795 protein-coding genes, 4 tRNA genes, 4 rRNA genes, 18 pseudogenes, 4 riboswitches and 1 other annotated feature (2 of these 826 only partly in view) are annotated in these 922,746 nt (G+C 63.3%); of the genes and pseudogenes, 420 read left to right on the top strand and 401 right to left on the bottom strand.

The annotated features are described in order from the left end of the window. Positions 1–230, bottom strand: partial view of a DUF4148 domain-containing protein gene (locus RI103_RS24920; RefSeq protein ID WP_310818298.1) — the 5' portion only. It extends 79 nt beyond the left edge of the window; 230 of the gene's 309 nt are visible here — the first part of the coding sequence; it begins with the start codon at positions 228–230; the stop codon falls past the left edge of the window. Between the two features lie 378 nt (positions 231–608). On the opposite strand from RI103_RS24920, the gene RI103_RS24925 reads away from it, so the two are divergent. Beyond that, the gene (locus RI103_RS24925; RefSeq protein WP_028194665.1) at positions 609–1,034 is read left to right on the top strand and encodes an OsmC family protein; all 426 of its coding nucleotides are present in this window, start codon (positions 609–611) and stop codon (positions 1,032–1,034) included. Between the two features lie 181 nt (positions 1,035–1,215). Here the strand turns inward: RI103_RS24925 and RI103_RS24930 are convergent, their stop codons facing one another. The 4 genes from RI103_RS24930 to RI103_RS24945 all read right to left on the bottom strand — a co-directional run bounded on the left by RI103_RS24930 (position 1,216) and on the right by RI103_RS24945 (position 4,726). Next, on the bottom strand, positions 1,216–2,331 hold the full coding sequence (locus RI103_RS24930; protein WP_310818299.1) for a patatin-like phospholipase family protein: 1,116 nt from the start codon (positions 2,329–2,331) through the stop codon (positions 1,216–1,218). A 399-nt stretch (positions 2,332–2,730) separates the two neighbouring features. Continuing rightward, positions 2,731–3,252, bottom strand: coding sequence for a site-specific integrase (locus RI103_RS24935; protein WP_310818300.1), 522 nt, complete (start codon positions 3,250–3,252; stop codon positions 2,731–2,733). Between the two features lie 225 nt (positions 3,253–3,477). Then, positions 3,478–3,918, bottom strand: a complete 441-nt coding sequence (locus tag RI103_RS24940) for a DNA-binding protein (protein ID WP_310818561.1) — start codon at positions 3,916–3,918, stop codon at positions 3,478–3,480. Positions 3,919–4,237: 319 nt separating this feature from the next. Beyond that, a complete protein-coding gene (locus RI103_RS24945) occupies positions 4,238–4,726 on the bottom strand; it encodes a hypothetical protein (RefSeq protein ID WP_310818301.1) in 489 nt (162 codons plus the stop codon). A gap of 590 nt (positions 4,727–5,316) precedes the next feature. On the opposite strand from RI103_RS24945, the gene RI103_RS24950 reads away from it, so the two are divergent. Together RI103_RS24950 and RI103_RS24955 are read left to right on the top strand one after the other, a co-directional pair. Next, complete coding sequence (locus RI103_RS24950; RefSeq protein WP_310818302.1) at positions 5,317–6,003, top strand: DUF3313 domain-containing protein; 687 nt, start codon at positions 5,317–5,319, stop codon at positions 6,001–6,003. Between the two features lie 436 nt (positions 6,004–6,439). Next, positions 6,440–6,661 (top strand): annotated as a pseudogene (locus RI103_RS24955) (transposase); the annotation flags it as partial. Positions 6,662–6,699: 38 nt separating this feature from the next. Here the strand turns inward: RI103_RS24955 and RI103_RS24960 are convergent. From RI103_RS24960 to RI103_RS24975, 4 genes are read right to left on the bottom strand one after another with little or no spacing between them, the layout of a single operon-like run. Then, positions 6,700–6,912 (bottom strand): hypothetical protein, encoded by a 213-nt coding sequence (locus tag RI103_RS24960; protein WP_310818303.1) that lies wholly within the window; start codon positions 6,910–6,912, stop codon positions 6,700–6,702. 27 nt (positions 6,913–6,939) lie between these two features. Further along, entirely contained in the window at positions 6,940–7,278 is a 339-nt protein-coding gene (locus RI103_RS24965) for a hypothetical protein (RefSeq protein ID WP_310818304.1), read from the bottom strand. Positions 7,279–7,282: 4 nt separating this feature from the next. Then, a complete protein-coding gene (locus tag RI103_RS24970) occupies positions 7,283–7,690 on the bottom strand; it encodes a DUF3564 domain-containing protein (RefSeq protein WP_310818305.1) in 408 nt (135 codons plus the stop codon). 60 nt (positions 7,691–7,750) lie between these two features. After that, complete coding sequence (locus tag RI103_RS24975) at positions 7,751–8,047, bottom strand: cytochrome C (RefSeq protein ID WP_310818562.1); 297 nt, start codon at positions 8,045–8,047, stop codon at positions 7,751–7,753. A gap of 272 nt (positions 8,048–8,319) precedes the next feature. Between RI103_RS24975 and RI103_RS24980 the strand changes: the two genes are divergently transcribed. Further along, positions 8,320–8,595: a DUF1488 domain-containing protein gene (locus RI103_RS24980; protein WP_310818306.1), complete on the top strand. Its 276-nt coding sequence runs from the start codon at positions 8,320–8,322 to the stop codon at positions 8,593–8,595. 80 nt (positions 8,596–8,675) lie between these two features. Next, positions 8,676–9,662, top strand: coding sequence for a zinc-dependent alcohol dehydrogenase family protein (locus RI103_RS24985; RefSeq protein ID WP_310818307.1), 987 nt, complete (start codon positions 8,676–8,678; stop codon positions 9,660–9,662). A gap of 81 nt (positions 9,663–9,743) precedes the next feature. Here the strand turns inward: RI103_RS24985 and RI103_RS24990 are convergent, their stop codons facing one another. From RI103_RS24990 to RI103_RS25020, 7 genes are all read right to left on the bottom strand, one after another. Then, positions 9,744–10,532: a helix-turn-helix domain-containing protein gene (locus RI103_RS24990; RefSeq protein WP_409077028.1), complete on the bottom strand. Its 789-nt coding sequence runs from the start codon at positions 10,530–10,532 to the stop codon at positions 9,744–9,746. Next, positions 10,525–10,956, bottom strand: coding sequence for a response regulator transcription factor (locus RI103_RS24995; RefSeq protein WP_310818564.1), 432 nt, complete (start codon positions 10,954–10,956; stop codon positions 10,525–10,527). Before RI103_RS24995 ends, RI103_RS24990 begins: the two co-directional genes overlap by 8 nt. Before the next feature lie 140 nt (positions 10,957–11,096). After that, positions 11,097–11,747 (bottom strand): response regulator transcription factor, encoded by a 651-nt coding sequence (locus RI103_RS25000; RefSeq protein ID WP_310818308.1) that lies wholly within the window; start codon positions 11,745–11,747, stop codon positions 11,097–11,099. Continuing rightward, positions 11,744–13,081, bottom strand: coding sequence for a PAS domain-containing sensor histidine kinase (locus RI103_RS25005; RefSeq protein WP_310818309.1), 1,338 nt, complete (start codon positions 13,079–13,081; stop codon positions 11,744–11,746). Before RI103_RS25005 ends, RI103_RS25000 begins: the two co-directional genes overlap by 4 nt. Positions 13,082–13,306: 225 nt before the next feature. Further along, positions 13,307–14,146, bottom strand: coding sequence for a universal stress protein (locus RI103_RS25010; protein WP_310818310.1), 840 nt, complete (start codon positions 14,144–14,146; stop codon positions 13,307–13,309). Beyond that, a complete protein-coding gene (locus tag RI103_RS25015; protein WP_310818311.1) occupies positions 14,143–14,655 on the bottom strand; it encodes a universal stress protein in 513 nt (170 codons plus the stop codon). The genes RI103_RS25010 and RI103_RS25015 overlap by 4 nt, the downstream gene beginning before the upstream one ends. 48 nt (positions 14,656–14,703) lie before the next feature. Beyond that, the gene (locus RI103_RS25020) at positions 14,704–15,540 is read right to left on the bottom strand and encodes a universal stress protein (protein ID WP_310818312.1); all 837 of its coding nucleotides are present in this window, start codon (positions 15,538–15,540) and stop codon (positions 14,704–14,706) included. A 220-nt stretch (positions 15,541–15,760) separates the two neighbouring features. Between RI103_RS25020 and RI103_RS25025 the strand changes: the two genes are divergently transcribed. After that, positions 15,761–16,276, top strand: a complete 516-nt coding sequence (locus RI103_RS25025) for a flavodoxin (protein WP_310818313.1) — start codon at positions 15,761–15,763, stop codon at positions 16,274–16,276. Here the strand turns inward: RI103_RS25025 and RI103_RS25030 are convergent. From RI103_RS25030 to RI103_RS25050, 5 genes and pseudogenes are all read right to left on the bottom strand, one after another. Next, positions 16,249–17,195: pseudogene (locus RI103_RS25030) on the bottom strand (NRAMP family divalent metal transporter). The gene RI103_RS25025 and the pseudogene RI103_RS25030 sit on opposite strands and share 28 nt — an antisense overlap. A 70-nt stretch (positions 17,196–17,265) precedes the next feature. Continuing rightward, positions 17,266–18,897 carry an oleate hydratase gene (locus tag RI103_RS25035; protein ID WP_310818314.1) on the bottom strand — a complete coding sequence of 544 codons (1,632 nt, stop codon included), beginning with the start codon at positions 18,895–18,897 and terminating at the stop codon, positions 17,266–17,268. Positions 18,898–19,108: 211 nt separating this feature from the next. After that, on the bottom strand, positions 19,109–19,714 hold the full coding sequence (locus RI103_RS25040) for an acetate uptake transporter (protein WP_310818315.1): 606 nt from the start codon (positions 19,712–19,714) through the stop codon (positions 19,109–19,111). Between the two features lie 117 nt (positions 19,715–19,831). Then, the gene (gene acs, locus RI103_RS25045) at positions 19,832–21,808 is read right to left on the bottom strand and encodes an acetate--CoA ligase (protein WP_310818316.1); all 1,977 of its coding nucleotides are present in this window, start codon (positions 21,806–21,808) and stop codon (positions 19,832–19,834) included. Positions 21,809–22,113: 305 nt separating this feature from the next. Beyond that, on the bottom strand, positions 22,114–23,235 hold the full coding sequence (locus RI103_RS25050; protein WP_310818317.1) for a PAS domain-containing sensor histidine kinase: 1,122 nt from the start codon (positions 23,233–23,235) through the stop codon (positions 22,114–22,116). 510 nt (positions 23,236–23,745) lie between these two features. On the opposite strand from RI103_RS25050, the gene RI103_RS25055 reads away from it, so the two are divergent. From RI103_RS25055 to RI103_RS25070, 4 genes and pseudogenes are all read left to right on the top strand, one after another. After that, the gene (locus tag RI103_RS25055) at positions 23,746–24,174 is read left to right on the top strand and encodes an Hsp20/alpha crystallin family protein (RefSeq protein ID WP_310818318.1); all 429 of its coding nucleotides are present in this window, start codon (positions 23,746–23,748) and stop codon (positions 24,172–24,174) included. 75 nt (positions 24,175–24,249) lie between these two features. Further along, a pseudogene (locus RI103_RS25060) lies at positions 24,250–24,558 on the top strand (BON domain-containing protein); the annotation flags it as partial. Next, on the top strand, positions 24,558–24,824 hold the full coding sequence (locus RI103_RS25065) for a UDP-glucose 4-epimerase (RefSeq protein ID WP_310818319.1): 267 nt from the start codon (positions 24,558–24,560) through the stop codon (positions 24,822–24,824). The pseudogene RI103_RS25060 and the gene RI103_RS25065, both read left to right, overlap by 1 nt. Before the next feature lie 174 nt (positions 24,825–24,998). Then, on the top strand, positions 24,999–25,691 hold the full coding sequence (locus RI103_RS25070; protein ID WP_310818320.1) for a CBS domain-containing protein: 693 nt from the start codon (positions 24,999–25,001) through the stop codon (positions 25,689–25,691). Between the two features lie 356 nt (positions 25,692–26,047). Here RI103_RS25070 and RI103_RS25075 read toward each other — a convergent pair whose 3' ends face one another. Further along, on the bottom strand, positions 26,048–27,700 hold the full coding sequence (locus RI103_RS25075; protein ID WP_310818321.1) for an MASE4 domain-containing protein: 1,653 nt from the start codon (positions 27,698–27,700) through the stop codon (positions 26,048–26,050). Between the two features lie 509 nt (positions 27,701–28,209). Beyond that, positions 28,210–28,311 (bottom strand): annotated as a pseudogene (locus RI103_RS25080) (GTP-binding protein); the annotation flags it as partial. A gap of 461 nt (positions 28,312–28,772) precedes the next feature. Here RI103_RS25080 and RI103_RS25085 point away from each other — a divergent pair. The 11 genes from RI103_RS25085 (at position 28,773) to RI103_RS25135 (ending at position 39,070) form a co-directional block, all read left to right on the top strand. Next, positions 28,773–29,222 carry a Fur family transcriptional regulator gene (locus tag RI103_RS25085; protein ID WP_310818323.1) on the top strand — a complete coding sequence of 150 codons (450 nt, stop codon included), beginning with the start codon at positions 28,773–28,775 and terminating at the stop codon, positions 29,220–29,222. A 259-nt stretch (positions 29,223–29,481) separates the two neighbouring features. Further along, complete coding sequence (locus RI103_RS25090; protein WP_310818324.1) at positions 29,482–31,833, top strand: TonB-dependent receptor; 2,352 nt, start codon at positions 29,482–29,484, stop codon at positions 31,831–31,833. A gap of 46 nt (positions 31,834–31,879) precedes the next feature. Next, on the top strand, positions 31,880–32,605 hold the full coding sequence (locus RI103_RS25095; RefSeq protein WP_310818325.1) for a MotA/TolQ/ExbB proton channel family protein: 726 nt from the start codon (positions 31,880–31,882) through the stop codon (positions 32,603–32,605). Then, positions 32,602–33,000, top strand: coding sequence for a biopolymer transporter ExbD (locus tag RI103_RS25100; protein WP_310818326.1), 399 nt, complete (start codon positions 32,602–32,604; stop codon positions 32,998–33,000). Before RI103_RS25095 ends, RI103_RS25100 begins: the two co-directional genes overlap by 4 nt. After that, positions 32,993–33,742, top strand: coding sequence for an energy transducer TonB (locus RI103_RS25105; protein WP_310818327.1), 750 nt, complete (start codon positions 32,993–32,995; stop codon positions 33,740–33,742). Before RI103_RS25100 ends, RI103_RS25105 begins: the two co-directional genes overlap by 8 nt. Positions 33,743–34,281: 539 nt before the next feature. Continuing rightward, on the top strand, positions 34,282–34,554 hold the full coding sequence (locus RI103_RS25110) for a hypothetical protein (RefSeq protein WP_310818328.1): 273 nt from the start codon (positions 34,282–34,284) through the stop codon (positions 34,552–34,554). A 786-nt stretch (positions 34,555–35,340) separates the two neighbouring features. Continuing rightward, positions 35,341–36,024 carry a DUF2968 domain-containing protein gene (locus RI103_RS25115; RefSeq protein WP_310818329.1) on the top strand — a complete coding sequence of 228 codons (684 nt, stop codon included), beginning with the start codon at positions 35,341–35,343 and terminating at the stop codon, positions 36,022–36,024. A gap of 571 nt (positions 36,025–36,595) precedes the next feature. Then, positions 36,596–36,865, top strand: coding sequence for a hypothetical protein (locus tag RI103_RS25120; RefSeq protein ID WP_310818330.1), 270 nt, complete (start codon positions 36,596–36,598; stop codon positions 36,863–36,865). 357 nt (positions 36,866–37,222) lie between these two features. Continuing rightward, entirely contained in the window at positions 37,223–38,134 is a 912-nt protein-coding gene (locus tag RI103_RS25125; protein WP_310818331.1) for a cache domain-containing protein, read from the top strand. A gap of 264 nt (positions 38,135–38,398) precedes the next feature. Beyond that, positions 38,399–38,608 carry a hypothetical protein gene (locus RI103_RS25130; RefSeq protein WP_310818565.1) on the top strand — a complete coding sequence of 70 codons (210 nt, stop codon included), beginning with the start codon at positions 38,399–38,401 and terminating at the stop codon, positions 38,606–38,608. Positions 38,609–38,692: 84 nt separating this feature from the next. Next, on the top strand, positions 38,693–39,070 hold the full coding sequence (locus tag RI103_RS25135) for a hypothetical protein (RefSeq protein ID WP_310818332.1): 378 nt from the start codon (positions 38,693–38,695) through the stop codon (positions 39,068–39,070). Between the two features lie 179 nt (positions 39,071–39,249). On the opposite strand, the gene RI103_RS25140 is transcribed toward RI103_RS25135, so the two are convergent. Beyond that, positions 39,250–39,672: a hypothetical protein gene (locus tag RI103_RS25140; protein ID WP_310818333.1), complete on the bottom strand. Its 423-nt coding sequence runs from the start codon at positions 39,670–39,672 to the stop codon at positions 39,250–39,252. Positions 39,673–39,995: 323 nt separating this feature from the next. Between RI103_RS25140 and fliG the strand changes: the two are divergent. From fliG to RI103_RS25160, 4 genes and pseudogenes are all read left to right on the top strand, one after another. Further along, positions 39,996–40,298, top strand: a pseudogene (fliG, locus tag RI103_RS25145) (flagellar motor switch protein FliG); the annotation flags it as partial. A gap of 122 nt (positions 40,299–40,420) precedes the next feature. Further along, positions 40,421–41,059: a TetR/AcrR family transcriptional regulator gene (locus RI103_RS25150; RefSeq protein WP_310818334.1), complete on the top strand. Its 639-nt coding sequence runs from the start codon at positions 40,421–40,423 to the stop codon at positions 41,057–41,059. Between the two features lie 32 nt (positions 41,060–41,091). Next, on the top strand, positions 41,092–42,639 hold the full coding sequence (locus RI103_RS25155) for an MFS transporter (protein WP_310818335.1): 1,548 nt from the start codon (positions 41,092–41,094) through the stop codon (positions 42,637–42,639). A gap of 487 nt (positions 42,640–43,126) precedes the next feature. After that, complete coding sequence (locus RI103_RS25160) at positions 43,127–43,399, top strand: YodC family protein (RefSeq protein ID WP_310818336.1); 273 nt, start codon at positions 43,127–43,129, stop codon at positions 43,397–43,399. 70 nt (positions 43,400–43,469) lie between these two features. On the opposite strand, the gene RI103_RS25165 is transcribed toward RI103_RS25160, so the two are convergent. Next, a complete protein-coding gene (locus tag RI103_RS25165) occupies positions 43,470–43,781 on the bottom strand; it encodes a superinfection immunity protein (protein ID WP_310818337.1) in 312 nt (103 codons plus the stop codon). 225 nt (positions 43,782–44,006) lie between these two features. On the opposite strand from RI103_RS25165, the gene RI103_RS25170 reads away from it, so the two are divergent. The 3 genes from RI103_RS25170 (at position 44,007) to RI103_RS25180 (ending at position 47,938) form a co-directional block, all read left to right on the top strand. Beyond that, positions 44,007–45,467 carry a M20 family metallopeptidase gene (locus RI103_RS25170; protein WP_310818338.1) on the top strand — a complete coding sequence of 487 codons (1,461 nt, stop codon included), beginning with the start codon at positions 44,007–44,009 and terminating at the stop codon, positions 45,465–45,467. 56 nt (positions 45,468–45,523) lie between these two features. Then, a complete protein-coding gene (locus RI103_RS25175) occupies positions 45,524–46,627 on the top strand; it encodes a malate/lactate/ureidoglycolate dehydrogenase (protein ID WP_310818339.1) in 1,104 nt (367 codons plus the stop codon). 423 nt (positions 46,628–47,050) lie between these two features. Next, positions 47,051–47,938 (top strand): crotonase/enoyl-CoA hydratase family protein, encoded by an 888-nt coding sequence (locus tag RI103_RS25180; RefSeq protein WP_310818340.1) that lies wholly within the window; start codon positions 47,051–47,053, stop codon positions 47,936–47,938. Positions 47,939–47,985: 47 nt separating this feature from the next. On the opposite strand, the gene pdeR is transcribed toward RI103_RS25180, so the two are convergent. Both pdeR and RI103_RS25190 read right to left on the bottom strand, forming a co-directional pair. Beyond that, positions 47,986–49,989, bottom strand: a complete 2,004-nt coding sequence (gene pdeR / locus RI103_RS25185; protein ID WP_310818341.1) for a cyclic di-GMP phosphodiesterase — start codon at positions 49,987–49,989, stop codon at positions 47,986–47,988. A 218-nt stretch (positions 49,990–50,207) separates the two neighbouring features. Continuing rightward, positions 50,208–54,719 (bottom strand): DEAD/DEAH box helicase, encoded by a 4,512-nt coding sequence (locus RI103_RS25190; RefSeq protein ID WP_310818342.1) that lies wholly within the window; start codon positions 54,717–54,719, stop codon positions 50,208–50,210. Positions 54,720–55,024: 305 nt separating this feature from the next. Between RI103_RS25190 and RI103_RS25195 the strand changes: the two genes are divergently transcribed. Beyond that, a complete protein-coding gene (locus tag RI103_RS25195) occupies positions 55,025–56,065 on the top strand; it encodes an aldo/keto reductase (protein WP_310818343.1) in 1,041 nt (346 codons plus the stop codon). An 80-nt stretch (positions 56,066–56,145) separates the two neighbouring features. On the opposite strand, the gene RI103_RS25200 is transcribed toward RI103_RS25195, so the two are convergent. Then, positions 56,146–56,517, bottom strand: a complete 372-nt coding sequence (locus RI103_RS25200) for a carboxymuconolactone decarboxylase family protein (RefSeq protein WP_310818344.1) — start codon at positions 56,515–56,517, stop codon at positions 56,146–56,148. A gap of 116 nt (positions 56,518–56,633) precedes the next feature. Between RI103_RS25200 and RI103_RS25205 the strand changes: the two genes are divergently transcribed. Beyond that, positions 56,634–57,584: an AraC family transcriptional regulator gene (locus RI103_RS25205; protein ID WP_310818345.1), complete on the top strand. Its 951-nt coding sequence runs from the start codon at positions 56,634–56,636 to the stop codon at positions 57,582–57,584. Here RI103_RS25205 and RI103_RS25210 read toward each other — a convergent pair. The 4 genes from RI103_RS25210 to RI103_RS25225 form a co-directional block, all read right to left on the bottom strand. Continuing rightward, positions 57,581–58,153, bottom strand: coding sequence for an FUSC family protein (locus RI103_RS25210; RefSeq protein ID WP_310818346.1), 573 nt, complete (start codon positions 58,151–58,153; stop codon positions 57,581–57,583). The genes RI103_RS25205 and RI103_RS25210 overlap by 4 nt on opposite strands. A gap of 117 nt (positions 58,154–58,270) precedes the next feature. Beyond that, a complete protein-coding gene (locus RI103_RS25215) occupies positions 58,271–59,590 on the bottom strand; it encodes a cation:proton antiporter (RefSeq protein ID WP_310818347.1) in 1,320 nt (439 codons plus the stop codon). Positions 59,591–59,680: 90 nt separating this feature from the next. Continuing rightward, the gene (locus RI103_RS25220) at positions 59,681–60,067 is read right to left on the bottom strand and encodes a DUF3175 domain-containing protein (RefSeq protein WP_310818348.1); all 387 of its coding nucleotides are present in this window, start codon (positions 60,065–60,067) and stop codon (positions 59,681–59,683) included. A gap of 164 nt (positions 60,068–60,231) precedes the next feature. Next, positions 60,232–60,759 carry a PRC-barrel domain-containing protein gene (locus tag RI103_RS25225; protein ID WP_310818349.1) on the bottom strand — a complete coding sequence of 176 codons (528 nt, stop codon included), beginning with the start codon at positions 60,757–60,759 and terminating at the stop codon, positions 60,232–60,234. Between the two features lie 309 nt (positions 60,760–61,068). Between RI103_RS25225 and RI103_RS25230 the strand changes: the two genes are divergently transcribed. Further along, positions 61,069–61,362: a hypothetical protein gene (locus RI103_RS25230; RefSeq protein ID WP_310818350.1), complete on the top strand. Its 294-nt coding sequence runs from the start codon at positions 61,069–61,071 to the stop codon at positions 61,360–61,362. A 60-nt stretch (positions 61,363–61,422) separates the two neighbouring features. On the opposite strand, the gene RI103_RS25235 is transcribed toward RI103_RS25230, so the two are convergent. After that, a complete protein-coding gene (locus RI103_RS25235) occupies positions 61,423–62,724 on the bottom strand; it encodes a DNA topoisomerase IB (RefSeq protein ID WP_310818566.1) in 1,302 nt (433 codons plus the stop codon). A gap of 208 nt (positions 62,725–62,932) precedes the next feature. Here RI103_RS25235 and RI103_RS25240 point away from each other — a divergent pair, with 208 nt between their 5' ends. From RI103_RS25240 to RI103_RS25260, 5 genes are all read left to right on the top strand, one after another. Beyond that, positions 62,933–63,274, top strand: a complete 342-nt coding sequence (locus tag RI103_RS25240; protein ID WP_310818351.1) for a chemotaxis protein — start codon at positions 62,933–62,935, stop codon at positions 63,272–63,274. Positions 63,275–63,424: 150 nt separating this feature from the next. Continuing rightward, positions 63,425–63,976 (top strand): type 1 glutamine amidotransferase domain-containing protein, encoded by a 552-nt coding sequence (locus RI103_RS25245; RefSeq protein ID WP_310818352.1) that lies wholly within the window; start codon positions 63,425–63,427, stop codon positions 63,974–63,976. 94 nt (positions 63,977–64,070) lie between these two features. Further along, positions 64,071–64,634: a DUF4142 domain-containing protein gene (locus tag RI103_RS25250; RefSeq protein WP_310818353.1), complete on the top strand. Its 564-nt coding sequence runs from the start codon at positions 64,071–64,073 to the stop codon at positions 64,632–64,634. Then, a complete protein-coding gene (locus RI103_RS25255) occupies positions 64,631–64,975 on the top strand; it encodes a DUF1488 domain-containing protein (RefSeq protein ID WP_310818354.1) in 345 nt (114 codons plus the stop codon). Before RI103_RS25250 ends, RI103_RS25255 begins: the two co-directional genes overlap by 4 nt. Before the next feature lie 94 nt (positions 64,976–65,069). After that, positions 65,070–65,651, top strand: coding sequence for a hypothetical protein (locus RI103_RS25260; protein WP_310818355.1), 582 nt, complete (start codon positions 65,070–65,072; stop codon positions 65,649–65,651). A gap of 130 nt (positions 65,652–65,781) precedes the next feature. On the opposite strand, the gene RI103_RS25265 is transcribed toward RI103_RS25260, so the two are convergent. After that, positions 65,782–66,021: a hypothetical protein gene (locus tag RI103_RS25265; RefSeq protein ID WP_310818356.1), complete on the bottom strand. Its 240-nt coding sequence runs from the start codon at positions 66,019–66,021 to the stop codon at positions 65,782–65,784. A gap of 369 nt (positions 66,022–66,390) precedes the next feature. Here RI103_RS25265 and RI103_RS25270 point away from each other — a divergent pair, with 369 nt between their 5' ends. After that, positions 66,391–66,843, top strand: coding sequence for a PA2169 family four-helix-bundle protein (locus tag RI103_RS25270; protein WP_310818357.1), 453 nt, complete (start codon positions 66,391–66,393; stop codon positions 66,841–66,843). A gap of 214 nt (positions 66,844–67,057) precedes the next feature. Here RI103_RS25270 and RI103_RS25275 read toward each other — a convergent pair whose 3' ends face one another. Then, positions 67,058–67,399 carry a BON domain-containing protein gene (locus tag RI103_RS25275; RefSeq protein WP_310818358.1) on the bottom strand — a complete coding sequence of 114 codons (342 nt, stop codon included), beginning with the start codon at positions 67,397–67,399 and terminating at the stop codon, positions 67,058–67,060. Positions 67,400–67,940: 541 nt separating this feature from the next. Between RI103_RS25275 and RI103_RS25280 the strand changes: the two genes are divergently transcribed. From RI103_RS25280 to RI103_RS25320, 9 genes are all read left to right on the top strand, one after another. Next, a complete protein-coding gene (locus tag RI103_RS25280; protein WP_310818359.1) occupies positions 67,941–69,419 on the top strand; it encodes an RNA polymerase factor sigma-54 in 1,479 nt (492 codons plus the stop codon). Between the two features lie 138 nt (positions 69,420–69,557). Then, entirely contained in the window at positions 69,558–70,736 is a 1,179-nt protein-coding gene (locus RI103_RS25285; protein WP_310818360.1) for an aminotransferase class I/II-fold pyridoxal phosphate-dependent enzyme, read from the top strand. Between the two features lie 187 nt (positions 70,737–70,923). Then, positions 70,924–72,705 (top strand): S10 family serine carboxypeptidase-like protein, encoded by a 1,782-nt coding sequence (locus RI103_RS25290; protein WP_310818361.1) that lies wholly within the window; start codon positions 70,924–70,926, stop codon positions 72,703–72,705. Positions 72,706–72,925: 220 nt separating this feature from the next. Next, the gene (locus RI103_RS25295; RefSeq protein WP_011492097.1) at positions 72,926–73,669 is read left to right on the top strand and encodes a (Fe-S)-binding protein; all 744 of its coding nucleotides are present in this window, start codon (positions 72,926–72,928) and stop codon (positions 73,667–73,669) included. After that, positions 73,666–75,060, top strand: coding sequence for a lactate utilization protein B (locus tag RI103_RS25300; RefSeq protein ID WP_310818362.1), 1,395 nt, complete (start codon positions 73,666–73,668; stop codon positions 75,058–75,060). Before RI103_RS25295 ends, RI103_RS25300 begins: the two co-directional genes overlap by 4 nt. Continuing rightward, a complete protein-coding gene (locus RI103_RS25305; protein ID WP_310818363.1) occupies positions 75,047–75,634 on the top strand; it encodes an LUD domain-containing protein in 588 nt (195 codons plus the stop codon). The genes RI103_RS25300 and RI103_RS25305 overlap by 14 nt, the downstream gene beginning before the upstream one ends. Positions 75,635–75,706: 72 nt before the next feature. Further along, on the top strand, positions 75,707–77,536 hold the full coding sequence (locus tag RI103_RS25310; protein WP_310818364.1) for a VRR-NUC domain-containing protein: 1,830 nt from the start codon (positions 75,707–75,709) through the stop codon (positions 77,534–77,536). Further along, the gene (locus tag RI103_RS25315) at positions 77,533–79,797 is read left to right on the top strand and encodes an ATP-dependent DNA helicase (protein ID WP_310818365.1); all 2,265 of its coding nucleotides are present in this window, start codon (positions 77,533–77,535) and stop codon (positions 79,795–79,797) included. Before RI103_RS25310 ends, RI103_RS25315 begins: the two co-directional genes overlap by 4 nt. 121 nt (positions 79,798–79,918) lie before the next feature. Further along, positions 79,919–80,770 (top strand): alpha/beta hydrolase, encoded by an 852-nt coding sequence (locus RI103_RS25320; protein ID WP_310818366.1) that lies wholly within the window; start codon positions 79,919–79,921, stop codon positions 80,768–80,770. Here the strand turns inward: RI103_RS25320 and RI103_RS25325 are convergent. The 4 genes from RI103_RS25325 to RI103_RS25340 all read right to left on the bottom strand — a co-directional run bounded on the left by RI103_RS25325 (position 80,709) and on the right by RI103_RS25340 (position 87,520). After that, entirely contained in the window at positions 80,709–83,363 is a 2,655-nt protein-coding gene (locus RI103_RS25325) for a mechanosensitive ion channel domain-containing protein (RefSeq protein ID WP_310818367.1), read from the bottom strand. The two genes, RI103_RS25320 and RI103_RS25325, sit on opposite strands and share 62 nt — an antisense overlap. Positions 83,364–83,635: 272 nt before the next feature. Next, a complete protein-coding gene (locus RI103_RS25330) occupies positions 83,636–83,983 on the bottom strand; it encodes an NIPSNAP family protein (RefSeq protein WP_310818368.1) in 348 nt (115 codons plus the stop codon). A 140-nt stretch (positions 83,984–84,123) separates the two neighbouring features. After that, positions 84,124–85,824 carry an MFS transporter gene (locus RI103_RS25335; protein ID WP_310818369.1) on the bottom strand — a complete coding sequence of 567 codons (1,701 nt, stop codon included), beginning with the start codon at positions 85,822–85,824 and terminating at the stop codon, positions 84,124–84,126. Positions 85,825–86,083: 259 nt separating this feature from the next. Beyond that, the gene (locus RI103_RS25340) at positions 86,084–87,520 is read right to left on the bottom strand and encodes a sigma-54 dependent transcriptional regulator (RefSeq protein ID WP_310818370.1); all 1,437 of its coding nucleotides are present in this window, start codon (positions 87,518–87,520) and stop codon (positions 86,084–86,086) included. A gap of 1,344 nt (positions 87,521–88,864) precedes the next feature. Here RI103_RS25340 and RI103_RS25345 point away from each other — a divergent pair. From RI103_RS25345 to RI103_RS25355, 3 genes are all read left to right on the top strand, one after another. Next, positions 88,865–89,164, top strand: coding sequence for a hypothetical protein (locus tag RI103_RS25345; RefSeq protein WP_310818371.1), 300 nt, complete (start codon positions 88,865–88,867; stop codon positions 89,162–89,164). A 55-nt stretch (positions 89,165–89,219) separates the two neighbouring features. After that, entirely contained in the window at positions 89,220–90,422 is a 1,203-nt protein-coding gene (locus tag RI103_RS25350; protein WP_310818372.1) for an AAA family ATPase, read from the top strand. Between the two features lie 432 nt (positions 90,423–90,854). Continuing rightward, a complete protein-coding gene (locus tag RI103_RS25355) occupies positions 90,855–92,297 on the top strand; it encodes a nicotinate phosphoribosyltransferase (protein WP_310818373.1) in 1,443 nt (480 codons plus the stop codon). On the opposite strand, the gene RI103_RS25360 is transcribed toward RI103_RS25355, so the two are convergent. The 3 genes from RI103_RS25360 to RI103_RS25370 form a co-directional block, all read right to left on the bottom strand. Then, positions 92,294–94,141 (bottom strand): ATP-binding cassette domain-containing protein, encoded by a 1,848-nt coding sequence (locus RI103_RS25360; protein ID WP_310818374.1) that lies wholly within the window; start codon positions 94,139–94,141, stop codon positions 92,294–92,296. The two genes, RI103_RS25355 and RI103_RS25360, sit on opposite strands and share 4 nt — an antisense overlap. After that, entirely contained in the window at positions 94,138–95,025 is an 888-nt protein-coding gene (locus RI103_RS25365; protein WP_310818375.1) for an extracellular solute-binding protein, read from the bottom strand. The genes RI103_RS25360 and RI103_RS25365 overlap by 4 nt, the downstream gene beginning before the upstream one ends. Before the next feature lie 79 nt (positions 95,026–95,104). Further along, on the bottom strand, positions 95,105–95,392 hold the full coding sequence (locus RI103_RS25370; RefSeq protein WP_310818376.1) for a hypothetical protein: 288 nt from the start codon (positions 95,390–95,392) through the stop codon (positions 95,105–95,107). A gap of 163 nt (positions 95,393–95,555) precedes the next feature. On the opposite strand from RI103_RS25370, the gene RI103_RS25375 reads away from it, so the two are divergent. The 3 genes from RI103_RS25375 to RI103_RS25385 all read left to right on the top strand — a co-directional run bounded on the left by RI103_RS25375 (position 95,556) and on the right by RI103_RS25385 (position 97,228). Continuing rightward, a complete protein-coding gene (locus RI103_RS25375; RefSeq protein WP_310818377.1) occupies positions 95,556–96,050 on the top strand; it encodes a molybdopterin-dependent oxidoreductase in 495 nt (164 codons plus the stop codon). Between the two features lie 178 nt (positions 96,051–96,228). Continuing rightward, positions 96,229–96,765: a nitrogen fixation protein NifQ gene (locus RI103_RS25380; protein ID WP_310818567.1), complete on the top strand. Its 537-nt coding sequence runs from the start codon at positions 96,229–96,231 to the stop codon at positions 96,763–96,765. A 61-nt stretch (positions 96,766–96,826) separates the two neighbouring features. Then, positions 96,827–97,228 carry a LysR family transcriptional regulator gene (locus RI103_RS25385; protein WP_310818378.1) on the top strand — a complete coding sequence of 134 codons (402 nt, stop codon included), beginning with the start codon at positions 96,827–96,829 and terminating at the stop codon, positions 97,226–97,228. 25 nt (positions 97,229–97,253) lie between these two features. On the opposite strand, the gene RI103_RS25390 is transcribed toward RI103_RS25385, so the two are convergent. The 3 genes from RI103_RS25390 to RI103_RS25400 all read right to left on the bottom strand — a co-directional run bounded on the left by RI103_RS25390 (position 97,254) and on the right by RI103_RS25400 (position 100,419). Then, positions 97,254–98,606, bottom strand: a complete 1,353-nt coding sequence (locus tag RI103_RS25390; RefSeq protein WP_310818379.1) for a DUF2325 domain-containing protein — start codon at positions 98,604–98,606, stop codon at positions 97,254–97,256. A 148-nt stretch (positions 98,607–98,754) separates the two neighbouring features. Next, positions 98,755–99,306: a hypothetical protein gene (locus RI103_RS25395; RefSeq protein WP_310818380.1), complete on the bottom strand. Its 552-nt coding sequence runs from the start codon at positions 99,304–99,306 to the stop codon at positions 98,755–98,757. A 237-nt stretch (positions 99,307–99,543) separates the two neighbouring features. Beyond that, positions 99,544–100,419, bottom strand: a complete 876-nt coding sequence (locus RI103_RS25400; protein WP_310818381.1) for a LysR family transcriptional regulator — start codon at positions 100,417–100,419, stop codon at positions 99,544–99,546. A gap of 113 nt (positions 100,420–100,532) precedes the next feature. On the opposite strand from RI103_RS25400, the gene RI103_RS25405 reads away from it, so the two are divergent. From RI103_RS25405 to RI103_RS25415, 3 genes are all read left to right on the top strand, one after another. Beyond that, positions 100,533–102,095 (top strand): MFS transporter, encoded by a 1,563-nt coding sequence (locus tag RI103_RS25405; protein WP_310818382.1) that lies wholly within the window; start codon positions 100,533–100,535, stop codon positions 102,093–102,095. Between the two features lie 124 nt (positions 102,096–102,219). Next, positions 102,220–102,699 carry a nuclear transport factor 2 family protein gene (locus tag RI103_RS25410; protein WP_310818383.1) on the top strand — a complete coding sequence of 160 codons (480 nt, stop codon included), beginning with the start codon at positions 102,220–102,222 and terminating at the stop codon, positions 102,697–102,699. Positions 102,700–102,793: 94 nt separating this feature from the next. After that, complete coding sequence (locus RI103_RS25415; protein WP_310818384.1) at positions 102,794–103,672, top strand: 2OG-Fe(II) oxygenase; 879 nt, start codon at positions 102,794–102,796, stop codon at positions 103,670–103,672. 172 nt (positions 103,673–103,844) lie between these two features. On the opposite strand, the gene RI103_RS25420 is transcribed toward RI103_RS25415, so the two are convergent. The 3 genes from RI103_RS25420 to RI103_RS25430 form a co-directional block, all read right to left on the bottom strand. After that, positions 103,845–104,279 carry a GNAT family N-acetyltransferase gene (locus RI103_RS25420; RefSeq protein WP_310818385.1) on the bottom strand — a complete coding sequence of 145 codons (435 nt, stop codon included), beginning with the start codon at positions 104,277–104,279 and terminating at the stop codon, positions 103,845–103,847. A 37-nt stretch (positions 104,280–104,316) separates the two neighbouring features. After that, entirely contained in the window at positions 104,317–105,756 is a 1,440-nt protein-coding gene (locus tag RI103_RS25425; RefSeq protein ID WP_310818386.1) for an MFS transporter, read from the bottom strand. Positions 105,757–106,191: 435 nt separating this feature from the next. Then, positions 106,192–107,073: an oxaloacetate decarboxylase gene (locus RI103_RS25430; RefSeq protein ID WP_310818387.1), complete on the bottom strand. Its 882-nt coding sequence runs from the start codon at positions 107,071–107,073 to the stop codon at positions 106,192–106,194. A gap of 203 nt (positions 107,074–107,276) precedes the next feature. On the opposite strand from RI103_RS25430, the gene prpR reads away from it, so the two are divergent. The 4 genes from prpR to RI103_RS25450 all read left to right on the top strand — a co-directional run bounded on the left by prpR (position 107,277) and on the right by RI103_RS25450 (position 113,368). Continuing rightward, complete coding sequence (gene prpR / locus RI103_RS25435; protein ID WP_310818388.1) at positions 107,277–109,274, top strand: propionate catabolism operon regulatory protein PrpR; 1,998 nt, start codon at positions 107,277–107,279, stop codon at positions 109,272–109,274. 126 nt (positions 109,275–109,400) lie between these two features. Further along, positions 109,401–109,964, top strand: coding sequence for an alkyl hydroperoxide reductase subunit C (gene ahpC / locus RI103_RS25440; protein ID WP_310818389.1), 564 nt, complete (start codon positions 109,401–109,403; stop codon positions 109,962–109,964). 152 nt (positions 109,965–110,116) lie between these two features. Further along, entirely contained in the window at positions 110,117–111,709 is a 1,593-nt protein-coding gene (gene ahpF, locus RI103_RS25445) for an alkyl hydroperoxide reductase subunit F (protein WP_310818390.1), read from the top strand. A gap of 504 nt (positions 111,710–112,213) precedes the next feature. Continuing rightward, positions 112,214–113,368, top strand: a complete 1,155-nt coding sequence (locus RI103_RS25450) for an alkane 1-monooxygenase (protein ID WP_310818391.1) — start codon at positions 112,214–112,216, stop codon at positions 113,366–113,368. Between the two features lie 89 nt (positions 113,369–113,457). Here RI103_RS25450 and RI103_RS25455 read toward each other — a convergent pair whose 3' ends face one another. Further along, positions 113,458–113,871 (bottom strand): DoxX family protein, encoded by a 414-nt coding sequence (locus RI103_RS25455; protein ID WP_310818392.1) that lies wholly within the window; start codon positions 113,869–113,871, stop codon positions 113,458–113,460. Positions 113,872–113,948: 77 nt separating this feature from the next. Further along, the gene (locus tag RI103_RS25460) at positions 113,949–114,674 is read right to left on the bottom strand and encodes a pirin family protein (protein WP_310818393.1); all 726 of its coding nucleotides are present in this window, start codon (positions 114,672–114,674) and stop codon (positions 113,949–113,951) included. A gap of 131 nt (positions 114,675–114,805) precedes the next feature. Between RI103_RS25460 and RI103_RS25465 the strand changes: the two genes are divergently transcribed. After that, the gene (locus tag RI103_RS25465; RefSeq protein WP_310818394.1) at positions 114,806–115,693 is read left to right on the top strand and encodes a LysR family transcriptional regulator; all 888 of its coding nucleotides are present in this window, start codon (positions 114,806–114,808) and stop codon (positions 115,691–115,693) included. Here RI103_RS25465 and RI103_RS25470 read toward each other — a convergent pair. Further along, on the bottom strand, positions 115,690–116,706 hold the full coding sequence (locus RI103_RS25470) for a 1-aminocyclopropane-1-carboxylate deaminase (RefSeq protein WP_310818395.1): 1,017 nt from the start codon (positions 116,704–116,706) through the stop codon (positions 115,690–115,692). The genes RI103_RS25465 and RI103_RS25470 overlap by 4 nt on opposite strands. A gap of 163 nt (positions 116,707–116,869) precedes the next feature. Here RI103_RS25470 and RI103_RS25475 point away from each other — a divergent pair, with 163 nt between their 5' ends. Further along, entirely contained in the window at positions 116,870–117,400 is a 531-nt protein-coding gene (locus RI103_RS25475; protein ID WP_310818396.1) for an Lrp/AsnC ligand binding domain-containing protein, read from the top strand. A gap of 213 nt (positions 117,401–117,613) precedes the next feature. Beyond that, on the top strand, positions 117,614–118,072 hold the full coding sequence (msrB, locus tag RI103_RS25480) for a peptide-methionine (R)-S-oxide reductase MsrB (protein ID WP_310818568.1): 459 nt from the start codon (positions 117,614–117,616) through the stop codon (positions 118,070–118,072). 49 nt (positions 118,073–118,121) lie between these two features. On the opposite strand, the gene ppk2 is transcribed toward msrB, so the two are convergent. Then, entirely contained in the window at positions 118,122–118,937 is an 816-nt protein-coding gene (ppk2, locus tag RI103_RS25485) for a polyphosphate kinase 2 (RefSeq protein ID WP_310818397.1), read from the bottom strand. A 427-nt stretch (positions 118,938–119,364) separates the two neighbouring features. Here ppk2 and RI103_RS25490 point away from each other — a divergent pair, with 427 nt between their 5' ends. Beyond that, positions 119,365–119,694 (top strand): hypothetical protein, encoded by a 330-nt coding sequence (locus RI103_RS25490; protein WP_310818398.1) that lies wholly within the window; start codon positions 119,365–119,367, stop codon positions 119,692–119,694. Between the two features lie 53 nt (positions 119,695–119,747). After that, positions 119,748–120,335 (top strand): YSC84-related protein, encoded by a 588-nt coding sequence (locus RI103_RS25495; protein ID WP_310818399.1) that lies wholly within the window; start codon positions 119,748–119,750, stop codon positions 120,333–120,335. 234 nt (positions 120,336–120,569) lie between these two features. Here the strand turns inward: RI103_RS25495 and RI103_RS25500 are convergent, their stop codons facing one another. After that, positions 120,570–121,571, bottom strand: a complete 1,002-nt coding sequence (locus tag RI103_RS25500; protein WP_310818400.1) for an AraC family transcriptional regulator — start codon at positions 121,569–121,571, stop codon at positions 120,570–120,572. A gap of 210 nt (positions 121,572–121,781) precedes the next feature. On the opposite strand from RI103_RS25500, the gene RI103_RS25505 reads away from it, so the two are divergent. From RI103_RS25505 to RI103_RS25600, 20 genes are all read left to right on the top strand, one after another. Then, the gene (locus RI103_RS25505; protein ID WP_310818401.1) at positions 121,782–122,837 is read left to right on the top strand and encodes a 3-keto-5-aminohexanoate cleavage protein; all 1,056 of its coding nucleotides are present in this window, start codon (positions 121,782–121,784) and stop codon (positions 122,835–122,837) included. Positions 122,838–122,993: 156 nt separating this feature from the next. Further along, positions 122,994–124,316: an MFS transporter gene (locus RI103_RS25510; RefSeq protein ID WP_310818402.1), complete on the top strand. Its 1,323-nt coding sequence runs from the start codon at positions 122,994–122,996 to the stop codon at positions 124,314–124,316. Positions 124,317–124,361: 45 nt separating this feature from the next. Beyond that, the gene (locus RI103_RS25515) at positions 124,362–125,342 is read left to right on the top strand and encodes a quinone oxidoreductase (RefSeq protein WP_310818403.1); all 981 of its coding nucleotides are present in this window, start codon (positions 124,362–124,364) and stop codon (positions 125,340–125,342) included. A gap of 10 nt (positions 125,343–125,352) precedes the next feature. After that, complete coding sequence (locus RI103_RS25520) at positions 125,353–126,201, top strand: TauD/TfdA family dioxygenase (RefSeq protein ID WP_310818404.1); 849 nt, start codon at positions 125,353–125,355, stop codon at positions 126,199–126,201. Positions 126,202–126,270: 69 nt separating this feature from the next. Then, the gene (locus tag RI103_RS25525; protein WP_310818405.1) at positions 126,271–127,899 is read left to right on the top strand and encodes a 3-(methylthio)propionyl-CoA ligase; all 1,629 of its coding nucleotides are present in this window, start codon (positions 126,271–126,273) and stop codon (positions 127,897–127,899) included. 86 nt (positions 127,900–127,985) lie between these two features. After that, positions 127,986–129,131 carry a porin gene (locus tag RI103_RS25530; protein ID WP_310818569.1) on the top strand — a complete coding sequence of 382 codons (1,146 nt, stop codon included), beginning with the start codon at positions 127,986–127,988 and terminating at the stop codon, positions 129,129–129,131. Positions 129,132–129,161: 30 nt separating this feature from the next. After that, positions 129,162–129,536 carry a BON domain-containing protein gene (locus RI103_RS25535; RefSeq protein ID WP_310818406.1) on the top strand — a complete coding sequence of 125 codons (375 nt, stop codon included), beginning with the start codon at positions 129,162–129,164 and terminating at the stop codon, positions 129,534–129,536. Between the two features lie 436 nt (positions 129,537–129,972). Then, positions 129,973–130,653 carry a hypothetical protein gene (locus tag RI103_RS25540; protein WP_310818407.1) on the top strand — a complete coding sequence of 227 codons (681 nt, stop codon included), beginning with the start codon at positions 129,973–129,975 and terminating at the stop codon, positions 130,651–130,653. Between the two features lie 542 nt (positions 130,654–131,195). Continuing rightward, positions 131,196–132,650: an ATP-binding protein gene (locus RI103_RS25545; RefSeq protein ID WP_310818408.1), complete on the top strand. Its 1,455-nt coding sequence runs from the start codon at positions 131,196–131,198 to the stop codon at positions 132,648–132,650. Then, the gene (locus tag RI103_RS25550) at positions 132,647–133,270 is read left to right on the top strand and encodes a response regulator (RefSeq protein WP_310818409.1); all 624 of its coding nucleotides are present in this window, start codon (positions 132,647–132,649) and stop codon (positions 133,268–133,270) included. Before RI103_RS25545 ends, RI103_RS25550 begins: the two co-directional genes overlap by 4 nt. A 163-nt stretch (positions 133,271–133,433) precedes the next feature. Continuing rightward, on the top strand, positions 133,434–133,820 hold the full coding sequence (locus RI103_RS25555; protein ID WP_310818410.1) for a response regulator: 387 nt from the start codon (positions 133,434–133,436) through the stop codon (positions 133,818–133,820). Between the two features lie 209 nt (positions 133,821–134,029). Next, entirely contained in the window at positions 134,030–134,434 is a 405-nt protein-coding gene (locus RI103_RS25560; RefSeq protein WP_310818411.1) for a hypothetical protein, read from the top strand. Between the two features lie 130 nt (positions 134,435–134,564). Beyond that, entirely contained in the window at positions 134,565–135,773 is a 1,209-nt protein-coding gene (locus tag RI103_RS25565; protein WP_310818412.1) for an efflux RND transporter periplasmic adaptor subunit, read from the top strand. 13 nt (positions 135,774–135,786) lie between these two features. Next, entirely contained in the window at positions 135,787–139,005 is a 3,219-nt protein-coding gene (locus RI103_RS25570; RefSeq protein WP_310818413.1) for a multidrug efflux RND transporter permease subunit, read from the top strand. A gap of 1 nt (position 139,006) precedes the next feature. After that, positions 139,007–140,524 carry an efflux transporter outer membrane subunit gene (locus RI103_RS25575; protein WP_310818414.1) on the top strand — a complete coding sequence of 506 codons (1,518 nt, stop codon included), beginning with the start codon at positions 139,007–139,009 and terminating at the stop codon, positions 140,522–140,524. Further along, the gene (locus RI103_RS25580) at positions 140,521–141,804 is read left to right on the top strand and encodes a paraquat-inducible protein A (RefSeq protein WP_310818415.1); all 1,284 of its coding nucleotides are present in this window, start codon (positions 140,521–140,523) and stop codon (positions 141,802–141,804) included. The genes RI103_RS25575 and RI103_RS25580 overlap by 4 nt, the downstream gene beginning before the upstream one ends. Beyond that, positions 141,788–143,407 carry an MlaD family protein gene (locus RI103_RS25585; protein ID WP_310818416.1) on the top strand — a complete coding sequence of 540 codons (1,620 nt, stop codon included), beginning with the start codon at positions 141,788–141,790 and terminating at the stop codon, positions 143,405–143,407. The genes RI103_RS25580 and RI103_RS25585 overlap by 17 nt, the downstream gene beginning before the upstream one ends. After that, positions 143,404–143,991 carry a PqiC family protein gene (locus RI103_RS25590; protein WP_310818417.1) on the top strand — a complete coding sequence of 196 codons (588 nt, stop codon included), beginning with the start codon at positions 143,404–143,406 and terminating at the stop codon, positions 143,989–143,991. Before RI103_RS25585 ends, RI103_RS25590 begins: the two co-directional genes overlap by 4 nt. A 75-nt stretch (positions 143,992–144,066) precedes the next feature. Further along, positions 144,067–144,324, top strand: coding sequence for an RNA-binding protein (locus RI103_RS25595; protein ID WP_310818418.1), 258 nt, complete (start codon positions 144,067–144,069; stop codon positions 144,322–144,324). A gap of 150 nt (positions 144,325–144,474) precedes the next feature. Then, positions 144,475–145,362: a hypothetical protein gene (locus tag RI103_RS25600; RefSeq protein ID WP_310818419.1), complete on the top strand. Its 888-nt coding sequence runs from the start codon at positions 144,475–144,477 to the stop codon at positions 145,360–145,362. 52 nt (positions 145,363–145,414) lie between these two features. On the opposite strand, the gene ydiK is transcribed toward RI103_RS25600, so the two are convergent. The 3 genes from ydiK to RI103_RS25615 form a co-directional block, all read right to left on the bottom strand. After that, positions 145,415–146,488, bottom strand: a complete 1,074-nt coding sequence (ydiK, locus tag RI103_RS25605; protein WP_310818420.1) for an AI-2E family transporter YdiK — start codon at positions 146,486–146,488, stop codon at positions 145,415–145,417. 282 nt (positions 146,489–146,770) lie between these two features. Continuing rightward, on the bottom strand, positions 146,771–147,355 hold the full coding sequence (locus RI103_RS25610; protein ID WP_310818421.1) for a hypothetical protein: 585 nt from the start codon (positions 147,353–147,355) through the stop codon (positions 146,771–146,773). Positions 147,356–147,454: 99 nt separating this feature from the next. After that, positions 147,455–147,928, bottom strand: coding sequence for a glycine zipper family protein (locus tag RI103_RS25615; protein WP_310818422.1), 474 nt, complete (start codon positions 147,926–147,928; stop codon positions 147,455–147,457). A gap of 414 nt (positions 147,929–148,342) precedes the next feature. Between RI103_RS25615 and RI103_RS25620 the strand changes: the two genes are divergently transcribed. The 6 genes from RI103_RS25620 (at position 148,343) to RI103_RS25645 (ending at position 156,780) form a co-directional block, all read left to right on the top strand. Beyond that, positions 148,343–149,656 carry a DUF3300 domain-containing protein gene (locus RI103_RS25620; RefSeq protein WP_310818423.1) on the top strand — a complete coding sequence of 438 codons (1,314 nt, stop codon included), beginning with the start codon at positions 148,343–148,345 and terminating at the stop codon, positions 149,654–149,656. A gap of 11 nt (positions 149,657–149,667) precedes the next feature. Beyond that, positions 149,668–150,627: a DUF2950 domain-containing protein gene (locus tag RI103_RS25625; RefSeq protein WP_310818424.1), complete on the top strand. Its 960-nt coding sequence runs from the start codon at positions 149,668–149,670 to the stop codon at positions 150,625–150,627. A 273-nt stretch (positions 150,628–150,900) separates the two neighbouring features. After that, positions 150,901–152,637, top strand: a complete 1,737-nt coding sequence (locus RI103_RS25630; RefSeq protein WP_310818570.1) for a SulP family inorganic anion transporter — start codon at positions 150,901–150,903, stop codon at positions 152,635–152,637. A gap of 34 nt (positions 152,638–152,671) precedes the next feature. Beyond that, the gene (locus RI103_RS25635) at positions 152,672–153,070 is read left to right on the top strand and encodes an RT0821/Lpp0805 family surface protein (protein WP_310818425.1); all 399 of its coding nucleotides are present in this window, start codon (positions 152,672–152,674) and stop codon (positions 153,068–153,070) included. Positions 153,071–153,319: 249 nt separating this feature from the next. Then, positions 153,320–155,065, top strand: coding sequence for an aspartate-alanine antiporter (aspT, locus tag RI103_RS25640; protein WP_310818426.1), 1,746 nt, complete (start codon positions 153,320–153,322; stop codon positions 155,063–155,065). Between the two features lie 59 nt (positions 155,066–155,124). After that, positions 155,125–156,780 (top strand): bifunctional aspartate transaminase/aspartate 4-decarboxylase, encoded by a 1,656-nt coding sequence (locus tag RI103_RS25645; RefSeq protein WP_310818427.1) that lies wholly within the window; start codon positions 155,125–155,127, stop codon positions 156,778–156,780. A 126-nt stretch (positions 156,781–156,906) separates the two neighbouring features. Here RI103_RS25645 and RI103_RS25650 read toward each other — a convergent pair whose 3' ends face one another. Continuing rightward, positions 156,907–157,122 carry a DUF2964 family protein gene (locus RI103_RS25650; RefSeq protein WP_310818428.1) on the bottom strand — a complete coding sequence of 72 codons (216 nt, stop codon included), beginning with the start codon at positions 157,120–157,122 and terminating at the stop codon, positions 156,907–156,909. A gap of 373 nt (positions 157,123–157,495) precedes the next feature. Between RI103_RS25650 and RI103_RS25655 the strand changes: the two genes are divergently transcribed. The 4 genes from RI103_RS25655 to fabI are packed head-to-tail and all read left to right on the top strand — an operon-like array spanning position 157,496 to position 162,825. Then, the gene (locus RI103_RS25655; protein WP_310818571.1) at positions 157,496–159,835 is read left to right on the top strand and encodes a DUF3141 domain-containing protein; all 2,340 of its coding nucleotides are present in this window, start codon (positions 157,496–157,498) and stop codon (positions 159,833–159,835) included. A gap of 51 nt (positions 159,836–159,886) precedes the next feature. After that, positions 159,887–160,825: a phosphate acetyltransferase gene (locus RI103_RS25660; RefSeq protein ID WP_310818429.1), complete on the top strand. Its 939-nt coding sequence runs from the start codon at positions 159,887–159,889 to the stop codon at positions 160,823–160,825. Positions 160,826–160,829: 4 nt separating this feature from the next. Next, positions 160,830–162,014, top strand: coding sequence for an acetate/propionate family kinase (locus RI103_RS25665; protein WP_310818430.1), 1,185 nt, complete (start codon positions 160,830–160,832; stop codon positions 162,012–162,014). Positions 162,015–162,042: 28 nt separating this feature from the next. After that, positions 162,043–162,825, top strand: a complete 783-nt coding sequence (fabI, locus tag RI103_RS25670; protein ID WP_310818431.1) for an enoyl-ACP reductase FabI — start codon at positions 162,043–162,045, stop codon at positions 162,823–162,825. A 121-nt stretch (positions 162,826–162,946) separates the two neighbouring features. Here the strand turns inward: fabI and RI103_RS25675 are convergent, their stop codons facing one another. Continuing rightward, the gene (locus RI103_RS25675; protein ID WP_310818432.1) at positions 162,947–163,450 is read right to left on the bottom strand and encodes a hypothetical protein; all 504 of its coding nucleotides are present in this window, start codon (positions 163,448–163,450) and stop codon (positions 162,947–162,949) included. Positions 163,451–163,536: 86 nt separating this feature from the next. Here RI103_RS25675 and RI103_RS25680 point away from each other — a divergent pair, with 86 nt between their 5' ends. From RI103_RS25680 to RI103_RS25705, 6 genes are all read left to right on the top strand, one after another. Next, on the top strand, positions 163,537–163,791 hold the full coding sequence (locus RI103_RS25680; RefSeq protein WP_310818433.1) for a hypothetical protein: 255 nt from the start codon (positions 163,537–163,539) through the stop codon (positions 163,789–163,791). Positions 163,792–163,934: 143 nt separating this feature from the next. Further along, entirely contained in the window at positions 163,935–165,527 is a 1,593-nt protein-coding gene (locus RI103_RS25685) for a TrkA C-terminal domain-containing protein (RefSeq protein WP_310818434.1), read from the top strand. Between the two features lie 46 nt (positions 165,528–165,573). Beyond that, positions 165,574–166,569, top strand: coding sequence for a 2-hydroxyacid dehydrogenase (locus tag RI103_RS25690; protein WP_310818435.1), 996 nt, complete (start codon positions 165,574–165,576; stop codon positions 166,567–166,569). A 364-nt stretch (positions 166,570–166,933) separates the two neighbouring features. Continuing rightward, positions 166,934–169,708: a decarboxylase gene (locus RI103_RS25695; protein ID WP_310818436.1), complete on the top strand. Its 2,775-nt coding sequence runs from the start codon at positions 166,934–166,936 to the stop codon at positions 169,706–169,708. 39 nt (positions 169,709–169,747) lie between these two features. Continuing rightward, on the top strand, positions 169,748–171,442 hold the full coding sequence (aspT, locus tag RI103_RS25700) for an aspartate-alanine antiporter (protein WP_310818437.1): 1,695 nt from the start codon (positions 169,748–169,750) through the stop codon (positions 171,440–171,442). A 149-nt stretch (positions 171,443–171,591) separates the two neighbouring features. Beyond that, complete coding sequence (locus RI103_RS25705; protein WP_310818438.1) at positions 171,592–174,087, top strand: mechanosensitive ion channel family protein; 2,496 nt, start codon at positions 171,592–171,594, stop codon at positions 174,085–174,087. A gap of 63 nt (positions 174,088–174,150) precedes the next feature. Here the strand turns inward: RI103_RS25705 and RI103_RS25710 are convergent, their stop codons facing one another. From RI103_RS25710 to RI103_RS25725, 3 genes are all read right to left on the bottom strand, one after another. Continuing rightward, positions 174,151–174,957, bottom strand: coding sequence for a MipA/OmpV family protein (locus tag RI103_RS25710; protein ID WP_310818439.1), 807 nt, complete (start codon positions 174,955–174,957; stop codon positions 174,151–174,153). 529 nt (positions 174,958–175,486) lie between these two features. Further along, entirely contained in the window at positions 175,487–175,759 is a 273-nt protein-coding gene (locus RI103_RS25715) for a hypothetical protein (protein WP_310818440.1), read from the bottom strand. Between the two features lie 223 nt (positions 175,760–175,982). After that, entirely contained in the window at positions 175,983–176,966 is a 984-nt protein-coding gene (locus RI103_RS25725; RefSeq protein ID WP_310818572.1) for a hypothetical protein, read from the bottom strand. 711 nt (positions 176,967–177,677) lie between these two features. On the opposite strand from RI103_RS25725, the gene RI103_RS25730 reads away from it, so the two are divergent. The 5 genes and pseudogenes from RI103_RS25730 to katE all read left to right on the top strand — a co-directional run bounded on the left by RI103_RS25730 (position 177,678) and on the right by katE (position 183,383). Beyond that, positions 177,678–178,991 (top strand): DUF2254 domain-containing protein, encoded by a 1,314-nt coding sequence (locus tag RI103_RS25730; protein ID WP_310818441.1) that lies wholly within the window; start codon positions 177,678–177,680, stop codon positions 178,989–178,991. Between the two features lie 18 nt (positions 178,992–179,009). Continuing rightward, positions 179,010–179,687 (top strand): carbonic anhydrase, encoded by a 678-nt coding sequence (locus RI103_RS25735; RefSeq protein ID WP_310818442.1) that lies wholly within the window; start codon positions 179,010–179,012, stop codon positions 179,685–179,687. 12 nt (positions 179,688–179,699) lie between these two features. After that, positions 179,700–179,891 (top strand): annotated as a pseudogene (locus tag RI103_RS25740) (peptide-methionine (S)-S-oxide reductase); the annotation flags it as partial. A gap of 269 nt (positions 179,892–180,160) precedes the next feature. Continuing rightward, complete coding sequence (locus tag RI103_RS25745; RefSeq protein ID WP_310818443.1) at positions 180,161–181,057, top strand: MipA/OmpV family protein; 897 nt, start codon at positions 180,161–180,163, stop codon at positions 181,055–181,057. 145 nt (positions 181,058–181,202) lie between these two features. Then, a complete protein-coding gene (katE, locus tag RI103_RS25750; protein WP_310818444.1) occupies positions 181,203–183,383 on the top strand; it encodes a catalase HPII in 2,181 nt (726 codons plus the stop codon). 68 nt (positions 183,384–183,451) lie between these two features. Here katE and treF read toward each other — a convergent pair whose 3' ends face one another. Then, entirely contained in the window at positions 183,452–185,266 is a 1,815-nt protein-coding gene (gene treF / locus RI103_RS25755) for an alpha,alpha-trehalase TreF (protein WP_310818445.1), read from the bottom strand. A 260-nt stretch (positions 185,267–185,526) separates the two neighbouring features. On the opposite strand from treF, the gene RI103_RS25760 reads away from it, so the two are divergent. The 5 genes from RI103_RS25760 to RI103_RS25780 all read left to right on the top strand — a co-directional run bounded on the left by RI103_RS25760 (position 185,527) and on the right by RI103_RS25780 (position 192,662). After that, positions 185,527–189,102 (top strand): response regulator, encoded by a 3,576-nt coding sequence (locus RI103_RS25760; protein ID WP_310818446.1) that lies wholly within the window; start codon positions 185,527–185,529, stop codon positions 189,100–189,102. 18 nt (positions 189,103–189,120) lie between these two features. Further along, complete coding sequence (locus RI103_RS25765; protein WP_310818447.1) at positions 189,121–189,966, top strand: CheR family methyltransferase; 846 nt, start codon at positions 189,121–189,123, stop codon at positions 189,964–189,966. Between the two features lie 10 nt (positions 189,967–189,976). Next, complete coding sequence (locus RI103_RS25770; RefSeq protein ID WP_310818448.1) at positions 189,977–190,603, top strand: chemotaxis protein CheB; 627 nt, start codon at positions 189,977–189,979, stop codon at positions 190,601–190,603. A 9-nt stretch (positions 190,604–190,612) separates the two neighbouring features. Beyond that, complete coding sequence (locus RI103_RS25775) at positions 190,613–191,740, top strand: hybrid sensor histidine kinase/response regulator (protein ID WP_310818449.1); 1,128 nt, start codon at positions 190,613–190,615, stop codon at positions 191,738–191,740. A 103-nt stretch (positions 191,741–191,843) separates the two neighbouring features. Next, entirely contained in the window at positions 191,844–192,662 is an 819-nt protein-coding gene (locus RI103_RS25780; protein ID WP_310818450.1) for a helix-turn-helix transcriptional regulator, read from the top strand. A gap of 139 nt (positions 192,663–192,801) precedes the next feature. On the opposite strand, the gene RI103_RS25785 is transcribed toward RI103_RS25780, so the two are convergent. Beyond that, the gene (locus RI103_RS25785; protein ID WP_310818451.1) at positions 192,802–193,743 is read right to left on the bottom strand and encodes a LysR family transcriptional regulator; all 942 of its coding nucleotides are present in this window, start codon (positions 193,741–193,743) and stop codon (positions 192,802–192,804) included. A 262-nt stretch (positions 193,744–194,005) separates the two neighbouring features. Here RI103_RS25785 and RI103_RS25790 point away from each other — a divergent pair, with 262 nt between their 5' ends. The 3 genes from RI103_RS25790 to RI103_RS25800 all read left to right on the top strand — a co-directional run bounded on the left by RI103_RS25790 (position 194,006) and on the right by RI103_RS25800 (position 197,095). Continuing rightward, on the top strand, positions 194,006–195,205 hold the full coding sequence (locus RI103_RS25790; protein ID WP_310818452.1) for an amino acid aminotransferase: 1,200 nt from the start codon (positions 194,006–194,008) through the stop codon (positions 195,203–195,205). Positions 195,206–195,315: 110 nt separating this feature from the next. Further along, positions 195,316–196,107 carry a class II aldolase/adducin family protein gene (locus RI103_RS25795; protein WP_310818453.1) on the top strand — a complete coding sequence of 264 codons (792 nt, stop codon included), beginning with the start codon at positions 195,316–195,318 and terminating at the stop codon, positions 196,105–196,107. A 4-nt stretch (positions 196,108–196,111) separates the two neighbouring features. After that, positions 196,112–197,095 (top strand): 2-dehydropantoate 2-reductase, encoded by a 984-nt coding sequence (locus RI103_RS25800; RefSeq protein WP_310818454.1) that lies wholly within the window; start codon positions 196,112–196,114, stop codon positions 197,093–197,095. A 57-nt stretch (positions 197,096–197,152) separates the two neighbouring features. Here the strand turns inward: RI103_RS25800 and RI103_RS25805 are convergent, their stop codons facing one another. From RI103_RS25805 to RI103_RS25815, 3 genes are all read right to left on the bottom strand, one after another. Next, complete coding sequence (locus RI103_RS25805; RefSeq protein ID WP_310818455.1) at positions 197,153–197,344, bottom strand: hypothetical protein; 192 nt, start codon at positions 197,342–197,344, stop codon at positions 197,153–197,155. Positions 197,345–197,362: 18 nt separating this feature from the next. Next, complete coding sequence (locus RI103_RS25810) at positions 197,363–199,135, bottom strand: FAD-dependent oxidoreductase (protein ID WP_310818456.1); 1,773 nt, start codon at positions 199,133–199,135, stop codon at positions 197,363–197,365. Positions 199,136–199,348: 213 nt separating this feature from the next. After that, positions 199,349–200,284, bottom strand: coding sequence for a LysR family transcriptional regulator (locus RI103_RS25815; RefSeq protein ID WP_310818457.1), 936 nt, complete (start codon positions 200,282–200,284; stop codon positions 199,349–199,351). Positions 200,285–200,752: 468 nt separating this feature from the next. Between RI103_RS25815 and RI103_RS25820 the strand changes: the two are divergent. The 4 genes and pseudogenes from RI103_RS25820 (at position 200,753) to RI103_RS25835 (ending at position 208,040) form a co-directional block, all read left to right on the top strand. Continuing rightward, positions 200,753–201,915 (top strand): annotated as a pseudogene (locus RI103_RS25820) (porin). Positions 201,916–202,096: 181 nt separating this feature from the next. After that, positions 202,097–203,350, top strand: a complete 1,254-nt coding sequence (locus tag RI103_RS25825) for an efflux RND transporter periplasmic adaptor subunit (protein WP_310818458.1) — start codon at positions 202,097–202,099, stop codon at positions 203,348–203,350. Positions 203,351–203,362: 12 nt separating this feature from the next. Beyond that, positions 203,363–206,593, top strand: a complete 3,231-nt coding sequence (locus RI103_RS25830; RefSeq protein ID WP_310818459.1) for a multidrug efflux RND transporter permease subunit — start codon at positions 203,363–203,365, stop codon at positions 206,591–206,593. 1 nt (position 206,594) lies between these two features. Beyond that, the gene (locus RI103_RS25835; protein ID WP_310818460.1) at positions 206,595–208,040 is read left to right on the top strand and encodes an efflux transporter outer membrane subunit; all 1,446 of its coding nucleotides are present in this window, start codon (positions 206,595–206,597) and stop codon (positions 208,038–208,040) included. Positions 208,041–208,157: 117 nt separating this feature from the next. Here RI103_RS25835 and RI103_RS25840 read toward each other — a convergent pair whose 3' ends face one another. Then, a complete protein-coding gene (locus tag RI103_RS25840; RefSeq protein WP_310818461.1) occupies positions 208,158–210,110 on the bottom strand; it encodes an AI-2E family transporter in 1,953 nt (650 codons plus the stop codon). A gap of 131 nt (positions 210,111–210,241) precedes the next feature. Then, positions 210,242–211,522, bottom strand: a complete 1,281-nt coding sequence (locus tag RI103_RS25845; RefSeq protein WP_310818462.1) for a DUF445 domain-containing protein — start codon at positions 211,520–211,522, stop codon at positions 210,242–210,244. A 216-nt stretch (positions 211,523–211,738) separates the two neighbouring features. Between RI103_RS25845 and RI103_RS25850 the strand changes: the two genes are divergently transcribed. The 3 genes from RI103_RS25850 to RI103_RS25860 are packed head-to-tail and all read left to right on the top strand — an operon-like array spanning position 211,739 to position 216,370. After that, positions 211,739–212,881, top strand: coding sequence for a metallophosphoesterase (locus RI103_RS25850; RefSeq protein ID WP_310818463.1), 1,143 nt, complete (start codon positions 211,739–211,741; stop codon positions 212,879–212,881). Then, complete coding sequence (locus tag RI103_RS25855) at positions 212,878–215,502, top strand: AAA family ATPase (RefSeq protein WP_310818464.1); 2,625 nt, start codon at positions 212,878–212,880, stop codon at positions 215,500–215,502. The genes RI103_RS25850 and RI103_RS25855 overlap by 4 nt, the downstream gene beginning before the upstream one ends. Positions 215,503–215,545: 43 nt before the next feature. Continuing rightward, positions 215,546–216,370: an alpha/beta hydrolase gene (locus RI103_RS25860; RefSeq protein ID WP_310818465.1), complete on the top strand. Its 825-nt coding sequence runs from the start codon at positions 215,546–215,548 to the stop codon at positions 216,368–216,370. Positions 216,371–216,409: 39 nt separating this feature from the next. Here RI103_RS25860 and cobJ read toward each other — a convergent pair whose 3' ends face one another. Genes cobJ through RI103_RS25880 form a run of 4 tightly spaced genes read right to left on the bottom strand, consistent with a single transcriptional unit; the run spans position 216,410 to position 221,047 of the window. Further along, on the bottom strand, positions 216,410–218,113 hold the full coding sequence (gene cobJ, locus RI103_RS25865; protein WP_310818573.1) for a precorrin-3B C(17)-methyltransferase: 1,704 nt from the start codon (positions 218,111–218,113) through the stop codon (positions 216,410–216,412). Beyond that, positions 218,110–218,841 (bottom strand): precorrin-2 C(20)-methyltransferase, encoded by a 732-nt coding sequence (locus RI103_RS25870; protein WP_310818466.1) that lies wholly within the window; start codon positions 218,839–218,841, stop codon positions 218,110–218,112. The genes cobJ and RI103_RS25870 overlap by 4 nt, the downstream gene beginning before the upstream one ends. Then, the gene (locus RI103_RS25875) at positions 218,842–219,468 is read right to left on the bottom strand and encodes a precorrin-8X methylmutase (RefSeq protein WP_310818467.1); all 627 of its coding nucleotides are present in this window, start codon (positions 219,466–219,468) and stop codon (positions 218,842–218,844) included. Continuing rightward, a complete protein-coding gene (locus RI103_RS25880; protein ID WP_409077034.1) occupies positions 219,461–221,047 on the bottom strand; it encodes an oxidoreductase in 1,587 nt (528 codons plus the stop codon). Before RI103_RS25880 ends, RI103_RS25875 begins: the two co-directional genes overlap by 8 nt. A 52-nt stretch (positions 221,048–221,099) precedes the next feature. Next, positions 221,100–221,279: riboswitch (cobalamin riboswitch) on the bottom strand. Between the two features lie 84 nt (positions 221,280–221,363). Between RI103_RS25880 and cbiE the strand changes: the two genes are divergently transcribed. From cbiE to cobM, 4 genes are read left to right on the top strand one after another with little or no spacing between them, the layout of a single operon-like run. Then, positions 221,364–222,716, top strand: a complete 1,353-nt coding sequence (gene cbiE / locus RI103_RS25885) for a precorrin-6y C5,15-methyltransferase (decarboxylating) subunit CbiE (RefSeq protein WP_310818468.1) — start codon at positions 221,364–221,366, stop codon at positions 222,714–222,716. Next, a complete protein-coding gene (locus RI103_RS25890; RefSeq protein ID WP_310818469.1) occupies positions 222,716–223,813 on the top strand; it encodes a cobalt-precorrin-5B (C(1))-methyltransferase in 1,098 nt (365 codons plus the stop codon). The genes cbiE and RI103_RS25890 overlap by 1 nt, the downstream gene beginning before the upstream one ends. After that, entirely contained in the window at positions 223,810–224,532 is a 723-nt protein-coding gene (locus RI103_RS25895) for a cobalt-precorrin-6A reductase (protein WP_310818470.1), read from the top strand. Before RI103_RS25890 ends, RI103_RS25895 begins: the two co-directional genes overlap by 4 nt. 57 nt (positions 224,533–224,589) lie before the next feature. Further along, complete coding sequence (gene cobM, locus RI103_RS25900) at positions 224,590–225,315, top strand: precorrin-4 C(11)-methyltransferase (protein ID WP_310818471.1); 726 nt, start codon at positions 224,590–224,592, stop codon at positions 225,313–225,315. A gap of 49 nt (positions 225,316–225,364) precedes the next feature. Here the strand turns inward: cobM and RI103_RS25905 are convergent, their stop codons facing one another. Continuing rightward, complete coding sequence (locus RI103_RS25905) at positions 225,365–226,858, bottom strand: MDR family MFS transporter (RefSeq protein WP_310818472.1); 1,494 nt, start codon at positions 226,856–226,858, stop codon at positions 225,365–225,367. A gap of 213 nt (positions 226,859–227,071) precedes the next feature. Between RI103_RS25905 and RI103_RS25910 the strand changes: the two genes are divergently transcribed. The 5 genes from RI103_RS25910 to RI103_RS25930 all read left to right on the top strand — a co-directional run bounded on the left by RI103_RS25910 (position 227,072) and on the right by RI103_RS25930 (position 231,096). Next, a complete protein-coding gene (locus RI103_RS25910; RefSeq protein ID WP_011492023.1) occupies positions 227,072–227,332 on the top strand; it encodes a DUF1488 domain-containing protein in 261 nt (86 codons plus the stop codon). Positions 227,333–227,632: 300 nt separating this feature from the next. Beyond that, positions 227,633–228,784: a porin gene (locus RI103_RS25915; protein ID WP_310818473.1), complete on the top strand. Its 1,152-nt coding sequence runs from the start codon at positions 227,633–227,635 to the stop codon at positions 228,782–228,784. 163 nt (positions 228,785–228,947) lie between these two features. After that, complete coding sequence (locus RI103_RS25920) at positions 228,948–229,256, top strand: DUF4148 domain-containing protein (RefSeq protein WP_310818474.1); 309 nt, start codon at positions 228,948–228,950, stop codon at positions 229,254–229,256. Positions 229,257–229,609: 353 nt separating this feature from the next. Next, positions 229,610–230,245, top strand: a complete 636-nt coding sequence (locus RI103_RS25925; protein ID WP_310818475.1) for a carbonic anhydrase — start codon at positions 229,610–229,612, stop codon at positions 230,243–230,245. Between the two features lie 131 nt (positions 230,246–230,376). Further along, a complete protein-coding gene (locus RI103_RS25930) occupies positions 230,377–231,096 on the top strand; it encodes a carbonic anhydrase (protein ID WP_310818476.1) in 720 nt (239 codons plus the stop codon). Between the two features lie 15 nt (positions 231,097–231,111). Here RI103_RS25930 and RI103_RS25935 read toward each other — a convergent pair whose 3' ends face one another. Together RI103_RS25935 and treA are read right to left on the bottom strand one after the other, a co-directional pair. Further along, complete coding sequence (locus tag RI103_RS25935) at positions 231,112–231,699, bottom strand: alpha-ketoglutarate-dependent dioxygenase AlkB (RefSeq protein WP_310818477.1); 588 nt, start codon at positions 231,697–231,699, stop codon at positions 231,112–231,114. A 126-nt stretch (positions 231,700–231,825) separates the two neighbouring features. Then, positions 231,826–233,499, bottom strand: coding sequence for an alpha,alpha-trehalase TreA (treA, locus tag RI103_RS25940; RefSeq protein WP_310818478.1), 1,674 nt, complete (start codon positions 233,497–233,499; stop codon positions 231,826–231,828). A gap of 171 nt (positions 233,500–233,670) precedes the next feature. Between treA and RI103_RS25945 the strand changes: the two are divergent. Both RI103_RS25945 and RI103_RS25950 read left to right on the top strand, forming a co-directional pair. After that, positions 233,671–233,879: pseudogene (locus RI103_RS25945) on the top strand (EamA/RhaT family transporter); the annotation flags it as partial. A gap of 314 nt (positions 233,880–234,193) precedes the next feature. After that, a complete protein-coding gene (locus RI103_RS25950) occupies positions 234,194–235,165 on the top strand; it encodes a hypothetical protein (RefSeq protein WP_310818479.1) in 972 nt (323 codons plus the stop codon). A 42-nt stretch (positions 235,166–235,207) separates the two neighbouring features. Here the strand turns inward: RI103_RS25950 and surE are convergent, their stop codons facing one another. Next, on the bottom strand, positions 235,208–235,987 hold the full coding sequence (surE, locus tag RI103_RS25955) for a 5'/3'-nucleotidase SurE (protein ID WP_310818480.1): 780 nt from the start codon (positions 235,985–235,987) through the stop codon (positions 235,208–235,210). A 256-nt stretch (positions 235,988–236,243) separates the two neighbouring features. Here surE and RI103_RS25960 point away from each other — a divergent pair, with 256 nt between their 5' ends. After that, complete coding sequence (locus tag RI103_RS25960; RefSeq protein WP_310818481.1) at positions 236,244–237,413, top strand: epoxide hydrolase; 1,170 nt, start codon at positions 236,244–236,246, stop codon at positions 237,411–237,413. Positions 237,414–237,925: 512 nt separating this feature from the next. Continuing rightward, a complete protein-coding gene (locus RI103_RS25965; RefSeq protein ID WP_310818482.1) occupies positions 237,926–238,900 on the top strand; it encodes a hypothetical protein in 975 nt (324 codons plus the stop codon). 61 nt (positions 238,901–238,961) lie between these two features. Here the strand turns inward: RI103_RS25965 and RI103_RS25970 are convergent, their stop codons facing one another. Both RI103_RS25970 and RI103_RS25975 read right to left on the bottom strand, forming a co-directional pair. Further along, on the bottom strand, positions 238,962–240,047 hold the full coding sequence (locus RI103_RS25970) for a TIGR03118 family protein (RefSeq protein ID WP_310818483.1): 1,086 nt from the start codon (positions 240,045–240,047) through the stop codon (positions 238,962–238,964). 120 nt (positions 240,048–240,167) lie between these two features. After that, positions 240,168–241,571, bottom strand: a complete 1,404-nt coding sequence (locus tag RI103_RS25975) for a PLP-dependent aminotransferase family protein (RefSeq protein WP_310818484.1) — start codon at positions 241,569–241,571, stop codon at positions 240,168–240,170. 393 nt (positions 241,572–241,964) lie between these two features. Here RI103_RS25975 and RI103_RS25980 point away from each other — a divergent pair, with 393 nt between their 5' ends. The 3 genes from RI103_RS25980 to RI103_RS25990 all read left to right on the top strand — a co-directional run bounded on the left by RI103_RS25980 (position 241,965) and on the right by RI103_RS25990 (position 245,279). Continuing rightward, the gene (locus tag RI103_RS25980) at positions 241,965–243,194 is read left to right on the top strand and encodes an FAD-dependent oxidoreductase (protein ID WP_310818575.1); all 1,230 of its coding nucleotides are present in this window, start codon (positions 241,965–241,967) and stop codon (positions 243,192–243,194) included. Positions 243,195–243,331: 137 nt separating this feature from the next. Continuing rightward, positions 243,332–244,483 carry a branched-chain amino acid ABC transporter substrate-binding protein gene (locus RI103_RS25985; RefSeq protein WP_310818485.1) on the top strand — a complete coding sequence of 384 codons (1,152 nt, stop codon included), beginning with the start codon at positions 243,332–243,334 and terminating at the stop codon, positions 244,481–244,483. Positions 244,484–244,664: 181 nt separating this feature from the next. Then, positions 244,665–245,279, top strand: a complete 615-nt coding sequence (locus tag RI103_RS25990) for an HAD family phosphatase (RefSeq protein WP_310818486.1) — start codon at positions 244,665–244,667, stop codon at positions 245,277–245,279. 21 nt (positions 245,280–245,300) lie between these two features. On the opposite strand, the gene RI103_RS25995 is transcribed toward RI103_RS25990, so the two are convergent. Beyond that, the gene (locus RI103_RS25995; protein ID WP_310818487.1) at positions 245,301–246,209 is read right to left on the bottom strand and encodes a LysR substrate-binding domain-containing protein; all 909 of its coding nucleotides are present in this window, start codon (positions 246,207–246,209) and stop codon (positions 245,301–245,303) included. Between the two features lie 160 nt (positions 246,210–246,369). Between RI103_RS25995 and RI103_RS26000 the strand changes: the two genes are divergently transcribed. The 8 genes from RI103_RS26000 to RI103_RS26035 all read left to right on the top strand — a co-directional run bounded on the left by RI103_RS26000 (position 246,370) and on the right by RI103_RS26035 (position 253,598). Continuing rightward, the gene (locus RI103_RS26000; protein WP_310818488.1) at positions 246,370–246,705 is read left to right on the top strand and encodes a metalloregulator ArsR/SmtB family transcription factor; all 336 of its coding nucleotides are present in this window, start codon (positions 246,370–246,372) and stop codon (positions 246,703–246,705) included. Beyond that, positions 246,702–247,151: an SRPBCC domain-containing protein gene (locus RI103_RS26005; RefSeq protein ID WP_310818489.1), complete on the top strand. Its 450-nt coding sequence runs from the start codon at positions 246,702–246,704 to the stop codon at positions 247,149–247,151. The genes RI103_RS26000 and RI103_RS26005 overlap by 4 nt, the downstream gene beginning before the upstream one ends. 39 nt (positions 247,152–247,190) lie before the next feature. Continuing rightward, positions 247,191–247,829: a glutathione S-transferase family protein gene (locus RI103_RS26010; RefSeq protein WP_310818490.1), complete on the top strand. Its 639-nt coding sequence runs from the start codon at positions 247,191–247,193 to the stop codon at positions 247,827–247,829. A 10-nt stretch (positions 247,830–247,839) separates the two neighbouring features. Next, a complete protein-coding gene (locus RI103_RS26015; protein WP_310818491.1) occupies positions 247,840–248,079 on the top strand; it encodes a hypothetical protein in 240 nt (79 codons plus the stop codon). A 98-nt stretch (positions 248,080–248,177) separates the two neighbouring features. Further along, positions 248,178–249,191 carry an aldo/keto reductase gene (locus RI103_RS26020; protein ID WP_310818492.1) on the top strand — a complete coding sequence of 338 codons (1,014 nt, stop codon included), beginning with the start codon at positions 248,178–248,180 and terminating at the stop codon, positions 249,189–249,191. A 603-nt stretch (positions 249,192–249,794) separates the two neighbouring features. After that, on the top strand, positions 249,795–251,978 hold the full coding sequence (locus RI103_RS26025) for a M1 family metallopeptidase (protein WP_310818493.1): 2,184 nt from the start codon (positions 249,795–249,797) through the stop codon (positions 251,976–251,978). Between the two features lie 298 nt (positions 251,979–252,276). After that, the gene (locus tag RI103_RS26030; protein ID WP_310818494.1) at positions 252,277–253,221 is read left to right on the top strand and encodes a metallophosphoesterase; all 945 of its coding nucleotides are present in this window, start codon (positions 252,277–252,279) and stop codon (positions 253,219–253,221) included. A 32-nt stretch (positions 253,222–253,253) separates the two neighbouring features. Continuing rightward, complete coding sequence (locus RI103_RS26035) at positions 253,254–253,598, top strand: cupredoxin domain-containing protein (protein WP_310818495.1); 345 nt, start codon at positions 253,254–253,256, stop codon at positions 253,596–253,598. A gap of 53 nt (positions 253,599–253,651) precedes the next feature. Here the strand turns inward: RI103_RS26035 and RI103_RS26040 are convergent, their stop codons facing one another. Next, positions 253,652–254,641, bottom strand: coding sequence for a zinc-dependent alcohol dehydrogenase family protein (locus tag RI103_RS26040; RefSeq protein ID WP_310818496.1), 990 nt, complete (start codon positions 254,639–254,641; stop codon positions 253,652–253,654). 642 nt (positions 254,642–255,283) lie between these two features. Between RI103_RS26040 and RI103_RS26045 the strand changes: the two genes are divergently transcribed. Further along, complete coding sequence (locus RI103_RS26045; protein ID WP_310818497.1) at positions 255,284–255,958, top strand: hypothetical protein; 675 nt, start codon at positions 255,284–255,286, stop codon at positions 255,956–255,958. A gap of 40 nt (positions 255,959–255,998) precedes the next feature. After that, complete coding sequence (locus tag RI103_RS26050) at positions 255,999–257,063, top strand: GGDEF domain-containing protein (RefSeq protein WP_310818498.1); 1,065 nt, start codon at positions 255,999–256,001, stop codon at positions 257,061–257,063. Here RI103_RS26050 and RI103_RS26055 read toward each other — a convergent pair. Further along, the gene (locus RI103_RS26055; protein WP_310818576.1) at positions 257,051–257,287 is read right to left on the bottom strand and encodes a DUF1289 domain-containing protein; all 237 of its coding nucleotides are present in this window, start codon (positions 257,285–257,287) and stop codon (positions 257,051–257,053) included. The genes RI103_RS26050 and RI103_RS26055 overlap by 13 nt on opposite strands. Positions 257,288–257,516: 229 nt before the next feature. On the opposite strand from RI103_RS26055, the gene RI103_RS26060 reads away from it, so the two are divergent. Continuing rightward, positions 257,517–258,371, top strand: coding sequence for a phytochelatin synthase family protein (locus RI103_RS26060; RefSeq protein WP_310818499.1), 855 nt, complete (start codon positions 257,517–257,519; stop codon positions 258,369–258,371). A 107-nt stretch (positions 258,372–258,478) separates the two neighbouring features. On the opposite strand, the gene RI103_RS26065 is transcribed toward RI103_RS26060, so the two are convergent. From RI103_RS26065 to RI103_RS26080, 4 genes are all read right to left on the bottom strand, one after another. Continuing rightward, complete coding sequence (locus RI103_RS26065; RefSeq protein WP_310818500.1) at positions 258,479–259,141, bottom strand: glutathione S-transferase family protein; 663 nt, start codon at positions 259,139–259,141, stop codon at positions 258,479–258,481. A gap of 110 nt (positions 259,142–259,251) precedes the next feature. After that, on the bottom strand, positions 259,252–259,641 hold the full coding sequence (locus tag RI103_RS26070) for a VOC family protein (RefSeq protein WP_310818501.1): 390 nt from the start codon (positions 259,639–259,641) through the stop codon (positions 259,252–259,254). A 188-nt stretch (positions 259,642–259,829) separates the two neighbouring features. Next, positions 259,830–261,302 carry a sodium:solute symporter gene (locus RI103_RS26075; RefSeq protein ID WP_310818502.1) on the bottom strand — a complete coding sequence of 491 codons (1,473 nt, stop codon included), beginning with the start codon at positions 261,300–261,302 and terminating at the stop codon, positions 259,830–259,832. Then, positions 261,299–261,514, bottom strand: a complete 216-nt coding sequence (locus RI103_RS26080) for a DUF3311 domain-containing protein (RefSeq protein WP_132377278.1) — start codon at positions 261,512–261,514, stop codon at positions 261,299–261,301. The genes RI103_RS26075 and RI103_RS26080 overlap by 4 nt, the downstream gene beginning before the upstream one ends. 362 nt (positions 261,515–261,876) lie before the next feature. Here RI103_RS26080 and RI103_RS26085 point away from each other — a divergent pair, with 362 nt between their 5' ends. Further along, positions 261,877–262,554, top strand: a complete 678-nt coding sequence (locus tag RI103_RS26085) for a MarC family protein (protein ID WP_310818577.1) — start codon at positions 261,877–261,879, stop codon at positions 262,552–262,554. A 22-nt stretch (positions 262,555–262,576) separates the two neighbouring features. Next, positions 262,577–263,410: a class II glutamine amidotransferase gene (locus RI103_RS26090; protein ID WP_310818503.1), complete on the top strand. Its 834-nt coding sequence runs from the start codon at positions 262,577–262,579 to the stop codon at positions 263,408–263,410. Positions 263,411–263,419: 9 nt separating this feature from the next. Here the strand turns inward: RI103_RS26090 and RI103_RS26095 are convergent, their stop codons facing one another. Beyond that, positions 263,420–265,168, bottom strand: coding sequence for a cobaltochelatase CobT-related protein (locus tag RI103_RS26095; RefSeq protein ID WP_310818578.1), 1,749 nt, complete (start codon positions 265,166–265,168; stop codon positions 263,420–263,422). Between the two features lie 5 nt (positions 265,169–265,173). After that, complete coding sequence (locus RI103_RS26100; RefSeq protein WP_310818504.1) at positions 265,174–266,403, bottom strand: AAA family ATPase; 1,230 nt, start codon at positions 266,401–266,403, stop codon at positions 265,174–265,176. A gap of 297 nt (positions 266,404–266,700) precedes the next feature. Here RI103_RS26100 and RI103_RS26105 point away from each other — a divergent pair, with 297 nt between their 5' ends. After that, positions 266,701–267,807: a porin gene (locus RI103_RS26105; protein ID WP_310818505.1), complete on the top strand. Its 1,107-nt coding sequence runs from the start codon at positions 266,701–266,703 to the stop codon at positions 267,805–267,807. 110 nt (positions 267,808–267,917) lie between these two features. Here the strand turns inward: RI103_RS26105 and RI103_RS26110 are convergent, their stop codons facing one another. Together RI103_RS26110 and RI103_RS26115 are read right to left on the bottom strand one after the other, a co-directional pair. Further along, entirely contained in the window at positions 267,918–270,278 is a 2,361-nt protein-coding gene (locus RI103_RS26110; RefSeq protein WP_310818506.1) for an FdhF/YdeP family oxidoreductase, read from the bottom strand. A 148-nt stretch (positions 270,279–270,426) separates the two neighbouring features. Next, positions 270,427–270,630 (bottom strand): hypothetical protein, encoded by a 204-nt coding sequence (locus RI103_RS26115; RefSeq protein ID WP_310818507.1) that lies wholly within the window; start codon positions 270,628–270,630, stop codon positions 270,427–270,429. A 187-nt stretch (positions 270,631–270,817) separates the two neighbouring features. Between RI103_RS26115 and RI103_RS26120 the strand changes: the two genes are divergently transcribed. Then, a complete protein-coding gene (locus RI103_RS26120; RefSeq protein ID WP_310818508.1) occupies positions 270,818–271,063 on the top strand; it encodes a DUF6723 family protein in 246 nt (81 codons plus the stop codon). Positions 271,064–271,110: 47 nt separating this feature from the next. Here RI103_RS26120 and RI103_RS26125 read toward each other — a convergent pair whose 3' ends face one another. Beyond that, the gene (locus RI103_RS26125) at positions 271,111–271,347 is read right to left on the bottom strand and encodes a hypothetical protein (protein ID WP_310818509.1); all 237 of its coding nucleotides are present in this window, start codon (positions 271,345–271,347) and stop codon (positions 271,111–271,113) included. Between the two features lie 156 nt (positions 271,348–271,503). On the opposite strand from RI103_RS26125, the gene RI103_RS26130 reads away from it, so the two are divergent. The 4 genes from RI103_RS26130 to RI103_RS26145 all read left to right on the top strand — a co-directional run bounded on the left by RI103_RS26130 (position 271,504) and on the right by RI103_RS26145 (position 276,374). Further along, complete coding sequence (locus tag RI103_RS26130; RefSeq protein ID WP_310818510.1) at positions 271,504–271,764, top strand: hypothetical protein; 261 nt, start codon at positions 271,504–271,506, stop codon at positions 271,762–271,764. Positions 271,765–272,029: 265 nt separating this feature from the next. After that, positions 272,030–272,575: a cupin domain-containing protein gene (locus tag RI103_RS26135; protein WP_310818511.1), complete on the top strand. Its 546-nt coding sequence runs from the start codon at positions 272,030–272,032 to the stop codon at positions 272,573–272,575. A 260-nt stretch (positions 272,576–272,835) separates the two neighbouring features. After that, positions 272,836–274,920, top strand: a complete 2,085-nt coding sequence (tkt, locus tag RI103_RS26140; RefSeq protein ID WP_310818512.1) for a transketolase — start codon at positions 272,836–272,838, stop codon at positions 274,918–274,920. A gap of 90 nt (positions 274,921–275,010) precedes the next feature. After that, a protein-coding gene (locus RI103_RS26145) for an IS3 family transposase (RefSeq protein ID WP_310812641.1) occupies positions 275,011–276,374 on the top strand; the annotation gives its coding sequence in 2 pieces (ribosomal slippage) (positions 275,011–275,473 and positions 275,473–276,374; 1,365 coding nt in all). Positions 276,375–276,564: 190 nt separating this feature from the next. Here the strand turns inward: RI103_RS26145 and zapE are convergent. The 4 genes from zapE to RI103_RS26165 form a co-directional block, all read right to left on the bottom strand. Beyond that, on the bottom strand, positions 276,565–277,668 hold the full coding sequence (gene zapE / locus RI103_RS26150) for a cell division protein ZapE (RefSeq protein WP_310818513.1): 1,104 nt from the start codon (positions 277,666–277,668) through the stop codon (positions 276,565–276,567). 131 nt (positions 277,669–277,799) lie between these two features. Beyond that, the gene (locus RI103_RS26155; protein WP_310818514.1) at positions 277,800–280,109 is read right to left on the bottom strand and encodes a PAS domain S-box protein; all 2,310 of its coding nucleotides are present in this window, start codon (positions 280,107–280,109) and stop codon (positions 277,800–277,802) included. Positions 280,110–280,134: 25 nt separating this feature from the next. Next, entirely contained in the window at positions 280,135–280,938 is an 804-nt protein-coding gene (locus tag RI103_RS26160; protein ID WP_310815317.1) for an alpha/beta hydrolase, read from the bottom strand. A gap of 137 nt (positions 280,939–281,075) precedes the next feature. Further along, complete coding sequence (locus RI103_RS26165; RefSeq protein ID WP_310815319.1) at positions 281,076–281,978, bottom strand: YihY/virulence factor BrkB family protein; 903 nt, start codon at positions 281,976–281,978, stop codon at positions 281,076–281,078. Positions 281,979–282,272: 294 nt separating this feature from the next. On the opposite strand from RI103_RS26165, the gene RI103_RS26170 reads away from it, so the two are divergent. From RI103_RS26170 to RI103_RS26185, 4 genes are all read left to right on the top strand, one after another. Beyond that, the gene (locus RI103_RS26170) at positions 282,273–283,409 is read left to right on the top strand and encodes a ligase-associated DNA damage response exonuclease (RefSeq protein ID WP_310818579.1); all 1,137 of its coding nucleotides are present in this window, start codon (positions 282,273–282,275) and stop codon (positions 283,407–283,409) included. Then, positions 283,406–285,082: an ATP-dependent DNA ligase gene (locus RI103_RS26175; RefSeq protein WP_310815320.1), complete on the top strand. Its 1,677-nt coding sequence runs from the start codon at positions 283,406–283,408 to the stop codon at positions 285,080–285,082. Before RI103_RS26170 ends, RI103_RS26175 begins: the two co-directional genes overlap by 4 nt. Before the next feature lie 233 nt (positions 285,083–285,315). Then, the gene (locus RI103_RS26180; protein ID WP_409077035.1) at positions 285,316–285,774 is read left to right on the top strand and encodes a response regulator; all 459 of its coding nucleotides are present in this window, start codon (positions 285,316–285,318) and stop codon (positions 285,772–285,774) included. Between the two features lie 82 nt (positions 285,775–285,856). After that, positions 285,857–286,024, top strand: coding sequence for a hypothetical protein (locus tag RI103_RS26185; RefSeq protein WP_310815322.1), 168 nt, complete (start codon positions 285,857–285,859; stop codon positions 286,022–286,024). Between the two features lie 7 nt (positions 286,025–286,031). Here RI103_RS26185 and RI103_RS26190 read toward each other — a convergent pair whose 3' ends face one another. After that, a complete protein-coding gene (locus tag RI103_RS26190) occupies positions 286,032–286,436 on the bottom strand; it encodes a PRC-barrel domain-containing protein (RefSeq protein ID WP_310815323.1) in 405 nt (134 codons plus the stop codon). 268 nt (positions 286,437–286,704) lie between these two features. Here RI103_RS26190 and glgX point away from each other — a divergent pair, with 268 nt between their 5' ends. The 3 genes from glgX to RI103_RS26205 all read left to right on the top strand — a co-directional run bounded on the left by glgX (position 286,705) and on the right by RI103_RS26205 (position 291,460). Beyond that, positions 286,705–288,921 (top strand): glycogen debranching protein GlgX, encoded by a 2,217-nt coding sequence (gene glgX, locus RI103_RS26195; protein ID WP_310815324.1) that lies wholly within the window; start codon positions 286,705–286,707, stop codon positions 288,919–288,921. 146 nt (positions 288,922–289,067) lie between these two features. After that, positions 289,068–289,247: a DUF2934 domain-containing protein gene (locus RI103_RS26200; protein WP_310815326.1), complete on the top strand. Its 180-nt coding sequence runs from the start codon at positions 289,068–289,070 to the stop codon at positions 289,245–289,247. Between the two features lie 173 nt (positions 289,248–289,420). Continuing rightward, positions 289,421–291,460 (top strand): AI-2E family transporter, encoded by a 2,040-nt coding sequence (locus tag RI103_RS26205; RefSeq protein ID WP_310815327.1) that lies wholly within the window; start codon positions 289,421–289,423, stop codon positions 291,458–291,460. 176 nt (positions 291,461–291,636) lie between these two features. Here the strand turns inward: RI103_RS26205 and RI103_RS26210 are convergent, their stop codons facing one another. Further along, complete coding sequence (locus RI103_RS26210; protein ID WP_310815328.1) at positions 291,637–291,819, bottom strand: hypothetical protein; 183 nt, start codon at positions 291,817–291,819, stop codon at positions 291,637–291,639. A 30-nt stretch (positions 291,820–291,849) separates the two neighbouring features. Next, positions 291,850–293,415, bottom strand: coding sequence for an FAD-dependent oxidoreductase (locus RI103_RS26215; RefSeq protein WP_310815329.1), 1,566 nt, complete (start codon positions 293,413–293,415; stop codon positions 291,850–291,852). A gap of 279 nt (positions 293,416–293,694) precedes the next feature. Between RI103_RS26215 and RI103_RS26220 the strand changes: the two genes are divergently transcribed. The 3 genes from RI103_RS26220 to RI103_RS26230 all read left to right on the top strand — a co-directional run bounded on the left by RI103_RS26220 (position 293,695) and on the right by RI103_RS26230 (position 297,467). Then, complete coding sequence (locus RI103_RS26220; RefSeq protein WP_310815331.1) at positions 293,695–295,863, top strand: ATP-binding protein; 2,169 nt, start codon at positions 293,695–293,697, stop codon at positions 295,861–295,863. Positions 295,864–296,008: 145 nt separating this feature from the next. Further along, positions 296,009–296,308: a hypothetical protein gene (locus tag RI103_RS26225; protein WP_310815332.1), complete on the top strand. Its 300-nt coding sequence runs from the start codon at positions 296,009–296,011 to the stop codon at positions 296,306–296,308. A gap of 136 nt (positions 296,309–296,444) precedes the next feature. Next, the gene (locus RI103_RS26230; protein ID WP_310815333.1) at positions 296,445–297,467 is read left to right on the top strand and encodes an alpha/beta hydrolase; all 1,023 of its coding nucleotides are present in this window, start codon (positions 296,445–296,447) and stop codon (positions 297,465–297,467) included. Positions 297,468–297,482: 15 nt separating this feature from the next. Here the strand turns inward: RI103_RS26230 and RI103_RS26235 are convergent, their stop codons facing one another. Continuing rightward, positions 297,483–297,902 (bottom strand): secondary thiamine-phosphate synthase enzyme YjbQ, encoded by a 420-nt coding sequence (locus RI103_RS26235; RefSeq protein WP_310815334.1) that lies wholly within the window; start codon positions 297,900–297,902, stop codon positions 297,483–297,485. A 57-nt stretch (positions 297,903–297,959) separates the two neighbouring features. Continuing rightward, positions 297,960–298,280: a thioredoxin family protein gene (locus RI103_RS26240; protein ID WP_310815336.1), complete on the bottom strand. Its 321-nt coding sequence runs from the start codon at positions 298,278–298,280 to the stop codon at positions 297,960–297,962. A 101-nt stretch (positions 298,281–298,381) separates the two neighbouring features. Between RI103_RS26240 and RI103_RS26245 the strand changes: the two genes are divergently transcribed. From RI103_RS26245 to RI103_RS26265, 5 genes are all read left to right on the top strand, one after another. Beyond that, entirely contained in the window at positions 298,382–298,822 is a 441-nt protein-coding gene (locus RI103_RS26245) for a DUF2628 domain-containing protein (protein ID WP_310815337.1), read from the top strand. Positions 298,823–298,859: 37 nt separating this feature from the next. After that, positions 298,860–299,369, top strand: coding sequence for a hypothetical protein (locus RI103_RS26250; protein ID WP_310815339.1), 510 nt, complete (start codon positions 298,860–298,862; stop codon positions 299,367–299,369). A 173-nt stretch (positions 299,370–299,542) separates the two neighbouring features. After that, complete coding sequence (locus RI103_RS26255) at positions 299,543–300,871, top strand: sugar efflux transporter (protein WP_310815340.1); 1,329 nt, start codon at positions 299,543–299,545, stop codon at positions 300,869–300,871. Positions 300,872–301,235: 364 nt separating this feature from the next. Next, positions 301,236–302,273, top strand: coding sequence for a phosphogluconate dehydrogenase (NAD(+)-dependent, decarboxylating) (gnd, locus tag RI103_RS26260; RefSeq protein ID WP_409076990.1), 1,038 nt, complete (start codon positions 301,236–301,238; stop codon positions 302,271–302,273). Positions 302,274–302,289: 16 nt separating this feature from the next. Further along, positions 302,290–302,982 (top strand): HAD family hydrolase, encoded by a 693-nt coding sequence (locus tag RI103_RS26265; RefSeq protein WP_310815343.1) that lies wholly within the window; start codon positions 302,290–302,292, stop codon positions 302,980–302,982. Positions 302,983–303,064: 82 nt separating this feature from the next. Here the strand turns inward: RI103_RS26265 and RI103_RS26270 are convergent, their stop codons facing one another. Beyond that, positions 303,065–303,601 carry an ankyrin repeat domain-containing protein gene (locus RI103_RS26270; RefSeq protein ID WP_310815345.1) on the bottom strand — a complete coding sequence of 179 codons (537 nt, stop codon included), beginning with the start codon at positions 303,599–303,601 and terminating at the stop codon, positions 303,065–303,067. Positions 303,602–303,725: 124 nt separating this feature from the next. Then, positions 303,726–303,851: a hypothetical protein gene (locus RI103_RS26275; RefSeq protein ID WP_310815347.1), complete on the bottom strand. Its 126-nt coding sequence runs from the start codon at positions 303,849–303,851 to the stop codon at positions 303,726–303,728. Positions 303,852–304,261: 410 nt separating this feature from the next. On the opposite strand from RI103_RS26275, the gene RI103_RS26280 reads away from it, so the two are divergent. Both RI103_RS26280 and RI103_RS26285 read left to right on the top strand, forming a co-directional pair. Beyond that, positions 304,262–306,655, top strand: a complete 2,394-nt coding sequence (locus tag RI103_RS26280) for a phosphoketolase family protein (RefSeq protein WP_310815349.1) — start codon at positions 304,262–304,264, stop codon at positions 306,653–306,655. Between the two features lie 13 nt (positions 306,656–306,668). Next, complete coding sequence (locus RI103_RS26285) at positions 306,669–307,835, top strand: acetate/propionate family kinase (protein WP_310818581.1); 1,167 nt, start codon at positions 306,669–306,671, stop codon at positions 307,833–307,835. Positions 307,836–307,838: 3 nt separating this feature from the next. Here RI103_RS26285 and RI103_RS26290 read toward each other — a convergent pair whose 3' ends face one another. From RI103_RS26290 to RI103_RS26300, 3 genes are all read right to left on the bottom strand, one after another. Then, entirely contained in the window at positions 307,839–308,099 is a 261-nt protein-coding gene (locus RI103_RS26290; RefSeq protein WP_310815350.1) for a BON domain-containing protein, read from the bottom strand. Positions 308,100–308,220: 121 nt separating this feature from the next. Continuing rightward, positions 308,221–309,432, bottom strand: coding sequence for a D-amino acid dehydrogenase (locus RI103_RS26295; RefSeq protein WP_310815351.1), 1,212 nt, complete (start codon positions 309,430–309,432; stop codon positions 308,221–308,223). A gap of 185 nt (positions 309,433–309,617) precedes the next feature. Continuing rightward, positions 309,618–309,711: riboswitch (glycine riboswitch) on the bottom strand. 192 nt (positions 309,712–309,903) lie between these two features. Continuing rightward, entirely contained in the window at positions 309,904–311,136 is a 1,233-nt protein-coding gene (locus RI103_RS26300) for an MFS transporter (RefSeq protein ID WP_310815352.1), read from the bottom strand. A gap of 278 nt (positions 311,137–311,414) precedes the next feature. Between RI103_RS26300 and RI103_RS26305 the strand changes: the two genes are divergently transcribed. Next, positions 311,415–311,810 carry a PaaI family thioesterase gene (locus RI103_RS26305; RefSeq protein WP_310815354.1) on the top strand — a complete coding sequence of 132 codons (396 nt, stop codon included), beginning with the start codon at positions 311,415–311,417 and terminating at the stop codon, positions 311,808–311,810. 26 nt (positions 311,811–311,836) lie between these two features. On the opposite strand, the gene RI103_RS26310 is transcribed toward RI103_RS26305, so the two are convergent. The 3 genes from RI103_RS26310 to RI103_RS26320 all read right to left on the bottom strand — a co-directional run bounded on the left by RI103_RS26310 (position 311,837) and on the right by RI103_RS26320 (position 313,211). After that, entirely contained in the window at positions 311,837–312,364 is a 528-nt protein-coding gene (locus RI103_RS26310; RefSeq protein ID WP_310815356.1) for a GNAT family N-acetyltransferase, read from the bottom strand. A 6-nt stretch (positions 312,365–312,370) separates the two neighbouring features. Beyond that, positions 312,371–312,943: an XRE family transcriptional regulator gene (locus RI103_RS26315; RefSeq protein WP_310815358.1), complete on the bottom strand. Its 573-nt coding sequence runs from the start codon at positions 312,941–312,943 to the stop codon at positions 312,371–312,373. Between the two features lie 82 nt (positions 312,944–313,025). Next, a complete protein-coding gene (locus RI103_RS26320) occupies positions 313,026–313,211 on the bottom strand; it encodes a hypothetical protein (protein ID WP_310815359.1) in 186 nt (61 codons plus the stop codon). Positions 313,212–313,326: 115 nt separating this feature from the next. Here RI103_RS26320 and RI103_RS26325 point away from each other — a divergent pair, with 115 nt between their 5' ends. Further along, positions 313,327–314,031 (top strand): YceH family protein, encoded by a 705-nt coding sequence (locus RI103_RS26325; protein WP_310815361.1) that lies wholly within the window; start codon positions 313,327–313,329, stop codon positions 314,029–314,031. 55 nt (positions 314,032–314,086) lie between these two features. On the opposite strand, the gene RI103_RS26330 is transcribed toward RI103_RS26325, so the two are convergent. The 9 genes from RI103_RS26330 to RI103_RS26370 form a co-directional block, all read right to left on the bottom strand. Next, on the bottom strand, positions 314,087–314,917 hold the full coding sequence (locus RI103_RS26330; protein ID WP_310815362.1) for a MipA/OmpV family protein: 831 nt from the start codon (positions 314,915–314,917) through the stop codon (positions 314,087–314,089). Beyond that, entirely contained in the window at positions 314,914–315,747 is an 834-nt protein-coding gene (locus RI103_RS26335) for an alpha/beta fold hydrolase (protein WP_310818582.1), read from the bottom strand. Before RI103_RS26335 ends, RI103_RS26330 begins: the two co-directional genes overlap by 4 nt. 52 nt (positions 315,748–315,799) lie before the next feature. Next, complete coding sequence (locus tag RI103_RS26340) at positions 315,800–316,573, bottom strand: DUF4118 domain-containing protein (protein WP_310815363.1); 774 nt, start codon at positions 316,571–316,573, stop codon at positions 315,800–315,802. Positions 316,574–317,115: 542 nt separating this feature from the next. After that, complete coding sequence (locus RI103_RS26345) at positions 317,116–317,634, bottom strand: SLATT domain-containing protein (protein ID WP_310815364.1); 519 nt, start codon at positions 317,632–317,634, stop codon at positions 317,116–317,118. Positions 317,635–317,738: 104 nt separating this feature from the next. Continuing rightward, the gene (locus RI103_RS26350; protein ID WP_310815365.1) at positions 317,739–319,013 is read right to left on the bottom strand and encodes an acyl-CoA dehydrogenase family protein; all 1,275 of its coding nucleotides are present in this window, start codon (positions 319,011–319,013) and stop codon (positions 317,739–317,741) included. Between the two features lie 141 nt (positions 319,014–319,154). After that, positions 319,155–320,060, bottom strand: coding sequence for an ABC transporter permease (locus RI103_RS26355; protein ID WP_310815366.1), 906 nt, complete (start codon positions 320,058–320,060; stop codon positions 319,155–319,157). 2 nt (positions 320,061–320,062) lie between these two features. Next, entirely contained in the window at positions 320,063–320,977 is a 915-nt protein-coding gene (locus RI103_RS26360) for an ABC transporter permease (RefSeq protein ID WP_310815367.1), read from the bottom strand. A 108-nt stretch (positions 320,978–321,085) separates the two neighbouring features. Continuing rightward, entirely contained in the window at positions 321,086–322,381 is a 1,296-nt protein-coding gene (locus tag RI103_RS26365; RefSeq protein ID WP_310815368.1) for an extracellular solute-binding protein, read from the bottom strand. A 98-nt stretch (positions 322,382–322,479) separates the two neighbouring features. Further along, positions 322,480–323,538 (bottom strand): ABC transporter ATP-binding protein, encoded by a 1,059-nt coding sequence (locus RI103_RS26370; protein ID WP_310815369.1) that lies wholly within the window; start codon positions 323,536–323,538, stop codon positions 322,480–322,482. 346 nt (positions 323,539–323,884) lie between these two features. On the opposite strand from RI103_RS26370, the gene RI103_RS26375 reads away from it, so the two are divergent. Genes RI103_RS26375 through RI103_RS26385 form a run of 3 tightly spaced genes read left to right on the top strand, consistent with a single transcriptional unit; the run spans position 323,885 to position 326,181 of the window. Beyond that, positions 323,885–324,850 (top strand): polysaccharide deacetylase family protein, encoded by a 966-nt coding sequence (locus tag RI103_RS26375; RefSeq protein WP_310815370.1) that lies wholly within the window; start codon positions 323,885–323,887, stop codon positions 324,848–324,850. Beyond that, positions 324,847–325,581, top strand: a complete 735-nt coding sequence (locus RI103_RS26380; protein WP_310815371.1) for a GntR family transcriptional regulator — start codon at positions 324,847–324,849, stop codon at positions 325,579–325,581. Before RI103_RS26375 ends, RI103_RS26380 begins: the two co-directional genes overlap by 4 nt. A gap of 9 nt (positions 325,582–325,590) precedes the next feature. After that, positions 325,591–326,181: a flavin reductase family protein gene (locus RI103_RS26385; protein WP_310815373.1), complete on the top strand. Its 591-nt coding sequence runs from the start codon at positions 325,591–325,593 to the stop codon at positions 326,179–326,181. A gap of 21 nt (positions 326,182–326,202) precedes the next feature. On the opposite strand, the gene RI103_RS26390 is transcribed toward RI103_RS26385, so the two are convergent. Continuing rightward, positions 326,203–327,789, bottom strand: a complete 1,587-nt coding sequence (locus tag RI103_RS26390; RefSeq protein WP_310815374.1) for a gamma-glutamyltransferase family protein — start codon at positions 327,787–327,789, stop codon at positions 326,203–326,205. Positions 327,790–328,223: 434 nt separating this feature from the next. On the opposite strand from RI103_RS26390, the gene atzF reads away from it, so the two are divergent. The 9 genes from atzF to RI103_RS26435 are packed head-to-tail and all read left to right on the top strand — an operon-like array spanning position 328,224 to position 337,475. Further along, positions 328,224–330,068 (top strand): allophanate hydrolase, encoded by a 1,845-nt coding sequence (gene atzF, locus RI103_RS26395; RefSeq protein ID WP_310818583.1) that lies wholly within the window; start codon positions 328,224–328,226, stop codon positions 330,066–330,068. Positions 330,069–330,092: 24 nt separating this feature from the next. Then, positions 330,093–331,190: a BMP family ABC transporter substrate-binding protein gene (locus RI103_RS26400; protein ID WP_310815376.1), complete on the top strand. Its 1,098-nt coding sequence runs from the start codon at positions 330,093–330,095 to the stop codon at positions 331,188–331,190. Between the two features lie 34 nt (positions 331,191–331,224). Next, positions 331,225–332,340 carry an ABC transporter permease gene (locus RI103_RS26405; RefSeq protein ID WP_310815377.1) on the top strand — a complete coding sequence of 372 codons (1,116 nt, stop codon included), beginning with the start codon at positions 331,225–331,227 and terminating at the stop codon, positions 332,338–332,340. Beyond that, positions 332,333–333,259, top strand: a complete 927-nt coding sequence (locus tag RI103_RS26410) for an ABC transporter permease (RefSeq protein ID WP_310815378.1) — start codon at positions 332,333–332,335, stop codon at positions 333,257–333,259. Before RI103_RS26405 ends, RI103_RS26410 begins: the two co-directional genes overlap by 8 nt. Positions 333,260–333,318: 59 nt before the next feature. After that, positions 333,319–334,011 carry an isochorismatase family cysteine hydrolase gene (locus RI103_RS26415; RefSeq protein ID WP_310815379.1) on the top strand — a complete coding sequence of 231 codons (693 nt, stop codon included), beginning with the start codon at positions 333,319–333,321 and terminating at the stop codon, positions 334,009–334,011. 2 nt (positions 334,012–334,013) lie between these two features. After that, positions 334,014–335,624, top strand: a complete 1,611-nt coding sequence (locus RI103_RS26420) for an ABC transporter ATP-binding protein (RefSeq protein WP_310815380.1) — start codon at positions 334,014–334,016, stop codon at positions 335,622–335,624. Further along, a complete protein-coding gene (locus RI103_RS26425; protein WP_310815382.1) occupies positions 335,621–336,316 on the top strand; it encodes an isochorismatase family cysteine hydrolase in 696 nt (231 codons plus the stop codon). The genes RI103_RS26420 and RI103_RS26425 overlap by 4 nt, the downstream gene beginning before the upstream one ends. Further along, on the top strand, positions 336,307–336,693 hold the full coding sequence (hpxZ, locus tag RI103_RS26430) for an oxalurate catabolism protein HpxZ (protein WP_310815383.1): 387 nt from the start codon (positions 336,307–336,309) through the stop codon (positions 336,691–336,693). The genes RI103_RS26425 and hpxZ overlap by 10 nt, the downstream gene beginning before the upstream one ends. Before the next feature lie 35 nt (positions 336,694–336,728). Beyond that, a complete protein-coding gene (locus RI103_RS26435; RefSeq protein ID WP_310815384.1) occupies positions 336,729–337,475 on the top strand; it encodes a GntR family transcriptional regulator in 747 nt (248 codons plus the stop codon). Positions 337,476–337,494: 19 nt separating this feature from the next. Here the strand turns inward: RI103_RS26435 and RI103_RS26440 are convergent, their stop codons facing one another. Continuing rightward, entirely contained in the window at positions 337,495–338,538 is a 1,044-nt protein-coding gene (locus RI103_RS26440) for a rod shape-determining protein (protein ID WP_310815385.1), read from the bottom strand. A gap of 355 nt (positions 338,539–338,893) precedes the next feature. Between RI103_RS26440 and RI103_RS26445 the strand changes: the two genes are divergently transcribed. The 3 genes from RI103_RS26445 to RI103_RS26455 all read left to right on the top strand — a co-directional run bounded on the left by RI103_RS26445 (position 338,894) and on the right by RI103_RS26455 (position 342,321). Then, a complete protein-coding gene (locus RI103_RS26445) occupies positions 338,894–340,099 on the top strand; it encodes a GNAT family N-acetyltransferase (protein ID WP_310815386.1) in 1,206 nt (401 codons plus the stop codon). Between the two features lie 84 nt (positions 340,100–340,183). After that, a complete protein-coding gene (locus RI103_RS26450) occupies positions 340,184–340,861 on the top strand; it encodes a heavy metal response regulator transcription factor (RefSeq protein WP_310815387.1) in 678 nt (225 codons plus the stop codon). After that, positions 340,861–342,321 (top strand): heavy metal sensor histidine kinase, encoded by a 1,461-nt coding sequence (locus RI103_RS26455; RefSeq protein WP_310815388.1) that lies wholly within the window; start codon positions 340,861–340,863, stop codon positions 342,319–342,321. The genes RI103_RS26450 and RI103_RS26455 overlap by 1 nt, the downstream gene beginning before the upstream one ends. A gap of 13 nt (positions 342,322–342,334) precedes the next feature. Here the strand turns inward: RI103_RS26455 and RI103_RS26460 are convergent, their stop codons facing one another. The 3 genes from RI103_RS26460 to RI103_RS26470 are packed head-to-tail and all read right to left on the bottom strand — an operon-like array spanning position 342,335 to position 348,359. Continuing rightward, positions 342,335–343,792, bottom strand: coding sequence for an efflux transporter outer membrane subunit (locus RI103_RS26460; protein ID WP_310815390.1), 1,458 nt, complete (start codon positions 343,790–343,792; stop codon positions 342,335–342,337). Between the two features lie 27 nt (positions 343,793–343,819). Continuing rightward, positions 343,820–345,097 carry an efflux RND transporter periplasmic adaptor subunit gene (locus tag RI103_RS26465; protein ID WP_310815392.1) on the bottom strand — a complete coding sequence of 426 codons (1,278 nt, stop codon included), beginning with the start codon at positions 345,095–345,097 and terminating at the stop codon, positions 343,820–343,822. 19 nt (positions 345,098–345,116) lie between these two features. Continuing rightward, positions 345,117–348,359 (bottom strand): efflux RND transporter permease subunit, encoded by a 3,243-nt coding sequence (locus RI103_RS26470; RefSeq protein ID WP_310815393.1) that lies wholly within the window; start codon positions 348,357–348,359, stop codon positions 345,117–345,119. Between the two features lie 310 nt (positions 348,360–348,669). Here RI103_RS26470 and RI103_RS26475 point away from each other — a divergent pair, with 310 nt between their 5' ends. Then, positions 348,670–348,957 (top strand): DUF4148 domain-containing protein, encoded by a 288-nt coding sequence (locus RI103_RS26475; protein WP_310815395.1) that lies wholly within the window; start codon positions 348,670–348,672, stop codon positions 348,955–348,957. A 42-nt stretch (positions 348,958–348,999) separates the two neighbouring features. Here the strand turns inward: RI103_RS26475 and RI103_RS26480 are convergent, their stop codons facing one another. The 4 genes from RI103_RS26480 to RI103_RS26495 all read right to left on the bottom strand — a co-directional run bounded on the left by RI103_RS26480 (position 349,000) and on the right by RI103_RS26495 (position 353,125). Next, positions 349,000–349,170 (bottom strand): hypothetical protein, encoded by a 171-nt coding sequence (locus RI103_RS26480; protein WP_310815396.1) that lies wholly within the window; start codon positions 349,168–349,170, stop codon positions 349,000–349,002. A gap of 130 nt (positions 349,171–349,300) precedes the next feature. Then, positions 349,301–350,446, bottom strand: coding sequence for a substrate-binding domain-containing protein (locus tag RI103_RS26485; protein ID WP_310815397.1), 1,146 nt, complete (start codon positions 350,444–350,446; stop codon positions 349,301–349,303). A 64-nt stretch (positions 350,447–350,510) separates the two neighbouring features. Next, entirely contained in the window at positions 350,511–351,512 is a 1,002-nt protein-coding gene (locus tag RI103_RS26490) for an ABC transporter permease (protein ID WP_310815398.1), read from the bottom strand. 5 nt (positions 351,513–351,517) lie between these two features. Further along, positions 351,518–353,125: a sugar ABC transporter ATP-binding protein gene (locus RI103_RS26495; protein WP_310815399.1), complete on the bottom strand. Its 1,608-nt coding sequence runs from the start codon at positions 353,123–353,125 to the stop codon at positions 351,518–351,520. Between the two features lie 251 nt (positions 353,126–353,376). Between RI103_RS26495 and deoC the strand changes: the two genes are divergently transcribed. The 7 genes from deoC to RI103_RS26530 all read left to right on the top strand — a co-directional run bounded on the left by deoC (position 353,377) and on the right by RI103_RS26530 (position 362,843). Beyond that, positions 353,377–354,387 (top strand): deoxyribose-phosphate aldolase, encoded by a 1,011-nt coding sequence (deoC, locus tag RI103_RS26500; RefSeq protein WP_310815400.1) that lies wholly within the window; start codon positions 353,377–353,379, stop codon positions 354,385–354,387. Positions 354,388–354,403: 16 nt separating this feature from the next. Beyond that, positions 354,404–356,794: an aldehyde dehydrogenase family protein gene (locus RI103_RS26505; protein ID WP_310815401.1), complete on the top strand. Its 2,391-nt coding sequence runs from the start codon at positions 354,404–354,406 to the stop codon at positions 356,792–356,794. A gap of 176 nt (positions 356,795–356,970) precedes the next feature. Then, entirely contained in the window at positions 356,971–357,933 is a 963-nt protein-coding gene (gene rbsK / locus RI103_RS26510) for a ribokinase (RefSeq protein ID WP_310815402.1), read from the top strand. Positions 357,934–357,967: 34 nt separating this feature from the next. Beyond that, positions 357,968–359,029, top strand: a complete 1,062-nt coding sequence (locus tag RI103_RS26515) for an ABC transporter permease (protein ID WP_310815404.1) — start codon at positions 357,968–357,970, stop codon at positions 359,027–359,029. Between the two features lie 96 nt (positions 359,030–359,125). Beyond that, the gene (locus RI103_RS26520; protein WP_310815405.1) at positions 359,126–360,130 is read left to right on the top strand and encodes an autoinducer 2 ABC transporter substrate-binding protein; all 1,005 of its coding nucleotides are present in this window, start codon (positions 359,126–359,128) and stop codon (positions 360,128–360,130) included. A 79-nt stretch (positions 360,131–360,209) separates the two neighbouring features. Beyond that, on the top strand, positions 360,210–361,769 hold the full coding sequence (locus tag RI103_RS26525) for a sugar ABC transporter ATP-binding protein (protein WP_310815406.1): 1,560 nt from the start codon (positions 360,210–360,212) through the stop codon (positions 361,767–361,769). A 15-nt stretch (positions 361,770–361,784) separates the two neighbouring features. Further along, positions 361,785–362,843 (top strand): ABC transporter permease, encoded by a 1,059-nt coding sequence (locus RI103_RS26530; RefSeq protein ID WP_310815407.1) that lies wholly within the window; start codon positions 361,785–361,787, stop codon positions 362,841–362,843. Between the two features lie 58 nt (positions 362,844–362,901). Here the strand turns inward: RI103_RS26530 and RI103_RS26535 are convergent, their stop codons facing one another. Together RI103_RS26535 and gcvA are read right to left on the bottom strand one after the other, a co-directional pair. Further along, positions 362,902–363,627, bottom strand: coding sequence for a DeoR/GlpR family DNA-binding transcription regulator (locus tag RI103_RS26535; protein ID WP_310815409.1), 726 nt, complete (start codon positions 363,625–363,627; stop codon positions 362,902–362,904). 332 nt (positions 363,628–363,959) lie between these two features. Then, positions 363,960–364,844, bottom strand: a complete 885-nt coding sequence (gene gcvA / locus RI103_RS26540; RefSeq protein WP_310815411.1) for a transcriptional regulator GcvA — start codon at positions 364,842–364,844, stop codon at positions 363,960–363,962. Between the two features lie 314 nt (positions 364,845–365,158). Between gcvA and RI103_RS26545 the strand changes: the two genes are divergently transcribed. Beyond that, complete coding sequence (locus tag RI103_RS26545) at positions 365,159–366,217, top strand: aminotransferase class I/II-fold pyridoxal phosphate-dependent enzyme (protein ID WP_310815412.1); 1,059 nt, start codon at positions 365,159–365,161, stop codon at positions 366,215–366,217. A gap of 15 nt (positions 366,218–366,232) precedes the next feature. Next, complete coding sequence (locus RI103_RS26550) at positions 366,233–366,655, top strand: tautomerase family protein (protein WP_310815413.1); 423 nt, start codon at positions 366,233–366,235, stop codon at positions 366,653–366,655. A 6-nt stretch (positions 366,656–366,661) separates the two neighbouring features. Here the strand turns inward: RI103_RS26550 and RI103_RS26555 are convergent, their stop codons facing one another. The 4 genes from RI103_RS26555 to RI103_RS26570 form a co-directional block, all read right to left on the bottom strand. Continuing rightward, positions 366,662–367,837 carry an FUSC family protein gene (locus tag RI103_RS26555; protein ID WP_310818584.1) on the bottom strand — a complete coding sequence of 392 codons (1,176 nt, stop codon included), beginning with the start codon at positions 367,835–367,837 and terminating at the stop codon, positions 366,662–366,664. A gap of 139 nt (positions 367,838–367,976) precedes the next feature. Beyond that, positions 367,977–368,738 carry a hypothetical protein gene (locus RI103_RS26560; protein WP_310815415.1) on the bottom strand — a complete coding sequence of 254 codons (762 nt, stop codon included), beginning with the start codon at positions 368,736–368,738 and terminating at the stop codon, positions 367,977–367,979. A gap of 138 nt (positions 368,739–368,876) precedes the next feature. After that, on the bottom strand, positions 368,877–369,308 hold the full coding sequence (locus RI103_RS26565) for a TerB family tellurite resistance protein (protein WP_310815416.1): 432 nt from the start codon (positions 369,306–369,308) through the stop codon (positions 368,877–368,879). 100 nt (positions 369,309–369,408) lie between these two features. Further along, positions 369,409–371,058, bottom strand: coding sequence for a class I adenylate-forming enzyme family protein (locus tag RI103_RS26570; RefSeq protein ID WP_310815417.1), 1,650 nt, complete (start codon positions 371,056–371,058; stop codon positions 369,409–369,411). Between the two features lie 593 nt (positions 371,059–371,651). On the opposite strand from RI103_RS26570, the gene RI103_RS26575 reads away from it, so the two are divergent. After that, positions 371,652–371,933 (top strand): hypothetical protein, encoded by a 282-nt coding sequence (locus tag RI103_RS26575; protein WP_310815418.1) that lies wholly within the window; start codon positions 371,652–371,654, stop codon positions 371,931–371,933. 96 nt (positions 371,934–372,029) lie between these two features. Here RI103_RS26575 and RI103_RS26580 read toward each other — a convergent pair whose 3' ends face one another. The 5 genes from RI103_RS26580 to RI103_RS26600 all read right to left on the bottom strand — a co-directional run bounded on the left by RI103_RS26580 (position 372,030) and on the right by RI103_RS26600 (position 376,878). Then, positions 372,030–372,236 carry a hypothetical protein gene (locus RI103_RS26580; RefSeq protein WP_310815419.1) on the bottom strand — a complete coding sequence of 69 codons (207 nt, stop codon included), beginning with the start codon at positions 372,234–372,236 and terminating at the stop codon, positions 372,030–372,032. A gap of 190 nt (positions 372,237–372,426) precedes the next feature. Further along, positions 372,427–373,842 carry an ISNCY family transposase gene (locus RI103_RS26585; RefSeq protein ID WP_310818585.1) on the bottom strand — a complete coding sequence of 472 codons (1,416 nt, stop codon included), beginning with the start codon at positions 373,840–373,842 and terminating at the stop codon, positions 372,427–372,429. A gap of 210 nt (positions 373,843–374,052) precedes the next feature. Further along, entirely contained in the window at positions 374,053–374,418 is a 366-nt protein-coding gene (locus RI103_RS26590) for a response regulator (protein ID WP_310815420.1), read from the bottom strand. 43 nt (positions 374,419–374,461) lie between these two features. Beyond that, positions 374,462–375,103, bottom strand: a complete 642-nt coding sequence (locus RI103_RS26595; protein ID WP_310815421.1) for a response regulator — start codon at positions 375,101–375,103, stop codon at positions 374,462–374,464. Between the two features lie 227 nt (positions 375,104–375,330). Further along, on the bottom strand, positions 375,331–376,878 hold the full coding sequence (locus RI103_RS26600) for an ATP-binding protein (protein ID WP_310815423.1): 1,548 nt from the start codon (positions 376,876–376,878) through the stop codon (positions 375,331–375,333). Positions 376,879–377,217: 339 nt separating this feature from the next. Here RI103_RS26600 and RI103_RS26605 point away from each other — a divergent pair, with 339 nt between their 5' ends. Both RI103_RS26605 and RI103_RS26610 read left to right on the top strand, forming a co-directional pair. Then, the gene (locus RI103_RS26605; RefSeq protein WP_310815425.1) at positions 377,218–379,878 is read left to right on the top strand and encodes a LuxR C-terminal-related transcriptional regulator; all 2,661 of its coding nucleotides are present in this window, start codon (positions 377,218–377,220) and stop codon (positions 379,876–379,878) included. Between the two features lie 325 nt (positions 379,879–380,203). Next, the gene (locus tag RI103_RS26610; RefSeq protein ID WP_310815428.1) at positions 380,204–381,559 is read left to right on the top strand and encodes an alpha/beta fold hydrolase; all 1,356 of its coding nucleotides are present in this window, start codon (positions 380,204–380,206) and stop codon (positions 381,557–381,559) included. A 122-nt stretch (positions 381,560–381,681) separates the two neighbouring features. Here the strand turns inward: RI103_RS26610 and RI103_RS26615 are convergent, their stop codons facing one another. Both RI103_RS26615 and RI103_RS26620 read right to left on the bottom strand, forming a co-directional pair. Then, positions 381,682–383,730 (bottom strand): pyridoxamine 5'-phosphate oxidase family protein, encoded by a 2,049-nt coding sequence (locus RI103_RS26615; RefSeq protein WP_310815430.1) that lies wholly within the window; start codon positions 383,728–383,730, stop codon positions 381,682–381,684. 33 nt (positions 383,731–383,763) lie between these two features. Next, positions 383,764–384,405 carry a glutathione S-transferase gene (locus RI103_RS26620; protein ID WP_310815431.1) on the bottom strand — a complete coding sequence of 214 codons (642 nt, stop codon included), beginning with the start codon at positions 384,403–384,405 and terminating at the stop codon, positions 383,764–383,766. Positions 384,406–384,515: 110 nt separating this feature from the next. Here RI103_RS26620 and RI103_RS26625 point away from each other — a divergent pair, with 110 nt between their 5' ends. After that, a complete protein-coding gene (locus RI103_RS26625) occupies positions 384,516–385,442 on the top strand; it encodes a LysR family transcriptional regulator (protein ID WP_310815432.1) in 927 nt (308 codons plus the stop codon). Between the two features lie 288 nt (positions 385,443–385,730). Then, positions 385,731–386,903 (top strand): class C beta-lactamase, encoded by a 1,173-nt coding sequence (gene ampC / locus RI103_RS26630; RefSeq protein WP_310815434.1) that lies wholly within the window; start codon positions 385,731–385,733, stop codon positions 386,901–386,903. Between the two features lie 172 nt (positions 386,904–387,075). Here ampC and RI103_RS26635 read toward each other — a convergent pair whose 3' ends face one another. From RI103_RS26635 to RI103_RS26650, 4 genes are read right to left on the bottom strand one after another with little or no spacing between them, the layout of a single operon-like run. Then, complete coding sequence (locus RI103_RS26635) at positions 387,076–387,732, bottom strand: sarcosine oxidase subunit gamma (protein WP_310815435.1); 657 nt, start codon at positions 387,730–387,732, stop codon at positions 387,076–387,078. Further along, positions 387,722–390,724 carry a sarcosine oxidase subunit alpha family protein gene (locus RI103_RS26640; RefSeq protein WP_310815437.1) on the bottom strand — a complete coding sequence of 1,001 codons (3,003 nt, stop codon included), beginning with the start codon at positions 390,722–390,724 and terminating at the stop codon, positions 387,722–387,724. The genes RI103_RS26635 and RI103_RS26640 overlap by 11 nt, the downstream gene beginning before the upstream one ends. Next, entirely contained in the window at positions 390,721–391,059 is a 339-nt protein-coding gene (locus RI103_RS26645; protein ID WP_310815438.1) for a sarcosine oxidase subunit delta, read from the bottom strand. Before RI103_RS26645 ends, RI103_RS26640 begins: the two co-directional genes overlap by 4 nt. A 28-nt stretch (positions 391,060–391,087) precedes the next feature. Further along, complete coding sequence (locus RI103_RS26650) at positions 391,088–392,332, bottom strand: sarcosine oxidase subunit beta family protein (RefSeq protein WP_310815439.1); 1,245 nt, start codon at positions 392,330–392,332, stop codon at positions 391,088–391,090. Positions 392,333–392,794: 462 nt separating this feature from the next. Here RI103_RS26650 and RI103_RS26655 point away from each other — a divergent pair, with 462 nt between their 5' ends. Further along, on the top strand, positions 392,795–393,877 hold the full coding sequence (locus tag RI103_RS26655; protein WP_310815440.1) for a GlxA family transcriptional regulator: 1,083 nt from the start codon (positions 392,795–392,797) through the stop codon (positions 393,875–393,877). Between the two features lie 129 nt (positions 393,878–394,006). Here the strand turns inward: RI103_RS26655 and RI103_RS26660 are convergent, their stop codons facing one another. The 6 genes from RI103_RS26660 to RI103_RS26685 form a co-directional block, all read right to left on the bottom strand. Then, complete coding sequence (locus RI103_RS26660) at positions 394,007–394,438, bottom strand: hypothetical protein (protein WP_310815441.1); 432 nt, start codon at positions 394,436–394,438, stop codon at positions 394,007–394,009. Between the two features lie 363 nt (positions 394,439–394,801). Further along, a complete protein-coding gene (locus RI103_RS26665) occupies positions 394,802–395,317 on the bottom strand; it encodes a hypothetical protein (protein ID WP_310815443.1) in 516 nt (171 codons plus the stop codon). Beyond that, on the bottom strand, positions 395,314–397,779 hold the full coding sequence (locus RI103_RS26670; RefSeq protein WP_310815444.1) for a DUF6531 domain-containing protein: 2,466 nt from the start codon (positions 397,777–397,779) through the stop codon (positions 395,314–395,316). The genes RI103_RS26665 and RI103_RS26670 overlap by 4 nt, the downstream gene beginning before the upstream one ends. 371 nt (positions 397,780–398,150) lie before the next feature. After that, on the bottom strand, positions 398,151–399,281 hold the full coding sequence (locus tag RI103_RS26675; protein ID WP_310815446.1) for a VIT1/CCC1 transporter family protein: 1,131 nt from the start codon (positions 399,279–399,281) through the stop codon (positions 398,151–398,153). Positions 399,282–399,411: 130 nt separating this feature from the next. Then, the gene (locus RI103_RS26680; protein WP_310815447.1) at positions 399,412–400,707 is read right to left on the bottom strand and encodes an MFS transporter; all 1,296 of its coding nucleotides are present in this window, start codon (positions 400,705–400,707) and stop codon (positions 399,412–399,414) included. A gap of 93 nt (positions 400,708–400,800) precedes the next feature. Continuing rightward, the gene (locus tag RI103_RS26685) at positions 400,801–401,913 is read right to left on the bottom strand and encodes a tartrate dehydrogenase (protein WP_310815448.1); all 1,113 of its coding nucleotides are present in this window, start codon (positions 401,911–401,913) and stop codon (positions 400,801–400,803) included. A gap of 113 nt (positions 401,914–402,026) precedes the next feature. On the opposite strand from RI103_RS26685, the gene RI103_RS26690 reads away from it, so the two are divergent. Further along, the gene (locus RI103_RS26690; RefSeq protein ID WP_310815450.1) at positions 402,027–402,938 is read left to right on the top strand and encodes a LysR family transcriptional regulator; all 912 of its coding nucleotides are present in this window, start codon (positions 402,027–402,029) and stop codon (positions 402,936–402,938) included. Between the two features lie 112 nt (positions 402,939–403,050). Here the strand turns inward: RI103_RS26690 and RI103_RS26695 are convergent, their stop codons facing one another. From RI103_RS26695 to RI103_RS26705, 3 genes are all read right to left on the bottom strand, one after another. Beyond that, complete coding sequence (locus RI103_RS26695) at positions 403,051–403,365, bottom strand: hypothetical protein (RefSeq protein WP_310815452.1); 315 nt, start codon at positions 403,363–403,365, stop codon at positions 403,051–403,053. A 161-nt stretch (positions 403,366–403,526) separates the two neighbouring features. Then, positions 403,527–405,224, bottom strand: a complete 1,698-nt coding sequence (locus RI103_RS26700; protein ID WP_310815453.1) for a long-chain fatty acid--CoA ligase — start codon at positions 405,222–405,224, stop codon at positions 403,527–403,529. Between the two features lie 95 nt (positions 405,225–405,319). Further along, entirely contained in the window at positions 405,320–406,093 is a 774-nt protein-coding gene (locus RI103_RS26705; RefSeq protein ID WP_310815454.1) for an SDR family oxidoreductase, read from the bottom strand. A 268-nt stretch (positions 406,094–406,361) separates the two neighbouring features. Here RI103_RS26705 and RI103_RS26710 point away from each other — a divergent pair, with 268 nt between their 5' ends. Both RI103_RS26710 and RI103_RS26715 read left to right on the top strand, forming a co-directional pair. After that, positions 406,362–408,167, top strand: coding sequence for an acyl-CoA dehydrogenase (locus tag RI103_RS26710; RefSeq protein ID WP_310815455.1), 1,806 nt, complete (start codon positions 406,362–406,364; stop codon positions 408,165–408,167). Between the two features lie 283 nt (positions 408,168–408,450). Beyond that, complete coding sequence (locus RI103_RS26715) at positions 408,451–408,810, top strand: BON domain-containing protein (RefSeq protein ID WP_310818586.1); 360 nt, start codon at positions 408,451–408,453, stop codon at positions 408,808–408,810. 126 nt (positions 408,811–408,936) lie between these two features. Here the strand turns inward: RI103_RS26715 and RI103_RS26720 are convergent, their stop codons facing one another. Next, positions 408,937–409,506, bottom strand: coding sequence for an XRE family transcriptional regulator (locus tag RI103_RS26720; RefSeq protein WP_310815456.1), 570 nt, complete (start codon positions 409,504–409,506; stop codon positions 408,937–408,939). Between the two features lie 242 nt (positions 409,507–409,748). On the opposite strand from RI103_RS26720, the gene RI103_RS26725 reads away from it, so the two are divergent. The 3 genes from RI103_RS26725 to RI103_RS26735 all read left to right on the top strand — a co-directional run bounded on the left by RI103_RS26725 (position 409,749) and on the right by RI103_RS26735 (position 413,139). Then, a complete protein-coding gene (locus RI103_RS26725; RefSeq protein WP_310815457.1) occupies positions 409,749–411,140 on the top strand; it encodes an LLM class flavin-dependent oxidoreductase in 1,392 nt (463 codons plus the stop codon). 185 nt (positions 411,141–411,325) lie between these two features. After that, the gene (locus RI103_RS26730) at positions 411,326–411,868 is read left to right on the top strand and encodes a flavin reductase (protein WP_310815458.1); all 543 of its coding nucleotides are present in this window, start codon (positions 411,326–411,328) and stop codon (positions 411,866–411,868) included. A gap of 26 nt (positions 411,869–411,894) precedes the next feature. Further along, on the top strand, positions 411,895–413,139 hold the full coding sequence (locus RI103_RS26735; protein WP_310815460.1) for an MFS transporter: 1,245 nt from the start codon (positions 411,895–411,897) through the stop codon (positions 413,137–413,139). Positions 413,140–413,158: 19 nt separating this feature from the next. Here RI103_RS26735 and RI103_RS26740 read toward each other — a convergent pair whose 3' ends face one another. From RI103_RS26740 to RI103_RS26770, 7 genes are all read right to left on the bottom strand, one after another. Beyond that, positions 413,159–413,374 (bottom strand): hypothetical protein, encoded by a 216-nt coding sequence (locus tag RI103_RS26740; protein WP_310815462.1) that lies wholly within the window; start codon positions 413,372–413,374, stop codon positions 413,159–413,161. 31 nt (positions 413,375–413,405) lie between these two features. Then, positions 413,406–414,554 carry a DUF1501 domain-containing protein gene (locus tag RI103_RS26745; protein ID WP_310815463.1) on the bottom strand — a complete coding sequence of 383 codons (1,149 nt, stop codon included), beginning with the start codon at positions 414,552–414,554 and terminating at the stop codon, positions 413,406–413,408. A 5-nt stretch (positions 414,555–414,559) separates the two neighbouring features. Continuing rightward, positions 414,560–416,128, bottom strand: coding sequence for a DUF1800 domain-containing protein (locus RI103_RS26750; protein ID WP_310815464.1), 1,569 nt, complete (start codon positions 416,126–416,128; stop codon positions 414,560–414,562). A gap of 73 nt (positions 416,129–416,201) precedes the next feature. Beyond that, positions 416,202–416,720: a periplasmic heavy metal sensor gene (locus RI103_RS26755; protein ID WP_310815466.1), complete on the bottom strand. Its 519-nt coding sequence runs from the start codon at positions 416,718–416,720 to the stop codon at positions 416,202–416,204. Continuing rightward, positions 416,717–417,136, bottom strand: a complete 420-nt coding sequence (locus tag RI103_RS26760) for a hypothetical protein (protein WP_310815467.1) — start codon at positions 417,134–417,136, stop codon at positions 416,717–416,719. Before RI103_RS26760 ends, RI103_RS26755 begins: the two co-directional genes overlap by 4 nt. Continuing rightward, positions 417,133–417,750, bottom strand: coding sequence for an RNA polymerase sigma factor (locus tag RI103_RS26765; RefSeq protein ID WP_409076991.1), 618 nt, complete (start codon positions 417,748–417,750; stop codon positions 417,133–417,135). Before RI103_RS26765 ends, RI103_RS26760 begins: the two co-directional genes overlap by 4 nt. Positions 417,751–417,882: 132 nt before the next feature. Beyond that, a complete protein-coding gene (locus RI103_RS26770) occupies positions 417,883–418,065 on the bottom strand; it encodes a hypothetical protein (protein WP_310818638.1) in 183 nt (60 codons plus the stop codon). Between the two features lie 339 nt (positions 418,066–418,404). Between RI103_RS26770 and RI103_RS26775 the strand changes: the two genes are divergently transcribed. Beyond that, positions 418,405–419,097 carry an HAD family phosphatase gene (locus RI103_RS26775; protein WP_310815470.1) on the top strand — a complete coding sequence of 231 codons (693 nt, stop codon included), beginning with the start codon at positions 418,405–418,407 and terminating at the stop codon, positions 419,095–419,097. Between the two features lie 21 nt (positions 419,098–419,118). Here RI103_RS26775 and RI103_RS26780 read toward each other — a convergent pair whose 3' ends face one another. Then, complete coding sequence (locus RI103_RS26780) at positions 419,119–419,511, bottom strand: carboxymuconolactone decarboxylase family protein (RefSeq protein ID WP_310815471.1); 393 nt, start codon at positions 419,509–419,511, stop codon at positions 419,119–419,121. A gap of 308 nt (positions 419,512–419,819) precedes the next feature. On the opposite strand from RI103_RS26780, the gene RI103_RS26785 reads away from it, so the two are divergent. After that, a complete protein-coding gene (locus tag RI103_RS26785) occupies positions 419,820–420,068 on the top strand; it encodes a hypothetical protein (protein WP_310815473.1) in 249 nt (82 codons plus the stop codon). Between the two features lie 132 nt (positions 420,069–420,200). On the opposite strand, the gene cysS is transcribed toward RI103_RS26785, so the two are convergent. The 6 genes from cysS to RI103_RS26815 form a co-directional block, all read right to left on the bottom strand. Further along, positions 420,201–421,589, bottom strand: coding sequence for a cysteine--tRNA ligase (cysS, locus tag RI103_RS26790; protein ID WP_310815474.1), 1,389 nt, complete (start codon positions 421,587–421,589; stop codon positions 420,201–420,203). Positions 421,590–421,903: 314 nt separating this feature from the next. Continuing rightward, positions 421,904–422,236, bottom strand: coding sequence for a cytochrome o ubiquinol oxidase subunit IV (gene cyoD, locus RI103_RS26795; protein ID WP_012426887.1), 333 nt, complete (start codon positions 422,234–422,236; stop codon positions 421,904–421,906). Further along, positions 422,237–422,842, bottom strand: a complete 606-nt coding sequence (cyoC, locus tag RI103_RS26800) for a cytochrome o ubiquinol oxidase subunit III (RefSeq protein WP_310815476.1) — start codon at positions 422,840–422,842, stop codon at positions 422,237–422,239. After that, positions 422,842–424,830 carry a cytochrome o ubiquinol oxidase subunit I gene (cyoB, locus tag RI103_RS26805; protein ID WP_310815477.1) on the bottom strand — a complete coding sequence of 663 codons (1,989 nt, stop codon included), beginning with the start codon at positions 424,828–424,830 and terminating at the stop codon, positions 422,842–422,844. Before cyoB ends, cyoC begins: the two co-directional genes overlap by 1 nt. Before the next feature lie 3 nt (positions 424,831–424,833). Further along, positions 424,834–425,733, bottom strand: coding sequence for a ubiquinol oxidase subunit II (gene cyoA / locus RI103_RS26810; RefSeq protein ID WP_310815479.1), 900 nt, complete (start codon positions 425,731–425,733; stop codon positions 424,834–424,836). 369 nt (positions 425,734–426,102) lie between these two features. After that, on the bottom strand, positions 426,103–427,659 hold the full coding sequence (locus RI103_RS26815; protein WP_310815480.1) for an NADH-quinone oxidoreductase subunit M: 1,557 nt from the start codon (positions 427,657–427,659) through the stop codon (positions 426,103–426,105). A gap of 690 nt (positions 427,660–428,349) precedes the next feature. Between RI103_RS26815 and RI103_RS26820 the strand changes: the two genes are divergently transcribed. From RI103_RS26820 to RI103_RS26830, 3 genes are all read left to right on the top strand, one after another. Further along, on the top strand, positions 428,350–429,084 hold the full coding sequence (locus RI103_RS26820) for an ABC transporter ATP-binding protein (protein ID WP_310815482.1): 735 nt from the start codon (positions 428,350–428,352) through the stop codon (positions 429,082–429,084). Beyond that, a complete protein-coding gene (locus tag RI103_RS26825; protein ID WP_409076992.1) occupies positions 429,071–431,644 on the top strand; it encodes an FtsX-like permease family protein in 2,574 nt (857 codons plus the stop codon). Before RI103_RS26820 ends, RI103_RS26825 begins: the two co-directional genes overlap by 14 nt. A gap of 323 nt (positions 431,645–431,967) precedes the next feature. Next, on the top strand, positions 431,968–433,089 hold the full coding sequence (locus RI103_RS26830) for a carotenoid 1,2-hydratase (RefSeq protein ID WP_310818588.1): 1,122 nt from the start codon (positions 431,968–431,970) through the stop codon (positions 433,087–433,089). A gap of 92 nt (positions 433,090–433,181) precedes the next feature. After that, positions 433,182–436,139, bottom strand: a sequence feature (most likely nonfunctional fraction of RNA operon). A 337-nt stretch (positions 436,140–436,476) separates the two neighbouring features. Here RI103_RS26830 and RI103_RS26835 read toward each other — a convergent pair. The 3 genes from RI103_RS26835 to RI103_RS26845 form a co-directional block, all read right to left on the bottom strand. Further along, positions 436,477–436,552 (bottom strand) — tRNA-Ala (locus RI103_RS26835). A 54-nt stretch (positions 436,553–436,606) separates the two neighbouring features. Next, positions 436,607–436,683, bottom strand: a tRNA-Ile gene (locus RI103_RS26840). A gap of 65 nt (positions 436,684–436,748) precedes the next feature. Next, positions 436,749–438,281, bottom strand: a 16S ribosomal RNA gene (locus tag RI103_RS26845). 311 nt (positions 438,282–438,592) lie between these two features. On the opposite strand from RI103_RS26845, the gene RI103_RS26850 reads away from it, so the two are divergent. Beyond that, positions 438,593–439,537: a flagellar brake protein gene (locus RI103_RS26850; RefSeq protein ID WP_310815483.1), complete on the top strand. Its 945-nt coding sequence runs from the start codon at positions 438,593–438,595 to the stop codon at positions 439,535–439,537. A 35-nt stretch (positions 439,538–439,572) separates the two neighbouring features. On the opposite strand, the gene RI103_RS26855 is transcribed toward RI103_RS26850, so the two are convergent. From RI103_RS26855 to cobW, 4 genes are all read right to left on the bottom strand, one after another. Further along, positions 439,573–440,163: a VWA domain-containing protein gene (locus RI103_RS26855; RefSeq protein ID WP_310815484.1), complete on the bottom strand. Its 591-nt coding sequence runs from the start codon at positions 440,161–440,163 to the stop codon at positions 439,573–439,575. Between the two features lie 86 nt (positions 440,164–440,249). Then, entirely contained in the window at positions 440,250–441,326 is a 1,077-nt protein-coding gene (locus RI103_RS26860; RefSeq protein WP_310815485.1) for an ATP-binding protein, read from the bottom strand. Then, positions 441,323–445,129: a cobaltochelatase subunit CobN gene (cobN, locus tag RI103_RS26865; protein WP_310815486.1), complete on the bottom strand. Its 3,807-nt coding sequence runs from the start codon at positions 445,127–445,129 to the stop codon at positions 441,323–441,325. Before cobN ends, RI103_RS26860 begins: the two co-directional genes overlap by 4 nt. Before the next feature lie 6 nt (positions 445,130–445,135). Then, complete coding sequence (gene cobW, locus RI103_RS26870; RefSeq protein ID WP_310815487.1) at positions 445,136–446,227, bottom strand: cobalamin biosynthesis protein CobW; 1,092 nt, start codon at positions 446,225–446,227, stop codon at positions 445,136–445,138. 188 nt (positions 446,228–446,415) lie between these two features. Further along, positions 446,416–446,697: riboswitch (cobalamin riboswitch) on the bottom strand. A gap of 67 nt (positions 446,698–446,764) precedes the next feature. After that, positions 446,765–447,017, top strand: a riboswitch (cobalamin riboswitch). A 237-nt stretch (positions 447,018–447,254) separates the two neighbouring features. On the opposite strand from cobW, the gene cobA reads away from it, so the two are divergent. Genes cobA through bluB form a run of 5 tightly spaced genes read left to right on the top strand, consistent with a single transcriptional unit; the run spans position 447,255 to position 451,027 of the window. Continuing rightward, positions 447,255–448,028, top strand: a complete 774-nt coding sequence (gene cobA, locus RI103_RS26875) for a uroporphyrinogen-III C-methyltransferase (protein WP_310818589.1) — start codon at positions 447,255–447,257, stop codon at positions 448,026–448,028. Further along, positions 448,025–448,483, top strand: coding sequence for a cobalamin biosynthesis protein (locus RI103_RS26880; protein WP_310815488.1), 459 nt, complete (start codon positions 448,025–448,027; stop codon positions 448,481–448,483). The genes cobA and RI103_RS26880 overlap by 4 nt, the downstream gene beginning before the upstream one ends. After that, positions 448,480–449,082 carry a cob(I)yrinic acid a,c-diamide adenosyltransferase gene (gene cobO, locus RI103_RS26885; protein ID WP_132377049.1) on the top strand — a complete coding sequence of 201 codons (603 nt, stop codon included), beginning with the start codon at positions 448,480–448,482 and terminating at the stop codon, positions 449,080–449,082. Before RI103_RS26880 ends, cobO begins: the two co-directional genes overlap by 4 nt. Positions 449,083–449,085: 3 nt before the next feature. Then, the gene (locus RI103_RS26890; RefSeq protein WP_310815489.1) at positions 449,086–450,384 is read left to right on the top strand and encodes a cobyrinate a,c-diamide synthase; all 1,299 of its coding nucleotides are present in this window, start codon (positions 449,086–449,088) and stop codon (positions 450,382–450,384) included. Then, positions 450,368–451,027 carry a 5,6-dimethylbenzimidazole synthase gene (gene bluB / locus RI103_RS26895; protein ID WP_310815490.1) on the top strand — a complete coding sequence of 220 codons (660 nt, stop codon included), beginning with the start codon at positions 450,368–450,370 and terminating at the stop codon, positions 451,025–451,027. The genes RI103_RS26890 and bluB overlap by 17 nt, the downstream gene beginning before the upstream one ends. A 475-nt stretch (positions 451,028–451,502) precedes the next feature. Here bluB and RI103_RS26900 read toward each other — a convergent pair whose 3' ends face one another. The 5 genes from RI103_RS26900 to RI103_RS26920 form a co-directional block, all read right to left on the bottom strand. Beyond that, positions 451,503–452,186, bottom strand: coding sequence for a septal ring lytic transglycosylase RlpA family protein (locus tag RI103_RS26900; RefSeq protein WP_310815491.1), 684 nt, complete (start codon positions 452,184–452,186; stop codon positions 451,503–451,505). 94 nt (positions 452,187–452,280) lie between these two features. Beyond that, positions 452,281–453,093, bottom strand: a complete 813-nt coding sequence (locus RI103_RS26905) for a peptidoglycan DD-metalloendopeptidase family protein (RefSeq protein WP_310815492.1) — start codon at positions 453,091–453,093, stop codon at positions 452,281–452,283. 100 nt (positions 453,094–453,193) lie between these two features. Continuing rightward, complete coding sequence (locus tag RI103_RS26910) at positions 453,194–453,442, bottom strand: hypothetical protein (protein ID WP_310815493.1); 249 nt, start codon at positions 453,440–453,442, stop codon at positions 453,194–453,196. Positions 453,443–453,695: 253 nt separating this feature from the next. Beyond that, on the bottom strand, positions 453,696–457,163 hold the full coding sequence (locus RI103_RS26915; protein WP_310815494.1) for a DEAD/DEAH box helicase: 3,468 nt from the start codon (positions 457,161–457,163) through the stop codon (positions 453,696–453,698). Positions 457,164–457,287: 124 nt separating this feature from the next. Then, positions 457,288–458,070 carry a DeoR/GlpR family DNA-binding transcription regulator gene (locus tag RI103_RS26920; protein WP_310815495.1) on the bottom strand — a complete coding sequence of 261 codons (783 nt, stop codon included), beginning with the start codon at positions 458,068–458,070 and terminating at the stop codon, positions 457,288–457,290. Positions 458,071–458,347: 277 nt separating this feature from the next. Here RI103_RS26920 and RI103_RS26925 point away from each other — a divergent pair, with 277 nt between their 5' ends. Beyond that, entirely contained in the window at positions 458,348–460,843 is a 2,496-nt protein-coding gene (locus RI103_RS26925) for an FAD-dependent oxidoreductase (protein ID WP_310815496.1), read from the top strand. A gap of 7 nt (positions 460,844–460,850) precedes the next feature. On the opposite strand, the gene RI103_RS26930 is transcribed toward RI103_RS26925, so the two are convergent. From RI103_RS26930 to RI103_RS26940, 3 genes are all read right to left on the bottom strand, one after another. Then, positions 460,851–461,390 (bottom strand): cytochrome b, encoded by a 540-nt coding sequence (locus tag RI103_RS26930; RefSeq protein ID WP_310815497.1) that lies wholly within the window; start codon positions 461,388–461,390, stop codon positions 460,851–460,853. Continuing rightward, a complete protein-coding gene (locus tag RI103_RS26935) occupies positions 461,387–462,478 on the bottom strand; it encodes a catalase family peroxidase (protein ID WP_310815498.1) in 1,092 nt (363 codons plus the stop codon). The genes RI103_RS26930 and RI103_RS26935 overlap by 4 nt, the downstream gene beginning before the upstream one ends. A gap of 113 nt (positions 462,479–462,591) precedes the next feature. Next, on the bottom strand, positions 462,592–462,861 hold the full coding sequence (locus tag RI103_RS26940; protein WP_310815499.1) for a DUF4148 domain-containing protein: 270 nt from the start codon (positions 462,859–462,861) through the stop codon (positions 462,592–462,594). A 279-nt stretch (positions 462,862–463,140) separates the two neighbouring features. Between RI103_RS26940 and RI103_RS26945 the strand changes: the two genes are divergently transcribed. From RI103_RS26945 to RI103_RS26955, 3 genes are all read left to right on the top strand, one after another. Continuing rightward, entirely contained in the window at positions 463,141–463,863 is a 723-nt protein-coding gene (locus tag RI103_RS26945) for a transcriptional regulator (RefSeq protein ID WP_310815501.1), read from the top strand. Positions 463,864–464,012: 149 nt separating this feature from the next. Further along, positions 464,013–464,531, top strand: a complete 519-nt coding sequence (locus RI103_RS26950) for a sigma-70 family RNA polymerase sigma factor (RefSeq protein ID WP_168790759.1) — start codon at positions 464,013–464,015, stop codon at positions 464,529–464,531. After that, entirely contained in the window at positions 464,528–465,355 is an 828-nt protein-coding gene (locus RI103_RS26955) for an anti-sigma factor (protein WP_310815503.1), read from the top strand. The genes RI103_RS26950 and RI103_RS26955 overlap by 4 nt, the downstream gene beginning before the upstream one ends. Before the next feature lie 89 nt (positions 465,356–465,444). On the opposite strand, the gene RI103_RS26960 is transcribed toward RI103_RS26955, so the two are convergent. Then, positions 465,445–466,371, bottom strand: coding sequence for an AraC family transcriptional regulator (locus RI103_RS26960; protein WP_310815504.1), 927 nt, complete (start codon positions 466,369–466,371; stop codon positions 465,445–465,447). A 205-nt stretch (positions 466,372–466,576) separates the two neighbouring features. Here RI103_RS26960 and RI103_RS26965 point away from each other — a divergent pair, with 205 nt between their 5' ends. Further along, positions 466,577–467,494 carry an NAD(P)H-binding protein gene (locus tag RI103_RS26965; protein WP_310815505.1) on the top strand — a complete coding sequence of 306 codons (918 nt, stop codon included), beginning with the start codon at positions 466,577–466,579 and terminating at the stop codon, positions 467,492–467,494. A 14-nt stretch (positions 467,495–467,508) separates the two neighbouring features. Next, positions 467,509–467,712 (top strand): hypothetical protein, encoded by a 204-nt coding sequence (locus RI103_RS26970; protein WP_310815506.1) that lies wholly within the window; start codon positions 467,509–467,511, stop codon positions 467,710–467,712. A 133-nt stretch (positions 467,713–467,845) separates the two neighbouring features. Here the strand turns inward: RI103_RS26970 and ribA are convergent, their stop codons facing one another. Beyond that, positions 467,846–468,496 (bottom strand): GTP cyclohydrolase II, encoded by a 651-nt coding sequence (ribA, locus tag RI103_RS26975; RefSeq protein WP_116121574.1) that lies wholly within the window; start codon positions 468,494–468,496, stop codon positions 467,846–467,848. A 272-nt stretch (positions 468,497–468,768) separates the two neighbouring features. On the opposite strand from ribA, the gene RI103_RS26980 reads away from it, so the two are divergent. Further along, positions 468,769–469,212, top strand: a complete 444-nt coding sequence (locus tag RI103_RS26980; RefSeq protein ID WP_012426849.1) for a CBS domain-containing protein — start codon at positions 468,769–468,771, stop codon at positions 469,210–469,212. Between the two features lie 374 nt (positions 469,213–469,586). Here RI103_RS26980 and RI103_RS26985 read toward each other — a convergent pair whose 3' ends face one another. Then, a complete protein-coding gene (locus RI103_RS26985; RefSeq protein WP_310815508.1) occupies positions 469,587–469,931 on the bottom strand; it encodes a DUF4148 domain-containing protein in 345 nt (114 codons plus the stop codon). Between the two features lie 281 nt (positions 469,932–470,212). After that, positions 470,213–470,851, bottom strand: a complete 639-nt coding sequence (locus RI103_RS26990) for a DNA-3-methyladenine glycosylase (protein WP_310815510.1) — start codon at positions 470,849–470,851, stop codon at positions 470,213–470,215. A 414-nt stretch (positions 470,852–471,265) separates the two neighbouring features. On the opposite strand from RI103_RS26990, the gene RI103_RS26995 reads away from it, so the two are divergent. Next, positions 471,266–471,622, top strand: coding sequence for a BON domain-containing protein (locus tag RI103_RS26995; RefSeq protein WP_310815511.1), 357 nt, complete (start codon positions 471,266–471,268; stop codon positions 471,620–471,622). A 483-nt stretch (positions 471,623–472,105) separates the two neighbouring features. Next, positions 472,106–473,188, top strand: coding sequence for an ionic transporter y4hA (locus RI103_RS27000; RefSeq protein ID WP_310815512.1), 1,083 nt, complete (start codon positions 472,106–472,108; stop codon positions 473,186–473,188). A 66-nt stretch (positions 473,189–473,254) separates the two neighbouring features. Here RI103_RS27000 and RI103_RS27005 read toward each other — a convergent pair whose 3' ends face one another. Further along, positions 473,255–474,148 (bottom strand): LysR substrate-binding domain-containing protein, encoded by an 894-nt coding sequence (locus tag RI103_RS27005; RefSeq protein WP_310815513.1) that lies wholly within the window; start codon positions 474,146–474,148, stop codon positions 473,255–473,257. 545 nt (positions 474,149–474,693) lie between these two features. Between RI103_RS27005 and RI103_RS27010 the strand changes: the two genes are divergently transcribed. The 7 genes from RI103_RS27010 (at position 474,694) to RI103_RS27040 (ending at position 481,106) form a co-directional block, all read left to right on the top strand. After that, the gene (locus tag RI103_RS27010; RefSeq protein WP_310815514.1) at positions 474,694–475,788 is read left to right on the top strand and encodes an extracellular solute-binding protein; all 1,095 of its coding nucleotides are present in this window, start codon (positions 474,694–474,696) and stop codon (positions 475,786–475,788) included. After that, entirely contained in the window at positions 475,785–476,735 is a 951-nt protein-coding gene (locus RI103_RS27015; RefSeq protein ID WP_310815516.1) for an ABC transporter permease, read from the top strand. The genes RI103_RS27010 and RI103_RS27015 overlap by 4 nt, the downstream gene beginning before the upstream one ends. Continuing rightward, positions 476,732–477,619: an ABC transporter permease gene (locus tag RI103_RS27020; protein WP_310815518.1), complete on the top strand. Its 888-nt coding sequence runs from the start codon at positions 476,732–476,734 to the stop codon at positions 477,617–477,619. The genes RI103_RS27015 and RI103_RS27020 overlap by 4 nt, the downstream gene beginning before the upstream one ends. Before the next feature lie 38 nt (positions 477,620–477,657). Continuing rightward, a complete protein-coding gene (locus RI103_RS27025) occupies positions 477,658–478,731 on the top strand; it encodes an ABC transporter ATP-binding protein (RefSeq protein WP_310815519.1) in 1,074 nt (357 codons plus the stop codon). A gap of 77 nt (positions 478,732–478,808) precedes the next feature. Next, on the top strand, positions 478,809–479,633 hold the full coding sequence (locus RI103_RS27030) for a transporter substrate-binding domain-containing protein (protein ID WP_310815521.1): 825 nt from the start codon (positions 478,809–478,811) through the stop codon (positions 479,631–479,633). Positions 479,634–479,700: 67 nt separating this feature from the next. Further along, a complete protein-coding gene (locus RI103_RS27035; RefSeq protein WP_310815523.1) occupies positions 479,701–480,447 on the top strand; it encodes an amino acid ABC transporter permease in 747 nt (248 codons plus the stop codon). 2 nt (positions 480,448–480,449) lie between these two features. Next, positions 480,450–481,106 (top strand): amino acid ABC transporter permease, encoded by a 657-nt coding sequence (locus tag RI103_RS27040; RefSeq protein WP_310815525.1) that lies wholly within the window; start codon positions 480,450–480,452, stop codon positions 481,104–481,106. Between the two features lie 80 nt (positions 481,107–481,186). Here RI103_RS27040 and RI103_RS27045 read toward each other — a convergent pair whose 3' ends face one another. From RI103_RS27045 to RI103_RS27055, 3 genes are read right to left on the bottom strand one after another with little or no spacing between them, the layout of a single operon-like run. Then, positions 481,187–482,467 (bottom strand): cytochrome c, encoded by a 1,281-nt coding sequence (locus RI103_RS27045; protein ID WP_310815527.1) that lies wholly within the window; start codon positions 482,465–482,467, stop codon positions 481,187–481,189. A gap of 12 nt (positions 482,468–482,479) precedes the next feature. Continuing rightward, a complete protein-coding gene (locus RI103_RS27050) occupies positions 482,480–484,732 on the bottom strand; it encodes a xanthine dehydrogenase family protein molybdopterin-binding subunit (RefSeq protein ID WP_310815528.1) in 2,253 nt (750 codons plus the stop codon). A 1-nt stretch (position 484,733) separates the two neighbouring features. Continuing rightward, complete coding sequence (locus RI103_RS27055; RefSeq protein WP_007177017.1) at positions 484,734–485,189, bottom strand: (2Fe-2S)-binding protein; 456 nt, start codon at positions 485,187–485,189, stop codon at positions 484,734–484,736. A 410-nt stretch (positions 485,190–485,599) separates the two neighbouring features. Here RI103_RS27055 and RI103_RS27060 point away from each other — a divergent pair, with 410 nt between their 5' ends. Together RI103_RS27060 and RI103_RS27065 are read left to right on the top strand one after the other, a co-directional pair. Beyond that, positions 485,600–485,998 carry a hypothetical protein gene (locus RI103_RS27060; RefSeq protein ID WP_310815530.1) on the top strand — a complete coding sequence of 133 codons (399 nt, stop codon included), beginning with the start codon at positions 485,600–485,602 and terminating at the stop codon, positions 485,996–485,998. A 327-nt stretch (positions 485,999–486,325) separates the two neighbouring features. After that, positions 486,326–486,433 (top strand): annotated as a pseudogene (locus RI103_RS27065) (alpha/beta hydrolase); the annotation flags it as partial. A 10-nt stretch (positions 486,434–486,443) separates the two neighbouring features. Here RI103_RS27065 and RI103_RS27070 read toward each other — a convergent pair. Then, entirely contained in the window at positions 486,444–487,397 is a 954-nt protein-coding gene (locus RI103_RS27070; protein WP_310815531.1) for a M23 family metallopeptidase, read from the bottom strand. Positions 487,398–488,321: 924 nt separating this feature from the next. Then, on the bottom strand, positions 488,322–489,077 hold the full coding sequence (locus tag RI103_RS27075; RefSeq protein WP_310815533.1) for a DeoR/GlpR family DNA-binding transcription regulator: 756 nt from the start codon (positions 489,075–489,077) through the stop codon (positions 488,322–488,324). Between the two features lie 123 nt (positions 489,078–489,200). Between RI103_RS27075 and RI103_RS27080 the strand changes: the two genes are divergently transcribed. Both RI103_RS27080 and RI103_RS27085 read left to right on the top strand, forming a co-directional pair. Beyond that, positions 489,201–489,788: an NUDIX domain-containing protein gene (locus tag RI103_RS27080; RefSeq protein ID WP_310815535.1), complete on the top strand. Its 588-nt coding sequence runs from the start codon at positions 489,201–489,203 to the stop codon at positions 489,786–489,788. 253 nt (positions 489,789–490,041) lie between these two features. Further along, on the top strand, positions 490,042–490,341 hold the full coding sequence (locus RI103_RS27085; protein ID WP_310815537.1) for a hypothetical protein: 300 nt from the start codon (positions 490,042–490,044) through the stop codon (positions 490,339–490,341). 148 nt (positions 490,342–490,489) lie between these two features. Here the strand turns inward: RI103_RS27085 and RI103_RS27090 are convergent, their stop codons facing one another. Further along, positions 490,490–491,491 (bottom strand): aldo/keto reductase, encoded by a 1,002-nt coding sequence (locus RI103_RS27090; protein ID WP_310815538.1) that lies wholly within the window; start codon positions 491,489–491,491, stop codon positions 490,490–490,492. Positions 491,492–491,642: 151 nt separating this feature from the next. After that, positions 491,643–492,803, bottom strand: coding sequence for a porin (locus RI103_RS27095; protein ID WP_310815540.1), 1,161 nt, complete (start codon positions 492,801–492,803; stop codon positions 491,643–491,645). Positions 492,804–493,328: 525 nt separating this feature from the next. Here RI103_RS27095 and RI103_RS27100 point away from each other — a divergent pair. Together RI103_RS27100 and RI103_RS27105 are read left to right on the top strand one after the other, a co-directional pair. Next, a complete protein-coding gene (locus RI103_RS27100) occupies positions 493,329–494,438 on the top strand; it encodes an OpgC domain-containing protein (protein WP_310815541.1) in 1,110 nt (369 codons plus the stop codon). 168 nt (positions 494,439–494,606) lie between these two features. Beyond that, the gene (locus tag RI103_RS27105; RefSeq protein WP_310815542.1) at positions 494,607–495,497 is read left to right on the top strand and encodes an alpha/beta hydrolase-fold protein; all 891 of its coding nucleotides are present in this window, start codon (positions 494,607–494,609) and stop codon (positions 495,495–495,497) included. 46 nt (positions 495,498–495,543) lie between these two features. Here the strand turns inward: RI103_RS27105 and RI103_RS27110 are convergent, their stop codons facing one another. The 3 genes from RI103_RS27110 to RI103_RS27120 all read right to left on the bottom strand — a co-directional run bounded on the left by RI103_RS27110 (position 495,544) and on the right by RI103_RS27120 (position 499,066). Next, entirely contained in the window at positions 495,544–496,626 is a 1,083-nt protein-coding gene (locus tag RI103_RS27110) for an AI-2E family transporter (RefSeq protein WP_310815543.1), read from the bottom strand. Positions 496,627–496,644: 18 nt separating this feature from the next. After that, on the bottom strand, positions 496,645–497,451 hold the full coding sequence (locus tag RI103_RS27115; RefSeq protein ID WP_310815545.1) for an IS5 family transposase: 807 nt from the start codon (positions 497,449–497,451) through the stop codon (positions 496,645–496,647). 463 nt (positions 497,452–497,914) lie between these two features. After that, the gene (locus RI103_RS27120) at positions 497,915–499,066 is read right to left on the bottom strand and encodes an IS110 family transposase (RefSeq protein ID WP_310815546.1); all 1,152 of its coding nucleotides are present in this window, start codon (positions 499,064–499,066) and stop codon (positions 497,915–497,917) included. A 450-nt stretch (positions 499,067–499,516) separates the two neighbouring features. On the opposite strand from RI103_RS27120, the gene RI103_RS27125 reads away from it, so the two are divergent. Both RI103_RS27125 and RI103_RS27130 read left to right on the top strand, forming a co-directional pair. Continuing rightward, complete coding sequence (locus tag RI103_RS27125; RefSeq protein ID WP_310815547.1) at positions 499,517–499,798, top strand: DUF3331 domain-containing protein; 282 nt, start codon at positions 499,517–499,519, stop codon at positions 499,796–499,798. 273 nt (positions 499,799–500,071) lie between these two features. Beyond that, positions 500,072–502,648 (top strand): adenosylcobalamin-dependent ribonucleoside-diphosphate reductase, encoded by a 2,577-nt coding sequence (locus RI103_RS27130; RefSeq protein ID WP_310815548.1) that lies wholly within the window; start codon positions 500,072–500,074, stop codon positions 502,646–502,648. 52 nt (positions 502,649–502,700) lie between these two features. Here RI103_RS27130 and RI103_RS27135 read toward each other — a convergent pair whose 3' ends face one another. The 4 genes from RI103_RS27135 to RI103_RS27150 all read right to left on the bottom strand — a co-directional run bounded on the left by RI103_RS27135 (position 502,701) and on the right by RI103_RS27150 (position 508,512). Further along, positions 502,701–503,651: a DmsC/YnfH family molybdoenzyme membrane anchor subunit gene (locus RI103_RS27135; protein ID WP_310815549.1), complete on the bottom strand. Its 951-nt coding sequence runs from the start codon at positions 503,649–503,651 to the stop codon at positions 502,701–502,703. Between the two features lie 20 nt (positions 503,652–503,671). Next, a complete protein-coding gene (locus tag RI103_RS27140; RefSeq protein WP_310815550.1) occupies positions 503,672–504,427 on the bottom strand; it encodes a 4Fe-4S dicluster domain-containing protein in 756 nt (251 codons plus the stop codon). Between the two features lie 27 nt (positions 504,428–504,454). Beyond that, the gene (locus tag RI103_RS27145) at positions 504,455–507,376 is read right to left on the bottom strand and encodes a molybdopterin-dependent oxidoreductase (protein WP_310815551.1); all 2,922 of its coding nucleotides are present in this window, start codon (positions 507,374–507,376) and stop codon (positions 504,455–504,457) included. Positions 507,377–507,579: 203 nt separating this feature from the next. Continuing rightward, positions 507,580–508,512, bottom strand: coding sequence for a 2-hydroxyacid dehydrogenase (locus RI103_RS27150; protein ID WP_310815552.1), 933 nt, complete (start codon positions 508,510–508,512; stop codon positions 507,580–507,582). 256 nt (positions 508,513–508,768) lie between these two features. Between RI103_RS27150 and RI103_RS27155 the strand changes: the two genes are divergently transcribed. Further along, on the top strand, positions 508,769–510,256 hold the full coding sequence (locus tag RI103_RS27155; RefSeq protein ID WP_310815553.1) for a sensor domain-containing diguanylate cyclase: 1,488 nt from the start codon (positions 508,769–508,771) through the stop codon (positions 510,254–510,256). Between the two features lie 115 nt (positions 510,257–510,371). Here RI103_RS27155 and RI103_RS27160 read toward each other — a convergent pair whose 3' ends face one another. Further along, complete coding sequence (locus RI103_RS27160; RefSeq protein WP_310815555.1) at positions 510,372–510,674, bottom strand: antibiotic biosynthesis monooxygenase; 303 nt, start codon at positions 510,672–510,674, stop codon at positions 510,372–510,374. A gap of 121 nt (positions 510,675–510,795) precedes the next feature. Here RI103_RS27160 and RI103_RS27165 point away from each other — a divergent pair. After that, positions 510,796–510,894: pseudogene (locus RI103_RS27165) on the top strand (VOC family protein); the annotation flags it as partial. A 23-nt stretch (positions 510,895–510,917) separates the two neighbouring features. On the opposite strand, the gene RI103_RS27170 reads toward RI103_RS27165, so the two are convergent. Together RI103_RS27170 and RI103_RS27175 are read right to left on the bottom strand one after the other, a co-directional pair. Next, positions 510,918–512,318 carry a heavy metal sensor histidine kinase gene (locus RI103_RS27170; protein ID WP_310815557.1) on the bottom strand — a complete coding sequence of 467 codons (1,401 nt, stop codon included), beginning with the start codon at positions 512,316–512,318 and terminating at the stop codon, positions 510,918–510,920. After that, a complete protein-coding gene (locus tag RI103_RS27175; protein ID WP_310815559.1) occupies positions 512,315–512,986 on the bottom strand; it encodes a heavy metal response regulator transcription factor in 672 nt (223 codons plus the stop codon). Before RI103_RS27175 ends, RI103_RS27170 begins: the two co-directional genes overlap by 4 nt. 190 nt (positions 512,987–513,176) lie before the next feature. On the opposite strand from RI103_RS27175, the gene RI103_RS27180 reads away from it, so the two are divergent. The 3 genes from RI103_RS27180 to RI103_RS27190 all read left to right on the top strand — a co-directional run bounded on the left by RI103_RS27180 (position 513,177) and on the right by RI103_RS27190 (position 515,304). Then, entirely contained in the window at positions 513,177–513,806 is a 630-nt protein-coding gene (locus RI103_RS27180) for a hypothetical protein (RefSeq protein ID WP_310815561.1), read from the top strand. Positions 513,807–513,898: 92 nt separating this feature from the next. Further along, complete coding sequence (locus tag RI103_RS27185) at positions 513,899–514,531, top strand: cytochrome b/b6 domain-containing protein (protein ID WP_310815562.1); 633 nt, start codon at positions 513,899–513,901, stop codon at positions 514,529–514,531. Beyond that, positions 514,528–515,304, top strand: a complete 777-nt coding sequence (locus RI103_RS27190; RefSeq protein ID WP_310815564.1) for a molybdopterin-dependent oxidoreductase — start codon at positions 514,528–514,530, stop codon at positions 515,302–515,304. The genes RI103_RS27185 and RI103_RS27190 overlap by 4 nt, the downstream gene beginning before the upstream one ends. A gap of 18 nt (positions 515,305–515,322) precedes the next feature. On the opposite strand, the gene RI103_RS27195 is transcribed toward RI103_RS27190, so the two are convergent. Continuing rightward, a complete protein-coding gene (locus RI103_RS27195) occupies positions 515,323–516,291 on the bottom strand; it encodes an AraC family transcriptional regulator (RefSeq protein WP_310815565.1) in 969 nt (322 codons plus the stop codon). A gap of 324 nt (positions 516,292–516,615) precedes the next feature. Between RI103_RS27195 and RI103_RS27200 the strand changes: the two genes are divergently transcribed. Then, positions 516,616–517,668 (top strand): NAD(P)-dependent alcohol dehydrogenase, encoded by a 1,053-nt coding sequence (locus tag RI103_RS27200; RefSeq protein WP_310815566.1) that lies wholly within the window; start codon positions 516,616–516,618, stop codon positions 517,666–517,668. A 198-nt stretch (positions 517,669–517,866) separates the two neighbouring features. Here RI103_RS27200 and RI103_RS27205 read toward each other — a convergent pair. Continuing rightward, positions 517,867–519,002 (bottom strand): IS3 family transposase gene (locus tag RI103_RS27205; protein WP_310812323.1). Its coding sequence is split into 2 segments (ribosomal slippage): positions 517,867–518,744 and positions 518,744–519,002, totalling 1,137 coding nucleotides; the frame shifts between segments, so codons are not numbered across the junction. A gap of 658 nt (positions 519,003–519,660) precedes the next feature. On the opposite strand from RI103_RS27205, the gene RI103_RS27210 reads away from it, so the two are divergent. After that, positions 519,661–520,617, top strand: a complete 957-nt coding sequence (locus RI103_RS27210; protein ID WP_310815568.1) for a LysR family transcriptional regulator — start codon at positions 519,661–519,663, stop codon at positions 520,615–520,617. 159 nt (positions 520,618–520,776) lie between these two features. Here RI103_RS27210 and zwf read toward each other — a convergent pair whose 3' ends face one another. The 6 genes from zwf to RI103_RS27240 form a co-directional block, all read right to left on the bottom strand. After that, entirely contained in the window at positions 520,777–522,264 is a 1,488-nt protein-coding gene (gene zwf, locus RI103_RS27215; RefSeq protein WP_310815569.1) for a glucose-6-phosphate dehydrogenase, read from the bottom strand. 303 nt (positions 522,265–522,567) lie between these two features. Beyond that, entirely contained in the window at positions 522,568–523,503 is a 936-nt protein-coding gene (gene lhpI / locus RI103_RS27220; RefSeq protein WP_310815570.1) for a bifunctional Delta(1)-pyrroline-2-carboxylate/Delta(1)-piperideine-2-carboxylate reductase, read from the bottom strand. Positions 523,504–523,548: 45 nt separating this feature from the next. Next, positions 523,549–524,655, bottom strand: coding sequence for a potassium channel family protein (locus tag RI103_RS27225; protein WP_310815571.1), 1,107 nt, complete (start codon positions 524,653–524,655; stop codon positions 523,549–523,551). A 103-nt stretch (positions 524,656–524,758) separates the two neighbouring features. Further along, on the bottom strand, positions 524,759–525,010 hold the full coding sequence (locus RI103_RS27230) for a hypothetical protein (protein WP_310815572.1): 252 nt from the start codon (positions 525,008–525,010) through the stop codon (positions 524,759–524,761). Between the two features lie 90 nt (positions 525,011–525,100). Further along, a complete protein-coding gene (locus tag RI103_RS27235) occupies positions 525,101–525,733 on the bottom strand; it encodes a C39 family peptidase (protein WP_310815573.1) in 633 nt (210 codons plus the stop codon). 36 nt (positions 525,734–525,769) lie between these two features. Beyond that, a complete protein-coding gene (locus RI103_RS27240) occupies positions 525,770–527,110 on the bottom strand; it encodes an FAD-binding oxidoreductase (protein ID WP_310815574.1) in 1,341 nt (446 codons plus the stop codon). A gap of 264 nt (positions 527,111–527,374) precedes the next feature. Here RI103_RS27240 and RI103_RS27245 point away from each other — a divergent pair, with 264 nt between their 5' ends. The 3 genes from RI103_RS27245 (at position 527,375) to RI103_RS27255 (ending at position 530,119) form a co-directional block, all read left to right on the top strand. Continuing rightward, positions 527,375–527,629, top strand: a complete 255-nt coding sequence (locus tag RI103_RS27245) for a helix-turn-helix transcriptional regulator (RefSeq protein WP_310815576.1) — start codon at positions 527,375–527,377, stop codon at positions 527,627–527,629. A 2-nt stretch (positions 527,630–527,631) separates the two neighbouring features. Next, the gene (locus RI103_RS27250) at positions 527,632–528,972 is read left to right on the top strand and encodes a type II toxin-antitoxin system HipA family toxin (RefSeq protein WP_310815578.1); all 1,341 of its coding nucleotides are present in this window, start codon (positions 527,632–527,634) and stop codon (positions 528,970–528,972) included. 292 nt (positions 528,973–529,264) lie between these two features. Further along, positions 529,265–530,119 (top strand): helix-turn-helix domain-containing protein, encoded by an 855-nt coding sequence (locus RI103_RS27255; RefSeq protein ID WP_310815579.1) that lies wholly within the window; start codon positions 529,265–529,267, stop codon positions 530,117–530,119. Positions 530,120–530,201: 82 nt separating this feature from the next. Here RI103_RS27255 and RI103_RS27260 read toward each other — a convergent pair whose 3' ends face one another. After that, entirely contained in the window at positions 530,202–532,043 is a 1,842-nt protein-coding gene (locus tag RI103_RS27260) for an ATP-binding protein (RefSeq protein ID WP_310815580.1), read from the bottom strand. Further along, the gene (locus tag RI103_RS27265) at positions 532,013–532,555 is read right to left on the bottom strand and encodes a molybdopterin-dependent oxidoreductase (protein ID WP_409076993.1); all 543 of its coding nucleotides are present in this window, start codon (positions 532,553–532,555) and stop codon (positions 532,013–532,015) included. Before RI103_RS27265 ends, RI103_RS27260 begins: the two co-directional genes overlap by 31 nt. 288 nt (positions 532,556–532,843) lie before the next feature. On the opposite strand from RI103_RS27265, the gene RI103_RS27270 reads away from it, so the two are divergent. Then, positions 532,844–533,791: a phosphoribosyltransferase gene (locus RI103_RS27270; protein WP_310815582.1), complete on the top strand. Its 948-nt coding sequence runs from the start codon at positions 532,844–532,846 to the stop codon at positions 533,789–533,791. Positions 533,792–533,802: 11 nt separating this feature from the next. Here the strand turns inward: RI103_RS27270 and RI103_RS27275 are convergent, their stop codons facing one another. Further along, positions 533,803–535,497, bottom strand: coding sequence for an ATP-binding domain-containing protein (locus tag RI103_RS27275; protein WP_310815583.1), 1,695 nt, complete (start codon positions 535,495–535,497; stop codon positions 533,803–533,805). A gap of 253 nt (positions 535,498–535,750) precedes the next feature. Between RI103_RS27275 and RI103_RS27280 the strand changes: the two genes are divergently transcribed. Both RI103_RS27280 and RI103_RS27285 read left to right on the top strand, forming a co-directional pair. Next, positions 535,751–536,377, top strand: a complete 627-nt coding sequence (locus RI103_RS27280; protein ID WP_310815584.1) for a glutathione S-transferase family protein — start codon at positions 535,751–535,753, stop codon at positions 536,375–536,377. Between the two features lie 69 nt (positions 536,378–536,446). Then, complete coding sequence (locus RI103_RS27285; RefSeq protein WP_310815585.1) at positions 536,447–537,022, top strand: Fur family transcriptional regulator; 576 nt, start codon at positions 536,447–536,449, stop codon at positions 537,020–537,022. Between the two features lie 138 nt (positions 537,023–537,160). Here RI103_RS27285 and RI103_RS27290 read toward each other — a convergent pair whose 3' ends face one another. Continuing rightward, complete coding sequence (locus tag RI103_RS27290) at positions 537,161–537,673, bottom strand: response regulator (protein ID WP_310815586.1); 513 nt, start codon at positions 537,671–537,673, stop codon at positions 537,161–537,163. Between the two features lie 483 nt (positions 537,674–538,156). Here RI103_RS27290 and RI103_RS27295 point away from each other — a divergent pair, with 483 nt between their 5' ends. Next, entirely contained in the window at positions 538,157–538,876 is a 720-nt protein-coding gene (locus RI103_RS27295) for a ribonuclease activity regulator RraA (RefSeq protein ID WP_310815587.1), read from the top strand. Positions 538,877–538,948: 72 nt separating this feature from the next. Here RI103_RS27295 and RI103_RS27300 read toward each other — a convergent pair whose 3' ends face one another. Next, positions 538,949–539,740 carry a TetR/AcrR family transcriptional regulator gene (locus RI103_RS27300; protein ID WP_310815588.1) on the bottom strand — a complete coding sequence of 264 codons (792 nt, stop codon included), beginning with the start codon at positions 539,738–539,740 and terminating at the stop codon, positions 538,949–538,951. A 74-nt stretch (positions 539,741–539,814) separates the two neighbouring features. Between RI103_RS27300 and RI103_RS27305 the strand changes: the two genes are divergently transcribed. From RI103_RS27305 to RI103_RS27315, 3 genes are all read left to right on the top strand, one after another. Continuing rightward, the gene (locus RI103_RS27305) at positions 539,815–541,350 is read left to right on the top strand and encodes an MDR family MFS transporter (protein WP_310815590.1); all 1,536 of its coding nucleotides are present in this window, start codon (positions 539,815–539,817) and stop codon (positions 541,348–541,350) included. Positions 541,351–541,723: 373 nt separating this feature from the next. Then, the gene (locus tag RI103_RS27310) at positions 541,724–542,962 is read left to right on the top strand and encodes a hypothetical protein (RefSeq protein ID WP_310815591.1); all 1,239 of its coding nucleotides are present in this window, start codon (positions 541,724–541,726) and stop codon (positions 542,960–542,962) included. A gap of 193 nt (positions 542,963–543,155) precedes the next feature. After that, complete coding sequence (locus RI103_RS27315) at positions 543,156–544,235, top strand: TAXI family TRAP transporter solute-binding subunit (protein WP_310815592.1); 1,080 nt, start codon at positions 543,156–543,158, stop codon at positions 544,233–544,235. A 51-nt stretch (positions 544,236–544,286) separates the two neighbouring features. Here RI103_RS27315 and RI103_RS27320 read toward each other — a convergent pair whose 3' ends face one another. From RI103_RS27320 to tssF, 4 genes and pseudogenes are all read right to left on the bottom strand, one after another. Further along, a complete protein-coding gene (locus tag RI103_RS27320; protein ID WP_310815593.1) occupies positions 544,287–544,814 on the bottom strand; it encodes a hypothetical protein in 528 nt (175 codons plus the stop codon). Between the two features lie 284 nt (positions 544,815–545,098). Continuing rightward, a complete protein-coding gene (tssJ, locus tag RI103_RS27325) occupies positions 545,099–545,710 on the bottom strand; it encodes a type VI secretion system lipoprotein TssJ (protein ID WP_310815594.1) in 612 nt (203 codons plus the stop codon). 42 nt (positions 545,711–545,752) lie between these two features. Further along, positions 545,753–546,808, bottom strand: coding sequence for a type VI secretion system baseplate subunit TssG (gene tssG / locus RI103_RS27330; RefSeq protein ID WP_409076994.1), 1,056 nt, complete (start codon positions 546,806–546,808; stop codon positions 545,753–545,755). Further along, positions 546,805–547,860: pseudogene (gene tssF / locus RI103_RS27335) on the bottom strand (type VI secretion system baseplate subunit TssF); the annotation flags it as partial. The gene tssG and the pseudogene tssF, both read right to left, overlap by 4 nt. On the opposite strand from tssF, the pseudogene tssD reads away from it, so the two are divergent. From tssD to RI103_RS27375, 8 genes and pseudogenes are all read left to right on the top strand, one after another. Further along, a pseudogene (tssD, locus tag RI103_RS27340) lies at positions 547,853–548,128 on the top strand (type VI secretion system tube protein TssD); the annotation flags it as partial. The pseudogenes tssF and tssD overlap by 8 nt on opposite strands. A gap of 132 nt (positions 548,129–548,260) precedes the next feature. Continuing rightward, a complete protein-coding gene (tssH, locus tag RI103_RS27345; protein WP_310815595.1) occupies positions 548,261–550,948 on the top strand; it encodes a type VI secretion system ATPase TssH in 2,688 nt (895 codons plus the stop codon). Then, positions 550,945–551,379, top strand: a complete 435-nt coding sequence (gene tssE, locus RI103_RS27350; protein WP_310815597.1) for a type VI secretion system baseplate subunit TssE — start codon at positions 550,945–550,947, stop codon at positions 551,377–551,379. Before tssH ends, tssE begins: the two co-directional genes overlap by 4 nt. 129 nt (positions 551,380–551,508) lie before the next feature. Next, positions 551,509–552,396 carry a DMT family transporter gene (locus RI103_RS27355; protein ID WP_310815598.1) on the top strand — a complete coding sequence of 296 codons (888 nt, stop codon included), beginning with the start codon at positions 551,509–551,511 and terminating at the stop codon, positions 552,394–552,396. 120 nt (positions 552,397–552,516) lie between these two features. Beyond that, positions 552,517–553,413: a sap1 transcriptional regulator SapR gene (gene sapR / locus RI103_RS27360; RefSeq protein WP_310815600.1), complete on the top strand. Its 897-nt coding sequence runs from the start codon at positions 552,517–552,519 to the stop codon at positions 553,411–553,413. Between the two features lie 22 nt (positions 553,414–553,435). Beyond that, entirely contained in the window at positions 553,436–553,999 is a 564-nt protein-coding gene (ddpX, locus tag RI103_RS27365) for a D-alanyl-D-alanine dipeptidase (protein WP_310815602.1), read from the top strand. A 56-nt stretch (positions 554,000–554,055) separates the two neighbouring features. Continuing rightward, the gene (locus tag RI103_RS27370) at positions 554,056–554,334 is read left to right on the top strand and encodes a hypothetical protein (protein ID WP_310815603.1); all 279 of its coding nucleotides are present in this window, start codon (positions 554,056–554,058) and stop codon (positions 554,332–554,334) included. A gap of 190 nt (positions 554,335–554,524) precedes the next feature. Then, the gene (locus tag RI103_RS27375) at positions 554,525–555,109 is read left to right on the top strand and encodes a GNAT family N-acetyltransferase (RefSeq protein ID WP_310815605.1); all 585 of its coding nucleotides are present in this window, start codon (positions 554,525–554,527) and stop codon (positions 555,107–555,109) included. Positions 555,110–555,203: 94 nt separating this feature from the next. On the opposite strand, the gene RI103_RS27380 is transcribed toward RI103_RS27375, so the two are convergent. Beyond that, a complete protein-coding gene (locus RI103_RS27380; RefSeq protein ID WP_310815607.1) occupies positions 555,204–555,758 on the bottom strand; it encodes a putative glycolipid-binding domain-containing protein in 555 nt (184 codons plus the stop codon). Positions 555,759–556,023: 265 nt separating this feature from the next. On the opposite strand from RI103_RS27380, the gene RI103_RS27385 reads away from it, so the two are divergent. The 3 genes from RI103_RS27385 (at position 556,024) to RI103_RS27395 (ending at position 558,065) form a co-directional block, all read left to right on the top strand. Next, positions 556,024–556,974: an urea transporter gene (locus RI103_RS27385; RefSeq protein WP_310815608.1), complete on the top strand. Its 951-nt coding sequence runs from the start codon at positions 556,024–556,026 to the stop codon at positions 556,972–556,974. Between the two features lie 76 nt (positions 556,975–557,050). Beyond that, complete coding sequence (locus RI103_RS27390) at positions 557,051–557,827, top strand: class II aldolase/adducin family protein (protein ID WP_310815610.1); 777 nt, start codon at positions 557,051–557,053, stop codon at positions 557,825–557,827. Between the two features lie 52 nt (positions 557,828–557,879). Next, on the top strand, positions 557,880–558,065 hold the full coding sequence (locus RI103_RS27395; protein ID WP_168790837.1) for a 4-oxalocrotonate tautomerase: 186 nt from the start codon (positions 557,880–557,882) through the stop codon (positions 558,063–558,065). A 367-nt stretch (positions 558,066–558,432) separates the two neighbouring features. On the opposite strand, the gene RI103_RS27400 is transcribed toward RI103_RS27395, so the two are convergent. From RI103_RS27400 to garD, 7 genes are all read right to left on the bottom strand, one after another. Further along, a complete protein-coding gene (locus RI103_RS27400) occupies positions 558,433–559,632 on the bottom strand; it encodes a porin (RefSeq protein WP_310815611.1) in 1,200 nt (399 codons plus the stop codon). A gap of 73 nt (positions 559,633–559,705) precedes the next feature. After that, positions 559,706–561,058 carry a TRAP transporter large permease gene (locus tag RI103_RS27405; protein WP_310815612.1) on the bottom strand — a complete coding sequence of 451 codons (1,353 nt, stop codon included), beginning with the start codon at positions 561,056–561,058 and terminating at the stop codon, positions 559,706–559,708. A gap of 7 nt (positions 561,059–561,065) precedes the next feature. Further along, positions 561,066–561,545, bottom strand: coding sequence for a TRAP transporter small permease (locus tag RI103_RS27410; RefSeq protein WP_310815613.1), 480 nt, complete (start codon positions 561,543–561,545; stop codon positions 561,066–561,068). 144 nt (positions 561,546–561,689) lie between these two features. Next, positions 561,690–562,682, bottom strand: coding sequence for a TRAP transporter substrate-binding protein (locus tag RI103_RS27415; protein ID WP_310815615.1), 993 nt, complete (start codon positions 562,680–562,682; stop codon positions 561,690–561,692). 629 nt (positions 562,683–563,311) lie between these two features. Further along, positions 563,312–564,241 (bottom strand): SMP-30/gluconolactonase/LRE family protein, encoded by a 930-nt coding sequence (locus RI103_RS27420; protein WP_310815616.1) that lies wholly within the window; start codon positions 564,239–564,241, stop codon positions 563,312–563,314. Further along, the gene (locus RI103_RS27425; RefSeq protein ID WP_310815617.1) at positions 564,238–565,080 is read right to left on the bottom strand and encodes an NAD(P)-dependent oxidoreductase; all 843 of its coding nucleotides are present in this window, start codon (positions 565,078–565,080) and stop codon (positions 564,238–564,240) included. Before RI103_RS27425 ends, RI103_RS27420 begins: the two co-directional genes overlap by 4 nt. Positions 565,081–565,145: 65 nt before the next feature. Next, a complete protein-coding gene (gene garD / locus RI103_RS27430) occupies positions 565,146–566,735 on the bottom strand; it encodes a galactarate dehydratase (RefSeq protein WP_310815618.1) in 1,590 nt (529 codons plus the stop codon). Positions 566,736–566,971: 236 nt separating this feature from the next. On the opposite strand from garD, the gene kdgD reads away from it, so the two are divergent. The 3 genes from kdgD (at position 566,972) to RI103_RS27445 (ending at position 570,390) form a co-directional block, all read left to right on the top strand. After that, positions 566,972–567,889, top strand: coding sequence for a 5-dehydro-4-deoxyglucarate dehydratase (kdgD, locus tag RI103_RS27435; RefSeq protein WP_310815619.1), 918 nt, complete (start codon positions 566,972–566,974; stop codon positions 567,887–567,889). Between the two features lie 204 nt (positions 567,890–568,093). Further along, complete coding sequence (locus tag RI103_RS27440) at positions 568,094–569,446, top strand: MFS transporter (RefSeq protein ID WP_310815621.1); 1,353 nt, start codon at positions 568,094–568,096, stop codon at positions 569,444–569,446. Positions 569,447–569,646: 200 nt separating this feature from the next. Next, positions 569,647–570,390 (top strand): FadR/GntR family transcriptional regulator, encoded by a 744-nt coding sequence (locus RI103_RS27445; protein ID WP_310815622.1) that lies wholly within the window; start codon positions 569,647–569,649, stop codon positions 570,388–570,390. A gap of 80 nt (positions 570,391–570,470) precedes the next feature. Here the strand turns inward: RI103_RS27445 and RI103_RS27450 are convergent, their stop codons facing one another. Further along, complete coding sequence (locus tag RI103_RS27450) at positions 570,471–572,054, bottom strand: aldehyde dehydrogenase (NADP(+)) (protein ID WP_310815623.1); 1,584 nt, start codon at positions 572,052–572,054, stop codon at positions 570,471–570,473. 221 nt (positions 572,055–572,275) lie between these two features. Here RI103_RS27450 and garL point away from each other — a divergent pair, with 221 nt between their 5' ends. The 3 genes from garL to RI103_RS27465 all read left to right on the top strand — a co-directional run bounded on the left by garL (position 572,276) and on the right by RI103_RS27465 (position 576,264). Beyond that, a complete protein-coding gene (garL, locus tag RI103_RS27455; RefSeq protein WP_310815625.1) occupies positions 572,276–573,076 on the top strand; it encodes a 2-dehydro-3-deoxyglucarate aldolase in 801 nt (266 codons plus the stop codon). Between the two features lie 31 nt (positions 573,077–573,107). After that, complete coding sequence (locus tag RI103_RS27460; RefSeq protein ID WP_310815626.1) at positions 573,108–574,001, top strand: 2-hydroxy-3-oxopropionate reductase; 894 nt, start codon at positions 573,108–573,110, stop codon at positions 573,999–574,001. 238 nt (positions 574,002–574,239) lie between these two features. Then, on the top strand, positions 574,240–576,264 hold the full coding sequence (locus RI103_RS27465) for a glycoside hydrolase family 28 protein (RefSeq protein ID WP_310815628.1): 2,025 nt from the start codon (positions 574,240–574,242) through the stop codon (positions 576,262–576,264). A gap of 166 nt (positions 576,265–576,430) precedes the next feature. On the opposite strand, the gene RI103_RS27470 is transcribed toward RI103_RS27465, so the two are convergent. Then, positions 576,431–577,723 carry an MFS transporter gene (locus tag RI103_RS27470; protein ID WP_310815630.1) on the bottom strand — a complete coding sequence of 431 codons (1,293 nt, stop codon included), beginning with the start codon at positions 577,721–577,723 and terminating at the stop codon, positions 576,431–576,433. Positions 577,724–577,752: 29 nt separating this feature from the next. Next, positions 577,753–578,589 carry an NAD(P)-dependent oxidoreductase gene (locus RI103_RS27475; RefSeq protein WP_310815632.1) on the bottom strand — a complete coding sequence of 279 codons (837 nt, stop codon included), beginning with the start codon at positions 578,587–578,589 and terminating at the stop codon, positions 577,753–577,755. A 396-nt stretch (positions 578,590–578,985) separates the two neighbouring features. On the opposite strand from RI103_RS27475, the gene RI103_RS27480 reads away from it, so the two are divergent. Further along, positions 578,986–579,528, top strand: coding sequence for a DUF2867 domain-containing protein (locus RI103_RS27480; protein WP_310815634.1), 543 nt, complete (start codon positions 578,986–578,988; stop codon positions 579,526–579,528). A 126-nt stretch (positions 579,529–579,654) separates the two neighbouring features. Here RI103_RS27480 and RI103_RS27485 read toward each other — a convergent pair whose 3' ends face one another. Together RI103_RS27485 and RI103_RS27490 are read right to left on the bottom strand one after the other, a co-directional pair. Continuing rightward, positions 579,655–580,476: an alpha/beta hydrolase gene (locus RI103_RS27485; RefSeq protein ID WP_310815635.1), complete on the bottom strand. Its 822-nt coding sequence runs from the start codon at positions 580,474–580,476 to the stop codon at positions 579,655–579,657. 307 nt (positions 580,477–580,783) lie between these two features. Continuing rightward, on the bottom strand, positions 580,784–581,083 hold the full coding sequence (locus RI103_RS27490) for a hypothetical protein (protein ID WP_310815636.1): 300 nt from the start codon (positions 581,081–581,083) through the stop codon (positions 580,784–580,786). Positions 581,084–581,178: 95 nt separating this feature from the next. Here RI103_RS27490 and RI103_RS27495 point away from each other — a divergent pair, with 95 nt between their 5' ends. From RI103_RS27495 to RI103_RS27510, 4 genes are all read left to right on the top strand, one after another. After that, the gene (locus tag RI103_RS27495; RefSeq protein WP_310815637.1) at positions 581,179–582,591 is read left to right on the top strand and encodes a cytochrome ubiquinol oxidase subunit I; all 1,413 of its coding nucleotides are present in this window, start codon (positions 581,179–581,181) and stop codon (positions 582,589–582,591) included. Positions 582,592–582,632: 41 nt separating this feature from the next. Continuing rightward, positions 582,633–583,637: a cytochrome d ubiquinol oxidase subunit II gene (cydB, locus tag RI103_RS27500; protein ID WP_310815639.1), complete on the top strand. Its 1,005-nt coding sequence runs from the start codon at positions 582,633–582,635 to the stop codon at positions 583,635–583,637. Then, entirely contained in the window at positions 583,612–583,803 is a 192-nt protein-coding gene (locus tag RI103_RS27505; RefSeq protein WP_310815640.1) for a hypothetical protein, read from the top strand. The genes cydB and RI103_RS27505 overlap by 26 nt, the downstream gene beginning before the upstream one ends. Before the next feature lie 330 nt (positions 583,804–584,133). Continuing rightward, positions 584,134–584,904: a response regulator transcription factor gene (locus RI103_RS27510; RefSeq protein WP_310815641.1), complete on the top strand. Its 771-nt coding sequence runs from the start codon at positions 584,134–584,136 to the stop codon at positions 584,902–584,904. 43 nt (positions 584,905–584,947) lie between these two features. Here RI103_RS27510 and RI103_RS27515 read toward each other — a convergent pair whose 3' ends face one another. Beyond that, positions 584,948–586,888, bottom strand: a complete 1,941-nt coding sequence (locus RI103_RS27515) for a hybrid sensor histidine kinase/response regulator (protein WP_310815643.1) — start codon at positions 586,886–586,888, stop codon at positions 584,948–584,950. A 368-nt stretch (positions 586,889–587,256) separates the two neighbouring features. Here RI103_RS27515 and RI103_RS27520 point away from each other — a divergent pair, with 368 nt between their 5' ends. The 3 genes from RI103_RS27520 (at position 587,257) to RI103_RS27530 (ending at position 592,710) form a co-directional block, all read left to right on the top strand. Continuing rightward, positions 587,257–588,048: a hypothetical protein gene (locus tag RI103_RS27520; RefSeq protein WP_310815644.1), complete on the top strand. Its 792-nt coding sequence runs from the start codon at positions 587,257–587,259 to the stop codon at positions 588,046–588,048. Between the two features lie 204 nt (positions 588,049–588,252). Then, positions 588,253–591,753: an alpha/beta fold hydrolase gene (locus tag RI103_RS27525; protein ID WP_310815645.1), complete on the top strand. Its 3,501-nt coding sequence runs from the start codon at positions 588,253–588,255 to the stop codon at positions 591,751–591,753. 174 nt (positions 591,754–591,927) lie between these two features. Then, complete coding sequence (locus tag RI103_RS27530) at positions 591,928–592,710, top strand: substrate-binding domain-containing protein (RefSeq protein ID WP_310815647.1); 783 nt, start codon at positions 591,928–591,930, stop codon at positions 592,708–592,710. 52 nt (positions 592,711–592,762) lie between these two features. On the opposite strand, the gene RI103_RS27535 is transcribed toward RI103_RS27530, so the two are convergent. After that, complete coding sequence (locus tag RI103_RS27535; protein WP_310815648.1) at positions 592,763–594,175, bottom strand: FAD-binding oxidoreductase; 1,413 nt, start codon at positions 594,173–594,175, stop codon at positions 592,763–592,765. Next, positions 594,172–595,161 carry a 2-oxoglutarate and iron-dependent oxygenase domain-containing protein gene (locus RI103_RS27540; RefSeq protein ID WP_310815650.1) on the bottom strand — a complete coding sequence of 330 codons (990 nt, stop codon included), beginning with the start codon at positions 595,159–595,161 and terminating at the stop codon, positions 594,172–594,174. The genes RI103_RS27535 and RI103_RS27540 overlap by 4 nt, the downstream gene beginning before the upstream one ends. Positions 595,162–595,447: 286 nt before the next feature. Between RI103_RS27540 and RI103_RS27545 the strand changes: the two genes are divergently transcribed. From RI103_RS27545 to hutC (RI103_RS27565), 5 genes are all read left to right on the top strand, one after another. Beyond that, entirely contained in the window at positions 595,448–596,275 is an 828-nt protein-coding gene (locus RI103_RS27545) for a transporter substrate-binding domain-containing protein (RefSeq protein ID WP_310815651.1), read from the top strand. 89 nt (positions 596,276–596,364) lie between these two features. Beyond that, the gene (locus tag RI103_RS27550) at positions 596,365–597,015 is read left to right on the top strand and encodes an amino acid ABC transporter permease (RefSeq protein WP_106280544.1); all 651 of its coding nucleotides are present in this window, start codon (positions 596,365–596,367) and stop codon (positions 597,013–597,015) included. A 27-nt stretch (positions 597,016–597,042) separates the two neighbouring features. Then, positions 597,043–597,705 carry an amino acid ABC transporter permease gene (locus RI103_RS27555; RefSeq protein ID WP_310815653.1) on the top strand — a complete coding sequence of 221 codons (663 nt, stop codon included), beginning with the start codon at positions 597,043–597,045 and terminating at the stop codon, positions 597,703–597,705. Between the two features lie 19 nt (positions 597,706–597,724). Beyond that, positions 597,725–598,594, top strand: a complete 870-nt coding sequence (locus tag RI103_RS27560) for an amino acid ABC transporter ATP-binding protein (RefSeq protein ID WP_310815654.1) — start codon at positions 597,725–597,727, stop codon at positions 598,592–598,594. Between the two features lie 52 nt (positions 598,595–598,646). Next, positions 598,647–599,450, top strand: coding sequence for a histidine utilization repressor (gene hutC / locus RI103_RS27565; protein ID WP_310815655.1), 804 nt, complete (start codon positions 598,647–598,649; stop codon positions 599,448–599,450). A gap of 24 nt (positions 599,451–599,474) precedes the next feature. Here hutC (RI103_RS27565) and hutC (RI103_RS27570) read toward each other — a convergent pair whose 3' ends face one another. From hutC (RI103_RS27570) to RI103_RS27610, 9 genes are all read right to left on the bottom strand, one after another. After that, on the bottom strand, positions 599,475–600,236 hold the full coding sequence (gene hutC / locus RI103_RS27570) for a histidine utilization repressor (RefSeq protein WP_409076995.1): 762 nt from the start codon (positions 600,234–600,236) through the stop codon (positions 599,475–599,477). Between the two features lie 91 nt (positions 600,237–600,327). Continuing rightward, the gene (gene hutH, locus RI103_RS27575; protein WP_310815657.1) at positions 600,328–601,977 is read right to left on the bottom strand and encodes a histidine ammonia-lyase; all 1,650 of its coding nucleotides are present in this window, start codon (positions 601,975–601,977) and stop codon (positions 600,328–600,330) included. 38 nt (positions 601,978–602,015) lie between these two features. Next, entirely contained in the window at positions 602,016–602,807 is a 792-nt protein-coding gene (locus tag RI103_RS27580; RefSeq protein ID WP_012426714.1) for an ABC transporter ATP-binding protein, read from the bottom strand. Between the two features lie 35 nt (positions 602,808–602,842). After that, complete coding sequence (locus RI103_RS27585) at positions 602,843–603,598, bottom strand: ABC transporter permease subunit (RefSeq protein ID WP_310815660.1); 756 nt, start codon at positions 603,596–603,598, stop codon at positions 602,843–602,845. Positions 603,599–603,612: 14 nt separating this feature from the next. Beyond that, positions 603,613–604,335 (bottom strand): ABC transporter permease, encoded by a 723-nt coding sequence (locus RI103_RS27590; RefSeq protein ID WP_132382791.1) that lies wholly within the window; start codon positions 604,333–604,335, stop codon positions 603,613–603,615. 95 nt (positions 604,336–604,430) lie between these two features. Then, positions 604,431–605,291 (bottom strand): transporter substrate-binding domain-containing protein, encoded by an 861-nt coding sequence (locus RI103_RS27595; RefSeq protein ID WP_310815661.1) that lies wholly within the window; start codon positions 605,289–605,291, stop codon positions 604,431–604,433. 290 nt (positions 605,292–605,581) lie between these two features. Then, entirely contained in the window at positions 605,582–606,262 is a 681-nt protein-coding gene (locus RI103_RS27600) for an isoprenylcysteine carboxylmethyltransferase family protein (RefSeq protein WP_310815662.1), read from the bottom strand. 12 nt (positions 606,263–606,274) lie between these two features. Beyond that, entirely contained in the window at positions 606,275–607,111 is an 837-nt protein-coding gene (locus RI103_RS27605) for an arylamine N-acetyltransferase (protein WP_310815663.1), read from the bottom strand. Between the two features lie 183 nt (positions 607,112–607,294). Then, positions 607,295–607,969 carry a hypothetical protein gene (locus RI103_RS27610; RefSeq protein WP_310815664.1) on the bottom strand — a complete coding sequence of 225 codons (675 nt, stop codon included), beginning with the start codon at positions 607,967–607,969 and terminating at the stop codon, positions 607,295–607,297. Between the two features lie 335 nt (positions 607,970–608,304). Between RI103_RS27610 and RI103_RS27615 the strand changes: the two genes are divergently transcribed. The 6 genes from RI103_RS27615 to RI103_RS27640 all read left to right on the top strand — a co-directional run bounded on the left by RI103_RS27615 (position 608,305) and on the right by RI103_RS27640 (position 616,211). Further along, on the top strand, positions 608,305–609,828 hold the full coding sequence (locus RI103_RS27615; RefSeq protein WP_310815665.1) for a carbohydrate porin: 1,524 nt from the start codon (positions 608,305–608,307) through the stop codon (positions 609,826–609,828). A 100-nt stretch (positions 609,829–609,928) separates the two neighbouring features. Then, positions 609,929–611,080, top strand: coding sequence for a hypothetical protein (locus RI103_RS27620; RefSeq protein ID WP_310815666.1), 1,152 nt, complete (start codon positions 609,929–609,931; stop codon positions 611,078–611,080). A gap of 37 nt (positions 611,081–611,117) precedes the next feature. Further along, positions 611,118–612,425, top strand: coding sequence for an iron uptake transporter deferrochelatase/peroxidase subunit (gene efeB / locus RI103_RS27625; protein WP_310815667.1), 1,308 nt, complete (start codon positions 611,118–611,120; stop codon positions 612,423–612,425). Positions 612,426–612,485: 60 nt separating this feature from the next. Beyond that, the gene (locus RI103_RS27630) at positions 612,486–613,520 is read left to right on the top strand and encodes an iron ABC transporter substrate-binding protein (protein ID WP_310815668.1); all 1,035 of its coding nucleotides are present in this window, start codon (positions 612,486–612,488) and stop codon (positions 613,518–613,520) included. After that, complete coding sequence (locus RI103_RS27635; protein ID WP_310815669.1) at positions 613,520–615,124, top strand: iron ABC transporter permease; 1,605 nt, start codon at positions 613,520–613,522, stop codon at positions 615,122–615,124. The genes RI103_RS27630 and RI103_RS27635 overlap by 1 nt, the downstream gene beginning before the upstream one ends. 28 nt (positions 615,125–615,152) lie before the next feature. Continuing rightward, positions 615,153–616,211, top strand: coding sequence for an ABC transporter ATP-binding protein (locus tag RI103_RS27640; RefSeq protein WP_310815670.1), 1,059 nt, complete (start codon positions 615,153–615,155; stop codon positions 616,209–616,211). On the opposite strand, the gene RI103_RS27645 is transcribed toward RI103_RS27640, so the two are convergent. Beyond that, on the bottom strand, positions 616,196–617,074 hold the full coding sequence (locus RI103_RS27645; RefSeq protein ID WP_310815671.1) for a LysR substrate-binding domain-containing protein: 879 nt from the start codon (positions 617,072–617,074) through the stop codon (positions 616,196–616,198). The genes RI103_RS27640 and RI103_RS27645 overlap by 16 nt on opposite strands. Before the next feature lie 111 nt (positions 617,075–617,185). Here RI103_RS27645 and RI103_RS27650 point away from each other — a divergent pair, with 111 nt between their 5' ends. Continuing rightward, complete coding sequence (locus tag RI103_RS27650; protein ID WP_310815672.1) at positions 617,186–618,106, top strand: DMT family transporter; 921 nt, start codon at positions 617,186–617,188, stop codon at positions 618,104–618,106. A 64-nt stretch (positions 618,107–618,170) separates the two neighbouring features. On the opposite strand, the gene RI103_RS27655 is transcribed toward RI103_RS27650, so the two are convergent. The 3 genes from RI103_RS27655 to RI103_RS27665 form a co-directional block, all read right to left on the bottom strand. Then, positions 618,171–618,422, bottom strand: a complete 252-nt coding sequence (locus RI103_RS27655; RefSeq protein WP_310818592.1) for a Txe/YoeB family addiction module toxin — start codon at positions 618,420–618,422, stop codon at positions 618,171–618,173. 10 nt (positions 618,423–618,432) lie between these two features. Further along, positions 618,433–618,726 (bottom strand): type II toxin-antitoxin system prevent-host-death family antitoxin, encoded by a 294-nt coding sequence (locus RI103_RS27660; RefSeq protein WP_310815673.1) that lies wholly within the window; start codon positions 618,724–618,726, stop codon positions 618,433–618,435. 265 nt (positions 618,727–618,991) lie between these two features. After that, positions 618,992–620,290, bottom strand: a complete 1,299-nt coding sequence (locus tag RI103_RS27665) for an MFS transporter (protein ID WP_310818593.1) — start codon at positions 620,288–620,290, stop codon at positions 618,992–618,994. A gap of 183 nt (positions 620,291–620,473) precedes the next feature. Here RI103_RS27665 and RI103_RS27670 point away from each other — a divergent pair, with 183 nt between their 5' ends. The 8 genes from RI103_RS27670 to mdcH are packed head-to-tail and all read left to right on the top strand — an operon-like array spanning position 620,474 to position 627,624. After that, positions 620,474–621,247 (top strand): GntR family transcriptional regulator, encoded by a 774-nt coding sequence (locus RI103_RS27670; RefSeq protein WP_310815674.1) that lies wholly within the window; start codon positions 620,474–620,476, stop codon positions 621,245–621,247. An 8-nt stretch (positions 621,248–621,255) separates the two neighbouring features. Beyond that, positions 621,256–622,917, top strand: coding sequence for a malonate decarboxylase subunit alpha (gene mdcA / locus RI103_RS27675; RefSeq protein ID WP_310815675.1), 1,662 nt, complete (start codon positions 621,256–621,258; stop codon positions 622,915–622,917). Between the two features lie 2 nt (positions 622,918–622,919). Further along, on the top strand, positions 622,920–623,990 hold the full coding sequence (locus tag RI103_RS27680) for a triphosphoribosyl-dephospho-CoA synthase (RefSeq protein WP_310815676.1): 1,071 nt from the start codon (positions 622,920–622,922) through the stop codon (positions 623,988–623,990). After that, positions 623,978–624,292, top strand: a complete 315-nt coding sequence (locus tag RI103_RS27685; protein ID WP_310815677.1) for a malonate decarboxylase subunit delta — start codon at positions 623,978–623,980, stop codon at positions 624,290–624,292. The genes RI103_RS27680 and RI103_RS27685 overlap by 13 nt, the downstream gene beginning before the upstream one ends. Next, positions 624,289–625,173 (top strand): biotin-independent malonate decarboxylase subunit beta, encoded by an 885-nt coding sequence (locus RI103_RS27690; RefSeq protein WP_310815678.1) that lies wholly within the window; start codon positions 624,289–624,291, stop codon positions 625,171–625,173. The genes RI103_RS27685 and RI103_RS27690 overlap by 4 nt, the downstream gene beginning before the upstream one ends. After that, on the top strand, positions 625,170–625,988 hold the full coding sequence (gene mdcE, locus RI103_RS27695) for a biotin-independent malonate decarboxylase subunit gamma (RefSeq protein ID WP_310815679.1): 819 nt from the start codon (positions 625,170–625,172) through the stop codon (positions 625,986–625,988). Before RI103_RS27690 ends, mdcE begins: the two co-directional genes overlap by 4 nt. Beyond that, complete coding sequence (locus tag RI103_RS27700; protein WP_310815680.1) at positions 625,988–626,692, top strand: malonate decarboxylase holo-ACP synthase; 705 nt, start codon at positions 625,988–625,990, stop codon at positions 626,690–626,692. The genes mdcE and RI103_RS27700 overlap by 1 nt, the downstream gene beginning before the upstream one ends. Continuing rightward, positions 626,692–627,624, top strand: a complete 933-nt coding sequence (gene mdcH, locus RI103_RS27705; RefSeq protein WP_310815681.1) for a malonate decarboxylase subunit epsilon — start codon at positions 626,692–626,694, stop codon at positions 627,622–627,624. The genes RI103_RS27700 and mdcH overlap by 1 nt, the downstream gene beginning before the upstream one ends. A 49-nt stretch (positions 627,625–627,673) precedes the next feature. Here mdcH and yjfF read toward each other — a convergent pair whose 3' ends face one another. The 5 genes from yjfF to RI103_RS27730 all read right to left on the bottom strand — a co-directional run bounded on the left by yjfF (position 627,674) and on the right by RI103_RS27730 (position 633,571). Next, positions 627,674–628,771, bottom strand: a complete 1,098-nt coding sequence (gene yjfF / locus RI103_RS27710; protein ID WP_310815683.1) for a galactofuranose ABC transporter, permease protein YjfF — start codon at positions 628,769–628,771, stop codon at positions 627,674–627,676. After that, the gene (locus RI103_RS27715; RefSeq protein ID WP_310815684.1) at positions 628,768–629,799 is read right to left on the bottom strand and encodes an ABC transporter permease; all 1,032 of its coding nucleotides are present in this window, start codon (positions 629,797–629,799) and stop codon (positions 628,768–628,770) included. Before RI103_RS27715 ends, yjfF begins: the two co-directional genes overlap by 4 nt. Next, entirely contained in the window at positions 629,796–631,436 is a 1,641-nt protein-coding gene (locus tag RI103_RS27720) for a sugar ABC transporter ATP-binding protein (RefSeq protein ID WP_310815685.1), read from the bottom strand. Before RI103_RS27720 ends, RI103_RS27715 begins: the two co-directional genes overlap by 4 nt. A 217-nt stretch (positions 631,437–631,653) precedes the next feature. Then, complete coding sequence (locus tag RI103_RS27725) at positions 631,654–632,640, bottom strand: ABC transporter substrate-binding protein (protein WP_310815687.1); 987 nt, start codon at positions 632,638–632,640, stop codon at positions 631,654–631,656. Between the two features lie 319 nt (positions 632,641–632,959). Next, the gene (locus RI103_RS27730; protein ID WP_310815688.1) at positions 632,960–633,571 is read right to left on the bottom strand and encodes an alpha-ketoglutarate-dependent dioxygenase AlkB; all 612 of its coding nucleotides are present in this window, start codon (positions 633,569–633,571) and stop codon (positions 632,960–632,962) included. 154 nt (positions 633,572–633,725) lie between these two features. Here RI103_RS27730 and RI103_RS27735 point away from each other — a divergent pair, with 154 nt between their 5' ends. Further along, the gene (locus RI103_RS27735) at positions 633,726–634,310 is read left to right on the top strand and encodes a malonic semialdehyde reductase (RefSeq protein WP_310815689.1); all 585 of its coding nucleotides are present in this window, start codon (positions 633,726–633,728) and stop codon (positions 634,308–634,310) included. A gap of 31 nt (positions 634,311–634,341) precedes the next feature. Here RI103_RS27735 and RI103_RS27740 read toward each other — a convergent pair whose 3' ends face one another. Then, a complete protein-coding gene (locus RI103_RS27740; RefSeq protein WP_310815690.1) occupies positions 634,342–634,671 on the bottom strand; it encodes a hypothetical protein in 330 nt (109 codons plus the stop codon). Between the two features lie 389 nt (positions 634,672–635,060). Here RI103_RS27740 and RI103_RS27745 point away from each other — a divergent pair, with 389 nt between their 5' ends. Next, complete coding sequence (locus RI103_RS27745; protein ID WP_310815691.1) at positions 635,061–636,224, top strand: metallophosphoesterase; 1,164 nt, start codon at positions 635,061–635,063, stop codon at positions 636,222–636,224. A gap of 19 nt (positions 636,225–636,243) precedes the next feature. On the opposite strand, the gene RI103_RS27750 is transcribed toward RI103_RS27745, so the two are convergent. Next, positions 636,244–636,768 (bottom strand): hypothetical protein, encoded by a 525-nt coding sequence (locus RI103_RS27750; protein ID WP_310815692.1) that lies wholly within the window; start codon positions 636,766–636,768, stop codon positions 636,244–636,246. Positions 636,769–637,442: 674 nt separating this feature from the next. On the opposite strand from RI103_RS27750, the gene RI103_RS27755 reads away from it, so the two are divergent. Together RI103_RS27755 and RI103_RS27760 are read left to right on the top strand one after the other, a co-directional pair. Further along, complete coding sequence (locus RI103_RS27755; protein ID WP_310815693.1) at positions 637,443–638,150, top strand: MgtC/SapB family protein; 708 nt, start codon at positions 637,443–637,445, stop codon at positions 638,148–638,150. 161 nt (positions 638,151–638,311) lie between these two features. After that, positions 638,312–638,566 (top strand): GlsB/YeaQ/YmgE family stress response membrane protein, encoded by a 255-nt coding sequence (locus RI103_RS27760; protein ID WP_134965407.1) that lies wholly within the window; start codon positions 638,312–638,314, stop codon positions 638,564–638,566. Between the two features lie 71 nt (positions 638,567–638,637). On the opposite strand, the gene RI103_RS27765 is transcribed toward RI103_RS27760, so the two are convergent. The 3 genes from RI103_RS27765 to RI103_RS27775 all read right to left on the bottom strand — a co-directional run bounded on the left by RI103_RS27765 (position 638,638) and on the right by RI103_RS27775 (position 642,896). Beyond that, entirely contained in the window at positions 638,638–640,152 is a 1,515-nt protein-coding gene (locus RI103_RS27765) for an acetyl-CoA hydrolase/transferase family protein (RefSeq protein WP_310815694.1), read from the bottom strand. A gap of 192 nt (positions 640,153–640,344) precedes the next feature. Beyond that, positions 640,345–640,560 (bottom strand): hypothetical protein, encoded by a 216-nt coding sequence (locus tag RI103_RS27770; RefSeq protein WP_310815695.1) that lies wholly within the window; start codon positions 640,558–640,560, stop codon positions 640,345–640,347. 170 nt (positions 640,561–640,730) lie between these two features. After that, positions 640,731–642,896 carry an FUSC family protein gene (locus RI103_RS27775; RefSeq protein ID WP_310815696.1) on the bottom strand — a complete coding sequence of 722 codons (2,166 nt, stop codon included), beginning with the start codon at positions 642,894–642,896 and terminating at the stop codon, positions 640,731–640,733. A gap of 205 nt (positions 642,897–643,101) precedes the next feature. Between RI103_RS27775 and RI103_RS27780 the strand changes: the two genes are divergently transcribed. Further along, positions 643,102–644,097: a LysR family transcriptional regulator gene (locus tag RI103_RS27780; protein WP_310815697.1), complete on the top strand. Its 996-nt coding sequence runs from the start codon at positions 643,102–643,104 to the stop codon at positions 644,095–644,097. Between the two features lie 206 nt (positions 644,098–644,303). Here the strand turns inward: RI103_RS27780 and rrf are convergent. From rrf to phnS, 13 genes are all read right to left on the bottom strand, one after another. Then, positions 644,304–644,417: ribosomal RNA gene (gene rrf / locus RI103_RS27785) — 5S ribosomal RNA — on the bottom strand. 241 nt (positions 644,418–644,658) lie between these two features. After that, a 23S ribosomal RNA gene (locus tag RI103_RS27790) occupies positions 644,659–647,537 on the bottom strand. 337 nt (positions 647,538–647,874) lie between these two features. Further along, positions 647,875–647,950: transfer RNA gene (locus RI103_RS27795), tRNA-Ala, on the bottom strand. A gap of 54 nt (positions 647,951–648,004) precedes the next feature. Continuing rightward, positions 648,005–648,081, bottom strand: a tRNA-Ile gene (locus tag RI103_RS27800). A 65-nt stretch (positions 648,082–648,146) separates the two neighbouring features. Continuing rightward, positions 648,147–649,677: ribosomal RNA gene (locus tag RI103_RS27805) — 16S ribosomal RNA — on the bottom strand. Together the 16S, 23S and 5S rRNA genes with 2 tRNA genes alongside form the textbook arrangement of a ribosomal RNA operon. Before the next feature lie 577 nt (positions 649,678–650,254). Further along, a complete protein-coding gene (locus RI103_RS27810) occupies positions 650,255–650,815 on the bottom strand; it encodes a phosphonate degradation HD-domain oxygenase (protein WP_310815698.1) in 561 nt (186 codons plus the stop codon). 4 nt (positions 650,816–650,819) lie between these two features. Beyond that, entirely contained in the window at positions 650,820–652,271 is a 1,452-nt protein-coding gene (gene phnY, locus RI103_RS27815) for a phosphonoacetaldehyde dehydrogenase (RefSeq protein WP_310815699.1), read from the bottom strand. Continuing rightward, the gene (gene phnA, locus RI103_RS27820) at positions 652,268–653,539 is read right to left on the bottom strand and encodes a phosphonoacetate hydrolase (protein WP_310815701.1); all 1,272 of its coding nucleotides are present in this window, start codon (positions 653,537–653,539) and stop codon (positions 652,268–652,270) included. Before phnA ends, phnY begins: the two co-directional genes overlap by 4 nt. 56 nt (positions 653,540–653,595) lie before the next feature. After that, complete coding sequence (locus RI103_RS27825; protein ID WP_310815702.1) at positions 653,596–654,330, bottom strand: phosphonate utilization associated transcriptional regulator; 735 nt, start codon at positions 654,328–654,330, stop codon at positions 653,596–653,598. Positions 654,331–654,407: 77 nt separating this feature from the next. Next, positions 654,408–655,271, bottom strand: a complete 864-nt coding sequence (gene phnV / locus RI103_RS27830) for a 2-aminoethylphosphonate ABC transport system, membrane component PhnV (protein ID WP_310815703.1) — start codon at positions 655,269–655,271, stop codon at positions 654,408–654,410. Beyond that, positions 655,261–656,205: a 2-aminoethylphosphonate ABC transporter permease subunit gene (locus RI103_RS27835; RefSeq protein ID WP_310815704.1), complete on the bottom strand. Its 945-nt coding sequence runs from the start codon at positions 656,203–656,205 to the stop codon at positions 655,261–655,263. The genes phnV and RI103_RS27835 overlap by 11 nt, the downstream gene beginning before the upstream one ends. Further along, on the bottom strand, positions 656,183–657,283 hold the full coding sequence (gene phnT, locus RI103_RS27840) for a 2-aminoethylphosphonate ABC transport system ATP-binding subunit PhnT (protein WP_310815705.1): 1,101 nt from the start codon (positions 657,281–657,283) through the stop codon (positions 656,183–656,185). Before phnT ends, RI103_RS27835 begins: the two co-directional genes overlap by 23 nt. A gap of 123 nt (positions 657,284–657,406) precedes the next feature. Next, entirely contained in the window at positions 657,407–658,495 is a 1,089-nt protein-coding gene (phnS, locus tag RI103_RS27845; protein ID WP_310815707.1) for a 2-aminoethylphosphonate ABC transporter substrate-binding protein, read from the bottom strand. Positions 658,496–658,858: 363 nt separating this feature from the next. On the opposite strand from phnS, the gene RI103_RS27850 reads away from it, so the two are divergent. Further along, positions 658,859–659,986: a 2-aminoethylphosphonate--pyruvate transaminase gene (locus RI103_RS27850; protein WP_409076996.1), complete on the top strand. Its 1,128-nt coding sequence runs from the start codon at positions 658,859–658,861 to the stop codon at positions 659,984–659,986. 20 nt (positions 659,987–660,006) lie between these two features. Here the strand turns inward: RI103_RS27850 and RI103_RS27855 are convergent, their stop codons facing one another. Further along, positions 660,007–660,762, bottom strand: a complete 756-nt coding sequence (locus RI103_RS27855) for a DeoR/GlpR family DNA-binding transcription regulator (protein ID WP_310815708.1) — start codon at positions 660,760–660,762, stop codon at positions 660,007–660,009. A 184-nt stretch (positions 660,763–660,946) separates the two neighbouring features. Between RI103_RS27855 and RI103_RS27860 the strand changes: the two genes are divergently transcribed. Both RI103_RS27860 and RI103_RS27865 read left to right on the top strand, forming a co-directional pair. Next, positions 660,947–662,506: an AarF/UbiB family protein gene (locus RI103_RS27860; RefSeq protein ID WP_310815709.1), complete on the top strand. Its 1,560-nt coding sequence runs from the start codon at positions 660,947–660,949 to the stop codon at positions 662,504–662,506. A 118-nt stretch (positions 662,507–662,624) separates the two neighbouring features. After that, positions 662,625–663,497, top strand: a complete 873-nt coding sequence (locus tag RI103_RS27865) for a DMT family transporter (protein ID WP_310815710.1) — start codon at positions 662,625–662,627, stop codon at positions 663,495–663,497. A 73-nt stretch (positions 663,498–663,570) separates the two neighbouring features. Here the strand turns inward: RI103_RS27865 and RI103_RS27870 are convergent, their stop codons facing one another. Further along, a complete protein-coding gene (locus tag RI103_RS27870) occupies positions 663,571–664,641 on the bottom strand; it encodes a L,D-transpeptidase (protein WP_310815711.1) in 1,071 nt (356 codons plus the stop codon). A 245-nt stretch (positions 664,642–664,886) separates the two neighbouring features. On the opposite strand from RI103_RS27870, the gene nadE reads away from it, so the two are divergent. After that, a complete protein-coding gene (gene nadE, locus RI103_RS27875; RefSeq protein WP_310815712.1) occupies positions 664,887–665,747 on the top strand; it encodes an ammonia-dependent NAD(+) synthetase in 861 nt (286 codons plus the stop codon). A 117-nt stretch (positions 665,748–665,864) separates the two neighbouring features. Here the strand turns inward: nadE and RI103_RS27880 are convergent, their stop codons facing one another. From RI103_RS27880 to RI103_RS27905, 6 genes are all read right to left on the bottom strand, one after another. Next, a complete protein-coding gene (locus RI103_RS27880; RefSeq protein ID WP_310815713.1) occupies positions 665,865–666,131 on the bottom strand; it encodes an RNA-binding protein in 267 nt (88 codons plus the stop codon). A 5-nt stretch (positions 666,132–666,136) separates the two neighbouring features. Continuing rightward, positions 666,137–666,295, bottom strand: a complete 159-nt coding sequence (locus RI103_RS27885; protein WP_310815714.1) for a hypothetical protein — start codon at positions 666,293–666,295, stop codon at positions 666,137–666,139. A 281-nt stretch (positions 666,296–666,576) separates the two neighbouring features. Continuing rightward, positions 666,577–666,927, bottom strand: coding sequence for a hypothetical protein (locus RI103_RS27890; protein ID WP_310815715.1), 351 nt, complete (start codon positions 666,925–666,927; stop codon positions 666,577–666,579). Positions 666,928–667,034: 107 nt separating this feature from the next. Then, complete coding sequence (locus tag RI103_RS27895; protein WP_310815716.1) at positions 667,035–667,688, bottom strand: hypothetical protein; 654 nt, start codon at positions 667,686–667,688, stop codon at positions 667,035–667,037. A 276-nt stretch (positions 667,689–667,964) separates the two neighbouring features. Next, a complete protein-coding gene (locus RI103_RS27900) occupies positions 667,965–669,632 on the bottom strand; it encodes a S10 family serine carboxypeptidase-like protein (RefSeq protein WP_310815717.1) in 1,668 nt (555 codons plus the stop codon). Between the two features lie 73 nt (positions 669,633–669,705). Continuing rightward, a complete protein-coding gene (locus RI103_RS27905) occupies positions 669,706–671,265 on the bottom strand; it encodes a S53 family peptidase (RefSeq protein ID WP_310815718.1) in 1,560 nt (519 codons plus the stop codon). A gap of 303 nt (positions 671,266–671,568) precedes the next feature. Between RI103_RS27905 and RI103_RS27910 the strand changes: the two genes are divergently transcribed. After that, the gene (locus tag RI103_RS27910) at positions 671,569–672,078 is read left to right on the top strand and encodes a DUF1993 domain-containing protein (RefSeq protein WP_310815719.1); all 510 of its coding nucleotides are present in this window, start codon (positions 671,569–671,571) and stop codon (positions 672,076–672,078) included. 108 nt (positions 672,079–672,186) lie between these two features. Here the strand turns inward: RI103_RS27910 and RI103_RS27915 are convergent, their stop codons facing one another. After that, positions 672,187–672,507 (bottom strand): YnfA family protein, encoded by a 321-nt coding sequence (locus RI103_RS27915; RefSeq protein WP_310815721.1) that lies wholly within the window; start codon positions 672,505–672,507, stop codon positions 672,187–672,189. A 130-nt stretch (positions 672,508–672,637) separates the two neighbouring features. Here RI103_RS27915 and RI103_RS27920 point away from each other — a divergent pair, with 130 nt between their 5' ends. After that, entirely contained in the window at positions 672,638–672,811 is a 174-nt protein-coding gene (locus RI103_RS27920) for a DUF1289 domain-containing protein (protein WP_310818595.1), read from the top strand. Positions 672,812–672,868: 57 nt separating this feature from the next. Here the strand turns inward: RI103_RS27920 and RI103_RS27925 are convergent, their stop codons facing one another. Next, positions 672,869–673,522 carry a LysE family translocator gene (locus RI103_RS27925; protein ID WP_310815723.1) on the bottom strand — a complete coding sequence of 218 codons (654 nt, stop codon included), beginning with the start codon at positions 673,520–673,522 and terminating at the stop codon, positions 672,869–672,871. 156 nt (positions 673,523–673,678) lie between these two features. Here RI103_RS27925 and RI103_RS27930 point away from each other — a divergent pair, with 156 nt between their 5' ends. From RI103_RS27930 to RI103_RS27945, 4 genes are all read left to right on the top strand, one after another. Continuing rightward, the gene (locus tag RI103_RS27930) at positions 673,679–674,146 is read left to right on the top strand and encodes an Lrp/AsnC family transcriptional regulator (RefSeq protein WP_310815724.1); all 468 of its coding nucleotides are present in this window, start codon (positions 673,679–673,681) and stop codon (positions 674,144–674,146) included. Positions 674,147–674,211: 65 nt separating this feature from the next. Next, the gene (locus RI103_RS27935) at positions 674,212–674,445 is read left to right on the top strand and encodes a hypothetical protein (protein ID WP_310815725.1); all 234 of its coding nucleotides are present in this window, start codon (positions 674,212–674,214) and stop codon (positions 674,443–674,445) included. A gap of 878 nt (positions 674,446–675,323) precedes the next feature. Then, positions 675,324–675,482 (top strand): hypothetical protein, encoded by a 159-nt coding sequence (locus tag RI103_RS27940; RefSeq protein WP_310815726.1) that lies wholly within the window; start codon positions 675,324–675,326, stop codon positions 675,480–675,482. A 120-nt stretch (positions 675,483–675,602) separates the two neighbouring features. After that, positions 675,603–677,261: a divalent metal cation transporter gene (locus RI103_RS27945; protein WP_310815727.1), complete on the top strand. Its 1,659-nt coding sequence runs from the start codon at positions 675,603–675,605 to the stop codon at positions 677,259–677,261. A gap of 60 nt (positions 677,262–677,321) precedes the next feature. Here RI103_RS27945 and RI103_RS27950 read toward each other — a convergent pair whose 3' ends face one another. Then, the gene (locus RI103_RS27950; RefSeq protein ID WP_310815728.1) at positions 677,322–677,798 is read right to left on the bottom strand and encodes an OsmC family protein; all 477 of its coding nucleotides are present in this window, start codon (positions 677,796–677,798) and stop codon (positions 677,322–677,324) included. 91 nt (positions 677,799–677,889) lie between these two features. Further along, positions 677,890–678,222 (bottom strand): hypothetical protein, encoded by a 333-nt coding sequence (locus tag RI103_RS27955; protein WP_310815729.1) that lies wholly within the window; start codon positions 678,220–678,222, stop codon positions 677,890–677,892. Between the two features lie 222 nt (positions 678,223–678,444). On the opposite strand from RI103_RS27955, the gene RI103_RS27960 reads away from it, so the two are divergent. From RI103_RS27960 to RI103_RS27980, 5 genes are all read left to right on the top strand, one after another. Then, on the top strand, positions 678,445–680,451 hold the full coding sequence (locus tag RI103_RS27960) for a VTT domain-containing protein (protein ID WP_310815731.1): 2,007 nt from the start codon (positions 678,445–678,447) through the stop codon (positions 680,449–680,451). 194 nt (positions 680,452–680,645) lie between these two features. Then, positions 680,646–680,789, top strand: coding sequence for a hypothetical protein (locus RI103_RS27965; RefSeq protein ID WP_310815732.1), 144 nt, complete (start codon positions 680,646–680,648; stop codon positions 680,787–680,789). 162 nt (positions 680,790–680,951) lie between these two features. Beyond that, positions 680,952–681,095: a hypothetical protein gene (locus RI103_RS27970; RefSeq protein ID WP_310815733.1), complete on the top strand. Its 144-nt coding sequence runs from the start codon at positions 680,952–680,954 to the stop codon at positions 681,093–681,095. Positions 681,096–681,415: 320 nt separating this feature from the next. Further along, positions 681,416–682,099, top strand: coding sequence for a response regulator transcription factor (locus tag RI103_RS27975; RefSeq protein WP_310815735.1), 684 nt, complete (start codon positions 681,416–681,418; stop codon positions 682,097–682,099). Beyond that, positions 682,096–683,082 carry an alpha/beta hydrolase gene (locus RI103_RS27980; RefSeq protein ID WP_310815736.1) on the top strand — a complete coding sequence of 329 codons (987 nt, stop codon included), beginning with the start codon at positions 682,096–682,098 and terminating at the stop codon, positions 683,080–683,082. Before RI103_RS27975 ends, RI103_RS27980 begins: the two co-directional genes overlap by 4 nt. Before the next feature lie 19 nt (positions 683,083–683,101). On the opposite strand, the gene RI103_RS27985 is transcribed toward RI103_RS27980, so the two are convergent. Together RI103_RS27985 and RI103_RS27990 are read right to left on the bottom strand one after the other, a co-directional pair. Further along, positions 683,102–683,383 carry a hypothetical protein gene (locus RI103_RS27985; RefSeq protein WP_310815738.1) on the bottom strand — a complete coding sequence of 94 codons (282 nt, stop codon included), beginning with the start codon at positions 683,381–683,383 and terminating at the stop codon, positions 683,102–683,104. A 62-nt stretch (positions 683,384–683,445) separates the two neighbouring features. Continuing rightward, positions 683,446–683,724, bottom strand: coding sequence for a hypothetical protein (locus RI103_RS27990; protein ID WP_310815739.1), 279 nt, complete (start codon positions 683,722–683,724; stop codon positions 683,446–683,448). A gap of 250 nt (positions 683,725–683,974) precedes the next feature. Here RI103_RS27990 and RI103_RS27995 point away from each other — a divergent pair, with 250 nt between their 5' ends. From RI103_RS27995 to RI103_RS28005, 3 genes are all read left to right on the top strand, one after another. Continuing rightward, the gene (locus tag RI103_RS27995; protein ID WP_310815741.1) at positions 683,975–684,160 is read left to right on the top strand and encodes a DUF3563 family protein; all 186 of its coding nucleotides are present in this window, start codon (positions 683,975–683,977) and stop codon (positions 684,158–684,160) included. A gap of 521 nt (positions 684,161–684,681) precedes the next feature. Further along, complete coding sequence (locus RI103_RS28000; protein ID WP_310815743.1) at positions 684,682–685,908, top strand: hypothetical protein; 1,227 nt, start codon at positions 684,682–684,684, stop codon at positions 685,906–685,908. A gap of 17 nt (positions 685,909–685,925) precedes the next feature. Further along, positions 685,926–688,472, top strand: coding sequence for a response regulator (locus RI103_RS28005; RefSeq protein WP_310815745.1), 2,547 nt, complete (start codon positions 685,926–685,928; stop codon positions 688,470–688,472). A gap of 34 nt (positions 688,473–688,506) precedes the next feature. Here the strand turns inward: RI103_RS28005 and RI103_RS28010 are convergent, their stop codons facing one another. Next, positions 688,507–689,673, bottom strand: coding sequence for a hybrid sensor histidine kinase/response regulator (locus RI103_RS28010; RefSeq protein WP_310815747.1), 1,167 nt, complete (start codon positions 689,671–689,673; stop codon positions 688,507–688,509). Between the two features lie 308 nt (positions 689,674–689,981). On the opposite strand from RI103_RS28010, the gene RI103_RS28015 reads away from it, so the two are divergent. Next, the gene (locus tag RI103_RS28015; protein WP_310815748.1) at positions 689,982–691,817 is read left to right on the top strand and encodes an ABC transporter ATP-binding protein; all 1,836 of its coding nucleotides are present in this window, start codon (positions 689,982–689,984) and stop codon (positions 691,815–691,817) included. 34 nt (positions 691,818–691,851) lie between these two features. Here RI103_RS28015 and RI103_RS28020 read toward each other — a convergent pair whose 3' ends face one another. Further along, positions 691,852–692,079 (bottom strand): hypothetical protein, encoded by a 228-nt coding sequence (locus RI103_RS28020; RefSeq protein WP_310815749.1) that lies wholly within the window; start codon positions 692,077–692,079, stop codon positions 691,852–691,854. 424 nt (positions 692,080–692,503) lie between these two features. Here RI103_RS28020 and RI103_RS28025 point away from each other — a divergent pair, with 424 nt between their 5' ends. Genes RI103_RS28025 through RI103_RS28040 form a run of 4 tightly spaced genes read left to right on the top strand, consistent with a single transcriptional unit; the run spans position 692,504 to position 701,735 of the window. Beyond that, positions 692,504–693,784 carry an efflux RND transporter periplasmic adaptor subunit gene (locus RI103_RS28025; RefSeq protein ID WP_310815751.1) on the top strand — a complete coding sequence of 427 codons (1,281 nt, stop codon included), beginning with the start codon at positions 692,504–692,506 and terminating at the stop codon, positions 693,782–693,784. 15 nt (positions 693,785–693,799) lie between these two features. Continuing rightward, positions 693,800–696,925: an efflux RND transporter permease subunit gene (locus tag RI103_RS28030; RefSeq protein WP_310815752.1), complete on the top strand. Its 3,126-nt coding sequence runs from the start codon at positions 693,800–693,802 to the stop codon at positions 696,923–696,925. Then, the gene (locus RI103_RS28035) at positions 696,922–700,242 is read left to right on the top strand and encodes an efflux RND transporter permease subunit (RefSeq protein ID WP_310815753.1); all 3,321 of its coding nucleotides are present in this window, start codon (positions 696,922–696,924) and stop codon (positions 700,240–700,242) included. The genes RI103_RS28030 and RI103_RS28035 overlap by 4 nt, the downstream gene beginning before the upstream one ends. Then, positions 700,239–701,735 carry an efflux transporter outer membrane subunit gene (locus RI103_RS28040; RefSeq protein WP_310815754.1) on the top strand — a complete coding sequence of 499 codons (1,497 nt, stop codon included), beginning with the start codon at positions 700,239–700,241 and terminating at the stop codon, positions 701,733–701,735. Before RI103_RS28035 ends, RI103_RS28040 begins: the two co-directional genes overlap by 4 nt. A gap of 31 nt (positions 701,736–701,766) precedes the next feature. On the opposite strand, the gene RI103_RS28045 is transcribed toward RI103_RS28040, so the two are convergent. Both RI103_RS28045 and RI103_RS28050 read right to left on the bottom strand, forming a co-directional pair. Then, on the bottom strand, positions 701,767–702,486 hold the full coding sequence (locus RI103_RS28045) for an ABC transporter substrate-binding protein (protein ID WP_310815755.1): 720 nt from the start codon (positions 702,484–702,486) through the stop codon (positions 701,767–701,769). Between the two features lie 171 nt (positions 702,487–702,657). Beyond that, positions 702,658–702,885 (bottom strand): hypothetical protein, encoded by a 228-nt coding sequence (locus RI103_RS28050; RefSeq protein WP_310815756.1) that lies wholly within the window; start codon positions 702,883–702,885, stop codon positions 702,658–702,660. 151 nt (positions 702,886–703,036) lie between these two features. Here RI103_RS28050 and RI103_RS28055 point away from each other — a divergent pair, with 151 nt between their 5' ends. Then, on the top strand, positions 703,037–703,726 hold the full coding sequence (locus RI103_RS28055) for a hypothetical protein (protein WP_310815757.1): 690 nt from the start codon (positions 703,037–703,039) through the stop codon (positions 703,724–703,726). 152 nt (positions 703,727–703,878) lie between these two features. Here the strand turns inward: RI103_RS28055 and RI103_RS28060 are convergent, their stop codons facing one another. The 24 genes and pseudogenes from RI103_RS28060 to RI103_RS28175 all read right to left on the bottom strand — a co-directional run bounded on the left by RI103_RS28060 (position 703,879) and on the right by RI103_RS28175 (position 729,707). Next, positions 703,879–704,247 carry a Rieske 2Fe-2S domain-containing protein gene (locus RI103_RS28060; RefSeq protein ID WP_310815759.1) on the bottom strand — a complete coding sequence of 123 codons (369 nt, stop codon included), beginning with the start codon at positions 704,245–704,247 and terminating at the stop codon, positions 703,879–703,881. Between the two features lie 12 nt (positions 704,248–704,259). Then, the gene (locus RI103_RS28065; RefSeq protein ID WP_409076997.1) at positions 704,260–705,135 is read right to left on the bottom strand and encodes an intradiol ring-cleavage dioxygenase; all 876 of its coding nucleotides are present in this window, start codon (positions 705,133–705,135) and stop codon (positions 704,260–704,262) included. Next, positions 705,132–706,223 carry a branched-chain amino acid ABC transporter permease gene (locus RI103_RS28070; protein ID WP_310815761.1) on the bottom strand — a complete coding sequence of 364 codons (1,092 nt, stop codon included), beginning with the start codon at positions 706,221–706,223 and terminating at the stop codon, positions 705,132–705,134. The genes RI103_RS28065 and RI103_RS28070 overlap by 4 nt, the downstream gene beginning before the upstream one ends. A 10-nt stretch (positions 706,224–706,233) precedes the next feature. Beyond that, positions 706,234–707,100 carry a branched-chain amino acid ABC transporter permease gene (locus tag RI103_RS28075; protein ID WP_310815763.1) on the bottom strand — a complete coding sequence of 289 codons (867 nt, stop codon included), beginning with the start codon at positions 707,098–707,100 and terminating at the stop codon, positions 706,234–706,236. Then, entirely contained in the window at positions 707,097–707,807 is a 711-nt protein-coding gene (locus tag RI103_RS28080; protein WP_310815764.1) for an ABC transporter ATP-binding protein, read from the bottom strand. Before RI103_RS28080 ends, RI103_RS28075 begins: the two co-directional genes overlap by 4 nt. A gap of 2 nt (positions 707,808–707,809) precedes the next feature. Further along, a complete protein-coding gene (locus RI103_RS28085) occupies positions 707,810–708,532 on the bottom strand; it encodes an ABC transporter ATP-binding protein (RefSeq protein ID WP_310815766.1) in 723 nt (240 codons plus the stop codon). A gap of 21 nt (positions 708,533–708,553) precedes the next feature. Beyond that, positions 708,554–709,843 carry an ABC transporter substrate-binding protein gene (locus tag RI103_RS28090; RefSeq protein ID WP_310815768.1) on the bottom strand — a complete coding sequence of 430 codons (1,290 nt, stop codon included), beginning with the start codon at positions 709,841–709,843 and terminating at the stop codon, positions 708,554–708,556. Positions 709,844–709,884: 41 nt separating this feature from the next. Further along, the gene (locus RI103_RS28095) at positions 709,885–710,943 is read right to left on the bottom strand and encodes a maleylacetate reductase (protein WP_310815770.1); all 1,059 of its coding nucleotides are present in this window, start codon (positions 710,941–710,943) and stop codon (positions 709,885–709,887) included. Positions 710,944–710,949: 6 nt separating this feature from the next. Then, positions 710,950–712,413, bottom strand: a complete 1,464-nt coding sequence (locus RI103_RS28100; RefSeq protein WP_310815771.1) for an aldehyde dehydrogenase family protein — start codon at positions 712,411–712,413, stop codon at positions 710,950–710,952. Positions 712,414–712,508: 95 nt separating this feature from the next. Further along, the gene (locus RI103_RS28105) at positions 712,509–713,504 is read right to left on the bottom strand and encodes a hydroxyquinol 1,2-dioxygenase (protein ID WP_310815772.1); all 996 of its coding nucleotides are present in this window, start codon (positions 713,502–713,504) and stop codon (positions 712,509–712,511) included. Positions 713,505–713,539: 35 nt separating this feature from the next. Next, positions 713,540–714,031 carry a hydroxyquinol 1,2-dioxygenase gene (locus RI103_RS28110; protein ID WP_310815773.1) on the bottom strand — a complete coding sequence of 164 codons (492 nt, stop codon included), beginning with the start codon at positions 714,029–714,031 and terminating at the stop codon, positions 713,540–713,542. 164 nt (positions 714,032–714,195) lie between these two features. Continuing rightward, on the bottom strand, positions 714,196–715,161 hold the full coding sequence (locus RI103_RS28115; RefSeq protein ID WP_310815774.1) for a LysR family transcriptional regulator: 966 nt from the start codon (positions 715,159–715,161) through the stop codon (positions 714,196–714,198). A gap of 247 nt (positions 715,162–715,408) precedes the next feature. Continuing rightward, positions 715,409–715,744, bottom strand: a complete 336-nt coding sequence (locus tag RI103_RS28120; protein WP_310815775.1) for a hypothetical protein — start codon at positions 715,742–715,744, stop codon at positions 715,409–715,411. Further along, positions 715,741–716,181 (bottom strand): hypothetical protein, encoded by a 441-nt coding sequence (locus tag RI103_RS28125; protein WP_310815777.1) that lies wholly within the window; start codon positions 716,179–716,181, stop codon positions 715,741–715,743. Before RI103_RS28125 ends, RI103_RS28120 begins: the two co-directional genes overlap by 4 nt. 20 nt (positions 716,182–716,201) lie before the next feature. Further along, positions 716,202–718,031, bottom strand: coding sequence for a dynamin family protein (locus tag RI103_RS28130; protein WP_310815779.1), 1,830 nt, complete (start codon positions 718,029–718,031; stop codon positions 716,202–716,204). Further along, positions 718,028–719,875 (bottom strand): dynamin family protein, encoded by a 1,848-nt coding sequence (locus tag RI103_RS28135; RefSeq protein WP_310815780.1) that lies wholly within the window; start codon positions 719,873–719,875, stop codon positions 718,028–718,030. The genes RI103_RS28130 and RI103_RS28135 overlap by 4 nt, the downstream gene beginning before the upstream one ends. Positions 719,876–719,895: 20 nt before the next feature. Further along, entirely contained in the window at positions 719,896–720,561 is a 666-nt protein-coding gene (locus tag RI103_RS28140; protein WP_310815783.1) for a hypothetical protein, read from the bottom strand. Positions 720,562–720,583: 22 nt separating this feature from the next. Continuing rightward, complete coding sequence (locus RI103_RS28145) at positions 720,584–723,076, bottom strand: dynamin family protein (protein ID WP_310815784.1); 2,493 nt, start codon at positions 723,074–723,076, stop codon at positions 720,584–720,586. A gap of 224 nt (positions 723,077–723,300) precedes the next feature. Next, on the bottom strand, positions 723,301–723,444 hold the full coding sequence (locus RI103_RS28150) for a hypothetical protein (RefSeq protein WP_310815785.1): 144 nt from the start codon (positions 723,442–723,444) through the stop codon (positions 723,301–723,303). Between the two features lie 77 nt (positions 723,445–723,521). After that, positions 723,522–723,890 (bottom strand): annotated as a pseudogene (locus RI103_RS28155) (DDE-type integrase/transposase/recombinase); the annotation flags it as partial. 206 nt (positions 723,891–724,096) lie between these two features. Then, complete coding sequence (locus RI103_RS28160; RefSeq protein ID WP_310815786.1) at positions 724,097–725,605, bottom strand: CoA transferase; 1,509 nt, start codon at positions 725,603–725,605, stop codon at positions 724,097–724,099. Between the two features lie 92 nt (positions 725,606–725,697). Continuing rightward, entirely contained in the window at positions 725,698–726,645 is a 948-nt protein-coding gene (locus RI103_RS28165) for a 3-hydroxyacyl-CoA dehydrogenase NAD-binding domain-containing protein (protein WP_310815787.1), read from the bottom strand. A 21-nt stretch (positions 726,646–726,666) separates the two neighbouring features. Next, complete coding sequence (locus RI103_RS28170) at positions 726,667–727,581, bottom strand: 3-hydroxyacyl-CoA dehydrogenase (RefSeq protein WP_310815789.1); 915 nt, start codon at positions 727,579–727,581, stop codon at positions 726,667–726,669. 596 nt (positions 727,582–728,177) lie between these two features. After that, positions 728,178–729,707 (bottom strand): alkaline phosphatase family protein, encoded by a 1,530-nt coding sequence (locus tag RI103_RS28175; RefSeq protein ID WP_310815791.1) that lies wholly within the window; start codon positions 729,705–729,707, stop codon positions 728,178–728,180. 512 nt (positions 729,708–730,219) lie between these two features. Here RI103_RS28175 and RI103_RS28180 point away from each other — a divergent pair. Beyond that, positions 730,220–731,830 (top strand): Na+/H+ antiporter, encoded by a 1,611-nt coding sequence (locus RI103_RS28180; RefSeq protein ID WP_310815792.1) that lies wholly within the window; start codon positions 730,220–730,222, stop codon positions 731,828–731,830. 15 nt (positions 731,831–731,845) lie between these two features. On the opposite strand, the gene RI103_RS28185 is transcribed toward RI103_RS28180, so the two are convergent. Beyond that, positions 731,846–732,751 carry a LysR family transcriptional regulator gene (locus RI103_RS28185; RefSeq protein WP_310815794.1) on the bottom strand — a complete coding sequence of 302 codons (906 nt, stop codon included), beginning with the start codon at positions 732,749–732,751 and terminating at the stop codon, positions 731,846–731,848. A gap of 227 nt (positions 732,752–732,978) precedes the next feature. Here RI103_RS28185 and RI103_RS28190 point away from each other — a divergent pair, with 227 nt between their 5' ends. The 6 genes from RI103_RS28190 to aroE all read left to right on the top strand — a co-directional run bounded on the left by RI103_RS28190 (position 732,979) and on the right by aroE (position 737,912). Further along, on the top strand, positions 732,979–733,881 hold the full coding sequence (locus RI103_RS28190) for a DMT family transporter (RefSeq protein ID WP_310815795.1): 903 nt from the start codon (positions 732,979–732,981) through the stop codon (positions 733,879–733,881). 181 nt (positions 733,882–734,062) lie between these two features. Further along, positions 734,063–735,010, top strand: coding sequence for a 2-dehydropantoate 2-reductase (locus tag RI103_RS28195; RefSeq protein ID WP_310818596.1), 948 nt, complete (start codon positions 734,063–734,065; stop codon positions 735,008–735,010). Then, a complete protein-coding gene (locus RI103_RS28200) occupies positions 735,007–735,399 on the top strand; it encodes a VOC family protein (RefSeq protein ID WP_310815796.1) in 393 nt (130 codons plus the stop codon). Before RI103_RS28195 ends, RI103_RS28200 begins: the two co-directional genes overlap by 4 nt. A gap of 1 nt (position 735,400) precedes the next feature. Further along, positions 735,401–735,859: a MaoC family dehydratase gene (locus RI103_RS28205; RefSeq protein WP_310815797.1), complete on the top strand. Its 459-nt coding sequence runs from the start codon at positions 735,401–735,403 to the stop codon at positions 735,857–735,859. Then, a complete protein-coding gene (locus tag RI103_RS28210) occupies positions 735,859–737,079 on the top strand; it encodes a CoA transferase (RefSeq protein ID WP_310815798.1) in 1,221 nt (406 codons plus the stop codon). Before RI103_RS28205 ends, RI103_RS28210 begins: the two co-directional genes overlap by 1 nt. After that, positions 737,079–737,912, top strand: coding sequence for a shikimate dehydrogenase (aroE, locus tag RI103_RS28215; RefSeq protein WP_310815799.1), 834 nt, complete (start codon positions 737,079–737,081; stop codon positions 737,910–737,912). The genes RI103_RS28210 and aroE overlap by 1 nt, the downstream gene beginning before the upstream one ends. Before the next feature lie 302 nt (positions 737,913–738,214). Here the strand turns inward: aroE and RI103_RS28220 are convergent, their stop codons facing one another. Continuing rightward, the gene (locus RI103_RS28220; RefSeq protein WP_409077036.1) at positions 738,215–739,027 is read right to left on the bottom strand and encodes an alpha/beta hydrolase family protein; all 813 of its coding nucleotides are present in this window, start codon (positions 739,025–739,027) and stop codon (positions 738,215–738,217) included. Positions 739,028–739,070: 43 nt separating this feature from the next. Next, a pseudogene (locus RI103_RS28225) lies at positions 739,071–739,967 on the bottom strand (glycosyltransferase family 9 protein); the annotation flags it as partial. A 261-nt stretch (positions 739,968–740,228) separates the two neighbouring features. On the opposite strand from RI103_RS28225, the gene RI103_RS28230 reads away from it, so the two are divergent. The 3 genes from RI103_RS28230 (at position 740,229) to RI103_RS28240 (ending at position 742,924) form a co-directional block, all read left to right on the top strand. Next, positions 740,229–741,284 (top strand): MFS transporter, encoded by a 1,056-nt coding sequence (locus RI103_RS28230; protein ID WP_310815801.1) that lies wholly within the window; start codon positions 740,229–740,231, stop codon positions 741,282–741,284. Positions 741,285–741,472: 188 nt separating this feature from the next. After that, entirely contained in the window at positions 741,473–741,775 is a 303-nt protein-coding gene (locus RI103_RS28235) for a helix-turn-helix transcriptional regulator (RefSeq protein ID WP_310815802.1), read from the top strand. Between the two features lie 87 nt (positions 741,776–741,862). Then, positions 741,863–742,924 (top strand): alkene reductase, encoded by a 1,062-nt coding sequence (locus RI103_RS28240; RefSeq protein WP_310815803.1) that lies wholly within the window; start codon positions 741,863–741,865, stop codon positions 742,922–742,924. Between the two features lie 187 nt (positions 742,925–743,111). Here the strand turns inward: RI103_RS28240 and RI103_RS28245 are convergent, their stop codons facing one another. Beyond that, the gene (locus RI103_RS28245; protein WP_310815805.1) at positions 743,112–743,639 is read right to left on the bottom strand and encodes a GNAT family N-acetyltransferase; all 528 of its coding nucleotides are present in this window, start codon (positions 743,637–743,639) and stop codon (positions 743,112–743,114) included. A gap of 138 nt (positions 743,640–743,777) precedes the next feature. On the opposite strand from RI103_RS28245, the gene RI103_RS28250 reads away from it, so the two are divergent. After that, positions 743,778–744,425 (top strand): VTT domain-containing protein, encoded by a 648-nt coding sequence (locus tag RI103_RS28250; protein WP_310815806.1) that lies wholly within the window; start codon positions 743,778–743,780, stop codon positions 744,423–744,425. Between the two features lie 17 nt (positions 744,426–744,442). Next, positions 744,443–744,586, top strand: a pseudogene (locus RI103_RS28255) (LysE family translocator); the annotation flags it as partial. Between the two features lie 109 nt (positions 744,587–744,695). Here RI103_RS28255 and RI103_RS28260 read toward each other — a convergent pair. The 3 genes from RI103_RS28260 to RI103_RS28270 are packed head-to-tail and all read right to left on the bottom strand — an operon-like array spanning position 744,696 to position 745,993. Beyond that, positions 744,696–745,193 (bottom strand): SRPBCC family protein, encoded by a 498-nt coding sequence (locus RI103_RS28260; protein WP_310815808.1) that lies wholly within the window; start codon positions 745,191–745,193, stop codon positions 744,696–744,698. Then, positions 745,190–745,528 carry a metalloregulator ArsR/SmtB family transcription factor gene (locus RI103_RS28265; protein ID WP_310815809.1) on the bottom strand — a complete coding sequence of 113 codons (339 nt, stop codon included), beginning with the start codon at positions 745,526–745,528 and terminating at the stop codon, positions 745,190–745,192. The genes RI103_RS28260 and RI103_RS28265 overlap by 4 nt, the downstream gene beginning before the upstream one ends. 3 nt (positions 745,529–745,531) lie before the next feature. Next, positions 745,532–745,993, bottom strand: a complete 462-nt coding sequence (locus RI103_RS28270) for a VOC family protein (protein WP_310815810.1) — start codon at positions 745,991–745,993, stop codon at positions 745,532–745,534. A 276-nt stretch (positions 745,994–746,269) separates the two neighbouring features. On the opposite strand from RI103_RS28270, the gene RI103_RS28275 reads away from it, so the two are divergent. From RI103_RS28275 to RI103_RS28290, 4 genes are all read left to right on the top strand, one after another. Further along, the gene (locus tag RI103_RS28275) at positions 746,270–747,694 is read left to right on the top strand and encodes a tetratricopeptide repeat protein (protein ID WP_310815811.1); all 1,425 of its coding nucleotides are present in this window, start codon (positions 746,270–746,272) and stop codon (positions 747,692–747,694) included. Between the two features lie 237 nt (positions 747,695–747,931). Next, positions 747,932–748,384, top strand: a complete 453-nt coding sequence (locus RI103_RS28280; protein WP_310815812.1) for a MarR family transcriptional regulator — start codon at positions 747,932–747,934, stop codon at positions 748,382–748,384. A gap of 16 nt (positions 748,385–748,400) precedes the next feature. Continuing rightward, the gene (locus RI103_RS28285) at positions 748,401–748,964 is read left to right on the top strand and encodes an isochorismatase family protein (protein WP_310815814.1); all 564 of its coding nucleotides are present in this window, start codon (positions 748,401–748,403) and stop codon (positions 748,962–748,964) included. A gap of 64 nt (positions 748,965–749,028) precedes the next feature. Further along, entirely contained in the window at positions 749,029–750,369 is a 1,341-nt protein-coding gene (locus RI103_RS28290) for an MFS transporter (RefSeq protein WP_310815816.1), read from the top strand. 85 nt (positions 750,370–750,454) lie between these two features. Here RI103_RS28290 and RI103_RS28295 read toward each other — a convergent pair whose 3' ends face one another. Both RI103_RS28295 and RI103_RS28300 read right to left on the bottom strand, forming a co-directional pair. Beyond that, positions 750,455–751,978 carry a CoA-acylating methylmalonate-semialdehyde dehydrogenase gene (locus tag RI103_RS28295; RefSeq protein WP_310815817.1) on the bottom strand — a complete coding sequence of 508 codons (1,524 nt, stop codon included), beginning with the start codon at positions 751,976–751,978 and terminating at the stop codon, positions 750,455–750,457. Between the two features lie 262 nt (positions 751,979–752,240). After that, positions 752,241–753,197, bottom strand: coding sequence for a LysR family transcriptional regulator (locus RI103_RS28300; protein ID WP_310815818.1), 957 nt, complete (start codon positions 753,195–753,197; stop codon positions 752,241–752,243). A 274-nt stretch (positions 753,198–753,471) separates the two neighbouring features. Here RI103_RS28300 and RI103_RS28305 point away from each other — a divergent pair, with 274 nt between their 5' ends. From RI103_RS28305 to aroQ, 3 genes are read left to right on the top strand one after another with little or no spacing between them, the layout of a single operon-like run. Then, positions 753,472–754,878, top strand: a complete 1,407-nt coding sequence (locus tag RI103_RS28305; RefSeq protein ID WP_310815820.1) for an MFS transporter — start codon at positions 753,472–753,474, stop codon at positions 754,876–754,878. A 31-nt stretch (positions 754,879–754,909) separates the two neighbouring features. Beyond that, complete coding sequence (locus RI103_RS28310) at positions 754,910–755,977, top strand: Gfo/Idh/MocA family oxidoreductase (protein ID WP_310815822.1); 1,068 nt, start codon at positions 754,910–754,912, stop codon at positions 755,975–755,977. Positions 755,978–756,020: 43 nt separating this feature from the next. Next, a complete protein-coding gene (gene aroQ / locus RI103_RS28315) occupies positions 756,021–756,461 on the top strand; it encodes a type II 3-dehydroquinate dehydratase (RefSeq protein WP_310815824.1) in 441 nt (146 codons plus the stop codon). A 54-nt stretch (positions 756,462–756,515) separates the two neighbouring features. Here aroQ and RI103_RS28320 read toward each other — a convergent pair whose 3' ends face one another. Next, positions 756,516–757,604 (bottom strand): hypothetical protein, encoded by a 1,089-nt coding sequence (locus tag RI103_RS28320; protein ID WP_310815826.1) that lies wholly within the window; start codon positions 757,602–757,604, stop codon positions 756,516–756,518. Between the two features lie 201 nt (positions 757,605–757,805). Here RI103_RS28320 and RI103_RS28325 point away from each other — a divergent pair, with 201 nt between their 5' ends. The 3 genes from RI103_RS28325 to RI103_RS28335 all read left to right on the top strand — a co-directional run bounded on the left by RI103_RS28325 (position 757,806) and on the right by RI103_RS28335 (position 760,664). Continuing rightward, on the top strand, positions 757,806–758,711 hold the full coding sequence (locus tag RI103_RS28325; protein WP_310815827.1) for a LysR family transcriptional regulator: 906 nt from the start codon (positions 757,806–757,808) through the stop codon (positions 758,709–758,711). A gap of 131 nt (positions 758,712–758,842) precedes the next feature. After that, on the top strand, positions 758,843–759,520 hold the full coding sequence (locus RI103_RS28330) for an HAD-IA family hydrolase (protein WP_310815829.1): 678 nt from the start codon (positions 758,843–758,845) through the stop codon (positions 759,518–759,520). A 4-nt stretch (positions 759,521–759,524) separates the two neighbouring features. After that, complete coding sequence (locus RI103_RS28335; RefSeq protein WP_310815831.1) at positions 759,525–760,664, top strand: DSD1 family PLP-dependent enzyme; 1,140 nt, start codon at positions 759,525–759,527, stop codon at positions 760,662–760,664. Between the two features lie 83 nt (positions 760,665–760,747). Here RI103_RS28335 and hpaR read toward each other — a convergent pair whose 3' ends face one another. Further along, positions 760,748–761,155 carry a homoprotocatechuate degradation operon regulator HpaR gene (hpaR, locus tag RI103_RS28340; protein ID WP_168792122.1) on the bottom strand — a complete coding sequence of 136 codons (408 nt, stop codon included), beginning with the start codon at positions 761,153–761,155 and terminating at the stop codon, positions 760,748–760,750. Positions 761,156–761,335: 180 nt separating this feature from the next. On the opposite strand from hpaR, the gene RI103_RS28345 reads away from it, so the two are divergent. The 7 genes from RI103_RS28345 to hpaI all read left to right on the top strand — a co-directional run bounded on the left by RI103_RS28345 (position 761,336) and on the right by hpaI (position 767,425). After that, entirely contained in the window at positions 761,336–762,106 is a 771-nt protein-coding gene (locus RI103_RS28345) for a fumarylacetoacetate hydrolase family protein (protein ID WP_310815834.1), read from the top strand. Then, positions 762,103–762,861 carry a fumarylacetoacetate hydrolase family protein gene (locus tag RI103_RS28350; protein ID WP_310815835.1) on the top strand — a complete coding sequence of 253 codons (759 nt, stop codon included), beginning with the start codon at positions 762,103–762,105 and terminating at the stop codon, positions 762,859–762,861. The genes RI103_RS28345 and RI103_RS28350 overlap by 4 nt, the downstream gene beginning before the upstream one ends. A gap of 97 nt (positions 762,862–762,958) precedes the next feature. Further along, positions 762,959–764,416, top strand: coding sequence for a 5-carboxymethyl-2-hydroxymuconate semialdehyde dehydrogenase (gene hpaE, locus RI103_RS28355; protein ID WP_310815836.1), 1,458 nt, complete (start codon positions 762,959–762,961; stop codon positions 764,414–764,416). An 85-nt stretch (positions 764,417–764,501) separates the two neighbouring features. Then, a complete protein-coding gene (hpaD, locus tag RI103_RS28360) occupies positions 764,502–765,365 on the top strand; it encodes a 3,4-dihydroxyphenylacetate 2,3-dioxygenase (protein ID WP_310815838.1) in 864 nt (287 codons plus the stop codon). 20 nt (positions 765,366–765,385) lie between these two features. After that, positions 765,386–765,787: a 5-carboxymethyl-2-hydroxymuconate Delta-isomerase gene (locus RI103_RS28365; RefSeq protein ID WP_310815840.1), complete on the top strand. Its 402-nt coding sequence runs from the start codon at positions 765,386–765,388 to the stop codon at positions 765,785–765,787. Positions 765,788–765,807: 20 nt separating this feature from the next. Then, positions 765,808–766,611: a 2-oxo-hept-4-ene-1,7-dioate hydratase gene (gene hpaH / locus RI103_RS28370; protein ID WP_310815842.1), complete on the top strand. Its 804-nt coding sequence runs from the start codon at positions 765,808–765,810 to the stop codon at positions 766,609–766,611. A 10-nt stretch (positions 766,612–766,621) separates the two neighbouring features. Beyond that, positions 766,622–767,425: a 4-hydroxy-2-oxoheptanedioate aldolase gene (hpaI, locus tag RI103_RS28375; RefSeq protein ID WP_310815844.1), complete on the top strand. Its 804-nt coding sequence runs from the start codon at positions 766,622–766,624 to the stop codon at positions 767,423–767,425. Positions 767,426–767,478: 53 nt separating this feature from the next. On the opposite strand, the gene RI103_RS28380 is transcribed toward hpaI, so the two are convergent. Together RI103_RS28380 and RI103_RS28385 are read right to left on the bottom strand one after the other, a co-directional pair. Further along, positions 767,479–769,812, bottom strand: coding sequence for a bifunctional diguanylate cyclase/phosphodiesterase (locus RI103_RS28380; RefSeq protein WP_310815845.1), 2,334 nt, complete (start codon positions 769,810–769,812; stop codon positions 767,479–767,481). A 121-nt stretch (positions 769,813–769,933) separates the two neighbouring features. Next, on the bottom strand, positions 769,934–771,079 hold the full coding sequence (locus RI103_RS28385; RefSeq protein WP_310815846.1) for a GGDEF domain-containing protein: 1,146 nt from the start codon (positions 771,077–771,079) through the stop codon (positions 769,934–769,936). A gap of 551 nt (positions 771,080–771,630) precedes the next feature. Here RI103_RS28385 and bcsD point away from each other — a divergent pair. The 7 genes from bcsD (at position 771,631) to RI103_RS28420 (ending at position 784,602) form a co-directional block, all read left to right on the top strand. Then, positions 771,631–772,086 (top strand): cellulose biosynthesis protein BcsD, encoded by a 456-nt coding sequence (bcsD, locus tag RI103_RS28390; protein ID WP_310815847.1) that lies wholly within the window; start codon positions 771,631–771,633, stop codon positions 772,084–772,086. A gap of 191 nt (positions 772,087–772,277) precedes the next feature. Next, positions 772,278–773,108, top strand: coding sequence for a cellulose biosynthesis protein BcsP (gene bcsP, locus RI103_RS28395; protein WP_310815848.1), 831 nt, complete (start codon positions 772,278–772,280; stop codon positions 773,106–773,108). Beyond that, complete coding sequence (gene bcsQ, locus RI103_RS28400; RefSeq protein ID WP_310815849.1) at positions 773,105–773,893, top strand: cellulose biosynthesis protein BcsQ; 789 nt, start codon at positions 773,105–773,107, stop codon at positions 773,891–773,893. Before bcsP ends, bcsQ begins: the two co-directional genes overlap by 4 nt. After that, a complete protein-coding gene (gene bcsA / locus RI103_RS28405) occupies positions 773,890–776,094 on the top strand; it encodes a UDP-forming cellulose synthase catalytic subunit (protein ID WP_310815851.1) in 2,205 nt (734 codons plus the stop codon). Before bcsQ ends, bcsA begins: the two co-directional genes overlap by 4 nt. A 3-nt stretch (positions 776,095–776,097) precedes the next feature. Continuing rightward, positions 776,098–778,659, top strand: coding sequence for a cellulose biosynthesis cyclic di-GMP-binding regulatory protein BcsB (gene bcsB / locus RI103_RS28410; RefSeq protein ID WP_310815854.1), 2,562 nt, complete (start codon positions 776,098–776,100; stop codon positions 778,657–778,659). Between the two features lie 10 nt (positions 778,660–778,669). Next, a complete protein-coding gene (bcsZ, locus tag RI103_RS28415; protein WP_310815855.1) occupies positions 778,670–779,851 on the top strand; it encodes a cellulose synthase complex periplasmic endoglucanase BcsZ in 1,182 nt (393 codons plus the stop codon). Next, positions 779,842–784,602: a cellulose synthase subunit BcsC-related outer membrane protein gene (locus RI103_RS28420; protein WP_310815857.1), complete on the top strand. Its 4,761-nt coding sequence runs from the start codon at positions 779,842–779,844 to the stop codon at positions 784,600–784,602. The genes bcsZ and RI103_RS28420 overlap by 10 nt, the downstream gene beginning before the upstream one ends. A 60-nt stretch (positions 784,603–784,662) precedes the next feature. On the opposite strand, the gene RI103_RS28425 is transcribed toward RI103_RS28420, so the two are convergent. After that, positions 784,663–785,895 (bottom strand): DUF2252 domain-containing protein, encoded by a 1,233-nt coding sequence (locus RI103_RS28425; RefSeq protein ID WP_310815859.1) that lies wholly within the window; start codon positions 785,893–785,895, stop codon positions 784,663–784,665. Between RI103_RS28425 and RI103_RS28430 the strand changes: the two genes are divergently transcribed. The 4 genes from RI103_RS28430 (at position 785,828) to RI103_RS28445 (ending at position 790,385) form a co-directional block, all read left to right on the top strand. After that, positions 785,828–786,019, top strand: a complete 192-nt coding sequence (locus RI103_RS28430; protein ID WP_310818639.1) for a hypothetical protein — start codon at positions 785,828–785,830, stop codon at positions 786,017–786,019. The two genes, RI103_RS28425 and RI103_RS28430, sit on opposite strands and share 68 nt — an antisense overlap. 229 nt (positions 786,020–786,248) lie before the next feature. Further along, on the top strand, positions 786,249–788,894 hold the full coding sequence (locus tag RI103_RS28435) for a response regulator (RefSeq protein WP_310815861.1): 2,646 nt from the start codon (positions 786,249–786,251) through the stop codon (positions 788,892–788,894). 35 nt (positions 788,895–788,929) lie between these two features. Further along, on the top strand, positions 788,930–789,871 hold the full coding sequence (locus tag RI103_RS28440) for a DUF72 domain-containing protein (RefSeq protein WP_310815863.1): 942 nt from the start codon (positions 788,930–788,932) through the stop codon (positions 789,869–789,871). 247 nt (positions 789,872–790,118) lie between these two features. After that, entirely contained in the window at positions 790,119–790,385 is a 267-nt protein-coding gene (locus RI103_RS28445) for a hypothetical protein (RefSeq protein WP_310815864.1), read from the top strand. A 45-nt stretch (positions 790,386–790,430) separates the two neighbouring features. On the opposite strand, the gene RI103_RS28450 is transcribed toward RI103_RS28445, so the two are convergent. The 6 genes from RI103_RS28450 to RI103_RS28475 form a co-directional block, all read right to left on the bottom strand. Beyond that, positions 790,431–791,786, bottom strand: a complete 1,356-nt coding sequence (locus tag RI103_RS28450; protein ID WP_310815866.1) for an ATP-binding protein — start codon at positions 791,784–791,786, stop codon at positions 790,431–790,433. After that, entirely contained in the window at positions 791,783–792,496 is a 714-nt protein-coding gene (locus tag RI103_RS28455) for a response regulator (RefSeq protein WP_310815867.1), read from the bottom strand. Before RI103_RS28455 ends, RI103_RS28450 begins: the two co-directional genes overlap by 4 nt. 21 nt (positions 792,497–792,517) lie before the next feature. After that, a complete protein-coding gene (locus RI103_RS28460; protein ID WP_310815869.1) occupies positions 792,518–795,649 on the bottom strand; it encodes an efflux RND transporter permease subunit in 3,132 nt (1,043 codons plus the stop codon). Further along, positions 795,646–796,743 carry an efflux RND transporter periplasmic adaptor subunit gene (locus RI103_RS28465; protein WP_310815870.1) on the bottom strand — a complete coding sequence of 366 codons (1,098 nt, stop codon included), beginning with the start codon at positions 796,741–796,743 and terminating at the stop codon, positions 795,646–795,648. The genes RI103_RS28460 and RI103_RS28465 overlap by 4 nt, the downstream gene beginning before the upstream one ends. 4 nt (positions 796,744–796,747) lie before the next feature. After that, entirely contained in the window at positions 796,748–798,319 is a 1,572-nt protein-coding gene (locus RI103_RS28470; RefSeq protein ID WP_310815872.1) for an efflux transporter outer membrane subunit, read from the bottom strand. Positions 798,320–798,432: 113 nt separating this feature from the next. Then, positions 798,433–798,723 carry an EF-hand domain-containing protein gene (locus RI103_RS28475; RefSeq protein WP_310815874.1) on the bottom strand — a complete coding sequence of 97 codons (291 nt, stop codon included), beginning with the start codon at positions 798,721–798,723 and terminating at the stop codon, positions 798,433–798,435. A gap of 400 nt (positions 798,724–799,123) precedes the next feature. Here RI103_RS28475 and RI103_RS28480 point away from each other — a divergent pair, with 400 nt between their 5' ends. Together RI103_RS28480 and RI103_RS28485 are read left to right on the top strand one after the other, a co-directional pair. After that, complete coding sequence (locus tag RI103_RS28480; RefSeq protein WP_310815875.1) at positions 799,124–799,459, top strand: hypothetical protein; 336 nt, start codon at positions 799,124–799,126, stop codon at positions 799,457–799,459. A 372-nt stretch (positions 799,460–799,831) separates the two neighbouring features. After that, positions 799,832–800,077 (top strand): hypothetical protein, encoded by a 246-nt coding sequence (locus RI103_RS28485; RefSeq protein ID WP_310815876.1) that lies wholly within the window; start codon positions 799,832–799,834, stop codon positions 800,075–800,077. A gap of 48 nt (positions 800,078–800,125) precedes the next feature. On the opposite strand, the gene RI103_RS28490 is transcribed toward RI103_RS28485, so the two are convergent. Further along, positions 800,126–801,376 (bottom strand): arsenic transporter, encoded by a 1,251-nt coding sequence (locus RI103_RS28490; RefSeq protein ID WP_310815878.1) that lies wholly within the window; start codon positions 801,374–801,376, stop codon positions 800,126–800,128. Further along, positions 801,373–801,798 carry a hypothetical protein gene (locus RI103_RS28495; RefSeq protein ID WP_310815880.1) on the bottom strand — a complete coding sequence of 142 codons (426 nt, stop codon included), beginning with the start codon at positions 801,796–801,798 and terminating at the stop codon, positions 801,373–801,375. The genes RI103_RS28490 and RI103_RS28495 overlap by 4 nt, the downstream gene beginning before the upstream one ends. 145 nt (positions 801,799–801,943) lie before the next feature. On the opposite strand from RI103_RS28495, the gene RI103_RS28500 reads away from it, so the two are divergent. The 7 genes from RI103_RS28500 (at position 801,944) to RI103_RS28530 (ending at position 807,836) form a co-directional block, all read left to right on the top strand. Then, positions 801,944–802,498, top strand: a complete 555-nt coding sequence (locus RI103_RS28500) for a cytochrome b (protein WP_132382474.1) — start codon at positions 801,944–801,946, stop codon at positions 802,496–802,498. Positions 802,499–802,604: 106 nt separating this feature from the next. After that, positions 802,605–803,180: a YceI family protein gene (locus tag RI103_RS28505; RefSeq protein ID WP_310815882.1), complete on the top strand. Its 576-nt coding sequence runs from the start codon at positions 802,605–802,607 to the stop codon at positions 803,178–803,180. Between the two features lie 45 nt (positions 803,181–803,225). Beyond that, complete coding sequence (locus RI103_RS28510; RefSeq protein WP_310815884.1) at positions 803,226–803,804, top strand: YceI family protein; 579 nt, start codon at positions 803,226–803,228, stop codon at positions 803,802–803,804. 328 nt (positions 803,805–804,132) lie between these two features. Then, entirely contained in the window at positions 804,133–804,741 is a 609-nt protein-coding gene (locus RI103_RS28515) for a hypothetical protein (protein WP_310818597.1), read from the top strand. A 719-nt stretch (positions 804,742–805,460) separates the two neighbouring features. Continuing rightward, entirely contained in the window at positions 805,461–805,784 is a 324-nt protein-coding gene (locus tag RI103_RS28520) for a DUF4148 domain-containing protein (RefSeq protein ID WP_310815885.1), read from the top strand. Positions 805,785–806,113: 329 nt separating this feature from the next. Then, positions 806,114–806,931 (top strand): IS5 family transposase gene (locus tag RI103_RS28525; RefSeq protein ID WP_310812183.1). Its coding sequence is split into 2 segments (ribosomal slippage): positions 806,114–806,462 and positions 806,462–806,931, totalling 819 coding nucleotides; the frame shifts between segments, so codons are not numbered across the junction. 17 nt (positions 806,932–806,948) lie between these two features. Next, positions 806,949–807,836, top strand: a complete 888-nt coding sequence (locus RI103_RS28530; RefSeq protein ID WP_310815886.1) for an NmrA family NAD(P)-binding protein — start codon at positions 806,949–806,951, stop codon at positions 807,834–807,836. Positions 807,837–807,884: 48 nt separating this feature from the next. Here RI103_RS28530 and RI103_RS28535 read toward each other — a convergent pair whose 3' ends face one another. The 14 genes from RI103_RS28535 to RI103_RS28600 form a co-directional block, all read right to left on the bottom strand. Further along, positions 807,885–809,876, bottom strand: a complete 1,992-nt coding sequence (locus RI103_RS28535; RefSeq protein WP_310815887.1) for a sigma-54-dependent Fis family transcriptional regulator — start codon at positions 809,874–809,876, stop codon at positions 807,885–807,887. A gap of 354 nt (positions 809,877–810,230) precedes the next feature. Then, positions 810,231–810,437 (bottom strand): hypothetical protein, encoded by a 207-nt coding sequence (locus tag RI103_RS28540; protein WP_310815889.1) that lies wholly within the window; start codon positions 810,435–810,437, stop codon positions 810,231–810,233. A gap of 104 nt (positions 810,438–810,541) precedes the next feature. After that, positions 810,542–812,179 carry a molecular chaperone GroEL gene (locus RI103_RS28545; protein ID WP_310815891.1) on the bottom strand — a complete coding sequence of 546 codons (1,638 nt, stop codon included), beginning with the start codon at positions 812,177–812,179 and terminating at the stop codon, positions 810,542–810,544. Between the two features lie 42 nt (positions 812,180–812,221). Next, entirely contained in the window at positions 812,222–813,103 is an 882-nt protein-coding gene (locus tag RI103_RS28550; protein ID WP_310815892.1) for an iron-sulfur cluster assembly protein, read from the bottom strand. Continuing rightward, the gene (locus tag RI103_RS28555) at positions 813,100–814,125 is read right to left on the bottom strand and encodes an amidohydrolase family protein (protein ID WP_310815893.1); all 1,026 of its coding nucleotides are present in this window, start codon (positions 814,123–814,125) and stop codon (positions 813,100–813,102) included. The genes RI103_RS28550 and RI103_RS28555 overlap by 4 nt, the downstream gene beginning before the upstream one ends. Positions 814,126–814,206: 81 nt before the next feature. After that, positions 814,207–814,560 (bottom strand): MmoB/DmpM family protein, encoded by a 354-nt coding sequence (locus tag RI103_RS28560; protein ID WP_018434416.1) that lies wholly within the window; start codon positions 814,558–814,560, stop codon positions 814,207–814,209. Between the two features lie 44 nt (positions 814,561–814,604). Beyond that, positions 814,605–815,687 carry an aromatic/alkene monooxygenase hydroxylase subunit beta gene (locus RI103_RS28565; protein ID WP_310815896.1) on the bottom strand — a complete coding sequence of 361 codons (1,083 nt, stop codon included), beginning with the start codon at positions 815,685–815,687 and terminating at the stop codon, positions 814,605–814,607. 61 nt (positions 815,688–815,748) lie between these two features. Beyond that, entirely contained in the window at positions 815,749–816,831 is a 1,083-nt protein-coding gene (locus RI103_RS28570) for an FAD-binding oxidoreductase (protein ID WP_310815897.1), read from the bottom strand. Between the two features lie 58 nt (positions 816,832–816,889). Then, entirely contained in the window at positions 816,890–818,560 is a 1,671-nt protein-coding gene (locus tag RI103_RS28575) for an aromatic/alkene/methane monooxygenase hydroxylase/oxygenase subunit alpha (RefSeq protein ID WP_310815899.1), read from the bottom strand. Positions 818,561–819,030: 470 nt separating this feature from the next. Further along, positions 819,031–819,234: a hypothetical protein gene (locus RI103_RS28580; RefSeq protein ID WP_310815901.1), complete on the bottom strand. Its 204-nt coding sequence runs from the start codon at positions 819,232–819,234 to the stop codon at positions 819,031–819,033. Positions 819,235–819,274: 40 nt separating this feature from the next. Next, the gene (locus tag RI103_RS28585; protein WP_310815903.1) at positions 819,275–820,369 is read right to left on the bottom strand and encodes a WD40 repeat domain-containing protein; all 1,095 of its coding nucleotides are present in this window, start codon (positions 820,367–820,369) and stop codon (positions 819,275–819,277) included. Next, complete coding sequence (locus RI103_RS28590) at positions 820,366–821,388, bottom strand: GTP-binding protein (RefSeq protein WP_310815904.1); 1,023 nt, start codon at positions 821,386–821,388, stop codon at positions 820,366–820,368. The genes RI103_RS28585 and RI103_RS28590 overlap by 4 nt, the downstream gene beginning before the upstream one ends. Beyond that, the gene (locus tag RI103_RS28595; protein ID WP_310815905.1) at positions 821,385–821,714 is read right to left on the bottom strand and encodes a hypothetical protein; all 330 of its coding nucleotides are present in this window, start codon (positions 821,712–821,714) and stop codon (positions 821,385–821,387) included. The genes RI103_RS28590 and RI103_RS28595 overlap by 4 nt, the downstream gene beginning before the upstream one ends. A gap of 24 nt (positions 821,715–821,738) precedes the next feature. Then, positions 821,739–822,782: an NAD(P)-dependent alcohol dehydrogenase gene (locus RI103_RS28600; protein ID WP_310815907.1), complete on the bottom strand. Its 1,044-nt coding sequence runs from the start codon at positions 822,780–822,782 to the stop codon at positions 821,739–821,741. Positions 822,783–823,298: 516 nt separating this feature from the next. Here RI103_RS28600 and dinB point away from each other — a divergent pair. Continuing rightward, on the top strand, positions 823,299–824,444 hold the full coding sequence (dinB, locus tag RI103_RS28605; protein WP_310818598.1) for a DNA polymerase IV: 1,146 nt from the start codon (positions 823,299–823,301) through the stop codon (positions 824,442–824,444). A 162-nt stretch (positions 824,445–824,606) separates the two neighbouring features. Here dinB and RI103_RS28610 read toward each other — a convergent pair whose 3' ends face one another. The 6 genes from RI103_RS28610 to RI103_RS28635 all read right to left on the bottom strand — a co-directional run bounded on the left by RI103_RS28610 (position 824,607) and on the right by RI103_RS28635 (position 833,558). Further along, positions 824,607–826,064: a heavy metal sensor histidine kinase gene (locus tag RI103_RS28610; protein WP_310815908.1), complete on the bottom strand. Its 1,458-nt coding sequence runs from the start codon at positions 826,062–826,064 to the stop codon at positions 824,607–824,609. Next, positions 826,061–826,747, bottom strand: coding sequence for a heavy metal response regulator transcription factor (locus RI103_RS28615; protein WP_007176723.1), 687 nt, complete (start codon positions 826,745–826,747; stop codon positions 826,061–826,063). Before RI103_RS28615 ends, RI103_RS28610 begins: the two co-directional genes overlap by 4 nt. Before the next feature lie 94 nt (positions 826,748–826,841). Then, a complete protein-coding gene (locus tag RI103_RS28620; protein ID WP_310815909.1) occupies positions 826,842–828,338 on the bottom strand; it encodes an efflux transporter outer membrane subunit in 1,497 nt (498 codons plus the stop codon). Next, positions 828,335–829,558 carry an efflux RND transporter periplasmic adaptor subunit gene (locus RI103_RS28625; protein ID WP_310815911.1) on the bottom strand — a complete coding sequence of 408 codons (1,224 nt, stop codon included), beginning with the start codon at positions 829,556–829,558 and terminating at the stop codon, positions 828,335–828,337. Before RI103_RS28625 ends, RI103_RS28620 begins: the two co-directional genes overlap by 4 nt. Before the next feature lie 35 nt (positions 829,559–829,593). After that, a complete protein-coding gene (locus tag RI103_RS28630; RefSeq protein ID WP_310815912.1) occupies positions 829,594–832,833 on the bottom strand; it encodes an efflux RND transporter permease subunit in 3,240 nt (1,079 codons plus the stop codon). 290 nt (positions 832,834–833,123) lie between these two features. Beyond that, positions 833,124–833,558, bottom strand: coding sequence for a VOC family protein (locus RI103_RS28635; protein WP_310815913.1), 435 nt, complete (start codon positions 833,556–833,558; stop codon positions 833,124–833,126). Positions 833,559–833,701: 143 nt separating this feature from the next. Here RI103_RS28635 and RI103_RS28640 point away from each other — a divergent pair, with 143 nt between their 5' ends. The 3 genes and pseudogenes from RI103_RS28640 (at position 833,702) to RI103_RS28650 (ending at position 835,803) form a co-directional block, all read left to right on the top strand. Then, a complete protein-coding gene (locus tag RI103_RS28640; protein WP_310815915.1) occupies positions 833,702–834,586 on the top strand; it encodes a LysR family transcriptional regulator in 885 nt (294 codons plus the stop codon). Positions 834,587–834,747: 161 nt separating this feature from the next. Beyond that, positions 834,748–835,386 (top strand): annotated as a pseudogene (locus RI103_RS28645) (LysE family translocator). Positions 835,387–835,446: 60 nt separating this feature from the next. Beyond that, complete coding sequence (locus RI103_RS28650; RefSeq protein ID WP_310815917.1) at positions 835,447–835,803, top strand: hypothetical protein; 357 nt, start codon at positions 835,447–835,449, stop codon at positions 835,801–835,803. A 44-nt stretch (positions 835,804–835,847) separates the two neighbouring features. Here RI103_RS28650 and RI103_RS28655 read toward each other — a convergent pair whose 3' ends face one another. Then, positions 835,848–837,560: a SulP family inorganic anion transporter gene (locus tag RI103_RS28655; protein WP_310815919.1), complete on the bottom strand. Its 1,713-nt coding sequence runs from the start codon at positions 837,558–837,560 to the stop codon at positions 835,848–835,850. Between the two features lie 537 nt (positions 837,561–838,097). On the opposite strand from RI103_RS28655, the gene RI103_RS28660 reads away from it, so the two are divergent. Then, entirely contained in the window at positions 838,098–838,955 is an 858-nt protein-coding gene (locus RI103_RS28660) for a PA4780 family RIO1-like protein kinase (protein WP_310815920.1), read from the top strand. 67 nt (positions 838,956–839,022) lie between these two features. On the opposite strand, the gene RI103_RS28665 is transcribed toward RI103_RS28660, so the two are convergent. The 8 genes from RI103_RS28665 to ftrA all read right to left on the bottom strand — a co-directional run bounded on the left by RI103_RS28665 (position 839,023) and on the right by ftrA (position 848,493). Beyond that, positions 839,023–840,078 (bottom strand): substrate-binding domain-containing protein, encoded by a 1,056-nt coding sequence (locus RI103_RS28665; RefSeq protein ID WP_310815921.1) that lies wholly within the window; start codon positions 840,076–840,078, stop codon positions 839,023–839,025. 50 nt (positions 840,079–840,128) lie between these two features. After that, entirely contained in the window at positions 840,129–841,292 is a 1,164-nt protein-coding gene (locus RI103_RS28670; protein ID WP_310815922.1) for an ABC transporter ATP-binding protein, read from the bottom strand. A 4-nt stretch (positions 841,293–841,296) separates the two neighbouring features. After that, positions 841,297–842,214: a carbohydrate ABC transporter permease gene (locus tag RI103_RS28675; RefSeq protein WP_310815924.1), complete on the bottom strand. Its 918-nt coding sequence runs from the start codon at positions 842,212–842,214 to the stop codon at positions 841,297–841,299. Then, complete coding sequence (locus RI103_RS28680; RefSeq protein ID WP_310815926.1) at positions 842,214–843,158, bottom strand: sugar ABC transporter permease; 945 nt, start codon at positions 843,156–843,158, stop codon at positions 842,214–842,216. The genes RI103_RS28675 and RI103_RS28680 overlap by 1 nt, the downstream gene beginning before the upstream one ends. Positions 843,159–843,167: 9 nt before the next feature. Next, positions 843,168–844,406, bottom strand: coding sequence for an ABC transporter substrate-binding protein (locus RI103_RS28685; protein WP_310815927.1), 1,239 nt, complete (start codon positions 844,404–844,406; stop codon positions 843,168–843,170). 75 nt (positions 844,407–844,481) lie between these two features. Next, a complete protein-coding gene (locus tag RI103_RS28690; protein WP_310815929.1) occupies positions 844,482–845,894 on the bottom strand; it encodes a GH1 family beta-glucosidase in 1,413 nt (470 codons plus the stop codon). Between the two features lie 143 nt (positions 845,895–846,037). Continuing rightward, positions 846,038–847,252 carry a DUF2252 domain-containing protein gene (locus RI103_RS28695; RefSeq protein ID WP_310815931.1) on the bottom strand — a complete coding sequence of 405 codons (1,215 nt, stop codon included), beginning with the start codon at positions 847,250–847,252 and terminating at the stop codon, positions 846,038–846,040. A gap of 275 nt (positions 847,253–847,527) precedes the next feature. Then, positions 847,528–848,493 carry a transcriptional regulator FtrA gene (gene ftrA, locus RI103_RS28700; RefSeq protein ID WP_310815932.1) on the bottom strand — a complete coding sequence of 322 codons (966 nt, stop codon included), beginning with the start codon at positions 848,491–848,493 and terminating at the stop codon, positions 847,528–847,530. Between the two features lie 129 nt (positions 848,494–848,622). Between ftrA and RI103_RS28705 the strand changes: the two genes are divergently transcribed. Both RI103_RS28705 and RI103_RS28710 read left to right on the top strand, forming a co-directional pair. After that, a complete protein-coding gene (locus RI103_RS28705) occupies positions 848,623–849,057 on the top strand; it encodes a rhodanese-like domain-containing protein (RefSeq protein WP_310815933.1) in 435 nt (144 codons plus the stop codon). 81 nt (positions 849,058–849,138) lie between these two features. Next, the gene (locus RI103_RS28710) at positions 849,139–851,208 is read left to right on the top strand and encodes an EAL domain-containing protein (protein ID WP_310815935.1); all 2,070 of its coding nucleotides are present in this window, start codon (positions 849,139–849,141) and stop codon (positions 851,206–851,208) included. A gap of 32 nt (positions 851,209–851,240) precedes the next feature. Here the strand turns inward: RI103_RS28710 and RI103_RS28715 are convergent, their stop codons facing one another. From RI103_RS28715 to RI103_RS28725, 3 genes are all read right to left on the bottom strand, one after another. Continuing rightward, the gene (locus RI103_RS28715; protein ID WP_310815937.1) at positions 851,241–851,675 is read right to left on the bottom strand and encodes a polymer-forming cytoskeletal protein; all 435 of its coding nucleotides are present in this window, start codon (positions 851,673–851,675) and stop codon (positions 851,241–851,243) included. 126 nt (positions 851,676–851,801) lie between these two features. Then, positions 851,802–852,203, bottom strand: coding sequence for a hypothetical protein (locus tag RI103_RS28720; RefSeq protein ID WP_310815938.1), 402 nt, complete (start codon positions 852,201–852,203; stop codon positions 851,802–851,804). Next, positions 852,196–853,182, bottom strand: a complete 987-nt coding sequence (locus RI103_RS28725) for a M23 family metallopeptidase (protein ID WP_310815940.1) — start codon at positions 853,180–853,182, stop codon at positions 852,196–852,198. The genes RI103_RS28720 and RI103_RS28725 overlap by 8 nt, the downstream gene beginning before the upstream one ends. A gap of 511 nt (positions 853,183–853,693) precedes the next feature. Between RI103_RS28725 and RI103_RS28730 the strand changes: the two genes are divergently transcribed. Continuing rightward, positions 853,694–854,986, top strand: coding sequence for an aspartate carbamoyltransferase (locus RI103_RS28730; protein ID WP_310815942.1), 1,293 nt, complete (start codon positions 853,694–853,696; stop codon positions 854,984–854,986). A 50-nt stretch (positions 854,987–855,036) separates the two neighbouring features. Here RI103_RS28730 and RI103_RS28735 read toward each other — a convergent pair whose 3' ends face one another. Further along, positions 855,037–855,876 carry an alpha/beta hydrolase family protein gene (locus tag RI103_RS28735; protein WP_310815943.1) on the bottom strand — a complete coding sequence of 280 codons (840 nt, stop codon included), beginning with the start codon at positions 855,874–855,876 and terminating at the stop codon, positions 855,037–855,039. A gap of 745 nt (positions 855,877–856,621) precedes the next feature. Between RI103_RS28735 and RI103_RS28740 the strand changes: the two are divergent. Next, positions 856,622–857,836, top strand: a pseudogene (locus RI103_RS28740) (ATP-binding protein); the annotation flags it as partial. 176 nt (positions 857,837–858,012) lie between these two features. On the opposite strand, the gene RI103_RS28745 reads toward RI103_RS28740, so the two are convergent. Next, positions 858,013–858,321 carry a hypothetical protein gene (locus tag RI103_RS28745; protein WP_310815945.1) on the bottom strand — a complete coding sequence of 103 codons (309 nt, stop codon included), beginning with the start codon at positions 858,319–858,321 and terminating at the stop codon, positions 858,013–858,015. A 473-nt stretch (positions 858,322–858,794) separates the two neighbouring features. Here RI103_RS28745 and RI103_RS28750 point away from each other — a divergent pair, with 473 nt between their 5' ends. The 4 genes from RI103_RS28750 to RI103_RS28765 all read left to right on the top strand — a co-directional run bounded on the left by RI103_RS28750 (position 858,795) and on the right by RI103_RS28765 (position 867,601). Further along, complete coding sequence (locus tag RI103_RS28750; RefSeq protein WP_310815946.1) at positions 858,795–859,232, top strand: PRC-barrel domain-containing protein; 438 nt, start codon at positions 858,795–858,797, stop codon at positions 859,230–859,232. A gap of 140 nt (positions 859,233–859,372) precedes the next feature. Then, on the top strand, positions 859,373–859,627 hold the full coding sequence (locus tag RI103_RS28755; protein ID WP_310815947.1) for an RNA-binding protein: 255 nt from the start codon (positions 859,373–859,375) through the stop codon (positions 859,625–859,627). A gap of 654 nt (positions 859,628–860,281) precedes the next feature. Next, positions 860,282–860,647 (top strand): response regulator, encoded by a 366-nt coding sequence (locus tag RI103_RS28760; RefSeq protein ID WP_310815948.1) that lies wholly within the window; start codon positions 860,282–860,284, stop codon positions 860,645–860,647. A gap of 495 nt (positions 860,648–861,142) precedes the next feature. Further along, complete coding sequence (locus tag RI103_RS28765) at positions 861,143–867,601, top strand: AAA family ATPase (protein WP_310815949.1); 6,459 nt, start codon at positions 861,143–861,145, stop codon at positions 867,599–867,601. A gap of 192 nt (positions 867,602–867,793) precedes the next feature. Here the strand turns inward: RI103_RS28765 and RI103_RS28770 are convergent, their stop codons facing one another. Both RI103_RS28770 and RI103_RS28775 read right to left on the bottom strand, forming a co-directional pair. Next, a complete protein-coding gene (locus RI103_RS28770; RefSeq protein WP_310815950.1) occupies positions 867,794–868,279 on the bottom strand; it encodes a hypothetical protein in 486 nt (161 codons plus the stop codon). Between the two features lie 387 nt (positions 868,280–868,666). Then, on the bottom strand, positions 868,667–869,548 hold the full coding sequence (locus RI103_RS28775; protein WP_310815952.1) for an aldo/keto reductase family oxidoreductase: 882 nt from the start codon (positions 869,546–869,548) through the stop codon (positions 868,667–868,669). Between the two features lie 104 nt (positions 869,549–869,652). Between RI103_RS28775 and RI103_RS28780 the strand changes: the two genes are divergently transcribed. Further along, complete coding sequence (locus tag RI103_RS28780) at positions 869,653–870,552, top strand: LysR family transcriptional regulator (protein WP_310815954.1); 900 nt, start codon at positions 869,653–869,655, stop codon at positions 870,550–870,552. A 104-nt stretch (positions 870,553–870,656) separates the two neighbouring features. Here the strand turns inward: RI103_RS28780 and RI103_RS28785 are convergent, their stop codons facing one another. Then, a complete protein-coding gene (locus RI103_RS28785) occupies positions 870,657–870,998 on the bottom strand; it encodes a response regulator (RefSeq protein ID WP_310818599.1) in 342 nt (113 codons plus the stop codon). A 300-nt stretch (positions 870,999–871,298) separates the two neighbouring features. Between RI103_RS28785 and RI103_RS28790 the strand changes: the two genes are divergently transcribed. Both RI103_RS28790 and RI103_RS28795 read left to right on the top strand, forming a co-directional pair. Next, positions 871,299–872,516: a sensor histidine kinase gene (locus tag RI103_RS28790; RefSeq protein ID WP_310815955.1), complete on the top strand. Its 1,218-nt coding sequence runs from the start codon at positions 871,299–871,301 to the stop codon at positions 872,514–872,516. Between the two features lie 23 nt (positions 872,517–872,539). Continuing rightward, on the top strand, positions 872,540–872,692 hold the full coding sequence (locus RI103_RS28795) for a hypothetical protein (protein ID WP_310815956.1): 153 nt from the start codon (positions 872,540–872,542) through the stop codon (positions 872,690–872,692). 524 nt (positions 872,693–873,216) lie between these two features. Here RI103_RS28795 and RI103_RS28800 read toward each other — a convergent pair. The 6 genes from RI103_RS28800 to RI103_RS28825 form a co-directional block, all read right to left on the bottom strand. Next, positions 873,217–874,293: a hypothetical protein gene (locus RI103_RS28800; RefSeq protein ID WP_310815957.1), complete on the bottom strand. Its 1,077-nt coding sequence runs from the start codon at positions 874,291–874,293 to the stop codon at positions 873,217–873,219. 285 nt (positions 874,294–874,578) lie between these two features. After that, positions 874,579–875,565, bottom strand: a complete 987-nt coding sequence (gene lipA / locus RI103_RS28805) for a lipoyl synthase (protein WP_310815958.1) — start codon at positions 875,563–875,565, stop codon at positions 874,579–874,581. 1 nt (position 875,566) lies between these two features. Then, positions 875,567–876,679, bottom strand: coding sequence for an acetoin dehydrogenase dihydrolipoyllysine-residue acetyltransferase subunit (locus RI103_RS28810; protein ID WP_310815959.1), 1,113 nt, complete (start codon positions 876,677–876,679; stop codon positions 875,567–875,569). Positions 876,680–876,682: 3 nt separating this feature from the next. Beyond that, positions 876,683–877,687 carry an alpha-ketoacid dehydrogenase subunit beta gene (locus tag RI103_RS28815; RefSeq protein WP_310815960.1) on the bottom strand — a complete coding sequence of 335 codons (1,005 nt, stop codon included), beginning with the start codon at positions 877,685–877,687 and terminating at the stop codon, positions 876,683–876,685. Positions 877,688–877,724: 37 nt separating this feature from the next. After that, positions 877,725–878,708 (bottom strand): thiamine pyrophosphate-dependent dehydrogenase E1 component subunit alpha, encoded by a 984-nt coding sequence (locus tag RI103_RS28820; protein WP_310815962.1) that lies wholly within the window; start codon positions 878,706–878,708, stop codon positions 877,725–877,727. A gap of 40 nt (positions 878,709–878,748) precedes the next feature. After that, on the bottom strand, positions 878,749–879,813 hold the full coding sequence (locus tag RI103_RS28825) for an NAD(+)/NADH kinase (protein ID WP_310815964.1): 1,065 nt from the start codon (positions 879,811–879,813) through the stop codon (positions 878,749–878,751). 413 nt (positions 879,814–880,226) lie between these two features. Between RI103_RS28825 and RI103_RS28830 the strand changes: the two genes are divergently transcribed. Further along, entirely contained in the window at positions 880,227–882,215 is a 1,989-nt protein-coding gene (locus RI103_RS28830; protein WP_310815965.1) for a sigma-54-dependent Fis family transcriptional regulator, read from the top strand. A gap of 242 nt (positions 882,216–882,457) precedes the next feature. On the opposite strand, the gene RI103_RS28835 is transcribed toward RI103_RS28830, so the two are convergent. From RI103_RS28835 to RI103_RS28875, 9 genes are all read right to left on the bottom strand, one after another. Next, positions 882,458–883,030 carry a hypothetical protein gene (locus RI103_RS28835; protein WP_310815966.1) on the bottom strand — a complete coding sequence of 191 codons (573 nt, stop codon included), beginning with the start codon at positions 883,028–883,030 and terminating at the stop codon, positions 882,458–882,460. Positions 883,031–883,523: 493 nt separating this feature from the next. Continuing rightward, positions 883,524–884,726 (bottom strand): 3-oxoadipyl-CoA thiolase, encoded by a 1,203-nt coding sequence (gene pcaF / locus RI103_RS28840; protein WP_310815967.1) that lies wholly within the window; start codon positions 884,724–884,726, stop codon positions 883,524–883,526. 383 nt (positions 884,727–885,109) lie between these two features. Continuing rightward, positions 885,110–886,093: a D-erythronate dehydrogenase gene (gene denD, locus RI103_RS28845; RefSeq protein ID WP_310815968.1), complete on the bottom strand. Its 984-nt coding sequence runs from the start codon at positions 886,091–886,093 to the stop codon at positions 885,110–885,112. 17 nt (positions 886,094–886,110) lie between these two features. Further along, entirely contained in the window at positions 886,111–886,899 is a 789-nt protein-coding gene (gene otnI / locus RI103_RS28850) for a 2-oxo-tetronate isomerase (protein ID WP_310815969.1), read from the bottom strand. 69 nt (positions 886,900–886,968) lie between these two features. Further along, complete coding sequence (locus tag RI103_RS28855) at positions 886,969–888,303, bottom strand: MFS transporter (protein ID WP_310815970.1); 1,335 nt, start codon at positions 888,301–888,303, stop codon at positions 886,969–886,971. Between the two features lie 77 nt (positions 888,304–888,380). After that, positions 888,381–889,043 (bottom strand): aldolase, encoded by a 663-nt coding sequence (locus RI103_RS28860; RefSeq protein WP_310815971.1) that lies wholly within the window; start codon positions 889,041–889,043, stop codon positions 888,381–888,383. Next, positions 889,040–890,350 carry a 3-oxo-tetronate kinase gene (gene otnK / locus RI103_RS28865; RefSeq protein WP_310815973.1) on the bottom strand — a complete coding sequence of 437 codons (1,311 nt, stop codon included), beginning with the start codon at positions 890,348–890,350 and terminating at the stop codon, positions 889,040–889,042. The genes RI103_RS28860 and otnK overlap by 4 nt, the downstream gene beginning before the upstream one ends. Before the next feature lie 13 nt (positions 890,351–890,363). After that, a complete protein-coding gene (gene ltnD / locus RI103_RS28870) occupies positions 890,364–891,254 on the bottom strand; it encodes an L-threonate dehydrogenase (protein WP_310815975.1) in 891 nt (296 codons plus the stop codon). Positions 891,255–891,321: 67 nt separating this feature from the next. Then, positions 891,322–892,026 (bottom strand): FadR/GntR family transcriptional regulator, encoded by a 705-nt coding sequence (locus RI103_RS28875; RefSeq protein WP_310815977.1) that lies wholly within the window; start codon positions 892,024–892,026, stop codon positions 891,322–891,324. Between the two features lie 204 nt (positions 892,027–892,230). Here RI103_RS28875 and RI103_RS28880 point away from each other — a divergent pair, with 204 nt between their 5' ends. After that, entirely contained in the window at positions 892,231–893,055 is an 825-nt protein-coding gene (locus tag RI103_RS28880; protein WP_310815979.1) for an IclR family transcriptional regulator, read from the top strand. 53 nt (positions 893,056–893,108) lie between these two features. On the opposite strand, the pseudogene RI103_RS28885 reads toward RI103_RS28880, so the two are convergent. Next, positions 893,109–893,492 (bottom strand): annotated as a pseudogene (locus RI103_RS28885) (MFS transporter); the annotation flags it as partial. Positions 893,493–893,525: 33 nt separating this feature from the next. Next, positions 893,526–894,716 (bottom strand): M20 aminoacylase family protein, encoded by a 1,191-nt coding sequence (locus RI103_RS28890; protein ID WP_310815980.1) that lies wholly within the window; start codon positions 894,714–894,716, stop codon positions 893,526–893,528. A gap of 134 nt (positions 894,717–894,850) precedes the next feature. On the opposite strand from RI103_RS28890, the gene RI103_RS28895 reads away from it, so the two are divergent. Next, positions 894,851–895,759 (top strand): LysR substrate-binding domain-containing protein, encoded by a 909-nt coding sequence (locus RI103_RS28895; protein WP_310815981.1) that lies wholly within the window; start codon positions 894,851–894,853, stop codon positions 895,757–895,759. Positions 895,760–895,765: 6 nt separating this feature from the next. Here the strand turns inward: RI103_RS28895 and phnN are convergent, their stop codons facing one another. The 3 genes from phnN to phnF are packed head-to-tail and all read right to left on the bottom strand — an operon-like array spanning position 895,766 to position 897,797. Continuing rightward, complete coding sequence (gene phnN / locus RI103_RS28900; RefSeq protein WP_310815982.1) at positions 895,766–896,320, bottom strand: phosphonate metabolism protein/1,5-bisphosphokinase (PRPP-forming) PhnN; 555 nt, start codon at positions 896,318–896,320, stop codon at positions 895,766–895,768. Positions 896,321–896,322: 2 nt separating this feature from the next. Continuing rightward, complete coding sequence (locus tag RI103_RS28905; protein ID WP_310815983.1) at positions 896,323–897,042, bottom strand: DUF1045 domain-containing protein; 720 nt, start codon at positions 897,040–897,042, stop codon at positions 896,323–896,325. Beyond that, the gene (phnF, locus tag RI103_RS28910; protein WP_310815984.1) at positions 897,039–897,797 is read right to left on the bottom strand and encodes a phosphonate metabolism transcriptional regulator PhnF; all 759 of its coding nucleotides are present in this window, start codon (positions 897,795–897,797) and stop codon (positions 897,039–897,041) included. Before phnF ends, RI103_RS28905 begins: the two co-directional genes overlap by 4 nt. A 181-nt stretch (positions 897,798–897,978) precedes the next feature. Here phnF and phnG point away from each other — a divergent pair, with 181 nt between their 5' ends. From phnG to RI103_RS28945, 7 genes are all read left to right on the top strand, one after another. Further along, positions 897,979–898,476, top strand: coding sequence for a phosphonate C-P lyase system protein PhnG (gene phnG / locus RI103_RS28915; protein WP_310815985.1), 498 nt, complete (start codon positions 897,979–897,981; stop codon positions 898,474–898,476). Next, entirely contained in the window at positions 898,476–899,087 is a 612-nt protein-coding gene (gene phnH / locus RI103_RS28920) for a phosphonate C-P lyase system protein PhnH (protein WP_310815986.1), read from the top strand. The genes phnG and phnH overlap by 1 nt, the downstream gene beginning before the upstream one ends. Next, entirely contained in the window at positions 899,087–900,223 is a 1,137-nt protein-coding gene (locus RI103_RS28925; protein ID WP_310815987.1) for a carbon-phosphorus lyase complex subunit PhnI, read from the top strand. The genes phnH and RI103_RS28925 overlap by 1 nt, the downstream gene beginning before the upstream one ends. Next, on the top strand, positions 900,220–901,152 hold the full coding sequence (locus RI103_RS28930) for an alpha-D-ribose 1-methylphosphonate 5-phosphate C-P-lyase PhnJ (RefSeq protein ID WP_310815988.1): 933 nt from the start codon (positions 900,220–900,222) through the stop codon (positions 901,150–901,152). Before RI103_RS28925 ends, RI103_RS28930 begins: the two co-directional genes overlap by 4 nt. Then, the gene (gene phnK / locus RI103_RS28935; protein ID WP_310815990.1) at positions 901,149–901,919 is read left to right on the top strand and encodes a phosphonate C-P lyase system protein PhnK; all 771 of its coding nucleotides are present in this window, start codon (positions 901,149–901,151) and stop codon (positions 901,917–901,919) included. Before RI103_RS28930 ends, phnK begins: the two co-directional genes overlap by 4 nt. Positions 901,920–901,927: 8 nt before the next feature. Further along, on the top strand, positions 901,928–902,692 hold the full coding sequence (gene phnL, locus RI103_RS28940; protein WP_310815991.1) for a phosphonate C-P lyase system protein PhnL: 765 nt from the start codon (positions 901,928–901,930) through the stop codon (positions 902,690–902,692). 120 nt (positions 902,693–902,812) lie between these two features. After that, on the top strand, positions 902,813–903,946 hold the full coding sequence (locus RI103_RS28945) for an alpha-D-ribose 1-methylphosphonate 5-triphosphate diphosphatase (RefSeq protein WP_310815992.1): 1,134 nt from the start codon (positions 902,813–902,815) through the stop codon (positions 903,944–903,946). Between the two features lie 59 nt (positions 903,947–904,005). Here RI103_RS28945 and RI103_RS28950 read toward each other — a convergent pair whose 3' ends face one another. From RI103_RS28950 to RI103_RS28970, 5 genes are all read right to left on the bottom strand, one after another. Next, positions 904,006–904,452, bottom strand: coding sequence for a lytic transglycosylase domain-containing protein (locus tag RI103_RS28950; RefSeq protein ID WP_310815993.1), 447 nt, complete (start codon positions 904,450–904,452; stop codon positions 904,006–904,008). Positions 904,453–904,502: 50 nt separating this feature from the next. After that, positions 904,503–904,856, bottom strand: a complete 354-nt coding sequence (locus tag RI103_RS28955) for a hypothetical protein (protein ID WP_310815994.1) — start codon at positions 904,854–904,856, stop codon at positions 904,503–904,505. An 11-nt stretch (positions 904,857–904,867) separates the two neighbouring features. After that, the gene (locus tag RI103_RS28960; protein WP_409076998.1) at positions 904,868–905,233 is read right to left on the bottom strand and encodes a hypothetical protein; all 366 of its coding nucleotides are present in this window, start codon (positions 905,231–905,233) and stop codon (positions 904,868–904,870) included. A gap of 384 nt (positions 905,234–905,617) precedes the next feature. After that, positions 905,618–907,432: a diguanylate cyclase domain-containing protein gene (locus RI103_RS28965; RefSeq protein ID WP_310815995.1), complete on the bottom strand. Its 1,815-nt coding sequence runs from the start codon at positions 907,430–907,432 to the stop codon at positions 905,618–905,620. Next, a complete protein-coding gene (locus RI103_RS28970) occupies positions 907,432–908,571 on the bottom strand; it encodes a PotD/PotF family extracellular solute-binding protein (protein WP_409077037.1) in 1,140 nt (379 codons plus the stop codon). The genes RI103_RS28965 and RI103_RS28970 overlap by 1 nt, the downstream gene beginning before the upstream one ends. Before the next feature lie 501 nt (positions 908,572–909,072). Between RI103_RS28970 and RI103_RS28975 the strand changes: the two genes are divergently transcribed. The 3 genes from RI103_RS28975 (at position 909,073) to RI103_RS28985 (ending at position 911,843) form a co-directional block, all read left to right on the top strand. Beyond that, complete coding sequence (locus tag RI103_RS28975) at positions 909,073–909,315, top strand: hypothetical protein (protein ID WP_310815997.1); 243 nt, start codon at positions 909,073–909,075, stop codon at positions 909,313–909,315. Between the two features lie 382 nt (positions 909,316–909,697). Continuing rightward, positions 909,698–910,480, top strand: coding sequence for an ABC transporter substrate-binding protein (locus RI103_RS28980; protein WP_310815998.1), 783 nt, complete (start codon positions 909,698–909,700; stop codon positions 910,478–910,480). Between the two features lie 247 nt (positions 910,481–910,727). Then, positions 910,728–911,843 carry a M14 family metallopeptidase gene (locus RI103_RS28985; RefSeq protein WP_310816000.1) on the top strand — a complete coding sequence of 372 codons (1,116 nt, stop codon included), beginning with the start codon at positions 910,728–910,730 and terminating at the stop codon, positions 911,841–911,843. Between the two features lie 122 nt (positions 911,844–911,965). Here RI103_RS28985 and RI103_RS28990 read toward each other — a convergent pair whose 3' ends face one another. Then, the gene (locus RI103_RS28990) at positions 911,966–912,772 is read right to left on the bottom strand and encodes a MetQ/NlpA family ABC transporter substrate-binding protein (RefSeq protein ID WP_310816001.1); all 807 of its coding nucleotides are present in this window, start codon (positions 912,770–912,772) and stop codon (positions 911,966–911,968) included. Between the two features lie 295 nt (positions 912,773–913,067). On the opposite strand from RI103_RS28990, the gene RI103_RS28995 reads away from it, so the two are divergent. After that, positions 913,068–914,234, top strand: coding sequence for a porin (locus RI103_RS28995; protein ID WP_310816002.1), 1,167 nt, complete (start codon positions 913,068–913,070; stop codon positions 914,232–914,234). A 255-nt stretch (positions 914,235–914,489) separates the two neighbouring features. After that, positions 914,490–915,305: a class II aldolase/adducin family protein gene (locus RI103_RS29000; protein ID WP_310816004.1), complete on the top strand. Its 816-nt coding sequence runs from the start codon at positions 914,490–914,492 to the stop codon at positions 915,303–915,305. A gap of 195 nt (positions 915,306–915,500) precedes the next feature. On the opposite strand, the gene RI103_RS29005 is transcribed toward RI103_RS29000, so the two are convergent. Then, complete coding sequence (locus RI103_RS29005; RefSeq protein ID WP_310816005.1) at positions 915,501–916,073, bottom strand: OsmC family protein; 573 nt, start codon at positions 916,071–916,073, stop codon at positions 915,501–915,503. A gap of 485 nt (positions 916,074–916,558) precedes the next feature. Here RI103_RS29005 and RI103_RS29010 point away from each other — a divergent pair, with 485 nt between their 5' ends. The 3 genes from RI103_RS29010 (at position 916,559) to RI103_RS29020 (ending at position 922,397) form a co-directional block, all read left to right on the top strand. Next, complete coding sequence (locus RI103_RS29010; RefSeq protein ID WP_310816006.1) at positions 916,559–918,064, top strand: efflux transporter outer membrane subunit; 1,506 nt, start codon at positions 916,559–916,561, stop codon at positions 918,062–918,064. 115 nt (positions 918,065–918,179) lie between these two features. Next, positions 918,180–919,331, top strand: a complete 1,152-nt coding sequence (locus tag RI103_RS29015; RefSeq protein ID WP_310816007.1) for an efflux RND transporter periplasmic adaptor subunit — start codon at positions 918,180–918,182, stop codon at positions 919,329–919,331. 12 nt (positions 919,332–919,343) lie between these two features. Further along, positions 919,344–922,397, top strand: a complete 3,054-nt coding sequence (locus RI103_RS29020) for an efflux RND transporter permease subunit (protein ID WP_310816009.1) — start codon at positions 919,344–919,346, stop codon at positions 922,395–922,397. A gap of 189 nt (positions 922,398–922,586) precedes the next feature. Here the strand turns inward: RI103_RS29020 and RI103_RS29025 are convergent, their stop codons facing one another. After that, positions 922,587–922,746, bottom strand: the 3' portion of a protein-coding gene (locus tag RI103_RS29025; RefSeq protein WP_310818601.1) for a hypothetical protein. 125 nt of this gene lie beyond the right edge of the window; 160 of the gene's 285 nt are visible here — the last part of the coding sequence; its start codon lies beyond the right edge, outside the window; it ends in the stop codon at positions 922,587–922,589.

Genomic DNA, 922,746 nt, shown 5'->3' on the forward strand with positions numbered 1-922,746 from the left:
CCGCCGACATCCTGCGAACCCTGCGCGACGGCGGCCACTGCCGTACCGCTTTGCGGCACGGTCTTCGGATAGTTGGTGTCGTTCTGATCCAGAAGGCCTGCTTTTTGCGCGACAACCAGTTCAGCGCGCACCTGAGCGCGTGTCGCGGGACCGTTCGCCTGCTGAGCGAACGAAACAGCCGGCACGATGAGCGCCGATGCGATAACGACTGCGGAAATAAGTGATTTCATGATGATCTCCAATATTCGATTGTTGATGAGACCGGTTGATTGCTCTGTGCCGATCCGTTGAAATGAGTTTATTTCTTACGGAGTCGGTGAAAAAGCGGCCTGCGGCGAAAAGATCGTTACCGTTATTGATATAGTTTTTGGGTTGGCTTCCGTTTTGATCGATTACCGGAATCGTCACGACGCTGGCACACGGAAGCGCCTATGATGAAGTTCGGTCCACGCCCGCGCCCGCAGCGCCGCGCGAGACGCCCCCAAAGGAAGTCTCTTGGGGAACTCGCGACCGATGCCGACACCGCAAATCACCCAGGGCGGGACCGTTGCGGTGGGCATCGGATTCGGTCGTACAGCGCGCGACGCAGGCACAAACAGGAGAGAGCGATGAAGCGCAAGGCATCGGCAGTCTGGCAAGGTGGCCTGCAAGACGGCAAGGGCTCGATTTCCACCGACAGCGGCGTCCTCAAGGAGACCCAATACTCGTTTTCGACACGCTTCGCTGACGGCATCGGCACGAATCCGGAAGAGCTGATTGCGGCTGCGCACGCGGGGTGTTTCTCGATGGCGCTGTCGGCGGAACTAGGCAAGGCCGGCATTACGCCCGAACGCATCGGCACGACGGCCACCGTCACGCTCGATAAGGACGGCGGCGGTTTCACGATCACCGCGGTGCATCTCGACGTGGCCGTGAAAATCCCCGGCGGCGACAAAGCCGCCTTCGAGAAGGCGACCGCCGACGCCAAGGCCGGCTGCCCGGTGTCGAAAGTGTTGAACGCCACGATCACGATGGACGCGAAGCTCGAAACCTGAGTCGCGCTTTTCTCGGCGATTCGCAAGAAATGAAGCCGGCGCACGGGTCAAGCCCGGCGCCGGCTTTTTGTTGACCGACCCTGGAGACGCCCGTACCGTTGCCGCCGCGCCTTCTTGCAGCGTGACGAAACCGGCCCCGCGCGAAGACGAGCCGACTCCTTTCGGCTCGGTCCTGCAAGGCTCATCGAAGCGTTGTCCCCTCGGCCCGCTGGACGGTGTGAATCGCGGCGGGCGTCCCTTTGACGCGGCTCTTCACGAGCTTGTCGAGGTCGAAAGTGGACGTCTTGCCGACGTTCGGCAAGCAATCGCGCACCCATCTATCCGCCGTGGCATGGCCCGCGTGCCGCAAGGCGCGGAAAAACTCGATGGAGGGCGTGTTCTTCGATGCGGCGCCGATCTCGTCCATGAAGCGATCGGCGCGAATCACGTGAAAGCGTTTGGGCGTGTACGGCTTGCCCTTGTGAACGAGGCCAGGGTTTTCAGCGGCGAGTTCGTTGATCAACTGGATCTGACGGACTTCCGTGACCCACGACGCGCCGAAGCTGACTTCGTTGATCCGGTTGTTGATCTCACTGGGGCGTTCAGGCGGCCCATGTTTCGTACACAGCGGATCGATGAGCACGCTCAGAATGTCGTCGACCCACTCGACGAGCGGCGCGAGCGCTGGATTGGCCATGTAGCCGCCGTCCCAATAGAATTCGCCGCCGATTTCCACCGCCTCGAACAGAGTGGGAAAGCATGCGGAGGCCATCAACGCCTTCGCCGAAATTTCGCCGGGTTCGAAGATACGCAATGCGGTCAGGTTGACGTTGGTCGCCGCCACGTAGAGCTTGGGCACGGCATCGCTTAGCTGATTGACGACCGCGAAGTCCGGAATCACGGTTTCCATGATGGAGCCAAGGGAATTGGTCAGCCATGGCATCGCGTACGGAGAGGCGAACGGCTGGAGCATGCTTTGCGCGAGTATCGCGGGATTGAGATCTACGTTCCAGCGCCCGGGCGACTTCAGCATGTTCGCGGGGAAGTTGTAGAACGGCTGCCACTTCGAACTGGCGCCGACCAGCGTCCACAGTTGTTCGAGCGCTCGTTTGGCGTCGGTCGGACTTCTGCTCAGCCCGTATGCGCATGCCGCGGCATTGAGCGCTCCGCCGCTCGCGCCGCTGAGCGCGCGAATCGACAAGTTCCCTTGCTCGACTTCGTCCAGCAGGCGGTCGAGTACGCCCCACGCGAATGCAGCGTGCGCGCCGCCGCCCTGGAGGGCTAGACCGATCGTGGGAATGTCTTTTGTCGTTGCCATCCTGACCTCCGTTGTGCGGTCGCTCAGCCGTCGTCGAACTCATAGAGAAAACGAAAGTGCCGGCGCGGTTTTAACCGTTGTACTGCACTGCACGAATTTCTGCCATGCCGCCGGTGCTCCATGCGTGCGTGCCTTGTGTGGATACAGTAAGTTGGCGGTCTCGTTGCGAGTTCTGTCAATGTGGTCGCTTCTCTGGCGAACTTCGCGCCTAGTCGTAGGACGACACCATGGTGTCCATGGCAAGGTGAACTAGACCTTGCCGTCGATGGCACTTCCATCGCGCTGCGCAATTCGGCGCCAATAAACCGAGTTCGTGTCTGCAAGAGAGCTGGATCACCCTTCCGTTAAGTGGCGCCAGCCGGATAGCTAGCGTTCTCTCGGAACCGCCCAAAGGCATCGTTATTCGTTAGCTAGCGGAAAACTCCCTTCGACAAACGCCCGCGCCTCGGCCTGTCCCGTGCGCGCGTAGGCGGCCGTCGTTTGCACCGACGCGTGCCCCAGCAGCGCCTGCGCGACAGGCAACGGGACGCCGTGGTCGACCACCAGGGTGCGCGCATAGCCGTGACGCAGCCAGTGCGTGGAGGCTGCTTCCAGGGCCGCGCGCATGGCCGTGTCCTCCACCGGCAGGCGGGTCGCAGCCAGTGCAAACACCGCTCGGACCTCATCGTAGAGTCCACTTGGGCCCAGCGCCCGGCCGCGCTCGCTATGGATCAGCGGCAGGCGTTCGCCCGGCGCAGGATCGGCTGGCAGTCCGACGGCACGGCGGTACGCCCGCAGCGCCGGCATACAGGCGCTCGGCAGCGGGATCGCGCGGCGCCGGTTGCCCTTGCCCATCACGTTGAGGGTCCACTGGTGGGCTGCATCGACTTCAACATGTGGCAGCGCCAGTGCCTCATTCCAGACCAGTTCGGCGAGCCGCACGCCGGCGAAGCGGTAGAGCGCCCGTACGGCGAGTGCGACGCGCGTTCGTGCAGGAACAGTTTGACCGCCTGCGCGTCGTCGGCCACCCCCAGCGTGTTGGTGAGCGGCACCGGATTCGCGAAGCGTCCGGCACGCGCGAGCCACGCCGGCTCCACCCCGGCGGGCAGCGGCGCGAGGTCCGGGCGGGCGGACCCGGCGCGCGCGGTGAGTGCGCCGTTCTGCCCTTCATCCGGTGCCGCAGGACGGAAGCGCCGGCGGTGCTGTCGCAGGGTACGCTCGAGTACCGTCGACGCGGGTCGCCAGTTGCGACTGCAGTTCAGTGCTGGCTGATTCCAGCAGACGTGTTCGCTCCTGCAGAGCGCGGCTTTCGAGTCGCCGCTCCACCAGTTCCTCATCGCGCGCGGCCAACTGGGCACGCAGGTCGGCGAGTTCGGTGCGGAGCATTTCGATGCGGAGTTCCGCTTCTTGACGCGCGGTGTCGGCCGCTTCCCGGCTGCGTTCCGCTTCCTGCCGCAGCCGCATCACGCCGGCGAGCTGCGTCGCGACGGCGACCTCCCACAAGGCTCGCATCTGCCCCGCGATCTCCGGCGGCACGTCGGGGACCGCGAAGCCGGCCAGTCCGGCCTGCACGATCTCCGTCTCGATCGCATTCAGATGTCGCGACAGGGTGGCGCCAGCACGCCGACCGTCTGCTCAATCTTGCCAGGGGTAGAGGCTTCAGTTCACGATTCTGATCAACTCTATGAGCTCGCGCGGGGAATCCCTTTTTCAGGGAGAACTGGCAAGCGACGTAGAAACCGCGGGAATGAAAGTCGCTTCGCTGGCCAAAGCCGATGTTAGCTCATTGGTGTTGAGTGGCCGCGTACGCATTCAGCGAACGCGAACTTTCGACCCACGACGGTCCTTCGGCTCCCCATTTGAGAACGGTCGAATCGCCGCCCTTTGCGGACGTTCGCAAGCACAATATTGAAGCGGGGCGGCAAGTTCAAATTACATCTTGTTCGAATTTACCAAAGGCGGCTCGCTCAAGCGGCTCCCATTTGAAGGCCTGCCCAACCGTGATTTGCGCCCCCTTCGAGAAGGACGACCGAAACAAGGCGTGTCCCTCCAATACGCAGTCGTCTGCAAGCTGTCTGAGCGGGTCCATGTACCCGAACCGGTGCACGTTCCATTCCACGTGGTCGCGGGAAAAATCTGTCTTGTGCAGCGCGCAGAGATGTGCGAGCAATAACCGGTGATAGCCGAACTCGACATGCGCAAAGATTAGGCCGCTCGCTTTGTGGTAGAGAAAATCGCCGGTCGCCCCCGAACGCACATCGTCTAGTGCGTCCGCAAGCTGCTCCGCATAATCGAAGCGGATATGGCGCCAGAGATAGCGCTGAAGCCCCTTCTCTACGGCCGGCTGCGGCCTCTCCGTGAAAACCGACAAAAGCAAATGCATAAGCTGGGGGATGTCACCCATCAGGTATCGCATACGCCATCCTTGAGGTGGGATTCGCCGAGGCGTTAGTCTAACTACCTAGTTAGACAATTGCCTTTCGAAGCGCACCAAGTTTCCTGGCGAACCGATTCAGCGTCGTCAGCGATTCCAACATCGGACGGTCGAGGGGTATTCGTGGATTCGCTGAGGCTGGCCCGCACTCGGCCCGATGATGGCCGACTCAGTTCGACCCACAACTGCCGCTCGAACCGACGTTGCGGCAACGTCGGATCTCAAAGGATAAAGAGGCATTTGTGCGGGATGCACGTCGGCGGTTTGTCAGCCTCGCTTAAGCCTAATTTCAGAATAAAGTATCAGAATAGGGCCAAAGTCTAATGGCCTTCCTTCCAATTGAAGCGCTATCAATATTGACGTCAGCAGAGTGAGGTTGCCGCCCCATGCCAAGGGGCATGCTGATTGGCAAGCCAAATACCGATACTCCGACAGGCGCTTGGGCACCTTACGTTGATTATTGACGTGCCCGAGTACGAGCGTTGGGCGCAGAAATTGTCTCTTCCATTTCTTCTGCGGTAGCTAACCGCTATATGTCGCCCGTGCAGGCGGGCGCAACGGAGGGTGAGACGATGTTGAAGAACATATGTCCTCTGCTGGCGACGATGGCATTGGTCGCCTGTGCTGTCACAAACGAGCAACCGCTTTCGGATGTCGAAAAGGCATCGAAAACGGGGTTTCTGACCAATTATTCCCTGCTGCACCCGGGCAAGGAAGGCGAGGCGCGGCTTCGCTACGTCAATCCGAATGTAAGCTGGAATTCCTACACGGGAGTCTTCCTCGAGCCTGTGGTGTTCATCAACGATTCCGCCAAACCTGTCGACGCGAGGGAGCAGCAGATATTGACGAGCTATTTCTACACCAAGTTGAAAACTAGCCTGTCGAGCGTGCTGCCGATTGTCGAACTGCAGGGCCAACACGTTTTGGTCGTCCGCGCCGCACTGACCAACGTTACGAGCGGGACGCCGGGATTGCGCACGATCTCGGTGATCATCCCGCAGGCCCGGTTGCTCAATATGGTGCAGAGCCTCGGGACGGACACCTATGCCTTCGCCGGTTCGGCACAGGGCGAGGGCGAGATCACGGACGGTCAGACCGGACAGGTTCTCGCCGAAGCGGTGGACGGCCGTGCCGGCGGAATGAGCCTCGAGAATGCGGGTGCCGGAAAATGGGGCGACGCAGACCATGTGATGGATTATTGGGCGGACACGACGGCCAAGCGCATAAAACAATTTAGGTCAGGCGCGCCGGCCCAGTAATGCGCCAATATTGACCGAGTGCCGCTCTCTGAACACATGTCGTCGAGTGCGGGACTGAGACAGGATGTCCAGAAGCCTCAATCCCTACCGCGCGCCGCACGGGCACGCCGGCACACCATCTAACCTCTCGGGAAAGAGGCGGTCAGCGATTTCTTCAACAGCATCCCTTGGGATGCCGCCGTCGGAATAGGCCTAGTCCGAGCGGCAGCATTGGGTTGCGGCTTCAACCGGTCGATGCAACGGCTTGCTGAAACTACGGATTCGCGCTCGCAGCGCAACCGGGCGGGTCGCAGGGGCGGCCAACTACTAACACGAGCTCGCGGCTCATCGTGTAACAACGGCCTGCCCACCCGAAGTGCTCCCCAGTGCCCCTTGTTCCGGATGGTCACACCATACGCCTGAACCGCCCGGTGCGGGACCGTGAGGCACCGGCTATATCATGCCGGTTACCAATGCCATTGAGAGTCTGAACATGCAACTGCGCAAGATCATCAAGACCCGCGGACACTTTGCCAGTGACGAGGCGGCTATCAAGCTGCTCTGGCTGGCTCTGCGCAACGTGCTGGCAAAGTCCGTACGGGCTACCTTCGACTGGAAATCAGCCATGAACCAGTATGCCATCCTGTTTGGTGAGCGCTTCACCAACGCACGCGGGTAAATCCGCTAGCCGCCTCGCACACAAAAATGCGGACAGGTTCAACCCAACTGCGTCGTCCCATCGTCAGAATAGTCGCCAGTATCTGCAACGAGAAGGCTAACGATCGTTTTGCCCGGCTTCCCACAATCCCCCGGCAGGCAGAGCCGAATCCGCGCGAACAGTTCGGGACAATCTCTTGACCGGTCCAGCACCTGCTCGTACACGGGCATCAGTGTGATGCCGTGACGGGTGACGGCAAAAACCGCACCCATTGCACAACGCCTTGTACGCGATACCTTTCAGTGTGAATCTTGAGTTATCGTCCGGCGTCTCAAGCGCGATCGCAAGAGCCCTGACGTCAGCCACGGCGCGTCTCCTCGATTGATTTCATTGACGCATCGCGGGCGGCCGTCATAAGCAGCGTCGGGTTGCAGCAGCGGCCCGTCAAACGCGACGGTCAGAATCTGCTGCGCGGCGTCGTTGTAAGGCAGGCCAGCATGTTTTTCGTAAGGCGCGCGTTCCCAGCCATCGCCCCATTGCTCATTGACTGGCAAACGCGTGACATAAGCCCACGGCGCCCATACAAAGCAAAGCCCGTAAGCGTGGCGAATGCCTTCCAGATCAGTCGTAAGGCCCATGGCGCTAGCCCCTTGAGATGCCGGTCAGGTCAGCGCTTGCCCCGTCGTGGCCGGTTGCAAAGAGGCCGTGTTCCGGTTCGATCTGCTCGGTGTCGATACATTGCACATGCCAGTGGCCTGACACCATGTCGCGGCCGCGTATCATGCACCATTGCACGCGCCCGGTCTGACCTTCGAACGGCCCATCACCGTCGTTCAGATCAAGCCCTTCGAGTACGCATACCGGCGCCGAACCGTCCGCACCATACGCGAGGGTGTTGCCGCAGTCCACGTGCAATGCGCCCCATTCCGGCAGGTCTAAACCGAAATGACCTTCGCGGGACCACTGTCGTGTGTCCTTGTCGAGCCACAGGATTGCAAATGCCATTGGATGAACACGATCGAACGTGTCGAGGTGGACTGTGAGGCGCATGTGAATCTCCAGAACGGACGGTGTTAATCAGGAACGAAAGGTGGGTCTGCCGGGACGATGTCACTGACTCAATACCCACTGCGCCAATGTGTGTGCGTCATCCACGGACAACGGGGCGCCGCGGTCGGCTGGTAATGGCATCGCCATGTCGCCCCAATGGGCCTTTCCACCCAGCCGCAGTTTGTGCTCGAGCATGAACTGCGCATCCGGCACATTGCGATAGCGCTCGGCAATTTGCTGGAACGACGGCGCCAGAAACGGTGCATCGCGGGTATGGCAAAACATGCAGTGTTGCTGATCGACTAGCGCGGTCGGCTCGGTCTCGGCTTGTGCGGGAGATCCAGTCAGTACAACCATGGCACCTGCCGCGAGACCTATTCGGATTAGGGTGTTCACCGCACGTTCCTTTCCGGGGGATAAATTCAGTGTAGACGCTACGACTCGAATGCCATTGACCTTGGTCAACCTGTGTGCACGCGTCGAATTTGACGTATTGCGCTTAGCGCCTATTCTGGTGACAGACGGCCCTCTCACAGAAATGAGTGTGTGCGGGGAGACATGCACGACGCGTGGGTGTGCATAGACGCCGCTCCTGTCTCTGATCCTGCGCGATGCAACAGGTGGTGGCCATGAAGATCTATTTTCCCGAGGAACGGCCGGAGTATTGCGCTCGCGATCTTGTCACTGCCTTTCCGGCCGAGGTGGATGGGGCACATGTGCAGTGCGCCATCACTGCCGAAGCACTCGAAGATCATTTCGGTGCCGCTTCGCTGCGCGAAGACGATCTGATCGCCGCATTTAACTCCAATCGGCATCCGATCGAACACGCCGCCCGACGACTCCTCAATGAAATCGGCGCCAAACCAGTGCTGATGCACGGTGGCTTCTTCCGGTTTTATGAGTAAGTTCGGCGCAGGGCGTCTGATTTTGCCGCAGCGTGCAGTTTCGATCTGCGGGCCGGCTTGAAAATGTCGAGGAGAACGGGATGCGTGCGATGGTGTTCGACGGTAGCGCGGCGCTGCTGCGTGAGCAGGACGTGCCCGATCCCACCGCTGGGCCCGGCCAGATCCTGATCGATATTCACGCGTGCGGCGTATGCCGCACCGACCTTCATCTGATCGACCATGAACTCGAGCATCCGAAGCAACCCGTCATTCCGGGCCACGAAATCGTCGGCACGGTAGCCGTGCTCGGAGCGGGCGTGTCGGGGTTCGCTGTTGGTGATCGCGTGGGGGTGCCGTGGGTCGGACACACGTGCGGGCATTGTCGTTTCTGCCTGTCAGCGCGCGAAAATCTCTGCGATAGAGCCGGTTTTACCGGCTATACAATCGACGGCGGCTATGCAGAGCGTACCGTTGCCGACAGCCGCTATTGCTTTCATCTGCCAGAACAATATACGGACATCGAAGCGGCGCCTCTGCTATGTGCCGGCCTCATCGGCTATCGCACATTGAGCATGGCGGGCGACGCGCAACGAATCGGCATCTACGGATTCGGCGCCGCCGCGCATATCGTCGCGCAGGTCGCGCGCCATCAGCAGCGCAAGGTGTATGCGTTCACACGCGCCGGCGATCACGCGGCCCAGCAACTAGCGCTGCGTCTCGGCGCCGCGTGGGCGGGCGGCAGCGACGAAACGCCGCCGGACGAACTCGACGCGGCTCTGCTTTTCGCACCGGTCGGCGCGCTCATTCCGCAAGCCTTGCAAGCGGTCACGAAGGGTGGGGTAGTGGTCTGCGGCGGGATTCACATGAGCGACATTCCGTCGTTTCCGTACGCGTTTCTGTGGGGCGAGCGGCATGTGGTGTCGGTCGCGAATCTGACGCGCGATGACGGGCGTGGCTTCATGCGCGTTGCGGCCGGGATGCGCCTCGCGATTGAAACGACGACTTATCCGCTCACCGATGCCAATCGGGCGCTGAACGATCTCCGTGAAGGCAGGCTGACAGGGGCCGCGGTGCTCACGATGCTTTAGCGTTGCCGGCTTCTGTGATGAGCGCGGCCTCATGGTCGCGGCGTTTCCCGCCATGCACCGTACCGCGGGCTAGAGTCACAATCACACCCGTACAAGGCCGCCGTGATCGAGAATGCGGATGTCTTTGCCGCGTGTATCGATCAACCCGTCGCGCTGGAATCTGGAGAGCATCCGGCTCACCGTTTCAAGCTTGATCCCTAGATAGCTGCCGATTTCCTCGCGCGTCATGCGCAGGTGGAATTCAGCCGGTGAATACCCACGCATTCTCAGACGGTCCGACAGATTCAGCAGGAACGTGGCGACCCGCTGGTCGGCGGACATGGTGCCGAGCAACATCATCTGTGACGACTCGCGCACGATCTCGCCGCCCAGCATGCGGTGCACGTGTTGCTGGACGACTTTGACTTCGCGGCACATCGCTTCAAGCAAATGGAACGGAATGATGCAGACCTTGCTGTCCTCGAGCGCCACGGCGTCGCAGCTATGGTAGCCGGAGCACACGCCGTCCAGGCCCAGCGAGTCGCCGGCGAGATGAAATCCTGTGACCTGTTCGCGACCGTCGCGGTGCGTGATGACGGTCTTGAATGAGCCGGCGCGCACAGCAAAGATGCTCTGGAACGAGTCGTTCGCGCGATAGATCGCTTCGCCCTGTCTGATGGTTCGGGAAGGGCAGATGAGTGATTCAATCCTTTGCAATTCCTCGGGTGTCAGGCCTTGCGGCATGCAGATCGAGCGCATCGAGCAAGCCGTGCAGCGCAGTGCGTCATTGCGCGGCGCGCACACGCCTGCCGGCATTTGCCCGTCGGGCGGCGATGCTTGCACATGGGCAAACGCGGGCGAAATGTCGGCATAGGTGGCGACGTCAGCCATGATGTGCTCCTGATTGAAGAACAGCGTGCGTGCGATGCTCGTTGGCGAGCCGCCGGATCGTGTTTCGTGCGAGATCGAATTCGCCGGTCTTGTCGAAAAAGTAGTGGGCGCCACCGGTCAGGCATGCGCGCCGGAACCAAGTGCCGGAATGATTGGTGAGCACCATGACAATCACATGCGGCAGTCTTTGTGCCAGCAACGCTAGCAGCTCCATGCCGGTGCCGCCGTTCAGGTGCAGTTCCGTCACGACCAGATCAGCCATGCGCAAGTTGATGCCTGCGAACGCAGCGCCGGGTTCTTCCGCTTCGCCGACGATCTCCACGCCGTCGAGTGCGCCGAACAGCGCGGCCATACGGCGCCGCACGGAGACTGCATCGTCAACGAGAAATACACGCAGGGTGCGGAGGCCAGGGTTCGAGTTCATGGCTCGAAGTATCGGCCGCACTGTCTCAAAATAAAATCGGCATGGAGCGAACTTCGAGTAGGCGTGTGGGAAGGCGTGTAGGGCGTTTCCTACGTGGATCAGACAGACTACCGGAATCGGCACGGGTGCCTGACATCCAGCTAGATGCCGTCCTCTTCGTCGCTTACCAGTTTGTGACGCATCGCATAGCGCACCAGCGCGGCCTCGTGGGGCATCTGCATCTTTTCGAGGATGCGCGTCTTGTACGTGCTGACAGTCTTGCTGCTCACACACAGGTCGGCCGCAATCTCGGTGATGGTCTGGCCGGCCGCAATCCGCTTCAGGACGTCGAATTCCCGATCGGATAAACGCTGATGCGGCAGGAGATCGGCCGGCTCGTTCAGGCTTTGCGCAAAACGTTCGGCCATTGCAAGGCTGACATACACGCCACCGGCGGCCACTTTGGTCACGGCCGACACCAGCTCCGCACTCGCGCTCTCCTTCGTGAGGTAACCGGACGCACCTGCCTTGAACGCGCGCACCGCGTATTGTTGTTCGGCGTGCATGGTCAGCACGAGAACGCGAAGCGCTGGCTTTTCTTCCTTGATCTGTTTGATCAACTCGACGCCATTACGGCCGGGCATCGACAGATCGAGCACCAGCACATCGGCAGCCCGCCCGCGGATCAGCGCAATGGTGCTGGCGCTGTCGTTCGCTTCACCGACCACGTCGAAGCCGCTCGCGCTCTGGAGAATATGACGCAGACCGTCGCGCACCATCGCATGGTCGTCGGCGATCAGCACGCGGGTCATGTCTGCAACTCCTGCATTTGCACGCTCTCCGTCGGAATGGTCACAGTCAACACAAAGCCTTTGCCGTGAGCGGTATGAATATCGACAGCGCCGCCGAGCATGTGCGCGCGTTCGCGAACACCGAGTAAACCGAAAGACTTGGCCGCCGGCTCCTCGGGCCGGCGCGCGCCCTGGCCATTGTCGGCGATGCTCAGGACGAAAGTCTGATCCTGAGCGTGCAGGCCGAGTGTGACCAGGCTGGCATCGGTGGCATGACGCGCGACGTTCGTCAGCGCTTCCTGAACGATCCGGAACAATGCTGTGGCGCCGGCCGGCGTGAAACGCGCGTCGCCGATCCTGATGTCGCGCTCCACGTCGATACCGTAGCGATTGGTGAAGTCGTTCACAAGCCATTCGATCGCGGGAATCAGACCGAGGTCGTCAAGCATGACCGGTCGCAGATCGGCGGCAATGCGGCGGACCGAAGCGACAGTCGCATCGATCAGCCGGCGCATGCCTTGCAACTGATCGAGCACCGCTTCGCTTACAGCCGGGTCCAGCGCCTGCTCGACGCAGGAGATGTCCATTTTCAGCGCAGTGAGTTGCTGGCCGAGATCGTCGTGCAACTCGCGTGCAATGCGCGTTTTTTCTTCCTCACGGATGTTCTGCAGATTGGCGGACAGTTCGCGCAGCTCCTGGCGCGCCCGGCGTTGTCCGTGCTCCGCTTTGACGCGCTCCGTAATGTCGCGCAGCATGACCGTGCAAAGCCGCGTGTCGCCATCGCGAATCTGAGAGATCGAAGCCTCGAGCGGGAATTCCTCGCCGTTGGCGCGCAAGCCCGATAGCACGCGTTGCTTGCCCATCTGCCGGTCAGACACGCCGGTCACGCCGAACTGCTCGACATGGTGAGCATGCGCCGCCCGAAACCGCTCCGGAATGAAGCGGGCTAGCGGCGCACCGATCGCATCCATGGCGGAGCAACCGAAAACCTGTTCCGCCATCGGATTGAAAATGACCACCCGCTGCTGATCGTCAACGCTAATGATGGCCTCCATCGACGAACGGATGATCGCCATCATCCGGGCCTCGTTCACGGCAGACTGAGTGGTTCCGACGCTCGCGTTGCTCCTTGCTGAAGAATCGCGACGCGCGTGCACGAGCATATAGGCACCCGTGGCCGGAAACAGGGCCGCCGCGGCGCACAGCACCAAGGCTGGTTCCAGCCACCGCCGTGCGGCCGCCATCGCAGCCAGCGTCACGACGAACGCCATCACCGCGGCGCAAGCCGGCCGAGCCGCAAACGAGCCGAGCAAACCAGCACTGCGGGCGTGGGGCGTCTTACCGCTGACGGGCATGTGCGCCTCTCTGGAAAGACTGCGAACCAAATCAGTCGCGCTACGCGCCGACATAGATACTGTGCCGCTTGGGGCAGGCACGTCTCTCAGGCGGTGTTTGCGCTGACTGGACACCAGCTTTGCATAATTGTCCGTGAAACGCTGGCTTCATGCCAGTGTCGCCGGGCGCGGCGCTGGCAGCCTGGTGCGGACGCCGGCGTACCAGATCGGCTGCCGGCGTACCACTCAATGCGACATCAACACCGGCACGGTCATGGCCTCCAGCACGGTGCGCGTAACGCCGCCGAGGAGCCGTTCCTGGACCCGTGCATGGCCATACGCACCCATGACCAGCAGGTCGATGTGGCGGTCGGCCAATGCATTGAGCAGCGTGGCGCCGGTATCTACGCCAGCCACTTTCGGAATCGCCGTGAAGCTGGCTTTAACGCCGTGCCGCTCCAGCCAGGCGGCCACGTCAATGCCTGCCGGTTTGTCATGGAGCGGCTGACCGTGCCTCTGACTGTGTACTTTCAATACAGTGACGAAACTGGCGCGTCGCAGGAGCGGCAGCGCGTCGGTCGCGGCACGCGCGCTTTCGCGGCCGCCGTCCCAGGCGATCATCATGTTGTCCATCTGCGGGCGGATCGGTCCCGCATAGGGCAGCACAATTGCGGGTCGCCCTGCACCCATGATCAAGTCCTCGACGAACTGGCGCGCCACATAGGCCCCCGTGTCGCGGGCATCGAACTGGCCAAGGATGAGCAGATCGGCATGGCGCGCGTGCAGGATCGCCGCCGCGGTCGGCGGGCCGCCAGGTGCTCGCCATTCGGCGCTGCACCCGGCGCGCTCGGCCGCCGCAAAGAAAGCAGCTTGCGCGCTCCTGAGATTGCGGTCGCGTTGCGCTTCACAGGCAGCGCTCCATCTGTCTTCACCTTGCAGAAAGAGCGGTTCCGTCAAAACTTCGCAAACTGCGTAAAGACCGATCAGATGGGCGTCGTGGCGTGCAGCCACGTCGAGAGCATAGTCGAGCCGGGCGGCACTGCGGGTGCTGTCGTCGAGGTGTACGAGCAGGGTCTTGCAATTCATGACGGATCCTTGACGAGTTCTTCCGCGACCGGGGCGGCTTTCGCGGCGGACGGCGCACAGTGCATGGAGACCAGCAACACCGGGCAACTGGCGATGCGCAGAAAACGTTCGGCGACGCTGCCAGATACGAGCCGCCGCACGCCGCGACGCCCGTGGGTGCCCATCACCACGACATCCGCGTTGAATTCCAGCGCTGCGGCCCGGATGCGATGAGCAATGTCTTCGCCCGTGAGGTCGGTCTCGACCATGCGCGGCGAGCCTTCCACGCCCGCTTGAGCCATCAGCGCGGTGGCGTCGGCCAACACGTGATGGCCTTCCTCGACGAGCGCGTTGCGCACGTAGGATGGGTCGTAGCCGGGCACGTCGTAGGACATCAACGGCACGTCCACCACGTAGAGCGGCTGCACTTGCGCACCGGACTCGCGCGCCAGGGCTAGGTCGACGGCGGCGGCCAGCGCGCGCGACGAAGTTTCACTGCCGTCGACCGCAACCAGAATGAGTTTGTACATGGGGAAAACTCCTTGGCGGGAAGGGAACGTGCCGCATCCGGTGCGACATCAGTGCGACATGAGCACGGGGACTGTCATGGAGCGGAGTATCGTGCGCGTGGCGCCGCCCATCACCAGTTCGCGCCAGCGGGCGTGGCCGTACGCGCCCATCACCAGCAGGTCGGCGCCGTTGTCGGCCACCTGAGAGAGCAGTACCTCGCCAACCGGGGCGCCCGCGCCTGCTTCGATGTTGGCGACCTCGACGCGTACGCCATGCCGGGCGAGCATGTTGGCGATGTCCACGCCAGGGATCCGGGCGCGCTCGAACTCGCGCATGCCATTGACGGTGACGATCGTGGTTTTCTTCGCCGCGAGCATGAACGGCAGCGCGTCATGCACGGCGCGGGTGGCTTCGCGGCTGCCGTCCCATGCGATCAGAACCCGGCTGCCAGTAGCACTCTCGTTGCTTGCAAAAGGCACCAGCAACACCGGGCGGCCGCACGACAGCACGAGGTTTTCCGGAAAGAAGTCGCCGACATACGATTCCGGATCTCCCTGATTGTCCTGGCCGGCCACGATGAGGTCCGCGCAGCGGCCAGCGTGCGGCACGGCGAGACTGGCGGGCTCGTCAATGGCGACCCATTCACCCGATACCTCGGCACGCCGCAGTTCGGCATGAAACAGCCGTTCGAGCGCCGCACGCCGCTCCGTGCGCAACTCCTCATGCGTCCGGTAGTACTCCGCGGTCCCCGCCATCACGTAGAGCGAGCGCGGGTCCGGGCTGAAGACTGCAAACGCACCGATCAGATGCGCGCCGAACTGTCTGGCTAGCCGCAGCGCGATTTCAAGTCGCGGATGGGCCTTCGGGCTGGTGTCGAGATGGACAACGATTGTTTTGAAGCTCATGGCAGTCGCTCCTGGAAGGGACGGTGACGCGCGGATAAGTGAGCTTGAGTCTAGGAACGATGGCGCAGTCGGGGTTGATACAGATCAACGTCAGCGCAGGCACGCTTGCGTCCAGGCGTTGTTTGACCTGCGTCATGAACCGCGGCGCGCCGCCACCTATGCTCCGAGCATGCGTGGCGCCCATTTGCGCGCCCTGGCGGTTCCGGAGAAGGAGCGAGTCATGTCTGAAGCCCGCGTTCTAGTCGTTTTCTTTTCGCGTTCCGGCACCACGCGCGTGCTGGCGTCCACACTCGCCAAAATGCTGTCAGCAGACTTCGAGGAAATCTGCGACTGCACCGAACGGCTCGGCGCCATGGGTTACATGCGCTGTCTGTTCGACTCGTGGCGCAAGCGGCCGAGCGAGATCGTTCCGGCAGGGCTCGATACCTCCCAGTACGACCTCGTGGTGGTTGGGACACCAATCTGGGCCGGCTCGGTGTCGGCGCCCGTGCGTGAGTACCTGCTCGAGAACCGGCTCAAGCTCCGGCATGTAGCGTTTTTCTGCAGCTTTGGCGGCATGGGTAGTCAGGCGGCGTTCGACGAAATGCGCGCTTTGGCCGGCAAGGCGCCGGTCGCGCAATGTAAGGTGCGCGCCAGGGAGGTGGAGCGGGGCGCAGTGGCTCCCTCGTTGATGGTTTTCGTCAACGTGCTTAAACGTCATCTCGCGCATTACGACGCGCTGGAGTGGGTCTGCTGACCCGCATGCCGTGCCTGGACCGGCAGCAGCATCACCACGGCAGCGGCGCCGATCACCAACGTCGCGATCGAGCCGAGCACGAGAAGCGGCCTGCTTGCGGTGAGGTTGCCCATCACCGCGCGCTTCGAGACGAGCAGCAGGATTACCACCATCAGCGGCATGGCCACCACACCGTTGATGACCGCGCTCCAGAACAGCGCTTTCATCGGACTGGTCGACGAATACTGAATGACCAGCGCGGCCAGCACGCTCACGGCGATGATCGCGTAGCAGCCGCGCGCATCTCGTGGTTTGCGCTCCAGTCCCTCATGCCAGCCTACCGCTTCCGCCAACGCATAGGCACCGGAGCCGGATAGCGCCGGCACGCCGATGAATCCGACGCCGAGTATGCCGAGTGCGAACAGGAGATACGCAAAGTCGCCAGCGAGCGGCCGCAGCGCGCTCGCCGTCTGGGCGGCCGCGGTAGGCGACGAAAATCTGCAGCGGCAGCGTGGCGAACACGAAACAGACAGTCATCACGTGCCGGTCTATGCCCGGTAACCGGTGGCGCGACTTCTCCCATGGCGGCCACGTCGGCGGCAATGTTCAGTGTATTGGCCACCAGCAACAGCAGCACCACACCGTGGAGCACGACCGGTGGAAACGCGTCCTTGATGTTCGCAGCCAGACCCTTGCCGGTCACGCGACCGAGGTTCGCGCACATGGACTGGGCGGCGGCCATTAAGGGAAAGGCCAGCGGCATGATCCAAAGCATATTCAGGCCGAATTGCGCGCCGGCTTGTGAATAGGTGGCGATGCCGCTCGGGTCGTCATCGGCGACGCCCGTGATGAGGCCGGGTCCGATCCGCGCGAGCGGGTGTTCCTTGAGCCGTTCCCAGAGCGGACCGCGTCGCTTTAGCGGTGTTCCGTCAAGATCCAAGGCGTTCCTCTCAGCGTACACGCACCGCAGGGACTGTCAGCGTCTACAGGGGTGCAAAGCGACTTTGCGGTTAATGGCTGTGCAGAGCCGAAGCCGCGCCATACACCACGCGTGGATCGTACTGGCCTTTGTACACCGCCGGAACAGACCGCTCCAAGCCGACCAGCTTGTACACAGCGGTCTGCGCGGAGCGCACCGAATATTCGACAGTGAACACGACGTCGTTCGGCAACTCGCAAAACTGTCCGACAAATGCGAGGTTTGCCCAGCCCTCAGGCACGACATTCGGTCTGTCGCCCCGTTTGCGCCGCAGGAACTGGCTGGTGATGAACGGCATCAGGCACGGAATGCAGATCGCGTCGTCGAGAATGCCTGGCGCCTCCGTTCGAATGTGCAAGTGGCCGAGAAGCTCTGTCATGATTTCGCGGCCCGTGCATTCGATCATCGGCTTGCCAACGAAATTGCCCGGCCGGTCGACGAAGAGCCCGTAACCCCAGAAAACCTCGACCTCCTTTGGCTGCCCCATGAAATGCGGTTGATGCGGCAGGACGATTGAAGCGAGCCAGTTCGATTGAGCGAACGTGATCAGCCCGCCTTCACCAGGTACATTGCCGGTCAGATCGCGGATCAGGCGGAACAGCGTCGGATCGTGCAGCGTGGCGGTAAAGGAGAGCCACTGGGATTCATCGATGTGATCGGCGAATACCGTCGGATGACCGAACTCGCTGCGCCCAGCGGCGATAGTCTTCCACAGCGCCCACGCGCCGCTGCTGTCGTCCTGTTTAAGCACCGCCGCGCGGTCCGTGCTGCCGAGGCTCGATCCCGCCGTCATTGAACCGAGTGTCACGATGACCTTGTCCATCTCGCCGAGCGGAATCTCAACACGGCGATCGTCCTGCTCGCAGACAAAACCCACGACCCGGTTCAGCTTGCCGCTTTCGTCATATCGCAGATCGATGACCCGCGCGTTGGCGCGAAATCGCACCCCGCGTTCGTCGAGCCATTTGCGCAACGGCCGCACCATGGAGTCATACTGGTTGTAGACCGTGCGCATGATGCCGTGCAACTGGTTGAAGCCCGGGGCCATATGCGCGAAACGCAGCAGATAGCGCCGGAATTCAGCGGCGCTATGCCAGGGCTGGAAGGCGAACGTCGTGCACCACATGATCCAGAAGTTGGTTTCGAAAAATGCGGGCTCGAAGTGGTCAGAAATCCGGCTGTTGCCGAGCAGCGCTTCCGGTTCGAGTGAAAGACGGCCAAGCGTGAGCAGTTGTGTTTCGGTGAGCGCATAAGCGGGCGTGTCTTCGCGTCGGCCATCGCGCACGAGCCGCGCTTTCGATGACGTGCGGATCGTCTCGTTGCAGTCGAAGATTTCCTTCGTGACGCTGCTGCGGCCGTCTAGCGTGGGAATCGAGTCGAACAGATCGTAGGTGCAGAGGTATTTGCTCTCGAGCATTCGGCCGCCGCGCACGACGTAGCCCTCCTGGGGCGAACCGCCGCCGTCGAGGCTGCCACCCGGTTTGTCGAGTGCTTCGAGGATGGTGATCAGGTAGCCGGGTACGTTAGCGTCGCGAATCAGGAAGGCGGCGGCTGCCAACGAGGCAATACCGCCCCCGACAAGATAGAAATGCCCCGGAACGGTCGCCTGTTCCCCGGCCTGATCAGCGTTCGGCTGCGTGGCGGGATCTGCGGAATGGTACATGGGGTGCTCCCCTGGTGGCCTTGGCGATGGAATCTAGACCATACCTGCGCGGCACGTAGACCCGTTGAGTTGGATCAATGGATCGCGATGCGGGCTGCGAGCGCGGGCTCGAGATCGAGGTGACGTCCGATGTCGATGACATGGCTGTCGTGTTGATACACCGTGCGTCGCGCAGCGCAGCGGAACGCACCGCTGCCTTCTATCCGCCTGATCAGGCGTTGCGCAGATCTTCCTGGATCGTCACGCTTACCGCTACCTGTTCCGTCACGGCGCCGATCGGCAGTACCACGTACCCATGGGTCTCGTTGATAATTTCCGCAGCCGACAGATAAAACGCCAGCAGCGCGGTCAGCATGCCCAGGTACCCGCCCGCATGATGCAGCCATTCAAGGCCGGTCCATTCGCTCGCGGCGAGCACGAAAAACGTGGTCCACAGCGAAAGAAATATCAACTGCAGCACGCGCGCGGCTCGCCACGTCGCCACCCACATGTACAGCGTAAACACACCCCACAGAAACAGATACCAACCGACAAACGCCGCTGGCACCGTGCCGTGCAGGAACAGCACGAACAGCGCAAGCGACCACCAGAACGCGCCGTAGCTGAGGAAAGCAGTCGCGCCGAACGTGTTGCCGCGAGGAATCTCCATTAATCCGGCGAGCGCTTGCGCGGTGCCGCCGTAAGCGAAGGCGACGGCGAGCACCATCCCCATCGCATTGCCGCTGAACCAGCCGGCGTTGATCATGCTGAGCAGCCACGTCGTCAGGGCAAAACCGGCGAGGCCGAGGGAGGCGGGGTTGGGAGCCTTGATAGTCATGATTACATCCTCTTTTGATACAAAAACGCTGAGATGGGTGATGCGCGCGCACGCATGCGATGCGCTCGCGCGACCGCATCGCGTCGGAAGCAATGCGGCGGGCAGTTATTGCTCGCGTCAGGCGGCGTCGGCGAACTGGGAAATGACCGTGGGGTTCTCCACCGTCGAGGTGTCCTGCACGATGACTTCTCCTTTGGCCACGGAGCGCAACAGACGGCGCACGACCTTGCCAGAGCGCGTTTTCGGCATCGCATCGCCGAAGCGGATGTCTTTCGGCTTGGCGATCGGACCGATCTCCTTGCCCACCCACGCGCGCAATTCGTCAGCCACGCGCTTCGCGTCCGGGCCGCACGGACGCGACGACTTGAGCACCACGAAGGCGACGATGGCTTCTCCGGCAGTCTCATCCGGGCGCCCGACCACCGCGGCCTCGGCGACCAACGGATGCGCCGACAACGCAGATTCGATTTCCATCGTGCCAAGCCGGTGACCGGAGACATTCAGCACGTCATCGATGCGACCGGTGATGGTGAAGTAACCCATGTCGCGGTCGCGGATTGCACCGTCGCCCGCGAGATACAATTTGCCGCCAAGCTCTTCAGGAAAATAGCCGTGCCGGAAGCGCTCCGGATTGCCCCAGATGGTCCGGACCATCGAAGGCCATGGCTTGCGAACAACGAGCACGCCGCCGTGCCCGTTCGGAACTTCATGGCCGGTTTCGTCCACGATCGCCGCATCAATGCCGGGCATCGGCAACGTACATGAACCCGGCACGAGCGGTGTCACTCCCGGCAGCGGAGAAATCATGTGACCGCCGGTTTCTGTTTGCCAGAAAGTGTCGAGCACAGGACAACGTCCACCGCCAACATGCTGCGCATACCACGTCCAGGCGCTGGGATTGATCGGCTCGCCGACCGTGCCGAGAAGGCGCAGACTGCTGAGGTTGAAGCTGTCGGGATGCACCGAATGGTCGGAGTCGGCGGATTTGATGAGCGAGCGGATGGCTGTCGGCGCCGTATAGAAAATGCTGACCTTGTGGCGCTCGATCATGTTCCAGAAGCGTCCCGCGTTCGGATAAGTGGGCACGCCTTCGAAGATCACCTGGGTTGCGCCGACTGCGGTCGGTCCATAGCAGATGTAGGTATGACCAGTGATCCAGCCGATGTCCGCCGTACACCAGAACACGTCGGAGGACTTGATGTCGAAGGTCCACTTCATCGTCAGGGCGGCCCACAGCAGATAACCACCCGTGCTGTGTTGAACGCCTTTCGGCGTGCCCGTCGAGCCGGACGTGTAGAGCACGAACAGCGGGTGCTCAGCGCCGACCCACTCGGGCTCGCAGGTATCTGGTTGCGTCGCTTCGAGTTCGTGCAGCCATGCGTCGCGGCCGGCGATCCATGGGATCCGGCCGCCCGTGCGCCGATAAATCGCCACTGTTTTGATGCCCGCCGTGCCACCTGTTGCGAGCGCTTCGTCGACAATGGTCTTGAGCGGAAGTGTCTTGCCGCCGCGAACCTGCTCGTCGGCGGTGATGATGGCGCACGCGCCGACGTCGACGACGCGTTCATGTAACGACCTGGCCGAGAAGCCGCCAAAGACCACCGAGTGCGGTGCGCCGATGCGGGCGCACGCGAGCATCGCGACCACGCCTTCAACCGACATCGGCATATAGATCACCACGCGGTCGCCTTTCTTTACGCCACGAGCGCGCAACGCATTGGCGAGCCGGCAGACACGGTGATAAAGCGCCTGATAAGTGACATAAGTGACGCTGCCACTGTCCGATTCGAAGACGATCGCGGTTTTCTCCGCGAGCCCGTTGATCAGGTTGCGATCGAGGCAGTTGTACGACGCATTCAGTTCGCCGTCTTCAAACCAGTGATAAAACGGCGCATTCGTTTCGTTCAGGACCTTCGTAAAGGGGCGGCGCCATTCGAGATGTTCGCGGGCAAGACGCGCCCAGAACGCTTCGTGATCGTGGCTGGCCTCGGCAACGAGGGCGCGATAAGCGACCATGCCGTCGATGCTGGCATGCTTTGCAAGCGGAATCTGGATTGCGTCGGCTTTGGGTGGAGCGGTATCGATGTTAGACATAGTCTCCTCACACAAGTCAGGGAGGTGGTGGAGCACGTGACGCTTCACCAATCAGAGATGGCTCTTGTTGGCCATGAGGCACAGCCGCCCGCGTTCCGTTGTGTGTGGAGCGGTGGCGAATCAGCGTGGGTATGATGCGACTATGACTGAGCGGCAGGCGGCGCCGTTGATGTATATCAAATGACGTGCGGAGCACCGCGCGCGTTCATGGTAGGGACTGCGCCAGCCACACGACGAGCGGAAGCCTGCCGTTGTCGTTGGTTGAATGGGGGTAGCACGCGTTGCCGCCGCTTCAGCCGGATCTGTCAGCCTTGAGGGCGTTCGTCTGAACGAATCGCGCTGAGCGGTATCTGTGCCGAGATCCTGAAGCCCTTGCCGGGAGCACTATCCATCGTCAGGGTGCCGCATAGCTGGCGTACCCGCTCCCGTATCCCGAGCAGGCCGAATGAGCCATGCTTGCCGGCGTCTTCAATCGACGCTCCACGGCCGTTGTCTTCAATACGGATCGTGCAGCTAACGGAGTCGCCCGATATATTGACGACTGCCTCGCTTGCCTGTGCATGACGGGCCACATTCGTCAACGCTTCCTGCACGATGCGATAGAGCGCTGTGGCAGCATTTGGAGTGATGCGCGAGTCGTCGACATCGGCGTGCAGCATTGCAGTCACGTTGAAGCGGTGCGAGAAATCGTCCACCATCCACTCGAGCGCCGCGACAAGTCCGAGGTCGTCCAGCATGGGCGGTCGCAGGTTGGCGGCGATGCGGCGCAGCGAAGCCATCATGCTGTCGATCTGACGCTGTAGCTCGCCCGTTCCGGCATGCCCGGTGCCCTGATCGCCAATTCCGGCAAGGCGCGGCTCCAAAGCGGCGATGCCCATCTTGAGAGCGGTCAGTTGCTGTCCGAGGTCGTCGTGCAGTTCGCGGGCAATGCGTCTTTGCTCGTCTTCGCGCGCGAGTTGCATTTGTGCGGATAACTCGATTGCATGCTCGAGTTCAGCAAGCCGCATGCGTTCGGTCATGTCGCGAGTAACCTTCGCGAAGCCGAGCAAAGTGCCGGAAGGATCGTGTACCGCCGTGATCGTCACGTCCGCCCAGAACCGCGAGCCGTCGCGTCGCACACGCCAGCCCTGGTCTTCCGCCCGACCTTGCGCGCTCGCGAGCGCCAGTTCACAGCCAGGCTTGTCGGCAGCGACGTCTTCAGGTGTATAAAAAATTGAAAAGTGACGGCCGATGATTTCGTCCGCGGCATAGCCCTTGATATTTTGTGCGCCACTATTCCAGCTTGCTACGCGGCCTGTCGGATCGAGCATGAAGATCGCGTAGTCCTGCACCGCGTCAATTAGCAGCTGATAGCGGTCCTCCAGCGGCACGTCGGAATCGTTCGCTGCTCCCGCACTGCGTTTCGCATGGTTCCAGTTAAAAATCACCGGTCTCTCCGGCAAAGGGTTTCAATCGCGAATGCTCGGCTCGGTACGTTGCATGTTACCCGCATGCGCACGGCTCCTTGACGTCAGGAGATGGATTGTGACAGGCCCCTGTGTCACGCTGTTCAATCTATACCGCGCTAATCTTGCATTCAGGTTACAAGCGCTAAGTTTCAGCAATGACTCCCTTAGCAGGGCGATGGGCTCGCGGTACCACGCACATCCGGCGTGATCTGACAGCGCCCCGCGCCATACGCAATGCGAGACCGGCCGCTGAAGACTGAAGCGGCAGGGCGTTGCAGGTCGCTTGATGCAGGTCAATTGCTGCCGCGTAGCCAGGCCTAAAGTTAGTAACACAGCATGCTCGATGCGTTGAGACGGGATCCGTGACTGCTCCGCACCGAGGGCGTTGGAAAGCACCGACTCTGCCTTGTTTCCATGTGGCAGGACGAGGCACAACGTGCAATGCCGTTTTGTATTTGTGATGTTTTTGACCACGTCAGGAGCAGGACAATGAGCAACTTGACCCGATTCGATCCGTTTCAGCTAGAGCCCATGTCGGACCTCTTTCAGGGACTATTTCGGCCGCTACGCGGAGCCAATGACGAACCGACTCTTGCGGAAATCAGAATCGACTTAACCGAAAGCGACAGCGCATACACCGTGAAGGCCGAACTGCCTGGCGTGGAGAAGAATGATATCGACGTGAAGATCGACGGCAACCTCGTTTCGATCAGCGCGAAAGTCGAACGGAAACAGGAAATGAAAGATGGTGAGCGTGTGATTCGCCGCGAGCGGTGTACGGGCGCAGTCAGCCGTGTTTTTTCATTGGCGACTGAAGTCAACGAGAACGCGGCCACAGCAGAATACAAGGATGGCGTGCTCTCCCTGACGCTTCCGAAGAAGGCGTCAACCGAACGCAAACGCCTGCAGATCAATTGACCTGGCGTCGCGTGGCCAATGCAACTTTGAACACCACGCGGCGCAGCATACTTATGCCCAAATGAGGAGGGCGCAATGAAGTCGGACATGGATTTGAAACACCAGGTCGAGGACGAACTTGGCTGGGATCCGGCGGTCGACGCCGCGGCTATCGGTGTCGAAGTGCGTGACCGCGTCGTGACGTTATCGGGCCATCTGACAAGCTACGCCGAGAAGATGGCGGCAGAGAAGGCCACACAGCGTGTAGCGGGGGTGAAGGCCGTTGTGGTGGAAATGGACGTTCGCCTGCTGCATACGGACGTGAGGACTGACGAAGAGATCGACTGGACAGTCAGCTTGGGTGAGCAGGCCGTCAAGGTTCAGGTTGAAAAAGGCTGGGTGACATGACGATCTCCGGAAAGTTGAGTGACGGCGATTGGTCGGTCGCTGCAACCACCCATTCCACAATGGGAGGCTTCGAATGCTCGATACAACTCAGCCACCACACGCCCGAGGGAATCTTTAAGCACGAGTTCAAGCACGGCGGCATTTTTTCGACTGAGCCCGAAGCCGCCTTGGCCGGACTGCGCGAAGGTATGGACTGGATTCGGCTCGAGATGTCAAACACGTTGTCGATTCAGCCCGGCAACTGTCGTGTCGAGCCGGAGTAGTACCGCCGTGGTAGCTGGCAAGCAAGCATCGCGCGTCCGCTGCCCGCTTTTTATTTTTAAGGATCTTCACAATGGCGGCCTGGGGCGCTCGCGATTGCCGCCGATTGGCTGAACACGGGGGCAGTACGCTGCGGTCCCACGGCTTGAAAGGTTCAAACGTTAAGGAGGCTTACCATGCGCGCATCCGATGTCATGAGCAGTACTGTCATATCAGTCACACCCGACGCGACCGTGCGAGAGGTCGCCAGAATTTTGGCCGACAACGGTATAAGCGGTGTGCCGGTGTTGGATCCGGACGGCCGGGTTGTCGGCATGATCAGCGAGGGTGATTTGCTTCGACGCAGCGAGCTTGGCACCGACGAGCGCTTCCGAACGTCATGGCTCGAGCTTCTCTGGTCCGCAAGCCATGAAGCACGCGATTACATCAAGACGCATGCTGCGAAAGTGAGCGACGTGATGTCCAGAGAGGTTGTAGCTGTCCAACCTGACACGCCGCTTGGCGAAGTGGCCAGCATTCTTGAGACGCGGCGCATCAAACGCGTGCCTGTCGTGGAAGCAGGACGGCTCGTTGGCATTCTGAGCCGTGCCAACCTCGTGCAGGCTCTCGCCAGCTTGCCGGAAACGCCAGCGTCGAATGTGATGCTCTCCGATGCCGAGATACGCGCGATGTTGATGGGTGAACTAGCCGGACGCAAATGGAGTTTCGCAGGACGCAATATTGTCGTCGTTGACGGCGTCGTGCATCTATGGGGCGTGTTCCATTCGATCGAGGCAGTCGAAGCGGTTCGCGTGGCGGCGCAGGACATTCCCGGCGTCAGGCGCGTGGAAGATCACACCGAACCCTATCCGGTGATGCCGGGCATCTAGCAGGGCGGCGGCCGGACAGATCTGACCGGCAACTTTGGACGCGCATTGACTCAACTTATTTCATTCTCCCAAGCGTACTCCGGAGCGCCGATTTTCGGTTGATACATGTCAATCGCGGCCACGTCATCCGGATTAAGGCCAGTCCTACTTAAGTGTTTTTTTATTAAACGGAGACATTGCATGAAAGCACTCGTGTACGATGCTTTCCACCCGACCCGAACAGGGAGTGTGCACAGTCCGGCCCCGGCGACGAGGAAGGAAATGTGCAGTTTCCGACGATCGTAGACGCGCGCTTTATCTACAAAGCACCGATCGAGCCGAAGGATGTCGATTCGATCGTCGAATATCTATCAGCATCAGAGGCGCGAATTAGACGGGAGATCATTGGGTTGCTCACTTCGCGGAGTATCAGCAGAGGTCGCGCCGTCGGCGCGCAGGACAAACTGAAAGACGGCGCCATGCGGCTTGTTTGGGGCCACCCACATGCGGCCGTTATGTGCCTCGATAATCGAGCGGCAAATCGCCAGGCCCATTCCCATACCTTCAGATTTCGTGGTGAACAGCGGGTCGAATATCCGGTCGATGTCGTGCGGGCCGACTCCTGTTCCGGTGTCCGTTACCGATACTGTTACGCCGCCGTCGTCGTGGACGTCGGATTTCACGCACAGGACCCGCGGCTCATCGAAGGCCGTCATCGAATCGATGGCATTTGCGATCAAGTTTAGAAGCACTTGCTGTAGCTGGATTTGATCCCCTATTGCCTGCGGTAGCTGTTCAGCCAGCTCTGTCTGGACCAATATCCGGTGCTTCTGCAGATCGGCGCGCATCAAGGCAACGGTTTCCCCGACGAGACCGTTGACGTCAAACGCCGTTCTGTTCAGATCACCCGTCCTGAACATTACCCGAACTCTTTGGATCACCGCTGCCGCGCGATGACCATTTGCGATGATCTGCTCGAGCGCAGTCTTCGCTTCATCGAGATCGGGCGTCGCGCGATTAAGCCAGCGCAAGCCCGCATCGGCATTTGTGACCATCGCCGCCAATGGCTGCTTGACCTCGTGAGCAATCGTGGCCGCGACTGCCTCCCCGGTCACCAGCCGTGCCTCGCGCTCGCGGCGTTGTGCGAAGACCGCGCGCAGCAGCTGCGCGTAAAGCGTCGTTATCTCGTACAGCAGGACAAACAGGACGAGACTGCCGGACAGGACCCCGCAGACCCGGCCAGCATACCAGCCGACCGTGTAGCGGGCCGGAACCGGGAAAGAAATCAGACAGATTTCTATCACGTGCGCGCACATGACCACCATCAGCCACAAATCGAGCACTGAGCGCCGCCAGACCCAGAGCACGGTGAGCGCAACGACGCTCACCAGCGCTGCGGACCCGGCGGCATAAAACCAGAGCGTGGAAAGATGCACCGTATCGACCAGCAGGCGGGGCAGTAGCGCATTTCCCACTGTGACTGTAAATGTCGCTGCACACACGATCGCCGCGGTCATGGCAACGCTCGACAGGATAGCCGCTCCCGTGGAGCCCCGCCACAACCGCTTGGCCGGATCGGCTTCCTTCAACAGGGCATAGGCGATGATGAACATGGGGAAGCCGGCGTGCCACAGAATGTAGAGCCACGCGGTGCTCTGCGGCCCGGCGTCAAGGAGCCCGCCTGGCGCGAAGATTCCGGGAAACGTCAGCGTCCATGGGATCAAGACGAGCCCTGTGAAGAGATATCCACTCGCGATCACGAGCAGTGCACGCGAACGCAAGATGGAGAACTGGGCAAACAGCAGGACGGCGGTGATCGAATCGTTCACGAACATCGCCGTGGCATACATCGGAACGAAGGCGTCGATCCGCTGCAGATGGAGGCCCGAAAGCCGCCCGGCTATGGCGAAAAAGGCGACCAGCAGGGCGAGCACGACGGCAACGGCAAGTCGTATCTGTGCCCGGCCAGGCGTCAGGCTCGAGAGGATGAAGTGCTGTTCCTCCGGAACAACGGCGGCTGTTTTCATCATCGGAGCAACTCTTTGCAGTGGCTGGGACGCGCGGCACGAAGCTCACGAGGCTTCGCCGCGCTCATTGCACCGTCCTGATTCACCGCGATTTCTTCAAGGACCGCCGTTGGCAAGGTTCCTGCAGCGGCGGTGATCGCGCCAGTGACCGACTCCAGAACACTTTTCTCGGGCCATCGTTCAGGCTCTCCCTGGCCCCGACCGGTCACTTAACGTGCCCCCCAATGTATCTCGTTTGCGGGCAGTTGTATTCATCTACCCAGAGGCCACTCATGAGCGGCTGTTCAAGCTAAACCGCCACTTATCTGGGTGTCCAGGATAGGTCCGTTTGCATGTCTATAGCTGCCATGATGTCGTAGTCTGCAAGTGACACAGGCGGGTCGGGTCCGGAAGTTCGGGCCTAGGTCGCCGGGGATGCGCGGCGCTCTTACTGCGATCTTCGGCAACCGGCCAGTTAGAGTCGCTCACACACAACTTGCGACTGGCCGTTTCCAATCTGACGTGAGCCGGTCGCGCGCCGAACGCTTCTCGCTCAGGATACGATTGAGGAGCGTCGTCTTGCCCGCGCCCAGAAAACCAGTCAGCACTGTGACTGGAACACGTGTGTCGTCCATGGTAGCTCGCTGTAGTCAATAGGAAAGCGTCCAGGTATTTTCCGACCCTGGCTGAAGTGAACCGCACATCGCACCGGGAACAGGAAATAACTTCAATCGTGGCGTGCGCGGCCTCATAGAACGCGTTCGCCGAACCATGCTGTCTGCTCATGTGGACTGAGCCGAACGCAAGTTGTCGAAATGTTATATCATTCCAATCTATTTGAGGACATCGGTTCGGGTTGGGCAACGCCGCGGGTAGGGCACTCCATAGCCCGCCAATCGCTGTAGTGCCAGCCGTTTAGCGGTGGTGTCCTTGTTCACATGAGTAAGACGCTAACGGGTGCCGGCTAGTGAGGCTCACAAAAAAGTCATGGGTCACCGCCCGTAGCTGCTGCGATGGCTTCGCTTCGCGAGGAGATGTCACGATTCACGAAAGGTAGCAAGCGGCTTTTGACATGTAACGATAATGAAAGCTCTCGATGACTGAAACACATGCGACGATTGCATTCTTACGGCAGGCTGACGCCCGCTGCACATTGCGCGGGCATCGGCTGACACCCCAGCGCCGACATATCCTCGCATTATTGTTGAGCCGGGGCGGCCGCGCCACGGCATATCAGTTGCTGGAGGACATGCGGGCGGTCCGCACCAATGCCACACCGGTCACCATCTACCGAGCCTTGAATTTCCTGATGGAACAAGGCCTCGTGAGACGGGTCGCAACGACCAGCACCTTCCTGGCGTGCAGTCATGTCGATGGACAGCACGCGGTTTTCATGGTGTGCAAGCGCTGCGGGTCAGTTTCGGTGGTCCACGACGAGGCGTTGCGAAGGAAGCTCGAGCGCGCAGCGCGCAGCGCCCACTTCGTCGTGAGCGGACAGGAAACGGAGATCAAGGCGTTGTGCGAATCCTGCTCGGGCGCCCGGTGACCCTTCGTACTCGCCTCGCAATGCAGCCAGCAGCGAGAAAAAAACGCCATGCGTGTATTATTTTTAAATGCAATGTTATAACATTGCGTTATGCATTGCATCTAACAGTTTGCGCGCAACAGGTTACTGATCCCGATAGCGGTGGCGTCAGAAGCACCGCCGAAGTGCGATATCGCTCGGGACAAGGACAACCGGGCGCGATGACGCAGGGAATACCGCGTAGTGCGATGCAACCTATTCAATAACGACAGTCAAATCGATGAAACATCGCACACTTTTCTCTCACGCTGCGCTGCTGCTATTCGCGCAAGCGCTATCGGGTCCTGTCTGGGCCGCCCCGAGCGACGGCTCCGTAGGCGGCCTCGTCACGGATAGTCTCGGCAAGCCCGTAGCGGACGCCAATGTGGCCCTTCAAACCGCAACCGGGGCGTCCGCAGCAACCACAAAAACCGATGCAGGCGGGCATTTCTCGGTGCAGGACGTCACGCCCGGGACTTATGCAATCGTTGTCACCGCAACGGGATTTACTAGCGGGAGCAGCATCGCCACCACGAGCCCTGGAACGGAAAGTTCCGTTACCGTCGCGCTCACGAAAAGCGACGCGATTGACGTGCGGGTCAGTGCCCAGCGCCTCGACCAGGCCCGCAACGGACTGTCGCCGGAAACCGGCAGCAGCGTGTACCGCATTACCGACGCGGACATCCGCAACATGCCGCAGGGCGATGCGACGCCGCTGAACCAGGTCCTGCTGCAAGCGCCCGGCGTTGCGCAGGATTCATATGGCATGGTCCACGTGCGGGGCGAACACGCGAACCTGCAATACCGGATCAACGGCATCATGATTCCGGAACCGATCTCCGGCTTTGGCCAGTCCTTCGATACGCGCATCATCGACCAGGTGGACCTGCTCACCGGCGCGCTTCCCGCGCAATACGGGTTGCGCACTGCCGGCATCGTCGACATCACGACCAAGTCGGGCGAAGCGGGCAACGGCGGCTCGCTAGGCGTGTACGGCGGCAGCCACGACACCGCGCAGACCAGTGGCGACGTGTACGGCACCCAGGGTGCGCTGACTTACTACTTCAGCGGTTCGGCCGGCGCGAACGATCTCGGCATCGAAGCGCCGACCTCGAACGGCTCGCCGCTGCATGACCACACCCGGCAAGGCAATGCATTCGGCTACATGTCGTACCTGATCAATCCGCTTACCCGGGTCAGCGTCACCTTTGGCACCGCGAGCAACCAGTTCGAAATCCCGAATACACCAGGGCAACCGACTCAATTCGTGCTCAACGGCCGGACTAGTTTCGATTCCGCCGCGCTCAACGAAACCCAGAGTGAACTCAACAACTTCGCGACCGTCGCGTTGCAGGGGACGAACGGCGACAAGCTCGACTACCAGGTCGCGTACTTCACGCGCTATACGCGCACGCAGTTCAACCCCGATCCGATCGGCGATCTGCTCTTTAACGGCGTCGCTTCGCAAGACTTCCGTAGCAATTGGGCCAATGGACTGCAGGGCGATACCACGTACCGGCTGAACAGTTCGCACACGCTGCGCGCCGGCGTGTACTTCGAACAGGACCGCGCGGTCGCCAACGACAGCGTCTCGGTGTTCCAAACTAATCCCGATGGCACGCAGTCCACGTTCCAGCCGAACACGATCAACAGCGCCAGCACGACGATCGGCCGGCTCTTCGGCGTCTATGTGCAAGACGAGTGGAAGCTGAGCGACAAGCTCATCCTCAATTACGGGTTGCGCTTCGACATGATGAACGAGGTCGTCGACGCCAGCCAGTTGAGCCCACGCATCGGCCTCGTGTACAAGGCAACGCCGAGCACCACGCTGCATGCAGGTTACGCGCGGTACTTCACACCTCCCCCTCTCGAACTGATTGCGCCGACCACGGTGGCGCAGTTCAACAACACGACCAACCAGGCTGCGAGTCCGCAAAATTCGCCAGTGCAACCCGAGCGAAGCCATTACTTCGATGTCGGCGTAACCCAGCGCGTCACCTCCGCCGTCACGGTGGGCGTGGATGCTTACTACAAGAAGGCGACCGATCTGCTCGACGAAGGGCAGTTCGGCACCGCCCTGATCAACACGCCGTTCAACTACCAGACCGGACACGATTACGGCGTCGAATTCACCGCCAACTATAAGGACGAGCATTTTTCCGCGTACACGAACCTGGCGCTCAGCCGCGCAACTGGCGAAAACATCGTCTCGGGCCAGTTCAATTTCTCACCCGATGAACTTGCGTACATCGCCAGCCATCCCGTCAATCTCGACCACGACCAGTTGATCACCGGTTCGGCGGGGATCGCCTACACGTTTGCGCGCACGACCTACAGCGCGGATACCACCTTCGGCAGCGGCCTGCGCAGCGGTTTTGCGAACACGGACCATGTGCCGTTCTATGTGAATATCAACCTCGCGGTCATCCACCACTTCCAGGCGCCCCTTGTCGGCAACTTCGATGGACGGCTGGTCGTGGTCAATCTGCTCAATCGTGCCTACGAATTGCGCGACGGTTCCGGAATTGGCGTTGGCGCCCCGCAGTTCGCACCGACGCGCGCTTTCTACGCAGGCATCACGAAATACTTTTAAGACGCCCGCGCGGCGTCCCGCCGCGTGAGCAGGAAGCCACGACACCATGAATGATTTTTCCGAACTGTTTCTCGCTGTACGCTTGGGCGGGTGGGTCATCTACCCCTTGACCGTCCTCGCGGTGGCCGGCCTGGCGATCATCCTCGACAAGGCTTATTCGCTGCACCGGTTCGCGCGAATTCCGGACCGCATTGACCAACTGATCGAGGCCCCCGTCGTCGATTTCGCGCAGACACGCGCACTGATTGCGGCGCTGCCCGAGCGCCACGCGCTGCGCAGCTTCGCCGCGCCGATTCTCGACGGCGGCCATGCGCCGATCTGGTGGATCGAGTCACGTGCCGAGACCGCCGCGCAGCATATCGAGCGCGCGCTGAACCGGGGGCTGTGGCTGCTCGAAACCATCGTGACGGCCGCCCCGCTGCTGGGACTGCTCGGTACGATCATCGGCATGATGCACTCGTTCAAGCTGATCGGCGGACAGGGCGTGGTGAACCCGACCGGTGTGACGGGCGGTGTCGCGCAGGCGCTGATCGCGACCGCGATCGGCCTGCTGATCGCTCTTGTCGCGCTCTTCGCGTTCAATTATTTTTCCCGGCGGGTCGGCGAGCTGCTCGATCACTTCGAGCGGGTCGGCACACGGCTGATCGGGCAGCTCCGACTCGACCAGGAAGATCCGGAAGAAGCGGTGCAACGCCGGCTTTACCGGGAGCGCGCGGAAGGGCCAGCGCAGTTGCGGCTCGCCCGTGAGCATGCGCAAGGACCGCGCACGTGAAACTGAAACGCTCAAGACAGGCTCGGCGCGGGAAGATCGAAATCATCCCGATGATCGACGTGATGTTTTTTTTGCTGGCGACCTTCATGCTCGCATCGCTTTCGATGCAGCGGCTTGATTCGATCAAGATCGACCTGCCGGGCGGCCAGGCGCAACGGCTCAATCTGGACACGCCGCTAACCCTCACCGTGACGCGCGCCAATGCTATCTTCGTCAACCGTCAGCCGGTGCCGCTCGCGGCGCTAGCGGGCGAACTGCGGCCATTACTGAAACCCGACGGCAACCTGGTGGTTGCCGCCGACGACACCGCGTCGCACGGCGTGGTCGTCAAGGCGATGCTCGAAGCACGGAAAGCCGGCGTGCAGCACTTCCTGATCGCCGTTCACCATGAGTAACGTGGGCCGCCTCAGCAACACGTCCTTGCTGGACGAGCCGAAACCACGCATCGTCGTTGCGGTGGCCATCGCATTCGGGTCGTGGTGCGCAGCGCTCGTGCTCGTCGGCGGACTGCTCGCGACGCCTGAGATCACGCCGCCTTCGCCTCCGGTTCTCGACGCGCAACTCGTTGAAATAGAGCCCCCGCCACCGGCCACAAGCACGCCGGCGCAGGCCGCGCCGGTTCATCCGGCACCGCCGGCGAACATTAAGCACGCAACGCCCGCGCCGGTGCATCACGCAACTCCCGTACACCAGGAACCGTCCCAGCAAGCTGCCGCGCATGTGGCGCCGCCAGTTGCACCCTTGGGCCCTGCTGCGCCTTCGGCGGCGCCATCCCCAGCGCCCTCTGCGCCGCTGGCATCGGCCATGCCAGCGGAGAATGCCGCCAATCGTTCACCGGCCGCGACCGATTTCGCAGCCAGCGGCAGCGGCCATACTGGCGCGCGCGTAATCACGCAGCCACTGCCGGAAATCCCGGACGACTTGCGCGAAGCCGCGTACCACGCCATTGCGCTTGCGCGTTTCACGATTCACCCGGACGGCTCCGTCGAGGTCGAACTCCTGCAGCCGACGCAACAGCCGCGTCTGAACCAGCTGCTGCTCGCCTCGCTGCACAACTGGCGCTTCTTCCCCGCCACCGAGAATGGCAAGCCGGTCGAGAGCCACCAGGACGTTCGCGTCCACCTCGTGGTCCAGTAGCGCACGCCTAACGTATGGCATGGCGGTGGCCAGATGTTGGAACGACCAGTGCCGCGAGGCTCGGTAACTGGCTTGACGCATGGTCTCCTGTCGGTCTGGAAACGGACGCTGGTAGATATTGCCTGAGTGGCTCCAATGGGTCGCGTGCCGCCGATCGCGGCTGTACGAGATTGGGGAAGTCCATGCTTGTTGCATGAGGCAGTGAGCGGCCATGACCTGTCATTCGCTCACGCCATTGGCAGGACACTCAGACGGCGGCTCCGGTCAGTAAGCGGCCGTTTCTTTCGCGAAGGTGAGGGTTCCATCATCGACGCTGCGCAACCCGCAGAAATTAAAAATTCGGTCGCAAGGGGATGGAAAAGTTTTGCAACAACGTGATCTACCGCGCAGTGTGACGTACAGGTATCCCCCGATTATTGAGGCGTTGCGTCACCGGGGCTGTATCCAGAAGTGGTCGGGACCGTGGCGTTTTGTGGCCCCCCGGCGTAAAAGTCCATTTTGAAGTTGGCGGAGTGTCACGTGACGATGAGGGGGTCATCATGCTGCAGTGGATAGCAAGCTGGACAGTGCGTAACGCACTTACTCCGGAGAAACGGGCCGAAAAGGCGTTGCGAGAGTTGCGTATGGAACTCTTCCAGGCTGAACAACGTATCCTCGATGCGCAGATGCACGCAGAATACTATCGAGCCCGCCTGGCCTTTTGTGAGGCGGTATTAAAAAGCGGGATCGAGCAAGTAAGCGACCAGAGGAAAGGGCCGCAGATAGGGGCGCCGGCTTTATGGACAGGTCACAAGCTCACAGCTGCCCAATAGCCGAAACTGTTGCGGTGGGGGAGTGACTACTTCCTTACTCGCCGCCTTGACTGAACTGCTAGATGACGTTCTCGCCGAATTGCCAGTATTCCGCTAATCGCTGCGGACGACGCATCGGCGCCAGCCTTTCACCAGGTGGCTGGTTTGCTTCGTCGCTCGGTCGTGTGCACCTTCGCGGCCCGACTAAGTCTCGTGTTGGTCATGCCGAAACGAAGCGATTGTTCCGATACGAAGTCCGTCGGCGATTTTGCGTGTACCGCGCCAGTCATCGCTGGTTTGCGGTCGTCACGATCTGCACGTCTACCGTGACGACCGCGGTCCCGTTCGGTTAGTTAAATTGAGCACGCAACGTTCTCTTGCCGGGAGCGTGCCTCGATCACTCCGCGTCGAAATGTCAGCCGCTTTCGGAAACGACGGCGGCCCCATCATTTGCGCGCATGGCCTCCGCTATTCCCGCGAAAGACATCGGACGGCCTGTCAGATAGCCCTGAATGACGTCATATCCTGCCTTTGACAACGAGGCGAGTGCACAGGGTAAGGCGTTTATCTAAACCGTCGACGGCGTGCACAGGCTGGGCTCCCCAAACGCTCGCCAGTCGAACCCGACACACTTCAATTTCTTCCCGTCAACCTCATGTTTGGCACCTCAACATTCCTGAGTAGTTGCCGTTAACGGGTTACCAAGGGTTCACTTTACCGTTGGGGCTGGCGATTTTTGCCAGCTCGTTGCTGTCGATATGAGAGGTTGGCAAACATATGAGACTGTCTTTTGCAGAGAAGCTCACCATGACCGCATTCGTCGCAATGGGGGCCGTGCAGAGTGGGGATGCGCAGACATTGCCGGACAGTGGGCCGGGCGCTGCCGTAGTCGCCCAACCGGGCATGGCGACGGCACTGTCCGTCACGACGCAAGAACAGCAGGGGCACGGGATGCTGACAGCCGACGAAGCGAAGCAATCCGCCGCTGGCAACGTCGCCGAGTTGCAGCAGATGATCCGAGGTTCGGACCTGAGTGAGCTGCGCACGACGTCCAACGGCAACTACCGCGCGAGCCTGCTGTTTTACGGCAAGGAAATGACCTACTACGTCGCGCTGTTCCAGCAAAAGAATTTCTGGCGCGTCATCAAGACGCAGGATGCAACGCGTGCCAACATGATCTACAGGGATTTTGTGCGCCAGACGTTGCAGCTATCCGACGTCGAGATTCGCCGCACGCGGCTCGAGGCGCAGAAGGCGTTCACCGAGCGGATGATTGCGCTGTCGCAGGGTCGTGCGAACCGCCTCCAGGCCGACCTCGATGTAGCGAGTCAGCAGCAGACAATCGTCGCCGGGCAGCAGCAGAAGACGCGTGCCGAAGCCACTGCGCTCGCGCAGCAGAAGGCCGCCGCCCAGGACCAGTTGCGGGCCTCCCAGCGGCAGGTACGCGAACTCCAGAGCCAGCTGGAAAGCGGCCTGGCTCGCTCACATTAGTTTTTCAGCGTCTCACTGCACGAGCGCGAGCGCGTCCGGTTCGCCGCTCGGAGCAATGTTCGTTCACCGAGGCCTCGCGCGACAGTCGCGCTGCGGCAGGCCGCGAATCTCGTTGTCAATGCTCCGCGCTGCGCGAGAGGGCACTTGGCTCTGCGCCACGACGAGGCCGCGGAACTGCTTCCACGACATAGGCAGCCTCGACGGCCGAGTTCAGCACGAGGCGCGGCGGAATCTGATACGGATACCTTATTGAGCTGGCTGGCTCCCCGGCGGGCGGTCGGTGAACATAGGGTTTACCCCGATAAAAATATTGAGACGGGACGCCGTAATACTGCTGGATTTACACGGCGCGGGTCGAACATGGGAAGGCAAACGTTTGCTCAACTATTGTGGCTGCTAGTGCCCGTGAGACTTGTTGGTCCGATCGCGATCAAGGGCTTCGACGCATGGTTGTTGTGTCGGGTGCATCTGGTGAACAAGAGCGCTGGTGTCCGTTTGTGATCGCGGGTTTTAAGGTGACCGCTACTGCTGGGTGCTGGCATCCCTACCAGCCCGCTAAGGAAAGAGCTACATGTTCGACGCCGAAATTGCTGCGACGCTCCTGAACCGGTGGCACCGTAAGCGTGCGAACCCAGGAGACCCGCCACCGCTGGAACTCTTGCAGGAAGGCAAGCTGCATTTCAGGCATGAAGGCGGTGACGTCCACGCGGACGATATCGCCGCGGATCGGCGTCTTCGCGTTGAATGCCTGACGTTCGCCGACGGTTCCCGCGCCTTGCGCGTCACCGACGCGGGTGGACAAAGTGACTGGACGCGATGGACTGCTACCGAGCCGGTCTGAAGGCTCGAAATGAGCGCCCGTCTCGGAAGATGCGCCAGCCGTTGTGCACGCAATCTCCATGCGCGACGAACTGGCCGGCGTACCGGCTTGCGAGCCACGGTGGCAATATCGTTATCAACGAATTCCACGATGCCCTCTCCTCGTGAAAGCGGAGCTGGAAAGGCTCCTCAATACTTCTGAGGCCGTAGATTCATGCGACTGCCCGCCCACATGCCGACGAAAAAGAGCCGACAGAATGTGTCGGCTGAAGGATTCTGGCTATTCCGAGGGCCGTGCCAGAATCTGAGAGGCGCACATTATTGCACTGCCTGATTCCTAAGGGACGGATGGCGGAAAAAGGGTTTACGCCAATAAAATATGCAAAAGGCAGGCCGTAATACATGGTTAGTTCATCCATGCGAAAGATCGGACGTGAAAAAGCTAACGTTTGCGCAGAAGCTGTGGCTACCCCTCTTCCTGAGCGTTACCTGTCTGACGGCGATTACGGCATTCGACGCCTGGTCGTTGCGCCAGGTGCGTATCGAAGAGCGCGAGAGCGATCTGGCCAACAACGCCGACAACGTGGTCAGCCTTGCGCGCCAGTACTCGAACCTTGAGCAACATGCGGTGCTCACGCGCGACGCCGCGCAGAAGGCGGTCATGGAACGCATCAAGGGGATGCGTTTCGGCAAGGATCGCTACTACACCATCATGACCGATGAGCCGAAGATGCTGATGCACCCGTTCAAACCCGAACTGATCGGACGGACGCCCGGCGATTTCAAGGGCGCCAACGGCACGCTGCTCTACCAGGAGGCGGTCAACGTCACCAGGGCGAATGGCGCAGGTTTCATCCACTATGTCTGGCCGCGCCCCGGCGAGGACCGACTGGTGCCCAAGCTCACTCGTATCGCAAGCTTCAAACCATGGGGCTCGATTTTTCTCGATGGCGTCTATTTGGACGATATCGATACCGCATTTCACCATTCGTTGATCAGGTCCGGCGCGATCCTCGCCGCTGTCGCACTGATGCTATCGGTCGTGATCGCCGCTCTGAATCGCGGATTGCAGCGCTCACCCGGCGGTGAGCCGGACGATGCTGCAGAAGCTGCGCGGCGCGTCGCGAGCGGCGGCCTGAGCGTGCGGCGCTCGTCGAGCAGGCGGCCGCGGCTGCTCAATCACTCAGCGGGCAGGCACACGGACTGGCACAGGTCGTCGCGGCATTTCGCCTGGAACCCGACGACCAAAAGCAACGAAGCTTTACTCACCACCCGGTATCGAGGGAGATAGCCGATGTCGACATGGCCTAATCGCACTCTGAGTTGGCTCTTCATCCTAACCTACGCACTGATGGTGGTATGGCTAAATTACCTGTAACGAATGTTGTGCCACGTGTGGCGTGTTGTGTCCAAGCGGATGCCTCAGCACCATGACGTCGCGAAGGGTGACGGAAGCGGCCACTGACCTATGCCGCATGAGCTGTCTTCTTCGGTCCACGGCAGCCCGTGGGACATTCCGTGTTTCAGAGGGTCACGCAAGGAGGCGAACGTGAATATGGTGAAGACCGAGATCGGACAACTTGAGAAGGCTGTGAACGCGCTGGTTCATCGCCCCTGGCTCATCCGTCGCGAGTATTGGGCATTGCAGATCGAGTGTCTGCTTGGACGTTCCGCCCTGTCGTCACAGGATCGGCAGCGACTACGCGCGCTACTTGACCTGCTCGGCACCCCCGTCGCGGAATGTATTGCCTCAGCGCAGCAGTGACAAGCACCGTCAAGTCTTCGATGTACCAATCATGATTGACGCGGCTAGCGTTCTTTAAAACCGATCGTCGACAAGGCAAGCGCATTGATTCTGTGGAACACGCTCGCCGCAGCCGCATCAATTTCGGCGGGTGTCAGGACTTGGCAATTCGCCGACAAGGTTTCGCGATGTCAGGCATCGTTGCGTCATCTGTTTGCACTGTCTGCGCGATCATTGACGGTGAACGCGCCTGCTGAGCTATCGGAAATCATTATGTTTAACGAATCGAAGTGCGTATCGCTGATGTACGAACAGGGCCTGGACCAGTGGACGCGCGCCTGCTACCGCGAAGCCGTCGACGCGAAATTTATCCGCCCCACGTATTATCCCGACCCCGCGACCATACGGCGTCTTCGCGGCTATTTTGGCGCCGGCCTGTCGCCCATCGAAGCTGCCCAGGCATGTTTCGGACACAGGCACTGAAGCAACCGGATGATTGGGTCATTGTCCGGTAGCAATACCTGCACGAAAGGCAGTAACGGACCTGAACAGTTCGGCGAATTCCTCACTCACGACAGTAGCCGCGCCCGTATGTGCGTCAACTCGACCGGCATCTCGCAAACACCGCTCCCGATGTCAAATTCACACCGCCCTGCTAACGGCTACCGCTCCAGCCATTCCTCGGCGGGTCGCATGACTTCGTCAAAAACGGGCTCCGCGATCGCGCCTCTGGCAGACCTGTCGAGCGCATCCTGATGACGCACGCGCAACCAGACTGCGGCGACGGTTGCGTCGTGCCGCCACCAGAGGTCGTCACTGCCCTCAAAGACCTCTACATTGTCTCGAGCGCTCTCGCGCAGCGCGGCGCTTACGCTCAGGACATTCGCGATGCCCAATGGCGGACCATGGCTCAACGGGCTCAGGAGGCGAAGACAGCAATCGACCAGCACGGGGAGAATCTTGAAACGCGTGCGATGGTGCTGCTTCGACAGATGACAAGCATGTGCCAGGGTCTGGTTGATCGGCACGCGGCCCGTCAGGAGATTCCCTTCGCGGTCTGGCGCGAAGTGGGCAGACTTGGGCACGACGCCTATGAGTGGGTCAATCTGACCGCCCCTCGCCGGAGAGGGCCCGACGCATGAGTCAACTGCTAATCATGTGGGCGCACAGGGCCGGGCTCGAACCGGGTCGGCGCGCGCAACGCCTCGGACCGGTGTCGCCGCCACGTCCTGGCCGCCCCAACGTCCGGCGCGTTCTAGCGTCTCTGGGACGCCAACAACGCACCGATGGGGCCACGCGCCCAACATCCGAACAAAACCAGAACTGCGCACCGACACCGGTAAACAACAATCAGAAGGTCGTTGCAACCATTAAACCGTGGAGCTTTCATTGAACGGGGAAGGAATCAACATGTTTCACAGAGCGGACGCGCAACGACGTGCTGCTGCGCATTGCCACGCTCGATGGCATTCAGCCAGCTGCATTACGCGAACTCGATGATGTGATGACCGAGTTGCTGTCTGGCAATGCCAATGTGAAACGCAAAGCGGTCGGAGGCGTTCGCGCGGCGGCGGAAATCCTCAACCACCTGTCAAACCAGCACGAAGAATCGGTAATCGAGAGCGTGCGCGGCTATGACGTCGATCTCGCGCAAAAGATCATCGACGAGATGTTCATGTTCGACAAACTGGTCGAGCTTGATGATCGCGCCAGCAGATTCTTTTCCAATCTTTTGCATTTTTTCTCTGTTCTATTGTGCAGGGACAGCCTTGGCGCCGCGCGCCACGGAAACTCGTCTTGCTTTCTTGAACGGTTAGTCATAATATCCGCTCTATGAAGCAATCAGGCGATCCGAAACAATCCGCGAAGAAAGCAGGCGAGGTCTGTCTTCGGGGCCGGCCGCGCGAGTTCGACACAGATACAGTTCTGGCGAGCGCGAGCCAGGTGTTCTGGAACCACGGCTACCACGCCACCTCGATCGACGACCTGTGCAAGGCCACCGGCCTGTTGCGCGGCAGTCTCTACGGCGTGTTCGGCGACAAGCACGGCATCATGCTGGCCGCGCTGGATCACTACGCGGAAGGTTCGGTGGCGCGGCTCGCGCAGCGGCTCAATGCGCCGGTGCCGCCGGAAGAGGCGCTGCGCAACGCGTTGCTGCATTACGCGCGGGTTGCCTGCGCGCTAACCGGCGAGCGCAGCTGCTTCATCACCAACACCACGCTGGAAATGCAGCCGGACGACGAGGAACTGCGCATGCGCGTCGCCGCGATTCAGCGCCGCATGGCCACGCTGCTGGCGGCATCGGTGATTCGCGGTCAGGCAAGCGGCGCGTTCAATTCCACCCTCGACGAAAAAGCCGTCGGCGATTTCCTCCTCTGCGTGATGCAAGGTCTGCGCGTGCTCGGGCGAGTCGCTCACAAGGAAGACGCGCTGACAGGAATCGTGGACGTCGCCATGCGCGCGCTCGTCTAAATTTTTTTTGCCAAATTTTTGAACGGTCAGTCATGAATAGCGAAGCGATCAAGTCCGCTCCGGCGGCATTCGTTGGACCCGGCAAGGGCAACGCCGTCAGCGCGGTGACCTGTCCGGGCGCCGCGGCCGTGAGCGTGGCGGCGTCCTTCGATAAGGCTCAGCCGCGTTTCGAACGGCAGGGGCTGGCGCTGGCCGTGCTGTTCGTCGGCGCCTTCCTCGCGCCACTCGATTACTTCATCGTCAATCTCGCGCTGCCCTCGATTCACACCGGCCTGAACGCCAGCGACGCGCAATTGCAGCTCGTCGTCTCCGCCTATGCATCGGCGTATGCAGTGCTGCTGATTACGGGCGGGCGGCTCGGCGACCTGTTCGGCCGCCGCCGCATGTTCATGACGGGTATGGCGGCGTTCGTTGTCGCCTCGGCGCTGTGCGGCTTCGCGACCAGCGGGCACATGCTGGTGATCTCGCGGATCGTGCAGGGCATCGCCGCCGCCGTGATGGCGCCGCAAGTGCTCGCGACGATTCGCGCGGTCGTGCCGCTGCATCAGCAGACCAAGGTGATGAGCCTGTATGGCTTCGTGTTCGGCTTGTCGTCGATCGTCGGGCAGTTGGGCGGCGGCGCGCTGATCACCTATCACCCGTTCGGGCTCGACTGGCGCATCATCTTTCTGATCAACATTCCGATCGGCATTGCGGCGTTTATCGGCACCTGGAAGTTCGTGCCGGAGAATCAGCCGGCCACGCGCACCGGCATCGACGTGAAGGGCGTGGCGTTGCTCTCCGCCGTGCTGCTGCTGGTGATCTACCCGATGACGCACGGCCGCGAAGCCGGCTGGCCGGCATGGACCTTCGTGATGTTCGCGCTTGCCGTCCCGGCGTTCGCGCTCTTCGTGATGACCGAGCAACGCGTCGAGCGCGGCGGCGGCCATCCGCTGGTGGACCTGCAATTGTTCCGCAACCGGGCCTTCGCGCTGGGTCTCGTGCTCGCGTTCCTGTTCTACTGCAATAGCGCGTTTTTTCTGACCTACGGGATCTTCCTGCAAACCGGTTTGCACTGGACACCGCTCGCCTCGGGCATGGCGATCATGCCGTTCGCGATCGGTTTCGTGGTCGGGCCGCTAACCTCGCCGGCGGTGGTCAGGCGCATCGGCGGCCATGTGCTCACGCTTGGTTTTTCGATGATGACGGTCGGCTTCACCGTCACGGGCTGGTCCGCCACCCAGTCGGCCACGCCGGATCTCCTGTTCTATTGCGGCCTCGTGTGCGCGGGCGTCGGTCATGGCCTGCTGCTGCCGTCGATCATGCGCATCGTGTTGCTGGAGGTCGTGCCGGAGAAGGCCGGGCTTGCTTCGGGCGTGGTGTCGTCGACGCTGCAGATCGGCTCGGCGTTCGGCACGGCAGCCATCAGCGGCGCGTTCTTCGGCGCGATCGGCGGCCGCGCGGCACCGGGCGATTACGCGCACGCGTTCCAGGTCAGCCTCGCGATCAACGCGTTGCTGATGTTCGTGTGCATCGGGTTGAGCGTGCTGCTCGTGCACCACCAGCAACTCGTGTTGCGCCGCCCGGCGCGACCCATTTGAAAATCCGGCGCCGGTAATCGTTTTCGGCAGAGGCCGCCGGGAAATTATTAGGCGTTTTTTTAAACAAGGCCGATTTAAAGCATGCCGCATTTACCGGTGAGTTGGTTATTCACAGGTAATTCCGGCGCGGCGGATCAGAATAAACCCTGAATACCTGACTGTCCAAGCATTAGATATGACGAAATGGCGCTCGAATTTTCTACTGGCGCTGCGGACATTCCGCAGTAAGTCTTGCGATCGTGCAGTGCGGCATGAACGGGCGGCCAGGCGGTGCATTGAAGGGTTTTCCCGGTTTTGCCCATCGACAGCCGGAAGTGGAAGCCATTCCACTGCCGATGAAAACGGTATCAATAAAAAGCACTTGCAGCGATTAATTTCGATTGTTAATCTTGCCAAACCTTTTAGTGTTTTACTTCAGCAGGTCTAAAGTCGAAAAACCCGGCGCAATGACTTAAATACCGTTCAACGGTTCCGTAGGGGGATGAATATGCTGACCGCTACCATTGACGCATTCCAGACACCGCCCACCACCCAATTCAATGTCGGCGACGTCGTCACATTGAAGGAAGGGGGCTCGCGCATGACAGTAACGTACGCAGGCCCGGTGGCGCTCAACCCCGGCGACTGGCTGATTTGCGAATGGTTCGACGAACACGGCGAATTGCGCCGCGAAATGTTTTCACCCGCGAGCGTGCGCGCCGAGCCGCGCTCGATTCCCGCCGGTTCCGTGCTGTGGAACCGCATGAGCCGCGCGGCCTGAACTGCCCGCACGGTCGGCCGGTGCTTCGGCCGACCAGCCCGTTTTCTGCCTGACCCACGCCACGTCTGAGTTACTTTTCCGAGCGATCCCGCGCGCTTGTGCGTCGCTGCACGCGCACCAGCAGCGCGGACGAAAACGCTCGCATCCTCACGAGCTTGCGCGTCTCCACGACCTCGCCCGCGATGTTCTTCGGCGGGTTCGGCTGCAACGCCCAATAGAGCGCAAGCAGCCAGCCGAATACGGTCCAGCCGAGGCATGCATTGAAGAGCGCCAGCGTCAGCACGTCATGACGCTTGCGCCGGTCCGCCACCAGCGCCGGCAGAAAATACAGCGCCAGCGCCAGCACCGCGGCGATGGCTTGCACGACGACATTGCTCCCCATGAAGCGGCTCCCGATACTCAACCTATGCGGCGATTGTCGCGCGATTGTTTTGTTTGCGTAAGCTCGCCGCAAAGGCGCTGAGCCGCTCGACATGGCTGGAATGAGCGGCGCCGGAAGAGATTCAGCAAGCCCGACGCACGGCGAGGGGTTCAGAGGGGTTCAGCCAATCCCGCATCAGGACTATCATGACCGTTTTGACTGAACAGATCCCCACGGACCGCCATCATGATCTCCGACGACACCCAGCAGGCTCAACGCATCAACCCCGAGACGCTACGCGAATTCGTGGACCGCAAGTGGAACGACGAGATCGTGCCCGCGCTGACGGACTACATCGCCGTGCCGGCCAAGAGCCCGGCGTTCGATCCCGAGTGGGTCAAGCACGGCTATCTGGAGCGCGTGATCACCGACGCCGCGCAATGGGCCGAACAGCAGCCCGTGCGCGGCCTGAAACTCGAAATCATCCGCTTGCCGGGCCGCACGCCGGTGATCTTCTTCGAGTCGGCGGCGACGCGTTCGGGCAGCGAGGAAACCATCGTGCTGTACGGGCACCTCGACAAGCAGCCCGAGTTCGACGGCTGGCGCAACGACCTCGGACCGTGGACGCCCAAGCTCGAGAACGACAAACTCTACGGCCGCGGCGGCGCCGACGACGGCTATGCGATCTACGCCAGCATCACCGCACTCGCCGCGCTGGACGCGCAAGGCGTCGAGCGTCCGCGCTGCGTCGGTCTGATCGAAACCTGCGAGGAGTCGGGCAGCTACGATCTGCTGCCGTATGTCGACGCGTTGCGCGAGCGGCTCGGCAAGGTCGGTCTGGTCGTGTGCCTGGATTCGGGCGCGGGCAACTACGATCAGCTGTGGCTTACCACGTCGTTGCGCGGACTGGTCGCTGGCGACCTCGAAGTGCAGGTGCTCGACGAAGGCATTCACTCGGGCGGCTATGGCGGCATCGCGCCGTCGAGCTTCCGTATCATGCGGCAACTGTTCGACCGTCTCGAAGACTCGGCCAACGGCACGCTATTGCCGAAGGGTTTCCATGTCGATATCCCGGCGGACCGTCTGCGTGAAGCGGAAGCCACCGCCCAGATTCTCGGCGACGACGTCTGGAAGAAGCTGCCGTGGGCCTGCGGCCAGGACGGCCGTCAGGTGCTGCCCACCACCACCGATCCGCAAGAGGCCTTGCTCAATTCGACGTGGCGTCCGTCGCTGTCGGTGACCGGCGCGGCCGGCTTGCCCGCGCTGGCCGACGCCGGCAACGTGCTGCGTCCGCGCACGGCGTTCAAGCTGTCGCTGCGTCTGCCGCCGCTGATCGAGGCGGAGAAGGCCGTCGCCGAACTGAAGGCGCTGCTCGAACTCGACCCGCCGTACAACGCCAAAGTGACGTTCAAGCCGGACGCGGGCGCGGCGAGCGGCTGGAGCGCGCCCGACCTCGCACCGTGGCTCGCCACCGCACTCAACGACTCTTCTCGCCGACACTACGGCGCCGACGTTGCCTACATGGGGCAGGGCGGCACCATCCCGCTGATGAACGTGCTGAAGGCGGGTTTCCCGAAATCGCAGTTCATGGTGTGCGGCGTGCTCGGACCGAAGTCGAATGCGCACGGACCGAACGAATTCCTGCACGTGCCGTACGGCAAGAAGCTCACGGCCGCGGTCGCCGAGGTGATCGCCGCCGCGCCTTGAGCATTCTCTTCGACTGTCGTTTGCCTTGAACCCGTCAACGTCCGCCGACTTTGTGAATGACCGATAACTCGACCGCCCAACCCGCCACGCCCCGGATTCCGGCCGAACAACTGCACGCCTACGTGAGGGCGATCTGGGAAAAGGCGGGCAGCACGCCACGCGAAGCGGAACTGGTCGCCGATCATCTGGTGGCGGCGAATCTGACTGGTCACGACTCGCATGGTGTGGGGATGATTCCGCGCTATGTTGCATCGCTCGCCGACGGGGAGCTTCAACTGAACCTGCACGCCGACGTGGTGAAAGACGCGGGCGCCGTGCTGACGGTCGAAGGCGGCAGGGGCTTCGGCCAGGTGGTGGCGTTCGAGGCCATGGAGCAGGGCATCGAACGCGCCAAACGCCTCGGCATCTGCGCGGTCGGCTTGCGTGGCGCCCATCACATCGGGCGCATCGGTCATTGGGCCGAACAGTGCGCGCGTGCGGGGCTCGTGTCGTTCCATTTCGTCAATGTGGCGGGCGATCCGCTCGTCGCGCCGTTCGGCGGCGCGGACCGGCGCATCGGCACGAATCCGTTTTGTGCCGCTTATCCGCGGCCCGGCAAGCCGCCGCTCGTGCTCGACTTCGCGACCAGCACGGTGGCGTATGGCAAGACGCGCGTCGCGTATAACCAGGGCAAGCAGGTGCAACCCGGCGCGCTGATCGATCACGAGGGCCGCGCCACGCTCGAACCCAAAGTCATGCACGAAGCGCCGTTCGGTTCGCTGACGCCGTTCGGCGGGCATAAGGGTTTTGGACTCGCGGCCATGTGCGAGATCTTCGGCGGCGCGCTTTCTGGCGGCTTTACCACGCACTCGACTACGCTCGGCACGACCAACGCGATCATCAACGGCATGCTGTCGGTGATCATCGATCCGGCCGCGTTCGACGCCCCCGATGCGCAAGCCGAAGCCGACGCGTTCATCGACTGGGTGAAGGCCTCGCCGCTCGCGGCGGGCGCCGAGCGTCTCTATGAGCCCGGCGAACCCGAGCGCGTGACGCGCGCGCAGCGCGAGGCCGAAGGCATTCCCGTGGATGCGGCCACGTGGGCGCAGATTCTCGCCGCGGCGCTCGCCGTCGGCATGTGCGCGGAAGAAGCCGGCCGCTGGTCCGCGCGTCTGCAATAAGACGGTGGCCAAGGCGCGCGGCGCGGTGGACCGCCCGCGTTTGATCATGCGAAGCGCATAAACCGTCTGTCAGCCCACCAATCAGCGAAAAAAGCATTTGCCGCTCATATTTTCGATTGCATTTTCTAATCGAAGACTATTTCTTTCTTTTTTCAATCCGGCAGGAAATGCAATCCTTGCCCATGGGCAAATGGATTGCCCGCCGCGCGCCTGTTTGCGGCCCGAATTCGCCCATCTTCGGTGCGCAAGCGTTTGCGTCCGCGCGACACGCCGTCAGCCTCCCTCCTTCGCGTAGAACGCCTGCTGGCGGGCTTTTGAACGCGGCTTGCATTCATCTGTTGGTTACCCCGCTCCCATCCGATTCCGGTCTGCTTTAGGCTCGCATAGCAATACCAGTGTTTAACCTCAAAAGGACCGATCAAAATGAATCTGCATAATCATCACGCCTGCCGCCCGTTCCTCGAAGCCGGCAATCTGTCGCAAATTTCCGCGTACTACGAAGAAGGCCGCAACGTCATGTGGATGATGTTGCGGGCACAGCCGCGCCCCTGTTTCAATCTCGATCTGGTCCATGACATCCTGGAACTCGCGCAGGCAGCACGAGAGTCGGGATTGCCGATCGATTTCTGGGTCACCGGTTCGTTGATTCCGACCATGTACAACGTCGGCGGCGATCTGGATTTCTTCGCGGACTCGATCCGCGGCGGCAAGCGCCAGGCGCTCATGGCCTACGCGCGGGCATGTGTCGATTGCGTGCATGCGGCGTCGCGGGGATTCGACACGGGTGCGATTTCGATCGCGATGGTGGAGGGCACGGCACTCGGTGGGGGCTTCGAGGCCGCGCTCGCGCATCATTTCGTGCTCGCGCAGAACGACGCGCGCATGGGCTTCCCGGAGATCGCGTTCAATCTGTTTCCGGGCATGGGCGGTTATTCACTGGTGGCGCGCAAGGTCGGCATGCGGCTCGCGGAGGAGCTGATCGGCGTCGGCGAATCGCATACGGCCGAATGGCACTACGGCAAAGGTCTGGTCGATCAGCTGTTCGAACCGGGCGAGGCCTATATGGCGACCCGTACTTTCATCGACACGCTCAAGCCGAAAATGAACGGCATCCGCGCGATGCTGCGGGCGCGCCAGCGCGTGCAGCAACTCTCGCGCGCCGAGCTGATGGAAATCACCGAGGATTGGGTCGACGCTGCCTTCACGATCGAGGAGAAGGACCTCGCCTTCATGGAGCGGCTGGTGATGCTGCAGAACCGCCGTACCTCGAACCTGCGTCAGACGGTGGCCGGCGTAGCCAATTTCGGCTGAATCGATGTGGGTTCGAGCAAGAGCCGTAAGGAGGACGGTGCACAAGCTCAGGCAATCAGCCTGAGCTTCTGTCTATCCTGCAACCAGCGTTCGAATTCAGCCGCCGGCATGGCCTGGCCGTACAGGAAGCCCTGCACATAATCCACGCCCAAGCCCTTCATGAACACTTCTTCCGATTCGGTCTCGATTCCTTCGGCGACCACCTTGAAATTCAATTCCTGCGCGACGGCCACCATGGAGCGCACCAGTGCTTGCGCTTTGGTGTCGGCGTTGATCGAGCGCACGAAGCTGCGGTCGAGCTTGATGACGTCGAGCGGAATCCGGCCCAGCTGCGACAGCGACGAATAGCCCGTGCCGAAATCGTCCAGATGAACCTGCGCGCCGAGCTGGCGGAACTGCTTGATCAGATCGATCGCGGCCGTTTCGTCTTCGATCAGGCAGCTCTCGGTCAGTTCGAGATCGATCAGGCAGGGATCGAGATTGGCGTTCTGCAGCGCCTCGCTGAAATGGCGGACCACGGCCGTATCGACCAGTTGCCGCGCCGACACGTTGATCGCGATGCGCAGGTTATAGCCGTCCCCCTTCCATTTGGCCGCCTGTTTCGCGGCCGTTACCATGACCCAGCGGCCCAGCACGCCGATCAGCCCGGACTCTTCCGCGTAACGGATGAACTCGGCGGGCATGATCTGCCCGCGCTCCGGCGAATTCCACCGCACCAGCGCTTCGACGCCCTGGACCACACCGGTGGCGAGCGACAGTTTCGGCTGGTAGTGCAGCGTCAGCTGGCCCTCTTCGAGGCCGCGCCGCAGATTGGTGTCGAGCCACATGTATTCGGCGACCCGGCGGTTCATTTCCGGCGAGAACACGCGGTGCGTGCGTTTGCCTTCGTCTTTGGCGACGTACATGGCCGTGTCGGCTGACCGGATCAGCGATTCGAGGCTGTCGCCGTGTTCCGGATACAGCGCGATGCCGATCGAGCAGCCCGTATAGACCTCCACGAGCCCAAGCGCGAACGGCGTGCGCATGCGTTCGAGAATGCGCTGCGCGGTGGCTTCGAGTTCGTGCGCCGTGCCTCTCGCCGCGAGCACGATGAATTCGTCGCCGCCGAGGCGCGCGAGCGTGTCGCCTTCGTTCAGGCACTCGCTGATCGCGGACGACACGTCGCGGATCAGGCGGTCGCCGAACACGTGGCCGTAGTGATCGTTGACCTTCTTGAAGTTGTCGAGATCGAGAAACAGCACGCCGACTGCTTCGCCCGGCGCGGCGTCTTCGATCGCGGCGCGGATCTTGTCCTGAATCGCGTTGCGGTTGGCGAGGCCGGTGAGCGAATCGGTGTTCGCCAGTTCGGTGAGGCGTTCCTGCGCGAGCCGTTCCTCGGTGATGTCGGTGCCCGAGCAGATCAGGAATTGCTCTTCGACGCCGCTGCCGCTGTGGACGAATTTATTGCGGAACAGAAAGAGCCGTTCGCCGTGCACCGTTTTGACGCGCCGCTCGACCTCGTACGACACGCCGCGATTGAAGAAGCCCGCAATGTTCTGGCTGGAGGCCGCGCCGTCTTCGGTGGACATGAACAACGCCCACACGTTGCGGCCGATGATGTTCTCTTCCTTAACGCCCGTAAGTTCTTCGGCAAGACGATTGAAGCGCTGTATTCGACCGTGCCGGTCGACGATCACGACAACCGAATTCACTTCGGACACGACCTGTTCGGCAAACGAGAGGCCGTGCACCAGATCGCGGGCGACGGATTCGGTGTCGTCGTAGGCCGAGGCGGTGCCCGCCCAGGTATTGCTGCTGAGCTTTTTACCCACGAGATGCAGGCGAAGCGGTTCGCCGAACAGCCGCACGTCTAGGACCAGATGCGAGGTGACGCCGGTGAGGCAGCGGATTTGCGAAGCCTGCTGGGGATTGAGCGGAATGGCGACATTAGCCGGCACGTCGCCGGTTACGGGCGTGAGTTCGAGCGCGTTGCTGTCGTTCGACAGACGCCAGCATGGGCTGCTTGTGCCGAACTGGGCATAAAGCACCTGGTCGTGTTGGTCGTCATTCATGAGATCCCCGGGCGGTGTGTGCCGGTGGCCGCCGTGAAGGCGGAGTCGGCAAACAGTCTTCATCATACGTAAGACTGTCCCCATTGTAGCGAAGCGATTGGAATTACGGGCTTATAAAGATTAACGGTCTGTAAGACTTCCGTCTTTAGCGCTATTTTAAGGGCTTTTTTTCCGGTCACGCGCAGGGAAGCTGTGCGGCCGCCCATCTCTCGAAACGGCTAAAAGCGTCGCGCCAGCCATGCGCGGGCCGTTTCCCTTTCGGCGGGGACCGCTTCCAGCGAGGCTTCGAACCAGAATGTCCCGGCCACCAGCGTGGCCACGACGATGCCGTCGCGATACAGAATCCGATTTCCCGCCACCGCGGGCACGCGTTCGCCGACCAGCAGCGTGCCAGCGAGATTCAACGGATCGGTTCCGGCGATACATACAAAAGCACTGTCGTTCGCATGCCGTCGCACTTCTCGCAGCACAGGAATCGCCTCGGGCAGAGCGAATTGTTCGCCGGCGAGGCCATTCACGAAGCGCCCGCCGCGAATCACGCCACGCGCTTCGAGCCGCTGAAAAACGCGCAACAGGTCTCGCCATGGCGGCAGCCACTCGGCCTCGCGTTCGAGCAAGCGCCAGAACACCACGCCGTAGCGGCGCAATAGGGTCATCGCAACGTGTTCCAGCACTTCAGGTGGGAACTGCCTGCGGCGCTCCGGAACGGTCTCTGTTGCCGCAGCAGCGGCGGGCCGCTTCACTAGCGCCCAGCGTCCAGCGTCGTCCATGCCGCCGATCAGCGCGCTCGACCGCGCGCGCCGGCTGCCGGAATAAGCGTTGCGTTTGGCGGCCGGCTTGAGCAAGGCGCGCAAGCCCGCGAAACTGTCGGAATTCACGAGACCCGCGGCCACCAGTTCGCCCAGCGCGCTCTCCAGTTCCATACGCAATCCGCGAACTTCGGTCAACAATTCGTCGAAGAACATCGCACCGTGTTGCACCAGCGTGTCGTACACGCTTTGCGCGCGCGCCGACAGCTCCGGTTGTTTCGACGGATCGAGCAACGCGCTCCACACACCCACCTGCGCGCGCGGCAGCAGCACGATCGGCGTGCTGCGGACCGGCCCGCTGGCACCGCGCGCGCGTTCCGTCAGACGGGTCCAGACTATTTTGCCGGCCCGACATAGTTCGTCGAGCGAAGTATTTGCGTAGGCCTTCACGCGCGCGGGCAGGATGTCTTCCTCCCACGCACCCGCCGCGGCCTGGAAGCCTTCGAGCTGTTCGAGCACGGCAACTAGCGCGTCGCGCCCCTCGCTGCGCGTGTCCGGCGTCAGATGCTGCCACTCGAACAGAAAGCGCATGAAGTCGTGCCGTTCCACCGGCTCGATTTCGCGCCGCAAGCGTTTCACGGTGTAACGGTGTATGCGTGCGAGAAGATGTCGTTCGCACCATTCTTCCCCGGCGGCTTGTGGCGTGAAGCGCCCGCGCATCACGTAGCCTTCGGCTTCGAGGCGCGTAAGGCTCTGTTCGACCGACGCCGGGGGCAACTTCAACGCTTCAGCAATCGCACTGAGCGGCAGCGGGCCGAAACCGGTCAGACGCGCGCGGAGCACGTCGGTCAGGGCGTCGTCGGCGCTCCAGCTATCGGCGTAGCCTTTCGGCGCGACGAGCGGCGGCGCAAACCGGGTGTCGGGATAGAGCGGCTGAAAACAGGTGAGGCGTTCGACGGGCAGCCACACGGCGGAGTCGCCGGCGAGCTGCAGGCGGGTGGCGCGGCCGGCTTCGGCCAGCGACGCGAGCCATGCCGGCCAGCCTTCGTTGCGGCGCGCTTCGGCCTCGGTGACGCAGGCAAGGCCGGTCAACGCTTCATGCATCTCGTCAGCGTTGCGCGCCTGCGGCCACGCTTCGTCGCGCACGCTTTCGATGGCTTCGGCATCGAGCGCGCCGAGATCGTCGGCACTCGACGGATCGGTCCAACGGCGGTTCAACACCGCTTGTGTGCGGCGTTCCTCGATCGGCGCGTCGTCGAGATAAGCGTACGGTTTCGCGTTGAGGATTTCAGCGGCGAGCGGCGAGGGCGCGGGCAAATCGCGCGCGACCAGTTGCACGTCGCCCTGTTCGATACGGCGCAGCAGCGCAAGCCAGGTTTCGCTGTCCATCGCCTCGTGCAAACAGTCGTCGACGGTTTGCTCCACTAATGGATGACGCGGCAGTTCGCGTTCGCCGACCACGTTTTCCAGACACGCAGCCTGCTCGGGAAACACGCTCGCCAGCAGATCTTCGCTGCGCATGCGCTGCAATTGCGGCGCGGTCTTGCGTCCGCCGGTATAGCGCGGCAGGCCGAGCGCGGTAGTCGCGTTCCAGCGCCAGCGCACGCCGAACAGCGGCGCATCGAGCAGCGCCTGAATCAGCAGATGCTCGGCGCTGTTCGAATGCAGATAGCGCCATACGTCGTCGAGCACGAAGGAATGGCTGCCGGTCAGCGACAGCACGATCGCGTCCTCGGTGGCGGCGGCTTGCAGTTCGAAGTTGAAGGTGCGGCAAAAGCGCTTGCGCAGCGCGAGGCCCCACGCGCGGTTCACCCGGCTGCCGAACGGTGCGTGAATGACGAGTTGCGTGCCGCCGGATTCGTCGAAGAAACGCTCCATGACCAGCGTGTTCTGGGTGGGCAGCACGCTGAGCGCGGCGCGCGCACGGGCGAGATAGTCGACGATCTGGCGCGCGGCGGCTTCGTCGAGATGCAGATTGTCGACCAGCCAGCCGATTGCATGCTCGATGCGGGCCGCGAGTGTTTCGAAGTCGGTGCTGGTCTCGTCCGCAACGATGGCCGACGCCGTGGCGCTCTTTTCTTCGAGAAGGTGTCCAATCTGCTCGCGCAAACGCGCGACGCCGAACGACAGCTCGTCGCTGCGGCCCGGCGCTTCGCCGAGCCAGAAAGGAATGTTCGGCGGCTGGCCCTGCGCGTCCTCGACGCGCACGCGTCCGCTCTCGATCCGCAGAATCCGGTACGACGCGTTGCCGAGTTGAAACACGTCGCCGGCCAGACTTTCGACGGCGAAGTCCTCGTTGACGGTGCCGATATTGATCGCCTGCGGTTCGAGCACGACGGCATAGTCGGCGTTCTCGGGAATCGTCCCGCCCGACGTAACGGCGACTAGCTTGCCGCCGCGCCGGCCGCGCAGCGTGCCGCTCACCACGTCGCGATGAATATAGGCGCCGCGCGGACCGTTGCGGCTCGTGTAGCCTTCGGCGAGCATGCGCAGCACCGCGTCGTACTGCTCACGCGTGAGCTCGGCGTACGGCGCCGCGCGGCGCATCAGGTCGAACAGCGCGTCCTCGCTCCATTCGGCGCTCGACACTTCCGCGACGATCTGCTGGGCGAGCACATCGAGCGGCGCGCGCGGAATGCGCAGCGCGTCGAGTTCGCCGCGCCGCACGCAATCGAGCAGCGCGGCGCATTCGATCAGATCGTCGCGCGAGGCCGGAAAAAGTCTGCCCTTGGGCATCCCGCCGACATGATGGCCCGAGCGTCCGACGCGTTGCAGGAACGGCGCGATCGCGCGTGGCGAACCCATCTGGCAGACCAGATCGACGTCGCCGATATCGATGCCGAGTTCCAGCGAAGCCGTGGCGATCAGCACGCGCAGTTCGCCGCGTTTCAGGCGCTGTTCGGCGTCGAAACGATGTTCCTTTGCAAGGCTGCCGTGATGCGCGGCGACCACGTCCTTGCCCAGCCGCTCGGTCAGATGATGCGCGGCGCGCTCGGCCATGCGGCGCGTGTTGACGAAAATCAGCGTGGTGCGGTGCATCGCCACCAGCTCGGCGAGACGGTCGTAGACGCGCTCCCACACTTCGTTGGGCATCACCGCTTCGAGCGGCACGGGCGGGATCTCGAGCGCGAGATCGCGTTCGCGCACGTGCCCCACGTCGATGATCGCGCAGTCGGCGGGAATGCCGCTGTCGATACGCCCGCCGCCCACCAGAAAACGCGCGACCGCGCTCACCGGCTTTTGGGTCGCCGACAGGCCGATACGCGGCAGGCGCCGCAGGCACAGCGCGTCGAGCCGCTCCAGGCTGAGCGCGAGATGGCTGCCACGCTTGCTGCCGGCGAGCGCGTGAATTTCATCGACGATCACCGTGCGCACCGTCGCGAGCATGCGGCGGCCGGAGTCCGAACCGAGCAGCACGTATAGCGATTCCGGCGTGGTCACTAGAATATGCGGCGCGCGCTTCTTCAACGCGTTGCGCTCCTGCTGCGTGGTGTCGCCGGTCCGCACGGCGGTGCGGATGTCCAGAGCCGGCAAGCCGAGCGCGTCGAGTTCCGCGGCGATGCCTTGCAACGGCAACTGCAGATTGAGACGGATGTCGTTGGAGAGCGCCTTCAGCGGCGAGACGTAGACCACCAGCGTTTCGTCGGGCAGTGCACCGCCATTGGCGAGGCCTTGCTGGACCAGATCGTCCAGTGCGGACAGAAAGGCGGTGAGCGTTTTGCCCGAACCCGTGGGCGCGGCCACCAGCGTGGAACGGCCACGCCGAATCTGCGGCCATGCGGCGGCCTGGGCGTCGGTTGGCGCGGGAAAGGTCTTGAGGAACCAGCTCGCGACCGCGGGATGGAAATCGCCCAGCGCGCCGGCCGTCGATAGCCCCATGGCAGGCGTCGCGACGGATGCGGTGTCGGGAGCCGCGCCCAACGCAGCGGCAGTGGTGGTGGCCGGACTCATGCCTGCATAGTTGGGGGCGGGGCGTGCCATATCCAGAGGGGGCGAAAGCAGCCGGTTGCAAGGATCAGGAATCAGTCTGGCAGGTTTCCGCTGGCTTTGCCCAAAGACAATGTGCCGGCACTTATGTCGCAATCGAAAGGCCGTGTGACGGCATTTTTTCCGTCCGCTCGCCGCGACAAGCGGCGGCGCGCAGACGCACTGATCGTAAGGAGCTTGAAACATACATCAACCCAATGCCTGACGGCTGCACAGCTTGCCTGACGCTCTGCCGGATTTTGCCAATTGCAGTACTCTCTACGCCTCACCCATTCACGAACCACGTTGGAGTTTCGACGATGCGATACAACCAGTTGGGCCGTACCGGTGTGTTTGTTTCAGAATTATGTTTGGGCACGATGACCTTCGGCGGCGGCGGGGGCATCTGGAAGCAGATCGGCGATCTGCAGCAAGCGGACGCGGAGCGGCTGGTCGGCCGGGCGCTCGACGCGGGCATCAATTTCATCGACACAGCCGACGTTTATTCAGAGGGCCTGTCCGAACAGATCACGGGCCAGGCGCTGAAAAACCTCAAGGTGCCGCGCGACAAAGTGGTGGTGGCCACCAAAGTGTTCGGCCAGACGGGCGAGTTTCCCAACGCGCGCGGCGCCTCGCGGTATCACATCATCGACGGCGTGAAGGCGAGTTTGAAGCGTCTGCAACTCGATCACGTCGACCTGTATCAGATCCACGGTTTCGATCCGGCCACGCCGATCGAAGAAACCATGCGCGCACTCGACACGCTGGTGCAGCACGGCCATGTGCGCTACGTGGGCGTGTCGAACTGGGCCGCCTGGCAGATCGTGAAAGCGCTCGGTATTTCCGAGCGTCTTGGGCTGGCGCGCTTCGAAACGCTGCAGGCGTATTACACGCTGGCGGGCCGCGACCTCGAACGTGAACTCGCGCCGATGCTGCACAGTGAAGGCCTCGGCCTGATGGTGTGGAGTCCGCTCGCGGGCGGCCTGCTGAGCGGCAAGTATGGACGTGAGCAGCAGGGCGAAGCGGGCAGCCGACGCACGACGTTCGATTTTCCGCCGGTCAATCGCGAGCGCGCTTATGACTGTATCGACGTGATGCGCGATATCGCTGAGGCAAAAAAGGTGTCGGTGGCGCAGATCGCGCTGGCGTGGCTGCTGCATCAACGGGTGGTGACGACGGTGATCGTCGGCGCGAAGAAGGTCGAGCAACTCGACGACAACATCGCCGCCACCGGTGTCTCGCTCTCCGCGGATGAACTCGCGAAGCTCGATCAGGTCAGCACGCTGCCGGCGGAATACCCGGGCTGGATGCTGGAGCGTCAGGGCGAGCCGCGCCGCAAGCAACTGGAAGAGGCGCGGTAACTGACTCGAAGGGCGGCCGCATGTGCGGGCCCCGCCGCTCGCGCAGCCACCGTTGCATGAGCGGCTCGCCCTACGGCCGCTCATTCCACAGCGGCCTGCCCCGCATCAGCCGCTTGAGCGGCATAGGCCGCGGCGGCATCCATCGTGCGCGCCGAGTACACCATCGCGGCGCCCGCATTGATGGCAACCGCCACGCCCAGCGCTTCGGCGATTTCCTCGCGCGTCGCGCCATGCTTGAGCGCTTCGGCCGTGTGCACGGTAATACAACCATCACAGCGCAGGCTGACCGCTACGGCGAGCGCAATCAGTTCGCGCGTTTTGGCGCCGAGCAGATCCTTCTTCTGGCCGGCGCCCGACAATGCCTGATAGCCTTTGACAGTATCGGGCGACAGTCTGGCGATCTCGCCGATACGGCCGACCAGTTCGTGACGGTAATCGATCCAGTTCAACATGGCGGTGCTCCTTGGCCTATTGCGCGTCGGCGGGTGCCGGCGTCGTGAGACCAGTATTGCGCTGCGCCGCGATATCCTGAATACTCGATTCGCTCAACTTTTAGCGCGATCGTCTCATGGATACGCTCAGCCGACTGCTCGACCTCGCCCGTCCCCAAGCCAGTCTCGATCTGCGCTGCCTGCTTTCGGGCGCCTTCGATATCGTCCATGACCCGGCGGAGGCGGGCATTGCGCCGTTTCACCTGGTGCTGGACGGCGCGTGCATCGTCGAAACCGCGGACGGCGCGCAGCGTGCGTTGCGCGCGGGCGACTTCATGCTGTTTCCGCGCGGCGCGGCGCATCGCGTGCGCGACGTGAAGCAGTCGGCTGCCCACGCGCCGTTGACGCCAAGCCATGACGGCATGCTGCCTGTGCGTCGCAACGACGGCCAGGACGACGCCCGCATTCCCGCCGACCTCGACCTTCTCTGCGGCCGCTTTGTCTACTCGCCCGGTTCATCGGCCTTGCTGCTGAACGCATTGCCCGATCCGTTCCATGTCTCGCTGAGCGGCATGGAAACGAGGGACTCATTGCAGACGGTAATCGCCTTGATGCGCAGCGAGGCCGAACGACGTCAGGCGGGCGCCCTCGCGATCGTCACCGCATTGAGCCACGCGCTGCTGGCTATGGCGCTACGGGTGCACGGCGAGCAGAACGCGTCGGCTTCAGGCGTGCTCGCGCTGCTCGCCGACGCGCGCCTGGGCGCTTCCGTGCAAGGCATGCTGAGCGCGCCCGAACGGGCGTGGACCATCGCCGAACTCGGCGACCTCGCCGCCATGTCGCGCGCGACTTACGCACGCCATTTCAACGAGCGCGCCGGCATGACGGTAATGGACTTTCTCACGCAGATCCGTATGACCATCGCGTGCGATCTGCTGCGCCGCACGCAGCGCAGCGCGGCCGAGATCGGCGAGGCGGTGGGCTATCAATCGGAGGCCGCCTTCGGCAAGGCGTTTCAGCAAAGCGTGGGCGTGACGCCGGGACGTTACCGGCGTCGTCCGCAAGAGAACGAGGCGGCGGAAAACTAGCCAGGTTTGCCCGGTTTGCCGAACCAGCGCTGTTCGATCCATGACATCAGGAAGGCCACCAGCAGCGCGCAGACCGTGCCGAGCGTCACTTCGCCAAGGCGCAGCAGGGCTTTGTCCCAGGCGGGCCCGATGCCCGGCACCAGCAGCATGATCGTCGCGGTAATGCCGCCCAGACGCGCCGCGCTGCCGACGTTCAGGATCCAGCACAGGGCGATCGCCACGCCCACCGTGGCCGCATAGGCCGCGAAATAGCCGGCGCCGAACGTGGCGCCCACGAGTCCGCACACGCCGCCGACCATCGCGCCGATGAATTGATCGCGCGACAGATTGCGGGTGTCGACATAACTATGCTGGCTGACCGCGATCGCCGTGATGGCGGCCCAGAAGGTCTGCTCCGTATGCAGCGCGCGGCCAATGGCGACCGCCAGGCTTGCACCGGCGACCGCCTGCACGGCCATGAAGCTGCCTTCGATCAGGCGCTCGCCGAGCGGCAACGACTTGAGAAAGGCAAACAGCGAGTTGGCGGCGCTCGCCCGTGCCGTACGTGCTGAATCGTCGCGTGAGGTCATCGGATGTGAGGGGGCGTATTGGAGCGTGAAGGTTTCGTATTCTAGCGACTCCAATTGACGCGAGCAGACACGGGCTCGCCAGCACGTCTACAGGCCGCGTACCGGCGAAGCCGTAGCTTAACCTTCGCGACTGCGCAGCCGGTGATACCAGTTCATCAACGGCGTAGCCGAGACGCCGTGAATCACGACCGACGCCGCGATCACGGCCAGCGTGAGTGGCACGAGCGGGGCGACGTCGGCAGCGGCGCCGTTTTCAAGCGCGTACGCCAGGTAGTAAAACGAACCGATGCCGCGTATCCCGAACCAGCTCATCAGACGGCGTTGCGTCGGTGTCGCGCTCGACCCCAGCAGCGACAACTCGACGGATATCGGCCGCACGAGCACGAACAGCGCGGCGGTGAGTGCGACGGTCTGCCAGGTGAAGAGCGGCGTGCGCATGGTGGCGAGCACGTTGCCGACCATCGCCATGACCGCGACCTCGGCAATGCGTTCGAGTTCGATCGTGAAACCGAGTACTGACTCCGTCATAAACGCGTGCGCTTTGCCCGGATGCGCCGCGGTCGCTTCGACGTCTTCGGAATCGACGGTGCCGATGGTCTTGCGAGGCGACTTGCCGCCGCTCGCGCGGTGTTCGACACGGCGCATGGCGACACCGGCCGCGAACACGGCCAGAAACCCATAGGTGTGGACGAGTTGCGCGGCGCCATACGACAGTTCGATCAGGCCGAGCGCGAAGAAACCCTCCAGCCCGAGCGCCTGCGCGTGGCGCGTGCGCAGCCATGCCACCGCGTGGGTCGTGGCCCAGCCGAGCACGCTGCCGATAGCGATTGCGCCCGCCACGCCCCACACGATGCTGCCCGCGAGCTGCAGGTTCAGCAGGTCGCCCGTCTCGGCGGCGGGCGCCGCGCATAACGCCAGGCCGAGCATCGCGAAGGGCAGTGCGATGCCGTCGTTCAGGCCGCCTTCGCCGGACAGCGCGAAGCGCAGCAGGTCGTGATCGCCGGGGTTGTGCACTTGCACGTCGTGGGCCAGCACCGGATCGGTCGGCGCGAGGATCGCCGCCAGCAGCAAGGCCGGCCCCCAGCCGAGATGCAGGACGTACACGCCGAACAGCATCAGCAGCGGAATGGTCGCGAGCATCGCAAGGAAGCCGAGACGCAGCGGCACGGTCCACAGTTTTTCCAGCATGCCAAGCCGCAGCCGCAGGCCGATGGCAAACAGCGAGACGAGCAGCGCGACTTCGGTGATGGTGCGCAGCACATGCGCGTCGGCGATCATGTCCAGGCGCAACAGGCCGATACCGGGCGGCCCGAGGGCGTAGCCGATCGCAAGGTAGAACATGGCGGCGCTGACGGGCAGCCGCCGCAGTGTCGTTGCCGCCAGACCCATGAAAACGAGTACGGCACCGACAATGAGAAACCACAAAGTTTCGTGCATGCGCATCCGGTGAGGGCCCGCGTGCGTGTGCTGCATGCGGGCCGGTTGAACAAAGGTGCGCCCGGACGCGTCAGTCAGTGACGCGTCATTTCAAGGCGCGCGTCCGAATGCTTCGCGCAGCTTGCGCTTGGCTCGCTGCAAGGTGTCGCGGCGCGCTTTCGGCAAGTTCCTGCCGGCGCGATTGATATAGAAGTTCAGCATCGACATGGCCGACTGGAACGGCGTGCCCTTGCGGCGCCGGCTTTTCGTCGACGACGCTTTGAGCGACTGTGCGATCGACTCCGCGCTGCCGGTTTTGAAAATATCGTGTTGGATGTCCATCGCGTCGCTGGTTTCCATCACGTGATGCGACCACTTCTTCGGGCTCTTCGCGCGATGCGCCGCTTGTGCCTGGGCATGCCGTTGGCGCGGCGGCCGGCCCGACTTGCCGCGCGCGACTGGGCGTCTGGACTTGCTGGTGGATTTTCGGGTGGCCATGATGCCGCCTCCTGATCGGATCGTGCGTGCGCGCTGATCGCTCTGATCGCGCTCATTGTGCGCTCAAACAGAAACGCGCCGGCTGCCGCGGTGGCGGCATGCCGGCGCATCGGCCCGGCTATGGGTGAGCGCTGGTGGCGGCGCGCCCCATGCACGAGCATACGTTACAACTTCAGCCCGCCAGCCTCCGGCGCGTCCGACGATGCCGGGGGAACGTCGCCGACACCGTAGTCGTCGCGGCGCGCATAGGCGTCGCGGCCCCAGTACGGTTCGCTGCCGTAGTACTGGTGCACGGAGGTGGCCCACGTCTGGTCCGCCATGGATGGCCAATGGTCCTTGTCGAAACCCGGTGCGTTCTTCACGCGCTCAGCGGTCATGTTCAGCACGAAGCACTTCCGTCCGGTATCGAGCGTCAAAGCATGCCATGGTATGGCGAGCAGCTTGTCGCCGATGCCGAGAAAGCCGCCGCTCGACAGGACGGCATACGCAACGCGGCCCGCGCCGACGTCGAGCATGATGTCCTTGATCTTGCCGATGTCCTCGCCGTCGCTGCTGAGCACTTTGTCGCCGTCGAGGGTGGAGGCGGCCATGACGTCCGGGCCGGGGCCGTCCGCGGTCGCGCTGCCTTTGCCGACGATTCGGGCGCCCTGGTCTTGCCGCATGCCGGCTTGCGACTGTGTCTGGTTGAGCATGATGAGCCTCCTCTAAGGTTAGGTGTGTGCAAGGCTCAGCAACCGGCGTTCCTTCAAATTCTGAACGGCATCGCGCGATGCCGCGGCGGTGATCCATGCTCAGGCATGCTGCGTTTGCAGAGAACATGTGCGAAGCGTCCCGCCAAACGCGTAAAGCACGCTGACGCATTTGAAAATATTTCGTCCAAACAGATCGACGGGGAGAACTGGGAACACGTCGCCGTTATGAGGCATAGCCCTTGCGGGATGTTCACGCAGCAGCGCGATCAATAACTTGCGTACGCTGTCCATCCATCCTCGGAGACTTCAATGAACTATTCAAAAGCATTGCTGGTATCGGCACTCGTCGCCATGTCGGGCGTGGCATTCGCGCAAGCAGGCGGCGGCAACGGTAACGGCGGCGGCGGTGGCACCGGCGGCTCGGGCAACGCGCACGGCGCGGCAACCGCGGCACCGACCACGGATGGACAACCCACGGCGGGCGCGATGAGTTCCAGTGGCTCGACATCCCATCACATGTCGAAGTCGAAGGCCAGGAAGCCGAAGACGGATTCGACCAATACGCCCGGCGCGGATGCGAGCAGCGATACAAAAGGTCAGTGAGCGGACCGCATAGCCGCGGGGTCATCGTGACGGGGCAGCCGGTTTTCTGAGCGGCGCGCTTTAAGGCGCCGCCTGTTTCACCCCACGCGACGCACCCGCTGCGCGCCCGCCCGCCACCCGGGGCGCGGTGCGCGCGCCGGCCTTCGCATCGGCCTGCGTCGCTGCCTTACGCACCACGCGCGACTTCTTCAGCAAACGGGAAATCGAATCGTCGATGCTCTCCGCCACCGCCGACTCTCGCGCCTTGCGGCCCTTCGCGCCGGCTTGCCGCGCGAGCTTCGCGGCGCGCTTCTCGGCCTGCGCGAGTAAGGTGGCAAACGCCACTTCGTCCACTCTCAGCCCACGGCGCGACTGCGCGGGCGCGAGGCTCTGCAACTCGTCCGCTTCGAATGCGCTGATCACCGCAGGGTGAATGTAGCAACGCTTGCACACGGCCGGCGTATTGCGCAGTAAACCTGCCACGTCCTTCACGGTGGCAACGATATGCCGGCGCGCTTCCGCCGCACTGCTGCACATCAGGCGGCGCAGCGCGGCCAACGCGTAGACGCTGCCGGCCCACGTGCGATAGTCCTTGGCCGTGAAATCCGCGTCGCTCGCACGGCGCAGGTAGTCGTTGATGTCGGCGGAGCCGACGGTGCGGCGTGTGCCGTCTTCATCGAGATACTGGAACAGGTCGTGGCCGGGCAGTTCGGCGCAACGCCGCACGATGCGCTTCACGCGCGGATTGTTCACGGTCACGTCGTGTTCGATGCCGCTCTTGCCGCGAAATCTGAAACGCAACTGGCCGGCTTCGATCTTCACGTGCTTTTTGCGCAGCGTCGTCAAACCGTAAGACTGGTTATCGCGCGCGTATTCGACACTGCCGATCCGGATCAGCGTCGTATCGAGCAACTGCACGATCGCGGCGATGACTTTGTCGCACGGCATGCCCGGCAGGTTCAGGTCGCGCGCGACACGCGCGCGGATTTTCGGCAACGCGCGGCCGAACTCGGCCATGCGTTCGTATTTGTCGGTGTCGCGCGTTGCACGCCAACGCGGGTGATAGCGGTATTGCTTGCGCCCGCGCGCGTCGCGGCCGGTGGCCTGAACATGGCCGCGCGCATCCGGACAGATCCACACGTCTTCATAAGCGGGTGGAATGGCGAGCGCGTTGATGCGTTGGATTTCGTCCTGGTCGTCGATGCGCTTGCCCGCTACATCGAAATACGCGAATCCCTCTTTTTCACGCCGACGGGTGATGCCGGGCTTCGTATCGTCGGCGTGGCGCAAGCCCGGCGGCATGGCGGCAGGCGCGGCCTGTTTCGCGCTGTCGTCGTCCATGTCGCCGGGGCGGCGTTGGATCGGAGTGGTCGTGGCAGCCATCGTCATCGTCTTGGGAAGAAGTTTCAAGCGGAAGGCGCGCTTTGCGCCGCTGACTCGCTTCAAGCAAAGGCAATGCCCAGCGTTGCCCTTGCCGTACCGCGTGCTGGCCGCCTCGCATTGCTTCGGGTTGCTTCGCGGGCAAGCGGAACAATCCTTGCGAATCCTCTGCTCTGCATGGGTAATGAACGAACCAACCAAGGAGAGCGCCATGAGCAGCACCCTGAATCCCGATGAAGAGCCGCAACAGGTCGTCAAACAAACCGCCGGCACGACCGGCGCGCTCGGTCCGAGCGATTCGTCCGATAGCGGCAGCGACACTGCCGGTGCGAAGCGTCATGAGTTCGACGCGGATAGTGAACTGGACAACCACGCGCTCGAAACGGGCGACTCCGAACTCGGCAGCGATACGGACCGCGCCGGCACAGGCGAGCGCGCCGCTGCCGATGGCGATTCGACACTGGTGCCGGACGCCGACATCGAGCCCGACCACGTGATCGATCCGCTGCTAGACGACGATGACGGCCTCGACGACGACCCGCAAGGTCTTTGACCCGGCCTGGCAATCATCCGATGGGCACCATGGATCGGGCAGGTAACCGAAAACATGGGCACGTCTTTTGCTGAATCGAAGTGAATGAAAGGCGGGGCTGCGCTGCGCGCCCGGCCCGGCACTTACACGAAGACACGAAGGAGAGTATGTATGGCCAGCACGCTGAAGGGTTACAAGGTGGCGGTACTCGCGGTGGATGGTTTCGAACAGGCCGAACTGATCGAGCCGAAACGCGCGCTGACTGAAGCAGGCGCGACGGTGCACGTCATTTCAGCCAAGCCTGGCAAGATCCAGGGTTTCAAGCATGTGGACAAGGGCGATACCGTCGAGGTCGATTCGACGTTCGACAAGGCAAGCGCGGACGATTACGACGCCGTGGTGTTGCCGGGCGGCGTGGTGAATGGCGACGCCATCCGTCTGTTGGCGCAGGCCCAGGCCTTCGTCAAGACGGCCGACAACGCGAAGAAGCCGATCGCGGTGATCTGTCACGGCGCGTGGCTGCCGGTGTCGGCGGGCATCATCAGGGGGCGCACGGTCACGAGCTGGCCGAGCCTGCAGGACGACATTCGCAATGCGGGCGGCACGTGGGTGGACAAGGAAGTGGTCGAGGACGGCAATCTGATCAGCAGCCGCAACCCCGACGACCTGCCGGCTTTTAACAGAACGCTGATTGCGCAACTGTCGAAGCGCAAGGCGGCATGAGCGCAATGATGAGCGGGGCGCGCGGGCTGGATGCATGCCGCGCCGCCTCGCATCGGTTCCGCTCCGGTGTATCCGTCGAACTTGGAGAAAATGCATGAAATTCCGGTATTCCCTACAAGCGATGACTGTCGCGGTGAGTTTGAGCGCGGCGTCCATCGGCGCGGTTTACGCGCAAGCCAGCGATGCCCCGGCGAGCGATGCGCCGGTCAGCGGCACGAAGCTTTCGCCCGCGGATCAGCAGTTCGTGCAGGACGCCTCGCAGTCCGACGCCACCGAAATCGCGGCCAGCAAGGTTGCGTTGAAGAACTCCAGCGATCCGCACGTGAAGAAATTCGCGCAGCAGATGATCACGGATCACACAAAGCTCTCCCACGCGATGGCGGCGCTCGTCTCGAAGAAGGGCTTCACCCCGACACCGTCGGCGGATTCCGCGCTGGTCGGCAAGCTCCAGACGCTCAAGGGCACGGAATTCGATCAGGCCTACGTCGAGCAGGTCGGAGTGGAGGCGCATCAGCGAGCCGTCGATCTGTTCCAGCAGGAAAGCACCAGCGGCACCGACGCGCAACTCAAGGCCGCAGCCCAGCACGCACTGCCGACCATCAAACACCATCTGGCGATGGCACAGCAACTCGCCGGCGCAATGAAGGGTTCGCCATGAACGCGATCCTGCCGCGGCCGGTCTATGAGGATTCCCTTATGCAGATCACTTTTTCCGACGACAAGCCGGTCTTCGACGGAGCGAATCTGACCGTGCGCTTCATGGCGCGGGTGGACGGCGAACCGGTCGTATGCACGATTACCGCCGAGGCGCTCGAAGACCATTTCGGCGCCGATTCCGCTCTGGAAGCCGCGCTGATGTCGGCCTTCGACAAAGGCCGTCATCGCATCCGTGCGGTTTGCGCGGAAGCACTCGACCAGAACAACGGTGAAGGCGTAGTGTTGCATAGCGGACTGTTCAGAGTGGAAGGCATGGAACCGGATCGCGGCACCACGGCGTAGTGCCGGCGCGTGTCATCGCTCGCGCGCGCTGTGCGGCGCCGCGAATGCGGCGGCATGGGTCCGCAAACGCTATCCAACGATGCAAGGAGGCCTCATGTCACTCATCGTCGCAGCACGCTTTACGACTTTTCCCGCCGCTGAAGATGCGGCGGCAAAGCTCTTCAATGCAGGGTTCGTCGAGGAGGACGTCACGCTGTTCTTCGTCAATCCGCGCGGGCGGCATGCCCGTTATCCGATCGGCGGAGATACCGGCACCGATGCCGGCGCGAGGGAGGCGCCCAAAGGCGCCGGCATGGGCGTCACCATCGGCGCGGTAGTGGGCGCCGTGGTGGGTGTCGGGATCTTCGCGGCGTTTTCCGCGCCGATCATCGTGTCACTGATAGCAGCGGGCGTTGGCGCTTATGTCGGCTCACTGGTCGGCGCCATGGCGCGTACACGCGACGCCGGTCATGTCGGACACCGCTCGCCGTTTCATGAGGAGACGCGCGATTCCGGTGTGCTGGTTGCCGTCCACGTGTCGCCGGACAATCAACTCGACGCCGCGCGCGTGCTGCGCGAAGCCGGCGGCGTGGGAATCGAACGGGCGAGCGGCCGTTGGCAGCAGGGCCGTTGGGCCGACTTCGATCCGCTGAAGAAACCTGTGCCGCTCAGTGAATTCACCGAGAAGAGCGCGTGAGTTGACCCGCGTCGACGCGCGGATTTTTTCTCGGCGCAGTACGCAGTAATTAGCAAAAAGGCCCGGCATCTGTCGGGCCTTTGTTCATTGTCACTGTGTGGAGCGAGAGGCTTGTTTGCGCAAGTCACGCTCACACCCAGATTTGCGGCGCGCCACGTTGTGGCGCCGGTGCGCGGTCCACCTGACGTTTGTCTCGGGTGGGCTCGCATGCGGCCGGCACCAGGCCGTCGTGCGTCACGCCACACGAAGACGTAGTTTGCGCATTCGAGGACGGCGCTTCGTGTGCCTGCGAATGTTCGCGAATCTGCAATACGGTCGCCGACGCGATGATCGCGACGGCGGCCAGAAATTCCGCGTTCCTGATCTTCATGATTGATGCTCCCTGTCGTTGTTGCCTGCCCATTGTTTTCAATTCATCGGCACGTCTTGCAGGCGTTGTTGCGCTGCACGCCGTGCTGGGGGCGCGGCATATAAAGCAACCATTGTGCCACTTGCCCGAGCCCTTCGGGCGGGGGTTGCGGGCTGTTAGGCAGATCGGCGGTGCGCAACATTTACGCGGCGTTGGCAAGATTGGAAACGCCATCGACGCCACCCACATCGCTTCTTCTGCGCTACGCCCCGGGCACGCCTCGTGCGGATAGATCAACGAATTCCGTTGTCGGACCGCGAGCTCCCGGCAAGGGCGCGACGCATGTCCGGCAGCGGATTCCATGACTAACGAAACCCTTGGAGGTATTGAATGGCTACGAACGTTGTTTCCGTGCTGAACGATCTGGTCGAAACGTCGAAGGACGGCGAGAAGGGCTTTCGCAAGGCAGCCGAAGATGCGCATGACGCGCAGCTGAAAACGCTGTTTCTATCGCGTGCTGAAGACTGCACGCGTGGCGCGCGCGAGTTGCAAGACGTGGTTCAGGGGCTGGGCGGCAAGCCCGAAACGGGCGGCAGCATGAGCGGTGCGCTGCATCGCGGCTGGGTCGACGTGAAGTCGGCGGTGACCGATCGCAGCGACCACGAGATCCTCGCCGAATGCGAGAAGGGTGAGGACGTTGCGAAGAAGCGCTATCACGATGCGCTCGAAAAGGAGTTGCCGGCGGATGTGCGAGCGATTGTCGAGCGGCAGTATCAAGGCGTGCTGCAGAATCATGACCGCGTGCGCGATCTGCGCGATCAATACGCCGCCGCCAGGCGCTAAGGGCAGGTGAGGCGACTGGCGCCCGAGAGGGCGCCGGTTGTCGGTTGTTCCTGCTCAACCGCGGCGGGTTCCAACTCGAACACCAGCCGTGCATGAAAAAAGCCATCCGCAGTATGTGCGGATGGCTTTTGCGTTTTCTGAACTTTTCCGAACTGAACCAGAAGCACCGGAAAGCGCCGACCGAAGCCGGCGCTTCCCGCCTGGATCGCTGCACTTATTCAGCCGCGATCTTCAGATGGTTCTTCACGCTCGATACACCCTTCACGGCTTCCACGACTTCGCCGGCCGCTGCCTTGTCGTCGGCCGAAGGCACCGTGCCCGTGAGCCACACCACGCCCTTGCGGGTCTTCACGTGGATGTGCGTCGACTTGACGTTCTTGGCGGCCAGCAGATCTGCCTTGGCCTTGGTGGTGATGGTGCTGTCGTCGACGTGCTGGCCGATGGTTTCCGACGACGCCGACGGCGCGCTGCTCTGCGCCATAACGCTCGTCGCGTTCAGTGCAAACGCGACACAAGCGATGCTACCTGCGGTCTTCAGAATCTGGATGGTCTTCATGGTTTCTCCTTCGGGTGTTGATGAAAATTGCGGTCTTGTTGCCTGCGGTCGATCGCGGTCGAAACCGTTGATGACACGCGTGGGATCGTTGCCGCTACGGTTCCGTCAGGGCCCGTTATCGACACGAGACGACAGCTTGCTTGCGTTTCGCTCCGCGGCGGTGCCGCAGTGATGCTTCTGCGTTTTGCGTGCAAGACCGGCGTCCGTCCACATAGTGCGAGACGCAAGGGGTGTGCCCGCCATGGCGGCAAAAGACTGCCATCGCCGGGAAAGCCGTTACGGCACATATATTTAGGCTGAGGAATAGAGCGCTGGGAAGGACCGCGAAGCGCCGGACCTTGGCTGGCCGGCAGGCGCCGGCAGGCGCCGGCGGGGACCGGAATTTGCCGGGCACTTGTAAAAATGGCCTCGGGCAGCCTGCGCAATCGGCGGGCCTGAAAATGCAAAGCGTAGAAAAAACAGGGCGTTGCGCGAACTGGTACGACAGTTGCTCAGAAGAGGCTACTCACCATTTATCGGCTATTAACGGGACCTCACTACAATGCCTTCAATTGAACTACGCACAAGGCAGTCTCTCGCCCTCACGCCGCGTCTGCAGCAATCGGTGCGTCTGTTGCAGTTGTCGTCTCTGGAGTTCCAGCAGGAATTGCGCACGGCGCTCGACACCAATCCGTTCCTTGAATACGACTCGTCGGATACGGAAGACGTCGCGCTGGCGACCACATCCTCAGGCGAAGACGGCGCGCTGCCCGCCGCCGACACGGTCGCCGCCGCCGAACCCGATGCGCAGCCCGCCGAAGGCGGCTTGAACGACACGCTGGAAAGCGCGGGTCAGGACGACATGCCGGGCGACTACTCCGGCGACTACAGCAGCCGCAGTTCGACGCGCCAGAACGGCGACTCGGACAGCAGCGACCCAGCCGAATGGGCGCGCTCGCAACCCACCTTGCGCGAGCAGTTGCACGACTCGCTGCGCCTCTATCGGCTCGACGACCGTGACCGCGCGGTGGCTCGCTTCATCATCGAGGCGCTCGACGACGACGGCTATCTGCGTCAGGAACTCTCCGATCTCGCGGACAGCGTCGATCTCGAACCCGAATTGACCGAAGAAGAATTGCTGGTCGCATTGCGTCTCGTGCAATCGCTCGACCGGCCGGGTCTGGGCGCGCGTTCGCTGTCCGAATGCCTGACGCTGCAGGTGAATGCCTTGCCCGCCGACACGCCGGGGCGCGAGGTGGCGCGGCAAATCGTCGAACACCATCTGGAGCGGCTCGCCCGCCGCGAGCAGGCTGAACTGCAAAAGCAGATCGGCTGCAGCGCGGAAGAGTTGCGGGTGGCCTGCGCGCTGGTGCGCAAGCTCGACCCGAAGCCGGGCAACAGCTACGGCCGTACCGAAGACAACTACGTGGTGCCGGACGTGATCGTGCGTCAGGTGCGCAACAAGTGGGTCGTGACGATCAACCCGGCGGTGCAGCCGCGCGCGCGCATCCATCGCATGTATGCGGAATTGTTCGCGCAGTCGGCCGGCGCGAGCCGTTCGCCGCTCGCGCAGCAACTGCAGGAAGCGCGCTGGCTGATCCGCAACGCGCAGCAACGCTTCGACACGATTCAGCGGGTGGCCGAATGCATCGTTGCGCATCAGAAGGCCTTCTTCCAGTACGGCGAAATCGCCCTTAAGCCGATGGTGTTGCGCGATGTCGCCGACGAGCTCGGCCTGCACGAATCCACTATCTCGCGTGCCACCGGCAACAAATATATGGCCACGCCGCGCGGCATTTTCGAGTTCAAGCATTTCTTCCCGCGCGAACTCGGCACGGAAAGCGGCGGCACCTGTTCGGCCGCGGCGGTGCGCGCGCTGCTCAAGGAAATGATCGCCGCGGAAAACACGCGCGATCCGCTCTCGGATGTGACGCTCGCCAGGATGCTCGCCGACCAGGGCGTGCTGGTGGCGCGCCGCACCGTGGCGAAATACCGGCATCTGATGAAGGTGCCGCCGGCGGAGTTGCGCCGCCAGCTTTAAACGCGCCGCGCCCCGCCGAAACGGGGCGGCGCCGAAGCGCCACGCGAGGCTGTCCGCTCGCGTGGCGCTTTTTCGTATCTGGACGTTTCGCGCGCGGCCCTTTAAATTGGCGGGTCCATGGGAAACGGGGTGGGCTCAATGAAGTACTCGAATCTGGTCGAACGCTTGCAGGGCCGGCGCACCTCCGCGTGGGAGATCCACCGTGTCGCGCAACAGGCGGAGGCCAAGGGTGAAGACGTCATCGTGCTGAGCGTGGGCGACCCTGACTTCGCCACGCCCGCGCCGATCGTCGAGCGTGCAATCGAGGCTTTGCGCGGCGGCGATACGCACTACAGCGCCGTGTCGGGCCGCGAGCCGTTGCGCGCGGCGATTGCCGCGGAACATACGCGCATGACCGGCTGTGCCGCGAGCGCGGCCAACGTGATCCTGACCGCGGGCGCGCAGAACGGCGTGTTCGCTGCATCGCTGTGTCTGCTGGAAGCGGGCGATGAAGTGATCGTCCCCGAGCCCATGTATCTGACCTATGAAGCTTGCGTGCGCGCGGCCGGCGCCACGCTTGTGACCGTGCCGGTGGATCGGGCGCGGGCGTTTCACATCGATTGCGATGCGCTCGAAGCGGCCGTGACCTCGCGTACCAGGGCGATTTTCTTCGCGACCCCGTGCAATCCGACCGGCGTGGTCATGCAGCGCGCCGATCTCGAGCGTATCGCGCGGCTCGCGTGCCGGCACGATCTGTGGGTGCTGTCCGACGAGGTCTACGCCGAGCTGACTTTCGAGCGCGAGCATGTGAGCATCGCCGCGCTGCCCGGCATGGCCGAGCGCACCGTGACGCTCGGCAGCCTGTCGAAGTCGCATGCCATGGCGGGTTGGCGCGTGGGCTGGGCGATCGGGCCCACGGCGCTGATCGAGCATATGGGGCGGCTCGCGCTTGCGATGCTCTACGGCTTGCCCGGTTTCATCCAGCAGGCCGCATTGACGGCTTTGCAGCACAAGGCGCGGATCGCCGCCGAGATGCGTGAGATCTATCGCCGCCGGCGCGACGTGGTGTTCGAGCGTTTGCATCGTGTGCCTGGCTTGCGGTGCCTGTTGCCCGAGGCAGGCATGTTCATGATGGTGGATGTGAGCGGCACGGGTCTCGATACGGTCGACTTCACCTGGCAGCTGTTTCGCGCGCAGGGCGTGTCGCTGCTCGACGCGAGCGCGTTCGGCGAGACGGCGAATGGCTTCGTGCGGCTCGGTTTTGTCGTCGACGAAGCGCGCCTGATCGACGCCTGCGAGCGGATCGCCGCATTCGTCGCTGCATTGCCGCCTCGTTGAGCCTTTCGCTAACGTTTCGTTTGTTTTTCGATTCGCGTAACGCAGCGATGCGTCGTGGGAGGAATGCGCGTCCTCGCCAGTTTTCGATTGACGCCGCAAAAGCTTGCGTCAAAAATCGAGCGCCGGGTTCGTCTTAAGCGTGGACCTTCCGGACATCGGCGCATATCGACTCACAGTCGGGAACCCCATGGGCCTTCGCTTCAGCTTCTGGTTGCGCCAATCACTGATGGCGGGATCGATGGCGGCCGCTCTCGTGGCGATGACGCTCGTGCTCCTCGCGCTCGCCATGTTCAGCACGATGTGCGCGGCAACTGAACTCGACGATTCGCCGGAGGCCGCCGCAAGCGCGGAAACCGAGGCGTCGGCGCCGGACGCACCGCGCGTCGTGAGCGGCGCGCCCAATCAACGCGCGGAGACAAACGGCCAACCGCCCGACGATTCGCACGCGGCCACGGCACGCTCCGCTCGCCAGCTGCGCCCGGCTGCGGGCGTGCCGAACGAAGCGTCGGGCAGCACGGCCCAGCGCAACGCGAAACCGGAGTCGGCGGGCGTCCCCGTGCCGCAGGAAAGCTCATCGGTGACGCAGCATTCCATCCGGCTCGATGGCCGCAAGCTCGACTACACGGCCACTGCCGGCAACCTGCTGTTGCGCGACAGGACAGGGCAGGCGAACGCGAGCGTGTTCTACGTCGCCTACACCGTCGCCAGCAAAACGCCACAGACGCGGCCGGTCACGTTTCTCTTCAACGGCGGCCCGGGCGCCGGCAGCGTCTTCCTGATGATCGGCTCGTTCGGGCCGAAGCGCGTGCGCACCGCGAGTCCCGACATCACGCCGCCCGCGCCGTACACGCTCGCCGACAATCCCGACAGCCTGCTCGATTCCACCGACCTGGTATTCATCGACGCCGTCGGCGCGGGCTTGTCGAGAGTCGTCGGTCATGGCACGGGTAAAGACTTTTGGGGCGTCGACAAGGATCTCGGCGCGTTCTCGCAATTCATCGACCGCTATCTGACGGTGAACCAGCGCTGGAATTCGCCGAAGTACCTGCTCGGCGAATCGTATGGGACCGCGCGCGCCGCGATGCTCGCGTATCAGTTGGGGCAGAACAATATCGCGCTCAACGGCGTGATCCTGATGTCGTCAGTGCTCGATTCCGCCGCGTTTTCGGCGGGCTCGGATTTCAAAAGCGAAAGCTATCTGCCAAGCTTCGCGGCCATCGCCTGGTATCACGACAAGATCGTGCCGAAGCCGGTCAGTCTGCCGGCCTTTCTCGACGAAGCGCGCGCGTTCGCACGCGGGCCGTATGCGCAGGCGCTCGCGCAAGGCGACGCGCTGCCGGACGCCGAGCGCGACGCGATTGCCGCGCGCGTCGCGCAGTTCACCGGCCTCGACGTCGCGTATGTGAAGCGCAGCCGCCTGCGTCTCTACCCGTCGCGTTATCGCAGTGAGTTGCTGCGCGATCAGGCGCGCAGCGTCGGCCGTTACGATGCGCGCTTCGAAGGGATCGACTTCAATAGCGTGTCAGAACGTCCCGATTACGACGCCTCGGTGAGCAGCGTATCGAGTGCTTTCGATGCGGCGCTCCATCAGCATTTCGCTCAGGACCTGCACTTCACGCCGGCCGACCGCTACCGCGTCTTCAACGACGAAGCATTGACGCAGTGGGACTGGAAGCATCGCGAATGGTGGGGCGAGCATCTGTCCGTGCCATACGCGGCTGGCGATCTGGCCGAAGCGATGCGGCAGAATCCGCGCTTGCGCGTGATGTCGGTGAATGGCTATTTCGATCTGGCCACGCCGTTCTACGCGACCGAGTATGCACTCGCGCATCTGGGCGTGGATGGACCGCTGCGCGCCAATGTGCGAATCGCCTACTATCCAACTGGTCACATGATCTATCTCGACGATGCGGCTTTGCATACGCTCAAGCACGATCTGGCGAGCTTCTATGCGGCGGGGGCGCGCTAGCGGGTTCCGAAGAACTCGCGCGGCGGCCGGGGCCTGCCTCACAGGCGGATTCGGCGTGTTCCTTTGAACGGTATAATTTGCTGCAACGTCGCAGCATGACTACTGCTGCAGAATCCGGGCACCTGGATGAATCGCCGGCTGCCGCTATCGACTGGGGTTCGTGTTTTAGCGCGTTACTCCTGTCCCATGCAACACAGTTGCGCTTCTTTTCAAAGAGCTTATGAAAGTCGCCCTGTTCATCCCGTGCTTCATCGACGCGTTCTACCCCGAAGTGGGCATCGCCACGCTCGAATTGCTCGAACGCTTCGGCATCGAGGTCGACTATCCGCAGGAGCAAACCTGCTGCGGCCAACCGATGGCCAACAGCGGCGCGCATGCCGAGGCCGCCGGCGCCGAGCGTGTGTTCGCGCGCAATTTTGCCGGCTATGACTACATCGTCGGACCGTCGGCGAGCTGCATCCATCACGTGCGCGAGCATTTGACCGCGCTGGAGCAAACCGACGAAGTGAAGAAGGTCCGCGCGAACGCTTACGAACTCGTCGAGTTTCTGCACGACGTGGTCGGCGCGCGTGAATTTCCCTGGGCCGAGTTTCCGCATCGCGTGGGCTTGCACAACAGCTGCAGCGCCTTGCGGCATCTGAAGGAAGCTTCGATTTCCGAAGTGGCGGGCACGCCGTTTTCGAAGCCGCGTACCTTGCTCGAAGGCGTGAAGGGCATCGAGTTCGTCAAGCCGGCGCGGCCCGACGAATGCTGCGGTTTCGGCGGCACGTTCTCCGTCACCGAAGAGCCAGTGTCGGTGCGCATGGGACAGGACAAGGTGCGCGATCATCTGAACGCGGGCGCCGAATACATTGTCTCGGGCGACATGTCGTGCCTCATGCACCAGCAAGGCTGCGCGGAACGCATGAAAGCCGACGCGCGCTTCATTCATATCGCGCAGGTCCTCAATGGAGCACGCGCATGAGCAACCGGATCGATCACGCGAAAGCGGCGGGCGCTTTCATCAGCAAGACGGAGCACGTGGCGTTTCACGACAAGCGTCTATGGGACTTGCGTGAGAAGCGCGATGCGCAGGCGCACGGCATTGCCGAGTGGGAGACGATGCGTGAACTCGCATCGGGGATCAAGGAGCACACGCTGTCGAACCTCTCGCAGTATCTCGAACAGTTTGCGGCGGCGGCCGAGGCGAACGGCGTGACGGTGCATTGGGCCGCCACCGCCGAAGAGCACAACGCGCTCGTGCACAAGATCATGTCGGAGCGCGGCATGACCACGCTCGTCAAAAGCAAGTCGATGCTCACCGACGAATGCAAGATGCGCGAGTATCTCGAACCGCGCGGCATCACGGTGATGGAAACGGATCTGGGCGAACGCATCCAGCAACTCGATCATCAGGATCCGAGCCACATGGTGGTGCCGGCAGTCCACAAGCTGCGCGCCGACGTCGCCGAGCTGTTCGGCCGTACCATCGGCACCGATCCGAAGAACAGCGACATCCACTACCTCGCGGAAAGCCAGCGGATGAACACGCGGCCCTACTTCGTGCGCGAGAAAACGGCCGGCATGACCGGCTGCAATTTCGCGGTGGCGGAGACCGGCACGGTCGTGGTGTGTACGAACGAAGGCAATGCGGATCTGTCGGCGAATGTGCCGCCTTTGCATATCGCGTCGATCGGAATCGAGAAGTTGATTCCGAAGGTGTCGGACCTCGGCGTGTTCATTCGCATGTTGTCGCGCAGCGCACTCGGCTCGCCGATCACGCAGTACACCTCGCATTTCCGCGCGCCGCGTCCGGGCACGGAGATGCACTTCATTCTCGTCGATCATGGCCGCTCGGAGCGGCTTGCGATGGAGGACTTCTGGTACTCGCTCAAATGCATTCGCTGCGGCGCCTGCATGAATACGTGTCCGGTGTACCGGCGCAGCGGCGGGCTGTCGTATGGCGGCACGTACTCGGGGCCGATCGGCGCGATCATCAATCCGACCTTCGATCTGAAGCGTTATAGCGCGCTGCCGTTCGCGTCGACGCTCAACGGCAGTTGCACCAACGTGTGTCCGGTGAAGATCAATATTCACGAGCAGATCTACAAATGGCGCACGGTGATCGCCGAGCGCCACGAAGTGCCGTTCGTGAAGCAGGAAGTGCTGAAAATGGCGGGGCGCTTGCTGGCGAGTCCGACCTTGTATCGCGCGACGGTGTCGTCGATGGGCAGCGCGTTGCGGCGTCTGCCGAATTTCGTGCTGTATAACCCGCTCAACATCTGGGGCAAGCAACGCGAGTTGCCGGAGGCGCCGAAGCTGACCTTCCACGCCTGGTACAAGAAGAATCGCGGAGACGACAATGGCAACGCGTGAGGCTTTTCTGGAAAAGGTGCGGCAGGCACAGCCGCCGGCGCGGCCGCGGCCCGACGTGCCTCTGTTCAACTCGGCGGGCGGCGATCTGCGCGCGCGCTTCACGGCGGCGTTGCAGGCGATGGGCGGCACCTGCGTGGAAGCCACGTCCGCGGACAAGGTGAGCGGCCTGATTCGCGAGCGCTTCGGCGCTGAGGCATCGGTGGCTTCGGCGAGCGCGGAAGTGCCGGGCACGCGTCCGCTCAGCGCCGACACGGAACCGGCCTCGTTGCAGGACATCGACGTCGGCGTGGTGCGGGCGCGCTTCGGCGTCGCCGAAACCGGCTCGGTGTGGTTCAGCGAGCGCGAGTATGTGGTCAATGCGCTCGGCTACATCGTGCAGCATCTGGTCGTGCTGCTCGACCCGGCGCAATTGATCGACGGCTTGCAGGACGTGTACCGGCGCGATGATTTCCGCGACGCCCGTTATGCGGCGCTCGTCACCGGCCCTTCGGCAACGGCGGATATCGAAGGCGTGCTGATTCGCGGCGCGCAGGGCGTGCGGTCGTTGACGGTGGTGTGGCTGGCGGCGAGTTGATGGCGCGCGTCTGAGGGTTCCACGGACTTTGCTATTATCACTGTATAAACATACAGGTTTCATGAAAGTGCCGTGGCAACACCCGTTTCCCCCTACGCTCTCTACTATCTGCTGAATTTCGAGCGCGCTCTCGCGTGGCTCGCGCAGCGCTACGACGACCTGTTCGACGCGCAGGAACACGCGTTCCTGCGCGAGTTCGCCGCGTTGCCGCAGTCTTCGCGCGCGTTGCTGGTGCGCATGCTGATGCGCAAAGGCACGCTGTTTCGCGCGACCCGCCTGTCTTACGACGAGATCGGCTGCCCGTTGCAGGCGGCCGCGCCGATCGCGGCGCTCGGCTGGGTCGACACCGAACCGGGGCTGACGCTCGACGAGCTGTTCGCGCTCACCACGCGAGCCGAGTTGATGGAGATCTTCGCGGATGCCATCGCGTTGATTCCGGGCGCGAGGAACCTGCGCAAACCAGATCTGCTGGAAACACTGCGCCCGTTCCATGCCAGCGAAAGCGACGAAGAAGGCGCCACGGCGCGCCCGTTTTCGGCATGGCACGGTCGAACTGAAGACCGCGTCTTGCACGTGGCGATCGCGCCGCTTTGCGAACGTCTGCGTTTGATGTTCTTCGGCAATTTGCAGCAGGAGTGGTCCGAGTTCGTGCTCGCCGATCTCGGTGTGTTCCAGTACGAGAAAGTGGCGTTCGCGCCTTCGTCGCGCGCGTTCCAGCAGCGCGCGGACGTCGACGTTTATCTCGCCTTGCATGCGTGCCGTGAAGGGCTCGAATGGCTGCCCGGCGGCGAGACGGAAGCGGCGGCGATCGAGGAACTGGTCGCCGCGGTCAACGCCATCGAAACCGCGAACCCCTGGCTCGAAACGCGGCGCGCGAAACTGCTGTTCCGTATCGGTTACCTGTGCGAGCGCCGGCAGAACTGGGCGGCCGCGCTCGCCGTTTATGAGCGTTGCGCGTGGCCCGGCGCGCGTCATCGGCGCATGCGCGTGCTCGAACGCAGCGAGCGTTTCGACGATGCCTACGCGTTGGCCACGCAAGCCGCCGCCGCGCCGGAAAGCGAAGAAGAGGCGCAACGCCTTGCGCGCATGCTGCCGCGTTTGCAGCGCAAGCGCGGCGAGCGGGTGGCGCGTATGGCGGCGGCGCGGCCGGTCGAACGCAGCACGTTGGTGCTGCCGCGGCCGAACGCGCCGATGCCGGTCGAATACGTCGCCCGCGATCATCTGACGTGCGAGGCCGCACCGGTGCATTACGTCGAGAACGCGCTGATCAACTCGCTGTTCGGGCTGTTGTGCTGGGAGCCGGTTTTCGCGGCGTTGCCGGGCGCGTTTTTCCATCCGTTCCAGCGCGGTCCGGCGGATTTGCACGCGCCGGATTTTCATGCGCGCAGAGCAAGACAGTTCGCCGCGTGTCTCGAACAACTTGATAGCGGCGGCTATCGCGAGACGATTTTGCGGCATCTGCATGGCAAGGCAGGGCTGCAATCGCCGTTCGTATTCTGGGGGCTGCTCACGCCGGAACTGGTCGCGCTGGCGCTCGACTGTCTGCCCGCCGCGCATCTGAAACTATGGTTCGAGCGTTTGCTGCGCGATATTCGCGGCAATCGTTCCGGTTTGCCGGATCTGATTCGCTTCTGGCCGGCGGAGCGCCGCTATGAGTTGATCGAAGTGAAAGGCCCAGGCGACCGCTTGCAGGACAATCAGATTCGCTGGCTTGCGTATTGCGCGCAGCACGGCATGCCGGTACGCGTGCTCGACGTGCGCTGGGCCGACGATGACGCGATCGCGGAAAGCGGCAGTGCGGCTGAAGGCGCCGCCGAGGTCACAACCGAAGTCACCGCCATGGCCACGGCCGAAGTGGCCGCCAAGGCCACCATCGATACCACTACCGAGGCCTCCGCATGACCTACGTGGTCGCCGTGCGGGCGATGTGCGAGTTCACCGCGAGGCGCGGCGACCTCGATCTGCGCTTCACGCCGGCGCCGACCTCGCTCGAAGGCATGGCGGGCCACGTGACAGTTGCCGGGCGGCGCGCGAGTGGCTACGAAACCGAAATCGCGCTGACGGGCACGCACCGCGGCCTGACCGTGCGCGGCCGCGCCGACGGCTACGACCCCGTTGCGAACCGGCTGGAAGAGGTCAAGACGCATCGCGGCGATCTCGAACGCATGCCGGCCAATCACCGCACGCTGCATTGGGCACAGGCGCTCGTGTACGGTCATCTGCTGTGCCGCGCGAGCGGGCTCACGGAGCTGACGGTGGCGCTGGTGTACTTCGATATCGGCACTCAGAAAGAAGTGCTGCTCACGCAAACCCACACCGCGCGTGACCTGGAGATTTTCTTCGTCGAGCAATGCGAGCGCTTTCTCGATTGGGCCGTGCAGGAAGAAGCGCATCGCGCCGCGCGCAACGCGGCGCTCGGCGTATTGCAGTTTCCGCATGGGCAGTTTCGCAGCGGACAGCGCGAGCTGGCGGTGTCGGTGTATCGCGCGGCGCGTGACGGCAAGCCTTTGATGGCGCAGGCGCCGACCGGCATCGGCAAGACGCTTGCGACGATTTTCCCGTTGCTCAAGGCATGTGCGTCGGAGCAGATCGACCGGGTGTTCTTTCTGACCGCCAAGACGCCGGGCCGCGCGTTGGCACTGGACGCGATCGAAACGCTGCATCAAGTCGACACGCGTTTGCCGTTGAGAACTCTCGAACTGGTCGCGCGCGACAAAGCCTGCGAGCATCCCGACAAAGCCTGCAACGGCGAATCCTGTCCGCTCGCACGCGGCTTCTACGACCGGCTCGACGCGGCCCGCGGCGCGGCGCTGGCGGGTCCGCGCCTCGACCGCGCGGCGGTGCGTGAAGCGGCGCTCGCCCACGACGTCTGCCCATACTATCTGGCGCAGGAACTGGCGCGCTGGGCCGACGTGGTGGTCGGCGATTACAACTACTACTACGACAGCAGCGCCATGCTGTATACGCTCACGCAGATCAACCAGTGGCGCGTGGGCGTGCTGGTGGACGAGGCGCACAATCTGCTCGACCGTGCCCGCCGCATGTACACCGCGTCGCTCGATCAGGTGGCGTTCCGGCTCGCGCGCAAGACGGCGCCGGCTGCCTTGCGCAAGCCGCTTGAACGGCTGCAGCGCGAGTGGAACGCCGTCAAACGCGCGCAGAGCGCGACCTATCAGGTCTACGCCGAGGTCCCCGGCAAACTGCTCTCGGCCGCGCAGAATCTGATCGGTGCCGTCACGGATCAACTGGCGGAGGCGCCGCTTTCCATCGACGAAGCGTCGCTGCGTTTTTTCTTCGACGCGATGCATTTCGTCGCGCTGGCTGAGCAGTTCGGCGAGCATTCGATTTTCGACCTGACGCTCACCACAGATCGTTACGCGCCGCGCGACAAGACGAATGCGACGCTCTGCGTGCGCAACGTGATTCCGGCGCCGTTTCTCGCGCCGCGCTACACGGCCGCGCGCACCACGGTGATGTTCTCGGGCACGCTCAACCCGCATCACTTCTATCGCGACACGCTGGGGCTGCCCGAACACACTCAATGGCTCGACGTGGAAGGGCCGTTTCGCGCCGAACAGTTGCAGGTGCGCGTGGCCGGCAACGTATCGACGCGTTGGCGCGACCGCGAGCGTTCGCTGATTCCGATCGTCGATCTGATCGCCAGGCAATACGCGGCGCAGCCGGGCAACTATCTGGGTTTTCTGAGCAGCTTCGAGTATTTGCAGCGCGTGGTCGCGCTGATGCGCGAACGGCATCCGCACTTGCCGGTCTGGGCGCAGGAACCCGGCATGGACGAAGCGGCGCGCGATGCTTTTCTCGCACGCTTTCGGACCACGAGCCAGGGGGTGGGCTTCGCGGTGCTGGGTGGCGCGTTTTCGGAAGGTGTCGACCTCGTCGGCCAGCAACTGATCGGCGCGTTCATCGCCACGCTCGGTTTGCCACAGATGAACGAGATCAACGAACAGATGCGTCGCACGATGGAGGTGAGGTTCGGCAACGGCTACGACTACATGTATCTGTATCCGGGGCTGCAGAAAGTGGTGCAGGCGGCCGGACGCGTGATCCGCACGGAGCAGGATCAGGGCGTGGTGCATCTGATCGACGATCGGTACCGGCGGCCGGAAGTGCGGCGTTTGCTGCCGCGCTGGTGGGACGTGCAGTAGCGGCGCATAACGGCGCTTCATAAGCGCGCCTCTTTACCTCGCGGGTAATCGACCTGCCTGCCGCCGAGCGGCACAGTGGCGGCACGGCATCACGATTTCCACTTCGACAAAGGAGGCTTCCGTGAACGCGACCGCACCGTATCTCGCCGATGAACCGAACACCATCCGCACCGCCGACAACACGCGTCTTTTCTACCGCGACTGGGGGCGGGGCGCGCCGCTGATGTTCCTCTCGGGCTGGACGCTGAACTCCGACATGTGGGCGTATCAGATGGAACCGCTGTCGCGCCTCGATTGCCGCTGCATCGCGTACGACCGGCGCGGGCATGGCCGTTCGAGCGATCCGGGCCGCGGCTACGACTTCGACACGCTCGCCGACGATCTGGAAAGCGTCTTGAGCGCGCTCGATCTGACCGGTGTCACGCTGGTCGCCCATTCGATTGCGAGCGGCGAAGCGGTGCGTTATCTGACGCGTTACGGTTCGGCGCGTGTGGCGCGGCTCGCGTTCGTCGCGCCCGCGGCCACCCCGTACCTGCTGAAAACCGACGACAACCCGAACGGCATCGACGCCGCTCTATTCGAGCAGGGCCGCCTCGCGCTGAGCCGTTCCTTTCCCGACTGGATCGAGGCGAATGCGGCGCCGTACTTCGGGCCAGGCGTGTCGCGCGCGCCGCTCGACTGGACGATCCGCATGATGCTGCAAACCTCGCATCAGGCGATGCTCGAGCTGGCCCGCGTGCAGACCATCACCGATTTCCGCGCGGAACTGGCGAAGATCGAGGTGCCGTCGCTGATCCTGCATGGCGACCGTGACGCGTCGGCGCCGCTGGAGTTGACCGGGCGGCCCACCGCGGCGCTGATACCCGGCGCGTCACTGCATATCTACGAAGGTGCCGGTCACGGCTTTTACTTCACTCATGCGGAGAGGTTGAGCCGGGATTTGCTGGCGTTCCGGGGCCGCCTGCCGGCTTAGGGTCGACGGGCAACTGGTCCTCCACCGGCGCGTCGGTCTGCCGGGCCGCGGCGGACGAAGGCGCAGCGGCGGGTGGTTCGTCCTTCGGTGCGCCTTTGAGCGCGTCCTCGGGCATGCCATCCGCTTCGATCTTCGCCGGCGCGCTTTCCGGGTCCCACGTCAAGAGATTACGCTGCGGGTTCGCGATCTCGATGCCGCGCTCGCGGAACTGGTCGAGAATGCGCCGGTTGAATTCGCGTTGCACGCCCCAGCGCGCGCTGTCGCGGCACTGAATCTGGCCGGTCAGCGTGATGGCCGAGCCGTCCAGTGCATCGACGCCCCAGAAGCTGAAGTCCGACAGAATGCCGTCCTTGAACTTGTCGTCCTCGCGCAAGGCGGCGCCGATCTCCTTCAGCGTGTCGATCGCGAGATCGACGTCCTGGCCGAATACGATGTTGACCTTCACCGCCGCATTGCCGATGCCGCGGTTGGTGTTGTTTACCGTCGCCACCGAGCTGAACGGCACGGTGTAGAGCGAACCGTCGCCGCCGCGCAGCCGCACCGTGCGGATCGACAGATATTCGACGGTGCCGGAGACGCCCGCGAGCGTAACCCAGTCGCCGACCTGCATCGCGTTTTCCATCAGCAGGAAAATGCCTGTGATGAAATCCTGCACGAGCTTTTGCGAGCCGAAACCGAGCGCCACGCCGAAGATACTTGCGCCCGCCAGCAGCGGCCCGATGTTCACGCCGAGTTCACTCAAACCGGTTAGCACCACCACCAGCGCGATGGCGCAGAAGAGCGCGCTGCGCAGCATGGGCAGCAGGGTGCGCAAGCGCGCGGCGCGCACGAGGTCGCCGCTGGTGGTCCAGCGGTCCAGCCGGTGTTCGACCGATACATTGACGCCTTCCCACACCAGCAACGCGATCACGGCCGCCACGCCGATCGTCACGATTGCCGACGCCAGCCGGTGCCCGATCGTGCCGGTACGGAACACGTCGCCCACATGCACGCCCCACACCTGCAACAGCGCGAGCGCAGTCATGATGCCGATGATGCACGCCACCACACGGCGCAAGAGCGGGTAATAGCGGTACGCGCGCTGATGCACGAGCGATTTGGCCGCGTCGTCCTGCACATTGGCGAGCCGGGCCAGCGCGCCGAATATCACGATCGACACGACCCGCGCGCCCACCAGCACCGCCAGCGAAATGCCGCCGAGATGCAGCAACGCGTGATAGCCGTTCTGCACGTCGAGCGCCCAGATGAACCACAGCGCCATCACCACGAACACCGCGACCCACGCCCACACGTCGGCGAAGATATTGCCGGCGATCTCCAGCGATTTGCGCGCGGCGACGCGCTGGCGGATCAGATCGCCGACCGGTTTCGCGCATTGCAGCAGCAGGATCGAAATCATGATGTGGCCGGCGAGCGCGACCACTTTCATCAGCGCGAGATGCGCCGCGTCGTTCAGGCCGAGCGAATGCGCGATCTCCGCGACGGCGGAGCCCGCGCCCACCACGCTGACGATCCGCACCATCCAGCGCTGCACGAACGCGGCCCACGCATCGCTCATGCGCAACAGGCGCAGACGCGGCGCGGCTGGCTGCAGGAAGAAACCGCTGGCAATCACGATCACGCGGCACAGCACGTAGATGTCGACCAGCGAATCGAGCGCGTGGTCTTGCGGCGTGCCGTCGTCGGTGAAGATCGACATCAGCGCGCCCGCCGCGCCGACGAACACCACGAGCGGCAGCAGCCGCAGCACCATGGTCAGGAGCGCGCGCGGCAAGCGCCGCAGGAGCGTCCAGTGATGTTTGGCGTTCTGCTTGCCTTTGGCTTCGGTGACCTTGCCTTTGGCCGATGTGGCAGCGGAGGTGCCGGATGGCGCCACTGCGGCTTGCGCCTGCGCCGCCGTCACCGGCGAGGGCGGCGATACCGGCAGGGGCGGCGCGGCGTTCGACGTGTCGGCGGGTCGAGGCACGACATCGACGGGCAGGTCGGCTTGCGCGGCGTCGTCTTCGTCGGCCAGTTCGCGGCGCGCGGCCAGCGCCCTGTAGGCGTGGCGCAACAGGCGGCGCGCGAGCCATTCGAGCACGAGCGCGGGCAGCAGCGCGGCCAGCAGCGACCACGCGACGTGGCCCAGCACGGCGCGCGCTTGCGGGTTGGTCGATTGCCAGTTCCACCAGGCGCGGACCGACGCGACATCGAGCAGCGCGGCGGCCGAACTGCTAAGCGACGTGCCGAGGTGGACGGCCCAGTGCGCGCCCTGCCGGGCCAGTTGCGAGGCGAGGCCGTTGGATTTGAACGCCGCCGGCACGATGGCCTTGGCGCCGCTCGCCGCAGCCGGCGCCGAGCCGGCCGCGGGTGCGGAAGCGGGCGGCGCGCTGAGGGCGCCGGCGGCGGCGATGGCCTGCAGCGTGTCGGAGACTTGCGCGCGGCGCGTAGGATCGTTGAGGACGGCGAGGGCTTGGCGGGCCTGCTCGGGCGTCAGTGTGACGCCGACGCGGGAGGCCGACGACGCGGGCGTGGCCGGTGTGGTTGCGGCGAAAACCGGCGCGGTGATGAAGGCGAGAAGAACGAAAAACCAGATTTGGAATAATTTGCGCATAGGGTGTAAAGCGGGGACAGATGCGGACGGCTGTGCCGATACGTAGGGACCGGTTCGGCGATGTGAACATGAACCGACACGGGTTTGACCGTACAAGTTCCTCGAACCGCCGTGGCGCGAGGCGCCGGAAAGCCGGCGAGCCCCGTGCAGCGGCACCTTGCGGGAGCAAAAAACCTGCCCGTCGGACAGCACCGTATTGTCCCATGCCGGCGATGACGCACCGGAATTCCCCGGCCTGTGCCTCTGCCCGCACCGCCGCAAGCCCCTCGCAACTACTCCGTCGCTGACGTGCGCACTGGTGGCACGCCCAAAGTGCCCGGCACGACTTCGGTGAAGGTGCGCTCCTCGCGCAGAATGAAGCGCTTCGTTTGGGCCAGCCTGAAATTGTCGCGTGCTTCGGCATCGGTGCGCAGTCTCGCGCGATACGTTTCATAGGCCGCGAGGCTGTCGAACGCGATCAAACCCCACGCGATGTCGTTGGTCCCTTCGTGCGGCAGAAAATAGCCGAGCAGATGGCCGCCGCAGCGCGGAATGATGCGGCCCCAGTTGCGGGCGTATTCGTCGAAGGCGTCGCGCTGGAAAGGATCGATCTGATAGCGGATGAAGCAGGTTATCGCCATGTGCAAGCTCCCGGTCGGTTGAGGGGCGCGGTCTGAAGCGCCATGACTTCAGTATGGCGACCGGTGGTCGGCGATGTTTCATTGCTGTCTGAACTATCGATGCTTGGCCGTGCGCGCGCGGTGAATCTGGCGCCGCGCGACTAAAGTGGCCGTTGCGAGCGGATCGTCAAGGCGGCCAGCACCGCGCCGGCCAGCGCGCACAGCGCCGATACCAGCGCGACCGCGCGCAATGCCGCGCCAAGGGCTTCGGCCTCCGGCTCGGCACGCAGCGTCTGCGCAGCCGCCCGCGTTCCGCCCACTTTCCCGTCCGACGCACCGGTCCCGGCGGCCGGCGGCCCAGCGTCCGCATCCATGCCGACTTGCGCCAGGCTGGCCGCCTCGCGCGCCGCCCGTGGCACATGCAGCGCATCGAGCCGCGCATCGAGCGCCGCGTCGTGTGACCACACGAACACGATCCCCAGCACTGCGATCGCCAGCAGGCTCGCCACCCGCGCGACCGCGTTATTGATGCCCGAGGCGACGCCCGTGCGGGCCGCGGACACGGAGGTCATCACCGTCGTCGTCAGCGGCGCGACGGTAATCGTCATGCCGAGCCCAAGCACGGCCAGCGCGGGCAGAAATCCGCGCCAGTACTCGCCGCGTACCCACGGCAGCGCGAGCATCGCGAAGCCTGCCGCGGCGACGACCGGCCCCGCGATCAGCAAGGCCCGCGCGCCATAGCGGCTCGTCAGGCCGCCGGTGAAGCGCGACAGCAGGCCGATGGTTACCGGCACCGGCAACAACGCCGCGCCCGCCTGAGTTGCGCTGTAACCGTAAGCGCGGATCAGCGTGAACGGCAGGAAGAACAGCGCGCCGCCCAGCCCGAAGTAGAGCAGCAGCGTGACGAGGTTGGCGCCGACGAAGTCGCGTGAACGGAATACGTCGAGCGGCATCATCGGATTACGGGTTCGGGCTTCGAGCGCGACGAAAGCGGTCAGCACGAGCAGGCCGCCGAGCATCGACGCCAGCACCCAGCGGTCACCGAAGCCGCGCGCCGAGGCGAGGGTCAGGCCGTAGGTCAAGCCGGCGAGTCCGGCGGTGGCGGCGACCGCCCCCGGCCAGTCGAGTCTGGCCGTCGCATGTCCGGCGGGCCCGACGGCGAGGGCGGATGGATTCCCGTCATCGTCCTGCCGGCTATCCGGCACGGCCATGACGGCCAGCGCGATGGTCGCGCACGCAATCGGCACGTTCAGGAAGAAGATGGCCCGCCACGAAAACGCATCGACGAGCCAGCCGCCCGCCACCGGCCCGAGCGCCGAGGTGATGGCGCCGACGCCCGCCCAGGTGCCGATCGCCTGACCGCGCTCCTTGTCGTCGAACACCGCGCCGATGATCGCGAGGCTGCTCGGCACCAGCAGCGCCGCGCCCACGCCTTGCACGGCGCGCGCCGCGATCAGGGCGGCGGCGCCCGGCGCAAGGCCGCAGCCGATCGAGGCCAGCGTAAACAGCCCGATTCCGGCGATGAACACCGTGCGCCGGCCGAGCTTGTCGCCGAGCGAGCCGCCCACCAGCACCAGCGCGCCGAGAAATAGCAGATAAGCGTCGACGACCCACTGCATCGCTGCCACGCTCGCGCCCAGTTCGCTCTGGATGGACGGCAAGGCGACGTTGACCACGGAACCGTCGATGAAGGCCATGCTCGAGCCGAGGATGGTCGCGGCCAGCGCGAGTTTTTTACGTCGGCACGGATGGACGAGGCTGGGATGTTGCGCGCGGATGGCGAGCGCGTCGCACGGGCTGGCCTGAGCGGGCAGGACGGACGAGGAACGGCGCTCGAGCGCCGGTGCGTGCTGGTCGGCCAAGTCCGCTCCTGGATGGATGAACGGCTTTCAGCATAGCAACGCTGGCGCGTCGGCGATAGGCACGTGGGACGCGGGCGGCGCGGCTAACACGCCGTCGCACGTCATTTCATGCCGTGATGGGCAACAAGCAGGCTGTGTGCGAAGTGGTAAATGTGCGCAGTGGAGGCGTGCGCGGCTCGCCATCCCCGGCGGGCGAGTCCCAGACCAAACCCGACCCGACAGAACCCGACGAGGCAACCGCCACGCCGAGCCTACCCATTCACACCAGCGAAGGCGCCCGCCGCTCCGCCTCGCCGTCGCTATCCGCGCCGCCGGCGGCGTTTGAAGCGCGTCCGGCCGCCGGCTCCTGGTGCAGCCGGTTGGCGTGCATCAGTCGATACAGCGTGGCCCGCGAAATGCCGAGTTCCGCCGCCGCCTCGGACAACTTGTAGCCATGCCGTTGCAAAGCGTGTTCGATCGCATCTTTCTCGGCCTTGCTGCGGATTTCCGCCAGCGTCACGGCCGGGCCGTTGTCGGCTTCCGGCAGGCCGAGGTCGCTGGCCGTGATAAAGCGGCCTTCGCTCATCACCACGGCGCGGCGCACGCAATTGATCAGCTCGCGTACGTTGCCCGGCCACGGATAGTTCGACATGGCGACGATCGCGTCGCTCGACAGCCCACGCAACTTGCGCGCGCCGTCCTGTTTGTACATGCTCAGTGCATAGTTGGCGAGCAGCTTGATGTCGCCGCCGCGCTCGCGCAATGGCGGCTCGACCAGGCGCAGCACGCACAGGCGGTGATACAGGTCGGAGCGGAAGCGCCCGTCTTCGACCGCCTTGTCCAGATCGACGTGGGTCGCCGAAATGACGCGCGCATCGACGTTGATCGGGCCGTTGCCGCCCAGCCGTTCGATCGTGCCTTCCTGCAGGAAGCGCAACAGGACTGCCTGGCATTCATGCGGCATGTCGCCGATTTCGTCGAGGAAGAGGGTGCCTTCGTGGGCGCTCTCGATCCGGCCGATCTTGCGTTGGAGCGCGCCGGTAAAGGCGCCGCGTTCGTGGCCGAACAATTCGGCTTGCAGGAGGCTCGGCGGAATCGCCGCGCAATTGATCGCGACGAAGGGGCGGCCGGCGCGCGGCGAACGTTCGTGGATCGCCTTGGCGGTCAGTTCCTTGCCGGTGCCGGATTCGCCGGCGACGAACACCGGCGCGTCCGTCACGCCGCATTTGTCGATGCGCCGGTACAACTGCTGCATCGCCTCGCATTGCCCGACCATGCCGTGCCGCCCGAGCGACGGCTCCGGCGCGACCTCCACATGCCGCAGGCTCGACAGACCATGCGCGTGGCCCAGCGCGAACACGAGCCGCTCGTTGAGCCACGGCCGGGTCACGAAGTCGAAGCAATAGTCGAGGATAAAGCGGCTGACCAGTTCGTTCTCCGCCTGCCCCGGCGCGATCTGGGCGACCCAGTTGGTTTCGACGCGCCGCATGCAGGACGCCAGCGCGGACAGATGTTGGGAAGTGCAGTCGCCCGGCAGTTCGACGAGGCCGACCTTGATATTGCCGCGCTCGATCATACGTTCGGCGACGGCCGTGCTTTTGGCATGCACCGCTTGCCAGCCAGAAGCCGCCAGAAAAGCGGCCAGCTTCTGATCCGGTGAATTCGACACATACAGAACAGTGCGTTCCGTGTCGACAGGCGTGCAGGTCGTATTCATGTTACCCCCGGTTCGATGCAGCTCTCAGGACTGTTCTGCGACGTACCCGACATACCGGCAAGACGCCGGTTTCCGGCCAACTGAGCCCGCCGGTCCGCTTGCGCGGACACGCACATGGATTGATCCACCGCTTTGGGATTCTGCTGCTCGCAGCCCGGCGGGGACGATTCATGGTGGCGGCAATTTCGGGGGGCATGGAGCGGGCGGCGCGAGCCGCGAGGTGCTACATATCGGACGGATGGCGGCAACGGTGTTCACCGTTGTAACCGTCACACGATCTTTTCCCCGAATCACTCAAGCCGTTCTTAACCTCGTTGGCCTGATACAAGCGCTCTTGTTGGCGCATGGGCTTAACGATAAGCGAAACCGCTTAAGAGCGCCATACAAACAACCCTGGATTCAGAAACGTTTTTCATGTCGTCCCATTGTTCTTGCGGTTCAAAAATGGACGGTCAAGTCCCGCTATGCGCGGCATCCCACACAGCGCTTCAATTCGCTTTACGGCAAATACGAAACGGAACTGTAGTTCGGGATTTGCCTTGTCTCAGGCTTGCGACACATTGGGCAAGGCGCTGCGAACACCAGGTAGGGTTCCGAAGCATCGGCATAATTGACCGGGATGTGCCGCAACCCTCGGCCACACGCGGGACGTGCGGACTGCCGGGCGAGAAAACGGCCAGGTACATCTTGCCGCGGCGCGTCGGCGGGCGGCCTGCTGCGTGTCGAATTCGAATCAACGCGTGATGCGAAGAGTGTGTGGACAGGGCGCGGAGCAGCGACGATCACGCTGGCATAAGGGTTTGAGGGCGCATGGCATGGCCGTTGCAATAAGCACTTCACAGCGAATGCGTTGCCGCCCGGTCCGAAGGTCGGGGAAGCCAGAGTGAAAAGAGACCGGCGGCAAACACAGACTTCGTAGGCGCGGCCGGGGAAGCCAATGCGCTTTGCGAGGGTGCGGCGGGGACCACTAAAAACGGCTGTCAGAAAACAACGGAAGGAATGATCGGTACAACGTACCTGTCGTCGTGACCGGACGAGGTAAAGGTCGACCTCGCCACTTTTTCCGTCTGTTTTCGGCGGATTTGAAGGGGCGTAAAAAAAACACGTACCGCGCTCACGGATTGACGAGCGAACGATACGAACAACAGCAAAGAAAACAGCGAAAGAACAGCGGCGGGGCAGCGCGCGGTCGAGGACCAACCGGGCGCGAAGAAGCGGGGAGGAATGCCCGGAGTCTCCATAGAGAGGCGCGGGTTACGAGGTGGACCGGGCGCCGTGTCCGCGAATTCGCGGACACGGCTCACCTGGACAGGGTCTAAAAAGGCACATCTTCCGGGGGTCGTCATGACCAGACAGATCATCAAGCCGGCCGGCGCTGCACCGTCGGATCGTCCAATCTCCGCTCAGTCAGCGGGTCTCTCCTATCAACGGCGTAGCGCCGCGCCGCGTGCCTTGTTCGCCGCGCCGACGGCCGATCTGCTGACGCTGGTGATCGCCGACGCGATCAAACGCCGTGCGCAAGCGGAAATTCAACGCGAGGTGCTGCGCGACTCGGTGTATGAGATGCCCGTGGCGCGGGAACGAAACTACGAGCGCGGCGCGGACCTTCACCCGTTCGATTCCGACGAAAAACCAGAACATTGACCGCCATCGAGGCGGCCTCGCCAACCGAACGGCGTCAGACCGGCGGAGAGCCGACATGATCGACATCTTCCTGATTTCATCCAGCGTGGAGCGCACGCCACAAATCGTCGCTCGCATCGAGGCAAGCGGCGTGACTTACCGGCTGCGCACAGCTCACGGCACCGCCCGGCAAGTGCGGGCGCACGATCGCGCGATCCGAAGCGCGGATATGCTGATCGTCGACGACGCCGATCTGAGCGTGCGCGACCTGGACGGCGTCGAGGAAGCGCTGGCCTGCACGCCGGCGCTGCATTGCGTGCTGATGACGGCGGCGCCGTCCACCGCCGTGCTGGGCGTGGCGATGCGCGTCGGCGTGCGGCATGTGCTGTCGTGGCCGCTCGACGCCGACGAGATCACCACCATTCTCATCCAGGCCGACGCGCGGAAAACCGCCCTTGGCCGCCATGCCGGCCGTGTCGTCTCACTTGCCTCCAGCAAGGGCGGCAGCGGCACGACGCTGATCGCCGTGAATCTCGCGTATTCGCTCGCCGCGCTGAGCAACCGGCGTGTGCTGCTGATCGACCTGAGCCAGCAATTCGGCGACGCCAGCCTGCTCATGGCCGACAAACCGCCGCCGACCACGCTTGCCGATCTTTGCTCCCGGGTAGAACGCCTCGACGCCGCACTACTCGAATCATGCGTGATGCAGGTCCACGCAAATCTCGATGTGCTGGCGGGCGCGGGCGATCCGCTCAAGGCCGCGGAATTGCTGCCCGCGCAGTTGGAGAGCATTCTTGCGCTAGCGCGCGAGCGCTATGACGCCGTGCTGATCGACGTCGGGCAGAGCCTGAATCCGTTGACGATCCACGCGCTCGATCGCAGCGACGCGATCTGCATGGTGGTGCGTCAGAACCTGCTTTACCTGCACGGCGGCCGCCGCATGCTCGATATTTTCAGGGAACTGGGTTATCCGGCCAGCAAGGTGCGGGTGGTGGTGAATCACTACGACAAGAACGCCCAGATCAATCTGTCGAAGCTCGAACAGACGCTCGGCGCGAGGGTGGCGCATCAGCTTCCGCGCGACGAAAAGCAGGCCAACGAGGCGCTCAGCCGCGGCGTGCCGCTGGTCACTTCCGCCAGAGACAGTACGCTCGCGCAAGGCATCGGCCTGCTGGCTGACATGCTGTGGCCGTCCAGCGCCGAGCGCCGCAAAGGCGTGCTTGGCCGGCTGTTTGCGTCGCGGCCGAACGTGCCGCCGCAACTCAGGCCGGAGCATTGAAGCCGTCCTCGCGAGCGGGACAGACCGCGCTGGGAGACGGCCGGTTCGAATAATAATTCGGATGGCGAAGCGAGTATGGACAGAACCACGCCGCCGCAATAGTTTCATGACGAAGATCGCTCTGCGAAATGCGCGAGTGGTGAATCGCTCATGTTCAGTCTCTTCGCCTGTGTGGCGATCAGGCGTTGGCACGCGGAGCCGAACTGCATCACCCTGTAGCTGTCAGTGGTGGGCTTGCTCGCCTCGCAGGTCGGACCCACCTTGCGCGAGAAGAAGCTGTTGCCCGATGACGAGCGTTATCGCGTTAATCGAAGCGAGATGCGGTTTCGCGTGATTCCCGCTGTGTTTTGACGGTGTATCGTGTCGTTGTGGCCGGTTCAATTCCGGCCAGTCCGATTACTCTCCAGAGCGCCTGCGAGCGCAGCATCGTCCATGCAAAACGAGTCCCACGGTCTCAACGATATCGCGTCGATCCTGTCCAATCCGATTCTCAACACGGATTCGTACAAGGCGTCGCATTACCTGCAATATCCGCCCGAAGCGTCGGCGATGTTTTCGTACATCGAATCGCGCGGCGGGCGCTACGACCGCACGCTGTTCTTCGGTCTGCAAATGCTCATCAAGGAATACCTGTGTCGCCCGGTCACGCCGGCCATGATCGATCAGGCGAAAGCGTTTTTCACGGCGCATGGCGAGCCGTTCAACGAAGCGGGCTGGCGCTATATCGTCGAACACTACGGTGGTTATCTGCCGGTGCGCATTCGCGCGGTGCCTGAAGGCTCGGTCGTGCCGACGCACAACGTGCTCGTCACGGTCGAATGCGACGATCCGCAGGTGTTCTGGCTGGCGTCGTATCTGGAGACCATGCTGCTGCGCGTGTGGTATCCGATTACCGTGGCGACGCAAAGCTGGCATCTGCGCAAGACGATCCGCGGCTATCTGCTCAAGAGCAGCGACGACCTCACGCAATTGCCGTTCAAGCTGCACGACTTCGGCGCGCGCGGCGTGTCGAGCGCGGAGTCGGCGGCGATCGGCGGCGCGGCGCACCTCGTCAGTTTCATGGGCTCGGATACCGTGCTTGGCGTGGTCGCGGCGAACCACTACTACAACGAGACGATGGCGGCATTCTCGGTGCCGGCCGCGGAGCACAGCACGATTACCTCATGGGGCCGCGAGCGCGAAACCGACGCGTTTCGCAACATGATCACGCAGTTCGGCAAGCCGGGAGCGATCGTGTCGGTGGTGTCCGACTCCTACGACCTGTTCGCCGCGCTCGACGCCTGGGGCACGGAGTTGAAGCAGGCGGTGCTCGACTCCGGCGGCACGCTGGTGATCCGGCCCGACTCCGGCGATCCGCAAACCATCGTGCTGCAAACCATGCGGGCGCTGGAGGCGTCGTTCGGATCGGTGGTGAACGGCAAAGGGCGGCGCGTGCTCAACAACGTGCGGGTGATTCAGGGTGACGGCGTGAATCCCGATTCGATCGAAGTGATCCTTGCCGCGCTCGACAAAGCCGGTTTCGCGGCGGACAACCTCGTCTTCGGCATGGGCGGCGCGCTGTTGCAGCAGATCAACCGCGACACGCAGCGCTTCGCGATGAAGTGTTCTGCGATTCGTCTAGGCGACGAGTGGCACGACGTGCTCAAGGACCCAGTCACGGATGCCGGCAAGCGCTCGATGAAAGGGCGGCTGACGCTGCTGATGAATCGCCACACAGGCGAGTATCGAACGACGACGCTGCCCGTTGTATGGAATGAGCGCACCGTCGAGGCCGATTGGCAAGAAGCGCTGGTGACGGTGTTCGATTCCGGCAAGTTGCTGATCGACATGTCGCTTGCCGAAATCAGAAGCCGCGCCCACGCTCACGAAGCTTAGTGCGGGCCGCTCGCTTGCCAGACGGCAACGCCTGAGGCGCGGATATCGATCCGGCACGGCGTGCCTTCGCGCAGGCGGGTATCTTCATTGGCAACGTCGAACTGCACTCCAGCAATATTCAAGCGGACATAGCGCTCGCCGCGCCGCAATTCGACTGCGTCGACGACACCGGCATGCAGGCCGTCTTGCTCGATGACGATGGCATGCGACGACACGCGCCACATGAGGCGCTGGCCGGCGTCGAGGTCGAGTCCGCTGGCGCCCGTTCCGATCGTGAGGCCCTGAGCGATTTCGACCTGCCCCGCAGCGCCCATCACCCCTTCGCCGACGTTGTGCAAACCGAGCAGGCCCGCCACTCGCATCGACGCCGGCCGTTCGAACACCGCGTCGATAAAACCCGCTTGCAGAACGCGGCCCTGTTCGACGACCAGGACTTCGTCGGCCAGCAACGCGGCTTCATCCGGATCGTGCGTGACGATGATCGTCACCGCCGCGATCTCGCGCTGCAAGGCCCGCAACGACTGCTGCAAGCGGCGCCGCCGTGGTGTGTCGAGCGCGGCGAACGGCTCGTCGAACAGCAGCAGTTCGCTATGCCGTGTCAGCGCGCGCGCAAGCGCGACCCGCTGCCGCTGGCCGAACGACAATTGATGCGGCAGGCGCGCGACCAATTGCGCGAGGCCCAGATGGTCGAGCCAGTAACGCGCGCTGGCGGGGTCGGCATCGACGGGAAAGGCCAGTTGCTGCGCCACCGTCATATGCGGAAACAGGCCGTAGTCTTGCGGCATGTAGCCGATCTGGCGGCGCTCGGGCGGCAACGTGCTCAACTGCTTGGTGCCGAGCGTCACGCTGCTCGACGCGTTCGATTCGAGCCCCGCGATCAGACGCAGCGCCAACGACTTGCCCGAGCCCGACGGCCCGATGATGGCGAGGCGCCGCGTGGCCGGCGTCCATGCGATGTCGAGATCGAACGCGCCGAGCTGGCGTTGCAAATGGAAAGCGAGGCGTAGATCCGCGGTCTCGCTGCGGCTCGCCGTCAGGTCCGCGCCGGGTTCGAGGGCATCCTCGCCGTTTTCGTTTTGCTCCGGCGAGGTCTTTTGCCGAAGGCTGTAAATCGACAACGCCGCGCAGACGATCGCGATCGCGAGCGTCGGCAGCAGCAAGGGCATCATCGCCGGCAGCCCCTGGCCGCCGAATACGACGTATGTATAGACCGGTAGCGAATACGGGTGATAGGCCACCATCACGGTTGCGCCGAATTCGCCGAACGCGCGCAGCCACGCGAGCGCGAGTCCCGCGCGAATCGCCGGCCACGCAACCGGCAATATGACGCGGAAAAAGCGGCTGGCGGCATGATGGCCGAGCGTTGCGGCCACGTCGTCGAGCACGGGGGCGACGGCGGTGAACGCGGACTTGGCGGCAATGATCAGGAAGGGCGCGGCGACGAAGACTTCCGCGAGCACGATGCCGGCGAACGAATCCGTCAGCGTGCCATTGGTGAACCGGCCGACCCAGCTATACGGGCCGAGCAGAAACAGCAACAGCACGCCGCTGGTGAGCGGCGGCAGCGCCAGCGGCAACTGCACGACGAAGCCGAGCAGCGCCACCTTGCGCGAACTCGAGCGGGCCAGGAAATAGCCGAGCGGCACGCCGCCCAGCAGAATCACAAGCGAGGCCACGCTGGCGCTCGCCGCCGACACACCGACCGCCGACCACGTCGCGCGCCAATCGACATTCGCCCAGTCCGCTGCGCCGAGTTGCGGCACGCTCGCGATAAACGGAGCGCACAGATAGGCGGCCAGCAGCGCTGCCAGCCACAGCAGCGGACGCGCAGCAGTACGTTTCACTGCGCTTGCTGCGCGGCGGCGTCGATCACCGCTTGCACCGAAGGCGGCATGGCTTGCAGGTTGCCGCTCACGGTCGGTTTGACGACGTCCACGCCATGTTGCTTGAGCAGTGCGCGGCCTTGTGCGCTCAACAGGAAGTTGACGAAGCTGCTCGCGCCTTCACGGTTCGGCGCGTCGCCGAGAATTGTCAGTGTGTAGGCGGCTTTGGCCTGCAATTCGGGCGCCGGGCGGATCGCCGGAATCTTCAGGTCGGACGTTTCGGTGGAATAGAAAAAGCCGGCGTCGAGCTGGCCGGATTGCAGGCGGCCGACCAGCGTCTCCTCAGGCAAAACCTGTTCGGGGTTTTCCGCGGCGCCGAGCGTCTTCTCGACGAGGTCCGGCTGATGGTAGAGCTCGCCCGCCTTGCTCATCATATCGACGGTGAACGCGCCCTTCGGGTCGAGCTTCGGATCGGTCCGGCCGATGCGGATGCCCGGCTCCTGCAGCACCTGGTCCCAGCGCCTGGTTTTGAATTGCGGGGCGAACCTGCTTTGCGGGTTATAGCCGATCATCAACGGCGATTCGGCGAAGTTCACATACCACGTGACATGATCGCCGTTGGCTGCACCCATCAAGCTGTCGTTCACCTCGGGGCTCGCGCTGATGAACACGTCGCCGCGGCGCAGCTTGCCCTTGATCTCGTTGGCGATCTTGTTCGAGCCTGCCGCGTAGCCGCGGAAATGCTCGCCGGTGGCCTTCTCGAATGCCGGGCCGACGCTGCGCTCCATCAGGTTGACGAGTGATCCGGCGTACAGCACGTTGACCGTGTTGTCCTGCGCGAAAGCGGGTGCGGCCGCCACGATGCCGGTAACGACCACGAGAGAAGCGAACAGCTTGCGAATCATGCGATAACCCCGATACGTTATTAAGGACGCTATATTACGACGTCATCGCGTTATGTTGTGTGACGACGTTTGCTCCCTTTCAGTTGAGCGGAAAGGTCCACACGTAGCGGGTGCCGCTCGCGCCGGCTGCGCGGTCGATGGCGTATAGCCGGCCGCGCGGCGCGTCGACGGCCACGCCGCGGGCGTCCTGAAAGTCGTTTGCAAGCACGCTGATCGTGCCGTTCGGCGCGATCCGGCACAGGTCGCTGATATTGCATTTGGTGTGCAGCGTGCCGCCTGTATCGCCGGCCATCAGGTCCGGGCTGTTGATCTGCACGAACATGCCGGTCGGCGCCACGGCCTGCGACGAGCCGAGCAGCGCGCTCAAGCTCGCTTTTACGATGTCGTTGTTGGCTTGGTCCGAGACGGCCCATATTCCCGGCGATATGGTGCGTATCGCCGCAGTTTCGCGCGCAAGCCGCCGTCGCAGCGTAATATACGCACGGACATAACGTGTGAACAAGCCGCTCAGGCACCCATGCTGGAGAAAAATGGATATGGATAGTGTGAACGGGATTGCCGCACCCGCCGTCGATAGCGCGCTCGTCCTGAGCGGACGATTCCAGCGGCCGCTTTCGTTCGGCCTCGACGAACTCGAACGCTACGAAAGCGTGGTGGCTACACCGTTCGATCTGCGTTGCTATACGACCAACCGCTTTATCCGCAGCGTCGAGCCATATCGCGGCGTGCGTCTGACGACGCTCATCACGGAAGCGGGCCTGCCGAATAGCGTGCCGGGCGAATTCAAGCGCACGGTGTTCGTCGCGGTGGGGCATGACGGCTACGTCGTGACGTTTTCGTGGCACGAACTCTTCAATACGCCGGTCGGCGAGAACGTGATAGTCGCCTACGAATGCGGCGGCCGCGCGCTCGACGCTGAAGACGGCGCGCCGATTCTGTTTTCCGGATCCGACATCCTGCCCGCGCCACGGCATGTCAAACGGCTCGCGCGGATCGAGGCGCATGTTTTGGGACCGTTGGCGTAGGGGACGCGGGTCGTGGCCGGCAGGCGTAACATGGTTCGCTGGTCCTTATCGCGTTGCCGCCATGTCTGACGATCCGCTCGTACGCACCGCCGGCGTTGCCGCACCCAGCGTGGAACCGACCCTGTGGCCGCTGCCGTTGTTCCTGTCGTTGCCGCAGGACGCGCGGGCCGCCGCACACATGGGCCGTTGGCTCGACACAGCCACGGATGCGACGTCGCCGGATACTCAACTCTTCGCCAAACTGATCGCCGCCCGCGACGCGCGCAACGAACTCGCGCTGCTCGGGCTTCAGCAGCCGACGTGGCGCGCGCTGCTGACGCGGCGTTTCGCGCGCGCCGCCGCTCCGGCCGCGCTACCGTTCGCGGTCACTTTGAACGACTACGCGGAGTTCGTGCGCACGCTCCACACGCTATTGCTCACGCACGCCGCCGCCACGGTCCATGGGGCCGACGCGCAGTGTCTCGCCTCGATCATCGCGCATGCCTGCTTGCGTCCGGATCACCTGTGGCGCGACCTCGGTCTCGCCGGCCGCGACGAAGTCACGTGGATGCTCACGCGTTATTTCCCCACGCTCGTGGCGCTGAATACCGGCAACTTGCGGTGGAAGAAATTCCTCGCTGAACAACGCGCGTTGTCATTGGGCTTGCGGCCAGGTCCAGCGCCGGGCTGTCCAGGCTGCGAAGACTACGGGCATTGTTTCCCGGAGCCCGGCTGACGGCTGTTGCGGCCGTTCGGCCAGGGTGGCAGCGCGAGACGGTTCGTGTATGCTTTCGCGCATGGCTGACACCCCAAAAACTCAATCCGCGCCTGCGGCAAAAAAAGCCGCGAAGGCACGGCCCGAAGTGCGCTTCAGAATGCGCATCCGTAGCGGCGACGCGGTCGCGCTCGGACCGGGCAAAGTCGAATTGCTCGAGGCCGTGCGCGAGTTCGGCTCGATCTCGGCGGCGGCGCGCAGCCTCGATATGTCGTACCGGCGCGCGTGGCTGCTAATCGACGAACTGAACCGTTCGCTCAAGTCGCCAGCCACGCATTCGGAGCAGGGCGGCCAGAGCGGCGGCGGTTGCACGCTCACGCCCGTGGGCGAGACCATCATTCGCCTGTACCGCGACGTCGAAGTCGAGGCGCAGCGTAGTTGCGCGAAACAGATCGCCGAGTTGACCAGGCTGATCCGCTCCTGAGCGGCCTGGTCGCAGAAGAGCGCTCTCAGCCGTGCCGCAGGCAAAACGCCGAAGGCGACGGATGGCCCAGTTGCGCAACATTGTCGGGATGCAAGCGGGCCATCAATTCCACAAAGCTCGCCACGCTCGCCGTGCGCAGCGGGTGATAGTCGATCTGATGACGCTCGCAGACGCGCTTGAGCGTATTCATCGAATCGTGATCGATGCAGTCGACCGGAAACACGACGAGATCCGCGCCCGGCAACGCTGCGGCAAGTAGCCCTTTGCGATCCTCCACGCCGCCGTCGTGCACAACCAGCTCGCCGCCTGCCGCTTCCACCAGCCGCCTGAGCGCGGCGTTGGAGCCCGGCCGGCCGCCCACATACACGAGCCGTTTGCCCTGCACGCTGTCGAGGCTCGCCCGGCGCGTGGCGGCTCCGCTCGCCGCGTCCGCTGCGTCCACCGTCGCGCGTTCAAGGGCATCGCATTCGCTTTGCACCAGCTTGAGCAGCGTCAGTGTCTGATCGTGGCTTCTGCGTAACGCGAGCGCCGCGTCCTGTTCCTGGAGCGCACGCTGTTCCGCGGCCTCGCGGCGGCTGGTGTGCAGGGCGACGCGCTGATCGGCGTCGGCCAATTTGTCGCGCAGCCGTTGCGCTTCGGCTTCGAGCCCGGCGGCGTCGCGCGGTATCTGGCGGGTTGTCTGCGTCGTGAGCTGAGAGATCTGCTCGTTGAGCGCCGCAATCGACGCGTCGCGTTGCAGGCTGAGTTCCTGCAAACGGTTCTGCTGACGCTCGATTTTCTCTTTCAATGCAGCGTTTTCCTCTTCCAGCGCGACCAGCCGGCGAATGTCCGCGCGATTGGCCGCACCGACCAGATGCGACAGCATGTGCAATTCGCCGAATGCTTTCTGGCGCACCGGCATGGTCGCGAACGGATGCGTCATCAAAGCCCAATAGGCGGGCGGGATGTCGCCGCTCTTCAGCGCTTCGTCCCAGAGCCTGAGCAGGTCGACGTCGTCGGCGGCTTTGTCGAAGCGGCGGATCGCGCCTGCGTAGTGTTCGTCGAGTAGTTTGTGCAGCGCCCTGGCGGCCGCGCCGCCTTCGATCGCGAGTTCGACCGCCGAGTGATGAATCTCGAGATCGCTCGCATCGCGGCGGTCGAGCCCCGTGAATTTGGGCACCAGCCTGCGCAACTCGTGCGTGCTCAGACACGTGCCGATGATCGAACAATGCAGATGGCTGTCGAGTTCGGCGAGGCGCGCGCGCCGCTTGGTGTTCGAGAACGACAGCTTGGCGGGCGCGCAGCACGCGTCGGCGGCGCGCATGCCGGTGCCGGCGAGTTCGTCGCCGGAGAGTTTCAGACGTGTAGGCTGGGCGAGACGGAACGGGGGCGTGTGCATGGGAATCTGGAATCCGGTTCGGTGTCAGGCGGGTTGAAAGTGCTGGTCAAGCTCATGGCGCACTTTCGCCGCGCGCGCGCGGCCGGCGATATATACGGAAAGATATAGCGATGGGCGGAAGAGAGCGTTCATCTGCGGCTGTCGCGAATCAGTCGCTGGAAGGGGCGAGCGCGAGTTCGGCGACGCGTGCTTTGCGCCGGACCGCTGTGCCGCCCGCCGGGCTTCGAACAGTGGCGGCGCGCTTGCCGGCCAGCGGGCTCATGTCATTCGCCGCCCGTGCGTGCTGTTCGAGCACATGACCGACGCACAGGCCCACAAAGGTCGCGTCGAGCCGTTCGAGTTCAGCGACCACCGTGCGCAGCGCCGTCAGGTCGTTGCTGAACGCGTCGGAAAAAATCGCGTCGCGTAGCTGTTCGGCAGAGCGCGCTTCCTCGATCGCCGCTTTCAGGTCGCGCAGACGCGCGAACGTCGCGGCTCCCGCCTCCTCGGCGAGGATCGACAGCAACTGGTTCAACGAATGCGAGGCGGATGTGCCGACCGAGGCGAAATTCAACTGGTCGCCGGTCAGCATCAGCACGAAACGCTGCACGCTGCCGTAGAGGCGCCGGTAGGCGTCGACGACATCGCGGATCGATTCCGCGCGGCCGCGCTCGGACGCCGACTTCACCGCGACGATGGTCGACGAAAGCTCGCTCGGCAAGCGCCCGCGGCGTCCTGCCGGGGCGGATGAAATGGATCGAATGCGCACCGCTACTGGCTCCTGCTGGCTCGTGTCGCCTCGTCGCGCGCGGCTGGCAGACGCGCTGAAAGATGCGTCGCCACACGTAATGAGGCCTACCGTGATATTCGGCAGGATATAACGAAAAGCGGCTCGCGTGTTGAACAGAAGCCGTTTCATGGCGCGTCGGACCGGCTTTACGCCGGCTTCAGACCGGTGTCACTGGTGCCGTGCGAAGTCGAGAAACGCCTTTACCGCCGGGGCCCGCTCGTACTTCCGGAAGGCGATCGCAATCTCCGAAGCGATGGGCTGACCGGCGATGCCGCGGTACACCACGCCCGGCAATGCGATGCAGTCGGCCAGGGTATGCGGCACGACGGCGACGTAGCCGCCCAGCGACACGCAGGCCAGCACCGAGGCGAGCGTGCCGGGACGCGGCCCGAGCCGCGCCGAGAAGCGCCCGCGCCGTGCCACTTCGAAGGTGCCGGCTTCCTGCTCCGGCAGCACGAAGCACTGGTCGCGCAGTTGCGCCGGCTTGACGCTCGCGGAGGCCGCCAGCGCGCAATCGGCCGGCAACGCGAGGACGAACTGGTCGCGATGCACGGTCGCGGCCTGAATGCCGTCGGCCAGCAGCATCGGCGGGCGCACGTAGGCGGCGTCGAGCAGGCCGTCGCGCAGCATGGCGGCGACGTTGTCCATTGGCACCTCGCGAATCGAGATATCGACGCCCGGATGCGCGCCGCGAAATCCGCCGACGTCGCGCTGCAACACGCCCGCATACGCCGCCGATGCCACATAGCCGACTTCGACGCGCCCGAGTTCGCCGCGCTCGGCCAGCACCGCGCGCTCCTCGCCGCGCGCGAGGTGATCGAGTGCGACGAGCGCTTCCGCGAGATACGCGCTGCCCGCCGCGCTCAGCGCGACCGAGCGCTTGGTGCGATGAAAGAGCCGTACGCCAAGCAGCCGTTCTGCCTCCTGGATCAGCTTGGTCAGCGACGGCGCGGCGATCCCCAATTCGTCGGCGGCGCGCGAGAAATGAAGCTGTTTCGCGACGCAGACAAAGGCGTGGATATGACGGAGTTCGAGTTGCCGCATGGTTTTCTGTATTTCCGCTGGAGCTAATTATTTTGTGATTTTATGCCAATGACAGGTAATAGAGGCATCGCTACCATTGACTCAACCTCAACTCGCCGCCTCATTGCCTCCGTATGCCGTTGCTTTCCTCACGCCGCCCAACGCCGGCTAGCCCGGCGTTCGTGCTCGCCACCGCCTCGGCCACTTGCGCGCTGATCGTGCTGGACACCAATGTCGTGGCGGTTTCGCTGCCGTCGATCGCACGCTCGTTCCACGCGAGTTTCGCCGACGTCGAATGGGTCGTCAGCGCGTACATGGTGGCGTTCGCGTCGTGTCTGCTGCCGGCGGGCGCGCTCGCCGACCGCGTCGGCCGCAAGAAAATGCTGCTGCTCGGGCTTGCGGTGTTCTTTCTGGCGTCGCTCGGTTGTGGCGCGGCGCCGACGGCCGCGGTGCTGAACGTGGCGCGCGCGGTCAAGGGCGTCGGCGCGGCGATGCTGCTCACCGCCGCGCTCGCCGTCATCGCGAACACGTTTCACGAGGGCCCCGCCCGCGTGCGCGCGTGGGCGGTGTGGGGCACCTGCATGGGCCTCGCGACCACGGTGGCGCCGCTGGTCGGCGGCGTCATCGCGCAATGGTTCGGCTGGCGCTGGATCTTTCTGCTGAATCTGCCGGTATGCGCGGTGCTCGCGTGGTGCGCGTCGCGCGCGATTAGCGAGTCGCGCAATCCGGAACCCGGTCCGCTCGATGCCGCCGGCAGTTTGTTGTTCGGCAGCGCGCTCGCCCTCGGCATCTGGGCGCTGATCGAAGTGCCGGCCGACGGTCTCACGAGCTGGCCGACGGCCGCGCGGCTCGCGGCCTGCGTGCTGTTGTTCGGCGCGTTCGTGCAGGTCCAGCGGCTGCGAGCGCACGCAATGGTCGATCTCGCGCTGTTCCGGCAACCGCGCTTTGTTGCCGCCGTGCTCGCCATGTTCGGTTACGCCGCCTGCGCGCAGGTGATGATGACGTTCCTGCCGTTGTATCTGCAGAACGCGTTCGGTTGGTCGGCGGTGGCCGCGGGCGTCGGCATGCTGCCGTTCGCGTTGTCGATGGTGATCGGGCCGTACATCGGCGCCGCGCTCGGCAGGCGTGTTTCAAGCATGGCCGTGCTCTCGATGGGCTTGCTGCTGATCGCCCTCGGCAACCTGTTGACGGCCCGGGTTGCGGGCGACGAACGCTATGCGCTGGTCGCGCTCGGCATGATCGTGACGGGGCTCGGCGCCGGCATTCTGAATGGCGACACGCAGAAGGCGATCATGGCCTGCGTGCCGCCGGATCGGACTGGCATGGCCTCCGGCATCAGCACGACGACGCGCTTCACCGCCATCGTCACCTCGGTCGGGGTGCTCGGCGCAGTGCTCGCGGCGCGCACCCACACGGCATTTCTCGCGGCGGCGCCGCTGACGCCTGAGGTGAAAACCGCGCTCGATGCCGGCTTCATGTCGCGCGTGCTGGCAGGCGACACGGCGCAGGCCACGGCGACGCTGCCGTCCGCGGTACGGGCCACGTTGATGTCGGCCGCGCACGCGAGCTTTGCGAGCGGCTTTGCTGCCGCGCTGGGACTGGCCGCGGCCATTGCCGTATCGATTGCCGCCGGCGTTTGGCTGCTGGCCGGCAGAGGCGAGGCCGCGCGAGTGCGTGGCGAGGCGTCGAACGGATAGGCACGCCGCTTCGCCCCGTGGGCGCCGTTTTCCGCTATCGTGTGCGGCGTGCCCGCCGTCGAATGATCGCCGGGCACGTTTTCCGGATCGACTTCAAAAACGGGCAACGCACGACAGCAAAACAATGAGCCATCCCAACACAGAATTGATCCAGCGTTTCTACACGGCGTTTCAGCAACGCGACGCCGAAACCATGGTGGCCTGTTACGCGGATGACGTCGTCTTCAGCGATCCCGCGTTCGGTGAGCTGCACGGCGAGGAAGCGCGCGATATGTGGCGCATGCTGGTGGCACGCGCGCAGGACTTCTCGCTGGCGTTCGAGGGCGTCGAAGCGGACGACCGCAGCGGGCGCGTCCGTTGGGTCGCCAGTTATCTCTTCAGTCAGACGGGGCGCGCGGTGGTCAACCGCATCGACGCCCGTTTCGTGTTCCGCGATGGCCGCATTGTCGAGCATCGCGACAGCTTCGACTTGTGGAGCTGGACGCGTCAGGCGCTCGGTATCAAAGGGACGCTGCTCGGCTGGTCGCCGCTCGTGCAGCGCGCCATCCGGGCGCAGGCGAGAAAGGGCCTCGACGTCTACCGGCGCCGGCAACCGCGCGGCTGATCCGCGGACTGCGGTCGGGGCCGGCGCCGGCCGCGCTTGCTATCATTCATCCACGTGATGCTGAATTTCTTCAAGCGGACGAATGAGGAATGCTATGCCAGTAGTGGATGCCGCATGGGAACAGTGGCTGAGCAGCAACGTGGCGCGCGGCTGCAGTCCCGATTCGATGGTCGACGCCATGGTGCAGGCCGGTTTCGCCACGGACGCCGCGCGCGCGGCCGTGCACGGAACCTTCGGCCTGAACCCGGCGAATCCGGCCTTTGCCGCGGCGGCCGCGACCGAGGCGGCGCTCGCCAGGGCCGCGCCGCAAACTTACCAGTACGACGACCCGCCCGTCGCGCGCGGCAATGTGATCCGCGCCCACGATCGCGACGTGCGCGTGCTGATGCGCTGCGAGCGTCCGCAGGTCATCGTGTTCGGCGACGTGTTGTCGCCGGACGAATGCGCCGAGATGATCGAGCGCTCGCGTCATCGGTTAAAGCGCTCCACCACGGTCAATCCCGATACCGGCAAGGAAGACGTGATCCGCAATCGCACCAGCGAAGGCATCTGGTATCAGCGCGGCGAAGACGCTTTCATCGAGCGGATGGACCGGCGCATTTCGAGTCTGATGAACTGGCCGGTCGAAAACGGCGAAGGGCTGCAGATTCTGCACTACGGCACGACCGGCGAATATCGTCCGCATTTCGACTATTTCCCGCCCGATCAACCCGGCAGCGCGGTGCATACCGCGCAGGGCGGCCAGCGTGTGGCTACGCTGGTGATCTATCTGAACGACGTGCCGGACGGCGGCGAAACCATCTTCCCCGAAGCGGGCATGTCGGTCGCGGCAAGGCAGGGCGGCGCGGTGTATTTCCGCTATATGAACGGCCAGCGTCAACTCGATCCGCTGACCTTGCATGGCGGTGCGCCGGTGCTCGGCGGAGACAAATGGATCATGACGAAGTGGATGCGCGAACGCGCTTACGGCTGAGGCCTGCCGGATTTTATTCAGCCGGCTGGCCGGCGGCGGTAGCGTTGGCGGCCGAGCCGCATGGTCATCAGGCAGATCGTGGCGCCGGCGATGTGATCGAGCATCGGCATGCCGGCCAGGCTGCCGGCGGGTCCCGACGTCGCCAGCGGTGCCGCGAGGGTTCGCCCCGCGCTCAAGCCGTCTTGTAGACGTCCGGGTTATGCAGCTCCATATAACGCTCCGGCGTCGCGAGTCCGGTGAAGCCGTGCGGCTCGTACACGCGATGCGCGTCCGTCGTCACCAGCACGATTCTTCGCAAGCCCTGCAGCGAGGGGCTGGCGAAAACGTGCTTCATCAACGCGCACGCGTATCCCTTGCCGCGATACGCCGGCAGCACGAACACGTCGCACAGGTACGCGAAGGTCGCCTCGTCCGTGATCAGGCGCGCGAACGCGATCTGCCTGCCCTCGATATAGCCGCCGAAACACAGCGAGCCCGCGACGGCGCGCTCGAACGTCTCGCGCGGCATGCCCTTCGCCCACGGGGTTTCCTGCGACAGGAACGTGTAGACCATCTCGATGTCGAGATCGGCCTTGTCAGTTGAAAACGTCAGTTCGGGTGCTTGCAACGCGTGTCTCCGCCTAATCTGTCAAAGCGCTTCTTCATCAACCCTTCACCGGATCTTCGCCGCCGCGCGAGCCGCCGCCGATGCTCTGGCCGGCATCGCGCGCAAGACCCATGTAACCGATCACGGATGCCAGCGTCACCACGCCCGCGAACAGAAACGCGAGGCGGAAATCGTCGAGCGTGAAGACGCGGCCCGTGGTCTCGCCGTTGAAGAAGGCCGCCGCGCGCAGCGACACCGCGCCGAAGGCGATGCCGAGACCAATTGTCATTTGCGCCGCCGCGCTCCACAGCGTGCTGGCCGCGCTCATCTGCGGGTGCGGGACGTCGGCATAGGCGAGCGTGGCGAGTGTCGAGAATTGCATCGAACGCGCTACGCCGTAGATGAACACGACGATCAGCACCAGCGCGAGCGGCACGTTCGGGCTCAGCAATCCGCACGCGGTGATGAACACGCCGGCCACCGTCACGTCGACGATCGACACCATGCGGAAACCGTAACGCTGCAGGATGCGCGTGGTCAGCGCCTTCATGCCGAGGTTGCCGAGCGCACTCGCGAGCAGCAACAGCCCCGACTTGAACGCCGACAAACCGAAACCCACCTGGAACAGCAGCGGCATCAGATAAGGCACCGCGCCGATGCCGATGCGCGTGAACGAGCCCGTCACCACCGTCACGGAGAAGGTCGGAATCTTCAGCGTCGAGACGTCGACGAGCGGATGCGGATGGCGCTTCGCGTGCTGAAACGCCACCACGCCCACCAGCAAACCGCCGAGAATGATCGCCCCGGCGACCCACGGATTCTCGCCGGGCTGGCTGGCCAGTTCCGCGCCGTACAGTATCGCCGTCAAGGTCGCGCCGCTCAGCAGCAGGCCGGCCACGTCGAGCGGCTTGCGTTCGGTGCCGCGCAGGTTCGGCACCAGTGCGAGCGCAACGGCCATGGCCGCGAGGCCGAACGGCACGTTGAGCAGGAAGATCCAGCGCCACGACGCGTACGTCGTAATGAAACCGCCGATCGGCGGCCCGACCACCGGCGCGGCGATCGCCGGCCACGTGATGGTCGAGATTGCCTGCATCATGCGGCTTTTCTCGGTGCTGCGGACCACGATCAGGCGACCCACCGGCACCATCATCGCGCCACCCATGCCTTGCAGAAGACGGGCGGCGGTGAACTCGGTGACGTTCTGCGACAGGCCGCACAGCACGGAAGCCACGGTGAACACGCCGATCGCGCTGAAAAATACCGTGCGCGAGCCGCAGCGGTCGGCGACCCAGCCGCTTGCCGGGATGAAGATCGCCAGCGCCAGCATGTAGGCCGTCATGCCTAGACTGAGGCTGTTGGGCCCGACGCCGAACGAGTGCGCCATCTGCGGCAGGGCGGTGGCGATCACCGTGGTGTCGAGGTACTCCATGAAGAAGGTGGCCGCGACGATATACGGCAGCCAGCCGATGTGCGCGCTGCGGGTATTGCTGCCGCTCATCGCGCTGCCCCTGCCGCGCCGCGCGCGGTGTCTTGCGAGCCCGTGCGGGCGCCGTCGCCGTGAGCGTGCCGGCGCGTTGCGCGCGATGGTTTGGCCTTCATGTTCGTGCGACTACCTTATGAGAACGTGTTTCCGGCATGCGGACGAGGCGGACGAGCGACGGGGTCGCGGCCGCGGCTGTGGCGCGTCGGCGAGGCCATCGAGGACGGCAAGCGCGCCAGCCCTGAATCCTAACGCAATAAATGGCGCCATACCGTCGACCATGGCAAGTGGCGCAGGCAAGGTAAGTGGCGCAAGCAACGCAGGTGGCGCACCGCAGACCCGCAGACCCGCAGACCCGCAGACCCGCAGACCCGCAGACCCGCAGACCCGCAGACCCGCAAGCCGACAAACCCGTTTGCCGATGCAGCCAAAACACGGTCCTCTACACGCCGCTCAGTCTTTCGCGGCGTACTCGCGGTCGAGTTTGTCGTACAGCGGCTTGTTGACGAGCCGCTGGCGTTCGCTGAACGGCGCGACCAGCGTGGCGTCCTCATCGAGGCGGCCATTGCTTTTCAGCGTGCCGAGTGCGCGCTGCATGCCGAGCACCGCGCCTTGCAACGCCGCGTTCGCGTACAGCACGATGCCGTAGCCGAGCTTGGCGAGCGCCTCGCGCGATTGCACGGGCGTCTTGCCGCCGATCACTATATTGATCAATTGGGGCTTGTCGAACAGCCCAGGCAGACGTTCGATGTCGGCGAGCGATTCGGTCGCTTCGATGAACAGAATGTCGGCGCCGGCTTCGATGAAACGATGGCCGCGCTCGATCGCGTCTTCGATGCCATGCACCGCGGCCGCATCGGTGCGCGCCATGATCTGCAGATTGCCGTCTTCGCGGGCATCGACGGCCGCACGGATCTTGCCGACCATTTCGCTGGCGCTGACCACTTCCTTGCCGGAGAAGTGGCCGCATTTCTTCGGCATGATCTGGTCTTCGAACTGGATCACGTCGGCGCCGCTGCGCTCGAGCACACGCACCGTCTGGCGCACGTTCAGCGCGTTGCCGAAGCCGGTGTCGGCGTCGACGATCAGCGGCAACGCGACCGCGTCGCGAATCCGCGCCGTATGCTCAGCGACTTCGGCAAGTCCGATGAAGCCGAGGTCGGGCAGGCCGAGCGACATATTGGTGACGCCCGCGCCCGTGATATAGACCGCCTCGAAGCCGGCGTCCTCGATCACGCGGGCGCTCATCGCATTAAAGGCGCCGGGCACGAGCAGGCCCTGGCGTTGGTCGACTTTGGCGCGGAAGGCGGCGCGGCGGGTGGCGGATGTGGTCATGACGGTGTGTCTCCTTGCAGGAAAATCAGATAAAGGACTGGCTCCGGTTTTGCAGGAAGCGTGCCATTTGGCGGCCTTGGCAGTTTGTCCCAACCAATCAGCGAGTTAGCCGTAAAACGGCGACCCGGCGGTTCGTGGCACAATGAGCGCGGTGTTCCATAGAACGTTTCATGGAACGTTCCAACGTAAACCGGAGCGCTACGATGTCCACTTTCACGTCGTCCCTTGCGAATCCCGATCCGGGCCGCCCAGGCGTTGCATTGGTGAGTATCAGCCGGTTGCAGTCGCTTTGCGAGACTGTCGCGCCGCGCTACGCCGGGCGCGCGAAATTCTTCCCGGTTCGGGAAGGCTACGGCGCGGCCGTCACCGCCTTGCAGGCCTATGTGGACGCAGGCTCGGTCGACGTCGTGCTGGCCGCCGGCTCGAACGGCGCCTACCTGCGCGACCACCTGAGCGTGCCGGTCGTGATGGTCAAGGTGAACGGCTTCGACGTCCTGAGCGCGATCACCCGCGCCACGACCACGTGGCCGAACGCGCAGATCGGCCTCGTGCTGCACGAAACGATTTCGCACGAACTGGCCGACCTGAGCGCGTGGCTGAAAGTCAGCCTGAAACAGCGCGCCTACCGGTCGATCGACGAAGTGCGACTCGCGGTCGACAGCCTCGCCGCCGAAGGCTGCAGCGTCATCATCGGGCCCGGCATGGCTTGCGACTTCGCCCAGCAGGCGGGGCTCGCGAGCGTGTTCCTGTACTCGCTCGGGGCGGTCGAGGAAGCGTTCGAACGCTCGGTCGAACTGGCGCGCGTGAGCCGCCAGAAGGAATCGAAGCGCGTGCGCCTGAACACGATCGTGGCGCATCTGCGCGACGGCGTCGCCGCTTTCGACGGTGCCGGCCAGGTCGAAGCCGTCAATCCGGCCATGCTCGATCTGCTCGGCCTCGACCGCGAGCGGGACGTGGCCGCGCAAGTCGAGCGCGCCGTCGGGCCGTTGCTGCGTGAGACGCTCGAGCGCGACCTGCCGATCGAGGAGCGGATCGAGCAGATCGGCGGCCGCGCGCTGATCGTCAATTGCGTGCCGATCGTGGAGCAGGGCGTGCGCTCCGGTTCCGTGGTGACGTTGCAGGACGCGCTGGTCGCACAGCGGATCGACCGCTCGCTGCGCACCAGCCAGCGGCCGAAGCAGCTGGTCGCGCGCCATCAACTGGACGATCTGATCGGCAGCTCGGCGGCGCTCGAGCGCGTGCGACGACTGGCGCGCGCCGGCGCGGCGCACGACGCCACCGTGCTCCTGAGCGGCGAAAGCGGCACCGGAAAGGAACTGGTCGCGCAAGGCATCCACACTGCGAGCCGGCGGCGCGGCAATCCGTTCGTCGCGTTCAACTGCGCGGCGCTGCCGGAAGGGCTGATCGAAAGCGAACTGTTCGGCCACGAGGAAGGCGCATTCACCGGCGCGCGGCGTGGCGGCAAGCCCGGCCTCTTCGAAATCGCCCACACGGGGACGATTTTCCTCGATGAAATCGGCGAGATGCCGGCGGCGCTGCAAAGCCGTCTGCTGCGGGTCCTGCAGGAGCGCGAGGTGATGAAACTCGGCTCGGGACGCGCCACGCCCGTCGACGTGCGGGTGATCGCCGCCACTCATCGCGACCTGCACGCACTGGTCGAGCAGGGCGCGTTTCGCGCGGATTTATATTTTCGTCTTAACCTGCTTCAGATAGAATTGCCGCCGCTGCGCGCCCGGCGCGACGATATTCCGCAACTGGCGCGGCACTTGTTAAACCGCAGCGCGCTCCAATATGGGTTGTCGGAGGCCGCGCTCGAGCGGGTGCTGGCGTTTCTCACGCCGCTGTTCGAGCAGTACGCGTGGCCCGGCAATGTGCGGGAGCTGGAAAATCTGCTGACGCGCGCCGCAATCTATCTCGGCGACGCTGCAGGTGTCGCCGGTCAGGACTGGCAGGCGGTGTTTCCGGAATTTGGGCGTATGAAGCGCGCGGCGGCCGTCAATGCGAACGCAAACGACGCAAGAAACGGCACAGGCGGCGTGAACGCCGCCGCAGAACCCGCCCCGAGCCGCATCAGCCCGACCCGCGAGGACGTCCTCCACGCCCTCGAACAAGCCGGCGGCAACCGCGCCGCGGCAAGCCGGGCGCTGGGAATCGGCCGCACGACCCTCTGGCGGCTTCTGAAAGACCGACCCACGGCGTGATAGCCGAGAGCGGCACAATAAATAGTGCCAGACTATTGTAATCATTAAAACAATCCGCTTTACCTATTAAGCGTCGTCTGAGATACTGACTCCACTTTCCAACCACCCTGAAAGAGGACTCAGTAAATGCCGATCATCAACAGTCAAGTCAAACCGTTTAAGGCACAGGCTTACCACAATGGCGATTTCCAGACCGTCACTGAAGAAAGTCTGAAGGGCAAGTGGTCGGTTTTCGTTTTCTACCCGGCTGATTTCACCTTCGTGTGCCCGACCGAACTGGGCGACCTGGCGGATCGTTACGCCGAATTCAAGAAGATCGGCGTTGAAATCTACAGCGTGTCGACCGATACGCACTTCACGCACAAGGCATGGCACGACACGTCGGACACGATCCAGAAGATCAAGTACCCGATGCTCGCTGACCCGACGCTGGCAATCTCGCGCAACTTCGACGTGCTGATCGAAGAAGAAGGTCTGGCACTGCGCGGCACGTTCGTGATCAACCCGGAAGGCGAAATCAAGCTGGCCGAAATTCACGACAACGGTATTGGCCGTGACGCTGGCGAACTGCTGCGCAAGGTGCAAGCTGCGCAATACATCGCGGCTCACCCGGGTGAAGTCTGCCCCGCCAAGTGGACGCCGGGCGCAGACACGCTGACCCCGTCGCTCGACCTGATCGGCAAGATCTAAGGTTTCACAACCTCTCGCAGTCGACGCCTCGCGGCGCATCACCGTGTGGACCGCTTCCAAACAGTGGTTCGCGCGTCCCCGGGTCGCACATGTCCTATCTGGACGAGTGCGGCGCCGGGAACCCAATACCCATCGTCACGGATCGAATAGCCATGCTTGATGCCAATCTCAAGACTCAGTTAAAAACGTACCTCGAAAAAGTTAGCAGGCCTATTGAGATCGTCGCGTCGCTCGACGACAGTGCAAAATCGCAGGAGCTGCTGGCATTGCTGAACGATATCGCGACGTTGTCCGAGCGCGTCAACGTGATCGAGCGTCGTGGCGACGCCGAGCGCAAGCCGTCGTTTTCGATCGGCGAGCCGGGCAAGGACACGGGCATCCGCTTCGCCGGCATTCCGATGGGTCATGAATTCACGTCGCTCGTGCTTGCGCTGTTGCAGGTTGGCGGCCATCCGGTCAAGCTCGAAGACGCCGTGATTGACCAGATCCGCAACCTCGACGGCGACTATCAATTCGAAACGTATTTTTCGCTGTCATGCCAGAACTGCCCGGAAGTCGTCCAGGCACTGAATGTGATGGCGCTGATCAACCCGCGCATCCGCCACGTGGCGATCGACGGCGCGCTGTTCCAGAACGAAGTCGAAGCGCGCCAGATCATGGCGGTACCGACCATGTTCATGAACGGCGAAGTGTTCGGCCAGGGCCGCAGCGGCGTGAAGGAAATCCTTGCGAAGCTCGACACCAACGCCGGTGCGCGCGCCGCGAAGGAACTGGAAAAGAAGCCGGTGTTCGACACGTTGATCGTGGGCGGCGGCCCCGCGGGCGCGGCCGCGGCGATTTACTCGGCGCGCAAGGGTATCGCGACGGGCGTGGTGGCGGAGCGTTTCGGCGGCCAGGTGTTGGACACGCTGGCGATCGAAAACTTCGTCTCCGTGACGGAAACCGAAGGACCGAAGTTCGCCACGGCGCTGGAGCAGCACGTGAAGAGCTACGAAGTCGACATCATGGACGTGCAGCGCGCTGAAGCGCTGATTCCGGGCCGCATCAACGAAGTGCGTCTGGCGAACGGCGCGGTGCTCAAGGCCAAAACGATCATTCTGGCGACGGGCGCGCGCTGGCGCGAAATCAACGTGCCGGGCGAGCGCGAGTACCGTAATCATGGCGTGGCGTATTGCCCGCACTGCGATGGTCCGTTGTTCAAGGGCAAACGCGTCGCGGTGATCGGCGGCGGCAATTCCGGCGTCGAAGCGGCTATCGACCTGGCGGGTATCGTGCGTGAAGTCACGCTGTTCGAGTTCGGCGCCACGTTGCGTGCCGACGAGGTGCTGCAACGCAAGCTGCGCAGCCTCGCGAACGTGACCGTCGTCACGCAGGCCCAGACTACGGAAATCACCGGCGACGGCAAGAAGGTCAACGGTCTGGTCTACAAGGATCTGCGGTCCGGCGAAGTGAAGCAGATCGAACTGGAAGGCGTGTTCGTGCAGATCGGCCTCGTGCCGAACACCGAATGGCTCAAGGGCACGGTCGAGTTGTCGAAGCACGGCGAGATCGTCGTCGATGCACGCGGCGCTACGTCGGTGCCGGGCGTATTCGCCGCCGGCGACGTGACCACGGTGCCATTCAAGCAGATCGTGATCGCCGTGGGCGAAGGCGCGAAGGCATCGCTCTCCGCGTTCGATCACCTGATCCGCAATAGCGAAGAAGTGGACGCGGTTAGCGAAGCTGAGGCTGAAGTAGCGGCCTGATGCGATTGTGTGAGTAGTGGACGGCGGCCTTAGGGCCGCCGTTTTTTTTTGTCCTCAAGCGCCACTGCAAACACCAACGGCCGCCTTTCGGCAGCCGCCGCATACGGGATTCCCTGTGTGCCTTGTCGCACGGTATCCACTCCCGGTGGAATCCGACCTCCCGTGGGGCACTACGTTTTCTCCTCCGCTCGTCCGTGGTCTTGAGGTGCGATCGTATGAATCGACGCTGTCAGGTTCGAGCGACCCATACGTCGCGATGCGGGCGCGCGCAGATCGATTCGCACTCGCGCCGTGCGCAAAACATCCGTTTCATTCACACGCTTCATCCATACCGCACATCGCCCAGTAGCGCGGTTGCCGTTTGGAGGCGCCCACCTGGCAAGATTTCTTGGCTATTGCGTGCCGCAAACCATATAAATCAGGAATCGGACAAAGTCCCGCGGACCCATGCGCGCGCCTTGCCGCGCGCCCGGAGGCCAAACCACATAAAAAAGGAGGGAGACAATGGCAACATCGCAAGCGACGCCGGTGCGGTGGGTCGACGGCAAGCGCTATTTGTGGCTGCTCGGCGCGCTCACGATCACCTTGCCGCTGCATGCCGCGACTCTTGCCCTGCAAACCGGCTGGCACATCTTCTGGTGGTTCGGCCCGATCTTCGTGTTCGGCATCATTCCAGTACTCGACTATCTGATCGGTGACGACCCTAGCAATCCGCCGGAGGATGTCATCTCCGCGCTCGAAAAAGAGCGCTATTACCGTCGCATCGTGTATCTCGCCGCCTTCATCGAGTACATGTCGTTCTTCGGCGCACTATGGATTGTGAGCACGCACGCGTTGAAATGGTACGACTACCTGGGCTTTGCGTTTTCGCTCGGCGCGGCGACCGGTGTGTCGATCAACACGGCGCACGAACTTGGCCACAAGACCGATCGCTTCGAGCGATGGCTCGCCAAGGTCACGCTGGCGCCGGTCGCTTACGGTCATTTCTTCGTCGAACACAATCGAGGGCATCACGTGCGGGTGGCGACGCCGCCCGATCCGGCCAGCGCTCGCTATGGCGAATCGTTCTGGGCGTTTCTGCCGCGCACGGTATCCGGCAGCATCGCCTCCGCATGGCGGCTCGAAAAGCATCGGCTCGCGCGCTTCGGCAAGTCGCCGTGGAGCTGGCGCAACGAGGTCCTGCACGCGTGGGCCATGACCGCGGTGTTGTGGGGCGCCATGATCGCGCTATTCGGCAAGACAGTGATTCCGTTCCTGCTGATACAGGCGGTGTACGGGGCCTCACTGCTCGAAGTGGTCAATTATCTTGAACACTACGGACTCGGCCGCAAACAGTTCGCGAACGGCCGTTACGAGCGCTGCCAGCCGGAGCATTCGTGGAACAGCAATCGCATCGTCACCAATCTCTTTCTGTATCAGTTGCAGCGTCACGCCGATCATCACGCGAATCCGACGCGCTCGTATCAGGCGCTGCGTCATTTCGACGGCGCGCCGCAATTGCCGTCGGGCTACGCCACGATGATCATGCTCGCGTACGTGCCGCCACTATGGTTTCGTGTCATGAATCCGCGCGTCGTCGCGCATTATCGAGGCGACATGGCGCAGGCGAATATCCGCCCGGCCATTCGCGAACACGTTCTCGCGCAGTTTGCGCGTTAGCGCTAACGGTTCCACGCAAGAAAAAAGCCGTCCGGCGTCAACCGGGCGGCTCTCGTTTCGGCGTGGCTCTACTGCATGGCAGCGCGGCTTCAACGGCGGTCGATCGAATACTTCCCAGCGCCGGTCACGCACAACAACAGCAGTCCGCCGATGATGCTGATGTTCTTGTAGAAGTGAATCATATTGTCGTACTGAATTGCGCCGGTCATGTTCCAGTAGTGGTGGCCGATGATCGCGGCGCCGAACGTATAAACCGCGAGCAGCAAGGCAAGCGGCCGCGTAAAGAAACCGACCAGCAGCGCGATGCCCACGAGGAACTCCATCACCACGGCGATCACCGTCGACAACTCGGGCACCGGCGCGCCGCTCGACGTCATATAAGCCACGGTGCCGGAAAAGCCGGTGAGCTTCGACCAGCCGAACATGACGAACAGCACCATCAACAGGATGCGGGCGACGAGGATGACCGCGTCTTTCTGATTTTCAAACAGCGTATAGCGCATGATTTTTTCTCAACAGGGTAGGAAGAGGGCGGCTCGCCGGAACTCTCCGGCGAGCCTCGCTTAAGCCATTGGACCGTTTAAGCCCACAGCTCCGACATTTCGATATCGCGCAAGTCGAACACCAGCACTTCCGCGTCGTGGCCTTGCGTGAAGGTCAGCGCGTCTTCACCGCGCACACGCGCACCGTCGCCTTCCTTGAACTCGACGCCGTTCACGCTCACGCTGCCGCGCGCCACGTGGACATACGCATAGCGATTGCTCGCCAGTTCGAGTCGCGCCGTCTCATCGCCATCGAAGAGGCCGGCATAGACCCGGGCGTCCTGTTGCACCACCAGCGAGTCGTTCGCGCCATCCGGCGAAAGCACGAGGCGCAACACGCCGCGCTTCTGGTCCGCGCCAAAGTGACGCTGCTGATAACGCGGCGCCGTACCCTTTTGTCCCGGCGCGATCCAGATTTGCAGGAAGTGCACCGGGTCGCTCTTCGAATGGTTGTATTCGCTGTGCGCGACGCCCGTTCCGGCGCTCATCAACTGGATATCGCCAGGTACGATCACCGAGCCGGTGCCCATCGTGTCCTTGTGCTCCAGCGCGCCTTCCAGCACATACGAAAAGATTTCCATATCGCGGTGCGGGTGCTTGCCGAAACCTTGTGCCGGCGCGACACGGTCGTCGTTGATCACGAGCAGGTCGGAGAAGCCGTTCTGCTTCGGATCGTGATAGTTAGCGAAGGAAAATGTATGACGCGAACTGAGCCAGCCGTGCTCCGCGCGGCCGCGTTGGTTGGCGTGTCTGATTTCAAGCATCTCTTTTCTCCTTGGGTTGTGCGATCCGGCCAGATGTTTGTCCGCGATCCATGAATGAGAGTGTAGGTCAATCCGGATGGGTATAATCGGCATCAAAACGGAAACACTGTCACGACGGAGTGGACAATACGATGCAACTCGATGACATGCGAATCTTCGTCGCCACGGTCGACGCGCACAACTTCACGGCGGCGGCCAACCGGCTGTCGCTGTCGAAGCAGTTCGTCAGCCGACGGGTGATGGCGCTGGAAGAAACGCTCGGCGTGCAATTGCTGATCCGCAATACGCGCAAGCTGGCGGTGACCGATCTCGGCCAGGATTTTTACGAGCGCGCCAAACGGATCCTCGGCGAAGTGGAGGACGCCGAGCAGGCCATGTCGCTGCGCCGGGCCGGGCCGCGCGGGCTGTTACGCGTCAGCGCGCCGATGTCGTTCGGCATGGCGCATCTGTCGCCGCTCGTGGCGATGTTTCTGCGCGAGCACGGCGACGTTCGCTTCGAGATGGAATTGAGCGACCGCACCGTCGACGTGGTCGGCGAGGGCTTCGACATGGCGATCCGGATCGGCGCCTTGCCGGATTCCACGCTGATCGCGCAGAAGCTCGTGGATATCCGGATGGTGGCGTGCTGCAGTCCCGGTTATTTGCGGCGGCGTGGCGCGCCGAAGGTGCCCGGCGATCTGGAACGCCATGCATGCCTGTTATATGGCCACGGCGGCGCCGTGAGCTGGGAGTTTGTCGTCGACGGCGTGACGAAGGGCGTCGAGGTTCACGGTCCGTTGCGCGCCAACAATGGCGAACTGGTGCGCGACGCGGCCGTCGCGGGTCTGGGAATCATTCGGCTTCCTGATTTTATCGTCGCCGATGCGCTCAAAAGCGGTCAGCTCGTGCCGGTGCTCGAAGCTTTCCTGCCCACCGCAACGAGTGTCTACGCGGTTTATCCGCAGCACCGGCAAAGCTCCCTCACGATTCGGACGTTCGTGGAATTCCTGAGGGAGCACCTGAGGAAGCGTCTGGCTTAGCCGTTGCGGAAAATAAAGCTGTAACCGTTCAACGCCGGCACGCCGCCGAGGTGCGCGTACAGCACGCGCGAGCCTTCGGGGAATTCGCCATTGCGCACCATCTCGATCATGCCGTGCATGGATTTGCCCTCGTAGACGGGGTCGGTCAGTACGCCCTCGAGGCGCGCGCACAAGCGGATCGCCTCCAGCGTGCCGTCATTCGGCAAGCCGTATTCCGGGCCTCCGAAGCGCTCGTCGAGCACCACGTCCTTGCTGGTGATATCGCGCCCAAGCCCGACCTGTTCCGCGGTTTGCTTCGCGATGCGGGTGATCTGCTCGCGCGTCTGCGCGGGCTTCGCCGAAGCGTCGATACCGATCACACGCTCGGCCCGGCCGTCGGCGGCGAAACCCACCACCATGCCGGCCTGCGTGCTGCCCGTCACGGAACACACCACGACGTAGTCGAACTTGAAGCCCAATTCCGCTTCTTGCCGCCGAACCTCCTGCGCGAAGCCGACGAAACCGAGTCCGCCGAGCGGATGGTCGGAGCAGCCCGCCGGAATCGCATACGGCTTGCCGCCGGCCGCCCGCACGCTTTCCAATGCATCTTCCCAGCTCTTGCGAAAGCCGATGTCGAAGCCGTCGGCCACGAGGCGCACGTCGGCGCCGAGAATGCGCGACATCTGGATGTTGCCGACCCGGTCGTAGACGGCGTCTGAATAGTTGACCCAGTTCTCCTGCACCAGCACGCACTTCATACCCAGATGCGCCGCCACGGCCGCCACCTGGCGCGTCTGGTTCGACTGGATGCCGCCGATCGACACGAGTGTGTCGCAGCCCTGCGCGAGCGCTTCGGGGATCAGATATTCGAGCTTGCGCGTCTTGTTGCCGCCGAAGGCAAAGCCGCTGTTGCAGTCTTCGCGCTTCGCATACAGATGCACTTTGCCGCCGAGGTGGTCGCTCAGGCGCTTGAGCGGCTGGATCGGCGTCGGCCCAAAGGTCAGCGGGTAACGAGGGAAACGTTGCAGGTTCATGGCAGCTCCGTGATCGTGGGGGGGGCGCGAACGGCATCCCGCCGCCGCGCTGATCAAATGGTAGGGAAAATAGCTGGAAATGAGCTTGCGAAAAAATTGGCTTCGGCATACTTTTAAAAACCGAAGGCCGTGATTGGATTAATAAAGGAACGTATAAACCTTCATGAGCGCAACAAAAATTCGCAAGGCTCTGACATCGACGGTTGCCGCAGCCATAGACCCGGCTGATCCGTTGCAGGCGCTCGACCGCATCGACCGCGCGATCCTGCGGCAGCTGCAAACCGATGCGTCGATCTCGAACGTCGCGCTCGCGGCGAAGGTGAAGCTGAGCGCGCCGGCGTGTTTGCGGCGCGTGGAGCGGCTGAAGGAGTCCGGGCTGATCCGCGCGGTCGTCGCGCTGATCGACCCGAAGGCGGCAGGGGCCGGGATGCTGGTGATCATTGGCGTGGTGCTGGATCGCTCCACGCCGGAGTCGTTCGCCGAGTTCGAGAAAGCGGCGCAGAAGGTGGCCGGCTGCATGGAGTGCCACGTCGTGACCGGCGAATTCGACTATTTCATGACGATCCGCACGCGCGACAGCGACAGCTTCAATCGCCTGCACGCGGAGCAGTTGCTCTATCTGCCAGGCGTGCGGCAAATCCGCTCGTTCATGGTGCTCAAGGAAATCCTCTCGACCACCAGATTTCCGCTGTAATTGCCACTGCGACTGCCACCGTCACGCGAAAAGACGCGCATGCTGTCATTTATCCCGCTCTCGTGCGACCAAGCATCGGGACCACCCGCGGGCGGCGCGGTCAGCGCCGGGGCGGGTGAACGGTACGGACTTTCCGGAGCGATCATCATGGCTTGCAGCAGACGGATATTCTTCAGGTTAATTGGCGCGATCTCGCTGACCGGCGGCGCCTCGATGTGGCGCGCGGCACGCGCGGCGCAACCGGCGCAAGCGACCAACGGCAGCGCCGCAGCCGCCTTCGAAATCACGCACAGCGACGCCGAGTGGCGCAAATTGCTGACCGACGCGCAATATCGCGTGCTGCGCGAGGCGGGCACCGAACGCCCCTTCAGCAGCCCGTTGAATGACGAGCACCGCACGGGCACGTTTGCGTGCGCCGGGTGCAAACTGCCGCTTTTCTCGTCGAAGACCAAGTTCGACAGCGGCACCGGCTGGCCGAGTTTCTGGCAGCCGCTCGACCACGCGGTCATCACGCATACCGACAAGTCGTTCGGCATGACGCGCGATGAAGTGCTATGCCGGCGCTGCGGCGGCCATCTCGGCCACGTGTTCGACGACGGCCCCAAGCCGACCGGCCTGCGCTATTGCATGAACGGTCTGGCGATGACATTTACGCCGGCATCGGGCGCGTGATCTGCGCGAATCAGGATGGACCTCATGAACTTCAGTGAGGCCGACAAGGTCAGAAGCGCTCGGCTATGTACTTGAACGGATAGTCCGGTTCCTTATAGCCATTGGGTTTTTGCCGCTTCGGCAGCGTAACTTTCTTACGCGCGACTGCTTCATAAGGAATCCTGCCAAGAATGTCGATGATGATATTAAGTCGCACACGCCGCTTATCGTTCGAATTCGCGACATACCACGGAGCGATCTCTGTGTCCGACGCCTCGAACATCGCATCGCGTGCTCGCGAGTAGTCATGCCATCGACTATAAGATTTCAGGTCCATATCCGTCAGCTTCCAAACCTTGCGTCCATCATGGATGCGTGCTTCAAGGCGACGGGTTTGTTCCTCGGGGCTGACTTCCAGCCAGTATTTGAGCAGGATCACCCCCGACTCGACGATCGCCCGTTCGACAAGCGGCACCGCCTTGAAGAAGCTCTCGACGTCCTCTTCGGTGCAGAAGCCCATCACCCGTTCGACTCCCGCGCGGTTGTACCAGCTCCGATCGAAGATGACAACCTCCCCCGCGGCCGGCAAGTACGGCACGTAGCGTTGCAAGTACATCTGACTTTTCTCGCGTTCGCTCGGTGCAGACAACGCGACCACGCGGAATATGCGCGGACTCACACGCTCGGTCATTGCCTTGATAGTGCCGCCTTTCCCCGCGCCATCGCGTCCTTCGAAGACAATGCAGATCTTGCTTCCTGTTTTCACCACCCATTCCTGGAGCTTCACCAGTTCGACATGGAGGTGGAACAAGGCCTGCCGGTATTCTTTGTACGAGAGGGGTTTGCCTTCCGCCGAAGGGGCCTTCTTCGTCTGGGTCTTTGCCATTCCATATCTCCACGCGGACGTGACCTGCGTCATTTTCCGATAACTCTTTACCAAGGTAGAACGCGGCACGCAGGAAGGCTATACGACCTTGGTCCATCATCGTCGCCAGATTGAGCGTTATATCCTGCATGAGACTGTTATGGGATCGTCGATCCGATGGTCGGCGCCATACGACTACGACGCGTTGGTTCGATCGGCGCTCGCGAGCCGGTTTTGGATACGGATTCGCGAGGCGGCACGCGGCGCAGCCAGTCGCCGGCTATAAGACCAAGGTCCCATTTTCGCCAATTGCCGCGTCGTGACATCATGCAATCGGAAGTGTTGCCGCCATGCCTCGTCATCGGCGACATGACCGTTCATCATGTTCGGCGGGATCCGGGCATCCGTGCCGTGTGGACAGAAAGCGGTGGGTCCGGTGAGATGTTCGGTGGTCACGCTCGACAGCAAGATCAAGAAGTTCAACGAATTCGATGTATCGAGCAACGTGCGTCAGAAAGGCAGGGTGCTCGCGGCATACTCGGTGCCGATACTAGCGGTGACGAGCCTGCGGATGGTGCTGAGGCCGCACATCGGTCGCAATGCGGCGGAACTGCTTGTCGGCGAAATTGTTGATGCCTGCAAGATCTCTCGAGAAATACGGCGGCAACGCCACACCGCCGACCAAATGCTGAGAACGGTTGCTGCAGCCCCGGCCAACGCGGCTCGCATGGCGCGCGGCTTGCGAGAACGCTGGCTCGAAAGGGATCGAAGGATGTAGTGGCCAGACCCACCCACCGGGGACGCACCTCGGAAACTCAAAGGAGGTCGATCATGCAAAGACGCAACTTTCTGATAAAAGTAACAACTGCCACTGCCGCTGGTGGGCTGTTGGTCGCGGGCTGTAGCATGACGACAGGGAGCGGCAAGAGCCCGGAAACCGATGCCTCGAAGCGCCAGGCGATCGACGCGAGTGTTGATGGCACATTGTCCCGACTCTTCGCGACGGTAACGGGTTCACGCGAACTCGCGTCGAAGGCCCAAGGCATTCTGGTGTTCCCGGATGTGAAGAAGGCGGCTTTCATTGCTGGGGCGGCGTATGGCGAAGGCGCATTGCGTACCGGGGGCACTACGGCCGGGTACTACAGCACCGCGGCTGCTTCATTTGGATTCCAGGCAGGTGCTCAGTCGACGGCAGTCATTTTCATGTTCATGACGCGCGACGCGCTCGATTCGTTCCGCAACGCGGCTGGGTGGTCGGTTGGCAGCGACGTCGCGGTGTCGATCGTGAAAGTCGGCGCGAACGGCACTATCGATACGACATCCGCCTCCTCGCAGGTCGTGGCCCTTGTGTTGACCAATACCGGTTTGATGGCGGACGCTTCGGTCAACGGCGCGAAGGTGACACGGCTCAATCTGTGAGCGCGAACACCGGCTTGTGCCAGGCACGCCGCGTCTGGTGCCCGCTTCACTTCGCCGCACACGACTCGCGACCCCGCTTTTGGCGCCTGGCGCTAATGCACCGAAGTTACTCAAATCCGTCGACGGGTTCCTGAACGTTCGCCGCACCTGCCGCTGTTCTGTTCTTTTATCAGCAGGTTGACAGCGCCGTATCGACAGTTCCGCAGAGTGCGAAGGCGCCAATGCGCGGCGCCGTCATTTCGACTGGCTGTTTCGCCAGTCGCGCGGCGTCATGCGAAATTGCGAGGTGAACCACTTCGTGAACGATCCCTGTTGCGAGTAGCCCAGCAACGCCGCGACGCGGCCGACAGGATAGCGCGGGTTGCTCATATAGCGCACAGCAAGTTCGCGCCTGACTTCCTCAACCAGCGTCGAGAAACTGGTATCAGTCGATTCAAGCTGGCGCTGCATGGTGCGTACGCTCAGACGCAAGTGGCGCGCAACCAGTTCGACCGTGGCCTGTTCGAGGGGCAGCAGCAGGTAAATCGCCTTACGTACTTCCAGCGCGGTTGAATCGGCACCCGTTGCGTTCAGCGGGGCGACGAGGCTTTCGGCATATCGCACCAGTTCTGGATCGGCGGCCGGATTGGGATAGTCGAGATCGGCGGCCGCGCACACGAAGCCGTTGAAGTCGCTCCCGAACTGCAGCGTACAGCCGAAGAACCGTCGATGAAACGTCGGGTCAGCAGGCCCGTGATGAGCGAAATGCACGGCGCGCGGCTTCCAGTGATCGCCGAGCAGAGCGCTGGAGTGGCGCGCGAGGACACCGACCGCAAGCTCGATCGCCTGCTTCGTTGGGGTGCCCGGTTCAACCACGAGCTCTTCGCGAATGGTGACCGTTTCGCCCGTTTTCTCGACGTAGACGGCCAGGGCTTCATTGAGCAGATGTCGGTATTCGGCTGCGGCCAGCAACACCTCGCGCAGCGTGCGTTTGTGCGCGAGCAGGAGAGTGACCACGCCGGTCCCGAATTTCTGCCGGGTTTCAGCCATGTGCAGTGCCAAAGTCGGGCATGACGCCTTTTCCGCCGTGAGTTCCAGTAGCCGGCAGCAAGCGGCGGCCGGAACACGAGCGTCGGGATTCGCAAGCGCCGTGGCATCGATCCCGACCTGCTGCAAGAGCTCGTTCGGGTTCAGTCCGAGTCGCCGCGTCACATCGAAATAGCCGCTCATTGCTACCGACCGCAGCATCGTTTCCATCTCGACTCTCCGCATTGACCTTGTGAACTACGCCCGTCTGCACTTGCCACGTCGTAAGTGTTTTCACGGAGAGGCATGAAATGCTCAAAGAATGGCGCCCAATCACAAAAGTGTAGCGCGCTATTTCTTTACTGTGCGGATATTGGTTCGATGGCCTCGCGTGATGTGACGCGGCATCGGAAGACACATCAGTCCACACAGGAGCAAGAGATGCAGTTTCTCGACGATTCGCTACACCCTGAGAATCAGGACAAGGTCGTTATCACCACGGCGCCGTACGGCCCGGAATGGATGCCGGAGGACTTCCCCGAAGACATTCCGGTGACGATGGAAGAGCAGATCCAGAAGGCCGTCGACTGCTATAACGCCGGCGCGACTGTGCTGCACCTGCACGTGCGCGAACTGGACGGCAAGGGTTCGAAGCGCCTGTCGAAGTTCAACGAACTGATCGCGGGCGTGCGCGCCGCTGTGCCCGATATGATCATCCAGGTCGGCGGCTCGATCTCGTTTGCACCGGAAGACGACGGCCAGGCCGCAAAGTGGCTGTCCGACGACACGCGTCACATGCTGGCCGATCTCGACCCGAAGCCCGATCAGGTGACGGTCGCGATCAACACCACGCAGATGAACATCATGGAGTTGCTCTATCCGGAGTACCTGGAAGGCACCTCGCTGTCCAATCCTGCGTTCATGGCTGCGTACAGCGAAATGACCGTGCCCGCGGGGCCGGCGTGGGTCGAGGAACACCTGCGCCGCCTGCAGGCCTCGGGCATTCAGCCACATTTCCAGCTGACGGGCATCCACGCGCTCGAGACGCTTGAGCGACTCGTGCGCAAGGGCGTCTACAAGGGACCGCTGAACCTGACGTGGATCGGCATCGGCGGCGGCTTTGACGGCCCGAACCCGTTCAACTTCTTCAACTTCGTGCATCGTGCGCCGGATGGTTGCACACTCACTGCGGAGTCGCTGCTCAAGAACGTGCTGCCGTTCAACATGATGGCGATGGCCATGGGCTTGCATCCGCGCTGCGGCATCGAGGACACGATCATCGACCAGCACGGCAACCGCATGAGCTCGGTGCAGCAGATCGAACAGTGTGTGCGCGTGGCCCGCGAACTGGGCCGCGAGATCGCCACCGGTAAGGAAGCGCGCGAGATCTACCGCATTGGCGTGCAGTACGAGACAGCTGACGAGACGCTCGCCGCCAACGGCATGGCGCCGAACCGCCAGACGGGCGTCAGGAATCTGCCGCTGCGCGCGGCGTGAAGAATGGGAGCCCGGCGCACACGTTAGTAGGCGTTGGGTTTCGAAGGTAATCCCCCCCGGCTCGAACCGGGGAGGACGAGGCGGTATCCATAAGCGGTCCTTCTTTGCCCTGCGGGCAAAGATGTCCGCAACAAGCGAGACGGAAGGAGACAAAACATGCTCATGCATCATGCTGAGCCCACGACGGGTGATGTTTCGACAACACAAACGGACGTGCGCGCGTTTGCGTGGGTGGTGTTCGCGTTGACGGTTGGGTTGCTGCTGTCCGACTACATGTCGCGACAGGTATTGAACGCAGTGTTTCCGTTGCTCAAGGCCACATGGAACCTTTCCGACACGCAGTTGGGTTCACTTAGCAGTGTGGTCGCGCTGATGGTTGGCGTGCTCACGCTTCCGTTGTCGGTACTCGCCGACCGCTGGGGCCGCGTGAAGAGTATCGTTCTGATGGCGGCGATGTGGAGTCTCGCAACGCTGGGCTGCGCGATTTCGACGAACTACGGCGAGATGCTGCTTGCGCGTGCCTTCGTCGGTATCGGCGAAGCTGCGTATGGCAGTGTTGGAATCGCAGTCGTCCTGAGCATTTTTCCGGCGCGGCTGCGCTCCACGCTCACCGGGACCTTCATGGCGGGCGGGGCGTTTGGCTCAGTATTGGGCATGGCCCTCGGCGGTGCGGTCGCGGTTCACCTGGGGTGGCGATCGGCGTTCGGCGCGATGGCGGCAATGGGGATCGTGCTAGTTATCGTCTACCGGTTTGTTGTTACCGAAAAGCGGCTTGCGCCGCTGCAGTGGGCAAGCGTGAGCAGGCAGACGGAAGGGCTCGGCGCGCGCATGACCTTCCGTGTGCTGATGCACGGGCTCTTCTCGACGAAGTCCGTTGTGTGTGCCTATGTGGGCAGCGGCATCCATCTGCTCGTTCCCGCCGCTGTCTGGGCGTGGATGCCGAGCTTCCTGAATCGTTACTACGGCATGGCCACCGGCCGGGCCGCAACGACCGCGGCGGTGTTTGTGCTGGTGACGGGCCTTGGCATGGTGGTGTGCGGAAGCCTCGCCGACCGGCTCAGCAAGAATGTGCGAGAAAGAAAGTGGAGTACCGCAATCGCGTTCTGCCTGGCGTGCTTCACACTGCTCGCGATTGGCTTTCGCATGCCCGCGGGTCCATTGCAACTGGTTGTGATCGGTGCCGGGATGTTCTTCAGCGCGGGCGCGAGCGGTCCCTCGGGTGCGATGGTGGCAAACCTCACTCCGCCGTCGATTCACGCATCGGCTTTTGCGACCCTGACGCTCGCGAACAACCTTCTGGGTCTGGCACCCGCCGCAGTACTCACGGGCGTTATCGCCGACCGGATCGGACTGCTTGGCGCATTGCAACTCGTTCAGTTTGCGCCTCTCATCGCGGCGATCGCATTCCTGATCGGCAAGCGGAGCTACGCGGGAGACCTGGAGCGCCTGAACGCCTTGCGTGAAAAGGCCTCGCGTTGACCGTAACAGTAACTTGCAGTCCAAGTAATGGATAGGAGATTCGACATGGCAAAAGCAGTGCGCTTCCATGAAACCGGTGGTCCCGAAGTGTTGCGCTACGAGGACGTTAAAGTGGGCAACCCCGCCCCCGGACAGGTCCGTCTGCGCCATGAAGCAGTAGGCCTGAACTTCGCCGATACCTACTTCCGCAACGGTCTGTACCCGGTCCCGCTGCCTGCGGGGATGGGCGTCGAGGCTGCGGGCGTGGTTGAGGCCGTCGGCCCGGCTGTGACGAACGTGGCGGTAGGCGATCGCGTGACCTACACCGGCTTTGTCAACACGCTCGGCGCCTACAGCACCGAACGCCTGATTCCGGCGGCCCCGCTCATCAAGCTGCCCGATGCGATCTCCTGCGAAACGGCTGCCGGGATGACAATGCGCGGCCTGACCGCGTCGTATCTGATGCGCCGCATTCACGACTTCAAGGCAGGAGACACCATCTTGCTGCATGCGGCTGCCGGCGGTGTCGGTCTGATCGTATCGCAATGGGCGAAGCTCCTGGGTCTCACCGTGATAGGTACGGTTTCTACGGAAGCCAAGGCCGAGGTGGCGCGCGCGCATGGCTGCGACCACATCGTCTACTACAACCGGGAAAACGTCGCGAAGCGCGTGCGCGAACTGACGGATGGCGTTGGCGCGGACGTGGTGTTCGACAGCGTCGGCAAAGATACCTTCGAGGCCTCGCTCGATTCGCTCAAGCGTCGCGGCCTGATGGTCTGCGTCGGCACCGCGTCCGGCCCGATTCCGCCTGTCAATCCGCAGATTCTGGCGATCAAGGGCTCGCTCTATCTGACCCGCCCGGCGCTTGCAGACTACATCGCCGACCCCGCCGAGAAGCTCGAACTCGCCGGCGAAATCTTCGGGCACGTCGCCGCGGGCCGCATCAAGATCGAACTCAACCAGCGTTACGCGCTCGCGGATGCGGCGCAAGCCCACCGGGACCTGGAATCGCGCAAGACGACGGGCTCGTCGGTCTTCGTCATCTAAGGAGTCAGCTATGCAAGTCGAACAATTGACGTGCGCGATCGGCGCCGAACTCGTCGGAGTGAATCTCGCCGATGCCATCCACGATGATGGCCTGTTCTCCGAGGTTCGCGCGGCGCTGTTGAAACATCGCGTGCTGTTCCTGCGCGACCAGGACATCACGCGCGCCGAGCACGTGGCGTTTGCGCGCCGCTTCGGCGAACTGGAAGATCATCCCGTCGCGGGCAGCGATCCGGATCATCCCGGTCTCGTGCGCATCTACAAGACGCCGGACCAGCCCAACGACCGGTACGAAAACGCGTGGCACGCGGATGCCACCTGGCGCGAGGCGCCGCAGTTCGGTGCTGTCCTGCGCTGCATAGAGTGTCCGCCCGTCGGCGGCGACACGATGTGGGCGAATATGGTCCTCGCCTACGAGAACCTGCCAGGCCACATCAAGACTCAGATAGCAGACCTGCGTGCCCGCCACAGCATCGAGGCGAGCTTCGGTGCCGCGATGCCGATGGATAAACGCCTCGCGCTGAAGGCCCAGTTTCCGGATGCGGAGCACCCCGTCGTGCGCACGCACCCCGAGACGGACGAGAAGGTGCTGTTCGTGAGCGCATTCACCACCCATTTCACCAACTTTCACACGCCGGAACGGGTGCGCTTCGGGCAGGACGCGAATCCGGGCGCGGGCGAACTGCTGCGCTATCTCATCAGCCAGGCCTACATCCCCGAGTACCAGGTGCGCTGGCGCTGGCAGAAGAACAGCATTGCGCTCTGGGACAACCGCAGCACTCAGCACTACGCGGTGATGGACTACCCGCCGTGCCACCGCAAGATGGAACGGGCCGGAATTATCGGCGACAAGCCCTACTGATCGTTCACGACCGCGAGAGCGGAAACGCAATCCGGGGCGCGGGTTCATACAAACAATCAGGAGACAAGGATGCAAGGTTTGATGATGCAGCAGCCGCTGCTGGTCGCTTCGCTGCTCATGCATGCTGAACGCCATCACGGTCAACAGGAAATCGTGTCGCGACGAGTCGAAGGCGACATTCACCGCTATTCATATCGGGATCTCGCGCAACGCGCGCGCCGTATGGCCAACGCCCTCGCGGGACTCGGCATCAAGCCGGGCGAGCGGGTAGGGACGCTCGCATGGAACGGCTACCGTCACATGGAGCTGTACTTCGCGGTGTCGGGGTCCGGGTCCGTGCTGCATACGCTCAACCCCCGGCTGCACGTCGACCAGCTGGCGTACATCATCGAGCACGCGGAAGATCGCGTCGTGTTCTTTGACCTGACGTTTCTTCCCTTGATCGAGAGCGTCGCACCGCGTATCAAAAGCCCGAAGGTTTTCGTGGCCATGACCGATCGGGCGCATATGCCGCAAGCGCATGGTCTGTCGAACATGCTGATGTGCTACGAGGATCTCGTCGATCTTCACGGCGACGTTTTCGACTGGCCGCTGCTCGACGAGAACAGTGCATCGTCACTGTGCTACACCTCAGGCACCACCGGCGATCCGAAAGGCGTGCTGTATAGCCACCGCTCGACCCTGCTGCACACCTACGCGGCGGCGCTGCCGGATTCGCTGAACTGCTCGGCGCGCGATGTGATCTTCCCCGTCGTGCCGATGTTCCATGTGAATGCGTGGGGACTGCCGTATATCGCCTGCATGGTCGGCGCGAAGCTGGTGTTTCCGGGGCCGGAACTCGACGGCAAGTCGCTCTACGAACTGATCGAAACGGAACGGGTCACGCTGTCGGCCGGTGTGCCGACTGTCTGGCAGGGATTGCTTGCGCATGTCGACGCGATCGGGGGTGCGTTCTCGTCGATGACGCGCACGATCATCGGAGGCGCGCCGTGTCCGACAGCGATGACGGTGGCGTTCCAGACGCGCCATCGGGTCGAGGTACTGCACGCGTGGGGCATGACGGAATTGAGCCCCGTCGGTACGGTCTGCAGTTTCAAGGCGCACCAGCTATCTCTGCCTGTGTCGGAACGCAACGCGATTCAGGCGAAGCAGGGACGGTCAGTGTTCGGCATCGACATGAAGATCGTTGGCCCGGACGGCGAAGAGTTGCCGTGGGACGGCAACGCGACCGGCGATCTGCTGGTGCGCGGTCAGTGGGTCATGCGGCAGTACTTTGGCGGTGACGACGCGTCGCCGCTGCACGACGGCTGGTTTCCGACGGGAGACGTCGCAAAGATCGACCCCGACGGCTTCATGCAGATCACGGATCGCAGCAAGGACGTCATCAAGTCCGGCGGAGAGTGGATCAGCTCGACCGACATCGAAAACGTTGCGTGCCTGCATCCCAAAGTCACGATGGCTGTCTGCATTGCCGCGCGGCACCCGAAGTGGGACGAACGGCCGCTGCTGCTGATCGTGAAAAAGCCGGGCAGTGCGTTGACAGCGGAAGAACTGCTCGGCTTCTTTGACGGCCGGGTTGCCAGGTGGTGGAAGCCCGATGCAGTGGTGTTCGTCGACAAGATCCCCCTCGGTGCAACCGGCAAGGTGCTCAAGAACCAGTTACGAGATCAATTTGGCGATTACTTCCTGACGGCGTGACACGCCGGCTTGGCAATGCAGTTTTACTAAACCAAAAAACAGCCGGGTCCGCCCGGCGATCCCCAACCGGAGGAGACAGAATGAAGTTGAAGATGAAGTTAAGCGGTGCTGCCGCGCTGGCGATCTTCGCCATGGCAGCCCATGCCCAATCATCCGTCACGTTGTACGGCGTGATTGACAGCGGACTGCTGTATCAGAGCACGTCGGCGGCAACGTTTCTACCGCATGCGCCCAACCTGGGCCATGTCTATCAACTGAAAGACGGCGGCATCTATGCCAGCTTCTGGGGCCTGAAGGGAAGCGAAGACATCGGTGGCGGCTACAGTATCAACTTCAAGCTGCAGGGTGTATTCAACTCCGCGAACGGCAAGTTCGGCCTCGCCGACACGCCGGGCACGACCGCGATCTTCAACCAGTTCGCGACGGTCGGCGTAGCCGGGCCGTTTGGCACCTTCGCCGCCGGCCGGCAGATCATCCCGATGATCTACGCGATGGCGGAAACTGACGTCCGGGGTGCACAGTATTTCGGCAGTATTCTGACAGCGTGGCTGGGCATCAATCAGGCGGCCGGCTGGCCCGGCACCAGTACGAACGCCCCGATCGGCGCCCTGTACGACAGCAACGCGCTCGTCTACAATTCGCCGAAATTTTATGGCACCTCGCTCGCGCTCGAGTACGCGCCGGGCGGCGTCGCCGGCCAGTTCCAGGGCGGCACGCGCGAGTCGGCCGTGCTCAAGTATTCGAACTACGGCCTGAATCTGTCCGCCGTCTACTACAACGGGCACGATACCAATCCGTTCCCGATAAACTACCCGGCCGCTCCCGCTGTGCCTGCGACAGGTCAGGCCAATAACCGGTTCTACTATTTCGGTGCGATGTACACGATCAGCGGATTCTCGATATCCGCCTCTTACGGCATCGGCAAGAACCCGGCCAAAAGCAACACCGCGGACTTCGAAATGGCGTCGGGTGGCCTCGGCTACCAGTTCAGTCCGCGTTTCAAGATCACGTCCGGCTATTACTACCTGAAGGACCGGAACAATTCGGCGAACCACTCGAGCGAATTCGCAGTGGGCGCCGAATACAACCTGTCCGCACGGACCAAGGCATACGCGCAGGTGGGGTATGTCGACAACAAGGGGACCATGAACCAGACAATTATCTATGGAGCCCCGGTTGCGCCGGGCGTGTCCACCACTGCGGCAATGATGGGCATTCGCCATACCTTCTGATTCCGCCACCCACATCAACGGGAGTATTCGATGAAAAGCATTCAGGTAGTTCAGCTGGCGGTTGCCGCATTGATCGTTGCCGTGTCTATGAACGCATGGCCCCAGCCGGGCCAGACGGCCAGCGCACCAGGCGCATCCGCGATGGGGGCGTCAGGCGCAACGGCACCCACGGGAAGGAAAGCGGATCGTGCCCTGCGGCGGAAGGTTTATGCCGCCATTGGGAAGCAAAAGGAGATCAGTGCCGGCAATATCAGTGTTACCGCAAAAGACGGCGCGGTGACACTGAATGGCACGGTCACGGATGCTTCCCAGATCGACAAGGTCGCGGAGATCGCGAAGGGCGTTCCAGGGGTGATTTCGGTGACCAGCAAGCTGACGGTGAAGAAACCGCTTGGCGGCATGTAAACTTCCGTAGACAAGCTGCGCGTCCCAGGCGTGCTGACGGTCGGCAATGGATCAGGGTGAAGGGCAACGCCCGCGATCAAGCCTTTTCTGCGCGATTCGAACCGGTAGGCAAGGACGTTGATCACAGGAAGGCCATACGACTTTGGTCCGATATCGCCGCCAGATTGTGCGCGGTATCTTGCGTGAGTCTATCGTTGGATCGTCGATCCAACGGCCGTCGCCATGCCTTGCCGGCGCGTTGATTCGAACGGCGTCGTCGCCGTCAATAAAAAAGCGCTCGTCACCGCGGCAGCTTCGGGATTGCGGCCCCGTTTGTGGCCGGCGCGATGAAGATTTCCGATCCGGCGGCATTCGCCCGGGACTGCGTGTCGACATGCCATGAGCGCGGCCGGCGAGGTCGGAGACCGATCACATGCCAACTGCGGCGAGAGGCCTCATGTACGCTACCGGGCTAATGGATCAGGAAAACATCAATGCTCGCGAGCCGGTGCTGGATACCGTCGATCGGGTGTCCGAATTGTGTTTCGGTCTATTCATGGCGCTAACGTTTGTCGGCGCCGTGTCGGCCGTCACAGCCGGCGAAGGTGCCGGGCGAAAGATGTTTTACACGGCACTTGGTTGCAACCTCGCTTGGGGCCTCGCCGATGCTGTGATGTTTCTCGTACGCACGCTGACGAATCGCGGTCGGCGGCTTACGCTTGCACTGACCATGAGACACGAGCTGGATGCGGCGGCCGGAGTTCGCGCACTGCGTGAGGCGTTGCCCAGGTGGATCACGCCGCTGATCACCGATACGGAACTGGAGCTTATTCGGGCGCGCCTTTCCGCCATCCCGGATTTGCCGCGCCGTCCGCGTTTTTTGCGGGCTGACATAATCGGAGCGGTGGCCATCTTTCTGATCGTGGTCTCCTCGACTTTCCCGGTTGCCTTGCCATTCGTCGTGTTCAGCGACGTCCCGACTGCCTTGATCGTTTCGCGTGTTTTGACGATTGCCATCCTGTTTGGCAGCGGAGTAGCGTTGGGCCGCCACTCCGGGTTCGGTGGATGGAAAGCGGGATTTGCCATGGCAGCGCTAGGCGTAATGCTGACTATGGCAATCATTGCCTTGGGAGGATAAGGCACAAGCGTTGGGCCAGAATCCGCCAGCAGGATCGCGACTTCAACCGGAAACAGCCGGTAGTGGCTATATGACTGACGACGCGCGCAATATATTTAAATAGTCCTTTAGACGTGTCGGGCTGCCGCCGCCTGGGGTATTCGCTGATATGCCTGATGTAGCGCGAAACTCAACTCACGGTCGACCTTCGAATGCCATGCACGTCACGTCCGAAATTCACTATTTCGCTTGCCCGTTTCCGACCAGAAAAAACGCTCGCGCATAGTTATTGAGCTATACAAGCATGCCGTATTCGCCGGGATGAAATCAACTTTTCCGCGTTTAAATAATTGATAGTGAAACTCAGGCACGGAACGCCGGCAAGCGGGAATTGCAAATAAAAAAATTCTTTTACATGTCCCTCCAATCCATGTTTGGGGTCCTATACTGTTCCCAAGTTGCCGATGGCCCAAACCAAACGCCGCGAATCGGTATAGTTGACCGTCGCGCATGGCGAGGCCCTGACTTTGGACATGCACTAAACATTGGTTACGGAGCTACCAATGATCCATCTGATTGTGCGTGGCAAAGACCTGGTGCAAGGGATAGTCAGTTTTGCCAGGGCCCGCTACCTGCAACAGCACCACTCGCCTCGAAGCGTTTACCGCGAAGTGCATCCGTCATCCATCAGCGCCCGTTCGCTTCGGGAACGCGGACATCGGCGGCTGGGAACACCGGGTGCCAAATCATTGGCGCTACCCGGCGACGTTGCGGATCAGCCCAAAGAGCGGATTGCTGCCGATGAACGTGAGTTTGCCAATTCAAAGGCGGGACGGCAACGACATACAGGCGCGAGCGTGGCAGCGCCGCTGGGAGAAAGATGCGGCAGGCGCGCAGTTCTTGACGAACGAATTCACTTGAGGGACGCGCTTGAGATGCTGCCGGTCGCGATGCTTACGGTCGATCAGCAGAATCAGATAATTTTTGCGAACAAACGAGCGATAGACCTATTCGGCTATACCGGCGAAGAGTTGACCGGCGCATGGATCGAGATGCTGTTCCCCATCCGTGGCTGGCAGGATTGCGGTTCTATAGCCGAAGACCGTGGCATCGAACACAAAATCGCCGACAAGGCAACAACACAGGTGGTGGTCGCGCGCCGGCGTGACGGTGAAAGTTTTCACGTGGAAACGGATATCACGCAATACAGCGCGTTTGATCAGAATTTGCAGATCATCGCCATAACGGGTCGTGACGCGTGCCGCGAAGTCGATCGCAGCCGGAAGGAGATGGCTCATCTGGCGCGAGTCTCATCTTTGGGAGAACTCGCCAGTTCTCTCGCACACGAGCTGAATCAGCCGCTTACCGCTATCTTGAGCAACGCGCAGGCCGCACAGAAATTCATTGAATCGGAGAAGGTCAATCTGGCTGAGCTCCGTGAGGCACTGGGCGACATCATTTTAGATAACCGTCGCGCGAGCGAAGTTATCCGGAAGATCCGGACGATGGTACGAAAAGGTGACCTGGAGTTGCAGCGGGTAGACGTTGCCGAGGTGGTCCGGGACACCGCCCTGCTCGTCCATAGCGACGCGGTGGCGCGTGATGTTTGCACGAAATTCGACATTACCGACAATCTGGCGACGGTGTTCGGCGATAAGGTTCAACTACAGCAGGTTTTGCTCAATCTGCTGCTGAACGCTTTCGACGCAGTGAAGGACTGCGATCCAAAGGAGCGCATCGTCGAGACAACGGTGCGAGAAGAGGTTGGGGGAGGCGTACGGATTACGGTGAAAGATCGAGGTCACGGTTTGACCGTCGACAGGATGAGCAAGATATTCAGGCCATTTTTCACCACCAAACCTCAAGGACTCGGACTGGGTCTGTCTATCAGCCGCACGATCGTGACGGCGCACGGAGGCCGGCTATGGGCGGAGAACAACGAGGACAAGGGAGCGTCTTTTCAGATATCGCTACCCCAGGGAGCCGATTTACAGCAGGGTCACGCGCGGATGTCGTGAATCAGGGCGCCGCCTGCGTTTTCATCGTCGACGACGATGAGCGGGTGCGATGCGCACTTTCCCGACTGCTGCGCGCGTCGGGTTATCACGTCGAATCCTTCGACAGTCCGGATGCTTTTCTGGACAGAGCCGATCTGGCGAGCACGCCCGCATGCCTCGTTCTCGATTTGCAGATGCCGGGAATGACGGGGCTGGACGTGCAGCGCAATCTCAACCAGCTCATCCCCATCGTCTTTCTGACGGGGCATGGCGACGTCAGTTCGAGTGTCGAAGCAATGAAAGCCGGCGCACTCGATTTTCTGACCAAGCCGGTGTGCGAATCGCTGTTGCTGGCCGCGGTAGATCGCGCGCTCAGACGCGCTTGCATCGAGTATGCGAGAAGGAGCGAAACGGCTGAACTCCTGGAACGGGTCAATCATCTCACGCGGCGCGAGCGCGAGGTCATGGCCCTCGTCGTGACAGGCCGCCTGAACAAGCAGGTCGCCAGCGATCTCGGCGCGGCTGAAAAAACGATCAAGATTCATCGGGCCCGCGTGATGGAGAAGATGAAGGCCCGATCGATTGTGGAACTCGTCCGGCTTGCGGAAAGAGTCGGCCTGTACGCAACCGAAGACAAGTAATGCCACATGGTCCGATCGGCGTCCTCGTGACCGCCGACCGGACCCAGCACTGGCGCGAGTGGCCGCTAGTGGACCAAAGTCTTATTTCTCATTTCCGTCTCTCCCGTTAGTCTAAAAGGACCAATGGTCTACTCACGGAGCGACTGCGTGTTCGCGCTGTCATATGGGCAACCTCAATCAGATCGTTGCTGTGGTCGATGATGACGAATCGATATGCCGAGCCATCAAGCGTCTGCTGCACTCCGCTGGGATCGAGGCGGAGACGTTTTCAAGCGGCGATGAGTTCTTGAATACGCTGACGGCAATTCCGTCATACCGGCCTGCGTGTGTCATTCTGGACGTCCAGATGCCGGGAACAAGCGGACTGGAAATTCAGCGTCAACTTGCGCCGATAGGCCTGCCGGTCATCATGATCACCGCGCACGACGAGCTTTCCGTCAGGCAGGCCGCGCTCGCGTCCGGCGCTTCCGCGTATCTACGAAAGCCGTTCAATGCCGCCATCCTGATCAGGGCTGTCGAAATGGCGATCAACGGCCCTCGGCACCCTTGAAGAACATGCACCTCGCCGGGCGATATGAGACCAAGGTCCGATTGTCTCGCTGTATTCCAGCTACCAAACTGACTTACATCAGCGCGTCACTCAAACGGCCAGCCGTATTGAGTGGGGGCGCGGCTAAAATGACCTGACGCGTTCGCCAGCCGTCGTCGCGCGCGGGTTCACTGCGCGAGCAGCGCTCAAAGAAAACGCAGGAGTACGTGATGAAATTAGGGTCAATCTTACTCACGTCTTTAATCACGATTCTGCTCAGCGTCATTGCACTCGACACGTCGGCCGCCGATTTCGATGGCAGTAAGCCGCTACTCTGCGCGACGGTCGACGCGCACTCATGCGATCCGGGACTGACCTGCAGCCGTTCGTTGCCGGGGGATATCGGCGCGCCGCTGTTTCTCTCTCTCGACTTCGCAAAGAAAACGATCGTCGGACCCGCGCGAACGACCCCCATGCGTATCGCCAGCAAGGATGCCAATCAGGTGATCATGGATGGTACCGAGATGGGATATGGGTGGACCCTGGTGCTCGATTCGGCAGACGGATCGATGACGTTGACGATCGTCAATCGCGACGACGCACTGGTGCTGTTCGGCAACTGTACGGCCCTGTGATCAGGCGGATCGCGCGATGAAAACGGTCCTCGACCTCCATAGAACGCCGTGGCGGCATTTACGCGGGCTCACGGACACATTCGGTTGCCTGCGCCGTCCAGGGTGCGCGCTGCTGTTGGTGGCAGCGGCTATGACCTTGCTGGCCGCATGCAAGAAGCAACCCGCCGCGCCGGCGGCAGCCGCGCCGGAAGTGACCGTCACGACCGTCGTACAGCGCGATACCCCGGTCGACTTCGAGTTTACCGCTCAAACCCAGAGTTCCCGCGAGGTCGAGATTCGCGCGCGGGTGGACGGTTTCCTCGACAAGCGCCTGTACGTCGAAGGGCAGCTGGTCAGGGCGGGGCAGACGATGTTCCAGATGGACCGCAAGCCGTTCGAGGCGGCGCTGCAAACCGCCAAAGGACAACTGGCGCAACAGGAGGCCCGTTTGCAGGTCGCCAAAGCAAACCTCGCGCGCGTGGAACCTCTGGCCGCGCAGAATGCGTTGAGCAAGAAGGACCTTGACGACGCGATAGGCAACGAAAAGCAGTCCCTTGCCGCAGTGATCGCGGCCAAGGGGGAAGTCGATACGGCGCAGCTCAATCTCGGCTACACGACGATCAAGTCCCCCCTCGCGGGTCTGTCGAGCTTTGCACGTCAGCAGGACGGCAGCTATGTCACGGCGACTTCCAACGGCTTGCTGACCTACGTCTATCAACTGGACCCGATGTGGGTGAACTTCAGCATCTCTGAAAACGAAATGTTGAAGTACCGGGACCAGATTTCGGCAGGTTTACTGAAATTCCCGGAGCACAACGATTTCACTGTCCAGCTGGTTCTGGCCGATGGATCGGTCTTTTCGAAGTCCGGGCGTATCGACTTCGCGAACCCCGCTTTCAGCACTGAAACGGGGACCTTTCTGGTGCGGGCGGTCTTCGATAATCCCAAGGGAACATTGCGGCCCGGCCAGTTCGTGAAGGCACGCGTTTCCGGGGCCATCAGGCCCAACTCGATTCTCGTGCCGCAGAGGTCCGTGTTGCAAGGCTCGAAGAGTCACTTTGTCTGGATCGTCGACGACCAGTCGAAAGCGCACCAGCGGGTCGTCGAAGTGGGAGATTGGCACGGCGATGACTGGTTCGTCTCGGAAGGACTCAAGCCGGGCGAACGTATCGTCGTGGACGGCGCACTGCGCGTCGCGGCGGGAGCGCAACTGAAGATCGTCAAAGGTCCGTCCCCCGAGAAAGCCGCAGCGCAGCCTGGACCTGCCGAGTCTGAAAGTGCGGCAGCGGCGGCACCCGCACCTTCCGCGCAGGGTAAGGAGCCGGTGGCACAAGGGACCGCCAGCGGTGCGACCCAATGAAAGGGCGACCGATATGAGCATCTCGCACTATTGCATCGATCGTCCGATCTTCGCGTCGGTTATTTCGATTGTCATTACGCTGGGCGGCGCGTTGGCGATGTTCGCCCTGCCGGTCGCGCAGTATCCCGACATCACTCCGCCGCAGATCACCATTTCCGCCACGTATCCGGGCGCCAACGCCGAGGTTGTGGCGAACAATGTCGCCGCGCCGATCGAGCAACAGGTCAATGGCGCGGACAACATGATCTATATGAACTCGTCGAGTTCCTCCACCGGGAACCTGACGATCAATGCGTACTTCCAGATCGGCACAAACCCCGAACTGGCCCAGGTCGACGTGCAGAACCGCGTGAATCTCGCGTTGCCACAGCTGCCCCAATCGGTCCAGGCGCAGGGCATTCAGGTGCAGAAGAAGTCGTCCGCCTTCATGATGGTGATTGCGATCTATTCACCTTCCGACCGGTACGACTCGGTCTACATCGCGAATTTCGCCAACGTGTACGTGCTCGACGCGATCAAGCGGGTGCCGGGCGCGAATCAGTCCAGTATTTTCGGCAATCCGGATTACGCAATGCGTATCTGGCTAAAGCCCGACCGGATGGCGCAACTTGGCGTGACAGCCGCCGACGTTCAGCGCGTGGTGGCGAATCAGAACCAGCAGTTCGCCGTGGGCAGCATCGGGCAGTCGCCTACGGGACAATCGGTTGAACAGTCCTTTGCCGTCACGACGACTGGCCGTCTGACCGAGCCGTCCCAGTTCGAAAATATCATCGTGCGCGCGGCGAATGGTGGCGCGGCGATCGTGCGGATCAAAGACATCGGTCGTGCCGAACTGGGGCAAAAAGATTACTCCATTCGCAGCCGGTTCCAGGGCAAGCCCGCGACCGTTCTCGCCGTCTATCAACAGCCTGGAGCCAATGCGCTGGATGTCTCGAAGCGGGTTCGGGCAACGCTCGCGGAGCTAAGCAAGTCGTTTCCCGAAGGGATGACTTATGAAATCGCCATGGATACGACCGAGTTCACCCGGTCCTCCATTTCGGACGTCATTCACACCTTTTTCGAAGCGCTGGTGCTCGTCGTCATTGTCGTTTTCGTGTTTCTCCAGAGCCTGCGTGCGACGCTGATTCCGATCGTAGCGGTGCCGGTCTCGATTGTCGGCACATGCATGCTCATGCTTCCGCTAGGCTTCTCGATCAACATGCTGACCTTGTTCGGGATGGTGCTCGCCATCGGAATCGTGGTGGACGACGCGATCGTCGTCATCGAGAACGTCGAACGAAACATAACGGTCCTCAAGCTGAATCCGAAAGACGCCGCCAAGAAGGCAATGGACGAGGTAGCGGGACCGGTCATCGCCATCGTGCTCGTGCTGTGCGCGGTGTTCGTGCCCGTGGCGTTTCTTGGCGGAATCACAGGGCAGATGTACAAGCAGTTCGCCATTACGATTGCGATATCGGTGGTGCTGTCCGGCATCGTCGCGCTGACCTTGTCGCCGGCGCTCGCCGCGTTGCTGCTGAAGAGTTCCCACCATGAAAAGAAGGGCTTCTTCCGCTGGTTCGATAACCAGTTCGCCCGGATGACGGCGGGCTACTCGCGAGCGGTCAGGCTGGTGATCAAGCGATCGATTTTCGCCCTGATGTTCTTCGTGGCCATGATCGTACTCGCGGTGCTCATGGTGCGGTCGATTCCCTCCGCGTTCCTGCCGCCGGAGGACCAGGGCTATCTGCTCGGCGCCGTCATCATGCCCGACGCGGCGAGCCTCGACCGTACCGGCGAGGTGTCCCAGCAGGTCACCGACTACTTCATTAAACAGCCGGCAGTCGGCAGCATCACGGTGGTCGACGGATATAGCCTGCTTGATAACCAGAATAAAAACAATGCAAGCACTTTCTTTGTCGGCTTCAAGGGTTTCGACGAACGCTACTCGTCGGCGAACATCAGGACGCAGAACGCGCGGACAGTCCTGCAAGAGGCCTACCGCCATTTCGCGAACGTGAAAGAGGGCGTTGTGCTTCCCGTCAACCCGCCGTCGATTCCCGGTCTCGGCACGACCGGCGGCACGGAAGTGTGGATTCAGAGCAAGGGCGACGCGAGCATCGCGCAACTCGCGGAGGTTGCGCAGGAGTTCGTTCAGAAGGCGAAGCAGCGTCAGGAACTCACCGGTGTGACGTCGACGTTCAACGCGTCGTCGCAGCAACTGCTGGTGCAGGTAGACCGCGACAAGTCCGAGACCCTCGGGGTGCCGGTCGAAGACGCGTATAGCGCGATGCAGACGATGTTCGGCTCGCTCTATGTGTCGCAGTTCAATCGCTCGAGCCGGCTCTGGCAAGTGATTTTGCAGGCCGAGCCGTCGTACCGGTTGAAGCCTCGCGACCTCGATCAGATCTTCGTGCGCAGCAAGACCGGCACGATGATGCCGATCACGTCGGTGGCCAGCTACCAGTTTGTGGTGGGTCCCGATCTGGTCACGCGCTTCAATAATTTTCCCGCGATCAAAATCACGGCGAACGCCGCGCCCGGATATAGCTCCGGGCAGGTGATCGCCACCCTGGAGGAACTGGCGACGCAAATGCCGCCCGGCTATGACGTCGCCTGGAGCGGAGAGGCCTACGAGGAACGGCAATCGGGCGGCACGTCGGGGCTCGTCTTCGTGTTCGGCCTGGTGATGGTGTTCCTTATCCTCGCCGCGCAGTATGAGAAGTGGAGCTTGCCGATCGGCGTGCTGATGGCGGTGCCGTTCGCGCTGTTTGGCGCACTGCTCGCCATTCTGCTGCGCGGCCTGAGTAACGACGTCTACTTCCAGATCGGACTGACGATGCTCGTTGCGCTCGCCGCCAAGAATGCGATCCTGATCTTCGAATTCGCGGTGCTGAACCGGGAGACCGGCGCGTCGGTGTTTGACGCGACCATGACGGCAGCGGAAGAGCGCTTGCGTCCGATCGTGATGACCTCGCTGGCGTTCATCCTCGGCTGCGTGCCGCTTGCCATTGCGACGGGCGCGTCGGCCAACAGCCGCCATTCGATCGGCACGGGTGTGATCGGCGGCATGATCGGCGCGACAGCGATCGCGGTGTTCTTCATTCCGATGTTCTATTACCTGCTCGAATCGATGTCGTCGCGCTCGCGTGGCGGCAAGCCGACACCGGGTCAGGGCGCAGCCGGAGCGGCGCCCGGCCCGACCGCGGCGGAGCCCGGTCTGCCGCCGCACGCGCCACCGCAAGAGAGTCCTTGACATGAAAGCGACGGCTTTGGCGCGTCTGCTCGCTTCCGCCACGTTGCTTGCGTTGAGCGGCTGCCTGCTTGGCCCCAACTACGTCCGGCCCACGGTGGAGGTGCCGGCAACGTATCGCTTTGCGCAGGGCGAAGCAGCTGAAATCGCCAACGTGGCGTGGTGGGAGCAGTTTCAGGACCCGGTGCTCAACCAGCTGATCGCAACCGCGTTGCTGGAGAACCTTGATGTCAAGATCGCGGCCGCGCGGGTCGACGAGTTTCAGGCGCAGTTCGTGACGACGCGTTCCGCGTTATTTCCACAGGTCGTGGCGGGCGCGGATGCATCTCGCCAACGCGTGTCTCAGGCGGCTGGAATACCGATACCGAACAATGTCAGCCCGATCTACAACCAGTTCGACGTGACAGCGTCGGTGGCATGGGAAATCGATCTTTTCGGCAAGGTTCGCCGCCAGACCGAGGCTGCCCGCGCGAACCTGCTGGCCAGCGAAGAGGGTCGCCGGGCCACCATCCTGACGCTGGTCAGCGCGGTCTCGTCCGCTTACATCAACTTGCGCAGTCTCGATCGGCAGCTTGAGATCGCGAAGGTAACCGTGGAAAGCCGCAACGAATCGGTCCGGGTCTTCACGTTGCGCTTCAGGGGCGGCGAGGTGTCGCAAATGGAGCTGGCGCAAAGCCAGTCGGAGTACGAGGCTGCGCTGGCCACCATCCCGCTGCTCGAAATGGAGATCGGCCAGCAGGAAAACGCGTTATCGGTGCTGCTCGGCAAAAACCCGGGCGCGATTCTTCGCGGTCGCGACCTGGCGACGTTGGGCTCGCCGCAGATTCCGAACGGGCTGCCTTCGGAGTTGCTCGAACGCCGTCCGGATGTGCTGCAGGCCGAGCAGACCCTGGTGTCGGAAAACGCGCTGATCGGCGCGGCCAAGGCGCTTTACTTTCCGTCCATCTCGCTGACCGGGCTGTTTGGTACGGTCAGCACGCAGTTCTCGAATCTCTTCACCGGGCCGGCAAGGGTATGGAGTTTTGCCGGTAGCGTGACGCAGCCTATCTTCACGGCGGGCAATATCTCGGGGCAGGTGCGGCAGGCCGAGGCACGTCAGCAGGAGGCCCTGTTCGCCTACGAGAAAGCGATTCAGGTGGCGTTCCAGGAAGTCGAGGACGCGCTCATCTCCGTGCAGAAGACGAACGAGCAGTTGGCCGTGCTGGCCAACCAGGTCGAGGCGCTGCAAACGTACTCGCGTCTCGCGCGTCTGCGTTACGAAGGCGGTTACACGAGCTACATCGAAGTGCTCGACGCCGAGCGAAGCCTCTTCAACGCACAACTGAGTTATACGCAGACGCAGGGAGCCGAGCTGACCTCGTTCGTCAACCTCTACAAGGCGATGGGCGGCGGTTGGGTTCTCGCCGCGGAGAAACTGTCCATTCCACCGCCCGCACCAGCCACGCCGCCGCCGGGCACCGAACCCGTCGCGCGCGGCACGGCGCCGGCGGGCGAACCGGCGGTCGCCCTGGAGCCGAGATGACAGGCCGGGAAATCATCGCCTGCGAGGAGTGCGACCTGCTTCAGCTTGCAGCGCCTCTCACGCCCGGCGGCTCGTTGCGTTGCTGTCGTTGTCGCGCGGAGCTTGGAAGGCGGCGTACGAACGGCCCCGAATGTGCCCTCGCCTTTACGCTCGCGTCCGCAGTGCTGCTCGTCATTTCGAACGTGTTTCCTATCGTAGGTCTGTCGGTCAACGGCAATCTGGTTCAAACGACGCTGGCCGGATCGGTCCGCATGCTGTACAGCCACGGCACCTGGCCGCTCGCGGTGCTGGTCTGCGTGACGACGATTCTGATGCCGGTGCTGCAGACCGTGGCGATGCTGTGGCTGCTCGTACCGTTGCATTTTGGGCGGGTGCCGTGGCATGCGGTCGAGGGCTTCCGGCTGTTTCAACTGGCGCGGCCGTGGGGCATGACCGAGGTTCTGATCCTCGGTCTGCTGGTCGCGCTCGTCAAGCTGGCGCACATCGCGAAGGTGGTGCCGGGCACGGCATTGTGGTCGTTCGTGGTGCTGATGTTGCTGCTCGCCGCGGCGTCGGCGGCGTTCGATCCGCGCGAGATATGGTCCCGCATCAGCGCCGGAAAAAATGCCGGCGGCGCGTGGCGGCTGCCGCCGCTGAAGCTCCGGCGCACGGCGGTGACGGCTTCCGAGTACGAGCTGGTGCTGTGCGAAGAGTGCGGGCTGCTGGTACGCGATCCGGCGCGCTCGGGCGTGCACGATTGCCCGCGCTGCCGGGCGTCATTGCATCGTCGCAAACCCGCGAGTCTGTCGCGGACGTGGGCGTATCTGCTTGCCGCGATCGTGCTGTATATCCCGGCCAACGTGCTGCCCGTCATGAACACGAGTTCGCTCTTCGGGGCGCAGAAAGACACGATCATGAGCGGCGTGGTGTATCTGTGGGTATCCGGTTCATGGCCGCTCGCCATTCTCGTGTTCATCGCGAGCATCGTGGTGCCGATGCTCAAAATCCTGGGCCTCGCTTATCTGGCGGTATCGACCCAGCTTCATTCGCAATGGCTTCCCGAGCAGCGCACCAGAATCTATCGCGTGATCGAACTGGTCGGGCGCTGGTCCATGCTCGATATCTATGTCATCACGATGCTCGTCGCGCTGGTGCAATTCCAGGCGCTGGCGACGATCGAGGCGGGGCCGGCATCGATTGCGTTCGGCGCGGTGGTCGTGTTGACGCTGCTGGCGGCGATGGCTTTCGACCCGCGCCTCATCTGGGATGCAGCGGAGAGGGCTCATGTCGGGATTAAATGACGAGCCGGATCTTCCTGAGCTCCCCGCCGCAGATTCGATACCGCGCTCGCGCTGGCGCATGCAGCTGGTGTGGCTCGTGCCGATCGTGGCGGTGCTGATCGGCGGATGGCTCGCTACGAAGGCGATCCTGGAACGCGGCGAGAGCATCACCATCAGCTTCAAGACCGGCGAGGGCCTCGAGGCCGGGAAGACGAAGCTGAAGTTCAAGGACGTCGATATCGGCGTGGTCGAGACCGTCATGCTGTCGCCGGATCATAAGCACGTCGTGGCAAAAGCGGAGGTCGCGCGCGACGTGGCGAGCCTGCTGGTCGACAACACGCGATTCTGGGTGGTTCGCCCGCGCATTTCAGGCGGCACTGTTTCCGGGCTCGGCACGCTGCTCTCGGGGTCGTACATCGACGTCGATGTCGGCAATGCAGCAAAAGCGCGGCGCAATTTCGTCGGGCTCGAAGAGCCGCCGGTCTTCGCAAGCGACGTGCCGGGGCGCGAGTTTATTTTGAAGGGCAATGGACTTGGCTCGCTGGATGTGGGCTCGCCGGTTTATTTCCGCAGACTTCGGGTCGGCCAGATTGCCTCCTACCAATTGGACCCGGATGGCCGAGGTGTCACGCTGAAGGTGTTCGTCAACGCGCCATACGACCGCTTCGTGAAAACCGATACCCGGTTCTGGCACGCAAGCGGAGTAGAAATGGCGTTCGATAGCAACGGTCTGCGTGTGGAAACGCAGTCGATCGTCTCCATCATCATCGGTGGTGTGGCGTTCGAGTCGCCGCCGGAGTCACAGGAAGATACCAACGCCGCGGCCAATGCAGGGTTCGAACTTTACGCCAACCGCGCCGACGCGATGAAACAGCACGATCGGATCATCGATAAATACGTCGTGAATTTCATGGATTCCGTGCGCGGTCTGACAGTTGGCGCGCCTGTCGATTTCCGCGGTGTTGTGATTGGCGAGGTGACGGCAATCTATACACGCTTCGATCCGGTACAGAATCGTTTCAGCATTCCCGTCGGAATACAGATCTATCCGGAGCGCTTTACGTCCCGCTACCAGGGCGCCCGCACCGGGGGGCGTATCAGCGACGACCCACGCGGGGTGGCGAACTATCTGATTGAACACGGATTCCGTTTCCAGCTCAGAAGCGGCAATCCGCTGACCGGCCAGCTTTACGTCGCGCTGGATTATTTCCCGGATGCGCCCAAGGCGGCGATAGACTGGAGCAAGTCGCCGCCGGAATTGCCGGCGATACCGCGCACGCTTCAGTCGCTACAGGACTCCGTCACGCGCTTGCTGGCCAAGCTCAACACGATCCCGTTCGAGGTGATCGGCAACGATGCGCGCACGACGTTACGCACGACCAATTCGCTGATCTCCCGCCTCAACACCGAAGTCGTGCCGAAGGCGCATGACACGCTCTCGTCGGCGCAAACGGCGCTCGATTCCGCGAATACCGCGTTGCAGCCGGATTCGTCGCTGCAGCAATCGACGGAAGAGGCGATGCGCGAGCTAACCCGCACAGCCGCCACGCTGCGTACGCTGACCGACTATCTGTCGCGCCATCCGGAAGCGCTCGTGCGTGGCAAGTCGGAGGACAAACCATGAGGTACGCGACGGCGTGTCTGATTCTCGTGCTCGTCGGCGGGGGACTCGGCGCATGCAAGTCGCCGCCGACGAGTTTCTACACGCTGAGCCCCGACCGGGCTCTCGCCAGCTCTGGCTCCACACACCCGATCGCCGTGGTGATCGGTCCTGTCTCGATACCCGAGATCGTGGACCGGCCGCAGATCGTCACCCGGCTCGGCGACCACGAGGTCGAGGTCAATGAATTCGCGCGTTGGGCGCAACCGTTGAACGGCGACATTGGCCGTGTGATTGCCGCCGACCTTGCCGTGCTGCTGAACTCACCGCAGGTTTCGGTTTTCGATCTGGCGCAAGAACCGCCTGGCGTATGGCGTGTGCGCATCGACGTAATGCGCTTTGAGTCCGCGCCTGGGCGGGACGTCACCGTCGACGTGCTATGGGCGGTGCGGCCGCCTGAAAAAGCCCGCATCGTCACGGGCCGCTCGGTCGCGCATGAGGCGGTGTCCGGTCCGGGCTTCGAGCCGCTCGTTGCTGCTCACGATCGCGCGCTCGCGTCGGTCAGCCGCGATATCGCGGCGGCGCTGCAGGCGAGTTCGGCTCAGTGACGCGGTCTGCATCAATCGCGCATCGACAGCGTGGTGCAGCGCCGCGCGTCGTGCAACGCTCGAGGAGCAAACATCATGGCTGAACTTATGCTGGGCAACGTGGAAGAAAGCGTCTCCGATGAGGAGATCGGCGAGTTCCTTGTACGGTATGGATTCCCCCAATTCAGTTCGATCCGTCGTATTCCGGGCGCGGGCTCCCGGCCCGCCGCGCTGGTGATTTTCGACGACGTGACGGCGGACGGGTTGCGCACACTGCAGTCTCGCGTTCACAACCTGTTCTGGAAGGGCCGCACGATCACCGCGCTGCTTCTTCCGGAGCGCGATGAATCATAGGCGCGGGAGCCGCTCATGGGTCTGCTGTCATGGTGGCGGACGAGGCGCCGCGCGTCCCCGACAGACGATCCTCAGCAGGCGAAGGAAATCGTCGAGCGGATTGTCAGGCTCAGCCCGCAATTGCGCCTGACGCGCGATTACGAGGCGCGTATGGTGCCTGCTGCGCACCGGGCGACCGGCTATCTGCGCCGCCTCGTCGCGCAAGTGCCGGCCGCACGGGAAGCCAGCGTGGCGGCGTGGGCAACGGATCCGTACATTCATGCGTTTTTCGCCACGCCTGACGACGTGGCTCAGGTCTTCAGCCAGTCGGAGGCATTACGCAACTGCTTGCAGGATCACCCCGCGGCGGACGAGGTCTTCGCCGTACTCGGGATGGCCGTCAACGAGCGGCGCACTCTCGGTGCCGCGCAATATGGCGCAACCACGCGTACCGAAGTCGCACAGACGACGGTCAACTTCAGCGACCACCAGGTTCGCGTGTGTGCTGTGTCGGAAGCGGCGCTGCGGGAGGAAATCGTTTTGCGGGTCGTCGATCAGCTTGCCCTCCAGGGACTCGGAGAGATCGAGGCGGACACGCTACGGCGCGATTCGCTGGAGCAGGAGCGGGCGCTGTTGCGCACGCGTTTGAAAATCCTCGAGCGGCAGGGGACGGGGGTCCGGTCGCTATTGGGGGGCGACGCGTCGAGCAGCTTCGCGGAAGCGACGCGACTGCAGGCGCAGCTCGACGAGAACGATCAGGCTCTGGCCAGTCTGGGCCTGAAAACCGAGGCGCTGGAGCGTGAACTGCAGATGGTTTGCAAGTTACTCGCGATGCCGGATGCACATGTGTACCTGCTTACAAAGAAGTTTTTGCTGGACCGGATGAACGTCGTCGTTGAAGACGGCGACACTCGCCCCGCGCAGGAGGTGGAACTGCAAATGGCGCGCATACCGACGAGTCCCGATGCATTACGTGTCTTTTCGATGGTGCGCTTCAAACGCGGAGATCTTCTGCCCGAGCGCGATATGCTGGCGGAAGCCAGGCGGCTGCTGATCTGACGGAAGGCGGCGCGCACTCGGTGGGGGACACGGCGAGCCGCGTGTTCCCGCCTCAATCGGTCCGGCGGGGGATGAGGTGGCCCTGACCGTCCGGATTGCCTTGCGCTACCAGCTTTTCCGGCTGGTTTATCCACGCGAGGAGCAGATGGTAAGTGACGGCAAGGATGACCGGACCGATGAAAAGGCCGACGGCTCCTATTGCGATCAGACCGCCCAGTACGCCTGAGAGGATGAGCACCATTGGCAGCGCAACCGCGCGGCGGATGAGTATCGGCCGCAAAATGTTGTCGAGCGCCGAGACGCCGACGGTCCAGACGAGCAGCACGCTGGCCGTCAACTGCGCGTCGTGCATGAATAGCCAGATCACGCAGCCAAGCATTGGCAGCAACGGCCCCAATTGTATGAGACACATGACGAGCATCAATGCGCTGAGCACGCCGGCGAATGGAATACCCGCGAGCCAGACGCCGGCCGCGCCGAGCGAAGCCTGCACAAGCGCCGTGACCACGACGCCGAGTGCGATCGCGCGGATCGACTGACCTGCGAGGTGGACGATGTTGGCGCCGTTTCCCGGCGTGACTCGCAAGGCCAATGCGGTCACGAGGTGGACCGCAGCTTCGCCTTGGCCGTAAAGCAACCCGCACACGATGATCATCAGTATCAGATGGACGGCAAACGAGCCGACGAGACCCATCTGAAGCAGAAGCCATTTCGCGACGACGGCGGCATAGGGTTCCACCTTCGCGAGGATGCCCCCGGGACCCGCGTCGGACAGTTTTTGCCACTCGTCCGTTACACGTTCCATCAGCGGGACGCTGCTGAGCCAGTGAGGGGGCGATGGAAGCGCGTAGCCAGGCAGGCCCTCCACGAAGTCCATGATCTCGGCTGTATGGCCGGCAAGCGTGGACACCGCGGCGTATGTCGGGATGCAGATTACAACGATTTCCAGCAACAGCATGACGGTGACGGCGAGTCCGCGCCGTCCCCCGAGCCACTGCTGGATTCTGAGCATGACCGGCCATGTCGTGACGACAATCGTCGTGCCCCAGATCAACGCGGGCACGAACGGATGCACGATATAGAGGCTGCCGCCAATGAGCAGGAGAAGCGTCCCGACTGCCAGCACGATTCGGGCAAGATCGACCTGGGGCCGAATTATCTGCGGCTGCGGCGGCTGCTGCGGGGTGGATTACGCCAGGTCATCCATCGTCGGTCCGGTTCCGGCTGAACTGCGCAATCAACTCATGCGCGTGGGCTTTGCCAAAACCGGCGTGCTGACCGTCGGACCCGCGGGCCGCACGGCCAGATCGAGCGCAACCAGAGAAGAAGAACCCGGCGAGCGGCGCTCAACCGACGCATGCGTCGCCGGGAGCCATGGTGTGCGGCATTCCCCGCGGCAGCTGCGTAGCTATTTGGCTTGAGGTTCAACGGAAATTGCCACGGCTTCGTTGTAGAGCACTTCTAGCTGATCACCCTTCCTGATCAGTTTGAGCTGCTCAGGATCCTGTACGACAAGGTCCACCGAATTGCCTTGCGGACCTTTCAACGTCATCGAGCCGGTCTGGTGGTTGACGGCAGTAACGTTGGCCATGACTGTCATTTCCCTGCTTGCCGTGCCGCCAGGTTTGGCGCCCATCGGCGCGCGCTCCAGGGACTGGCTTTCGGTGACGGCAAGGGGTGCACCGCCCTTCTTGAGCGTGACGGTAACAGCCTGCGAATACTCCGCCGTGACCATGTCGCCAAGCTTGAGCTGGTCGAAGTTGCGTGCTTCCTCACCCACCACGACTTGCACGACCTTGCCTTTGGAGTCCTTTAGCCAGACCGTTCGCGTGGACGGTTCGATACCTACGACAGTCGAACTCGTCTTCACTGTGCCAGTCATGGATATTTTGCCGGGCGCGCTCTTGACTGACACCTGCGGCTCTGTCTGCGCGAAAGCCATAGTAGCGAGAGACACGAGCACCGCCGCGACGAAGAGTTTACTGTTTCTCATGCTGTTCTCCATGAACGCCTGCACGCACATTGACTTGGGGGCTGAATGGCCGTTGAATTTTCATGACGGACGCGCATTGACCGGCTTACACGCTAAAGTTCATTTGATGGTGTAGCCGCGACCTTCCATACACGCGCCATAGGCGCGATTGAATGTGTCCATCGCACCCTGCGCCTGCGACTGTGTCGATGCCGCGGCCGCGCGCCGGTTCTGCCGCGCGCGCGATCCGCCGACCATCGTACCGGTTGCGGCGCCGATCGCCGCTCCTTTGCCCGCGTCACCCGCTATTGCTCCGATGACCGCGCCTCCGGCCGCGCCGCGCGCGGCGCCCTGAACGCGCTCACCGCCGCCCACTGCCGGTCCGGAAGGCGGAGGCGGGGCGTTGGCCAGCGCCGCCGGGTCCACGCCGGTGTTGTTCTTGGCCCACGAATAACACGCGCCGTCATCCTGCTGTTGCATTTGCTGGCTTTGTCCTTTCGCGGGATAGGCGATGGGTTTCGATTGCGCCATGCCATCGACTGATATCGAAGCCGCTAAAGCGGTGAGAAGAAAGTACTTTGTCAACGTAGTCACGGCGACTCCTTGCGTAAGTCCACGCTCATGCGGACCGCCGTCTGCCTCTTCGGGCGGGCGTCAGGTCGAAGCTGGCGCAGGCTGTTGGGTCCTGTCAGGATCGGGCGCTCGGCGAGGCGTCTGCAGCGATGGCATTTTCGCTTTCATCATTGCGTCCAGAGGTGTTGTGCGCAATCGGACCAAGGTCGTATTTGCAACAGGGCACACGTTTGGTTCAAACTGTATCCGTGCGACACGCGTGTCTCGTTTCCATTGATTCGGATAACTGCCTTTTACGGGCCACCAGCCGATTTGAGTGGTGAAGCGTGCGAGGAAGCATCCATGGACCGCGTTATGCGTGCTTTCGAACAAATCATCTCGTTTGAGTGGGCGCTCGACAGGTGGCCGCGAGCGGTTGTCTTTCAGGAGCTAACGTTGCCCCGGATCTTGATCCATGCGCTGATCGTCGCAATGCTGGCGCTCTACGCCATGTCGTCCACGACGTTCTCAAATGCGCAGTCCCCGGCCGCGGACGTCGAGGCGACCGCCGTCCCCGCCGCGACGCTCGACAAACTTGTCGGGCCCATTGCGTTATATCCAGACGATCTCATCGCCATCATTCTTCCCGCTGCGACCTACCCGGTGGAGATCGTGCAGGCGGACCGCTTCCTCGATCAACGCAAGAGTGACAAGTCGCTCAAAGTCAATGAGAGCTGGCACGATCCCGTGAAGGCCTTGCTGAATTATCCCGAGGTCGTCAAAAGAATGAGTACCGATCTCGACTGGACGATCAGCGTCGGCGAAGCCGTCGTCGCCGATCAGGGCGCGGTACTGGAGGCGGTGCAGCGCTTCCGGCGTCAAACGCAGGCGGCGGGTCAGCTCAAATCCGATGACAAGCAGGTCGTGGTGGTCGAGAAGGAGGTGATCAAGATCGTCCCGGCCGATCCGCAGGTGATCTACGTGCCGCAATACAACCCGACCACCGTCGTGGTAGCCGGCGCACCTCCGACCTATGCCTACCTGCCCGCGCCTTATCCGGCCTACTACTATCCCTACGCGCCGGGAGCTGCGCTCGCGACTGGCCTGATATGGGGCGCGGCGATTTCCGCGGCCTGGAATGGCGGACACTATGAGACTCATTACGGAGGCGGCGGCAATAACAACATCAACATCAACCGGGAAAGGAACGTCGAGCGAGGCGATAGGGAAAGGAATGTCGAGCGAGGCAATATCAACACGGGCAATATCAACACGGGCGATGTCAACCGCACGCGAGCCCAGGGAGGGCAATCGTCCGCATGGCGATCCGAGAAGAAGCCTGGCCAGGTCAGCGGCACGACAGGCCGCGCCGCTGGCGCGCAACGGGTCGGCGATGCACCGGGCCGCGGCGCCGCGGGAGGCGGTAATGGGTTTTCAGGAGGAGGGCCGCAAGCGGCTCAGCGCCCCGCTACGCCAGCCACGAGAGACCAGGGCGGTCAGCGCTCCGCTTCGGCAGCCACGCGGGAGCAAGGCGCGAGGGCCTCGCAAGGCGGCGGGGGCGATGCGTTTAGCGGCTACGGATCCGCGCGCGACGCACAAGCGAATAGTTCAAGGGGCGCCGCGAGTCGTCAGTCTTACTCCGACACCCGCAGCCGGGCTCCCCAGGCTTCCGGTCATGCCGGCGGTGGATTTTCATCGGGTGGCGGCCGTGGTGGCGGCGGTGGCGGGTTCTCCCGTGGTGGCGGTGGTCGCGGCGGCGGACGGCGATAGGGAGAATGACAATGACTGACCGGATCAGGGCCGGCACCAACCGGCGCCCGCAATCGCGGCCCAGCCTGGCCAGGTGGTGCGGGTTATACGCCTTGGTTCTCGCACTGCTGGTTCCGTTCGGTGCGTTCGCCGCTGGGCAACGCACGTTCGCCACGCCGGAGGAAGCGGTCACCGCTTTGTCCGAGGCGCTGAAGGCCAGCGATGAAGCGACGTTGGTCGCCATTTTCGGCGAGGCGCACAAGCGCCTCGTGGTGTCGCCGGATCAGGCGGAGAATGCGGCGAATTGGGCGAAGGCGAGCGCGGAACTGAATGCCTTCCACGTCCTCGATGAAGCCGGACCGGATCGCAGGATTCTGCTGGTCGGCGACGAGGCCTGGCCGATGCCGATCCCCATCGTGAAGGAGAACGGCAGCTGGCGGTTCGCCACGGAACTCGGCGAGGACGAAATCCTGAATCGCCGTATCGGCGCAAACGAACGCGAGGCAATCCACGTGCTGCACGCCTATCTCGACGCCCAGCGCGAATATGCGTCACGTGATCGAAACCATGATGGCCTGCTGGAATACGCGCAAAAACTCGCCAGCACGCCCGGCAAGCAGGACGGCCTCTACTGGCGCTCGGACGAGAGCAGCGGTGAAGAAGCCAGTCCATTCGGGCCGCTGATCGCCGCCAGTTCGGTCTATCTGAAGGGCCACCAGGCGGGCGACGCTTATCGGGGATATCACTTTCGCATTTTGACGCGGCAAGGCAAGAATGCGGCTGGCGGGGCCTTCAGCTACATCATCAACGGGCACATGCTCGCCGGTTTTGCGATGGTCGCCTATCCGGCCGAATACGGTACGAGCGGCGTGATGACTTTCGTGGTCAACAACAACGGGGTGATTTACCAGAAGAATCGTGGCGAGAACGCGCCGCCTGTCACGGTGTTCGATCCGGATCAAACATGGCAGCGCGTGAAGGATCCGTATTGAGGCGGTCGGCGCGCTCGAAGCCCGACTCTCGTGGATCGCCGGCGGCTTCGACGTTACGAAAGCACGAAAGCACGAAAGCGCGGTTACGCAGGCATCTAGGACCAAGGTCCGATGTGGACCGCGCGGACCACTGCCTATGCTTGAGGAGCAGCACGGGCCGACCGGGGGGCGTCGTCCGCTGGATCGTGGAATGGCGCGCGCCCGTGCTCCTGTCGAGTTTGCTTCCGTCCGCGAGGCGCTACGTTGACCAACGAATCCAGTGTCACTGATCCGGTGACAGACCGCCTGTCCGCGCGCGGGCGGTACAACGTGTTTCCGCCCGCACAATGGCTGAGAGCCTATCGGCCTCGATGGCTCGTGAAAGACGCGGTCGCCGGAGTGACGCTCGCGGCCTACGGGATTCCAGTTTCGCTCGCGTACGCATCGCTGGCCGGCTTACCCCCGCAATATGGCATCTACGGTTATCTCGTCGGTGGGCTCTTCTACGCACTGTTCGGTTCGTCGCGCCAGCTCGCGATCGGTCCGACGTCGGCGATCTCGATGCTGGTCGGCGTGACCGTCGCGGGAATGGCAGATGGCGATCCAGCGCGCTGGGCTTCGATAGCGGCGCTCACGGCCGTGCTGATCGCCGGCATGTGTCTGGTGGCCTGGCTGCTACGCTTGAGTTCACTGGTCAATTTTATCAGCGAGACGATCCTCCTCGGCTTCAAGGCAGGCGCGGCGTTGACTATCGCCATGACCCAACTGCCCAAACTCTTCGGGGTCAGTGGAGGCGGAGAGTCGTTCTTCGAGCGGATCGCCGTGCTCGGCGGGCAGCTGGACCAGACCAATCTCGCCGTGCTCGCATTCGGTCTGGTCTGCATTGCATTGCTGCTGCTCGGCGAAAAATATCTGCCGGGACGTCCGGTTGCTCTTTTCGTCGTGATCGCGTCGATCGTAGTGCTGTCCATCACGCCGCTGGCAGCTTCTGGATTCAAGCTCGTGGGTGCCCTGCCTCAGGGCTTGCCCGAATTCCGCCTGCCAGGGCTGCGGATACGCGATGTCGATGGAGTCCTCCCGCTCGCTTTTGCGTGCCTGTTGCTGGGGTATGTCGAGAGCGTTTCGGCGGCGCGTGCGCTCGCTCAGGCACACGGTGACGAGATCGACGCCCGTCAGGAACTGTTCGCTCTGGGAGCCGCGAATCTGGCTGCGGGATTGTTCCAGGCGTACCCAGTCGCGGGCGGACTTTCCCAATCATCAGTGAATGACAAGGCGGGCGCACGGACTCCGCTTGCGCTGGTATTCGCGTCGATCGCCATCGGGCTCTGTCTTATGTTTCTGACCGGTCTGCTGGCCAACTTGCCCAATGTCGTGCTGGCGGCCATTGTGCTGGTGGCCGTGAAGGGGCTGGTCAATGTCAGTGAGTTACGCCATGTCTGGCGCGTGAGCCGTTTTGAATTCGCCATATCCATGGTGGCGTTTGCGGCCGTGCTGATGCTGGGAATTCTGAAGGGAGTGATTGTCGCGGTCCTTGTCTCGATGCTCCTGATCATCCGGCGTGCCGCGCACCCCCATGTCGCGGTGCTAGGGCGTATCCCTGGCACGCGCATTTTCTCGGACATCGAGCGGCACGCCGAGAACGAAACGATTGCGCATGTGCTGACCGTGCGCGTCGAGGCATCGCTGCTTTACTTTAATGTCGAGCACGTGCGCGAGACCGTCTGGTGGAAGATCCGGACAGCTTCCGAGCCGGTCGAACTGGTGATCTGGGACCTCTCCGCGTCGCCGGTTGTCGACCTCGCGGGCGTGCGGATGCTGCAGGCGTTGCACGACGCGCTTCAGGCCGCCGGCACGGCGATGAAAGTGGTTGCCGCACACGCGGACGTGCGGGACATGCTGCGTGCCGAGGGACTCGAAGATCGTTTTGGCCGCATCGATCGGCGCGGCTCGGTGGCGGACCTCGTCGACGAGTTCCAGTCGAAGGGGAACGTTGTCGATGGCCCGGATGTGGCACCCCAGGCCACGACGTGAAGTGTGGCCGATCCGCTGTCAACGGAGATGACCTATGCGAGTCCAATCCCACAAGGCCGTACACCTGTTCCCACGCAGGATCGTCGGCGCCGCGCTGCTGGTCGGCGCGACTTTCAGCCATGCTGCCAATCTGAACTTTCTGAAAGACACGCCAGTAAGCTACATGAAGGACGCCGATCGTAAGGCGCTCAACGATGCAGCCCAGGTGGCGCTCGAAACAAAGAAGGACGGCGAATCGTTCGAATGGAACAATTCGGGCACCGGCAACTCCGTTTCGATCAAGGGCACGGTGACTCCGCACGATACATCGAAGGAGGGCGACAGAACCTGTCGGACCGCGACGCTTGTCGCGATTGCAAAAGGCCAGACGCAAAGCTGGACGCCGACCGTTTGCAAACAGGGAAACGGACCCTGGAAGATCCTCAGGAAATGAGCGCATTGGCTGAGCGGTTGACCTGATTGCGCACATACGGTCGAAGCCGCCGAAAAAGCCTGAATGACCTGGGGTTGGTTCGTGGGACCAAGGTCGTATTGTCTGTTGACGGGAGAAAAACCATTGTAGCGATGGAGACCGATTCGAGAAGTCTGGAGTCGTCCGGATGAAACTCGGCGGCCGTGATCCCTTCACAACACACCCGCTTCCACATCCGTGTCAACGGGCGAACCGCAGGCGAGGGCTACGATGGCATGGATAGCAGCAACGCTACAACGTTATTCCGAGATCGCTATATTCCTGTCCCTCGCAATCGGCTATTGGGTCGGCGGAAAAAGCTTCAAGGGATTTAGTCTGGGCGCCGTCACGGGGACACTACTGGCTGCGGTGGCAATCGGGCAGCTTCATATCGTCGTCTCGCCCAACGTCAAGTCGGTGTTCTTCCTGATCTTCCTGTTTGCAGTGGGCTACGGAGTCGGGCCACAGTTTGTCCGCGGCATCGCCAAAGACGGCTTGCCGCAGGCGTTGTTTGCCGTCGTGCAAGGTCTGCTGTCGCTAGGCGCGGCGGTACTGGCCGCGAAACTGGCGGGCTACGACCTGGGTTCCGCGGCAGGACTTTTCGCCGGCTCGCAGACCATCTCGGCCTCGATGGGGCTTGCGACGGATGCCATCAACCGGCTGGCCTTGCCGCCCGATCAGACCAAGGTGATGCTCGATGCGATGCCGACCGCCTACGCCATCTCCTACATTTTCGGTACGGTGGGCTCCGCACTGATCCTGGCGACGCTCGGGCCAATGATGCTGCGCATCGACCTGGTCGCGGCATGCAAGGAGTACGAGGCGAGTCTCGGTGGAAGTGCGGAACCCGGTAGCGCGGGCCAGGCCTGGCACCGGTATGAATTGCGGGCCTATCGGGTCGTGCCGGACAGCCGGGTGTGCGGCAAGACGGTCAGCCAGGTCGAAGCGCTCCAGCCGGGAAATACGCGGTTATTCATCGAACGGGTCAGGCGCGGCGGCACGGTTCAGGAGGCGACCCTCGATCTGGTTCTGCAAGCTGACGATGTGGTCGCCATAGCAGGTCCCCGGGACCAACTGGTCACGGTGCTCGGTGCCAGCGACACGGCCGGGCGCGACATGGACGATCAGGCCGTCGCGGTTCGCCCGGCGCGGGCGGTGGAAGTGGACGATCCCGAACTGCTGGCAGTTCAAACAGAAGGCGTGGACGTCTACGTCACGGCCAAGGCGGTGCATGGCAAGACCTTGCAGGAGCTTGCAAGCCTGCCGCTTGCGCGCGGCATCTATCTTCGCAAAATCAAGCGCGGACCCACGGAGACGCAGATTCCCGTCTTGCCCAGCACGAAGCTGTATCGCGGCGACACGATAACGATCGTCGGACGGACTCAGGACACAGGCGCCGCCGCCAAGGTTCTCGGTGTACTGGACCGGCCGACCAACATGACTGACGTGGCTTTCGTGAGCCTTGCGATCACCGTCGGCGCGATGGTGGGCGCAATCGTCATCAATGTCGCGGGTATTCCGCTCACGCTGTCGACGGCTGGCGGAGCGCTGATCGCCGGTCTCGTGTTCGGCTGGCTGCGCGCCATTCATCCCACCTTCGGGCGGATTCCGGAGCCGACCGTATGGTTCATGAATTCGGTGGGCCTGAATGTGTTCATCGCCGTGATCGGTCTGACGGCAGGTCCGGGTTTTATCGCGGGGCTGCAACATCTCGGCGTCGGTCTGTTCCTGTGGGGGATCATGGCTACCAGTGTTCCGCTAATCCTCGGCATGTTGATCGCGCGCTACGTCTTTCATTTTCACCCCGCCATTCTGCTCGGCGTGTGTGCCGGCGCAAGAACCACAACCGCGGCCTTGGGGATGATCTGTGACGCGGCGAAAAGCCAGATCCCGGGGCTGGGCTACACCGTGACCTACGCAGTGGGCAATACGCTGCTGACGATCTGGGGCATGGTCATCATCATGATTCTGGCTTGAGCCCCGGGGCGTCGCAACGGTCGACGCCGATCCGGGAAACTTCCTTCTGGAGAGCGCAAATGAGCAAGCGGGAAAAGCAAGATGCAGACAAGACGGCGGGCCTCGCCGCGCTCAGTCCGTTCGAATTCAAAGATGAATTGATCAAGGCGGCGGGTGGGGGCGCGGTCGAGCGCGCGGCGAACCTGTCGATGCTCAATGCGGGACGGGGCAACCCCAACTTTCTCGCCACCATTCCGCGTCATGGTTTCTGGCAACTGGGTCTATTTGCGATGCGCGAAGCGGAGCGCTCGTTTGCTTTCCTGCCGGAAGGCGTGGGCGGCTTTCCGAAGCGCGACGGACTCGTTGAGCGATTCGAGCTGTTTTTGCGCGGCAACAAGGGCGTGCCCGGCATCGACTTCCTGGCGAGTGCCGTGTCGTACGTCCGCGATCAACTGGGGCTGTCCGATGGCGACTTCCTGTACGAGATGTGCGAGGGCATTCTTGCGTCGAACTACCCAGTGCCCGACCGGATGCTGAAGCTCTCGGAGGTCATAGTCGGCCAGTATCTGCGCCGCGAAATGATCGGCGATCACCCGTTCATTGGCGAGTTCGATATTTTCGCGGTCGAAGGCGGCACGGCGGCAATGACGTACATCTTCAACACGATGCGCGAGAACCGGCTGATCAAACCCGGCGATACGATCGCACTCGGGATGCCTATCTTTACGCCCTACATCGAAATTCCCCACCTGAACGACTATCAATTGAAGGTCGTCGAGGTCAATGCCGACGTGGAAAAGAACTGGCAATACTCGAAAAAGGAACTCGACAAGCTCCGCGACCCAGCGGTGAAGGCGTTCTTTCTCGTGAACCCGAGCAATCCGCCGTCTGTACGAATCGATGACGAGAGTCTCGACTATATTGCCGCTATCGTGAAAGAGCGGCCGGACCTGATCCTGTTGACCGACGACGTGTACGGCACCTTCGCCGACGACTTCGTCTCGCTGTTCGCGCTGGCGCCGAAGAACACCATCCTCGTGTACTCGTATTCGAAGTACTTCGGCGCAACTGGCTGGCGCCTGGGCGCCGTTGCCACGCACCGTGACAATGTGCTGGACAAGCTGATTGCCGACTTGCCCGCGGACGTGAGGAAGGAGCTGCACAAGCGTTACGAATCGATCACGACCGAACCGGACAAACTCAAGTTCATCGACCGCATGGTGGCCGATAGCCGCACCGTCGCGCTGAATCACACAGCGGGTCTGTCGACGCCGCAGCAGGTACAGATGGTCCTGTTCTCGCTGTTCTCGCTGATGGACACACCCGCCGCGTACAAGAAGACACTGAAGCGGCTGATTCGCGACCGCAAGCGCGCGCTTTACGAAGAGATCGGTATTTCATTCGACGACGACGACACGAATCAGGTCGATTACTACACGATTCTGGACATGGAGTTTCTCAGCGAACGTGCGTACGGGCGCGATTTTGTCGATTGGCTCATGAAGAATACCAAGCCGTCCGAACTGCTTTTCAGACTTGCCCGCGAAGCGCGCGTCGTGCTGCTGCCGGGACGAGGGTTCGGCACGCAGCACCCGTCAGGGCGGGTCTCGCTCGCGAACCTGAACGAGTCCGACTACCGAAAGATTGGCCGCGCCATACGCGCACTGCTTGCCGACTATGTCGAGCGTTACAACGCCGCGACCGGTAACACGCTTGACCGGAACAGGGTGTTGTAAGTAGCGGCTGCGAAACGGCCGGCGAATTGCTCCGCAAATTGCCGGCCGGAAAGCCAGACTGGCCCGTACCGGGTCGAGTCGTCCGGCGCCGGATCGCGGCATGCGTGGCAGCCACGATTGCGCACCCTAGCCGTGGGGTCTGCCTCGCTTTCTTGATCGGTGGATTGCCATAGGACTTAACGCTATAACGAATATAGCCACCCCAATGACGAGTGCCACGACGCCGTAGTGAAATTGTTGCGGCACTTCATAGATCAGACCCCGGATCGTCGCATAGAGTCCGCCGAGCCAGATGAAAACGCCAACCGCCGCACAGCCGATTCTAAATTCAGAGCGTTTCATTCATGTCCTCCGGCATTCGCGCGCAGTCGACTTTCAGTTTAGGACATCAGCGCCGCTGCGGTAGCGCAGAAGGTGCTTTGCGTCCGGATGATTTCAGGGGAGAGTTCGTGGGACCAAGGTCGTATTGTCTGTTGTCGGTAGAAGAGTCATTGTTGTGATGGAGAGACCGATTCGACAGGTCTGGAATATCTCTGGGCGAAACTCGGCTACCACGATTCATTCCAACAGACCCGATTGGCTACGCAACCCCACGGGTGCGCTCGCAGTCACGCGTGCTTCAGTGCGGCCCTCCTGGTGGGCCCGGAACGCCGGTCATAAAGTGCGCTTTTCACTACCGACCAGGACGCGCGACGATGTGGAGGCTCATGCCATGATGGACGCAAAAAATCGGATCGCACGTAGTCAGGAGATCAACGCAAAGGTTGCGCGTCTTTTTCAGAAGCGCTCGCAAATCGCGCAGCAGGGTTTCGGCCAACGCGCACATGATGCCGCGACCCATCTGGGCGCCGACCGCGGCACCGCGTCGCCAGGCACCGCATGGGCCGCCGCGTTCGACCCGTGGGCTGGCTATCGCCATGCCGTGGACGTGATGCAGCGCACGGTGCTCTTTTGGGACACGCTGCGCCAGCGGGGAAACAGTTTTGTCGACCAGACATCCCGCGGACTGCAGCCGGTGCTGCATTTTGATTACGAGACCTTGCTCGACGCCCGCAAGTTCGCACGTCCTGTCAACTATGCGTTGCTACGTATCCTGCCGCCCGAAGGCGTGACGCTCGACGTGCGCAAGCGTCCGTATGTGATCATCGATCCCCGCGCGGGTCACGGTCCGGGCATCGGCGGTTTCAAGGACGATTCACAGGCGGGGGTGGCGCTGAGGGCTGGGCATCCGGTGTATTTCGTCGTCTTTTTTCGCGACCCGGAACCTGGCCAGACAATGCTCGATGTTTGCGCGGCGGAGCAACAGTTCGTCAGGAAAGTCTGCGAGCTGCATCCCGACAGCGCGAAGCCCGCGATCGTCGGCAATTGCCAGGGCGGCTGGGCCGCGATGATGGTGGCGAGTTCCGACCCGGACCATACGGGGCCGCTCGTCATCAACGGCGCGCCAATGTCTTACTGGAGCGGCGCGTGGAGCGAAGGCGAGGGCGACAACCCCATGCGCTATTCGGGCGGCATGTTGGGGGGCACCTGGCTTGCCTCCCTCACCGCGGATCTTGGCAACGGCAAGTTCGACGGTGCCCATCTGGTTCAGAACTTCGAGAACCTCAATCCCGCCAATAGCTTGTGGGACAAGTATTACCACCTCTTTGACAACATCGATACGGAGCCGCCGCGTTTCCTTGACTTCGAACGCTGGTGGGGTGGGTACTATTTGATGAACCGCGAAGAGATCCAGTGGATTACGCAAAATCTGTTCGTCGGCAACAAACTGTGGTCCGGGGAAGTCAGAGGCGTGGGTGGCGGCGCATTCGATCTACGCGGTATCAAGTCGCCGATCATTCTGTTCGCCTCGCTCGGCGATAACATCACGCCACCGCAACAGGCGTTCAACTGGGTCGCCGACATTTACGGCAGCACCGAAGAGATAAAGGCGCGCGGTCAGGTGATTGTCGGCCTCATGCACAAGAGCATCGGCCACCTCGGCATCTTCGTGTCAGGCAAGGTGGCGAAAAAAGAGCATACGCAGATCACGTCGGTGCTGGAGACGATCGAGACATTTCCGCCCGGACTGTACGGCATGGAGATTACCGAACGCGAAGGAGCGAACGGTACGACCGAATACGACGTGGAACTGCGCGAACATCGGCTTGAAGAAATCAGCGCGCATTTCAACCGGTTCGAACGCGTGGATGAACAGCCATTCGAGGCCGTCAAGCGGGTCTCGGAGTTGAATCAGCGGGCGTACGAGTTCTTCGTTCAGCCATTCGTGCAGACCATGTCGAACGAGACCACCGCCTCCCTGTTACGGCAGTTTCATCCGCTGCGCGCGCAGCGTTGGGCATTCTCAGACTTGAACCCGTGGCTCGCCTGGCTTGGACCGGCCGCCGAGGCGATCGGCGCGGCGCGTAAAACGGATGCGCAGGCTGACATGCCGCTGCGACGCTTCGAACGATATGGCGCGGACATGGTTAGCGCTTCACTCGATTACTATCGCGCGATGCGTGACGCCGCAACCGAAAGTGCATTCTTTTCGCTCTACGGCAACATGTTTTCCGCATATGAGGGCGAGCGGAACGATGCGCTTGAAAAATCCGCTCAAGTCGAGGCGGATCCACGAGACCTGCCGTTCGTTAAGGATGCGCTTTCGTCGATGACCGAGGGCGGCTACAGCGAAGCCGTTGCGCGGGTGGCCTGTCTGCTGGCGCGGCGAGGCGAACCGCTTCCGCTTGCGCGGCTCGTGTTGCGCCAGCAACTCGCCGAGGATTACGCTGAATACCTGCCGCAACTTCCGGCGGATCAGTGGCGGCGCATTCGTGGCGAGCAGGAAATCATCGTGTCCTACGAGCCGGATCAGGCGCTCGCGACGCTTCCCGTCCTGCTGGGCGATCGCGAGGATCGCAGGCGGCTGCTCGGGCTGATCGCCAAGCTGCTTGCCGACAGCCGCGTGCAAGGCACCGAGCCGACGCCCGCGCAGTTGAGCATGCTGGAAGGCATTCAAGCGGTTCTACCTGTGAAAGCCGGGCGCGGAGCTCAAGCATCGGCATCCGCGCGTTAGGTCCCCGGCAACGTTGCCAGTCAGCCGGGCTTCCGGCACGAAGGAGATCTCATGGATCGCGAGCATGACAAGTACCAACGGCTCATCGACTATTGCCGTACGCAAGAGCCAGTCATCACCGCAGTGGCGCACCCATGCGATCGAAGCTCGCTGGAAGGAGTGATCCAGGCAGCGGAGCTTGGGCTGATCACACCGATTCTCGTTGGGCCGCAGCAGCGCATCCGCGCGATCGCCGCGCAAGAGAACCTGCACATTGCGGAGTTCGTCCTCGTCGATGCACCGCACAGTCACGCCGCCGCTGCAAAGGCAGTCGAACTGGTGCGCGAAGGCAAGGCGGAGGCGCTGATGAAGGGCAGTCTGCACACGGACGAATTGATGGGCGCGGTCGTGAGCCGCGACGGCGGGCTGCGCACGGCGCGTCGGGTAAGCCATTGTTTCGTGATGGACGTACCTGGGCACGAGAACACGCTGATCATCACGGATGCCGCCATCAACATCGCACCCACGCTTGCCGACAAAGTCGACATTCTGCAGAACGCCATCGATCTTGGGCACGCGCTGCAGACGCCTGAGGTGCGCGTGGCCATCCTGTCGGCGATCGAGACAGTGAGTCCGAAGGTGCCGTCGACGATCGAGGCCGCAGCCTTGTGCAAGATGGTCGACCGCCATCAGATCACGGGCGCGCTCGTCGACGGCCCGCTTGCGCTCGACAACGCAATCGATCTCGAAGCGGCACGAACCAAGAAGATCGACTCTCCCGTAGCCGGCCGCGCGAACGTGCTGATGGTGCCCGATCTGGAAGCGGGCAACATGTTGGCAAAAAGCCTGTCATTTCTTGCCGGCGCGGATGCCGCGGGCATCGTGCTCGGCGCGCGCGTGCCGATCATTCTGACAAGTCGCGCGGATTCGGTCAGAACGCGGCTGGCGTCCTGTGCGGTCGCGTCGATGGTGGCGCAGATGCGCAGGGAAGAATCCAGACTCATGGGATGAAGCAATGGCCGATGTCATTCTCGTACTCAATGCTGGCTCGTCCAGCATCAAATTCAGCGCCTTCGATGCCGGGTCGCAGGATCTCGCGCCGGTGCTGCGTGGCCAGATCGAAGGCCTTTTCTCCGCGCCCCGGTTCGTGGCGTTCGACCAATCCGGCGAACAACTCGGTGTCAAAGAGTGGGGCGATGGTGCGCGGCTCGAACATGAAGGCGCGATTGCCTATATCGGCGAGTTCTTGCGCAGTCATCGCGGCGGCAATCGCCTTGTCGCGGTGGGTCATCGTGTCGTGCATGGAGGCCAGCGTTTCTCGCAACCGGCGCTGGCGACCTCCGAGGTACTCGACGAGCTCGACAAGCTTGCACCACTCGCGCCGCTACATCAGCCCCACAATCTGAAGCCGATTCGCATCATCGCCATGCAGAATCCGGCGGTGCCCCAGGTGGCCTGTTTCGATACCGCATTTCACGCAACCCAGACGGAACTCGCTTACTCCTTCGCGCTGCCCGAGTCGATCACGTCGCGAGGCGTGCGGCGTTATGGTTTTCACGGTCTTTCATACGAATACATCGCGAGAGCGCTGCCGCACATCTCGCCGGAGGCCGCTCGCGGGCGCACCGTGGTCGCCCATCTGGGCAACGGCGCGAGCATGTGCGCCATGTTGCAAGGCCGCAGCGTCGCGAGCACGATGGGCTTTACCGCTGTAGACGGACTGCCGATGGGCACGCGCTGCGGCAATCTCGATCCCGGTGTCATCCTGTATCTGTTCGACGAACTGGGAATGAACGCGCGCGAGGTGGAAGACCTGGTGTATCGCCGGTCTGGTCTATTGGGTGTGTCCGGCATATCGGGTGATATGCGCACGCTGCTCGCGAGCGACGATGCCCACGCGCGTTTCGCGATCGAGCTGTATACGTACCGGATAGGGCGCGAACTAGGATCGCTCGTGGCCGCGCTCGAGGGACTCGATGCACTGGTCTTCACCGCCGGCATCGGCGAGCGGTCGGCGGAAATCCGCCGGCGCATCGGTGAGTGGACGCGCTGGTGCGGCATCGAGCTCGACGAGAACGCAAACGCCGCGAACGGTCCACGCATCAGTGCGCCTTCGAGCAAGGTCGGCGTATGGGTCATTCCCACCAATGAGGAACTGATGATCGCGCGGCACACCCGCGATCTGATTGGCGCTGCGTGAACGAGCGTGAGATGTGAGGAGACCCGTGATGAGTCTGGACAATCCGCACCCTGTTCTGAAAGGCGCGAAAGCGCTCGTGACGGGCATTGCGAACGAACACTCGATTGCTTATGGCTGCGCAAAGGCGTTTCGCGAACTGGGCGCGGAACTGGCGATTACTTATGCCGATGAAAAGGCGAAGCCTTACGTCGAACCGCTTGCGACGGGCCTCGCCGCACCGATTTTCATGCCGCTCAACGCGTCGAGCCAGGAACAGCTGGAAGCGGTATTCGGGCGGATCACGAGTGAATGGGATCATCTGGACATCATGGTGCATTCGATCGCGTGGGCACCGAAGGCCGACCTTCAGGGAGGGCTGCTCAACAGCTCGACTGAAGGGTTTGGCGCCGCGATGGATATCTCCTGCCATTCGTTCGTGCGCATGGCGCGGCTAGCCGCACCGTTGATGAAAAACGGCGGCTCGATGTTCACGATGAGCTATCACGGTGCGAACAAGGTCGTCCCGAACTACAACCTGATGGGGCCCGTCAAGGCGGCGCTCGAAGCTTGCGCGCGCTATCTTGCGTATGAACTCGGAGCGCAGGGTATCCGCGTACATGCGATCTCGCCTGGCCCGTTGAAGACGCGCGCGGCGGCGGGCCTCAAGGACTTTGACCTGCTGCTGACAGACGCGGCCGAACGCGCACCGCTTGGCGAACTGGTCGATATCATGGACGTGGGCTTCACTTGTGCCTTTCTCGCGACGCCGTATGCAAGACGGCTCTCGGGTGAGACCTTGTATGTCGACGGAGGGGTGCACATCATGGGGTGATTCGCTCGATCGCATCAGGAGAAAACGGCCAGTACAGGACGGCGGGCGACGCGCATATCCACCACGAGGCGGTGCTGGACGCGCTTCAGCATGGCCCATGACAAAGATCATGGGCTTGTCGCTAGTACCGGTTGCGCATGCCGGGATCGAATTTCGGATCGGGCGCTCTCTGCGTCTGTCGCAGGACGCCCTGATCGTCGAAGTAGAAGTGGTAGATGAGATGTTCGATGTTGTTCTGCAAGTACCGGTACGACCAAACCTCTCTGTTCGTTCGCTTGAAGTAGGCGGTTTCGAAGGGGCGGCCAAAGTTGATGAGCACGTCGTTGCGGGTCCACTTGCCGATTTCCGCGCGATGGAACTCATTGTCCTGAAGTACTTGGCGAACGCCTAGCACTTTGCCGGAAGCGTCGATGTCGGCTGCGGTTGTCGTCATACCCATGGGCTGGGTCGGCCACATCAGCCGCTTGCCGCCATTCGGCAAATCGTAAGTTTCCTTGGGCGGACCCAGGCGCGCAACGAGCGTGGACTGGTCTGCACCGGCCTCGACCTGCTTATGTGGTTCAGTGCAACCCGCGAGCACCAGCGCCGCGCTAAACACCGTCAGGAATGCGAGTTTGTTAAGCATGGAAATGCTCCGGTACGGGTGATCGGGCCTGGCCGTCTCTGTTCTCATGGGACATCGCGCCGCCTGCTTGATAGACGAATGCGGGCATGAGCAAAGTGAAACGTTCGTCCGCGCGGCGCCATCATGTCGAGCCAGATGTGCAGCAACGCCGCGAGGCCGTTCTCGCCTGTCACCGTCACGACGTGGTTCCCACGATGCAATTGCGTGATTTTGCCGGAGATGAGATCGGCAAACGCGATTTGGACGTAGCTGGCTCCGCTTACCATCGTAGTCTACGCAACGAGCCGCCGTCTGCTGCCACGGCATCGGACCATGGTTGTATTGTCTTTCGAGGTGTCTAAACCTAGATTGAAATTTGGCCTTCAGACAGTCGAAACGATTCAATCCCAGCTAGTGTGACCGGGCGAGCGTCAAGCGGGTGAAACGCCCCCAGGTGCGGCGGTTCGATACGCCGCAGCTTCCTTGCGCCTCGAAAGGAACTGTTATGGATGCAGTCAGGACGTTGCTCGAAACCCAGCAACTCTTCACGTTGTTTCTGACGGTCGCGTTGGGTTATGTGGTCGGCGAGATCAGCATCAAGGGTGTGTCGCTCGGCGCCGGCGCAGTGCTGTTCGTCGGGCTGGCCATTGGCGGCTTCGCGCCCAAGGCTGCACCGCCCGCGCTGCTCGGCACACTCGGGCTGCTGCTCTTTCTCTACGGCATCGGCATCCAGTACGGCGACCAGTTCTTCAAGGGCCTGACGAGCATCGAGGGTCTCAAGGCCAATGCGGCCGCGGTGCTCGGGGTCGTGGTCGCCGGGCTTGTGTCCGTCGTGTTGGTGCCGCTCTTCGGCGTGAAGCTGGAAGAGGCGCTGGGCATGTTCGCGGGCTCGGGCACCAGCACCGCGAGCCTGCAAGCGGCGATGGCAGCCATGAAGAGTGACGGCCCGACGGTGGGCTACAGCGTCGCGTATCCGTTCGGCGTCGCGGGGCCGATTCTCTTCCTGTATGCCCTTAGCGCACTGCTCAAGCCGAACATCGCTCGGCCGCCGCCCCAGCTCATCGAGACCGCCGAGATCGCGCTGAGAAACCCGGCGTTCATCGGTGTGACGCTGGCGGAGTTCGCGGCACGCATGCCGTCGGGGCTTGGGATCGCCGCTGTACGCCGCGACCACCGCAATCGGCCGCCCGCCGACGATCTCGTCCTCGCCGCCGACGATGTCCTTCTCGCGACCGCCACGGACCCCGCCGTGCTGCGCGAGGCCACCTCGATGTCCGGCGAACTGCAGCCAGGCCGTATGGCGAGCCATCGGGAGGATCTCGACTACGCGCGTGTGTTCGCGTCGAGCCGGCGCGTGGTCGGGCGCATGTTGCGGGACATCCCTTTCCCCGAGGGTGTCGTCTGCACGATCGCACACGTGCGCCGGGGCGACGCCGATCTGATGCCGAACCCGGACCTCGTCCTCGAATTCGGCGACCGCGTCGGCGTGCTCGCTGATCGCGCGCAACTCAAGCCGATTCGTGCGTTATTCGGCGATTCCATCAAGGGCACGGCTGAACTGAACTTCATCTCGATTGGCGCCGGCGCGGCGCTAGGCCTGCTGGCGGGCGCGATTCCGTTCACGATTCCGGGCTTCGGCAGGTTGACGCTCGGGCTGGCGGCGCTCCTTCTCATAGCGCTTTTCCTCGGCCGCGTGCGGCGCTTCGGACCGTTCGTCTGGACGATGCCGCTCTCGGCCAATCTCGTACTGCGCAACTTCGGTCTGACCATTTTTCTCGCGCAGGTGGGCATTGCCTCCGGCCCAAAATTCTTTGCGACCATCGGCGTAACGGGCGTGTCGTTCCTGCTCTATGGCGTTGCCATCCTTCTCGCGCTGGTCGTCGTTACCGCGCTTGTCTGCCTATGGATTTTCAGGCTGCCGTTCGACATGACGGTGGGCATCATCAGCGGCGCGACGGGCAATCCGGCGATCCTCGCTTTTGCCAACCGTGTCGCGCCGACCGATCGGCCGGACGTCGGCTACGCAATGATTTTCCCGTCGATGACCATTGTGAAAATTCTGTTCGTGCAGGTCGCCGTGCTACTGACGGGCGGGTAGTGCGTCAGCCGGATCCCTGAACCTCGACCCGCTACGGAGGCCCACGATGGACATAGCTGTCTTCAGCGCGAAGCCCTACGACCGCGAATATCTCAACGCCGCGAACGCGGCGCACCGCCATCGCCTCCAGTACTTCGACGTTCCGCTCGATGTCGAGACGGCCGGCCTCGCCGCAGGGCACGGCGCCGTGTGCATCTTCGTCAATGATCTGGCGGATTCAGCCGTACTTCAGGCGCTCAGGCAGGGCGGCACGAAGCTCGTCGCTCTGCGCTGCACCGGCTTCAACAACGTCGATCTGAAAGCGGCGGAGCGCGTCGGGATCAAGGTGGTTCGAGTGGTGGACTACTCGCCGAACTCGGTGGCCGAGCACGCCGTCGCGCTGCTGATGGCGATCAACCGCAAGATCCACCGCGCCTACAATCGCACGCGCGACTTCAATTTTTCGCTCGACAGTCTGATGGGCTTCGACCTGTGCGGCAAGACGGTCGCCGTGATCGGCACAGGGAAGATCGGGCGAGTCTTCAGCAAGATCATGGTGGGTTTCGGCTGCAACGTGATCGGCTATGACAGGTTTCCGTCGCCGGAATTCGAGGCATTGGGCGCGCGTTACGCGTTGCCGGGAGAAATCGGCGCGAGCGCGGACATCATCTCGCTGCATTGTCCGCTTACGCCCGAGACTTATCACGTCATCGACGCCGACACGCTTTCGCGCGCAAAGCCTGGCGCGCTGCTGATCAATACGAGCCGCGGCGGGCTCATCGACACCGAGGCGGTGATCGCCGCGCTGAGAAGTGGGCAACTGGGCGGTCTTGCGATCGATGTGTACGAGCAGGAGGCAGAGGTGTTCTTCCGCGACCTGTCCGGCACCATCATCGACGACGACGTGCTCCAGCGCCTGCTCACTTTCCCGAACGTGATCGTGACGGGGCACCAGGCTTTTCTCACGCGCGAGGCGGTCACGACGATCTGCGCAACGACCCTGCAAAGCGTCACGGAGTTCGAGACGGGTAGCCCGCTTTCGAACCAGATCAGCGCGAACTGAATGCGGTCCGCGGCACACGGAACGGGCCGCGGGATCAGCCGCCCGCCGAGATCCGAAAGCTTCTCCGCCCTGTAGCTGCGCAACCGGCTTTCCAGAAGCGCGAGGCTCGATCAGGCTTTAATTGTGGGACCAAAGTCGTATTGCCGGCTGCATTGGGAAGAGCCATTGTAGTGACGAGACAGACTCGGTTCGAGAGGCCGCCGCGTCTTCGGATTCCGATCGACTGCCTTTATCGATCTCCAACACGCTTGCTCATACGCCGGCGCCGACAGGCGAACCGCACACGAAGTAGACCCTGTTTGCTGTCGTGCAATGTCTGCTGTTCTCTGATGGCCCCTATGAACGAACGCTCAGGAGACCCGAGATGGAAACTAGCGCCAGGCATGTGCCGGAGTTCGGCCTCAACCAGTTCTTCTCGGCATCCGAGGCACGGGTCGACCGGTGGCGCAGCTTGAACCGGATCGTGCGCACCCTGGCTACGCAGTCGCAACAGGATGCCTCCGGCTTGCGCGACGAGGCGCTGGCGGTACTGGATGAACTGCGGCCGCTCGAGGATCTGAACGGGTATCCTGGCCCCTTCCTGATGGCGCAGGTTGATGCGCGACTCGCGGCGAGCGAGTGGCATACCCTGTCCCGGCTCGTGCAGCGAATCAGCGCGGCCTTGATGTCCAACAGCTACCGTGATGACCAGGAAGCGTGGAAGGCGGAAGAGGAGGGCGAGCTACGGCTACCGGATTTTCTGCCCCCCTCGATCGGCCACGGACAAAGCCGCAAGCCCTATTTCGAAGTGCTCGTGGTGGCTGCCGGCGAGCGTTCCACCTGGCCCGATATCCGCGAGGGCTTCCACCGTCTGCGCCGTGACGACGACTGCTTCGTCTACGAAATGGTGGTGGTCGGCAGCTTCGAAGACGCCGTGCTTGCGAGCATTTTCAATTACAACCTGCAGTCGGTAGTGATCGTCGACGGCTTCAGCTTTGCCTCGCAATATACGTCGGCGGCACTGCGCGACATCGTTGTGCGCAATACACCCGCGGGAACAGGCGTGGCGACGCAAGACATGGGTTCCGCACTCGCTCGCCTGGTGCGAGGCCTGCGCCCCGAACTCGATGTGTTTCTCTCCACCGACCGCGACATAGGCCAGCTGGCGGGCTCGGACGCCGCTGCGCCCCTGCGGCGGATCTTCTACGGCGCGGAAGAACCCATGGAGATTCATCTGGCCATCCTGGACGGCATCAAGGACCGTTACGATGCGCCGTACTTCGACAACCTCAAACACTATGCCGCCCGTCCCATCGGCACCTTCCACGCGCTGCCGGTGGCGCGCGGCAAATCGATCTTCAAATCGAACTGGATCCGCGACATGGGCGAGTTCTATGGCGCAAACCTGTTCCTTGCCGAATCGTCGGCAACGACCGGCGGGCTGGACAGCCTGCTCGAACCCACCGGCAACATCAAGGCGTCCCAGGACAAGGCCGCGCGCGCGCTGGGTGGGGACCGCTCCTTCTTCGTGACCAACGGCACCTCCACGGCAAACAAGATCGTGCATCAGGCGCTGCTGACGCCGGGCGACATCGTGCTGATCGACCGCGACTGCCACAAATCGCATCACTACGGCATCGTGCTGGCCGGCGCACAGCCACTCTATATCGACGCCTACCCGCTGACCCAATACTCCATGTACGGCAGCCTGGCGATACGGCCCATCAAACAGGCGCTTCTGGCTCTGAAGGCCGAGGGCAAGCTCGACCGGGCGAGGATGCTGGTGCTGACCAATTGCACTTTCGACGGCCATGTCGCCAACGTGGAACAGACCATGCTCGAATGTCTGGCCATCAAGCCAGACCTGATCTTCCTCTGGGACGAGGCCTGGTTCGGCTATGCCCGTTTCTCGCCGCTGCTGCGCATGCGTACGGCGATGGGCGGCGCCGCGAAACTGCGTGAGATGATGCACGACCCCGCTTACCGCGACAGGTACGAGTCTTTCAGGCAATCCATAGCCGGCATCGGGGCGACCGACGACCGCCTGCTCGACATGCAACTCCTGCCTGACCCGGAGCAGGTATGCGTTCGCGTCTATGAAACGGACTCGATCCACAAGTCGATGTCGGCCTTGCGCCAGGCTTCGATCATCGTCGTGGCGGACCAGGCTTTTCATACCGTCGAGGCTCAGTTTAAAGAGGCCTTCTTCACCCATACCTCGACTTCTCCGAACCTGCAGATCATCGCGTCGATCGACGTCGCGCGTCGGCAGATGGAGCTAGAAGGATACGAACTGGTACAGCGCGCGATTCAACTGGCGATCGAGATCCGCAGGGAAATCAACCATCATCCGCTCATCTCGCGGTTTTTCCGCGCAGCCACGCCCGCCGAGATGATCCCCGAGGCGTTTCGGAAGTCCGGCTTTGCCGATTACGGCATGGCCGGAAAAACCATCGCCGATGCCACCCAGGCCTTGCGCGACGACGAGTTCTTTCTCGATCCCACCCGCATTACACTGCTGTGCGGCAACGCGGGTTACGACGGGACCCGCTTCAAGGGTCTGCTCGCCGAGACCTATGACATCCAGATCAACAAGACCTCGCGCAACAGTGTTCTCGTCCAGATCAATATCAACAATACGCGCAGTGACATGGCGCACCTGATCAAGGCGCTCGCCGACATTTCCCGTGGACTGGAGCGCGAGTTGGAGCAGGGCGGCGAAACCGCGCGCTCGAGTTTCGAGGCGCGGGTAAAGACCCTTGTCGAAGACGTGCCGGAACTGCCGAACTTCAGCCACTTCCATAAAGCGCTGCGCGAGAACAGTGAGAGCGCGACGCCCGAAGGCGATATGCGCGCGGCCTACTATCTGGCGTACAGGCCGCAGGCATGCGAGTGCCTCAGGTTGAACGACGAGCGGATCGACGATCGCCTGAAGCATGGGCCGGAACTGGTCTCGGCGAGGTTCGTGATTCCCTATCCGCCAGGATTCCCAATCATGGTCCCGGGCCAGGTCATTACGCCGGAAACCATTGCGTTCATGCGTAAGCTGGATGTGAAGGAGATTCACGGCTATAACGCCGTGCGCGGGCTGGAACTGCTAAAGCCCGAGGCGCTGGACGCCCTGCGGCGCAAGACGTCCGACGGCATCGCCGGGGGGTAGCAGGATGAGCCCCGCTCGCATGCCGACGCGGTGGATACCATGCTGATGAACTGGATGGTCAAGGCACTGCAGGGTTCGCCAGAACTGGCCATGTTCCTTGCAGTCGGCATCGGCTATTGGGTCGGCGGTATCCAGCTAGGCAAGTTCTCGCTGGGTACGGTCACTGCGGCGCTGATCGCGGCGCTGGCGATCGGGCAACTCCACGTCGAGGTCAGCCGCGAACTGCGTTGGGGTCTGTTCCTCCTGTTCCTGTTCGCCAATGGCTATTCCGCGGGGCCGCAGTTTTTTCAGGCGATCAAGGAGAATGGCGTCAAGCCGATGCTGCTCTCAGTCGTGGTGACGGTCGTGGGGCTCGGCACGGCATGGGCGGCGGCCAGGCTATTCAGGCTCGACGCAGGCACGGCCGCCGGGATTTTTTGCGGCGGACTGACTCAGTCGGCCGCGATCGGCACCGCCACCGACGCGGTCATGAACCTTCCCTTGCCGCTGGCGGAGCGCAAGCTGATGGCGGATCACATCGCCGTCGCCGATGCCTTGACCTACCTGTTCGGCGCGATCGGCATGATCCTGTTCGTCAGCTCGTGGGGTCCGCGGCTTCTTCGCATCGACCTGCGCGAGGAGGCCGCCGCGCTGGAGCGCAAATTCGGAATCCAGCGAGAGACGGCTGGCGTATTCACGGCGCACCAGAAATTCGCCGTGCGTTCATATCGTCTTTCCGGTGGCGAATTTGCAGGCAAGCGGGTCGACGAGGCCGAGCGCTGCGAAACGCCGATGCGCTATTTCGTCGAGCACATATTGCGCGGCGGCAACGCCGTCGAGGTGCGGCCTGAGACCGTGCTGCAGGCCGGCGACACGGTCACCCTCTACGGACAAATGCCGGCTCTGGTGAAAATCGGCCCACGCATGGGCACCGAGTTGCATGAACCTGGACTGCTGCAATTCTCAATCGAAATCCTCAAAGTCACGGTGACGAACAAGGCAATGTGCGGGATCGCGCTCAAAGCGTTGATGCAGGCGCCGGAGTTTGACTTTCGGGGCGTAGGGCTGCGCTCCGTCACGCGTGGCACGCAACCGATCCCGATCGGGACCGAGACCGTGCTGGATCGCGGTGATGTGCTTGAGTTGATCGGCCCGCAGCGCGCGGTCGAACGCGTCGCTGCTCATATCGGCCATGCGCTGCGCCCCACCGGGGCCACCAGTCTCTCCATGCTCGGACTTGGCATTCTCTGCGGGGCGCTGATCGGGCTGCCTTATGTCGTGGTGGGCAACGTCAGGATTACGCTGAGCGTCAGCGTCGGCACGTTGGTGGCCGGCCTGGTGCTGGGTTGGCTGCGCTCGTTGCGGCCGACACTTGGCGATATTCCACAGCCGGCACTGGACTTCATGATCAACTTCGGGCTGGCTGCGTTCGTCGCCTGTTCCGGCCTCCAGGCTGGCCCCGAGTTCGTTCACGCGGTGAAAGAGCTGGGATTCGGCATCCTGCTGGCCGGCGCCGCGGTGACTTTGCTGCCACAGGCGGCTGCGCTTCTGGTCGGTCACTACGTGCTGCGAATGAATCCATTGATGCTGTTGGGCGGACTGGCGGGCGCCCAGACATTTACGGCCGCCCTGGCCGCCGTGCAGGAGAAAGCCGGTAGCCGTATTCCAGTGCTGGGCTACACGGTGCCCTATGCGACGTCGAACATCCTGCTGACTACCGGCGGATCAATCATGGTCGCCTTGATGGCCTATTGATGCCGTGGCTGGGATGCGCGACCGGACAAGGCGGAGGGGGCGGCAGGGCTTTTCGCAAGCGGATCAGCCGGGCGCCCCGGCTCTCAGAGGAGGGCCTTTCGGAAGGGATCTCCATGACCGCATCCATGCCGTGTGAATCCAGGCGTTCCATGGTCGTCGGCAGACTGCTGGCTCCCGCTGTTCTGCCGGTAAGCGTGTGGCGCCGCATCAGGTGCGCCTGCTTATGGCTGACCGTGACAGGCTTGCTCGTTCTGTCGACGGCGGCCATCAATCCGGCGGCGGCCGCGTTGCCGGCCGGGCTGCAAAACCTCGTCAACAATGCGACGGGTGGCGCAGCACCGGCCGCCTCGGCGGCGCCGGCTGCATCGGCACCCACGCCCGCGAGTCAGGCCGAATTGGCGCGCTCGCTGGACAGCCTGATCGGCACGCTCGAGAGCGACCCACAACGCAAGGCGCTGGTCGCCCAATTGAAGGGGCTTCGTGCGGGTACGCAAAATGCCGCACCCGTGGTGCCGGCATCGTCCGCACAGGACAACAGCGATCTGCTCGGCGCGATTGCGTCGGGCATTGCGTCTGTCGAGACGGATCTGAGCGAGGGCCGCACACCGTTGCATTACTGGGCGACCCGCTCGAGTGCGGCGGCCAACGATCTCCGGACCATTCTCAGAGGTGGCCGCGGGGAGTCGTTCAGCAACGTCCTGCTTGGCTTGATCGCGACGCTTGCCGGCTGGGGCGCGTGCGCTGGCCTGTTGATCTATCTGCGGCGGCGCGTCAGTGCGCGCTATGGCTGGAAGCTCGCGCTCGAACTGAGTCCAACTTCGTTCGAACTTTTGAGTTTTGCATTCTGGCGCACGGCGCCGTGGATCGTCGCATTCGTGGCGGTGGCGCTGGTCATGCGGGGCATGCCTGACTCGCTCGGCAGCACGCTGGGGCTCGTGGCCGTCTATGCCATCGTCGCGGGCTCGCTCTTCTCGGCCATCTGCCTGATCGTATTCTCGGCGTTCAATACGGCACACCGGCGTGTCGCAGTCCATCAGTTGCTCGCGCAAAGCCGCTGGCCGCTTTTCGCGATCGGCGCATGTGGCGCGCTCGGCGACGCGACGGCCAATCCGGACGTCACGGGCCTGCTCGGCGTGAATCTTGCCGGGCTCGTGTCGGCCTCCGCGAACGTGGCGGCGGCCGTCCTGATCGGTTATTTCGCGCTCGCTTACCGGCGCCCCGTCACGCATCTGATACGCAATCGCCCGTATGGGCGAAGGCGCGATCACAAACTCGCCACGGAAGCGCTCGATATCCTCGCATCGCTGTGGCACATCCCGATCCTTTTGATCGCGATAGCGTCGGTCGTTGCGATCATCGATGCGCGCGGCTCGGAAGAGAACGTACTGCAGCCGTCGCTTCTCAGTGCACTGTTACTCGTGCTCACGCTGTTCGCGTCGGCGTTGCTGATGCACGTGACGCGTCGAAGGGACACCCGTGCACACCGCCGCGCGCCGCACCTGATGCGACTCTTGCGCTTCGCGAGCACGCTACTCGTGCTTCTGATGTGGCTTGTGTTCATTCGATTCGAACTGGACCTGTGGAGCGGTCCGATTGCGCGGATGATCAAGCACAGCGCCATGACATCCAGTTTCAAGCACGCGCTGGTGACAGTCATTGCGACGGTCTTCGGCGCCCGGTTCCTGTGGATACTGTGCGATACCGCAATTCTCAACGCGCTGGGCCCGAGCAGTTCGCGCAACAAGGCACTCGATCCCGGCGTACGGGCACGCACGATGTTGCCGCTCGTGCGCAACGCAATTTCCGTGACGGTTGTGACTCTGGCTGCCATCGTCGCCGCCGCCACGCTGGGCGTCAATCTGACACCTCTGCTTGCGGGTGCGGGCGTGATCGGTCTTGCCGTCGGCTTCGGTGCGAAGGCGCTCGTCACCGATCTGATCACGGGACTCTTCATCATTATCGAGGAGACGATCTCTGTCGGCGACTGGATTGAGATTGACGGCAGCCATGCTGGCGCCGTGATGAACCTGACGATCCGCACGGTCCGCTTGCGTGACGGACAAGGCGCGGTTCACACCATTCCCTTCTCGCAGATCAAGATCGTGAAGAACCTGTCGCGCGATTTCGCCAACGCGGTGTTCGAGGTACGGGTGCCCTTCGCCGTTGAACTCGATGAGGTCACACGCATGATTGTGGAAGTGGGCGCCGATCTGCAGGAAGATTTTCGCCTGCGTAACGAAATACTTGCGCCCGTCGAAGTGTGGGGGCTCGACCGCTTTGAGGCTAACTGGATGGTTGTGAAAGGCCAGATCAAGACGCGGCCGCTGCAGCAATGGAGCGTGGCGCGCGCTTTTAACGCTCGACTCAAACGCAAGATGGACGAAGCGGGTATTGAGATTCCGGTGCCGCATATGCGGCTTCACACCCCGGCGAACGGGCCCAACGCATGGTCGCAGCCTGGCGATGGCGCCCAGGAGGACAGCGGACAAACGAACCACACGAACAGTAAGGCTCCACGCACGCCGGCCAGTACCGTACCAGCGGATCTGCGGGTGCTTAAGGAGCCGCCCGCGGCGCAGCCCGTGGTCCAGACGGGTTCCAGATCGTCGGCCAGTTCCCCGGGGAGCGATACCGAACGTCTTTAAGATGCCCCTACTGCCGCGAGAGCGCGTCGTGCGCCCGTCCACCGCCTCAGGTTCGCCTTCAGATCAGCGAAAGGCGTATGCGAGTCCAACGCCGTACGTGATCTGGTTGCGTGAACCGCGCTGGGTAACAATCGGGCTGTTGGCGGCGTCGTCCATCAGTCTCTGGTAGTAGACCATCGCGCCCGCGTACCAACTCGGGCTGATCTGATAGATCGCCGCAATCCAGCCGGTCAGCTGATTCAGACCGCTTCCCGGCGTGTAGGCGGGAAGTCCGCTCTTCGCTGAGTCCTGTGCCGTGACGCCGTAGTACGTTCTATTGAAGCCGCCGCTTACCCAGGTGGCGCCGAGTCCACCGCCGACGAATGCGCGCGCGTGCAGCGGGAACCATGCACTGGTGTTCAGAGATACGCGCGCGCCCGTATAGACGACGCCCGCGTTCGTCACCACCGTCATCTCGCCGCGCAGACGATATGGCAGAGTGCCAGTATGGCTGTACTCGTAGCCGACGTATCCGCCACCTTCGAGTGTCGTATCCACGCTGTGAACCTGGGCAACGACGGGATCGTCGACATCGTGTCGGCCGAGGCGCAGCGCAAGCGCTGGCCCCCACTGCAAGCCCGTCACGCCGCCGAAATCGTATTGCGCGTAAGTGCCGTACCACTCGAAGAGATGGCCGCCGCTCGTCACATAGCGCATGCCCGGGACCGCCCCAACGATGCGGTCCTTTGCGCCGGCGTACTCTGTGGTCGAGCCGACACCGCCGCCGAAGAAGTTAGGCAGCGCATTCGAAAGATCGATCGGGCTCGCGATGACATTCTGCATGATCACAACCGAAGCGACTGCAACGATATGCCCCAAGAGCTTTACCATTGGACACCTCACGTCGATTGCAATGTCGATCCGCACTCGAATCAAACGTCACGGCGACTTGTCGCCATGCGCTGCCGAGTTGAAAGGCTGGCTTTTTCACGTGATCGCCTGATGCTCTGAAACAGGCCTTGAAAAGAACAGAAGGCGAAGTTGAGCCATTCGTCGGCATACGCGAGGCAAGACATCGCTCCAGTCAGCGTTAGAAAGGCACTGATCGCGCACGTAAGCCGAGCGCGCCGAACCGGCGTTAGCTGGGACCGGCGTGTGGTGTGTGTCCAGCTAGCGGAGCATCATTTGTCTCGCCGCGGGGCGCTTCGAGAATATGCCGGCGACAAAATCGCGGCGTGGCGTGGCGTGGCGTGGCGTGGCCAGGCCGGCGCTGTACATATGGCGGGGGAGACATGCACTGACGCCGACCTGACTTCGCTATTGAAGCTGGTGTGCTTATTGGACCCGGGCCTCACATCGTGATTGCGGACGTGTGCCAGTCCCGCCGACACGTGACCCATTGAGACAATGAGAAGTACATTTACTGACTCGTGCCGTGTTGGGCGGCTTCAACCGCAACATCGCGTTTTTTCTTCGCTTCCGCTTTCTTGTGGTCGAAGACCTTTTGGGCACTGGCGACCTCACGGCGGTATTCGCGATTCGCCGCGGCAACCTGCTGGTGCATCCTGACGATCTCATCGGGATGTTCAGAGGTCGCCGATGGTTTCGCGCCAGAACTTTCTTGAGCCGAGACGCCAGAGAGGGGCAACAGTACAAAGGAAGCGGTGATGACGGCCGCGATCGTGCTTTTCATGACGAACTCCACGTTGGTCTGCAAGTAGCGGATTTCAGCCTATACACGTTGAGCGCAATGTTATATAGGGCTTTGGTCCGATGCGACTGGATGCACAGAGCCGGTGCGGAAATCGCTTTTCGCAGCCGGATAGCCGTGCGGTTGGTCGGTCACGATCTTGCGCGGTGCCTCAACACACGAGGCAAGCACGCACTCGAAAAACCGCTGCGCTGCTGACGTGTCGCTAGAAACTCATTGCAAACCCGAACGACACGCCGTGCACGTTGTGTCCGAACACGTACCGCACCATCGCACGCGTGCGAGTGATGATGATTGGATACTTGCTGCTATCGAGTTCAAGCCCGACTCCCAACGAAGCGAGGTCGTTGAATCCCAGCACGCCGGCGCTGTCACCATAATAGTGCGAATAAGCGGCTTCCAGCACATAGCGGATCGGCCGGTCCAGGGCGTGCCAGCCGGTCGGCGCGCGCCAGCGCGTCCACAGGCTCACTTGCTGCGCCATGGCCGATCCCTGAACTGCCTCGGATGAACCGCCGAAGCTGCGCAGATAGATGTCGGTGGCACGCAGTTCGGCATCGATTTCGTAGTTGTCGCGGTAATGCTCGTAGTCGAGCACCAGTGAGCCGCCGTACCCGTAAGCGTCCAGCGAGCCATTCTCGAGGAACTCTAGACTGCTGTCAGTGACGTGATTGAAGATCGACTGCCCCACCTTCAGATCGCTTGAAACACGTCCGATCGTACCGTTCAGGATCGGCCGGAACACCAGGTCATTCGTGATCCGGAAATCCCAGCCGATCCCAACCGTGCCGCTGAAAGTGTTCCATTTTGTCGGCACCGCACGCTGGTCCGCACCCTGCGTAGCGACAAAGATCGGATCGTAACGGCTGTAGGCGAGCGTGCCCTCCAGGTACAACGGGAAGGATTTGCTGATAGTGAAGCCGCCACCAAACTGCGTCTGACCGAAACTGGGATTGCCGGTGGCGCCGTTATTGACCGACAGGTTACTCGTCGTAACGTCGGGCACTGTCGTGTAGGTCATGATGGCCAGCACGGCGTCGGCATGCTGCTTCACATTGCCGCCGATCACTTTGCTCGGCGGTTGGCCCGGCGCGGTCTGCGCGTTCGACGGGCCAGGCAGCAGAGCGAAAGCCAGAGCGGCGCACACCCATGATGCGCGGCAGGACCAATGCATCCGGAGTGCGGGCATTTCAGGCGACCTCGCCATTTGCCCGCGCAATTGTAAGCTGCCGCACAGCGTACCTAACGCGCATGACACACTCCTGTCAGTTAGATCGTTCTGTTCGACTTCCACGAGACTGCCAATTCGTGCCAGCACAACAGTTCCAAACAACCAACCTGGCGCGTAACGACCGCTCTACGTTCGCAGCGCTCGGAGGGAGCTACATCGAAGCCCATTCAATTGTATCGCTGAACGGGCTGATGGATTTCAGCGAAGATCTACGGCAATCGTTGAAGAGCATTGAGCGATCGACGTGGCCGCGCCATGCCCGTCGATGGCGCAGCGAGTCCAATTGCTCGCGCACAGCGTCACATCTACAAATGCTTTGAGGTGTTTCACGGCCATCCGCCCGTCCGGGTCGGCTGACGTCGTTGCCCATCACTTGCTATTCACCGAATACTTATCGTAGTCGATTGCAAGCAGACGTCTTAGGAAAGTCATTAATTCGAATTCCGCCAACTCAATTCTGCGAACGACCGAGGCCTCCGCCGCGCTGCGATCAACGTGGCGTCCCTGTCCTGTGGGCCTAAGGTCCCATTGACCGGCCTGAAGTTCAGGGATCAAATTGTATTGGCAAGGTTCACGCGTGCACAGGTCGTGTAGCGCGTCCTATGCCGCTGCGCGAACCGCGAACGTCTTGATGTCCGCTGCAATATGAATCGTAGGGAGAAAGCAGGCATGGACTGGAATCGCTGGTACAGTTTGAAGAGCTACCTGAGATCTTCACTGTGGACTGTGCCGCTCATCGCAGTCGCGATCTATGCCGTGGTGAAGCCCGTGGCCGAAATGGTGGGAAGGTGGATGATCAGGCAGGGGACCCTTGATCCGAAAACCGGCTTTCTTGGGCTATCCATGACTGGGGCGCGCTCGCTGCTCGGCGACATCGTTTCCGCGGACATGGCGTTTCTGGTGTTCACGTTCGGTTCACTGCTCGTCGCAATCCAGGTCGCTGGTGGGCAGTACACCCCGCGAATCATCGCAACGACACTGCTGCGCGACAACATCATCCGTACCATCTCGGGATTATTCGTTTTCACACTGCTGTTTGCCAATAGAACGCTGGCGTGGATGGGTGAAAATGAGGTACATCAGCTTCAGGTGTTCATTGCGTCGTTATTTGGGTTCGCTTCGGTCGTCGCTTTCCTTTTCCTGATTGACTACGCCGCGAAATTTCTACGTCCCGTAAGCCTTGTGGCTCGCGTTGGAGAGCAAGGGATCGCGGTCATCGAGAGCGTTTATCCAGTCCCGACTACGGGCGTAACGCCCCTCGCGAAACGTGACAATGAGCGAGGCGCGCCGGACCACATTGTTCATCACCACGGCAAATCCGGCATCGTTTTGGCCGTGAATCTGGATATGCTTGTGGCCAAGGCGAGCGCAGCCGACGTAGTCATCGAATTCGTACCGCAAGTCGGCGATTTCGTCGCGGTGGACGAGCCCTTGTTCTATTTATACGGGAACCCTGGCGCAATTAACGACAGCAGGCTGCGTACGTTTGTCGCTTTCGGGACGGAGCGCACGATGGAGCAGGACCCTATGTTCGCGTTTCGCATCCTGGTGGATATTGCACTGAAAGCGCTGTCGGCAGCGATCAACGATCCCACCACGGCGGTGCTTGCAATCGACCAGTTGCACCGGCTATTGCGCGCGGTGGGCAAACAGTCTTTGCACATCGAAGAGATAGTGGATCGGTCGGGACGGGGGCGTGTGATCTTGAGGACGCCCAATTGGGAAGACTTCGTGCACATTAGTTTCCGCGAGATACGACAGTGCGGCGCGGGCAGCATTCAAATCGCGCGGCGTCTGCGCGCGGCGATAGAGAACCTCATCCAGAGGCTGCCCGCGCATCGTCATGATGCGTTGCGCGTCGAGCTGATGCTGCTCGATCGCGCGATTACATCCAAGCATCCGTTTCCGGAGGACCTGGCGCTGGCACGTATTCCTGACTCGCAAGGGCTTGGAAGTTCGGCAGCCTCGCCGGCCAACAACTAGTCCTTTCCGAGGCAAGCCGTGCGCAAACTCATAATGGGCATCGTCGAATTCCGCGAAAAAATGCTGCCGCAATACGCGAGTCAGTTCAGCAAACTCGCGCTCTCGCAACAGCCGGATGCGCTCTTCATCACGTGCTCGGACAGCCGGGTCGTACCCGATCTGCTTGTGTCGACCCATCCGGGTGATCTGTTCACGATGCGCAACGTCGGCAACCTGATACCGCCGGCGACCGCGGAAGGGGTCTCGACCGGTGACGTGTCCGAGGCGAGCGCGATCGAGTACGCAGTGCTCGGATTGAAAGTCGCGAATATTGTGGTGTGCGGACATTCCGAGTGCGGCGCGATGAAAGCCGTGCATACACCCGACGCCAAGCTGAAAGCGCCGAACCTCGATAAATGGCTGTGCCACGCCAACGACGCTGCGTATCGCCTTAAACACGAAGGTCCACTCGACGACAGGCTGAAACCGCATGATCAATTGTCGCAACTCAACGTACTTGTGCAACTTGAGCATCTGATGACTTACCCGATTGTCCGCCAGCAGGTCAATGCCGGGGCGTTGATGTTGAGCGGCTGGTGGTTCGACATCGCGACTGGCGACATGTATGCCTACGTGCGCGCGAGCCGCTCATTCGAAGTAATCGACCGTGCGCTGGCTGATCGGATCATTGCACGCCTTGACGCACGGGCGCGGTGAGGGGGCTTCGCGCTGGCCAGGGCGCACGCTTTCCCGGCGCCGATCGTCACGAAGACGGAGCCGTTCAAGGGCTTTTATCCGGCTGAGTCCTATCACCAGAACTACCTGACGCTGCGTCCCAACTCCGCGTATGTGGCGACTAACGATCTGCCGAAGGTCGCCAACCTGAAACGCCTGATCCCGCTCGTCTTTGCCTTCAGCCCGCCCGCGTCCCTCCCCAGCGACCAGGCCCGCATTTTGCACGAGTGCGTCCGTCGGCAAATCTTTCGTACCGCTCTGTTCAGACAAATGGCCCGACTGACGGGCCGCCGACCGTTACGAGTCGCGTCTTTTGCCGGGCAGTGCGCGTCGTTCGCTGAAAAAATTACAGGCCGTAAGTGGCAAAGCGGCGGTCGTCCGGATGGTTTTTATCCCCTGCGGACCCTGGGCGAGAACTAAACCCTCTTCGCGATACGCGAGATCGGAGGCTACTGGTGTTTAACAGCCGTAGAAAGCGGGGCGGCAAGCTCCGCAATAAACAAACAGGCATCGCGGCGACTTCCCTGCTCGCCGTGACTATCGGCGGCGTGGCCGTCCTGCCGGATCCGGCCTCGGCTCAAACGCCCTCGCCGCTAGGCGAATGGCAATACTCGGTCGGCATTCCGCTGCAGAAGATGTGGCAGCCGAATATCCCCGACTGGCAGGTGCGCCTCGGCGCGGCGATGTCGTTTCAGCCGCGCTATGAGGGCTCTGACCGGTATCATCTGGTGGCCGGCCCGAGCGTCGACGTGCGCTACAAGGACCTGTTCTTCCTTTCGAGCGGCGAGGGTTTCGGGGTCAACTTCGCACAAGGGCAGAACTGGCGCGCGAGTCTGGCCGCGGTCTACGACCTCGGACGCCGCGGCCACGACGACCCGCAGGAGTTGAACGGCCTGGGCAACATCAACTTCGCGCCGGGCGTCAAACTGTCCGGTGAATATGTGATCTCGCAGGATTTTCCGCTCGTGCTGCGCGCCGACGTCAGGCGCTACTTCGGCGGTTCGAACGGCTGGATCGGCGATTTAGGCGCGTATTTGCCAATGCCGGGCAGCACGAAGAAATTTTTCTGGTTCGCCGGTCCGAACGTGTCGCTGGCGGACTCTACTTACATGAACAGCTGGTTCGGCGTGAATCAGACTCAGGCCGCCAACTCGAAGTACTCGCAGTACCACGCGAGCGCGGGCTTCAAGTCGGTGGGCTTCGGCATCAGTGCGATCTGGCTGTTCGACAAGCACTGGTTCGCCACGGCGGACGGTGCGTTCGAACAACTGGTCGGCAGTGCGGGCAATAGTCCGGTCACGCACCGCAAAGCGAACGGCGTAGCCGACATTTCGATCAACTACCGCTTCTGATGCCGCGCACACCCGCCTGAGCGCCGCGGACGGCGGCGCGCAATTGCTGCACGCCGCGGCATCGCCCGTTCGGCATCGCTCGTTGACCGGTCATCGTGAGTTGCGAGCGAGCCCACGCGGGTACATCGTTTGCTCCCTTCTTCCAATGCGTCAGACCGGATTTCCCCGCCGGCACGCCCCCGAACGCAAGGAGCAGATTCCCATGGCAGGCAAAACGAATACGCAGAAACCCGCAGCGAAGAACGCGCAGGCGAATGGTCCGCAAGCGGATCCGAAATCGAAAGATCTCGAACAGTTTCGAGTCAGTCCAGAAGGCCAGGCGCTGAGAACCAATCAGGGCGTCAAGATCTCCGACAATCAGAACACTTTGCGCGCGGGTCCGCGCGGCCCTTCGCTGCTCGAAGACTTCATCATGCGTGAGAAGATCACGCACTTCGACCACGAGCGCATTCCCGAGCGCATCGTGCATGCGCGCGGCTCGGCGGCACACGGCGTGTTTCAGGTGTACGAGTCGATGAAGGAGTACACCAAGGCCGCGTTCCTGCAGGACCCCACCGTCCAGACGCCGGTCTATGTGCGCTTTAGCACGGTGCAGGGCCCGCGCGGTTCCGCCGACACGGTGCGTGACGTGCGCGGTTTTGCCGTGAAGTTCTACACGCAGGAAGGCAATTACGATCTGGTCGGCAACAACATGCCGGTGTTCTTCATTCAGGACGCCATCAAGTTTCCCGACTTCGTGCATGCGGTCAAACCGGAAGCGCCGAACGAAATGCCGACCGGCGGCTCCGCGCACGATACCTTCTGGGACTTCGTCTCGCTGGTGCCCGAGTCCGCGCATATGGTGCTGTGGACCATGTCGGACCGCGCGATTCCGCGCAGTCTGCGCACCATGGAAGGCTTCGGCATTCACACGTTCCGTTTCGTCAACGCGCAAGGCAAGGGACGCTTCGTCAAATTCCACTGGCGCCCGGTGCTGGGCTCGTATTCGCTGCTGTGGGACGAAGCACAGAAACTGGCCGGCAAAGATCCGGATTTCCATCGGCGCGATCTGTGGGAGTCGATCGAACGAGGCGATTTCCCCGAGTTCGAACTCGGCGTGCAGATCATCGAAGAAGCCGATGAGCACAAATTCGATTTCGACCTACTTGATCCGACCAAGCTGATTCCAGAAGAACTCGTGCCGGTGAAGATCGTCGGCAAGATGACGCTCAATCGCAATCCGGACAACTTCTTTGCCGAGACCGAACAGGTGGCGTTCCATCCGGGCCATGTCGTTCCGGGAATTGATTTCTCGAACGATCCGTTGTTGCAGGGCCGTTTGTTCTCGTACACGGATACGCAGATCAGCCGCCTGGGCGGCCCGAACTTCCACGAGATTCCGATCAACCGGCCGGTGTGCCCGTTCAATAACAACCAGCGCGATGCGATGCACCGCCAGGCGATCCATGTCGGCCAGGCCTCGTATGAGCCGAATTCGGTGAGCGGCGGCTGGCCTAAGGAAACCGATCCGGCGGCGTCCGACGGCGGCTTCGAAAGTTATCAGGAACGCGTGGAAGGCACCAAGATCCGCGTGCGCAGCGAATCGTTCGCCGATCATTTCTCGCAGGCCGCGCTGTTCTACAACAGCATGTCCCAGCCCGAAAAAGATCATATCGCCGCCGCGTATCAGTTCGAACTCGGCAAGGTGACAAAGCCGGAGATTCGCGCACGCGTGGTGAACGAAATTCTCGCCAATTTCGATGCGGGACTCGCGGCGCAAGTCGCCGAGGGACTGGGTTTGCCCGCGCCGAAGAAAGGCAGCGCGAAGCTGACCGGCCCGAAGGAATCGCCCGCGCTGAGCCTGCTCAATCGCGTGAAGCCAGGCATCAAGACCCGCAAGATCGCGCTGCTGGCCGCGCCGGGTTCCGACGGCGCCGCCATCAAGAAGCTGCTGCATGCGCTGCAAGGCGAGGGCGCGGCGCCCATGCTGATCGCGCCGACACTCGCCGCGATCGACGGCATGGCGCCGGACGCGACGATCGCCGGCTTGCCGTCGATCATGTTCGACGCCGTGATCGTGGTGGGCGGCGACAAGGGCGCGAAGACGCTGGCGCAATCGGGCGACGCCCGGCATTTCGTGCTCGAGGCGTTCAAGCATCTGAAGGCGATTGCGGCGCTCGGCGCGGGACGCGACGTACTTGCGGCCGCGCACTTGCCGGACAATGCCGACGGCGTGTCGATCGGCGACGACAAGCAGGCCGCCGACGTGCTGAAGGCCTTCATCAAGGCGGCCGAGCAGCATCGCGTGTGGTCGCGTGCGGAGCAGGCCGAGACAGTGCCGGCTTAGAACGTCGTAGGAGTCGCAAAAAAGATCTGCCCGGTGTCCACCGGCCAGGTCTTTTGCATGTTGCGGCGTCAAGGATTCACCCGCGTGCCATGCAGCCGATGCGTATTCTTCGGCGCGGCCGCAGCGGAAGCCGCGGCCGCCGACACGCCCGCCGGACCTTCGGGAATATCGCTGGGACGCGAGGCCTGCACCGTATGCGGATACAGCACGAGTAACGCGCGCAGCACCCCGTTGGTCCAGCCGAAACCGTCCTGCAGCGGATACTCGCCACCTCCGGCCGAGACACCGGGCGCGGCCGCATCGATATCGTATTTCTCGACGAGTTTGCCGGTGTGCTGGTAGTACGACACATTGGTCTTGATCCAGCGTGTCGCGATGGTTTGCGCGAGCGCCGCTTCGCCATAACGCCGCAAACCGATCACCGCAAGGTACTGCAACGGCGCCCAGCCGTTCGGCGCATCCCACTGCTGGCCGCTCGCCACTTGCGTGGTCGCGAGTCCGCCCGGGCGCAGCAGTTCGCGCTGCAACGTCGCGGCGACGGTCTTCGCCTGCTGACGGCTGGCTACGCCCGTATATAACGGATACACCGTCGCGGCGGTGAGCCGGTGCGTCAGCGTGTGATGCACGAAGTCGTAGTCGCCGAATGCCTGCAACTGCGGGTCCCACAGCAGGCGGCGAATGGCTTCGGCGCGCGAGGCGGCGCGCTGCTCCATATTCTCCGCATGCGTGACGTCGCCGCGCAGACGATAAGCCCTGCCGAGCGTGCGCTCCAGATCGGCCAGCAGGCAATTCAGATCGACGGGCACGAGCGAGGTCACGTCCACGGTGGCGAGTGTCTTGCCGTCCGCGAACCAGCGCGAACTGAAATCCCAGCCGGTTTCGCCGCCTGCGCGCAGATTGCGCCAGAGGTCCGCGGAATCGCGCTGCGGGATCTGCTGCGCGGTGAGGACGTCTTCGCGATACGACTCGTCGCGCGGCGTGGCGCGTTCGTCCCAATAGCGGTTGAGCAACGTGCCGTCGGGCATGCGCACCACATGCCGGTTGGCGTGGCCGGCGGCCAGGCCATCGCTGCCGTCCATCCAGTAAGCGTATTCGCGCTGCAACTCGGGCAGATACTGTGCATAGACGGCGTCCCCATCGTTCTCGGCGACGAGCCGCACCATCTGCGCGAAGAACGGTGGCTGCGAGCGGCTCAGATAATAGGTGCGATTGCCGTTCGGAATATGGCCGTACCGGTCGATCAGGGTTGCGAAATTCTTCAGTTCGTCGACGACCAGCGCATGCTGTCCGCTCTGTTCGAGGCCGAGCATGATGAAGTACGAGTCCCAGTAATAGATCTCATCGAAGCGGTCGCCCGGCACGATATACGCATACGGCAACGGCAGCAGCGAAGACCACGGGCTCGCGGTCGCATCCGGCTCGCGGCGCAGCACGTTCCAGAGCGTATCGATATGGCCGATCACATCCTGATTCGGATCGGAGACATAGGCCTTCGCCGTGCGCGTGGGCAACGTGAAGTTGTGCTTCACGAAGTCGGCCAGATTGAAGTTGGGCTGCTGTTTCGCGGCGGCGTACGCGGCCGCGATCTGCGCGGGCGCCGAAAGCGGCACCATGTCCGCGAAAGTTTTGCTGTCGGGATAGAGATGCGCGAGCTGCACGTCGCGATAGAGCGCCGGATATTGCTCGGACGGCGGGACGGGCTCGACCGGCGAAGCTTGCGTGGGCGCCTCGACATGCACGGTGGCGGCCACCATGCCGCCGTGTGACGCGGGCGGCTCGGCAACCTGCGCCGCGCCGCTCGACGAGGCATGCCACATCAACGCGGCGGCGAGGGCGGTGCGCAAAGGGGCACGGGGGAAAACGGTGAAGGCGGGAGTAGGCATCGGCTACCGGAAGAAAGTGGACGGTGATCGGATGATCGAAGGCGATCTGCATTCCTCGCACGATTGACCCGCGCGAGCGGCGCAAAGTTGCGTGAGTCGGTAACAGCCCCGTCCAGCAAGCCCGAACCGCTCGCGTGCGCCTCAAAAAACAAACCCCATCCTGTATGATTACGCGCGTCGCATCGCGACAAAATGAATCACGCGAAATACCCGAAAAATATTCCGAATCGACTCGATTCGCTACGCCGAAGACAGAAAAAATGACCGCATCACCGGCCGTCGACCAGAATCGTTTTCGCAGCATCATTCGCCGCAATATTGCCTTGCCTCTGGGTGTCGGCCTGGTCACGATGGCCGTCTTCGTTGGACTGATCGCTTATCTGGTCTCGACCATGAACTGGGCCGAGCATTCCGAGCGCGTGATCGGCCAGGCCAATGAAATGCTGCGTCTCGCGGTCGATCGCGAGACCTCGATGCGAGGCTTCCTGATCACCGGCGACGAGAGCTTCCTCACGCCTTATGAAATCGGCGGCCCGCGCTTCAAGACGCAGATCGAGGCCTTGCAGGAGATGGTCTCCGACAACCCGCCGCAAGTCGAAAAGCTCAAGCAGATCGAAGCGATCCAGCAGCGCTGGAGCCGTTTTGCAGAGGAGGTGATCGACGCGCGCCGTCGTAATCAGAATTTCGAAAGCGCCGTGGCGAGCGGTCGCGGCAAGATCGAATTCGACGAAACGCGCCGCGAATTTGGCGATTTTCTGGACGCCGAGTTGCGGCTGCGTCAGGAGCGCAGTGAAGCGACGCACCGTGTCACCACTACGCTGGTGAGCGTGTTCCTGCTTTTCAGCCTGGGCGTCAGCGGGCTGCTCGCATGGATGGGCCGCCGCGAACTGATGAGCCTGTCGTCCACGTACGGCGACGCGCTGCGCCAGCAGGCCGAACACACCGAGATGCTGCAAGGGCAAGTTTGGTTGCGCTCGGGTCAGCGCCTGCTCGCGGAAAAGGTGGTCGGTCAGGCGACCTCGCCGCTGGTGGGCCGCGCCATGCTCGACTTTCTCGCGCAGTATCTGGACGCCGCCGTGGGCGCGCTCTACGTGCGCGACAGGCAGCACGGCGCGTTACGGCGCATCGCGACATACGGTTTCAGCCGCGAGAGCGAGCAGGCCAGCGCGCGCAATTTTGCCGAAGGGGAGACGCTGATCGGTCAGGCGGCCCTTGCGCGCCGCACGCTGATCTTGCGCGACGTGCCGGCCAGTTACGTGCAGGTGGTGTCGGCGACCGGCAGCAGCGCGCCGAGGAACCTGCTCGTCATGCCGATCGAAAACGACGGCGAGATCAACGGGGTCGTCGAACTGGGCTTTATGCGCGAGTTGACCGCGCGCGACCAGGAATTCATGGAACTGATCGCGCGCGGCATGGGCGACTTTGTCGAAGCCGCGTTGTATCGCGAGCGTCTGCAGGACGCTCTGGCGGAAACGCAGCAGTTGAACGAAGAACTGCAGGTGCAGCAGGAAGAGTTGCGCGTCTCCAATGAAGGACTCGAAGAGCGCGGCCGCGCGCTGATGGAATCGCAGTCGCGGCTCGAAGCGCAGCAGGCTGAACTCGAACAGACCAACGTGCAGCTGGAAGAATACGCGCAACGTCTCGAACGGCAGAAGTCCGATCTGCTGCGCGCGCAGGACGACCTCGCGGCCAACGCGGCGCGCCTCGAACAGTCGAGCCGCTACAAGTCGGAGTTCCTCGCCAACATGTCGCACGAACTGCGCACGCCGCTGAACAGTTCGCTGATTCTCGCCAGGCTGCTGCAGCAGAACCGCACCGGCAATCTGACGGAAGAGCAGGTGCGCTACGCGGAAACGATCCATGCTTCCAACAGCGACTTGCTGGTGCTGATCAACGACATTCTCGATCTGTCGAAGGTCGAAGCCGGCCAGGTCACGGTCGAACTCGAAACGGTGTCGATCGACGCGACCCTGCAGGCGCTCGAGGAAACCTTTAGGCCGTTGGCCGGAGCGAAGCATTTGCGCCTCGCTTTCGACCGCTTGCCGGGCACGCCGGACACCATCATCACCGACGGCCAGCGCGTCACCCAGATACTGCGCAACCTGCTTTCGAACGCGGTGAAATTCACCGAACGCGGCGAGGTGGCGCTGTCGGTGGCGCCGGCAGAAGGCGACATGCTGCGCATCGACGTGCGCGACTCCGGCATCGGCATCGCGGCCGACAAGCTGGAGATGATCTTCGAGGCGTTCCAGCAGGCTGACGGCTCCACCAGCCGTCAATATGGCGGCAGCGGCCTGGGTTTGTCGATTTCGCGGGAGTTTTCGCGCTTGCTGGGCGGCCGGATCACCGTGGCCAGCGAAGTCGGCAAGGGCAGTGTGTTCACGCTGTGGCTGCCACGCGATGCGGAGGCGGCCTTGAACGCAAGCCAGGGCGCGCATCCTATGCCGGCACCGGCCTTCGCCTCGGCTCAGACGCCGGCCAACGCGCCGGCCGTAACCGAATCGACGATGGAACCGCTGCTGGTGCGCCCGTCTTCGGGCGGCAGCCAGCCCACCGTGATCACGCCGGCCAACGGCCTGACTAGCGGCTTCAGCAACGGCAACGCGCCCGAGGCCAGCAGCGGCCCGATTGCCGACGACCGCGACAACCGCACGCGTGCCGGCCGTCTGATCGTCGCCGTGGAAGACGATCCCGCCTTCGCCGAAATCCTGCGCGATCTGACGCACGAGCTCGACTTCGACTTCGTCCACGCGAGCAACGCCGCCACCGGCCTCGCGCTCGTGCGCGACATGCGCCCGGCGGCGGTGCTGCTCGACGTCGGCTTGCCGGACCGCTCCGGCCTGACCGTGCTGGAGTGGCTCAAGAACGATCCGCTTACGCGTCATATTCCGATCCACATCGTCTCGGCCACCGATCACGCCGACAAGGCGCTGCACCTCGGCGCCATCGGCTATACGCTCAAGCCGACCGCGCGCAGCACGATGGAAGCCGCGATCCGCCGTCTCGAAGCGCGTCTGCAGCAGCGCCTCAAACGCGTGCTGGTGATCGAGGACGACGCGCCGATGCGCGAAAGCATCCGGGCTTTGCTGCAAAGCGAAAACACCGAGATCGTTGCAGTCGCAACTTTGGCCGAGGCGCTGGAGCATCTGGGCAAATTCACCTTCGACTGTGTGGTGACCGATCTCGCGCTGCCCGACGGCACCGGCTACGATCTGCTCGAACGGCTCGCCGCGAACACCGCGCATGCCGCGTTGCCGGTCATTGTCTACACGGGCCGCATGCTGTCCGACGACGAAGAACACCGGCTGCGGCGTTATTCGAAGTCGATCATCATCAAAGGCGCGAAGTCGCCCGAGCGCCTGCTCGACGAAGTAACGCTGTTCCTGCACAGCGTGGAGTCGTCGCTCGCGCCCGAACAGCAACGCATGCTGCGCACGGTACGTCAGCGCGACAATGCCTTCGAGGGCCGCACGATCCTGCTGGCCGAAGACGACGTCCGCAATATTTTCGCGCTCTCGCACGTGCTGGAGCCGCTCGGTGCGAAACTGCAGATTGCGCGCAACGGCCGCGAGGCGCTCGAAGCGCTGGAAAACGGTCCCGAAGTGCACCTGATCCTGATGGACATCATGATGCCGGAAATGGACGGTTTGACCGCGATGGGCGAGATTCGCCGCAATCCGCGCTTTGCTCATCTGCCGATCATTGCGTTGACGGCGAAGGCCATGGCGAACGACCGCACGCGCTGCCTCGAAGCCGGCGCGGACGACTACGTCTCGAAGCCGATCGACGTGGACAAGCTGGTCGCGCTGTGCCGCGTCTGGTTGCGGCAACGGTAGCAGGAACACGGGAACAGAATGAGCCGGTCCGAATTCGACGCGCCGCAACGCATCAGCGACTTCGACATCGAGTTGAAGCTGCTGCTGGAGGCGGTTTATCTCAAGTATCAGCACGACTTCCGGCATTACGCGATGTCGTCGCTGCGGCGCCGCCTGTCCCAGGCGCTGGAAGAATTCGGGCTGACGACGCTGTCGCAGTTGCAGGACCGCATCATGCGCAACGGCGACGCGTTTTCGCGGCTGTTCCAGTACCTCACGGTCCAGGTCAGCGAGATGTTTCGCGACCCGGCGTATTTCCTCGCGCTGCGCGAACACGTGCTGCCGCGTCTGCGCACCTATCCGTCGATCAAGGTGTGGGTGGCGGGATGCAGCACGGGCGAGGAACTCTGGTCGCTGAAGATTCTCTTCGACGAGGAAGGCTTGACCGAGCGCACGCTGTTCTACGCGACCGACATCAACCCGGACGCCCTCGCGCGCGCCGAGTCCGGCATCTACGCGCTGGACCGGATTCAGGGTTTCACGCAGAATTATCTGGCGGCCGGCGGCAAGCGTTCGCTGTCCGACTACTATCATGCCGCGTACGGCGGCGCGCGCTTCGCGGGTTCGCTGAAAGGGCGCGTGGTGTTCGCCGACCACAGCCTCTCCACCGACGAAGTCTTTCTCGAAGCGCATCTGGTGTCGTGCCGCAACGTGCTGATCTATTTCGATCGCGGCTTGCAGGATCGCGCGCTGGGTTTGTTCGAGAACGCGCTGGTGCGGCGCGGATTTCTGGGCTTGGGCAGCAAGGAAAGTTTGCGCTTTTCCCGTCATTACGAGGCGTTCGACGAGTTCCGCCCGACCGAACGCATCTATCAGAAGCGCTAGCACGGTCATCATGCCACGCTCAACCGTCCAGCCAACCGTCGATTCCGAACCGCGCGCCGAAGCCATGCGCGGCTACGAGCTCGTCGTGATCGGCGGGTCGGCGGGCGGCGTCGAAGTGCTGAACGTGCTGCTCGGCGCGCTGCCCGCGGGCTTCGCGCCGGCCGTGATGATCGTCACGCACCTGCCGCCCGATTCGCCGAGCTATCTGGTGGATGCGTTCGCGCACCGCTGCGCGTTGCCGGTGCTCGAGCCCGACGCGGGCGAACGCATCATGCCGGGCCGCGTGCACATTGCGCCGCCGGGCTATCACATGCTGGTGGAAGTGGACCGCACTGTCGCGCTGTCGACCGATGCCGCCGTGCGTTTTTCGCGTCCCTCGATCGACGTGCTGTTCGAGTCGGCGGCCGCCGTGTACGGCGAGCGCCTGCTGGCGCTGCTGCTCTCCGGCGCCAACGACGACGGCGCGCAAGGCCTGAAGCGCGTGCGCGCGTTCGGCGGCACTGCCTGGGTGCAGGCGCCGGACACCGCCGCTTCCCCCGAGATGCCGCGTGCCGCGATTGAACGAGGCGCGGCCGATTTTATCTACACTCCCGAAACCATGGCCAGGCGGCTTGCCGCATTGCCGGCCTCTTTCTGACCCGATGCCATGACGAACACACCCGTGAACATTCTGATCGTCGACGACATCGTCCACAACATCACGGCGCTCGAAGCCTTGCTGGCGCGGCCGGATCTCGCCGTGCTGGTGGCCGACTCGGGCACGGCGGCGCTCGACCTGCTGCTCAAGCACGAAGTCGCGCTGGCGATTCTCGACGTCAACATGCCCGGCATGAATGGCTTCGAACTGGCCGCGCTGATGCGGGGCAGCCCGCGCACCTCGCACGTGCCGATCATCTTTCTGACGGCGACGGCGCAGGACGCGTCGCGCACGTTCCGCGGCTACGAGGCCGGCGCGGTCGACTTTCTCTACAAGCCATTCGATCCGCGGATTCTGCAATCCAAGGTCGACGTGTTCGTGCAACTCGAACAGCAGAAGCGCCAGCTCGCCGCACAACTCGTCACCACGCGGCAGATGCTCGAAGCCAATGAGATGCTGATGGCCGTGCTGAGTCACGACTTGCGCACACCGCTCGGCGCGGTGCTGGCGTCGGCGGAATATCTGATGCGCACGGCGGCCGACGAGCAGTCGGTAACCGTTGCCGCGCGCGTGAAGAACAGTTCGCTGCGCATGGCGCGCATGGTCGATCAGTTGCTCAATCTCGCGCGCTTGCAGGGCGGGCGCCTGCCGTTGCAGCCGCGCTCGATCGAACTGGCGACACTATGCCGGTCGGTGATCGACGAATTCGCGTCGCGCGAGAACGGCAAGCAGATCGTGTTCACGAGCCGCGGCAATACGTCGGGCGCGTGGGACACGGACCTGGTCTGGCAGGCCGTGTCGAATCTGGTGAGCAATGCGCTGCATCATGGCGCGCCGGGCGGCGATATCGGCGTCGAGGTGGATGGCGAAGCGGTCGAGTCCGTGCGCCTGAAGGTCGCCAATCGCGGCACGATTCCGGCCGAGGTGTTTCCGCACCTGTTCAAGGCGTTTGGCCCGAACAATAGCGGGGCGCGCTCGCGCGAAGGGCTGGGGCTGGGCCTGCATATCGTGCAGGAGATCGCGCGGATGCACGGTGGCAACGTCAGCGTGCACTCCGACGAAGCGCTCGGCACTGTCTTTACGATCGAGCTGCCGAGAATGGTGACGTTCCAGCGCGGGTCGTTTACGGGGAAATAGCGCGCTTGGCGGACCTGTTGAACGGGCAGTGAAAAACGGGCCGCACGTTCCGCTGTGCTACGCTTGGCGGACACAACCCCGGCACGGCGGCCCGACTTCCATCATGCGTTCCTGGCGTCTCTCTCCACCGCACCGCAGCGAACACATCAGCACCTCGCGCGCCACCGAGCTCGTCATGTCGATTTCGCATGCGGATGCCGACGCGCTCGCCGCCAGCATTCTGAAAACGGTCGGCGATACGCTGCCTGTCTCGCAGTGCACAGTCTTCGCTTATGAATTCGACGCGAGGCCGCGCACCGTTTCCGCCGCCGATCATCGAGGCGGCCGCTTTCTGCGCGACGTCGCCGATCGCTATGCCACACATTTCTATGCGCTCGATGGCAATCGCGCGATCGTCGGCCGCCCGCACGAAAAATCGGCGCGCGACGCGCTAGTGCTCCACCAGCAGCAAAGCGAAGAGATCGAAAACGAAGCCTATCGCGCGGCCTGCTATGTGCAGCCGAACGTCTCCGACCGGCTATCGCTGCTCGTGCAGCCGATGGAAAGCGTCTGGCTGTCGATCAACCTGTATCGTGACCGCGCCTACGGTGTGTTTCAGCCGGGCGAACTGCAACGCGTGGAAAGCCTCGCGCATTTGTTCGCCCACGCGGCGAAGAGCCACTACGCGCTGAATGGACAGCATCAGCAGGGTTCGGCTGCCGCGATGCTGGCGCGGGTGAGACGCGCTTGCCCGGCACTCACGCCGCGCGAACTCGACGTGCTGCGCGGCACGCTCGAAGGCGCCAGCGCCGCGGAAATCGCGGTGCAAATGGGCGTCAAACCGGCTAGCGTGGTCACGTACCAGAAGCGCGCTTACGCGCGGCTCGGGATCTCGAGCCAGCGCCAGTTGTTCGCGCTATGCATGGTGCCGGAGCGGGCGTGATCCTGAGCGGCGCCGACCGGCCCGCACGTTGGATCCCAGGCGCGGCGCGGCGCGGCGCGGCGGCGGTCATGCACGCTTAGCCCCAAGCGCGGCGCGGCCGTCGCGTGCCCTTGGCCCTGAAGCGCAGCGCGTCCGCCCGTCACGCGCGCTTGCCCCGCGCATCGGCCTGCGTCTCGCGATCCCAGCGCTTCAGCCACGGCATGATGAAATCCGCGAAACCGTCGGCGGGCGGCGACAGCGCGCGCTCGGTGGAGCGATACACGCACACCTCGCGGATCGTTTCGGGATCGACGATGCGCTTCATGACCAGGCCGAAGGTGCGCGCCAGGGGCGCGACATAGGCGGGCGCGAGCGTGACGGCCAACCCTTGCGCGGCGAGGCCGAACGCCGTGGTGACGTTGTCCACCACGTCCACCGGAATGATGCGCGCTTCCACCGGCAGATTGGCGAGCATCTGCCCGACCGCGCGCTCGTGGTCGCGGCCGGTGGCGACGATCGGCACGTCGCGCAAATGCGGCCATTGCACACGGCGGCGCGCGTTCAACGGATGGCTCGGCGCGCACCACATCACCCATGGGCTCGCGAACGCCGGATCGCAACGCACGCGTGAGCCGCTTTGCCGGTCGGGTCCGATCGCGAGGTCCACGTCGCCGCTTTCCACGCGTTCCACCAACTGCTCGACCACCGTGTCGAAAATGCGCACGACCACCTTCGGCTTGTCGCGCGCATATTCGGCGATGGCCGCGGGCAGCGCGGTCGCCGCCAGCACCAGCGGCGCGCCGACCCGCACGATGCCGGCGGCGCGGTTGCGGATATCGTCGGCGGACTGCGCGGCGGCGCGCACATAGCGCAACACCGATTCCGCCGACGATAGAAAATCCTGTCCCGCGCTCGACAGATTCACGCGCCGCGTGGTCCGGTCGAACAGGCGGAAGCCGAGCTCGGTTTCGAGGTCGGCCAGCAACTGGCTGACCGCCGAGGAAGTCAGGCCGAGCCTCTGCGCCGCCGCGCCGATGCTATGCAAATCGACGATGGCGAGAAACGCTTCGAACTGGCGGATGGTGACGCGCGTGAGTGGCATCAGGCGATTCTAAAGAAAAACTAACGAATCGTGAAAAATCGATTGATTGTGCACCGTGCGCCATACCCGGAGACTTGTCCCAATCGACGCAGTTAGCCAAACCCGCTTAGACTTCCAGTCCCGTGCAAGATGGTTGCTGTCCAGGCGAGGCCGCACGCAAGCCGGACCACGCCGGGCCGTCATGACGCTACAACGAGCGCTACAAAGCGCTACACCGAACGCCACACAGAGGCCGCAGCGCGGCCGTATTCCAGGAATTGCCATGTTCGACCACATTCCCGCTTATGCAGGCGACCCGATTCTGAGCCTGAACGAAGACTTCCAACTCGACCCGCGCACCAATAAGGTCAATCTGAGCATCGGCATCTATTTCGACGACGCCGGCAAGCTGCCCGTGATGGACGCCGTGCGCCGCGCCGAAACCGCGCTGCTCGATTCGATCGGCCCGCGCTCGTATCTGCCGATTGCCGGCCTGCCGCTCTATCGCGACGCGGCGCAGGCACTCGTATTCGGCGCGAACAGCGAGGCGCGCGCGGCGGGCCGGATCGCGACGCTGCAAACCATCGGCGGATCGGGCGCGCTCAAGGTCGGCGCCGATTTCCTGAAGCGCTATTTTCCGGGCTCGCAGATCTGGATCAGCGACCCGAGCTGGGAGAATCATCGCGTCGTGTTCGAAGGCGCGGGGTTGACGGTCAACACCTATCCGTATTACGACGAACACACCGGCGGCTTGCGTTTCGCCGACATGATCGAGACGATCGGCCGCTTGCCGGAACAGAGCGTCGTGTTGCTGCACGCGTGCTGCCACAACCCGACTGGCGTCGATCTGAGCCCGGCGCAATGGGCCGAGCTGGTGCCGCTCTTGCAGCGCCGCAAGCTGATCGCCTTCGTCGATATGGCTTACCAGGGTTTCGGAGCCGGTCTGGAAGAAGACGCCGCTTGCGTGCGCCTGTTGGCCGACGCGGGTATCCCGTTGATCGCCGCGAATTCGTTCTCAAAGAATTTTTCGCTGTACGGTGAGCGCGTCGGCGCATTGAGCGTGGTCTGCAAACGCGCGGAAGAGGCCGTCCGCGTGCTCGGTCAATTGATGTCGACGGTGCGCGCGAATTACAGCAATCCGCCGACACACGGCGCGCGGCTCGTCGCCAACGTGCTCGCGGATACGTCGTTGCGCGCTTCATGGGAAGCGGAACTCGCCACCATGCGCGAGCGGATTCTCGCCATGCGCGCAACGATTCACGCCGGACTGGCCGGCCGTGTGGATGAAGTGATGCGCGCGCGCTACGTCGCGCAGCGCGGCATGTTCACCTATACGGGTTTGAGCGAAAGCCAGGTGGAGCGCCTGCGCAGCGAACATGCGGTGTATGTGCTGCGCTCCGGGCGCATGTGCGTGGCCGGTCTGAACGCGCGCAACGCGGAGTATGTCGCGGCATCGATCGCGGCCGTGGTGTCGGGCGCATAAGCCGCCTTTTCTGGATCAATAGAACGATAACAGCAGCCATCTTGCATGGGACCGGAGTAAGGCGCTAAAGCGCCAACTCTCTGGTCGACCGCTGTGCATGGGAGAAGCAAATGACCACCCTCGACATACAGGCGCCGAACGCGCCGAAGGCCCACGCGATGCATCCGGACGAATGGCATGCGCGCGTGCAGCTCGCGGCGTGTTATCGCATCTTCGATCTGCTCGGCTGGACCGAGATGATCTACAACCACATCACGCTGCGCGTTCCAGTCAGTGTGAGCGGCGGCGAGCGGCAGTTCCTGATCAATCCGTTCGGGCTGCACTACAGCGAAGTGACGGCGAGCAACCTCGTGAAGATCGATGCACAAGGACGCGTGCTCGATCACTCGCCGTATCCGGTGAATCCGGCCGGCTTCGTCGTGCATGCGGCGATTCACGAAGGCCTGCCCGACGCGCATTGCGTGATGCACACGCATACCACGGCGGGCGTCGCCGTGGCCTGCCTGGAGGACGGCTTGCAGCAGACCAACTTCTACAGCGCGCAATTGCACGACCGCATTGCGTATCACGACTTCGAAGGCATCACGGTGCACGCGGAAGAAGGTCCGCGCCTGCTGGAACATATTGGCGACAAGCAGGCAGTGATCTTGCGTAATCACGGCCTGCTTGCGTGGGGCCACACCTTGCCGCAAACTTTCGCGGTCCTGTGGACGCTCAACCGCGCCTGTGAAATCCAGATGGCGACGTTTGCGATGGGCCGCGCGCGGCCCGTGCCGGAAGACGTCGCGATTCGCTGCTCGCGCGACGCGCTGCAGTTCGATCCGCGTCACGGCGCGGGGCAGGACGTGTTCGACGCGTTGGTGCGGCGAGTGGACCGCATCGATGCAAGTTACAAGGATTGAAACGATGAAAGTAGCTATCTACGGCGCAGGCGCGATCGGCGGCTGGATGGGGGTGAAGCTCGCGCAGGCCGGCCACGGCGTGAGCGTGGTGGCGCGCGGCGCGACGCTGAACGCGCTGCGCGAGCACGGCTTGCGTCTGATCGAAGGCGGCGTCACGCATGCCGTGAAAGTGAACGCGAGCGACAAGCCCGCGGACCTCGGCGTGCAGGATCTCGTCGTGGTTGCGGTGAAGGGACCGGCGATGGCGTCGGTGGCCGCGCAGATCGCGCCGCTGCTCGGCGCGCAAACCATCGTGCTGACCGCGATGAACGGCGTGCCCTGGTGGTTCTGCGACGGGCTCGGCGCGGACTTCGCAGGCAAGCGCCTGAAGTCGATCGATCCCGACGGCGCGATTGCCGCCGCGATTCCGAGCGCGCGGACCGTGGGCTGTGTGGTGCACGCCAGTTGCCTCGTCGAGGCGCCGGGCGTCATCCGGCATCATCAGGGTAATGGCCTGATTATCGGCGAGGCGTCGGGGCAGGCGAGCGAGCGCGTCGCGGCGCTCACGGGCACGCTCGCGGCGGCCGGCTTCAATGCGTCGGCGTCGGCGCAGATCCAGCGCGACGTCTGGTACAAGCTGTGGGGCAACATGACGATGAATCCGATCAGCGCCATCACTGGCGCGACCACCGACCGGATCCTCAGCGACGAGCTGGCGCGCAACTTCGTGACGAGCATCATGCTGGAAGCGAAGGAAATCGGCGCGCGTTTTGGCATTCCGATCGATCAGGCGCCGGCGGATCGTCACGAAGTCACGCTCAAACTCGGCGCGATGAAAACCTCGATGCTGCAGGACGTGCAGGCGGGTAAAGCGGTCGAACTCGACGCGCTGGTGGCCGCGGTGCGTGAACTCGGACAACTGACAGGCGTCGCCACGCCGTACACGGATGCGTTGCTCGGGCTCGCGCGCCTGCATGCCAGCACGCTGGGTCTGTATCCGAGGCAATGACGCGCGCTTCAGAGAAAAGCCGCCGCGCCTCACATGACGCGGCGGCTTTTTTGCGCCTTATGCCGTTACCGCAGTCGAAGCCGGCAGCCTCGCCGCTTCGATCAACGACAACGCTCGCTGCGGGTCGTCGAGTTCGGTCAGGCATAGCATCGCGAGGCGGGCCAGATACAACGGCGCGTGGGCTTCGCCTTCGTTCGTGAGGGTCTTGCAGAGCGTCGTGTAGACGAGGTCGAGATCGCTATCGGTCATGATGTGGGTCTCCTTGCATTAGATCGTCAGCGCCGCGTGGATGGCGCGCTGCGTGGCCGCTGCGCTGCCGTCGCGCCAGCGGGCGAGTACATGGCCGTCGGGCCGGATCAGATAGACGGTGCCGGGCGTGGCGTCGAGCATGTCGTGCAGGCGGCCGGTGTGATCGACCACGTTTGAGCGCATGGCGTTTTGCCTGTCGCCCATGACCAGCGTGACGGCTTTGAACGGGATACGTTGCTCGGCCAGGGTGCTTTGCAACTGCTGCCACTCGTCGTCGCGCGTCGGGTCCGCGTTCGTATTCGTGTTCGTGTTCGTTCCGAAGCGCAGCGCGGTGAAGCAAGGCCCGAGCAGATCCGTCAAATGAATATCGACGGCCACGCCGTCCTCCATGCGTGTGAGCCGGCATTCCGGCAGCACCGTGCCTGACGCCGGGCCGTGCCTGAAAGCACCGGCCGGGTCGGCTGCGGCGTGGTTGAGCGGCGACTGCGCGTAGGCAATCGCATGCGTCTGCCGCGGATTGATCAGCGGACGCACGGCCGCGTGATGCTCGGCGAGGCCGAGCACGGCCTGGCGCATCAGGTCGAAGGCGAACGAGGGAGGTGCCATGAATTCCGTGCTCTTCATGCCGTAGCTCAGGTTCTCGCGCGCCGCGAATACGCGCTCGTCGCTGTAACTGTCGAGCAGCCGCGGCGATGCCACGCCGTTCACCACGCAGCCCAGTTTCCAGCCGAGGTTGTCCGCGTCGTCGATACCCGAATTGGCGCCGCGCACGCCGAAAATCGGCACGAGATGCGCGGCGTCGCCCGCGAACAGCACGGGGCCGTGCCGGTAGCGTTCCAGCGTCAACGCGTTGGCCTTGTAGACGGTGATCCAGATCGGCGACCATGCGCCGGTCTCGCCCATCGAATCGAGCACGCTCTGCACGCGCGGCATGACGTTCTCGGGCTGCACGGCGGCTTCCGGGTCTTCGTCGTCGCGAAGCTGGTAGTCGATGCGCCAGACGTTGTCGGGCTGTTTGTGCACCAGCACCGTCGAGCCCGGATTGGACGGCGGATCGAAATAGGCGAGGCGTTCGGTGGCGCGCGCGCTGTCCAGTTCGATGTCCACGATCACGTAGCGGCCTTCGTAGGTGGTGCCGGTGAGCTTGAGACCGAGCGCTTCGCGAATCGTGCTGCGGCCGCCGTCGCAGGCGACCACCCAGTCCGCGTGCATCTGCCATGCGGTGTCGCCGGTGCGCAGCGCGAGCATCGCGCCGGCCGTGCTGTCGGCGCTGTCTGCGTACTCGCGGCCCGGTTCCGCCGGTTTCTGTTCGATGCCGGTCACGCGCGTCTGCCAGCGGATCTCGATCAGATCGGCATGCCGTTCCACCTCGTCGAGCAGCAACTGTTCGATCTGGTATTGCGCGATGTTGATCATCGGCGGCAGCGATTGCTCGTCGTCCTGATGCATGGCGAAGCGGAACACTTCGGTGTCGCGGTAGAAGCTGCGGCCGCCCGTCCACGGCAAGCCTTTTTGCAGGAAGCCTTGCACGACGCCCAGACGCTTGAATATCTCCAGACTGCGCCGCGAGATGCAGATCGCGCGGCTGCCGGTGCACACGCCGTCGTCGGCTTCGATCAGCACCGAGCGCACGCCCTGGCGAGCCAGCGCGAGCGCCAGCGTCATGCCGACCGGGCCGCCGCCGACGATCGCCACGGGCCGCCTGAGCGGGTCGCGCCCGTCGACGAGCGGCGGCACCACGCCTTCATAGTGACGAGGCGAAAACGGATAGGGTTTGAAGGGGCGGCTCATGCATGTCTCCTGGATCTTCGATGCCGGGGATTGCCCGCCGGGGCTGGTTGGCTCTCACAGGCGGTGCGAATCGATAACGAAGTATGAAGGAGGGTGCGCGCACGGCTGTCCTCATTTTGGGTACGCAGGCGCTTGGCAAACGCCATGCCGATGCACGGACCGGCCCGCCGCTCACACGGGCCGGTCCTCCTGCGGAGCGCCTTGTCGCGCGGACTACTTGCTTGCGGATGCCATGGAGGTCATACGGTCCGCGTTGGCGCGAAACCACTCGACAGAAAAATCGACGAATGAACGGGTTTTCGCGGAAATGTGGCGCCGGTCCGCGTACACCAGCGCCAACTCCTTGTCGGCATTCGTGATGCGGAAGTCCGTCAGGACCTGCATGAGGGTGCCATTGCGCAAATCGGTCAGCACATGATTTTCAGGCAGGACCGCGATGCCCGTGCCCGCAAGCGCGGCTTGCCGCAGCATCGAGGCATTGTTCACGACCAGTGCGGCGTCGAGCGACACGCGTTTCTCGCGGAGATCCCGGGAAACGAAGATCCAGTCACCGTCATGCGCGGCGGCAATGAGGGCAAGAAAGGCGTGCGAGGTCAAATCGGCCGGCCGCGACGGGACCCCTCTGACCGACAGATAGCTGGGAGACGCGACGGCAATAGGGCGCACGCTCAGCAACGAGCGTTTGATCAACGTGGTGCCGCTGATCTGCGTGGGCAGCACGATCCCGACATCGAAGCCTTCTCTCACGAAATCGACATGCTGATGCAGCAGCGTGACCGAGAGCCTGACATTCTGATATGCCTGCAGGTATTCCTGTAGCAGCGGTGTCAGGCTGGACAGTGAGAACGATGCGCCGGCAGCGATTCTCAACGTGCCGGACGGTTCGGTCGTGCCGCGTATCGCCACCGTTTCGATCTCCTCGATTTCATCGAGCACGTTGCGGCAGCCTTTCGAGTAGATCTCTCCCTCTTCCGTCAAGGACAGACTACGCGTATTGCGATTGACGAGTCTCGTGTTGAGATGAGCCTCGAGCTGCTCGAGGTAACGCGTAGCCATGGCATTCGAAATGCCGAGATTGGCCGCGGCCTGGCCGAATGACATCGTTTCCGCGATATTGATAAATACTCGCATTGCCTGAAGCTGATTCATGATATCACCAACAATAAAGCAAAATAATATTTGCGGGAAGAGCGGAATAATAATCTTTTCGATGAAGAGACAGTGGCATGTCTGTTATTGACTGACCTGAAAAATAGATTTGATGCAATTCAAGGTATCGGTATTCCTTTCTCAAAAAAAGATAGGTCTTTTTCCTGTTGGACTTGAACAACGGTCTGACCCCCAATGCCGGGGAGCATTAATCGTCGGGTATCTCGCGCATCCTCTGCCACGCTGGGCTGGCGCCCCGTTCACGAGGTTATCTCGAATAAAAATTAAATTACTTTTGCATTATTTAAGGCGATGTGTCCAGGGTCGGGCATCTAAGATTTCGATTGCACGCAGAGTCCGTCTTCAATATTGGTCTAAATGGAATTGAGGATAGGTGCATTTGTGGCTGCGGCAGATTCAATCTCATGTCCGCAGCCGAGTCTTAAGATTAAACGCCAAGGTGTTCAAATGAAAAAAATCATTACTGCGACCGCCGTATCCGCCACTTTTGCGTGCGCGGCGCACGCCCAAAGCAGCGTCACGCTATACGGCATTGTCGACGCCGGTTTGACGTACGTGAGCAATGAGGTCAGCAAGGATTCCACCGTGACGTCCGACGGGCGTGTCACGAATGGCAAAGCCATGGTCGGCATGACCGGCGGCAACGTGCAGGCAAGCCGCTGGGGGCTGCGCGGCGTCGAGGATCTGGGTGGCGGGCTGAAGACGGTCTTCAACCTGGAGAGTGGGTTCAACGTCGCCAACGGCAGCCAGGCAGTGTCCAATACGCTGTTCAACCGTCAGGCGTATGTCGGTCTGTCCAACCAGTACGGTACGGTTTCGTTCGGCCGCCAGTACGACTCCGTGGTCGACTACCTCGCGCCGCTGACGGCGGCTGGCAGCTGGGGCGGCACGTATTTCGCGCATCGCGGCGACAACGACAATGCCAACTCTTCGATCAGCGTCAACAACTCGGTCAAGTTCCAGAGCGCGAACTTCGACGGCTTCTCGATGAGCGGGCTGTATGGCTTCTCGAACAACGCGGGTTTTGCCGATAACCGTGCCTACAGCGTCGGCGCGGGATACCGCAACGGTGGCCTGCAGTTGGGTGCGGCCTATCTTCAGTACCAGGGCATCGACCTGAATCAGAAAAACGGCGCGATCACCGGCGGCACGTTCGCGACGTCCGCTGTCAGCGGCGTTCAGAATCAGCGCACCTGGGGTCTCGGTGGAAGCTACGCGTTCGGTCCGGTCATTCTCGGTGCCGTATATACGCAGAGCCGCTTTCAGGACAAGTTTTCGGATATCTCGGTTCGCTACAACAACTACGAGCTCAATGCCCACTACAACCTGACGCCGGAACTGGGCCTGGGCGCGGCCTACACCTACACGCAGGCCCTGCGCGCGGCGCCGGGCACCTCCGACACGAACACCGGCGCGGCACACTGGAATCAGCTCGGCCTGCAGGCTGACTATTCGTTGTCCAAACGCACCGATCTCTACGCGGAAGCCGTTACGCAGCTTGGCGCGCACAACGGTCGCGGGCTGAACAGCGTGCAAATCAAGGAACCTCCGCGCCGTCCACGGCAAGCAATCAGTTTCTCGTGACGACGGGTATCCGTCACCGGTTCTGATCTCACCGCTGTTCCCACTTTGCCGGGCCGCTGCGACCGACCATCCTTTGGGGGCGTGAGCGGTCTTCAGCCAGCGCAATTCATGGATGGATAACGGACGACCGCGCTTGTGGCGCGGTCGAGTCCAATTGATTGCCTTGCGTGGACGCCCGGCTGTTGAACCATTTTTCTCGGAACGTTCATGCCTGTTTCGCTGTTGGGATGCCTGATTCGCTCGTCGAACGCACCGAAGCGCCTGCTTGATAGGGTACGGAGACGGCCGGCGCTGGCGTTAGCCCTGCTCGCATTACTGGCCGCTTGCGGCAAGCCAGCCGCTCCTGAAGCCTCCCAGCCAGTCGACGTCACGGTCACGACTGTGGCGCCGCGCGATACCCCGGTAGATTTCGAGTTTGTTGCCCAGACTCAAAGCTCGCGTGCCGTGGAAATTCGCGCACGGGTCGACGGCTTTCTGGATAAGCGGACGTACACGGAAGGCCAGATGGTTCGTCAGGGCCAGACGCTCTTTCTGATGGATCCCAAGCCATTCGAGGCAGCGTTGCAATCGGCTCGAGGCGCACTCGCCCAGCAGCAGGCGCGGCTGGAAGTGGCGAAAGCCAACCTCGCGCGCGTCATGCCTCTCGCGGCACAGAACGCATTGAGCAAGAAGGATCTCGACGACGCGACCGGGGGCGAGCGCGAGGCGCAAGCCGCCGTGATCGCCGCAAAAGGGCAGGTCCAGGCGGCGCAACTGAATCTCGGCTACACCACGATCAAATCGCCGCTTGCCGGCTTGTCGAGTTATGCGAGACAGCAGGAAGGCAGTTATGTCACGCCCGCCCAGTCCGGCTTGTTGACGTACGTCTACCAGATGGATCCCATGTGGGTCGAGTTCAGCATCTCGGAGAACGAGATGCTGCGATACCGTGACCAGATTTCAAAAGGCCAGTTGCGTTTTCCCGCCGGCAACCAGTTCGAAATCTCGCTGCTACTGGCCGACGGTTCGACGTTTCCCGCGCGCGGGCATATCGATTTTGCCAATCCCGTATTCAGCGCGGAAACCGGCACGTTTCTCGTGCGAGCGGTATTCGCCAATGAAAAAGGCACGTTGCGTCCGGGGCAGTTCGTGCGCGCGCGAGTGTCGGGCGCCGTGCGGCCGAATGCCGTTCTGCTGCCCCAGCGTGCCGTGCAGCAGGGCGCGAAAAGCCATTTCGTGTGGACGGTCGACAAGGATGACAAGCCTCGTCAACGCTTCGTGGAGGTTGGCGAATGGCAAGGCGACGACAGCCTCATCAACGACGGCTTGCGCGCCGGAGAAAGAGTCGTTGTGGATGGCGCGGTGCGACTATCGCCCGATGCGACGATCAGGATAACGGGGAATGGTGCCTCCGCGGAGCGTACCGCGAAAGTCATGCCGCCCGTTGCGCAACAAGATCCCGAAGACAATTCTGCGCACTAGGCGGCAAACCGGATGAAGCTCTCCCATTTCTGTATCGACAGGCCGATTTTCGCGTCCGTCATCTCCATTGTCATTGCGCTGGGCGGCCTGTTGGCCATGTTCGCGCTGCCGGTTGCGCAGTACCCGGAGATTACGCCGCCGCAGATCACTATCACTGCCAGCTACCCCGGCGCGAGCGCCGATGTGGTGGCGAACAACGTTGCAGCGCCCATCGAGCAGCAGGTCAACGGCGCGGACAACATGATCTACATGACTTCGTCGAGTTCGTCGACGGGCAGTTTGACGATCAACGTGTTCTTCCGTAATGGCACCAATCCTGATCTGGCCCAGGTCGACGTGCAGAACCGCGTCAACCTCGCCTTGCCGCAGCTGCCGCAGTCTGTGCAGTCGCAGGGGGTGCAGGTGCAGAAAAAGTCTTCCGCGTTCATGATGGTGATCGCGGTGTACTCAGCGGATAACCGTGTCGATTCGACCTACGTCGCGAACTACGCGAACGTGTACGTGCTCGATGCGCTCAAGCGCATTCCGGGCGCGAATCAGGCCAGCATCTTCGGCACGCCGGACTACGCCATGCGCATCTGGCTGCGCCCGGACCGCATGGCGCAGCTCGGCATTACGGCGACCGACGTGCAGAACGCTGTAGCCAACCAGAATCAGCAGTTCGCGGTCGGCCGTCTCGGCCAGGCGCCGACCGGCGCGCCGGTTGAGCAGTCGTTCGCCGTGACGACGAGTGGGCGTCTTTCCAGTCCCGCCGAATTCGGCGACATCATCATTCGCGCGTCGAGCAACGGTGCGGCGATCGTGCGGTTGAAAGACGTGGGACGCGCCGAGCTCGGGCAGAAAGACTATTCGATACGCAGCAGATTCCAGGGCAAGCCCGCTACGGTAATCGCCGTTTACCAGCAGCCCGGCGCCAACGCGCTGGATGTGTCGAAGCAGGTGCGTGCCACGCTGGCGGACATGAAACGATCGTTTCCTGAGGGCGTCGATTACAGCATCGCAATGGATACCACCGACTTCACGCGTGCTTCCATTGCGGATGTGGTGAAGACTTTTTTCGAAGCCGTCGTGCTGGTGGTGATTGTCGTATTCGTCTTCCTGCAGAACTTTCGCGCGACGCTGATTCCGGTGCTGGCGGTTCCGGTCTCCATCCTGGGGACGTTCATGGGCATGGCCGCGCTGGGCTTCTCGATCAACATGCTGACAATGTTCGGCATGGTGCTGGCAATCGGCATCGTGGTGGATGATGCGATCGTCGTGATCGAGAACGTCGAGCGCAACATGCGCGAGTTCAACCTCTCGCCGAATGCGGCGGCCAAGCGGGCAATGGATGAAGTGTCGGGCCCGGTTGTCACGATCGTGCTGGTCATGTGCGCCGTGTTCGTGCCGGTGGCGTTTCTGGGCGGCATTACAGGACAGATGTACAAGCAGTTTGCAATCACCATTGCGATTTCAGTGATCCTATCCGGCATCGTGGCCCTGACATTGTCGCCGGCGCTGGCGGCAGTATTGCTGAAACCGCGATCGCATGAAAAGAATCGCTTCTTCAGGTGGTTCGACAACGCGTTCGCTCGTGTCACGGCGGGTTACAGCCGCGCCGTGGCGTTCGCGATCAGACGGTTTGTCGTCGCGCTATGGGTGTTCGCCGGTATGGTTGTGCTCGCGGTCACGATGATGCGGTCCATTCCGCACGCCTTCCTGCCGCCTGAAGACCAGGGCTACCTGCTCGGCGCGGTCATCATGCCCGATGCGGCGAGTCTCGACCGCACGGGGCGCGTATCGTCGCGCGTCACCGACTACTTTGCCAAGCAGGCGGCGGTAAGCAGCGTCACGGTGGTTGACGGATACAGCCTGCTCGACAATCAGACCATGAACAACGCTTCAACGTTCTTTGTCGGGCTGAAGGGATTCGACGAACGTTATTCATGGGCGAACATTCGCACGCAGAATGCGCATGCGTTGTTGCTCGGCGCTTATCAGGCCTTGTCACGCATCGAGGAAAGCATCGTCGTGCCGGTCAACCCGCCGTCGATTCCGGGGCTCGGCACAACGGGCGGCACCGAGATGTGGATTCAGAGCAAAGGTGATGCGACCACGGCGCAACTCGCCCATGTCGTACACGATTTCGTCGCCAGGGCGAAGGCGCGTCCTGAACTGGCGGGCGTCACGTCGACCTTCAACGCGTTTTCGCAGCAGTTGCGCGTCGATGTCGATCGCGACCGGGCCGCCACGCTCGGCGTGCCGATCGACGAGATCTACAGCACGATGCAGACGATGTTCGGTTCGCTGTACGTGTCGCAGTTCAACCAGTCGAGCCGTCTGTGGCAGGTGATCCTTCAGGCGGAACCGTCATACCGGTTAAAGCCCACGGATCTCGACCAGGTCTTCGTGCGTAGCGCCACCGGCACCATGGTGCCGCTCAAATCGGTCGTGACGTACCGGTATGTGGCAGGCCCATCGCTGATGACGCGCTTCAATGATTTCCCGGCCGTGATGGTGACCGCCAATGCGGCACCGGGCCATAGCTCGGGCGAGGTGATTGGCGTGCTGGAGGAACTGGCGCGAACGATGCCCGCGGGATATGGCGTGGGGTGGAGCGGCGAAGCATATGAAGCGCGCCAGTCAGGCGGCACGTCCGGCCTCGTCTTCGTGTTCGGTCTGGTGATGGTGTTCCTGATTCTCGCTGCGCAATACGAACGCTGGAGCCTGCCGGTCGGGGTGCTGATGGCGGTGCCGTTCGCCCTGTTCGGCGCTTTGCTGGCCATTCTGTCAAGAGGCCTGAACAACGACGTCTATTTCCAGATCGGCCTCACGATGCTGGTCGCACTCGCAGCCAAGAATGCGATCCTCATTTTCGAGTTTGCGGTGCTCAATCGCGCACAAGGCGCATCGGCGTTCGATGCTGCAATGACCGCCGCCCGGGACCGTTTGCGGCCCATCGTCATGACGTCGTTCGCCTTTATTCTCGGCTGCGTTCCGCTTGCCATCGCGACCGGCGCGTCGCAGAACAGCCGGCATTCCATCGGCACCGGCGTGATTGGCGGCATGTTGGGCGCGACCGGCGTCGCCGTCTTCTTCATTCCGATGTTTTTCTTCCTGCTCGAATCGATTAGCGGGCGCCGCGTCGCAAAAAAGAAAAAGAGTGCCATGCCGGAAGGACGGGACGAACGCGCACCGTCCGATTCGCCCTCAGTGGCTAACAGTTCGACGGGTATGCAGCCCGGCACGAAGCAGGATGATTGACATGCGTGCAGTCGGTTCAAGTTTTTCCTGGGTGTCGGTATTCGGGCTTTGCCTGTGTCTGGGTGGATGCGTGTTGGGCCCCGACTATGCCCGGCCGTCTATCGAAACACCTGCCACGTTCCGCTTTGCGGAGGGTACGCAGACGCAAATCGCCGATACGGCATGGTGGGCGCAGTTCGGCGATCCCGTGCTGAACGATCTGATCGCAACGGCGCTCGCGCAAAACCGGGATCTGAAAATCGCAGCAGCTCGAGTCGACGAGTATCGCGGTCAATTCGTCAGCACGCGCTCGCAGTTGTTTCCGCAGGTCAGCGCCGGCTTTGACGCCGGTCGCCAGCGCATCTCGCCGCTTGCGCAGGCATCGCTGCCGGCGGGTGCCGGTTCTGTCTTCAACTCGTTCAATGCCACGCTGCCCATCTCATGGGAGATCGACGTGTTCGGCCGCGTGCGGCGTCAGACCGAAGCCGCGCGCGCGAATCTGCTCGCCAGCGAGGAAGGCCAGCGGGCCACCATCCTCTCGCTAGTCGCGTCCGTTGCCGCCTCTTATATCAATCTGCGCAGTCTCGATCAGCAACTCGAGATTGCCAAAGCGACCGCGGCGAGCCGTGCGGGCTCGGTAAAAGTCTTCGAACTGCGCTTCAAGGGCGGGCAAATCTCGCAGGTCGAACTCGCGCAAAGTCAGTCGGAATACGAGGCGTCACTCGCGGACGTTCCCGCCATTGAGGCGCAGATCGGGCAGCAGGAAGACGCGCTCTCCATACTGCTCGGCCGCAACCCGGGCCCCGTTCTTCGTGGCCGCACGCTCGACCAACTTCAGTCCCCGGCGGTGCCGGCCGGTTTGCCCTCGGCCCTGCTCGAGCGCCGGCCGGACGTGCTGCAGGCGGAACAGAACCTGATCGGCGCCAATGCCCTGATCGGCGCCGCCCGCGCGCTTTATTTTCCCCAGATTTCGCTGACCGGGCTGCTGGGTTCGTCGAGCACGCAATTGAGCACGCTCTTCAGTGGGCCTGCGAACGCCTGGTCGTTCGCGGGCGCGCTCACGCAGCCGATCTTCTCCGCCGGTAACATTGCCGGACAGCTCGAACAGGCCAAGGCGCGCCAGCAACAAGCTCTGTATGCCTATCAGAAGTCGGTTCAGACCGCATTCCAGGAAGTCAGCGACGCACTGCTCGGCGTCGAGAAGTCTCGCGAACGGCTGACCGCGCAAGAGCGCCAGGTCGACGCGCTGGGCACCTATGCAAGGCTCGCGCGACAGCGCTACGACGGCGGCTACACCAGCTACATGGAGGTCCTCGACGCCGAGCGCAGTCTGTTCAGTGCGCAACTGGCCTACACGCAAACCCGCAGCAACGAATTCACCTCGCTCGTTATCCTTTACAAGGCGCTGGGCGGTGGTTGGGGCGTCGACGCGCCGGACGGCATTGTTCAGCGGGGTGAAACCAGATAGGAAAAGGCGCTGCAGGGTTCACCCATAGTGATCAGCGGGCGGGACAGGAGCGAGAGCCGCGGACCGGACATCAATGCCAAGGCGTTCTCATTCCCCGCATGCTGCCGCCCAGGTCACTCAGTCCGCTCCACCCGCATGCGAAGGCTGGCGCGCATGCTGCAGGCTCGATGCCGCCTGGCATTCCTCGATCATCGCGCGGAAGGTGGGGGCCGCATGCGAAGCGCCGGTCGCGCCCATTTCCGGACTGCCCTCCGGCGCACCGCCCACGCCGACCACCAGCGTCGCCCGCGGCCGCCATTCGCGCGTGCGCCGCAGCATGTTGCGCAGGTACGGCGGCGATTCCGGCGCGTCGAGCGAGACGATGCAGATGATCGGCGCGTCCCTGAAACTCGGCTCGTCGGCGCGCGCGCTGCGATAGCCCGAGTGCGTGGCCATCATCGGCGTGAGGCCCTGGCGGCCGAGCAGTTGCACCGCGATCGCGGTGGTGACTTCGTCGAACGAACCGCGTCCGGGTACGCACAGCACGGAAGTTTTTTCGGGTTCATGGCGCAGTTGCGGGTGGGCCGAAATATGGCTGTCGTGCCGTTCGGAAAGATCGGCCGAGGCCGAAGCGAGCAGCGCGCTCGCGGTGTCGGCGGGGTCGGTGCGCGTGAGGCGGTCCGGCAAGCCATCCGCGATTTCCAGGTTTTCGACGATGTCCACCAGCGCGTCGTTGATGCGCTGCATCTGGTCCGGCATCAGCACGCCGCGCATCGCATCGTTGCGGGCGAGCTTGAGACCTTCGAGCGCGACCTTGTCGTAGTAGTCGATCAGCGACATCTCGCGCAACAGCCGCTCCGCCTGCACGATGGCTTCGTGCGGATCGTCCGCGAGCAGCCGCTGATAAAAGTTCTGCGCGGGCGTGAGCGCGGGCTGATCGCCCAGCAGCACCGTGAGAAAGTTCAGCCGGTCCGCGTAGCGTCCCAGCGTGACCACGCACAGCGTGAGCGGCGTCGACAGAACCAGGCCGATCGGCCCCCACAGCCAGCTCCAGAAAATCGCCGCCACCACCACCGCGAGCGGCGACAGCCCGGAGCGGTGGCCGTACAGCAGCGGCTCGGCGATCTGCCCGGCCACCACGTCGACGACGATGAACAGGATCAGCGTATAGACCGCCATGGTCCATTGCGGCTGAATCGCGGCCGCGAGAAAGACCGCGAGAATCGCGGCGATCCAGATGCCGATATACGGCACGAAGCGCAGCAAGGCGGCGATCACGCCGAACAGCAGCGCACCCGGCACGCCGATGATCGCAAGACCGATGGCGATCACGCCGCCCGCGCTGAGATTCACGCCGAGCTGCGCGACGAAATAGCGGGACAGACGCACGGCGGCGTCGTTGATCGCGGTGGTGGTGCGATGCAGATCGCGCGAGCCGAACAGGCTGATCAAACGGTCGCGCAAATCCTCGCGTTGCAGCAGGATGAAAATCGTCACGACCAGCACGATGAAGGTCGTTTCGATCGGCGCGATGGCCGGCGACAGCGCGCGTTGCGCGAGCTGCATCGGCGTGGGCGACGGCTCGTGCACTTCGACCGGCTGCGGCACGGCGGGCGCATTGCGCGCGGCGCGTCCGGTGGGACGCGGCGGGTTCGGCTTGGGCGGGGCCACGCGCTGCAGGGCGACGGCGGCGCGGCTCATCAGCGAATCGGCGCGGCCGACGGTTTTTTCCTGAACCGTTTCGATCTTCTGCTCGATCGCCTCCTGATACTGCGGCAGGTCGGCCGCGAGTTGCACGAGTTGCGCGCCGATCAGCGCGCCGACCGCGAGCAGGCTGGCCAATGCGAACAACACGGCGATGAAGATCGACGGCAATTGCCCCATATGGAAACGCCGCAACATCTGCACGAGCGGAGCGAGCAGGAAGCTGAGCAACACCGACAACGTAATCGGGATCAGCACCGCGCGGCCGAAGTACAACCCGCACACCACCACCACGCCGGTAATCACCGACGCGAGGCCATGCAGACTCGGCGTGCCCGGCGGGTAAACGCGGTTCGGCCGCCCAGGCGGCGGTAACGAGATTTTCATGAGCACACTTTCCGATTGAGACGCGCTGTCGTTCTTATGCTGGCCGCTCGCGGACACAAGGAGGCCGGACAAACGCATGAGCAATTCATATGCCCGGATTGTAGGCGCTTTGACCCGAGACGGCCTATTGCTCAGCCCATGTGCAGACGCAGCAGCCCGAGCAGTTGCGAGCTCGCATACAGCAGCAGGCCGATAAACCCGCCGACAATCGTTCCGTTGATGCGGATATATTGCAGATCCTTGCCAATGTTCAGCTCGATCTGCCGCGACATCTCGCGCGAGTCCCAGTTCTTGACGGTATCGCTGATATGGCGCGTCAGGAACTGCGCGAAGTCCGGCGCCATCGCGCGTGCCGCGTCTTCGAGGTGGTCGTTCAGCGATTGGCGCAACGCCGGATCGTGCGCGAGTTCGCGGCCGACCCATTGGCCCATCGCCACCACGCGCGCATGCAAGGCCGAGTCGCTGCTTTGCAGATCGCGCTTGAGCCACGCGCGCAATTCGCCCCACATGTCTTTCACATACGAACTGAGCGCGTCGCCTTCCACGAGATAGCGTTTCAGCTCCTCGCCTTTTTGCAGGAACGCGGGATCGGTTTTGAGCTTGACGATCAGCTTGTGCGCGGCCTCGTCGAACTTCTGGCGCAGCTGATGCGTGGGGTTCTCGCTGATCTGTTCGAGCATGCGGTTCACCGCCTTGGCGATAACTTCGGCGCCTTTCTCGCCGAGCCATGCCGAAGGCAGGATCTTCTCCATCGTCGGGTATTCGCTCTTCACCCAATCGACGATCCGTTCGGCGATGAATTCGCGCGCGTGCGGTTCGCGCAGCAGCGCCACCACCTGTTCGATGCCGGCGTCGAGCAGTTCCTGATGACGGCCGTCTTTGGTGAGCGTGTCGAGAATGGCGCCCATCGATTGCGACAGATCCACCTTGGCCAGCACGTCACGTAGCGCGTCCTTGATGAACACCTGAATGCGCACGTCGTCGGTCAATTCCAGAATGCCGCTGGTGAGCTTGACGACGTAGTCGCCCAGACGCGCGGTGTTGGCCGGCTGCGTCAGCCAGCCGGTGATGCTTTGCGCCGGGTCGTGTTTCTGGATCAGGCCGACCAGCGAGGGTACATCCAGAAACTTGTCCTGCACGAACACCGCGAGGTTGTCGGCGATCTTGTGCTTGTTCCGCGGAATGATCGCGGTGTGCGCGGAGACGACCGGGATCGGCACGCGGCGAAACAGGGCGGCCACCGCGAACCAGTCGGCGAGTGCGCCTACCATCGCGGCCTCGGCGATCGCCTTGATGCCGTCCACCCAGATGCCGCGCGGCATGAAAGCGGTCACCACGAAAACGCAGGCGGCGGCGAGCAACAGCAGTAACGGGGTGCGCTTGGCCTTCTTCAGTTCGATTGTTTTGTTCATCGGCGGCAGGGCGGCGGGTTCAGGTCGATTGAAGTGATGTGGGGCGCATGGCTCGCGCGTCCGGAAACGCGAGTGTAGCGCCGCTGGTCGGCGCATGTGTCAGGTATGCGGGACTAGCTTTGCCGCGCCGGCACGGTAACATCTGCGGTCAGACTGCGCCGCCTTGCCCGGCGAGGCAGATTGCAATTGAACGGCATGCAACGGAATGGAGGCACAGTGATCAGGTTTCTGCACACCGCGGACTGGCAGATCGGCACGCAATTCGGCCAGTTCGAGCCGGACGAAGCGGCGCATCTTGCCGAAGCGCGCTTCGAGACCGTGCGCCGGATCGCCGCCGAAGCCGCCGCGCGCAATGTCGACGCGGTGCTCGTGGCCGGCGACGTATTCGATCTGCAAACCGTCTCGGACACGGTGATCCGCCGTCTGTTCGGCGCGCTGCAGGCCTTCGCCGGACCGTGGATCATGCTGCCCGGCAATCACGACGCCGCGCTCGTCGAGAGCGTGTGGACGCGCGCGCAGCGCCTGAACTGCATCGCGCCGAATGTGCGCGTGGTGCTCGAACCCGGCGTGGTGCTGCTGGATGCCTGCCCGTGCGCGCTGCTGTGCGCGCCGCTCACGCAACGCATCACGTATGACGACACCACCGGCTTCTTCGATACCGTGGAGACGCCGCCCGGCTATCACCGCGTCGGACTCGCGCATGGCAGCGTGAGCGGGATTCTGCAGGACGGCATCGACTCGTCGAATCCGCTCGCGCCAACGCGGGCCGCGAGCGCGCGTCTGGACTATCTGGCGCTCGGCGACTGGCACGGCCATCTGCGCGTCAATGAGCGCACCTGGTACGCCGGCACGCACGAGCAGGACCGCTTCCGGGCCAACGATCCGGGCTTCATGCTCGATGTGACGCTGAGCGAGCCAGGCGCGTCGCCGGTGGTCGAGCCGGTACGGGTCGGTCAATATCAATGGCATCGCTGGGACGAAACCATCGCCGTGCCGACCGATGTCGATTCGCTCAAGGCGCGCCTCGCCACGCTGGGCAGCCACGACGTGCTGCGCGTGACGGTCGGCGGCATGGCAGCACTGGCCGAGGCCGAAGCGCTTCACGTCGCCGTGGAAGAAGCGCGAGCCCGCGTGCGGGCCTTGCGCGTCGATCTGAGCGGCCTGCAAGTGCTGCCCACCGACGACGACATCGCCGAACTCGGCGCGCAAAGCGGCTACCTCGCGAAGGTCGTGGCGCGTCTGCGCGGCTTGCAGGAAGACCCGCAGTCCGACCCGCAGGAGGTCAGGCGCGCGGCCGAGGCATTGTTGCTTCTGGCGCGTTTTCAACGTGAACTGCCGCGCGAAGCGAGGTCCGCATGAAGCTGCAAAGTATTGCGATTCAGGAGTTCAAGCAGTTCACCGGAAAGCTCGTCGTCGACGATCTGCAGCCCGGTCTGAATCTTTTCGTCGGTCCGAACGAGGCCGGCAAGAGCACCATCGCCGAAGCCGTGCGTGCCGTGTTTCTGGAGCGCTACAAGGCCTCGCATCTGAAAGATCTGTTGCCGTGGGGCAAGGCGAGCGGGCAGCCGTCGGTTGAAGTGAGTTTCGATCTGGACGGCACGGCGTGCCGTTTGTCGAAGCAGTTCGTCACGCGCCAGCGCTGCGAGCTGAAGATCGGCCAGAGCGTCTTCGGCGAGGATGAAGCCGAAGACAAGCTCGCGGACCTGCTCGGATTTTCGCGTCCCGCGCGTGGGCCGTTGAAGGCCGAGAACGCCGGTGTTCCGGGGTTGCTGTGGGTGCAGCAAGGCGGCACGCAGGAAGTGCGCGATTCCACCGGCCACGCGGCGCAGTATCTGCGCGATGCGTTGTCGCAACTCTCGGGCGGGCGCGAATCGGCCGGAGAGGATGCGCTGATCGCCGCCGTGCAGCGCGAGCTCCGGCAACTGCTCACCGCGCGTACGCAGAAGTCCACCGGGCCGCTTGCCGAGGCCGAACAGACACTCGTCCGGCTGACCGACGAGCGCAACGAATTCGAACAGCAGCGTCAACAGTTCGAGGAGAACATCGCGCGCCTCGCCGCGCAGCAGGAAGCCTTCGACGACACGCAACGCAAGCGCCCCTGGGAGCTTCACGAGCAGAGGGCCTTGCAGGCGCAACTACGGGCCGATGCCGTCGCGCAACTCGAGATCGGCTTGCAAGGGCTCGCGCAGTCGCTGAAGGCGAGCGAAGCCGAACTGGCGCTGCCATTGCAGCAGGAGCAGAGCGCGCTCGAACTGGAAGCGGCTGTCGCGCGCGAGCGCCAGCAACTCGACGCGCTGCGGGCGAGCGTGGCCGCGGTGCAGGCCGAGCACGCGGATGCCGCCGCCAGTGTGGCGCAATTCGAGCAGGCTTTCGCCGATGCCAACCGCGCGCTCGAATTGGCCAACGCGGCAGTGACCGCCGCCGATCTGCGCAGCCAGATCGGACTCTATCGCGCCGAGAGCGAGCGGCTCGAAGCGTCGATCGCCGCTGCCAGCAAAGCGAACGACGCCGTGCTCGAAGCCGCGCGCGAGGCGGCCACGCTCGAAATCGACGAAACGAAACTGAAGCGGCTCGCGTCGCTTGCCAGCGAGCTGACCGTGCTGCGTGCCCGCACCGAAGCCGCGATGACGCGCATCGAATACCGCCTGAACGGCCCGATTACCGTCGACGACGAACCCGTGAACGGCGAGGGCGTGCTGCGTCTGGACGAGGAGAAGCGAATCGGCCTCGGCGCGCTCGGCGAATTGCGGGTGATTCCGGGCGTTTCCGATCTGCCGGCGCGCTTGTCCGAACTCGCGTCGCTCGAAGCCCAGCATGCCCAGGTGTTGCAGGCGCTCGGCGTCGCGTCGCTCGGCGAGGGCGAAGCGCGGCACGAGCGGTGGAAGGGTGCGCTCGCGCAGCAGAAAAGCCAGGCGAAGATTCTTGAGGTGCACGCGCCGCAGGGCATCGAGGCGTTGCGCGCGGCGTCGGCGACGGCTGCGGCGCGCATGCAGGCCGCCAATGAGCGGCTGACAGGTCTGCCTGACGTGTCGGCTGCGCCGCCGCTCGACGAAGCGCGCCGCAACGCTGAGATCGCGCGCGACGCGTTAGAAGCCGCCAGAAAAGTGCTGACCCAGGCAGCCGATAAAAAATCGACCGGCATGGCGAATGCGGAATCGCTCGCGGCTCAGTTACAACGCAAGGAAGCGCAACTGAACGACGAAACGTTCCGCCACAACCGCGCGCAGTGGCAGACAAAAATCGTCGAACAACGCGTGCAGGTCGAGGCATTGCGCAAAGAGCGCGAAGGGCGCGAGCGCGAACTGGAAGCCGCGCGTCTCGACGATCCGGCGGCCGAGGCGAAGCGCTATCGCGCATCGGCGGAACTCGCGCGCAGCGAGCAGAACGAGCGGCAAGTGAAGATCGCGGGATTGCGCAGTCAACTGGAGACAGTCGGCGCATCCGGTCTCGGAGAGCGTCTGGCGTCGGTGCAGGCCAAGGTCGAACAGGCTACGCGGCGCAAGGACGAACTCAGCTTGCGGGCGAGCGCGTTGAGCCTGCTCGACGAAGTGCTGGTCGACGAACGCGACGCCGCGGTGGCGCAATTGCGTGCACCTTTGACCGAACGGCTCGGCCATTATCTGAAGCGGATTTTCCCGCAATCGACGATCGCGCTCGGCGACGACCTGAGTCCCGCCACGCTTGAGCGCTTCGGCCGCGCGGATACGCTCGATGCGTTGAGCTTCGGCACGCGCGAACAACTCGGCATTCTGACGCGGCTTGCCTACGCGGATCTGTTGAAGGCATCCGGCCGGCCGACCTTGCTGATGCTCGACGACGCGGCGGTGCATACCGATGCCGCGCGGCGCGATGCAATCAAGCGCGCGCTGATCGATGCGGCCACGCGGCATCAGATTCTGGTGTTCACGTGTCATCCGGAGTTGTGGGACGATCTTGGTGTGCGGCAGCGGGCGATCGACGACCTGAAGGTGACGGCCTAGCGCGCTTCAAACGCTTCTCTTCGACCAACGATTCAAGGACATCATGAGCGAACTTTTCCGGGGCATGGATCAAACGGCGCTGCGTGCCGCCTACGACAACGTAGCGGCGGTCGAGGACGCCGCCGAACGCATGCTCGGCTTTCAGACGCGCAGCGCGGCGCTCTATGAAACCGTGCCGTGCCGGCGCGATGTCGCGTATGGACCGCGTCCCCGTCAGCGCTTCGACTGGTTGCCGTGTGGCCGGCCGGATGCGCCGATTTTCGTGTTCATCCACGGCGGTTACTGGCAGGCGCGCAGCAAGGAAGATTTCGCGTTCGTGGCGAGCGGGCCGCTCGCTTGCGGCTTCAACGTTGTGCTGGCCGAGTACACCCTGGCGCCGGAGGCGTCGATGACGGAAATCGTCGGCGAAATCGAGGCGTTGCTGGCGACGCTGGGCGAGGATCGCGACGGACTCGGCACGCGCGGTCCCATTTGCCTCGCGGGACACTCGGCGGGCGGGCAACTGAGTGCGCATTTTCGAGCGCACGAAGCGCTCATGCATGCCATGCCGATCAGCGCGCTCGTCGATCTCGAGCCGATCGCGATGTCGTGGCTGAACGATAAGCTGCAACTCACGCCGCAGGAAATAGAAGCCTATAGTCCGATTCGGCATATCGGCCACGGCGTGCCGATGACCATCAGCGTCGGCACGGCGGAATTGCCGGAACTGATTCGCCACTCGGAGGAATATGCGGCGGCGTGTCGGCAGGCAGGCGAACAGGTGGAATTCGTGCCCTTGCCCGGGTGCAATCACTTCACGATTCTGGAAGACTTGGCGCGGCCGGATGGCGTGCAGATGCGGGCGCTGGTCAGGGCGATGAAAAGGTAGCGCGCAGGCTGATGTCGCCCGGTCGGCGCGCCTGCCCACTCACTCATACCAGCGCGGCGTATAAACCCACTCGCCACCTTCGGCCGCGTTGCCGAAGCGCCGCGTCGTCGACGACCCCACGATCACCATCGTGCGCATATCCACATCGGACGAACGCAATTCGCCTAGCGTGAGCGCCTTTAGCGTGCTGCCGGGCCGACCGATGTCTCGGCCCAGCACCACCTGAGTCTCAGCCGCGCGATACTCCCGCACGATGTCCAGCGCTTTATCCAGTTGCCACGGCCGTGCGCGCGAAATCGGGTTATAGAACGCCATCACGAGATCCGCTTCGGCCGCATGCCTCAGACGCTTTTCGATGATGGTCCAGGGCTTCAGATTGTCGGACAGCGACAGCATGCAGAAGTCGTGACCCAGCGGCGCACCCGCTTGCGCCGCCGTTGCCATCGCCGCCGACACACCCGGCACGATCGCCAGTTCGACCGCAGCCCAATCCGCGTTATCCGACGACTCCAGCGCTTCAAGCACCGCAGCCGCCATCGCGAACACCCCCGGATCGCCCGAGGACACCATCACCACCGCGCGTCCCTCGCTCGCCAGTTCGAACGCATGCCGCGCGCGTTGCAGTTCCTCGCGATTGTCCGTGCCGTGCACGCGCTGGTCGGCGCGCAACGGGCCGGCCATTTTCACGTAGGTGTCGTAGCCGAGAATATCGGTGGCTTCGTTGAGCGCCGTGCGCGCGGCGGGCACCATCAGATCGGCGCTGCCGGGGCCGAGGCCGATCACGGTCAGACGGCCACGCGCGCGGCCGATCGTGGCGGGATCGATGGCGAGCGGCGTCAACGCCAGCGCGACGCCTGCCGCCGTATCGTCGTGCAACGTCTCATAGGGAACGCGCAGCGCGGCATGCAGCAGATTGCCCGGCGGCTCGCCATCTTCGGGACATGTCAGCGCGAAACGCAACGGTACGTTCAGGTTCGCCGCGGCTTCGGCAAGTGCCGGATCGGCCATGCGTTCAGAAGAAGCCAGCAATGCCGCGAGCGAAAGCGGCGCGAGACCCTGTGCGTCCAATGCCTCGTGCACACGCGTCGCGATCTCGGCATCCACGGCGCTCACCGCCGCGACCACGCTGCGGGGATGAATCACCAGCTCATCGTCGCGTCCGTCCCAGGCACGCGGCGTCACGCGAATCGCGAGACGCGCCGAAGCGGAGCGGGGCAGTTGCGCGTCGTCGAGCCACGGCGCTTCGCCTTCGATACGCGTGCTTTCACCGGCCAGCAGATCCGACACGAAGCGTTTGCCTTGCCCGATGTCGGCGAGCGTGTAGCCGTCGGGCGGATTGAGCACGCAGGTGCCGAAACGCAATTCGCCGCTCGTCGTGATGGCGGGCGACACGGCCAGCATCGCGGCAATCTCGCGCGCCATCAGGTTGACGCCGGCGAGACCGCCGAGCAGCGGCACGACTGCGCTGCCGTCTTCGGCAACGGCCAGCACCGGCGGCTCGACGCCCTTGTTGAACAACGACGGCCCGACGCAACGAATCACGATCCCGGCCGCGCACAACGCGACGATCGGCGTGCCGCGCGCATACAGATCCCGCAGATGCGCGCCGAGTTCGCGGTACGACACGTCCGCTTCGACGCGTCCCTGCAGCGCATGCACCTGGCTACCGGCATACAGCGCCTGAATGCGCCGCGCCGTCGCCAACGCGCCCGCGCCGAGGATCACGATCGCCGGCGCGTTCATCCTTGCCATTTTTCCCCCGGCACCACGAGCAGCGAAAAGTACGGCGACGCCATCGGATCCACTTCGGCGAGCGGCACGATGCGTTGATTGCCCATCGTCGCGCGTTCGACATACAACGCGCGGTCCGCGAGACCGAGTTCGCCCAGCACGCGCCGCACCTTGTCGAAGTTGCGGCCGAGTTTCATCACGACGGCGGCGTCGGCATCGGCCAGACGCCGGCGCAATTCGTCTTCGGGCAGCACGCCCGAGAGCACCGACAGGCTCTGGTTGCGATACACGAGCGGCGCGCCGAGCACGGCAGCGCCGCCGAGCATCGAGCAGACACCGGGCACGACTTCGCTTTCGTAGCGAGCCGCGAGCCGGTCGTGCAGATACATGTACGAGCCGTAGAAGAACGGATCGCCTTCGCAGATCACGGCGACGTCGCGGCCCGCGTCGAGGTGAGCGGCGACCACTTGCGCGGCGGTGTCGTAGAAGTCGGCAATGATCGCTTCGTACGAAAGCGGCGGTTCGAGCGCTTCGGTGGTGACGGGATAGACCAGCGGCAGATGCTGTTGCGCGTCGTGCAAGTGCGCCTCGATGATGCTGAACGCGTTGCCTTTCTTGCCCTTCGCGACGAAGTACGCGACCACCGGCGACGCCTTCAGCAAGCGCAGCGCTTTGAGCGTGATGAGTTCCGGGTCGCCGGGGCCGACGCCAAGTCCGAACAAACGTCCTTGCGCCGTCATTTATTCGACCTCCGTGGCCAGCGCGTTCACGGCGGCGGCCGCCATCGCGCTGCCGCCGCGTCGGCCTTGCACCACCACGTAGGGCACGCCGCGACTATCGTCAGCGAGCATGGCTTTCGATTCGGCGGCGCCGACGAAGCCCACTGGAAAGCCGAGAATCAGCGCGGGTCTGGCCGCGCCGGCGTCGAGCATATCGAGCAGATGAAAGAGGGCGGTCGGCGCATTGCCGATCACCACGACGCCGCCCGCCAGATGCGGCCGCCACAATTCGAGCGCGGCCGCCGAGCGCGTATTGCCGAGTTCGCGTGCGAGCGACGGCACGTCCGGATGCGCGAGCGTGCAGATAACCTCGTTGTTCGCTGGCAGCCGCGCACGCGTGATGCCCTGCGCGACCATGCCGGCATCGCACAGGATCGGCGCGCCGTGTGCGAGCGCCGTGCGGCCCGCCGCGCCCGCGCCTCCGGAAAATTGCAGATCGTCGATCACATCGACCATGCCGCACGCGTGGATCACGCGCACCGCGAGTTTTTCGAGGTCGGCGGGAACGCGCGACAAGTCGGCCTCCGCGCGGATCGTCGCGAAGGATTGGCGATAGATCTCCTGACCGTCGCGAAGGTAATCAAGCATCGGTATCACTCCGGGCCAGGCGTGCGAGCATGTCGGCGGCCTGGTCGATCGTCAGTTGGCGCGCGACGCACTGGCCGAAACCGGGCTGGCCGTCGCGTCGATAAAGGTCGTAGAGGCCGGGCGCGGCAGCCAGCAGCGTGTGCGGCGCGCAATGCGCGGCGGCGCACGAGCGCGCACAGCCGCTCAGATGCACGTCGACGCCTGCGGGCAGGCGGGCCGCCAGACGCAGCGCGTCGGCCTTGGTGTCAGCGAGGCCCCTGGCGCAGCCGGTCGATCCGGCGCAGGCGATCAGGCGCGTGATGGCTTGCGCGGGATCGCAGGCGAGACTGAGTGCGGTCAAGCCGGCCAGCACGGCGGGGACGGCGTGCGTTGCGACGTCGGGTAACAGCACGCTTTGCCAGGGTGTCAGGCGAAGCGTGCTATTGCCGTGCTGCTGCGAAAGGGCGGCGAGGCCGCGCAAGGCGTCGGCGTCGAGGCGTCCGAGCGGCGGCTGGCCGCCTGCGTGCCAGGTTCCGGGCACGCGTTGCGCGTGGGCGCCGAGGCGGAGGCTGGCGTCGGCCGCGGTGCCGCGATGCCAGCCGGCTAGCTTCGCGTTTCGCGTCAGGGGGAAGTCGAGGTATCGCTGGGCGTGGTGCAGTAGCGCGTTAGCGCAATGCGCGGCCAACAGGTGACGCATGCGCGTGGCGTCGGCGGCGGCGAGGTCGAGAAACGTGAGCAGCAGCGCGCGTACCAGTGCGGGGACTTGTGAAGGCAGGATTGCGGCCAACGCGCCAGTGCTGTCCGTGGGCGCTTTTTCAGCCGCGCGGGGAGGACCGCCATGTTGGCTTTGCGATGGCGAGCCGGTGTTTCCATTTTCGCGCTCAGGCGGACAACCGGCCAACCCGAACACAAATCGCACACCATCCGCCTCGTTCGATGCCGCCAGCCACACATCATGCGGATGATCCACTCTCGCGAGCCGCTCGCCGCCGTCCAGCAGCAGCGCGAATTTCGGCGACAGCGCCGCGAACCGCGCTTCGCTTTGCAGCAGACTGAGCAATTCGGCGCACAGCGGCCGTGTATCGCACAGTGCGAACGGATCGCGCCCGGCAGCCGGGCTGATCATCACGTTACGTACGTCGTCGGCTGAGGTTGCGGTGGGTGCGCGAGTGGCATCGGCGGCGCTCCTGGCCACGGCGCTCGCCACGTTCGCGTTCACGGCGTTCTTCGCCATCATGGTATCCGCGGCGCGCTGCGCGCCCGTCGCCGGCCCAAGGCCTGCGTCGAGCAAAGCCGCAATCAACGCCGCTTCCTCGCCACGCTTCACCCCACGCAGCTGCAGATTCGCGCGATTGGTCAGCTCGATCACTCCGGCCGCGTACCGCGCGCTGGCCTGGGCGACCGCCCGTGCCTGCGCCGCGCTCAACTCGCCGCCTGGCAGTTTGATCCGGCAAATCCCGCCGTCGCGCGCGGCGACGATGCGCAGCAGCCCCGGACACGCCGAGGGCCGCGGCGTGCTGGCCGCGTCGGATGAAACGGTGGAAGGCGAAGCTTGATTCAAGACGGACACCGGTTTAGCGTCGCGCGACGGCCCGAGCATGCCGCGAGGCGGGCATTGCTGCGGCATCGGTACACCCCGCCCGATGTTGGCTGGCACGAACAGTCTCGCCGGCAGGTCTCCTGGCTGGCAGGTCATGGTCCGCCGCGGCCTTCCCGGTCGAACCAGTGGCGCGGAGCGCAGGCGGACTCGCTGCATACAGTTGCGGGGGCAGCCACAGCGGCACTGTGTTCCCTCTTCGGCCCCGAAGGGCACCGGCGGCTGTATTATGCCTTTTTTCGAACAGCACAACGAGGCTGGACGCTTTGATCGGCGTGGCACAGCGCATTATTTGAAGACACAGAATGAGGATGGATGCATGCCGGCCTGGCTGACGGTGGTGGGCATAGGCGACGACGGCTTCGCCGGTTTGGGAAGGCCCGCGCGGCGTGCTTTGCTGGAAGCGTCGGTGGTGTACGGCGGCGAACGCCATCTGGCGATGCTGCCCGCGCGCCTCGCCGCGCGCCGCGCCGCGTGGCCGCGTCCCTTCGACCTCGCGCCGTTGCTGGCCGAGCGCGGCGGCGCGGTGTGCGTGCTGGCGAGCGGCGACCCGATGCTGTTCGGCGTCGGCGCGACGCTCGCGCGGCAGTTGCCGACTGGCGAGTTGCGGGTGCTGCCCGCGCCGTCGTCGTTGTCGCTGGCGGCCGCGCGCCTCGGCTGGCCGTTGCAGGACGTCGCGACGGTGTCGCTGGTGGGCCGGCCCTTGCCGACGCTGAACGCGCATCTGCACGACGGCGCGCGCGTGTTCGTGCTGAGCGCGGACGGGCGCACGCCGGCTGCGCTCGCGGAACTGCTGAATGCACGCGGTTTCGGCGCGACCCGCATGTGCGTGCTGGAACACCTTGGTGGCGAGATGGAGCGGCGCATCGACGGTCGTGCGGATCAATGGTCCGCGGGCGAGGTGGCCGCGCTGAACCTGATCGCGCTCGACTGCCGCGCCACCGAAGGCGCGCCGCGTCTGCCGCTGACCTGCGGCTTGCCCGACGACGCCTTTCGCCACGACGGTCAGTTGACCAAGCGCGACATGCGTGCCATCACGCTCGCGCGCCTTGCGCCGACGCCCGGCGAATTGCTGTGGGACGTGGGCGCGGGCAGCGGCTCGATCGGCATCGAATGGATGCGCGCGCATCCGGCTTGCCGCGCGATTGCGATTGAAGGGCACACAGAGCGGCAGCGCTTCATCGAACACAATCGCGATGCGTTGGGCGTGCCGGGCCTGCAGCTTGTGGCAGGCCGCGCGCCCGAAGCGCTGCAGGGACTGCCGGTGCCGGACGCCGTGTTCATCGGCGGCGGCGCGACGGTGCCGGGCGTGCTGGAGGCCTGTTGGGACAGTCTGCGCGAGGGCGGCCGGCTGGTCGCGAATGCGGTCACCTTGCAAGGTGAGGCGGCGCTGGCGGCATGGCGCGAGCGGCACGGCGGGACGTTGACGCGGATCGCGCTCGCGGATGCGCAGCCGCTCGGCGGTTTCGATACCTGGCGGCAGGCGTTGCCGATCACGCTATTGGAGGTGACGAAGCCGGCCGGCGACGGTGCCATGAGCGTCACGAACGCGATGAACGTCAAGTGCGGCACGAACGAGACGAATACGACGAACGAGACGAACGAGACGAACGCCACCAACCCAACAAGCGCCACGAACGCCAATCCACCCGACTCATCGCCAGAACCCTGATGCGCGAAGAAACGCCCGAACAACCCGCGCCGCTGCGTAGCGGCTACACGACCGGCAGTTGCGCCACCGCGACGTCGCTGGCGGCGGCGCGTCTGTTGCTCGCGGGTGTCGTCAGCGAGGTCGCGGAGATCGTGTTGCCGAAGGGCCAGCATGTGCCCATGCCGCTGGTGTTCTGCCGCCTGACCGGCAATGGCCACGAAGGCGCCGAAGCTGGCACCGTCAAGGACGCCGGCGACGATCCCGACGTCACCCACGGCGCGGTCGTGTTCGCCCGCGTGCGCCTCGTCGCCGAACCCGGCGTGATATTTCGCGCGGGGCCGGGCGTCGGCACGGTGACGCGCGCGGGACTGACGCTGCCGGTCGGCGAACCGGCGATCAACCCGGTGCCGCGCAGAATGATCACCGAGCATCTGGCGGAACTCGCGGCGGAACATGCCTATGGCGGCGGTTTCGAGGTGACGATCGGCGTGGAAGGCGGCGAAGCGCTCGCGCTGAAAACGATGAACCCGCGCCTGGGCATTCTCGGCGGCCTGTCGATCCTCGGCACGACCGGCATCGTGCGGCCTTTCTCGTGCTCGGCGTATATCGCATCGATCCATCAGGGCATCGACGTCGCGCGCGCGAACGGCTACATGCATCTGGCCGCCTGCACCGGCAACGCGAGCGAAGACGCGATGCGCGCGCATTACGGCCTGCCGGACATCGCGCTGATCGAGATGGGCGACTTCGTCGGCGCGGTGCTCAAGCATATGAAGCGCGCGCCGGTCGAGCGTCTGAGCGTGTGCGGCGGCTTCGGCAAGCTCAGCAAGCTGGCGGCGGGGCATCTCGATCTGCATAGCCGCCATTCCAGCATCGACCTCGAACGGCTCGCGCAATGGGCCGCCGAACACGGCGCGGACGACGCGCTTCAGGCGGCGATCCGCGCGGCCAATACGAGTCAGCAGGCGGTTGCGTTGGCGCGCGCGCAGCAGGTGCCGCTTGGCGATATCGTCTGCCAGCATGCGCTGGCGGTAGCGCGCGGCATCGTGCCGCCGCAGGTCAACGTGGAAATGTTTGCGATCGACCGTCAGGGCAAGCTGATCGGAGCCGCGCAATGAAGCGGATTCTGCTGCTCGGCGGCACCGGCGACGCCTTGCGGATCGCACGGCAACTCGGCCCCGGTCACGTGTACAGTCTCGCCGGCCTCGGCAAGGTGCCTGACGATCTGGCGTGCACGGTGCGCGTGGGCGGCTTCGGCGGCAGCGAGGGCATGGCCCGTTACATCGAAAGCGAAAGCATTGGCCTCGTGATCGACGCAACCCATCCGTATGCCGCGCAAATCAGCGCGAATGCGGCGCACGCAGGCCGCGCCGCGCGGGTGCCGTATTGGGCGCTGCGCCGCCCGGCCTGGCAGCCGCAAGCCGGCGACGACTGGCGCATGGTCGGTAACTGGAACGAGCTAACGGATGCGCTGGCGCGGTTCAGAAAACCGCTCTTCACGCTCGGCCGCGAACCGCTCGCGCATCTCGACGAGATTCCCCCGCATCAGTTCTGGACCGTGCGTTGTCTCGATGCACACGACGACACGGCGTGTGCGCGGATACTCGCCGCGCGCGGCCCATTCACGCTCGAAGGCGAGCGCGCATTGTTCGCGCTGCAAGCCTTCGATGTGGTGGTCAGCAAGAATAGCGGCGGCAATGCAACCGAGGCGAAACTCGAAGTCGCGCGTGAACGCGGTTTGCCGGTCGTGATGCTGCGCCGTCCCGAGCTGCCGGGGGCAGAGAGGGAATTCGAACGAGTGGCCGATCTGCTCGCAGCGCTGCACATCGCGGATTGAGCTTCCGTCTGAATCGTGCATGCATGCCATGCCGCCCAACGAATCATGGAGTAATGAATGACGGTGTTTTTTATCGGCGCGGGTCCTGGCGACCCGGAACTGATCACGGTGAAAGGGCAGCGCCTCGTGCGCAGTTCGCCGGTGATCCTGTACGCGGGTTCGCTCGTGCCGGCCGCGGTGCTCGAAGGTCATACGGCGCAGCAGGTCGTGAACACCGCCGAACTCGACCTCGATCAGATCATCGCCTTACTGAAAGCCGCGCATGACAAAGATCAGGACGTGGCGCGCGTGCACTCAGGCGATCCGTCCTTGTACGGCGCGATCGGTGAACAGATCCGCCGGCTGCGCGAACTGAAGATTCCCTACGAGATCGTGCCGGGCGTCACCGCCACGGCCGCATGCGCGGCGGCGCTCGGTTGCGAGCTCACGCTGCCCGAAGTTTCGCAGACGCTGATCCTCACACGCTTCGCGAGCAAAACCAGCATGCCCGAAGGCGAACAGCTCGCCGACCTGGCCCGTCACCGTGCGACCATGGCGATTCACCTGGGCGTGCGGCACCTTGCGCGCATCGTCGATGAATTGCGGCCACATTACGGCGGTGCGTGTCCGGTCGCGGTGATCTATCGCGCGAGCTGGCCGGACGAGGAGAAGATCACCGGCACGCTCGACGATATCGTCAGCAAGGTGCAGACGACTTCCATCGAGCGGACCGCATTGATTCTGGTCGGACAGGTGCTGGCCGCGGAAGGCTTCGCGGACTCGACCTTGTACGCGAAAGACTGAACCCGCGCGAAACGCGGCGGGCAACGAGCCGCCGCGCCCACCGCGCTTTTCAATCCTCCAGCGGGGACAACGCCTCGATGGGTATCTTCTTCTCCGCGCCGATGCTGATCGCGGGCACGAACGACAGCAGCACCACCACGAAGATCGCGATGACGAAGAGCGAGATGAACGTGAGGTGCAGCGACTGATGCAGCACCGCGCGGATCATGTCGCTGTCGCCGAGACTGGCGGCCTGATTCTGCAGCAGCGCCTTCAACTGATCCGACGTGACCACGGCCACGCCCTTCGAATGGCTGAGCCCGAAGTTGAGCACCGCGCCGAACAGCGTCGCGCCCAATGTGCTGCCGAGATTGCGCGAGAACAGGTTCGACGCGGTGGCGCTGCCGCGTTCGCCCATGGCGACGAGCTCCTGAATCAGCACCAGCGAACTGACGCTCGACGTGCCCATGCCGAAGCCCATGATGAGCGAACCGAACGCGGCGACGAGCGGCGAGCCGCCGGGCGACAGGAACAGCAGCAACACCGCGCCGAGCGGAATGAACGCGCTGCCGCCGATCAGAATGCGCCGCAGGCCGAGGCGATGAAACGATTTCGCCGCGAACGTGGCGCCGGCCGGCCAGCCCACCATCATCATCGTCAATGCGAGGCCGGCGATCACCGGCGAGCGATGCAGCACGCCCTGCACATACATCGGCAGGAACGTGGTGGCGCCCATCAGGATCATGCCGGACAGCAAGGTCGCGCCGTTGGAAGCCGCGATCGGCCGGCGCCCCCACAGGGCGAAGGAGATCATCGGTTCAGCCGCGCGGCGCTCCTGCCAGACGAACAGCAGCAGGCACAGCAGGAAGGCGCCGCCCGCCAGCGAGGCTCGCGCGAGCTCGTCGTCGCCGGCGTAAGTGAGCGCCATCATGAGCGCGGCGATGGCCGCCATGAACAGCGCCGCGCCGCCGAAATCGATCGAGGGGCGCGCATGCCGTTCGGATTCGCGCAGGAACGCGATGAAGCCCGCCGCGGAGGCGAGGCCGATCGGCACGTTCATCCAGAAGATCCATGCCCACGACATGTTGTGAATGATGAAGCCGCCGACCATCGGCCCCACCACGGCTGAAATGGCCCAGACGCTCGCGAGGTAGCCTTGCACCTTGCCGCGTTCGCGCGCGGGATAGAGATCGGCGACGATGGTCAGCGTGACCGGCTGGATCGCGCCGGCGCCGATGCCCTGAATCAGACGGAACGCGATCATCGCTGGCATCGACCATGCGAAGCCGGCCAGCACCGAGCCGATCAGGAAGATCGCGATACCGGCCAGCATGACCGGCTTGCGGCCAAACAGGTCGGCGAGTTTGCCGAAGACCACGGTCATCGCGGTCTGGGTGAGCAGGAACGACGAGAAGACCCAGCTATACAGATGCAGATCGCCGAGCTGCGTGACGATCTGAGGCATGGCGGTGGAAACAATGGTGGCTTCGATGGCGACCATCGCCATGGACGCCATCACGGCGGCAATGACGAGAGGACGCGACGATTGCGGGTTGCGGGACATGGGTTGGGAGTTAGTATTAGGATATAAGGCACGTCGGGCAGCGTGGCCATGACGGGCACGCCGCGACGCATCAGCACGACCGTACGAGGACGGCCGGTGTCGAGTATGCACCCTGCTGAGAATGTGCGCTGACCGCGGCGGCGTTGCGGACCACGTCGGCAAGGCATGGCGTTTGCGCATTCGAAGCTTTCTTTCGACCAATGGAGGGGCATCATGAGGATCGAATTCACCGGACGCCGTGAAGTCGTTGCAGCGGCACGCGTCGCCTTCGAAGCCAATGTCGACGGGGCCGACGTCTGGTGCAGCGTGTCGCTGGATGCGCTGAACGACCATTTCGGAAACGACGGCCCATCGGCCCACAACCTTGTCAATACCTTCGAGGCGAATCGCGCGCGGATTGAAAACGCTACGCGCCGGGTCCTCGAAAAAAACGGGGGACAGTCCGTGGAACTCGAGTCTGGCGATTTCAACTGAGGCCTGCTGGCCCTGTTTCTGACTGAGCACGGGTCCGGCGCCAGCCGGGCTCGCAAGCCATGCACTGCGCTGTTGTTCACGCGCAACCCGGTCATCCCGCGCAAACTCGTCGTCGCACGTCTTTACCTTTCAAAACGCCTCGTTCAGGCGCAGCGGATCGCGATTGCTGCGTTTGAATGAGCGATTCTTCCAGATTTCATAAAGGTCTGCTCCAGGGTCCGGGCATTCGTTTTCGATGCCCGCGTTTCTATACTCGCGTCGCTGTTCAACCTGACATTTCAGCTACGCAGGAGCATTGACGTGAAAAAGATTTCCGCCGCGGTCGCGGCGTTCGCAGGACTCGCCGCCGCCACGGCGCATGCGCAAAGTTCGGTCACACTGTACGGCCTCATCGACGCCGGCGTGATGTACACCAACAACGTGAAGAAGGGCGGCTCGCAGGGCGCGCTGGTTCAGGCGACCAGCGGCAACATCAACGGCAGCCGCTTCGGCTTGCGGGGCGCAGAAGATCTCGGCGGCGGACTGCAGGCAATCTTCGTGCTGGAGAACGGCTACAACGTGCAGAACGGCAAGCTCGGCCAGAACAACCGGCTGTTCGGCCGTCAGGCGTTTGTCGGCTTGAGCAGCAAGCAGTACGGCGCGTTCACGCTCGGCCGCCAGTACGACTCGCTGGTCGACTTCGTCGCGCCGCTTTCGGGCACGGCGGGCACGTTCGGCGATACCGGCTTCGCGCATCCATTCGACAACGACAATCTGAACCACTCGGTGCGGATGAGCAACGCCGTGAAGTACACCAGCGCCAACTATGCCGGTCTGAAGTTCGGCGGCATGTACGCGTTTTCGAACAGCACGGATTTCGCGGTCAATCGTGCTTATAGCGCGGGCGTGAGCTATGCCAACGGTCCGTTCAAGGCAGCCGCGGGCTATTTGCAGATCAATGGCTCGAACTCGACCACCAACACGGCCGGCGCGGTCGATCCCGGCGAATCCGCGGCCAACGGCACGGCCGGCTTCCAGCTCGGCGCCGATGTGCAGCGCACGGCCGGCGCCGCGTTGAGCTACGGGTTCGGTCCCGTGACGGCCGGCTTCGTCTATACGCACAGCCAGTTCCAGAACACCGCGTCGTTCGGTGCGACGCATGGCTCGATGCGCTTCGATAATTACGAAGTGAACGGCAAGTACGCCGTGACACCGGCGCTGAGTCTCGGCGCGGCTTATACCTATACCAGCGCGCACGTGGGCGGCACGTCGAGCTTCGGCTCGGACCCGAAATGGAATCAGGTGAACCTGCAGGCCGTCTATGCGTTGTCGTTGCGCACCGACGTGTACGCCGAGGCGATGTATCAGCACGTAAGCGGCACAGGCTACACCGCGTTTATCAACACGGCGGGCGGCGCATCGTCGACGGGCAATCAGGTGGGCGGCGCCGTGGGACTGCGTACGCGCTTCTGAGCGTGACGGCCGGCCGGTCGGCGATTTCTCCGGATTCAGGAACAATCCCTTCGACGGGCGGCCATTTTTCCAGGAGGAATTGGTGCCTATATTGAGTCCACCGGTCGCGCGGAGAGCGATTCAAAGCGCTGCTGACCATCAATTATCGGAGGTTGTTTTTATCATGAAGTCCCTGATCAAGACCGTCGTTATCGTCGCTTCGCTGGCCGCTTCGGCCACGGTATTTGCCCAATCGAATTCCCGCACCACGCGTGAGCAGGTGCGCGCGGAACTGGTTCAACTGCAACAGGCCGGCTATCACGTCGGCGACGGCGATCAGGCGCGTTACCCGGAAGCAATTCAGGCCGCGGAAGCCCGCGTCGCCGCGCGCAATAGCGAGACCAGCGGTTACGGCGGCAGCGTGACAGGTTCGTCGCAAAGCGGCCGCCCGGCGGTGTCCGCCGCCGACTGGAACGCAATGTATAGCCGTTGATTGACCGAGCTCGACGCAGTGCGGGTCGAGCCGGGTTGGAAAGGACTCTTCCGGCGTGGCGCATATATCCGCTTCGTCGACATCGGTAAAGTAGTCATGCACGCACGGTTTCCGGTGTGCGAGCGAGAGAGTTGGCCCCGGCTGATCACAGTCGGGGCTTTTTTTTATTTTGCTTCGCAAAGGCATGAAGATGTTGTGACGATGACGCCTCGTTGCTGCTCGCGCCTGCATGTTCGGCGAGTCCGCGGCTGCTGCTGCGGTATAGTCGCGCGAATAGATCGCATGCATGCTCCCGGCTCTCGTATTGTCGCGGGCACTGCAGGCTCATTCTTCGATTTATCGGGAGAACAACCGTGCAGGAAATCATCGAGGGTTTCATTCGCTTTCAACGCGAAGTCTTTCCGCAGCAAAGTGCATTGTTCAAGCGTTTGTCGATGGCGCAAAGTCCCAGTACGCTTTTCGTGACGTGCTCGGACAGCCGTGTCGTGCCGGAGTTGCTGACGCAAACCGAGCCCGGTTCGTTGTTCGTGATCCGCAACGCCGGCAACATCGTGCCGTCTTACGGTCCGGAGCCAGGCGGCGTCTCGGCAACGGTCGAGTACGCGGTGGCCGTGTTGGGCGTTCGCGATATCGTGATTTGCGGCCACTCGAATTGCGGCGCGATGACGGCGATCTCGACCTGCAAAAACCTGGACCACCTGCCGGCGGTCGCGGGTTGGCTGCGTCACGCGGATGCGGCCAAGGCGATCAACGCATCCCGCGCTTACCATTCGGACGCCGAGTGTCTCGAAGCCCTGGTCAAAGACAACGTGATCGCGCAGCTCGCGAACATTCGCACCCATCCGTCGGTGGCAGTCGGGCTCGCAAACAAAACGCTGCGCCTGCACGGCTGGATCTTCGACATCGAAAGCGGGGCGATGCTCGCGCTCGACGGGCGCACGGACAAGTTCCTGCCGCTGGCGGACAATCCCGACATTTACGCCGTCTGACTCGATGTTTGGATTGATGTTTGGAAGTGGGAGGCGCACGATGAGTGGTCGCGCGCGCGACCAACCTTTCACGGCTTATGCCGGTTCGAACGGCACTGCTGGGGCGTTGCTCATGACATAGGAGGCGAGCCATGTGCGGCCGTCATCTGTCTTCCCCCATGCGGCGGAACCTGCTGCTGGCCGGTGCATCGTCGATCACGCTGGCGGGTTTGCCGCGGCACGTTGCCGTGGCGGCGGAGCCCGTGGCCGGCAATGCGCCGAATTCGATTCCACCCGCTGAAGCGCTCGACCGGTTGATGCAGGGCAACGCCCGCTACGCTGCGAATACCCCTTCAAACAAGGACTTTTCCGCCGGACGCGCGGCGCGTGTTCCGGCGCAATATCCGATTGCCGCCATCGTCGGTTGCGCGGATTCGCGGGTCGCGCCGGAACTCGCTTTCGATCAGGGGCCGGGCGATCTGTTCGTGGTGCGCGTGGCGGGCAATTTCGTCAACAACGATATTCTCGCGAGCCTCGAGTATGGCGTCGAGTTTCTCGGCGTGCCGCTCATCATGGTGCTCGGGCACACCAACTGTGGTGCGGTGACCGCCGCGGTCAAGGTGCTCAAAGATGGAACCCATTTGCCGGGCCATCTGCCCGAACTGGTCCGCGCGATCAAGCCGGCCGTGCAGCTGGCGAACGCGGGCCACGGCGAGGATCTCGTTGCGCAGGCCACGCTCGAAAACGTCAGGTTGAACACCAATCGCCTGATGGTGTCGAAGCCGCTCATCGGCCCCTACGTGAAGAGCGGGAAGGTCAAGGTTGTCGGTGGCGTCTACGATCTGGCGACGGGCAAGATCACGCTGCTCTGACACGCCTCCCGTCGGTCAGCCGCTGAAGCAGCGAAACGCAAGACTGATGCGCGGCTGCGTCGCGCCCGCAAGCTTGGGAATGCCATGCTCATGGGTGAATTGCGACGCATAGCTCATGACAAGGCAACTGCCGGGTTCCAGTTCGATATGCAGGGTGCGGCCGGAACTGGTGCCGGTCTTCGGCCGGATCGACATACGGCGGCTCGCGCCGAGCGAGATGATGGCAATCGGCTGAGCGGGCACCAGCTTCTCCGTCTTGTCGCTGTGAAGCGCGACACTGTCGCTGCCGTCGCGATAGAGATTGAGACCGACGCGATTGAATGGCGCGTCCACGAGGGCGCGCACGGCTTCGAATGCTTCGCCCAATGGCGCGGGCAGGTCGCCGGAATCACGCGCGAAAGTTGCGAGCAGGCGCGGCACGGCAACCTCGCGCTCGTACATCATGCGCTGCTGACTGAGCCAGCCGACATTGCGCAGCGCCGCCTCGAACCACTGCCGCGCCGTGGCAGCCGGGATCGACTCGGGCAGATAGCGGATCCCGCCTTCCTCGTCGTGGAGAAGGGACACGGGCTCGGGCGCGAATAGAGCTTGCTGGGACACCATGATTCCGACGTGAGCGGGGAGCCGCCGGCTCGGGAAACGGAGCGGCGGCTCGGACAGGTCATTATACTGTGTTTTTATACAGTACTCGTGGCCTGTCATGCGCGCGGGGCCGCCCTCCGCACGGACTCACTCGCCCGGGCTATACAGGTCGAGCAGCTTGAGCGTCACGCCATTGGTCCAGCCGAAGCCATCCTGCAGCGGATATTCGCCACCGCCGCCGCCGCCCGTTCCCGCACCTTCCACCACGTATTTCTCGACCAGCTTCTGATCGGACGCATAGACGCCTTTGACATCGGTGAGGAAGCGCGTGCCGATCTGCTGCGCGAGCGCGTCCTGGCCATAGCGCTTCAAGCCCTGGATGGCGGCCCAGTGCAGCGGCGCCCAGCCGTTCGGCGCATCCCACTGCTGCGTCGTGTTGTAGGTCGTCGTGACGAGGCCGCCCGGTTGCAACAAGGTCGACTGCACCTGTTTCGCTGTCTTGAGCGCGCGCTCCGGCCACGCCGCTCCGACGAAGAGCGGAAACACCATCGCCGCGGTCTTGTTGTCGCGCGGTTTGGCGAGTTGCCAGTCGTAGTCGCCGTAATAGCCGTTGGGATTCCACAGATAGCGGTTGATGCCGAGCGCACGCTTCGCGGCGCGTTGCGCGAATTCGCCGACACAGCGGAAATCGCGCGTCTCGCCGCAACCTTTGGCGATAGTGATCTCCAGATGGAACATCAGGCTGTTCAGGTCGACCGGAATGATCGACGTGGTGCGCACGGTCGCGAGCGTCATGTTGTCGCCGAACCAGCGTGAGCTGAAATCCCAGCCGCTTTCGGCGGTCGCCCGCAACTCGCGGTAGACGTCGTTGGGATTGCGGCCGGTGGCCTGCTGGGCGGTCTGGATGTCCTCCAGATACGATTCATCGCGCGCCGTGTCGAGCTCATCCCAGTAGCGGTTGAGCACCGTGCGATCCGGCATCACGACGACATTGCGCGTGGCCGAGCCGGGTTGCGTGGTGTTCTCGCCCTGCATCCAGTACGCGTATTCGTTGCGCAACGCCGGCAAATACTTCTGATAGACGCCGTGGCCTTCCACCTTCGCCGCGAGCTCCACCATGTGCGAGAAAAACGGCGGCTGTGAACGGTCGAGATAGTAGGTGCGATTGCCGTTCGGAATGTGGCCGAAGGTTTTGATCTCGTAGGCGAAGTTGTCGAGCATATCGTCGACGAGATTTTCGTTGCCCGATTCCTGCAGCCCCAGCATCGTGAAGTACGTGTCCCAGTAGTAGCCTTCGCGGAAGCGGCCGCCCGGCACCACATACGGTTTCGGCAACGGAATCAGCGAACTGTTCGGCGGCGCGCTGGTAGTGGTGCGGGTCAGCGCGGGCCACAGCCAGTTGATGTGCTCACGCAGCGTCTGATTGGCGGGCGGCGTGATGACTGGCTCGCTCGGCGGCGTGAAATATTTATTGACGAACTTCGCCAGCGAAAAACCGGGGTTGTTCTTGTGCTGCTCGTACAGTTGCACGATTGTGGCGGGATCGATATTCGGCGTCGCATCGACGAAGGTCTTCTGGTCGGGATAGATCTGCGCGGTTTGCACCGCGACGAAGAGATCGCCGTAGAGTATGTCGGGCGCGGGCGGAAGCGTGCCGCCCACCTGGGTGTCGGCATGACAGACGCCGGCAAGACTGATCAGGAAAACGAAGCTTGAAGCGGCGGCTATGCGGTGCAGCCTGGTGGATTCAGCCGTTGGGAAAGAGGTGCGAGATGCGGTGCCGGCGCGGCCGAAGTCGCGCAGTTGCGATGACTCAATCATGTCTCCTCCAGAGGAATGGACAACAGGATTGGTCTGCCTCGCGCCCGCTATTTCTTCTTGGGATGACCAGGGCGTGGCTAGCATCGCACAAATTACAGGGCGTTACAAACGGCTATGCGAGCGGCATGCGCGACCGTGCATTCGCTGCGCTGCACAAGCCGGGCCGGGGCGCTCAAGCCGCGCGATGCCGTGGCCGGCGCGGTCGGTTTTGTCGGCGTTGTGTTCGTGGTACGCGCGGACGGCTTGCATTCGAACTGGCTCGGCCCGTCCTGCTGATGTCGAGCGCCTTCTTCGGCGCGCTATCGATCATTCAGATCAAGCGCATTCGCGCCTCCGACGATTCGGGCACCACGGTGCTGTGCGCGCTGGCTTGCCGAACTTCCCACATTGCTTCGCAGTTCAAAATATCGTCGGGAAAAATGCGCATTGAAGCTGGCTTTTTCGGCCAATCGGGCATGCACAATCGGACGATTCGACGCCTGAATAATATAAATAGAAAATGGGTGAGTCCAGTTCGCGTGCGCCTTCGTACGTCACTTGATCGGTCGAACCCGCGGTCGAATCCGCGGCGCGAACTCGCGGTCATCGCGGCGGCGTCGAATATGCCCGTTCGCCGCTAACCCTCTGATGAATTCGGCACACGTTTTGTGAATCCGCGCACGCGCACGTAACACGGCTGGAAGAGGGATACGTCATGTACAGCGAACCCAGGAAGATCGTTCTCGCAAGCCTTGTCGTCAGCGCGGTTGCAATCGCCGCCTATGTAGCGCAGTCCGGCAAACCCTGGCCGTCGAGGGACGAATTCGGTTCCGCGCGCGGTGACACGTCGGCTTACCGCACGCGCGGCGACACCATCAGCGGCGCCGTCATATCCGGTCCGGTCATTGCTCGCAGCGCTTCGAGCAGCGCGATGGCCGGCAGCCCGCAGCCGGCGCGCAACGGTCTGCAAGGCAACAATCCTGCCGCCGCGCAGGCGCAACCGGTCGCGGTTCGTTCTGCCCATCAGGACGACGAGCAGGTTCGCGCACTGCAAAAGGAAATGCGGGCGCGCGCGAATAACGAGCAACGTGCACTGGCGGCGGCGCGAGTCGAGAAGACGCCGCAGTCCGCTTCGAAGCCAGCACACGTGTCTTCGTCGACGAAGCACGGCCGGTCGCGTGAAGGCCGCTATGCGGCCCGCGAACACACGAACCACGCAGCGGGCTATGCGCAGAGCCAGGAGGCGTTGGACAACCTGGTAGCGCGCCTCGATCGCCATAGCGCGCCGAACGTGAGAACGCCCGCGGCCAGCGGACCGGCTATGGCAAGTCAGCCGTCGTCTATCCAGGCAGGGATGAAAGTGACGCAGAGCGCGAGCAGCGCACCCGTTGCGGCACCGGCAGCGGCGGTCGAACAGGGGGCGCAAAAACCGCCAGTGGTATCGCCTGTGTCAGCGCAGCCACAAGCCGAACTGGCCACACAAACCACGCTGCCATCACCGCCGTTGGTTCAGTCCACATCGTCCGGCGGCACGGCGGTGAAAACCGACGACGGCCCGAAAACACGCTCGCAGGTGCGCGCGGAGATCGTTCGCGCCCGGCAGAACGGCGGGCTTCCGGCGTTCGGCAATCCCGACCCCGCGGGGCCGGGCGGGGCGCCGAGCCTTACTGGCGCGCCCCGTCCGTGACGGCTGTGCGAACCGACCATCAACGGAAGGTTAACCAGAGATTCAATTCAGCGAAGCCGCGAGCCGCGCGAAGGTGGGTTCGTCGGTGCGATCGAAGGCGAGCGGCGTGACCGACACGCGCGCCGAAGCCACCACGGCCGTTTCGCTATCGGGATCGTTCGCGCGTGCGCCGCGTTGAAAGCGCAACCAGTGATAGGCCATGCCGCGCGGATCGACTTGCGGCAACACGTCGATATCTTCAACGAGTCCAACGCCCTGGCGAGTCGGCGTGAGCGGACCGGCAAGCGCTGCGTCGACATCGGGAAAGTTGATGTTCAGACAGGTCGGCACGGCATGCTCGATCGCGAGCAACTGGCGGATCACGCCGGGCGCAAGCGCACGCGCGGTGTCCCAGCGCACGTTGTCGCGGTTGCTGAAAGTCTGGCTCAGCGCGAACGACGGCAAGCCGAGCAACAAGCCCGTCATGGCGGCGCCGACGGTGCCTGAAAACATGGTTTCGACACCGAGATTGCCGCCACGATTGATGCCGGAAAGAATCAGCGTGGGCGGCGCATCGCGCATCAGGTGGCGCACGCCCATCACGACGCAATCGCCGGGCGTTCCGGCCACGCCGAAGCGCCGCTCGCCCTGGCGGCTCACACGCAACGGCGAATGCAGGCTGATCGAATGCGACGTGCCGCTCTGATCATGCTCGGGTGCGACCACCCAGACTTCGTGCGCGAGCTCGGCGGCAACGGCTTCGAGCACGGCGAGGCCGGGCGCGTCGATACCGTCGTCGTTCGTCAACAGGACCCGCGGCACTTTGGTTTCATGGGCAGACATCGCAGCAAACTCCTCTCGGTGGGTAAGGGAAGCCTCATTATCCAGCTATCGGCCGGCGCGCGCGTCGCAGCAATCCGGACAGAGCGAGCGCTTGAGGCACAGCAGTCTCCAGGACGCAAAACAGAAAATGCGCCATTGTGTACCATGCGGATTACCTCGTGCCTGCTCGCTGCCTCAGTGGACAAACTGAGCGAGGCGTGGACTTTTCTGTTTGAGTTTGATTCGCACATCAACCTTCACACGGTCCCGAATTGCCATGCAAATACAACCGTTCCAGATTGCCATCGCCGATCACGATATCGACGATCTTCGCCGGCGTATTCGCGCGACACGCTGGGCGCCGGCGACGCCGTCGCCCGCCTGGCAACAGGGTGTCGAATCCGCATGGCTGCGCGAACTGGCTGAGTATTGGGCGGAACGTTTCGACTGGCGCGCGGCCGAACGCGGCCTGAATCAGCAGCCGCAATTTCTCGCGGATGTACACGGGCAGCGCGTGCATTTCGTCCATCGCCGTGGCGCGGGCCCGGCGCCTTATCCGCTCGTGATCACGCATGGCTGGCCTGGATCGTTCTTCGAGTTCCATGCCTTGCTCGATCGACTGTGCGACCCGACCGCGTCCGGTGGTGATGCTGCCGACGCCTTCGATGTCGTCGTGCCGTCGTTGCCGGGCTTCGCGTTTTCGCAGGCGCCCGCGCAGCCCGGCATGTCCGCGTTTCAGGTGGCGGATCTGTGGGCGTCGCTGATGCAAGGCCTCGGTTATGAGCGCTTCGGCGCGCAGGGCGGCGATCTCGGCGCCGGTGTGTCGATCGCGCTCGCCGCGCGGCACCCGCAAGCTGTCGACGGCATTCACCTCAACTTCCTGCCGAGTTCGTATGAGCCGGCCATCGGCGCGGCGCAGAAACCGCTCACGGCGGCGGAGGAAAACTTCCTGCGGGAGAAAGACGAGTGGGCCGCGCTCGAAGGCGGTTATGCGCACATGCACAGCACCAAACCGCAGACGCTGGCTGCGTCGCTCAATGATTCGCCCGTGGGGCTGGCGGCATGGATCGGCGAGAAGTTTCGCGCGTGGAGCGATTGCGAAGGGGATGTGGAGCGAGTGTTTTCCAAAGACGAGCTGCTCACCAACATCTCGCTCTACTGGCACACGCAATGTATCGGCCCGGCGGTGCGGATGTACTGGGAAAATCGCTTGCAGCCGATGCGCTTCGCCGAAGGACAACGGGTCGTGCCGCCCGTGGGTTTCGCGCACTTTCCGAAAGAGATCAATCACCCGCCGCGCAGTTGGCTGGAAAGAACTTTCGACGTCTTGCAATGGACCGACATGCCGGCCGGTGGTCATTTCGCCGCGATGGAAAAGCCCGATTTGCTCGCCGCCGAAATTCGCCAGTTTTTCAGGCCGTTGCGGCAGCAGCGACGCCAGTCATAACGCGGCCGCGACCTTGGACCGCACTGCCGGGGAAAGCGCAAACGAATCGGACACGGCGGAATAAGGCTTTCGAGTGTCGTAAAGTTACGAACGCGTGGATGTGAAAACGCGTGTTTTGCCAATCGTAAGCACATCGACGGAATCGCTAACGGGTAAGTTATTCGCCACTCTGAATAGCGGGTCCGCAATTATTGCGCGATGCCGTTGGTCCACGTGAACATGCGACAGCATCCGCGTCATGTCTCTCTGCCTTTTGGCGGAAAGGCGATGCAAGGACGTGAAACGATAGACCATACGTGATGCCTGATACCTGCGCCCCGGTTCATCCGATTCCATCGCCGCAGATCAGCGTGCCCGGCTCGAACGTGACGGCAGGATGACACGAGTCGCGGCTTCAATACTGCGCAGCTTGCGGGGGCTTCTGTGCCCCACGTAAGAACATGTGATCAACCTCCGACAGTAACGGCAGCGCTCAATAGGCGATCCGTCGCTCACTCGTGCTGAGGAGCAATGTGAATCTTTTTCCTTGCACTCTCGTTTATGTAGATGCCGATGCGAAGCCGGGTCCCAACTCGACCAATCGCGATCCACTCTCGTACGTGAGCCAGGCAATCTGCCTGAATAACAGCTTGCGGCGCGTGGGCATGCCGACCTTGACCATCATGACCAACGCGCCGGATCTGGTCGCGCGCCGGCTCGAGGGCATGCCGACGGAAAATCGCCCGGCAGTCACGACCCTCACGGCGACGATCGAGTTGCCGAAGAACACGCCGTTCTACGCCGCGCATTTCAAACTCGATCTGCTGGACCAGGTGGCGGAGACCTTGCCCGCCGACACGATGATGTTGTTGCTCGACGCCGACATGGTGGCGCTGCTTCCGCTCGACCACGCGCTAGTCGAACGATGTGCGCAAGCGGGCCTCGGCGTATTCGATATTTCGGATCAGGTGTTTCCGGCTTACGGCAGCGTGCGCGTGGTCGCGGATCTGGAGATCGTCGCAGACCAGCAGTTGAGAAATCCGCGCTGGTACGGCGGCGAATTTCTACTTGCGACACCCGCTTCGTTGCGCCGGTTGGTCCCGCGCGCGCGCGCCAGTTACGCACGCTATCTCAGCGAAAGCGAACGCGTGAGGCACCACGGCGACGAAGTGTTCATCTCGGCCGCACTCAATGCGCTCAGCGACGAAGGGCACGTGCTGATCGAAGTCGGCGCCTATCAGGCCGTGGGGCGTCATTGGCCCGGCAACAACTATCGCGACTTGCGCTGGTTTCGCTGCTGTTCGTTCGTCCATTTGCCCGGCGGCAAGTCACTGCTCGAAAAAGAAGCGCGCTTCGACGATTTTGTGCCGGACCGTTTCTGGCGGCACATGCGCGTGGCGCATCTGCGTGGCCGCGTGCGCCACGCGGTCAAGCGGATCGCGAGAATGCTGAGCGTGGAGCGGCTCGCGACGCGCTCCGCGTATGCGCTGCGCGGCGTGAAGAGCTAGCCGCGTCAGTCACATGCACATGCGGTGCGCGCCCGCACCGCGCGCGCCGCTCGCGCGCTCGTCACATCTTCACATCGATGCGTCCATAGACTCCGTTCGCTTCGTCATTCGGCCCGGCGGCGAAAAACAGCGTATTGACCGGCTGATTGCTGAGCCCATTGCCGAACGCGATACCCCACAGGCCGTGCTGCACGAATGACGTGTTGTCAGGCAGATTGATGGCGCCGAGCGATGCGCCGCTCGCCGGGTCGAAGGCGTTGATCGTGCCGTCACCGAAGTTGCCGATCAGTACGTCGCCACTGAAACGTCCAAAGTTGGCCGGCGCCTGCGTGACGCCCCACGGCGCATTCAGCACGCCCGCCGAGGCAAAACGTTGCAAGAGGTTGCCCGCGGTATCGAAGACATCGACGAAGCCGAGGCCGGCGCCGTCGACGTTGTCGTGCGCCTCCGCGTCCTGCTTCGCGTAGGTCACGAAGAGCTTCGCGCCGATTGCCTGAATGCCGAACGGCGCGAAGCCCGCCGGAATCGACGCGTCCTGGAACTTGCCCGGTGTTGAAACCTTCGCGAAGCTCTTGTCGAAAACGTCGATTCTGTTGTTGTGAAAGTCGGTGGCGTAGAGGAAGTTGGCGCCGCCGTTGCTGGCTAGCGCGAGGCCCTTGTAGACCGCAGCGCTGCTGCCGCTGTCGAATACGACAAAGGCGTTGGTGGGCGCGACCGTCGGCGCCCACGCGGTGATCGTGCCGCCTTCGCCGGCAAAGATGAATGCGCCCACGCCTGATTTGCCGCCCTGGGTCACCACGAAGTCCGTGGTGCCGTTGAACACGATGCCGGTCGGATTCGCCGGACCGTTGACTCCATTCGGGATACTGACGACGAGCGATTGCGGCGTGCCGTTGCCGTCATAGAGCGTCGCCACCGAGGTGGCGTTGTCGGCCACCCAGACGAAACCCTTCGGATTGAACGCTACGCCCCACGCGTTTTTCAGGTTGGGATCCGTATGCGCCGCCGGGACGGCGCCGTCCGATACGAGTGCCGTCGACGTGAACGATTGGCTATTGACCGAATCGCCCCCGCCACACGACGCGACGAGACTCACCAACGCCACGCCGCCCACTATGACGCCCAATGCTTTAAGCACAGATTTCATGGCCGCACCTCTCTGTCATGACAGATGGTCACTGCGCCTATTGAACGCACGGCGTTGCGGCTTTATTCCTTTGGCGGAGAAGTTTTTTTGATCAATGCGTGATGGCCGTTGGCCCGCGCGTCATATCGTGCCGAACAGTGCGCGCGGACGATCCTTGAGTGTGCCGGTCAACAGCCGCAGCGCGCTCACGAGCTGATCGCGACTGGTCGCGCAGGCGAGGTTGATCCGTACCCCGTGTTCGATCTCCGATCGGTCCACGGCAAACGCCGACGACGGCATGACCACGACGCCGCGCGCCTTCGCATTCGCCGCGAAATCGTCCGCGCGCCACGGCGGCGGCAACTTGAGCCACACGAACATGCACGCCGGATCGGTCTGCAACAACTCCTGCGGCAACAGCTCGCGCGCAAGGTCCTGGCGCGCGCGAATCTCGGCGAGCTGCGCGTCCATGATGTGGCGTGCGGTGCCGTCCTCGATCCAGATCGACGCGATCAGCATCGACATCGGCGCCGGCATCCATGCGGTGGTGCGCACGGCCTCCGCGCACAACGCGGCGCTGTCGGGTGGACTCAGCAGATAGCCGAGCCGCAGGCCGGGAGCGAGGATCTTCGAGGTGGCCGCGAGGTGGAAGGTGAGTTCCGGACACAGGCTCGCGATCGTCGGCAGACGTTGCGAGACGAGCGGGCCATACACGTCGTCCTCGATGATCGCCACGCCGTGCCGCCGTGCAATATCGACGAGCGCCATGCGGCGTTCCAGACTCATGGTCGTGACAGTTGGATTCTGCAGATTCGGCACCGTGAAAATCGCCTTTACCGGCATGCGCCGGCAGGCGCGTTCCACTTCGTCGGTCAGCAGTCCGTCGCGATCGCTAGGGATGCCGACGATCTCGAACTGGAACACCGGTGCGAGCGCTTTGAGGCCGTAGTAGGTGAGCTGGTCGGCGAGGATCACGCCGTCGGTGCCGATCAGGCTGTTCAGCACCGCGTACAAGCCATGCTGCGCGCCGCTCGTGACGACCACGTGATCGGCCGCCGGTGCAAAGCCCGGCGCGGCCATCCAGCGCGCGCCGGCCGCGCGCGCCCACGGGGGGCCTTGCGGCGGCTGGTACTCCTGCAACTGCGGGTAGCGCGGATCGCGCGGCAAGTCGGCCAGCGTGCGGGCGAGGCAGTTCAGAAACTCGCCCGTGGCCGGACGGTTGACGGTCAGATCGATCGCCGCGTTGCTCGCGGCCTGCGCGGGTTCCACGCTCGGCATCGCGCCGCCGGTCACGAGCGAGCCGCGCCGTTTGCTGCCGATCACCAGTCCGCGCAGCTGCAATTCCTTGTATGCCCGCGAAACCGTCGACACGTTGATGCCCAGTTCAGTGGCAAGTTGCCGCTGCGGCGGCAGGCGGCTGCCAGGCGGATAGATGCCGCTGCGAATCTCGTTTTCGATCGAACTGGACACCTCGATATAGGTGGAGCGTTTCGCTTGCTCCGGCGCGCCAGCGACGGAGCGGGCGGCGTCTTTGTCAGAAGCCATAAGATCAGGTGTCTCCATACAAAACCCGCTTTGTCCGCAATTGTGCGGAGGTGTGCCGATTCTATACCACACATGCCTGACTGCAAGCCTTCAACCGATTGCCCATGGAGCCACGGCGCGCTGGCAAGGAGCGCACCCGCGGTCATCAGGGAAAGTGCCAGGGCCACACAATGTGCGTTTTAATTGCACACAAAAAAATATTGTGTGATTCTAGGTGTCATGGTTTGTCTGGTGGCGCGAATCAGGAGCGTCGCCGGATTGTGTCCGGCAATCTGTCAGCAGGAGTTGTCCGATGAGCTTTCCCGAATCCTCCGCACGCGACGCCGCGCCGAAACTCGGCGCCGGCTCCTTTATCGGATTCGCGCGCATTGGCCTCGCCGAAGGGCGCAAATGATGCCGGAGATTGCCATCATCGGCGCGGGATTCATCGGCCTCGCGAGCGCCGCGGCGTTGATGCGCGACGGCCATCGGGTCACGCTGTTCGATCCCGCCGGCGTGGGGCAGGGCGCGTCGTTCGGCAATGCCGGCACCTTCGCGCACTATGCGTGCATTCCGGTCAACAATCCGTCCGTGTTCCGTGATTTGCCGCGCTTTCTGTTCTCGAACCAAAGTCCGTTCAGACTGCGTTGGGGGTATCTGCCGCATCTCGCGCCGTGGCTCGCGCGCTTCATGATGAGTTCGTTGCCGCGCCGCTACGAAACGAGCGCCGGCGCGCTCGCCGCGCTGCTGGATTGCGCGCGGGACGGCTACGCGCCGCTGCTCGCCAATGCGGCGCTGGCGCGTTTCGTCCGGCCGCGCGAATGTCTTTATCTGTATTCGAACGCAGCTTCGTTCGATGCCGCGCGTCCCGCGCTCGATCTGCGGCAAAAACTGGGCGTCGTTTTCGATGTGCTCGACGGCCCCGCCATTCGCGCGCTCGAACCGGCGCTGGCGCCGATCTTCGAGCGCGGCGTGCTGTTCAGCAATAGCTGGCACTTTTCCGATCCGCAAGGCTTTCTGCAGACACTTTATGAGCAACTCGCCGCGCAGGGCCTGAAGCTCGAACGCTCCACTGTTGATGCGGTGCAACCCGGCGCGGACAGCGCGAGCTTGAGCGTTGGCGGTGTGGCGCGGCGTTTCGATCACGTGGTGGTGGCGACCGGTGCGCGTTCGGCCCATTTCGCCAGCCAGTGCGGCGACCCGGTTCCGCTCGACACGGAGCGCGGCTATCACGTGCGCTTTCCCGGCGCGCAACACCTGGTGTCGCGGCCGGTCGGCTGGGCCGAGCGCGGTTTCTACATGACGCCGATGAGCGACGGCTTGCGCGTGGCGGGCACGGTCGAACTCGCCGGCTTTGGCGACACGCGCAACCGCTCGCTGCTCGATCTGCTGACGTTTTCATCGAAGCGGGCGTTGCCCGCACTCGATACGCCGGATAGCAACTGGCTCGGCTTTCGCCCCACGTTGCCCGACGGCGTGCCGGTGCTCGCACGCTCACGCGCGAGCGAGCGTGTGATTTACGCATTCGGCCATCAGCATCTGGGTTTGACGCTGGCGGGCGTGAGCGGACGCATCGTCGCCGATCTGATCGCACGGCGTGCGCCGCCGCTCGATCTCGCGCCATACGCGGCCACGCGCTTTTGATTGCAGCGGAGGCCAGGTTCGGAGTCGTTTTTTTCAGGGTTTGAAGCAGGCATCGCAGAGCGGTTTCGACGCGTCGCGCATCGGATCGGCCAACCTGCACACACACGCGCGACGTCACATCTCGCAAGGAGCGCATCATGAATCGCCGCTATTGGCTGTTGAGTGCCACTGTCTGTGCACTCGCCACGTATATGCCGTTGTCGTGGGCCGCCGACCCCCAGATCGTCAAGATCGGTTTCGTCGGACCGTTGACCGGGCCGGTTGCCCGTGTCGGCAAGGACTTGCAGTACGGCGCGCAGTTGGCGCTCGATGAAGAGAACGCGAAGAACCCGGTGATCGGCGGCAAGCCGGTCAAGTTCGTGCTCGACGTGCAGGACGATCAGGCCGATCCGCGCGTGGCGATTCAGGTCGCGCAGAAACTGGTCGATGACGGCGTGGTCGGCGTGATCGGCCATTACAACTCAGGCTGCAGCATTCCGGCGTCGACGGTCTATCACCAGGCGAACGTGGCGATGATCACGCCGGGCTCGACCAATCCGCAATTGACCAAGCAAGGCTTCAAGAACGTGTTTCGTACGATGGGTCACGACGGTATCGGCGGCGTCGTGGCGGGGCATTTCGTGGTGGAGCAGATGAAGGCGAAACGCATTGCCATCATCGACGACCGCACCGCGTTCGGACAGGGGCTCGCGGATGCGTTCGAAAAGGGCGTCAAGGAAGCGAACGGCAACGTGGTCGATCGGGAATTCACCAACGATAAGGCGGTCGATTTTCGCGCCATTCTGACCACGCTGAAAAGCAGGAACGTCGACCTGATTTTCTTCGGCGGCCTGGATGAGCAGGGCGCGATGCTGGTCAAGCAGATGCGCTCGCTCGGCATGTCCGCGCAACTGTTCGGCGCCGGCGCGTTGAAGAGCAACGCGTTCCTGCAGATCGCCGGCACGGCGGGCAACGGGACGCAGGATCTCGAACCTGGCCCGGCGCTCGACAAGCTGCCTGCCGCGCAGGCGTTCGGCAAGCGCTACAAGGCGCGCTTCAATCAGGATGTCGAACTGTACGCGCCGTTTGCCTATGACGCGGCGCTCGCCATGCTCAAGGCGATTCACGCCGCCGACTCGCTCGATCGCGCGAAGATCGTCGACAGCCTCGCCAAGGTCACGGTCACGGGCGTGACCGGCAATATCACCTTCGATCCTTATGGCGATCTGATCAAGCCGCCGTACACCTTGTTCCAGGTTGAGCAAGGCCAATGGAAAAGCGTCAAGACCGTAGGCGGTAGCGGCGCTTGATGGCCTGTCCGGAGGCAGGCCGTATCTGGCTGCTTTGCTGAGGTCCGGGAAAAAACCGTGACGCCGGCCGTTGCCGGCATTCATGGTTTTGTCGAGGCACAATGGAAACAGGCAACCGTTCGGCGTCATCGCGCCGCGCGGTTGCTTCATTTCTGAAAGCTTTCGACGCGAGGCCGGCAGCATGACCGCATCCATCACGCTGGTTCTGTTCGACATGGAAGGTGTTCTGTCCCACTATGACCGCGCCGCGCGGGTCGATCATCTGGCGGCGACCGCGGGTTGCACACCGGACACGGTGCGTCATGCGATCTGGGACTCCGGGCTCGAAGCGCGAGCGGACGCAGGCCAGATCAGCGATGACGCGTATCTGCGCGAACTGGGACTGCTGTTGAACTACCCGGTCAGTCGCGACGACTGGTTGGCCGCGCGCCACGCGTCGATCACGCCGAATCACGAAGCGCTCGCGCTCGCCGCCAAAGTCGCCGAGCGGCATCGCATTGCGGTGTTGACGAACAATTGCCGCTTGTTGACCGATCACATCGCTCAGCTGAATCCGCCTGTCGCGCGGTTGTTCGGCTCGCACGTTTACTCGTCGGCGGCGTTCGGTGCCGCGAAGCCGGCGGCGCAAACCTATCTGCGTTGTCTGGCGCAACTCGGCGTGCCCGCGGCCCAAACGCTTTTCGTCGACGACACGGCCGCCAACGTAACCGGTGCGATCGATGCGGGACTGCAAGGGCACATGTTCGTCAGCGTCGGCGCATTGTCGGACGAACTGCAGCGTCGCGGCTTGATATAGCGGAGCCGATGGGTCTCGAGTTCACTCCCCGCTGAGGTCCGGATTCTGCTGCACCAGTTCGTGCACCCATTCGCTGAACATCCGCACGGACATGCTCAAACGGCGGTGCGGATAAAGAATCGAAAGCGGCAATGGCGCGCAATGGCAGTCGCGCAGAATCTCACGCAGCGCGCCGGATTCGAGCGCCTTCGCCACCATGAAACGCGGCGTCTGGATCAGGCCCAGGCCTTCCACGGCGGACGCGACATACACCTGGCCTTCGTTGACCGCGAGTTTGCCTTCGATCGGTCTTCTGATGAGCACGCCGTCGGCTTCGAACTCCATCGGATAGACGCGGCCCGTGCGCGCGGAAAAATAATTCACCGCGTGATGCCGGTCGAGGTCGTCCGGCGTGACGGGCTCGCCCATCCGTTCGAGATAGGCCGGCGCGGCGCAGATCGTCATGCGCACGCTGCCGAGCGAGCGCGCCACCAGGTTCGAATCGTCGAGTACGCCGATGCGGATCACGCAATCGACGCCTTCCTGCACGAGATCCACGTTGCGGTCAGCCAGCCCCAGCTTCACGGTGATGTCGGGATAGCGCGCGTTGAAATCGCGCATCACTGGAATCAGCACGTGAGACGCGAACGTGGAGGACGTGTCGACGCGGACCGTGCCGCGCGGACTCTGGCGTTTGCTCGATAGCGCCGACTCGGCGTCGGAGACCTCGGCGAGAATGCGCGCGCAGTATTCGTAGTAAAGCGCGCCGTCGTCGGTGACCTGCACGCGGCGGGTCGTGCGATTGAGCAAACGCACGCCCAGATGGCTCTCCAGATTCTGCACGACCGTCGACACGGAGGCGCGCGGCATTTCCAGCGAGTCGGCCGCTTTCGAAAAACTCGACGCGTCCACGACGCGCTTGAACACTGCCATGCCTTGAAGAAGGTCCATACGGTGCTGTCCTCTCGAAGCTGAGCGAAGCGCTACTCGCGAATCGTTGGAATGATAGCCGTGGCGCGTTGGTAACGGACAGTGCGAAGCGGCCTACGGGTTCACGGAGTCGCTCGCAAAAAACCTTGACTCCCGGAGTTCACGGCCTATAGTTCACCATATGGTAAAGTCTCCAGTCAGTCAACTCGATCGTACGTTTTCCGCCCTCGTGGATCCCACGCGGCGGGCCATCCTCGCGCGTCTCGAGCGCGAGCCCGGTCTGTCGGTCACGGAAATCGCGCGTCCGTTGCCGCTCAAACTGCCCGCCGTCATGAAGCACCTCGACGTGCTGAGCGACGCGGGTCTGGTGGCGCGCACGAAAAGTGGCCGAACCGTCTCGGTCGAACTGGTTGCCGGCCCGATGGAAGAAGCAATGGCGTGGTTGCGACGCTACGAACGCTTCTGGTCCGCAAGTCTCGACCGGCTCGCCGATTTTGTTGAGAGGAACGACGAATGAATGAAAAGCCCAGCCTGACCATCGTGCGGCGCATCAAGGCGCCACCTGCAAGAGTCTACGCAGCATGGACGCGGCCCGAACTCATGGCGCGCTGGTGGGGGCCGGACGCCGGGCCGGTATTGAGCGCCGAAGCCGATCCGCGCGTGGGCGGCCGCTTCCGCGTAGTGTTCCAGACGCTGGATGGCGAAACGCACGACTGCCGCGGCGAGTATCAGGAAGTCGAAGCGGACCGCAAGCTCGTCTTCACGTGGGAGTGGGTCACGCTGCCTGAGCGTCGGTCGCTGGTGACGATCCGGTTTCGTTCGATCGAAGAGGGCACCGAGCTGCATTTCACCCACGCGCAGTTCTTCGATGAGGCCGCGCGCGACGGTCATCAAACCGGCTGGAGCGGTGCATTCGAGAAGCTGGACGCACTGATTGCCGAGCTGGAAAGCGAAACTGAATGAAGCACATTCCACCGAAGTCAACGCATACTGAGGTCGACCATGAAGCTTTACTATGCTGAAACGCTGTCTCCCAGAAAATCCTGCGCGCTGGCGCAATATCTAGGCTTGCCAATCGACTACGCCTTTGTCGACCTGGCCAAGGGCGAGCAGACCCGGCCGGACTATCTGGCGATCAATCCGAACGGCAAGGTGCCCTGTCTCGTCGACGGCGAGAAGATCGTTTGGGAAGCAGACGCGATCTTGTGCCATCTTGCGCAGCGCGCGGAATCCCCACTCTGGCCGCGCGGCGCGCAGCAGCAGATCGAAATCGTGCGCTGGTTCAGCTGGAATAGCCAACATCTGCTCCGGCATGCCGGCGCGCTTTACTTCGAATACCTGATCAAACCGTGGGTCGGGCTCGGCGAGCCCGACCCCTCGAAGGTCGCCGAAGCGCAAGGGTTTTTCCGCAAGCACGCTGCCGTGCTCAACCAGCATCTGAAGGGACGCAAGTGGCTGCTGGGTGATGACATGTCGGTCGCGGATTTCTCGGTCGGCATCGCGTTACCGTATGCAAGAAGCGCGGCGATGCCGGTTGAAGAGTTTGCGGAAGTGGTGCGTTGGCACGATCAGTTGAACGCGATCGACGCATGGCGCAATCCGTTTCCCAAGCGGCAGGAACGCGCCACGGCGAACGCGTGAAGGAGGAGTCATGTGCTGCGCGATTGTTGCACTCACCATGACCTTACTGGCCAGCTGGCGCAGCGTGTCGGGGTCGCTCGCCGGCCGCGGCGGGTGGCTGCGACGGATTGCGATCGTGGTTATCGCGATCGGCGCCGCGGCGGGGTCCGCGACGGCTGCGGATCGGTTCGCGGTGGCCGGTGGCGGAGAACAATCGTCGTTGATCGCGCGGCTGGGCAGCATGCCGGTTTGCGGGCACTTTATACGCTAGTGCGTGTTGCGTGTTGCGCCTTGTGCGACTCCAACGTGCTGTGCCGATTTCCCGTATCGTACGGAGTCACCGTATTGCGCGCGAATCGAGGGCACGTCATGGCACTTTCGTCGAAAACCGCTGTAGAGCTTTCCGGCAGACGCCGTTTCCTCCGCGCGGCTCGCAGTACCGCAATCGGCTTGTCGGCGTCGCTCGCATTGCCGCGACTGGCGGCGGGCCAAACACCAACGGCAACACCAACGCCAACGCCCCAGTCGCAAACCGAACCCACCACCACGCCGCTGCCACGCATGGCGCAACGCGTGATTCCGGCCACGGGCGAACGCTTGCCCGTGGTCGGCTGCGGCACATGGCGGACCTTCGATGTCGGCAACGATCCCGCCGGCCGCGCGCAACTCGCCGACGTGCTGCGCATTCTGTTCGAAGCCGGTGGTTCGGTGATCGATTCATCGCCGATGTACGGCTCGTCGGAAGCCGTCGCCGGCGCACTGCTCACGCAACTGAACGCGCACAACAAAGCCTTCGTCGCCACCAAGGTCTGGACCGAAGGACGCGAGGCGGGCATCACACAAATGGAAGAATCGCTGCGCCGCTTTCAGCAGCCGCGGATCGATCTGATGCAGGTGCACAACCTGCTCGACTGGCGCACGCAACTCGCCACGCTGCGCGACTGGAAAGCGCGCGGCCGGATTCGCTATATCGGCATCACGCACTACACGTCGAGTGCTTTCGACGATGTCGCGGCCGTCATGCGCAGCGACAAGCCCGACTTCGTGCAGATCAACTACGCCGCCGACGACCGCGCCGCCGACGCGCGCATCTTGCCGCTCGCGGCGGAGTTGGGAATCGGCGTCGTGATCAATCAGCCCTTCGGTGGCGGCGGCCTGCTGGCACGCGTCGGCAAAACGCCGCTGCCTGCGTGGGCCGCGGAAATCGGCTGCACGAGTTGGGCGCAGATTCTTCTGAAGTTCGTGCTCGCGCAGCCGGCAGTGACGGTGGTGATTCCAGGCACCGGGCGTCCGCAATACATGGCGGACAACGTTCGGGCCGGTTCGGGTCCGTTACCCGACAAGGCGATGTGCGCGCGAATCGTGGCAGCGCTGAATGGCTAGCCGATCGTTTTTCGCGTATTGTTCGCGGTTATTCTTTTGTGAACTCTCCAGCTAGTTCAAATTAATACCTCGGTCGAGGTTATTCGCTCGTGCCGTTGCGCCTTAGCACGATACCGCGCAATGAAAAATAAAGTTTTCCGTAGTCGCAAGCGATATTGCGATTCGTAGAGGATTAACTCGGTCCATTACTGAAGCCATTCGGTTTGCATACGCAAAGCACGAGATAAAGAAAGATTGTGAAAGGAAGTTGACACGGGAACGTTTGCCAAACTAGGCTACGCACTGTCGTCGAAAACTGACCTCGGTTTAATGCACCTTAATCCGCCTGCCCGGAGACGCAGGTAAGCCGCCGCTTTGCCGGTCAGCCGGACGATCGAATGAAGGCCAGGAAATATGGCCCAGACTTTCGCTTTGAAAGCATTGTAATAGACGTGTGACGCAATTCTAAAATCAGCCGCAAGTGCTGAGGCGTCAACACGTCCCTATGTTCTCGCTAGCAATTCGGTGCTAGTGCGGGAGACCTTTTTCGCTGAAAAAAAGAGAAAACCAGCTTAAGCACTCAACGCACTTTCTTTTGCCGATATTGTCAGTCGAGGATTAATCATGCGTATAAATTTCCGATTGCAGATGCAGTGCCTTGCACTAGCCGGAATTGCGGTTCTGGCGGGATGCGGCGGCGGCGACCGCTCGTCTTCCTTGACGAGCAAATCCGGGCAGGCGCCCGAGGCGGCGTCAAGCGCCTCCGAAGTGGCGCTGGCCCCGCCCGCCACGCCAGTCGTGGCGGACACATCGATCAACAAGACGGTGCCGCCGGTCGAGTTGCCCGACACGGTCACGCCGGTCAACTACAAGCTGTGGTTCCGGCCCAACCCCGCACTGTCTTCCTTCGACGGCCGCGCCGACGTGCAGATCAAGGTGCAGAAGGCCGTCAACGCGATCACCATCGCCGGGCACCGGGTCAAGTTCACCAACGGCACGATCACGCTTCAGCCGGGCAACATCGCGTTGATCGCCACGCCGCAGGACGACGGCGATTTCTATCAACTGCGCCCCGTGAGCGGACAGATCGCCGCCGGCAACTACTCGCTGCACATGGAGTGGAGCGGCATCATCAACTTCAAGACCTATGACGATCCGATCGCCAAAACCGGCGGCAGTTGCGGCGACGATCCCTATCCGGGTTGCTCCGCGGCCGAAGGCGTGTTCCGCGTCGATCTCAAGGCGACCGACGGCACGACGAGCGGCGCGATCCTCACGCAAGGCGAATCGAACCTGGCGCGGCAGTGGTTCCCGGGCTGGGACGAGCCGGCTTTCCGGCCCACCTACGAGGTCAGCGCGGAGGTCCCGCGGAACTGGAACGTCGTCTCGAACGCGGCCGAGAAACCTGCGGTGAACGTGGATAGCGGCTACAAGCTGGTGTCCTTCGAGAAAACGCCGCCCATGCCGTCGTATTTGCTGTTCTTCGGCGGCGGCCAGTTCGACATTCTCGAAGACGACTTCACGAGCCCGCTGCCCGACGGCAAGGGATTGCATCTGCGCATTTTCACGCCGCCCGGCATGCGTGACTGGGCCAAACCGGCCATGCAGCAGACCAAGCAGGCGCTGGACTACTACTACCGCTACACCGGCATTCCGTTGCCGCTAACCAAGTTCGACACGATCGCGGCCAACGACGCGTTCAAGGAGCAGAAGGACCTGAACTTCGGCGGCATGGAGAACTGGGGCGCCATTCTCGAATTCGCCGACGACATTCTGCCGGCGCCGGGCACGACCATGTCCGACTACGGCGTGACGGTGCTCACGCACGAAGCCGCGCATCAATGGTTCGGCGACCTCGTCACGCTCGACTGGTGGGACGACGTCTGGCTCAACGAGTCGTTCGCGACGTTCTTCGAGAACAAGACCAAGGTGCGCTTCTTCCCGGACCGTTTCAGCTGGGTCGACGACGTGAAGAACAAGTACGCCGTGATCAATGCGGACCTGAAGTCCACCGCGTTCCCGGTGCAGCCGAACTTCAACGGCTGGGCGTCGAACGACTTCGTGCTGAGCGCGAGCGCCTTTACGTACGACAAGGGCGGTCACGTGCTGAAGATGCTGGAAAACTACCTCGGCGAAGAAGTGATGCGCAAGGGGTTGCAGTCGTATCTCGCGGACTATTCGTTGGGCAACGTCACGCCGAAGCGTCTGTGGGACGAACTGGCGAAGGCGAGCGGCCAGCCGATGGTGGCGATCGGCGACAGTTTCGTGCGGCAAACGGGGGTGCCGCTGATCTCGCTCGATACGCAGTGCGATCTGACCACCAATCAGACCGTCGTTACGCTGAAACAGTCGCCGTTCCCGAATCAGAATCAGTATCCGGGTACGCAGTGGACCATTCCGTTGACGCTCGCGTATGGCGATGGCCTGACTTCACACAAGACGCTGGCGATGAAGGACACGCAAACGCAGGTGCGTCTGAACGGGTGTTCCGCGGTGCTCGCCGATCCGAGTGGTCTCGACTACTACGTGACCAACTACAGCAACAGCGCGTGGAGCCAGTTGCTCGCGCAGGGTAACGCGCTGAAGGATCCAGTCCTGCTGACCAGTCTGCAACTCGAGGCGAAGCTGCTGGTGAACAACGGTCTCGCGGACCCGTCGCGCGTCACCAGCATTGGCTCGCTGAGTCCGGCGGCCGCGCCGCTCGCGCGTCAATTGCTGATGACGGCGCCGACCACGCAATCGCAGCGTCCGACGATCCGCTTTCAGGGTAAGTTCAAACTGAAGCCACAGGCGCAGCAACGCCAATAAGCGGCAGGGTTGGGTAGTTCGGCGGCCCGCATCGTGATGCAGCGATGCGGGCCGCTGTTTCATTGGCACTTCATGTGCCGCGCCGAATCGAGCCGCCGCACTGCGGGAGCGTAAGTATTTACGGCATCGGGCGAAGCAGGCCGCGACTGGCTGCGCGCGGCTGGCTCCCCTCCGCTTCAAAACATTGGATCGAAGCTGGAATAAAACCAGCGCCAACTCAGTCATGCCTGACGAACCGACTCGCGAGGGCCGCCGGATGATCCACGGCTCGGCTGCGACTCTTTATCGTGAGGTCAACATGTCGTCACATCATTCATTCGACGCGTCGCGGCGCGGCGCACTGAAGTGTCTTGCATTCGGTGGCCTGGGCACCGTGTTCGTTCTGGCGGGCGGCATTCTCACGCCGGTGGAACTGGCGCTCGCCGCCGACCGGAAATCGTCCGCGGCAGCAACGGGTGTGCCGCTTTTTCTGCAGATCAGCGACTCGCATATCGGCTTTAACAAGGAAGCCAATCCGGACGTGGCGGGCACGCTGAAGCAGACCATCGAGTACGTCAACGCGATGCCGGTCAAGCCCGCGTTGACGATCCATACCGGCGACATCACGCATCTTTCCAAGCCCGCGGAGTTTGATCTCGCGGCCCAATTGATGTCCGGTCTGAACATCACGGAACTGCACACGGTGCCCGGCGAGCACGACGTGACGGACGGCCCCGGAACCGAATACTTCAGCCGCTTCGGCAAGGCTTCGGACAACAAGGGCTATTACAGCTTCGACCATCAGGGCGTGCATTTCGTCGGCCTCGTCAACGTGATGCATTTTAAGCCGAACGGCCTGGGCGGGCTCGGCGACGAGCAGCTCGAATGGCTTGAAAACGATTTGAAAGGACGCTCGTCCAGCATGCCGATCGTCGTGTTCGCACACATGCCGATGTGGACGATCTACGAGCCGTGGGGCTGGGGCACCGGCGATGCGGGCCAGGCGATGAGCTACCTGAAACGCTTCGGTTCGGTGACCGTGTTGAACGGCCACATTCATCAGATCGTGTCGAAAGTGGAGGGCAACATCACCTTCCATACCGCGCGCTCGACGGCTTATCCGCAGCCAACCGCCGGCAACGGCCCGGGCCCCGGACCGTTGACGGTGGCCAGCGACCAGCTCCCGAAAATGCTCGGTGTGACCAGCATCAAGATCGCGCGGCATCCCCTCAAGGCCACGCTCGACGACACGACGCTCGTTTGACAGTCCGTTCTTTTTATCGCAGGAGACCAGTTATGCAAACCAGTACTCTTCGTCGCGCCTTGCTTGCCATGGCCGCAAGTTCGGCGTTGTTCGCCGCATCGTCCGGGTTTTCCGTGGCGCGAGCGCAGACGCCGAACGCGGTCGTCATCAAGAACTTCATGTTCTCGCCGATGGACCTCACGGTCAAAGCCGGTTCGACGGTGACCTGGAAAAACCTCGACGGCGAGCCGCATACCGTCGTGAACGACGCGGGCATGTTTCGCTCCGCCGCGCTCGACCAGAACGACACCTACCAGTTCAAGTTCGACAAGCCCGGCGTCTACAAAGTGTTCTGCGGCATCCATCCGAACATGAAGGAGACCATTACCGTGCAGTGAATAGGCGCGTCGTAGGGGCACCGCTACAAACCGCCCGAATCCGCCAGGCCCGCCTAGACCGTCACGACAATCTTGCCGAACTGGCCGTTCTTCTCCAGATAGCGGTGCGCCTCGACCATGTCGTCGAATTTGAAGGTGCGGTCGATCACCGGCTTGAGCGCGCCGCTCTCGAAACCTTTGAGCACGTACTCCACCGCCGCCTTCCGGCGCACGGCATCGCCGCTTGTCAGCCAGATGTTGTGGGCCTTCACGGTGAGCACCTTGGCGATCATGTCGAGCAATGGCAGTGTCGTGACGTCTTCGCTCAGGGCGCCGTAGATGTAGGCGATGCCCTGAAACGACAGCGCCGCGAGCAGCTTCGAGAAGCTCGGACCGCCGACCGGATCGAACGCCACGCGCGCGCCTTTGCCCTCCGTGATGCGCATGACTTGCGCCACCAGATCGGTTTCTTCGGTGGCGATCACGTGCGCGGCGCCGGCCGCGAGTAGTTGTTCGCGTTTCGCCGAAGTGCGCGTGAGCGCAATCGACGTTGCGCCGGCGTAGTTGGCGATCTGGATGGCCGCGAGCCCGACGCTGCTCGACGCGGCGGGCACGATGACGAAATCGCCCTTGGTCACTTGCGCGTCTTCCACCAGCGCGCCATAGGCCGTCACGAACATCATCCAGACCGATGCCCCCTCGGCGAAAGAGAGCGACTCGGGATGCTTCACGACGGCATGGTCCGGCGCAACGATGACTTCGCCATATGTGAAGTACTGGTTCATCGAGAAGGACGGCATCACGTCGACCTTGTCGCCGGGCGCGATGCCCGTGACGTCGGCGCCGACCGCATCGACGACGCCCGCGGCTTCGTAGCCGAGGCCCGCCGGAAACCGAACGGGCTCGATGTACGCGTCGCGGCGCCACATCGACTCCGCGCGGTTCAGGCCGATCGCTTCGACCTTGATGCGAACTTCGCGCGGGCCGGGTGCCGCCACTGGCGTCTCGATGAATTCGAGCACTTCGGGGCCACCGGCTTTTGCAAACATGATGGTGCGTGACATGACAGTCTCCGGGCTCGGTAAGCAGGTTTGCGGCAAGCCAGGCGAGGGCGCCGGGCTCGGGCAGTTTCAGCCATTCGTTCAGCGGCTTCTACAGTACGCGAATACGCCGGAAAAATCCGAGTAGTGGTGGAGCGCCTTCGCGATGTGGCTGAAGGCGGCCGCCGGATCGCTGTCGAAGATGCCGCCCCATCGGCGGCCATCAGGAACGGCACTTGCGTTTAAAGCGCATTCCTCGAAACGTCAAAAGCCTGCTGTGCTCGGGCGTGGTTGTTGCATGATTGGCAAGCCACCCGTAGCCGCCACCCGCAGCCGCTTGCCCGATGCCTCCTGCGCGGCTTGCCCAGACGCTCCTGCGAAGCGCTTCAGGCACATAGCGCGTGGCTACACACGGCGCGAAACGTTTTACGTGTTTCTTCCGCGCAAAACTGCCTCGCAAAGAGAGCGTTTAAAGCGCAGCATTGCGGGGTGGTTTTCGTGCGATGAGCGGGTTACATTTCTTCGAGCGGCTTTGCATCGACCTGCAAAATCGTGTGAATAAAGTCGGCCGCCAGGTCAGACGTAAGGATTCCGGAGAGTATTGTGATGTACCACGATATCGACTCACGAACATCGGCCCTCGATGGCCCCGATGCCGACGGACAAATGAACGGTCTGTCAAATTCCGCCACGCCGCCACGATTTGGCCGCCTCGCCATGTGCGTGGCGGCGGCCAGCGCGCTCGTCATCGGCGTGATGGGCACGGTGGCGTATGGCGTCTGGTTCAATCACGATCAGCAGGCGTACGCTGAAGCCATGGCTGGCGCACGGCGAGCGCTCGGCAACGGCGCATCGGCGGGCGCGGCTGTAATGGCGAAATCCGCGAGCGTGACAGCGTTGTCGGCGGCGGCCGTGCTGGCGAAGACGCCACAGCCGTCGCCGGCAGTGGCGACGAGCAGCGCGACGGTGGCGGCATCGGCAGCCGTCGCGGATCCGGAAGCGGGCGGACGGTTCGCGTCCTGGACCGGCCAGGTCAAGGCGCCGACGGCGCATGCTGACGTCGTTGCGGATGCGGCACCCCGCGCGCCCGCATCCGCATCCGCCGCGACGCCCGCCGCCGCTCCTCGCCGTCCGGCAAGCGCAACCACTGCGCCGACGCAGCAGCTCGCCGCATCGCGTCCGGGCAGAGATGGCCGCGCCACGTCTCAGGAGCGCCGCGCCGCTCCCGAAAGCGCGAAGCACAAAGACAATCTGTTCGCCCGCATGGGGCTCTTCTTTCGTCGTGTGAGCTATCGGCAACATGGCAACACAAATCGGCAAGACATCTACTCCCATCCGTGAGCGGCGCCGTGCCGGGCGCGCCGCTTCAAAGGGCGTTTTCATGAGCCGCTTCAGACGGGCTCCCGCCGTGCTGGCCGGCGCGTCATTGCTTTGCCTGCTGGTCGGCCTGCTCTATCTCGCCTTGCAGATCAGAACGATCTTCTCCGATCAGTTGAAGCAGGAATACGCCGGGCTGGTGCTCGAAGCGGCGGAGCGAGCGGAAAGTGCTCGCGCGATGGTCGCTGTGTGGCAGCAACGCTCCGCCGACAGTCAAACGCAAATGCAGGGTTACCGCCACGCACGCGTCGAACTCGCCGATCGTCTGAAGTCGCTCGCGGCATTGGTCAATGCCAGTCCGTCCGCTGCGCCTCAGGTGCCCGCGTCGGCGTTGACACCCGACGCGAGCCTGAACGGAGCCGATGCATTGCTTGCCACGGTCCCGCCGTATTGGCGCGCCCAGCGCGATGCCGATGGTGCCGACGTGCGCCTGCGGGTTGCCCATGTCGCGAACGTCCTGATCGCGCTTGCCGCGCTGCTGTTCTGCATGTTGCTCACCGCGCTCGGCATGTACGCGAAACGTAATCGTCAACTCGCGGGCGAGTCGCACGAGTTCGAGTACGCGGCGTTGCACGATCCGATGACCGGCTTGCCGAACCGGCGCAAGCTGTTCGCCGCGCTGGACGAGGCGGCAGCGAATCTGCAAGCCACTTCGGCGCCTCGCAAGATCGCTGTGCTGTATGTGGATCTGGACGGCTTCAAGCAGGTCAACGACACGCTCGGTCACCGCGTCGGCGACGAATTCCTGATTGCGGTGTCGCACTCGTTTCGCGAGTCGGTGCGCAAAGGGGATGTTGTCGCGCGCATTGGCGGCGACGAATTCGCGGTGCTGATTCGAGAATATTCGACTGGGGACAAATTGGCCGAGATCGCTCAGCGGCTCATCGCGTGCGTTGTCGAGACCGACGAGCAGATGGGTATCGGCATGGTGCGCGCGAGCATCGGCATTGCGAGCTATCCCGATCTCGTCAGCGATTACCAGCGCCTCGTGGCCGCGGCGGACGACGCGATGTATCGCGTCAAGCGCGGCGGCAAGAACGGTTACGCGTTTACGTCTCAGGCTGACTGAGCGGTGCGCTCAGGCGTTTGCGTCTCTGCTGTCGCTTGCATCGCTTGCGTTTGCGTTTTCAGCATCACTTCCCGGTCTGGCCGTTCATGGATGACTGCTCGACGCAGGTCATCGCTCATCGTCTTCCACGCGCGAATTTCGTCGCGCGTGCGCAGACAGCCAAGGCAGACACCTGTTTTGCCGTCGAGTTTGCAAATGTCGATGCAGGGTGACTGGATTGTCATGTTCAGATCAGCGCTTGCGTGGGCTTGAGTTCGACGGTGATTGGCGAGAGTCGGTTGAAAAATGCTGCGGCGTTGTAGGTGAGAAGCACGCGTCGCGGGGCGAAGCTCGTGCACCGTCGCGCACGCTGAACTTTGTTTCGTGTTACAAAATCAAGGCTCGCCGGCGCGTGCCGATTTATGCAACGACACAGCCGCAGTCATTCCGGGTTCATCCACAGCGGAAAGATCCATGTCCAGAGATTCGTTGATGCGCGCCGCACGGCGCTTGAGCCAGCCTGAGTGGATCGTCGCCGTCGTGGCCGCGGCGCTGACCGCCTGTGCGCCGATGCCGCCGGCCACCAGCCAGGCCGCAGGTCAGCCCGCTGTTATTCAGCCCGCTGTTCAGCCCACCAGCCGGGCCGACGCGCAAGCCACCGCACGCCCGGCCGACGGCCCGCTGCCAGTGCCGCCGAACCTCGTCGCGTTGGCGCAGCCGGCCGGCCAGAAGCGGCTGACGAGCGCCGCGTCCAACCAGTCGTACTGGCCGCTCTCACAGTATTTCGAAACCCAGCGCAACGAAGCCTACTGCTCCGTCGCGACCTCGGTCATGGCGCTCAACGCATTGGGCATCCGCCGGCCGCAGTCGTCCCAGTACCCCGACTTCCCGTTTTTTTCGCAGGAAGATTTCTTTCATGGCATCGATCCACAGGTGGCCAACGCCGCGCGGGTCTCGCAAGAGGGCATGACGCTCGATCAGCTCAGCAGCGCACTGAATGCCTTTCCGGTCGATGTCAGGAAATACCACGCGGCGGACCTGTCGCTCGGCCAGTTTCGCGATCTCGTGCGCGCGACCACGGGCCACGACGATCGCTTCGTGCTGTTGAATTTCAGGCGGGTGGAAATCGGCGAGACGGGAGGCGGACACTGGTCGCCGCTCGCCGCCTACGACTCGGCGAGCGACAGCGCGTTGCTGCTCGACGTGGCGCGCTACAAATATCCGGCCGTGTGGGTGCCGGTCGCGCAGTTGTACGCGGGTGCGCTGGCGGTGGATAGCGTGAGCGGAATTTCACGCGGCATCGTGATCATCGGCAAGCGGCCGAACTGACGCCTGCATGGCGAGGCGGCCGCGACACGCAATCGCACGACGAGAGGCGGCATACGCGAGTGCGGCTGCAGCGAACGGGCGCCTGCACGAACTTGATCGAACGCGCGTCAATCGTCCGGGTTACGCCATTCGGTCAGTCCTTCGCGCGCATTCAATTCGATGAATGACGGCCGCGCACGTAGCTTTTGAATATAGCGGGCAAGATTCGGCCAGCCGAGCGCGGAGCGCGGCATGTTGCGGGTCCAGCGCATCAACATGACGGCCAGGAAGTCGGCGGTGCTGAGCCTGTCGCCGATCAGATAGTCATGGCTTTCGCCGAGATGGGCATCGAGCTTGTCCCACGCTCCTTCGAGCCGACGGCACGCGAGCGCGCGAACCGCTTCGGCGCCGGCAGGGTCGCCGTCGGAGTCCGCATAGAACCAGTCGCGCATGGCGGGCAGAATCGTGTTGGCGAGATAGACCATCATTTCGAACCACGCGGCGCGATCGACGGAGTTCGGCTCGGGGGCGAGCGCGGCATCGGGATGCCGCTCGGCCAGCAGCATCAGCAGCGCGGCCGATTCGTGGCGCGCCGCGCCGTCGACCATCAGCGTGGGGACGCGTCCCGAAGGATTGAGCCGCAGATACGCCGGGTCGTGCTGCCGCCCCGCGTCGATGTCGATCAATCGGGCGTCGAACGCGACGCCCAGTTCTATCAGCATCCAGTGCACGGCCATGCTCGCCGCGCCGGGTGAATAGTAAAGCACGTAAGGGGTGGAATCGCTGTGCATAGGGTTGATGTCCAGTTTCGATCCGGCGGACAGTCTACCGCCGTTTCCGGTGCATGCCCATGCGCAAACGCGAAGGGAGCGCGGCGAGGGCGATGGTCAGAGCGCGCCGTCTATCCCCACGCCGCATTCTGCAAAACGATCCGATACCCGTCCGGATCTTCGAACGTTTTGCCCTGACGGTCCCAGTAAGGATTCTCCGATTCGCACGCCGTCACGCCGAGCGCTTCGAGCCGTTCGACGGCCGCACTCCATGCATCGCGTTCGGGAAGATAAAGCACGAGAAGGTGCTCGGTGGTCGGCGCCCGGTCGACAGTCACGCCGTGTTGGTGGGTGAACTCGATGTGCCACGGGCAGTCCCGCCGCCCGACGATCACGCCGTCGAAGCCGTCGTGATTCTCGAAGCGTGCCAGGACTTCGAAACCCAATCCCCGAGTATAGAAATCGGCGACCTTGTGCAGATCGTTAGTAGGACGGGCGACTCGGAGAACGGGCGGCTGCATCGGCAACTCCACGACACGTTGAGATGCCGCATAGCATAGCGCGCCGCGGCAACGTGCCCGTCATGAAACGTTTTCTCATTCGTGTGCGGATTTGACTTTCGATCCCAGCCGCTGACGCGGCGCATAAAAAAGGGCTGCCACCGAAGCGGCAACCCCTTCATCCACTTCCCAAAAGAAGAAAGCCCGAGTTAATTCACCGACGCTTGCGTCTGCTCGACCGGCCGCGGCTGCGTCACCGCGCTCACCGCCGCGAAGACGATGATATTCACCGCCAGCGCGAGGAAGCCGATATTGATGTCCTTCAGCGCATCGGGCAGGAACGGCATCAGCTGACCGATGCTCAGGTGCATGGTGGTCGTCACCGCCACCACCGCCACGCCGGCCAGAATCCCGCAAAATGCGCCTTGTTTGGTCGCGCGGTTATTCGGACGCAGGCTGCAGATCACGGCCGGGAAAAGCTGGGTCACGAAGCTGTAACCCATCAGCAGCAACGCCACGATGGTTTCACCGCCTTGCAGCGTGAAGCCGACCGCGACCAGCGCCACCACCGGCACGAGAATACGCGCGAGCTTCGCCACCGTGGCGTCCGACGCGTTGCGGCTCACCATGCCGCGATACACGTCGTTGGCGAGCAGCGTCGACGCGGAGGTCAGGATCATCGAGCCCGGCACCAGCGCGGTCAGGATGCCGGCCGCACCGATCACGCCGACGAACCATGGGTCGAAGGTCTGCAACGACAGGCGGAACAGCGACAGATCGATATCGCCGCCCTTCAGACCCGGCACCTTCAGCGTCGCCGCGAAGCCCACGAAGAACACGAACAGCAGAATCAGCTGGTACAGCGGCAGCACCATCGCATTGCGGCGGAAAATGCGTTCGTCCTTCGCGGTGAAAATCGAACCGAAGGTGTGCGGCCACATGAAGAAGCCCAACGCCGTCAGCAGCACGGTCGACTGGAACCACGTCACGCTCGAGCCCTTGGCCGGGAAAGTCAGGAAGCCGGGGCGCGCGGCGTCGATCGCGCGGAACATGTCGCTGAAGCCGTTGTAGTAGTGCAGCGGCAGATAGATGCCGAGGAACAGCACGATCGCGAGAATCAGCAGATCCTTGACCACCGAATTCCACGCCGAGCCGCGCACGCCGGAGACGATCACATAGGCAGTCACGACACAGGCGCCGATCCACACGGCCGCCGTCGATGAAATCGCGCCGTACGAGGCCGTCGCCACGATGATGCCCAGCCCCTTTAGTTGCAGCACGAGGTAGGGAATCAGCGCGGCCACGCCGACCAGCGCGACGAGCGTGCCGAGCGCCGGGCTGTCGTATTTGCGCGTGAAGAAGTGCGGCTGCGAGACGAGGCGGTGATTCTTTGCATAACGCCAGATCGGCGGCAGCATCCAGTACGAAAGGATGTACGCGAGCGTGCCGTACGCCAGGATGTAGTAGACCGGCGCGCCCTTGCCATAAGCAAAGCCGCTGCCGCCGAGGAAGGTGAAGGTCGTGTAGATTTCACCTGCCATCAGCAGGAACACGAAGGCGGTGCCGAAGCTGCGTCCGCCCACGGTCCATTGCTCGAGACTCATGTCGTGGCCGCGCTTGGCGCGCACGCCCAGGTAAAGCGCAAACAGCGTAATCGCAGCAATGATGATGAGTGCGCTCATGAACTAGCCTCCTCGCCATCGGCGGCGAGCTGACGGTTGGACGGATCCAGACGGTAGACGATCGCCATGATGATCGAACTGAGCACCACCCACATGACGATCCAGGCCAGCACGAACGGCATGCCGAGCATCAGCGGCTCGACACGATTCACAAACGGAACACCGAGCAGAATGCCGATGAACGGCAGCGCGGCAAGTACACGAAGCAACATGGGGGCAGCTCCTCGAACCGGTAAGTACGTCTCGTTGAAAGTGCGGCTTCGCTGGGGACTGTATGCCGGATACTTTGGTCCCGTAAAGCAGGTCAAAAAAGTGTAGGCTTTCTGAAAGTTGCGGGCGCATCATGTACGGGGTCGGTTGCTGCGCTGCAAGGCGGTGCGCGCAGCGTGGCGCGCCGCGGGCGTGCCCTGTGGCGCCAGCTTTTTTACGGCTTGGGTTGGCGCGCCGCGATATCATCTCGCCACGCAATGCGGGCATCATCTGGATCGCCGGAGAGAGTCCGGTTTCATCAACATGGCGCGCATGCCGGGTGTGCAGTGGAGTGACCCGAACCGCCGCTCGACACGGAACGCATATGGTCGAAAGTCTGATCTCGGACATTCTGTTTGGCTTTACCGGGCTGATCAGCATCATCAACCCGATCGGCATTGCGTTCGTCTTCCTGGACCGGACCGCTTCATTGACCACGGAAGAGCGCACCGCGCTGGCCCGCAAAATCGCCATCAATGTGATGTGCGTGCTGCTGGTGGCGTTTTTCATCGGTACGCCGATCCTGCATTTCTTCGGCATCTCCATAGAGGCGTTGCGTATCGGCGGCGGGCTCGCCGTCGCCGTGGGCGGCTGGCAGATGCTCAACGCGCCCGACACGCAGCCGGCCGAGCAGCCGGCGGTCAAGCGGGTGGATGCGGACAATGCGATGTCGAAGGCGTTTTTTCCGTTCACCATTCCGCTGACCACCGGGCCGGGCTCGATTGCCACCGCCGTCGCGCTGACGGCGAACCGCACGCATAAGCTTTCCGAGTTTGTGATTTCGAGCATCGCGTCGGTGGTGATCTCGCTGGCGGTGGCTGTCACGGTTTACCTGGTCTACAGCCGCGCGGTGATTTTCGCCAGGTACCTCGGCGTGGAAGGCACCAAGGTCGCTATGCGTGTATCTTCCTTTCTGCTGCTGTGCATCGGCGTGCAGATCATGTTGACCGGCTTCTCCGAATTCCTGATTCCGATCGCCACGATGCAGCCGGTAGTCAAATAACCGCGCGACAGGAGAGAACCTCATGTGCCGTTGGCTCGCTTATACAGGCAACCCGATTCAACTCGAAACGGTGCTGTTCAATGCCAGACACTCGTTGATCGACCAGAGTCTGCATTCGCGGCTCGGCCAGACCACCACCAACGGCGACGGCTTCGGCATCGGCTGGTACGGCCATCCGACCGACATCCCGTTTCGCTACCGCTGCATCCAGCCGGCGTGGAGCGACCGCAATCTGCGTGAAGCCGCCCGCGCGATCCGCGCGCCGCTGTTCGTCGCGCACATCCGCGCGGCAACGGATACGCCGTCGCAGGAAACCAACTGTCATCCGTTCCGTTATGGCCGCTGGCTCTTCGCGCATAACGGCCTGATACGCAACTATCCGTCCGTGCGCCGCGATCTGATGGTGGCCATCGACCCCGAGCTGTTCCCGTCCATCGAAGGCTCGACCGACTCCGAGGTGATGTTTTTCCTCGCGCTCACCTTCGGCCTGGAGCTGGCGCCGGTCACCGCGCTCGAGCGGATGGTGGCCTTTGTCGAGGAAACCGCCCACAAGCATGGCGTGGATGAACCGCTGAACATGACCGTGTGCGCGACCGACGGCGAGCAGATCGTCGCGGTGCGCTATTCGAGCGAAGGGCAGTCGCGCTCGCTCTTTCACAGCAGCTCGTTTCGTCAGCTGCACGCGTTGTATCCCGACGATCCACGTATCGAGGCGGCCGGCGAGAATGCGTTTCTGGTGCTGTCCGAGCCGCTCGCGGATTTGCCGGGCTGGTGGCAAGAGATTCCCGAGAGCACGGCGGTGGTGGCGCGCGGCGGTGCAATCGAACAGTATCCGTTCAAGCCACAGTCGGCGTGAGTGCCGGCTTCAACGCGTGAGCAGCATCGAACTCAACACGGAGAACACCGTCGACGGCAGTTCGGCGAGTCGGCTGACCACCACGTTGTGCGGATAGAAGTCCTCCACGGCGTCGGTCAGCACGCCGATCCCCACCAGCTCGATGCCGCGTTTGCCGATGGCCGCGACGCGCTCGCGCAGATCGCGGCGTAAAACCTGCGGATCGCCGTCGCCGGTCGATGGATAGCCGTCGGAGAACATCATCAGGATGCGCCGTTCGGCCTGATGGTCGGCAAGGCGCGTGGCGGCCCAGGCGAGTGCCTCGCCGTCCGGATTTTCGTGACCGCAGTCGATCGCGGCGATCCCGCTCAGGTCCGTCGCACCAAAGCGCTTGTAGACCTTCAGATCGAGCCGTTCGACGAAGCGGTTATAGCGCCGCAGATCCGCGCCGGCGGCGAGTTGCCGCTCGTAGAGCTGCTTCATGGACGCCGATTCGACCGAACAATAACCGAGCACTTCGCAATCGAACGACAGCTGCGTCAGCGCATCGCACAAGGCGGCCGCGCATTGCCGTGCGAGTTCGATCTTGCGGCCGGCCATCGAGCCGCTGCGGTCGATCAGCAGCGTCACGGCCACATCGCGTCCCTTGGCGGGCCGCTGCGTGCGAAACGGCGTGCGATAGCCGGGCGAGGTCGCGAGCTTCGCCAGCGCGGTGCGATCGATCTCGCCGCGCTCCTGCTCGCGACGCCAGCGGGTGCGCTCGTCGGCGCTCAGCGCGCGTTCGAGCTTTTCCTTCAGCGGCGCGGTGTCCGCGCGAGCCTGGGCCCGCAGTTCCCGCCAGGCAACGCTATCGCCCTGGCCTGTGAGATCGCGGATGTCGTCGAATTCGGTGGCGAGCGGAATCGACAGCGCCGCTTTCAATGTTTCCGTATTTGCATGGCCAGCTTCGCTTTCGGCGGAATGCGCGGACGGCTGCTGCGCGTCCGCCAGCGATCGACCCATGCCGACCGCGTCATCCGCCTGCGCGCCACCGCTTCGATCGGACGGCGGCGAATTCGCGCTGTCCTGATCGGGCAAGACGCTGTCATCGTCGTCGAGCGGCGCGGACGATGCCGCGGCCGTGTCCGTATCGATGTCCTCGAGCGGATCCGCGGTGAACGCCATGCTGTTCGCCTCGCCAGCCGATAGCGCCCGCACGCGCGCCACGAGCGCTTGCGCCGCCGCGATGCTCTGCGCGGTCGAGCGGCTCGCGCGCGCTTCGTGCAGCACATCCTGCGCGGCATGCAAGGCGGCGAGCAGCGAATGGCTCGCTTCGGTCCGGGTGGGCGGTTCATCCCACAGCGAGCGTTCGACCAGCCAGACCAGCCGGTCGCGCCAGTGCAGCTTCGGCCAGCGCTGCCGCACACGCTCGGCCGCATGCAGGCGCAGCTTGCCGATGAACCAGCGCGCGCCCGGATATTCGTCGAGCAATTGGCCGCACACGCGGCGGTCTTCGATCACTTGCGCGAGATTCGCGGCGACGCCCGAGGGCAGCGCGTCGAGTTGCGCGAGCGACGCATGCTTGGCGCGCGCGACCAGCAGATCCAGATAGCCGATCAGCACATCGCGCTCGACCTCGCCGTTCAACTCATAGTCGGGAATCACGATGCGGCCGGGCTCGACGCGCGGGCCGTCCGGACTGAACGCGACCGTCACGCCGTATTGCCCGGTCAGCACGCGGGCGACCTTGCTGAGCGTGGATTCGAAGGCGAAGCCGCGGGTGTCGCGCGTTGCGTGCATCGCGCTCACGCTTCAGGAGCCGGCGCGATGTGATGGCGCACGATGCCGCGAATCAACGCGGCGTCTTCCGGGCTCACCTTCGCGTAGATGGCCGGACCGGCGGCGCGCTCGGGATCGCCCGTGCGCAGCATCAACTCGGCCCAGTCGAGCAGGCGCCGCGTCGAGAACGCGCTCGAGAGGTCTTCGCGAGCGAACGCCGCGCGGCAATCGGCGGCGATCGCGGCGAGCGTGGTGGCGAGCGCGCGCGTCATGTGCGGGGCGAGGGTAGCGATCAGCACGTCGGCTTCCTCAGCGGGCGTCAGATAGTCGAGCAGATACACGCGCCAGCGATCCAGAAACGCCTCGTTCATCAGATTGGCGCCCTGATACAGATGCCGGAACTGACTCATCGCGCCCACCGCATTCGCCGTGGCGAACAGCCGGAAGGCCGGATGCGGCGCGACGATCTCGTTGCCTTTCTCCTTCAGCACGAGGCGGCCGTGCGGTTCGAGCACGGCGGTGAGGGCGGCGAGAATCGACGGTTCGGCAAAATCGATTTCGTCGACGATCAGCCAGAGCCCTTCGCGCATGGCCGTGGGCAGCACGCCGTCCACCCAGATCGTCTCGCCGCCCTTGACGGTCCAGAAGCCCACGAAGTCGCCGACGGTGGTCTGCCCGTTCATGTTCGAGCGCAGCACGCCATGACGCGAACGCGCCGCGACCTGTTCGATCAGGCTGGTCTTGCCGGCGCCGGTGTGACCGATCAGCATCACGCGCCGGTTCTCGACGATGTCCTCGACAATGTCGTTAAAGCGCTCGGAGAACAGGTAGGCCGGGTTGATGCGCGGCACGAGCGGATTGTCGAAGCCGCAAGGCACGTTCACATGACCGATGCGCACGGTCTCGCCCGTGCCTTCCAGGCGCCGGTGTTTCGCGGCCAAAGCCCGCGACGCGGCCCGCTGCAATTCGGGCATGAAGGCGACGCGGCCGGCTGCGGACTGCTCGCTCGCGGCGTCGTCCGTATCGATCGCGAAGCCTTCGCGGCGCCATTTTTTCAGCTTCGCCCGCAGATTTTCCGCGTCGACCACGAGATCGATGTCGACAGCGCCAGGTCCGCCGCCGTTGTCGACGCCATGTTCGAGGCGATAGTTTTCCGGCCGGTCGGCCACGCTCACGCGCCACCATTCCGCGCCGCTTTCCGTTGCGCGCTGGTAAAGGCCAAGGTTTTCGTCTTCGGTCAGTTCGGGCGCGTTCATGGCAGAGGTTGAATAGTCAATAACGAATCATGCATTGCAATTTGGCTGAGGCCGAATGAGCGACTATCTTATCTTGAGCGGCTTTCGATCTTCCCATTCCATTTGCAACCGGGCCTTGTCGCGCGTATGCCGGCAAATAGTTACTGCGTCAAACGAACAGGTTCGTGAAGCACGTAACGCCTATAGTTCGACGGACCCAGCGCTGTAGTTTTACAAACGTCTTTGTCGCAGATCGTGCTTTGAAGCATCCGCAGTCGTCTTTGCCCTATATCGCGACACAAAATTGACGGCAAAACAATGAGACAACATACAAAATTAATAGCGGCTCTCGCAGTGGCCAGTCCGCTGGCATACGGTCAAACAAGCGTGAGCTTATATGGCCGCCTCGACGCCGGCCTGGAATATCTGAATCACATCAACAATGGCGCGGGTGGCAGTTCGACTCGCTGGAGCGCTGAAGGCGGCGACTGGGGCACCAGCATGCTTGGCTTCAAGGGCAACGAAGAGCTGGGCGGCGGCCTGAATGCGATCTTCAACCTCGAAACCGGTTTGCAGGTCATGAACGGCACGACGAGCGGCGGGCGGCTCTGGTCGCGGCGCGCGTTCGTCGGGTTGAAGAGCGGGCAGTGGGGCACGTTGCAAGCCGGCCGTAATCTGTTTATCGACAGCGACGGCGTGTGGGAATTCGATCCGTTCGTGCAGCAGGCGTTTTCGTCGGCCTCGCTCGTGCGTGGACGCAACTGGCAGCAAACCAGCAACAACGTCGAGTATCACAGCCCGGTGTTCTGGGGCTTCGACGTGCAGGCGCAATATGCATTCGGCAATCAGGCGGGCGCCTTCAACAGCGGCGCGGCCGGCGAATTCGGCCGTTCGGACGGCATCATGCTGACCTATCACTCGCAACTCTTCGACGTGCGTGGCATCTACGACGAACTGCGCGACATGAATGGCCGCTTCAGCAACATCTTTCAGGCGTCGCGCGAATATTTCGTGGGCGCCAATGTGCATTTCGACGCGGTGAAGATTCAGGGCGCCTACACGCATTACTCGGCGCCTGATTCGCCGGTCGGCGTCGCCGACTCTGCCGATCACTACTGGCTCGGCGCCACCTACAACTTCATGCCGGCCTGGGCCATGACGGCGGGCGGCTTCTACGTGAAGGTCGGCGACGGCTCGGGCGATGCCGCGCACGATCCGTCCGGTCACGCGATGATGTACGTGCTCGGCACGACCTACAACCTGTCGAAGCGCACCTTCCTGTACGGCACCGTGGGCTACGTGCGCAACGGCAGCAACTCGAATTTCTCGCTCGAAGCGTCACCGCGCGATGCGGTGGGCAATACGAGTCCGCTGGTCGGCGAATCGCAGACCGGCGCTTATGTCGGGATGCTGCATCAGTTCTGACGCGGGCGCGGGCATCGGCGGCTTGTGTCGGGCACCACGGCACGCCTGCTAATTTCGCGGCATTCAAAGAAGGGCGCCCCGGTACACGCCGGCGCGTGCGTTCAGCATGCTCACGCCGCTAAATCCTCGACCGCCGCCGATCTGCGCAGCCGCACCGGGATCGACTTCGACGCCGGCACCTGACTCGACTCCGCGTGATGCGCGAGCGGAATCAAGCGGTTGCATTCCGGGTAGTAGCCCATGATGCAGCCAGGCGGAATGTCGAACGCGTGGACATGCATGCCGTCGATTTCGCGCGTCACGTCATCGTTCGAGACGGTGGAGATGCACACCGCGTCGCCCTCCGCAAAGCCGCGCCTCGTCATGTCGTCCTGATGCATGAGCAGCACGTTGCGGCTGCCGTGCACGCCGCGAAAGCGGTCATCGAGACCGTAGACCGTGGTGTTGAACTGGCTGTCGCCGCGCGCTGTCATCAGGCGCATCACGTCGGGGCCGAGCGAAGGCATGTCCGCGTCTTCGTCGAGCGTATCGGGCACGATGAAATTCGCCTTGCCACTTTCCGTGTTCCATTTGCGCTCGCAGGCCGCCAGTGGCCGGTGAAACCCGCCAGGTTGCCTGAAGCGCTGGTTGAAGTCCTTGAACTGATCCGGATAGGTGCGTTCGATTGCGTCGCGCACCAGCGAGTAATCGTCCACCCACGCATCCCAGGCGATCTTCGGATCGCGCGGCAGCAGCGCCTTCGCAATGCCCGCGACGATGGCGGGCTCCGACAACAGCATGTTGCCGGCCGGCTCGGCGAGTCCGTGCGAGCCGTGCACGCAGGCCGTGCTGTCCTCCACGCTGACCCATTGCTCGCCGCTCGCCTGGCGGTCGATCTCGATGCGTCCGAGGCATGGCAGCAGATAGGCGACCTCGCCGTGCAGCAGATGGCTGCGGTTGAGTTTGGTGGCGATCTGCACCGTGAGCCGCAGCCGCTGCCACGCGGGGTCCATCACATGATGATCGGGAATCGCCACCTGAAAATTGCCGCCCAGGCCGATGAAGGCTTTGACCTTGCCGTCGAGCACGCCACGGCAGGCTTCGACCGTGGTCATGCCTTTGTCGCGCGGCGGCTCGAAGCCATAGAGTTGCTTCAGCTTGTCGAGCGGCGCGAGTTCAGGCTTTTCCGTAATGCCGACCGTGCGCTGCCCCTGCACGTTCGAGTGTCCGCGAATCGGGCAGATGCCCGCGCCCGGCCGGCCGATATTGCCGCGCAGAAGCAGCAGGTTCGACAGCATCTGCACATTGTGCACGCCGCTGCGATGCTGCGTGATGCCCATGCCGTACAACACCATCGCGGCATTCGCTTTCGCGTACACATGTGCCGCGCTTTCAAGAGCCGCGCGGCTGAGCTGCGCGTGCTGTTCGATTTCTTCCCATGAGGTGGCGCGCATGGCGTCGGCGAAGGTGTCGAAGCCGTGGGTATGTTCAGCGATGAACGCCGCGTCGAGCACACGTGGCGTGCCGTTGCGTTGCGCGTCGTCGTCCCATTCGATCAGCAGCTTGCAGAGCCCGGCAATCGCCGCCGCGTCGCCGCCGATTTTCACCTGATGGTATTGCGTGCTGATCCGCGTGTCGGCCGGGGTGAGCATGTCGAGCGGCGACTGCGGGTTCGCGAACGTGACCAGTCCGCGCTCCTTGAGTGGATTGAAGGTGATGATTTCCACGCCGCGCTTGCGCGCATCCTGCAACTGATGCAGCATGCGCGGCGCGTTGGTGCCGGTGTTGTGGCCGAAGAACAGCATGCAGTCGGTATGCGCGAAGTCTTCGAGCTGCACGGTCCCAACCGGCACGCCGATCGATTTCGGCAAGCCGACCGAGGTGCTCTCGTGGCACATGTTCGAACTGTCGGGCAGGTTGTTGGTGCCGTACAGGCGAGCGAGCAGCGCATACATGTACGACGTTTCCAGCGACGCCCGGCCCGATGCGTAGAACACCGCTTCATTCGGATCGAGCGCTTGCAGTTCGCTGGCGATTTCGCCGAACGCATGTTCCCAGGTGGTCTGCACGTAGCGATCGGTGACCGGATCCCAGCGCATCGGCGCGGTCAGCCGACCGCGCGATTCGAGCTCGAAACCGCTCCATGAGCGCAATTCGCTGAGGGTATGCCCGGCGAAGAAGTCGGCATCGACGCGTTTGCTGGTGATTTCCCACGCGGTCGCCTTCGCGCCGTTTTCGCAGAACTCGAAGAGGTGCGGGTCCGCGGGTTTGGCCCATGAGCAGCTCACACAGGCGAAGCCATCAGGCTTGTTCTGCTGCGCGAGGATACGGCTGCCGTTCAACGCGACATGTTCCTGCACGAGGATCGTCGCCACCGCTTTCACCGAGCCCCAGCCGCCGGCCGCGTTGCGGTACGGCTTGATGGGTGCGCTGTCGGGTGTGTCATTTCGTGCGTTGTCGGGCGCTGCTTCGACGATGTGATCCGTGCTCATGGTGACTCCTGGGCGGGTTGCCAGTCGCTGCGCGCCGGCTTGCCCAACGAGTCCGCAATTACCGGACCAGTGGATTAATTTGCGCTTACAACGATTCCGCACGAACTACGCCGTGCGAGGCCGCTGTGGACGATCGCCTTGGAGCGCATCACGCGGCGCTGACCGGCGGCGGCCTGGCAGGCGGATCGCCGTCAGGCGCGCGATCGGGATCGTTTGGCGGCACGTCGTCGGGTGGGGGCGACGGATCGGGATCGCTGGTCGGAGCCGGCGAGTCTGGGTCCACCTCGGGTGGCATCGGCGTATGCAGATGCAGACCCGGCATGCAACACGTGCTCGTCGTCGTAGTCATCATGGTCTCCATGAGGTGCCTGTCTGTCATCCGCAACCGGCATGCCACTGGCTCCATTAGTCAGGATGCGGGTCCATGTCATGTGGGAACAGCTATTGCTCGACCACGGCATATGGGCAGCGCCACAGCGGCGGTACGCCCCGTGATAGCTGGACATGACGCACTGAAGTGCAGGGATGAGGGAAGACAAATGGCGCGACACAAGGCCGACGTTGCTGACGATGACTTCGAGATTTACGCCAGCTATCACGGAACAGGCGACGGCCGCTACGTAGGTGGACTGAAGGTTGTCAGAAAAGCGGACAGGAGAATCCTGTTTCCATTCGATGGCGCGCCCGAAATCGGGCCATACGCGACCGCCGACGAGGCGCGCCGCGCCGCGATCGACTATGGCCGGGAGATCGTGGCCGCGGATCGCGCGACCCCTGAGAGGTGACGGGTGGCGGCGCGTCCGCACTGCCTGTAAATGTAAAACGGACCTTCTTATGGCATTCCGCCGAGCGATGGCGAAATCGTACTGCCCCGGCTCGGGTCGTCGGGATGTTCGTCAGGCACCGTTGGCCGCGCCGACAGCGGCGGATAGGTACGGTAGCAACTGTCAATGGAGGCATCGCCGAGGCAACGCTGGAATGCGTCCGCGTCGTTCTTTTGCGCGAACGTGTACAGCGTTCGTTCGACCTGCACTTCGGTATCGGATAAGCGAATCGTCGTCATCGTCATGAGGTTCTCCTTTTTACAAATGTTGGTCCAGACCTCCGTCTCATGCGCCGCAACGGCCGTGCCCAGCTTACTGTTCACGTGCTGTCCGCGCTATTGACGGAGAGGGACCGGATGTTGCTGCATCGAAGACATATCCGACACCACGAGGAGGGCGACATGCAGGACGGCAAACCACAAGACAAACTCGACGCGCCAACCACCGAGGAGGTGAAACAGCGCAACAAGCCAAGCGGCGCGCAGTATATCGAACCCAGCCCGCTCGGTATCGAGCCCGTCGAACAGACCGGCGTGGACCAGGCGACGAATCCGCCACGCTCGAACGACCGCCCGGCGCAAACCGCCGAAGTGCCGCTCGGCACCGGCTCGCATGCCGAGCCGCCCGGAGGTGGCGGACGTGAGTCGCAGCGCAAGGATTGATGCGGCGCGTGCGGGCTCCTACGCGCACCAGGCTTTGGCGCCCGGTGCCAGGCAAGCAGCAATACGCAAGCGGGCAATACTTCATATGTTTGCAAAATTCGTCCACCGTCACGGCATCGCACATAGAAATGCTCAGAAGGAAGCACGCGCGAAAGCAGGCGCGCTTTATGCGGCGCTGAAAAGATCGCCCGTGCCGGCTCGCACGCTCTCGTCAACGCCGGTTTCAGGGGAGCACCGCGCTCTTCAGGACGCAAAGGAGCAAACCATGTACAACGATTCAAAGCATGGATTCGACGCCGCCAAGACCGAGTACGAGGCCTTCATGCTCGAGCCCCACGATTGGGTGCCGAACAACCGCAAACTGCCGGTCGTGATTTACAGACGCGCGCTCATGCCGGATAGCGGCGACCTCGCGGCTGCATTCGAAATCCTCTTCGAACGCAACGCATGGCCGCCGCAATGGCGCGACGGCATCTTCGACTACCATCATTTTCACGCCACCGCCCACGAGATACTGGGCGTGACGGACGGCTCGGCGCAGGTGATCGTCGGCGGTCCGGGCGGCAAGGTCGTGACGCTATCCGTCGGCGACGCGATCCTGCTGCCGGCTGGCACCGGCCACTGCCTGCAATCTTTCGCGCGGCATTTCCGCGTCGTGGCCGGCTATCCGGAGGGCCAGCAGTGGGACATCCGCCGCGAGGCGCTCACGCCGGACGAGCTGGCGGCGATGGATGCGTTGCCCTTCCCGCCGCTGGATCCGATCGACGGCAAACATGGGCCGCTGGTCGAGCATTGGCTGCACGCGGCCTGATGCGGGCGCGCGCAGTTTCTTCGCGCGTATTCACGGTCGATTCGAACGGGCTCGCATCGCAAGCCCTCTGAAAGATTCGCTTCCCGCAGCGAAGCCGCCCCATGCCGCGTGTAACGCTCCGTGCAGATTTGCGCGCATCGGCGCATCATCGTTGAGCCTCGCAGCGGTTCCTCATGCGTTCTTCCACGTCACACGGTTCGCCGGGTGCGCCATGCGGTGCGTCCCGGCCAGCTCTTTAACCGCCGAACAAGGAGTGTCCCATGCAAAACGATCCCGCCCTCGATCAGCTGTGCATCAACACGATTCGCACGCTGTCGATGGACGCTGTGCAAAAGGCCAATTCCGGTCACCCCGGCACGCCGATGGCACTGGCACCCGTTGCCTATCATCTGTGGCAACACCATCTTCGCTACGATCCGGACGAGCCGTTGTGGCCGAACCGCGATCGCTTCGTGCTCTCGGTGGGGCACGCGTCGATGCTGCTGTATTCGCTGCTGCATCTGGCCAGCGTGAAAGCGGTCGACGACGACGGCAAGCCGACCGACAGACCCGCCGTGTCGCTCGACGACATAGAGCATTTCCGCCAGATCGGCAGCAAGACGCCGGGACACCCCGAGTACCGCATGACCACCGGCGTCGAGACGACCACCGGCCCGCTCGGCCAGGGCCTCGGCAACAGCGTCGGCATGGCGATGGCGGGGCGCTGGTACGAGAGCCGCTTCAACAAGCCGGATGCGCCCCTCTTCGACCATCGCGTCTACGCGCTATGCGGCGACGGCGACATGATGGAAGGCATCTCGCACGAAGCGGCTTCGCTCGCCGGGCATCTGAAGCTGTCGAATCTGATCTGGATCTACGACAGCAACCGCGTCACGATCGAGGGCCACACGGACCTCGCGTATAGCGACGACGTGGAAAGCCGTTTTCGCGGCTACAACTGGCACACGCTGCATGTGAACGATGCCAACGACGCCGCCGCGCTCGAAGCCGCTCTCGTCGAGGCGAAAAGCATCACCGACAGGCCGACGCTGATCGTGGTGCACAGCATCATCGGCTGGGGCTCGCCGCACAAGCAGGACACCTCGGCGGCGCATGGCGAAGCGCTCGGTGTCGAAGAAGTGGCGCTGACCAAGAAGGCGTACGGCTGGCCCGAGGATAAATTCTTCTACGTGCCGGACGGCGTGCACGAGCGCTTTGCTGCGGGTATCGGCGCGCGCGGCAAGGCGGCGCGTGAGGAATGGCAGGCCAGGTACGACGCGTACAACAAGAAGTACCCGGACCTCGCGCGTGAATTCGCGCAGATGGAGGCGCACGAATTGCCAGCGGGCTGGGACAGCGACATTCCCACGTTCGACGCGGACCCGAAGGGCATTGCCACACGCGAATCGTCGGGCAAGGTGCTCAATGCGATTGCCGCGCGCATTCCGTGGATGATCGGCGGTGCTGCCGACCTCTCGCCGTCCACCAAAACCAATCTGAAATTCGAGGGTGCGGGCAGCTTCGAGCACGATGACTACGGCGGCTGCAATCTGCACTTCGGCATTCGCGAACACGCCATGGGTGCCGCGGTGAACGGCCTCGCGCTGTCGAACCTGCGGCCGTTCGGCTCCACGTTCCTGATTTTCAGCGACTACATGAAGCCGCCGATCCGCCTCTCGGCGATCATGGAAGTGCCGTCCATCTTCGTGTTCACGCATGATTCGATCGGCGTGGGCGAAGACGGTCCGACTCATCAGCCGATCGAGCAGTTGGCCTCGCTACGCGGCGTGCCGGGGCTGACCGTGCTGCGTCCGGGCGACGCCAACGAAGTGTCCGAGGCCTGGCGTGTGGCGCTATCGGATCCGCGGCGGCCGTCGTGCATCGTCGTGTCGCGTCAGGCGTTGCCGACGTTGGACCGTAGCCGCTATGCCGCCGCCAGCGGCACGCGGAAGGGCGCCTATGTGCTCGCCGATGCCGCCGACGGACAGGAGTCACAAGTGATCCTGATAGCGACGGGCAGCGAACTCTCGCTGTGCGTCGACGTGTACGAGAAGCTCAAGGCGGAGGGGATTGCTGCACGCGTGGTGTCGATGCCGTCGTGGGATATCTTCGAGCGCCAGGACGAGGCGTACCAGGATTCGGTGTTGCCGCCGGACGTCGACGCGCGTGTCGCCGTCGAACAGGCTGCTTCGCTCGGCTGGGACCGGTATGTGGGCCGTCTCGGCGCGCAGGTCGTGATGCATACGTTCGGCGCGTCCGCGCCGCTCGCCGATCTGAAGAAGAAGTTCGGCTTCACGCCGGAGCATGTGTACGAAGCGGCGAAGCAGCAGATCGAAAGAGTGAAGTCGAAACGCAGCCAGGAGTAGCGCGCAGACGGGTGCGCACATGAAAAAACCGGCGGCTTTGAACTGCACCCCAAAAGTTGGACACCGATCCAACCTTTTGGGGTGTTTTTCATGACGAAGTACAGTGAGCAGTTAAAGCTGAAGCTGGTGAAGCAGTACGTGGCCGGTTCGGCTGGTGTCGAGGTACTTGCAAAGCGGTATGGAGTGAGTCGCTCGGTTTTACAGCTGTGGATTTCGGCCTACGAGCAACATGGACGGGACGGACTGCGCAAGAAATTCAGTCACTATGACGCGCAGTTCAGGATGTCGGTACTCATGCACATGTGGCAGAAGGATTTGCCATACCGGCAGGTGGCTGCGGTGTTCGACATCCGCAGTCCGGGCTGCATAGCGCAATGGGAACGCCGGTATCATGAAGGCGGTATCGACGCACTGGCGCCTCGTCCACGATGGCGCCGCAAAACCATGACCCAGCCAGTTCCTGAAAAGCCGACCGAAGACAGTGCGCCAGATAAGCGCACGCGTGAGCAGTTGCTCAAGGAAAACGAGTACCTGCGCGCGGAGGTGGCCTATCTAAAAAAGCTCGATGCCCTGCTTCAGGCAAAGAAGCAGGGCGTGCAGAAGAAAAAGCGCAAATAGTGCAGGAGCTCCGGCAGCACCACCCGATGCCCGCTTTGCTGAAGGCAGCGGGTCTGGCGCGCAGCACGTTCTATTACCAGTTGAGCGTGCCGGATGCCGGTGAGCGGCACAAGGACCTCAAAACCCGCATCAAGACTGTGTATGAACGCCACAAGGGCCGTTATGGCTACCGGCGCATCACGGCGGCGATCCGGCAGGCAGGCCCGAGCGTGAACCACAAGACGGTGCAACGTCTGATGGGAGAACTGAAACTGAAATCGCTGGTGCGCGCGAAGAAATACCGCTCATGGCGCGGCGAAGTCGGCCGTATTGCGCCGAACCTGTTAAACCGCGAGTTCAGCGCACAGCAGCCCAATCAGAAGTGGGTGACGGACGTGACGGAGTTCAACGTGCTGGGTCAGAAGCTGTATCTCTCGCCGATCATGGATCTGTATAACGGCGAGATCGTGGCTTATCAGATGAACACCCGACCGGTCTTCGATCTGGTCAGCAGCATGCTAAAAAAAGCGCTGGCAAAGCTTGGTCCCCAGGAGACCCCGCTGCTGCATTCAGACCAGGGCTGGCAGTACCAGATGCCTGCTTACCGGAGGCTGCTGGATCAACACGGCCTGACGCAGAGCATGTCGCGCAAGGCAAACTGCTACGACAATGCGGCAATGGAAAGCTTCTTTGGCACGCTCAAGGCGGAGTTCTTCCGGCTGAGCAGGTTTGAAAGTATCGACGAGTTGAAGGCTGGCATCAGACAATACATTCACTACTACAACCACAAACGCATCAAGCTCAAACTGAACGGGCTGAGTCCTGTGATGTACAGAACCCAGCCCGCTCAAACCTGAACTCAAACTGTCCAACTTTGCGGGGTCAGTTCACTTGATGCCGCCGGTTTTGCGTTCGCTTGACCGTGCCGTTCGCGTCCTTATCGCGCGCTCAATTTGCCGGAATCGTCACCACCGGATTAGAGGGTGCGCAGGTTTTGCGATTGTTTTGCAAGATTTGCAGAAAAACGCACGTTGCCTGCGCGGCAGCTTATGCGGAGCCGTCCACTGCATCTGCCGGCGTGTCCGCCGCGAACTCGCCCGCTCCGTCAAGCGTGTTGCGATAAGCGCGCGACTGCATTTCAGCGAGCCGGCTCAGCGTGCGCGACAGATCGTGCGCGCCTTCCAGGCCGCTGAGCGCTGCCTCGACCGGTTCATCCGACGCGATGAACAGCGCGCGCTTGCGGTCGTAGAAGATATCGACCAGCCAGATCAGCCGTTGCAACGTGTGGGATTGTGTCAGCCATTCAGTGCGCAGATTGTCGAGAATCAGACCATGCCATTGCCCGGCGAGATCGAGATAGTCGAGGTGCGAGCGGCTCGCCACGCACAGATTCTCGAAGTCCGCCCACAACAATGCCGCGCCCGCCGCGCATGCGGCAAGTGGACGGCCTGCCGCGCTCACCGTGACCGGATCCAGTGTTTCACTGCCTTCGTAGCGCACGAAAATCTGGCGCAATGCTTCACGGTTGGCGGCATCGAGCGGCGCGAAGAAATGCGGCATCTGTGCTTCTTCACCGCCGAAACGGTAGTCGCGCGCACCGTCGAAATGAATCACGGTGAAACAGCGTTTGATCTGCTCGATGGTCGGCAGAAAACGTTCGTGAAACTCCGGGTCGGACAGCAGGCCGTCCGGCGCGTAATTCGAGGTGAGCACGATGCGAGTGCCGAGACCGATCGCGGTCTCGAGAAACCGGCCCATCAGGAACGCGTCGGCGATATCGTGCACGTGGAATTCGTCGAAGCACAGCAACTCGGTGCCGTCGAGCCATTGCCGGGAGACCGAGCCGAGCCGGTCGTCGCCGCGCGGCTCGCTCACGAGCCGCCGGTTCATCTCACGCAGAAATTCATGGAAGTGCAGACGCCGTTTGCGGCAGTTCGCCAGCTCGAACATCGTATCGACCACCAGACTCTTGCCGCGCCCGGGCAGTCCATGGCAATACATGCCCTGATGCGCCGGAGTCGAGCCGGACCGCGCGCGCCGGCGATTGGCGCCAAGCAATGCGACGAGCGCGGCGATCGCTTCGCGCTGGCTCGCGTCGGGGACGATGCCGCGCGCGGCGAGGTTGCGTGTGACCTGAGCGCCGTCAAGCATGAGCACGCGTGCCGGTGTGCAGCGGATCCATGCCGCAATGAACGGTGGCGAATGTGGCAGCGGTGTCGGTGAGCATAAGAGGGAGGGCGGCTGGCGGAAATCGCGTCAGTTTAACAAGGCGCGCTCATCCCTCATACGGGCTGCCGGCTCAACACCCGTTGCAATTCGCGTGGATCGACCGGTTTCGTGAAGTGATGGTCGAAGCCAGCGGCCACGGCCGTCTGCTTGTCCTGCTGCTGGCCCCAGCCGGTGACGGCGATCAGCAGAATGCCGGCGTCCTGGTAATCCTGACGGATCCGCCGCGCCACTTCATAGCCGTTCAGACGCGGCAAGCCGATGTCGAGAATCACCGCCTGCGGAGCGAACGCGCCGATCAGTTCAAGACCGGCGATGCCGTCGCCGGCTGTGCGCACTTCGTGGCCTTCGAGTTCGAGCACCATCGCGAGGCTCTCGGCGGCGTCAGCATTGTCGTCGACGATCACGACGCGCAGGCCCGCCGCGTGCGGTGCCTCGGCCGGCGCACTGTCGGAGGGCAGCGCGGCGGCTTTGGTCACCGGCAGGCGGATCACGAACTCGCTGCCTTTGCCGGGGCCGTCGCTGAAGGCCGCGACCGTGCCGCCGTGCAGTTCCGCGAGGCCGCGCACCAGCGCGAGGCCGATGCCGAGGCCGCCTTGCGAGCGGTCGAGAGCCGGCGCGAGTTGCGAGAACATCTCGAACACTCTGTCCAGATGTTCGCCTGGAATGCCGATGCCGGAATCGCGCACCACAATCACCGCTTCGTCGCCTTCGCGTTCAGCCGTGAGTGAGATGCTGCCGCCAGGCGGCGTGTACTTGGCGGCGTTGTTCAGCAGATTCAGGATCATCTGCGACAGGCGCGTGGGGTCGGCGAACAGGTAAAGCGGTTCGCGCGGCAGCGTCACGCTCAGATGATGCGACGAGGCCTGCACGGTTGGCCGCGCCGCTTCCATGGCCGATTGCATCGCGCGCGCCAGTTCGAGCCGTTGCTTGCGCAGTTCGAGCTTGCCCTGGGTGATGCGCGAAACTTCCAGCAGATCGTCGACCAGATGCGTCATGTGTTGCAGTTGCCGGTCGAACACGTCGCGCGACCAGCTCAACTGCGGATCGGCGAACTCCTTCAGACGCAGAATCTCGAGCACGTTGCGCATCGGCGCAAGCGGATTGCGCAGTTCGTGCGCGAGCGTGGCGAGAAATTCGTCTTTGCGGCGATCGGCTTTCGAGAGCTCGAGATTCAGCCGCGTGAGTTGCTGCTCGGCGCGCCGTCGCCCGGTAATGTCGCGATTGATGCTGACCGCGCCGTAAATATCGCCGCGCGAATTCGCGAGCGGCTTGACCACGGTTTCGCACACGCCGCGCGAACCGTCGCGCCGCACGAAGGGCAGCTCGCCGCGCCACGTGCCCTCGGCGGCCAGCGCCGCCAGTGCTTCCCGGCGAATGTTCAGCGCATCTTCGGGCGGCAGGAGTGTGGCGACCGGCTTGCCGAGAATCTCGCGCATGCGATAACCCAGCATGCGTTCGCCGCCGACGTTGAAGTCGGTGATATTGCCGCGCAGATCGGTGATCACGATCGCGTCGCTCAGGTGCTCGAAGATCGCCGCCTGGCGCAGCAGGACCGTTTGCGCTTCCTTGCGCTCGGTGATGTCGATGCCCAGGCCGTAGATCATCAGCGGCGCGCCGTGGCGATCGTAAGTGGCGCGCCCGCGGCCTTCCATCCAGCACCAGTCGCCGCTTGCATGCAGAAAGCGGAACTCGGCGACGTAGTCGTCGCCGGTTTCCACCGCATGGTCCACTGCTTCGTTCAGCGCGATCAGATCGGCCGGATGAATCAGTTCGAAAAAACCGCCGGACGTGTTGGCAAAGCGGCCTTCGGCATAGCCCGCGAGCGCTTCCAGCTCGCGGCTCCACCAGACCTTGCCCGACGTCGGCTCGTGCGACCATGCGCCCATACGCGCGCCGCGCATGGCGAGACTCAGCACGTCGCGGCTTTCCTGCAACTCCCGCTGCGCGAGTTGATGCGCGGCCACGGACGCCTCGGCATTGCGCCGCGCGAGCAACAGCTCCTGCTCGTACTTATGGCGATCCGCGACGATCAGCACCGCGACTTCGAGGCAGGTCATGTCGCCATGACGGCGGCGCACCGCGTTGAGCAGCATCGGCACCATGTGGCCGTCTCGATGCATCATGTTCAGCTTGACTTCGGCCACTGAACCCTGCATTTGCAGCAGCGGCGCCCAATGCGTCTGATAGAACACCTTGCCGCCGGCGCTCAGCAGATCCTGGATTTGCTTCGCCCCGGCGAGCTCCGCGGTCTCATAGCCGAGCCAGCCGCAGAAGGTCGCGTTCACGCGCAGGATGCGGCCGTCGGCATCGGTGACGAGCAGGCCGCAGGCGGCGTGCTCGAACAACGCGTCGGCTGAGGGCAACGGGCGCTCCGTGCTTTGCATCGTGCTACAGGCTCATCGGCCCGAGAAACGCGTTCATCGCGGCCGCGCTTGCACTCGGCGAGCTCAGGTGCGGACAATGGCCGACGTTTTCGATGAGGTGCAGCGTGCTGCCGGGAATCATGCGCTGCAGGTATTCGCCGACCGCGCGCGGCGCGATGATGTCGTCGCTGCATTGCAGAATCAGCGTGGGCGTGGTGGAGCGCTGCAAGATCGCGCGATGGTCCGAGAGAAACGTGACGCGCGCGAATTGCCGCGCGATCTCGGGGTCGGTGCGGCAGAAGCTGTTGGTCAGTTCGACACCGAGTTCCGGCTGTTCCGGCGCGCCCATGATGGCCGGCGCCATGGTGCTCGACCAGCCGAGGTAATTGCTTTCGAGAGTGCGCAGCAGGTCTTCGATATCTTCGCGCGAGAAGCCGCCGACGTAATCGCCGTCGTTCACATAGCAGGGCGATGGGCCGACCATGACATGAGCGGAAAAGAGTTGCGGCGCCTTGAGACTCGCGATCAGGCCGATCATCGCGCTGACGGAGTGGCCGACGAACACCACCGGGCCCTCGGCGACCTCGCGGATGATCTCGATCAGGTCGCTGGCGTAGCCGTATAGCGAATCGTATTTGTCGATGTCGTAGGCGCTCAGATCCGACGAACCACTGCCGACGTGATCGAACAGCACGGTGCGGTATTCGTCATGGAACGACGGCGTGAGGCAGCGCCACATGCTCTGATCGCAACCGAAGCCGTGCGCCAGCACCATGGTCCGTTTGCCACTGCCGGAAATCCGTATGTTGTTGCGTTGAGTGATGCTCATTGTCGGGTCCTGAAGCCTGCGGGGGTGAGCGCGGCGATTACGCCAGGCGTGCGCCTCGGCCGGTATTCAGGAGAATGGTACCCCAGTCTTGCCGTTCAGCCATGTTGCCGTGTCACAAGGGGAATCGCGGCGAGCACTCATTCGGTCTTGATCTCCGGCTGCGGCGCCTGCAGCGGCTCGTGTCCAAATCGTTCGTATTGCGAAATCACCTGGGCGCCGAGCAGCAGCAAGGTCGCCAGCCATTCCAGGCTGAACAGGATCACAATGGCCATGGTCAGCGACCCATACACCACGCTGACCTGGGAGAGCGTCGCGAAATACCAGACCAGCACGTGCCGCGTAATCTCCCACAGCACGGCGGCGACCACGCCGCCGAACAGCGCATGTTTGAGCGAAGGGCGTCCGACCGGCATGACCATATAGATCGAGGTCAGCACGAAGACCTCGCCCGCGAGGCCGAGCAGATACAGCACCACGCGCGAGAGGCCCTGCAACGAAACATGCAGGCCGAACAGATCGATGCCTTCGGCGCCGATCGCCTCGAGCCCGCTCGACACGAAGGTGACGATCAACAGGCCCACGCCGAGAAAAAGAATGTAGCAATACGGTAGCATCGCGGAGAGCAGGAAGTGTCGCCGCCGCACCACCACGCGGTGGACGAAGATCAGCGACATCGCGTTCTCGAGCACGGTGAAGGCGAGGGAACTGAAAAAGATCATGGTGAGCAGCAACACCCAGCCGATGACCGCGCGATGCGCGAGAAAATTGGCGAGCTCGCGCACCAGCGCATTCGACTGGCCCGGCACGAGCCATTGCAACAGATGCGCGAGCGCCGCGAGCAGAACATGTTGCGGCACGAAGCGCGACAGGGCGATCACGATCAGGATCATGAGCGGCACGATCGACAGCAACGCGTAATACGCGACCGCGCCCGCGAGCAGCAAGCCCTGGTTTGCACGGAATGCCTTCAAGGTCTGCAGAGCGAAGGTGCCGGGATGTTTCGCCACATACAACGCGTGGTCGTCGATGATGGAATGCATGGGACCTCACAGCGCGCGTGGCCGGCCTGCGGGAATGCTGGCTTTGCCGACGTGCATGCCTTGTTGCTCCTGCATACTCAAGCAAGAATGCAGCCACGCTGGCAGTGCCGTTTTTCTCTGGCACGCCGATTCGCAACACTGTCGCAGGAATGCAGTTTGCTTGCCGGCTGTATCGCCGTTGTATAGACATGCTTCAGCGCGTATGAAAAGCGCGTTGTCATATGGCATCTATCATTCGCAAGCGCGGTGTGCCACATCCACACGCGCGCTTTCCCATCGGAACCCCCATTGACTATGGCCTCTGACGAAGCAGTCCTCGCGGACCTGGTGGTGGCGCGGCCGGAGGGTTTGTATTGCCCGCCGGGCGACTTCTACATCGATCCATGGCGGCCGGTGGAACGTGCCGTGATTACCCACGCGCATTCCGATCACGCGCGCTTTGGGCATCGGCACTACCTCGCGTCGCATGCGGGGGCCAATGTGCTGCTGTCGCGTTTGCCTGGCATATCCCTGCAAACCCTGGCGTATGGCGAGCGGTTCGACCTCAACGGCACGACTGTGTCGTTGCATCCCGCGGGGCATGTGCTCGGCTCGGCGCAACTGCGGATCGAGTCCCACGGGCGTGTCTGGGTGGCCTCGGGAGACTACAAGCTCGACCCCGACCCGACCTGCGATGCCTTCGAACCGGTGCGCTGCGATACCTTCATTACCGAGTCGACCTTCGGCCTGCCGATCTATCGTTGGGACGCGCCGCAAACCGTGTTCGACGGTGTCGATTCGTGGTGGCGTCATAACGCCGCCGAAGGACGCGCATCGGTGCTGTTCTGCTATTCGTTCGGCAAGGCGCAGCGCGTGCTGGCGAGCGTCGATGCCGGCATCGGGCCGATCTTCTGTCACGGCGCCGTGGAGCCGCTCAATCGCGCGTATCGGGACGCCGGCGTGCGTTTGCCTCCGGTGCGTCTCGTCAGCGAGATAGCGAGCAAGGACAAGGCGGCGTTCCGGCAGGCGTTGATCGTGGCGCCGCCGTCCGCCCAGGGCAGCGCATGGCTCAAGCGCTTCGGCGACTATAGCGATGCGTTCGCGTCGGGCTGGATGCGTCTGCGTGGCGCGCGCCGCAGGCGCGGCGTCGACCGTGGCTTCGTGCTGTCGGATCACGCCGATTGGCCGAGCCTGCAAACGGCCATTCAGGCGACCGGCGCCGAACGCGTGATCGTGACGCATGGCTCGGTCGAACCGATGGTGCGCTGGTTGCGAGAGCAAGGTCTCGAGGCCGGCGCGTTTGAAACGCAATATGGCGACGATACGGTGGAAGCCGACGCTGCGGGTGGGGATGAAACAGCCACGACGGGCAGTGTGCCGCCCGAGTTCGAACAGGCGGGCCAGCACGATGCGTCGGCTGACGACCCGGCCAACCCGCCGAGCCGCGCATGAAACGCTTCGCCGCCCTCTATACCGCGCTCGACGCGACCACGTCCACACACGACAAACTCGAAGCGCTCACGAGCTACTTTGCCGTAGCCGAGCCGGAAGATGCGGCGTGGGCGTCGTATTTTCTCGCCGGCGGCAAACCGCGTCAGTCAGTGCCGACGCGTCTATTGACCGAGATTGCCCGCGAGCGCGCCGGTTTGCCCGCGTGGTTATTCGAGGAGTCCTATCACGCGGTGGGCGATCTGGCCGAAACCATCGCCCATATCCTGCCGCCCGCGCAACGCAGTTCCGAACTGGGCCTCACGCAGTGGATCGAGCAACGCGTGCTGACCTTGCGTGGCGTGGCGCCGGAAGAGTTGCGCACGCGTTTGCTCAGCTACTGGGACGAACTCGATTGGGGCGGCCGCTTTCTGCTGACCAAACTGATCGGTGGCGGGTTTCGGGTCGGCGTCGCGCGGCAACTGGTGGTGAGGGCGCTGGCGGAAGTAGCGGGCGTCGATCATAAACGGATCGCGCAACGCATGGTGGGTTGGACCGACTCGCAACAGAAGCCCGATGCCGCGCGCTATCTGCGTTTGATCGCACCCGAGGCGACCGCTGACGAGACGCAGCCCGGCGAGCCCCAGCAGGAGAGCGACCTCGGCCTGCCGTATCCGTTCTTTCTCGCGCATCCGTTGCAGACCGATCCGGCGACGCTCGGCGATCCATCGCAATGGCAGATCGAATGGAAGTGGGACGGCATTCGCGCGCAACTCGTCAAACGCGGCGGACGGGTCTGGCTGTGGTCGCGTGGTGAGGACCTGATCACCGATCGATTCCCCGAAGTCGCGGCGTTGGGCGTGGCACTGCCGGATGGCTTCGTGATCGACGGAGAGATTCTTGCGTGGGAACCGGGCGCTATGGCGCCGCTGCCGTTTGCGCGCCTGCAACCGCGCATTGCCCGCAAAACGCTGACGAAAAAAATCCTCGCCGATTCGCCCGCCACGCTGCTCGCCTATGACCTGCTCGAAGCCCACGGCAAGGACCTGCGCATGACGCCGCTCGCGGAGCGGCGCGCGCAACTGGATGCGCTGGCTGGTTCCATCGACGGCACGCTCGCGCGCGATCTGCTGCGGGTGTCGCCGCTAGTGCGCGCTGCGGACTGGCAGGCGCTGGCGGCGTTACGCGACGAGAGCCGCTCGCGCGGCGTGGAAGGGCTGATGGTCAAGCAACGCGAATCGATGTACGGCGTGGGCCGCACCAAAGCATCAGGCACATGGTGGAAATGGAAGATCGATCCGTATGCAGTGGATGCCGTGCTGCTTTACGCGCAACGTGGCCACGGCCGCCGCGCGAGTCTCTACACCGATTTCACCTTCGCGGTGTGGGATGAAGCGAACGGTGTGCGCACGCTGGTGCCGTTCGCCAAGGCTTATTCCGGTCTGACCGATGAAGAAATGCGCCAGGTGGATGCGATCGTGCGCAAGACCACGATTGAAAAGTTTGGCCCCGTGCGCAGCGTCACGCCCACGCTGGTATTCGAAATTGGCTTCGAGGGCATTCAGGCGAGTCCGCGTCATAAATCCGGCGTGGCGGTGCGTTTTCCGCGCATGCTGCGCTGGCGCACCGACAAACATATCGACGACGCCGATACGTTGGCGATGCTCAAAGGCTTCATCGACGAGCGTGCGGGATAACCCGCTGAGTACAAATCCCTAAAACGGTGCCGGGTTTTTAGCCAGCAGCGTTTTATTGCGTGAGCTATGGTGGTGAGGTAAGGCGTACGCGGCTGCGCTGCGAGCGCGGCGCGACGCAAACAGAAGCCATCGCCTGGCGAACGATGAGCTTTGTCCGCGCTTCAGGAGCGAATCTTGCGCGCATGTTCCGAAGTGCCCGCGAGTGGCGCACGGAAAAAGCCAAGGAGAAGATGGTGACGTTCGACGACCGGATGGACGATAACGAAGACGTCGTAGTGTGGCGGCCTATCCAGTATGCGATGGCATCGCACCGGCGCGTCCTCGTGGTGGACGATTACCGGGAGGCGGCAGAGGCATTGCAAATGTTGCTCACGGCCGACGGCTTCGAATGCCGCGCGCTCGAAGATCCATTTGCGGTCTGCGCAATGGCCCACGAATGGCAGCCGTTCGCAGTGGTGCTGGACATCAAGATGCCGGGCCTCGATGGATTGGAGCTAGCTCGGCGCCTGCGCGCCCATCCTTCGACTTCGCATATGTTGCTGGTGGCGTGCACCGCGTTCGCTTCGCGCGACGACCGGGCACGCGCCAAGGCCGCTGGTTTCGATGCGCATTGCGCGAAGCCGCTGACGCCGGAGCGCCTGCTGCGCGTGCTTGAATCGGCGGCCGCGCTACACGCCGGCGGCCAGCCGTAAAGGCTGCGTGCGGTTTGAAAGAAATTCCCCATAGGGTGCCCGTGGAATTCAAGGCGGATTGACGCGGACGAGACGATGTCGAATGCGTGACTTCAATAATAGTTTTGCTGTGCCGGATATCGAGCAGCGCGAAATATATTTAGGCTTATTGAATATATCGCCGTGCCGGTTGGCTTATCTATTGCAGACAGCAGCGCAGCTGACAGGTCTGCAAGGTCAAGCCCTTGCAGCCGGTCAATCGAAACAATAACGCTCGTTCAATCCGGCGCGTACTTGAACTCAGGTAGCGACTCAAGCGATTTTTTGGTCGCTTCCGGCAGCACCACACGACGGTTATTGATCTGCAGATCGTTGAACGGCACGGCGACCAGGTGCTTGCCCATGCCCAGGAATCCGCCTACCGACAGGATCGCGTACGTGCTGCGGTCGCCACTCGGCGAGACGATCAGATCGTCCAGCGTGCCGATGGTGTCCTTGTTCTTGTTATAGACATCCGCGCCACTCAGCTTCGACGCGCGGTAGCCGCTTGCGAGCTGTACCACGTCCGTGCGTCTTTCCGTAATCGCCTGAGGGGCGCCCTGAGCGTAGGCTGTGCCATACGAAGCTAGCGTGGCGAGGAGCAGGGCGGTTGCGGCCAGCGAATTGATCTGGATTCGTTGCATGATGGTTCTTCTCCCTGATGGCATGTGCGGCGCTTCCTGTCCCGCGCCGCTTCACTGAGGCAGCTTTCACCTTGCCTGCTGCAAAAGTTGTGCCGCGCGGCTCAAATACTCATGTCGATCCCATCAGGTCCGGAACTTGCTAAATCAGCGGGCTTGCTGTTCGAAATTCCGATGGTGCATTTCATGCAGACGGAATTCCTGCATCGACTGATCCACTGTCCGCACTAAAACACGCGCTTCAGCGCCTCTAGCTTCCACAGGAACCACTATGTCATCCCAGGCTAACTACTCGACGCGCATTGCGGAAGGCACGCCTTTCCCGCTTGGCGCGACATGGAACGGAAGCGGTGTCAACTTCGCGCTCTTCTCGGCGCACGCCACCAAGGTTGAACTATGTCTGTTCGATGAGACCGGCGAAAACGAAATCGAACGCATCGAACTGCCGGAATACACCGACGAGGTATGGCACGTGTTCGTGCCGAATCTCAAACCGGGCGCGGTCTACGGTTATCGTGTGCATGGCCCTTATGAGCCGGAGAACGGGCATCGTTTCAATCCGAACAAGCTGCTGCTCGATCCGTATGCGAAGGCGCATATTGGTGAACTCAAATGGGCGCCGGAAATTTTCGGCTATACGCTGGATTCCGAAGAGGGCGACCTGTCTTTCGACGAGCGCGACAGCGCGCCCTTCGTGCCCAAGTGCAAGGTGGTCGACGCCAATTTTTCGTGGAGTCATCCCGAACGCAACGCGCTGCCCTGGGAGCGCGCGATTTTTTATGAAACCCATGTGCGCGGATTTACCAAACGGCATCCGGAAATACCGGAAAATCTGCGCGGTACTTTCGCCGGGCTCGGGCAGCAGGTCGTCGTCGATTACATCAAAAGCCTCGGCGTGACGTCGGTCGAACTCATGCCGATCCAGACCTTCGTCAACGACAGCCATCTGCTCGACAAGGGGCTCACCAACTACTGGGGCTACAACACGATTGGCTTCTTCGCGGCCGATCCGCGCTTCTTCGCGTCGTCGATCGATTCGGTAGGCGAATTCAAGGAAATGGTGGACCGCTTTCACAACGCCAACCTCGAAGTGATTCTCGACGTGGTGTACAACCACACCGCCGAAGGCAACGAGCGTGGCCCGACGATCTCGTTCAAAGGCATCGACAACGCGTCGTACTATCGGCTGATGCCTGACGAGCCGCGCTATTACATCAACGATACCGGCACGGGCAACACGCTGAACCTGTCGCATCCGCGCGTGCTGCAAATGGTGACCGACAGCCTGCGTTACTGGGTGACGGAAATGAAGGTGGACGGTTTCCGATTCGACCTCGCCACGATACTCGGCCGCGAATTGCATGGCTTCGACGAGGGCGGCGGTTTCCTCGACAGTTGCCGGCAGGACCCGGTGCTCTCGAGTGTGCGGCTCGTGGCTGAACCGTGGGACTGCGGTCCAGGCGGCTATCAGGTCGGCGGCTTTCCGCCGGGCTGGGCCGAGTGGAACGACCGCTTTCGCGACACGGTGCGCGAATACTGGAAGGGCGATGAAGGCAAGGTCGCCGATCTCGCCAAGCGCCTCACCGGTTCGGGCGACAAGTTCAATCATCGCGGCCGCCGCCCGTGGGCCAGCGTGAACTTCATCGCCGCGCACGACGGCTTCACATTGAACGATCTGGTCTCTTACAACGACAAGCACAACGACGCCAACGGCGAGGACAACAAGGACGGCCACTCGGACAACAAGTCCTGGAACATGGGCGTGGAAGGTCCGACCGACGATCCTGACATTCGTCAGCAGCGCGAGCGGCAGAAACGCAATCTGCTGGCCACGCTGCTGCTCTCGCAAGGCACGCCGATGATTCTCGCGGGCGACGAATTCGGCCGCACGCAGAAGGGCAATAACAACGCATATTGTCAGGACAACGAGATCAGCTGGGTGGATTGGGACGCCATCGACGATGACGGCCGCGCGCTCACCGAGTTCGTCAAGAATCTGACCACGATGCGCCACCGTCTGCCGGTATTGCGGCGCGGCCGCTTTATCACAGGTGAATATAACGAGGCGCTGGACGTGACCGACGCACGCTGGCTCTCGCCGGACGGCACGGATCTCTCGCAGGAACAGTGGGACGATCCGTCGATGCGCTGCTTCGGCCTCGTGATCGACGGCCGCGCGCAGGCGAGCGGCATTCGCCGTCCGGCGTCGGACGCAACCTTGTTGCTGGTGCTGAACGCGCATCACGATGTCGTCAACTTTACGCTGCCCGATATTCCCGAGGGCGATCAGTGGACCTGCCTGCTCGATACCAACATGCCCGTGCGTGCCGAGTTGCCGCAATTTGCCGCGGGCGACGCGTATCAGGTGACGGCGCGTTCGATGCTGGTGTTCGCGCTCGAAGCGCCGAGCCACGCGACGCAGCGTGTATTCGACCGCCTCGAAGAGCAACTCACCACGGACGAAAGCGAACCCTCTGCCGGAGCCTGACGGACCCAACCGTCAACCGCATCGAGCCGCGTTGCCGGGTATAGCGCTTGCTCGATTCCGAATGACTGCATGCACGCCGCTTTTTTTTCGGCGTGCGTGCAGCGCAGCCTATTTCGGCCCACGCCAGGTTTAACCGAGGTGATCAAATGGAACAGGAACAAACCTCTCAAGAGGAACAGATCCGCATGCGCGCTTATTACCTGTGGGAGCAGGCAGGCGATCCGAAAGGCACGCCTGACGAGTATTGGGATCAGGCACGCGCCGAGATTGAGAAGGAAGCGCCGCCGATTGAAAGCGGCCCGATTGCCGACGAGCCTTTAAAGTAAGTGCGCTATCCGACAGGACTTTGGCGATTGCCGTATCAAGTGGCAAATTGAACAAAGGATTGCATGCATGAGCGAGGCGCAGCAGTGAGTTGCAATGTTGCCGCCAATCGGCGTGCGCAACTCGCCTCGCCTGTCACAGCCGACAAAAACAGGATCCGCACAGAACAGCGCAAATGAAGGACCTACCCGAACCGCGTGGCGTGAGGCCGGCCGCCCGCATTCAAGCTCCCGCCGCGGCCTTCGGCGTCGACAGTCTGATCGCGCTCGCCGTGGGCGTGACGGTGGTCGCTTGCCTGTACTTTGCGAGCGCCGTGCTGATTCCGATAACGCTCGCCATTCTGCTCAGCTTCCTCGTTGCGCCGCTTGCCGACGTGCTGACGCGTTTGCGGCTCGGCCACGTGGCGTCCGTGTTCGCCGCGGTCGTGATGTCGGTGTCGGTGATCGTCATGCTCGGCGCGGTGATCGCCACGCAGCTGACCGATCTTGCAGCCGGCATGCCACGCTATCAGGCCACCATCGAGCACAAGATGGAAACGGCGCACAACCTGACTATCGGCAAGCTGGACCGCTTTGCGAACGCAGCCGGCCAGGCGTTGCAACGCGCGACGATCGAGCCGCCGCAACCTGCACCGCAGCGCGGCGCGGCTTCGGCCGGCAGCGCGCATCCGACGGCCAGTGCGCCCGCCGCTGTGCCGGTCGAAGTGCGCGAGCCGGTCCCGACGCCGTTCGAACTCGCGAGGCGTGTGTTGTCGCCGGCCATCAGTCCGCTCGAAACGGCGTTTATCGTGTTCGTCGTGATGGTGGTGATCCTGCTGCAACGCGACGATCTGCGCGATCGCGCGATACGTCTTTTCGGCTCGCGCGACCTGCACCGCATGACCATGGTCATGGACGAGGCCGCACGGCGTCTGAGCCGTTACTTCGTTTCGCAACTCGGCCTGAATGCGGGCGTCGGCGTGGTGATCGGCACAGGGCTTTTCATGATCGGTGTGCCGAGTCCGATTCTGTGGGGCATTCTCGCGGCGTTGCTGCGGCTCGTGCCCTATGTCGGCATCTGGATTTCGGCGGCGCTCGCCACCGCGCTCGCCGCCGCCGTGAGTCCGGGCTGGGCCATGGCGATCTGGTCACTGGCACTGTTCGCCACGGTGGAACTGCTGGTGGGGCAGATCGTCGAGCCGCTGCTGTATGGACGCAGCACAGGACTCTCGCCGTTTTCGGTGGTGGTGGCCGCGATTTTCTGGAGCTGGATCTGGGGGCCGATAGGGCTGATTCTGTCGACGCCGTTGACGCTTTGTCTGCTGGTGCTTGGCCGGCATGTGCGGCGTCTGGAATTTCTTGATGTGCTGCTCGGCGATCAGCCGGCGCTGACGCCGGTCGAAAACTTCTACCAGCGGGCGCTGGCAGGCGACCCGGATGAAGCGATCGAACAAGCCGAAACCCTGCTGCGTGACCGCTCGTTGTCGGCGTACTACGACGAGGTTGCGATCAAGGGTTTGCAACTCGCGGCAAACGACGTCATGCGCGGCAGCGTGACAGAGGCGCAGCTTGCACGCATCGAGGCGACCACGAATGACCTCGTGGACGGCCTCGACGGCTACGAAGACCGCGAGCCGGCGACGTCCCCGGTGCAAGAAAGCTGGAGTGCAACAGGGCCGCTTGCGCCTTCAGTTTCTGATGCGTCCGAGAATGCGCAAGCTGAATCGTCGAGCACGCGATCGGCGCCTGCCGGCAATGCGGAAGAAGATCGCGCAACGAACCAGTCGCCGCTCGCGGCCAGCAACCGGGTGTTATGCATTCCCGGACGCGGCCCGCTCGACGCGTTGGCGACAACGATCCTGTTGCAGTTGCTCGGGAAGCATGGGTTCACGTCACGCGCGGTGCCGCATGAAGCCGCGTCGCGCGCGTCGATCGAGAGTCTCGATGCGGACGATGTCGGCGTCGTCTGCATCCTCTATTTGCAGATCGACGGCATTCCGTCGCATTTGCGCTATCTGGTCAGGCGCATTCGTGCACGGTTGCCGAACGTGTCGATCGTCGTCGGATTGTGGGTGGCCGAGGATACGGAGAAGTGGAGCGCGGATCTGCAAAGCGCAATGGGCGCGGAATGTTATGCCACCTCGTTGCAGGAAATCCTCGCTGCTTGCCGGCGTGTCGAAGCGGCTAGAACGCGAACCGAGGAAGAACTGCCGCTTGTGGTCGCGTGTGGTCAATAGCTAACGTGCCAGGAATCTCCGGACGTCATCCACCGTGATGCGACGTGGCATGCCGCGTGCCTTGCGTGCGGCACCGAAGCGAAGAGGGTGGGTATCGTCCAGAAGGGTTGTACTTGCAGAGGGATGAAAACCGCCGCCGGCAGCGCGTCGGGCGGTTCACATCCGGTCAGCGAGGCCTAGTGCCTGGCCGGTTTTTTGGCGGCTGACTTGTCTTTCGAAGCGGCATCCTTATCGGGGACGATCTTCGTGGTGCCGCCGGTGGAAGGCGGATCGCTCGCGGGGAAGCTGTCTTCGACCTGCTTGTCGATCTGCTTTTCGCTCTTGTTCGAGTGCGGGTGCTTTTCCTTGTTTTCGGTCATGGCGTTTTCTCCTTCAGGTTACCGGGTTGTTCATTTCGTGACGGAGGATGCGTCGCCGACTATCGCCATCGCATCCGCCCGCGACACGCCGCATCTCATCGCATCGATCAGGCGCGCGGTCTGCGCTTCGCGCTCGCAAGCCAGCACGGCGACCACCTTGCCGTCCTTCACGTATAGCGAGACGAATTGCTGGTTATCGAGTTCGCCGTCGGTCACGATCTCGTCCCACTCGCTCGCATGGCCGAGATACTCGAAGTTCTTGCCGAAGTGATAGGTCCAGAAATACGGCACGCCGGCGTAGCGATGACGCGCGCCGCACATGTTCTGCGCGGCAATGCGCGCGTGTTGCTGCGCGACGCGCCAATGTTCGATGCGCATCGGTTCCTGATCTTCATGCAGCGGAAACACGGCGATATCGCCTGCGGCGTAAAGACCAGGCGCGGCTTGCATGCCCGCGTTGACGAGCACGCCGCCGTCTTTTTGCAGCGGCAAACCTTCGACAAAACCGGTGGCCGGCGCGACGCCCGTGCCTAGCAGCACGATGTCGGCAGCGACATGCTCGCCGTTTTCGAGCATCACCTGATGCACGTTGCCTTCTTCGCCTTCGAGCGAGGTGACCTTTGCTTCGAAACGGAACACCACGCCATTGCGCTCGTGAAGCGCGCGGAACATCGCGCCGGCGCGCTCACCGAACTGCCTCGCGAACGGCACTTTTTCCGGGGAAATGACGGTCACTTGCGCGCCGCGTTTGCGCAGCGCCGAAGCCGTTTCCAGTCCGATGAAGCTGCTGCCGAGAATCGCGACCTGGGTTTGCTTTGAATCGTCGTCGATTGCGTCCACCAGCGCGGCGGCGTCGTCGAGACTGCGCAGCACGTGCACGCCGCCCAGCTCTACACCGGGAATCGCGGGAAGCTTCGGCACGCTGCCCGTGGCGAGCAAGGCGGTGTCGTATGTCAGTTCGCCATCGCTTTCGAAATGAATCGTGCGAGCGGGTACATCGAGCCGTGCAACTTTCTGGACAATTCGCTCGATGTCGTGCCGCTCGAGCCAGTCCGGCGCGAGAAGCGGCGGTACATCGGCGGGCGCCATTTCACCGGACGGCACGAATTTACTCAGCGAAGTGCGGTCGTAGGGCGCATGGGGCTCATCGCCTACGAGCGTGATGCGGCCACCAAAGCCGCATTCGCGCAGGGTCGCGCAAGCGGCTGCGCCCGCCGCGCCCGCGCCGATCACCACGTAATGCGGTTCTGGCGCGTTGGCATTGCGCGCCGGCTGCGGGAGTTTTTCCGGCGTGACCATGACGTCGTCGCCTGTCACGACCACGGGATAACGGTCGAGCGCGACCAGCGCGGGCGGTTCGAGTACGTTGCCTGTAGAGACGTCGAACGTCCCCTTGTGCCACGGGCAGATGATCCGGCCGTCGCATAGCGCGCCTTCTTCGAGCGGCGCGCCGGCGTGCGGGCAATCGGCGGAATAGGCGCGCACGGTATCGCCGTCGCGCACCAGCAGAATCTTTTCGCCGTCCACCACGACACGTTCAGCGCGGTCGGTTCGCAATTGCGAGAGCTGAGCGACGCATCGGGCAATCGTGGGCATGGCCGGTTCCTCGCGGACGGTGAAATGAGCAAATAGCAGCACAGGCGGCGCAACGCGCGTCAGCACGTCGCGCTGCGGCGCGTCCTTCAAGCCGTTAATCAATCGTCAATGGTCGAGCAATCCATGTGCCTGGATGCACGCATCGCCACAAGCGCTGTTTCCTTACCCATCACGCTATGGAGAACGGCCGAAGTGCGGTAAATTCCGGAACAGGAAATAGCACACGACCATGCACCGCGCATGTCGTGCCATGGCGTCCCTGACGTGTGTCGACCTTTCATGGAGATCGTGACCGTGCAGCGTGCGGAACGTGCCGCAGTCGATTTCCCCATGCCGTCGCGCAATTTCGCGGCGACGCGGCGCATGCTGCTGATCGTGCTCGCCGTTTCGGTTGTGTTTCCTCTGGTCTGTCTCGCGGGCTACGGCTACTTCGATTACCAGCGCCGGATCGCCGATTCGAACGACATGATCGACCGGCTCGCGCGCGTGGCCGAGGAGCAGGCTGTCAAGGTGCTGGATCTGAACCAGCAGATGTCCTCGCGCATCGTGGAGCTGCTCGGCAACGAAGACGACGCGCAGATTCGCGAGCGCGAAGCGCTGTTGCACGATCGCCTGCGCGGAATCGGCGGCGACTTTGCGCAGGTCGCGTCCATCTATGTGCTCGGCGCGACAGGCGACCTGCTGGTGTCGAGCCGCACTTTTCCCGCGCCCGCCATGTCGATCGGGCAGCGCGAAGACTTCACGAGCGCGCGAGCGATGCGCCCGCAGCCGTATTTTTCGCTGCCGATGTTCGGCCCGCTCTCGCAGACCAATGTGTTCACCACCGCGACGGGCCGCTCGGACGCGGACGGCCAGTTCCTCGGCGTGGTCTCGGTAGCGCTGCGCAACGAGTACTTTTCGCGCTTCTATCGTGAACTGACCAACGGCGATTCGTCGCTCGCGCTCGGCCTGTATCGCCAGGACGGCAACCTGCTGGTGCGCTATCCGCCGTGGCCGCCGGGCGCGCAGCCCAGCGCGCAGAGCAAATTCACCCAGGCGTTGCGCGACAAACAGCTGTTCGGCCACGTCCGTCTGAATTCGACGGTGGACGGCGTGGAGCGCCTGCTGGCGTTTCGCCGCGTTGGCGACTATCCGCTCTATGTGATGAGCGCCTACGCGACTTCGTCGATCGGCGCGGCATGGCAGCAGCACTTCATCATGATCGCGGCGCTCACGGCCGTGCCCTGTATCGCGATCTGGCTGCTGGTGTTCTACTCGCTGCGTCAACTGGAAGGCGAGCGCCGCGCGTGGGAACGCTGGCAGGGCGAAGTGGCGATGCGTCTCTCGGCCGAAGCATCGAGCCGGCAACTGCAGCGCATGGGCGCGCTCGGGAATCTCGTCGCCAACGTCGCGCACGATTTCAACAATCTGCTGATGGTGGTCTCCGCCAACACGGAGCTCGCGCGGCTCAAGCGCTTCAACAACGTGGAGAAAGAAGTGCTCGCCGTGGAGCGCGCCACCGCTACGGCCGAATCCCTTACGCGGCGCCTCCTGAGCGTGGCGCGCAAGCAGCCGCTCAAACAGCAAGCGCTCGATCTCGCCACGTGGCTGCCCGCCGCCGCGCCGCTGATCGATGCGGCGCTCGGCGACAACGTGGAGCTGGCCTTGAACATGGTCGATCAGGTCTGGCAGGTGCTGGCCGATCCGACCGACCTCGAATTCGCGTTCATGAACCTGGCCGTCAACGCGCGCGACGCGATGCCGCGCGGCGGACGCTTCGTGATCCGTTGTCAGAACCACCGGCTGGTCGCCAGCGATACCTTGCTGCCCGACGGCGAATACGTGTTGCTTGCCTGTTCCGACGACGGCGAGGGCATGCCCGAGGCCGTCGCGCGGCGCGCCTTCGAGCCGCTCTTCACCACCAAGCTGCGCGGCTCGGGCACGGGCCTCGGTCTCGCGCAGGTGCTTTCCATGTGCGAACAGGCGGGCGGCACGGCAAAGATCGACAGCGTGCCGGGCAGCGGGACGACGGTCAGATTGTATTTGCCGCGCTATCGCGAACGGCAGAAGACGTCGGCCGCGCAAGTCGAGACGGTGCAAGCGCCCGCGCCTGCGCCGAGTGGCGTCGTGCTGCTGGTGGAAGACAACGAAGATGTCGCGGCGGGCGTGGCGGCGGTGCTGGAAACCTTCGGCTGCGAGGTGCGCCATGAACCGACCGCCGACCAGGCGCTCGACGTCCTCGCGGGCGGCGCGCGCTTCGAGCTCGTGCTGTCCGACATCCAGATGCCGGGCAAGCTGAATGGCATCGACCTCGCGGAAAAGGTGCGCAGCGCGTGGCCGTCGCAGAAGATCGCGTTGATGACCGGCTACGCCGACGAACTAGACCGCGCGCGGCGGCTGGGCGTGGCGATACTCGCCAAGCCGTTCAATATCGACGAGTTGCACGCTCTGGTGGCTTGTCAACCGTAAGGCTCGCCATTCGCGGCGCACCGCCTTGCATGTTCGAAGTGTTTCATGACTCGCGGCACAGCCCTTGCTGAGATGAGAACGAGGTATGCGTATCCCGGCAGTCCCGGCCGGCGCAACCCGCTTCTTATTCGCACAGGAGAAAGTCATGAACCTCAGAAACAGGACGCGCAGCGCAGTTCTCATCTCGGCCTTGCTCGCCGCTTCCTCAATCGCGATGGCGCAAGGTAGCGGCGGCGGTGGCGGCGGAGGTCCGGCCGGCAACGACCCGAGCGGCGGCACCAATGCCGGGGCGACGCGTGAAGGCGGCGACATGCAGGCATCCGGCGCGATGGCGCATTCGAAGTCGACTAAAAAGCATCACATGAAGTCGTCCAAGACGAAACCGGCGACCGACTCCACCAATATGCCGGGCGCGGATGCCAGCAGCGATACGAAGGGGCAGTAATGCAGACGTAGCCCGAGTTGCATGCCGTTCATAGGTATAGCGCTTGCTGAAATTGACCGCATGCACGGTTGTCGAGCGCCGATCCTGAAAGCCTCCGATGAGTCCGTGCCCCTTCATTTTCTACAGGAGCATGGACATGACACCCGGCGATACGATCAAAGGCATGGTCGGCATGGATCCAACGGCACATGCCGACCCCGACATGAAAGCGGTGCTCGACGCGCTCAGGAGTCTCGAGCCGAAGCCCATTGAAGATTGCACGGTGGAGGAGGCGAGGCGGCAGCCCACGCCCGCCGACGCCGTCAAAAAGCTGATGCAGGACCCTGCGTTCAGCGCGCGGCCTGCGCTGGAACTGGAGGCGGTGCGCACGCAGGACATCATGATTCCGGGCGCGGCCGGCAGCAATCCGGCACGGGTCTACACGCCGCAAGGCGAGGGGCCGTTCCCGCTGATTCTGTATTTTCACGGCGGCGGCTGGGTGATCGCCGACCTCGATACCTACGATGCCACGCCGCGTTCCATGGCCGCCCAGAGCCGGGCGATCGTGGTGTCCGCGCACTATCGGCAGGCGCCGGAGCACAGGCTGCCGGCCGCTCACGACGACGCGTTCGCCGCATGGGGCTGGCTGATCGGGAATGCGACGAGCGTCGGCGGCGACCCGGACAAGATCGCGATCATGGGCGAGAGCGCCGGCGCCAATCTGGCGATCAACGTATGCATCCGCGCGCGCAACACGGGCATCCGCATGCCGATGCACCAGGCGCTTATCTACCCGGTGGCGAGCAACAACATCGTGTCGATCTCTTATGAAGAGAATCGCAATGCCAAGCCCCTGAACAAACCGATGATGCTGTGGTTCGTGCATAACGTGATCAACAGCGAGAGCGATCTCACCAGTCCGCTGATCGACCTGGTGAGCGCCGATCTGTCACGGTTGCCGCCGGCTGTGGTGGTCACGGCGGGCATCGATCCACTGCGCTCGGACGGTGAGAAGCTCGCGCAGAAACTGCACAGCGCGGGCGTGCCCGTCGAGCATCGCAACTATCGAGGCGCAACGCACGAGTTCTTCGGCATGGCCGCAGTGGTCCAGGCGGCGCGCGACGCGCAGGCCTTCGTGTCGCTCGCGCAGCGCCAGGCGTTCGGCGGGGCGCCGCTGTGAGGCGGTGAGCCGTCGTCATTCGCCGGTCAGATGCAGCACGATGTCCCGATGCTGCGTGTGACGGCGATGTTCGAACAGATACAGGCCTTGCCAGGTGCCGAGCACCATCTGTCCATGTTCGACCGGCACCGACAATTGCACTTGCGTGAGCGCGGTGCGCAAATGGGCCGGCATGTCGTCCGGGCCTTCGGTGTCGTGCTCGTAACGCTCGGCGTCTTCGGGCGCGAGGCTCGCGAAGTAGCGCTCCAGATCGCGCTGTACCGAAGGGTCGGCGTTTTCCTGAATCAGCAGCGAAGCGGACGTATGGCGGCAAAACAGCGTCAGCAGGCCTGTGTCGATGGACTGCGCGGCGACGAAACGGCGCGCTTCGCCGGTGAATTCGACGAGGCCGCGGCTGGGGGCCTTGACGCTCAGGTGGTGGATGGCTTGTCGCATGAGAGTGGTCGGGTGGACATGGCGCGGCGCATGAAACGCAGCATGTGCCGCTAGACTTCAGAGCGACGTCAGAACGTCCGCGATTGCCGCGGCGTTGGCCGGACGCACCACGCGCGCGACTTCCGTGCCGTCGCGCATGAGGATCAGCGTCGGCCAGAGCTTGACCTTGAACGAGCGGCCGAGCGGCCGGCCCGGACCGTCTTCGATCTTCAGATGCCTGAGGCCGTCGTGAGGTTCGAGGGCTTCGGCAATCGACGCTTGCGCGCCCTGGCAATAGCCGCACCAGTCCGTGCCGAATTCGACGAGGGTGGCGCCCGGCAGGGCATCGAGTTGGGCTCGCGAGGGAGCTTTGGAAGAATAGGCGGTCTGGGTTGCCATGCGCGCTCCGGAGCGGTTTAAGCTGTGCAGGCAGGGGTTTGCGCCGCCGTGGCGTCCCCTGCGGAATGTGCCAAGAGTAGCAGCTATGCCCGGGATCGTCAGTGGGACCGGCCTCGCCCCATCCGCCGCGCGGCATGCGGCGGCGTGAATTTCACGCGATGTCGCATTCTTGTCGGCATGACGTGTTAAACATCGTCTGGTGGCGCCGACAGGCGGCGAATCATCGAGGTCAGGAAAGGAAAGAAATGGGCGAAAGGATTTATCTGCGGTGTCCCGGCAAGGATGAAACCGTGGCGGTCGCCATCGGTTTCAGCTGGGGTGCGTTTCTGCTGGGCTTCGTGTGGGCGTTGTCGAAGAAAATGTGGTTTGCCGCCTTTGTCATGCTGGCGGTCAATCTTCTGCTGTTCTGCTCGGGCCTGTGGGGCGAAACGGCCGACCTGATTGGCCTGGTGCTGTCGGTGCTGTTCGGCATGGCTTGCGGTATGTATGGCAATCAGTGGCACCGCTGGACACTGGAAAAACGCGGCTACGTCATGCTGTAACGTCGAACCTCTTCCCAACGCGTCATGGAGGCATCCCATGCCAAATGTAGTTGCTCCACGCCGTTCTGCTGTGGTTTCCAATTTTTTACGCCGCAACCTGGCTGGCGCGGTGCTGGCCGTGTCGCTCGGCGTCGCGTCGCTTGCGCATGGCGCGGAGCCGAGTGCCGCGCCGGGCGCGGACATGAGCGGCGCGCCCGGCGCTTCGAGCGCGGCGCCGGCAACTTCCGCCGCGGCAGCGCCCGACGACACCTTCCTGCTCACCATCTTCCTGCGGCATGACGAGTCCAGGCCGCTGCCGAAGATCAACGATCAGTTGCGCGCACAAGGATTCTTCAAGACCTTTCCGCCGCCCGGCATCGAAGTGGTGTCGTGGTACGTGATGATGGGTATCGGCCAGGTCGTCACGCTGCGCGTGCCTGCGAGCCGTCTGCGCGAAGTCAACCGGGCGATCGAAACCACCGCGTGGGGTGGCTATCGCACCGAGTTTTACCCGACCTACGATTACAAGGCGCAAGCGCAGCACATGCGCGCAACGGATGCCAAGTAGCGTGCTCCAGGTCGTCAGTTGCGCGGCAACGGTGTGGTTTCCAATCTTGGGACGCGGTGGCGCGGGTTTACGCGCCCGCAAGCTAAGCCGATAATGCCCCGGTCGTTCCGGCCACGAAGTTTGCGGCGCGCATCGCGCGTCGCAGGCTCGCTTTCCCTGACCCACCGCCTCTCGTGTTGAAAACCTCACGTTTTTTCGACCTGCTGCGCATTCCTGGCTTCAAGCCGCTCGCCGCCGCGACCCTCATGCTCGGTGTGGCGATGTCGTTCACCGCTCCCTATCTCTCGCTGTTCGGCGTCGAGCGCGCCGGCATGACGCCGTTCAGGCTCGGCGTTTTCATGACGCTGATCGCGGCGAGCGGGGTGCTCGCCAGCACTTTCGCGGGCCGCTGGAGCGACGCGAGCGGACGGCATCGGCCCTTGCTGCTGGCCGCGCTGATCGCCGCGGCGCTCGGCTATCTGTGCTTATGCGTGGTGCGTGATTACCGGCTGCTGCTGGTGGTGGGGATCGTCTTTATCGGCGCGGGCGGCTCGGCCATTTCGATGGTCTTTTCGTTCAGCCGCGCGGCCCTGCCGGTGGCGGACCCGGCCGAGCGCGTGTTCGCCAGCGCGACCTTGCGGACCATTCTGTCGGCGGCGTGGGTGTTCGGGCCGTCGGTGGGCGCGCTGGTGCTCGCCGCCAGCAGCTTCTATGGGCTCTTCCTGTTCGCCGCCGCCAGTTTCGGCGCCTGCGCGACGATCGTCTGGCGCATGCGGGAGCCGCAAGGCCATCTGGGCGATCATACGGTGGAAGACACGGCGTCGGAACCGTCGGCGTCGATCACCGTGCCGCCGCTGACCACGCCGGGCGAAGACGCGCACGAGGACTTGCCCGGCGTGGCCTCGGCCAACGACATCGGCCGCGCGGTGGCCGCGCTCACCTTGCTCGGCCTCGCCGCGAACGCCACCATGATCGTGCTGCCGCTCTACATCGTGCACGGCCTGAGCGGCACGCATCTGGACGTGTCGGTCATGCTCGGCCTCGGCGCCTTGATGGAGATTCCGATGATGCTCGCGCTCGGCGCGAAATCATCGGCGCTGCACAAGCCCAACTGGCTGGCCGCCTGCGCCGCGGTGCACGCGGTGTATTTCGTCGGCATGTCGCTGGCGGGAAATGTCCATGTGCTGATCCCGATGCAGATGCTCAACGCCTTCGTGGTCGCCGTGACCTCGTGTCTCGGCATGACCTATGTGCAGGATCTGATGCCGCACTCGCCGGGCCGCGCCACCGCGCTCTTCTTCAACGCGGCGCGCGTCGGGTCGATTCTTTCGGGCGTGTTGTCGGGTTTGCTGGTGCAGGCGTTCAGCTATCGCGGCACGTTTCTGTTCTGCGGCTTGCTGGCACTGTGCGCGCTGGTGCTGTTCGCCGTGCCGGGCTATCGCTATCCGCTGATGTGGAAAGCAGTGAAGCGTTTTGCGCGTTCGCAATACGGCAAGCTTCAGGCACGACAGCAACAGCGCTAGACGTGCCGGCCGCAACTGCAAAGAAGAACTGTAAGAAGACAGTCAGCCGAATCGAAGCCTGCGCGAGCAGCACGCCGCGCGCCGCCGGGCAACTTCACGCGCGAGGAACTTTACGCCGCGCAAAACCTCTGCAAAGAGGCGTATCGTCTTTCGATACATGCGACGACGCCCGCTTCGCTGCAAGAGCGATTCAGGGCGGCTACCGTGTGTCTGGCGCACACGAAAAAACGCCACTACAACTAGAGTAAGCGGAGCCAGCCGCGATCCCAGTGGCCGCGACTGAAGCGCTCAGCGAAAACGCAGCATGGCCGCAGTACAGCGAAGCAAATCGAGCAGTGCAACGAGGCACTTTCCGGAGCGAGATATGCAGCTAGGCATGATTGGATTGGGACGCATGGGCGCCGACATGGTGCGGCGCCTGACGAAGGGCGGTCAGCACTGTATCGCCTACGACGTGCAGCCGGCGGCGGTCGAGAAGCTGAAACAGGACGGCGTCGCGGGCGCGGCATCGCTGCAAGACCTGGTCGCGCAACTCGAGAAACCGCGCGCCGTGTGGCTGATGGTGCCGGCCGCGGTGGTCGACGCGACGCTGGAGAAACTCGTGCCCTTGCTGGAACCGGGCGACATCGTGATCGACGGCGGCAACTCCTACTATCACGACGACATCCGCCGTGGCACCGAGCTGGCCGGGCGCAAACTTCACTATGTGGACGTCGGCACGAGCGGCGGCGTGGCGGGCCGCGAGCGCGGTTACTGTCTGATGATCGGCGGCGAGCCGGAGATCGTAAAGCGGCTCGAACCGATTTTCTCGACGCTCGCGCCGGGCGCCGGCGCAGCGCCGGCCACGCCCGGGCGGGCCGCCGGCACGGGCACCGCGGATCAGGGCTTCCTGCACTGCGGCCCGCAGGGCGCCGGGCACTTCGTCAAGATGGTTCACAACGGCATCGAGTACGGCATGATGGCCGCGTACGCGGAGGGCCTGAACATCCTGCGCCACGCCGACGCCGGCAAGCACGCACGCGAGGCCGACGCCGAAACCTCGCCGCTGCGCCGTCCCGAGTTGTACCAGTACGATCTGAATCTCGCCGACGTCACCGAGGTCTGGCGGCGCGGCAGTGTGATCGGCTCATGGCTGCTCGATCTGATCGCCGGCTCGCTCGTCAGCGACGCCGATCTGCAGAACTACGCTGGACGCGTATCCGATTCGGGCGAGGGACGCTGGACGGTGGCGGCCGCCATCGACGAAGGCGTGCCCACGCCGGTGCTGAGCGCGGCGCTCTTTGCGCGTTTCAGCTCGCGCGGCGAGGCGGATTTCGCGAACCGCGTGCTTTCGGCGATGCGGCATGATTTCGGCGGGCACGTCGAGAAAGCGGCCACGCCGGCCGATGGACCGAAAAGCTGATTCCAGGGGAGCCGCGATGCAAGCCACTACCTCCACGCCGCACGACGTCGTGTTTCTGTTCGACTGCGATAACACCTTGCTGGACAACGACCATGTGCTGTCGGATCTGCGCGCGCACATGACGCGGGAGTTCGGCGCGGAGAACAGCGCGCGGTACTGGGAAATCTTCGAAAACCTGCGCGCCGAGCTCGGCTATGCCGACTACCTGGGCGCGCTGCAGCGGTATCGCCAGGAGCATCCGCGCGACACGCGGCTGTTGCTGATGTCGTCCTTCCTGATCGACTATCCGTTTGCGAACCGGCTGTATCCGGGCGCGCTCGATACGATCCGGCATCTCGGCGAACGCGGTCCGACGGTGATCCTGTCCGATGGCGACGTGGTGTTCCAGCCGCGCAAGATTTCCCGCTCGGGGCTATGGGACGAGGTCGAAGGTCGGGTGCTGATCTACATCCACAAAGAGCTGATGCTCGACCAGGTGATGGAGTGTTATCCGGCGCGCCACTATGTCATGGTCGACGACAAGCTGCGCATTCTCACGGCCATGAAAAAAGCGTGGGGCGCGAAGCTGACGACGGTGTTTCCCCGCCAGGGGCACTATGCGTTCGATCCGAAAGAGATTTCCAGCAATCCGCCCGCGGATGTGACGGTGGAGCGGATCGGAGAGCTGGCGGAGTTCGACGTGGAGTCGCTGTTAGCCGGGAAACGCTAGATGGTTCGCGGCGCTTGCGGGTCTCTGTGTACGTCCATGCACATGGAGAAGCGCAAGCGCCGAACGCCAATCACGACTCGTTTTATGAACCGAGTTCCTTCAAACGCGCTTGAGCGTCGCCGGCGCCCATGCGGCCCGCTGCATCCAGGGCCGACACGCCGTTCGCATCGCGGGCCTTCGGGTCCGCGCCATGCGCAATCAGCAACTCCATGATCGCCGTGCGATTGAACATCGCGGCAATCATCAGCGCGGTGCGTCCGTCCGGCGACGCGCCTTCCACATCCGCACCGTGCGCGAGCAACGTTTCGATCACCTTGTCGAAGCCCTTGAACGCCGCGCCTGCAATCGGCGTCTGTCCGTTGTCGTTCCGCAGATCCGGATCGGCGCCGCGTTCGAGCAGCGTGCGCACGGCGTCCGCGTGACCGTGGTAGCTGGCGAGCATGACGAGGCTGTCGCCTTTGTCGTTGCGCAGATTCGGCGGCACGCCTTTTTCGATCACCGCCGCTAGCATGGCGGCATCGCCGCGACGCGCGAGGTCGAAAACCTGCTGCGCCAGTTCGAGCAACTCCGGATCGATCGGCTGGCCGGAGGGCGGGGAAGTATCAGCGTGGTCCGTCATTGGAATCTCCTTGCAATGAATCTGGGCACCCGAAGTCCCGGGAGGGCACGAGACCCCGCGTGAAGGCGCCGGGAAGACTGCTCAGGATACACATTTTGCGCCAGCGACGCCCGCCCAGCGTCGCTCAGGCGTGGCCGAACAGCTTGACCAGCAAGCCGAACACGCCGATCAGAACGGTGACGCCCGCGAACAGCAATACGAATGTCAGGACAAGGATCAACGGCGCTTTGAAGCGGCTGGGTGTCGGCATGATCAAGTGTTGAGGTAAGGGACGAGTAATGCGGGACGCGCCGGATGTGGTCCGCCGTCGCGGGAGCAACAGGAGCTTAAGGCATTTACTTAATATGCGCATAAAGCCTGACGCGTGCGGTGCGGCGTTGGACGTTGCCGGCACCTCGCACTCGCAGTCGACTCAAGCTTTGGACGATCGCGTCGAACCATGCAGCACGCTTCCTGTCACACACCCTGACGATCATCGGGCAACGGCGTGAAAACACGCTGCTCGGGCCTTTGCCGCTACGCTTGCGTTGTGTCATCCGCATGACAGGATGGCCGCTAGTGCCGATTTCTTTCGCGCCTGCCGCCTCACGAACTCACGAACTCACGAACCGCCGCCGCATTCGCTAACCTGCCTGACAGTCCTTTTCAAGGAGTGACGCCATGGCTGAAGCAACCTCCCGTCCCACGCCGCCGCAAACGCTGGACCCCGACACGTTGCGCAACATGGATCGCTACTGGCGGGCCTGCAATTACCTCTCGGCCGGCATGATCTATCTGCGTGACAATCCGCTGCTGCGCGAACCGCTGAAACCCGAACACATCAAGAACCGCCTGCTGGGCCACTGGGGCTCGGACCCGGGGCAGAGTTTCCTGCTCGTGCATCTGAACCGGCTGATCAGGAAGCTCGATCTGAACATGATTTACGTGGCCGGTCCCGGTCATGGTGCGCCCGCCACACTGGCGCATTGCTATCTGGAAGGTCACTACTCGGAAATCTATCCCGACCGCAGCCTGGACGAAGCCGGCATGCGGCGCTTCTTCCGGCAGTTCTCGTTTCCTGGCGGCATCGGTTCGCATTGCACACCCGAGACGCCCGGCTCGATTCACGAAGGCGGCGAACTCGGCTATAGCCTGTCGCACGGTTACGGCGCCGCATTCGACAATCCCGATCTGATCGTCGCCGTGATGATCGGCGACGGCGAAGCGGAAACGGGCCCGCTCGCCACCTCGTGGCACTCGAACAAATTCCTCAATCCGATCCGCGACGGTGCAGTGTTGCCGGTGCTGCATCTGAACGGCTACAAGATCGCCAATCCGACCATCCTCGCGCGCATTCCCCGCGAGGAACTCGAAGCGTTGCTGACCGGCTACGGCCACAAACCGTATTTCGTCGAAGGCGACGATCCCGCCGTCATGCATCAGCAGATGGCGGCGACGCTCGAACAGTGCGTCGGCGAAATCCGCGCGATCCAGCAGCGCGCGCGCGACAGCAACGACGCGTCACGGCCGCGCTGGCCGATGATCGTGCTGCGTTCGCCGAAAGGTTGGACCGGTCCGAAGGAAGTCGACGGGCACGAGGTGGAAGGTTCGTGGCGCGCGCATCAGGTGCCCGTGCTCGATCCGGTGACCAACGGCAAGAGCCTGAAGCTGGTGGAAAACTGGCTGCGCAGTTACGGGCCCGAGACGCTGTTCGACGAAGCAGGGCGCCTGGTAGCGGAACTGCGCGAACTCGCCCCTGAAGGCGCGCGCCGCATCAGCGCCAATCCGCATGCGAACGGCGGCTTGCTCTGCAAGACGCTCGACATGCCGCCGTTTCGCGATTACGCGGTGGCAGTGAAAAAGCCGGGCCGCTCGTACATGTCGCCGACCGAGGCGCTCGGCAAATTCCTGCGCGACGTGATGCGCAACAACATGACGAACTTCCGTGTGTTCGGCCCTGACGAGACCGCGAGCAACAAGCTGACCGCCATCTACGAAGCCTCCGAAAAAACCTGGCTCGCGCAAACCGAGCCGGGCGACGCGGACGGCGGCGAACTCGCGGTGGACGGCCGCGTGATGGAAATGCTCAGCGAACACACGCTCGAAGGCTGGTTCGAAGGCTATGTGCTGACCGGCCGTCACGGTCTGTTCGCCACGTACGAAGCGTTCGTCCACGTGATCGATTCCATGTTCAACCAGCACGCCAAGTGGCTGGAGAAGGCCAAGCGCGATCTCGGCTGGCGGCAACCGGTGCCGTCGATCAACCTGCTGATCACCTCGCTCGTATGGCGTCAGGATCACAACGGCTTCACGCACCAGGATCCCGGCTTTCTCGATGTCGTCACGAATAAAAGCCCAGACGTGGTGCGCATTTATCTGCCGCCGGATGCGAACTGTCTGCTGAGCGTCGCCGATCATTGCCTGCGTTCGCGCGATTACGTCAACGTGATCGTCGCCGACAAGCAGCCGCATCTGCAGTACCTCGACATGGACTCGGCGGTCACGCATTGCACCAAGGGCATCGGCATCTGGGACTGGGCGTCGACGGATCACGGCGTCGAGCCCGACGTGGTGATGGCCTGCGCGGGCGACATCGCGACCATGGAGGCGCTCGCCGCCGTACAGATTCTGAAGGAGCAGTTCGCCGACCTGAAGATCCGCTTTGTCAATGTGGTCGACCTGTTCCGCCTGATGCCCGAGCATGCGCATCCGCACGGCCTGTCCAGCCGCGATTTCGATTCGTTGTTCACCACGACCAAGCCGGTGATTTTCAACTTCCACTCGTATGCGTCGCTGGTTCACAAGCTGACCTATAACCGCACGAATCACGACAACCTGCATGTGCATGGCTATCACGAGAAGGGCAACATCAATACGCCGCTCGAATTGGCGATAATCAACCAGGTCGACCGGTTTTCGCTGGCGATCGACGTGATCGATCGCGTGCCGAAGCTGCGCGGCGTCGGCGACCATGCGAAGGAATGGCTGCGTGGCCAGATCATCGAGCATCTGGCGTATGCGCATGCCGAGGGCATCGACAAGGAAGAAATCCGCAACTGGACGTGGAAAGGCTGAGCGAGGCATGGCCATGCACACTGAAGACCGCGCTGAAGATCGAACGATTCTGGTGTTGAACAGCGGTTCGTCGTCGCTGAAGTTCGGGCTGTTCAGGCATGCGGGCGATGACGAATCCCTGTTGCTGGAAGGCAGCGCCGAAGGCATCGCGCGCGACGACGGCAGCCTGCGGATCAAGGCGCCCGATGGCCGCGTGCTGGTGCAGCAGGAGCGCGTGCTCGAATCGCAGACCGATGCGTTGCAAAAGCTCGCGCAGGTGCTCACGCAACAGCACCATGCGCGGCCTTCGGCGGTGGGGCATCGGGTGGTGCATGGCGGACCGCATCTGCGCACGCATCAGCGCATTACCGCCGACGTGCGCCGTCAATTGCAGGATGCCGTGCATTTTGCGCCGCTGCATATTCCGCCGGCGCTCGCGTTGATCGACGAGGCGCAGAAGATTTTCGGCGACGCGCCGCATTTCGCCTGTTTCGATACAGCGTTTCACGCCACCTTACCTCCACGTGCGGCGCACCTCGCGTTGCCGCGCCGTTATGCGCAAGCCGGCGTGATGCGCTACGGCTTTCACGGGCTGTCGTACGAATCGCTGGTGACGCGGCTTGGCGCGGACCTGCCGGCGCGCGCGGTGTTCGCGCATCTCGGCAACGGTTCGAGCGTGTGCGCGCTGCGCGAGGGCAAATCGATCGATACGTCGATGGGGTTGACGCCGACCGGTGGCGTGCCGATGGGCACGCGCAGCGGCGACCTCGACCCGGGCGTGCTGCTGTATCTGATGCGCGTGGAAAAGCTCGATGCCGGCGCATTGGAGACACTGCTGAATCGCCAGAGCGGTCTCGCCGGCTACGCGGATGGCGAAAGCGATATGCAAGCGCTGGAAAAACGCGCTGCGGCGGGCGATGCGGATGCGTCGCTGGCACTCGATGCGTTCACGACCGCCGTGCGCAAGACCATCGGCGGTTATGCGGCGTTGCTCGGTGGAATCGATTTGCTGGTGTTTACCGGCGGCATCGGCGAGCACAGCCAGGAGATTCGCAAACGCGTATGCGACGGGCTCGCTTTCATGGGTCTAACGGAAAACGATCCGGCGGGCAAGGTGAGGACGATTCACACTGAAGAGGAGAAGCAGATTGCGCGGCATTGCCGTGCGCTGTTGCGGCAAACGCAGACGCAGATGCGCTGACCTTCATTTAGCCTTGACGACGGTGCGGTCCGATACGCCTGTCACGCCGAAGAGACGTGTCACGTCTTCGAGCGCCGCGGCGCGTTGCTGATCGCGTTGCAACTCGCCGCGCAAGGTGATGCGGCCGCGCGAGACGTGCACTTTTACGGCGTGTTCGGGGACTGCTGCGTCCCAGGCGAGACGCTGCGTCGCCTCCGCGGCGATCTGCGCATCGCTCAGGCGTGCGTTGCCTGCTTTCGGTTTTGCGGCATCGGCGTGTGGCATGGAGTCCTCCACGGAAGTGATACGTATGGGGAGAACACTAGCAGAAGTGGCGAATTTTGCATTCGACGGCGGCAGCGGTGACGTCACGCTGCCGCCGCTCGCAAAACCCGGTCAGCAAGCGCTACTGGATCGCGCCCGCCAACACCTGCGCCGTCGCAGCCGACAACGTCCAGCCCAGATGCCCATGCCCGGTGTTGTAGAAGACGCCGAGCCGTTTCCCCCGGCCCACCCTGGGCAACATGCTCGGCAGCATCGGCCGCAAGCCGGCCCACGGAATCACGCGTGAGGTCGACACCTCGGGAAAATAGCGCCGCGTCCAGTCCACCAGCGGCGCGATGCGATCTGAACGGATATCGCGGTTGAAGCCGTTGATCTCGGCCGTGCCCGCCACGCGAAAACGATCCACGCCCAGCCGGCTCGTGACGATCTTCGCGCTGTCGTCGAGCAGGCTTACCCACGGCGCGCGCTGCTGGCTGAGTTCGTCGTCGAGACAGACCGTGATCGAATAGCCTTTGACGGGGTAGATGTTCACGTGGTCGCCCAGCATCGCCGCGAAGTCGCGGCTCTTCACGCCCGCGCACACGACGATCCGCTCGAACGCGAAGCGTTGCGACTCGCCTTCGAGATCGACCATCAACGTAAAGCGGCCCTCGGCGGGCTGCTCGATCGAGGTGATCTGCGCGTCGTAGTGAAACTCGACACCATGCCGCACACACGCCTGAGCGAGCCCGCGTGTGAACTTGTGAATGTCGCCAGTCGAATCGGACGGCGTGAAAAAGCCGCCGTAAAAATCGCCGTGCAGCGTGGGCTCGATGCCATGCAGCTCGCTCGCCGTCACCGGGTTGCGGTCGAGCCCGCCTTCGCGCAGCAGTTCGTTCACCTTGCTCGCGGCGTCGAATTCCTTGCGGGTCTTGTAGATGTGCAGAATGCCGCGCCGCTCCAGGTCGAAGTCGATGCCTTCGGCACTGGCGATCGAAAACAGATGCTCGCGCGCGGCAATCGCGAGCCGCACGGTCTCGACCGTATTCGCCCGGTAGTGCGGAATCTGCCGCAGGAATTCGCCCATCCACGAGTACTTGTGCCAGGTGGGCATGGGATTGAGCAGCAGCGGAGCGTCGCGCGTGAGCATCCAGCGCAGGCCCTTCATGACGGTGGCGGCGCTGTTCCAGACTTCGGCATTGCTGGCGGACAACTGGCCGCCGTTGGCAAAGGAAGTCTCCATCGCCGCATAGCGATGGCGCTCGAAGACGGTGACGTGATGGCCGCGCTGCGCGAGGGCGTGAGCAGTCGTGACGCCGGTAATGCCGGCGCCGATAATGGCGATTCGTGACATGACATGGTCCAGAGTAGTTGAGCATCACCGGTGTCGATTTCGTGTCGAAACCGGCGTCGATGCCCCATCTGTCCATGTACCTGAGAGTTTCTTCCCTGCGGCAGCCTGACCCGATGCGAGCCGTGTGCGGGGAATCCCCTTCGGTGGGCGCACAGGGTCTTGCCCATGCGCCGCTCTCCAGATGTTCCTGCCGCGCGGTCCTTTTGCCTGAGAGTTTCCGGGGCGGTTGCTCCGTCGGCGTCGTCACGTACGTCTGACGATCTCTCCCGCGCTGCATTGCAGAACGGCTCGACAATACCGTTCAAAGATTTTTACCGCAAGTGTTTCCTGCGCTGCACTGCACTGCGCAAGCGGTGCTTTGCAGTGGCGCGCCCGAACAGCCGCCGCAAGCTCTTCACCATGGGCCTCGTGCTCGCCGGACTCGCGGTACGCATCGCGCTCGACTCGCACCGTTGAGTTTTTCGAGGCGCGCTATCCGCCGCGCGCCGCACCCGAGCCTCTGAACACCCAGCCGTTGAACAGCGCCCCGCATAGCATCAACGCGCTGGTGATGAGAAACACCGCCTGCATGCCGAAATGCGCGCCCGCAAAGCCGCCCGCGAGCGGCCCCGCCACCTGTCCCGCGTAGTTCGCAGAGGTCGCATAGCCGAGAATGTAGCCGGCGGAGCGGTCGGGCACGCTATGCCGGATCACGCTCGTGATCGACGGCAACAGCCCGGCCAGTGCGAGTCCCATCAGAAAGCGCAGCACCACCAGTTGCCAGCCGCTCGTGACGAACGCCTGTGGCACCAGCAAGGCCGCGCACACGGCGAGGCACGCCACAATCACCTTGGGCGTGCCAATCCGGTCGGCCAGACGCCCGACACGCGAGGCCGCCAGCACGCTGCCGAGCGCCGAGGCCGACATCACGAAGCCCGACACCAGCGTGACGTGCCTTGCGTCGTGCACGAGTTGGCTGACATACACGGTGATGATCGGCTCGATCGACATGTTGGCGAACATCAGCAAGCCGGCGGTGAACAGCATCGCCAGCACGGGCCGCCGGTCGGGCACGCTGGCCCAGCCGGTAGGCGCATCCGTCTCGTGCGGTTGGCCGCGCGTGCGCTCGACCGGTTGCTCCTTGACGAGCAGCGTGGTCGCGATGAACGCGCAGAAGATCATCGCGCCCGCAATGAAAAACGTGTTGCGGATGCCGATCAGCGGCGGCAAGGCGCCGCCCACCAGCGGGCCGACGAGACTGCCCGCCATCACCCCCGAGGCCAGCGTGCCGAGTGCCCAGCCGGTGCGTGAGCGCGGCGTCTGCGTGGCGATCATCACGGTGGCGCCCGATGAATAGCCGCCGACCAGCCCCGCCAGAAAACGCAGCCCCACCAGTTGCCAGACATTCTGCGCGAGTCCGAGCAAGGACATCACGACGGCCATGCCAAGGCTCGCGCGAATCAGGATCAGCTTGCGTCCGTAACGGTCGGCCATGCGCCCCCACAGCGGCGAGACTAGCGCGGCGGCGAGGAACGTCGCGCCGAACGCGACGCCGGACCATTGCACGGCGGCCGCGTCCGTATCGACGCCGAGTTGTTTCACATAGAGCGGCAGGAAGGGCAGCAGCAGGGTCATCGCGACGATGGTCGTGAACGAGCCGAACAGGCAGACATAGAGATTGCGCTGCCAGTGCGGCGCGCCGTCGGTGGGAGGGGTCGAACTCATCGAGGCAGTTGGGTGCGGGGCGGACAGGGCTCGGGCCGCAAGCGCGGCGAAAAACCGATTGTGCCTGAGAGCGGGCAAGCGGGCCGGCAAAGCGGGCGGATCGCGGCCGATAGCGAGTGCATCGAGCCACGCACACAGGCAAGCAGACAGAGCGAGCCGACGCTGTCACGCGCCGCTCCGGCAGATGGCCAGCCGTGAACCCTGGTATGCTGACTACGCGCCATTGGCGCGCGCCCCGCGCGCCCGGCATTGCTCACCTCGAACACAAAGGCCTGTCCATGTCCGACTTTCCCATCGACAACCCGTTTCTCGAATCGCTCGGCGTGCGTTTGACGCAATGGCGCGACGGTTACGCCGAACTGCTCATGCCGATCGATGCGAGCAAGCTCAATCGCCAGGGCGTGCTGCAAGGCGGCGCGATCGCCACGCTGCTCGACGCGGCGGCAGGTTATGCCGGACTCTTTGCGGCAAGCGGCGAGCCGGCACGGCATGCCTTCACGCTGTCGCTGACCACCAACTATCTCGACAAGGGACTCGGCGAATCGGTCACCGCCAAGGGTTATCTGGAGCGCGCGGGCCGCTCGATTTTCTTCTCGCGCGGCGAGGCGTGGGTGGACGGCACGCTGCTGATCGCCAGCGCGCAGGGCACGTTCAAGTATTCACGAACGGCCTGACGTGTAGCAGCCGGTCCGCACGCTCGTCACAGCGCCTTGTACATGATGGTGGTCGCGTCGTACTCCTGGCTATGCGTGCCACGCGCGTAGCCCGGGATCACGCCGGCCGTCCGGTAACCCAGTCCGGTATAGAGCGGCTCGGCGTGGTCGCCGGTGCGGGTGTCGAGCGTAAGCAGGCTGCGCTGCAAGGCATGCGCACGACGTTCGAGTTCCGTCATCAGCGCCCGCGCGATGCCTTGCCGGCGCAAGCCCGGATGGACCAGCAGCTTGCGCACCTCGGCGCGATGCCGCTGATTGGGCATCGTGTCGTAGTCCAGTTGCACGGTGCCCGCAATCGCCTCGCCGCGGCGCGCAACCAATAGCACCAGCCCGCCTGCACGCAGCGAAGAAAGCACTTTGCCGCGCCAGAACGCTTCACTCTCGCCGACGCCACACGGCATGACAAAGCCGACGCTCGCGCCGTCGTGCACACAGGCACGCAGCAGGGCGCCGAGTTCGGGAAGATGACGCACGAGGTCGTCGGCGGAGAATGAGGTGATGGTGGTCGCGCTCATGCTGGCTCACACGATGAAGAGAATGTAGCGGGCCGCGCTGTGCGCGGGCGTCACGAAAGCGCTGGGCCCGAACAGTTGATAGCGCAGGCAGTCGCCGGGTTGCAGATCGTGGCTCTGGCCATCGACGGTGATCTGCAATTGCCCTTCGAGCAGAATCAGATGATGTTCGAGGCCGGGCCGCGGCGACGCGTCGTAAGCGATGCGCACACCCGCATCGAGTTCGCATTCCAGCGCCTCGCCGCTCAGCGCTTGCGCAGGCGGCGACACGGAGCGCCGCCGGAAGCCGACGCTCGTGTCAGTCCAGAACGGCTGGGCGTCGCGCGGCACGAGCGGCGCGAAGTCTTCCTCGACCATGTGCATGAGGCGCGACATCGGCAGGCCGTAGGCGACGCAGAGTTTGCCGAGCACGCTCGCCGTCGGGCTCACGGCGGCGTTTTCGAGGCGTGACAACGTTGCGCGGCTGACGCCGCTGAGTCTTGCGAGGTCGTCGAGCGACCAGTTGCGCTCGGCGCGCAGCGCCCGCAGACGTTGGGCGATGCGGCGGTCGATGGCGTTGTCGTCGGGGAGTGGGTTTTCCATATTCGGAAAATTATCTCGAATATGGAATTAGGTCAACAAGGAAAAAAACGCACGTCCATCCAACTCACGCCGGCGACTCTGCTTATTCGATTCGGGTCATGCGCAGGATCGGCGTGTCGCCACCGAGCGCGAGAACTCGCTCGATCAACGCGTCACTTACACTCGCGACCGGCGTGACTTCACGCGTGAGAATCCACAAGACAGGCAGCGCCCGCCCGGCTCGCGTCAGACGGCCTCGCGCGTCAAGCTGTAGCGGAGATTGGTACACCTGCGCGGCCTGGCCCGTTTATCATAGTGCCCACAAACCAGAAAGCACCGCCCGGCTGTGCAGCGGTAACGCACATCATCCACGAGACCTGGCGGCTCATGCCGCGACATCATTTATGAACTCCACTCCCGACGCTTCTTCCCGTCCTTCGATCCGCGCGTTGACCTTGCTTGAAGGACGCGTGCTCGGCGTGCTCGTCGAAAAGCAGCACACGGTGCCGGACAGCTATCCGCTCTCACTCAACGCATTGACCTTGGGCTGCAACCAGAAAACCGGCCGCGCGCCGGTGATGAACGCCACCGAAGCCGAGGTGCTGACCGCCCTCGACGGATTGAAGCGGTTGAGCCTCGTGATGGAAGGCAGCAGCAGCCGCGTGCCGCGCTTCGAGCACAATATGCATCGGGTGCTGGGGCTGCCGAGCCAGTCGGCGGCCTTGCTCACCACGTTGCTGCTGCGTGGCCCGCAAACCGCGGCTGAACTGCGCCTGAATAGCGCGCGTCTGCATGGTTTCGCCGATATCTCGTCGGTCGAGGCGTTTCTCGACGAACTCGCGGCCAACGACCCGCCACGGGTCGTGAAACTCGCGCGCACACCGGGCGAGCGCGAGAACCGCTGGACGCATCTGCTATGCGGTGAAGTGAGCGCGAGCGAGTTGGCGCAGCCGGGTGCCGAAGACGACTCGGTGCCGTTGTCCACGTTCGAAGCGGTCAAGGCCGAACAGAAGCGTCTCGCCGATGAAGTGAGCCGTCTGCAGATCGTGGTCCGCCGCATGGCAGCGGAGTTGGGTATCGACGCCGGCGATCTCACTGCCGGCGAATGAAGTTCGCGGCGCCTGTTGTGCGTGACGTTTCGCGCAACAGGCGAAGACAGCAAACCTAGAACTTGTAGTTCACAGAAGCGAGCGTATTGAGTTCGAAGCGCTTTTCGGTAATCGGGCTATTCGCCGCATCATGTTCGAGCCGCCCGAACGTCGCAGCGACCGAGCCATTCCAGTGCCGGGAAAAATCATACGTCACCATCGCGTTCAGATGAATATCGCGCACGCCGGCGCTCGTGTTGTACGCGGGCAATCCCGACGCGGCGCTTTGCTGAGCTGAAACGCCGAAGAACGTCCGCGTATACGTGCCGTTCGCCCACGTGAATCCCGGTCCTACGGAAAAGAGCCAGCCGCCCACGGGCGCCGACGCCAGGAAGTCGGTGCTGACCGTCGTTCCTTGCTGATGTCCGGCGATGTCCTGGTACAAGGCCACCGAGCCGGTGAATGCCCACCACGTATAGTCGGCGAACAGTTTCAGTTTGGGGCCGCCGTCCACATTGCCGAGGCCATGCAGGCGCGGATCGTCCGACTCCTTGCGTGACTGGAAATCGAAACTCAACGCGGCGCCCAGGTGATACGCGGGACTGCGCAACACGTTGACGCCGAGCACGTCCGGGCCTTGGGAGAAGAACCGGTCGTCGTAAGAGATATCGAGCGCGGGGAACGGAATGTAGCTCAACTGCCGCGAGCCCGGATATTTCGGTGTTATCACGAGACCGGGGCCGACGCCGATTTTCCATTTACTGTCCGCTGCGGTGCCGGCGCTTGCATCCGTCGTGGCGCTCGAAGCGGCTTCGTCCGCGTGGGCGCTTTGCGCCACCGGAAGACCCAGCGCCGCGGTGAGCAGCGACGATGCCAGCATCGGACTCACAGGCTTGCGCGCCTTCATACGCGCTCCTTGCCCAGCGCCGCGAGCTGTCTGAGGCGGCGCGCCAGCGCCTTCGAGACGACTGCTTGCCTGCTGTCGTCGCCGCTGTGCGCGGCTTCGCTTTCGCGTAAAAACAGTGCGGTTTCGCGCGCGACGATCTCCCGCTCGTTGTCCGATGTAATCATGTGATACGAATCGTCCAGCCAGATTGTGCGTAAGAAGGCCGCGCCGATGTGGCGGGCGACGAAGCGGGCATTGCGCGGGCTCGAGGTTTCGTCGTCGATTGCGTGGACGATCAGGCAATCGGTCTTGATGTCGCGCACCGATGTGCGCACGGTCGACGCGAGGCGGCTCGCCTCGTGCAACGCCGGCAAGGAGATCGTCGACGGCCCGACTTCGCTGAAGTCGCTGCGCTGCATGGCACGGGCAATCTTCGCCCGGAGCGCTTCGTTGCGCAGGCCGAACGGCGCTGCTTCGCGGTAGCGCCAGCGTTTGCGCATTGGCGTGTAGTACGCCCAGTTGAGCAGGAAGCGATACCACGGGATGGCCCAGCCGTCGTACGAGAGCGTGAGCGAAAGCAGCACGAGCGACTGCGCCTGCGGCCTGCGCTGCGCCAGCGCGAGCGCCAACGCCGCGCCGATCGACAGGCCGCAGATCGACACGCGCGCGAAACGCGCGGCCAGCGCGTCGTACTCGCGCACGGCGGCCTCGACCCACACTTCCATTGCGGCTTCGTCGGAACCCGCGCTATAGCCGGGCAGCAGCGGCGCGCTAATGGTGAAGCCTTCCGCGTTCAGAAAGCGCGCGAGAAAACGTAATTCGAGCGGCGAGCTGGACAGGCCGTGCAACATCAGCACGGCGTGGTCGTCGCCGGCGAAGAACAGAGGTGTCGGCTGGCTCACGTCAGGCTGCTCCGATCCGCAGCACGAGAAAGTCGCCGGCATGCGTCGTGAAGCGCTCGCATACGCATTCGGTCAGCTTCGAGGCGCCGTCGCCGCTTTTCATGCGCACGCGATGACTGCCCGGCCACAGTGCCTTGCTGAGCCGCTGAATGTCATCGGAATGGACTTCGGCAAAGCGCGGGCCGGGCGCAATTTCATTGGGCAAGCGCGGCGGCGCGCTTTGCGGCTTGACGTCGTCGACCGGTTGCAATGCGTTGCGCTCGAGCGCCTGAATGAAAATAAACGTCTTGTGATGATGCGATAGATGCCGCAGCAGCCGATGCGTTTCGTCGACGGCCCGGCGCGCGAGCATGCGTTCGTTATCGTGACGCAGCAGCATTTCATAACGCGACTGCGCGACCGAGGCGATCAGTTCGGCGCGAAACTGCGAGCGCCGCAAACGCTCGATCAGAACGATCACCAGTAGCGTGACCAGCGGATAGGAAATCAGCAGAGCCAGGTCCGCGCGATCGAATACGGCTAGATGCGCATAAGGCGGCACGAACAGATAGTCGGCGATACACAGGCCGAGCACCATGACCGTCAATGCCGGCGCCAGTCCGAAAAAATATTCGACTAGCGATGCCGCGATACAAAACGCGGTGCCCGGCAGGAACGGGCCAATGAATGGGTGGAGCAACAGGCGCACACCGCTGGCAATCGCCAATGCGGCAGCGGCGGCAAGCCAGGCGCGCGTTCCCCGTGGTGCCCAGCGTCGGGCGTTTTGAACTTCCATGATATTTTTTCTAGGGAGCGATTCCGCTTCCCGATTGAGTGTGGCGTGCGCATTCACGCGCAGGCCGGACAATACCATAAGCGGTCAGACGCAAAAGCGGGCAAACGTAAAATTCGTGTGCACGGGCACAAATGTCGCATTTCGATTGGCTGACAAAAATATGCGCCGGCGAAGAGGGATATTTTCAGCGCGTTGAATGATGCGGTATAGAGCTTAAGTGACGCTTAAGCACGATTGGGTGGTCCTTGCGCGGTCTTCTGTCACTGAGCTTAGAATCGCGCAAAGCGCTTTCGCATGGCAACGCGCATGGACAAAGTCACGGGCCGCCTCGTTCGGCTTTCGTAAAGTACTTGTATTGAATGTGTGTCAATTCCAGTTAAAGCCATTTACACATGACACAAAACATTTACGATGATCCGGCCTTTTTCGAGAATTACAGTCAATTGGGCCGCTCGCGGAAGAATGCGAACGCCTGATGATGCTGCTGGTTTGCGCCACGCGTCAGCTGCGATCGGAAGGCGTGATAGGAAGGCGATTGGCGCTCAAGTATCGCCATTGCGATTCGGATTCGCCGACAGCGTCCGCTGCGTGCGATAGAAGATGCGCGGCGGCACGTTGGGCGAATCCTGGGCGAGCCGATCGAGTTCGTCGCGGATCGCGGTGAGGTAGTGGCCGTCGCGCGCATCGGCATCGCCCGCGAAGATCGCTTCGAGTCTGCGGCGCACCGCGCCATAACGCGCGCCGGCCGCGCGATGTTTTTCGGCGCGCTCCGCGTAGCGCAGGAACGTCTGCAGCGCGGCGGACACCGCGGCCGTCACGCTCACGAGGCCGATGAAGATCCTGAGTTCCGGCGAGACCGCGGACAAATTCAGCGATGCAAACACCGCCGTGCCCACGAAAGCGGTCAGGGCGGTCACCAGCCAGCCGACCTGGCGGTCGCGCGCCGCCAGCAGGTCGGCCATGTCGTAATGGCTCATCTGGGATTCGCGCGCGCGCCGGATCCATTTCAACAGAAGCTGGTTTTCGTCGACCGGCGGCTCGTAGCCTGGCAGGTTCTTCATGTTGCTCGTCAGGACTGTGTGGTTGCGCAAGCTTAGCGCATGCGCCTGACGATACTGTGCCACATGAAGCCGGCGATCCGCGCGCGGCCGGGCAATTGCGGTCTTTACGCCGGCGCCAGAGCCGATGCCGATGCCGGTTGCCGCGCCACACCGAAGCGTTCGCTATGCGCCTTGCCGTTCAGGTAAAAGTCGCCGATCGCGGCCTCGCGAATGATCGCGGGATTGTGCGAGGCCAGCACGCGGGCATTGCGCCAGTAGCGGTCGAAGCGGCGCGCCTCGCTGGTTGCCGAAGCACCGCTCACTTCGAACAGCAGCGTCGCCGCCTGCAGTGTCTGCTCGATGGCGATCTGTTGCGCCTGGAAGGTCTGGATGTCGAGGTTGATGTAGGTCTGCTCGCTGGTGCGGCCTTCCTCGCGCGCTAATGAGACTTCATCGATGGCACGCGCGAGCGACGCGCTGATGCTCTGCGTCGAGTAAGCCAGGCTCGCGAGCCGCCCGATCACGCGATGCACCAGCGGATTGTCGCGCGGACTCGACTCACCCGGAACGCCGAAGGTGCGTGTTCTGGCTTGGGTGAACGCGACTGCGTCGCGCAACGCCGCGCGGCTGATCCCCGCGAGGTTCGCGACATGCAGCGCCTGGTAGTAAGCCGTCAGCAGACTGTTGCGACGCGGCTCGGCGGCGTTATAGCGCCGGTAGAGATTGTCCAGCGAGACCGGCGCGTGAGTGAAGCGCGCCGTGCCGCTGCCCGTGAGCCGCTGCCCGAAACCATCCCAATCGTCGATGCGTTCCACGCCCGGCGTGTCGGCTTTGACGAGCACGCGCACGTCGCTCTCGCCGTCGCGCGCGGTGACGTCCACCCAGTCCGCGTAGAGCGTGCCGGTGGTGTAGTACTTCTCGCCCTCCAGATGCCATGCGCCGTCGGTTTGCGTGAGACGCACGCTGTTGTTGGTGACGCCGGTGCGTTCCGACACCGCGCCACCGACGATCTGCCCTTGCGCAACACGCGTGAGCCAGCGCTCGCGCAACGATTCGTCGTCTTGTTCCAGCAGCGATTCGATGAAGCCGCCATGCACGCGCAGGATTTGCGGCAGATTCGAGTCCGCTTCGCCCAGGCGCGTAACCAGCGCGAAGAACTGTGTGAGTGAGATGCCTTCGCCGCCGTACCGTCTGGGCACGCGTAGCCTGGTATAGCCCGCTTCACGCAACCACTCCACGGGTGCGTAGGCCAGTTCGCGATGTTGCTCGCGTTCGACCGCGCCTTCGGCAATGCGCGCGAAAACCGGCGCGAAGCGGCGGGTCAGCGGATCGTCGCTGAGGAGTTGCGCGGCGTCGGCGATGCTGTGGCCTGGATTCGTTCGTGATTCAACTGCGGACATGGGTTCTCCGAAACGGGGTGCGCGTGAGGCGCAATCAGAGAACGGTAAGGGACGCGGCGGGGCGCTAGCAACGAAGTATTTGGCCGATTCTTAGCAGCAGGCGTGAAATGGTTCTGGTGCGCGCCACACCGAGCGCCGGGCCTATTTCAACGCCGCCACTGCACGCCTGCGCGCCAGCACTCGCACCGCGAGCAGACACACGCCCATCACGGTTAGCGACAACACCGTCGTCATGGTGCCCAGCGCGTAGATCACCGGCGTGGTCACCGACGTCGTGAGACCCTGAAGCTCGAGCGGCAAGGTGTTCTGATCGCCGATCGCCTGCGAGGTGCGGGCAATCTCGTCCCAGGAGAGCGTGAAGCCGAACATGGCGACCCCCACCACTGAAGGACCGATGATCGGCAGCACCACGTGCCGGAAACTCTGCCACGGGCTCGCACCCAGATCGCGCGACGCTTCTTCATAAGCGGGATTGAAGCGGTTGAACACCGCGAACATCACCAGCAAACCGAACGGCAGCGTCCAGGTCAAATGCGCGCCGAGCGCGGAAGTAAACAAGCCCATCGAAGTGGTATAGCTGTCGGCGAAAGACTGATAGCCCCACGCGGACGCCAGGTACTTCACGCCGTTATCCAGCAGACGGAACGTCAAGCCGATGCCGAGCGAAACGATAATGGACGGCATGATCAGACTGGCCACGGAGACGTAAAACACCGCCGTGTCGCCGCGAAACTTTCTGCGAAACGCGAGGCCCGCCGCGACCGAGAACAACACCGTCAGCACCGTGACCGCCAACGCGAGCCGCACGGACCGGCCGAATGCAGCCCAGATATCGACGTCGCCCACACCGTCGCGCAACACGGCGAACCAGTGCAGCGACACACCGCGCATCGGAAACGTAAGGCCGCCCTCGGGCCCCTGAAACGACAGAATGAAGATGGTGATCACGGGTCCGTAGAGAAACAGCACGAACAGGCCGAACAGCAGCGCCAGCCAATAGAAACTCGCTGGACGGCGTTCCCGGTGTTTGAGGCGAATGGCTCGCATCTTCACAGCTCCTTGCGGATGTCGACGACCCGCGTCAAACCCCACACGATCATCAGCACCACGGCGAGCAGAATGATCGCGTTGGCCGCGGCGGCGGGAAATTGCAGGTAGCCGGTTTGCACCTGAATGATCTTGCCCACCGACGCGATCTGCTGGCCACCCATCACGCCGACCGTCAGGAAATCGCCCATCACGATCGTGATGACGAAGATCGAGCCGATCACGATGCCGGTTTTCGACAACGGCAGGACCACGTCGCGCACCACTTGCCAGCCGCTCGCGCCGGCATCGCGCGCGGCTTCGAGGAGCGAGCGGTCGATCCGCATCATTGCGTTGAAGATGGGCACGATCATGAAGAACGTATAGAGATGGACGAAGGCGAGCACCACAGAAAAGTTCGAATACAGCAGCCATTCCAGCGGCTGGTCGATCAGATGCGCGCCGAGCAGAGCCTGATTCACGAGACCATTGCGGCCGAGCAGCGGCATCCACGAAATCATGCGGATCACGTTCGAAGTCCAGAACGGAATCGTGCAGACGAGGAACAGCACCGTCTGCATGCTCGTGGTGCGCACATGGAACGCGAGGAAGTAGGCGATTGAAAAGCCCAGCAGCAAGGTCACTGCCCACACGATCGCGCAGAACCTGAGCGTCGACCAGTACGTCTTGAAGGTGACGCAAACGTCCGTCAGCGACGAACAGCCGTTGAAAATCGCCGCGTAGTTCTTCAGCGTGAACGCGGGAATGATCTGGTATTCGTTGAAGTCCCAGAAACTGACGATCAGCGTGATGACCAGCGGCACGATGAAAAACAGCAGGAACGTCAGCGAGAGCGGCGTCGCCTGCAGCCACGCCGGCGCGCGGCGGTGTTTGACGGGCTCGTCCTGCGCGTGCGAGGGAAGGTCGATCGTTGCCATGGGCGTATTTCTAAGGAAGGACTATGCGTTCATTCGGACGGGCGGTCACAGCCGGCGTGTCGCGTGCCGGCTGCCATATCGAACCTCGGCGCGAATCACACCGCGAAATCACGCCGCGATGAACTCGTTCCACTTCTGGACCATGTAGATGTTCTCGTCCATCACCGCGTTCCAGCAGGCAATCGCGCCCATGCGCTGGTTGTACGAGCCGCCGTCACGCACGGTGCCGGCTTTTTCGAGCAACTGGCCGTCCGGCGCCTTGATGTCCTGCGCAGCCGCTTTGCCTTCGATCCAGTAGTCCCACTCGTACGGTTGCATGTGCGTTTTCGCGGTCTCCAGCACGCCAGAGTAGTAGCCCTGACGCATCAGATAGGCACCCGCCCAGCCGTCCTGGAACCAGTTGACGAATTCGTACGCGGCGTCGAGTTTCTTGCCTTGCAGCGAGCGCGGGAAACCGAAACCCGAGGCCCACGAACGATAACCTTCCTTGAGCGGCTGGAACTTGCAGGCGACACCCATGGTGCGGACTTTCGTCACGGCGGGCGACCACATCGACTGGATCACCACTTCGCCCGACGCCATCAGGTTCACGCTCTCGTTGAAGTCCTTCCAGAAGGCGCGGAACTGGCCGGCGCGCTTCGCCTCGATCAGGATCTTGATGGTCTGGTCGATCTCGGCCTTGGTCATGTTGCCTTTGTCGCCGTATTTCACGTGGCCCATTGCCTCGATCGCCATGGCCGAGTCCATGATGCCGATCGCGGGAATGTTCAACAGCGCGGCCTTGCCCTTGAACTGCGGATTGAGCAGTTCCGCCCAACTGTCCACGGGCCGCTTGATCAGGTCGGGACGAATGCCGAGCGTGTCCGCGTTATATGTGGTGGGAATCAGCGTCATCCACTCGGTGGGCGTCGCGGAGAACTCCGTGGAGCGCGGGCCGGTGAGGAACATCACTTTCTTCGGCGCGGTGCCTTGATCGCCGATCTTCTTGCCGTTCACTTCGCCGCGCGTGAGCACCGGCGTAATCTTGTCGGCGAGCTTGATGCGCTTCGCGTCCATGCCGGCCAGCGTGCCGGCCGGAATCAGCTTCTTGAGCGCGAAGTATTCGGTATCGACGATGTCGAACGAGTTGGGCTGGGTGATGATGCGCTTGGCGACGTCGTCGGTGGTCACCGGCACGTATTGAATCTCGATGCCGGTGTCCTCCTTGAATTTCTTCGCGATGTCGGCGCTTTGATTGACCGCCGTGCCGAGGTAGCGCAACGTGATTTTTTCCTGCGCGTGCACGTACGGAAAACCGGCAATGCCGGCCGCCGCCACCGCGCCCTTGATGAACGTGCGGCGCGACAGGCCTTTTTCTTTCACATCCGTTGCGGCCGTTGCCGGGCTTTCGTTCGCTTCGCTCATTGCTTTCTCCTCGGTTGACGTTCGATTGACGTTCGGTTTACTTTCGGTTCGCGCCTGTTTGATGCATGCGGCACGGCTGCGTCATGCAGCTTCAATACTCACGCTGCGAGCGGATGCGCGTCCCGCTCCTCCCACCAGACCACCACGCGCGCTTCGGGACCGAGCCGCGCCGGGTCGTAATCGCCGTCGCTCACGAGCGAGATCAATTCGGGCGAACCGTCGAGCGGGTCGAGCGTCACGCGCAGATGCGTGCCCTGGTATTCGGCTTCACGTACGGCGCAAGGCACGCCGCCGATGCGCGTCATGCCGTTGTCGCCGCTCGCGTTCTGCACCGGCGTAATGCCATGCGGCACGACGCGCAGATGGTCGGCTCGCACGGTAAACAAGCGGCCATTGGTATTGAAGACGTTGTGACCACCGAGAAAGCGCGCGACGAATTCCGTGCGAGGACGGTTGAACACTTCATGCGGCGTGCCGCTCTGCTCGATGCGGCCGTGGCTCATCACCACGACGAGATCGGCGAGCGCCATCGCTTCTTCCTGCGAATGCGTGACATGCACGAAGGTGATGCCGAGTTCTTTCTGCCAGCGTTTGAGTTCGGCGCGCATCTGCACGCGCAGGAACGGGTCGAGCGCGGAGAGCGGTTCGTCGAGCAACAGGCAGCCCGGTTGATTGAGCAACGCGCGGGCCAGTGCGACACGTTGCTGCTGGCCGCCGGATAGCTGGGCCGGTTTGCGTTCGGCATACGCCGACATGGCGACCAGTTCGAGCAGCTCGGCGGCGCGCTTGTGCCGTACGTCCTTGGCGATGCCGCGCATCTTCAGGCTGAACGCGACGTTATCGAGCGCGCTCAGATGCGGGAACAGCGCGTAGTTCTGGAACACCATGGCCGTGCCGCGAGCAGCGGGCTCGGCGCGTGTGACGTTGCGCCCAGCGATCAGAATGTCACCTTCGGTGACCGATTCATGCCCGGCGATCATCCGCAAGGTCGAGGTCTTGCCGCATCCCGATGGTCCGAGCAGGCAGCAGTACTGGCCGCCGGCGATGCGCAGATCGATCGCGTCGACGGCAAGCGAGTCGCCATATTGCTTCGACACGTGCACCAGCTCGATGTCGGCGGCTTTGGTTTCGAGCACCGTTGAAACAGGCTGAATCATCAGGAGGTGTCCTCGTAATCGGCGAAGAAGTGACGAAGATGCGAACAACGAAGCACAAGAGCAAAGCCCGCGAAACGGACGCGGCGCCAGAACGAGCCCAAGCAAATGCAAGACATGTGCCATCCATTGCATCGTGTGGTGCGTGATTGCCGACACACCGGTGTGCTTAACGTCTACAACCTGGCTCACATATTGCAAACGATCCGCAGCGTCGATCGTTAGCGATTCCAACGATTCTTTTTGCGCGATCACGGTGCGTGCCGGGTCCGTCGCGGGGCATGAACTGGCCATTCCGGTTCATCCGCTGATGCGCTCCAGCGCTTTTTCTCACCCACGGCTTCTTCAAATGAACGACACACGGAACATGCCCGTTACAGAGAACCGCGCGCGTCAATTGCTCGCCACGCATGGCCGCTTTCCCTATCGCCCGATCACCGACAGCGACGCGTTCCGCTGGCCTGGCGACAGCGGGCTCGCGGTTTATCTGGGCTTCAACATCGAACACTTTGCCTTCGGCGAAGGGCTCGGCGCCGCGCTCGGTCCGATCTCGCCGCAGCCGGATGTGCTGAACCATAGCTGGCGCGAGTACGGCAATCGCGTCGGGGCGTGGCGCTGCATCGAACTGTTCGATCAACTGGAATTGCCGGTGGGCACGCTCATCAACACCGCGCTCTATGATCATTGCCCGGAGTTGATCGCAGCCTGCGTGGCGCGCGGTGACGAACTAATCGGCCACGGCCATACGAACGCGCACCGGCAGAGCGATCTCGACGAAACCAGCGAGCGTGAGTTGCTTCTCCATTGCCGCGAACGGATCGCCGAAGTGTCCGGCACAGCACCGCGCGGCTGGCTTTCACCATGGATTTCGGAGTCCCATCTGACGCCCGATCTGCTCGCGGAGACCGGTTATCGCTATACGCTGAACTGGTGTCACGACGACCGTCCGGTGCGGATGGCCACGCGCGGCGCGCCGCTCTGGTCGATTCCGTATCCGCAGGAGCTCAACGATTTACCCATGATGGTGGGCCGCCATATGGATGGCCGCGACTTCGCCGACATGGTCATCGACCAGTTCGACGAGATGCTCGAACAGGCCAATCGCGGCGCGCAGCCGCAGGCGCTCGTGATGGGCATCGCACTGCATCCGTACCTGGTCGGGCAGCCCTATCGTTTGCGGCATCTGCGCCGCGCGCTTGAACATATCGCCGCGGCACGCGCCCGCGGCGACGTGTGGATCACCACGCCGGGCGCCGTCGCGAATCATATGGACGTGCTGGAGCGGGATGGTATCGTGCGCCCGGCCATCGCATGAACGCGAAAGCCGGTGCGGCCACCGTGAAAAAAGCGCCGAAAGACGACGCCGACCTCGATGGGCGCATCTATCAGTCTATTTTCGACGGCGTGCTGAATCATCGTCTGACGCCCGGCACGAAATTGCCCGAGCCCGAGTTATGCCAACTGTTCGGCGTGGGCCGCGCGGTGGTGCGGCGCGTACTGGAAAAGCTCGCGTATGACGGCATCGTCGTGTTGCGGCCGAACAAGGGCGCGGTGATCGCCGAACCTACGCCAGAGGAAACGCGCGAGATCTTCGAAGCGCGGCGCTCCGTCGAACGGATGCTGGTCGAGCTGGCCGTACAGCGCGCGAACGCCAAAGACATCAAGGCGTTGCGTCAACAGCTCGCGAGCGAACATGAAGCGATGCATCGCTTCGACCAGCCTTCGTGGGCGACGCTCGCCAGTGGTTTTCACATGCGTGTCGCCGCGCTGGCGGGCAACTCGATTCTGCAAAACTATCTAAAGGAACTGGTCTCGCGTTGCTCGCTGATCGTCGGCGTGTACGAACCGCCGGGGCATGCGCCATGCGAACATGCAGAGCACGCGGCGATCGTCGATTGCATCGAGGCGCGCGACGCGGCCGGCGCGATGGCACATATGGAAGCGCATCTGCGCGACCTCGAAGAGCGGATTGAAACCTCGCGGATGCGCGGCGAAAAGAGCCTCGGCCAGCTGCTCGGCATCACCGCATCAGTCACTCCCAACTAGGCGGCCGACATGGAAATCGATTTCGAAGCGATCACCGAATACCAGCGCTACAAGCTGATGGCGAGCCTGATCGTGCCGCGTCCAATCGCGCTCGTCACCACGCTCGGCGCCGACGGCACGATCAACGCGGCGCCGTTTTCCATGTTCAACATGCTCGGCGAGGAGCCGCCGATCGTCATGATCAGCATCAACCGCGTGGCCGACGGCACGCTCAAGGACACGGCGGTGAATATCGCGCGCACGGGCGAGTTCGTGGTGCATCTCGCGGACGAAGCCATCGCCGCGAAAATGCATCGCTGTGGGGAAAGGCTGCCGCCCAACGTGAGCGAGCTCACCGAGGTCGGCTTGACGCCGCTGCCGAGTTCGCACGTTGCGCCGCCGCGCATCGCAGAAGCGCCGGTCGCGTTCGAGTGCACCACGTGGGAGACGTTGGAGACGACGAGCCGGCAGATTTTCATTGGACGCGTGCATCGGTTGCACGCGCGGGACGAGTTGATCGACATGGAAACGTGGCGCGTTCGCCTGCAACATTATTTCCCGGTGGGCCGCTTCGGCGCGAGCGACTATGTGACGACGCGCGACCGGTTCACGCTTGGATGAACCGCGGACGCCCTCGTCACATCACACCGCAAGCGCCCGGCCATCACTGCGGGGATCGTGCGCGCCCGAGGCGGACCCGTCCGCCTCGATGCGAATCACACCCGGGTGTCCCGCCAACGGACTGCGCGCCGCAATCGCGCTTATTTCATGACCGCGCGCGGCGAGCGCCGCGAACACGTCGGCGCCGGCGTCCGCTTCGAGCTTCAACGCATCGCGTGTATCGGAGAAGGTCTTGCCGAGCAGAAAACGCGGGCGGGCGAGGGCGGTCAACGGGTCCATGCCGTAGTCGATCAGCCGCGTGAGAATCGCGGCGAGCGTTTGCGGTTGACCGTCCGCGCCCTGCGTGCCGAACAGCAACCGCGGACGGCCGTCCTTCACATACATGCCGGGGTTGAGCGTATGGAACGGCCGCTTGCCCGGTTGCACGGCGTTATGATGCGCGGGGTTCGTGCTGAACGACGCACCGCGGTTGTGCCACAGAATGCCGGTATCGCCCGCTACCACGCCGCTGCCCCAATCGAAGTAGACCGTTTGCAGGACGCTCACGCTGCGGCCTTCGCGATCCGTCGCGCCGATGAACACCGTATCGCCCGGACGGAAAACATGCGGCCATGCGCGCGCGGCATGCAGATCGATCGAGCGTGCATGGGCGTCGAGCGTGGCGGGCGAGAGCATCTCATCGACCGGCACGGGGTTGAACTCGGGATCGCAGACGAAACGGTCGCGATCCACGAACGCGCACTTCACGGCTTCCACCAACAGATGATAGTAATCCGCGCTGCCTTCAGGAATAGATCCTGGATCGAAGCGCTCCAACGTGCCCATGATCTGCAAGGTCGTCACGCCTTGCGTGGGTGGCCGCATGCTGACCAGTTCGCCGCCGCGATAGGCGACCCGCAGCGGCGCCTCATCGCGCGCGCGTGTGCGGGCGAGGTCGCTCGCAGTGAGCGGCGAACCGGCCTTGCGGAGACCAGCGGCGATCCGCTCAGCCAGGTCACCTTCATAGAACTCGCGCGCGCCGAAACGGGCAATGCGCTCGATGCTCTTCGCCAACGCCGGCTGCACGAAGCGCTCGTCGATTGCAGGGATGCGCCCGTGCGGCGCGAAGGTCGCCGCGAAGCCGTGCAACGCATGCAATTCGTCGGCGCGCATGGTTTGCCAGAAATGCTGCGACGGCGTCACGGGAAAACCGTCGGCGGCAAGCTCCAGCGCGCGCTCGAACAGCGACGGCCACGACTGCTTGCCGCCCCACGCGCTTTGGCTGATCCCGTAGGCCTGATGCCATGTATCGACGGTCGCGGCGGTGGTGATCGCGGAAGCCGGACCGCGCAACGGAATCGCACCGTGGAACGCCGGCAGTTGCGCCGCGGCCTGGCCGATGCCCGATACCGTGCGCAACATCCCATGCCGGTCGCCGATCACCCAGAAGGCGTCGCCGCCGAGCCCGGTGAAATGCGGGTACGTCACGCACAGCGCCGCGCCGATCGCGATGGCGGCTTCGATGGCGTTGCCGCCCGCGCGCAGGACGTCGCGGCCCGCCTCGCTTGCTAGCGCATGAGGACTGGTGACCATGCCGCCATAGGTGCCGGCGGGTTTCAGATTGTGCATCGAGGCTCCGCCAGGGAAGGTTCGCCGGAAGGTGCCGCGAGTATACGGTCGCCAATTTTTAGATGATGAGCCATCTGATAACACGCAGGGCAGCGCGCTTCGACAACGCTGAACACGTCGCGCCTTGTCCGTGCGCCTGGCGATTCGGCCGGCGCGGCGATACGCGTAGCGTCGGGCTTTGCCGATGCGCGTGTCGGCGCGAATCCAGGGCGCGCGAGCCCCGAGTTGGTGAGCGCTGCACCATCGGCGGCGCCGGGCGGCGTCGTTTCACGCGCGCTGCGGCCGCTGTGACTGAAGCACTGAAGCGCCGTCTGGCGAGGCTTTGAAGCGATCTTCGCGATGAACCAGGTAACTGGCATAGCTCCTGCTAATTTGAGTTCGAACTTGTATTCAAGATTGAACTCAAGGAAAAACAGGTGCCTATTTCTTCTCCCATGACGGTCAAAGGTCTGCTCGCTGCATATGCCGCCGGCAGCCTCACGCCCACCGAAGCCGTGACGTCGGCGCTCGCTCGGATCGACGCCATCGACCGGCCCGAAGTCTGGATCCTGCGCGTGCCCGCAGCCGACGTGCAGGCTCGCGCGCAAGCGCTCGAAGCCTTATACGCCGCGCAGGGCAGTGCGGTGTTCAATCAGATGCCGCTGTTCGGCGTGCCGTTCGCGGTCAAGGACAACATCGACGTCGCCGGCTTGCCGACCACAGCCGCGTGCGAGTCCTTCAGCTATACGCCGGACACGTCGGCGTTCGCGGTGCGGCGGCTCATCGATGCCGGCGCCATTCTGATCGGCAAGACCAATCTCGATCAGTTCGCCACCGGGCTCGTCGGTACTCGTTCGCCGTATGGCGCCGTGCGGCATGCCGAGTCGCCACTGCGCGTGTCGGGCGGTTCGAGTTCGGGCTCGGCGGTCGCGGTGGCGGCGGGATGCGTGGCGTTTTCGCTCGGCACCGATACCGCGGGTTCGGGCCGCGTCCCGGCGGGATTCAACGGTCTGGTCGGTCTGAAGCCTTCGTTGGGACTGGTCAGCAAACGTGGCGTGGTGCCCGCGTGCCGAAGCCTCGACACGATCTCCGTGTTCGCCCACGACGTCGACGATGCCTGGCGCGTGCTCAGCGAAATGGCGCGCTTCGATTCGCTCGACGGGTATTCGCGCAAAGTGCCGGCCCTTGGCCTGCTGCGTTCGGCACCGCGCATCGGCGTGCCGGAGCAATTGGAGTTCTATGGCGACGCCGGGGCGAGCCGGGCATTTTCAAGCGCGTTCGACACGCTCACCACACATCTGCATCTGTCGACGCAACCGATCGACTTCGCGCCGCTCAAGTCTGTTTCCGCGTTGCTCTACGACGGCCCGTGGGTCGCCGAACGGCGCGCGGCGCTCGGCACTTTTTTTGCAACCCGTCACGAAGCGATCGATGCGGTCGTGGCCAAAGTGATCGGCAAGGCGGAGCAGTTCAGCGCCGCCGATGCCTTCAACGGCCAGTACGCGCTGGCCGATCTGAAACGGCACGCCGAAGCGCTCTTCGAAACGATCGACATCCTGATCGTACCCACCACGCCGACGCATCCGCTGATTGCGGACGTGCAGGCCAACCCCGTCGAACTGAACAGCCAACTTGGCTACTACACCAACTTCGTCAACCTGCTCGATCTGTGCGCGCTGGCCGTACCGTGTCAGCGTCGCGGCGACGGGTTGCCGGCCGGCGTCACGCTGATCGCGCCGAGCGGCGCGGACCGCCGGCTCGCCGAACTGGGCGCGCGGATTCAGGCACTGTTCGCGAACGCCACCGAGGCCACAGAGGCCGCAACTGCAACCACGCTCATCCAACCGCTGCCATTTCAGGAACCCACCATCACCGTTGCGGTGGTCGGCGCGCATTTGCGCGGGCAGCCGTTGAACTGGCAGCTCCAGGAAGCCGGCGCGCGTTTCGTGAAAGCGACGCATACCGCGCCCGGCTACAAACTCTACGCGCTCGCCAACACCCAGCCGCCCAAACCCGGCCTCGTGCGCGCGACGCAGCAGCAAGGCCAGCCGATCGCCATCGAACTATGGGAAGTGCCGCTGCGCACCTTCGGCCAATTCGTCGCCGACGTGCCCGCGCCGCTCGGCATCGGCACGTTGCAACTCGCCGACGGCCACAGTGTGAAAGGCTTCATTTGCGAGCCGTCGGCCGTGAGCGACGACAGCGGCGCGCTCGACATCACGTCGTTCGGCGGCTGGCTCGCGTATCTGGCCAGCCTCAAGCCCAAGCCGCAAGCCAACCCTCAGGCCAATACACGCTAACCCTCGATCAGGAATTTGGACACCATGACCAGCCGCCGCCATTTCATCAAGAGCGCCAGCCTGTTGACGCTCGGCAATATTCTGCCCATCCAGTCGGTGTTCGCCGCGCCGAAGACCACCGTCGGCGTGATCTACGTCGGCGCGCGCGGCGACTACGGCTACAACCAGGCGCAGGCGCAAGCCGCCGCCGTGCTCAAGAAGATGCCCGACGTGAAGGTGGTGGAAGAAGAGAACGTGCCCGAGACCATCGCCGTGCAGAAGACGATGGAAGCGATGATCGAACAGGACGGCGCCACGCTCATCTTCGCGACCTCGTTCGGCTACTTCGACCCGCACGTGCTGAAGATGGCGGCGAAGTATCCGAAGGTGCGATTCGCCCATTGCGGCGGTTTGTGGAAGCAAGGCAATCCGTCGAACATCACCAGCTACTTCGGCTATATCGACGAGTGCCAGTACCTGAACGGCGTGGTCGCCGGCCATATGACCAAGAGCAAGAAGCTCGGCTTCGTCGCCGCCAAGCCGATTCCGCAGGTGCTGCGCAATATCAATTCGTTCACGCTCGGCGCGCAGTCGGTCGATCCGTCGATCACCACGCAGGTGATTTTCACGGGCGACTGGTCGATGCCGGTCAAGGAAGCCGAAGCCACCAACAGCCTCGTGGATCAAGGCTGCGACGTGCTGACCTGTCACGTCGACGGTCCGAAGGTGGTGGTCGAGACCGCGGAAAAACGTGGTGCGATGAGCTGCGGCTATCACGCGAGCCAGGCCGCGCTCGCGCCCAAGGGTTATCTGACCGGCGCGGAATGGGATTGGGCGACGCCGTACAAGCAACTGGTGACGGGCGCGCAAGCCGGCACGCCGCAGCCCAACGTATTGCGCGGCGGCCTGAAAGAGGGCTTCGTGAAGATGTCGCCGTACGGCGCGAAAGTGACGGCCGCCGCGAAGCAGAACGCCGACTCGATCCGCAGCAGCATGGTGGCCGGCAACTTCGTGATCTTCAAAGGCCCGATGAAGGACAACAAAGGCGGCATGGCGATCGCCTCGGGCGCGAGCCACAACCAGACCGACTACACGCTGGAAAGCATGAACTATCTGGTCGCGGGCGTCGTCGGCCAGATCTGATGACGGCGATGTTTACGTGGATCAAGGAGCCGTAATGCGCCCCAATGCCTCTGCCGCGAGAGTGATGCTCGCGCTCTTGCCCGCGCTGCCGACCGTGCTGGCGGTGCTCGGCACCTTGCTGCTGTTCTCGCTGTTCCTGCTGGTGCAGGGCCAGCCGGCGCCCGACGCAATTGCACTGATTTTCCAGGGCGCGTTCGGTTCGTCATTCGCCTGGCAAAGCACATTGCTGCGCGCCGCGCCGTTGATGCTCACCGCCTTGTGCGTCGCCTTGCCCGCGCAGGTCGGGCTGATCGTGATCGGCGGCGAGGGCGCGCTCGCGCTGGGTGGCATGTGCGCCGCCATCGTCCCGCAGATGCTGCCGCATAACACGCCCTGGCTCATCGCCACACCGTTGATGGCGCTCGCCGGCATGCTCGCCGGTGGCGTCTGGATCGGCGCGGTCGGCGCGTTGCGGCAATGGCGCGGCGTCAACGAGACCATCAGCAGTCTGTTGATGTCGTATATCGCCATCGCCGTGTTCAAGCATCTGGTGGAAGGGCCGCTGCGCGATCCCGCGAGTCTGAACAAGCCGTCGACGCTGCCCGTGCCCGACGCGATGATGATCGGCTCGATTCCCGGACTCGACACGCATTGGGGCCTGTTCTGGGGCGTCGTTGCGTGCATCGCGGCGTGGGTGTTCGTGAAGTTCAGCACCAAAGGTTTTGCGATGCGCGTGGTGGGCGGCAGCAATCGCGCGGCGCGTCTGGTCGGCTTGCCCGTCAATATGCTTGCGGTGACAGCGTGCGTGCTGGGCGGCGCCGCCGCTGGGCTCGGCGGCATGTTCGAAGTCGCGGCGGTGCAGGGCAGCGCGAACGCGTCGTTGCTCGCGGGCTACGGTTACGCAGGCATTCTCGTCGCCTTCGCGGCGCGCCAGAATCCGCTCGCGATCATCGCGTGCGCGCTGATGATCGGCGGTATCGAGGCGAGCGGCAGCCTGCTGCAACGGCGCCTCGATTTGCCCGACGCCACCACGCTTGTCCTGCAAGGGCTGCTGTTCGCCAACCTGCTCGCGTGGGAGGCGCTTGGCAGCCGCATCGCCGCATGGCGCGTGAAATTGCAAGCGGCCGCGCAGACCGATGTCGCCGTGCAACTGGAGCAGACCCATGCCTGATATGCACTCGCCCATCGTGATTCTGCTGTTGTCGCTGTTCGCCGGCGCGATCCGCGTCAGCACGCCTTATCTGTTTGTCAGTCTCGGCGAGTGTCTGACCGAGAAGGGCGGCCGCGTGAATCTCGGCCTGGAAGGCATTCTCGTGTCCGGCGCGATGAGCGGTTATGCCGGCGCGTTTCTGAGCGGCTCGCCGTGGATCGGCGTGCTGGCCGCGGGCGTGGTCGGTTTGCTGCTCGGTTGTCTGCACGGCCTTGTGTGTTCGTTGCCGCGCGTATCGGACATCGCCTTCGGCATTGCGTTGATGTTGCTCGGCACCGGACTCGCCTTCTATCTCGGCAAACCCTTTATCGAACCACAAGCACCGATGCTGCCGTTCATCGACCTCGGTGCGTGGACTTCGTCGCCGCAACTGCACAACGCGCTGCATCTGAATCTGCTGTTCGTGATCGGCGTCGCGCTCGCCTTCGTTTTGCAATGGGGCTTGCGCAATACGCGCTGGGGCATGGTTCTGCGGCTCGTCGGCGATCACGCGGAAACCGCGCGTGCGATGGGCTATCCGCTGACGCGCGTGCGCATCGCGGCGACGGCGGCAGGTGGCGTGTTAGCGGGCATTGGCGGCGCGTATCTGTCGCTGGTTTATCCGGGGAGCTGGAACGAGGGGCTTTCCAGCGGCCAGGGCCTGATGGCGGTCGCGCTTGTGATCTTCGCGCGCTGGCAGCCGTTGCGCTGCCTGTGGGCCGCGTTGCTGTTCGGCGCCGCGGGTGCGCTCGGCCCCGCCTTGCAGGCGATCGGCGTGACGAGCGGCTACTACCTCTACAACGCCGCGCCGTATGTGCTGACGCTCGTGATCATGATCGTCAATTGCCGTCCGGATCGCACGCTGGCGGGCGCGCCCGGCGAGCTGAGCCTGACTCGCTGAGATGTACGCGCATCTCCAGACTTTGCTTTTGACGAACCCAAACCCAGGATTTCCCGACCATGACCCGATTCATCGAAGCCAAACCCTATCCGTGGCCCTACGACGGCAACCTGCGCCCGGACAACACCGCGCTCGTGATCATCGACATGCAGACGGATTTCTGCGGCCACGGCGGCTACGTCGACAAGATGGGCTATGACCTCTCGCTCACGCGCGCGCCGATCGAGCCGATCAAACGCGTGCTGAAGGCGATGCGCGAACAGGGCTTCACGATCATTCACACGCGTGAAGGGCATCGTCCGGATCTCTCCGATCTGCCCGCCAACAAGCGCTGGCGCAGCCGCCGCGCGGGCACCAACGGCGTGGGCATCGGCGACGACGGCCCATGCGGCAAGATCCTCGTGCGCGGCGAGCCCGGCTGGGAAATCATCGACGAACTGAAGCCGCTTGCGGGCGAGATCGTCATCGACAAGCCAGGCAAGGGCTCATTCTGTGCGACGGATCTCGAACTGATCCTGCGCACACGCGGCATCGGGAATCTGATTCTGACCGGCATCACGACCGACGTCTGCGTGCACACGACCATGCGCGAAGCCAACGATCGCGGTTTCGAATGCACGGTGCTCGCCGACTGCTGCGGCGCAACCGACAAAAACAATCATGACGCCGCGTTGCACATGATCACGATGCAAGGCGGCGTGTTCGGCACGGTGTCGGACTCCGGCGCGCTGCTGCAAACGCTAGGTGGATGATCATGTCGACCGTACGGCAAGCTCTCGGTGTTGAAGTGCTGAATGCGAGCAAGTCGTTCGGCGCGTTTCGCGCGCTGGACGGCGTCTCGATCAAGGTCAAGGCCGGCACGATCCACGCGCTGCTCGGCGAGAACGGCGCGGGCAAGAGCACGCTCGTGAAGGGACTGGTCGGCTACGGCGTGCTCGACGACGGCCAGATCGCCGCCGACGGCCGCGAAGTGCTCATCCACTCGCCGCGCGACGCGCAAGCGCTCGGTATCGGCATGGTGTACCAGCACTTCACGCTGGCCGCGGGCCTTTCCGTTGAAGAAAACCTGCTGCTCGCGCGTGGGCGGATGCCGTGGAAAATCGACTGGAAAGCGGAGCGCGCCGCGCTCGCCGCATTCATGCAGCGCATGCCGTTTCGCTTGCCGCTCGACGCGCCGGTTGCAGCGCTCGCCGCCGGCGAGAAGCAGAAGCTCGAAATCCTCAAGCAACTCTATCTGCAACAGCGCTTCCTGATACTCGACGAACCGACTTCCGTGCTGACGCCGCAGGAAGCCGACGAAGTGCTCGGCCTGATGCGCGAGCTGACCACGCGCGGCGAGCTGACCGTGCTGATGATCACGCACAAGTTCCGCGAGGTGATGGCCTACGCGGACGACGTCACCGTGTTGCGCAAGGGGCGTCAGGTCGGCACCAGCGCGGTGGCGAACACCAGCCGCGACGAACTCGCCGCATGGATGATGGGCACGGTGGCAACGAACGACGCGCCTGTCATGGCCGCCGTGACAGAGGAACGCGTCCCGCGCAAGCCGCTCGACGAATCGGCTCAGGTGCGCCTGGCACTGCGCGATGTATCCGTGGAAGACGATCGTGGCCACACGGCGGTCAAGCACGCGACGCTGTCCGTGCGCGCGGGCGAAATTCTTGGGCTTGCAGGCGTCTCCGGCAACGGTCAGAAGGAACTGGTGGAAGCGCTGGTCGGCCAGCGTCGTGTGAAAACCGGCGACATGCAGGTCGCCGGCAAACCTTACCAGGCGACGCGTGAGCAGATGACGCAACGGCGCGTCTTCGCGATCCCCGAAGAGCCGCTGAAAAATGCCTGCGTGGGCGGTATGAGCGTGGCGCAGAATCTCGCGTTGCGCGACTTCGACCGCGAGCCGTTGCGCCGCGGCGGCTGGTGGCTCGATCGTCGCGCCATCCGTGAGCGTGCCGCGCAGTTGATCGGTGAATTCAACGTGCGGCCGCCCGTACCCGAGCGCGCGATCGGCACGCTCTCGGGCGGCAATGTGCAACGCGCCGTGCTGGCGCGCGAACTCGGTCAGCCGGTGGATGTGCTGATCGTCGCCAATCCGGTGTTCGGGCTCGACTTCGCGTCGGTGGCCGATATCCATGCGCGTCTGATGGCCGCGCGCGATGCGGGCGCGGCCGTGCTGCTGGTCAGCGAAGACCTCGACGAACTGCTCGAACTCGCGGACCGCATCATGGTGATCGCCGAGGGCGAGCTGGTGTACGAAACACCGGCGGCGCGCGCGGATCGCACCGTGCTCGGCCAGCATATGGCCGGCCACGGCGACACGCCCGTGCGGCCCGCCGTGCCCGCGGAGAAACTCAGGGAAGCCATCGGATGACATCGACCCACACGCTGACTATCGACGCCCAACCCGGCCCGTTCAGCTTCGACTCCGCGAAAACCGCGCTGGTCGTGATCGACATGCAGCGTGATTTCATCGAGCCGGGCGGCTTCGGCGAATCGCTCGGCAACGACGTCTCGCTGCTCGCGGAAATCGTGCCGACGGTGGCCGCGCTGCTGGCCTTCGCGCGCAGGCATCAATGGCTCGTCGTGCATACGCGTGAATCGCATGCCGCGGATCTGTCCGACTGTCCGTCCGCCAAACGTCTGCGCGGCGCGCCGAATGCGCGCATCGGAGACGCCGGGCCGATGGGCCGCATCCTGATTCGCGGCGAGCCCGGCAATGCGATCGTCGAACCGCTCGCGCCGCTGGCGGGCGAACTGGTGATCGACAAACCCGGCAAGGGCGCGTTCTACGCGACCCGGCTCGGCGAAGAGCTTGCGATGCGCGGCATCACGCATCTGGTGTTTGCCGGCGTGACCACCGAAGTGTGCGTGCAAACCTCCATGCGCGAAGCCAACGACCGTGGCTACGACAGCCTGCTGATCGAAGACGCCACCGCGAGCTATTTCCCCGCGTTCAAACAGGCGACGCTCGACATGGTGCGCTCGCAAGGCGGCATTGTCGGCTGGACCGCGCCCCTTGCTTCACTGATCACAATCGACCGGACAATCCCAGCATGGAAATAAATCAGCCCGAAATCGTGGCGCAGGTCCACGCGGCGTTCATCGAATACGAGCGCGCGCTGGTCGACAACGACGTCGCGGCCATGAACGCGCTGTTCTGGCACACGCCGGAAACGGTGCGCTACGGCATCGCCGAAATCCAGCACGGCGGCGAGGCGATCCGTGCCTGGCGCGAGCGCTGCGAGCCGGTGCCGAAGTCGCGCAGGCTGCATCGAACCGTGGTGACCACTTTCGGCACCGACTTCGCCACTGTCAGCACCGAATTCACCAGCGACGCCACGCCGTTGCTCGGGCGTCAGATGCAAACGTGGGCGAGGCTCAGTCCCGGCGAGGGTTGGAAAATCGTCGCCGCGCATGTGAGTCTTATCGGCAGATCATGAAACGCTGATAATAAGAAAAAAGGGGCCTTGGCATCATGAACGACGACCCGACGAATCTGCTGGAGACGCCCGCCGCTCCAGGCGGGCAGGAGGCGCCCGCGGCCAACCCGCTCGCCGAGCAGGTTTATCAACAGCTCAAGAGCGACATCTTCAGCTTTCGCCTGTTTCCCGGCGACCGTTTTTCGGAGAACGGCATTGCGCAACACTACGGCGTGTCGCGCACGCCGATGCGCGACGGCCTGTTCCGTCTGCAACGCGAGGGCTATCTGGAAGTCGGTTTCCGGCGCGGCTGGAAAGTGTCGCCGATCAACTTCGATCAGCTCGATCAGCTCTACGATTTGCGTATCGTGCTGGAAGTCGCGGCGGTGGAACGAGTCGGCGCGGGTGGCGATATCGCGCATGCGGCTGTCGAGGAATTGAAGACGATCTGGTGTGTCGAGCCCGAGTTGCGCGAGAGCGATCCGGTGAAGATGTTCGGCATGGACGAGAACTTTCACCGGCAACTCGTTGCCGCCACAGGCAACGCGGAAATGCTGCGCGTGCATAACGAAGTGACCGAGCGCATCCGCATCGTGCGGCGGCTCGATTTTCTGAAACCGCACCGCACCAGCGCCACCTACGACGAGCATTCCACCATGGTCAACCTGATCGAACGCAACCGGCTGACCGAGGCGATCATTCTGCTGCGCGCGCATATCACGCAGAGCAAGCTGGAGGTTCGCAAGATCACACTGTCGATGCTCGCCGCGGCGCGCGACAGCAAGCTGCCGTTCGTGTCCTGAGCAGCTCGATGCGGCAAGCTCACTCGTAGGAGAACGAGCCGCCGAACTTGTCGATCCGTTCGAGCGCCATGCCCGAGCCGCGCACCACGCAGGTCAGCGGCGCTTCGGCGACGAACACCGGTAGGCCGGTTTCCTCGGCCAGCAGGCGGTCCAGATCGCGCAGCAGCGCGCCGCCGCCCGCCAGCATGATGCCGCGCTCGGCGATGTCGGCGCCGAGTTCCGGCGGCGTCTGTTCCAACGCGATCTTTACGGCCGAGACGATCTGGTTCAGCGGATCGGTGAGCGCTTCGAGAATCTCGTTGCTGGACACCGTGAAGCTGCGCGGAATGCCTTCGGACATATTGCGGCCCTTGACCTCCATCTCCTTGACCTCGGAGCCCGGAAACGCGGAGCCGATTTCCTTCTTGATGGATTCGGCCGTTTGCTCGCCGATCAGCATGCCGTAGTTGCGGCGAATGTAGTTGACGATCGCGTCGTCGAACTTGTCGCCGCCCACGCGCACCGAGCCTTTATAGACGATGCCGCCGAGCGAGATCACGCCCACTTCCGTGGTGCCGCCGCCGATATCGACGACCATCGAGCCGGTCGGGTCCGAAACCGGCAAGCCCGCGCCAGTGGCCGCGGCCATCGGCTCCTCGATCAGATAGACCTGCGAGGCGCCCGCACTGTGCGCGGCCTCCTTGATCGCGCGCCGCTCTACCTGGGTGGACCCGCACGGCACGCAGATGATGATGCGCGGCGACGGCGCAAACATGCGCGACTCGTGCGCCATCTGAATGAAGCGCTTGATCATCTGCTGGGTGATGTTGAAGTCGGCGATCACGCCGTCTTTCATGGGGCGGATCGCCTCGATATTGCCCGGCACCTTGCCGAGCATCTGTTTTGCTTCCTTGCCGACAGCCAGAATGATCTTCTTGCCGTTCGGACCGCCTTCCTGACGAATCGAGACCACCGAGGGTTCGTCCAGCACGATGCCCTTGCCGCGCATGTAAATCAGGGTGTTCGACGTGCCGAGGTCGATTGCCAGGTCATTGGAAAAATAGCCGCGCAGAAAACCGAACATGCAAATTCCTGTCTCTCGGAAGTCGGGCGCACAAGCGCCGTTTGGAGTGCCGCCCGAAGGCGGCAGGCGACCAGTTGACGGTCGGGAGAGACGCAAGAATAACAGCTTCGGGTCGGCGGACCATTTCAGCGGTGCGGCGCTTGCTGCGCCGCCACGAGCGCCGGCCGACACCGCCGCACCGAAACCGCTGTCACGCCGCATTGCAGCGTGCGGCGGCGCACACACCTCGGCTATGCCGCGGGGCATGCTCATGTCACCCGTTCCAGTCGACGCCGGTGGGGTCCGGCGTGCGCGCTGTCCCGCCAGGGCGCGGCGCGGGAACGAAAAAACACGATACGGTAAGGTGCGAGACGACATGGACGAGACAACCCGGACCACACGGCGCTACGAAGTGATTAGCGACGAAGCTGAATTCCGAGCCTTGCAGCCCGAATGGGACGCACTGTGGTCGAAGGCGCAAGGCTATTGCTACCAGTCGTTCGCCTTTTGCTGGCTGGCATGGAAGCACGTGTCGAAGCCGCATGGCCGCAAGCTCAAGTGCATTGTGTGCCGCGAAGGCGGAAAGCTGGTGATGGTCTGGCCGCTCGAAACGGTCAGACGGTCGCTCTGGACCTATCTCGTGCCGCTCGGCCCGCAAGGCGGCGACTTCACGAGCGTGCTGGTCGAGGCCGACGAAGCGACCTCGGCGCGGGTAGCGGGGGCGTGGGACATCGCGCGCGCGCGTTGCGGCGCCGACTTCATCCACCTGCCGTACGTGCGCGAGCGGCTCGAACTGCACACGCTCGTGATGCAGGAGCGCAGGATCCTGTTTAGCGAGGCGCACAACGCGTCCGCCGCGAGATTGCGCGGGCAGGGCAGTTGGGACGCGTATTGCCGGACGCTCGGCACTCTGTTTGGCAAGCGGCCCGGCGGTTTCGCGAAGAAGTTGGCCAAGGAAGGCACGGTCGCCGTGCGCATGCTCGATCCGGCGGAGGAGCGCGAAACGGCATCCATCATCGAATGGATGTTCAACTGCAAACGCGTCTGGAGCGACCGCGTCGGCAAGCGCAGCGTGTGGCTCGATTTGCCTGAGTTCGAGCGTTTCCTGGGCAAGCTGATCTATTCGGGCGAGATGCCCTCGATGGCGCGCCTGATCGTGGTCACACTGGACGAAACGCCGGTTGCCGCGATCATCGCGAGCGTGGGCAATCCGTGGGCGAGCGCGATCTTCGCCGGCTTCGACCCGCACTACGGCAAGTTCTGCCCTGGCCTGATCGCGGTGGAGCAATGCGTGAAGTGGGCCTTCGACAGCGGCTACGACCTCGATTTCGGCGTCGGCACCGAGGACTTCAAGGCTTACTGGTCGCGCGGCGAGGCCACTACCGCATGGACCGTGCAAACCATCAATTCGACCTGGGGGCTGGCGGCGATTCGCGGGCGGCGCGCGGCCCGCAAGGTGATCGGCAGGGTGAAGACGCTGCGGCACGCCGGTGCTGCGGCGCCGCATGCAGGAGAAGCGGCTTCGGCGCTGGCGCCGGCCATACAAGGTCCGCCGGAAACGGGGAGCGCGCATTCCGAGTGATGCGTCCGAATATTACCGGATCGTAATCACCCTGCCGGGTGCTTGACGGTATGATTTCACCGTCAACGCAAAGCGGAGCAATCGATGCGAATCCTGGTGATCGAGGACGAGCTGAAAACAGCGGCCTACCTCAAGAAAGGCCTGGAAGAATCCGGCTACGCGGTCGACGTGGCGAACGACGGCCCGCAAGGGCTGATCCTTGCCCTCGAAGAAGAGTACGACGTGATCGTGCTCGACGTGATGTTGCCCGGCATGGACGGCTGGAGCATCGTCAAGACCTTGCGCGCCACGCGCACCACGCCCGTGCTGTTCCTCACCGCCCGCGACGACGTCGACGACCGCGTGCGCGGCCTCGAACTCGGCGCGGACGACTACCTCGTCAAGCCTTTTGCCTTCGTCGAACTGCTGGCGCGCGTGCGCACGCTGGCGCGCCGTGGGCCGCCGCGCGAAAGCGAACTGATCAAGGTGGGCGATCTGGAAATGGACGTGAACCGCCGTCGCGTAAAGCGTGGCGGCGTGCGCATCGACCTCACGCCGCGCGAATTCTCGCTGCTGCAACTGCTCGCGCGGCGTCAGGGTGAAGTGCTGAGCCGTACGCAGATCGCCTCGTATGTGTGGGACATGAATTTCGACAGCGACACCAATGTGGTCGAAGTCGCGATCCGCCGCCTGCGCACCAAGATCGACGACAACTTTCCCGTCAAGCTGATTCACACGGTGCGCGGCGTGGGCTATGTGCTCGAACTGAAGGGCACCGTTTGATGCGCGGCCGCTCGCTTGCCGCAGCGCTTGCGCTGGCGTTCGGCGCCACCACGCTGGCGGTTTTCGTGCTCGTCGGCAGTTTTCTGTATCTCGCGCTCGAAACGCAGATCAAGGCGCAGGACAATCTCGACATCGTGCTCGCCGCGCGCCACGCACGGCGGCTCGCCTCGGAGCTGGACTCGGCGAAAGGCATTCGCGAGCACGGCGATCGTCTGGCCAGCATCGTGCTCGGCAACGAAGCCATGTCGATGGAAGTGTTCGATGCCGACGGCAAGCGGGCGATCGATCACAACATCGCCGCCGCGCTCGCCGGGCCGGATGCGGCGAGCGGCGCCGCGACCGTTGCGGCGTTGCCGCCGCTCACGCGCGTGCCCGCGACGGCGCGCATCACCGAGGCCGATATCGGCGACTGGACCGGCCGTGACGGCGCGCCGATCCGCGGCATTCTCACGGACGCGCGGCTGCGTGACGGCGACACGGCGAGCGTGCTGGTGGCGCGCAACATGAGCGACCGCTGGCTCCTGCTGGACCGTTACCGCGACAAGCTCCATATTGCCGGCGTGGCCGGCGTGGCGCTGGCCATGCTGCTCGGCTACCTGTTGATTCGTGCCGTGCTGCGGCCGTTGCGCGATATCGCGGCGAGCGCGAGCCTCGTCACCGTGAACCGCCTCGATACACGGATCACGGTGGCGCGCGTGCCGCGCGAACTTGAAACATTGGTAGTCTCGCTGAACGCGATGCTCGAGCGCGTCGAACATGGTTTCCAACGCCTGTCGCGTTTCACCGCCGATCTCGCTCACGACATGCGCACGCCGCTCAGCAACATGCGCGGCGCCGCCGAAGTCGCGCTCGCCCGGCCGCGCTCCGTCGACGAATACGAATCGCTGCTCGCCTCGAATCTGGAAGAGTGCGACCGGCTCGCGAGAATGATCGAGAACGTGCTGTTTCTGGCGCGCGCCGAGCATCCGCAGTTCGTCAAACAATTGCGCGAGTTCGGTGCGGGGCTGGAGTTGACCCATATCGCCGAATACTTCGAAGGAATCGCCGAAGAGGCGAATGTGCGTGTGCGCGTGAACGGCGCGGCCGCCCTGACGGCGGATCTCGAACTGTTTCGCCGCGCCGTGAGCAATCTGCTCGCCAACGCGATTCGCTATACGCCGCCGGGCGGCGAGATCGCGCTGCACGCGAGCGCGTCGGCCGACGCGGTGCGCGTGACCGTGGAGAACCAGGGACAACCGATTCCCGCCGAGCATCTCGACCGGATCTTCGACCGCTTCTATCGGGTCGATCCGTCGCGCAGCTCGCTGCCGACGTCGGGGTTGTCGCAAGGGTCCACGGGTTCGACGGGGCTCGGGCTTGCCATCGTGCGCACGATCATGGAACTGCACGGCGGGTCCGTGCATGCGGAGAGCGATGCGCGCAGTACACGGTTCGTGCTGATGTTCCCGCGCGCCCGGTGAGGCCTGCAACCGGTTACACGGGCCCTGCCGCGCCGCCGGCTTTATCACCCCACGTGCCACCCAACGCCTTGAGCAACAGCACACTCGACTCCAGCTGCCGCGCGGCGATCTGATCCGCGATACGCTGGTTGGTCAGCGCAATCGTCTGCGCGGTCACCACGTCGAGATAGCTGACCGCGCCCGCATTGAAGCGGTTGGTCGTGAGCTGCAACGACAGATCCGCGGCGGTGGTGGCGCGCTGCTGGCTGACGGCTTCGTCGGCGAGGGCATGCAAGGCGGACAGGTTGTCCTCGACCTGCTGGAACGCCACCAGCACCGACTGGCGATAGTCCGCGACCGTGCCGTCGTATTGCGCCGTGGCGCCGTGCAGGGTGGCTTCGCGCTTGCCGCCGTCGAACAGCGTGCCGAACAGTTGCGGACCGAGCGACCAGAACAGACTCGGCGCGCTCAACCACGGTGCGAAAAACGTGCTTTCGAGCCCGGCGGTCGCGGACAGCACGAGATCTGGAAAGAACGCCGCATGCGCCACGCCGATCTGCGCATTCGCCGACGCCACGCGCCGTTCGGCGGCGGCGATATCGGGGCGTCGTTCCAGCAGTTGCGACGGCAGACCGGTTGGAATCGCCGGCGGCGTCGCAGCCGAGCCATTCGGCGGCAGCGTGAAGGTCGATGCCGGCTCGCCGATCAGCGTGGCGATCGCGTGCTGCATCTGCGCGCGCGTCACGTCGATGTCGGTGTCCTGCGTGCGCGTTGCTTCGAGTTGCGTCGTGGCCTGGGCGACGGCGGAGGCATCGATCGCGCCGTTTGTCAGTTGCTGCTGCAACAGCTTCAACGCGGCGGCATAGGCGTTCACGCTGTCGTCGAGCAGTTTCTTCTGCGTGTCGAGCGAGCGCAGCGCGAAATAGTCGACGGCCAGATCGGCGCTCATCGACAGGCGCACGCCTTCGAGGTCCGCCTCGCTCGCCTGAGCGTCGGCCTGCGCGCCGTTCACGCTGTCGCGCACCCGTCCGAACAGATCCGGCTCCCAGCTCGCCGTCACGCCTGCCGCATAGTCCGGCACGGTCTTGCCCGCGAGCGATTTCCCTTCGACGTTCTGCGAGGTCCGGAAGCGCTCCTGCGCGGCACCGGCGGTGATGGTCGGGAAGAACCCGGCACGCTGGTAGTCCACCATCGAGCGCGCCTGCTGTACCTGCGCGACCGCCTTGCGCACGCTCTGGTTCGAGACGTCGATGCGCGCCTCGAGCTGGTTCAGCACGGGATCGTTGAAGATCGTCCACCAGGGACCGCGCGGCGAGGCGTCGGCCGGCGCGGCCTGGGCCCAGCCGGGCGCGGCGCCTGCGTAGTGCGCCGGAATGTCGGCGCTCGGGCGCTGGTAGGGCGGCAGGGTCGAGCACGCGCTGAGCAGCGCGCCGACCAGCGTGGCCGCGAGAGCGCGGCGCGCCACCGGCTGTGAAAGAGACAGGTTGATCATCGGCAAATCCTTTATCTGGCGAAGCACTCAGCTATGCGAGGCCGGCATGATCTGAACCATCTGGCCGGTGCTCAGCGAATCGCCGGGGTTGTCGATCACGCGGTCGGTGGCGGCGAGTCCCGTCGTGATTTCCACGTGCGTGCCGAAATCGCGGCCGATATGCACGGTCTTGAGCTGCGCGCGGCCATTGCTGTCGACCACCGCGACCGTCACGCCGTCCGGCCGGAACAGCAGGGCGCTGACGGGCAGATCGAGCGCCGGCGTGGTCGACTGCAATTGCAGATGCACCTGCGTGTAAGCGCCGGGCAGCAGCGCGCCATCCTTGTTGTCGACGTCGACCTCGACGCGCAGCGTGCGGCTCGACGGATCGATCGAGCCGGTGTTGCGCGCCACTTTCGCCGCGATGTGGCGGCCCGGATACTGCTGGGCGGTCAGATACACGCCGGTGGCCGGCGTGACGTACGGCGCGTCGTCTTGCGGCACGTCGACGAACACGCGCAGCACGCCGTTCTGCTGGATATGGAACAGTTCGCCCGACATGCCCGCGGTGCCGGGCGTGCCGCCCGCCGTCACCAGTGCGCCGACGTCGACGCGGCGCGCGGTGATCACGCCGTCGAACGGCGCGGTGATCTTCTCGTACGAGACCAGTTCGGCCAGATGCGCGACATTGGCCTGGGCCGAGGCGAGCATCGCGCGGCGTGCTTCCATGTCGCTGACCTTGGTGTCGGTGTCCTGTTGCGCGACCGATTGGGTCTTCAACATCTCCTGCCAGCGCTGCGCGGTGGTCTTCGCGTAGTCGAAATTGGCTTGCGCGGTGGCTTCGTCGGCGCGGGCCTGGCGTAGTTGCGCGTCCAGGTCCGGGGCTTCGATCGTCGCGAGAGTCTGGCCGCTTTTCACCTGCGTGCCGATGTCGGTGTTCCAGTGCGCGAGGTAACCGCTCGTGCGCGCATAGATGGATGCTTCGGCGAACGGCGTGACGGCGCCAGGCAACAGCAGGTCGTTGACGGCCGGCGCGGGGCGCGGCGCGACCACCGACACGCTGAGCATGCCTTGCCCCTGCGTTTGCTGCGTGAGCGCGGCGCTGGCATACAGACGCGGCACGATGCCGACGATCAGCAAAACGGCGGCCACACCGCTCAGCGCGAAGGGCCAGAGACGATGGCGCGGTTTTGCGCTGCTGTCGAGGTGGGATGCGGGAGCGGTGGCGTCGGCATGCGTAGTCCCCGCGGCGTGGGCGGCGTGGGTGGTTTCCGCAGCCGTGGCCGCCTGCTTACCCAACTCCGGCGGAAGTGATGAATCGTTCATGGGAAAGGTCTCGTCGAAATCAAAGAGTGCGGGCCGTGACGGCGGATTCGTGTTTTTCAGTGCGTGCCGCGCGGCGTTTGTCGAGCCACGCATGCACCATCCCGTAGACGACGGGGACGAACAGCAAGGTCGACACCGTGCCGAGCGCGAGGCCGCCGATCACGGCGCGGCCGAGCGGCGCGTTCTGTTCGCCGCCGTCGCCGAGACCGAGCGCCATCGGCAGCATGCCGATCAGCATGGCGAGCGCGGTCATCAGCACCGGACGGAAGCGGCTGAAGCCGGCTTCGAGCGCGGCCGCGAGCGGCGGCTTGCCGCCGTGGTGGATTTCGCGCGCGGTGTTGATGACGAGAATGCTGTTGGCCGTGGCGATGCCGATGCACAGAATGGTGCCGGTGAGTGCCGGCACGCTCAGGCGAGTGCCGGTGCTGAACAGCATCCACGAAATCCCGGCAAGCGAGGCCGGCAAGCCGCTGACGATGATGAACGGGTCGAGCCACGATTGGAAATTGACGACCATCAGCAGATAGACGAGGCCGATGGCGAACACGAGGCCGCTCGCGAGGCCGCTGAACGAATCGTGCATGGCTTGCACCTGGCCGCGCACGACGATGGACGCGCCCGGCGGCAATTGCGGCCGGATCTGCTCGACGAGCCGGTTCACGTCCGTCGCCACGCCGCCGAGATCGCGCCCTTGCGCCGACGCGAAGATATCGAGCACCGGCTGCACGTTGTAGTGCGAGACGACGGCTTGCTGCGAGACGCGCGTCAGCGTGCTCAATGCGCCGAGCAGGTTCTGCGGCGCGGGGCCGGCGCCGCTCACCGAGGCCCCCGTGAGTGCGCCGGAGCTGGAGCCGCCGATCTGCGCGACCGGAATATTGGCGAGCGCCTGCAGCGAGTTGATGTCGTACTGCGGCATCATCGCCATCAGCGGATAGCTCACGCCGTTGCGCGGATCGAGCCAGAAATTCGGCGTGGTCTGCGAACTGCCGGAGAGTGCGATCAGCAGATTCTGCGATACGTCGCGTTGCAACAGGCCGGCCTGAATCGCTCGCGTGCGGTCGACGTTGACGTTGATCGCGGGCTCGTCGCCAGGCTGTTGAATGCGCGCGTCGACGAGGCCGCGCACGCCGCGCAGTTGCGCGAGCAGGCGGTTCGCCACGACACGGTTGGCGGCGAGCTTGTTGCCGACGATCTGGATATCGATCGGCGCGGGCAGGCCGAAGTTGAGAATCTGGCTGACGATGTCGGCGGGCAGGAAGGCGAACGTGACGCCGGGGAAATCTTTGGTCAGCGTGTTACGCAGCGTCGCCACGTATTGCGCGGTCGGCTTGTGTTTTTCCGCGAGCGTGATCATCACGTCGGCATCCTCGGGGCCGATCGGGTCCGACGAGTCGTAGGTCAGATTGATACCGCTCACCGGCACGCCGATGTTGTCCAGCATCGCCGCGAGTTCCTGCTTCGGGATCACGTCGCGCACGCGGGCTTCGACCTGGTCGGTAATGCTCGCAGTGTCCTCGATTCGTGTGCCGGTCGGCGCGCGCAGATGCAGGCGGATTTCGCCGGTATCCACAGCCGGGAAGAAGTCGCGCCCGGCGAACGGCACCAGAATGAGCGAGGCGATGCAAAGCAGCAGAAAGATCGCGATAAAGCGCCGTGGGCTCGCGATCGCCGCGCCGAGCACGCCGCGATAGCGTTCGCGCAGCCGTTCGAAGCGCCGCTCGAAGCCGGCCTGGAAGCGGATCAGGCACGCAATCGGACCCTTGCCGGTAACTGGCGCGTTGCTGCGCGCGCGCATCAGATACATCGCGAGGGTCGGCACCAGCGTACGCGAGAAGAAGTACGACGCGATCATCGCGAACACCACCGCTTCGGCGAGCGGCACGAACAGATAGCGCGCGACGCCGGAGAGCAGGAACATCGGCACGAACACGATACAGATCGACAGCGTCGAGACGAAAGTCGGCACGGCGATTTCGCCGGAGCCGTTCAGGATCGCGTCGTGCAACGGCTCGCCGTTCTCCAGATGATGCGTGATGTTTTCAATGGCGACGGTGGCGTCGTCGACGAGAATCCCCACGGCGAGCGCGAGGCCGCCGAGCGTCATGATGTTGATGGTCTGGCCGAGCGCGGACAGCGCGATCAGCGAGGTCAGCACGGCGAGCGGAATCGACACCGCGATGATCAGCGTGGCGCGCCAGCTGCCGAGGAACAGCAGAATCATCAAGGCGGTGAGGGCGGCGGCGATCACCGCTTCGCGCGCCACGCCCACCACGGCCGACTTCACGAACACGGATTGATCGGACAGCGCGGTGATGTGCAGCGCGCTCGGCAGGCCGGCCGCGATATGCGGCAGCATCGCCTTGACCTGCTGGATGATGGTCAGCGTCGAGGTGCTGCCGGATTTCTCGATGGTCAGGAGCGCCGCGCGCTTGCCGTCGCTGCGCACCATGTTGGTTTGCGGCGCGTAGCCGTCGCGCACATGGGCGACGTCGCGCACGTACACCACGCCGCCGCCCACGGTCTTGATCGGCAGATCGTTGAGCGCGGCCACCGTGTCGGTGCTGCCGTTCATCTGCACGTTGTATTCCTTCGTGCCGATCTTCGCGGTGCCGCCCGGCAGAATCAGGTTCTGCGCGTTGACGGCGTTGACCACGTCGAGCGGGGCGAGTCCCTTGGCTTGCAGCGCGTGCGGATCGATATCCACCATGATCTGCCGCACCTTGCCGCCGAACGGCAGCGGCACCGACGCGCCTTGCACCGTCGCCAGTTGCGTGCGGATCTGGCTGTTGCCGAGGTCGTAGAGCTGCTGTTCGGAAAGCGTGTTGCTCGACAGGCCGAGTTGCAGGATCGGCACCGTCGACGCGTTGTACGTAATAATGTTCGGCGGCAACGTGCCGGGTGGCAGCACGCGCAGGATCGACGCCGAATTGGACGCCGCCTCGGCAATCGCGCGATTGATGTCCGCGCCCTGGTGGAAGAAGATCTTCACCACGGAGACGCCGTTCAGCGATTGCGACTCGATGTGCTCGATATCGTCGACGTCCGAAGTCAACGCGCGCTCGTAGTTCGACGTGATGCGATTGGCCATGTCCTCGGCGGAGAAGCCGTTATAGCTCCACACGATGCTGACCACCGGGATATCGATGTTCGGAAAGATATCGGTCGGTGTGCGCAGTATCGTCAGCGGGCCGACGATAAAGATCAGCACGGCAAGGACCACGAAGGTATAAGGGCGGCGCAACGCCAGCCTGACAATCCACATGACGGGTTCCTGAAAAGAGGCCGATGGAGGCACGCGTCGTTGCGATGCCGCAAGGGTGCGTAACGCGGGCTTCGTAATTCAGGAGTGTCGCGTGGCGGCGCTGACGGGCTGCCGTCGGCTAGATTACCGTTCTGTTATGTTCAGCGCTGATGCGAATGTACGGGGATGTAGCGTGGCCTCTCGTCGCATCCGTCGGGCCGGTGAGATAACAAATCGGTAATCTGGCAGTCAGTGCTCCGCCAGCGAAAATGACAAGAATGAGAAGCGTGCTTCAGGCCACTCATTGCTTGCATCTACCCGGAGAGACAACATGAAATTGTTGACCGCCTTTGCCGTCACCGCCCTCAGCTTGACGTTCGGTGCGAATGCTTTCGCGCAAACCAGCACATCAGGGCTGACGCGCGCCGATGTGATGGTGCAGTTGCAGCAGGCCCAAGCCGAAGGGCTGGTGCCGACGCGCGCCGACGACTATCCGCCGACAGCCGCCGATGTGGCGCGAAATCGTGAGATCTATGCGATCACGCACGGCGCGGACGGCGCCGCTGCGATGCGCACCGCGCAGTCGCCGGCGGCCCATGGGGAGCCGGCTTCGAATTGAGGTCAGGGCGGGCTGCGCCTGGCCGCCGACAGATTGCCGGCGCTACGACCGGTCGCGGTTGCGTGCCCGCGTCGCGCCGGTAATGACCGCGAGGCCGAGCAGAATGACCGCCACGATGGCAATCGTATGTTGAGCGACGTGCATGGCCATCAATCCCCAGGACACGCCGCCGATCAGAATGATCCAGCCAACCAGATATATCAGCAGGGTCATCTTTTCTCCTTATTCGAGTCGACGTAACAGGTCTATCGAGTAGCAGATTTCGCGCCCGACGCCGGCTTGCCGCGCCGGCGCTCGGCGGCTGAAGGAGAACAGCGCGATGACGCAGTGCGGCTCGCCCGCGTCAACCGCAGGCCGGCTTGGCCTTTTTGCACGCATCGGCAAGCTGGGGCGGCGGGTCCTTCTTGAACACGGTCTTATAAGACTCGAGCACGTTCGACTGAATCACCGGCAACGACTGCACGCCGATCCACGCCGGCGGCGTCTGGCCGATGAGCGCCTTCATCATCGCCATGGCCTCGGCGACGCCCTGATCGTACGGGCGCTGCGAGCCGGTCGCCTTCAGTGGTCCGCCCTTGGCGATTTCGATCGCTGATTGAAGTCCCAGATCGACCGTCGTCATGGGAATCGTCACGCCTTGTGCGCGCATCGACGTGAGCGTGTCGAGAGCCGGCTGATCCCAGACGGCGAACAGACCCTTGACGTCCGGATTCCCAGTGAGGAAGTCGCCCGCGATCTGCCCGACTTTAGACGGGTCCGTGAAGGCGACCTGCTTGATCTTGATGTCCGGACGGTTTTTCTTGAGCCAGTCGTTGACGGCCTTGGTGCGCTCCGTCGTGCTGAAGTAGTCCACGCCGAAATTCACGAGCCCGACCGTCGCGCCCTGCGGCACGCACGACGCGAGCACTTTCGCCGCGATCTGGCCGTTGCCTTCGCTGTCCGCCGAGATCATCGCCGCGTATTGTTCCGGATGCTTCAGGCCGGTCGGCACATTGTCCATGAACACGAGCTTGATGCCGGCCGCCGATACTTTCTTGTAGGTGGCGGCCGTCGCCGTGCCGTCCACCGGAATCGAGATGATGCCGTCCGGATGGCGCTGGATCGTGTTCTCGATGTCGGCGATCTGCTTGTCGACCTGATACTCGGCCGAGGCCGTGCCGATCACTTCCACGCCGTACTTCTTCAGCGTATCGGTGATGCCTGCCACCTGAAGTTGCGACCAGTCGAGATTCATGGTCTGCATGGAAATGCCGACCTTGAACTTGCCGGCCTTGATTTTGGCGATGTCGGCGTCGGTCAGCTTCACGGCATCCACCGACGCGGCTTTCTCGCCGTTCGGTCCTTGCCCGACGATGTTCTTCGGTCCGATCGATCCCGCTGGCAGGCTGGTCACGCATTGCGCGTAAGCACCCGAGGAAGCCAGGCAAGCGACGGCGGCCGCCGCCACGATACTGGCTAACGCTTTTCTTGAGCCACGACGTTGTTTCATGTTTCTCCTCCGTTGGTCTTCATGTCTGTGCTTCACGTCCGAACTACGTCTCCTCGATGCCTTGCTACTTCCTGGTAAACGCAACCGCCGCGACGATGATCACGCCCTTGATCACCAGTTGCAGCGATGAACTCACGCCGAGCAGCACCAGCCCGTTATTGAGCGTGCCGATGATCAGACTGCCGAGCAAGGTGCCCAGCACGAAGCCGCGGCCGCCGAACAGACTGCAGCCGCCGAGCGTGACGGAGGCGATCACATCCAGTTCCATGCCTTGCACGACGTCGGGCCGCGCCGCATGCGAGCGCGCCGAGAGCACCAGTGCGGCGAGTCCCGCCAGCATGCCGGTGAGAATGAAGGCGAGGGTGGTCACGCGCCGCGTGTTGATGCCCGAATAGAGCGCGGCCGTCGGATTGCCGCCCGCCGCGTAGATCTGCCGGCCGAACACGCTGTAGTGCAGCAGCAGAATGCCGGCGATCACGGCGAGCAGCGTCCAGATGATCGGCACCGGCACGCCGAAAATGTCGCCCTCTCCGAAGATCGCGATGAACGAGTCGTTGTCGATGATCACGGGCTTGGTGGTCGTGACCATCAGCGCGAGGCCGCGCGCGGCGCTCAGTGTGCCCAGCGTGACGAGAAACGAAGGGATGTTGACGCGCGTGGTCACGATGCCATTGATCGCGCCGACGATCGCGCCGGTGCCGATGCCGGCAATCGCGCCGATGACCCAGTTGTTGCCCACATACGTCATGGCGAGCGCCGCGGACATGCCCGAGAGCGCCAGCGTCGACCCCACGGACAGATCGATCTGCCGGGCGATGATCACGAAGGTCATGCCGATCGCGATGATCGAGACCAGCGCGGTTTGCCGGCCGATGTTCAGGAAGTTGTCGATGGACAGGAACCACGGCGACGCGAAGCTGAACACCACCAGCAGAATCGCGAACGCGGCATACAGCGCATAAGGCCGGTCGCCTTGCAGCAGGGCTTGCGCGATGCGCCGCATACGGCTTTTCCGCGGCGGCGATGCCTGCCGTTCGGCCGTCAGCGGCGAGACGGATTCATTCATGTTGCTCACGCCTCAAGGGAAGAACGGGAAAGTTGGATCAGGTGATGCAGCGCTTCGGCGTTGGCGAGTTCCGTGCGCTCGACGGTGTTGACGATGCAGCCGTCGGCCACTATCGAAATCCGGTCGCACAGGCGCAAGAGCTCATCGAGGTCCGAGGACACGATGAGCACGCCGGTGCCCGCCTGCGCGGCGTCGTTCACCACGCCGTAGATTTCCTCGCGCGCGCCGACGTCGACGCCGACGGTCGGTTCGTCGAGCATGAGCAACTTGGGCCGCGGATGATTCCACTTCGCGAAGACGACTTTCTGCTGATTGCCGCCGGATAGAAACTTGACCGCGGTGGAAGAGCCGGGCGCCTTGACGGACAACTCTTTCATCGAACGCTTCGCCTGCTGAACGGCGGCCTGGCTGCGCAGCCATCCCCAGCGGGAAAAATGCGGCAAGCGCGGCAGCGTCAGATTGCGTTCGATCGAATGATCGAGCACGAGCCCTTCCAGGTGACGGTCCTCGGGCACCAGCGCCACGCCGAGTTGAATGGCCTCGGCGGGCGTGATGCGCGCACGCGTTCGACCGTCGATCTCGATGGCGCCGGCGTCGACGGAGCGAAGGCCGAAGATGGTTTGCAGAATCTCGGTGCGTCCGCTGCCGATCAATCCCGCGAGTCCGTGGACTTCGCCACGGCGAAGCACGAGGTCGATGTGACGCAGGCGGTCGTTGCTGACGTTCGATAACTTCAGCACGGGCGCAGCGCCGGCATTGGGCGCTTCTTCCGACGCGGGCAATACGCTTGCCGTCGCGGCGGCCGCTCCATCGCCCACCGCCGTCTTCTGCCGTGCTTGCAACGCGGCATGAGCGGGACCGACGATCGCCGCCACCAGTTGCTTCATGTCCGTTTGTGCCGTCGTGAACGTGCCGGCATTCGCGCCGTCACGAAACACCGTGACGCGCTGCGAAATCCGGAACACCTCGTTCAACCGATGCGTCACGTAGATCACGCCCACGCCGCGAGCCGTGACCGCGCGAATCGCGTCGAACAGAATCTGCTCTTCGCCGCCGGTCAACGCGGAAGTCGGTTCGTCGAGAATCAGCACCCGCACTTCGCCCATCAGGGCCTTGCAGATCTCGGTCATTTGCCGGTAGGCGAAGGGCAACGAACCGACCGGCACTTTCGGATCGAGTGGAATGCCATGCGAGCGCAAAAACTCGCCGACCGTGGCCATGAGTTGACGGTTCTTCACGAAGCCCAGACGCGTGCGCGGCTCGCGGCCCAACATGAGGTTGGCGCCGACCGACAGCGATTCGACGAGACTCAAATCCTGATAGACCACGGCGACCCCGGCGTCGCGCGATTGCGCCGGCGAGTCGAACGCCACTTTGTGGCCGGCGATTTCCATGACGCCGTCGTCGTATGCATGCACGCCGCTGAGGATCTTGATCAGGGTGGATTTGCCCGCGCCGTTTTCGCCGAGCAGGGCGTGGACTTCGCCGGGCAACACTTCGAGGTTGACGCCGCGCAGCGCTTGCACGCCACCGAATCGTTTGGTGACGCCCGCAACACGGATCAATGGAACCTGAGGCGATGACGCGGCCGCGACCGCAACCGGCTCACTCATCTGGCATGTCTCCTTCGTCCACGCGACGAAATTCTTTTCTTTGTATCACGCTATCCGGCCGAAACCGTGTTGTGATCTTCGCATCATGAATATGGTGCGTCAATAACATTTACGGGCGTGCGCCGGGCTTTGGTGCTTGTTCGTGTAACGATTGCTCGCAAAGCTTGTTATGATTCTATCAATCGTTGTAGCATAAGTGCGAACAAATTGTCGGCGGCTGTTGTGCGTCGCATCATATTTTTGGATGTCTTATGCCAGAAGCCCCATTGCAGTCTTCCTCGGTCGTCGCGCTGCGCGGCACACCGATCGTCCATCCCGAGCGCAATCCGGGCATGCCGTTCGACGCGTCCTGGCTCGACGGCCTGCGCGTCAATCAGTCGGCGGTGGAACGGCGCACCGCCACGCTCGGCACGCGCCGCAGCGTCAAGAAAGATGCGCAGGCGGCGTGGCTGCTCAAGGCCGTCACCTGCATCGACCTCACCACGCTCAACGGCGACGACACCGAAGGCCGCGTGCGCCGGCTCTGCGCGAAGGCGCGCCAACCCGTGCGCGCCGATCTGCTCGAAGCGCTCGGCATCGCGCCGCAAGGCATCACGACGGGCGCGGTGTGCGTGTATCACCGTTTCGTCGCGGCGGCGGTCGATGCGCTGCGAGGCAGCGGCATTCCGGTCGCGGCGGTCTCCACGGGTTTTCCCGCCGGCCTGATCCCGCATCCGCTGAAGCTCAAAGAGATCGAAGCCTCGGTCGCGGACGGCGCGCAGGAAATCGATATCGTCGTCACGCGTGAATACGTATTGACCGGCAACTGGCGGGCCCTCTACGACGAAGTGCGCGACTTCCGCGCGGCCTGCGGCCCGGCGCATCTGAAGACCATTCTCGCCACCGGCGACATCCGCACGCTTTCGAACGTGGCGCGCGCGTCGATGGTGTGCATGATGGCCGGCGCGGACTTCATCAAGACGTCCACCGGCAAGGAAGGCGTCAACGCGACGCTGGACGTGTCGCTCGTGATGGTGCGCATGATCCGCGAGTACCAGGAGCGCACTGGCGTGCTGATCGGCTTCAAGCCGGCGGGCGGCGTATCGACTGCAAAGTCGGTGCTGTCGTATCAGATCCTGATGAAGGAAGAACTTGGCCGTGCGTGGCTCGAACCGGAGCTCTTCCGGATCGGCGCATCGAGCTTGCTGGCCGATATCGAACGCCAGCTCGAACATTACGTGAGCGGCCGTTACTCCGCTTTCAACCGTCACCCCGTAGCCTGAACAGAAGACCGATCCCATGAGCGTAGCCGAGTATTTTTCATCGATGGAGTACGGTCCCGCACCCGAGGACGATCAACCCGCGCGCGCCTGGCTGGCGCAGCATGAGGGCAGGTTCGGGCATTTCATCGGCGGTGCGTGGCATGCGCCCGCGGCCGGTGAACACTTCGCTTCGCACGCGCCCGCGACGGGCGAGCAACTCGCGGACATCGCCCAGGGCGATGCGGCCGATATCGACGCAGCGGTCGCCGCCGCGCGCGCCGCGCAGCCGGGCTGGCTTGCGCTAGGCGGCGCCGGACGGGCGCGCCATCTGTATGCGCTTGCCCGCATGGTGCAGCGTCATAGCCGGCTCTTCGCCGTGCTCGAAGCGCTCGACAACGGCAAGCCGATCCGCGAGACGCGCGACATCGACGTGCCGCTGGTCGCACGCCACTTCCTGCATCACGCGGGATGGGCGCAGTTGCAGGAGAGCGAGTTCGCCGATTACGCGCCGCTCGGCGTGGTCGGTCAGATCGTGCCGTGGAATTTCCCGCTGCTGATGCTCGCGTGGAAGATCGCGCCGGCCATCGCCACGGGCAACTGCGTCGTGCTGAAGCCCGCTGAATACACGCCGCTCACCGCCTTGCTGTTCGCCGAACTCGCGCATCGCGCGGGCTTGCCGGCCGGCGTGCTGAACGTCGTCACGGGCGACGGACGCACGGGCGCGGCGTTGGTCGAGCATGCGCGGGTCGACAAGATCGCCTTCACCGGTTCGACCGAAGTGGGGCGGCTGATCCGTTCGGCCACGGCCGGCTCGGGCAAATCGCTGACGCTCGAACTGGGCGGCAAGTCGCCCTTCATCGTTTTCGACGACGCGGATCTGGACGGCGCGGTAGAAGGTGTCGTCGACGCGATCTGGTTCAACCAGGGGCAAGTTTGCTGCGCGGGCTCGCGGCTGCTCGTGCAGGAAGGCATCGAGGCGCGCTTCATTGCCAAGCTGAAACGGCGCATGGAGACGCTGCGCGTGGGCACGTCGCTCGACAAGAGCATCGACCTCGGCGCGATCGTCGATCCGGTCCAGCTCGAACGTATTCAGTCGCTGGTGGAAACCGGCCGCCGTGAAGGCTGCTCGGTGTGGCAATCGCCTGACACGACCATGCCTTCCAACGGCTGCTTTTATCCGCCGACGCTCGTCACCGGCGTGGCGCCGGCTTCCACGCTGGCGCAGGAAGAAATCTTCGGGCCGGTGCTGGTGACCATGAGCTTTCGCACGCCCGATGAAGCCATCGCGCTCGCCAACAACTCGCGCTACGGACTCGCCGCGAGCGTGTGGAGCGAAACCATCGGGCGCGCGCTCGATGTCGCGCCGCGCCTGGCCAGCGGCGTCGTCTGGATCAACGCGACGAATCTGTTCGACGCGGCGGTCGGCTTCGGCGGCTACCGCGAATCGGGTTATGGCCGCGAAGGCGGGCGTGAGGGCATCTACGAATATCTGAAACCGCGGGCCTGGCTCAATCTTGCGGAGCGTCGCATCGCGCAAGCCGCTACGAGCAAAGCGGCCACGCTCGATCCGCTGTCGAACGTTACCTCGATCGATCGCACCGCGAAGCTTTTTATCGGCGGCAAGCAGGCGCGTCCGGACAGCGGCTATTCGCTGCCGGTACATGCGCCGGACGGCACGCAAGTCGGCGAAGTGGCCGCGGGCAATCGCAAGGACATCCGCAACGCGGTGGAAGCGGCGCGCGCCGCGCAGAAGTGGTCTCAGGCGAGCACGCATAACCGCGCTCAGGTGCTGTTCTATCTGGCGGAAAACCTGGCCGTACGCACGGAGGAGTTCGTGCTTCAACTGGTCGCGCGCAACGGTGCGACTGAAGCCACGGCGCGTGCCGAAGTAGATGCCTCCGTGCAGCGTCTGTTCACGTACGCGGCGTGGGCCGACAAGTTCGACGGCGCCGTGCATACGCCGCCGTTGCGCGGCGTCGCGCTGGCCATGCACGAGCCGCTCGGCGTGATCGGCATCGCCTGTCCGGACGAGGCGCCGCTGCTCGGCTTCGTGTCGCTGGTAGCGCCCGCGCTGGCGATGGGCAATCGCGTTGTGGTGCTGCCGAGCGAGGCGTCGCCGCTCACGGTCACTGACTTCTATCAGGTGGCCGAGACGTCCGACGTGCCCGGCGGCGTGCTGAACATCGTCACGGGCGAACGCGGCGCGCTGCTGCCGGCGCTCGTCAAACACGACGATGTCGATGCGCTCTGGTGCTTCGGCAGCGCGGCGGATTCGACGCTGGTCGAACGGGAATCGGTGGGTAATCTGAAGCGGACGTTCGTGGATCATGGGCGCCAGTTCGACTGGTTCGATCGCGCAAGCGAAGGCCGGCCGTTCCTGCGCCAGGCCGTGCAGGTCAAGAACATCTGGATACCGTACGGAGACTGATGCGCTGACTCCGGCAGTCGCACCGAACGTCTAAGACACGCACGCCAACCAGAAAATGGAGGAGACAACGTGCTGAAGAATCTGGATTCGCAGTTTGATGCCGAGGTGCCGCGCGCAGCTCTGGCATCGAAAGACTTCCCGTTGAACCCGGCTGTTCAGGAACAAGGGGAACGCGCATGAACGCGTCTACACAAGCAAACGGTCGTGTCGTCATTCTCGGCATCTACGTGACCGATCTGACATTTCGCGCCGGCCGCATGCCGCAGATCGGCGAGACTATCGCGGGCACGGCGTTCGCAATGGGGCCGGGCGGCAAGGGCTCGAATCAGGCGGTCGCAGCCGCGCGTGTCGGCGCGGACGTGGTGTTCTGCACGCGCATCGGCAACGACGCGTTCGGCTCCATCGCACGCGCCACCTGGGCCGCTGAAGGCATCACGGCGCGCGCGTCGGTGATCGACGGCGTCTCGACGGGCGCGGCGCATATCTTCGTCGACGACAACACCGGCATGAACGCGATCATCGTCGCGTCCGGCGCGGCCGGCACGATGGAAGCCGCCGACGTCGACGCAATCGAAGCCGACATCGCCGCCGCCCGCGTGTTCGTCACGCAGCTCGAACAGCCGCTCGAAGCCGCGCGCCGCGGGCTCGAAGTGGCGCGCCGGCACGGCGTGATCACCGTGTTCAATCCGGCTCCCGCCATGCCGCTCGACGACGGCATCTTCCCGCTGTGCGACTACATCACGCCGAATGAAACCGAAGCGGCCACGCTCACCGGCGTGCCGATCGCGAATGCCGACGACGCCCGCCGCGCCGCCGACGTGCTGCTCGCCAAAGGCGTCGGCACGGTCATCGTCACGCTAGGCGAGGCTGGCGCGCTGCTGCATTCGGCAGATCAATCCGTTCTCGTGCCCGCTTATCACTGCGGCCGCGTGGTGGAAACCGCCGGCGCCGGCGACGGTTTCACGGGCGGCTTCGCCGCAGCGCTGGCACGCGGCGACGACGCGATCGCGGCACTGCGTTTCGGCTGCGCGCTCGCGGGCATTTCCGTGACGCGTCCGGGCACGGCGCCTTCCATGCCGACGCTCGACGAAGTGAACCAGGTGTTGAATCAGCCGGCCGGCGTGTCCCGGTCATCCTGAACGTTTGCGAAGCCTGAAGGAGCATGTCGTCACCATGAAGTCTTCGTTCACCGCTGGAAAACTGTTCGGCGACCGGCAACTGAATTTTCTGCTGATCGTCAACGTGCTCGTCGTGCTGGTCGCGACGTGGCTCTCGCGCGGCCAATTCGTCGATATCGACAATCTGCAGTCGATGGGCGGCCAGTTGCCCGAACTCGGCCTGCTCGCGCTCGGCATCATGCTCTCGATGGTGTCGGGCAACGGCGGTATCGATCTCTCTGGCGTCGGGCTGGCCAACCTCTCCGGCATGGTCGCCGCGCTGGTCGTGCCGCGTTTCGTCAACGGCGACGATTCGCCCGCGCTTTACACGTCGCTCTTCTGCGTGATCGTGGTGGCGATGGGCTTGCTCGGCGGACTGTTGAACGGCGTGGTGATCGCGCGCCTCAGACTCACGCCGATTCTCTGCACGCTCGGCACGCAGTTGCTGTTCACCGGCTTCGCGGTGGTGCTCAGCAACGGCGCGTCCGTGCATGTCGATTACGTGGACCCGTTGTCGAATATCGGCAACGGTACGGTGTTTCAGGTCCCCATCGCTTTCTGCATCTTCATCGCGGCGGTGATCGTGCTCGGCTGGCTGCTCAAGCGCAGTCCATTCGGCTTGCGTCTCTATCTGATGGGCACCAATCCCAAGGCGGCGTTCTATGCGGGTATTCCGCGCGCTCGCATGCTGATCACGACCTATGCGATGTGCGGCGTGCTCGCGTCGCTGGCCGGGCTGATCAGCGTGACGCATACGTCCAGCGCGAAATGGGACTACGGTAATTCCTATCTGCTGATCGCGATCCTGATCGCGGTGATGGGCGGCGTGAATCCCGCCGGCGGGCATGGCCGCATCATCTGCGTGTTCTTCGCCGCGACGGTGCTGCAGTTTCTCTCCAGCCTGTTCAACCTGATGGGCGTGTCGCAGTTTTTCGGCGATTGCGCGTGGGGTTTTCTGTTGCTGCTGTCGCTGGCGTTTGCGGGCGGCGAACGGGTGCGCGCGATTTTCGGCTTCGGCGGCGGGGCGGGCACGGCTTCGGGCGCTTCGAACACGGCTGCTTCCGCGCCGAAACGTTAGCAGTGGTCGATTGAGGTTTCAGTACACGGCGGACAACGAGCCCAGGCTGTCCGCGACGGTGAAGTGGGCGACATCGAACGATAAAGGAGACATCGCATGAAATTGACTCGACTGGGTGCCGCGCTCGCGGCGGCCGCGCTGACGGTTGGCGTGATTGCTGCCGCGCAGGCTGCCACGAACGAAACGATCGTCACGGTCGTCAAGGTGACCGGTATCAACTGGTTCAACCGGATGGACGACGGCGTCAAGCAGTTCGCCAAGGACAACCCCAACGTGAACGCCTATCAGACCGGCCCCGGTCGCGCGGACGCGGCCCAGCAATTGAAGATCATCGAAGACCTGATCGCCAAGAAGGTCACGGCCATTGCCGTGGTGCCCTACGATCCGCCGACGCTCGAACCTGCGCTGAAGAAGGCAATGGATCGCGGCATCAAGGTGGTCACGCACGAAGCGGACAACGCCAAGAACACGATGGTCGATATCGAGGCGTTCGACAATACCGCCTACGGTGCCGGCCTGAACGAGCGGCTCGCCTCGTGCATGCACGACGACGGCAAGTGGGCCGTGCTGGTCGGCTCGCTCGGCAGCCGCTCGCAGGTGCAATGGGCGGACGGCGGCATCGGCAACGCCAAGGCCAAATATCCGAAGATGAACCTGGTCGAGCCGAAGCTCGAAACCAATAACGACGGCGAGCGCGCCTATGAAGTCGCCAAGGAAGTGCTGCGCAAGCATCCGGATCTGAAGGGCTTCCAGGGTTCGTCGTCGCTCGACGTGATCGGCATTGGCCGCGCGGTGGAAGAGGCCGGCATGCAGGGCAAGATCTGCGTCTACGGCACGGGCCTGCCGACAGAAGCCGGCAAGTTCCTCGAAAGCGGCGCCATCAACGGCATCGCGTTCTGGGATCCGAAGCTCGCGGGCATCGCGATGAACAAGGTCGCACAGATGCTGGTGGACGGCAAGACAGTCGAGAACGGCGCTGACCTCGGCATTCCAGGCTACACGAAGGTGACGGTCGCGAAAGGTCCGGGCAAGGGCATCATCGTGCGCGGGCAGGGCTGGGTAAACGTCGACAAGTCGAACTACAAGCAGTATCCGTTCTGAACTTTTTTGCGGCTTTGTGTTTCGCTTCATGTGTCATGGCGTCCCTGAAAGGGGACGCCCCAACCTGCGACTCGCCACAATGAATCAAGACTCAACCTCACCGAAGTCAACGCAGTCCGACGTGCCGCAGCCGTTTCTCCAGGTTGTCGGCGTGCACAAGCGCTTCACCGGCGTGCATGCGTTGCGCGGCGTGAGCCTCTCGTTCGAGCGCGGGCAGATCTATCACCTGCTCGGCGAAAACGGTTGCGGCAAGAGCACGCTCATCAAGATCATCTCCGGCGCGCAGCCGCCCGACGAAGGCGAGCTTGTAATCGAAGGCGTGCGGCATGCGCGGCTCTCCGCGCTCGAATCGCTCGCCGCCGGCATCGAAACGGTCTATCAGGATCTCTCGCTGCTGCCCAACATGAACGTGGCCGAAAACGTCGCGCTCACGTCCGAGCTGGCCATGCACGCGGGCAAGCTGGCCCGCACCTTCGATCGGCGGGAGTTGGCGCGCACGGCGGCTCGCGCGCTCGAAGCGGTCGGCCTGCCCGGCCACGCGGAGTTTCTGGCGACGTTGATCGAGCAATTGCCGCTCGCTACCCGGCAACTCGTGGCGATTGCCCGCGCGATTGCCAGCGAGGCGAAGTTCGTCATCATGGACGAGCCCACCACGTCGCTTACGCAGAAGGAAGTCGACAATCTGATTGCCGTGCTCGCCAATCTGCGCGCGCAGGGTGTCACCGTGCTGTTCGTGAGCCACAAGCTCGACGAATGCTATGCGATCGGCGGCGAAGTGATCGTGCTGCGCGACGGCCAGAAAATGGCGCAAGGACCGATCGCGCAATTCACCAAAGCGCAGATCAGCGAACTGATGACGGGACGCCATCTGTCGAACGAACGCTATCGTGAGGGCGCATGCGAGCCCAACGTCGTGCTCGACGTGCGAGGCTATACGCGCGCCGGCCAGTTCAGCGATGTGTCGTTCGCGTTGCACGGCGGCGAGATTCTCGGCATTACCGGGCTGCTCGATTCGGGGCGCAACGAACTCGCACGCGCGCTCGCGGGTGTCGCGCCGGCGCAATCCGGACAGGTGACGCTCGACGGCAAGGCCGTTTCGTTGCGCACGCCCTCGGACGCGAAAGAGCATCGCATCGGCTATGTGCCGGAAGACCGGCTGAACGAAGGGCTCTTTCTCGACAAGCCGATTCGCGACAACGTGATCACCGCGATGATCTCCAGCTTGCGGGACCGCTTCGGCCAGATCGACCGCTCGCGCGCACAGGCGCTGGCGGAACAGACGGTCAAGGATCTGCAGATCGCCACGCCGGGCGTAGACAAACCGGTGCAATCGCTGTCGGGCGGCAACCAGCAGCGCGTGCTGATCGGCCGCTGGCTCGCCATCGACCCGCGCGTGCTGATTCTGCATGGACCGACGGTCGGCGTCGACGTCGGCTCGAAAGACATTATTTACCGCATCATGCAGCGCCTGTCGCAACGCGGCATCGGCATCATTCTGATCAGCGACGACTTGCCCGAACTGCTGCAGAACTGCGACCGCATCCTGATGATGAAAAAAGGGCGCGTGGCCAGCGAATACCAGGCCGACACGCTGAGCGAAGCCGATCTGTATCACGCGCTGCTTTCGGAAGCCGCATAAAGGACGTTCCTACTTATGAACTCGCGCATCGATTCGCGCCTGAACCAGACCATGACCACCCCGACCGTCGTCGAAGTCGCCCCCGAGGTCAAGCCGCCGAGCTTGCGGACCAAGCTCGCGCGCAATCCCGAATGGTTCACCGTCGCGTTGATCGCGGTGACGTGCCTGATTGTCGGCGCGATCAATCCGCGCTTCTTCCAGGTCGCGACGCTGTTCGACCTGCTGCATTCGGCGACCACGATGTCGCTGTTCGCGCTGGGCACGCTGGTGGTGCTGGCCTCCGGCGGGATCGACGTATCGTTCACCGCCGTTGCCGCGCTGACGATGTACGGCATCACCAAGGCCGTGTTCGCGTGGTGGCCGGACGCGCCGTTTGCGCTGATCCTGATCACGGGCGCGCTCGGCGGTATCGTGCTCGGCATCGTCAACGGACTGCTGGTGCATCGGCTGAAAGCGCCTTCGCTGATCGTCACGATCGGCACGCAGTATCTGTATCGCGGGCTGTTGCTGACGTTCATCGGCACGACGTTCTTCATGAACATTCCGCACAGCATGGATCATTTCGGCCGCATTCCGCTGTTTTTCTATCACACGGCCGACGGGTTGCGCGCCGTGCTGCCGGTGTCGGTGATCGCGCTCGTGGCGGCCGCCGTGCTCACGTGGTGGCTGCTGAACCGCACGATGATGGGACGCGGCGTCTACGCGATGGGCGGCAGCCTCGCGATTGCCGAGCGGCTCGGCTACAACCTGCGCGCGATCCATCTGTTCGTATTCGGCTATACCGGCATGCTCGCCGGCATCGCGGGTATTTTGCACGTCTCGAACAACCGGCTCGCGAATCCGTTCGATCTCGTGGGCTCGGAACTCGATGTGATCGCGGCGGTGATTCTGGGCGGCGCGCGCATTACGGGCGGCACGGGGACGGTGGCCGGCACGTTGCTCGGCGTGGTGCTGGTCACGCTGATCAATAGCGTGCTGATTCTGGTGGGCGTGCCGAGCACCTGGCAGAAGGTGATTATCGGCGCGTTCATTCTGATCGCCGGGACGCTGTTTGCCCTGCAACGCAAGAACTGAATTGATCGAATCTGCGGCCTTTGCGTTGCGCGCGCCGCAATGCAGAGGCCATAGGCGCTTACCGGCGCTTGCGGTGCTCCTGGCCTTTCTCGGTGATGATGGAATCGAAGTCGTCGACCTGCGAGAAACGCACCGCTTTAACCACGCCGAACTTGCTCTGGTCCACCACCAGATGCCGTTCGACCGCGCTCGCCATGGCCGCCTGTTTGAGCGCGACTTCATGAAAATTCCAGCAGGTGACGCCGCGCGCGGTGTCCACGCCGCCCGCGGAAATGAACGCCTTGTTGATGCCCATGCGGCGCAGCATCTCCAGGCTTTCTTCACCCGCGAACGAATCGGAAGAGGGCACATAGACGCCGCCCAGCAGAATCATCCGCACATTGGGTTTGCGCCGCAGAATCTCCGCTACATTCAATGAATAGCACACCACCGTAACATGCCGTTCGACCGGAATCAGCCGGGCCAGCGTGGTGAGCGTCGTGCCGCAATCGATGAACAGCGTTTCGTTGTTGCCGATGAGTCCCGCCGCGATCGCCGACGCCTCGGCCTTCGCCTGCGCGAAGTGGTCTTTCTCTTCTTCGAGTGAGTAGCCGGCGTTATTGGGCACGTCGGTCGCGCTGACGATGTAGCCGCCGAGATACGTGAACCGTTCCGGACTGCCGGCGATGTCGCGCCGGACAGTCATTTCCGAAACGCCCAGCAGGCCGGCGGCGTCGCGCAGGCGCATCACGTTTTGCCTCGCCAGCGCATCGGCAAGGGCGCGGAGGCGGTCGGGTTTCAGCATGGAGCTCCTGTCGCGCAGTGTGTGGAGGGGCGTTATGTTTTGTTCGATTTGGTGAAAGAATTATAACAAGAGGTCGTGCGCGCGGCGAGCGGGATATCAGTCGACTGAGAGAACCGGCGGCACGCGTTTCCCGGTTTTAGCGCTGTCTGCTCGGGGATATTGTCGAAGTATTCGTGACGAAAGTGCACGATCTTGCCGGATGGGAAGTCGAGGTGAATGTGGCTGAAGCAAGCCGGATGCTGAATCTGATTGCGCCGATCTGTTGAAGGAAGCGAATTCTTTTTCGTGGCGCGACGAGTCGTGCTGAACACGTGACGATGTGCGGATGTCTTCTATGAGTTGGCTATCTCCCCAACTATCCATTCGCGAAAAGCGCGTACCAGAGGCCCATAGTCTCCATCGGGCAAAACCAGATGATAGGCATAGTCTTCTGGCCAATCAAAATCCCAAAGCTTGACGAGTCTGTTTTCGTCGAGGGCGGCCGCTGCCATGGCCGCAGGGACGAGGCCAACTCCCTGGCCCGCAATAATCGCGGTCAGCATCATACCGCAGTCGTCGAACGCCGTTCCGCTTGGCAGGCTCATGCCTTGTACCGATTGCGACTGAAACCAGAGATGCCAGTTCATTCGCTCGACCTCATGTAGAAGCGGCCAGCGCGTCAGATCCGATGCCATTTTGGGCATGCCAAAGCGTGCGATCAAGGCCGGACTGGCGACCGGGATCAGATCCACCGCACAGAGTCGCTCGCGGTAGAACTTCCCGTGTTGTCCAGCGCCATGACGGATCGCTACGTCCATCACGCCGCGCGTAAAGTCCACGGGTTCCTTGCCGGTCATCAGCCGAAGGTCGATGTCCTGATGTTTATCGTGAAAGCTCTGGAGGCGAGGAATTAGCCAGTAGGAAGCGAACGACGGCGTCACGCTGACTGTGAGCGTTCCCCTCTCCGCAACTTTGGCGATGCGGCGTGTTGCATCGCCAATCTGTTTGAACGCGTTTCGAATCGCAGGCAGATATTCGACACCCGCCTGGGTCAAATGAATGCCCCGGTTGGCACGGGTGAACAGCGCGACGCCAAGATAGCTCTCGAGACCCTTCACCAGTTGGCTGACCGCCGCGGGCGTCACACATAGTTCGTCGGCTGCCAGCTTGAGTGACAGGTTGCGCGCTGCTGCCTCGAACGCGCGCAGCGCATTCAGCGGCGGTAGTCTCTTTTCCATAGGCAAGATTTTCTAATCATTAAGCTTCAGAAATGATAGCTTGTGACGGTTTCTGTCGTGAATACAATTCACTCCAAGATCACGAAAGCTTCTGCTGCGGAAGGGTCACGTGGCGTACATGCTATCACGTGCGTTTTGAATTAGTTTTTCTAACGAAAGCGTATGTTCGGATCTGGACTCCGTTGCAAATTCAGGCAGATCAACAGAAGGGACAGGCGCGACGTTCAGCGCCGGAGGTTGAAATTTTCATGTCGTTGAGAGTGATACAAAGTCCCATATCGGGGTGTGCGCAGATAGATGGTAAGAAGGTCGTCGTGCTCGGCTCCAACAACTATCGTGGGTTGGCTAACCACCCCGTTGTACTGGCCGCGTTTCATGAGGGCTTGCGGCAATATGGCGCCGGCACCGGGATGAATCCGCCGCTTGCGACCACCAACGCGCATCGGCGGCTTGAGGAAGCTTTGGCCGAGTTTCATCAGACCGAGGCGGCAATGGTCTTCAGTTCCTGTACGGCAGCCAATCTCGCTCTACTCGACACCGTTGCGACCGCGAGTGATCTGATATTCAGTGATGAGTTGAACCACGCGAGCATCATCGACGGGTGTCGACTAAGTCGGGCGCGAGTCGTGAGAGTGAAACACCGTAGCGTTGCGAGTTTTTTGCAGGCACTGGAACAATCGTCTTCAGGTGAGCCGCGGCAAGTCAGGCTGTTCATTACCGACGGTGTTTTCAGCATGGAAGGTTACACCGCGCCGCTGCCGCAGTTTCTTGAGGCGACGACCCGTTCCAACACCCTGTTCGCCCTCGATGAGAGTCATGCGGCGGGCGTGGTCGGAAACACAGGCAGGGGCAGTGCCGAACTCCACGACTGCATGGAAAAAATTGACTATGTCACGGGGACGCTGTCGAAGGCGTTTGGCGCCGTAGGGGGAGGATATATCTGCGCGAGCAACGAGCGCATCGCGGAGCTTAAAGGGAAAGCACGCCTCGCGCTTTTCAGCAGTTCGATAAGTCCGGCAGCGGCTGCCGCTGCGGCGACCGCTGTTTCACTGGCACGCTCGGATCTGGAGTCGCTGGAGCGTATGCGCTACGTCGCCGCGAAATTTCGCGCTGGCGTCGAGCAGCTTGGATTCAAGACTGTCAACAGCGAAAGCCCGATTACTCCCGTGTTGATTGGCGACGCCGAGAAGACTCAGGTGTTTTCGCAGTTGCTCGAGCGAGGGGGAGTCTACGCGCCAGCTCTGGCGTTTCCAGTCGTGCCCGAGGGTACGGCTCGCCTGCGCATCCAGACATCCGCGGCCCACACGGATGACGATATCGACCTTGCGCTGAGCGTTTTCGAGCGCGTCGGCCGTGATCTGCGTCTCATCTAGCATTAGAAGGACACGATGCCCATTCAGACCATATCTTTGTACAAAGGCCGTACCCCAGCGGAAAAGCGGCTTATCGCCGACTGTATCCAGGACGCGCTTTCTTTTGCGGGTTACCCCGGCAATGATCGCTTTCAGAAAATCCACGAGTACGAAGATGAGGACTTCATTATTGATCCCGTTTTTCCAAATTACGCCGCAACGCCGCGGACCCGCGACTTCGTGCTGGTTCAAATCTGGATTAGCACGGGACGTCCTGATTCGATGAAGCACGACATGATTGAGCAGATTCAGCGCAACCTCGGCACTCGCGTTGGCTTGAACGCGGCCGACGTGATGGTCGTTCTCCAGGAAACAGCAAGGGAACATTCGTCGCTCTATCGAGGAGTACCGCTGGATCAGTTGCCGCCTGTTGTGCCGAGGGCTGGTCGCGCGCTGTAGTGAGTCTTAACGGCTGGCATCCTGGGGCATGGGCGGAATATATATCCTGCTGGTCGCGAGCATTACCGCCGCCAGCACGACGATCCCGGTGAGAATGCCGGATAGCCGCATGAGCGCCGGTAACGGATCGGCCGACCAATGATGATCCTGAACGAACACCATGATGAACGCGATGGTGAATTGCCGGCCCACGTAGCTTGCTCCTTCCCGTCCCGTTTGCACATGACATCCTGCCCACACGCCGATGGACAGCGCGAGCATGCACAGAATGGCCTGTCCGTGCATCAGAGGGAGTAGCGCCACACCGAGCACACCGGCCAGCAAGCAGCCGGCCACGCGCTGCACCATCTTTTCCATGACCGGCTGCCGCGTGCTGTCCGCTGCCAGGCCCAGCGGCACGATCAGCACCGCGATCGCCGTGACCATGGCCTGCGCGAAACCCGGCAGATGCAGAACGTAAGTCAGGGATGCAAGGATTGTGATGGACATTGCTGCCTGCAAGCACAGCTGCATGCGGGTCGAACGCACCGATTCCAATGGCGGCGTCGAGGGCGCGGCGGAAGGCTCGCGGGATGCGCCTGTCGCGCGATCGGTTGAAGTCGCCAACGGCGTCCTGTTCTTTCGATACCACTTCGACCCGAAATGAAACACGCTCGCCACCACCAGGCAGGCAAGCGTCCCCACTGCAACCTCGGCGACTCGCAGCGCGCCAAATATTGCGGTCGCCCGGACGGACGCGAACTTGTGCGCTTCGTACGTCACCATCAAGGCCGTCACTCCGCCCAGAATCCAGGCGTAGGTCGCTTTGGACCCGTTGGCCCGATACACCGCGACACCACCGATCACCCCTAACACGGGCACAAATAGCCACGGTCGGTCACCGATCCAGGGCCCCGCGATGGTTCCAAGTGCGGCACCTGCCACTGTGCCCATGATGCGGTGTGCGGCACGCTGCACGGAACCGGCAAAACTCGTTTGCATAACCGCGAAGCCGCTGATTGCGGCCCACCATGTTTCTGACAGACCCAACGCGTGTGCAAGCGCGACCGAGAGTGCGACCGAGAGCATCGCCTCGACGCCGAATGTCGCGCGCGCTCTGGAAATCCTCCACGCCGCCAGTTCACGCCCTAGCCCGAATATGGCCGTGCGGCAGATCTGAGCAAGCGTGCCGACGAGCGTCATCCACGCCACCGTAGTCTCGTCGCGCAAGCGCGAGGGATATCGACCCGCGGAGTTGCCAGGCTAGTGTCGAGTCCGATTGAAAGGCGGCAATTAAAGAGCGTCATCGGTCAACTCTATCTCTGGATTGATGTGCTTCACGTCATCTTCCGATGAACTTGAGCGCGTCGATCATTGGCGTCTTCGACACGTTGACCATGCCCTGAAACGGCGTGTCGAGATCGGTGACGACAAACACGGCAGTCGTAGCCGATATGGCGCAAAGAAGAAACACCACGCACATGCTCCAGTTTCTTGGCGCACTGAAGCCGAATATGCCGAAAATGACAGCCAGCCAGCCTACCAGGACCACAATGAGGGGAGTTGGAATCGAGCCCCTTCTGTGTTCGAGCGCAAGCCACCGACCCGCGAATATGTCGTCCCAAAGTGCCATTGCGTGGTCACGGAGTTTTTCCTGCCAGGGGCCGACGGTCTGCAAGGCGAAAATGCGTCCCTGAATGTCGTAGGTATTCTGCAGAATTTCTCGCGATTCTGCCTCCGCGGACTTGCCCGTTTTGTTGGAAAACAGGAAGGAGATCCATCGGGCATAGTCGTTCTTTACGTCGACGCGCAGACCATCGGCTGTTGGGCCAAATTGGGACAAAGTTCGATCCAGCTGGAGCATCGCGACACTATTGTGTTGGAGCGCGCTGTTGACCAGGTCGAGCGAGGACTTGCCGGACGAAATCAGCAGGCTGAGCACCAACGCCGCCAGCGTCGCCACCAGACCAACGGCAATACGCATCGCGGCAAGCGAGTCTTCCGAGAAATGGTGATCCGCCAGGCTTGCGCGCACATGCGACCCAAGCGCCGCACTCGAAAGAATGAGCACAAGCACAATGGCGGAAAAGACATAGTGATCCATGTGGGACCGGCCTTGTTCGAGCGCGCGGGTGATGACGCTTACGTCGAGTCATCCTGGCAGCGATGCTGCAGATTATATGACTGGCGGCGCAAGAGGCCATGTGTTATCCGGCACTCACTTTCCCCTGATTCCCGCACGTTACGAAGCGGACGCGCCCGTGAGCGCATTTTGCCGAACAGGGCGGGCCGGAAGTTGCCACGCGTCGCGCAGTTGCCTCAGGAAGTCGGCTTCGCGATCGCAATGGCCACGGTCCGCCATGACGGCTTCGTTGCACAACTCCAGGATGTCGCGACGCAATCGCCGGTCCTGCACATCGGCCGCGAGCCAGGCGAGCGTCGTGGGATCGACCTGACAGACATCGTTCCAGCTGAGATAGCCGGAGCGCGTCAGGTCTTCGTACAGCGTTTGCACGATCGAGAGCAGACGGTTTCGATTCAACAACAGCCGTCTTTCCATGCCGCAACGATCGAGCGCTTCGAGTTCCGTGAGGCTGAGGTCGCCATCGGATAGCAGGCATGCCGCCAGGATGCGGCCCGCTGCCTCGGGACTGTTGCATTGATAGTGACGCATTTGCTACTCCTCGATAAATCCGCAAGAACGGCCCGGCGAAATGAACTCAGAAATGATCCAGGTGAATCGCCGCGACAATCCAGTTCAACCCAGGTATCCGCTAACTAAGGAAGACGAAACGAGGGGTGTCTGATGCGGTGGGTTGGGGTTCATTGACGAAGGTATTCTGGCGGCCGCACAGCCGCCGGTCAGCGACGGGATTGCCGACCAATTGGAGCGGGGCGTGATTCGACTGCCGGTCGCCTTGCAGGATCATCCCGATCGCAGTGCGGTCTGCTTTGCCCTGTTCGGTAAGCGGCACGCGGTCTGCCACGACAATGCGAATCCGGTTTGCGACCAAAGGGCCCAGCACGATGTCGAGCCTATGCATGCATCGCGCAACGTCCACCTTTCCAGCCACCCACGGTTCGATCAGCGCGCTCCATCCGTAATTGCTGGCAGAGTTGTTGGCGGCCAGCGCCACCGCATAGCGAACGTCAGGCAGGCGGCACAGGGCATCTTCGATATGGGTTGGGCCAATTGTCAGCCCATCTATTTCCGCGACATCGGCCGCGCGGCCGAGAACATGCAGATTGGCTGCCTCGTCGATGAAACCGGCGTCACCGGTCAGGCACCAACCATCCTGAAACTTTTCTGCCTCCTCGACCGGCTGATGGTAGTAACCGTCTGCCACGGCGGCCGACCTGACTTCAATGTTTCCGCACTGTCCCGCGCGCGCCAGCGTTCCATCGGCGCGACGCAAACGTACTTCGACACCGGATCGAATGCGGCCCGCGCACGCCAGCAGGTCTGGATTCGCCGCGTATGCGGATGGCGGCAGAATGCTGACGAGACCGGTTTCGCTTGCGCCGTACATATGGGTGAGCACCGCACCCAGACGCGCGATGGCGCGTTGCCGCAGTACCGTTGGCGCCGACCCGCCAATGTGCGCAATGGCGCGCAGCGACGACAGGTCGCGCCGACCGACATCCGGGTGGTCCATTGTTTCGAACAGTTGAGGCTCGACAAGAAGCAGGTCAGTGATGCGCTCCGATTCGATTGTCGCGAGCGTCTCCGCGGGATCGTACCGATGCTTCATCACCACCGTACCTCCGCCGATGAGCGTGGTGTCGACGAGCACTTGCGACAGGTAGGCGAGCGGGCCATTGATCAACTGACGCCGGTGCTGGTCGTTCGCCGCGCCGAGCATCGTCGAATATGCCGCGAAGGACCGTCGGCTGCATTTCGGCACACCCGTCGTGCCGCCTGACGAGACGATGACCGCGAGGTCATCGGGCCTCGGTCGTCTGCGCAACGGCAGATCCGACTGCGCTTGCGCGAGCGTGTCCAGGCGTGAAGACGCGGGACCGACGCCGACGAAGACCACGTGGCACTCGACCGCAACGGGAATGTGGTGAAGGGTTTCCGGGAAGGCTACGAGAAGCGTCGGTTGGACGCGGGCGAGCAGGGCCGCGCGCCGCTCGGCATTCGCGGACGCAGGCACGAACATCGTGGCCGCACCAATGAGGTTTGCTGCGTAGCGAATCGCAAGCGCGTCGGGGCAATTCGGTGCGAGCAATGCCACCAGAGAGCCCCGGCCGATGCCAAGCACCGCAAGCGCCCGTGCATAGCGAAATATTGCGCTCCGCAGGATTCTGCCCGTTACGTCGTGATCGAGATAGCGCAACACCGCGCGATCGGATTGGTTTTCCAGTTGATCGAGCAAGGCGTCAACATAGGTTCGAAAGGCTGAATGCCGGACGTTTTTCATGACCGCTCCTCTTGAGTAATGCGTGATTCGATGTGCGAATCAGGCTGTGGTGTGACGCATTGTGCGTTCGCAAAATGAGCGGAGAATTAGCCGGTGAGAGGGCGGCGCGATAGCTCCCCGTCTCCCTACGCGAGCCAGCGAGGGGCCGTCGTACCTTCGCCCGATCGGCTTTCAGGATGCGAGCTTCGTCGTGCTTGGGCGCACGGACTTTGCCTTGTTGGATTACTGCCGACAGCGGCCCGAAAAGCGTTCGATACGGTCAAACACCGCCGCTCTTTCAATCTCGCCAAATAGCGTGGTGGCCGAGATCAAATCTTGTTTATGTTCAGGTGGTTAGCATCGGCCAGAGGTAGGGCGGAGCGGGCTTGGCATAACCCGTGCATTGGTAGCCGCGGGCGCAACGACGACCGGTTCGTGCTTTCACCGCGGCGTCAGCAATATTGCTCACATTCAAGGGGAAATGCGTTGTTCGTTTGAGCCTTTTTGTCAGTGCGCGGCAAGCCCTTTATCTCTTCCCGTCAACGTTGAATAGCGCGCCGAAATGGACCTGCTTCAGGTGCATTCGAGTATTCAACAAACTTATTGGAGTCCTCATGAAGACGAAATTTATCGCTGCTCTGTTGGTCGCAAGCTCTGCCTCGTTGGCTGTTCCCGCGTTTGCGAGCGGTTACGGCCCTGCGCCCTTCTATCGCCCCGACGTCGGCGAACCCGCAGCGCAACGCAATCAAAGCGCTCAAACGATGGCCGCGCAAGGAAGCCCAGGAAGCATGGTCGACGAGAACGGCAGTGGCGTCGGTGGTGACCAATCGGGCAAATCGGAATCTGGCAAGCGGTCCCCGGCTGACAGCGTCGACTTGATGTATCGCGGCAATTGATAGGCCGGTCGCGGGGCGCGAGTTAGCCCGCGCTCCGCGACCGAACGCTCGCTTCCAGGCCGATTGGCGTGTCAACCGTCGCTTGTGCGCAGGTGCCTATACAACGGTGATCATCGTGATATCGCCGTGGCCACCGACTGGGTCGACAAATGCGAGACGTAGCGCGCTGGAGCCTGGCGGATCGACCGCGGGAGAGGAGGGTGTCGCGGTGATCGGGACGCTGCCGGCCGGGAATTCGGGGCACTCTCCGTTCAGAGCGGCGCCGTTGGCCATGCTGATCGTGATGAATCCACGTCCGTTCATGGTCGGGCTCCGGGCTGGCTGTGATGCCGCAGCATGCGCCACAGCAGCCAGCCCGGAGCAGGAAACCGGACATTTCTAATGAGCCAGAACCGGACATTTCTAAAAAGCCCTGACACCAAATGTCGAGGCTGGTTTTAAATGTCCGGGTTTAAACTTTTTAGAAATGTCCGGTTTTGAGGTTCAGAAATCTCTATGTTAGAGGGCTTTTAACTACCGAGCCAACCCGCATTCCGGCAGTTCCCAGAATCGCTTCATTCAACTGCTCCCGGGTCAACTCGCGTTGCGTGCGGGTGCCCACCTTGCGCTCCTTCGGCCGCGGCGCTTCACCCTGGTTCGTTCTCGATGGCGAGCCTGACGCACGCCGGTCATCGCGCTGCGACTGGATCACCTGCGCCATCTGCAACGTGTGTCCCAGCCGCTTGTTGTCGACCACCGCGGCCTGGTCAATCTCCGAGAGCCGGTCGTAGCGGACACAGGGCAGGGCAGCGCCATTGACCCGGATCTCGATGCGTCCGTCCGGATACTCGAACACGTCCAGATAGTTGTGAATGAGGCTGCGGTTTGCCACCGTGTCTTCCAGCAGATAGATCACCCGGTCATACTGCACCGTCAGCACCTTCGACACGCGCCGCGGCACGCGACACGTCAGGATCAGGTCAAGATCGTCATCCGCCCGCAGCGGCCGGTGCGCATCGAACGTGCTCCTGGGCACCTTGCCGAACCGGCCGTTAAAGTCGGCAATGAAGTGGGGCGCGTAAGCGTTGGCCGCCTCCTTCGTGCTGATCCCACGCAGCCGCAACTCCTTCACGAGGCGATCCTGCAACGTCAGATTGGCGCGTTCCACGCGACCCTTGGCCTGGCTGCTATTGGCGCAGAACGTATCCACATTCAGCTCGTATAGCGCGCGGCCAAACTGCGTCACGCCCTTGCCAGGCGTCACGGAATGACTGTTGCAATGAAAGACGCTGGCCTTGTCGCTGTACAGCGCCACCGGCTTGCCATGCTGCTCAAGGTATGCGCGCATCGCCTCGAAGTAGCTGAAGGTCGATTCGGTCGCCGTAAAGTGCAGTGCCATCAGCCGGCCCGTTGCATCGTCGATGAACACCAGCAGCGTACAGGCCGGCGCGCGTTCCTCGAACCACCGGTGATCGCTGCCATCGATCTGCACCAGCTCACCCAGGCACGCACGGCGGTTTCTCGGCTGATGTAGCTTCGGTGGCCGCTGTCTGCGGGGAATCCACAGCCCGGCCTCACGCATCCAGCGCCGCACGGTTTCCTTTGCCAGCATCACGCCATGACACTCGGCGAGCTTCTCGCACGCCAGCGTTGGCCCAAAATCAGCATAGCGCTCGCGCACCAGCGCCATCGCGCGCGCCCGCAGATCCACCGGCAGTTCGCGGTTGCTGGGCTGCCCACGCCGCGCCGAGACGAGCCCGGCTGGTCCAGCGGCCTCGTAGCGCCGCACCAGCCGGCTGACCTGACGCTCACACAGTTGCAGCCGTTCAGCCGCCAGTACGATCGTCAGGCGATGCTGGACGACCGCCTCGATGATCTTCACGCGCTCGAGCTCGTGCATGCTGATCGTGATGAATCCACGTCCGTTCATGGTCGGGCTCCGGGCTGGCTGTGATGCCGCAGCATGCGCCACAGCAGCCAGCCCGGAGCAGGAAACCGGACATTTCTAATGAGCCAGAACCGGACATTTCTAAAAAGCCCTGACACCAAAAACATTGATAATTTATCTTATGTCAAATCATAGAGCCCACAACAGCAAAACACCGGCCCCCCTCGGCGACTAGCATTGCTATGCATCACATCAAACAATACTATCGAGCAAGCCCAGCAACGCGTCCCCATCGACAGGCTTTCTGAAGAAACCCAATGCGCCTCTCTGCAGATAGTAGTCTTCAGTATGTCCGCTCGAGTTCCCAGTAATAATGACGACGGGCGTCAGCGCATTCGAATGCACCATTCTTTCGAGCACTTGAATACCATCGATGGGCCGCATTCGCAGGTCGGTAATAACGCATAACAGACCCGAGCATCCAGCGGAAAAAAAATCCAGTGGAGATTCGTAAGCCCGTGTTCCATACCCGCCAGAGGCAAGAAGGTTCGCTAGAGACATCAAAACGCGCCGATCGTCATCAATTACGGCAACGGTGCGAACCGGACGCGTAGGCATTTTTCTTCTCCGGTCGTCGCTTCTCACGAAGAATCAACTGACCTCAAACATCGGACGTGGTGGTCGACGAGCTTTCGAGTTGCAGTTTGCTTGCCTGTCTGACCAGGGTGGCAAATGAATCCGCCTGCATTTTTCTCATGATGTGGCCGCGATGTACCTGCACGGTGTATTCGGTGATGCCAAGGATCGCTGCCGCCTGCTTGTTGAGCAGGCCACTCGCGAGTAACGGCAAAATCTCCTGCTCACGAGGTGTCAGCGATTGATAGAGGGCCTGGAGTATCGTTGCATCCTCAGCCTCCTTGCGAAGAACGTAGGCCCTGGCGAGGGCTGCATCGACCGCGCGCATCAACGCGTCTTCATTCACGGGCTTTGTGAGGAAATCAACAGCCCCGCCTTTCATGGCAAGGACCGCGGACGGCACATCGCCTCTCCCGGTTATGAAAATAACGGGAATTCGAGAATCCATGCGCACAAGCTTCTGGACTTCCAGTCCATTCATGTCCGGCATTCGCATGTCCAGGATCAGACATGCAACGACATTTTTATGACGCGGCGTGTCCAGAAACTCTCCCCCGGAGCTGAATGTCTGGACGTTTCTTCCGTTCGCGCGCAGCAGCGCAGCGAGTGCTTCTCGCACCCGTCTTTCGTCGTCGACTACGTAGACTAATTCGCTTGCGCAATCCATGGAACCCCTCGGGGGTTAGGTGAAAGTCTCTCCTGTTTCGGCGCAGCCAGGCCACGATAGTCGCGCTGAATGGCCCTCTCACGCGGTCGTGCCGACAAAGATCTAGCCATCGGAATCCTCATATGAGACCACGGACGGCTATGTTGCGCATCACATGAATATGTAATGGCACCAGCAAATATGGAGCTGTAGCCTTGGAACCCCTGGCGAAATTACCCTTGCCCTCGTCAACGCGCTGTTGCGTTCGACCTCTCTATCGGCAGGCTGAAGCTGAAGGTTACGCCGCGGGACACATTGCGCACGGCCCAGATCCGACCAGCGTGTGCTTCGATGATGGAGCGGCAGATTGCCAGTCCCATGCCCATCCCTGTTTCCTTCGTGGTGAAAAACGGCTCGAAGATCTTCTTGAAGTCCACCTGTCCCGTACCATGATCCTCCACGTCGATCACCACGTTCTCCGCATCGCGACGCGAGCGGATCACGAGCAGCCTCGGTCGTTCCTCCGTTGCCGCCAACGCTTCGATCGCGTTGCGCACGAGGTTCACGATCACCTGCTGAATCTGAACCGCGTCCGCGCACATCTTCGGCACGTCCTCGCCCAATATTGTCTCGAGCGAAACCGCGCTGCGCTGGATGTCGTCGGCCATCAGCGTGCATACCTGAAGAATCAGCTTGTTGACATCGAGTTCGACCTTTTGGGGAGCGGTGTGCCTGAAGAGTGCCCTAATGCGGCTTACCACGTCTGCCGCGGCATTCGCGTCGCGCAGAGCCTGCTCGGCCGAGTATTTGGCTTCTTCGATTCTGGGCGGCGTTGCAGCGAGCCATCGCACGCATGCGCGCCCATGCGCCACGATGGCCTGGAGCGGCTGATTGAGTTCGTGTGCGATCGAGGCGGACAGTTCGGCGACAGCCGCGAGCCTGGACGCTTGCGCCAGCCGCTCCTGCGCATCGTGCAAGGCTTTCGACAGTTCCGCGCCGTCGTCGATGTCGACATCGAGGCCGAAGAACTTCATCACTTGCGCGCTGGCCGCTTCAGTACCGCGCAGCGCTCGAGCGTGGTCGACCTCGAGCCGCGATAACAACTCCGGCTCGTTCGATAACTGATCGAGGAGCGCGACGAGATGGTGTCGCACGCTTTCGGATCGGCGCGCGCCCTCCTCGATTGCGGTCGCCAATTCCGCCCACCGCGGCTGCCGATAATGTTCAGCCAGGTAGCCGCGGACAATGATCTGCGCAATGAAATCGAAGTGATCGAGGAGATACAGCGAGACGTCGGCCAGAAGTTCTTTGGCAATGCGCTCGTCCAACTCTCCCAGCGCAATGTAGGTGCTCCAGGTTTCTCGCAAGCCCAGGCGCAGCGCCTGAAGAAGGCTCTGCAGCGGCACGCGTTGGTGCTCACGTCTTTGGCTGATTTCCCGGAAAGCGTCCATGTCCTGTGCCGATGGAGGTTCGCCCGACAACAGCGTCTCGAACCATACTTTGGCTGACAGCGCGACGGATTCGTGAACGTCCCGTTTCGCTGCCGGCGCGAGCAATTTGTATCCATCGAACTGGGTCAGTATCGCAAGCGTGCGTTCGACGACAAGCGTCAGATCGGCTGCGATGGACACGGTTTTTTCCCGCAGGTGATTACTGAGTTTTGGAACTTTGGCTAACACGGCAATATATCTATCAGTAACAGGCGCGCGATTTCGACTACCAAGGAGCGCCGGCGCAGCGACGTCGACAGCTACACACCGACCGGTTGCCGCCCGATACTCTGCAATGCGATGCAATGCGGCGTATCATGTGGCGAAAAACAAGTGGTTCCCGGCGATGCGCCAGTGAACCGCCCGGCAATGATCGACAGGCGCGCTACCCTTCTCCAGGGGCACGCTTCGATTTCAAGCCGGTGCACGCATGATCTCCTGGCGCGGCGCGACCTGCCATCCCCCATACAGGGGAGATGCCTACCCTCCCCCAGCGCGGGGGATGCGCCTTAATAAATAGGGGATGACGGCGAGCACCGCCACCCCAATAACAATGTGTGACTGAAAATGCGTGTGGTTGGAGAAACGTCCACGACCGGGCCGCATCTTTTCCTTGCAACGAAGGTCGTTCCGCCGCGCCTGCCGGTGGATTTGATCGTTCGTCCGCAGCTCGTCGGTCTGGCTGAGCGCGCCGCGAGCAAACGTCTCACCGTGATCAAGGCGCCCGCCGGATTCGGCAAGACTTCGCTGGCGCTCGTCTGGCTTGACCGGCTGCGTGCGAATGGTGCACGGGTAGCGTGGCTTTCGCTCGACGCTGAGGACGATGAACCCGCCCGCTTCCTCAATTATCTGGCGCACGCGTTGTGGCAAGCCTGTGGCAATGTCGGCGCGGCGGCGATCAGCCTGACTGCCGACGCTGCGTTCGTCTCTCCACACGCTGTCGTTTCCACGTTGATCAACGAGCTGGTCGAAGTCGACGAAGAGGTCGTCCTGTTTCTGGATGACTATCACCTCGTCAGCCTTCCAGCAGTACACGACGCGATGTCGTTTTTTATTGAAAAGGCTCCGTCGAATGTGCATGTGGTCCTCTGCAGCCGCACGGATCCATTGCTGCCGCTTGCAAGGATGAGAGCGGGAGACGACCTGCTGGAAATCGATGTGTCGGCGTTACGTTTCGACTTCGACGAAACGACACGCTTCGTCGAACACGCATTGCCAGGCGTGCTGAACGCTTCCCAGGTCGAGACGCTTTTTGCGAGCACAGAGGGTTGGGCCGCGGCGTTGCGCATCTCGATGTCCATGCTGTCGCGCAAGGAATGCCGGGCACCTCAGGAGCGTCCCGCACCGTCAGGTACGTCGCGGCCGTTCGCCGCCTATATCGAACACATGTTCGAGCGGTTGCCCGCCGCAATAGTCGAGTTCATGCTGCGCACGTCGATACTCGACCGGTTGAGCGCACCGCTCTGCGAGGCGGTAACGGGCCTGCGCACGAGCCAGCGCATGCTGGACGAAATCGCCGGGGGCCAGTTGCTGTTGCAAGCGATCGACGGCGACGGGCAATGGTTCCGCTATCACCATCTGATGGGCGAGTACCTGCGTGCGAAGCTCGAGGTACGGCATGCCGACGAGGTGGCGGAACTGCATTGCCGCGCGTCCGGGTGGTACGGCGGGCAGGAGCTTTGGACTGAGGCAGTCAAACACGCGATCGCCGCGGGCACCACAGATAACGCGATTCGTCTGATGGAGCGATGCGCGATGGCGCTGGTCAAAAAAGGCGATCTGCTCACGCTGCTCGGTTTGCAGAGCCGCTTCCCCGCTAGTCTGGCCAGTGCGAAGGTGAAGGTTACGCTGGCGATTGCCTGGGGCATGGCGCTTGCGATGCGTTTCGACGAGGCGCTCGCGATGCTGGATGGCGTCGAACACGATACCCCTTCCCACACTGGCGCCGAATCCGAAGACATTCTGTCGGAATGCCAGGCGATCCGCTCGGTCGTCGCGGCACTGAAGGACGATCCTGAGGGGGCGCTCGCCATCGCTGAGCCATCTCTCGCGCGGCCTTCTGCCGATATCTGGACAACCAATGTGGCGTCCAACGTGGTGCGATTCGCGCATTGGAAGGCCGGCAACCTCGAAGCGCTTTACGCAACGCCGTGGATGTCCTACTCAATCGAAGAAAACCAGCGCAACCTGTATTCTTCGGTCTATCGGCTGTGCCTGCTGGGACATGCCGAGATGCAACAGTTGCACTTCGGGCTGGCCGAACGGTACTTCACCGAATCGATGCAGCTGGCCGAACGCGAAGCCGGTCCTGACTCGATTTCGGTAGCACTGTGCGCGCCGATGATCGGGCAGATCTGGTACGAACACGGCCGACTGGACGAGGCTGAAACGCTGGTCGCAGGGTTGATGCCAGTGATCGACGTTGCGGTCCTGCTCGATAGCGTGTTGATTGCCTATCGTCTCCTTATCCGAATCGCAGTCGCGCGTTCGGACATGAGGCAGGCGTATGCGTTGCTGGATCAGGCGCAGGCGCTGGGTTGCGCACGTCAATGGGAACGGCTGAGCGCCGCTGCGCTTGTCGAACGGATACGGCTGTATCTTGTGGAAGGCAGGACGGTCGAGGCTGCCGTGTGCGTGGCGCAACTCGATCAGATGGCGGACTCCCATTCCTATCCTTCACGTTCCATCTCGCTCGAGATCGAGAACTATCGTGCACTCGGAGCGGCCTCTGTTGCCGCGGCCCAGCACCGGACCGAAGAGGCCGCTGCGGTGCTGAGCGTCGCGTTGCAGAACGCCGAACGACGGCATGGAGATTTCCTGGCAATACGGTTGCGAACCATGCTTGCGCAGGTCTGGCTGGCGGCCAACGAACGCACCCGCGCGATCGAGCTCTTCCACGAAGTCCTGACGGTCGCCGCGCCCGCAGGCGTGTATCAATCCATTCTCGACGTGGGTCCGGACATCGGAGAACTGCTGCACGCCGTTTGCGAAGACGCACGGCTCACGGCGCAAACGAACGAGCTGATCTCCTACGCCAACCATCTGCTAGATGGCTGGCGGATACTCTATCAACCCGGCGGCAATCTTCAACGCGACACTGGGCGTGGATCGCTGAGCTCAAGGGAGCGTGAAATCGTCGACCTGATTGGCCGTGGACAGTCGAACAAGGAAATCGCGAATACGCTCGGGATTGGAGCCGAAACCGTCAAGTCCCATATGAAGAGCATCTTCATGAAACTCGGCGTCGACAGGCGGGCTCAAGCCGTTGCACGTGCGCGGGACCTCGGGCTTGTGGGTCCATATTAAGCTGCATGCGTAGATGTGTGTCACACGGCATACGTCTGCGGCAGCCGGAGGCGTCGCTCATGAACCGCTGGCCGATTGCCGACATGCGCCGTTGAAATGAAAGCGGACCCACCGTCTGCGCCGACACGGTCCCTCTTTGTATCGCAACGTATCCGCCGGGCGCATCGATACCCGCGCATACAAAAACCCGCCCTTCCCGACACATGCGCGATACCTCCACGCGCTCCAATACGTCCACCCTACATCGATTACCGCCTGACAATGGCTCGTGAAATCGTACTGCCATTGATTGGTAAGCCTGGCTTCATCGCCGATCGGAGACTTTATGTCAGACAACCTCCTTCCCCAATCGCCCTCTCGCCGTCGTTTTGTCAGCGTAGCCGCGGCGGCCGTCGCTGCCGGCTCATTGAGTCAGTTCGCTTTTGCGGAAACGAATCAAGCGACGACTGAAGTTGCTCCGGCGACGGGCGGCGACAAGAGGGCCATTCGCCCGCTCCGCGTGCATGTGCCGGAATCGCAACTGATCGACTTGCGCCGACGCATCAAGGCGACGAGATGGCCCGATCGCGAGACCGTCACCGATAACTCGCAAGGCGTGCCGCTCGCGATGATTCAGGAACTCGCGCGCCATTGGGCGACTGACTACGATTGGCGCAAGTGCGAGGCGAAGCTCAACTCGTTGCCGAATTTCGTGACCGAGATCGACGGACTCGACATTCATTTCATTCACGTCCGTTCGAAGCATGAAAATGCGATGCCACTGATCGTCACACACGGATGGCCCGGCTCGGTGATCGAGCAGTTCAAGATCATCGATCCGCTGACCAATCCAACCGCATATGGCGCGAGTGCGTCAGACGCATTTCATCTGGTCATTCCGTCTTTGCCTGGTTACGGATTTTCAGGCAAGCCAACCACGACCGGCTGGGGCCCGGAGCATACCGCGCGCGCGTGGGTCGTCCTCATGAAGCGCCTTGGATACGCGAAATTTGCCGCGCAAGGCGGCGATCTGGGAGGCGTTGTCTGCAACGTAATGGCTAAGCAGGCGCCACCGGAATTGTTAGGCATCCATGTTAACTTCCCGGCTACTGTTCCGCCGGAAATCGCCAAGGCGCTTCAGGCGGGCGATCCACCGCCGGCCAACCTCTCTGCCGACGAAAAGCACGCTTACGACCAACTGAGTTCAGCGGCCATGAAGCGGCGCGCTTATGCATTGGAGATGGGCACACGTCCGCAGACGCTCTCCGGACTGTCGGACTCTCCCGTCAGCCTCGCGAGCTGGCTGCTCGATCACGGCGACGGGTATGAGCAGCCGGCGGCGGCACTAACCTCGGCTGTGTTCGGGCGCCCCGTCAATGGGGAATCGGCTGGAGACTTGACGCGCGACGATGTACTCGACGACATCACACTCTACTGGTTGACGAACACGGGAATTTCCGCGGCACGGTTCTATTGGGAGTCTCACTTCAACTTCCTGGCCGCCGCCGATGTTTCCGTCCCCGCCGCGGTCAGCGTATTTCCACGCGAGAACTATCAGGCCCCGCGCAGTTGGACTGAACGGGCGTATCACAACCTGATCTATTACAACAGGCTCGATAAAGGCGGCCACTTCGCGGCGTGGGAACAACCGCGATTATTTGCCGAAGAGGTTCGCGCGGGCTTGAGGCCGCTGCGCACGTAGATGCCTGCTTGCCGGACTCGGACTACTGACCGCCAAAGCGCAAACCGTCCTGGTTGAATACATCGAACCCGGGCGTCAGGGGATGGAGGCCGCTCTCAGGAGATCGTCCATTGGCGTTGCGATTAAAGATCCAGCGTCACGCCCGCATTCCCAGCAACCGGATGCGCCATGCAAACAAGCGCTGCGCCTGGTTCGATCTGCGCCTCGACTTCGCCGTTGTACTCGACCTTGCCCAACAACAGGCGGGTCGAACACGTACCGCATATACCCGATCGGCAACTCGACGGCGCGTCGATACCGTGCGCTTCGGCAAGTTCGAGCAGGCTGCCGTCGCGCGGCAGCCATTGGATCGTGCGTTCTGAGCGCGCGAAGGTCACTTGCACGGCGTCGGTGTCTTGCGCTGGGGTCTCTGCTGCCTTCATCTCGCCCGTTGCAACAACCGCACGCTTCACGCTCGCAGGACCGAAAGACTCGAACCGGATACGCTCATCCGCGATGTTCAATCCGCGCAGGCCTTCATATAAATCACGCATGAACTGCACGGGGCCGCATAGATAAAAGTCGTAGTCATCGAAAGGAAGGACGCGCTTTAACGCATCGATGCTCACACGTCCGACCGACACACCTTGCGCCAACCCATCGGCGACGCTGTCGAAAAGATGCAGGGAAAGCGCCGAATCGCGCGCCGCAAGCTCTTTCAATTGCGCACTGAACGGACGTTCGCGATCACTACGCGCGCCGTGAAAGAAGAACAGCCGCTTCGCTCGCGCATCCTCACTGCGCGATGCCGCCAGCGCGTGCCGAACCATCGACATCATCGGCGTGATGCCGATGCCGGCCGAGATAAAGACGGCGGGCCGCGGGCTGTCTTCATCGTAGATAAACGCACCGCGCGGCTTCATCGCTTCGATTTGCGTCCCGGCAACGAGGTGCTCATGCAGCCATTTCGAAGCGATGCCTTCGCGCTTCACACTGATTCGGCAACGCCGCGGATCGTGTGCATCGGAGAGCGTGTAGGTACGCGTCAACGGCGCGTCGGAGCCAGACACCGGCACGCGGATCGGCAGAAATTGCCCCGGCTTGTACAGCGGCAATGGCGCACCGTCGATCGATTCGAAGTAAAAGGAACGAATCGACGCTGTCTCATCGATCACGGCCGCAACCTTCAGTTTGTGCCAGGGCGAGGCAACCGCAGGCTTACGCACCGCCGCCGCAAACTGCGGCGCGAACTCGACCTCGGACCAACGAAACGGCAACGCGCTCCGGCTGCGCCGCACTTCCTGCACGTGAAAACGCACGAGCCGTTGCGCGCCTTCGAATGCAGCCAGTTCCGCGCCGTCCCAGACGATCTCCGCGCGCACCGCGAGATACAGCAGATCGCCAGTCGCAAAGTCGATAAACAACAGCCCCGCGCGCGGATCGTGGATCAGGTTGCCGATCGTATTGAAGAAATTGTTGCCGCTGTAGTCGGGCGTCGTCAGCGTGCGCTCATCGTCGACACGAATGAAGCCGGGTGCGCCGCCGCGATGCGAGACGTCGGCGCCGCGAGCAGGATCCGCGTCGTCACCCAGATTCGCGCTCGCGATGAAAAACGTATCCGCCCTCGTCAATAACGCGCGGTCGGCGTCACTGAGTTGCCCGGCAATTTCGGGCGGCGTGGAAGCTCGAGATGCACGCTGCTCCACCCAGGTCGGCGTACGGCTCTGGATGTACTTGTTGCAGTTGCCAAAGCTCTGGCGAACCTCGAGTGTCAACGCCGCCCCGTCCGCCGACGTCACCACGCCGTTGATCCGGTTGCGCCGGCGGGTCTGCGGCTGCAGCCCAAGGCCGCCGATCATCGCTCCCGTCTGCCAGCCGTCCGCGAGCGGATCGCCCGGCAACAGACCGCCTTCGATGCGCAACGTTCGCGCATCCGGCGACGACACGAAACCCGGCGTGCCGGCGCGCACCGTCGCCCACGGTTGCCCGTGCGCGTCGACACCGCCGAACACCATGAACGGCAGCTCGGCGAAAAACTTACGGTGCTGGTCCGGCATATAGCGGCGAATCCCCCGGCGTCCTGATGCTTCGGCCACGCTTCTCACCCCGGCACGCTGCTGCGCGGCGACTTCGCCCTCATGAAACGGCGAGGCCTCGACGCCCCAGCTATTCAATGGGATAAAGGTGGACATGACCGGACTCCGGTGTGGTGAAGGATCAGCCGCTCATTCGGCGAGCAGCCCTGCTTTTGTCGTCGGCATCGCGACGAAGCGCGGCAAGGCCTCGACGCGGCGCAACCACGCACGAATGTTCGGATACGGGTCGAGCGACACGCCGCCTTCCGGCGCATGCGCGATGTAGGTATGCGCGGCGATGTCGGCGATCGTCACGTGATCACCCGCTGCGAACGGCTTGTTCGCCAGTTCGCGGTCGAGCACGCCGAACAGCTTCACGGCAATCTGCTTTGCGGCTTCGTGATCGTGTGGCGCACCAAACACGGTGACGAGCCGCGCGGTGCACGGCCCATAAGCGACCTGGCCCGCCGCGAGCGACAGCCAGCGCTGCACCGCGGCCGCGCCGGGCGGATCATCCGGCAGCCACGAGGCATCGCCGTAACGCTTCGCCAGATACACGAGAATGGCGTTCGAATCGAACAGCGTGATGTCGCCGTCCTGAATCGTCGGCACCTGGCCGAACGGGTTGAGCGCGAGATACTCCGGCTTGCGGTTGTCGCCGGCCTTCATATCCAGTTCGACGACTTCGAACGGCAGATCGAGCAGTGTCAAAAACAGCTTCACCCGATGGCCGTGGCCGGAAAGCAGCGTTGTATACAGACGGATCGGCTGGGCAGGTTGGGCAGCGTGCATGACAGGCTCCGGAAAGCGGGAAGGAATGGAGCGAGCATAATGCGCACGCGCTACCCGGCGGAAGCCTGATAATCCGGGAAACACAATCAATCGAAGATGGACAATCCACCATGGCCGACGTACGCGACGTAAACCTGAACCGGCTGGCGATCTTCGTCGCGGTCGTCGACGCGGGCTCGCTGACCGCCGCGGCAGCGCGTCTGGGCCTCGCCAAAACGATGGTCAGCACACACCTGCAGCGGCTCGAGGCCGAGGTGGGCGCGAGTCTGCTGGTCCGCACGACCCGGCGGCTCGGTTTGACCGAAGCGGGCCGCGCGTTCTACGAGGCCAGCGTGAAAATCCTGCGTGCCACCGAAGATGCGCTGGCGGCGGTCGGCGGCGAAACAGCGCCCGTGCGCGGCACGTTACGCGTCAGTTCGCCGATCGATTACGGCTCTCTGGCCGTCGCGCCCGCGCTCGTCGAACTGCGCCGTACCCATCCGCAACTCAATGTCGAGCTGTTGTGCAGCGATCAATATGTGGATCTGATCGCGGAGGGCATCGACGTCGCGATTCGCCTCGGCAGGCTCGCCGATTCCAACTACCGCGCGGTGAAACTCGGCAGCTTCGTCAAGTGGGTCGTCGCGAGTCCGGATTTCGTCGAGATATGGGGGCAGCCGCAGACGCCCGCCGAATTGTCGGCAATGCCCTTCTGCGCGTTGACCGTCTTGCCGCGTCCGCTGACGCTCGACCTGCGGCGCAACAACGGCAATAGCAAAAGCGATGGCGACGCCGAAACCGTGCGCTGTGAAAACGCGCTGCTGGTGAACACCGCCGACGCCTGCCGTGCGGCGACGCTCGCGGGCGGAGGCTTCGGTCTGTTGACGGACTTCTCGATTGGCGGTGACATCGCAGCCGGACGATTGATTCGCCTGCTACCGGAATGGGCGACCGAGCCCGCGAGTATTCAGGCTATATTTCCGCCCACCAGCCATCCTCCGGTAAAAGTGCGGGCGCTGATCGAGACGTTCAAGAAGCAGCTCGACCGCGCATCGTGACGGCGCGGACGGTGGCCCATGACCGGGACACGGGAAATTTCGCCGCGCCTCAGAACGAATGCCGCATGCCGAGCTGACTACCGACGAGCGGCTCGACCCTTTCGTGCGCATGCGGGCGGAGACGGCGTTTCATCCGTCGTGTTCGTGCAACCCACAAGAATTTCTTTACCCTCACGCAACTTATCCTCGATTGTCAGCGCTCTGCAAAAGTCGGATAGTGCGGGCTCAAGACGCCCCGAACGCTTTTGGAGCGCATCCGCCGACAAGACATTCAAGGAAACGCGAGAGATGAAGTTCAAAACCCTCAGCCTCACGGCGACCGTGGTCTTTGCGTTGTGCGCGACCGCCCCAGTGAGCCGCGCAGCCGACACCACGCAAGACGCCATCAAACGAACGGTCGACGCGGCGATCCAGCCGCTCATGGCGAAAGACGGCATTCGTGGCATGGCGATCGGCATTGTCGCCGGTGGCAAGGCTTATGTGTACAACTATGGCGCAGCATCGACGGAAACCAATCAGCCCGTGACGCCCGACACGCTGTTCGAACTCGGCTCGGTCAGCAAGACCTTTACGGCGACGCTGGCAACGTATGCGCAGCTCAGCGGTGATCTTTCGTTGTCGGATCCGACCAGCAAATATCTGCCCGTGCTTCAGGGCAGCCAGTTCGGCAACGTGAAGCTCGTCAACCTGGGCACGCACACGCCCGGCGGCCTGCCGTTGCAAGTGCCGGACGGGATCCATACCGATGCCGAACTCATGCAGTATTTCAAGGCATGGCAGCCCAGTTGCGCACCGGGCACCTGCCGGACTTACGCCAATCCCGGCATCGGCACGCTCGGCCTGATCACGGCAAAGAGCATGGGACAGGATTTCACGGTGCTACTCCAACAAAGCCTGTTTCCCGCGATGGGATTGAAGAACAGCTATATCGACGTGCCGCCGGCGCGGATGCCGGATTACGCGCAAGGCTACAAGAAGGATGGCGCACCCATCCGCATGACACCGGGCGTGCTGTCCGCCGAAGCCTATGGCGTCAAGTCTACCGCGGCCGACATGACGCGCTTCCTGCAGGCGAACATGAATCTGCTCCAGCTCGATGCGAAGCTGCAGCGGGCGATCACGCAGACGCACATTGGCTACTTCAAGGCCGGCGTACTGACTCAGGATCTGATCTGGGAGCAATACGCGTATCCGGTCGCGTTGAAGACGTTGTTGGCTGGCAATTCGTCGACGATGGCTTTGAACGCCACGCCCACTGCCGAAATCAAGCCGCCGCTCGCGCCTCGACAGGATGTCTGGATCAACAAGACGGGGTCGACCAATGGCTTTGGCGCGTACGTGGCCTTCATTCCGGAGAAGCAGTTGGGCATCGTCATGCTCGCCAACAGGAACTTCCCGAACGAGGCTCGGGTAGCTGCCGCTTATGAGATTTTGACGGCGCTTGCTGACGCTTCGCATTGAACACCCGGCGGCTCAGCGAGCGTCGCCGGCGCGCGCAACTGGCTGCGCCCCGCCGCTCTCATCATCTTCACTTCGACTTCCACACGCGCGGATCGCGACGCCTGGAACCGCAAACGTGCCCGCGCCGCGCCGGCAATGCGCGAGCGGTTTGAACGAGACCGCTCGCCGCGCCTTACGACATCAGCGGCTCGGCCGCGTCGAGCATGATCTTGACGAAGTAGTCCGCAAAGCTGCGGCGCACGACAATGTCGAAACTGTTCGCGCCGGTGGGCAGCAACGTCATCGATGCCTTGAAGTAGTGGCTCTGCGCGCACTGCCCTTCGCCAAATAGTTTGGGATGCAGATCGAGTGGACAACCGCGCGACAGCACCTCACGTGTGTGCGTGCCGCTGATTTCGAGCACCGTGTAGCCGCTGCCGATATCCACCGCCGACGCGAACACGCCCACGAACGCGGCGCCGAGTTTCGCCTGCAATGGGGCCGTTCGCGTCGCGTCGTGCGTGGTGGCCGAGCGCACCAGCCACTCATCCGGGCCGAGCCATATCACGTCGTAGCCGTTGCCGCGCGCCACCGTGTTCGCCTTCTCAGGCGGACGGCAGCCGATCACGCTCTCCACGGCCCGCACGAACGCCGCGTCACGCGTATCGCCGCGCATGTTGACCAGCTCCAGAAACGGCCGCTCACCCAATCTGAACGCCGCGGATGCCGTCGCCTGATGCTTCTTTAGCAGCCCATGCGCGCCCACCAGGGGCGACTCCTGCCACACGCCCATTTGCTTGCCGACAGCATGATTCACGACCGACGCCGTCCCCTTGGTTTCATTCCACATGTTGACGTGCTCCTTCGCTGTCGTAGAACACCGAACTGGTGATCTTCGCTGCAATCTGTTTGTCGCTCGCGAGCGGAATCGTGACCGTCTCGCCAATCTTGTCGAGACCGCCCTTCACGACCGCCATCGCGATGGAGCGCTTCAGGATCGGACTGTAGTAGCTCGACGTGACGTGGCCGAGCATCGGCGCCGTGTCGCCCTGGAATGGACCCGCGACGATCTGCGAACCCTCGGGTATTACGAACGACGGATCGTCCGCGAGCAGGCCGACCAGTTGCTTGCGCCCAGCCTTCGCGGTGTCCGGGCGGGTCAGCGAACGCTTGCCGAGAAAGTCCTTCGACTTCGCCACCAGCCCGCCCATGCCGAGGTCGTACGGCGTCATCGAACCGTCCGTATCCTGGCCGACGATGATGTAGCCCTTCTCTGCGCGCAGCACGTGCATCGTTTCGGTGCCGTACGGCGTGATGTCGAACTGCGCGCCCGCGGCCATCAGCGCTTCCCACACCGCGCGCCCGACATTGGCCGGCACGTTCACTTCATAGGCGAGTTCGCCCGAGAAGCTGATGCGCATCACACGCGATGCGGCGCCCACCACCGTGCCTTCGCGATAGCTCATGAACGGGAACGCGGCGTTCGCGAAGTCGATGTCCTGGCAGACCTTCTGCAGCACCTTGCGGCTGTTCGGACCGACCACGGCGAAGGTGGCCCAATGATCCGTCACCGAGGCGAGCCGCACGCGCATGTCCGGCCATTCGGTTTGCAGCCAGCGTTCGAGCCACGTGAGCACGCGCGCCGCGCCGCCGGTGGTGGTCGTCATCATGTAGTGCTGGTCGGCGAGGCGCACCGTGACGCCGTCGTCGAAAATCATGCCGTTTTCGTCGAGCATCAGGCCGTAACGGCACTTGCCGACTTTCAGCTTGCTCCACGGATTCGTGTAGACCCAGTTCAGCAGCTTGGCCGAATCAGGGCCCTGAATGTCGATCTTGCCAAGCGTCGAGGCGTCGAGAATGCCGACGCTCGTGCGCACCGCGAGCGATTCGCGCGCCACTGCCGCGGGCATGTCTTCGCCCGCTTTCGGGTAGTACCACGGACGCTTCCAGTTGCCCACGTCCTCGAAAGCCGCGCCGTTTTCCACGTGCCATTCGTGCACCGCCGTCTTGCGCACGGGATCGAGAAACTCGCCCAGCTCGCGGCCGGCAAACGTGCCGAAGGTAACGGGCGTGTAGTTCGGCCGGAACGTCGTCGTGCCGGTTTCGGGAATCGTCTTGCCGAGCGCCTGCGCGAGAATCGCCATGCCGTTGATGTTGCCGAGCTTGCCCTGGTCGGTGCCGAAACCCATCGCCGTATAGCGTTTCACGTGTTCGACCGATTCGAAGCCCTCGCGCGCTGCGAGAAAGATATCCGCGGCCGACACGTCGTTCTGGAAATCGACGAACTGCTTCGGCCCACGCGTAGCCAATTCGCGGCCGCCGACCAGCCACAGCGGCTGCATCTTCGCTTCCGTGATTTCCGCCACCTGTACCGAATTCGGCCGCGCGACGATGAAGCCCGCCGCGCGCACCGCCTCGACGCCGGCATCGACGGCGAAACGGATGCCCTGGCCCAACGTGAAGTCGCCAGCACAGGCGCCGACACTCGTCTCCGCCTGCATCGCCTTGCCCGGCACGAAGCAGGCCTTCTCGTCATGCCAGTGCGCCTTGCCACCCGATTGCGCGAACAGATGCAGCACCGGGCTCCAGCCACCGGACATCGCCAGCAGATCGCAGGAGAGTTCAGTCTGCTTCGCACCGACCTGTCCGTTCGAATACGGCGCCACGTCCACCGACGCCACGCGCAGTTTGCCGTGCGCCGCCGTGATCACGACGCCGTTCATCACCTTGACGCCGTAGCGCCGTGCGAGCGCGGGCAGCGTGCCCTTCGATTCGCTCGCGCGCGGATCGACCACCGTCACCTGGGCGCCAACCGCTTTCAGATCGAGTGCGCACTGATAGCCGTCGTCGCTATTGGTGAACACCACAGCATTGCGGCCCGGCAGCACCGCATAGCGATGCAGATACGTCGACACGGCCGACGCCAGCATCACGCCCGGCAGATCGTTGTTGCCAAACACGATGGGCCGCTCATGCGCGCCGGTCGCGAGAATCACGCGTTTCGCTCGGATCTTCCACATCAGTTCGCGCGTGCCCTTGCGTTGCGACACCGGCAGATGCTCGGTGAGGCGTTGCGTCACCGTCACGAGGTTGTGGTCCTGATAGCCGAATGCCGTGCTGCGGCACAGGATCTTCACGTCGGGCATCTGCCGCAGCTCGTCTTCGATTTTCCGCACCCATTGCAGCGCGGGCTTGCCGTCGATCTCCGCGCGGCGCGACAGCAGCGAGCCGCCGAGTTCCGGCTGATCGTCGATCAGCGTCACGCGGGCGCCGGACAACGCGGCGGCGTGCGCGGCCGCGAGACCGGTCGGGCCGCCGCCCACCACCAGCACGTCGCAATGCGCAAAGCACTTGTCGTAGCGGTCCGCGTCGGCGTGTTCCGGCGCCTTGCCGAGACCGGCCGCGTCGCGGATCACTTCTTCGTACTTCGGCCAGAATTTGCGCGGCCACATGAAGGTCTTGTAGTAGAAGCCCGCCGGAATGAAGCGCGCGAACTTCTGGTTGATCGCCATGCGGTCTTTCTCGATGCTCGGCTTCGCGTTCACGCTGCTGGCAACGAGCCCTTGGTACAGCTCGATTTCGGTCGCTCGCGCGTTCGGCACCGTGTACGCGCCGGTTTCGAGTTGCACGACGGCGTTCGGCTCCTCCACGCCAGCCGTCACGATGCCGCGCGGCCGATGGTATTTCCAGCTACGCGCGACAAAATGCTCGCCGTTCGCGAGCAGCGCCGAAGCCAGCGTGTCGCCTTGATACCCCTGGTACTGGCGGCCGTTGAAGGTGAACGTCAGCGGCATTGCGCGATTGATGCGGCCGCCGTTGGGGAGTCGGTCTTTCTGGCTCATGATGCGTTGCCCTCTTGTGCTTTGTTCTGCGCCTGGTCTTGTGCCTCAGCTTCGTTGCCGTCCATGGCAAGGAGCGGTCGCTCGAACGTCTCGTAGCCCTGAATTTCGTAGCTCACCGTGTCGCGCTGCGCCTTGAACCAGCGGCGGCAGCCTTGCGTATGCAGCCATTGCTCGCGATGCACGCCGCGCGGGTTCTTGCGCATGAACAGGTAGTCGCCCCATTCCTTGTCGGTGAGTTTGTCGGTGTCGAGCGGACGGGCAAGGTCCGCTTCGCCGCCGCAGGAAAATTCGGTTTCGGCGCGTGGCCCGCACCACGGGCATTCGATCAGTAGCATCTGGTTTTCCTCGTCGCAATGCGTGGTGTTAATGGGCGACAGCGGCGGCGCCGTGTTCGTCGATCAGGTGGCCGGTATAGAAACGTTCCAGCGAGAACGGCGCGTTCAACGGATGCGGCTCGTCCTTCGCAATGGTGTGCGCATAAGCCCAACCCGAACCCGGCGTTGCCTTGAAGCCGCCCGTGCCCCAGCCGCAGTTGAAATAAAGCCCCTTCACATCAGTCTTGCTGATGATCGGGCATGCGTCCGGCGACACATCCACGATGCCGCCCCACTGGCGGTTCATCCGCACCCGCGAGAACACCGGGAACATTTCCACGATCGCTTCGAGGGTGCCTTCGATAATCTGAAAACTACCGCGCTGACCAAACCCCGTGTACTGGTCGACGCCCGCGCCGATCACCAGATCGCCCTTGTCGGACTGGCTGATATATGCGTGCACCGCGTTCGACATGACCACCGTGTTGACCACCGGCTTGATCGGCTCCGAGACCAAAGCCTGCAACGGATGGCTCTCCAGCGGCAACCGCACGCCGGCCATGTCGGCGAGCGACGAGGTATTGCCCGCCGCCACGATCGCGACTTTCTTCGCCTTGATGAAACCCTTCGTGGTGTCCACGCCGATCACCTGACTGCCATTGCGGCGGATGCCCGTGACCTGGCAGTTCTGCACGATATCGACGCCGGCCTGATCGGCGCCGCGCGCGAAACCCCAGGCCACCGCATCGTGACGCGCTACACCGCCGCGCCGCTGAATCGACGCGCCAAGTACCGGGTAGCGGCTATTCAGATTGATGGTCGGCTCGATTTCCTTGATCTGCGCGGGCGTGAGAAATTCGGCGTCCACGCCGTTCAGCCGGTTCGCATTCACGCGACGCTCGGTGTCGCGCACGTCCTGCAACGTGTGCGCGAGGTTCATCACGCCGCGCTGGCTGAACATCACGTTGTAGTTCAGGTCTTGCGAGAGCCCTTCCCACAGTTTCATCGCTTTTTCGTAGAGCGCGGCCGACTCGTCCCACAAGTAGTTCGAGCGCACGATGGTCGTATTGCGCGCCGTATTGCCGCCGCCGATCCAACCCTTCTCCAGCACGGCGACATTGCGCACGCCGTGTTCCCTGGCGAGGTAATAGGCCGTGGCAAGCCCATGCCCACCGCCGCCGACGATCACGACGTCGTACTCACGTTTGGGCTCGGGGCTCTTCCATTGTCGCTCCCAGTTCTCGTGATACGACATCCCGTTGCGCAACAGGCTGAATATCGAATAGCGGCTCATCGTGGGTCCTTGTTGGTGCTGTCTTTACTGGTGTTTCGCATTGGCTGAAAGCGGAATCAACACTCGATGACGTTCACGGCCGATCCGCCGCGCGACGTCTCCTTGTATTTCGTCTTCATGTCGGCGCCGGTCTCGCGCATCGTGAATCGGGCAGATTGCGTTGCCTTGTGCGTTGCGATGCCTTGGGTGGGAATTGCCTCTATTGCACCGCACGTCAATTTGAATCGATAGAATAAAAACGGCATGACAGTGGGATAGTGGCGTCAAACCGCGCGCGGGCAAAGGGCTACGGCGTATTTACGAAGACTTCTGACGCATTTGCGACAGGCGCCTGGCTTGCGGCTGGCGATGCTGATGACGCTGGGCGCGCACCGCCGCTTATGCCGCCGGCACGCGCGGACGCGGTAGCCGCCATCCCCGATGCTATGCTTGAACCAACCCTTTTCCCAGCTGGCCGCATGCATGAATTCCGCTGAACCGCTTCCCCTTCAATCGATCGACGGCACCACGAAGCAGCGCATCCGCTTCGGCATCATCCTGCTGCCGAACTTCACGCTGACGGCGTTTTCGGGTTTCGTCGACCTGCTGCGCCTGTCCGCGGATGAAGGCGATTTCAGCAAGCCCGTGCGCTGTTCGTGGAGCGTGCTAGGGGAAACCCTCGCTCCGGTGCGGGCGAGTTGCGGCATCCAGATCACACCGTGGGAGACGTTCGACAGCGCCGAGCCGTTCGATTACGTCGTGGTGGTGGGCGGCCTGCTGCATTCCGGGCCCGCCGCGAACGATGCGACGCTTGCCTTCATCCGCCGCTCCGCCGCCACCGATGCGACGCTCGTCGGCATGTGCACGGGCGTGTTCTCGCTGATGCGCGCGGGCGTGCTCGAAGGTCATCGTATATGCGTGAGCTGGTTTCACTACTGGGATTTCATCGAGCGCTTTCCGTCGGTCAATGAGGAAGCGCTGGTCGCCGACCGGCTGTTCGTGATCGACCGCCGGCGCATTACGTGTTCCGGCGGACGCGCGTCGATCGACGTGGCCGCCGCGATACTGTTGCGCCACTTCGAAACCGCCACGGTGCAGAAGGCGCTGCGTATTTTGCTGGTCGATGATATGCAGAAAGGCAATGCGCCGCAGCCTCATCCGCCGGGACTCGCGCCTGCCGCGCATCCGAAGGTCAAGCGGGCCATTCTGCTGATGGAGCAGCACGTAGGGCGTTCTTTATCGCTTGATGAACTGGCGCGCAAGCTTGATCTCTCACCACGTCAGTTGGAACGGCTCTTCAAGGCGCAGACTGGCAAGGCGCCGCAGGCCTACGCGAAGCAGGTGCGCTTGCGCACCGCCGCGTGGTTGCTGACGAGTTCGGATAAGACGGTGGCGGACATTGCGTCGAGCTGCGGGTTTTCCGATGCATCGCACATGGGCCGCGAATTCCGCAAGCAATTTGGCGTGCCGCCCATGATGTATCGCGAGCAGCGCGGCACGGCGGCTGAAGCGGAAGACAGTGGGGACTATGACGAGACGTTTCCGGGGCGGGCGCGGGCGATTTGAGGGTGGTGACGGACCTGCCAAGACTTTGCCAGCCACGGTTCCGGTGGAAGCGTGTCCGGACCTGTTGACCGGGACACGCGCGCCACTACCGCAACCACACGTCACAACGACGGTGGTAAATCAGAAAACTCAACCCGGATTCTCGTAAAACCCGAAACGTTGCTGAGCAAATTCCATGACATCCGAAGGACCACCGAGAACGCCCGTTCCGCCGTCCCATCCTCGATCCGCATAGAAGAACCATTCTCCCGATATGGGCAAGACTGCATACTGCTCCGAATAAAAACCGATCGCATCAGCCGGACTGTCGCCAGGGTCCCTCATCAGAATTTCGAAAAAATCGTCGTCGGTATGTTGTGCTTCGACTATGCATCCCGGGTATTTTCCAAAATGGTGATTGAAGTAGTTGAACGGATCGGGGTTGATCACGATTACAGCAAACTTACCTATTCCATCGAACGCCGCAACGCTCCGGATAAGGTCGCGAAAAATTTGCGTGCCAAGGTTAGAAGAGTCGAAGTGCAATAACTCCGAGGCCGGAGTGACGGCGACTTGTTCCATACACTCGCCTGCACGCCGCCAAAGCGGCGTGAATATCTCTCGGTCACTGATATAGTCAATGTTACTCATTAGCTGCCCAAGCGGATTTTGACAGTTGCGCCTTTCGAACCCGTAGGGAAATAGTCCGCCATCGGCTGACCTCGGCTCGACTGATCGCGAACACCATAGCGGTCTCCATTTTTAGTGATAATGTCCATCGTGCGGTCCCTACAAAGCGTCTGCCTCCAGATGCCATTGCGCAAGTTTGTTTCAAAGATCGCCGGCGAGTGATCTTGCATAGGCTCGGGCGGCAAACGCGGCATGCGGAAACGACGCAAACTGTTACGTCGTTTCCGCTCTGCCGACTTCCCGATCTAACGCAAGCTATTCGACGATTCTGAACCCTTCGCCAGGTTGGAGAAAAAAAGGATAAAAGCTACGGGCAAACTCAATGATATTAGGCGGCCCCGTAAGCACGCCCATTTCCCATTTTCTGTCCGCGTACATGAACCATGTTCCAGGTGTCGGGAGAACCGCATAACGCTCAGAATTCGCCCATAAACAATCTGCCGGGCTGTCGCCTGGGTCCTCTTGCCAGGATTCAAAAAAATCGTCATCCGATTGCTCCGCACGATGCACAAAGCCAGGGTACTTGTGAAAGTGGAAATTAAAATAGCTGAAAGGATCCGGCTTCAGCACCAAGGTGACAAAATCGCCCGCACCTTCGAAGGCCAGCAACGCTCGTACAAGTTCAAAAAATTTCTGTGTCGATATATCAACAGAATCAAAATAGAGTAGCTCGGCTGGTGAGGCTGAAGCCAACTCCTGCACGCGCCGATTCGCACGTTCCCAGAGTGGATAAAAGGTCGCCGAATCGGAGATGAAGTCTGGTTTGGTCATAGTGGAAGCCGTATCTTAATGGTCCCTCGTGGTGCGCCAGCTGGCACAAATTCAGCGGTCGGATATCCAGAGTTCGATTCGTTCCTGACTGTGTAGCGTGCACCATCTTTGGTAAAGATGTCGGCCTTTCCGTCTTTGCTCAGCGTCTGCACGTAGCCACTTTCTACCAGATTAGCTTCGAACTCCGCTTTCTCAACGTCAGTCCTGATGTTGCGGATGCTATTGCCTGCCGTGATATCCTCATACTCCGATATGATCCGCCCCGGCGGAATCCCATCCACCTCCGTCTCCGCGGCGGGCTTGCACATCTGCTTGATGCGATCCCAGTTCTCCGCTGCTTTCCTCGCGCCCTGCCCGATGCCATTGCGAACGACCGGGTTCTGCAACAACCGGTACACCATCGCGATACCGCGTATCGTTCCGTCGATCAGTCCGACCGAAAAATGACAGCCACTGCAAACGGTCGACATGCCCAGGAAGTTGCCCCCCAGCAGTTGTCGCGCGCCTTGGAGATTCGCAGGCGGCCCCACCGGCGAGTCACCATAGTTATAGTTATCGATCCATTGATTGGTCTCTTCGCTGGAGATCGGAATGTCCGTGCCATCGTTCAAATCGAGAGCGCTGCCGTCCTTGGCAACCGTACCCGTACGCGATGCAACCTGCCCGTCTGGCGAATAACCGAACCTGGCCTTGAAAACGCGTCGAATTCCGCCGTTCGCCGGACTCGCGTATTCATTGAACTTGAAGTTCTCGATGCGTCCCCGCCGGTCGTAACGCAGGTAGAAATCGCCCGTGGGGTTATAGCCCACGGTGACGCGGTGGGCGGCATCGCGCGAGATAAACTCCGTGACCTGGAGATCGTCGCCAAGCGTGACAATGTTGAACGCATTGCCCGTTGCATCACGGTTGACTTTCCACTGCGCAACTGCCTTTCCGTCCGCCAGTTGCATTACAAACGCAAGCCGGTTGTTGGCGTCGTGGGTCATGCCGTACGCGGTCGTTACCCCAGCTGCCTTCGTTGCATCGAAAGCGCTGGAGCCGGTCGCGTCAGTAGTCGGCGTCTCACTTATCCCTGTGACATTGCCGTTCGCGTCGTACACGAAAGACTGGATCAACCTTGGCGATGCGATCATCGACGGACGCAGACTGGTTGCGTCGTAATAACGGATCGTCGTTATGGATGTGCCGCCCGCACTCTTCACCGTCGCCCGAACCGGGCGCCCGGTATCGTCATAGCTGTATTCGGACGTGCCACCGCTGGCGTCCGTGTCTTTCAGCAAATTGCCTGACGCATCCCACCCCGAGTTCGTATTGCCTGCGGCCGAGGCGCTCCCGGTCGGCCGGAGCATGCCGCCGATCGACGACAGACTCAGCGTGGTGGAACCTTTGCTACCGGTGACAACCGTCGAGCCCGCGTTATACGCCAACTGCACGTTCTGTACAGCATTGGGATGACTGACTGCCACCGCGCGACCTTGAGCATCGTAGCTCCACGTCGCAACGCGATTGCCCGACTCGTCGATCTCGCCGGTCAATGCGTTCCTGAACCGCGTGTCGTCGTAGACGTAGCGGCGCATGTATCCATCCGGCCACGTGACCGAAACAAGATTGCTATTCGCGTCGTATCCGTACTGGGTCAGACCACCTAGCGGAACATCGAGACGCGACAGACGACGCTTATCGTCGTAGTCGAGCCGAAGCGTGATGTCCTTGCTGGCATCCGTGCCTTCGGCGTGCTGTGTAACAGTGGTCAGCAGACCGGAGCCGTCATAGCTCAGCGTGCGCACAAAGCCTGTCTTTGTGCGTTCGGTCAGCAGCACACCCTGACCGGAATACGATTCGACAGTTTCCGTATTCAGGTCGGTGAGAGTCCATCCCGAGCCGCTCTGCACCAGCGTCAGACCGGTGAAGGCCTTTGTTCGCCAGCTACCAGCGGACCAAACGAAAATAGTGGGCTCGCCATTCTCCCGATACGCCAGCACCGTTGATGTGCTGCCATTATTGGCATTCGCCAGTCCCAGGCTACGCTGCCAACTATGGAACCAGACCGGCCCCATCGCCGTCGCGGACGCCGCCAGTGACTTTGAACGGTACGTCCGCTTGAAAAGCATCGGAATATCGTCACCGCTGACAAAATCGGCAACCGTCAACGTGACCGCTCCACTGCCTGGGAATATCGGGTCGGCAACCGGACACCTAGCCTCCGGCTGGTCATCCGCCGGTACCGCACACCACGCGTCTATAAGCGGCAAACTAACGCAGTTGTAGTACTGCATACCGCCCGGTACGCCGGCGTAAGCATCCCACCGACAGGTGGGCGAACCTGGCTTTGCGCCAGTGGCCGCCCACACCGCATTGCAATCAGCGGCGTTTGCGCCGAACGCCATCATGAGCAGGATGAATGCGGCCAGCAGGCGGGCCACCATCCCGGCCGGACTCTCTTTAATTCTGTTTCTTATCATGGTTGTCCCTATTGGTTGTACTTGATAAAGCCCAAGCACCCTAAAGGGACAGCGACAAATGAAATATCCGACAACTCCTAAAATTACGGAAACCTTGCATCGACTCTGACGCGAGTCGACAAACACTGAAGTCCGTCGTAGGAACTTCGAATTGCAACAGTCAGACGACAACAGACCGCACTACGGAAATGGCTGATTCGATGTCAACACGCGCGAATGTCTGTTGAGTGCCCAGTTGCAGGCACCAGAAGAGAACAAAGCGACGTTAGACGCATCCACGGGGAAGCGTCCTCTAGCCGCCTTCTACAAATCCAGCTTCAGCGCACACAACGACGCAACCCACAAATGAGATGCACTCACCAAAACGGCGTTCACGACACCGACACGCCCAGCAACCGCCCCACCCCGAACGTGAACGCAGCCGCGATCAGCCCGATCACGACCTGCCTTAGCGCGGAAAATCCCGCACTGCGGCCATTGAAAAGCGACGTGAACACGCCGATCGATGCGAGCGCCAGCATGCTGAGCGCCACGCACTGCACGATCGCGCTATACCCGTGCGTCCACAGAAACGGCATCACGGGGAAAATCGCACCCGCCGAGAAGAGGCAAAACGACACGCCCGCAGCAGACCACGGATTGCCGCCCAACTCCGCGGGATCGAGCCCGAGTTCCTCGCGAGTCAGTGTGTCGAGCGCCTTGCTCTTGTCGCGCATCATTTGCGAGGCGACCCGTTTGGCCTCGCGCTCGTCGAGACCTTTGGCGCGATAGATCAGCGCGAGTTCATGCTCTTCGGCTTCCGGCGACTCCTCGAGCTCCTGCGCCTCTCTCGCGATTTGAGTGCTGGCCAGTTCGCGGGCATTGGTCACCGAGAGCCATTCGCCCAGCGCCATCGAACACGCGCCGGCGATGAGCCCCGCAAGACCGGTCAGCAGAATCGCCTTGTTGCCGGTTCCCGCACCGGCCACGCCCATGATCAGGCAGAAGTTCGAGACGAGGCCGTCGTTGGCGCCGAGCACGGCGGCGCGCAAGTCGTTGCCCGCTCCCGCGCCCTTGTGCCACGACTCGGCCGCGGCGATCCGCGCGCCCGGCGACAGGCTCGTATCGCCGCCGCCATGAGCCAGCGCCCGAACCATCGCGGCGTGATGATGCTCGTCGGCCGACATATGGCCTGCGTCCGGCTGGCCCTGGTATTTGTTGCGATCGGCGTATTCCGCGGCCGCGAGCGTAGGCAGCACGAACCCCGCGCCGAACACGCGGACCAGTCCTTTCATCAAACGCGTTTTGACAGCCTGGCCGGTGCCCTTCGGCTGAAGCCCGTTGGCCCTCAGCTTGTCGGCCCAGACCTGCGCATGATCGCGCTCGGACCTGGCGAGGTCGCTGTAGACCTGCTTGCGCGTGTCGTCTTTCTCGACCCTGGCGAGCGTTTCGTACAGCGCGGCGCTGTGCAGTTCATCGGAGAGATTAGCCTTGTATCGTTTGACTTCGTGTCTGGATGCCATGGTGATGTGCCCGCATATCGAATCCACAGCGGCAAAGCGTAATCGATTCGGATATGGAACGCATCAAAGCCCTACAGCACGTCGTGAGCGAGAACGCCAACACTTCTCATCACCATTCGAGCGTGCCGGATCATTGCGCCGCGTGCGCGGCCCGATACCCTCGCCGACCGACTGCCAACGTCAGCAGAGCCGAAACCGCAAGACTTGCCGCCACCACATAGAGCCCGGCGGCATATCCGCCCGTCACGCTCTTTAGCCAGCCGATCGCGAACGGGCCGACGAAGCCGCCCAGATTGCCGATCGAATTGATCATGGCGATTCCGGCAGCCGCACCCGCGCCCGAGAGAAACGTGCTCGGCATTGCCCACAGCGGCGCCTTCGCCGCGCTGATGCCGACGTTCACCACGACCAGCGCCAGCACGACGCCGACCGCCGTGTCCGCGACGCCGGCCCAGCCGAGCCCGATGGCGGCCGCCACGCAGGGAATCACCACGTGCCAGGTGCGTTCGCCGCGACGGTCCGAATGACGCGCCCACACCACCATGCCGAGCACCGCCAGGACGGCCGGAATCGCATTCAATGCGCCCGTGCCGAGCGCGCTGAAGCCGAACTGCCGGATGATGAGCGGCGCCCACAAACCGAGCGTGTAGAGTCCAGCGGAGGTGCCGAAATAGATCATCGACATGATCCACACACGCGAGTCGCGCAGCGCGGCGAGCGCGCCCGCGGCATGGCCTGCCTGCGATTCGCGTCCCATCCGTTCTTCGCGCAAGGTGGCGATGAGCCACGCTTTTTCATCGGCGGCGAGCCAGCGGGCTTTGTCGGGTGAATCGGTGAGCGCTTTCAATACCGCGAAGCCGAGCAGCACGGCGGGAATTGCTTCGACGATGAAAAGCCACTGCCAGTCCTTCAGGCCGAACAACGCGGGCATCTGCATGATCGCGCCGGAAATCGGCGAGCCGATGGCCGTCGAGAGAGGCGCGGCCGCCATGAACGCGGCGGCCGCGACGGCGCGCTGACGGGCGGGAAACCACTGGCTCAGATACAGGATGATGCCGGGGAAGAAGCCGGCTTCGGCGACGCCGAGCACAAAGCGCAGCGTATAGAACGAAGTCGGCCCCGAGACGAATGCGGAGGCGGCCGACACCAGGCCCCACGTCACCATCACGCGTGCGATCCAGATGCGCGCGCCGACTTTGTTGAGGATGAGATTCGACGGCACCTCGAACAGAAAATAACCGAGAAAGAAAATGCCGCCGCCGAGCCCGAACATGGTCGGCGTCAGGCCGAGGTCCTTGTTCATGGTGATGGCCGCAAAGCCGACGTTCACACGGTCGAGAAAGCTGACAAAGTAAAGCAGCATCACAAAAGGCAGGATGCGCCAGGTCAGCTTGCGAACCACACGGGCTTGCAATTCGTCGTTCATACATGTCTCCACTCAAACTCTGCTTGACGCAGTGAGTTCGCCCGTGACGAGTTCGTCCGGGCGTTATGTTTTTTTTGTGACGCGCGCAGCGCCTCAGGCGGCCTTGACGCCGGCAACCGCTGCGGCCGACGTCGACGACCCACCGGCGAGAATCGCGCACACGGCATCGGTCACCTGCGCGGTCGTGGCCGTGCCGCCCAGGTCGCCCGTATGCAGCGACGGGTCCGCCGTGACGCGCTCGATTGCCGCCATCAATTGCTGTGCGGCGGCGTGCTCGCCGAGATGCTCCAGCATCATCACCACCGACCAGAAGGTGCCGACCGGATTCGCCAGGCCCTTGCCCATGATGTCGAACGCGGAACCGTGAATCGGCTCGAACATGGACGGATAGCGGCGTTCGGGGTCGAGATTGGCGGTCGGCGCAATGCCGAGACTGCCGGCCAGCGCCGCGGCCAGATCGCTGAGAATATCGGCGTGCAGGTTCGTGGCGACGATCGTGTCGAGCGTGGCGGGCCGGTTGACCATGCGCGCGGTGGCGGCGTCGACCAGTTCCTTGTCCCAGCGGACGTCCGGAAACTCCTTCGAGACCTGCACGGCGATCTCGTCCCACATGACCATGGCGTGGCGTTGCGCGTTGCTCTTGGTGATCACGGTCAGCAGCTTGCGGGGTCGCGATTGCGCAAGCCGGAACGCGAAACGCAGAATGCGTTCGACGCCCGCGCGGGTCATCATCGACACGTCGGTGGCGACTTCGATCGGATGACCCTGGTGAGCGCGGCCGCCGACGCCGGCATATTCCCCCTCCGAGTTCTCGCGCACGATCACCCAGTCGAGATCCTTCGGCCCGCAGCGCTTCAACGGCCCGTCGATGCCGGGCAGGATGCGCGTGGGACGCACGTTCGCGTACTGATCGAAGCCCTGGCAGATCTTCAGGCGCAGGCCCCAAAGCGTGACGTGATCGGGAATATGCGGGTCGCCCGCCGAGCCGAACAGAATCGCGTCTTTATGACGAATCGCATCCAGTCCGTCGGCCGGCATCATTACGCCATGCTCGCGGTAGTAGTCGCCGCCCCAGTCGAAATTCTCGAACTCGAAACCGAAGTCGTCGCTGCGCGCCGCCATGGCCTCCAGAACGCGCTGGCCCGCCGGGACGACTTCCTTGCCGATGCCGTCGCCGGGAATGGTTGCGATGCGATAGGTTTTCATTGCGTGTCTCCTTGATGTTGAAAGCGTGGATTGCATCGTAGAACGGCCACCGCCCGGAAAAACGCTGCTAGACTCAAAACATCCTTAACTCCAGGTTAACAATAGGCCGACTCATGACCTCGTCGATCCAGCCGGACGATCTCGCTTTTTTCTCCACGCTCGCAGCGAGCGGCAGCCTGACGGCGGCTGCGCGCGAACTCGGCCTGAGCACGGCGGCCGTGAGCAAGCATCTGGCGCAGATGGAATCGCGGGCGGCCGTCTCGCTGGTCAACCGCACGACGCGGCGTATGAGCCTCACGCCGGAAGGTGAGCTATATCTGACGCGCGCGCGGCGCATTTTGAGCGAAATGGACGACCTCGCGCAGTTGCTCGGCGGCTCGCAGGCGGCGCCGAAGGGCCTGCTGCGCGTGAATGCGACGCTCGGTTTCGGCCGCAGCCACGTGGCCCCGATGATTTCGAAGTTCGTGCAGCGCTTTCCCGAGGTGGACGTGCAATTGCAGCTTTCGGTCGACCCGCCGCCGCTCAGCGACGACGCCTTCGACGTATGCGTGCGTTTCGGTGAACCGCCGGATGCCCGCGTGATCGCGCGCCGGGTTGCGTCGAACCGGCGCCTGCTGTGCGCCTCGCCGCGCTATCTTGCCGAGCGGCGGGCGCCGCGCGGTCCGGCGGAGTTGGCGCAGCACAATTGCATCGGCATTCGCCAGGGCGGCGACGCTTACGGCGTCTGGCGTCTGACCAGCGGACGCGGCGCCGCGGAAAAGACCGAGACGGTGCGCGTGCGTGGCAACCTCACCACCAACGACGGCGAAATCGCGGTGAAGTGGGCGCTGGACGGGCACGGCATTCTGATGCGCGCAGAATGGGATATCGCGGAGTATCTCGCCGACGGCCGCCTCGTCCACGTGCTGCCTGACTACCGCACGCCGGGCGCGGATATCTATGCAATGTACCCGCAGCAGTTACAGATGACGGCGCGGGTCAAGGCTTTCGTCGACATGCTGGTGGAGACGCTTGGCGCGCGTTGAGGGATTGAGCTGAATCAGGCTGCGGCGTTGGCTTACGTGAACGGGCCGGACGCTTTGATCCATACCGGCAGCCGCACAATACCTCAGTCCCGCCGCGCGGCTGCCTGCGCGATTACTGGCTCGCGCCTGTTCCGATGCCGGCCTTCTTCTGCGCTTTCTGCAGCTTGTCCGGATAGTTCGGATCATTCTGGCCCGGCTGGTAGCCCGCGTCTTCGAGCTTCTTCAACTCGGCATTCTTCTTCGCACGTGCTTGCTTGCGAGCCTCCTTACGCTCGGCTTTGGTCGGTTTCGCTGCGCTCGCCATGTCGGGCGCAGCCGTCATGGCGGCGTCGCTGGCGCCTTGTGCCGCGGCGAGCGGAATGCTGCCGGCCATCATGGCAGTGACGGCAAGTCCGAGCATGATCTGTTTAATGGCAAAGCTCTTCATTTTCAATATCCCCTCTCGAAAGTTGGCAATAGCATGCAAGCTTGTCTGCGCGTCCTTGTCGACCATCGCGAGCCGCGCACGATACTCGGTACGGATTCGCGCTCAAAGATTACAGGCAAACCATCAGAAGAGTATTTTCAGCGTCACGAGCGGGTGTTGCATCAGGCCGACGAATCTCCCGAGCCAGCCGTGCGCGCCGCATCCTCTTCCTGCAATTTCCGCCACAAGATCTTGCCGCTGCCCGACTTCGGCAACGACGCCACGAACTCGACGATGCGCGGGGCCTTGTAAGAGGCCATCTGCTCATGCGCCCAGTCGACGATCTCCTGCGCAGTAATCGTGCCTGCATGCGCAGCATCCGGCACCACCAGCGCCTTCACGGTCTCGCCGCGCTTCTCGTCCTGCACGCCGATCACGCAGACCTCGTGAATCGCCGGATGGCGGTACATCAGTGCCTCCACTTCGGCCGGCCATACCTTGTAACCGGAGGCGTTGATCATACGTTTGAGACGATCGGTCATGAAGAAATAACCGTCTTCGTCGATATGGCCGAGATCGCCGGTTCGCAGAAACCGCTTGCCGTCGAGTTCGACGAACGCTTCGGCCGTCGCCTTCGGATTGCCCCAGTAGCCCTGCATGACCTGCGGCGCGTGAGTGACGATCTCGCCGGTTTCGCCTTGTGGCAGTTCCCGCAGCGAGACCGGATCGATCACGCGCGAGTCGACGTCGAACACGGGAATGCCCAGGCACTGCGGCTTCGGACGATGCGGCGGATTGATGTGCGTGCCGGCAATCGTCTCCGTCATGCCGTAGCCTTCCACGTAATCGAGCCCGGTCAGCGCCTTGAGCTTTCTGGCGACCGCGTCCGGCATCGCCGCGCCGCCGCCGCGCGTGCCGGTGAGGCTCGACAGATCGTATTCGCCGAGCTTCGGGTTCGAGAGGAAATCGACCATCATCGTCGAGATGGACTGCCAGGCAGTGACGCGATATTTCTGTATGCATAGCGCGGCGGCCTCGCGGTCCCAGCGCGGCAACAGCACGATCGTCGCGCCGGAAAAGACCGCGCTGTTCATGCCGCCCTGCATGCCGGTCACGTGAAAGAGCGGCAGTACCGATAGATAGACGCCGTCCGGCGGCGACGAGAACCAGACACAGCCGCCGAGCGCCGTGCTCATCACGCTGCGGTGCGTATGCATGCAGCCCTTCGGCTTGCCGGTGGTGCCGGACGTATAAGGCATGACGCACAGATCGTCGGGACCGGTGGTAAGCGGCCCCGGCGCAATGCGCCGTTCGAGCACGTCCTGCCAGGGCGTGACGCCGGCAATCGCGAACGTCTTGCGCGGCGCGGCGACGAATTCAGGCACGCGAATCGGCGACGTCTGCTTCAGATAATCGCTATACGTCGCCACGATGGCGTGTTCGAGGCCCTTGCCAGGCCCGTTGCCGATCAACGGCTCGACGTTCGCGAACAGGCATTGCGGCGCGATGATCGTGGTCGCGCCGCTGTCCTCCACGTAATGCGCCAGCTCGGCGGTCATGTTCATCGGATTGACCGGCACCACCACCGCGTTCGCCCGCAGGATGCCGTAGTAAGCGATGATCCATTGCGGACTGTTCTGCATATACAGCAGCACGCGGTCGCCCGCCTTGACCTGGCATTCCTGCTGCAAAAAGCCCGCGATCCGTTCGGCTTCGTCCTTGAATTCGGCGAACGTGATCGCCGTGTCGTAGAAGATGATGAACGGCTTGTGGGGATAGCGCGCCGCCGAGACTTCCGCGTTATAGAAAAGATTGGTCTCGGGCAGCGTCAAATGCAGCGGCACCTGCGGCGGCCAATGCGGGTGATGGCGTTCGTTCATCAGCGTCTCCTGCTTTTACTGTCTTTTACTGTCGGTGCGCGTTGGGTTCCTGCCGCGCGCTTCGTTCACATCGCCGCGCCTGACGGGAATGACGCTCAGACGACGATCGCGCCGCCGTCCACCGCGAATTCCTGACCGGTGATGTGGCGCGACGCCTCGCTCGCGAGAAACACGATCGGGCCTTTGAGATCTTCGTCGCCGCCCAGACGCTGCAAGGGCGTGCGCGAGACGATCGTGTCTTCGAGTTTGTCGAGCAGGCCTGCCGACATCTTCGAAGGGAAAAAGCCCGGGCAAATCGCGTTGACGTTGATGTTGTACTTGCCCCACTCCGCGGCGAGCGCCCGCGTGAAATTGATCGCGGCCGCCTTGGACGTGTTGTACGCAATCGTGTTCATGCCGGGCGGCGAACCCTTCAGGCCCGCCACCGAAGCGATATTGACGATCTTGCCGGCACGCCGCGGGATCATGCTGCGTTTGCCCACTTCGCGCGCGAGAAAGAACGGCGCGTTGACGTTCAGGTTCATGACCTTGTGCCACGCTTCGTCGGGATAGTCTTCGGCGGGTGCGCCCCATGTCGCGCCCGCGTTGTTGACGAGAATATCGATGCGGCCATGCAGGCCCAACACTTCGTCGACGAGGCCGGGGATGCCTTCGAAGCGCTGCAGGTCGTTCACCACCGTTTGCACTTCGATGCCGAGCTGTTGCAGATGCGCCTTCGCTTCAGCGAGTTCGTCGGCCTTGCGCGCGGTGATCGCGACACGGCAGCCCATTTCGCCGAGCCCCTCGGCCATTTGCAGACCGAGGCCGCGCGAGCCGCCGGTGATGAGTGCCACCTTGCCGTCCAGTTGAAACAGGTCCTTCACAGACATTGCGTCGCTCCTCCAGATTTGTTCTGCTGTGCAGATCGGTATGCTGTGTTTTGCGACCATCATACGTGCCGAAATTCAGGCTGTAAATAAAAGCACGATCATTCACTTTCGTTATAAACTGGCACGCAGAATCGAGTGGTGGAGCATCGGGAATTACCCGAATAGCGCGCTTTCCACCGCGCCGTGCCGATACGTTCGAGAGCGTTTTTTACGCCTGTCTTACGTGGCTGTTTCCGCATTGCAGCTTACTTTTCACGGGTCTTCTCTCATGCAAGATGCGCTGATCATCAACTCACGCGATCTCGAGTTCCAGCTATTCGAAGTGCTCGAAGCAGAGACGCTCACACGCCGCGCACGTCATGCCGATCACAGCCGCGAGACCTTCAACGCCGCGCTCGAAACCGCGTACGCGGTCGCCGTCGAAAAGTTCGCGACGCACAACCGTCTCTCGGACGAACACGAACCGCAGTTCGACGGTCAGCGGGTCACCCTGCCCGCCGAGGTGAAGGACGCACTCGACGCGATGCGCGCCACCGGCTTTCTCGCCGCGGGCAAGGACTACGAATGGGGCGGCATGCAGTTGCCGTCGGTGATTTCGTTTGCGTGCCTGTCGCTCTTCAAGAGTGCGAACATTGCCACCGCGTCGTATGCCATGCTGACCACGGCGAACGCGAATGTGATCGAACGTTTCGGCAGCGAGGCGCAAAGGCGCAAGTATCTGCAAGCGCTCTTCGATGGCCGCGCGTTCGGCACCATGGCGTTGACGGAACCGCAGGCGGGTTCGAGCCTGTCCGATCTCGTCACGAGCGCCACACCCAATGCGAACGGCACCTATTCGATTCGCGGCAGCAAGATTTTCATTTCAGGCGGCGACCACGAATTGAGCGAGAACATCGTTCATCTGGTGCTGGCGCGTATTCCCGGCGGGCCGCCGGGCGTCAAGGGCATTTCGCTCTTCACCGTGCCGAAGTTCCACGTCAACGAAGACGGCAGCCTCGGCGCGCGCAACGACGTCTGCCTCGCGGGACTGATTCACAAGATGGGCTGGCGCGGCACGACGTCGACCATGCTGTCGTTCGGCGAACACGGTGAATGCATCGGTGAACTGGTGGGCGAACCGCATCACGGTCTCGCGTACATGTTCCATATGATGAACGAGGCGCGCATCGGCGTCGGTCTCGGCGCGGTCATGCTCGGTTATCGCGGCTATCTGGCTTCGCTCGATTACGCGCGCGAGCGGCCTCAAGGACGCCGTCCCGACAACAAGAATCCGCTCGACCCGCCCTTGCCGCTGATCGAACACGCCGACGTGCGCCGCATGCTGCTCGCACAAAAAGCCTATGTGGAAGGTGCTTATGCGTTGTGCCTGTACGCGGCACGCCTCGTCGACGAACAGAATACCGGCGAGAGCGAGGCCGCGCGGACCGAAGCCGGCCTGCTGCTCGATCTGCTGACACCCGTAGTGAAATCCTGGCCTTCCCAATGGTGTCTCGAAGCGAATAGCCTGGCGATCCAGATTCACGGCGGCTACGGCTATACGCGTGAATATCCGGTCGAGCAGTTCTATCGCGACAACCGGCTGAACATGATTCACGAAGGCACGCACGGCATTCAGGCGATCGATCTGCTCGGCCGCAAGGTGACGATGAAACATGGCGCCGCGCTCCAACAATTGGCGCGTGAGATCCAGCACACGATCGATGCAGCGCGCGAACGCCCGGCATTGCACGCACACGCCGATGCACTCGGCGAAGCATGGACCGATCTGACTGCCACGGTCGAGGCGTTGCTGCCCACGCTGGCCCATGACAGCGAACGCGCGCTCGCCAATGCAAACGCGTTTCTCGAAGCCTTCGGCCATATCGTGATTGCGTGGACGTGGCTGCGCCAGGCGAACGTCGCAAGCGCCGCGCTAACCGCATCGCATAGCGAAGCCGACGCGGACTTCTATCGCGGCAAGCTGCATGCGTGCCAGTGGTTCTTCCGCTGGGAACTGCCGCGAGTCACCTTGATGCTCGCCACGTTGCGCGCATTGGACGACACGACGCTCAGCATGGCGCCACAATGGTTCTAGCCGTTGGGCATTGAAGGACTCACAACCCGATATGTGGAACATCCTCGTCACAGGCGCGCAACGCAAACCGTCGCGACGATTGCCGGAACGGCTGCCAAGGCGGCGTTCCGGCCAGTTTTTCCAGCATGAGCGCTTCGGCTGGAGTATTGTTTAAGCGCGCCGGGAGCCTCGCGGCAACACTCTTCTACAAGACAGGGTGCTCCTCGTGGGCGGAAAGTGCTCGCAAGCGCGTGGTTTTTTGCATGCAACGAAGCGACATCAACTTTTCGAGGATGGAGAAAACGTGAAAACAGTCAATCTTTTGAAGGCGCTCGGCATCGCATTGTGTTTGGCAACGGCGGCCAGCGCCTATGCGCAGGCGAGCGACGCGATGGCGTCCGGCGACATGTCGGCGCCCAGTGCCAAAACGGTCAAGAAGACGGACCGCGCACTGGGTCTGCAAGTGCGCAAGGCTCTGGCGAAGGCGCAGGGTTTTGACGTGTCGAACGTGTTCGTCAAGGCCCGTGGCGGCGCGGTGACGATTACGGGATCGGTACCCGACGGCGCGCAGATTCCGCAGGCGGAGGAAGTGGCGAAGGGGGTGGCCGGCGTGAAGTCGGTGAACAATAAACTCACCATCGGCACGCAGGGCGGCGGAGGTTAAGCGCCTGCTTTCACCCGGTGACTTGCCGGTGACGACAGGCAACGCCGCTCGTCGCTCGATGCGAGCATGAGGCGTTGCCTGTCGTCCTGGTATTTGAAACGCTTATTGAAGCGCTCATTGAACCACTTACCGCCGAACGAGGCCGACCACGTAGCGGCACACGTCTTCGCCCGCATTGAAGAACTCACATTCGAGCGGCGCGCCAAGTTGGAGACAGTCCCCCGCTTCCAGCCGGTAAATCTGCTTGCCTTCGCGAAAGGTCAACACGCCCAGCGTCACCCAGAGCTGCTGATGCTGGAACACGAAAGCATCGGGCGGATACGGCACTTTCACGCCAGGCGGCAACTCGATCTCGAGCAATTCCAGCACGCCGCCCGTGGGTGGCGAGATTCGCCGGCGCGTGTAGCCGGTCTCGGGGTCTTGCCACACTGCCTGGTCCGCGTGCCGCACGAGCCGCTCACCGGTCTGCTCGGCCAGCGCCAGCAAGGTCGACAAGGTCAGGCCAAACGCGCCTGACAGACGCCCGAGCACCGTCGCCGTGGGGCTCGCCTCGCCCCGTTCGATCTTGCTGATCATCGCCTTCGACACACCCGAGCGTTCCGCCAGTTCGCTTAGCGACCAGTTGCGCGCCTCGCGCTCGGTCTTCACGCGCGAGGAGATCGCCTGGGTCAGATCGATGGCAGCGGATTCGGACATAAAAATTGGCGAGTTGAAAAAAATGAGGAATGCGGGCACCGCAAATTATATCGAGGCGGTCTGGGCGTCCACGCCCGCCTTGCCTTGCCCCGCCTTGCCGCCCATTAAAGGCCGAAATCAATGTCTTGCATAGTGATTTTTCGTCCACTATATTAAACGCAAGACTGCCGCAGCAGCCTGCACCTCCTCACGCGAGTCGAACACCGACCGCAAGCATTCGTCCACCCCAGCCGGAAGACACCATGCCGAAGGAAATCGTCCTCAACGCTTTTGACATGAACTGCGTCGGCCACATCCAGCAAGGCATGTGGACCCACCCGCGCGATCAGTCGGCGCGCTACACGGATCTGCAGTACTGGACCGACTACGCCCGCACGCTCGAAGCGGGCCTGTTCGACGGCATCTTTTTCGCCGACATCGCCGGCGTCTATGACGTCTACGGCGGCAACCCCGACGCGGCAATTCGCGGCGCCGTGCAGGTGCCGGTCAACGACCCGACGCTGCTGATTCCGGCCATGGCCGCGGTGACGCGGCATCTGTCGTTCGGCGTCACGTCCAATCTCACGGTCGAACAGCCGTATCTGTTCGCACGGCGCATGTCGACGCTCGATCATCTGACGCGCGGCCGGGTCGGCTGGAACATCGTCACCGGCTATCTGGACAGCGCGTCGCGCGCGATCGGCCTGACCGGCCAGATGGCGCACGACGACCGCTACGACCTCGCCGACGAATACATGGAACTGGTCTACAAACTGTGGGAATGCAGTTGGGAAGACGGCGCGGTGCTGCGCGACAGAGTCCGGGGCGTGTATGCGGATGCATCGAAAGTCCATGTGATCCATCATCACGGCAAGCAGTATCGGGTGGACGCCATGCATCTGAGCGAGCCATCGCCGCAGCGCACGCCTGTGCTTTATCAGGCGGGGTCGTCGGCGCGCGGCAAACGGTTCGCCGCGGCGCACGCGGAGTGCGTGTTCGTCAACGGCCAGGCGCGACCGGCCGTGAAAGCGATCGTCGACGATATTCGAGCGCATGCCGTTGCGGGTGGTCGCAATGCGCACGACATCAAGGTGCTGCTCGGGCAAACCGTCATCACCGGACGCACGGACAGCGAGGCGAAGGAGAAGTACGCGGAGTACCAGCGTTATGTCAGTTCCGAGGCGGCGCTCGTGCATGCGGCGGCATCGCTCGGAATCGACTTCGCGCGCTACGACCTCGACGAGCCGATCGAAACCGGCAAGAGCCAGGCCATCGTGTCGAACGTCGAAGCCATGACGCGCGCCGCCGGTCCGCAATGGACCAAACGCAAGCTGCTCGAACAGATGGTGCTGGGCAGCCGTCAGGCGCCGCTCGTCGGCTCGGCCGAACGGGTGGCGAGCGAGTTGATCGCATGGACAGAGGAAGCGGGCGTGGACGGCTTCAACCTGTCGCGCACGGTCGCGCCGGAATGCTTCGAGGATTTCATCGCGCACGTCGTGCCGATTCTGCAGGAACGCGGCGCCTACAAGCGAGCGTATCGTGAGGGCACGTTGCGCGAAAAACTCTTCGGGCATGCGCGTTTGCCGGCTAACCATACGGCGGCGAAGTTTCGCTCGCCGGATTGTGCCGTGACGCCCGTCCCGGGCGATGCCTGACATCGGCGCCGTGATGCACGCTTCAGTCATACGCGTTCGGCTGCCAGGCGCGAAGCTGCAAGATGCCGCTCGCCCGTTTGCGTCACCGCCCAGGTTCCAGGTAATCCTTATCGATAGCACCGTTACGCAGGTTTTCACTTCGCGCCGGCATGCAGCGGCGCGGCGACTTCTCCGCAGAGGCTCCCATGCTTGACAAGAGCACCTTCCGCGACGCGATGGCCGGCCTCGGCGCCGCCGTCAACATCATCACGAGCGATGGCGCCGCGGGTCTGGCCGGCTGCACCGCGTCGGCGGTCTGCGGCGTGACGGACGAGCCGCCCACGCTGCTCGTCTGCATCAATCGCAGCAGCCGCAACAACGCGGCCTTTCGCGCCAATGGCAAGCTCTGCGTCAACGTGCTGAGCGCGGAGCAGCAGACGCTCGCCGCGCGCTTCGCCACCAGCACACTGCCGATGGCGGAACGCTTTGCCGCCGCGCAATGGGATACCCTCGCGACAGGCGCACCGGTCCTGCATGGCGCACTCGCTTCACTGGACTGCGAGATCGAATCGGTCACCGAAGTCGGCACGCACACAGTATTCTTTTGCGCCGTCAAAGCCGCGCATACGCAGGTCGCGGGCGACGCGCTGATCTACTACGGCCGCCGCTACCACCGTGTCGGCGCACGCTCCGTGCACGCGACGCACGCGGCCGAAGCCGGCGCGCTCGCCGCTGAATCGGCCGGCTAACGCAGGACGCACGGCACAAGACACGCATGAAAGAAGCCTCGGCAAGCCCGCATCGATCGAGCCGCGCGACGGCCGGCAAGACGCGTTCGCTCGTGATTCTGCTGCTCTGCCAGGTGGGCGCGATGAGCGTGTGGTTTTCATCGTCGGCCGTGGTGGCGATCGTCAGGCAGGCAGAGAGTCTGTCTGCCTTGCAGGCGACCTTGCTCACGAGCGCCGTGCAGGCCGGATTCGTAGCCGGCACCATCACGAGCGCCCTGCTCTCCCTCGCCGACCGCTTCGATCCGCGGCGGCTCTTCATGGCCAGCGCGCTGACGGCTGGCGCGGCCACCGCGTGTCTCGTGTTCCTCGCGCCGGCGAGTCCGCTCGCGATCCTGCTGCGGCTATTGACGGGCATCTGCATGGCCGGCGTCTACCCGGTCGGCATGCGGCTCGCGGCGACCTGGGCAAAGGGCGACCTGGGCCTGTTGATCGGACTGCTGGTCGGTGCGCTGACCTTCGGCTCGGCGAGTCCGCATCTGTTGGCGGCGCTCGGCGGTTCGAACTGGCGCGCGATCTATGGCATTTCGGCATGCTGCGCGTTGCTGGCGGGCGTCGCGATTCTGCTGTGCGGCGTCGGCCCGAACATGGCGCGCGCGACGCGCATCGAATGGTCCGCGCTGGCCGGTGCCTGGCGCAACCCCGCGTTGCGGCTCGCGAACTTCGGCTATCTCGGCCACATGTGGGAGTTGTACGCGATGTGGGCGTGGCTCGCGGTGTTCCTGCAAGCGAGCTTTGCGGCGGCCGGCATGCCGGAGCCGCGCGCGGCGGCCGAATGGCTGACCTTCGGCGCGGTCGCGGCGGGCGCGCTCGGCGCGTGGCTCGGCGGCGTGCTGGCGGATCGCCTGGGCCGCACCACCGTGACGATCGGCGCGATGGCGGTGAGCGGCGCGTGCGCCGCGCTGATGGGCTGGCTGCTCGGCGCGCCGGTCTGGCTGGTTGGCGGCGTGGCGCTGTGCTGGGGTATTTCGGTAATCGCCGATTCCGCGCAGTTCTCGGCGAGCATTGCGGAACTCGCCGAACCTGCATCGATCGGGACGTTATTGACCGCGCAGACCTGCGCGGGTTTTCTGTTGACGCTGGTAAGCATTCATCTGGTGCCGGACGTCGTCGCGCTGGCGGGTTGGCGTGGCGCCTTCAGCATGCTCGCGATCGGGCCGATTCTCGGCTGCATCGCGATGGCGCGTTTGCGGCGTTTGCCGGATGCGCGACGGCTTGCGGGCGGCCGGCGCTAACAGGCGGGCCGCTGCCGGGTCATCCTCTCCAATGTCCCGGCACCCACGCCCAGTGGTTGCCTTCCCAACGGTAGTGGCCTTTGACCCAGTGATAGCCCGGCGCGGGCGCGGCAGGCACCACTTCGACGAGCGGCTCGGGTTGCGGCGGCCGGCCCGGCTCGACCACGCAGGCTGACAACAGCGCGGCGCAAAGACCCGCGAGCGATACGGCGCGTACAGTCGATATCGTTTTCAAGTTCCTCTCCTGAGAGTCGCGGCGACCGCCGCTACGCGCGCACGATGCCGCTCAGCGGCCGCCCCGCCGCCGTCTGACCGAACAGCGCGGAGGCCGTGCGCTGCGGGTCGAGCCCGAGGCTTTCGCTCGCGGCGCCGGCGATCAACGCATCGAGCGAGATGGTCGGCTTGAGGTCGCGCGCTTCGTAAAGGTCGTGCGGCGCGAGGCCCGGCCAGTCGGCGATCACACGCCCGCCCTGCACCGAGCCGCCCAGCACCATCGCGACCGAACCCGTACCGTGGTCGGTGCCGCCCGTGCCGTTGGCGGCGGCGGTTCTGCCGAACTCTGTGGCGACCAGCACGGTGGTGTTGCTCCACAACGGGCCCATGCCGTCGCGCAATGCCGCAAGCATCGTATCGAGCGCCTTCAACTGATTGGCGAGGCGCGCGTTCTGCGCGCTGTGCGTGTCCCAGCCGCCGGTTTCGATCATCGCGATCCGTGGCCCGTTCTCGCGTGACAGGAAGCCGGCGGCGAGCTTGCCGAGACTCGCCGGATCCTGGCGCGCGCTGGCGTCGCCCGCGAGGCCGCGCGCGGCCATCGCCGACTCCCATAGCGGGCGCAACTGCGCGTCCTGCTCGTAGAGTTGCGAGACCCGCGTGAGCAGATCGTCGGGAGCTTGCGGCAGCGCCGAGGGCGCGTATGACGTCACCGCCGCCTGTCCGCGCAACGCCATCGGCACAGTCGGCGCGAAGGCAATCGCATTCTCACGCGTGGCCGGCAACTGCGCGACGAGCCGGTTCAACCAGCCGTCTTTCATCTGATACGGCGAGGTGCCGCCGGTCTCGAGCACGTTCTGTCCGTCGAAGTGCGAACGGTCGCGATACGGCGACGCCACCGCGTGCACGAACAGCGCCTGATGGTTCGCATACATCGCAGCGGTCTGCGTCAGCGCGGGATGCAGCGCGAAGGTGCCGTTCAGGCGCGGCGCGTTCGACGTGTCGATGGCAAGCGCGCCGCGCAATGTGGCGTAGGCGGGTTCGGCGTAGGGCACGACGATGTTCAGACCGTCGGCGGCGCCGCGCTGGATCACGAACACGAAACGGCGCTCGGTGGCGACGCTCGCGAACGCGATGCGCGGCGCCACGAGCATCGTGCCCGCGCCGGCGGCGGTGACGCTCAGAAACTTGCGGCGTGACAGCATGGCATTCATCTCCGTTGAAAATCCGGCGAGACCAGCAGCAGCGCGATCGCGGTCGAGGCGCTTTCGGCACGCGAAACCGCCGTGGCCGTCGGCGCACTGAGCGAACCGGCGAGCAGGGTCTGGCCGAGCGAGCGCGCATCGAGCCGGTCGCCGACTTGCGAGGCGAACCGCTGCGCCACTTCGACCCGACGCACGAGCGCGTCGGGCGCGGCCCAGCTCGCGGCGATGTCGTCGTAACCGGCGGGCGAGCCCGGGCGCCACACCGGCTGGCCGAGCTGCGTGAGAATGGGCGCCGCCTGCAGGCTGCCGAGGTCCTGCCAGCCGAGCCCGCGCATCGAGGAGATGGTCCACTCCCACGGCGTCTTGAACTTCACGGCGGTGGGCGACCACGCCTGCGGCATGTCGATCAAGGCGCGGTAGACGGTCGGCAGATCACCGCCGCTGCGCTCGAACGCGCTCGCCAGACGCTCGCTCACGCCGGGCGGCGGATTGTCGGCGATGAAATGACGGGCCAGCTTGCCGCCGATATGCTGCGCCGTCGCCGGCGCGCTTGCGAAGTCATGCAGGATCGCGAGCGCCTGCTCTTCGCCGGCTTGATCGTAGCGACGGCCCATGATGGTCCGCGAGCCGGGCTCGTGCAGCGCGGCGCGAAACACGAACGTGCCCGGCGCGGCGTTCCGCTGCATGGCCAACCTGCCCGCATTGCCGGCATTCGCGGCGTTGGTCGGATTGCCCGCGACACTCCAGCCCGTCAGCGCGCGGGCGAATTCGCTGACGTCGTCCTGGCTGTAGCCGCTGCGCACGCCGAGGGTGTGCAACTCCATGATTTCGCGCGCGAGGTTTTCGTTCAGGCCGCGTTTGCGATCCGGATTGCGCTGCGCCGCGCGTATGGCCGCCATGCTGTCCGGTCCGACCGAGCGCGTCTGATCGAGAAACAGCTGCATGGCGGGATGCCGCTCGACCGCCACCAGCATGTCTTCAAAACGGCCCAGCACATGCGGGCGAATCGCCTCGGCCTCGAACGAGCCGGCCAGCGCCGCGACGCCCGGCTTTTCGGTGGAGACCGCGAAGTGGTTGGCCCAGAAATGCACCAGCCGCTCGACGAATGGCGTCTGCGTGGTCAGCGCACTCGTCACGCGTGCATTCACCGATGAGCGGTACAGGTCGAGTATTTCGCGACGAATGACTTTTCGTTCGGCTTGCCTGGCAGTTTGTGCGTTTGTCTGCGTCGGGCTTTGTGCGGCGGCCTGCGCATTCGCTGGTGCGTTCGCCTGAGCACGGGTTTGCCCGTCCGGCTGCGCCATGTTCTGCGCGTTCGCTGGAGGAGTCGCCGCGCCCTCGCCCGTATTCTGACGAGCCTGCTGATTGAATTGCATGCGCTGCTGCATCAGTTCGGTCGACAGCGCCACCGAGTCGGGCTGACTCGCCCACGTAGTCGGCCGCGCCTGGTATTGCTCGAACTGGGCGAGCAGCCAGGCTTTCGGATCGGCGGGCGGCGTGTCGCCGGCACGCGCGCCCAGGCCGAAGCGGTTCAGCGCAATCGCCGCGGTGTTCAGGTTCGGTGAGTTGCCCATACCATCCTCTTCGGCATTGGATATTCCTTCAACGGCCACCACGCGAAAATCCGTCGCGGCTGCTTCAGTTTTTTTACTCGCCCGAAGATTCGCTCGATGCCTGATTCGCTGGTTTCTTCGCATTCGCCGCCGGCGCAGGTTCCCGCCACTGCCCACGCACCTTCAGGTTGTCGGCGAACCGGACCCGCTCCTCGGGCGACAGGGTCGCCGCGAAATCCGCCACGCTGCCTTCCATTTGCGCGCGCAGACGGCTGTCGGCCTCGCGCGTGCGGGCGAGCGCGGCATCGAGCGCGGCGCGATCGAACTGCGGCGCCGCCAGCAGACGCAACACTTCACGACGCCCTTCGCGGCCTTCGCGAGCATATTGCCGGCCGTCGCGGCGCGCATCTTTCAAACCGCCGACAAAGGCTTTCTGGCGGTCGGCCGAGAGCGTTTCCGCGGCGAAGCGCAGCGCGCGCTGTTGCGCCAGCACCGGCACCGTCGCGCCGCGCGCGGCAAACCATTGATAAGCGCCGCCGACGATCGCGCCCACCAGAAACACATTCAGCACCAGCGAGGCCGCCAGCACGATTTTCCACGACCGGCCGTTCATTCGTCGCTCCAATCGGCGGACGAACCGCCGAAGCTCGATGTCAAATAAGACCACTCATGCGCCTGCTGCCCCGTTCCCGTCAGCACGAAGAACGACACGGCGAAAGCGCCGGCCACACCGCCCAGCAGTCCGACGCCCGCGACCGCCGCGCCCGACCACCACAAGTGCCGCCGCGGCGCGGTCGGCTGCCTGACCGGCGCGCTGTCGAGCACGAGTTTCATCAGCAACGCGTCCGGCGGTTCGACCTTATCGGCGGCGAGCCACGCATCGACACCGGCCGCCTGCGCCAGCAGCGCATCGGCTTCGGTGCGATGCGATTGCGCCCACGCCTGCGCCGCCGGGCGGTCCTCCTGCGGCCAGCGGCGCGGCTCGGCGCCGTAGGCTTCGACGATCTGCTGAAATCTTTCGGGCGTCATGACTTGTCCTTGCTAAGGCCGCTGCCGGCCAGTTGAGCGCGCAGATTGCGGCGCGCGCGGGCCAGCAGACTCTCCAACGCATCGACGCTGATGCCCATCAGGGCTGCGGCGTCGATGTTCGACATCTCCTGGTAGTAGCTGAGTACCAGCGCCTCGCGCTGGCGTGCCGGCAACGCGGCGAGTGCGTCGCGAATCCGCTGGTCCTGGGCGCGCGTTTCGAGTCCGGCCTCAGGCGACGGCGCGGGATCGACCTCCTCGGGCATCTCGTCGCGCGACTCTTCGCGCCGGCCGCGCAGCCGGTCATAGCAAAGATTGATCGCGACGCGATGGACCCACGTGTCGAACTTCGCATCGCCTTCCCGCCAGCGCGACGCCTGTTTCCAGATGCGCACGAACACCTCCTGCGCCACGTCTTCCGCTTCCATGCGGTCGCCCAGCATGCGGGTGGCGAGCGCGAGCAGACGCGGCAGCTTGCGCGAGACGAGCGAGCGGACAGCGGCCGGATCTTGCCGGCCGACCAGTTCGAGCAGTTCCGCGTCGGGATCGCGTTCACTCAAGGCATGGCGCTCCTCGGCGCGAGTGCGTGGCGCAGCATGGATCGCGTCACGGGACAAACTCGAGCCACGTACACGCGACTCGCTCTGATGCCTCTCATGCTAGCCATACCTCATCCGGATGGTTGTGCGCGCACCGGCTCGAATGGGGCGCGCGGACAGCGACGACACGTCTTACCATGCACACGGCGATCAATATACGACGCCCGCCGGCCAATAGCAGGCCGGCCGCGCCGGGTACACCACACAGCCGGCGAGCGGCGCCGCCACCGCTTCGACGCGCGGCGGCGGCGCCACCGGCGCGACGCTCACCGCCTGTGCGAAGGCCGGCGCCGCAGTGCACGTGGCGGCGCAGGTCAGGGCTACGGTCAGCATGGCGGCGAGCAGGCGAGCCGGTTTGGTGGATGTGATGCTGGCTTCTCCGACAAAAAGCCGAGGCCGGAAACGGCTCCGTTTCTTCTTGAACGCAGCAGCGGCAAAAATCCGTCGCTGCAGGCTGTGTGGAAAATTCGAAAGGGAAGAAGGATGTGGGGAAGAACTGCGATGAAACGCAAGGCGCGGGGGTCGCAGCCATTCCCGCGTTGTCGCGCGACAGGTACAGGGACTGCCCTGCCGGCCCTGGCGCAAGGGCTGCCCGCGTGGCCTCTGCGCTGCGGCGCACGAGCCGGTGAGGTATCCTTGCCGGTTCCGCGAACCCTATGCGTATCCTGCCCGATGGCCGATTTCCCCTTCGACGCCGTACTCTTCGACTGCGACGGTGTGCTCGTCGACTCCGAACCCATCACGAACCGCGTGCTCACCGACATGCTCGGCGAGCTGGGCTGGCACTTGAGCGTGGAAGAGACGATGCGTATCTTCGTCGGCAAGGCCGTGCGGGACGAAGCCGCGTTGATCGAAGCGCGCACCGGCTTCGCGATCACGACAGACTGGCTCACGCAGTTTCGCGCGCGCCGCAATGCGGCGCTGGATATCGAACTCGTTGCGATTCCCGGCGCGCCGGATGCGGTGCGCGCGCTTCATGCGGCGCTGAATGGCCACATCGCGGTGGCGTCCGGCGCGGATCGTATCAAGGTGGAGATGCAGCTAGCCAAGGCGGGGATTCTCGACTGCTTCGAAGGACGCATTTTCAGCGGTCACGAAATGCCTCGCAGCAAGCCTTTTCCCGACGTCTATCTGGCCGCTGCCGCAGCGCTGGGCGTGGACCCGCGCCGTTGCGCGGTGATCGAGGACACGGTCACAGGCGCGGCCGCGGGCGTGGCTGCGGGCGCCACCGTGTTCGGCTATTGTCCGCTCGAACTCGGCCACAGCAGCGCGACCGCCTTGCATGGCGCGGGTGCCGCGCATGTGTTCAGAGCCATGGACGCGTTGCCCGCCTTGCTGGCGGGGTGGCGCGGCGTATCGCACTGAATATCGCGCCAGCTGCGGCGCTTACTCGAAAGCCGGATCGATCGGCACGCGATATCCCACCGCCAGCCGGTTCGTCTCGTTGGCCATGCCCACCACCGCGAGCAATTCGCCGAACATCTCGTCGGTCATGCCGGCGCGGCGCGCTGCCGCCGTGTGGCTCGCCACGCAGTAGCCGCAGTTGTTCGTCACGCTCACCGCGACGTAGAGCAGTTCCTTGATGAGCGGATCGAGCGCGCCCGGCGCCATGACGTCTTTCAGACTGCCCCATGTACGCGCCAGGGTCGGTGGATGCTGGGCGATGTACTTCCAGAAGTTGTTGACATCGTCGACCTGACGGGTTTGCTTGATATCGTCGTAGACGGCTTTGACTTGCGGCGACGCCGCTGAATATTCGACGGCTTTGAACTGGCTCATGTGTTTTCCTTTCTTTGCTGACGAGATTCGGTGAACCGGCGCGCAATGCGCACGATTCACGGTGACGGTCCATTGTGACGTGATTTTCAGCGAGCTTCACCACTGCATAACGGGCGGACGGATGTCGGCGAATTGCCGACATCGCCTTGCGCCCAGTTGGCCGATCTCCATCACACTTGCTCGGGAAAACGGCGGAGAAGCAAGCGGCACGCCGCTTTGCCGCCCATGGCATGGTGTGTGCGATCAACAGGCCTGAGTGCGGCACTTTTCCGCTCTCCTCGATCCACTCACTCCGCTGGAGATCCACCATGAAAACGCTCGTCCTCAAAGACCTGGCCCGCATCGACGAACTCGACCGCACGGCGTCGCTATCGATTCGCGGCGGCATTGCCTACCTGACACGTGAAGCACCTTCCGGCTGCGGCGGCCTGGAACAGCCCGCGCTCATCCGACGCGGTTGGGATGCATGTCCGCCGGTTCACTTCGGTTGTGGCCCGGTGTACTTCCCGTTCGACAAGCTGCCTTCGCACTCGGAACCGAAGGTGGTGCCGCTGTAGTGTGCCGGCACGGCCCGTTGGAAAACGGCGCGGCGGTTGCGCAAGCCTGAACGCTGCCGCCGTGCCGTCTGTCCGCCTGTGCGTCTGTCCGCCTGTGCGTCTGTCCGTCTGTCTGTCTGCCGGTCTGTCGCGCTATTTCCCTTTGTCGCGTTGCCGCAGCACGGGGCCGCTCGCGCTGTCTTCCACCAGCCAGCCGGCCGCCGTCAACACGTCACGCAAACGGTCCGCTTCGGTCCATTGCTTCGCGGCGCGTGCCTGCTCGCGTTCGTCCGCCAGCGCCGCAATATCCTCTGGAATCGCGGCCGCGTCATCGTCTTGCCAGTCGGCGAGGCGCAATCCCAGCACAGCATCGAAGCAATCGACGGTGGCCCTTCGCGTCGCCACCGGCAGATCGCTTCTGACCACGTCCCATAGCTCCGCGAGCGCGCGCGGCAGGTTCAGGTCGTGATCGACCTCCGCCTTGAAGCGCGCCACGCTCGGCGCGTCCGGCGTGCCGCCTTGCGGCCACTGCACATAGCTTCTGCGCAAGCGGTCCAACGCGGCTTGCGCTGCATCCAGCGCGGCCTCGCTGAAGCGCAAGCTGCTGCGGTAGTGCGCGCTCAGGCATAAATAGCGATACGCGAGCGGATCGTTGCCACGCTCGATCAACGTTTGCAAACGCACGAAATCGCCGCCCGACTTCGACATCTTGCCGGCGTCCAGCAACAGAAAATGGCCGTGCATCCAGAAGTTCGCGAGGCGCGTGCCATGGCGCGCCTGGGTTTGCGCGATCTCGTTGCTGTGATGCACGGGAATGTGATCTTCGCCGCCGCAATGAATGTCGAACCATGGGCTCAGATACTTCGCCGACATCGCCGAGCACTCGATATGCCAGCCGGGAAAGCCGCGGCCCCACGGACTGTCCCACTCCATTTGCCGCATGGCGCCGGGCGGACTGAATTTCCACAGCGCGAAGTCGGTCGCGCGCTGCTTCTCGCCGGGCGCGACACGTTTGCCGGCCTGCAAGCCCGCCACATCGAGACGCGCCAGATAACCGTAGTCATCCTGACGGCTGGTGTCGAAATAGATGCCGTCGGCCGTGCGGTACGTATAGCCGTTGCGCTCCAGTTCGGCGATAAAGTCGATCTGCTCCGCGATGTGATCGGTCGCGCGGCACCACGCGGCAGGCTCGAGCAGATTGAGCGCGCGCCAGTCGTTCATGAACGCCGCCGTGTACCGCCCGGCGATCGCCCACGCCGATTCGCCGGTGCGCCGGCTGCCCTTCTCCATCTTGTCTTCGCCTTCGTCCGCATCGGATACGAGATGGCCGACGTCGGTGATGTTTACCACGTGTCGAACGTTGTATCCGTTCAGCGCCAGCGCGCGCCGCAGCACGTCTTCGAATACGTAGGTTCGGAGATTGCCGATATGCGCGTGGTCGTACACCGTCGGGCCGCAGCAATACAGGCCGACGCGATCGGGATGAATCGGCGTGAATTCGCGCACGGCGCGCGACCAGGTGTCATAGAGGCGAAGCGGCATGTCATGTCTCCAGGCGCTGGTGTTCAAAAGCAAAAAGGCCACCGGTCGTGTGACGGGTGGCCTCAGGGATGCGGACGTGCGCAGATCGACTCGCTAGACGCAAGCTCCCCTCGGCAGGCTGTGACAGCATGCGCGCAAAGAATGCGGACGGGAAAGGATAGAAGCGATCATGGAAACGATCCTAACGCGGCTTCCCCGGTTCGGTCAACATCGAGGGCGCTCAAGCGGATAGCGCGTTTCGGTCCGCCAAGAAAAAAGCCCCGCAAGACTTGCGCCTTGCAGGGCTCCGTTTTTTCAGCAGTCAGTTCGCTGGTCTAGCGCGACATCATGTGCATGCTGACGTTGTGCATGACCCACAACGTGCCGCCGATCACGATGACCGCGGTCAGCAGCGTGAAGGCAAACGCCATCACATTCCAGCGCTGCTCCGACGACGTATTCAGATGCAGGAAGAAAATTAGGTGCACGACGATCTGCACGAGCGCTAGGCCCGCGATCGCGAGCAACGCGTTCTCGCCCGTCAACGTGCCGGTCATGACAAGGCCGAAAGCGGCGACGGTCAGGACGACGGAGAGAATGAAGCCCGTCGTATAGCTGCCGATGCTGCCGTGACTTTCACCTGCGTGGGCGTTATGGCTATGGTCCATTTAGATCACGCTCGCGAGATAGACAAAGGTGAAGACGCCGATCCACACGACGTCCAGAAAGTGCCAGAAAAGGCTCAGGCACGTCAGGCGAATCATGTCGCGTTCGGTCAGATCGCGATGGCTCATCACCTGAATGGCGAGCACCACCATCCAGATCAGGCCGCACGTAACGTGCAAACCGTGCGTGCCGACCAGCGTGAAGAACGACGACAGGAACGCGCTACGGCTCGGGCCGGCGCCTTCGGCGATCAGGTGCGAGAACTCGCGCAGTTCCAGCACGAGAAACGCGAGACCGAGCAGGAAGGTCACGCCGAGCCAGAACAGCAGCGCGCCCTTCTTCTTCTTGTGCGCGCCGAGCATCGCGAAGCCGTACGTGATGCTGCTCAGGAGCAGCATCGTCGTTTCGAGCGCGACGCCCGGAATCTCGAACAGATCCTTGCCGCTCGGACCGCCCGCGAACTGGTGGCCCATCACCGCGAACACTGCGAACAGCGCCGCGAAGATGATGCAGTCGGTCATCAGATACAGCCAGAAACCGAATACCGATTGCGACGGTACGTGGTCCGCGTCGTGATGCGAGCCTACGTCAATAGTCTTGGTTGACATCAATCCACCTCCAACGCGACCTGCGCACCAGCGCCGGAGCGTTTCTCTTCAATCGCCGCGACCGTGGCGGCCGGGATGTAATAGCCTTCGTTCTTCTGGAAGCTGTAGACAATCACAGTGCCGATCGCGCCGACCAGGCCGATGATGGCCAGCCACCAGATGTGCCAGACACCGGCAAAGCCGAGCACCAGCGAGAACAGACCGGCGATCACACCCGCCGACGTATTCGACGGCATGTGAATGTCGCGATACACCGGCTTCGCTTGCGTGTCCTTACGCGACTTCATGTCGGTGAACGCGTCCAGCTTGTGCACCGTCGGGATGATCGCGAAGTTGTAGACCGGCGGCGGCGAGCTCATCGCCCATTCCAGCGTGTGGCCATCCCACGGGTCGCCCGTGACGTCGCGGTTCTGCGGCAGATTGCGATCGCGGATACTGACGACGATCTGCGCCACCTGCAAAGCGATACCGATAGCGATCAGCGCCGCACCGCCCGCGGCCAGAATCAGCCACGGGTGCCACAGCGGGTTGTCATAGTGGTTGATACGGCGCGTCATGCCCATGAAGCCCAGCACGTACAGCGGCGTGAACGCGACCCAGAAACCGATCTGCCAGAACCAGAACGATGCCTTGCCCAGCTTTTCGTTCAGCTTGAAGCCGAACGCCTTCGGGAACCAGTAGTTGAAGCCGGCCAGATAGCCGAACAGCACGCCACCGATGATCACGTTGTGGAAGTGAGCAATCAGGAACAGGCTGTTGTGCAGCACGAAGTCCGCGCCCGGGATCGCCATCATGACGCCGGTCATGCCACCGATCGTGAAGGTGATCATGAAACCGATGGTCCACAGGATCGGCGGAGTGAACGTCAGACGGCCCTTGTAGATCGTGAACAGCCAGTTGAACACTTTCACGCCGGTCGGAATCGCGATCACCATGGTGGCGATACCGAAGAACGCGTTGACGTCAGCGCCCGAACCCATCGTGAAGAAGTGATGCAGCCACACGAGGAACGACAGCACCATGATCGCGCAGGTCGCCCACACCATCGTCTTGTAGCCGAACAGCGGCTTCTTCGCAAAGGTCGCCACGACTTCCGAGAAGATACCGAACGCCGGCAGGATCAGGATGTACACCTCGGGGTGACCCCAGGCCCAGATCAGGTTCAGGTACATCATGGCGTTGCCGCCGCCGTCGTTCGTGAAGAAGTGCATGCCGAGATAGCGGTCCAGACCCAGCAGCGCGAGCGTCACGGTCAGGATCGGGAACGAGGCCATGATCAGCACGTTGGTGCAGAGCGCGGTCCACGTGAAGACCGGCATCTTCATGAACGTCATGCCCGGCGCGCGCATCTTCACGATCGTCGCGAAGAAGTTCACACCGGTCAGCAAGGTGCCGATACCGGAGAGCTGCAGACTCCACAGGTAATAGTCGACCCCCACACCCGGACTGAACTGCAGCTCGGAAAGCGGCGGATAAGCCAGCCAGCCGGTTTGCGCGAATTCACCGATCACCAGCGAGATGTTGATCAGGATCGCACTGACCGCGGTCATCCAGAAGGAGAGCGAGTTGATGAACGGGAACGCGACGTCGCGTGCGCCAATCTGCAGCGGCACGATGATGTTCATCAGGCCGATCATGAACGCCATCGCCATGAAGAAAATCATGATGACGCCGTGCGCCGTGAACACCTGGTCGTAGTGATGCGGCGGCAGGTAGCCCGGGTTCGCATAAGCGAGCGCCTGTTGCAAACGCATCATGATTGCGTCCGCGAAGCCGCGGAACAGCATGATCAAGGCAACGACGATGTACATCACGCCCAGTTTCTTGTGGTCCACCGACGTGAGCCACTCGGTCCACAGATAGCGCCACTTGCCGAAATAGGTGATCAGGCCCAGGACCGTCGCGCCGCCGATGGCGATCATCGCGGCCGTCACCATGATGATCGGCTCGTGGTACGGAATCGAGTCTAGTGAGAGTTTTCCGAACATGCGTTACCCCTTACCCTGTGGCGCACAGTTGGCGTCCTTCATGTTGTCGAGGACGTTACCGTTGTTGTATCGGGCAATGATGTTGTGAAAGAGCTTTGGATCGACGGTCGAGAAGTAGCGCACGGGCTCTTTCTCGGTCGGCGCGGATACCGTGTGATAACGGTCCATGCTGAGGTTGTCCGACGAAGCGCGTACCTTCGCAACCCATGCATTGAACTCCTCAGGCGAGGTGGCGAGCGCACGGAACTTCATGTCCGAGAAACCCTTGCCGCTGAAATTCGCCGAGGTGCCCGCGTAGTTGCCGGCTTCGTCCGCGATCAGATGCAGGCGCGTTTGCATGCCCGCCATCGCGTAGATCTGGCCGCCGAGTTGCGGGATGAAGAACGAGTTCATCACCGTGTCCGACGTGATCGTGAAATTCACCGGCGTGCCGACCGGGAACGCCAGCTGGTTCACCGACGCAATGCCGAGGTCCGGATAGATGAACAGCCACTTCCAGTCGAGCGCGACGACTTCGACGTTGATCGGCTTGACCTGCGACTCGAGCGGCTTGTACGGATCGAGTTCGTGCGTGGTCTTCCACGTCAACACGGCGAGGAACAGAATGATCAGCGTCGGGATCGTCCAGATGGCGATTTCGATACCGGTCGAATGCACCCAGCCCGGACGGTAGTCGGCGTCTTTGTTCGACGCACGGTAGCGCCACGCGAACAGCAGCGTGAGCGCAATCACCGGAACGACCACGATCAGCATGGCCCAGGTGGACGTCGCAATCAGTTGACGTTCCGCAAGACCCACACTCCCCTTCGGATTCAGAATATCGAGGTTGCTGCAACCCGAGAGCAACAACACGAGGCTGCCGGAAAGGAAACCCGCCGACCCCCGTAGAGTCTTTCCTTTCATATCCATTGCCTCTTTTGTACGTCTTCAACGAACGTCATTCGACCGCTCTCCAATAGTAAGCGCTCGCATAATAGGGGGACGTTCGACCGTAATAAACACTCGATTTAGCAACGATCTATTGCGTCGCAGCACCGTGCGACATGTTGCCGCATGCGTGCGCACAGATGAACTCTGCAAGGCCCCGTGGCGGGGTATCGAAGTTTCGACGAACTGCAAAAACCCCTTTAAACAAGCGCGAAAACGCAACGCGGGCTGACTACCCGCGTTGCGCGTCATGCGTGCAAAGAGACTTGATCCATAAGTAAAAAACGCGTTGCTGAAGCAGCAGTCGCAGCGCGAATGCTGCGCCTGCTCAGTACTTCCGTTCGATCAACCCGGCGAGCGGGTCGCCACGACCGCGGGTGCGGGCACGGCAGCTTGCAGGTGCTCGCCGCCATCGGCCGGCGCGGCGTCCGAAGGATGAGCCGAGCGTTCCGATTGCGCCAGCAGCGTGCCGACCGACGGATCGATCGCATCCGTGAATGGTTTCGGATTGATGCCGATAGCGAGCACCAGCAGCGCCATCGCGCCGAGCAGCACGAACTCGCGCTTGCCGAGGTCCTTGAGGTTGGCGACGCGCGCGTTGGCGATCGCGCCGAAGATCACGCGCTTGTACATCCACAGCGTGTAGGCCGCGCTCAGAATCAGGGTGGTGGCCGCCATTGCGCCGATCCAGAAATTGAAACGGATCGCCCCCATCAACACCATGAACTCGCCGACAAAACCCGAGGTGCCCGGCAGGCCGATGTTGGCCATGGAGAACAGCATCACGAAAGCGGCGAAGCGCGGCATGGTGTTGGCCACACCGCCGTATTCGGCGATCGAGGCGGTCTTGGTGCGGTCGTAGAGCATGCCCGTGCACAGCAGCATGGCGCCCGACACCACGCCGTACGACAGCATCTGCACGATCGCGCCGGCCTGGCCGATGCGGTTGAACACGAACAGGCCGAGCGTGACGAGGCCCATGTGCGCGACAGTCGAATACGCCAGCAGGCGGCGCATGTCGGTCTGCACCAGCGCCAGCAGGCTCGCATAGATCACCGCGACCAGCGAGAGCGTGATCATCATCGGCGCGAAGAAGTGGCTGGCCTGCGGCGCGATCGGCAACGCGAAACGCAGCAGACCGTAGCCGCCCAGCTTCAGCATGCCGATCATCACGGCGGCGCCCGTCGGACCGTCGAGGTGGACGTCCGGCAGCCACGTGTGCAGCGGCCACATCGGCACCTTCACGCCGAAGGCGGCGAGGAAACCAAGGAAGACCAGGACCTGCGGCCACGTGCCGAGGTGCGTCTCACGCCACAGCGCGAGATCGAAGCTGTGCGTCTGGCTGTACAGATACAGCATCGACATCAGCATCATCAACGAGCCGAGGAACGACACGAAGAAGAACTTCACTGCCGCGTACGAGCGGTTCGATTGGCCCCACGTGCCGATCAACAGATAGAGCGGAATCAGCGTGGCTTCGAACGAGATGAAGAACAGCATGCCGTCGAGCGACGTGAACACGCCCTGCATGAAACCCGACAACATCAGGAACGCGCCGAAGTACTGCGCGGTCCGCTCGGTGATCGACTCCCACGAGGCGACCACGATGATGATCGTGGTGAGCGCGGTCAGCGCGACGAGCCACAGCGAAATCCCGTCCACCCCCACATGCCAGGCGATATCGAACGTGGGCGACCAGCGGACGTTCTCGACGAACTGCATCGACGTGACGTCGTTGCGGAAGTTCGACACCAGCGGAATCACCGGCAGGAAACCCGCAACCGCGCCGATCAGCGCAAGCCACCGGGTGCGACTACGTGCCGCGTCGGATCCGGCACGCAAAATGACCAGACCGGCGACAATAGGGATCCAGATGAGAAGGCTAAGAAGAGGCAATGGCATGTGCTCTATCGAAAACTTGAAGTACAAAACGCCGCATCAACGCCTTCAAAAACGAAAGCATTGAAGTGGATATGTAGGCTGGATTTCGCTGAGATTTGACGTGCAATCGGGGTTGGCCGCTACACGTTTACCCGCAGTCAGATGACCAAGGCTGGGAGATTACCAAGATAAGAAAACTTTTGCAGCGCAACAACGCTGCAAGACGCCGCGCAATGCACTCTTGCCACGCCTGCTCTTGCGAAATGGATGAAAATGTGCGCCTGCACAAACGGACGAACGCATTCAGATCGCGGTGGATTTTGTGCGAAAAAGCGCGCAGTTATGGGTCAGATAGAAACTCTTGCGTGAATGCTCAAGCGCGCATCTCAAACTGCAATCGAACATGCCGGTGCATTGTGCGGGCGGAGTCGCCAATCTGGAACGTCCGCAAAAAATTTTGCTTGCCCACGGGCAGAAAATTTTTTTGATCGAGCACTCTAGATAATCCGGCGCGCGGCTCTCAAAAAATTCGACCACATCTGACCAGCGGTTCATCTGTCAGGCCAGGCCCAGCACGTGCGCCAAGCTTCTGCGTGCCTTACAGAAGCCGAATATACTTCGGCGATTCAGGGGCCGATGTTCGTCCACGAGCGCGCCGCTTTTTCGCCTGTCCGGACGCCGCCCCCGCCGGCCACACTTTTCGGAAACCGCATGCTTCGTGACGAAGGCGTCGTTCCCGCGCTCGAGTGCCGCGGACTCAGCAAGAGCTACGGCGCAGGCCGCATCGTACTGGCGCAACTGGACTTCACACTCGGACCGGGTGAGTTCGTCGCGATCATGGGCGATTCCGGCGTCGGCAAATCGACGCTGCTCAATCTGGTGGCCGGCCTCGACAGTGCGGATAGCGGCGACGTGATCGTCGACGGCAGCGCCGTTTCGCGGCTGGACGACAACGCGGCGACGCGCCTGCGCCGGCAGAAACTCGGCTTTGTCTTCCAGGCGTTTCACGTGCTGCCGCATCTGACGCTTGCGCAGAATGTGGCGCTGCCGCTGCTGCTCAACGAACTGCCTACGGCCGCCGCGCTCGACATGCTCGCGGCGGTCGGGCTGGGCGGACGCGGCGACGATTTTCCGCGCCAACTCTCGGGCGGCGAACTGCAGCGTGTCGCTATCGCGCGAGCGCTCGTGCATCGCCCGAAACTGATTCTCGCCGACGAACCCACCGGCAACCTCGATCCCGATACCGCGCATGAGGTGCTTGGCCTGTTCCGCGCGCAAAGCAAGGCAACCGGCGCGGCCACGATCCTGGTGACGCACTCGGAAGCCGCCGCGGCCGTTGCCGATCGCATCCTGATTCTGAGCGACGGCGGCCTGCATGCCGCGTCCGCCACGGCCCTGACTTTCGGCTCCCGTACTCGCGCGCCTTCCGCCGATGATGTCCGCTGATTCCCGTTCTCTGCTGCGCTTGCGAGGACACCATGTTCTCGCGCGCTGGCTGCTGGGCGCCGAATGGCGCAGTCATCGCTCACGCGCCCTGGTTGCAATCGCGACGATCGCGTTGGGCGTCGCGCTCGGTTACGCCGTGCAGTTGATCAACAGCGCGGCCTTCAACGAATTCTCCGCGGCGGCCCGCAGTCTGTCGGGCGAGGCCGATCTGCAGGTGCGCGGCGCACAACCGTTTACCGACGAAGCCATCTATCCGCTGCTCGCGAACGCGCCCGGCGTCGCGCTGGCGAGCCCCGTGCTCGCACTCGACGTCACCGTGCCCGACCGGAACGCGGCATTGCCGGTGCTCGGCATCGACGTGTTCAAGGCAAGCCGTATTGCGCCTGATCTGCTCGGCGTGCCGTCGCCGGATCGGCCGTTCGATACCCTCGCGGCCGATACCGTGTTTCTCTCGACCGCGGCCCAGCAATGGTTGAAGGTGAAAGTGGGCGACGAGGTGGCGCTGCGAAGCGGCACCTCGATCGTGCATTTTCGCGTGGCCGGGGGCATCGCGAGAACGCGGCCGGGTCAGCGCCTCGCGGTCATGGATATCGGCGCCGCGCAGTGGAAGTTCGGCAAGGTGGGCAAGCTGTCGCGCGTCGACGTGCAGCTCGAACGCGGCGTCGACCGCGAACGCTTCAGGCGTGATCTGCAAGTGCGGCTCGGCAGCCAGTGGGCCATTTCGGAAACCCGCGATGCCGAAAGCCGCACCGATCGCCTCTCGCGCGCGTATCGGATCAATATGAATGTTCTCGCGCTGGTGGCGTTGTTCACGGGCGCGTTTCTGGTCTTCTCGACGCAGGCGTTGAGCGTCGTGCGACGCCGCGCGCAGTTCGCCATGCTGCGCGTGCTCGGCCTGACGCGTGGCCAGTTGTTACGCCAGATTCTGATGGAAGGCGCGTTACTGGGTCTGCTCGGTTCGCTTGCGGGACTCGCGCTCGGCTATGCAATGGCGAGCGGCGCGCTGCATTTTTTCGGCAGCGACCTGGGCGGCGGCTACTTTCCCGGCGTGCAGCCGCAAGTCGGCTTCGAACCGCTGGCAAGCGCGTTGTTTCTGATGCTCGGGCTCGCCGTATCGGTATTGGGCAGTCTCGCCCCCGCACTGGAAGCCGCGCGTGCGCGGCCCGCCACCGCGCTCAAGGCAGGCGCCGAAGAAGGCGCGTTGGCGCGGCTCGCCACACCGTGGCCCGCCTTGCTATGCCTGCTGAGCGCCGCCGTGCTCACGCAGTTGCCGCCGTTGTTCGACGCGCCGATCGGCGGCTATCTGGCCGTCGCATTGCTGCTGGTCGGCGGCATTGCGCTGATGCCGCGCATCACTGCGCTCATCTTCGGCGCGGCGAGCAGGGCTTTGTCAGCGCGAAGCCGCGCCGGCGCGGCCGGCACGCTGGCGCTTGCGCGGCTTGCGAATGCGCCGGGGCACGCGTCGATCGCAATGGGCGGCGTGCTGTCGAGCTTTGCGCTGATCGTCGCAATGGCCATCATGGTGGCCAGTTTCCGCGTTTCCGTCGAAGACTGGCTGGTTCATCTGCTCTCCGCCGATCTCTATGTCCGGGTGGCGCCGAACGGCGACACCGGCGGTTTGCGGCTGGACGAACAAAGCCGTCTTGCGGCCGTGCCCGGCGTCAAAACCGCCGCATTTGCCCGCACCTCGCATCTCACACTCGACCCTGCGCGGCCTGACATCGCCGTGCTCGCGCGCGAGATCGACGCAGCCGACCCTGGCGCGATTCTGCAGATGACCGGAGCGGTTCTGCCGCCCGCCGAACTTCACGCGGGCGAAACACCTGTTTGGGTATCCGAAGCGATGGTCGATCTGTATGGATACAAGCTGGGACAGCGCGTTCAATTGCCGCTTGGCGAACGCGGCCACGTGTTCGTGGTGGCCGGCGTATGGCGCGATTATGTGCGGCAGACCGGCGCGATCCAGATACGGCTCGCCGACTACCGGCGCTTGACCCACGACACGAATGCAACCGATGTGGCCATCACCGTTCAACCGGGGACGAGCATCGAGCGCGTCGTCGCAGGGTTGCGCGCGTTGCCGTTCGGCGCATCGCTCGACCTGTCGCAACCTGGGGATATCCGCGCGCGCACGCTGGTGATCTTCGACCGCAGCTTCGCTGTCACCTATCTTCTCGAGGCGGTCGCTATCGTAATCGGATTGTTCGGCGTGGCGGCGACATTTTCCGCGCAGACGCTCGCGCGGTCGCGTGAATTCGGCATGCTGCGGCATGTGGGCGTGACGCGCTCGCAGGTGCTCGCCATCCTTGCGCTCGAAGGCGGCATGCTTACCGCGTGCGGCATTGCGATGGGTTTTTTTCTTGGGTTCGCGATCAGTCTGATTCTGGTGTTCGTCGTCAATCCGCAGTCGTTTCATTGGAGCATGTCGCTACACGTGCCATGGACGGCGCTGGGCACCGTTGCGTTGGTGATGCTCGCTTCGTCGTGTTCGACGGCGGTGATCGCGGGACGCGGCGCCGTGTCGGTGGATGCAGTGCGCGCCGTGAAGGAGGATTGGTGATGCGGGGTTTGTCGCGCGAATGTGCCCGACGGGTCATGCGGGCGGTGGCGGCGCGCTTTCATCTGGCGCGCGACGAAAGCTTCCTCGTGTTGCGGCGGGATATGCCGCGCATGGCGCGGGTGGTTTTGGGCAGCACCACGTCGGACGACATGTTGCTCGCGCGCGAGATGCCGTGCGTGACAGCGCGCTTCGATGTCGCCAGCGGCGGATTCTGGGTCACCCCGCAACGACGGACGGTGCGTGCGGCTTCGGGCGAGACTGGGCCACGTCGCACGTCGATCGCGCGCGAGGCGTCATGCGAGCCGCCGGTCAAGTCTGTTTGTATGGCCAGTCGGCGCATTGGTTCGAGTATTCGCGGCGTGCTGTCTATCTGGACGCTGACCGTGTCGACCGCGTTCGCCGCGGCGCCCGAATTCGCGGCGGTCACACCGGGTCACGCTATCGCGCTGCCGCAGGACAGCGGCGCTCACGTGGCTTTTCGCACCGAGTGGTGGTACGCGACGGGTTGGCTCACTACGCCGGATAATCATCCGCTCGGTTTCCAGATCACATTCTTCCGCTCGGCAACAGATCACGATGCCGCCGACCCGAGTGCTTTCGCGCCTGCGCAATTGATCATTGCCCATGCCGCGTTAAGCGACCCTGCGCTCGGCCATCTTGCGCACGATCAGCGCATTGCCCGCCAGGGCTTCGGCCTCGCCTACGCGAAGCCGGCCAACACCGACGTCAAACTCGACACATGGAAGATGATTCGGGCCGCTGACGGTCACTACGACGTCACTGCCGACGCAAGCGGCTTCTCGTTGCATCTCACGTTGACGCCGACGCAGGCACCTTTGCTTCAGGGCGAACGCGGCTATTCACGCAAAGGTCCGCGACCTGAGCAGGCGAGTTATTACTACAGTGAGCCACAATTACGCGTGAGTGGCGGCGTGGTTCGGCCGGTCGCGGCGGGCGGTCCGTCGTATGGCGAGACTGCCGTAACGGGGATGGCGTGGCTCGACCACGAATGGTCGAGCGCGTTGCTCGACGCCAATGCGGTGGGATGGGATTGGCTTGGCGCCAACCTCACCGACGGCTCTGCGGTAATGGCATTCAAGATACGAAGTCGCGATGGACATGGCGTGTGGGCGCATGCGGCATTTCGCAAACCCGACGGCGAGGTAACGACATTCGCGCCCGACCAGGTCGACTTTACGCCGCTTCGCAGATGGCGCTCGCCGCGGACGAACACGTCCTATCCCGTCTCGATGATGGTCAAAACCGGCACGTTGACGTGGCGACTCGACCCGTTGATGGACGATCAGGAGCTCGATTCACGGCAATCGACGGGCGCGGTGTACTGGGAAGGCGCGGTGCGGGTAAGCCGCGAAGGTGTGGATCTCGGGCGCGCCTATCTGGAACTGACAGGCTACGCGAACGCGCTGCGGATGGGCAGGGAGTGAAGGCGGTTTCCGGTGCGTTTTTTATGTGTTTGCGGCCACGTAAACGCAGAAACCCCACCTTTTTTGGGTGGGGTTTCTGATGCTGCTGGGGAGCCTGACGATTACCTACTTTCACACGGGTAATCCGCACTATCATCGGCGTGGAGTCGTTTCACGGTCCTGTTCGGGATGGGAAGGGGTGGGACCGACTCGCTATGGTCATCAGGCATGACTTGTTGTCATGCTTCCACACCTGACCTATCAACGTCCTGGTCTTGAACGACCCTTCAAGGGGCTCGAAGCCCCGGGGATATCTCATCTTAAGGCGAGTTTCCCGCTTAGATGCTTTCAGCGGTTATCTCTTCCGAACATAGCTACCCGGCGATGCCACTGGCGTGACAACCGGTACACCAGAGGTTCGTCCACTCCGGTCCTCTCGTACTAGGAGCAGCCCCCTTCAAATATCCAGCGCCCACGGCAGATAGGGACCAAACTGTCTCACGACGTTTTAAACCCAGCTCACGTACCTCTTTAAATGGCGAACAGCCATACCCTTGGGACCGGCTACAGCCCCAGGATGAGATGAGCCGACATCGAGGTGCCAAACACCGCCGTCGATATGAACTCTTGGGCGGTATCAGCCTGTTATCCCCAGAGTACCTTTTATCCGTTGAGCGATGGCCCTTCCATACAGAACCACCGGATCACTATGACCTGCTTTCGCACCTGCTCGACTTGTCGGTCTCGCAGTTAAGCACGCTTATGCCATTGCACTATCAGCACGATTTCCGACCGTACCTAGCGTACCTTCGTACTCCTCCGTTACACTTTGGGAGGAGACCGCCCCAGTCAAACTGCCTACCATGCACTGTCCCCGATCCGGATCACGGACCAAGGTTAGAACCTCAAACAAACCAGGGTGGTATTTCAAGGATGGCTCCACGCAGACTGGCGTCCACGCTTCAAAGCCTCCCACCTATCCTACACAGACCGGTTCAAAGTCCAATGCAAAGCTACAGTAAAGGTTCATGGGGTCTTTCCGTCTAGCCGCGGGGAGATTGCATCATCACAAACACTTCAACTTCGCTGAGTCTCGGGAGGAGACAGTGTGGCCATCGTTACGCCATTCGTGCAGGTCGGAACTTACCCGACAAGGAATTTCGCTACCTTAGGACCGTTATAGTTACGGCCGCCGTTTACCGGGACTTCAATCAAGAGCTTGCACCCCATCATTTAATCTTCCGGCACCGGGCAGGCGTCACACCCTATACGTCCACTTTCGTGTTTGCAGAGTGCTGTGTTTTTATTAAACAGTCGCAGCCACCAGTTTATTGCAACCCCTTCACCCTTCTGGCGCAGGCCAGTCAGGCTACAGGGGCGTACCTTATCCCGAAGTTACGGTACCAATTTGCCGAGTTCCTTCTCCCGAGTTCTCTCAAGCGCCTTAGAATACTCATCTCGCCCACCTGTGTCGGTTTGCGGTACGGTCTTGTTGAACTGAAGCTTAGAGGCTTTTCCTGGAACCACTTCCGATTGCTTCGTCGCCTGAGCGACTGGCCTCGCACCCTTGAATTCCGCGCCCGGATTTGCCAAAGCGCCTTCTCCAATGCAAGGACCGGGACTTCCAACACCCGGACAACCTTCCGCGATCCGTCCCCCCATCGCATTCAACAATGGTGCAGGAATATTAACCTGCTTCCCATCAGCTACGCATTTCTGCCTCGCCTTAGGGGCCGACTCACCCTACGCCGATGAACGTTGCGTAGGAAACCTTGGGCTTACGGCGAGGGGGCCTTTCACCCCCTTTATCGCTACTCATGTCAGCATTCGCACTTCCGATACCTCCAGCACACTTTCCAGTGCACCTTCGCAGGCTTACGGAACGCTCTCCTACCATGCACATAAATGTGCATCCGCAGCTTCGGTATATTGCTTAGCCCCGTTACATCTTCCGCGCAGGACGACTCGATCAGTGAGCTATTACGCTTTCTTTAAAGGATGGCTGCTTCTAAGCCAACCTCCTGACTGTTTTAGCCTTCCCACTTCGTTTCCCACTTAGCAATATTTGGGGACCTTAGCTGGCGGTCTGGGTTGTTTCCCTCTTGACACCGGACGTTAGCACCCGATGTCTGTCTCCCGTGATTGCACTCTTCGGTATTCGGAGTTTGCTATGGCGTAGTAATCCGCAATGGACCCCACAACCATGACAGTGCTCTACCCCCGAAGGTGATACACGAGGCACTACCTAAATAGTTTTCGGAGAGAACCAGCTATTTCCAGGTTTGTTTAGCCTTTCACCCCTATCCACAGCTCATCCCCTAACTTTTCAACGTTAGTGGGTTCGGACCTCCAGTACGTGTTACCGCACCTTCATCCTGGCCATGGATAGATCACCTGGTTTCGGGTCTACACCCAGCGACTGAACGCCCTGTTCGGACTCGCTTTCGCTACGCCTGCCCTAATCGGTTAAGCTTGCCACTGAATGTAAGTCGCTGACCCATTATACAAAAGGTACGCCGTCACCCCTTGCGAGGCTCCGACTGTTTGTATGCATGCGGTTTCAGGATCTGTTTCACTCCCCTCCCGGGGTTCTTTTCGCCTTTCCCTCACGGTACTGGTTCACTATCGGTCGATCACGAGTATTTAGCCTTGGAGGATGGTCCCCCCATCTTCAGACAGGATTTCACGTGTCCCGCCCTACTTTCCGTACACCTAGTTCTTCCTCGCTGTTTTCGTCTACAGGGCTATCACCTGCTATGGCGGCACTTTCCAGAGCCTTCGACTAACAATGAAGATAAAGAGTACAGGCTGGTCCCATTTCGCTCGCCACTACTCTGGGAATCTCGGTTGATTTCTTTTCCTGCGGTTACTTAGATGTTTCAGTTCACCGCGTTCGCTTCACATGACCTATGGATTCAGTCATGGATGACCCATACGGGCCGGGTTTCCCCATTCGGATATCGGTGGATCAAAGCTCGTTTGCCAGCTCCCCACCGCTTTTCGCAGGCTACCGCGTCCTTCATCGCCTGTGATCGCCAAGGCATCCACCACATGCACTTGTTCGCTTGACCCTATAACGGGTGTGTCTCCTGTGTGATCCACTGGGAATCACACGCTCGCCACGCCCGCTACAGGTTGAGTATTCGTGTTGCGCCGTATTCCAAAAGCGATCTTTCGATCTCTCTTTTCATACATTGATACAATCACAACCCTGATTCACCTACTCGCACACCCATCTCTAAGTATGCTTTCGTGAATCTCTTTACTACTTCTTCCTGATTGTTAAAGAACGACAGCCGACATAAAACCCTGTTTCATGTCACTCTGACTGGCTCAATCGCCAATGCCTGTTTCACTACACCGCAAACCCCTTTCAAGGTCTGCCGCAGTAAAACCGGCATTGAGGATTGGTGGAGGATGACGGGATCGAACCGACGACCCCCTGCTTGCAAAGCAGGTGCTCTCCCAGCTGAGCTAATCCCCCAGTCATACAGATACCCCAGAGGTTTTTAGACGATCAGCACACCAGACAAGACTTTGGTGGGTCTGGATGGATTCGAACCATCGACCCCCGCCTTATCAAGACGGTGCTCTAACCGACTGAGCTACAGACCCCTGAGTCTGTCCATTTTCACAGCCGATAAGCGTGAGCGCTCAACGTTCGACACGTCCAGCTCGAGAAAGGAGGTGATCCAGCCGCACCTTCCGATACGGCTACCTTGTTACGACTTCACCCCAGTCATGAATCCTACCGTGGTGACCGTCCTCCTTGCGGTTAGACTAGCCACTTCTGGTAAAACCCACTCCCATGGTGTGACGGGCGGTGTGTACAAGACCCGGGAACGTATTCACCGCGGCATGCTGATCCGCGATTACTAGCGATTCCAGCTTCACGCACTCGAGTTGCAGAGTGCGATCCGGACTACGATCGGTTTTCTGGGATTGGCTCCCCCTCGCGGGTTGGCGACCCTCTGTTCCGACCATTGTATGACGTGTGAAGCCCTACCCATAAGGGCCATGAGGACTTGACGTCATCCCCACCTTCCTCCGGTTTGTCACCGGCAGTCTCCCTAGAGTGCTCTTGCGTAGCAACTAGGGACAAGGGTTGCGCTCGTTGCGGGACTTAACCCAACATCTCACGACACGAGCTGACGACAGCCATGCAGCACCTGTGTTATGGCTCCCTTTCGGGCACTCCCACCTCTCAGCAGGATTCCATACATGTCAAGGGTAGGTAAGGTTTTTCGCGTTGCATCGAATTAATCCACATCATCCACCGCTTGTGCGGGTCCCCGTCAATTCCTTTGAGTTTTAATCTTGCGACCGTACTCCCCAGGCGGTCAACTTCACGCGTTAGCTACGTTACCAAGTCAATGAAGACCCGACAACTAGTTGACATCGTTTAGGGCGTGGACTACCAGGGTATCTAATCCTGTTTGCTCCCCACGCTTTCGTGCATGAGCGTCAGTATTGGCCCAGGGGGCTGCCTTCGCCATCGGTATTCCTCCACATCTCTACGCATTTCACTGCTACACGTGGAATTCTACCCCCCTCTGCCATACTCTAGCCCGCCAGTCACAAATGCAGTTCCCAGGTTAAGCCCGGGGATTTCACATCTGTCTTAGCGAACCGCCTGCGCACGCTTTACGCCCAGTAATTCCGATTAACGCTTGCACCCTACGTATTACCGCGGCTGCTGGCACGTAGTTAGCCGGTGCTTATTCTTCCGGTACCGTCATCCCCCCGCCGTATTAGGGCAGAGGATTTCTTTCCGGACAAAAGTGCTTTACAACCCGAAGGCCTTCTTCACACACGCGGCATTGCTGGATCAGGGTTGCCCCCATTGTCCAAAATTCCCCACTGCTGCCTCCCGTAGGAGTCTGGGCCGTGTCTCAGTCCCAGTGTGGCTGGTCGTCCTCTCAGACCAGCTACAGATCGTCGCCTTGGTAGGCCTTTACCCCACCAACTAGCTAATCTGCCATCGGCCGCCCCTGCAGCGCGAGGTCCGAAGATCCCCCGCTTTCATCCGCAGATCGCATGCGGTATTAATCCGGCTTTCGCCGGGCTATCCCCCACTACAGGACACGTTCCGATGTATTACTCCACCACCCGGCACCGCTTCGTTCTGCGTCGCTGCATCTGCAGCAGAGAAACGAGATTATGGAGAGCGACTGACACGTCGTCAACCCCCTTCGCGCAATATTTTTCAGAAAGTTGAGAAGCACCGAAACAGACCGTCACCACAACGCCGTCAAATTAGTTAGCCATCCGATTTAATTGGCTACTTGCGAGGCAATCGTACTTGTGACGGCCAGACAGTGATCAGTAATCGCACCTTCCCGCAACCAACCGCGAACTGAGCACCCCACCATATATAGAGCCACGAAATAGAGCCGCAAGACACATCCGCCGCACGGCAGAAAGAATCGAAAGAACTGGAAAGCCGGCACCGCCCCAAAAGACTAAAGTTTTCACATCGCCAGCCGTCAACCAGGATATCCCGTCACTTAAATCGCCGCCGACCATGGACAATCCAGTCGAGGAACACGTCGAGGACGCCTCGCCCATAGCCCACACGCCAACCTTGAATCCGGACAAGGTGCCGGTCGGCACGCCGCTCGACTGGCCGATCGTCGACGCCGACGGCACGCTCCTTTTCTCCCGCGGCACCCTCCTGGCGACCACGGACGAGCGCAACTTCCTGTTCGGCCACTTCCGTCCGCAGCGCGGCGACTTACTGGACACGGCCGCGCGACCGTCGCCCCAGGCCGAGCCACAAGCAGATCCCAACGGCGAACTGACGCTCAAGGACATGCACCTGGAAATCGGTGCATTGATCGGTATGCGCTCGCAACTCGGCAGCGGCGGGCCCATGCATCCGTGCCGCATCATCGGCTTCGCACCGAATCATTCGCTTTTCGTCACCCCGCCAATGCACGATGGCCGCATGCTGCCGTTGGGTGTCGGCGAAAACATCGAAATCGTCGCGATCGCCAGCCATGCCGTGTTTCGTTTCGTCTGCACGATCGAGGCGATCTGCCGCACGCCGTTCGACTATGTCGTGCTGTCGAAGCCGGGCGTAGTCCGGCGCCTGCGCGAACGCAAGTCGATCCGCGTGCGCGCGCATCTTGCCGTGCGTTTCGGCATCGGCGCCACCGGCGAATCATATGAGGGCCTCGGACTCGCGAAAGGCATCAGTGCCCTCGGCATGTCGCTGGCCGCGTCGTGGACCCTGGGTGCTGTCGGCGACCGGTTGCGGGTCGCGTTCCGTCTGAAATCGAAAGATCTCGATACGGAGATCGAAACCACGGCGGTGATCCGCAACGTGCAGAAAGGCAGCGGCCCCGGTGAGCCTTCGACTCACGGGCTCGAACTCGATCAGCTCGACCCGTCACAGCAAATGGCGATGAAAGTTTTCGTGTTCGACCGCCAGGACGACCTGGTGTATTGGTCGACCGGTCTGAAATAAGCGCAGGCCGATGAGCGGCGCGGCCCACGTGCCGCTCAGCCCATTAGCTCTTCCGGCGTAAAACGTCTCGCGCCCCACGCATCGGCGAGCATTTCGCAGCGGCCCAACCGGATCGCCTCTCTCTCGAAATCGACGAACACGACTTCATCGACGTCGAGCGGCCGCGCCGGCATATCACGCGTGCGGCCATCGGTCAGAATCCATAGCCACCGTTGCTGCGCGGGCTTGCGGCGCGCGCTGCGCTCCAGCAGCTGGGTTGCACGCCGAACACCCGCCGTCAGCGGCGTACCGCCTCCTCCTCCCACGGGCCTCAGCCACCGCTCGTTCCACCAGCGCGGCACGGCGGGACCAAAACGCACATCCGCTCCGGCGCCGCCGAAACAGACCAGCGCCGCCTCGGCACGCGCGGCACTCGCGTGATCGAGTAAGGCGATCAGCAGTCCCTTGGCGAGCGCGAGGCGCTGCCCGGCCAGCATGGAACCGGAGCAATCGAGAACGAAACAATGCAGCACACCGCCGCGCGGCGCCTCGCGCACGAAACGAAGATGCTCGGCCCGTAGCACGTCCTGGCGCATCGCGGCGAGTGTCGGTGGCCAGGCGATACGCTTGCCCGGTTCTCCGCGCAAGCGATTGCGCGCGCCAACGCCTGCGCCCGCGCCTTGCCGCCATCGGAAACCGCTGCGCGAGTCAGCGGCGGCGCCCTTCCGATGGCTCAGCGTTTTTTTACGTTAAGCGGAATGACGCCTTTGACGTGCGTGGTCGCGGCCGGCTCGGGCGCGAGGTAGCCCCAATCGCCATCGACGGCGGCGGCAGCAGGCGGCGTCTTTGTTTCCCCGGATGAAGATAAGGACGACCGCCCCTGGCCGCCGCCTGGAAACCCCTCCCGCTCACGCGCATCACTTTCGGCCTGCGGCTCGCGCGAATGCCGCCGATGAACCAACACCGCCTCCGCCACCCGATCGACATGCTCCACCGTCACCGCGACCGCCTGCTCGAACGCCGCCAACGCACGCGCCGCGCGCAGCATCACCAGATCGGCGCGCAACCCATCCACGGCGGCGTCGATGCACAGCGCGCTGACACGCGCATGCACCGCGGCGTCGAACGCGAGTTGCGGCAGCGCTGCACGCGCCGCTCGAATCTGCTGCATATAAGTCGCCTGCTGTTGCGCATAGTCCGCACGAAAACCCTGCGGATCGAGATCGAACGCCAGCCGCGCCTTCACGATCGACTGACGCACGCACGGCTCGAAACAGTTCTGCAACTCGACCATCAAGCCGAAACGGTCGATCAACTGCGGCCGCAGTTCGCCCTCTTCAGGATTCATCGTACCGATCAGCACGAAGCTCGCGTCGTGGCTATGCGATACGCCATCGCGCTCGACGGTATTCACGCCGCTCGCGGCCGCGTCGAGCAAGGCATCGACAAGCGTGTCCGGCAGCAGGTTGACTTCGTCCACATACAGCACGCCGCGATGCGCCTTCGCGAGCAGACCGGGCGAGAAGCGCACCGAGCCGTCGCGCAATACGGTTTCGATATCGAGCGTACCGATCAAACGATCTTCGCTCGCCCCAAGCGGCAGATTCACCAGTTGCCCTTCCGGCAACAACTCGGCCAACGCGCGCGCCGCGGTCGACTTCGCGGTGCCGCGCGGCCCCGTGATGAGCACGCCGCCCAGCCCCGGATCGATGGCGGCCAGCAGCAGCGCCTGTTGTAACGGCGCCTGGCCGATCAGCGCGGCAAAGGGAAAAGCTGGCCGCGCGGCGACCGCGCTCATCGCTGGATTCATGTTTGCATTCCTTCGATCTGCTGTTCGCTCGCGAGCAGATGCTGTTCGACCTGCGCGCGATAGTCGCCAGGCGCCTGCCACAAACCGCGCTGCATGGCTTCGAGAAGGCGCTCGCAAATCGAATGCAACGCATGCGGGTTGTGCCGCTGCAAGAACTCGCGGGTGTCCGCGTCGTTCAGATAAGCCTCGGTCACGAGCGCATATTGATGATCGGCGATCACGCGCGCGGTCGCATCGTAGCCGTACAGATAATCGACGGTCGCGGCGATTTCCGCCGCGCCCTTATAACCGTGACGCTTCACGCCGTCGAGCCATTTCGGATTGACCACGCGCGAGCGGATCACGCGCGCGATCTCCTCATGCAACGTACGCACGCGCGGCGCGGCCGGATTGCTGTGGTCGGCGTGATACACGCTCGGCTGATCGCCGGCCAGATGCCGCACCGCGGCGACCATGCCGCCCTGGAACTGGTAGTAGTCGTTCGAATCGAGCAGGTCGTGCTCGCGGTTGTCCTGGTTTTGCAGCACCACGTCCAGCGCGGCGAGGCGCGTGCCGAACGCGTGGCGCGCTTCTTCGCCCGCGCTCTTTTGCGTGTACGCGTAACCGCCCCACGCCTGATACGCGTTCGCGAGATCGGCGTCGGTCTGCCATTGCCGCGAGTCGATCATGTCCTGCAGACCTGCGCCGTAGGCGCCAGGCCTCGCGCTGAACACGCGCCAGCCGGCGCGTTTGCGCGCTTCGGCGGCGTCCATGCCGCGCGCGATGAGCGCATCGCGTTCGCGCAGCACGCGTGCGCGAATCGGATTCAGGTCTTCGGGTTCGTCGAGTTCCGCCACGGCCTGCACCGCGGCGTCGAACAGATGCATGACGTTGGCGAAGGCGTCGCGGAAGAAACCGGAAACCCGCAGCGTGACATCGATACGCGGCCGGTCGAACACCTCGATCGGCATGATTTCGAAATCGGTCACACGATGACTGCCGGGCGCCCACTTCGGCCGCACGCCGAGCAATGCCAGCGCCTGGGCGATATCGTCGCCGCCCGTGCGCATGGTCGCGGTGCCCCAGACGGACAGGCCGATGGCGCGCGGATAGTCGCCTTTCTCCTGCAAATGCCGTTCGATCAGTTGCTGGGCGGACTTCAATCCGAGCGACCAGGCAGCTTGCGTGGGAATCGCGCGCGTGTCGACCGAATAGAAGTTGCGGCCGGTGGGCAACACATCGGGCCGGCCGCGCGACGGCGACCCGCTCGGCCCCGGCGGCACGAAACGCCCTTCGAGACCGCGTTTCAGTTGAAGCATTTCCTGTGGACCGCAAGCGTCGAGCCGCGGCAACACATCGCGACGCAGACGCTCGATCACCTGTTCCGCTTGCGGCAAGCTCGCCGCGGAAAACGGCGCTGCCGACGCGTCAGTGTGCTCGCCGCACACACCACGCAGCAACTCCGCCGCCAGCAATTCCAGACGCTCGCGCGTATCGCCGCCATGCCGCCACGGCGCATCGCTCACGCGCTGCAGCACGTCGGGACGCGGCCCGTCCCACACCGCCGACCAGTCGACGGACAACGGATCGAACAGGTGATCCATCCGCAGATCGCGCGCCAACGCATCGATCAAACCGGACTTGCCGCCTTGGCCGTCGCCGACGGGAAAACGCCCCAATGCCAGCAGCGTATCGCGCCGCTGCACGCCATCAGGCGATTGTCCGAACGTATGCAAACCATCGCGAATCTGCGCTTCCTTCAACTCGCACAACCACGCATCGACGCGCGTGAGCAGCGCGTCTTCATCGTCCTGACCGTTCGGCGCCGCGAGACTCAACTCCTCATGCAGCTTATGTTCGACAATGGTCGCCAGAATCGTGCGCCGCAACAGCTTAGAGCGGCGCGGGTCGACCATCAGCGCTTCATAGTATTCGTCGACCTGGCGCTCGAGATCCTGCAGCGGTCCGTAACTTTCAGCGCGCGTGAGCGGCGGCATCAGGTGATCGATGATGACGGCCTGCGCGCGGCGTTTCGCCTGGCTGCCCTCGCCCGGATCGTTGACGATGAACGGATACAGGTGCGGCATCGGCCCGAGAATCAGATCGGGCCAGCAGGTATCGCTCAGCGCGACGCTCTTGCCGGGCAGCCATTCGAGATTGCCGTGCTTGCCGACGTGGACGACAGCGTCGATAGCGAACTGATGACGCAACCAGAAATAGAACGCGAGATACGCATGGGGCGGCACGAGTTCCGCGTCGTGATAGCTCGCGTAGTCGCCCTGCTCGCGCGAACGCGACGGTTGAATACCGACGAACACCTGTGCGCAACGCCAGCCGGCGATCATGAAACGGCCGCGCCGCAGCGTCGGATCCTGTTCGGGCGTGCCCCAACGCGCGTTCAACGCCTGGCGCGTTTCGGCGGGCAAGGCATTGAAGTGCACGAGGTAATCGTCGAGCGCGAGGCTTTGCAACGCGGGACGCAGATCGCGCACCACCGGATCGTTGGTCACGCCTTCGGTGAGCTTTTTCAACAGCGCGTCGCCGTTCGCGGGCAAGTCGGCGAGACGATAGCCCTCGTCGCGCAGCATCGACAGAATGCCGACCACCGAGGCCGGCGTGTCGAGTCCCACACCATTCCCGATGCGCCCTTCGCTCATCGGATAGTTGGCGAGGATCAGCGCGAGTTTCTTGTCCGCGTTATCGAGTGAACGCAGATGGCACCAGCGCTGGCTCAGCTCGGCAAGAAAGCTTACCCGTTCAAGATCCGGCTGATAACGCACCACGTCGACCTGAGTGTGCGGACAACGGTACGCGAGTCCCTTGAAGCTGATAGCGCGCGTGATGATGCGGCCGTCCACTTCCGGCAGCGCGATATGCATGGCGATATCGCGTGAATTGAGGCCTTGATTGTCCTTGACCCAATCCTCGCGGTTGCCGCCGCTCAGGATCACCTGCAACACCGGCGCGTCGCCGGCAAGCGCGAGCGGCTCGGGATCGTCGATCGCCGACGCCGCGAACGCGGTCGTGTTCAACACCAGCGCGACGTCGTGCTGCGCGCACAGCGATTGCACGACGTCGCGGCTCATCGCATCTTTCAGCGAGGTAATCGCGATCGGCAGCGGATTCAGGCCTTGCGAGTCCAGCGCGTCGATCAGCGCATCGAACACGGCCGTATTGGCCGCTTGCAGATGCGCCTTGTAGAACAGGATCGCCGCGACCGGCGCGTCTTGCCGCCAGCGCGCCTGCCAGTCGGCCATGGTCGGCGTGTCGCGCCCGGGATGGTAGAGCGTCGCGGCGGGCAACGCGCGCGGTGGCGCAGGCTCGCGCCCCCAACCGAATGTGCGATGCGCGATACAGCGCAGAAACGCCTCGGCATTTTGCGGGCCGCCTTCACGCAGATAGCGCCAGAGCTGATGACACAGATCGGCATCGGCGGTGCTGCGCGCGAGCAGATTCGGATCTTCCTGCAGATCGCCGGAGAACATCGCGAGTGTCTGCTGCCTGCGCTCGGCGAGCGCCACCACCTGCTCGATGCCGTAAGGCCAATACGCTTCGCCGCCGAGGTGATCCACCACCACCACGCGTGCATGCTGCAAGACATCTTCGACGTAGAAATCGACCGACGCCGGCTGCCGCAAATACGTGACGTTCGCGAGCCGCACGCTCGGGAAACCTTCACCCAGACGCGGAAAAACGCTCGCCAGCAGCGACAGCGTCGTGTCGGCGGAGCTGAGCACCACGATATCCGCGGGCTGCTGATCGATACGGATCACGCCTTGCGTATCGTCGACAAAGCCGCCCGGCGTGGTGCGCAGCAGATGCATGAGCGCTTACGCCTGTTGCGTTTCGACGCTCGACGGCACGCCTAGCGCCGCGTCGAACGCACGCTGCAACGCGGCCCGATCGAGGTCCTCGCCGATCAGAACGAAGCGGCTCGGACCGCTTTCGCCGGCCTGCCAGCGTCGATCGAAATAGCTGTCGAAGCGGCGCCCGACGCCCTGAATCACCAGACGCATCGCCGCGCCCGGCAGCGCCGCGAAACCCTTGACGCGATAGATCGTGTTCGTTTCGACCAGCCCTTGCAGCGCGGCGATCGCTGCCTCGCGAGAGCGCACATTCGCCTGCACGACCACCGAGTCGAATTCGTCGTGATGGTGGTCGGCGTCGTCGGCGGAGCCGTGGTGATCGTGGCGCAAGTGGATCGTTTCTTCCGATGCCGCTTCGAGGCCCAGCAGCGTGTGCAGATCGAGTTGCCCCATGTGCGCGCGCACGATCTTCACTTGCGGCGGAATTTCTTCGCGAATCGACACTTCAACCGCGCTTTGCTGCGCGTCGTCGAGCAAATCGGTCTTGTTCAGAATCACCAGATCGGCCGCGGACAACTGGTCTTCGAACAATTCGTGCAGCGGCGACTCGTGATCGAGATTCGGATCGGCCTTGCGTTGCGCGTCCACGGCGACGGGGTTGTCGGCGAACTGACCGCTTGCCGCGGCCGGGCCGTCCACCACGGTGAGCACGGCATCCACAGTGAAGCTGTTCTTGATCTGCGGCCAGTTGAAGGCCTGCACCAGCGGTTTCGGCAACGCGAGACCCGAGGTTTCAATCAGCACGTGATCGATCTGGTCGCGGCGCTCCACGAGCTTTTCCATGACCGGGAAAAACTCCTCCTGCACGGTGCAGCACAAGCAGCCGTTCGCCAGTTCATACAAGTGGCCTTCGGTTTCGACGCCGTTTTCATCGCAACCGATCCCGCAGCCCTTGAGGATTTCCCCGTCGATGCCGAGTTCGCCGAACTCGTTGACGATCACCGCGATGCGCTTGCCGCCCGCATGCTGAAGAATATGCCGCAGCAGCGTGGTCTTGCCGCTGCCGAGAAAGCCCGTGACGATGGTGACGGGGATCTTGCGCATTTGAGTTTGCATCGTGAGGTCCATCCGTAGGAGTTGCACGTGCACGCCGGCGTGTCTGTCCACATCGATCAGGCAAACGGGGCACGCGCCCAGCCAGCCACGACAAAAACAAAACACGGGGACGAACGACGGCGTTGCCGCGACAACAGAAAAACAGCAAGCGGGAATGAGTCATGAACGCAGCGCCGCATCCCCGCGGCGTTTGTCCTTCGTTGTCTGGCCGGTATCCGGGCTGGCGAAAGCGCCGCTTCCCCTTCCCGGACGAGTGATTTCTCGCCCAGTGGTGATATGCCGACGCGGCCTTGCGCGTGGACATCGAAGCCGGCTCCGCGGCGCTAATCAACTGAACTTAGCGCCACATTTCGCTTACCGTTGCGGGGGCAGCACAGGTTGACCCGATCCATGGCAGGCGGGCCCCCTGTTTCCCGTTTAACTGCATGCGCACGAGCGCGCACACGAGCACCAAAGTGCGTGCGAGTGTAGGCCCGCGGCCCGGTGCCGTCAAGGAAACACAAGCCGCAAGCGCTTATCGGACGGGGCGCCATGTGCTATCGTATGCGCGCGTTTGGTGCCCGCACATGCATTCGCGTGTGCAGTTAAACGGGAAACAGGCGGCGCTCCATGCGCTCAACCTGTGCTGTCCCCGCAACGGTAAGCGACCTGCGGCGCAAACTTGAGTTCTGTTGCGCCGCGCATGCGTTTTTTCGATGCCACTGTCCGGCACATTCCAGCGAATGCGGACGGGAAGGCAAAGCGCATGAGGCCGCCAGCCCGGATACCGGCCAGACGCGGAGGCGGCGAACCTCAGGGCAACATCGCGCCGCCGGCCGCCGGAATCCGCGAGGGACGGATGTGAAGGCGCTGAAGCACGACGTGGCGCGCTCGCGTATGCAGGTTCTGTGTGGAACCGCTGCGAGCCGCGCATTGCGCCGTGCCTGAATCCGTAGCACTGCATGACCCCAAAGTCCGCCGACTGGCGACCCTTCGCGCTTGATCCCGCCTCGCCTGTCACGACATGGCGCTCGCCATGCACGCCGCGATGACCCGCGCCTGGCTGATCGGCGCCGGCCCCGGCGACGTCGAACTCATGACGCTCAAGGCCACCCGTGCGTTGGCGCAAGCCGACGTGGTGCTGGTCGACGATCTGGTGAATCCCGAGGTGTTGCAGTTCGCGCGAGCGGACGCGCTCGTCGTGTATGTCGGCAAACGCGGCGGCCATCCGTCCACGCCGCAGGACGGCATCGTCGCGCAATTGCTCGAGCATGTGCGGGCCGGTCGCAGCGTCGCGCGTTTGAAAGGCGGCGATCCGTTCGTATTCGGCCGCGGCGGCGAAGAACAGCAGGCGCTGCACGAGGCGGGCATCGAGGTGGAGATCATCAACGGCATCACGGCGGGGATCGCCGCGCCCGCGGCGATCGGCATTCCAGTCACGCATCGCGATCACGCGCAAGGCGTGGTGTTCGTCACCGGACACGGCGCGGGCAGCGGCGAACCCGACTGGGCCGCGCTCGTGGCCACGCGCATGACGCTCGTGATCTACATGGGCATGCGGCGGCTCAACGACATCGTCGGCGCGTTGCTCGCGGCCGGCATGAGCGCCGATACGCCGTGCGCGGCGATCGAATCGGCCACGCGTCCCGAGCAACGTCACGTGCTCGCGCGCCTCGGCGAGTTTGCCGACACTGTCGCGCGTGGCGGACTCGGCTCGCCGGCGATCGTGGTGATCGGCGGTGTCGCGTCGCTTGCGTTGGCCCGCGCGGCCGCGTCTGCCGACGCCGCCACGCCTTCCATGGATGGAGCGGACGCGCCATGAGAACCCTGAGCGTCGGCATTGGTTGCCGTTTGCACAGTTCGGCTGAGCAGATCGAAGCCGCGGTGCGCATCGCGCTTGCCGCGCATTCGTTCGACGAAATCCGCACCGTCGCCTCGCTCGATACCAAAGCTCACGAGGCAGGCCTGCTCGAATTCTGCGCACGTCATGCGCTGCCGTTGACGTTGTTCAGCGTGGATCAGATCGCGTCGCTGGCCGTAGCAGAGCCTTCGGCGGCAGTGCGCGAACATCTCGGCGTGGACGGCGTCTGCGAGCCGTGTGCGTTACTTGCCGCGACGGCGAGGCTCGGTGAATCGACCGCGTTCAATGTGGCTCCGGCGCGCCTCCTCGTTCGCAAGACAGTCCATGCCAGCGTCACCGTGGCGATCGCTTCGAGCGCGGCACACGCCGACCGTGAACGCCCAAACAACGACACTCAGGAACAGAACCTGCCATGAAGACCGATCCCGAATCGCATCAACGCATGACCGAGCGGCGCCGTGAAGGCCACGAGAAAAAACAGGCCAACGCCACCGTCGAAAAAGGCCTGCTGATCGTCAACACCGGCACCGGCAAGGGCAAGACCACCGCCGCGTTCGGCATGGCCGTGCGCGTGCTGGGCCACGGCATGCGCCTTGGCGTCGTGCAGTTCATCAAAGGCGCGTTGCACACGTCCGAGCGCGACTTTCTCGGCGCGATCGCCAACTGCGATTTCGTCACGATGGGCGACGGCTACACCTGGAACACGCAGAACCGCGACGCCGACATCGCGACCGCGCGCAAAGGCTGGGACGAAGCGCGCCGCATGATCGAAAGCGGCGACTATCAGATGGTGATCCTCGACGAGCTGAACACGGTGCTCAAGTACGAGTACCTGCCGCTCGACGAAGTCCTCGCGGTGCTCACCGCGCGCGCGCCGATGCTGCATGTGGTGGTGACCGGCCGTCACGCGCCGGATGCGCTGATCGAAGCGGCCGATCTCGTCACCGAGATGCGCATCGTCAAGCATCCGTATCGCGAGCAAGGCGTGAAAGCGCAGCGCGGCGTGGAGTTCTGAACGATGGCCGCGTGCCCCGCCCTGTTCATCAGCGCGCCCGCTTCGGGCCAAGGCAAGACTACGATCACCGCGGGTCTGGCACGCTACCATCGGCGACTGGGGCGACGCGTGTGCGTCTTCAAGACCGGACCGGACTTTCTCGACCCAATGATTCTGGCGCGCGCGAGCGGCGCGCCCGTGCTCTCGCTCGATCTGTGGATGGTGGGCGAAGCCGCCTGCCGCACGCTGCTCGCGCAGGCGGCTGCGCAAGCCGATCTGATCCTGATCGAAGGCGTGATGGGTTTGTTCGACGGCACGCCGAGCAGCGCCGATCTCTCCACCACGTTCGGCGTGCCGGTGCTCGCGGTGATTTCGGCGAAGGCGATGGCGCAAACCTTCGGCGCGGTCGCCTTCGGTCTCGCGCAATTCCGGCCGCAGGTGCCGTTCTACGGCGTGCTTGCCAATCGCGTCGGCTCCGCGCGGCATGCGCAGATGCTCGAAGAAGCGTTGCCGCCTGGGCTGCGCTGGTGCGGATACATTGCCGCCAGCGATGAAATCGCTCTGCCCGACCGTCACCTCGGCTTGCACCAGGCGGATGAAATCGACGATCTCGACGCGCGCCTCGATCACGCCGCTGATACTTTAGGTCATACCGCGCTGGCCGAATTGCCGCCGCCTGTCGAGTTCGGCACGCCCGCGCCGGAAATACTGCCGCGCCTGCTGGAAGACAAGACGATTGCGATTGCGCGCGACGCCGCGTTCTCGTTCATCTATCCGGCCAACATCGCGCTGCTGGAAGCGCTCGGCGCGCAAGTCGCCTATTTCTCGCCGCTCGCCGACGAAACATTGCCCGACCACGCCGACGCTCTGTATCTTCCCGGCGGCTACCCTGAACTGCACGCCGCCACGCTGGCAAGCAACGCCCGCAGCGCCGCAAGTATTCGCGCGCACGCGGCTGCCGGCAAACCGCTCGTCGCCGAATGCGGCGGCCTGCTCTATCTGCTCGACCAGCTCACCGACACGCACGGCGTGAGCGCACCGATGCTCGGCCTGCTGCCCGGCCACGCGACCATGCAAACGCGCTTCACCGCGCTCGGCATGCAGCAGATCGACAGCCTGCACGGGCCGATGACCGGCCATACGTTTCACTACTCGAAGCTGAACACGTCACTCACGCCGCTGCGTTCGGCCACCCGGCCGCAGGGCGACGCGCCCGGCGAGGCCATCTATCGCGCCGGCTCGATCGTGGCGACTTACATGCACGCTTATTGGCCCTCCAACCCGGCCTTCACGGCCGCCCTGTTCCATGGCGAAGCCTTTTAACGATTCCGAGCGCGACGCCGTCTACCGCGCGATTTACGAACGCCGCGACATGCGCCATTTCGTGCGTGATCCGATCGACCCGACCGTGCTGCAGCGCCTGCTCGACGCGGCGCATCACGCGCCGAGCGTCGGCTTCATGCAGCCGTGGCGGATCGCGCGGATCACCGATCCCGCGCTGCGTGCGGCCTTGCACGACACGGTAGAGAACGAACGCCTCGCGACCGCCGACGCGCTCGGCAAGCGCCGTGAAGAGTTCATGAAGCTGAAAGTGGAAGGCATGCTGGATTGCGGCGAGCTGCTGGTGATGGCGCTGATGGACGGACGCGAGCGCCACATCTTCGGCCGCCGCACGTTGCCGGAGATGGACCTCGCGTCGGTGGCGTGCGCGATCCAGAACATGTGGCTGGCCGCGCGCGCCGAAGGTCTCGGCATGGGCTGGGTGTCGCTGTTCGACGTCGACGCGGTTCGCCGACTGCTGCACATGCCCGAGGGCGCGCGCCCCGTGGCGATTCTGTGTCTGGGCCACGTCGACCGGTTTTATAACGAGCCGATGCTGGAAACGGAACGCTGGGCAAGCCGTATGCCGCTCGCCGACTGCGTGTTCGAAAACCGCTGGCCGGAAGATAGCACCACCAGGGAATAAACTCGCCGCGTGCCCGCATTCAGGTCACGGTGATTTGACAATTTGCGAATCAGTATAGAAACAGTCGCAAAATAAATCGTTTAAAGATTGTTAAACCGCGGGGCCTGCGAACCGGACAAAAAAATGCGGCGTCGCCTCAATCCAGAGGCCGACACCGCTCAAAAACACCACACGCTCGCAGGGGGGTAGCCGCACGAGTGAACTCAAATTAGCCGGTCAGAAAATCAAGCTCAAGATGAAAGAACTGCTTTTGTAACTGACGCCAGGTAGTTATTACGTCGGACGTAATCCGCGGCTGGATAGAAACGTTGCGCCACGTGCTCTGAAAATCGTATGAATTGAAGCGCCCGAAACTGATAATTTACATACGCAGAGGTTTTGTTACAGTCGGGCGCGGTTGCTGGAATATTACGGCAGCAGGTAATCAAATCGGCACCTGTTCGAGATTCTTTCGTTGGTAATCACGGTCAGCGCATCAGGCGCGTGCTTCCAGGCAGCGGCGCGCCGCCGCGACACGTTCCAGTGTGACCTGCGCTTCACCCGATGAACCGAGGCCGAGTGCCTGCGCGGCGGCATACGACAGATCGATGATCCGTCCGCGCACGAACGGGCCGCGATCGTTGATGCGAACGATCACCGACCGCGCGCCGCCGAACGCCGTCACGCGAACGCATGTGCCCAACGGCAAGGTGCGATGCGCCGCGGTGAGCGCATGCATGTCGTAGCGCTCGCCGCTCGCGGTGCGGCGTCCGTGGAACCGCTTGCCGTACCACGTCGCCATCCCCGTTTGCTGAAAGGTGCTGCCGCATGCGCAGGCGGGCGTGGGCGATGGAGTGTCGGCGTTGGCCATTGGATCGGGTGGCGGCGCAGCGCTCGCCTTGTCGGATGCGCGGGATGCTTCGATATCGCTGGTTTGCGCCGCGTGTCGAGTTGCACTTTGACCGGTACGTGCGAGGGCATCGCCGGTGCTCAGTGAACCGGGCTCGGGTGCATCGCCGCTGCTCAGCGAACCGGGCGCGTGAGCGCCGCTGCCGCTAAGCGCCCCCAGCCCGCCGCCCGGCTGCGCGCATCCGGCAAGCGTGAGCAGCGCGCCGATCAGCACGACCGTCGCGGCACGCCGGATAACGCCAGAGAAATGCAAATGGAAAATCATAGGCATCACGTCGCGCGGTGCGCCGCATGCAGCAAGCGTTCCGTCGCGTTCAAGTTCAAGATCGAGTTCAAATGAGCGGCGAGGCCGCGAGCGCGCCGCGTTACTGGCGTTTCGGGAGGTACTTGAGCGGATCGACAGGCTTGCCGTCCGCGCGCACTTCGAAGCGCAGCGACGCCTGGCCGTTGTCGTCCACGCCCATTTCGGCAATCGCCTCGCCTGCCTTCACGTCCGTGCCTTCCTTGACGAGCAATGCGCGGTTGTTGCCGTACGCGGTCAATAGATGCGCGTCGTGCTTGATGATGATCAACTTGCCGTAGGCCGCGATCCGCCCGCCCGCATAAACCACGCGGCCGCCCGACGCCGCCCGCACCGGGACGCCGACACGCCCGCCCACCACGATGCCCTTCGTCTTGCCCGCCACGAACGGCGCGGTCACAGGGCCGCTCGCCGGCCACGCGAGTCGTGCGTTTGCCGGCGCAGGCTCGTTCGCGCTATCCGTGAGGAACGCGCGCGCTTGCGCGAGTGAGTTCGATGGCGTGCTCGCTGGCGGCAAGGTGCCAGCACTGAGTGGCGGCGCGACGCGCAGCACCTGGCCGACACGCAGGCCGTCAGCGGACGACAGGTGATTCCACTGCGCGATCGCCGAAGGCTCGCGACCGAACGCCTTGGCGACGCCGATCTGCGTGTCGCCGGGATTGACGCGGTAGAAGCCGGCAGGGACTGGCGAAGCGACCGCGGGCGCGGGTGAAGAGGCAGCCACCGGAATGGGCGTCGGTGCGTCGACGACGTTTGCCGGAACGGCGGACGACGCACCCGGCGCGGGCAACGCGCAGCCCGCCAACGACGCGGCCAGCAACGACGCGAACAGCATGGAAAAGCCCGATCTTGCAAATCGGGACCAACAGGTTTTCATCGGGGATATCCGGGTAAATCGCGTGGATAGCTAGCCAGCAGCGATGAAAGACGGGCCGACGACCTACATCGGCCCGTACCCTCACTTCATCGGCCGATGCTTACGGCTTGACCGGTGCTGCATCGCTGTTCGACGCAGCGGCTGCCTCGCCGCTAGCAGCCGACGCGGCGTGATGGTGATGCGCGTGCTTGTGATGCTTCTTCTTGTGGTGATGCTTCACAGCCGGCGCAGAGGCTTCCTGCGTAGCCGCACCTGCCTGCGACGATGCGTCGACCGGCGTGGATGCCTGGGCGAAGGAGCCGATCGAGAACAAACCCGCGACGGTAACGGCGAAAATATGCTTCTTCATGGATGGAATTTCCTTAACGAACTGCGTTGACTGACCGCTTCACGGTCGCGTGTTCAACGAGTGTCAGGACAAAGCGTTGACGGCATCGCCGGGAACAGGACGTTCCTTGACGATTTGTCACGATTGCGCTCATGGCAGCGTCAAATCTGGGGATATTTGAGCGCCCGCGAACGAGCGCAACGTCGCGTGGCGCGGCCTGCGCGCCGAACGTTTTGAGAAAGACTTTCGAGACGCTTTATCGCGACGCCGGGCCCTATCTGCCGCCTTCGATTTCCGGCATCGGCGCGAACAGCGCGTCGAGGTCGTCGTCCGAGAACTTGGCGGCGCCGGCGGCGTCTTCGGAAAGAATGCTGTCGGCGAGCCCTGCCTTCTGCTCCTGCAGCTCCACGATCTTCTCTTCGATGCTGCCCGCCGCAATCAGCTTGTACACGAACACCGGCTTGTCCTGTCCCAGCCGATGCGCGCGATCGGTCGCCTGATTCTCGGCGGCCGGATTCCACCACGGATCGTAGTGGATCACCGTGTCGGCGGCGGTCAGGTTCAGGCCGACGCCGCCCGCCTTCAGGCTGATCAGGAAGAGCGGCACCTCGCCCTGCTGAAAACGCTCGACCGGCGTGACGCGATCCGCCGTGTCGCCGGTGAGAATCACATAGCGAATCGAGGCTTCTTCGAGTGCTTCCGCGATCAGCGACAACATGCCGGTGAACTGCGAGAACAGCAGCACGCGGCGTCCTTCCTCGATCAGCTCCGGCAGCATCGACAGGAGCAGGTCGAGCTTGGCCGAACGCATGGCGCGCGCGCCTTTCTCGACGCGCTCCGCCCTGTCGCGTTTTTCAACTGCGCCGCCTGTTTCCGCGCCCTCGCCCGCCGCCGTGAGCCTCCTGACGAGTCGCGGATCGCAGCACACCTGGCGCAGCTTCAGCAAAGCGTCGAGCACGATGATGTGGCTGCGCGCGAGACCTTGCGCGGTGACCGCGGCGCGCACTTTCTCCTGCATCGCCGTGCGCACGGTTTCATAGAGATCGCGCTGCGCCCCTTCCAGATCCACCGAGCACACAATGGTGGTCTTGGCCGGCAACTCCCTGGCGACCTCGTCCTTGCGACGGCGCAGCATGAACGGCCGGATGCGGCGCGCCAGCAACGCGCGACGCACGCCGTCGCCATTCTTCTCGATCGGATTGCGCCAGCGTTTGGTGAAGTCTTTCTGGCTGCCGAGAAAACCCGGCAACAGAAAATCGAACTGCGACCACAACTCGCCGAGATGATTCTCCAGCGGCGTGCCCGTCAAACACAGCCGATGCCGCGCACGCAGCCCGCGAATCGCCTGCGCCGCTTTAGTCGTGGCGTTCTTCACGTACTGCGCTTCGTCGAGAATCAGCAAATGATAGTCATGCTCGGCGAGCACCTTCTGATCGCGCCACAGCAGCGCGTACGTGGTCAGAATCAGTTCGTGTTCGCCGATCTGCTCGAAGCGCTCCTTGCGCTGCGGGCCGTTGAGCACCAGCACTTTCAGTTCGGGCGTGAAGCGGCGCGCTTCCTCGCGCCAGTTGTGCACAAGCGTGGTCGGCACGACAATCAGCGCCGGCCGCGTCAGCCGCCCCGCTTCTTTCTCCGCGAGGATATGCGCGAGCGTCTGCACGGTCTTGCCCAGACCCATGTCGTCGGCAAGCACGCCGGCGAGATCCTGTTCGCGCAGAAACTGCATCCAGTTCAGGCCTTGCTGCTGATAGGTCCGCAGTTCGGCCTTCAGGCCGCGCGGCACCGGCACCTCGCGCAGCCCGGGACCGGCTTGCAGACGTTGCGCCAGTTGCCGGATCGAATCCTCGCCGCGGAATTGCCAGCGGCCGGTGCTGTTCAACGCCTCCAGCCGGCCGGCGTCGACGGATGCCACACGCAGCGGCGCACCGTCGGCAAGCGAGCCGCCGAGCGCGTCGAACAGGTCGACCAGCACGCGCACCACCGGCTTCAGACGGTCGGCGCGCAAGCGCAGACGCTTGTTTTCCTCGGTCTTCAGCTCGATCGGTTCGTCGTCGGCGATGGTTTCGAGCGCGCCGCTCAGCCAGCGCCGGTCGCGCCGGAACAGGTCGGCGAGCAGCGGTTCGAGCCGCACGTTGCGCTCGCCGATGCGGATGCCCATCTCCAGATCGAACCAGCCGTCGCCGGCCTGATGCGCGGTGCCTTCTATAGCGTCGATTTCGATGACGTTATAGCGGAACTCCGGCGCCATCGTCACGCGCCAGCCTTTGCTCACGAGGTCCGGCACGGCGTCGTTGACGAATGCGGACCACGCGTCGGCATCGGGCAGGCCGAGCATGGTGTCGGGCAGCAGGCGCGATGCGTGGACGCGGCTGGTCGGCACCTTCTGCAAACCCGTCTTGCGCAGTTCGAGCAGGCGCTTTTTCTCGGCCTCGTAGCGGCGGCGAATGTGAATGACGTCGCCGCCCGGCATCGGCACGAGCGTCACGCTGCTGTCCACGTTGATGCTCACGCCGTCGTAGTCGAAACTCACGCCGGCCAGTTCAACGGCTCCGGATTGACGCAGCCCGGCCTTGCTCGCCGACGACGGCAGCGCGTGACTGTTGAGCGTGAGGACCGGCACGGGATCGACGTCGATCACGCGAATCGCGGACGCGTCGTGCGTGGGCGGCAGCGGCAACTCGGGCGCGATCTCGCGCAGCACCGAGGCGACCAGCGGCGCTTCGGCGAGCGAGATCGGCGGCATGGCGAGGTAGTCGGGCAACTGCTGGAACGGCAGCGACGACTGGACGATGCCCGCCTCATTCGCGACGCCGTCCACGTACCAGACCGGCTCGGTCGGCAGCACCATGCTGGCGCGCGGCTCGGTGCGCAGCACGGGCCGCAGGCGCTCGTCGGCGAGCGGCTCCCATTCGATCCGGCCGGGCCGGACGGCGCCGCGCGACAGCGCGCTCGGTCCTGGCTGGCCGGGCGCGGGATTGAAGTCGGCGAAGAGCCGTCCCGTGGCGATCAGCTTCTGCAGCATCTCCGCGCCGCTCGTGCCGTGCAGGATGAACTGCCCGAAGTCCTCACGGGAACGGCCGAGCCACAGGCCGCGCAAGATCGACAGATCTTCGTCGGAGACGAATTTCGGCTGCTTGAGGAGCGCCGCCTCGACATTGGCCCAGGGTTCGTCGACTTCGACGACCGCACCGTCCGGATTGCAGCGCGCGCGGTACAGCACGACCTCGTGGCGCATGTGGAAGTTGGACCAGTTCAGCCGGTAAGCGAGGGTCTGGGTGCGCGGGGCGCTCGCCTTCTGGGCATCGGCATCCGCGGCTTCCGCGCGGGCACGAAAACGTTCGAGCCAACTGACCAGTTCGGGCCGCACGCCGGACGGTTGTCCCATGTGCGCCCGCGGCTTCGGCGGCAGCTCGCCCGCCGCGTCGCCGTCGTCCAGTTGCACGCGGGTGATATGGTCCATCTCGTCGTGATACTCGAGCTCGGCGAGCAGCAGCGCGGCGACATGCTTGCAGTTCCGGCCGACCGGACAACTGCAGTCGCCCTGCGCCCAGGGCGAACCACCATCGGTACGGAACCGCACGCGCGTCTTATAGGGAAGCGGCTGCGTGCCCTGCACGTCGGCGCTGAGCGTGGCGCCTTGCCATTTCACGTTGGTGACGGCGCCGACCGAGCGCGCCTTGGCGACGGTGTGGTCCCCCAGCCATTCTGCAATCCGTTCCCGATCAAAGAAAACTGACGACATCAGCGTCCAATCCTATTCAAGCCGGCTTGGGCAAGCGCGCGGACAGAATCAGCCCGGCAGAGCGCGCATGGCGCCAGCCGGTGCATGTCTGTGCGGCATCGATTGCCTGTGGTAACCGGCCATTTTACGCGTTGGACGAAATTGGCTGTGTGGCCACCTCCACATCCACCCCGGCCGCCGCGAACACCTGAGCCAGCGCGGGCGCCGGCGCTTCATCCGTCACCAGCAGATCGACGGCGTCCGCGCCGAACGCGTGCACCAGCGCGCTATGGGCGAATTTCGCGTGATCCGCCGCGACCACGCGCTGCTCGGCCTGAGCGAAGGCCGCCAGCGAAAACGCGACGTCGGCGGGCAACGCGTCCATGAAACGCCCCTGCATGTCGATCGCGGTGACCGAGACGATGGCGTAGCGCACGTGGAACTGACGCAGGAAAGCCAGCACGCTGTCGCCGAACGCGGCGCCGTCGTCCGGCCGCAACTCGCCGCCCGCGATGAAGACCCGGTTGCCATTGCGCGGCGCCAGCACGCGCGCGACTTCGATGGAATTGGTCACGACCGTGAGCCGCGCACGGCCGGCGAGCGCCTGCGCGATATGCAGGCACGTCGTGCCGCCCTCGAGGATCAACGAATCGCCGTCCCGCACCAGTTCGCCGAGGCGCGCGCCGATCGCCCGCTTGCCCTCGAGGCTCGCCGTCATGCGCCGCTGGAACGGCGGCTCGTCGAGACGCTCGGGCAGCATGACGCCGCCGTGAACCTTGATCAGCAGGCCGTCCGCGATCAATGGCTTGATATTGCGGCGGATGGTCTCGTCCGATACGTCGAATTGGCCGGCGAGATCGGTGATCGTGCAGGTGCGCTGCTCGCGGACGAGTCGCAGGATTTCGGCTTGGCGCTGGGTGGAGAACATGGGGATTGGGCGGGTGATGGTTTGCTGAAGTCTACCAAAAGCACGATTTGGCGGGATGGATAGCCACACACTTCCAACTAAAACCACATTCGTGCAGTGATCGCGGCGCATTTCTGCCTTTTTGGTGAACAAGGCCGAGACCATTGCACTGCCGCTGCAAATCCCGTTCCGGTGACCAAAGGATGACGCCTTCACAATCACAACAAGGCCGCGCACTCGTTGCATTTCGTGTCTTTTTACGGCAATCTATGCGCACTTAATCCACGTATTTCCACACATGTCCACATCTATCCCCACGCACGCTCGCGTCGTCATCGTCGGCGGCGGGATCATCGGCTGCTCGGTTGCCTACCATCTGACAAAGCTGGGCTGGACCGATGTGGTGCTGCTCGAACAGGGCCAACTGTCATGCGGCACGACGTGGCACGCCGCCGGGCTCGTCGGCCAATTGCGCGCCCAGGAGAGCATGACGAAGCTGATCCGCTATTCGACCGCGCTCTACGCCGAACTCGAAGCCGACACCGGCCTCGCCACCGGCTGGAAGCAATGCGGCTCGCTTTCGGTGGCCCGCACGGCCGAGCGGATGACGCAACTCAAGCGCACCGCCGCCGTCGCACGCGCCTACGGCGTGGCCTGCGAGGTGATCAGCCCGCGCGAAGCCGGCGAGCTATGGCCTGTCATGCGCACCGACGACCTGCTCGGCGCCGTCTGGCTGCCCGGCGACGGCAAGGCGAATCCCACGGATCTGACCCAGGCCCTCGCACGCGGCGCCCGCCAGCGCGGCGCGCGCATCGTCGAAAACACCCGCGTCACGGCGATCCATACACGCACCGCGCAGGACGGCATGGCAAGCGGCGCGCGCGAAGTCAGCGGCCTCGCGTGGCGCAACAAGGACGGCGAAGCAGGCACGCTCGGCGCGGACATCGTCGTGAATTGCGCCGGTCAGTGGGCCAAGGCCGTCGGCCGTTTGTGCGGCGTGACGGTGCCGCTGCATTCGGCCGAGCACTACTACATCGTCACGGAACGGATTGCCGGCGTGCACCCGGACCTGCCGGTGATGCGCGACCCGGACGGCTTCATCTACTTCAAGGAGGAAGTGGGCGGTCTCGTGATGGGCGGCTTCGAGCCGGATGCGAAACCGTGGGGTATGAATGGCATCCCCGAGAATTTCGAGTTTCAATTGCTGCCCGACGATTGGGATCAGTTCGAAATCCTGATGGAAAACGCGCTGCAGCGCGTGCCCGCGCTCGAAACGGCGCAGGTGAAGCAGTTCTATAACGGCCCCGAATCGTTCACGCCGGACAACAATTTCATGCTCGGCGAAGCGCCCGAACTGCGGCGCTTTTTCGTCGGCGCGGGTTTCAATTCGATGGGGATCGCGTCGGCGGGCGGCGCCGGCATGGCGCTCGCGGAATGGATCGTGGCAGGCGAGCCGACCATGGATCTGTGGCCGGTCGACATTCGCCGCTTCGCGCGCTTCAACGGCAACGACACATGGCTGCACGATCGCGTGAAGGAAACGCTCGGCCTGCACTACGCGATGCCGTGGCCGAATCGCGAACTCGACAGCGCTCGGCCGTTTCGCCGTTCGCCGCTGTATTCGCTGCTGCGTGACGAAGGCGCGTGTTTCGGCAGCAAGATGGGCTGGGAGCGCGTCAACTTTTTTGCGCCTTCACCCGCAGAGGCCAAGATCGGGTACGCCTTCGGCCAGCAGAACTGGCTGCCCTGGAGCGGCGCAGAACACCGCGCATGCCGCGAAGGCGTCGCGTTGTTCGACATGACGTCGTTCTCCAAATTTCTCGTCAAGGGACGCGACGCGCAAAGCGTGCTGCAAGGCATCGTCGCCAACGACGTGGATGTGCCGACCGGCACCGCCGTCTACACCGGCATGCTCAACGAGCGCGGCGGCTACGAATCGGACTTCACGCTCACACGGCTCGCCGACGATCAATACCTGCTCGTCACCGGCACCGCGCAAACCACGCGCGACTTCGACACCATTGAACGATTGATCCCGCACGACAAACACTGCACGCTCGTCGACATCACCGGACAGTACGCCGTGCTCGCCGTGATGGGCCCGCGCTCGCGCGAGCTGCTGCAAAGCGTGTCGAAAGCGGACTGGAGCAACGAAGCGTTCGCGTTCGGGCAGAGCCGCGAGGTCGACTTGGGCTACGCGACGGTGCGGGCCACGCGCCTCACCTACGTGGGCGAACTCGGCTGGGAACTGTACGTGCCGGTGGAATTCGCGGTCGGCGTGTACGAGACGCTGCAAGCAGCGGGCAAAGCGTTCGGTCTGGTCAACGCGGGCTACTACGCGATCGACTCCTTGCGCATCGAGAAGGGTTATCGCGCATGGGGCCGCGAGCTCACGCCGGATACGAACCCGTTCGAAGCGGGTCTGTCGTTCGCGTGCAAGCTCGACAAGGACATGGCGTTTCGCGGCCGTGACGCATTGCTGAAATTGCGCGCCGAACCGCCGCGCCGCCGCATGGTCGTACTGACCGCCGACGGCGCCGCGGATCGCATGCTATGGGGCGGTGAAGCGATTCTGCGCGACGGCAAGCCGGTGGGCTTCGTGAGTTCGGCGGCGTTCGGCCACACGCTCGGCTGTCCGGTGGCGATGGGCTACGTGAACAATCCAGACGGCGCCGCGGATGCCGCCTATCTGAACAGCGGCCGCTACGCGATCGACGTCGCCGGCGAACTGCTGCCGGCAACACTGCATCTGAAGGCGCCTTACGACCCGCGTTCGGAACGCGTGAAGATCTAATGAAGACCTAACGCTCGCCGCGCGCCATGCTCGAAAACACGCCATCGCGTCGGATCAGCCCATGAAACAGCGCCGCCGCGAGATGCAGCAGCACGGTGGCGAACAAGGCGAACGCGAGCCACGTGTGCAACGCTCGCAGCAGCGCGAACAACTCGACGTTATGCGGCGCGATCGGCGGCAAATGCAGCGGACCGTAGAGCGTGACCGGATAACCCGCGGCGGACAGCATCGCCCAGCCGATCAGCGGCATTGCCGCCATCAACACATACAGCACGAGGTGCGAGGCCTTCGCCGCGAGCCGCTGCGGCGTGGGCATATCGTCGGGCAACGGCGGGCTGCCGCGTGTGAGGCGCACGCCCACGCGCAGCACCACCAGCAGCAGCAACGCAATGCCGAGCGGCCGGTGAATCGCGATCAGCGTGTTGTGCGCGCGCGAGACAGTGGCGACCATGCCCACGCCGATGAACAGCATCGCGATGATCAGGGGCGCCATCGTCCAATGCAACAGGCGCGCGAATGGACTGAAATGGGTGCGCGTCGGCTTCATGAGTGGTCTCCGTTTGTCTGGACTTGATGAACCGCGGGATGCAACGCTTCCTCGCGGGTGCGGCGCTTGTAGGACAGCGCATACGCAGCCGAGCGCGCGGCGAGCAAGGGATCGTCCGACGGCTTGATGCCGGCCGGCAGGATCGTCGGATCGAAGTTGACGTCGCGGCACGCGCCGTTTGCCTGCGAGGTCGTGTGCTCGATCACGAGCGTGCCCGCGTCGATGTGCCGACGATCGTCGGGCCATTGCAGCGTGGCGTCGTCGGTGGGGTCGCCGGGCTTCGCGACGGTCAGGATCAGATGCCAGCGCAACGGGCCGCTTTGCAGGCGCTGATCGAGATCGGCTTCGAGGAAATTCTTCTCGGCTTTCTCCGCGTCAGTGATCGGCGCATACGGGGTCTGCGGCACCATCGCCCAGCGCACCGCGCTTGTATTGCCGGCGCTATCGGTAAAACGGAATGCGTTGATGCCGTAATACGCGGCATTCGCCAGACTCGACGAAGGCGGATGCGCCTTCACCCACGCCTGGAATGGCTGGGTTTCAGGATTCGCGGCGTAAAACGCCTTGAGTTTGGCCGGGTCCGGTTTGCCGGTAGCCGGGTCGGGCTTCGCGGCGACCAGTTGCTGATAGAACTGCTCGGGCGTATGCACCGCGAAAACCGGTGTCGAATTCATTCCGGTGCGCCACTGCTCGCCGTTTTGCAGCTGGAACAGCAACGCGAGGCTGCGCACGGGCGAACTGGTATCCGGCGCGGACGGGTTGCCGCCGGGAACCGCGAAGCGGCCCGTCACCGGCGTGCGGCCGGGCGCGAACACCGCGGCGCTGGACAGCACCGCGCCATCGCCGTTGCTGTCGAAATAGCCCTCGATGCACAAGCCCTTGGCATGATTGCGCCGATAGCCGGGATGCGGCTGGCCGGCCACGGCTTCGAATGTGTTGATGACACGCGGTGCCGTCAGACGCGCCGGCGTCAGCCAGCCTGCCGTGTAGGCAAAGCCGCCGGCGAGAACCAGCACGGCCGCGCCGATCGCGGCGAGCCGGCAGGGCACGCAGACAGGCCCGGAATTGGGAACGGATGGTTTTGCCACGAAAACTCCTCTTTCGGATAGATGCGCTTACCGGGCTAACACGCGATGCAGCGATCTATTCCATTCGATCTCCGGCGCGTCCGTTCCAGAGTTGCGCGCCGGGTACCGGCACTTCAATTGACGCTGCCTGCCTGTGCGTCGTGGCTCGCAACATGGTTTGCGGCCGCCGCTTCCCTGGCGAGTGCTTCCTTGTGCTGTGCGACCTGCTGCGCGAATACCGGGTTCACGTCGGGATATGATGCATCGGTGACGTAATTCAGGCCGTTCTGCTCGGCCTGGATCAATTCCTGGTACACCTCAGCACGCGTCTTGCCTTGCGCGAAAGCGCTGGACGAAGCGGCGAGAACAGCAACGGACAATGCGGCAAAAGCGATCTTCTTCATGATGAACTCCAATGAGTTTTGTGCGGGTTTGCATGAGGGAGAACCACGGGTTCGCGGCTTTTATTCCTGCCTCGAAGCGTTGGAAAAAACATATCTGGAAGCGGGAATAAACGGGCGCGCGATCGGGTTAGCTAGCGCTTCGCCGGCGCGGTGAAGGCCGCATGAAAGTGCGCTCCCGCCCGCCCCACGGCGTTGAAATTGTCGTGCGGACATATGGAATAAACTTGGGTGTGTGCGTGTTCGCCCCTCGCTAGCTGAACTCCCACGTATGCCGACACCATGACCACTGACGCCCCTTCCGATTCGCCGCTCTCCGAAGCGGACATTCAGGCTTACGCCGACGGTACGCTGACGCCGGAGCGCGCGGCGTTTCTGCGGGACTATCTGGGCAAGGATCCGGCGGAGGCGCGCCGGGTGGCCTTTTACGGCAGGCTGAACGCGCAGATCCAGCAGGCTTTTCAAACAACCGACGAACCCGTGCCGGGCCGCGTCAAAGGATGGCGTCGCGTGTTGGAGAGCATCAACACGGGAAAACGCACCCGCAAGGCGGTCAACACGCTGGCGGCGCTCGCGCTGACGCTGGCGGTGGCGAGCGGCTGGCTTGCCGCGACCCAGGTGTCCGCCCAGGCGCTGAACAACGCCGCGGTGATGGCACTGGCCGAAAGCGCAGCCGGGCAGTTTTCCGCTGCGTCGCCAACGCGCGCCGATCCGTCGGCGCCCAATCTCTCGGCGATCGGGTTGCGCCTCGTGGACCAACGAGTGGTGGCGCTGGGCCCGCTTCAGCGGGTCAGCGAATTCATTTATCTGAACGGCGACAATCAGCCGGTGGTGCTGCTGTCGGCGCTGGCGCTGTTCGCGCCGGCGCAGACACAGTGGTCCGCGAGACGCATCGGCGACATTCGCCTGTTGCTCTGGACCGCGCAGCGGCAGCGTTTCGTGGTCGCCGGCGACGCCCGCACCCACGGCCTGATGCGCGCCGCGGACGCGATGACCATGCGATGACGGGTGTTCACTACGGCGCGCATCTCATGATCTCAAACACCACGGCGGAATAAAGTGCACGTACGTGTGTTCGCATCTCAAATGCGTCGTTTCGTGCGGCAAGGAGAATGCCTTCCTGCCCGCGAAAAACGCCACGATCGGGATACAAAATGGATGTCCGTGACGAGCTGATGGAGCATGTGCCGCGATTGCGGCGCTATGCGCGAGCGCTGATCAACAATCGCGACCTCGCCGACGATCTGGTCCAGGACACGCTTGAGCGCGCGCTCGGCCGCACCGGCATGTTCCAGCCGGGCACCGACCTGCGCGCGTGGCTGTTTACGATCATGCACAACGTGTTCGCCAATCAGGCGCGCAAGGCTTCGGCGCGCGCCGTCCACGTGGCGGTCGACGACGAAAGCGTGCCCGAAAGCGAATTCGCCGTGCCCTCCGAGCAGACCCGCTCGCTGGAAATGCGCGATCTCGACTACGCGCTGCAACGTCTGCCCATGGAGCAGCGCGAAGTCGTGCTGCTGGTGGGCCTCGAGGAAATGAGCTATGCCGATGTGGCGCTCGCGCTGAACATTCCGCTCGGCACGGTGATGTCGCGGCTGTCGCGCGGACGCGAACGCTTGCGGGCGTTGATGGCGGGCACACAGCCCGGTGCAAAATTACAGGTGGTGCGATGAGCGACCAGACAATGCCGATCGGCGAAGAAGACCTGCACGCGTACGTGGACGGCACGCTGTCCGACGAACGCCGTGCCGATGTGGAGCGCGCGCTCGAACAGAACCCCGACCTGGCCGCGCGCGTCAGCGATTATTTTTCGCTGAACAGCATGTTCCATGAACGCTACGACCGCGTGCTGAACGAGCCCGTGCCGAAACGCCTGCAAGCGCCCGCGCCGCGCCGCTGGCGGATTGCCGCCAACTGGCCGCAGTTTGCCGGAATGGCGGCGGCGCTGGTGATGGGCGTGGGCATCGGCGTGGGCACGCATATGGGCCAGGATGTGATCGCGCCGGTCGTGGGCGGCCACTCGGACACGCGTCCTGTCAGCGCGGACAGCTCGGAAATGTTCGCTCGACAAGCGGCGGTGGCGCATGTGGTCTACATGCCCGCCGTCGACCGGCCGACCGAGATGAGCACCGGTGACCACGAACAGGATTTCGTGCAGTGGCTCTCCAACCGGCTCGGCACCAACGTGCATCCGCCGATTCTCTCGAAGAGCGGCTTCAACCTCTCGGGCGGACGGCTGTTGCCCGGCGCGGACGGACCGACCGCGCAGTTCATGTATCGCGGACCGAACGGCGAGCGCGTCACGCTGTGCATTTCGCGTCGCCAGCAGAACTCGAACACGACCGCGTTCAAGCTGTATCAGGACGGCCCGGTGAACGTGTTCTACTGGATCGACGGCGACTTCGGCTATGCGGTGTCGGGCGGAATCGAACGCAAGCAGTTGCTGCAACTGTCGCACGACGTCTATTCGCAGTTGACGGGCGCGGCGCCGGGTTGATCGCCGGGCCGCACTGCGGTTTGCGTTTCAGCTCGCGGGCGCGTGGCCTCGAACATGCGAGGCCGTGCGCATCACGTCGTTTTCAGGCTCTATCGCGGTATGGCAATGCTGCGGACCGGGTTCGATTCGAACTCGACAACGCTGCCTGCATCCGCACTCGACCTGATCAGCTCGCGCGGCGTCACACCCAGCAGGCGGCCCATCCAATGCGCCATATGGCTCTGATGCGCGAACCCCGTATCGAGCGCGATCTGACTCGCGTTGAGCTTGCCTTGCAGCAGCAGCGTTCGCGCGCGCTCCACGCGCCGCTGCACCACGTACTGATGCACCGGCATGCCGAGTGTCTCGCGAAACAGCACCTTGAAATGCGGCACGCTCAACTCGGCCAGCGCGGCCAGTTCGCTCAGCGTGAGACGCTGGTCGAGATGCGCTTCGATGTACTCGATCACGCGTGCGGCCGTTTTCAGCGCGAGCGTGCGCCGCTTGTTCTCGAGCGTCGGCGCTGCGCCGACCAGCCGCACCACCATCGCCGTACACAGGCTTTCGGCGTAGAGCGGATCGGATGACTCGTGCGCTTCGAGCTCCGCGCGTAGGGCCCAGGCGAGATGCTGAAAGCGCGGATCGCGCATCTGGAATTGCGGACGCAGTTGCGCGTCGCCCGATTTCAACGCGAGTTGCTCGACGGTCCGCTGCGCGAACGCCTCGCTGATCCACACGCTGAAAATCGTGCAGGCGGCTTCGTCGCTCCACTGCCCGTCGAGTCCGGCGGGAATCACGTCGGCATCGCCATGCGCCTGGATTCGCGAGTAGCGGCGCTCGTTGCACAGGCAGCGTGCCCTGACCGGTGCGCCCACATGCACGCCCACCCGGTGATATTTGAACGCGGGAATACGGTGCAAGCCCGCGGAAACGTTCACCAGTTCCGCGCCGAAGCCTTGCCAGCCGAGCAGCCTGCTCGAACGCAACACGACGCGGGAACCACTCTGCGGTTGCGGTATCGGTGTGACTGCATTCATTGCGTCCCTCTTGAATCACAATCCGTGTGTCTGCATTGTGCGGCGTTTTGCGCGGTTTCGCTCCGCTCTACGTAATTCATTGCGCCCGCCGCGGCGCGGCAAATGAAACCATCATCCGAATCTGCGCGGCACGATCCTTGCCCGCGCGCTTCCACGCCGCTATGTCCCTAAGATGAGGCCATACCGAGCCAACGAGGAGCGCAACGTGTTCGTGATTTTTGGAGCAGCCGGCAATGTCGGCACAGCAAGCGCGGCGGCATTACGCCGGGCTGGCCGCAACGTGCGTGCGGTGGTCCGCAACGAAAAACAGGGCGAATTCCTCGCGCAGATCGGCTGCGAGATCGCCGTTGCCGATCTGCGCGACGCCGCGACGGTGGCGCGCGCGATCTATGGCGCGCGTGCCGTGCAACTGCTGTGTCCAGTGCCACGTGGGCACGCCGATCCCGCACAGGCGATGCGGCGCATGATCGACGCGAGCGTCGCGGCATTGCGCGCCGATCCGCCGCCGCGCATTCTCGCGCTCTCCGACTACGGAGCGGAACACGCGGACGGCACGGGCATCACCACGCTGTTTCACGAGCTTGAAACGCAACTGCGAACCGTGGACTCGCAGTTGACGTTTCTGCGCGCCGCCGAACACATGCACAACTGGGCGCGCGTGCTGCCGATCGCGCTCGCGAGAGGCGCGCTGCCGAGTCTGCATCATCCGTTGAGCAAGCGCTTCCCGACCGTCGCCGCACAGGACGTGGGCGTGCTGGCCGCCGAGTTGTTGCTCGACGATAGCGTGCAGCCGGTCTCGCCGCGTGTCGTGAGCATCGAAGGCGATGCGCGCGTCAGCGCATTGGACGTCGCGCGCACGATCAGCGAACTGGCGGGCCGCGCAGTCGCGGCACGCGAAGTGCCGCGCGGCGATTGGGCCGCGATGCTGCAAGCCGCGGGACTCGGCGAACAGCACGCGCGTTTGATCACCGATCTCTACGACGCGCACAACGCGGGTCGCATCGATGTTGAAGCGGACATCAGCGAGCGGCGTTTCGGCGCGACGACGCTCGCGCAAGTATTGGCGGCGATTCTGCCGCGCGTGGCCGAAGCTGCGGCTACTGCCGACGGCACCGCTCGCTAGGGAGGAAGGACCGCATGCATACCTGCCCTTTGCTACGTGCATCGATCGATGCGCGCAAGGTCGAGCCCCAACATCGAACGCAGTCAACGCGCACGAGCACGCGCGCGCGCCGCTGGCTGGCGATGTCGGCAAGTCTGGTGGGATGGCTGGGCTGGCACGCGCTGCGGGACGTGCTCAATGCGATTCCCGACAGCAACGACGACTTCAGCCTGTTCTGATCCGCTGCGTTGCGAGACGACGGACGCGCAAAACAAAACGCCCGAGATGCAATCCCGGGCGCAAGATCTCGACGAATCCGCCGCTACAGCGCCGCCTGCGGCTCACACACGGCGGCCGGCGCACACGCGTGGCTCATTCGTTCTCGTCGAAGTAATGCCCGAACTTCACCTGCTTGGTGCGGATATAGCGCTCGTTTTCCTCGCGCATCGGAATCGCCAGCGCGACCCGCTCGCACACCGGAATGCCGTGCTTGGACAGCGTGTCGAACTTCTCCGGATTGTTGCTCATCAGGCGCACGGACGTGACCTTCAGCGTGCGCAGAATGCCCGCCGCCGAATCGTATTCGCGCGAGTCGTCCGGCAAGCCGAGATCGAGATTGGCCTCGACGGTGTCGCGCCCCTGCTCCTGCAGCGCATACGCGCGAATCTTGTTCGACAGGCCGATGCCGCGCCCTTCGTGGCCACGCAGATACAGCAGCACGCCGCAGCCTTCCGCCGCGATGTAACGCAGCGCGAGGTCGAGCTGCTCGCCGCAGTCGCAGCGGTACGAGCCGAGCACGTCGCCGGTGAGGCACTCGGAATGCAGGCGCGTCAGCACGGACGACTGGTTGGCGACGTCGCCCATCACGAGCGCGAGATGTTCGGCGCCGCTTTCGCACACGCGAAACACGTAGGAAGTGAACGTGCCGTAGCGCGTGGGAAGCGTGGCGGTAGCGTCGAGAATGACGCATTCGCCGTTGGGTGCGCCGTCTACTGCGGGCGACGGATCGTGAGACGTGAGCATGGCGTTAGACAGTGGTGCTGACATGAACCCGATCAAACCGGGAATAAGGTACGGACTGGGAGTTTACCGCTAATCGGCGTCCCGCACCCGTATGCCTTGCACGCAGCACGGAACCGGCGTCGCGGCGCGCCACGACTACCCGAGTTAAACGTCCGGCGCGCCACAGGTATTCCCGAAGTACCTCAGTGGCGCGTCACGCCTATACTGGAATGGCCTGTCCCTCACGACAGCGCGCCGCGCCGGCGTGCTGCACTGCGAAACGGAGCCGCTCCATGACAAGCGTTGCACAGCTTCTTAAAACGAAACCGAACAACACCACCGTTTTTACTGTCGGGGCCGACGACTCAGTCTATGAGGCAATCAAGCTGATGGCCGAAAAGGGCATCGGCGCGCTGGTCGTCACCGACGGCGATAGCATCGCCGGAATCGTCACGGAGCGCGACTATGCGCGCAAAGTCGTGCTGATGGACCGCTCCTCGAAGGCCACGCCGGTGCGCGACATCATGAGCAAGGCCGTGCGCTTTGTACGCCCCGATCAGACCACCGACGACTGCATGGCTCTCATGACAGAGCGGCGCATGCGCCACTTGCCCGTCATCGAGAATGACCGGCTGGTCGGCATGGTATCGATCGGCGACCTGGTGAAGAACATCATCGCCGAACAGCAGTTCACCATTCAGCAGCTCGAGTTCTATATTCACGGCGAGCGGCCCTGACGCACGGCCCACGCCGCGCAACCCCGCGCGCAAAAAAAGCCCAATCGGTCAAACGGTTGGGCGAAGCTACCTTGCGGCAGCGGAGGTTCCCTGGCTTGTGGACCGCGACTCGCGCGGCACGGCGTTCTTATGGCGCTCGCCGCGCTGCCGCCGCGTGTCGCGCCCAATCTATCCGCCGTTTGAAGCGGTGCGCGCCACCAATGCAGCACGCATTGCTATCGACTTCAGACGGCGTGCTGGCTGACTACTGGATCTGGTCTCAAGGCGAGGCGCTACGCGAACCACGGTTCGATTGAGCGGCGCGCTTCCGCCTCGATCGGCGTTCAGCAGGCAACCCGGCCGCGAGGGGCCGAATGCCTGCCCGGCTGCCTCGCTTAATTGCCGAAGTACACCGACTTCGGACCCGACATCGGCTGAACCACGCCGCCGGCTTGCGACGAACCACTCATGGCGCCGCCGTAACCGCTGGTGTCGGCGACGGGTTCCTGCGTTTGCGCGACCGCCGGGTTTTGCGCCTGGACGCGTTGTTCAGCAGCCTGAATGTCGGCCGGATAGGTCGAGTCGCTGGAGATCGCCGGGTTATAGCCGGCTTGTTCAACGCGCATCAGATCGGCGCGAACTTCCGCGCGGGTGACGGGCTGTTGGCTCGACTGAGCGAACGAAGCGATCGGAGCGGCGAGAACGGCTGCAATGGCGACTGCCTTGATGAGCGATTTCATGATGACTTACCTCCAGACTGGTTTTATTTGCGACGCTTGCCACACCATGTGAGAAGCGAGTGATTTCAGTCTAGTCACCAGATCGCCAAGGGAAAACCCTAGATTGCGAGATATATAATTGTCGGATTCGCAAAAATTGTCCAAAAATTACCGTAAAACTCGATCCAAATAGCATGCTTAACGTAATAATTGTCGGGATCGTAACCCTTTGTGTCTGACGTTTCAAAAATATCCCTGATCTGAGCGTGTTCTGCCGGCGTAGGCCTGATCGCTGGGCAAATTTACGCCCTCTTCGGCGCACCGGGCTGGGGCATCAGCAGCTTGCGCGGCCCGCTGACAAACGCGCTGCCGGGTTCAAAAAACCTGAGCGGTCGATGCATTTCGCGCGACAGGCCAATGCGCGTCGTCACACCCACCGGCACTTCGCCCCGCTCTATGACGCCGATCCACAAGCCGCGCCCCGCGCACAGATCCCAGCCGTCGAACGCCTGGCCGATACCGAGCGCCATGGTGAGCCGGCCGGGTCCCCGCGCGAGATCGCGCAGCGGCACGCCGGGCCGGCGCGCTTCCATCAGCGGCAGGCCCTCGAGCGGTTCGATCGCGCGCAACAGGATGCCGGCGCCGACCTCTTCCGCTTCGGCGGACATGTTGAGCATGTACGACAGCCCATAGGTCAACCGCACATACGCATGACCCGGCGCGAGAAACATCGAACCGTTATACGGACGACGGCCGATAAACGCATGACTGGTCGAATCCCCGAGCGGATACGCCTCGGTTTCGACGATTCGTCCGCTCATGCGCCCATCGGGCAGATCGTGCACGAGATATTTGCCGATCATGAAGCGCGCGAGTTCGACGGTATCGAGCGGTAAATCGTCACGAAGCAACGGCAGGATGGGAAGGAGCTGCTTCCGCATGCGTTAGGCCTTGTTTTTAAAGCGCATGGCGCTGGACATAAAAGTATGCGAACGACATGGGATGCGTGCGCCTGAGCCGCCGCGAGCCGCCAGAAACGGCGCGACGCACGCATGGCTTCCAGCGGTAGAACGCCATCGGTCAGTTTTCATCGGCCTGTTCGTTGTACCAAAACCTCACTTCCGTGCTGCGCCGCCATCACCATGGCACTAATTGGAGTATCGTGTGTTTCCGGCCTGCAGCACAGCCTTTGCCGGCCTACGTGTGTTTCGGCCCGCCCGAATCAGCATATAGATTGAAAGCATTCGCACGATCCGCAGCACCGTTCCATTCAGTTTTGATCCCGATGTACCTGCTGGTGTAGCGCACTGTCCCATCCGGGGGCGGTTGTACCCATGACAATAGGAGAGAGTTGAATGAAAGCATTTCCGGCAATCAAGATGATCGGCGGCGCGTTGATCGTTCTCGCGTCCCTCAATGCGTATGCGCAAAGCAGCGATGCCGCAGCCCCGGCGGCGGCATCGGCGTCGCCGACGGCCAAGCAGACCAAGGCGGCCAACCGCGCCATGGGCCGCAAAGTCCGCACCGCGCTGTCGAAGACGAAGGGCCTGAGCGTGGCGAACATCACCGTGCGCGCGCGTGGCGGCGCAGTGACGCTGGCCGGCACCGTGCCCGAGCAGCAGCAGATCGATCTGGCAACCCAGGCGGCGCAAGGCGTGGCCGGCGTGACGTCGGTCAAGAACGCCCTGACGATCCGTCCGGTCGGCCAGTAAAAGGGTGAACCTGCCGCAAACGAAATAGCCGGGCGCCATGCCTTCTCGCAGGGCATTGGCGCCACCGGACCGGCTTCGAGCGGTTTCGCCGGGCGCGCCGCACCGCGGTGTATGCCCGGCACACTGAGGTTCGCCCGATATCCGCCTTCAGCGAACGAAAGCGCCATGCATACCGGTCGCCGTAGCCATCGCGCATTAGCTACGCACCAGCCACGTCCACCACGCGCTATCCGCGCAATTCCGCGCGAGCCGATCCCGTTCACCAGTAGTCGCCGTTTGCGCCACAGCATGCCGGACGCAGAGTCGTCGTGTGTTCCCCAAGGAGCGACGGAAACCACTCGCGCCACCAACAATCCTTTATAATTTAAAGCGTTAGAGCGCGTTGCTTAGAATATGCATGAACATGTGCACTCGCTTCAAGCCAAGGCGGAAGCCGTTCGCGTCCGCCGGGCCATTCACTACAAGCATTGAAAGGAAGCCCGAATGACCACGCCCGCGACCGTTCTGCCCCGCTGGACCATTGCCGTGCCGTTCGTCGCGTGGATCGTGCTCGGTATCGCGTATGCCATGCCCGGCAGCGGACTGCTGCTCGTGCTGGTCGGCGTGGCGCTGTGCGCGGCGGTCTTCACGGCGGTGCATCATGCGGAAGTGGTCGCGCATCGCGTCGGTGAACCGTTCGGCACGCTGGTGCTGGCGGTGGCTGTCACCGTGATCGAAGTCGCGCTGATCGTCTCGGTCATGCTCACGTCCGGTCCGGAAAAGGCCGGTCTCGCGCGCGACACCGTATTTGCCGCGGTGATGATCGTCTGCAACGGCATCGTCGGCATCTGCCTGCTGGTGGGCGGCATCCGCCATCGCGAGCAGGATTTTCAAAGCCGTGGTGCCGCCGCGGCGCTGGCCGTGCTCGCGTCCCTGTCCGTGCTGACGCTGGTCATGCCGAACTACACGACCACCAGCGTCGGCCCGATCCTGTCGTCTTCGCAACTGGCGTTTGCCGGGGTGTCGTCCCTGGTGCTGTACGGCGTGTTCGTGTTCGTCCAAACCGTGCGCCATCGCGATTACTTCCTCGCCGGCGTGCCGGACGAAGACGTCCACGCCGCGCCGCCGAGCGCCGGCCAGGCACTGGCGGCCGGCGGTCTGCTGCTGGTGTGCCTCGTCGCGGTGGTGCTGCTCGCCAAGGTGCTCTCACCGGTGGTCGAAACCGCGGTCAAGAATGCGGGCGCGCCGCCGGCCGTGGTCGGCATTATCATTGCCGCGCTCGTGCTGCTGCCTGAAGGGCTCGCTGCCGTGCGCGCGGCGCGCGCCGACCGCTTGCAGAACAGTCTGAATCTCGCGTTGGGCTCGGCGCTGGCCAGCATCGGGTTGACCATTCCGACCGTCGCCGGCGTGTTTTTGTACACCCAGCAGCCGCTGGTGCTCGGCATCGACGGCAAGGAAACGGTGCTGCTCGTCCTCACGCTGATAGTCGGCACGCTGACGCTCAGCTCGGGCCGCACGACGATTCTTCAAGGCGCCGTGCATCTGTCGCTGTTCGCGGCGTACCTGTTTCTGTCGTTCGCGCCTTGACCCTGGACGTCAGAGCCTGAAGGACCGGCGTCGGATCGGCTGACCCACGCCGCCACGACAGCCGGACTACTCTTCCCAGTGCGCCGCGATCCAGTCGCGAAACAGATTCAGCTTCTGCTGATGCGCGACCGAGTCCGGGTACACGAAGTAATAACGCCACCCGGTCTTGAGCACCGTATCGAATGGCCGCACGAGGCGCTTGGCCGCCACGTCCTCGTCGATCAGTGCAAGGTCGCTGATCGCGACGCCGAAGCCCTGTAATGCGGCGTTGGTCGCCATATCTAGGGTGTCGAAGCTCGGGCCGTGCTCGGCGTCGATCGCCGTGGCGTTCGCGGCATCGATCTCGGTCACCTTGGCGAGCCACATTTTCCAGTCGCGATGATCGCGCGTGGGATGCAGCAGCGTGTGGCGCGCGAGGTCGGCCACCTCGGCAAGCGGCTTATCTTTCAGCAGATCGGGCGCGCACACGGGCGTCAGACGCTCCTCGAACAAGGGCACCGCCTGCACGTCCGCCCCCGGCGACGAGCCGTAAATGATCGCGGCATCGAACGGTTCGAGCTGGAAATCGACGTCGTGCTGCCACGTGGTCGTGATCTGCACGTGCAGCTCGGGATATTCGGCCTGGAAGCGCATGATCTTCGGCAGCATCCAGCGCATCACGCAGGTCGGCACTTTCAGCGCGAGATCGGTGCGCTGCCGGGTCAGGCGCAGCGAAATTTCCTCGATGCGCGCGAAGCTCTCCTTCACGGCCGGCAGCAGCAATTCCCCTTCGGCGGTGAGCGTCAGGCCTTTCGCATGACGCTTGAAGAGCGGAAACTTGTAGTAATCCTCGAGCGCGATGATTTGCCGGCTGACCGCGCCCTGCGTCAGGCATAAGTGGTCGGCGGCGCGCGTGAAACTGCGATGCCGCGCCACGGTTTCGAAAATCTGCAGCGCGTTGAGCGGCGGTAGGCGTCGCATCGTGGGTGTCCAGTCCGATCAGGAAAAGTCATTGCGTGGGCGTGGCGGTGCCGGTCGTCGCGTACCGCCAAAACACCTCTCGCGGGCCTACAGGATACGCGATCACAAATTGACGCGCGGGAAGCCAGCGACGCGCCGGCCATGCATTCGGCTCATGCCGACAGCGGGCCCTGCGGCCAATCAAACTGTCGCGCACCGACACAGGGCAAAACACGTTCGCAACCGCACCAGAACCGAGCTTTCCTCATACCTCAGGAAGGACGCGAATCGTCGACAAAGCATGGACGTTAACCCGCATGCGCTACTGCCTCGGCGCTCCCGCCGTGTGACGGGCGCGCGCCACCCCGGTCGCACGACGGCCGTTGCATGAGATTACGTCATGCTGTCCATGCGCATATTTCGTTTGTTGAGGGATTTTGGCAAACCTAGAGTGCATCCACACGCAGCGCAGGCAGGCAACGCGAATCAGCGAGGCAATGGCGGCGGTCACAGCGATATCACCAGCGAACCGGCACTCAACGAGGCGTTCAACACAGGAGACCGCCATGCAAGAGATCAAACGGGGTAGAAGGCAGGCCATCAAGGCGCTTGGCGCGGCGCTCGCGGCGTCCACCTTGCCGATGCCGTTCATCAACCTGCGCGCGCAGGAACACAATTTCAGCGGCAAGACGCTGCGCCTCCTGACCTGGTCGGACGACACGGGCGCTGCCGCTTTGCGCAATATCGCCGCCACGTTCACGGCGGAAACCGGCGCCAAAGTAATCGCCGACCGTGCCGACGGCACCTCCGGCATGGTCGCCAAAGTCAAAGCCGCGCGCGATCGCCCCACTTACGACGTCATCACATTGGCCGGCGTGGGCGCGGCCGGCCTCGGCGACGCCGGTCTGCTGATGAAGCCCGATCTGGACAAGCTGCCGAACCTGAAAGACGTCGCGGCGCAATACCGCACGGGCGCGAACGGCTTCGGCGTCGGCTACCTGCTGTGGTCGGATGGGTTGATCTACAACACGTCGACGGTCAAGACCGCGCCGGCGTCGTATGAAGCCTTGTGGGATCCCAAATACGCCGGACGCCTGTTCCTGCCGCCACCCGAGTGGGCCGAAGCGGTGGACCTGGCGATCATCGCCGCGAAAATGAACGGCGGCTCGCAACAGAACATCGAGCCGGGCTTCAAGAAACTGATGCAGCTGAAAGATCGCGTCATGACGCTCGGCGAGAACCCGAACCAGGTGGCCGATCTGTTCCGCACCGGCTCGCTCGATATCGGCGGCATCTATTCGCCGGCGTTCTTCCCTGCCCAGATCCGCAAGCCCGAGTACAAGATGGGCGTGACCTACGGCATGAAAGAAGGCTTCGCCACGCAACTGATGTTCACCGTGATCCCCAAGTCGCATCCGGGCGACAGCGATCTGATCCACGCCTTCATCAACCATTCGCTCGACGCGGGCGTGCAAGGCCGCATGGCCGCCGACGTGCTGAACGGCCCGGTGAATTCGAAAGCGGTGATTCCCGCCGAGAGCCGCGCGTTCGTGCCGAGCCCGCAGCAGATCGCCGAGAAAGCCGTGCTGCACGACGACAAGGCGCTCGCGGTGGTACAGCCGGCGTGGATCAAGCGTTACACCGAAATCTTCTCGGCATGACCGCGATGCTCGCGCGCTTTTCGCGGCGTGTTTCATCGGCGTCCGCTGCTTCGGCGGACGCGTCCTCTCCCGGACCGGACACGCCCGCCGGCACCGCGCTGGCGAAAGCGCGGCCATGGCTGCTGCTCGCGCCGATTCTGCTGTTTCTCGCCATCCTCGGCGCGGCGGCGCTGGTCGTGCTGCGCATGAGCTTCGGCACGCAGGGCAACGAGTGGCGCGGCTTCACGCTGCAAAACTACGCGGACCTGCTCGACGGCTACTTCCTGAAGTCGTTGTGGCTCACGTTGAAGCTCGCGTTCCAGAGCATGATCTGCGCGGTGCTGCTGGCGATTCCGGTCGCGCTGGCCATGGCGCGCACGAAGTCGCGGCTCGCGCGGCGGCTTCTGCTCGCAGGCGTATTACTGCCGCTGCTCGTCAATCTGCTGCTGCAGGGCTATGGCTGGCTGATCATTCTCGGGCCGGCCGGTCTGCTCAATCACGCGCTGCTCGGCAGCGGCTTCGTGCAACGTCCGTTGATGTGGCTGTACCGCGAAAACGGCGTGCTGCTCGGTCTGATCCAGACGGCGTTTCCACTCGCCGTCCTGCCGCTTTCGAGCGCGATGCGCGCGGTCTCGAGCTCCTACGAAGAAGCCGCCGCCACGCTCGGCGCGACGCGCTGGCAAACGCTGCGTCACGTGCTGTTGCCTTTGGCGATGCCCGGTCTCGTGTCCGGCGCGCTGCTCGTGTTCGCCTACAACGCGAGCGCGTTCGCCGTACCGCTGCTGCTCGGCGGACGCCGCGTGCCGATGCTCGCCGTGCTGGTGCACGATCAGGTCGCGCCCTTGCTGAACTGGCCAGCGGCCTCCGCGTCGGGCGTCGTTTTGATGGTCGCCACGCTGACGGTGATGGCGTTGTCGCAGCGCCTCGTGCGCCGCACGCAGCGTCTTTCCGAGGAGCCTCACGCATGAGCACGCCCGTTCAAACCGCTCCCGCGCGCATGCCGGGCTCGCCGCGCTCACCACGCCTCGCGGCCGTCATGCCCGGCCAACTCGGCAAGTCTACCGCCCTGCTTGCGGCGATCGTGCTGTTCCTCGCCGCGCTGCCGATCCTCACGATGATCACCATGTCGTTCAGCGCGGCCGACACGCTCGAATTCCCGCCGCACGCCTACGGCTTGCACTGGTATCGCGCCGCGTGGCACAGCTTCGTGTCGCCGGACGCGAGCGACACGCTGTCGATGGGCGCCGCGTTGCGCACGAGCCTGATCGTCGCGCTGTCGACCATGGTCATCGCCACGCTCGTCTCGGTGCCCGCCGCCTACGCGTTGAGCCGCTACCGCTTTCGCGGCAAGCCCGCGGTCGAACAACTGGTCGCGTTGCCGCTCGTCTACCCGCTGGTGATGCTCGGCCTGTCGCTGCTGCTGGTGTTCAACGTGCTGCCGGTCGAACTCGGCGTGTTCCGCCTGATCATCGCGCATGTGATTCTGGCGCTGCCGTTCACCGTGAAGAATTGCGCGGCGTCGGTCGCCGCCATCGGCCCGGAGTTCGAAGAGGCTGCCTGCGTGATGGGCGCGAGCCCGAGCCGCGCGCTCGTCGACGTGATCCTGCCGCTCATGCGCCCCGGCATTCTCGCCGGCATGCTGTTCGCGTTCATCATCTCGTTCAACGAATTCACGGTGACGTTCTTCCTCTATGGCATCGATACGATGACGCTGCCGGTGTGGCTCTACAGCCGCACGGTGTCGTCACTCGATCCGACCGTGTTCTGTTTCGCCGTGTTCATCGTCGCGATCGACTTCGCACTGATCTGGCTGCTCGAAAAGCTGATCGGCGACGAAGGCGTCGCTTTGTGAACCTGCGCACTTGTGGCGCTTGACTGCTGGAGCATCCGATGACCCATTTAACCTTGCAGGCCGTGACACGGCGTTTCGGCGCGGCGCATGCCGTCGACAGCGTCGATCTGAGCGTGCCCGACGGCAAGCTGGTGTGCTTTCTCGGCCCGTCCGGCTGCGGCAAGACCACGCTGCTGCGGATGATCGCCGGGCTGGAAACGCCGACCTCCGGCAGCATCCATTTCGCCGGGCGCGACATCACGCGACTGCCGGCGAACCAGCGCGACTTCGGCATGGTGTTCCAGTCTCTCGCGCTGTTTCCGCATATGACGGTCGCGCAAAACATCGCGTATCCGCTGAAGCTGCGCAAGACCGCGAAGGACCAGCAGACGCGCCGCGTGGCCGAGTTGCTGGAACTGATCCAGTTGCCGCACATGGCGAACCGGCCGGTCACGCAACTCTCCGGCGGCCAGCGTCAGCGCGTGGCGATTGCGCGCGCGATCGCCTCGCAGCCGAAACTGCTGCTGCTCGACGAGCCGCTCTCCGCGCTCGACGCCAAGCTGCGCGAGGCGATGCAAGTGGAGATCCGCTTGCTGCAGCAGCGTCTGGGCATCACGACGATCATGGTCACGCACGATCAGCGCGAAGCGATGACGATGGCCGACGAAATCGTCGTGATGGAGAAAGGCCGCATCGCCCAGGTCGGCAAGCCGCTCGATATCTACCGCGATCCGGTCAGCGAGTTCGTCGCCGACTTCATCGGCCTCGGCAATATCCTGCCGGTCACGTACGACGGCGCGGGCGGCGTGAGCCTGCCGGGCGGCCGGCGCATCAGCGTCGTGCAACCGGCGCGCGTGCCGGAGTCCAGCAGCGACATCCGTCTGCTGATCCGCCCGGAAGACGTGTGCGTAAAAGCGGCGTCCGACGCAGCGGGCCCGAACCGGCTGCAAGGCACCGTCACGTTTATCCGCGACGTGGGCGCGTCGCTCGAAGCGACCATCGACTGCGCCGGCTTCGTCCTGACCGCCGCCACCACGCCGCGCGAGACGCCGGGGCTCACGCTCGGCATGCCAGTGCTCGCGGAATTGCCGCCGCATGCGTGCAAACTGATCGCCGCACGGGCCAGGCACTGAAGCGCATTGAAACGCGCGCTATTGACTCACACCGACTCGTCCATTCCAATACCGACATTTTCGACAGAGGAAAGATCATGATCCACCGCCCCGCTACCCAATCCCGCACCCGCCGGGTGTTCGCCACGCTCGCCGCGACGCTCGCCTTTACCGCTCTCGGCGCGCTGTGCGCGTTGCCGTCGGCCGCGCATGCGGACGCGCTCGACAACATCGCCAAGACGGGCACGGTGCGCATCGGCGTATTCGAAGACTATCCGCCGTTCGGCTCGATCGGCCCGGACATGAAGCCGATGGGCTACGACATCGACGTCGCCAACCTGATCGGCAAGGCGCTCAACGCCAAGGTCGAACTCGTGCAGGTGACGGGCGACAACCGCATGGCCTATCTCGCCGACCACAAGGCGGACATGCTGCTGTCGGTCGGGCAGACGCCGGAACGCGAAAAGGTGATCGACTTCTCGCAACCGTACGCGCCGTACTACCTTGCCGTGTTCGGCCCGAAAGCCCTGCCCGTGAAGAACGCCGCCGATCTCGCCGGCAAGTCGATTTCGGTCGCGCGCGGCACGCTGGAAGACCTGAGCGTGACCAAGATCGCGCCGCCCACGGCGAACATCAAACGTTTCGACGATCCTAACGGCGCAATTTCGGCGTTTCTTTCTGGTCAGGTACAGTTGATGGTAGTCGGCAACGACGTCGGCGCCACGATTCTCGCGCGTCATCCCGCCAACGATCCCGAGCAGAAGTTCTCGCTGTTCAGCTCGCCGGATCACGTCGGTTTGAACAAGAACGAGCCGCGTCTGAAACAGAAGGTCGACGAAACGATTGCCAAGGCCCGCAAGGACGGCACCATGAACGCGATTTCGCAGAAATGGCTGCGCGCGCCGCTGCCGGCCGACCTCTGAACCTTTTTTGCGCGGACCATGAAGCGTGGTCCGCGCCGGAGTTTGACCTCACGATGAGCGCCACGCCATGACTTATGCGTTCGATTTCAGCGGCTTCGGCCTCTATGCGGGGATGCTCGCGCGCGGCGTCGCCGTGACCCTGGGGCTGACGGCCGTCTCGACTTTGCTCGGCGGGATCGTCGGCATTGCCGGTGCGAGCGTCGCCGTGGCCGGGCCGAAATGGGCGCGCTGGGTGGTGGCGAGTTATGTGGAACTGATCCGCAACACGCCGTTCATCGTGCAGTTGTTCTTCGTGTTCTTCGGCTTGCCGAGCCTCGGCATCCATATCGATGAAGTGCAGGCCGCGATTCTGGCCATGACCGTCAACCTCGGCGCCTACGCCATAGAGATCGTGCGCGCCGGCATCGACTCGATTTCGCGCGGCCAGGTGCAGGCAGCGCAGGCGCTTGGTCTGCACGGGCGCCAGGTGTTTCGCTTCATCGTGCTGCCACAGGCCATCGCCAACGTGTTTCCCGCGCTGCTGAGCCAGGTGCTGATCGTGATGCTCGGCTCGGCGGTGGTCTCGCAGATCTCAGTGCCCGATCTCACGTATGCGGCCAACTTCATCCAGTCGCGTAACTTCCGCTCGTTCGAAAGCTACCTGATCATCACCGCGACGTATCTGGTGCTGTCGATCGTATTGCGGCAAATCCTCAACCGGCTCGGCCGCGGTCTGTTCGCGGGCCGTGCGGCGCGCGGCAACGAGAGCGCGCCGCGCAACTGGCGCAATCGCCTGATGTGGCGCGGCGCCCGCACCCTGCCCACGGAGCGTTGATCATGGTCGAATTCACGCTGTGGGACATTGCCCGCAATCTGTTGCTCGCCGCCCGCTGGACGGTGCTGCTGTCGCTGATCGCGTTTGTCGGCGGCGGCATCGTCGGGCTGATTCTGCTCGCGATGCGCGTGTCGCCGATTGCCTGGCTGCGCCGCATCGTCGTGGTGTATGTGGAAGTGTTTCAGGGCACGCCGCTGCTCATGCAGCTCTTTCTGGCGTTCTTTGGTTTGCCGCTGCTCGGCGTCGATGTGTCGCCGTGGGTCGCGGCCACCGTCACCTTGACGCTCTACACGAGCGCGTATCTGGTCGATATCTGGCGCGGCTGCGTCGAAGCCGTGCCGCGCGGCCAGTGGGCCGCGGGCGCGAGTCTCGGCATGACCTTCGGTCAGCAGCTGCGCTATATCGTGTGGCCGCAGGCGCGGAAAATCGCGGTGGCGCCGACGGTCGGCTTTCTCGTGCAAGTGGTGAAAAGCACGGCGCTCGCGTCGATCATCGGCTTCACCGAATTGACCAAGACCGGCACCATGATCACCAACGCCGCGTTCCGCCCGTTCCCGATCTACGGCATGGTCGCGATGATTTACTTCGCGATGTGCTTCCCGCTGACGTGGTACGCGCGGGTGCTGGAAAAACGGCAGAAGGTGGGCCAGCATCGCTGAGATTTCGCGCAGCGCGGCGAATTGAAAAAGCGGCAACCGTGCACAACGGTTGCCGCTTTTTTATTGCCGCCGTGAGAGGACTAGCGAGCCGCGTGCGTCGACTTGCGCAACTTCGCCACGTCGTCCGCCGTCACCGCCGGCGCGCCGTTGTTCCAGCCGGCCCGCACGAAAGTCAGCACGTCGGCGATCTGCTGGTCGTTGAGCACCGGCGCGTACTTCGGCATCGGATACGGCGCGGGAATGCCGCCGATCACCAGATCCTCGGTGCCGTTCAACGTCACGTTGATCAGCGACGACGGATCCTTCTCCAGCACGTTCGGATTGCCGGACAACGGCGCCAGCATCGGCGCGAAGCCGCGTCCGTCGACACCGTGGCAGTGCATGCAATACGCCGTATAGACGCGCGCGCCGGCATCGTTCGCGGGACGGTTGAGTGACACCTTCGTCGCCTGCGGGTCGTACCTATAAGGCGGCGCACCGTTGCCGCCCGCCGGCGGCAGCGACTTCAGATACGTCGACATGGCCGCGATGTCCGTATCGTTCATGCCCTGCGTGCTGTTATTGATCACGCTGGTCATCGAACCGAACGCCGAGGCATGGCGATTCGCGCCGGTCTTCAGGAACGCCTGCAGGTCCTGATCGTTCCAGCGGCCCAGACCGACGTTCTGCTCGCCGGTGAGGTTGGCCGCGAACCAGCCGTCGAGCACGCCGCCGGTGAGGAACGCACTGCCGCTTTCGTCGAGCGCCTTCTCCTGGAACGCGATGCCGCGCGGCGTGTGGCACGACCCGCAGTGTCCGAGCCCCTGAATCAGATACGCGCCGCGGTTCCAGGCCACGTCCTTGCCCGACTTGTCCTGATAGACGCCTTTATCGAGGAACACCATGTTCCAGAATTTCAACGGCCAGCGCATGTTCATCGGCCACTTGATGTCGGCCTCGCGATTCGCCTGCTGCACCGGTGCCACGCCGCTCATGAAATACGCATACAGCGCTTTCATGTCGTCGTCGTTGACCTTGGCGTAGGACGGATACGGCATCGCCGGATAGAGGTTGTGGCCGTCTTTCGCGACGCCTTCGCGCATCGCCCGCGCGAAGTCCTCTTCCGTATAGGCGCCGATGCCGGTCTGCTGGTCGGGCGTGATGTTGGTGGTGTAGATCTGGCCCATCGGCGTGGTCATCGGCAAGCCGCCCGCGAACGGCTTGCCCTTGGGCGCCGTATGACAGGCGACGCAATCACCGACCTTCGCCAGATACGCGCCGCGTTGCACCAGCGCGGGATCGGCTGACTGCGCGGCCGCCTGCGCGAACAACGGCAGTGTCACGAACAACGCCGCACCGAAACCCTTCAATGTGTTTTTCATGTCTGGCTCCGGTCAGGCGGTTTGCAGTTGGCTGCCGACCGGCAATTGCCGCAGCCGCTTGCCGGTGGCCGCGTAAATCGCGTTGGTCAGCGCGGGCGCGAGCGCCGCCGTGCCCGGTTCGCCGATGCCCCCGGGCGCCTCGCTGCTCTTCACGATATGCACCTCGATAGGCGGCGTCTGATCGATGCGCAGCATCCGGTAGTCGGTGAAGTTGCTCTGCTCGACGCGGCCGTCCTTGATCGTGATCTCGCCGTAAAGAGCCGCGGTGATGCCGAAGATGATGCCGCCCTGCACCTGCGCCTCGATCGTGTTCGGATTGACCACCATGCCGCAATCGACCGCGCACACCACGTGCTTGACCGCCACCTCGCCCTGATCCACCGCGACGTCGACGACGATCGCAAAGAAGCTGCCGAACGCGTGCATGACCGACACGCCGCGCCCTTGCCCCTTCGGCACCGCGCCGCCCCAGTTCGCCGCCTGCGTGGCGACGTTGAGCACGTTCAGTGCGCGCGGTGTCTTGCCGAGCAGATCCTGACGGTATTTGACGGGATCGACTTTGGCCTGCGCCGCGAGTTCGTCGATGAAACTCTCCACCACGAAGGTGCCGCGCGTCGGTCCCACGCCGCGCCAGAATGCGGTGGGCACCGCGTGCGGCTCCTCGCGCACGTAGTCGACCAGCTGATTCGGCAGGTCGTATGGCAGATCCGACGCGACTTCGACCGCATCGGGATCGAGGCCGTTCTTGAAAGCGGGCGGCGCGAACCGCGCCAGCACCGAGGAACCGACGATGCGATGTTGCCACGCGACCGGTTTGCCATTGGCGTCGAGCCCGGCCGAAATCTTGTCGTAGTAATACGGGCGGTACATGTCGTGCTGAATGTCTTCTTCGCGCGTCCAGACCACCTTCACCGGCGTCGACACCTGTTTGCCGACCTTCACCGCCTGCGTGACCATGTCGAACTCGAGCCGTCGCCCGAAGCCGCCGCCGATCAGATGGTTGTGCACGACGATCTTGTCGGCGGGCAGGCCCGTGACGGCCACGGCGGCATCCACCACGCGCGTGGGCACCTGTGAGCCGAGCCAGACATCGCAACCGTCGGGGCGCACATGCACCGTGCAGTTGATCGGCTCCATGGTGGCGTGCGCGAGGAACGGCTGCTGATACACGGCGTCGACGCGCGTCTTCGCATTGGAAAAGGCATTGCCGACGTCGCCGTCCTTGCGCGCCACCGCGCCGTTGCGCTGCGAGGCGTTGGCGAGATCGTCGACGATCTGCTTCATCGACAGGTTCGCTCCCGCGCCTTCGTTCCACTTGATGACGAGCGCCTGCACGCCGCGTTTGGCGGCCCACGTATGGTCGCCAATCACCGCGACCGCGTTGTCGATCTTGACGACCTGGCGCACGCCGGGGATTTTTTTCGCGTGGGTGTCGTCGACGCTGGCGAGTGTGCCGCCGAACACCGGGCAGTTCGCAATCGCCGCGTAGACCATGTCGGGCACACGCACGTCGAGCCCGAACATCGCGGTGCCGTCTACTTTCTCCGGCGAATCGAGGCGCTTCGCCGCCGTGCCGATCAGCTTGAAGTCCTTCGGATCCTTGAGCTTGACGTTCTGCGGCGCGGGCAGACTGGCGGCTGCGCTCACCAGTTGACCATAGCCGATGCTGCGGTTGCTGGCCGCGTGAATCACCTGCCCGGCCTGCGCATGACAGCTTGCCGGGTCGACCTGCCATTGCTGCGCCGCCGCGCTGATCAGCACAGTGCGCGCCGTTGCGCCCGCTTTACGCATGGGCTCCCACGCGTAGCGGATCGAGGTCGAGCCACCCGTGAGCTGGCCGCCGAGCAGCGGGTCCATGAAGAGCTTCTCGTTCGGCGGCGCGTGATCGACGGTGACCGTGTCCAGCGGTACTTCGAGCTCCTCGGCGATCAGCATCGGAATCGACGTGTAGACGCCCTGGCCCATCTCGACCTTCGGAATCACGAGCGTGACCTTGCCTGCCGTGTCGATCTGGATGAACGCGTTCGGCGCGAACACACCGCTTTGCGGCGTTTCCACGCCGTCGCCGCCGATCACGGATTTGCCGGCCTTCTGATCCTGGCTGGCGGCCGGCATGCTGAAGCCGAGCAGCAGGCCGCCGCCGGCCGCCGCCCCCACCGTCACACCGAACTTCAGAAAGGTGCGGCGTGACAAGCCACCCGCGGCGCGCGCGTCGGCTTTCGACGGCTCCGCGCCGTTGTGCGCATCGAGCAATCCCTGGGACATGTCATGCCCCCTTCGCGGCTTGCTTGATCGCCGCGCGGATGCGGTTATACGTCCCACAGCGGCAGATATTGCCGGCCATGGCGGCGTCGATGTCCGCATCGGTAGGATTGGGGTTGCTCGCCAGCAGCGACGCCGCCGACATCACCTGCCCCGACTGACAGTAGCCGCATTGCACCACGTCCAATTGACGCCATGCCTGCTGCACTTTCTGGCCTGCCGGCGTGCTGCCCACTGCTTCGATCGTGGTGATCTTCCTGTCACCGACAGCCGCCGCCGGCAACACGCACGAGCGCACCGCCACGCCGTCGAGATGCACAGTGCACGCACCGCATTGAGCGATGCCGCAACCGAACTTCGTACCGGTCAGACCGACCAGATCGCGCAAGACCCACAGAAGGGGCATGTCGGGCGGCGCGTCGACGGTGTGCGTCTGGCCATTGATATTCAGCGTTGTCATTGAGCGGCTCCGAGTGGGGTTATTGTTTGGCAGGCTGTTTAGACAGAGACGTCGAACCAAAAGGTAAAGACTCGCAGCGTTTATTCGACAACCCGGACTAATGCGCGTCGCGGCTTTCCGGTCGTTGCAAACGGCGATCGATGCACGGGCGCGAACGTGCGGATACTGACCGGCGAATTGTAGACGCGCATTAGAAAGTTCGCCTCGCGGCTGCGCGCCGCCGGGCGCACGGAAAAAATATCGCGCGCGCGGATTGCATGGTTGAAAGGTGTTTTTAATCGACGGGAGATTATCCGCGTATCGGCCCGAGCGGCCGGCCTTTATCCGGTCAGTGAATCTTGTTGAATCAATGCCGGGCGATTTTGATAGCATGGATGCGGTCTGACTGACCATCCGAAGGAGTAGCACACATGGACGACTCGCAATGCACTCAATTCCTCTCGGACATTCGCCGACCGCTATTGGCGCTGCACAAGGCCATTCTCGATCACGAGCGTGCCGTGTACGAAAAGGAATTCGGCCCGGTCACGCCGGCGGCTTTCCTGCAGGTGCTCATCAACGGTTCGGGCTTCCGCTGGCTCACGCCGCTCTCGACGGTCATTGCGAACGTCGACGAAATTCTCGACGACAGGGAAGCCGAAGCCGCCGACCGGACCGCCGCAGCCGAAGCGGTGACGGGGCTGTTCTCGCCCGACCAGCCGAACAATGCGTTTCTGCCGCGCTATCTGCCGCTGTTGCAGGCCGATCCGGCGATCCTGCATCAGCATGGCCAGGTGTCGCAGTTGTTGCGAGGGATTGAATCGAAGTAGCCGGTTGCGCGCGGCCTTGTGCTCGCGTGGTGTGAGTTCTGGCCTCGTTTTGCCCTGCGGGTTGCCGGCAGTGTGCGTGCATGTTCGTTTGCCGTTGAAACGGATGCGCGACCGGGTCACGGTTGAATTTGCCTGGCTTTGCTGAATAAAACAAAGGTGAGCTTTTGCGGGAGACGTTCCGAGCAGGCTACGAAAAGCCGGTCAGCATGCTTCACGAAGCCCTGCCAACCAAGGTAAGCAGACTTTCTCGCGACGCTCGTCGCTATGCAAAACTGGCTTTTTCCCGAAAGCTAGACGTTTCGCGATCAGTTCGTGCGGTTCAACGTAGCCAGCATACCGGAAGCGCGCTTTCAGGCGGTCCCGAAAGCCGGTCACCTGATGCAGGAAGATGCGCCGGAAGCGATCATCGCCGCGGCGCTGCGGTGGTTCGATTGAGGGCTCGCGCCTAGCCGCGTCCTTGCGGCAGATAGGGCATGGGATCGATCGGCTTGCCGTCGCGTCGCAACTCGAAGCCCACCGAAACGCGCGAATTGTTTTCGTCGCCCATTTCGGCAATCTGCTGGCCCTGCACGACGATATCGCCAGTCTTGACCAGCAACTTGCGGTTGTGCGAGTAGGCGGTCAGAAAGTCCTTGTTGTGCTGGACGATGATAAGACTGCCGTAGCTGTTCAGCCCCGTGCCGGCGTACATCACCTTGCCATTGGCCGCGGCCCGCACCGGGTCGCCCGGCTTGCCGCCAATTTCGATGCCGCGCGTTTCGCCCGGCTGGAATCCCTCGACTACACGCCCGCCCGCCGGCCAGGCCAGCGATACGCCGTTCGCGTGCCGCGCGGTTTGCTGCGCCACTTCGCGTGCTTCAGCGGCGCTGAGCGCGGGCGACTGCACGGCTTGCGCGGACTGCGCCGCAGCCGGCGTGGATGCCGCCGACGCCGTTTGCCGTGCCGCGACCGAGGCCGCCGGCGCGGACGCCGCGGCGGCCTTCGCTGCAGCATTGGCCGCATTCACCGCCCGTACCGTTTCCGGCGACGCGACGTGCAGCACCTGTCCCGGCTTCAGGCGCGACGACGCCTTCAATCCATTCCACGCCTGCAACTGCTTCATGCTGCAATGGTGATGCTGCGCGATGCGCGCCAGGGTATCGCCACGCCTGACGCGATACACCAGCGGCGGCGATTTCTTGAGCAGCGCGCTCTGGTCGGCGCTGATCCCGGTCGGCGCGGCCGCTGTCGCATCGGACGTCGGTGCGCTTGCCGCCGGCACAGCGGACGCCGCCGCCGCGCCCGCAGCCGCGCCTGTCTGCGCGCCCTGCTGCCCCACATTCGCACAACCGCCGACCGCCAGCGCGACCCATACGCCAGCAAGACTGGCCATCATTGTTCTGTCGAAGCGCTTTCCCATCTTGTTCGACTCCTGCCTCGTTCATTGGCGACCTGGATGCCGCCTTGTCGCGTGCGATGCGCGCGCCCGGACGGCGCGCTGCTTCTTTTGCGACACGGCGAAGCCGCTTCGTGCGGCGCTCACCCATGCCCTGCCGACCAACCCAACCCTTCGCCTTCACAAGCTGCCGGATGCGCGGGACGCGCATGTGCAGCCCGCCAGATCAGCCAATCTTCCGCGAAAAGGGCCAGATTGCCGTTGAAAATTCAAGCGGAATTGTAAAGTGCGTTTTATAAAAAACGCGCCAACCCACACACTCTGATACAAACCTTACGCGCCGTATTGCAGACATCGTTGCGCGTGCAACCTGTACGACGGCGGCGCGTGCCCGTCGGGCATCCGCGTAACCGCCGCAAGTCCGGTCGTTACCGGCTTTCTTCATGCGCCACTGGCGGATAAACGTCCGCATCCGCACGCCGTGCAAACGCCCCCATGGCGAAGCCCCCGGCAAGCGCACGATACCGTTTGGTTTAACGGCAGAGTGCGGTCGAAACTTGAATTGTCAGCGGCGGCGGCCTTAGGCGTCGAATAAGAGTCGTGTCGGAACGCGGACGGACCGGCGTCCGCCTGGCTCGATGGAACGCGGCTAGCTGTAGTACTGCCTTGGTACTTCACGTAGCCGACCGGACGATGCGTGAAGGGCAGCACCGGCAGAACGGGATTGCGATTGTCTTCAGTGGGCCAGGCGCTGGCGTCGGGGGATGTATTCACCTTGAGCTTCAATTGGCTGCCCTGCGGCAAGGGCCGCGATTTTCGCGCTGACTCGCCGCAGGGTGCGTCAAATTTTGCGCTCCAGCTCGGAAATAGTGGATTGGGTATCGACCGTCAAATTCGCGGTTTCACAGCGGTTCTTGACGGCTTTCCCTTTTTAGTCAGTATGTCGAACTATGCGCGCATTATGCTGATGCCCAACACCTCGAACGGCGCGGTCAGCGCCTCGGCCGTATTCCGTTCGACAACGAGCGTGCTCGCTGCCGTCACGTCTGCGATCTTGTATGCCGAAGCCGCATTGAGTTTTTCCGCCGAAGCCAGCACCACCGTCTCCGCGGCATGTTCCGCGAACGCGCGTTTCACGTAGGCCTCTTCCATGTCGCCGGTGCTCAGGCCCGCTTGCGGATGCACGCCCGTCACGCCCATGAAATACAGGTCCGCGCGAATGTGACTGAGCGCTTCGATCGCCGCGGCGCCGACGTTGACCATCGAATGCCTGAACAGGCGGCCGCCGATCATCACGACCTCGAGTTCGGCATGCTCCGCGAGTTCGACGGCGATGCTCGGGCTATGCGTGACGATCGTCGCGCGCAAGTCACGCGGCAAATGGCGCGCCAGTTGCACCGCGGTCGTGCCGCCATCGACGAACGCAATCTGGCCAGGCGCGATCATGCCCGCCGCCGCCCGGCCGATCGACGCTTTCGACGTCGACTCGATACGCTCGCGCCCGGCAAAGTCCACCGCCGCCGGCGACGCCGGCAATGCGCCGCCGTGCACGCGCTGAAGCTGGCCCTCGGCGGCGAGTTCGCGCAGATCGCGGCGAATCGTGTCCTCGGAAACCTCGAATTCGGCGCTCAAGGATTTGGCGATCACCTGCCCGTTGCGCTTGAGCGCTTCCAGTATCAGTTGCTTTCTTTGCGACGTAAGCACGGCGGCGGTTCTCGGCGAGTTCCAATGATTTGCACGAAATTACTTGTTTTTGCACGATATCGCACGATACCATGATTCGCAGGCGGGACGAACCGCATTTTCCGATCGAACAGGATGCGAGCCATGAATGAAATCGCCGGGCGAGTCAGGATTGTCGACGTCGAGGTGTTGTCGGACGACTGGTACGTGCTGAAGAAGACCACCTTCGACTACCAGCGCGCCGACGGCAGCTGGCAACGCCAGAGCCGCGAAACCTACGACCGCGGCAACGGCGCGACGCTGCTGCTCTACGAACCGCATCAACGCACCGTCGTGCTGACCCGGCAATTCCGCCTGCCGGCGTTCGTCAACGGTCACCACGGCATGCTGATCGAGACGCCGGCCGGGCTACTGGAGGCCGCGTCGCCCGAAGAACGGATTCGCGCGGAAGTGGAGGAAGAAACGGGCTACCGCGTGCACGACGTCCGCAAGGTATTCGAGGCCTTCATGAGTCCGGGCTCGGTCACGGAGAAACTGCACTTTTTCGTCGCTGAATACGATGCGGTGGCGAAAGTCGGCGCGGGTGGCGGCCTCGCCGACGAAGGCGAAGATATCGAAGTGCTGGAGCTGCCGGTGGACGAAGCGCTGGCGATGATCGGGCGCGGCGAGATCGTCGACGGCAAGACCATCATGCTGTTGCAGTACGCCAAGCTGAATCTGTTCGGCACGTAGCCGGAACGTGGCGAATTCATACGCTTTTTCGGACTCATCCTACCTGGCATTAGGAAAGGGACGATAGGTTGGACAAGGCAATAAAAATATTCTTACGCGTTCCATTGAGGTCGACCGGCGCCGCAGTCAAGGCGGCGCCGGTTTATCGAATGGAAAATCCTTTCCGTCAGAATATTTTTAATTCGCCGCCTTTATCAGCCCGGCGAATAAAGCCGAGGTTCAAGTGGATTCTCTCAGTTCAGCAAACCGGTTCATGAATGGTTTTTTCTTCAGCACGGTGATTGCCGCCGCTATTATGGTGTTGTTGTGCAATGCCGGTGAATTTTCGCCATTTATGGCCAAACTGCATGCGCTGGAGAAGATTATTATCACCGCGATGATTTCCATTGTAATCGTCGATGCGAAACCATTGGCCTATAAAACCGTCTGGCGCGAGCGCCGTTGCAGCTTCGTGCTCGATGAAGATATCAACGCCACGCTTCGCGGCCGGACTTTCGGTATTCCATTCGGCGTGCTAGTCGGCATTCTGATTCAGAATTACGTGATGAATTGAGCGTTAATCCGGTTCAATAGGCCGCCCGATATTCACGATCTTCAATTCGCGCGCCTTGAATGACAGCCGATCATTCAAGGCGCGCGTTTTGTTTACCTTTCCCCTTTCACACCGCCGCCGCCACGCAATCGATCAACCGGCGACCCGATCAATGGCCGCCGCGCTCGCTGTCCAGATGCGCCATCTGCACGTCGTTGTAGCGCGAGCCGGCGACGGCTTCCGGCGGAATCGCGGCTTCGATGCGCGCCAGTTCGTCGGCGCTCAGGTTCAAGCCGGTGGCGCGGAGCGCGTCCGTCAACTGGCTGCGGCGCCGGGCGCCGACCAACGGCACGATGTCGTCGCCGCGTGACAAGGCCCATGCAATCGCCAGTTGCGCCGGATTGGTGCCGCGCGCGTCGGCGATGGCGCGCAATGTTTCGACCAGCGCCAGATTGCGCTCGAGGTTCTCACCCTGAAACCGCGGGCTCACGCTGCGGAAATCCTTCTGCGTACTGCGCTCTTTCGACCACGCGCCGCTCAGCAAACCACGCGACAACACGCCATACGCGGTAATGCCGATCCCCAGTTCACGGCACACCGGCAAGATTTCGGCCTCGATTCCACGCGACATCAGCGAGTATTCGATCTGCAGATCGGCAATCGGCGCGACGGCCCGCGCCCGGCGCAGCGTGTGCGCGCCGACCTCCGACAAACCGATCTGGCGCACGTAACCTTCCTTGACCAGATCGGCGACGGCGCCGACGGTATCCTCGACCGGCACCGTCGGGTCGAGTCGCGCGGGACGGTAAATGTCGACATAGTCGGTGCCCAGCCGCCTCAGCGTGTACGCGAGGAAATTGCGCACCGCCGCCGGCCGCGCGTCGAAGCCGATCCAGCCGCCGGCCGGATCACGCATCCCGCCGAATTTCACGCTGACCACCACGTTCTCACGCTGGCGCCCTTGCAGCGCGTCGCGGATCAGCATTTCGTTGTGGCCCATGCCGTAGAAGTCGCCGGTGTCGAGCAGCGTGATACCGGCGTCGAGCGCCGCGTGAATCGTGGCGATGCTTTCGTCGCGGTCGGCCGGGCCGTACAGATCGGACATGCCCATGCAGCCGAGGCCGATGGCGGAAACTCGCGGACCCTGCTGGCCCAGTTGACGTGTGTTCATTGCGTGCATTCCCGAGCTCGTTTGATCGTGTTGGGGATGGCGGCGGACCGGCCTGATTGAAAGACAACTTCGAAGCCGGATTCGCCACGCCTGATGCGCATTTTGCGCCGGACCCATGAAGTGATAAAGGCGCGGCGTTCAACCGGATTGGTCAGAACTTGTGGCGGATCGCCGCGCGCACCACCACCTGCTTCGACGTCGATGAAGGAGACTGCGTGCCGACCGAGAAGGCATCGTCCAGAATCGAATAGGTCGAGTCGCCGGTCACCTGCTGATACTCGCCCTGAATGTAGACGTCGGTGCGTTTGGACAGGTTGTAGTCCGCCATCAAGCCGAACGAGTGAATTTTCGGCTTCACGCCGCCGGTCGAGGCGTCGTAGGTTTCCATCGTGTACACGTACTGCGCGCCGACAAACAGCATCGGCGTGATCTGATACTTGCCGTTCACCTCGAAGTTCTGATACTTCAGCGAGTTCAGCAGCACGCCCGGCGGCACGAGCGGCGTCACGCCGAGATAGCCGTTGCCGGTCGGATCCAGATAGTTCGAATTGGTGTAGACGAAGCCGGCCGTCGCCGGTCCGAACGTGTAGGTAATGCCGCCGCCGAACACGCGCATGCGGGCGGCAATGAAGCTGGCGTCGTTCGCCGTGATCGCGCCGTTCGCGCCGTTGCCGGGGTTGTTGGCCTGCAGATACGCCGCGGCCACCAGCAGGCCGCCATAGGCATACTGGCCGCCGAAACTGTACGCGCGATTGTTGGCGAAGTTGGTGTCGTTGCTGAAGCTATAGATGCCGCCGAACTGGAAGCCGGACAGCGACGGACTCGTGTACTTGACCGAGTTGTCGAGGCGAAACGAGTTGTCCGTATTGTCGTTGTCGTACGGATGCGAGAAGAGCGAGCCGGCCCAGTTGCCGTTGGCCGTGGTCTGAGCCAGATAATCGACCACCGAATCGTACTGGCGGCCGAACGTCAACGTGCCGTAGCGCTCCGCGCTCAAGCCGACGAAGGCCTGACGGCCGAACATCCGGCCGCCCTGGTTGAGCCGCCCGGAACTCACGTCGAAACCGTTTTCCAGCTGGAAGATCGCCTTGAGGCCGCCGCCCAGTTCCTCGGCGCCCTTCAGCCCCCAGCGGCTGCCTTGCGCAAAGCCGCTCGCCAGCTCATAGACATGGCCGCGGCCGACATTGTTGGTGTAGTTGATGCCTTCGTCGAGTACGCCATACAGCGTCACGCTCGTCTGCGCCGAGGCGGGCGCGGCAAAAGCGGCGGACATAGCGGTGGAGACAGCTAGCGCGAACACTTGCTTGTTCATGACGATCTCCCTGCACTCGAGCAATGGGACAACTCGATCCGGCCGCTTTGTTCTTTGCGCCTCTCAAGGTGCTGCACCGACCTCGACGCGCTTTACGGAAATCCTCACACGCCGTTAGCCGTCCGTCCATTGGGTGTCGTGTCGATATCTCAAAACGTTGCGAAATCTCCACTTGGTGCGGCAGCCCCTTTTGTCACGGCGCTCATTCAGGTAAACGGCGCAACGCCGCGCGGACTTGATACCGGCTGCGGATGAGGTCCGCTGACTTGCCCTGCCTCAAAGCAGATTTGTCACGAAAAGAAATATAATCGCAAGCTTCTTGCGGCGGCGCAGCGGAACTACGCGCCGTCCCGAGGGGTCACTTTTACTGCCCCCTGCAACCGCGCCACGTCCGGCCGGTTGAAAGCGGCGACGCGGGTCGCGTATCCGCCGCAGCATCCCAATCCAATTTCCAGAAGCCTTGTGAGACGCCCGCCGCGCTAGCCTAGCGCGCCGTCGCACGGGGTTTGCCTTTGGCACAACACAATGCAAAAATCGCCGTCCCGCCTGATCGAACTCGATTTTTTTCGAGGGCTGGTCCTTCTGATCATCGTCGTCGATCACATCGGCGGCAGCATTCTGTCGCGCGTCACGCTGCACGCTTACGCGCTTTGCGACGCCGCCGAGGTCTTCGTGTTCCTCGGCGGCTTCGCCACCGCCACGGCCTACGCCGCGCTGGCCGAACGGCGCGACGAGACGATCGCGCGCAGCCGCTTCCTGCGGCGCTCGCTGGAAATCTATCGCGCGTTCCTCGTCACCGCCGCGCTGATGCTGCTGGTCAGCTCCGTGCTCAGCGCGTTGCGCATCGACGGACCGAATCTCGCCACCGCCGATCTCGACGATCTGATGGACACCCCGCTCGCGGCGCTCGGCGACATCCTGCTATTGCGCCGCCAGCCGTATCTGGCCTCGGTACTGCCCATGTACGTGTTCTTCGCCCTGCTGGTGCCGATGATCCTGCCGCTCGCGCGCAGCAAGCCGTGGCTGCTGCTGGCCGGCAGCGTCGCGCTGTGGGCCGGCGCTCCGGCAATCGACGCCTACCTGCCCGCCGCGCCGGACATGCACTGGGACTTCAATCCATTCGCCTGGCAATTGCTGTTCGTGCTCGGCGTGCTGGCCCGTTGCCAGCCGGTCTATCAGCGCGTGAGCGCGCACCGTCTGAGCTGGCTCGTCAGCCTGCTGGCGCTCGCCGTGGTCGCGGCCGCGGCGTACTACAAACTCTTTATCGAACGCGAACCGCTCGATGGCAGCCTCAAGCAAAACCTCTCCTACCTGCGCGCGATCAATTTCCTCGCCATTGCATGGCTCGTCGCGAATCTGATTCAGCTTGGCTGGGCGAAGAAGCTCGCGCAATGGATGCCGTGGGTCGGCGTGATCGGCCGCCACGGATTGCTGTGCTTCATCGCCGGGGCCGTGATCTCGCTCACGGTCGATTCCGTGTTGTATGCCGCGACGGATGGCTATCTGAACTATCCGCTCGGACTGCTCGCGGATGCGATCGCGATCGGCGCGCTGTTCGCGGTGGCGCTGGGTGTGGAACCGCTCAAGCGTCTAGCCGGCCGGTTGTATAGCGGGTGGCTTCGAATGTCGCCCTGAGCGGCGTGCGTACATAAGGCGTGGGCGATTCCCCAACCACCCAGCTACTCAGGTGCTCAGCCACTTTCCATACCGCCGCCGGCTGAACCTGCTGATGCTCAAAATTCACTGCCGATGCTGATAGCATAACGGCCGCGCGCGACCTGCGCCGCAGCCTCCTACTCTGACATGCGTCTATTCCTACATTCCGCCTTCGTTGCGCTTTGCGCAGCCGCGACCAGCGCGCCGGTGCTCGCCAGCACGGTGATCAGCCGCAGCTTCCATTCCGACGCCCTCGGCCGCGACTGGGCCTACACGATCTATCTGCCGACCGGCTATCGGCATGACGCCGCCCGCCTGCCCGTGCTGTATCTCCTGCACGGCAACAACGGCGACGCCATCGACTGGATCACGCAAGGCCATCTGCAGGCCGCGGCCGACGCGCTGATCGAACACAAGGACATGCCGCCCGTCGTGATCGTGATGCCGCAAGGCGGCACGGATTGGTACGTCGATCGCAAGGAGAAGATGGAGACCGCGTTCTTCGACGATCTGCTGCCCGAGATCGAAGCGCGCTACGCGGTCTCGACGCAACGCGGCGGACGCATGATCGGCGGCGTCTCGATGGGCGGCTTCGGCGCGCTGCGCTATGCGATGACGCAACCGGAGCGCTTTTGCGGCGCGCTGCTGCTGAGCCCCGCGATCTATCCGAACGAGCCGCCGCGCGCGTCGGCCGCACGCCGCGTCGGCGTGTTCGGCGAGCGCGAGTTCGACGCGCGTGTCTGGCACGAACTCAACTATCCGGCGCAATGGGACCGTTACATGAGCCAGCCGTACCGTCTGCCGATGTTCATCGCCGCCGGCGACGACGACCTCGCGATCCAGGCCGATGCGTCATCGCTGTATACGCGCCTGCGGCTGGCGGGCAATCCGGCGGCGCTGCGCATTATCGACGGCGGCCACACGTGGGACGTCTGGAGCGCGCTGCTGCCCGCCGCGCTCAAGTACACGCTCGGCTGCGTAAAGTTGCAACCGCAACAGCCGTCGCCGCTGGAACACCCTTCGTATCAGCGGCCCTGAACGGTTCCGCAGTAGTGCCCGAAGCGGGTCTGGAAATACCGTGCGACTATTGCACGAGGTCGGTCCACAACACCATCAGCACGGTCATCAGCGCGGGACCGATGAAGATGCCGAGCAGCCCGAACGTTTCCGCGCCGCCGAGAATGCCGAACAGCACGAGCAGGAAGGGCAAACGCGTCGAGTTGCCGATCAGCACCGGCCGCACGAAGTGCTCGGCGATGAACACCACGACGGAGCCGAACACGGCAAGGCCGATGCCCGCCGCCACCGAGCCTTGCGCGACCAGCCACAAGGCCGCGAGACCGAAGGTGATCGGCGCGCAGAACGGCAGCATCGCGGCGATCGCGGTGACGAGCGCGAGCAGCGCGACATGCGGCAGGCCCGTCACGAAATAGGCGACGCCCATCAACGCGCCCTCGCCGAGTCCGACCACGACCAGTCCCGACACCGTGCCGCGCACCGCCGTGGCCATACGTAGCAGAAGCTGCGCGCCGTCGTCGCCGAAGCAGCGCCGCATGCCTTTGAGCAGCGAGCCCGATAACCGCGGCCCCGCCTGAAAGATCACGAACAACGTGATCAGCATGAAGCCGAACACCGCCACGGCATGCACCGCGCGCGCGCCGAAGTGCCGGCCGAGCGTCATCACGGTGGTGCTGTGCAGTCCTTTCATGGCGGCCGAGTCGCGCAGCGGCTGAGCGAGGTTGGCCTGCCACCACGTCGAAGCCTGCTGCACGCCGAACGGCAGATGCTGAATGAAATCCGGCAGCGGGATGCCGTTTTCCTGCGCGTCCTTGAACCACTCGTTCATGTCATGCGCTTCGCGTAGCGCCTGGGCAATGCCGATGCCCACCGGCAACACGACCAGTAACGCGATCGCGAGCGTCAGCACCACCGCGATCAGCGTCGTGCGTCCGGTGAACCAGCGGTTGCGCTCGACCCGGCGCAGCAGCGGCCACAGCGCAATCGCAATCACCGCGGCCCATGCCGCCACCGCGATGAAATCGCGCGCGACCCACAGCGCCAGCAGCACCAGTCCGATGTACAGCACGAGCGAGGCCGCTTTCTGCTTCTTCTGGCGGTCCCACGCGTCCGGTGCTTCAGGAGATGCAATAGGCGGGCGTGAATTCATGTGAGCTCTTAGAGGGTGTTAGGCACTTTTGTTAAGGGTTGCAAAGTGAACAAGCATAAGCACGGAGAATACGACGAAGTGCAAACCGGCCAGGGTTTCGGGCAATCGCTCATAGTCTCTGGCCAATCGTCGGAAGCGGTTGAGCCAGCCGAAGCTGCGCTCGACCACCCAGCGGCGCGGCAACAGCACGAAGCCCTTTTTCGCCTCCGACAGCTTGATTACCTGAAGCTCGATTCCTTCATCGAGTGCTGCCTGCGCAGGCTCTTCGCCGGTGTATCCCTGGTCGGCGAACGCCACCTTGACCGTCTGGCCCGTGGCCTGTTGAACCTGACGCGCCAGTTCTCCGACCTGCGCGCGTTCCTGTTCGTTGGCCGGCGTAACATGCACAGCAAGCAATTGCCCCAAGGTATCAACCGCCATGTGGACTTTGCTGCCGCGTTTGCGTTTGTAGCCGTCGTAACCAGCCCGAGGTCCACTCTCGCAGGTCGACTGCAGCGTGCGCCCGTCGAGAATGACCGCGCTGGGCTGGCCCTGACGGCCCTGCGCAACCCGGATGATCGAACGCAGGTCATTCACCATGGCCTCGAAGCAGCCTGCCTGAATCCAGCGCTGCGTCTGCTGGTAGACCAGTTCCCACGGTGGAAAGTCATTGGGCAACAAACGCCACGGCGCACCTGCGCGTACGATCCACCGCAGCGCGTTGAACATCTCGCGCAGTTCGTAACGGCGTTGCGGTGCGTCCTTGTTCATCAAAGTCAGGTACGCAGCGGCGAAGTACCACTCTTCGTCCGACACATCCGTTGGGTAGGGCCTGCGTTTTTTCATCCTGCCAGGATACCAGGTCCGACCAAAAGTGCCTAACACGCTCTTCTATGGGGAGCTGAAAGTCAAGCCCGGTTCTAAACATTCTGTTATGCGAAGTAAACCTCCTTGTCCGGTCTCTACGGCCGGCCTGCGCGGTCACCTACCATGACCAGGCGCAGGCCGGCCGTAGAGACCGTTGCGTAAAGGACGGTACCGAAGCTCATCGCGTACACCTTGTTGCAGCCTTGGCATGTCAATGTCATTCAGGTCAGGGTGTCTGTTGACCGGTCAGTGCCGGGTCGACCTTCTATCCGTGCCGGCCTGACAGGCCGGTCACCTCATGCCGCATGCGCGAAGCGCTGGCGCTACCCTGTTACCGACGCGCCCCATCTAGGGAAACGGCCACCCGCAATGGGTAGCCCGAGCGTGTTCCGGGCGCGTTGACCTTTACATGCTGTTGCTGCATCCGATGTCATTCAGTGATTCAGGCCCTCACGGTGTTGACGTCGCGCGGTTTGAGTAGCGCACCGGCGGGGATCTCGCCGTGCTCGAGATAACGCCACAGGGCGATCGCCAGACGGCGTGCGAGCGCGACGATACCGATGCGCCGCATCCGCTTGCCGGTACCGGCAAAGCGCTCGTTGAACCAGTGGCTGAGCTGGCTGCCGGGCTGCAGGCGCAGCCAGCTCCAGGCGAGCTCGACCATCAGCCAGCGACATCGCCGGTTGCCCGCCTTGCTGATACCGAGTTCAACCTCGCTGGTGCCGCTGGCGTACGGCGTGGGCGTCAGGCCCAGACAGCCGGCCACTTCGCGGCGGTTGCGAAACTGCCGCCAGCCGAACAGTTCCCTGACGAGCGTCCACGCGCTGCCGGCACCGATGCCGGCAAGCTGTGCGAGCAGCGCCATGCCGGGATGTGCGCCGCTGCGCACCTGCCGCTCCTGCTGCACTTCGAGCAGACGGATCTGCTTGTGCACCAGCACGAGCCGCTCACATTCGCGGTCAATCTCGGCGCGCAGACCGGGCGCCAGCAACTCGCGCTGACGGGTCCACCAGTGCGTCCAGATGCGGCCGCCGACAGACCGGACCCGAAGGTTGTGCAGTACCAGCAGGGAGCGGATCCGGTTGGTGTGTGCGGTCTGCTCTTTGCGCAGGCGTTCGAGCTCGCGGTGCAGGCGCCGGTCGTCCTCCTGCTCGGGCGTGGGAATGCGTGCCACCGCCCACACGCGCCGCTCGCCCGCGTAATAGCGCATGAGCATCGACAGCAGCTTGTCGCTGTCAAGCCGGTCTGTCTTGGCGCGACGCGCACGGCGGTTCACCTCGATGCTGGCCGAATCCACCACGAGATTGACGATGCCCTGTTCAGCCAGCCAGCGGTGCAGCCAGAAACCGTCGCGGCCTGCTTCATAACAGCTGTAGACGGGTGCGTCGGCGCCGAGATGGCAACGCGCCCTGGCGTTGGCGATGGCGGTGAGAACCGCGGCGGTATCGCCGGCGGCGACCGTACAGCGGCTGGGCGCGCGCTGGCCATCACCGAGTGAGAGCTTCCAGTTCTTCTCGCCCAGTTCAAAAGCCATGTACAGGCGGCCACCTGCCGTCGTATTCTGCCCACGGAGGGCTGTGTCAGGCGTATCCATTTGCGTGCTCCTTCGGAGAAAACGAGTGTGCAAGTCCCGTTTTACTCCAGTCGGGCTTTCTGTCGCTGCCCTCCCACATAGCATCTAGGGTGTGTGACGAAGCCCGCAAGGGGCATGCCTCGGTGTGTGCGCGCGAGCCGACTGGAAAAATGCGAAACCACTACACTGGCATTGCACGGTCGCTCGTCAATAACCACATCTTAAAGGAAGCACCGGCGCCCTTTTGCCGATGGCACGCTTGTCTCGCTGCGTACAACACTGCGTTGCAAAAATCCGCCCTATCGTAAATTCACGTTAACGATGACCCGCGAAGGCCCGTCTTTTCGGGATAGCGCGAATGTCAAGTTTCATTGTTGCTGTTTGAAGAACAGTGTTTCAACGGCGACACAATGGCTATCCAGCGCGTGCGGGACTACATTCGCCACACCACACAATACGGAGCCGACGACGATGACCCTGGAGTCCATCCCCCTTGACGGTGCCAATGGCGTACGCATTGAGATTCTCGAGCGCTCGGACACGACGCTGGTGATTCGCTGGGTCGAACCGGGAAAATGTCATTACGGCGAGCAGCGGTGGCGGCGCAGGTCGGCACATACGTCCGGAACATGCGCGGTGTCGCGCCGCAAGATTCGCCGCGGCGACGCGGTGTTCAAACCCGCCGAGCGGCCGGCGCCTTTGAATGCTTCCGCGATGATTTGCGCTGAATTGCTGGAGTGCGTCGAGGCCTGAGCCTCAATCTTCCTGCCTGCGTCGCGCGTGAATTCCGCCCGACGTGCCTGACGCGCCGATCTGCCCGGCGCACCAACCCACATAGCGGCACGCGCAACGCGTGACCCGCTCCGCGCCGTGGGTAAAACACCCTCTGATTGCGGCCCTTCGCCTCGTGCGTTAAGGTGGACCTCGTTGCGCCAGGTCATCCTGCCGGCTCCACGCATGGCGCTATAGTGACCCGCACTTCCACCCACCGCGCCGTGCCCTTGCGGCGCCGATTGAGGGCATACCATGGCCGAAGACACGCCGGAAACCCGCGCGCAAATAGCGCCCCCCGCGCCTCCCGCTCCACTCGTCGCACCGCAACAATTCTCCCTCGACGTCCTGCTCGAGAAATACGCGAAAGGCGATGAACAATCGGCCGACGACGTCTTCAGGCGCGTCGCGCGCGGCGTCGCCGAGGCCGAACCGCAAGCGCTGCGCGAATCGGTCGAGGCGCTCTTCGCGGACAATCTGCGGCACGGCGCGCTCGGCGCCGGCCGCATCATGAGCGCGGCGGGCACCGGCATTGCGGCCACACTGATCAATTGCTTCGTGCAGCCCGTGGGCGACGCGATTCAGGGCGTCGACGATCAAGGCCTGCCCGGCATTTACGTCGCCTTGCTGCAGGCGGCCGAAACCATGCGCCGCGGCGGCGGTGTCGGCTACAACTTCTCGGCGATCCGTCCCAAGGGCGCGCGCGTTCACACCACCAGTTCGTCCGCCTCCGGTCCGTGCAGCTATATGGATGTGTTCGACGCGTCGTGCCGCACGGTCGAGAGCGCCGGTTCGCGGCGCGGCGCGCAGATGGCCGTGCTCGACTGCAATCACCCCGACCTGCTCGAGTTCATCGAGGCCAAGCATTCGAAAGGCCGCTGGAACAACTTCAACGTCTCGGTCGGCGTGACCGATGAATTCATGCGCGCCGTCGAAGAAGATCAGCCCTGGCAACTCGTGCATCGCGCCGAGCCTTCACCGGCCCAGCGCGCGGCCGACGACGTGCGGCAACGCGAAGACGGTCTGTGGGTCTACAGCGAACGCCCAGCGCGCGCGATCTGGGATCGCATCATGCGCTCCACTTACGACGTCGCGGAACCCGGCATTGTGTTCATCTCGCGCATGAACGAGGACAACAATCTGCGCGCCGTCGAAACCATCCGCGCCACCAATCCGTGCGGCGAACAACCGCTGCCGGCCTATGGCTGCTGCAACCTCGGGCCATTGAATCTCACGCGTTTCGTGATCGACCCGTTCGCGCAGATGAAAGGCCGCAAGCCTTCGTTCGACTGGGACGGCCTCGCCAAACGCACGCGCACGCAGGTGCGCTTTCTCGACAACGTGCTCGATGTCACGCTGTGGCCGTTGCCGCAACAATACGACGAGTCGCACGCCAAACGGCGCATCGGCGTGGGCTTCACCGGCCTCGGCGACACGCTCGTCATGCTCGGCCTGCGCTACAACTCGCAGGAAGGCCGCGACTTCGCTGTACGCATCGCGCAACTGATGCGCGACGAAGCGTATCGCGCGTCCGTGGAACTGGCGCGCGAGCGCGGCGCGTTCCCGCTCTTCGACGCCGCGGGTTATCTGGAAGCCGGCACGTTCGCCTCGCGCCTGCCCGAAGACATCAAAGAGGCGATCCGCCGCGATGGCATTCGCAACAGCCATCTTCTCTCCATCGCACCGACCGGGACGGTGAGCCTCGCCTTCGCGGACAATGCGTCGAACGGCATCGAGCCGGCCTTCTCGTGGACCTACACGCGCATGAAGGTCATGGCAGACGGCGGCCGCGAATCCTTCGACGTCGAAGACTACGCGTACAGGCTTTATCGCGAGTTGGGTGGCGACACGAACAAACTGCCGGACTATTTCGTCAGCGCGCTGGAGATGTCGGCGCGCGACCATCTCGACATGATGGCGGCCGTGCAGCCGTATGTGGACACATCGATCTCGAAGACGGTGAACGTGCCTGGCGACTACCCGTTCGAAGCGTTCGAAAGCCTCTACTTCGACGCGTGGAAAAACGGCCTCAAGGGTCTCGCTACCTACAGGCCCAACGAAACGCTCGGCGCGGTGCTTAGCGTGAGCCCGCCGCAAGCCGACGACACGCTGACCGAGAGCGATCTCGATCCGCTGCGTATCGCGATCGATCATCGGCCCAAAGGCGAGCTGCCCGCGATCATCGAGAAGGTCGAATATCTGACGCAGGCGGGCAAGAAGTCGCTTTATGTGGCGGTATCGTTCATCGAGGTCACAGGACGGCTGGGCGGTGAAGACGTCACCATCGAGCGGCCTATCGAGTTCTTCATTCCGACCGGTCAGCGCGACGAATCGCAGCAATGGATCACGGCGACGATGCGTTCGCTGTCGTTGGCGGCGCGCGGCGGTTTCGTCGCGCGTAACCTGCAGGACATGCGCAAGGTCTCGTGGGATCGCGGCCAGGTCCGGCTCGGCGAGGTCCAGCGTCTCGATGGGCACCGCACGCCGCGCTGGCACGATTCGGAGGTGGCCGCCCTCGCCTTCGCGATCCAGCAGATTCTGCATAGGCGTGGTTTTCTCGATGCCGAAGGAAACCAGGTGCCCTCGCGCATGCTGGCGCGTTTGCCGCGCGGACAGATGCGGGCCGAGACGGCGTTGCCGGCGGACTTCGGCATTCGTCCGCATCCGGTCGAAACTGATGCCGATGCGCTCGCATTGACCCAGCCCGGCGGAACGCAAGGGCTGCATACGATGCTCGGGCGCAAGTGCGGGTCATGCGGGGCGAATGCGGTGATTCGCAAAGATGGGTGCGACTTCTGCACCGCGTGCGGTGAGGTGGGTGCGTGCGGGTAGATGCTGCGCCTCGCGATCGGGTTGATCGTGCGGCGCGGCGCGAACCCGCCGCTCAGCCAACCCTCGCGTAATAAAGATTCTGCGGATGCTTCGCTTCGGCAAAGAAAAACCAGCGCTCCGCCACCAGCCCAGCGTATTGCACGAGACACGCCGCGGCCAGCAAGCCGAGCGAAACGCCGATCGAATGCAGGCTCGCGCCGAGCGCCATCAACACGATCGGCGCGACGAACGCTGCCGCGAGGAAGCCCCATTTGACACCGCGCAGCGTGCCTGCCGATTTGCCGTGAAAGAACTCGTGCAAATTGAACGCACCGGCGGTAAAACCGCGCGACACCTGCACCAGCTTCGGATTGCGAATGCCGGTGGCGCTCTGCACCGTCGACTTCGGCCGCAAGCGCGCATTGCGCACGAGCGACGCCGAGCGGCTCACGCAGCCCGCGAGCGTCAACACGCATGCGCAAACCGCCAGCCCCGCGGTCAACTCGGGCACGAACCAGGCGGTCAAGGCTGTCGCCAAGGTAAAGCCCGACGCGCAGCCGAGCAGCGCGAAGTTCACCAGCGTGAGCGGCGTCGCCCACTCCTGCAGAAAGCGCAGACACGCGTAGATCATCGCCGTGCAGACGAACAGCGCCGCGCTCGCCAGCACGCCGAGCCAGCCGATTGCGAGCGCCCAGGGCGAGCCGAACCAGTGCGCGACGCCATAGAAAAACGCGCAGGCGAGAAACGCAGGCAGGCACAGACATTCGCGCGACAACCAGGAGGTGCGCCACATGGCGATCGCGCGCCATGCGCGTTCGGGATGGCCGAGATGGAAGAACGACGCGATCAGTCCGAGCCCGCCCAACACCACCGACACACCCGCGCCGGTGATATAGAACGCATCGGCGGGCGATGCGAGCAGACCCAGATGCGCGGCGGTTTCCACGCCGACGAGCGCGATCAGCAGGCCCTGCGCCGCGCCGCTCAAAGTGGTCAGAAAAACCACGGAGAATGCGGGATTCATTGTGAGGTCCTATCGGTTCATTAGATGCGCGTCGCCATCGACGCAAGATGCAGCTCACCGCGCTCGAGTTGCGCATCGAGCGATTCCGGCGACTGCGAAGGCTCCATTACCGAGCCGGACGATTTGCATGAGCACGAACCGCTGCCACAGCCCGCGGCCTCGGTCGGCACGCGCGGCAAATAGTGATTCGCGGGCCGCGTGTTCCACTCGGGCATCAACTGATAGCCGCCGCGCTCCTCGATGGCCTTCGACACCACCGACTCCGGATCATGAATATCGCCGAACAGCCGCGCCGAGGTCGGGCACGCGAGCACGCAGGCCGGCTGTCGATCGCGCTCGGACAGATTTTCATCGTGGATCCGATCGACGCACAGCGTGCACTTCGTCATCTCCTTGCGCGCTTCGTCGAGTTCGCGCGCGCCGTAGGGACACGCCCACGCACAATACTTGCAGCCGATACAGCGGTCGAAGTCGACCAGCACGAGCCCGTCTTCCTTGCGCTTATAGCTCGCGCCGGTCGGACAGACCGGCACGCACGGCGGGTCCTCGCAGTGCAGGCACGACTTCGGAAAATGGATCGTCTCGGCATTGGGAAAACTGCCGGCTTCAAAACTCTGCACCCGGTTGAAGAAAGTGCCGGACGGATTCGCGTCATACGGATTCAGATCGGCGAGACTGCCCGACTCACCCGACGTGTTCCACTCCTTGCAACTCGTCACGCAAGCATGGCACCCCACGCACACGTTCAAGTCGATTACCAATGCCATCTGTGTCATCAAAGGCTCCTTGCGGCTGTCCCGATGTTATTTGCGCCCCGTCGCGCCGCGCAGCCGCGCCGCGAACTCCCCGCGTCCCGCGAAATAGGTCTGCACGATCCGCGAGATCACGCCGTTCTCGCCCGGCACCGCGGGCATCGCTGCGAATTGCGGCAACGTGTGCCGCGCGTCAGCTTCCGCCGGATAGATGCGCACGCGCACGTCGTACCAGGCGGCCTGGCCCGTCACCGGATCCGAATTCGACATGCGTCGCGCCACGTCGTCGCGGCCGGGCAGCTCGTCGGTGATGAGGTGGTTGAGCAGGAAACCGCGTTGCGATTCATTCGCGCCCGGGCCGAGGTTCCATGCGCCCGACGCCTTGCCGATCGCATTCCACGTCCATACGGTGCCCGGCTCGACGGTCTCGCTGAAGCGCGCCATGCAGCGCACGCGGCCCCATTGCGATTCGGCATAGATCCAGCTGCCGTCGGCGATACCGTTTTCGGCCGCCATCAACGGATTCATGTACAGATAGTTCTCGCCATGAATCTGCCGCAGCCACGCGTTTTGCGAGTCCCACGAGTGGTACATCGCCATCGGCCGCTGGGTCACCGCGGCGAGCGGAAACTGGTCGAGGTCGGTCGCCGCGCTTTCGAGCGGCGCATACCAGAACGGCAGCGGATCGAAGTATTTTTCGACGCGCGCGCGCAAGTGATCCGGCGGCTGCCTGCCGCTCGTGCGACCCTGCGCGGCGAGCCTGAATTTCTGCATCACATCGGAATAAAGCTGAATCAGAATCGGCTCGCTGAACTTGCGGAAGCCGTACTTGACCGCCCACTCTAGATACGGCCCGTTGCAATTGCGCATGTACTGCAGCGTCTCGGGCAGCCGGTAATGAAACACGCAATTGTTCTCCGCATACTGCTCCCACTGCCGCGGATTGGGCTCGCCCACCAGCGCCTTGTCGCCGTCCTTGCCGCGCCAGCCGATCAGAAAGCCCACGCCGGAATCGGGCGAGGTCGTGAAGTTGACGACGAAGTCGGGATAGTCGCGATAACGCCGTGCGCCCTCGGCGGTCGTGAACGCAGGAAACTTCAAACGCGACGCGAGTTCGATCAGCACTTCCTGGAACGGCTTGCATTCGCCGGTAGGCGGCACGACCGGCACGCGTACCGAATCCACGGGGCCGTCGAATTCGGAGATTGGCCGGTCGAGCATCGACATCGCGTCGTGCCGCTCCAGATACGTCGTGTCGGGCAAGATCAGATCGGCGAACGCCGTCATCTCCGACTGGAACGCGTCGCACACCACCAGGAACGGAATCTTGTACTCGCCGTTGGCGTGCTTGTCGGCGAGCATCTCGCGCACTTTCATCGTATTCATCGACGAATTCCACGCCATGTTGGCCATGAAAATCATCAGCGTGTCGATGGGATACGGATCGCCGCGCCACGCGTTGGTAATCACGCTGTGCATCAGGCCATGCACGGCCAGCGGATATTCCCACGAGAAGGCCTTGTCGATCCGCACCGGGCCGCCCTGATCGTCGATGAACAGATCCTCGGGCGCGGCGGGCCAGCCGAGCGGGCCGGTGGCGAGCGGCGTGTTCGGCTTGACGGCGTCGGGGCTGTTAGGCGGTTTCGCCGACGGCGGCACGGCGCGCGGAAACGGCGACTTGTGACGAAACCCGCCGGGCGTGTCGATCGTGCCGAGAAGCGACATCAGCACGGCCAGCGCGCGGATCGACTGGAAGCCGTTGGAGTGCGCCGCGAGGCCGCGCATGGCGTGGAAGGCGACCGGGTTGCCAGTGACCGTTTCGTGCGTCTCGCCCCACGCGTCGGTCCAGCGGATCGGCAACGTGATGCGGTGAGCGCGGCTCGTCTGGATCATTTCACCGGCGAGGCGGCGAATCGTGTCCGCCGCAATGCCGGTGATGTTAGCGGCCCACTCGGGCGTGCAATCGGCCACGCGTTCGCGCAGCAAGGCGAACGACGGCGTGACCGGCGTGCCGTCGTCGAGCGTATAGCGGCCGTCGAGCGCGGGATCGACGCCGGGCGTGTGATGCGGCACGGCGCGCGCGGCTTTTGCGTCCCACCAGAGATGATTTTGCGGAAACAGCGGATTGCCGACCGGGCGTTCGGGGTCGCGCACGAACAGGCCGAAGTTTTCGCCGGCTTCGTCGAGATCGACGAGTTCCGCCGCGTTGGTGTAGCGGCGTACGAATTCGTGATCCCACGCGTCGGCGGCAATCAGTTCGTGCAGGAACGCCATGAAGAGCGCGCCGTCGGTGCCGGGTTTGATCGGCACCCATTCGTCGGCGATCGCCGCGTAGCCGGTGCGGATCGGATTGATCGCGATGAACCGGCCGCCCGCGCGCTTGAACTTCGAAATGGCGATCTTCAGCGGATTCGAGTGATGGTCTTCCGCCGTGCCGATCATGAAGAAGAGCTTGGCGCTGTCGAGGTCCGGCCCGCCGAATTCCCAGAACGAGCCGCCGATCGTATAGATCATGCCCGCCGCCATGTTGGCCGAGCAGAAGCCGCCGTGCGCCGCGTAATTAGGCGTACCGAACTGTTTGGCGAAGAGGCCGGTCAGCGCCTGCATCTGGTCGCGGCCCGTGAAGAGCGCGAATTTTTTCGGGTCGGTGGCGCGAATGTGGCCGAGGCGCTTTTCGAGCACGTCGAACGCGTGTTCCCACGACACCGGTTCGAACTGCGCGCTGCCGCGCTCCGCGCCCGGCTTGCGCATCAACGGTTGAGTGAGGCGCGCGGGCGAGTACTGCTTCATGATGCCGGAGGCGCCCTTGGCGCAGATCACGCCCTGGTTGAGCGGATGCTCCGGATTGCCGTCGATGTAGCGCACCTCGCCTTCGCGCAGATGCACACGAATGCCGCAACGGCAGGCGCACATGTAGCAAGTGGTCGTCTTGATGTCGAGCCGTTCGTCCTGCGTGCGGGCGTGGTGTTCCATGCGTGATCTCCGTCGCTGCTCCGGCTGGGCCGAAGCGGTAGTGAGCGATACCGCCCATCCTAAGCGCCGTCGCCTCACAAGGGAAATCGCCATTTTCGAGAGAAACTATCCGTCGTGCCGATAGTTTCCGTTTGGCTTTCGATGACGCGTCGGCTTTGGCGGCAACGAAGAAAAGTAGCCGCGGGTCGCGCTTGCTGCCGGAGTCAGATCGGCGTCAACACCGGCTCGCCCGCAAAATGCCGCCTGGCGTTGCTCAAAAAGTTGTCGACCGAGGCCGTGATCGCTTCCGGCGAGCGGCCGCCCACGTGCGGCGTCAGCACTACGTTGCGCAACCTCAGTAAGGCCTCGGGCGGATTCGGCTCGCCCTCGTAGACGTCGAGCGCGGCGCCCGCAATCGTCCCGGTTGTGAGCGCCTGGGCTAGCGCCGCGGTATCGAGCACGCTGCCGCGCGAAACGTTGACCACGAAGCCTTGCGGACCGAGCGCCTCGAACACCGCCGCGCCGATCAGATGACGCGTACCCGCACCACCCGGCGTCGCGACGATCAAAAAGTCGCTCCAGCGCGCGAGCCCTTCCACACTCCCGAAGTACTGATGTGGCGAGCCTTCACGCGGTTTGCGGTTGTGATAGCCGATCTGCATCTCGAAGCCCGCGCCGCGGCGCGCGACCTTCTCGCCGATGTTGCCGAGCCCGACAATGCCGAGGCGCTTGCCGGAGACGTTCGGGCGCATCGGCAGCGTGTCGCGCCAGACGCCTTCGCGTGTGGCCTGATCGAGCTGCGGCACGTCGCGCACCACCGCGAGCAGCAAGGCGAACGCGTGATCGGCCACGCAATGATCGTTGGTGCCCGCGCCGTTGATGAGCACGATACCGCGCGAGCGGGCATGGTCGACGGCGAGATTCTCATAGCCGGCACCCAGCGCGCTGAGCAGTTCGAGTTGCGGCATCCGGTCGATGTCCGCGGCGCTCAAACCGGTCGTGCCGTTGGTCAGCACCGCGCGAATCGTCTTGCCGTGTGTGTCGATCGCGGCGGCTTGGTTGATGGCGTCGGGTGCGTAGACGACATCGAACGCGGCCTCGATACGGGCGCGGCTTGTGTCGTTGAGGTGGATCAGAACCAGCAGGGATGGCTTCATGGCGGCATTATTGTTGGCTACGTGGATGGACCGGATAGTTTTCAGGCGAGTGTAACAAGGCTCCAGAAGGCTTGCTGGCAAGCGTCCGAAGGGCTGGATGCCCCGCCGCGCGCGATCCTCCTGCCTCAAGTCCATCGCAGGCCCGCCGTTATCTTGTTGGAAAGGCCGCCATAAAAAACGATGCCCAACCGGTCTTTCTTTTCGGCCATAGTCCAACCCGACTTAAAATAGCGGCACTTCCGATCCTGAGAACCTCATGCTGGACATCCTCCCGCGCGGCCCCGCGCCCGCCAACGACGATTCCGAGATGTTCGAACTCGCGCCCGTCTCGCTCTGGCTCGAAGACTTCAGCGGCGTGCGCGACCTGTTCGACGCATGGCGGGCGGACGGCGTAACCGATCTGCGCGCGCATTTCGCTGCCAATCCCGACTGCGTCGCGCAATGCGCGCACAGCATCCGCGTCATCAAGGTCAATCAGAAGACGCTGACGCAATTCGAGGCTGCCGATCTGGAGGCGCTCACCGGCAATCTCGCCTCGGTGTTCCGCGACGACATGCTCAAGACTCACCTCGAAGAGTTGTGCCAGTTGTGGGCCGGGCAAGCGCAGTTCACCAGCCAGACGGTCAACTACACGCTCGGCGGACGGCGGCTCGACGTGCTGCTCAAGGGCGCCGTGCTGCCCGGCCACGAGGCGCGCTGGGACCGCGTGCTGGTGTCGGTCGAAGACATAACGGAACTGGAAGGCGCGCGGCATCGCGTGACGCTTGCCGAGCAGTATGTACGCGGCCTGTTCGAGTATTCGCCGGTATCGCTCTGGGTGGAGGATTTCAGCGCGGTCAAGCGTCTGCTCGACGAAGCGCGCGCGGCTGGCATCAACGATTTCCGCGTGTTCACGGATGTGCATCCCGAGTTCGTCGAGCGCTGCATGCAGGAAATCCACGTGCTCGACGTGAATCAGCACACGCTGGACATGTTCGCGGCGAAAGACAAGAAAACGCTGCTGGCGCATCTCGCCGACGTGTTCCGTGACGACATGCGTCCGCATTTCCGCGAGCAGCTGGTCGATCTGTGGGACGGCAAGCTGTTCCAGCAGCGCGAAGTGCTGAACTATTCGCTCGACGGCAGCGAGGTGCACGTGCATCTGCAGTTTTCGGTGCTGCCGGGCCATGAGGAGACGTGGGACCTGGTGTTGGTGGCGCTCACGGACATCACGGCGCGCAAGAAGGCCGAAGCCTACCTCGAGTTCCTCGGCAAGCACGACGTGCTGACCAAACTGCGCAACCGCTCTTTCTACGTGGATGAACTCAACCGGCTCGAACGCAAGGGTCCGTGGCCCGTGACGATCATCATGGCCGATCTGAACGGTTTGAAACGCGTGAACGACCAACTCGGCCACGCTGCGGGCGATGCACTTTTGCGGCGCGCCGGCGAAGTGCTCGCCAAAGCGACCGAGACGCCGTTTCATGCGGCGCGTATCGGCGGCGACGAGTTCGCGATCCTGATGCCGGACACCGACGAGCGCGGCGGCACCGCGATGGTCGATGCGATCAGGCAACTGGTGGAGATGAACAATCAGTTCTATCCGGGCTCGCCGCTCAGCTTCTCGATGGGCGCGGCCACCTGCCAGCGCGGCGACCGGCTCGAAGCGGGCGTGCAGCGCGCCGATCTGCTGATGTACGAGGAAAAGCGCGCGACCTACGCGAACCAGCCGGCTGCGAACGCGGCCGACGCGACCAGCGGCTGAAAGATCGGGCGCGCCGGCTCGCGGCGCGGCGTCGGCACGACAAGCGCAGTATTGCGCATTGCAGTGTCGGCAAACCGGAAGGGCGCGCTTATCAACCGCGCCGTTAGTCGCTCGTTCAGCCCGGCAATTTGGCCGCCAGCACGTCGACCTTTTCGATCGTGGGCGGCGAAGCGAACAAGTCGCCGGCCTTCGCCATCAACGCGGCCGCCACCTTGCCGTTCAGGTGCGCGTCACGGCCGGTTTCATCTGCAAAGGCGTCGAAAATACCGAACGTGGACGGGCCCAGCTTCAAACCGAACCACGCGACGGTGCCCGGTTCCGCTTCGACGAGCGGCAAGCCGCCGAGCAGAAACGCTTCGACCTCCTGTTCCTTGCCGGGCTTGGCTTCGAGACGAACGTACAAAGCGAGCTTGACCATGACAGAACTCCTGCTGTGAGATTCGAGCGATAGGTGTGTTGTGCAAAGCTTCGCCAGGCGTGACGAAAACATGCGGGACCGCCAGGCTATCGAAAAGTATAGTCCGCCGCTCGCGTAGCGGCCACCGGGTTTGCGTCCGCACGACCACGCGAACTATTACGGCGCGTACTTTCGCGATCCGGACGTCAACAAGCTCTGCGTGTGCTGTCGTGAACCGCAACGCCCGGCCGTGGCGACCCCCACTCAAGCGCCCGGAAAGCGCAACTCGAAGCGCACCATGCCCGGCGCCGGACACACCACGCGTGCCGTACCGCCATGCAGATGCATGATCGCCTTGACGATCGCGAGACCCAGGCCGCTCGACTCGGTGAACGCGCTGCGCGCCGCGTCGCCGCGATAGAAACGATCGAACAGACGGCCTAATTGCTCCTCGGGAATCGGCGCGCCGTCGTTTTCGACCGCCACGGTGGCGCCCTCTTCATCCTGCGTGCCACGCAGACGCACCACCGTATCGCTCGCGCCGTAACGCACGGCATTGACGACCAGGTTGTTGATCGCGCGACGGCACAGCATGGGATTGACCGATGCCACCCCTTCGGCCTCGACCACGAAGCGCATGCCCCGTTCGTCGGCGAGACCTTCGAAATAGTCTGCGATCCTGACGAGTTCCTCACGCAGATCGACCGGCTCGCGTTCCACTGAAAGCGCCGCATGGTCCGCATGCGCGAGAAACAGAATGTTTTCCGCGATATGGCTCAGACGGCTGAGTTCTTCCAGATTCGATTCGAGTACCTGTTGATACTCGTCGGGCTCGCGCGTGCGCGCGAGCGTCACCTGGGTCTGCCCGATCAGCGCGCCGACCGGCGTGCGGATCTCGTGCGCCAGATCGGCGGAGAACTGCGAGAGACGTTGATAACCGTCCGCGAGACGGTCGAGCATGGCGTTGAACGCGTGTGTGAGCTGGCGCAATTCGAGCGGCGCCGCCTCGCTGTCGAGCCGCACGGACAGGCTCGTGGGGCTGATCTGCGCGGCCCGCGTGGCAATCTCGCGAACCGGGCGCAACGCGCGGCGCAGCACGTACCAGGCGAGCAGCGTCGCGGCCAGCATGCCGGTCAGCGTGGCCAGCACGATACGGTTGCGATACGCGGCCAGCATGCGCACTTCCTGCGTCATCGGGTGGCCGGCGATCACTTCGACTTCGGTACCGTCCTCGCGCGCCTTGGCGGTGGCGATCGCCCAATGCACCGGCACACCGTTGGCCAGCTGCGTCTGGCGGATGTCGGCAAAGGTCGGCAAGTGGCCCTCCACGCCGGCTTGCAGCGCGGGCACCGCCACGCCCGCCGGGTTCACGTCGATGAACGGCGCTTCGCCCGGACGGCGAAACAGCAGCACGTCCTGTTCCGCGCCAAGCATGGTCTCGAACAATAACGGCCGGCTCTTCAATTCGCTGACCGAATAGAGATTGCGCACGATGCGGCTGAAATGCTCGACGCGGCCCGTCAGCACCACATCGGCGCGGCGCTGCAGCGACACTTCGGCGGAGTGATAGAAATACGCGCCTAGCGTGCCGATCACCACGCAGGCGATCAACGCGAATAGCAGCGTGGTGCGAGCGGTGAGCGAGCGCCCGGTCCAGAATTTCATGCGCTGTCGCCGAAGGTGTAGCCGATGCTGCGCACCGTATGGATCAGCTTCTTTTCGAACGGATGATCGACCTTGGCGCGCAGCCGTTTGATGGCCACGTCGACCACGTTGGTGTCGCTGTCGAAATTCATGTCCCACACTTCGGAGGCGATCTGCGTGCGCGACAGCGCTTCGCCCTGGCGGCGCACCAGCAGATGCAACAGCATGAATTCCTTGTTGGTGAGCGGAATCTCCACGCCTTCGCGCGTCACCTTGCGGCGCAGTACGTCGAGCTTGAGGTCGGCGATCTCGAAGACATCGCTTTCGCGGACCACGCCGCGGCGCAGCAGTGTGCGGATACGCAGCACCAGTTCGGTGAACGAAAACGGCTTGACGAGATAATCGTCCGCGCCGAGTTCGAGACCGCGAATACGGTCGCTGACGTGATCGCGCGCGGTCAGGAAAATCACCGGCAGATCGCGCCGCGCCCGCAGCGCGCGCATGATTTCCCAGCCGTCGATACCGGGCAGCATCACATCCAGCACCACGAGGTCGTAAGCATTTTCGAGCGCCATGTGCAGGCCGTCCGTGCCGGTGCGCGCGAGATCGACCGCATAGCCGCTCTCGCGCAGGCCCTTCTTCAGGTAGTCGCCGGTTTTTGGATCGTCTTCGATGACGAGGATGCTCATGGTGCGCGGTGCTCCGATTCGGCATTGGCTCAGAGGGTCGCTCTGCCGCTCGCTGAATCCTTGACGTGGATGTGCAGCCATTTTACGTGGCTGTTACGCGCCATTCATGACGTTTTTGTCATCCGTCTGTCACTCGCCGGAGCCGATCCCGAGCCTAATCTGTCCCCATCGTTCACCACTTGGAGCTGTCATGAAGATCGTTTCCGCGCGCGCGTTGCGCGCCTTCGTCGCCCCCGCGCTCGCCGCCGCCTTCCTCGCCGCCGGACCGGCCGCACAGGCCCAGAACGCCATGCCTACCGGTGTACGCGGCACGGTGACGTCGCTGTCGGGCGATCTGCTCAAGGTCCACACGCGCGACGGCAAGGACGTCGACGTGAAGCTCGCCAAGGACACGCCGATTCGCGGCGTCGTACTCGCCGACGTGAACGACATCAAGCCGGACAGCTATGTCGGCACCGCCGCGATTCCGCAAGCGGACGGCACGCTGAAAGCACTCGAAGTGCACGTGTTCCCGGCCAGCATGCGCGGCTCCGGTGAAGGCCACCGTCCGTGGGATCTCGGCGGCAACAGTTCGATGACCAACGGCACCGTGGGCTCGCTCGTGGTCAGCAACGGCCGCACGATCACCGTGAAGTACAAGGACGGCGAAAAGAAAATCGTGATTCCGCAAGACGTGCCTATCGTCGCGTTGGAACCGGGTGACCGTTCGCTGCTGGTGCCGGGCGCGAAAGTCGTGCTGTTCGCCCACAAGGATGCCGACGGCTCGATGGCGGCCAACTTCATCTCCGCGGGCGAGCATGGCGTGACGCCGCCGATGTAATACGGCGTGGTTGTTTATCCGGTTTGTTCGAGTAGCCGCGTTCTTCAATGACGCGGCTTTCCATTTCCTGTTCGTCTCGCGATCCTTGCACCATGTCCGAACCGCAAAAGCGCCTGCTCGTTCACCCGCTCGTCGTGCGAATCACGCACTGGATCAACGCCTTCGCGATGGTTTGCATGGTGATGAGCGGGTGGGCCATCTATAACGCGTCGCCGTTTTTCCCGTTCAGATTTCCGGTTTGGGCGACCGTCGGCGGGTGGCTGGGCGGTTCGATCGCGTGGCATTTCGCGGCGATGTGGCTGCTCTGCGCGAACGGGCTGCTGTATCTCGCGTATGGCATCGGGCGTGGGCATTTCCGCCGCAAGCTGTTGCCGGTGCATCCGCGCGACGTGGTGCATGACGCAAGCCTCGCGCTGCAGTTCAGGTTGCCGCACGATACCGGCAAATACAACGCGGTGCAGCGTGCGCTGTATCTGCTCGTCCTATGTCTTGGCGTGCTGCTGGTGGCGTCGGGCCTGTCTATCTGGAAACCGGTGCAGTTCTCGTGGCTCACCGCGCTATTCGGCGGCTTCGACTTTGCGCGGCGCGTGCATTTCATCGCGATGGCGGGCGTCGTCGGGTTTGTGGTCGTGCATCTGGCGCTGGTGCTGCTCGTGCCGCGCACCTTGCTGCCGATGCTGACCGGGCGAGCGCGGCATTCGACCCATGAAGGGAGCCATGCATGAGCATATTTAAACCCAACGACGACGCGCGCCGGTCCCGCATCGTCCTCGCTGATCATCAGCCGCAAATCGAGCGGCTGCAACGGCGCCTGTTCCTGCGCTCGTCGCTTTCCATCGGCGCGCTGGCGATGCTCTCTGGCTGCAACATGCAGGACGGCGATTCGGTCGACAAGGTGCTGTGGGCCATGTCGCGCTGGAACGATCGTGTGCAGGGCTGGCTGTTCGACCGCAACAAGCTGGCGCCCACCTATTCGGCACGCGAGATCACCGACCCGTTCCCGTTCAATGCTTTTTATCCGGAGTTCGACGCGCCGGACATCGACGGCTCCACGTATCAACTGGAAGTGTCGGGGCTCGTGTCGGACAAGCGCACCTGGAATCTCGATCAGTTGCGCGCATTGCCGCAGGCTTCGCAGATCACGCGGCACATCTGCATCGAAGGATGGAGCGCGATCGGGCAATGGCGCGGCGTACCGTTTCGCACGTTTCTGGAGCGCATCGGCGCGGATCTGAACGCGCGCTATGTCGGCTTCAAATGCGCGGATCGTTACTACTCCAGCCTGGACATGGCAACGGCCCTGCATCCGCAGACGCAGCTCACGCTCGATTTCCGCAATGAGCCGCTGCCGGCCATATACGGCTACCCGCTGAAGCTGCGCGTGCCAACCAAACTCGGCTTCAAGAATCCCAAGCATATCGCGGCGATCTTCGTGACCAACACGAACCCCGGCGGCTATTGGGAAGACCAGGGGTACAACTGGTTCAGCGGTTTGTAACGCCGCTTATTCGCCCGTTCACACGGCGGTGACATAACGCGCCACCGGCTTGACCACGCGCGGCGGTGGCGCATCGTAGACGGCGCGCATGCGCTTCACTTCGTCAACCGGACTCAGGCCGAACAGCCGCTTGAACTCGCGGCTGAATTGCGACGCGCTTTCATAACCGACGCGCGCCGCGGCTGCTCCCGCATTCAAACCATCCTGCACCATCAGCAAACGCGCATGATGCAAACGCGTGGTCTTCACGTATTGCATCGGCGAAGTCGCCGTGACGGCTTTGAACTGCGCATGAAACACGGCGAGGCTCATGCCCGCTTCGGACGCGAGGGTATCGACGTCGAGCACGCCGTGGTAATCCGCATGAATTCGCCGCAGCGCCTTGGCAATGCGGCCGAAATGATTCTGATGCGTGAGCGCCGCGCGAATCGCGTCACCCTGCTCGCCGGTCAACACGCGATAACAGATTTCGCGCACCACGCCGGGCGCGAGAATGCGCGCGTCGAGCGGCGCAGCCAAGGCGTCCATCAGACGTTGTACCGCATTGCCGAGCGCCGGATCGAGCGGTGTCGAATAGATCCCGACGGGGTCGTGCTGCGCGGCGCCCTGCGTTTCGCTCAGCGCCATCAGCAATTCGGCCACCATGGTCAGATCGACACGCACGGAGATGGCGAGAAACGGCTCTTCCGGGCTCGCCTCGGTCTCGCATTCGAACGGCAAGGGCACCGAGAGCACCAGGTACTGCTGCGCGTCGTACTGGAACACCTGATCGCCGAGAAAGCCGCGCTTGCGGCCCTGACAGACGATCACGATGCTCGGCTCGTACATGACAGGCATACGCGGCATGGGCTTATTCGCGCGCATCAGGTTGACGCCTTCGAGGCTCGTGCGGGTGAGGCCCGGGGTGGGCGCGAGCACGTCGAATAATTCGAGCACGCGCTGCTGGGCGGGATCGACCGGGACGGGTTCAGCGGAACGGGTTGACATGACGGTATAGTGACGTGCAAGAGAATAATGCTTGAAATTTAGCACCAAACGACCTATCGCGCTCCTCGCCAGGAGTTTTAGGCAAATCTTCAAGACATTCAGGTATTCCCTGGGTCGCTTGCCCCTCCTATCATGGGAACCCTGCCGGATCATCCTATTCCGCGCTGCGCCGGGCTCGGTTGCCAATTCCAGCTTGACGAATTTGGCAGCCACCGCTCGCGCCGTGATCCCGGTTCATGACGAGGTTGGCCACATCGGCGACGTGCGTCGCCCATCGCCGGCGCCTTGCGACTTGCGACTTCACCCTCTTTGCTGGAGCTACCCATGAGCACGACTTACGCCTATGCAGCGACCGACGCTACCGCGCCGCTCGCCCCGTTCGAATTCCAGCGCCGTGAACTGCGCGCCCATGACGTGCAGATGGAAGTACTGTTTTGCGGTGTGTGCCATTCCGATCTGCATCAGGCGCGCAACGAATGGAAGAACACGACTTTTCCGGTCGTGCCGGGCCATGAAATCGTCGGCCGCGTGACCGCGGTCGGCTCTGACGTGACGAAATACAAAGCGGGCGATCTGGTTGGCGTCGGCTGTCTGGTCGACTCGTGCCGCACGTGTGCGAGTTGCGAGGAAGGTTTAGAACAGTATTGCGAGAACGGTTTTGTCGGCACGTATAACGGTGTCGACCGGGTCGACGGTCAGATCACTTACGGCGGCTATTCCACGCAACTCGTCGTGGACGAAGCGTTCACGCTGCGTGTGCCGGAGAATCTCGACCCGGCCGGCGTGGCGCCGTTGCTGTGCGCCGGCATCACGACTTATTCGCCGTTGCGGACCTGGGGCGCGGGTCCTGGCAAGAAGGTCGGCATTGTCGGCCTCGGCGGCCTGGGGCATATGGGTGTGAAGCTCGCGCGTGCGATGGGTGCGCATGTCGTGCTGTTCACCACGTCGCCGTCGAAGATCGAAGACGCGAAGCGGCTGGGCGCGCATGAGGTCGTGATTTCGAAAAAAGCTGAGGAGATGGAAGCGCATTTGAACAGCTTCGATCTGATTGTGAATACGGTTGCCGCCCCGCATGACCTGAATCCGTTTTTGAATCTGCTCAAGCGGGATGGGACCATGACGCTGGTCGGCGCACCGGAGCACGATCATCCGTCGCCGCAGGTGTTCAATCTGATTATGAAGCGTCGCCGGTTGGCCGGGTCGTTGATTGGTGGGATTGCTGAGACGCAGGAAATGCTGGATTTCTGCGGGGAGCACGGGATTACTTCTGATATTGAGTTGATTGCTATGCAGGGGATCAATGAGGCTTATGAACGGATGCTCAAGAGTGATGTTAAGTATCGGTTTGTGATTGATCTGGATTCCTTGCGGAAGTGAGTTTGGGTTTTTTGGGCTCGCGCCGTGGGTTTTTTTTGGCCTGCGGCGTGGGTTTTTTGATGGTTTTGTAGTCGTTTTTTTCTGTGTTTTTTGGGGTGTTGGCCTTTCCTTGAATTCATAGTGGTCTATTGGCGTTGCCCCTGTGCGGGGCGGCACTTGTAGTGGTCAAGCCTCTTTGGACACCCACAAAGAGGTTTTTCAATAAATCGAAGTTTCGTATCGCACTGGAGGCAAATTGTTTGCCGCCGAATGAATGCGCCGGTAGTTGTAGAAGTCTGCGATGTAGCCCGCGATGTCGCGGCGGGCGACTTCGTGGCTGCCGTATTCCTGTTCGCCAATCCATTCACTTTTCAGGCTTCTGAAGAAGCGCTCGACCACCGCGTTGTCCCAGCAATTGCCCTTTCTGCTCATGCTCTGGACGATCCCGTTCGCCTTCAGATCGCTCACAAAGCGCTCGCTCGTGTACTGGCAGCCCTGATCGGAGTGGAACATCAGCCCCGCTGCCGGGCGCCGCTTCTGCCGGGCCTGCTGTAGCGCCTGGATGACCAGTTCCGTATCCGCCTGCAAGGCGAACGCCCAGCCTACGATGCGGCGCGAGTGCAGATCCATCACGATGGCCAGATAGGACCACCCCTGACGCGTTCTCACATACGTGATATCGCCCGCCCATACCCGGTTGATCGCGCCCGGCTCGAATTGCCGCTCAAGCAGGTTAGGTGCAATCAGGGCTTCACCCCCGGCCTTGCGGTACCGGTGCGTTCGCCGCCTGGCCACAGCCAGTTGCGCCTCGCGCATCAGCGAACGCGCCCGGTAGCGTCCGATCGCGTAACCCTGCTGCTGCAGTGCCTGCGCCATCCGGCGACTGCCGTAACTGCTGCGGCTTTCGCTGTGAATCTGACGCACGGCCTTCAGCAGTGGAGGCGATGCGACTGGTTTGCGTGGCCGCGCAGCAAAGGCGTAATAGCTGCTTCGCGGCACTTTCAGCAAACGGCACATCAGACTCACCGGCCAGGCCTTCTTCAGCGAACGGATCACTTCGAGGAGCGATCCATTTCCTTGACGAAGAAGGCCGTAGACTTTTTTAGTATCTCGCGCTCCCGCTCAAGCTCCATCACGCGCGCTTCCAGCTCACGGATGCGTCGCTGGTCGCGCTGGATCTGCATGTCGCTGCGTGGCGGCTCAGCCTGCTGCGCACGCCACTGCGCCACCCAGCGCCGCAAAGCCGAGTCGCCCACGCCCAGCGCCTCGCAAGCCCTGGTGATCGAATAACCCTGCCCAACCACCAGTTGCACTGCCTCTGCCTTGAATTCGTCAGTCAGGTTCCGTCTGCCCATGTCTCTCACCTCAGTTGGAGAATTATCCCCTTTAGAGGTGTCCAGAGCCATTGGACCACTACAACTTACTTCTCTTTGCCGGCCGCAAAGAGAAGTAAGCAAGAGAAAGCGGCTCAAACCGCTAATTCTTAAGTGGGTCCCCCGCACAGTCCCGGTAGTGGTGCATCTGGAATCCGTCACCTCGCACATTCGGCGCTCGTGACACAGCAGTCATTCTTCAGGCGGCGCTGCGCGCGCCCACGTTACTCACTAACCCAACGGTTTTCTTCGGCATGTGGCCGAGGCGAAGCCGCCCCCACCACGCCCAAACGAATCCACTGTTTATACGCGGACCGCTCCGACGAGCGCGAAGCGCGAGGCGGGAAGTATGACGGCCTTGTCACTCACGCGGAATGCGCGAGAACACGGATTCCAGATGCACCACTTACCGTGGCTGCGCGAGGGACCCGCTTATGAGCTGGCGGTGTGAAGCCGCTTTCTTTGCCTACTTTCTTTGCGGCGGCAAAGAAAGTAGGTGCCGCCCCGCACAGGGGCAACGCTAATAGACCACTAAGAAATCAAGGAAAGGCCAACAACACCCCAAAGACCACAACCAGAACCGCCGCGCAGGCAATAGAACCCGCCAGAATCTCAAAACCCCCGACTGGAGCATGAAACCGTGATTGACAGAATAACTGCAATGCGCACATTCATCCGAATCGTGGACACCAACAGCTTCACCCGCGCAGCGGAATCATTAAACATTCCTCGCGCCACGGCGACCACCATCGTTCAGAATCTGGAAGCCCTGCTAGGCACCGTCCTGCTGGCCCGCACAACGCGGCGCCTGAGTGTCACACCCGAAGGCGCGGCCTACTACGAACGTTGCTCGCAAATTCTCGCCGACATCGACGAAATGGAAGCCAGCATCCGTCACGCCACGGATAATCTCACCGGCCGTCTGCGTATCGAAATGCCAGGCGCCGTGGCGAGCGCCATCGTCCTGCCGGCCCTGGACGACTTTCACACGCGCTACCCTAACCTCGACCTTGCGATAGGCATCAGCAACCGCACCGTCGATCTGATCACCGAAGCCATCGACTGCAGCATCCAGCTCGGCGAATTGCCGGATTCGAATCTGGTCGCGCGCCAACTCGGCACCCTCGAACACGTGACGTGTGCGAGTCCGGCCTACCTGGCCCGCCACGGCGCGACCGCGGACCTCGACGATTTGCGTGGACACGTGGCTGTCAATTGCATGTCGCCGCACAACGGCCGCGAAGTGGACTTCGATTTCGAAGTGGACGGCGAAGCGCAAAACGTCAAGGTAAAAGGCTTCGTCAAGGTCAGCGACGAACAGGCCTACCTCACCTGCGGCCTGCAGGGCCTCGGTCTCATCCAGCCGGCGCGGATCGCCGCGCAACCGTATCTCGACTCGGGACTATTGCGCGAAGTCCTGCCGCAATGGAAGCCCGTGCCAATGCCAGTCTCGGTTGCCTACGTGAAGAATCGCCGCGTATCGCCGCGCGTGCGCGCGTTCGTGGACTGGCTGGCGGAATTGTTCGAGAAAGCGGAGCACGTCGATCAGGATCTCTCGCGCGTCCGTCAATTGCTGCGCGGTCTGCATGCCGCCTGAGGCGGGTTGCAGGCGCGCAGCGCAGTGGAAAAAACGTGTCAGTCAGGTAGCGTCACCGGCACCGGCCGTGTCAACAGATCGACATGGAAATTGAAAAAATTCGGCTTGTCGAAACGTTTCACATTCGCGGGCCATTTAGATTTGACGCTGAAGTGAAGCTTATTGCGACTCTTCCGCCCACACGGCATTTTCGCGAGCCATCAGCGCCGTGGATGCAGCCGGCCCGAACGTGCCCGCCGTATAGCTACGCGGCTTGTCGCCCGATTTGCTCCAGCCTGCCAGAATCGGCTCGGCCCACGCCCATGCCGCCTCGAGTTCGTCGCGGCGCATGAAGTGCGTGAGACGTCCGCGAATCACATCGATCAGCAAACGCTCATACGCTTCCGCTCGGCGCTCAGTGAACGCCTGCTGCAAATCCAGATTCAGATTCACCGGCAACATGTGCATGCCGCTGCCCGGCTCCTTCGCGAGCACCTGCAACTGGATCGACTCCTCAGGCTGCAGCTGGATCACGAGCCGGTTGCCGTAGTTGCGCCCGCTATTCCCGTTCGGGATGATCGAGAAAGGCAGCTCGGAAAATTCTATGACGATCTCCGACACCTTCTTCTGCATCCGCTTGCCAGTGCGCAGAAAAAACGGCACGTGCGCCCAACGCCAGTTGTTGATATGCGCGCGCAATGCGACGAAAGTTTCGGCGCGGCTGCCCGCCGGCACGTTGTCTTCTTCCTGATAACCCTTCACTGCCTCGCCGTCCACGGCGCCGGCGGTGTACTGGCCACGCACGGTATCGCGCGCGATGTCCTCGGGCGTCATGGGCCGCAGCGAACGCAGCACCTTGAGCTTTTCGTCGCGGACCGCGTCCGGGTCGAGCGACACGGGCGGCTCCATTGCGACGATGCACAGCAATTGCAGCAAGTGGTTCTGCACCATGTCGCGCAGCGCGCCGGTTTTATCGTAAAAGCCCGCGCGGCTGCCCACGCCGACCGTTTCCGCCACCGTGATCTGCACGCTCTTGATATACGGCGCCTGCCACAACGGGCCGAAAATCGGATTGCCGAAGCGCAGCACCATCAGGTTCTGCACGGTCTCCTTGCCGAGGTAGTGGTCGATCCGGTAGATCTGCGCTTCATTGAAGTGCTTGCCGACCGCCGTGTTGATTTCCTGCGCGGAGGCCAGATCGTGACCCAGCGGCTTCTCGAGCACGACGCGCGAGTTGGCGTCGATCAATCCGGCTGCAGCGAGGTTGTCGCAGATATTCGTGAACAGATCCGGCGACGTCGCCAGATAGAACACGCGGCGCACGCCTTCACGCGACGCTTCTTTCAGGCGGTGGTAGTCCTCGACAGAGTCGACGTCCATGCGCACGTATTCGAACAGCGCGAGAAATTTGTCCCAGGCGCCGGCATCGAATGCTTTCTTCTCGATGAAGGGCTTCGCCTTCAGTTCCATGAATTCGTTGATGTACTCCTCACGCGACCAGGGCTTGCGGCCGATCGTGAGAATGCGGGTGTCCGGCGGCAGATTGCAGTGCAGATGCGCCATGTAGAGCGCGGGCAGCAGCTTGCGAAACGACAGATCGCCGGTGCCGCCGAAAATGATCATGTCGAGCGGCAGGTCGGGAGTGGCAGAAGTGTGGTGGGTCGTCATAGCGCGGTCGCAGCGTCGTGATGGATAAGGCGTCGGTCAACGGGCAGAAAAAAGCGGCAGCAGCGCCGTGCCGGCGGACCGGCACGTTTTCTGGCAGACGCCTATGGTGCAACGTTTTCAGATTGTTTGCACGGCAACATGTGCCTCGGGTTAGCGCAATATGCCAACCTGGCGCGGTAAAGGCCTGTTTTCAAGACCTTTTTCGTTTTTCGCGGACAGGCCTTCTTCTGTTGGATTGCTTCTGCGAAGCACGCCCGCCCGCCGTTCACGCGAGCCTTTCACGCAAGCTTTTTCGCCAGGCCTTCAACCACCTGACAACGCCTCGCGCGCCACGCGGCACGCCGCCAGATCCCACGCCGCACAGCCGACGCTTTTAAATACGATCGGTCTTTTTTGCGGCAATAGCGCTGCATTGTCGAGCACCGAGGCGATGCCGCCGACCTGAGCCCAGTCCACACCCGCCTGAATGAAGTCGCCGGCCTCATGGCGCGCGCCGGCTTCATCGTCGACGAAAAGCGCGCTGCCGCCGAGGGTGTGCGCGCCGATTTCCACCATGGCCGGCGTGAATGCGCCGACGCCGATCACGAGGCGCTCCGCGCGTGCCGCTTCGTCGTAGACGGGCTGTCTGCTAGTGGTCAGCGCAACCACCACATCGACCGATTCGGGGATGGTGGCACCGGGTTGCGTCAGCGGTTGCAGGTCGCGCGTCTTGCCCTGATGCGTGGCGCAAAACGCCTCGGCGCGCGCGGGCGCACTGCCCTTCACCCACACGCGCGCGTCGGGAAACAGTTCGCCGATCGCTTCGAGATGGTTGAGCGCCTGCGTGCCGGTGCCGATCAACAGGAATTCGCGCGGCGCGGCGGCGGCGAAGGTGTCGATGCCCAGCATCGAGATCGCCGCCGTGCGGCGTCCCGTCACCGTCGGGCCATCGAGAATGAAGAGCGTCTCGCCGGTGTCGGCGTCGAACGCCATCACTTTGCCATGGATGGTCGGCAGGCCGCGCGCGCGGTTGGCCGGGCACACGTTGACCAGTTTATGAATCGCGAGATCGGGCGCGGTGGCGGGCATCGACAGCATGATGCCGCCTTCGTTGAGCGGCACGACGAGCCGTTCGGGACTCGCGATGCGCTGCTGCGCGTAGTCGATCGTCGCGCGCTTGAGTGCCTCGACGAGCGCGGCATAGGGAATCAGCCGCGTGGTCGCGGCGGCGTCGAAAGTCTGCGTGGTCGGGTGAGTCATGGGCAGGTCGTTCCAGTCCTTGGCAGTTGGTTGAGTTCGAATGGGTTAGCAGGCGGCGGGCGTTTCGCTCGGCTGACGCGACGATTGAATCACCATCAGCAGATCGCCCGCCTCGATCGGACACGGCTCGTCTTCGTAAAACGACAGCACGCGCCCCGCGCGTACGAGACCCACCACCACCGCGCCCGGCAGCGCATTGCTCCAGCGGCCGATTTCCCGCGGCGTCGGCGGACGTTCGACCAGGTTGACGCGGCCGCGTGCCGACAACAGGTCGTTCACGAAGGGCACGATGTATTCGCTGTCGACCGCGTCGGCGAGCAGCAAGCCGCCAATCTTGGTCGACGAGACGATCACGTCCGCCCCGGCTTGGCGCAACTGGCGCTGATAGGTCTGCTCCCGAATCCGCACGACGATCTTGGTCTGCGGCGCGACGTTGCGCACGCTCAGCGTGAGCAGGATCGCGGTGGCGTCGTCGGTGACGGCGATGATGACCGCGCGGGCGATCTGCACCTGCGCCTGCTGCAACAGATCTTCGCGCGACGGATCGCCGAGCAGGCCGGCGACGCCCAGCGCCGTAGCCGCTTCGAGCGCCGCCTGCTGCGGATCGATCACCACGATCGATTCCGCTGCGAAACCGCTTTCAAGCAACTCGCGCACGGCGACCGAACCGCTCAATCCGTAGCCGCAGATCACGACGTGATCGCGCAACTGCTTTTGCAGGCGTTTCATGCGGAATTCCTCGATGACGCGTTGAATGACGAACTGATAGGCGGTGCCGAGAAACACGAACCAGATGATGATGCGGATCGGCACGATGAAAAAGGCGTCGATCAGGCGTGCGCGTGCGGTCACCGGCACGATGTCGCCGTAACCGACGGTAGCCACCGTCACCATCGTGAAGTACATCAGATCGACGATCCCCAGGACTTTGCGGTTAGCGTCGCGCAAGCCGTCCCGATCGAGATAGAGCACGGCGAAGGCGAGCACGCACAGGCCGACCACCAGATAGACGCGATGCAGCAGCATGCGCTGCGGCGACGCTGCAGGCCGCGTGAACAACGTGCGCGCGCGCGGCGCCTGCCAGGGCGTGCGGGCGCGGCGCGGCAGACGGAAGCGCGGCAGACGTGGCTCCGGCTTGGGCGAATCAGGCACGCGGCGGCTCCGGGAGTCGAGGACAAGCGATTCTACGACGCCGGGCGCGCCGTGGGGCCGGAGCGGGAAAGCAGGACGGTAAGTTTCGAGGCGGCGGGTGACCTCACTGCGACGTGTCTTTGTCGCCGCCCTTCTTGCCGCCCTTGAACATCGCGCGGCACGCCGGGCTGAGTTCATCGACGTGCTGCTTCATGCAGGCGGTGATCTTGTCTTCGTTGGGAATGTCGGCGGCGCAGAAATGCATGGCGTCGCCGCGGCAGGCCTTGGCCTGATCGTCGCGGCTGGCGGCGTCCGCCGAGGCAGGGCAGCCCAGACCAATCAAGCTGGCAGCAAGCAGGGCGTAGGTTCGATTCATGGCGGATCCGGTATCGCAGAAGTCGGTACGGGCCATCCAGCAGAAAACGGGCCCGATCGTCGCGCTCACCGGATGTCCGGCCCGCCGCGCCTAGCGCGCGATCCGGCTCAGCGTCATGCCGCGCCCCGCGTAGAAACGCGCGATGGTTTCGAACGGCAGATACACATCGGCCTGATGCGGCGCGATGCCCGAGGGATTGTGAAACCACACGCCATCGCGGCCGCGTCCGTGCAGCAGGATCAGATGGCCGCCGCGCCGCTGATTGGGCTGCTCGGGATAGCGGATTTCGGGACTCACGGAGACGATCGCCAGCGTCTTGGCGTTCAGGCGCGCGGCCATGTCTTCGATGGACGCCTGCGGCAGCACGTCGACCTGAACGCCGAACGCGCCGGCCACCCAATCGGCAAACGGCCGGTAGATCAAACCGTCGACGCCGCCATCCTCGCGCATGCGATACACGCCGTGCCGCAATGCTTCGTCGAGCAGCGCGGCGCGCGGAGCGTGGTCGATACGCCAATAGTCGAGCGCCGACTCGAGGCACGTCAGGCCGCACAGGCGTTTGGCCCAGAAGCGGTAACGCTCGGGATCGGAAAAGCCGCTGCGCTGCCAGCCGGGATCGGCGCACGGGTCGCCGTGCTGCTCGACGATCCGGCCAACCCATTCGGGACTGCCCCACTGCGTGTAGTACGGCACGTCGGCGTGGCGCAGAATCGGTTCGTTCATGGGTGGTGTTTCAACGTGGATTGAGAGGCGCGTTTTTTACAGCATGCTGCGAGGCCGTTGCATCGTGCCGTCGAAGAAACGCTGCAAACGGAACGCCGACAGATCGAGCGACGCCTGGCCGCCATCGTTCAATTCCGCGAGCAGTTTGCCGACGATCGGCCCCATCGCGAAACCGTGGCCGCAAAAGCCGGTGGCGATCGTCAACCCGCGGACCTGCGGCGGCGCGTCGATCACCGGAATACCGTCGGGCAGCACATCGATCAGGCCAGCCCACGATTCGACCACCTGCGCGTCTTTCAACGCGGGGAACAAGGCGCGCAGTTTTTTCAACGCACGCGGCCCATGGCCCACGTTCGGCTGCGGATGCGGATCGCGCGGATGCAGCACACGCTCGTGTTTCGGCACGCCGCCCGGCAAACGCTCGCGCAGATCACGCAGGCTCGCGCCGTTCAGATGGAAGCTGAACTTCTCGCACTGCGTCCACAACTCCGGCAAGAACCACTTGAGCGCGCGGAAATGGCCGAGCGTCATGTCGACGTCGACCTGCATGTCGTCGGCGAGATTGATCGCGCCGTTCGCCCGCTGCCGCACGCCGAGGCCGTGGCCCCAGAACGTCGACGCGGTGATGCGCGGCAGCGGATTGGTGCGCATGCAGGTGCCGCGCACTGCCTGCTGCGGCAGTTCGAGCCCGAGCGTTTTGAGCAGACGCCAGCTGCTGGCGCCGGCCGCGCAGATAAAGCGCGAGGTGCGCAGCGTGCCGCGCTCGGTGACCACGCCGGCAATCGCGCCGCCCGCGCGCTCTACGCCGATCACGCCGCAGCCTTCGAAAAACAGCGCGCCGGCTTGCGCCGCCCGCGCCGCGAAAGCGGCCGCGGCGCGGCGCGGTTCCGCCTGGCCGTCGCTCGGCGTATAGAGGCCGCCGAGCGCGGGACCGTGCATTCCCGTCACGACCGTGTCGATCTGCTTGCGATCGAGCGTGCGCGTATCGAGCCCGTGCTGACGCGCGACATCCATCCATTGCTGGAACGAGGCCCAGTCCTCCTCGCCGGTCGCCACGTACAGACAGCCGCCCTGACGCCATTCGAGATCGAAATTCAGTTCGCTCTCGAGTTTTTTCCACAGCGGGATGCCGGCCATCATCAGTGGCACTTCGGCGGATTCACGGCCCTGCTGGCGCACGAATCCCCACGCCCGCGACGACTGCTGCCCGGCGATCCGCGATTTGTCGAGCACCACTACCGAAAGGCCACGGCGCGCGAGATAGTAGGCGGCCGCGCAGCCCATGATGCCGGCGCCGGCGATCACCACATCGGCACGTTTTGGGAACACCTGGTCGGCGGAAGTGAGGTTCGCGTGCAGCGGGTAAGTCGTGGTCATCGGACGGCCAGGTGTTAAGTGTGGGCATAATCTTCGCAGGCGGCCCGGTTGTTCGCAATGCCGCAGCGCCTTGGAGGCCAGCGGTACAAGCGCCTCGAAGCGCTTGCACGGGGGCTCTCACGTGACTTACACCGATTATTCGCCACACGAATATCCGCATTTTATTCGCCAAACAGATATTGGTAAAATATGCGTCACACGAATATTTGACGAATATTCGTGTGACGCATAAAATGCATTTATTCGTGTCACGGATAATCTGCCATGCTCCACCTCATCGCCACGCCGGACCAGATGGCCCAGCTGCTTGCTGCCAGCCGACGGCAAGCCGGCCTCACGCAGGCCGAGGCCGCCGCGCGCATCGGCGTCAGCCAGAGCCGCATTTCGGCCTTCGAAACCGACGCCGCCGCCCTCACCCTCGCACAATTGCTGGCCTTGTGCGGCGTCTACGGCCTGCAATTGCAGTTGCGCGACAAGAGCCAGGCGCTACCGGGCCCGGCGCCGTTGATCGAGTGGTGAGCATGGGCCGCCAAACTCACACACGCGCGCTTTCGGTATGGGCCAACGGCGAGCGCGTCGGCGTCTGGCGCCTGCCCGCTCGCGGGCCCATGGAGTTCGCCTACGATCCCGCGTGGGTCGCCTCGCCCGCGGGACGGCCGCTGTCGCTGTCGCTGCCGTTCACGCCGGGCAATCTGGCGCAAAAAGGCCCGCGCGTCCTCAACTATTTCGACAATCTGCTGCCCGACAGCGAGGCGATCAGAAAGCGCATCGGCCAACGCTACCAGACCGAGACGCTCGATGCGTTCGATCTGCTGCAAGCCATCGGCCGCGATTGCGTGGGCGCCGTCCAGTTGCTCGCCGAAGACGACGCGCCGCAAGGCGTCGAACGGATCGAGGGCACGCCGCTCACGGACGCCGAGATCGAGGCCATGCTGGCGCGCACGGTCAGCAACCCCGCGCTCGGCGCGCCCGACGAGACGGATGATTTCCGCGTCTCGCTCGCCGGCGCGCAGGAGAAAACCGCGCTGCTGTGGCACGACGGCAAGTGGCAGCGGCCGCATGGCGCCACGCCCACCACGCACATTTTCAAGCTGCCGCTCGGACTGGTCGGCAACAAGCTCGCCGATCTCAGCACCTCGGTTGAAAACGAGTGGCTCTGTCTGCGGATTCTGCACGCCTACGGCCTGCCGGTCGCGAACACGGAGATCATGACGTTCGGCAAGCAGCGGGTGCTGAGCGTCGAGCGCTTCGACCGGCAAATGCATTCGAGCGGGCAATGGCTGTTGCGCCTGCCGCAGGAAGACTTCTGCCAGGTGTACGGCGTGCCGTCGCATCGCAAATACGAAAACGAAGGCGGCCCGGGCGTGCTCGACCTCGCGCGGATTCTGCAGCAATCGGTCGAGGCGCGGCAGGACATCGAGACGCTGCTCACGAGCCAGATTCTGTTCTGGATGCTGGCGGCGCCGGACGGCCACGCCAAGAACTTCAGCATTCGCCTGCTGGCGGGAGGCCACTTCCGCCTCACGCCGCTTTACGACGTGATGTCGATCTGGCCAGTGGAAGGCAGCGGCCCGAACCAGTGGTCATGGTTCAAGGCGCGGCTCGCCATGGGCATGTGGTCGCGCAACAAGCACGACGCGTTTCGCGACGTGCAGCGGCGCCACTTCAACACCATGGCGCTGAAATGCTCGTACGGCGCGGACGCGGAACCGCTGATCCAGCGGCTGATCGAACAGACGCCCGGCGTGATCGAGCGGGTCTCGGCGGAATTGCCCGAACGCTTTCCGTCCAAGGTTGCCGAGCGGATTTTCAAAGGCCTGAAAAGCTCGGCGGCGAAGCTCGGCACCATGCCTGCCGGCTAGGCGTTTCGCGCGGCTGGCATCGCGTGACATATTTCTCTGCAGATGCGGCTCGGTTTCATCGGTAAAATACATTGATGCTCAGTGCATAAAAGATCGCCAAACCGGTCCGTTCCGACTCTCGCACTCACGGGCCAGGCGGCGGTCATACAAAACTACAGACTGCGATACTTTTTACGGTACATTTGCTGTCCCCTGCGTCGCCGCATCTTTGCGCATTGCATGCGCATGGTCGCGCTGCGCCTGTCGTATCGCACTCCCCAGTACCCTTTAAGACGGCGGATTCTCACGCAGTATGGCCAACGAAACAAACTCACCTGACTCCATCGCAGTCGCCGAGCGCGTGCGCGAGTTGATGAGCCGGCACGGAATCGGCAAACGCCAGCAGACCACGGAACTGTGCCGCATCCTCGATCTGAGTTTTTCACAGGGGCACCGCAAGTTGCGCGGCAACAGCCCGTGGACCCTCTCGCAGATCAAGAAGGTCGCCGAGGTGTTCGGCGAACCGGCAGCCCAGCTGTTCGGCGCGCAATCGCTCGATCCCGGCATGGTCGGCGCGATCGCCCAGGAAGCCGTGTTCAGCATCGGCGCGATCGAACTGGCCTGCACGGCCTGGGTCGGCGCCGCGCTCGAGGCGGGCAGCCGCCCGGAATTCGTCGCGTACTCCCGGCTCGGTCAATGGCGCGTGGCGCGCCACGACGGCACGCTTTACCAAAGCGCGTACGAAGTCCACAAGATCGAGATCTATCCGCGCCGCGCCGAAACCGACAAGCCGACCATTGCCGTGGTCGACGACGACCAGGCCAGCGCCGACAACCTGCGTGACTATCTGGAGCGCAGCGGTTTCGCGGCGGTGGCGATCTACGGACTCGCGGCCTTTGCCGACCAACTGCAAACCCAGGTGTTCGACGGCGTCGTGATCGACTGGTTGTTCGGCTCGCAGACGTCGGCGGCCGCGATTCGCGCGGTACGCGCGTCGGAAAATCCCGACGCGCCCATCTTCGTGCTGACCGGCGAATTGCTGACCGGCAAGGCCAGCGAATCGGAGATCAGCCAGGTGATCCGCACTTACGACGTCGCATGCTATGAAAAGCCCGCGCGCATGGCGATCCTGGTCGCCGATCTGTCGAAGCGGCTGAACCGGCCTTAAGCGGATCTATCCGCGCCGGCAAAACGGCCGAAGGCTTGGGCTCAGGTTGATGCCCTCCTTGGCCAGCCGTCCACGCTTCGCATCACACCGTATGCCGCGAAGCCAAAGCCCGCTGCAACGCGCTGCGAAGCTCCTCGTAATGTACCGGCTTTAATAACGCGTCGAAGAACGGCTGCGAGCCGGCTTCTTCTCCCGTCACGCTCACCTCCGGCGCATACGCGCTGACCACGATCACCGGTACACCGGCGGACGGGCCGCCCCGCGCGGCGAAGTCCGCGAGAAACGCATAGCCGTCGCGCTCGGGCATATGCAGATCGAGCAACACCACGTCGCAGCGGCGCGCGTCGAGCCAGGCGAGCGCATCGTCGGCATTGGCGACGGCGTGCGCGTCGAAATTCATGTGCGCGACCATTTCGCTGAGCGACTCGCGAATCAGGCGGTTGTCGTCGACGATCAGCACGCACGGACGCGCGCCGCCCGGCTCGGCGCGCGCCGCCACGTCCGGCGGCTGGGCTGCCGCCACCGGCATGACCGGAATCGTCACGGTGAAGGTCGTGCCCTCGCCGACTTTGCTCGCCACCTCGACGGCGCCGCCGAACAGTTTGACCAGCCCTTGCACAATGGTCAGCCCCATGCCCGCGCCTTCGAACCGGCGCGTGGGCGACGCATCCAGTTGGGTGAACTCCTGGAAGATGAGCGGAATCTGCGCATGCGGCACACCCGGCCCCGTATCGCTGACGACGAAAATCAGCAGCGCCGGCCGCTGCCGCAACTGCACGCGCACCGTGCCGGTTTCGGTGTAGCGGATCGCGTTGGTGACGAGGTTGTTGACGATCTGGCGGATGCGGTGCGGGTCGGAATCGACGAGGCCGCTCATGCCGCTCGCCTCGCTCTCCAATTGCAGACCGCGCGCGGCGGCCGACATCGCGTGCTCATCGACGATCGACGCCAGCAGCTCGCGCGGCTCGAAATGCTCGTGACGCAACTCGAGCTTGCCCGCGCCGAGGCGCGCGTAGTCGGTCAGGTCTTTCATCTGCGCTTCCAGATGCCGCGCCGCGGTTTCGAGCCGCTGGATCACCTTGCGGTCCGCCTCGGAGTGATAGTTGAAGCCCAGCAATTCGATCGACGACACGATCGCATGCAGCGGCGTGCGCAGTTCGTGGCTGATCATGCCGAGAAACGCGTCCTTGGCGTGACTGGCTTCGCGCGCGGCGCGGCTCGCCTGGTGCTCCGCTTCGAGCGCCGCGTGCTGTTGATGCATCAGGCGCGTCCGGCGCCGTCCGTTCAACACGAGCAGCAGCGTCGCCGCCGCCGACAGCAACAGCAGCAACATGCCGCCCGCGAACAGCATGCGGCGCTTGTCGATGAAATCGCGGTTCATCGCTTCGCGATCGGCGACGTCGGCGAAACGGCGGCTCAGCGCGAGATCGTTGACCTCGTTCCAGTGCTGACGCAGTTGCGCGACGATCCGGTTGGCCTGGCTGCGGTCGTTCGGCAGCGCGTCGACTTCAGGTTCGATGCCGCCCAGCAGCTGATCGAGCGAATGGATTTCGTCCAGTTGCCGTTGCAGCAGCGAGAGCTGGCTGGTCAACCGGCGCGTCGAGCCGGCCATCACATGAAGCTTGGATTGCAGCAACTGGTAACGCAGCATCAGCCGCTGATAGTCGTCGTCGACGCCCGACTGATACAGCAGCAACTGGTTCTCGAAGCGCGCGTAGGCGATTTGCAGTTGCGCGGCGTCCCAGTAGAAGCCGTCGTAAGAGCCGGTCAACTGTTCGGTAGCGCGCGGGTTGAGCAGATTCGCGTACAACAGATAGCCAATCGCGCCGACCGGCGCCGCGAGCGCGGTCAGCCAGATCAGCACGTAGAGCGCACGGCGCCACGGTCGGCGCATTATTTGACGATGAGGGCTTTGATCTGCCATACGAATTTCGAATCGCCCGAGGCGCCCTTGAGTTCATCCGGGAACGCATCGCGCGGATAGATAAGGAACAGCGGCCCGAAGTCGCTGATCTTCAGACGCCGGCCGTTCATGCTGTACGCGACGACCACGCCGTAGCGATCGCAGTCCGCCACCGGAATGGTGTAGGTATAGTCGTCGAGCGTATGGATCTCGACCTGGCTGCCATACGCGCCAGCTGTCTTCAGAATATCCGCCAGCAGCGGCCCTGTGAAGGTGGAACGCGGCGTCCAGGTGGTCGAGGTCGTGATTGCGTGGACCGGCAGCGCGAGCAGTTGCGCCTCGCTGAAGTGATAGGTCTTGCGCGCGGCATCGGTGGTCTTGCCGATCTTGCCTTGCACGTCGAGCGATAAGGATGACGGCTCCGACTGAGCCTGCGCGCCGCACGCCGCCAGCGCGAGGATCAGGCCCGCCGCCAACCGTGCGCCCATTACTGCGCGTTTTCTGTCACTGACCCTGGCGGTCGACTTGATCATCTGCTTTTTATTCCGTTATCTATTTTCTTGCGGGCGGCCTGATAGCCGCCGGCCCGGTCTGTTGCCGGGGCCGCCGCCCCTTGGCCTCCAGCCCTTTGCGCCGGCCGCGCTCTCGCGTCGCGCCTCGGCGTGCCGCGCGTCACCCCCGACGCGCGATCTCCGAACCGCATGCATAATATCGCCAAAATTCTTTGTCTCAAAAACGAGGAGCCGCGGCCGCGCGCACCGCTTGCCGCTCCCGTGCCAGAGACGCTCGCCCCCTACGCGCCACGCGACGCCCTACGAGTCATGAACAAGCCGGTTTTGCCCCTGACGTACGAACAACTCGATCACTGGATCGAATCGCTGCAGCCAGCCTTGCTGGCGGAGCGCTTCACGATGGCGATCGGCATTCTGCGCGGCGGGGCGCCGCTCGCGCTGATGGTCTCGCATGCTGTCGGCACACCGGTCGCCTTCCTGCGCTACGACCGCCAGGCGCGCGCGGTGGCCTGGGATTCGACGCTGCCGATCCCGCCCGCGGGCTCGACCGTGCTGCTGTGCGAGGACATCGCGGGGCGCGGCTTCACGTTGACCGATTGCATCGCGTTTCTTCAGCAGCGGGGCCTCGTGGTCAGGACGCTGACCGGCGCCGTGGACGATCTGAGCCGCACGCAACCCGACTACGCGATCGACGCGCGCGGCTACTTCGCGTTGTTTCCGTGGGAGCGCCAGGCGTACACCGAGCGTTATCGCGACGATTGGGCGCGCGTCGAGTCAGGCGCGGCGCCCGCGATGGCGGACGATCACGAATACGCCACGTATGCGATCGACCTCGACGGCATTCTGCTGCCCGACGTGCCGCTCGCGCGTTACGACGAGGATCTGGCCGCCGCGCTCGCCGAACGCGATGCGCTGCTGCCATTCGAGGAGCTACCGGACATCGACTTGCAGCAGGTTCGCACAATCATCACCGGCCGGCCGGAACTGGATCGCGCGCGCACCGAAAGGTGGCTCGCGCGGCACGGCTTCGGTCATCTGCAACTGGTGATGCGCACGCCCCACACGCACGACGAAAGTCCCGCCGGCAGCGCGGCCCATAAGGCCGCGGCCGCATTGCGCGGCGGCGTCACGCATTTCATCGAGAGCGATCCGGTACAGGCGCTGCTGATCGCGCAACAAGCGCCGCTCCTGCGCGTGATCTGGTGGGACGCGCGCACGCAAACCGGCATGCTGGTCGGCGCGCGGGCGTGGAGCTGAGCGTCCGGGCGCTAGCCTTCGCGCGCTTCTTTCGCTTCCCTGATCTCCTTGCCGTCGCGCAAATGCAGATGCCGCGCGGCCCGTTGCGATGCGACGACGATCAGCTTCATCGTCGCGCGCGTCGCGCCGACGAACAGCTTGCGCGCAATGCGTTCGTCGAAAGTCTCGAAGTCGACCTCGGTGAAAATCACGCACGGCGCCGCCTGCCCCTTGAAGCGGTAGATCGACTCGAACAGCACGTCGCCTTCGCGATACTCCGGGTTGCCGAACAGATCGTACTTGCCCGTGAAACTGCGCAGCCGATGCGGCCCGAGGTGATCCAACGCGGTCATCGCCGAGCCTTCGCGGCCGCGAAACGACAGCAACACGATGTCCTGCTTGCGAAAGCCGAGCGAGAGTGCCTGCGTAATCGCGCGCTTGGTGGCCTCGATGCTGCCTTCGGCGGCGTTCGCTTCGTCGTAGACCGAGAGCGAGATATCGGAGCCGTCGAACGGACTGCCCGACGCGAGCGCCGCGGCGACCGGCACCGAGGCGCCGACTACGTCGCGCACATAATCGAGAATGTCGCGCGGGCTGCGATAGTTGGTGGTTTCTTTCAGCGTGGTCCAGCCGGGTAGCGCAACCGGTTCACGCATATACAGATTCTGCAGCGGGTCTTCGAGCCACCACCACGCGGCGGCAGGTCGCAACAGACGCTCGAGTGCGGCGACCCACGGCTGCTGGAAGTCCTGGCCTTCGTCGATGATCAGCACGTCGAATTGCCAGCGTGGATCGATCGGCGTGTCGGCGAAAATCGTTTCGAGCTGATCGAATACGTCGCCCGCCTGGAAATCCGGTTCCCGGCCCGCGTCGCGCGCGATCCAGTCGCAGAGCTGGTGATAGTTCGCCACCTTCGCTTCGGGCGGCGCGACCCGCGCGATGTGATCCGCCAGCGGCCGGTTGAAACACACGTATAGCGGCCGCTGGCCGCGCGCCACCGCGTCCTTCATGACCTGCACCGCGAGTTGCGTCTTGCCGGAGCCGGCCGTGCCGATCACGCGCAGCCGGAATGGCGCGAACTCGAGCCGCCGCGCCCATGTCGCCAGACCGCCCGCGAGGCGCGTGACGAGCGTGCCCGCTTGTCCGACCAGCGCGCTGGCGTCGGGCGTGAGCGCCAGTTCGTCGGCGAGAAAGTGGTGAATTTTCGGCGCGCAGGCAAGACGCGGCTCGTCGGCCGGCAAGGCTTCGCGGATGATCGCCGCGAGCCGGTCCTTGCGCGTCGCGTCGACGATCCGCGCGGGATTCACGCCGGCAATCGCCGCGTCCTTGACGATGTGGTCCGGGCAATACAACAGTTCCTCGATGAAATAGGTGCCCGCGCCGAATGCCGCCGTAAAGCGCCTATGCAAACTCTCGATGGTGTGCGCGAGCGCGATCGCCACATTACGCTCGGTTTGCAGATAGACCTTGACGAGCCCTTTCGGCGTTTCTCGCAGGAAGCCGGTTTTCTGTTCGACGATCATCACGCGCCCGGCCGGACTGACGATCACGAAATCGGCTTCGCCGAACACCGAGAAGTTCTGGTTCAGACGCGTCCAGTGCACGCCGTGATAGACGGTGTAGCCATCGGGCAGCGCCTCTTCCAGCAACGCCAGCGTTTCGCGTTCGCGGGCCGCCGCGCCGGTGGCGGCGAGGCTCTTCCAGTCGTCGGGAACAATGCGGGCCATGCGTGCCTCGTCGTATTCGGGTGGGCTCATTGTACGCAACGCGCGCGCGTTGCCGAATGCCTGCCGAGGCACCGCTTGCGGACGTGCTTTCGGACTCGCCTGCCGCCATGGTCGCCCGGCTGGTTGCCACCCGCCGGCGCGCAGGCCGCGCGCATCGTGTATCGTTACTGGCTGAACGCCGCGCAACGGGCGCGGCTTGCCAACTGCACCCAAGGGAACTTCCTTCGGGGCGTAAAGAAAAAGGATTTACCGGATGATTACGATCTGGGGACGCGCCAATTCGGTCAACGTCCAGAAAGTGCTGTGGTGCTGCGATGAACTGGTGCTGCCGTATGACCGTGTCGATGCCGGCCTGCAATTCGGCCGTAACAACGAACCCGACTATCTCGCGATGAACCCGACCGGCAAGATTCCGACGCTGGTCGACGACGACTTCGTGCTGTGGGAATCGAACTCGATTCTGCGCTATCTGGTGATGCAGTACGGCGAAGGCAGCCTGCTGTATCCGTCCGAGCCGCAACCGCGCGCCAGCATCGACCGCTGGCTGGACTGGTCGCTGTCCACGCTGCAACCCGCCGAGCGTCCGGTGTTCTGGGCGCTCGTGCGCACGCCCGCCGCCGAGCGCGACGCAGCCAAACTCGCCACCGACTTCAACGCCGTCGCCGCGCTGTGGCACATGCTGGACACGCATCTGCAGGGGCGCTTCTTTCTCGAGGGCGAGAAGTTCACGCTGGCTGACATCGTGATCGGCGCCTACGCCAAACGCTGGTTCGGGCTGGACGGCGTGCAGCGTCCGCCGCTGCCGAATCTCGAGCGCTGGTATTCGCGCATTGCGACGCGCACGGGTTTCAAGAAGTATGTCGACTTCGCGCTGACTTGAGCGTCCGGGCGGCAACGGGACGTGTCGCGCGGCGGCACAGCGAGGCGAGATGGCCTTTATAATCGACGCATGAAGACCGCCAAGCCCGCCGCGACCGCCGACAAAGCCACCTCCGCCACCTCCGCTCATGCTCATGAGCCGGGGCACACGCACGGTGTTTCGCAGGAAGCCGCACTGACCCTCGCGGACGAATATTGCCGCGAACGCGGCGAAAAGCTCACGCCGATCCGCCGCAAAGTGCTCGAATTGCTGCTGAATTCCGGGCGTGCCACCAAAGCGTATTCACTGCTCGACGAGATGCGCCAGATCCATCCCGGCTCGGCGCCGCCCACGGTTTACCGGGCGTTGGACTTTCTGCTCTCGGCGGGGCTCGTGCATCGGATCGAATCGATCAATGCGTTCACCGTCTGCCACGATCTGACGCAATGCCAGCACGGCATCCTGGTGGTTTGCCAGCAGTGCGGCAACGTCACCGAATTGCATCAGCCCAAACTGCGTCAGGCGCTCGTCACCCAAATCGAAGACGCGGGCTACCGCCTCGCGAGCGATGAAATCGAATTGAAGGGATTGTGCTCGGCGTGTCAGGCGCTGGAAGCCGCGGCGTCAAGCAAGGATTCGGGAACGCCTGTCGTCGCCGTCAAATAACGGCAGCGCTCGCAGGCCGGTTCGCGGACCGCGATACAACCTGCTTCGCCATCAAGCCTGGCATCTCGCGATGCGGGAGTCTCGCGGCACCGCTCGAAAGCGGCGCCGCGAATCCATCGGCCAAACGCGAAGCCTGCTTCAGCCCGCCGCGCGAGCGTGGATCGCGTCGTGCAGCAGCGTGACGAGGTCGTCGGGCAAAGCCGGCTTGGTCATGAAATACTGGAAGCCTTCGCCGATGCTGCGTAAGCGGTAAGCGTCGTCAGTGTGGCCGGTGAGCGCCACGGCCACCGAAGGCGCGTGGTCGCCGCGAATCTCGTGGTCGCGCAAGCGCTGGATCAGGTAGAAGCCGTCCATGGCGGGCAACTCCAGATCGCACACCACGGCGTCGGGTAATAACCGCAGCGCCGCCTCCACGCCCTCTTCCGCATCCGCCACGGCGACAACATGCGCGCCTTCCGCCTCGAGTAATAAGGTCAACGATTCCCGGCTGTCCGGGTCGTCTTCTACGAGCACGATCGTGGCCTGATCGAGTCTCAATGCTCCGTTCATTTTCCGTTGTTGCTCTAAAAAACCGGTTAGGCCGTCCGACTTGGCCAACGTTTCGCCCTGCGACTTGCCGGCGATTTGCGCGGCTGCGATATTGCTGCTCATGGTTCCGACTCGATTTCATGCGCCGAGTTGCAAACAGGCCCAACATTGTAAAACATGACCCGAGCGCTCACGCGTGCGCACAGTAACGCGCGCCAAAATTGCACGCCGATGAAAAACTGGCCCTCGGCCCCCACAGTCATGGCCGACCGATGCCGACTCCGATTTGCCGCAGCGGCTCGTGCAAACCCCGTTTGACACGGTCTTTCCCACCTGGCGCCTCTTTTCACATTGCTGTTCTTTTGCGATGCCGGCGACCTGATTGATGCCGTCTGCATTCACATCCACCCCACCAGTAGCATGTTGCGTGCCTCGCCGGTCGCCGTCCTGCGAGTACGTCCCGATGCGGAGCTTTGCGGTGCCAGGCGCGGGCGGCGCTATCATCGTGTGCGCGAGACCGCACGCGGCATTGCGCCGCTACGGTCCGCGCAACAGACGTTCGCCATTCCCCGCTTTGCCCTTTCAACCCTGAGGCCGCCCGACACCATGACCGATCTCGACTCCGTCACGCTCGAAGCACTCCGTCATGTCAGCACCGCCACGCTGACTACCCAATTGTTCAAGCGTGGCCTGCGCAATACCTTCATGCAAGGCGTCGCGCCGCTCGCCGCGCGCCGCGGCGCGAATCTGGTCGGACCGGCCTTCACGCTGCGCAACATTCCGTCGCGTGAAGACATCGACGTGCTCGAACTGTTTGCCGATCCCGAGTATGCCCAGCGCAAGTGCGTCGAAACGATTCCCGCCGGGCATGTGCTCGTGCAGGATTGCCGCGGCGAACGCAGCAGCGCGTCATTCGGTTCGATCCTGACGCAACGCTTGCAGGTTCGAGGCGTGGCGGGCATGGTGTCCGACGGCCCGGTGCGGGACACCACGACGATCGCCGCGCTGGGCATTCCCGTGTTCTGCGCGGGTGCGAGCGCGCCGCCCAATCTGATTCGCCATCATGCGGTGGATATCAATGTGCCCATTGGCTGCGGCGGCGTCGCGGTGTTTCCAGGCGACGTGATAGTCGGCGATGCGGACGGCGTGGTGGTGATTCCGCTGAAAATGGCCGCAGACGTCGCGCAAGCCGCTGTCGAACAGGAGCAACTCGAAGCGTTTCTCACCGAGCGGATTCGCGACGGCGCCGCGTTGTCCGGCATTTATCCGCCGAACGAAACAACGAAAGCCGCTTACGAGGCGTGGAAGCAAAACCGAAAAGCATGAGACGGCGGCGGAGCGCGTCGAAGGTCAGCGCGCTTGCGCGCGACACCGGCGCGGTTCAGCGAGCAGCGGGCTTCAGTCCGCTTTCTTCGGACCGATGCCCTGCAGCAGCAAGGCCACGGCATGCCGCGCGATGTCCTCGCTGCCGATGTTGCGACGCATGGGATCGTTGCGCCACAGCTTCGACGTGGCCAGCGGCAAAATCGTCAGCCCGAGCAGCGTGACGAATACGAGCGACGGCTCCAGCGCCGCGTTCAGCCGCCCCTCTTTCTGCCAGCGAGCAATGGCCAGCAATGACGCCTTCTGATGCGCATTGCCGAAGCGCTCGTGCATGCGCTGGCGCAACAGGCCGCCGTCGCTGATTACTTCGCGCACCCACAGCGACGGAAACCACGGGTGGTCGGCCGCCACCTGCACCAGTCGCAGAGTGAGTTGCGTGATCGCCGCGACTGGATCGTCGGGATTTTCCTGGAACGGCACGCCGAGCCCCGCGCGCAACGGGGCGAAACGTTCGTCGATCAGCACGTCGAGCAGCTGATCGCGCGTCTTGAAGTAGTAATGCATCATCGCCGGCGTGAAACCGGCCTCGCGGGCAATCTCCCCCAGCGTGGTGTCGACGATGCCTTGGCGCGCGAACAGCACGAGCGCGGCGTCGAGCAGGCGTTTGCGCTGCTCCGGTCCGCGCGCGGCGCCAGAAGGCCTGCCCGGCCGCCGTCCGGGCGCGGCGGCCGCGGGTTTCGCGGACGGCGCGTCCGCCTCCGTTTCGACAGTTTGGGTGGGCGTGGATCGCGCCTTGCGAAGCTTCACGGCGAGCGTGTCAGGCGGCGCGTTTTTCACACTTCCATGGTCGGATGGAATCTTTGCCATTGCATTCAATTTGACGGGTGACGCGATGTCGCCTATATTAATCTCCGAATTAATTAATTTCAATGCCTGATGCCATGGACCAATCGACCACGACTCAACCCGCCGAGCTGACGCAGGCCCATCCGCAGCCGACCGCGCATACCACCGATCACCCGCCCATCCGTCTGCTGTTTCCGGCGCTGCTGCTGGTGATGCTACTCGCAGCGCTCGATCAGACAATCGTCTCAACGGCGTTGCCGACCATCGTCGGCGAACTGGGTGGGCTCAATAACCTGTCATGGGTGGTGACCGCCTACCTGCTCAGTTCGACCATCGTCGTGCCGCTGTACGGCAAATTCGGCGACCTGTTCGGCCGCAAGATCGTGCTGCAAACGGCAATCATCGTGTTCCTGGTCGGCTCCGCGCTGTGCGGCGTTGCGCAAGACATGACGCAGCTCATCGTGCTGCGCGCGCTGCAGGGTCTCGGCGGCGGCGGTTTGCTGGTGGTGACCATGGCCGCCATCGCGGACGTGATTCCGCCGGCTGAACGCGGCCGCTACCAGGGCGTGTTCGGCGGCGTGTTCGGTCTCGCGACTGTAATCGGCCCGCTGCTCGGCGGCTTTCTCGTCGAGCACCTGACGTGGCGCTGGATCTTCTACATCAACCTGCCGCTCGGCATCATCTCGCTCATCGTGATCGGGGCGGTCTTCAAGCCGCACGTTCGCCACGTGAAGCACACCATCGACTACATGGGCGCCGCGTTTCTCGCCGGCGCCCTCACCTGCATCATCCTGTTCACGAGCCAGGGTGGCACGATCCTGCCGTGGTCGTCACCGCAGCTCTGGTTCACGCTGGGGATGGGGCTCGTGGCGATCTGGGGTTTCATTCACGAAGAACGCAGCGCGGTCGAACCGATCATGCCGCTCGAACTCTTCAAGCAGCGCACGTTTTTGCTGAGCAGTCTGATCGGCTTCATTATCGGCGTGTCGCTGTTCGGCTCGGTGACGTTCCTGCCGTTGTATTTGCAGGTGGTCAAAGGCTCGACGCCCTCGGAAGCCGGCATGCAGATGCTGCCGATGATGGGTGGCCTGTTCCTGATGTCGATGGTGACCGGCCGGGTGATCAGCAAGATCGGCAAGTACCGCATGTTCCCGATCGCGGGCACATTGCTCGTGGCGGTCGCCATGCTGCTGCTCGCACGCCTGCAGATCAGCACGCCGATTCATGTGATGTATGTCGACATGGGCATCCTCGGCTGCGGACTCGGCATGGTGATGCAGGTGCTGATTCTCGCGGTCCAGAACACCGTCGAGTTCAAGCATATGGGCGTCGCGACTTCGGGGGCGACGCTGTTTCGCTCGATCGGTGGATCGATTGGTGTGGCCGGCTTCGGCGCCGTGTTTTCCAACGGCCTCGCCGCGCGCCTCGAAAAGCTGATCCCGCCCGACACCGAGTTGCCGCACGCGCTCGGGCCTGCTGCGATCCACGAGTTGCCGCAAGCGTTGCGCGACGATTATCTGCAAGCTTTTGCGGGCGCGTTGCACACGGTGTACCTGTCGGCTGCGTGTGTGGTGGTGCTGGCGTTCGCACTCGCGTGGCTGCTGAAGGATCATCCGCTCCGTAAGCACTGATTGTTTCCCGCTTTGTTCACGCGCTTGATGCAAGCGCTTAATGACGAGGTCGCACGCCCTGGGCGCCGACCTCGTTCTATTTTCAGCACCGCGCAAACGGTATGAAAAAACCCCGTGGCCGTTCGTCCTGCCGATATAGCGAGCATATCGTCGTACCTGCAAATGTTCGTTAGCGCACATAAGATAGGTAGCAACGTCGATTGACGTTCTTGCTGAAACGCCACATATTGCAACCAGCGGCAGCACAAGCGTGGGCTTGCCGCGCAAGACTCTCCGGCGCATGTGGATCGTGATTTCCGCGGACATTGCTCCCGCTTCAACATGATCCGGAACATGCCGTAATGGCATCGTTTTCCAAAGGTGGGTCCACAGCATGTCCACCCAGACACTACTCGGCCACAGCTTTCCGACGCCTTGCAAGCGGTGTGGCGGCGCCCTGTACCGGCAAGTCGACTATTGCCCCTATTGCGGCGCGGTGCACCCACTCGACGCAGGTCCGCATAAGCGGACCGTGATTCCCGGCAGCCGCGCCAGCGCCACGAATAAAGCGGCACACAAGAGCAGCCTCGACCTGGCACCAGCCGACGAAACCGACCCCACAACGCGCGCCATGCCCGAGGGTGAACCTGCTCGCGCCGAGGCGGCGGTGCCTGCGTCGGCACTCGTCTCGCCGGACACACCGGTCCCGCCGCTCCCGGCACTGCCCAATGCGGCTGGCCGTGGCGCAATCCCGGTTCGCACAGTGCTCTATGCCATCGGCGCAATTGTCGTCATCGGCCTGGCGTATGTCGGATATTCACTATTCAGCGATCGCGTTTTGTCGAGCAGAAACAGCGACCAGTCCGCCGAATCCGAAACTACTCAGGATGCCAGAACGACGACCGGCACGATCGCACCATATTCGCCGGCTCAGCCGGCCAACAAGGCCGCGGCCGCAGGCAAGCCCACCACGTCCGTCAATCCCGCCAAGCCTGTGCAGGTGATGCCGTCGACGCCCGTCGCCCCGCCGGTGGCCGCCGCACCCGCCAGACCCGCGCCCCAGTTCCGCGACGCCGCGCAAGCTGTGCAGGCGGCGCGCCTCGCCTTCCGCGCCAACGATCTCTCTTCGGCACAAGCCGCGCTCGTCGCCGCGCAAACGATGCAACCGGGCAGTTCCGACGCGCAAGACCTCGCGACAGAATTGAAGCCGCTGACCGCACGCCGCGACGCCGCGTTGCAAGCGGCGCAAACTTGCGCCGCGCAGCAGTCGTGGCCTTGCGCACGCCAGCACGCCAACGAAGCGCTCGCGATCGATACCGGCAACGATGCGGCGAAGTCGATTCTTGAACGCGTGATCCGCGAAACAGGTTGGGCGCCACTCAACTCGCATGCCGCGGCAGGCGCGTCGCCACAAGTCAAACCTTCGGCGCAGCAAGTGGTTCAGCTACAGACCCCGCTGCCCAAAGGCATGCCCCAGAACAGCGAAAGCGTGGTGGCCGCACCGCGCTCCGCCGCCGCGACGCCCGACAACAATAGCGTCGATGTACGCGAACGCGCCATCAAGGACTCCGGCTGGAAGCGTCCGGCGACGAATGCCGCCAAGCCCTCCGCAGGTGCCTCACCGAGCCGGTGACCGATAGTTCGGATACCGAATCGCATGACGAATCTGCCTGAAAATCGCACGCATCAGCGTATGTCGTTTGAGAGGTAACAGACGGACTTAGCTGTCCCGGCACATCGAACATGACATGGCAATCCGGCTCACTGGTGCTTCACGCGCGTCGAGGCGCGAGGCTGTATGAACCTGACCGATAGGTAGATAGACCATGCTGAAGAGACTTCTGGCGGGATGGCTGGGGCTGGCGCTGATGGTCGTATCTTCGCTGGCTTGCGCGGAGCCGGCGCACTACAAGATCGTCACCGGTCCGGAACGGGGCACGTATATTCAGATCGGCCAGGATCTGTCGAAGTGGGTGGCGCAACCGGCGAACATCGACCTCGAAGTGGTGGCGTCGAAGGGCTCGGCTGAAAACGTGCAACGCATGCGCTTCGAGCCGGGGGTGAAGCTTGCACTCGTGCAATCCGACGTGTATCAGGCTTACATCGACATGGCCAACGCTGGCAATGCCGACGCCGGCACGGCAATCCGGCCGCTGCGGCTCATCATGCCGCTCTACGACGAGGAAATCAACGTGGTGGTGCGCGCGGACTCGCCACTGAAAACGCTTGCCGATATCAAGGACAAAAGCATCAGCGTCGGCCTGATCGGCAGCGGCACCGCGCAGTCGGCCACGACGCTCTATCACCTGATGTTCGGTCAGGCGATTCCCGAGCAGAACATCCAGCATCTCAGCAACGAAGACGCGCTGGCCGCGTTGATCGTGAAGAAGGTAGATGTTGCGATCATCGTGGTCGGACAGCCGGCGAAACTGTTCAACGACATGAACCCCGACCTGTTGGCACAGATCCGTCTGCTTAAGGCCGATCCGGCCGCACCCGAAACCACCCGCGCCAAACAGACCTATTTCCCTACCACGATCCGCGCGACCAGCTACCCGACCTGGCTGAAGGAAGATGTGCCCGCGCTGACCGTCAAGGCATTTCTCGTCACCTACGACTACGGCCTGCGCGATACCGTCGGCAATCTGAACCACTTTGCCGACTCGCTATGCGCCAACTTCGACAATCTTCAGGAGCACGGGCATCCGAAATGGAAGCAGGTGAAGCTCGAGTTGCCGCCGCTCGTGCGCGGGTGGAAATACTACTCGCCGGTCGAGAAGCATCTGCGCGCGTGTCTCGCGAACAAGAGTGCCGCGATCAGTGCGACGGCGACCCAGCAGCAGGCCGCGCCGAAGCCGCGTCCGACGTGCACGGATCAGGAACGCTTGCTACTGCTGTGCAAGTAAATTCGGCACATCGGCAAACGGGTGTTCAGGCGCGCATGGGCAACGACTCGCCTAGCCGGCAGCCTGACCAGCCGGCTTCTGCGGCATTGGTCCGAAGAACATCGCCATGAACTTGTCACGTCCGATCACGCGGACCAGCTCGGCCACCACGCAATAAATCGCGATCAGGGTCACCAGCAAGATCTGGATGGCCCAGAAATGCGCCCAGTTCAGATCGGCGAGCAGCTTCTGGTTGGCGGCGGCGAGGCTCGGCGCTTCCTTCCAGTATTCATAGAGATGTTCCAGGTAGTGCACGATCAAGGCCACCAGCGTATAAATCACCGTCTTCCCGCCGATATTCCAGATCAGCGGCTTCTGGGGGAACCGGTTGATGAACGGCAGCATGTTGGCGTTCAACACCGATTTACCCAGAATCAACGCGGCGATGGTCACGGAGACCGATGTCGGTAGCGTGACGTCGTAGCCTCGGGTGATCAGCGCACGCATGACCGCGACAATGTGCAGGATGACGAAGAAATAGATTGTCGGCGGAACCATCTCCATGAATTCGTGCTTGATCTTGACGGTCAGTTTGCTCATGTTCGTCTCCTGTGGCGACCGGAGTTGGCGCTTTAGCGCATTACTCCGGTCCCATGCAAAGCACTTACTCTGTTCCCATGCAGGATGGTTGCTGACATGGTCGACCTGCTGATGTGAACCCGCAAGTTCACGATAGACGTCTATTCGGATGGCGCGGCTTTGCTTCATGTGGACAAAGCCGCTGAGTTATAGCATTGCCAACGAACTCCTTGTTGGAATTTCGAGGATTTCGGCGCACTCCGTCATGCGCTTTCGTCACCCACTGCATGGTGCACTGCGGGGTTTCACCCCGCCTGCGTGCCATATTCGGTCGACACCGGTGGCTTCGGTTTGGGCGGATTCGGCACGCTTTGCTGCGGCGCGTTGCGTTTGATCGTGTCGACTGTCGCGCCGACGAGCTTCAACGTGTTGTCGCGGGCCTCGATCCTCACCGGGTCGGTGTTCTTCCACTGCTTCTTCGGGATTAGCAGCTTCCACGTCGAGTCGCGGCCGGCGTCCCGAAAGAATGCGACGACGCCGACATACGCCGCGTCGCTGTTCATCGGCTCGCTGACGCTCGCGCTCGCGTCGGGGCGCAGCACGACGTCTTTCGTCGCCAGCAGATCGGCCTTCAGTGCCTCGAGGTCGTTCGTCTGCAATTGCGCGTAATCGAGCTGCTGGAATGCCTGCGGCGTCTTTAACTGATAGATGCGCACCACTGTCGACAACGCTTGCCCGGCGCCATTCGAGTTCAACGACGCGCGGCTGACCAGGTCCACATTCATCGTCTTCACTTGCGTAGTGAATGCCCATTTCGCCGCGTCGACGGCACTGTCCGTCACCGCCTGTCCGACCCCGCACGCCGCGACGGTCAGGGTGGCCAAAGCCGCAGCGACGGTCCAGAGTTTTCTTGTCATTGTGTCGATCCCCTTTGCGTTCCACATCCATTGATTGTTGTTTCAGTGCGCGCCGCCTTGCGGACCGTCGTGGCCGGCGCTGCTGCCTGTCCACGTGCCTAACTGGACCCGCGTCTGACCCGTCGCGCGGTCTCGCTCTCCAGCCTGTGGCAACCGGGTCGTATAGCCCAACCTCACCTGATCCGAATTGAGTTGCTGAGCCGGCATCAGTGGCGCGCCGACGAGCATTTCCAGATGCGCTCGTGCCTCATAACCGAGATAGAAGCGCAGCAGCGCCATGACTTCACTGTGAGTCGCGTGACCGGGAATCAAGCCGAGCACCGACTCGCGCGTGCCCGGCGTAATGACCACGCGCACCGTATTCGACCGGTCGAAGAACCCCCGGCCGAGCAGGCAGCCGTCGCCTAGCGCGCCGCGCTCGTAACCCTGTGCGTCCGTCCATACCGGATGGAACTCCTCCACCGTAATCCGCGCGTCCGGCACCGCGTGCTGCAACACGCCCGCGAGCCCTTCTGCCGTGCGCGTTTTCTGGCCGGCTAGCCCGAGCATCGACAGCAGCTTGCGTACACCGACCGACTGGGAGATCTCCGGCGCGCCGATACCGAGTCCGGCGAAGCTCAGCAGGTATTGCGAAATCTCATCGGTCCCGCCACTTCTGAAACCCGCCGGGTAACGATACTTGCGCCATACACGGTAGTACTGCGTCGCGATCCGATGATGAAACAGGTCGAGAAATGCCGACAGCGGCTCTGCCCCGTCGCGGTTCTGCGCGACCTCGTCGACGAAATATGACGGCATGCGAGCGTCGACGCCATACAGGCCGAGGAACGTCGTTCGCACCGCCGGCGCAGACGGGTTGTCCAGATCGTATTCGACCGCATCGATTTCGCGGTTTGGAAATCCGAGCCGTGCCCGCGAACGGAAGCGCACTGGTTCGGTTGCGAGCGAATCGGTCGTGCCCAACGATGGTTTCCCTGGGGCGCCCAGCTCGATCAGTTCACAGAAGCGGAAGAAGTTCATCCGCGTCGCGTCGTGGAGCAGCGCCGGCAGCAGCGCCCGGTCCGCATTTGACACAAACGCCTTGTCCGGTGCGTTCAAAACGGTGCTCCTTCGCCCTTCGTATCGGGCCAAACGATACGCCGGCCCGTAGGCTGCGACACGATCACGAGCCTCGTGAACAGGTTGAGCGTCGCGTACAGTCCGAGGAAGCGGTTCAGCATGCCGCCGAACAGTTCGATATCGCCGTCACCCGCGAACCGGCTACTGTCGAGCGTCACCTCGATCTCCACGCCGCGCTGCACGCCGCCCTTGACGAGTTTCTGCAACTGACGGTGTTTGACGTCAGTCATCGCCTCGATGCGGCGCCTGTTCAACTCGCCCTCGGTCCAGTCGTACAGGGCAAGCGAGCCGCGCAGGATTTCCGCGTTCAGGAGCGACAGGTAGTTCGGCGCCAGATGCGACAGCACCCGCCAATGAAGGCGGTCGCCGGTTGGCGGGTAGACCGGCAGCGTCGGCGCGGTCAGATTGCGTACCGCACCGATGTTCGTGAAGCCGCCACGCATACGTGTGATGCCCGCTTCGCGCAGGCCTTTGCGCGGGAGCATGCCGTTGGTGCCGGTGACCGACAGCGACAGCGTCTCCTTCGGCAGCGTCGTTTGATGCTCCCAGGCATGGCCGCCCAGCACGACCCAGGTATCGAACCGCCCCGACGGGCCACGCCGCATGCGGGTGTGGAAATACCGTTCGGGCATCTCGTGGCGCAGCATGCCGCCGCGATGGCGGAAGGCCGCGAACGGTGCGTACTCGAAGCGGCGCCCTGATCCGGCCTCGAAGCCTTGCACGGTATCGACCGAATACACATCCACATGACTGCCGTATTGTTCGATCGCGTGGACACGGTACTCGGTTTCGAACTGGGTCGCGATGACCGGGTCCGCTTCAAGCTGGAACAGGTTGATGATCGGCGTGCAGAAGAGGCGCACATTGTCGGCGGAGAAACGCATGTCGTCCGGATAAGACTTCTCCAGTACGACCTCCACGTCGAAATACGGCGCGTCCTGGGGGATCGCGTGCATGTCCAGACCGAGCAGGTCCACGAACATGAATTTCTCCGGGAACGTGAAGTATTCGAGCAACAACTGGTATCTGTACAAGGCCGTGACGAGCGGCCAGACCCTCAAGTCGATCGAAATCAAGTGGTACAAGATCGATGACGCGGGCAAGGAAAAAGAGTACTTCAACACGAAGCTCGACAACGTCAAGGTCGTGTCCGTCAATCCGAAGATGCTCGACATCAAGAACCCGGCGTTCGAGAAACACAACCATCTGGAAGACGTCCAGTTGCGCTACGAGAAGATCACGTGGTCGTACAAGGACGGCAACATCATCCACACCGACACCTGGAACGAACGCTCGTAACACCGTGTGGCCCCGCGGCTGGCGTTCGCGCATCTTCTGATCCTTCATAGGCGTCGGACCTCAGCCGTTTTTAGCCGGTCCGCCAGGTGCGGGCTGGTTTTTTTCTATCGTATTTCCTAGCCGCTCGTTGCCATGACTCATCGCGATCTCTCTGCGCTTCTGCGCCGTCTCAACGATCATTGCGCCCGCGCGCTCGCCGATGCAGCGGGTCTGTGCGAGACACGCGCCCATCGCGATATCGAAGTCGAACATTGGCTGATCAAGCTGCTCGAACTGGGCGAAGGCGATCTTGTCGCGATCGTGCGCAGCTATGAACTCGACGTGGACGGTATCTGGGACGGACTGCTCAGCGCAATCGAACGGCTGCCGCATGAACTGCGCGGCAAACCGGGCCTGTCCAACCGGCTCTGCAAGCTGCTGGAGGCCGCTTGGATGCGCGCCTCGCTCGAAGCGGACGCACCGTCGATCCGTTCCGCGCATCTGCTGGCCGCGCTCGCCGATGCGCCGCATCTGCTGCGCGCGCCGGACGCATGGGCGCTGCTCTCGCTCTCGTCGACGCAGATCGAACGTCTCAAGCCCGAACTCGACTGGACGTCCATCGAGGCGCCCATTGCCGATACCGGCGTCCAGAAGTTCGCTAGCCGCAGCTCCGCAAAAAACGCAGAAACAAATACGCCCGGCCGCCAACGCGCGGCCCAACGTGCGCAACCGGTCGCCGACGCGCTCGGCCGTTTCACCATCGACATCACGCAAAAAGCTCGCGAAGGCCGCATCGATCCGGTCTTCGGCCGCGATGTCGAGATCCGGCAGATGGTCGATATCCTCACGCGCCGGCGCAAGAACAATCCGCTTCTCGTCGGCGAACCCGGCGTCGGCAAAACCGCGTTGGTCGAAGGTCTGGCGCTGAAGATCGCGCAGGGCGATGTGCCCGCGGTCATTCGCGACGTCAGCGTCCTCACGCTCGATCTCGGATTGCTGCAGGCAGGCGCCGGCGTCAAGGGCGAGTTCGAGCAACGTCTGAAGAACGTCATCGAAGCCGTCCAGCAGTCCCGGACACCCATTCTGCTTTTCATCGACGAAGCCCACACCCTGATCGGGGCGGGCAACACCGCAGGCGGCGCCGACGCGGCGAATCTGTTGAAGCCCGCGTTGGCGCGCGGTGAGTTGCGCACGATCGCCGCCACGACCTGGTCCGAATACAAACAGTACTTCGAGCGCGACGCGGCGCTCGAGCGGCGGTTTCAGATGGTCAAGGTCGACGAACCCGACGACGCCAACGCGAGCCTGATGCTGCGCGGCCTGAAGGAGCGCTACGCGCAACACCACGGCGTGCACATCACCGACGCCGCGGTCGGCGCGGCGGTACGTCTGTCGCGCCGCTATCTCACAGGGCGCCAGTTGCCGGACAAGGCCGTCGATCTGCTCGACACCGCCGCCGCCCGCGTGCGCATGAGCACGGACGCAACGCCGGTCGCGATTTCCGCGTGTCTTGCACAACGGGCCGCGCTCGAAGTCGAACGCGCGGCGCTGCTCGAGGATCAGGGCGCGACTTCGGCCGATGTGGGCGAGCGGATCGGCGCGATCGAACTGCGCCTCGTTGAGATCGCGAGCGAGCTTCATGCGCTCGAACAGGCTTATGCGGAACAGAAGGAAATCGTCGCTGCCCTCGTTGCGCTGCGTGAGCAGTGGCGAACGGCGACCGACGAGTCAGTGCGGCGCGATCTTCAACACGAGATCAAGGCCGCGCACGACAAACTCGCGGCACACGGCGCGGATGCGCTGATCCAGGCGGAAGTCGACGAAGCCGCGATTGCGCGTGTCATCGCGGACTGGACCGGCGTGCCGGTGGGCAGCCTGCTCGAAGATGAACTGTCCGCCCTGCTCGACCTGGAAACGCGGCTCGGGAGCGTGGTCGTGGGCCAGGACGATGCGCTCGAGGCCATCGCCAAAAACCTGCGCGCAGCCAAAGCCGGCCTGAAATCCGACGAGGCGCCGCTGGGCGTATTCCTGCTCACCGGTCCTTCGGGTGTCGGCAAGACCGAGACGGCTCGCGCACTGGCCGATCTGATGTTCGGCGGTGAACGTGCGCTCGTCACGATCAATCTGTCAGAGTACCAGGAGGCCCACACCGTCTCGCAACTCAAGGGGTCGCCACCAGGTTATGTGGGCTATGGCCAGGGTGGCGTGCTGACCGAAGCGGTACGTCAACGTCCGTACAGCGTGATCCTGCTCGACGAAGTCGAAAAGGCGCATCGCGACGTGCTGAATCTGTTCTACCAGGTGTTCGACCGCGGCTTCATGCGCGACGGCGAGGGGCGCGTGATCGACTTCCGCAACACCGTGATCGTGATGACGTCCAATCTCGGCAGCGAGCAGATCATGGCCGCCACGGAAGCCGACGACGAAGTGACAACCGCCATGCTGATGGAAGCGATTCGACCGCTGCTCGTCGAGCATTTCCAGCCGGCGTTGCTCGCGCGCTTCCAGACCGTGGTGTACCGGCCGCTCTCGGCCGACACCTTGGCAAGAATCGTGCGACTGAAACTCGACAAAGTTGCGCAGAGGATCGAGCGCCGCTTCAGCGTGCCGCTCGTCTGCAGCGACGCACTGGTCGCCGAACTTGTGAGCGCATGCCTGCTGCCCGACTCCGGCGCGCGCAACATAGACAGCCTGCTCGATCAGCAGATCCTGCCGGTGTTGTCGCGTGAACTGCTCGAACGAATCAGCAGACAGGCGTTGCCGCAAGGTATCCGTCTCGCGTATTCGGATGAACACGGTATCGTTGTCGACTTCGCCGATGCCGCCGAGGTGACGACATGACACGCGGCGGGCCCGGGCTATTCGAAGCCATCACGGGGCATTTTTCGAACGGTGCGCCGGTCGATAACTTCGACGCGGAAACGCAAACGTTCCTGTCGGTACAGGACAATATTCAACGCATCCTGAACAGCCGCCGCAATGGGCTTGCCCATCTGCCCGACTATGGACTGGACGACCTGTCGGAGATTTACCGCCATCTCCCTTCGTCGGCACACAGGCTTCGCCATGCGATCGAGTTGACCGTGTTGAAATACGAACCACGCGTCAAGTCGATCGATACCCTGATCAGGGAAACGGAACCTGGCATGCTGCTGAGCTTCACGATGTGTTGTGATCTGCATCAGGAGGGGCTGGTGCGCTTCGGCACGCATTTCACGCCCGACGGGCAGACACGCCTCGATTTGCTGAAATCGGATCTGGACCGCGACTGAGGCCGCCCGCCCGCTGTACCGCCCCATTCCTCGGTACAGTTTGGACGATTTGCACCGATCCGTACCTTACTGTCCATGGCCGGATAGTGGATGCTATGAGTCCCTCTTCCCTGCGCGCGGACCCTCCCGATGGACAAAACGACAAATGGCTGGCTGAGCGGCTTGATAGGCGTGCTGATTTTCAGCGGCTCGCTGCCGGCCACGCGCGTCGCCGTGCAAGGCCTCGACCCGTTATTCCTTACGGTCGCGCGCGCGACGATCGCCGGCACGCTCGGTCTGCTGCTCCTCCTCGTATTTCGCCAGGCGCGGCCGTCCCGCCGCGAAGTGATTCCGCTGGTAATCGTCGCGCTCGGCGTGGTGGTCGGCTTTCCGCTGCTGACGGCGCTCGCGCTGCGCCACGTGAGCGCGGCGCATGCCGTCGTGTTCGTCGGCCTCCTGCCGCTCGCCACGGCGATCTTCGGCGTGCTGCGCGGCGGCGAGCGGCCGCAACCGGCGTTCTGGCTGTTCTCGGCGCTGGGCAGCGGCGCGGTCGTGGCGTTTGCCTTGCGTCACGGGCTCGATGCATCGCCCGTCGGCGACGCGTTGATGCTGGCCGCCATCGTCGCATGCGGACTGGGCTATGCCGAAGGCGCGCGCCTGTCGCGCCACCTCGGCGGCTGGCAGGTGATTTCATGGGCGCTCGTGCTGTCGCTGCCGCTCATGCTTCCGCTCACCGTGTGGACGCGGCCCGCGTCGTTCGACGGTGTCAGTCACGCGTCGCTGTGGGGGCTCGCCTACGTGTCGCTCTTCAGCATGCTGATCGGCTTCGTGTTCTGGTATCGCGGCCTCGCGCTCGGCGGCATTGCCGGCGTCGGGCAGTTGCAATTGCTGCAGCCGTTTTTTGGCCTGCTGCTCGCGGGGTTGCTGCTGCACGAACAGGTGCCGCCGGCGATGATTCTGGTCACCGTCGTCGTAGTGGGCTGCGTGGCGGGCGCGCGGCGGTTCTCGCGAGCGGCGCCGGCGCGGCCGGCTGTCTGATGCGCGTCGCGCCTGCGGCTGGCATGCGTCTCCTCGATTTTCGGGCGCGCGCAGTGGGCGGCCGGTTGAATATGTCATCATTCCAACGATCGACTAACCACCGCCCAACGCCGCGACACGATGCCGACCGCTTTTGCTCAAACCGTCGAAGCCCGCTTTGCCGAACTCACGCCCACCTCCAAGCGCGTCGCCAGCTATATGCTGGCGAACCTTGACCGGCTGGGTCTCGAAACCGCCGATCAGATCGCCCAGCAAGCCGGCACGAGCGGCATTTCGGTCGGCCGGTTCCTGCGCAGCATCGGCTATCAGAATCTCGACGACCTGAAACGCGAACTGCGCGGCGCGCAGGAGCGTCCGTGGCTGATCACGGACCGGCTCGACGCGTTCCGCCGCGCCGCCGGTCAACACGACGAAACCGTGCCGGACGCCAGTTCGGCCAGCACGCCCAACCCCGCGCTCGCCCATTCGCTCGAACTCGAAATCGGCGCGATCCAGCATGTCTACCAGCTCGCGCAATCGCCGGTGTTCGCGCGAGTGGCCGAACGCATCTCCAACGCCGATGCCGTCTACATTCTCGGCATTCAGTCCACGCGCGGCATCAGCAATGCGTTCTACAGTTACCTCGAATACATTCGTCCGCGCGTGTTCTATTCCGACGGCATGTCGGGCTCGTACGTCGATTCGCTGAACTCAGGGTCCGACTCGCCGTATCTGATCGTCACCGACACCCGCGCGTATTCGAAGGTCGCGCGTCGCTATTGCGAAGCGGCCACGCGACGCGGCCTGCCCTTCGCGCTCATCACCGACATCTATTGTCCGTGGGCGCGCGAATTCGACGGCGATCTGTTGCAGGTCAAGACCGACGTCGGCCAGTTCTGGGACTCGCTCGCGCCGCTCACTTGTCTCTTCAATCTGCTGATTTCGGCGATCGTCGAAAGACTCGGGCCGCGTATCGACGAACGCGTGGCGCGCAACCGCGAACTGCAAAGCGAATTCGATCAATTCGACGACCTCTGATGCACTCCGCTTCCTTCGCCTCATGACCGACCATCGACTCGTTGAAATCACGCACGCCACGCATGGCGTCGATATCGACCTCGTCTACGCCACCGCCCGCAACTTCACCGGCAAACCGATCTACAAGGCCGCACATTGTCTTCTGCTCGAACCGGCAGAGGCGGCGCTGCGCCGCGCGGCCGAACTGGCACGCCAGATCGGCACGACGTTGCGCATTTTCGATGCGTACCGGCCGCCGCAAGCGCAGCAGGTGCTGTGGGACTTTCTGCCCGACCCGACTTACGTGGCGGACCTGACACGCGGCTCCAACCATAGTCGCGGGACCGCGCTCGACGTGACACTGCTCGACGCCCACGGCGAGGAACTCGACATGGGCACCGGCTTCGACGCGATGACGATCGAATCGGAGCACTTTCACCCCGGCTTGCCGATAGACGTGCAGCGCAATCGCATGCTGTTGCTGGGCGTGATGCACGGCGCGGGCTTCACGCACATCAGGAACGAATGGTGGCACTACGAGTTGCCGGGCTCGCGCGCGTTGCCGCTGATCGACAACAGCGCAAGCGGGCCGCTGCGTCTGATGTGATCGATCGACTGCCACGAAAACGGGTATCCTCACTGGCTCGTTCAGAAGGAGGACCCATGAAGTTTTCAATTTGCCTGGCGGTTGCCGCCCTGACGCTCTCTGTCGGCGCGTACGCCCAGACTTCGCAAACCTTCCGTTTCGGCGAAGGGCAAAGCACGCTGCCGTCCGGTCATGCGCATCCCGCGCCTGGCGCGCAGGCTCAACAGGCACCGGCCCCGCAGCATTCCGCCGAACAGCATGCGCCGATGTCCCAAGCCAGGCCGGAACATAACGCGAAGCATCGCCGGCATCATCGTGGGCATGTGACGCAGCCGGATACGTACTCGCATAGCTGAGCGGAGCAACGGCGACCGTGGACGCGCGTCGTCGTTGCCAGAGATTGCTGACGTGTGCTGCTCCGCGCGCATGCGCCAAAGCGCAAATTCCGGCCATACCCCGTGGCGATTTTTGACGCGCTTCAAATTCGCACGCGCGGCGGGCATAGTAAAACGTATTCCCCGATCTATCGCCACGACAGGAACACGTATGAGCACCACCCACCCCGCGCCCGCCGCTTCCGGATCGGCGAACGCGGCCACCCCGCTGATCCGCGACGCCACCGAAGCCGATCTTCCCGCGATTCAGTCGATCTACGCACACCACGTGCTGACCGGCGTCGCCTCATTCGAAGAAACCCCGCCCTCCGTCGACGATCTGCGCACGCGGCTCGCGTCGGTACGCAGCCACGGGCTGCCGTACATGGTGGCGGAGATCGACGGCGAAGTCGCCGGCTATTGTTACGCCACGCCTTACCGGCCGCGCGCCGCGTATCGCAACACCATCGAAGATTCGATCTATGTGAACGACGCCTATCGCGGCCGGGGTCTGGGACGCGTGCTGCTCCAGGCGCTCATCGAGCGCTGCGAAACTGGACCGTGGCGTCAGATGGTCGCCGTGATCGCGGACGGCGGCAGCGGCGGCTCGCTGTCGCTGCATACACAGCTGGGTTTCGAATTGACGGGCACGTTGAAGGCGGTAGGCTTCAAACACGGTCGCTGGCTCGATACGACCTTGATGCAGCGCCCGCTCGGCAAGGGTGACTCGAGCGTGCCGGACGACGTGGCGCCATAGCGCGGCTGAAGCGTCGCGTCCGCGAACTCGAATTGAGGCCGGTTGCGCAGCATTGCGATGCAGGCCGCCGGCGCCACCATGGCGAAGGCGACGGTCAGCGCTCGCGCGGCAGGCGTGTGAAGAGCGTCGGATAGTCGATCACGAGACCGTCGTCATCGACCTTCATATCCGCCGTGAAGTTGCGGAAGATACCTTCGTAGCGATACTCGCGATGCAACGCGATGCACGAGTACGCCTGCTCGACGCGCGTGACCTGCAAATCCGGCGTCGAAATATAGGCCACCGAAATCGGCTGGCGCTCGCCTTCGGCCAGTTGCAAGCGGCGGATCGGCAGCGTGTTGGTGAACGGCGTAGCGGCGATATCGATGTCGATGCAGCCTTCAATCGCGCTCAGCGCGAGGCCGTGTCCATCGTGCCAATGGCCCGCGCCATCGCCATGCAATTCCAGTTCGCCGCCGCCGACGATCTTCAGCCACGCATAGCGCGTATGCCATTGCGCGTCGCAGCGCACCCTGTAGTGCAGCCCATACGGCTTGCCGTCGCGTTGCCCGACCACGGCGCTTTCCACCGCGAAGCCGTCCTCGTGCGCGTCGAACGCCAGATGTTCGATGCCGTCGCCCTCTTCCGATGCCCACCGTAATTCACGCATCTGCCTGTCTCCTCGTGAAGCGGCGCAGCCAGGTTCTGCCTGGCTCCGTCGGGCTCATATCGTAGCGCGAAAGCTTTCGTTCCACCGATGTGTCGAGCACCACGGGCATCGCGGATATGTGTCGCAAATAGCCACTATCAACGCGCGGCAATGCCCGGCGCGGCGTAGCTGGCCTATGCTCGCGGTTCGCAGTCATCCAGCTCGCGCACGCCCGACGCGCGCGCCGCGGATTTGCGCATCATCGAAATCACGCCGCCTTCATATCATGCACGCTGCCGCGACCGAAGCTCAATCCGCCGCCTTGCGCACGCTGTTGCGCAGCCTCGGCCAGATCGTGCTGCAAGCGAACGCCTTCACCGGCGCGTGCCTGCTTGCCGCCTGGCTGCTTTACGACCCGCGCCTCGCCTGCGCGGCGCTGATGGGTGCGGTCGCGGCCAACGTCAGCGCGGTATTGGCCGGGTATCGCGAGGATGATACGCGCGCCGGACTGCACGGTTTCAATGGCGCGCTGGCGGGGCTCGCGGCCTTCAGCTTCATCGCCGACAATGCGACAGCCGGTGCGGTGGCTATTCTTGCCGCCACGTGCACGGCGTGGTTTGTGGAGCCGTGGTCGCGCTGGCTGCTTGCGCGTGGGCTCGGCTTTTTTTCGAGCCCGTGCCTGATCGTCACCTGGCTTTGGCTGCCGATCGTGACGGTCAACGCGCCGTCGGTAAACGTGGCCCCGGCCCACACGTTGAGCGCGACGCAATTGGGCAGCGGCTTGTTGGCCAGTTTCGCGCAAACCGGCTTTGCGTCGGACGCGTTGCCCGGTTTGCTGGTGTTGATCGGGATTGCGGCGGCGTCGCGCAGGCATGCGTGCTGGGCGCTGATCGGGGCAGTGTTCGCAAGCGCTGCGCATTTACTGCTCGGCGCCACGACAAGCTCGTTCGACGCGGGCCTGTTAGGATTCAACGGCGCGCTGACTGCGCTCGCGCTGGCGGACTGCGGCGTCGTCGCGATACTCGGCGGCGTGGCCGTGGCGGTCTTGCTGCAAGCGGCGGCGGCGCATGTCGGCTGGCCGGTCATGACGGCGCCCTTCGTCCTCGCGACGTGGAGCGTACAGTGGCTCAAGCGGCGCCTCGTGTGCGGCATGGCCGTGGGTGCCGCCGAACCGGCGAAACCTGTCGATGCCGCACGCGCCGCGACCACGCCGGCTCCAGCCAGACGCGCAAGCTAGCTGGGCCGTCAGGCCTGCCACGCGCCCGCGCCCGCTCGCACGCGTTTGGGCGATCAGGCAACTTCAGGAGACAGACATGTCGTTCACTCACACCCCAGCCGGCCGCGTCGCCGAGGCGGGGCCCTTGTCCGACGCGGAGCGGCAGACCCGCGTCGACCTGGCCGCGGCCTACCGCCTCGCGGCGCTCAACGGCTGGGACGATCTGATTTACACGCATATCTCGGCGAGCGTGCCGGGCGAACCCGGCCACTTCCTGATCAATCCATTCGGCCTCGCCTTCGATGAAGTGCGCGCGTCGAATCTGGTAAAGATCGATATTGCAGGCAACATCGTCGGCGCAAGCGAATATGCGGTGAACGCGACCGGCTTCGCGCTGCACGCGGCGGTCCACGCAGCGCGCGCCGATGCCTTCTGCGTGATGCATTTGCACAATACGGCGGGCGTCGCCGTTTCCGCGCAACCGGCCGGCTTGCTGCCCGCGTCGCAACACGCGCTGCGTTTCTACGGCCAACTCGCGTACCACGACTACGAAGGCCTCGCGTTCACGCCGGCGGAAGGCGAGCGCCTCGTCGCACATCTCGGCGACAAGCCTGCCATGCTGTTGCGCAATCACGGTACGCTGACCGCCGGCCGCACCGTCGCCGAAGCCTATGTGCTGATGGCAACGCTGCTCAAGGCATGTGAGATCCAGTTGCAGGCGCAAGCATGCGGCAGCGAACTGGTCGTGCCGAGCGCCGCGGTCGCCGCACGCACGGCGGAACAACTGTACGATGGCGGCGCGATTGAAGGCGCGCTCGAATGGCCTGCCTTGCTGCGCAAACTCGACCGCCTCGACACCAGCTATCGCGATTGAATTCGCGCCACGCTCTGCTCAATCCCAATCTCATCTTTAACGGAGTCACGCCATGCCCACATTTCATATCGAACTCTTCGAAGGCCGCTCGGTGGAACAGAAACGCCAATTCGTCGAAGCCATCACCAAGGCGACCTGCGAATCGCTTGGCGTCGAAGCGAACTCGGTGGATATCATTCTCACCGACGTGAAACGCGAAAACTGGGCGACCGCTGGGCGTTTGTGGTCCGACGCCTGAGCGCGAAGCGCGCGGCGTGCGGTGTGCCTGACGATGTTTGCCGCCCGCTCGCCGCGGATGGACGGATCGCGCGCGTTGTAGGTAATCGCGGCCGAACTGAACACGACGGGATTGGTACGCGAGGCGTCGGAACGCATGCGCGCGGCCACCATCACGTTGCTGTAAACGGCTCCTCACGCGAAATTCGCCGATTTGCCGATGGTGACTCTGGCTGAACGCGCTGGCCGCGGCCCACGTATGCAATGCTGGAAGGCCGGGCGCCGAAGATGCTGCGCGCGTTGCGCGCGCAGCTCGTGATGCTCAGCGATGCGTATTTAAAGCGCATCGCCGTGGCGACGTAGCAACACATCGCCACGAGGTTACGCCATCAGAACTTGTGGATGATGCCCACACCCGCTGCAAACTGGCTGCGTGACGAAGACGGCGTGCCGTTCTGGCCGTCGCCGACACTGGCCGTCGCGTTGATGATGCTCACACCGTTCGTACCCAGGGTCTGGCCGCCTGCACGTTGGTACGCCTCGAGCGCATACAGCCCGGTGCGCTTGGAGAGGCTGTAGTACTGCGAGAGGTTGAACTGCTGGTAGCTGGCCGAACTCGTGATGCCGTTCGCTTTGGTTGCACGCGTATAGCTGTAGCCCGCAGCCAGGTCCAGTGCCGTCAAGGGCTTGAAGTGCAGCACGGCGCCGCCGGTGTTGAAGATCGCCGTGGTGTGGAACGGCGAGTTGATACCCGGAATGTACTGCACATTCGAGTACGCGAACGACACGTCCCACTGCGGGCTGAACGCATAGCCGCCCGTCACCGCCACGCGCTGCTGTGCCTGCGCCCGCTGATAGCCGTTGTTGATGGCCGACACGCCAGCCTGAGCGCCTGCGTTCGACGTCGTGGAGTCAGGGCCCCATGCGCCGCCGCCAGGCGTCGAGTTGTTGATGCGCTGGAAGCCCGCCGCAATACCGAACGGACCGTTCAGGTACTGCAAGGCCGCGCTCCACGTCGAACCGGCGTTGAAGCTGCCCGGCACGCCGCCCAGCGAATACGAACCGCTAGCCGTCACGCCATACAGGCTCGGCGACGTGTACACCAGCGAGTTGTTGGCGCGGTACAGCGTATCCAGAGAGTCGATATCGCCCGGGTGCGCACCGTACGCGCCCGTCAGCCACGTGGTCGGGCTGTACGGGGAGAGCAGCGTGTAGTACGACGTATATTGGCGGCCCGCCGTGAGCGTACCGTAGGTGGCATTCGCCACGCCGACATAAGCCTGGCGGTTAAACCCAAGGCCGGAGACTGACTGCGCGCCGTTTGCGCTGTTAAAGCCCTCTTCCAACTGGAAGATCGCCTTCGTGCCGCCGCCCAGATCCTCGGCGCCCTTCAGGCCGAAACGGCTGCCGGCCCAGATGCCGTTGACCATTTTCACCACCGAGCGACCGCCGCTGGTCGAACCGAGCGACGTCTGGCTGCTCTGATAGCCGATCCCCGTATCGACGATCCCGTACAACGTCACGCTGCTCTGTGCGTGCGCGCCGAGCGCGACCAACCCAAGGGCTGAGGTTGCTAGTGCCTTTTTCATTTCTGCTCCTCTTTAAAAGATTATTCTTTGATGGCGGCACTGTTCGAGTTCCGCTGAGTGTGAATTAAGGACTTCAAAATACCGGATGACCATTGATCAGGCTAGGCAACCATGTCGAGAACATCGGCACGTAAGTCACGATGTTGATCGCGCTGAAGATAGCCAGGTAATAAGGCCACGCCACCTTGGTAGTTTCACCAATCGACACATTGCCAATCGCGCACCCGATAAACTGCACCGAGCCGATCGGCGGGTGCACCAGACCCAATGCGCAATTCAGCAGGATCATGATCCCGAACTGCACGGGACCCACGCCGGCGTGCATCGCCATCGGCAGGAACAGCGGCGTGGTGATCAGGATGTGCGCCGCCATGTCGACGAACGTACCGAGGAAAATCTGGATCAGATTGATGTACAGCAGCATCAGCCACGGCAGGCTGGTCGCGCCATCGAGCATGTGTTCGATCGCATCCGGAATCTCCAGATAAGCCATCTGGTAACGCAGCATGTTCGACACGCCGATCAGCAGCAGCACCACGCCGGTGGTTTTGGCCGCTTTGGACAGCGCGTGGAACAGCTTCTTCATCGTCATCGAGCGGTACACGACGATCGTCAGCACCAGCGAATAAAACACCGCAATAGCGGCGGCTTCTGTCGCGGTAGCAATGCCTTTTGCCACGCAAACCAGAATGATCGCGATCACCATCAAGCCGGGCAATGCGCCGAGGAACGTGCGGGCCACGGCGTACCAGCCGGGGAATTTCTGCAATTCCGTCGAACCGTCGGCACGACGCGGATAACCGTATTTGACTGCTTGCCAGTATGCGGCGACCAGCACGAAACCCATCACCCACAACACTGGCAGCAGACCGGAAAACAACAGATCGCCGATCGAGACACCGCTCATCGGGTGGCCATTCAAGGTGCCGGTGATGCCCTGCGCCGCGAATGCATAGATGATCATGTTGGTCGACGTCGGCATGAGCGCGCCTGCCAGCGACGAGTGAGTCGTCACATTGACCGCGTACGCCGCGCTGTAACCCTCACGCTTCATCAGCGGAATAACCACGCCGCCCATGGCCGACGTATCCGCCGATGGCGAACCGGAGACCCCGCCGAACAACGTGCAGGCCACCACGTTCGCCATGCCGAGGCCGCCGCGGAAATGCCCGACCGTGGCTTGCGCGAAACGCAGGATGCGGTCCGCGATGCCACCGTGCAGCATCAGTTCGCCCGACAGGATGAAGAACGGCACCGCGAGGAACGAAAAGCCGTTGATGCCCGAAATCATCGACTGCATGGCGGTGGCCGCCGGCAAGCCTTCATACAGGTAAGTCAGGACACATGAGAGCCCGAGCCCGAAGGAAACAGGAACGCCGAGAATGAGAAAAACGAGGAAACTAACGGAGAGAATGGCAAGTTCCATGATTGCTCTATTTTTGTTTCTGTGCAAAAAGCGTCAGCAGATTCTCAAACGAGAACATTGCTATGCAGACGCTGGCAATAACCGGGATGCAGTAACGCAAGGATTCAGGCAAGCCGATAATTGGAATCCGGTCTTCGGCGGTGGCCTCCACCATCTGCAAACACCCGAAGAAAATCGCCACGGCCAGCACGATCAGGCAAATATGCTGAAAGACCGTTGCCACGAGCTGCCCTTTCGGCGGCAATTTCTTGACAAGCGAATCGAGCCCGATATGACCGCCTTCGCGCACCTTGAGCGCGGCGCCGAACATGGCGATCACGATCACCAGCAGGAGCGCGATGGGCTCGACGAAATCCGGTGCATCGCTGAAGACGTAGCGCATCACGACGCTGTAGATCACCAGCAGGCTCAGCACGGCAAGACTCACCGATGCCACGATGACCAGCCCGCGGAACAGAAAATCATTTGGGCGCTTCATGAATCTCATTGAACCCATCCTTGCATACGACCGACCTGTCTTTAATATTCAGCAATCCTGCTCGACTCTTCCAGTTCGGAAAGCGCGCAGCGGCAGAGCCCGCGAATCTTCTCGCGCGCCTTCGCCGCTGCTTCGCCTCCGTTCAGGCGAACCTTATTTGACTGCCTGAATTTCGTCGACGATCTGCTTCATTTGCGGAGTCTTTTCGTACTTCGCCCATACCGGCTGCATGGCCTTGACGAACGCGGCCCGATCGATCTGCGACGAGGCGACGATGGTCGCGCCGCCCTTCGTGACCGTCTTGCTCGCGTCGGCTTCGCGCGCGGTCCACAGCTTCTGGTAGTACGGCACCGAGTCGGCGGCGGCCTTCTTGATGATGTCCTGCTCTTGCGGCGTCAGCGTGTCCCACACCTTCTTCGAGAACACGAGCACTTCCGGCGTCATCGAATGCTGCGTTTCGGAGTAGACCGGCGCGACTTCGAAGTGCTTGGTTTCTTCGTACGACGGTATGTTGTTCTCAGCGGCATCCACCAGACCCGTCTTCAGGCCCGTATAGACTTCTGCGAACGGCATCGGCGTGGGCGTGCCGCCCATTGCGCGGATTTCGTCGACCATCAGATCGGACGGCTGCACGCGAACCTTGAGGCCCTTCATGTCAGCCGGCGTGTGAATCGGCTTCTTCGTGTAGATGGAACGCGCGCCGCTCTCGTAGAACGTCAGCGCGATCATGCCCTTGGCCTTGAAGGCGTCGAGAATCTTCTGGCCTTCCGGGCCGTACATCACTTTGCGGAAATGGTCGATGTCGCGGAACAGGAACGGCAGCGACGGAATCATCGATTCGGGCACGATCTCGTTGAACGCGGCGCCGTTGGCACGCGCCATGTCCAGCGCGCCGATGCGCACCTGATCGATGGTGTCGTTTTCGGAACCCAGCGCGCTATTGCCGAAGACCTTCACGGAATCCTTGCCGCCGGTTGCCTTGTTGATCTGTTCCCCCATGTATTTCACGGCCATGTTGGTCGGGTAGGTGTCGCCATGCACGTCGGACACGCGGAACACACGCGCTTGTGCCGACACGGTGCTGAAGGCCAGCACCGAAGCTGCGACGATCAGCGAAACACGGGAAGAGGCAAACTTCTTGTTCATCGTGAAATTCCTTGAAAAATTGACCATCCAATCGATTGCGGACGGCCGCTTGCGGGCGGCCGCCCGCGGATGCGCCATGGTTTGCTGCGTCTCCCGGCTCGACGCTCGCCACCGCTTGCGGTCGCGAGCGCTTTGCCGTGCTGGCCTGTGCAACGTCCCCGGCGCAGATGCTCAGCACTCCTGCCAGACAACTCGACTCTTTTACTTTTGCTTCAACTGCATCGGCTTGCGCCGCGTGTGCGAGGTGTCGCGCACGTCGACACCGCCTCGTTCATACCGAACGAAAAACTCGAAATCCACGGAAAGGAATTTGTTTGGGCTTATACGTTGTACGACGACATATGAAGTCTATAAAACACAGTTTGAGTTGTACAGACGGTATTTACCCGCACCGCGAAGCCGCCCAGCACCTCTGACCGCGACATCGCATGCGAAGCTGCGCGTGGCTTGGGCGCGCGGTCAGGGAGACTGGCCGGCGTGCTGGACGAGTGGTTTTTCGGAGAAGAAAAATGGCGGAACTGTCAGTTTCACGCCACGGTGTTGTACGATGAGTGATGAATATCAAGCGGACAAAAGAAAGGGCGCCGGACATGGCAACATGCCCGGCGCCCTTCTCACGCAAACTCCGCTTACAACTCGCCCGCGAACTCCGGCTCGGGCAGCCCGCTTACGCCCGGGCGCACGGCGAACAGATGCCCGTCGTGCTCGCTCGCGTTCGCCGCCGGCCGAATCGACGTCACGAACAGCGTATCCAGATGGCGTCCACCGAACGCGCACATGGCCGGCTTGATAGCCGGCACGGCGATTTGCCGGTCCAGCCTGCCTTCGGGCGTGAAGCGCAATAACAGGCCCGCGTCGTTCGCGCAAATCCAGTAGCAGCCGTCGGCGTCCACCGCGGCGCCGTCCGGACGGCCCGCATAGTGATTCAGGTCGGCGAACACGCGACGGTTGCGTGGCTCGCCAGTCTCGACGTCGTAATCGAATGCCCAGATCTGCCTGCGCAACGGATGCGAGTCCGACAGATACATGGTCGTGCCGTCCGGCGACCACGCGAGGCCGTTCTGCGTGATGAGCGCCTCGACGACCGGCGCGGACAGCACGCCGCGCTCGTCAAAACGATAGAGCGCCCCGGCCGGCTTAGCCGCAGCCATGTCCTGCACCATCGTGCCGGACCAGAAGCGGCCTTGCCGGTCGCAACGGCCGTCGTTGAAACGCATGTCGTCGCATGCGAAATCCGGCGCGGCGAGCTTGCGGCCTGTCACCTGCACGGCTTCGCCGGCCGCCGTGGCTTCAGTCAGCGTGACCGCAAAGAGCCCGGTCTCGCAGCCGGCCAGCACCGTGCCGCGACGATCGAACGCGATACATGCAACCTTCTCCGGCAACAGCCACTCGGAGCGCTCGCCCGAATCGATGCGCAAGCGCACGATCTTCTGCGCCGGAATGTCCACCCAGTAAAGCGCCTGTTCCGCTGCACGCCAGACGGGACTTTCGCCGACCGAGGCCGGCGCCTGGCCCGCTGCCTCGACCCGTTCCACTCGCGGGTTCGTTGCGGCGCTCACCGTTTGGGCTCCATTGGACCGGCGAGCACGAACGCGCCGCCTTGAAAACGCTGCGTCGGATCGTCGAGTTCGGCAGTGGGCGCGGTGACCGGAAACAGATGCTCGAATTCGACCGAACTGTCCCGCGGACGAAAGCCGAGGAACGCGGCCTTGGTGTTGTCCACCCACTTGGTCCGGTTATCCGACACACCGTAGACGATCGCGTGACCCACGCGGTTGGTGAACAGCGAGCAGCGGACCAGTTCGATGAAGTCGCGAAAGCTCAGATAGGTCACGAGCATGCGCGGATTCTTCGGCTGCTCGAACGACGAACCGATCCGCAGGCACACCGTCTCCAGACCGAAGCGGTCGAAGTAGTAGCGCGACAACGATTCGCCGAAGCACTTCGTCACGCCGTACAGGCTGTCGGGACGCAGCGGCGCGTCGATATCGACGACCTCCGTCACCGGATGAAAACCCACCGCATGATTCGAGCTCGCATACACGATGCGCTTCACGCCCTGCTTCTGCGCGGCCGAATAAAGGTTGTACAGGCCGCGGATGTTCGCTTCGAGCAGGTCTTCGAACGGCGCCTCGATGGAAATACCGCCGAGATGGATCACCGCGTCGACGCCTTCGAGCAATGCATGAACCGCGGCTTCGTTCGCGAGGTCGACGCTCGAGGCTTCCTCGTGTGCCGCCACGTCGCCGAGCGGCGCAATATCCGTGACGCGCACGATATCGGCCCACGCGGCGAGCGCGCCGCGCAATTGCTTGCCGAGGTTGCCGGCCGCGCCGGTCAGCAGCAGTCGGCGGAAGGGTTTCTGTGCCGCGCTGCGGTCAAGGTTCGAATCAGTCATGTTTCTATGTTGGTGTGAGTGCGATCAGAATCAGCGAGCCGCGCCGGCCGAAGCAAGCCAGCCTATCAGGTCACCGGCGCCGGATTGAACAGCGTCAGCGCATTGTGGAGCTTGAGTTTTTCCGCGCAAGTCTCTTTGCGGCCGCTGGCGACCTCGAGCATCAGACGGAACAGTTCCCAGCCCACCTCTTCGATGGTCGCCGCGCCGGTCGCGATGGTGCCGGCGTTGATGTCCATCAGATCATGCCAGCGACGCGCCAGATCCGAGCGCGTCGCGACCTTGATGACGGGCACTTCAGCGAGGCTATACGGCGTGCCGCGGCCGGTGGTGAACACGTGCAGATTGATACCCGCCGCGACTTGCAGCGTGCCGCAGATGAAATCGCTGGCCGGCGTGGCCGCGTAAATCAGCCCTTTCTGGCGGACCTTTTCGCCGGGCGACAACACGCCGGAAATCGCCGAGTTACCCGACTTGATGATCGACCCCATCGCCTTCTCGACGATGTTCGACAGGCCGCCCTTCTTGTTGCCCGGCGTGGTGTTGGCGCTGCGGTCCGCGCCGCCGCGCTTCAGATAATCGTCGTACCACTGCATCTCGCGGATGATCGCCGCGGCGACCTCCGGGTTGGCCGCGCGCGCCGTCAGTTGATCGACGCCGTCGCGCACTTCGGTGACTTCGGAGAACATGACCGTGGCACCGGCACGCACCAGCAAGTCGGTGGCGTAGCCCACGGCGGGATTCGCAGTGAGACCGGAGAACGCATCGCTGCCGCCGCATTGCACGCCGATCACCAGGTCAGACGCGGGACAGGTTTCGCGGCGGCGATTGTTCAAACGCTTCAGATGACCGTCGGCCATCTTCATGATCGACTCGATCATCGACTGGAAGCCGACGTGCGATTCGTCCTGCAGCACGACGACATCGCCGTTCAGATCCGCCTCGATATCGCCGATGTCCGCGACTTCGGCCACATTCGCGGCCGCGGCGATCGGAATCGTGCCGGGCGGCATCAGGCGTTCGGGTTGCAGCTTTTCGCAACCGAGGCTGACCATCATCACCTCGCCGCCGAAATTCGGATTCAGACTGATATTGCGCACGGTGCGGATCGGCACCATCGCATCGGGCGCGTCGATCGCGACGCCGCAACCGTAGGTGTGCCCGAGACTCACCACGTCGTCGACATTCGGATAGTTCGGCAGTAGCTCGGCCTTGATGCGGGCGACCGCGTGCTGGACCACGTCGGCCACGCATTGCACCGTGGTCGTGATGGCGAGGATGTTGCGCGAGCCGACCGAGCCGTCCGCGTTGCGGTAGCCCTCGAACGTGTAGCCTTCGAGCGGCGGCATCTCCGGCGCCTTGATCGTGGCGATCGGCAGATCCTCGAGTCCCGGCGGGCTCGGCATGCGGATCACGTGCTCGTTGATCCAGCTGCCCTTGGGTAAGGCCTTGAGCGCATAGCCGATCACCACGTTATAGCGGATGACCTCGTCGCCCTCGGCCAGATCGGCCAGCGCGACCTTGTGCCCTTGCGGCACGCGCTCGCGCAGCGCCAGCCCATCGGGAAATACCGCGCCCTCACCCAGACCGCCGTCGTTGACGACGATCGCGACATTGTCATTCGGGTGAACGCGAATGTAGAGCGGAGATTGTTCCATTGCATCGATCCTCATGGCGCTGTACGCCTGCTGCGCCAGCTATTCATACGTCATCCTACAACATGAAAGATTGCACAGACGTTCCGTATTTACCCTATGACAAGCATTATGCCGTCAAATGCCCGTTGAGTTAGTCGATTTGTTGTTGTACGATGACGTATAAGAAATCTCCATTTCTACTGATCAAAGCATTCGCGACCCAACCCGCGAACCATTCCGAGCTCTGGATACTTATCATGACGACACCGCAGGAACTGAAGCAGATCGTTTCCGAAGGCCTCCTGTCCTTCCCGGTTACCGACTTCGACGAACAAGGCGATTTCCGCGCTGACACCTATGCCGAGCGCCTCGAATGGCTCGCTCCTTACGGTGCTTCGGCGCTGTTCGTCGCAGGCGGCACGGGCGAATTCTTCTCGCTCACGCACAACGACTATTCGAACGTGGTGAAAACGGCCACCGAAGTCTGCAAAGGCAAGGTGCCGATTCTCGCGGGCGCGGGCGGCCCGACGCGCGTCGCGATCGCCTACGCACAGGAAGCCGAGCGCCACGGCGCGAACGGCATTCTGCTGATGCCGCACTACCTGACGGAAGCCTGCCAGGAAGGTATCGCCGCGCACGCGGAAGAAGTCTGCAAGTCCGTGCCGAACATGGGCGTGATCATCTACAACCGCGCCAACTCCAAGCTTAACGCCGATATGCTCGAAGGGCTGGCCGAGCGCTGCCCGAACCTGATCGGCTTCAAGGACGGCGTAGGCGAGATCGAAAACATGGTGACGATCCGCCGCCGCCTCGGCGAGCGCTTTTCCTACCTCGGCGGCCTGCCGACCGCGGAAGTCTATGCCGCGGCATACAAGGCGCTGGGCGTGCCGGTGTATTCGTCGGCGGTGTTCAACTTCATTCCGAAGACCGCGATGGACTTCTACCGCGCGATCGCCGCGGACGACCACGCGACCGTCGGCAAGCTGATCGACGAATTCTTCCTGCCGTATCTGGCGATCCGCAACCGCCGCGCAGGCTACGCCGTCAGCATCGTCAAGGCGGGCGCGAAGCTGGTCGGCCACAGCGCCGGCCCGGTGCGCGCACCGCTGACCGATCTGACGGAAGAAGAGATGAGCAAGCTGGACGCGCTCATCAAGACGCTCGGCCCGCAGTAATCCGGCTGGCGTAACCGAAGCAGTCAACACCCGGCGGCCGTGCGAACCATGGCCGCGTCGACGGCACCGCAAAGAGCGCCCGGGACGGCAACGTCGCCGGGCGTTTTTGTGCCGCACGAATGTATCGAAAGGCTCGTGGCGTTTGTTGCGCCACGACGTCCGGGGCAGCCCCTCTTCCCTGCATAAAAGATTCAGGAGATGACCATGGAAATGAGCCGCACGGCGAGTGCCGCCCACGTCGCAAAGCGCACGCGAGTCCGCTACGCAATCCTGCTGCTGATCTTTCTGATCACGACGTTCAACTACGCAGACCGCGCCACGCTCTCGGTCACCGGCTCGGCGATGCGCGCCGAGTTCGGCTTCGACGCAATCCGCATGGGCTACATTTTCTCGGCGTTCAGTTGGGCCTATGTGCTCTCGCAACTGCCGGCCGGCTGGCTGCTGGACCGCTTCGGCGCGCGGCGCGTCTACGCGGCGAGCATTTTCTTCTGGTCGCTCTTCACACTGCTGCAAAGCTCCATCGGTTTGCTGGGCAGCGCGGCGGCCGCCGTCACCGCGCTGTTCGTGCTGCGCTTCGCGATGGGCGCGGCCGAATCGCCGGCGTTTCCGGCCAATGCCAAGGTCGTCGCGAGCTGGTTCCCGACCAACGAGCGCGGCACGGCGTCGGCCATTTTCAATGCGGCGCAATACTTCGCCGCCGTCGTGTTCACGCCGCTGATGGCGTGGCTTACGCATGCGTTCGGCTGGCACATGGTCTATGTCGTGATGGGTGTAACGGGACTCGTGCTCGCGCTCACGTGGCTGAAGGTGATGAAGAATCCCGCCGACCATCCGCGCGTTTCGCGCGCCGAACTGGAGTACATCGAACAGGGCGGCGGCGTGATCAACGGGCAGAAGCAGGCCCGCTCCGCCGACAGGATCGAAAATACCGGCGGCTGGTCGCTGGTTCGTCAACTGTTGAGCAACCGCATGCTGGTCGGCGTCTATCTCGCGCAGTACTGCATCAACGTGCTGACCTACTTTTTCCTGACATGGTTTCCGATCTACCTCGTGCAGGCGCGCGGCATGACGATTCTGCAAGCCGGTCTCGTGGCTTCGCTGCCCGCGATTTGCGGATTCTCCGGCGGCGTGCTCGGCGGTGTGCTGTCCGACGGACTGATCCGGCGCGGCCATTCGCTGACCATCGCGCGCAAGGTGCCGATCGTCGGCGGCATGCTGCTGTCGGTGTGCATCATCGGCTGCAACTACGTGTCGACCGACTGGGTCGTAGTCGCGCTCATGTCGCTCGCGTTCTTCGGCAAAGGTATCGGCGCGCTGGGCTGGGCAGTCGTCGCCGATACGTCGCCGAAGGAAGCGCTCGGCCTGTCCGGCGCGATCTTCAATATGTTCGGCAACGTGGCCGGCATCGTGACGCCTATCGTGATCGGCTATCTCGTGGCGAAGACCGGGTCGTTCAACGGCGCGCTGGTGTTCGTGGGCATCAACGCCCTGCTCACGGTGTTCAGCTATCTCGTGATCGTGAAAGACATCAAGCGGGTCGAATTGCGCCCGCGCTGATCGCGCGGCGGTTATCGTACTTCCCTGCGGACGGCGAATTGAGCGCCGTCGCAGCGTGAAATGCAGGCCAGAAAGGGACTTCGGCGCCGCATTGGGCGCCGGCCCGCAAAATGATATGGCGTGGTTATAATCAGTCGTCAGACGACGGTATAATGAGACGCAAAAGTGTCTGCAACTATTTGATTCAAGGGGCGTTTTCGATGGCTACACCACTGGCATCCGCGGCACCGCCACGACGCGCGCGTAATCTTGCCGAGTTCGTCGTCAGCTACGTCACCGAGCAGATTGCGTCCAACGCCCTGAAGCCCGGCGACAAACTGCCGACCGAATCGCAACTCATGGTCACGCTGAGCGTGAGCCGCACTGTCATTCGCGAGGCGATTTCGCGTTTGCAGGCGGGCAAGATCATCGAGACGCGGCACGGCATCGGCAGCTTCGTGCTGGAGCCGCAGCGCGAAAAGCTGGGCATCGACATGGTGCCCGCCACCACCTTGCGCGACGTGTTGTCGATCCTGGAACTGCGCATCAGCCTCGAAACGGAATGCGCGGGTCTCGCCGCGCAACGCGCCAAGCCGGACGACCTCGCGCGCATGCGCGCCGCGCTCGACGCGATCGAAGCCACGCGTCATAACGGGCTGGACAGCGTCGACGCCGATCTGCAGTTTCATATCTCGGTGGCGCGCGCCACCGGCAACCGCTATTTCGTCGACATTCTCACGCAAATGGGCAGCGCGCTGATTCCGCGTAACCGGCTCGATTCGGCGGGCATTGCGCACGCGGAACCGGACGCTTATCTGTCGCTCGTCAACCTCGAGCACGAAAGCATTCTCGAAGCGATCACGCGGCACGATGCGGAAGGCGCGCGCGCGGCCATGCGCATGCATTTGTCCAACAGCCGCGAGCGTTTGCGGCGCGCTAACGAAGCCGCTGAGGCGAATAGCTGACTCGGTTCGCTTGGGCAGACGCAATAGAAAAAATGGCCGGGATATCCCGGCCATTCTTTTATCTCACTCGATCACACCAGTTAGCCGCGCGTGATCTCGCCATCGCGACGGCGCCACAGGTCCAGCGGGTTGCCGTCGGTCAGTGCCTCGGGCAGCAGATCGGCCGGAAAATCCTGGTAGCAGACCGGACGCAGGAAACGTTCGATTGAAGTCGTGCCGACCGAAGTCGCGCGGCTATCGGACGTCGCCGGGAACGGACCGCCGTGCACCATTGCGTGCGACACCTCGACACCCGTCGGGAAACCGTTCACCAGAATCCGCCCGGCTTTGCGCTCGAGAATCGGCACCAGCTTCTTCGCCGCCGCCAGGTCGGCGCTGTCCATCTGCACGGTGGCGGTCAACTGGCCGGCAAAGTACTCAGCGACCGCGAGCAATTCCTGCTCGTCCTTGCAGCGCACGATGGTCGACGCCGGGCCAAACACCTCGTCTTCCAGCGCCGGCGTGGCGAGGAACGTCTGCGCATCGGTCACGAACAACGTCGCGCGCGCCTGGGTCGGGCCGGTTGTATCGACACCGCGTGCCACGGCCTCGACGCCCTTGATCGCCGCCAGCTTGCCCTCGCCTTCTTCATAAGCGGCGTGGATGCCGGACGTCAGCATGGTCTGCGCGGGCTTGCCGCTCAGCGCGTCGGAGGCGGTGGCCACAAAATGCTTGAGCGCGTCGCTGTCGACGGCAATCGCGAGGCCCGGATTGGTACAGAACTGACCGGCACCGAGCACGAGCGAATCGACGAAGCCGCGCGCGATGCTCTCGCCGCGCTGAGCCAGCGCATCCGACAGCAGGAACACAGGATTGATGCTGCTCATTTCCGCGTAGACCGGAATCGGCTCGGCGCGCGCCGCCGCCACGCGCATCAGCGACGTGCCGCCCGCGCGCGAACCGGTGAAGCCGACCGCCTTGATGGCCGGATGCGAAACCAACGCCTCGCCGACGGAATTCCCCGCGCCGACGATCAGCGAGAACACGCCCTCAGGCAAGTCCATTTCCTGCGCGACGCGCTGGATCACCCGGCCGACCATCTCCGACGTGCCGAGGTGAGCGCGATGCGCCTTCACCACGACCGGGCAGCCGGCCGCGAGCGCCGCCGCCGTATCGCCGCCCGCCACCGAAAACGCGAGCGGGAAATTGCTGGCGCCGAACACGGCGACCGGGCCGAGCGGAATCTTTTGCATGCGCAGATCGGAGCGCGGCAGCGGCTTGCGCTCCGGCAGCGGCGAATCGAGCGTGGCGGCGAGCCACTGGCCGGCGCGCACGACTTGCGCGAACAGTTTGAGCTGGCCGGTGGTGCGGCCGCGTTCGCCTTCGAGACGCGCCTTCGGCAAACCGGATTCCTGGTGCGCCCGTTCGATCAGCGCGTCGCCCAATGCCGTGATGCCGTCGGCGATACGCTCGAGAAACTCGGCACGCACCGTGTGCGGCAGGTGGCGGTACGGATCGAACGCCTGCTGCGCCAGTTCACACGCGCGCCCAACGAGGGCGGCCGAACCGCTGCCGAAGACCGGCTCCGCGATGTCGGATCCCGTGGCAGGATTGAACGCATGCAATGGTTTTTCCTCGCCGCGCACCGCTTTGCGGCCGATCAGCATTTCGCCGGTAATAGACATTTGCTTTCCTTGAGTGAAGGCCTAAGATATAAGTCATCCTACAACATGGCGGGGCGTCCACGCAACCTCAAACGCCTGCCTGGTGAGGAATTCGGGTTTACCTGACCGTTACAACTCGCGTGGCCGGTGCTAATCTGCAATCAAGACATACGACGACTTATAACTTGCATCCAGCCGTCGTCGGAACCGCCCGATCCATTGCCGTTCGAGGAAAACAGCCCATGCCAGCCGTCACGCCCTACCAGCCGTTACCCAACAGTTTCCGCCGAGCCGTGTGCGGCGGTCAAACCCTGATCGGCTGCTGGTCGTCGCTCGCCAGTCCAGTTGTTACCGAGCTGCTCGGCATTGTCGGCTTCGACTGGATGCTGCTGGATGCCGAGCACGCGCCGAACGACGTCCTCACTCTGATCCCCCAGTTGATGGCGCTCAAGGACAGCGCCAGCGCGCCTGTCGTGCGGCCGCCCGCCAACGACAGCGTGTTCATCAAGCGACTCCTCGACAGCGGCTTCTCGAATTTTCTGGTGCCGTTCGTCGACAGTGCCGACGACGCGGCCCGCGCCGTCGCCGCTACACGCTATCCGCCGCAGGGCATTCGCGGCGTCTCAGTGAGCCAGCGCGGCAATCGCTATGCGACCGTGCCCGACTACTTCGACATCGCCAACGAGAACGTCTGCGTCATCGTGCAGATCGAAAGCCGCAAGGCGGTCGACTCGATCGACGAGATTCTCGCTGTGGACGGCGTCGATGCCGTGTTCGTCGGACCATCCGACCTCGCGGCCGCCTACGGCCATATCGGCAATCCGGGTCATCCCGACGTGCAGCAGGCAATTGCCCGTGTGTTCGAACGCGCGCAGGCGGCCGGCAAGCCGAGCGGCATTCTCGCTCCGGTCCAGGCCGACGCGGAGCGCTACCTGTCCATGGGTTGCCGCGTGATCGCGGTCTGCGCGGATCTGGGGCTGCTGAAAGGCGCCGCGCAGACGGTTCAGAAACACTTCATGCAGAAACAGGCGGGCCAGCAATAATCCGGCCGCCGTGACATCTTCGGAGCATTCCATGCAAAAAGCAGGCTTTATCGGACTCGGCATCATGGGCAGGCCCATGGCCGCCAATCTTCTCAAGAACGGCGTCGCGCTGGCGGCGTTTACGCGCAGCGGCGTGCCCGACGATCTCATCCAGGCGGGCGCCCTCGCGTGCGACAGCCCTGCCGCCGTGGCCGCGCAGGCCGACGTGATTTTCATCATGGTGCCCGATACGCCCGACGTCGAGCGCGTGCTGTTCGGCGAACAAGGCCTTGCAAGCGCGATGCGAGCGGGACAAACCGTGGTCGACATGAGCTCGATTTCGCCGATGGCCACGCGCGAGTTCGCGGCCCGGGTGCGCGAGAGCGGCGCCGACTATCTGGATGCGCCGGTTTCCGGCGGCGAAGTCGGCGCCAAGGCCGGCTCGCTGACTATCATGGTGGGCGGCGAAACGGCGACCTTCGATGCCGTCAAGCCGCTCTTCGACATGATGGGCAAGAACGTCACCCTGATCGGCGGAGTCGGCGCCGGCCAGGTGTGCAAGGTGGCCAATCAGGTGATCGTCGCGGCGACGATCGAGGCTGTGGGCGAGGCGCTGCTGCTCGCGTCCAAAGCCGGTGTCGATCCGGCGCGCGTGCGTGAAGCGCTGATGGGCGGTTTCGCGTCCTCGCGCATTCTCGAAGTGCATGGCGAACGCATGACCAAACGGACCTTCGATCCGGGCTTCCGCATCGAACTCCACCAGAAGGATCTGAACCTCGCGCTTTCGACTGCGCAATCGCTCGGCGTGTCCCTGCCGAATACGGCCACCTGCCAGGCGCTGTTCAATGCCTGCGTCGCGCATGGCGGCAAGGCGTGGGATCACTCGGCGATGGTGCGAGCACTCGAATTCCTCGCCAATCATGAGATCGGCCAGAAGACCGCTTAAGCCGCACGTCACTTTTCGATGCGCCGCTCCGTTTGCCCTTTGCAGTTAGGCAAGACGGAGCGGCGCATGCGTGCGTTCGCCTGTTTCGCAGCGAGTTAGCGAAAGTTGCATCGTCCCAATCGACAAAGTTTCTTCACAAACATTAAGGATACCTTAAGTTAAGAAAACGGCTTCGACGAACCGCATCCCCCGAGAGCAGCGATCATTGACAACGCCCGCAAAGGGCAAGGAGACATCCGTGGCAACCATAGATAAAACCAACGGCAAGCGGGCAACATCGAATACGCCCGGCCAGGCTGAACCGAATTCGCCCGCTCGCCGCGCGTTTATCGTGCTGGCGGGTACGTCAGCGGGCGCGACCTTGCTTGGCGGCTTATCCGCCTGCGGCGGCTCCGTCAACGGCGGCACGCCGCCGACGACGACACCGCCTGTGGTACAGGACCCGATCTGGGGCACCTCGGGCGCCGCGACGCAGATCATCGCGTCCTTGCAAGGCATCACCCAGTCGATGTTTCCCGCCCGCGATTTCGTCGTCACGCAGTACGGCGCCAAACCGTGCGCCGTCGTCGCCGCGACCAATCCGTACACGGGCTCGGCGTCGCTCGCGAGCCCTGGTTCGAACCAGACCAACGCCGCTGCCTCGTTCGACTCGCGCCCCGCGTTTCTCGCCGCCATCCAGGCCTGCAACGCCGCGGGCGGCGGCCGCGTGGTCGTGCCCGCCGGCACGTGGTACTGCGCCGGGCCGATCGTCCTGCTCAGCAACGTGAACTTCCACCTCAGCGCGAACTGCACGATCTATTTCAGCCCGAACCCGGCTGACTACGCGAAGGACGGCCCGGTCGCCTCCGGCGCCAACGGCAATCTGTTCTATAGCCGCTGGCAGGCGAACGATTGCCTGAACTACGGCTCGCCAGTCTATGCGCGCAACCAGACCAACATCGCGCTGACCGGTGAAGACGCGACTTCGGTGCTCAACGGGCAAGCCATGACGCCGTTCGCCGGCAGCGGCAACACCGCGACGTGCTGGTGGACCTTCAAGGGATCGAATGGCGCGTACGGCTGCGTAAATTCGTCGACGCCGTCGCAGGCGTACCTCAATCCGAAGAACGTCGATCTGAAAACCGCGGCGCCGGGTATCTCCGACGCGCTCTACGCGCAACTGACCAGTCCCACGACACCGTGGCAGCAGGACCAGAACTACCTGCCCGCCCTCTCCGAAGCAGGCGTGCCGATTGCACAGCGGGTCTTCGGCATCGGGCACTATCTGCGCCCGTGCATGGTCGAGTTCCTCGGCTGCACGAATGTGTTGATGGAGAACTACAGCACCAACAACACGCCGTTCTGGCAGCATCATCCGACCGATTGCAAGAACGTCGTGATTCGCGGCGTGACGACCAACAGCATCGGCCCGAATAACGACGGCTTCGATCCGGACGCGTGCAACAACGTGCTGTGCGACAACGTGACGTTTAACACCGGCGACGATTGCATCGCGATCAAGTCGGGCAAGGATCTGGACACGCAATACGGCCCCGCGCAGAACCACGTAATCCAGAACTGCACCATGAACAGCGGCCACGGCGGCATCACGCTCGGCAGCGAAATGGGCGGCGGCGTGCAGAACATTTACGCACGCGATCTGCGGATGCTGAACGAGAACTGGGCGACCAATCCGCTGAACATCGCGATTCGCATCAAGACGAACATGAATCGCGGCGGCTTCGTGAAGAACTTCTATGTCGATACCGTCACGCTGCCCAACGGCGTCGCCCTGAAAGGCGGGGGTTACGGCAGCGCGTTGCTGAGCGGCAGCCCGATCAACGCCACGGTGCCGCTCGGCGTCGTGACGGCAACCGCCGCCAATCCGTCGGCGGCACAGGGCGGCCTGATCACATTCGACTGCGACTATCAACCGGCGAACGACGCGATTCGAATCCGTCCGGCGGTCGTGCAGAACGTGAACATTTCGAACGTGACGGCGAGCAACGTGACGCTCGGAGGCGTGACCGGCTCGTGCTTTCAGGCGATCGTCGCCCAAGGGCCCGTCGCGTTCGACTACAACGGCCCGGCCCCCACGCCGACCATTCCGCCGATCAGCGGCGTCACGATCTCGAACTGCAATCTGGGCACGGCGGTCTCGGCCGGACCTGCGAGCGCGACGACGCCTGGGCCGATCTACGCATACAACGTCAACGGCATTACGTTGAGCAATGTGGTGATCGGCGCGACGACTTATAACACGACGGTCGTCGACAAGCGGTAAGCAATAAGCGGTTGAGCGGCTGGACGAAGCGCGAGTTTCGTCCAGCCGTGAAGATTGAGAAACGCAGTGAGTAAGACAAAAAAATGGCGGCGCCCAAAAGCGCCGCCATTTTCATTCCCCCGGCTCGACTAACCAGCGTCCGGAATTCACCATGACCTGGCGAAACTCACTTGGCCACCGCGCTCGCCGGCGTCCAGCGCGGCTCGGGCATCTTATCGGTGCTTTTCGCCAGCAAACACACCACAGCGGCCGCGATGATGTCGAACACCGCCAGCACCACGAACAGCGGGCTGTAGCCGATCTGCGTGACCAGCACACCGAACAGTGCCGTGAACGCCGCCGCGCCCAGATAACCTGCCATGCCGCCCATGCCGGTCGCGGTCGCGACTTCGTTCTTGCCGAACATATCCGACGTGATCGCGTACAGCGCACCCGACAGGGTCTGATGCGCAAAACCGCCGACGCACAGCAGCGCCACCGCCACATAAGGGCTCGCCACGAGGCCGACGCAGGCCGGTCCGATCATGCACAGCGCGCCGACCACGAACACCATCTTGCGCGACGTGAAGAGCGACACTTTGGCGTACTTGTGAAACAGCGGACTGAGATAACCGCCCAGCACGCAGCCGATGTCGGCGGCCAGGAACGGCATCCATGCATACAGCGCGACTTCCTTCAGGTTCATGTGACGCTCGGTCATCATGTAAAGCGGAATCCACGCGTTGAAGGTCTGCCAGGCCGGCTCGGACAGAATGCGCGGAATGCCGATCGCCCAGAAGTCGCGGCTGCCGAGCATGGCGAACCAGCTGCGCTTGGCGGCGCCGGCGTCACTGTGCTTCGCTTCCTGGCCGCTGAGAATGTAGTCGCGTTCAGCGTCGCCCAGCAGCTTCTGATTGCGCGGATGCTTGTAGAGCACCATCCACAGCACGCTCCAGACGATCCCCGCCACGCCGACGATCACGAATGCCAATTGCCACTCGCCGCGCAACAACGCCCAGACCACCAGCGGCGGCGCCAGCAACGCGCCGATCGACGAACCGATGTTGAACCAGCCGATCGCCACCGAACGCTCCTTGGCGGGGAACCACTCGCTCGTCGCCTTGACGCCGGCCGGGATGCCGGCCGCCTCGGCAATGCCGAGCAGACCACGGAAGAACGCGAGGCTGCGCCAGCCCGTCGACCACGCCGCCGCGGCGCACGCCAGCGACCAGGCGAGCGCGAACGCCGCAAAGCCGATCTTGGTGCCGACCGTATCGAGCAGGAAGCCCGCGACCGGCTGCATGAATGCATAGCAAAGCTGCCACGCCACAACCACGTGCGAATACTGCTCCGTGGTGATGTGGAGGTCTTTCATCAACGTCGGCGCCGCGACTGACAGCGTATTGCGCGCGAGGTAATTGATAATGAGCCCGGCCGCGACCAGACTGACCATCCACCAGCGGATGCCCTTGATTTTCATTGCTGCGTCTCCTCGTAATCCTGAACGGCTCAAACAGGCCGCGTAGCGGAAGCGGCCGAGCCGTCCGGCGTGGCATCATCGCGCGAATAATCGATACCCACGAAGCCGCCGCCCTGGAAGCGCTGGCCCAGTGCGTCGAGCGGATTCGGCCGCGCGAGAATTTCTTCGGCGTAGACCTCGGCATCCTGCGTCGGCTGATAGCCCAGACGTTCGGCGCCGCTGTTGTCCCACCAGCTGCGCGTATTGGCCGAGACGCCCCAGATGGTCAGGAAGCCCACGTTCTCCGCTTCGACACAGCGGTCGAGAAAATGCAGCAGATCGCGATGACCGAACCAGGTGCTCAGGTGCCGGGGCTCGGTCGGCCGCTCGAGGCAACTGCCGATGCGCACGCAAACGCTCTCGATGCCGTGCTTGTCCCAGTACATTCTTGCCAACGCCTCGCCCCACACCTTGCTCAGGCCGTAGAAACCGTCCGGGCGCAGTTCGCAGTCGAGACTGAGATGCTCGGTGACCGGATACATGCCAATTGCGTGATTCGAGCTCGCGAACACGATGCGCTTCACGCCGTGCCGGCGCGCGCCCTCGTACACCTCGACCAGCCCGCGCAGATTGTTTTCGATGATCTCGGGCAGCGGACGCTCCACGCTCGTTCCCGCGAAATGGATCAGGACGTCGACACCTTCCAGCAAACGATCCACGACCGCGGGATCGCGCAAGTCGCCGTGCATCACGTCCTCGCCTTCCACGAGCGGCACGAGAGCCTTCGAGCCCGCCGCCGAACGCAACGGCGTGCCGCGCGCGATCAACGCAGCGCGTACCACCGAGCCTAGCTGGCCGCCGGCTCCACTGAGAGCAATTTTCTTCATGAGGTTCCTTTACTGCGCTGCGCGCGATCGAACTCAAGTACAGCATTCGCTTCGCGGCATAAAGGGCACTGCGCGTGCCGATTCAGCGATGGTTGTACGATAACGTACTATCAACGATGCCAGACCAGATTTCAATTAGGCACTTACCCTTATCTTCAAGTGTCATCAATCGGATTTTCTTTAATAAACAAGCAAATACGCCGCGTGTATTTATGTGACATCGTATAACTTCAAAAGCACGTTTCTGCCGAAACCCGAGAGCCGAAAAGTCGCCTCGGCGGCTCCGCTCAGACGCACACAAGCGGGTAGACTTGATGCGCTCACGCGTAAGCGGAACTGCCGCCATGACCCGGCTCAGCGCCGTCTTCGATTCAATTTCTAGCGTCGTACGCCACCATGCTCATTGCCCACCGTTCCGTGCAATCCGTCGCTCTGCCGGCTGAGTCGGGCGTCACCCGTTTGTACGACGCGCCGGACCTGGCCGACGCATACGCGGTCCGCCTGCCCGAGAACGCCATCGACGATCCGGAACTGCTGGCGCGCTTCGTGTTCGCGCGTCAGGCGGCCTGGGTCGCCAGGCTGATGGGCGTGCGCGATGCGATCGTCGCCCGTTTCGGCCTGAAGACCGCGACGCAATTGCGCAGCGTCAAGGATCCCGCCGCCGCAAGAGAGCGCATCGACATCTTCAGGATCTACACGCGTAGCGCGCACGAGATCATCCTCGGCGAAAACGACCGCCATCTCGACTTCCGCGTCTCAGTGCTGCAGCAAACCCGCGGCACGCGCGAAGACCGCTCGCGCTATCTGATCCTGTCCACGGTCGTGCATTGCCACAATCGACTCGGCCGTTTCTATATTCTCGCGATCGCGCCGTTCCACCGGCTAGTGGTGCGCTCGTCATTGCGACGAGCGGCGCGCGTCGGCTGGCCAACCGCCTGAGCGGTTTGAAACGCGGGCGCGTGAACGACCACGGCCCGCGGTTCGGGTTCGAGTGCACGCGGGCGCGCTTGCTTACCCGCAGCCCACCGCACTCGCGACATCAATACACATCACCGCAGCTCCGCATTACGAGCCGATGAATTCCAGCAAGTCGCCGTTCACCTTGGCGGCCTCGACGGTGCACATGCCGTGTTGGCCGCCCGGATAGACCTTGAGCGTGGCGTTCTTCACGATCTTCGCGGTCAGGCGGCCGGCCGCGTCGATCGGCACGATCTGGTCGTCGTCGCCGTGCAGCACCAGAGTCGGCACGTCAATCTTCTTCAGGTCTTCCGTGTAGTCGACTTCGGAGAACTGCTTGATGCAGTCGTAGAGTCCCTTGATCGAGCCGGCCATGCCCTGAACCCAGAACGAATCGATCACGCCTTGCGACACCTTCGCGCCCGGGCGGTTGTAGCCGTAAAACGGCAGCGCCAGATCCTTGAAGAACTGCGAACGATCGTCTTCCACGCCCTTGCGGATGCCGTCGAACACGTCGATCGGGGTGCCGGCGGGATTGCTCCCGGTCTTCAGCATCAACGGCGGCACCGCGCCGATCAGCACGGCCTTCGCCACGCGTTGCGTGCCATGCCGGCCGATGTAATGCGCGACTTCCCCGCCGCCCGTCGAATGGCCGACGAGCATGGCGTCCTGCAGGTCGAGTTGTTCGATCAGCGCGGCGAGATCGTCGGCGTAGGTATCCATGTCGTTGCCGTCCCACGTCTGCTCCGACCGGCCATGCCCGCGCCGGCCATGTGCGATCACGCGAAAGCCTTTGCTGCCGAGAAACAGCATCTGCGCGTCCCAAGCGTCCGCGCTCAACGGCCAGCCATGCGAAAAGACGACCGGGAGGCCCTTGCCCCAGTCCTTGTAGAAAATTTGCGTGCCGTCTTTCGTCTTGATCGTGCTCATCTTCTGACTCCTTGTGGATGAAGTCTGCCGTCCCCGGCAGGTGGATGAAGCGTGCCCTCTCGAACCATTCGCGCGGCACGCGACAGGACGCCCATTCAGGCACGGCATGCCTTGCACCACACGTTGATGACGGATTCGCGACGCACCCGGGCTGTTTCAGCCGGTACGTCGGCTATGACTATTCGAAGCGAATAACGGGAAAAAATACTGGAATGGCTACACGGCGTGCACGCGCAAGTAGCATGCGCTCTTCTGAAAAACGCCGCCGTTTGGCTGCCTGCATGGTAGGAGCAAACGAGCCCATTGGCTAGCCGCCGGGTACATGGAAAGTCGGATTGAATGGGGTGATTGTCGGTTGATGACGGGCCGGTCCCAATTGCCGAACATCGTCTTGCCGAGCGAATCGACGACGCTCGAACCCGCCCCGGCGACGCTGCTGCAGCGCGGTCGATTGCCGCAGCGGTGCTGAAAACGCGCACATCGCACGCACCAAGGCAATCAGGAAAACTTGATACCCATCAATGGCTTGCCGTCTCAAAAACGAAAATCGACGCAAAACAAGGCGGTTTTTTGACGCACGGCTCGTCGCAGCAAAAATTTCAGTCATCCTCTACTCTCTGCGCCATCTGCCCTCGGGGCAGTGCGCACCGACAACGGTCGACGCGCGTAGCCCGCCCGCGCGGGCATCACGCACTCTTGCTCATGAACTCCGCTCTATCGGCCTTCGATCTCGCCCGCATTCAGTTTGCGTTCACCGTCTCGTTCCATATCGTTTTTCCGGCGCTCAGCATCGGCCTCGCCAGCTTCATCGCCGTCCTCGAATGGCGCTGGCTAAAAACCCGCAAGGCGTACTACAAAGACCTTTGTCTGTTCTGGTCAAAGATCTTTGCAGTGGCCTTCGGCATGGGCGTCGTCTCCGGCGTCGTGATGAGCTATCAGTTCGGCACCAACTGGTCGGGCTTCTCCAGTTTCGCCGGCCCCGTCACAGGCCCGCTGTTGATGTACGAAGTGATGACCGCGTTTTTCCTCGAAGCGGGCTTCCTCGGCATCATGCTGTTCGGCTGGCAGCGCGTGAGTCCGCGCGCCCACTTCGGCGCCACGCTGATGGTGGCGATCGGCACGCTGATTTCGACCTTCTGGATTCTCGCGTCCAATAGCTGGATGCAAACGCCACAAGGCTTCGAAGTCGTCAACGGCCACGTGGTGCCGCTCGACTGGTTCAAGATCGTGTTCAACCCGTCGTTCCCGTACCGGCTCGCGCATATGGCGCTCGCGGCCTTCATCGTCGGGGCGCTGGTGGTGTCGGCGGTGGGCGCGTGGCATCTGCTGCGCGGACGGCGCGATCCGGCCGTCAAGAAGATGTTCTCCATGGCACTCTGGCTGCTCCTGATCCTCACGCCGATCCAGGCGTTCGTCGGCGATCAGCATGGTTTGAACACGCGCGAATATCAGCCCGCCAAGATCGCAGCGATCGAGGGTCTGTGGGACACCGAAAAAGGCGGCACCGCGCTGAACCTGTTTGGCATTCCCGACATGCAGGCGGAAACCACGCGCTACGCCGTGTCGATTCCGCACCTGGGCAGCCTGATCCTCACGCATAGCTGGGACGGCGAAATTCGCGGCCTCAAGGAATTCCCGCCGCAAGACCGGCCGGACTCGACGGTGGTGTTCTGGAGCTTCCGCATCATGGCCGGCCTCGGCGTGCTGATGATCGTGATGTCGGTGGCCGCCTGGGTGCTGCGCCGCCGTGGACGCCTGTTCGAATCGAAGTGGTTCCAACGCGTCGCCGTGGCGATGGGGCCGACGGGCTTCATCACGCTGCTGGCCGGCTGGGTCACCACCGAAGCAGGACGTCAGCCGTGGGTCGTGTACGGCGTGCTGCGCACTTCGCAGGCCGTGTCGCCGCTCACCACGCAGCAGGTCGGCATCTCGCTGATGACCTTCGTGGCCGTGTACTTCCTCGTGTTCGGCACCGGCATCTACTACATGCTCAAGCTGATGCGCGCGGGTCCGGCCCTGCCGGGACACACGCCGCATGGCGCGCCGGAGCATCTGCCGAACCAGACCGCGCGCCGCCCGCTCTCCGCCGCCGATCACATGATCGACGCCGCCTGAACCCACCCTGCTTCAGCAGCTACCTGCGATAGAGAAAAAACATGGACGTAACCGTAGTGTGGGCCGCGATCATCGCGCTGGGCCTTTTCATGTATGTGGTGCTGGACGGCTTCGATCTGGGCATCGGCATCGTCTTCCCGTTCTTCCCCGATGAGAAGGAACGCGACCTGATGATGAACACGGTCGCGCCGGTGTGGGACGGCAATGAAACCTGGCTGGTGCTCGGCGGCGCCGGTCTGTTCGCGGTGTTCCCCGCGGTCTACTCGACCGTGCTCTCCGCGCTGTATCTGCCGCTGATCTTCATGCTCGTGTGTCTGATCTTTCGCGGCGTGTCGTTCGAGATTCGCGCCAAGGCCAATCGCACGAAGCATCTGTGGGATCTGGCGTTCATCGGCGGCTCGGCGGGCGCGACGTTCTTTCAGGGCATCGCGCTGGGCGCGTTCCTGCAAGGCATCCCCGTAGTCGACGGCGCGTATGCCGGCGACGCCTTCGGCTGGCTCACGCCGTTCACCCTGCTCACGGGTCTCGGACTGCTGGTCACCTATGCGCTGCTCGGCTGCTGCTGGCTGGTGGCGAAGACCGAAGGCGATCTGCAACGCCGCTTGCATCGCGTGGTCTGGCCGCTCACGATCGTGCTGCTCGGCTTCATCGCGATGGTCAGCCTGTGGACGCCGCTACAGGATCCGAACATTGCGCAACGCTGGTTCCACGACGGCCTCTTCTACCGTCTGCTGCCGGTGCCGTTCCTCGTGGCGGTCTGCGCGTTCTTCATGCATCGCGCGGTGCGTGAGCGGCACCACAACACGCCGTTCGTGCTCGCGCTGCTGCTGGTGCTGCTCGGCTACGCGGGGTTGCTGGTGAGCTTGTGGCCGTATGCGATTCCGTCGAGCATGACGCTCTGGGAAGCGGCCGCGCCGCGTTCCAGCCAGATGTTCACGCTGGCCGGCGCAGCGGTGATTCTGCCGATCATCATCGCCTATACGACGATGGGTTATTGGGTATTTCGCGGCAAGGTGCGTCATGGCGACCAACATCACTATCATTAAGCGGACGAACGCCGGCGCGACTCACGGCGCAGCGACCGCGCCGGCGCACAAACTGCCGGGCTGGCTGTGGTTCATCGCGCTGTGGTGCTTCGGCGTGGGCTCGGCGATGTCGCTCGGTTTCGCATTCAAGCTTCTGATGAATGCGACGTTATTTGCAGTCAAATAGAGACCGCTTCGGCGCCCTTCGATCCGACGCGCATAACCTTCGGAATCCTGTATGGAAGCCTTCAAAAAAGGGCCGATCGGCTCGTCTACCAAGCAAGCCGGGACCTATGCGCGGGAGACCTGCCTTGGGCATCATGCGGTGCATCGGACCAGACGGCGACTCGACGAATAAATGGTCACATAAGCGGCGAGCCGGAAGGTGCGCCGCGCCACCGATCAGGCATATGATCGCGGGGTGGGCGGCAATGATGCGATTCACGAGGCTAGAAGTAAAACGAGACCCTATAACGGCGGTAGCCCACATCGGGCAGGCCCGACTCGCGGAGACATCATGAAGTTTCTTGTAGCCGACGACCATGAACTGATCCGGCAAGGCGTCAAGGGCATGCTGCGCGGCCTCGACCCCGACGCCCAGTTCGACGAAGCCGATACCTGGGAAACGCTCGCCACCCTCGCCCGTCCCGACGCCGATCACGATCTTGCCATCGTCGATCTGCATATGCCGGGCATGAGCGGCGCTTCGTCGCTCGAAGTGCTGTTGAAGGCGAATCCCGCGCTGCCGCTCGTCGTCCTCTCCGCCGAAGAATCGCCCGACGAAATGCGCGCGGTGCTGGCCGCCGGCGCGCTCGGCTTCGTGCCGAAGCGCCAGCCCGCCAGCGTCATGCTCAAGGCGATCGAACTGGTGCTCTCAGGCGGCGCCTATGTGCCGATGGAAGCGCTCAGCCTGCTGGGCTCGCGTGACGCGCAGGCCGCGCCCGCGCGTGCCGACGCGCCCGCCGATCCGTCGCTGCAACATGCGGCTCCGGTCGGCGCGCACGCGCCCAGCCAGGGCGGCGCCGCACTCACGGAACCTCTCACGCAGATCCAGGCATTGCAGCCGCACCAGCAGCATCTGCTGGAGAATCTGTCGCCGCGTCAACAGGACATCATGCGGCTCGTGCATCGCGGCTGGACCAACAAGATGATCGCGCGCGACCTGGGCGTCGCGGAAGGCACGGTGAAGGTGCATCTGTCGGTGATCTTCCGGGCCCTCGGCGTGCACAACCGATCGACGGCAATCGCCGTCATCAACGGCTGGCTGGAAGCGGGGAAAACCCTGTAGCACGAGATCGATGACAGGCGGCGTTCGCGTCGCCGGTTCACCTCTACTTTTGCGGCGCGCTCTGCGGCTGGGTGCTTTGGGTCTGACTCTGCAGTTCCATTCTCGCTTCGCCTTGCGGCACGGCCTCGGCAGCGCGCATCGCTCCGCTCGCCGGCCGGTCGCCCACTTCATTTCCCGCCTGGTCCACGAGCAATTCCCGCGCGGCGGCCGCCCGCCCCTTGTCCAGTTCGGCCTGCTGCCACAGCATCTCCAGCGTGCGCCGCAAGCGCGCCGGCGTGACCGGTTTGTGAAGCACCGGAATCCCCTGCAAGGCGAGCGCCGCCAGTTCCGCCGACGCCATGTCGCCCGTGATCAGCAGCGTCACCACATTGTCGTGCCCCGCGCGCGCGAGCACATTGCGCATGGCCGTGAGCGCCTGCGCGCCGGTGCGATGATTCGCCAACTGGTAATCGCACAGCACGGCATCGGGCACGAAGCCGCCTTCGAGCGCCGCGAGCGCCGCGGCCTCGTCGCGCGCGCCGAGCACGCTGCAACCCCAGCGGCCCAGTAGACTGACGAGGCCTTCGAGAATCGACGGATCGTCGTCGATGCACAGCACGCGCCGCCCTTGCGCCGACGGCCCGCCGGCCACCGCTTCGTTCAGGCTCGCCACGACGCCGCCTGGGTCGCCCGCCTGCACCGGAAAGCGGAACACCGAACCGCGGCCCGGCGCCGAGCGCAGTTGCAACTCGCCGCCTAGCATTTCCACCAGCCGCTTCACCGTCGGCAAGCCGAGGCCGTGGCCCTGGCGCGCGTCGCGTTGCGGATTGGCGACCTGATAGAACTCCTCGAAGATGCGCGCGTGCTCCTCGACGGGAATGCCGATGCCCGAGTCGCGCACCTCGATATAGCCGCCCGCCTGCCGTCCGGCGCGGCGCAAGCCCAGCCAGATCGCGCCGTCTTCGGTATAACGCACCGCGTTCGACAGCAGATTGCTCAGCACGCGCTCGAGCAGCACCGGATCGTCGTGCACGACCATCGCGGTCGGCGCGATGCGCAGCGCCAGCCCTTTGGCGGCCGCCTGCGGACGATACTGGCTGCCGACCCGCTCGAACAGTTCGGAGAGCCGGAAATGCAGCCGGATCACCTGAGTCACGCCGCTTTCGAGCCGCGCCAGATCGAGCACCTGGTTGAACAACTGGTTCAGCGCCTCGACGTTGTAGACGATGTGTTCGGCGGTCTTTGCATGCTGCACGGGCGTCGCCGCCGTGTCGTTCAGCGAGGCCGCGAGCAGGCCGATCGCATGCAACGGCTGACGCAAGTCATGACTGGCGGCCGCGAAAAAGCGCGTCTTCGCAAGGCTCGCCTCTTCGGCCACGCACTTTTGCGCGGCCAGCGACTCCGCCAGATATTGCTGATCGACGCGTGCCTGCACGACCTGCTGGAACAGCTTGCGATAACTCAACGCGTAGACGTTAATCGCGCAGAAGAAAAACGCGAGGACGATGGCGAGAATCGTGCGGTCGAACGTATGCGTGCCGAAATGCATGACGATCGACGGAAACAGCAGAAATGGAATCGAAGTCGAGAAATTCAGCAGGTCGAAACCGTTCGACATGAACACGCCGGCGGCCAGCGTGACGAGCAAGACCGTGTGCAGCAGCGGCAAATCGGTTTGCGGACTTTGGAACGCGAACCACACGGCAATGCCCGGCGCGCTGTAAAGCAGCATGCCGCGCACCGCGTGCAGAATGATCCAGCCGCGCGGCGAGACGAGCTGCGGGTAACGGCGGTTGCAGATCCACAGCGCGAGGCTGCCGCAATTGGCCGCGGCATAGAAACCGAAGCACGCGATGAACAGCGGCGGCGACGGTATCCTCGACCAGTAGAGCGCCACCAGCACCGCGATTGAAAACCAGTGCGAAAAGAAAGCGATCGGATCTTGCGCGTACAACACGCGCACCAGGTCTTCGTCGATGGCACGCTGGATCGGGTCGGCCCGCATCGCGCGGTCTCCTTGGACACGGCAAGTCGGTTGTGTGGATCGGAAGCGCGTCGACGCAAGCGGCGCAAACCGCATCGGACACATCGGATACGGCGTGGCTCCAAGTCTGCGATGCAACTGCGTAGCCGCAGTGCGATGCAATATTGCAGTGCAGCCCGTTTCTCTTCAGACGAATAAGATGCACTTTGTCGGACGGTTTACCCGGCAGTTTACCCATCAGCTACCACTTAATCCATATAGGCGAAGCCGCCGCCGGAAACCATACTGCCTTCACGTTCCAGCGCGGCCTTAACGCTTCAGCATCCACACCCCGCCTGCAGTTCAGGCTCACCCGCGCTCCTTGGCCTTCCCCCCTTATGGAGGTTTTCATGGGCGCAGTTCCGAGCCACGAGTTCGTCCGCAATCTCGACGATGCCATCCTGCCGGATTTGTGGCGCCGGCGTACCCGGTTGTCCGGCGACGAAATGGTGTCGATGGTCGAACTGGTCAAGCGGGCTTTGCGAACCTATCATCCGCTCGAGCTGCAGGCGCTCGGCGAGGACAAGGAAGAACTGGTCGCCCAGTTCATCTACGCGAAGGTGCTGCGTCTCGCACCCGGCCATACGGAAACCCACGCTTGCGCCGACAGCGCGCCGTCCAACGGCTACGCACTGTGCGCGTACTTCCGCCGCTATCTGATCGACTGCCTGCGCAGCGCCGGCCATCAGCGCAACGTATCGATGGAAAACGACGGCATGGCGCAGGAAATCGATCTGCACGCGCAAGCGCTGGAAGACCCGGTGGAAAGCGTGCTGCTGCAATACGGCCTCGACGAACAGCGCGTGCGGCTCTCGGCGCGCGCCTTTATCGAAAGCCTCGACGAACCGGAGCGTATCGTGCTGGCCGGCAGTCTCGGCTGGTGCTCCGAAGGTAAAGGCGGTCTGTCGGCAGTCGCAGCGCAGCATCGTGTGCCCTCGTATCACTATCGCGCCGTCAAGCTCGGCGTCACCATGAAGAAGACGGCCGGCGCTGAGGATTTTTCCAATACCAAGATCGGCCGCTGGCTCACGGACGTGCTCGGCATCGAGATCGAGGTCGACAATCGCCCGGCGATTCTGCTCGCGCTGAACCTGCTCGCCGCCGAATCGAGCGACAGCGAAATGGATGAAGCGGCCGCCTAATAGCCGGCGGCCAGGCGCCCTCCAGCCCTCGGCACCTGCTCACAACGCCGCGGACGCGGCACAGCGGCGCCGCGCGCCACCTACGATGCGCCTTTTTTTGTGAGCGCGCACCGCCTAGGATAAAAAAGCTGTCGCCGCACGCCGTCTTGCTTGCGAAGTCCTGTTTGTCCTTCCCCGCATTCCATTCCAGACGAGGTGGTCGTGATGAACCGCTTATCGAGCGCCGTGACTGCAATCCAATCCCACTACGACGTGGTCGTGGTGGGTTCCGGCTACGGCGGCGCGATTGCCGCGAGCCGCATGGCGCGTTCCGGGCGCCGCGTGTGCGTGCTCGAACGTGGGCGCGAATTCATGGCCGGCGAATTTCCGCGCACGCCGTTTCAGGGCGCCGAACAGGTGCAATACAACACGGGGGAGCTCCACATCGGCTCGCCGCTGGCGTTGCTCGAAGTGCACGTGAACAAGGACGTCAACGCGGTAGTCGGCTGCGGTCTCGGCGGCACCTCGCTGATCAACGCGAACGTCGCGCTCGAAGCCGACCCGCGCCTGTGGGACGACGAACGCTGGCCGGCCGCGTTGCGCGCCGACAAGGCGGGGCGCGACAAGGGCTATGCACTCGCTCGTGCGATGCTGCAGCCGTCGCCGGTGCCCGACAGCTATCCGACGCTGCCGAAACTGCAGGCGCTCGAACTGTCGGCGCAGGCGCTCGGCATGAAAGACCAGTTCTCGCGTCCGGACATCACCGTCACCTTCGAGGATCGCACGAATGCCGCGGGCGTCGAGCAGAAGGCTTGCGTTGGCTGCGGCGACTGCAACTCCGGCTGCAATTACGACGCGAAGAATTCGACGCACATGAACTATCTGCCCGACGCCGTCGCGCACGGCGCGCAGATTTTCACGGGCGCCGCCGTCCATTCGGTGCTGCGCGACGCGGCCACGCGGAAATGGATCGTGGGCTACCAGCTCGTGAGTCTCGGTCGCGAAAGCTATGGCGCGCCCGATCTGTTCGTGAGCGCCGATATCGTGATCGTGTCGGCCGGCACGATCGGCTCGACCGCGCTGCTGTTGCGCTCGCGCAAGCAGGGCTTGAGCGTTTCCGGCATGCTCGGCAAACACTTCACCGGCAATGGCGACGTGCTCGCCTTCGCCTACAACACCGAGCCGGTGATCAACGGGGTCGGCTGGGGCGCTCACGAGAAGGGCGAGATTCCGCCAGTCGGGCCGACCATTACCGGCCTCATCGATCATCGCAGCACCGGCAACGTCAGAGACGGCTACGTGATCGAAGAAGGCTCGCTCGCCGGACCGGTGGGCGCGGCGCTGGTCGGCATGCTCGGCGCTGTTGCGCCGATCGAGGGCGTGGATGTCGCGCCGCGTTCTTTCGAGGAACAACTGGCTTACGACGCCCGCGTGGCCACGAGCTTTCTGCGCGGCCCGTATCACGGCGCGCTTCATCACACGCAAAGCTACCTCGTCATGGCGCACGACGACGAAAACGGCGAGATCGACGTGGACGACAAAGGCCAGCCGCGTATCGTGTGGGAGAAAGCCGGCAAGCAGCCGATCTTCCAGGCGATCGAAGAGGTGCTCAAGCAGGCAACCGTGCCGATCGGCGGCAAATACCTGCGCAATCCGATATCCACCGACATTCTGAAAAACCGCACCGTCACCGTGCATCCGCTCGGCGGCTGCGGCATGGCCGAGGACGCCGAGCACGGCGTGGTCGACCACATGGGCCGCGTGTTCAGCGGTGCTACAGGCAACGCGGTGCACGAGGGTCTGTATGTGATGGACGGCGCCGTCATGCCGATGTCGCTCGGCGTCAATCCGCTCCTGACGATTTCCGCGCTGGCCGAACGCAATTGCGAGTTGCTGGTGGCCACGCATCCGCTGAACGCGGCGCCGGCTGAAGGCGCAGCTGTCACGCCCCCTGGAAGCAGCGGACCGGCCGATGGCCGCGCCGCCGCGCCGAGCTTGCCGCCTCCGCCAACGCCCGAGCAGGCCTCCTCGTCGTTGACGCCATCCTCGCCGCAGAAGATCGGTCTGCACTTCACCGAAACGATGATCGGCACCTACACGCCGGTCGTGGCGGGCGCAGCGGCCACGAGCCCGATGAAGTTCACGTTGACCGTCGAGTCGGAAGACCTCGCCGACATGATCAGCAATCCGCAGCATCTGGCGCAAACGGCCGGCACGCTGACCTGCTCCGCGCTCTCCGCGCAGCCGATGACAATCTCCAACGGCACCTTCAATCTGTTCGTGGTCAACGAGTCGGACGTGGACGAGCGCAACATGAATTACCGCATGACGCTCAATTCCACCGAAGGCAAGACGTACTACCTGAGCGGCCAAAAGATCATCACGCGTACTTCGCCGATCAATCTGTGGGAACAGACCAACACGCTCTTTGCGGAGGTTCGCGAGTCGGCACAAGCCGATGCGCCGCTGCTCGGCAAGGCGACCCTGATCATCACGCCCGAGAATTTCCTCAAGCAGCAACGCACGCTCGAAGTCACCCACGCGCCCGATCTCAAGACGCGTCTCGAATGGACTCTGAAGTTCGGCAAGTTTTTTGCGGGCGTGCTGTTCACCGAATACGGCGGCGTGGCCGCGCCCCTGCAGTTTTACGACCCGAAAGCCGAACCGCGCCTGAAGCGTGCGTTGCGCGCGCCGGCGCCGCAAATCGTCTTCTTCGATACCCCCGATGGCACGAAGCTCAGGCTCACCCGCTACCACGACCCGGCGCGCAAGGCGGCGCGCCCGGTGCTGCTGATTCACGGTTCGGGCGTGTCGAGCCGCATCTACTCTACCGATCTGATCGCGACCAACATGGTCGAATATCTTTACGCGGCCGGCTACGACGTGTGGCTCGTCGACCTGCGCGTCAGCATCGAAATGCCGAGCGTGTTCGTCCCGGCCGACGTCGACAAGGTGGCGCGCGAGGACATTCCGTGCGCGGTCGCCAAAATCCGCGAGTTGACCGGCGCGCCTGAGATTCAGGCGCTCGGGCACTGCATGGGCGGCGTGGCGCTGAGCATGTCGCTGCTGTACGGACTCGAGGGCGTGCGCTCGGTAGTCATCTCGCAGGTGTCGGCGCATCCGGTGCCGGGCACGCTGGAGAAGATCAAGGCCGGCCTGCATGTTCCCGACATCATGGAACATCTCGGCGTGCTCGACGTGACCGCCTATACGGAACACAAGTCATGGCCGCAGAACCTGCTCGATGAAGCGCTCAAGTTCTACCCGCTCAATCACAAAGAGGGTTGCGGCAATCCGATCTGCCACCGCGCGACTTTCCTGTACGGCCTGCTCTACGAACACGAGCAGTTGAACGAGACGTTGCATGCGAATCTGCAGGAATTGCTCGGTGTGCACGACGTCGGCGTATTCAAGCATCTGGCCGCGATGGTGCGGGCAGGCAAAGTGGTCGATGCCGCCGGCAAGGATGTCTATCTGACGGGCGCGGACGGGATGAAAGGATTGGAGGGCATGCGCCGGCCGATCGGGTTCATCCATGGCGATAAAAATGAAACCTATCGGCCGATCAGCACGCAGCTCACGTACGACATGCTGGTCAAGCACTTCCCTGAGCAACCTTATGAGCGGACCATTATTCCCGGCTACGGGCACATCGATTGTATCTTCGGGAAGAATGCCGCCGTGGATGTCTATCCAGTGATCGTGAAGTATCTGAACGCGCATTGAGGAGGCACGTCGTCGGTACCTGAAAGGCGCGCGAGAGAGCCTCGCGCGCCTTCCTTTCACTTGGCTCACACGTCGGCTTTCAACAGTATCGCGCAGGTTCTCCTTTGCCTCTCATTCATGTATGGTCTAACACCCGCACGCCATCGTGCACATTAGACCTCCATGCCTACGCCAATGAAAACCTTCCTTCTGTCCGTGTTGACCACCGGGTTGCTGAGCAGCACGGTTGCCGCCTCGCAAGTGCAGGCGGCGGAGCTTCACGTCATGAGTTCGGGCGGCTTCACCGCCGCCTATAAACTGCTCGGCCCCAAGTTCACTGCGTCGACGGGCAATACGCTCGACACCATACTCGGACCGTCGATGGGTCAATCGCAGGAAGCCATTCCAAATCGCCTCGAACGCGGCGAACACGCGGACGTGGTCATCATGGTCGGCTACGCCCTCGATGATCTGATCAAGCAAGGCAAGGTGATTCCCGGCTCGCGCGTCGAACTCGCGGACTCGCGCATCGGCGTGGCCGTGCGCGACGGAGCGCCGAAGCCGGACATCAGCTCGGTCGATTCGCTGAAAGAGACGTTGCTGCACGCGAAGTCCATCGCTTACTCGGACAGCGCCAGCGGCGTCTATATCGAACGCGAGCTCTTCAAGCGGCTCGGCATTGAAAATCAGGTGAAGGGCAAGGCGAAGATGGTGCCGAAGATCCCGGTCGCGTCGGTCGTTGCCAATGGCGATTACGAAGTGGGATTCCAGCAGGTCAGTGAATTGCTGCCGGTCGCGGGCGCTACTTTCGTCGGCAAGATTCCGGAGTCGGTGCAATCGGTCACGCGCTATGCCGCGGGGATTCCGGTCGGCGCACAGCATCCGGAAGAAGCGAAAGCGCTGCTCGACTATCTCGCCTCCCCGAACGCACAAGCCGCGGTCAAATCGACCGGACTCGATTCCGTCGCCACGCATTGAAGCTTGCAACGCGACGCATGCCGGCACGCCGCAGCGTGCCGGCACGGCGCACTCAAAACAGCTTGCCCGGATTCAGAATACCGTGCGGGTCCAGCGCGTGCTTGATTGCGGCCATCGCCGCCAACTCCGCCGGCGAGCGTGAGATCGGCAAGAACTCGCGCTTGAGCAAACCAATGCCATGTTCCGCCGACACCGAACCATGCAACGGCCCGAGCATGTCATAGACAAACGCGTAAACGGCATGATGATCGACGCCGGGAATCGAATGGCCGTCCACGGTGACATGCAGATTCGAGTCGCCGATATGCCCGAAGAAATACGACGCGTTGCCCGGCCAACATTGATCGAGCGCCGCGCGGCAGCGGTCCACGAAGACGCCGATCTCGCCGATCGGCAGGCTCACGTCGAAGTTGATCGCGTCGAGCCGCACCGGAAACTCCGCGGTGCATTCGCGAATCGCCCACAGCGCGCGCACGTCGGCGACCGACTGCGCGATCACCGCGTCGCGGATCGCGCCCGCGTCGAGAGCTTCGGTCAGCGCGGCGGAGAAACGTTCGCCGTCGTCGGCCGCATCGAAACTCGCGTGTTCGATCAGTGCATAGAGCGGATGCGCGTCGGCGAACGGCGAGCGCGTGCCGGTCAGCTTCACGCCGAAGTCGTAGAAGTCCGGCCACATGATTTCGAACGCGCCGATATCGTTGCCGAAGCGCGTGGTCAAACGGCGCAGCAGGCTCACGGAGGCGTCGTAGCCCTCGAGCGCGACCAGCGCTGTATGGCGCGCGGCGCGCTGCGGATGCAGTCGCAGCACCGCGCGCGTGATCACGCCGAGCGTGCCCTCCGAGCCGATGAACCAATGCTTCAGGTCATAACCGGTGTTGTTCTTGACCATCTTGCCGAGCGACGTGAGCACGTCGCCATTGGCCAGCACCACCTCGAGACCGAGCACCTGGTCGCGCGCGGTGCCCGACTGGATCACCCGGTTGCCGCCCGCGTTGGTCGCGAGATTGCCGCCGATCTGGCAGGAGCCGCGCGCGCCGAGATCGAGCGCAAGTTCGAAGCCGGCTTCGGCGGCGGCTTCCTGCGCGGCTTGCAACGTGGTGCCGGCGCGCACGGTCAGCGTGGCCGACGCGCTATCGACTTCCTCGACGCCGTCCAGCCGTTCGAGCGACAAGGCAATATCCGTGGCCCGCGCGATCGCGCCGCCCGCAAGACCCGTCATGCCGCCCTGCGGCACCACCGGTTGATGCGCCGCGTGGCAAATGGCGAGCGCCCGCGACACTTGCTCCGTGGTGCGCGGCAGGAGCAAGGCGGCGGGTCGCGTCGGGTCGTGACGCGTCCAGTCGGTCATGGCGCGTTCGCCGATCTGCTCGCCCACCCGTACGCTGTCTTCACCGAGCGCCGCGCGTAGCGCGTCGAGTGTCGAGGAAAGCGGCGCTGCGTGATTCGCCGTCGTGTTGTCTGTCATTCAGTGTTTCCTTGCGCGCCTTCAACGGCGTGTTTCTTCCGATAACCCATCGAGTCGTTGATACGCCCGAGAATATAGTCGCCCGCGGCGACCGGCTGATACTTGAGATCGGCATCGCTCGTGCCGAGATCGCGCGGATCGACGAGCGCGCCGTAAGTCGGATCATAGAACGTCGCGATCGAATAACGCTCGCGTCCCGATGCATTGATCACACGGTGCAACGTTGAGCGGAAGCGGTCGTTGGTCCAGCGCGCGAGCAGATCGCCGACGTTGACCACGAAGCTGCCGTCGACCGGCGGCGCATCCACCCACGTATCGTTGGCGATTTCGCGTACCTGCAGGCCGCCCACCTGATCCTGCCACAGCAGCGTGATGCAGCCGTAATCGGTATGCGGCGCGACGCCGAACTGATCGTCGTCCGATTGGGGCGGCTGCGGCGGATAGTAGACCATCTGCGTGCGCTGCATCCGCTTCGTGTAACGCGGCGCGAAGAATTGTTCATCGACGCCGAGGCTCACCGCCACCGCGCGCAGCAGATCGGCGCCGCATGCCGCGACCGCCTCATAGTAGCCATACAGCGCGGGACGCAACTCCGGCATGAAGTCCGGCCAGTTGTTCGGCCCGCGCAGCGCCTGGCCGGCCAGCACGTCGGGGTCGTCCTCCGGCAATTCGAGGCCGATGCTGAAGAACTCCTTGTAGTCGGGACGTTTGGCCTGATACATGGTCGCGTCGCCGAGCGCATTGAAACCGCGATGCCGCTGATTGACCGCCGCGCGCCGCTTGGTCTCCACAGGAAACGCGAAGAAGCGGCGCGCGGCCTGCTCGGCGGCATCGATCGACGCTTGCGGCACGCCATGATTGACGATGTAGAAGAAGCCGATCGTGGTGCACGCTTCACGGATTTCCTGCGCCACGCGCTGCAAAGCCTGCGGGTCGCCCGCGCGAACGCCGGCGAGATCGATGATCGGAATGCGGGTCACGGGCATCGCGCTGCTCCTGAAGGTCCGGCTGAATCGGCTGATGAAAGAAGCACTTGAAGTGCGGTTGAATGGTCTGCGGGAAGACGCGTTTGCGCCACATGCATTGCCGTTGTATATACCGCCAAAAGCGCACCCGCAAGTTGCTTCGCAGCGCTTCACATAGGGCTTTTCTCTACTCGCGCGTTTATTTATTTCGCGCGAAAACTGCGGTATATACTGCCTCGCATGACTCGCGCCGAATGCGTTTCGAGCACCCTTGCGCGCGACACCGCTTTGCCAACTGGAGAATCCCATGAGCATCCTTGCAGGCTGGAAGTGTCGTTTGGTCATGCTGGCGTTGTGCGCCGCAAGCGTCACCGCCCACGCGGAAGACCAGCTCGCCAAAGTGAAGAAGGCCGGCGAACTGGTGGTCGGCACCGAGATGCAGTTCGCGCCGTTCGACTTCCTTGAAAACGGTCAGCAAGCGGGCTTCAACAAGGATCTGTTCGCCGAGGTGGGCAAGGAAATGGGCGTGAAGGTGCGCTTTATCGATTTGCCGTGGCCGAGCGTGCTGCCGGGTCTCGAAGCCGGCAAGTTCGACATGGTGGGCGGCCCGCTCACCGTCACCAAGGCGCGCATGGAGCGCTACACGTACACGCTGCCGATCGCGGACGCCACCGACGCGCTGCTCAAACGCGCGAACGATACGGCCGTCAAGCAATCGTCGGATATCGCGGGCAAGACGGTCGGCGCGGGCAAGGGCTCGGCGCAGCTCGACCAGTTGAAGACCTATGTCGCCACGTTGCCGAAGCCGCCTGAAATCCGCGAATACGTCGACAACAATCAGGCTTACGCCGATCTCGCGGCGGGCCGGATCGCGGCGGTCGCGAACTCCATGACCAACATCGCGTACGTGGCCAAGCAGCGCCCGGAAACGTTCGCCGTGGTGCAGCCGCCGTTCGGCGCGAAGGTGTACTTCGCCTACTGCCTGCGTAAAGACGCGGACAGCAAGCCGCTGGCCGATGCCTTCAACGCGGCGCTCGTGAAAATGCATAACGACGGACGTCTCGCCGCCTTGCAGAAGAAATGGTTCGGTGTCGCCATGGACGCGCCGACTACCATGCCCGCGCCGAACTATTGATCGACTGATGTTGCACGTGTCCTGATGCACGCGATGCGGTCTTCGCAACGAGCCGCATCGCCCTCCCCGTTCCAGCGAGTGCGACGCTTATGTTCAGCACGACCGTCTTTCTTCAGGGCTTGCCGCTGCTGCTGCATGCGGCGCTCGCCACCATCGGCATTTCGCTGACGGGCCTCCTGATCGGTTTCTTTGTCGCGATCGGCGTGTGCGCGGCGCGGCTTTCGCCGAATCGCGCGGCGCGCATGTTCGGCGGCGCCTATGTGTTCTTCTTTCGCGGCGTGCCGATGCTGGTGCAGTTGCTGCTCGTGTATTACCTGTTACCGTTCGCGGGCATCAACGTGTCGCCGATCGTGGCGGCGTTGAGTGCCGTGTCGCTGTGTTCCGCTTCGTATATCGCCGAGATCCTGCGCGGCGGTTTTCTCAGCGTTCCGCCGGGCCATCTCGAAGCCGCGCGCATGCTTGGGCTCTCACCGTTCGACATGCTGCGCCGCATTCTCGTGCCGCAAGCGTTCCGTTTGACGCTACCTTCGCTCGTCAATGAAATGGTGCTTTTGATCAAGGCTTCATCGCTGATCTCGGTGGTGGGCGTGGCCGAGTTGACGCGCACCGCGCAGAACATTGCAGCCAGCACCTATCGGCCGCTCGAAGCTTACGTCGCGGCCGGACTGATCTACTTCGTGATCTGCGGTGCGCTCGCGCTCGTCGCGCACGCTGCCGAATACCGCTTGCAGCACGCCTGAGCTCGACATCGACATCGACACCACGCCATGCAAAAGCTCGATCCCACCGTCATCACGCACAACCTGCAGCCGATCGCCGCGGGCCTCGCCACGACGCTAGGCACCTGGGCCGCGGGTGTCGCGATCGGCATCCTGGTCGGCTTTCTGATTGCCGTGCTGCAACTCTTTTGCGGACGCTGGGTACGCGGCATATTGCGCTTCTATATCGAACTGTTTCGCGGCACGCCGTTTCTCGTGCAACTCTTTTTGCTGTACTACGGCGGACCGTCCTTCGGTCTCACGCTCGAACCGATGACCGCCGGCGTGCTCGGCCTGGGCCTTTACGGCAGCGCGTATTTCGCCGAAGCCTTTCGCTCCGGCTTTCAATCCGTGCCGCCGGGTCATCTGGAAGCGGCGTCGTGCCTTGGCCTCACGCGCTGGCAAGCGGTCCTGCGTATTCAGGTGCCGCAAATGCTCGTGCTGATCGTGCCGGCGCTGACCAATCTGATCATCGTGCTGAGCAAGGAAACGGCCGTGTTGTCCATCGTCACCGTGCCCGAACTCACGTTCGTGCTGACCGGCATCGGCTCGGCCACCTTCGCTTTTGTCGAAACGCTGCTGGTGCTGTGCGTGTGCTATCTCGCGCTGGTCGAACTGACTTCGCGCGCGGGCATGTGGGCCGAAGCCCGCATCGCACGTTTCATGGCATGAACGGAAACGGGACCCTCTTATGAACGCCATCGCCGACATGCCCTCCTCCGCGTCCACCGCTACCGTCGAACCATCGGCCGGCGCGCCGCTGATCGAAGTGCGCGATTTGCGCAAACGCTTCGGTGAAGTCGAAGTGCTGCGCGGCGTCGATCTGGAGATCGCGCGCTCGGAAGTGGTGTGCATCATCGGGCCGTCGGGCTCGGGCAAGAGCACGCTGCTGCGCTGCCTCGCCGCGCTCGAAACCTACGATCAGGGGGACGTGCACATCGAAGGCGAACTGCTCGGCTACAGCGAGCGCAACGGCAAACGCGTGCGCGCCTCGCAAAGCGAGATCAACCGCGTGCGGCGCAACGTCGGCATGGTGTTTCAGCAATTCAATCTGTGGCCGCACATGACGGCGCTCGGCAACGTGATGGAATCGCTGCTGCGTGTGCGCCATCTGTCACGCGACGAAGCGCGCCGCCGCGCCAACGCGATGCTCGAAACGGTCGGCCTCGCGCACAAGGGCGACGCGTATCCGGCGAAGCTCTCGGGTGGCCAGCAACAGCGTGTGGCGATTGCGCGGGCGCTCGCCATGGAGCCGCACATCATGCTGTTCGACGAGCCGACCTCGGCGCTCGATCCGGAACTGGTCGGCGAAGTGCTGCAAGTGATGAAGCAGCTCGCGCGCGACGGCATGACGATGGCCGTGGTCACACACGAAATGGGTTTTGCCGCGCAGGTCGCGGACAAGGTCATGTTCATCGATCAAGGCCGGATTGCCGTGCAAGGCAATCCGCGCGATGTCTTTCATGATGCCGGACAGCCGCGCTTGCGGCAGTTCCTGCAAAACTACTTCGATCGCAATGCGTTCTGGACGCGCGGTCCCGACGACGCGCAGCCGCTATGAACACGCGCCGGTTTCTGCCCGCCTCACGTGGACGCTGACGCAAGGGCCGCCGATGTCCTCCACCGTTCGCAGCCGCACTCATGACAAGCCGCCTTCCGCGCCGGCGATGAAAGCCGCGCGCGCCGCGGCCGACGCACCGGCCGCGCGCTACGAACAGGTCAAGAGCCATATCCGCAACATCATCGAATCGGGCGAACGCCGGGCGGGCGACCGCCTGCCGTCCGAACTCGATCTGGTGGCGACGCTCGGCGTGTCGCGCATGACGGTCAACCGCGCGCTGCGTGAGCTTGCCGAAGAGGGACGGGTGACGCGCGTCTCAGGTGTCGGCACCTTCGTCGCGCAAAGCAAGCCGCAATCGACGCTGCTGATGATCGCCCATATCGGCGACGAGATCCGCTCGCGTGGCCACGAATACCGCTACGACACGGTCCTGTCGCAACGCGAAACGGCGTCCGTGATGGTATCGAATGCGTTGGGGCTCGCGCCGGGCGCTTCGGTATTTCATGTGATCTGCGTGCATCGGGAGAACGGTTTGCCGGTGCAACTCGAGGATCGTTATGTGAATCCGGCCATAGCGCCGGATTTTCTGCTGCAGGATTTTTCGGCGGTAAGGCCGTCGGAATATCTGTTCGAGATCGTGCCGGCGCACGACGTCGAGCACGTGGTCGACGCGGGACTGCCCACGCGCGCCGAAGCCGAACTGCTCGAAATTCGCGCCGAGGAACCGTGCCTCACGCTGATGCGCCGCACATGGACGAGCGGCGTGGCGGTTACGTTCGCGCGGTTCGTGCACCCTGGGTCGCGCTACCGGCTGGGTTGCCGCTTCTCGCCGGATCTGTCGCAACGCCAGGGTTGAAAACGCTGCGCGTACTAAACCGCGCTAGACGTTCCCTGCAAGATGAAAACGCGACGCCGGATGCCACAACTGCACCGACGTCGCCACATCGTCGCCCACCCATGTGCGCCGCCATAATTGCAGACACGGCTCGCCGATATCCATCATCAGATGCCGGCGCACATAGGCGTCGGGCTTCTGCGCATAGATGCGAAACTCCGCGCGCTGAATCGGCGCAAGGCGCACCATGTAGTGATTCGGCGTTTCGATCGTGAAATCCTGGTTCAGGTAATCGGGGAACACCTTCGGATTGACGTAGCGATCCTCGTACTGGATCGGCTCGCCCTCCTCGCTGTGCACGATGCACGAGTGAAACGCCGGCCCGCTGGCGAGACCGAGCGCTTCGAGCGCCTGCGGGTCGTCGCTCGGTTCGAGCGTCAACACGCGTGCCGAATGGCGATGGCCGCGCGCGGCGATTTCGTCGGCGATATTGCGGATTTCCAGCACCGTCGATTCGTAGCGCTGCGGCGCGACGAACGTGCCGGAACCTTGCACGCGCGTGAGCACGCGTTCGGTGGTCAGCTCGCGCAGCGCGCGCGACACCGTCATGCGCGCGACGCCGAATTCCTTCACCAGCTCCGTTTCGGACGGGATCAACCCGCCGGGCTTCCAGTCCCCTTCGCTGATGCGCCTGATCACGTAGCGTTTGATCTGCTCATACGCAGGCATGGCTTTCGCGGGCGTCTCCTGGCCGCGCTCAGGGCGGTCTTGCGTCTCTGCGGTTCGCGCGTTTGTAGTTGTGTTCACTCCGACCTCGTAGGTGGTACGCGGTTGTACCTGGTGGGTACACCTTGGCCGGCTCGCCGGCGGATAAGCCCGCTCACCGGCATTGTCCGGGTCATGCCATGTGCGCGGCGGCCTGCCCGTCGTTGACGGCACTGCTCGCGGCCGCGCGGACGTGGCCCGCAGCCGCCAGATTCGTGAGCGTTGCAGATGCCAGCAGGTCCGGGCCGTCGGCGGACGTGACCGGCCGAGGGCCAATGTTACCAGGGTTCGGCAACGGCGGCGGCGCTTCCTCGGCGATCATGCGAAAGGCGACGCTCATGTCGTCCGCGAGCGGACGGTCGTCACGGTAGGTCGGCACGACGCGGCGCACGCGCTGCCACAGCGCTCCGGTGTGCGGTGCGCGTGGCGCGTCGATACTTTGCAGGTCGTAGGCTTGTGCCGCCGCCAGCAATTCGATCGCGACGATGCGCCCGGCGTTGTCGATGATTTCCAGCGCCTTCAGCGCGGCGGGCGTGGCATGGCACAGGTGGTCTTCCTGCAAGGCCGAGGTGATGCCGCCGTCGAGACTCGCGGGCAGCGCGAGCCGCCGGTTCTGCGCGACCAGCGACGCCGCCGTGTACTGCGCGATCATGAAGCCGGAACAGGTGCCGCCCGGCTCGGCGAGAAACGCCGGCAGGCCGCTCACCAGCGGATTGACGAGACGGTCGAGGCGCCGCTCGGCCATCGCGGCGACTTGCGCGATCGCGGTGGCGAGGCTGTCCATGGCCAGCGCGATCGAGGCGCCCACCGCGTGCGCCTGCGAATACACGCGCGGCTCTTCCGGCGTGCCGGCGACGATCGGGTTATCCGTGATCGAGGCGAGTTCGCGATTGACCACGTCGGCGGTCGCGGCGAGCACGTCGCGCGCGGCGCCGTGCACGTGCGGAATGGTCCGCATGCTTAGCGGGTCTTGCGTGCGCTGACCGACCACCGCCGCGAGAATGCCGCTGTCGGCCAGCGCGGCGCGCATCCGCCCGCCGACCAGGTTCAGGCCCGGCGAGATACGCAAGGCCAGCGAATCTTCGTCGAAAGCCGCGAGTTGGCCGCGCAGATTCTCGAAGCTCATCGAGGCGACCATGTCGGTCCAGTCGAGCAGGCGTTCGGCACGCGCTAAGGCTAACGCGGCGAGGCCCGTGACGCACGGCGTGCCGTTGACGAGACTCAGCCCTTCTTTGGCTTCGAGCACGAGCGGTTCGAGCCCGAGGCGTTGCAGCGCGTCGCGTCCCTTGAGCCGCTCACCGCGAAAGCGCACGTAGCCCTCGCCGATGCAGACGAGCGAGATATGCGCCATATGGCTCAGATAACCGACCGAGCCGAACGCCGGCACTTCCGGCAGGCAATCCGCGTTGAGCAGCGCCACCAGTCGGTCCGCGACTTCGAGGCGAATCCCCGAGTGTCCGTGCGCGAAGTTGTTGACGGCCGCGGCCATGACCGCGCGCGTTTCGGCGGCACCGAGCGGCGCGCCGACGCCGACCGCGTGGCTCATCAGGATGTTGCGCGACAACGTGCGCTGTTCGCCCGGCGAGACGATGACGTCGCACAGCGCGCCGACTCCGGTATTCACGCCATACGCGCGAATCCCGCGCTCGACGATCTGTTCGACGAGCACGCGCGCCGCCGCAATGCGCGCGCGGGCGTCGGTGGAAAGTTCGAGCGGCTCGCCGGCGGCAACCGCTGCCACCTGAGCCCAGTCGAGAGGACGATTGGAACGGATCACGGCCATATGAGTGCTCTGCCTGGTGGATTACCTGGTGATGCTGATCAGTTGGTGGTGCGGTCCTGATGGCTCGACACGAATTGCCGGAAGCGATCCGACTTGCATTCGACGAATACTTCGTCGGGCGTGCCGTCGGCTTCCACTTGCCCTTGATGCAGGAACATCACGCGATTGGATACATGACGCGCGAAACCCATTTCGTGCGTAACCACCAGCATGGTGCGGCCCTCTTCGGCCAGCGAGCGCATCACGCGCAGCACTTCGCCCACCAGTTCGGGATCGAGCGCCGAGGTCGGCTCATCGAACAGCATCACTTTCGGATGCATGGCCAACGCGCGCGCAATCGCCACGCGTTGCTGCTGGCCGCCGGACAGATGTGCCGGATAGTGGCCGCGCTTTTCCGCCAGACCGACTTTTGCCAGCAGCGCTTCCGCCTCTTCCACCGACTCGGCGCGGCTGCGTTTTTGCACGCGCATCGGCCCTTCGATCAGATTTTCCAGCACTGTCATATGCGACCAGAGGTTGAAGTTCTGGAACACCATGCCGAGTTGCGAGCGCACCCGGTCCACCTGGCGGCGGTCGCTCGGTTGCAGTTTGCCGTCGCCGCGGCGCTTCATTTTCAACTCTTCGCCGGCCAGCGAGACCGAACCGTCGTCGGGCGTTTCGAGCAGGTTCAGGCAGCGCAGGAAGGTGCTCTTGCCCGAACCGCTCGCGCCGAGAATCGAGATCACGTCGCCTTGATGGGCGTCGAGCGAAATGCCTTTGAGCACGTGGTGATCGCCGAACGATTTGTGAATGTTCTTGACCGACAGTGCAACGGGTGCCGTAGCGTTCATGGGGTTCTCCAGATTCATCCGGGATGGGCGGCCGTTCAGGGCGCGGCGCGGCGTGCTTCGGTGGTGGTGGAAACCGGGCGGCTCGCCGCGGCCTGCGGGCGTGCCGCGCGCAGATGGCGCGACAGACGCGTTTCGAGCATGCCGAGCAGCCGCACGATGACGAAATTCAGGAACAGATAAATGAGCGCGGCGCAGATGAAGACTTCTGTCGTGCGATAGCTTTGCTGGATGATCTGCTGCGCGACGCCGGTGACTTCCCACACGGTGACGAGACTCGCGAGCGCCGTCGATTTGACGAGCAGCACCGCTTCAGTCGAATACGCCGGCAAACACTGGCGCAACGCGATCGGACCGATCACGCGACGCAGCAGCGCAAAGCCCGACAGGCCGATCGAATAACCCGCCTCGATCTGACCGACCGGCACGGCCATCAAGCCGCCGCGAATGATCTCAGCGGTGTAGCCGGCCGTGCACAGCGCGAGCGACAACACCGCGCACATATAGGGCTCGCGCAGCACCGGCCACAGGAAGCTCTCGCGTATCATGCCGAACTGGCCCATGCCGTAGTACACGAGGAACATCTGGATCAGCAGCGGCGAGCCGCGAAACACGAGGATGTAAGCGCGTGCGAAGCGATTCGGCAGCCAGTGCGGCGACACACGCATCGTGACGATCACGAGCGAGAGCAGGCCGCCGAGAATCAGCGAGCAGAAGAACAGGCCGAGCGTGGTCGGCACGGCGGCGAGCAGTTGCTTGAGCGTGTCGAACAGAAAGTCGAAGTCGAAATGCATGATGGCCGCCCTCGTCAGTTACGCGCGAAGTTGCGCTTGAAGGACCGGCCCACGTGCGCTTCGGCGCGGTTGAAGACCCGGTTCGAGATGCTGGTCATGAGCAGATAGAGCGCGCCGCCCACCACGAAGAACGTGAAGTACTGGTGCGTGGAACCCGCCGCCACTTGGCTCGTGCGCAGCAATTCGGCGAGCCCCGTTACGGAGATCAGCGCCGAATCCTTCAGGCTCAATTGCCAGACGTTGCCAATGCCGGGCAACGCGAAACGCAGCACTTGCGGGATCAGGATGCGGCGCGCCATGGTCAGCGTCGGCATGCCGATCGAGCGCGCGGCTTCGAGTTCGCCGCGCGACACCGCCAGCACCGCCGAGCGGTAGACCTCGGCCTGGTAGGCGCCGGAAATCATGCCCACGGCCAGCGCGCCGACCACGAACGGCGGCACGCCGACGAAACCCTCCGCGCCGAACCACTGGCCGACGGTCGTAACGAGCGTCGAGCCGCCGAAATAGAACAGATAGATGACGAGCAGTTCAGGCACGCCGCGAAACACGGTGGTGTAGATATCGCCGACTACGCGCAGCGTACGAAAACGCGACAGCTTGGCCGCCGCCACCAGCGCGCCGAACACGGCGCCGACCGCGAGCGCCGCAAGCGTGAGCGCCACCGTCATCAACGCCGCGAGCAGCAATACGCCGCCCCAGCCTTCCGGCCCGAAGCCGAGCATCTGTATCAGAGCCATTTCTTACCTCTCATCCGTTACGGCGGATCGAACCGGCCGGCGCGTGCAGGTTGTCGCCACGCGCGCCTGCCGCTACCTCTTAACGTGAAGGCGAATCAAGGCGTGACGTCAGTCTTGAACCACTTGTCGGAGAGCTTCTTGACGGTGCCGTCGGCGAGCGCGGCACTGATCGCGGTGTCGAACTTCGCTTTGAGGTCGGCGTCCTGCTTGCGGAACGCCAGGCCTTCGCCCGGGCCCCAGATCGGGCCGCCGATCTTCGGACCGGCCATCACGATCGACGCGGTTTCCTTCTTGTCGATGTTGGCGGCGTAGTACGTCACGTCGTCGAACGAGGCGTCGATGCGGCCGTTGGCCAGATCCAGATCGCGCTCGGGCGAGGTCTTGTAGACGCGGATCGTGGCAATGTCCTTGAAGCCGTCATTGATGAACTTGGTGTAGACCGTGCCCGACTGGATGCCGATGGTCTTGCCCTTCAGTTGCTTGCGCAAAGCGTCGACGGTCGGCTGATCGGCCTTCGGGTCGCCCGACAGTTTGACGACGCCCGCGCCCGGCGCGGCCTTGGGCAGCACCTTTGCATCGGCCACGGCGAACGTGGCGGGCGTGGCGGCGTACGGTTTCGAGAAGGCGATGATTTTTTCACGCTCCGGCGTGATCGAGATCGCGTCCATCAGGACGTCGAACTTGCCCGCCTGCAAACCGGGAATCATGCCGTCCCAGTCTTGCGCCACGAGATTGCATTGCAGCTTGATGCGCTCGCACAGGTTCGCGACCAGTTCGGGTTCGAAGCCGCCCAGCTTGCCGCCCGGCAAGGTCAGATTCCACGGGGCGTAGCCGCCTTCGAGCGCGATCGTCACCGTCTTCCAGTCTTTGGCCTGCACCGGTGCCGCAAAAATCGCCGCGGCGCCGAGAACGGCCCCTATCAATATTTGTGCTGCCGTCGTGCGCTTCACTTTCACGTCGAAACTCCTTTGATTGAGGAAACCGTCGGAACTGGATGTTTAACCGCCGCTTAATTTGTATAGACAAGTCTGCATGAGTCAAAAAGCCGTCGCAAGAGAATTTGCGGGAAATTAACGGAATCATCGGGTAAGCCCCTAGTCGATGCCGTGCAGTGCGGCTTTGCGGGGAATTCTTAATGCGTGAAGAGCGCATGTCATGCGCCGCTCGATCAGCGAGCGCAATTCACTTTGTCTAGACAGGTTGATGCAAGTCGAACAAGCGCGCGGCAATGGCGGCTCGATGCGCCCTACCAGATGAACGGCACGAAGCGATACCGCACGCGCGCCATGTAGTCCGCGTAACCGTCGAGTTGCGCGGCCAGCATGCGCTCTTCGCGCACTGCGCGCCAGCCGATGCCGATCACCATGACCGGCACGAAGGCGAGACCCCACCACGACCCGAGCAATAAAGGCGTGCCGACGAACAGCAGCAGCGCAGCGGAATACATGGGATGACGGACATGCGCGTAAAGGCCTGTGTCGACCACCTTATGCCCGCGGCCCGCCTGGATCTTCACGACCGGCGCGGCATAGCTATTGGCCTGGAACACGAAACGGCACATGAAAAGGCAGAGGAATACGCAGAGCGAGCCGAGGCTGACCAGCGCGACCGGCAATGGCGCGGTCCAATGAAAGCGCATGGCGTCGAACGCCATCAGGACCAGCCAGCCGCACCACGCCACCGAAACGCTCACCATGAAAACGCGGTCCCAGCGGCTTTGCTGCTCCTGCACGAATGGCGAAAGCCGCTCGGCGAGCAGGCCGGGATCATGGCGCGCCAGCCACAAACCGATCCACAGGCTCAGCACGCCCAATTCGGTCACGTACCACCACGCGGCCGGCCATGCGAACGTGCCCGCCGCGCCAAATAGCAGCGCGCCCATTCCCACCAGCCAGACCACCGTTTGGAAGATGAGGCGCGCGACCATGGCGGTTCGTTGCTACGCGGTTTTCGGCGGCGTGCGCACGCGGTCGAATATCCCGGCGATGTCGATGTCGCCGGTGTTCAGACCAAACTGACCGCGCAGACATGCCGCGAGTTCGCCGGCATTCTTGAGTTGCCGTTCGCTGATGAGCCGGCCATCGGCCGCGCGTTCGCTCAGTTGATCGTTGAGCAGCGCGAGGCGCGCTTCGGGCAATACGCGACACACGATCAGGGTGTTCGCAAAGATCGCTTCCGGCGAGGTCGACGTGTACCAGTTCGAGGTTTCGTAGTCGATCCACTCGACCGGATGCAGATCGAAGCAATAGACCCGCGCCCAGCTTTCGTCGCGCGCCTGCACTTCGAGATAGAGCGCGCCGCGCGATGCGTCGGCGAGACGGAACGTGCCGAGGTCGGTGGGCTGGGCGATGCCCGCGGTCATCCGCAGCGGCGCGGTCAGCGTCACGCTGCCGAAGCCGACGTCGGCAATCCAGGCTTCGTTTTCGATGTCGAGGCGCAACACCATATGCGTGCGCGGCGCAGGCGTGTCCGATTCGCGGCCCCAGAGCACGCGCGCGAGCAAGGGCGTGACCTTGAAGCCCAACTGCATCAGCACGTTGGCGAACAGCGCGTTCTGTTCAAAACAGTAGCCGCCGCGGTGTTCGGTGACGAGTTTGCGCTCGACCGATTCGAGATCCAGTTTCACCGGACGCCGCGTGAGCGGGTTCAGGTTCTCGAACGGAATCGCGCGCGGCTGCAGCCGGTGAAGCGCCTGAAGCACTTCCAGTGTTGCCGCGCGCGGAGCTTCGTAGCCGATGCGGGTGAAGTAGTTGTCCAGATTCACTGTGTAAGACATCGGCAGGGTTCCGGTATGGTTTTGGGCGCCGGACGCTTTTGGTTGCGTGCGGCCATGCGGTTTCGGAAATCGATCATAGTCGCTTTTGTGGGCGGCCCGGTGCGGCGGTCTTGACCTGCTTTAGTAGTCGCCGCCGGAGACGCCGCCCGGCGCGAGGGTGGCGTTCGTCCTGAAAGCCGCGTGTTACTGGCCGCCCTTTAGCGCCGAAGTCGCAATCGACGGCACGGTGATGCCGTGGCTCGACGCGAACTGCACGGCGGAACTCAACGTCGACATCAGCGATTGCAACTGGCCCGGCGCCGATTGCGCGATGTATGACGCGCTTTGCGCCGTCTGCGGATTCATGCCGGCCTGCAGCAGCGACGATGGACTCATCTGGCCGATGCTGCCAAGCCCCGACTGCAGGCTCGAATACTGGCTCACGCCTTTACCGAGCGACGCCAGGCCGTCCGTGAAGGCCTCCTTGTTGACCGGCGTAGCCGACGCACCGCCGCTCGTGAAAGCCTGGGTCAGCGTCTGCGAGAGCGACTGCTGTGTGCTGTCCACCTGCGTCAATTGACTCACCGAGGGCGTGCCGCCGCTCAGCAATCTCGCCGCCTGCTGCGCTTGCCCGGCCGCGCTGCTGATACCCATCGCGGAAGCAAGACTGGACTGGCCGCTGAGCACCTGCTGGTTCGCGCCCACATAGTTCTGCAGCAACTGCGAAACGCCGTCCGACGACGCTGTCGCCCCTGCGCCCGCCGAACTGTCACCGCCGCCTATGCCGAACTGTTTGAGATTCAGTTGCGCATTCGACACGCCACTCACCAGCAAACCGCCGCTCGCCAGCAACGAAAGCAACACCATGCGTTTGTTCATCTCCATCTCCTGAATTGGCATTTGGGGGGACTCGTGCGAGTTCGACACCACACCCCGGAACGCGTTCGATCTGACCACCGCCATACGGTTTCATTACATTTACATTCGCTGCGAATTACGTGCACATACCGTTTCGTAGCAGTGCCTAAAGAGCAAGCTTATACGTCAGTAATATTGATGCGAATCGTTCTCATTTGTGTTGACGCGTCAATTCCGCATGCGTACGATCTCGCCATCTGCTGCAGTTGGCGTCGCGAACCGATGCGGCAAATCGCGGGCATGGCGATGCGCCGCGATGGTTCAAATCAGTCGATACAACACCAATAAGGATTTCGATGAAGTTCGCCCAATTCAACGGACCCCGCGTGCAAGCGCGTCCGTTTCGCGACTCCGCGCCGCGCGCCAACACCACGCGGCGTTCGCGTTTGCCCTCCATGCGGCGTGCCGCACTTTGCACGGCGTTCGCGTGGGCGTCGCTGACAGCCGGCGCCGCGATGGCCGAAGCCAATCCCGACGCCGCGCCGGAAGCGCCCGAGGCCGACCTGAATATCCAGGCGACCCAGACGAACCAGTGGACCGGTTTCTGGAATCGACAGCAGATGCTCGGCGACATCGGCGGCCTGCGCCCCTGGCTCGGCAAATACGGCGTGACCTTCACGCTCACCGAAACCAGCGAAGTGCTCGCCAACCTGCGCGGCGGTCTCGCGCGGGGCGCCGACTACGACGGCCTGACGACGGGCACCGTGCAATTGGACACGCAAAAAGCGTTCGGCCTGCCGGGCGGCCTGTTCAACGTGAGCGCCTTGCAGATTCACGGCGCCAATCTCAGCGCCAACAAGCTCGGCACGCTGAACACGGCGAGCGGCATCGAAGCCGACGACGCGACCCGTCTGTGGGAATTGTGGTACCAGCAGTCGTTTCTCAACAAGCGCGTCGACGTGAAGATCGGTCAGCAAAGTATCGACCAGGAATTCATCACGAGCCAGTACTCGGCGTTGTTCATCAACACGATGTTCGGCTGGCCTGCCCTGCCCTCGTACGACATGCCGTCGGGCGGCCCGGCGTATCCGCTGTCCGGCCTCGGCGTGCGCGTGCGCGGCCAGATCACGCCTGCGTTGACGGCGCTGGCGGGCGTGTACGACGGCGACCCGCTCGGCAACAACCCGGACAACAGGAGCGGCACCAACTTCAACCTGCACAACGGCACGCTGTTCATCGGCGAATTGCAGTATGCGATCAACCAGCCGGCCGACGGCGAAATGGTCGGCGCGGGCGGCGGCGGTTTGCCCGGCACCTACAAGCTCGGTGTCTGGTACAACAACAACTCCTTCGCGGATCAGCGCTTCGACAACACCGGCTTGTCGCTCGCGAATCCGGCCAGCAGTGGCATCGCCCAGAATCATCACGGCGACTACAGCTTCTACGCCGTGGCCGACCAGATGATCTGGCGCCCGGACCCGGACGAGCCGCGCAGCATCGGCGTCTTTGCGCGCGTGATGGGCGCGCCCGGCGACCGCAATCTGGTGAGCCTCGCCGCCAACGTCGGCGTCGTGATGAAAGCGCCGTTCGCCGGCCGCGACAACGACAGCGTCGGCCTCGCGCTTACCTACATCAAGGTCGGCAACCACGTGAACGGCCTCGATACGGATGCGCGCGCATTCAGCAATAGCCCGTACGGCATACGCACCAGCGAAACCACGCTCGAGGCGACCTACCAGTATCAGGTCAATCCGTGGTGGCAGTTGCAAGCCGACGCGCAATACACGTTCAACGCCGGTGCCGGCCAGAATCCGAACGATCCGACGCAGCCGCTGCGCAACACGTTCGTCATCGGCGTGCGGACCAACATCAACTTCTGACGACGTTCGCGCCCAACTCACACGCTACCGACCAATCGAATCCCATGCTTTCGATCATGACCGCAACCCCCGCTTTGTGCGCAGGCACGGAGGCTCAATCGTGAACAATCCCACGCGCCAGTTTTCGCCGCGCGCCGCGCGGGCCCTGATCGCCGCCACTCTCAGCGCAGCCGCATTCGCGACCGCCGGCAGCGCGCACGCGGATCCGCAAGGTTTCCTTGAAACCGTCAAGCACCACACCACGCTGATCAATACCGTGCCCAGCAATGGCGACCAGAATCCGTACGCGGTAGTGGTTGCACCGGTCACGGCCGGCACGGTCAAGCAAGGCGACGTGCTGGTCGGCAACTTCAACAACTCGACCAATCTGCAAGGCACCGGCAGCACGATCATCAACTATCACCCGGATACCAGGGAGATGACGGTGTTCGCGACGGTGCCGCGCGATCTGAAGGAATGCCCGGGCGGCATCGGCCTGTCGACCGCGATGACGATGCTCAAGTCCGGCTACGTGATCGTCGGCAGCACGCCGAGCAACGACGGCACCACCGGCACCAAGGGCGCCGGCTGCCTGATCGTGATCGATCCGCAAGGCAAGGTCGCCTCGACCATCAGCAGCCCGAACATCAACGATCCGTGGGGCAACATGGCGGTCGTCGACAACGGCAACAGCGCGGCGCTGTTCGTCAGCAACGCCGGCTTCGGCGTGGGTGGCGCGGACGGCAATCCGCCGGTGTTCAAGCAGGCGACCGTGCTGCGCCTCGACCTCGACGTGCCGGCCGGCAAGCCGCCGGTCGTGAAGAAGGAAACGGTGGTGGGCAGCGGCTTCGGCGCGCAGGCGGACAAAGGCGTGTTCCTCGTCGGCCCGACCGGACTCGCGCTCTCGGCCGATCAGAAACTGCTGTACGTGTCCGACGCGATCGGCAACCGCATCACCGAAATCGACGAACCGATGACGCGCGACACGAGCGCGGGCGTCGGCCGTCAACTGACCGCCGACGGCCTGCTGCACCGGCCGCTCGCGATGGTGACCGCCCCCAACGGCCACCTGCTCGTCACCAACGCGCTGAACGGCCAGATCGTCGAAATCGATCCGGCCAGCGGCAAGCAGATCTACGCGCGCTGGATCGACACCGACAAGGCGCAATCGCCCCCGGGCAACGGCGACCTGTTCGGCCTCGCGATGACCCCTGCAGGCGACGGTTTTTACTACGTGCAGGACGACGTGAACACGCTGGTGCTCGCGAAGTAAGTTGAATGTTCCAAAGCCGAACGAAGGTGAAGTAACCATGGCAAACGATCAACCCCCGCGCCCCGCACGGCGCGGGTTTCTCAAGGCCGGCGGCGCCGCCGTCGCGGCCGGCGCGAGCCTCGGCGCGGGTCTGGCGACGTCGCAAAACGCGCTCGGTAAAACGCAGGCACATGCTCTTGCCGATCCGCAGCTTGCCGTCGAGCCGTTCTATGGCGTGCATCAAGGCGGCATCGTCACACCGCAGCAGAGTCACACGTACGTCGCCGCGCTCGATCTCACCACCGAGAAGCGCGAGGACGTGATCACGCTGCTGCGCGCCTGGACCGACGCCGCTGCGCGTCTCACGCAAGGCGGCACCGCCGCGCCGTTGCCGATCGGCGACGCCGCCGACAACAAGCCCGCGCCCGATTCCGGCGACGTGCTCGGTCTCGGCCCCAATGGACTGACGATCACCTTCGGCTTCGGCCCCGGTCTCTTCACGCATGAAGGCAAGGACCGCTACGGCCTCGCCGCGCGCCGCCCTGCTGCGCTCGTCGATCTGCCGCGCTTTAACGGCGACCAGTTGATCAAGGAAAAAACCGGCGGCGATCTGTTCATTCAGGCCTGCGCGAACGACGCGCAAGTGGCGTTTCACGCGGTACGTCAATTGTCGCGACTTGCATACGGCACGGCGGCGATGCGCTGGGGCCAGGCCGGTTTCCTGTCGGGCCCGCGTGGTCAGACGCCGCGCAATCTGATGGGCTTCAAGGACGGCACCAACAATCCATCCACCGCCAAGCCGCAGTTGATGAACCAGTTCGTGTGGGCCGGCGCCAGCGCGGACGCGCCGTGGATGGAAGGCGGCACCTACACCGTCGTGCGGCGCATCCGCATCACGCTGGAGCACTGGGACAACACCGAACTGGACTTCCAGGAACAGGTGTTCGGCCGCCACAAATACAGCGGCGCGCCGATCGGCAAGAAGAACGAGTTCGACGCCGTGGACCTGAAGGAAGAGGACAAGGACGGCAATCCGGTGATTCCGGAGAACTCGCACGTGCGTCTGTCGAATCAGGCGAGCAACAACGGCGCGCAGATCTTGCGCCGTTCGTACTCGTATAACGACGGCACGAACTTCTACATCGAGCGCTGGCCGCCATGGCGCCAGGAAACGGAGTACGACGCGGGACTCATCTTCATCGCGCATCAGGGCGACCCGCGTACCGGCTTCATTCCGATCAACGACAGGCTCGCCAAGTTCGACATGATGAACCAGTTCACCACGCACGTCGGCAGCGCGATTTTCGCCGTGCCGCCGGGCGCGAAACCAGGCTCGTATATCGGCGCAGGACTGTTCGAGACGTAAAGCGTGCTACGCAGTCGACAAACACAGATCAACTACAACATCACAACGGACTTCTGGATCATGGCTTACAACTCGTTTGGCACTCGTCTGCGTGTTCTGACCAGCGCGGCCGCGCTCACGCTGGCCGCTTTCGCGACGACGGTGCCGTCGGCGGCCGAGGCCGCGTCGATCACGCTGTATAACGCGCAGCACGAGCAGGTCGTCAATCTGCTCGCGAAAGACTTCGAAAAGCAGACGGGCATTTCGGTGAAGATCCGCAACGGCGAAGGCCCGGCGATGGCCGCGCAGATCGTCGCGGAAGGCGCCGCCACGCCCGCCGACGTGTACTTCACGGAAAACTCGCCCGAGCTGATGCTGCTCGAAGAGAAAGGCCTGCTGAACAAGGTGGACAACTCGACGCTCGCCACCGTGCCGGCGCGCTTCAATTCGCCGACCGGCGCATGGGTCGCGGTGACCGCGCGTGAAAACGTGCTCGCCTACAACACCACCAAGGTGCAGGCATCGCAACTGCCGCAATCGCTGTTCGATCTCGCCAAGCCGGAATGGAAAGGCAAGATCGGCATTGCGCCGAGCGACGGCGACTTCCTGCCGCTCGTGAGCGCGGTGCTCGCGCTGAAGGGCGAAGCGCAAACGGTGCAATGGCTCAAGGGCCTGAAAGCCAACGCGCAGATCTTCGACGACGACGAAGGCGTGGTCGCCGCCGTGAACCGTGGCGGTGTCGCGACCGGTCTGGTCAACAACTACTATTGGGCGCGTCTGCATGCCGAACTCGGCGACGGCAAAACCCGCAGCGCGATCTATCACTTCGGCAACGGCGACGCCGGCGCGGCCGTGAACGTGTCGGGCGCCGCGGTGCTGAAGTCTGCGCACAACACGGACGGCGCGCAGAAGTTTCTCGCGTACCTGGTCAGCGACCGCGCGCAACAGTTGATGGCGAATAGCCACGTGATGTTCGAGTATCCGCTGCACGCCGGCGTCGCACCGGACCCGATCCTCAAGCCTTTCGCTGAGCTGAGCCCGCCGCCGCTTACGGTCCAGCAACTCGGCGACGACAGCCAGGCCGGCAAGCTGCTGCGCCAGGCGGGCCTGCTGTAATGAGCGAAGCTTTGTCAGCCGGTCCTCCGGTTGTCCCCACCGTCCCGGCGCGCGCCCGATCGCGCGCGCCGCGCGGGCTGTTCGCGGCGGCGGCACTCAGCGCTTTGCTGGTGTTGCTGCCGATTGCGTTTACGTTCTGGCGCGCCGCGAGCTTCGGCGTCGGCGAGGCGATCGACTTGATCTTCCGGCCGCTCGTCGGCGAACTGCTCGTCAACACGTTGATGATCACCGTCTCGACCACGCTGGTCGCCGCCGTGATCGGCACGGCCGCCGCGTGGTTCGTCGAACGCACGCATTTGCCGGGACGCCGCGCGTGGGCCGTGTTGAGCGCCGCGCCGCTCGCCATGCCGGCCTTTATTTCGAGCTATGCGTGGGTGTCGCTGAGCCTGGATTTGCAGGACTTCGCGGGCGCGTTGCTGGTGCTGACCTGCGCGTACTTTCCGCTCGTCTATCTGCCGGTCGCCGCCGCATTGCGCGGCATGGATCCGGCGCTCGAAGAAAGCGCGCGTGCGCTCGGCTGCAACCGTTGGACCACTTTCATTCGCGTGGTGCTGCCGCAACTTCGTCCCGCGTTGCTCGGCGGCATGTTGCTGGTCGCGCTCGGTGTGTTGTCCGAGTTCGGCGCGTTTACGCTGCTGCGATTTCACACGTTCACCACGCAGATCTACGCGGAATTCCGCACCAGCTTCGACGGCGGCGGCGCTTCGCTGCTCGCGTGCCTGCTGATCGTGATCTGCCTGATCGTGCTGGCATTCGAGTTTCGCGTGCGCGGCGCGGCGCGCTATGAACGCGTCGATCGCGGCACGCGCCGCGCGGTCGTGCGCTACGAGCTCGGCGTATGGCGCTGGATCGTCGTCGCCGGCTTTGCGCTGCTGTCGATCACGACGCTCGGCGTGCCGCTCGGCATGATCGGATACTGGCTCACGCAACCGGGCGCGGCGGCGGTCACACCGGCGGATGTATCGCCGGAACTGCTGTTCAACGCCACGCTCTCGTCGCTCGGCTTCGGGCTTGCCGCCGCACTGCTGACCACGCTGCTGGTCGTGCCGCTTGCGTTCCTGCTGGTGCGCTATCCGACCCGTTTCGCGACTCTGTTCGAACGCACTGTGTTTCTCGCGCAAGGCGTGCCGGGTCTGGTGATCGCCCTGGCAATTGTGTCGCTCGCGGTGCACGCGCTGCAACCGCTCTATCAGAGCGCGACGCTGCTGGTGATCGCCTACGCGATGCTGTTCATGCCGCTTGCGCTGGTCAGTGTGCGCGCCGCCTTCATGCAGGCCCAGCCGCGCCTCGAGGAGACCGCGCGCGCGCTCGGACTGAACTGGTCGCAGACCCTGTTTCGCGTGGTGTTGCCGTTGGCGGGACCCGGACTCGGCGCGGCCGCGGCGATGGTGTTCATCTCGGTCGTCACCGAACTGAACGCGACGCTGCTGCTCTCTCCGCTCGACACGCAAACGCTCGCCACCCAGGTCTGGGCCGACACCTCGACGATGGCGTTCGCCGCGGCGGCGCCCTACGCGGCATTGCTCACCGGCATTTCACTGTGCGCCTCGGGCCTGCTGTTCGCACTGCTCGGCAGATCGGCGCTGCTCGGCGAACGCAACTGACGCGCCGCGTTTTTACCATCGGATTTTCATGAGCGAACTTCGTATCCGCGGGCTGCAAAAATCATTCGACGGCACGCCGGTGCTGCACGGCATCGACCTGTCCGTCGAACGCGGCACGCTGCTGGCGTTGCTGGGTCCGTCCGGCAGCGGCAAGACCACCCTGCTGCGCCTCCTGTGCGGCTTCGAACGCGCCGATAGCGGCAGCGTCGAAATCGACGGCCGCCGCGTGGTTGGCGACGGCCTGCATGTGCCGTCCGAACAGCGACGCATCGGCTATGTGCCGCAGGAAGGCGCGCTGTTTCCGCATCTGTCGGTGGCGGACAATATCGTGTTCGGCTTGCCACGCGCGCAACGCCGTGCACGGCATCGGGTGGCCGAGTTGCTGGAGCTGGTCGGCTTGCCGGCGAACTTCGGCGAGCGCGCGCCGCAGCAATTGTCGGGTGGCCAGCAGCAACGCGTCGCGCTGGCGCGCGCGCTCGCGCCGTCGCCCACGCTGGTGATGCTCGACGAACCCTTCTCGTCGCTCGACGCCGCCTTGCGGCTCGAAACCCGCCAGGCCGTGGCCAGCGCGCTGGCCGCGGCCGGCGCGACCGCCGTGCTGGTCACGCACGATCAATCCGAGGCGTTGTCGCTCGGGCATGAAGTGGCGGTGTTGTGGAACGGCCGGCTGATCCAGACGGCGACGCCGGAGACGCTTTACCGGCGGCCCGTGACGCGCGAACTGGCATCGTTCGTCGGCGAGGCGGTGTTGTTGCCGGGCATGGCCACGCGGGATCGTGTGAGTTGTGAACTGGGTGAATTGCCGTTGTCCGGGCCGATGGGCCACGGTGCGGTCGACGTGATGGTGCGGCCCGAGCAGATCCGCCTCTTGCGCTCCGAAGAAACCATGCCCAACGGCGCGGCGGCCTATGACGCCGTGGTCACGGAAGTGGTCTTTCAGGGGCAGGACGCCGGCGTCGCACTGCAGTTGCGTTCCGACACGCGGACGATGGTGCGCGCGCGGGTGCCGGGCTATCTTTGCCCACGACCGGGCGAGCAGGTGCGGCTCGCGGTGGACGGCGAGGTGACGGCCTATGCGCGTGCTTGAGCCTGAGGCCGCAACGACAGATCCTGCATCATCTGCGCCGCGAGATAATCGCAGGTCGGCCGATCCGATTTGGCGCTGCGCGCCACCACGATTTCCAGCGGCGCGATTTTCGGCAAGCCTTGCGCTTCACCGAGAATCGCGAGCCGCGGCGGCACGCTGCAACGCGTGAGCGCAATCACCGACAACCCCGCATCCACGGTTGCCACCAGTCCCATCAGGCTCGCGCTGCTGAACGCGGCGCGATAACGAATCCGCGCGCCGTCGAGCGCGGCCAGCGTATGCTGGCGCGCCACGCAGCCAGGCTCGTACAGCCCCACCGGCAGCGGCGACGCCGCCAGCACCGGCGTATCCACCGACGCGCCCACCCACACCATCGGCTCGCTGCGCACGAATTCGCCGCGCAACTTGCGGTCGCGCGTGACGAACGCGAGATCGATCTTGTTGTCGGCGAGCATTGGCGCGAGCGACGTGCTCTGCGCGCAGACGATTTCAATCTCCACATGCGGATACAGATTCGAGAAGCGCCGCAACACGGGCGACAACAGCGAGGACACGTAATCGTCCGGTGCGCCGAGCACCACGCGGCCGGTCACCTCGGGCCGCACGATCGCCGACCACGCCTCCTCATGTAGCGCCAGCACACGCCGCGCGTATTCGAGCAGCGTATTGCCCGGCCGCGTGAGCGAAAGATTGCGCGTGTTGCGGGCAAACAGCGTGGTGCCGAGCATGGTTTCGAGCCGCTTGATCTGCATGCTGACGGCCGCCTGCGAGCGATGCACGGTCGCCGACGCCTTCGTGAAGCTGCCCGTTTCCACCACCGCGACGAAGGTGCGCAGCAGATCGACGTCGAATTCCGGGTGCATGATTTATCAATCTGGCTTATGGAATTGCTCAATTTAATTCGTTTGTCGGTACCGTGCAAGCCGCGCAATACTCGCTACGTCACTCCACTTAACGTCATGGAGCCGTTGCGCATGTCCCTCACCCAACGTCAACAAGGCGCCATCACGCTGGCCAGCGGCGGGCTTTTGATGGGCACGCTCGGGATTTTCGTCGAGGAAGCGCGCCTCGGCGCGCTCACGCTCGTGTTCTTTCGCTGCCTGTTCGGCTTCCTCTCGCTCGCCGCGTATTGCGCGTGGAAAGGCTTCTTCACGCGCGCGCATTTCACGCGACGCACCGTCACGCTGGCGTTGATCACGGGCGTGCTGATGGTCACGCAGTGGGTGGGTTTCTTCGATGCGATTCATCGCACCAGCATCGCGGTCGCCACCGTGGTGTTTCACGTGCAGCCGTTCTGGGTCGTGCTGATCGGCGCGGCGTTGTTCAACGAGCGGCTCGGCATGGACCGGCTCGGCTGGATCGCGACCGCTTTCGTCGGACTCGTGCTCGCGTCGGGCGTCGCGGCCACGGAGAATCTACAGGGCCATACGAGCTATCTGATCGGCATCGGCGAAGCGCTGGTGGGGTCGGTGCTGTACGCGAGCGTCACATTGATCGCCAAAGGGCTCGGCAATTTGCGGCCGCATCTGCTGACGCTCGCGCAGTGCGCCGTCGGTGTGGTGTGCCTGCCGTTCATCGCGCCGCTCACCGCCGTGCATATCGGCCCGATGCAGTGGTTCTGGCTGGTCGGCATGGGCGTGCTGCACACGGGGCTGTCGTATGTGCTGATCTACGGCGCGTTGCCCAAGCTGAGCACGCCGATCATCGCCGTGTTGCTGTTCGTGTATCCGCTGACGGCGATCGTGGTCGATGCGCTCGTGTATGGACGGGCTCTGTCGATGCCGCAACTGGCGGGCATGGTGTTGATCGTGGTGGCGAGTTTAGGGGTGAATCTCGGGTGGCCGCTGCTTTCGGTGCTGCGGCCAGGAGAGCGGGTGCGGCGGCAGGTGGATTGAGATTCCGGCGCGCTCGGCCAATGTCGACGCGTTGAAAAAAACCGGGTGTTGCGCCCGGTTTCTCTCAGCAGTCGTAGTGGAAGCGACAGGCGATCACATAAATTTTTCCGTCTCGCGGCAAGTAGACGAGGCGGTCGGCAAGCGTGATCCGGCGCGACCACAGCCCGCTCATACTGCCCATCAACGCCTCTGGTTTCCCCGTGCCGCGATAAGGATCACGCCTGCACTCCTCCAGCAACGTGTTGATCTTGCGCAAGACCTTTCGGTCGGTCTCTTGCCAGTACAGGTAATCGTCCCACGCGTCGTCGGTGAACATAAAAATGCTGTCAGCCTTGGCGGCCTCCTCGTTGCGGCTTTTGCGGTTGTTCATCGGTCAGCAGTTCGCGCGCAGTCGCACCGCCGGCGTTCAGTTGAGCGATAGATCGGGCGAGCCGTTGGGCGTTCTTCGATGAACTCAACAGATACAAGGTCTCCTGCATCGCATTGAAATCCTCGAGCGAAACCATGACCACGTTTTCGCCCGTCTGCCTCGTGATCAACATGGGTATGTGATCGCGGCAGACGTCGTCCATCGCTTGCTTGAAGCCGGCACGCGCCTCGCTGTAAGTAAGGACGTTCATTCGTTTTCCCGACTTGAGAGGTTGCCCTCCAGTCGCTCCTGTCAAAAGTTAGGGACGATTCCACTGTCGAACGGATGCCCGTGCGAAGCGCGGGCCACATGCAAAGCCGGTGGCCCAAAGCAGGAAACACCCCAGGTCACCGGCAATCATTGTACCGAATGCTGTACAGATTAGCCAATTCGAAACGGCGGAAAAACTACGTCTCTAACGGGTGGAAAGGATGCCCGCTTGCAAGCCCGGCCGCCACTCAGCCGAATGGCCAACCTCACTGCGGCAACACCTCGCCCTTCGTTTCCGGCGCAAACGGAATGATGAACAGGCCGACGATAAACGCGATTGCCGTCAACGCGACCGGTATGCCGAGCGTATGCATGTGCAGCACCGCCGCGCCGAGCAGAAAGTTGACGCCCGCGCCGACGAACCGCCCGAACGACGTGCAGAACGCGAAGGCCGTCGCCCGCACGCGGGTTTCGAACTGTTCCGGCAGCCACAAGCTGAACAGCGCGAAATTGCCGCCGAAGAAACCCAGCACGAAAAGCCACGCGATGAACGGCGCGAGCCCGTTGGGCAAATAAAACGCCCAGCCGAAACTACCGACGATGGCCACCGCCATGCCGAGAAAGTAGATCGCCAGCGTCTTCTTGCGGCCGATGCGCTCAGCGAGCGGCGGCAGCGCGAGACAGCCGAGGATCGTCGCGATGGACAGCAGCCCCGTGGCCAGCGACGCCGTTCTGATCGCGTCGTTTTTGGCCATGCCGGCCTTGGTCGCCAGTTGAATCACGGCGGACGGTTCGTAGACCGCGCCCGCCCACAAGCCGATGATCGCGATCGTCAGCAGAATGCACGCGACCCAGGTACGGCGTCGATAAGTCGGTCCCATGATCTCGCGCAGCGGCTTTGTGCACACGGTGCGCGCTTCGGCCTTCTCCCACTTCTCCGACTCCTTCACGCGCAGCAGAATCAGAATCGCGACCACCACCGGCACCGCGCCGGTCAGGAACATCGCGCGCCAGCCATAATGAACGCCGACCGTGTAGTTCAGCGCCGCCGCGAGGAAGAATCCGGCGTAGTAGCCCGTTTGCAGATAACCGGCGCCCATCTTGCGGCGATCCTCCGGCCACGCCTCCGCCACATACGTCCCGGCCAATGCCCACTCGCCGCCGATGCCGACGCCCGCAATGAACCGGTAAATGCCGAGCTCCCACACGTTGTGCGAGGTCGCCGCGAGTCCCGTGAAAATGGCAAACGTGAAGATGGTGCCGGCCAGCACCTTGGTGCGGCCGTAGCGGTCGGCAAGCGGCCCCCAGATGAACGACAGCCCCCACCCGACCAGGAACAGCGCGAACAGGATCGAGCCGGCCAGGCCGACGTTCGCCGGCGTGGCCGCATAACCCGAACGCGGCAGCAGTTCGGTCAAGGCCGGCGTCAAGACGAGCGCGTAGATGAACGAGTCCATCCCGTCGAGCGTCCAGCCTGCCCACGCTCCCCAAAAACCTGCGATCTGCGAACGATTGAGCGGCGTGCGGTGCCGCGTGACCGACGTGCGGTCGGTTAGTGAATTCATCATGCTCCTCCGGCCCAACGGTTGGCGTACGTAACGGAAACGGAAACGACGAGATGGCGCGTTTTGTGATGAACCGGGTGTCCTCGTACGACCAGTCAGAGGACACCGCGGACAGAGCGGCGAAAATTTTTCCGGGTTTGCCCGCCTGTAATTCGCGTCTTTTCATATATAATATTTGATATCATGAACGACGCAATAGATGGTTTTCCCCTGGACGCTCCGGCGCGCAGCCTGCTTTTACCCGCGGCGGCGCCCCGTGAAAGCACGTCCCGCGTGATCGCGGAGGCGCTGCGTGCGGCAATTGTCGACGGAACGCTGGCCCCCGGCGCGCCGCTGCGGCAGGACGCGATCGCGCGGCATTTTTCAGTCAGCGCAATTCCCGTGCGCGAGGCCTTGCGCCAACTGGAAAGCGAGGGCTGGGCCAACGCCGCCGTGCACAAGGGCGCCACCGTCGCGCCTTTGTCGGCGGAAGCAGCGCGCGAAATCTACGAGATCCGTTCCGCGCTGGAGAGCCTCGCCATCGGGCTTGCGATTCCCAATCACACGGCCGCCACGTTGCGCGAATCCGCCAGCCTGTGCCGCGCCGCCGAACTCGAGGCGGACCCGTCGCTGTACGTCGCGCGCAACGTCGCGTTTCACATGAGCCTGTATGCGCCGGCCGCCCGTCCGCAACTCGAGGACATGATCGGCACGCTGCACCGGCGCGGTGAACGATACCTGCGCCTGAAGTTCGGCTTGCCGTCGTACAAGGGCGAGTCCGACAATGAACACGCCGCCCTGCTCGACGCCGTGCAACGCCGCGACATTCCCGCCGCGCAGAAGCTAGTCGTCGCGCATCTGCTGGGCACGGGCGACCTGCTCTATCGTTTCCTGACCGAACGAGCGCAGGCCGAAGCCGCGCTTGCGAATCAACCCAAGCCGCGCGGCAGACGCCCGCGCGCCACCACCGGGAGCTGACCAAGCCGATGAACCGACCCGCCGATACGTCACCCACCGTCCGTTCATGGACCACGCGCCGCGACGAAAAGAACCGTCGCCTCGCCGCCATCGCACCCTGGCTCGAAGACGGCGTGCTGCCGCCGGAGCGCATCGTCGACGCGCTCGAAACGCTGATTCAGCCGGGCGACCGTGTCGCTCTCGAAGGCGACAACCAGAAGCAGGCCGACTTCCTGTCCCGCTCGTTCGCCAAGGTCGATCCGCAAAAGATTCACGACGTGCATCTGCTGATTTCGAGCATCGGCCGCCCCGAGCATCTGACGCTGTTCGAGCGCGGCATCGCGCACAAGGTCGATTTCTCGTTTGCCGGGCCGCAGAGCCTGCGCGTCGCGCAACTGCTCGAAGACGGCCAGCTGGAAATCGGCGCGATCTATACGTACGTCGAGTTGTACGCGCGCATGTTCGTGGATCTCACGCCGCACGTCGCGCTGCTGTGCGCGGAAAAGGCCGACCGTCACGGCAATCTGTACACCGGCGCGAATACCGAAGACACGCCCACCATCGCCGAGGCTGCCGCCTTCCGTCATGGCATCGTGATCGTGCAGGTCAACGAGATCGTCGACGAACTGCCGCGCGTCGACATTCCGGGTTCATGGGTCGACGTGGTCGTGCAGGCTGACCGGCCGTTCGCCGTCGAGCCGCTGTTCACACGCGATCCGCGCCATATCGGCGACTTGCAGGTGCTGACCGCGATGATGGTGATTCGCGGCATCTACGAGCCCTATGGCGTGACGTCGCTGAATCACGGCATCGGCTTCGATACGGCCGCGATCGAATTGCTGCTGCCTACTTACGGCGAATCGCTCGGTCTGAAGGGCAAGATCTGCCGCAACTGGACGCTCAATCCGCATCCCACCATGATTCCCGCGATCGAATCGGGCTGGGTCGACAGCATCCATTGCTTTGGCAGCGAAGTCGGCATGGAGGCGTATATCGAGGCGCGTCCCGACGTCTTTTTCACCGGCAACGACGGCAGCCTGCGCTCGAACCGCGTGCTCTGCCAACTGGCCGGGCAATACGGAGTCGATCTGTTCATCGGCTCGACCTTGCAGATCGATGCCGACGCGAATTCGTCGACCGTCACGCGCGGGCGGCTTGCCGGTTTCGGCGGTGCGCCGAACATGGGCCACGATCCGCGCGGCCGGCGTCATTCGAGCGAAGCGTGGCTCAAGCTGCTGCGCGACGAGGGTCCGGTGTCGCGCGGCCACAAGCTGGTCGTGCAGATGGCCGAGACCTACAAGAAAGGCGGCGAGCCGACCTTCGTCGATGAACTCGACGCCGTCGCCGTCGGCGCGAAAAGCGGCATGCCGATCGCGCCCGTCATGATCTACGGCGACGACGTCAGCCATGTGGTCACCGAGGAAGGCATCGCACATCTGCACAAGGCCGAAGGCATCGACGAGCGGCGCGCGGCAATCGCCGCCGTGGCCGGCGTGACGCCGATCGGGCTGCGCGCCAAACCGGAGAAAACGGCGGAGTTGCGCCGGCGCGGCATCGTCGCGTATCCCGAGGATCTCGGCATTCGGCGTGGCGAGGCCAAGCGCTCGCTGCTGGCGGCACGCAGCATCGACGATCTGGTGACATGGTCGGGCGGCCTGTACGAGCCGCCGGCGCGCTTCAGGAGCTGGTGAGCATGGCGGCCGCTGCTTTGCTCGCGCGAGAACAGGCGCAAGCACCGTCTGCTCGCAGTGTGCGCGCGACGCCGGTCCATCCGCGCGTCGACGTTGCCGGATCTGCTGGACTTGCCGACGCTGGCGAAGTCGCCGTGGCTGGCGGAGTCGTTAGAGTCGCTGACGCCACCAGCGGTTTGCACGATACTGCCCGCGCCACCCACATCGCTTCCACGCTTTCCGACGCGCAACTCGCCCGTTACGCGATCACCGCGCTGATCGACGAAGCCCAACTCACGCCGAAGCCCGCGCTGGTCGACCGGCGCGGCAGCGGCGCGCATCGCGACCTCGATCTCGACACCATGCTGCGCTCGGCGCGCGCGCTCGAGCCGACCTTCGCGGCGCTCGCGCGCGCGGCGCGCCACCGCGGCGAACCGTCCGCGTTGTTGCGCACCGAACTCGCGCAGATCGGCCGCGCCGGCGAACTCGACATGCTGCACGCGACGGGCGGCAGCAACGCGCATCGCGGCGCGATCTGGATCGTCGGCCTGCTGGTCGCGGGCGCTGCGCTGCCCACGACTGCCACGTATGCGAGCGCGTCACGCATCTGCACGCGCGCCGCGCAGATCGCCTGCTTCCCGGATCGCTTCGCCGCGCCGTCCGACAGTCACGGCGAACGCGCGCGTCAGCGCTTCCAGGTCGGCGGTGCGCGCCGCGAAGCGCAAGACGGCTTCCCGCACGTCGTCGATATAGGCCTGCCCGCGTTGCTCGCGGCGCGTGAGCAAGGCATCGACGAAAACGCCGCGCGCATCGACGCCCTGCTCTCGATTATCGCAACGCTCGACGACACCTGCCTGCTGCATCGCGCGGGCTTGCCTGGTCTGCACGCCGGGCAACACGGCGCGCAACGCGTGCGGGACGCGGGCGGCAGTTCGACGCCCGCGGGCCGCGCCGCGCTCACGGCACTCGAACACGACTTGCTAACGCTCAACGCATCGCCCGGCGGCGCAGCCGATCTGCTCGCCGCCACCCTCTTTCTCGACATGCTGGCGCACCACAACGCCGACAGGAGCCCCGACTCATGGAACATCTGACCTTCGACTATCCGGCGCAACGCGCCGTCACGACCCGCGCGCATGTCGGCGTGGTGGGCTCGGGCGATCTGGAAGTGCTGCTCTCGCCCGCCGATCAGGCTAGCGTGCTGAGCGCGCACGTGGTCGTGCGCACCAGCGTCGACGGCTACAGCCACATCTGGAAAAGCGTGCTCGACCGCTTTTTCACCCGCTACGACGGCGCGGCGCAAATCGAAATCAACGACTTCGGCGCGACGCCCGGCGTGGTCGCGTTGCGGCTCGCCGAAGCCGTCGAAGCCGCCGAACTGGGAGACGACGCATGAATACGGTTGCGACCGCCCATCCCGCGCCCATGCTGCGCGAAAGTTTCATCGAACTGCCGGCGCGCGAGCGCGCCCGCTCGCTGCTGGACGCGGGCACCTTCCGCGAACTGCTCGGCCCATTCGACAAGATCGAGTCGCCGTGGCTGCCGTTGCAAGGCGTCGTCTGCCAGGCGGATGACGGCTGCGTGATCGCGCGCGGCACCATCGACGGCGAGCCCGCCGTGGTCGCCGCGATCGAGTCCGCGTTTCAGGGCGGCAGCATCGGCGAAGTGTCGGGCAGCAAGATCGCCGCGGCGCTCGAACTGGCCTTGCGCGACTGCGAACGCGGCAAGATCGTGCGCCCGGTCGTGCTGTTCGAAACCGGTGGGGTGCGGCTTCAGGAAGCCAACCTCGGCCTCGCGGTGATCGCGGAGATACAGGCCGCGATCGTCGCGTTGCGGCGGCATGTGCCGGTGGTCGGTGTGATCGCCGGCATGGTCGGCTGCTTCGGCGGCATGTCGCTCGCGGCCGCGTTGTGTTCGTATCTGGTCGTGACGAAGCAAGGGCGGCTCGGCATGAACGGCCCTGAAGTGATCGAACAGGAAGCCGGCATCGACGAACTCGACGCCAGCGATCGCCGCCGCGTGTGGCAACTGATCGGCGGCGAACAGCGCACGGCGACTGCGCTTGCCGATCAACTGGTCGACGACGATGCGGACGCGGTGCGCACCGCCGTGCGTTCCGCCTTCGAGCAAGGCGTGCCCGCCGCGCATCGCAGCGAACAGGTCGACACGTTCCTCAATCGGCTTGCGCGGATCGATCCCGCCAACGTCACGCCGGAAACCATGCGTGACGTGTTCAACCGTCACGCGCCAACCGAGTCGCGCAAGGAGCAAGCATGAGCGACACACAACTTAGCCGCGGCGCGCGCTGGTTCCAGGCGCTGGCCGGCGCATCCACCAGCCCGGCGCCGGTGTTGAGCGGCGAGGCGCCGCTGGGCGGCGAGACCGCGCACTTCTTCTCGGTCGTGCCCGACCCCGCCAATCGCTTTCCGCGTGCGACCGATAACGTAGTCGGCCTCGAACAGGGCTGGCGGCTCGCGCGCGCCGTGCGCGACGCGATTGCGCGGGACGAAGCGAGCGGCACGTGCCGCCCGATCGTCGCGATCGTCGACGTGAAAAGCCAGGCGTACGGCTATCGCGAGGAGATGCTCGGCATTCACCTCGCCTGCGCCGCGGCCGTGGACGCCTATGCCGCCGCGCGCGACGCGGGCCATCCGGTGGTCGCGCTGATCGTCGGACCGGCCATGTCGGGCGCGTTTCTCGCGCACGGCTATCAGGCCAACCGTATCATCGCGCTCGACGCGCCCGGCACCATGGTTCACGCGATGGGCAAGGAAGCCGCCGCGCGCGTCACGCGCCGCACGGTCGAAGAACTCGACGCGCTCGGCGAAACCATCGTGCCGATGTCGTACTCGATGGCGTCATTCGCGAAACTCGGCCTGCTCGACCAGTTGATCGACGGCGTGGATGCCGATGCGCCGGACGCCGCGCAGATCGAGCGCGTGCGTCAGGTGTTGACCGCGCAGATTCGCGGCGTGCGCGACGATGGCCGCCGCAACCTCGCGCATCGGCTGGAATCGGCGGCGGCGCAGAAGAATCGCGCGGCGTCGATCGAAGTGCGCCGGCGCCTCGCCGAACAATGGGATGCCGTGTGATGCAGGTGTGTGCCGCGCCGCCGTTTGCAATCGAGCACGCAGCGCCGGGCGATGCGCGATGGCGGCCGCACGACTTGCTGCGTCTGCAACGCTTGCAGGCGTTCGACAATGAACCGTCCTGGGTGCGTGAGGCTTTTGGGCGCGTGCCGTTTGCGGTGGTCAGACGCGCGCTGGCCGCCGATGGATTTGTCGCGATCGGCGTGCGCGGTGTCGGGCGGTCGCAGCGCTACGGTACGTGGGCATCTTCCGCGGATGTGGTGAGCGCCGTGTCGCCGGAAGCGCTCGCTTTTTCATGCACGTCACTGGCCGCGCGCAACGCATTGCCGGCTTTCGCCGCGCTTGCCGCATTGCAGGACGACGTGACCGGCCCTTTGAGTGCATTCGTTTGGGGACCGACGGGCGGCGCCGGTTTCGAGCTGGCGACACAAGTGCCGACAGTGACTGCATCGAGCGATCTCGACCTGCTCATCCGAACGCATGACAAGCCGCTCGCGCGAAACCTCGCGACCGGATTGCTGGACCATCTGCAGGCGCTCGCGCAACGCGTCGGCGTTCGCGTCGACGCGCAACTCGACACGCCCGCTGGCGGCGTCGCGCTGGCCGAATGGGCAGCGGGCAAGCCGCGCGTGCTGGCACGCCACGCACGTGGCCCGCAGCTAATTGCCGATCCCTGGGCCGCCACGGCTCGCGGCGTCGACGCCTGATGCTCGCCCTGCTTTTCCCCGGCCAGGGCGCGCAGACCGGCGGGTTCCTGCATCGTCTGCCTGAGCATCATGCGGTGCGCGACACGCTCGCGGAGGCGTCGCAGGTGCTCGGCGTCGATGTGCTCACGCTGGACACACCGGACGCATTGCGCTCGACCATCGCCGTGCAGATCGGCTTGACGGTTGCTGGCGTGGCGCTCACGCGCGCGCTGGCCGCCGAACGGTTCGTGCCGGAGATCAGCGCGGGCTTATCGGTCGGCGCGTACCCGGCGGCGGTGAGCTGCGGCGCGATTCACTTCGAAGACGCGCTGAAAATGGTTCGCCGCCGCGCCGAATTGATGGAGACCGCCTACCCATCCGGCTACGGTCTCGCAGCGATATCCGGCTTGACTGAGTATCAAGTGGAAACACTCGCCGCGCGGCACGCGGATGAAACACAGCAGCATGTCTATATCGGCAATGTGAACGCGCCGCGCCAGATTGTCATAGCGGGCGCGAACGATGCACTGGACGCCTTCATCAAACGCGCGCTGGCCGCGGGCGCGCGCCGGGCCACTCGCCTCGCGGTGAGCGTGCCGTCGCATTGCGAATTGCTCGCGCAAGCCACGGACGAACTGGTCGCCTACGCGAAGGACGTGCCCTTTCATGCGCCGCAAAGCATCTATGTCGGCAATCGCGGCGGCCGTCCGTTGTATACGGCGGACGCGATCCGCAACGACCTCGCGACCAATATCCGCTACACGGTGCGCTGGTTCGACGCGCTCACGGTCATGCAGGAAATGGGCGCGCACGTGCTGCTCGAAGCGCCGCCGGGCCAGGTCTTGACCGACATCGCGCGCGAATACTTTCCGGAGACCGCCGCGCTCGCTGTCAGCACCTTCTCGTTCGACCGCCTCGTGGCCACCGCGCGACGGCGACTCGTCACGAACTGAATGAGACAAGGCTCGACGAATAGCGCGAGAGCCGCGGCAGCGCGCGTGTTCAAGCCTGCTCCGGCGCGCGTCCGATCACATGCGAATCCGACGCCGCCGATCCATCCGCGCGCCCGCGTTTGCGTCCCGCGGTCACGACCGCGCCAGTGCCGCCTGGACGCCCCACTGATTTAGCATGACGCTCGATCAGCCGTTGCAACAGGCAGAACGCGCAAAGCAATGCGCCGATCACGATACGCGTCCACCACGAACTGAGCGTGCCGTCGAAAGTGATCAGCGCCTGGATCGTGCCGAGAATGCCGACGCCGAACAGCGAGCCGATCACATAACCGACGCCGCCTGTCAGCAGCGTGCCACCGATTACGGTTGCCGCGATCGCGTCGAGCTCCATGCCTTGCCCTTGCAAGCCGTAGCCCGACAGCACATAGAACGTGAAGACCGCGCCGCCGAGCGCCGAACAGAAGCCGCTCAACGCATACACGCCAATGCGTGTGCGCGCGACCGGCAAGCCCATCAGCAACGCTGAGCGCGCGTTGCCGCCGATCGCGTAGACGTTGCGGCCGAAGCGCGTGAAATGCGCCACATAGATTGCCGCCAGCAGCGTGACGAACGCGATCAGCACATTCGCGGTGACGGAGCCGACGCCGATGTCGAGACGAAACGCCGAGATCTTCTGGAACGTCGGATCGGTGATGGTGATCGACTGTGTCGTGATCAGAAAGCACAAGCCGCGTGCGAAGAACATGCCGGCCAGCGTGACGATAAAAGCCTGCAAACGGAAGAAGTGAATCAACGCGCCCTGCACCGCGCCGAACACCGTGCCCATCAGCAGCACGATCGGCAGGATCACCCAGACGGGCCAATGCAGGTGTTCGGACAGCACCGCCTCGACGATGGTCGTCAGCGCGACGACCGAACCCACCGACAGATCGATGCCGCCGGACACGATCACGAACGTCATGCCGATCGCCACGATCAGCAGGAATGCGTTGTCGACCAGCAGATCGAGGAGCACTTGCCACGAGAAGAAACCGGTGTACATCACCGAGCCGAATCCGAACAGCGCGCAGAACAGCAGGATCGTGACGGCGATCGGCAGCGTGCGCGGATCGACGATATGAGCCCAGGCTTCGAGGATGCGTCTCATCGCGCCACCCTCCGTTGCATGACAAGCGATATACCTAGCGCGCGCGCCGCCGGCGACTGGATCACGCTCACCGCGAGCACCACGGCCGCCTTGACGACGAGCGTGGCTTCCGGCGGCACGCCGATCGAATACGTGGTGTAGGTCAGCGTCTGAATGATCAGCGCGCCCAACACCGTTCCCGCGAGACTGAAGCGGCCGCCGAGCAGCGACGTGCCGCCGAGCGTCACCGCGAGGATCGCGTCGAGTTCGAGCAGCAGGCCGGCATTGTTGCCGTCGGCGCTGCGCACATTCGAGCTGATGAGAATGCCCGCCATCGCCGCGGTCAGTCCCGAGAAGCCGTACACCGCGAAGACGAGCGCCTTGGAGCGCAAGCCGACCAGACGCGTGGCGACCGGATTGACGCCGATCGCGCGGATGAACAGCCCGAGCGCCGTGCCTTCGACGAGCGCGGCAGTGGCAAGCACCGCCACCGTGGCGATCCATACCGAACATGGCACGCCGAGCCAGTAACCGCCGCCCACGAACAGATAGCCGGGCGCGCCGATCGGAATGATCTGCCCCGCCGTCAGCAATTGCGCGATGCCGCGCCCGGCGACCATCAGGATCAACGTCGCGATGATCGGCTGCATGCCGACGAAGGACACCAGCAAGCCGTTCCACATGCCGCTCAGCACGCCGACGATCAACGCCGCCACCAGCGCCTGCGCGATCAGTCCGCCACTCGGCGCCGGCTGGGTCGCCAGTATCGTGGCCGCGGCGGCGCCCGCGATCGCCACCACCGCACCGACCGAAATGTCGATGCCACGCGTCGCGATCACCAGTGTCATGCCGGTGGCGACGAGCACGAGCGGCGCGGCGCGATTCAGCACATCGATCGGCGCGCCGAACAGATGGCCGTCGAGCATGCGCAGCGACAGGAAATGCGGATTGACCCACAGGTTCAGCCCGCACAACAGCACCAACGTGACGCACGGCCAGATCAACGGCCGCTCGGCGCCGTCGCGCACGAACCAGTTCGATAGCTTCATTCGCCGCTCCCCGCGATGAGTCGATAAATGTTGTCTTCGTTCGACGCTGTGCCGGCCACTTCGGCGATTTTGCGGCGGTCGCGCAATACCGCCACGCGATGGCTCACGCGCAGCACCTCGCTGATCTCCGACGAAATGAACAGGATGCTCAAGCCGCTCGCGCACAGCGCCAGCAGGCGATCCATGATGTCGAACTTGGCCGCGACGTCGATGCCGCGCGTGGGTTCGTCGAGTATCAGCAGCTTGGGATCGGTGGCGAGCCAGCGCGCCAGCAGCGCTTTCTGCTGATTGCCGCCGGACAGCAGGCCGATCGGCTGTTCCGCATCCGAGGCCTTGATGCCGAGCCGCTCGATCCACAGATCGGCCAGGTCACGCGCGCGTTGCCGGTTGATCTTGCGCCACCAGCCGCGCCGCGCCTGCAACGCCAGCAGGATGTTCTCGCGGATCGATAGTTCGGCAACGATGCCCTCTTTCTTGCGGTCTTCCGCGCAATAGCCGATGCCGTGGCGTACCGCGTCGCGCGGCGAACGCAGCCGCACGGGCCGGCCTTCCACCAGGATCGTGCCGCTGTCGGCACGGTCGGCTCCGAACAGCAGCCGCGCTGTTTCCGTGCGGCCCGAGCCGAGCAAACCGGCAAGGCCGAGGATCTGGCCCGGCTGCACGTCGAGGTCGATCGGCTGCATCGTGCCGCTCCGTCCGACGCCGCGCAGCTCGATGAACGGCTGGACCGCCTGCGCGGCTTGCGGCCCTTCATGGGCGTCGTGCCCTTCATGTGCGGCTTCGCGCAAACGCGCGCTCATGCGTTCGTGACCGACCATCTTCGACACCAGCTGATCGGCCGGCAGATCGCGCGCGAGATATTCGCCTTCGCGCTCGCCGTTGCGCATTACCGTAATGCGATCGGAAATGGCATACGTCTGCTCGATGAAATGCGTGACGAACAGAATCGCGATGCCCGATTGTTTAAGATGGCGAAGTATTTTGAAGAGCTGGGCGACTTCGCTGTCGTCGAGGCTCGAGGTCGGTTCGTCGAGGATCAGCACGCGCGCGTCGACTGAGAGCGCCCTTGCAATGGCCACCATCTGCTGCACGGCGATCGGATAGGCGTCAAGCGAGCGGGTGACGTCGAGCATCACGTCGAGGCGCGCCAGTGCGGCTTGCGCCCGCCGCTTGATGTCGGGCCAGTCGATCGCACCGAAGCGCCTCGGCTGGCGGCCCGCGAAAATGTTCTCCGCCACGGAGAGGTTCGGGCACAGGTTCACTTCCTGATACAGCGTGCGCACGCCGGCCGCTTCGGCTTCCTGCGGCGAGGCGAACGCCACCACCTCGCCACCGAGGCGGATCGTGCCGGCGTCGGGCGCGAGCACGCCGGTGAGCACGTTGATCAAAGTGGATTTGCCCGCGCCGTTCTGCCCCATCAGCGTGTGAATCTCGCCGGGGAACAGGCGGAAATCGACCCGCTGCAGCGCCTTCACGCCGGGGAATGTCTTGCTGACGCCGGCGGTGGCGAGAATCGGTTCGACGGCGTTCGCGGCGCCGTCGGCACGGGTTGCGGCGGCGCCGGCGATGCCGGTGGTGGCTTGGGCGTCGCCGGTGTCGCCAGTTGGCCGATTCGGTTTGGAAGCGGAATGTGTCATTGGCCTCGCTCGATCGGCGGTGCGTGGTTCGGCGGCCTCCAGCGGCCTCCAGCCGGCATGGCGCGGAAAAGAGGCCGCCCGCTGCCCAAGCAGACGGACGGCCAGGCACCACTGGAGAAACCTTTTTTCGATCTGTCGATACTGCGCTTCCTTACTGCGCTTTTTTGCCCGCGCGTTGATGTCCGTTATGGCAGTCAGGAAGCCTTATCAATTGACATCAGTACTTGCGCGTCGGCAGTGTCTGCGCAGCGACGCTCATCGGGAAGACCGTTTCTTCCGTCAGGATACGCTTGGGCAACGGCTTGCCGGCCACGACGTCCTTCACCGCCGACATCAATTGCGGCCCCAGCAGCGGACTGCACTCCACGTCGACGTTCATCTTGCCCGCGGCCATGGCCTGGAAGCCGCCCTTGGTCGCATCGAACGAAACGACGACGACGTCCTTGCCCGGATGCATGCCGGCCTCTTCCATCGCCTGGATGGCGCCGAGCGCCATATCGTCGTTATGCGCATAAACCACATTTATTTTATTTCCATATGTCTTTATAAACGCTTCCATGACCTGCTTGCCGCCGGCCAAAGTGAAGTCGCCGCTTTGCGATGCGATGATCTTGAATTTGGGATCGTTCTTGATCACTTCGAGAAGACCGGAGTGTCGGTCATTGGCAGGCGCCGATCCGACCGTCCCCTGAAGTTCAGCGATGTTGATCGGGCCTTGGTCATTTTTGTAGTGATCTGCGAGCCAATGACCACCGCGCCGACCTTCTTCCAAAAAGTCCGAGCCGATCATCGTCACGTAGAGCGAGGGGTCTTTCGTATCGATGTTGCGGTCGGTGAGAATCACCGGAATCTTCGCGGCTTTAGCCTCGCGCAGCACCGGTTCCCAGCCTGACTCGACAACCGGAGAAAACGCGATCACGTCAACTTTTTGCGCGATGTAGGAGCGGATCGCCTTGATCTGGTTTTCCTGCTTCTGTTGGGCGTCGGAGAATTTGAGCTTGATCTTCGCGTCGGCCGCCGCGGACTTAACCGACTCAGTGTTGGCGGTTCGCCATGCGCTTTCCGCACCGACCTGCGCAAAACCCAGTGTGATCTGTTTGTCCTGCGCGTAGGCGCCCGGCGTGGTCAGCGTCAGCGCACCGAAGCCCGCGCAGAGTGCGAGCGCGCCCAACGCACGACATGCGGCGCGTCGTGTATTCGCCATGACTGTCTCCTGATCGTTGTTGTGTAGGCCGATCCATCGAAACCCGTCCGGCCGTTGCGGCCCTCACGGTGCGTGGATCGTGATGTAGCGTAGTGTGTAGGGCGTTAACGGTCCAATCATATGATTCGCGTCGGCGATATCAATTTTGGTATCGCGGCGGTGGCGGTTGCGGCGTGGACGTGGGATGAGCTGTTGAAGTGGCTGGGGTGCGTCGTCTGACGCGATGATGCGTTTTGCGCTTTTTTATGCGCTTACGTGCTCGGTGGCTTGGTCGGCTTTGTCGGCTCTGCTACGCCGCCGCCGGCCAACGCGCGTCGCATCAACGAACACCCGCGCGCGGCGTCACCCAGCGAAACGTCAGATTGATCCGCTCGCCCGCTACGCGCGGCTCCTTCGGCACCCGGTGCCGCCAATCCGCCTGCGTGTTGCCCTTCATCACCAGCAAGCTGCCGCCCTTCAGCGAAAAAGACTGCACGACGCCGGTCTTGTTATGCCGCAGATCGAACGTGCGTGCGACGCCCAGGCTCACCGACGCGATCACCGGCTGCGCGCCAAGCTCGGGCTCGCGATCCGCATGCCAGCCCATGCTGTCAGTGCCACTGCGGTAGCGGTTGATCAGCACGCTATTAAAATGCGCGTTGCAAACGGACTCCACGGCGGCCTTCAGTTCGGCGACGGATGGCGTCCACGGCTGTGGCACGTTGCGAATACCCGAGTAGACATATACCGCGTCGGGCTCGCCTTGCCAGGCGGTCAGCCTCGGCAGCGGCACGCGGCCGGCGGGTGTGCCCATCATGTCCTGACGCCATTCGACTTCGCCGATGAGTTGCGTCAAGGCCCGCGCCGCTGATTCGGGCGGTAGCCAATCGGGATACCAGTCGACGTCGGGGGTCGGCAGAGCATCGGAAAAATCCGCAAAGAGATCCGTCATGAGATTGCCTGAGTACGAGCGCGCGCCAATGGCGACCGGATAAGAACCTTGGCTATTATGGCGGCAACGACGACGACGCTCTAACACGCGGCTTGCGGTTTGATCCGGCGCCGTCTTTTTCATTTCACGCACACAACTTTCAAGGAACAATCAAATGATCCTTTCCGACCAGGCGCTCGATCAGCTTTTCCGCGAAGCGCGCACGCATAACGGCTGGCAGCAAAAACCGGTCGACGACGCCGTGCTCAAGCAACTCATCGAACTCGTGCTGCTCGGCCCGACCTCGGCGAATTCGAGCCCGGGCCGCTTCGTGTTCGTCAGAACGCGGGAGGGCAAGGAGAAACTGCGCCCGGCCTTGTCGGCCGGCAATCTGGAGAAGACGATGGCGGCGCCGGTCACGGCGATCGTCGGGATGGACATGGCGTTTTATGAGCACTTGCCAAAGCTGTTTCCGCACGCCGACGCGCGCAGCTGGTTTGCCGGCAACGACAAGGCGATCGCCGACACCGCATTTCGTAATTCAACGCTGCAAGGCGGTTATCTGATTCTCGCCGCGCGCGCGCTCGGTCTGGACACGGGAGCGATGTCGGGTTTCGACGCCGCCAAGGTCGACGAAGCTTTCTTCGCTGGCACGACCGTGAAGTCGAACTTCCTGATCAATCTGGGCTATGGAGACCCGTCGAAGCTGTTTCCGCGCAGCCCGCGCTTTGCCTTCGACGAAGCCGCGCGGATCGTCTGACGCATGGCGCCACAGCCCTCGTTGGATGCGCTCAGCTGAAGATAGCGACATAGAACACCACGGCGCCGATCAAAGCACCAATGAAGCAAAAGCCCTCTTCGGCGTCGTCACCGCTGGACCGAACCCACGCCCCGACGACCCCGAACAATCCCGCGATACCCAGCGCGACGCTGAGCATCACGACATAGAACAGTGCGCTTTTGCCCAACTCGGAAAAATCGATGTTGCGCACGCTGAAGTACAAAACGATCGCCATCAGCGAAATGACCACGAGCGGCAGCATGACATGGCTGCCCTCGTGTCCGACGTGATGCGCATGATGCGCGTGGCGGAACGGGTTGCCTGATCTGAGCAGCTTCATATGCGCCTCCTGCCTCGCCCTCTGCCGGCGACAGAATGAACCGCTAGCGAACTGCGGCGGCCTCCGCTGTGACCCTTGCCTAGGTGTGATACAAGCCGGTTCTATTTGAGAATAGTCCACGCTCGAACACAATTCAAAGCCCATTTAATTCGACCATATCAGCGGACTGAGCCGCTCATATACCACAGCGTCGATTGCTGCAATGCAGTACCACGCCAGCGCCTTCAGAGGCGGACGGTCAGGCGTGCGTGCCTTGCATTTCGCGGCGCCGGCACGCGTTTGCACATCTCGGTAGAATGGATCGGCTCGTTCGCCACGGGATTGCCGCCGCCGACGAGCCGCCGCCGCTCGTCCGCTTGTGTCGGCCCCTTCCCGCCCTGAACCTCTCTATGCGCCGCTCATCGTTTTTTGTTCGCATCATCCTGATTGGCATCCTGCTACATATCTACGTAGGCTTGCGTCTGATTCCCGACATGCCGATCGATTCCACCGGCCGTTGGCTCTGTGCGTTGTGGCTCGTGCTGTCGATCTTTCTGATTCCGCTCGGCATGCTGGCGCGTACGATCAAACAACAGCCGCTCGGCGACCGGCTCGCGTGGGTCGGTCTACTGGCGATGGGTTTCTTCTCGTCACTGCTGGTCCTGACTTTCGTGCGCGACCTCGTGCTCGCGTCGCTTCTGACCGTCGATGCAATCTGGCCCAACACCGTCGCCATCGCGCACTGGCGAACCGGCTCAGCGGCGGCTGTGCCGTTGCTCGCGCTGCTCTCCACGCTCGTGGGCCTCTTCAACGCTCGCCGCCGCGCCAAGGTGGTGACGATCGAAGTACCGATCGACGACTTGCCAGCCGCGCTCGAAGGCTTCACGATCGTGCAGATCAGCGACATTCACGTGGGCCCGACCATCAAACGCCGCTATGTCGACGCAATCGTCGACGCGGTGAATCGCCTCAAGCCAGATCTGATCGCCGTCACGGGCGATATCGTGGACGGCAGCGTGCCGCAATTGACCAAACACACGCAACCGCTGTCACGGTTGAGCGCGCGCCATGGTGCTTTTCTCGTTACCGGCAATCACGAGTACTACGCGGGCGCCAACGCCTGGATCGATGAATTCCGGCGCCTGGGACTGAACGTCCTGCTGAACGAGCACGTGATCGTGGACCACGATGGCGCACGCGCCGTGATTGCCGGCGTGACCGATTATTCGGCAGGCCATCATGATCCGGCGCACCGCAGCGATCCGGTCGCGGCGCTGGCAGGCGCGCCTGGCGACGTGCTGATCAAGGTGCTGCTCGCCCACCAGCCGCGCTCAGCCGAAGCCGCCGCCGCAGCCGGTTTCACGCTGCAGCTATCCGGCCACACGCATGGCGGCCAGTTCTTCCCATGGAATTTCTTCGTGCGGTTTCAGCAGCCGTTCACCGCTGGTCTCGCGCGGCTGAACGGGCTATGGGTGTACACGAGCCGGGGCACCGGCTACTGGGGACCGCCGAAGCGTTTGGGCGCGCCGTCCGAAATCACGCGCTTGCGCCTTGTGCCCGGCGAGCCCGATTAAGGCCAGACGAAGGCGCCCGCTACTGCGCGGGCGCCACGGCCACGCTGACTTGCGGCGCGAATGCTACCACCACCTGCATGCCCGGCGTCACGCTGGCGATCTTTGCCGGATCGCGGCCCTGGATATGGAACACGGAACCATTCGGGCCTTTGAGCGCCATGATGCCGGACGCATGGTCGACGGACTGGACCTGCGCGGCCACGCTCTGCACCGTGTTCGGCGCCGCGCTCTGAGCCGCCGCGGCTTGACCGTCAACACCATGCGTGACGCTGATCACGGCATTGCGCATCATGCGGATGTGCACCTTGCCGCCTTGCTTGATCTGCGCAAGATTGCGCGTGTCAGTGATGTTGAACGACGCTTCGCCGCCCTGCGCGTCGAGCACCGTGACCGAATGGTTGGTCTGATCGACCGATTTCACGACGCCATCTGCCTGCAGCGTGCTGCTGCCTTCAAACGGCGCCGGCAAACCCGCGGCGGACGACATGAGCGGAGCGGCAGCGATCAACGCGCCGGCGATGACGCCAAGAGTTTTAGCTTTCATACAGTCCTCAATTCGGATGAACGGCGGAAAACGACGACGTCGTGCGGATCGCGGCGTAACGGCATCTGACCGACGCGTGAGCGAGACCGCGAGATATAGAAACGCAGAGTTGAGCGCTAAGGCCGCGCGACGTGTTCCGGGTGATGCAGACAGTGTGTTTTCCGGGATGGACGTCGTCAATATTCGGAGTCCGTATTTACGTGAGAATAATTCTCCCATCAGCGCGGAAACTTCCCCAAAGATGGCGCGCAACTCGTTGGTCGCCTCAGCTGATCGCGGCTTGACTTAACTTTACAGAGATGCCTAAAATCCGCCCAGTTCATTTACCCGGAATCACGATCTTGGACAGTAGCAGTCGTACCCGTCGAGCTTCGATTCGCCCGATCGCCTGATCGGCAAGATTTCCGCGCCAGTCTTCCTGTCGCCGTCTTGCCTTCGGGCCGGCGGTGCACGTCGTTGATAACCGCTTTTTACCAGCGAAATTACCAGTGAAATTGCAGTGAAGCGCCACATGGCCGAATGCCATGCAGACGTTGCCTGCCTTTTTAGCGCCGCGAGCCTTTGCTCGCGCGTTGGGTCACGCCTGAGCGCGCCCACGTTCCATCAAGACGGACGTGCCGCTGTCACGTGGCAGGTTCACACTGTGCGAACTCGCGCCTCAACCTTTTTTACCGATGACAAATGAATTCGTCTGGCGGCTTCTCGCCGCCTTCGCCTGCGGCGTTGCGATCGGCCTCGAACGGCAGATGCGTCAGCGCAATGCCGGCCTGCGCACCATCACGCTGGTCGCGAGCGGCGCGTGCCTGTTCGTCACGCTCGGCGTGCTGACCGGCAACGGCACGGCGGGCATCACCCAGATCGCCGCGTATGTGGTCTCCGGCGTCGGCTTTCTCGGCGGCGGCGTGATCATGCGCGACAAGGGTTCCATTCAGGGGATCAACACCGCGGCGACCTTGTGGTGCTCGGCCGCGGTGGGCGTTCTGTGCGGCGCGGGTCATTACGGGCCGGCGCTCGCCGGCACCCTGGTCGTGCTGCTGACCAATACCGTGCTGCGCGAAGTCAGCCGTATGATCAACGCGACGCCGGTATCCAACGCCGACCTGGTCCGCGAATACGTGTTGACGATCGTCTGCCGGGAAGCCGACGAGATTCACATTCGTACCGCCGTCTCCAACTCCATGTATTCGACGCCGCTGTCGTTTCAAAGCCTGACGAGCGAGGACGTCGAAAACGAGCCGGGGCGCATTCGTGTGACGGCAACCCTGAAGATGCATCCCAAGGATCAGTCGAAGCTCGAACAGATGGCCAGCCGCATCAGCATGGAAAAGAGCGTCTCCAGCGTCAGCTGGACCGCCAGAGAAGCGGAGCCGACGCCGGAGTAAGCGCAGCGCGTAAGTCCCCCATATGCGCGCGCATCGTCTACACTTGATTTGCAATAGATTTAGACAACGTTAATTCCCCGTCCTGAATATGGACTGTCCCATAACCATCGACTAAGCTCTGTCACCGTGAATTTTTCACATTCAACCATGGAGTCTCGATTATGGAACACGGCATCATTGCATGGCTTATCATCGGCGCGATCGCTGGCTGGCTGGCAGGCGTGCTCGTCAAGGGCGGCGGCTTCGGTCTGATCGTCGACATCATTGTCGGGATTGTCGGCGCGTTCATCGGCGGCTGGCTCGCCGGCGTGCTGCACATTTCGCTGGGCGGCGGCTGGATCGGTTCGATCATCACGGCGGTGATCGGCGCGGTCATTCTGCTGTTTCTTGTCCGGCTCGTCCGACGAGGCGCCTGAGCCTGGCTTCTGACGTCTACGGCGTCAGGGGCGAACGCCACCTGACGCCGGCTTAATACGACTATCCGCGTTTAGAGCTCCGCCTTATTCGCCGGCAACATCGAGCCGGTATCACGCAGCCGCGTATGCCAGGCGAACGCCTGATCTAATTGATGCGGCGTTTGCCCGCCTCCCTTCAATGCTTGCCCGTAGTAGTCGCGCAGCAGATCGCGATACAGCGGATGCACGCAATTTTCGATGATCAGCGTGGCGCGTTCGCGCGGCGCGAGGCCGCGCAAATCGGCGAGCCCCTGCTCCGTCACCACCACGTCCACGTCGTGTTCGTTGTGATCGCAATGCGGCACCATCGGCACGATGCTCGAAATGCGGCCGCCCTTTGCCATCGACTTGGTCGCGAAAATCGCGCACGACGCGTTACGCGCGAAGTCGCCCGAACCGCCGATGCCGTTCATCATGTGTGTGCCGCCCACATGCGTTGAATTCACGTTGCCGTAAATGTCGAATTCGAGCGCGGTATTCAACGCGATCAGACCGAGCCGGCGAATCACTTCGGGATGGTTGCTGACTTCTTGCGGACGCAACACGAGACGATCGCGATAGCGTTCGAGTTCGCCGAACACCTGCGCCTGGCGCGCGGCCGACAACGTGATCGACGCGCCGGAGGCGAATGTCACCTTGCCGGCATCCAGCAGATCGAAGGTCGAATCCTGCAGCACTTCTGAATAAATTTCGAACGCGTCGAAAGGCGAATCGACGAAACCGGCCCGCACGGCGTTGGCGATCGTGCCGATGCCTGCCTGCAAAGGCGGCAAGCGCTTAGGCATACGTCCGCGCGATACTTCGTGCTGAAAAAACTCAATCAGATGACCGGCGATCGATTCGGTCTCGGTATCCGCCGGCAGCACCGTCGACGAACTGTCCGCCATATCGGTGATGACGATCGCCGCGATCTTCTCGAGCGGAATCTCGATGGCCGGCGTGCCGACCCGGTCTTGCGGACGAACGATCGGCAGCGGCTCGCGATGCGGCCTGCGGCCCGGAATCCAGATGTCGTGCAATCCTTCGAGCGCGAGCGGCTGCGCAAGATTGATTTCGACGATGACCTTGTCGGCGAGAATCGCGAAACTCGCCGAATTGCCAACCGACGTGGTCGGCACAATGCCGCCGCTCTCCGTGATCGCAGTGGCTTCGATAATGGCGACGTCGAGTTTGCCGAGCTGGTTGGCGCGCAGCATCTCGACCGTTTCAGACAGATGCTGATCGACGAACATGACTTCGCCGCGATTGATGGCGTCGCGAAGCGTCTTGTCCACCTGAAACGGCAAGCGGCGAGCCAGCACGTGCGCCTCGGTGAGCGTACGGTCCACATCGTGACCGAGCGATGCGCCGGTCATCAACGTAATGCGCAGCGGCTTGCCTTCCTGACGCGTGCGTTCGGCAAGCGCAACCGGGACGGCCTTGGCGTCGCCCGCGCGCGTGAAGCCGCTCGCGCCGACACACATGCCGTCCTGAATCAGAAGTGCCGCCTCGGCGGCTGATGTGATTTTTGCGCGCAGCTCGGCGCAGCGAATCCGGTCTTGGTACATGAAACTGAGCCTCTCCATAGTCAGCAGTCCAGTCTACCGGTGCGCACTTCTGCGGTGTGCTTCGCTCAGTAGCCAGAGTGTCGCACCCGCCGCGGCGTCGCGATGGCACGGCGTCGCGGCCAGGTGATTCGTCGCGTGTCGAACGTTCGCGACAGGTCTTGCACGTAGTTCAAATGTGACGCGTGGCGCTTCCTAGCTGCCGAAGTAGATGTTGCAGAAGCTCACGGGCCCGACGCACTCTTCAGCTTTGATCGCGGGTGCGGCGCTGCAGCCTTGCATGTCGGCGTTCTTCGCGCGCTGCGCATTCGCTTGGGCAACCTGTTGTTCCGGGGCGGCCGGCGCCGTTTGCGCATGAGCGACGACAGCGGACAAAGAGCAGACAATCAGGGCAATCTTCAACACATTCATTTCGTTCTCCAGGACTTACGGTGCCGCCACGCAAGGACCGTTGGAGGACTGCGTGGCAGTGGTAAAACTATATGGCTGCCGTTCCCGCAGATAAACGGGGCTGCCCGGAAGTGATCCTTCCATCCTGCAGAAGGATCGACGGGCGCAATCGATCGTGGCGCCCAATCGGGTCAACGTGCATTGAACGGCGCGTCCTTGTCGAGCAACGCCGTGCGGATGAAGTGCAGGCAGCTCAGGATGCGCTGCAGGTCGTGACGCCTGTCGCGATCGTCATGAACCGTTTGCAGCACGTCCTGCGCAATCCACGTGGCCGCGCGCACGGATATCAGCGCGCGCTCCAGACCGCGCGTGTCGGGCCGCTCAAAGAGCCGCGCGAGGTCGTCGCGCGTGCGCTCGACGGTGCTGGTCCAGCGCGGATGTAGTGCGTGCACGTAATCGGCGCGCGCTGCTTCATTGCGCAGATCGATCACGGCGTGACCCACTTCGAGCGTCGCGAGCATCCAGCGCAAGGCATCGCGACGGCGCCGGGAGCGTCGCGTCAACAGCATGCGCAACTGGGAAGTCAGGTCGTGTGTGCTCGACTGAAAACGTTGATTGAGCCCCGGCAGTTCGTCCTTGCACGCGGACACGACTTGCGCGCGCAAATCGCCCATGATTTTCTCGATGAGCCAAGGCATATCCGCGGGGAAAACGACCGCGAAGACAAGCGCCGCCAACAGTATCGACGCAGTAAGCGCAATGCCGTTGTTGATCAGCAGATCCGGCGCGTAGGTGACGACGTTGTCAGGTCCGGCAAGCAGACAGAAGAACACCGAAAAGCCGATTCCATACCCCGCCGCGAGCTTGCGCGTGGCGATGAACGCGCCGAACGCGAGCACCGGCGCCAGCATCATGCAAAGCAGCGCAAAACCGTCAATGTTGGGATACACGTAGCAAGTGAACAGGTAGCCGGTCAAGGTCGCGAACACGGTGCCGACCGCCATCTGCACGGCCATCCTGGACGGGTTCGGCGCCGTGGATGTCAGCGCGCACGCCAGCGCCGCGCCGATGACCGCAAGGCCACCGCTCGGCCAGTCTGTCGTGATCCAGAACCAGCCTGCGATCGCCATGACCACAGCCGAGCGGATAAAAGTCAACGCGACGACAAAGCTGTTCGTTTTGCTTACATACCGGCTGCTGACCCGTGGGTGGCTGCCCAGCTTGCGTCGCGTCAGAGATGCGTAGGTCTGCGAGTAGCGAATCCATTCATCGACGAAACGGTACAGCAGTTCTGCCGCCGTATCGTAGTCGGCCAGCGATTCGGTGGGCGCCCCTTCCAGCGGCCTTCTCGTCTCGCGCACTCGCCGTGGCAAGCTCGCCTGAAAGTGCTGCAAGCGGGCGGCCATGCGCGATGCATCCACAGCGGCCTCGAACTGCGGTGCCATGAGTGCGGCCAGCTCGCGGAAGTATGGGCTGATCGCCGCGACGATCGGCGCCGATCCGTTCACGCGCAGACGCTTGAGCAGTTGATGCAGTGCATGCAGCCGCGCGCAGGCGTCCATGAACTCGCCGTTCAGACGGCCGAGATGCTGGCTGCGCGAACGCATGGCCGGATCTTCGAAGGCGGCAAAAGTGCGCGTCGCCTCGAACCCGACGATTTCGTCGACGAGAACCGCAAAGCGCCGCTCGAACTGGCCACGGACGATGCCGCGAGCCAACACATCGGCAGTGAACGCAGTAAAATTTCTGTACCGGATTTGTAACGCGTGCCGCAGTGCAAGGCTGGATCGTTGCGGCACGATCAGCGCACTGACCGCGCTCGAGGTCACGATGCCGACCGCTACTTCCGCCGCGCGCGTGAGCGCCGCCAGAAACAGGTCGTGAGGCACCGTCACGTTCGGGATGCCGATCAGCGCAGCGGTGTAACCCGCTAGCACGAAGCCGTACCATCTGAAATGCCGATACCGGCCCGCTGCCGCAATGCAGGCGCTCACCCAGCCGATCATGCCGAGCATGTACAACTCGGGCTGCTGGACGAACAGTGCGCCAAGCACCAGCGCAGCGACCGTGCCCACCGCGGTCCCGAGAATCCGGTAGAAACTCTTGGCGAGCACCATTCCGCTGAACGGCTGCATCAGCACGAACACGGTGGTCATCGCGATGCGCGGCTGTGGCAGATCCAGCAGCATCGCAATGCCCAACGCCAACAGCCCTGCGGTAACCGTTTTGAACAGATGCAACCAGACCAGACCCTCGCTGGTCGCCCAATCCCGAACAGCCGGACCGAGCGTTTGCAACATGACGCCCCACTCGCGGCGGGATTCCGCCGTCGGTTCGATCGCATGTTCGCGTTTCATCTGGAAGCAAGGCGCCCCGGTTGGTCGCTGAAAAAAGCGCCGGCGAAGAACAAGACCGCTCGCACCGGCAGGCAAGGCGCCGATTGTAGGAGCATGCGATGCACGCATTAAGAGGACAGGGGCGGAACGTCCCTTCCAGAACGAACAACAATGCACGTCCGAGACAGGCGGACAATACGGCACCAGCCGTGAAAAAGAAGGATTGATGGATACGTTACAAAATATGCGAGTGTTCGTGCGCGTGGTCGAAGCCGGTAGTTTTACCGCCGCCGCGCAGTCGCTCAATTCAACGACTGGCGCAATGTCCCGCGCGGTCTCGGAACTCGAAGCTCATCTGCGGACTCGGTTGCTCAACCGTTCAACGCGACGGCTCGCGCTCACCACCGCTGGCGAGCGTTATCTGGAGCGATGTCAGCAGATACTTGCAGATGTCGACACCGCAGAAGAAGAAGCCAGTTGCGCGCACGAGCGCCCGAGCGGCGCTTTGCGGATGCACAGCTTTGTCAGCATCGGCCAGCATTACGTGCTGCCGGCCATCTCGCGCTATCGCGCGCTGTATTCGGCGGTAACTGTCGAACTGACGTTGTCGCAGCGTATGCCCGATCTTTTCGAGGGTAGCGCGGACGTCGCAGTGATCGGCGCCTCCACTTTGCCTGATTCGGATCTCGTGTCGCTTCCGCTGGGGACCACTTTTAGCATCATGTGCGCGTCACCGGCGTATGTGCGCGCGCACGGCGCGCCGCAGCAGCCCGCCGATCTGGCGCACCACGAGTGTTTGATCCTGCACACGCCAGCGTTTCCCCCGCACGATTGGGTGCTAGACGGGCCAAATGGCAGTGAAATGATGGAGGTAAATGGACCGGTGCACGTGAACATCGCCGAGTCGCTGATTGTGGCGATTCGCGAAGGGATGGGCATTGGCATGCTGCCACTGTACGCGGCCATTTCCGGATTGCGCGATGGCACGTTGGTGCGCGTGTTGCCGGAATATACCGCGCAGAAGATGAATATTTACGCGCTGTATCCGTCGCGTAAGTTCATCGATGCGAAGACGCGGACCTGGGTCGAATTCCTGCGGACGCATCTTCCGAAAGTCATTGCGCGCGATGAGGCGCTGCTCACGGAAGTCGGCGATGCGCGGGTTGGCGATGGCGTGGTGCCTGCTGGCTCGAGTGGAGGCGGGGATATTGCGACGCGGTAAGTGTCACGCCTGAAGTTGGTGGGTGCTGTTTGCCGCGCGTCGGTGCCCGGCAGCGGTATGCTGCGCCGGCGTTTGAAAGTGGAAATGGTTGTTGGCGAATTGAACGTCAACTGTTGTTGGATGACGAGTAGCAAGCTGGGCTTTTGCGGCCACGTAAACGCAGAAACCCCACCTTTTTTGGGTGGGGTTTCTGATGCTGCTGGGGAGCCTGACGATTACCTACTTTCACACGGGTAATCCGCACTATCATCGGCGTGGAGTCGTTTCACGGTCCTGTTCGGGATGGGAAGGGGTGGGACCGACTCGCTATGGTCATCAGGCATGACTTGTTGTCATGCTGTCTGTGGGACAGCACAACCAATCGGGAAGAAGTAGTTTCTGGTGATGCTCACCAGGGGTGAAGCTGTTGGGGTTGTGTTGTCTGTGTGTATCAATTCGCACAACACTGATCTCAACCGTGCGTTCTGCGAGCGCCTCTGGTCATTCCAGCGCCCTGCCCCCTTCGGGGGTTGTCCTGAGTAAGTGCTGAAGCACTAACTCATGACGAAACACACCTGTTATAGGATCAAGCCTTACGGGCAATTAGTATCAGTTAGCTTAACGCATTACTGCGCTTCCACACCTGACCTATCAACGTCCTGGTCTTGAACGACCCTTCAAGGGGCTCGAAGCCCCGGGGATATCTCATCTTAAGGCGAGTTTCCCGCTTAGATGCTTTCAGCGGTTATCTCTTCCGAACATAGCTACCCGGCGATGCCACTGGCGTGACAACCGGTACACCAGAGGTTCGTCCACTCCGGTCCTCTCGTACTAGGAGCAGCCCCCTTCAAATATCCAGCGCCCACGGCAGATAGGGACCAAACTGTCTCACGACGTTTTAAACCCAGCTCACGTACCTCTTTAAATGGCGAACAGCCATACCCTTGGGACCGGCTACAGCCCCAGGATGAGATGAGCCGACATCGAGGTGCCAAACACCGCCGTCGATATGAACTCTTGGGCGGTATCAGCCTGTTATCCCCAGAGTACCTTTTATCCGTTGAGCGATGGCCCTTCCATACAGAACCACCGGATCACTATGACCTGCTTTCGCACCTGCTCGACTTGTCGGTCTCGCAGTTAAGCACGCTTATGCCATTGCACTATCAGCACGATTTCCGACCGTACCTAGCGTACCTTCGTACTCCTCCGTTACACTTTGGGAGGAGACCGCCCCAGTCAAACTGCCTACCATGCACTGTCCCCGATCCGGATCACGGACCAAGGTTAGAACCTCAAACAAACCAGGGTGGTATTTCAAGGATGGCTCCACGCAGACTGGCGTCCACGCTTCAAAGCCTCCCACCTATCCTACACAGACCGGTTCAAAGTCCAATGCAAAGCTACAGTAAAGGTTCATGGGGTCTTTCCGTCTAGCCGCGGGGAGATTGCATCATCACAAACACTTCAACTTCGCTGAGTCTCGGGAGGAGACAGTGTGGCCATCGTTACGCCATTCGTGCAGGTCGGAACTTACCCGACAAGGAATTTCGCTACCTTAGGACCGTTATAGTTACGGCCGCCGTTTACCGGGACTTCAATCAAGAGCTTGCACCCCATCATTTAATCTTCCGGCACCGGGCAGGCGTCACACCCTATACGTCCACTTTCGTGTTTGCAGAGTGCTGTGTTTTTATTAAACAGTCGCAGCCACCAGTTTATTGCAACCCCTTCACCCTTCTGGCGCAGGCCAGTCAGGCTACAGGGGCGTACCTTATCCCGAAGTTACGGTACCAATTTGCCGAGTTCCTTCTCCCGAGTTCTCTCAAGCGCCTTAGAATACTCATCTCGCCCACCTGTGTCGGTTTGCGGTACGGTCTTGTTGAACTGAAGCTTAGAGGCTTTTCCTGGAACCACTTCCGATTGCTTCGTCGCCTGAGCGACTGGCCTCGCACCCTTGAATTCCGCGCCCGGATTTGCCAAAGCGCCTTCTCCAATGCAAGGACCGGGACTTCCAACACCCGGACAACCTTCCGCGATCCGTCCCCCCATCGCATTCAACAATGGTGCAGGAATATTAACCTGCTTCCCATCAGCTACGCATTTCTGCCTCGCCTTAGGGGCCGACTCACCCTACGCCGATGAACGTTGCGTAGGAAACCTTGGGCTTACGGCGAGGGGGCCTTTCACCCCCTTTATCGCTACTCATGTCAGCATTCGCACTTCCGATACCTCCAGCACACTTTCCAGTGCACCTTCGCAGGCTTACGGAACGCTCTCCTACCATGCACATAAATGTGCATCCGCAGCTTCGGTATATTGCTTAGCCCCGTTACATCTTCCGCGCAGGACGACTCGATCAGTGAGCTATTACGCTTTCTTTAAAGGATGGCTGCTTCTAAGCCAACCTCCTGACTGTTTTAGCCTTCCCACTTCGTTTCCCACTTAGCAATATTTGGGGACCTTAGCTGGCGGTCTGGGTTGTTTCCCTCTTGACACCGGACGTTAGCACCCGATGTCTGTCTCCCGTGATTGCACTCTTCGGTATTCGGAGTTTGCTATGGCGTAGTAATCCGCAATGGACCCCACAACCATGACAGTGCTCTACCCCCGAAGGTGATACACGAGGCACTACCTAAATAGTTTTCGGAGAGAACCAGCTATTTCCAGGTTTGTTTAGCCTTTCACCCCTATCCACAGCTCATCCCCTAACTTTTCAACGTTAGTGGGTTCGGACCTCCAGTACGTGTTACCGCACCTTCATCCTGGCCATGGATAGATCACCTGGTTTCGGGTCTACACCCAGCGACTGAACGCCCTGTTCGGACTCGCTTTCGCTACGCCTGCCCTAATCGGTTAAGCTTGCCACTGAATGTAAGTCGCTGACCCATTATACAAAAGGTACGCCGTCACCCCTTGCGAGGCTCCGACTGTTTGTATGCATGCGGTTTCAGGATCTGTTTCACTCCCCTCCCGGGGTTCTTTTCGCCTTTCCCTCACGGTACTGGTTCACTATCGGTCGATCACGAGTATTTAGCCTTGGAGGATGGTCCCCCCATCTTCAGACAGGATTTCACGTGTCCCGCCCTACTTTCCGTACACCTAGTTCTTCCTCGCTGTTTTCGTCTACAGGGCTATCACCTGCTATGGCGGCACTTTCCAGAGCCTTCGACTAACAATGAAGATAAAGAGTACAGGCTGGTCCCATTTCGCTCGCCACTACTCTGGGAATCTCGGTTGATTTCTTTTCCTGCGGTTACTTAGATGTTTCAGTTCACCGCGTTCGCTTCACATGACCTATGGATTCAGTCATGGATGACCCATACGGGCCGGGTTTCCCCATTCGGATATCGGTGGATCAAAGCTCGTTTGCCAGCTCCCCACCGCTTTTCGCAGGCTACCGCGTCCTTCATCGCCTGTGATCGCCAAGGCATCCACCACATGCACTTGTTCGCTTGACCCTATAACGGGTGTGTCTCCTGTGTGATCCACTGGGAATCACACGCTCGCCACGCCCGCTACAGGTTGAGTATTCGTGTTGCGCCGTATTCCAAAAGCGATCTTTCGATCTCTCTTTTCATACATTGATACAATCACAACCCTGATTCACCTACTCGCACACCCATCTCTAAGTATGCTTTCGTGAATCTCTTTACTACTTCTTCCTGATTGTTAAAGAACGACAGCCGACATAAAACCCTGTTTCATGTCACTCTGACTGGCTCAATCGCCAATGCCTGTTTCACTACACCGCAAACCCCTTTCAAGGTCTGCCGCAGTAAAACCGGCATTGAGGATTGGTGGAGGATGACGGGATCGAACCGACGACCCCCTGCTTGCAAAGCAGGTGCTCTCCCAGCTGAGCTAATCCCCCAGTCATACAGATACCCCAGAGGTTTTTAGACGATCAGCACACCAGACAAGACTTTGGTGGGTCTGGATGGATTCGAACCATCGACCCCCGCCTTATCAAGACGGTGCTCTAACCGACTGAGCTACAGACCCCTGAGTCTGTCCATTTTCACAGCCGATAAGCGTGAGCGCTCAACGTTCGACACGTCCAGCTCGAGAAAGGAGGTGATCCAGCCGCACCTTCCGATACGGCTACCTTGTTACGACTTCACCCCAGTCATGAATCCTACCGTGGTGACCGTCCTCCTTGCGGTTAGACTAGCCACTTCTGGTAAAACCCACTCCCATGGTGTGACGGGCGGTGTGTACAAGACCCGGGAACGTATTCACCGCGGCATGCTGATCCGCGATTACTAGCGATTCCAGCTTCACGCACTCGAGTTGCAGAGTGCGATCCGGACTACGATCGGTTTTCTGGGATTGGCTCCCCCTCGCGGGTTGGCGACCCTCTGTTCCGACCATTGTATGACGTGTGAAGCCCTACCCATAAGGGCCATGAGGACTTGACGTCATCCCCACCTTCCTCCGGTTTGTCACCGGCAGTCTCCCTAGAGTGCTCTTGCGTAGCAACTAGGGACAAGGGTTGCGCTCGTTGCGGGACTTAACCCAACATCTCACGACACGAGCTGACGACAGCCATGCAGCACCTGTGTTATGGCTCCCTTTCGGGCACTCCCACCTCTCAGCAGGATTCCATACATGTCAAGGGTAGGTAAGGTTTTTCGCGTTGCATCGAATTAATCCACATCATCCACCGCTTGTGCGGGTCCCCGTCAATTCCTTTGAGTTTTAATCTTGCGACCGTACTCCCCAGGCGGTCAACTTCACGCGTTAGCTACGTTACCAAGTCAATGAAGACCCGACAACTAGTTGACATCGTTTAGGGCGTGGACTACCAGGGTATCTAATCCTGTTTGCTCCCCACGCTTTCGTGCATGAGCGTCAGTATTGGCCCAGGGGGCTGCCTTCGCCATCGGTATTCCTCCACATCTCTACGCATTTCACTGCTACACGTGGAATTCTACCCCCCTCTGCCATACTCTAGCCCGCCAGTCACAAATGCAGTTCCCAGGTTAAGCCCGGGGATTTCACATCTGTCTTAGCGAACCGCCTGCGCACGCTTTACGCCCAGTAATTCCGATTAACGCTTGCACCCTACGTATTACCGCGGCTGCTGGCACGTAGTTAGCCGGTGCTTATTCTTCCGGTACCGTCATCCCCCCGCCGTATTAGGGCAGAGGATTTCTTTCCGGACAAAAGTGCTTTACAACCCGAAGGCCTTCTTCACACACGCGGCATTGCTGGATCAGGGTTGCCCCCATTGTCCAAAATTCCCCACTGCTGCCTCCCGTAGGAGTCTGGGCCGTGTCTCAGTCCCAGTGTGGCTGGTCGTCCTCTCAGACCAGCTACAGATCGTCGCCTTGGTAGGCCTTTACCCCACCAACTAGCTAATCTGCCATCGGCCGCCCCTGCAGCGCGAGGTCCGAAGATCCCCCGCTTTCATCCGCAGATCGCATGCGGTATTAATCCGGCTTTCGCCGGGCTATCCCCCACTACAGGACACGTTCCGATGTATTACTCACCCGTTCGCCACTCGCCACCAGGGTTGCCCCCGTGCTGCCGTTCGACTTGCATGTGTAAGGCATGCCGCCAGCGTTCAATCTGAGCCAGGATCAAACTCTTCAGTTCAAACCTGTTACTGTTTTCGGTTCAGTTAAGAACCGGTCGCTCACTCAACGTACTGACGAATGATCTTTCCATCTCGCGATGAAAAAACCTTCCTTTCATTACTGTGTGAGACTTGATACTTTCGCTTTGCGGCAGACCCCGGAGGATCCGCCTCGCGTCGCGCATCAAGCGCCCACACTTATCGGCTGTTAATTTTTAAAGATCGGTTACGCATTCACTACCAAACCAGCACCACACTTCAACCACCCGGCACCGCTTCGTTCTGCGTCGCTGCATCTGCAGCAGAGAAACGAGATTATGAAGAACTTCCGCTACGCCGTCAACAGGTTTTTCCAACTTCCTGAACCTGCCCACTTCGCTGGAAGCCTTGCCACTGCTGGCTCTCCCGCCTCCCGTGCCCCGCTGTCCGGAGCACGAAAGAGCGAGATTCTAGCGAGCCCCACTCCGCCTTGCAAGCGTTATTTCGATACGCATGGATTGCGCCAGAAACGGCGCGAGAATGGCAATAAAACCGGAAGACCAGCAAGTGCAAAAAGGACCGAAAACCGCGTTACCGCTAACGACCCCGAAAGCACAATCAAACAGCCGCGTGCTTAAGCATCACCCGTTCGACAACATCCAAATAGTGATCGATATCCGGCGTCGTGCGGTTCTCTTCCTTGGCGAGATCGTCCCATCTGCGCAGACGCAATGCGTCTTCCGCGTAGGGCTTCTGCAGGAACGCCTCGGCCTCCTCCTTGCTGAAAATGCCACCCTGCAATTCCAGACTCCGCACCGAATCGGCGGAAAGCTGGCCGAAATACGCCTCGTCGATCGCGCACAGGCAGCGCTTGGCGTCGACGTGCAAACGGATCGGCTCCAATACCGCGTCCGACAAAACCGGCCGCAGAAACGGCAGCGCGAAGTACTGATGCAGATCGTCGATGCCGCGCTCCGTCGGCGTCTCACCTTGCAGATTGAGCAGGTGCCCGAGGTCGTGCAGAAACGCCGCAGCAACCAGTTCCTCGTCGGCGCCGGCCTGTTCCGCCAATAAGCCGCTCTGCAACGCATGTTCGAGTTGCGTCACCGGCTCGCCGCTATAAGCCAGCTTGCCGTATTGCTCGAACAGCGAACGGATATCCTTCACATTCAATGCCACGCTATTACTCCCACGGTAATGAAAAGGTCTTCAGATTGGTGAAGCTTTTCATCGCTTCCTGAACACCTTCCTTATAGCCAAGCCCCGAGTCCTTGATGCCGCCGAACGGCGTCAACTCGAGCCGGTAGCCGGGCACTTCCCACACGTTGACCGTCCCCACGCGCAATTCGTTGATGAAGCGCGTGATCGCATCCTGCCGGTTCGTGCACACACCCGACGACAACCCGAACGGCGTGCCATTGCTGATGCGGATGGCGTCGTCGAGCGTGTCGAAGGTGATGATCGGCGACACCGGTCCAAAGGTTTCCTCGCGCACCAGCGTCATCGACGGATCGACGCCGTCCAGCACCGTCGGCGCATACAACGCGCCCTCGCGCTGATTGCCAATGCGCAGACGCGCCCCGCTCGCCACCGCTTCATTCACGCGCGCTTCGAAAAGCTGCGCCGCGGCGACGTCGATCACAGTGCCCATCTGATTCGATGCATCGAACGGATCGCCGAACGACCATGCGCGCGTCTTCTCGACGACCAGATCGGTGAAATCCGCGGCGATGCTCTTTTGCACGAGCATCCGCTTGACCGCGGTACAGCGCTGCCCGGAGTTCTTATACGAGCCCTGCACGGCGAGCGTCGCCGCGCGTTCGAGATCGGCGTCGTCGAGCACGATCAGCGGATCGTTGCCGCCCAGTTCCAGCACGACGCGCCGGTACGCCGCCTTGCCCGCGATGTATTTGCCGATCGCCACGCCGCCCGTGAACGTGACGAGTTCCGCCAATGGATGCGTGATCAACTCATCGGCGATTTCGCGCGGATCGCCGGTCAGCACCTGTAGCATCGGCGCGGGCAAGCCGGCTTCGTACAGAACGTCGGCGAGATATAGCGCAGAGAGCGGCACCTTTTCCGAAGGCTTCAGCACCACCCGATTGTTCGTCGCCACGGCCGGCGCGATCTTGTGCGCGACCTGGTTCATCGGATGGTTGAACGGCGTAATCGCGACGATCACGCCCGCCAGCGGTTCGCGCTGCGAAAACACGCGCCGTTTCTTGCCATGCGGCGTCAGATCGCAGGAGAAGCTCTGCCCGTCGTCACGCAACGCTTCGATCGACGCGAACTTGAATACATCGGCCACGCGGCCAATCTCATAACGCGAGTCCTGCTTCGACAAACCGGATTCAAGCGAAATCAGGTCCGACGCCTCTTCGGTCCGCTCGCGCATGAGCGCCGCCGCGCGCTCCAGAATCTGCGAGCGTTCATAACGCGTGAGCTGCACCTGATAGGCCGCCGCATACTCGAACGCAGCGCGCACGTCGTCGACGCTCGCCAGCGGGACCGTGCCCACGCGCGTTCCCGTATAAGGATCGAACACATCGAGCGTGCGCGAGCGTGTCACGCGCTCGCCTTTGAGCCGCAGCGCTTCCGCCCGAAAAGCCGGATGGTCCCGCAGCACGGCGTTCATGATGACGACACGCGATTCAGGGCGATGTCGAAGATATCGAAGTTGCGCAGCCTCTTGCCGCCATCACCACGACTGGACGGCAACGCATCGACACGCCGATTGAACAGCAGCGGAACTTCCTGCTCGGAAATCCCGCCATGCGAGCGCAGCGGCACCGTGAGCCCGGACAGATCGTGTTCAGCGCGCCGCGTGCCGAGCACGACATGCTTCGTGCTGACCACGACGATATCGCCGACGCGGTCGTTCGGCAGTTCGAAGCGCTCGCACGCCGCCCGATTGTCGAGCACGGTATCGATTCCCTGCAAGCCGCCGATCCGCTCGATCACCTGCGCGACACTGACATCGCGCGGCAGATAAATCGTCGCGAACGAGCCGAGCGCGCCGTGATGCACCACATAAGGATCCGTGATCGGCAGAATGACGCGCGCGCGGCCGGCGCCGAGCCAGTCGTCCAGCACGTCCTGCAGATAGATCACGTTCGGCTCGCCGGTCTGCGGATCGTGCTTCGCGTTCATGCCGTGGTCGGCGGTCAGGCCGATCACCCAGCCGAGCGCATCGAGCTTCGCGAGGTAGCCGTCCATCATCGCGTAGAACGCGTTCGCGCCCTCGGTGCCCGGCGCCCACTTGTGCTGGATGTAGTCGGTCGTCGACAGATACATCAGGTCGAGTTGGCGCGTTTGCGCGAGCCGCACGCCGGCGGCGAACACGAATTCGGACAGCCCCGCGCTATACACATCGGGCACCGGCAAGCCGACCAGATCGAGCACGTCGCCGATACCGTTTTCTTCGAGCGACACCTTGTCGGCTTTCTCCGCCGAGAAGCAGATGCCCTTCAACTGCCAGCCGAGCAGCCGGCGCAACTTGTCTTTCGCGGTGACCACGGCGACCGCGGCGCCGGCTTCGGCGGCAGCGGCGAGCAAGGTGCCCGCGCGCAGATACGCGGGGTCGTTCATCATCACTTCCGCGCCTTCGCCACCGTTCGCGTCCGGATCCCAGAAGTAATTGCCGCAGATGCCGTGCACCGAAGGCGGCACGCCGCACACAATCGACAGATTGTTCGGGTTGGTGAACGACGGGATCACGCAGTCGCCCTTGAAAGCGCTGCCGCCCTTGAGCATCTTGCCGATGAACGGCGCGACGCCCGCCGCGACCGCCGCTTCGAGATAATCGAATTCGCAGCCGTCGACGCACACCACCACCGTCGGTTGCGAGGGCAGCCGGTAGCTGCGGCCGTTGACTTCGATCGTACGTTCACTTGTATTCGCCATCGTTACCTTCCATGCGTGCCGGGCACGCGCGTTGTAGTCAGTTCGTTGCAACCGTCTCAATCATTCGACGCCGCCGGCATCCGCATCACGTTCGCCGGTTCCGCCGGTTCGCACGCCGCGCGAGCGCGCTGCAAGCCGCCGTTCACGTGCGCATGCATCAGCGCCGCGGCATGCTCGGCGTCGCGCGAAGCCAGCGCCGTCAAGATCGCACGATGCTCGGCCAGCGAGCGCTCCATCGCATCGGCATGCACCACCAGCGCGGCACGTCGAAACAGGCTCAGTTCGCACACCAGCCGCCGGTAAGTCTCATACAGCTTCAAATTGCCCGACGCCGCCACCAGCGCGTCGTGAAACGCCACGTTGGCGCGCGTGTAGGCATCGTGATCCTGGGCATCGAGCGCCGCGCGCATCGCGTCGAGCCAGTCGCGCAATACCGCCAGCTTGCGGGCATCGATACTCGCCGCGAGCATGCGGCACGCTGCCTCTTCGAGCACCGCGCGCACCGCGTAAATATCATCCGCTTCGGCCAGCGACACCGTCCGCACGAACACGCCACGGTTCTTCTCGGTACGCACGAGGCCGACCTGCTCCAGCGCGCGAAACGCCTCGCGCACCGGACCGCGCGACACCTGCAGACGCGTGGCCCAGTCGGCTTCGTTGAGCTTGTCGCCGGGCGCGAGCGCCCCCTCGATGATGTGCCGTTCGATTTCATCGCGAACCAGCGTCGTCAGCGAATGCCTGCGCACAACCTCAATCGGATCGACAGAAGCAGTTTGCATATACTCGGTCATTTTGACAAATTTTGCCACATCGATATGTGTAGGCGCGCCGCTGCGGCACGCCTGCGCACCGCGTCAGAAGTTGCTCGTCAGTCCACCCGACGGCGCGGGACGCGCGCGGCGATCAGCAGCAGCGCAGCGAGCGAGACCAGCAAAAGAATCAGCGACAATGCGGAGGCCGGCAGGTAATAGCCGCGCTCCACCTGGCCGACGACCACGATCGGCACCGTTGCGAATCCCGGCGGATACACAGTCAGCGTGGCGCCGAGTTCGCCGAGCGAGAGCGCGAAGCCCAACGCGAGACTCGCGCGTATCGCCGGCACCAGTTGCGGCAGCACGACGCGGCGCAACACCATGGAAGGCGGCGCACCGAGGCTTGCCGCGGCTTCGCGCAGAATCGTCAGCTCCGGGCGCAACGCGGCGGCGGCGCACCGGTAGCAGAACGGCAGCACCAGCGCCAACTGCACGAAGACGACGATCGCGGCGGAACTCGACAGATCGAACGGTCGCTTGTGATACGCGATCAGCACCGCGAGCCCGAGCACCACGCTCGGCACGCCGTTGGGCATCATCGCAATGGTGTCGACGATGGCGCCAAGACCGCGGCGGTCGCGCCCTTCCAGCGCCAAAGCAAGCCAAAGGCCGAGAATCGTGCCGAGCACCGCGACGCCCATGCCGATTTCGAGGCTGGTCGTGAGCGCGTCGAAGTCGCTCGAACCGAGACGCTCGAACCAGCGCGTGCTGAAGCCGTCGGGCAGGATCGTGCCGGACCAGTGCGCGGCCACGCTCGACAGCGCGACGACCAGCACCGGCAACACGAACAGCCAGAAGCACAGCAACGCGGCAAAGCCGAGAAACAGACCGCCGAGCATGCGCACCACCAGACCGCGGCGCACCGGCCGCGCTTTCTTGTGCATGACCGGCAAAACGGTCGGGTCGAGTTCAACGGCCATGGCCCGCTCCTTTCACCTTGCGACGATTGACCTGGCGGTACAGCGCATAGAGCGACAAAGACATGATCAGCATCACGACCGCGCCGGCGGCGGCGGTCGGCAGATCGAGATCGACGGTGGCGGAACTGTAGATCGCCACCGGCAACGTGATCAGATGCGCGCTACCAAGCACGAGCAGAATGCCGAACTCATTGAGCGTCAGCAGAAAACACAGGATCGTGCCGGCGGCGATGCCCGGCCACGCAAGCGGCAGGATCACCTTGAACGCGACCATCCAGCCACTTGCGCCGAGACTGCGGGCGGCTTCGATCAGACGCATGTCGAGCGTGGCGAACGAAGCCAGCGTGGGACGCACGACGAACGGCGCGTAGAACACCACTTCCGCGAGAATCACGCCGCCCACGCCGAACAGGAAATCGAGCGGCGGCGCCTGCAGATGAAAGAGCCGCTGCAAGCCGATGCTGACGGAGCCTTGCGAGCCGTACAGAAAGATCAGCGTGAAGGCGACCAGAAACGACGGGAACGCGACGAACAGTTCAAGAAACCGCGTGATCATTCGCGCGCCGGGAAACGGCTTGAAGAACAGGATCGACGCGAGCGCCACGCCGAGCAGCGACGCGAGCCCGGCGCTGGCGAACAGAATCCACAGCGTCGTGCCGATCACGCCGCTCGTCTCGGGATTGCCGAAGAACGCCGAATAAGCGTGCAGGCTCAAGCCGTGCGGACCGGTCAGACTCAGCAGCACCAGACGCACGAGCGGATAGACGACCAGCGGCCCGAGCACCACCACGGCGATGAACAGCAGATGCCACTGCGCGGCGCGTTCGCGGCGCTTCACCGCGGCCATATGCGAGGCGGCGCTGGCGCTGCGGCGGGCGTCGGCGGCCGCCGTGCCGAGCGGATTGGGCGTATCAGGGGTTGATAAGGACGACATCGTCAGCCTCATAACGCAGGGAAACACGCGCGCCCTTCTCCGGCATCATGCCGTGGGCACGCTGCATGGTGACGAGCACCGGCTCGTTGGGCATCGCATCCAGTACGACGGATACCGACAACACCGCGCCATACCATTCGACCGAGGCGATCGCGCCGTGCAACTGCCCTTCGCCGAGCGGCACGATCCGCAGCGCCTCAGGGCGCAGACAGGCCACGCGGCCGCGCTCGTTGTAGCGTGGGTCGCTCATGCTGAACGCCACCTGCGGCGGCAACAGATTGGCCGTGCCAAGATAACGCGCGACAAAGCCGTCGGCCGGCGTGTCGTACAACTGTTGCGGCGTGCCGAGTTGGGCGATGCGGCCTTCGCGCATCAGCAGCGTGCGGTCGGACAGCACCAGCGCGTCGTCCTGATCGTGCGTCACGCAGACGATCGTCAGATTCGGCAGGCGCTCATGCAGCGCCTTGAGTTCGGAACGCACCGAGGCGCGCAGATTGGCGTCGAGTGCGGAAAGCGGTTCGTCGAGCAGCAGCACATCGGGCTCGATCACGAGGGCGCGCGCAAGCGCCACGCGCTGCTGCATGCCGCCCGACAACTGCGCGGGCATCACGTGACCGGCGTCGCCGAGTTGCACCAGTTTCAGCGCGTCGGCGACGCGTCGCGCGACATCTTTGGACGGCGTGCGGCGCGCGCGCAACCCGAAGGCCACGTTCTCGAACACCGACAGATGGGGAAACAGCGCATAGCTCTGGAACAGCAGGCCGAGATTGCGCTTGTGCGGCGGCACATGCGTGAGATCGTGACCGGCCACGGTCAGCGTGCCGGCCAGTCCGTCCGCTTCGATAAACCCGGCGATGAAACGCAACAACGTCGTCTTGCCGCAGCCGCTGCGGCCGAGCACCGTGAGCAGTTCGCCGCGCTGGATGGTCAACGAGAGATCGTCGAGCACCGTGCGCGAACCGAAGCGCACCGTCAGATGATCGATCTGCACGCCGCCCGGCGTAGTCGAACGCGTGGCATCGAGCGCGTCCGGTGAGGCGCCGAGCGCGCCTGGTTGAGCAAGACTGGCCGTGTTCACCGGGTTCACCCTCCAACTTGATTAATGCTGACGCGGCGCCTCGGGAGTCCGCAGGCGCCGCCTGATTCCGCGACGTCACTCAGTCACGTGACCGAGTGCGTCGACTACGCTACGCACAACGGCTTACTTCGGCTTGACCACTTCGAGCTGCTTGCCCGACGAACCGATCACATCGCTCTTCCAGCGCGCCGTCCAGTCGGCCTTCTTCGCCATCACCTGGTTCCAGTCCACCGGAATCAGCTTCACGCCCGCGATCGCCTGCTTGACGGCTTCGCCGTTCTTGCCGGTGAGCGGCACGTCGGAGCGGCCCGGAATGCCGAAGATGTCCGGCACCTTCGCCTGCACTTCCTTCGACATCAGGTAGTCGATCAGCTTCTTGCCTTCCGCCTGGTTCGGGCCATTCTTGATCAGGCCGATTGCGTACGGCAGCTGGAACGTGGTCGGCTGGCCGCCTTCGTGCGCGAGGAAAATCGGCTTGAGCGACAGGCCGCCGTTGGCCGCGTCGTCCAGGTCCATTTGCAGGTCGCCGTTGGCAATCGCGATTTCGTTACGCGAGAGCAGCACGTCGAGGTAGCCCGTGCCCTTGGTGTGGAACTTGGCGCTGTTTTCGAGCTTCTTCAGATACTCAAACGCCTTGTCTTCGCCCATCAGCGACGAGGTCAGGATGATCACGGCCATGCCGTCGCCCGCCGTGGCCGGGTTCGAGTAGGCGACCTTGCCGCTGAAGTCGGGGTGCAGCAGGTCAGCAAAGGTCTTCGGCTGGGTCTTGGTGACTTCCGGGTTGATCGCGAACGAAAAGTAGTTGTTCACGAAGGTCGCCCACGCACCGTTCGACGCCTTGGCGATCGCCGGCACGTTCTTGTAGTTGGCACTCTGATAAGCCTGCAGCAGGCCGCTCTGGTCGGCTTGCTGGATGAACGGCGGCAGCGTGACGAGCACGTCGGCCTTCGGCTGATCCTTTTCGATGGTGGCGCGGTTCACCACTTCGCCGCTACCCGCCGTGACGATGTTGACCTTCACACCTTCCTTCTTTTCGAAGGCCGGCAGCACGTCCTTATAGAGGTTCTCGAGGCCGTCGGCGGTGTACAGCACCACGGCGTCGGCCGCGTGGGCCTGCATGGCCATGCCGCCGAATGCCGCCGCGGCGACCAGCGCCGGCAGCAGTTTGCGTACGAGGCCGGCCGTGGCGTGAAGGGAATTCGTCTTTGTCATGTCGCTTTCTCCGAAAGGCAAAAAACCAGACGGTCGGGATATCCCGATACCTGTTGTGATTGAACGGCGGTAGCGCCGCGCCGCTTGCGTGTTGCCCGCATCAAGCTGTCGTGCAGTTTCATGCGGATTGCAGATTGCCAACAACTTTGCTGCCTCTTGTTGCCTCTTCTCCAGCCTGACTCACAGCCCAGCCATGACACTCGCGCTGCCGGCCATGCCTGAGTGGGCACGGCAAGGATCACAGGTTTCCGTGACAACGCCATGACGATTCTGCAGAGTTCCAACAAATGACACAATTCGCCAATAATATCCAAATCAATCTTTTTTTCGTCGCCCGGCTTGGGGGCGACTCTTGTTCAGACGATGACGGAGGCTTGTGTGATCCTTGGAAACGACCCAATCCTGTTGACCCCGGGGCCGCTCACCACCTCGCCGCGGACGCGCCAGGCGATGCTGCGCGACTGGGGTTCGTGGGACGCCGCGTTCAACCGCATGACCCATAGCGTGTGCGCCGACCTCCTGCGGATCGTACATGGCGAAAACGACTATGTTTGCGTACCGCTTCAAGGCAGCGGAACGTTCGCGGTCGAAGCGGCCCTCGGCACGTTGGTGCCGCGTCAAGGCTGTGTGCTGGTTCCGAACAACGGCGCGTATTGTGCCCGGCTGATCAAAATATTGCAGCGAATGGGCATCGCTTACATCGAATTGGCGTTGCGCGAGGACGAACCCGTCAGCGCCGCCGCCATTGAAGACGCCTTCAATCGCGAATCGCGCATCAGCCACGTCGCGCAAGTGCATCCGGAAACGAGCGCCGGCCTGCTCAATCCGCTCGACGATATCGCCGCGGTGTGTCAGCGGCACGGCAAGAGCCTGATCGTCGACGCCATGAGTTCGTTCGGCGCGTTGCCGATCGACCTGCGGCGCGGCGGCATCGACGCGTTGATCTCGGCGAGCGGCAAGTGCCTCGAAGGCGTGCCGGGTATGGGCTTCGTGATTGTGCGGCGCAGCGTGCTGGAGGACAGCGAAGGCCGTTCGCCGTCGCTTGCGCTGGATCTGCACGATCAATATGTCTATATGCGGAAGACTACGCAGTGGCGCTTCACGCCGCCGACTCACGTGCTGGCCGCGTTGCGCGAGGCGCTCGACCAGTTCATCGCCGAGGGCGGCCAGCCGATGCGCGGCGCGCGTTATGCACGCAACTGCGAAGCGTTGATCAGCGCAATGAAGGCGCTCGGCTTCGAGCCGTTTCTGAAGCCCGAGGTGCAGGCGCCGGTGATCGTCACCTTCCATGCGCCGCGCGACCCGGCCTGGCATTTCGCGACGTTCTATGCCGCCGTGCGCGAGGCCGGCTACGTGCTGTACCCGGGCAAGCTGACGCAGGTGGAAACGTTCCGCGTGGGATGCATCGGCGCGATCGATGCGAACGAACTTCACAACGCGGTGGCCGCGATCGGCCGCACGCTCGAGCGGCTGGGTATCCGGGTGAAATAGTTGGGCAAGTCGCCGCGCGCTCAGGCGATCAGGATTTCCGGGCCATGCAACGTGATCGCCTTGCCGAGCGTGCGCTCGGGAGCCAGTTCGGTCACCAGATAACGGGCCGACTCGATACCGTTGATGCGCACTGGCGTCACGCGGCCGAATTTCGAATGGTCGGCGACAATCACCACCGTGTCGGCCGCGGCGATCATGCGGCTGCGCACCTCGGCGGCCATGCGGCTGTAGTCGGTCAGATAGCCATCCGGCGAAATCCCGCCTGCGCCGATGAAGGCAAAGTCCGCGTGGTACTGCGTCAGTTGATGGACAGTGTCGAGCCCGAAAGTGGCGTCTTCGATATCCGACAGTTCGCCGCCCAGCAGCGTGACGCGATTGTCGTTGCGGCGGCCGAGCAGCAGCGCGATCCGCCAGTCGTTCGTGTACACCGACAGACGATGCCGGTCGAGCAACGCTCGCGCCACCGCTTGCGTGGTGCTGCCGGAATCGATGATCAGGGACGCGCCGTCCGGCACGAACTCCGCCGCGCGCTCGCCGATGGCGCGCTTCGCGCCGGCATTCGCCGCTTCGCGGGTATCGAGGTCGGGCTCGCGCCGGTCGCTCGACAGCGCGCCGCCGTGAGTCGTGACCAGCAGGCCGCGCCCGGCCAGCGCGTTGAGGTCACGGCGAATGGTCTCGCGCGACACGTTAAGTTCGCGCACCAGCTCCGCGACCGAGAGCGCGCCCGTTTTGGCGACTTGCGCCAAGATGTATTGGTGACGTTGTTCTGCGAGCATCGATGAAAGGCCGGAAGCCGGCACGCTGGGGTTTCGCCACGGTTGGAGAAGGCCGGCGTATTGTATTACGCGTCGCGCGGCGATGCTCCTCTCGACGCGCTTACCTGCTAACCTGAACGCCCTGGCCGTGCGCGAATGTCCCGCGATAGTCGTGGACGCCGCAGGTCCGTCACCCGAACTGCCGATGCCGCCACTGTTTCGCCGTCTACTGTTGCTGTTCCACGCGTTGCGCTACGGCGCGCGCCTGATCTGGCTTGCCGCGCCGGCAGACCACAAACTGCACTGGATGATCGATCTGGCCGGCCGTTTGCACGCGGCCGAGCGTAGTGGCAAGAGCCTGAGCGGCGTGCTGCCGGCGCTCGGACCGCTCGCGGGACGGTTCGCGCAAACGCTGGCCGAACGGCCCGAACTCGCAACCGGCACTTTGCACGACGCCATCGACGCGATCGATCACATGGAAGCGCCGCTGCCGCCGCGCGAGTCCGCGGAGGCGCTCGCGCGCGCCTTCGGCAGGCCGCTCGCCACGCTGTTCAGCGCCGTGGATCTGGTGCCGGTGCGCGGCGGCTTCGCCGAGCAGACGCATCTCGCGCGGCTGCTGGTGCCGGTGAACGGTCACTACGAAGTGGCGATCAAGCTGGTGCGCGCCGATCAGTTGCAACAGATCGGCGACGAACTCGCGCTGCTGCGCTGGGTCGCGCGCTGGCTTGAAAAGTTCTCCGGCACCGCGCGCCGCCTGCAACTGCACACGCTGGCGCAGACCTTCACCGACGACATCCTGCGCCGCTTCGATCTGCGCGCCGAAGCCGCCAATCTCAGCCAGACCGGCCATCACTTCGATGGCGACAAGCGTATCGTCGTGCCCAACGTGATCTGGGACCTCTGCACCAACTACACGCTGACGATGCAGCGCGTCAGCACCTTGCCGGCGAGCGATCTGCCCGGCCTGCACGCGCATCACATCAAACTCGCGCCGCTGGCCGCGCATATCGTCGAAGTGGTCACCGAGCAGGCGTTCGAGCATGGCTTTTTTCACGCCACGCTCGACGCCCGCCGCGTGCGTGTGAGCATCGAACCGGACACGCTGGGGCGACTCGTGCTGGCGGAATTTTCGATCATGTCGAGTCTCTCGACCGGCGAGCGCGAGTTCTTCGTGCACGGCGCGACCGCGCTGTTCGACCAGGACTACGGGCGGCTCGCCGAAATGCATCGCGATGCCGGGCACGTGCCGCACGACACGCGCGCCGAGCTGCTCGAAGCCGAGTTGCGCACGCGCGCCGAAGCGCATTTCGCGGCCGAGCCCGAAGACCGTTCGGCGGGTTCGCTGTTGGATCATCTGTTGCATGCAGTACATCCGTTCGAGGGCGCGGTGCCTGGACGGCTCGCGACCGCGCAGCGCTCGTTTCATCAAGCGGAAATGCTGGCGCGCGCGCTGCATCCCGGCGTGGACACGTGGAATATCACCCGCGGCGTGCTGGCGGATATCGCGCGGCGCGACATCGATCACCGCGGCTGGATCAAACGGATTGGACGCGAGCTGCCGCATCTCGCGCATATGCTGCCGCGGGTGCCGCAACTGGCGGTTCGCTATCTGCAACACGAGCATGATCGTGCGCGCTCGCCGCAGCAGAATGCGCAACTGATGGCGGAGATCGGCCGCGAATACCGGCGCACGCGTGTGCTGCTGTGGGCGTGTGCAGTGTGCGGCGGCGTACTCGGCGCGGGGACCGTGTTGCTGATGTGGTGATGGCGTCGGCTCGCGGCTCAAACCACACTCTGCCAACCCGTTTCGCCGGTTGCAGCTTCGAACAAGACACGCGTCGCGTCCGCGGAGAAGATGGCGGCTTTTCACCGACTCGTTTCCGATGCTCGCTTCCTTCATCGCCGCGGTTTTCGTCGTTTTGTGGTCAACCGGTTTCGTGGTCGCCCGCGCGATCACGCCGTACGCCGATCCCAATCTATTCCTGCTCGCGCGCTTCGGCGGCACGGCGCTGATCTTCGCGCTGGCTGCGCTGATTGCACGCGCCGCGTGGCCGAGCGGCCGCGACTTCGGCAAACATCTGGTGGCCGGCGCGCTACTGCAAGGCGTCTATCTCGGTGCCGGCTACTGGGCCGTCGCGCAGGGCTTGAGCGCCGGCGTGATGGCCTTGCTCGGCGCGCTGCAACCGCTCGCGACGGCCGCCGTCGCGGCGCCGCTCTTCGGCGAGCGGCTGTCGCGGCGTGGCTGGGCCGGCATGGCGCTCGGCCTCGCCGGCGTGGTGCTGGTGCTCGAACCGAAGCTGGCGGCGGCCACCGCACCGACGGCCCACGGCAGCGCGCCCGGTTGGCTGGTCGTGCTGATCTCGATTGCCGCGATCGGCGCGATCACAGCGGGCACGCTGTTTCAGAAGACTTCGCTGGCCAAGGCCGATATTCGCAGTGCGAGCGCGGTGCAGAATTTCGGCGCCGCGCTCGTCGCGGCCGTACTTGCGCTGGCGCTCGGCGAACATCGCTGGGTTGCGTCGCCCGCGTTGTGGGGATCGCTCGCGTGGGGCATCGTGATGCTCTCCGGCATCAGCGTCACGTTGCTGGTGTGGATGGTCAGACGCGGCGACGCGGCGCGCGCAACCGCGCTGATGTTCCTCGCCCCGCCGCTCGCCGCGCTTCAGGGTTATGTGGGGTTCGGCGAGACGCTGTTGCCGTTGCAGGTCGTCGAGTTCGTTGTGGCACTGGTGGGCGTGTTGTTGGCCCGCTCGTGATGGGCGGCGCGGTTGGGATGGGCGGCGTGATCGCGATGAGTGGGACGCTCGAGCTGAACCGCGCGGCCGCGAATCAATCCGCCGTGTCCGCCCCGGCCGGCACTTTGGCGCGCGCATTGCCGCCGGGCGCGGGCGCCCACGCGGGACGGCTCTTGCGCGCGGAATCCACGACGGCGATGTAACGCCCGGCCCACGGCATCACCTGTCGGTCGCTTTTCAACACCCACAGCGATTTACCCGACTCAACGAGCGACTCATATTCGGCATCGAGAATGCCGTAGTGGTCGATAAACGAATTGAGCGACGCGGGAATGCGCACGCAGCCCTTCGAATGACGAATGCCGAGCAGCGATTCAAGGCGATCGGGGTCGGTGGCGTGCATCTGGAACCGCATCTGCGACATGCCGCCCTTCCCCCAGCCGCGCTCGCCCTGCGCCCAGCCGAGGTCGAAAATTCGCATGTCGCGCTTGCCGTAGCCGCGAATATGGTTTTCGTTCTGCGTGCCTTCCGAACGGAAATCCATGTTGGCGGGTGTATGTTCGAACACGCCGAGCGGCGTGATGAAGTGGTCATACTCGCCCGGCCGCCCCGTCGAAACCGGCGACGCGCCGATCATCTGCCAGGTATCGGCCGGCGCGGTGCGAAAATAGATGAAGAGCGCCTGCATGTTGGCGTTGCGATCGACCAGCACGACATACTCGCCCGACAGATCGCCCAGCACGTGCGCGCCGAGCGCGGCTTGCAGCCGATTGGCATAGGCTCGCTGATCCGCGGCCGGCACTTTCAGCTTGCGCGTGACGTTCTGCGCGAACACGTCCCGCAGCATCAACGCGCGACGCGGATCGACCACGCCGGCGGCATCAGGCGCTGCGACAGCGGACGCATTGACGGCGGCCACCGGACGATTCGCCGGATTCGGCGCAGCTGCGGCAACGGGTGCCGAAGCTGCGATCGCCGCACCGCATGACAACGCGCACAATGCGGCGCTCAACGCACGCATCAAACGGCGAAAGGAAGGCAATATGCGCGCGACGCTGCGCACGGAAAGCGGATACGACAAACACACCGCGTCGCGCGGACGATTGACCGACGCGAACGTCAGACGGTCCAGTACAGGCTGGCCAGGCCGGTTGGGATGGTTCATCGCGTATTTGAGCAAACCTGATTATTATTGACTGCTCGCCGGCTCATGCGGCGCTCTCGGAACGAGGATGTTACTAAGCACATTGCGATCTGTCGATGAAGATTCGACGATTCACGGATATCGCCGTAATAGCCGGGCACCTTGCCGATCAACGTGGCAGATTAAAAGCGGCGCCAAGGTGAATTAAAGCCGGCCCATTCACCGTTCGACATTTGCGCGAGCGCGCAAGGAGCAAAGAGGACATCATGACGCAACACGATCCGGTTGCACGCCAGGCAAGCATCTCCAAGGAAATGCACATCGGCGCCGAGTTCGACGCAGCGCACGAAATCGAGCGCCGGGTCGCTTTTCTCGCGAATTACCTTCGCAGCAGCGGCCTGAAAACGTATGTGCTCGGGATCAGCGGCGGTGTGGACTCGACCACTGCCGGCCGGCTTGCGCAACTCGCGGTCGAACGGTTGCGCGCCGAACATTACGATGCGCGCTTCGTCGCAATACGACTGCCTTACGGCGAACAGAAAGACGAAGCCGATGCGCAGCAGGCCTTGCGATTCATTCGCGCGGACGAAAATCTCGCCATCGATATCAAAGCCGCCGCCGATGCCATGCTCACCGCGCTCGCACACAGCGGCGTGCTATACAAGGATGAATCGCAACAGGACTTCGTACACGGCAATATCAAGGCACGGCAGCGCATGATCGCGCAGTACGCGGTAGCCAGTGCGCGAGCCGGCGTGGTCATCGGCACGGATCACGCGGCCGAGTCGGTGATGGGCTTCTTCACGAAGTTCGGCGACGGCGGCGCCGATGTGCTGCCGCTCGCCGGGCTCAACAAGCGTCGCGTGCGTGCCGTGGCCAAGGCACTGGGCGCACCGGAAACATTGGCGCACAAGGTGCCGACCGCCGACCTCGAAATGTTGCGTCCGCAACGGCCCGATGAGGATGCCTATGGCATTCCGTACGACGCTATCGACGACTTTCTGGAACGCAAACCCGTGAGCGATGCGGCGCGCGCGACCATCTTGCGTTTTTACGACGCCACGCGTCATAAACGGGCGTTGCCGTACACGCCGTTCGATTGGCCGGCACAGACAAGCGGAGATTGATAAGGCGACGGAGGTGCAGTTGATGCGCTGAATGCGCCGAGGTCGGCGCGTGGGCAATCCGCAGACCGAGGCGCGCTTTCTTCGCGCGCCACTCGCGGGCTCGATGACCGCGTCAGGTCACTCAGCCGCAGGCGGTTCGTCGGTGAACAGATCGGCGCTGGCTTCCAGCGTCTGCCCGCCCAACTGCTTGCCGTGAATCTGCCGCGCAATCACATCGCCCACGTAGGGCACGTCGGCGTCCAGTTCGATCGTGGCGTAGGCGCTGGGCTTGCCGGCGTCGACCACCTCGATGTTTTTCGCGTAATGCCCAAGTTCGTGCTTGAGGAATTCCCGCACTTCCTGCTCGCTGCACGATTCCGCGATATTGCGCACGATCAGGTTCATGCGGCCTACCCCCGGCGCGCGTTGCGGCCCGTGCCGCGATCCGCGGACTGCACGCGCACGGGGCGCAAGGCAGCACGCTGTTTCGCCTGCTCGGCAGCAAGCTGGCGGATCACTGCCGCGCCGGCGGCGCCCAAAGCGGCCAATGACAAAAAGAAGGCGACCATTTAATTCTCCCCTGCGAAATTCGTCCTGTTTTCAGGATAGCCATAATCGACAGCAAAAGCGATGCAACACGGTGTCGTCAAAAAGACGGACTTGAAAAATCTCCGTCAATGCACTGTACCTGAATAAGCGGCGATAAAAATAGCAAAACAGCTGTTCATTTTGCGGTACAGGCGCAGCAAACGCGTTGAATGCAGACGTGGACTGCAAAAACCGGGCCGCGACACGCATCGCCACGGCATCCTGCCGGGGACCTACGCAAAAGGCGGACTGCTCCTCGTGATCAGTCCGCCGCTTGCACGTTGGCCGAACTGACCCACCATGTGTTCTTGCCCTGCGGCAGTTGAACCAGCACTGCGGACGGGTCATCGACGCCGTCGTCGGCGACTTCACATACCGCGAGGCCATCCGGCAGGCGCTTCACCTCGCCCGCCGACTGCAACAATGCAACCCGTTGCGCGCTCAACGGCCGCAACTGGCGGTACACGTCAAAGCTGATGGCCGCCGGCACGTCGCCGCGAATCTGCAACGTGTCGGCATGGCCGCAGTGCACCGACTCGGCGGCGAACACGGCGGTAGTGCCGAACAGGCAGCCGAAGGAAAGCGCCATGGCGGCAAGACGTGAATGGATCATGATGACTCTCCGAAAACCAGATGGGGCCACGGCTCGCTAGTTGCAAGCCGGGCGGTTGAATAAATGCGAATGAACGAAACAGGCGGCCACAGACGAGGCAGCCGCCTTCATGGCGGGTTGTCGCGTCCGGCGCCACGGCCGTTGTCGCCACTGGTGGCGACGTCGAGTCGGCGTACGTCGCACGACGTCTGACTAAAGCCCGAATAAACCACCGACCAATTGCCGACGATCGCGGCTTGCGCTTCGGCGAGGCTCAGTTTGCCTTCGCAGACACAGCGCTTGAGCATGACCGCCGCGCGCGCCTTGCGGCGCTCGCCCTGGTGGCCCGCCCATGGCAGAAGATCGAGATTGGCGGGAGCGTCCGGCGAGCCGCCGAGCACGATCGGCACGCGCCGGTCGAGCGCGAAGTTGACGCCGTTGTTCGCGCCGATGCCGCGCGCGGCAAGCATGCGGTCTTTGTGCGCCATCAGTTCGTCGAGCGGCGGCGCAACCGCATCCGCGTAACCTGGGCGGCAAATCGTCTCCGCCACCGATCGCTGCGTGACACGTTCGTCGAGCATGCCGGCGCTCTGCGCGCGGGCGTCGCCGATGCGTAGCGCGAGCAGCGCCGTGAAGCCAAGCGCAAGGGCCAGGCGCGTGTTGCGCTGGGGACGCGCAACGTCGCACCGGCGCGTGAGCGCCGGCAGAGCCGTTTCATGCGTACTGCTGGTCGGGTCGCCGGAATGGTGAGTGCGACGCCTGTCTGCAATGCCTGCGTTCATTCGTCGGCGCGCCGGGAGCGGCGCGCAATAGTTCAATTCGCAGACTGATTAAAACACATTCAATATGCTTAAGTAAAAAAAGCTCGCTTATGCGTGCGGCGCGCAGCGAATGCATATGCCAGATTTCGCAAGCTGATGGCAGCGGCAACGCCACCACTTACGCGGCCGCGAGTCCGCATTCGCCGCGCGGCGCCCTCCACCCATCAACAGCGCCATGCAAGGCACGCCGCGTGCGCGTCGCGGCTACGACGCGCCGGGTCGATCCATCATCGCCGGCTACTTCGGCACACGCGCTTGCAGAGCGCGGATACGGAGTAGCGCCTGCGTGTTGGACACCGTCGTGTCGTACATCTTCGCGAGATCGGCCTTGAGCGCGGTGCGCGATCCACCGTCGAGATAGACCATATGCCCCGACGGATAAAAGCGCGCCGACAGGTTCTGCCGAACCTGCTGACTGAGCAGCGGCATTTGCTGCAGATCGAGCACGGTCTGATAAAACGGCGTCACGTAGTCGAAGAAGCCATTCGCCGACAGCACCTTCAGGTCGGGATTGAGCGCCATCACGGCGGCCAGGTCGCCGGCCGTGTACAGAATGACGTTGCCTTTCGCGTCGACGCCCTTCTGCGCACCGGTCGGATCGATATGACTGAAGTCCCAGTACTGAAAGGCCTGGTCGTTCAGATCCGTGAACGACGAATTCGACGTGTACTTCAGCTGCTCGTTCAGATACACGTTCCACATCGTCGTGTAGACGCCGGTGACGGCCGTCATGGTCGGGTCGTTGCCGCCGGAATTCGGGTCGATCTTGCCGGCGATGCCCGTGCCGATCGCTGTCACCCGTCCGTCGTACTCTCCGAGCGCAAGACCTTTGGATTTCAGCAGCGTGGTCAGGAACAGCGAATTGCCCCGGCTGTCGTACGACGCGATGTCCAGACTCCACGCGAGCAGGGTCGTTTTGTCGATGCCGGTGTATTCGCTGACCTTTTCGACCGTTGCCGTGTCGGTAGTCGGAAACTTACGCAAGGCGGCCAGATAGTCGGTGCGCGCGAACTGCGCGACTTCTTCGGCGAACGTGCCGAGATCGGTCGGGCGCGGCGCGATGCCGAGCTTCTTGTGATACCACGCGTCCGCGGCCGCCGTGGGCAGCACGCCGACCGGGTTGCCGGCCTGCGTGTAGTCGAGAATCGACGATTGCAGCGTAATGCCGTTCAGATCCACGCCGTCTTCGTGCAAGCGGTAAGCGAGCACGCAACTGCGCGCCGTGCCGTACGACTCGCCGAACAGATATTTCGGCGAATTCCAGCGGTTGTTCCTGGTCAGAAAACGCTTGATGAACTGCTTGATCGCGTCCGCGTCCTGGTCGACGCCCCAGAAGTCACGGTTCTTCTTCGGCGCGATCGCCGCCGAGTAGCCGGTGCCGACCGGGTTGATGAAGACGAGGTCGCTCTTGTCGAGCAGGCTGTCCGGATTGTCTTCCATCGAATACGGCGCGGGTGGCGTGAAGCTCGGCATCGACGTCTTGATGCGGCGCGGCGCGAACGAGCCCAGCAGCACGAACACCGACGACGAACCCGGGCCGCCGTTATAGAAGAACGTCACCGGCCGGGCTTCTTCCTTCTGGTTGTCCTGCGTGAACGCCACGTAGAACATCCTGGCTTCCGGCTTCGAACTGCTCGGGTCGACGATGACGAGGTGGCCCACCGTCGCCGTGTAGTTGATCTTGTGTCCACCGATGTTGATCGAATGATGCGTGATCGCGGCACTTTCATCGGTCTCGGTGACGGAATCGTCCGGCCCGTTGCCGTAGGCGACCGGATCGAAGAACGGCTGATCCTTGGCCTTATGCGGCGCGCTGGCCGGCGCGGGCGCGGGCGACGGGACGCCCGAAGCATGCGAATTGTGCGAAGGCTGCGGACTAACAGAAGCTGACTCGGTATTCGTCATGATCGCTCCATGGGTTCGTTCACGTCCTGTATGCCGCCCCTAAGGAGACCTCCTTCGGGGCGTGTCTTGCAGACTATAGTGCGGCCGCCACCTTCTGACCATTGGGACTGCCGAGGCCCGTGCAGGCATCCCAACCTGCGGATGCCGCGAAACTGCCGTTGTTGCCTTGCGTGATGTCGTTGCACGCGCCCTTCGCCTTATACAGCTTGGGGTTGATGAATCCGGCCGGCTGCCCTTTAGCCGCATTGATGCGCGCGATCAGCGCGGCCCACAGCGGCGCGACCGCACTGGTGCCGCCGATCACTGTCTGCGTTCCGTCGATCAATACACTGTAGCCCGTCACCGGCGAAGCGTCGCCGGCCACGTCCGGCACGCCGCGCCCGCTGAGCGCCTTCTTGCCGCCGCCCGACGACGTGGCGGACAAGCCCTTCTGCCACGTCGGCACCGGGAAGGCGTGGCTCACCCCTCCACCGGTCGCGCCGCCCTGCGCACCGTCGTTCCAGACCGCCTCGTGCGAGATCGAGGTGCCCGAGGCAGTGAGGCTCGTGCCGCCGCAGGCCAGCACGTAAGGGCTCGACGCCGGGAAGTCGACCTGATCGCCGCTCAACGCGCCGTCGCTCGAACCGCTGTCGCCCGACGCCGCGCAGACGGTCACGCCGAGGGCCGCTGCCGTTTGCAGCACGCTGTTGAAGGCCTGCAACGACTGGCTGGTCCAGTTCGACTCCGGCCCGCCCCAACTGATCGAAATCACCGACGGCTTGTTGGCCGTGTCGTGCACCGCGCGGCTCACCGCGTCGATGAAGCCGGCGTCGCTGTTCTGAGTGAAATACACCGCGATCGTCGCGCCGGGCGCGATCGCGCCGACGATTTCGATGTCGAGCGTAACTTCGCCGTCCGGCCCGTTCGGATCGCCGGTCGGCTGATTGCTGCCCTGATCGACGCCGACCGATTTCACCGTGGGCGATGCGACGCCGAGGCTCGCGAAGTAGGACTTGAGGTCGCTGGTGTTATACCCGCCGCCCAGTTCGATGATGCCGACGCACTGGCCGCCGCCGTCGCCTTGCGGAAAGTGGTAGAGCGACGCGAGCTGCGGCGGCGTGAACGAAACCTGATGACCGCGGGCCGGCTGGAACGGCGGCCGGATGCGAAAGTGCGGACGCGCCTGCGGCCGGTTGTCCAGGCCAAGAACGGCTTCCACCACGCCGTGCAGATCGTCCGGCACGCTGATCGTGCCGGTGCGGCCACGGAACTGGCCGGACGTGTGGTGTTCGTAATGTTCGAGCTTGACGGCGAACGCATCCTGGAACTGGGCAATCGTGCCGCTCAGAAGGACCGAGCGCGCGGCCGGATCGTCGCGCACCACCGTCAAGCCGTGCGCGGCCGCAAAGGCCTTGACCTTGGCGATGTCGGCCGGCGCGGCGCCGTAATCCCTGGCGAGCGCCTCGCGCGACAGCGGCTTGACGCCGGGATCGCCTGCCTCGATCTTGCTCATCAGCGCGTCGAACTGCGCCTGCTGCTGACGGCGCAACATGACGAATACTTCGATCCGCTCCGCCGGATCGCATTGCCCCACGACTTTCGAACCCTGTTCCACTGTTCGCTCACTGCCTGGCAGCGGGTGCTTATTGACCATGATCTCGACCCTCCAGTTAGCGTGACGGCGCGTTCCACGGAGTGGACCTCGCACGCCACGCGCCTGCACAACCTCATCGCCTGAAGCCGGCGGCAAGTTGCTGTTTCAAGGACTTCGCCAAACCGTCCGACCAATCCATTCAAACACAGTTCCGGCATGCGCGGCAGTTATCCGAATGGCTAACGCCGCGCTCGTCAATACGCACTCTGCGCCGCTCGCGCTATGATGCTGCAGCGGCAATCCAGCCGCTACATTGCCTCGCGCGCCATCCGCGCGCACGATCGAAGAATCAGAGGAAGTCCCATGTCAATTTCGATGTATCAAGCATCACTGCCCGTGTTGATCCGCGGCCTGACGAACCTGCAGGTCATCCTGGGCAAAGCCGAAGTGCACGCTGCCGAGAAACAGATCGAGCCTTCGGTGTTCACGACCGCCCGGCTCGCACCGGACATGCTGCCGCTGGTGCGCCAGGTCTATATCGCGAGCGACACCGCGAAGGGCTGCGCCGCCCGTCTCGCCGGCGTCGAAGCGCCGAAATACGAAGACGTCGAACAGACCTTTGAAGAACTGATTGCCCGCCTTCAAAAGACGATTGATTATCTGAAGGAATTCAATGGTGAGCAGATCGACGGCTCGGAAGAACGCGCGATCACGCTGAAGATGCGCACGGGTCCGATCGAGTTCACGGGCCTGTCGTATCTGCTTGGTTTTGTGCTGCCGAACTTCTATTTTCATGTCACGACGGCGTATGACATTCTGCGTCACAACGGCGTCGAACTCGGCAAGCTCGACTATCTCGGCGGCATCAGGTGAAGGGAGCGCCTGCATGGCGCTCGAGGTTTGCGCGGATGCGGCAATGAGCGCTCGGCGAGCGCTCATTGCGAGCTGCAGCGACGGTGCGTGAGCGTCGCCCCGGCAAGCTCAAACGCGCGGCTGGAACGCGATGATCGCCATGCCGGCCAGCGTGAAGGCCGCGCCTGCCGCGTCCCACAGCGTGGGCCGCACCTTGTCGACGCACCATAGCCAGGCAATCGCCACCGCCACGTACACACCACCGTAAGCCGCATACACGCGGCCTGCGGCGGTGCCGTGCAGGGTCAGCAGCCAGGCGAACAGCGCGAGGCTGAGCGCACCCGGCACCAGCAGCCAGATCGAGCCGCCCTCTTTCAGCCAGCGCCACGGCAAATAGCAGCCGACTATTTCAGCAACGGCGGTCACGGCATAAAGCAGAAAAGTTTTCATTGAGAGTGAAGTGAGTGATGTGTTGCCACTGATAAGCTGTGGCTCTCTATTGGCTTTATTAACACAATCACTTTGCGTGCGGGCATGGCGCGTGCGAGAGTCCTCGCATTCTCTTCAATCGCATTTCGCCATGAGCATCGCGTCACCCTGCATCGACATCTGCAAGTTCGACAGCAAGACTGGCTTCTGCATCGGCTGCCTGCGCACGCGCGATGAATGCAAAAGCTGGAAAAAGATGAAGGACAAGCATCGCAGGAAAATCATCGAGGACCGCTCACGGCGCGAGCATAAGCTGAGCAAGTAAGCAGCCCTTCTGTTGCGTGGTTCGCCGCCTGGCTTCCCACGTACGCGTCCTGTCCTGTCAGTCCAGCGAGAGCCGCAACGCGAAGCCGATCAGCGCGGCCGAGAATGTCCAGCGTTGCAGCGTTTGCGCAAGCGGATGGGCCCGCATCCAGTCGGCGATCCGCGCGGCGCCGACCGCGTACATCACGTCGAAACAGGCGCCGATAGCGAGCAGCACCAGACCGAGTTCGACCATCTGCAAGGCCACCGGCCCCGCCTCCGGACGCACGAACTGCGGCAGCAGCACTGAACAGAACAGCAGCGCTTTCGGGTTCAGCAAGTTGGTCAGCAGGCCTTTGACAAACGCAGCCCGCAGCGGCCGCGATTCCACGCTCGCAATAGCACCCGCGCTCGCGCCCGCCGTCGCGCTATCAGGCAGCGCAAACACCGGCAAACGAAAAATCTGGATGCCCACCCACGCGAGGTACGCCGCGCCGCCATAGCGCACCACGTCGTACAGCCACGGTGCGCTGCGCAACAGCGCGGCCACGCCGCATGCCGAGAGCGTGACGTGCGTCGCGCGCGCGAGGCCCAGGCCGCCGGCAGCCGCGAAACCACTGCGCACGCCACGACCGATACTGGTTTGCAGCACCAGCGCCATGTCCGGCCCGGGCACGGCGTAGACGACGAATAACGCTGCGATATAAACGGCCAGCAGATGCGCGGAAATCATGAAAAGTCTCCTGTTCTTCAGGGCTCTATCTTGCAATCGTCGGCAGAGGGTTTGCTGGCGAAATACTGGCCCCATATGCTCAGGTTTGGAGGAATACGCTAACATTGCGGCTTATGCCCATGCTTTCCTCCAATCCGCCATTAACCCCACTGAGCCATGACAACCGAGCTCGATAAAACAGACCGCGCGATCCTCGCCGCGCTGCAGAAAGATGGCCGCATGTCGAATGCGCGTCTGGCCGAAGCGGTCGGCCTGAGCGAAACGCCCTGCGCGCGCCGTCTCAAGCGCCTCGAAGGCGACGGCTACATCGACCAGTACCGCGCGATGCTGTCGCGCTCCGCGCTCGGCTTCGGCGTGGTCGCTTTTGTCTACGTGCGCTTTGCCGTACACGACCGCACGGTGGCGACGCGCTTCGAGCGCGAGGTCCAGGCCATCCCGCGAATCCTGGCGTGTCACAACGTGTCGGGCAGCGCGGATTACATCCTGCAGGTAGTGGCACGCGACCTCGACGACTACGGCACGTTCATGCGCGACGAGATGCGCAGCCTGCCGGGCGTGACATCGGTGGAATCGGCGCTGTCGTTGCGCGAAGTGAAGGCCAACGGCGGCTTGCCGCTGTCCTGAACGCGAACGTGGCATAGTCCCCCCTTTGATACGGCGCGAGCCGACCAGACGAATACGGAGTTCTCATGGATCACGAACAGGCGCGAGCCGAAGAAACCGCCGCGATGCAACGCGTACTGACCGCGACGCAGCGGGTGCAGTCGGCGTTCGCGTCGCTGCAATCCCAATTCCCGCCGGCCGGCAGCGGCAAGCCTTCGCAGTTCGCGCTGCAAACATTCGACGCCGCGCTGCAGGAACTCGAAGACGCGCAAGCCGCGTTCGACGAACTGCTTGGCGAGTTGCTCGACGGCAATCGCTGAGAAGTCGTGAAGCGTGCTTCGCGAGCAAGCGACGGCGAAGCGCGCCCGAAGATCGAGTCCATCCACCGGGCATGCTCATGTGTACCCGAGAGTCAAGAACGCGCGGCAACCGCCTTGCGTTTTTCGCCAGTGCGGGCGCCTGACCAGGTCGCGGTGCGCATGAAACCCGGCCCGTCATATCGGCCAACCCTCTCCACGCCGGCGGCGAAAAACACACCCTTCATTAACCTTTCTTTCCTGTCTAAACCGAAAGACATCAGACCTCAAGCGGCCGCAACGTGGCCCAACCCACGCCCCACAAAAGAATATTTGCTTCGTTTAACGAAGCATGTTGACTTCCGCTTGCGGGAGTGCCTAAAATTCGCCGTCTTCACAAACGGGGCCCACGCCTTGGACACCAGCAGTAGTCGACTTTCGAACAGCTTCACTGCCTGACCGGCCCGACGCCCGCGCTCTCTTTTCTCAGCCGCCGTCTTGCCAGCAGGCAGACGGTGCGCGCCGCAGTAACCCTCTCCGTGCACCCTGATTAGCGCCATCCGGCCGCGCAGTGCTCACGCACGTGCGCTCCGCCGCTGGCATTGCGTCGCGAGCCTCGGCTCGCGGCAGCGTTCGCTCGTGCCGTTTCGATTCGTTCGAAACGGCACGGCCGGACGCGTGGACAAACACGTGCGTACTGAACGCCGATAAGGAGCCGCCATGGACAGTGACAGTTATCCCATATGCCGCTTAAGTGCCGCTCGGTCACGACCGAGCGGGCACGCAAAGTTTTATTTGCCCAAGGAAAGCGAGTAGACGTCCGCCGCCGCGCCTGTTGCGCCGCGCTCCGTGTCTGCTGGCTTTCCGCAATCCGCGTCAAGCCATACGCCCGGAGAAACAACATGTACTTCGCCATCCTCGTACCGACACTGCAGCAAACGCACACCCACAGCGATGCCGCTCTCGCGCAACACGGCATCAAGCCGCATTGGCTCGCCGTATCGTGGCACCGCCTCAAGGCACTCGTGTCGCGCCGCGCTTCATACACCGCTTCGTCATGACGCACGCTCCGCTCAGCGCGTCTTCGCGATCCGGCTGCGCCGCCGTCGTTCGACTGCGCGCGCCCTGCGGATCCTGAAGACGCACCGCTCAATCCAATCAAACCTACGCAGGCGGCCAGCATGTCCACACCAATCAACGTCTCACCACCGCGCAGCGCCGTTCTCGACGACGCGCACCTTGGCGATATCAAAGGCGCACTCGGCACCATCGCCCATCACGACACCGCTCCGCGCAACAGTTGGTGGGCCCGCGTGCGCACGCTGCTCGCGATTCTCGGCCCCGGCCTGATCGTGATGGTCGGCGATAACGATGCCGGTGCGTTCGGCACCTACACGCAAGCGGGACAGAACTACGGCACGACCTTGCTGTGGACCATGCTGCTGCTCGTGCCCGTGCTGTTCGTCAATCAGGAGATGGTGCTGCGGCTCGGTGCCGTGACCGGCGTCGGTCACGCACGGCTGATCTTCGAGCGCTTCGGCAAGTTCTGGGGCGCCTTCAGCGTCGTCGACCTGTTCATCCTGAACGCGCTTACGATCGTGACCGAGTTCATCGGCATTACGTTCGTGCTGCAGTACTTCGGCATTCCGAAAGTGGCGGGCGTTTGCATTGCCGCGGCGGTGACCATGGCCGCGGTCAGCACGGGCAACTTCCGGCGCTTCGAACGCTTCGCCGTGGTGCTGTGCCTGATGAGTCTGCTACTGGTGCCGGTGCTGCTGTCGATTCACCCGCCGGCCGGCCAGATGGCGCACGATTTCCTGATCCCGGGCTGGCCCGCCCATTCGAAGCTGAGCGACGTGATGCTGCTCGTGATCGGCATTGTCGGCACCACCGTTGCGCCGTGGCAGCTGTTTTTCCAGCAGAGCTACATCGTCGACAAACGCATCACGCCGCGCTTCATGAAGTACGAGAAAGCCGACCTGTGGATCGGTATCGTCTTCGTGATGATCGGCGCCGTGGCCATGATCTCGTTCTGCGCGGCGCTCTACGCGGGCAAGCCGGAATTCGGCAATTTCACGGATGCGGGCGGCGTGATCGCCGACCTCGAAAGATATGCCGGCCGCACGCCCGCCGTGCTCTTCGCTTTGGCGCTGCTCGACGCGTGCATCATCGGCGCGGCGGCGGTGTCGTTGTCCACCGCCTACGCGATCGGCGACGTCTTCAAGATCCGCCACTCGCTGCATCGCGGCGTGTCGGATGCAAAGGGCTTCTATCTCGTCTACTTCGGCATCGTGGCGGCCGCGGCGACACTGGTGCTGATTCCAGGCAGCCCGCTCGGCCTTCTGACGGAAGCGGTGCAGACGCTCGCAGGCGTGCTGCTGCCAAGCGCGACGGTGTTTCTGCTGCTGTTGTGCAACGACCGCGCGGTCCTCGGACCGTGGGTGAACTCGAAGAAGCTCAACGTGTTTACCGGCGCAGTGGTCTGGGTGCTCGTCATGCTATCCATCATTCTCACGGCATCGGTAATGTATCCGGACATTACCGGCGAAGCGATTCTTGAAGTGCTCGCAGGCGGCACGCTGATGGCGGTCGCCGGCTACGCGGCCACCGTCGTGGTCCGCAAGCTGCGCCAGGAGTCCGGGAACGCTGCGGCTCGCGAAAGCGAGTTCAGGTTGTCGAAGGAAACGCGCGATGGCTGGCGCATGCCGCCCCTGGACGAACTGCCGCCGCCGCAATTGACGATGTCCAAGCGAGTCTGGATGGGCGTGCTGCGCGGCTATCTGATCGTGGCAGTCGCGCTGGTGATCGTCAAGGTCGTGCAGATGACGCTGCTGCATTGAATCGATACCGCCGCGCCGCCGCCCGCTCCTCCTGTGAGCGGCGGCCGGGGCGTGCCTGGTTCAATGCGTGTCAGCTTCGATGACGGGCTCGCAGAGAATCGGAAAATTGACCGAGTTCGCGATATAGCACTTCTCGTGCGCCACGTGATGCAAGTGCGCGGCGAGTTCGACATCGCCGCCCGCGCGAATCACGACGTGCGGGCGCAGAACGATCAGCGAAAAACGGCCTTGCTTCGGATCGTCGAGCATGGTGCCTTCGGCGTCGTCGCGATACGCGGTGACCGCGATGCCGGCGTCCGCGCACAGATGCAGATACCAGAGTTTGTGGCAGGCGCTGGCCGAGGCGACCAGCAGATCTTCCGGATTCCAGCGATCGGCGTCGCCGAGAAAGGCCGCATCCGATGAACCTGGAATCTCGGGTTTGTTGCCCGCGGCAATGACATGATCGCGCCCGTAGTCACGGTACCCCGAAGTACCGCTTCCGCGATTGCCGGTCCACCGCACCGATACCTTGTATTTGTGCTCGCCGTAAGCCATGCCGACCTCCTATGTTTTGAATCGGATCTGGTTGCCGAGGCGTGCATTTTATACGTGGCCATCACGCGGCGGATGCGCCGCCGGTCGCCGACTAATTCCGCGGCGACATGCCCCTGCCCGCAAGATTCGGCACGCGCGGGTCCGGGTTCATGTTCAGGCTCGTACCGTTTGCCCGCATGGTGTTGAGTGCCGGACCGGCCCCTGCGCCGCCCATCGCTCCCACGCCGGGCGTCGGACTCATGCCGGCGCCCGTCCCCAGCCCCGTACCCGCCGCGGCGCCCATGTTACTGATTCCACTGGACTGCGCGCTACCCATGCCGCCCATGCCGGCAGTGCCCGGCTGGCCGACCGACTGCCCATACGCCGTCGCGGCGACACCGATTATCAGTGCCGACGCCACGATACTGCCCTTTACGATCTTCATAGCCCACTCCGTTACATCGTCGAAATTGCACGGCTGCGGTGTCCGCCTTGCAGGCCGCTCGAATAGTATGACGACGTCCGCGCCACTTCGTTCACCGCTGCCAAGCCAGGACTCGGCGGACGATGCGCGTTTCGTGAACGTCCAGGCGCTGCCGAAAAGGAATAAGAAGGCTCCCCTGCGCGTTATGATCAATCGTTATGCCAGAACGGCTGATCGCGCACGATGGAGCACGCCTACGTCCACCTCCTGCATCTGCTGGCCGGCCATCCCGGCTGGACGCTCACGGTCGTCTTCCTTGCGGCCTTTCTGGAGTCCCTCGCCGTCATCGGCACTTTCATTCCGGGCAGTACCGCCATGTTCCTCGCCGGCGCGCTGGCCGGCACCGGCTCGCTCAGCCTGGGCTGGGCACTCGTGTGGGCGATCGTGGGCGCCATCGCCGGCGACGGCATGAGCTTCTGGATCGGCTGCCGCTACAAGGACCGGATCGTCCAGTTCTGGCCGTTCCGCAAACATCCCGAGGTGCTCGAAGCAGGCCACCGCTTCTTCCGCAAACATGGCGCGAAGAGCGTCGGGCTGGCGCGTTTCATCGGCCCCTTGCGAGCGATCGTGCCGGTGGTGGCGGGCATGCTGGGCATGTCGCCGCTACGCTTCTACGCGATGAACGTGCTCTCGGCGCTGATCTGGGCGCCCGCCCATATCCTGCCGGGCATGCTATTCGGCGCCTCGGTGCTGCTGGCCGGCGCGGTCTCGTTCCGGCTCGTCGTGATCATCGCGCTGCTGGTGGGCATCGTCTGGCTGAGTTTTCGCGCCGCGCGTTTTCTGCTCTCGCACGCCAATGCGTGGTCGAGTGCGGCGGGCCGCCAGTTGGGAAGCTGGGCCTGCCGGCATCCGGGGCCGTTCGGCCGTTTCGCGCGCAGGATGCTCGACCCCGGCACACCCGACGCCAGCAGCGTCCTGCTGGCGTCGCTGGTCGTACTCGTATCGGGCGCGCTGTTTTTCGGCGTGCTCGACGACGTCATGAGCGGCGATCCGCTCACGCAAGTGGACCTCTCCGTCTATCACTTCCTGCAATCGGTACGCACGCCCTGGAGCGACACCGTGCTCGCGGGTCTCTCGACGCTCGGCAGCAGTTTCACGCTCGCGGCCCTGGTCGCGATGGTCGCGGTGTGGATGCTGCTGGAGCGGCGCTGGCGCACCGTCGGCTACTGGCTCGCCGCGGTGGTGTTTTCCCAATTGTTGATCTATGTGCTGCAGTTCGCGATGCGCCGCGCGCCGCCCAATGCGCTGATGGTCGGTGCGTATGTGTTTCCGAGCAATCACGTCGCCGCCACTGTCATCGTGTACGGTTTCCTGGCGTTCCTGCTGGCGCGCCGGGTGGGCATGCTGGAGGGAGTGCTGGTGGCGGCCGCGAGTGCGATCGTGGTGATCCTGGTCGCGCTCGCAGGACTGTACTTCGGCCGGTACTGGGTTTCCGATGCAATCGGCGGCGCCGCACTCGCGTACATCTGGGTGGCGATCGTTGCGTTGACAGCGATGTGGCGGCACCCGGAACCGCCGCCGGAACGCGCGTTCATGCCCGTGGTGGTGCTGGTGGTCGTACTGGTCAGCGTGGGTATGCAGATCGGCTTGAACATGCCCACTCCGCCACCGGACAGCGCGCTGCGTCCACCGCCCGTGCTGGTCACGCAGTCGGAGTGGACGCTCTCCGTGTGGAAGCGGCTGCCGTGCTACCGCTCGGATATGGGCGGCGACCGCAAGGAGCCGCTCACGCTGCAGTGGGTCTCGAACCTCGAGTCGATCCGCGGACAGTTGCGCGCCCAGGGGTGGGTCGAGGGCACGGATGTCACGGCGCACAGCCTGCTCTCAATCGCCTCGCCGAATGTGGCGGCGGTGTCGCTGCCGGTCTTGCCGAAGCTCAATAACGGCGTGCCTTCCTCGGTGGTCTTCATGCGTCCGGGCGACACGCGCGACGAACGCGACGTGCTGCGCTTCTGGCCCAGCGGCTACGCGGTGGAGAACGGCACGTCCGTCACGCCACTATGGGTCGGCGCTTTCGCGCACGAACGGCTGTCGCGGCCGTCGTGGCCCATCAACATTCTGCGGGTCGACCGGGAGATGACCTCGTTCGATGCGCACGAGAAATCCAGTGCGGGCCTGGGCGCGGCGCTCGTCGCCCGAGTCAGTTGCCATGGCGTGCCGGTGTCGTTGCTCGCCTCCCCCACGGAATGAGCGCGTTCGCTGCTCCGCCGAAGAAATCCTTCTGCGCTCAATCAGTTATGTCGCTTGGCCAGGAGTTGTCCACAGGGATGTGAACAATTTCTGTGGATAAGGTCACCTGACGCGCCACGCCCGTCACGGTCCGCCACCTGACCCATCACCGGCGACCGACAAGTCTTCCACCGGCCTGGGCGCTCGCGTTCGGCATGCTGGTGCTCGCGGACATCGCGATGGTTTACGCGCCGGCGCTGCCCCATTCGACGGGCGTGATGGCAACCGTGATCGCGCTCGTCGCCGCGCTCAAGTTCACGTCGTGGTATCCCACGCAGCGCGCGGTGAGGCAGGCATAGCGCCGTCAATGGCGCTTCGCGGCCCTGCGCTTGTCCACCGCCGCATTCATAAAACCCCGTAATTTCCCGCTAATTTACGAGGCTCAAGATGACTCTGTACCGCACGGAACGACCCACCAGGATCTCCGCAGATGCGGTTCGGTCATCACGAGGATTAGCATCATGGACACGCAAACCGTCCTTCACACCCAGTCCGAAGACACCGCGAACGCAAGCGCCGCGGCCTCCGAGGCAGCGCAAGAGGCGCCGCTATCCGACGAAGATCTGCTGCCGTTCTACCTGCTCGCCATGGCCGGCGCCTATTGACGGCACCTCGCGCCGGCGCGCCGCGTCAGCTGGCGGTTCGGCGTGTCGTATGCGCCAGCGGGAACCCGGCGCGCGGCGAGTCCGGGGCGTCCATCGCTTCAGTGATCGCTTCGCGCGCAGCGAAGTCTTCCAGTCGTCCTGCATCCACTCTTGTCCCGGCACGCGCCAGACCCTTCATCCTTCGACCAGATCGGCACTCCGGATCATGCCGCCGCGCGTGCGTCGGTTATCATTCAATCGCTCGCATACCGTGGCCGGGCCACGCGTGTGAGTGCGAGCTGCGAGTCAGGCACGGCCTGGCTGTTGCCGACAGGACGATCATGAGAATTCTCCTCGTTGAAGACGACCTGCAGATCGGCCAGAGTCTGCTGCGTGCACTCAAGGACGCCGACTATAGCGTCGACTGGGTCAGGGACGGCGTCGCTGGGCGAGACGCCATGGCCAACGCCGAATACACCGTCGTGCTGCTCGACCTGGGCTTGCCGGGCATGAGCGGCATCGAACTGCTGAAGGCGGCGCGCGTTGCCGGCAACGCGGTCCCGGTGCTGATCCTGACCGCCCGCGACGATCTCGATTCGCGCGTCCAGGGTCTCGATGTCGGCGCCGACGACTACCTGCTCAAACCTTTCGACGTCCCCGAACTGCTTGCCCGCATCCGCGCGGTGCTGCGCCGCAAGGCCGGCTACGCGTCGTCGCGTCTGGGCGACGAATCGCTCAGCCTCGATCTCGACAAACGCACGCTGACCTGCAACGGCACCACGACCGCGCTCTCCGCACGCGAATTCGCGCTGATGCTCGCATTTCTCGAACGCCCCGGCACGATCCTGTCGCGCGAACAGCTCGAAGACCGGCTGTACGGTTGGGGCAAAGAGGTCGAAAGCAACGCGGTCGACGTGCTGATTCATTCGGTGCGCAAGAAGTTCGGACTCTCGGTGATTCGCAATGTGCGCGGGCTCGGCTGGACCGTCATGCTCGGCGAAGCCGGCAAAGGACCGGCGTCGTGACACGCCTGCGCAGGCTCATCGCGGCTGCTTCGCTGGCGGCGCTATTCGGCGCCACGCAGGCCACGCTCGTCGAAGCGAAAACCGTCCACTACGCGAACGAAAAGGCCTGTCCTGTCGTTGCCGATCGCCCGGACCTCAAGCCGTCGATTCGCGAGCAGATCGCGCATACGGTGAACGGCGACATCGCGTACTACCGCTTCGGCCGCGGCACGCCGATCGTGCTGCAAACCGGCTTTCGCGCGACGCTGGCCGAATGGGACGCGGCCTTTCTGACCGATCTCGCCAGGCGGCACGAGGTGATCGTCTTCGACAACCGCGGCATCGGCCGCTCCGAACCGGCGGCGTCCGCCTTTTCGGCGCGGGACATGACGCTCGACGCGGCCGCGCTGATCGACGCGCTGCGGCTCTCCGACGTCACCTTCGTCGGCTGGTCGATGGGCGGCGCCATTGCCCAGCAACTCGCGCTCGATGCGCCGCTCGCCGTGCGGCGCATCGTCCTCATGAGCGCGCCGGCGCCGGGACACCTCGGCGTGCCGGTGACGCCCGACGTCGAAGCCACCCTGTCCGGCAAACCGGACACGACCTTCATGGACGTCATGCGAGTCCTGTTTCCGCCCGCTGCGGTGGACGCAGCGCAACGCTGCTTCAGTAAGAATATGTTCCAGCCTGCCGACTATCGGCCGCCCGCCATTTCGGCGACGGTGACCGAAGGGCAGTCCGCGCTGCTGCACGATTGGGCCGGCGACGAAGCCGCCGCAGCAGCGCTGAAAAACGTGCACCTCGCCACCCTGGTCCTGACGGGCGCCGACGATCAGGTTCTGCCGAAGCAAAACTCGGAGGCGCTCGCCGAGCAGATTCCGCATGCGCAACTGCTCGTCGTGCGTTCGGCGGGGCACGCAATGATGTATCAATACCCGCGCGCGCTCGCCGCCGCGATCGATGCGTTCATCGCAAGGTCGCGCTCGCCCGGCAGCGGCGAATGAATCCAGGTGGAGGACGCGTTCACCGCGTCGCCATTTCGGCGGAGGCCTGCATCTCGACGCGAGCCTGCTGCATCAGAGCGATTGCCCGGCCAGCATGGCCGCCCATGTCATAGCCGTTGGAGCGCTGCGCGGCGCGCATCCGGTCGATCGCCTGTTGCGCGTTGAAGTCCGCGGCTTCGATGTTCGGATGACGGCTCATGTAGTAGCCATAGCCGTAACCATCGTCGGCGACGGCACAGCCGGATACGAGTGAAAGCGCCAGCGCGGCAGCGGCGATAAAGGCTAGTTGACGTTGCTTCATGACTGATATTCCTCTTGATCGTCGATGGTTGATTCGAGTTGCTGCCGGTTCAGGACCGCGCCTCAACGGCGCCAGTAGCCATAGCCGTAACCCCAGCCGCCGTAATAGCGCGGATACCGCGGATGCCCGTAGTACCCAATCACGACCGGCGCCGTGTACACCGGCGGAGGGGGCGGCGGCGGTGCGTAGTAGACCGGCGGCGGCACGTAAGCCGGCACCACCGGCACCACCGGAAACGCCGGCACGCTTACGCCGACTCCGACGAACACATGCGCTTCGGCGCAACTCACCAAGCCGACGCCGAGCGCCGCGGCGACTACCAGATGGCGAATGACTTTCATTTTCCGTTCCCCTTGTCGATCGGTGCGAGTCGGTTGGCTGCATCGAATGACTGCATTGTGGTCACGCAGAATGAGGGGGAAATTAGCGGCGTGTCAGTTCGAAACTCGCGCCATGCCGAGGTGTGATTCGCCGGTTTCGAGCGCTCATTTTCGGCTCATTCTTCACCCCTAAGCTTCATTCCATCGACGGACAACGCCGGCTTCCAGAGCCGGATCGAAATGCCCGTCGCAACACGGACTGGAGAAAATCATGTTTGCTGAACTTACGAAGAGATTGGGTGCCTTGCTGGTCAGTACCGAGGATCACGAACGCGAAGCCTTTCTGGCGTCGTCGGCTGATCTGGCCGATCTCGAACACCGCATGAAAATCGTCGAAACGCATGCGAACCCGGCGCGCTGGTACGCGTCCAGCACGCCGCACGAATGGAGGACCTGACGCGCGTCTTCCCGCTCACGCACTCATGCGTGATTCGCTCAACGTTTCCGCGAGGTTTTGGATTACCCGCTCACGTGCTCCGGCGCAACGCGCCGGAGCACGTGGGCTATTTGCGCGCCGCCAGCCAATCGGTCGGCGCCAGATTGGCGCGGTATCCATACATGTCCAAACGCTCGTCCATATGGCCGCCCAAAATTTTCCAACGGAAAGATTCCGACTTTACCGACTCGTTTGTTCAACACATCTTTTCACTGGAAAAACCCACCGAATCAAAGCGCTGTGATGAAAGACGCGGCTGGCGCGCCTTGGCGGCAGCGGCTGTCCGTCGACGGGCCAGCAATTCGAATGCACACACAACCGTGTTCGACCTGATCGCGAGCCGCCCATTCTCGGCAATGCGAACCAACAGACGGGCACACCGCACCAGTTTTCTCTAGAGTTGAAGGGTCGACCATCTATCACGCCAGTCGACTTTGTCGCGCTGATTGTCCAGCGTGAGTTTCAATCAAAGGGAAAATCAAATGAGAACTTCTGTTCACCACGAAGTAATGGCCTATTCCGACGAGCAAAGCGGGGTTCGTCAACTTCAAACGAGCGCCCCTTTGGCGCTCAAACACGCCATCACTGCGGACGAAATCCGGGACAACCTGCCCGCCGGTCAAGGCGGCGTGGGGTTTTTATTTCACGCTACCGATTGGGAGACGCTTTCGTTTTCATTTCACAATGTGAAGCATAGAAACGCGTCATTCGAAGAAGAGCTTTGGAACACCAAGCCTTTCATCGCCTCACCGATCTATTCGGGATCCCAGATCATCGGGGCCAATATTGCCTGTCCGGTTCCGCTCGAGTTGTGGCTCGGCAGCCCGCGCGGCATCAAGCGATTCCGCGAGACGCAATTTTTCCCGGCACTGGAGCTGGCAAGACAGGCGGGCCTGAACATGGTGGCCATGGGCGCCTCCACGCCGTACGCCTGCAACTACGGCGCACTGCCGCGCGATACCAGGCCGCCGCATATCACCACGGGTCACGCCGCCACGGCGGCGATGCTGAAAGACTGGGCCATGCACTGCTGCAATGAACTCGACCTCGAGTTCGGCAACACCAAGCTTGCCCTCTTCGGCGCGGCGGGCCGGCTCGGCACCACGGTGGCCAAATACGCGCTCTACAAAGATGCACCGCGCGAGCTTGTTCTGATCGATCTGCCCGACAAGGTGAACCTGCTCACGGAACAAGCCAGGGAGTTGATGGCGTCGGACCTGCTCGGTAAAACCCGGGTTTCCGTGCACACCTTCAGTCCGAACACCCCACTACCGGACTTTGATGGCGCAATTCTGGCGAGCAGCACCAGCGTGCCTTACCTCACGGCAGCCGACCTCAAGCGCGCGCAGTTCTGGATCGACGACTCCCACCCACGGGCCGCGAGCGTCGAGGCTGAACTCGCGTCGCGCGGTCATACGCTATATATTGAGTGCTTCGCCCGTGGGCCGGCCGGACTCAACACCACCTTCCCGTTCCGCCTGCCCACCACGCGCGATTGCTATACCTGTTTCGCCGAAGGTTACTCCGCCTGGCAGGAAGGCATTGCGTCGGACTTCATCATCGGCAGTCCGCCCGTGTGGTCCGTTTCCTACACGCACAGCCTGTTGAAGAAGTACGGCTTTACGGTCGGCCCTTTTCATGGGAAAAACGGCTCGCCGATCGAGCTGGATGCACAGCTTCGCGGCAAGCGAGAATTGATGGGCTCGTAAACGTCATTGGAGGCCTGATGGTAATACCGCGCGAGAGCATGCGGGACGTGCTGGAACGAAGCCGGTTTGCAATACGATGGGGCGGCGCACTGGGCCTCCTGTGCCACCCCATCTACTACGTAGTCTGGACCTATGTCCTGCCGCAACCTTACGACAACCTCTCCCTTCGGTTGAGTGCGGCGCTCATCTGCATTCCATTGATTTTCCAGGCGCACTGGCCGAAGCGGTTCAACCAGTACCTGCTGATCTACTGGCATTGCTGCCTGATCTACGTACTGCCATTCGTTTGCACATTCCTCGCGATCAGAAATTCATTCTCCACCATGTGGATGATGACCGAGGTCATGATGATCTTCATCATGGCGCTGTGCATCGACAACCCGCTTTTGCTGATGGGCTGCATCGGCATTGGCGTGTTTTCCGGGGCGCTCGCCGCGGTGATCAGTTCGCCGGTTCCGATTGTCCTGAGTGCGGCCGATCAGTCGAATCTCGCCTTGCTGCCGGTCGTCGTCCTGTGCAGCATGGCCTTTAGCCATGCGATCAGCAAAGGACGCATCTTCGTCGAAAAGAACCGCGCGTTGCAGGCCCTCGCGGGTTCGATCGCTCATGAAATGCGCAATCCTCTCAGCCAGTTGCGCTACGTGCTGGATCGCGTGGAAGAAGCCCTGCCTTCGACGATGGGATTCAACCGCTCGCCGGCGCTAACGCACGACAGGAACGAGAGCGCCGCGGTGCTGTATCGTCATCTCGCCCAGGGGCAGCTGTCGATCGAACGCGGTCTGCGCATCATCGCCATGACTCTGGACGAGGTAAGCGCAAAACCCATTCGCCCGGATGGCCTCACGTACCTGAGTGCGGCAAGCACCACGCGTAAGGCGCTGGAAGAATACGGCTTCGGCGACGAAAAGGAACGCGACAAGGTCAGGCTCGTGGTGCGGGAAGACTTCACCTTCAAGGTCGACGAAACCGTCTATCTGTTCACCCTGTTCAACCTGATCAAGAACTCGCTGCATCACATCGCCACGCACCCGGCGGCCACGCTCACCCTGACGATCGAGCAGCAGTCGGTCATGGTTCGCGACACCGGTCCCGGCATTGCGCCCGACATGCTGTCGCATCTGTTCGAACCCTTCCGTACAGCGGGCAATTCGGACGGCACCGGGCTCGGGCTCGCCTATTGTCAGCGCGCGATGCGCGCCTTCGGCGGCAGCATCAGTTGCCGCTCGGAAATCGGCAAGTTCACGGAATTCACGCTGCAGTTTCCCGCCGTGGCGAAAAGCGAAATCGCGGACCACGAACGGCAGATCGTTGAACGCGCCACGCCTGTCTTCGAGGGCAAGCGCATTCTCATCGTGGACGACGACGCCGGCCAGCGCGCGCGGGCCTGTCGTGCATTGTCGAAAGTGGGCGCGTATCTGAGCGAAGCGGAAAACGGCGCGATCGCATTGGCCGTGCTTCGGGAATCGGCCCCCTACGACCTCGTGTTGATGGACATCAACATGCCGGTTCTGGACGGCTACACGACCGCTGAGAGAATTCGCGCCGGGCACGACCATCCGAGCTGGAATGTGCTGATCGCCGCCTACACGGCCGAGCCCGGAACCGTGGTGCGCGTGCTCGCCCGACGAGCCGGCATGGATGAAATCATCAGCAAATCCTGCAGCGTGCTGGAACTGATCACAGCGCTTCAGGCGCTCTTCGAAAACGGCAGCCGGCACCACTTGAGCCAGCAATCGGATGCGTTCTCCGGCAAATCGATCCTCGTCGCGGACGACGACACCTACAGCCGGCTGGTCGCCAAAGCCTATCTGGAGCGATGCGGCGCGAGCGTCGTCGAGGCCGAGCATGGGCAGGCCGTGCTCGCGCATCTGCAGGCGGACGGCGTGATCGACGCCATCGTCATGGATATGAACATGCCGGGAATGGGCGGCCTGGAAACGACCGCGTCGATTCGCGCGCGTGCCGACTCTTACGCAGCATTGCCGATCATCGCCTTGACCAGCCAGTCCGATATCAAGGCAGTCCAGACCTGTCTGGCAGTGGGCATGAACGAAGTCATGATCAAACCCGTGCAAGCCAGCTCACTCTATGCATGCCTGGCGAGACAGTTTGCACAGCAACGTGGCTCGACCGTGCCAACGCAAGCCGCTCTGGCTTCCACGCCGGCCGGCAAGCTGCCGGTCATGACGGAAAGCAGCCTGCTCGACGAGAAACACCTCGAAGAACTGGCGTCGCTCGATCTGCTCGACGAATCGTTCCTCAAAGGCATCGAGCAGATTCGCCTGCTCGTGGCGCGGCTTGCGACCAGTGTCGCGGCGCTCGACCTCGAATCGACGCACGGCGCGCTGCACCTTCTGCTTGGCGTCAGCGGCAATATCGGCGCAAGAGCTTTGCATCAGTTCGCGCGGCAAATCTATCCGCGCGTGGTGGAGGGCGAATGGCCGGTGGAAACCGATTGGCTCGCGCGCATCGGCCTGTTGAGCGAGCGTTCAACCGACGCGTTGCAGGCGTACTTTGCTACGGCCAAGGCACGCCGGGACCATCGGGATTTTCTGAGCGACTAGTGGTGATGCAAGCGGCCATGCAAACCATGCGATTTTATCGCGAGGCCACCTGAGTGTCGGTAGGTTCCTCGTCGTCGGTGGTGTGCAGGCGGCTACTGAAACCGGGAAAGCCCATGGTCACCGTGGTGCCCGCGCCGACCGTCGATTCGATGCTCAGGCATCCGCCGAACGATTGCATGATGCGGTTGCAAAAGATCATGCCCATGCCGTGGCCGCCGGCGCCGGCGTAGGTGGTGACCGGATCCTGCAGCAGACGCGCTTTTATCTCGGGCGCGATTCCCGGGCCAGTGTCACGAATGCGGATCTCGGGTTCGGGGAACGCCACCACTTCGAGCCGCAGCGAAGGCGCACTGGTGCCGTCGAGCGCGCGCAGCGCGTTGGACAACAGCGAAGACAGCACGAGCGCGACGCAATTGGGCATGGCGTGCACGACGAAATCCCCTTCCACGTCGACCCTGACCCAATCGCGCTGCGACGCGACAAACGGATAAGTGTCGAGCAGCGTGGCGATCAGCCGCGTCGCTCTGACCGCGCGCGTGCCTCCGCCGGACGCGGACTGCTGGGCGCCGCTCTTGTGCACCGTCGCCCAGAAAGACGAGATCAGCGTCAGGCAATACTGCGCGTTGTTCAGCATCGACTTCGCCGCAAGGCCGATCTCCCGCTGACGCTCCGGATCGTATTGCTCGGCCACGTCGTTCTCGACGGAGCGCGCGAACAGCGAGATCGCGGCCAACGGCGTATTCAGCTCGTGAGCGAGGAAAGCCAGCGTCTCGTCCATTGCCAGGAGCCGCTGCTGACGCGTTTCCCGCTCCGTGTAGCGCGCGGTCGCGAGGTGCAGGACCTCGCGCACCATCTCCGTTCGCAGCGGCTTTTCGATAATGCGGAACACGTCGCCCGTATTGACCGTCTGCAGCAGCATCTCCTTGTCCGCATAGGCGGTGACGAGAATGCGCACGATCTGCGGATACTCCTGCGCCACCTGGCGCAGCAGATCGTCGCCGTCGCGACCCGGCATGCGGAAATCCGTCACCAGCACCGCGACCTCTGAAGCGTGCTTGCCCAGCACCGCCATCGCCTCGTCGGCGCCTGGGGCGACATACACTTTGTAATCGGCACTCATCGCGCGCGCGAAGTGATTGCGCGACATTTCATCGTCGTCGACGAAGAGAATGGAAAACGGCGGCTGCATTGGGTCACTCATCGCATTCCCAGCGGATGGCGGCGGCTCGACATGGAATGGAGCCCACTCTGCGGGTGGTAAAAAACGGCTTGCCGGCGGCGCGCGCCGGACCGTTTTGGCGTTTGGAAGTATAGGGTATTGCGTCGGACAAATAACGGAGAAACAGCGCACGCCCTTACCCAATATGCATCGCCGCCGGACAGGATGGCTCGCTGCTCGCGAAGGCACGCCGCTTGCATGCTACCGGAGCCGGACTTCTCGACTGTCGGCTGCCTGTCGTGGCGCCACAGCATGGACGCCCGACTCCTTCCACGAGGGAAAGCGGTGTCATGGAACTGACCAACGATGGCGATGCCGGCCGGGCCGGGCGCGTGCGCCGGCGGCGCCAGTCCCGCGTGCTGTCGCGCTACGGCGGGCGGCCCATCCGGCTGATCTGGCGTTACGTGGCCCGTCACAAGCTGGCGCACGCCATCGTGCTGGCCAGCGTCATGGCGGCGGTCGGCTGCGCGCTGGCGTCGCAATATGGGATCCGCAATCTGATCGACGCCTTGCCGGGTGGTCGCGCCCATCCGCAGCAAGTGATTCACGCGTTTGCCGTGCTCGTCGCGCTGATCCTCGCCGACAACCTCTTCTGGCGCATTGCCGGCTGGGTCTCGGCGCGCACGTTCGTGGCCGTGACGGGCGACATCCGGCGCGAGATGTTCGACTATCTCACCGTGCACGCCCCGACCTTCTTCGCCGACAAGCAACCCGGCGTCCTGTCGAGCCGGATATCGGCGACCGCCAACGCGGTGTACGTAATCGAAAACACGGTGGCGTGGACGGCCTTTCCCCCCTGCCTGACCGTGGTCGGGGCGATCATCATGGTCGGCGCGGTCAGCGTGCCCATGAGCCTCACACTGGTCGCCATTTCCGCCGGACTGGCCTGGTGCCTGTTCCTGCTGGCGCGCAAAGGCACCGCCCGGCACGAAACGTTCGCCGCCCAGGCGGCCTCGGTCGACGGTGAACTGGTGGACGTGATCGGCAATATGGGGCTGGTCCGCGCCTTCTGCGCCGTGGTGATCGAACGGCGGCGCTTCGACGCGCTGCTCGCCGCCGAAGGCGACGCCCGCAAGCGCAGCCTGCTTTATCTGGAGAAGCTGCGCCTGTTGCACGCGTTCGCCACCTGCGTTCTGTCGGCTTGCGTGCTCGGGTGGACGGTGTGGCTGTGGAGCGTCGGCCGTGCGACCACGGGCGACGTGGTTCTGGTCGGCTCGCTGGGCTTCTCGATCCTGCACGGTTCGCGCGACATTGCCGTGGCGTTCGTCGACCTGACCCAGCATGTCGCCCGGCTTGGCGAAGCGTCGGAAACGCTGCTGATTCCGCACGCCATGCCCGAACCGACCAGGGCGGCGCCGCTCGAAGTCCGGCACGCCACCGTGGACTTCGAAGACGTGACGTTCGCGTATCCGGGCCGCCGCCCGGTGTTGACCGGCCTGAACCTGCATATCGGCGCGGGCGAGCGCGTCGGTCTCGTCGGCCCCTCGGGGGCGGGGAAATCGACCATCCTCGCGCTCCTTCAGCACTTCTACGAGCCGGGCTCCGGGTATGTGCGGATTTCGGGCCAGGACATTTCGCATGTCACGCTGCAAAGTTTGCAAGGCGCCATCTCGGTCGTGCCGCAGGACGTGTCGCTGTTTCATCGCACACTGCTGGACAACATCCGCTACGGTTGTCCCGACGCGAACGAGGCCGACGTGCGCCGCGCCTGCGAGGACGCTCACTGCCTCGATTTCATCAACGCGATGCCTGAAGGGCTCAGCACCGTGGCGGGCGATCGCGGCACCAAACTATCCGGCGGGCAGCGCCAGCGCATCGCGATCGCCCGGGCCATTCTCAAGGACTCGCCCATCCTGCTGCTCGACGAAGCGACGTCGGCGCTCGACACCGCCTCGGAGACCGCCATTCAGGCGGCGCTCGAACGGCTCATGCAGCGTCGCACCGTCGTCGCGATCGCGCACCGGCTGTCGACCTTGCAGTCCTTCGACCGGATCGTGGTGCTCAACCGCGGCCGCGTCGTTCAGCAAGGCACGCCGGCCGAGCTGGCCGCCGTGCCGGGCATCTATCGCGACACGCTGGCGCGGCAGATCAGACGCACGCCTGCGCCGCGCCCCGATCTCATGTGATTCGGCACGCAGGCGACGGCGCAAGGCAATCCGCTCACGCGCCGTCGCGCCCGGCGCCGCCGAACAGCCGGTGTACAAGTTCGCGGCCCCGGCTCGTCAACCGCAGCGTGGACGTGCCGCCCACCATCACGCCCTCCTCGCGCCGGTCGATTTCGACCAGTTCGTATCGGCTCAGCGCGAGCACGTCGGGATCGATTGCCTCCGGACGCCGCCCGGTATGCGCGAGACGCAGCAGTGTCGCGAGTTCATGATGGCTTAGCATCGGTTACCTCGTCGGTTGAGACTGGACAATGCCGTCATGCTAGTGTGCAAGTCCGACATTCAGGCTACGGTTCTGTTGCGCCAGGTTACGCGGCTACACGTCGGCACGGCGCGCGGGATTCACCCGTTTCGCGATTACGGCTCCCGTCGTCGCTGCTTTTTTCCGTATGGCCGAGCTCGCGCCTGGACAGACGGCAAGGCGCCCCGGCCCGGCCGACCGTAACAAATCGCAACGCCCGTCAAGGCACTCTCGTGAGAACGGGCCCCACAGTCGGATAGACTTCTGTTCGTGATTGTCTGGATTCCTGTCGCCGGCGACGGCGATGCCCCATCCTGGGAGTTCGTATGACGCTCTTCGACAGCAATTGGCCGGGCCGTCCATGGACGGCGTTCGCCGGGTGCCACGGATCCAGCGGGAGACCGTCATGAGCGAAGCGCCGTCAAGCCCGGTCAAGCGTCCGCGGCGTGGCCGCATCGTGTTCGCGCTCGTGGTGCTGGCGCTGATCGCGCTGGTGGCGTTTCATCTGTTGCGTTCGAAGCCGGCCAGGCCCGGCGTGGCGCCGCAGGTCGTGACCGTCGCCGCCGCTATCACGGGACCGATGCCGGAGACGCTGAGCGAACTGGGCACTGTCACGCCCGTCGCCACCGTGACCGTGCTGCCGCAACTGAGCGGCTACCTGACCGCCGTCGGCTATCGCGAAGGTCAGGACGTTCAGAAAGGCCAGTTCCTCGCGCAGATCGACCCGCGCCAGTACGAAATCAGCAAGCGGCAGGCCGAGGCGCAGCTCGCCAAGGACAAGGCGGCGCTCGCGCAGGCCCGGGCCGATCTCGCGCGCTTTACGCAACTCAACGAGCGCAAGTCGATCGCCGAGCAGACCTATGCGGATCAACGGTTTCTCGTCCAGCAGGACGAAGCGGCGGTCAAAGCCGACGAAGCCAGCGTCGCGCAATTCGAGCTCGACCTGATCTATTGCCACATTACCGCGCCGGTGTCGGGCCGGGTCGGATTGCGCCTCGTCGACCCGGGCAACTACGTGACCGCGTCGAGTCAACCGGGCATTGCGGTGATCACGACGATGAAGCCGACCACGGTCCAATTCACCGTGCCGCAAACCGCGCTCGACAAGGTGCTGCAGCGCGTCAACGCCGGCGCGCAGCTGCCGGTCGCCATATTCAGCAGCGACAATACCCGCCAAATCGCGACCGGCACGCTGTACGCGATCAGCAACCAGATGGCGACCGCGACCGGCACCGTCACGCTGCGCGCAACCGTGCCCAACGACGATGAGGCGCTCTTCCCCAATGAGTTCGTCAACGTCAAGCTGCTGGTCGATACGCTGCAAAACGCGGTGCTGGTGCCGACGCCTGCCGTGCAGAGCGGCGCGCCCGGCGACTATGTGTACCTCGTCAACGCCGACGACACGGTATCGGTGCGCAAGGTCACCTTGGGACCGGGCGACGGGCAGCATACGGTGATCACGTCGGGGCTCGTTGCGGGCAACGTGGTCGTCACCGACGGCATGGACCGCCTGAGCGACGGCGTGAAGATCAAGGCGTCGGCGACGCGGCCGGCTTCGGGTGCAACGGGGGCAAGGGGGGCGTCGGGCGCTTCCGCTGCGACGCCGGCGGCGCCGCCCGGGTCCGCGTCCGCCGCGCGGCGCACGCGTCCGGCATCCGCGCCCGGCACGGCTTCCGCCGCCTCATAGCACACCGCCCCGCCGATGAACTTCTCCCGTCTGTTCATCCTGAGACCGGTGGCGACGTCGCTGCTGATGGTCGCGCTCGTGCTCGTCGGCCTGGTCGCGGTGCGCTTTCTGCCGGTTTCGTCCCTGCCCGACGTCGACTACCCGACCATCCAGGTTCAGACCTTCTATCCGGGCGCGAGCCCCAACGTGATGGCGACCACCGTCACCGCGCCGCTCGAAGTCCAGCTCGGCGAGATTCCGGGCTTGCAGCAGATGGTCTCCTACAGTTCGGAAGGCGCGTCGGTCATCACGCTGCAATTCGATCTCTCGCTCAATCTGGACATCGCCGAACAGAACGTGCAGCAGGCGATCAACGCCGCCAACAGCTTCCTGCCGACCGGCCTGCCCGCGCCGCCGACCTACGCGAAGGTCAATCCGGCCGATCAGCCGATCCTCACGCTCGCGGTCACGTCGAAGTCCATGTCGCTGACGCAGTTGCAGGACACCGCCAACAATCGCCTCGCCACGAAGATTTCCGAAGTCCCCGGCGTCGGTCTCGTGACCACCGCCGGCGGCAACGTGCCGGCCGTGCGCGTCGAAGCGGACCCGCAAAAGCTCGCCGGCTACGGCCTGAATCTCGACGATCTGCGCACGCTGCTCGCGAACGTCAACGTCAGCCAGCCGAAGGGGAATTTCGACGGTCCGGAGCTCGACTACACGATCAACGCGAACGACCAGATCGTCGATCCGCAAGACTATCTGGCCACGGTGATCGCCTATCAGAACGGCGCGCCGGTGTATCTGCGCGACGTCGCGCGCGTGAGCCAGGCCGCGCAGGATGTGGAGCGCGGCGCGTGGTACGACCGCACGCCGGCCATTGTGCTGAACGTGCAGCGTCAGCCGGGCGCGAACGTGATCGCCACCGTCAACCAGATCATGAAGCAGTTGCCGGCGCTCGAATCGACGCTGCCCGCCGGCATGCAAGTCACGGTGGTGGCGAACACCACCGGCGTGATCCGCTCGTCGGTCTCGGACGCCGCGTTCGAACTGGTGCTCGCCGTCGTGCTGGTCGTGCTGGTGATTTTCGTGTTCCTGCGCAACGTGCCCGCCACCATCATTCCGAGCATCTCCGTGCCGGTCTCGCTGATCGGCACGCTCGCCGTGATGTACCAGCTCAACTATTCCATCGACAACCTCTCGCTGATGGCGCTGATCATCGCGACCGGTTTCGTCGTGGACGACTCGATCGTGATGATCGAGAACATCGTGCGCTATCTGGAGGAAGGCAAGACGCCGCTCGAAGCCGCGCTCGAAGGCGCCGGCCAGATCGGCTTCACGATTCTCTCGCTCACGGTCTCGCTGATCGCCGTGCTGATTCCGCTGCTGTTCATGGGCGGCGTGATCGGCCGGCTCTTCAGCGAATTCGCCATCACGCTCGCAGTGACGATCGTGATCTCGGCGGTGGTCTCGCTGACTGTCGTGCCGATGCTGTGCGCGCGTCTGTTGCGCGCGCAGGCGCAGCGCCATCCGAGCCGCTTCGAGCGCATCAGCGAAGGCCTGTTCGACAGGACGCTCGCCGCGTATGAACGCGGCCTGCGCTGGGTGCTCGATCACCAGATGCTGACGCTGGTGGTCGCGCTGATCACCGTCGCGCTCACCGCGATTCTGTATATCGTGATTCCGAAGGGCCTGTTCCCGGTGCAGGACGTCGGCGTGATCCAGGGCATCAGCGTGGCCGACAACTCGGTTTCGTACACGGCGATGGTCCGGCGTCAAAGCTCCCTCGCCGATGCGATTCTGAAGGATCCCGACGTGGTGTCGCTGACCTCGTACGTCGGCATCGACGGCACCAATCCGACGCTGAACAACGGCCGCTTCCTGATCAATCTGCGCCCGCGCGACGACCGCTCAATGACTGCCGAGGAAATCGGCCGCCGCATCCAGCAGGAAGTCGCCGACGTGCCCGGCATTCGCCTCTATCTGCAACCCGAGCAGGACCTGACGCTCGACACCTCGATCTCGCGCAACCAGTACAACTTCGTGCTGCGCGGGCCGAACCAGCAGGCCTTCAACCAGTACGTGCCCGCGCTGATTGCGCGCATGAAGCAGATTCCCGCCATCACGGATGTCACGAGCGATCTGAACACCAACGGCCTGAGCGTGAACGTGGAAGTGAACCGCCAGCTTGCCGCGCGCTACGGCATCACGGCGGCCACGATCGATAACGCGCTGTACGACGCGCTCGGCCAGCGCATCGTCTCGACCATCTTCCAGCAGTCCGACCAATATCGCGTGATTCTGGTGGCGAAGCCCGAGACGATCCCCACCGTGCAGTCGATCGGCAATCTGTATTTGCCGAGCCAGACCAGCAGCAGCGGCCAGGTGCCGCTGTCGGGCATCGCGAAGATCAGCATCACGCAATCGCCGCTGCTGATCAGCCATCTCGCGCAGTTCCCGTCGGTCACGATCTCGTTCAACCTCGCGCCGGATGCATCGCTCAGCGCCGCCGTGGCGCAGATCCGCGACGCCGAGCACGCGGTGGAGCTGCCGCCGTCGATCACGACGTCGTTCCAGGGCGCGGCCCAGGCATTCGAAGACTCGCTTTCCAGCGAGGTGTATCTGCTGATCGCCGCGCTGGTCGCGGTGTATATCGTGCTCGGCGTGCTGTACGAAAGCTACATTCACCCGGTGACGATTCTCTCGACGCTGCCGTCGGCCGGCATCGGCGCTCTGCTCGCGCTGATGATCGCGGGCAGCGATCTCGACGTGATCGGCATTATCGGCATCGTGCTGCTGATCGGCATCGTCAAGAAGAACGCGATCATGATGGTCGACTTCGCGCTCGAAGCGGAACGCGTGCACGGCAAGCCGGCGCGTGAAGCGATCTTCGAAGCGTCGCTGCTGCGCTTCCGGCCGATCCTGATGACCACGCTCGCCGCCATGCTCGGCGCGCTGCCCATGCTGCTCGGCACCGGCACCGGCTCGGAACTGCGCCGGCCGCTCGGTCTCGCGATCATCGGCGGGCTCACGCTCAGCCAGGTGCTGACGCTGTTCACGACGCCGGTGATCTATCTGTTCTTCGACCGCGCCGCGCAGCGCGTGAAGAACCGGCGCCGCGCCGCGAATGACGGCGCCGCCGCGCCGCCGGAGAACGTGCCATGAACATCTCGGCGCTCTTCATCCGGCGCCCGGTCGCGACCGCGCTGCTGGCGGTCGCGATTCTGATCTCGGGCGCGCTCGCGTATTTCCGCCTGCCGGTCGCGCCGCTGCCGAACATCGCCTATCCGGTGATCGCGTTGCAGGCGAACATGGCGGGCGCGAGTCCGGAAATCATGGCCGCCACGGTCGCCGAGCCGCTGGAGCGGCGCCTCGCCACCATTGCCGACGTGAACCAGCTCACCTCGATCAGCTATGTGGGCTCGTCGATGATCATCGTCGTGTTCGGCCTGAACCGCGACATCAACGGCGCGGCGCGCGATGTGCAGGCCGCCATCCAGGCCGCGCGCGCCGATCTGCCGACCACGCTGCGCAGCAACCCGACGTATCGCCAGTACAACCCGGCCGGCGCGCCGATCATGGTGCTCGCGCTGACCTCCGACACGCTCACCAAGGCCCAGCTCTACGACTCCGCCGATTCGGTGATCCAGCAGCAGTTGTCGCAGGTTGACGGCGTCGGCCAGATCACGCTCGGCGGCGGCGCGTTGCCCTCGGTGCGCGTCGAGCTGGAGCCTGGCAAGCTGAACAGTTACGGCATCGGGCTCGAAGACGTGCGGGCGGCGATCGGCGCGGCCAACGCGAACAGCGCGAAAGGCCATATCGATCAGGGCGAGCAGCGCTATGTGGTCACGTCGAACGATCAGATCAATAACGCCGCGCCGTACCGTGACGTGGTGATCGCCTATCGCGACGGCGCGCCCGTACTGCTGCGCGACGTGGCCCAGGTGCGCGACTCGAACGAAAACATCCGCAATGCCGGGCTCTATAACGGCAAGTCGGCGGTGCTCGTGATCGTTTATCCGACGCCGGGCAGCAACGTCGTGCAAACGGTCGGGCAAATCCGCGCGCGGCTGCCCATCATCGAGGCCGCGTTGCCGAGCACGATTCATGTGAACGTCGCCATCGACCGCTCGGAGTCGGTGAACTCCTCGGTGGCCGATACCGAGCGCACGCTGTTCATCGCGGTGCTGCTGGTGGTGGGCGTGGTGTTCGTGTTTCTGCTGTCGCCGCGCGCCACGCTGATTCCGGCGGTCGCGCTGCCGCTGTCGATCGTCGGCAGCTTCGGACCGATGTATCTGCTCGGCTATAGCATCGACAATCTCTCGCTGATGGCGCTGACCATCGGCACCGGCTTCGTGGTCGACGACGCCGTGGTGGTGCTGGAAAACATCGTGCGTCATCTGGAGGCCGGTCTCGATCCGAAGGAAGCCGCATTGCGCGGCAGCGCCGAGGTCGGCTTCACCGTGATCTCGATGAGCCTCTCGCTGATCGCCGTGTTTCTACCGATCCTGCTGATGCCCGGCATTGTCGGGCTGCTGTTTCACGAGTTCGCCGTCACGCTCTCGATTGCGATCCTGCTGTCGCTGCTCATCTCGCTGACCATCACGCCGGTCATGTGCGCGTACCTGCTCAGCCGCGAACGCGCGATGCATTCGCCGTCGCGCTGGGCACGCTGGGCCGAAGCGCAGTTCGAGCGCTTCAAACAGGCGTATTCGCGCTCGCTTTCGACGGCGCTCGACCATGCGCTCGCGGTCGTCCTGCTGTTGATCGGCCTGCTAGTACTCAACGTGTTCCTGGCGCGGTTCCTGTCCGGGACGTTCTTTCCCGAACAGGACACCGGCATCCTGATCGGGCAGATTATTGCCGATCAGAGCGTCTCTTTCACCGCCATGGAAAAGAAGCTCGCGCAATTGCAGTCGATCGTGAAGCAGGATCCGGCGGTGGCGTCGGTCGCGGGTTTCACCGGCGGGCGCGCGCTGAACACGGCCAACGTGTTCATCGAACTCAAACCGCTCGCGCAACGCCATCTGTCGGCGACCGAGGTAGTCAACCGCTTGCGGCCGAAGCTCAACGCCGTCTCGGGCGCGCGGCTCTTCCTGCAGGCGCAGCAGGATCTGCAGATCGGCGGCCGCCAGGCTGCGGCCGAATACCAGTACACGCTCTCCAGCGACGATGCGAACGCGCTCTTCACGTGGGTGCCGAAACTCGTGACCGAACTCGGCAAATACCGCGGCAAGATGGAGGACGTGAACTCGGACCTGCAGCAAAACGGCTTGCAGACCTATGTGAACTTCAGCCGCGCGACCGCCGCGCGTTACGGCTTCCAGCCGAATCAGATCGACAACGTGCTGTACGACGCTTTCGGCCAGCGCACCGTGTCGACCATTTACAACCCGCTCAATCAGTATTTCGTCGTGATGGAAGTCGCGCCGGCCTACTGGCAGTATCCGCAGTCCCTCAGCCAGATCTACCTGAGCACGGCCGCCGGCAACGCGAACGGCACGCAGCAGACGCAGATGTCGAACGCCACCGTCAAGGCCGTGCAACAGCCGGCGGCCGTCAGCAGCGCGTCGAGCACCCTCGCGAACACGAATTCGCTGAACGCCGACGCCGAGGCAAACCAGCAGACCAACAGCATCTCGAACAGCAAGGGCGGCAATTCCAGCGGCAGCGCGGACAGCACCGCGGCCGAAACCATGGTCCCGCTCTCCGCGTTGATGACCTTTTCGAACAGCCACACCGCCACCCAGGTGAACCACCAGAGCGGCCTCGTGGCCGGCACCATCTCGTTCAATCTGCCGGCCGGCGGATCGCTCAGCGAGGCCGGCCAGATCATTGCGCAGGCCGAGCGCGACATCGGCATGCCCGCGTCGGTGCACGGCGCCTTCGCGGGCGCCGCGCAAGCGTATGCGCAGTCGATGGGCGCCGTGCCGTTGCTGATTCTGGCCGCGCTGGTGGTGGTCTATCTCGTGCTCGGCGTGCTGTACGAGAATACCGTGCACCCGCTCACGATCCTCTCGACGCTGCCGTCGGCCGGCATCGGTGCGACGCTGGCCCTGTTGATCTTCGGCACGCCCTTTTCGGTGATCGCGATGATCGGCATCATTCTGCTGATCGGCATCGTCAAGAAAAACGGCATCATGATGGTGGATGTCGCGATCCAGTTGCAGCGCCATGAAGGCATGAACGCGCGCGACGCGATTCACGAGGCCGCCGTGGTGCGGCTGCGCCCGATCATGATGACGACCGCGGCCGCCGTGCTGGGCGCCGTGCCGCTTGCGATCGGCATCGGCCAGGGCGCGTCGCTGCGCCAGCCGCTCGGCGTGACGGTCATGGGCGGCCTGCTCGTGAGTCAGGTCTTTACGTTGTACACCACGCCGGTGATTTATCTGTACCTCGACCGGCTGCGCGCCCGACTCGCGAAATGGTCGGCGCGCCTGCCGTGGAATCGCCGCGGCGAAGCACCAGATACGAGCGCATGATGAAGACGATCTCCCGCACCCGGCTGGCCGGCGCGATGCTGGCCTTATCGACTGTGTTGACAGGCGGCTGCATGGTCGGCCCCGACTATCATCGCCCGCCCGTCGCCACGCCCGCCACGTGGAAGGAGCTGCCCGGCTGGACCGAAGCGCAGCCCGCCGCCGAGCGCCCGAAGGGCGAGTGGTGGACCGGCTTCAACGACCCGCTCATGGATGAATTCGAGCCGCTCGTGTCGGTGTCGAACCAGACCGTGCGCCTGGACTACGCGAACTACCAGCAGGCGCTCGCCGAAGTGCGGCTCGCGCGCAGCGCCCTGTTCCCGACCATCGGCGTGACCGGGTCGGTGACTCGCGCGCGTTCGTCGACCGGCAACTTCAGCAGCAGTTCATTTGGCGGCGCCGCGGGCGCGAGCAGCTTCCAGCGCGTGAACAACGCCGGCTCGCTCGAAGCCAACGCGAGTTGGGCACCCGACCTGTGGGGCCTCGTGCGACGCAACATCGAGGCGAGCGCCGCCACCGCACAGGCGAGCCAGGCGACCCTCGCGAACGCCACGCTCTCCGAGCAGATCGCGCTGGCGACCGCGATCATCGATCTGCGCGTGACGGATGCGAATATCGACTTGCTCAATCACACCGTCGATGCGTTCGAGCAATCGTTGCGCGTCGTCGCCGAGCAGGACCGGGCCGGCACCGTGCCGCCCTCCGATCTGGTGAGCGCACAGACGCAACTGGAGTCGGCGCAATCGAGTCTGATTGCGCTGGGTGTCGCGCGAGCTCAAAACGTGCATGCGATCGCCGTGCTGGTCGGCAAAAATCCGGAAGAACTGGACATACCCGCGAACACCACGCTGCCGACGCTGCCGTCCATTCCGCTCAGCGTACCGTCCACGCTGCTGGAGCGCCGGCCCGACATTGCCGCCGCCGAGCGCCAGATGGCGGCGCAGAACGCCGCGATCGGCGTGGCCGTGGCGGCCTATTACCCGACCATTTCGCTATCGGCGCTGGACGGCTTCACGCAGTCGCCGTTGGCCGGCCTGCTGCACATCTCCAACTATGTCTGGTCATTGGGTGGGCAGGCCAGCGAAACGCTGTTCGATGGCGGCCAACGCAACGCACAGGTCGACGCGGCAAAAGCGTCTTATGAAGCGGCCGTGGCCAATTATCGCGGCACGGTCCTGGCGGCGTTCCAGGGCGTGGAGAACGACCTGGCCGGCTTGCGTATCCTCGCGCAGCAAGCCGAGGTACTGGAGCGCGCCGTACGCGACGCGACGCGCGGCACCGAGATCGCGCGCAATGAATACCAGGCGGGGACCGTGGACTTTACGACGGTCGCGACCGCGCAAACCGCCCAGTTGAATCTTCAGCAGACCGCGTTGAACGTGCAGCAAACGCGGCTGCTCGATGCGGCGTCGTTGATCGGCGATCTGGGAGGCGGCTGGTCCGCCAGCGAACTGAGTGATCCGCGCAAGACGGGGCAACAGCAAGTCTCGCCTTGAACCGGGCTCGTCGGCCTAATCGCTTCAGGCGCTAGTCGTTGTCTTTCGCGACCTCGGCGCCCGCGATCCGATGCCGCGCGAGCGACGCCGCGACGAAGCCGGACGCTTTCATGTCTTCGACGAATGTCGACAGATAGGCGGCCGCGGCGTCGCCCTTTGCTTTGGGTACGCCCATCGCCTGACGGATCACCATGAAGCGCTGGTCCAATAGCCGCAATCCATCGGTTTTGGCGGCGTCCTTTTCGAGCTGCTGCTTGACGCCGGCGGCCACGTCCAGATGCTGATCGAGAAAGCCCTGCACGACCGCGGGCGACGTGGCAATGCGCACGAGCGTCGCGTGGTGCAGTTCGCGCGTCAGAAACAGATCGTAGGCGCTGCCCTTGCCGACCGCGACCGTCACGCCGGGTCGATCGACCTGCTCGTTGGTGGTGATCGGCGAGGCGTCGCGCACGAGATAAAAGCCCTCTATCAGCACGTACGGCTTTGTGAATGCGATTTCCTGGCCACGCTGCGGATCGACCGCGAAGAAACCGATGTCGGCCTTGTCCTGATTGACGTTCTCAACCGAGGCGCCCGCCGATTTGACCGCGACCAGTTGCAGCGGCACGCCGAGTCGTTTGGCGAGTTCGGTGGCGAGATCGACGGACACGCCGACCGGCTTGCCCGTCGTTGGATCGAGCGTCGCCAGCACGGGGTTGCCGAGGTTGATCGACGCGCGCAGCGTGCCGGACGGAGCGAGTACGGCCGCCATTGATGCGCCGGCCGGTTTTGGGTGTGTCGCTCGCGAGGCGCTCGCGTCGTTGGGCTGTGCGAACGCGGGCAGGACCGCGCCAGATATGAGGATGGATGTCAATATTCTGAGCATGCTGCCGTGTCGCTCCATGTTTGAACGTCTTGTTGTCGATGCCCACCCGATGTCTTCTCAGGATAGCGAAGCAAGCATGTTCGACAACCGTCTGATATGCGCCTTGAACGCATCGCTCGCCTCGCGATCGGTGGTGGGATTCAGATGCGACGTCTCGGCGAGTTGGGCCTGCTCGTGGAAATCGTTAGCGACCGCGCGGCGCACGTCCGACGGCAACGACCGTACGATGGAAACCAGTAACGCCTCCTCGGCGTGGATCATGCCCAGAATCGAATGAATGTCCATGGAACAAACTCCGTTGTTGGCGCAATAAGTCAAATCTAGCATGCTCCGCGCTGAGTAATCCGGTTACTTCCGCATACCTCTCGTTACAAACCGTCAGCGGGCGGTTGGTTATGATGTGCGATTGGATCGCTCTGAGCGTCGTTGGCTAATTATGAGGAAAATCGGAAAAGTATTGGTGGTCGGCCTCGTGCTTGCAGAGGTTGCGTTCGGCGTTTACCTGCTGTCCCCCAAAAGCGACCCAGCGACGCGCAAACCCGGCGCGGTCGCGGGCGACGATACAACGCTGGCTGCGGATACTGTTCAATCCGGCACCTTGCGTGCGACCGCCGGGAACGCCGCCAGCGCGCCGCCGCCCGGCGCGAACATGGACGACGCCGCTCGCGTCCCAACGCAATCCGTCGAGGGCCACATCGCGCCCGCGGCAGCTCCGCCACCCGCGCAAGTGCCGCGGCAACTAGCAGAGCCGCATCCACAAACGCGGCAAACGCCGCAAACGCCGCAAACGCCGGCATTGGTTGCGGCCCCCGCCCCTGCGCCCGCGCCCGCGGCTGCGCCCACCGAGTCAAAAACAGCCGCCGTACCGCCGACCGGACATGGCCGTGAAGGTCTGCGCCGCCGCGATTCGACTTCCGTCTCCACTGCGGCGACGGACGAACTCGTCAAGGAATCCGCCAAGCTGGATCCGGCGCTTCCGCCGCCTCAGCCTGAGCCATTCGTGCACGACGATCAACCACATCGCGGCTCGAACGCGGTCGGGGCCGCGATGACACAACAGCTCGTTAAAGAGTCCGCCAGGCTCGATCCCGCATTGCCGCCGCCGAACCCGTCGGGTGTGCACTAGACGGGGGAACGCCGCTCGTGCGAGCACGGTGATCATGTGCTCGGTCGCGCCATGGTCAACGATCTAGTTCAAATCCATTCGTTGCGGCAGCAACACCATTGCTACCACAGCCGTGCAGCCTGCCATTGCCAGGCGCTTCGGCTTGGTCCCTTTCATAGCTGTCTCTTCCAGTCGTTATTGAATATCTGCCGCTCTTCGATGCGGATGTCGACCGGCGTGAGCGACGCGCCCTCACACGGTCCATCGACGCACACGCCGTCTTCGAAGCGAAACATCGCGCTGTGATGCGCGCACATCAGCAATTCGGCGTCGTAGGCCCAGAACGTGTTCGGTTCGTAGTTCAGCGGAATCGAAAAGTGCGGGCACACGTTGCGGTAAGCCCACGCGTCTTCGCCGCGGCGCAGAACCACGACGCCTGGTGCGCCGGCCTGGTCAGCGGGGATTTCAAGCGCGCCGCCGTCGGGAATGTCGTCGAGCGCGCAGAGAAAGTCCTGGTGAGGTTCGGGATTCGCCGCGTTCATGGCCTCGCCTCCTCATGCCTGCTGCGCGGACAGCACAAAGTCGCGCTGCACTTCGAAGAATGGGCTTGGCAGCGCCCACTCTTTGGCGGCGGCAGCGTCGTGATTCGGCACGTAGTCGATCACGAGCGACGGCTTCGAGCCGAACACCGCGTCGGAATGAACATAGGGGTCGCCCTCCGAGTAAAGCGCGGTGGTCAGCGTCTCGTAGCCGGGCGCTACGATCAGGAAATGGATGTGGGCGGGCCGCATCGGATGACGGCCGGTCGCCATCAGCATCTGTCCAACCGGGCCGTCGGTCGGAATGGGATAGCTGGTCGGTTTGATGGTCCTGAATGCGTATTCGCCGTTCGGCCCCGAGCGGAATTTGCCGCGCAGGTTGCTCTCGGGCTGATCGGGATCCTGGCCTTCGTACATGCCGTTGTTCGCGGTTTCCCATACCTCGATCAACGCACCGGCCACGGGCGCACCGCGCTCGTCGACGAGACGCCCATGAATCAGCGTCGGCTCGCCTTCCGTGCGCGCGATGTTGGCGCCGAACTCCTCTTCCTTCGCGCCTTCGCGATAGAACGGGCCGAGCAGACTGCTTTCGGTGGTGACGCCACCGCGCCCGTGATTGATCGCGTCGACCATGATCGACAGGCCGAGTGTGTCCGACAGCAGAATGAACTCCTGGCGAATGCCGTTGCACATCTTGCCGGTAGCGGTCAGGAATTCGATGCCGCGGCGCCATTCGTCGCCGGTCAGTTCAACTTCGCTGGCGAATGCATGCAGATGCGTGACCAGCGCGGTCATGATCTGCTTCAGGCGTGGATCGGTGCAATCGGCGAAGGTGTTGAGCACGTTTCGCGTCAATGGATGGATGGTTTCGTCGTTCATGGTTGGCCTCATGCGCGATGTGCCGCCGGGCGCGCGTCGAGCGAATCGGACGCGCCGTCCGGCGAGCGTTGTTGAGACGGGCCCGCGTCGCGAAACACGACGCGCCGGCCCACGGGGAACAATTGCAGGCCGTAGCGCTGCGACACGAAGCCCCACAGTCCTTGCGGAAAGAACATGGTCACGACGATCGCCAGCGCGCCGAGGCCGATCAGATACCAGGTGCCGAAATCAGACAGGAACTGGTTCAACAGGAAGAAAATCAGCGCGCCGACAATCGGCCCTTCGAGCGTGCCGAGACCGCCGATCATCACGATGAAAATACCGAACGCGCTCCAGTTCACCGAGAACGCGGCGTCGGGCGAAATGCGCAGGTTGCCGACGAAGTACAGGCCGCCCGCCAACGCGGTGCCGCACGCCGACACCAGATAGACGATCAGGCGCGCGCGCTTCACGTCGACGCCCTGGCTGCTGGCGGCCACCGCGTTGTCGCGCATCGCGGTCAACGCGAGACCGGCTTTCGAGCGCAGAAACAGATACAGCAGACCGATCGCCGCCGCGACGATGGCCAGCGCCAGCCACAGCGTCAGCGATTCGCGCAGCGCGCGCGGCACCTCCTGCAATGCGGTGAGGCTCGTGCCCGAGCCGCCGCCGAGCACCGAGACGTTCGCCACCGTCAACCGGAACACTTCGGCGATCACCCAGGTGCCGATCGCGAAGTACCCGCCTTCGAGCCGGAACGCCACCATCGACACCGGAATCGCCACCGCCGTCGCAATCACGGCAGCAATCGGCACCGCGATGAACGGCGAGATGCCGCAGTAGTTGGCGAGAATCAGCATGCCGTAGCCGCCGATGCCGAAAAATGCCTGCTGGCCGATCGACACCATCCCGCCATAACCCGCCAGCAGGTTCCACATCAACGCGAATACCAGGTAGGATGCCAGTTGCACGAAGTCGCGCATGGCGTCGCGCCCTGCCCACCACGGCGCGCTCGCCACCGCCAGCGCGACGATCAGCAGCACGATCACCGCCACGCGGCTCGCACGCGTCGCGCGCCGCACCTCGAAGCCCGCTGCGGGCTGGTTCAATTGCATGGTCATATCGAAGCCTCTATGCGGTTTTGGGCAGCAAGCCCTGCGGCCGCGCCACCAGCACGCCGAGAAACACCACGTGGCCGAGCCAGATACCCCAGCCGGGGTCGAAGTAAAAGCCCACCTGCTGCGCGATACCGAGCGCCATGCCGCCGACGAAGGTGCCCCAGAACGACCCCATTCCGCCGATGATCACCGCCTCGAACGCATACAGCAGCAGCGCCGGGCCATCGCTCGGCGACACCGCCGTGCGCATCGAATAGAGCGCCGCGGCCACCGCGATCAGCACGAAGGCGATGCCCATCGCCAGCGCATAGGTGCGGCGGTACGAGACGCCCATCAGTTGCACGATCTCGCGATCGTCGGAGGTGGCGCGAAACGCGCGGCCGAGCGGTGTGCGGCCGAACAGCCACTGCATCGCGAAGGCGAGCGCCACCGTCGCCACCAGCGTGACGAGCGGCAGATAGCCGAGCGTGATGCCGCCCGCGAACGTGATGCTGCGCGATTCGAAGCTGCCGGTGGCGATGGAACGCGGATCCGCGGAGAACATCTGCTGCAACACGTTCTGAATCACGATCGACAAGCCGAACGTCACGATCAGCGACGGCAGCGGATCGCGGCTGCTGACGCGGTTCAGAAGCGCGAACTGCACGGCATAGCCCGCGCCGAACGCGATCACGAGCAACAGTACGAGCGCAACGGCGAGCGGCAGATGGGCGAAGCTCGTCAACGCGAACAGCACGAACACCAGCAGCACGATGAAGTCGCCATGCGCGGTATTGGTCAGACGCATCACGCCGAACACCAGTGACTGGCCCATCGCGAAGAGCCCGTAAAGCGCGCCCAACAGCACGCCTTGCACGACGATATTGATGAGCGTGTTCATGCCGCCACTCCAAAATACGCCTGCGTGATCGCCTCGTCCGACACCTCGGCAGATACGCCGGTCAACGAAACGCGCCCTTCCTGCAAGCAATAAAAACGCGACGAGACGCGGCGTGCCAGTTGCACGTCCTGTTCGACGACAATCGCGCTCATGCCATGCGAGACGATCTCGGGCAACGCTGCATAGATTTCGCGGACGATCACCGGCGCGAGACCGAGCGAGAGTTCGTCGCACATCAGCAGATCGGGGTTGCTCATCAGCGCGCGGCCGATCGCCACCATCTGCTGCTGACCGCCCGACAACGCGGTGGCCGCGTGATGACGGCGCGTTTGCAACGCCGGGAACAGCGCATAGACGCTTTGCAGATTCCAGCGTCCCCGCCGCTTGCTGAACGCGCCGAGCAACAGGTTCTCTTCGACGGTCAAACTCGCAAACAGACGCCGCCCTTCCGGCACCAGCGCAATGCCCTTGCCGACAATGCTCGCCGCAGCCGCAGCGCCGATCGGCTCGCCGCGATAGAGAATTTGCTCGGCGGTGCGCGGACGCAGCAGGCCCGCCACCGATTTCAGAAAGGTCGATTTACCCGCTCCGTTCGACCCGATCAGCGCGATCACTTCGCCCGGCGCCACCGTCACGTCGATGCCGAACAGCGCCTGGAAGTCACCGTAAAACGCGCTCAGCGCGCGAGTCTCCAATAGTGCCGACATGATCAAGCCTCCAGTCCGAGATACACGCGCCGCACTTCGGGGTCGTCCATCACGGCGGCGGGCAAGCCCTCCGCGAGCCGCTTGCCGAAGTTGATGACCAGCAAACGGTCGGCCACCGCGAGCAACGCATGCACGACATGTTCGATCCACACGATCGTCACGCCACGCTCCTTGACGCGTCGAATCTCGTCGACGAGGGCGTGCGTTTCGGGCTCGGTGAGGCCGCCGGCGATCTCGTCGAGCAGCAGCAGTTGCGGTTGCGTCGCGAGCGCGCGGGCCAGTTCGAGCCGTTTGCGGTCGAGCAATCCCAACGTTCCGGCCAGCTGGTTGGCGCGGGCCTTGAGGCCGGTGCGTTCGAGCACGTCGACGCAGACATCGTACGCGGCATGGCCGGTCAGTTCGCCGCCGAAGGTGGCGCCGACCAGCAGGTTTTCGAACACCGTCATGCCACCGAACGGCCGGGGCACCTGATACGAGCGGCCGATCCCCGCCGCGCAACGGCGATGCGGCGGCAAGTGGTTCACATCCGCGCCGTCGAATTCGACGCTGCCCTGATCGGGCCGCACGTCGCCGCTGACGAGATTGAACAGCGTGGTCTTGCCGGCGCCGTTGGGGCCGAGAATGCCGTAGGTTTCGCCGCGTTCGACCGCGAAGCTGATGTCGTCGGTCACCTGCAGCGCGCCGTAGCGCTTCGACACGCTGGTGAGTCTGAGCACTGGGTTCATCACTGCTCTCCGCTTCTGAAATCAGGCAATCAGCTTGAGCGGGCCGGACAGCGGCACGCTCGGCGCGAGCTGGTTGTTGACGATCGCGAGATCGAAAGGATGCTTCTGACCTTTCACCCATTGCCCACCAACAAGCGGCGTCTTGGCGACGTTCTTCACCGGACCGCCGCCCCACGCGACATGGCCGACCAGCGTATCGAGCTTCGTCGACGCCACCGCGTCGCGGATCGCTTCGTTCGAGTCGACGTCTTTAGCGCGCTTCAACGAATCGACGGCGATTTCGAATAGCGCGTGGGCGAAACCGATCGGTTGAGTCCACTGCTTCGAGGTGACGCGCTCGTAGTCGTCGGCGACTTGCCGCGCGCTTTGCCCCGTCAGCGACGATTTGAACGGATGCGAAGGCGACCACCACACCTCGGTGGAAAGTCCGTCGCCGAGATTGCCGAGCGCTTCGATCGAGGTCGGAAACAGCAGTGCTTTGCCGATCGAGATGACCTTGGGCTTCAAACCCTGCTGACGCGCCTGAACGAGAAAGTTCTTGGCGTCAGGCGGAATCACGACGCCCGTGACGATCTGCGCGTTCGACTGCTTGAACGACGAAATCTGCGCGGAGAAGTCCTGCGTCATGCTCTGGAAGCGGCCGGGATCCTTCAGCGTGAAGCCCTTCTGCGCGAGCACGGGTGGAAAGCCGAGCTTGGCGTCGCCCCATGCGTTGCCGTCGCCGTCGTTGGGAAAGAGGCCGCCCACGCTGTGATTGGTTTGCACCGATTGCCACATGCCGGTGTAGACGGCGATCACGTCCTCCAGTCCCCAGAAAAAGTGATAGGTGAAGCGGAAACCCTTCTTCGGGTCGCCCTTTCTGCCGAAGAACCACGGCTGCCACGGCACCACCGTCGACACGCACGGCATCTCGTTCAGCTCGCACGCGTCGCTCACGGGATTGGCCGTCTCCGGTGTGCCGGACACCAGCATGATGTCGACCTTGTCCTTCAGGATCAGGTCGTTGGCGACTTCGCCGGCGCGGTTCGGATTCGACTGGCTGTCCTTGACGACGATCGACACCGGATACGATTTGCCGCCGATCACGATGCCGTTTTTCAGCGCCGTCTGCATCTGCTGGATCGTGAAGCGATCCGCTTCGCCGAACGGCGCGAGCGGTCCGGTTTGCGGCGATACGTAGCCGATTTTCAGCGTGCGTGAGCCGGCGGAGAAGACGAGCGGCGAGAACGCCGAGGTCGTGGCGGCGAGCGCACTGCCTGCCGCGAGGCTGACAAAGCGGCGGCGCCTCGCATCGAAAGTAGGTGAGTCCATGGTTGTCTCCTGAATTTTATTGTATGAGTGAATCGGGCGCGCTAGTCGGGGCGTCGCCCGTCGAAGGCGGCTTCGAGCAAAGCACGTAGCGGTATTCGCTCGACCGGCCGCGGATTCCAGTACGGATTCTGCAGCGCGAGAGCGAGTGCGACATCGAGATCGGCTGATGTCAGGCCGATGTCCTTCAGCGCCGTCGGCGCACCGTGGTCGCGCGCGAGATCGAAGACGGCTTGCGCGGCGTCCTCCGCTTGCAATGCGTGCGCGATACGCTTCATCGCCTCGGGCGCAGCCGCACGGTTGTAGGCGAGCACGTGCGGCAACACGATGGTGTGCGTCTCAGCGTGCGGCAGATTGAAGGTGCCGCCGAGCGTATGGCACAGCTTGTGATGCAAGGCCATGCCGACACTGCCGAGCACCGCGCCGCAGAGCCACGCGCCATACAGGCAATCGCCGCGTGCCGCGAGATCGCCTGGTTGTTGCATCACGCGAGGCAGTCCCTGGCCGAACGCGCGAATGCCCTCTTCCGCCATGAGGCTGATGATCGGATTCGTGTCTTGTGCGTAGAGCCCTTCCGCCGCGTGGGCAATCGCGTTGATCCCGCTCGTCAGCGACAACGCGGGCGGCAGCGACGTGGTCAATGCCGGGTCGTAAATCACCGTCTTCGGCAGCACTCGCAGATCGCGGCCGGTCTTCTTGACGCCGCCTTCGGTGAGGCCGTAAATCGGCGTCATCTCGGAGCCAGCATACGTGGTTGGAATCGCGATGATCGGCAGGGAGGTTTCGAGCGCGATTGCCTTGCCGAGCCCCGTTGTGGAACCGCCGCCCAGCGCGATCGCGCAATCGGCGCCGGCCTGTGTGGCGAACTCACGTGCCGCGCGAGCGGTTTCGACCGGCACATGCATCACGGCTTCGGCATAGACGCCTGCTGCGCGCGAGCCGAGGCTTGCCGCGAGCGCTTCAGCCTGCGCGCGTTGCTGCGGCGTGGACAACACGATTGCTCGCGTCGCGCCGAGCAGGCCGATCTCGCGATCGAGCTGGTCGAGACTGCCCGCGCCGAAGATCACGCGTGACGGCAAGCCGTTGTAGATGAACGGTTCCATGGCGGTTCAGCGCGGGTAGTAAGGCGGAATCTGCGCATCCACGTTGACCCAGACCGACTTGGGCTGCGTGTATTCGCGCATCGCTTCGAAACCCATTTCGCGGCCGTAGCCGCTTGCGCCGACGCCGCCGAACGGCGACGCGGGACTCACGCGCTTGTAGCAGTTGATCCACACCATGCCGGCGCGTATCTCGCGCGCCACCAGATGCGCGCGTTGCAGATCGCGTGTCCAGAGACCCGCGCCGAGACCGTATTCGGTGCCGTTTGCAATCGCGAGCGCTTCTTCGTCGGTGCGGAATGTGGTGACCGTCATGAACGGACCGAACACTTCTTCCTGCGAGACCCGATGCTCCGGCTTCGCTTCGACGATAGTCGGCTCGACATAACAACCATTGGCCAGCGCCGCGATGTCCGGCGCCTTGCCACCGGCAAGCACGCGGCCACCCTGTTCGCGCGCGACATCGACGAACGACAGCACGCGGTCGCGGTGCTGACGCGAGGTGAGCGGACCCATCTCGGTCGACGGATCGAGCGGATCGCCGATCTTGATCGTGCGGCTCAACGCGGCGAACTTTTCGAGCACTTCATCGGCGATCGATTCGTGCACGATCATCCGCGAGCCGGCGATGCACGCCTGCCCCTGGTTGTGGAAGATCGCGAACGCCGAGCCTTGCACCACGGCATCGATATTCGCGTCGCCGAATACGATGTTCGCGCCCTTGCCGCCGAGTTCGAGCTGCACCTTCTTCAGATTGCCGCTCGACGCCTGCACGACCTTGCGGCCCACCGCGGTTGAACCGGTGAAGGCGACCTTGCTGATCTCCGGATGTTCGGCAATGTACTGACCGGCCACATGACCGAGGCCCGGCAGAATGTTGACGACGCCTTCCGGAAAACCCACCTCGGCCATCAGCTCGGCAATCGCGAGACTGGACAGCGGCGTGAGTTCGGCAGGCTTCATGATCACGCAGTTGCCCGCGGCGAGCGCCGGCGCCATCTTCCAGCTCGTGAACATGAGCGGGAAATTCCACGGCACCACTTGCCCGACAATGCCGACCGGCTCGCGCGTCAGATAGTTCAGAAAGCCCTGTTCGACCGGAATCACCGAACCTTCGAACTTGTCGGCCATGCCGCCGAAATAGCGGAACGTGGCCGCCGTGCGCGGCACGTCGAGGTTGCGCGTATCGCGGATCGGGTGGCCGGTATCGAGCGATTCGAGGCGCGCGAGCTTGTCGGCATTCGCTTCGATCGCGTCGGCGAGTTTGAGAAGCAGGCGCCCGCGCTCCATCGCGGCGAGATTGCTCCACTTCGGAAACGCCGCCTTCGCCGCCGCGACGGCGCGATCGACATCGGCCGGGCCCGCCATCGCGACCTCGGCGATCACCGAGTTGTCGTGCGGATTGAGGGAGGCGAGCGTTTCGCCGTTTGCAGCCGGCACGAAGCGGCCGCCGATGAAGAGTTGCGTTTGCATGTCAGTCCTGTGCAAGTAAAACCTGGACGCGACTTTCCCCGCGGCGCCAGCGGTCTGGCGCCGTTCGATCGACGATCAGAGGGAATGCCGGAGAGTTACATCTGAATCGGATACGGCGGCAGCTCACCGCTTTCGTAGCGCTTGGGCAGATCGGGCGTCGCGTTCTCCCACACCAGCAGCATGGAACGCTTCTGCGAGTAGCCTTTGTGACGGATATCGGCCGGCATCGCGGCGATATCGCCCGCGTTCATCGTGATGCGTGCGCGCGGCTCGCCGCTGTCCTTGTCGGCGACGTCCCAGATGATCTGGTCGGACAGTTGCAGGAACCACTCGACGCGGTCGTTGCCATGGAACACCGGCAGCACGAATTCCTCGGTGGTCGGGCAGAACAGGCTCTGCTGGCACACCGACGTGACCGACGGATTCCACGTCACGTCCGAGCGCGACAGATACTTGAAGAGGCTGAACGCATGCAGCGCGCCTTCGAAACCCGGCTCCGCGTAAATCTCCGGTTCGTCCTGGCCGACGTCGGCAAACTGGCGATTGACGGGCAGATCGTCGCGTAACGGCGAGTCGCCTTCGAGGCCCGGCATGCGCTTCGTGGCAATGCGCGTGCGCTCGATCGCGGCGATGTTGTCGCCGTGTTTCGTGCCGAACGCGGAGCCGGTTTCTTCCGGTGCGGCGAACGGGTCGAAGCCTTCGTTGACCCAGTCCTTCAGGATCGCCTTGAAGGTCGCCATGATGAGCGGCGTGTCGAACTGCTGCATGTGATCGACGCCCGCTTCCTTGAAGCTCGCGTTATACGCGCCGGCGTACATGTCGACCTTGCCGTAGTGATTGCGCGTGCCGATCACTTCGTCGAAGTTGACCCAGCCGTAGAAGAAGCCCCACGCCACGTCGCGCATCATCGCGCGCAGGAAGTCGTCGGCGTGCATCTGGTGCGAGCGGATCTGGCCTTTGGCCGGCCATCTGACGGTGGCGAAATAAGCGTCGCGGCTGAATTCGAAGTCGCCGAGGCAGAACGTGCGATAACCGGTCACCGCGTCGGCCTCGCTCGCGGTGACGTTTTGCAGAGTGCTGAGTTTGTCCATGATGGGCTCCGGATGGATCGATCGTGTAGCGGGATTCAGTGGATGCAGATGTCGGCCCACTTCTCGACCGAATAGCGTCCGAGGATCGTCTGCACGAGCAGCACGCCTTTGGTCTTCGCTTCGAAGCGATAGGCGGCGCCGGCGGGCAGCAGTGCCTGATGGCCACGACGCAGCCGCACATGGCCCATCGACTGGCCCGACGGCTGGCCTTCGAGGCGCACGCTGCCTTCGGTCCGTGCGTCGACCAGCGGGCCGTCCGACGGCTTGATGAAATAGATGTCGATCTCGCCATCGAGCACGACCGCGAACTCATCGTGCGACGCAGCAAACCACGGCGACGAACCTTCCGCGCGCAGCGTCTCGATCACGTACTTGAGATTCTTGCCGACCACGACTTTCTCGTAGGGCGCAGCGCGGCTCGCCACGTCGAACACATTCGACATCGCGTAATGTTCCGGTTTGCCCTTGATGATTTCGATGGAGCCTTTGCGGAAGTTGTCCAGGCTGCCGAACCAGGTTTGTTGCATGTCTGCCTCCATTTGATCCACGAATGCGTTGCTTGCATTGAAGATTAAGTGGCGGCAGGCGCTACAGCAATGTTCCGAGGGTCGGGAAACGCGAACCCTGGGTGCTCCAAAATCGCGCCAGGGAAACTACCTGGTGGCGAACCCTCATCGGCCTCGGGCGGGCCTCAGTCCTCGGACAACTCTTCGTCGACGCTTTTCGTTTCGTCATCGGGCGGCGCAATGCCGAGCGCCCTGTCCCACTGCGGCTCACGCAGATAGCGCGCGCGCAGGAAGTCGACGAAGGCCTTGACCTTGGTGGTCGAGCGGTGCGAGGCAGGATACACCGCCGACAGCCACAGCGGCGGCGCCGCGTATTCCGGCAGCACGCGCTCCAGCCGGCGTTCGAGCAGATCGGCGGCGGCGACCATGGTCGGCAGATAGACGACGCCCGCGCCGGCCCGCGCGAATTCCAGCAGCAGGTGCACGCTATTGGTTTTGAGCACCGGATTCAGCGCGATTTCGAAGCATTCGTTGCCGCGCATCAGCGGCCACTTGTCGCCCCAAGGGTAGTACGAATAGCGGGCGAAATCGTGCCGCAGCAAATCGAGCGGTGTCTCGATCAGCGGTTCTTCCTTCAGATAGCCGGGCGCGGCGCAGAGCACGCCGCGCACCGGAAAGAGACGCCGCTCGACCAGCAGGTTCGACGCCGGCGGGTAGATTTGCAGCGCCAGGTCGAAGCCTTCCTGAACCGGATCGATGACCCGGTCGTTGACGGTCACGACGAATTCCACGCGCGGGTACGCGGCGCGGAATTCGATCAGCGTCTGCGAAAAATGGCCGAGCGCGAAGCCCGGCAGAACGTGGATATTGAGCGTGCCCGCGAGCGCCTGCGGGTCGCCGCGCGAGCGGCCGGACAGATCGTGGACCTTGGTGACGAGTTCGGCGCACTCGCGGTAGTACGTCTCGCCGAGTTCGGACAGGCGCACCGCCCGGGTCGAACGATGAAAGAGCGGCACGCCGAAATGGTCTTCGAGCTGCTTAACGCGCGAGGTCACCACCGATTTGGCGACACCCAGCTGGCGCGCGGCGCCGGCAAAGCTTTGCGCCTCCGCGGCGCGCACGAACGCTTCCATCGACATGAACAGGTCCATGCTGTCTCCCCATGCAAGGCTGTCGACCGGAGCTGGCGCTTTAGCGTCTACTCCGGTCCCATGCAAAGCTGTCGATCGCAGTTGGAGCTTTAGCGCTTACTGCGATCCCATGCAAAGCTGTCGACCGGAGCTGGCGGTCTGTACCGCGATCCTAACGCGAATTCGGCGGCTTCATGTTCCACGGCTGGGGAAAGGACCCCGCAGGCCGCCGCGCGGTACAAGAGGCACCGCAAAATCGTGCATCCGCTCACACGGCGCCCGGTCGGGACAACTGCCGTTTACGGGTGGTCAGCCGCGCGATTTCCTCATCGAAGAGACGGCTGCAAATGCTCTCGATCTCGATGCGCGCGAACTGCTGCTCCGCTTCCGGCAACACCTCCACCTCTCGAAGCAGCCGCACTCGCTGTTTTTTTGCCTCTGCGATCGCGAGCGTAATCTCGTGCACCGACCGTTGCCGCTCGTGCGAATGCGCGCCGAGCGCCGTGCGGCGGCTGGCATGCACGAGTTGCCGCGCGGTTTCGAGTTGCCGCGCCTTGATCAGTTCGACGAGTTCCATCGCGATCGCGGAGATATCCTCGATCATGATTTCGGCGCGGCCTCCGCGTCTTTTGCGTTAATGGCGCTGTCCACCAGTTTTGTCAGCGTCTCGAGCGCGAGCTGACGCGTGGCCGAATCGTACTCCGTAAAATCCTGGAGCACGGCGCGCGTGAGCTTGATAGCCACGTCCCCGCGGGTGACGATCGTCTCGCGCGCGGCCTCCATGCGCTCGATTTCGCCCCGGATGGCTTCACGGACCGCCCTGCTCCGAGCTTCGATCTGCGCAACCTCGTGCTGTGTCTGCGCCTTGATCTTCACGATATCCATCACGCCGGCCGCGATGCTCACCAGTTGCGCGCCACTGTCGACGATCACATCCAATTGACGTTCAGTCAGTTTGCTGCGAGGCGCAATGCTCGCGTCGGTACGCGCATCGGGCGTTTTCGCTACGCCACGGCTCGGCAGATCCATCGGATCGTTCATGTTCGTTTTCCTTTCCTGAATCAAGCGTTGAGAGTCGGATGCAATTGTTGGCGCAGGCTCGCGAGTTGTTGCCTGAAGGACCGCACTTCGACGAGCCGTTGATCCGGCTCGGCATGGAGCGCCGGTTGCGCTTCCAGGTCGCCGTAGAGCGCATCGATAATGTCGCGATTGCCTTGGCGCATGCCCGGCAGATGCTCGTCGCGCAGGTCGTTCCCCACCACCTCGCGCCATTCGCCGATGGCCTCGCGGCTTAGCGCGAGCAACTTGCCCTGCCAGACCTGGGCTTCATACACAAAGCCCACGACTTCCACGATAACCGTCAGCGCGACGTTCAGCCGTTCCAGCATCTTCTTCGTGAAGACACGGCCAATCTGGTTATAGACCTCGCGTCCGAATCGCTGGCCGAACAGCTTGCCGATCCGCGACACGGCCATCTTCGCCAGATTGCCCGCCCCGGCGGCCGCGCCGCCGACGCCACCCAACCCGCGCAGCATGGAATTGGCCGCGTTGCCCGCCACGCGCTGGGCGAGCGTCGCGGCAAGGCTAGTCACGAATTTCGACACCGGGTCGCCGGAGCGAAGCGCCACGGTCTTGTCGAGTTCGGCGACCGCCGTGTTCGCGATATCCTCCAGCCGCCGGTTCAAGTCCTCCATTTCGACGGTGATGTGGTTCTCGATCGCGCGTCCGATCTGGCGCACCTCGAAAGGCAGGCAATGGCCAGAGATCCATTGGGCGCAGTCCGCGTAACCCAGCCATTTGTTCGAAGCCATGATGTCGGCTTCGATCCGCCGCAGCGCGGCGTCCGTGACCTTGTCCACCAGGCGCGGCAATGCGGTCTCCAGACGCGTCATGGTTGCGTCGATTTCCTGCAGCGAGCGCGCGTGGGCGCTACGCGTGACCTCCATCGCGCGCTCAATCGCTTCTCGCTCGTCCGCGTTCGCGCTTAAGCCCGCTTCCTCGCGCTCGAGCGCGGCATCCACTTCAGCGAGCGTGGCCAGCACGGCGTTCGCCAGCCTCGTCTCGACCGCTTTCAGGAGTTCGGGCGCGAATGCGTGGCCCGACACTTCGTCCCACAAGCGCTCCGCAGCCAGGGGGCGACGCTCGAGCGTCGCATTGGGCGCCCGGAAATTCGTCGAGTGGATGATCTGCAAGGACAATGGACGCTTGAGAGCGTCTTGCGCGAGCCGCATGATCTCGCCGACGCGTTTGTCGGCGCGGCCGCAGCCCTCGGGCGCGCGGTTGATCACGAGCATGACGGGAATGTCGGGGTCGTTCGCGGTGGCTTCCGCAACTGCCTCGAAGAGATCCTGTTCGGTCTGGCCAAAGCCCGTGCGATAGCCGACCACGAATACGATCACGTCACTTTGCGGCAGGAAGGCCATCAGCACTTCTTCGTGCCGGCTCATCACCGCGTTGTAACCGGGCGTGTCGAAGACGTGCATCCCGACATGACTCGGCGCTTTCGGCCGCACCCTGATCTGCAGGCGCAGGATCTCGTCGTCGGGCGTGAGGCTTTGCTCGACGAAACGCGCCCTGTCGATCTCCTCCTGAGTCGCATCGCGGTAAATGGCGAAGAAGCGCGGCTCGGCTTCGTCGCGACACGCCACATGCGTGACGACGCCGGTTGTCGGCTTGCCGCTCACGGGCAGATGCTCGTCGCTGAGCAGCGCATTGATCAGCGACGATTTCCCGGTGCTAGTTTCGCCAACCACGGTCACATAGGCCTGCGGCACGGCCAGTCGATTCACGACAAGGCGCACGAGACTCGCGCGCTGTTCATCGCCCTGAGCGTCGAGCAGGTCGGAAAACTGCTGTGCGGCGCTCATCCACGCCTGTTTGCGGGTGCTCATGCGCGCACCTCCTTCAGCCGTGCGCAAAGCGAGCCGATCATCGCCCGGTCGGATTCCAGTTGTTCGGCCGACTTCGCTTTTTCTTCCGCCGACCTGTTCAGCATCGACATGGACTGCTCGCGCTTCTCTTCGAACGCGTGGGTTTGCGACTCGCGCCACTGTTCGAGCAACGTGTCGAGCTGCTCGCAGAATTGCGCGGCGATCCGGTTGAGCGCCGTCGATGTCCCGTCGATATAATTGTTAATGGCGGCGAACACTTCGTCTTCGACCGCCCCGGCGCGCAGATAGGTGATGCCGTCTCTCGCCTTGTCGCCGGCATACTGCCCTGCGAGCCCCCCGAAGATGGCGCCCACGGCCGCGCCGATTGCCAGGCCGACTGGCCCGCCGAGGAGGCCGCCGATCGCCGCGCCGGCCTCGACGCCTGCCCACGCGCCGCCGAGCGTGCCCGCGACGGCGCCCGCGCGCCCGGCCAGATTCTCGAAGCGCAGTGCCTCTTCCCGGTCGACGGTGAAGCGCAGATCAGGGGCGTCGGCCGTCCACGCATCGAGATTCTGCAGATCGCTGCGCAAACGGTCCTGTAGCGCGAGCGCGTCTTCCTGGACCAGACCGAAAATCTCGATGCTGGCTTCCTTTTGCTCGTCGTTGAGTGCGCTCGAAAGGCGTGGACCGTCGACTATGCCGGCGCGCATCTTCGTGCGCATGCGGTTGCGCAATTCGGCGCGCTTCTCGGTTTCCCATTTGCGCAAGTGATCGCGCACCGAGCGGCGAAAGGCGCGTGCGTCGTCACGCATCTGGCCGGCCCGCTCGTCGATTCCGTCGAGCCGCTTGACGAACGCCTGCGCCTCACGTTCCATGTGATCGCGATGCGCCTTGCGATCGAGCTTCGTTTCGCCAAGACGCGCCGCGACGCTTTCTGCCAGGCGCGTCAACTCTGCTTCGCAGGCCGCGGCGACATCGGCGGCGACTCGCGCCGACCAGTCGTTGCCGAACTCTTCGAGCTCGGCGGCGAATGCCCGGGCGCCGGAGGACTCGGTGCCTCCGGCGTCACCGTTCAGGGCCGCGCGCAGCGCCTCGTAACCGTCCACGAGGCGGACGTTCGGTGGCGCGTCGAGCGGAATCCTCGCCTGCTCCGCGATCTGCCGTAGCACCTTGACGTTGTGATCGCGGCCCGCCAGCGCTTCTTCGTCCGTTTCGTCGTTCCAGCGGTTCTGCACGAAGAGCGCGGTGCGCAGCGCCGTCCATTGCAAGGACACGAAAATGGCTTCGGAACGGGTCAGCGGCGGCACCGTGCGCAGCATGAAGATCACGCCGACCGCTTCGCGAAGATAGCGCTGCGTGGTTTCCATATTCGCGTGCGTGAGGCTGCCGACGCCCGGCAGATCGACCAGCACGAGGCCGTGCCTGAACATCTCGCGGTTCGATGTGAGCACGACACGCGACACCTGCTTCACGTTGCCAGCATTGTTCTCGTTGTGCACGACCGATCTCAGCGCATCCTCGGTGCAGGGAATGGACTCGGTGCGCCCGTCGGCGTAATGAATCGTCGCCTGCTGACCCGCTTGCGCCGCCCACGTAATCTCGACGGGCACGCAGGTGGTTTCGTCGGCATCGATAGGCAGGACCGGCGTGTCGAAGGCAAGCGCATTGAGCAGTGTGCTCTTGCCGCTGCCCTGGATGCCGGCGATCGGCAGGACGAAGCGCTCGGCCGAGAGTTGGCCCGCGTATCCGCGCAGCCGGTCGGCGAGATTGCGTGCCTCGGGGCCGGCCGGCTTCGCGTCGTATCGCTCGGCGAGCGACAGCAGTCGCTCATCGCCGAGCAGATTGCGCAAATCATGTGTGTTCATGGTCGTCAGCGTCGGGAGTTTCAGAACAGTTTTTTCCAGCGGGAACGGGACAAATCATCGACGCGCTGCTGCACCGATTGCAATGCGTCGAGCTGATTCGCTTGTGTCGCCTGCAAGCCGGCTAGCAGCGCATGCATGGCTTGCAGGTTTTCGGTCAGTTGCGCGGTGCGTTCTTCCTGGTGACGTGTCGCCTGCTGGAAGGCTTCGCTCATCGCCCTGAGCGCCTCACGCTGTTCGGCGATCGCGGCAGTCATTTGCCCGCTTGCCTCGATCAGCCGTTCGTGATCGGCCTTGCGTTCGTCTCTCAGCTCACCGATGAGATTCTGCTGGCGTTGCGCGCCGTCATCGAGCTTGCGCACGTCCGTGCCCAGTGCCGCCAATTGCCGTGCATGCACGTCGATGGATGCGCGCAGCGTGTCGCTCTTCTCGCCGGCGTCTTCGATCAACTGCTGCAGCGCGGCCCTGAGTTCGGCGAGCGATTGCTGTTGCGACGTGGCGTGCGCCTGAAGTTGATTGAGAGACTTGGCGGGGCCGGTCAGCACGAGACGAGTGGTATCGCGAATCTGGTCCTCGAGTTCGTCTTTCAACTGCGCGACCCAGGAGGGGGTATGCGACAGTTGTCCGCTGAGCTCGTCCAGCACCTTGCGGGTGGCATCGTCAACGGTGAAGCGCGTTGGTTGGATCATGTCGTTTTCCTGCGGATCAAAGTCAGGCGGTGGTGGTCGCGCGCCATGCGCGGACGATCTTGCCGGCGTCCGCCCGGTTCTCCTCGGGCAGCGACGCAATAAACCTGTTTTCCTCGGCTACGGTGGCGAACGGCGCGCGCGTCGCCACGAGGCGATTGGCGAGCGCCGAGTAATAGACCTTTTCATCGTTGACCAGCACGCCGGCCAGCTTGAGCTTGTGCCGCTTCGCGAGCGCCTTGAGCTCGAATAGCGCCTCGCAGACCGCGCCCGAGTTTTCCAGTTCCCTGATCGATTGCACGACCGCGACGATCGGATGCATCGACGGGTCATAGGGGATCTCCGCGCGCTCCAGCGCACTCTCGCTCGCGCCGACCTGCTGCACATCGAGCACGAGAAACACGACGCAAGGCGACGACAGGAACGTGCTCACGGCGTTCCACGTGCCGACGCTCGCGGCGTCTCCGAGCACCGCAACCGCGATTTCATCCATGCAGCCCTCGTCGATACGACACTTGCTGAACGTGATTTTCCTGCCGGCCTCGGCCTCCACCATGTCAAACCAGAAGCGGTTGACGAAGCCCACGAGGCTGTCGCTGTCGAAGCCGACGATCAGCACACGCCGTTCATCGCGAACGCGCTTGAATGCCTGGTCGAACAGGACCTCGTTGCGCATATCGACGAAGCGATGCTGGGCAATCAGCGTTGCAAGGCGGGTCAGCGCGAGCGCGGCCGAACCGACCTCGATCTCATGCACGCTCTGCTCGGCGACGGGCGCGGCCGCGAACGCGGTGCGCCTCGAAGCGGGGTCTGACGCGGCCTGCTTGCGCTTGCCCGGCCTGGCCAGCAATGCCTCCAGTTCGCGGGCAATGGCATTGCGCCCGACGAGCCCCTCTTGCGCCGACATCTTCGCTTCCAGCCCGCGTGCGCGGGCCCGGAGTTCCTTGCGGAATTGCTTGCGCGCGTCCTCGATGCGCTCCACGATGGCATCGGCGAACGACTCGACCGTGGCGCGCTGCTTTTTGACCGCACCCTGAACGCTCTTCCTGAACGCGTTGATGTCTTCGATCTCCGTCCAGGTTTCGATGCGCTCGTCCACGCCCCAGTCCTGACCGAAAATGTCGACTCCGCGCTTGAAACTGCCGAATAGGCCCGGTTGCTCGACTCGCACCCGTCGATGCCGGTGAGTCGTCGTGAAACCGAGATTGCCGATCGACCGGGCGAGCTGCGTGGAGAGATCGAGGTCATCGGCGCGCAGGTTCAACTTCTCGTGATCCGCCGCGATCTGCCCCAGCACACGCTTGTTGAGCGTGCTCAGGCTGGCCGCCGAACGCTTCAACCAGCGCTCCACGTTCGCCTGCAACGCAGACGCATCATCGATGCTCGTGCTGGTCAGCCCGTCCGTCTGTTCGAGCAGCGGGTCGCCCTCCCTGGCGATTGCGGCGGGCTCCCTGCGGGCCTCTTCCTTCATCTGCGTGTAGCGCGCGTCGAACTCGTCGGTCAGATTCGCGAGGCGCCTGGCCTCCGCCTTTTGCCGCCGATAGATCGCGGCGGGGTCGCCCGGCTGCAATTCCCTGTCGACGAATTCGCGCAGCCATTCGTTGAGCTGCGCCCCACGGCCCTGGGCGACGGCGGGCGCCAGTTCATCGAACCGGCCTTGCACGCCCGCGATGAACTCCGGCAGCCCGGACGCCTTGTCGGGTTGCCGCAATGCCCATATCGCGGAGACCTGGCTGATCAGCACGGATTCGACCCCCGCCTTCTTCAGCACCGACTGCACCCTGCTACGATGCTCTGCGAGCACCTCATCCCGCGATTTCAGGATCTCGCCGTGCGCGCCCGGCTTCTCGAGCACGCTATCCATCATGTTTTGCACGACGACGATGGGCTTGCCGTGATCATGAGCCAGACAGACGTACTCGCGCATCTTCTCGTCGGAGTTTGCCTTGCAGGTCGTGACGAACACGACCACATCGACGGTGGGCAACAGCACTTCGAGTGTCAGCCGCTCGTGCTCGTCATGACCGAACGCGTCGAGACCCGGCGTGTCGACCAGCGTGACGCCCTGCCCCAGCCTGAAGTTCGGCGAGCGCAAGCGGATCTCCGCCACGCCTTTGACGTTGCCGGGATTGGTCGCTTCGTCGCCATATTCCTTGAGCCGCTTTGCGATCGCGCTGCCGAGAATCGCAACGGGCTTGCGGCCAGGCTCCTTGAAATGGACGATGCACTCTAGCCGCTTGCCCCACTCGCACACGACGAGGCTGTTGGAGCTAGGCCGCACGGCGTGAGGCAGGAGTTCGGCGCCGAGCAATGCGTTGACGAGCGTCGACTTTCCGGAACTCGTAATGCCGATTAGCCCGACGCGAAAAGCATCGCTTTGCCACAGCTTCTCGCGGTGGTTCAGCCAATCCAGTTCAGATGCAAAGTAGGCGCTCGCGTTGTCGTCCTGCGTGAGAATGGCCTTGATGTGCTGAATCAGGTCAGCCAGGTCAGCCTGTTGCTCTTGCGCTCGTTGCATGTCCATTGACTAAAAAACAAGTCGTGTGCCGGCTGCCAGATGCGCTGGGCAACTTCGCGCCGGATGATCTCGGGTGCCGCAGGCCGGGCGATCCGTCAAGCGGTCGCTCGAAGCCTGAACTGTGCAGCCCTTCTGGTCGGGCAGCGATAAGCCCCCCGAACGTAAGAGACTTATCGGCAATGTTCAGGAAGTCTTTAATTGAGCGAGCCCGACGCGCTAGCGCTTCAGTGGCCGCACGCGCTGGCCGCGAGTGCATCGCGGCGCACCTTGTCGATATATTTCGACATCAGCACGGTGGCTAGGGCGCCGGCAGCGAATGTGATGGCGAAGGACGCGAGGTGTTCAAGAGGCGAATTGGTGTTGATCATTTTTCCCGACCTGTCAAGTTGATGTTTTCGATAGGCGAAAGGCGCATGTGCGCCCGACGCGAACAGCAAACGTCACTCTAGACGTCCGTTCGGACAATTCGTGTCCGCAGTCGCCTGTAGTCAGAAAATTGCACGGCCCAGTGCTGACCGCGCTCACTCGCCTGACCGGCCGATCGTTCAGGATCGCGGAAACCACGCATGGGACGCTCGCGTTCACGCATGGGTTGATGACTATTCCCGGCCCGGTTGTTGACTCGGGCGCTGGCTTTGACGAAAACGTGCTTCACGTTTGCCAGTTCAGGAATCGCGGCCTTCGCCGCGCAGTAGCTGCGCAACTGGTCAGTGATGATCTTTCGCGACACTTCAGGACAAGGCGCCAGTACACGTTTGGAGAAACGTTTAGCCGTAGCCTTGTCGCGCCGCTTTTGCAGCTGGATGTCGAGTTCGACGACTTTGTGCAAGCTGGCAAGCGGCGCCGGCATCTTGTCGATCAACGAATCCGGGCACAAGTACGGATGGCTGGCGCTCGCGTCGAACAGCCCTCGGCCATGGCGGTCGGAACAGCGTCCTTTGACTGCTGGAAGCTAACCAATCTCAACGGTAACACCGTCGCGAACCTGACCGACTTTTCACGAGTGTGGGTCAGGCACCCTCACCGCGCCAGCCATTCGGGCTTGCTCGAGCCTCGCGGCACGAGAACCGTCCTGAAGGATCCAGGCGTCTTTGACAGGACTACCTGGTCGGTCATGCCCTGATACGTGCCCAGCGGGGTCTCCGCCGTGAACAGATCGGGAGCGACATCGGTGTGTTCGCCGGAAGACCCGGGGATCGCGCGGGCATAGTGCCTGTCGAAGATGCCGAGCGAGAAGAGCCAGAGCACGGTTCGGGTCAGAGAAACGGTCACCCGATAGCTGCCGCCCTCGACAGCGCGTCGGCGCAGCGCCGCGAGTACGCCGACCGTGCCGAGCCAGCCCACCACGTTGTCGACAATCGGGATGATCGGCGGCGATTTGGGGCGTGTGAGCGTGCCTTCGACAGCGAACAGCCCCACGACAGCCGCGCCGATTTCATCAAACCCCGGCCGATTCTTCCAGGGGCCCTTGTCGCCGTGAAGAAGGACATTCGCATGGATCAACCCCGGCTTTCGGGCGCAGAGCTCTTCGGCATCGAGGCCATGGCGTTCCAGATAACCCGGACGCTTGTTCGCAAAGAAGACGTCCGCACCTCTGAGCAGGTGATCGAATCTCGCGCGATCCTCCTTCGAGTAATCAAGGATTGTCGAGCGCATGCCAACCTGTGCGTCCCATGCGAACGCCTCGATCTCGCTATCGTCGTGCGGCCGCCAGATATTGAGAACATCGGCCCCGTAGAACGCGAGGTCCCTGCCGATGGCCGCTCCGGCAATCACGTGACTCATTCCGAGTGCACGAATGCCATCCAGCGGACTGACGCCATCCTTCGTGAAAGGGATCGGCTCGCTCTCGCCAATCTTTTCCACACTGATCAGTGGCATCTTCGAGAGCACCTCGGTGTACTGAAGCTCCTTCTGGAATTCCTCGAACGTGCGCACCTTCGCGATGACAATCCCGGCCTCTGCCGCGGCATTCTCCAGATCGTCGGCGCGCCACTGCAAAATGGCGTTGCGCACGGATTCCGGGCTGGCATCGCATCTGAGCAAGCCAAGCTCGCGGGCCGCCAGCTTCGGGTAGATGTTCAGGGGCACGACGTGCCGCCCATCGCGGGTCTCGCGGAAGAGATCCGCATCGACTTCGAGGACCGGCGGACGTCCATTGATCGTTTCCCATTTCAGATCGAAGAACCCGGCGAAGCGCCGCAAAGCCTTGCGGACATCCACCGCGATATCCTGTTCTTCGTCGGTCCGGAGCCGCCACAGCGCGGCGACGCCGACCGCCTTGGCGGCCAGGGCGATCGCGGGCATGGAGCCGAACCGGAAGAGGCTTGGAATGATCGGATCCCGGCCGTAGAAAGTGATTTTTCCACCGCTGTCCGCCGTCGATAACCCGACGTCTTTCAGTACCTCATCGAGAGCGCTGTGCAGATCGAAATCTGAGCTGCGCTCCGGATTCGCAAGCTTCGATTGAATGATCGCGGTGAGCCGATCCGGCTCGTTTCCGTTTCGGCGGTGAGTCGAGTGATTCATCTGCAAAGATCCATTTCGATTAGGGAATGTTAACTGCCCGCGTTCAGACAGCGTGAGCCGCGACCTCGCGTGGCATGGCCGCGGCCGTACCTTTAGTGCGCAGTACCTTTAGTACGCAGTTCAATGAGGCCGAGCAGCATCTCGTCGCGCTCCGCCTCCAGCTCCGCGATGGATCTCGATCCAGCCTCGGCATGAACGCCGTCGATGAGCTTCTTCTGCACTTCCGGCGTCAGTTCGGGCGAGCCGAGATCCTTCCACCCGGCCGTCATCGGACCGCTGAACTGATGGAAGAAGTGCTCGATGCCGCCCGGGCCGCCGCCGAGGTGATTGAGCATCATGTTGCCCATCACGCCCCAGCGCAGGCCCGGCCCCCATGAGAGAGCGGTGTCAACGTCGGCGGCGCTCAGCACCCCCTCCGCCACCAGGTAATAGACCTCGCGCGCCACCGCGAACTGCAGACGGTTGGCGACGTGGCCCTGCAATTCCTTGTGCAGGCGCACCGCCCGTTTCCCGATCGACGTATAGAACTCCGTGGCGCGCCTGATCGTCTCTTCCGAGGTCTTTGTCCCGCCGACGATCTCGACCAGCGGAATCAGGTGCGGCGGATTGAACGGATGGCCGACGACGCAGCGCTCGGGATGCAGCACGGCGCCCACCTGAATGCTGCTCATGGGCAGGGTCGACGTGCTCGACGCGATGATCACGTTGGGTGGCAGCAGCTCATCGAGTTGCCGATAGAGATCCTGTTTGAATTCGAGCCGCTCGGGGCCGTTCTCCTGGACGAGGTCCACATCCGTGAGCGCTTGTGCGAGCACGGGCGTGAACGTCAGGTTCGCTTGCGACGCTCCGGGCGCAAGGCCCAACCTCTTGAGCGCCGGCCAGGCGGACTCCACGAACTTCCTGAGCTGGGCTTCGGCATTCGGCGCGATGTCCGTCGCAACGACCTTCAGCCCCTTGGCGAGAAACAGTGCGGTCCAGCTGGCACCGATCACGCCGGTGCCGATGACGGCGATGCGGCGAATGGGCGTGGTATCAGTCATGTCATGTCTCCAATGCGTGGGTCAGACTTCGGCATAGGCGATACCGGTGAGGTTGCCTTGCGCGAAGAGGAAGTTGCGCTGGTTCTTGCCATCGAGATCGGCGGAATAGACGGAGCCGCCCAGGTCCGTGACGAACATCCGGTTACCGGGAATGTCGAGCGCGATGCCGATTCCCTCCATCAGGTGCGTAACGAGGATTTCAGACGTGCCCGTTCCATCGATCGGCGCACGATTCACGCTATTGCCGCGCGGAGGATCGCCGCGGTCGGTCCAGTAAAGGACACGCTTCGCAAGGTCGAGCTCGAGGTCGATGGGCTCCGGCAACCGGTCGAACAGCACTTCGATGTCGGAGCGGTTTGACGGGTCTTCGCCCTGCGGGATGTCGATATTGGCGCGGAAGATGCGGCCCAGACCGGCGTTGTCCGGACCTTTCTGCGTCCAGTAGAGCTTGCCGTGCTTCGGATCGGTCGTGATTCCGACGCACCACCGGGTCTGGTCGAGCCGGTCCTGGTCGCCATGCCCGGTCGCGACCAGCGTTTCGACTTGTGAGCCGTCGAGGTTGGCGCGCATCACGCGCATACCTTCTCGATCGCACCAATAGAGCTTGCCACCGGCCTTGTCGAGATGAATCTGCTTCGGTGTGTGCGTGACGCCTTGCGGGACAATGACTACGCGGTTCCCGCCATCCAGGTCGGCGCGTTCGATCGAGCCGTCGTGGAGGCCGATCGAACCCATGTTGGTCCAATAGATTTGACCGGCATCCACGTCCACGACAATGCCGTCCGGGAGGCGGCAATCCGCGACGATTGTCTTGAGGCCGGATCCGTCGGGATTGATCGAGTGAATTCGGCCACCGCTCAGTTCGAGGAAAAACAATCGGGCAGCGCGGGTTGCGTCCGTGGAAAGATGTGTTCCGTTGCCTTGGGGCACAGTCATGGTATGTCCTTTCGTGTCACTGCCATTGGAAGATAGACTGAATGTCAGGCGCGACCGTGTAGTGCCGGGTAGCGGTTTCGCCGATCATCGCGAAGGGATTGGGAAGCCAGCGGTCGGCGCGTGTGAGACCAAGCCATCTCTCCGGGACGGATTGCTGAATCGGTCGCCGTGCATTGCCCGGCGGGACGTTCATCAGGCACCGCGGTTTCATCGAGGTACGCAGTGCAATCACCAGGCCGTGTTTGACTTGAACAGTTTTTGACGCCGATTTTCGGATGATAGTCGGCGCGATGAAGGACCGGTATTACATGAATATGGAATGCCCCCGAGGAAGCTATTGGCGCTTGACGCGTCATCCATCAATCAACGCGAGCGAGATTGCAAAGGCGAGCTTGAGCAACAATTCCTCGATGTAGCGCAGGCTCAGATTGAACCGAAAATATCAGCGGACCACACTGCTGATGACGGCGGCCGTGAAGCGGGGACTGTGATAAAGCGATTTCGTCTCCTTCGTCGCCTCATTTTGCCGCCGCCTCACCACCAACCTGACAGTGCCCCGCGGATCGACGATAACCGGTCAACGGGCGCGGATAAACTTAGGGTCTCGGGAACCCGAAGGTATCGGCGAGTTCACGCACATCGGTGAATCGCGGTATCTCGTTCGATATTTCGGCAGCCATGCTCGCCTTCGCGACGGCTCCCGACGCTCCGCTAGCCGGCGCTGCGGGTGCCGGTATCGGACATGCGCTGCCGAACGGTCCCGGAGCGACCGGAATCGCCGGCGCGTCAGTACGCGCCGGACGAGTGAAATCCAGAGCGTACGCAAGATTGAACGTGCCGGGAGCATTGCCGCGTACGCCGACCGGGTCGATGCCAAAGCGCCATTGAATCAGTTGGTGAATCGAACTCGGGTCAAACGGAAAGCGCGTCACGGTCGCCGCTGGCACACGCGGGCCGAGCAATACGCAAGGCACGCGAAAACCCAGCTTTCCATCGTTTCCAAGCGTCGTTTCCGCGTCGCTCATGGGACGCGTCGGGGGGACCACGTGGTCATGGAAGCCGCCCCATTCGTCATAGACGACGATCATCAGTGTGCGGTCCCAGTTCGGCCCAGTCCGCAGTGCGTCGTAGATCTGGCCAAGCAGGGCTTCGCCGTTGCGAATGTCCGCGTGCGGATGATCGTCCGCCGAGACGCCCTGCGCTTCGCCGGAGAAGATCGGATCGATCATGCAAAACGAGGGTAGTGTGCCGTTCGCGGCCTGCGTCAGAAACTGCGGGAACATCTGGGATATGCCCGTATAGCGGTTCCCGAACAGCGCGGTAAACGGCGTGTCGTGATAAAAATAGGTGGCGCTGACATTCTTGGCGGCCAGCTTGTCCCAGATCGTCGGCAGCGTCGAGACGGTCGTCGTGTTGCTAAGCCGATCCGTTGCGCCCGCATGCAGATAGATGCGATTAGGGAATGTCTCAGACAGGATGCCGCTGAAATAGAAATCGGAAACCGTATATTGGCTTGCTACACCCCGGAAGAAGTCGAGGTCGGCGGCCTGATAGAAGCCGATCGGCAGTAAGTCACCCTGCGTGTTGCTCGTCGCAGTCGACAACAGGAAGCCGTTCATCGCGCCATTGGCAAGATGGATCCGCCCACCGGCAAAGCTATGGTTCGGATCCGCGAAATTGCATGCCTGGAAGCCATAGTCGGGATTGGCGGACAATAGGAAAGGCGCGTGCTGCTGCGCGAAATTGTCGGTGAATAATTGGTTCGGCGGCATTCCCTCGGCGCCCGGGACCCAGCTCAGGAAGTGGTCGAACGAACGGTTTTCCATCGTTACGAGCACGATATGGTCGATGCCCGAAGTCGTCGGATCGGGCAATACCGGGCGCGGCAACGTATAGCGGTTCGTGCCGTCGGGTGAGGGAATCTCATTTGCCGATGTGCTGCCGGTACCCGTGCCGGTACTTCCGGCCGGACCGGCCGTCGTGCTGCTGCCGCCGGCCATCGTGCTGCTGCCGCCGTCCGACGACCCTCCGCATGCCGCCAGCGCAAGTGCACCCGTGCCTGCTGCCAGACCGGCAAGGAAAGTGCGGCGGTCAATTCCACTCTTGTTGTTTTCATCGCTGTTCAATTTGAACTCCGTTGTATGAATAGGAATACGAGACGATTGCGCCGCGAACAGAACGCTATTAATTGCGCTGTCTGCGACGCAAACCGACCGATTCCGTGGACGTCGTCTCGTACTGAAAGCGCCGATTTTCTAGGTGCAAAATGACAGCCATCTGACGCGCGGGTAACGAATGCCCGGCGGTGACGCAAATAAAAATACTGCGCGAATGGAATAAAAAATGGCTCGGAATCGTTGCGAATCTGTATCGATCAGGGAGCCGAAGAAGTGTTTTAATGGTCCGGCTATAAATTCTGATTCCATAATAATGGGAGTACTGTCGTTCACTCCGTGTGCCTCCCGAAGCCGACCCGCTGCATGGTCCTGCCAGCGCCCACTGCTTTTGGAACCTTGTCTTGCTGGCCCAATCAGGTGGGCACCCAAACAACACGTAAAATGTTTGTGCATTAAAGTCATGCAAGCATGGCGGCGTCGCGGGAATGGCCGGCCGCCACTGTTCCCTCGGGCCCCCACTGATGAACCACATCGTATTCTTCGAAGACCTGCTTCTCGTACTGCTCGGTGCCTGCGTGCTATCGCTCGTTGCCAGCCGTTTCAATCTGCCGTCGGCTGCCGTATTGCTGGTTGGCGGTGCGGCGATCGGCTTCGCAACCGATGCGCCCGTCGTTGCCCTCGACCCCGATGTCATCATGGTCGTGCTGATTCCGCCGCTGCTGATGTCCAGTGCGTTTTATACCGCCTGGCGGGAGTTTCGCCGCGAGACCGCATCGATCGCATCGCTTGCGCTCGGGTCGGTGATGTTCACGACCGCATGCGTCGCGTGCGCCGTCCACTGGGTCGATCCACAGCTACCGTGGGCCGCGTGCGTCGCGCTCGGCGCGATCGTGTCGCCGCCGGATGCGGTCGCGGCCAAAGCCCTGCTTGGCAAGCTGCCGTTGCCGGAACGCCTGGTCACCGTGCTCGAGGGCGAAAGCCTCGTCAACGACGCGTCAGGGCTGGTGATCTATCGCTTCGCGCTGGTTGCGCTGGCGGCGGGCACATTCAGCCCGAGCGGCGCCGCCCTCACCTTTTCGACGCTCTCGCTCGTCGGCATGGCAACGGGTGCGCTCATCGGCTGGGCAACGGTCAAGCTGCTCGGCTGGCTCGAAGACACGCATCTGGTCGTCGTGCTGACCTTCCTCGCCGCGTGGGCCGCCTATCTGCTCGGTGAGCGCCTGCACGGCTCTGGTGTGCTGTCGGTGGTGGTGTGCGGCCTGATCGTTGGACTGTGCCAGCACATGACGCTCGACGCGACCACGCGGCTGAAAACCACCGGCACGTGGGACGTCGCCGTCTTCGTGCTGGAAGCGCTCGTGTTCATCCTGATCGGCGTGTCGCTGCCCGGTACGCTGGCAAAGCTTGACGCAGGGCACACGTTCTCATGGTGGCTACCCGAGCGCGTGTGGGTGATTGCCGGCGTAACGGTCGCGGCTGTGATCGTCGCGCGGTTCGTCTGGGTGATGGGGGCGATCGCATTGCCCGAATATCTCCTTGCGCGCGCTCGCGGCACCGTGGTGAGAACGGACCTCAAGCAGGCGACGATCCTCGGTTGGGCCGGAATGCGCGGTGTCGTGAGTCTCGCCGCTGCACTGGCGCTGCCCGTGTCGCTGGCCGATCGCGATCTGCTGATTTTCTCGACGTTCGCAGTGATCTTCGTGACGGTCGTGGTGCAAGGTTTGACGCTGGCGCCGCTCGCGCGCTTCGTCGGTTTTCGCGATGCTCACGCGTCCGCCGAAACGAAATATCTCACGCAATATCAGGCGCGCTCCCTCACGTTTCAGGCGTCACTGGACGCGCTGAAGCAGATCGACCTCACGCAATGCAAAGGCGATGAGGACGTCGTGCTGCGGCTGATCGACGAATACAGTTATCGTATCGACAGCAACGCGCAAGCGCACACGGGCGGCGAAAGCCTCGTGCACTTGCGGCTGACGCGGCTGAACCTTGGGCTGCGAGCTGTCCAGGCGGGCCGCGCGGCGCTGCTTCAGTTGCACGACGAGAACCGGATCAAGCACAAAACCTTGCAGCGAATCGAATCGGAACTCGATTTCGAAGAGGCACGGCTGAAAAGACTCCTCGGGCCGTAAAGCGGCGATCCGTGGTCAACCCGTACTGGAAAACAGCTGCACGACCAGACTGCGCAACCAGCGGTTTCCGGCTTCGTGATGATATCTGGCGTGCCAGTGCTGCCGCACGGCGAAGCTCTCCACAGGAACCGGACATGGGTGAACCGCCAGATCATTGACCTTCGCCAACGTTTCGCCGATGTGTCGTGGCAACGTCGCTATCAGGTCGGTGCTTTTGATGATCGCCCCAAGTCCGAGAAAGCCAGGCAATTCCAACACCACGTCGCGGTCGATGTGCTCACGCACCAGCGCTTGTTCAAGCAGCTGCGCGCCCGTCCCCGCTGTAATCGCGACGTGTCCTTCTGCCCGGTACTGCTTCAGCCCGAGCTTGCTCTTCAGTCTTGAATGATGACGATTCGTCAGACATACCCAGTCCTGCATATAAAGTTGCTGTTGGTAAATCCCACCTCCAAGCCAGGGAACGTGACCAATTGCGAGGTCTGCCTCGCCGGATTCCAGCGCCCGTTCAGTATTGCCGTCAATACGCGCCGCTTCCAGGCGTATACCCGGTGCCTGCGCGCGCACATGTGCCAACATTCGCGGCAATAGCGTGATGTGACTGGCGTCGGTCATGCAGATTCGGAAACGCCGCTTGGCGGTAGCCGGAACAAACGCAATTTCCCAGGCCGCGAAGCGTCGTAGTGACTCCAGGATTTCCCGGCAAGGGCCGATCAGGGCATCGGCCTGTGGCGTAGGCGCCATTCCGGCCGGCGTTCTAATAAACAGTGGATCCTGCAAATGCTCCCGCAAACGTCCGAGCCAGATGCTGATCGTTGGCTGACTCTGTCCCAGTTGCTCGGCCACGCGTGTGACGCTGCGGACTTCGTAGAGGAGATCGAATAGCTGCAGCAGCTTCAAATCAGGGAGTTCAGCTGAGCCCATGAGAGTATTGCTCCACGCAATGACGTCATTGCGATCATAGCATTGCGGAAATGAGTATCCGCTCGTATCTTGAGCTTCAGGTTGAGGAGGAATCGCTAGGGATCGGCGTCAGGTTCCTTGCATTGCGACCACGGTCTCGCCCCTCCCAGCAACCGTTTTCTACGTGCGACCCTGCATTGCGGAAATTCCACCACTGCTGATCCGGCAAGCTTATTACAGGCATCGATTTGAAACGCCAGATCATGTTCCCGATGACCGCCGAGGCTGGCATTGTCCTGATGATCGCCACGACAGCAACGTTTGCCGCGAGCGATTCCACCGTCAAGGTCATCGGCGGGACGGTGCCGCTGGTCGCCCTGCTTTTCGGACGCTACAGCTTCCAGTCCGTCGCGCTCGGCACGTGGCACGCGAGGCAGGGCATCAACCCCTTCCGCAACGCGGGCGTGCTGAAACTGCAACTCCTGCGTGCTTTGCTGCTCCTTCTCAATTCGGCTTGTACGTTTGCAGGCTTGCGTTATTTGCCGCTCCCCGTAACCACTTCGCTGGCGATGATGGCACCGCTGATTTCAATGCTGCTTGCCGCTACCCTGCTCAACGAGCAGGTGCCGAAAAGTAAATGGTCGATGGTTGTTCTGGGGTTCATCGGCATGTTGACCGTCGTGCGGCCGGGTAGCGGCGATTTCAGCTGGACAGTGGCGTTCCCCATTGGCGCCGCCACGACCTTCGCATGCTTTCAGGTCGTGTCCAGCAAACTGTCGACGGCAGGCGACCCGACCACTACTAATTTCATTACCGCGCTGGTCGCGAGTATCGCGCTCGCCGCGCTTCTTTGGGTGGGTCAGGCAGCCCTCCTGCCCGAAATCCGCAAGGTAACGATCGGCAGTTGGCTGCTGGTTCTCGTGATGGCGTCATTTGCCACCTTCGGCCATCTGCTGATGCTACAGGCACTACGCAGAACACCTCTCGCACTCCTCACTCCGTTCGGCTACGCGCAACTTGCATTCGCGACGCTTTTCAGCTGGGCGCTCTTTGGCAAGGTCCCCGACTTCTGGACCGCCGCGGGCATGCTCGTGATCGCCATTAGCGGGATCGGCACCGTGTTGCTGCATGCCCGAGCACGGCTTCGGTGAAACGCCGGACGCCCTCTCCATTGGGAAAATCGTTCGTTAGCAGCGCTCCTGTGCGAATCACTTCGGAGCTTCATCGTCATGCGTCGACCGATATTGTCTATGGCAATGATCTCATTGCATCCATTGCATTGCCGACATGATGGCCGGCTTGTATCTTGATCTTCAAGTTAAGGAGACGACAGTGAAGATTGCGATTCTGGGTGCGGGCGCATTGGGCTCTGCGATTGGTGCAGCGCTAACCGAGGGCGGCAACGAGGTCTGGTTGCTGAACCGCTCGGCAGCGCACGTTGAGGCGATACGGTGTGATGGTCTACAGGTAGATGACGCGAGTGGCTCCCGTCGCGTGAAAGTTCACGCCACCACACGGGCTGCCGAAGCCGGCATCGTCGATCTGGTCGTCGTGCTGGTAAAGTCATTCGATACCGACGCAGCGATGCGCGGCGCACTCGCCCTGATTGGACCGGAAACGCTTGTTCTGTCATTGCAGAACGGGCTTGGACACGAAGATGTGCTGGCCGACATCATCGGGCGTGAACGTGTGCTGGCTGGTAAGACCTATGTCGGCGGCGTCATGCGCAATCCGGGGCACATCGAGTCTGGCGTCGCCGGCAAAGCGACTCACATTGGTGAGTTGGACGGCCGAATTACCTCCCGCGCGAATGCGATCGCCGAAACGTTCAATGCGTCCGGACTGGCCACGACAGTCAGCGCCAATATCGTCGGCACGATGTGGGACAAACTGCTAGTCAATGTCGCGACTGGCGCACTGACCGGCACGACAGGGCTCACATATGGCCAGCTTTACGACGAACCGCTTTTGAAGACGGCTGCGCTTGCTGCGGTCACCGAAGCGATGGCGGTTGCCCAGGCCGCTGGCGTCACGCTCTCCACCACCGACCCTGAGCGTGTCTGGACGCTCGCCGGCGAAGGACTTTCGCCCGGCTTCAAGACTTCGATGCTTCAAAGCCTCGAAAAAGGCTCCATCACCGAAATCGACTTCATCAACGGAGCGGTCGTGCGTTGGGGACAACGGCACGGCGTGCCGACCCCGGTCAACGCAACGCTGGTCGCCTGTATCAAGGGCATCGAGCGCTGCATGGCGGACCGACGAAAAAGGGAGACAGTATGAACGGCAGCAAGGCCTATCTGGAACACGTGGCCATCTGGGTGAAGGATATCCACTGGCATATCCGCTTCTTCGAAGACGTGCTTGGCATGACGATGCGCGAAGTGGACGGTACCGTCGATGAACCCCGCCAGTACTGGACCCTGGGTGGTTTGCAATTCATCCATGACGCCAACTACGACGCACCCGAGGGCCGGCTCGGCCACCTTGGTGTCATGTGCGAAGACCTGGAAGCCGCGCTCGCTGCAGCGCAGCGGTATGGTGTAAGCGAGATGCGACAGGGACGCAACTGGTTGCGTCTGCCCGACGGTCTCGCCGTCGAACTGATCCAGGCCAAGCCCGCCTCGTGCGTGGCGCGAGCACTGAACATCAACCCGCGTGCGGAGGCTTGAGATGACGATCGTCGATAAATACTGGGACGACGCCCACGAAGGCGACGAGTGTGTCAGCCCGATCTACACCGTAACCAAAGAGCGCATTCTGGCCTACGCGGACCTGACCGGTGATCACACACCTGTTCACGTCGATGAGGAATACGCGAACGCGAGCCACTTTGGATCGATCGTCGCGCACGGCCTGTTCGGTTTGTCCATTGCGGACGGACTCAAGACACAAAGCGAATATCGCTTTTTGCCGGGCATGTCGCTCGGCTGGACCTGGGACTTCAACCTGCCGATCAAGGTGAATGACGTGCTGCACGTGAAATTCCGCGTCGGCACGATGCGGGCAAGCAAAAGCCGTCCGGACTGGGGCATTGTCGTGCTGCCGTCGGAGTTGATCAATCAGGACGGCCAGATCGTCCAGCATGGCGAGCACCGTTTGATGGTGCCGCGCCGACCGGGAGCATTCTGATGCAGGCACGTCCTCTGGAAGGTATTCGCGTTGTCGACTATAGCCATTTTCTGGCCGGTCCTTATGTCGGACGCTGTCTCGCGGCGCTTGGCGCCGAAGTGATCAAGGTTGAACGTCCAGTTACCGGCGACGCGGGGCGTCAGCACGCCACCGTGCTCGACGATGAGCAAAGCGCTTATTTTCTGCAGATGAACATGGGCAAGCGTGGCGTCAGCGTCAACATGCGCGACCCGCGTGGCAAGGGGTTCATGCAGCGGCTGTGCGACTCGGCGGATGTGTTCGTCGAGAACTACCGGCCGGGCGCGCTGACCAGACTTGGGCTCGGTTACGATGAACTGTCGACGCGTAATCCGGGTCTAGTCTACTGCTCCATCTCCGCCTACGGCCACACGGGACCGGACGCGCACCGCGCCGGTTTTGGTCTGATCGCCGAGGCAAAGAGCGGGATCATGCAGATGATCGGCACGCCTGGCGAACCGCCACCGTTGATGCGCATCTCGCTCGGTGACATGTACGCCGGGATTCACGCGGTGGCGGCGATCAATGCCGCGCTGCTCGGCCGCGTGAAGAGCAGCCGAGGACAGCACATCGACATGGCGCTGTACGACACGCTCGTGTCGATGCACGAATACGCAGTGCAGTGCTACACGACGCAGGGCATCGTTCCCGAACAGACGGGTCACGACATGCCCACGTCAACGCTCTACGGCGTGTTCCGCGCGGCAGATGGCGACCTCGTGATTGCCGCGCAGGTGGACGACGCATGGAAGCGCTTCGCCGCTCTGGTTGAGACACATGGCGGACCAGTCGGGTTCGGCACGGACACGCGCTTGCACACGCTGAACGGGCGCAATGCCAATCGCGTGGAAATTCTGTCGGTGGTGAAGCCGTGGGTTGGCGGACGGCGGGTCGCCGAGGTGCTGGAATTGCTCGATAGTATCGACGTGCCCTGCGCGAAGGTGCAGCGCATCGACGAGGTACTGGCCGATCCGCAGATCATCGCGCGCGGGATGGTGGTCGAACAGCAACACCCGCGCTTCGGCACCTTGCGCCTGCCGAATCTGCCATTCCGCTTTTCCGACTGCGACACAACTATCCGCGAAGTCGGGCCGGACCTCGGTCAGCACAATTCGGAAGTCGCTGCGTCACTCGGCTTTACTGCTGCCGAGATTGATGCCATGGAGACAGATGGCGTGTTGTATTCGAAGGTGAGGCCGTGATGAGCGACCAGTATGCAGTGATCGGCAATCCGATCGGCCACACGAAATCGCCGTTGATTCACGGGTTGTTTGCCGAAGAATCGCAGCAGGACATGTCGTACGTGGCAATTGAAGGACCGCTGGAGCCGGACGGCGCTTTTGCTGCGACCGTCCGGTCGTTTATCGCAGGCGGCGGCAAAGGTATGAACGTGACGGCCCCCTTCAAGCTGAAAGCGTTCGCGATGGCCGACGAACGCAGTGAGCGGGCGACACTCGCCGGCGCGGCGAATGCGCTGAGCTTCAGCGACGGCCGCATTATCGCGGAGAACTTCGATGGCGTTGGCCTCGTGCGGGACATCGAAGTCAATCTGAAAATGCCGATGGCCGGCAAGCGCGTGCTGGTGCTCGGCGCGGGAGGCGCGGTGCGCGGCGCATTGCTGCCGTTCATCGCGGCGCGTCCTGCGGAACTTGTCGTTGCGAACCGGCACGTCCCGAAGGTCAAGGCGCTGATCGCACAAGTCGCGACATGCGATTCTCTCGTCGCATGCGGGTACGGCGACCTCGAGGCTATGGGCCGTTTTGATCTTGTAGTCAACGCGACGTCGGCGAGCCTGACCGGCGAACTCCCGCCAGTCCCTCCAGGAGTATTCAGCCCGACCGGGGCGGCCTATGAGCTGGCCTACGGCAAGCGTCTCACACCTTTTCTGCGACTCGCACGCAACGCGGGTGTGCTGGGACTCGCGGACGGTGTCGGGATGCTCGTGGAACAGGCCGCCGAAGCGTTTGCGTGGTGGCGCGGCACGCACCCTCAGACGCGGGCGGTGATCGACCGGCTTTCCGTCCCCCTCGATTGAACGCGTGCCGGGGCTCCCTATGACAGCTGAATCCTATCGTTACTGCCGTTACCGGGTTGAACATCCATTGTTGACCTTGACCATCGATCGGCCCGAGGTCCTGAACGCGATGCATCCGGACGCGCATCGTGAATTTGCTGCCACAGTTATTCTTCTCGAAGACCGATCGCACTATTGGCGCGCTCGCCGCGTTTGCGACCTTCTCCGTGTGATTCGGCGCCCGGCCGCTCGGTGGCCTCGTTTGCGGTTGTCTGGGCGATCGCGTCTCCTTGCCCGCTGCACTCAGGCCAGCAAGCCGTGGCTCATTTACTATCCGATGCAGTGGCCGCGCACGTCGGGCCAATACTCAGCAATACCGGCCAGTATCGGCTCCAATCGCCGTCGTGCGACACGCCGGGAACCGTCATTGCACGCGCACAACGGGTGCCGGTTGCCTTGACGAAGCGCGCGGCAACCGCAGGCGGGACAACGGCATCCCCGGCGCCGCTGAAATGTATTTGCGGAATGCCCGCAACCTGTGCCGCGACGTCGATTGCGTTTTCCGATTCTGGCATTGGCGACACGTCGTGCAACCGATTGACGAACTCGTCGTCCAGGTTGCCTGCCACGGTGCGAATCGAGGCGACGTCGGACCGGTGCGCCGCGATGAGCACGACCACCGCGCCGCCCCCTGAATAGCCCACGAGCTCGACAGACTGCCCCGGCGTGAGCGTCGCAAAATGACTCACTGCATCGTTCATCGATTCAATGACTTCCGGCGCAAAACGCTTGCCTGTCCAATACGAAATGTCGCAACGCGGATTCGTCGCCTTCGGCGTGAACTGGCAGGGCCGCGCCAGATAGACGACATTCGGCGCTGGATCCTGTGCGGCAAGTGCGAGACCGGTTGCCTCGCGAGGCGTCGGATCGAGCGAGGGCATGGTGCGCGACAACCATGCGAGCCCATCGCCTTCGATATACACGCGCAGCGGTTTGTCAGGCTGTGAAATTCGTGAGTAGGCCGTCAACACGAAGCGGCCAGTGTCGACCGACACGCGCTGCAGATGAGCGGGCTCAGCAAGGGCGTTGGCATGCGCGTCACGATCCAGCTCGGTGCAGGCCGCAAGCGCAGCCATGACGACCAGTGCAGTGACCACGTGAAGCAGGCCAGACAGCGAGTTACCGCAATGCCTGTGCATACCCTGCTCGACCTCCTCTACTGGCAAGCTGCGCCAATTCAATGGCCATTCGCGACACGACAGAGGCCCAGTCCGCGCGCGCGTCCTGGCGAAACAGGCGCGTCTGCGGATACCATGGTGTATCTGTACGCTCGAGCAACCAGCGCCAATCCGGGATTTTCGGCAGCATGACCCACGCCGGCCGTCCCAGTGCCCCAGCGAGGTGGACGGGAGACGAGTCCACCGAGATGAGCAGATCGGCAATGTAGAGGATCGCTGCGGTGTCGTCGAAATCGGCAATCTCATCGCTTAGCGACAAAAGCGACATGCCCGGTGGCGGCGCGTCGGCTTGCGTGGCAGCCGGCCCCTTCTGGATCGACAGGAAGGTGATGCCGGGCTGTGCAAGCGGTGCAAGGTCGGCGCGTCGCAGCGAGCGGTTTGCATCGTTGGGGTGCGTCGGCCGCCCCGCCCAGACGAGCGCGACCAGCGGTCGCGGCAAACTGTCGAGACGTTCCCGCCACCGTTCGAGACGATGCGGATCGGCGCTTAGATACGGAACGGGTCCGGGCAGATCGTCGAGCTTCAGAGCGAGCGCCGCCGGGAGGCTCATCATCTCGCAGTGCATGTCGAATGCGGGCGGCAGGGTGCCTCGCATCACGATCTCGTCGCAAGCCAGGCTGCGCTGGGCCAGCGAAAGCGTTTCCGCATTGATCTCGAGCACGACCCGCGCTCCGCTTTTTTCTTTGGCCCACGGAACGAGGCGCATGAACTGGAGCGTATCGCCGTAGCCCTGTTCGTCGTGGATCAGCAGCGTCTTGCCGGGCATGGCGCGGCCATCCCAACGCGGACGTTGCACCTTGCGTTCCATGGCGCTCGTATGCGCGAGGCTGTACCGGTATCAGTCCAGAGAAGCTCTTTTTTGTCAACGAATTCGCTCGCACCGAAACAGGAAAAGTCTTGCGCGAGCAGTTGACTGAGTCGTTCATGGGCAAGTCCGTCTGATTTCGACTTGTGGCCTGGCTGAAGCGATTTCGCCTGAATGACCGGGACAGGATGAACGGTGTTCGCCGTCCTGTCTGTCGTCTCTGATACGTGTACCCGCAGAACGGGTCAAGGATGAGTTTTGGTGAATGCGTCTGGTGTGATTGATGTACACACGATGATTGACTACCGTCCAATCGGACGGATGCAGAAGCTGGTGCTGCTGTTGGGCTTCTGCATTATTGCGCTGGAAGGGTTCGATCTGGCCGTAATGGGTTTCATCGTCCCGGTGCTCAAGCAGCAATGGCATGTCACGAACCACGCGTTGGGTCCGGCGTTGAGCGCCGCGCAGATCGGCCTCGTGCTGGGCGCGGTGGCGGCGGGCCCGCTCGCGGATCGTTTCGGCCGCAAGGCTGTCCTTCTTTTGAGCGTTGCCTTGTTTGGCGCATCCACCTTGCTGAGTGCGACGGCCGGCGATTTGCCGCAACTGGTTCTTTTCCGGTTTCTGACCGGCATCGGTGTGGGTTCAGTTGTGCCTAACACCGCCACGCTGATTTCCGAATATGCGCCGCAACGGATTCGCTCGCTTTCGGTTTCGTTCATCATCTGCGGCGTAGCGTTTAGTTCGGCTTGCGCAGGTTTCCTGTCGGCATGGATGATCCCGGCCTTCGGCTGGCGCAGCATGCTGGTTGTTGGCGGTGTGATTCCGCTTCTGATGCTTCCAGTGTTGCTGGTCGCGCTGCCAGAATCGGTCCGGTTTCTGGTGGCGCAAAAGGCGCCCGCCGCGCGTATCCGCGCTGTCGTGGAACGGATGGCGCCGGGCGAAACGTCGGCACAGTCGGTTTTTGTCGCCTCGAAGGAGCAGCTCGAAGGCGCTCAAACAAAACTGCTGTTCGCAGAAAAATATTGGTTTGGTGGCCTGATGATGTGGCTCGCCTACTTTGCCGCGCTTTTCGCGAGCAACATGTTGTCCAACTGGCTGCCGAGTCTCATCAAGGAATCAGGCTATAGCCTTCAATATGCCGCTCGCGTCGCCGCGGTTTACCAGATGGGGTCCTGCTGGATGCATGGAGCCGGGCGATGCGGCGCGCTGTTAAGTATTTTCTCAGGCGCGCAGATGCTTAGCTTGGAGTGGAGTGCGAATCGCGTCTTTATGATCCTTATCTTGCCGGCTCTCATTGCTGGCATCGCGTTGCTTGCCAAGGATCATCGCGGACGATTGGCAGCCCGATAGGACGCAACGCTTCGGCAAACACGCCGACCGACTTTTTGAAATCGATTTCAACACCTATCACCCCTATTAACTGTAGTGCCTTCGAACATATCGTAAAAATACGATATATGATTCGCCTCGTAGCGATGCAGATGCGAGGCGTTAATCGGCGCCCTCACCTGCCTGTTGATGACCCTAAAACCCACCCAATGACGCTCGACATCGACGCGATTCACAAAGCGCTGGCCAATCCTGTTCGCCGGGAGATTCTCGGCTGGCTGCGCGAGCCCTACGCGCATTTCGGCGACCAGGAACTGCCGCTCGATTACGGCGTGTGCGCCGGCAAGATCGACGCGCACTGCGGCTTGTCGCAGTCCACGGTCTCGGCTCACCTCGCTGCATTGCAGCGCGCGGGTCTCGTCACGTCGAAGCGGGTGGGTCAATGGGTGTTTTTCAAACGCAACGAGGCCGTCATCCAGGCGTTCCTCGAGCACATGAACACCATGCTCTAGGCGTTGTTATTCGCATCGCCGCGCTTCTTTCATCAAGCAGTTTTTTCAAGGCTCGGGCCGCGTGCCCTCGGCCAAAGGTGAACACATATGCCGACTCTTTTCGATCCGCTGCAAATTGGCGACATCACGCTGTCGAACCGCATCATCATGGCGCCGCTCACGCGCCAGCGCGCCGAAGAAATCCGCGTGCCGAATGCGCTGATGGCGAAGTACTACGCTGAGCGCGCGAGCGCCGGCCTGATCATCAGCGAAGCGACTTCTGTCACGCCGCAAGGCGTGGGTTACGCCGAGACGCCGGGCATCTGGTCGCAGGAACAGGTCGAAGGCTGGAAGCTCGTCACGAGCGCGGTGCACGCCGCCGGCGGCAAGATCTTTCTGCAACTGTGGCACGTCGGCCGTATTTCGGACCCGCTGTTCCTGAACGGCGAATTGCCGGTCGCGCCGAGCGCGATCGCGGCACAAGGCCACGTGAGCCTGGTGCGTCCGGAACGTCCCTATGTGACCCCGCGCGCCCTCGAACTCGATGAAATCGCCAGCGTGGTGGAAGCGTTCCGCAAAGGCGCGGAAAACGCCAAGGCAGCCGGTTTCGACGGCGTCGAAGTACACGGCGCGAACGGCTATCTGCTCGACCAGTTCCTGCAGGACAGCACCAACAAGCGGACCGACACCTACGGCGGTTCGATCGAGAACCGCGCGCGTCTGCTGCTCGAAGTCACCGACGCCTGTATCGACGTGTGGGGCGCGAACCGCGTCGGTGTGCACCTCGCACCGCGCCGCGACGTGCACACCATGGGCGATTCCGATCCGGCCGGCACGTTCGGCTACGTGGCCCGCGAGCTCGGCAAGCGCAAGATCGCATTCATCGCCGCACGTGAAGCGCTCGGCGACGACCGTCTCGGCCCGCAACTGAAAAAAGCATTCGGCGGCCCGTACATCGCGAACGAAAAATTCACCAAGGAAACCGCGCAACAGGTGCTCGACGCAGGTGAAGCGGATGCGGTGGCATGGGGTCAACTGTTCATCGCGAATCCGGATCTGGTGCGCCGCTTCGCCACGAACGCGCCGTTGAACAAGCCGAACCCCGCGACGTATTACGCACGCGGCGAAACCGGCTACGTCGATTATCCGACGCTGGAAACGGTGGAATGAGTCTTGAAACAAGCGGGAAAAAGGCGAAGCTATGCGGTGAGTCGGCGGAGCTCAGGCTGCTGAGTTGAGGCGTGCAATGCATGGCACTGCGCCCAAAACCCGCGCGGCGGGTGTGACCTGAACCACATGTTCCAGTCACACCCGCCGCTTTTTTTATGCCCGAACATAGGCCCAGGCATATCACACATCACGCAAGATCACGCCGCATAAACACCCGCTTCGATTCGTCGAGTCCTCGCGCGATATGCGCGTCGCGCCGTGCGATCAAAGCCGCGTCGAGTTCAGCTTCCCCGATATCGCGAAACCCGAGCCGTCGATAGTACGGCGCATTCCACGGCACCTCGCGAAAGGTCGACAGAATGAGTTGTTTGAGTCGTTGCCCGCGCGCAATTTGCGCGACCTGCTCGATCAGCGCCGCGCCGATACGCTGCCCCGCGTGCGAGGTGAGCACATCGAGTTCCTGCACGTAGATGCGCAAGGGTTGCGGCTCGAACATCACGAAACCGGCGCACATTGCTTCGGCACTCACGGCAACGATAACTTCCCGCGCCGCGATCTTGCGCTCGACGAGTTCCAGGTCCATGGGCGGCGCATCCGCTATACCCGCCATGTCGACACTGAGGAAGCGCTGCCCCGCTTCGAATTCGATCGTGCGGATCGCGTTCGCATCGTGCGGTTCGGCAAAGCGGAAGGTGACAGCGGGAGCGTGTTCCATGGGCGTTTCGGTAGGTTTGTGCTGATGGTTATTCTCGACGACAGGCCCCGATATTGACATCGCCATCGAGAAATACACAAGTGAGCGCGCCGCAGCGGGACTAAACTGCTGAAGTTCCGAATTCCCCTTTGACCCAAGATGGATCTGATGCATGTGCTGCAGGTCGCCCTGCACTTCGACCAGCACCTGAGCGGCCTGATCGTGCAATACGGCACTGCCGTCTACGCGATGCTGTTTCTGGTCGTGTTCGTCGAGATTGGTTTCCTGCCGCTGTTCTTCCTGCCCGGCGATCCGCTGATTTTCATTTGCGGCGGTCTCGCGGCCACGGGTGCGCTGAACGTCTGGCTCGTGATTCCGGTGCTGTTCGCCGCGACGGTGGCCGGCAGTATCGTCGACTATTCGATCGGGCGGGCGATCGGCGAAAAAGTCTATACCGCCGACTATCGCTGGCTCGACAAGAACGCGCTGCGCAAAGCCCACGCGTTTTACGAAGCGCGCGGCGGACTGACCTTCCTGCTGTCGCCGTTCATCGCCGTGGTGCGCACCTTCGCGCCGTTCGCCGCGGGCGTTTCGCGCATGACGTTCGCGCGTTTCGTATCGTTCGTCACCGCGGGCGCGGCGCTGTGGATCGTGTCGCTGGTGGCGGCCGGCTATCTGTTCGGCAACGTGCCGCTGGTGCGCGATCACATGAGTTCGATCGTGCTGCTGGGCGTCGCGCTCGGCGTCGGCTCGCTGCTCGTGAGCGCCGTGTGGCGCTTCGTCAACCGGCGCCTGCGCGCGCACTGAAATTCGTGGACAGCGTCATGACGCTGTCCGCCTTGCTCGTTTTCGCCCTCGCGCTGATCGTCGGGGTCGGCACGCCGGGACCGGGCATCGGCGCGCTGGTGGCGCGCGTGCTGATTTATGGCTTTCGCGACGTGCTGCCCTTTCTCGCCATCATATGGCTGCTCACCACGCGGCGTGCCGTAAAGATCGCCAACCGCGCGAGCGCGACTGTGATGGCGGGCGTCGCGGCCGCGATCGCCACGCGCTGAGCACTCACAGACCCGCTCGCGCTCAGCCAGCCGGCGCCGACGCCTGCACCGCGGTTCGCAGCGAAGCCAGCAACGCCTGCCACCATTCGCCGTGCCGCAGCAGAAAGGCGCGATCGGGGAAATGGTGACGCGCCACATGGTCCTGCGGCACGGTATCCCAGCCGCGATGCTCGACGGTCACCCGCGTTTCGTCGCCCACCGCTTCGAAGCGCACTTCGACATGCGTGTGCTGCGCGTCGGCGAAACTGGCCTGACGCCAGCCGAAGGCGAGTCGCGCGCCCGGTTCCCAGGTCGTGACGCGGCCAATCTCGAAGACGCTGCCGTCCGCCTGCGTCTCGATCAGGCGTCCCTGCCCGCCCGCTTGCGCAGCGGGTTCGAACGACAACACGCCGGCGCCTTGCGGCGTGAACTGAAAGAGCCCATTGGGCCGCCACCATGCGCCGATCTCGCGCGTGAAAACGTCGAACGCGCGTTGCGGCGAGGCAGCCACGCGCAACGACACCTGCACGCGTGAACTCATCCCTGTGCCTCCAGATGCGCCTTGAACGAAAGCAATTGCCCGGCCCACAGAGCTTCAGTCTGTTCGAGCCATGTCTTCAGTTCGCTCATCGGCGCCGAGCGCAACACGTAGAGGCGCACGCGCGCGTCGACGCCGTCATGCGATTCTTCGATCAACTGGCTCGAGCGCAGCACACGCAAGTGCCGGCTCATTGCTTGAGGCGACAGGCCGGTGGCTTGCGCCAGTTCGCCGGCGCGCATCGGCTGACGGCTGAGCAGATCGACTACCCGACGCCGGTTCGGATCGGCTAGCGCGGCCAGCGTGCGATCGAGCGAGGCGCTCGCAGGCTGGGTCATGCGCTACACCCATCCTTCGATCTTCAGCCCGCTGACACGCTCGGCTTCCTCGCGCGACACGGCGCGAACCGTCTGGCCGAAGCTCCAGACATGCCCTTCCGGATCGCGGGCGGCGTAGACGCGGTCGCCGTAGAACTGGTCCTCCGGCTCGCGCGTAATCACCGCGCCCGCCGCGCGCGCGCGAGCGCAATGTTCGTCGATGCCGTCGCGCAATTGCACGTGCACCGACTGCGTATTCTTGCCGCCGATCGAAGCCGGACTAGCCGCGTTTTCCGACCATTCGCGGCAGATCATTACGTAGCTGTCGCCGAAACGCATTTCGGAGTGGCCCAACTGGCCTTCGTTGTCGGTGATGACCATCTGGCGCTCAAAACCGAAGGCCCGCTCGAGCCAGTCGAGCGCGGCGAACGGGTCCTTGTAGTACACCGCGGATCCCAACGAAGGACGATGAAGCGGCTCGCTCATGACTGCCTCCTTTTACAAACCATTCGGTTGATATTTAACACTATAGTTAAGCAAATCGACAAAGCAAGGACGACATGACGAATCGTTAAATCCCCGTTGCACTGCCTCGTTTTGTTGACACCGGCCGGTTCATCAGGGGAAAGCATCGTGCATGCTCCTAGACCTCATCGCGGATCTGCGCCTTCTCCCCATCTGATCGTGGTCAGGCCCATCGAACCGGCACGTCCGCAGCCCGTTGCGCCCTCGCCGACTCCGTCCTCGCTGGCGGAGGGCTTCGTGAAAGCGGCTGCTATCACGACCAGCCTGCGCACCATCTTCATGGATCTGCTGCTTCTCATCGGCGTCGGTCTTGCGGGGGCCATACTGTACAAGCTGGTCTGCGCTCACGAGACACTCATCGAAACAATCTCCGTTCCGGACGAACTGAGCAAAGCCGGCTATTCGGGCAGCGTGTTCCAGTCGCTCGTCGCGGACCACCTGATCCGCCTGGAACAGCGCGCGGCGGACGTGATACCGGCGTCTGCCAAGGAAGAAATCAAACTCGATGCCGACATGCCGGACTTCTCCGTGCCGGGCACATCGGTTTCCGCGAAAACGATGCTGCAATACGTGCGCGAAACGCTGCCACTTCCAATCTCCACTATCACAGGCAGCGTCACCAAAGTCGCGAACACGAAGGATCATTATGTTCTGCATCTGACTCTCGTGGAGCGCGGCGTCGTGTATCACTTCGACACGCCGGAAGGTCCGATCACCGATTTGGACAAGCACCTGGATGCACTGACCGAGGCGGTGCTGCAAAAACACAATCCTTATATCTACGCATCGTATAAGTCGGCTCAAGCGCAGGCACGCTGTTACTCGGGCAACGGTCCTTGCGACTTCTCCGAGGCGCAGCGAATTTTCTCCAGCATCGTCTATGCGGGTGACGACCAACCGGATTACAAATGGGCTTCCCTCGCCCTTTCCAAGATCGACGAGGCCTATCACGACTACAAAGGCGAAATCGAACAGGTCAGCGAGCTAGCCAGGAAATATCCTTCTTCATGGAGCTTCTATAACTGGGGCGTCGCCCTCAGCGAGCTCGGTTGCCAGCGGATGGCAATCGGCGCGTTCGAGCAGGCGATCGCCAGGCAAGCTTCAGGCGAAGCGCCGTTCAATGCGGTCGGCCGCGCCTATCTGACGCTCGCCAAACATGAGCGAAACATTCATTCCGCCGCGGCCGTCAACGAATTGAAAAACGCTCGCGACAACTTTCTCGTCGCCATTCGCTTGAAACCGGACTATCAGGAAGCGCACGTGAATCTGGCGGAGTCGCTCCAGTTGCTCGACAAACCCGCCGATGCGCGTCGCGAATACAGTCTCGCGATCGAGATCGACCCGACTCATGCAGGCCTCGCCTATGCCAGGTATGCCGACATGTTTGCCGATCCGAAAAAGCGAGGCACGCTGCTAGGCCTCGCGGATCGGACCGACAGGTCGCACGCCGAATGCCGCCGCACCAATTCGGCCTCGCTGCTCGAAGCGCTCGGTTGCAGCGTCGTTGCGCAACCGGAACCCGCGGCTATCGTGCAAACCAGCGCGCATGATGAACCGCAGACCGATGACACGCCGGCCCAGACGGCTGCGTGCCACGGCTATGCCGTCGAAGACCGGCTGCCTGACGCCTATTTGCTTGACCCAGTTGCCCTGTCACTGTAAGACCCACGCAACGCGCCTCGCCCTTCACTCACGATCCGCGATCCAGCGCTGCTTGCGTTCGAGGCATTCGAGCGCCATCCCGAACATTTCTGACGGCGCAACGCCATGCGATCCAACCGCAGCGTCCGTCACCCGACGCTTCGCCCTCCTTTCATTCTCCCCACGTCGCCTCCCGCACCTTGACGCCAACCAGATACGAAGGTAACCTTCTCAGGTAACCTTCATATTTGTCATAGCATGAGCAAGAGCGACCTACCGGCCGATACCGAAACCCTGCACGCCATGGCGGAAGACCTGCGCGTGCTGGTGGGCAAACTGCGCCGCCGTTTGCGCGAAGAATCGCACCTAGGCGATTTCACCCCTTCACAGGTGCAGGTCCTCGGCTTGCTGGAGCGCGAGGGTCCGGCAACGGTCACCGCGCTCGCGCGCGCTCACGGCATGCGTCCGCAATCCATGGGCGAGACGCTTTCGGTTCTGAAAGCCGCCGGCCTCGTCAGCGGCGCGCCCGATCCGAACGACGGCCGGCAAACGGTCCTCTCGCTCACACCCGCCTTTCGCAAGAAGATCAAGGCAAGCCGTGCGGCGCGCGAAGACTGGCTGTTTCGCACCATCCAGACGCGCTTCTCGACGGCCGAGCAACGGCAACTCGCTACCGGCGTCGATTTACTCAAACGCCTCATCGACTCGTAACTCCCAGGAGCATCTCATGGCACTCACCACGCTCGACGCGAAGACCGCACTAATCGTCATCGATTTGCAGCAAGGCATCGTCGCGCTGCCCACCGCGCATCCCACCGGCGAAGTCGTCAAGCGCTCTACTGTGATCGCCGACGCGTTTCGCCGCCACGGCCTGCCCGTGGTGCTCGTCAACGTGGCCGGCGGCGCGCCGGGCCGCGCGGAACAGGCGCGCCACAGCGGCGATTTCCCCGCCGGCTTCGCCGACCTCGTGCCGGAACTGAACGCGCAGCCGTCGGATCATCGGGTCACCAAGCGCACCTGGGGCGCATTCACGAACACCGATCTCGAAGCGTATCTTCGCGAGCAAGGCGTCACGCAAGTGGTGCTGGTGGGCGTGTCGACCAGCATCGGCGTCGAATCCACCGCGCGCTACGCAAACGAATTCGGCTTTAACGTCACGCTCGTCGTCGACGCCATGACCGACCTCAATGCGGACGCTCACGCCAACAGCATCGCGCGCATCTTCCCGCGTCTCGGCGAGACCGGCACGACGCAGGAACTCCTCGAGTTGCTCGAGCGCTCGCGCGCATGATCCCGATGTCGAACGCACCGTGCAGCTTGCGCGTCGGCCTCATCCTCCAGATGGAAACAGTCCGGTGAAAGGCACCTTCCGTTCGCTGCGCAATTTCAATTACCGGGTTTGGGCGAGTGGCGCGATCGTCTCCAACATCGGCACGTGGATGCAGCGCACGGCGCAAGACTGGCTCGTCCTCACGGAACTCACGCGTCACAATGCGACCTCCGTGGGGATCGTCATGTCGCTGCAGTTCGGCCCGCAAATGCTGCTGTTGCCGCTCACCGGTTATGCAGCCGATCACTTCGACCGTCGCAAGCTGCTGTTCGCCACTCAGGCAGCCATGGGTACTTGCGCACTGGGCCTAGGCATTCTCACCGTCACCGGGCTCGTGCAGTTGTGGCACGTCTATGTGTTCGCGGGACTGCTCGGCTGCGTCACCGCTTTCGACTCGCCGGCACGCCAGACCTTCGTGTCGGATCTGGTCGGCGAGGACGATCTGTCGAACGCCGTTGGACTGAATTCCACCTCGTTCAACGCGGCGCGCATGATCGGGCCCGCGGTCGCCGGTCTGCTGATCGCTTCGGTGGGCACCGGCTGGGTATTTCTGATCAACGGGCTTTCTTTTGTCGCCGTACTCGGTTCGCTGCACATGCTGCGGTTGAACGAACTGCATCTGAAGCCTCGCGCGGTGCGCTCACGCGGCAGTTTCGTGGAAGGTTTCAAGTATGTGTGGAAGCGTCCCGATCTGAAGGCCGCGCTGTTGATGCTGTTCCTGATCGGCACGTTCGGCCTGAATTTTCCGATCTTCATCTCGACGATGTCGGTCACTGCGTTCCATGCGGGCGCGAGCGAATACGGCGTACTGAGTTCGACCATGGCGATCGGCTCCGTGACCGGCGCGCTGCTCGCCGCGCGCCGGGCGAAACCGCGCATGGCGTTGCTGCTCGGCGCGGCGTCCGTGTTCGGCGTCGGTTGCACAGTGGCGTCGTTGATGCCGACCTCCGTGCTGTTCGGCATCGCCCTGGTGGTGATCGGCGTGTCGACGCAAACTTTCACGACGTCCACGAACAGTCTCGTGCAACTCACTACCGACCCCGTCATGCGCGGCCGGGTGATCGCGATTCTGCTGGCCATCGCATTGGGCGGCACGCCGCTCGGCGCGCCGGTCGTGGGCTGGGTCGCGGACCGTTTTGGCCCGCGCTGGGCCCTCGGCGTCGGCGCGGCATCGGGTTTCGCGGCGGCGGTCGTCGGCCTGCTCTACCTGGTGAAGTATCGCCAGTTGCGCGTCTATATGGAGGGCGGGCGTCTGCGTTACAGCGTCGACGATCCGCGTCAGGCGCCTGCTTACCTCAGCCCCGCAGTCGCCGTGCAAAACGCCGTGTTGAGCGAAGCGGAAGAAGATTCGTCTGCGGGCGTCTAAAGGACCGTTGCCGCGCCCGCATACAAAAAAGGCGCGCCTTGAATTCAGGCGCGGCTTTCTCAGTGCAACAGTTCCGTCGAATAACTTACTTCGCCACCGGCATCGTAAATTCAGCCCCCTTGGCGATGCTATCCGGCCAACGCTGCATGATGCTCTTGTAGCGCGTATAGAAGCGCACGCCTTCTTCGCCGTAAGCGTGATGGTCGCCGAATAGCGAACGCTTCCAGCCGCCGAACGAATGCCATGCCATCGGCACCGGAATCGGCACGTTGATGCCGACCATGCCTACCTGAATCTGCCGGCCAAACGCGCGCGCCACACCGCCGTCCGACGTGAAGAGCGACACGCCGTTGCCGAACTCGTGCGCGTTGATCAACTCCACGGCGCTCGCGAAATCGGGCACCCGCACCACCGCCAGCACCGGGCCGAAGATCTCTTCCTTGTAGATCTTCATTTGCGTGCCGACATTGTCGAACAACGTACCGCCGACAAAAAAGCCTTCCTCGCTCGCCACCGGATGCGCGCGGCCGTCGACGATCAGCTTCGCGCCTTCGGCCTCGCCCGAGGCGATATAACCCGTCACCTTGGCCTTATGTTCGGCGGTAACCAACGGGCCCATTTCGGCGTCGAGATGTTCACCGTTCTTGATCACGAGGGATTTGACGCGCGGCACCAGTTTCTCGATCAGCTGGTCGGCCACGTTGCCGACCGCCACCGCGACCGAGATCGCCATGCAGCGCTCGCCCGCCGAACCGTAGGCCGCGCCGATCAGCGCGTCGACGGCCTGGTCCAGATCGGCGTCCGGCATCACCACCAGATGATTCTTCGCGCCGCCGAGCGCCTGCACGCGCTTGCCGCGCTTCGACGCTTCCGTATGAATGTATTCGGCGATCGGCGTCGAGCCCACGAACGACAGCGCCGCGACGTCCGGGTGATCGATCAGCGCATCCACGGCCACCTTGTCGCCGTTGACGACGTTGAACACGCCGTCCGGCAGACCGGCTTCCTTCAGCAACTCGGCAATGCGCAGCGACGCCGACGGGTCACGCTCCGACGGCTTCAGCACGAACGTGTTGCCGCAGGCGAGCGCGACCGGGAACATCCACATCGGCACCATGACCGGGAAGTTGAACGGCGTGATGCCCGCGACCACGCCCAGCGCCTGGCGCAAATTCCAGTTGTCGATGCCGCCGCCGATCTGGTCGGTGAAATCGGTCTTCAGCAGGTTCGGAATGCCGCACGCGAACTCGACCACTTCGATACCGCGCACCACTTCGCCTTGCGCATCCGTGAACACCTTGCCGTGTTCGCGTGTGATCAGCATCGCCAGTTCGTCGTGATGCTGGTTCAGCAACTCCTTGAACCTGAACAGAATGCGCGCGCGCTTGATCGGCGCGGTTTCGCTCCAGGCGGGAAAGGCGGCCTTGGCGGCCTGCACCGCCGCATCCACTTCCTCGACCGACGCCAGCGCGACCGAACCGGTCACCTTGCCGGTGGCGGGATTGAACACGTCCTTGAAGCGGCCGCTGGTCGCCGTGGCCGGCGCGCCGCCGATGTAGTGACCCAACTGCTGCACCGACAGCTTCGCTTGTTCGTTCACTGCATTCATGTGCTTACCTCGTGTTCGGGATCGACCGCGGCGCGTCACCACCGGGCCATAGGCAAAAAATTCAGGCTACGTCGCACAGCGCCAGAGCGGCGATCCGCTCGTCGGCAGGCTCCATCGAGACCTGCCAACTGTATCGACGGCGCGGGCCATATTCCCGATACAGCCGGATAAAACCGTGCCTCACTGTATTGTTTTTTGTTTGGCAACTGTATTGGAATAGAAACCGCCTTCCGGACCTCGGCAGCGTTGCGGCTTGACGCCGTCAAAAGCCGCCCACGCCGCGTGTGACCAACGCATACGGCCCGCTGGTCAACTGTTCGCGGAGAAATTCGATGCACACCTGGATCTTCGCCGACGACGACAGCCGCTCCGCCGTCACCGCCCAGACGTCGGCGGACTGCATGTAGTCAGGCAGCACGCGCACCAGTTCGCCGGTGCGCAGGCTCTCGGCCACGTCCCAGATCGACACCATCACCACGCCGTAACCGTCCTTGGCCCACTGCACGACGATATCGCTGAGATTGGACGCGACGGTGCCCGTCACCTTCACGCTCTTTTCGCCGCTCGGACCGCTCAGACGCCAGACGCCGAAGCGGTCATCGCGTCCGCGAAACAGCAGGCAGTCGTGCTGGCTCAACTCGGCCAGTTCGGTCGGCGTGCCCCGCCGTTCCAGATAATCGGGCGACGCGCAGAGTATTCGCGCGCTCTCCACCATCTTGTGCGCGATCAGATGCGGCTCATGCACTTCGCCCACGCGAACGTCGATATCGAAGTTCTCGCCGACGAGATCGGCGCGCCGGTCCAGCAATTCCAGCCAGATCTCCAGATTGGGATGACGCTGGCGCAGCAAGGCCAGAATCGGCGACACATGCTTGCGGCCGAGCCGCAGGCTCGTGCTGATGCGCAGCAAACCGCGCAACTCAGTGCGGCGATCGGCGAACGCATCGGCCATGCCCTGCACGTCGTCGAGTATTTTCTGCGCCCACTGCAAAGCCGCTTCGCCGTCGCTCGTCACGCTGACCCGGCGCGTGGTGCGCTGAAAGAGCTTCACGCCGAGACTGGCTTCCAGCATGGCGATGCGCTTGCTGACATGGGACGGCGATAAGCCCATTTCCGTCGATGCCGCCACGAAGCTGCCCCGGCGCGCGATATTGCAGAACAACTGCAGGTCGCGCAGGAAAGACTCATTGCTGGCTGTGAGCGCATTCTGATTTTCCATCTGGCCGCATTGTGTCTGTGCAGAAGCACATTACCCTAGCCTTAACGAGCCGATCGGGCAAGCCGTGCGGCTCGGATGCAATACTCGGGACACCCAGGCACTGGTTAACCCTGTACCGCCGGCCGACCGGTCCGCCGGATAGCAACATTCGAGCGTGCGGAAAACAGGTCGCGCAGGCCGCGTCCAGGAAAGTCCTGGCTTGCATAGTTTTGCTTTCAGGACGCCAATGAATCAGCCGTAGAAGCTGATCAAACATATCTGTTCAGGAGACAACATGGAAACGAATACATCGGCAGGCGGCCACGAGCACCGCTCGCAGGCTCGCAAAGCAACCGCCAGCGGCTGGATCGGCTCGGCGCTCGAGTACTACGACTTCTTCATCTACGCTCAGGCCGCGGCCCTTATCTTTCCACAGTTGTTCTTTCCATCGGGCAACCCGAAGATCGCCATCGTGGCTTCGCTCGCCACTTATGGCGTCGGTTACGTCGCGCGGCCGATCGGGGCGCTGGTGCTCGGGCATTGGGGCGACACCCACGGCCGCAAGAACGTTTTGCTGGTGTGCATGTTCCTGATGGGCTTCTCGACGATGGCAGTTGCCTTTTTGCCTACCTATCACAGCGTCGGGCTGCTCGCGCCCGCGCTGCTGGTGGTGCTGCGCCTGATTCAGGGGTTTGCCGTGGCCGGTGAAATCTCGGGCGCGAGTTCGATGATTCTGGAACATGCACCCTTCGGGCGGCGCGGTTACTACGCCAGTTTTACCCTGCAAGGCGTGCAGGCGGGCCAGATTCTCGCCGCCGCGGTGTTCCTGCCGCTCGCGTACTTCATGGAAGAGAGCTCGTTCAATTCGTGGGGCTGGCGCATCCCGTTCCTGATGAGCGCCGTCGTGCTGATCGCCGGCTACTACATTCGCCGCGAAGTCCATGAAACACCCGCGTTCGCCAAGGAAGACGCGAGCGGCAACGTGCCCAAGTCGCCGATTGTCGAAGCTTTCCGCTACAACTGGCCCGACATGGTGCGCGTGATTCTCTGCTCGTTGATGAACGTGATCCCGGTCGTCGCCACCATCTTCGGCGCGGCCTATGCGGTGCAGGCGTCGTACGGCATCGGCTTTTCCAAGAGCGTCTATCTGTGGATTCCGGTGATCGGCAATATCGTCGCCGTGCTGGTGATTCCCTATGTGGGCAATCTTTCCGACCGGATCGGCCGGCGCCTGCCCATCATCGTCGGCGCGCTCGGCGCGGGTCTGCTCTCGTTCGGCTACCTCTACGCGATCAGCATCCGCAACGTCCCGCTCGCCATGGTGATGTCGATCCTCATGTGGGGCATCGTCTATCAAGGCTATAACGCGATTTTCCCGAGCTTCTATCCGGAACTGTTCCCGACCCGCTCACGCGTCTCCGCCATGGCCATCGGCCAGAACATCGGCACGACGATCACGGCCCTGCTGCCCGCGCTGTTCGCCTATGTCGCGCCGCCCGGATCGACCAATGTGCCGCTCATCATCGGAACGATCACGTTCGCCATCACCATCGTTGCAGCGGTGACCGCATGGAGCGCACGCGAGAACTACCGCGTCAGGCTGAGCGATCTGGGTGAACCCAATGCGGTGCCGATCGACAAACTCAGCTACGAGCGGATGCGGGCCGAAACCATGGCTGAAACGAAGAAAGCCCTCGCGTAATAGCTTTCGCTGACTTTCGAGGAATCGATCCATGAACGGAACCCGGATCGCCGTGGCCGGCGCGGGCTATATCGGCCGCGCTCACATGGCTGTCGCGCAGCAGAGCGGCACGTGCATGCTGTCGGCGATCGTCGACCCGTCGCCGGCGGCGCAGGCAATCGCCAGCGAGGCTGGTGTGCCGCTTTACCGGACGCTCGAAGAACTGCTCGAGCGGGATCGCCCGGACGGCGTGATCCTGGCCACGCCGAACCAGTTGCATGTGGAGCACGCGTTGACCTGTCTCGCGGCCGGCGTGCCGACGCTGCTCGAAAAACCGATCGCACCCACGGTCGACGAAGCCGAAACGCTGGTCGGCGAAGTCGAGCGCTGCGGCGTGCCCTTGCTGATCGGGCATCATCGCGCGCACAGCCCGATCATGGCCCGCGCGAAGCAACTGATCAACGACGGCCGGCTCGGCAAACTGGTCGCGGTGATGGGCAGCGCGGTCTTCTTCAAACCGGACCAGTACTTCGCCGACGCGCCCTGGCGGCGCGAGCCGGGCGGCGGTCCGATCCTGCTGAACATGATCCACGAGGTGCACAACCTGCGTATGCTGTGCGGCGATATCGTGGCCGTGCAGGCGTTTTCGTCGCACGCCACACGCGGCTTTCCGGTCGAAGACACAGTGGCGATCAACCTGCGCTTCGCGAGTGGCGCGCTCGGCAGCTTCATGCTGTCGGACACGGCCGCGAGTGCTCGCAGCTGGGAACAAACGTCGCAGGAAAACAAGGCTTATCCGTCGTATCCGGACGAAGACTGCTACGTGATCGCGGGCACGTTCGGCTCGCTCGCCGTGCCCACCATGCGCCTGAAAACCTATGGCAAGGCCGAGGACCGTTCGTGGTGGAAGCCATTCGAAGTCGGTGTCGCAGAGTTGACTCGCGACGATCCGCTCAAGCTCCAGCTCGAACATTTCGTGCGCGTTATCGGGAAAGAAACAGAACCGCTCGTGAGCGCGAGCGACGGTTTGCAGAATCTGCGCATTACCGAGGCGATCGTGGAAGCGGCCAATGCCGGTTCCACGATCGACACCACGCCCGCGCTCGCAACGGCGCACTGATATCGCATCGCCTTTACTGAATCCATTACTCCAGGAACGCCCCATGAAAACGTTCGTGATGCTTCACGGCATCAACCACAATATGTTCGGCAAACGCGATCCCGCGCAATACGGCACCGTGACGCTGGCCGAAATCGACAGCAGTCTGCAGGCATTGGGCAAGGAACTCGGCGTTCAGGTGGAGAGCTTGCAGACCAATAGCGAAGCCGCCATGTGCGAGCGCATCCACCAGGCTTTCACCGACAACGCCGACGGCGTCATGATCAACGCCGGAGCATGGACGCACTACAGCTACGGCATTCGCGATGCGCTGGCGATCTTGACGGTGCCGGTGGTGGAAGTCCACATGTCGAATATCCACGCGCGCGAAGCGTTCCGGCATGTTTCCGTGTTCGCCGAAGTCGTCAAAGGGCAGATTTGCGGCTTTGGCGTCGACAGTTATCTGCTTGGGTTGCGGGCGGCTGTGGCGGCGGCCGCCGCATAAACAACGGCAAATTCGCATCGCCGCGTTCGGTGTCGAGCACCGCGCGGCGCATGCCTAGCGCCATGCGTCGGTCAATTCGTTGGCCAGCACCATCTTCTCGCGGACCACTTCGACAAAGGCGGTGTCGGCGCCGACGTGTGCCTTGAGAAATTTGAGGGCGGCGGAATGCACGGTGCGCATTGCCCGTCCGTCAATTCCGCTCATGCGCGACGCGCCGCGACGCGTCTCCTCCACCAGATCGCGCGCGCTGCCGAAGTCCGGCGATAAACCGCTCTGCGTCTCGAACCCGGCGAGCAAATCCGCCGCGTAGTCGCGCGACGCCCCAAGCCGGTCGATATCGATCAGCAGATCGACGCTCCCCGCCATGCGCAACGCACACAGAATCCACAACGCGACGAATGCCCGATACGCGTTATTGCCCTCCGCCGTGCGCGCATAGTGCTCGCACGCCTGCGCATAAGCGTCGTTCGACGCAGATGCGGAGGGCGGCAAGCTCACGCCGCAAAACTCAATGGCCTGCCTGACCAGAGGATCCGCCTGATTCAGCCCCAGCACGCGAAACGGCGCGGCCACGAAAAACGGGTTGCTCCATTGCTGACTGAGCAGCCAGCCCGAAGCGAACTGCGAGGCCGGATTTCGCAACACGCCCACATGCATGGCCTGCGGAAAAGCCTGTTTCAGCCACGGCAGCCGGCCCGACGAACGGCAAAACTTGAAGACCGGCACGCGGCCCTGTTCGGCGGTGCGCTCGCACAGGTTGCGCAAATAGGCCTGCAACGCGGGAAATTCCACATCCGGCACGCTCGCGAAGCGATCGAGACTGAAACTCCTGCGGTATCCGTTCACACCGCGGGCCCCTTCCTGCAGAAACGGGCGGTATTCGTCGAAATACGGCGCCTCGAGCGGCGGGTGCCCCGAAGTCAGCGTGGGGCGCGACGCGGACACGTCGGCCAGGCTCAGGTCCGCGAGCACATTGCTGAGCGGTTCATAGAAGGCGGTTACGCTGTCGAGTTCGCGCAGACGCGACCAGACCCACGTTCCCGCGCTACGCCAGCCCGTGTGCAGGAACACCGCCTGTTTCAAGGCGCTGCTGCGCGCGGCATCGTTTGACGGGTCATTCGACGACCCATTGGACAACGGCATGTGGACTTCTCTTCAAATGAAAGAAACGGGAAATCGACGCAAACGCATACTTTACCGACTCACGCTGCCGACCGCGCGACAGAAGCGTCACTTTACCTTGCAAACCCAAGCCGCATGGGTCGGCGCGCGCGCCAGAGTGAACTGGAACCGCGCAGCCAAACACTTTAAGCTGCCAGTCTTCCGAACTCAAACGTCGCTCACATGAACGATTCGGCCGATATCCGCTTCCTGTTGACGCTGCGCGAAAGCGGCAGCCTGATCGCCGCGGCGCGAAAGCTGGGCTTGTCGCCCTCGGCGGTCACGCAGCGCCTTCAGCAACTGGAAAAGAAACTGGGCACGCAACTGGTGAACCGCACGGCACGCCGCCTGCAATTCACCGAGGAAGGCACGCTGTTGTGCGAACGGGGCGCCGACCTCGTCCAGCAATTCGACGCGCTGTTCGAAGACCTGCAGACGCGTCGCGGCGGACTCGTCGGCACGCTGAAAATCAACGCGCCGCTGGGGTTCGGGCGGCGGCACCTCGCGCCCGCGATTGCCGATTTCCAGCAGCAGCATCCGGATATCGACGTCGCGCTTACGCTATCCGACAAGCCTTTGACCGAGACGATGGACCGCTTCGATATCGTCGTGCATATCGGCGAACTACCGGTGTCGAATCTGGTCGGCTACACAATTGCACCGAACGCGCGTTTCGTCTGCGCCGCGCCCGCATTGATCAAGCGAATCGGCACGCCGAATTCGCCGGAAGAGTTGAGCAAGCTGCCCTGCATCGTGCTGCGCGAGAACAACGAAGATGTCTCGCTGTGGCAGTTCAGCAAAGGCCGCACGCGCCGCAGCGTGCGCGTGTCTCCTCATTTGAGTTGCAACGACGGCGATGTGATCCGTCAATGGGCATGCGAAGGCCGCGGCGTGATCCTGCGCTCCGAATGGGACGTGGCCGACGATCTTGCGAAGGGCAAGCTCATCCGTTTGCTGCCGGCATGGAAGACGCCCGAGGCCGACGTCATGGCGCTTACGCATCAGCGCGCGGGCCTGCCGGCGCGCACCCGCCATTTCATGCAGTATCTGCAAAGCAGGTTCAAGCCGCAACCGCCCTGGCGGCGATGAACGTCAAAACCCGGTTCCACGGAGTCGCAGCCGACTCATTCAATTCCACTGAATCTAAGAGTTAAACCATCTGAACGCCGCAACGCTGTTGAAAACTTATAATCAGCTTACTGTCCACTGCCGGTTGAATCATGACTCTCAGCGTCGCGCCTGCCGCCTATCCCAAAGCGGTCCTGTTCGATCTTCTGACCGCCCTGCTCGACTCGTGGACCTCATGGAATCGCGCGGCCGGTTCCGAGCAGGCGGGCCGAGCATGGCGCGCCGCCTATCTGCGTCTGACCTACGGGTGCGGCCAATACATCGCGTATGAACAGCTGGTGCGCGAAGCCGCCGCACAAGTCGACCTGCCCGAATCCGCCGCGCTCGCGCTCGAAGCGGACTGGCTGACGCTCGCGCCGTGGAGCGGCGCCCTCGATGCGTTGCAAACGCTCGCGCCGCATTGCAAGCTGGCGGTCGTCACCAACTGCTCCACGCGTCTCGGCACACAGGCCGCCCAGCTCTTTCCGATCCGCTGGAACGCGATCGTCACCGCCGAAGAAGCCGGCGTGTACAAACCCGACCCGCTGCCGTACCGGCTCGCGCTCGAAAAGCTCGGCGTGCACGCCCATGAGGCCGCGTTCGTGGCCGGCTCCAGCTATGACATGTTCGGCACGGCCGCCGTCGGCTTGCGGACGTACTGGCACAACCGCGTCGGCCTGCCGCTCGTAAGCGGTGCGCAGCCGCCCGAGATCGCATCGCCGACGCTCGACTCACTCGTTCCGTGGCTTGCTCGCTTCGGCACGAACCCGCACGACTCCATTTCCCGGTGAAAGCATGAAACTCGACCAGATCGAAACCCCAGCCGCGTTGATCGACATCGCCCGGATGCAACGGAACATCGCGCGAATGCAGGGGCAGATGAACACGCTCGGCGTCGCGTTTCGTCCGCACGTGAAGACCACCAAATGTATCGACGTGGTCCGCGCGCAGATCGCCGCCGGCGCGCGCGGCATCACCGTTTCAACGTTGAAGGAGGCGGAGGCCTTCTTCGCCGCCGGTGTCGACGACATTCTTTACGCCGTGAGCATGGCCCCCTCGAAGCTGCCGAGAGCGCTCGCGCTGCGCCGCCAGGGCTGCAATCTGAAGCTGGTGGTGGACAATCCGACCGCCGCCTCGGCCATCGCCGCGTTCGGCGATCAACACGGCGAAACCTTCGAAGTGTGGATCGAAGTGGACACGGACGGGCACCGCTCAGGCATCACGCCGGAACAGGACGCCTTGCTCGAAGTCGGGCGGATTCTGCATGAGAACGGCGTCAAGGTGGGCGGCGTGATGACTCACGCAGGATCGAGTTACGAGCTCGACACGCCCGAGGCGCTCGCCGCGCTGGCCGAGCAGGAACGCGCGGGCTGTGTGCGCGCGGCGCAACGGCTGCGCGAAGCCGGCATTGCGTGCCCGGCGGTCAGCGTCGGCTCGACACCCACCGCCCTCGCCGCCACGCAACTGGAGGGCGTCACGGAAGTGCGCGCCGGGGTGTATGTGCTGTTCGACCTCGTCATGCACAACGTCGGCGTGTGCGCGCTCGACGACATCGCGCTCAGCGTGCTCGCCACCGTGATCGGTCATCAGGCGGACAAGGGCTGGGCGATTCTCGACGCAGGCTGGATGGCGATGAGCCGGGATCGCGGCACGTCGAAGCAGACCAACGATTTCGGCTACGGCCAGCCGTGTTTGCTGAACGGCACACCGCTGTCCGGCTACGTGGTCAGCGGCGCCAATCAGGAGCACGGCATTCTCTGTCCGACAGCAAAAAACACAGACGCCGGCGACGACGTCACGCAGCGTTTCCCGATCGGTATGAAACTGCGCATTCTGCCGAATCACGCGTGCGCCACCGGCGCGCAGTTTCCCGAGTACCACGCGGTGGCGCCAGACGGCAACAGTGTGGAGTGGCGGCGCTTTCAAGGTTGGTGACGCGAGAGGCGCCAGCCTCTGACGACAACGTAGCGAACACCTCCAACGCAGCGGCAGCCGACACGGGCCGCTGAACCGCCACATCACTCCTCCTCTTCCTCCAGACCGGCGAGCAGATCGTCCACCGCGCGATACACGCGCTCGACGATCTCCGGTCCCACCTTGCGCTCCAGTTCGCGATAGTGCGCTTCGAGATCCTTCGAAATCACGCGTACCAATTCCACGCTCGTGTCCGTCAGCGACACCAGCACGCGCCGCTGGTCTTCAGCGAAACGCTCCTTGGTCACCAGTTCCATGCTTTCCATGCGCGCGAGCACGCCGGCCATGCTCGGACTCGAAATCGTGCAGATATCGGAGATGTGGCGCGGCTCCATCGGACCGTGTTCATTGAGCGCCCGAATCACGCGCCACTGCTGTTCGGTCAATCCATGCGCGGTAATCAACGGACGGAAACGCTCCATCATTTTTTCTCTGGCGCGCAGCAACAGCATCGGCAGGTTGCGGTGCAAGACTCGGGTCGAGGCGGAAGCGGACATGTTGGAAGATGATTAGAAAGCAGCCGTCGAAGCTTAAGGGAAAACCCGCGATCAGCCGACAGCCTATTGACCAAGGATGATATCAAGCGCAATACTACTAACATGTTAGTGTTTTTGCCGAGAGACAGCGAATTTATGTTTGCACTTGCCGATCACCTGCTGCATCCCGAAGGCGACGCATTGCCGCGCGACGTGGATGCGCGCACCGCGGCCGCGCTGCTCGCGCGCGGCACGGCCTGCCGCGCGCCGGTTGGCGGCGCTGTCTATGGAACCTTGCTGAACGACCGCGCCGCGCTCGAGGCGCTGGGCGACGCCGTGCACGCCGCGCCTTATAAGGCGCCGCCGCAGGCGCCCGTGCTCTACCTGAAGCCGCGCAATACGCTTGCCGGGCATCGCGCGCGGGTCGTCGTGCCCGACGATGCATTGGGCGTGGAAGTCGGCGCGTCGCTCGGCATCGTGATCGGCCGCACTGCGACACGCGTTGGCGTCGAGCAGGCGTTCGCCTACATCGCCGGCTATACGCTGGTCGCCGACCTCAGCGTGCCGCATGCGAGCGTGTACCGGCCATCGGTACGATTCCGGGCGCGCGACGGTTTCTGTGTCGTCGGGCCGGCCGTCGTTGCAGCGCGTCATGTCGCGACGCCGGACAACCTGGCGATCCGGGTTCAACTCGGGTCGCGAAACGCGTTCACGGCGAGCACCGCGTCGTCGATACGCAACGTGGCACAACTGCTCGCTGACGTGACCGATTTCATGACGCTCAGCGCGGGCGACGTGATCACGCTCGGCGTGCCCCACGGTTCGCCTGTCGCGCATATCGGCGACACGGCCACGCTGTCGATCGGCGCCATGCCGCCGCTCACGGTGTCGTTCGTCGGTGCCGAAGAACAAGGAGAACAGCCATGAGGCGCGGCCGCGTTGCATATTCAGGCGCGATTCACGAAGCGTATCCTGACGCCAATGGCGTGCGTCTCGCGGATGGCCGCGTGCGTCGCGAGGATGAAGTGGTGTGGCTCGCGCCGATCGAAGTCGGCACGATCTTCGCGCTCGGCTTGAACTACGCCGAGCACGCAAAAGAATTGCAGTTCAACAAGCAGGAAGAACCGCTCGTGTTTCTCAAAGGACCGGGCACGGTAGTCGGCCATCGCGGCGTGACGCGCCGCCCCGCCGACGTCACCTTCATGCACTACGAGTGCGAACTGGCGGTGGTGATCGGGCAAACCGCAAAGCATGTGAAGCGCGAAAACGCCATGCAACATGTGGCGGGCTACATGATCGCCAACGACTACGCGATCCGCGACTACCTGGAAAACTACTACCGTCCGAACCTGCGCGTGAAGAATCGCGACGGCGGCACGGTGCTCGGCCCCTGGTTCGTCGACGCCGCCGACATCGTAGACGTCACGCAACTGGAGTTGCGCACGTTCGTGAACGGCACGCGCCAGCAACACGGCAACACGCGCGATCTCGTCACCGACATCCCGGCGCTGATCGAATACCTGAGCAGCTTCATGACCCTCGCGCCCGGCGACGTGATCCTGACCGGCACGCCGGAAGGCGTCGTCAACGTCAATGCGGGCGACGAAGTGGTCTGCGAAATCGACGGCCTGGGCCGTCTCGTCAATACGATTGCATCCGACGCGGACTTCAACCGCGCGTGATCGACTGCGTGCATGAGACCGGAGCGCGCGGCGTAAGACCGGAGCGAGTGCTGAAGCGCCAACTCCGATCGACAGCGAGAAGACAAAGGACAGGACAATGCGAATCGAACATCTGATCAACGGCAAGGCCGGCGCGGCGAAAGACTACTTCGAAACCGTCAATCCGGCCACGCAGGACGTACTCGCCGAAGTCGCGCGAGGCGGCGCGCAAGAAGTCGACGCCGCCGTGCGCGCCGCCAGGGACGCGTTTCCCGCATGGGCCGGCAAGCCCGCCGCGGAACGCGCGAAACTGGTGCGCAAGCTCGGTGAACTGATCGCGAAGAACGTGCCGGAGATCTCGGAGACCGAAACGAAAGACACCGGCCAGACGATCTCGCAGACGCGCAAGCAGCTCGTACCTCGCGCCGCCGACAACTTCAGTTACTTCGCCGAGATGTGCACGCGTGTCGACGGCCATACGTATCCGACCGATACGCATCTGAACTACACGCTGTTCCATCCGGTCGGCGTGTGCGCGCTGATCTCGCCGTGGAACGTGCCGTTCATGACGGCCACGTGGAAAGTCGCACCCTGTCTCGCGTTCGGCAATACCGCGGTGCTCAAGATGAGCGAGCTGTCACCGCTCACGGCCTCGATGCTCGGCAACCTCGCGCTCGAAGCCGGCATTCCGGCCGGCGTGCTGAACGTGGTGCACGGCTTCGGCAAGGAAACCGGTGAACCGCTGGTCGCGCATCCGGACGTGCATGCGGTGTCGTTCACCGGCTCGACGGCGACCGGCAACCGCATCGTGCAAACCGCGGGGCTGAAGAAGTTTTCGATGGAACTCGGCGGCAAGTCGCCGTTCGTGATTTTCGACGACGCCGATTTCGAACGCGCGCTCGACGCCGCCGTGTTCATGATCTTCTCGAACAACGGCGAACGCTGCACGGCGGGTTCGCGCATTCTCGTGCAACGCTCTATTTACGCGCGTTTTGCCGAGCGCTTCATCGAGCGCGCGAAGCGCTTGAGCGTGGGCGACCCGCTGTCCGACAGCACCATTGTCGGCCCCATGATCAGTCAGGGCCATCTGGCGAAGGTGCGCAGCTACATCGAACTCGGCCCGAAAGAAGGCGCGACGCTCGCGTGCGGCGGGCTCGACATGCCGGAGCTGCCCGACGCCATGCGCAAAGGCAACTTCGTTCAACCCACCGTGTTCGTCGATGTCGACAACCGCATGCGCATCGCGCAGGAAGAAATCTTCGGCCCGGTGGCCTGCCTGATTCCGTTCGACGATGAAGCCGACGCGATCAAACTCGCCAACGACATCTCGTACGGCCTGTCGAGCTATATCTGGACCGAGAACAGCGGGCGCGCATTGCGCGTTGCGGCGGCGGTCGAAGCCGGCATGTGCTTCGTCAACAGCCAGAACGTGCGCGATCTGCGCCAGCCGTTCGGCGGCACCAAGGCATCCGGCGTGGGCCGCGAAGGCGGCACGTGGAGCTACGAAGTATTCCTCGAACCGAAGAACGTTTGCGTGTCGCTCGGCTCGCATCACATTCCGCGCTGGGGCGTTTGAGGCGCCGAGGTGCCTTGTGCGCGAGGGGCGGCATGCCTCGCGCGGAACAGGCCACGCACCAGGACACACCGAACAGGAGACCGCGATGGGCAAACTCGCGTTGGCAGCAAAAGTAACTCACGTCCCGTCGTTATATCTGTCCGAACTCGACGGTCCGCATAAAGGCTGCCGTCAGCCGGCAATCGACGGCCATCATGACATCGGCCGGCGTTGCCGCGAACTGGGCGTGGATACGATCGTCGTGTTCGACGTGCATTGGCTGGTGAACAGCGAATACCACATCAATTGCGCGCCGCGGTTCGAAGGCGTCTACACGAGCAACGAACTGCCGCATTTCATCAAGAACATGCCGTACGCGTATCCGGGCAATGTCGGACTCGGCAACCTGATCGCGGAAGTCGCCAACGAAATGGGCGTCAAAAGCCGCGCGCACAGCGAGACCACGCTCGAACTCGAATACGGCACGCTGGTGCCGATGCGCTACATGAACGGCGATCAGCGTTTCAAGGCGGTGTCGGTCGCCGGCTGGTGCATGTGGCACGACCTCGACACCAGTGCGCGCTTCGGGCTCGCGGTGCGCAAGGCGATTGAAGAGCGTTACGAGGGCACCGTCGCGATTCTGGCGAGCGGGTCGCTCAGCCACCACTTCGCCAACAACGGCACAGCCGAGCAGTTCATGCACAAGGTGTGGAGTCCGTTTCTCGAACAGATGGACCGCAGGGTGGTCGAACTGTGGGAAGCCGGCGACTGGAAGACCTTCTGCGAGATGCTGCCGCTCTACAACGAAAAATGCTGGGGCGAAGGCGGCATGCACGACACCGCGATGCTGCTCGGCGCGCTCGGCTGGGATCGTTACGACGGCAAGGTGGAAGTCGTCACGCCGTACTTCGGCAGCTCGGGGACCGGCCAGATCAACGCGATCTTTCCGGTCACCCCGTTGCCCGCCTGAGTTTCAACAAGGAGTTCACTGTGCCGCATCTGACACTCGAATACAGCGCCAATCTCGCCGGCGAAGCAAGCATCGGTCAACTGTGCCACGCGCTCGCGCAGTGTCTCGATGCACAGCGGGAAAACGAACAGCGTGTTTATCCGCTCGGCGGCATCCGCGTGCGCGCCTTACGCTGCGAGCAGTACTGCATCGCCGACGGACGCGCCGACGCCGCCTTCCTGCATGCGAACCTGAAGATCGGCGCAGGCCGCTCCGAAGCCGCAAAAAAGGCCACCGGCGCTGCGCTCTTCGCGCTGATCAAGCAGCACTTCGCCACTGAATTCGAACAGCACGGCCTGGCGTTGTCGCTGGAGATCAATGAATTCAGCGAAGCCGGCACGTGGAAACATAACAACTTGCACGCGCGCCTGAAGGCTGAATAGCGGCACTGAGAGAATCCATCATGCTAGACGAACAGACTATCCGCGACCTCGCCGCACAACTCGATCACGCCGAGAAAACGCGCACGCAACTGCGTCACTTCTCCGCCGCGTATCCGCAGATGACCGTGCAGGACGGCTACGCGATTCAACGCGAGTGGGTGAAGCTCAAGCTCGCCGAAGGCCACGTGATCAAGGGCCGCAAGATCGGTCTCACCTCGCGCGCCATGCAGCGTTCATCGCAGATCGACGAACCCGACTACGCGCCGTTGCTCGACAGCATGTTCATCGAAAACGGCCAGGACATTCGTGCGGATCGCTTCATTGCGCCGCGCGTGGAAGTGGAGCTGGCGTTCGTCTTGAGCAAGCCGCTGAAGGGCCCCGGCGTCACGCTGTTCGATGTGCTGGACGCGACCGCTTACGTGACTCCGGCCGTGGAAATCATCGACGCGCGCATCGAACAGTTCGACCGCGAAACCAGGGCGCCGCGCAAGGTCTTCGACACGATCTCCGACTTCGCGGCGAATGCGGGCATCGTACTGGGCGGCCGGCCCGTGCGTCCGCTCGACGTCGACCTGCGCTGGGTCGGCGCGTTGCTCTACAAGAACGGCACGGTCGAAGAAAGCGGCCTCGCGGCCGCCGTGCTGAATCATCCGGCCACGGGCGTGGCGTGGCTCGCCAACAAGATCGCGCCATACGACGAAACGCTCAACGCGAACGACGTGATCCTGAGCGGTTCGTTCACCAGCCCGATCCCCGCGCGCGCGGGCGACACATTCCATGTCGACTACGGACCGCTGGGCGGCATCGGCCTGAACTTCATTTGAGTTGATCGACATGTCTCTACCGCAAAACACATTCAAACGCGCGCTGGCCGAAGGCAAACCGCAATTCGGCCTGTGGGCCGCGCTCGCCGACGCCTACGTGACAGAGCTGCTGGCCACCGCCGGTTTCGACTGGCTGCTGATCGACAACGAGCATGCGCCGAACGACGTGCGCAGCACGCTGGCGCAATTGCAGGCGGTGGCCGCGTATGCATCGCATCCGGTGGTGCGTCCGGTGCGCAGCGACAGCGCGTTGATCAAGCAACTGCTCGACATCGGCGCGCAGACGCTGTTGCTGCCGATGATCGACACCGCCGAACAGGCCGCCGACGCGGTCGCGGCCACGCGTTACCCGCCACAAGGCATTCGCGGTGTCGGCAGTGCGTTGGCGCGCGCATCGCGCTGGAACCGGATACCGGATTACCTGAACACGGCGGCAAACGAGTTGTGCGTGCTGGTGCAGGTGGAAACCGTGCAGGGTATGCGGAATCTGCCAGCTATCGCAGCGGTGGACGGCATCGACGGCGTGTTTTTCGGTCCGTCGGACCTGAGCGCGTCGATGGGACTGCTCGGCAAACCCGGCGACCCCAGCGTGCGCGAAGCGATTCGCAACGGCATCCAGACCGTGCGGCGCGCGGGCAAAGCGGCTGGCGTGCTCGCACCCGATCCGGCGATCGCCGCCGACTATCTCGAAGCGGGCGCGACCTTCGTGGCGGTCGGCACGGACACGGGTTTGCTGAGCCGCGCGGCGGCGGATCTGGCGGCGTCGTATAAGAAAACCGCGACGGTGGCCGCGTCGCCCAAGGGCGGGTACTGACCTGATAGGTTCAGCGCAAACACGCAGGCCCGCCGCGAGCGAAAAGCAACGCCCTATTCCCCCGCGGGCCACGGCAGGCCCGATGCCGACCAGTCCAGTTCCACGCCGATCACGGATCGCTCGGCGGCGAACTGCAGCGCCAGCGTCACCGCGATACACGGCCTGCCGCTCGCCAGCGACAGATAAGGATTGCTCGACACCGCCACGCCCGGCAACAACACCGCATTGCGGAAATACGGCCGATGGTCCCAGCGCGCATCGCGCGGATCCGCCACGGGTTGCAGCGAAGCCCCGTCGGTGCGCCAGGCCGGCCCCTGCACCTCATGACCGATCTGCCTGCCCGAGTCGTCGAGGATGAAACAGCTGATGCAGCGTTCGAACCGCGCCAGCGAAGCGAACGCCTCGTCCATCGCCACGCCGGCCAGCAACGCGTCGGCAGCGAGCCGCAAGGCAAGCCGGTAAGGCTCCACTTCGGTTTCGAACAACGCATACTGATGCGCCCGCCCCTGGGCGATCACGTCGAACGCCTCGTCGATTCGCCGGTGCACCGACTCCGGCGGCACAATCTCTTTGGCCGGCCGTCCTAACAGGAAGCCCTGCGCGAAATCCACATTCGACTCCACGGCGAGGATCAGTTCCTCCGTGGTCTCCACGCCTTCGACGACCACCAGCATCCCCGCCTGATGCAGCAGCGAAACCAGCTTCGGCAGAATCGGCTGCTCGGTGCCGTGGCCCGTCGCGCGGATCAGTTCGCCGTCGAGCTTGACGAGGTCCGGGCGAATCCTGAACAGACGGTCGAGATTCGACTGACCGGCGCCGAAATCGTCGACGGCGATCAGGAAGCCGTGCTCGCGGTACGACGCCGCTGCCCGCGACATGTCGTCGACGCTGCCGCCGTGCGATTCGAGAATCTCCAGAATCACCCGTTCAGGTTCGATTCCCACGGTCCGCACGATCTTCGCCAGTTGATCGGCGTAGCCTTCGGCGACGAACGTGGCCGGCAGAATGTTGAGGAAAAGCCAGGCGTCAGCGGGCAGCGACTTGCGTGCATTGGCCAGATGCACGACATGGCTCACGCGGTCGAGCGCGCCTTCGTCGCTCGAGGGCCTCGGCGCGAATAGCACCGCGGGTGGCACCAGCGTGCCGTCGTCCTGTTCGCCGCGCAGCAGAGCTTCGAATCCCACCTGCTTCTGATGCGACAGACTGTAGAGCGGCTGGAAATGCGAGGTCAGGTAATACTCCTCCCAGCGATGCCGCGGCGGCGCCGCCCCGTCCTCGTCAGAATCGTCGCCGGCCAGCAGTTGCAGCGGCTCGCGCGGCAGCGCGCGCTCGGCGCACACACGGTTTCTGCCCGAGTGCTTGGCGCGCAGCAAGGCTTCGTCGGCGCGATCGAGCAGCACCATGATGCTTTCGCCGCTGCGGTGCTCGGCCACGCCGAAGCTCGCGGTCAGACGGCCGTCAGGCCGCTCGATCGCGGCAATCGCGTGGCGCAGCCGTTCGGCCACATGAAGCGCGCCGGTGAGACCGTCGCGCAGCAGCAGCGCGAATTCCTCGCCGCCGATCCGGCTCACGCTGTCTTCCGCGGAAACCTCTTCCATCAGCACCTGGGCGACCTGGTAGAGCGCGTGGTCGCCGATCGCATGGCCGAAGCGGTCGTTCAGGGATTTGAAGTTGTCGATGTCGAGAAAGATCGCGCTGATCCGCGTATCCGGCGTGACGCTGTCGAGGCGGCGCTCGGCCTGCTTGACGAACGCGCGGCGGTTTTGCAGGCCGGTCAGCGGGTCGGTCGCCGCGAGTTGCGCGAGTTGGCTCTCCAGCAGAAAGTGATTGCGGCGAAACCGGTAGAAGCCGAAATGAAACACTGCCGAAGTCGGCACGCCGATCGCCCCGATCCACATCCACACGACGGTCTCGACGTCATGCGTCAGCGGCACGCCAGATAGCAGCGCGAAGGCCGTCGCATAGAAGAGCGCGCTGCCGGCAACGAAGTGCGCCGGCGTGAGCCACAGCGGCGCGGCGCAGATGGGTATCACGACCATCGCGGGCAGCGTCCAGAGCAGCGGCTGCGCCACGCCGACGGTGTTCATCGCCAGCCCCGCCACCAGGACCTGCGAGTAAGCAACGCCGATCAGGCCGAAGATCCACGTCGACTTCGCGCGCGGAATCGCCAGCACCAGCAAGGCGAGCAGCAGCGCGCACGCGAGCCGGTAGGCAAGCGGCGCGGCCGGGCCATCGACCAGGTTGCGCGCCCCGATGAAGCACAGGAACGCCACCACGGTGAATGCCATGGTCACCGTGGACAGCGGACGCTGGTGTTCGAGCGAGCGCTGGTGGAAGCGCTCGCGCAAACCGGTGTCCGGTGATTGCTGCGTTGAGGTGGAAAGCATATTTGATAGTTATCAGGCTGGTTCCGGTCACTCTGCCCATGGATATCGGCAGATGTCCGCCAAATATTTATGCCTTCCACACAAATAGAACGAAGAATTCTCCTTTTTGGGCCGCCTTGCCCTACGCCGCGATCACGCGATTGCGGCCCGACGCCTTGGCGGCATACAACGCCCCGTCGGCGCGCGCCATCAACTGGGCGAGCGATTCATCACGCCGAAACTGGTCCACGCCGACGCTGAAGGTGTATCGCAGCCCGCGCGGCAACTCGTCCGGCGTGGCCGTGACCAGCCGGGCCCGCAGACGATCGAGGCGGCTCACCGCTTCCGCGGCGGTGGTCGCCGGACACAGCACGCCGAATTCCTCGCCGCCCAGCCTGCCGAACACATCGCCGACCTGCAGGTTGCGGGCGACGAACGTGGCAAAGTGGCTCAGCACCTGGTCGCCGGCGGCGTGGCCGTAGTTGTCGTTGACGGCCTTGAACGAGTCGATGTCGACGATCGCCAACGCCACCGGCGAGCGGGTTCGCAGCGACGCGTTCAGCAGCGCCTCGCCAATCGCGAGAAACGCGCGGCGCGACAGCGCACCGGTCAGATCGTCGACATTGGCCAGCCGTTCGAGCCGTTCGGCGAGGCGGTCGTGCGCGAGCATCACGACGCCGATCGAAATACAAGGCGGCGCAAGAATGCCAAGCGCGAGAAAAATGATGTTGGACGGCGACACCTGCAGCAGACCGGTCTGCGTCAGCAAATCGAAGCCGTACATGAATCCGCGCGAGGTATGCCCAGCGCATAGCAGCACGGCCGCCACCGCGAGGAAGTAATAACTGTAGCGCGGCCGGTTCGCCGGACGGCCGCGCAGCATGATCACGGCAAGCGCGGCATAAAGGCCCGCGTGAAATGCCGACACCAGCGCGACGCGCGCGTTGAAGTCCGGCGCGGCGAAGGTCCAGTACGAAATGCCGAACAGCACGACGACGAGGCCGACGTAGCCCGGCCAGGGTCGCGCGCGGCGCCCCAGAAAGCGCAAACAGCCTTCGACCACCAGCAGTAGCGAGGCGGCCAGCAATACGTTGGACGCCACGAAGGTCAGCCACCGCGACGCGTGGCCTTGCAACGCGAAAGCCAGCAGCGCGACGATCGCGACCGCATTGGCCGAAATCCAGTAACCGACGCCGGGAATCGCCGCGCGCCACAACGATCCGAGCACGGCCAACGCTATGGCGCTCGACAAAAGGGTGACCAGCAGAATACTGAGTGGATTGAGCATCGCAGTAAATGATTCGAAGGGCATCGCGAGCATACGCTACGCACGCACGTGCTTTTCCGTGCGCAACCGATGCAAGTTCGCAAGCTTAGCGGCTCGCGTAAAAGTTGGGCGCACAAGGATCCGAAAGATTTAGAAAGAATTACCGACGCCCTGATGCCGTTGTTTAACGCGCAATTCCGAAGCGTTGCATTTAGCACGAAACGAAAGCGCTGAATCAACTGGCGAAGCAAGCCGTTAATCGAGTCATGACGGACGCGTTCTCACCGGGCCTCCATGCTGGACAAGCGAACCGGCGATTCAGGCAGCAAGAATTACTTAATCGAAAATGCATCGATCGCGATCAATTGCGGGTAAAAGCAGACGAATGGAAAGTGGCTAAAAGTTAACGTCTTAAGTAGACTGCTTCGAAGTGTGGTGGACAGACTAGACAACCCGGTAAAACTAACCTAAGCCGCGTGCAATACGCGATTTCCCACAACACTTTTTTCTTAGCACTTCGGCCGTGGGCCTCGGATTTTTTAAGGCTGAAGCCACGGCATCTCCCGGAAAACATGGTCCCAATTCTCGATTACCTGCTGGAGCGCCAAATCTCGCCGCAGTGGCGCGGCATGCTCACCGCGCTGGCCACCGAGTTCGAAGCGCAGATCGGGCGCGACGAACTGCGTCAATTGATGCACCGCGTCGGCAGCCGGTTTGCAGCGGCGCATCCGCTGCCCGCCTGCGACTCGACCGCCGATCTCGCGCGAACCTTGAACCTGTACTGGCATGACATGGATTGGGGCTACGTCGAATTGGCGGACGAACCCGAGTCATTGCGCATCGTTCATTACTGCGCGCCGTTGCAGGCGTTCGGCGGCTCGGCGCTTGCGTGGACGCCGGCGTTTCTCGAAGGCGTGTATCAGACGTGGTTGAGTGCGTTGGGCGCACAAGGCTTGTCGGTGGCGCAAACGAGTGGATACAGCGAAGACACTGCGATCGAGTTTCGCCTGGGCCGTCATCCAGTTTGAACGATGTGCGTTGAAGGTGAGGTGGCTTGGTACGTCGTCCGCGTGGTGAATGGGCCAGGCCGCAACATGCAGCAGAGGAACGCGCAAGACCGGTGCGCGTGAAGTAGCAGGACAGGCAGGACCAGCGTTTCAGGGCCGCGAACGCAAGTCAGGATCGGGGCAGGGGTAGGCATGAATAAGACGGCGGCACTATGAGCTCATCGAGCGACATCGAAAAACTCTTCGATCATTTTGGCGGTGACGCCAACGCGTACCAGGAAATTGGCCGCGAAAACGAAGCGCGTTCAGCGCGCACCCGCTGGCCGCTATTGGTGACGCTCGATCTGACCCAGCCGACGATTCCCGCCATCGGGCAGCGTCGCGAGGCCAAGCCTCAGTCGCAGGCGGTCGAGGCGCCGGTGGCCGTCGATCGTCAGGACACCACGCCAAAAGACGCAGCCTCGGTAACGCGCGCGAGAGCGCCGCTCTTCACCCGTTCGCATCGGCGAGACATTCCGCCGGTTGCCGTGGCCGCACCGGCTGCCGCGCCGAAAGGCGCGTCGCGCTTTGGCGTGCTCGAATCGAAAGACGAGGCGACGCCGCAAGCGACGGTTGGCGCTGCCCGAGTGGAAAGCGCCGCGCCGGTGGCAGCGCAAGCCGCGCCGACCGCGGCCTCTGCACAGTTCGCGCCGGTGGCTGTGCCAGCACAGACCGCACCGGTCGCCGCCGCGCCTCGAACCACCCAGCCCGCTTCCGTGCTCCCCGCTATTGCCTTGCGCCCAGCGGCGATGCAGACCATTTCGCCAGCCGCTCCCGCCGCGCCAACGCAACCTGCTTCGATCCTCGGCAAGCTCTTCGCGCCGGAACCCGCACCCGCACTCACGCCGCCGCAACCGGCCGCGTCCAGCGGCGACTGCGCTCCGTTGAAATCGGTGTTCGACCGTCTGCGCGGCGCACCCGCTCAACCGGCCGCCGCACCGGCCGGCGCCGCCACGCCCGCCACCTCCAACTCGTGGCTGATCAACGGCCCTCGTCGCTCATGAAAGTCATCGCGGTGGTGTCCGCCAAAGGCGGGGTCGGCAAGACCACCCTCGCCGCCAATCTCGCTTCCGTGCTGGCCGCCGGAGGCCGCCGTGTGATCGCGCTCGATCTCGATCCGCAGAACGCGCTGCGTCTGCACTTCGGCGTGCCGCTCGACAGCATCGACGGTTTGTCGCGCGCCACGCTCACGGGCGATCCGTGGCAATCCGTGATGTTCGACGGCGTCGACGGCGTGACCGTGCTGCCCTATGGCGCGTTGCTCGAAGACGACCGCCGCCGCTTCGAAACGCATCTCGACCAGGACCAGCGCTGGCTCGCGCAGTCGTTGCAGAACCTGCGCCTCGACGCGTCCGACATCGTGATCATCGACACGCCGCCGGGTTCCTCCGTGTATGTGCGCACTGCCCTGTGCGCGGCTTCCTTCACGCTGAACGTCGTGCTCGCCGATGCCGCGTCGTATGCCGCGATTCCGCAGATGGAGCGGCTCATCGCGACCTACGCGGCGCCGCGCGCCGAGTTCGGCGGCGAAGGCTATGTGATCAACCAGATCGACCAGTCGCGCCAGCTCACCAAAGACGTCCTCAAGGTGCTGCGCCAGATGCTCGGCGCGAAGCTGTTCCCCGGGGTGATCCATCTCGACGAAGGCGTGAGCGAGGCGCTCGCATGCGACACCACGCTGATTCACTACGATCCACTCAGCCAGGCGGCCGCCGATTTCCGCGCGTGCGGCACGTGGCTGATGGCGGCGCTCGACGCGATCGCCGTCTCGCCGAGGAACGTGGCATGAGCACGACTCCATCGCCGGGTCTCGAGCCCGCCGAGCCGTCGCGGCTCGAACGCTTCGTCGACGCGCGTTTCTGGAACAGCCGCATCGTCACCGGACTCGTCACGCTGTTCGCGCTGGTGATGCTGTACTTCGTGTTCACCGTGCCGCTCGCCTTCTACGAGCAGTTGACCTTCGCGACCTGCTGCTTCGTCACCGCTCTCATGTTCCGCCGCCTGCCAGGCCGTTACGCGACGATGGTGATGATCATGCTGTCGGTGGTGACCTCCGGCCGTTATATGTACTGGCGGCTGACCGCGACCACGTACTGGGAGCATCCGCTCGACGCCGGCTGGGGTTTGCTGCTGGTCACCGCCGAAGTCTATTCGACCATCGTGCTGCTGCTCGGCTACTTCCAGACCGCCTGGCCGCTCAAGCGCACGCCGATGCCGCTGCCCGCCTCGCGCGACCAATGGCCGAGTGTCGACGTGTTCATTCCGACCTACAACGAGCCGCTCTCGGTGGTGAAGCCGACCATCTACGCCGCGCTCGCACTCGACTATCCGGCCGAGAAAATCTCGATCCACGTACTCGACGACGGCCGCCGTCCCGAGTTCAAGGCGTTCTGCGAAGAGGTCGGCGTCAACTGGACGATCCGCACGCACAATCGCCACGCGAAAGCCGGCAACATCAACGAAGCGCTGAAGATCACCAGCGGCGAATACCTCGCGATCTTCGACTGCGATCACATTCCGACCCGCTCGTTCCTGCAGATCGGGCTCGGCTGGTTCCTGCGCGACAAGCTGCTGTCGATGCTGCAAACGCCGCACCACTTCTTCTCCGCCGACCCGTTCGAACGCAATCTCGGCACCTTCCGCAAGGTGCCGAATGAAGGCGAACTGTTCTACGGCCTCGTGCAGGACGGCAACGATCTGTGGAACGCCACGTTCTTCTGCGGCTCCTGCGCGTTGCTGCGCCGGACCATGGTCGAGGAGATCGGCGGCATCGCGGTCGAGACCGTGACTGAAGATGCGCACACCGCGTTGAAACTGCACCGGCTCGGCTACACCACTGCGTATCTGGCGATTCCGCAAGCCGCGGGGCTCGCCACGGAAAGTCTCTCCGGCCATATCGGCCAGCGGATTCGCTGGGCGCGCGGCATGACGCAGATTTTCCGCATCGACAATCCGCTCACCGGCAAGGGCCTGAAAATCGGCCAGCGCCTGTGCTATCTGAACGCGATGATGCACTTCTTCTACGGCATCCCGCGTCTGGTGTTCCTGACCGCGCCGCTGTCGTATCTGTTTTTCGGCGCGCACGTGATCGAAGCCGCCGCCGGCACGATCGCAATCTACGCGCTGCCGCACATGATGCACGCGAGCATCACCAACTCGCGCATGCAGCGTTCGTTCCGTCATTCGTTCTGGGCCGAAGTGTACGAATCGGTGCTGGCCTCGTACATCACCGCGCCGACCCTGCTCGCGCTGATCAACCCGAAGCTCGGCAAATTCAACGTGACGGCCAAAGGCGGCCAGATCGAGAAGAACTACTTCGACTGGGCGATCTCGCGGCCGTATCTGTTCCTGCTGTTGCTGAACCTGATCGGCTTCTGTGTGGGCGTCGTGCATATCTATTTCAACTGGCACATTCGCAGCGTGGTGCAGACCACCCTCCTGAACCTCGGCTGGACCACGTACAACATGCTGATTCTCGGCGCGAGCGTGGCGGCCGCCAGCGAGCGCCGGCAAATTCGCGCGGTGCACCGCGTGGCGATGCAGATGCCGGTCATGCTGAAGTTCTCGACCGGCCGCACGCTCGCCTGCGAAACCATCGACTACTCGGAAGGCGGCGTCGGCGTGGCGCTGCCCGCCGCGATCCAGGTGCCGATGCACGAACGCGTGACCGTCTCACTGTTTCGCGGCGACGAGGAATACGCGTTCCCCGCGACCGTCGGCTTCACCGCGCCGGGCCGCGTGGGCCTGCGCTTCTCGGCGATGACGCGCGAGCAGGAGTACGAGTTCGTCAAGACTACCTTTGCGCGCGCCGACGCCTGGACCGGCTGGGCGGAAGGACGGCAGCAGGACACGCCGCTGCGTGGCCTGTCGCATGTGCTGACGGTCGGAGCGCGTGGCATCGCGGGTCTGTTCGAGCATCTCTACGCCGACCTTCGCAGTTCGATGAAAAGCCGTCCAATGGACGTCAAGAAGCTAAAAACCAAAGACTGATCTATGCGCAACCGGATGGCGAAGGGCAACATCGAACGCTCGAATCACGAGCGCAGTGGGACCGGATTGCGGATGCGTCGCGTTGCACGCCCCGGCTCGCGACGGCTGATGCGCGGCCTCGCGTGCTGGCTCGCGTTGCAGACGGCGTTGGCCGCGCCGCTGGCGTCGGCGGCCGAGGTCGTGGCGGCGGCCGGCAGTAGTTCGGCGGGCGCCGTTCAGAGCGTGGCGGGAGCGACTCAGAGCCCGTCGGCCGCTCCGGCCGCGACAGGCGTCGGCAGCGTGAGCGCGCCGAGCCCGGCCGTGCCCTACGATCCGAACGCGATCACGCAGCCGCAACTGGCAACACCGACGCCGGCGCTGGCCGCCGCGTCGGTGAAAGCGTTGGGCACGAGGACGCCGACCACCGCCGAGCCGGGCACGCTGGTGCCGGGCGGCCGCCGTCAAACGCTGACTTTCGCCGACCTCGGCGCGCTCGATCCGCTGCAATTGCGCGGCACCGACGGCCAGAACGGCGTGGCGTTCTCCGTGCGCGGCGACGAAGTGGTGACCGGCGCGGTCCTGCATCTGATCTACAGCTACTCGCCGGCGCTGCTCGCGAATATCTCGCAGCTCAAGGTGCTGGTGAACGGCGAAGTCGCCGCCACCCTGCCCGTGCCGCACGAACAGGCCGGCATGCTGGTGGCGCGTGATGTCTCGATCGATCCGCGCTTCATCACCGAATTCAACCATCTGAACGTGCAGTTGATCGGCCATTACACGACGAGTTGCGAAGACCCGGCGAACTCCTCGCTGTGGGCCACGGTCAGCAATGCGAGCTCGCTCGATCTGACCTATGCGTCGCTGGCCAGCAAGCCGGATCTGGCCGCGCTGCCGCAGCCGTTCTTCGACCGCCGCGATGTGCGCCGGCTGGAGCTGCCGTTCGTGTTCCCGCAAAAGCCGGGCAACGCCACGCTCGAAGCGGGCGGCATCGTGGCCTCGTGGTTCGGCGCGCTCGCCGGCTATCGCGGCGCGCTGTTTCCGGCGCAACTGGACAATGCGCCGCTGTCGGGCAATGCCGTTGTGTTCGCGACTTCCGATCAACGCCCGGCCGGCATCAACATTCCGGCGATCTCCGGCCCGACCATCGCGGTGGTCGATCGCGAGGCGCCGGCGCGCGGCAAGCTGCTGCTCGTGCTCGGGCGCACCGAGGCCGAACTGAAGACCGCCGCGAAGTCGCTCGGCATCGGCCAGAACACCTTGACGGGTCAGAGCGCGACCATCACGCAGCTGAACGAACTCGCGCCGCGCGCGCCTTACGACGCGCCGAACTGGCTGCCCACCAACCGTCCGGTGCGCTTCGGCGAACTCGCCGACCCGCGCGATCTGACCGTGTCCGGTTACGACGCCGACGCCGTGCACGTGAATCTGCGCGTGCCGCCCGATCTGTTCATGTGGCACACCAAGGGCGCGCCGATCGATCTGCGCTACCGCTACACGGTGCGTCCGCTGCGCGACCGCTCGTCGCTCAACGTGAGCGTGAACAACGGTTTCGTGCAGGCGCTGCCGATTCCGGCCGAGTCCGCTTCGGTCTTCGAGCTGAGCCATTACTTCGCCAACGTGTTGCCGGACAAGACCGCCGAAGCGCGTCGCACCGTGCATATTCCGCCGCTGCTGCTGACGCCGCGCGCGCAGGTGCGCCTGCACTTCTACTACGACATTCCGAATACCGGCGAATGTCATGGGCGTCTGCTCGACAACGTGGTCGGCGCGATCGATCCGAACTCGACCATCGACCTCTCGTCGTTCCCGCACTATATGGCGCTGCCCGATCTGGCCGCGTTCGCCAATAGTGGCTTCCCGTTCACGCGCATGGCGGACCTCTCCGAGACCGCCGCGATCCTGCCGAACGACGCCGATTCGAGCGACTACAGCCTGTATCTGCTGACCATGGGCCGCATGGGCGCCTCGACCGGCTATCCGGTGACGGGCGTGACGGTCGGCACCGCCGACGACACCGACAAGTTCGCCAGCAAGGACCTGCTGATTTTCGGCGCGCCGGGCAAGCAGCCGCTGTTGCAACGCTGGGCGAAATCGATGCCGTTCTCCAGCAACGGAGACTCGCGCACTTTCCAGCTCTCCGACATCGTCTTCAAGCTGGAGGACTGGTGGCACGGCGAACGCGGCGTCGAGCGCACGCCCGCGCGCGCCGATCTGACGCTGGTGAGTTCGAGCGGCGACGCGCTCCTGACCGGCTTCGAATCGCCGCTGCAAAAGAACCGCAGCGCCGTCGCGCTGGTGAGCGCGGCCGGCCAGTCGGACGCCGACCTGTCCGCGGCGCTGCTCGACTCGGATGTGCTGCCGCAGATTCAAGGCGCGATGGCCGTGATCCACGGCCGCACCGTCACCATCACCTCGAACGGCGAGGCGTATTACGTCGGCCGTCTGTCGCCGCAGGAGTATTTGCGCTGGGCGCTGTCGTCGCATCCGCTGTTGTTGATGTTGGGCGCCGTGCTCGCCGCGCTGATCATCGCGGGCCTGTTCTACCGGACGCTGCGCTCGATCGCCGCGCGCCGTCTGAAGGACTAATAGGACTGGTATGCGGGTTCGAATCAACAAGAAAATCGGCGTGGCGCTGACGCTCGGGCTGGCGGCGTCCGTGAGTTTCGCCAATCTCGTCAAGGTGGCGCAGACCACCGCCGCACCCGGCGCCTGTGGCGACTGGAGCGGCTATCGCGCGTTCGTCGAACGCTTCGTGCAGGCCGACGGCCGCGTGATCGACTACTCCACGCCGGCGCAGCAAACCACCTCCGAAGGCCAGTCGTACGCGCTCTTCTTCGCGCTGGTCGCGAACGACCGCGCGACTTTCGACCGCCTGCTCGGCTGGACCCGCACCAATCTCGCGGGCAATCAGTTCGACGCGCAAAACATGCGGCTGCCGGCATGGCAATGGGGCAGGAAAGCGGACGGCTCGTACGGCGTGCTCGATCCGAATTCCGCTTCCGACTCCGACTTGTGGATCGCCTACGATCTGCTCCAGGCCGGCCGCCTGTGGCATGAAGCGGGCTACACGCAGTTGGGCGAAGCACTCGCGACGCAGATCGCGCGTCAGGAAATGACCAGCTTGCCGGGCGTCGGGCCGATGCTGCTGCCCGGACCGCAAGGCTTCCAAACCGGCGGCGTGACGCGTCTGAATCCAAGCTACCTCCCGTTGCCGGTGCTGCGCTCGCTCGCGCGCGACATGCCGAACGGCCCGTGGGGCAAGCTCGCCGACAGCGCCTACAAGCTCATCAAGACCACCGCGCCGCAGGGCTTCGCGCCCGACTGGGCGGCCTGGCAAAACGGTCAGTTCGTGATCGATCCGAAAAACGGCGACACCGGCAGCTACGACGCGATCCGCGTCTATCTGTGGGCCGGTCTCGCCTCGCCCGCCGATCCGCTCGCCAAACCGTGGCTTGCGGCGCTCGGCGGCATGCGCGCGCGCGTCGCGCAAACCGGCTTTCCGCCCGAGAAGGTTTCGTCGACTACCGGCACCGCCAGCGGCGAAGGACCGCTCAGCTACTGGGGCGCGCTCGCGCCATACTTCAAGGCGCTCGGCGACGAGCACGGCCTCGGCCTCGCGCGCACGCATCTCGCCGCGCTCGACACCAACGTGCCGGGCCGCGAACCGGTTTACTACGATCGTGTGCTGGGCTTGTTCGGCACGGGTTTCATCGACGGCCGCTATCGTTTCGACGAAGCCGGACGTCTCGTGCCGAGTTGGAGAAACGCATGCGACTGAGCGCCCTCGCATTGTCATTGCGCCTCGCGCTGAGCCTCACGGCCGCCTGCTGCGTGGCGACGGTTTCGCCGGATGCGCTGGCGCAGGCGTCGAAAGATCCGTTGAACGTCCTGATCGATCAGGGCAAGTACTGGCAATCGCATCAGCGCGGCGACCTCGCCGAGCAGGCGTGGCAGAAGGTGCTGCGCATCGATCCCAAGCAGCCCGATGCGCTTTTCGGCATGGGCATGGTGCTCGCCGACCGCAAGGACGGCGCCGGCGCGCAGCAATATCTGGCGCGCCTGAAGGCGGCCGCGCCGAACTATCCGAATCTGGATGAACTCGGCCGGCGGCTGGGCGAATCGAGCCCGCGCGATCAGACCGTGAACGACGCGCGGCGCCTCGCGCAAAGCGGCCAAAGCGCGAGCGCCGTGCAGGAGTATCAACGCGCGCTGAACGGCAAACCGGCCACGCCCGAATTGCAGCTCGAGTACTACCAGGCACTCTCGGCCACGCCGCAGGGCTGGGATCAGGCACGCCGCGGTCTTGAGCAACTCGCGCGCGACAACCCCGACGACCCGCGTTACGCCCTCGCCTACGCGCAGCATCTGACCTACCGCGACGTGACGCGCCGCGACGGCATCGCGCGGCTGCAAAGACTCGCGGGCGACGGCACGGTCGGTGCGTCGGCGAAAAAGAGCTGGCGTCAGGCGCTGTTGTGGCTCGACGCGCGGCCCTCCGACGCCCCGCTCTATCAGGCCTATCTGCAAACCGCCGACGACGACGCCGCGGTCAAGGCGCGCTTCGATTCGATGGTGCAGCAAGACAGCGCGGCCCGCGCCCGTTCGCAGGAAAACGCCGCCGTCGACGCACGCGGCCGCACGATCGCCGACGGTTTCACCGCGCTCGACCGTAACGACGTGGCGACGGCGCGCGCGAAGTTCTCCTCGGTGCTGGCCACTAGCCCGAACGACACCGACGCGCTCGGCGGCATGGGGATCGCCGCGTTGAAGCAGGAGCATTTCGCCGAAGCCCGCAACTATCTGGAGCGCGCGTCGCGCAACGGCAATCCGGCGCGCTGGAAAACCGCGCTCGACAGCGCGACCTACTGGACCTACACGAGCGACGCGATCGGCGCGCGCAGCAACGGCGAATTCGCGAAGGCGAAGTCGCTGTTCGAACGCGCGATCGCGCTGAATCCGTCCGACGTCACCGCGCAGGTGCTGCTCGGCGAAATGCTGCTCGCGAACGGCGACCCGAGCGGCGCGGAACAGGCGTACCGGATGGCGCTGCGGCGCCAGGCCGACAACCCCGACGCGATTCGCGGGCTGGTCGGCGCGCTCGCCGCGCAAGGCCGCGGCGACGAGGCGCTGCAGTTCGCCAATCAGTTGAACACTGAACAGCAGTCGAAGGCCGGCGGCATCAACCGTCTGCGTGGCGAAGCGCAGGCGGCGCAAGCGCGCGCGGCCGAAGCGCGCGGCGATCTCGGCAGCGCGCGCAGTCTTTTCGAAGACGCGCTGCTGAACACGCCCGACGATCCGTGGCTGCGCCTCGACCTCGCGCGCATCTACGTGCGCCAGGGCGCGGTCGCCAACGCGCGCAGCATGATGGACGGTTTGCTCGCCGCGCATCCCGACATGACCGACGCGCTGTACGCGAGCGCGTTGCTGTCGGCGGAAACGCAGGACTGGTCCACGGGCCTCGCGCAGCTCGACCGCATTCCTGTCGCGCAGCGCACCGACGCGATGACGACCTTGCAGCACCGCTTATGGGTGCATCAACAAGCCGACCTCGCCACGCGGATGGCCCGCAATGGGCAAACTCAACAGGCGCTCGCCACGCTGCATGCCGCCGAGCCGGTCGCGGGCAACAGTCCGGAACTGATCAGCGTGATCGCCGCCGCTTACAGCCAGGCCGGCGACCCGAACCGCGCGCTCGCACTCGTGCGCGCCGCCATGAACGCGGCGCCCGGCAACACCGATTTGCTGCTGCAATACGCGGGCATCCTGTCCGCCACACAACAGGAAGCCGAGCTCGGCATGGTGATGCGCCGGCTCGCGTCGATGCAATTGACGCCGCAGCAACGCACCGACTTCGGCAACCTGAATCTCGGCATTGTCATCAAGCAGTGCGATGCGGTGCGTCAGCGCGGCGACCTCGCCAGCGCCTACGACGTGATCGCGCCGTGGCTCGCGGCCATGCCCGACAACCCCGATCTGCAGGCCGCGCTCGGCCGCCTCTATTCGAGTGCCGGCGACGATCGCAACGCGCTCGCCAGCTATCGCGTCGCGCTGCAACGCAAGCCCGACGATCTGAACCTGTTGCAGGCGACGATCTCCGCCGCGGCCGGCGCGAAGCAATTCAGCTACGCCGAAACGCTCGCGAAACAGGCCTTGAACGCGGCGCCCGGCGATCCGGGCGTGCTGGCCACGGTCGGGCGTATGTATCGGGCGGAAGGCAAGCTGTCGCTCGCCTCGACCTATCTGCAACGCGCGCTGGTCGCCGCCAACACGCCGCGCATGGCCAACGCCCCGCGCAGCCCGAGCAATGTGCCACGCGGCTGGGAAGCGGCAATGCGCCGGATCGGCGCGACGCCGCTGCCGGGCACCAATCCCTTCGAAGGCAAAACCGCCACGGTCACGCCGACCGACGCCGACAATGCCGCGCTTGCCGGCGGCAGCTACAACGCCGCGCGCGCAGCGCTTCCGTATTCGCAGTCCTCCTTGCCGACACAGACCGTGCCGAACTATCCGCCGCCTACGCAACCCGCGCCTTACGTCGCACCTTATAACGCGCCGGCGCAGCCTTATGCACCGGGCCCGGCGCCCGCTGCCCTGCCGTACAACGCGCCGCGTCAGGGTGCCGACTCGGGTGGCTATGGTCAGGAAGCCTACGGATCGAGCCAGTCGGGTGCGCCGTTGCAGCCCTATCCGGGACAAGGCCAGCCGCCGATGCAGCAGCAGGCGCAGATGCCGCCGATGCAGCAGGCTCCACAGCAGTACAACCCGGCTTATCAACAGCAGGCGCCTTATCCGCAACAGGCGCCTTATCCGCAGCAGCCGCAATACGGCGCGCAGGACGGCTATGCGGCCACGCCCTGGCCGATGTCGCCGGCCGCGCGCGAAGCGCAGGCCAACGCCGGTTCGATGCAAATGCAACCGTACGGCGCGCCACGCGCAAGCACGAGCACGAAGCGCACGGCGAGCAAGAAGCAGAGCGCGTCGAAGAATAGCCGCAACGCGCCCGCCTATGCGCAGCAGCCGTATGGACAACAGCAAGGCTATCCGCAGCAACAGCAGCCTTACTACGCGCAGCCGGCGTATCCCCAACAACAGCAGCAACAAGGCTACGCGCAACAGCAACAACAGCCTTACCAACCCTATCCGCCGCAGCAGCAGGCTTACGCGAATCAGGGCTATTACGCGCAGCAGCAGCCGTACATTCCGCAGCCCCCCACCGGCTACGTCCAGCCGTACTACCCGGCGCAAGCCGGCGCGAACGGCAATGGCAACACCTACGCGCCGTCGAACGCGGCGAACGCGCAAACACTCGGTGTCGCCGAAGAGCTGGCGCAAGTCAATCGCGAGCGGTCGAGCACCGTCTCGGGCGGCATCGTGTTCCGTAACCGCAACGGCGAGGACGGCCTGTCCAACCTCACCGACATCGAAGCGCCGATCCAGGGGCGTATCAGGGCGGGCAATGGCCACGTCGTCGTCACGGCGACGCCCGTCACGCTCGACGCCGGCACCGCGGCCGGCAACGTCTCGACCCTGGCGCGTTTCGGCGCCGGCCTCTCGAACGACACGTCCAAAGCGGCTGCCCAGGCGGGCAACAACACCTACGGCAGCCAGACGGCGAGCGGCGTGGGGCTGTCGGTCGGCTACGAAGGCCGCAATCTCAGCGGCGATATCGGCGTAACGCCGATTGGTTTCCGCGAGACCAACATCGTCGGCGGCGCCCAGTACAACGGCGGTATCACCGACAAGGTGTCGTATTCGCTGGCCGTCGCGCGCCGCGCGGTGACCGACAGTCTGCTGTCCTACGCCGGCGCGCGCGATTCCGGCTCCGGCCTCGAATGGGGCGGCGTCACTTCCAACGGCGGCCTCGGCAGCCTCGCATGGGACGACGGCACGAGCGGTCTGTACGCGAACGCGGCGTTCCAGTACTACGACGGCACCAACGTGCCGAGCAACACCGCCGTCAAGGGCGGCGGCGGCGTCTACACGCGCCTGCTCAAAGACGCCGATCAGACGCTCACCATCGGCGTGAACACCACGTGGATGAGCTACGACAAGAATCTCTCGTATTTCACGTATGGCCAGGGCGGCTATTTCAGCCCGCAACAATATGTGATCCTGAACTTGCCGGTCGAATGGACCGGCCGCAATGGCGCGTTCACGTACGACGTGAAGGGCTCGATCGGCGTGCAACATTACCGCCAGGACGCGTCGAATTACTTCCCGCTCAACGATGGTTCCAACCGGCAGAGTTCGGCGGCGGCGAACGCGGCATCGGTCGGCACGGGTGTGGATAGCGGCGCGGTGTATCCGGGCCAAAGCAAGACGGGCGTGTCGTATTCGCTCAGCGCGGTGGGCGAATATCAACTGGCGCCGCAACTCGCGTTCGGGGCCACCGCTTCGCTCGGCAATGCGTACGAATATCGCGAGTGGCTCGCGGCTGTCTATGTGCGGTACAGCTTCAGCAAGCAGACTGGTTTGCAGCCGTTCCCGCCTGCGCCACTGGCGTCGCCGTATCTGTCGTTGTCGAACTGATGCCGGCGTGTCTTCCGGCGGCGGACCGAGTCGGGTTGCCGCCGCCGGGAGCAGAACGCGTCAAGCCTCCTCGCGCCCAGTCGCGTATCGCCGGCAATGTTCCAGATACCCGGCGGCATGACTGCTCACCAGCTCCACGATACCTTTCCAGAGCCAGCCAGGTGCATCGAGTGTCTTCGAACGGTTTCTGCGCAGTTCAGTGAGCCAGGCCTTGCGCTCGCCACTATCCATCTGCCGCGCGTGCGCCTTGCCGACCACCATCGCCAGAAAGCGCGCCGCCTTCGTCGCTTCGTCGCGGGTGAATTGCTCGATGGTCAACTTCATGTCTTGCGGCAGCAACTCGCGAATCACGACGGCGCGATCCGCCAGACGCGCGGAGCGCATCCGCTCGCCGAGCGACGGTGACAGATGCCGCGCCCCCTCCACCACCCGCTCGGCGTTATCGCGCGGCATGCGCACGCCGGGATAACGCGGCGCGGCCGCTGGCGCGGCTTCCTTGATATCGATCAGGCAGAGGTCGTCGCCCTCCACCGCCGCGCCGTCGATGTCGAGCAGCACCGCATAGCGCAACCTGCCAAGCGAACTGCAGCCTTTTACCCAGTAGGCGGCGTCGAGTACTTCCACGTCGGCTTCGTCGCCCGCGCCGCGCAGCACCGTGGCAAGCCGCGCCAGCGTGCCTTTCTCGAACAGCGCCTCGATCTCGCGAAGCTCGCTTTTCGCGAGCGGCCAGAAGCGCGGGCCGAGCGGAATGCTCGGATCGAGATCCTCGATACGCTCCTCCGCCAGATGACGCCACGAACGGCGCACCGCTTCCCTCATCACCACCCGTACCGCCTCGGGCTTTTCCGCGTGGATGTCGGCGTCGCCCGCGGCATCGTCGAAGGCGCGCTCATAGCCGTCCGCGATCGCTTCCATCATGCGTACCGTCGTCACGCCCGGCAGGTCTGAACCGCGCGCGGCAGTCGCCAATGACAGCCCGAGGCGAATCAGGTCATGAGCCGGATTGCCGATCACGGTCTGGTCGAGGTCACGAATCTGGATTTCGACGCGCCCTTGCGCATCGGCGACGGGTCCGAGATTGCCGGTATGGCAGTCGCCGCAAATCCAGATCGCGGGTCCCTCCGGCAAAGCGTGGCCCTCGATGCCCCCGAGCCATTCATAGAATCTGCTGGTGTTGCCGCGTACATAAGCGTGTGCGGAGCGCGCCATTCTGGCGTTGCGGCGCGTGATCAACAGCGCCTGGCGCGCATCCGGTTTAGGCAGCTTGTTTCGTGTGATGTTTTTCTTTGCCATCGTGTGGTCCGCGTTTGTGGGGTTCGAATTCTGCGTGGCGTCCAAGCTCACGGTGCGCCAGTCGGCGCGGGCGAACGAATGGCAACAGCAGGATTCGCGCCTGCGTGATGAATGCGAGCTGTAGGGGTGCGAATCCGCCTTGAGGCAAGGCCCGGCTAAACCCCATGTCGCATGCGTGACGCGTCACCGGGCCGGCGTTGTGGCCTACAATTATCGCAGCCGCATGTCAGCTATCCGCGCCGTGCGGCGCACGGCAGAAGCTTCATCCCGCCTCCTGCTGAGAATGCAAGCGCATCGCGCGCGCCCGGCAGAGTGGGGACACTTTCATCGACGTGACCTCTGTGGAGTGCAGCATGCCATTTCCGGCACAAGACCACGGCTGCGCCGGCTGGCGCGGGGACATGGCGCAGCGCATCAGCGCATTCGACTGGACCGCGACCGGCCTGGGCGCCATTGGATACTGGCCACGCAGTCTGACTGCCACCGTCCAGCTGCTGCTCGCCTCGCCGGTGCCTCTGGTGCTGCTGTGGGGCAAACCCGGCTACATGATCTACAACGACGCCTACGCGATCTTCGCGGGCGGACGGCATCCCTATCTGCTCGGCTGCCCGGTCGAACACGGCTGGCCGGAAATCGCCGACTTCAACCGGCATGTGATGGCCACGTGTCTCGCGGGCGGCACGCTGTCGTATCGCGACAAGGAACTGGTGCTGCTGCGCGACGGCAAACCCGAAGACGTGTGGATGGATCTCTACTACAGCCCGGTCGCCGACGACAGCGGCGCGCCAGCCGGCGTGCTGGCGGTGGTCGTCGAAACCACCGCGCGCGTGCTCACCGAACGCTGGCGGCAACGCGCCGAAGCCGAACTGCATGAGACCAACGAACGGCTGCAACTCGCGCTCAACACCGGCGCGGTGCTTGGCACATGGGTGCTGGATGTGCGCACCGGCAAGGTCAGCGGCGACGAACGTTTCGCCCGCACCTTTTCCTTTCCACGCGAAGAAGCCGCGAAAGGCGTCGATCGCCATGCCGCCACGCAGATGCTTCATCCGGACGACCAGGCGCTCAACGAACACATGACCGTCGAGGCGATACGCACGGGCGAGCCGTTTCGCGCCGAGTTTCGAATCCGGCGGCCCGATGGCGACTACACGTGGGTGCAGGCAAACGGCCAATGCGAGTTCGATCGCGCTGGCGAACCGACTCGCTTTCCCGGCGTGCTGATCGACATTCACGAGCGCAAGATCGCCGAGCAGTCGCTGCGCCAGTTGACCGAAACGCTCGAACAGCGTGTCGCCGACGCGGTCGCGGCGCGCGCGTTGGCCGAGGAACAATTGCGCCAGGCGCAGAAGATGGAAGCGATCGGCAGCCTCACGGGCGGCGTCGCGCACGACTTCAACAACGTGCTGCAGGTGATCAACGGCAACCTGCAAATGCTCGCCGCCGATGCCGGCGGCCACCCGGCCACATTGCGCCGCCTGTCCGCCGCAACGGACGCCGTCAAACGCGGCGCGAAACTGGCCGCGCATCTGCTCGCCTTCGCGCGACGCCAACCGCTCTCCCCGACCGTGCTGAACCCGCGCCGCCTCCTGCGCGGCATGAGCGAGATGCTGCATCGCGCGCTTGGCGAAACCGTCCGGATCGACACCGTCCTGAGCGACGATCTGTGGAACGTGCAGGCCGATCGCAATCAACTGGAAAACGCGCTGCTCAATCTCGCGATCAACGCGCGCGACGCGATGCAAGCGGATGGCACCCTCACCGTGCGCGCGGCCAACCGGGTGTTGGATGCCGCGTTCTGCCGCGGCAAACCGGAACTCTCACCGGGTGAATACGTGGTGTTTTCCGTCACCGATACCGGCGCCGGCATGCCGCCCGAGGTCCTGCAACGCGCGTTCGAACCGTTCTTCACGACCAAGCCCGACGGGCACGGCACCGGCCTCGGCCTGAGCATGGTGTTCGGCTTCGTCAGGCAAAGCGGCGGTCACACCCTGATCGAAAGCGAAGTGGGACGGGGCACCACCGTCTCGCTCTTTTTCCCGCGCTGCTGCGAACCCGAAACCTCGGAAGCGGTCGACGAGACCGCGGCGCCGAGCGGCGGCGGCGAAACGATTCTGGTCGTCGAAGACGACGCCGACGTGCGGCTGACCGCCGTCGAAATGCTCGCGCAACTCGGCTACAAGGTGCTGACCGCGTCGAGCGGCGACGCAGCAATCGAGTTCATCGACAGCGACGTGCCGATCGATCTGCTGTTCACCGACGTGGTCATGCCCGGCAAGGTGAAGAGCGTGGAACTCGCGCAGCGTGCCGCGGCGCGCTCGCCCGCAGTGCCGACGCTCTTCACCTCTGGCTATACGCGCGACGAGATCGTCCACCACGGCAAACTCGACGCCGGCATCACCTTGCTCTCGAAGCCGTACCGGCGCGACGATCTCGCCCGCAAGGTGCGCGCCGTGTTGCGCGCCGGCAAGGCCACGCCGGCCGGCGTGGCCTTGCCCGTGTCCGTGGCCGATGGACAGATCGCCGCCTGCGTGCCGCCCGCCATGTACGACCCTGGCCGAGGGTCCAGCCAGGATAGTCAGGATAGCCCGCATGCTGCCGCCGAGGCCGCGGCGCGCTCGCCCGGCACGCCGGCCCGCGTGCTGCTGGTCGAAGACGACCTGGATTCGCGCGAAGCATTCAGCGAGCTGCTGAACGCCCTGGGCTTCGATTGCACCGCGGTCGCGAGCGCGGAAGAAGCGCTGCCGCTCGTGCCCGCGCAACACTTCGACGTCCTCTTCACGGATCTCACGTTGCCCGGCATGTCCGGCGACAGCCTCGCGCGCGCCATGCTGCGCCAGCAGCCGGCTATTCGTGTGCTGCTGGTGTCGGGCTACGGCAAGAGCGCGCAGATCGGCGACGCCATTCCCGGCGCGCGGCTGCTCGGCAAACCGCTCGATATCGCGGAACTGCGGCGCGAGCTCGCGCAATGGATCGACCATACCGAAGCGGCGTCCTAGCCGGCGCGCTCAACGCATCTGAACCGACTTCGCCGATGGACATTCTCTGCGGCACCGCGGGCTGGACCGACAAGACGCTGATTGCCTGCAAGCGCTTCTATCCGCGCGGCAGCAGCAGCGCCGAAGCGCGCCTGCGGTTTTACGCGTCGCAGTTCCCGCTGGTCGAAGTCGATTCGGCTTACTACGCAATGCCTTCGGCGAGCAACGCGCAATTGTGGTCGGAGCGCACGCCCGCGGGCTTCACGTTCAACTTCAAGTCGTTTCGCCTTTTCACCGGACACCAGACCTCGCCCGACGCGCTGCCGCGAGACATTGCGATGGCGCTGCCGGAAGGCATCACCGGCCCGCGCAAGAAGAACGTCTACTACCGCGACATGCCGGCCGACATCCGCGACGAATTGTGGCGGCGCTACCTGGAAGCGCTCGAACCGCTGCGCGTAAGCGGGCGCCTGGGCGCCGTGCTGTTTCAATTCGCGCCGTGGATCACCCGCGCGCCGGACGGTCTCGCGCTGGTCGAGGAATGCCGGGCGCGGATGGCGGGCTACATGATGGCGGCTGAATTTCGCAATCAGTCCTGGTTCGATGAACAGCATGCGTCGTGGTCGCTCGAGTTTCTGCGCGAGCGCGGCATCGTGCATGTGATCGTCGACGCCCCGCCGGACGTGAGCAACCGCGTGCATACCGTGTGGGAGGCCACCCATCCCGATCTTGCGATGGTGCGTCTGCATGGGCGCAATACGCAGACGTGGAGCGCGACCGGCGCGGCGAGCGCCGCGGATCGCTTCGACTACGACTATGACGAAGCGGAACTGACGGAACTGGCCGCCCCGATCCGCGCGATCGCGCAACGGGCCGGACGCACGCATGTCATTTTCAATAATTGCTTCGAGGATCAGGGGCAGCGCAATGCGCGGACCTTGATGGAGATTCTGGGAAATGACGCGCGGGTGACATCGAGCGTGGCGAGTGCGAGCTGATCGCGCTTTTTATCCCGCGGCCGGTAATGCGGACTATATTGAGGCTAGGCGTGTTCCTGCTTCAGCGGGACTGCCGGTTCAGCGCGGTCGTCGCGCTCGCTGCCGATCGCGGCCGCTGGATGGGTGGTGGCGCGGCATGAAATGCGCGGCATGCACGCGCCCTGGTATGATGATCATCGCGCGCCTTTCGTGGAGCCCGGTTCACCGGTGCGTCTCACGCTGCTTCCCTATCGTCACGAGAACCATCATGCCCGCCCAACACGACAAAGTCCCCGCTGCCAGCACCACGCCGGTCAAGGCCCCGCGCAAGGTTCTGCCCATCGCCGCGCGCAATCTTCTGATGGTGGCCGTCGGCGTCCTGGTCTTTGCGATCGTGGCGACCGTCGTGCTTTACGGCCCGATTACGTACGGCGATGAGATTCCGAACTTCGGCATCATCCTCATGCTGACCGTGCCGGTGATCGCGGGCGTGGCGTTCCGGGTCGGACTGGATGCGTGGCTGGATCGAAAGTAAAAGCAGAACGCCCAGCCGCCGGACCACGCCTGGAAGCCGCCGTCTCTAGTGCGTCGAGGCATTGAAAGGCAATCGCACCCACACCTCCAACCCACCGCCCTCGCGCGCATGAAACGCCAGGCTGCCGCTATGCAGCCGCGCGATCCGCTCGACGATCGCCAGTCCCAAACCGGTGCCGCCGCTATGCGAACGCGCATTGCGGCCGCGCTGGAACGGCGCCTTCAGCCGCTCCAATTCCTGCGCTGAAAGACCTTTGCCGCGATCGCCGACCGCGACGTACACCGCTTCGCGCGTGGCCCAGCTTCGCACCGCGAGTCCGGTTTGACCGTACACGATCGCGTTCTGCATCAGGTTCATCAGCAAGCGCATCATGCTGATCGGCCGGTACGGCACAGCGGGCAGCCTCGCCAGCGACAGCTCGAACTCGTGCCCCAGCCCCGCGAAATCTCCCGCCAGCCGTTCGATCAAGGCATTCAGATCGCCGGGCTCCGGCTGCTCGCGCTCGCCGCTGCCCGCATAATCCATGAACTGCTGCAAGATCGTTTCGATCTGGTCCAGATACGATTCGGCGGCAACCACGAAGCTGCTGTCGCTGCCGTTGGGCATCGCCATGGCCATCGAGAGGCGCAGCTTGGTGAGCGGCGTGCGGATGTCGTGCGAGATGCCGGCGAGCATCAGCGCGCGCGTCGCCTCGGCCTGCTGCAACGCCTGCGTCATCTGGTTGAAGGCGCCGCTCACCGCGGCGATTTCGGTGGGGCCGTCGGTCGGCAACGGCGCGGGCGTTTCGCCGGCGCTCACGCGGCGCGCCGCGCGCGTCAACTGCTGGAGCGGCTGGTTCAGGTGGCGCTGAATCACATAACCGGTCAATGCCGCCAGCGCGCCCAGTCCGAGCGACAGCACGATCGCGGCGTCGAGTCCGTTGCCCTGCGCATCTTCGGGAATCGGCAACGCGATCCAGTACGGCGCTTGCGGAGCGTCGGCCGGCGCGTGCATGCGGATCCACAGGCGCTGACCGCCCACCAATTGCCAGCGCGTCGGCATGTCGGCGGGCAGATGCGCGCGCAAGCTCTCGAGAAAGATGCCGCGCTGATAAATGCGATACGCGCCCATGAAACTCGGCGGCGGCTCGGCGACGGCTTCGTCCGGAACCTGTGCGCGCACGTCGAGGCGCGTCGTCAATTCTCGACGCGCCGCGGGCGGCGTGGCCGCGAGCAGGTTGTCGAGCGTGGTCACATAAGTGGCGAACACGGCCGCCGCGCGCTCGACCCGCGGCCTCTGCACATAATGCAGCAACACGGCGAGCGAACAGACCTGGCTCAGCATCACGAGCGCGATCAGCAGCGCGATATTGCGCGCCAGCAGCGTTCTCGGCAGCCACCTGTGCAGTAGCGAGCGCGTCATGAGTCGACATCCGCGACCAGCATGTAGCCCACGCCCCACACGGTCTTGATGAAGCGCGGCTTGGACGGATCGTCCTCGACGATCTGCCGCAGGCGCAGCACCTGCACGTCGATGCTGCGATCGAGCGCATCGTGCTCGCGGCCCCGCGCGCGCGCCAGCAGATTGTCGCGGCTCACCGGCCGGTTCGGCGACGACGCCAGCGCGACCAGCAGCAGCATCTGCGCCGAGTGAATGTCCAGCAGCTCACCCGCGCGCGAGAGTTGCTGCTTGGCGACATCGAGCGAGAAATCGCCGAAACGCACACTTTGCGAGGTCACCGTGACATCGCCCGAGGCGATCTTCTGACGGCGCAGCAGCGCGTTGATGCGCGCCACCAGTTCACGCGGCAGGAACGGTTTGGCGAGGTAGTCGTCGGCGCCGGTTTCGAGGCCGACCACCCGGTCGAGAGGATCGCCCTTCGCGGTCAGCATCAGGATCGGCAAGGTCTGGCCCTGCTCGCGCAAGCGGGCGCAAATGGCGAGGCCGTCTTCTTCGCCGATCATCAGATCGAGCACCAGCAGATCGAACGGCTCGCGCTCCAGATAGCGGTCCAGACGTTTGCCGTCCTCGGCGACTCGCACGTCGAAGCCGTGGCTGCGCAGAAAGCGCTGCAGCATGTTGCGCAATTCGACTTCGTCGTCGAGCACGATGATTTTGGCGGGGCGATCCATGCGAAAGCTCCTCGATTCAGGCTAGGCGTCGGGCGGCGTTTGCCGGGCCGCATGCCGCTCGCCCAGATGCTGCAACAACACATAGAACGACGGAATGAACAGCACGGCGATGCAGGTGGAAGCGAGCATCCCTGAAAATACAGCAATCCCGAGCGAACGGCGCGCGCTCGCACTCGCGCCGGTGGCGATCACGAGCGGCACCACACCGAGAATAAACGCGAACGACGTCATCATGATCGGCCGGAAGCGCAAACGCGCGGCTTCGATCGCGGCCTCGGCGATGCCGACGCCCTGCGCGCGCAGATGCCGCGCGAACTCGACGATCAGAATCGCGTTCTTCGCCGACAGCGCGATCAGCAGCACGAGACCGATCTGCGTGTACAGATTGTTGGCGGCACCGAGCGCGGCAAGCGTGCCCGCCGTGCCGAGCAAGGCCAGCGGCACCGCCAGCACCACGGCGACCGGCAGCAGCCAGCTCTCGTATTGTGCGGCCAGCACGCAGAACACCAGCAACACGCCCACCGCGAACACCCAGTACGCCGAATTGCCGACCAGCTTCTCCTGATACGACATCGCGGTCCACTCATAACCAATGCCCGCCGGCAGAATGCGCGCGGCTTCCTGTTCGAATGCCTTGATCGCGTCGCCCGTGCTGTAGCCCGCCGCCGGATTGCCATTGATGGCCGCGGCCGGCGCGAGGTTGTACAGCGTCGCGACCGCCGGCCCGACGCTCGTATGCGCGTCGATGAACGTGCCCAGTTCGACCATATGGCCGCTGTTGCTGCGAATCTGCAGACGGCGAACGTCGTCGGTTTCGCGGCGGAATGCGCCGTCGGCCTGCACGAATACCGGGAACGTATGGTTGAAGGTGGTGAACTGGTTCACATAGCTCGATCCGACATAGTCCTGCAGCAGATCGAACACGTTGCCGACCGGCACTTGCAGCGACTCCGCCTTGGCGCGATCGAGCGTGAGTTCGACGGTCGGCACCGATGCGCGAAACGGACTGAATACGCGCTGCAATTCGGGCCGCTTCGACACGTTCGCGATCAGCGCATCGGTGGCGTTCTGCAGGCGCCGATAGTTCTGCGAGCCGTCGGTCAGCATGACCTGCATCTGTACGCCGCCGCTGTTGCCGAGACCCTGGATCGGCGGCGGCACGATCACCACGGAGCGGATGTCGGGCAGCTTCGCCATCTCGCTATTCATGCGCAGATACAACGAGCGCAGGTCTTCGCCTTTGCCGCGCTTGCTCCAGTCGTCGAGCGTCACGTAGATGAGCGCGGAATTCGGCAGCGAGGCGTTGTTATCCAAAGGCGAGATGCCGCCGATCGACACCACATGACTCACACCCGGAATCGCACCGATCCGCTTTTCGATCTGCGTGCTGGCCTCGCGCGTGCGTCCGAGCGAAGCGGCGTCGGCGAGTTGCGCGGCGATCAGCACATAGCCCTGATCTTCGAGCGGAATGAAGCTGGTGGGAATGCGCGTCAGCAGAAAAGCGGAGCCCGCGCCAAGCACCAGCGCGAGTGTGAGCGCAAGCCCGCAGCGCGCGACGAACCACGACACCACTCGCACGTAGCCCTTTTCGACGCGGGCATAACCCTTGTCGAACACGCGATACACGATATTCGGCTTACCGGGCCGCGCGTGCCGCAGCCAGCGCACGCTTTGCACCGGCTTGAGCGTGACCGCGTTGATCGCGCTGATCACCGTCGTTGCCACGACCACCAGGGCAAATTGACGATACATCTGCCCGGTCACGCCGCCGAGAAACGCCGACGGCAGAAACACGGAAATCAGCACCAGCGTGATGCCGACGATCGGCCCGAGCAGTTCATGCATCGCGTCGATGGCGGCCTGCTTTGGCGTCTTACCCTGCTCGATATGCTGCGTGATGCCTTCGACCACCACGATCGCGTCGTCCACCACGATGCCGATAGCCAGCACGATCGCGAACAGGGTCAGCAGGTTGATCGAGAAGCCGAGCATATAGATCGCGCCGAACGTGCCGATGATGGTCACCGGAATCGTCGTGGCCGGCACCAGCATCGCGCGCCAGTTCTGCAAAAACAGCAGGATCACCGCGAGCACGAGCAAGGCCGCTTCGAACAGCGTCTTGTACACGTCGATCACCGATTGCCGCACGAAGGTGGTCGTGTCGAACGGCAGCTGGTAGCTGACGCCTTTCGGCATGTCTTTCGCGAGACGCGCCATGGTTGCCTTGACGGCATTGCCGACTTCCAGCGCATTCGCTTCGGGTAACTGATAAATGGCGATGCCCGCGGCCGGCTTGCCGTCGAGATTGAAGAACTGCCCGTAACTGGACGAGCCGAGTTCGGTGTGGCCCACGTCGCGAATCCGCACGAAATGGCCGCCGCTGTCCGGATCGGCCTTGACGATGATGTCATCGAATTCGCGCGGGTCGGAGAGCGCGCCGTGCATCGTCACCGTGAGCTGGAACGCCTGGCCGCCCGCGTTCGGCTCGGAACCGAGCTGGCCCGCGCTCACGTCCCTGCTCTGGCTCTGGATCGCATTCATCACGTCGGCGGCGGTGAGATTGCGCTCGCTCAGTTTCTGCGGATCGAGCCACACGCGCATGCTGTACTGACCGGTGCCGAACACGGTCACGTCGCCTACGCCCGGCAAACGCGCGAGCGTATCGCGCAGATAGATCACGGCGTAGTTGCTCAGAAACAGCGAATCGTATTTCGGATCCGGCGATTGCAGCGTGTAGAGCTGCAGGATCGCGGTCGAGCGCTTGCGCACGGTCACGCCCTGTTGCTGCACCGCTTGCGGCAATTGCGCGGTCGCCGCCGACACGCGGTTTTGCACCAGCACCTGCGCCTTATCGACATCCGTGCCGACGGCGAACGTGACGGTGAGGGTGTAGGAGCCGTCGTTGGTACTGGTCGACTGCATGTACAGCGCGTTTTCCACGCCGTTGACCTGCGTCTCGATCGGCAGCGCCACGCGGTTGATCAGCGTCGCGGCGCTGGCGCCGGGAAAGCGCGCCACCACCTGCACGGTCGGCGGCGTGATGGGCGGATATTGCGCGACCGGCAGATTGATCAGCGCCACGGCGCCGAGCAGCATTACGATCAGCGCGATCACATTGGCGAAAACCGGCCGCTCGACGAAGAAGCGGATCATGACTGGCCCTGCGTCTCGGCAGCGGCCACCTGCACCCTGATGCCCGGCGCCACCGCCAGCGCGCCGCCCGTCACCACCTGATCGTCGGCGTTCAGGCCCGACATAACGGCACGCAGCGAGCCGAACAGCGCGCCGGTCGCCACCGCGCGCTTCTCGATCACACTCGCGCCGTTCACGACCAGCACGAAGGCGCCGGCCTGCTCGCGCAGCAATGCGGTGTCGGGCACCAGCAGCACGTTTTGCGGTGCGCCGGCGGGAATATGCACTTCGACCGACATGCCCGGAATCAGATGCGCGTCCGTGTTGGCGATGTCCGCGCGCAGCCTGATCGCGCCGCTGCTGGAGTCGACCCGCGTATCGACGAATTCCAGCGCTGCGTCCTCGCCCTTGCCGGCAGGCGCGCCGAGCACGTTCACCCGCACCGTGCGCGGCGGCTGCGTGAACAGGCCGATGCGGTTCGCGTCGCGTTCGTTCAGCGTGAAATTCACGTACACCGGCTGGATGCGATCCAGCGTGGCGAGCCTGGTCGAATCCGATGCGCCCACCAGATTGCCGACGTCGAATGAACGCGCGCCGATGCGCCCCGCGAACGGCGCGCGAATCTCCGTGTAGCCGAGGTTGATGCGCGACATATCGCGTTTGGCGACCGCCTGGTCGCGCGTGGTCTGCGCTTTCTGCAGCGACGATTCCGAGGTCGCGTTATCGGACGTGAGCTGCTTCTGGCGCGTCAATTCCTGTTCGGCGTTGACGAGCTCGGCCTGGTCGTAGGTGAGCTGCGCGCGGTACGTGTCCGGCTCGATGCGGAACAGCAATTGCCCCTGCTTGACGTTGGCGCCGTCGCTGAAACCGATTTCCTTCAGCACGCCCTGCACGCGCGCCACCAGCGTGACGGTGGCCGAAGGCGCGACCGTGCCGCTCAGGTCGAGTTGCTCGCGCACCTCGCGCGGCTGCGGCCGCATCACGCTCACTTGCGGCAAGGGCGCATTCTGGGCGGCGGCCGGCGCGTTGCCGTCGCGGCAGGCGGCCAGCGCCATGCCGAGCACGATGCAAATCCCCACCCCGAGACGTCTGGTTATCAGGCTCTTATGTGCCATGCTCTTATTTCCCATTCTCAGGCTGGCCTGTGCTCGCGCGCGCCAACGCGGAATTCGCGGGCGGATTCAACAAGCGGCCCCAATCCGTGCGCCGCGCCATCTGTTCGGCAATCTGTTCGCTCACCACCTGCTGCCCTTGCGCCACTTCCCAGCCTCCGCCGAGCGCCCGATACAACGCCACCGCCGCCATCGCGGCGAGCCCCTGGTTCTGCGCGAGCGAATCGCCGTCGCGCAACACGGAGCGCGAGGCGTCGAGCACGGTGTCGTAAGTGACCGAGCCCGAACGATATTGCGCATTGGCGAGCCGCAGCGCGCGCTGCGAGGCATCCGACGCGCGCGCCGACGCGGCCAGCGCGTCGAGCGTGGTGCGCAGTCCGGCAATCGCGTCTTCCACTTCTTTCTGCGCTTGCAGCACCGTGTTCTGATAGTCGAGCACCGCCTCCTGAAAGGTCGCGTCCTGAATCCGCACGGCGTTTTTCAGTTGGCCGCGATCGAGGATCGGCAGCGTGATACCGGCGGAGAAAAGGCCGATGGTCTTGCTGCCCCATTGCGACAGTCCAATGCCGTGCTGCTCGCCCGACGACAGCCCGAACAAACCCGTCAACGACAAGGACGGATACAGCTTCGCCTTCGCCGCGCCGATCAGCGCCGATTGCGCCGCCGCGTTGAGCGCGGCCTGGCGCACGTCGGGCCGGCGGCGCAGCAGATCGGCGGGAATGCCGACATCGATCTGCGTCGGCGGCACGGGGATCGCGCTGCTGCCTTTGAGTTGCGCGTCGACGGCGTCGGGGGGATCGGCGAGCAGCACCGCAAGCGTGTCGCGGTCCTGCGCGCGCGCCTTGATGAGCGGCGGAATCTGCGCCTCGGTTTCCGCCACCAGCGTGGCGGCCTGTTCGACATCGAGCTGGCTCGACGCGCCGTGTTTGTAGCGCGCCTGGGTCAGCGTCAGACTCTGCTGGACCGACTTCAGATTCTGTTGCGCCACGACGATGCGTTGTTCGAGCGCACGCAGATCGATATAGGCATTGGCGACGTCGCCGAACAACGACACCAGCGCGTTGTCGTACGCGGCTTCCGACACGCGCAATTGCGCGCGGTCCGATTCGATCTGCCGGCGATATTTGCCCCAGAAGTCGATCTCCCAGCCCGCATTCACGCGCAAATGCTCAGCCCACAGATGGGTCGGCGGGATCGGGCCGACGCCGCTGGTGTTGATATGGTCGGCGCCCACCGACACGCTGCCCGACTGCGGCAGCAGATTCTCCGCGCTGGTCGCGAGTTGCGCGCGCGCCTTGAAGATATGCAGGCCGGCCACTTGCAGCGACAGGTTGCGCTCATACGCGCGCTGCTCCAGCGCGGTGAGCACGGGATCGTTGAAGGCGGTCCACCAGGCGGCCTGCGCGGCAGGCGTGGCCTGCGCCTCGCCGGGCAAACTTTCGAGCCATTGGTTTTCGAGCGTCGCTTGCGGTTGTTTGAAATCGGGGCCGACGCTCATGCAGCCGCTGAGCGCCGCACTGATCGACACGACGATCGACGCGCCAGCGATACGCAGATGGCGGGACGTGGCAGATTTCATCGCGCATTTTTATTGGTTTCGGAGGACGGCTGGCGGTTCGGCAGGACGGCTCACGCGCAGGCGGCACAGCGCGCCGCGCCACGGCCCCATGCTCCTGCCAATGCCCGCGCGGGTCAGTGCGCTGCCCCGCGTTCCTGCATGAATGCCTCGATCTGCGGCAAGGTGATGTAGCCCGCCTTCTGCGTATCGATCTCGTCGAAGTGGTTGGCGACCATCGGCATGCCCGCGGCGGCCTGGTCCCGGGTGAGCTTGCCGTCGTGCGTGGTATTGGCATTCGCAAAGCGCGATTGCAACTGCTGAACCATGCGCTCCATGCGCTGAGGATTGCCGCCTTGAGGCGCGGCCTGAGCGAACGTGACGGTGGATGCGCAGCACAGCAACACGATAGCGATCAACTTCTTCATGACTGACTCCTTCGATTGAGCCACCGAGCGTCGCCTGCCGTTTGCCGCGATCCGTTTCGATGACAGGCCGAATTCTTGTGGATGCGCCGCCGCAAGGCAACGTCAGAATCATGTCGACTTATGTCATGGCTTTCGCGGCATCGCCATGCGCCACCCCGTGTGCCGCCACCGCTATGCAGCATGCGCTCCCTACACCCGCACGCACGCCGCGACACCGCCTCGGCGTGACATGGAATGAAATGAGTTTGCGATGCCGTTTTGACGGCGCCTTGCGTATCTTTCGTCTGCCGGCGCCATTCGCGCCGCGTCGCAACGGCTGAACTCTCACGTCACCCGAGCCGGCCGGCCCGCTTCTTCACCCGAAGACGCATTGCACCGCTCAACGCATCAGGAGTACCAATTGACTATCCGTCTCGTCTGCGCCTCAACTGTCACCGCCATCGGCCTCGCCTGTTCGTCGACGGCGTTCGCCCGCGTGGTCGTCTACCTGCCCGCCGCCGTCGTCTACGCACCACCGCCGCGAGCGGTCTACTACTCCGTGCCGGTCAATCCCGTGTACGTGGTGGCGCCCCCGCCGGTTCCCCTTCCCGTGGCGGTGCCGGTCGCGGCCACCGTGACGGCTCCGAAGCCCGTTCCTCTCTACACCACCGTCGTTGTACCGGCGCCGACCAATTACGCCGTCGTGCCCGCCCCCGCGGTGAGCTACGCCCAGCCCGTCATGATGATGCCGCGTTAGGCGTGTTCGGCGTCTCGTCAGCCGACGGACTGATTACAACAAAAGCGGGTGAACCAGCATAGGACATGCCGTTGGCGAGAACGCCTGGTGAATTCCCGTTGTCCCGAAGAAGGTCCGGCCGCGTGCTGCGCAGCGCGACGCCGTACTGCAAAACTCCGAACAGGCCCTTGGAATAAAGCTGTGAGATTTGCAGTTATAGAGGAAGGCCAAACGCGGCGCGATTGCGTTCCAGAGGGAGAGGAACAACGCTTGCTAATGTCGTTTGTCACGTGGCGCATGGCCATTCGTGGGACAGATCCGTCCAACCATCGGACTCGCGAGCGGCTTGCGCACAGGTGTCGGCCAGACCGCCACCCTTTGGGAAAACATCAGATGAACTACCAGGAACTCGACAAGGAGATCGCCCACCTCGAACGTGTGTTCGGGATGATCTCCACCAGCGATCGCATTCCGCTGTCCTACTGGCACAATCGCCTGCAAAATTTGCCCAGACCGACGTTGATGCCGATACAACGCGCGCGCATCGCGCGGCTCGAGGCGACGTTGCGCTCGCTGACAGAAGCGGACGAAGCGTCGTTCGCCGAAGCGCCGCTGCGTCCCACCGGCACGCGGATGTAACGCGGCGCCCCGGAACCCGCCGCCGCCCTCGCTGCGGGATTCACACGTTCAACCGGTCAGAATCCGTGCGCCGAGCGCCAGCACGAGCGCCGGCAACATCACCAGCGCGCCCACCTTCAGAAACTTCATGAAGCTCACGTCTTCGCCTTCGCGGCGAATCGCGTTGAGCCAGAGGATCGTCGCCAGCGAACCGGTAATGGACAGGTTCGGGCCGAGATCGACGCCGATCAGCAGCGCGTCGATCACACGCTCCGGACTGTGCGCCTGCATCACGGTCGAACTGGCGATCAGACCGGCCGGCAAGTTGTTCATCAGATTGCTGCCGATCGCGATGACGCTGCCCGCCCAGCCCGCCGTGGCCAGTTCGTGCTGTTGCGCGGCGCGCTGTGTCAGTTGGGCCGCGGCCGTAATGACGCCGGTGTGATCCAGCATTTCGACGAGTACGAACAGCGCGGCCACCAGCGGCAGCACGCTCCACGAGATTTCGCGGATCATCGGCAGCGGCGATTTGCGCTCCAGAATCAGCACGACCAGCGCGGTCAGCGCGCCGAGTATCGCGGTCGGCATGCCCAGCGGAATATCGAACGCGGAGACCGTCAGCAGCACGACGGCCGTCACTGCGATGCCCGCGAGCGCCACGCGGCCGCTCGACGACAGCTCGACCGGCTCGAGATTCGCCTCGCAGGTGCCGGCGAGCGCGTCGCGCTGGGTCCAGCGCAACATCACGTAGGTCGCGACGATCGACAGCAGCGACGGCAGCGTGAAGCGCATCAGCCAGGCGCCGAGCGCGGGCGTGTGATTGCCGTACAGCACGATGTTGGCCGGATTCGAGATCGGCAGCACGAAGCTCGCGGCATTGGCGATGAACGCGCAGACGAACAGCAAGGGCAGCGGATGCGTCTTCGCCTTTTTGGCGGCGGCGAACACGGCCGGCGTGAGGACGACGGCGGTGGCGTCGTTCGAAAGAAACGCGGTGATCACCACGCCGACCAGGTAGACGAGCAGGAAGAGCTTGCGCGGCGAGCCTTGGGCATGGTTGACCGCGAGCACGGCGACCCAGTCGAACAGGCCTTCGCGGCGGCCCACTTCCGACAGCAGCATCATGCCGAACAGGAACAGATAGACATCGGTGCCTTTGCCGATCGCCTCGAGCGCCAGATGAACCGGCAATAGACCTAGCGAGACCAGCAGCAGCGCACCGGCGACGGCCCACACGGCTTCGGGCCATTTGAACGGACGGGTGATGACACCCGCCGTGGCGGCGGCAGCGATACCCCAAGACAGGAAAACGGAATTCACGAATTGAACCCTGGATTATTGGTGATGCGCGACAGCGGGTGTCCGGCATGGCCGGGCGAAGGCGGTCGTGATGCGGCGGCCGCAGGCGCCGATATAGCAAGTTGCGCGCCGCCGGCCGGAATCGTGGTCCCGACGCCGAAGCTGGCGGTCACCGTTTGCCGGAACGACGAGCGCTCGTGCGCGATCTCCTCCGTGGAAATGCGATCGCGGCGACGCTCGCCCAACTGGCGGGCGGCGTCGGCGCCGGTGTTCGGCAGGATCGGCGCGACACGGAATTCGACCACCCTCTCGCGGTCGTCCATCTCGTGCCGCAGAAATTCCGCGCCTCGCGCGGTGTAGTTGTTTTCAATCCTGTTCATCAGTCTCAACTCTCCTGGCGGTTCAGCCGGCAAATTAACACAGCGCACGGTCTGCCAGCCCATCACGGCCGCCGCGCCGCTTTATTCCAGCGACATTAGCGTCACGGGTACAACAATCTGTTCCCTTCTCCCCGGCTATTCAGAGTTCATTGGCATCCCTACCATTCGCATTCACTCGGAATACCCGCTAACCCACGAACGCCAAAGAATGAAATCCAGCCCTGTCCGTTCAGACCGCTACCACGGCGCCGCCATTGCCCTGCACTGGCTGATCGCGGCGTTGATCATCTGCGGCTTCTATATCGGCTGGATCATGACCGATATTCCCGGCTTCACGCCCACCAAGCTGAAGTATTTCTCCTGGCACAAGTGGATCGGCGTGACCGTGTTCGTGCTTGCCGTGGCCCGCGTGCTGTGGCGCGCCACCCACCGCGCGCCGGCGCTCGACAGCGCCACACCCGCATGGCAGAAGGCCGCCGCCCATCTCGTGCACGGCGTGCTGTACGTGCTGATGCTGGCGATTCCGCTGTCCGGCTACTTCTATAGTTCCGCCGCCGGCATTCAGGTGGTGTATCTCGGCATCGTGCCGCTGCCCACCTTCATCGGTCCGGATCAGGCGCTCAAGGCAAGCCTGCGCACCGTCCACGTGCTGCTCAATTACACCTTGCTCGCGCTCGTTGCGATGCATGTGGCGGCGGCGCTCAAGCATCAATTCGTCGACCGCGACGGATTGCTGGCTCGCATGATTCCATTCCTCAAGTAACGGCAGGCAATAGACGAACAGCCGGCGATTGGCTACGGCTTGTTGGCAATCTAATTCCCAGCGGTGCGCAATCAACGCACGCGGGTTCGATAGGATGCGTACCACCATGAAATCAAACTTTCACCACTCCGTTCACCGCGTGACGCTCGCCGGCATCACGGCCTTGTCACTCTTCGGTGCAAGCCTCGCGCATGCCGACGTCGACACGGGCAAAAGCACCGTCATTGCCACCACGAAACAGATGAACGTGCCCGTCGACGGCAAGTTCAGGAAGTTCTCGGCGCAGCTGAATTTCGATCCGGCCAGGCCGACTACCGGCAGCGCCAATGTTTCGATCGACACCGGCAGCTACGACCTCGGCGCCGACGACTACAACAAGCAGGCCCAAGGCAAGGAATGGTTCGACAGCGCCACCTACCCGGCCGCGACCTTCGTCTCCAGCGCGATCGCGCCGGCGGGCGGCAACCAGTACAAAATCACCGGCAAGCTCACCATCAAGGGCAAGTCGCAAACCGTCGTGGTGCCCGTCACCATTGCCAGTCAGGGCGCCACGCAAACCTTCGACGGCGCGTTGCCGATCAAGCGCTCGCAATTCGACGTCGGCACCGGCGAATGGAAAGATACGTCGGTGGTCGCCGATGAAGTCGTCATCAAATTTCACATCGTCGCTTCGAAGAAATAACTCGACACGAAGCATCGCAGCACTTTTTGACACCTGGAGAACAACTTGAAGAAACAACTTTTGCTCGCCGCGGGCGCGCTGGCCACCGCCTTGTCGTTCAACGCCATGGCAGCCGACACGTATCAGCTCGACCCGACGCACACGTACCCGAGCTTCGAAACCGACCACTTCGGCGGCCTGTCGATCTGGCGCGGCAAGTTCAAGAAGAGCAGCGGCACCGTGGTGCTGGATCGCGCGGCGAAGACCGGCACGGTCGACGTGACGATCGACATGAGCTCGGTGGATATCGGCAACGACAAGCTCGACGCGGAACTGGTCACGGACAAGTTCTTCGACGCTACGAAATACCCGACAGCCACCTATAAGGGCACGCAGATCCACTTCGACGGCGACAAGCCGGTGGAAGTGATCGGCACGCTGACGATGCACGGCATCACCAAGCCGGTCAGTCTGAAGATCGAATCGTTCAAGTGCTTCATCAACCCGATGCTCAAGCGTGAAGTGTGCGGCACGGAATCGACCGCGACGTTCAATCGCGACGACTTCGGCGTCGACTTCGGCAAGACCTACGGCTTCAAGATGCAGACCACGCTGCACATTCAGGCCGAAGGCATCAAGCAGTAAGCGCCTGCCAGCCGGACTCCCATCCGGCGGTTGCGGCAACCGGGTCTCCCGATCGTTGCGTTGCCGCAACCTGCTCCCACCTTACGTGCCGCCTACGGCTTCGCTCAGCCGCTCACCGCGACTGCACCACCGAGGTGTAGATCACCGCGAATTTCGTTTTCGCCGGATCGCAAAACTTGAGTGCGAAAAGCTGCCATACCTGCCCGCTATTCGTTCATTTGAACCGTATGGTTAAACCGTAAAGTCGCCGCACGGAAATTAACCTTGTCGGGGAGAGGGTGCGGTGAATCTGGTGAAACACGCGGCTGTGGTCGCGGCGGCGGCGACGATGATGGGGGGAGCAGCACAGGCGCAGGAGATTTATGTGCATGGCGGCACGCTCGGCGCTGGCGTCGGGGCGGCAATGCCGCTGAATTCATGGGCGGGCGTGCACGCGGAATTCGAGGGCGCCGGCCTGTCGCATTCGGTCAACGCCAATGGCAACGAGTACGACGGCCATCTGAAACTCCTGCAAGGCGGCCTGTATCTCGATCTGTTTCCGTTCAGTTCCAGCGGCTTTCGCGTGACGGCCGGCGCCCTGATCAACGACGACGAACTGACCGCCCACTCCGTGCCGAACGCGCAAGGCAACTACAAGATCGGCGACGACTTCGTGCCGGCCGTGGGCGCCGCGCCCTCCGCCACGGTCACGCTGCCGCGCGTCATGCCTTACCTCGGCATTGGTTACGGCCATAAGCCGGTCTCGAAGGGCTTCGGCATGACGTTCGATCTTGGCGTGGCATACGGCCGTCCGCGCGCCTCCTACAACGTGCCGGCGATCTATTCGATGTTCACGTCGCAGTCCAACATCGATGAGCAGGAACGCAAGATCAGCGACCAGGTGGAGCGCTACAAGCTGTATCCGGTGCTGCAGATCGGGGTGAGCTACCGGTTCTGAGCGGTCGCTCTTTACCAAAGTGTCCAGCGTCGCTGTGAACGCCGTCGCAATGGTCAGCGTGCCAAAGAGCAGCACAAGAAAAAATCAGCATGGGGCGACGACCAAAGCGATCAGCGAGCATGCCGGTCAATGCAAATATCGCTGGTAAAAAGTTGCGCGGCAGGGCAGTCAAGAAATGCAACTGTCCTTGTTACATAACGGGGGATGTCCGACAGGCGAACCAAGGCTAGCGGTCCCTAATGGCAAGGATCGCTCGCCATCTTTGCTCAAATACTTATCCCGCGTAGATGAGCGATTCACCCGTCCTGGCGTGATCCTGCCCTGACGATTTCGGATCTGCCGGCTGTTGAAAACGGGCGCATTTCCGCAGCTTTCACGAGGCGAGTCTCCTATCTCGGTAGACAGTAGTTTCCGGCTCCCAGCTGAGCCGTCCTCCGTCGCGACCTCAAGACATAGCGCAGACGTCATAACCCCAGCCCGTCTCCCGACGACGCGAATACCTGCCGAACATTTTGCTAACAACGCTGGCCGCAGAATTTAGCTGCGACCCGTTTCGGTGGCGCGATTCACTTCATCCTGTCAGTTCCCTGGCGATTCTTTTCATGACAGTCCGGCATCGATGAGATGACTGCGATGCTATTTAAGTTTCATCTCCTTTTGTTCAGAATCCATTCCGAACCATACGTTCGTCTCTTAACCCAAACCGAAGGAGATTTGCCATGAACTTCCGCCAACTTACCCTGGTCGTCGCAACTGCCCTTGCCTTTCCAATTGCCGGCCATGCCCAGGAAACCGCTTCCACCCTAACCCGCGCCCAGGTCCGCGCCGACCTCGTTCAGCTTGAAAAGGCCGGCTACACGCCCGGTCGCGCCAACGATCCCCACTACCCGGAAGACATTCAGGCTGCCGAGGCCAGGATCAGCGCACAGCGCGACACCGATGCCAACGTCGAAACCAGTTTCGGTGGCGTACAGGACAGCTCCGTGACATCGGGCAGCCGCACCGTCGCTAAAGGGCTCGGTTCTCTCTTTGCGCATCACTGAACGACATGCCGTCCGGCCCGCAAGTTTCTACACTCCACCTCGCCGGACGGCCGCTTTCAGACCGCGCTTGCATCAGCCCGAGCTGCTACTGTCACACACCTCCAAGTCTATTGAATTCCACGGCGATCTTTAATGACATTTTGTCATATCACTTCTGACGTGCCGGATATTCATTTATGTGTTCGTTCAACTTAAGCTCCAGGACATCGCGCTGACAGGTTTAATACCGTTTAAAGGACTAAGAAACGGTTTCAAAAAGGCTTCGTAGGGGCTGTTAACCCGTAACGCAACCTGTTAACCTCGATCGTTGTGATAACAGGATCGAGGAGATGGGCAAACCAATCATCGACGACGAACTGTGGACACTGATCGAGCCACTGCTACCACCAGCGAAGCCACGCCGCTTCAAGTATCCGGGCCGCAAGCCAGTTCCGGATCGGGCTGCGCTGACCGGTATCCTGTTCGTGCTAAAGACCGGTATCCGGTGGCGAGATTTGCCAGCAGAAATGGGATGCGGCTCCGGCGTCAGTTGCTGGCGAAGGCTACGCGATTGGCAACAAGCCGGCATATGGGATCGATTGCACGCAGTGCTTCTGGCGAGGTTGCGAGCGATGGACAAGATCGACTTCTCGCGCGTGGTCGTGGATTCGTCGTCGATTCGCGCGGTTGGGGCGGGCGAAAAACTGGTCCGAACCCCACCGATCGAGCGCGACCCGGATCCAGGCACCACCTCGCCACCGATGCCAACGGAACGCCCATCGCGGCAATCCTGACTGGCGCCAATCGTAACGATGTCACCCAACTCGTGCCGTTGATTGAGGCCATCGTACCGATCGCCGGCAGGCGCGGGCGGCCGCTGAGCCGTCCTGGCCGTGTCTACGCTGACCGAGGTTACGACCACGACAAATACCGACGCGCTCTCCATGAGCGCAGTATTCCCACTAGCATCGCGCGGCGTGGCCACCCGCACGGCAGTGGCCTTGGCAAAGTCCGTTGGGTTGTCGAGCGTACACATGCCTGGCTGCATCATTTCCGTCGTCTACGTATTCGCTTCGAACGTCGCGCTGACATCCATGAAGCGTTCCTCAAACTCGGCTGTTGCTTGATCTGTTGGAACACCCTTCAGCGAGCTCAACAGTCTTTATGAAACCGTCTCTAAGTCAAATGTACGCAATCACTGGAATTACAGGAAAAGTCGGCGGTGTCGTCGCCCGATCGCTTTTGAAGGCAGGACTACCTGTTCGTGCCGTTGTCCGGGACATCGCGAAGGGTCAGCCATGGGCAGAGCTCGGTTGCGAGATCGCTCTTGCGGAGATCAGCGACGCCGAAGCGCTTACGAAGGCTTTTGAGGGTGCGGACGGAGTGTTCCTGATGACACCTCCGAACTACGATCCCCAACCAGGCTTCCCGCACACGCAGGCCAACGCTGTCGCAATCAGGAAAGCGCTGTTGACCGCGCGGCCAAAACAGGTCGTGTTCCTTTCGACTGTTGGAGCGCATATCGCGGAGCCCAACCTGCTCAATAACTCCAAGATGACTGAGGAAATGCTTCGCACGCTGGACGTCCCAGTGTGCATGCTCCGTGCGGCCTGGTTCATGGAAAACGCAGCGTGGGATGTCGATGCGGCGCGCACCGGGGCAATTCATTGCTTCCTGCAACCGCAAGATCATCCAATACCGATGGTGGCCGCTGATGACATAGGGCACACCGCGGCAGAAATCCTTTGTGACGAATGGACCGGCGTGCGCATTGTCGAACTGGAGGGGCCGGCGCGCTATAGCGCAAACGACCTCGCGTCCGGGTTCAGCGCCGCCCTCGGCCGTCCTGTGCGCATGGTCCCGGTGCCGCGCGATACATGGGAAACACTGTTCCGGTCCCAAGGCATGCGATATCCAATGCCCCGTATCCGGATGATCGATGGCTTCAACGAGGGTTGGATTGACTTCCAGCGCGGTATTGGCATTGAGCACCGTAAAGGCCAAATTCCTCTCGATGCTGTCCTGAAGACGCTTGTCGCTCACGTTTCTTCTCAGTCGCCAGCTGCCGGTTAGGCAACCGGACGCAAAGCACGGGCACTCGGCTCTGCCTTGGTCTTAACCTCATTCCTTTCCCGCCGGTTTGACGATACCTTCCAACTGATAAAGCTCGATCTTGCGATAAAGGGTGCTGCGCGAGACACCCAAGGCACGGGCGGCCTGCGCAAGGTTGCCGTGCGCATTGTGCACCGCGCGTGCAATGGCTAGACGCTCCGTTTCCTCGAGACTCGCCCCTTCGTCCCGCAACAACGGTACGGCCACCGACGTCGCGATTTCATCGAGCAACTCGGCGGGCAGATCATCGAACGACACAGCGGGTTCGCCGGACGTCAAAAGCATATTCTCGATCACGTTGCGCATTTCCCTTACGTTGCCCGGCCACGAATAGGCGCGCAACACCGCCATGATCTCCGCGCTCAGTTGGCGTTCGGGGACCCCGTGGCGCAAGGCAAGCTTCCGGTTGAAGTGCTCAATGAGCAGATCGATATCGATGTCCCGTTCACGCAGCGGCGGAATACGTATACGCGTAACACTGATCCGGTAATACAGATCGCGGCGAAAGTGACCGGACTCGACCTCTTCGCGCAGATTGCGGTTGGTCATTGCCAGCAGGCGCACATCGACGCGCCGCGGCTGCGTGTCGCCAAGCCGGTAGATGATGCCTTCTTCCAGCACACGCAGCAGGACAGGTTGCAGTTCGAGCGGCATCTCACCGATCTCGTCGAGACAGAGCGTCCCACCATGAGCCAGCTCGAAACGGCCGGCCCGCCCTTCCGTGGTCGCGCCAGTAAAAGCGCCGCGTACGTGACCGAACAGCTCGCTCGCAATCAGTTCTTTCGACGCCGCCCCGCAGTTATACGCGACGAACGGGCCGCCTCCGCCTTCTTCGCCATGAATAGCGCGCGCGAACAGTTCCTTGCCAACCCCTGTTTCGCCCTCGATCAGTACCGGTACGCGCCTGCTGGCAAGTTGCCGCCCACGATTGACGGCAGCCAGCATCGCCGCACTGCGCCCCTGAATCTGCGCGAAACAATTGCGTTGCGGATCAGCCTCTCCGTTGCGCTCCGCGACCCGCACGTTGACGGAACGGGCTCGCGCGGGCACGACTAGCATCGCGCCAATCGTGCTGCCGTCGACCACAACAGGATTGAACCATTCGGCGTGCAACCCCGCGGGCAAATGCTGCGTCCAGTCCTCCACGGCAGAAGTCTCGCTCATCCCGGGGAAACGCTCGCCAATGCCGACCGGCAATGCGACTCTGCCCGTGGTATGCACGAGCCGGCCACAGCGGTCTATCGCCACCATGCCGGTCGCATCCGACGACGACAAGCGTTGCAGACAAAAGGCCAACAATCGCATATGCTCGCGCGCGGCCTGCTCGGCGAGCACCATTTCGATCTGGCGCGCCGCGGTCACGGCCAACGTGAGATTGTTGATCTGATAGGTGGAAGGCGGTCCGGAAATATCGAGCACACCGATCACCGCTCCAGTGCCCGGTTCGCAAATCGGCGCCGCTGCGCAACTCCATGACTTGATGCCTTCACAGAAATGCTCGGAGCCGTGGATATAGGTCGGCTCGCGGGTCGCCAGCGCGGTGCCGATACCATTGGTGCCAGCTCTGCCCTCGCCCCAGTCGCCGCCGATCGTCAGATGGATTTTTTCGCCCGCCGCCCGCGTGCGCAAATCGCCAGCCGCCTTGAGGATCACGCCCTCCTGGTTCGTGAGCAGCAGGATTGAATGTGAATCGGCGAAAAGATCGGCCGTGACCGCGAACAGGCGGTCGGCTGCTTGCAGCAGGTCGCGATGGCGCCAGCACAGCGCCGCAACCTCGTCGCCGTGTACCGCGATCGGCGCCGAGACCGCGGTCGGACTGACGCCGGACTGCAAGCTGCGTTTCCATGAGTCGATCAGCGCCGGGGGAGCAGAGGTCGACGGCTCGCCCGCCAGAAAACGCTCCCACGCGAGCATCGTACCCCGGTCGGAATGACGGAGATTGGCGCGCTGCGCGTTGGCCACGATGCTGCGCATCGCCGCCTGATCACCTAGACCCAACATGCTGCCAATCTGATGTCTCCTCGCCACAACTTTCCTCCTGGGCGATGGTTTAACGCGGAACCGGGCTCTACGGCTGGCTTCGTCTTGACTAGCTGGAATGTGATGGCTGGGTGTATCGGGTGGACTTCTATTTCTCAAACCCAGCAGCTAACGCGCGTCCAGTATAGTCCTGGACTTCCAACGCGTCTTTTGGGGGAAACACGGTCAGCGCAGCGGATCGCGCCCCTTTCCTGGTTTCTTTTTTCTTGCCCTGAATTCGTCACGCATGTTCGCTGAACGCGATCATCCATGCATGCCTTCTCGTTCCCGGTGCAATTCGCAAGGAGCGACCGCCGAAGCAGGCACGCATGTCGATTACACCATTGCTTTAATGATCGCACCGGCGACACCGCGTAAGAACGGAGCGATCGTTGCACTTACATCGTTTACAAGAATACCCGTCCCACACAACGTAATACTCAAGCCCAGTGTAAGTTTGAGCAGGCGCGCGGACGGCAGCGCGCCAAGATACCGGGCAGTCGTCGCAATTGCGCTGAAGCGGCGGGCCGTTCCTGTAGCCATCGTTCGTCTCCTTCTACCGGCGGCCGCCACGTTCGTACTGGCAGCGGCTTTGCTTGCCGTGCCGGTCCCCTGATAGGGAGACCGGCGACGTCAGCCACACGCGTCTATTGACGGCCGAGCAGTTCGGCGCCTGCGCCTAGCGCCGGCCCGGCAGTCGGATCGATCGTCTCCGGCTTCTTGGCGATCAGCGTCTGGGTGGTGAGAATCAGCCCTGCTACCGATGCCGCATTGCGCACCGCACTGTAGCTGACCTTGACCGGATCGATGATGCCGGCCTCGACGAGATTGACGAATGCACCGCTACGTGCGTCGAGACCCATGCCGGGCTTTGCCCGCACCGCTTCGCTTACGATCGCCGCGCCGTCGAGGCCGCAATTCGTCGCGATGTGAAAGAGCGGCTTCGCCAGCGCACTCTGCAAGAGCCGTGCGCCTTGCTGCACGCTGCCATGGCTACGAGCAATGACGCTCTCCAGTTCGGACGAGACCCGCAACAAGGCCATGCCGCCGCCCGACACGACGCCTTCGGCAATCGCCGCGCGCGCCGCGTGAATCGCATCGTCGATCAGATGCAGTCGACGTTTCTGTTCGACCGGCGTCGCGCCGCCCGCGAGAATCAGCGCGGTGCCGCCGGACAGTTTGGCAAGGCGCACCTGAAACTTGTCGCGCTCGACATTCTCCGGCGCCATCTCATACTGGCGCGCCACCTGCTGACGGCGCGCCGCCACTGCCGACGGATCGCCGCCGCCCGCCGTGATGATGGTCTGGTTCGACGAAATGCGTACCTGTCGCGCGCTACCGAGGTCGCGCAATTCCGTGGCCTCCAGCTTTCCGCCCAGGTCGCGGGCAACGACCTTGCCGCCTGTGACGATTGCGATGTCCTCGAGCATCGCCTTGCGCCAGTGTCCATACTCCGGTGGATGAATCGCCGCCACAGGCATGCCGCCGTTGTCGCGCCATGCGAGCAGCGTCATGACACAGGCCGGCGCCACCTCCTCGGCAATGATCAGCAGCGGCCGTTTACTCCGGGTCGCCAATGCCTGAAGCGCTGCGACTTCTTCCTGCGATTGCAGCCGCTGGTCGGTCATCAGAATAAGCGGGTTGTCCAGCACCACCTGCATTCTCTCGATGTCCGTCACCATGTGGTGTGACAGGTAGCCACGATCGAAAGCCATCCCGTCCACCACTTCCAGCCGGGTTTCGACGGTGGTGCCGTATTCCACATCGACAATCCCATCGGCGCCCACCCGCTCCAATGCTTCGGCCACCAGCTTTCCGGTAAATTCGTCGTTGGCTGCCACCACCGCCACGGCGCGCACTTCGTCGGCGCTGCGCAACGGCGACGCCGCGCGCTTGAGCGCCTCGATTGCTTCGTTGACGGCCAGCTCCAGACCCTGCACCAGTTCGACAGGGTTCGCGCCTTGCGCGAGGCAGGCGAGGCCGTCCTGGACCAGTGCGTCGGCCAGCACGGTCGCGGTGGTCGTGCCGTCCCCGGCGACTTCGTTGGTCTGCTTTGACACCTCGCGCACGACTTGCGCACCGATATTCTCGAATGGATCTTCGAGTTCGATCTCGTTGGCAATGCTGACGCCGTCACGCGAGATGATCGGCGTGCCGATCGGCCTGTCGATGATCGCGTTCATTCCGCGTGGACCGAGCGTGCCTCGCACTGCCTTGGCCAGCTTCGCAACGCCTCGACCCAGCGCCATGCGCGCGTCGTCGTCGTGCAGCATGATATTCGGCATGATCCTGCTCCTCTTGATCCCGTTAGTTCGGATTGCTGTTTTTTACTCGGCCGCGCCGCGTGTCTCACGTGCCGGCGCAATCGTACCGCCGGCGTTCGAACCGCCAGTGCGGAAGAAATGCACTGGTTTGATCTCGACCGCCGGCGCAGGGGTGCAGCTTTCGCCATAGCGGGCAGCCAGAAGACCGCGGCATAGCGCGCCGTTGAATTCGGCATTGACGCCGACCCTTCGCAACGCACGCAGGTATGCGCCCAGCTCGTCAGGATTCAGCGGTGCGCCTTGTGTGTCGATAAAAGCCGCTTCATCCGCCTGCTCTGCTTCGTCAATGCAGCGCCCCACTACGAAACGCCGCTCGCGATAGCGCGCGACGAGACGCTGCGTTTTCCCGTCGTCCGCGCTCGTGCTTGCAAGCGCCGACAGCTGCGCCAGGTTCAGGCACACCAGCATCGCAGGCTCGTTGCCTTGCGCCAGCAGCCAGCTTAAAAGCGCTTCCTGTCGCCGCTGAAAAGCCTTGACGAGAAAAATGCGCCGCACGTCCTCCACTTCGCCATTCGCTTCGCTGCCAAAGGTTTGCTGGAACGACCGCCCAGCGGCTACACCTCGATTGATCTCGGTGGCGTACATATGCTCGTCGAGTGTGATCGTGATGTCTGTCACCCATGGCAAGGCCGCTATCGCCTGTCGCATGTCGTCCGCCATCAGGTAGGCGAAATTGGCCGCACACCAGTAGGTCGGCAGGCGGAAGCCGATCGACACGCAGCCGCCGTCGACCTCCACCGCGGTGACGAAACCCAACTCTGTCACCGACTCATCGAGTTCCGGGTCGTCGACCGCCTCCAGCCGGGACCAGACCTCGGCGACCCGGCGTGACCCGCCCTTCGACACGATGACAGCCGGTGCTGGCACAGCGCGCACGGTGCTCATGCGCTGACCGCAGCCGGTTGCCGGACGTCCTCCAGCAGCGCCTTCTGCGCCTCGACGTCGATGCCGTACAACCGCGCCGCATTGAGCCCAAGAATCTTCTTCTTGGCCGTCAGCGACAACTGCACGCCGGTTTCCTTACTCACCGACTCCGGCAGCTCGAAGGCCATGAACTTCTCGATCAGCCATTTCGGCGACCAGATGCCATAGTCGCTGCCGTAGAGGATCTTGTCCTCGCCGATCCAGAACAGCAGTTCCGAGATCACATGCGCGAAGTACTCAGGCCGTGTATGGATGAACGGCAGCACCACGGCGAGACCACCGTAGACATTTGTCTCCTGAGTCGCGATCCAGCAGAAGTCGTCAAGCCGTGGCAAGCCACAGTGCTCAACGATGAAATTCAGGTTCTGAAAGCTGGTGGCGGCATCGTCGACATCGGCCACGTCGAACGCGTCGCGATTCAGCGGCAGAATCGTCGGCCCCTTGTGGACGTGGATGTTCTTGATACCCAGCTTCTCGCAGCGTTCGAAATAACGCTGCACGCTGGGGTCTGACAGCTTGTAGCCCTTGCTGTCGCCGCGCCATTCCGCCGTATAAAGCTTGACGCCCTGAATCTTGTAGAGGGACGCAAGCTCTTCCAGACGATCGAGTCCTGCTTCCCCATCGCGAGGATCGAATGCGCCGTTGACGATAAAGCGGTGCGGATACTTCTGCTTCACCACGTAGTTGGCTTCGGTCGTGTTGAAGCCGTTCTTGTAGAAGTCGGTCAGATAGGTTGGCTGACAGATCGCCATGTCGTCGTAACCCGTGACGAACAGGTCGTTGTACATTGCTTCTTCGCCGTACTTGTCGAACTTCTCCTTCGGCCACACATACTCCTTGGGGCTCAGGTTCGTGTGGTACGCGTAAAAGCAGTCAATGAATTGCTGACCGTGCACGTTCTTGAGGTTGGCCTTGCTGCCGTCCCATAGATGAACGTGTCCGTCGATGATGAAGATGTCCTCACCGTCCGAGGTTCGATACATGGCATTCGTCTCCTTGGTTGCGTGGGCGGCCTGTCGCCCTTGAAGGCACCCGGCCGCCTGATTTGCTGGCGTGGTGTCCGCTCACTCGTAAGCCATCGCATCGTCCATATTGCCGAACAGCACCACCGTCTCGTCGTCGATCATCACCATCCGCCCGTAGTGGGTCGAGGTCGAGATTTCGAACAGATGCGGCGTCATCTCGCGACCGAGCACTTCGCTGATCTCGCCCATCTTGAACTCGATCTTGCCCTGCCCGTCGATGCGGATCATCGCGGGCAAATAGGTCACCGTGATGCCCGGCTTGGCGGACATCAGTTCGGCAATCGCCCGGGCCTCGACGCTGTCGTTCATCGTCACGCCACATTGATGCGAAATGGTCTGTTCGAAGCGGACGTCCTTCATCGACTTGAAAATATTGTCGGTATGCACTGACATTGCGTACTCCTCTTCGCGGTTGGTTCGATGGGTTCGACAAGCGCTCAGGCGCGGATCGACGACGGAAAGTGAACGCCGATTTCTCTCGCGATCATCTCCGCCCGCTCTATCGAACTGTTCAGACAGTCGTTGAACTGAGCCGTCTTCACATGCGGAATCGACCAGATTGGCTGCAACTGCTTTGCTGCCGCCGAGGCCAGCGCACCGTGTTTTTCCAGCCACTCGCCGAACAGCTTGCGATTGGCTTCGCCGTGCTGCGGGTCGTTAGCGAGCATATGGAACAGCTCGACGGCATTGGCCAGATTGCGCTCATAGTCGCCTTCCGCGGCGGACACGACGGTCGGAGTGAGAAAATCGTTTTGCGCGGCAGCAACCTGCATGATGAATCCGCTGCGAAACAGATCCGCCACGAGCGGCTCGAATACGATGTTCACGGCGAAGTACTTCTCGAGAAAATCGGTGGCACCGCCGATGGTCTCTATCGCCCGGCGCGTGTCCTGCCAGATCGGGTCGGTAAGCCAATGCTGCTTGCCGGCATCGAGGTCGAGATTGGGCAGGTCCAACGCGATCTCGCCCAAATAAAGCGTCAGGTCCTGAGCAAAGCGCAGCTTGTACGACGCGTTCGTGAGAATGGCGCTATTGATCATCTGGGTGTAGCCGTAGCGCTGTGCATGCATCGTGGCTGTGCCCAGACCGAACTCCGCATGCTTATATGCGCCCAGATGCTGTTCCAGCACCTTGATCCAGGTCTTGTCGAAGCGCTTCACCGCCCCTGAGCGCCGCGCGTTCTGGATCGCGCCAGTGATCATGCCGACAATGGTCGACTGACGCTGGTAATGGGTGCGTTCCCACTCTTCGTCCACAGCGCGGAACCGATGCCAGTCAGAGCTTTTGGCCGCCGTCCATGTTTTCGAATACGTCGGCGTGCCGTCAGCGAATGCGAGAATCCAGTCTTGCAGCAGATAGCGATTCGGATCCGGCTGTACATCCACCGTCATGTCTTCGTAGTGGCTCGCCTTGCGTCCCTTCGGCTCGAAGTAGTTGTACTTGCGGCTGTCCCAGCCGGAAAACTGGGCCGCGCCGGCCGCGCCCGACTTCACTGGCGACTGCTCTGCCAACGTACTCATGTTAGTCCTCCTTCGTGTTTCGGTTATAGGCACTTCGAACAGGCGTTTTTGCCAGATTCGATCAGCGAACCGCCTGCGTAAATTTGTCGAAATAGAGCCGCTCGGGCGCGACTCCCGCCATCTGAAGAACCGGCATCACCGCCTCGATCATCGGGGTAGGACCGCATGTGTAGGCGTCGATCTCGCCGGCGAGCGCCTCCTCGCGCAAGGTGCGGCTGAGCACTTCGTGGATGAAACCGGTCTCGCCCGTCCAGCCGTCATCTGGTTCGGCATTCGAGAGTGCCGGAATAAAGCGGAAATCCGGCAGCTTGTCTTCCAGCTCCGCGAACTCGTCGAGATAGAACAGATCGCGGCGGCTGCGCGCGCCGTAGAAAAAGCGGATCGGCCGTTCTTCACCGCTTTGCACGTGATCGCTGAGGATCGACCACAGCGGCGACATCCCGGACCCTCCGCCCACCAGCACCATCGGTCCGGGTTGGTCCTCGCGCCGGAAACAGGTGCCGTACGGCCCCTTCGCGACCAGCCTGTCGCCTGGACTCAGACCACCGTCCAGCTGCGACGAAAACGCACCGTTGGGATACTTCTTGATGATGAATTTCAGCGTCGATTCGCCATCAGGCGTATTCGCCATCGAGAAAGATCGCGTGATGCCCGCGCCCGGAATCGTCAGATCGACGTACTGCCCCGCCCAAAAGCGCAGCGGTCTCGACAACTTCACTTCCAGCAGCCTGATGTCGTGCGTGAGCGCGGTGATCTTCGTCAGCGTCGCGTCATATTCGCTCACCGCGATCGAGCGGCGCATCAGGTCTTCGTCATAATTCAGCAGCTCGACGGTCAGATCGCTGTAGGCGAGCGTGCGGCAGAGCAGGATATGACCGGATTCGCGTTCGTAGTCGGGCAACGCGAACGTCGAGTATTTCTTGAGTTCGACATCGCCTTCAACTAGCAGCGACTTGCAGCTGCTGCACTGACCCTCCTTGCATCCATGCATGACGGCTATGCCTTGTCGAAACGCGGCATCGAGCACAGTCTCGCCTTCTGCCACCGACATCTGCACACCGACCGGCTCGAAGTAAACGGTATGGAATACCTTGTCGTCGCCTGTTTCCGTCATCTCGTGCCTCGTCTCTTGCGTGTCGCTCATCTTGTGCTCCCGATCCGGTCCGGCGGCGATGTAGGCGCCGCCGGACCGGATAGCTTCGTCAATTCACCGGATTGATCTTGAAGCCGGCGCGATACTCGGCAATGTGCTTCTCGCGCTGCTCCGGTGTCATGGCGCGCAGCAGCACGATCGGGCTCTGGATCGTGTAGCCGCGCACGTGGTCGAGCGTCCACATCTGCTTGTCGTCAAAGCGCAGATGCGGTTGCGGCACGAGCGTCTTGCCGTCGCTGCGCACAAAGCCGAGATCCTTGATGCAATCGGCCAGATCCCAGCCGTGGTAGCACTCTTCCCATTGGCGGCGCCCGCTGAAACGGCCCATGGCCGGAGTCGGCCTGCCCTCGTATTCCGGCGCGAACGCCACTTTGTGCGTCCAGCGGCACAGCTCGGAGCAATACGTGTATAGCTGACCGTCGACCTCGTCGACCACGAAGTCTTCACGGATCAGACAGGGCACCAGACAGCTCCAGCAACGGTGCGGATACACGTAACCGTTTTCCTGATCGAACAGCATGTTGGTTTCGCCCGGCACGCTCTTCTTCGCGTACCACTTCCAGAAGTCGCCGAATTCGGCGTACCAGCCGGGGTACTTGTGTTCGAACCATTCGAAATCTTTTTCGGTCTGTGCTTCGATACGCCAGAAGTTGACGGGCCAGCCCACGGAGAAGAACTGTGCGACCTTGTGGACATAGTTCTGCTTGACGATGCGGTCCCAGGCGGCGGCGACGTCGTCGTGGTGAATCTTGATGCCGTACTTTTCCAGCGGCAGCATGTAGGTGCGGTAGTAATCCTCGTAGATCCACCGGTGCCACAACTCTGCGTACGATTCCTTGTTCTTGTCGCGGTCCGTGGTGCCATATTCGATGAAGGTGCCAATAGCGGCATCGACGATCGCGTGGTTCTGCCAGAACGCATAGCGCAGATCGCGCTCGAGCAGCAGATGGTTGTCCGGATCGTTGATGATCGACATCACCAGCGAGTGACCATTGCCGATATGGCGGCTTTCGTCCGACTGCACCGAAAGGAACACCGTCGGCAGCGCGTAGTCGCCGTTGCGGGCGGCTTCCGACGGCATCGCGACAAACAGCGTATTCGTGAATGCCGTTTCGGCCACCACCTGCAGAAACACGTTAGCGGCCGTGACCGCGTCGCCGGTGAGGAAGCCCTCGGCGAACTGACGGCCGATCGTGGTGGCATAGCACTTGCCAAACGCGGCTTCAGTAATATCGAATCCGGCCGGATCGATATAGTTTTCCATGTACCACTTTTTCAGGTTCATCTGGATCGTGGAGTGCCGGAACTCGTCGACCATCTGCATCGTAAAACCGGTGCGTAGCTCTTCACCCGGTGCGAGCCGGCCGAGCATCGCCATCGAACGCGCCGCCGAAATCTCGGGGAACGGAATGATGGCGAGGAACAGCTTCATCCATTCCACCCAGCGAGGCTGGACGTTGCGGAACATGTCGCCGCGCAATGCCGCGTCGAGTGCGCCGTACACGCGATTGTCCTTTTCCTCCTGCATCGGAAAATAAGAGCGCAGCACCTGTTTCATCGGGTCACGTGGCGCCTTACTGATCTTGTAGTCCGTCGGGAAGGTCATGGCCTCCTGGACGTAACTCGGAGTCCAGCCGAGATCGGCAACGCGGCGCGCCGCTTCGCCAATGCTGATCCCGCGCTGGGACGTGATCTTGTTGAGCGTTAATCCATCAGACATTGAGCTCTCCTAGTTCCATTTCGATAACTGTCGCAATGCGACGCTTCGGGCAGGGCCGGCTACCGCCAGGACCAGAGTCAACAACACGGGCGGGTCGTCTCGTTAGCAAGCGAAAAAGTTCGGGACAAGAAACGGAAGGACAAGCCTGCTGGGCCGGTCTTCATTGATCGTGTCTCCTGCTGTTTTCGGCTCGCGTCTTGTGACGTCGACGCTTTCGGATTGACCTGCACTGATAGAGCGATAAGCGTGCCAGAAGGAATCCTTTATTCCGCATCAAGCCTGGTAACGAACACGGGCTTCTGCTAAAAATTCCTGCAGTGCGCCATGTTGTGTTCTGCGACAACTCCGCCTCACGACGCTGTCCGATATTGGGACGTTTGAATTGAGCGGCGGGTTCTGAATGGATCGCCTATATTCCTTCGGATGGCTTATTTTCAGTAACGGCTAACGTGGCAGACCATGCCACGCTGCTACGTCGCAACGCTGCCGTGGCTTTCACCCGTAAGAATCACGCTACGGGCAGCGCCGCCTGGCTCTTTTCCTTCAGCGACAAAGCGTGCCGTGAGAATTAGCGCGCCCAGCGCGAAGTCCTTGCCGTAGGCTTCGATCATCTCGTCTGCCACTGCGCCAAGGCGCTCGAAGAATTGCTCTTTGGGTGTGTGTCCGTTCTGCATGGTTGTCTCCGTTTTGACATGTGATGGAAGCACGGCCCGTTTATCTGCGGCGTCCGAAGCGGAACAGCTCGTCCGGCAGAAATACCAGCGCCAGCTCGCCCGCCTCGGTTCCCAGAGCGAGCCGCCCACCGTCCGGCGACCAGGCCATCGCGCTGACCGCGCTGTTGCCGGAACCCTTGATGAACAAAACATCGCTACTGCCTGGCTGACACAGCAACACCGCACCGCTGTGATAACCCACTGCAATTAGCGGATGAACCGGATGACAGGCCACCCGGCTTACCGGCGCCTTGCCGGGAACGCCGCATTCGTGTGGCTGATCGTTCGCGCCGGGCGGATCGAAGCGCCAGCACACTGCGCGCATGCCGCCACTGGTGGCGAGAAAGCGGCCGTCAGCGGAAAACGATAGCGAGCGCGGCTGCCCCGGATAGCCGCCCATCTCGATGTCGGCGCCGTCGGGCAGCCGCCAGCCATGCAGCGCGTTCTCCTCCATACCGCTCACGAGATAGCGGCCGTCAGGGCTCCACGCCACGTTACGGTGATAGCCCGGCCACGCAAGCAGACGCTCTCGAAGCGTGGCGGCCGCCCAAAGCGTGACGCCACCGTGATGCGAGATCGCCAGTTGCGTACCGGCCGGGTCGAAGGCCAGCGATGTGGCCGATCCGGGCAGCGTGAGGCAGGCGGGTTTGGCCCCGAGCCAATGAACCCGGCGGCCGCTTGCATAAGCTCGACCACCCGCCTGGCTGGTGGCCACGCGGTCGATCCATGCGCTCGCCTCGTGCGCGACGAGTTCGCTCGTGCCGTCGCGGCGCAGATGGACGAGACGGCCGTCGTCACCACCGCTCACGAATCCGCCCGCAGGGTCGGCGGCAAGAGCCAGGCATGTGCCCTCATGCACGCTGAAGCGCGCGAGCGGCGCTGGCGGTGCTTGTGCCTGCACGACCTCGACGCCGCCGCTTTCGCGTGGTTTGAGTCGAGGGCCGCCGTCCCAGACACCGGTGGCGAGCGCAAGCGTACCGTCGCCGAGAGCGAATCCAGCCGATTGCCCCGCCGTGTCCCACGCGACTTCGACGACGGACGCGTCGGTGACCCAACATGCACCAAGCAGTTCGATCAGAACGGGCGGCGCGTTCATGAGTCGATCTCGCAGTACCGGATGCTCTCCCGCAACTCGCGCCGGTCGAGATTGCGGCCGATGAACACGAGGCGGCTGTCACGGTGTTCGCCGGCTTGCCAGGGCCGGTCGAAATCCGTATCCATCGTCATGTGCACGCCCTGAAACACGAAACGGTGCTCCGATCCGGCGAGATCGACGATACCTTTTGCACGCAACAGGTTCTGGCCTTGCTCGACCACCAACTGCTGCAACCAGGAGAGGAAGCGCGTACGTTCGAGCGGGCGCTCGACGCGCAGCGATACGCTATCGATACCGTGACTATGGCGCCCCTGCTTGACGGGGGCGCCTGCACGAAGCGGCACGTAGTGGTAAGTCCGCTCGCCGCGTGATGATTCACCCGCCTCACCCGCCGAGGTGGCAAGCGCCATGCGCTTGAGATCGAACGCCCCGCGATCGAGCAGCGCGGCAAGCGGTATTTCGCAGCGCACGCTGGTCCGCCATTCCACAGTCGGGTTGATGCGCCGCACGGCCTCCTGAACCGAAGCGAGACCGGCCGGATCGACGAGGTCGATCTTGTTGATCAGTACGATGTCGGCCTGCGCGAGTTGCTCCGCGGCCTCGCGGCTGTCTGCGAGGCGCGCCTGCAAATGCGCGGCATCGGCCACGCAGATTACGCTGTCGAGCCGCGTGCGCTGCCGGATCTCATCGTCGATAAAGAAGGTTTGCACCACCGGCGCGGGATCGGCCAGACCCGACGTTTCAATCAGGATCCCGTCGAAGCCATCCTTACGCTTGACCAGGGCCGCCACCACGCGAATCAGATCGCCGCGCACCTTGCAACAGACACAACCGTTGTTCAATTCGATGACCTCGTCTTCCGCGCCGACGACAAGACCGCCGTCAATGCCGATCGCGCCGAATTCGTTGACGATCACCGCATAGCGCCGGCCGTGTTGCTCGCGCAGAATGCGATTGAGCAGCGTGGTCTTGCCCGCGCCGAGAAAGCCGGTGAGCACCGTAACCGGAATCCGATTCATTGCCAGCCCCCTTGTGTCTCAGACGACGCTCGACTGTCCAATCGGGCCAGCTCGTTCGCAAGCCGCTCCCGTTCGGATTCGATCGCCCGCAACACGTTTTCGGCCTCGCCGAGACGCTCGCGCAATTGCTCGATATGCGACGTTGTTTCTGGCGAGACACCGTCGCGCATCTCGCAAGCGAGTGCGCACGCCAGTTCGATCTCCGCGCCCGCGCGCCTGCTTTCTCCGCGCAGGTGGTGGGAATTGACTTCGGTCAGTGCAATAACCAGACGCATGCGCTCGAAAAGCGAGGCGGCGTCACGCTCCACAGTCACGGCGATCTCCACGTTGAGGTACGCCCGTCGAGGCATCTACGGAATCAACACTGCCCGGCCTTTGACCTTGCCGTGGTGCAGATCCTTGAGTGCCTGGTTCGCCTCGCTCAGACGATATTCCCGGGTCGACAGATGAACGAGGCCACGGTCGGCGAGCGCCATCAGTTCGACGAGTTCGGGATAGGTGCCCACCAGGTTGCCGACGATGGTCTTCTCGCTGGTGATCATGTCGATGGTCGGCAACTCGATCTTTCCACCGTAGCCAACGATGTAGTAGAAGCCCGCGTTGCGCGTCATGGCGAGGCCCTTTGCGATGGCGTCGCCTTCGCCGACAAAATCGATGACCGCTTCGGCGCCGTTGCCGCCCGTCAGTTCGAGTACGCGCTCCACTTCATCACCATCGCCCTTGACCGTGTGATGCGCGCCGCAATCCTTCGCAAGCTGCAACGCAACTTCGGAGCGGTCGACTACGATGATTTCCGCCGCGCAAAGCGCGTTCAGCACCTGGATGCCGATATGCCCCAGACCACCGGCGCCGATCACGACGGCGAATTGACCGGGGAGCAAATGGCGCGACGCTTTCTTTGCAGCGCGGTACGCGGTCAGGCCGGCGTCGGTATACGGTGCGACGTCCTTCGGCGCGAGCGATTTCGGCAACTGGATCAGCGAGCGTTCGCCGGTCAGCAGATATTGCGCGTAGCCGCCGTTGGCGTTGATGCCGGGAAAGCGGCTCTCCGTGGCATGCATATCATCGCCACGCCGGCAGGCGAGGCAATGTCCGCTCGTCACGAGGGGATGGCAGATGACCGGGTCGCCGACCTTGACACTCTCCACACCGCGGCCCACCTCTTCAACCCAGCCAGCGTTTTCGTGGCCCATGATGTAGGGCAACTTCACATCGACCTTGCTGCGCCAGATGCCTTCCACGACGTGCAGATCGGTGCGGCACACACCGGCACCACCAATCCGGACGATGACATCAGTGGGTCGCTCGATCTTCGGATCGTCGACGTCTTCGTAGCGCACGAATTCTTCGCGAGTCAACGACTCGTCGTACTGATGCAGCACAGCAGCTTTCACTTTGTCTCCTCCGTTTATGTTGGCCGGCAAACCCACGAACAGTAAGCGCGGCGCTTTTGCGCGCGGCCAATGCAGACTAGGCAATGTCCATGCCATCGGAGGAGAAATCGATCACGCCGCCCGAAGAAGGCACGTGAGCATGGGAAGCAGCGTTATTCACAACGACCGGATGGCTCGCGTGCCGGGGTACTGTCGCAAAATCGGACGCTTGGTGTGGGTGCGGGCCCGCGGCTTGTCCGAAAATGGGACGCATCGGGCATGAAGGCTTGCTGGAGGCCGCGCAGAGTTTCGCAATGGGTTGCCGCAATGGTTTCGGGAACGACGCTTTGCGTGACTCGCCATTTGTATTGCCAAAGCGGGTCCATGACCTGACAAAAACACTGTATGAATGTACAGTCTAGGTATTTGCGCAGCGGAGCGCGACTTATCGCTGTGTCGACGTTCATCACCGAAAGCTGTCGATGAACGCCGTGTGAGCCAGGCTAGAGAGTGAACGCAATTTTCGAGTATCAAGGCATGCCAGATGACAGGCGCGTAGCCCACATTGACATGGACGCATTCTTTGCGTCGTGTGAACTTTCGCAGTATCCAGAACTGCGAGGCCAGGCCATGGTGGTTGCCGGCCGTCGTTCGGATGCGCCCCGTACGAACGCGGATGGCACGCGTGAATTCTCGAGGTTACGCGACTATACGGGCAGAGGCGTCTTGACGACCGCCACCTACGAAGCACGAGCGCTCGGAGTTCACTCTGGAATGCCCGCGATGAAGGCGGCCCGACTGGCGCCGAATGCCATTCTCCTTCCGGTGAACTTCGACCTCTACCGAACCTACTCACGACTGTTCAAGGAAGCAGTTCGATCCGTCAGTCCGATTATCGAGGACGTGGGAATCGATGAGGTGTACGCCGATCTATCGCTCTTGAATGACGAATCGGAGCACATTGCACGGAACCTGAAATCCGCCGTCTTCGAGGCGACCAGCCTCACATGTTCAGTCGGCATTGCGCCAAACAAACTCCTGGCCAAGCTATGTTCCGACATGCAAAAGCCCGACGGCATCACGATCCTGCGGCTTGAGGATTTGCAAGCCAAGATCTGGCCAATGGCTGCCGGAAAAATCAACGGTATTGGGCCGAAGGCCAACGCCAGGCTTGCGTCTCTGGGAATAACGACCATCGGCGAAATTGCCGCATGCAGCGAGCAATGGCTGATCGAACAGTTCGGCCGGAGTTACGGATCGTGGCTTCGCAGGGTTTCTCACGGGCTAGATAATAGGCCGGTGGTGACTTATAGCGAGCCTGTCTCGATGAGCCGGGAGACCACATTCGAGCAAGACCTGCACGCTGTGCGGCACAGGCAGGAACTCGGTTCCGCATTTACCCGTTTATGCGAGCAGGTGGCGCTGGATTTACAGCGAAAGGGCTATCTCGCACGGAAAATCGGAATCAAGCTGCGCTTCAGCGACTTTCAGACAGTAACGCGTGACGTCACGCTCCCAGAACCTATTGCGGATGCCAAGGCGTTGCGTCACGCGGCGACCCAGTGTCTGAAACGGGTTGACCTCGTTAAATCCATCAGGCTGTTGGGGGTCAAGGCGGGCAGTCTCCAAAGCGGAGGAGCGAGGAAAAGCAACGAGTCGCCTCAGTTCACACTGGATTTTTAGCACACGGGGTTCTCTACCGAGCAGATGTATTCCGACCTGCCAACAACGACTCAAACACCCAGGTTGGGCGACATTGAGCGCGCAAGCTGCGGCGCCTCGGCCTGCGCGTCAGCGCGTTGATGCCGGCGAGCGCAGTGCTGCCGCAGTGCGGCGTCTGCCGGTTCAGGCCGACTTGCCTTTCGCCAGCGACGAATAACCGGCTCCGTCAGGCTTCGCACTCGCGTTCGTCGAGCGCGCCGGCGGCATGCCGGCTTCCATCGGCGAGACCGCCGCGACCGAGAACGCAAAGGTGTTGATGCCGTGCGCGCTTTGCGCCGACACGGTGCCGCGATGCATCTCCGCAATCGCCTTGACGATCGCGAGACCCAGTCCATGGTTTTCGCGGCTGTTCGTGCGCGAGACCTCCGCGCGATAGAACCGGTCGAACAGATGTTCGAGCACATCCGGCGCGATCGGCTCACCGGGGTTGGCGACCGCGACGCGCACCTGATCCTGGTCACTCACGATCGTCACGCTGATCTCGGCGTCCGGCTCGCAATGCTGGATGGCGTTCATCAACAGGTTCGCGCAGGCCCGGCCGAACAGCGAGCGGTTCACGCGCGCCATGGCGTCGCCGCGCAATTGCGCGCGCACCTGCGCTTCCTCGAGCGGTATCTCCAGAAACTCCAGCGTATGCGCGACCTCCGCGGCCAGCGACACGTCGATGAGGCCCGTTGCGCGTTCGCCCTGGTCGGCGCGGGCGAGGAACAGCATGTCGTTGATGATCGCCCGCATGCGCTCGAATTCTTCGAGATTCGATTGCAACGTATGGCGCAGATCGTCGACCGAGCGATTGCGTGTCAACGCCACTTCCGTCTGCCCGATCAGAATCGTCACTGGCGTGCGCAGTTCATGGGCCACGTCCGCATTGAACGATTCGAGGCGGCCATATGCGCCGTCGAGCCGCTCGAGTGCGCCGTTGAAGGAGTTGGCCAGGTCGTTCAGTTCGGGCGGCAGCGAGGCCGTATTCAGGCGCTGCGAGCGGTTGTTCGGACTCACGGTGGAAGCGTCGCGCGTGAGGCGCGTGAGCGGCGCGAGGCCGAGCCGCGTCACCGAATAGCTGAGCAACAGCACGGCGAGACTGCCGAGCGCCGACAGCGCGGCGAGCGCCGAACCGAACACGCGCATGGTGCGCACATTGGGCGAATAGCTCGCGGCCACCTGCAATTGCACCGCCGGACGCGCGCCATAAGCCGGGATGGTCGCCGTCGAAGTCAGCATGTCCTCGCCGCCGGCCGGCGTCACGCGCGCATAGCCGCCCGCCCAGCGCGTGACCAGCGAACCGTCGACCGGTGTGCCGTAGTGGAAATACGGATCCGTGCTCGACACCGCGTACACGATGCTGCCGTCGTGCGGCGTCATGTCGGTGAGCTTTTCACGCGCCATGCGCCACTTATCCGGCGTCACGGCGTGATAGACGATGATGCGCGCAATCTGCGTGCGATCGTCGAGCGACTCGCGCAAATGGTGTTCGAGCTGCGTGCGCAGCACCAGAAAGAGCCCCGTGCCGACCAGCGTGAACACGAACAGCGCGACGAACGCGAACATCAACGCGAGGCGCCGGGCGATCGAGCGGTTCATGACTGCTCCGCCTCTTCGCGCACTTCCAGCACGTAACCCATGCCGCGCACGGTATGCAGCAGTTTCGAGGGGAACGGGCCGTCGAGCTTGGCGCGCAATCGTTTGATCGCGGTCTCGACCACGTTCGTATGACTGTCGAAATTGACGTCCCAGACGAGTTCGGTAATGGCCGTCTTCGACAGAATGTCGCCTTGCCGGCGCGCCAGCACGCTGAGCAACTGGAATTCCTTAGCGGTCAGATCGAGCCGCACACCGTCGCGGGTCGCGCGCCGGCCGATCAGATCGACGAACAGATCGCCGACGGAAATCAGTGTCGATTCCTGCGAACGGGTGCGGCGTGCCAGCGCGTGCAGCCGCTCGACCAGTTCGAGGAACGAAAAGGGTTTGGTGAGGTAGTCGTCGGCGCCTTCGCGCAGACCGCGCACACGGTCGTTCACGTGGTCGCGCGCGGTGAGCATGATGACCGGCGTCGATTTGCGCATGCGCAGCGCCTTCAGCACGCTGAAACCGTCGCGTTTGGGCAGCATCACGTCGAGGACGATCACGTCGTAATCGAATTCGGTGGCCAGATGCATGCCTTCCTCGCCGTCGAGCGCGACGTCGACGACCCAGCCCTGCTCTGTCAAACCGGAGCGCAGGTAGTCGACCACCTTGTGCTCGTCTTCAACAATCAGCAATTTCATGCGCGTCCCCTTGTATCTGCATTATACGAAACGCCTTGCATTTCACTTGCGCACCGCTTGCGTGCCTCTGCTTCTGTTTTCATGATCCGCCAGCTCACCGCGCGGGAGCCATCGCCTCCTTCGTATCGTCGGGCTGCGCGCCCCTGGGTGTATCCGACATGTCCGTGCCGACGTCCCAGCCACCGCCGAGCGCCTTCACGAGCGAGACCGACAGCGTCATCTGCTGGCCATGAATCTGCACGTCCTGGCGCTCACTGTTGAGCAGCGACTGCTGCGCGGTGATGACGTCGAGGTAAGCGACAAGGCCGCCCGAATAGCGGTCATTGGCGAGCGCCAGCAGATGCTGCGCGTCGGTGACGGCCTCGCTGGACTGCTTCGCCGCGCCGTCCAGCACGGAGAGTCCGGTGATGCCGTCCTGCACCTGCTGGAACGCGGTGAGCACGGTCTGGCGGTAGTTCGCCTCGGTCGCCTTGTAGCCTTCGCTCGCGAACTGCACGTTGGCCGCGCGGCGGCCGCCGTCGAACAGCACCTGGCCGACCGCCGCGCCGAGCGTCCACATCAGCGAGGGCGCGCTCAGCAGGCTGGCGAACTGCGTGCTTTCCCAGCCGATGCTCGGCGCAAGTGTGAGACTCGGGAAAAACGCCGCTTTGGCGACGCCGATCTGCGCGTTCGCCGCGGCCATCGCGCGCTCCGCCGAAGCGACATCCGGCCGCCGCTGTAGCACGTCGCTCGGCACGCCGAGCGGAATTGCCGGAACCTGGACCGCGAGCACCTTGGGTTCGATCGAGAACTGCGGCGCGGGCACGCCGGCCAGTGCGGCGATCGCATGTTCGAACTGCGCGCGCTGATTCAGCAGCAGTTGCGCCTGCACACGGGTCGAGTCGAGCAGCGACTTTTGCTGCAGCACGTCGAGCCCCGACACCGAACCGAGATCGTGTTCAGTCGTCACGTAGTCGAGCGCCTTCTGCTGCAGTGTCACCGACCGGTTCAGCACGTCGATCTCGGCGTCGAGTTCGCGCAGCGAGAAGTAGTCGGTGGCGAGATCGGTGGTGAGCACGAGCCGCGCGTTGGCGAGGTCGTCGGCCGATTGCTGTGCGGAAGCCGCCGCGCCTTCCACCTCACGACGTATCCGGCCGAATAGATCGGTGTCGTAGGTGATGGTGGGGCCGAGCTGCACGCTGTTCTGCACCGTCGACATGGTAGGCGTGCCGTAATTGGTCTGCGGACGGTTCTGCGAAATCCGGAAGCGCGATGCCTGCGCCGCAAGATCGACTTCGGGAACCTGCTGCGCCCGGGTGTTCGCGAGCGTCGCCCGCGACTGCTCGTAATGCGCGCTGGCCGCCAGCAGCGTCTGATTCTGCGCGAGCGCCTGCGTCTCCAATGTGGCGAGCGTCGGATCGCCGAACGCGCTCCACCAGTCCGGCGAGATCGGCGCATGCGACGGTACGGCCACGCGCCAGTACGAATCGGTTTGCCAGGTGGGCGGCACCTCGGCTTGCGGCCGCTGATAGTCCGGCCCGACCGTGCACGCGGTCAGCAGCGCCGTGCCTGCCAGCGTGGTCAGCGCACGGGAAGTGGCCACGTGCTTCACGACGCCCCCTTGCCGTTGGCCTGCACCTGCTGGATCTGCACGTGATCGCCGTCCGCGATCGAATCGCTCGGGTTGATGATGATCTTGTCGTTGGCCTCGATCCCGCTTTCGATTTCGAGCGACTGGCCGAGGTCCTGTGCGATCACGATCTTGTGCAACTGCACGTTGCCCTTCGCATCGACCACCGCAACCCGCGGGCCTTCGGCGCGAAACAGCAGCGCGTTGCCCGGCACCATCAGCCGCGCGTGCGCCGCGGCCGGCACCGCGACCTGGACATAGGCGCCGGGCCGCAGCTTGTTGTCCGAATTCGGCAGCGTCACTTCGATCTGCAACGAACGGGTGGGCACGTCGATCGCGCCGGAAATGTGCGTGATCGTGCCGTGGAATGGCTGGCCCGGCAGTTCGGCCTGCGTCACCACCACCTTCTGCCCCACCGACACGTTTTGCGCATACGCCTGCGGCAACTGCACATAGACGCGCAGCGGGTCCGACTGCGCGAGCGCGAACAGCGCGCGGCTCGTGCCGCTGCCCGCATCGATCAGGTCGCCGACATCCACATTGCGTTGCGTGACCACGCCCGCGAACGGCGCGACGATGCGCTTGAACGATTCGAGTTGCTGCAGGCGCTTGACGTTGGCGTCGGCGGCGGCGAGATTGGCGACGTCCTGCGCGTAAGTGCTCTGCCGTTCGTCGAGTTCCTGTTGCGAGACCGCATCGCGCTGACGCAATTGTTGCCAGCGGTCGAGCGAGCTTTTGGCAAGGCCGAGGCTCGAACTGGTTTGCTGGCGCTGCGCCAATGCCTGCGCGAGTTCCTGATCGATTTCCGGCGTATCGAGATCGGCGAGCAGTTGGCCCTGCTTCACGCGCGTGCCGATATCGGCGTACCAGTGCAGCAGATAACCGGTGGAGCGCGCGTAGATCGGCGATTCGACGAAGCCGCGCAGCGTGCCCGGCAACAAGGTATTGCCGCCGCCTTCGGTTTGCGTCGGACTCACCACGTTCACATACTGCGTGGCGTTCTGCTTCGTGGTCTCCGCCACCGAACGGTTTTGCATCAGGTTCGCGATCACGGTGCGCAACGCCCCGACGGCCAGCAGTGCCAGCACGATCCAGACGGCGATCCTGGCGCGTTTCCATTCGCGATGGCGCGGCGGCAAGGCGTGGCCGCCTTCGGTCTCTCGCGCGGGAATCGCTAGCGATGCATGAGTTTTTTCGGTCATCTCAGTCAGCCATCTCAGTCAGCCGTCATTTAACTTTACGCGGGCTTGCTGGCGCCGCCGTGCCCGGGCGCGGGGCCGTCGTGGCCGCCGCCATGGGAACCCGTGTGGTTCGTGTCGTCATCGTCATGATCGTCGCGGTGGCGACGTGCGAGGCGCGTGTGAATCGCCGCGAACACCAGCGGCACGAAAAACAGCGTGGACACGGTGGCAAACAGCAAGCCGCCGATCACCGCGCGGCCGAGCGGCGCATTCTGCTCGGCGCCTTCGCCGAGACCGAGCGCCATCGGAATCATGCCGATGATCATCGCGAAGGCGGTCATCAGCACCGGCCTGATCCGGCTCGCACCGGCTTCGAGCGCTGCGGTCAGCGGCGGTGCGCCGGCGGAAAGCCGCTGGCGCGCGAACGACACCATCAGAATACTGTTGGCGGTGGCCACGCCCATGGTCATGATCGCGCCGGTCAAGGCCGGCACGCTCAGGTGCGTGCCGGTCAGGAACAGCATCCACACAATGCCCGCCAGCGCCGCGGGCAAGGCGCTGACGATGATCAGAGGATCGACCCACGACTGGAAATTCACCACGATCAACAGGTACACCAGCACGATGGCCGTCGCCACGCCGATGCCCAGACCGAAGAACGAACTGCGCATGGTCTGCACCTGGCCGCGCACGGTAATCTGACTGCCGCGCGGCAGCGACGCGCGCATGTTGTCCACCAGCTTGTCGACCTGATTCGCCACACTGCCCAGATCGCGCTTCTCGACGCTCACATACAGATCGATCACCGGCCTGATGTTGTAGTGGTTGACTTCCGCGAACTGTGTCTGCGGCGAGACCCGCACCAGGTTGCCGAGCAATTGCGTCGGGCCGTTGGCCGAACCCGACACCGGCGTGCGCAACAGCTCATCGATCGACGACACCTGATACTGCGGGGTTTGCACGGCCACACTGTATTCCACGCCGTTGCGGTTGTTGAACCAGAAACCCGGCGATGTTTGCGAACTGCCCGACAACGAAATGAGCACGTTTTGCGCCACGTTGCTCGCGCTCAGATTGAGTTGCTGCAGACGCGTGCGATCCATCTGAAGATTGATCGCGGGTTCATCCAGTTTCTGCTGGATGTGCGTGTCCACCGTGCCGGGAATCATGCGCACCTGTTTCAGCAGCTTGCGCGCGATGTCGAAGTTGCCCTCCTGATTCGCCCCGGAAATCTGCACGTCCACTGCGGCAGGCAGGCCGAAGTTCAGAATCTGCGTGACGATGTCGGCCGGCTGGAAGAAAAACTCGACGCCCGGAAAACGCTGCGGCAGGAGCGCGCGCAGTCTGTCCATGTAGATTTGCGTCGGCTTGTGGTCTTCATTGAGCGCCACCTGGATCTCGCCGTCAAGCGTGCCGATCGTGCCTGCGTTGCTGTACGAGAGGTTGATGCCGCTATACGGCAAACCGAGATTGTCGAGTATCGTGCCGAGTTCTTTCTCCGGCACGACCTCGCGAATCACTTTTTCGACTTCATCGGCAAGACGCGCGGTTTCCTCGATGCGGGTGCCAGTCGGCGCACGCATGTGCAGGCGAATGTCGCCGGCGTCCACACTCGGGAAGAAGTCTTCGCCGAGCACGAAAATCAGGCCCATCGAGACGACGCAAAAGCCGAGGAACATGCTGCCGAACATGCCACGGCGCACCAGCAAGCTGCTGAGAATCATGATGTAGCCGGCGCGCATGCGCTCGAAACCACGATCGAAGCGGTGATAGAGGCGCATGAACAGATTCGGCTTCGCGCCCTGCTTCGGCTTGTGCGCGTGACCCATCAGCAGCATCGCGAGAGTCGGCACCAGCGTACGCGACAGAACGTACGAAGCCAGCATCGCGAACACCACGGCTTCTGCGAGCGGCACGAACAGGTAACGCGCCACGCCGGTCAGGAAGAACATCGGCACGAACACGATACAGATACATAGCGTCGACACCAGCGCGGGAATCGCGATTTCGCCCGCGCCCTCGAGAATCGCATCGTGCAGATTCGTGCCCATATGCAGATGCCGTTCGATGTTCTCGATCGTCACCGTGGCATCGTCCACCAGAATCCCGACCGCCAGCGCGAGACCGCCGAGCGTCATGATGTTGATGGTCTGCCCGAGCGCGTGCAGCACGATCAGCGAGGACAAAATGGACAGCGGAATCGAGACCGCGATGATGCAGGTGCTGCGCCAGTTGCCGAGGAACAGCAGAATCATCGCGGCGGTCAGCGCGGCGGCGACCAGCGCCTCGCGCACCACGCCCTGCACCGCCGCTTTCACGAACAGCGACTGATCGAACAACGCGGTGATCTTCAGGTCCGGCGGCAACGCGGCTTGTGCGCCCGGCAGCAACCCCTTGAGCGTATTGACGATGGACAGCGTCGACGCACTGCCGTTCTTGAGCACGGACATCAGCACGCCGCGATGGCCGTCCTGCCGCACGACATTGGTCTGTGGCGAGTAGCCGTCACGCACGTGCGCAACCTCGCGCAGATACGTCGTCGCGCCGTTGAGCGTGCGCACCGGAATATCGTTGAGCCCTTCCACCGTGGCGGGCGAGCCGTTCATGTTGATCGTGTATTCCTTCGGCCCGATCTTCGCCGTGCCGGTCGGCAGAATCAGGTTTTGCGCGTTGAACGCGCTAACCACGTCGGAGGGCGTCAGCCCTTTGGCAAGCAACGCGCGCGTGTCGAGATCGACGGAGATCAACCGCGACTTGCCGCCATACGGATACGGCACGGCCGCGCCAGGAATGGTCACGAGTTGCGGACGCAGGAAGTTCAGCGCCGTGTCGTTGAGCGCCTGCTCGGAGAGCTTCGGGCTCGACAGGCCGAGCTGGATCACCGGAATACTGGAAGCGGAATAGCTGATCACCAGCGGCGGCGTGGCGCCTGGCGGCATCTGTTTGACCTGCGCCTGTTCGACGGCCACGATCTGCGCGATCGCGGTCTGGATGTTCGCATTCGGTTGCAGGAACACCTTCAGGATCGCGATGCCCGCGAGCGATTGCGATTCGATGTGCTCGATGTCGTTGACCGTGGTGGTCAGACCGCGCTCGTTCCCCGACGCGATGCGGTTGGCCATGTCTTCAGCCGACAAGCCCGTGTAGGTCCAGATGATGCTGACCACCGGAATATTGATTTCCGGCAGCACGTCGACCGGCGTGGTGAACAGCACGAATGGCGTCGCCAGCAAGATCAGAATGGCCATCACGATGAACGTGTATGGCCGTTTAAGCGCAACGTTGACGATCCACATGAAACGCGCCCGAATGAATGCAGGTAAGGGATGGGTGAATCTGCGCCTATGCTAGATCGGTGGCGCCAACGCCTGCATGGCGCCAAAATGGCGCAATTGTCAGGAAGCTCGATGTAAGGAAACGCGACTCTGAATGGCGTTACGGTTTGCCGAAAAGCAAACGTTTGATGAGCGAAGATAGCCGAGGTTGAGGCGTCGCTTCAAATCGATGCCGTACGCAAAAAAATTGCCGGTCAGCCTCAACGGTGACCGGCATCTTCATTGGATGCTGCCGGGTGATTACACCAGCCTTACTTGGCAAACAACGACGACATATCCGCAAACGCCTTGAATTCCAGCGCATTGCCCGACGGGTCGAGGAAGAACATGGTCGCCTGCTCGCCGACTTCGCCCTTGAAACGCACGTGCGGCTCGATGATGAAGTCGATGCCGGCGGCCGTCAGCTTGTCCGCGGCGGCCTGCCATTGCGCCATCGAGAGCACCGCGCCGAAGTGACGGACCGGCACGGCATCGCCGTCGACCTTGCTGGTCTGACGGTGGCCGATTTCCTCAGGCGCGAGGTGCGCGACGATCTGATGGCCGTAAAAATTGAAATCGACCCACGCGTCCGAGCTGCGCCCTTCCGGACAGCCCAGCAGTTCGCCGTAAAACTCCCGCGCGGCGGCAATGCTATGAACAGGGAACGCCAGATGGAACGGCGGCAAGACGGTGTCGGCAACGCTCATGATGGGGAAACTCGCTGATTGGAATTAGGTTGAACGTGCAGGCGCCAGGGGCCACACGCGTGAGGCAAAGTTTAACCATGACTAAAAATGGTGAATAACGATATATATTTGAGCTGACCATCACCATATTCGATCAAACAATCATGCTGAGCGAACTCAAAACCTTCATCGCCATCAGCCAGTACGGCACGTTTTCCGGCGCCGGCGCGCGCATCGGCCTGACGCAATCCGCCGTGAGCGCACAGATGCAGCGGCTCGAAGAGGAACTCGGTTTCGCGCTATTCGACCGCACGGGCCGCTCCGCCACGCTCAACGATGCCGGCCGCGAAACGCTCGCGCTCGCCGAGGAAATGATGACGCTCTACGCGCGGCTCTCCGAACGTGGCGCGGTCGCGGCTGAGAGCGGCATGCTGCGGGTGGGCGCGATTGCGTCGGCGCAAGTGTCGTTTCTCGCCGACGCGCTGGCGCGCTTTCGCGACGACCGCCCCGGCTGGCGTCTTCGCGTCGTGCCCGGCGTGTCGCTGGGCTTGCTGGGGCAAGTGGATTCCGGTGAACTGGATCTGGCCGTCATCATCAAACCGCCCTTCGCGCTGCCGTCCGAGCTCGAATGGCGCACGCTCGTCGCCGAGCCGTTCGTGCTGCTCGTGCCCAAGGCGCTCGCGCGCGGCAAAGGCGAGGCGCGATCCTGGCGCGAACTGCTGCGCAGCGAACCGTTTATCCGCTACGACCGTACCTCGTTCGGCGGCAGGCTGGTCGACCGGTTTCTGCGACGCTCGCGGCTGAACGTGCACGACGTGGTCGAACTGGACGAATTGCAAGGGATCGTGCAACTGGTCGCGCGCGGCATCGGCGTGGCGCTGATTCCAGATAGCGCGGGACTCGGCAAATGGCCCGCCAACGTCGTCGCGCTCGAACTCGGCGAGGCGACATTTCAGCGGGAGATCGGCCTCGTACTGCGTCCACGGCATAGCCGGCAGGCGGTGGCAGGCGCGCTCGCCGACTGCATCGGCGCGGCGGCGGGCACGTGAGCCGCCCGCGCGCAGGCATGATTGTCCTGTAGCCGGAACGGTCAACTGTATCTGTGCGGTTTGCCCGGCAGCACGCAGAATCCTCGTTCGCGCGACGCTTCGCGCCCTTTACCCGTGTGCGCACCGAGCGGCACGCGTTGCCCGCCGCCAAGGTCCAGCCCATGATCGCCAGCCCCTTCCTCACCGCCGATGTCCTGATCGCCTACAGCGCCTACTTCGTCGGTGCGGCGAGTCCGAGGCCGAGCAATCTCGCGATCATGTCACTGGCGATGAGCGCGGGCCGCCGCTGCGCATTGACCTTCGCGCTCGGCGTGATGTCGGGTTCGTTCTTCTGGGCGCTGCTGGCGTCGCTGGGTTTGTCGGCGATGCTCGCCACTTACTCCGAATGTCTGGTGGCGATCAGGATCGCCGGCGGGCTGTATCTGCTGTGGCTCGGCTTCAAATCCGCGCGCTGCGCGTTCCGTCCCAACGCGCTTCCAACGGGCACGGCGCGCCAGGACGAATCGCTCAAGCGCCTTTATCTGCGCGGCCTGCTTCTGCATCTCACCAATCCGAAAGCGATTCTGGTGTGGCTGTCAATCGTCTCGCTCGCCATGTCGCCGGCCGGCGGTACCTCACACACCACGCCGGTGGTGCTCGGTTGCATGTGCATCGGCGTGTAGGTGTTCAGCAGCTACGCGGTATTGTTTTCGACCGCTTCCGCACGGCGCATCTACTCGGCGATCCGGCGTTGGCTCGATGGTTCGCTCGCGATCATGTTCGGCATTGCCGCCATCAAGCTGCTGGCTTCGAAAAGCTGAGCGCGCCTGGAGGTGCTCGCGGCTCTGCGATACTGTCGCCGTGACGATTGAAGCGGATACATGAATACGATGAGCGGCAGCAACGAAGTGAAGCCGGCGGCACAGCACTCGGCATGGCAGAAGCGGTTCTATCTGGCGGGCATCGCGGCGCTGGTGGCCGGTGTGATTCTGGCCGTGATCATCTACGCGAGCACGCCGCCGCCGGACAACGCCGTCTCCATGTATAGCGTGGCCGATCCGCGCTATCAGATGGAATTGCAGCGCATCGGCGGCAATGCGGCGGTGCTGATGGCGCAGCTTCATCAGTGGTTCGACGGCCTCTGGCACGGCACCGCGCTCGCTTATACGGTGGCCGTGCTGGGCGTCGTCGTCGCGGGAATATGCTTCTTTATCGGTTATTTCTTTGCCGACGACTAACTACGGCGCGAGAAGCTACGCGACACTCGCGCGCAAACCGGCGCTCACGTCGCCTCTTTCACATGCCGGTCGGGCTTCTCCACGCCGGCCGTGCGCAACGCCTCGTGCAAGGTGTTGAAAATGCAAGTTTCCTCGACGATCGGCGTGATGCCATGCCGGTCCATGTCCGAACGCAAATAGGGGTTCACGCGCGCAAACAGCACCTTGATGCCTTCGCTTTTCAACGTCTGGCACAGCTCGCCGATCGAGCGCGCAGCCGAATAGTCGATGTCGGTGATCGCGCTCGCGTCGATCACGAAACAGCGCACCTTGCTGGGGGCGAGGTCGATCAGGCGGCGCGTATCGTCGACAAAAAAGTGGTCGTTCGCGTAAAACAGATCGGCGCCGAAGCGGTAGACGATCAGGCCCGGCGCGGTCTGAATGCCGGGCACGGCGGGCACCGGAATCCAGACGCCGTCGTCGCCGGGGGAGAGAACCATGGTATGCGGACGGTAGCTGTGGCGCACGTGCCGCAGCAGCGAGAGCGCCACCGCCACCAGAATGCCGTGCTCGACGCCGATCAGCACCACCGCCGCCGCGGTGAACACGGCCAGCGCGAATTCGCCGGGACTTTCGCGGCGAATCGCAAACAAGGTCTTCAGATTGATCAGGCCAATGGCGATCGTGAACACGATGCTGGCAAGAATGCAGTGCGGCAGATACTGCAAAAAGCGGCTGAAAAACAGCAACACCGCGACCACCACCGCCGCGAAGACCAGCTGCGCGAACTGGCTGCGCGTGCCCGCGAGATCGGCCATGGCGGTTTGCGTCGGGCTGCCGTTCACCACGAAGGCGCCTGAGAACGCCGCCGCCGCGTTGGCCGCGGCGATGCCCAGCAGATCCGCGTTGGTGTCGACCGGTTCGTGATGACGCTCGGCGAACACGCGGCTCGCGGCGGCGCTTTGCGCGACGATCATCACAAAGCAGGAAGCCGCCACGGGCAGCAGATCGAGCATCTGCTGCCACGTCACGGACGGCAGGCGCAGCGGCGGCAAGCCGCCCGCGACCGGACCGAGCACAGCGATACCGTGGGCCGGGAAATGGTAGAGATCGCTCGCGGCGATGCCCGCCACAACCGCGATCAAGGGCACCGGCACGCGTGGCAGAAAGCGTTTGCACGTCAGAATGGCGACGACGACCAGCAGCGAAATCGCGAGCGTCGGCAGATGGATCTGCGCTGCTTCGCGCACCACCAGCACGAGCTGATCGACGCTGCGCGCGGCGTGCCCCGGCAAGCCGAACATGTCACCGAGCATCGCAATGCCGACCTGCACGCCGACGCCGGCGAGAAATCCGACCAACACGGTGCGCGACAGAAAGTCGGCGAGAAAGCCCAGTTTGAAAATCCGCGCGATGAACAGCAAGGCAGCGGTCTGCAAGGCGACCATCGCGGCGAGCGCGGCATATTCAGCGCTGGACGCCGGAGCCATGGTCGAGAGCCGGCTCGCGAAGATGGTGGCGGTGGCGGAGTCGGCCGCCACGACGAGATGCCGCGAGGCGCCGAACAACGCAAACGCGATCAGCGGCAGAAAGACCGTGTACAGGCCCGTCACGGCCGGCATGCCGGCAATCCGCGCATAGCCCAGCACTTGCGGAATATCCATCGACGCAAGCTGCACACCGGCCAACGCATCGCGCGCCGCCGCGGCACGGTTCAGAGGGAGGACGCCCTTCAGCACGCTGGCGCGCGCCGTGATATTCGCCAGAAAATCTTGCATACGCGATACCGCCCTAATCCAGGTTATCGCGCATCGTGCCGCGACTCGGCACTCAAAGGCAAGACTTCCAGCCAGATCGGCTCAAGAAAACACAACACTTCAGCGCACGCGCGAGCGGCGCGGCGCGAAACACCCGACCTGCTGATTCAACGCTTGAATTGTCCCGTCACCGGATCCACGTGCCGCGCGAAACCAAACAACGCGGCGATGCAGATCGGGCAGGCAATGAAGAACACGGCCAACATCTCGCACCCCGTAACACATTGTTGTGAGCAAGTCTAAGCGATCGGCCTGCCAAATGAATGAGGGAAATCTGCAAATCAGTGTGTCGTCGGCTACAACAATCTCATGCGAGTCCGCGATTCGTTCGTGTCGAGATATCAGCAAAACATGCGGCAGAAAACGCGGCGACGCGCCTCTTTTCCATGCTCCGCACGGTCTCCCCGTATAATCCCGCATGATCCGAATTCCGCTTCACCTGCCCTCGCAACCGGCTGCCTGTCGCCGCCGCGCCGTCCACCGCCCTTCGGCGGTCGCATGAAAACCCCGAAACGTCTGCTCCCGCTGGTCGAAGAAGGCCTGATCGACGAAGTCGTCTGCCAGTTGATGAGCGGCAAGGAAGCCACCGTCTACGTCGTGCGCAGCGGCGACGCCACGCGCTGCGCGAAGGTCTACAAGGACGCCAGGCAGCGCAGCTTCCGCCAGGCCGCGTCCTACCGCGAAGGCCGCAAGGTCAAGAACAGCCGCGAGCAACGCGCCATGGAAAAAGGCAGCCGCTACGGCCGCGAAGTGCAGGAACAAGCCTGGCAGAATGCCGAAGTCGACGCGCTATTCCAGCTCGCCAACGCGGGCGTGCGCGTGCCGCAGCCTTTCATCTGCACCGACGGCGTGTTGCTGATGGAGTTGGTGACCGACGCCGACGGCAATGTCGCGCCGCGTCTGAACGACGTCGAACTAAGCGAAGAACGTGCGCTCGACCTGCATGCGCGACTGGTGAACCAGGTGGTGCGCATGCTGTGCGCCGGCATGATTCACGGCGACCTGTCCGAATACAACATCCTGCTTGCTGCGGACGGCCCGGTCATCATCGACCTGCCGCAAGCGGTGAACGCCGCCGGCAATCTCGAAGCACCTGCCATGCTCGAGCGCGACGTGAACAACCTCGCGACCTATTTCGGCCGCTTCGCGCCGGCGCTGCTGGAGACCACCTACGGCAAGGAAATCTGGTCGCTCTACGAAGCGGGCGCGCTGCACGTCGACGCCGCGTTGACCGGCCGCGTCGAACTGGACACCACGCCGATCGATCTCGAAGCCGTGCTTCAGGAACTCGAAGATACGCGGCTCGACGAAGAAGCGCGCCTGCGCTACGAGCAGTCGCTGCGCAGCGGCACCTGAACCTCGGCCGCGAGCGGCAGCGGCAGCGGCAGCGGCAGGCAGCGCCTCGCGATGTCGCGCGATCCGGCTACGACATGCTGCTCAAGCGCGCGGCCGTGATCGCGGCGGCCGCCACGCCCGGCGCCGGCCCCACCGACTCGCGCATCGTCACGCTCACCGGAAACTCGCGGAAGATGTCCCACGTGGTCCGGTAGCACTGGTTGACCAGCCAGCGCACGGCGTTCTGCGTCAGTTCCGCAGTCGGAATATGCACCGAGGTGAGTCCTGGCGCGGCATACGCGGCCGAATAATCGTCGTCATAGCCGATCACCGAGACCTCGTCGGGAATGGCAATGCCCACCTGGTGAAAACGCGCCAACGCGCTCACGGCCATCGTATCGTTCGCGCAAAACACGCCCGTGAAGCGGCGCTTCGCGTCGAGCAGTTTCTGCGCGGCGGCGTAGCCGCCTTCGGGCGAGAAGTCCGATTCGATCAGCGTGACGTCGTCGCGCGCAATACCCTCGCGCGCCAGTTCGGCAAAGAAGCCTTCCATACGCGCCTGGTTATCCGACGCACTGAAAGGCCCGGAAATCACCGCGATGTGGCGGTGCCCATGATCGAGCAGCGTGCGTGCCGCCAGTTCACCACCCCGATGGTGGTCGGCGCAAAACGACGCCTCCGGCAACTGATCGAACGCGCGGTTCAGAAACACCATTTTCGGGTGCATGCGATGCAGCATGACCAGGTCTTCGTCGTGCAGATCGTGGCTGATCACCACCACGCCGTCGCAATCGCGGCCGATCAGAAAGCGCACCGCCTCGATGGCCTGCTCGCGCGGCGAGACTTCTCCGCAACCGGTCGCCACCACCACATGACGGCGCACTGCGCGCAATTCGGTATCGGTCTGCTTGAGAATCGTGCCGTAGTACGAGCCGAAGAAAGTCGGCACGAAAATGCCGACCATGCCAAGCGACTGCGTTGCCATGGCCCGGCCGATGGAAGACGGGCGAAAGTTCAGTTGCTCGATGGCCGCCTTCACGCGGGCGGCGGCATCGGCTGAGATGGGTCCTTTACCTGAAATGGCGCGTGAGGCGGTCGACATCCCCACGCCGGCCAGTGCCGCGACATCTTTGAGTGTTGCCACGCGGATCTCCGTCAAGCATGTTGTATTGTCAGTGACGCCGCGTGCCGGCGCTACAAACGCGCGCCGCCCGCTTCGTCGAACAGAGAGACATGTGTACTGTCGAACGAGAACGCCGCGGTATCCCCTATCGCCACCGGCGTCTTCGTCTGGTCGATCGACGCGACCTGCACTCCATGATAGTCGAGCCAGATGACGCGGTGGTTGCCCATCGGCTCCACCAGCGAAACTTTTGCGCGTTCGCTCGCGCCCTCGGCCAACCGCACGTCTTCGGCCCGCACGCCGAGCACGCATGGCAACGCGTTGGCCGGCGTGGTCTTGAACGGATACGTCGACACGTCGAGCCGCCAATGCTCCGTGCGGAAGTGGAGCGCGCCGTCGCGCGCTTCGAGCGTGCCCTTGAGCAGGTTCATCGCGGGCGTGCCCAGAAACGTCGCGACGAACAGGTTGTCGGGACGCGCGTAGACTTCGGCGGGCGTGCCGAACTGCTGGATCACGCCGCCGCGCATCACCGCCATGCGGGTAGCGAGCGTCATCGCCTCGACCTGATCGTGCGTGACGTAGATCATCGTCGCGCCCAGACGCTGATGCAGTTGTTTGAGTTCGCGGCGTAGTTCGGTGCGCAATTTGGCGTCGAGATTCGAGAGCGGTTCGTCGAACAGGAAGACATCGGCTTCGCGCACGATCGCCCGGCCGATCGCCACCCGCTGCCGTTGGCCGCCTGACAGCTGTGCCGGTTTGCGCTTGAGCAGCGGCGCGAGTTGCAACATCTCGGAAGCCCGCGCCACGCGCCGCGCGATCTCCGCTTTCGGTGTGCCGTTGATGCGCAAGGCAAACGACAGGTTGCGCTCCACGCTCATGGTCGGATAAAGCGCGTACGACTGGAACACCAGTGCAATGCGGCGGTCTTTCGGGTCGGCCCATGTCATGTCTTCGCCGGCAATCTCGATGCTGCCGTCGGTCACGTCGATCAAGCCGGCAATACTGTGCAGCAAGGTGGATTTGCCGCAGCCGGAGGGTCCGAGCAGCACGACGAATTCGCCGGCCCGCACGTCGAGATCGAGGTTCTCGATCACCGTGTTCGCCCCCAGCCGGATGGTCAGATTGCGTATGGCGACGTTGGCCGGATTCGTGAGACCCGCCGCGTCCGCCGCATCAGGACTGCTCGCTACGCCTGCCATATCGACAGCGTTTGCCGGATTAGCCACGTTTGTCATCGCCCTATCCCTTGACGGCGCCGGATGCAATGCCGCGCACGAACCAGCGGCCCGAAATGAAGTACACCGCAAGCGGCACCATGGAGGTCAGAATGGTCGCCGCCATATTGACGTTATAGAGGCGCTCGCCGGTCGTCGTATTGATGATGTTGTTCAGTTGCACCGTCATCGGCAGGTTTTTGGTGCCGGCGAACACGAGGCCGAGAATGAAGTCGTTCCAGATGCCCGTGACTTGCATGATGATGGCCACCACGATGATCGGTGTCGACATGGGCAGCATCAGTTGCACGAAGATACGCCAGAAGCCGCCGCCGTCGATGCGCGCCGCCTTGAACAACTCTTGCGGAATCGACACGTAGTAGTTGCGAAACAGCAGCGTCATCACCGGCATGCCGAAGATGGTGTGAATCACCACGATACCCGGCAGCGAACTGAACAGATGCACGCTCGCCAGCACGCGCACGAGCGGATAGACCATCACCTGCACGGGAATGAACGCACCCATGAGCAGCACGCCGAATAGCAGGGCGGCGCCGCGCGGCCGCCAGAACGACAGCGCATAGCCGTTCACCGCGCCGATCGCAATCGACAGAATCGTGCTCGGCACGACAATGCGCACCGAGTTCCAGAAACCGACCTGAATGCCGTTGCAATCGAGCCCGGTGCACGCGGACTGCCACGCGGCGCTCCACGCGCTGAGCGTGAAATGCGCGGGGAACGCCAGCAGATTGCCGAGGCGGATCTCGCTCATTGGCTTCACCGACGTGACGAGCATCACGTAGAGCGGCAGCAGAAAGAACAGCGCGGCCGTCAGCAGAAACGCGTAGACGCCGAGGCGCGCCGGGGTGAACGCGGTACGGCGGCGACGCTGCCGCGCGCGGCGCGGCGTACCGCCTTTCAACGGCGGACTGAGCGTGTTCATCACACCTCCTTTCGCACGGCGGCGCGGCTGCGGGAGTAGAAGAACGGCGCGAGAATCGCCAGCACGGTGGCCAGCAACACAATCGACGCCGCCGACGCGAGCCCGATATTCGCGCGCCCGAACAGATAGTCCATGATGAACTTCGCCGGCACTTCGCTCGCCGTGCCGGGGCCGCCTTGCGTCATCGCGACCACGGCGTCGTAGAGCTTCACGACCATCACGAACAGCAGCACGAAAGCGGTGGAGATCGACGGTCCGAGCATCGGCACGACGATGCTGGCATAGACACGCCAGCGCGGAATGCCGTCGATGCGCGCGGCCTTCCACAACTCGTCGTCGATGCCGCGCAAGCCCGCGAGCAACAACGCCATCACGAGACCCGAGGCCTGCCACACCGTCGCGATCACGATGGTGTAGATCACCCAGTCCTGATTGACGATCCAGTCGAAGCGCGCGTGCGCGAAACCGAGTTTGTGCAGCACGGCCTGCGCGCCCAGTTGCGGGTTCAGGATCCACTGCCAGACGAGCCCCGTTGCCACGAACGACATCGCATAGGGGTAGAGAAACACGGTGCGCAGCGCGCCCTCCGCGACCACGCGCTGATCGATGAAAATCGCCAGCAACAAACCGATCACCATGCACGCCACGATGAAGCACGCGCCGTAGATCACGATGTTTTGCAGCGACAGCAGCCAGCGGTCGTTATTGAACAGCCGCGCGTATTGCGTGAAGCCCGCGAAGTCGCCGGAAGGAAACGTGCGCGAATTGCTGAGCGACACGCGCGCCGTCCAGACCATCGTGCCGAGATACGCGAACACGACGGTCAGGACCATTGGCAGCAGCGCCAGCCACGCCGCGAACGGAACACGCCTTTTGAGCGGCTTTTTCATCCGCGCCTGGCGAGCCTTGGACGACCCGGCGGCCGGCAGCTTGAGCGCGTGCATGCGGCGCACCTAGCTCTTCAACGCGCTGGCGAACGCTTTCTGCGCGTCGTCGACCGACTGGTTCTTGTTCCAGAAGTTGGTGATGACGTCGATCAACGCGCCCTGAGTGTCAGGCGAGAGCAGCATTTCCGGATTCGGCAACTGACGCGACTTGTCCTTCATGATCGCAATGCCCTCCTTCGCGCAGATGTCGAGACTGCCGGCGTCCACGTCGGGACGAATCGGAATCGAGCCTTTCTTCGCGCTGAATGCGACTTGCGCGGCCGGCGAGGTCATCACCGTGGCCAGCAGATTTTGCGCCTTGATCGTGGTGGCGTTGTCCGTTTTCGGGAACACGAACACGTCGCCCGCGACCAGATACGGCGAATGCGGACCGAAACCGGGGAAACAGCCGAAGTCTTTGCCCGCGCTCTGGTTGGCCGCCGAGAATTCGCCCTTGGCCCAGTCGCCCATGATCTGCACGCCTGCTTTACCGGAAATCACCAGCGCGGTGGCGTCGTTCCAGTTGCGGCCGGGCGAGCCGCCATCGACGAAATCGTGCAGGCGCTTGAACGACGCCAGCACCTTCTTGAACGCGTCCGACTTCACGGCGTTCATGTCGCGGTCGCGGTACACCTTCATGTATAGATCGGCACCGCCCACGTCCGCCAGCACCGCGTCGAAGGTGATTTTCTCCTGCCAGGGCTGGCCGCCGAGCGCGAGCGGAATCACGCCCGTGGTTTTCAGCTTGCCGAGATCGGCGATGAACTCGTCATAGCTTTTCGGCTCGGCGGTGATACCTGCTTTCTGGAACACCGGCTTCGAGTAGAAGAACCATGCCGGCATATGAATATCGACGGGCGCGGCGTAGTAATGTCCCTTCACCTTGATGCTGTCGAGGATCGACTGCGGGAACACGCTGTTCCAGTTTTCCTTCGCTGCGACGTCGTCGACGTTGTTCAGCAGGCCCTGATCGATCAGGTCGTGAAACTGCTTGGACGTATTGAACTGTGCGGCCGTGGGTGGATCGCCACCCACGATCCGGTTGATCGCGGTGGAGCGCGCCTGATCGGCGCCGGCCACGGCATTGTCGACCCACTGGCCGCCGGCCTTGTTATACGCATCGGCAAACTGGCGAATCGCGGCCGACTCGCCGCCCGAGGTCCACCAGTGAATCACGTTGGCCTTCAAGGGCTCCGCCTGCGCGACGACGCCATACAACGCTAGTGTCGCAACCACGCCTCGCAAGACCGTTTTTTTGCTGTTCATTCCGTCTCCTCAAGATAGTCGCGCCAGGCCTGGCGCCCGTGCTTCCAAGTCGACATGCCAACCAGCTGCCATCCGCTATTCACCGCGTGCCTTGCGCTCCTTCAAGAATTTCGACACCAGCTCCGCACTGCGTTTGATCGTACGCTTCTGGCTAGCGTAGTCGACATGTACGATACCGAAGCGCCGCTCGTACCCGAAGGCCCATTCGAAGTTGTCCATCAGCGACCAGAGGAAATAGCCACGAATCTCCACGCCGGCTTTGATCGCCTCGTCGACCGCGGCGAGATGGCGCTTGAGAAACGAGATGCGCTGCGTGTCCTCTACACGGCCGTCGACCACCATGTCGTTCGAAGCCATGCCGTTTTCGGTGATGTAGATCGGCGGCAGGTTCGCGTACGTGGCCTTGAAGCCCGTCAGCAGATCGCGCAAGCCGTCCGGATACACTTCCCAACCCATCTGCGTGCGCTCCACGCCTTCGAGCGGCACGTCCCTGAAACCACGCGCGCCGTCGCTCGCGACATTCGTGCGGAAATAATAGTTGATGCCGAGGAAGTCCAGCGGCGCGGCAATGGTTTGCATGTCGCCGTCGAGCACCAGCGGTTCGGTGCCTGGCCACAACTCAAACAGATCTTCGGGGTAGCTGCCTTTGAGCAGCGGGTCGAGAATCCACGCGTTATGTTGCACCTCGAACAGATGCGCGGCACGCTGATCGGCGGCGCGTTCACTATTGGCCGTACCGCGTCCGATGTTGGCGACGATGCCCTTTTGCGAAGCCGGATCGTTGGCGCGCAGCACCGGCAACGCGAGACCGTGCGCCAGCAGCAGATGATGCATGGCCTGCGTGGCGTAACGTGCATCGGCAAGCCCCGGCGCGTGGTGGCCGTTGCCGTAGCCGAGATACGCCGAGCACCAGGGCTCGTTGAGCGTCGCCCACGCATCGACGCTGCCGGCCAGTTCGCGGCTCATCAGGCCGGCGTAGTCGGCGAAACGGTAAGCGGTATCGCGATTGAGCCAGCCGCCGCGATCTTCCAGATGCTGCGGCAAGTCCCAGTGATACAACGTGACGAAGGTCGTGATGCCCTTCTCTTTCAGCCGCGCCAGCAGGCGTTTGTAGAAGTCGAGGCCTGTGCGGTTCGGCGCGCCGGCCGCATCCATCACGCGCGGCCAGGCGATCGAGAGCCGATAGCCTTCGAGGCCGAGCCCGGCCAGCAGGTCGATGTCCGCTTCCCAGCGATGATAGTGATCGCAGGCCACCTCGCCGGTGTCGCCGGCCAGCACCTTGCCGGGCGTCGCCGAAAACGTGTCCCAGATGGACGGCAGGCGGCCGTCTTCGTTCACGGCGCCTTCGATCTGATACGAAGCCGTGGCCGCGCCGAGCAGAAAGTTCTTGCGCCACAGCGACGAGTCCGCGGGCGGGCTGAAAGGATCGGCGAGTGATTGGGAATGGGGAGAGAGAGCGTCGGATACAGCGGATGTGTCGTTTGCCACGGATTCTCCTGAGGTGGTTGAACCGGGTAGGTGGAAGCGCTTCCACATGACCAGCGAACGATAGCAGCGGCGGATTCGACGCAGCAATCAGGGTTTGTCTGGAGGGGCGCCGGCACGCGCGGCGCCGCCAGCGCGATGCAGCCTCATGGCTTCGACTTCAGATCGAACACACCGCCGTCATAGGCTTCGCAATAGGCTTTCCAATCCGCCACCACCTGCGCCTCGCACTGCGTCGCGATATCGACCAACGGCAACTGCCAGTCCTTGCGATTGCCGAACGCGATCAGATCGTCGGCGATCGACGACTTCTGCCGCCCACCGCTACGCAGATGCGCCCACGCGCTCAACTCGGCCATGCTATTGACCACCGCTTCGAGACGCGGCAGCTTGCCGTCCCAGTCGCTCAAGGCCACGCGGTCTTCCGAAGGCTGCAGGCTGCGCAGCACATACGAGCGCTGATTGAATTCGACCGCGTGCAGAAAGGCCTGCGACACGGCCTGATTGCGCCGCTGAATTTCGACGACGCGCTGCGCTTGCGTCTGCCACGTCGGCTGCGGCGTACTCAGGTGCGGCGTCACCGAAGAAGGCAGCGCCTCTTTCAGATCGATCAGATAGTTGCCGTCCGGCGAGCCCTTGCCTTCGACGAGGATCACGTAACGATCCACGCCGAGGCTCCCCGTGCCGGCAATCCGCCGTGCGACGTCGAGAATGCGGAAGAAGTCGGGATTGGGCTCGCCCGTGGCGAACTTCTGCATGAACTGTGTGATGGCGGCACGCTGCGCGTCGCTGACCGCCAGCGCTTTCTTGCCGTCCACCTTCAGCACACGTGTTTTGCCTTTGAGCGTGGTGCGCCGGTCCAGATGCACGACCCGCGTGCGGCTCGCGAGCGCGACGAACAGATCGCGCACCATGCCGGTCGCGGTTTCGCCTTCGATCCAGCGCGACTTGCCGTAGGCAAGCGCCGCGCCATACGCTTGCAGCGCGGTGTGGCAAAGCGCCAGCGCCTGCGCGCGGCTCAGTTTGAGATCGCTCGCGCCGACCAGCACGCTCGTTAAGAGACGCACCAGCTCGTAGAGATTCGGCGCGAGGCAGGCTTCGTCGAAGTCGTTGTTGTCGAAGTAGATCAGGCGATTATCGGCCTTGTAGCTGCCGAAATTTTCCAGATGCATGTCGCCGCAGATCCATACCGGCGGCGCATCGTCGAACACCTTGTCGCGCGGCAGACGTTCGTAAAACAGGTGGCACGTGCCGCGCAAAAACACGAACGGTGACGTGCGCATGGCCTTGTATTTCATCGCGAGCCGTTCGGGATCGCGACCGGCGTTGAAACTGGCGATGGTGCTGGCGATATCGAGCATGAATGTCCTTTGAATGTGAGGCTCAACGCAGCCTCAGCCATCGTTCAATGCGCGCGCATGGACTCCGCCAGCGCATGCAGATTGAGCGGCGTCACGCGAATCACGCCGCCGCGCGGACTGTCGATGTCGGCTGGCAGGAACACAATGGCTGCATCATAAGCGTCGCAGGCGAGGCGCGGATAGGTGCATGGCGCCGGTTGCCGCGCATGGGCTTCGGGCTAACGGCCGCTCATCCGGTAGCAACGGCCGGTCGCGCCCACCACGCGGGCGCGCGTCTAAGCCGTTTCCCGCGCGCCGAACTTCTTGCGATACGCACCGGGACTCGTCAATGCAATACGCCGAAAGTGCCGCCGCAACGATTCTTCGGAACTGAATCCCGCCAGTTCCGCGACGCGCGTCATCGGCAGCGGCGCCGGCGCTTCGAGCAGTTCGCGCGCGATGGCCACGCGTTCGCGCACGAGCCACTCATAAGGCGCCATGCCGGTGGCATCGTGAAACTGGCGCTGCAGCGTGCGCGGACTCATCGCCGCCCGCCCGGCGAGCGAGCGCAATGTATGCGGCAAGGCGGGATGACTGCGCACCCAGTCCATCAGTTTGGAGAGACGTCCGCTTTCGTCCTGCGGCATGGGACGCGGCACGAACTGCGCCTGGCCGCCCTCGCGATGCGGCGGCACCACGAGCCGCTGCGCGACCCGGTTCGCCACCGCGCTGCCGTGATCGCGCCGCACCAGATGCAGCAGCATGTCGAGCCCCGCCGCCGAGCCCGCGGAGGTGATGATCTGCCCTTCGTCGACATAGAGCGCGTCTGGCTGCACACGCAATTGCGGATAGCGCTGCTGCAATTTGCCGGCGTAACGCCAGTGCGTCGTGACGGTCTTGCCGTCGAGGACGCCCGCCGCAGCGAGAACGAACACGCCGGAGCAGATCGAACAGAGGCGCGCGCCGCGCGCGTAAGCGGCGCGGATCTTCCTCAGGAGCGGTTCGGGCGGCACTTCATCGGCATCGCGCCAGCCGGGAATGACGATGGTGTCGGCGCGCTCCAGCAGCTTGAGCGTGTAAGGCACCGCAAGAGTGATGCCGCCCGCCGCCCGGATCGGACCCGGCTCGCTTGCGCAGGCTGCGAAGCGATACCAGTCCACGCCGAGTTCAGGACGCTCGAGCGCGAACAGTTCGGTCACGCAGCCGAATTCGAAGGTGCAGAGCCGGTCGTAGGCGAGCGCGACGACGAGATGATTGTGCATGGCGCGATGTTACCGGAGATTGACGATTCCGCCACTTATCCCATGAGGCGCGCGACGCCACAATGAAGGCATCCGAATCGCGATCGCCAGACAATCCACCCACTACTCCTACCCGAACCTCACTTCACCATGCCGACCTTGAACGCCGTTACCGCCATTCCCGCCGCCGACAGCGCGGCCGCGCAAGCCCACTTCCAGGCCTCGCTGCAGTTCGAAACCGATTGCGCCGATGTCCACGACGCGCTCGCGACCGACGCGCCCGGCTTCGTGCTGCTGGACGTGCGCGGCCCCGCGCTGTTCGCGCAGGGCCACGTGCCGGGCGCGCTCAACCTGCCGCACGGCAAGATCGTGGCGTCGAAGCTCGCCGGCTATCCGCTGGAGACGCTCTTCGTCACGTACTGCGCGGGGCCGCACTGCAACGGCGCCGCACGCGGCGCGCTGCGCCTCGCTCAGTTGGGCCGGCCCGTCAAGCTGATGAGCGGCGGCGTCACCGGCTGGCTCGACGAAGGCTTCGCCCTCGCACAAGCAGCGCGCGCCGGCGAGACGGCCGAAGCCAATGGCTAACATACTGAAAATCAATTAAATAAAAGCCTCGAACTGTCGATAACATGTTCAGCCGCTTCCCTCCTGGCGGTTGGACTGAACATGCAGAGCTCATACAACCTTTGGCTGGTCACCATTTCATTCGTCGTGGCGGCGCTGGCGTCGTACACGGCGCTCGATCTGACCGGCCGCATTTTCCTGCTGGCGTCGCCCCGTCTGCGGCACGCCTGGCGGCTGGGCGGCGCCGCGGCGCTCGGCGTCGGCATCTGGTCGATGCACTTCATCGCCATGCTCGCCTTTTCGCTGCCGATTCCGCTCGGCTACGACTTCACGACGACAGCGGCGTCGCTCGCGCTCGCGATCGGCGCCTCCTATCTGGCCCTGTACGTCACGACTCATGAGCGGCTCACGGCGGGCCGCCTGCTGGCAGGCGGCGTGGTAATGGGACTCGGCATTGCCGGCATGCACTACACCGGCATGATGGCGATGCAAATGGCGCCGGGCATCCGCTATCAGCCGGCGTGGTTCGCGGGTTCGCTCGCGATCGCGATCGGCGCATCGACCGCCGCGCTGTGGATGGCCCGCGCGCTCAGCAACGACGACGCGCGCCACGTGGTGCGCAAGCGTCTGGCCGCGGCGCTGGTGATGGGCGTCGCGATCAGCGGCATGCACTACGCCGGCATGGCCGCCGCCGAGTTTGCGCCCGGCGCCATCTGCGGCGCGGCCAAAGGCGTGAACGCCACGTGGCTCGCGACCTCGGTGATCCTGCTCACCTTTGCCATTCTGATCGTCACGCTGATACTGTCGCGCTTCGATGCGCGCACCGCCTTTCTGATCGGCGCGGTGTCGAGGCTGAACAGCCAGATCCTACGGCTCGCCACGCTCGACACCCTGACCGGACTGCCGAACCGCAGCACGCTGAACGACCGCATCGAACGCGCGATCCTCAACGCGCGGCGGCAGCGCTCGCTGTTCGCGATCCTTTTCATGGACCTCGACGGCTTCAAGACCATCAACGATTCGCTCGGCCACTCGGCCGGCGACCAGGTCCTGACCGCGTTCGCGCAGCGCCTGCTGCTGTGCGTGCGCTCGAGCGACACCGTGGCGCGGCTGGGCGGCGACGAATTCGTGGTGTTGTCCGAGAACCTCGGCTCGCGCGAAGACGCCAGCGCGCTCGCCGAAGGCGTGCTCGAGCGCATGCGCCTCGGCGTGTGGACCGATTCACAGCCGCTGCAGGTGATGCCGAGCATCGGCATCGCCCTCTATCCGCACGACGGCGACACCGTCGAGACGTTGTTGAAGCACGCCGACGCGGCCATGTACGAGGCCAAACGCGCGGGCCGCAGCACCTATCGCTTCTTCGAACGCAGGATGAACGAGGCCGCCACGCGCACGCTGCAGATTCAGAACGCGTTGCACGACGCGCTCACCGCCGGCCATTTCTCGCTGCACTTCCAGCCGAAGTTTCACGGCAGCGGCAACTCGCTGGCAGGCGCCGAAGCGCTGATCCGCCTGCATCATCCGCAACTCGGCACACTGACGCCGCTCGAGTTCATTCCGATCGCCGAGCGCTCGGGACAGATCGTGCAGATCGGCTATTGGGTCGTGCGCGAAACGTGCCGGCACATTCGCCAGTGGGTTTCGCAAGGCCTGCCGTCGATGAAAGTAGCGATCAACCTCTCGCTGCGCCAGTTGCTGCAGCCAAAGCTCGTCGCGAGCATGCTCGAGATCGTCAAGGCCGAAGGCGTGGCCTGCGAGCAGATCATGTTCGAAATCACCGAAACCGTGGCCATGCAGGATGCGCCAAAAACCATCGAAATGATCCGCGAATTCCAGGCGAGCGGCTTCGAGATCGCGATCGACGACTTCGGCACCGGCTATTCGAGCCTCGCCTATCTGCAGCGTTTTCGCGTCAAGCAACTGAAGATCGACCGCTTCTTCACCAACGGCCTCGACGCGCACGGCCCGGAAGGCAGCGCGATCGTGTCGGCGATCATCGCGCTCGCGCACTCGCTGGAAATGGACGTGGTGGCCGAGGGCGTGGAAACCGAATCGCAACTCGACATGCTCAAGACGATGATGTGCGACGAGATGCAGGGTTTCCTGCTCGGCAAGCCGCTCAGCGCCGACGACTTCGGCGACCTGCTGCGGGAAAGAATGGTGGCCGCGTGAGCCTGACGCTCGTCTGACGGGCGCCGCGCCGCCTAGCCGGCCTTGCGCTCGTCGAATGCGCTATCGGCCACCGACACCAGATGCGGCGTCGCCGCCTGCGCCGCGTCGCGCTTGGTGAGCTTGCCGTCCACCGAGGCGCCGCAATCCATCCGCAACTGCTGGTAGCAGATGTTGCCGGTCACATGCGCGTTGCTCTGCAGCTCGACGAAATGATCGGCAATCACGTCGCCGACGATCCTGCCGTTGACCACCACGTCGTAGCCGTGCACGTTGCCTTCGATCGAGCCGCGGTCGCTCAGGACCAGCAGCGTCTGGCCGCCCGGCTCGCCGCTGACGTTGCCCTTCACATGGCCGTCCATGCGCAGGCCGTCGCTGAACTGCAGGTCGCCGGTGATCCGCACGTCGTGAGCGATCAGGGTGGCGAGCTTGGCCTGCTGGATGCCCACGGTTTTTTTCTTGTTGAACATAACGATTTCCTTGAAATGAGAAAAAGGGGCGTCGCGTCATGCCGGGCGCGGCGACGAGCCGGGGGGCGTGGCTGGTGCGGTTGCTGGTTTGCGGTGCTGGTTTGCGGGTTTGCCTGTTTCGCTTGGTTAGCGGCGCGGCGCTTTTTCGGCCACCGCCGCTGACCGGCCCTTGCTCTGGCCGCGCAAAAACTGCACTTCCGCATTGAGCCGTGCGACCTCGGCTGCCGCGCTGTCCGCCGCCGTCTGCACCGCGGCGCGCGCCGCCGACTCCTGCGCCAGGGCGAGCCGCGCGCGGGTCAACTCGGTCTGCTTCGTTGCTTCGTCGACGGGCGTTGGGGTGCATTGCTCCTGCGCCATATCGGCGCGCCTCGCCTGCCAGGCCGCGAACACCGCCGCGCCCGCGCAGGCGCACAACAGGCAGACCACGCCCCACACCGTCGCGCGAAAACGCAGCGAGCGCGCGGGTCGAAGCGTGTAGGCGCGATGGGTCAGACTGTCCGCGTCGCGCGAAAAATGTCGATCAACCATGAGGTGTGGGCGGAAAAAGCGCGAGATAGGCGAGCGGGTTGACCGGCGCGCCGTTGACGAGAACTTCGAAATGCAGATGCGGGCCGGTGGAGCGCCCGGTCGAGCCGACATCGGCGATGTATTGGCGCGGCAGCACCAGATCGCCGACATGCACGACAATGCGCGCCGCGTGGCCGTAGCGGGTCATGAGCCCGTTGCCATGATCGATTTCGACGGCGTCGCCGTAGCCCGATTTCTCGCCGGCGAAGACCACCCGGCCGCCCGCCGCCGCCAGAATCGGCGTGCCGGTTCTAGCCACCAGATCGAGGCCCGGATGAAAGCTCAAACGATGCGTGAAGGGATCCGTGCGGTTGCCGAACGGCGAGCCGAAGCGCGCGCCGTCGGCGGGCATGCGGCCGGGAAAGGCCGCGTATACGACGGCGTGATCGGCGGTCTGCCGCTCGAGCGCCGACAGGGTCGCGGCAATGCAATCGAGTTGCTGGCCGGTGCGCCCGGCATCGGCATGCCGGCCCAGTGACGGCGCGAGGTCGCTGCAGCGGCGCGGCGGCAAGGACGGGCCGCCCTCGCCTTCGCTGTCGGTGGCGGACGTATCGGTTTCGGACGCCGCAGACGCCGCACCCGGCGTGGCCGGCGCCACGGATGCGCGCAGCGCGGGCCGCGGCGTATTCAGGCGCGCTTCGAAATCGCGCAAGTCGCCGACCTGAGCCGTGAGGCGCGCGATGCGCGGCTCGATCTGCGCCACCGAGGCGTTCAGCTTGCCGAGTTGATCGATCGCATAGTCGTGCTCGACGCGGACCGCCGCCTGGTCGCCCGACCCGGTGCGCGCGGACCAGTGCGAGCCGATCACAAAGCCCGCCGCGAGCGCCAGCACTGCCGCGCCGCCCGCCGCGCTCAAGGCGAGCGCGAGCGCCGTGCGGCGCGTGACGAAGCTGACCGAACCGCTGGCAAGCCGACTGCCCGCATGAAACACGGAAGACATCAGCGGCGCCTCGCGCGCGATGGGCTCGCGTTGTGCGTCCGTACGGCTGCGGCGCAGCGCGGGTCCGCCACGGGCAGCGCTTTGAACGCGCCAGCCGTGCGACGTGTGCCGTGCGATGGCGAGCGGGACAGAAGATCGGCGAACAGGGCTAGCTGCATACGGCATCAACCGGATACAGACCGGTCGCGATAATGACAGAGGGCGCCGATTATCCCCTGGCATCACGAAGCATCATCTCAAATACAGGGAGATGAGGCGACGTGGCCCGCATGCCCTCTGTTTCGCCATGAGCGCCTGGCTCAAACCGAGGTTTCAGTCTCCTGCGACCCGCTCCGCTCCCGTTCAGCCAGCGCTTCCGGCCGTTCGATCAGGGCACCGCTGGCGCGCGTCATCGACATGCGCCGGCGCGGCTTGGCAAGTCCATCGCGAAAATGCTTGACTTCTGCCACAAGAAAACTAATATACGCACCGCGTACATCAACCCGCCATTCCCTCTGCCGACAGGTGCCCCATGAGCGTCCCGCAACAAGCCTTCCTACGCGATGCGATGCGTCGCCTGAACATGACGCGCGACACGTTCGCGAGCCGCATCGGCGTGTCGCGCCGCGCGCTCGACACGTGGCTGCTGCCGGACGACTCGCAGGAATCGCGGGCCATGCCGGAGATCGTCGAGCGCTTCGTGTCGGAAATCGTGGTCCACGGGGAGCCGGGCGAAAAATATACGCAAAGCGTAGACTCGCAGTCGCTTGCCAGCCAGATGCTGTTCGAGGGCAAGCCGCAGTTGCTGTCGGTGGATCAATTCTCGCGCGACTCGGTGGAGGCGCTGTTTCGCGTGGCCGACATCATGCAGCCGATCGCACGGCGCCGCAAAATCTCCCGCGTGCTGGAAGGCGCGGTACTCGGCAATCTGTTCTTCGAGGCCAGCACGCGCACCCGCGTGAGCTTCGGCGCCGCGTTCTGCCGGCTGGGCGGCTCGGTGTGCGACACCACCGGCTTCACGTTTTCGTCGATGGCCAAGGGCGAGTCGATCTACGACACCAGCCGCGTGATGAGCGGCTACGTGGACGCGCTGGTGATCCGCCATCCGGAGCAAGGCTCGGTGGCCGAATTCGCGCGCGCCACCAACGTGCCGGTGATCAACGGCGGTGACGGTCCGGGCGAACACCCGAGCCAGGCGCTGCTCGATCTGTACACGATTCAGCGCGAGTTCTCGCGCCTGGGCAAGATCGTCGACGGCGCGCATATCGCGCTGGTCGGCGACCTCAAATACGGGCGCACCGTGCACTCGCTGGTCAAGCTGCTGGCGCTGCACCGCGGCATCAAATTCACGCTGATCTCGCCGCCCATGCTTGAAATGCCGAGCTACATCATCGAGCAGATTTCGCGCAACGATCACGTGATCGAGCAGACCACCGATCTGACCGCCGGGCTGCGCGGCGCCGACGTGGTGTACGCCACGCGCATTCAGAAGGAGCGCTTCACCGACGAATCGTTCGAAGGCTACACGCCGGATTTCCAGATCAATCAGGCGCTGGTGGATAGCGTGTGCGGCGCCGATACGCTGATCATGCATCCGCTGCCGCGCGACAGCCGGCCGGGCGCAAACGATCTGAGCGTGGACCTGAATCACGATTCACGGCTGGCGATTTTCCGGCAAACCGACAACGGCATTCCGGTGCGGATGGCGATTTTCGCGGTGCTGCTGGGCGTCGAGAAACTGGTCCAGCATTCCATGCGCGATGCGGCGTGGCGCCCGCCCGCCTATCTCGGCCCGGACGATGCGGTGTTTCACGGCATCGATTGACGGATCAGTGGGCGGCGTGATGAAACCGCCCCGCAGCGCGCGGCACAGCCTCAGGCCGCGGCGCTCCCATTGCGCTTGAACGTCCCGGCGAAAAACAGCACCTGGTACTGCACGGCGTTGGCCCAGTACTTCCAGGTGTGGCCGCCGGGCCGCTCCGCGTAGTCGTGCGGCACGCCGAGTTCGACCAGCCGCTCATGCAGCGTCCGGTTCGATTGCACCAGCGAGTCGTTGACCCCGCAATCGATCGTGAGCGCGATATGCGCGTTGCTGAAATTGCGCGCGTTCTCGACGATCGCCTCGTTGTTCCAGAAGTCGGCATGCCGCATCGGATCGCCGAATACCTGGTCGATGCCCGGCTCATCTTCACAACCACGCGGATCCACCGCGCCGCTGATGCTGCCCGCGGCGCCGAACTCTTCCGGCCGGTCCAGCGCGATATGCAAGGCGCCGAAACCGCCCATGCTCAAGCCGGTAATGGCGCGCGCCTGGCGCGTCGCGATCGTGCGGAAATGCGCGTCGACGTAGCTCACCACCTCCGTGCCTACATAGGTTTCGTACCGGCTGTGCGGATCGACAGGACTGTCGATGTACCAGCTTTCGTGGCCACCGTCGGGCATCACGAGTATCACGTGATAGCGGTCGGCCAGCTTGCCGATCTGCGAATTCGAAGTCCAGTCGGTGTAGTCGCCGCCCGAGCCGTGCAGCAGATAGACGACGGGAAAACGATCAGCCGCTTTGCCGCGCGCATATTGATCGGGCAGCACGACCGTCGCTTCGAGCGACTTATGCATGGCCGCGCTCGGAATGGTGACGACCCGCGACTGAAACGCCCACGCAGGCGTCGTACAGAGCAGTGTAAGAATGAGCCAGAACGCACGAGCTTTATTCATGGTGTGTCGCTCTTCCCTTTCCAGGAGTCCGAAGAACACTTCCGGCATACGGCGGCAAAATTCTGTCGACGACTCTAGCAATGGCGACTTACAACCAAATTTCAGCGAAACATACGATCCCGTCAGCATGCAGCGGAACTTCGACTTTTCGCAATGCGACGCCACCGTCGTTTCATGCTTTCGAAGTCGATGTTCTGGCCATTGAAAATTAGCGCGGAGCCGCGACCGAAGTACGAAGTACGAAGTACGTGTAATCCGACGCACGTCAAGGTGCCTGCCATCGCTGCTCACAAGGGTCGCGCCTCAATAACCTCACCAAGGCGATTGCAGATTCATGTAATAGCCGTCCTGCACCACGCCGGCTATGATCAGGAAGCTGGCACTACGATCCGTCCAATTCAGTCACCGCGGTCCGGGGGTCGTGATGCGGGCAAAAGTTCTCCACAAGCGCGCCAGGCTAAACGTTCAGGCGTTGCGGCACTTCTTCATAGAAATCTCGCGCTCGTTTGGAAATCAACTGCGGCAGAAGTTCCAGAAGTTGATCGTGGTATGAACCAGGTTCTCAATGCGTAGTGCAGATTTGAAATTGTCCGGCGCTCAGCCCTGCAATCGTAGCCGCCATTCATGCTCACGGTGGTGTCCCGCAGGCCCATTCGGACCGACCGTGCGATGCGTACCGGTTGAGGCAAACGTCGCCCACCAATGGCGACTCGTTGGGAACACATTCATGAGATCAACGACGTGCGAACGCCGCGTCCGTGCGATGTACGCCATGGCGCGCGAGCTGGGTACGGCGCAGACGGCCGGGCAGATCATCGAGATCGGCACCCGATACGTCGCCGAAGGCTTCCAGGTCCGCGCCGCGATCCTCTTGCCCGACTGTGCGGAGAAGCTGCAGCAGAAGATCGAAGAGGCAACGCCCATCGCGATGTCCAACGAACGGGCGCTCGACCCGGACATCGCGCAGCGGGTCTACGACCAGCACAAAACTGTTGGACGCAGCATCGATCCGCTGCCTGTGACGGACGTGCTGTACTTGCCGCTGAAGGCGCCGATATGCACTCGCGGCGTGCTCGCGCTGGTCCCGGAGGAGGTCTGCGCACTAGCGAGTCCCGAGCAGCAGCGGACGCTCGATGCTTTCACCGCACAGATCGCCCTCGCGCTTGAACGGGTCCACTACATGGAGACTGCACAGGATGCACTTGTCAGCATGGCGTCGGAGCGGCTTCGCAATTCATTGCTGTCGGCAATCTCACATGACCTGCGCACACCGCTAACCGCAATCGTCGGGTTCGCGTCGATGCTTGCCCAACAGGATAAAGGGAGAAAGTCGGCAAGAGCGAACATGGGACTTGTCGACGCGATCTACGAGGAAGCGCTACGCATGACCGGCCTCGTCACCAACCTCCTCGAAATGACGCGACTCGAAGCCGGCGGCGTGCGCCTTAGCCGGCAGTGGCTGATGCTCGAAGAGGTGGTCGGCGCGGCGCTCGGCGCATGCCGGCGAATGCTAGGCAACCGTCCGGTGCAGGTGCAGGCGTCGCCGGAACTCCCGCTTCTGCAACTCGAAGCGGTACTGATGGAACGGCTCTTTGCGAATCTCCTTGAGAACGCCGCGAAGTACACGCCTCCGTGCACGCCACTTAAGATCAGCGCGACGACGGTCCATGAAGATGACCGGAAATACGTGAAGGTCTGTGTCGACGACAGCGGACCAGGGCTGCCGACGGGCATGGAGGCGCGCGTGTTCGACAAGTTCACGCGCGGCGAGAAAGAGTTCGCCAAGCCGGGAATAGGTCTCGGCCTCGCGATCTGCCGGGTGATCGTGGATGCACACGATGGGACCATCGGTGCCGAAAATCGTATCGATGGCAGCGGCGACGTGATCGGCGCACGCTTCTGGTTCACGTTGCCGGCAGACGAGGTCCCTCCGACCGGGGCGCCACCGTCCGAGCTATGAGCAAGCCGCTTGCGAGCAACGGCAACACCTCCTGCTCACGAGGCGTCAGCGATTGATAGAGCCCGGAGCGTGGCCGCATCCTCGACCTCCCTGTGAAAAATGCGTGCCCTGGCGAGTGCCGCATCGACCGCGCGGCACAATCGTGCGCGTCGCAGCGGTCCAGTCCATCGCCAACATCAGCTCATGTCCTTCACACGTAGAAAAGCGTTCGCCGCGACCAATAGACCCGCGTCATGTTCTCGAAGCGTCGCCTCCACTTCATCGAATGCCTCCTTCAACTCGCTTCGCCCCGCCTTCGTCGAATTTCCGCTACCGCGGATGAGTTCGGCCTCGTTTTTCAACCGTTTCACAAGCTTCGCCGCGCAGCGGCTGTCAAGGACCGCGGTTCGGACAAAGCCGTTGATCTGGCCTATCAGCGCGGACAGCGTCGCTTCGGTCGATTGATTCAAGCGCTCGTCCACGTCAGGAAGCGGTCGCTCTTTCATCTTGATTCTCCGGTTAGCACTGGGATTGAACGCACCGAGATACTGCGCCCCGGAATCGTTACGGCGGACACTGCGCCTGCGCAAGATCGTCAGACGGATTGCCAATTTCTTCGGAGGCGATGTTTCGATTTTCTGGGTCGGCTATTGCGCGCTTTGATCAAGCGCCACAGAAACAACATATATCGTTGCGCCCGTCCGAGACATTGCATATTTATGTAACCCGAATCATGTCAGTTCGACCGACCTTGCTCAACAAGCGTCCGGCGTGCCTCGCTGGATCGATACCAGATTCATGTAGTAGCCGTCTCTCGCCTCGCCAACTATCATCAAGTACCCGGTACTCTGAACCGTTCAATCCGATCACTGCGGCGTGGCGATTGCACTGCGGACCCAGATGTGGACGCGGACCTGATCGCCGTCCCGCGCGGGCAATTCACGGCAAACAATTAAACAATTTCTCCTGGAGAGATAGTATGGTTTCGAAAGTGCTAGTGGCTGTTCTTCTTGTTGCTTGCGCCGCTGTGACTGCGCAGGGAGCGGCGGCGCAGGTGGTGGGCCAGCAGCCGATAGGAATTACGGTGGTGGAAGCGGATGCTATCCTTGCGGGGTGGAGTGTCAAGCGTTCGATCCTACGCAAGCCTGTATTCAACGAGAATGCCGATAAAATAGGCACGGTCTACGATATCGTCGTCGCGCCGGACAAGTCGATTTCGTATGCCATCATCGACGCACAAGAATTCATCGGGATACCTCATCATGATGTGGCGGTTCCCGTCGATCAACTGAATTTCGTCGATGGCAAGCTTGTTTTGCCTGGGGCGACGCGTGACGCGCTCAAAGCAATGCCTGCGTTTCAATACGCGAGACTACCTGCGATACCGAAGCCACGAGATGTAAACCAGCATCAGTGATATCTACCAGCGTGGATGTCAGGCCGGAGAATAACTGCCCGAGGATCGGAAAGGCAGCACGGTTGCGCCATGGGTAATCCCGACCACCGGGGAGTTCCCGCTCCCGCAGCACATGCCCGAACCGCTGGAGTTGCAAGAACATGAAACTGTGGATCAGCAATCTGCCGCCCGACAAGAGCGACGAGGACGTCCGCGCGTTCGTGCGGAAATACACACAGGTCGAAATCGACGCAATGACTCGCATTGACGGCGATGGGTCACGCCCGGGCGTACTGATTGAAATCGGCGGAGCTACTCAGTTGATGCTATCAGGCATGCAAACGCGCTTGAACCAGATGTATTGGGATCAACATGAGCTGACCGTGCACATCATGTCTTTCTCGGACCAAGGCTAGGGGTCGGACGAAATGCGGTGTTCGCGCAACGTCGCAGAGAAGGTCGGCTTGGCGTCCCTTGACGAATTCGATCAAACTACTTTTCCAAAGGGAAAGACAATGCTTATCTTGAAGATCGCGCTGGCGGCGACGCTGACTGTGGCCGGCCCGCCTCTCCTCGCAGCCGCGTGTTTGTGGTGCACCGGCACGATTCGACGAGTGGCGATGACCGCCAGACGTGTCGATTGACAAGCGTCTTGTTCCGCAACGCACCCGCCCTAGCCAAGCCGGCGGACGTTTTTGCAGCGTCTTCGAAAATCCAATAGGTTGCCCTTCGAAGACTGCACCACTCCCACCATACCGCGCGCACAGCGGCTCGACGCATTGATTACCGCCAATCGACAGCGTCCCCCACAGCAACAGCCTAACGGCCGCGGCCTGCTGGCGCATGATCCCGTCAATCAGAGGCGGGTCGAGCAACGATTCGACAAACTCCTGCGACTGGCATCTGCCTGCGTTTTCATCTAACAATCCCGACGAATATAATTGTTCTGTCGACACAAACGCGCGCACTCTGGTCGGACTAGTGAGCAAAATGCAGCTCGAAACATCGTAGATAACCACGTTCGGTGCCCGGCGCTATTCTTTGTTGGACTCAATGACCCGGAGTAAATAATGCCCACGCCTCCGGTTCGAACCGTTGCCGTGATCGATGATGACCGACGCGTGCTGACGTCTCTGGCGAACCTGCTGGCCTCTGGCGGGTATGAAACACGAGTCTACGAATCTGCACTGGATTTTTTGTCCGATGACTACTCGGGTCTGGTATGCGTTGTTACCGACCTGGGAATGCGACCCATTGACGGCATGCAAGTGCTCGAGAGAGTAGCCCATTCTGGCGCAGCAGTGCCCGTCATCATTATCACAGGCAAACCGGGCGTGCATACGGAAGACTACTATCTGCAGAGAGGCGCATTGGGATTCTTCACCAAGCCCATCGACGGGGAAGCGCTGCTGGACCTGCTGAATAGCATCGCTTGAACTTGTTGGTATTTAAAGTAAGCCGTGAGTTGAACAAGACAATTGCAGACGTATTGCTCACGCTTGCAATTGAAATATTGGCGCCCCGTCGATGACAAGGCCGTCTCGTCGTCTTGCCGCTCGAAGTTATCGGTATCGACAACCGGAATCGGGCGGGCGGAAGCTTGTTCCAGAAAAGCGCTTTTGCCTCTCCGCCTTTTGACCAGACTTCGCGCCGGTATCTTTTTCGCCGAAGCGACCGCCGCAGCACTTGACCCCATCCCAGTGGCAGTCAGCGCCGCATGAGCGCCGATGGCGCCGCGGTCGCCGAGGTGTATCCTCATGAAATGCCTGCTCCTGCAGCGTTGGTGATCGCGGAGATGCCGTGTTGCAAATCGCTTTCTCGAGCGTACCGTGCCCGGATTATGCGGACAAATGTATCGTCCAACCCAATGACGGGCAGCAGCCTGTCAGCAGCGTGCGGTAGATGAAAACCTACATATGGTTCCGGCGCCGATGGGCAACAGACACCAGATTTTGTGGGACGATGGCGAGCGCGTCTTCTGTCGAGGGCGGCGCCCGGGTGGGGGCGGCCACAGCGTCCTGCTTGCGCGGCCCGCCGCCGACCATCCGCTACCCGCCAGCCTTGATCGCCTCGCTCACGAGTTTGGCCTGAAGGACGAACTCGATGGTGCATGGGCGGTGCGGCCGCTGGAGCTGGTCTGCGAGGGCGGCCGGACCCTGCTGGTGCTCGAGGACCCTGGCGGCGAGCCGCTCGCGCGGTTGCTCGGCGCGCCAATGGAGACAGGAAATTTTTTGCGCCTTGCCGTCAGCATCTCTGCGGTACTGGGCAAGCTCCACCAGCGCAGCCTCGTCCATAGGGATCTCAAACCCACCCATATTCTGGTGAACTGCGCTGACGGACAGGCGCGGCTCACGGGTTTCGGCCTCGCCTCGCGGCTGCCGCGTGAGCGACAGGCGCCCGAGCCGCCCGAGACTATCGCCGGCACGCTCGCCTACATGGCGCCCGAGCAGACCGGGCGGATGAATCGCTCAATCGATTCGCGCAGCGACCTCTATGCGTTCGGCGTCACGCTCTACCAGATGCTGACTGGCGCGCTGCCGTTTACGGCCTCCGCCCCGATGGAATGGGTGCATTGCCATATCGCGAGAGAGGCGGTGCCACCGTACGAGCGTGTGGCCCACCTGGCACCGGTCCTCTCCGCGATCGTGATGAAACTGCTCGCCAAGACCGCGGAGGAGCGCTATCAGACCGCGGCAGGCGTTGAAGCGGACCTGCGACGCTGTCTTGCGTTATGGGAAACCGACCGACGCATTGACGAATTCGCACCCGGCGAGCACGACACGCCGGACCAGTTGATGATTCCCGAGAAACTGTACGGGCGGTCGTGTGAGGTCGAGACATTGCTTGACGCCCTCCGGCGCGTCGTCGAAAGGGGAGCGCCGGAACTGGTGCTGGTCTCCGGGTATTCCGGCATCGGCAAGTCGTCCGTCGTCAACGAATTGCAGCAGATGCTGGTGCCCTCGCGCGCGCTCTTCGCCTCCGGCAAATTCGACCAGTACAAACGTGACATCCCCTATTCGACGCTGGCGCAAGCCTTCCGGAGTCTGTTGCGGCCGCTGCTTGGCAAAAGCGAGGCGGAGCTTGCGGCCTGGCGCGACGCTCTTCGCGAAGCGCTGGGACCGAATGCCGGACTCATTGTGGATCTCGTTCCTGAAGTGGGCCACATCATCGGACAGCCCGCGCCGGTGCCCGAGTTGCCTCCACAAGACGCGCAGCGCCGGTTCCAGCTCACGTTCCGGCGGTTCATCGAAGTATTCGCCCGGCCAGAACATCCGCTGGTGCTTTTCCTCGACGATCTGCAATGGCTCGATGTGGCGACGCTCGACCTGATGGAGGACCTGTTGACCCGGTCCCATCCGCGCAACCTCGTGCTGATCGGCGCCTATCGCGACAACGAAGTCACGGCCACGCATCCGTTGATGCGCAAGCTCGACGCCATCAAGGCCGCCGGCGGCAAGGTGGCGGAGATCACGCTCGCGCCGCTTGCCGGGGAGCATCTCGAACAGTTGATCGCAGATGCGCTTCGTTGCAAGCGGGACAGGGTCGCACCGCTAGCGCGCCTCGTGCATGACAAGACCGCCGGAAATCCGTTCTTCGCGATTCAGTTCATTTCTTCTCTCGCCGAAGAGGGGATGCTGATCTTCGATCATGATGCGGCGTGCTGGTCCTGGGACCTCGATCGCATCCACACGAAGGGCTATACCGACAACGTGGCGGACCTCATGGTCGGCAAGCTGAACCGCCTGCCCGCTGAAACGCAGCAAGGCCTGCAGCTGCTTGCGTGCATGGGGAGCAGCGCCGAGCTTGCCCTGCTGGAAAGCTTGTCCGAGCGCCCGGCAGACGAAATCCGCGAGCAGCTTTGGAAGGCGATACGACCGGGTCTCATCTCCTGTACGGAACATGCGTGCAGCTTCATTCACGACCGGGTTCAGGAGGCGGCCTACTCGTTGATTCCGGAGGAAGCGCGTGCGCAGATCCATCGCCGGATAGGCAGGCTGCTTGTGGAATGCACCCCGCCGGGAAGGCTGCCGGAGATGATCTTCGAAATCGTCAACCAGCTCAACCGCGGCGCCCACCTCATCACGTCACAGGACGAGCGCGAGCAGCTCGCCGAGCTGAACCTGATCGCCGGCAAGCGAGCGAAAGCCGCGTCCGCCTACGCCTCGGCGCTGAGTTATCTGCGTGCCGGCACGGCGCTGATGTGGGAGGATGCGTGGGAGCGTCGGCAGGAGCTTGCCTTCGCACTGGAACTGCATGGGGCCGACTGCGAGCTCTGGATGGGCGCACTGCCGTCCGTGGAGGAACGCCTCGCGGCGCTTGCCACACGCGCTGTCGACACGATCCAACGAGCGGCCGTCGCGAGCCGGCGCGTGGATCTTTACACGATGCTCGGCGCTGGCGATCGTGCGGTCGCGGTGGGTCTGAAATACCTCCGGCATGTGGGCATCGATTGGGCAGCCCATCCCACCCAGCAGGAAGCGCATCGCGAGTACGAGCGAATCTGGTCCCAGCTCGGAAGCCGGCCAATCGAGGAAATCATCGACCTGCCGCTGATGGAGGATCCGGAGTCTCTCGCGACGCTCGACGTGCTCGCCACCCTGGGAGCGACGCTATACATCGACGAGAATCTGTACGCACTCACCATCTGCAGGGCGGTGAATCTCAGCCTCGCGCGTGGCAACAGCGACGCCGCACCTGCGCGTTACGTCGCGGTCGGGCTTATCGCCGGCGACTGCTTCGGCCATTACGACGCCGGTTATCGACTTGGAAAGATGGCTTGCGATCTGACCGAACGTCGTGGATTGAAGCGCCTGGGAGGAAAAACCTATCTGGTCTTCGCGCTCCTGGTGCCGTGGACACGACCGCTCCGTGAGGCTGTCGATCCGGCTCGACGTGCCTTTCAGATGGCGAACGAGCAATGCGACCCAACGTACGCTGCATACGCCTGTCGCACTATGAGTTCCATTCTGTTCGCGTCAGGTGATCCACTCGATCGGATTGAGCGTGAAGCCGAGCACGGATTGGAGTTTGCGCGCACGGTCCGGTTCGGATTCGTGGCCGACATGATCTCCGCTCCGCTCGCGCTTATCCGCGCACTCCGTGGCGAAACAGCGAAATTTGGTTCGCTCGACGACGGCCCGTTCACGGAGCGCGCATTTGAGGCGCGCCTCACCGGCCATCCGGCTCTGGCCATGCCCGAATGTTTCTACTGGATCCGCAAGCTGCAGGCGAGATTCTTCGCTGGCGAATACGCATCGGCTGTCGATGCCGCGGAAAGGGCGGAAAGATACTATTCAACGTCAGCGTCGCTTTCCTTCATGCTGGTGGAGAGGGTGGAATACCATTTCTATGCCGCTCTCACGCGTGCCGCATGCTGCGAGCCCCTCGGTCCCGATCGGTATGCAAAGCATCGGGAGGAGCTGTTGGCACACGAACGGCAACTCCGGGCATGGGCTGAAAACTGCCCACAGAACTTCGAGGATCGCGCGGCGCTGGTCGGCGCGGAGATCGCGCGCATCGAGGGGCGCCTGCCCGACGCAATGGATCTGTACGAGCAAGCGATTCGCTCCGCGCGTTCGAATGGCTTCGTTCAGAACGAGGCGCTGTCCTACGAACTGGCTGCCCGCTGCTACGCGGCACGCGGCCTTGAGGAGATTGCGCAGTTCTATCTGGGAAACGCACGGCGTGCCTATCTGCGGTGGGGAGCCTTCGGGAAGGTACGACAGCTCGATCAGCTTTATCCCGCGTTAAGGCAGGACGACCGTGCCCCGGGCTCCGCCGGCATGATCGACGCGCCGGTCGAACATCTGGATCTGGCCACTGTGATCAAGGTGTCGCAGGCGATGTCGGGCGAGCTTGTCCCGGAAAAGCTCATCGAATCGCTGTTGCGCACGGCCATCGAACACGCCGGCGCGGACCGTGGGCTGCTGATTCTCCCGCGAGACAGCGAATTCCTGATTCAGGCGCAAGCGCAGACTTGCGGCAGCTCCATTTCGGTCAGCCTGCGCGACACGCCAGTTTCCGCGGACGAGCTTCCCGAGTCGGTGATCCGCTACGTCGCGCGTACCCGGGAGATCGTGATGCTCGACGATACTTCAATGCCGAATCCTCATTCCACCGATCAGTACATCGCTGCACAGGGTGTGCGGTCGATACTCTGCCTGCCGTTGATGAAGCAGGGCGCACTGGTTGCGCTGCTGTACCTGGAAAACAGGCTCGTTTCAGGCGTTTTTACGCCAGGCAGGATTGCTGTCCTGAAGGTGATTGCTTCCCAGGCGGCGATTTCGCTCGAAAACAGCAGTCTGTACCGCGACCTCCGGGAACGCGAAGCGCAAGTTCGCCGTCTGGTCGACGCCAACATTATCGGAATCATGATCTGGGACCGGAAAGGCCGGATTCTCGAGGCCAATGACGCGTTCCTGCGCATAGTCGGGTACCAGCGCGAGGATCTCATCTCGGGTCGCTTGCGGTGGACCGATCTGACACCTCGCGAATCGCTAGCCCATGAACTCGAGCAAACCATGCCGCAGCTCGACGCGACAGGCAGCTTGCAACCTTTCGAAAAGGAGTATTTCCACAAAAATGGCAGCCTGGTGCCGGTACTGATCGGTGTGGCCGCTTTTGACGAGAGCTGCGAACGCGGTGTGGCCTTCGTCATCGACATGTCCGAGCGCAAGCGCGCGGAGGCGGAACTGCGGCGCAGCCGCCAGTACCTGGCGGAGGCGCAGAAGGTCAGCCACACCGGAAGCTGGGCATGGAGCGCCCTTTCAAATGCCGTACTGTACTGGTCGGACGAGTGCTATCGCGTCCACGGTCTCGACCCTGCGAAAGGCCTGCCTTCGTTCGAGCAGGTAGCGGAGCAACTTTGCCCGGATGACCGCGCCCCAACCGTGGAAAGCTTCATGCAGGCCGTGCGCGACGGTACCGACATGGAAGTCGAGTACCGGCTCAGGAACTTCGATGCCGGAGTGATAACCCTCCGTACCGTGGGACATCCGATTCTGGACCGCTCAGGCCAGGTGATCGAGTACATCGGCACCACGATCGATGTCACGGAGCAGAAGCGTGCTGAGCAGGAGCGCGAGGAACATCTATGGTTCCTGGAGTGCATGGACCGCATCAACCGCGCGATGCAGCGAACGAACGATGTCGAGGGCATGATGCGCGGCGTGCTTGAGGAGGCACGGGCGATGTTCAATTGCGATCGGGCCTGGCTGGTCTATCCGTGCGATCCCGATGCGCCGACGTGTCGCGCAGTGATGGAGCACACGCATCCGGACTATCCGGGCGCCTTCGCGCTCGACCAGGAACTCCCGATGGACTCCGTGACGGCGCAATCCCTGCGCATCATGCTGCACACCCCAAGGGCGGTGGTAGATCCAGGCATCGCGCCGGAGGTTCGCGAGCGGTTCAACATCGTGTCGACGATTGCCATCGCGGTTCGTCCGAGGGGCGACAGGCCGTACCTGTTCGGCTTGCATCAGTGCTCGCATCCGCGCTCCTGGACCTGCGTGGAGCAACGGCTCTTCGAGGAGATCGGCAGACGCCTGGAAGATGCGCTGACGAGCGCGCTCGCGCACCGCAACCTGCTCGCCAGCGAGGATGCGCTGCGACATGCCCGGGAAAAGCTTGCCCAGGCTTCACAGATGGCGACTGTCGCCGAGCTGTCCGCGTCCATCGCCCACGAAATCAACCAGCCGCTGCAGTCCGTTGTGGCCCATGGACAGGCGTGCCGGCGCTGGCTCGCCGCAACGCCGCCCAACATCGACAACGCCCGACTCAGCGCTGAAGCCATCGTCCGTGACGGATATGCCACGGCGAACGTGATAAGCCGTATTCGCGCGCTGTTCAGTCGCACGGCTCCTGAAAAGGCCGATCTTGACATCAACAAGCTGATCCTTCAGGTCTGCACGCTGATGGATAACGAAATCCACGGAAATCTGATTCTGCTCGAGACCCAGCTAACCGAAGACGTGACGATGATCAGAGCCGACGCAGTGCAGATTCAGCAGGTAATCGTCAACCTCGTGCGCAACGCCATCGAGGCGATGTCGGCAACGATGGAACGACCGAGGCCGCTAGTGATCCGCTCCCGGCGCGACGGAGACAACGTGGTGGTCGACGTTCAGGACGAAGGCGTGGGGCTCACGAATCTGGCGACGATATTCGAGCCATTTACCACCACAAAGTCAACGGGCATGGGCATGGGCCTCGCGATCTGTCGGTCGATTGTCGAAGCACACGCCGGCCTCATTTGGGTCGCGCGCAATGAAGTCCGGGGCGTAACCTTCAGCTTCAGCCTTCCGATTGCGACTTCGGATGCGACGCGAAACCAGCGGACCAGCCTGCCTACGTCGTCGTCCACCTCTGACGATCAAATAAGTCTTTGACGCGCATCTTGGCTTTACGCCGAGGCCATTTACCACACGCGACTCGCTCGCCTGGGATGTGGTGCAATTCCAGCGCGTGGGCGCCGTTACTCTTGAGCTTTTGACGACTACCGAAGTTCTGCGAACTTTGCGCAGGTACTGCATGTAGCGCCGCTGCTCCTCTAAATCGCATCGTCGAATCGACGATCGTTCTTACCGCATGCCGCGATCCGCTGTCCCCCTCTGTCTTTTCCGCAGCTGCTTCTGAAACGACGAAAGACCCAGTGCGCCAAGACACGCGGCCTTGAGAAGGCATTCCACGGTCGATATCGCTGCAATTTCGACGGATTCCGTATAGACGAACGGCAGTGAGGGCGCGATGGCGAGTACACTCATCCCGCAACCGAAAGCAAAGATCGCACGCGCGACTCGTACCCGGGCAATAGCGGTAATACCCGTTAGGATCACTATAAATTTCGAAACAGCAAGCGCGAGCACCCACGTGTGCGAATCAAATGCGCCAATTTCCAAGGGCGTTTCGACCAACGACCAACCGCATACGACAATTATGGTGATCTTCGTTATGCGATCGAGTGTGATTCTCGTTGGGTTGTAGTGGACTTCAATCCAGTCCCGCTCGGATGGAAATTCGGATTCCACCATGTCGGCTGTGGGAAAGACTGCTTCTTCTTTGCTCACCGCTGCTCCCGCCTTCCCGCTGTTTGTTGAAAGCACTCACGACATGAGACCACGACAGACGGCACCGGTCGGCTATTGAACCCACCACAACTCTGCGTCTAATCAGGATGGGACAGAAATGAAGCATTGTCTATTACGCATTCCTGTTATGGGTGGTGTTCAAGACTCACGGGTCCGCGGATCCACGGAAACTGTCGCCGTGCGAGTTCACCGGACTGAGACGATCGAGGCAGAAGCGAGCCCGGGTCGTTCATTCGAGCCGTCACCTCCGGTTTCGCGCGCACCGCGATCCGGCACATCGATCGCTGCGGGAGTACATCGCGAATTCGGTGTGAAATCGCCGTGGCTCAGCGAAAAACATCTCGCCCCGCCACTCCCGTCGGGCAATTACGCTTTGCCGTTGGCGCCGCCTATCGCATTGAGTTCCGCGCACACTTCGGCGGACAATTTCAATTGCGACGCCTGCAGATTTTCACGCAGATGCCCGAGCGTCGACGTGCCGGGGATCAGCAGAATGTTAGGTGCCCGATGCAACAGCCACGCGAGTGCCACCTGCATCGGCGTCGCGCCGAGTGTTTGCGCGATGCTGGACAGCGCCGACGACTGAATCGGCGTGAAGCCGCCCAATGGGAAGAACGGCACATACGCAATCCCCTTCTCTGCGAGTTCGCCAATTAGCGCGTCGTCCTCGCGGTGAACCAGGTTGTAATGGTTCTGCACGCAGACGATCTCCGCGATGCGCTGCGCTTCCGCAATCTGCGTCGCGGTCGCGTTGCTCAAGCCGATGTGGCGCACGAGTCCGCGGCGTTGAAGCTCGGCGAGCGCCGTGACCTGCTTTTCGATCGATCCTTCAGCGGGCGCGTGCACGTCGCCCATCATCCTCATGTTGACGATCTCCAGCACATCGAGGCCGAGATTGCGCAGATTGTCGTGCACGCCACGCTCGATATCGTCCGGTTCGAGCGCCGGCAGCCACGCACCGTCGCTGCCACGCACCGCGCCCACCTTGGTGACGATCACGAGGTCGTCGGGATAAGGATGCAGCGCTTCGCGGATCAACTGGTTGGTAATGTGCGGCCCGTAAAAGTCGCTCGTATCGATGTGATTGACGCCTGCCGCCACCGCCTCGCGCAGCACGGCGATTGCGGCGTCGCGGTCCTTCGGCGCCCCGAACACGCCGGGGCCGGCGAGTTGCATGGCGCCGTAGCCCATGCGGCGCACGGGATGGCCGGCCAGCGGGAAGATGTCCGTGGTGGTGAGATTCGACATGACACGCTCCTTGGTGAGTGGTTGAGCGCAAGTATGGACGTGGTTGCGTTGTTAAATAAAGCCGTCTAACGTGTACGGGTTGTTTATTAATGTGCACAATCGCCATGGAATTGAACGATCTCGCTGCATTCGTTTCGGTCGCCCGCGCAGGCGGCTTCCGCGACGCGGCGCGAACCAGCGGCGTGTCGGCGTCGAGTCTGAGCATCGCCGTGCGCCGTCTCGAGGCGAAGCTCGGTCTGCGCCTGCTCAACCGCACCACGCGCAGTGTCGCGCCGACCGAAGCCGGCTTGCGTCTCATCGAGAAGCTGACGCCGCTCTTCAGCGAGATGGAAGCGGCGCTGGATGTGCTGAACGTGTTCAGGGACAAGCCGGCCGGCACGCTCAAACTCAATGTACCGTCGAGCGCCGCCCGGATCGTCTTGCCGGGCATCATCGCCGCATTCCTGAAGACGTATCCCGACATACGCGTCGAAGTCGTGGTCGAGGATGGTTTCGTCGACGTGCTGTCGATCGGCTGCGACGCCGGCATTCGCTATGACGAGCGGCTCGAGCAGGACATGATCGCGCTTCCGATCGGACCGCGCGTGCAACGCTTCGCGACCGCCGCGGCGCCGGGCTATCTCGACGCGCACGGCCGTCCCGACCATCCCAGCGAATTACTTTCGCATGCATGCCTGCGCGGCCAGTTCGCCGGTGGCGCCATGCCGATCTGGTACTTCGAACGCGACGGCGAAGTGTTGCAACTGAATCCATCGGGACCGCTGCTGGTGCGGCCCGGCGCGGCGATCGACCTCGCGGTCAGCGCGGCCGTCGCAGGCGTTGGGGTGGTGCATCTGTTCGAGGACATGCTTCGCCCGCATCTCGACAGTGGCGCATTGGAGCCGATTCTGGAGCCGTGGTGGCAGCGTTTTTCCGGCCCGTTTCTATACTACCCGGGGCGTCGTCATTTACCGGCGCCGTTGCGCGCGTTCGTCGATTTTTTGAAAGCGCTGAATGCAGCCTGATACGAGCCGCGAGAGAAATTCGCGGAGGGCGATATTGCCGATCATCAAGGAGGCGACACGCACGATTCGGAAGAAACTGCCCATTGCAGCGAATCCATCAACAGCTAATGCCGTTGCCGGCACAGTTTCGCAACCGTCGTCAAAAAGAGCTCCGCGCCCACCGGCTTTCTCAAGCAGACATCCCAGTTCCTGACCGCGCCCTCGGGCGGGGGAACAGCGGTATGCATGAGAATCGGCACTTTGGCGAGCTCAGGTATCGCCTTAAGCCGTCGGCACAATTCAGGGCCGTCCATAAGCGGCATCATCCAGTCGGTAATGATCAAGGCGGGAACACGGGTTGCGGCACGCACAACCGCCTCCACGCCGTTGCTTGCGCAACCGACTTCGTAACCTTCGTTCTCGAGTATCAGGCGCCACGCCGCCAGGATTTCGGGCTCGTCGTCCACCAGCAAGATTGAGTGCATCAGGGGCCGCCGGGGTTAAACGTTCGAGTAGCGTTATTGTCGTCTGCTCATAACGCCGCAAGAGGTGTTCCACAATCCCCGATTGCGGTGTTAATGTTGCGAATAATCGGCTGCGGCGACGCTTTATGAGCACGCGAAAGGCGCAGAGCTTGCCAGCAAGCCTTCAATCGACTCCAGCCGAAAGTACCTGTCCGGTGAGACACGCCATGTGCCTCCAGTCCGACGCGCCCGGGTGGGTTCAAGCCTCTGTATGTTGTAGAAACTTCACCCCAATGCGCCATCATGACCGACACACGTGTTTACCCGCTGCGCAATTTTGCTGACTTCGTTCGCGCGGAACGGAGCCGCCTCACCGAGCAATGGATGAATGCCGTATTCGGCGACACCGACCTCGTCGAAGCGGACAAGCTCACTTATCAGCAACTCGCGGATCATCTGCCGGAAATTCTCGAAGGATTGTGCGCGGCGCTCGATGTCGAAGATCTCGAACGGGTCGAAACGGCCATCGAGCGCGAAGCGAGAAAACATGGCAAGGTCCGCTGGCGCCAGGGCTATCGTATCGAGGAGCTCGTGCGCGAACTCGATCTCTTCGATCAGGTGCTCGCCGAGGCGCTCGAAGAATTCGCCAGGCTCGACAGCACGTTCACGCGCCGTCATGAAAGCCGGGCACGGCGCCTGATCGCCGAAACATTCAGCATGGTCACGCTCACGTCGATCAAGGAAGTGGTGAGCGAACGGGACCGCAAGATCGACGAGTACACCGGGCGGCTCGAGCGCGCCAATCACGAGCTGATGCTCAAGCAGCGGCTGGTGAGCGACCTGTACGAGTCGCGCATGCAGATCACCCGCAGCGTGGTCCACGATCTGCGCAATTTTCTGAACACGTTTTCCATTGCGTTGCAGTTGATCGCGCGTGCGCCTGCAAAGGCCGAAACGGCATTGACGCTGGCGAACCGTCAGGCCACCGACATGAAGCAGCTTGTCGATCAGATGGTCGAGTACTCGGTGGTGCTCGGCGACGGCGCCCCGCTCGCACTCGAACAGGTCGAACTGCGCGAGCTGTACGATGAACTCGTCACCTCGTCGCGCCCATCGGTCGAGGCAAAAGGGCTCAGGTTACACGCGACGTTCGATCCCGCGTTGACTGCTGTCACATCCAATCGTCTCAAGCTCAAACAGATTGCCGTCAATCTGCTTTCCAACGCGACCAAGTACACGAAGTCGGGGGAAATCGAACTCAACTTTACGATGGCCGATACGGAGCACTGGTTGATTCGCGTCTCGGATACCGGCGTGGGCATCGCGCCTTCGGACGCGCAACGCGTATTCGATGAATTCGAGCGCGCCGCCGGCGAAGATATTCCCGGCACGGGCCTCGGGCTCGCCATCGTCAAGGAACTGTGCCGTGTGTTGGACGGGCACATCGATTTCGTCTCGCACGAAGGTGTGGGCACGACATTCGAGATCCGCTTTCCGCTGGCGCTTGCGGAGCCGCAATAGGACCACACGATCAACGAACACCCATGATCCAGATCACGACCGCCCAATTCCCGCAGCAACTGGATGCGGTCCAGGCCATCTTCCGCGAATATGCCGGGAGCCTGGGCATCGATCTCAGCTTCCAGAACTTCGAGTCCGAGCTTGCCGACTTGCCGGGCAATTTCGCGCCGCCGTGAGGCCGGGTTCTTCTCGCCCACAACGATGAGGCACGCATCGGCTGCGTCGCCATGCGGCCTCTAGACGATACGACCTGGAAATGAAGCGGCTCCATGTCCGTCCGTCGGGTCGAGGTCTGCAGGCCGGCAGACAATATGCGCCGCGTGTGGCATGAGCAGCGTGACCGGCGCTCACCCCTCTAATCCGCCCCGTCCGCTGCCGCCTGTCGACAAACATCCGCTCATCGCGCCGCCCCTGTCGCTCAGCCCGCGCACGACCACCTCGGATGATTTGCCATCACGTCGCGCCAATTCCGCCAGGTCGAGCAACGCGGCGTAGCGAGCGGAGCATTCTTGCGACGACTCACTCGCTCCACGCGTATCGGTTGGTACGACGCAGACGCTCATCGCAATCGCGATCCCCGCGGCGACTACGATCGCTGCCAACGCGCCTGCTTTGTAGAACCGCCGTGTCGACGAACCATCCAAAGCCGATCGGCACGTTTTAACTGTCGCGCGAGATTTGATTCGCATGGCAGTGCCCATCAGGCCCAGTGCGCCGGCACCCAGACGCGCCCGACCCAGTGGCCCGGCACCCACACGGCCGGACGCGGCGCCGGCGCGACATAGACGACCCGTGGAGCGACATACACGGCAGGCGGCGGGGGCGGCGGTGCGTAGACCACCGGCGGCCGCACATAAGCAGCCGGCGGCGCGACCACGACCGGTGCGGGCGTCACGACAACCGGCTTCGGCGTCACCACCACTGGCGGCGGCACCACCACCGGAGCAGGCGTCACCACCACCGGAGGCGGCGGCACGTACGCAACCGGCGGCGCAACCACCACCGGCTTCGGCGCCACCACTACCGTCGTGCCGCCTGTCGCGACGACACCCGTGGTCGCCACGACTGTCCCGCTCGACGTCACCGTATTTCCGTGCGTGCCCGTGACGCTCGTCGAGGTCGTCACGACGCCCGGTGCCACACGCGTGGCCGAACCGGAGTGATTGACGGATCCACCATCCGAGCCGGTCACGGTGCCCGAGCGCGAGCACGTCGAGCCGGCGCAATTCGTCGACGCCGAATGGTTGACGGTGTTGCCGTTCGAACCCGTCACCGATCCCGACGACGAATACTGCCCCGCACCGGTCTTCGTGACATCGCCCGACGTGGTGGCCGTCTTGCCGTCCGGTCCCGTGAGCGTGCCGGTGTGCGAGCAGGTGCCGCCGGCGCAGTTGGTGTCGCCCGCATGCTGGACGGAGTTGCCGTAACGTCCGGTCGCGGTGCCCGAATTCGAGAACTGTCCCGGCGCATTGCGCGTCACCGTGCCGGTGTTGGTGGCGAGGCCGCCGTAGGGGCCGGCGACGCCGCCCGCATGCGAGCAGCTGCCACCGCCGCACGAGCCGTAACGCGCGCCGTTGTATGTGCCGCGCGAGGTGTACGCCGTGCCGTGTTGCGACCAGGCGAACGCCGAGGCGCTACCGAGCGCGAGCACGGCGACCGTGGCGGAGAGCACGAGCTTGCGCAACGCGCCGCGGGCGGATGAAGGGGTTGCCACCGAGTCACAAGCAGAGACACAAACAGCGGCAGTGGCCGGGACGACGAACGAACGATTTTTCACGGTATGTCCTTCTTGGATTCGGGCCACTGTGTCACTGCTGCGTGGCGACGAAACGGACTATAGAAGGACGCGTCGACATAATCGACAAGGAAGATATGTCACCCTGTTTCATCACAAGCAAGCCCCGTGTGACAAGGGTTTTCGGGCGTTTCCGGCGCCGCGCGACATATTTCGACATAGATTGTTGCGGGGGAAACAGCGGACCGGCCTCGCTTCCGTACGGCGACGTTGCCGCTCCCGGCTCTCGTCTACGACAGGAAGCGAGGGCGGCAATCGTTCTTCATATCATTGCGTTGCACGCGCCATGGCGACATCGGCGGTCCGGTCCGCCTGATACGACGAGCGCACCAGCGGTCCCGCCACGACTTCGCGAAAACCCATCTCCAATCCCGCGTCGCGCCAGGCGTCGAACTGTTGCGGCGTCACATAGCGCCGCACCGGCATATGAAAACGCGACGGCGCGAGATACTGCCCGATCGTCAGGATGTCCACGCGATGCGCGCGCAGGTCGCGCATCGCGTCGAGCAGTTCTTCGTCGGATTCCCCCAGTCCGGCCATCAACCCTGACTTGGTCAGCATCGTCGCGTTCGCCTGTTTGACACGCGCGAGCAGTTGCAGCGAGCCCTGATAATCCGAGCCCGCGCGCGCGGCGCGATATAAAGCAGGCACCGTCTCCAGATTGTGATTGAAGACATCCGGCCACGCGTGCGAAAGCGCCTGTAACGCCCGCTCGACGCGTCCACGGAAATCCGGCGTCAGCACTTCAACCCGAATGCCCGGCACGCGCTCGCGCAGCAACGCGACGCAGCGGGCAAAATGCGCCGCGCCGCCGTCACGCAGATCATCGCGATCCACCGACGTCACCACGACGTAGCGCAAGCCGAGCGCCGCCACGGCATCCGCTAACCGCGCGGGCTCCCCTTCGTCGAGCGGCGCAGGACGGCCGTGCGCGACGTCGCAGAACGCACAGCGCCGCGTGCAGATGCCGCCCATGATCATGAACGTCGCGGTGTGCCGCGCAAAACATTCGCCGATGTTCGGACACATCGCCTCCTCGCACACGGAATGCAAACGATGCTCGCGCAGGATCGCCGCAATGCCGGCGACCGTCTCGCTCATCATCGGCTTCGCGCGCAGCCACGGCGGCTTCGACAAGACTTCGCCGTGCGTGGCCGGCACGATCTTCACCGGAATCCGTGCGAGCTTGTCAGCGCTGCGCTTGCCGTGCTGACCGAGCGCGGTGACGCTGTCGCCATGCAATGCGGCGTCCATTTCAGCGCCCCAGAAAATCGTTGAGCAGACGATTCACTTCGGAGGCCGCCTCCATCTGCACCATATGCCCCTTGCCGTCGAGCACATGAACGCGGATGTCGCCTTGCAGGTCCCGCGCATGCGCGGCCGGGATGATCTGATCCTGCGCGCCCCAGATCACCAGACTGCGCGGCGCGAGTTCCGCCAGCCGGTCACGATAGCTCGTGCGTTGCACGTTGCCATCGAACGCCGACGCCGCGATCTTGCGCAGCGCCTCGGGCACGCCTTCGAGCCGCTTGTACTTGACGATGTCCTCCACCAGTTGACGCGTCACGAGACCTGGGTCGGCGAAGAGTTTCGCCAACTGCGGCTTGAGCGCATTGCGATTGCTGCCCTCGGTAAAACCGTGGATGTAGTCACCGTTGATCTCCTTGCCCAAACCCACGCCCGAGATCAACGCCAATGAGGCCACGCGCCCTGGCGCTTTCGCCGCCACGGTCATCGCGATCAACGCGCCCATGGAGTGGCCGATCAGATGCACGTTGTCGATGCCGCGATCGTCCATGAACGCAATCACGCTGTCCGCGAGTTCGTCGGCACTGCCGGTGTCGAGCGCCTTGCCGGATTCGCCATGACCCGGCAGATCCAGCGCCCACACGGCGCGCTGCGCGGCAAGGTCGGCATGATTGAACAACCAGTTGTTCAGATCGCCGCCGAAGCCGTGAATCAGCAGCGCGGGCGTGCCGCCCTCGCCGAGTTTCAGATAGCGCACGGTGCGTCCGCCGATCTGCGTTTTCTCCGGTTGCGGGCCACTGTCGCCATCCGCCGACGTGGCCGGCACGAAGTCGCGTTGAAACGCTTCGACTTCCGAATCGATCTGCGCGTCCGGCGTCTCCGCGTCCGCGACCACCGCCAGCAACGCGCCGACCGGCAGCGTGTCGCCCTCCTGGGCGATCTGCCGGCGCAGGATGCCCTCGAACGCACACTCGACGCCTGACGAGATCTTGTCCGTTTCCACGTCGAGAATTTCGTCGCCCTTCACTACCTTGTCGCCGATGGCCTTGAGCCACCCGTTGACCTGTCCCTGCTCCATCGACAAGCCCCATTTGGGCATCGTGATCATATGGATCGGCATCGCTCAAGCCCTCACTTTCAGCACGGCGTCGGCGATCTGCGCGGCCGACGGGATATACATGTCTTCGAGCACGCCGGCGAACGGCGCGGGCGTATGCGGCGCGGTCACCATTTCGATCGGCGCCTTGAGCGAGTGAAACGCGCGCTGCGCGATCAGTGCGGAAATGTCGGTGGCGATCGAGCAACGCGGATTCGCTTCGTCGACCACGACCACGCGTCCGGTGCGGTTCGCGCTTTCCAGTATGGTTTCTTCGTCGAGCGGCGAGGTCGTCCGCAAGTCGATCACCTCGACCTGGATGCCGTCCTTGGCGAGTTTTTCGGCGGCTTCGGTAGCGTAGTGCACCATGCGTCCGTAGGTGACGACCGTCGCATCGTCGCCGTCACGCACTACGTTCGCCTCGCCGAACGGAATCGCATACGACTCTTCGGGCACGTCGCCCTCGCGGCTGTATAGCAACTTGTGCTCGCAGAAAATCACCGGATCGTTGTCGCGGATCGCCTGGATCAGCAGTCCCTTGGCGTCATACGGCGTCGACGGGCAGACTACTTTCAGTCCGGGAATGTGCGTGAACAACGAAGTCAGCATCTGCGAATGCTGGGCCGCCGCGCGCAAGCCTGCGCCCTGCATCGCGCGGATCACGACCGGCGTGACCGCCTTGCCGCCGAACATGTAGCGGAACTTGGCGGCCTGGTTGAAGATCTGGTCGAAACACACACCCATGAAATCGATGAACATCAGCTCCGCGACCGGCCGCAGGCCGCAGGCCGCCGCGCCGACTGCCGCGCCGATATAGCCGCCTTCCGAGAGCGGCGTGTCGAGCACGCGCCCCGGATATTTGTGAAACAGTCCCTTCGTGACGCCGAGAACGCCGCCCCACGCGTCCTGTTCACCGGGCGATCCGGCGCCGCCCGCGTTGTCCTCGCCCATCACGATGACGGTTTCGTCACGGGCCATTTCCTGACTCAGGGCTTCGTTGATTGCCTGAGAGAATGTGATCTTGCGTGCCATGTCTGTCTCCAGATTGTTCAGGTATCCAACGCGTGTGTCACGGATAAGACACGTAGACGTCGCTCAACAGGTCTTCAGCAGTCGGCAACGGCGCGGCCTTGGCTTGCGTCACCGCACTGTCGATCAGACTCTTCACCTCGGCATCCACACCGCGCAACTGATCCGCGCTCAGCATTTCGGCGCGCACCACACGCTCTTCGAAACGCTTCAGGCAATCCTTCTCATCGCGCAGTTTCTGCACTTCGCCCGGCGCGCGATAGGTTTGCGCGTCGCCTTCGAAGTGGCCGAAGTAACGCGAGAACTTCACTTCGACGAGCGTCGGTCCGCCGCCTTTGCGCGCCCGTTCGATCGCTTCGCCGAGCGCCTCATGCACCGCGAAGAAATCGAAGCCGTCCACGATCACGCCCGGCATGCCGAAGCCACTCGCGCGATCCGCGATGTTGTCGGTCGCCACCGACCATGTCGAGGACGTCGCTTCCGCGTAGCCGTTGTTCTCCGCCACGAAAATCGCCGGCAGCCGCCATACGGAGGCCAGGTTCAACGATTCGAAAATCACGCCCTGATTCGACGCGCCGTCGCCGAAGAAGCACACGCCCACGCCGCCCGATTTCTTGTACTTCGCCGCCAGCGCCGCGCCGCAAATCAACGGGCCGCCCGCGCCGACGATACCGTTCGCACCTAACATCCCTTTCGACAGGTCGGCGATATGCATCGAGCCGCCTTTGCCATGGCACACGCCGGTCTTGCGTCCATAAATCTCGGCCATCATGCCGCGCACATCGACGCCCTTGGCGATGCAATGGCCGTGACCGCGGTGGGTGGTCGCCACATAGTCGGCGTCGTTCAGATGCAACATCGTGCCGACCGCCGACGCCTCTTCGCCCGCATACAGATGCACGAAGCCGGGAATCTCGCCGGTCGCGAATTCCACATGCAGACGCTCCTCGAACTCGCGGATCGTGCGCATCATGCGATACGCCTTCAGTAGATCTTCCTTGCTCAACTCAGTTGAAACCGACATGGTGTGTCTCCTTGGAATGAATGCACTGCCTGCCCACAACCTACCTTTGATGCGCAACCACGTTTGCCATTTCCCGCACCAGCTGCCGCGACGCCGCGAAACGCAGCGTGCGTTCGACGTCGACGGTCAGCGGCCCTTCCCAATCCAGCGCGATCTCATAGCGGTCGCCGCGCTCCAGTTCGATTTCGCGCTCGCCGTCGAAGGCGAGCGTGCCGTGCTCGGCTTCGAGCGGCCGCCACATGCCGACTTCGAAACGTTCGCACGTGCGCATCAGCACGCGCTCGACGCGGCCCGGCGCAATCGGCGCCACCAGCGGCACGCCAGATTCACCGCGTGCTGCAAAGCGCAGATGCAAACCGTGCGACGCGGTGCGCTCCACAGGCGCCCACGCTCCGCCGATCGACGAGAGGCCGATGCCGTCCGGCGCGGCGAACGTGAGGAAGAGTTCTTCGATATCGGCCGGATCGGAGACGGCCCGCGCGCCGACAAAGCGCTGACGGCTCACGCAAACGTCGACCAGCGCGATCTCCTCGCGGCCGCGATTCGGGCCGGCGGTGCAACGCACCACGAGCCGCTTGTTGCGCGTCAGCGCCACGTCAGGCGGCACCGCGCCCGACGCGACCAGCGCGCCGGCAAGGCCGGCCACCGTGGCTTCGCGCAAATCCGGAAAGGCGTTGTTGGTGCCGGTGGACAAGGTCAGCAGCGGCACTCTTGCGCAATGCGCGGCGACCGCCCGATGCGTGCCGTCGCCGCCCAGCACGGCGATCAATTCGACGCCTGCCCGCAACATCGCGGCGACACCCGCGTGGGTATCGGCGACGCTGTCGGTGATCGGCTGTTCGATGAACTCGACTTCGGGCCAGCGCTGTTGCGCGGCGACGGCGTCGTGCGTGTCGAGCGCGCGCAGCAGCAGCGCCGCCACACCGGTCCGATCGCGCAGACACAGCACACGCGTCACGCCGAGCATGCCGAGTCCGGCCAGCAGGCGCACGACCATGTTGGCTTTTTCCGAGGTCGGAAACACCGACGCATAGGAAGTGAGGCGACGAATGTCGCGACCCGACGCGGGGTTCGCGATCACGCCGACGGTGATGGGCGATGGCACTGTGCTTGTCTCCTTTCTGCGCCATCGTCGAACGGCGGCGCTGTGTCATGCGCAGGACACTGCAAAGGGTGTGCCAATCTGCTGAAAAATCGCACCGCCGCGCGAAAGTGCCCTGTTTAAAGGGCTTTACGCATCGAGACGCCAGTTGGGACGGTGAGTCACCGCCACGCGATGCAGCGTTCAAGGCGTCTCACGAATGGGACGTGCGACGTTCCCTGCGTGGCCGAGCAGTTTGAATACGCGCCGCAAACCCTCTCCCCGCCTTGATCTACACGATTGCGCAAGCCGTCTCACCTGAGACTGAGACAAACGTCTCACGCGTCTCGCGTGCTGCATTGCAGTGTGATTCATCAAGCGGGATGTGATACAAGAACAGCCTGATCTCACTGTGTGTCGCTCGCCTGGAGCCGACCATGCCTTACGTCTCGCAGACCCAGCATATCGACCGCGTGCGTGGCGCCATTGAAGGACGCCTGCCCGCGCCCGCCGATTCTCCGCGGCTCGTCTCGTCGTGGCAGCGTTCGTTCGAACAATACCGGCTCGATCCGGGTGCCGTGATCGGGCCGCGCGTGCTGAGCTCGGCGGAATTGCGCGAAGTGCAAGGCAAGGAAGAAGCCTTTCTGCGTGCATCGGGCCAATGCCTGACACGTCTGCACGACATGATTCGCGTTGCCGACTATTGCGTGATGCTCACCGACGCGCACGGCGTCACCATCGACTACCGGATCGACCGCGAACGCCGCAGCGATTTCAAGCATGCGGGCCTGTATATCGGTTCGTGCTGGTCCGAGCGCGAGGAAGGCACGTGCGGCGTGGCGAACGTGCTGACCGATCTCGCGCCGATCATCGTGCACAAGACCGATCATTTCCGCGCGGCGTTCACCACGCTCACCTGTAGCGCGGCGCCGATCTTCGCGCCGACCGGCGAGATGATCGGCGTGCTCGACGCGTCCGCCGTGCAGTCGCCGGATAACCGCGACAGTCAGCGGCTCGTGTTTCAACTGGTGCGGCAAAGCGCGGGGCTGATCGAAGACGGTTACTTCCTCAATCAAACGACCCAGCACTGGATTCTGTTCGGCCATTCGAGCCGCAACTTTGTCGAGGCGCAGCCCGAAGTGCTGATCGCCTTCGACGAATGCGGCAATCTCGTCGCCGCCAATCGCAAGGCGCGCGAGTGCATTCCGGCGCTGAACGGTCCGCGCCATATCGACGATGTATTCGACACGTCGGGCTCGCACCTGCACGATGTCGCGCGCACGGATGCGATTGTCGGCTTGCGTCTGCGCGCGACCGGCACGACGCTGTATGCGCGCATTCGCGCGCCGCTCAGGCGTGTCTCTCGCTCGGCGTCCACGACGAACGACGGCGCCGCACGATCGGCGCAAACCGCGTCGCAAAACGATCTGCAACTCGGTGCGCTCGGCCGCTTCCTGCACAGCGCGGATCCGCAGATCGCGCACAACGCGGCCGTCGCGTTGCGCGTGATGGGCAAGCGTCTGCCGATTCTGATTCTTGGCGAGACCGGCGTCGGCAAGGAAGTATTCGCGCACGCGGTGCATGATTCGGGCGCGCGGCGCGCGAGGCCGTTTATCGCGGTGAATTGCGGCGCGATTCCCGAATCGCTGATCGAAAGCGAATTGTTCGGCTACGTGCCTGGCGCCTTCACCGGCGCGCGCAGCCGCGGCGCACGCGGCAAGATTGCGCAGGCGCACACAGGTACGCTGTTTCTGGATGAAATCGGCGACATGCCGCTCGATCTGCAAACGCGGCTGCTGCGCGTGCTGGCCGAAGGCGAGGTCACGCCGCTCGGCGGCGATGCGCCCGTGCGGGTGGATATCGACGTCATCTGCGCCACGCACCGCGATCTCGCGCAGATGGTCGCGGCCGGCACGTTCCGCGAAGACCTTTACTACCGGCTGAGCGGCGCGTCGTTGCCAATGCCGCCTTTGCGCGAGCGCACGGATATCCGCGACGTGATCGACGTGGTCTTCGACGAGGAAGCGCAAATGGCCGGCCACGTGCTTACCCTGGACGCGCAGCTTGCCGAGCGGCTTGCGGGCTTCGCATGGCCGGGCAACATTCGCCAGTTGCGCAATGTGCTGCGCTACGCCTGCGCGATCTGCGACGGCGCACGCGTGGAATTGCGCCATGTCGCGCCGGATATAGCGGCGTTGCTCGCGCCGGAGGCCGCGCACAAGCCGGCGTTATTGCGGATCGATTCGCATGACGGCCGGCAGCGGGACGCACGGCAGGACCCGCGCGAAGAGCGCGCACGCATTATCGATGCGCTCACACGCAATCAGTGGCGGCCGAACCCAACGGCGCAAGCGCTCGGCATATCACGCGCCACTTTGTACCGGCGTATTGCGTCGCTGGGCATCGTCGCGCCGCATCGACGTTGAAGCGCCAACTGTCAGCGTGATGCGCAGCCACGCGCAAAACACGCTGCTCGTCACCAGCACTACGTGGGACGGCTCGCGTGGTTGAGCCTGGGACCATCTGCGCCGCGTTAAACGGACGCATGACCGCGCGGGTCGCGCGAGGACGTTTCGCGCCGCGGGAAAGAGCAAGCACCCTTGCTATTGAGAGGTGTTTGCCCGGCATGCCATCTTGCATGAACGTGTCGTCCTGCTCGATTGCCCGGTTATTGAGGCGTCACCTGCACGGCCGCCGCCGAAACGAACACCGCGTGGACCGTATCGCCGACCTTGACGTCCTTCAGATCGACGTCCGGCCCGACTTGCAGCGTTTGCGTCTGATACGCGCCGCGCAGCGTGACCAGACGCTTCTTGCGATCGATCTTCTGCACGGTGGCGAGCACTTCGATCTGGCGAGCCGACTGGAAACCACCCGAGGCCGGGGCATAGACATCCGTGTCGACTCGCGCGCGAATACCCTTGTCTTTCCCGGTGACCTTCTCGGCCTTCACGAGCAGCGCATTCTTGTAGAGCACGTCGACGCGGTCACCCACTTTCAACTGGTCGAAACCCTGCACCTGCTGGCTCACCAGCACGACCAGCACGTTGCCGCCCTGCCCCTTGAGCGTGAGCGTGCGGCTGTTTGGATCGATACCGACGATCTGCGCCTTCAGATGGACGGGCTCCACCTCGCTGACGATGCCTTGCGCGGCGCTAGCCATGGCATCTTGCGCCCAGGCCGGCTGTGCTGCGGCAAACGCCGCGACCATCAACGCTGCTCCAATCGTCGTTGCCTTCATGTGCATGCTCCTTGAGAAATTGTTTGATCCAGCGTGACGGCGATCTGAAACCGCGGGATGCCGGCTCTCAACGCCGTGAATACTTGTGTATCTTCGGGATGATAGTTTTCAAAAGGTACGACGCAAATGATTTTACATGCCTTACAACAGCCTGCAATTGATTGAATTGTGATTTTCAAATGAATTCGCGTGGACATTAGAGCGCAGCGGCATGGCGTCGCAGCGGCATCCTGTCGGTCGACCACGCCGGGATACTTTCACGGCCATTCATAATGAGCGCGTGCTTTAAATGCAGACAGCATTAAACACATACTGTATGGCGATCGAATCGGCAATCGATGTCTCGTGGTATTCCGCCATAATCAAAAGTGTCTTTAGATCAAATTAGACGGCATTCGATGTGATCGCGGCACAAAAATAAACAGCCTCGTCGCGAGAGCGACGAGGCTGTTTATCCAGCGTCAACCGTAGCGCGGACTAACCCGCTAAACGATCACACTCGTTCAATCGCGATCGCAATACCCTGGCCGACGCCGATGCACATCGTGCACAACGCAAAACGGCCTTGCGTGCGATGCAGCTGATACATCGCGGTGGTCACCAGGCGCGCGCCGCTCATGCCGAGCGGGTGGCCGAGTGCGATCGCGCCACCGTTCGGATTCACACGGGCGTCGTCGTCGGCCACGCCGAGTGCGCGCAACACCGCGATGCCTTGCGACGCGAAGGCCTCGTTCAGTTCGATCACGTCGAATTGATCGATGGTCATGTTCAGGCGCACCAACAGTTTTTGCGTGGCGGGCGCCGGGCCGATGCCCATCACGCGCGGCGCAACGCCGGCCGTGGCGATACCCAGCACGCGAGCACGCGGCGTGAGACCGAAGCGCCTGGCGGTCTCTTCATTCGCGAGCAGCAGTGCCGCCGCGCCGTCGTTCACGCCCGAGGCGTTGCCCGCCGTGACCGTGCCGTCCGGACGCACCACGCCCTTGAGCTTGGCGAGCGTTTCAAGACTCGTCTCACGCGGATGCTCGTCTTGCAGCACGGTGACCGGATCGCCCTTCTTCTGTGCGATCGTCACGCCGACGATTTCCTGCGCGAGTGTGCCGTCGCGTTGCGCACGCGCGGCTTTCTGCTGGCTGCGCACAGCGAAGGCGTCCTGATCGGCACGGCTGATGCTGTAGTCCGTCGCGACGTTCTCGCCCGTTTCCGGCATCGAATCGACGCCGTACATTTTCTTCATCAGCGGGTTGACGAAACGCCAGCCGATGGTCGTGTCGTAGATCTCGGCCTGGCGCGAAAACGCTGTCGGCGCCTTGCCCATCACGAACGGCGCGCGGCTCATGCTTTCCACGCCGCCGGCCACCATCAACGCGGCCTCGCCCGACTTGATCGCGCGCGCCGCGATGCCGACCGCGTCCATACCCGAACCGCACAGGCGGTTCACCGTCGTGCCCGGCACGCCTTGCGGCAAGCCGGCCAGCAGTAGCGACATGCGCGCGACGTTGCGGTTGTCCTCACCGGCCTGGTTCGCGCAGCCGTAGATCACGTCGTCGATCGCGTTCCAGTCGACGTCTTTGTTGCGCTCCATCAGCGCTTTGAGCGGCACGGCGCCCAGATCGTCGGCGCGCACCGACGACAGCGAACCCGCATAGCGGCCGATGGGGGTGCGAATCGCGTCGCACAGGAATGCTTCGGTCATGTGATGTCTCCAGTTGATGTGCTGCTTGCGCTACGCCGCGGCCGGCTCTCCGGCGTAGCGCAAGCACCGGCAAGCGCGACGGGAAGCGGCTGCGAGGCAGCCGTCACGCCAGTTCAGCTTAGCGCAGGATAGTGAACGACGGGCTCGAGATTGCGGCCATTTGTTCTTTATGCGAACATTCGGTCATATATCGAACAATTAGACCCGATGATAGGCGTGTGCGCGAAACCATGTCAAGCGCGGCCAGGCCTGCACCAGGGAATACGTGCAGGCCGCGGCCGTTCTTGCAAAGGATCAGACGAATGACGCGCTCGTGCCCGCCGGCGCGTGTTCAACGCGCGGGCACGGGGCTGGAGGCCGCGGCGGGGCCGCGTGGAAGCTGGTTATTGGCGGATCTGGATATGCTCGTCTTCGACGTAGCTGCGGATCACGTCGGCAAAACTTTGCTCGCCGCTCAGCCCCAGCCCCTCGGCGCGCGACGTATCCCACCGTCCCGGCCAGCTGCCCACGATCTTTTCGATTCGCGCATCCGGCTCCCACACGATCCGCTCGGCGACCGCGTCGCCCGCGACCTCGCGCAGCGCGGCGACCATCTCGTCAACGCTCACCGAAATGCCCGGCAAATTCAGCACGCGCTGGTTACCCAACGCGGCGGAATCGAGTTCGAGTCCGGCGATCAGACTCTCGATCGCCTTGCGCGGCGACAGCAGCCATAGGCGCGTCGAGCCCGACACCGGGCACACTGCCGCTTCGCCGTTCAACGGCTCGCGAATGATGCCGCTCGCGAACGACGACGCCGCCGCATTCGGCTTGCCCGGCCGCACGCTGATGGTCGGCAACCGCACCACACGGCCGTCGACGAAACCGCGCCGCGCGTAATCGTTGAGCAGCAACTCCGCGATCGCCTTCTGCGCGCCATACGACGACTGCGGATTCAGCGCGGTATCGTTCTGCACGACCTCGGGCAACTCGCCGCCATAGACCGCCACCGAACTGGTGAACAACACACGCGGCCGGTGGCCGCGTTGTCGGCAAACTTCGAGCAACAGGCGCGATGCGTCCAGATTGATGCGCATGCCGAGATCGAAGTCCGCTTCGGCCTGGCCGCTCACGATCGCGGCCAGATGGAAGATCGCCGAAGTCTGGTTGTCGATCACGCGCTCGAGCACACTGCGCTCGGCGATGTCGCCCACTTCCGCGCGCACGCGGCTATCGCCGAAATCGTTGGCTTGCACCACGTCGAGCAACACCAGTTCGGTAATCGCTTGCGGCGTGCCTTGCGCGTCTTTCAGGGCGCCACGCGCGAGCAGTTCACGCGCGAGACGCTGGCCGAGAAAACCCGCGCCGCCGGTAATCAGTACTTTCATGATGGGTTTCGTCCTTGTTAGCGGGTCGCGTTCAGATAAGGCTTGAGCCAGCCGAGACCGGCTGAGGTGCCCGCGCGCGGCCGGTATTCGCAGCCGATGTAGCCGTCGTAGCCAAGCGAGTCGATCAGTTCGAGCAGATAGGGATAGTTCAGCTCGCCCGTATCGGGTTCATGCCGTTCCGGCACGCCCGCGATCTGAATGTGGCCGATGCCGGCCATATCGCGTTTGAGTTTCACTGCCAGATCGCCTTCGACGATCTGGCAGTGGTAGCAGTCGAACTGCACCTTGAGATTCGGCGCGCCGACTTCGGCGCAGATCGCTTGCGCCTCGTCCTGGCGGGTCAGAAAGAAGCCCGGCATGTCGCGCGTATTGATCGGCTCGATCACGACCGTGATGCCTTCGGCTTGCGCGGCCTTGGCGGCATGCGCGAGATTGCTCAGGTATACCTCGCGATGCTTTGCGCGCGGCTGATCCGCGCCGATCAGGCCGGCCATCACATGCAGCTTGCGATTGCCGATCACACGCGTGTAGTCGAGCGCGGTGTCGATGCCGCGGCGAAATTCGTCCTCGCGGCCCGGCAGCGAGGCAATGCCGCGTTCGCCGCCGGCCCAATCGCCGGGCGGCGCATTGAAGAGCGCTTGCGTCAGACCGCTCGCGTCGAGCCGCGCCTTGATCTCATCGGCGCGGAAATCGTAGGGGAACAGAAACTCGACCGCTTCGAAGCCGTCTTGCGCCGCGGCGGCAAAACGGTCGAGGAACGCGTGCTCGTTGTACATCATGGTGAGATTGGCGGCGAAGCGAGGCATGGCAGCAACTCCTTGAAAACGGTTTGGTCCGGCGCGCGGCGGCGACGCATGCCGCGCATGAGCGTCGATTTATCGGTTGACCAGCTTGGCCGGCGTGAGCCATGTGGCAATCGCGCCGATCACGAGCATGCCGGCCAGCACATACATGCCGGTCTGCGTGCTATGCGTGAGGTCCTTCAGATAGCCGATCATGTAAGGGCTCGCGAAACCCGCGAGATTGCCGATCGAATTGATGATCGCAATGCCGGCCGCGGCGGTCGCGCCTGACATGAACGCGGTCGGCAGCGACCAGAAAAGCGGCGCACAGGTCAGCACACCGGCGGCGGCGAGCGAGAGAAACGCGATCGACACCACCGTGTTGTCCGCGAACGAAGCCGCCACCGTGAAGCCGACCGCGCCGAACAGCGCCGGCACGATCAGATGCCAGCGGCGCTCGCGGCGCTTGTCGGCGCTGTGCCCCATCAGATTCATCACGACGATCGCGCACAGAAACGGAATCGCGCTCAGCAGGCCGATGTTGAATGCGCCCGTCACACCCGTCGATTTGACGAGCGTCGGCATCCAGAACGTCAGGCCGTATTGCCCGGTGACGAACGCGAAATAGATCAGCGACATCCACCACGTGCGCGGGTCGCGGAACACCGCGCCGAGCGAGTGCGCCTGGACCTTTTCCTGCGGCTGCGCGGCGGCAATTTCATCGGTGAGCAGGCGCTTTTCGCGTTCGCTCAGCCACTTCGCGGCGGCGATGCCGTTGTCGAGATACAGGATCGTGGCGATGCCGATCGCGACGGCGGGGATCGCTTCGATCAGGAACATCCACTGCCAGCCCGCGAAACCCGAGCTGTTGTGGAACGTCTGCATGATCCAGCCGGAGAGCGGGTTGCCGAAGATGCCCGACACCGGAATCGCCGACATGAACACTGCGATGATCTTCGCGCGCCGATGCGACGGGAACCAGTAAGTGAGGTACAGGATCACGCCGGGATAGAAACCGGCTTCGGCGAGGCCGAGAAGAAAGCGCAAGATGTAGAACTGCATCGGCGTCTTCACGAATACGAACACCGCCGACATCAAGCCCCAAGTGATCATGATCCGCGCAATCCAGATACGCGCGCCGAGCTTGTGCATCAGAATGTTGCTCGGCAATTCGAACAGGAAATAGCCGATGAAGAACACGCCTGCGCCGAGGCCGAACACCGTTTCGCTGAACGCCAGGTCCTGCGACATTTGCAGTTTCGCAAAGCCGACATTCACGCGGTCCAGATAGGCGACTACGTAGCACAGCATCAGAAACGGCACGATGCGCCAGAACACTTTCTTATAGGTTCGCTCGACTTCGGCGGCGCCGGGTTGTCCCATGGCGGCCGCAATCGGCTGGCTCGATGTGGCTTGATACGAACTCATGCATTGTCTCCTTCAATGGATGGCCTGACGCGGCGCGTTGAGCGCAACGTGGCCTAACTTTGTTTTGTCGGCTACGGCTACCAGCGCGCGCCGAACACGGTACGCAGTTCTTCGAGTGCGGCTTCGTCGAGCGGCGCGGGCCGTGGATTCGTCAGCAACCACAGACGCGCGGTCTCTTCGAGTTCTTCGAGCGCATAGGCGGCTTGCGCCACCGAACGCTCCCACACCACCGGACCGAGACGCTCGAGCAGCACGGCGCGAACGCTGTCGGCCAAAGCCGCGATCTGTTCGGCGACTTGCGGATCGCCGGGCCGCCTGTAACGAATCAGGGGGACGTGGCCCACTTTCATCACGTAGTACGGCGTGATGGGCGGCAGCACGTCGGCCTCGCGCCAGACGCCCGCGAGCGTCAACGCGACCAGATGCGTCGAATGGGTATGGACGATGCCGCGCGCCGTGGCGTTGCGCGCATAGATGCCGCGATGCAAGGCCAGCGTTTTCGACGGCCTGCCGCCGGACACCGCGTTGCCGTCGAGATCGACCTTGGCGATATCGGCGGGATCGAGCCGGCCGAGACAGGCATCGGTCGGCGTGATCAGCCAGCCGTCGTCGAGCCGCGCGCTGATGTTGCCGGCGGTGCCCACCGTGTAGCCGCGTTGATAGAGGCTCGCGCCGGTCACGCAGATTTCCTCGCGAACGCGCGCTTCGTTCGTCGTCTGGAGTGCGGGTGCGTGGGTCATTGCGCGGCTCCGTCCAGATGACGCAGTGCCTTTTCGAAGAAGTCACTCGTGCCGAAGTTGCCGGACTTCAGCGCGAGCGCGAGCGGCTCGGCGCCGGTCGTGGCAGTGGCCGGCACGCCGGGATCGATCTGCGCGCCGATTCGCAGCGTGTGCACGTCGAGCGCCTGCACCACCGCGCCCGAGGTTTCGCCGCCCGCTACCACGAACTTGCGCACGCCGCGTTCATGCAAGCCACGCGCAATCGACGCCAAAGTGTTTTCAACAAGATGCCCCGCTTCGTTCACACCGAGTTGGCGCTGCACGGCTTTGACTTCATCGGGCGTGGCAGTGGCATAGATCAGCATGGGTTCGCCTTTGTCGAGGTACGGCTGCGCAAAGGCCAGCGCCTGTTCGACGACGTTCTCCCCGCGCGCCGCAGCGAGCGGATCGACGCGAAACGCGGGCCGTGTAGTGCGCCACTCGGCCACCTGCGCGTTGGTCGCTTTCGACGCGCTGCCGGCCAGCACCGCCGACAATCCGCCGACTCGCGGCAGTTGCGCGGCGTCCGCCTGTTCCGCCAGCAAACCAGCGCGGCGAAAGTTGGCCGGCAAACCCAAAGCGACGCCGGAACCGCCCGTGATCAACGTCAGATCGGCGCAGGCTTCGCCGAGTACGTAGAGATCGGCGTCGGACACGGCATCCGCAATTGCCATGCGCACGCCTTCGTTGCGCAAGACGTCGAACGATTTGCGCACGGTCGACACGCCTTGGGCCACGGCGTCGTAACGCACGAGACCGACTTTCGATCGAGTCTGCCGTTGCAGCACGCTCACGAGGTTCGCATCGCGCATCGGCGTGAGCGGATGGTTTTCCATGCCAGACGCGTTGAGCAGCGTATCGCCGACAAACAGATGGCCGCGAAAGATCGTGCGGCCGTTTTCGGGAAATGCGGGACAGGCGATGGTGAACGCGCTGGCCTTGCCGTCGGCGGACAACGCGTCGAGCAGCGCGTCCGTCACCGGGCCGATATTGCCCGCGTCGGTCGAATCGAACGTCGAGCAGTATTTGAAGAAGAACTGCCGGCAGCCTTGCGCGCGCAACCAGTCGAGCGCGGCGAGCGATTGCGCGACCGCATCGGCGGCGGGAATGGTGCGCGATTTCAGCGCGACCACGAGCGCGTCGGCCTCCACCGTTTCATTCGATGCGGGCACGCCGATGGTCTGCACCGTGCGCATGCCGCCGCGCACCAGCATGTTGGCGAGATCGGTCGCGCCGGTGAAGTCGTCGGCGATGCAGCCGAGCAGTGCGCGTTTCGTTGTAGCCGTCATGATGCTGACCTCCTCACTTCGCCGCCGGCACGTCGATGCCGGGAAAAATCTTGATCACCGCGGAATCGTCCTCACCGCCGTGACCGGCCGTGGACGCCATCATGAACATCTGATGCGCCGCCGCCGACAGCGGCAGCGGGAATTTCGAGCGGCGCGCGGTATCGAGCACGAGGCCGAGATCCTTGACGAAAATATCGACGGCCGAGAGCGGCGTGTAGTCGCCCTTGAGAATGTGCGGCACACGGTTTTCGAACATCCACGAATTGCCCGCGCTATGCGTGATGACCTCGTACAGCGCATCCGGATCGACACCTTCGCGCAGGCCGAGCGCCATGGCCTCGGCGGCCACCGCGATATGCACGCCGGCCAGCAACTGATTGATGATCTTTACCTTCGACCCCGCGCCGTGTTCGGCACCGAGCCGATACACCTTGCCGGCCATCGCAGCCAGCACGTCCTCACATGCGGCGTAGGCCGCCGCCGGACCGGACGTCATCATGGTCATTTCACCGGATGCCGCGCGCGCCGCGCCGCCCGACACCGGTGCGTCGAGCATCTGCAAACCGGCCGCCTCGATCCGCTTGCCGAGTTCGATGGCGAAGTCCGGCGCCACCGTCGCGCTGGCAATCACCACGCCGCCCTTTTTCATTGCGGCGACCGCGCCCTGCTCGCCGAACAACACAGCTTCGGTTTGCGCGGCATTCACCACCAGCGTAACGACCACCTCGCACTGCGCGCCGAGTTCGGCGGGCGTCGCGCAACCCATGCCGCCTTCCGCGACGAACGCATTCAGGACTTCGCTGCGCAGATCGCACGCATGGACTTGCAGACCCGCGCGCAGCAGCGAACGCGCGACACCCAGGCCCATTGCACCAAGACCGATGACACCGACATTTCTGGACATGCTTGACCTCTATGAATTCGTTGGGCGCTCGCGCCTGAAGCTGAACACCGAAGCTCAGCAGTAAAGCTCAGCAAATCCCCGCTTCCGCGAGACGCCGTGCCGCGTTGTACATATGAGTTCGCGCCGCGTTGCGCGCCGCCATTGGATCGCCTGCGCGAATCGCCGCGGCGATTGCCGCATGTTCTTCACGCACCTGACGCGAAAAGTCCTCGCGCAATGCTTCGTTGCGGCGCGTGACGACCGTGCCGGCCTCCAGGTACTGATTCAGGAACGTGAGGGTTTTGAGGAAATACGGATTGCCGGTGGCCGCCGCGATCGCGCGATGAAACGCGACGTCTTGAGCCACGCCGTCCTCGCCGTCGGCCACAGCCTCGTCGATCTTCGCAAGCGCTGTGTCGATCGACACCATGTCGGCGTCGCTGCGGCGCATGGCGGCTTCCGACGCGACTTCCGCTTCGATGGCGCGGCGCAACGCGAGAATCTGCACCACCGAGCCGGGCTCGACCGCTTCCGCGTAGTCGATACGCAGCGGCCGGACCGTGCCGTGCGCGGCGACGAACACGCCGCTGCCCTGGCGCGGCTCAACCACGCCTTCGTTCTTCAGCCGCGAAATCGCCTCGCGGATCACCGTGCGGCTCACGCCGAACTGCTGCGCGAGCACGGCCTCGGTCGGCAGCTTGCCGCCGCGCTCGAAGGCGCCTTTGTCGATCTGCTTGAGAAGCTGCTGCGCGACGGTGTCGCTCAACGCTTTCGCAGGAATCTTCTCGAACATCGATGCCTCGATTGATCATGTTATCGGGTCATCATACAAATTTTAGATGCCGCCTGCATCCATGCAAACCCTGGGATTTTTGTTCGCCAGGCGGCAAAGTTGGCGAATCAGAAGGCTTAAGCTATCGTCACGCCTTTAGCGCGTCGCGCGGGGGATTCAAGCGCGGCGCGGGTCCGCAGTTCCTCGAACGCATCCTTCAGGCCCATGAGCAAAGCCCTGCCGCCGTCTTCCGCCGTTCTCGCCAGCGCCGAACCGGCCCCGGACAAACCGGGCGACTCATATGTGCAATCGTTCGCGCGCGGCCTCGCCGTGATCCGCGCGTTCGACGCCACGCGCCCCGAACAGACGCTGACCGACGTCGCCGCCGCCACCGGCCTCACGCGCGCCGGCGCACGCCGCATTTTGCTGACCTTGCAGACGCTCGGCTACGTGGAGGCCGAAGGGCGCCTGTTCCGTCTCACGCCGAAGATTCTCGACCTCGGCTTCGCGTATTTGACCTCGATGCCGTTCTGGAACCTCGCCGAGCCGGTGATGGAACAACTGTCGGCGCAGGTACACGAGAGCTGCTCGGCGGCCGTGCTCGATCGCACCGAGATCGTCTATGTGCTGCGCGTGCCGACGCACAAGATCATGACGATCAACCTGTCGATCGGCAGCCGCTTGCCGGCGTATTGCACGTCGATGGGCCGCGTGCTGCTGGCCGCGCTCGACGACGAGACGCTCGAGGCGACGCTGAGTTCGACGCCGCTCTACGCGCACACGCCGCGCACGGTCACCGACAAGGAAGAGTTGAAGAAGCTGATCGCGCAGGTGCGCCGCCAGGGCTGGGCGATCGTCGATCAGGAACTGGAAGGCGGGCTGATTTCGCTGTCCGCGCCGATTCGCAATCGCCAGGGACGCGTGATCGCCGCGATGAACATCAGCGGCAATGCGCAGCGCAATTCGGCCAAGCAGATGGTGAAGGCGTTTCTGGAGCCGCTGCAGCACGCCGCGCAATCCGTCTCGGAAATGGTGGCACGGCGCGGGTAAGCGCGGCTGCGGGCGCCACGCCATGACGGCGCCCTGTTCGAGCAATCAGCAAATCAATCGATTGGCTTATCCGCCGTTTCCTTCAGCATCGACACCGCGATCAACGACACCACGACGCACGCCGCCACATAACCGGCCGGCGCGAGCTTGCTGCCGGTCAGCTTGATCAGCCACGTCGCGACGAGCTGCGCGGTCCCGCCGAACACGCACACGCTCAACGCATACGCGATCGAAATACCGGTGGCGCGCACGCGCCGCGGAAACGACTCGCACATCAGGGCGAATTCCGACGCTGAACCCATCGAGTAGAACAGCAGCATCAGCGCGGTCAGCGACATGATGACCGGCAAGTGCGGGAAGCGGTTGATCAGCATGAAGGCCGGAAACAGCAGCAGCACCAGCACGCCGCGTCCGAACAGGATCGGTCGCTTGTGGGACGGGCTGACTCAGACGCGGCACGCCACGCCCGATCACTGGCCCAGATAGCGCTCCACCAGCCGCGTCCAGAACGCCGCGCCAACCGGCAGATTGCGGTCGTTGAAGTCGTAGTGCGGGTTGTGCACCATGCAGCCGTCTTCGCCCGCGCCGTTGCCGATGCGCAGGAACGTGCCCGGCCGCTTCTGCAGCATAAAGGCGAAGTCTTCGCTGCCCATCAGGATGTCGGTCTGCGCGACCACCTTGTCGTCGCCGACCAGTTCGCGCGCCACTTCCACCGCGAAATCCGTTTCGGCATCCGAATTGACCACCACCGGATAGCCTTCGATGTACTCCACCACCGCCTTGCCGCCATAGCTCGCGGCCTGCGATTCTGCGAGTTCGGTAATGCGCTTCTTCAACAGCGCGCGCACTTCGGGGCTGAACGAACGCACGCTCAACTCCAGCTTCGCGCTGCTCGAAATCACGTTGTTCGCGGTGCCCGCATGCATCGAACCAACCGTCACCACCGCCGGCTGCGACGGATCGACGTTACGCGCGACGATGGTCTGCAACGCCATCACGATGCTTGCCGCCACCACGACCGGATCGACCGTCAGATGCGGACGCGCCGCGTGGCCACCGACGCCTTCGATCGTGATGATCGCCTTGTCGCCCGCCGACATGAACGGCCCCTTGCGAAACAGCAGCACGCCCGGCTCCTCACCCGGATGGTTGTGCACGCCGAACACGGCGTCGCAGGGGAAGCGCTCGAACAGGCCGTCGTTGATCATCTTCAGCGCGCCGCTGTCGATGCCGCTCTCCTCGGCCGGTTGAAAGTACAGATGCACCGTGCCCGAAAAATTGCGCGTGGCCGCGAGGCGTTGCGCCGCGCCGAGCAGCATCGTGGTGTGGCCGTCGTGGCCGCATGCGTGCATCTTGCCGTGTGTGCCGCTCGCATACGGCAGGCCGGTTTGCTCGATGATCGGCAGCGCGTCCATATCGGCGCGAATGCCGATGCTGCGCTTGCCATCGCCCACTTTCAGCGTGCCCACCACGCCCGTCTGGCCGACGCCGCGCGTAACCTGCCAGCCCCATTGCTCGAGTTTGTCGGCGACCAGCGCGCCCGTCTGGTGTTCTTCGTACGCCAGTTCCGGGTGATGGTGAATGTGATGGCGAATCTCGCGCAGGCTTTCGGCAGCAGGCACCAGGTCGGACACTTCGGTAAAACGCGCGGCTTCGCTCATCTCCAGGGCTCCATGAATAGATAGCCGCATCAAAACGCGGCAAACAGGCGAGCACTATAGCCACGCCGTTTTGTTCGAATAAGATGCTGTTTTTTTCACCCCGATTAACAAGCGTTATATACGGGATTACCCCAATGAAACCGCAGCAGTTGCAGGCGTTCGTCGCCGCCGCCCATCATCGCAGCCTGCGCGCCGCCGCGCGCGAGCTCGGCGTGACGCAACCGGCCGTCACGCATACGATCCGCGAACTCGAAAGCGCGCTGAACGCCGAGTTGATGGTGCGCAGCGTGCGCGGCATCGAATTGACGGCGTGCGGGCTCGCGCTGCTGCCGCGCGCCGAGCAGTTGCTCGGCGATATGCGGCGCACGGTCGAAGCCGTCGAACAGGCGAAGGGAGAACTGGCCGGCAAGGTGAGCGTGGGCACCATGCCGTCGATCGCGCTAACGGCGCTGCCGCATGCGGTCTCGAAGTTTCGCCGCGCGATGCCGCTGGTCAATTTGCATCTGGAAGAAGTGACGATCCCGGACGCGGTCGCGCGCTTGCGCAATGGCGCGCTGGATATCGCGGCGATCCATCACGTGCAGGCGCTCGACAGCGATCTGGTGCAAGCGCCACTCTACTCGACGCAGTTCGTCGTCGCCATGCGCGCCGGGCATCCGCTTGCCAACGTGACGCGCCTGCATGAGCTGCTCGACGCGGAGTGGATCGTGACCGTGGGCGCCGATCACTTCCCGCACAGCGTGATGATGGCGATGTTCGCCGCGCACGGCCTGCCGGTGCCGAAGCGTTTGGTGCGCGCGCCATCGTCGTTCGCGGTGACGCTCGGACTGGTGTCGCAAACCGATGTGATCGGCTGCTTCACGCGGCCGCTTGCGCAAATGGTCGCGCCGCTCGGCATCCGCGTCGCACAGATCGAAGAAGCGCTGCCGAACTACGATCTCAGCATCATTTCGCGGCGCGGCCTGCTGCCGACGCCGGCCGTGTCGCAGTTCGTGTCCTGTCTGCAGGACGCGACGCGCGAGCGCATGGCGGCGGCCGGATAGTACGGCTTACTGAACGTCGGCTTCCGCCTTGAGAAACGCAATCAGCTCGTGTCCCGCGTCGTCGAGCGCGCCGGAATTGTCGATCGTGGTGCAGCGCACGCCGTCCGGCAACGAGAACGGCGCGCGGCGCGCGAGCCGCGCCGCCACCTGTTCCGCCGACTCGCGCGCCCGCGCGCCGAGCCGGGCTTCAAGAATATGCGGCGCGGCGTCCACGTGCACCACTTCCGTATGCGGATAACGCGCCAGCGTGTGTTGCAAATGCTGACGCGAACCGTTGACGACCACCGTGCAACCGCGCGCAAGCCACGCATCGAGTTCGATGCCGATGCCATAGCGCAGCGAGTGGCTCGACCATTCGAGCGCGAACAGGCCGAGCACGGAACGCGCCGCGAACTCTTCGACGCTCAACGCCACATGCGCCTCGCCATTGCCGCTCGGCCGCGTGATGTAGCGATGCGCGAACAGAATCGGCTCACCCATCAAGTGCTTGCGCGCGAACTCCAGCAATGAATCCTTGCCTGCGCCGGACGGCCCCATTACATAGATCAAACGACCTGTCATTGTTATTTCACCTCGGTCCGGAACGGGACACGTTGCCACAACACAAACGGCTCGCCTGGCGCCGGTTCGACGAAGAGCGCGGCGTGATCGACACGCAGCGGCCCGAGCGCGGGCGTGCGTGCCTGCCACCATGCGACCAGCGTGGCGCGCTCCTGTGCATCGGCGAGCGAACTGGAAAGCGTCATGTGAAAACGGAATTCGTCGAACACGTACGGATAGCCCCATTCGATCAACAGTGCGCGTTGCCGTTCGCTCAGCGGTGCCGTCAAACGGCGCGCCAGATCGGCGGCGGATGGCCGCGCGCGCAATGCATCGAGCGTTTGCAACGCGCTCGCGGCCACGTTGCGAATGTTGGCTTCGCCCTCCGGGTCGGCCGGCCTTAGTGCAACGAAGTCGCCGAGCGTCGCGGCTTCCACCGGCAACGCGAATGCGCTTTGCGTTTGCGCCCATTCACGCGTGGCTTGCAATACGTGTGCCTGCGTCACGCCGCTCGCGAGCCGAAACGGCGCGACCAATGTGCCGTGCCAGCCGTAGCGGCGCGGCGCTTCGGTGAGTTCCGCGAGCGGCCGCGTCAGCTCGGGAGGTTGCGGCGCTTCGCACCGCGCGCCGCTTTCCGCGTCGCGCGCCAGCCACGCCGACCCGTCCTGCCACCATGCCGATTCACGCGACGGTGCGTAATACACAGCGAAACGAGCCTCGGCGCTCCATTCAACGCCGCTCATAGGTCGTGCTCCACCAGCAGTTGCACGCGGTCCGCGGCGAAGTGCGTGAAGCCGTATTTGACCGGCGTGCCCTGCAGATCGACATCGACGTTTTCAACCCACAGCACCGGCTGCTGACGGTTGATATTCAAACGCCGCGCCACTTCAGGCTCGGGCAGCACGCTGCCGATGCGGCTCCACTTGCGCAGATAGTCGTTCACGCCGAATTCCGCCATGGCCTTCGTCATGCCGCCGGTGCGCTGCAGCACTTCCGGCAGGTCCGCGAAACGCGCCGCGGGATACCAGTTGCGCGCGAAAGTGAGCGGCACGCCATCCGATTCATGCAGCGATTCGATCCGGTAGACCGACGCGCCGGCCCGCAGGCTCAGCGCCTTCGCGACGCTCGGCTCGGCCTTCACGCGCGCAGCCGACAACATCGTGCCCGCCGCCGCGTGATGCTGCTGTCGCAAGTTTTCTGTAAACCGCGTGCGGCGGCCAATCGTATAGTCGATGGCGCCCGGCTGCACGAAGGTGCCGCGTCCCTGCTCGACGCTGACGAGGCCCAGCGCGGCAAGACCCAGCATGGCCCGCCGCACGGTATGCCGGTTCACGTCGAAGCGTTTGGCCAGTTCGCCTTCGCTCGGCAGGCGCCCTTCTTCGCCGAAGCCGCTGGCGGCGATTTCCGCCGCCAGAATCTGCTCGATCTGCCGCCACACGGCAACGCCCGCGCCGCGTTCGAGCATCGTGCCCGGCGTCGCGTTGTCGTTCGATGTCATGGTGCTGTCATTCCCCTGGGTTCAAATAATCGCAATGACGTGCATTGTAGTGCGCAAGCCGTGATGGAAATGTGAAACGGTCGGCACGCGCTACACGGCTCGACAAGCATACCCCTAAACGTCTAGACGTTTAGATGAATAGATGCTCAAATGTCTACTTGCTGGATCAACAGGAATTTCGATGAGTGCCACTTCCGCCTCGCCCTCCTCCGCTCCGCCATCAGCTGTCCGGCGCGCATGGATGGCCGTCCTCGCCCGCACGCCGCGCGCCGATCTCGAAGCCGCGCTTGATTGCGCACTGCGGGACATCCCCACTCCAACGTATGACTGGCTGCGCCCGCCCGAGATCGGTCTCGCGATGGTGCGCGGGCGCGTCGGCGGCAGCGGCGACCCGTTCAATCTCGGCGAAGCCACCGTCACGCGCGCCACGCTGCGTCTGCGCACGCCGGGCGACGCTGGTGCGGCCGTCGGCGTGGCATGTCATCTGGGCCGCGACCGCCGCCGCGCCGAACTGGCTGCGCTCGCGGACGCGCTACTGCAAATGCCGGAGCATCACGCCGTCTTGCATAAGCAGCTGATCGAACCGTTTGCCGCGCAGCAGGCCACGCAACGCGCGGGGCGCCAACAGGATGCCGCGGCTACGCGCGTCGAATTCTTCACGATGGTCCGGGGCGACTGATGGAAAACTCACAGATTGCATTATCCACTTTGACACCGGGTTTCGCGGATCCGGTGCATGACACCCAGGCGGTGTTCCGCACCCTGCTCGACGCGCTGTCGCGGCCGGGCACAGTCGGCGTGGTCGAGAACGTGCTGCCCGAAATGCGGGCCACGCGCGCCGAACTCGCCGCCTTCGCGGCGCTGCTCACACTCTGCGACTACGCGACGCCCGTGTGGCTCGCGCAACCCGATACGGCCTTGGGTTCGGCACTGCGCTTTCATACCGGCGCGCCGCTGGCCGACGAACCGGGACAAGCCGCGTTTGCCTATATCCACGACGCCGGCACGCTGCCGCCGTTGGAAAGCTTCGCGCTCGGCGCGGCGGAATCGCCCGAGCATTCGGCCACGCTGCTGATCCGTGTCGGCGCGCTGACGGGTGGCGCGCCGGTCGTCCTGAGCGGCCCGGGCATCCAGCACACGGCGACGATTGCACCGGTCGGCCTGCCCGAGCATTTCTGGCGCGAACGCGCCGCCCTCGCACCGCTCTTTCCTTGCGGTGTCGACTGTTATCTCGTCTGCGGCCCGCGCCTGATCGGCCTGCCGCGCACAACTCAAGCGAAGGTGAACTGATGTACGTTGCCGTCAAGGGTGGAGAACGCGCGATCGAAGCGTCGTGGCGTCTGCTCGACAAGGCGCGCCGCGGCGACACGCGGCTGGCCGAACTGAGCGTCGCGCAGATTCGCGAGCAATTGCGCCTCGCGGTGGCGCGCGTGATGACCGAAGGTTCGGTCTACGATGAAGAACTTGCCGCGCTCGCCATCAAACAGGCCGCCGGCGATCTGGTCGAAGCGATCTTCCTGCTGCGCGCGTATCGCACCACGCTGCCGCGCTTCGGCTACACGCAGGCGATCGATACCGAAGCGATGCAGGTGGAACGCCGCATTTCGGCGACCTTCAAGGACGTGCCCGGCGGGCAGTTGCTGGGCGCGACCTACGATTACACGCAGCGTCTGCTGGATTTCGCGTTGCTGGCCGAAGGTGATGGAGATGCGGCTTCAGTCATCGCGTCGTCATCGCAGAATCACGCCGCCGCGCCTGAAGCAGAAGCAATGCCGCGCGTCGTCAGCCTGCTCGACAAGGAAGGGCTGATCGAACAGGAACGTCCCACGCCAAACGCGCCGGAACCCGGCGACCTGTCGCGTGAGCCGCTCGCCTTTCCCGCGAGCCGCGCCACGCGTCTGCAAAATCTCGCGCGCGGCGACGAAGGCTTCCTGCTCGCCATGGGTTACGCGACGCAGCGTGGCTACGCGCACTCGCATCCGTTCGCGGGCGAGATCCGCTTCGGCACCATCGCCGTGGAAATGGAGCTCGACGAGCTGGGCGAAACGGTCGAAATCGGCGACATCGACATCACCGAATGCCAGATGATCAACCAGTTCGCCGGCAGCGGCGCGGTGCCGCCGACGTTCACGCAAGGCTACGGCCTCGCGTTCGGCCACTCCGAGCGCAAGGCGATGGCGATGGCGCTCGTGGACCGCGCGCTGCGCGCCGAGGAACTCGGCGAAACGCTTGCCTCGCCGACGCAGGATATCGAATTCATGCTCTCGCATAGCGATAACGTCGAAGCGTCCGGTTTCGTGCAGCATCTGAAGCTGCCGCACTACGTCGACTTTCAATCGGAGCTGGAACTCGTGCGCCGATTGCGCGTGCAGCGCGCCGCACAGAGTCAGGATCAAACCAACGCCCAGCAGGAGCAGGCAGCATGAACGCGCCCGACACATCTCTCGCCGCCGCGTCCGCCGCGTCGTACGACAGCGCGGCCGACGGCTACAACTTCGCGTACCTCGACGAACAGACCAAGCGCATGCTGCGTCGCGCCTTGCTCAAGGCCGTGGCCGTGCCGGGTTATCAGGTGCCGTTCGCCTCGCGTGAAATGCCGCTGCCGTTCGGCTGGGGCACCGGCGGCATTCAGGTCACCGCGGCGATCATCGGCAGGCAGGACACTCTGAAGGTGATCGATCAGGGCTCCGATGAAACCACCAACGCGGTCAACATCCGCCGCTTCTTCGCGCGCACCACCGGCGTGGCGACCACGCGCCGCACGGTCGACGCGACGATCATTCAGACCCGTCACCGCATTCCCGAAGCGCCGCTCACCGACAAGCAGATTCTCGTCTATCAGGTGCCGATGCCCGAGCCGCTCTATCGACTGGAGCCGCGCGTCGCCGAATGCAAGAAGCTGCATGCGCTCGCCGATTACGGCCTGATCAGCGTGAAGCTCTATGAGGATATCGTGCATCACGGCAGCATCGCGAGCACGTACGACTACCCGGTGATCGTCAACCACCGCTATCTGGCTTCGCCCTCGCCGATTCCAAAGTTCGACAACCCGAAGATGCATATGAACCCCGCGCTGCAATTGTTCGGTGCCGGCCGCGAACGGCGCATTCACGCGATTCCGCCCTACACGCCGGTGCGCAGCCTCGACTTCGACGATCATCCGTTCGAGGTGCAGAAGTGGCAGCACGCGTGCGCGCTGTGCGGATCGACGGAGAGTTTCCTCGACGAGATGATCGTCGACGATGCGGGCAAACGGATGTTTGTCTGCTCCGATAGCGACTACTGCCACGAACGCCGCGGCGACGCGGATCTCGATCTGCCGTCGCGCGAAGCACGCAAGGGAGAACCCGCATGACGCCGCTCCTGAGCGCCCGCTCGCTCACCAAACAATACGGTGGCCGCAACGGCTGCAGAAACGTCAGCTTCGATCTGTACCCGGGCGAAGTGCTGTGCATCGTCGGTGAATCCGGCTCGGGCAAGACCACGCTGCTCAACACGCTCGCGCTGAAAACCGCGGCCGACAGCGGCTCGCTTCACTACACCGCGACGCACGGCGACCAGCTCGATCTGCTCGCCTTGTCCGAACCGCGCCGCCGTTTGCTGATGCGCACCGAATGGGGCTTCGTCCAGCAGAATCCGCGCGACGGACTGCGCAGCGGCGTCTCGGCCGGCGCGAATATCGGCGAGCCATTGATGGCCGTCGGCGCGCGCCACTATGGCGATATCCGTTACGCGGCCACGCAGTGGATGGAGCGCGTCGAGCTCGACTCCTCGCGCATCGACGAATTTCCCGCGGCGTTTTCGGGCGGCATGCAGCAGCGTTTGCAGATCGCGCGCAATCTCGTCACCAGTCCGCGGCTCGTCTTCATGGACGAACCCACCGCGGGTCTCGACGTGTCGGTGCAGGCGCGCCTGCTCGATCTGCTGCGCACGCTGACGTCCACGCTGCATCTGTCGGTGCTGATCGTCACGCACGATATCGGCGTCGCGCGTTTGCTCGCGCATCGGCTGATGGTCATGCAAGGCGGCGAAGTCGTCGAGGCGGGTCTGACGGATCAGGTGCTCGACGATCCGCAGCACCCGTACACGCAAACGCTGGTTTCCTCGGTTCTGCCGGTTTGAGGCTCACAATGCGATCCATTGAAACAAGCACTGAAGCGCGCGCCGCCGAGCGCGCGTTCCTCGACAACGCGGCGCTGATGCTGCGCGCGGTCGGCATCGGCAAGACGTTTACCTTGCATGGCCAGGGTGGCGTGCAGATTGAAGCGCTGGCAGGCGTCTCGCTCGATGTGGAGCGCGGCGAATGCGTGGTGCTGGTCGGGCCGTCGGGCGCGGGCAAGAGCACGCTGCTGCGCTGCCTGTACGGCAACTATCTGGCGAGCAGCGGCTCGATTGCGATTCGCGATACGGGGCAGGACGACCAGCCCGTGTCGATCACCGCTGCCGAACCGCACGACGTGTTGCGCCTGCGCCGTGGCGTGGTCGGCTACGTGAGTCAGTTTTTACGCGTGATTCCGCGCGTGCCGACCCTCACGCTCGTCGCCGAGCCGCTGCTCTCGCGCGGCGTCCGGGAAGACGAAGCGCGCTCGCGCGCCGCCGCGCTGCTGGCCAGATTGAACGTGCCGGAACGGCTGTGGTCGCTCGCGCCGGCCACGTTCTCCGGCGGCGAACAGCAGCGCGTGAATATCGCGCGCGGTTTGATCGCTGAGCATCCGCTGCTGTTGCTCGACGAACCGACGGCCTCGCTCGACGCCGAAAACCGCGACGTGGTCGCCGATCTGATCGTCGAAGCGCGCGAGCGCGGCGCGGCGATCGTCGGCATCTTTCATGATGAAGATACGCGCAACAAGGTGGCCACGCGCCGTCTGGAACTGAAGCCGCCGCTGCGTCACTGAACGAATCATGCGAAGCGGCGCGAGCGCCGCGCGAAACAGCACTACACTGACGCATGCGGCGTCAATGCGGAACCACCCATACCAGCACCATTCAAGTCTGACTGACTACGGAGCAAGTCGATGTTGATCAGGAACGCTCGCATCGTGACGCGAGACGAAGTATTCACCGGCGTGCTACGCGTCGAAGACGGCGTGATTCGCGACGTCGAGCGCGGCACGACCGCGGCACGCGAAGCCGAAGACTGGGACGGCGACTACCTGTTGCCCGGCCTCATCGAACTGCACACGGACAATCTCGAGAAGCATCTCGCGCCGCGTCCAGGCGTGCAATGGAATACCGATGCCGCCTTCGTCATCCACGACGCGCAGGTAGCCGCGGCCGGCATCACCACCGTGTTCGATGCGCTCGCCATCGGCTCGCGCACGAACGTGGGTCTGCGGGGCCGCGAACTGCAGACGCAATGCGCCGCATCGCTCGCGCGGTTTTCCGAGCGCAAGCTGCTGCGTGCGGAACACTTTCTGCATCTGCGCTGCGAAATCGCCACCGCCGACGTGGTGGAAGTGTTCGATTCGTTGTGCGCGCACCCGTTGCTGCGGCTCGCCTCGGTGATGGATCACACGCCGGGTCAACGCCAATGGCACGACCGCGAGCAATGGCGCCGTTTCCAGGAACGCAACGGCAAGCTGAGCGACGAACATGTCGCGACCGCGCTGACCGAACTGTCGATCGAACAGGCACGTTACGCCGACGCGCATCGCCGCGAGATCGTCGCGCGTTGCAACCGCCTCGGCATTCCGGTAGCGAGCCACGACGACACGCTGATCGAGCACGTCGAACAGGCGAAGCAGGAAGGTATCGTGCTCGCCGAATTCCCGACCACCCGCATCGCCGCCGAAGCCGCGCGCGAGCACGGCATTTCGACCATCATGGGCGCGCCGAATATCGTGCGCGGCGGCTCGCATTCAGGCAACGTGTCGGCGCTCGAACTGGCGCGAGCCGGCTTGCTCGATATCCTGTCGTCGGATTACGTGCCGTCGAGCCTGATGACTGCTGTGTTCGAGCTGGTCGACAAGGCCGGCTGGACCTTGCCGCGCGCGATGGCAACGGTCTCCGCCGAACCGGCGCGCACAGCCGGCTTGCACGACCGCGGCGCGATCGAAACCGGTTTGCGCGCGGACTTCGTGCGCGTGACGATGCTCGACAAGTTGCCGGTGCCGCGCGCAACGTATCGCGGCGGGGCACGCATCGTTTGAAGGCTTTTTTATAGGGCTTTTATCGCTCGCGAGGCGCACGTTGCGCCTCGCGAGCGGATTCAACGCGTGGACGGCAACTGCCCCCACGCCACCAGCACCTTCTGAATCCCGCGCGCATAGGCGTCGCGCTGCTTTGGCGTTTCCGAGTGGTAAGCGCCGATCGCGCGCCACGTATTGCCGTACTTGATCATCTTCTGTTTCAGCAGCCAGGCGGCCACGTACACGTTCACGCATGGATCGATCAGCGCGCGATGCGGCACGCCTTCACGCGCGAGGTCGTCGAAGTGGATCGAGTTGATCTGCAACTGACCCACGTCGATCGAGCCATTTGCGTTCTGCCGTATCGCGCTCGCGTCACCCTTCGATTCGTACCATGCAAGCGCGCGCAGCACCCACGGGTTGACACCCTGGTAAGCCGCGGCTTCGTTGAAGCAGTCGTCGGACGCTTGCGCGACGCCGCATACCGACAGGCACGCGAGCGCAGTCAAGAGGATCTTCAAGGACATGCTGCATCCTTCCGCTGGTCGGCGATAAAGAGTGAGGAGCGTCGGCCTGTTTACCTGGTCAACGCCTGATCGATCTGACGCTGCACGGAGTCGAGATACGCATGCGAGGCGTCGGACACGACGATGCGCACGACCGGCCCCGGCGGACTTCTGCGCTCCTGCGCCTGAACCGACGCTCGCGCTTTCTTGCGATGCGCAGCCGGTTTGAGCGGCAAGTCGTCGTCGCCCGCGCCTGGCGGCGGCAGCATCGCGAGCGACGGCAACGGCGGATAAACCTTGTCCGCCGCGGCGGGAGTCGCGGCCGGAAACGCGCCGGCGGATTGCAGGTCCGCGCCCGGCTGGCCGGCGAAAGCCGGCGCACTCAGGAGCAGCGCCAGCGCCGGCAAAATGATGCGAACCGTCACGGTGCCCTCCTTCATTGAACTGTCCTGATGGACACGCTATACGGCTGCCCCACTCCGGCGGTCCGGTTCTCAAAGTTCACGCGGGCCGTGCGCTGTGCGGGCACGCCCTTCCATACCGCCAGATTCAGGTACGCAAAGTCCTGCCCCAGCGCGGTCACGAGAACGACCGTGGACTGCGGTTGCGCGGCGGCCAGCGCGCCCGCTTTGGCGAGTACGGCGGTGAGTTGCGGGTCGCGCGCGCCGAGCGCGTCGGGCGGAATGTCGAAACTGATCACCTCGTTCGGCGCCTTGTCCGTATGGGCCGCAGTCGGCGGAGGTATCTGCGCGCATCCGGCGAACGCGAAAACGGCAGCCAACAACCCTATCTGTCGCCTCACGGCAATCTCCCGTCAAGTCCGTTGCTATATCGGAGTTGTCGGCAGGCCCGAGGCAAAGTTGAGATGGCGGAAACGCTTCGCCGAAAATCAAAAATACTTGCCTCAAGATCGGCGCAAACGATTGCTTCGGCGCTCGGCGAAGCGCGGATCGAGGCAAAGTTGCCTCGTGGCTTTGACGGAAGGAGATGCAGGTGGCGCAGCTTTAACGGCTGTTCGAAAGCACGAAGAAAGCGGGCAGCAAGGTTTGACGCGCAGCCTGAAGCGTTTGATGCATCTGGTGCGCTTGCCGAGCCTGGCAAGCTTTGCGCATCTGGCACATCTGGGACATCTGGCGCATGCAGTACATCCGACGGCGTATCCGGCCGATCCGCCACATTCGACGCATCACGCCGTAGGCTCGGCCTCGCGCCCTTCCGTTGCGCCAACGCCTGCTTGCGCGCGCGCCTGCTCGAGCCGTTCGCGGCGGCGCATTTCGAGCACGTCGTGGTAGCGCAAATACGCGCAGCGTCCGCCGGATTTTGCCGCATACATCGCGGCGTCCGCGTTGAGCAGCAGTTCCTCGGCCGTGCCGCTGTCGTCGGGGAACTGGCTGATGCCGATGCTCGCGCCCACCGTCATGCCTTGCCCGTCCACGTGGAGTTCCTCGTTCAAAGTCTCCATGATGCGCGAGGCGATTGCGGGCGCCGCCTCCGCGGAACGCGGCCCCTCGATCAACACGATGAACTCGTCGCCGCCCAGACGCGCGACCACATCCGCGGAACACAGTACCTGCTTCAAGCGGCGCGCCACCGCGACGAGCACCTTGTCGCCGACGGCATGGCCGAACTGATCGTTGATCTGCTTGAAGCGATCCAGGTCGACGAACAGCACGGCCAGCCCTTCCTGTCGCCGCAGCGCTTCCTCGATTGCGCTTTCGAGCTTCTCCATGAACAGCACGCGGTTCGGCAGTCCGGTCAGCACGTCGTGCGTGGCGAGGTGCACGAGCTCGCGTTGCTTGGTGTGCAGCACGTCCATCTGCGATTTGATTTCGCGGCGCAGCCGGTCGAAGCAGCGCGCCAGCACGCCGATCTCGTCGGTCCGTTTGAGCGGCAGCGTTTCCATGGCGTGCTCGGCGAACAGATGCGTCGCCGCATACGCGAGAATGTGCAGCGGCTTGGTCAGCGCGCGCGCGAACAGAATGGCGAGGAACAGCGCCAGCACGCTGAAAACCAGCACCATGCGCACGATTCTGTTGCCGAGCAGATTCGCGCCGGACAAGACGTCTTCGAGCGGTTTGGCGAGACCGAGCACGATGAAGCGGTTGCCTTCCAGGTCGCCGAACGGCCTGCGCACAAAAGTGAGCACCTGGCCGGCGGCCTGCCGTGGCCGTGCCAGGCCGTTGACCAGCACCTCGCTTTGCGTCTGTTCGAACAGCGGCCTCGTGACGGAGAAACTGTCCTGCATCAGCACGCGCCGGCCGCGATCGAAGCCGAAGGTTTTCGAGGCGTCCGGGTGAACCAGGAAATCGCCCCACTCGTTGGCCAGATAGACCTGGTAGTCGCTCGGCAAATCGCTTTGCAGGCGCTTGAACAAACTCGCCAGATCGATGTCGATCACGACCACGCCCACCACCGCTCCGTTGGCGTTCGACACCGGCGTGCCGAGCCACAAGGTCGGCTTGCCCTCCGCGGCATGCGTGCCGTATTCATGGTTGACCGAGATCGGCGAGGTGTAGATGCGGCCCGGCGAAAACGCCAGCGTGTCGAACACATATGCGAACTGGCCTTTCTCCTGCAGCTTGTCCCCTTCGACTCGCACGAGGCCATCCGCGTCGCGGTCAAAACGAACCAGTTCGAGCCCATGGTGCTGACGCGTGATCAGACGGACTTGCAGGTACTCGAGGTGATGAACCATGAAACTGGAATACACCTGCGCCAGCCGTTCGCGCGCCGCGTTCGGGCCGACGCCGTCGTCGGTCTGCGCGACCTCCGCCGTGGACGGCAAGCTCGCCAGCACGAGCGCGTCGGCGCCGACATCGTCGATCGAGGTGGAAAAGCGCTGGCCGAGCAGTTCCGTCGACATGAGCAGGCTGCGCTCGGCTTCGTTCACGAGCATCGTGCGATTGGCGCGATACGCGTAATAGCCGGTCGCGCCCGACGCGAGCACGCCGATGCACGCGAGCAGCACGGATAATTTGAAGGTCAGCCCCGGGCGTATCATCAAAAACGCTCCGACCGGTCCCCGGACACGATTCTGGCCCACAGCTGCTCGCGCCGCTGAATGTCTTCGACCGGACCGATCCACACGATGCGCGCGTTATCGCCGTTTTCCGCGGGCGCCTTCAACGTGTTGGCGAGTCCCTGGCGTTGCGTCAGCAAGGCGCTGACGTCCGGTTCGAGCATGTAGTTGATCCACGCGAGCGCAAGCGGCTGATCGGCCGCCGCGCGCGTCATCGACCAGCAATCCAGCCACGCGAGCGCGCCTTCGTCGGGAATCACGTAGCCGACGTCGGCGCCCGCGCGGCGCAGCAATTCGACCTGCTGGGTGCCGTAGTTGCCGAACATCAGCGCGACCTTGTGCTGAATGAAAAACGCGGTCGCCTCCTCGGGCAACGTGTAATAGGTCAACAGATTGCGGCGCAGATCGACGAGCTTGTGAGCAATCGCGCGCATTTGCGCGGCATCGAGCTGAAAAGGATGGGGATAGCCCAGCGCCAGCGCCGTGAACGAAAAATTGTGCTGCGCGCTGTTGAAGTCGAGCACCTTGCCGCGATAGCGCGGATTCCACAATTCGCGCATGGAGCGCGGCGCCACCGCGACCTGCTTGCGGTCGTAGATCAATCCCATCGACGAATACGTGAACGGAATGGCGTAAGCCTTGCCGCCCGACGCCAGTCCGCCAATCGACGCGAGCGCCCGAAAGCGCGGCAATTGTCGTTTCGTATTCGGCAAGCTGGCGAGATCGAGCGGCGCCAGCAGATTCGCCTGCGCGTAGCGCTGGATTTCAGCGGTATTGGCAGCGAGCACGTCGAAAGGCGGCGCACCTTTGGCGTGCATCTGGGCCCACAGCGCCTCATCGGAATCGACCAGCGTCACTTCGACTTTGGCCTTGTAACGCGCCTCGAAATTCTTCACGACATCGGCGTCCGCGTAGCCGGGCCATGCCAGTACGCGCAGAATTTTTTCGTCGGCTTTAACCGGCGCCGCCGAAAAAAGGCCCACGCAGATAACCGCAGCGATCAGAAATGCTAAAAATCCCGGACGAACGCTGCGAAACGATGCACATGCGCGCGCCGAGGCAGTAGCGATTCGTGGATAGAAGAATCGTTTACACAAGCGCTTTTCATCTGCCGTCAACATCATGTGCATATACAACACCGTTTAGCAGAAGGCCTTTTCGACGAGTGCAAACACACGGACTCGATCCGCGGACGGGGTGCTCGGTGACTTTCTTCAGACAGATGCGCTCGTTGCGGCATGTGGCGGAGCGCGAGGAGCAACGATGCTAGCGCCAAGGAAACCATTTTTGGTTTTTGGCTTCGTCAGAGTCGCAAAAATATCCGGTCGGTCGTGATGCAGCAAACGCGCTCATCTGCATTTAACGGCAGTTTATGCGGAAACTTTAACTCGCCGCCGGCCGGTTTAAACGCGCGAAACAATTGAACCGCGCGCTGGGATAGCGCGCGCTAGCCGCACTCGATAACGGCACCCTGATACCGCCAGCGCCGTTTCTAAAGAACCCTCGCGCCGATGCCGATAAACGATCTCTTGCCCAGGCTGCCGCCGGCGGTCGAGGCAGCGTCGCCTGATGCCGCGCGGCCTGTCTTCCGGGTAGTCGAAGAGTCGGACTAGAAACAGACAATGCGCTTGAGCAAAACAGAATGGATGTGGGCGGCCGTCGCGGCCGGATCGATTGCGTGCTTCAGCGGTTGGCTTCAGGGCGAGATGAACCGGGCCGCGCTCGAGCGCGCCGAGCGCGAGACGCAGGACATGCGCGGCGCCTGCGCGGGCATGTCAGCGCAGGACGCGCTGATGCTGGACAAAGGCGAACTATGGTGTGGCGCGGTCGGCGCCGGGCGCGCGGATTCGCTGGGCCGGGAGTAAATCGCCGGTTTCGACTCCGGCCGCGCCCGAGCGTCTTGAATTGCGCGCCATTCGGGCAAGCGCGGCTATACCGGCACACATTCGGACACAGTTAGCCAACTTCATTACGACGCGATTACATGCGTGAGCGGGCGGCTCATTCCAGCCAGTACGCACCACAGCCCTTTTGAATCTCCACCACAATCAGGCTGTATAAGCTATCCTCGCGCGCCATCCGGTGTTTCACTAGCTACCCGATCTTTTTGAACTGATAAGCTTGGCGCGCGCTGCTGGCCGCCCCGGTTGGCAGCTTCAACCCAAGCCCGGTCGTGAGTCGCGCCGGGCGCCCCGCGGCGGCACAACCGCATGCGGGAGTATTTGAACTACACGAGGAGTAAAAACAGTGAAAAAACTGCTAGCGGCTTTGACGGTTGCTCTGCTTGCTACCGTCTCGATTGGCGCACACGCTAAAGACTGGTCGACCGTCCGTTTCGGCGTTGACGCCAGCTATCCTCCGTTTGAGTCGAAGGGCTCGGACGGCAAGCTCGTTGGCTTCGACATCGACCTCGGCAATGAAATCTGCGCGCGCCTGAAGGCCAAGTGCGTGTGGGTCGAAAACGACTTCGACGGCATGATCCCGGCCCTGAAAGCGAAGAAGTTCGACGGCGTGCTGTCGTCGATGTCCATGACCCCGCAACGCGCCGAGCAGATCGCCTTCTCGAACAAGCTGTTCAACACGCCGACGCGCCTCGTGGCGAAGAAGGGTTCGGGCATCCTGCCGACGGCCGACTCGCTCAAGGGCAAGACGGTTGGCGTGGAGCAAGGCACGATCCAGGAAACCTACGCGAAGACGTACTGGGAAGCGAAGGGCACGAAGGTCGTGCCGTATCAGAACCAGGACCAGGTCTATGCCGACTTGCTGTCGGGCCGTCTGGACGCAGCGCTGCAAGACGCGGTGCAAGCTGAAATCGGCTTCCTGAAGACGCCGCGCGGCGCCGGCTTCGAATTCGTCGGCAAGAACCTCGACGATCCGAAGATCCTCGGCAACGGCGCGGGCATCGGCATGCGCAAGGAAGACACCGATCTGAAGGCGAAGGTCGACAAGGCGATCGCCGACATCATCAAGGACGGTACGTACAAGAAGCTCGAGAAGAAGTACTTCGACTTCGACGTGTACGGCGGCTAAACCAGCGATGCGCGTCTGACGACGCGCATGCCGGTTGGCAGAAACGGGCTCCGCCACAGGCGGAGCCCGTTTCATTTGCGGCGCCGCATAAAACCACACACTGCGTCATATCGGCTAAGATCGTGCGATCGAGGCGCCCGTGAGGCGCTGCACAGCGGCCCGGGACTGACCGGCCGTCAAGCAAGTTTCCCCACTGTTATCAACGAGATAGCGCGGCACGCCCTACCTGGCCGCGGATTTGAAAACCATGCAAACCCAAACCCATCCGCTGATTGCCCCGACGCTCGGCACCGCCCGCAACCTCACGAGTTTCCACTACGGTCCCGGCGACGGGCAGAAGATCTACATCCAGTCGTCGCTGCATGCCGACGAGCTGCCCGGCATGCTGGTGTCGTGGGCGCTGCGCCGCAAGCTGGCTGCGCTGGAAGCGGCCGGCAAGATTCGCGGCGAAGTCGTGGTCGTGCCCGTGGCCAACCCGATCGGCCTGAATCAGCACTTTCTCGGTCATCTGACGGGACGCTTCGAAACCAACACCGCGCAAAACTTCAACCGTAACTTCCACGATCTGTCGGCGCTGGTGCAGCCGGTGATCGAGTCGCGCCTGACCGACAACATCGACGCCAACCGCACGGCGATCCGCACGGCCATGCGCGAGGCGCTCGACGCGCAGAAGCCGGCAACCGAACTGGAATCGCAGCGCCTCGCACTGCAAAAGCTATCGTACGACGCCGATGTCGTGCTCGATCTGCATTGCGACTGGGAAGCCGCGATGCACCTCTACACGAACCCCGATCTGTGGCCGGAAGTCGAGCCGCTCGCCTGCTACCTGGACGCCAAGGCGTCGCTGCTCGCGCTCAATTCGGTGGGCAACCCGTTCGACGAAATTCACAGCTTCTGCTGGTCGGATCTGCGCGGCCGCTACGGCGACCGCTTCCCGATTCCGAACGGCTCGATCTCGGTGACGATCGAACTGCGCGGCCAGCGCGAAGTGTCGTACGAGTACGCCGAGCATGATGCCCAGGCGATCATCGAATACCTGACCTCGCGTGGCGTGATCGACGGCACGGCCGCCCCGCTGCCGCCGCTCGAATTCGCCGCCACCCCGCTTGCCGGCGCCGAGCCGATCGTCGCGCCCATGAGCGGCGTGCTGGTTTATCGCTGCGAAGTGGGCACCTGGATCGATGTCGGCCATGAGATCGCCGATATCGTCGATCCGCTGACGGAGCAGGTCGTCACCCTGAAGAGCAGCGTGGCCGGCGTGCTGTACGCACGGCATTTGACGCGCTTTGCGACGGCCGGCCTGGAGTTCGCGCGCATCGCCGGCGCGAAGGCGTTCCGCAGCGGGTCGCTGTTGAGCAACTAAGGCGCATCCCTGGGCGGTGCAGCGTTAGCGCATCGCGCCCGTCGAGGCTTGAACCGAAACGCAAATCGCCCGCTATTTCAGCGGGCGATTTGCGTTGACGTACTGTTTATCAACAACCCTGCTCAGAAAGCCGGAATGATCGCGCCTTTGAATTGCGTATCGATGTACTTGCGCACTTCGTCCGACTCATACGCCGCCACCAGCTTCTTCACCCACGGCTGATTGCGGTCCTTCTCGCGCACCGCGATCAGATTCGCGTACGGGCCTTTGAGGTCCTCGATCGCGATCGCGTCCTGGGTCGGCTGCAGGCCGGCCTTGACCGCGTAGTCGGTATTGATCGACGCCGCGTCGAGGTCGCCGAGCGCGCGCGGCAACTGCGCGGCATCGAGTTCGACCAGCCTGATCTTCTTCGGATTCTCAGCGACATCGAGCGGCGTCGCGTTCACTCCGTTCGTGCCGACGCCCGGCTTCAGCTTGATCACGCCGTACTTCTGCAGAAGCAGCAGCGCGCGGTTGCCGTTCGACGGATCGTTCTGGATGCCGACCTTCGCGCCTTCCGGCAAGTCCTTGAGCGACTTGAGTTTCTTCGAATAGAAACCCATTGGCGACACGTAGGTCAGGCCGACGTTGACGATCCTGTAGCCGCGCTGCCTGATCTGGCTGTCGAGAAACGGCTGGTGCTGAAAACCGTTGGCGTCGAGGTCGCCCGCGTCGAGCGCCGCGTTCGGCTGAATGTAATCGTTGAATTCGATGACCTTGACGTTCAATCCTTCGCGCGCCGCCACTTTCGTCACGACCGACCAGATTTGCGCGTCCGGACCGCTCATCGTGCCGATCTTGAGTTGTTTGTCGTCCGCGTGCGCGAACGTGGCCGTCAGCGAGACGGCGGCGATAGCGAGCAGATTCTGGATGATTATCCGGCGTTGCATGCGGTGCCTCACGTGTGATTTGTCGATAGGCGCGCATCGTCGCATGCGGCCGCGGCGCCCGAAAACCAATCGTTTTTCACACGCTAATACGCACGATCTGGAGAAAGCTTATATGCGCGTGCCCTGCGCGACTCGCGCTGGCGGCGCCATGCGAGTGTCGCGCCGGCGCGACAGATTCCAAAAATAACCAGGCTGTCACATGCCTTACTCTGCGTTCCCTTAAATTGCGGGCCATCGCACGACCTTACCGAAGAGTTGGGCGCCGCGATCGCTTAATTTTTAATCGGAGAAAGTCTTGAACAAGAAAGTATTGACCGCCGCTACTCTCGCCGTCTTCGCCACTGCCGCCCACGCACAAAGCAGTGTCACGCTGTATGGCTTGATCGATGCCGGTATCAGCTACGTGAACAACTCGAAGACCGCAACGGGTCACGACAACCTCTTCAAATACGACGACGGCGTTGCACAAGGCAGCCGTTGGGGCCTGCGCGGCACGGAAGACCTGGGTGGCGGCCTGAAGGCGCTGTTCGTGTTGGAAAACGGCTTTAACAGCGGCAACGGCACGCTGGGCCAGGGCGGCGCGCTGTTCGGCCGTCAGGCCTATGTCGGTCTGTCGAAGGACACTATGGGCTCGCTGACGTTCGGCCGCCAGTACTCGTTTTCGACGGACTATCTGGGCGGCAACTACTCGACCGGCGGCCAGACCGTCGCGGGTAACTACGCTTACCACATCAACGACGTCGACCAGCTGACGTCGAGCCGTATCAACAACGCAGTCAAGTTCAGCAGCGCGAATTTCGCGGGCCTGACCTTCGGCGCGATGTACGGCTTCTCGAACCAGGCTGGCGCATTCGCCGGCGCACCGGCAACCGGCACGGCCGCTGCACCGGTCGCGGGTTCGTCGCGTGCTTATAGCTTCGGCGTGAACTACGCAAACGGCCCGTTCGGCGTCGGCGCGGCTTACACGGACATCCGCTACCCGGGTCAGGCAACGCCGGCGTTCTCGACGGCCATGGCCAACGTGACGACGGGCACCGTGCGCGACCTGCGTACGTTCGGCGTCGGCGGCCGTTACTCGATCGGCGCAGCCACGCTGTGGGCGTTGTACACGAACACGCGCTTCGAGCCGATCACGGGCGGTTCGACGACGTTCGCCGCCTATGAAGCAGGCGCGAAGTACGCGTTCACGCCGGCTCTGACGGCAGGCGCGGGCTACACGTACATGCACCTGAGCAACGCCAACACGGGCCACTGGAACCAGGCGGACCTGAGCGTCGATTACGCGCTGAGCAAGCGTACGGACGTGTATGCACTGGGTATCTACCAGATCGCTTCGGGCCACAACGCGGCAACGGGCGATGTGCAGGCGCAGATCGGTTCGAGCACGAGCTACTTCAACACGTCGGGCACGGGTTCGGATAACCAGCTGGCGTTCCGCGTCGGTATCCGTCACAAGTTCTAAGCGAGTCTCCCGCTCGGCGGGGAACGCGGTTCCCTGCTGGATCGAGGTTCTGGAAAACGCCCTGCGGGGCGTTTTTTCTTTTTGGGCGAGTCCTTTTCTATCTGAAATCGTTCGCCGCGCTGGTTTCCGATAGAGGCCCGGTGCTGCCAGGCGACATCGTCCTCGCCGACGATAACGGCGTATTGTTTACCGACGCCTCGACGTTGGCGAACACCACGCACACGAAAGCCAGTGCGAACCTCGGAGTCCTTTCAAATGCAAACGACGCAATTATCCGACCCTGCGCTGGAATCGCGCGCCGCACGCAGCGCGCGATCCGTTAGCGAGCAGCATGTGCGGGAAGAACTGGCCGCGCTGTACCGGCTGGTCGCGCATTTCCGCATGACGGACATGATCGACACGCACATTACCGCCCGTCTGCCGAGCGCGTCGGGTGAGCCAGCCGCCTTCCTGATCAATCGCTATGGCGTCCTGTTCCACGAGATGCGCGCGTCGGATCTGGTGAAGATCGATCATCAGGGCAAGGTCATCGACGCGCGCGCACACGCCGAGCCCGCGTTGTTCCGCGTGAACGCCGCGGGTTTCACGATCCACTCGGCCATTCACGCCGCGCGCGACGACCTGCACTTCGTGATCCACACGCACACGGCGGCCGGCACCGCTGTATCCGCACAGGAACAAGGCCTGCTGCCGATCAGTCAGCATGCGTTGAAGTTCTACGGCAAGCTCGGCTACCACGATTACGAAGGCATCGCACTGGAACTCGGCGAACGCGAACGTCTGGTCCGCGATCTCGGCACCTGCAAGGCGATGATCCTGCGCAATCACGGACTGCTGGCAGCCGGCGCCACGGCCGCCGAAGCATTCCATGAGATCTACTTTCTCGAACGTGCCTGTCAGGCGCAGATTCAGGCGCTGGCCGGCGGCAGCGCATTGCGCATCCCGCCGCGCGAAGTCTGTGAACTGACCGCGAGCCAGTTCGATCGCGAGGATTCGGCGGAAATCGCGGAGCTGGCGTGGCAAGCCGCGCTCCGTTTGATCGACGACCCGAAATCCGATTACCGCGGCTAGCCGCATTCTCCCGCGTCCTGGCCTTTGCGCTCAGCGCCGATGTCCAGGCTGAGCGCCGCCTGTCGTGCGCTCCAACTCCGCATCACGCGCCTCAGACAACGACATGGTTTTTACTTCGTATGACTGACTTCGATCCGCTGCTGGAAGGCGGCGCGACGCAAACCATTCGAGTCGCGCCGTCCTGCATCGCGAAGTTCACCCGACCAGAAGCGTGGATTTCAGGGGGACGGCATTCGCCAGATTGTAGAAGTTGGGAGATGTGGCCATGACAGCATCGTGGATTTCAGCGAACTGTTCCCTGGTACCGCTGCCCTTGATACGAACGGTGTAACGCAGGCTCTCGTAGCCGTTTGCCACGTTCGGGTCGATCCCGAGAAATCCTCTGAGGTCGATGTCACCCTCGGTTTCGATCTGCAGAGATTCGAGCGTGATCCCGCGAACAGCGCACTGCGCCGCGTAGCCCACCGTCATGCAAGCGTTCAGCGCCGCGATCAGATGCTCCTGAGGATTGGCGAACTGGTTCGACCCGCCGAGTTCGCGAGGCTCGTCGATATCGATCGTGAATCGACGCGACACGTCCTGCCCTCCGAGCGCAAACCCCTTTACCTCGGAGTGACTCCGGGTCTGCCCCTGCCAGGTCGTGGCAACGCGCCAGCTGGTGGTGGCTTTCGATGCATCGCCCTTGACGCCCTCGATCAGTGAGAACAGGTCGTCGACGTTCAGGCCGTTGACGATATTGGCTTCTTTGGTCTGCGCATTGGCATTCATCTTCCATCTCCTGGACAAACGTGGCTTGTTGAGCTTCGGAAAAATCCCGTTGCAGAATGGCGAGCGCAGTCTGGATGCGCATGCCCTGGTCTGCGCGATGTCACGGCCGCTACCAACCCGGAATCGGGCGGCCGACCTGGCATCACGGTGGCTCAAATGTACGGTTGGCAGACGCGGGGTTCAATGATCAGGTCGCCGTAAGATATGACCGAAACGCCTTATAGCTTTGACGTGTCCGGATGAACGTTGCGTCGGGCATGGCATGGGCCGCACGCCAGCGGTAGCCGTGTGAAAGACCGACAAGCGCACTGACTACGTGATCTCGTGTGCGAGCGCAGCGATCGATCGTGCTAGGCTACGTAGCTATCGTCCCACCTGGTAAATTCCGACGACAGGCAGGAAAAGCAGCACCCAAGTTCACGTTGCCCGAATATCCGCGTCCGCTCCCTCGTTGACTCAAAACGCAGGCGATACAAGGTGGATCGATGATCGACGTTGACCAGCGTAGTGTCCGGCTGCGGCGCCTGTGCGTCGCGCTATGCGGCTGCGCCGCAGTGGCCGGCTGCATGGTCGGTCCCGACTACCGCTCTCCCCCCGCGCCGGCTACCGACTCCTATACCGCTTCGCCGCTGCCCGAGCAGACCGCCTCTTCTCCGGGAACGGCCGGCTTGCCGCAACGCTTCGTCCCGGGACAGGACATTCCCGCCGCCTGGTGGGCGCTCTTTCATTGCGAGCCGCTCGATACGCTGATCCGTCAGGCACTCGTCAATAGTCCGAACATCGCGGCGGCGCAAGCGGCCCTTCGGCAGGCACGCGAAAACTTCTCGGCGCAAGCCGGCGGCACGCTTCTGCCCAGCGTGGACGCGCAACTTGGCGCCACGCGCGAAAAATTGAACGGCATCTCATTCGGCCAGCCCGGACTCGTCGATGAGTTCAATCTCTACAACGCGTCGGTGAACGTGTCGTACAAACTCGATGTATTCGGCGGCGCACGACGCGAACTCGAAGCGTTGCACGCGCAAGTCGATTACCAGCGCTTCCAGTTGCAGGCCGCCTATCTCGCGATATCCGCCAACATGGTGACCGCGGCCGTCAAGGAAGCGTCGCTGCGCGCCCAGATCGAGGCAACCGAGCGCATCGCCGCGGAAGAAGACGAACAACTGGGCGTACTCGGCAAGCAGTTCGAACTGGGGGGCGTGGGCCGCACGGCGGTGCTCGCGCAGCAGACCCTGTTGGCGCAGACCCGCGCAACGCTGCCGCCGCTGCAACAGCAACTCGATCAGGTGCGTCACCAGCTCGCCGTGCTGGCGGGCAACTTGCCCAGCGAAACCGCGTTGCCCGAATTCAGGCTCGAGATGTTTTCGTTACCCGAGACGCTGCCTGTGAGCCTGCCGTCGGCGCTGGTACAGCAGCGGCCCGACATTCTCGCCGCCGACGCGGTGCTGCATCAGGCCAGCGCGCAAATCGGCGTAGCCACCGCCGCGATGTATCCGCAGATCACGCTGTCCGCCAGCTACGGCGCCGAGGCTCTGACGCCGGCCCAGGTGTTCAAGGCGGGCAGCACCATCTGGAGCCTCGGCGCCGGCCTGCTGCAACCGGTGTTCCATGGCGGACAACTGAGCGCGCAGAAGCGCGCGGCCGAAGCGGCATACGAGCAGGCCGATGCGCAATACCGCGAAACGGTCCTGCTGGCGTTCCAGAACGTCGCGGACTCGCTGCGCGCGCTCGATCACGACGCGACCGGCCTGAAGGCGCAGACGGATGCCTGGCGTGCCGCCAACGACTCACTGGAACTGACGCGTGGGCAGTATCGCGTCGGCGGGGTGAGCTATCTGGCGCTTCTCGATGCCCAACGCCAATACCAGCAAACGGTGGTGAGCCTCGCGCAGGCGCAGGCAGCCCGCTACGCCGACACCGCGGCCCTCTTCCAGGCGCTCGGTGGCGGCTGGTGGAGCGCCGCCGCGCCGGCCACCGCCGCGACGACGCATTGAGATAGCCCGCCAGGACATTCGCTACACCGCTCTTTGCAACACGCGCCGCCGGAAACGAAGGAACGAATGGACGAACCGTCCGGCGCTTCGCCCAATGCCGTGCAAGGACATCACGATGACCGAACGAAAACCGATGGCAAAGCGGATGGCGATCATGCTGATCTGTGTCGGCCTGCTGCTGGCCGCGCTCGTCGGCTTCAACATGTTCCGCACGCATATGTTCGCCAGATTCATGGCGGGCAACGCGGCGCCGCCCGCCACCGTGTCGGCGATCGTCGCCGGCTATCAGCAGTGGCAACCGCAGCTTGCGGCGGTCGGCAGCCTGCGCGCCGTGCGCGGCGTCGATGTCACCACCGAAGTCGCGGGCCTCGTGCGCGAGGTGGCGTTCCGCTCGGGGCAGGAAGCGAAAGCCGGGCAAGTTCTTATCAGACTCAATGCCGACAGCGACGTGGCGCTGCTCCAGTCGCTCCAGGCAGCCGCGGAACTCGCGCAGACGGTCTACACGCGCGACAAGGCGCAATACGACATCAAGGCGATCGCCATGGCGCAACTCGACGCGGACGCCGCCGACCTGAAGGGCAAGAAGGCGCAAGTCGCGCAACAGGTCGCGCTCGTCGACAAGAAGACCATCCGCGCACCGTTTGCGGGGCGCCTCGGCATCACCACGATCAATCCAGGGCAATACCTCAATCCGGGCGATGCGATCGTCACACTGCAGGCGATCGATCCGATCTACGCCGATTTCTCCCTGCCGCAGCAGCAGCTCGGCCAACTCGCGATCGGCCAGACCATCGCGGTCGACACCAATGCCTACAGCGGGCAAACCTTCGTGGGCAAGATCCAGTCGGTCAGCCCGAAAGTCGACAGCACTACGCGCAACGTGCAGATCGAGGCCAGCGTGGACAATCACGAGCGCAAGCTGCTGCCGGGCATGTACGCGAACGTGAAGATCGACGCGGGCGCCGGACAGCGCTACCTGACGCTGCCGCAGACCGCCATCACCTACAACCCTTATGGCGCGACCGTGTTCATCGTCAAGCCGGGCGCGCAGGCCAACGCGCAGGGCAAGGCGCTGCCCGTCGCGCAGCAGGTGTTCGTCACGCCTGGCCCGACGCGCGGCGATCAGGTCGCGATCCTCAAAGGTGTCGACGCCGGCACGCAGGTCGTGACGAGCGGACAGCTCAAACTCAAGAACGGCACGCCGCTCGTCATCAACAACAGCGTGCAGCCGGCGGACAATCCGAACCCGGCGCCTCAGGAACAATAGAGAGACCGCGCGATGACCTTCACCGATCTCTTCATCCGGCGGCCCGTGCTTGCCTCGGTCGTCAGCCTGCTGATCCTCGTGCTCGGACTGCGCTCGCTGGCCGCCCTGAAAGTCAGCCAGTATCCGCAAACCGAAAACGCCGTCGTGACGATCACCACGGCCTACTATGGCGCGAACGCCGATACCATGGCCGGCTTCATCACGCAGCCGCTCGAGGCGGCGATCGCCCAGGCGCAAGGCATCGACTACATGTCGTCGACGAGCAGCACCGGCGTGTCGACCATTACCGCGACGCTGCGCCTGAACTACGACGCGAACCGCGCGCTGACCGAGATCAACACGCAGATCGGCTCGGTACGCAACCAGTTACCGCCGCAGGCGCAGCAGCCGGTACTGACGATACAGACCGGGCAGACCACCGACGCGATGTACATGGGCTTCTACAGCGACGTGCTGCCGAGCAACAACGTCACGGATTACCTGTTGCGCGTCATCAAGCCCAAGCTCGATTCGATCGAAGGCGTGCAGACCGCGGAAATCCTCGGCGGCCGGCAGTTCGCGCTGCGCGCGTGGCTCGACGCGACACGTCTCGCCGCCCACGGCGTGACGGCCGCCGACATCTTCACGGCGCTCGGCAACAACAACTACCTCGCGACACTCGGCACGACCAAGGGGCAAATGGTCAGCGTCGATCTGAACGCCGGCACCGACCTCCACACTGTGAACGACTTCAAGCAACTCGTCATCAAGCAGAAGAACGGCGCGATCGTGCGCCTCGAAGACGTCGCGAACGTCGTGCTCGGCGCCGACAGCTACGACTTCAACGTCGCGTTCAGCGGCAAGCGTTCGGTGTTCATCGGCATCAAGGTCGCGCCGGACGCCAACATTCTCGATGTCGCCAAGCGCGTGAAAGCCATCTTTCCCGGGCTGCAGAAGCAGTTTCCAACCGGCATGACGGGAGAGATCGTTTATGACGCAACGGATTTCGTCAACACGGCCATCGTCGAAGTCATCAAGACGCTGGTCGAGGCGCTGCTGATCGTCAGCGCGGTGATTTTCCTGTTCCTCGGCAGCTTGCGCGCGGTCATCGTGCCGCTGATTGCCATGCCGTTGTCGCTCATCGGCACGTTCTTCGTGATGCAATTGCTCGGCTATTCGATCAATCTGCTGACGCTGCTCGCGCTCGTGCTCGCGATCGGACTTGTGGTGGACGACGCGATCATCGTGGTCGAAAACGTCGATCGTCACATGAAGGAGGAAGGCAAGGCGCCCCTCGATGCCGCGCTGATCGCCGCGCGCGAACTCGGCGGACCGATTCTCGCGATGACCGTCGTGCTGATCGCCGTGTATGCGCCGATCGGTTTTCAGGGCGGCCTGACCGGCGCCCTCTTCACCGAGTTCGCATTCTCGCTGGCCGGCGCGGTGACGGTGTCCGGCGTGATCGCCCTTACGCTGTCGCCGATGATGTGCTCGCGCTTCTTTCGCGCGGAGCAGGAGTCGGGGCGCTTCGCGCGCTTCGTCGACCGCCAGTTCGAACGCGTTCATCGCGGCTACGGCCGCCTGTTGCACGCGACGCTCGACACCTGGCCCGTGTTCACCGTGATGGGCGCGCTGCTGCTCGGCGGCACGGTCTACCTGTTCATGACGTCGAAATCGGAGCTCGCGCCGCAGGAGGATCAGGGAATCGTACTGTCCCAGATCCAGGGGCCGCCGAACGCGACCATCCAGCAGATGCAGACGTACGCGGACCAGGTATTCGACATATCCAAAGCCTTGCCTGAATACGCGCAGATGTTCCAGCTCACGGGCGCGCCGACAGTCAACCAGGGGATCGGCGGCGTGCTGTTCAAGACATGGGACCAGCGCAGCAAGGGCGCGACCGCGTTGCAGCAGGAATTGCAGCAGAAATGGAATGAGATTGCCGGGGCGCGCGTCGCGGCGTTCCAGTTTCCGCCGCTGCCGGGCTCGCAGGGCTTGCCGGTGCAGTTCGTCATCAGCACGACCGAGCCTTTCGAGAACCTCAACGAAGTATCGCAGGCCGTCCTGCAAAAAGCCCGCGCGAGCGGCATGTTTTTCTTCGTCGACAGCGATCTCAAGCTCGATAAGCCGGAAGCCGTGCTCGTCGTCGACCGCGACAAGGTGGCCTCGCTCGGGCTCTCGCAGAGCGACGTCGGGCAGGCGCTCGGTTCGGCGCTCGGGGGCGGCTATGTCAACTACTTCTCGATCGCCGGGCGTTCGTACAAGGTGATTCCGCAGGTATTGCAGACGGACCGCCTGAATCCTTCGCAGGTGCTCGATTACTACCTGCGCACGCCAGACGGCAGTGTCATGCCGGCTTCGACCATTGCGCATCTCGAACACAACGTGGTGCCGGAATCGATCAACCATTTCCAGCAACTCAACTCGGCGACGATCTCTGGCGTGATCGTGCCGGGCGTATCACAAGGGGAGGTTCTCGACTTTCTGCGCACGGCGACCGCGCAAGCCGCGCCCGCGGGTTATTCGGCGGATTACTCGGGGCAATCGCGGCAGTTCGTGCAGGAGTCCGGCGGTTTCGTCATCACGCTGATGTTCGCGACGATCATCGTGTTCCTGGCGCTCGCGGCACAATTCGAAAGTTTCCGCGATCCGGTCGTGATCCTGATTTCGGTGCCGATGGCGCTCTTCGGCGCGCTCATCTTCATCAATATCGGCTTGACGACGCTGAACATCTACACGCAGGTCGGGCTCGTCACGCTGATGGGGCTCGTCAGCAAGCACGGCATTCTGATCGTCCAGTTCGCCAACGAACTGCAACACGCCGGCAGATCGAAGCGCGAAGCGCTGGAAGAAGCCGCCGGCGTGCGGCTGCGCCCGATTCTGATGACGACGGCGGCGATGGTGCTCGGCGTCCTGCCGCTCGTGGTCGCCTCAGGAGCAGGCGCCGCAGGCCGCAATGCGATGGGCCTCGTGATCTTCACGGGGCTGTCGATCGGCACGCTCTTCACCTTGTTCGTGGTGCCCGCGATGTATATGTTTCTCGCGGCCGATCATCATCGGGACACCGCGGCACCGCGGGCCGGTTAGCGTTTGGCGTGCCGTGGAATTCCGCGGTGACCGCGACCAGTTTTAGCAAGGGCGGTCGCGAACCAGATCCAAAGCTCGCGACTGTCACCGCGATCAGTGCGCCCACACCGATCGGCGCGCGGATACAGGCGGTCGCGTTCGCAGTCTTCGCTCAGGAGCGGGAGGCTCCACGTGAGTCGGGAAATACGCCTACGCCTGCCCTCTTTCATGCCAATCATCTATATCGGTTCGAGCCCGATGCTCAAGCGCACTGAGCGCCATCAGCGGGTCGATCTTGGCCCTTGGAATGGCCATTTCGATTGCCGGGGGTGCGCCTTTGTGCTTATCCCCGTCAGTACGTTCAATCACA

The sequence above is a fragment of the Paraburkholderia sp. FT54 genome (genome assembly GCF_031585635.1).
Taxonomy (GTDB): Bacteria; Pseudomonadota; Gammaproteobacteria; order Burkholderiales; family Burkholderiaceae; genus Paraburkholderia.

What these genes read in the sequence shown, in the direction of transcription:
- RI103_RS27265 (WP_409076993.1), bottom strand. Translation starts at nt 532,555, where the DNA reads ATGATCAAGTCGACCGCCAGGGTCAGTGACAGAAAACGCGCAGTAATG.
- RI103_RS27005 (WP_310815513.1), bottom strand. Translation starts at nt 474,148, where the DNA reads ATGCGACGCCTACCGCCGCTCAACGCGCTGCAGATTTTCGAAACCGTG.
- RI103_RS26675 (WP_310815446.1), bottom strand. Translation starts at nt 399,281, where the DNA reads ATGGCATCCAGACACGAAGTCAAACGATACAAGGCTAATCTCTCCGAT.
- RI103_RS25200 (WP_310818344.1), bottom strand. Translation starts at nt 56,517, where the DNA reads ATGTTGAACTGGATCGATTACCGTCACGAACTGGTCGGCCGTATCGGC.
- RI103_RS26460 (WP_310815390.1), bottom strand. Translation starts at nt 343,792, where the DNA reads ATGATCAACCTGTCTCTTTCACAGCCGGTGGCGCGCCGCGCTCTCGCG.
- RI103_RS26330 (WP_310815362.1), bottom strand. Translation starts at nt 314,917, where the DNA reads ATGAAGGCGCGCAAGCCTGTGAGTCCGATGCTGGCATCGTCGCTGCTC.
- RI103_RS27680 (WP_310815676.1), top strand. Translation starts at nt 622,920, where the DNA reads ATGGCGGCCGCTGCTTTGCTCGCGCGAGAACAGGCGCAAGCACCGTCT.
- RI103_RS27030 (WP_310815521.1), top strand. Translation starts at nt 478,809, where the DNA reads ATGATCCACCGCCCCGCTACCCAATCCCGCACCCGCCGGGTGTTCGCC.
- RI103_RS27525 (WP_310815645.1), top strand. Translation starts at nt 588,253, where the DNA reads ATGAACCGCTTATCGAGCGCCGTGACTGCAATCCAATCCCACTACGAC.
- RI103_RS28270 (WP_310815810.1), bottom strand. Translation starts at nt 745,993, where the DNA reads ATGAGCGAGCCGCTTCATCGTCCTTCGTTGGGATCCGCGGTGTACTAC.
- msrB (WP_310818568.1), top strand. Translation starts at nt 117,614, where the DNA reads ATGTGGCGCGCGGCACGCGCGGCGCAACCGGCGCAAGCGACCAACGGC.
- RI103_RS26475 (WP_310815395.1), top strand. Translation starts at nt 348,670, where the DNA reads ATGAAATTGTTGACCGCCTTTGCCGTCACCGCCCTCAGCTTGACGTTC.
- RI103_RS25125 (WP_310818331.1), top strand. Translation starts at nt 37,223, where the DNA reads ATGCAAAAGGCAGGCCGTAATACATGGTTAGTTCATCCATGCGAAAGA.
- RI103_RS28005 (WP_310815745.1), top strand. Translation starts at nt 685,926, where the DNA reads ATGGTAATACCGCGCGAGAGCATGCGGGACGTGCTGGAACGAAGCCGG.
- RI103_RS25460 (WP_310818393.1), bottom strand. Translation starts at nt 114,674, where the DNA reads ATGCTTGAAATCAGACACGCCAACCAACGCGGCCGCGCGGAGCACGGC.
- RI103_RS25220 (WP_310818348.1), bottom strand. Translation starts at nt 60,067, where the DNA reads ATGGCCACCCGAAAATCCACCAGCAAGTCCAGACGCCCAGTCGCGCGC.
- RI103_RS25365 (WP_310818375.1), bottom strand. Translation starts at nt 95,025, where the DNA reads ATGATTCGCAAGCTGTTCGCTTCTCTCGTGGTCGTTACCGGCATCGTG.
- RI103_RS25130 (WP_310818565.1), top strand. Translation starts at nt 38,399, where the DNA reads ATGGTGAAGACCGAGATCGGACAACTTGAGAAGGCTGTGAACGCGCTG.
- RI103_RS26910 (WP_310815493.1), bottom strand. Translation starts at nt 453,442, where the DNA reads ATGAAGAAGCATATTTTCGCCGTTACCGTCGCGGGTTTGTTCTCGATC.
- RI103_RS26360 (WP_310815367.1), bottom strand. Translation starts at nt 320,977, where the DNA reads ATGGCAACGATCGACCTTCCCTCGCACGCGCAGGACGAGCCCGTCAAA.
- RI103_RS28755 (WP_310815947.1), top strand. Translation starts at nt 859,373, where the DNA reads ATGAAACTGTGGATCAGCAATCTGCCGCCCGACAAGAGCGACGAGGAC.
- RI103_RS28240 (WP_310815803.1), top strand. Translation starts at nt 741,863, where the DNA reads ATGCCGACTCTTTTCGATCCGCTGCAAATTGGCGACATCACGCTGTCG.
- RI103_RS28130 (WP_310815779.1), bottom strand. Translation starts at nt 718,031, where the DNA reads ATGAGCACCCGCAAACAGGCGTGGATGAGCGCCGCACAGCAGTTTTCC.
- mdcE (WP_310815679.1), top strand. Translation starts at nt 625,170, where the DNA reads ATGAGCGACACACAACTTAGCCGCGGCGCGCGCTGGTTCCAGGCGCTG.
- hpaD (WP_310815838.1), top strand. Translation starts at nt 764,502, where the DNA reads ATGGGCAAACTCGCGTTGGCAGCAAAAGTAACTCACGTCCCGTCGTTA.
- RI103_RS28685 (WP_310815927.1), bottom strand. Translation starts at nt 844,406, where the DNA reads ATGAACAGCAAAAAAACGGTCTTGCGAGGCGTGGTTGCGACACTAGCG.
- RI103_RS28080 (WP_310815764.1), bottom strand. Translation starts at nt 707,807, where the DNA reads ATGTCGGCACTATTGGAGACTCGCGCGCTGAGCGCGTTTTACGGTGAC.
- RI103_RS25970 (WP_310818483.1), bottom strand. Translation starts at nt 240,047, where the DNA reads ATGAAATCTGTGCTTAAAGCATTGGGCGTCATAGTGGGCGGCGTGGCG.
- RI103_RS27825 (WP_310815702.1), bottom strand. Translation starts at nt 654,330, where the DNA reads ATGACCGAGTATATGCAAACTGCTTCTGTCGATCCGATTGAGGTTGTG.
- RI103_RS26410 (WP_310815378.1), top strand. Translation starts at nt 332,333, where the DNA reads ATGCCTGATATGCACTCGCCCATCGTGATTCTGCTGTTGTCGCTGTTC.
- RI103_RS27260 (WP_310815580.1), bottom strand. Translation starts at nt 532,043, where the DNA reads ATGGCAGATCAAAGCCCTCATCGTCAAATAATGCGCCGACCGTGGCGC.
- RI103_RS25245 (WP_310818352.1), top strand. Translation starts at nt 63,425, where the DNA reads ATGGCCAGCACGCTGAAGGGTTACAAGGTGGCGGTACTCGCGGTGGAT.
- RI103_RS28420 (WP_310815857.1), top strand. Translation starts at nt 779,842, where the DNA reads ATGCGACTGAGCGCCCTCGCATTGTCATTGCGCCTCGCGCTGAGCCTC.
- RI103_RS26710 (WP_310815455.1), top strand. Translation starts at nt 406,362, where the DNA reads ATGCAAGATGCGCTGATCATCAACTCACGCGATCTCGAGTTCCAGCTA.
- RI103_RS26665 (WP_310815443.1), bottom strand. Translation starts at nt 395,317, where the DNA reads ATGACCAAACCAGACTTCATCTCCGATTCGGCGACCTTTTATCCACTC.
- RI103_RS25690 (WP_310818435.1), top strand. Translation starts at nt 165,574, where the DNA reads ATGGACATAGCTGTCTTCAGCGCGAAGCCCTACGACCGCGAATATCTC.
- RI103_RS28120 (WP_310815775.1), bottom strand. Translation starts at nt 715,744, where the DNA reads ATGATCGAGGATATCTCCGCGATCGCGATGGAACTCGTCGAACTGATC.
- RI103_RS25920 (WP_310818474.1), top strand. Translation starts at nt 228,948, where the DNA reads ATGAAGTCCCTGATCAAGACCGTCGTTATCGTCGCTTCGCTGGCCGCT.
- RI103_RS27105 (WP_310815542.1), top strand. Translation starts at nt 494,607, where the DNA reads ATGCGTCTATTCCTACATTCCGCCTTCGTTGCGCTTTGCGCAGCCGCG.
- RI103_RS26495 (WP_310815399.1), bottom strand. Translation starts at nt 353,125, where the DNA reads ATGAGTGAGCCGGTTGCGGTCGCGGCCGCGTCATCGCCTCAGGTTCCA.
- RI103_RS26940 (WP_310815499.1), bottom strand. Translation starts at nt 462,861, where the DNA reads ATGAAGAAGATCGCTTTTGCCGCATTGTCCGTTGCTGTTCTCGCCGCT.
- RI103_RS28835 (WP_310815966.1), bottom strand. Translation starts at nt 883,030, where the DNA reads ATGAAGGCAACGACGATTGGAGCAGCGTTGATGGTCGCGGCGTTTGCC.
- RI103_RS27955 (WP_310815729.1), bottom strand. Translation starts at nt 678,222, where the DNA reads ATGAAGATCGTAAAGGGCAGTATCGTGGCGTCGGCACTGATAATCGGT.
- RI103_RS25830 (WP_310818459.1), top strand. Translation starts at nt 203,363, where the DNA reads ATGAAGCTCTCCCATTTCTGTATCGACAGGCCGATTTTCGCGTCCGTC.
- RI103_RS26670 (WP_310815444.1), bottom strand. Translation starts at nt 397,779, where the DNA reads ATGATAAGAAACAGAATTAAAGAGAGTCCGGCCGGGATGGTGGCCCGC.
- RI103_RS26295 (WP_310815351.1), bottom strand. Translation starts at nt 309,432, where the DNA reads ATGTCACGAATCGCCATTATCGGCGCCGGCATTACCGGCGTCACGACT.
- RI103_RS28675 (WP_310815924.1), bottom strand. Translation starts at nt 842,214, where the DNA reads ATGAACACGCTCAGTCCGCCGTTGAAAGGCGGTACGCCGCGCCGCGCG.
- RI103_RS25770 (WP_310818448.1), top strand. Translation starts at nt 189,977, where the DNA reads ATGCCACGCTCAACCGTCCAGCCAACCGTCGATTCCGAACCGCGCGCC.
- RI103_RS27530 (WP_310815647.1), top strand. Translation starts at nt 591,928, where the DNA reads ATGAAAACCTTCCTTCTGTCCGTGTTGACCACCGGGTTGCTGAGCAGC.
- RI103_RS28210 (WP_310815798.1), top strand. Translation starts at nt 735,859, where the DNA reads ATGCAGGCACGTCCTCTGGAAGGTATTCGCGTTGTCGACTATAGCCAT.
- cydB (WP_310815639.1), top strand. Translation starts at nt 582,633, where the DNA reads ATGGACGTAACCGTAGTGTGGGCCGCGATCATCGCGCTGGGCCTTTTC.
- RI103_RS26160 (WP_310815317.1), bottom strand. Translation starts at nt 280,938, where the DNA reads ATGAGCATCACTCAACGCAACAACATACGGATTTCCGGCAGTGGCAAA.
- RI103_RS26470 (WP_310815393.1), bottom strand. Translation starts at nt 348,359, where the DNA reads ATGTGGATTGTCAGGCTGGCGTTGCGCCGCCCTTATACCTTCGTGGTC.
- cyoA (WP_310815479.1), bottom strand. Translation starts at nt 425,733, where the DNA reads ATGAAAGGAAAGACTCTACGGGGGTCGGCGGGTTTCCTTTCCGGCAGC.
- RI103_RS28170 (WP_310815789.1), bottom strand. Translation starts at nt 727,581, where the DNA reads ATGACTGTGCCCCAAGGCAACGGAACACATCTTTCCACGGACGCAACC.
- RI103_RS27375 (WP_310815605.1), top strand. Translation starts at nt 554,525, where the DNA reads ATGAGCACCACCCACCCCGCGCCCGCCGCTTCCGGATCGGCGAACGCG.
- RI103_RS28610 (WP_310815908.1), bottom strand. Translation starts at nt 826,064, where the DNA reads ATGAACCGCTCGATCGCCCGGCGCCTCGCGTTGATGTTCGCGTTCGTC.
- RI103_RS27515 (WP_310815643.1), bottom strand. Translation starts at nt 586,888, where the DNA reads ATGCGGGCCGACCCGATCCAGCGTGCCATCGACGAAGACCTGGTGCGC.
- zwf (WP_310815569.1), bottom strand. Translation starts at nt 522,264, where the DNA reads ATGACGACCCACCACACTTCTGCCACTCCCGACCTGCCGCTCGACATG.
- RI103_RS26270 (WP_310815345.1), bottom strand. Translation starts at nt 303,601, where the DNA reads ATGACGGACCACGCTGATACTTCCCCGCCCTCCGGCCAGCCGATCGAT.
- RI103_RS27780 (WP_310815697.1), top strand. Translation starts at nt 643,102, where the DNA reads ATGGATACGTTACAAAATATGCGAGTGTTCGTGCGCGTGGTCGAAGCC.
- RI103_RS27230 (WP_310815572.1), bottom strand. Translation starts at nt 525,010, where the DNA reads ATGAATCGAACCTACGCCCTGCTTGCTGCCAGCTTGATTGGTCTGGGC.
- RI103_RS26685 (WP_310815448.1), bottom strand. Translation starts at nt 401,913, where the DNA reads ATGAAAACCTATCGCATCGCAACCATTCCCGGCGACGGCATCGGCAAG.
- RI103_RS26465 (WP_310815392.1), bottom strand. Translation starts at nt 345,097, where the DNA reads ATGAACGATTCATCACTTCCGCCGGAGTTGGGTAAGCAGGCGGCCACG.
- RI103_RS27125 (WP_310815547.1), top strand. Translation starts at nt 499,517, where the DNA reads ATGACCCTGGAGTCCATCCCCCTTGACGGTGCCAATGGCGTACGCATT.
- RI103_RS27925 (WP_310815723.1), bottom strand. Translation starts at nt 673,522, where the DNA reads ATGATTTCCGCGCATCTGCTGGCCGTTTATATCGCAGCGTTATTCGTC.
- RI103_RS28000 (WP_310815743.1), top strand. Translation starts at nt 684,682, where the DNA reads ATGAGAACTTCTGTTCACCACGAAGTAATGGCCTATTCCGACGAGCAA.
- RI103_RS25040 (WP_310818315.1), bottom strand. Translation starts at nt 19,714, where the DNA reads ATGACTATCAAGGCTCCCAACCCCGCCTCCCTCGGCCTCGCCGGTTTT.
- RI103_RS25760 (WP_310818446.1), top strand. Translation starts at nt 185,527, where the DNA reads ATGACCGCATCACCGGCCGTCGACCAGAATCGTTTTCGCAGCATCATT.
- RI103_RS27195 (WP_310815565.1), bottom strand. Translation starts at nt 516,291, where the DNA reads ATGTCAACCCGTTCCGCTGAACCCGTCCCGGTCGATCCCGCCCAGCAG.
- RI103_RS26535 (WP_310815409.1), bottom strand. Translation starts at nt 363,627, where the DNA reads ATGCTGAAACCCGACCGCCTCCGCGCCCTTGCCGATGCGCTGGCGAGG.
- RI103_RS27250 (WP_310815578.1), top strand. Translation starts at nt 527,632, where the DNA reads ATGGGCCGCCAAACTCACACACGCGCGCTTTCGGTATGGGCCAACGGC.
- RI103_RS28070 (WP_310815761.1), bottom strand. Translation starts at nt 706,223, where the DNA reads ATGACCATGCAATTGAACCAGCCCGCAGCGGGCTTCGAGGTGCGGCGC.
- RI103_RS24985 (WP_310818307.1), top strand. Translation starts at nt 8,676, where the DNA reads ATGCGTGCGATGGTGTTCGACGGTAGCGCGGCGCTGCTGCGTGAGCAG.
- RI103_RS27860 (WP_310815709.1), top strand. Translation starts at nt 660,947, where the DNA reads ATGCCGCCACTGTTTCGCCGTCTACTGTTGCTGTTCCACGCGTTGCGC.
- RI103_RS25390 (WP_310818379.1), bottom strand. Translation starts at nt 98,606, where the DNA reads ATGCACACGCCCCCGTTCCGTCTCGCCCAGCCTACACGTCTGAAACTC.
- RI103_RS26565 (WP_310815416.1), bottom strand. Translation starts at nt 369,308, where the DNA reads ATGCGTCACTATCAATGCAACAGTCCCGAGGCAGCGGGCCGCATCCTG.
- RI103_RS28640 (WP_310815915.1), top strand. Translation starts at nt 833,702, where the DNA reads ATGCTGAGCGAACTCAAAACCTTCATCGCCATCAGCCAGTACGGCACG.
- RI103_RS26455 (WP_310815388.1), top strand. Translation starts at nt 340,861, where the DNA reads ATGCGCGGCCGCTCGCTTGCCGCAGCGCTTGCGCTGGCGTTCGGCGCC.
- RI103_RS28990 (WP_310816001.1), bottom strand. Translation starts at nt 912,772, where the DNA reads ATGCAACGCCGGATAATCATCCAGAATCTGCTCGCTATCGCCGCCGTC.
- RI103_RS27355 (WP_310815598.1), top strand. Translation starts at nt 551,509, where the DNA reads ATGGACAAAACGACAAATGGCTGGCTGAGCGGCTTGATAGGCGTGCTG.
- RI103_RS28945 (WP_310815992.1), top strand. Translation starts at nt 902,813, where the DNA reads ATGTTGATCAGGAACGCTCGCATCGTGACGCGAGACGAAGTATTCACC.
- RI103_RS26725 (WP_310815457.1), top strand. Translation starts at nt 409,749, where the DNA reads ATGCCGAAGGAAATCGTCCTCAACGCTTTTGACATGAACTGCGTCGGC.
- RI103_RS25905 (WP_310818472.1), bottom strand. Translation starts at nt 226,858, where the DNA reads ATGTCCCGCAACCCGCAATCGTCGCGTCCTCTCGTCATTGCCGCCGTG.
- garD (WP_310815618.1), bottom strand. Translation starts at nt 566,735, where the DNA reads ATGGAACAATCTCCGCTCTACATTCGCGTTCACCCGAATGACAATGTC.
- RI103_RS26645 (WP_310815438.1), bottom strand. Translation starts at nt 391,059, where the DNA reads ATGCTACTGATCGAATGCCCGTGGTGCGGGCCACGCGCCGAAACCGAA.
- RI103_RS25650 (WP_310818428.1), bottom strand. Translation starts at nt 157,122, where the DNA reads ATGAAACGCTCTGAATTTAGAATCGGCTGTGCGGCGGTTGGCGTTTTC.
- RI103_RS25655 (WP_310818571.1), top strand. Translation starts at nt 157,496, where the DNA reads ATGGACGCAAAAAATCGGATCGCACGTAGTCAGGAGATCAACGCAAAG.
- RI103_RS27700 (WP_310815680.1), top strand. Translation starts at nt 625,988, where the DNA reads ATGCAGGTGTGTGCCGCGCCGCCGTTTGCAATCGAGCACGCAGCGCCG.
- RI103_RS26100 (WP_310818504.1), bottom strand. Translation starts at nt 266,403, where the DNA reads ATGAACGCGCCCGAACTGACCGAAGACGAAAACCTTGGCCTTTACCAG.
- RI103_RS26575 (WP_310815418.1), top strand. Translation starts at nt 371,652, where the DNA reads ATGAAGACGAAATTTATCGCTGCTCTGTTGGTCGCAAGCTCTGCCTCG.
- bcsP (WP_310815848.1), top strand. Translation starts at nt 772,278, where the DNA reads ATGAGCTCATCGAGCGACATCGAAAAACTCTTCGATCATTTTGGCGGT.
- RI103_RS25895 (WP_310818470.1), top strand. Translation starts at nt 223,810, where the DNA reads ATGAAGCGGATTCTGCTGCTCGGCGGCACCGGCGACGCCTTGCGGATC.
- cobW (WP_310815487.1), bottom strand. Translation starts at nt 446,227, where the DNA reads ATGCAAACTCAAATGCGCAAGATCCCCGTCACCATCGTCACGGGCTTT.
- RI103_RS27585 (WP_310815660.1), bottom strand. Translation starts at nt 603,598, where the DNA reads ATGCATTTCGACTTCGACTTTCTGTTCGACACGCTCAAGCAACTGCTC.
- RI103_RS26235 (WP_310815334.1), bottom strand. Translation starts at nt 297,902, where the DNA reads ATGCGACAAGCCATCCACCACCTGAGCGTCAAGGCCCCCAGCCGCGGC.
- RI103_RS26945 (WP_310815501.1), top strand. Translation starts at nt 463,141, where the DNA reads ATGACCACTGACGCCCCTTCCGATTCGCCGCTCTCCGAAGCGGACATT.
- ddpX (WP_310815602.1), top strand. Translation starts at nt 553,436, where the DNA reads ATGACCGACCATCGACTCGTTGAAATCACGCACGCCACGCATGGCGTC.
- RI103_RS26090 (WP_310818503.1), top strand. Translation starts at nt 262,577, where the DNA reads ATGTGCCGTTGGCTCGCTTATACAGGCAACCCGATTCAACTCGAAACG.
- RI103_RS28350 (WP_310815835.1), top strand. Translation starts at nt 762,103, where the DNA reads ATGAGGCGCGGCCGCGTTGCATATTCAGGCGCGATTCACGAAGCGTAT.
- RI103_RS28925 (WP_310815987.1), top strand. Translation starts at nt 899,087, where the DNA reads ATGTACGTTGCCGTCAAGGGTGGAGAACGCGCGATCGAAGCGTCGTGG.
- RI103_RS27450 (WP_310815623.1), bottom strand. Translation starts at nt 572,054, where the DNA reads ATGTCTATTACCGGCGAAATGCTGATCGGCCGCAAAGCGGTGCGCGGC.
- phnS (WP_310815707.1), bottom strand. Translation starts at nt 658,495, where the DNA reads ATGACAAAGACGAATTCCCTTCACGCCACGGCCGGCCTCGTACGCAAA.
- RI103_RS27150 (WP_310815552.1), bottom strand. Translation starts at nt 508,512, where the DNA reads ATGAAGCCATCCCTGCTGGTTCTGATCCACCTCAACGACACAAGCCGC.
- RI103_RS25405 (WP_310818382.1), top strand. Translation starts at nt 100,533, where the DNA reads ATGCCGTTGCTTTCCTCACGCCGCCCAACGCCGGCTAGCCCGGCGTTC.
- RI103_RS27425 (WP_310815617.1), bottom strand. Translation starts at nt 565,080, where the DNA reads ATGACTGATTCGAACCTTGACCGCAGCGCGGCACAGAAACCCTTCCGC.
- RI103_RS28735 (WP_310815943.1), bottom strand. Translation starts at nt 855,876, where the DNA reads ATGAATAAAGCTCGTGCGTTCTGGCTCATTCTTACACTGCTCTGTACG.
- RI103_RS28040 (WP_310815754.1), top strand. Translation starts at nt 700,239, where the DNA reads ATGATGAAGACGATCTCCCGCACCCGGCTGGCCGGCGCGATGCTGGCC.
- RI103_RS27535 (WP_310815648.1), bottom strand. Translation starts at nt 594,175, where the DNA reads ATGACAGACAACACGACGGCGAATCACGCAGCGCCGCTTTCCTCGACA.
- RI103_RS28165 (WP_310815787.1), bottom strand. Translation starts at nt 726,645, where the DNA reads ATGACTGATACCACGCCCATTCGCCGCATCGCCGTCATCGGCACCGGC.
- RI103_RS27885 (WP_310815714.1), bottom strand. Translation starts at nt 666,295, where the DNA reads ATGGTCGCCTTCTTTTTGTCATTGGCCGCTTTGGGCGCCGCCGGCGCG.
- RI103_RS28060 (WP_310815759.1), bottom strand. Translation starts at nt 704,247, where the DNA reads ATGAACGCGGCGAATCCCGAACCTCACCAGGACTTTCTCTGCGCGCTC.
- RI103_RS26405 (WP_310815377.1), top strand. Translation starts at nt 331,225, where the DNA reads ATGCGCCCCAATGCCTCTGCCGCGAGAGTGATGCTCGCGCTCTTGCCC.
- RI103_RS25315 (WP_310818365.1), top strand. Translation starts at nt 77,533, where the DNA reads ATGACCTACGTGGTCGCCGTGCGGGCGATGTGCGAGTTCACCGCGAGG.
- RI103_RS26570 (WP_310815417.1), bottom strand. Translation starts at nt 371,058, where the DNA reads ATGAAAAACGTCCGGCATTCAGCCTTTCGAACCTATGTTGACGCCTTG.
- RI103_RS25590 (WP_310818417.1), top strand. Translation starts at nt 143,404, where the DNA reads ATGAGGTACGCGACGGCGTGTCTGATTCTCGTGCTCGTCGGCGGGGGA.
- cyoC (WP_310815476.1), bottom strand. Translation starts at nt 422,842, where the DNA reads ATGTCAACCAAGACTATTGACGTAGGCTCGCATCACGACGCGGACCAC.
- RI103_RS25425 (WP_310818386.1), bottom strand. Translation starts at nt 105,756, where the DNA reads ATGAGCGGCAGCAATACCCGCAGCGCGCACATCGGCTGGCTGCCGTAT.
- RI103_RS28075 (WP_310815763.1), bottom strand. Translation starts at nt 707,100, where the DNA reads ATGAACACGCTCATCAATATCGTCGTGCAAGGCGTGCTGTTGGGCGCG.
- hutH (WP_310815657.1), bottom strand. Translation starts at nt 601,977, where the DNA reads ATGGCCGTGATCCGTTCCAATCGTCCTCTCGACTGGGCTCAGGTGGCA.
- RI103_RS26695 (WP_310815452.1), bottom strand. Translation starts at nt 403,365, where the DNA reads ATGAAGAGCTTTGCCATTAAACAGATCATGCTCGGACTTGCCGTCACT.
- RI103_RS26220 (WP_310815331.1), top strand. Translation starts at nt 293,695, where the DNA reads ATGGAGATCGTGACCGTGCAGCGTGCGGAACGTGCCGCAGTCGATTTC.
- aspT (WP_310818437.1), top strand. Translation starts at nt 169,748, where the DNA reads ATGCTGATGAACTGGATGGTCAAGGCACTGCAGGGTTCGCCAGAACTG.
- RI103_RS27510 (WP_310815641.1), top strand. Translation starts at nt 584,134, where the DNA reads ATGAAGTTTCTTGTAGCCGACGACCATGAACTGATCCGGCAAGGCGTC.
- RI103_RS25930 (WP_310818476.1), top strand. Translation starts at nt 230,377, where the DNA reads ATGTGCGGCCGTCATCTGTCTTCCCCCATGCGGCGGAACCTGCTGCTG.
- RI103_RS28015 (WP_310815748.1), top strand. Translation starts at nt 689,982, where the DNA reads ATGGAACTGACCAACGATGGCGATGCCGGCCGGGCCGGGCGCGTGCGC.
- RI103_RS27945 (WP_310815727.1), top strand. Translation starts at nt 675,603, where the DNA reads ATGTCCACACCAATCAACGTCTCACCACCGCGCAGCGCCGTTCTCGAC.
- RI103_RS26485 (WP_310815397.1), bottom strand. Translation starts at nt 350,446, where the DNA reads ATGAAACAACGTCGTGGCTCAAGAAAAGCGTTAGCCAGTATCGTGGCG.
- cysS (WP_310815474.1), bottom strand. Translation starts at nt 421,589, where the DNA reads ATGCCGCTTCGCCTCTATGACACCTGGTCGCGCGCCGTGCGCGAATTC.
- RI103_RS27255 (WP_310815579.1), top strand. Translation starts at nt 529,265, where the DNA reads ATGGCCAACGAAACAAACTCACCTGACTCCATCGCAGTCGCCGAGCGC.
- RI103_RS25340 (WP_310818370.1), bottom strand. Translation starts at nt 87,520, where the DNA reads ATGAATACGACCTGCACGCCTGTCGACACGGAACGCACTGTTCTGTAT.
- RI103_RS24950 (WP_310818302.1), top strand. Translation starts at nt 5,317, where the DNA reads ATGTTGAAGAACATATGTCCTCTGCTGGCGACGATGGCATTGGTCGCC.
- RI103_RS28465 (WP_310815870.1), bottom strand. Translation starts at nt 796,743, where the DNA reads ATGGCACATAAGAGCCTGATAACCAGACGTCTCGGGGTGGGGATTTGC.
- RI103_RS28890 (WP_310815980.1), bottom strand. Translation starts at nt 894,716, where the DNA reads ATGAGCGAAGCCGCGCGTTTTACCGAAGTGTCCGACCTGGTGCCTGCT.
- RI103_RS27550 (WP_106280544.1), top strand. Translation starts at nt 596,365, where the DNA reads ATGTTCAGCACGACCGTCTTTCTTCAGGGCTTGCCGCTGCTGCTGCAT.
- RI103_RS26045 (WP_310818497.1), top strand. Translation starts at nt 255,284, where the DNA reads ATGAACGGTCTGTCAAATTCCGCCACGCCGCCACGATTTGGCCGCCTC.
- RI103_RS28775 (WP_310815952.1), bottom strand. Translation starts at nt 869,548, where the DNA reads ATGTCGAATCTCACCACCACGGACATCTTCCCGCTGGCCGGCCATCCC.
- RI103_RS26015 (WP_310818491.1), top strand. Translation starts at nt 247,840, where the DNA reads ATGTGCTGCGCGATTGTTGCACTCACCATGACCTTACTGGCCAGCTGG.
- RI103_RS27900 (WP_310815717.1), bottom strand. Translation starts at nt 669,632, where the DNA reads ATGACGAATACCGAGTCAGCTTCTGTTAGTCCGCAGCCTTCGCACAAT.
- RI103_RS25730 (WP_310818441.1), top strand. Translation starts at nt 177,678, where the DNA reads ATGGACTGGAATCGCTGGTACAGTTTGAAGAGCTACCTGAGATCTTCA.
- RI103_RS25280 (WP_310818359.1), top strand. Translation starts at nt 67,941, where the DNA reads ATGCCTTCAATTGAACTACGCACAAGGCAGTCTCTCGCCCTCACGCCG.
- RI103_RS27055 (WP_007177017.1), bottom strand. Translation starts at nt 485,189, where the DNA reads ATGACAACGCTGAATATCAATGGCCAGACGCACACCGTCGACGCGCCG.
- RI103_RS28970 (WP_409077037.1), bottom strand. Translation starts at nt 908,571, where the DNA reads ATGTTGACGGCAGATGAAAAGCGCTTGTGTAAACGATTCTTCTATCCA.
- RI103_RS24995 (WP_310818564.1), bottom strand. Translation starts at nt 10,956, where the DNA reads ATGAACTCGAACCCTGGCCTCCGCACCCTGCGTGTATTTCTCGTTGAC.
- RI103_RS25975 (WP_310818484.1), bottom strand. Translation starts at nt 241,571, where the DNA reads ATGGCTTCTGACAAAGACGCCGCCCGCTCCGTCGCTGGCGCGCCGGAG.
- RI103_RS25165 (WP_310818337.1), bottom strand. Translation starts at nt 43,781, where the DNA reads ATGGGGAGCAATGTCGTCGTGCAAGCCATCGCCGCGGTGCTGGCGCTG.
- garL (WP_310815625.1), top strand. Translation starts at nt 572,276, where the DNA reads ATGCCAGCCGTCACGCCCTACCAGCCGTTACCCAACAGTTTCCGCCGA.
- RI103_RS27115 (WP_310815545.1), bottom strand. Translation starts at nt 497,451, where the DNA reads ATGAAAAAACGCAGGCCCTACCCAACGGATGTGTCGGACGAAGAGTGG.
- RI103_RS27315 (WP_310815592.1), top strand. Translation starts at nt 543,156, where the DNA reads ATGCTGAAGAGACTTCTGGCGGGATGGCTGGGGCTGGCGCTGATGGTC.
- RI103_RS25170 (WP_310818338.1), top strand. Translation starts at nt 44,007, where the DNA reads ATGATCTCCGACGACACCCAGCAGGCTCAACGCATCAACCCCGAGACG.
- RI103_RS27930 (WP_310815724.1), top strand. Translation starts at nt 673,679, where the DNA reads ATGACAACCGAGCTCGATAAAACAGACCGCGCGATCCTCGCCGCGCTG.
- phnV (WP_310815703.1), bottom strand. Translation starts at nt 655,271, where the DNA reads ATGGCCGTTGAACTCGACCCGACCGTTTTGCCGGTCATGCACAAGAAA.
- RI103_RS28440 (WP_310815863.1), top strand. Translation starts at nt 788,930, where the DNA reads ATGGACATTCTCTGCGGCACCGCGGGCTGGACCGACAAGACGCTGATT.
- RI103_RS26400 (WP_310815376.1), top strand. Translation starts at nt 330,093, where the DNA reads ATGACCAGCCGCCGCCATTTCATCAAGAGCGCCAGCCTGTTGACGCTC.
- RI103_RS25415 (WP_310818384.1), top strand. Translation starts at nt 102,794, where the DNA reads ATGCCAGTAGTGGATGCCGCATGGGAACAGTGGCTGAGCAGCAACGTG.
- RI103_RS28010 (WP_310815747.1), bottom strand. Translation starts at nt 689,673, where the DNA reads ATGAGTGACCCAATGCAGCCGCCGTTTTCCATTCTCTTCGTCGACGAC.
- RI103_RS26030 (WP_310818494.1), top strand. Translation starts at nt 252,277, where the DNA reads ATGTCGTCACATCATTCATTCGACGCGTCGCGGCGCGGCGCACTGAAG.
- RI103_RS26365 (WP_310815368.1), bottom strand. Translation starts at nt 322,381, where the DNA reads ATGAGCGAAGCGAACGAAAGCCCGGCAACGGCCGCAACGGATGTGAAA.
- RI103_RS27985 (WP_310815738.1), bottom strand. Translation starts at nt 683,383, where the DNA reads ATGAAGCAACGTCAACTAGCCTTTATCGCCGCTGCCGCGCTGGCGCTT.
- rbsK (WP_310815402.1), top strand. Translation starts at nt 356,971, where the DNA reads ATGAACGCGTCTACACAAGCAAACGGTCGTGTCGTCATTCTCGGCATC.
- otnI (WP_310815969.1), bottom strand. Translation starts at nt 886,899, where the DNA reads ATGCCTCGCTTCGCCGCCAATCTCACCATGATGTACAACGAGCACGCG.
- RI103_RS27415 (WP_310815615.1), bottom strand. Translation starts at nt 562,682, where the DNA reads ATGAACAAGAAGTTTGCCTCTTCCCGTGTTTCGCTGATCGTCGCAGCT.
- RI103_RS25800 (WP_310818454.1), top strand. Translation starts at nt 196,112, where the DNA reads ATGAAAGTAGCTATCTACGGCGCAGGCGCGATCGGCGGCTGGATGGGG.
- RI103_RS26860 (WP_310815485.1), bottom strand. Translation starts at nt 441,326, where the DNA reads ATGAATCCAGCGATGAGCGCGGTCGCCGCGCGGCCAGCTTTTCCCTTT.
- RI103_RS25305 (WP_310818363.1), top strand. Translation starts at nt 75,047, where the DNA reads ATGGCAACGCGTGAGGCTTTTCTGGAAAAGGTGCGGCAGGCACAGCCG.
- hpaH (WP_310815842.1), top strand. Translation starts at nt 765,808, where the DNA reads ATGCTAGACGAACAGACTATCCGCGACCTCGCCGCACAACTCGATCAC.
- RI103_RS25815 (WP_310818457.1), bottom strand. Translation starts at nt 200,284, where the DNA reads ATGAATCAGCTTCAGGCAATGCGAGTATTTATCAATATCGCGGAAACG.
- RI103_RS27090 (WP_310815538.1), bottom strand. Translation starts at nt 491,491, where the DNA reads ATGAACACACGTCAACTGGGCCAGCAGGGTCCGCGAGTTTCCGCCATC.
- cobO (WP_132377049.1), top strand. Translation starts at nt 448,480, where the DNA reads ATGAAGACCGATCCCGAATCGCATCAACGCATGACCGAGCGGCGCCGT.
- RI103_RS26075 (WP_310818502.1), bottom strand. Translation starts at nt 261,302, where the DNA reads ATGAGCGCACTCATCATCATTGCTGCGATTACGCTGTTTGCGCTTTAC.
- RI103_RS26550 (WP_310815413.1), top strand. Translation starts at nt 366,233, where the DNA reads ATGCCCATTCAGACCATATCTTTGTACAAAGGCCGTACCCCAGCGGAA.
- RI103_RS25175 (WP_310818339.1), top strand. Translation starts at nt 45,524, where the DNA reads ATGACCGATAACTCGACCGCCCAACCCGCCACGCCCCGGATTCCGGCC.
- RI103_RS25805 (WP_310818455.1), bottom strand. Translation starts at nt 197,344, where the DNA reads ATGACCGATAGCGATCTCGACCTCGTCTACACGACGCTCTGCAAGACC.
- RI103_RS26850 (WP_310815483.1), top strand. Translation starts at nt 438,593, where the DNA reads ATGGACAATCCAGTCGAGGAACACGTCGAGGACGCCTCGCCCATAGCC.
- RI103_RS25595 (WP_310818418.1), top strand. Translation starts at nt 144,067, where the DNA reads ATGGCTGAACTTATGCTGGGCAACGTGGAAGAAAGCGTCTCCGATGAG.
- RI103_RS28345 (WP_310815834.1), top strand. Translation starts at nt 761,336, where the DNA reads ATGTTTGCACTTGCCGATCACCTGCTGCATCCCGAAGGCGACGCATTG.
- RI103_RS27855 (WP_310815708.1), bottom strand. Translation starts at nt 660,762, where the DNA reads ATGCTCGCAGAACAACGTCACCAATACATCTTGGCGCAAGTCGCCAAA.
- RI103_RS25385 (WP_310818378.1), top strand. Translation starts at nt 96,827, where the DNA reads ATGGCTGACACCCCAAAAACTCAATCCGCGCCTGCGGCAAAAAAAGCC.
- RI103_RS26985 (WP_310815508.1), bottom strand. Translation starts at nt 469,931, where the DNA reads ATGAAATCGCTCATCAAGGCAGTCGCCATTGCAGCCGTTCTCGCCGCT.
- surE (WP_310818480.1), bottom strand. Translation starts at nt 235,987, where the DNA reads ATGTCTGCCCATGAAACCAAAGTGCCGCGGGTCCTGTTGACGAACGAC.
- dinB (WP_310818598.1), top strand. Translation starts at nt 823,299, where the DNA reads ATGCCAGATGACAGGCGCGTAGCCCACATTGACATGGACGCATTCTTT.
- RI103_RS26415 (WP_310815379.1), top strand. Translation starts at nt 333,319, where the DNA reads ATGACCCGATTCATCGAAGCCAAACCCTATCCGTGGCCCTACGACGGC.
- RI103_RS25155 (WP_310818335.1), top strand. Translation starts at nt 41,092, where the DNA reads ATGAATAGCGAAGCGATCAAGTCCGCTCCGGCGGCATTCGTTGGACCC.
- RI103_RS26065 (WP_310818500.1), bottom strand. Translation starts at nt 259,141, where the DNA reads ATGCACAGCGATTCCACCCCTTACGTGCTTTACTATTCACCCGGCGCG.
- RI103_RS27130 (WP_310815548.1), top strand. Translation starts at nt 500,072, where the DNA reads ATGGCCGAAGACACGCCGGAAACCCGCGCGCAAATAGCGCCCCCCGCG.
- RI103_RS28090 (WP_310815768.1), bottom strand. Translation starts at nt 709,843, where the DNA reads ATGGACTCACCTACTTTCGATGCGAGGCGCCGCCGCTTTGTCAGCCTC.
- RI103_RS26620 (WP_310815431.1), bottom strand. Translation starts at nt 384,405, where the DNA reads ATGCACGCTGCCCAACCTGCCCAGCCGATCCGTCTGTATACAACGCTG.
- RI103_RS28625 (WP_310815911.1), bottom strand. Translation starts at nt 829,558, where the DNA reads ATGACCGAAAAAACTCATGCATCGCTAGCGATTCCCGCGCGAGAGACC.
- RI103_RS25525 (WP_310818405.1), top strand. Translation starts at nt 126,271, where the DNA reads ATGCAAGGTTTGATGATGCAGCAGCCGCTGCTGGTCGCTTCGCTGCTC.
- RI103_RS28455 (WP_310815867.1), bottom strand. Translation starts at nt 792,496, where the DNA reads ATGGATCGCCCCGCCAAAATCATCGTGCTCGACGACGAAGTCGAATTG.
- RI103_RS26250 (WP_310815339.1), top strand. Translation starts at nt 298,860, where the DNA reads ATGCCAAATGTAGTTGCTCCACGCCGTTCTGCTGTGGTTTCCAATTTT.
- RI103_RS28185 (WP_310815794.1), bottom strand. Translation starts at nt 732,751, where the DNA reads ATGGGCTCAGCTGAACTCCCTGATTTGAAGCTGCTGCAGCTATTCGAT.
- RI103_RS28715 (WP_310815937.1), bottom strand. Translation starts at nt 851,675, where the DNA reads ATGTTCAACAAGAAAAAAACCGTGGGCATCCAGCAGGCCAAGCTCGCC.
- RI103_RS27560 (WP_310815654.1), top strand. Translation starts at nt 597,725, where the DNA reads ATGAACGCCATCGCCGACATGCCCTCCTCCGCGTCCACCGCTACCGTC.
- RI103_RS27770 (WP_310815695.1), bottom strand. Translation starts at nt 640,560, where the DNA reads ATGAATGTGTTGAAGATTGCCCTGATTGTCTGCTCTTTGTCCGCTGTC.
- RI103_RS27370 (WP_310815603.1), top strand. Translation starts at nt 554,056, where the DNA reads ATGAAGTTTTCAATTTGCCTGGCGGTTGCCGCCCTGACGCTCTCTGTC.
- RI103_RS26580 (WP_310815419.1), bottom strand. Translation starts at nt 372,236, where the DNA reads ATGAACGGACGTGGATTCATCACGATCAGCATGGCCAACGGCGCCGCT.
- RI103_RS26955 (WP_310815503.1), top strand. Translation starts at nt 464,528, where the DNA reads ATGAGCGACCAGACAATGCCGATCGGCGAAGAAGACCTGCACGCGTAC.
- RI103_RS27555 (WP_310815653.1), top strand. Translation starts at nt 597,043, where the DNA reads ATGCAAAAGCTCGATCCCACCGTCATCACGCACAACCTGCAGCCGATC.
- RI103_RS27290 (WP_310815586.1), bottom strand. Translation starts at nt 537,673, where the DNA reads ATGAGCAGCAATATCGCAGCCGCGCAAATCGCCGGCAAGTCGCAGGGC.
- RI103_RS27120 (WP_310815546.1), bottom strand. Translation starts at nt 499,066, where the DNA reads ATGGATACGCCTGACACAGCCCTCCGTGGGCAGAATACGACGGCAGGT.
- RI103_RS28750 (WP_310815946.1), top strand. Translation starts at nt 858,795, where the DNA reads ATGGTTTCGAAAGTGCTAGTGGCTGTTCTTCTTGTTGCTTGCGCCGCT.
- RI103_RS28425 (WP_310815859.1), bottom strand. Translation starts at nt 785,895, where the DNA reads ATGGCAAAGAAAAACATCACACGAAACAAGCTGCCTAAACCGGATGCG.
- RI103_RS27015 (WP_310815516.1), top strand. Translation starts at nt 475,785, where the DNA reads ATGACCGCGATGCTCGCGCGCTTTTCGCGGCGTGTTTCATCGGCGTCC.
- RI103_RS28535 (WP_310815887.1), bottom strand. Translation starts at nt 809,876, where the DNA reads ATGTTGGGTCTAGGTGATCAGGCGGCGATGCGCAGCATCGTGGCCAAC.
- RI103_RS26920 (WP_310815495.1), bottom strand. Translation starts at nt 458,070, where the DNA reads ATGTTCTCCACCCAGCGCCAAGCCGAAATCCTGCGACTCGTCCGCGAG.
- RI103_RS28150 (WP_310815785.1), bottom strand. Translation starts at nt 723,444, where the DNA reads ATGATCAACACCAATTCGCCTCTTGAACACCTCGCGTCCTTCGCCATC.
- RI103_RS25795 (WP_310818453.1), top strand. Translation starts at nt 195,316, where the DNA reads ATGACCACCCTCGACATACAGGCGCCGAACGCGCCGAAGGCCCACGCG.
- RI103_RS26990 (WP_310815510.1), bottom strand. Translation starts at nt 470,851, where the DNA reads ATGCGGAAGCAGCTCCTTCCCATCCTGCCGTTGCTTCGTGACGATTTA.
- RI103_RS25020 (WP_310818312.1), bottom strand. Translation starts at nt 15,540, where the DNA reads ATGAGCTTCAAAACAATCGTTGTCCATCTCGACACCAGCCCGAAGGCC.
- RI103_RS25345 (WP_310818371.1), top strand. Translation starts at nt 88,865, where the DNA reads ATGACCAGACAGATCATCAAGCCGGCCGGCGCTGCACCGTCGGATCGT.
- ampC (WP_310815434.1), top strand. Translation starts at nt 385,731, where the DNA reads ATGAAGTTCAAAACCCTCAGCCTCACGGCGACCGTGGTCTTTGCGTTG.
- RI103_RS25265 (WP_310818356.1), bottom strand. Translation starts at nt 66,021, where the DNA reads ATGAAGATCAGGAACGCGGAATTTCTGGCCGCCGTCGCGATCATCGCG.
- RI103_RS27445 (WP_310815622.1), top strand. Translation starts at nt 569,647, where the DNA reads ATGGCTACACCACTGGCATCCGCGGCACCGCCACGACGCGCGCGTAAT.
- RI103_RS27640 (WP_310815670.1), top strand. Translation starts at nt 615,153, where the DNA reads ATGAGCGAACTTCGTATCCGCGGGCTGCAAAAATCATTCGACGGCACG.
- RI103_RS28450 (WP_310815866.1), bottom strand. Translation starts at nt 791,786, where the DNA reads ATGACGCGCTCGCTACTGCACAGGTGGCTGCCGAGAACGCTGCTGGCG.
- RI103_RS25205 (WP_310818345.1), top strand. Translation starts at nt 56,634, where the DNA reads ATGGATACGCTCAGCCGACTGCTCGACCTCGCCCGTCCCCAAGCCAGT.
- RI103_RS28745 (WP_310815945.1), bottom strand. Translation starts at nt 858,321, where the DNA reads ATGAAAGAGCGACCGCTTCCTGACGTGGACGAGCGCTTGAATCAATCG.
- RI103_RS28660 (WP_310815920.1), top strand. Translation starts at nt 838,098, where the DNA reads ATGAAAACCCCGAAACGTCTGCTCCCGCTGGTCGAAGAAGGCCTGATC.
- RI103_RS26730 (WP_310815458.1), top strand. Translation starts at nt 411,326, where the DNA reads ATGCTTGACAAGAGCACCTTCCGCGACGCGATGGCCGGCCTCGGCGCC.
- RI103_RS25685 (WP_310818434.1), top strand. Translation starts at nt 163,935, where the DNA reads ATGGATGCAGTCAGGACGTTGCTCGAAACCCAGCAACTCTTCACGTTG.
- RI103_RS26525 (WP_310815406.1), top strand. Translation starts at nt 360,210, where the DNA reads ATGAATCAAGACTCAACCTCACCGAAGTCAACGCAGTCCGACGTGCCG.
- RI103_RS27385 (WP_310815608.1), top strand. Translation starts at nt 556,024, where the DNA reads ATGCACGCTGCCGCGACCGAAGCTCAATCCGCCGCCTTGCGCACGCTG.
- RI103_RS28985 (WP_310816000.1), top strand. Translation starts at nt 910,728, where the DNA reads ATGCAAACCCAAACCCATCCGCTGATTGCCCCGACGCTCGGCACCGCC.
- RI103_RS27580 (WP_012426714.1), bottom strand. Translation starts at nt 602,807, where the DNA reads ATGAACGCTACGGCACCCGTTGCACTGTCGGTCAAGAACATTCACAAA.
- RI103_RS27715 (WP_310815684.1), bottom strand. Translation starts at nt 629,799, where the DNA reads ATGAAGCTATCGAACTGGTTCGTGCGCGACGGCGCCGAGCGGCCGTTG.
- RI103_RS27060 (WP_310815530.1), top strand. Translation starts at nt 485,600, where the DNA reads ATGGACGACTCGCAATGCACTCAATTCCTCTCGGACATTCGCCGACCG.
- RI103_RS26785 (WP_310815473.1), top strand. Translation starts at nt 419,820, where the DNA reads ATGAAAACGCTCGTCCTCAAAGACCTGGCCCGCATCGACGAACTCGAC.
- RI103_RS25075 (WP_310818321.1), bottom strand. Translation starts at nt 27,700, where the DNA reads ATGATGAAAACAGCCGCCGTTGTTCCGGAGGAACAGCACTTCATCCTC.
- RI103_RS28860 (WP_310815971.1), bottom strand. Translation starts at nt 889,043, where the DNA reads ATGACCCACGCACCCGCACTCCAGACGACGAACGAAGCGCGCGTTCGC.
- RI103_RS27850 (WP_409076996.1), top strand. Translation starts at nt 658,859, where the DNA reads ATGACGGAGGCTTGTGTGATCCTTGGAAACGACCCAATCCTGTTGACC.
- RI103_RS28305 (WP_310815820.1), top strand. Translation starts at nt 753,472, where the DNA reads ATGGAAACGAATACATCGGCAGGCGGCCACGAGCACCGCTCGCAGGCT.
- RI103_RS28590 (WP_310815904.1), bottom strand. Translation starts at nt 821,388, where the DNA reads ATGAATCGGATTCCGGTTACGGTGCTCACCGGCTTTCTCGGCGCGGGC.
- RI103_RS26340 (WP_310815363.1), bottom strand. Translation starts at nt 316,573, where the DNA reads ATGGAAGTTCAAAACGCCCGACGCTGGGCACCACGGGGAACGCGCGCC.
- RI103_RS26380 (WP_310815371.1), top strand. Translation starts at nt 324,847, where the DNA reads ATGAACGCGAAAGCCGGTGCGGCCACCGTGAAAAAAGCGCCGAAAGAC.
- RI103_RS27835 (WP_310815704.1), bottom strand. Translation starts at nt 656,205, where the DNA reads ATGTCGTCCTTATCAACCCCTGATACGCCCAATCCGCTCGGCACGGCG.
- RI103_RS25000 (WP_310818308.1), bottom strand. Translation starts at nt 11,747, where the DNA reads ATGACCCGCGTGCTGATCGCCGACGACCATGCGATGGTGCGCGACGGT.
- otnK (WP_310815973.1), bottom strand. Translation starts at nt 890,350, where the DNA reads ATGACGGCTACAACGAAACGCGCACTGCTCGGCTGCATCGCCGACGAC.
- zapE (WP_310818513.1), bottom strand. Translation starts at nt 277,668, where the DNA reads ATGCTTGACGGCGCTCAGGTCACACGCAACCTCGCCGCGCGCGGCATC.
- RI103_RS25580 (WP_310818415.1), top strand. Translation starts at nt 140,521, where the DNA reads ATGACAGGCCGGGAAATCATCGCCTGCGAGGAGTGCGACCTGCTTCAG.
- RI103_RS26060 (WP_310818499.1), top strand. Translation starts at nt 257,517, where the DNA reads ATGTCCAGAGATTCGTTGATGCGCGCCGCACGGCGCTTGAGCCAGCCT.
- RI103_RS26830 (WP_310818588.1), top strand. Translation starts at nt 431,968, where the DNA reads ATGGCCAGTCGGCGCATTGGTTCGAGTATTCGCGGCGTGCTGTCTATC.
- pdeR (WP_310818341.1), bottom strand. Translation starts at nt 49,989, where the DNA reads ATGAATGACGACCAACACGACCAGGTGCTTTATGCCCAGTTCGGCACA.
- RI103_RS27765 (WP_310815694.1), bottom strand. Translation starts at nt 640,152, where the DNA reads ATGTACCAAGACCGGATTCGCTGCGCCGAGCTGCGCGCAAAAATCACA.
- RI103_RS28380 (WP_310815845.1), bottom strand. Translation starts at nt 769,812, where the DNA reads ATGCTTTCCACCTCAACGCAGCAATCACCGGACACCGGTTTGCGCGAG.
- RI103_RS26115 (WP_310818507.1), bottom strand. Translation starts at nt 270,630, where the DNA reads ATGATGACTACGACGACGAGCACGTGTTGCATGCCGGGTCTGCATCTG.
- RI103_RS27650 (WP_310815672.1), top strand. Translation starts at nt 617,186, where the DNA reads ATGTCCCTCACCCAACGTCAACAAGGCGCCATCACGCTGGCCAGCGGC.
- RI103_RS26905 (WP_310815492.1), bottom strand. Translation starts at nt 453,093, where the DNA reads ATGAAAACCTGTTGGTCCCGATTTGCAAGATCGGGCTTTTCCATGCTG.
- RI103_RS26755 (WP_310815466.1), bottom strand. Translation starts at nt 416,720, where the DNA reads ATGAACGGCCGGTCGTGGAAAATCGTGCTGGCGGCCTCGCTGGTGCTG.
- RI103_RS25960 (WP_310818481.1), top strand. Translation starts at nt 236,244, where the DNA reads ATGCAAATACAACCGTTCCAGATTGCCATCGCCGATCACGATATCGAC.
- RI103_RS27045 (WP_310815527.1), bottom strand. Translation starts at nt 482,467, where the DNA reads ATGAAAAACACATTGAAGGGTTTCGGTGCGGCGTTGTTCGTGACACTG.
- RI103_RS27000 (WP_310815512.1), top strand. Translation starts at nt 472,106, where the DNA reads ATGACCACGCCCGCGACCGTTCTGCCCCGCTGGACCATTGCCGTGCCG.
- RI103_RS27630 (WP_310815668.1), top strand. Translation starts at nt 612,486, where the DNA reads ATGGCTTACAACTCGTTTGGCACTCGTCTGCGTGTTCTGACCAGCGCG.
- RI103_RS26585 (WP_310818585.1), bottom strand. Translation starts at nt 373,842, where the DNA reads ATGAACGGACGTGGATTCATCACGATCAGCATGCACGAGCTCGAGCGC.
- RI103_RS27690 (WP_310815678.1), top strand. Translation starts at nt 624,289, where the DNA reads ATGAATACGGTTGCGACCGCCCATCCCGCGCCCATGCTGCGCGAAAGT.
- RI103_RS27305 (WP_310815590.1), top strand. Translation starts at nt 539,815, where the DNA reads ATGGACCAATCGACCACGACTCAACCCGCCGAGCTGACGCAGGCCCAT.
- RI103_RS27440 (WP_310815621.1), top strand. Translation starts at nt 568,094, where the DNA reads ATGGAAATGAGCCGCACGGCGAGTGCCGCCCACGTCGCAAAGCGCACG.
- RI103_RS27480 (WP_310815634.1), top strand. Translation starts at nt 578,986, where the DNA reads ATGCTCATTGCCCACCGTTCCGTGCAATCCGTCGCTCTGCCGGCTGAG.
- RI103_RS28245 (WP_310815805.1), bottom strand. Translation starts at nt 743,639, where the DNA reads ATGGAACACGCTCCCGCTGTCACCTTCCGCTTTGCCGAACCGCACGAT.
- RI103_RS25380 (WP_310818567.1), top strand. Translation starts at nt 96,229, where the DNA reads ATGGGCCGTTGGCTCGACACAGCCACGGATGCGACGTCGCCGGATACT.
- RI103_RS26560 (WP_310815415.1), bottom strand. Translation starts at nt 368,738, where the DNA reads ATGGATCACTATGTCTTTTCCGCCATTGTGCTTGTGCTCATTCTTTCG.
- RI103_RS28485 (WP_310815876.1), top strand. Translation starts at nt 799,832, where the DNA reads ATGAACTACCAGGAACTCGACAAGGAGATCGCCCACCTCGAACGTGTG.
- RI103_RS28470 (WP_310815872.1), bottom strand. Translation starts at nt 798,319, where the DNA reads ATGAAATCTGCCACGTCCCGCCATCTGCGTATCGCTGGCGCGTCGATC.
- RI103_RS26520 (WP_310815405.1), top strand. Translation starts at nt 359,126, where the DNA reads ATGAAATTGACTCGACTGGGTGCCGCGCTCGCGGCGGCCGCGCTGACG.
- RI103_RS25515 (WP_310818403.1), top strand. Translation starts at nt 124,362, where the DNA reads ATGGCAAAAGCAGTGCGCTTCCATGAAACCGGTGGTCCCGAAGTGTTG.
- RI103_RS28895 (WP_310815981.1), top strand. Translation starts at nt 894,851, where the DNA reads ATGAAACCGCAGCAGTTGCAGGCGTTCGTCGCCGCCGCCCATCATCGC.
- RI103_RS27240 (WP_310815574.1), bottom strand. Translation starts at nt 527,110, where the DNA reads ATGACCACGACTTACCCGCTGCACGCGAACCTCACTTCCGCCGACCAG.
- tssJ (WP_310815594.1), bottom strand. Translation starts at nt 545,710, where the DNA reads ATGACAAGAAAACTCTGGACCGTCGCTGCGGCTTTGGCCACCCTGACC.
- RI103_RS26480 (WP_310815396.1), bottom strand. Translation starts at nt 349,170, where the DNA reads ATGACCCTGCTGATATATCTGGTTGGCTGGATCATTCTGATCGGCGGC.
- RI103_RS25950 (WP_310818479.1), top strand. Translation starts at nt 234,194, where the DNA reads ATGTACAGCGAACCCAGGAAGATCGTTCTCGCAAGCCTTGTCGTCAGC.
- RI103_RS26530 (WP_310815407.1), top strand. Translation starts at nt 361,785, where the DNA reads ATGAACTCGCGCATCGATTCGCGCCTGAACCAGACCATGACCACCCCG.
- RI103_RS27970 (WP_310815733.1), top strand. Translation starts at nt 680,952, where the DNA reads ATGGACACGCAAACCGTCCTTCACACCCAGTCCGAAGACACCGCGAAC.
- RI103_RS26970 (WP_310815506.1), top strand. Translation starts at nt 467,509, where the DNA reads ATGCATACCTGCCCTTTGCTACGTGCATCGATCGATGCGCGCAAGGTC.
- RI103_RS27685 (WP_310815677.1), top strand. Translation starts at nt 623,978, where the DNA reads ATGGAACATCTGACCTTCGACTATCCGGCGCAACGCGCCGTCACGACC.
- RI103_RS26025 (WP_310818493.1), top strand. Translation starts at nt 249,795, where the DNA reads ATGCGTATAAATTTCCGATTGCAGATGCAGTGCCTTGCACTAGCCGGA.
- RI103_RS25260 (WP_310818355.1), top strand. Translation starts at nt 65,070, where the DNA reads ATGTCACTCATCGTCGCAGCACGCTTTACGACTTTTCCCGCCGCTGAA.
- RI103_RS27645 (WP_310815671.1), bottom strand. Translation starts at nt 617,074, where the DNA reads ATGCACCCGGAATTCGACGTCGATCTGCTGCGCACCTTCGTCGCGGTG.
- RI103_RS25180 (WP_310818340.1), top strand. Translation starts at nt 47,051, where the DNA reads ATGAATCTGCATAATCATCACGCCTGCCGCCCGTTCCTCGAAGCCGGC.
- RI103_RS24960 (WP_310818303.1), bottom strand. Translation starts at nt 6,912, where the DNA reads ATGGGTGCGGTTTTTGCCGTCACCCGTCACGGCATCACACTGATGCCC.
- RI103_RS26370 (WP_310815369.1), bottom strand. Translation starts at nt 323,538, where the DNA reads ATGATTCAGCCTGTTTCAACGGTGCTCGAAACCAAAGCCGCCGACATC.
- RI103_RS26385 (WP_310815373.1), top strand. Translation starts at nt 325,591, where the DNA reads ATGGAAATCGATTTCGAAGCGATCACCGAATACCAGCGCTACAAGCTG.
- RI103_RS25835 (WP_310818460.1), top strand. Translation starts at nt 206,595, where the DNA reads ATGCGTGCAGTCGGTTCAAGTTTTTCCTGGGTGTCGGTATTCGGGCTT.
- RI103_RS27270 (WP_310815582.1), top strand. Translation starts at nt 532,844, where the DNA reads ATGAACAAGCCGGTTTTGCCCCTGACGTACGAACAACTCGATCACTGG.
- RI103_RS27280 (WP_310815584.1), top strand. Translation starts at nt 535,751, where the DNA reads ATGATTACGATCTGGGGACGCGCCAATTCGGTCAACGTCCAGAAAGTG.
- phnY (WP_310815699.1), bottom strand. Translation starts at nt 652,271, where the DNA reads ATGAACGCCGTGCTGCGGGACCATCCGGCTTTTCGGGCGGAAGCGCTG.
- RI103_RS27745 (WP_310815691.1), top strand. Translation starts at nt 635,061, where the DNA reads ATGCGCCGCTCATCGTTTTTTGTTCGCATCATCCTGATTGGCATCCTG.
- RI103_RS25070 (WP_310818320.1), top strand. Translation starts at nt 24,999, where the DNA reads ATGCGCGCATCCGATGTCATGAGCAGTACTGTCATATCAGTCACACCC.
- RI103_RS28160 (WP_310815786.1), bottom strand. Translation starts at nt 725,605, where the DNA reads ATGAATCACTCGACTCACCGCCGAAACGGAAACGAGCCGGATCGGCTC.
- RI103_RS28100 (WP_310815771.1), bottom strand. Translation starts at nt 712,413, where the DNA reads ATGCAAACGCAACTCTTCATCGGCGGCCGCTTCGTGCCGGCTGCAAAC.
- RI103_RS28655 (WP_310815919.1), bottom strand. Translation starts at nt 837,560, where the DNA reads ATGCAAGATTTTCTGGCGAATATCACGGCGCGCGCCAGCGTGCTGAAG.
- ftrA (WP_310815932.1), bottom strand. Translation starts at nt 848,493, where the DNA reads ATGCACAATCATCTCGTCGTCGCGCTCGCCTACGACCGGCTCTGCACC.
- RI103_RS25055 (WP_310818318.1), top strand. Translation starts at nt 23,746, where the DNA reads ATGAGCAACTTGACCCGATTCGATCCGTTTCAGCTAGAGCCCATGTCG.
- RI103_RS27095 (WP_310815540.1), bottom strand. Translation starts at nt 492,803, where the DNA reads ATGAACAAGCAAGTGTTCGCGCTAGCTGTCTCCACCGCTATGTCCGCC.
- RI103_RS27590 (WP_132382791.1), bottom strand. Translation starts at nt 604,335, where the DNA reads ATGGCTCTGATACAGATGCTCGGCTTCGGGCCGGAAGGCTGGGGCGGC.
- lipA (WP_310815958.1), bottom strand. Translation starts at nt 875,565, where the DNA reads ATGGACGCCGCATTGCATGGCGACAGCGTCACCGCGCTCGGTCAGCAC.
- RI103_RS25355 (WP_310818373.1), top strand. Translation starts at nt 90,855, where the DNA reads ATGCAAAACGAGTCCCACGGTCTCAACGATATCGCGTCGATCCTGTCC.
- RI103_RS26555 (WP_310818584.1), bottom strand. Translation starts at nt 367,837, where the DNA reads ATGACGCTCGTCGGCACGCTTGCTCAGATCTGCCGCACGGCCATATTC.
- RI103_RS27750 (WP_310815692.1), bottom strand. Translation starts at nt 636,768, where the DNA reads ATGAAAGCTAAAACTCTTGGCGTCATCGCCGGCGCGTTGATCGCTGCC.
- RI103_RS27110 (WP_310815543.1), bottom strand. Translation starts at nt 496,626, where the DNA reads ATGAATTCACGCCCGCCTATTGCATCTCCTGAAGCACCGGACGCGTGG.
- RI103_RS26890 (WP_310815489.1), top strand. Translation starts at nt 449,086, where the DNA reads ATGGCCGCGTGCCCCGCCCTGTTCATCAGCGCGCCCGCTTCGGGCCAA.
- RI103_RS26105 (WP_310818505.1), top strand. Translation starts at nt 266,701, where the DNA reads ATGAGACAACATACAAAATTAATAGCGGCTCTCGCAGTGGCCAGTCCG.
- RI103_RS26300 (WP_310815352.1), bottom strand. Translation starts at nt 311,136, where the DNA reads ATGAGTTCGACCCCTCCCACCGACGGCGCGCCGCACTGGCAGCGCAAT.
- RI103_RS26820 (WP_310815482.1), top strand. Translation starts at nt 428,350, where the DNA reads ATGCTTCGTGACGAAGGCGTCGTTCCCGCGCTCGAGTGCCGCGGACTC.
- cyoD (WP_012426887.1), bottom strand. Translation starts at nt 422,236, where the DNA reads ATGGACCATAGCCATAACGCCCACGCAGGTGAAAGTCACGGCAGCATC.
- RI103_RS28725 (WP_310815940.1), bottom strand. Translation starts at nt 853,182, where the DNA reads ATGTCTTCCGTGTTTCATGCGGGCAGTCGGCTTGCCAGCGGTTCGGTC.
- RI103_RS28975 (WP_310815997.1), top strand. Translation starts at nt 909,073, where the DNA reads ATGCGCTTGAGCAAAACAGAATGGATGTGGGCGGCCGTCGCGGCCGGA.
- RI103_RS27155 (WP_310815553.1), top strand. Translation starts at nt 508,769, where the DNA reads ATGCTGGACATCCTCCCGCGCGGCCCCGCGCCCGCCAACGACGATTCC.
- RI103_RS28280 (WP_310815812.1), top strand. Translation starts at nt 747,932, where the DNA reads ATGAGCAAGAGCGACCTACCGGCCGATACCGAAACCCTGCACGCCATG.
- RI103_RS25935 (WP_310818477.1), bottom strand. Translation starts at nt 231,699, where the DNA reads ATGGTGTCCCAGCAAGCTCTATTCGCGCCCGAGCCCGTGTCCCTTCTC.
- RI103_RS26375 (WP_310815370.1), top strand. Translation starts at nt 323,885, where the DNA reads ATGAACGACACACGGAACATGCCCGTTACAGAGAACCGCGCGCGTCAA.
- RI103_RS25855 (WP_310818464.1), top strand. Translation starts at nt 212,878, where the DNA reads ATGAAGCTGCAAAGTATTGCGATTCAGGAGTTCAAGCAGTTCACCGGA.
- RI103_RS28085 (WP_310815766.1), bottom strand. Translation starts at nt 708,532, where the DNA reads ATGAACCCAGTGCTCAGACTCACCAGCGTGTCGAAGCGCTACGGCGCG.
- RI103_RS26225 (WP_310815332.1), top strand. Translation starts at nt 296,009, where the DNA reads ATGAACCTCAGAAACAGGACGCGCAGCGCAGTTCTCATCTCGGCCTTG.
- ahpF (WP_310818390.1), top strand. Translation starts at nt 110,117, where the DNA reads ATGCTTGATGCCAATCTCAAGACTCAGTTAAAAACGTACCTCGAAAAA.
- RI103_RS28765 (WP_310815949.1), top strand. Translation starts at nt 861,143, where the DNA reads ATGGGCAACAGACACCAGATTTTGTGGGACGATGGCGAGCGCGTCTTC.
- bluB (WP_310815490.1), top strand. Translation starts at nt 450,368, where the DNA reads ATGGCGAAGCCTTTTAACGATTCCGAGCGCGACGCCGTCTACCGCGCG.
- RI103_RS25785 (WP_310818451.1), bottom strand. Translation starts at nt 193,743, where the DNA reads ATGCCACTCACGCGCGTCACCATCCGCCAGTTCGAAGCGTTTCTCGCC.
- RI103_RS28295 (WP_310815817.1), bottom strand. Translation starts at nt 751,978, where the DNA reads ATGAATGCAGTGAACGAACAAGCGAAGCTGTCGGTGCAGCAGTTGGGT.
- RI103_RS26450 (WP_310815387.1), top strand. Translation starts at nt 340,184, where the DNA reads ATGCGAATCCTGGTGATCGAGGACGAGCTGAAAACAGCGGCCTACCTC.
- acs (WP_310818316.1), bottom strand. Translation starts at nt 21,808, where the DNA reads ATGTCTAACATCGATACCGCTCCACCCAAAGCCGACGCAATCCAGATT.
- nadE (WP_310815712.1), top strand. Translation starts at nt 664,887, where the DNA reads ATGACGCAACACGATCCGGTTGCACGCCAGGCAAGCATCTCCAAGGAA.
- RI103_RS26165 (WP_310815319.1), bottom strand. Translation starts at nt 281,978, where the DNA reads ATGCATTCCATCATCGACGACCACGCGTTGTATGTGGCGAAACATCCC.
- RI103_RS28705 (WP_310815933.1), top strand. Translation starts at nt 848,623, where the DNA reads ATGCCGACCTTGAACGCCGTTACCGCCATTCCCGCCGCCGACAGCGCG.
- RI103_RS25535 (WP_310818406.1), top strand. Translation starts at nt 129,162, where the DNA reads ATGAAAAGCATTCAGGTAGTTCAGCTGGCGGTTGCCGCATTGATCGTT.
- RI103_RS27295 (WP_310815587.1), top strand. Translation starts at nt 538,157, where the DNA reads ATGACCGATCTCGACTCCGTCACGCTCGAAGCACTCCGTCATGTCAGC.
- RI103_RS27990 (WP_310815739.1), bottom strand. Translation starts at nt 683,724, where the DNA reads ATGAAAGTCATTCGCCATCTGGTAGTCGCCGCGGCGCTCGGCGTCGGC.
- RI103_RS25210 (WP_310818346.1), bottom strand. Translation starts at nt 58,153, where the DNA reads ATGACCTCACGCGACGATTCAGCACGTACGGCACGGGCGAGCGCCGCC.
- RI103_RS28790 (WP_310815955.1), top strand. Translation starts at nt 871,299, where the DNA reads ATGACCGACACACGTGTTTACCCGCTGCGCAATTTTGCTGACTTCGTT.
- RI103_RS26175 (WP_310815320.1), top strand. Translation starts at nt 283,406, where the DNA reads ATGAAACGCTTCGCCGCCCTCTATACCGCGCTCGACGCGACCACGTCC.
- RI103_RS26080 (WP_132377278.1), bottom strand. Translation starts at nt 261,514, where the DNA reads ATGTTGCTTCGTGTACTTGCCGCGCTGCCGTTCATCGGCATTCTGCTC.
- RI103_RS25250 (WP_310818353.1), top strand. Translation starts at nt 64,071, where the DNA reads ATGAAATTCCGGTATTCCCTACAAGCGATGACTGTCGCGGTGAGTTTG.
- RI103_RS27080 (WP_310815535.1), top strand. Translation starts at nt 489,201, where the DNA reads ATGAATGAAATCGCCGGGCGAGTCAGGATTGTCGACGTCGAGGTGTTG.
- RI103_RS25540 (WP_310818407.1), top strand. Translation starts at nt 129,973, where the DNA reads ATGTACGCTACCGGGCTAATGGATCAGGAAAACATCAATGCTCGCGAG.
- RI103_RS25240 (WP_310818351.1), top strand. Translation starts at nt 62,933, where the DNA reads ATGAGCAGCACCCTGAATCCCGATGAAGAGCCGCAACAGGTCGTCAAA.
- RI103_RS25585 (WP_310818416.1), top strand. Translation starts at nt 141,788, where the DNA reads ATGTCGGGATTAAATGACGAGCCGGATCTTCCTGAGCTCCCCGCCGCA.
- RI103_RS26775 (WP_310815470.1), top strand. Translation starts at nt 418,405, where the DNA reads ATGGCCGATTTCCCCTTCGACGCCGTACTCTTCGACTGCGACGGTGTG.
- RI103_RS25985 (WP_310818485.1), top strand. Translation starts at nt 243,332, where the DNA reads ATGAATCGCCGCTATTGGCTGTTGAGTGCCACTGTCTGTGCACTCGCC.
- RI103_RS25660 (WP_310818429.1), top strand. Translation starts at nt 159,887, where the DNA reads ATGGATCGCGAGCATGACAAGTACCAACGGCTCATCGACTATTGCCGT.
- RI103_RS28820 (WP_310815962.1), bottom strand. Translation starts at nt 878,708, where the DNA reads ATGTCGGTTTCAACTGAGTTGAGCAAGGAAGATCTACTGAAGGCGTAT.
- RI103_RS28720 (WP_310815938.1), bottom strand. Translation starts at nt 852,203, where the DNA reads ATGGTTGATCGACATTTTTCGCGCGACGCGGACAGTCTGACCCATCGC.
- RI103_RS25290 (WP_310818361.1), top strand. Translation starts at nt 70,924, where the DNA reads ATGGGCCTTCGCTTCAGCTTCTGGTTGCGCCAATCACTGATGGCGGGA.
- RI103_RS27545 (WP_310815651.1), top strand. Translation starts at nt 595,448, where the DNA reads ATGAGCATCCTTGCAGGCTGGAAGTGTCGTTTGGTCATGCTGGCGTTG.
- RI103_RS27540 (WP_310815650.1), bottom strand. Translation starts at nt 595,161, where the DNA reads ATGCCCGTGACCCGCATTCCGATCATCGATCTCGCCGGCGTTCGCGCG.
- RI103_RS27025 (WP_310815519.1), top strand. Translation starts at nt 477,658, where the DNA reads ATGACCCATTTAACCTTGCAGGCCGTGACACGGCGTTTCGGCGCGGCG.
- RI103_RS26950 (WP_168790759.1), top strand. Translation starts at nt 464,013, where the DNA reads ATGGATGTCCGTGACGAGCTGATGGAGCATGTGCCGCGATTGCGGCGC.
- RI103_RS25840 (WP_310818461.1), bottom strand. Translation starts at nt 210,110, where the DNA reads ATGAAAATCTCGTTACCGCCGCCTGGGCGGCCGAACCGCGTTTACCCG.
- RI103_RS25255 (WP_310818354.1), top strand. Translation starts at nt 64,631, where the DNA reads ATGAACGCGATCCTGCCGCGGCCGGTCTATGAGGATTCCCTTATGCAG.
- RI103_RS26325 (WP_310815361.1), top strand. Translation starts at nt 313,327, where the DNA reads ATGAACTCCACTCCCGACGCTTCTTCCCGTCCTTCGATCCGCGCGTTG.
- RI103_RS26010 (WP_310818490.1), top strand. Translation starts at nt 247,191, where the DNA reads ATGAAGCTTTACTATGCTGAAACGCTGTCTCCCAGAAAATCCTGCGCG.
- RI103_RS26595 (WP_310815421.1), bottom strand. Translation starts at nt 375,103, where the DNA reads ATGGATTGCGCAAGCGAATTAGTCTACGTAGTCGACGACGAAAGACGG.
- RI103_RS24980 (WP_310818306.1), top strand. Translation starts at nt 8,320, where the DNA reads ATGAAGATCTATTTTCCCGAGGAACGGCCGGAGTATTGCGCTCGCGAT.
- RI103_RS26290 (WP_310815350.1), bottom strand. Translation starts at nt 308,099, where the DNA reads ATGCCACACGCCGATGCCGCAAAACCGAAAGCAGGCAACGCACGCCTG.
- RI103_RS26135 (WP_310818511.1), top strand. Translation starts at nt 272,030, where the DNA reads ATGTACAACGATTCAAAGCATGGATTCGACGCCGCCAAGACCGAGTAC.
- RI103_RS26440 (WP_310815385.1), bottom strand. Translation starts at nt 338,538, where the DNA reads ATGTTCGGTTTTCTGCGCGGCTATTTTTCCAATGACCTGGCAATCGAC.
- RI103_RS27390 (WP_310815610.1), top strand. Translation starts at nt 557,051, where the DNA reads ATGTCGTTCACTCACACCCCAGCCGGCCGCGTCGCCGAGGCGGGGCCC.
- RI103_RS25025 (WP_310818313.1), top strand. Translation starts at nt 15,761, where the DNA reads ATGTCTGAAGCCCGCGTTCTAGTCGTTTTCTTTTCGCGTTCCGGCACC.
- phnG (WP_310815985.1), top strand. Translation starts at nt 897,979, where the DNA reads ATGAGTGCCACTTCCGCCTCGCCCTCCTCCGCTCCGCCATCAGCTGTC.
- RI103_RS26590 (WP_310815420.1), bottom strand. Translation starts at nt 374,418, where the DNA reads ATGCCTACGCGTCCGGTTCGCACCGTTGCCGTAATTGATGACGATCGG.
- RI103_RS25635 (WP_310818425.1), top strand. Translation starts at nt 152,672, where the DNA reads ATGCGAGTCCAATCCCACAAGGCCGTACACCTGTTCCCACGCAGGATC.
- RI103_RS26650 (WP_310815439.1), bottom strand. Translation starts at nt 392,332, where the DNA reads ATGAGCCGCTATTCGATATTCAGCCTGTTGCGCAACGGGATGTCGTAT.
- RI103_RS27020 (WP_310815518.1), top strand. Translation starts at nt 476,732, where the DNA reads ATGAGCACGCCCGTTCAAACCGCTCCCGCGCGCATGCCGGGCTCGCCG.
- RI103_RS26210 (WP_310815328.1), bottom strand. Translation starts at nt 291,819, where the DNA reads ATGACCGAAAACAAGGAAAAGCACCCGCACTCGAACAAGAGCGAAAAG.
- RI103_RS28760 (WP_310815948.1), top strand. Translation starts at nt 860,282, where the DNA reads ATGCCCACGCCTCCGGTTCGAACCGTTGCCGTGATCGATGATGACCGA.
- yjfF (WP_310815683.1), bottom strand. Translation starts at nt 628,771, where the DNA reads ATGAGACGCATCCTCGAAGCCTGGGCTCATATCGTCGATCCGCGCACG.
- RI103_RS26445 (WP_310815386.1), top strand. Translation starts at nt 338,894, where the DNA reads ATGGACGAGACAACCCGGACCACACGGCGCTACGAAGTGATTAGCGAC.
- RI103_RS26035 (WP_310818495.1), top strand. Translation starts at nt 253,254, where the DNA reads ATGCAAACCAGTACTCTTCGTCGCGCCTTGCTTGCCATGGCCGCAAGT.
- RI103_RS27635 (WP_310815669.1), top strand. Translation starts at nt 613,520, where the DNA reads ATGAGCGAAGCTTTGTCAGCCGGTCCTCCGGTTGTCCCCACCGTCCCG.
- RI103_RS28125 (WP_310815777.1), bottom strand. Translation starts at nt 716,181, where the DNA reads ATGAACGATCCGATGGATCTGCCGAGCCGTGGCGTAGCGAAAACGCCC.
- RI103_RS27610 (WP_310815664.1), bottom strand. Translation starts at nt 607,969, where the DNA reads ATGAACAAACGCATGGTGTTGCTTTCGTTGCTGGCGAGCGGCGGTTTG.
- RI103_RS28320 (WP_310815826.1), bottom strand. Translation starts at nt 757,604, where the DNA reads ATGCCGTTGTCCAATGGGTCGTCGAATGACCCGTCAAACGATGCCGCG.
- RI103_RS28565 (WP_310815896.1), bottom strand. Translation starts at nt 815,687, where the DNA reads ATGAGTACGTTGGCAGAGCAGTCGCCAGTGAAGTCGGGCGCGGCCGGC.
- RI103_RS28045 (WP_310815755.1), bottom strand. Translation starts at nt 702,486, where the DNA reads ATGGCGGCCGTACTCGCTCCGTCCGGCACGCTGCGCGCGTCGATCAAC.
- RI103_RS28300 (WP_310815818.1), bottom strand. Translation starts at nt 753,197, where the DNA reads ATGGAAAATCAGAATGCGCTCACAGCCAGCAATGAGTCTTTCCTGCGC.
- RI103_RS26170 (WP_310818579.1), top strand. Translation starts at nt 282,273, where the DNA reads ATGGCCTCTGACGAAGCAGTCCTCGCGGACCTGGTGGTGGCGCGGCCG.
- RI103_RS28560 (WP_018434416.1), bottom strand. Translation starts at nt 814,560, where the DNA reads ATGTCAGTGCATACCGACAATATTTTCAAGTCGATGAAGGACGTCCGC.
- RI103_RS28140 (WP_310815783.1), bottom strand. Translation starts at nt 720,561, where the DNA reads ATGATCCAACCAACGCGCTTCACCGTTGACGATGCCACCCGCAAGGTG.
- RI103_RS27160 (WP_310815555.1), bottom strand. Translation starts at nt 510,674, where the DNA reads ATGGTCAAGCTCGCTTTGTACGTTCGTCTCGAAGCCAAGCCCGGCAAG.
- RI103_RS25560 (WP_310818411.1), top strand. Translation starts at nt 134,030, where the DNA reads ATGAAATTAGGGTCAATCTTACTCACGTCTTTAATCACGATTCTGCTC.
- prpR (WP_310818388.1), top strand. Translation starts at nt 107,277, where the DNA reads ATGTCCACTTTCACGTCGTCCCTTGCGAATCCCGATCCGGGCCGCCCA.
- RI103_RS27995 (WP_310815741.1), top strand. Translation starts at nt 683,975, where the DNA reads ATGTTTGCTGAACTTACGAAGAGATTGGGTGCCTTGCTGGTCAGTACC.
- RI103_RS24925 (WP_028194665.1), top strand. Translation starts at nt 609, where the DNA reads ATGAAGCGCAAGGCATCGGCAGTCTGGCAAGGTGGCCTGCAAGACGGC.
- RI103_RS25555 (WP_310818410.1), top strand. Translation starts at nt 133,434, where the DNA reads ATGGGCAACCTCAATCAGATCGTTGCTGTGGTCGATGATGACGAATCG.
- RI103_RS28055 (WP_310815757.1), top strand. Translation starts at nt 703,037, where the DNA reads ATGAGGAAAATCGGAAAAGTATTGGTGGTCGGCCTCGTGCTTGCAGAG.
- RI103_RS25325 (WP_310818367.1), bottom strand. Translation starts at nt 83,363, where the DNA reads ATGCGCAAATTATTCCAAATCTGGTTTTTCGTTCTTCTCGCCTTCATC.
- RI103_RS25870 (WP_310818466.1), bottom strand. Translation starts at nt 218,841, where the DNA reads ATGACGGCGCAAGGACGTTTGTTCGGACTTGGCGTCGGCCCCGGCGAC.
- RI103_RS27300 (WP_310815588.1), bottom strand. Translation starts at nt 539,740, where the DNA reads ATGGCAAAGATTCCATCCGACCATGGAAGTGTGAAAAACGCGCCGCCT.
- RI103_RS25825 (WP_310818458.1), top strand. Translation starts at nt 202,097, where the DNA reads ATGCCTGTTTCGCTGTTGGGATGCCTGATTCGCTCGTCGAACGCACCG.
- RI103_RS28235 (WP_310815802.1), top strand. Translation starts at nt 741,473, where the DNA reads ATGACGCTCGACATCGACGCGATTCACAAAGCGCTGGCCAATCCTGTT.
- RI103_RS25520 (WP_310818404.1), top strand. Translation starts at nt 125,353, where the DNA reads ATGCAAGTCGAACAATTGACGTGCGCGATCGGCGCCGAACTCGTCGGA.
- fabI (WP_310818431.1), top strand. Translation starts at nt 162,043, where the DNA reads ATGAGTCTGGACAATCCGCACCCTGTTCTGAAAGGCGCGAAAGCGCTC.
- RI103_RS27760 (WP_134965407.1), top strand. Translation starts at nt 638,312, where the DNA reads ATGGAACACGGCATCATTGCATGGCTTATCATCGGCGCGATCGCTGGC.
- RI103_RS25095 (WP_310818325.1), top strand. Translation starts at nt 31,880, where the DNA reads ATGAATGATTTTTCCGAACTGTTTCTCGCTGTACGCTTGGGCGGGTGG.
- RI103_RS27880 (WP_310815713.1), bottom strand. Translation starts at nt 666,131, where the DNA reads ATGAACCTGATCGTGCGCAATATCGCGGAATCGTGCAGCGAGCAGGAA.
- RI103_RS25085 (WP_310818323.1), top strand. Translation starts at nt 28,773, where the DNA reads ATGACTGAAACACATGCGACGATTGCATTCTTACGGCAGGCTGACGCC.
- RI103_RS24970 (WP_310818305.1), bottom strand. Translation starts at nt 7,690, where the DNA reads ATGCGCCTCACAGTCCACCTCGACACGTTCGATCGTGTTCATCCAATG.
- RI103_RS28110 (WP_310815773.1), bottom strand. Translation starts at nt 714,031, where the DNA reads ATGCAACAAACCTGGTTCGGCAGCCTGGACAACTTCCGCAAAGGCTCC.
- RI103_RS25470 (WP_310818395.1), bottom strand. Translation starts at nt 116,706, where the DNA reads ATGAACCTGCAACGTTTCCCTCGTTACCCGCTGACCTTTGGGCCGACG.
- RI103_RS27135 (WP_310815549.1), bottom strand. Translation starts at nt 503,651, where the DNA reads ATGAATCCCGCATTCTCCGTGGTTTTTCTGACCACTTTGAGCGGCGCG.
- RI103_RS28105 (WP_310815772.1), bottom strand. Translation starts at nt 713,504, where the DNA reads ATGGACAAACTCAGCACTCTGCAAAACGTCACCGCGAGCGAGGCCGAC.
- RI103_RS27200 (WP_310815566.1), top strand. Translation starts at nt 516,616, where the DNA reads ATGAGCACGACTTACGCCTATGCAGCGACCGACGCTACCGCGCCGCTC.
- phnH (WP_310815986.1), top strand. Translation starts at nt 898,476, where the DNA reads ATGGAAAACTCACAGATTGCATTATCCACTTTGACACCGGGTTTCGCG.
- RI103_RS28815 (WP_310815960.1), bottom strand. Translation starts at nt 877,687, where the DNA reads ATGGCACGCAAGATCACATTCTCTCAGGCAATCAACGAAGCCCTGAGT.
- RI103_RS28570 (WP_310815897.1), bottom strand. Translation starts at nt 816,831, where the DNA reads ATGAGCGACACGCAAGAGACGAGGCACGAGATGACGGAAACAGGCGAC.
- RI103_RS25270 (WP_310818357.1), top strand. Translation starts at nt 66,391, where the DNA reads ATGGCTACGAACGTTGTTTCCGTGCTGAACGATCTGGTCGAAACGTCG.
- RI103_RS25710 (WP_310818439.1), bottom strand. Translation starts at nt 174,957, where the DNA reads ATGGTAAAGCTCTTGGGGCATATCGTTGCAGTCGCTTCGGTTGTGATC.
- RI103_RS27895 (WP_310815716.1), bottom strand. Translation starts at nt 667,688, where the DNA reads ATGAACGCAGGCATTGCAGACAGGCGTCGCACTCACCATTCCGGCGAC.
- RI103_RS26760 (WP_310815467.1), bottom strand. Translation starts at nt 417,136, where the DNA reads ATGACGCCCGAAAGATTTCAGCAGATCGTCGAAGCCTACGGCGCCGAG.
- RI103_RS28035 (WP_310815753.1), top strand. Translation starts at nt 696,922, where the DNA reads ATGAACATCTCGGCGCTCTTCATCCGGCGCCCGGTCGCGACCGCGCTG.
- RI103_RS28810 (WP_310815959.1), bottom strand. Translation starts at nt 876,679, where the DNA reads ATGCCGATCCATATGATCACGATGCCCAAATGGGGCTTGTCGATGGAG.
- RI103_RS27960 (WP_310815731.1), top strand. Translation starts at nt 678,445, where the DNA reads ATGGAGCACGCCTACGTCCACCTCCTGCATCTGCTGGCCGGCCATCCC.
- RI103_RS26240 (WP_310815336.1), bottom strand. Translation starts at nt 298,280, where the DNA reads ATGGCAACCCAGACCGCCTATTCTTCCAAAGCTCCCTCGCGAGCCCAA.
- RI103_RS27655 (WP_310818592.1), bottom strand. Translation starts at nt 618,422, where the DNA reads ATGTTCACCGACGACGCGTGGGACGATTACCTGTACTGGCAAGAGACC.
- RI103_RS27470 (WP_310815630.1), bottom strand. Translation starts at nt 577,723, where the DNA reads ATGAAAATCAAGGGCATCCGCTGGTGGATGGTCAGTCTGGTCGCGGCC.
- RI103_RS28285 (WP_310815814.1), top strand. Translation starts at nt 748,401, where the DNA reads ATGGCACTCACCACGCTCGACGCGAAGACCGCACTAATCGTCATCGAT.
- RI103_RS26070 (WP_310818501.1), bottom strand. Translation starts at nt 259,641, where the DNA reads ATGCAGCCGCCCGTTCTCCGAGTCGCCCGTCCTACTAACGATCTGCAC.
- RI103_RS27190 (WP_310815564.1), top strand. Translation starts at nt 514,528, where the DNA reads ATGAGCATATTTAAACCCAACGACGACGCGCGCCGGTCCCGCATCGTC.
- ribA (WP_116121574.1), bottom strand. Translation starts at nt 468,496, where the DNA reads ATGCTCACGTCTCACGATCCGTCGCCCGCAGTAGACGGCGCACCCAAC.
- RI103_RS27740 (WP_310815690.1), bottom strand. Translation starts at nt 634,671, where the DNA reads ATGAAGCTGCTCAGATCAGGCAACCCGTTCCGCCACGCGCATCATGCG.
- RI103_RS27520 (WP_310815644.1), top strand. Translation starts at nt 587,257, where the DNA reads ATGGGCGCAGTTCCGAGCCACGAGTTCGTCCGCAATCTCGACGATGCC.
- RI103_RS28575 (WP_310815899.1), bottom strand. Translation starts at nt 818,560, where the DNA reads ATGTCTGATGGATTAACGCTCAACAAGATCACGTCCCAGCGCGGGATC.
- RI103_RS25065 (WP_310818319.1), top strand. Translation starts at nt 24,558, where the DNA reads ATGACGATCTCCGGAAAGTTGAGTGACGGCGATTGGTCGGTCGCTGCA.
- RI103_RS24945 (WP_310818301.1), bottom strand. Translation starts at nt 4,726, where the DNA reads ATGCGATACCTGATGGGTGACATCCCCCAGCTTATGCATTTGCTTTTG.
- RI103_RS24975 (WP_310818562.1), bottom strand. Translation starts at nt 8,047, where the DNA reads ATGGTTGTACTGACTGGATCTCCCGCACAAGCCGAGACCGAGCCGACC.
- RI103_RS25680 (WP_310818433.1), top strand. Translation starts at nt 163,537, where the DNA reads ATGAGCAAAGTGAAACGTTCGTCCGCGCGGCGCCATCATGTCGAGCCA.
- phnN (WP_310815982.1), bottom strand. Translation starts at nt 896,320, where the DNA reads ATGACAGGTCGTTTGATCTATGTAATGGGGCCGTCCGGCGCAGGCAAG.
- RI103_RS26425 (WP_310815382.1), top strand. Translation starts at nt 335,621, where the DNA reads ATGACATCGACCCACACGCTGACTATCGACGCCCAACCCGGCCCGTTC.
- RI103_RS28875 (WP_310815977.1), bottom strand. Translation starts at nt 892,026, where the DNA reads ATGTTCGAGAAGATTCCTGCGAAAGCGTTGAGCGACACCGTCGCGCAG.
- RI103_RS26720 (WP_310815456.1), bottom strand. Translation starts at nt 409,506, where the DNA reads ATGTCCGAATCCGCTGCCATCGATCTGACCCAGGCGATCTCCTCGCGC.
- RI103_RS28695 (WP_310815931.1), bottom strand. Translation starts at nt 847,252, where the DNA reads ATGCTCGATATCGCCAGCACCATCGCCAGTTTCAACGCCGGTCGCGAT.
- phnK (WP_310815990.1), top strand. Translation starts at nt 901,149, where the DNA reads ATGACGCCGCTCCTGAGCGCCCGCTCGCTCACCAAACAATACGGTGGC.
- RI103_RS25215 (WP_310818347.1), bottom strand. Translation starts at nt 59,590, where the DNA reads ATGCACGAAACTTTGTGGTTTCTCATTGTCGGTGCCGTACTCGTTTTC.
- RI103_RS26285 (WP_310818581.1), top strand. Translation starts at nt 306,669, where the DNA reads ATGCACACTGAAGACCGCGCTGAAGATCGAACGATTCTGGTGTTGAAC.
- RI103_RS26615 (WP_310815430.1), bottom strand. Translation starts at nt 383,730, where the DNA reads ATGTCCACCTTTATCCCATTGAATAGCTGGGGCGTCGAGGCCTCGCCG.
- RI103_RS27475 (WP_310815632.1), bottom strand. Translation starts at nt 578,589, where the DNA reads ATGAAGAAAATTGCTCTCAGTGGAGCCGGCGGCCAGCTAGGCTCGGTG.
- RI103_RS27615 (WP_310815665.1), top strand. Translation starts at nt 608,305, where the DNA reads ATGAAGTTCGCCCAATTCAACGGACCCCGCGTGCAAGCGCGTCCGTTT.
- RI103_RS26960 (WP_310815504.1), bottom strand. Translation starts at nt 466,371, where the DNA reads ATGAATGCAGTCACACCGATACCGCAACCGCAGAGTGGTTCCCGCGTC.
- RI103_RS26660 (WP_310815441.1), bottom strand. Translation starts at nt 394,438, where the DNA reads ATGGAACAAGTCGCCGTCACTCCGGCCTCGGAGTTATTGCACTTCGAC.
- RI103_RS28265 (WP_310815809.1), bottom strand. Translation starts at nt 745,528, where the DNA reads ATGACCCAGCCTGCGAGCGCCTCGCTCGATCGCACGCTGGCCGCGCTA.
- RI103_RS26680 (WP_310815447.1), bottom strand. Translation starts at nt 400,707, where the DNA reads ATGAACGACGAATTGCAAGCCCGTGTGGTTCGCAAGCTGACCTGGCGC.
- RI103_RS26205 (WP_310815327.1), top strand. Translation starts at nt 289,421, where the DNA reads ATGAAGGACCTACCCGAACCGCGTGGCGTGAGGCCGGCCGCCCGCATT.
- RI103_RS28030 (WP_310815752.1), top strand. Translation starts at nt 693,800, where the DNA reads ATGAACTTCTCCCGTCTGTTCATCCTGAGACCGGTGGCGACGTCGCTG.
- RI103_RS27245 (WP_310815576.1), top strand. Translation starts at nt 527,375, where the DNA reads ATGCTCCACCTCATCGCCACGCCGGACCAGATGGCCCAGCTGCTTGCT.
- bcsA (WP_310815851.1), top strand. Translation starts at nt 773,890, where the DNA reads ATGAGCACGACTCCATCGCCGGGTCTCGAGCCCGCCGAGCCGTCGCGG.
- hpaI (WP_310815844.1), top strand. Translation starts at nt 766,622, where the DNA reads ATGTCTCTACCGCAAAACACATTCAAACGCGCGCTGGCCGAAGGCAAA.
- RI103_RS28530 (WP_310815886.1), top strand. Translation starts at nt 806,949, where the DNA reads ATGTACGCAATCACTGGAATTACAGGAAAAGTCGGCGGTGTCGTCGCC.
- gcvA (WP_310815411.1), bottom strand. Translation starts at nt 364,844, where the DNA reads ATGGAAAAGAGACTACCGCCGCTGAATGCGCTGCGCGCGTTCGAGGCA.
- atzF (WP_310818583.1), top strand. Translation starts at nt 328,224, where the DNA reads ATGACGGTCAAAGGTCTGCTCGCTGCATATGCCGCCGGCAGCCTCACG.
- pcaF (WP_310815967.1), bottom strand. Translation starts at nt 884,726, where the DNA reads ATGACCGAAGCATTCCTGTGCGACGCGATTCGCACCCCCATCGGCCGC.
- RI103_RS25115 (WP_310818329.1), top strand. Translation starts at nt 35,341, where the DNA reads ATGACCGCATTCGTCGCAATGGGGGCCGTGCAGAGTGGGGATGCGCAG.
- RI103_RS27600 (WP_310815662.1), bottom strand. Translation starts at nt 606,262, where the DNA reads ATGGTCGCGCGCCTCATCTTCCAAACGGTGGTCTGGCTGGTGGGAATG.
- RI103_RS27170 (WP_310815557.1), bottom strand. Translation starts at nt 512,318, where the DNA reads ATGAAATTCTGGACCGGGCGCTCGCTCACCGCTCGCACCACGCTGCTA.
- RI103_RS27495 (WP_310815637.1), top strand. Translation starts at nt 581,179, where the DNA reads ATGAACTCCGCTCTATCGGCCTTCGATCTCGCCCGCATTCAGTTTGCG.
- RI103_RS26050 (WP_310818498.1), top strand. Translation starts at nt 255,999, where the DNA reads ATGAGCCGCTTCAGACGGGCTCCCGCCGTGCTGGCCGGCGCGTCATTG.
- RI103_RS25120 (WP_310818330.1), top strand. Translation starts at nt 36,596, where the DNA reads ATGTTCGACGCCGAAATTGCTGCGACGCTCCTGAACCGGTGGCACCGT.
- RI103_RS27670 (WP_310815674.1), top strand. Translation starts at nt 620,474, where the DNA reads ATGAACGACGCAATAGATGGTTTTCCCCTGGACGCTCCGGCGCGCAGC.
- RI103_RS26020 (WP_310818492.1), top strand. Translation starts at nt 248,178, where the DNA reads ATGGCACTTTCGTCGAAAACCGCTGTAGAGCTTTCCGGCAGACGCCGT.
- RI103_RS26435 (WP_310815384.1), top strand. Translation starts at nt 336,729, where the DNA reads ATGAACGACGACCCGACGAATCTGCTGGAGACGCCCGCCGCTCCAGGC.
- cobM (WP_310818471.1), top strand. Translation starts at nt 224,590, where the DNA reads ATGACGGTGTTTTTTATCGGCGCGGGTCCTGGCGACCCGGAACTGATC.
- RI103_RS26095 (WP_310818578.1), bottom strand. Translation starts at nt 265,168, where the DNA reads ATGCACGCAACGCGCGACACCCGCGGCTTCGCCTTCGAATCCACGCTC.
- RI103_RS27185 (WP_310815562.1), top strand. Translation starts at nt 513,899, where the DNA reads ATGTCCGAACCGCAAAAGCGCCTGCTCGTTCACCCGCTCGTCGTGCGA.
- katE (WP_310818444.1), top strand. Translation starts at nt 181,203, where the DNA reads ATGCGTCAGACCGGATTTCCCCGCCGGCACGCCCCCGAACGCAAGGAG.
- RI103_RS26200 (WP_310815326.1), top strand. Translation starts at nt 289,068, where the DNA reads ATGGAACAGGAACAAACCTCTCAAGAGGAACAGATCCGCATGCGCGCT.
- mdcH (WP_310815681.1), top strand. Translation starts at nt 626,692, where the DNA reads ATGCTCGCCCTGCTTTTCCCCGGCCAGGGCGCGCAGACCGGCGGGTTC.
- RI103_RS27235 (WP_310815573.1), bottom strand. Translation starts at nt 525,733, where the DNA reads ATGAACGAACCGATTCTGCGCCACGCCGACGTGCCGTACTACACGCAG.
- ahpC (WP_310818389.1), top strand. Translation starts at nt 109,401, where the DNA reads ATGCCGATCATCAACAGTCAAGTCAAACCGTTTAAGGCACAGGCTTAC.
- RI103_RS27395 (WP_168790837.1), top strand. Translation starts at nt 557,880, where the DNA reads ATGCCCACATTTCATATCGAACTCTTCGAAGGCCGCTCGGTGGAACAG.
- RI103_RS26750 (WP_310815464.1), bottom strand. Translation starts at nt 416,128, where the DNA reads ATGGGCAACTCACCGAACCTGAACACCGCGGCGATTGCGCTGAACCGC.
- RI103_RS27775 (WP_310815696.1), bottom strand. Translation starts at nt 642,896, where the DNA reads ATGAAACGCGAACATGCGATCGAACCGACGGCGGAATCCCGCCGCGAG.
- RI103_RS28475 (WP_310815874.1), bottom strand. Translation starts at nt 798,723, where the DNA reads ATGAAGAAGTTGATCGCTATCGTGTTGCTGTGCTGCGCATCCACCGTC.
- RI103_RS25910 (WP_011492023.1), top strand. Translation starts at nt 227,072, where the DNA reads ATGAGGATCGAATTCACCGGACGCCGTGAAGTCGTTGCAGCGGCACGC.
- RI103_RS25810 (WP_310818456.1), bottom strand. Translation starts at nt 199,135, where the DNA reads ATGAGCCGCCCCTTCAAACCCTATCCGTTTTCGCCTCGTCACTATGAA.
- RI103_RS25715 (WP_310818440.1), bottom strand. Translation starts at nt 175,759, where the DNA reads ATGAAAAGCACGATCGCGGCCGTCATCACCGCTTCCTTTGTACTGTTG.
- RI103_RS26190 (WP_310815323.1), bottom strand. Translation starts at nt 286,436, where the DNA reads ATGCAACGAATCCAGATCAATTCGCTGGCCGCAACCGCCCTGCTCCTC.
- RI103_RS26040 (WP_310818496.1), bottom strand. Translation starts at nt 254,641, where the DNA reads ATGTCACGCACCATCATGTTTGCAAAAGCCGGTGGCCCCGAAGTGCTC.
- RI103_RS26005 (WP_310818489.1), top strand. Translation starts at nt 246,702, where the DNA reads ATGAATGAAAAGCCCAGCCTGACCATCGTGCGGCGCATCAAGGCGCCA.
- RI103_RS25300 (WP_310818362.1), top strand. Translation starts at nt 73,666, where the DNA reads ATGAGCAACCGGATCGATCACGCGAAAGCGGCGGGCGCTTTCATCAGC.
- RI103_RS26215 (WP_310815329.1), bottom strand. Translation starts at nt 293,415, where the DNA reads ATGCCCACGATTGCCCGATGCGTCGCTCAGCTCTCGCAATTGCGAACC.
- RI103_RS28615 (WP_007176723.1), bottom strand. Translation starts at nt 826,747, where the DNA reads ATGAAATTGCTGATTGTTGAAGACGAGCACAAGGTGGTCGACTACCTG.
- RI103_RS27410 (WP_310815613.1), bottom strand. Translation starts at nt 561,545, where the DNA reads ATGAGATTCATGAAGCGCCCAAATGATTTTCTGTTCCGCGGGCTGGTC.
- RI103_RS26735 (WP_310815460.1), top strand. Translation starts at nt 411,895, where the DNA reads ATGAAAGAAGCCTCGGCAAGCCCGCATCGATCGAGCCGCGCGACGGCC.
- RI103_RS29005 (WP_310816005.1), bottom strand. Translation starts at nt 916,073, where the DNA reads ATGAATGCCAATGCGCAGACCAAAGAAGCCAATATCGTCAACGGCCTG.
- RI103_RS27175 (WP_310815559.1), bottom strand. Translation starts at nt 512,986, where the DNA reads ATGAGCATCCTCGTCATCGAAGACGATCCAAAAACCGGCGACTACCTG.
- RI103_RS25450 (WP_310818391.1), top strand. Translation starts at nt 112,214, where the DNA reads ATGGCAACATCGCAAGCGACGCCGGTGCGGTGGGTCGACGGCAAGCGC.
- cobJ (WP_310818573.1), bottom strand. Translation starts at nt 218,113, where the DNA reads ATGAACGCGCCGGCGATCGTGATCCTCGGCGCGGGCGCGTTGGCGACG.
- RI103_RS29020 (WP_310816009.1), top strand. Translation starts at nt 919,344, where the DNA reads ATGACCTTCACCGATCTCTTCATCCGGCGGCCCGTGCTTGCCTCGGTC.
- cobN (WP_310815486.1), bottom strand. Translation starts at nt 445,129, where the DNA reads ATGCATCTGCTGCGCACCACGCCGGGCGGCTTTGTCGACGATACGCAA.
- sapR (WP_310815600.1), top strand. Translation starts at nt 552,517, where the DNA reads ATGCCGACCGCTTTTGCTCAAACCGTCGAAGCCCGCTTTGCCGAACTC.
- aroQ (WP_310815824.1), top strand. Translation starts at nt 756,021, where the DNA reads ATGAAAACGTTCGTGATGCTTCACGGCATCAACCACAATATGTTCGGC.
- RI103_RS28445 (WP_310815864.1), top strand. Translation starts at nt 790,119, where the DNA reads ATGCCCGCCCAACACGACAAAGTCCCCGCTGCCAGCACCACGCCGGTC.
- RI103_RS27935 (WP_310815725.1), top strand. Translation starts at nt 674,212, where the DNA reads ATGGATCACGAACAGGCGCGAGCCGAAGAAACCGCCGCGATGCAACGC.
- hpaR (WP_168792122.1), bottom strand. Translation starts at nt 761,155, where the DNA reads ATGCTGTTGCTGCGCGCCAGAGAAAAAATGATGGAGCGTTTCCGTCCG.
- RI103_RS28180 (WP_310815792.1), top strand. Translation starts at nt 730,220, where the DNA reads ATGAACCACATCGTATTCTTCGAAGACCTGCTTCTCGTACTGCTCGGT.
- RI103_RS25430 (WP_310818387.1), bottom strand. Translation starts at nt 107,073, where the DNA reads ATGACCACATCCGCCACCCGCCGCGCCGCCTTCCGCGCCAAAGTCGAC.
- RI103_RS28650 (WP_310815917.1), top strand. Translation starts at nt 835,447, where the DNA reads ATGAATACGATGAGCGGCAGCAACGAAGTGAAGCCGGCGGCACAGCAC.
- RI103_RS27490 (WP_310815636.1), bottom strand. Translation starts at nt 581,083, where the DNA reads ATGACTGAAATTTTTGCTGCGACGAGCCGTGCGTCAAAAAACCGCCTT.
- RI103_RS28670 (WP_310815922.1), bottom strand. Translation starts at nt 841,292, where the DNA reads ATGACAAACGTGGCTAATCCGGCAAACGCTGTCGATATGGCAGGCGTA.
- RI103_RS28515 (WP_310818597.1), top strand. Translation starts at nt 804,133, where the DNA reads ATGATGGGGGGAGCAGCACAGGCGCAGGAGATTTATGTGCATGGCGGC.
- RI103_RS25400 (WP_310818381.1), bottom strand. Translation starts at nt 100,419, where the DNA reads ATGCGGCAACTCGAACTCCGTCATATCCACGCCTTTGTCTGCGTCGCG.
- RI103_RS28050 (WP_310815756.1), bottom strand. Translation starts at nt 702,885, where the DNA reads ATGGACATTCATTCGATTCTGGGCATGATCCACGCCGAGGAGGCGTTA.
- RI103_RS28460 (WP_310815869.1), bottom strand. Translation starts at nt 795,649, where the DNA reads ATGATCCGCTTCTTCGTCGAGCGGCCGGTTTTCGCCAATGTGATCGCG.
- RI103_RS25010 (WP_310818310.1), bottom strand. Translation starts at nt 14,146, where the DNA reads ATGAATTGCAAGACCCTGCTCGTACACCTCGACGACAGCACCCGCAGT.
- RI103_RS26110 (WP_310818506.1), bottom strand. Translation starts at nt 270,278, where the DNA reads ATGAGCACGGATCACATCGTCGAAGCAGCGCCCGACAACGCACGAAAT.
- RI103_RS26315 (WP_310815358.1), bottom strand. Translation starts at nt 312,943, where the DNA reads ATGGAAAACCCACTCCCCGACGACAACGCCATCGACCGCCGCATCGCC.
- RI103_RS25845 (WP_310818462.1), bottom strand. Translation starts at nt 211,522, where the DNA reads ATGAACAAAACAATCGAACTGAAGAAGGCCAAGCGCACCCCGTTACTG.
- RI103_RS25090 (WP_310818324.1), top strand. Translation starts at nt 29,482, where the DNA reads ATGAAACATCGCACACTTTTCTCTCACGCTGCGCTGCTGCTATTCGCG.
- RI103_RS27035 (WP_310815523.1), top strand. Translation starts at nt 479,701, where the DNA reads ATGACTTATGCGTTCGATTTCAGCGGCTTCGGCCTCTATGCGGGGATG.
- RI103_RS25495 (WP_310818399.1), top strand. Translation starts at nt 119,748, where the DNA reads ATGCAAAGACGCAACTTTCTGATAAAAGTAACAACTGCCACTGCCGCT.
- RI103_RS27050 (WP_310815528.1), bottom strand. Translation starts at nt 484,732, where the DNA reads ATGTCCCAGGGATTGCTCGATGCGCACAACGGCGCGGAGCCGTCGAAA.
- RI103_RS27505 (WP_310815640.1), top strand. Translation starts at nt 583,612, where the DNA reads ATGGCGACCAACATCACTATCATTAAGCGGACGAACGCCGGCGCGACT.
- glgX (WP_310815324.1), top strand. Translation starts at nt 286,705, where the DNA reads ATGTCATCCCAGGCTAACTACTCGACGCGCATTGCGGAAGGCACGCCT.
- RI103_RS25510 (WP_310818402.1), top strand. Translation starts at nt 122,994, where the DNA reads ATGCTCATGCATCATGCTGAGCCCACGACGGGTGATGTTTCGACAACA.
- RI103_RS27320 (WP_310815593.1), bottom strand. Translation starts at nt 544,814, where the DNA reads ATGAGCAAACTGACCGTCAAGATCAAGCACGAATTCATGGAGATGGTT.
- RI103_RS28855 (WP_310815970.1), bottom strand. Translation starts at nt 888,303, where the DNA reads ATGAGTTCGTATCAAGCCACATCGAGCCAGCCGATTGCGGCCGCCATG.
- RI103_RS25880 (WP_409077034.1), bottom strand. Translation starts at nt 221,047, where the DNA reads ATGCTCGGGCCGTCGCGCGACGCTAAACCGGTGTCCGTCTTGAATCAA.
- phnL (WP_310815991.1), top strand. Translation starts at nt 901,928, where the DNA reads ATGCGATCCATTGAAACAAGCACTGAAGCGCGCGCCGCCGAGCGCGCG.
- RI103_RS26345 (WP_310815364.1), bottom strand. Translation starts at nt 317,634, where the DNA reads ATGAAGAACCTGCCAGGCTACGAGCCGCCGGTCGACGAAAACCAGCTT.
- RI103_RS28020 (WP_310815749.1), bottom strand. Translation starts at nt 692,079, where the DNA reads ATGCTAAGCCATCATGAACTCGCGACACTGCTGCGTCTCGCGCATACC.
- RI103_RS28220 (WP_409077036.1), bottom strand. Translation starts at nt 739,027, where the DNA reads ATGGCTGCGCTTGCGGCCTGCACCGAGCTGGATCGTGACGCGCATGCC.
- RI103_RS25225 (WP_310818349.1), bottom strand. Translation starts at nt 60,759, where the DNA reads ATGCTCAACCAGACACAGTCGCAAGCCGGCATGCGGCAAGACCAGGGC.
- RI103_RS27890 (WP_310815715.1), bottom strand. Translation starts at nt 666,927, where the DNA reads ATGATCCATTCACGTCTTGCCGCCATGGCGCTTTCCTTCGGCTGCCTG.
- treF (WP_310818445.1), bottom strand. Translation starts at nt 185,266, where the DNA reads ATGCCTACTCCCGCCTTCACCGTTTTCCCCCGTGCCCCTTTGCGCACC.
- RI103_RS28950 (WP_310815993.1), bottom strand. Translation starts at nt 904,452, where the DNA reads ATGTCCTTGAAGATCCTCTTGACTGCGCTCGCGTGCCTGTCGGTATGC.
- gnd (WP_409076990.1), top strand. Translation starts at nt 301,236, where the DNA reads ATGCAGCTAGGCATGATTGGATTGGGACGCATGGGCGCCGACATGGTG.
- RI103_RS27145 (WP_310815551.1), bottom strand. Translation starts at nt 507,376, where the DNA reads ATGGAACACCACGCCCGCACGCAGGACGAACGGCTCGACATCAAGACG.
- RI103_RS29000 (WP_310816004.1), top strand. Translation starts at nt 914,490, where the DNA reads ATGCAAACGACGCAATTATCCGACCCTGCGCTGGAATCGCGCGCCGCA.
- RI103_RS28025 (WP_310815751.1), top strand. Translation starts at nt 692,504, where the DNA reads ATGAGCGAAGCGCCGTCAAGCCCGGTCAAGCGTCCGCGGCGTGGCCGC.
- RI103_RS27720 (WP_310815685.1), bottom strand. Translation starts at nt 631,436, where the DNA reads ATGACACATTCCGCTTCCAAACCGAATCGGCCAACTGGCGACACCGGC.
- RI103_RS28330 (WP_310815829.1), top strand. Translation starts at nt 758,843, where the DNA reads ATGACTCTCAGCGTCGCGCCTGCCGCCTATCCCAAAGCGGTCCTGTTC.
- RI103_RS28710 (WP_310815935.1), top strand. Translation starts at nt 849,139, where the DNA reads ATGCAGAGCTCATACAACCTTTGGCTGGTCACCATTTCATTCGTCGTG.
- RI103_RS28965 (WP_310815995.1), bottom strand. Translation starts at nt 907,432, where the DNA reads ATGATACGCCCGGGGCTGACCTTCAAATTATCCGTGCTGCTCGCGTGC.
- RI103_RS28500 (WP_132382474.1), top strand. Translation starts at nt 801,944, where the DNA reads ATGAAATCCAGCCCTGTCCGTTCAGACCGCTACCACGGCGCCGCCATT.
- tssH (WP_310815595.1), top strand. Translation starts at nt 548,261, where the DNA reads ATGACTCATCGCGATCTCTCTGCGCTTCTGCGCCGTCTCAACGATCAT.
- RI103_RS25675 (WP_310818432.1), bottom strand. Translation starts at nt 163,450, where the DNA reads ATGCTTAACAAACTCGCATTCCTGACGGTGTTTAGCGCGGCGCTGGTG.
- RI103_RS28520 (WP_310815885.1), top strand. Translation starts at nt 805,461, where the DNA reads ATGAACTTCCGCCAACTTACCCTGGTCGTCGCAACTGCCCTTGCCTTT.
- RI103_RS26690 (WP_310815450.1), top strand. Translation starts at nt 402,027, where the DNA reads ATGACCTCGTCGATCCAGCCGGACGATCTCGCTTTTTTCTCCACGCTC.
- RI103_RS28200 (WP_310815796.1), top strand. Translation starts at nt 735,007, where the DNA reads ATGAACGGCAGCAAGGCCTATCTGGAACACGTGGCCATCTGGGTGAAG.
- treA (WP_310818478.1), bottom strand. Translation starts at nt 233,499, where the DNA reads ATGATTGAGTCATCGCAACTGCGCGACTTCGGCCGCGCCGGCACCGCA.
- RI103_RS25995 (WP_310818487.1), bottom strand. Translation starts at nt 246,209, where the DNA reads ATGGACCTTCTTCAAGGCATGGCAGTGTTCAAGCGCGTCGTGGACGCG.
- RI103_RS25005 (WP_310818309.1), bottom strand. Translation starts at nt 13,081, where the DNA reads ATGCCCGTCAGCGGTAAGACGCCCCACGCCCGCAGTGCTGGTTTGCTC.
- RI103_RS25275 (WP_310818358.1), bottom strand. Translation starts at nt 67,399, where the DNA reads ATGAAGACCATCCAGATTCTGAAGACCGCAGGTAGCATCGCTTGTGTC.
- RI103_RS25160 (WP_310818336.1), top strand. Translation starts at nt 43,127, where the DNA reads ATGCTGACCGCTACCATTGACGCATTCCAGACACCGCCCACCACCCAA.
- RI103_RS26825 (WP_409076992.1), top strand. Translation starts at nt 429,071, where the DNA reads ATGATGTCCGCTGATTCCCGTTCTCTGCTGCGCTTGCGAGGACACCAT.
- RI103_RS26310 (WP_310815356.1), bottom strand. Translation starts at nt 312,364, where the DNA reads ATGAGCGCGACCACCATCACCTCATTCTCCGCCGACGACCTCGTGCGT.
- RI103_RS26420 (WP_310815380.1), top strand. Translation starts at nt 334,014, where the DNA reads ATGTCGACCGTACGGCAAGCTCTCGGTGTTGAAGTGCTGAATGCGAGC.
- RI103_RS28310 (WP_310815822.1), top strand. Translation starts at nt 754,910, where the DNA reads ATGAACGGAACCCGGATCGCCGTGGCCGGCGCGGGCTATATCGGCCGC.
- RI103_RS27865 (WP_310815710.1), top strand. Translation starts at nt 662,625, where the DNA reads ATGCTCGCTTCCTTCATCGCCGCGGTTTTCGTCGTTTTGTGGTCAACC.
- RI103_RS28830 (WP_310815965.1), top strand. Translation starts at nt 880,227, where the DNA reads ATGCCTTACGTCTCGCAGACCCAGCATATCGACCGCGTGCGTGGCGCC.
- RI103_RS25375 (WP_310818377.1), top strand. Translation starts at nt 95,556, where the DNA reads ATGGATATGGATAGTGTGAACGGGATTGCCGCACCCGCCGTCGATAGC.
- efeB (WP_310815667.1), top strand. Translation starts at nt 611,118, where the DNA reads ATGGCAAACGATCAACCCCCGCGCCCCGCACGGCGCGGGTTTCTCAAG.
- kdgD (WP_310815619.1), top strand. Translation starts at nt 566,972, where the DNA reads ATGACGACACCGCAGGAACTGAAGCAGATCGTTTCCGAAGGCCTCCTG.
- RI103_RS24990 (WP_409077028.1), bottom strand. Translation starts at nt 10,532, where the DNA reads ATGGCTGACGTCGCCACCTATGCCGACATTTCGCCCGCGTTTGCCCAT.
- RI103_RS28065 (WP_409076997.1), bottom strand. Translation starts at nt 705,135, where the DNA reads ATGAGGCCAACCATGAACGACGAAACCATCCATCCATTGACGCGAAAC.
- RI103_RS26610 (WP_310815428.1), top strand. Translation starts at nt 380,204, where the DNA reads ATGTCAGACAACCTCCTTCCCCAATCGCCCTCTCGCCGTCGTTTTGTC.
- RI103_RS28205 (WP_310815797.1), top strand. Translation starts at nt 735,401, where the DNA reads ATGACGATCGTCGATAAATACTGGGACGACGCCCACGAAGGCGACGAG.
- RI103_RS28630 (WP_310815912.1), bottom strand. Translation starts at nt 832,833, where the DNA reads ATGTGGATCGTCAACGTTGCGCTTAAACGGCCATACACGTTCATCGTG.
- RI103_RS26305 (WP_310815354.1), top strand. Translation starts at nt 311,415, where the DNA reads ATGTCCGACTTTCCCATCGACAACCCGTTTCTCGAATCGCTCGGCGTG.
- denD (WP_310815968.1), bottom strand. Translation starts at nt 886,093, where the DNA reads ATGAAAGTACTGATTACCGGCGGCGCGGGTTTTCTCGGCCAGCGTCTC.
- deoC (WP_310815400.1), top strand. Translation starts at nt 353,377, where the DNA reads ATGCCAGAAGCCCCATTGCAGTCTTCCTCGGTCGTCGCGCTGCGCGGC.
- RI103_RS27915 (WP_310815721.1), bottom strand. Translation starts at nt 672,507, where the DNA reads ATGAAAACTTTTCTGCTTTATGCCGTGACCGCCGTTGCTGAAATAGTC.
- RI103_RS24965 (WP_310818304.1), bottom strand. Translation starts at nt 7,278, where the DNA reads ATGGGCCTTACGACTGATCTGGAAGGCATTCGCCACGCTTACGGGCTT.
- RI103_RS25565 (WP_310818412.1), top strand. Translation starts at nt 134,565, where the DNA reads ATGACCTTGCTGGCCGCATGCAAGAAGCAACCCGCCGCGCCGGCGGCA.
- RI103_RS28505 (WP_310815882.1), top strand. Translation starts at nt 802,605, where the DNA reads ATGAAATCAAACTTTCACCACTCCGTTCACCGCGTGACGCTCGCCGGC.
- RI103_RS25725 (WP_310818572.1), bottom strand. Translation starts at nt 176,966, where the DNA reads ATGCCCGCACTCCGGATGCATTGGTCCTGCCGCGCATCATGGGTGTGC.
- RI103_RS26335 (WP_310818582.1), bottom strand. Translation starts at nt 315,747, where the DNA reads ATGTTGCACGGCCTGTCCAGCTCGCCGCTCGAATTACGTTTTCTCGCG.
- RI103_RS25775 (WP_310818449.1), top strand. Translation starts at nt 190,613, where the DNA reads ATGACGAACACACCCGTGAACATTCTGATCGTCGACGACATCGTCCAC.
- RI103_RS25505 (WP_310818401.1), top strand. Translation starts at nt 121,782, where the DNA reads ATGCAGTTTCTCGACGATTCGCTACACCCTGAGAATCAGGACAAGGTC.
- RI103_RS27140 (WP_310815550.1), bottom strand. Translation starts at nt 504,427, where the DNA reads ATGACACAGATGGCATTGGTAATCGACTTGAACGTGTGCGTGGGGTGC.
- RI103_RS25035 (WP_310818314.1), bottom strand. Translation starts at nt 18,897, where the DNA reads ATGTACCATTCCGCAGATCCCGCCACGCAGCCGAACGCTGATCAGGCC.
- RI103_RS25015 (WP_310818311.1), bottom strand. Translation starts at nt 14,655, where the DNA reads ATGTACAAACTCATTCTGGTTGCGGTCGACGGCAGTGAAACTTCGTCG.
- RI103_RS28580 (WP_310815901.1), bottom strand. Translation starts at nt 819,234, where the DNA reads ATGCAGAACGGACACACACCCAAAGAGCAATTCTTCGAGCGCCTTGGC.
- RI103_RS28260 (WP_310815808.1), bottom strand. Translation starts at nt 745,193, where the DNA reads ATGAGTTCACGCGTGCAGGTGTCGTTGCGCGTGGCTGCCTCGCCGCAA.
- RI103_RS29015 (WP_310816007.1), top strand. Translation starts at nt 918,180, where the DNA reads ATGACCGAACGAAAACCGATGGCAAAGCGGATGGCGATCATGCTGATC.
- RI103_RS29010 (WP_310816006.1), top strand. Translation starts at nt 916,559, where the DNA reads ATGATCGACGTTGACCAGCGTAGTGTCCGGCTGCGGCGCCTGTGCGTC.
- RI103_RS27725 (WP_310815687.1), bottom strand. Translation starts at nt 632,640, where the DNA reads ATGGCGAATACACGACGCGCCGCATGTCGTGCGTTGGGCGCGCTCGCA.
- cbiE (WP_310818468.1), top strand. Translation starts at nt 221,364, where the DNA reads ATGCCGGCCTGGCTGACGGTGGTGGGCATAGGCGACGACGGCTTCGCC.
- RI103_RS25230 (WP_310818350.1), top strand. Translation starts at nt 61,069, where the DNA reads ATGAACTATTCAAAAGCATTGCTGGTATCGGCACTCGTCGCCATGTCG.
- mdcA (WP_310815675.1), top strand. Translation starts at nt 621,256, where the DNA reads ATGAACCGACCCGCCGATACGTCACCCACCGTCCGTTCATGGACCACG.
- cobA (WP_310818589.1), top strand. Translation starts at nt 447,255, where the DNA reads ATGACCCGCGCCTGGCTGATCGGCGCCGGCCCCGGCGACGTCGAACTC.
- RI103_RS25610 (WP_310818421.1), bottom strand. Translation starts at nt 147,355, where the DNA reads ATGAGAAACAGTAAACTCTTCGTCGCGGCGGTGCTCGTGTCTCTCGCT.
- RI103_RS28495 (WP_310815880.1), bottom strand. Translation starts at nt 801,798, where the DNA reads ATGGGCTGGCAGACCGTGCGCTGTGTTAATTTGCCGGCTGAACCGCCA.
- RI103_RS26515 (WP_310815404.1), top strand. Translation starts at nt 357,968, where the DNA reads ATGAAGTCTTCGTTCACCGCTGGAAAACTGTTCGGCGACCGGCAACTG.
- RI103_RS25695 (WP_310818436.1), top strand. Translation starts at nt 166,934, where the DNA reads ATGGAAACTAGCGCCAGGCATGTGCCGGAGTTCGGCCTCAACCAGTTC.
- RI103_RS27920 (WP_310818595.1), top strand. Translation starts at nt 672,638, where the DNA reads ATGAGCATCGCGTCACCCTGCATCGACATCTGCAAGTTCGACAGCAAG.
- RI103_RS28555 (WP_310815893.1), bottom strand. Translation starts at nt 814,125, where the DNA reads ATGTATCGAACCTCGGACGGTGAGGACATCTTCATCATCGACGGACAC.
- RI103_RS28780 (WP_310815954.1), top strand. Translation starts at nt 869,653, where the DNA reads ATGGAATTGAACGATCTCGCTGCATTCGTTTCGGTCGCCCGCGCAGGC.
- tkt (WP_310818512.1), top strand. Translation starts at nt 272,836, where the DNA reads ATGCAAAACGATCCCGCCCTCGATCAGCTGTGCATCAACACGATTCGC.
- RI103_RS25790 (WP_310818452.1), top strand. Translation starts at nt 194,006, where the DNA reads ATGTTCGACCACATTCCCGCTTATGCAGGCGACCCGATTCTGAGCCTG.
- RI103_RS26185 (WP_310815322.1), top strand. Translation starts at nt 285,857, where the DNA reads ATGCGTGACTTCAATAATAGTTTTGCTGTGCCGGATATCGAGCAGCGC.
- RI103_RS26980 (WP_012426849.1), top strand. Translation starts at nt 468,769, where the DNA reads ATGACAAGCGTTGCACAGCTTCTTAAAACGAAACCGAACAACACCACC.
- RI103_RS25235 (WP_310818566.1), bottom strand. Translation starts at nt 62,724, where the DNA reads ATGGCTGCCACGACCACTCCGATCCAACGCCGCCCCGGCGACATGGAC.
- RI103_RS28115 (WP_310815774.1), bottom strand. Translation starts at nt 715,161, where the DNA reads ATGGACCTGTTCATGTCGATGGAAGCGTTCGTGCGCGCCGCGGAGGCG.
- tssE (WP_310815597.1), top strand. Translation starts at nt 550,945, where the DNA reads ATGACACGCGGCGGGCCCGGGCTATTCGAAGCCATCACGGGGCATTTT.
- RI103_RS26815 (WP_310815480.1), bottom strand. Translation starts at nt 427,659, where the DNA reads ATGCCATTGCCTCTTCTTAGCCTTCTCATCTGGATCCCTATTGTCGCC.
- bcsD (WP_310815847.1), top strand. Translation starts at nt 771,631, where the DNA reads ATGGTCCCAATTCTCGATTACCTGCTGGAGCGCCAAATCTCGCCGCAG.
- RI103_RS26265 (WP_310815343.1), top strand. Translation starts at nt 302,290, where the DNA reads ATGCAAGCCACTACCTCCACGCCGCACGACGTCGTGTTTCTGTTCGAC.
- RI103_RS27940 (WP_310815726.1), top strand. Translation starts at nt 675,324, where the DNA reads ATGTACTTCGCCATCCTCGTACCGACACTGCAGCAAACGCACACCCAC.
- bcsZ (WP_310815855.1), top strand. Translation starts at nt 778,670, where the DNA reads ATGCGGGTTCGAATCAACAAGAAAATCGGCGTGGCGCTGACGCTCGGG.
- RI103_RS26745 (WP_310815463.1), bottom strand. Translation starts at nt 414,554, where the DNA reads ATGCTGTCACGCCGCAAGTTTCTGAGCGTCACCGCCGCCGGCGCGGGC.
- RI103_RS25110 (WP_310818328.1), top strand. Translation starts at nt 34,282, where the DNA reads ATGCTGCAGTGGATAGCAAGCTGGACAGTGCGTAACGCACTTACTCCG.
- RI103_RS26625 (WP_310815432.1), top strand. Translation starts at nt 384,516, where the DNA reads ATGGCCGACGTACGCGACGTAAACCTGAACCGGCTGGCGATCTTCGTC.
- RI103_RS28680 (WP_310815926.1), bottom strand. Translation starts at nt 843,158, where the DNA reads ATGCACGCGCTCAAGCTGCCGGCCGCCGGGTCGTCCAAGGCTCGCCAG.
- RI103_RS27275 (WP_310815583.1), bottom strand. Translation starts at nt 535,497, where the DNA reads ATGGCCCGCATTGTTCCCGACGACTGGAAGAGCCTCGCCGCCACCGGC.
- RI103_RS25860 (WP_310818465.1), top strand. Translation starts at nt 215,546, where the DNA reads ATGAGCGAACTTTTCCGGGGCATGGATCAAACGGCGCTGCGTGCCGCC.
- RI103_RS27755 (WP_310815693.1), top strand. Translation starts at nt 637,443, where the DNA reads ATGACAAATGAATTCGTCTGGCGGCTTCTCGCCGCCTTCGCCTGCGGC.
- RI103_RS25765 (WP_310818447.1), top strand. Translation starts at nt 189,121, where the DNA reads ATGAGCCGGTCCGAATTCGACGCGCCGCAACGCATCAGCGACTTCGAC.
- RI103_RS25475 (WP_310818396.1), top strand. Translation starts at nt 116,870, where the DNA reads ATGAGCGCAACAAAAATTCGCAAGGCTCTGACATCGACGGTTGCCGCA.
- RI103_RS26000 (WP_310818488.1), top strand. Translation starts at nt 246,370, where the DNA reads ATGGTAAAGTCTCCAGTCAGTCAACTCGATCGTACGTTTTCCGCCCTC.
- RI103_RS27905 (WP_310815718.1), bottom strand. Translation starts at nt 671,265, where the DNA reads ATGGTCAATAAGCACCCGCTGCCAGGCAGTGAGCGAACAGTGGAACAG.
- bcsQ (WP_310815849.1), top strand. Translation starts at nt 773,105, where the DNA reads ATGAAAGTCATCGCGGTGGTGTCCGCCAAAGGCGGGGTCGGCAAGACC.
- RI103_RS27285 (WP_310815585.1), top strand. Translation starts at nt 536,447, where the DNA reads ATGAAGACCGCCAAGCCCGCCGCGACCGCCGACAAAGCCACCTCCGCC.
- RI103_RS27405 (WP_310815612.1), bottom strand. Translation starts at nt 561,058, where the DNA reads ATGGAACTTGCCATTCTCTCCGTTAGTTTCCTCGTTTTTCTCATTCTC.
- RI103_RS27460 (WP_310815626.1), top strand. Translation starts at nt 573,108, where the DNA reads ATGCAAAAAGCAGGCTTTATCGGACTCGGCATCATGGGCAGGCCCATG.
- ltnD (WP_310815975.1), bottom strand. Translation starts at nt 891,254, where the DNA reads ATGTCCAGAAATGTCGGTGTCATCGGTCTTGGTGCAATGGGCCTGGGT.
- RI103_RS25980 (WP_310818575.1), top strand. Translation starts at nt 241,965, where the DNA reads ATGCCGGAGATTGCCATCATCGGCGCGGGATTCATCGGCCTCGCGAGC.
- RI103_RS26705 (WP_310815454.1), bottom strand. Translation starts at nt 406,093, where the DNA reads ATGTCTGTGAAGGACCTGTTTCAACTGGACGGCAAGGTGGCACTCATC.
- RI103_RS28795 (WP_310815956.1), top strand. Translation starts at nt 872,540, where the DNA reads ATGATCCAGATCACGACCGCCCAATTCCCGCAGCAACTGGATGCGGTC.
- RI103_RS28325 (WP_310815827.1), top strand. Translation starts at nt 757,806, where the DNA reads ATGAACGATTCGGCCGATATCCGCTTCCTGTTGACGCTGCGCGAAAGC.
- RI103_RS27910 (WP_310815719.1), top strand. Translation starts at nt 671,569, where the DNA reads ATGTCAATTTCGATGTATCAAGCATCACTGCCCGTGTTGATCCGCGGC.
- RI103_RS25705 (WP_310818438.1), top strand. Translation starts at nt 171,592, where the DNA reads ATGGTCGTCGGCAGACTGCTGGCTCCCGCTGTTCTGCCGGTAAGCGTG.
- RI103_RS28540 (WP_310815889.1), bottom strand. Translation starts at nt 810,437, where the DNA reads ATGGCTACAGGAACGGCCCGCCGCTTCAGCGCAATTGCGACGACTGCC.
- RI103_RS25410 (WP_310818383.1), top strand. Translation starts at nt 102,220, where the DNA reads ATGAGCCATCCCAACACAGAATTGATCCAGCGTTTCTACACGGCGTTT.
- RI103_RS26880 (WP_310815488.1), top strand. Translation starts at nt 448,025, where the DNA reads ATGAGAACCCTGAGCGTCGGCATTGGTTGCCGTTTGCACAGTTCGGCT.
- RI103_RS25890 (WP_310818469.1), top strand. Translation starts at nt 222,716, where the DNA reads ATGCGCGAAGAAACGCCCGAACAACCCGCGCCGCTGCGTAGCGGCTAC.
- RI103_RS25780 (WP_310818450.1), top strand. Translation starts at nt 191,844, where the DNA reads ATGCGTTCCTGGCGTCTCTCTCCACCGCACCGCAGCGAACACATCAGC.
- ppk2 (WP_310818397.1), bottom strand. Translation starts at nt 118,937, where the DNA reads ATGGCAAAGACCCAGACGAAGAAGGCCCCTTCGGCGGAAGGCAAACCC.
- RI103_RS28930 (WP_310815988.1), top strand. Translation starts at nt 900,220, where the DNA reads ATGAACGCGCCCGACACATCTCTCGCCGCCGCGTCCGCCGCGTCGTAC.
- RI103_RS26770 (WP_310818638.1), bottom strand. Translation starts at nt 418,065, where the DNA reads ATGCTGACCGTAGCCCTGACCTGCGCCGCCACGTGCACTGCGGCGCCG.
- RI103_RS27380 (WP_310815607.1), bottom strand. Translation starts at nt 555,758, where the DNA reads ATGCGTGAATTACGGTGGGCATCGGAAGAGGGCGACGGCATCGAACAT.
- RI103_RS28880 (WP_310815979.1), top strand. Translation starts at nt 892,231, where the DNA reads ATGAGCAAAGCCCTGCCGCCGTCTTCCGCCGTTCTCGCCAGCGCCGAA.
- RI103_RS25455 (WP_310818392.1), bottom strand. Translation starts at nt 113,871, where the DNA reads ATGCGCTATACGCTGTTTGAAAATCAGAAAGACGCGGTCATCCTCGTC.
- RI103_RS28335 (WP_310815831.1), top strand. Translation starts at nt 759,525, where the DNA reads ATGAAACTCGACCAGATCGAAACCCCAGCCGCGTTGATCGACATCGCC.
- RI103_RS28385 (WP_310815846.1), bottom strand. Translation starts at nt 771,079, where the DNA reads ATGCTCAATCCACTCAGTATTCTGCTGGTCACCCTTTTGTCGAGCGCC.
- RI103_RS27310 (WP_310815591.1), top strand. Translation starts at nt 541,724, where the DNA reads ATGTCCACCCAGACACTACTCGGCCACAGCTTTCCGACGCCTTGCAAG.
- RI103_RS26640 (WP_310815437.1), bottom strand. Translation starts at nt 390,724, where the DNA reads ATGAGCCAGAAAGACCGACTCCCCAACGGCGGCCGCATCAATCGCGCA.
- phnF (WP_310815984.1), bottom strand. Translation starts at nt 897,797, where the DNA reads ATGACATCGAACGACAACGCGACGCCGGGCACGATGCTCGAACGCGGC.
- RI103_RS26995 (WP_310815511.1), top strand. Translation starts at nt 471,266, where the DNA reads ATGAAAGCATTTCCGGCAATCAAGATGATCGGCGGCGCGTTGATCGTT.
- RI103_RS28585 (WP_310815903.1), bottom strand. Translation starts at nt 820,369, where the DNA reads ATGAACGCGCCGCCCGTTCTGATCGAACTGCTTGGTGCATGTTGGGTC.
- RI103_RS27975 (WP_310815735.1), top strand. Translation starts at nt 681,416, where the DNA reads ATGAGAATTCTCCTCGTTGAAGACGACCTGCAGATCGGCCAGAGTCTG.
- RI103_RS25990 (WP_310818486.1), top strand. Translation starts at nt 244,665, where the DNA reads ATGACCGCATCCATCACGCTGGTTCTGTTCGACATGGAAGGTGTTCTG.
- RI103_RS27400 (WP_310815611.1), bottom strand. Translation starts at nt 559,632, where the DNA reads ATGAAAAAGGCACTAGCAACCTCAGCCCTTGGGTTGGTCGCGCTCGGC.
- RI103_RS27485 (WP_310815635.1), bottom strand. Translation starts at nt 580,476, where the DNA reads ATGAGCACGATCAAGACGAAAGACGGCACGCAAATTTTCTACAAGGAC.
- RI103_RS27040 (WP_310815525.1), top strand. Translation starts at nt 480,450, where the DNA reads ATGGTCGAATTCACGCTGTGGGACATTGCCCGCAATCTGTTGCTCGCC.
- RI103_RS25570 (WP_310818413.1), top strand. Translation starts at nt 135,787, where the DNA reads ATGAGCATCTCGCACTATTGCATCGATCGTCCGATCTTCGCGTCGGTT.
- RI103_RS25645 (WP_310818427.1), top strand. Translation starts at nt 155,125, where the DNA reads ATGAGCAAGCGGGAAAAGCAAGATGCAGACAAGACGGCGGGCCTCGCC.
- RI103_RS26700 (WP_310815453.1), bottom strand. Translation starts at nt 405,224, where the DNA reads ATGAACGAACGCCATCACCCGCATTGGCCGCCGCAGGTGCCGCTGCAT.
- RI103_RS28635 (WP_310815913.1), bottom strand. Translation starts at nt 833,558, where the DNA reads ATGAGCGTTGCCGACACCGTCTTGCCGCCGTTCCATCTGGCGTTCCCT.
- bcsB (WP_310815854.1), top strand. Translation starts at nt 776,098, where the DNA reads ATGCGCAACCGGATGGCGAAGGGCAACATCGAACGCTCGAATCACGAG.
- RI103_RS25545 (WP_310818408.1), top strand. Translation starts at nt 131,196, where the DNA reads ATGATCCATCTGATTGTGCGTGGCAAAGACCTGGTGCAAGGGATAGTC.
- aroE (WP_310815799.1), top strand. Translation starts at nt 737,079, where the DNA reads ATGAGCGACCAGTATGCAGTGATCGGCAATCCGATCGGCCACACGAAA.
- RI103_RS25190 (WP_310818342.1), bottom strand. Translation starts at nt 54,719, where the DNA reads ATGGCACGCCCCGCCCCCAACTATGCAGGCATGAGTCCGGCCACCACC.
- RI103_RS26915 (WP_310815494.1), bottom strand. Translation starts at nt 457,163, where the DNA reads ATGTCGTCAGTTTTCTTTGATCGGGAACGGATTGCAGAATGGCTGGGG.
- RI103_RS26055 (WP_310818576.1), bottom strand. Translation starts at nt 257,287, where the DNA reads ATGACAATCCAGTCACCCTGCATCGACATTTGCAAACTCGACGGCAAA.
- RI103_RS25330 (WP_310818368.1), bottom strand. Translation starts at nt 83,983, where the DNA reads ATGGCGATAACCTGCTTCATCCGCTATCAGATCGATCCTTTCCAGCGC.
- RI103_RS28135 (WP_310815780.1), bottom strand. Translation starts at nt 719,875, where the DNA reads ATGAACACACATGATTTGCGCAATCTGCTCGGCGATGAGCGACTGCTG.
- RI103_RS28250 (WP_310815806.1), top strand. Translation starts at nt 743,778, where the DNA reads ATGGATCTGATGCATGTGCTGCAGGTCGCCCTGCACTTCGACCAGCAC.
- RI103_RS27660 (WP_310815673.1), bottom strand. Translation starts at nt 618,726, where the DNA reads ATGAACGTCCTTACTTACAGCGAGGCGCGTGCCGGCTTCAAGCAAGCG.
- RI103_RS25625 (WP_310818424.1), top strand. Translation starts at nt 149,668, where the DNA reads ATGACTGACCGGATCAGGGCCGGCACCAACCGGCGCCCGCAATCGCGG.
- RI103_RS25285 (WP_310818360.1), top strand. Translation starts at nt 69,558, where the DNA reads ATGAAGTACTCGAATCTGGTCGAACGCTTGCAGGGCCGGCGCACCTCC.
- hpaE (WP_310815836.1), top strand. Translation starts at nt 762,959, where the DNA reads ATGCGAATCGAACATCTGATCAACGGCAAGGCCGGCGCGGCGAAAGAC.
- RI103_RS26230 (WP_310815333.1), top strand. Translation starts at nt 296,445, where the DNA reads ATGACACCCGGCGATACGATCAAAGGCATGGTCGGCATGGATCCAACG.
- hutC (WP_310815655.1), top strand. Translation starts at nt 598,647, where the DNA reads ATGTCCTCCACCGTTCGCAGCCGCACTCATGACAAGCCGCCTTCCGCG.
- hpxZ (WP_310815383.1), top strand. Translation starts at nt 336,307, where the DNA reads ATGGAAATAAATCAGCCCGAAATCGTGGCGCAGGTCCACGCGGCGTTC.
- RI103_RS26130 (WP_310818510.1), top strand. Translation starts at nt 271,504, where the DNA reads ATGCAGGACGGCAAACCACAAGACAAACTCGACGCGCCAACCACCGAG.
- RI103_RS24930 (WP_310818299.1), bottom strand. Translation starts at nt 2,331, where the DNA reads ATGGCAACGACAAAAGACATTCCCACGATCGGTCTAGCCCTCCAGGGC.
- RI103_RS25195 (WP_310818343.1), top strand. Translation starts at nt 55,025, where the DNA reads ATGCGATACAACCAGTTGGGCCGTACCGGTGTGTTTGTTTCAGAATTA.
- RI103_RS26780 (WP_310815471.1), bottom strand. Translation starts at nt 419,511, where the DNA reads ATGAGCCAGTTCAAAGCCGTCGAATATTCAGCGGCGTCGCCGCAAGTC.
- RI103_RS26085 (WP_310818577.1), top strand. Translation starts at nt 261,877, where the DNA reads ATGGTCGAAAGTCTGATCTCGGACATTCTGTTTGGCTTTACCGGGCTG.
- RI103_RS27100 (WP_310815541.1), top strand. Translation starts at nt 493,329, where the DNA reads ATGCAAAAATCGCCGTCCCGCCTGATCGAACTCGATTTTTTTCGAGGG.
- RI103_RS26120 (WP_310818508.1), top strand. Translation starts at nt 270,818, where the DNA reads ATGGCGCGACACAAGGCCGACGTTGCTGACGATGACTTCGAGATTTAC.
- RI103_RS27085 (WP_310815537.1), top strand. Translation starts at nt 490,042, where the DNA reads ATGAATGGTTTTTTCTTCAGCACGGTGATTGCCGCCGCTATTATGGTG.
- RI103_RS28730 (WP_310815942.1), top strand. Translation starts at nt 853,694, where the DNA reads ATGAGCGTCCCGCAACAAGCCTTCCTACGCGATGCGATGCGTCGCCTG.
- RI103_RS28545 (WP_310815891.1), bottom strand. Translation starts at nt 812,179, where the DNA reads ATGCCGAATATCATGCTGCACGACGACGACGCGCGCATGGCGCTGGGT.
- RI103_RS28550 (WP_310815892.1), bottom strand. Translation starts at nt 813,103, where the DNA reads ATGAGCACCGTGCGCGCTGTGCCAGCACCGGCTGTCATCGTGTCGAAG.
- RI103_RS28230 (WP_310815801.1), top strand. Translation starts at nt 740,229, where the DNA reads ATGATTGACTACCGTCCAATCGGACGGATGCAGAAGCTGGTGCTGCTG.
- phnA (WP_310815701.1), bottom strand. Translation starts at nt 653,539, where the DNA reads ATGGCGAATACAAGTGAACGTACGATCGAAGTCAACGGCCGCAGCTAC.
- RI103_RS25105 (WP_310818327.1), top strand. Translation starts at nt 32,993, where the DNA reads ATGAGTAACGTGGGCCGCCTCAGCAACACGTCCTTGCTGGACGAGCCG.
- RI103_RS27870 (WP_310815711.1), bottom strand. Translation starts at nt 664,641, where the DNA reads ATGAACCATCCCAACCGGCCTGGCCAGCCTGTACTGGACCGTCTGACG.
- RI103_RS25295 (WP_011492097.1), top strand. Translation starts at nt 72,926, where the DNA reads ATGAAAGTCGCCCTGTTCATCCCGTGCTTCATCGACGCGTTCTACCCC.
- lhpI (WP_310815570.1), bottom strand. Translation starts at nt 523,503, where the DNA reads ATGACTCACCCGACCACGCAGACTTTCGACGCCGCCGCGACCACGCGG.
- RI103_RS26505 (WP_310815401.1), top strand. Translation starts at nt 354,404, where the DNA reads ATGAGCGTAGCCGAGTATTTTTCATCGATGGAGTACGGTCCCGCACCC.
- RI103_RS28145 (WP_310815784.1), bottom strand. Translation starts at nt 723,076, where the DNA reads ATGCAACGAGCGCAAGAGCAACAGGCTGACCTGGCTGACCTGATTCAG.
- RI103_RS27010 (WP_310815514.1), top strand. Translation starts at nt 474,694, where the DNA reads ATGCAAGAGATCAAACGGGGTAGAAGGCAGGCCATCAAGGCGCTTGGC.
- RI103_RS27730 (WP_310815688.1), bottom strand. Translation starts at nt 633,571, where the DNA reads ATGACGGATCTCTTTGCGGATTTTTCCGATGCTCTGCCGACCCCCGAC.
- RI103_RS26125 (WP_310818509.1), bottom strand. Translation starts at nt 271,347, where the DNA reads ATGACGATGACGACGATTCGCTTATCCGATACCGAAGTGCAGGTCGAA.
- RI103_RS27950 (WP_310815728.1), bottom strand. Translation starts at nt 677,798, where the DNA reads ATGGCTTACGGCGAGCACAAATACAAGGTATCGGTGCGGTGGACCGGC.
- RI103_RS25150 (WP_310818334.1), top strand. Translation starts at nt 40,421, where the DNA reads ATGAAGCAATCAGGCGATCCGAAACAATCCGCGAAGAAAGCAGGCGAG.
- RI103_RS26925 (WP_310815496.1), top strand. Translation starts at nt 458,348, where the DNA reads ATGTCCACATCTATCCCCACGCACGCTCGCGTCGTCATCGTCGGCGGC.
- RI103_RS27965 (WP_310815732.1), top strand. Translation starts at nt 680,646, where the DNA reads ATGCTGGTGCTCGCGGACATCGCGATGGTTTACGCGCCGGCGCTGCCC.
- RI103_RS26900 (WP_310815491.1), bottom strand. Translation starts at nt 452,186, where the DNA reads ATGCCTATGATTTTCCATTTGCATTTCTCTGGCGTTATCCGGCGTGCC.
- RI103_RS26280 (WP_310815349.1), top strand. Translation starts at nt 304,262, where the DNA reads ATGGCTGAAGCAACCTCCCGTCCCACGCCGCCGCAAACGCTGGACCCC.
- RI103_RS25875 (WP_310818467.1), bottom strand. Translation starts at nt 219,468, where the DNA reads ATGCTTGATTACCTTCGCGACGGTCAGGAGATCTATCGCCAATCCTTC.
- RI103_RS28095 (WP_310815770.1), bottom strand. Translation starts at nt 710,943, where the DNA reads ATGGAACCGTTCATCTACAACGGCTTGCCGTCACGCGTGATCTTCGGC.
- RI103_RS28435 (WP_310815861.1), top strand. Translation starts at nt 786,249, where the DNA reads ATGCCATTTCCGGCACAAGACCACGGCTGCGCCGGCTGGCGCGGGGAC.
- RI103_RS25350 (WP_310818372.1), top strand. Translation starts at nt 89,220, where the DNA reads ATGATCGACATCTTCCTGATTTCATCCAGCGTGGAGCGCACGCCACAA.
- RI103_RS26390 (WP_310815374.1), bottom strand. Translation starts at nt 327,789, where the DNA reads ATGCACAATCTGAAACCCGCCGGCACCTATGGCGGCATGGTCACCAGT.
- RI103_RS27180 (WP_310815561.1), top strand. Translation starts at nt 513,177, where the DNA reads ATGAAGATCGTTTCCGCGCGCGCGTTGCGCGCCTTCGTCGCCCCCGCG.
- RI103_RS25465 (WP_310818394.1), top strand. Translation starts at nt 114,806, where the DNA reads ATGCAACTCGATGACATGCGAATCTTCGTCGCCACGGTCGACGCGCAC.
- RI103_RS26635 (WP_310815435.1), bottom strand. Translation starts at nt 387,732, where the DNA reads ATGTGGAATGAAACCAAGGGGACGGCGTCGGTCGTGAATCATGCTGTC.
- RI103_RS27605 (WP_310815663.1), bottom strand. Translation starts at nt 607,111, where the DNA reads ATGTCTTACACAGTGAATCTGGACAACTACTTCACCCGCATCGGCTAC.
- RI103_RS26930 (WP_310815497.1), bottom strand. Translation starts at nt 461,390, where the DNA reads ATGAAGCCGACGCGCACCCATTTCAGTCCATTCGCGCGCCTGTTGCAT.
- RI103_RS26355 (WP_310815366.1), bottom strand. Translation starts at nt 320,060, where the DNA reads ATGCGAGCCATTCGCCTCAAACACCGGGAACGCCGTCCAGCGAGTTTC.
- RI103_RS26490 (WP_310815398.1), bottom strand. Translation starts at nt 351,512, where the DNA reads ATGAATGAATCCGTCTCGCCGCTGACGGCCGAACGGCAGGCATCGCCG.
- aspT (WP_310818426.1), top strand. Translation starts at nt 153,320, where the DNA reads ATGGCATGGATAGCAGCAACGCTACAACGTTATTCCGAGATCGCTATA.
- RI103_RS25600 (WP_310818419.1), top strand. Translation starts at nt 144,475, where the DNA reads ATGGTGCCTGCTGCGCACCGGGCGACCGGCTATCTGCGCCGCCTCGTC.
- RI103_RS27070 (WP_310815531.1), bottom strand. Translation starts at nt 487,397, where the DNA reads ATGGGAAAGCGCTTCGACAGAACAATGATGGCCAGTCTTGCTGGCGTA.
- RI103_RS27735 (WP_310815689.1), top strand. Translation starts at nt 633,726, where the DNA reads ATGATCCTTTCCGACCAGGCGCTCGATCAGCTTTTCCGCGAAGCGCGC.
- RI103_RS28905 (WP_310815983.1), bottom strand. Translation starts at nt 897,042, where the DNA reads ATGAGCGGCGTTGAATGGAGCGCCGAGGCTCGTTTCGCTGTGTATTAC.
- RI103_RS26655 (WP_310815440.1), top strand. Translation starts at nt 392,795, where the DNA reads ATGAATTCCGCTGAACCGCTTCCCCTTCAATCGATCGACGGCACCACG.
- RI103_RS26350 (WP_310815365.1), bottom strand. Translation starts at nt 319,013, where the DNA reads ATGTCCGCAGTTGAATCACGAACGAATCCAGGCCACAGCATCGCCGAC.
- RI103_RS27665 (WP_310818593.1), bottom strand. Translation starts at nt 620,290, where the DNA reads ATGAATTCACTAACCGACCGCACGTCGGTCACGCGGCACCGCACGCCG.
- RI103_RS25575 (WP_310818414.1), top strand. Translation starts at nt 139,007, where the DNA reads ATGAAAGCGACGGCTTTGGCGCGTCTGCTCGCTTCCGCCACGTTGCTT.
- cyoB (WP_310815477.1), bottom strand. Translation starts at nt 424,830, where the DNA reads ATGTTCGGAAAACTCTCACTAGACTCGATTCCGTACCACGAGCCGATC.
- RI103_RS25665 (WP_310818430.1), top strand. Translation starts at nt 160,830, where the DNA reads ATGGCCGATGTCATTCTCGTACTCAATGCTGGCTCGTCCAGCATCAAA.
- RI103_RS26275 (WP_310815347.1), bottom strand. Translation starts at nt 303,851, where the DNA reads ATGCCGACACCCAGCCGCTTCAAAGCGCCGTTGATCCTTGTCCTGACA.
- RI103_RS25500 (WP_310818400.1), bottom strand. Translation starts at nt 121,571, where the DNA reads ATGGAAACGATGCTGCGGTCGGTAGCAATGAGCGGCTATTTCGATGTG.